The 860,225-nt window shown below is 66.8% G+C and carries 747 protein-coding genes, 3 tRNA genes, 3 rRNA genes and 9 pseudogenes; 429 read left to right on the top strand and 333 right to left on the bottom strand.

What is annotated here, in order from left to right; genetic code table 11:
* Nucleotides 1-90: 90 nt before the first annotated feature.
* The gene (locus WS51_RS10810) at nucleotides 91-1,152 is read right to left on the bottom strand and encodes a ParB/RepB/Spo0J family partition protein (RefSeq protein ID WP_059501287.1); all 1,062 of its coding nucleotides are present in this window, start codon (nucleotides 1,150-1,152) and stop codon (nucleotides 91-93) included.
* 23 nt (nucleotides 1,153-1,175) lie between these two features.
* Complete coding sequence (gene parA, locus WS51_RS10805) at nucleotides 1,176-1,838, bottom strand: ParA family partition ATPase (RefSeq protein WP_059448842.1); 663 nt, start codon at nucleotides 1,836-1,838, stop codon at nucleotides 1,176-1,178.
* 912 nt (nucleotides 1,839-2,750) lie between these two features.
* Between parA and arsC the strand changes: the two genes are divergently transcribed.
* Entirely contained in the window at nucleotides 2,751-3,107 is a 357-nt protein-coding gene (arsC, locus tag WS51_RS10800) for an arsenate reductase (glutaredoxin) (RefSeq protein ID WP_059543504.1), read from the top strand.
* Nucleotides 3,108-3,335: 228 nt separating this feature from the next.
* Here the strand turns inward: arsC and WS51_RS30860 are convergent, their stop codons facing one another.
* Nucleotides 3,336-3,575 (bottom strand): zf-HC2 domain-containing protein, encoded by a 240-nt coding sequence (locus tag WS51_RS30860; protein ID WP_081053594.1) that lies wholly within the window; start codon nucleotides 3,573-3,575, stop codon nucleotides 3,336-3,338.
* Entirely contained in the window at nucleotides 3,556-4,152 is a 597-nt protein-coding gene (locus tag WS51_RS10795) for an RNA polymerase factor sigma-70 (RefSeq protein ID WP_069229088.1), read from the bottom strand. Before WS51_RS10795 ends, WS51_RS30860 begins: the two co-directional genes overlap by 20 nt.
* Nucleotides 4,153-4,525: 373 nt before the next feature.
* On the opposite strand from WS51_RS10795, the gene WS51_RS10790 reads away from it, so the two are divergent.
* The gene (locus WS51_RS10790) at nucleotides 4,526-5,080 is read left to right on the top strand and encodes an NADPH-dependent FMN reductase (RefSeq protein ID WP_059448845.1); all 555 of its coding nucleotides are present in this window, start codon (nucleotides 4,526-4,528) and stop codon (nucleotides 5,078-5,080) included.
* Between the two features lie 45 nt (nucleotides 5,081-5,125).
* Here the strand turns inward: WS51_RS10790 and WS51_RS10785 are convergent, their stop codons facing one another.
* Nucleotides 5,126-7,366 carry a hybrid sensor histidine kinase/response regulator gene (locus WS51_RS10785; protein WP_059448846.1) on the bottom strand — a complete coding sequence of 747 codons (2,241 nt, stop codon included), beginning with the start codon at nucleotides 7,364-7,366 and terminating at the stop codon, nucleotides 5,126-5,128.
* A gap of 466 nt (nucleotides 7,367-7,832) precedes the next feature.
* Between WS51_RS10785 and WS51_RS10780 the strand changes: the two genes are divergently transcribed.
* From WS51_RS10780 to WS51_RS10770, 3 genes are read left to right on the top strand one after another with little or no spacing between them, the layout of a single operon-like run.
* Nucleotides 7,833-8,201: a response regulator gene (locus WS51_RS10780; protein WP_040138947.1), complete on the top strand. Its 369-nt coding sequence runs from the start codon at nucleotides 7,833-7,835 to the stop codon at nucleotides 8,199-8,201.
* Nucleotides 8,194-8,820 carry a chemotaxis protein CheC gene (locus WS51_RS10775; protein ID WP_059448847.1) on the top strand — a complete coding sequence of 209 codons (627 nt, stop codon included), beginning with the start codon at nucleotides 8,194-8,196 and terminating at the stop codon, nucleotides 8,818-8,820. The genes WS51_RS10780 and WS51_RS10775 overlap by 8 nt, the downstream gene beginning before the upstream one ends.
* The gene (locus WS51_RS10770; protein WP_059448848.1) at nucleotides 8,817-9,764 is read left to right on the top strand and encodes a GGDEF domain-containing protein; all 948 of its coding nucleotides are present in this window, start codon (nucleotides 8,817-8,819) and stop codon (nucleotides 9,762-9,764) included. Before WS51_RS10775 ends, WS51_RS10770 begins: the two co-directional genes overlap by 4 nt.
* A gap of 59 nt (nucleotides 9,765-9,823) precedes the next feature.
* On the opposite strand, the gene WS51_RS10765 is transcribed toward WS51_RS10770, so the two are convergent.
* Nucleotides 9,824-10,708 (bottom strand): alpha/beta fold hydrolase, encoded by an 885-nt coding sequence (locus WS51_RS10765; RefSeq protein ID WP_059501679.1) that lies wholly within the window; start codon nucleotides 10,706-10,708, stop codon nucleotides 9,824-9,826.
* 206 nt (nucleotides 10,709-10,914) lie between these two features.
* Here WS51_RS10765 and WS51_RS10760 point away from each other — a divergent pair, with 206 nt between their 5' ends.
* The 5 genes from WS51_RS10760 to WS51_RS10740 all read left to right on the top strand — a co-directional run bounded on the left by WS51_RS10760 (nucleotide 10,915) and on the right by WS51_RS10740 (nucleotide 16,308).
* Nucleotides 10,915-11,247: a hypothetical protein gene (locus WS51_RS10760; RefSeq protein WP_059448849.1), complete on the top strand. Its 333-nt coding sequence runs from the start codon at nucleotides 10,915-10,917 to the stop codon at nucleotides 11,245-11,247.
* Between the two features lie 258 nt (nucleotides 11,248-11,505).
* Nucleotides 11,506-12,354 (top strand): presqualene diphosphate synthase HpnD, encoded by an 849-nt coding sequence (gene hpnD, locus WS51_RS10755; RefSeq protein WP_059952319.1) that lies wholly within the window; start codon nucleotides 11,506-11,508, stop codon nucleotides 12,352-12,354.
* A gap of 4 nt (nucleotides 12,355-12,358) precedes the next feature.
* Complete coding sequence (hpnE, locus tag WS51_RS10750; RefSeq protein WP_069229087.1) at nucleotides 12,359-13,612, top strand: hydroxysqualene dehydroxylase HpnE; 1,254 nt, start codon at nucleotides 12,359-12,361, stop codon at nucleotides 13,610-13,612.
* 11 nt (nucleotides 13,613-13,623) lie between these two features.
* A complete protein-coding gene (gene shc / locus WS51_RS10745; RefSeq protein WP_059772572.1) occupies nucleotides 13,624-15,597 on the top strand; it encodes a squalene--hopene cyclase in 1,974 nt (657 codons plus the stop codon).
* Between the two features lie 54 nt (nucleotides 15,598-15,651).
* A complete protein-coding gene (locus WS51_RS10740; RefSeq protein WP_059449087.1) occupies nucleotides 15,652-16,308 on the top strand; it encodes a phosphorylase in 657 nt (218 codons plus the stop codon).
* Between the two features lie 115 nt (nucleotides 16,309-16,423).
* Here WS51_RS10740 and WS51_RS10735 read toward each other — a convergent pair whose 3' ends face one another.
* Both WS51_RS10735 and hpnN read right to left on the bottom strand, forming a co-directional pair.
* The gene (locus tag WS51_RS10735; RefSeq protein ID WP_059794955.1) at nucleotides 16,424-17,428 is read right to left on the bottom strand and encodes an MlaA family lipoprotein; all 1,005 of its coding nucleotides are present in this window, start codon (nucleotides 17,426-17,428) and stop codon (nucleotides 16,424-16,426) included.
* Nucleotides 17,424-20,055: pseudogene (hpnN, locus tag WS51_RS10730) on the bottom strand (hopanoid transporter HpnN); the annotation flags it as partial. The gene WS51_RS10735 and the pseudogene hpnN, both read right to left, overlap by 5 nt.
* 327 nt (nucleotides 20,056-20,382) lie before the next feature.
* On the opposite strand from hpnN, the gene WS51_RS10725 reads away from it, so the two are divergent.
* Entirely contained in the window at nucleotides 20,383-20,979 is a 597-nt protein-coding gene (locus tag WS51_RS10725; RefSeq protein ID WP_059448852.1) for an MlaC/ttg2D family ABC transporter substrate-binding protein, read from the top strand.
* A 126-nt stretch (nucleotides 20,980-21,105) separates the two neighbouring features.
* Here the strand turns inward: WS51_RS10725 and WS51_RS10720 are convergent, their stop codons facing one another.
* The 11 genes and pseudogenes from WS51_RS10720 to WS51_RS10670 form a co-directional block, all read right to left on the bottom strand.
* Complete coding sequence (locus tag WS51_RS10720) at nucleotides 21,106-21,750, bottom strand: response regulator (protein WP_059501306.1); 645 nt, start codon at nucleotides 21,748-21,750, stop codon at nucleotides 21,106-21,108.
* A gap of 30 nt (nucleotides 21,751-21,780) precedes the next feature.
* Nucleotides 21,781-23,160, bottom strand: a complete 1,380-nt coding sequence (locus WS51_RS10715) for a cache domain-containing protein (protein WP_059501308.1) — start codon at nucleotides 23,158-23,160, stop codon at nucleotides 21,781-21,783.
* Nucleotides 23,161-23,279: 119 nt separating this feature from the next.
* A complete protein-coding gene (locus WS51_RS10710; protein ID WP_059807158.1) occupies nucleotides 23,280-24,842 on the bottom strand; it encodes a sensor domain-containing diguanylate cyclase in 1,563 nt (520 codons plus the stop codon).
* 551 nt (nucleotides 24,843-25,393) lie between these two features.
* Nucleotides 25,394-27,568, bottom strand: a complete 2,175-nt coding sequence (locus WS51_RS10705) for a malate synthase G (protein WP_059772590.1) — start codon at nucleotides 27,566-27,568, stop codon at nucleotides 25,394-25,396.
* 44 nt (nucleotides 27,569-27,612) lie between these two features.
* The gene (locus tag WS51_RS10700; RefSeq protein ID WP_069229086.1) at nucleotides 27,613-28,017 is read right to left on the bottom strand and encodes a GlcG/HbpS family heme-binding protein; all 405 of its coding nucleotides are present in this window, start codon (nucleotides 28,015-28,017) and stop codon (nucleotides 27,613-27,615) included.
* Between the two features lie 22 nt (nucleotides 28,018-28,039).
* Nucleotides 28,040-28,570: pseudogene (locus WS51_RS10695) on the bottom strand (heterodisulfide reductase-related iron-sulfur binding cluster); the annotation flags it as partial.
* A gap of 239 nt (nucleotides 28,571-28,809) precedes the next feature.
* Nucleotides 28,810-29,661, bottom strand: coding sequence for a carbohydrate ABC transporter permease (locus WS51_RS10690; protein ID WP_039318652.1), 852 nt, complete (start codon nucleotides 29,659-29,661; stop codon nucleotides 28,810-28,812).
* Nucleotides 29,662-29,687: 26 nt separating this feature from the next.
* Nucleotides 29,688-30,635 carry a carbohydrate ABC transporter permease gene (locus WS51_RS10685; protein WP_060118646.1) on the bottom strand — a complete coding sequence of 316 codons (948 nt, stop codon included), beginning with the start codon at nucleotides 30,633-30,635 and terminating at the stop codon, nucleotides 29,688-29,690.
* Nucleotides 30,636-30,689: 54 nt separating this feature from the next.
* On the bottom strand, nucleotides 30,690-31,949 hold the full coding sequence (locus WS51_RS10680) for an ABC transporter substrate-binding protein (RefSeq protein ID WP_059944624.1): 1,260 nt from the start codon (nucleotides 31,947-31,949) through the stop codon (nucleotides 30,690-30,692).
* Nucleotides 31,950-32,012: 63 nt separating this feature from the next.
* Nucleotides 32,013-34,007: a beta-galactosidase gene (locus WS51_RS10675; protein WP_069229085.1), complete on the bottom strand. Its 1,995-nt coding sequence runs from the start codon at nucleotides 34,005-34,007 to the stop codon at nucleotides 32,013-32,015.
* 8 nt (nucleotides 34,008-34,015) lie between these two features.
* Entirely contained in the window at nucleotides 34,016-35,164 is a 1,149-nt protein-coding gene (locus WS51_RS10670) for an ABC transporter ATP-binding protein (RefSeq protein WP_069229084.1), read from the bottom strand.
* A 190-nt stretch (nucleotides 35,165-35,354) separates the two neighbouring features.
* Here WS51_RS10670 and WS51_RS10665 point away from each other — a divergent pair, with 190 nt between their 5' ends.
* Nucleotides 35,355-36,386 carry a LacI family DNA-binding transcriptional regulator gene (locus WS51_RS10665; protein WP_069229083.1) on the top strand — a complete coding sequence of 344 codons (1,032 nt, stop codon included), beginning with the start codon at nucleotides 35,355-35,357 and terminating at the stop codon, nucleotides 36,384-36,386.
* A 130-nt stretch (nucleotides 36,387-36,516) separates the two neighbouring features.
* On the opposite strand, the gene WS51_RS10660 is transcribed toward WS51_RS10665, so the two are convergent.
* Nucleotides 36,517-37,158 (bottom strand): GntR family transcriptional regulator, encoded by a 642-nt coding sequence (locus tag WS51_RS10660; protein ID WP_069229082.1) that lies wholly within the window; start codon nucleotides 37,156-37,158, stop codon nucleotides 36,517-36,519.
* Between the two features lie 94 nt (nucleotides 37,159-37,252).
* Here WS51_RS10660 and WS51_RS10655 point away from each other — a divergent pair, with 94 nt between their 5' ends.
* A complete protein-coding gene (locus WS51_RS10655; protein WP_059448864.1) occupies nucleotides 37,253-37,729 on the top strand; it encodes an OsmC family protein in 477 nt (158 codons plus the stop codon).
* 108 nt (nucleotides 37,730-37,837) lie between these two features.
* Here the strand turns inward: WS51_RS10655 and WS51_RS10650 are convergent, their stop codons facing one another.
* The gene (locus WS51_RS10650; RefSeq protein WP_059448865.1) at nucleotides 37,838-38,788 is read right to left on the bottom strand and encodes a LysR substrate-binding domain-containing protein; all 951 of its coding nucleotides are present in this window, start codon (nucleotides 38,786-38,788) and stop codon (nucleotides 37,838-37,840) included.
* A 114-nt stretch (nucleotides 38,789-38,902) separates the two neighbouring features.
* Between WS51_RS10650 and WS51_RS10645 the strand changes: the two genes are divergently transcribed.
* From WS51_RS10645 to WS51_RS10575, 15 genes are all read left to right on the top strand, one after another.
* Nucleotides 38,903-40,654: an IlvD/Edd family dehydratase gene (locus tag WS51_RS10645; protein WP_059448866.1), complete on the top strand. Its 1,752-nt coding sequence runs from the start codon at nucleotides 38,903-38,905 to the stop codon at nucleotides 40,652-40,654.
* 101 nt (nucleotides 40,655-40,755) lie between these two features.
* The gene (locus WS51_RS10640) at nucleotides 40,756-41,685 is read left to right on the top strand and encodes a dihydrodipicolinate synthase family protein (RefSeq protein WP_059448867.1); all 930 of its coding nucleotides are present in this window, start codon (nucleotides 40,756-40,758) and stop codon (nucleotides 41,683-41,685) included.
* A gap of 24 nt (nucleotides 41,686-41,709) precedes the next feature.
* A complete protein-coding gene (locus WS51_RS10635) occupies nucleotides 41,710-42,639 on the top strand; it encodes a Gfo/Idh/MocA family protein (protein ID WP_059501330.1) in 930 nt (309 codons plus the stop codon).
* Nucleotides 42,640-42,720: 81 nt separating this feature from the next.
* A complete protein-coding gene (locus WS51_RS10630) occupies nucleotides 42,721-43,725 on the top strand; it encodes an arabinose ABC transporter substrate-binding protein (protein ID WP_059501332.1) in 1,005 nt (334 codons plus the stop codon).
* Nucleotides 43,726-43,745: 20 nt separating this feature from the next.
* Complete coding sequence (gene araG, locus WS51_RS10625) at nucleotides 43,746-45,308, top strand: L-arabinose ABC transporter ATP-binding protein AraG (RefSeq protein ID WP_059449089.1); 1,563 nt, start codon at nucleotides 43,746-43,748, stop codon at nucleotides 45,306-45,308.
* Between the two features lie 30 nt (nucleotides 45,309-45,338).
* A complete protein-coding gene (gene araH, locus WS51_RS10620; RefSeq protein ID WP_059467358.1) occupies nucleotides 45,339-46,364 on the top strand; it encodes an L-arabinose ABC transporter permease AraH in 1,026 nt (341 codons plus the stop codon).
* A 48-nt stretch (nucleotides 46,365-46,412) separates the two neighbouring features.
* Nucleotides 46,413-47,312: an SMP-30/gluconolactonase/LRE family protein gene (locus WS51_RS10615; protein WP_069229081.1), complete on the top strand. Its 900-nt coding sequence runs from the start codon at nucleotides 46,413-46,415 to the stop codon at nucleotides 47,310-47,312.
* A gap of 170 nt (nucleotides 47,313-47,482) precedes the next feature.
* Nucleotides 47,483-47,986, top strand: a complete 504-nt coding sequence (locus WS51_RS10610) for a MarR family winged helix-turn-helix transcriptional regulator (protein ID WP_059501335.1) — start codon at nucleotides 47,483-47,485, stop codon at nucleotides 47,984-47,986.
* 263 nt (nucleotides 47,987-48,249) lie between these two features.
* Entirely contained in the window at nucleotides 48,250-49,080 is an 831-nt protein-coding gene (locus WS51_RS10605) for a p-hydroxycinnamoyl CoA hydratase/lyase (RefSeq protein WP_059448873.1), read from the top strand.
* Nucleotides 49,081-49,145: 65 nt separating this feature from the next.
* Complete coding sequence (locus WS51_RS10600; RefSeq protein ID WP_069229080.1) at nucleotides 49,146-50,594, top strand: aldehyde dehydrogenase; 1,449 nt, start codon at nucleotides 49,146-49,148, stop codon at nucleotides 50,592-50,594.
* An 11-nt stretch (nucleotides 50,595-50,605) separates the two neighbouring features.
* Complete coding sequence (locus tag WS51_RS10595) at nucleotides 50,606-52,513, top strand: feruloyl-CoA synthase (RefSeq protein ID WP_236872356.1); 1,908 nt, start codon at nucleotides 50,606-50,608, stop codon at nucleotides 52,511-52,513.
* 208 nt (nucleotides 52,514-52,721) lie between these two features.
* Nucleotides 52,722-53,927 (top strand): 3-(3-hydroxy-phenyl)propionate transporter MhpT, encoded by a 1,206-nt coding sequence (gene mhpT, locus WS51_RS10590; RefSeq protein WP_059448876.1) that lies wholly within the window; start codon nucleotides 52,722-52,724, stop codon nucleotides 53,925-53,927.
* A 67-nt stretch (nucleotides 53,928-53,994) separates the two neighbouring features.
* Nucleotides 53,995-55,143 carry a porin gene (locus WS51_RS10585; RefSeq protein ID WP_069229078.1) on the top strand — a complete coding sequence of 383 codons (1,149 nt, stop codon included), beginning with the start codon at nucleotides 53,995-53,997 and terminating at the stop codon, nucleotides 55,141-55,143.
* Nucleotides 55,144-55,171: 28 nt separating this feature from the next.
* Nucleotides 55,172-56,896 carry a tannase/feruloyl esterase family alpha/beta hydrolase gene (locus WS51_RS10580; protein WP_069229077.1) on the top strand — a complete coding sequence of 575 codons (1,725 nt, stop codon included), beginning with the start codon at nucleotides 55,172-55,174 and terminating at the stop codon, nucleotides 56,894-56,896.
* A 190-nt stretch (nucleotides 56,897-57,086) separates the two neighbouring features.
* The gene (locus tag WS51_RS10575) at nucleotides 57,087-57,704 is read left to right on the top strand and encodes a 3'-5' exonuclease (RefSeq protein WP_059543484.1); all 618 of its coding nucleotides are present in this window, start codon (nucleotides 57,087-57,089) and stop codon (nucleotides 57,702-57,704) included.
* A gap of 16 nt (nucleotides 57,705-57,720) precedes the next feature.
* Here WS51_RS10575 and WS51_RS10570 read toward each other — a convergent pair whose 3' ends face one another.
* Nucleotides 57,721-58,197, bottom strand: a complete 477-nt coding sequence (locus tag WS51_RS10570; protein WP_059543483.1) for an Lrp/AsnC family transcriptional regulator — start codon at nucleotides 58,195-58,197, stop codon at nucleotides 57,721-57,723.
* A 179-nt stretch (nucleotides 58,198-58,376) separates the two neighbouring features.
* Here WS51_RS10570 and WS51_RS10565 point away from each other — a divergent pair, with 179 nt between their 5' ends.
* Together WS51_RS10565 and WS51_RS10560 are read left to right on the top strand one after the other, a co-directional pair.
* Entirely contained in the window at nucleotides 58,377-59,612 is a 1,236-nt protein-coding gene (locus WS51_RS10565) for a diaminopropionate ammonia-lyase (RefSeq protein ID WP_069229076.1), read from the top strand.
* Nucleotides 59,613-59,626: 14 nt separating this feature from the next.
* Complete coding sequence (locus WS51_RS10560; RefSeq protein ID WP_236872355.1) at nucleotides 59,627-60,826, top strand: M20 aminoacylase family protein; 1,200 nt, start codon at nucleotides 59,627-59,629, stop codon at nucleotides 60,824-60,826.
* A gap of 262 nt (nucleotides 60,827-61,088) precedes the next feature.
* Here the strand turns inward: WS51_RS10560 and WS51_RS10555 are convergent, their stop codons facing one another.
* Nucleotides 61,089-62,450: an aspartate aminotransferase family protein gene (locus tag WS51_RS10555; RefSeq protein WP_059543481.1), complete on the bottom strand. Its 1,362-nt coding sequence runs from the start codon at nucleotides 62,448-62,450 to the stop codon at nucleotides 61,089-61,091.
* 451 nt (nucleotides 62,451-62,901) lie between these two features.
* Here WS51_RS10555 and WS51_RS10550 point away from each other — a divergent pair, with 451 nt between their 5' ends.
* Nucleotides 62,902-63,549 (top strand): hypothetical protein, encoded by a 648-nt coding sequence (locus WS51_RS10550; RefSeq protein WP_236872354.1) that lies wholly within the window; start codon nucleotides 62,902-62,904, stop codon nucleotides 63,547-63,549.
* 263 nt (nucleotides 63,550-63,812) lie between these two features.
* Here WS51_RS10550 and WS51_RS10545 read toward each other — a convergent pair whose 3' ends face one another.
* From WS51_RS10545 to WS51_RS10530, 3 genes are all read right to left on the bottom strand, one after another.
* The gene (locus WS51_RS10545; RefSeq protein ID WP_059501354.1) at nucleotides 63,813-64,322 is read right to left on the bottom strand and encodes a GNAT family N-acetyltransferase; all 510 of its coding nucleotides are present in this window, start codon (nucleotides 64,320-64,322) and stop codon (nucleotides 63,813-63,815) included.
* A gap of 172 nt (nucleotides 64,323-64,494) precedes the next feature.
* Nucleotides 64,495-66,219, bottom strand: coding sequence for a S8 family peptidase (locus WS51_RS10540; protein ID WP_236872353.1), 1,725 nt, complete (start codon nucleotides 66,217-66,219; stop codon nucleotides 64,495-64,497).
* Nucleotides 66,220-67,118: 899 nt separating this feature from the next.
* On the bottom strand, nucleotides 67,119-67,742 hold the full coding sequence (locus WS51_RS10530) for an outer membrane lipoprotein (protein WP_059501360.1): 624 nt from the start codon (nucleotides 67,740-67,742) through the stop codon (nucleotides 67,119-67,121).
* A 439-nt stretch (nucleotides 67,743-68,181) separates the two neighbouring features.
* On the opposite strand from WS51_RS10530, the gene WS51_RS10525 reads away from it, so the two are divergent.
* Both WS51_RS10525 and WS51_RS10520 read left to right on the top strand, forming a co-directional pair.
* On the top strand, nucleotides 68,182-69,381 hold the full coding sequence (locus tag WS51_RS10525) for an amidohydrolase family protein (RefSeq protein ID WP_069229072.1): 1,200 nt from the start codon (nucleotides 68,182-68,184) through the stop codon (nucleotides 69,379-69,381).
* Nucleotides 69,382-69,449: 68 nt separating this feature from the next.
* Nucleotides 69,450-70,634 carry an amidohydrolase family protein gene (locus WS51_RS10520; RefSeq protein WP_069229186.1) on the top strand — a complete coding sequence of 395 codons (1,185 nt, stop codon included), beginning with the start codon at nucleotides 69,450-69,452 and terminating at the stop codon, nucleotides 70,632-70,634.
* Between the two features lie 60 nt (nucleotides 70,635-70,694).
* Here the strand turns inward: WS51_RS10520 and WS51_RS10515 are convergent, their stop codons facing one another.
* Nucleotides 70,695-71,561 (bottom strand): LysR family transcriptional regulator, encoded by an 867-nt coding sequence (locus WS51_RS10515; RefSeq protein WP_059543477.1) that lies wholly within the window; start codon nucleotides 71,559-71,561, stop codon nucleotides 70,695-70,697.
* Between the two features lie 577 nt (nucleotides 71,562-72,138).
* On the opposite strand from WS51_RS10515, the gene WS51_RS10510 reads away from it, so the two are divergent.
* Complete coding sequence (locus WS51_RS10510) at nucleotides 72,139-72,942, top strand: ABC transporter substrate-binding protein (RefSeq protein ID WP_059794905.1); 804 nt, start codon at nucleotides 72,139-72,141, stop codon at nucleotides 72,940-72,942.
* Between the two features lie 31 nt (nucleotides 72,943-72,973).
* Nucleotides 72,974-73,822: a phytanoyl-CoA dioxygenase family protein gene (locus WS51_RS10505; RefSeq protein WP_059944642.1), complete on the top strand. Its 849-nt coding sequence runs from the start codon at nucleotides 72,974-72,976 to the stop codon at nucleotides 73,820-73,822.
* 100 nt (nucleotides 73,823-73,922) lie between these two features.
* Here WS51_RS10505 and hutC read toward each other — a convergent pair whose 3' ends face one another.
* Together hutC and WS51_RS10495 are read right to left on the bottom strand one after the other, a co-directional pair.
* Nucleotides 73,923-74,660, bottom strand: a complete 738-nt coding sequence (gene hutC / locus WS51_RS10500; protein ID WP_069229071.1) for a histidine utilization repressor — start codon at nucleotides 74,658-74,660, stop codon at nucleotides 73,923-73,925.
* 44 nt (nucleotides 74,661-74,704) lie between these two features.
* Complete coding sequence (locus WS51_RS10495; protein WP_059501370.1) at nucleotides 74,705-75,469, bottom strand: SDR family oxidoreductase; 765 nt, start codon at nucleotides 75,467-75,469, stop codon at nucleotides 74,705-74,707.
* A gap of 410 nt (nucleotides 75,470-75,879) precedes the next feature.
* Between WS51_RS10495 and WS51_RS10485 the strand changes: the two genes are divergently transcribed.
* The gene (locus WS51_RS10485; RefSeq protein ID WP_069229070.1) at nucleotides 75,880-76,590 is read left to right on the top strand and encodes a YceH family protein; all 711 of its coding nucleotides are present in this window, start codon (nucleotides 75,880-75,882) and stop codon (nucleotides 76,588-76,590) included.
* 85 nt (nucleotides 76,591-76,675) lie between these two features.
* On the opposite strand, the gene WS51_RS10480 is transcribed toward WS51_RS10485, so the two are convergent.
* Nucleotides 76,676-77,098 (bottom strand): hypothetical protein, encoded by a 423-nt coding sequence (locus WS51_RS10480; protein WP_060329083.1) that lies wholly within the window; start codon nucleotides 77,096-77,098, stop codon nucleotides 76,676-76,678.
* 368 nt (nucleotides 77,099-77,466) lie between these two features.
* Here WS51_RS10480 and WS51_RS10475 point away from each other — a divergent pair, with 368 nt between their 5' ends.
* The 6 genes from WS51_RS10475 (at nucleotide 77,467) to WS51_RS10450 (ending at nucleotide 86,109) form a co-directional block, all read left to right on the top strand.
* Nucleotides 77,467-78,774 carry a lipase family protein gene (locus WS51_RS10475; protein ID WP_069229069.1) on the top strand — a complete coding sequence of 436 codons (1,308 nt, stop codon included), beginning with the start codon at nucleotides 77,467-77,469 and terminating at the stop codon, nucleotides 78,772-78,774.
* A gap of 166 nt (nucleotides 78,775-78,940) precedes the next feature.
* The gene (locus tag WS51_RS10470) at nucleotides 78,941-80,071 is read left to right on the top strand and encodes a 3-deoxy-7-phosphoheptulonate synthase (protein WP_059448900.1); all 1,131 of its coding nucleotides are present in this window, start codon (nucleotides 78,941-78,943) and stop codon (nucleotides 80,069-80,071) included.
* A 518-nt stretch (nucleotides 80,072-80,589) separates the two neighbouring features.
* Complete coding sequence (locus tag WS51_RS10465; RefSeq protein WP_269466122.1) at nucleotides 80,590-81,405, top strand: fimbrial protein; 816 nt, start codon at nucleotides 80,590-80,592, stop codon at nucleotides 81,403-81,405.
* 3 nt (nucleotides 81,406-81,408) lie between these two features.
* Nucleotides 81,409-81,909, top strand: a complete 501-nt coding sequence (gene cblA, locus WS51_RS10460) for a cable pilus major pilin CblA (protein WP_059794886.1) — start codon at nucleotides 81,409-81,411, stop codon at nucleotides 81,907-81,909.
* A gap of 210 nt (nucleotides 81,910-82,119) precedes the next feature.
* Nucleotides 82,120-84,708: a TcfC E-set like domain-containing protein gene (locus tag WS51_RS10455; RefSeq protein ID WP_269466121.1), complete on the top strand. Its 2,589-nt coding sequence runs from the start codon at nucleotides 82,120-82,122 to the stop codon at nucleotides 84,706-84,708.
* Nucleotides 84,709-84,930: 222 nt separating this feature from the next.
* Nucleotides 84,931-86,109: a CfaE/CblD family pilus tip adhesin gene (locus WS51_RS10450; RefSeq protein ID WP_069229067.1), complete on the top strand. Its 1,179-nt coding sequence runs from the start codon at nucleotides 84,931-84,933 to the stop codon at nucleotides 86,107-86,109.
* Between the two features lie 235 nt (nucleotides 86,110-86,344).
* Here the strand turns inward: WS51_RS10450 and WS51_RS10445 are convergent, their stop codons facing one another.
* Nucleotides 86,345-87,001 carry a LuxR C-terminal-related transcriptional regulator gene (locus tag WS51_RS10445; protein ID WP_059630685.1) on the bottom strand — a complete coding sequence of 219 codons (657 nt, stop codon included), beginning with the start codon at nucleotides 86,999-87,001 and terminating at the stop codon, nucleotides 86,345-86,347.
* Nucleotides 87,002-88,125: 1,124 nt separating this feature from the next.
* On the opposite strand from WS51_RS10445, the gene WS51_RS10440 reads away from it, so the two are divergent.
* From WS51_RS10440 to trhA, 7 genes are all read left to right on the top strand, one after another.
* The gene (locus tag WS51_RS10440; RefSeq protein ID WP_069229066.1) at nucleotides 88,126-88,782 is read left to right on the top strand and encodes a response regulator; all 657 of its coding nucleotides are present in this window, start codon (nucleotides 88,126-88,128) and stop codon (nucleotides 88,780-88,782) included.
* Between the two features lie 172 nt (nucleotides 88,783-88,954).
* Nucleotides 88,955-91,402 (top strand): ATP-binding protein, encoded by a 2,448-nt coding sequence (locus WS51_RS10435; protein ID WP_155773582.1) that lies wholly within the window; start codon nucleotides 88,955-88,957, stop codon nucleotides 91,400-91,402.
* A gap of 750 nt (nucleotides 91,403-92,152) precedes the next feature.
* Nucleotides 92,153-92,860, top strand: coding sequence for a response regulator (locus WS51_RS10430; protein ID WP_059501394.1), 708 nt, complete (start codon nucleotides 92,153-92,155; stop codon nucleotides 92,858-92,860).
* A gap of 295 nt (nucleotides 92,861-93,155) precedes the next feature.
* A complete protein-coding gene (locus WS51_RS10425) occupies nucleotides 93,156-93,584 on the top strand; it encodes a PRC-barrel domain-containing protein (RefSeq protein WP_059448904.1) in 429 nt (142 codons plus the stop codon).
* A gap of 283 nt (nucleotides 93,585-93,867) precedes the next feature.
* Entirely contained in the window at nucleotides 93,868-95,946 is a 2,079-nt protein-coding gene (locus tag WS51_RS10420) for a carbon starvation CstA family protein (RefSeq protein ID WP_069229065.1), read from the top strand.
* A 12-nt stretch (nucleotides 95,947-95,958) separates the two neighbouring features.
* Nucleotides 95,959-96,165: a YbdD/YjiX family protein gene (locus WS51_RS10415; protein ID WP_027781714.1), complete on the top strand. Its 207-nt coding sequence runs from the start codon at nucleotides 95,959-95,961 to the stop codon at nucleotides 96,163-96,165.
* A gap of 213 nt (nucleotides 96,166-96,378) precedes the next feature.
* A complete protein-coding gene (gene trhA, locus WS51_RS10410) occupies nucleotides 96,379-96,999 on the top strand; it encodes a PAQR family membrane homeostasis protein TrhA (RefSeq protein WP_059448906.1) in 621 nt (206 codons plus the stop codon).
* A 21-nt stretch (nucleotides 97,000-97,020) separates the two neighbouring features.
* On the opposite strand, the gene WS51_RS10405 is transcribed toward trhA, so the two are convergent.
* Both WS51_RS10405 and WS51_RS10400 read right to left on the bottom strand, forming a co-directional pair.
* The gene (locus tag WS51_RS10405; RefSeq protein ID WP_069229064.1) at nucleotides 97,021-97,452 is read right to left on the bottom strand and encodes a nuclear transport factor 2 family protein; all 432 of its coding nucleotides are present in this window, start codon (nucleotides 97,450-97,452) and stop codon (nucleotides 97,021-97,023) included.
* Nucleotides 97,453-97,570: 118 nt separating this feature from the next.
* Nucleotides 97,571-97,924, bottom strand: a complete 354-nt coding sequence (locus WS51_RS10400; RefSeq protein WP_059448908.1) for a DOPA 4,5-dioxygenase family protein — start codon at nucleotides 97,922-97,924, stop codon at nucleotides 97,571-97,573.
* A 492-nt stretch (nucleotides 97,925-98,416) separates the two neighbouring features.
* On the opposite strand from WS51_RS10400, the gene WS51_RS10395 reads away from it, so the two are divergent.
* The 3 genes from WS51_RS10395 to WS51_RS10380 all read left to right on the top strand — a co-directional run bounded on the left by WS51_RS10395 (nucleotide 98,417) and on the right by WS51_RS10380 (nucleotide 99,943).
* Nucleotides 98,417-98,794 (top strand): hypothetical protein, encoded by a 378-nt coding sequence (locus WS51_RS10395; RefSeq protein WP_069229184.1) that lies wholly within the window; start codon nucleotides 98,417-98,419, stop codon nucleotides 98,792-98,794.
* Nucleotides 98,795-99,020: 226 nt separating this feature from the next.
* Nucleotides 99,021-99,500 (top strand): hypothetical protein, encoded by a 480-nt coding sequence (locus WS51_RS10385; protein WP_059810372.1) that lies wholly within the window; start codon nucleotides 99,021-99,023, stop codon nucleotides 99,498-99,500.
* Between the two features lie 182 nt (nucleotides 99,501-99,682).
* Nucleotides 99,683-99,943, top strand: coding sequence for a hypothetical protein (locus tag WS51_RS10380; protein WP_059810370.1), 261 nt, complete (start codon nucleotides 99,683-99,685; stop codon nucleotides 99,941-99,943).
* Between the two features lie 151 nt (nucleotides 99,944-100,094).
* Here WS51_RS10380 and hpnH read toward each other — a convergent pair whose 3' ends face one another.
* Nucleotides 100,095-101,255 carry an adenosyl-hopene transferase HpnH gene (gene hpnH / locus WS51_RS10375; protein WP_059448912.1) on the bottom strand — a complete coding sequence of 387 codons (1,161 nt, stop codon included), beginning with the start codon at nucleotides 101,253-101,255 and terminating at the stop codon, nucleotides 100,095-100,097.
* 12 nt (nucleotides 101,256-101,267) lie between these two features.
* Nucleotides 101,268-102,209, bottom strand: coding sequence for a 4-hydroxy-3-methylbut-2-enyl diphosphate reductase (gene ispH, locus WS51_RS10370; protein ID WP_059467316.1), 942 nt, complete (start codon nucleotides 102,207-102,209; stop codon nucleotides 101,268-101,270).
* Nucleotides 102,210-102,626: 417 nt separating this feature from the next.
* On the opposite strand from ispH, the gene WS51_RS10365 reads away from it, so the two are divergent.
* A complete protein-coding gene (locus WS51_RS10365) occupies nucleotides 102,627-103,814 on the top strand; it encodes a glycosyltransferase (protein ID WP_059501410.1) in 1,188 nt (395 codons plus the stop codon).
* A 119-nt stretch (nucleotides 103,815-103,933) separates the two neighbouring features.
* Here WS51_RS10365 and WS51_RS10360 read toward each other — a convergent pair whose 3' ends face one another.
* Nucleotides 103,934-105,349 carry a hypothetical protein gene (locus WS51_RS10360; protein WP_059794850.1) on the bottom strand — a complete coding sequence of 472 codons (1,416 nt, stop codon included), beginning with the start codon at nucleotides 105,347-105,349 and terminating at the stop codon, nucleotides 103,934-103,936.
* Nucleotides 105,350-105,457: 108 nt separating this feature from the next.
* On the bottom strand, nucleotides 105,458-106,465 hold the full coding sequence (gene hpnA, locus WS51_RS10355; protein ID WP_059501414.1) for a hopanoid-associated sugar epimerase: 1,008 nt from the start codon (nucleotides 106,463-106,465) through the stop codon (nucleotides 105,458-105,460).
* 202 nt (nucleotides 106,466-106,667) lie between these two features.
* Here hpnA and WS51_RS10350 point away from each other — a divergent pair, with 202 nt between their 5' ends.
* From WS51_RS10350 to WS51_RS10340, 3 genes are all read left to right on the top strand, one after another.
* Nucleotides 106,668-106,964 (top strand): acylphosphatase, encoded by a 297-nt coding sequence (locus WS51_RS10350; RefSeq protein WP_040140867.1) that lies wholly within the window; start codon nucleotides 106,668-106,670, stop codon nucleotides 106,962-106,964.
* Between the two features lie 12 nt (nucleotides 106,965-106,976).
* The gene (gene rarD / locus WS51_RS10345) at nucleotides 106,977-107,876 is read left to right on the top strand and encodes an EamA family transporter RarD (protein ID WP_069229062.1); all 900 of its coding nucleotides are present in this window, start codon (nucleotides 106,977-106,979) and stop codon (nucleotides 107,874-107,876) included.
* Between the two features lie 376 nt (nucleotides 107,877-108,252).
* Nucleotides 108,253-109,377 carry an OpgC domain-containing protein gene (locus tag WS51_RS10340; protein WP_060259624.1) on the top strand — a complete coding sequence of 375 codons (1,125 nt, stop codon included), beginning with the start codon at nucleotides 108,253-108,255 and terminating at the stop codon, nucleotides 109,375-109,377.
* Between the two features lie 164 nt (nucleotides 109,378-109,541).
* Here the strand turns inward: WS51_RS10340 and WS51_RS10335 are convergent, their stop codons facing one another.
* Together WS51_RS10335 and WS51_RS10330 are read right to left on the bottom strand one after the other, a co-directional pair.
* Nucleotides 109,542-109,748, bottom strand: coding sequence for a hypothetical protein (locus tag WS51_RS10335; RefSeq protein WP_059794842.1), 207 nt, complete (start codon nucleotides 109,746-109,748; stop codon nucleotides 109,542-109,544).
* 120 nt (nucleotides 109,749-109,868) lie between these two features.
* Nucleotides 109,869-111,392, bottom strand: coding sequence for a peptide MFS transporter (locus WS51_RS10330; RefSeq protein WP_059772681.1), 1,524 nt, complete (start codon nucleotides 111,390-111,392; stop codon nucleotides 109,869-109,871).
* Nucleotides 111,393-111,889: 497 nt separating this feature from the next.
* On the opposite strand from WS51_RS10330, the gene WS51_RS10325 reads away from it, so the two are divergent.
* The 7 genes from WS51_RS10325 (at nucleotide 111,890) to WS51_RS10295 (ending at nucleotide 119,774) form a co-directional block, all read left to right on the top strand.
* Entirely contained in the window at nucleotides 111,890-112,471 is a 582-nt protein-coding gene (locus tag WS51_RS10325) for a cupin domain-containing protein (RefSeq protein WP_059448921.1), read from the top strand.
* Between the two features lie 177 nt (nucleotides 112,472-112,648).
* Nucleotides 112,649-114,262, top strand: coding sequence for a peptide ABC transporter substrate-binding protein (locus WS51_RS10320; protein ID WP_059448922.1), 1,614 nt, complete (start codon nucleotides 112,649-112,651; stop codon nucleotides 114,260-114,262).
* 11 nt (nucleotides 114,263-114,273) lie between these two features.
* Nucleotides 114,274-115,212, top strand: a complete 939-nt coding sequence (locus WS51_RS10315) for an ABC transporter permease subunit (protein WP_069229061.1) — start codon at nucleotides 114,274-114,276, stop codon at nucleotides 115,210-115,212.
* A gap of 13 nt (nucleotides 115,213-115,225) precedes the next feature.
* On the top strand, nucleotides 115,226-116,128 hold the full coding sequence (locus WS51_RS10310; protein ID WP_069229060.1) for an ABC transporter permease: 903 nt from the start codon (nucleotides 115,226-115,228) through the stop codon (nucleotides 116,126-116,128).
* Between the two features lies 1 nt (nucleotide 116,129).
* A complete protein-coding gene (locus tag WS51_RS10305; protein ID WP_059448925.1) occupies nucleotides 116,130-117,122 on the top strand; it encodes an ABC transporter ATP-binding protein in 993 nt (330 codons plus the stop codon).
* Entirely contained in the window at nucleotides 117,119-118,141 is a 1,023-nt protein-coding gene (locus tag WS51_RS10300; protein ID WP_069229059.1) for an ABC transporter ATP-binding protein, read from the top strand. Before WS51_RS10305 ends, WS51_RS10300 begins: the two co-directional genes overlap by 4 nt.
* A gap of 160 nt (nucleotides 118,142-118,301) precedes the next feature.
* Nucleotides 118,302-119,774: an OprD family porin gene (locus WS51_RS10295; protein WP_059501695.1), complete on the top strand. Its 1,473-nt coding sequence runs from the start codon at nucleotides 118,302-118,304 to the stop codon at nucleotides 119,772-119,774.
* A gap of 67 nt (nucleotides 119,775-119,841) precedes the next feature.
* Here WS51_RS10295 and WS51_RS10290 read toward each other — a convergent pair whose 3' ends face one another.
* The 3 genes from WS51_RS10290 to WS51_RS32065 all read right to left on the bottom strand — a co-directional run bounded on the left by WS51_RS10290 (nucleotide 119,842) and on the right by WS51_RS32065 (nucleotide 121,818).
* Nucleotides 119,842-120,834 (bottom strand): DedA family protein/thiosulfate sulfurtransferase GlpE, encoded by a 993-nt coding sequence (locus WS51_RS10290; RefSeq protein ID WP_069229058.1) that lies wholly within the window; start codon nucleotides 120,832-120,834, stop codon nucleotides 119,842-119,844.
* A gap of 163 nt (nucleotides 120,835-120,997) precedes the next feature.
* Nucleotides 120,998-121,267 carry a hypothetical protein gene (locus tag WS51_RS10285; RefSeq protein WP_059448929.1) on the bottom strand — a complete coding sequence of 90 codons (270 nt, stop codon included), beginning with the start codon at nucleotides 121,265-121,267 and terminating at the stop codon, nucleotides 120,998-121,000.
* 5 nt (nucleotides 121,268-121,272) lie between these two features.
* Nucleotides 121,273-121,818, bottom strand: a complete 546-nt coding sequence (locus tag WS51_RS32065; protein ID WP_155773580.1) for a hypothetical protein — start codon at nucleotides 121,816-121,818, stop codon at nucleotides 121,273-121,275.
* 413 nt (nucleotides 121,819-122,231) lie between these two features.
* Between WS51_RS32065 and WS51_RS10280 the strand changes: the two genes are divergently transcribed.
* Nucleotides 122,232-123,827, top strand: a complete 1,596-nt coding sequence (locus WS51_RS10280; RefSeq protein ID WP_069229057.1) for a thioredoxin family protein — start codon at nucleotides 122,232-122,234, stop codon at nucleotides 123,825-123,827.
* 48 nt (nucleotides 123,828-123,875) lie between these two features.
* Here WS51_RS10280 and WS51_RS10275 read toward each other — a convergent pair whose 3' ends face one another.
* Together WS51_RS10275 and WS51_RS10270 are read right to left on the bottom strand one after the other, a co-directional pair.
* A complete protein-coding gene (locus tag WS51_RS10275) occupies nucleotides 123,876-124,127 on the bottom strand; it encodes a DUF4148 domain-containing protein (protein WP_059543515.1) in 252 nt (83 codons plus the stop codon).
* 426 nt (nucleotides 124,128-124,553) lie between these two features.
* On the bottom strand, nucleotides 124,554-125,957 hold the full coding sequence (locus WS51_RS10270; protein WP_059448931.1) for a GntP family permease: 1,404 nt from the start codon (nucleotides 125,955-125,957) through the stop codon (nucleotides 124,554-124,556).
* Between the two features lie 326 nt (nucleotides 125,958-126,283).
* Between WS51_RS10270 and WS51_RS10265 the strand changes: the two genes are divergently transcribed.
* From WS51_RS10265 to WS51_RS10250, 5 genes are all read left to right on the top strand, one after another.
* On the top strand, nucleotides 126,284-127,771 hold the full coding sequence (locus WS51_RS10265) for a sigma-54 interaction domain-containing protein (RefSeq protein ID WP_059501439.1): 1,488 nt from the start codon (nucleotides 126,284-126,286) through the stop codon (nucleotides 127,769-127,771).
* Nucleotides 127,772-127,834: 63 nt separating this feature from the next.
* Nucleotides 127,835-128,362, top strand: coding sequence for a BON domain-containing protein (locus tag WS51_RS10260; RefSeq protein ID WP_059501441.1), 528 nt, complete (start codon nucleotides 127,835-127,837; stop codon nucleotides 128,360-128,362).
* Between the two features lie 61 nt (nucleotides 128,363-128,423).
* Nucleotides 128,424-128,708, top strand: coding sequence for a hypothetical protein (locus tag WS51_RS32850; RefSeq protein ID WP_230938246.1), 285 nt, complete (start codon nucleotides 128,424-128,426; stop codon nucleotides 128,706-128,708).
* Nucleotides 128,709-128,810: 102 nt separating this feature from the next.
* On the top strand, nucleotides 128,811-129,107 hold the full coding sequence (locus WS51_RS10255) for an H-NS histone family protein (RefSeq protein ID WP_059448934.1): 297 nt from the start codon (nucleotides 128,811-128,813) through the stop codon (nucleotides 129,105-129,107).
* A 572-nt stretch (nucleotides 129,108-129,679) separates the two neighbouring features.
* Nucleotides 129,680-132,037, top strand: coding sequence for a GNAT family N-acetyltransferase (locus WS51_RS10250; RefSeq protein ID WP_069229056.1), 2,358 nt, complete (start codon nucleotides 129,680-129,682; stop codon nucleotides 132,035-132,037).
* Between the two features lie 683 nt (nucleotides 132,038-132,720).
* Here the strand turns inward: WS51_RS10250 and WS51_RS10245 are convergent.
* Together WS51_RS10245 and WS51_RS10240 are read right to left on the bottom strand one after the other, a co-directional pair.
* On the bottom strand, nucleotides 132,721-133,272 hold the full coding sequence (locus WS51_RS10245) for a hypothetical protein (protein ID WP_059448936.1): 552 nt from the start codon (nucleotides 133,270-133,272) through the stop codon (nucleotides 132,721-132,723).
* Nucleotides 133,273-133,462: 190 nt separating this feature from the next.
* Nucleotides 133,463-134,284 (bottom strand): IclR family transcriptional regulator, encoded by an 822-nt coding sequence (locus WS51_RS10240; protein WP_059501700.1) that lies wholly within the window; start codon nucleotides 134,282-134,284, stop codon nucleotides 133,463-133,465.
* A 661-nt stretch (nucleotides 134,285-134,945) separates the two neighbouring features.
* Between WS51_RS10240 and WS51_RS10235 the strand changes: the two genes are divergently transcribed.
* Nucleotides 134,946-135,794 (top strand): ureidoglycolate lyase, encoded by an 849-nt coding sequence (locus tag WS51_RS10235; RefSeq protein WP_059543442.1) that lies wholly within the window; start codon nucleotides 134,946-134,948, stop codon nucleotides 135,792-135,794.
* Nucleotides 135,795-135,982: 188 nt separating this feature from the next.
* Here the strand turns inward: WS51_RS10235 and WS51_RS10230 are convergent, their stop codons facing one another.
* Nucleotides 135,983-136,366 carry a VOC family protein gene (locus WS51_RS10230; RefSeq protein ID WP_059501447.1) on the bottom strand — a complete coding sequence of 128 codons (384 nt, stop codon included), beginning with the start codon at nucleotides 136,364-136,366 and terminating at the stop codon, nucleotides 135,983-135,985.
* Nucleotides 136,367-136,466: 100 nt separating this feature from the next.
* Here WS51_RS10230 and WS51_RS10225 point away from each other — a divergent pair, with 100 nt between their 5' ends.
* The gene (locus WS51_RS10225) at nucleotides 136,467-137,114 is read left to right on the top strand and encodes a CGNR zinc finger domain-containing protein (protein WP_059543440.1); all 648 of its coding nucleotides are present in this window, start codon (nucleotides 136,467-136,469) and stop codon (nucleotides 137,112-137,114) included.
* Between the two features lie 51 nt (nucleotides 137,115-137,165).
* On the opposite strand, the gene prpR is transcribed toward WS51_RS10225, so the two are convergent.
* Complete coding sequence (prpR, locus tag WS51_RS10220; protein ID WP_059810350.1) at nucleotides 137,166-139,148, bottom strand: propionate catabolism operon regulatory protein PrpR; 1,983 nt, start codon at nucleotides 139,146-139,148, stop codon at nucleotides 137,166-137,168.
* A 170-nt stretch (nucleotides 139,149-139,318) separates the two neighbouring features.
* On the opposite strand from prpR, the gene prpB reads away from it, so the two are divergent.
* From prpB to WS51_RS10185, 7 genes are all read left to right on the top strand, one after another.
* The gene (prpB, locus tag WS51_RS10215) at nucleotides 139,319-140,212 is read left to right on the top strand and encodes a methylisocitrate lyase (RefSeq protein WP_044845010.1); all 894 of its coding nucleotides are present in this window, start codon (nucleotides 139,319-139,321) and stop codon (nucleotides 140,210-140,212) included.
* 116 nt (nucleotides 140,213-140,328) lie between these two features.
* Complete coding sequence (gene prpC, locus WS51_RS10210) at nucleotides 140,329-141,498, top strand: bifunctional 2-methylcitrate synthase/citrate synthase (protein WP_059543436.1); 1,170 nt, start codon at nucleotides 140,329-140,331, stop codon at nucleotides 141,496-141,498.
* A gap of 81 nt (nucleotides 141,499-141,579) precedes the next feature.
* On the top strand, nucleotides 141,580-144,174 hold the full coding sequence (acnD, locus tag WS51_RS10205) for a Fe/S-dependent 2-methylisocitrate dehydratase AcnD (RefSeq protein WP_059543434.1): 2,595 nt from the start codon (nucleotides 141,580-141,582) through the stop codon (nucleotides 144,172-144,174).
* A gap of 26 nt (nucleotides 144,175-144,200) precedes the next feature.
* Nucleotides 144,201-145,391: a 2-methylaconitate cis-trans isomerase PrpF gene (prpF, locus tag WS51_RS10200; RefSeq protein ID WP_069229055.1), complete on the top strand. Its 1,191-nt coding sequence runs from the start codon at nucleotides 144,201-144,203 to the stop codon at nucleotides 145,389-145,391.
* A 273-nt stretch (nucleotides 145,392-145,664) separates the two neighbouring features.
* Nucleotides 145,665-146,717 carry a CaiB/BaiF CoA transferase family protein gene (locus tag WS51_RS10195; RefSeq protein ID WP_069229054.1) on the top strand — a complete coding sequence of 351 codons (1,053 nt, stop codon included), beginning with the start codon at nucleotides 145,665-145,667 and terminating at the stop codon, nucleotides 146,715-146,717.
* A 117-nt stretch (nucleotides 146,718-146,834) separates the two neighbouring features.
* Nucleotides 146,835-147,083, top strand: coding sequence for a type II toxin-antitoxin system Phd/YefM family antitoxin (locus tag WS51_RS10190; RefSeq protein ID WP_048023838.1), 249 nt, complete (start codon nucleotides 146,835-146,837; stop codon nucleotides 147,081-147,083).
* 21 nt (nucleotides 147,084-147,104) lie between these two features.
* A complete protein-coding gene (locus tag WS51_RS10185; protein WP_069229053.1) occupies nucleotides 147,105-147,368 on the top strand; it encodes a type II toxin-antitoxin system RelE family toxin in 264 nt (87 codons plus the stop codon).
* A gap of 49 nt (nucleotides 147,369-147,417) precedes the next feature.
* Here WS51_RS10185 and WS51_RS10180 read toward each other — a convergent pair whose 3' ends face one another.
* On the bottom strand, nucleotides 147,418-147,861 hold the full coding sequence (locus WS51_RS10180; protein WP_044845017.1) for a PaaI family thioesterase: 444 nt from the start codon (nucleotides 147,859-147,861) through the stop codon (nucleotides 147,418-147,420).
* 271 nt (nucleotides 147,862-148,132) lie between these two features.
* Here WS51_RS10180 and WS51_RS10175 point away from each other — a divergent pair, with 271 nt between their 5' ends.
* Entirely contained in the window at nucleotides 148,133-149,761 is a 1,629-nt protein-coding gene (locus WS51_RS10175) for a methyl-accepting chemotaxis protein (RefSeq protein WP_069229052.1), read from the top strand.
* On the opposite strand, the gene WS51_RS10170 is transcribed toward WS51_RS10175, so the two are convergent.
* Nucleotides 149,734-150,843, bottom strand: coding sequence for an AGE family epimerase/isomerase (locus tag WS51_RS10170; protein ID WP_069229051.1), 1,110 nt, complete (start codon nucleotides 150,841-150,843; stop codon nucleotides 149,734-149,736). The genes WS51_RS10175 and WS51_RS10170 overlap by 28 nt on opposite strands.
* Nucleotides 150,844-150,949: 106 nt before the next feature.
* Between WS51_RS10170 and WS51_RS10165 the strand changes: the two genes are divergently transcribed.
* The 4 genes from WS51_RS10165 (at nucleotide 150,950) to WS51_RS10155 (ending at nucleotide 154,139) form a co-directional block, all read left to right on the top strand.
* Nucleotides 150,950-151,648: an MgtC/SapB family protein gene (locus WS51_RS10165; RefSeq protein ID WP_069229050.1), complete on the top strand. Its 699-nt coding sequence runs from the start codon at nucleotides 150,950-150,952 to the stop codon at nucleotides 151,646-151,648.
* Nucleotides 151,649-151,752: 104 nt separating this feature from the next.
* Nucleotides 151,753-153,177 carry a flagellar hook-length control protein FliK gene (locus WS51_RS10160; protein WP_069229049.1) on the top strand — a complete coding sequence of 475 codons (1,425 nt, stop codon included), beginning with the start codon at nucleotides 151,753-151,755 and terminating at the stop codon, nucleotides 153,175-153,177.
* A 175-nt stretch (nucleotides 153,178-153,352) separates the two neighbouring features.
* Nucleotides 153,353-153,508 carry a hypothetical protein gene (locus WS51_RS32505; RefSeq protein ID WP_167357970.1) on the top strand — a complete coding sequence of 52 codons (156 nt, stop codon included), beginning with the start codon at nucleotides 153,353-153,355 and terminating at the stop codon, nucleotides 153,506-153,508.
* A gap of 151 nt (nucleotides 153,509-153,659) precedes the next feature.
* A complete protein-coding gene (locus WS51_RS10155) occupies nucleotides 153,660-154,139 on the top strand; it encodes a GNAT family N-acetyltransferase (RefSeq protein WP_069229048.1) in 480 nt (159 codons plus the stop codon).
* 157 nt (nucleotides 154,140-154,296) lie between these two features.
* Here the strand turns inward: WS51_RS10155 and WS51_RS10150 are convergent, their stop codons facing one another.
* A complete protein-coding gene (locus WS51_RS10150; protein WP_081333541.1) occupies nucleotides 154,297-157,128 on the bottom strand; it encodes a heavy metal translocating P-type ATPase in 2,832 nt (943 codons plus the stop codon).
* A gap of 377 nt (nucleotides 157,129-157,505) precedes the next feature.
* Here WS51_RS10150 and WS51_RS10145 point away from each other — a divergent pair, with 377 nt between their 5' ends.
* On the top strand, nucleotides 157,506-158,945 hold the full coding sequence (locus WS51_RS10145; RefSeq protein WP_059772707.1) for a DUF1254 domain-containing protein: 1,440 nt from the start codon (nucleotides 157,506-157,508) through the stop codon (nucleotides 158,943-158,945).
* Nucleotides 158,946-159,097: 152 nt separating this feature from the next.
* The gene (locus WS51_RS10140) at nucleotides 159,098-162,901 is read left to right on the top strand and encodes a DUF748 domain-containing protein (RefSeq protein WP_069229047.1); all 3,804 of its coding nucleotides are present in this window, start codon (nucleotides 159,098-159,100) and stop codon (nucleotides 162,899-162,901) included.
* Nucleotides 162,902-162,965: 64 nt separating this feature from the next.
* Here WS51_RS10140 and WS51_RS10135 read toward each other — a convergent pair whose 3' ends face one another.
* A complete protein-coding gene (locus WS51_RS10135) occupies nucleotides 162,966-163,187 on the bottom strand; it encodes a hypothetical protein (protein ID WP_059448952.1) in 222 nt (73 codons plus the stop codon).
* Nucleotides 163,188-163,490: 303 nt separating this feature from the next.
* Between WS51_RS10135 and WS51_RS10130 the strand changes: the two genes are divergently transcribed.
* Nucleotides 163,491-165,167, top strand: coding sequence for an alkaline phosphatase family protein (locus tag WS51_RS10130; RefSeq protein WP_059543421.1), 1,677 nt, complete (start codon nucleotides 163,491-163,493; stop codon nucleotides 165,165-165,167).
* An 85-nt stretch (nucleotides 165,168-165,252) separates the two neighbouring features.
* Here the strand turns inward: WS51_RS10130 and WS51_RS10125 are convergent, their stop codons facing one another.
* On the bottom strand, nucleotides 165,253-166,149 hold the full coding sequence (locus tag WS51_RS10125) for a LysR substrate-binding domain-containing protein (protein WP_059772714.1): 897 nt from the start codon (nucleotides 166,147-166,149) through the stop codon (nucleotides 165,253-165,255).
* A 162-nt stretch (nucleotides 166,150-166,311) separates the two neighbouring features.
* Here WS51_RS10125 and WS51_RS10120 point away from each other — a divergent pair, with 162 nt between their 5' ends.
* The 8 genes from WS51_RS10120 to WS51_RS10085 all read left to right on the top strand — a co-directional run bounded on the left by WS51_RS10120 (nucleotide 166,312) and on the right by WS51_RS10085 (nucleotide 172,033).
* The gene (locus WS51_RS10120; RefSeq protein WP_069229046.1) at nucleotides 166,312-167,163 is read left to right on the top strand and encodes an ABC transporter permease; all 852 of its coding nucleotides are present in this window, start codon (nucleotides 166,312-166,314) and stop codon (nucleotides 167,161-167,163) included.
* A gap of 7 nt (nucleotides 167,164-167,170) precedes the next feature.
* Nucleotides 167,171-168,202, top strand: coding sequence for an ABC transporter ATP-binding protein (locus WS51_RS10115; RefSeq protein ID WP_069229045.1), 1,032 nt, complete (start codon nucleotides 167,171-167,173; stop codon nucleotides 168,200-168,202).
* 31 nt (nucleotides 168,203-168,233) lie between these two features.
* On the top strand, nucleotides 168,234-169,322 hold the full coding sequence (locus WS51_RS10110) for an extracellular solute-binding protein (RefSeq protein WP_059543414.1): 1,089 nt from the start codon (nucleotides 168,234-168,236) through the stop codon (nucleotides 169,320-169,322).
* A 10-nt stretch (nucleotides 169,323-169,332) separates the two neighbouring features.
* A complete protein-coding gene (locus WS51_RS10105) occupies nucleotides 169,333-170,163 on the top strand; it encodes an ABC transporter permease (protein WP_059501484.1) in 831 nt (276 codons plus the stop codon).
* Nucleotides 170,141-170,689 carry a TIGR00725 family protein gene (locus WS51_RS10100; RefSeq protein ID WP_069229044.1) on the top strand — a complete coding sequence of 183 codons (549 nt, stop codon included), beginning with the start codon at nucleotides 170,141-170,143 and terminating at the stop codon, nucleotides 170,687-170,689. The genes WS51_RS10105 and WS51_RS10100 overlap by 23 nt, the downstream gene beginning before the upstream one ends.
* Nucleotides 170,690-170,968: 279 nt before the next feature.
* A complete protein-coding gene (locus WS51_RS10095) occupies nucleotides 170,969-171,163 on the top strand; it encodes a YqaE/Pmp3 family membrane protein (RefSeq protein WP_044848494.1) in 195 nt (64 codons plus the stop codon).
* A gap of 118 nt (nucleotides 171,164-171,281) precedes the next feature.
* Nucleotides 171,282-171,731 carry a hypothetical protein gene (locus tag WS51_RS32845; RefSeq protein WP_069229043.1) on the top strand — a complete coding sequence of 150 codons (450 nt, stop codon included), beginning with the start codon at nucleotides 171,282-171,284 and terminating at the stop codon, nucleotides 171,729-171,731.
* A 14-nt stretch (nucleotides 171,732-171,745) separates the two neighbouring features.
* Nucleotides 171,746-172,033 (top strand): helix-turn-helix domain-containing protein, encoded by a 288-nt coding sequence (locus tag WS51_RS10085; protein WP_059543406.1) that lies wholly within the window; start codon nucleotides 171,746-171,748, stop codon nucleotides 172,031-172,033.
* A gap of 48 nt (nucleotides 172,034-172,081) precedes the next feature.
* On the opposite strand, the gene WS51_RS10080 is transcribed toward WS51_RS10085, so the two are convergent.
* From WS51_RS10080 to WS51_RS10070, 3 genes are read right to left on the bottom strand one after another with little or no spacing between them, the layout of a single operon-like run.
* Entirely contained in the window at nucleotides 172,082-172,261 is a 180-nt protein-coding gene (locus WS51_RS10080) for a hypothetical protein (RefSeq protein ID WP_059448961.1), read from the bottom strand.
* The gene (gene cydB, locus WS51_RS10075) at nucleotides 172,233-173,240 is read right to left on the bottom strand and encodes a cytochrome d ubiquinol oxidase subunit II (protein ID WP_059448962.1); all 1,008 of its coding nucleotides are present in this window, start codon (nucleotides 173,238-173,240) and stop codon (nucleotides 172,233-172,235) included. The genes WS51_RS10080 and cydB overlap by 29 nt, the downstream gene beginning before the upstream one ends.
* A 29-nt stretch (nucleotides 173,241-173,269) precedes the next feature.
* The gene (locus WS51_RS10070) at nucleotides 173,270-174,691 is read right to left on the bottom strand and encodes a cytochrome ubiquinol oxidase subunit I (protein WP_069229042.1); all 1,422 of its coding nucleotides are present in this window, start codon (nucleotides 174,689-174,691) and stop codon (nucleotides 173,270-173,272) included.
* 409 nt (nucleotides 174,692-175,100) lie between these two features.
* Between WS51_RS10070 and ltaE the strand changes: the two genes are divergently transcribed.
* On the top strand, nucleotides 175,101-176,114 hold the full coding sequence (gene ltaE / locus WS51_RS10060; protein ID WP_069229041.1) for a low-specificity L-threonine aldolase: 1,014 nt from the start codon (nucleotides 175,101-175,103) through the stop codon (nucleotides 176,112-176,114).
* A gap of 107 nt (nucleotides 176,115-176,221) precedes the next feature.
* Here the strand turns inward: ltaE and WS51_RS10055 are convergent, their stop codons facing one another.
* Together WS51_RS10055 and WS51_RS10050 are read right to left on the bottom strand one after the other, a co-directional pair.
* Entirely contained in the window at nucleotides 176,222-176,434 is a 213-nt protein-coding gene (locus WS51_RS10055; RefSeq protein ID WP_059501497.1) for a DUF1059 domain-containing protein, read from the bottom strand.
* A gap of 158 nt (nucleotides 176,435-176,592) precedes the next feature.
* On the bottom strand, nucleotides 176,593-177,498 hold the full coding sequence (locus WS51_RS10050; RefSeq protein ID WP_059448965.1) for an HTH-type transcriptional regulator ArgP: 906 nt from the start codon (nucleotides 177,496-177,498) through the stop codon (nucleotides 176,593-176,595).
* A gap of 234 nt (nucleotides 177,499-177,732) precedes the next feature.
* Here WS51_RS10050 and WS51_RS10045 point away from each other — a divergent pair, with 234 nt between their 5' ends.
* Both WS51_RS10045 and WS51_RS10040 read left to right on the top strand, forming a co-directional pair.
* Nucleotides 177,733-178,803, top strand: a complete 1,071-nt coding sequence (locus tag WS51_RS10045) for an MBL fold metallo-hydrolase (protein WP_060023822.1) — start codon at nucleotides 177,733-177,735, stop codon at nucleotides 178,801-178,803.
* A 131-nt stretch (nucleotides 178,804-178,934) separates the two neighbouring features.
* Nucleotides 178,935-179,594: a glutathione S-transferase family protein gene (locus WS51_RS10040; RefSeq protein ID WP_069229182.1), complete on the top strand. Its 660-nt coding sequence runs from the start codon at nucleotides 178,935-178,937 to the stop codon at nucleotides 179,592-179,594.
* Between the two features lie 136 nt (nucleotides 179,595-179,730).
* Here the strand turns inward: WS51_RS10040 and WS51_RS10035 are convergent, their stop codons facing one another.
* The 3 genes from WS51_RS10035 to WS51_RS10025 all read right to left on the bottom strand — a co-directional run bounded on the left by WS51_RS10035 (nucleotide 179,731) and on the right by WS51_RS10025 (nucleotide 182,456).
* The gene (locus tag WS51_RS10035; RefSeq protein ID WP_069229040.1) at nucleotides 179,731-180,426 is read right to left on the bottom strand and encodes a phosphatase PAP2 family protein; all 696 of its coding nucleotides are present in this window, start codon (nucleotides 180,424-180,426) and stop codon (nucleotides 179,731-179,733) included.
* A 475-nt stretch (nucleotides 180,427-180,901) separates the two neighbouring features.
* Nucleotides 180,902-181,540: a 2-hydroxychromene-2-carboxylate isomerase gene (locus WS51_RS10030; protein WP_059543393.1), complete on the bottom strand. Its 639-nt coding sequence runs from the start codon at nucleotides 181,538-181,540 to the stop codon at nucleotides 180,902-180,904.
* Nucleotides 181,541-181,673: 133 nt separating this feature from the next.
* Nucleotides 181,674-182,456, bottom strand: coding sequence for an IclR family transcriptional regulator (locus tag WS51_RS10025; RefSeq protein WP_069229039.1), 783 nt, complete (start codon nucleotides 182,454-182,456; stop codon nucleotides 181,674-181,676).
* 213 nt (nucleotides 182,457-182,669) lie between these two features.
* On the opposite strand from WS51_RS10025, the gene WS51_RS10020 reads away from it, so the two are divergent.
* From WS51_RS10020 to WS51_RS10005, 4 genes are all read left to right on the top strand, one after another.
* Complete coding sequence (locus WS51_RS10020) at nucleotides 182,670-183,656, top strand: hydroxymethylglutaryl-CoA lyase (protein WP_069229038.1); 987 nt, start codon at nucleotides 182,670-182,672, stop codon at nucleotides 183,654-183,656.
* Nucleotides 183,653-184,948, top strand: a complete 1,296-nt coding sequence (locus tag WS51_RS10015) for a CaiB/BaiF CoA transferase family protein (protein WP_069229037.1) — start codon at nucleotides 183,653-183,655, stop codon at nucleotides 184,946-184,948. Before WS51_RS10020 ends, WS51_RS10015 begins: the two co-directional genes overlap by 4 nt.
* Nucleotides 184,949-185,029: 81 nt before the next feature.
* Entirely contained in the window at nucleotides 185,030-186,337 is a 1,308-nt protein-coding gene (locus WS51_RS10010) for an MFS transporter (protein ID WP_069229036.1), read from the top strand.
* A 1-nt stretch (nucleotide 186,338) separates the two neighbouring features.
* Nucleotides 186,339-187,463 carry an amidohydrolase family protein gene (locus WS51_RS10005; protein WP_060023826.1) on the top strand — a complete coding sequence of 375 codons (1,125 nt, stop codon included), beginning with the start codon at nucleotides 186,339-186,341 and terminating at the stop codon, nucleotides 187,461-187,463.
* A 19-nt stretch (nucleotides 187,464-187,482) separates the two neighbouring features.
* Here WS51_RS10005 and WS51_RS10000 read toward each other — a convergent pair whose 3' ends face one another.
* The 3 genes from WS51_RS10000 to WS51_RS09990 form a co-directional block, all read right to left on the bottom strand.
* Entirely contained in the window at nucleotides 187,483-187,959 is a 477-nt protein-coding gene (locus WS51_RS10000; protein ID WP_059501505.1) for an SRPBCC family protein, read from the bottom strand.
* A gap of 120 nt (nucleotides 187,960-188,079) precedes the next feature.
* A complete protein-coding gene (locus tag WS51_RS09995; protein WP_059848341.1) occupies nucleotides 188,080-188,565 on the bottom strand; it encodes an SRPBCC family protein in 486 nt (161 codons plus the stop codon).
* Nucleotides 188,528-188,905 carry an ArsR/SmtB family transcription factor gene (locus WS51_RS09990; RefSeq protein WP_059501509.1) on the bottom strand — a complete coding sequence of 126 codons (378 nt, stop codon included), beginning with the start codon at nucleotides 188,903-188,905 and terminating at the stop codon, nucleotides 188,528-188,530. The genes WS51_RS09995 and WS51_RS09990 overlap by 38 nt, the downstream gene beginning before the upstream one ends.
* 195 nt (nucleotides 188,906-189,100) lie before the next feature.
* On the opposite strand from WS51_RS09990, the gene WS51_RS09985 reads away from it, so the two are divergent.
* A complete protein-coding gene (locus WS51_RS09985; RefSeq protein WP_059448972.1) occupies nucleotides 189,101-189,631 on the top strand; it encodes a GNAT family N-acetyltransferase in 531 nt (176 codons plus the stop codon).
* A gap of 166 nt (nucleotides 189,632-189,797) precedes the next feature.
* On the top strand, nucleotides 189,798-190,376 hold the full coding sequence (locus WS51_RS09980) for a hypothetical protein (RefSeq protein ID WP_059794749.1): 579 nt from the start codon (nucleotides 189,798-189,800) through the stop codon (nucleotides 190,374-190,376).
* A 129-nt stretch (nucleotides 190,377-190,505) separates the two neighbouring features.
* On the opposite strand, the gene fabV is transcribed toward WS51_RS09980, so the two are convergent.
* On the bottom strand, nucleotides 190,506-191,708 hold the full coding sequence (fabV, locus tag WS51_RS09975; protein WP_059501513.1) for an enoyl-ACP reductase FabV: 1,203 nt from the start codon (nucleotides 191,706-191,708) through the stop codon (nucleotides 190,506-190,508).
* Between the two features lie 194 nt (nucleotides 191,709-191,902).
* Between fabV and WS51_RS09970 the strand changes: the two genes are divergently transcribed.
* From WS51_RS09970 to WS51_RS09955, 4 genes are all read left to right on the top strand, one after another.
* The gene (locus WS51_RS09970) at nucleotides 191,903-192,436 is read left to right on the top strand and encodes a GbsR/MarR family transcriptional regulator (RefSeq protein WP_059448975.1); all 534 of its coding nucleotides are present in this window, start codon (nucleotides 191,903-191,905) and stop codon (nucleotides 192,434-192,436) included.
* Between the two features lie 143 nt (nucleotides 192,437-192,579).
* On the top strand, nucleotides 192,580-193,839 hold the full coding sequence (locus WS51_RS09965) for an SDR family oxidoreductase (protein ID WP_069229035.1): 1,260 nt from the start codon (nucleotides 192,580-192,582) through the stop codon (nucleotides 193,837-193,839).
* Nucleotides 193,836-194,306, top strand: a complete 471-nt coding sequence (locus WS51_RS09960; RefSeq protein WP_059448977.1) for a DUF2269 family protein — start codon at nucleotides 193,836-193,838, stop codon at nucleotides 194,304-194,306. The genes WS51_RS09965 and WS51_RS09960 overlap by 4 nt, the downstream gene beginning before the upstream one ends.
* A 143-nt stretch (nucleotides 194,307-194,449) precedes the next feature.
* The gene (locus WS51_RS09955) at nucleotides 194,450-195,073 is read left to right on the top strand and encodes a glutathione S-transferase family protein (protein WP_059501517.1); all 624 of its coding nucleotides are present in this window, start codon (nucleotides 194,450-194,452) and stop codon (nucleotides 195,071-195,073) included.
* A gap of 66 nt (nucleotides 195,074-195,139) precedes the next feature.
* Here the strand turns inward: WS51_RS09955 and WS51_RS09950 are convergent, their stop codons facing one another.
* Nucleotides 195,140-196,543 (bottom strand): serine hydrolase domain-containing protein, encoded by a 1,404-nt coding sequence (locus WS51_RS09950; protein WP_069229034.1) that lies wholly within the window; start codon nucleotides 196,541-196,543, stop codon nucleotides 195,140-195,142.
* 266 nt (nucleotides 196,544-196,809) lie between these two features.
* Between WS51_RS09950 and WS51_RS09945 the strand changes: the two genes are divergently transcribed.
* The 5 genes from WS51_RS09945 (at nucleotide 196,810) to WS51_RS09930 (ending at nucleotide 200,808) form a co-directional block, all read left to right on the top strand.
* A complete protein-coding gene (locus WS51_RS09945) occupies nucleotides 196,810-197,229 on the top strand; it encodes an HIT family protein (RefSeq protein ID WP_059448980.1) in 420 nt (139 codons plus the stop codon).
* Nucleotides 197,230-197,485: 256 nt separating this feature from the next.
* The gene (locus WS51_RS32500; RefSeq protein WP_167357969.1) at nucleotides 197,486-197,650 is read left to right on the top strand and encodes a hypothetical protein; all 165 of its coding nucleotides are present in this window, start codon (nucleotides 197,486-197,488) and stop codon (nucleotides 197,648-197,650) included.
* Between the two features lie 166 nt (nucleotides 197,651-197,816).
* On the top strand, nucleotides 197,817-198,476 hold the full coding sequence (locus tag WS51_RS09940; protein ID WP_059448981.1) for a methyltransferase family protein: 660 nt from the start codon (nucleotides 197,817-197,819) through the stop codon (nucleotides 198,474-198,476).
* A 378-nt stretch (nucleotides 198,477-198,854) separates the two neighbouring features.
* The gene (locus WS51_RS09935; RefSeq protein WP_059448982.1) at nucleotides 198,855-199,286 is read left to right on the top strand and encodes a hypothetical protein; all 432 of its coding nucleotides are present in this window, start codon (nucleotides 198,855-198,857) and stop codon (nucleotides 199,284-199,286) included.
* A 685-nt stretch (nucleotides 199,287-199,971) separates the two neighbouring features.
* Entirely contained in the window at nucleotides 199,972-200,808 is an 837-nt protein-coding gene (locus tag WS51_RS09930; RefSeq protein WP_059448983.1) for a bifunctional allantoicase/(S)-ureidoglycine aminohydrolase, read from the top strand.
* Between the two features lie 104 nt (nucleotides 200,809-200,912).
* Here WS51_RS09930 and WS51_RS09925 read toward each other — a convergent pair whose 3' ends face one another.
* Entirely contained in the window at nucleotides 200,913-201,707 is a 795-nt protein-coding gene (locus WS51_RS09925) for an aminoglycoside phosphotransferase family protein (protein WP_069229033.1), read from the bottom strand.
* Nucleotides 201,708-201,925: 218 nt separating this feature from the next.
* Between WS51_RS09925 and WS51_RS09920 the strand changes: the two genes are divergently transcribed.
* Entirely contained in the window at nucleotides 201,926-204,049 is a 2,124-nt protein-coding gene (locus tag WS51_RS09920) for a penicillin-binding protein 1A (protein WP_069229032.1), read from the top strand.
* A gap of 8 nt (nucleotides 204,050-204,057) precedes the next feature.
* Nucleotides 204,058-204,669, top strand: a complete 612-nt coding sequence (locus WS51_RS09915; RefSeq protein ID WP_059448986.1) for a trimeric intracellular cation channel family protein — start codon at nucleotides 204,058-204,060, stop codon at nucleotides 204,667-204,669.
* A 36-nt stretch (nucleotides 204,670-204,705) separates the two neighbouring features.
* Here WS51_RS09915 and WS51_RS09910 read toward each other — a convergent pair whose 3' ends face one another.
* The 9 genes from WS51_RS09910 to WS51_RS09870 all read right to left on the bottom strand — a co-directional run bounded on the left by WS51_RS09910 (nucleotide 204,706) and on the right by WS51_RS09870 (nucleotide 213,657).
* The gene (locus tag WS51_RS09910) at nucleotides 204,706-205,536 is read right to left on the bottom strand and encodes a heme ABC transporter ATP-binding protein (protein WP_069229181.1); all 831 of its coding nucleotides are present in this window, start codon (nucleotides 205,534-205,536) and stop codon (nucleotides 204,706-204,708) included.
* A gap of 17 nt (nucleotides 205,537-205,553) precedes the next feature.
* Nucleotides 205,554-206,642 carry a FecCD family ABC transporter permease gene (locus tag WS51_RS09905; protein WP_069229031.1) on the bottom strand — a complete coding sequence of 363 codons (1,089 nt, stop codon included), beginning with the start codon at nucleotides 206,640-206,642 and terminating at the stop codon, nucleotides 205,554-205,556.
* A 14-nt stretch (nucleotides 206,643-206,656) separates the two neighbouring features.
* On the bottom strand, nucleotides 206,657-207,565 hold the full coding sequence (locus WS51_RS09900; RefSeq protein WP_069229030.1) for a heme/hemin ABC transporter substrate-binding protein: 909 nt from the start codon (nucleotides 207,563-207,565) through the stop codon (nucleotides 206,657-206,659).
* On the bottom strand, nucleotides 207,562-208,653 hold the full coding sequence (locus tag WS51_RS09895; RefSeq protein ID WP_069229029.1) for a hemin-degrading factor: 1,092 nt from the start codon (nucleotides 208,651-208,653) through the stop codon (nucleotides 207,562-207,564). The genes WS51_RS09900 and WS51_RS09895 overlap by 4 nt, the downstream gene beginning before the upstream one ends.
* Nucleotides 208,654-208,703: 50 nt before the next feature.
* Nucleotides 208,704-210,974 carry a TonB-dependent hemoglobin/transferrin/lactoferrin family receptor gene (locus WS51_RS09890; protein ID WP_069229028.1) on the bottom strand — a complete coding sequence of 757 codons (2,271 nt, stop codon included), beginning with the start codon at nucleotides 210,972-210,974 and terminating at the stop codon, nucleotides 208,704-208,706.
* Between the two features lie 234 nt (nucleotides 210,975-211,208).
* Nucleotides 211,209-211,436, bottom strand: a complete 228-nt coding sequence (locus tag WS51_RS09885) for a hypothetical protein (RefSeq protein ID WP_059449097.1) — start codon at nucleotides 211,434-211,436, stop codon at nucleotides 211,209-211,211.
* Nucleotides 211,437-211,507: 71 nt separating this feature from the next.
* Nucleotides 211,508-211,891 carry a DUF6232 family protein gene (locus WS51_RS09880; RefSeq protein ID WP_059501533.1) on the bottom strand — a complete coding sequence of 128 codons (384 nt, stop codon included), beginning with the start codon at nucleotides 211,889-211,891 and terminating at the stop codon, nucleotides 211,508-211,510.
* Between the two features lie 123 nt (nucleotides 211,892-212,014).
* On the bottom strand, nucleotides 212,015-212,275 hold the full coding sequence (locus WS51_RS09875; protein WP_059448988.1) for a DUF2866 domain-containing protein: 261 nt from the start codon (nucleotides 212,273-212,275) through the stop codon (nucleotides 212,015-212,017).
* A 221-nt stretch (nucleotides 212,276-212,496) separates the two neighbouring features.
* The gene (locus tag WS51_RS09870; RefSeq protein ID WP_059448989.1) at nucleotides 212,497-213,657 is read right to left on the bottom strand and encodes a porin; all 1,161 of its coding nucleotides are present in this window, start codon (nucleotides 213,655-213,657) and stop codon (nucleotides 212,497-212,499) included.
* Between the two features lie 307 nt (nucleotides 213,658-213,964).
* Between WS51_RS09870 and WS51_RS09865 the strand changes: the two genes are divergently transcribed.
* The gene (locus WS51_RS09865) at nucleotides 213,965-214,771 is read left to right on the top strand and encodes a MetQ/NlpA family ABC transporter substrate-binding protein (protein WP_059448990.1); all 807 of its coding nucleotides are present in this window, start codon (nucleotides 213,965-213,967) and stop codon (nucleotides 214,769-214,771) included.
* 142 nt (nucleotides 214,772-214,913) lie between these two features.
* On the opposite strand, the gene WS51_RS09860 is transcribed toward WS51_RS09865, so the two are convergent.
* The 6 genes from WS51_RS09860 to WS51_RS09835 all read right to left on the bottom strand — a co-directional run bounded on the left by WS51_RS09860 (nucleotide 214,914) and on the right by WS51_RS09835 (nucleotide 221,787).
* Nucleotides 214,914-216,029 carry a succinylglutamate desuccinylase/aspartoacylase family protein gene (locus tag WS51_RS09860; protein WP_059448991.1) on the bottom strand — a complete coding sequence of 372 codons (1,116 nt, stop codon included), beginning with the start codon at nucleotides 216,027-216,029 and terminating at the stop codon, nucleotides 214,914-214,916.
* A 260-nt stretch (nucleotides 216,030-216,289) separates the two neighbouring features.
* The gene (locus WS51_RS09855) at nucleotides 216,290-217,072 is read right to left on the bottom strand and encodes an ABC transporter substrate-binding protein (protein WP_059448992.1); all 783 of its coding nucleotides are present in this window, start codon (nucleotides 217,070-217,072) and stop codon (nucleotides 216,290-216,292) included.
* 225 nt (nucleotides 217,073-217,297) lie between these two features.
* Nucleotides 217,298-218,218, bottom strand: a complete 921-nt coding sequence (locus WS51_RS09850; RefSeq protein ID WP_060023837.1) for a LysR substrate-binding domain-containing protein — start codon at nucleotides 218,216-218,218, stop codon at nucleotides 217,298-217,300.
* Nucleotides 218,219-218,423: 205 nt separating this feature from the next.
* Nucleotides 218,424-219,017: a hypothetical protein gene (locus WS51_RS09845; protein ID WP_059449098.1), complete on the bottom strand. Its 594-nt coding sequence runs from the start codon at nucleotides 219,015-219,017 to the stop codon at nucleotides 218,424-218,426.
* 227 nt (nucleotides 219,018-219,244) lie between these two features.
* Nucleotides 219,245-220,633 (bottom strand): NCS2 family permease, encoded by a 1,389-nt coding sequence (locus WS51_RS09840; RefSeq protein ID WP_059448994.1) that lies wholly within the window; start codon nucleotides 220,631-220,633, stop codon nucleotides 219,245-219,247.
* 476 nt (nucleotides 220,634-221,109) lie between these two features.
* On the bottom strand, nucleotides 221,110-221,787 hold the full coding sequence (locus WS51_RS09835) for a TetR/AcrR family transcriptional regulator (RefSeq protein ID WP_059794717.1): 678 nt from the start codon (nucleotides 221,785-221,787) through the stop codon (nucleotides 221,110-221,112).
* Between the two features lie 48 nt (nucleotides 221,788-221,835).
* Here WS51_RS09835 and WS51_RS09830 point away from each other — a divergent pair, with 48 nt between their 5' ends.
* A complete protein-coding gene (locus tag WS51_RS09830) occupies nucleotides 221,836-222,501 on the top strand; it encodes an O-methyltransferase (RefSeq protein ID WP_069229027.1) in 666 nt (221 codons plus the stop codon).
* Between the two features lie 159 nt (nucleotides 222,502-222,660).
* On the opposite strand, the gene WS51_RS09825 is transcribed toward WS51_RS09830, so the two are convergent.
* The 3 genes from WS51_RS09825 to WS51_RS09815 all read right to left on the bottom strand — a co-directional run bounded on the left by WS51_RS09825 (nucleotide 222,661) and on the right by WS51_RS09815 (nucleotide 226,124).
* Entirely contained in the window at nucleotides 222,661-223,776 is a 1,116-nt protein-coding gene (locus WS51_RS09825) for an alkene reductase (protein ID WP_069229180.1), read from the bottom strand.
* Nucleotides 223,777-223,846: 70 nt separating this feature from the next.
* Complete coding sequence (dkgB, locus tag WS51_RS09820) at nucleotides 223,847-224,653, bottom strand: 2,5-didehydrogluconate reductase DkgB (RefSeq protein WP_069229026.1); 807 nt, start codon at nucleotides 224,651-224,653, stop codon at nucleotides 223,847-223,849.
* A gap of 268 nt (nucleotides 224,654-224,921) precedes the next feature.
* Complete coding sequence (locus WS51_RS09815) at nucleotides 224,922-226,124, bottom strand: MFS transporter (RefSeq protein WP_059944694.1); 1,203 nt, start codon at nucleotides 226,122-226,124, stop codon at nucleotides 224,922-224,924.
* A gap of 101 nt (nucleotides 226,125-226,225) precedes the next feature.
* Here WS51_RS09815 and WS51_RS09810 point away from each other — a divergent pair, with 101 nt between their 5' ends.
* On the top strand, nucleotides 226,226-227,170 hold the full coding sequence (locus tag WS51_RS09810) for a LysR family transcriptional regulator (RefSeq protein WP_069229025.1): 945 nt from the start codon (nucleotides 226,226-226,228) through the stop codon (nucleotides 227,168-227,170).
* A 202-nt stretch (nucleotides 227,171-227,372) separates the two neighbouring features.
* On the opposite strand, the gene zwf is transcribed toward WS51_RS09810, so the two are convergent.
* The gene (gene zwf, locus WS51_RS09805; protein ID WP_059501548.1) at nucleotides 227,373-228,848 is read right to left on the bottom strand and encodes a glucose-6-phosphate dehydrogenase; all 1,476 of its coding nucleotides are present in this window, start codon (nucleotides 228,846-228,848) and stop codon (nucleotides 227,373-227,375) included.
* A 200-nt stretch (nucleotides 228,849-229,048) separates the two neighbouring features.
* On the opposite strand from zwf, the gene WS51_RS09800 reads away from it, so the two are divergent.
* Together WS51_RS09800 and WS51_RS09795 are read left to right on the top strand one after the other, a co-directional pair.
* Nucleotides 229,049-229,627, top strand: coding sequence for a TetR/AcrR family transcriptional regulator (locus tag WS51_RS09800; RefSeq protein WP_059944696.1), 579 nt, complete (start codon nucleotides 229,049-229,051; stop codon nucleotides 229,625-229,627).
* Nucleotides 229,628-229,815: 188 nt separating this feature from the next.
* Complete coding sequence (locus tag WS51_RS09795) at nucleotides 229,816-230,691, top strand: SDR family NAD(P)-dependent oxidoreductase (protein WP_059977484.1); 876 nt, start codon at nucleotides 229,816-229,818, stop codon at nucleotides 230,689-230,691.
* A gap of 157 nt (nucleotides 230,692-230,848) precedes the next feature.
* Here the strand turns inward: WS51_RS09795 and WS51_RS09790 are convergent, their stop codons facing one another.
* Nucleotides 230,849-231,427 carry a peroxidase-related enzyme gene (locus WS51_RS09790; protein WP_059501554.1) on the bottom strand — a complete coding sequence of 193 codons (579 nt, stop codon included), beginning with the start codon at nucleotides 231,425-231,427 and terminating at the stop codon, nucleotides 230,849-230,851.
* A gap of 291 nt (nucleotides 231,428-231,718) precedes the next feature.
* Nucleotides 231,719-232,963 carry a hypothetical protein gene (locus tag WS51_RS32050; protein ID WP_155773579.1) on the bottom strand — a complete coding sequence of 415 codons (1,245 nt, stop codon included), beginning with the start codon at nucleotides 232,961-232,963 and terminating at the stop codon, nucleotides 231,719-231,721.
* Nucleotides 232,964-233,225: 262 nt separating this feature from the next.
* On the opposite strand from WS51_RS32050, the gene WS51_RS09780 reads away from it, so the two are divergent.
* Nucleotides 233,226-234,416: a M20 aminoacylase family protein gene (locus WS51_RS09780; protein ID WP_059501560.1), complete on the top strand. Its 1,191-nt coding sequence runs from the start codon at nucleotides 233,226-233,228 to the stop codon at nucleotides 234,414-234,416.
* Between the two features lie 52 nt (nucleotides 234,417-234,468).
* The gene (locus WS51_RS09775) at nucleotides 234,469-235,800 is read left to right on the top strand and encodes an MFS transporter (RefSeq protein WP_059952417.1); all 1,332 of its coding nucleotides are present in this window, start codon (nucleotides 234,469-234,471) and stop codon (nucleotides 235,798-235,800) included.
* A gap of 34 nt (nucleotides 235,801-235,834) precedes the next feature.
* Here the strand turns inward: WS51_RS09775 and WS51_RS09770 are convergent, their stop codons facing one another.
* Nucleotides 235,835-236,755 (bottom strand): LysR family transcriptional regulator, encoded by a 921-nt coding sequence (locus tag WS51_RS09770; protein WP_069229023.1) that lies wholly within the window; start codon nucleotides 236,753-236,755, stop codon nucleotides 235,835-235,837.
* Nucleotides 236,756-236,954: 199 nt separating this feature from the next.
* On the opposite strand from WS51_RS09770, the gene WS51_RS09765 reads away from it, so the two are divergent.
* The gene (locus WS51_RS09765) at nucleotides 236,955-237,692 is read left to right on the top strand and encodes a transporter substrate-binding domain-containing protein (protein ID WP_230944493.1); all 738 of its coding nucleotides are present in this window, start codon (nucleotides 236,955-236,957) and stop codon (nucleotides 237,690-237,692) included.
* 45 nt (nucleotides 237,693-237,737) lie between these two features.
* On the top strand, nucleotides 237,738-238,853 hold the full coding sequence (locus WS51_RS09760; protein WP_069229021.1) for a succinylglutamate desuccinylase/aspartoacylase family protein: 1,116 nt from the start codon (nucleotides 237,738-237,740) through the stop codon (nucleotides 238,851-238,853).
* Between the two features lie 206 nt (nucleotides 238,854-239,059).
* Here WS51_RS09760 and WS51_RS09755 read toward each other — a convergent pair whose 3' ends face one another.
* A complete protein-coding gene (locus WS51_RS09755; protein ID WP_059449010.1) occupies nucleotides 239,060-239,848 on the bottom strand; it encodes an IclR family transcriptional regulator in 789 nt (262 codons plus the stop codon).
* 227 nt (nucleotides 239,849-240,075) lie between these two features.
* On the opposite strand from WS51_RS09755, the gene pcaF reads away from it, so the two are divergent.
* A complete protein-coding gene (gene pcaF, locus WS51_RS09750) occupies nucleotides 240,076-241,278 on the top strand; it encodes a 3-oxoadipyl-CoA thiolase (protein ID WP_059543345.1) in 1,203 nt (400 codons plus the stop codon).
* A gap of 96 nt (nucleotides 241,279-241,374) precedes the next feature.
* On the opposite strand, the gene WS51_RS09745 is transcribed toward pcaF, so the two are convergent.
* Nucleotides 241,375-241,854, bottom strand: coding sequence for a 2-thiouracil desulfurase family protein (locus tag WS51_RS09745; protein WP_418219692.1), 480 nt, complete (start codon nucleotides 241,852-241,854; stop codon nucleotides 241,375-241,377).
* 505 nt (nucleotides 241,855-242,359) lie between these two features.
* Here WS51_RS09745 and WS51_RS09740 point away from each other — a divergent pair.
* Nucleotides 242,360-243,904, top strand: a complete 1,545-nt coding sequence (locus WS51_RS09740) for a methyl-accepting chemotaxis protein (RefSeq protein ID WP_069229019.1) — start codon at nucleotides 242,360-242,362, stop codon at nucleotides 243,902-243,904.
* A gap of 401 nt (nucleotides 243,905-244,305) precedes the next feature.
* Nucleotides 244,306-245,850, top strand: a complete 1,545-nt coding sequence (locus WS51_RS09735; RefSeq protein ID WP_059501579.1) for a methyl-accepting chemotaxis protein — start codon at nucleotides 244,306-244,308, stop codon at nucleotides 245,848-245,850.
* Nucleotides 245,851-245,924: 74 nt separating this feature from the next.
* On the opposite strand, the gene WS51_RS09730 is transcribed toward WS51_RS09735, so the two are convergent.
* From WS51_RS09730 to WS51_RS09720, 3 genes are all read right to left on the bottom strand, one after another.
* Nucleotides 245,925-247,109 carry an LAPAL motif-containing putative phage structural protein gene (locus WS51_RS09730; RefSeq protein ID WP_236872351.1) on the bottom strand — a complete coding sequence of 395 codons (1,185 nt, stop codon included), beginning with the start codon at nucleotides 247,107-247,109 and terminating at the stop codon, nucleotides 245,925-245,927.
* Nucleotides 247,110-247,221: 112 nt separating this feature from the next.
* Entirely contained in the window at nucleotides 247,222-248,691 is a 1,470-nt protein-coding gene (gabD, locus tag WS51_RS09725) for an NADP-dependent succinate-semialdehyde dehydrogenase (protein ID WP_069229018.1), read from the bottom strand.
* A 99-nt stretch (nucleotides 248,692-248,790) separates the two neighbouring features.
* A complete protein-coding gene (locus WS51_RS09720; protein WP_059449016.1) occupies nucleotides 248,791-250,080 on the bottom strand; it encodes a 4-aminobutyrate--2-oxoglutarate transaminase in 1,290 nt (429 codons plus the stop codon).
* 120 nt (nucleotides 250,081-250,200) lie between these two features.
* Here WS51_RS09720 and pdxR (WS51_RS09715) point away from each other — a divergent pair, with 120 nt between their 5' ends.
* Nucleotides 250,201-251,709: a MocR-like pyridoxine biosynthesis transcription factor PdxR gene (pdxR, locus tag WS51_RS09715; protein ID WP_069229017.1), complete on the top strand. Its 1,509-nt coding sequence runs from the start codon at nucleotides 250,201-250,203 to the stop codon at nucleotides 251,707-251,709.
* 97 nt (nucleotides 251,710-251,806) lie between these two features.
* On the opposite strand, the gene WS51_RS09710 is transcribed toward pdxR (WS51_RS09715), so the two are convergent.
* Nucleotides 251,807-252,643, bottom strand: coding sequence for a DMT family transporter (locus tag WS51_RS09710; RefSeq protein ID WP_059868739.1), 837 nt, complete (start codon nucleotides 252,641-252,643; stop codon nucleotides 251,807-251,809).
* A gap of 109 nt (nucleotides 252,644-252,752) precedes the next feature.
* On the opposite strand from WS51_RS09710, the gene selD reads away from it, so the two are divergent.
* From selD to WS51_RS09695, 3 genes are all read left to right on the top strand, one after another.
* On the top strand, nucleotides 252,753-253,817 hold the full coding sequence (gene selD / locus WS51_RS09705) for a selenide, water dikinase SelD (protein ID WP_063552689.1): 1,065 nt from the start codon (nucleotides 252,753-252,755) through the stop codon (nucleotides 253,815-253,817).
* 79 nt (nucleotides 253,818-253,896) lie between these two features.
* Nucleotides 253,897-254,487 carry a LysE family translocator gene (locus WS51_RS09700; RefSeq protein ID WP_059501595.1) on the top strand — a complete coding sequence of 197 codons (591 nt, stop codon included), beginning with the start codon at nucleotides 253,897-253,899 and terminating at the stop codon, nucleotides 254,485-254,487.
* Between the two features lie 275 nt (nucleotides 254,488-254,762).
* Nucleotides 254,763-255,842 carry a purine-nucleoside phosphorylase gene (locus WS51_RS09695; RefSeq protein ID WP_059501597.1) on the top strand — a complete coding sequence of 360 codons (1,080 nt, stop codon included), beginning with the start codon at nucleotides 254,763-254,765 and terminating at the stop codon, nucleotides 255,840-255,842.
* A gap of 228 nt (nucleotides 255,843-256,070) precedes the next feature.
* Here WS51_RS09695 and WS51_RS09690 read toward each other — a convergent pair whose 3' ends face one another.
* Both WS51_RS09690 and ceoR read right to left on the bottom strand, forming a co-directional pair.
* Entirely contained in the window at nucleotides 256,071-256,367 is a 297-nt protein-coding gene (locus tag WS51_RS09690; protein WP_059449022.1) for a DUF4148 domain-containing protein, read from the bottom strand.
* 415 nt (nucleotides 256,368-256,782) lie between these two features.
* The gene (ceoR, locus tag WS51_RS09685) at nucleotides 256,783-257,787 is read right to left on the bottom strand and encodes a putative multidrug efflux transcriptional regulator CeoR (protein WP_059449023.1); all 1,005 of its coding nucleotides are present in this window, start codon (nucleotides 257,785-257,787) and stop codon (nucleotides 256,783-256,785) included.
* Nucleotides 257,788-257,960: 173 nt separating this feature from the next.
* On the opposite strand from ceoR, the gene WS51_RS09680 reads away from it, so the two are divergent.
* The 4 genes from WS51_RS09680 to opcM are packed head-to-tail and all read left to right on the top strand — an operon-like array spanning nucleotide 257,961 to nucleotide 264,868.
* Entirely contained in the window at nucleotides 257,961-258,821 is an 861-nt protein-coding gene (locus WS51_RS09680) for an alpha/beta hydrolase (RefSeq protein WP_059449024.1), read from the top strand.
* Between the two features lie 31 nt (nucleotides 258,822-258,852).
* The gene (gene ceoA, locus WS51_RS09675) at nucleotides 258,853-260,070 is read left to right on the top strand and encodes a multidrug efflux RND transporter periplasmic adaptor subunit CeoA (RefSeq protein WP_059449025.1); all 1,218 of its coding nucleotides are present in this window, start codon (nucleotides 258,853-258,855) and stop codon (nucleotides 260,068-260,070) included.
* A gap of 45 nt (nucleotides 260,071-260,115) precedes the next feature.
* Complete coding sequence (ceoB, locus tag WS51_RS09670) at nucleotides 260,116-263,316, top strand: multidrug efflux RND transporter permease subunit CeoB (protein ID WP_059449026.1); 3,201 nt, start codon at nucleotides 260,116-260,118, stop codon at nucleotides 263,314-263,316.
* Between the two features lie 10 nt (nucleotides 263,317-263,326).
* A complete protein-coding gene (opcM, locus tag WS51_RS09665; protein ID WP_069229016.1) occupies nucleotides 263,327-264,868 on the top strand; it encodes a multidrug efflux transporter outer membrane subunit OpcM in 1,542 nt (513 codons plus the stop codon).
* A 473-nt stretch (nucleotides 264,869-265,341) separates the two neighbouring features.
* Here the strand turns inward: opcM and WS51_RS09660 are convergent, their stop codons facing one another.
* The 3 genes from WS51_RS09660 to WS51_RS09650 all read right to left on the bottom strand — a co-directional run bounded on the left by WS51_RS09660 (nucleotide 265,342) and on the right by WS51_RS09650 (nucleotide 268,496).
* A complete protein-coding gene (locus tag WS51_RS09660; RefSeq protein WP_059772846.1) occupies nucleotides 265,342-266,193 on the bottom strand; it encodes an alpha/beta fold hydrolase in 852 nt (283 codons plus the stop codon).
* A gap of 400 nt (nucleotides 266,194-266,593) precedes the next feature.
* A complete protein-coding gene (locus tag WS51_RS09655) occupies nucleotides 266,594-267,388 on the bottom strand; it encodes a response regulator (protein WP_236872350.1) in 795 nt (264 codons plus the stop codon).
* Between the two features lie 439 nt (nucleotides 267,389-267,827).
* Nucleotides 267,828-268,496: a response regulator gene (locus tag WS51_RS09650; protein ID WP_060107527.1), complete on the bottom strand. Its 669-nt coding sequence runs from the start codon at nucleotides 268,494-268,496 to the stop codon at nucleotides 267,828-267,830.
* 238 nt (nucleotides 268,497-268,734) lie between these two features.
* Between WS51_RS09650 and WS51_RS09645 the strand changes: the two genes are divergently transcribed.
* Complete coding sequence (locus WS51_RS09645) at nucleotides 268,735-271,782, top strand: ATP-binding protein (RefSeq protein WP_081333539.1); 3,048 nt, start codon at nucleotides 268,735-268,737, stop codon at nucleotides 271,780-271,782.
* Here the strand turns inward: WS51_RS09645 and WS51_RS32045 are convergent.
* Nucleotides 271,761-271,925 (bottom strand): hypothetical protein, encoded by a 165-nt coding sequence (locus tag WS51_RS32045; RefSeq protein ID WP_155773578.1) that lies wholly within the window; start codon nucleotides 271,923-271,925, stop codon nucleotides 271,761-271,763. The two genes, WS51_RS09645 and WS51_RS32045, sit on opposite strands and share 22 nt — an antisense overlap.
* Nucleotides 271,926-272,667: 742 nt before the next feature.
* Between WS51_RS32045 and WS51_RS09640 the strand changes: the two genes are divergently transcribed.
* The 4 genes from WS51_RS09640 (at nucleotide 272,668) to WS51_RS32695 (ending at nucleotide 277,970) form a co-directional block, all read left to right on the top strand.
* Nucleotides 272,668-273,207, top strand: coding sequence for a fimbrial protein (locus WS51_RS09640; protein ID WP_230941353.1), 540 nt, complete (start codon nucleotides 272,668-272,670; stop codon nucleotides 273,205-273,207).
* An 82-nt stretch (nucleotides 273,208-273,289) separates the two neighbouring features.
* The gene (locus tag WS51_RS09635; RefSeq protein WP_069229015.1) at nucleotides 273,290-274,033 is read left to right on the top strand and encodes a fimbrial biogenesis chaperone; all 744 of its coding nucleotides are present in this window, start codon (nucleotides 273,290-273,292) and stop codon (nucleotides 274,031-274,033) included.
* A gap of 118 nt (nucleotides 274,034-274,151) precedes the next feature.
* Nucleotides 274,152-276,710 (top strand): fimbria/pilus outer membrane usher protein, encoded by a 2,559-nt coding sequence (locus WS51_RS09630; RefSeq protein WP_069229014.1) that lies wholly within the window; start codon nucleotides 274,152-274,154, stop codon nucleotides 276,708-276,710.
* Between the two features lie 258 nt (nucleotides 276,711-276,968).
* Complete coding sequence (locus WS51_RS32695; RefSeq protein WP_208606671.1) at nucleotides 276,969-277,970, top strand: fimbrial protein; 1,002 nt, start codon at nucleotides 276,969-276,971, stop codon at nucleotides 277,968-277,970.
* A 37-nt stretch (nucleotides 277,971-278,007) separates the two neighbouring features.
* Here the strand turns inward: WS51_RS32695 and WS51_RS30815 are convergent.
* Nucleotides 278,008-278,252, bottom strand: a pseudogene (locus WS51_RS30815) (transposase); the annotation flags it as partial.
* 376 nt (nucleotides 278,253-278,628) lie between these two features.
* On the opposite strand from WS51_RS30815, the gene WS51_RS09620 reads away from it, so the two are divergent.
* Both WS51_RS09620 and WS51_RS09615 read left to right on the top strand, forming a co-directional pair.
* A complete protein-coding gene (locus WS51_RS09620) occupies nucleotides 278,629-281,259 on the top strand; it encodes a two-partner secretion domain-containing protein (protein WP_069229013.1) in 2,631 nt (876 codons plus the stop codon).
* A 188-nt stretch (nucleotides 281,260-281,447) separates the two neighbouring features.
* Nucleotides 281,448-283,169: a ShlB/FhaC/HecB family hemolysin secretion/activation protein gene (locus WS51_RS09615; protein WP_081333538.1), complete on the top strand. Its 1,722-nt coding sequence runs from the start codon at nucleotides 281,448-281,450 to the stop codon at nucleotides 283,167-283,169.
* A gap of 199 nt (nucleotides 283,170-283,368) precedes the next feature.
* Here WS51_RS09615 and WS51_RS09610 read toward each other — a convergent pair whose 3' ends face one another.
* The 5 genes from WS51_RS09610 to WS51_RS32035 form a co-directional block, all read right to left on the bottom strand.
* Nucleotides 283,369-283,680, bottom strand: coding sequence for a DUF3579 domain-containing protein (locus WS51_RS09610; RefSeq protein ID WP_069229011.1), 312 nt, complete (start codon nucleotides 283,678-283,680; stop codon nucleotides 283,369-283,371).
* 125 nt (nucleotides 283,681-283,805) lie between these two features.
* On the bottom strand, nucleotides 283,806-285,170 hold the full coding sequence (locus WS51_RS09605; protein WP_069229010.1) for a sigma-54-dependent transcriptional regulator: 1,365 nt from the start codon (nucleotides 285,168-285,170) through the stop codon (nucleotides 283,806-283,808).
* Nucleotides 285,160-287,082, bottom strand: a complete 1,923-nt coding sequence (locus WS51_RS09600) for a sensor histidine kinase (RefSeq protein ID WP_059543320.1) — start codon at nucleotides 287,080-287,082, stop codon at nucleotides 285,160-285,162. The genes WS51_RS09605 and WS51_RS09600 overlap by 11 nt, the downstream gene beginning before the upstream one ends.
* A 173-nt stretch (nucleotides 287,083-287,255) precedes the next feature.
* Nucleotides 287,256-288,620, bottom strand: coding sequence for a 2-hydroxycarboxylate transporter family protein (locus WS51_RS09595; RefSeq protein WP_059449049.1), 1,365 nt, complete (start codon nucleotides 288,618-288,620; stop codon nucleotides 287,256-287,258).
* 113 nt (nucleotides 288,621-288,733) lie between these two features.
* Nucleotides 288,734-288,934, bottom strand: a complete 201-nt coding sequence (locus WS51_RS32035; protein ID WP_155633828.1) for a hypothetical protein — start codon at nucleotides 288,932-288,934, stop codon at nucleotides 288,734-288,736.
* A gap of 107 nt (nucleotides 288,935-289,041) precedes the next feature.
* Between WS51_RS32035 and WS51_RS09590 the strand changes: the two genes are divergently transcribed.
* From WS51_RS09590 to WS51_RS09565, 6 genes are read left to right on the top strand one after another with little or no spacing between them, the layout of a single operon-like run.
* Nucleotides 289,042-289,872 (top strand): MetQ/NlpA family ABC transporter substrate-binding protein, encoded by an 831-nt coding sequence (locus tag WS51_RS09590; RefSeq protein ID WP_059449050.1) that lies wholly within the window; start codon nucleotides 289,042-289,044, stop codon nucleotides 289,870-289,872.
* Nucleotides 289,873-289,882: 10 nt separating this feature from the next.
* A complete protein-coding gene (locus WS51_RS09585) occupies nucleotides 289,883-291,298 on the top strand; it encodes an LLM class flavin-dependent oxidoreductase (protein WP_059501625.1) in 1,416 nt (471 codons plus the stop codon).
* 18 nt (nucleotides 291,299-291,316) lie between these two features.
* Nucleotides 291,317-292,504 (top strand): methionine ABC transporter ATP-binding protein, encoded by a 1,188-nt coding sequence (locus WS51_RS09580; RefSeq protein WP_059501627.1) that lies wholly within the window; start codon nucleotides 291,317-291,319, stop codon nucleotides 292,502-292,504.
* Nucleotides 292,497-293,153 carry a methionine ABC transporter permease gene (locus WS51_RS09575; protein ID WP_027781522.1) on the top strand — a complete coding sequence of 219 codons (657 nt, stop codon included), beginning with the start codon at nucleotides 292,497-292,499 and terminating at the stop codon, nucleotides 293,151-293,153. The genes WS51_RS09580 and WS51_RS09575 overlap by 8 nt, the downstream gene beginning before the upstream one ends.
* A 54-nt stretch (nucleotides 293,154-293,207) precedes the next feature.
* A complete protein-coding gene (locus WS51_RS09570; protein WP_059501629.1) occupies nucleotides 293,208-294,065 on the top strand; it encodes a hypothetical protein in 858 nt (285 codons plus the stop codon).
* Complete coding sequence (locus tag WS51_RS09565) at nucleotides 294,062-295,273, top strand: acyl-CoA dehydrogenase family protein (protein WP_069229009.1); 1,212 nt, start codon at nucleotides 294,062-294,064, stop codon at nucleotides 295,271-295,273. Before WS51_RS09570 ends, WS51_RS09565 begins: the two co-directional genes overlap by 4 nt.
* A 42-nt stretch (nucleotides 295,274-295,315) precedes the next feature.
* On the opposite strand, the gene WS51_RS09560 is transcribed toward WS51_RS09565, so the two are convergent.
* Nucleotides 295,316-297,040, bottom strand: coding sequence for a YadA family autotransporter adhesin (locus WS51_RS09560; RefSeq protein ID WP_059810208.1), 1,725 nt, complete (start codon nucleotides 297,038-297,040; stop codon nucleotides 295,316-295,318).
* Between the two features lie 468 nt (nucleotides 297,041-297,508).
* Nucleotides 297,509-297,973 carry an Lrp/AsnC family transcriptional regulator gene (locus WS51_RS09555; protein ID WP_081053177.1) on the bottom strand — a complete coding sequence of 155 codons (465 nt, stop codon included), beginning with the start codon at nucleotides 297,971-297,973 and terminating at the stop codon, nucleotides 297,509-297,511.
* Between the two features lie 174 nt (nucleotides 297,974-298,147).
* Between WS51_RS09555 and WS51_RS09550 the strand changes: the two genes are divergently transcribed.
* Nucleotides 298,148-298,774 carry a LysE family translocator gene (locus WS51_RS09550; RefSeq protein ID WP_069229008.1) on the top strand — a complete coding sequence of 209 codons (627 nt, stop codon included), beginning with the start codon at nucleotides 298,148-298,150 and terminating at the stop codon, nucleotides 298,772-298,774.
* A 6-nt stretch (nucleotides 298,775-298,780) separates the two neighbouring features.
* Here the strand turns inward: WS51_RS09550 and WS51_RS09545 are convergent, their stop codons facing one another.
* Nucleotides 298,781-299,629 carry a helix-turn-helix domain-containing protein gene (locus WS51_RS09545; RefSeq protein ID WP_059772875.1) on the bottom strand — a complete coding sequence of 283 codons (849 nt, stop codon included), beginning with the start codon at nucleotides 299,627-299,629 and terminating at the stop codon, nucleotides 298,781-298,783.
* Between the two features lie 254 nt (nucleotides 299,630-299,883).
* On the opposite strand from WS51_RS09545, the gene WS51_RS09540 reads away from it, so the two are divergent.
* The gene (locus tag WS51_RS09540) at nucleotides 299,884-300,855 is read left to right on the top strand and encodes a DUF2167 domain-containing protein (RefSeq protein WP_069229007.1); all 972 of its coding nucleotides are present in this window, start codon (nucleotides 299,884-299,886) and stop codon (nucleotides 300,853-300,855) included.
* Nucleotides 300,852-301,577 (top strand): site-2 protease family protein, encoded by a 726-nt coding sequence (locus WS51_RS09535; protein ID WP_069229006.1) that lies wholly within the window; start codon nucleotides 300,852-300,854, stop codon nucleotides 301,575-301,577. Before WS51_RS09540 ends, WS51_RS09535 begins: the two co-directional genes overlap by 4 nt.
* Nucleotides 301,578-301,640: 63 nt before the next feature.
* Here the strand turns inward: WS51_RS09535 and WS51_RS09530 are convergent, their stop codons facing one another.
* The gene (locus WS51_RS09530; RefSeq protein ID WP_069229005.1) at nucleotides 301,641-303,038 is read right to left on the bottom strand and encodes an MFS transporter; all 1,398 of its coding nucleotides are present in this window, start codon (nucleotides 303,036-303,038) and stop codon (nucleotides 301,641-301,643) included.
* Between the two features lie 250 nt (nucleotides 303,039-303,288).
* Between WS51_RS09530 and WS51_RS09525 the strand changes: the two genes are divergently transcribed.
* Together WS51_RS09525 and WS51_RS09520 are read left to right on the top strand one after the other, a co-directional pair.
* Entirely contained in the window at nucleotides 303,289-304,866 is a 1,578-nt protein-coding gene (locus tag WS51_RS09525) for an aldehyde dehydrogenase (NADP(+)) (protein WP_059543308.1), read from the top strand.
* A gap of 192 nt (nucleotides 304,867-305,058) precedes the next feature.
* Entirely contained in the window at nucleotides 305,059-305,610 is a 552-nt protein-coding gene (locus WS51_RS09520) for a hypothetical protein (RefSeq protein ID WP_059799229.1), read from the top strand.
* Nucleotides 305,611-305,750: 140 nt separating this feature from the next.
* On the opposite strand, the gene kdgD is transcribed toward WS51_RS09520, so the two are convergent.
* Nucleotides 305,751-306,665, bottom strand: a complete 915-nt coding sequence (gene kdgD, locus WS51_RS09515) for a 5-dehydro-4-deoxyglucarate dehydratase (protein ID WP_069229004.1) — start codon at nucleotides 306,663-306,665, stop codon at nucleotides 305,751-305,753.
* A 230-nt stretch (nucleotides 306,666-306,895) separates the two neighbouring features.
* Here kdgD and garD point away from each other — a divergent pair, with 230 nt between their 5' ends.
* The 4 genes from garD to WS51_RS09495 all read left to right on the top strand — a co-directional run bounded on the left by garD (nucleotide 306,896) and on the right by WS51_RS09495 (nucleotide 310,223).
* On the top strand, nucleotides 306,896-308,449 hold the full coding sequence (gene garD, locus WS51_RS09510; protein WP_069229003.1) for a galactarate dehydratase: 1,554 nt from the start codon (nucleotides 306,896-306,898) through the stop codon (nucleotides 308,447-308,449).
* A gap of 181 nt (nucleotides 308,450-308,630) precedes the next feature.
* Nucleotides 308,631-309,023: a nuclear transport factor 2 family protein gene (locus WS51_RS09505; protein ID WP_059449065.1), complete on the top strand. Its 393-nt coding sequence runs from the start codon at nucleotides 308,631-308,633 to the stop codon at nucleotides 309,021-309,023.
* A 78-nt stretch (nucleotides 309,024-309,101) separates the two neighbouring features.
* A complete protein-coding gene (locus WS51_RS09500) occupies nucleotides 309,102-309,557 on the top strand; it encodes an RbsD/FucU family protein (RefSeq protein WP_059449066.1) in 456 nt (151 codons plus the stop codon).
* 228 nt (nucleotides 309,558-309,785) lie between these two features.
* Complete coding sequence (locus tag WS51_RS09495; protein ID WP_059449067.1) at nucleotides 309,786-310,223, top strand: DoxX family protein; 438 nt, start codon at nucleotides 309,786-309,788, stop codon at nucleotides 310,221-310,223.
* A 140-nt stretch (nucleotides 310,224-310,363) separates the two neighbouring features.
* Here WS51_RS09495 and WS51_RS09490 read toward each other — a convergent pair whose 3' ends face one another.
* Complete coding sequence (locus WS51_RS09490) at nucleotides 310,364-311,674, bottom strand: MFS transporter (protein WP_059501653.1); 1,311 nt, start codon at nucleotides 311,672-311,674, stop codon at nucleotides 310,364-310,366.
* A gap of 323 nt (nucleotides 311,675-311,997) precedes the next feature.
* Nucleotides 311,998-313,134: a branched-chain amino acid ABC transporter substrate-binding protein gene (locus tag WS51_RS09485; protein ID WP_059449070.1), complete on the bottom strand. Its 1,137-nt coding sequence runs from the start codon at nucleotides 313,132-313,134 to the stop codon at nucleotides 311,998-312,000.
* A gap of 632 nt (nucleotides 313,135-313,766) precedes the next feature.
* Here WS51_RS09485 and WS51_RS09480 point away from each other — a divergent pair.
* Nucleotides 313,767-314,561 carry an AraC family transcriptional regulator gene (locus WS51_RS09480; protein ID WP_059449071.1) on the top strand — a complete coding sequence of 265 codons (795 nt, stop codon included), beginning with the start codon at nucleotides 313,767-313,769 and terminating at the stop codon, nucleotides 314,559-314,561.
* A gap of 84 nt (nucleotides 314,562-314,645) precedes the next feature.
* Here WS51_RS09480 and WS51_RS09475 read toward each other — a convergent pair whose 3' ends face one another.
* Together WS51_RS09475 and WS51_RS09470 are read right to left on the bottom strand one after the other, a co-directional pair.
* Entirely contained in the window at nucleotides 314,646-314,909 is a 264-nt protein-coding gene (locus WS51_RS09475; protein WP_059449072.1) for a hypothetical protein, read from the bottom strand.
* 286 nt (nucleotides 314,910-315,195) lie between these two features.
* Entirely contained in the window at nucleotides 315,196-317,088 is a 1,893-nt protein-coding gene (locus tag WS51_RS09470) for a bifunctional sugar phosphate isomerase/epimerase/4-hydroxyphenylpyruvate dioxygenase family protein (protein ID WP_069229002.1), read from the bottom strand.
* A gap of 256 nt (nucleotides 317,089-317,344) precedes the next feature.
* Here WS51_RS09470 and aroQ point away from each other — a divergent pair, with 256 nt between their 5' ends.
* Genes aroQ through WS51_RS09455 form a run of 3 tightly spaced genes read left to right on the top strand, consistent with a single transcriptional unit; the run spans nucleotide 317,345 to nucleotide 320,033 of the window.
* Nucleotides 317,345-317,800, top strand: a complete 456-nt coding sequence (gene aroQ, locus WS51_RS09465; protein WP_069229001.1) for a type II 3-dehydroquinate dehydratase — start codon at nucleotides 317,345-317,347, stop codon at nucleotides 317,798-317,800.
* Nucleotides 317,797-318,651, top strand: a complete 855-nt coding sequence (locus WS51_RS09460) for a shikimate dehydrogenase (protein ID WP_060298180.1) — start codon at nucleotides 317,797-317,799, stop codon at nucleotides 318,649-318,651. Before aroQ ends, WS51_RS09460 begins: the two co-directional genes overlap by 4 nt.
* A 41-nt stretch (nucleotides 318,652-318,692) precedes the next feature.
* A complete protein-coding gene (locus tag WS51_RS09455) occupies nucleotides 318,693-320,033 on the top strand; it encodes an MFS transporter (protein WP_059449076.1) in 1,341 nt (446 codons plus the stop codon).
* A 105-nt stretch (nucleotides 320,034-320,138) separates the two neighbouring features.
* On the opposite strand, the gene WS51_RS09450 is transcribed toward WS51_RS09455, so the two are convergent.
* Nucleotides 320,139-321,248 (bottom strand): 2-aminoethylphosphonate--pyruvate transaminase, encoded by a 1,110-nt coding sequence (locus WS51_RS09450; protein ID WP_069229000.1) that lies wholly within the window; start codon nucleotides 321,246-321,248, stop codon nucleotides 320,139-320,141.
* 254 nt (nucleotides 321,249-321,502) lie between these two features.
* Between WS51_RS09450 and phnS the strand changes: the two genes are divergently transcribed.
* The 13 genes from phnS (at nucleotide 321,503) to WS51_RS09385 (ending at nucleotide 336,636) form a co-directional block, all read left to right on the top strand.
* Nucleotides 321,503-322,594, top strand: a complete 1,092-nt coding sequence (gene phnS / locus WS51_RS09445; protein ID WP_059449078.1) for a 2-aminoethylphosphonate ABC transporter substrate-binding protein — start codon at nucleotides 321,503-321,505, stop codon at nucleotides 322,592-322,594.
* Nucleotides 322,595-322,628: 34 nt separating this feature from the next.
* Nucleotides 322,629-323,732 (top strand): 2-aminoethylphosphonate ABC transport system ATP-binding subunit PhnT, encoded by a 1,104-nt coding sequence (phnT, locus tag WS51_RS09440; protein ID WP_059501668.1) that lies wholly within the window; start codon nucleotides 322,629-322,631, stop codon nucleotides 323,730-323,732.
* The gene (gene phnU / locus WS51_RS09435) at nucleotides 323,710-324,630 is read left to right on the top strand and encodes a 2-aminoethylphosphonate ABC transporter permease subunit (RefSeq protein ID WP_059501670.1); all 921 of its coding nucleotides are present in this window, start codon (nucleotides 323,710-323,712) and stop codon (nucleotides 324,628-324,630) included. Before phnT ends, phnU begins: the two co-directional genes overlap by 23 nt.
* Nucleotides 324,620-325,480, top strand: coding sequence for a 2-aminoethylphosphonate ABC transport system, membrane component PhnV (gene phnV, locus WS51_RS09430; protein ID WP_059501672.1), 861 nt, complete (start codon nucleotides 324,620-324,622; stop codon nucleotides 325,478-325,480). The genes phnU and phnV overlap by 11 nt, the downstream gene beginning before the upstream one ends.
* The gene (phnA, locus tag WS51_RS09425; RefSeq protein ID WP_059772908.1) at nucleotides 325,477-326,787 is read left to right on the top strand and encodes a phosphonoacetate hydrolase; all 1,311 of its coding nucleotides are present in this window, start codon (nucleotides 325,477-325,479) and stop codon (nucleotides 326,785-326,787) included. Before phnV ends, phnA begins: the two co-directional genes overlap by 4 nt.
* Nucleotides 326,784-328,238 (top strand): phosphonoacetaldehyde dehydrogenase, encoded by a 1,455-nt coding sequence (phnY, locus tag WS51_RS09420; RefSeq protein WP_069228999.1) that lies wholly within the window; start codon nucleotides 326,784-326,786, stop codon nucleotides 328,236-328,238. The genes phnA and phnY overlap by 4 nt, the downstream gene beginning before the upstream one ends.
* A 4-nt stretch (nucleotides 328,239-328,242) precedes the next feature.
* Nucleotides 328,243-328,794 (top strand): phosphonate degradation HD-domain oxygenase, encoded by a 552-nt coding sequence (locus WS51_RS09415; protein WP_059449084.1) that lies wholly within the window; start codon nucleotides 328,243-328,245, stop codon nucleotides 328,792-328,794.
* 512 nt (nucleotides 328,795-329,306) lie between these two features.
* Nucleotides 329,307-330,839: ribosomal RNA gene (locus WS51_RS09410) — 16S ribosomal RNA — on the top strand.
* Between the two features lie 63 nt (nucleotides 330,840-330,902).
* A tRNA-Ile gene (locus WS51_RS09405) sits at nucleotides 330,903-330,979 on the top strand.
* Between the two features lie 40 nt (nucleotides 330,980-331,019).
* Nucleotides 331,020-331,095, top strand: a tRNA-Ala gene (locus WS51_RS09400).
* Nucleotides 331,096-331,449: 354 nt separating this feature from the next.
* Nucleotides 331,450-334,330, top strand: a 23S ribosomal RNA gene (locus WS51_RS09395).
* A gap of 133 nt (nucleotides 334,331-334,463) precedes the next feature.
* Nucleotides 334,464-334,576 (top strand): 5S ribosomal RNA (gene rrf, locus WS51_RS09390).
* The 16S, 23S and 5S rRNA genes sit together here with 2 tRNA genes alongside, the layout of an rRNA operon.
* A 635-nt stretch (nucleotides 334,577-335,211) precedes the next feature.
* Nucleotides 335,212-336,636 (top strand): DHA2 family efflux MFS transporter permease subunit, encoded by a 1,425-nt coding sequence (locus tag WS51_RS09385; RefSeq protein ID WP_060117889.1) that lies wholly within the window; start codon nucleotides 335,212-335,214, stop codon nucleotides 336,634-336,636.
* 253 nt (nucleotides 336,637-336,889) lie between these two features.
* On the opposite strand, the gene WS51_RS09380 is transcribed toward WS51_RS09385, so the two are convergent.
* Nucleotides 336,890-337,633, bottom strand: a complete 744-nt coding sequence (locus tag WS51_RS09380) for a 2OG-Fe(II) oxygenase (RefSeq protein WP_059942914.1) — start codon at nucleotides 337,631-337,633, stop codon at nucleotides 336,890-336,892.
* 139 nt (nucleotides 337,634-337,772) lie between these two features.
* Here WS51_RS09380 and WS51_RS32490 point away from each other — a divergent pair.
* Nucleotides 337,773-337,886, top strand: a pseudogene (locus tag WS51_RS32490) (hypothetical protein); the annotation flags it as partial.
* 313 nt (nucleotides 337,887-338,199) lie between these two features.
* Here WS51_RS32490 and WS51_RS09375 read toward each other — a convergent pair.
* Nucleotides 338,200-339,792, bottom strand: coding sequence for an inorganic phosphate transporter (locus tag WS51_RS09375; protein ID WP_059543554.1), 1,593 nt, complete (start codon nucleotides 339,790-339,792; stop codon nucleotides 338,200-338,202).
* Nucleotides 339,793-340,042: 250 nt separating this feature from the next.
* Complete coding sequence (locus WS51_RS09370) at nucleotides 340,043-340,927, bottom strand: LysR family transcriptional regulator (RefSeq protein WP_069228998.1); 885 nt, start codon at nucleotides 340,925-340,927, stop codon at nucleotides 340,043-340,045.
* Between the two features lie 127 nt (nucleotides 340,928-341,054).
* Here WS51_RS09370 and metE point away from each other — a divergent pair, with 127 nt between their 5' ends.
* The gene (gene metE / locus WS51_RS09365; RefSeq protein WP_069228997.1) at nucleotides 341,055-343,349 is read left to right on the top strand and encodes a 5-methyltetrahydropteroyltriglutamate--homocysteine S-methyltransferase; all 2,295 of its coding nucleotides are present in this window, start codon (nucleotides 341,055-341,057) and stop codon (nucleotides 343,347-343,349) included.
* 149 nt (nucleotides 343,350-343,498) lie between these two features.
* Here metE and WS51_RS09360 read toward each other — a convergent pair whose 3' ends face one another.
* Nucleotides 343,499-344,824, bottom strand: coding sequence for an MFS transporter (locus tag WS51_RS09360; RefSeq protein ID WP_059450160.1), 1,326 nt, complete (start codon nucleotides 344,822-344,824; stop codon nucleotides 343,499-343,501).
* A gap of 53 nt (nucleotides 344,825-344,877) precedes the next feature.
* Complete coding sequence (speB, locus tag WS51_RS09355; RefSeq protein WP_059450159.1) at nucleotides 344,878-345,834, bottom strand: agmatinase; 957 nt, start codon at nucleotides 345,832-345,834, stop codon at nucleotides 344,878-344,880.
* A gap of 139 nt (nucleotides 345,835-345,973) precedes the next feature.
* On the opposite strand from speB, the gene WS51_RS09350 reads away from it, so the two are divergent.
* Entirely contained in the window at nucleotides 345,974-346,885 is a 912-nt protein-coding gene (locus tag WS51_RS09350) for a LysR family transcriptional regulator (RefSeq protein ID WP_059450158.1), read from the top strand.
* 79 nt (nucleotides 346,886-346,964) lie between these two features.
* Here WS51_RS09350 and WS51_RS09345 read toward each other — a convergent pair whose 3' ends face one another.
* Nucleotides 346,965-347,429, bottom strand: a complete 465-nt coding sequence (locus WS51_RS09345; RefSeq protein WP_044848788.1) for an Lrp/AsnC family transcriptional regulator — start codon at nucleotides 347,427-347,429, stop codon at nucleotides 346,965-346,967.
* Nucleotides 347,430-347,563: 134 nt separating this feature from the next.
* Between WS51_RS09345 and WS51_RS09340 the strand changes: the two genes are divergently transcribed.
* From WS51_RS09340 to WS51_RS09330, 3 genes are all read left to right on the top strand, one after another.
* Complete coding sequence (locus WS51_RS09340) at nucleotides 347,564-348,187, top strand: LysE family translocator (RefSeq protein ID WP_059501722.1); 624 nt, start codon at nucleotides 347,564-347,566, stop codon at nucleotides 348,185-348,187.
* A 239-nt stretch (nucleotides 348,188-348,426) separates the two neighbouring features.
* Entirely contained in the window at nucleotides 348,427-350,016 is a 1,590-nt protein-coding gene (locus tag WS51_RS09335; protein ID WP_069228996.1) for a S53 family peptidase, read from the top strand.
* 73 nt (nucleotides 350,017-350,089) lie between these two features.
* Nucleotides 350,090-351,766, top strand: a complete 1,677-nt coding sequence (locus WS51_RS09330) for a S10 family peptidase (RefSeq protein WP_059501725.1) — start codon at nucleotides 350,090-350,092, stop codon at nucleotides 351,764-351,766.
* Between the two features lie 78 nt (nucleotides 351,767-351,844).
* Here WS51_RS09330 and nadE read toward each other — a convergent pair whose 3' ends face one another.
* The 3 genes from nadE to WS51_RS09315 all read right to left on the bottom strand — a co-directional run bounded on the left by nadE (nucleotide 351,845) and on the right by WS51_RS09315 (nucleotide 354,204).
* On the bottom strand, nucleotides 351,845-352,693 hold the full coding sequence (nadE, locus tag WS51_RS09325) for an ammonia-dependent NAD(+) synthetase (RefSeq protein ID WP_059450154.1): 849 nt from the start codon (nucleotides 352,691-352,693) through the stop codon (nucleotides 351,845-351,847).
* A gap of 214 nt (nucleotides 352,694-352,907) precedes the next feature.
* Complete coding sequence (locus WS51_RS09320) at nucleotides 352,908-353,777, bottom strand: DMT family transporter (protein WP_059769906.1); 870 nt, start codon at nucleotides 353,775-353,777, stop codon at nucleotides 352,908-352,910.
* A 241-nt stretch (nucleotides 353,778-354,018) separates the two neighbouring features.
* Nucleotides 354,019-354,204, bottom strand: a complete 186-nt coding sequence (locus WS51_RS09315) for a hypothetical protein (RefSeq protein WP_006752380.1) — start codon at nucleotides 354,202-354,204, stop codon at nucleotides 354,019-354,021.
* Between the two features lie 204 nt (nucleotides 354,205-354,408).
* Here WS51_RS09315 and WS51_RS09310 point away from each other — a divergent pair, with 204 nt between their 5' ends.
* Both WS51_RS09310 and WS51_RS09305 read left to right on the top strand, forming a co-directional pair.
* Nucleotides 354,409-355,167, top strand: a complete 759-nt coding sequence (locus WS51_RS09310; RefSeq protein WP_059501731.1) for a DeoR/GlpR family DNA-binding transcription regulator — start codon at nucleotides 354,409-354,411, stop codon at nucleotides 355,165-355,167.
* A gap of 104 nt (nucleotides 355,168-355,271) precedes the next feature.
* Complete coding sequence (locus tag WS51_RS09305; protein WP_069228995.1) at nucleotides 355,272-357,095, top strand: phospholipase D-like domain-containing protein; 1,824 nt, start codon at nucleotides 355,272-355,274, stop codon at nucleotides 357,093-357,095.
* A gap of 120 nt (nucleotides 357,096-357,215) precedes the next feature.
* Here the strand turns inward: WS51_RS09305 and WS51_RS09300 are convergent, their stop codons facing one another.
* The 3 genes from WS51_RS09300 to WS51_RS09290 form a co-directional block, all read right to left on the bottom strand.
* Complete coding sequence (locus WS51_RS09300) at nucleotides 357,216-357,890, bottom strand: TetR/AcrR family transcriptional regulator (protein WP_059450150.1); 675 nt, start codon at nucleotides 357,888-357,890, stop codon at nucleotides 357,216-357,218.
* Nucleotides 357,891-358,005: 115 nt separating this feature from the next.
* Nucleotides 358,006-359,274 (bottom strand): NAD(P)/FAD-dependent oxidoreductase, encoded by a 1,269-nt coding sequence (locus WS51_RS09295; RefSeq protein WP_059501735.1) that lies wholly within the window; start codon nucleotides 359,272-359,274, stop codon nucleotides 358,006-358,008.
* Nucleotides 359,275-359,409: 135 nt separating this feature from the next.
* Nucleotides 359,410-360,990, bottom strand: coding sequence for an amino acid permease (locus WS51_RS09290; protein ID WP_069228994.1), 1,581 nt, complete (start codon nucleotides 360,988-360,990; stop codon nucleotides 359,410-359,412).
* A 636-nt stretch (nucleotides 360,991-361,626) separates the two neighbouring features.
* On the opposite strand from WS51_RS09290, the gene amaB reads away from it, so the two are divergent.
* Nucleotides 361,627-363,138 (top strand): L-piperidine-6-carboxylate dehydrogenase, encoded by a 1,512-nt coding sequence (gene amaB, locus WS51_RS09285; protein ID WP_059447117.1) that lies wholly within the window; start codon nucleotides 361,627-361,629, stop codon nucleotides 363,136-363,138.
* A gap of 133 nt (nucleotides 363,139-363,271) precedes the next feature.
* Here the strand turns inward: amaB and WS51_RS09280 are convergent, their stop codons facing one another.
* Nucleotides 363,272-365,731 carry a DUF3772 domain-containing protein gene (locus tag WS51_RS09280; RefSeq protein WP_069228993.1) on the bottom strand — a complete coding sequence of 820 codons (2,460 nt, stop codon included), beginning with the start codon at nucleotides 365,729-365,731 and terminating at the stop codon, nucleotides 363,272-363,274.
* 416 nt (nucleotides 365,732-366,147) lie between these two features.
* Between WS51_RS09280 and WS51_RS09275 the strand changes: the two genes are divergently transcribed.
* Nucleotides 366,148-367,566 (top strand): MFS transporter, encoded by a 1,419-nt coding sequence (locus WS51_RS09275; RefSeq protein ID WP_059848598.1) that lies wholly within the window; start codon nucleotides 366,148-366,150, stop codon nucleotides 367,564-367,566.
* Nucleotides 367,567-367,902: 336 nt separating this feature from the next.
* Entirely contained in the window at nucleotides 367,903-369,129 is a 1,227-nt protein-coding gene (locus WS51_RS09270; RefSeq protein WP_069229175.1) for a hypothetical protein, read from the top strand.
* 266 nt (nucleotides 369,130-369,395) lie between these two features.
* Here the strand turns inward: WS51_RS09270 and WS51_RS09265 are convergent, their stop codons facing one another.
* Nucleotides 369,396-371,594 (bottom strand): penicillin-binding protein 1A, encoded by a 2,199-nt coding sequence (locus tag WS51_RS09265; RefSeq protein ID WP_069228992.1) that lies wholly within the window; start codon nucleotides 371,592-371,594, stop codon nucleotides 369,396-369,398.
* 97 nt (nucleotides 371,595-371,691) lie between these two features.
* A complete protein-coding gene (gene pdxR / locus WS51_RS09260) occupies nucleotides 371,692-373,245 on the bottom strand; it encodes a MocR-like pyridoxine biosynthesis transcription factor PdxR (RefSeq protein WP_060328955.1) in 1,554 nt (517 codons plus the stop codon).
* A 126-nt stretch (nucleotides 373,246-373,371) separates the two neighbouring features.
* On the opposite strand from pdxR (WS51_RS09260), the gene WS51_RS09255 reads away from it, so the two are divergent.
* Complete coding sequence (locus tag WS51_RS09255; protein WP_059501749.1) at nucleotides 373,372-374,010, top strand: FMN-binding negative transcriptional regulator; 639 nt, start codon at nucleotides 373,372-373,374, stop codon at nucleotides 374,008-374,010.
* A 49-nt stretch (nucleotides 374,011-374,059) separates the two neighbouring features.
* On the opposite strand, the gene WS51_RS09250 is transcribed toward WS51_RS09255, so the two are convergent.
* On the bottom strand, nucleotides 374,060-374,632 hold the full coding sequence (locus WS51_RS09250; protein ID WP_069228991.1) for a thioredoxin family protein: 573 nt from the start codon (nucleotides 374,630-374,632) through the stop codon (nucleotides 374,060-374,062).
* Between the two features lie 228 nt (nucleotides 374,633-374,860).
* Here WS51_RS09250 and WS51_RS09245 point away from each other — a divergent pair, with 228 nt between their 5' ends.
* Entirely contained in the window at nucleotides 374,861-375,601 is a 741-nt protein-coding gene (locus WS51_RS09245; protein WP_059447123.1) for a response regulator, read from the top strand.
* On the top strand, nucleotides 375,598-376,920 hold the full coding sequence (locus tag WS51_RS09240) for an ATP-binding protein (protein WP_059501753.1): 1,323 nt from the start codon (nucleotides 375,598-375,600) through the stop codon (nucleotides 376,918-376,920). The genes WS51_RS09245 and WS51_RS09240 overlap by 4 nt, the downstream gene beginning before the upstream one ends.
* 91 nt (nucleotides 376,921-377,011) lie before the next feature.
* On the opposite strand, the gene WS51_RS09235 is transcribed toward WS51_RS09240, so the two are convergent.
* The 3 genes from WS51_RS09235 to WS51_RS09225 all read right to left on the bottom strand — a co-directional run bounded on the left by WS51_RS09235 (nucleotide 377,012) and on the right by WS51_RS09225 (nucleotide 379,053).
* Nucleotides 377,012-377,746 carry a metallophosphoesterase family protein gene (locus WS51_RS09235; protein ID WP_069228990.1) on the bottom strand — a complete coding sequence of 245 codons (735 nt, stop codon included), beginning with the start codon at nucleotides 377,744-377,746 and terminating at the stop codon, nucleotides 377,012-377,014.
* Between the two features lie 95 nt (nucleotides 377,747-377,841).
* Complete coding sequence (locus WS51_RS09230) at nucleotides 377,842-378,378, bottom strand: GNAT family N-acetyltransferase (protein WP_059543541.1); 537 nt, start codon at nucleotides 378,376-378,378, stop codon at nucleotides 377,842-377,844.
* 42 nt (nucleotides 378,379-378,420) lie between these two features.
* Entirely contained in the window at nucleotides 378,421-379,053 is a 633-nt protein-coding gene (locus WS51_RS09225; protein ID WP_059942884.1) for a LysE family translocator, read from the bottom strand.
* Between the two features lie 314 nt (nucleotides 379,054-379,367).
* Between WS51_RS09225 and WS51_RS09220 the strand changes: the two genes are divergently transcribed.
* From WS51_RS09220 to WS51_RS09215, 3 genes are all read left to right on the top strand, one after another.
* Nucleotides 379,368-380,561 carry a porin gene (locus WS51_RS09220; protein WP_069228989.1) on the top strand — a complete coding sequence of 398 codons (1,194 nt, stop codon included), beginning with the start codon at nucleotides 379,368-379,370 and terminating at the stop codon, nucleotides 380,559-380,561.
* Between the two features lie 67 nt (nucleotides 380,562-380,628).
* The gene (locus WS51_RS32025) at nucleotides 380,629-380,889 is read left to right on the top strand and encodes a hypothetical protein (protein ID WP_155773575.1); all 261 of its coding nucleotides are present in this window, start codon (nucleotides 380,629-380,631) and stop codon (nucleotides 380,887-380,889) included.
* A 357-nt stretch (nucleotides 380,890-381,246) separates the two neighbouring features.
* On the top strand, nucleotides 381,247-383,169 hold the full coding sequence (locus WS51_RS09215) for an SMP-30/gluconolactonase/LRE family protein (protein WP_069228988.1): 1,923 nt from the start codon (nucleotides 381,247-381,249) through the stop codon (nucleotides 383,167-383,169).
* Between the two features lie 295 nt (nucleotides 383,170-383,464).
* On the opposite strand, the gene WS51_RS09210 is transcribed toward WS51_RS09215, so the two are convergent.
* Entirely contained in the window at nucleotides 383,465-384,748 is a 1,284-nt protein-coding gene (locus WS51_RS09210) for an MFS transporter (RefSeq protein ID WP_069229174.1), read from the bottom strand.
* A gap of 133 nt (nucleotides 384,749-384,881) precedes the next feature.
* Nucleotides 384,882-386,345 (bottom strand): mannitol dehydrogenase family protein, encoded by a 1,464-nt coding sequence (locus WS51_RS09205; RefSeq protein WP_069228987.1) that lies wholly within the window; start codon nucleotides 386,343-386,345, stop codon nucleotides 384,882-384,884.
* A gap of 156 nt (nucleotides 386,346-386,501) precedes the next feature.
* Between WS51_RS09205 and WS51_RS09200 the strand changes: the two genes are divergently transcribed.
* The 3 genes from WS51_RS09200 to WS51_RS09190 are packed head-to-tail and all read left to right on the top strand — an operon-like array spanning nucleotide 386,502 to nucleotide 389,524.
* Nucleotides 386,502-387,233: a GntR family transcriptional regulator gene (locus WS51_RS09200; RefSeq protein ID WP_069228986.1), complete on the top strand. Its 732-nt coding sequence runs from the start codon at nucleotides 386,502-386,504 to the stop codon at nucleotides 387,231-387,233.
* A gap of 21 nt (nucleotides 387,234-387,254) precedes the next feature.
* The gene (gene manD / locus WS51_RS09195; protein ID WP_059790940.1) at nucleotides 387,255-388,463 is read left to right on the top strand and encodes a D-mannonate dehydratase ManD; all 1,209 of its coding nucleotides are present in this window, start codon (nucleotides 387,255-387,257) and stop codon (nucleotides 388,461-388,463) included.
* 29 nt (nucleotides 388,464-388,492) lie between these two features.
* Complete coding sequence (locus WS51_RS09190; RefSeq protein WP_069229173.1) at nucleotides 388,493-389,524, top strand: Zn-dependent oxidoreductase; 1,032 nt, start codon at nucleotides 388,493-388,495, stop codon at nucleotides 389,522-389,524.
* Nucleotides 389,525-389,596: 72 nt separating this feature from the next.
* Here the strand turns inward: WS51_RS09190 and WS51_RS09185 are convergent, their stop codons facing one another.
* Nucleotides 389,597-391,783, bottom strand: a complete 2,187-nt coding sequence (locus tag WS51_RS09185) for a TonB-dependent siderophore receptor (protein WP_069228985.1) — start codon at nucleotides 391,781-391,783, stop codon at nucleotides 389,597-389,599.
* 424 nt (nucleotides 391,784-392,207) lie between these two features.
* Between WS51_RS09185 and WS51_RS09180 the strand changes: the two genes are divergently transcribed.
* The gene (locus WS51_RS09180; protein ID WP_059848608.1) at nucleotides 392,208-392,654 is read left to right on the top strand and encodes a hypothetical protein; all 447 of its coding nucleotides are present in this window, start codon (nucleotides 392,208-392,210) and stop codon (nucleotides 392,652-392,654) included.
* Between the two features lie 31 nt (nucleotides 392,655-392,685).
* Here WS51_RS09180 and WS51_RS09175 read toward each other — a convergent pair whose 3' ends face one another.
* Both WS51_RS09175 and WS51_RS09170 read right to left on the bottom strand, forming a co-directional pair.
* A complete protein-coding gene (locus tag WS51_RS09175) occupies nucleotides 392,686-393,651 on the bottom strand; it encodes a PDR/VanB family oxidoreductase (RefSeq protein WP_069228984.1) in 966 nt (321 codons plus the stop codon).
* A complete protein-coding gene (locus WS51_RS09170; RefSeq protein WP_059501771.1) occupies nucleotides 393,648-394,727 on the bottom strand; it encodes an aromatic ring-hydroxylating oxygenase subunit alpha in 1,080 nt (359 codons plus the stop codon). Before WS51_RS09170 ends, WS51_RS09175 begins: the two co-directional genes overlap by 4 nt.
* Before the next feature lie 175 nt (nucleotides 394,728-394,902).
* On the opposite strand from WS51_RS09170, the gene WS51_RS09165 reads away from it, so the two are divergent.
* Nucleotides 394,903-395,391 (top strand): MarR family winged helix-turn-helix transcriptional regulator, encoded by a 489-nt coding sequence (locus tag WS51_RS09165; protein WP_069228983.1) that lies wholly within the window; start codon nucleotides 394,903-394,905, stop codon nucleotides 395,389-395,391.
* Between the two features lie 67 nt (nucleotides 395,392-395,458).
* Here WS51_RS09165 and WS51_RS09160 read toward each other — a convergent pair whose 3' ends face one another.
* Complete coding sequence (locus WS51_RS09160) at nucleotides 395,459-396,205, bottom strand: TetR/AcrR family transcriptional regulator (RefSeq protein WP_059447135.1); 747 nt, start codon at nucleotides 396,203-396,205, stop codon at nucleotides 395,459-395,461.
* Between the two features lie 171 nt (nucleotides 396,206-396,376).
* Here WS51_RS09160 and WS51_RS09155 point away from each other — a divergent pair, with 171 nt between their 5' ends.
* The 7 genes from WS51_RS09155 (at nucleotide 396,377) to WS51_RS09125 (ending at nucleotide 405,488) form a co-directional block, all read left to right on the top strand.
* Nucleotides 396,377-397,558 (top strand): isovaleryl-CoA dehydrogenase, encoded by a 1,182-nt coding sequence (locus WS51_RS09155; protein ID WP_059447136.1) that lies wholly within the window; start codon nucleotides 396,377-396,379, stop codon nucleotides 397,556-397,558.
* A 31-nt stretch (nucleotides 397,559-397,589) separates the two neighbouring features.
* Nucleotides 397,590-399,197: a carboxyl transferase domain-containing protein gene (locus tag WS51_RS09150; protein WP_059447137.1), complete on the top strand. Its 1,608-nt coding sequence runs from the start codon at nucleotides 397,590-397,592 to the stop codon at nucleotides 399,195-399,197.
* A 19-nt stretch (nucleotides 399,198-399,216) separates the two neighbouring features.
* Complete coding sequence (locus WS51_RS09145) at nucleotides 399,217-400,002, top strand: enoyl-CoA hydratase/isomerase family protein (protein ID WP_069228982.1); 786 nt, start codon at nucleotides 399,217-399,219, stop codon at nucleotides 400,000-400,002.
* Between the two features lie 36 nt (nucleotides 400,003-400,038).
* Nucleotides 400,039-402,039 carry an acetyl/propionyl/methylcrotonyl-CoA carboxylase subunit alpha gene (locus WS51_RS09140; protein ID WP_060295686.1) on the top strand — a complete coding sequence of 667 codons (2,001 nt, stop codon included), beginning with the start codon at nucleotides 400,039-400,041 and terminating at the stop codon, nucleotides 402,037-402,039.
* 244 nt (nucleotides 402,040-402,283) lie between these two features.
* Nucleotides 402,284-403,426: a DUF2827 domain-containing protein gene (locus WS51_RS09135; RefSeq protein ID WP_059769938.1), complete on the top strand. Its 1,143-nt coding sequence runs from the start codon at nucleotides 402,284-402,286 to the stop codon at nucleotides 403,424-403,426.
* A gap of 750 nt (nucleotides 403,427-404,176) precedes the next feature.
* Nucleotides 404,177-404,980, top strand: coding sequence for an EAL domain-containing protein (locus WS51_RS09130; protein ID WP_059447141.1), 804 nt, complete (start codon nucleotides 404,177-404,179; stop codon nucleotides 404,978-404,980).
* Between the two features lie 64 nt (nucleotides 404,981-405,044).
* Nucleotides 405,045-405,488 (top strand): hypothetical protein, encoded by a 444-nt coding sequence (locus WS51_RS09125; protein WP_069228981.1) that lies wholly within the window; start codon nucleotides 405,045-405,047, stop codon nucleotides 405,486-405,488.
* Between the two features lie 263 nt (nucleotides 405,489-405,751).
* Here WS51_RS09125 and WS51_RS09120 read toward each other — a convergent pair whose 3' ends face one another.
* From WS51_RS09120 to WS51_RS09050, 11 genes are all read right to left on the bottom strand, one after another.
* Nucleotides 405,752-406,888 (bottom strand): DUF2827 family protein, encoded by a 1,137-nt coding sequence (locus WS51_RS09120; RefSeq protein ID WP_069228980.1) that lies wholly within the window; start codon nucleotides 406,886-406,888, stop codon nucleotides 405,752-405,754.
* A 28-nt stretch (nucleotides 406,889-406,916) separates the two neighbouring features.
* Nucleotides 406,917-407,384 (bottom strand): DUF4019 domain-containing protein, encoded by a 468-nt coding sequence (locus WS51_RS09115; protein ID WP_059543526.1) that lies wholly within the window; start codon nucleotides 407,382-407,384, stop codon nucleotides 406,917-406,919.
* A 25-nt stretch (nucleotides 407,385-407,409) separates the two neighbouring features.
* Entirely contained in the window at nucleotides 407,410-408,564 is a 1,155-nt protein-coding gene (locus WS51_RS09110; RefSeq protein WP_059447145.1) for a DUF2827 domain-containing protein, read from the bottom strand.
* A 14-nt stretch (nucleotides 408,565-408,578) separates the two neighbouring features.
* On the bottom strand, nucleotides 408,579-409,724 hold the full coding sequence (locus WS51_RS09105) for a DUF2827 domain-containing protein (RefSeq protein ID WP_069228979.1): 1,146 nt from the start codon (nucleotides 409,722-409,724) through the stop codon (nucleotides 408,579-408,581).
* A gap of 401 nt (nucleotides 409,725-410,125) precedes the next feature.
* The gene (locus WS51_RS09100) at nucleotides 410,126-410,800 is read right to left on the bottom strand and encodes an OmpA family protein (RefSeq protein ID WP_069228978.1); all 675 of its coding nucleotides are present in this window, start codon (nucleotides 410,798-410,800) and stop codon (nucleotides 410,126-410,128) included.
* Nucleotides 410,801-410,923: 123 nt separating this feature from the next.
* Complete coding sequence (locus WS51_RS30790) at nucleotides 410,924-419,482, bottom strand: YadA-like family protein (protein ID WP_081333554.1); 8,559 nt, start codon at nucleotides 419,480-419,482, stop codon at nucleotides 410,924-410,926.
* A gap of 1,125 nt (nucleotides 419,483-420,607) precedes the next feature.
* Nucleotides 420,608-421,510, bottom strand: coding sequence for a hypothetical protein (locus WS51_RS09070; RefSeq protein ID WP_059790814.1), 903 nt, complete (start codon nucleotides 421,508-421,510; stop codon nucleotides 420,608-420,610).
* A 91-nt stretch (nucleotides 421,511-421,601) separates the two neighbouring features.
* On the bottom strand, nucleotides 421,602-421,820 hold the full coding sequence (locus WS51_RS09065; protein WP_069228975.1) for a transcriptional regulator: 219 nt from the start codon (nucleotides 421,818-421,820) through the stop codon (nucleotides 421,602-421,604).
* A 221-nt stretch (nucleotides 421,821-422,041) separates the two neighbouring features.
* A complete protein-coding gene (locus WS51_RS09060; protein ID WP_059466925.1) occupies nucleotides 422,042-422,692 on the bottom strand; it encodes an NADPH-dependent FMN reductase in 651 nt (216 codons plus the stop codon).
* A 513-nt stretch (nucleotides 422,693-423,205) separates the two neighbouring features.
* Nucleotides 423,206-424,558 (bottom strand): DUF3999 domain-containing protein, encoded by a 1,353-nt coding sequence (locus WS51_RS09055; RefSeq protein WP_069228974.1) that lies wholly within the window; start codon nucleotides 424,556-424,558, stop codon nucleotides 423,206-423,208.
* Nucleotides 424,555-427,971 (bottom strand): DUF2339 domain-containing protein, encoded by a 3,417-nt coding sequence (locus WS51_RS09050; RefSeq protein WP_069228973.1) that lies wholly within the window; start codon nucleotides 427,969-427,971, stop codon nucleotides 424,555-424,557. The genes WS51_RS09055 and WS51_RS09050 overlap by 4 nt, the downstream gene beginning before the upstream one ends.
* A 309-nt stretch (nucleotides 427,972-428,280) precedes the next feature.
* Between WS51_RS09050 and WS51_RS09045 the strand changes: the two are divergent.
* From WS51_RS09045 to WS51_RS09030, 4 genes and pseudogenes are all read left to right on the top strand, one after another.
* Nucleotides 428,281-429,738: pseudogene (locus tag WS51_RS09045) on the top strand (quaternary amine ABC transporter ATP-binding protein); the annotation flags it as partial.
* Complete coding sequence (gene choW, locus WS51_RS09040) at nucleotides 429,731-430,627, top strand: choline ABC transporter permease subunit (protein ID WP_059452134.1); 897 nt, start codon at nucleotides 429,731-429,733, stop codon at nucleotides 430,625-430,627. The pseudogene WS51_RS09045 and the gene choW, both read left to right, overlap by 8 nt.
* 113 nt (nucleotides 430,628-430,740) lie before the next feature.
* The gene (locus WS51_RS09035) at nucleotides 430,741-431,742 is read left to right on the top strand and encodes a GlxA family transcriptional regulator (RefSeq protein ID WP_059452135.1); all 1,002 of its coding nucleotides are present in this window, start codon (nucleotides 430,741-430,743) and stop codon (nucleotides 431,740-431,742) included.
* Nucleotides 431,743-431,852: 110 nt separating this feature from the next.
* A complete protein-coding gene (locus WS51_RS09030) occupies nucleotides 431,853-432,800 on the top strand; it encodes a choline ABC transporter substrate-binding protein (protein ID WP_059943579.1) in 948 nt (315 codons plus the stop codon).
* 132 nt (nucleotides 432,801-432,932) lie between these two features.
* Here WS51_RS09030 and WS51_RS09025 read toward each other — a convergent pair whose 3' ends face one another.
* Nucleotides 432,933-433,358 (bottom strand): PACE efflux transporter, encoded by a 426-nt coding sequence (locus WS51_RS09025; protein ID WP_059504323.1) that lies wholly within the window; start codon nucleotides 433,356-433,358, stop codon nucleotides 432,933-432,935.
* 159 nt (nucleotides 433,359-433,517) lie between these two features.
* Here WS51_RS09025 and WS51_RS09020 point away from each other — a divergent pair, with 159 nt between their 5' ends.
* On the top strand, nucleotides 433,518-434,441 hold the full coding sequence (locus WS51_RS09020) for a LysR substrate-binding domain-containing protein (protein ID WP_059849200.1): 924 nt from the start codon (nucleotides 433,518-433,520) through the stop codon (nucleotides 434,439-434,441).
* A 49-nt stretch (nucleotides 434,442-434,490) separates the two neighbouring features.
* Here the strand turns inward: WS51_RS09020 and WS51_RS09015 are convergent, their stop codons facing one another.
* The 3 genes from WS51_RS09015 to WS51_RS09005 form a co-directional block, all read right to left on the bottom strand.
* Nucleotides 434,491-435,639, bottom strand: a complete 1,149-nt coding sequence (locus WS51_RS09015; RefSeq protein ID WP_060135665.1) for a WD40/YVTN/BNR-like repeat-containing protein — start codon at nucleotides 435,637-435,639, stop codon at nucleotides 434,491-434,493.
* Between the two features lie 55 nt (nucleotides 435,640-435,694).
* The gene (locus WS51_RS09010) at nucleotides 435,695-435,964 is read right to left on the bottom strand and encodes a MoaD/ThiS family protein (protein ID WP_069228972.1); all 270 of its coding nucleotides are present in this window, start codon (nucleotides 435,962-435,964) and stop codon (nucleotides 435,695-435,697) included.
* A 125-nt stretch (nucleotides 435,965-436,089) separates the two neighbouring features.
* The gene (locus tag WS51_RS09005; protein ID WP_069228971.1) at nucleotides 436,090-436,488 is read right to left on the bottom strand and encodes a nuclear transport factor 2 family protein; all 399 of its coding nucleotides are present in this window, start codon (nucleotides 436,486-436,488) and stop codon (nucleotides 436,090-436,092) included.
* A gap of 78 nt (nucleotides 436,489-436,566) precedes the next feature.
* Here WS51_RS09005 and WS51_RS09000 point away from each other — a divergent pair, with 78 nt between their 5' ends.
* Nucleotides 436,567-437,508 carry a LysR substrate-binding domain-containing protein gene (locus WS51_RS09000; RefSeq protein ID WP_069228970.1) on the top strand — a complete coding sequence of 314 codons (942 nt, stop codon included), beginning with the start codon at nucleotides 436,567-436,569 and terminating at the stop codon, nucleotides 437,506-437,508.
* A gap of 28 nt (nucleotides 437,509-437,536) precedes the next feature.
* On the opposite strand, the gene WS51_RS08995 is transcribed toward WS51_RS09000, so the two are convergent.
* Nucleotides 437,537-438,226 carry an aspartyl/asparaginyl beta-hydroxylase domain-containing protein gene (locus WS51_RS08995; protein WP_059504309.1) on the bottom strand — a complete coding sequence of 230 codons (690 nt, stop codon included), beginning with the start codon at nucleotides 438,224-438,226 and terminating at the stop codon, nucleotides 437,537-437,539.
* Nucleotides 438,227-438,430: 204 nt separating this feature from the next.
* Here WS51_RS08995 and WS51_RS08990 point away from each other — a divergent pair, with 204 nt between their 5' ends.
* Both WS51_RS08990 and WS51_RS08985 read left to right on the top strand, forming a co-directional pair.
* Complete coding sequence (locus WS51_RS08990; RefSeq protein WP_060347973.1) at nucleotides 438,431-438,775, top strand: DUF4148 domain-containing protein; 345 nt, start codon at nucleotides 438,431-438,433, stop codon at nucleotides 438,773-438,775.
* A 70-nt stretch (nucleotides 438,776-438,845) separates the two neighbouring features.
* Nucleotides 438,846-439,121: a DUF4148 domain-containing protein gene (locus WS51_RS08985; RefSeq protein WP_059504353.1), complete on the top strand. Its 276-nt coding sequence runs from the start codon at nucleotides 438,846-438,848 to the stop codon at nucleotides 439,119-439,121.
* A 267-nt stretch (nucleotides 439,122-439,388) separates the two neighbouring features.
* On the opposite strand, the gene WS51_RS08980 is transcribed toward WS51_RS08985, so the two are convergent.
* Nucleotides 439,389-439,916, bottom strand: a complete 528-nt coding sequence (locus WS51_RS08980) for a cytochrome b (protein WP_059504304.1) — start codon at nucleotides 439,914-439,916, stop codon at nucleotides 439,389-439,391.
* Between the two features lie 460 nt (nucleotides 439,917-440,376).
* Between WS51_RS08980 and hpnI the strand changes: the two genes are divergently transcribed.
* The gene (gene hpnI / locus WS51_RS08975; RefSeq protein ID WP_059805439.1) at nucleotides 440,377-441,546 is read left to right on the top strand and encodes a bacteriohopanetetrol glucosamine biosynthesis glycosyltransferase HpnI; all 1,170 of its coding nucleotides are present in this window, start codon (nucleotides 440,377-440,379) and stop codon (nucleotides 441,544-441,546) included.
* Nucleotides 441,543-442,631: a lysylphosphatidylglycerol synthase domain-containing protein gene (locus tag WS51_RS08970; RefSeq protein WP_059799949.1), complete on the top strand. Its 1,089-nt coding sequence runs from the start codon at nucleotides 441,543-441,545 to the stop codon at nucleotides 442,629-442,631. The genes hpnI and WS51_RS08970 overlap by 4 nt, the downstream gene beginning before the upstream one ends.
* A gap of 79 nt (nucleotides 442,632-442,710) precedes the next feature.
* On the opposite strand, the gene denD is transcribed toward WS51_RS08970, so the two are convergent.
* From denD to WS51_RS08930, 8 genes are all read right to left on the bottom strand, one after another.
* Nucleotides 442,711-443,682 carry a D-erythronate dehydrogenase gene (denD, locus tag WS51_RS08965; RefSeq protein WP_059773024.1) on the bottom strand — a complete coding sequence of 324 codons (972 nt, stop codon included), beginning with the start codon at nucleotides 443,680-443,682 and terminating at the stop codon, nucleotides 442,711-442,713.
* Between the two features lie 28 nt (nucleotides 443,683-443,710).
* Complete coding sequence (gene otnI / locus WS51_RS08960) at nucleotides 443,711-444,487, bottom strand: 2-oxo-tetronate isomerase (RefSeq protein ID WP_069228969.1); 777 nt, start codon at nucleotides 444,485-444,487, stop codon at nucleotides 443,711-443,713.
* A gap of 60 nt (nucleotides 444,488-444,547) precedes the next feature.
* Entirely contained in the window at nucleotides 444,548-445,873 is a 1,326-nt protein-coding gene (locus tag WS51_RS08955) for an MFS transporter (protein WP_069229171.1), read from the bottom strand.
* A gap of 139 nt (nucleotides 445,874-446,012) precedes the next feature.
* Nucleotides 446,013-446,651 (bottom strand): 3-oxo-tetronate 4-phosphate decarboxylase, encoded by a 639-nt coding sequence (otnC, locus tag WS51_RS08950; protein WP_069228968.1) that lies wholly within the window; start codon nucleotides 446,649-446,651, stop codon nucleotides 446,013-446,015.
* On the bottom strand, nucleotides 446,648-447,937 hold the full coding sequence (gene otnK / locus WS51_RS08945) for a 3-oxo-tetronate kinase (RefSeq protein WP_069228967.1): 1,290 nt from the start codon (nucleotides 447,935-447,937) through the stop codon (nucleotides 446,648-446,650). Before otnK ends, otnC begins: the two co-directional genes overlap by 4 nt.
* Nucleotides 447,938-447,956: 19 nt before the next feature.
* On the bottom strand, nucleotides 447,957-448,847 hold the full coding sequence (gene ltnD / locus WS51_RS08940) for an L-threonate dehydrogenase (protein ID WP_059452151.1): 891 nt from the start codon (nucleotides 448,845-448,847) through the stop codon (nucleotides 447,957-447,959).
* 82 nt (nucleotides 448,848-448,929) lie between these two features.
* Nucleotides 448,930-449,634 (bottom strand): FadR/GntR family transcriptional regulator, encoded by a 705-nt coding sequence (locus WS51_RS08935; protein WP_059504289.1) that lies wholly within the window; start codon nucleotides 449,632-449,634, stop codon nucleotides 448,930-448,932.
* Between the two features lie 205 nt (nucleotides 449,635-449,839).
* Complete coding sequence (locus tag WS51_RS08930; protein ID WP_059452185.1) at nucleotides 449,840-450,913, bottom strand: GlxA family transcriptional regulator; 1,074 nt, start codon at nucleotides 450,911-450,913, stop codon at nucleotides 449,840-449,842.
* Between the two features lie 245 nt (nucleotides 450,914-451,158).
* Between WS51_RS08930 and WS51_RS08925 the strand changes: the two genes are divergently transcribed.
* The 6 genes from WS51_RS08925 to WS51_RS08900 are packed head-to-tail and all read left to right on the top strand — an operon-like array spanning nucleotide 451,159 to nucleotide 458,211.
* Nucleotides 451,159-452,544 (top strand): L-serine ammonia-lyase, encoded by a 1,386-nt coding sequence (locus WS51_RS08925; protein ID WP_059504285.1) that lies wholly within the window; start codon nucleotides 451,159-451,161, stop codon nucleotides 452,542-452,544.
* Nucleotides 452,545-452,559: 15 nt separating this feature from the next.
* Entirely contained in the window at nucleotides 452,560-453,804 is a 1,245-nt protein-coding gene (locus tag WS51_RS08920; RefSeq protein WP_059452154.1) for a sarcosine oxidase subunit beta family protein, read from the top strand.
* A 28-nt stretch (nucleotides 453,805-453,832) separates the two neighbouring features.
* Nucleotides 453,833-454,147 carry a sarcosine oxidase subunit delta gene (locus tag WS51_RS08915; RefSeq protein ID WP_059452155.1) on the top strand — a complete coding sequence of 105 codons (315 nt, stop codon included), beginning with the start codon at nucleotides 453,833-453,835 and terminating at the stop codon, nucleotides 454,145-454,147.
* Nucleotides 454,144-457,155 (top strand): sarcosine oxidase subunit alpha family protein, encoded by a 3,012-nt coding sequence (locus tag WS51_RS08910; RefSeq protein WP_059773010.1) that lies wholly within the window; start codon nucleotides 454,144-454,146, stop codon nucleotides 457,153-457,155. Before WS51_RS08915 ends, WS51_RS08910 begins: the two co-directional genes overlap by 4 nt.
* A complete protein-coding gene (locus WS51_RS08905; protein ID WP_059504279.1) occupies nucleotides 457,145-457,774 on the top strand; it encodes a sarcosine oxidase subunit gamma in 630 nt (209 codons plus the stop codon). The genes WS51_RS08910 and WS51_RS08905 overlap by 11 nt, the downstream gene beginning before the upstream one ends.
* Complete coding sequence (locus tag WS51_RS08900; protein WP_059452158.1) at nucleotides 457,771-458,211, top strand: dihydroneopterin aldolase; 441 nt, start codon at nucleotides 457,771-457,773, stop codon at nucleotides 458,209-458,211. Before WS51_RS08905 ends, WS51_RS08900 begins: the two co-directional genes overlap by 4 nt.
* Before the next feature lie 67 nt (nucleotides 458,212-458,278).
* Here WS51_RS08900 and WS51_RS08895 read toward each other — a convergent pair whose 3' ends face one another.
* From WS51_RS08895 to osmF, 5 genes are all read right to left on the bottom strand, one after another.
* Nucleotides 458,279-458,965, bottom strand: coding sequence for a lytic transglycosylase domain-containing protein (locus WS51_RS08895; protein ID WP_069228966.1), 687 nt, complete (start codon nucleotides 458,963-458,965; stop codon nucleotides 458,279-458,281).
* Between the two features lie 248 nt (nucleotides 458,966-459,213).
* On the bottom strand, nucleotides 459,214-460,002 hold the full coding sequence (locus WS51_RS08890; protein WP_069228965.1) for an ABC transporter permease: 789 nt from the start codon (nucleotides 460,000-460,002) through the stop codon (nucleotides 459,214-459,216).
* Nucleotides 459,999-460,955 carry an ABC transporter ATP-binding protein gene (locus WS51_RS08885; RefSeq protein WP_059773003.1) on the bottom strand — a complete coding sequence of 319 codons (957 nt, stop codon included), beginning with the start codon at nucleotides 460,953-460,955 and terminating at the stop codon, nucleotides 459,999-460,001. The genes WS51_RS08890 and WS51_RS08885 overlap by 4 nt, the downstream gene beginning before the upstream one ends.
* On the bottom strand, nucleotides 460,952-462,130 hold the full coding sequence (locus WS51_RS08880; RefSeq protein ID WP_069228964.1) for an ABC transporter permease: 1,179 nt from the start codon (nucleotides 462,128-462,130) through the stop codon (nucleotides 460,952-460,954). The genes WS51_RS08885 and WS51_RS08880 overlap by 4 nt, the downstream gene beginning before the upstream one ends.
* Nucleotides 462,127-463,050 carry a glycine betaine ABC transporter substrate-binding protein OsmF gene (gene osmF, locus WS51_RS08875; protein ID WP_059452163.1) on the bottom strand — a complete coding sequence of 308 codons (924 nt, stop codon included), beginning with the start codon at nucleotides 463,048-463,050 and terminating at the stop codon, nucleotides 462,127-462,129. The genes WS51_RS08880 and osmF overlap by 4 nt, the downstream gene beginning before the upstream one ends.
* Before the next feature lie 165 nt (nucleotides 463,051-463,215).
* Between osmF and WS51_RS08870 the strand changes: the two genes are divergently transcribed.
* Entirely contained in the window at nucleotides 463,216-464,145 is a 930-nt protein-coding gene (locus WS51_RS08870) for a 2-hydroxyacid dehydrogenase (protein WP_069228963.1), read from the top strand.
* 135 nt (nucleotides 464,146-464,280) lie between these two features.
* Here the strand turns inward: WS51_RS08870 and WS51_RS08865 are convergent, their stop codons facing one another.
* Complete coding sequence (locus WS51_RS08865; RefSeq protein WP_069228962.1) at nucleotides 464,281-466,239, bottom strand: Xaa-Pro dipeptidyl-peptidase; 1,959 nt, start codon at nucleotides 466,237-466,239, stop codon at nucleotides 464,281-464,283.
* A 302-nt stretch (nucleotides 466,240-466,541) separates the two neighbouring features.
* On the opposite strand from WS51_RS08865, the gene WS51_RS32020 reads away from it, so the two are divergent.
* Nucleotides 466,542-466,859 carry a hypothetical protein gene (locus WS51_RS32020; RefSeq protein ID WP_155773574.1) on the top strand — a complete coding sequence of 106 codons (318 nt, stop codon included), beginning with the start codon at nucleotides 466,542-466,544 and terminating at the stop codon, nucleotides 466,857-466,859.
* 3 nt (nucleotides 466,860-466,862) lie between these two features.
* Here the strand turns inward: WS51_RS32020 and WS51_RS08860 are convergent, their stop codons facing one another.
* The gene (locus WS51_RS08860) at nucleotides 466,863-467,201 is read right to left on the bottom strand and encodes a helix-turn-helix domain-containing protein (protein WP_044844401.1); all 339 of its coding nucleotides are present in this window, start codon (nucleotides 467,199-467,201) and stop codon (nucleotides 466,863-466,865) included.
* Between the two features lie 78 nt (nucleotides 467,202-467,279).
* Between WS51_RS08860 and WS51_RS08855 the strand changes: the two genes are divergently transcribed.
* Nucleotides 467,280-468,185 (top strand): hypothetical protein, encoded by a 906-nt coding sequence (locus WS51_RS08855; RefSeq protein WP_059504263.1) that lies wholly within the window; start codon nucleotides 467,280-467,282, stop codon nucleotides 468,183-468,185.
* A gap of 281 nt (nucleotides 468,186-468,466) precedes the next feature.
* A complete protein-coding gene (locus WS51_RS08850) occupies nucleotides 468,467-468,697 on the top strand; it encodes a hypothetical protein (RefSeq protein ID WP_059504261.1) in 231 nt (76 codons plus the stop codon).
* A gap of 175 nt (nucleotides 468,698-468,872) precedes the next feature.
* On the opposite strand, the gene WS51_RS08845 is transcribed toward WS51_RS08850, so the two are convergent.
* Complete coding sequence (locus WS51_RS08845) at nucleotides 468,873-469,721, bottom strand: alpha/beta hydrolase (protein WP_174905953.1); 849 nt, start codon at nucleotides 469,719-469,721, stop codon at nucleotides 468,873-468,875.
* 225 nt (nucleotides 469,722-469,946) lie between these two features.
* Nucleotides 469,947-470,378, bottom strand: coding sequence for a YciI family protein (locus WS51_RS08840; RefSeq protein WP_059452170.1), 432 nt, complete (start codon nucleotides 470,376-470,378; stop codon nucleotides 469,947-469,949).
* A gap of 242 nt (nucleotides 470,379-470,620) precedes the next feature.
* On the opposite strand from WS51_RS08840, the gene WS51_RS08835 reads away from it, so the two are divergent.
* Nucleotides 470,621-470,851, top strand: a complete 231-nt coding sequence (locus WS51_RS08835) for a hypothetical protein (protein WP_059504249.1) — start codon at nucleotides 470,621-470,623, stop codon at nucleotides 470,849-470,851.
* 48 nt (nucleotides 470,852-470,899) lie between these two features.
* Here the strand turns inward: WS51_RS08835 and WS51_RS08830 are convergent, their stop codons facing one another.
* From WS51_RS08830 to WS51_RS08820, 3 genes are all read right to left on the bottom strand, one after another.
* Entirely contained in the window at nucleotides 470,900-471,601 is a 702-nt protein-coding gene (locus WS51_RS08830; RefSeq protein ID WP_069228961.1) for an oxygen-binding di-iron domain-containing protein, read from the bottom strand.
* A gap of 149 nt (nucleotides 471,602-471,750) precedes the next feature.
* Nucleotides 471,751-472,521 (bottom strand): ABC transporter permease, encoded by a 771-nt coding sequence (locus WS51_RS08825; RefSeq protein ID WP_059452173.1) that lies wholly within the window; start codon nucleotides 472,519-472,521, stop codon nucleotides 471,751-471,753.
* A gap of 5 nt (nucleotides 472,522-472,526) precedes the next feature.
* Entirely contained in the window at nucleotides 472,527-473,471 is a 945-nt protein-coding gene (locus tag WS51_RS08820) for an ABC transporter ATP-binding protein (RefSeq protein WP_059978227.1), read from the bottom strand.
* A gap of 424 nt (nucleotides 473,472-473,895) precedes the next feature.
* Between WS51_RS08820 and WS51_RS08815 the strand changes: the two genes are divergently transcribed.
* From WS51_RS08815 to WS51_RS08790, 6 genes are all read left to right on the top strand, one after another.
* Nucleotides 473,896-474,192 (top strand): cupin domain-containing protein, encoded by a 297-nt coding sequence (locus tag WS51_RS08815; RefSeq protein ID WP_069229170.1) that lies wholly within the window; start codon nucleotides 473,896-473,898, stop codon nucleotides 474,190-474,192.
* Nucleotides 474,193-474,816: 624 nt separating this feature from the next.
* On the top strand, nucleotides 474,817-476,430 hold the full coding sequence (locus WS51_RS08810; RefSeq protein ID WP_059452176.1) for a DUF2957 domain-containing protein: 1,614 nt from the start codon (nucleotides 474,817-474,819) through the stop codon (nucleotides 476,428-476,430).
* Nucleotides 476,431-476,501: 71 nt separating this feature from the next.
* Entirely contained in the window at nucleotides 476,502-477,755 is a 1,254-nt protein-coding gene (locus WS51_RS08805; RefSeq protein ID WP_069228960.1) for a DUF2957 domain-containing protein, read from the top strand.
* A gap of 73 nt (nucleotides 477,756-477,828) precedes the next feature.
* Entirely contained in the window at nucleotides 477,829-478,653 is an 825-nt protein-coding gene (locus tag WS51_RS08800) for an OmpW/AlkL family protein (RefSeq protein WP_059504240.1), read from the top strand.
* 121 nt (nucleotides 478,654-478,774) lie between these two features.
* Nucleotides 478,775-479,278: a hypothetical protein gene (locus tag WS51_RS08795; protein ID WP_059452179.1), complete on the top strand. Its 504-nt coding sequence runs from the start codon at nucleotides 478,775-478,777 to the stop codon at nucleotides 479,276-479,278.
* Between the two features lie 241 nt (nucleotides 479,279-479,519).
* Complete coding sequence (locus WS51_RS08790; RefSeq protein WP_069228959.1) at nucleotides 479,520-480,632, top strand: hypothetical protein; 1,113 nt, start codon at nucleotides 479,520-479,522, stop codon at nucleotides 480,630-480,632.
* A gap of 77 nt (nucleotides 480,633-480,709) precedes the next feature.
* On the opposite strand, the gene betA is transcribed toward WS51_RS08790, so the two are convergent.
* From betA to betI, 3 genes are read right to left on the bottom strand one after another with little or no spacing between them, the layout of a single operon-like run.
* Nucleotides 480,710-482,410, bottom strand: a complete 1,701-nt coding sequence (gene betA, locus WS51_RS08785) for a choline dehydrogenase (protein ID WP_059504234.1) — start codon at nucleotides 482,408-482,410, stop codon at nucleotides 480,710-480,712.
* Nucleotides 482,411-482,432: 22 nt separating this feature from the next.
* Complete coding sequence (betB, locus tag WS51_RS08780; RefSeq protein ID WP_069228958.1) at nucleotides 482,433-483,902, bottom strand: betaine-aldehyde dehydrogenase; 1,470 nt, start codon at nucleotides 483,900-483,902, stop codon at nucleotides 482,433-482,435.
* Nucleotides 483,903-483,935: 33 nt separating this feature from the next.
* Entirely contained in the window at nucleotides 483,936-484,520 is a 585-nt protein-coding gene (betI, locus tag WS51_RS08775; RefSeq protein WP_059466864.1) for a transcriptional regulator BetI, read from the bottom strand.
* Nucleotides 484,521-485,239: 719 nt separating this feature from the next.
* Here betI and WS51_RS08770 point away from each other — a divergent pair.
* From WS51_RS08770 to fdhA, 8 genes are all read left to right on the top strand, one after another.
* Complete coding sequence (locus tag WS51_RS08770) at nucleotides 485,240-486,142, top strand: alpha/beta fold hydrolase (RefSeq protein ID WP_059544478.1); 903 nt, start codon at nucleotides 485,240-485,242, stop codon at nucleotides 486,140-486,142.
* 88 nt (nucleotides 486,143-486,230) lie between these two features.
* Nucleotides 486,231-486,800 (top strand): methyltransferase family protein, encoded by a 570-nt coding sequence (locus WS51_RS08765; RefSeq protein ID WP_059451771.1) that lies wholly within the window; start codon nucleotides 486,231-486,233, stop codon nucleotides 486,798-486,800.
* Between the two features lie 17 nt (nucleotides 486,801-486,817).
* Complete coding sequence (locus tag WS51_RS08760; protein ID WP_069228957.1) at nucleotides 486,818-488,101, top strand: glycosyltransferase; 1,284 nt, start codon at nucleotides 486,818-486,820, stop codon at nucleotides 488,099-488,101.
* Entirely contained in the window at nucleotides 488,098-489,684 is a 1,587-nt protein-coding gene (locus tag WS51_RS08755) for a DHA2 family efflux MFS transporter permease subunit (protein ID WP_069228956.1), read from the top strand. The genes WS51_RS08760 and WS51_RS08755 overlap by 4 nt, the downstream gene beginning before the upstream one ends.
* Before the next feature lie 10 nt (nucleotides 489,685-489,694).
* Nucleotides 489,695-490,633 carry a glycosyltransferase family 2 protein gene (locus WS51_RS08750; RefSeq protein WP_069228955.1) on the top strand — a complete coding sequence of 313 codons (939 nt, stop codon included), beginning with the start codon at nucleotides 489,695-489,697 and terminating at the stop codon, nucleotides 490,631-490,633.
* Nucleotides 490,634-490,641: 8 nt separating this feature from the next.
* On the top strand, nucleotides 490,642-492,504 hold the full coding sequence (locus tag WS51_RS08745) for an efflux transporter outer membrane subunit (protein ID WP_069228954.1): 1,863 nt from the start codon (nucleotides 490,642-490,644) through the stop codon (nucleotides 492,502-492,504).
* On the top strand, nucleotides 492,504-493,694 hold the full coding sequence (locus WS51_RS08740; protein ID WP_069228953.1) for an HlyD/EmrA/EmrK family protein: 1,191 nt from the start codon (nucleotides 492,504-492,506) through the stop codon (nucleotides 493,692-493,694). The genes WS51_RS08745 and WS51_RS08740 overlap by 1 nt, the downstream gene beginning before the upstream one ends.
* A 278-nt stretch (nucleotides 493,695-493,972) precedes the next feature.
* Nucleotides 493,973-495,169 (top strand): formaldehyde dehydrogenase, glutathione-independent, encoded by a 1,197-nt coding sequence (gene fdhA / locus WS51_RS08735; RefSeq protein ID WP_059451765.1) that lies wholly within the window; start codon nucleotides 493,973-493,975, stop codon nucleotides 495,167-495,169.
* Nucleotides 495,170-495,260: 91 nt separating this feature from the next.
* On the opposite strand, the gene WS51_RS08730 is transcribed toward fdhA, so the two are convergent.
* Nucleotides 495,261-496,100, bottom strand: coding sequence for an ATP-dependent serine protease (locus tag WS51_RS08730; RefSeq protein ID WP_069228952.1), 840 nt, complete (start codon nucleotides 496,098-496,100; stop codon nucleotides 495,261-495,263).
* An 8-nt stretch (nucleotides 496,101-496,108) separates the two neighbouring features.
* A complete protein-coding gene (locus tag WS51_RS08725) occupies nucleotides 496,109-497,530 on the bottom strand; it encodes an aminotransferase-like domain-containing protein (RefSeq protein WP_069228951.1) in 1,422 nt (473 codons plus the stop codon).
* A 285-nt stretch (nucleotides 497,531-497,815) separates the two neighbouring features.
* Between WS51_RS08725 and WS51_RS08720 the strand changes: the two genes are divergently transcribed.
* On the top strand, nucleotides 497,816-499,231 hold the full coding sequence (locus tag WS51_RS08720; protein ID WP_059805485.1) for a discoidin domain-containing protein: 1,416 nt from the start codon (nucleotides 497,816-497,818) through the stop codon (nucleotides 499,229-499,231).
* A gap of 55 nt (nucleotides 499,232-499,286) precedes the next feature.
* Here WS51_RS08720 and WS51_RS08715 read toward each other — a convergent pair whose 3' ends face one another.
* Nucleotides 499,287-500,312 carry a GlxA family transcriptional regulator gene (locus tag WS51_RS08715; protein ID WP_059451761.1) on the bottom strand — a complete coding sequence of 342 codons (1,026 nt, stop codon included), beginning with the start codon at nucleotides 500,310-500,312 and terminating at the stop codon, nucleotides 499,287-499,289.
* 448 nt (nucleotides 500,313-500,760) lie between these two features.
* Here WS51_RS08715 and WS51_RS08710 point away from each other — a divergent pair, with 448 nt between their 5' ends.
* The 11 genes from WS51_RS08710 to WS51_RS08660 all read left to right on the top strand — a co-directional run bounded on the left by WS51_RS08710 (nucleotide 500,761) and on the right by WS51_RS08660 (nucleotide 515,106).
* On the top strand, nucleotides 500,761-502,035 hold the full coding sequence (locus WS51_RS08710) for a serine hydroxymethyltransferase (protein ID WP_069228950.1): 1,275 nt from the start codon (nucleotides 500,761-500,763) through the stop codon (nucleotides 502,033-502,035).
* Nucleotides 502,036-502,077: 42 nt separating this feature from the next.
* Nucleotides 502,078-503,049 carry a dipeptidase gene (locus WS51_RS08705; RefSeq protein WP_059451759.1) on the top strand — a complete coding sequence of 324 codons (972 nt, stop codon included), beginning with the start codon at nucleotides 502,078-502,080 and terminating at the stop codon, nucleotides 503,047-503,049.
* A gap of 139 nt (nucleotides 503,050-503,188) precedes the next feature.
* On the top strand, nucleotides 503,189-503,722 hold the full coding sequence (locus WS51_RS08700) for a DUF5943 domain-containing protein (protein ID WP_059451758.1): 534 nt from the start codon (nucleotides 503,189-503,191) through the stop codon (nucleotides 503,720-503,722).
* Between the two features lie 74 nt (nucleotides 503,723-503,796).
* Entirely contained in the window at nucleotides 503,797-505,860 is a 2,064-nt protein-coding gene (locus WS51_RS08695) for an NADH:flavin oxidoreductase (protein ID WP_059544341.1), read from the top strand.
* Between the two features lie 2 nt (nucleotides 505,861-505,862).
* Nucleotides 505,863-507,788: a (Fe-S)-binding protein gene (locus WS51_RS08690; protein WP_069228949.1), complete on the top strand. Its 1,926-nt coding sequence runs from the start codon at nucleotides 505,863-505,865 to the stop codon at nucleotides 507,786-507,788.
* Between the two features lie 4 nt (nucleotides 507,789-507,792).
* The gene (locus WS51_RS08685; RefSeq protein ID WP_059504207.1) at nucleotides 507,793-508,962 is read left to right on the top strand and encodes an electron transfer flavoprotein subunit alpha/FixB family protein; all 1,170 of its coding nucleotides are present in this window, start codon (nucleotides 507,793-507,795) and stop codon (nucleotides 508,960-508,962) included.
* Nucleotides 508,959-509,744, top strand: a complete 786-nt coding sequence (locus tag WS51_RS08680) for an electron transfer flavoprotein subunit beta/FixA family protein (RefSeq protein ID WP_059544335.1) — start codon at nucleotides 508,959-508,961, stop codon at nucleotides 509,742-509,744. Before WS51_RS08685 ends, WS51_RS08680 begins: the two co-directional genes overlap by 4 nt.
* A gap of 52 nt (nucleotides 509,745-509,796) precedes the next feature.
* On the top strand, nucleotides 509,797-511,038 hold the full coding sequence (locus WS51_RS08675) for an aromatic ring-hydroxylating oxygenase subunit alpha (protein WP_059504203.1): 1,242 nt from the start codon (nucleotides 509,797-509,799) through the stop codon (nucleotides 511,036-511,038).
* A 30-nt stretch (nucleotides 511,039-511,068) separates the two neighbouring features.
* On the top strand, nucleotides 511,069-512,217 hold the full coding sequence (locus tag WS51_RS08670; RefSeq protein WP_059544332.1) for an FAD-binding oxidoreductase: 1,149 nt from the start codon (nucleotides 511,069-511,071) through the stop codon (nucleotides 512,215-512,217).
* 144 nt (nucleotides 512,218-512,361) lie between these two features.
* Nucleotides 512,362-513,225, top strand: a complete 864-nt coding sequence (locus WS51_RS08665) for a glycine betaine ABC transporter substrate-binding protein (protein WP_069228948.1) — start codon at nucleotides 512,362-512,364, stop codon at nucleotides 513,223-513,225.
* A gap of 225 nt (nucleotides 513,226-513,450) precedes the next feature.
* Entirely contained in the window at nucleotides 513,451-515,106 is a 1,656-nt protein-coding gene (locus WS51_RS08660) for an APC family permease (protein WP_059799643.1), read from the top strand.
* Between the two features lie 140 nt (nucleotides 515,107-515,246).
* Here the strand turns inward: WS51_RS08660 and purU are convergent, their stop codons facing one another.
* The gene (purU, locus tag WS51_RS08655; protein ID WP_059451749.1) at nucleotides 515,247-516,134 is read right to left on the bottom strand and encodes a formyltetrahydrofolate deformylase; all 888 of its coding nucleotides are present in this window, start codon (nucleotides 516,132-516,134) and stop codon (nucleotides 515,247-515,249) included.
* 258 nt (nucleotides 516,135-516,392) lie between these two features.
* Nucleotides 516,393-517,319, bottom strand: a complete 927-nt coding sequence (locus WS51_RS08650; protein ID WP_081051594.1) for a choline sulfate utilization transcriptional regulator — start codon at nucleotides 517,317-517,319, stop codon at nucleotides 516,393-516,395.
* A gap of 202 nt (nucleotides 517,320-517,521) precedes the next feature.
* On the opposite strand from WS51_RS08650, the gene betC reads away from it, so the two are divergent.
* The 4 genes from betC (at nucleotide 517,522) to WS51_RS08630 (ending at nucleotide 522,947) form a co-directional block, all read left to right on the top strand.
* Nucleotides 517,522-519,057 (top strand): choline-sulfatase, encoded by a 1,536-nt coding sequence (gene betC, locus WS51_RS08645; protein ID WP_059504194.1) that lies wholly within the window; start codon nucleotides 517,522-517,524, stop codon nucleotides 519,055-519,057.
* Between the two features lie 45 nt (nucleotides 519,058-519,102).
* Nucleotides 519,103-520,071, top strand: a complete 969-nt coding sequence (gene choX, locus WS51_RS08640; protein ID WP_059504192.1) for a choline ABC transporter substrate-binding protein — start codon at nucleotides 519,103-519,105, stop codon at nucleotides 520,069-520,071.
* Nucleotides 520,072-520,327: 256 nt separating this feature from the next.
* The gene (locus WS51_RS08635) at nucleotides 520,328-521,467 is read left to right on the top strand and encodes a porin (protein ID WP_059451745.1); all 1,140 of its coding nucleotides are present in this window, start codon (nucleotides 520,328-520,330) and stop codon (nucleotides 521,465-521,467) included.
* A gap of 229 nt (nucleotides 521,468-521,696) precedes the next feature.
* Nucleotides 521,697-522,947 carry an MFS transporter gene (locus WS51_RS08630; protein WP_059447752.1) on the top strand — a complete coding sequence of 417 codons (1,251 nt, stop codon included), beginning with the start codon at nucleotides 521,697-521,699 and terminating at the stop codon, nucleotides 522,945-522,947.
* A 6-nt stretch (nucleotides 522,948-522,953) separates the two neighbouring features.
* Here the strand turns inward: WS51_RS08630 and WS51_RS08625 are convergent, their stop codons facing one another.
* The 5 genes from WS51_RS08625 to WS51_RS08605 all read right to left on the bottom strand — a co-directional run bounded on the left by WS51_RS08625 (nucleotide 522,954) and on the right by WS51_RS08605 (nucleotide 529,001).
* Nucleotides 522,954-523,316 carry a YbjQ family protein gene (locus WS51_RS08625; RefSeq protein ID WP_059504188.1) on the bottom strand — a complete coding sequence of 121 codons (363 nt, stop codon included), beginning with the start codon at nucleotides 523,314-523,316 and terminating at the stop codon, nucleotides 522,954-522,956.
* A gap of 105 nt (nucleotides 523,317-523,421) precedes the next feature.
* Nucleotides 523,422-524,675 carry a M20/M25/M40 family metallo-hydrolase gene (locus WS51_RS08620; RefSeq protein WP_059799646.1) on the bottom strand — a complete coding sequence of 418 codons (1,254 nt, stop codon included), beginning with the start codon at nucleotides 524,673-524,675 and terminating at the stop codon, nucleotides 523,422-523,424.
* Between the two features lie 78 nt (nucleotides 524,676-524,753).
* The gene (locus tag WS51_RS08615; RefSeq protein ID WP_059544321.1) at nucleotides 524,754-526,466 is read right to left on the bottom strand and encodes a M36 family metallopeptidase; all 1,713 of its coding nucleotides are present in this window, start codon (nucleotides 526,464-526,466) and stop codon (nucleotides 524,754-524,756) included.
* 477 nt (nucleotides 526,467-526,943) lie between these two features.
* The gene (locus WS51_RS08610; protein ID WP_059466832.1) at nucleotides 526,944-527,888 is read right to left on the bottom strand and encodes a GlxA family transcriptional regulator; all 945 of its coding nucleotides are present in this window, start codon (nucleotides 527,886-527,888) and stop codon (nucleotides 526,944-526,946) included.
* A gap of 150 nt (nucleotides 527,889-528,038) precedes the next feature.
* On the bottom strand, nucleotides 528,039-529,001 hold the full coding sequence (locus tag WS51_RS08605) for a helix-turn-helix domain-containing protein (protein WP_059769054.1): 963 nt from the start codon (nucleotides 528,999-529,001) through the stop codon (nucleotides 528,039-528,041).
* A gap of 242 nt (nucleotides 529,002-529,243) precedes the next feature.
* On the opposite strand from WS51_RS08605, the gene WS51_RS08600 reads away from it, so the two are divergent.
* The 6 genes from WS51_RS08600 to WS51_RS08575 all read left to right on the top strand — a co-directional run bounded on the left by WS51_RS08600 (nucleotide 529,244) and on the right by WS51_RS08575 (nucleotide 533,207).
* A complete protein-coding gene (locus WS51_RS08600; protein WP_059769055.1) occupies nucleotides 529,244-530,401 on the top strand; it encodes an amine dehydrogenase large subunit in 1,158 nt (385 codons plus the stop codon).
* A gap of 7 nt (nucleotides 530,402-530,408) precedes the next feature.
* Nucleotides 530,409-530,963: a MauE/DoxX family redox-associated membrane protein gene (locus WS51_RS08595; RefSeq protein WP_059868049.1), complete on the top strand. Its 555-nt coding sequence runs from the start codon at nucleotides 530,409-530,411 to the stop codon at nucleotides 530,961-530,963.
* Nucleotides 530,960-531,595, top strand: a complete 636-nt coding sequence (gene mauD, locus WS51_RS08590) for a methylamine dehydrogenase accessory protein MauD (protein WP_059504176.1) — start codon at nucleotides 530,960-530,962, stop codon at nucleotides 531,593-531,595. The genes WS51_RS08595 and mauD overlap by 4 nt, the downstream gene beginning before the upstream one ends.
* A 39-nt stretch (nucleotides 531,596-531,634) precedes the next feature.
* A complete protein-coding gene (locus WS51_RS08585) occupies nucleotides 531,635-532,180 on the top strand; it encodes a methylamine dehydrogenase light chain (protein WP_059447743.1) in 546 nt (181 codons plus the stop codon).
* Complete coding sequence (locus WS51_RS08580) at nucleotides 532,177-532,680, top strand: c-type cytochrome (RefSeq protein ID WP_059504175.1); 504 nt, start codon at nucleotides 532,177-532,179, stop codon at nucleotides 532,678-532,680. Before WS51_RS08585 ends, WS51_RS08580 begins: the two co-directional genes overlap by 4 nt.
* Nucleotides 532,681-532,769: 89 nt before the next feature.
* Complete coding sequence (locus WS51_RS08575) at nucleotides 532,770-533,207, top strand: c-type cytochrome (protein WP_155623701.1); 438 nt, start codon at nucleotides 532,770-532,772, stop codon at nucleotides 533,205-533,207.
* Between the two features lie 248 nt (nucleotides 533,208-533,455).
* On the opposite strand, the gene WS51_RS08570 is transcribed toward WS51_RS08575, so the two are convergent.
* Nucleotides 533,456-535,243 carry a SulP family inorganic anion transporter gene (locus tag WS51_RS08570; RefSeq protein WP_081333537.1) on the bottom strand — a complete coding sequence of 596 codons (1,788 nt, stop codon included), beginning with the start codon at nucleotides 535,241-535,243 and terminating at the stop codon, nucleotides 533,456-533,458.
* Nucleotides 535,244-535,839: 596 nt separating this feature from the next.
* Between WS51_RS08570 and WS51_RS08565 the strand changes: the two genes are divergently transcribed.
* On the top strand, nucleotides 535,840-536,967 hold the full coding sequence (locus WS51_RS08565; protein ID WP_069228947.1) for an aminotransferase class V-fold PLP-dependent enzyme: 1,128 nt from the start codon (nucleotides 535,840-535,842) through the stop codon (nucleotides 536,965-536,967).
* 222 nt (nucleotides 536,968-537,189) lie between these two features.
* Here WS51_RS08565 and WS51_RS08560 read toward each other — a convergent pair whose 3' ends face one another.
* From WS51_RS08560 to WS51_RS08515, 10 genes are all read right to left on the bottom strand, one after another.
* On the bottom strand, nucleotides 537,190-538,554 hold the full coding sequence (locus WS51_RS08560; RefSeq protein WP_059950438.1) for an FAD-dependent oxidoreductase: 1,365 nt from the start codon (nucleotides 538,552-538,554) through the stop codon (nucleotides 537,190-537,192).
* Between the two features lie 126 nt (nucleotides 538,555-538,680).
* On the bottom strand, nucleotides 538,681-540,129 hold the full coding sequence (locus tag WS51_RS08555; RefSeq protein ID WP_069228946.1) for a catalase: 1,449 nt from the start codon (nucleotides 540,127-540,129) through the stop codon (nucleotides 538,681-538,683).
* A gap of 117 nt (nucleotides 540,130-540,246) precedes the next feature.
* Nucleotides 540,247-541,068: an alpha/beta fold hydrolase gene (locus WS51_RS08550; protein WP_059950432.1), complete on the bottom strand. Its 822-nt coding sequence runs from the start codon at nucleotides 541,066-541,068 to the stop codon at nucleotides 540,247-540,249.
* A gap of 31 nt (nucleotides 541,069-541,099) precedes the next feature.
* On the bottom strand, nucleotides 541,100-542,107 hold the full coding sequence (locus WS51_RS08545) for a zinc-binding alcohol dehydrogenase family protein (protein ID WP_069228945.1): 1,008 nt from the start codon (nucleotides 542,105-542,107) through the stop codon (nucleotides 541,100-541,102).
* Between the two features lie 36 nt (nucleotides 542,108-542,143).
* The gene (locus WS51_RS08540) at nucleotides 542,144-542,998 is read right to left on the bottom strand and encodes an alpha/beta fold hydrolase (RefSeq protein ID WP_069228944.1); all 855 of its coding nucleotides are present in this window, start codon (nucleotides 542,996-542,998) and stop codon (nucleotides 542,144-542,146) included.
* Between the two features lie 39 nt (nucleotides 542,999-543,037).
* Complete coding sequence (locus tag WS51_RS08535; RefSeq protein ID WP_069228943.1) at nucleotides 543,038-543,757, bottom strand: hypothetical protein; 720 nt, start codon at nucleotides 543,755-543,757, stop codon at nucleotides 543,038-543,040.
* Nucleotides 543,754-544,800: an alcohol dehydrogenase gene (locus WS51_RS08530; RefSeq protein ID WP_059950420.1), complete on the bottom strand. Its 1,047-nt coding sequence runs from the start codon at nucleotides 544,798-544,800 to the stop codon at nucleotides 543,754-543,756. The genes WS51_RS08535 and WS51_RS08530 overlap by 4 nt, the downstream gene beginning before the upstream one ends.
* Before the next feature lie 10 nt (nucleotides 544,801-544,810).
* Nucleotides 544,811-545,530, bottom strand: a complete 720-nt coding sequence (locus WS51_RS08525) for a hypothetical protein (protein WP_069228942.1) — start codon at nucleotides 545,528-545,530, stop codon at nucleotides 544,811-544,813.
* A 118-nt stretch (nucleotides 545,531-545,648) separates the two neighbouring features.
* Entirely contained in the window at nucleotides 545,649-546,530 is an 882-nt protein-coding gene (locus WS51_RS08520) for an alpha/beta fold hydrolase (RefSeq protein WP_236872347.1), read from the bottom strand.
* A gap of 20 nt (nucleotides 546,531-546,550) precedes the next feature.
* Nucleotides 546,551-547,072 (bottom strand): SDR family oxidoreductase, encoded by a 522-nt coding sequence (locus WS51_RS08515; RefSeq protein WP_147957362.1) that lies wholly within the window; start codon nucleotides 547,070-547,072, stop codon nucleotides 546,551-546,553.
* Between the two features lie 55 nt (nucleotides 547,073-547,127).
* On the opposite strand from WS51_RS08515, the gene WS51_RS08510 reads away from it, so the two are divergent.
* Nucleotides 547,128-548,090: a GlxA family transcriptional regulator gene (locus WS51_RS08510; RefSeq protein WP_060022102.1), complete on the top strand. Its 963-nt coding sequence runs from the start codon at nucleotides 547,128-547,130 to the stop codon at nucleotides 548,088-548,090.
* 262 nt (nucleotides 548,091-548,352) lie between these two features.
* Here WS51_RS08510 and WS51_RS08505 read toward each other — a convergent pair whose 3' ends face one another.
* On the bottom strand, nucleotides 548,353-550,653 hold the full coding sequence (locus WS51_RS08505) for an NADP-dependent malic enzyme (RefSeq protein ID WP_059544298.1): 2,301 nt from the start codon (nucleotides 550,651-550,653) through the stop codon (nucleotides 548,353-548,355).
* A 135-nt stretch (nucleotides 550,654-550,788) separates the two neighbouring features.
* Here WS51_RS08505 and WS51_RS08500 point away from each other — a divergent pair, with 135 nt between their 5' ends.
* The 7 genes from WS51_RS08500 to WS51_RS08470 all read left to right on the top strand — a co-directional run bounded on the left by WS51_RS08500 (nucleotide 550,789) and on the right by WS51_RS08470 (nucleotide 557,831).
* Entirely contained in the window at nucleotides 550,789-551,760 is a 972-nt protein-coding gene (locus WS51_RS08500) for a LysR substrate-binding domain-containing protein (protein ID WP_069228940.1), read from the top strand.
* Between the two features lie 318 nt (nucleotides 551,761-552,078).
* The gene (locus tag WS51_RS08495; RefSeq protein ID WP_059447728.1) at nucleotides 552,079-553,032 is read left to right on the top strand and encodes a choline ABC transporter substrate-binding protein; all 954 of its coding nucleotides are present in this window, start codon (nucleotides 552,079-552,081) and stop codon (nucleotides 553,030-553,032) included.
* Nucleotides 553,033-553,134: 102 nt separating this feature from the next.
* A complete protein-coding gene (cdhC, locus tag WS51_RS08490; RefSeq protein WP_059504157.1) occupies nucleotides 553,135-554,064 on the top strand; it encodes a 3-dehydrocarnitine:acetyl-CoA trimethylamine transferase CdhC in 930 nt (309 codons plus the stop codon).
* Nucleotides 554,065-554,151: 87 nt separating this feature from the next.
* A complete protein-coding gene (locus WS51_RS08485; RefSeq protein ID WP_059504155.1) occupies nucleotides 554,152-555,117 on the top strand; it encodes an L-carnitine dehydrogenase in 966 nt (321 codons plus the stop codon).
* A gap of 6 nt (nucleotides 555,118-555,123) precedes the next feature.
* On the top strand, nucleotides 555,124-555,612 hold the full coding sequence (locus WS51_RS08480) for a thioesterase family protein (protein ID WP_069228939.1): 489 nt from the start codon (nucleotides 555,124-555,126) through the stop codon (nucleotides 555,610-555,612).
* Nucleotides 555,613-555,655: 43 nt separating this feature from the next.
* Entirely contained in the window at nucleotides 555,656-556,612 is a 957-nt protein-coding gene (locus WS51_RS08475) for an alpha/beta hydrolase (protein ID WP_059544294.1), read from the top strand.
* Between the two features lie 22 nt (nucleotides 556,613-556,634).
* Nucleotides 556,635-557,831, top strand: a complete 1,197-nt coding sequence (locus WS51_RS08470; RefSeq protein ID WP_059504149.1) for a TauD/TfdA family dioxygenase — start codon at nucleotides 556,635-556,637, stop codon at nucleotides 557,829-557,831.
* A gap of 191 nt (nucleotides 557,832-558,022) precedes the next feature.
* Here the strand turns inward: WS51_RS08470 and WS51_RS08465 are convergent, their stop codons facing one another.
* The 3 genes from WS51_RS08465 to WS51_RS08455 form a co-directional block, all read right to left on the bottom strand.
* Nucleotides 558,023-558,325 (bottom strand): DUF4148 domain-containing protein, encoded by a 303-nt coding sequence (locus WS51_RS08465; protein ID WP_059447722.1) that lies wholly within the window; start codon nucleotides 558,323-558,325, stop codon nucleotides 558,023-558,025.
* Nucleotides 558,326-558,540: 215 nt separating this feature from the next.
* Entirely contained in the window at nucleotides 558,541-559,527 is a 987-nt protein-coding gene (locus tag WS51_RS08460) for an oxidoreductase (RefSeq protein WP_059868060.1), read from the bottom strand.
* Nucleotides 559,528-559,676: 149 nt separating this feature from the next.
* Nucleotides 559,677-559,967, bottom strand: coding sequence for a DUF3331 domain-containing protein (locus tag WS51_RS08455; protein WP_044847789.1), 291 nt, complete (start codon nucleotides 559,965-559,967; stop codon nucleotides 559,677-559,679).
* A 675-nt stretch (nucleotides 559,968-560,642) separates the two neighbouring features.
* Here WS51_RS08455 and WS51_RS08450 point away from each other — a divergent pair.
* The 9 genes from WS51_RS08450 to WS51_RS08410 all read left to right on the top strand — a co-directional run bounded on the left by WS51_RS08450 (nucleotide 560,643) and on the right by WS51_RS08410 (nucleotide 569,864).
* Nucleotides 560,643-561,407 carry an SDR family oxidoreductase gene (locus WS51_RS08450; protein WP_059447720.1) on the top strand — a complete coding sequence of 255 codons (765 nt, stop codon included), beginning with the start codon at nucleotides 560,643-560,645 and terminating at the stop codon, nucleotides 561,405-561,407.
* Between the two features lie 46 nt (nucleotides 561,408-561,453).
* Nucleotides 561,454-562,296, top strand: a complete 843-nt coding sequence (locus tag WS51_RS08445; RefSeq protein ID WP_059769078.1) for an ureidoglycolate lyase — start codon at nucleotides 561,454-561,456, stop codon at nucleotides 562,294-562,296.
* A 23-nt stretch (nucleotides 562,297-562,319) separates the two neighbouring features.
* On the top strand, nucleotides 562,320-563,597 hold the full coding sequence (locus WS51_RS08440) for an L-fuconate dehydratase (RefSeq protein WP_060176587.1): 1,278 nt from the start codon (nucleotides 562,320-562,322) through the stop codon (nucleotides 563,595-563,597).
* Nucleotides 563,598-563,671: 74 nt separating this feature from the next.
* The gene (locus WS51_RS08435) at nucleotides 563,672-564,448 is read left to right on the top strand and encodes an SDR family oxidoreductase (protein WP_059868040.1); all 777 of its coding nucleotides are present in this window, start codon (nucleotides 563,672-563,674) and stop codon (nucleotides 564,446-564,448) included.
* Between the two features lie 12 nt (nucleotides 564,449-564,460).
* Entirely contained in the window at nucleotides 564,461-566,011 is a 1,551-nt protein-coding gene (locus WS51_RS08430; RefSeq protein ID WP_059950403.1) for a sugar ABC transporter ATP-binding protein, read from the top strand.
* 30 nt (nucleotides 566,012-566,041) lie between these two features.
* Nucleotides 566,042-567,079: an ABC transporter permease gene (locus tag WS51_RS08425; RefSeq protein ID WP_059447715.1), complete on the top strand. Its 1,038-nt coding sequence runs from the start codon at nucleotides 566,042-566,044 to the stop codon at nucleotides 567,077-567,079.
* A gap of 76 nt (nucleotides 567,080-567,155) precedes the next feature.
* Nucleotides 567,156-568,097 (top strand): ABC transporter substrate-binding protein, encoded by a 942-nt coding sequence (locus WS51_RS08420; protein ID WP_059447714.1) that lies wholly within the window; start codon nucleotides 567,156-567,158, stop codon nucleotides 568,095-568,097.
* 43 nt (nucleotides 568,098-568,140) lie between these two features.
* A complete protein-coding gene (locus WS51_RS08415; RefSeq protein WP_069228938.1) occupies nucleotides 568,141-569,031 on the top strand; it encodes an L-fucono-1,5-lactonase in 891 nt (296 codons plus the stop codon).
* 71 nt (nucleotides 569,032-569,102) lie between these two features.
* Nucleotides 569,103-569,864 (top strand): FadR/GntR family transcriptional regulator, encoded by a 762-nt coding sequence (locus WS51_RS08410; RefSeq protein ID WP_059447712.1) that lies wholly within the window; start codon nucleotides 569,103-569,105, stop codon nucleotides 569,862-569,864.
* Between the two features lie 10 nt (nucleotides 569,865-569,874).
* Here WS51_RS08410 and WS51_RS08405 read toward each other — a convergent pair whose 3' ends face one another.
* Nucleotides 569,875-571,116, bottom strand: a complete 1,242-nt coding sequence (locus tag WS51_RS08405) for an NAD(P)/FAD-dependent oxidoreductase (RefSeq protein WP_069228937.1) — start codon at nucleotides 571,114-571,116, stop codon at nucleotides 569,875-569,877.
* Between the two features lie 831 nt (nucleotides 571,117-571,947).
* On the opposite strand from WS51_RS08405, the gene WS51_RS08400 reads away from it, so the two are divergent.
* The 8 genes from WS51_RS08400 (at nucleotide 571,948) to yfiB (ending at nucleotide 581,175) form a co-directional block, all read left to right on the top strand.
* Nucleotides 571,948-574,926, top strand: a complete 2,979-nt coding sequence (locus WS51_RS08400) for a type VI secretion system Vgr family protein (RefSeq protein ID WP_059769088.1) — start codon at nucleotides 571,948-571,950, stop codon at nucleotides 574,924-574,926.
* Entirely contained in the window at nucleotides 574,901-575,467 is a 567-nt protein-coding gene (locus tag WS51_RS08395; protein ID WP_155623697.1) for a hypothetical protein, read from the top strand. Before WS51_RS08400 ends, WS51_RS08395 begins: the two co-directional genes overlap by 26 nt.
* Nucleotides 575,468-575,544: 77 nt before the next feature.
* The gene (locus WS51_RS08390; RefSeq protein WP_059504129.1) at nucleotides 575,545-576,330 is read left to right on the top strand and encodes a DUF1795 domain-containing protein; all 786 of its coding nucleotides are present in this window, start codon (nucleotides 575,545-575,547) and stop codon (nucleotides 576,328-576,330) included.
* Nucleotides 576,327-577,628: a PAAR domain-containing protein gene (locus WS51_RS08385; protein WP_059447706.1), complete on the top strand. Its 1,302-nt coding sequence runs from the start codon at nucleotides 576,327-576,329 to the stop codon at nucleotides 577,626-577,628. The genes WS51_RS08390 and WS51_RS08385 overlap by 4 nt, the downstream gene beginning before the upstream one ends.
* 33 nt (nucleotides 577,629-577,661) lie before the next feature.
* Complete coding sequence (locus WS51_RS08380) at nucleotides 577,662-578,387, top strand: SMI1/KNR4 family protein (RefSeq protein WP_059769090.1); 726 nt, start codon at nucleotides 577,662-577,664, stop codon at nucleotides 578,385-578,387.
* Between the two features lie 223 nt (nucleotides 578,388-578,610).
* The gene (yfiR, locus tag WS51_RS08375; RefSeq protein WP_059769092.1) at nucleotides 578,611-579,318 is read left to right on the top strand and encodes a regulatory sequestration protein YfiR; all 708 of its coding nucleotides are present in this window, start codon (nucleotides 578,611-578,613) and stop codon (nucleotides 579,316-579,318) included.
* Complete coding sequence (dgcN, locus tag WS51_RS08370) at nucleotides 579,315-580,583, top strand: diguanylate cyclase DgcN/YfiN (protein WP_059868036.1); 1,269 nt, start codon at nucleotides 579,315-579,317, stop codon at nucleotides 580,581-580,583. Before yfiR ends, dgcN begins: the two co-directional genes overlap by 4 nt.
* Before the next feature lie 82 nt (nucleotides 580,584-580,665).
* The gene (gene yfiB, locus WS51_RS08365; RefSeq protein ID WP_059447702.1) at nucleotides 580,666-581,175 is read left to right on the top strand and encodes an outer membrane lipoprotein YfiB; all 510 of its coding nucleotides are present in this window, start codon (nucleotides 580,666-580,668) and stop codon (nucleotides 581,173-581,175) included.
* A gap of 142 nt (nucleotides 581,176-581,317) precedes the next feature.
* Here the strand turns inward: yfiB and WS51_RS08360 are convergent, their stop codons facing one another.
* Nucleotides 581,318-581,938 carry a hypothetical protein gene (locus WS51_RS08360; protein WP_069228936.1) on the bottom strand — a complete coding sequence of 207 codons (621 nt, stop codon included), beginning with the start codon at nucleotides 581,936-581,938 and terminating at the stop codon, nucleotides 581,318-581,320.
* Between WS51_RS08360 and WS51_RS32015 the strand changes: the two genes are divergently transcribed.
* The 6 genes from WS51_RS32015 (at nucleotide 581,930) to WS51_RS08335 (ending at nucleotide 587,746) form a co-directional block, all read left to right on the top strand.
* Nucleotides 581,930-582,313 carry a hypothetical protein gene (locus WS51_RS32015; protein ID WP_155773573.1) on the top strand — a complete coding sequence of 128 codons (384 nt, stop codon included), beginning with the start codon at nucleotides 581,930-581,932 and terminating at the stop codon, nucleotides 582,311-582,313. The genes WS51_RS08360 and WS51_RS32015 overlap by 9 nt on opposite strands.
* 439 nt (nucleotides 582,314-582,752) lie before the next feature.
* Nucleotides 582,753-583,871: a branched-chain amino acid ABC transporter substrate-binding protein gene (locus WS51_RS08355; protein WP_059447700.1), complete on the top strand. Its 1,119-nt coding sequence runs from the start codon at nucleotides 582,753-582,755 to the stop codon at nucleotides 583,869-583,871.
* 194 nt (nucleotides 583,872-584,065) lie between these two features.
* Nucleotides 584,066-584,992 carry a high-affinity branched-chain amino acid ABC transporter permease LivH gene (livH, locus tag WS51_RS08350; protein ID WP_034204313.1) on the top strand — a complete coding sequence of 309 codons (927 nt, stop codon included), beginning with the start codon at nucleotides 584,066-584,068 and terminating at the stop codon, nucleotides 584,990-584,992.
* Between the two features lie 11 nt (nucleotides 584,993-585,003).
* Entirely contained in the window at nucleotides 585,004-586,275 is a 1,272-nt protein-coding gene (locus WS51_RS08345) for a high-affinity branched-chain amino acid ABC transporter permease LivM (protein ID WP_059447699.1), read from the top strand.
* Nucleotides 586,272-587,045 (top strand): high-affinity branched-chain amino acid ABC transporter ATP-binding protein LivG, encoded by a 774-nt coding sequence (gene livG / locus WS51_RS08340; RefSeq protein WP_059447698.1) that lies wholly within the window; start codon nucleotides 586,272-586,274, stop codon nucleotides 587,043-587,045. Before WS51_RS08345 ends, livG begins: the two co-directional genes overlap by 4 nt.
* Nucleotides 587,045-587,746: an ABC transporter ATP-binding protein gene (locus WS51_RS08335; RefSeq protein ID WP_069228935.1), complete on the top strand. Its 702-nt coding sequence runs from the start codon at nucleotides 587,045-587,047 to the stop codon at nucleotides 587,744-587,746. Before livG ends, WS51_RS08335 begins: the two co-directional genes overlap by 1 nt.
* Nucleotides 587,747-587,863: 117 nt before the next feature.
* Here WS51_RS08335 and WS51_RS08330 read toward each other — a convergent pair whose 3' ends face one another.
* The 3 genes from WS51_RS08330 to WS51_RS08320 all read right to left on the bottom strand — a co-directional run bounded on the left by WS51_RS08330 (nucleotide 587,864) and on the right by WS51_RS08320 (nucleotide 590,305).
* Nucleotides 587,864-588,271, bottom strand: coding sequence for a DUF2000 family protein (locus WS51_RS08330; protein ID WP_059447696.1), 408 nt, complete (start codon nucleotides 588,269-588,271; stop codon nucleotides 587,864-587,866).
* A 44-nt stretch (nucleotides 588,272-588,315) separates the two neighbouring features.
* On the bottom strand, nucleotides 588,316-589,173 hold the full coding sequence (locus WS51_RS08325; RefSeq protein WP_059791357.1) for an AraC family transcriptional regulator: 858 nt from the start codon (nucleotides 589,171-589,173) through the stop codon (nucleotides 588,316-588,318).
* A 154-nt stretch (nucleotides 589,174-589,327) separates the two neighbouring features.
* The gene (locus WS51_RS08320; RefSeq protein ID WP_069228934.1) at nucleotides 589,328-590,305 is read right to left on the bottom strand and encodes an AraC family transcriptional regulator; all 978 of its coding nucleotides are present in this window, start codon (nucleotides 590,303-590,305) and stop codon (nucleotides 589,328-589,330) included.
* Nucleotides 590,306-590,346: 41 nt separating this feature from the next.
* Between WS51_RS08320 and WS51_RS08315 the strand changes: the two genes are divergently transcribed.
* Entirely contained in the window at nucleotides 590,347-591,096 is a 750-nt protein-coding gene (locus WS51_RS08315) for an SDR family oxidoreductase (RefSeq protein ID WP_069228933.1), read from the top strand.
* Between the two features lie 93 nt (nucleotides 591,097-591,189).
* On the opposite strand, the gene WS51_RS08310 is transcribed toward WS51_RS08315, so the two are convergent.
* On the bottom strand, nucleotides 591,190-592,491 hold the full coding sequence (locus WS51_RS08310) for an aspartate aminotransferase family protein (RefSeq protein ID WP_069228932.1): 1,302 nt from the start codon (nucleotides 592,489-592,491) through the stop codon (nucleotides 591,190-591,192).
* A gap of 76 nt (nucleotides 592,492-592,567) precedes the next feature.
* On the opposite strand from WS51_RS08310, the gene WS51_RS08305 reads away from it, so the two are divergent.
* Nucleotides 592,568-593,452 carry a LysR family transcriptional regulator gene (locus WS51_RS08305; RefSeq protein ID WP_059504107.1) on the top strand — a complete coding sequence of 295 codons (885 nt, stop codon included), beginning with the start codon at nucleotides 592,568-592,570 and terminating at the stop codon, nucleotides 593,450-593,452.
* Nucleotides 593,453-594,008: 556 nt separating this feature from the next.
* Nucleotides 594,009-595,328 (top strand): right-handed parallel beta-helix repeat-containing protein, encoded by a 1,320-nt coding sequence (locus WS51_RS08300; RefSeq protein ID WP_081333553.1) that lies wholly within the window; start codon nucleotides 594,009-594,011, stop codon nucleotides 595,326-595,328.
* A 130-nt stretch (nucleotides 595,329-595,458) separates the two neighbouring features.
* Here WS51_RS08300 and WS51_RS08295 read toward each other — a convergent pair whose 3' ends face one another.
* Nucleotides 595,459-596,091: a response regulator gene (locus WS51_RS08295; protein ID WP_059504105.1), complete on the bottom strand. Its 633-nt coding sequence runs from the start codon at nucleotides 596,089-596,091 to the stop codon at nucleotides 595,459-595,461.
* Nucleotides 596,092-596,490: 399 nt separating this feature from the next.
* On the opposite strand from WS51_RS08295, the gene WS51_RS08290 reads away from it, so the two are divergent.
* Complete coding sequence (locus WS51_RS08290) at nucleotides 596,491-596,868, top strand: flagellar transcriptional regulator FlhD (protein ID WP_167357968.1); 378 nt, start codon at nucleotides 596,491-596,493, stop codon at nucleotides 596,866-596,868.
* Nucleotides 596,865-597,605 carry a flagellar transcriptional regulator FlhC gene (gene flhC, locus WS51_RS30770; RefSeq protein WP_081333552.1) on the top strand — a complete coding sequence of 247 codons (741 nt, stop codon included), beginning with the start codon at nucleotides 596,865-596,867 and terminating at the stop codon, nucleotides 597,603-597,605. The genes WS51_RS08290 and flhC overlap by 4 nt, the downstream gene beginning before the upstream one ends.
* A 32-nt stretch (nucleotides 597,606-597,637) precedes the next feature.
* On the opposite strand, the pseudogene WS51_RS32835 reads toward flhC, so the two are convergent.
* Together WS51_RS32835 and WS51_RS08280 are read right to left on the bottom strand one after the other, a co-directional pair.
* Nucleotides 597,638-598,816: pseudogene (locus WS51_RS32835) on the bottom strand (ATP-binding response regulator); the annotation flags it as partial.
* Between the two features lie 950 nt (nucleotides 598,817-599,766).
* A tRNA-Leu gene (locus WS51_RS08280) sits at nucleotides 599,767-599,851 on the bottom strand.
* A gap of 140 nt (nucleotides 599,852-599,991) precedes the next feature.
* On the opposite strand from WS51_RS08280, the gene WS51_RS08275 reads away from it, so the two are divergent.
* Nucleotides 599,992-601,317: a leucine-rich repeat-containing protein kinase family protein gene (locus tag WS51_RS08275; RefSeq protein ID WP_069228930.1), complete on the top strand. Its 1,326-nt coding sequence runs from the start codon at nucleotides 599,992-599,994 to the stop codon at nucleotides 601,315-601,317.
* A gap of 44 nt (nucleotides 601,318-601,361) precedes the next feature.
* On the opposite strand, the gene WS51_RS08270 is transcribed toward WS51_RS08275, so the two are convergent.
* The 8 genes from WS51_RS08270 to WS51_RS08235 form a co-directional block, all read right to left on the bottom strand.
* Nucleotides 601,362-601,991, bottom strand: coding sequence for a LysE family translocator (locus tag WS51_RS08270; protein WP_069228929.1), 630 nt, complete (start codon nucleotides 601,989-601,991; stop codon nucleotides 601,362-601,364).
* A 97-nt stretch (nucleotides 601,992-602,088) separates the two neighbouring features.
* Nucleotides 602,089-602,265 carry a hypothetical protein gene (locus WS51_RS32480; RefSeq protein WP_167357967.1) on the bottom strand — a complete coding sequence of 59 codons (177 nt, stop codon included), beginning with the start codon at nucleotides 602,263-602,265 and terminating at the stop codon, nucleotides 602,089-602,091.
* 33 nt (nucleotides 602,266-602,298) lie between these two features.
* Nucleotides 602,299-602,745, bottom strand: a complete 447-nt coding sequence (locus tag WS51_RS08260) for a copper chaperone PCu(A)C (protein ID WP_060022555.1) — start codon at nucleotides 602,743-602,745, stop codon at nucleotides 602,299-602,301.
* A gap of 61 nt (nucleotides 602,746-602,806) precedes the next feature.
* Nucleotides 602,807-603,172 carry a copper homeostasis periplasmic binding protein CopC gene (gene copC, locus WS51_RS08255; RefSeq protein WP_059447753.1) on the bottom strand — a complete coding sequence of 122 codons (366 nt, stop codon included), beginning with the start codon at nucleotides 603,170-603,172 and terminating at the stop codon, nucleotides 602,807-602,809.
* A 214-nt stretch (nucleotides 603,173-603,386) separates the two neighbouring features.
* Entirely contained in the window at nucleotides 603,387-603,767 is a 381-nt protein-coding gene (locus WS51_RS08250) for a DUF2946 domain-containing protein (RefSeq protein ID WP_059544249.1), read from the bottom strand.
* A gap of 104 nt (nucleotides 603,768-603,871) precedes the next feature.
* Entirely contained in the window at nucleotides 603,872-604,366 is a 495-nt protein-coding gene (locus WS51_RS08245; RefSeq protein WP_069228928.1) for an SRPBCC family protein, read from the bottom strand.
* A gap of 56 nt (nucleotides 604,367-604,422) precedes the next feature.
* The gene (locus WS51_RS08240) at nucleotides 604,423-604,725 is read right to left on the bottom strand and encodes a 2Fe-2S iron-sulfur cluster-binding protein (RefSeq protein WP_059447682.1); all 303 of its coding nucleotides are present in this window, start codon (nucleotides 604,723-604,725) and stop codon (nucleotides 604,423-604,425) included.
* A gap of 105 nt (nucleotides 604,726-604,830) precedes the next feature.
* Complete coding sequence (locus WS51_RS08235) at nucleotides 604,831-606,720, bottom strand: sigma-54-dependent Fis family transcriptional regulator (protein ID WP_059769122.1); 1,890 nt, start codon at nucleotides 606,718-606,720, stop codon at nucleotides 604,831-604,833.
* 427 nt (nucleotides 606,721-607,147) lie between these two features.
* Between WS51_RS08235 and WS51_RS08230 the strand changes: the two genes are divergently transcribed.
* Both WS51_RS08230 and WS51_RS08225 read left to right on the top strand, forming a co-directional pair.
* A complete protein-coding gene (locus WS51_RS08230) occupies nucleotides 607,148-607,339 on the top strand; it encodes a DUF2964 family protein (RefSeq protein ID WP_059447235.1) in 192 nt (63 codons plus the stop codon).
* Nucleotides 607,340-607,582: 243 nt separating this feature from the next.
* On the top strand, nucleotides 607,583-607,870 hold the full coding sequence (locus tag WS51_RS08225) for a DUF1488 family protein (RefSeq protein ID WP_059447236.1): 288 nt from the start codon (nucleotides 607,583-607,585) through the stop codon (nucleotides 607,868-607,870).
* Between the two features lie 155 nt (nucleotides 607,871-608,025).
* Here WS51_RS08225 and WS51_RS08220 read toward each other — a convergent pair whose 3' ends face one another.
* The 3 genes from WS51_RS08220 to WS51_RS08210 are packed head-to-tail and all read right to left on the bottom strand — an operon-like array spanning nucleotide 608,026 to nucleotide 609,763.
* Nucleotides 608,026-608,889, bottom strand: a complete 864-nt coding sequence (locus WS51_RS08220; protein WP_069228927.1) for an MBL fold metallo-hydrolase — start codon at nucleotides 608,887-608,889, stop codon at nucleotides 608,026-608,028.
* 3 nt (nucleotides 608,890-608,892) lie between these two features.
* Complete coding sequence (locus WS51_RS08215) at nucleotides 608,893-609,219, bottom strand: hypothetical protein (protein WP_069228926.1); 327 nt, start codon at nucleotides 609,217-609,219, stop codon at nucleotides 608,893-608,895.
* A gap of 13 nt (nucleotides 609,220-609,232) precedes the next feature.
* The gene (locus tag WS51_RS08210) at nucleotides 609,233-609,763 is read right to left on the bottom strand and encodes a hypothetical protein (protein ID WP_059791331.1); all 531 of its coding nucleotides are present in this window, start codon (nucleotides 609,761-609,763) and stop codon (nucleotides 609,233-609,235) included.
* Nucleotides 609,764-609,968: 205 nt separating this feature from the next.
* On the opposite strand from WS51_RS08210, the gene WS51_RS08205 reads away from it, so the two are divergent.
* The gene (locus WS51_RS08205; RefSeq protein ID WP_069228925.1) at nucleotides 609,969-610,820 is read left to right on the top strand and encodes a LysR substrate-binding domain-containing protein; all 852 of its coding nucleotides are present in this window, start codon (nucleotides 609,969-609,971) and stop codon (nucleotides 610,818-610,820) included.
* 108 nt (nucleotides 610,821-610,928) lie between these two features.
* On the opposite strand, the gene WS51_RS08200 is transcribed toward WS51_RS08205, so the two are convergent.
* The gene (locus WS51_RS08200) at nucleotides 610,929-612,230 is read right to left on the bottom strand and encodes an NCS2 family permease (RefSeq protein WP_059447241.1); all 1,302 of its coding nucleotides are present in this window, start codon (nucleotides 612,228-612,230) and stop codon (nucleotides 610,929-610,931) included.
* A gap of 763 nt (nucleotides 612,231-612,993) precedes the next feature.
* Here WS51_RS08200 and WS51_RS08195 point away from each other — a divergent pair.
* Nucleotides 612,994-613,272, top strand: a complete 279-nt coding sequence (locus WS51_RS08195) for a hypothetical protein (protein WP_006480752.1) — start codon at nucleotides 612,994-612,996, stop codon at nucleotides 613,270-613,272.
* 173 nt (nucleotides 613,273-613,445) lie between these two features.
* Here the strand turns inward: WS51_RS08195 and WS51_RS08190 are convergent, their stop codons facing one another.
* The 5 genes from WS51_RS08190 to WS51_RS08170 all read right to left on the bottom strand — a co-directional run bounded on the left by WS51_RS08190 (nucleotide 613,446) and on the right by WS51_RS08170 (nucleotide 618,120).
* Nucleotides 613,446-613,820 (bottom strand): DUF2917 domain-containing protein, encoded by a 375-nt coding sequence (locus WS51_RS08190; protein WP_059447242.1) that lies wholly within the window; start codon nucleotides 613,818-613,820, stop codon nucleotides 613,446-613,448.
* 251 nt (nucleotides 613,821-614,071) lie between these two features.
* Nucleotides 614,072-614,359 carry a hypothetical protein gene (locus tag WS51_RS08185; RefSeq protein ID WP_059447243.1) on the bottom strand — a complete coding sequence of 96 codons (288 nt, stop codon included), beginning with the start codon at nucleotides 614,357-614,359 and terminating at the stop codon, nucleotides 614,072-614,074.
* Nucleotides 614,360-614,448: 89 nt separating this feature from the next.
* A complete protein-coding gene (locus WS51_RS08180) occupies nucleotides 614,449-615,354 on the bottom strand; it encodes a metal-dependent hydrolase (RefSeq protein WP_059506515.1) in 906 nt (301 codons plus the stop codon).
* Nucleotides 615,355-615,387: 33 nt separating this feature from the next.
* A complete protein-coding gene (locus WS51_RS08175; RefSeq protein ID WP_059506517.1) occupies nucleotides 615,388-617,175 on the bottom strand; it encodes an SDR family oxidoreductase in 1,788 nt (595 codons plus the stop codon).
* A 48-nt stretch (nucleotides 617,176-617,223) separates the two neighbouring features.
* The gene (locus tag WS51_RS08170; protein ID WP_069229165.1) at nucleotides 617,224-618,120 is read right to left on the bottom strand and encodes a M24 family metallopeptidase; all 897 of its coding nucleotides are present in this window, start codon (nucleotides 618,118-618,120) and stop codon (nucleotides 617,224-617,226) included.
* A gap of 494 nt (nucleotides 618,121-618,614) precedes the next feature.
* Between WS51_RS08170 and WS51_RS08160 the strand changes: the two genes are divergently transcribed.
* Nucleotides 618,615-619,892 carry an HAD family hydrolase gene (locus tag WS51_RS08160; protein ID WP_059447247.1) on the top strand — a complete coding sequence of 426 codons (1,278 nt, stop codon included), beginning with the start codon at nucleotides 618,615-618,617 and terminating at the stop codon, nucleotides 619,890-619,892.
* An 87-nt stretch (nucleotides 619,893-619,979) separates the two neighbouring features.
* On the opposite strand, the gene WS51_RS08155 is transcribed toward WS51_RS08160, so the two are convergent.
* From WS51_RS08155 to WS51_RS08145, 3 genes are all read right to left on the bottom strand, one after another.
* A complete protein-coding gene (locus WS51_RS08155) occupies nucleotides 619,980-620,753 on the bottom strand; it encodes a slipin family protein (RefSeq protein WP_059447248.1) in 774 nt (257 codons plus the stop codon).
* Nucleotides 620,750-622,312 carry an NfeD family protein gene (locus tag WS51_RS08150; protein WP_069228924.1) on the bottom strand — a complete coding sequence of 521 codons (1,563 nt, stop codon included), beginning with the start codon at nucleotides 622,310-622,312 and terminating at the stop codon, nucleotides 620,750-620,752. Before WS51_RS08150 ends, WS51_RS08155 begins: the two co-directional genes overlap by 4 nt.
* Before the next feature lie 121 nt (nucleotides 622,313-622,433).
* The gene (locus WS51_RS08145; protein ID WP_059447250.1) at nucleotides 622,434-623,468 is read right to left on the bottom strand and encodes an AraC family transcriptional regulator; all 1,035 of its coding nucleotides are present in this window, start codon (nucleotides 623,466-623,468) and stop codon (nucleotides 622,434-622,436) included.
* A gap of 137 nt (nucleotides 623,469-623,605) precedes the next feature.
* Here WS51_RS08145 and WS51_RS08140 point away from each other — a divergent pair, with 137 nt between their 5' ends.
* The 6 genes from WS51_RS08140 (at nucleotide 623,606) to WS51_RS08115 (ending at nucleotide 631,122) form a co-directional block, all read left to right on the top strand.
* On the top strand, nucleotides 623,606-624,739 hold the full coding sequence (locus tag WS51_RS08140) for an acyl-CoA dehydrogenase family protein (RefSeq protein ID WP_069229164.1): 1,134 nt from the start codon (nucleotides 623,606-623,608) through the stop codon (nucleotides 624,737-624,739).
* A 187-nt stretch (nucleotides 624,740-624,926) separates the two neighbouring features.
* Nucleotides 624,927-626,633, top strand: a complete 1,707-nt coding sequence (locus tag WS51_RS08135) for an AMP-binding protein (RefSeq protein WP_069228923.1) — start codon at nucleotides 624,927-624,929, stop codon at nucleotides 626,631-626,633.
* Between the two features lie 114 nt (nucleotides 626,634-626,747).
* The gene (locus tag WS51_RS08130) at nucleotides 626,748-628,277 is read left to right on the top strand and encodes a CoA-acylating methylmalonate-semialdehyde dehydrogenase (RefSeq protein ID WP_069228922.1); all 1,530 of its coding nucleotides are present in this window, start codon (nucleotides 626,748-626,750) and stop codon (nucleotides 628,275-628,277) included.
* Between the two features lie 18 nt (nucleotides 628,278-628,295).
* A complete protein-coding gene (mmsB, locus tag WS51_RS08125) occupies nucleotides 628,296-629,198 on the top strand; it encodes a 3-hydroxyisobutyrate dehydrogenase (protein WP_059769138.1) in 903 nt (300 codons plus the stop codon).
* Nucleotides 629,195-629,986, top strand: coding sequence for an enoyl-CoA hydratase (locus WS51_RS08120; protein ID WP_069228921.1), 792 nt, complete (start codon nucleotides 629,195-629,197; stop codon nucleotides 629,984-629,986). The genes mmsB and WS51_RS08120 overlap by 4 nt, the downstream gene beginning before the upstream one ends.
* Nucleotides 629,983-631,122, top strand: coding sequence for an enoyl-CoA hydratase/isomerase family protein (locus WS51_RS08115; protein ID WP_069228920.1), 1,140 nt, complete (start codon nucleotides 629,983-629,985; stop codon nucleotides 631,120-631,122). Before WS51_RS08120 ends, WS51_RS08115 begins: the two co-directional genes overlap by 4 nt.
* 71 nt (nucleotides 631,123-631,193) lie before the next feature.
* On the opposite strand, the gene WS51_RS08110 is transcribed toward WS51_RS08115, so the two are convergent.
* On the bottom strand, nucleotides 631,194-632,099 hold the full coding sequence (locus WS51_RS08110) for a LysR family transcriptional regulator (protein ID WP_059544211.1): 906 nt from the start codon (nucleotides 632,097-632,099) through the stop codon (nucleotides 631,194-631,196).
* Nucleotides 632,100-632,276: 177 nt separating this feature from the next.
* On the opposite strand from WS51_RS08110, the gene WS51_RS08105 reads away from it, so the two are divergent.
* Complete coding sequence (locus WS51_RS08105) at nucleotides 632,277-633,815, top strand: MFS transporter (protein ID WP_069228919.1); 1,539 nt, start codon at nucleotides 632,277-632,279, stop codon at nucleotides 633,813-633,815.
* A gap of 11 nt (nucleotides 633,816-633,826) precedes the next feature.
* On the opposite strand, the gene WS51_RS08100 is transcribed toward WS51_RS08105, so the two are convergent.
* From WS51_RS08100 to WS51_RS08090, 3 genes are all read right to left on the bottom strand, one after another.
* Nucleotides 633,827-634,555 (bottom strand): class I SAM-dependent methyltransferase, encoded by a 729-nt coding sequence (locus WS51_RS08100; protein ID WP_069229163.1) that lies wholly within the window; start codon nucleotides 634,553-634,555, stop codon nucleotides 633,827-633,829.
* 58 nt (nucleotides 634,556-634,613) lie between these two features.
* Entirely contained in the window at nucleotides 634,614-635,195 is a 582-nt protein-coding gene (locus WS51_RS08095; protein WP_069228918.1) for an HD domain-containing protein, read from the bottom strand.
* A 105-nt stretch (nucleotides 635,196-635,300) separates the two neighbouring features.
* Nucleotides 635,301-635,858, bottom strand: coding sequence for a helix-turn-helix domain-containing protein (locus tag WS51_RS08090; protein ID WP_059806086.1), 558 nt, complete (start codon nucleotides 635,856-635,858; stop codon nucleotides 635,301-635,303).
* Nucleotides 635,859-636,185: 327 nt separating this feature from the next.
* On the opposite strand from WS51_RS08090, the gene WS51_RS08085 reads away from it, so the two are divergent.
* Together WS51_RS08085 and WS51_RS08080 are read left to right on the top strand one after the other, a co-directional pair.
* Nucleotides 636,186-637,589, top strand: coding sequence for an HdeD family acid-resistance protein (locus WS51_RS08085; protein ID WP_069228917.1), 1,404 nt, complete (start codon nucleotides 636,186-636,188; stop codon nucleotides 637,587-637,589).
* A gap of 205 nt (nucleotides 637,590-637,794) precedes the next feature.
* Nucleotides 637,795-638,526, top strand: a complete 732-nt coding sequence (locus WS51_RS08080) for a ribonuclease T2 (protein WP_069228916.1) — start codon at nucleotides 637,795-637,797, stop codon at nucleotides 638,524-638,526.
* Nucleotides 638,527-638,593: 67 nt separating this feature from the next.
* Here the strand turns inward: WS51_RS08080 and WS51_RS08075 are convergent, their stop codons facing one another.
* The gene (locus WS51_RS08075) at nucleotides 638,594-639,229 is read right to left on the bottom strand and encodes a cysteine hydrolase family protein (protein WP_069228915.1); all 636 of its coding nucleotides are present in this window, start codon (nucleotides 639,227-639,229) and stop codon (nucleotides 638,594-638,596) included.
* 291 nt (nucleotides 639,230-639,520) lie between these two features.
* Between WS51_RS08075 and WS51_RS08070 the strand changes: the two genes are divergently transcribed.
* Nucleotides 639,521-640,234 carry a DUF4396 domain-containing protein gene (locus WS51_RS08070; RefSeq protein ID WP_069228914.1) on the top strand — a complete coding sequence of 238 codons (714 nt, stop codon included), beginning with the start codon at nucleotides 639,521-639,523 and terminating at the stop codon, nucleotides 640,232-640,234.
* 66 nt (nucleotides 640,235-640,300) lie between these two features.
* Here the strand turns inward: WS51_RS08070 and WS51_RS08065 are convergent, their stop codons facing one another.
* From WS51_RS08065 to WS51_RS30760, 3 genes are all read right to left on the bottom strand, one after another.
* On the bottom strand, nucleotides 640,301-640,675 hold the full coding sequence (locus tag WS51_RS08065; RefSeq protein WP_059506549.1) for a copper resistance CopC family protein: 375 nt from the start codon (nucleotides 640,673-640,675) through the stop codon (nucleotides 640,301-640,303).
* Between the two features lie 2 nt (nucleotides 640,676-640,677).
* Nucleotides 640,678-641,607 carry a hypothetical protein gene (locus tag WS51_RS08060; RefSeq protein ID WP_069228913.1) on the bottom strand — a complete coding sequence of 310 codons (930 nt, stop codon included), beginning with the start codon at nucleotides 641,605-641,607 and terminating at the stop codon, nucleotides 640,678-640,680.
* A gap of 106 nt (nucleotides 641,608-641,713) precedes the next feature.
* Complete coding sequence (locus WS51_RS30760; RefSeq protein ID WP_155773571.1) at nucleotides 641,714-642,094, bottom strand: DUF2946 family protein; 381 nt, start codon at nucleotides 642,092-642,094, stop codon at nucleotides 641,714-641,716.
* A 289-nt stretch (nucleotides 642,095-642,383) separates the two neighbouring features.
* Between WS51_RS30760 and WS51_RS08050 the strand changes: the two genes are divergently transcribed.
* Nucleotides 642,384-642,812 carry a VOC family protein gene (locus tag WS51_RS08050; RefSeq protein ID WP_059769157.1) on the top strand — a complete coding sequence of 143 codons (429 nt, stop codon included), beginning with the start codon at nucleotides 642,384-642,386 and terminating at the stop codon, nucleotides 642,810-642,812.
* Nucleotides 642,813-642,820: 8 nt separating this feature from the next.
* The gene (locus WS51_RS08045) at nucleotides 642,821-643,222 is read left to right on the top strand and encodes a hypothetical protein (RefSeq protein ID WP_059506558.1); all 402 of its coding nucleotides are present in this window, start codon (nucleotides 642,821-642,823) and stop codon (nucleotides 643,220-643,222) included.
* 318 nt (nucleotides 643,223-643,540) lie between these two features.
* Here the strand turns inward: WS51_RS08045 and WS51_RS32830 are convergent, their stop codons facing one another.
* The 4 genes from WS51_RS32830 to WS51_RS08025 form a co-directional block, all read right to left on the bottom strand.
* Entirely contained in the window at nucleotides 643,541-644,059 is a 519-nt protein-coding gene (locus WS51_RS32830; protein ID WP_236872346.1) for a putative quinol monooxygenase, read from the bottom strand.
* A gap of 24 nt (nucleotides 644,060-644,083) precedes the next feature.
* A complete protein-coding gene (locus tag WS51_RS08035) occupies nucleotides 644,084-645,109 on the bottom strand; it encodes an aldo/keto reductase (protein WP_069229162.1) in 1,026 nt (341 codons plus the stop codon).
* A gap of 133 nt (nucleotides 645,110-645,242) precedes the next feature.
* Nucleotides 645,243-645,542, bottom strand: coding sequence for a hypothetical protein (locus tag WS51_RS08030; protein WP_006498287.1), 300 nt, complete (start codon nucleotides 645,540-645,542; stop codon nucleotides 645,243-645,245).
* Nucleotides 645,539-646,099 (bottom strand): flavodoxin family protein, encoded by a 561-nt coding sequence (locus WS51_RS08025; protein ID WP_069228911.1) that lies wholly within the window; start codon nucleotides 646,097-646,099, stop codon nucleotides 645,539-645,541. The genes WS51_RS08030 and WS51_RS08025 overlap by 4 nt, the downstream gene beginning before the upstream one ends.
* 159 nt (nucleotides 646,100-646,258) lie before the next feature.
* Between WS51_RS08025 and WS51_RS08020 the strand changes: the two genes are divergently transcribed.
* Nucleotides 646,259-647,215 carry a LysR family transcriptional regulator gene (locus tag WS51_RS08020; RefSeq protein ID WP_060261407.1) on the top strand — a complete coding sequence of 319 codons (957 nt, stop codon included), beginning with the start codon at nucleotides 646,259-646,261 and terminating at the stop codon, nucleotides 647,213-647,215.
* Nucleotides 647,216-647,471: 256 nt separating this feature from the next.
* Here WS51_RS08020 and WS51_RS08015 read toward each other — a convergent pair whose 3' ends face one another.
* From WS51_RS08015 to WS51_RS08005, 3 genes are all read right to left on the bottom strand, one after another.
* Nucleotides 647,472-647,876: a nuclear transport factor 2 family protein gene (locus WS51_RS08015; protein WP_059950310.1), complete on the bottom strand. Its 405-nt coding sequence runs from the start codon at nucleotides 647,874-647,876 to the stop codon at nucleotides 647,472-647,474.
* Nucleotides 647,877-647,909: 33 nt separating this feature from the next.
* Nucleotides 647,910-648,875 carry an alpha/beta hydrolase gene (locus WS51_RS08010; RefSeq protein ID WP_081060495.1) on the bottom strand — a complete coding sequence of 322 codons (966 nt, stop codon included), beginning with the start codon at nucleotides 648,873-648,875 and terminating at the stop codon, nucleotides 647,910-647,912.
* 162 nt (nucleotides 648,876-649,037) lie between these two features.
* The gene (locus WS51_RS08005; RefSeq protein WP_059950307.1) at nucleotides 649,038-649,955 is read right to left on the bottom strand and encodes a LysR family transcriptional regulator; all 918 of its coding nucleotides are present in this window, start codon (nucleotides 649,953-649,955) and stop codon (nucleotides 649,038-649,040) included.
* Between the two features lie 138 nt (nucleotides 649,956-650,093).
* Here WS51_RS08005 and WS51_RS08000 point away from each other — a divergent pair, with 138 nt between their 5' ends.
* Both WS51_RS08000 and WS51_RS07995 read left to right on the top strand, forming a co-directional pair.
* Nucleotides 650,094-650,858, top strand: a complete 765-nt coding sequence (locus tag WS51_RS08000) for an SDR family NAD(P)-dependent oxidoreductase (protein ID WP_069228910.1) — start codon at nucleotides 650,094-650,096, stop codon at nucleotides 650,856-650,858.
* 83 nt (nucleotides 650,859-650,941) lie between these two features.
* On the top strand, nucleotides 650,942-651,649 hold the full coding sequence (locus WS51_RS07995) for a pirin family protein (RefSeq protein ID WP_069228909.1): 708 nt from the start codon (nucleotides 650,942-650,944) through the stop codon (nucleotides 651,647-651,649).
* 249 nt (nucleotides 651,650-651,898) lie between these two features.
* Here WS51_RS07995 and WS51_RS07990 read toward each other — a convergent pair whose 3' ends face one another.
* Entirely contained in the window at nucleotides 651,899-652,813 is a 915-nt protein-coding gene (locus WS51_RS07990) for a glutaminase (RefSeq protein ID WP_059447268.1), read from the bottom strand.
* A 223-nt stretch (nucleotides 652,814-653,036) separates the two neighbouring features.
* Here WS51_RS07990 and WS51_RS07985 point away from each other — a divergent pair, with 223 nt between their 5' ends.
* Nucleotides 653,037-653,747 carry a response regulator gene (locus WS51_RS07985; RefSeq protein WP_059447269.1) on the top strand — a complete coding sequence of 237 codons (711 nt, stop codon included), beginning with the start codon at nucleotides 653,037-653,039 and terminating at the stop codon, nucleotides 653,745-653,747.
* Between the two features lie 64 nt (nucleotides 653,748-653,811).
* The gene (locus tag WS51_RS07980) at nucleotides 653,812-654,942 is read left to right on the top strand and encodes an ATP-binding protein (RefSeq protein ID WP_059447270.1); all 1,131 of its coding nucleotides are present in this window, start codon (nucleotides 653,812-653,814) and stop codon (nucleotides 654,940-654,942) included.
* Between the two features lie 6 nt (nucleotides 654,943-654,948).
* Here the strand turns inward: WS51_RS07980 and WS51_RS07975 are convergent, their stop codons facing one another.
* Nucleotides 654,949-657,378 carry a patatin-like phospholipase family protein gene (locus tag WS51_RS07975; RefSeq protein WP_081333532.1) on the bottom strand — a complete coding sequence of 810 codons (2,430 nt, stop codon included), beginning with the start codon at nucleotides 657,376-657,378 and terminating at the stop codon, nucleotides 654,949-654,951.
* Between the two features lie 270 nt (nucleotides 657,379-657,648).
* Here WS51_RS07975 and mreB point away from each other — a divergent pair, with 270 nt between their 5' ends.
* Both mreB and WS51_RS32825 read left to right on the top strand, forming a co-directional pair.
* Nucleotides 657,649-658,683, top strand: coding sequence for a rod shape-determining protein (gene mreB / locus WS51_RS07965; protein WP_059447300.1), 1,035 nt, complete (start codon nucleotides 657,649-657,651; stop codon nucleotides 658,681-658,683).
* 30 nt (nucleotides 658,684-658,713) lie between these two features.
* Nucleotides 658,714-658,959 (top strand): annotated as a pseudogene (locus WS51_RS32825) (YdcF family protein); the annotation flags it as partial.
* Between the two features lie 235 nt (nucleotides 658,960-659,194).
* On the opposite strand, the gene WS51_RS33035 reads toward WS51_RS32825, so the two are convergent.
* Complete coding sequence (locus WS51_RS33035; protein WP_257785631.1) at nucleotides 659,195-659,329, bottom strand: hypothetical protein; 135 nt, start codon at nucleotides 659,327-659,329, stop codon at nucleotides 659,195-659,197.
* 163 nt (nucleotides 659,330-659,492) lie between these two features.
* Between WS51_RS33035 and WS51_RS07955 the strand changes: the two genes are divergently transcribed.
* The 3 genes from WS51_RS07955 to WS51_RS07945 all read left to right on the top strand — a co-directional run bounded on the left by WS51_RS07955 (nucleotide 659,493) and on the right by WS51_RS07945 (nucleotide 667,829).
* Nucleotides 659,493-665,096 (top strand): autotransporter domain-containing protein, encoded by a 5,604-nt coding sequence (locus tag WS51_RS07955; RefSeq protein ID WP_069228908.1) that lies wholly within the window; start codon nucleotides 659,493-659,495, stop codon nucleotides 665,094-665,096.
* 155 nt (nucleotides 665,097-665,251) lie between these two features.
* Nucleotides 665,252-667,477 (top strand): amylo-alpha-1,6-glucosidase, encoded by a 2,226-nt coding sequence (locus WS51_RS07950; RefSeq protein ID WP_059506590.1) that lies wholly within the window; start codon nucleotides 665,252-665,254, stop codon nucleotides 667,475-667,477.
* Nucleotides 667,478-667,577: 100 nt separating this feature from the next.
* Nucleotides 667,578-667,829: a hypothetical protein gene (locus tag WS51_RS07945; RefSeq protein WP_059447090.1), complete on the top strand. Its 252-nt coding sequence runs from the start codon at nucleotides 667,578-667,580 to the stop codon at nucleotides 667,827-667,829.
* Nucleotides 667,830-668,327: 498 nt separating this feature from the next.
* On the opposite strand, the gene penR is transcribed toward WS51_RS07945, so the two are convergent.
* Nucleotides 668,328-669,227 (bottom strand): beta-lactamase transcriptional regulator PenR, encoded by a 900-nt coding sequence (gene penR, locus WS51_RS07940; RefSeq protein ID WP_069228907.1) that lies wholly within the window; start codon nucleotides 669,225-669,227, stop codon nucleotides 668,328-668,330.
* A 116-nt stretch (nucleotides 669,228-669,343) separates the two neighbouring features.
* On the opposite strand from penR, the gene blaPEN-bcc reads away from it, so the two are divergent.
* On the top strand, nucleotides 669,344-670,237 hold the full coding sequence (blaPEN-bcc, locus tag WS51_RS07935; RefSeq protein WP_069228906.1) for a PEN family class A beta-lactamase, Bcc-type: 894 nt from the start codon (nucleotides 669,344-669,346) through the stop codon (nucleotides 670,235-670,237).
* A gap of 331 nt (nucleotides 670,238-670,568) precedes the next feature.
* Here the strand turns inward: blaPEN-bcc and WS51_RS07930 are convergent, their stop codons facing one another.
* The 5 genes from WS51_RS07930 to WS51_RS07910 form a co-directional block, all read right to left on the bottom strand.
* Entirely contained in the window at nucleotides 670,569-670,769 is a 201-nt protein-coding gene (locus WS51_RS07930) for a DUF805 domain-containing protein (RefSeq protein WP_059466929.1), read from the bottom strand.
* Between the two features lie 570 nt (nucleotides 670,770-671,339).
* Nucleotides 671,340-671,708, bottom strand: coding sequence for an antibiotic biosynthesis monooxygenase family protein (locus tag WS51_RS07925; RefSeq protein WP_059978160.1), 369 nt, complete (start codon nucleotides 671,706-671,708; stop codon nucleotides 671,340-671,342).
* Nucleotides 671,709-671,744: 36 nt separating this feature from the next.
* A complete protein-coding gene (locus tag WS51_RS07920; protein ID WP_059447114.1) occupies nucleotides 671,745-672,191 on the bottom strand; it encodes a MarR family winged helix-turn-helix transcriptional regulator in 447 nt (148 codons plus the stop codon).
* 280 nt (nucleotides 672,192-672,471) lie between these two features.
* Nucleotides 672,472-673,848: a sensor histidine kinase gene (locus WS51_RS07915; protein WP_059447095.1), complete on the bottom strand. Its 1,377-nt coding sequence runs from the start codon at nucleotides 673,846-673,848 to the stop codon at nucleotides 672,472-672,474.
* The gene (locus tag WS51_RS07910) at nucleotides 673,845-674,507 is read right to left on the bottom strand and encodes a response regulator (RefSeq protein ID WP_059447096.1); all 663 of its coding nucleotides are present in this window, start codon (nucleotides 674,505-674,507) and stop codon (nucleotides 673,845-673,847) included. The genes WS51_RS07915 and WS51_RS07910 overlap by 4 nt, the downstream gene beginning before the upstream one ends.
* 227 nt (nucleotides 674,508-674,734) lie before the next feature.
* Between WS51_RS07910 and WS51_RS07905 the strand changes: the two genes are divergently transcribed.
* From WS51_RS07905 to WS51_RS07885, 5 genes are all read left to right on the top strand, one after another.
* A complete protein-coding gene (locus WS51_RS07905; RefSeq protein ID WP_059447097.1) occupies nucleotides 674,735-675,088 on the top strand; it encodes a YgiW/YdeI family stress tolerance OB fold protein in 354 nt (117 codons plus the stop codon).
* 55 nt (nucleotides 675,089-675,143) lie between these two features.
* The gene (locus WS51_RS07900) at nucleotides 675,144-676,004 is read left to right on the top strand and encodes a MurR/RpiR family transcriptional regulator (protein WP_059447098.1); all 861 of its coding nucleotides are present in this window, start codon (nucleotides 675,144-675,146) and stop codon (nucleotides 676,002-676,004) included.
* Nucleotides 676,005-676,144: 140 nt separating this feature from the next.
* Complete coding sequence (locus WS51_RS07895; protein WP_069228905.1) at nucleotides 676,145-677,005, top strand: isocitrate lyase/PEP mutase family protein; 861 nt, start codon at nucleotides 676,145-676,147, stop codon at nucleotides 677,003-677,005.
* A gap of 331 nt (nucleotides 677,006-677,336) precedes the next feature.
* The gene (locus WS51_RS07890; protein WP_059447100.1) at nucleotides 677,337-677,603 is read left to right on the top strand and encodes a YodC family protein; all 267 of its coding nucleotides are present in this window, start codon (nucleotides 677,337-677,339) and stop codon (nucleotides 677,601-677,603) included.
* Between the two features lie 151 nt (nucleotides 677,604-677,754).
* A complete protein-coding gene (locus WS51_RS07885; protein ID WP_069229161.1) occupies nucleotides 677,755-678,921 on the top strand; it encodes a cytochrome P450 in 1,167 nt (388 codons plus the stop codon).
* Between the two features lie 18 nt (nucleotides 678,922-678,939).
* On the opposite strand, the gene WS51_RS07880 is transcribed toward WS51_RS07885, so the two are convergent.
* Together WS51_RS07880 and WS51_RS07875 are read right to left on the bottom strand one after the other, a co-directional pair.
* Nucleotides 678,940-679,266, bottom strand: a complete 327-nt coding sequence (locus WS51_RS07880) for a superinfection immunity protein (protein ID WP_059769172.1) — start codon at nucleotides 679,264-679,266, stop codon at nucleotides 678,940-678,942.
* Between the two features lie 90 nt (nucleotides 679,267-679,356).
* Nucleotides 679,357-679,776 (bottom strand): rhodanese-like domain-containing protein, encoded by a 420-nt coding sequence (locus WS51_RS07875; protein WP_059506608.1) that lies wholly within the window; start codon nucleotides 679,774-679,776, stop codon nucleotides 679,357-679,359.
* A 111-nt stretch (nucleotides 679,777-679,887) separates the two neighbouring features.
* On the opposite strand from WS51_RS07875, the gene ftrA reads away from it, so the two are divergent.
* Nucleotides 679,888-680,862: a transcriptional regulator FtrA gene (gene ftrA / locus WS51_RS07870; protein WP_059799702.1), complete on the top strand. Its 975-nt coding sequence runs from the start codon at nucleotides 679,888-679,890 to the stop codon at nucleotides 680,860-680,862.
* Between the two features lie 283 nt (nucleotides 680,863-681,145).
* On the opposite strand, the gene WS51_RS07865 is transcribed toward ftrA, so the two are convergent.
* Both WS51_RS07865 and adiC read right to left on the bottom strand, forming a co-directional pair.
* Nucleotides 681,146-683,485, bottom strand: a complete 2,340-nt coding sequence (locus WS51_RS07865; RefSeq protein ID WP_059506612.1) for an Orn/Lys/Arg family decarboxylase — start codon at nucleotides 683,483-683,485, stop codon at nucleotides 681,146-681,148.
* A 3-nt stretch (nucleotides 683,486-683,488) separates the two neighbouring features.
* On the bottom strand, nucleotides 683,489-685,015 hold the full coding sequence (gene adiC / locus WS51_RS07860) for an arginine/agmatine antiporter (RefSeq protein ID WP_069228904.1): 1,527 nt from the start codon (nucleotides 685,013-685,015) through the stop codon (nucleotides 683,489-683,491).
* 572 nt (nucleotides 685,016-685,587) lie between these two features.
* Between adiC and WS51_RS07855 the strand changes: the two genes are divergently transcribed.
* The 4 genes from WS51_RS07855 (at nucleotide 685,588) to WS51_RS07840 (ending at nucleotide 689,442) form a co-directional block, all read left to right on the top strand.
* Complete coding sequence (locus tag WS51_RS07855; RefSeq protein WP_059506616.1) at nucleotides 685,588-687,042, top strand: M20 family metallopeptidase; 1,455 nt, start codon at nucleotides 685,588-685,590, stop codon at nucleotides 687,040-687,042.
* Nucleotides 687,043-687,106: 64 nt separating this feature from the next.
* Complete coding sequence (locus WS51_RS07850) at nucleotides 687,107-688,216, top strand: malate/lactate/ureidoglycolate dehydrogenase (RefSeq protein ID WP_060297226.1); 1,110 nt, start codon at nucleotides 687,107-687,109, stop codon at nucleotides 688,214-688,216.
* Complete coding sequence (locus WS51_RS07845) at nucleotides 688,213-688,620, top strand: TfoX/Sxy family protein (RefSeq protein WP_059447108.1); 408 nt, start codon at nucleotides 688,213-688,215, stop codon at nucleotides 688,618-688,620. Before WS51_RS07850 ends, WS51_RS07845 begins: the two co-directional genes overlap by 4 nt.
* A 243-nt stretch (nucleotides 688,621-688,863) precedes the next feature.
* A complete protein-coding gene (locus WS51_RS07840; protein ID WP_059769177.1) occupies nucleotides 688,864-689,442 on the top strand; it encodes an NnrU family protein in 579 nt (192 codons plus the stop codon).
* A 142-nt stretch (nucleotides 689,443-689,584) separates the two neighbouring features.
* On the opposite strand, the gene WS51_RS07835 is transcribed toward WS51_RS07840, so the two are convergent.
* From WS51_RS07835 to WS51_RS07830, 3 genes and pseudogenes are all read right to left on the bottom strand, one after another.
* Nucleotides 689,585-690,322 carry a sulfite exporter TauE/SafE family protein gene (locus tag WS51_RS07835; RefSeq protein WP_069228903.1) on the bottom strand — a complete coding sequence of 246 codons (738 nt, stop codon included), beginning with the start codon at nucleotides 690,320-690,322 and terminating at the stop codon, nucleotides 689,585-689,587.
* Between the two features lie 210 nt (nucleotides 690,323-690,532).
* Nucleotides 690,533-690,655: pseudogene (locus WS51_RS30750) on the bottom strand (DUF488 domain-containing protein); the annotation flags it as partial.
* 47 nt (nucleotides 690,656-690,702) lie between these two features.
* Complete coding sequence (locus WS51_RS07830; protein WP_069228902.1) at nucleotides 690,703-691,521, bottom strand: response regulator transcription factor; 819 nt, start codon at nucleotides 691,519-691,521, stop codon at nucleotides 690,703-690,705.
* Nucleotides 691,522-691,698: 177 nt separating this feature from the next.
* Here WS51_RS07830 and WS51_RS07825 point away from each other — a divergent pair, with 177 nt between their 5' ends.
* The 5 genes from WS51_RS07825 to WS51_RS07805 all read left to right on the top strand — a co-directional run bounded on the left by WS51_RS07825 (nucleotide 691,699) and on the right by WS51_RS07805 (nucleotide 697,451).
* A complete protein-coding gene (locus tag WS51_RS07825; protein ID WP_069228901.1) occupies nucleotides 691,699-692,544 on the top strand; it encodes a carbon-nitrogen hydrolase family protein in 846 nt (281 codons plus the stop codon).
* Between the two features lie 129 nt (nucleotides 692,545-692,673).
* Nucleotides 692,674-694,014, top strand: coding sequence for an APC family permease (locus WS51_RS07820; RefSeq protein WP_059769185.1), 1,341 nt, complete (start codon nucleotides 692,674-692,676; stop codon nucleotides 694,012-694,014).
* A gap of 80 nt (nucleotides 694,015-694,094) precedes the next feature.
* Nucleotides 694,095-695,384: an NAD(P)/FAD-dependent oxidoreductase gene (locus WS51_RS07815; protein WP_069228900.1), complete on the top strand. Its 1,290-nt coding sequence runs from the start codon at nucleotides 694,095-694,097 to the stop codon at nucleotides 695,382-695,384.
* A gap of 16 nt (nucleotides 695,385-695,400) precedes the next feature.
* Complete coding sequence (locus WS51_RS07810; RefSeq protein ID WP_069228899.1) at nucleotides 695,401-695,958, top strand: helix-turn-helix domain-containing protein; 558 nt, start codon at nucleotides 695,401-695,403, stop codon at nucleotides 695,956-695,958.
* 146 nt (nucleotides 695,959-696,104) lie between these two features.
* On the top strand, nucleotides 696,105-697,451 hold the full coding sequence (locus tag WS51_RS07805) for a glutamine synthetase family protein (protein ID WP_069228898.1): 1,347 nt from the start codon (nucleotides 696,105-696,107) through the stop codon (nucleotides 697,449-697,451).
* A 76-nt stretch (nucleotides 697,452-697,527) separates the two neighbouring features.
* On the opposite strand, the gene WS51_RS07800 is transcribed toward WS51_RS07805, so the two are convergent.
* From WS51_RS07800 to WS51_RS07790, 3 genes are all read right to left on the bottom strand, one after another.
* Nucleotides 697,528-698,055: a GNAT family N-acetyltransferase gene (locus WS51_RS07800; protein ID WP_069228897.1), complete on the bottom strand. Its 528-nt coding sequence runs from the start codon at nucleotides 698,053-698,055 to the stop codon at nucleotides 697,528-697,530.
* A 91-nt stretch (nucleotides 698,056-698,146) separates the two neighbouring features.
* Entirely contained in the window at nucleotides 698,147-698,533 is a 387-nt protein-coding gene (locus tag WS51_RS07795) for a lysozyme inhibitor LprI family protein (protein WP_069228896.1), read from the bottom strand.
* Nucleotides 698,534-698,582: 49 nt separating this feature from the next.
* Nucleotides 698,583-699,344, bottom strand: coding sequence for an N-acetylmuramoyl-L-alanine amidase family protein (locus WS51_RS07790; protein WP_069228895.1), 762 nt, complete (start codon nucleotides 699,342-699,344; stop codon nucleotides 698,583-698,585).
* 104 nt (nucleotides 699,345-699,448) lie between these two features.
* Here WS51_RS07790 and WS51_RS32005 point away from each other — a divergent pair, with 104 nt between their 5' ends.
* Both WS51_RS32005 and WS51_RS07785 read left to right on the top strand, forming a co-directional pair.
* Nucleotides 699,449-699,613, top strand: a complete 165-nt coding sequence (locus WS51_RS32005) for a hypothetical protein (RefSeq protein ID WP_155638752.1) — start codon at nucleotides 699,449-699,451, stop codon at nucleotides 699,611-699,613.
* A gap of 101 nt (nucleotides 699,614-699,714) precedes the next feature.
* Nucleotides 699,715-700,311, top strand: a complete 597-nt coding sequence (locus WS51_RS07785; RefSeq protein ID WP_059449488.1) for a DJ-1/PfpI family protein — start codon at nucleotides 699,715-699,717, stop codon at nucleotides 700,309-700,311.
* An 18-nt stretch (nucleotides 700,312-700,329) separates the two neighbouring features.
* Here the strand turns inward: WS51_RS07785 and WS51_RS07780 are convergent, their stop codons facing one another.
* On the bottom strand, nucleotides 700,330-700,782 hold the full coding sequence (locus WS51_RS07780) for a type II toxin-antitoxin system RatA family toxin (RefSeq protein ID WP_059506640.1): 453 nt from the start codon (nucleotides 700,780-700,782) through the stop codon (nucleotides 700,330-700,332).
* 185 nt (nucleotides 700,783-700,967) lie between these two features.
* Between WS51_RS07780 and WS51_RS07775 the strand changes: the two genes are divergently transcribed.
* Nucleotides 700,968-702,008 carry a bifunctional nicotinamide-nucleotide adenylyltransferase/Nudix hydroxylase gene (locus WS51_RS07775; RefSeq protein WP_059506642.1) on the top strand — a complete coding sequence of 347 codons (1,041 nt, stop codon included), beginning with the start codon at nucleotides 700,968-700,970 and terminating at the stop codon, nucleotides 702,006-702,008.
* A gap of 74 nt (nucleotides 702,009-702,082) precedes the next feature.
* The gene (locus WS51_RS07770) at nucleotides 702,083-703,516 is read left to right on the top strand and encodes a nicotinate phosphoribosyltransferase (RefSeq protein WP_069228894.1); all 1,434 of its coding nucleotides are present in this window, start codon (nucleotides 702,083-702,085) and stop codon (nucleotides 703,514-703,516) included.
* A 52-nt stretch (nucleotides 703,517-703,568) separates the two neighbouring features.
* Here the strand turns inward: WS51_RS07770 and WS51_RS07765 are convergent, their stop codons facing one another.
* Complete coding sequence (locus WS51_RS07765) at nucleotides 703,569-704,435, bottom strand: NmrA family NAD(P)-binding protein (RefSeq protein WP_069228893.1); 867 nt, start codon at nucleotides 704,433-704,435, stop codon at nucleotides 703,569-703,571.
* Between the two features lie 177 nt (nucleotides 704,436-704,612).
* On the opposite strand from WS51_RS07765, the gene WS51_RS07760 reads away from it, so the two are divergent.
* Nucleotides 704,613-705,521: a LysR family transcriptional regulator gene (locus tag WS51_RS07760; protein ID WP_155628443.1), complete on the top strand. Its 909-nt coding sequence runs from the start codon at nucleotides 704,613-704,615 to the stop codon at nucleotides 705,519-705,521.
* A gap of 44 nt (nucleotides 705,522-705,565) precedes the next feature.
* On the opposite strand, the gene WS51_RS07755 is transcribed toward WS51_RS07760, so the two are convergent.
* On the bottom strand, nucleotides 705,566-707,044 hold the full coding sequence (locus WS51_RS07755; RefSeq protein ID WP_069228892.1) for an aminotransferase-like domain-containing protein: 1,479 nt from the start codon (nucleotides 707,042-707,044) through the stop codon (nucleotides 705,566-705,568).
* A 128-nt stretch (nucleotides 707,045-707,172) separates the two neighbouring features.
* On the opposite strand from WS51_RS07755, the gene WS51_RS07750 reads away from it, so the two are divergent.
* A complete protein-coding gene (locus tag WS51_RS07750; RefSeq protein ID WP_059799714.1) occupies nucleotides 707,173-708,060 on the top strand; it encodes a DMT family transporter in 888 nt (295 codons plus the stop codon).
* A 64-nt stretch (nucleotides 708,061-708,124) separates the two neighbouring features.
* On the opposite strand, the gene WS51_RS07745 is transcribed toward WS51_RS07750, so the two are convergent.
* From WS51_RS07745 to WS51_RS07710, 8 genes are all read right to left on the bottom strand, one after another.
* Nucleotides 708,125-708,742, bottom strand: coding sequence for a hypothetical protein (locus WS51_RS07745; RefSeq protein ID WP_059449496.1), 618 nt, complete (start codon nucleotides 708,740-708,742; stop codon nucleotides 708,125-708,127).
* 70 nt (nucleotides 708,743-708,812) lie between these two features.
* Nucleotides 708,813-709,430: a hypothetical protein gene (locus tag WS51_RS07740; RefSeq protein WP_059449497.1), complete on the bottom strand. Its 618-nt coding sequence runs from the start codon at nucleotides 709,428-709,430 to the stop codon at nucleotides 708,813-708,815.
* A 112-nt stretch (nucleotides 709,431-709,542) separates the two neighbouring features.
* On the bottom strand, nucleotides 709,543-710,163 hold the full coding sequence (locus WS51_RS07735; RefSeq protein ID WP_059506654.1) for a hypothetical protein: 621 nt from the start codon (nucleotides 710,161-710,163) through the stop codon (nucleotides 709,543-709,545).
* Nucleotides 710,160-710,702, bottom strand: coding sequence for a hypothetical protein (locus WS51_RS07730; RefSeq protein WP_059506656.1), 543 nt, complete (start codon nucleotides 710,700-710,702; stop codon nucleotides 710,160-710,162). The genes WS51_RS07735 and WS51_RS07730 overlap by 4 nt, the downstream gene beginning before the upstream one ends.
* 55 nt (nucleotides 710,703-710,757) lie before the next feature.
* A complete protein-coding gene (locus WS51_RS07725) occupies nucleotides 710,758-711,870 on the bottom strand; it encodes an extracellular catalytic domain type 2 short-chain-length polyhydroxyalkanoate depolymerase (protein WP_069228891.1) in 1,113 nt (370 codons plus the stop codon).
* Between the two features lie 169 nt (nucleotides 711,871-712,039).
* A complete protein-coding gene (locus tag WS51_RS07720) occupies nucleotides 712,040-712,486 on the bottom strand; it encodes a lysozyme (RefSeq protein ID WP_059449501.1) in 447 nt (148 codons plus the stop codon).
* Entirely contained in the window at nucleotides 712,470-713,345 is an 876-nt protein-coding gene (locus WS51_RS07715) for a DUF2589 domain-containing protein (RefSeq protein ID WP_236872345.1), read from the bottom strand. Before WS51_RS07715 ends, WS51_RS07720 begins: the two co-directional genes overlap by 17 nt.
* Nucleotides 713,346-713,360: 15 nt before the next feature.
* Nucleotides 713,361-714,053 carry a DUF2589 domain-containing protein gene (locus tag WS51_RS07710; RefSeq protein ID WP_059449502.1) on the bottom strand — a complete coding sequence of 231 codons (693 nt, stop codon included), beginning with the start codon at nucleotides 714,051-714,053 and terminating at the stop codon, nucleotides 713,361-713,363.
* 283 nt (nucleotides 714,054-714,336) lie between these two features.
* Between WS51_RS07710 and WS51_RS07705 the strand changes: the two genes are divergently transcribed.
* Nucleotides 714,337-715,020: a helix-turn-helix transcriptional regulator gene (locus WS51_RS07705; protein ID WP_059449503.1), complete on the top strand. Its 684-nt coding sequence runs from the start codon at nucleotides 714,337-714,339 to the stop codon at nucleotides 715,018-715,020.
* A 68-nt stretch (nucleotides 715,021-715,088) separates the two neighbouring features.
* Here WS51_RS07705 and WS51_RS07700 read toward each other — a convergent pair whose 3' ends face one another.
* The 5 genes from WS51_RS07700 to lysA form a co-directional block, all read right to left on the bottom strand.
* Nucleotides 715,089-716,141, bottom strand: a complete 1,053-nt coding sequence (locus tag WS51_RS07700) for a hypothetical protein (RefSeq protein WP_059506662.1) — start codon at nucleotides 716,139-716,141, stop codon at nucleotides 715,089-715,091.
* Between the two features lies 1 nt (nucleotide 716,142).
* The gene (locus WS51_RS07695; protein WP_155773570.1) at nucleotides 716,143-716,352 is read right to left on the bottom strand and encodes a hypothetical protein; all 210 of its coding nucleotides are present in this window, start codon (nucleotides 716,350-716,352) and stop codon (nucleotides 716,143-716,145) included.
* 59 nt (nucleotides 716,353-716,411) lie between these two features.
* The gene (locus tag WS51_RS07690; protein WP_059793130.1) at nucleotides 716,412-717,053 is read right to left on the bottom strand and encodes a hypothetical protein; all 642 of its coding nucleotides are present in this window, start codon (nucleotides 717,051-717,053) and stop codon (nucleotides 716,412-716,414) included.
* A gap of 20 nt (nucleotides 717,054-717,073) precedes the next feature.
* The gene (locus tag WS51_RS07685) at nucleotides 717,074-717,685 is read right to left on the bottom strand and encodes a ribosome-inactivating family protein (protein WP_059792978.1); all 612 of its coding nucleotides are present in this window, start codon (nucleotides 717,683-717,685) and stop codon (nucleotides 717,074-717,076) included.
* Nucleotides 717,686-718,036: 351 nt separating this feature from the next.
* The gene (lysA, locus tag WS51_RS07680) at nucleotides 718,037-719,275 is read right to left on the bottom strand and encodes a diaminopimelate decarboxylase (RefSeq protein ID WP_059506668.1); all 1,239 of its coding nucleotides are present in this window, start codon (nucleotides 719,273-719,275) and stop codon (nucleotides 718,037-718,039) included.
* 108 nt (nucleotides 719,276-719,383) lie between these two features.
* On the opposite strand from lysA, the gene WS51_RS07675 reads away from it, so the two are divergent.
* Both WS51_RS07675 and WS51_RS07670 read left to right on the top strand, forming a co-directional pair.
* Complete coding sequence (locus WS51_RS07675) at nucleotides 719,384-720,298, top strand: LysR family transcriptional regulator (protein ID WP_069228889.1); 915 nt, start codon at nucleotides 719,384-719,386, stop codon at nucleotides 720,296-720,298.
* A gap of 81 nt (nucleotides 720,299-720,379) precedes the next feature.
* Nucleotides 720,380-720,979, top strand: a complete 600-nt coding sequence (locus WS51_RS07670) for a GNAT family N-acetyltransferase (protein WP_059846489.1) — start codon at nucleotides 720,380-720,382, stop codon at nucleotides 720,977-720,979.
* Nucleotides 720,980-721,077: 98 nt separating this feature from the next.
* Here WS51_RS07670 and WS51_RS07665 read toward each other — a convergent pair whose 3' ends face one another.
* The 3 genes from WS51_RS07665 to WS51_RS07655 form a co-directional block, all read right to left on the bottom strand.
* Nucleotides 721,078-721,650, bottom strand: coding sequence for a DUF4142 domain-containing protein (locus WS51_RS07665; RefSeq protein WP_059449511.1), 573 nt, complete (start codon nucleotides 721,648-721,650; stop codon nucleotides 721,078-721,080).
* Nucleotides 721,651-722,047: 397 nt separating this feature from the next.
* A complete protein-coding gene (locus WS51_RS07660) occupies nucleotides 722,048-722,671 on the bottom strand; it encodes an HAD hydrolase-like protein (protein ID WP_069229160.1) in 624 nt (207 codons plus the stop codon).
* A gap of 94 nt (nucleotides 722,672-722,765) precedes the next feature.
* The gene (locus WS51_RS07655; RefSeq protein WP_196484172.1) at nucleotides 722,766-722,963 is read right to left on the bottom strand and encodes a Txe/YoeB family addiction module toxin; all 198 of its coding nucleotides are present in this window, start codon (nucleotides 722,961-722,963) and stop codon (nucleotides 722,766-722,768) included.
* 171 nt (nucleotides 722,964-723,134) lie between these two features.
* Between WS51_RS07655 and WS51_RS07650 the strand changes: the two genes are divergently transcribed.
* Nucleotides 723,135-723,578 carry a GNAT family N-acetyltransferase gene (locus WS51_RS07650; RefSeq protein ID WP_059544106.1) on the top strand — a complete coding sequence of 148 codons (444 nt, stop codon included), beginning with the start codon at nucleotides 723,135-723,137 and terminating at the stop codon, nucleotides 723,576-723,578.
* A gap of 55 nt (nucleotides 723,579-723,633) precedes the next feature.
* Nucleotides 723,634-723,852 (top strand): DUF1653 domain-containing protein, encoded by a 219-nt coding sequence (locus WS51_RS07645; RefSeq protein WP_006751720.1) that lies wholly within the window; start codon nucleotides 723,634-723,636, stop codon nucleotides 723,850-723,852.
* Between the two features lie 94 nt (nucleotides 723,853-723,946).
* Here WS51_RS07645 and WS51_RS07640 read toward each other — a convergent pair whose 3' ends face one another.
* Both WS51_RS07640 and WS51_RS07635 read right to left on the bottom strand, forming a co-directional pair.
* Nucleotides 723,947-725,158 (bottom strand): winged helix-turn-helix domain-containing protein, encoded by a 1,212-nt coding sequence (locus WS51_RS07640; protein ID WP_059506676.1) that lies wholly within the window; start codon nucleotides 725,156-725,158, stop codon nucleotides 723,947-723,949.
* 332 nt (nucleotides 725,159-725,490) lie between these two features.
* Nucleotides 725,491-726,879 (bottom strand): MFS transporter, encoded by a 1,389-nt coding sequence (locus WS51_RS07635; RefSeq protein ID WP_059769218.1) that lies wholly within the window; start codon nucleotides 726,877-726,879, stop codon nucleotides 725,491-725,493.
* Between the two features lie 331 nt (nucleotides 726,880-727,210).
* Here WS51_RS07635 and treA point away from each other — a divergent pair, with 331 nt between their 5' ends.
* Nucleotides 727,211-728,917 (top strand): alpha,alpha-trehalase TreA, encoded by a 1,707-nt coding sequence (gene treA, locus WS51_RS07630; RefSeq protein WP_059805561.1) that lies wholly within the window; start codon nucleotides 727,211-727,213, stop codon nucleotides 728,915-728,917.
* Nucleotides 728,918-729,017: 100 nt separating this feature from the next.
* Here the strand turns inward: treA and WS51_RS07625 are convergent, their stop codons facing one another.
* Complete coding sequence (locus WS51_RS07625) at nucleotides 729,018-730,502, bottom strand: carbohydrate porin (protein ID WP_069228888.1); 1,485 nt, start codon at nucleotides 730,500-730,502, stop codon at nucleotides 729,018-729,020.
* A 109-nt stretch (nucleotides 730,503-730,611) separates the two neighbouring features.
* Entirely contained in the window at nucleotides 730,612-730,881 is a 270-nt protein-coding gene (locus WS51_RS07620) for a hypothetical protein (protein ID WP_059769224.1), read from the bottom strand.
* Nucleotides 730,882-731,949: 1,068 nt separating this feature from the next.
* On the opposite strand from WS51_RS07620, the gene WS51_RS32470 reads away from it, so the two are divergent.
* Both WS51_RS32470 and WS51_RS07615 read left to right on the top strand, forming a co-directional pair.
* Nucleotides 731,950-732,087 carry a hypothetical protein gene (locus tag WS51_RS32470; protein WP_167357966.1) on the top strand — a complete coding sequence of 46 codons (138 nt, stop codon included), beginning with the start codon at nucleotides 731,950-731,952 and terminating at the stop codon, nucleotides 732,085-732,087.
* Between the two features lie 105 nt (nucleotides 732,088-732,192).
* A complete protein-coding gene (locus tag WS51_RS07615; RefSeq protein WP_069228887.1) occupies nucleotides 732,193-733,839 on the top strand; it encodes an NRAMP family divalent metal transporter in 1,647 nt (548 codons plus the stop codon).
* 85 nt (nucleotides 733,840-733,924) lie between these two features.
* Here WS51_RS07615 and WS51_RS07610 read toward each other — a convergent pair whose 3' ends face one another.
* Nucleotides 733,925-734,830, bottom strand: a complete 906-nt coding sequence (locus WS51_RS07610) for a helix-turn-helix transcriptional regulator (protein WP_059449603.1) — start codon at nucleotides 734,828-734,830, stop codon at nucleotides 733,925-733,927.
* Nucleotides 734,831-735,110: 280 nt separating this feature from the next.
* Between WS51_RS07610 and WS51_RS07605 the strand changes: the two genes are divergently transcribed.
* From WS51_RS07605 to asnB, 15 genes are all read left to right on the top strand, one after another.
* A complete protein-coding gene (locus WS51_RS07605) occupies nucleotides 735,111-735,944 on the top strand; it encodes a helix-turn-helix transcriptional regulator (RefSeq protein WP_069228886.1) in 834 nt (277 codons plus the stop codon).
* Nucleotides 735,945-736,182: 238 nt separating this feature from the next.
* A complete protein-coding gene (gene sctV, locus WS51_RS07600) occupies nucleotides 736,183-738,396 on the top strand; it encodes a type III secretion system export apparatus subunit SctV (RefSeq protein ID WP_069229159.1) in 2,214 nt (737 codons plus the stop codon).
* Entirely contained in the window at nucleotides 738,393-738,671 is a 279-nt protein-coding gene (gene sctS, locus WS51_RS07595) for a type III secretion system export apparatus subunit SctS (RefSeq protein WP_006751731.1), read from the top strand. The genes sctV and sctS overlap by 4 nt, the downstream gene beginning before the upstream one ends.
* Nucleotides 738,671-740,710 (top strand): type III secretion system outer membrane ring subunit SctC, encoded by a 2,040-nt coding sequence (gene sctC, locus WS51_RS07590; protein WP_059506691.1) that lies wholly within the window; start codon nucleotides 738,671-738,673, stop codon nucleotides 740,708-740,710. Before sctS ends, sctC begins: the two co-directional genes overlap by 1 nt.
* The gene (gene sctD, locus WS51_RS07585; RefSeq protein WP_059978140.1) at nucleotides 740,691-742,037 is read left to right on the top strand and encodes a type III secretion system inner membrane ring subunit SctD; all 1,347 of its coding nucleotides are present in this window, start codon (nucleotides 740,691-740,693) and stop codon (nucleotides 742,035-742,037) included. The genes sctC and sctD overlap by 20 nt, the downstream gene beginning before the upstream one ends.
* 143 nt (nucleotides 742,038-742,180) lie before the next feature.
* Nucleotides 742,181-742,393: a hypothetical protein gene (locus WS51_RS07580; protein ID WP_059449524.1), complete on the top strand. Its 213-nt coding sequence runs from the start codon at nucleotides 742,181-742,183 to the stop codon at nucleotides 742,391-742,393.
* A 124-nt stretch (nucleotides 742,394-742,517) separates the two neighbouring features.
* Entirely contained in the window at nucleotides 742,518-742,991 is a 474-nt protein-coding gene (locus WS51_RS07575) for a hypothetical protein (RefSeq protein ID WP_069228885.1), read from the top strand.
* Nucleotides 742,992-743,044: 53 nt separating this feature from the next.
* Entirely contained in the window at nucleotides 743,045-743,929 is an 885-nt protein-coding gene (gene sctJ / locus WS51_RS07570) for a type III secretion system inner membrane ring lipoprotein SctJ (RefSeq protein WP_059449526.1), read from the top strand.
* Nucleotides 743,926-744,666 (top strand): SctK family type III secretion system sorting platform protein, encoded by a 741-nt coding sequence (locus tag WS51_RS07565; protein ID WP_069228884.1) that lies wholly within the window; start codon nucleotides 743,926-743,928, stop codon nucleotides 744,664-744,666. The genes sctJ and WS51_RS07565 overlap by 4 nt, the downstream gene beginning before the upstream one ends.
* On the top strand, nucleotides 744,648-745,277 hold the full coding sequence (gene sctL / locus WS51_RS07560) for a type III secretion system stator protein SctL (RefSeq protein WP_060022475.1): 630 nt from the start codon (nucleotides 744,648-744,650) through the stop codon (nucleotides 745,275-745,277). Before WS51_RS07565 ends, sctL begins: the two co-directional genes overlap by 19 nt.
* Nucleotides 745,274-746,659, top strand: a complete 1,386-nt coding sequence (gene sctN, locus WS51_RS07555; RefSeq protein ID WP_059449529.1) for a type III secretion system ATPase SctN — start codon at nucleotides 745,274-745,276, stop codon at nucleotides 746,657-746,659. The genes sctL and sctN overlap by 4 nt, the downstream gene beginning before the upstream one ends.
* Complete coding sequence (locus tag WS51_RS07550) at nucleotides 746,652-747,326, top strand: hypothetical protein (RefSeq protein ID WP_059544084.1); 675 nt, start codon at nucleotides 746,652-746,654, stop codon at nucleotides 747,324-747,326. Before sctN ends, WS51_RS07550 begins: the two co-directional genes overlap by 8 nt.
* Nucleotides 747,320-748,129, top strand: a complete 810-nt coding sequence (gene sctT / locus WS51_RS07545) for a type III secretion system export apparatus subunit SctT (protein ID WP_059449531.1) — start codon at nucleotides 747,320-747,322, stop codon at nucleotides 748,127-748,129. Before WS51_RS07550 ends, sctT begins: the two co-directional genes overlap by 7 nt.
* A 24-nt stretch (nucleotides 748,130-748,153) precedes the next feature.
* Nucleotides 748,154-749,185 carry an EscU/YscU/HrcU family type III secretion system export apparatus switch protein gene (locus tag WS51_RS07540; protein ID WP_059805586.1) on the top strand — a complete coding sequence of 344 codons (1,032 nt, stop codon included), beginning with the start codon at nucleotides 748,154-748,156 and terminating at the stop codon, nucleotides 749,183-749,185.
* Nucleotides 749,186-749,456: 271 nt separating this feature from the next.
* A complete protein-coding gene (gene asnB / locus WS51_RS07535) occupies nucleotides 749,457-751,424 on the top strand; it encodes an asparagine synthase (glutamine-hydrolyzing) (protein WP_069228883.1) in 1,968 nt (655 codons plus the stop codon).
* Nucleotides 751,425-751,477: 53 nt separating this feature from the next.
* Here asnB and WS51_RS07530 read toward each other — a convergent pair whose 3' ends face one another.
* The 4 genes from WS51_RS07530 to WS51_RS07515 form a co-directional block, all read right to left on the bottom strand.
* A complete protein-coding gene (locus tag WS51_RS07530; RefSeq protein WP_069228882.1) occupies nucleotides 751,478-752,272 on the bottom strand; it encodes a lytic transglycosylase domain-containing protein in 795 nt (264 codons plus the stop codon).
* Nucleotides 752,269-752,943 carry a type III secretion system export apparatus subunit SctR gene (gene sctR, locus WS51_RS07525; RefSeq protein ID WP_044847619.1) on the bottom strand — a complete coding sequence of 225 codons (675 nt, stop codon included), beginning with the start codon at nucleotides 752,941-752,943 and terminating at the stop codon, nucleotides 752,269-752,271. The genes WS51_RS07530 and sctR overlap by 4 nt, the downstream gene beginning before the upstream one ends.
* 3 nt (nucleotides 752,944-752,946) lie before the next feature.
* On the bottom strand, nucleotides 752,947-754,125 hold the full coding sequence (gene sctQ / locus WS51_RS07520; protein WP_069229158.1) for a type III secretion system cytoplasmic ring protein SctQ: 1,179 nt from the start codon (nucleotides 754,123-754,125) through the stop codon (nucleotides 752,947-752,949).
* A 358-nt stretch (nucleotides 754,126-754,483) separates the two neighbouring features.
* Nucleotides 754,484-754,882, bottom strand: a complete 399-nt coding sequence (locus tag WS51_RS07515; protein WP_059449537.1) for a winged helix-turn-helix domain-containing protein — start codon at nucleotides 754,880-754,882, stop codon at nucleotides 754,484-754,486.
* 438 nt (nucleotides 754,883-755,320) lie between these two features.
* Between WS51_RS07515 and WS51_RS07510 the strand changes: the two genes are divergently transcribed.
* Nucleotides 755,321-756,523 carry a Fic family protein gene (locus WS51_RS07510; protein ID WP_069228881.1) on the top strand — a complete coding sequence of 401 codons (1,203 nt, stop codon included), beginning with the start codon at nucleotides 755,321-755,323 and terminating at the stop codon, nucleotides 756,521-756,523.
* Nucleotides 756,524-756,626: 103 nt separating this feature from the next.
* Here the strand turns inward: WS51_RS07510 and WS51_RS07505 are convergent, their stop codons facing one another.
* Both WS51_RS07505 and WS51_RS07500 read right to left on the bottom strand, forming a co-directional pair.
* A complete protein-coding gene (locus WS51_RS07505; RefSeq protein ID WP_060271460.1) occupies nucleotides 756,627-758,837 on the bottom strand; it encodes a xanthine dehydrogenase family protein molybdopterin-binding subunit in 2,211 nt (736 codons plus the stop codon).
* A 2-nt stretch (nucleotides 758,838-758,839) separates the two neighbouring features.
* A complete protein-coding gene (locus WS51_RS07500) occupies nucleotides 758,840-759,301 on the bottom strand; it encodes a (2Fe-2S)-binding protein (RefSeq protein ID WP_059449539.1) in 462 nt (153 codons plus the stop codon).
* Between the two features lie 183 nt (nucleotides 759,302-759,484).
* Here WS51_RS07500 and WS51_RS07495 point away from each other — a divergent pair, with 183 nt between their 5' ends.
* From WS51_RS07495 to WS51_RS07470, 7 genes are all read left to right on the top strand, one after another.
* Entirely contained in the window at nucleotides 759,485-760,411 is a 927-nt protein-coding gene (locus tag WS51_RS07495; RefSeq protein ID WP_059506707.1) for an AraC family transcriptional regulator, read from the top strand.
* Between the two features lie 1,897 nt (nucleotides 760,412-762,308).
* Nucleotides 762,309-762,635, top strand: a complete 327-nt coding sequence (locus WS51_RS07490; protein ID WP_059449542.1) for a hypothetical protein — start codon at nucleotides 762,309-762,311, stop codon at nucleotides 762,633-762,635.
* A gap of 111 nt (nucleotides 762,636-762,746) precedes the next feature.
* A complete protein-coding gene (locus WS51_RS07485) occupies nucleotides 762,747-763,337 on the top strand; it encodes a hypothetical protein (protein ID WP_059449543.1) in 591 nt (196 codons plus the stop codon).
* A 76-nt stretch (nucleotides 763,338-763,413) separates the two neighbouring features.
* The gene (locus tag WS51_RS30735; protein WP_059449544.1) at nucleotides 763,414-763,695 is read left to right on the top strand and encodes a hypothetical protein; all 282 of its coding nucleotides are present in this window, start codon (nucleotides 763,414-763,416) and stop codon (nucleotides 763,693-763,695) included.
* Nucleotides 763,696-763,739: 44 nt separating this feature from the next.
* Nucleotides 763,740-765,419, top strand: coding sequence for a chemotaxis protein CheA (locus tag WS51_RS07480; RefSeq protein ID WP_069228880.1), 1,680 nt, complete (start codon nucleotides 763,740-763,742; stop codon nucleotides 765,417-765,419).
* A gap of 156 nt (nucleotides 765,420-765,575) precedes the next feature.
* A complete protein-coding gene (locus WS51_RS07475) occupies nucleotides 765,576-766,160 on the top strand; it encodes a hypothetical protein (RefSeq protein WP_069228879.1) in 585 nt (194 codons plus the stop codon).
* Nucleotides 766,161-766,268: 108 nt separating this feature from the next.
* Complete coding sequence (locus WS51_RS07470; RefSeq protein ID WP_069228878.1) at nucleotides 766,269-767,690, top strand: sigma-54 dependent transcriptional regulator; 1,422 nt, start codon at nucleotides 766,269-766,271, stop codon at nucleotides 767,688-767,690.
* Between the two features lie 58 nt (nucleotides 767,691-767,748).
* Here the strand turns inward: WS51_RS07470 and WS51_RS07465 are convergent, their stop codons facing one another.
* Nucleotides 767,749-768,240 carry a hypothetical protein gene (locus tag WS51_RS07465; RefSeq protein WP_059449548.1) on the bottom strand — a complete coding sequence of 164 codons (492 nt, stop codon included), beginning with the start codon at nucleotides 768,238-768,240 and terminating at the stop codon, nucleotides 767,749-767,751.
* A gap of 385 nt (nucleotides 768,241-768,625) precedes the next feature.
* Here WS51_RS07465 and WS51_RS07460 point away from each other — a divergent pair, with 385 nt between their 5' ends.
* Nucleotides 768,626-769,303: a LuxR C-terminal-related transcriptional regulator gene (locus tag WS51_RS07460; protein ID WP_059506770.1), complete on the top strand. Its 678-nt coding sequence runs from the start codon at nucleotides 768,626-768,628 to the stop codon at nucleotides 769,301-769,303.
* A 142-nt stretch (nucleotides 769,304-769,445) separates the two neighbouring features.
* On the opposite strand, the gene WS51_RS07455 is transcribed toward WS51_RS07460, so the two are convergent.
* The gene (locus tag WS51_RS07455; RefSeq protein WP_059449549.1) at nucleotides 769,446-770,999 is read right to left on the bottom strand and encodes a methyl-accepting chemotaxis protein; all 1,554 of its coding nucleotides are present in this window, start codon (nucleotides 770,997-770,999) and stop codon (nucleotides 769,446-769,448) included.
* A gap of 257 nt (nucleotides 771,000-771,256) precedes the next feature.
* On the opposite strand from WS51_RS07455, the gene panE reads away from it, so the two are divergent.
* The 8 genes from panE to WS51_RS07415 all read left to right on the top strand — a co-directional run bounded on the left by panE (nucleotide 771,257) and on the right by WS51_RS07415 (nucleotide 780,562).
* The gene (gene panE, locus WS51_RS07450) at nucleotides 771,257-772,195 is read left to right on the top strand and encodes a 2-dehydropantoate 2-reductase (protein WP_069228877.1); all 939 of its coding nucleotides are present in this window, start codon (nucleotides 771,257-771,259) and stop codon (nucleotides 772,193-772,195) included.
* A gap of 294 nt (nucleotides 772,196-772,489) precedes the next feature.
* A complete protein-coding gene (locus WS51_RS07445; RefSeq protein WP_059506718.1) occupies nucleotides 772,490-773,449 on the top strand; it encodes an AraC family transcriptional regulator in 960 nt (319 codons plus the stop codon).
* Nucleotides 773,450-773,566: 117 nt separating this feature from the next.
* Entirely contained in the window at nucleotides 773,567-774,508 is a 942-nt protein-coding gene (locus WS51_RS07440) for a substrate-binding domain-containing protein (RefSeq protein WP_069228876.1), read from the top strand.
* Nucleotides 774,509-774,525: 17 nt separating this feature from the next.
* Nucleotides 774,526-776,091, top strand: coding sequence for a sugar ABC transporter ATP-binding protein (locus tag WS51_RS07435; RefSeq protein WP_418219691.1), 1,566 nt, complete (start codon nucleotides 774,526-774,528; stop codon nucleotides 776,089-776,091).
* Entirely contained in the window at nucleotides 776,078-777,091 is a 1,014-nt protein-coding gene (locus WS51_RS07430; RefSeq protein ID WP_059506721.1) for an ABC transporter permease, read from the top strand. Before WS51_RS07435 ends, WS51_RS07430 begins: the two co-directional genes overlap by 14 nt.
* A gap of 46 nt (nucleotides 777,092-777,137) precedes the next feature.
* Nucleotides 777,138-778,226 carry an alcohol dehydrogenase catalytic domain-containing protein gene (locus tag WS51_RS07425; RefSeq protein ID WP_059846514.1) on the top strand — a complete coding sequence of 363 codons (1,089 nt, stop codon included), beginning with the start codon at nucleotides 777,138-777,140 and terminating at the stop codon, nucleotides 778,224-778,226.
* Between the two features lie 33 nt (nucleotides 778,227-778,259).
* On the top strand, nucleotides 778,260-779,807 hold the full coding sequence (locus tag WS51_RS07420; RefSeq protein WP_069228875.1) for an FGGY-family carbohydrate kinase: 1,548 nt from the start codon (nucleotides 778,260-778,262) through the stop codon (nucleotides 779,805-779,807).
* Nucleotides 779,804-780,562 carry an SDR family oxidoreductase gene (locus WS51_RS07415; RefSeq protein WP_059544063.1) on the top strand — a complete coding sequence of 253 codons (759 nt, stop codon included), beginning with the start codon at nucleotides 779,804-779,806 and terminating at the stop codon, nucleotides 780,560-780,562. Before WS51_RS07420 ends, WS51_RS07415 begins: the two co-directional genes overlap by 4 nt.
* Before the next feature lie 114 nt (nucleotides 780,563-780,676).
* Here WS51_RS07415 and WS51_RS32465 read toward each other — a convergent pair whose 3' ends face one another.
* The 5 genes from WS51_RS32465 to WS51_RS07395 all read right to left on the bottom strand — a co-directional run bounded on the left by WS51_RS32465 (nucleotide 780,677) and on the right by WS51_RS07395 (nucleotide 785,644).
* Nucleotides 780,677-780,820, bottom strand: a complete 144-nt coding sequence (locus WS51_RS32465) for a hypothetical protein (RefSeq protein ID WP_006752960.1) — start codon at nucleotides 780,818-780,820, stop codon at nucleotides 780,677-780,679.
* Nucleotides 780,821-781,020: 200 nt separating this feature from the next.
* A complete protein-coding gene (locus WS51_RS07410; protein WP_059506727.1) occupies nucleotides 781,021-781,605 on the bottom strand; it encodes a nucleotidyltransferase family protein in 585 nt (194 codons plus the stop codon).
* Between the two features lie 356 nt (nucleotides 781,606-781,961).
* On the bottom strand, nucleotides 781,962-782,645 hold the full coding sequence (locus WS51_RS07405) for a Fe2+-dependent dioxygenase (protein ID WP_059544061.1): 684 nt from the start codon (nucleotides 782,643-782,645) through the stop codon (nucleotides 781,962-781,964).
* Nucleotides 782,642-783,397, bottom strand: coding sequence for a tetratricopeptide repeat protein (locus tag WS51_RS07400; protein ID WP_069228874.1), 756 nt, complete (start codon nucleotides 783,395-783,397; stop codon nucleotides 782,642-782,644). Before WS51_RS07400 ends, WS51_RS07405 begins: the two co-directional genes overlap by 4 nt.
* A gap of 3 nt (nucleotides 783,398-783,400) precedes the next feature.
* The gene (locus tag WS51_RS07395) at nucleotides 783,401-785,644 is read right to left on the bottom strand and encodes a TonB-dependent receptor (protein ID WP_069228873.1); all 2,244 of its coding nucleotides are present in this window, start codon (nucleotides 785,642-785,644) and stop codon (nucleotides 783,401-783,403) included.
* A gap of 321 nt (nucleotides 785,645-785,965) precedes the next feature.
* Between WS51_RS07395 and WS51_RS07390 the strand changes: the two genes are divergently transcribed.
* Both WS51_RS07390 and WS51_RS07385 read left to right on the top strand, forming a co-directional pair.
* On the top strand, nucleotides 785,966-786,205 hold the full coding sequence (locus WS51_RS07390) for a FitA-like ribbon-helix-helix domain-containing protein (RefSeq protein WP_059506772.1): 240 nt from the start codon (nucleotides 785,966-785,968) through the stop codon (nucleotides 786,203-786,205).
* On the top strand, nucleotides 786,202-786,621 hold the full coding sequence (locus tag WS51_RS07385; protein WP_069228872.1) for a type II toxin-antitoxin system VapC family toxin: 420 nt from the start codon (nucleotides 786,202-786,204) through the stop codon (nucleotides 786,619-786,621). The genes WS51_RS07390 and WS51_RS07385 overlap by 4 nt, the downstream gene beginning before the upstream one ends.
* A 104-nt stretch (nucleotides 786,622-786,725) precedes the next feature.
* On the opposite strand, the gene WS51_RS07380 is transcribed toward WS51_RS07385, so the two are convergent.
* Nucleotides 786,726-788,021 (bottom strand): aspartate carbamoyltransferase, encoded by a 1,296-nt coding sequence (locus tag WS51_RS07380; RefSeq protein WP_059449562.1) that lies wholly within the window; start codon nucleotides 788,019-788,021, stop codon nucleotides 786,726-786,728.
* A gap of 232 nt (nucleotides 788,022-788,253) precedes the next feature.
* On the opposite strand from WS51_RS07380, the gene WS51_RS07375 reads away from it, so the two are divergent.
* Entirely contained in the window at nucleotides 788,254-788,388 is a 135-nt protein-coding gene (locus WS51_RS07375; protein ID WP_059449563.1) for an entericidin A/B family lipoprotein, read from the top strand.
* A gap of 90 nt (nucleotides 788,389-788,478) precedes the next feature.
* Here WS51_RS07375 and WS51_RS07370 read toward each other — a convergent pair whose 3' ends face one another.
* From WS51_RS07370 to WS51_RS07360, 3 genes are all read right to left on the bottom strand, one after another.
* The gene (locus WS51_RS07370) at nucleotides 788,479-789,027 is read right to left on the bottom strand and encodes a hypothetical protein (protein ID WP_059506731.1); all 549 of its coding nucleotides are present in this window, start codon (nucleotides 789,025-789,027) and stop codon (nucleotides 788,479-788,481) included.
* A 131-nt stretch (nucleotides 789,028-789,158) separates the two neighbouring features.
* A complete protein-coding gene (locus WS51_RS07365; RefSeq protein WP_069229157.1) occupies nucleotides 789,159-790,082 on the bottom strand; it encodes a DMT family transporter in 924 nt (307 codons plus the stop codon).
* Between the two features lie 203 nt (nucleotides 790,083-790,285).
* Entirely contained in the window at nucleotides 790,286-791,080 is a 795-nt protein-coding gene (locus WS51_RS07360; protein WP_069228871.1) for an AraC family transcriptional regulator, read from the bottom strand.
* A 170-nt stretch (nucleotides 791,081-791,250) separates the two neighbouring features.
* On the opposite strand from WS51_RS07360, the gene WS51_RS07355 reads away from it, so the two are divergent.
* Nucleotides 791,251-792,084: a molybdenum cofactor biosynthesis F family protein gene (locus WS51_RS07355; RefSeq protein WP_069229156.1), complete on the top strand. Its 834-nt coding sequence runs from the start codon at nucleotides 791,251-791,253 to the stop codon at nucleotides 792,082-792,084.
* Nucleotides 792,081-792,890, top strand: a complete 810-nt coding sequence (locus WS51_RS07350) for an SDR family oxidoreductase (RefSeq protein WP_069228870.1) — start codon at nucleotides 792,081-792,083, stop codon at nucleotides 792,888-792,890. The genes WS51_RS07355 and WS51_RS07350 overlap by 4 nt, the downstream gene beginning before the upstream one ends.
* Nucleotides 792,891-792,968: 78 nt before the next feature.
* Here WS51_RS07350 and WS51_RS07345 read toward each other — a convergent pair whose 3' ends face one another.
* Nucleotides 792,969-793,646, bottom strand: a complete 678-nt coding sequence (locus WS51_RS07345) for a dihydrodipicolinate reductase C-terminal domain-containing protein (RefSeq protein WP_059769273.1) — start codon at nucleotides 793,644-793,646, stop codon at nucleotides 792,969-792,971.
* A gap of 349 nt (nucleotides 793,647-793,995) precedes the next feature.
* On the opposite strand from WS51_RS07345, the gene WS51_RS07340 reads away from it, so the two are divergent.
* A complete protein-coding gene (locus tag WS51_RS07340) occupies nucleotides 793,996-794,709 on the top strand; it encodes an SDR family NAD(P)-dependent oxidoreductase (RefSeq protein WP_059805860.1) in 714 nt (237 codons plus the stop codon).
* A gap of 176 nt (nucleotides 794,710-794,885) precedes the next feature.
* Complete coding sequence (locus WS51_RS07330) at nucleotides 794,886-795,083, top strand: oxidoreductase-like domain-containing protein (protein WP_059449569.1); 198 nt, start codon at nucleotides 794,886-794,888, stop codon at nucleotides 795,081-795,083.
* A 69-nt stretch (nucleotides 795,084-795,152) separates the two neighbouring features.
* On the opposite strand, the gene WS51_RS07325 is transcribed toward WS51_RS07330, so the two are convergent.
* The gene (locus WS51_RS07325; protein WP_060271443.1) at nucleotides 795,153-796,613 is read right to left on the bottom strand and encodes an MFS transporter; all 1,461 of its coding nucleotides are present in this window, start codon (nucleotides 796,611-796,613) and stop codon (nucleotides 795,153-795,155) included.
* Nucleotides 796,614-796,749: 136 nt separating this feature from the next.
* Between WS51_RS07325 and WS51_RS07320 the strand changes: the two genes are divergently transcribed.
* The 3 genes from WS51_RS07320 to WS51_RS07310 are packed head-to-tail and all read left to right on the top strand — an operon-like array spanning nucleotide 796,750 to nucleotide 798,288.
* Complete coding sequence (locus tag WS51_RS07320; RefSeq protein WP_059506737.1) at nucleotides 796,750-797,622, top strand: LysR family transcriptional regulator; 873 nt, start codon at nucleotides 796,750-796,752, stop codon at nucleotides 797,620-797,622.
* Between the two features lie 7 nt (nucleotides 797,623-797,629).
* The gene (locus tag WS51_RS07315) at nucleotides 797,630-797,941 is read left to right on the top strand and encodes a hypothetical protein (RefSeq protein WP_155773569.1); all 312 of its coding nucleotides are present in this window, start codon (nucleotides 797,630-797,632) and stop codon (nucleotides 797,939-797,941) included.
* Between the two features lie 26 nt (nucleotides 797,942-797,967).
* Complete coding sequence (locus WS51_RS07310) at nucleotides 797,968-798,288, top strand: DUF7660 family protein (RefSeq protein ID WP_059449573.1); 321 nt, start codon at nucleotides 797,968-797,970, stop codon at nucleotides 798,286-798,288.
* A gap of 41 nt (nucleotides 798,289-798,329) precedes the next feature.
* On the opposite strand, the gene WS51_RS07305 is transcribed toward WS51_RS07310, so the two are convergent.
* Nucleotides 798,330-799,229, bottom strand: a complete 900-nt coding sequence (locus WS51_RS07305) for a LysR family transcriptional regulator (RefSeq protein ID WP_069228867.1) — start codon at nucleotides 799,227-799,229, stop codon at nucleotides 798,330-798,332.
* Nucleotides 799,230-799,328: 99 nt separating this feature from the next.
* Here WS51_RS07305 and WS51_RS07300 point away from each other — a divergent pair, with 99 nt between their 5' ends.
* Nucleotides 799,329-800,309, top strand: coding sequence for an NAD-dependent epimerase/dehydratase family protein (locus WS51_RS07300; protein ID WP_069228866.1), 981 nt, complete (start codon nucleotides 799,329-799,331; stop codon nucleotides 800,307-800,309).
* A 76-nt stretch (nucleotides 800,310-800,385) separates the two neighbouring features.
* Here the strand turns inward: WS51_RS07300 and WS51_RS07295 are convergent, their stop codons facing one another.
* The 5 genes from WS51_RS07295 to WS51_RS07275 form a co-directional block, all read right to left on the bottom strand.
* The gene (locus WS51_RS07295) at nucleotides 800,386-801,087 is read right to left on the bottom strand and encodes a DUF2848 domain-containing protein (protein WP_060128056.1); all 702 of its coding nucleotides are present in this window, start codon (nucleotides 801,085-801,087) and stop codon (nucleotides 800,386-800,388) included.
* A gap of 49 nt (nucleotides 801,088-801,136) precedes the next feature.
* Entirely contained in the window at nucleotides 801,137-802,456 is a 1,320-nt protein-coding gene (locus WS51_RS07290) for an MFS transporter (protein WP_059950532.1), read from the bottom strand.
* Between the two features lie 68 nt (nucleotides 802,457-802,524).
* Entirely contained in the window at nucleotides 802,525-803,211 is a 687-nt protein-coding gene (locus WS51_RS07285) for a DUF4286 family protein (protein ID WP_069228865.1), read from the bottom strand.
* Nucleotides 803,212-803,309: 98 nt separating this feature from the next.
* The gene (locus tag WS51_RS07280) at nucleotides 803,310-804,368 is read right to left on the bottom strand and encodes a LysR family transcriptional regulator (protein WP_069228864.1); all 1,059 of its coding nucleotides are present in this window, start codon (nucleotides 804,366-804,368) and stop codon (nucleotides 803,310-803,312) included.
* Nucleotides 804,369-804,566: 198 nt separating this feature from the next.
* Nucleotides 804,567-805,358 (bottom strand): SDR family NAD(P)-dependent oxidoreductase, encoded by a 792-nt coding sequence (locus WS51_RS07275; protein ID WP_059805645.1) that lies wholly within the window; start codon nucleotides 805,356-805,358, stop codon nucleotides 804,567-804,569.
* 426 nt (nucleotides 805,359-805,784) lie between these two features.
* Between WS51_RS07275 and ypfJ the strand changes: the two genes are divergently transcribed.
* From ypfJ to WS51_RS07220, 11 genes are all read left to right on the top strand, one after another.
* Nucleotides 805,785-806,660, top strand: a complete 876-nt coding sequence (gene ypfJ, locus WS51_RS07270) for a KPN_02809 family neutral zinc metallopeptidase (RefSeq protein WP_059449580.1) — start codon at nucleotides 805,785-805,787, stop codon at nucleotides 806,658-806,660.
* A 438-nt stretch (nucleotides 806,661-807,098) separates the two neighbouring features.
* A complete protein-coding gene (locus tag WS51_RS07265; RefSeq protein WP_059769289.1) occupies nucleotides 807,099-807,839 on the top strand; it encodes a helix-turn-helix transcriptional regulator in 741 nt (246 codons plus the stop codon).
* A 268-nt stretch (nucleotides 807,840-808,107) separates the two neighbouring features.
* Nucleotides 808,108-809,610, top strand: a complete 1,503-nt coding sequence (locus WS51_RS07260) for an aldehyde dehydrogenase family protein (RefSeq protein WP_060022440.1) — start codon at nucleotides 808,108-808,110, stop codon at nucleotides 809,608-809,610.
* Between the two features lie 59 nt (nucleotides 809,611-809,669).
* The gene (locus WS51_RS07255) at nucleotides 809,670-811,010 is read left to right on the top strand and encodes an aspartate aminotransferase family protein (RefSeq protein ID WP_059509117.1); all 1,341 of its coding nucleotides are present in this window, start codon (nucleotides 809,670-809,672) and stop codon (nucleotides 811,008-811,010) included.
* 253 nt (nucleotides 811,011-811,263) lie between these two features.
* A complete protein-coding gene (locus WS51_RS07250; protein WP_059544020.1) occupies nucleotides 811,264-812,766 on the top strand; it encodes an APC family permease in 1,503 nt (500 codons plus the stop codon).
* A complete protein-coding gene (locus WS51_RS07245) occupies nucleotides 812,763-813,353 on the top strand; it encodes a DUF3156 family protein (protein WP_069228863.1) in 591 nt (196 codons plus the stop codon). The genes WS51_RS07250 and WS51_RS07245 overlap by 4 nt, the downstream gene beginning before the upstream one ends.
* A gap of 61 nt (nucleotides 813,354-813,414) precedes the next feature.
* Nucleotides 813,415-814,353, top strand: a complete 939-nt coding sequence (locus tag WS51_RS07240; protein WP_059449585.1) for a helix-turn-helix domain-containing protein — start codon at nucleotides 813,415-813,417, stop codon at nucleotides 814,351-814,353.
* Between the two features lie 177 nt (nucleotides 814,354-814,530).
* The gene (locus WS51_RS07235; protein WP_059805662.1) at nucleotides 814,531-815,739 is read left to right on the top strand and encodes a porin; all 1,209 of its coding nucleotides are present in this window, start codon (nucleotides 814,531-814,533) and stop codon (nucleotides 815,737-815,739) included.
* Nucleotides 815,740-815,929: 190 nt separating this feature from the next.
* Complete coding sequence (locus tag WS51_RS07230) at nucleotides 815,930-817,168, top strand: ABC transporter substrate-binding protein (RefSeq protein ID WP_059792903.1); 1,239 nt, start codon at nucleotides 815,930-815,932, stop codon at nucleotides 817,166-817,168.
* A 34-nt stretch (nucleotides 817,169-817,202) separates the two neighbouring features.
* Complete coding sequence (locus WS51_RS07225; RefSeq protein WP_059544013.1) at nucleotides 817,203-818,072, top strand: carbohydrate ABC transporter permease; 870 nt, start codon at nucleotides 817,203-817,205, stop codon at nucleotides 818,070-818,072.
* A complete protein-coding gene (locus WS51_RS07220) occupies nucleotides 818,069-818,929 on the top strand; it encodes a carbohydrate ABC transporter permease (RefSeq protein ID WP_059506778.1) in 861 nt (286 codons plus the stop codon). The genes WS51_RS07225 and WS51_RS07220 overlap by 4 nt, the downstream gene beginning before the upstream one ends.
* Nucleotides 818,930-818,938: 9 nt before the next feature.
* Here the strand turns inward: WS51_RS07220 and WS51_RS07215 are convergent, their stop codons facing one another.
* On the bottom strand, nucleotides 818,939-819,961 hold the full coding sequence (locus WS51_RS07215; RefSeq protein ID WP_059867951.1) for a LacI family DNA-binding transcriptional regulator: 1,023 nt from the start codon (nucleotides 819,959-819,961) through the stop codon (nucleotides 818,939-818,941).
* A gap of 6 nt (nucleotides 819,962-819,967) precedes the next feature.
* On the opposite strand from WS51_RS07215, the gene WS51_RS07210 reads away from it, so the two are divergent.
* The 4 genes from WS51_RS07210 (at nucleotide 819,968) to WS51_RS07195 (ending at nucleotide 822,859) form a co-directional block, all read left to right on the top strand.
* Nucleotides 819,968-820,891, top strand: a complete 924-nt coding sequence (locus WS51_RS07210; protein WP_155628442.1) for a phosphatidylinositol-specific phospholipase C — start codon at nucleotides 819,968-819,970, stop codon at nucleotides 820,889-820,891.
* Between the two features lie 371 nt (nucleotides 820,892-821,262).
* Entirely contained in the window at nucleotides 821,263-821,691 is a 429-nt protein-coding gene (locus WS51_RS07205; protein WP_059769300.1) for a hypothetical protein, read from the top strand.
* A 472-nt stretch (nucleotides 821,692-822,163) separates the two neighbouring features.
* Nucleotides 822,164-822,367, top strand: coding sequence for a cold-shock protein (locus WS51_RS07200; protein WP_059449591.1), 204 nt, complete (start codon nucleotides 822,164-822,166; stop codon nucleotides 822,365-822,367).
* Between the two features lie 267 nt (nucleotides 822,368-822,634).
* Nucleotides 822,635-822,859, top strand: a complete 225-nt coding sequence (locus WS51_RS07195) for a hypothetical protein (protein WP_059943300.1) — start codon at nucleotides 822,635-822,637, stop codon at nucleotides 822,857-822,859.
* Nucleotides 822,860-823,089: 230 nt separating this feature from the next.
* Here WS51_RS07195 and WS51_RS07190 read toward each other — a convergent pair whose 3' ends face one another.
* On the bottom strand, nucleotides 823,090-823,701 hold the full coding sequence (locus WS51_RS07190) for a LysE family translocator (RefSeq protein WP_059769302.1): 612 nt from the start codon (nucleotides 823,699-823,701) through the stop codon (nucleotides 823,090-823,092).
* A gap of 83 nt (nucleotides 823,702-823,784) precedes the next feature.
* Between WS51_RS07190 and WS51_RS07185 the strand changes: the two genes are divergently transcribed.
* Nucleotides 823,785-824,312: a GNAT family N-acetyltransferase gene (locus tag WS51_RS07185; protein ID WP_059506755.1), complete on the top strand. Its 528-nt coding sequence runs from the start codon at nucleotides 823,785-823,787 to the stop codon at nucleotides 824,310-824,312.
* A gap of 15 nt (nucleotides 824,313-824,327) precedes the next feature.
* Here the strand turns inward: WS51_RS07185 and WS51_RS07180 are convergent, their stop codons facing one another.
* The 3 genes from WS51_RS07180 to gcvA all read right to left on the bottom strand — a co-directional run bounded on the left by WS51_RS07180 (nucleotide 824,328) and on the right by gcvA (nucleotide 826,814).
* Nucleotides 824,328-825,389 (bottom strand): alkene reductase, encoded by a 1,062-nt coding sequence (locus WS51_RS07180; protein ID WP_059506756.1) that lies wholly within the window; start codon nucleotides 825,387-825,389, stop codon nucleotides 824,328-824,330.
* A 72-nt stretch (nucleotides 825,390-825,461) separates the two neighbouring features.
* Nucleotides 825,462-825,770, bottom strand: a complete 309-nt coding sequence (locus WS51_RS07175; protein WP_059449595.1) for an ArsR/SmtB family transcription factor — start codon at nucleotides 825,768-825,770, stop codon at nucleotides 825,462-825,464.
* A 144-nt stretch (nucleotides 825,771-825,914) separates the two neighbouring features.
* The gene (gcvA, locus tag WS51_RS07170; RefSeq protein ID WP_069228862.1) at nucleotides 825,915-826,814 is read right to left on the bottom strand and encodes a transcriptional regulator GcvA; all 900 of its coding nucleotides are present in this window, start codon (nucleotides 826,812-826,814) and stop codon (nucleotides 825,915-825,917) included.
* Between the two features lie 121 nt (nucleotides 826,815-826,935).
* Between gcvA and WS51_RS07165 the strand changes: the two genes are divergently transcribed.
* Complete coding sequence (locus tag WS51_RS07165; RefSeq protein ID WP_069228861.1) at nucleotides 826,936-827,640, top strand: SDR family oxidoreductase; 705 nt, start codon at nucleotides 826,936-826,938, stop codon at nucleotides 827,638-827,640.
* A 29-nt stretch (nucleotides 827,641-827,669) separates the two neighbouring features.
* Here the strand turns inward: WS51_RS07165 and WS51_RS07160 are convergent, their stop codons facing one another.
* The 3 genes from WS51_RS07160 to WS51_RS07150 form a co-directional block, all read right to left on the bottom strand.
* Nucleotides 827,670-828,809 carry a patatin-like phospholipase family protein gene (locus WS51_RS07160; protein WP_059449598.1) on the bottom strand — a complete coding sequence of 380 codons (1,140 nt, stop codon included), beginning with the start codon at nucleotides 828,807-828,809 and terminating at the stop codon, nucleotides 827,670-827,672.
* Nucleotides 828,810-828,924: 115 nt separating this feature from the next.
* Complete coding sequence (locus tag WS51_RS07155) at nucleotides 828,925-829,266, bottom strand: cupredoxin domain-containing protein (RefSeq protein WP_059449599.1); 342 nt, start codon at nucleotides 829,264-829,266, stop codon at nucleotides 828,925-828,927.
* A gap of 35 nt (nucleotides 829,267-829,301) precedes the next feature.
* The gene (locus WS51_RS07150; RefSeq protein ID WP_069228860.1) at nucleotides 829,302-830,246 is read right to left on the bottom strand and encodes a metallophosphoesterase family protein; all 945 of its coding nucleotides are present in this window, start codon (nucleotides 830,244-830,246) and stop codon (nucleotides 829,302-829,304) included.
* Nucleotides 830,247-830,501: 255 nt separating this feature from the next.
* Here WS51_RS07150 and WS51_RS07145 point away from each other — a divergent pair, with 255 nt between their 5' ends.
* The 11 genes and pseudogenes from WS51_RS07145 to WS51_RS31985 all read left to right on the top strand — a co-directional run bounded on the left by WS51_RS07145 (nucleotide 830,502) and on the right by WS51_RS31985 (nucleotide 848,828).
* Entirely contained in the window at nucleotides 830,502-830,726 is a 225-nt protein-coding gene (locus tag WS51_RS07145) for a hypothetical protein (protein WP_059867949.1), read from the top strand.
* An 80-nt stretch (nucleotides 830,727-830,806) separates the two neighbouring features.
* Nucleotides 830,807-832,561, top strand: coding sequence for an ABC transporter permease (locus tag WS51_RS07140; RefSeq protein WP_059506760.1), 1,755 nt, complete (start codon nucleotides 830,807-830,809; stop codon nucleotides 832,559-832,561).
* A gap of 11 nt (nucleotides 832,562-832,572) precedes the next feature.
* On the top strand, nucleotides 832,573-833,919 hold the full coding sequence (locus WS51_RS07135) for an ABC transporter ATP-binding protein (RefSeq protein WP_059805689.1): 1,347 nt from the start codon (nucleotides 832,573-832,575) through the stop codon (nucleotides 833,917-833,919).
* A gap of 572 nt (nucleotides 833,920-834,491) precedes the next feature.
* The gene (locus tag WS51_RS07130) at nucleotides 834,492-836,159 is read left to right on the top strand and encodes a ShlB/FhaC/HecB family hemolysin secretion/activation protein (protein WP_081333551.1); all 1,668 of its coding nucleotides are present in this window, start codon (nucleotides 834,492-834,494) and stop codon (nucleotides 836,157-836,159) included.
* A 104-nt stretch (nucleotides 836,160-836,263) separates the two neighbouring features.
* Complete coding sequence (locus WS51_RS07125) at nucleotides 836,264-845,881, top strand: two-partner secretion domain-containing protein (protein WP_081333531.1); 9,618 nt, start codon at nucleotides 836,264-836,266, stop codon at nucleotides 845,879-845,881.
* A gap of 2 nt (nucleotides 845,882-845,883) precedes the next feature.
* On the top strand, nucleotides 845,884-846,156 hold the full coding sequence (locus tag WS51_RS32000) for a hypothetical protein (RefSeq protein ID WP_155629462.1): 273 nt from the start codon (nucleotides 845,884-845,886) through the stop codon (nucleotides 846,154-846,156).
* 175 nt (nucleotides 846,157-846,331) lie between these two features.
* Nucleotides 846,332-846,562 carry a hypothetical protein gene (locus WS51_RS31995; protein WP_147957193.1) on the top strand — a complete coding sequence of 77 codons (231 nt, stop codon included), beginning with the start codon at nucleotides 846,332-846,334 and terminating at the stop codon, nucleotides 846,560-846,562.
* Nucleotides 846,563-846,846: 284 nt separating this feature from the next.
* Nucleotides 846,847-847,263, top strand: a pseudogene (locus tag WS51_RS30725) (hemagglutinin repeat-containing protein); the annotation flags it as partial.
* 52 nt (nucleotides 847,264-847,315) lie between these two features.
* Nucleotides 847,316-847,591 carry a hypothetical protein gene (locus tag WS51_RS30720; protein ID WP_081060288.1) on the top strand — a complete coding sequence of 92 codons (276 nt, stop codon included), beginning with the start codon at nucleotides 847,316-847,318 and terminating at the stop codon, nucleotides 847,589-847,591.
* A 221-nt stretch (nucleotides 847,592-847,812) separates the two neighbouring features.
* Nucleotides 847,813-848,595 (top strand): hypothetical protein, encoded by a 783-nt coding sequence (locus tag WS51_RS31990; protein WP_147957192.1) that lies wholly within the window; start codon nucleotides 847,813-847,815, stop codon nucleotides 848,593-848,595.
* Complete coding sequence (locus WS51_RS31985) at nucleotides 848,592-848,828, top strand: hypothetical protein (RefSeq protein ID WP_147957191.1); 237 nt, start codon at nucleotides 848,592-848,594, stop codon at nucleotides 848,826-848,828. The genes WS51_RS31990 and WS51_RS31985 overlap by 4 nt, the downstream gene beginning before the upstream one ends.
* Before the next feature lie 911 nt (nucleotides 848,829-849,739).
* Here WS51_RS31985 and WS51_RS07115 read toward each other — a convergent pair.
* Nucleotides 849,740-850,618 carry a MurR/RpiR family transcriptional regulator gene (locus WS51_RS07115; RefSeq protein WP_069228858.1) on the bottom strand — a complete coding sequence of 293 codons (879 nt, stop codon included), beginning with the start codon at nucleotides 850,616-850,618 and terminating at the stop codon, nucleotides 849,740-849,742.
* A 373-nt stretch (nucleotides 850,619-850,991) separates the two neighbouring features.
* Here WS51_RS07115 and ggt point away from each other — a divergent pair, with 373 nt between their 5' ends.
* Nucleotides 850,992-852,743: a gamma-glutamyltransferase gene (ggt, locus tag WS51_RS07110; protein WP_069228857.1), complete on the top strand. Its 1,752-nt coding sequence runs from the start codon at nucleotides 850,992-850,994 to the stop codon at nucleotides 852,741-852,743.
* Nucleotides 852,744-852,840: 97 nt separating this feature from the next.
* Nucleotides 852,841-854,169: a dicarboxylate/amino acid:cation symporter gene (locus WS51_RS07105; protein ID WP_069228856.1), complete on the top strand. Its 1,329-nt coding sequence runs from the start codon at nucleotides 852,841-852,843 to the stop codon at nucleotides 854,167-854,169.
* Here the strand turns inward: WS51_RS07105 and WS51_RS07100 are convergent.
* Nucleotides 854,166-854,555 carry a DUF3331 domain-containing protein gene (locus WS51_RS07100; RefSeq protein ID WP_059451678.1) on the bottom strand — a complete coding sequence of 130 codons (390 nt, stop codon included), beginning with the start codon at nucleotides 854,553-854,555 and terminating at the stop codon, nucleotides 854,166-854,168. The genes WS51_RS07105 and WS51_RS07100 overlap by 4 nt on opposite strands.
* A 44-nt stretch (nucleotides 854,556-854,599) precedes the next feature.
* Nucleotides 854,600-855,892 (bottom strand): NAD(P)/FAD-dependent oxidoreductase, encoded by a 1,293-nt coding sequence (locus tag WS51_RS07095; RefSeq protein WP_059507693.1) that lies wholly within the window; start codon nucleotides 855,890-855,892, stop codon nucleotides 854,600-854,602.
* Nucleotides 855,893-856,039: 147 nt separating this feature from the next.
* On the opposite strand from WS51_RS07095, the gene WS51_RS07090 reads away from it, so the two are divergent.
* A complete protein-coding gene (locus WS51_RS07090) occupies nucleotides 856,040-856,693 on the top strand; it encodes a TetR/AcrR family transcriptional regulator (RefSeq protein ID WP_069228855.1) in 654 nt (217 codons plus the stop codon).
* A gap of 68 nt (nucleotides 856,694-856,761) precedes the next feature.
* On the opposite strand, the gene soxR is transcribed toward WS51_RS07090, so the two are convergent.
* Nucleotides 856,762-857,241 (bottom strand): redox-sensitive transcriptional activator SoxR, encoded by a 480-nt coding sequence (soxR, locus tag WS51_RS07085; RefSeq protein WP_059774247.1) that lies wholly within the window; start codon nucleotides 857,239-857,241, stop codon nucleotides 856,762-856,764.
* A gap of 391 nt (nucleotides 857,242-857,632) precedes the next feature.
* Here soxR and WS51_RS07080 point away from each other — a divergent pair, with 391 nt between their 5' ends.
* A complete protein-coding gene (locus tag WS51_RS07080) occupies nucleotides 857,633-859,150 on the top strand; it encodes a purine-cytosine permease family protein (RefSeq protein WP_230947927.1) in 1,518 nt (505 codons plus the stop codon).
* A gap of 179 nt (nucleotides 859,151-859,329) precedes the next feature.
* Here WS51_RS07080 and WS51_RS07075 read toward each other — a convergent pair whose 3' ends face one another.
* Both WS51_RS07075 and WS51_RS30715 read right to left on the bottom strand, forming a co-directional pair.
* The gene (locus tag WS51_RS07075; RefSeq protein ID WP_059507689.1) at nucleotides 859,330-859,563 is read right to left on the bottom strand and encodes an SDR family oxidoreductase; all 234 of its coding nucleotides are present in this window, start codon (nucleotides 859,561-859,563) and stop codon (nucleotides 859,330-859,332) included.
* Entirely contained in the window at nucleotides 859,560-859,934 is a 375-nt protein-coding gene (locus WS51_RS30715; RefSeq protein WP_081053111.1) for a YXWGXW repeat-containing protein, read from the bottom strand. The genes WS51_RS07075 and WS51_RS30715 overlap by 4 nt, the downstream gene beginning before the upstream one ends.
* Between the last annotated feature and the right edge of the window lie 291 nt (nucleotides 859,935-860,225).

The raw sequence follows: 860,225 nt of genomic DNA, 5'->3' as shown, positions 1-860,225 counted from the left end.
GGCTCGTTCAGGCCCCTCTGACGGGCCATCGCCGGGCGCCGGCCTTGCCGGCAGCGCCGGCTCCTCGCTGGGCGCTGTCGGCCGTCTCCATCACTCCGACAACAGCATCCGCTCGAGCTGCTCGAGGATCGCGTCACGTTTGTCCTTCGGGAGACCGCGCAGGCGCAGTTCGATGCGGTCTTCGCCATACGACTTCAGGTCGCCCACCGACTTGCCGCCGAGCTTGATCTCGAGACGCTGCGCATAGCGCTGACGGCCCGCCGGCTTGGGCGTTTCCTGCGCCGCGACGCGCCCCTTGACGATGTCCGACACCTGGCGCGTGCTGAGATCGTCGGACACGATCTTGTTGATCAGCCGCAGTGTCGCCTCGGTACCGCGTGCATTGTGATAACGGCCGACCTGGTACGCCATGTTCGACCCGAAGCGATCGGGGCGCGCGACCATCTCCTGCATCACGCTTTCCGGCAGCTTGCCGATCGACAGCGCAACCGCGACCGTCGACTCGTCGAGGCCGAGGTGCTCGGACAGTTCCTTCTGGCTCTGGAAATGTTTCTCGTCGAGGAAGCGGCGCCATACGACGGCGTTGTCGAACACCGTCTGCGAATCGCGTTGCACGTTCAGGTCGTAGCCGAGCTTGTAGCTCTGGATTCCGATCGGCACGTCGATCACGATCGCCTTCACCGACTCCTTGTTCGCTTCCTTCAACGCACGCACGCGGCGGCCGCCGTCGCTGACGAAATACGAACCCGGATTGTCATAGTCCGGAATCACGTGGATCGCCTGCTGTTGCCCTTGCTTCGCGAGGTTGACTGCGAGTTCGGCAATCGACGACTTCAGATAGAAGTGCCGCGGGTTGAACGGGCTATGCTTGATCGCCTTCAGTGGCAGTTCGATCACTTGGCCGGGCGCATAGCGGTTCTCGAGGCGCCACGCGCGATATTGCGGCGACTCGTCGGTCGCCGGGTCGAGCAGGGTGTCCGGAACCGGTGGCGGCGCGATGTCCTTCTTGGCGGACTTCGTCGGGGCCGGTGTGGCCGTCTCGGATTTGACGATGCCGTCGATGGCATTCAGCCGATCAAGCGCCGTGCGCTTCTCGCTCGTCGTGATATCCGGGCGCGCTTGGAATCCTTTTGCAAATTGGGAGGGTTTCATGTGACTCCTTTATGCGCATAAAGTCAGGGCAGCATGGCGACGATTTCGTCGGCGCATGCGCGGATCTCCGCGGCGGCCAGCTTGGCGCCACGATCGTTCATCTGCAGCACGGTCTGACCGAGCGCCATTGCCTGCTTATATGCTTCCCGGGTCGGGATTTGCGTCTTCAGCAACGGGAAGCCGAGTTCCTCGAGCGCGCGCTTGAGTTCGCGGGTCAGCATGCGCTTCTCTTCGGTTTTGTTCAGCAGGAAGACGGCGCGCAGGTCTTCGTTCATCACCTGAGCCTGCTGGATCAGTTTGACCAGCCCGACGCTCGACCAGTAATCGGCTGGCGATGACGAAGTCGGGATCACGGCGATCGATGCGGCCAGTAGTACGACGCCGGAGACCTTCTCGGTGATCGACGGCGGGCAGTCGACGACGATGATGTCGTAGTCGTTGATGAACTTCTTGATTTCGCGATGGATCTGGCCGCCGGCTTCGGCGAGGTTGACGACCGGGAACGGGATGCCGGTGTCGCTGTCACCCGAAGCGCTCGACCAGTGAACCAGTGTGTTTTGACCGTCTGCGTCGATGACGAGGACGCGCTTTCCTTTCTCATGGAATGCAGCGCCGAGGTGCATGGCAATCGTGCTTTTGCCGACGCCACCTTTTTGTTGAGTGACTGCAATGATTTCCGCGGCCAATTTTCACTCCTGTTTTTGGTCGTTGGAATTCTACAGGACGATATTTATATTTCAATGAAATTGTCGTTCGACAACTACGCGTTAGCCGTTCGGGCTATGGGTTTATGCGCATAAACGAACGGTCGATGCCGGATGGCTGGCGCAGGCACGCGAGATTGCTGTATTGGAAGCTGAACGGAGATTGTCGTGACGACACGCAGTTTCGCTGTCGCCTTCGGCCGCTGAGCGGCGCAATGTATCGGACTGACGTTCGATCGTTGAAGGCGGCTGCTTTGATGGCGGCGAGTTTGTGCGCATAAACTTCGGCAGTGACGAGCGCATCGACGCGTCGGAGCCGTCAATCGAACATGCTCTCCGATGACGGATACCGTGCGGCCCAGACCGCTGCGATGCGATACCTCCCATGTGCAACGACGAAGCGCACTGCGGGTCCCGCACCGTGTTTATGCGCATAAATCCATCGAGGACTCGGCCGTTATCAGCGCCCGCCCGATGGGCAAAGGACTACGATGCCCCGGACACCGTCGCATATTGCTCAGCTATGTGTTCGAGGTACCGAAGCTGGGCCCGACCGCGATATCGGCGACCCATCTCACTGCGGTACGCGACGACTTTATGCGCATAAACCCAGTGAGGGATACACTCGGCGGCGGTGCGTAGGCGCTGGTAACACGACATCACAATGAGTCTTATACCCTCAGCCATCCGCAACGAAGAAGGTGCCCAAGTGTCCATGCAACGCACTTTATGCGCATAAACGCATCGGACCGGTTACGCGCTCATCGGCGCAACAGACCCTGCCCGCACGCCACACCGCGACTCCAACTCCCCTTCCATCCGTGTGCTCACACCCGCCAAAACACCCGTAGCCAGACTGGCTACAATACGGGCCTTTCTCATTCAGGCCGAACGATGATCACGATCTACCACAATCCCCGCTGCTCGAAGTCCCGAGAGACGCTCGCACTGGTCGAGACGCTGAACACGACCGGCACGCCGGTAAACGTCGTCGAGTACCTGAAGACGCCTCCGACCGTCGAGGAACTGGAAGCACTGCATCGTCAACTCGAGCGCCCGGTGCGCGACATGCTTCGCGACGGCGAGGAGCCGTACAAGACGCTGAATCTGGCCCGTGCGGATCTGACGGACGCCGAGGCCTACGCAGCGATTGCTGCGCATCCGATTTTGCTGCAGCGTCCGATCGTCGTGTATCGAGGCAAGGCCGCGATCGGCCGTCCGCCCGAGTCGGTGCGAGCGCTGTTCGAATAATTTCAATTCGGCGTATTTTTCTTATCGCATTGATCCCGGCGCGAGCGCGCCGGGATCGACTGACAAATTCGCAACCGCAACCTACCTCCTCCGACGCCACGCAGCGCACCGCCCGTACTCGACCGTCGCGCCCAGCGAGCCCCCGCCAGCGTCGACCTCACGACGTCACGACGTCAACCGGCACCCACCGTTCACCACAACGCGCACGCCCAGCCCACCGTCGTCAGCTTAACCCTTCGTCCCGCCACCCGACGACTCGCCCCCCTCACCACCCGCTTCATCGCCTACCCCCCGCCCCGCCGCCACATGCGCCGCCGTCCGCAGCAGCGCGATCTGCCCGCGATATGCGCGGCACCCGCTGCAGGTCGGCAGATGCACGTGCACCTGCACGCGCTCATGAAGCGTCAACGCTCGGTCGAGCGCATCCGACAGCAATCGCGTCACGTCTTTACATTTCCCCGGCAGCATCTTCGGTCGTCAGTCCTTTTTCGCTGAGGCAGGTGCGCAGGCGCGTGCGCGCCCGATACAGCAGCACGCTGCAGTGATTCGTCGTCAATGTCAGTTCGCTGCAGATGTCGGCAATCTCGACGTCGAGGAATTCGCGCATCATGAACACGCGCCCGATGTGTTCCGGCAGGTGGTCGAGGCATGCCTGGAACAGCGTCCAGAACTGCTGTTGTTGCAACAGCGTTTCGGGCCGCGCCCAGGGTCGCGGTTTCGTATGCGCGGCCCAGTGCCCGTTTTCCTTGAACAGCTCGCGATCGAGCACGGATTCGCCATCGAGCTCTGCATCGAGTGCGGACAGACTCACCGTCCGCTGCCGCGCGCGCAGAATGTCGATCAGCTTGTTGCGCAGGATGCCGAACACCCAGGTCCTGTGGGCCGATCGCCCGGCGAACTCGCCCGCGTGCGTCCACGCAGCGGTCAGCGCTTCCTGCACCGCATCCTCGGCCGCATCGGCATCGCGCAGTTGAAGACGTGCGAAGCGCAACAGGTCGCGGCGTAGTTGCGCGAGATAGGCGGGATCGTCGTATGCGGACGGCATGGCGGGGTCGAAGCCTTACTAAACGGAGGCGATCGTGTGCGCGCCACCGGGCGGGCGCATCGCGGTGCGAGCAGCTTACTGGGCGAGACGCCGCGCTGCAACGGATGTTCCGTCTCGAATTCACGAAGCCGGCCGGCGCGCTGCGCTATGCTTGCCGAACCCCGCGCCACGCACCGTGAAAAGCGCGGCCCGAGCAGTCTGTAACATCCGATCAAAACGGCCAAGTTATCCACAATTTCTGTGGAAAACCTTGTGGAAAGTCGGCCGGTCGGCCCCGTGGGACGGCTCGCGGGCTGGCTTGCCTATAAACAGACCTTTGTCGCCTGACCGGAATCAATCGATTCGATTCCTTACTCACCGGAAGGAGAACGCCATGTCCTATCGTGTTGCAGTCGTCGTCGGCAGCCTGCGTCGCGGTTCCTGGAACCGCGCGCTCGCGCACGCCGCGATTTCCCTTGCTCCGGCCGATTTCTCGTTCGAATTCGTCGAGATCGGCGAGCTGCCGCTGTACAGCCAGGACTACGACGCGGATTTTCCGGAAGTCGCGCGGCGCTTCAAGCAGTCGATCGAAGCCGCCGACGCGCTGCTGTTCGTCACGCCCGAATACAACCGCTCGATCCCGGGCGTGCTGAAGAACGCGCTCGACTGGGGCTCGCGCCCGTGGGGCCACAACTCGTGGTCCGGAAAGCCGGGCGCCGTGCTCGGCACGTCGCCGGGCGCGGTCGGTACCGCGCTCGCGCAGCAGCATCTGCGCAACGTGCTCGCGTATCTCGACGTGAAGACGCTCGGGCAGCCGGAAATGTTCATCAAGCATGACCCGGCGCGCATCGACGACGAGGGGCGAATCGTCAGCGACGACACCCGAAAGTTCCTGCAGGGCTTCGTCGATCGCTACGTCGATTGGGTGCGCATGCTGAAGGCGGCCTGATCGCCATTGCCTTCATGCACCCGGCACCGGCCCGCATGCTGCGGGTCAGGTGCCGGCGTGCCGAGCATCGCGCGCTTCGCGGATGCCGAGCAGAATCTCGTCGAGCAGCGCGATGTCGAACGGCTTCGACAACACCCGCACGTTGACGGTACGCGTGCGGTCGAGTTCCTCCGCATATCCCGTGACCAGGATCACGGGGAGCTTCCCCGGCCGCTTGTCGATCGCTTCGGCCAGATCGATGCCGTTCAGGCGGCCCGGCATGTGGATATCCGAGATCACCAGATCGAATGCGTCGTTCGCGGCCGCGCCCTCGATCAGGCGCAACGCTTCGTCGGCGGTGGGTGCGTAGGTGACGCGGTGCCCGAGCAGCGTCAGCAGCGCTTCGGTGCCGGCCGCGACTTCGCTGTTGTCTTCGACCAGCAGCACATGCAGGCCGGTGTGCGCGGCGGCGTCGTGCGAGACGGGCTGCGAGCGGGCGACGATGTCCTCGGCGCGAGCGCGCGGCAGATAAAGGCGCACCGACGTTCCGGCGCCGACCGCGCTGTCGATCGTCGCGAGGCCGCCGGAGCGCTCGCAGAACGCGAACACCTGCGGCAGCCCGAGGCCCGTTCCCATCCCCTGCGCCTTCGTCGTGAACAGCGGCTCGAACGCGCGCGCGAGCACCTCGGGCGCCATGCCCGAGCCCGTGTCGTCGAGCGAGATCTGCACGAAGTCGCCGATCAGCGGAAAACCGTCCTCGCGGCGCAGCGTCACGTTGCGCGCACCGACCGTGAAGCGGCCGCCGACGGTCATCGCATCGCGCGCATTGACGGCGAGATTGATCACCGCGAGCTCGAGCTCCGCGACATCGACCCGGATCGGCCACACGCCGGGCTCGATCGCGACGACCAGCGACGACTTCGAACCGAGCGACGTCTTCAACAGTTCGCGGCACGTGCCGAGCCACTGGCCGACGTCGATCGTCTCGTTGTGCAGCGGCTGCTTGCGCGCGACGCCGAGCAGCTGCCGCGTGAGCGACTGGCCGTTCTTCAGTGCGCGCTCGATCGCGCCGAGTTCCTTGTCGAGATGCTGGACGCCGCGTCGCCGCGCGATCTGCACGTTGCTCGAGATGATCATCAGCAGATTGTTGAAGTCGTGCGCGACACTGCCGACGAGATTGCCGAGCGCCTGCATCTTGCGCGACTGCCGGTAGGCCGATTCGATCGAGCGCCGCATCGACGCCTCCGCCTGCCAGCGATCCCAGGCCTCCTCTTCCGCCTTCAGCCGCTTCAGCGACAGCCAGATCACCGACCACAGCGCGACGGACGGCGCGAACATCGAGATGAACAGCACGCTCAGGTGTTCGTACCATTCATGCCAGATCGCGGAGGTGCGGTACGCGCAGGTCACGTATACGGGATAGCTGCCGACCTGGCGATACGCGACGATCTCGCTGGCGCCGTCGTGGCGCACGCGCACGACGCCCGCGCGCGGATCGTTGCGCGCGTTGCCGAACGTGGCGGTGAGATCGGTGTGCGCGAGCGACGGCGGCGGCGGATACGACGCGATCACCGCGCCGTCGGAGCGCGCGAGCGCCATCGTCATCGGCGTGGCCGCGCCGCCGAGCAGGTCGCGGTAGAACGCATTGAAATACGACGACTTCAGTGCGATCGATACCATCCCGGCGAATGAACCGTCGCTGTGGCGTCGCGCGACGCCCGTGTTGAACACGGGGATGTTCTCGAGCTTGAGCGGCCCCATCATCAGCTTCGAGATGTGTTCGATCACCTTGCCGTCGCGGATGCCGGCGAAGTCGTCGCGATACGCGATCGACGCATACGGCGCCGGATAGTAGAGGCTGTTCGCAAGCAGCATCCCGCTCGCGCCGAAGATCGACACCGCGGCCACCTGCGGATAGCCGCCGCCGATCGTGTTCAGTGCTTCGTGGATGTCGGATTCCTGGCGCCGCACGGTGGCGTCGTCCATGTCCTGCACGAGGTCGACGATGCGCGCATCGAGCGTCTCGCTCAGGTCGAACACCTTGAGCGCATGCTCCTCGGCGACGCGCACGGTGCGCATCGTCACGTCGCTCGCAGCGGCCTCGCGCGCCTGCAGATCGTTGTACGCCATGACCGACACATAGATGCACGGCAGCACGATCGCTGCGACCAGCAACACGATCAACGTCACGCGCCTGACCGCGAAATCGTGCTCGGGAGCGCCGGACGCGTAGTTGCCGTCGTCCTGCCAGTCGTCGGCGGGTGGTGAGGCGGGCGGGCTGGTGTCGGCAGGACGTTCGGACGTCATCGAGGGAGGCGGGCCAGGCAGAGATGTTCAATCATAAACGAGTTGCGCCTGCTCGCCGTGCCGGCGCATGGACGGACAACCTGATGATTCCGACAGGGGCAAATGAAAGTTTGAAAACGCTATGAATCCGGCAGCGCAAACGTACACAAGGAAAAATTTTGCGTGCTTATCTCGAAAATGGTCTGGGCTGTTTTCGGAATGCGGGGAGATCGAATCGATTTTGTTCGAAATGGTGAAAATGGCGAGTTGCACTACCTTCGGTTTACTCAGAGAATCGCGCCTTGCTTTCCCTATGACAGATATATGCGCCCGCCGGCGTTCGCGGCGCGGTGTGTCGAGTGCCTCGCGCCGCGACGCCCGCATGCGGCCGCACGGTGGTGCCCGCGCTTGATTGCATGGCGCCTCAAGAAGGGCGCCGCGCGGTCGTTAACGCGAGAGAGACCATTCCGTATACCGCTTCGCCGCCATGCCTTTGCCGATCGTGATCGCCGACGACTCCTTGCTCGCTCGCAAACTTCTGACAAAGGCACTGCCGGGAGACTGGGACGTCGACGTCGCGTATGCGGCGAATGGTCGCGAGGCGCTGGCGCTCTATCGTGACGGCAAAGCTTCCGTGATGTTTCTGGACCTGACGATGCCCGACATGAACGGCTATCAGGTGCTCGAGACACTGCGCCACGAAGATCTGAACACGTTCGTGATCGTGGTATCCGCCGATATTCAGCCGCAGGCGCAAGCACGCGTGCGCGAACTGGGCGCGATCGCATTCGTTGCCAAGCCCGTGACGTCGGAGGCGTTGCTGCCCATTCTCAAGGAGTATGGGTTGTATGCCTGAATCGGTGTTCACGGCGGAGCAACGCGACGCGTTGCAGGAGATCGCCAACCTCGCGATGGGCCGCGCCGCCGCACGGCTCGCGCTGCTGCTCGGGCATTTCATCGAGCTGTCGGTACCGCGCGTGCGCGTCGTGAAGGCCGCCGATGCGGGCGATGCGCTGCGCGAGATGACCGGCATCCACGAGAACGTGACGGCCGTGCGCCAGGGATTCCGTTCCGACATCAAGGGCGAGGCGATCGTGCTGTGCCGCAGCGCGGGCGTCGCGCGGCTCATGTCGTTGATGGACCGCACGTTCGGCGACGGCGTGTACGCCGGCATGGCCACGCAGGACGAACTCGTGTTCGATGTCTCGAACGTGCTGATGAGCGCGTGCGTCTCGTCGATCCTCGACGAACTCGGCCGCAAGCCCGTGTTTTTTCCGCCGGGGCTGCTGGGTGCGAACGTGTCGTTCGAAGACGTGTTCCAGCCGAACGCGCTCGCATGGAGCGTCGCGCTGCTGCTCGAAGTGAACTTCGGCCTCGAGGATCATGCGTTCCGCGCACATTTCGTGATGCTGATGGCCGAGGATTCGATCCGGCTGATGGGCGATGCGCTCGACGCGTTGCTGTCCGCGCTATGAACGCGACGACCACCGCCGCCCCGTCGCTCAGCGACCTCGTGATCGAACGGGTGGGCTTCGGCCTGTTCGTGCTGGATCGCGCGATGAACGTGCTGATGTGGAATCGCTTCATGCAGGACCACAGCGGTATTCCCGCTGCCGACGTGATCGGCCGCAACCTGTTCGACCGCTTTCCGGAACTGCCGCGCGCGTGGCTCGAACGCAAGCTCGAGAGCGTGTTTCAGCTCGGCAGTTTCGCGTTCAGCTCATGGGAGCAACGGCCTTACCTGTTTCGCTTCGAGCACGACCGCCCGATCACCGGCGGCGTCGATTACATGCAGCAGGACTGCACGTTCATGCCGCTCACGCGCGGCCGCGAAGTCGAGGCCGTGTGCGTGACGATCTCGGACGTCACACACGTGAGCGTGATGCAGCGCGAGCGCGAGGAGGCGGTCGCGAAGCTGCGCGAGCATGCGAACCGCGATGGCCTGACCGGCATCGCGAACCGGCGCTTCTTCGAAGCGCGGCTCAGCGACGAGTTCGCGCGCTGGCAGCGCTACGGCGGCGACCTGTCGATGCTGCTGTTCGACCTCGATCACTTCAAGACGATCAACGACCGGTTCGGGCATGCGGTCGGCGATGCGGTATTGCGCGAGACGGCGCGCCGCGTCGCGTCGATCGTGCGCGCGCAGGATACGTTCGGCCGCTTCGGCGGCGAGGAGTTCGCGCTGCTGCTGCCGTGCACGAATCTCGATGAGGCGATGCGAGTGGCCGACAAGGTGCGCGATGCGATCAGCAGCACGCCGGTCGATGCGGAAGGCGTCAGCGTGCCGGTGACGGCGAGCGTCGGCGGCGCCAGCGCGACGGCGGGCGCTGCGGCGTTCGACGCGCTGGTCAACGAGGCCGACACCGCGCTTTATCGCGCGAAGCGGCTCGGGCGCGATCGGTCGGTCGCCTACGGATAACTGACGCAGCATCGCTCGCTCGTCGCCCCTCGCCGCGCGATGCGTGCGGTGCGCGCCGTTCAGCTCTTCGCGATATCCGCGAGCACGCCCGCCAGCACGGCCGGCTGCGACACGAACGGCGAATGGCTGCTGTCGAGCTGATGCACGTGCGTCGGGTTGCCGGGCACGAACGCGTCGGCTTCGTCGATGAAGCGCTGCTGCAGCGCGGGCAGGATCACGCGATCGGCGAGGCACTTGATGTAGTGGCGATCGATCGCGCCCCAGCGCGCGGCGGTCGTCGGGATCGCCGTCGCGAACGGCGCGGCGGGCACGTCGCAGGTCATCAGGTTCGCCACCGCCTCGAAGTCGGCCTGCGGCGCGTCGTCGTACAGCGCGCGCTTCGCGAGCGCGCGATACGCGGGATCGCCGCTGCGCGGATCGATGCGCAGCGCGCCCGCGACACGCGGGCTCGCGAGCATCAGCGGACCCAGCATTTCACCCTTGTTCTCGGGCGCACGCACGTAGTCGAGGCCCGGCACGCCCGACGCGGGCATGAACGCCGCGAGATAAACGATCTTCGCGATCTTCTCCGGCGCGCGCTCCGCCGCGGCCGTGATCGCGAGGCCGCCCATGCTGTGACCGACGAGCACCACCTTGCCACGGCCGAGCGCATAGGCGTCGTCGACGGCCTGCATCACCTGCGTCGCGTAATCGTCGAGCGTCGTATTCGCGACCGGCGACGGCTCGGCGCCGAAGGCGTCCGCGTCGAGCGGCCGTTCGAGATAGGACGCGGGAAAGCGGGCATTGATGCCGTGCGCGGGCAGGTCGCGCGCGATCGACAGGTAGCCGCGCGCGGCCAGCGCAGCCGCGACGTGCGCATAGCACCACGCACCGTGCCACGCGCCGTGCACCAGCACGAAAACGGGATGGTCGGAGGGGGCGGCGGCGGTTACGTTCGTCTCCATGGTGTCCGTGTTTTTTTCGAGAAGGATGTTCATCTTAGACGAAGCCGCGCGCGTCCAAGCATGCACGCGCGGCCCGACCGTGCGCAGGCGCATGCCGGCTGTCGCGATGCGGCCCTTTTGTCTCGTTCAGGCCACATTTCGTCTCGATCTGATTTGAATTTGTGCCGAAGCGCGCTAAGTTGGCGCTTTGCTACCGACTGCGTCCCATGAACGTCGACTATCTCTTCTACCGGCGGCCGGACAAGCCCGGCCCCTATTCGCTCGACGACCTCGGCGAGACCGCGCCGCCGATCGGCGCGAGCGACATGGTGCGCGCGGGAATCGCGCGCGTGTTCGAGCAGATCGACTGGCACGAGTCGCCCGACGTGCCGGGCGCGTGGTTCGGCACCGGCGGCCCGTCGTTCCAGTTCACGGCGGAGCCCGACGGGCGCGTGACAAGCTTTATGGGTTCGCGCCTGGAACGCCGTTCGATGCTCCAGCTGACCCGCGAAATGGGGCTCATCGCGCTCGATCTGCAGCGCGACATCGTCTACGGCTGACGGGCGGCGCGACGCCGACCCCGCCGCGGCCGTCCACGCCGGGCCCGCCAGCCTCGGGGCGGCCCGCCTGGCACGGCGCGCGTCCGCCATCGAACTTCAAAGATTGCTATACTTTCGCCCAATTCCGGCTTCCGGCCGGTAATTTGTGCCTGTCTGCGTCGATCGTTCGCATATCTCGCACGCATTTGACGCCCTGACCAACCCAGCCGGGCATGGCTTCTTCAATCGCCCCGCGTGGGTGTCTCCGTGGAGCTCGTCTTGGCCGTTTCCAATCTCGTCGTGGACGAACAAGAAACCGACGCCGCTGCCGTCACATCGGGCAGTTCTTTCTATCTGGCGATGCGCATCCTGCCGGCGGTGCAGCGCGACGCGATGTTCCAGGTCTATGCGTTTTGCCGCGCGGTCGACGACATCGCGGACAGCGACCTGCCGCGCGCCGAGCGCAACGCGGGCCTCGATCGCTGGCGCGCGGACATCGACGCGTGCTTCGCCGGCCAGCCGCCGCGCCATCTGGTCGCGCTCGAGCGCGAGATCCGCGCATTCGACCTGAAGCGCGAGGACTTCCACGCGATGATCGACGGCATGGCGATGGACGCCGCCGAGGACATCTGCGCGCCGGACGAACCGACGCTCGACCTGTTCTGCGATCGCGTGGCGAGCGCGGCCGGCCGGCTGTCGGTGAGGATTTTCGGGATTCCGGAGGCCGCAGGCATCGAACTGTCGCACCACCTCGGCCGCGCGCTGCAACTGACCAACATCCTGCGCGACATCGACGACGACGCGGCGATCAATCGCTGCTACCTGCCGCGCGAGCTGCTCGCGCGCGAAGGCATCGCGATCACCGATCCGGCGACGATCGTGCGCGACCCGGCGCTGCCGCGCGTGTGCGCGACGCTCGTCGAACGCGCGCTCGAGCACTTCCGCGCGGCGGACGCGGTGATGGACACGTGCACGCGTGCGCAGGTGAAGGCGCCGCGCATCATGTCGGGCGCATACCGCTGCATTCTGGACGCCGCGATCGCGCGCGGCTTCGCCGCCCCGCGTGCGCCGCTGCGCAAGCCGAAGGCGCGCATGCTGATGATCGCCGCGCGCTACGCGCTGTTCTGAGCCGATGCCCAGAACCGTCCACGTGATCGGTGCAGGACTCGCGGGCCTGTCGGCTGCCGTCGAGCTGCAACGCCGCGGGCGGCGCATCGTGCTGCACGACGCGCATGCGCATGCGGGCGGCCGCTGTCGCTCGTGGTTCGACGGGACGCTGAACACGACGCTCGACAGCGGGCTGCATCAGTTGTTCGCCGGGCAGTCCGCGACGCAGCGCTACCTGCGTGCGATCGGCGCGGCCGACCAGCTCGCGGGGCCCGCGCTGCCTGAATATCCGATGGTCGACGTCGCGTCGCAGCAGCGCTGGACGCTGCGCTTCGGCAACGGGCGCTGGCCGTCGTGGCTGTTCGATGCCGCGTCGCGTGCGCCGGGCACCACGCCGCTCGACTATCTTGCGCTGGCGCCGCTCGCGTTCGCGCGCACCGGCCGCTCGCTCGCACAGACGATGCGATGCGACGGCGTGCTGTGGGATCGTTGGCTGCGACCGCATTGCCTCGGGGTGCTGAACGTCGAACCGCGCCACGCGAGCGCCGAGCTCGTGCGCACCGTGCTGGGCAGCGCGTTCGCCGCGGGCAGCCCGGGGTGGCGCCCGCTCGTCGCGCGCCATGGGCTCGGCAGCGCGTTCGTGGAACCGGCGTTGCGGATGCTGCAGCATGGCGGCGCGCAGATCCGCCTGAACTCGCGGCTCGATGCGTTCGAATTCGGCGCGCACGGCAACGCGATCGACGCGGTCGCGATCGGCGGCGAGCGAGTCGATCTCGCGCCGGGCGATGCGGTCGTGCTGGCCGTGCCGCCGGAGGTTGCGCAGCCGCTCGTCCCGGATCTCGCCGCGCCCGACACGTTCAGCGCGATCGTGACCGCGTATTTCGCGGTTGACACACCGGCCGGCAGCCCGCTGCAGACGACCGTCGTCAACGGCGTCGTCGATGCGGTCCGCACCGGCGGCGGTTCGCTCGCGGCGACGATCCGCGACGCGGGCCGCTGGCTCGACATGCCGCGCGATGTGCTCGCGCGGCGCATCTGGGAAGACGTCGCGCGCGTGACGGGCGCGAACCCGGAAACCCTTCCCGCGTGGCAGCTCGTCGTCGAGCCGCGCGCGGGGTTTGCGGCGGTGCCGTCGCAGGAAATGAAACGTCCGGCCGTGCGTACGCGCTGGACCAATCTCGTGCTGGCGGGCGACTGGATTGCCACCGGCTTGCCCGCCACGATCGAGGGCGCGATCCGTTCCGGCCAGCTGGCCGCGGACGTGCTCCAGACACAATAAGAGAGGGACCGATGAACGATCTCACCGATATGGCTACCCTGACCGCCGGCACCGTGCCGGCCGGGCTCGACGCGGCCGTCGCCAGCGCGACCGACGCGCTGCTGGCCGCGCAGAACGCGGACGGACACTGGGTCTACGAACTCGAAGCCGATTCGACGATTCCCGCCGAATACGTGCTGCTCGTCCACTATCTCGGCGAGACGCCGAACCTCGAGCTCGAAGAGAAGATCGGCCGCTATCTGCGTCGCATCCAGCAGGCCGACGGCGGCTGGCCGCTGTTTACCGACGGCGCGCCGAACATCAGCGCGAGCGTGAAGGCGTATTTCGCGCTGAAGGTGATCGGCGACGACGAGAATGCCGAGCACATGCAGCGTGCGCGGCGCGCGATCCACGCGATGGGCGGCGCCGAGATGTCGAACGTGTTTACGCGGATCCAGCTCGCGCTGTACGGAGCGATTCCGTGGCGCGCGGTGCCGATGATGCCGGTTGAGATCATGCTGCTGCCGCAGTGGTTCCCGTTCCACCTGTCGAAGGTGTCGTACTGGGCGCGCACCGTGATCGTGCCGCTCCTCGTGCTGAACGCGAAGCGCCCGATCGCGAAGAACCCGCGCGGCGTGCGCATCGACGAACTGTTCATCGACCCGCCCGTCAACGCCGGCCTGCTGCCGCGCCAGGGCCACCAGAGCCCCGGCTGGTTCGCGTTCTTCCGCGTCGTCGACCACGCGCTGCGCGCGGTCGACGGCCTGTTCCCGAGCTACACGCGCGAACGCGCGATCCGCCAGGCCGTGTCGTTCGTCGACGAGCGCCTGAACGGCGAGGACGGCCTTGGCGCGATCTATCCGGCGATGGCCAACGCGGTGATGATGTACGACGCGCTCGGCTACGCGGAAGATCATCCGAATCGCGCGATCGCGCGCAAGTCGATCGAGAAGCTGCTCGTCGTGCACGAGGACGAAGCGTATTGCCAGCCGTGCCTGTCGCCGGTGTGGGACACGTCGCTCGTCGCGCACGCGCTGCTCGAAACCGGTGACGCGCGTGCCGAGGAAGCCGCGCTGCGCGGCCTCGACTGGTTGCGCCCGCTGCAGATCCTCGACGTGCGCGGCGACTGGATCTCGCGCCGCCCGAACGTGCGGCCGGGTGGCTGGGCGTTCCAGTATGCAAACGCGCACTATCCGGACGTCGACGACACGGCCGTGGTCGTGATGGCGATGGACCGTGCGCAAAAGCTCAAGCAGACGGATACGTATCGCGAATCGATGGCGCGCGCGCGCGAATGGGTCGTGGGCATGCAGAGCAGCGACGGCGGCTGGGGCGCGTTCGAACCGGAAAACACGCAGTACTACCTGAACAACATTCCGTTCTCGGATCACGGCGCGCTGCTCGATCCACCGACCGCGGACGTCTCGGGCCGCTGCCTGTCGATGCTGTCGCAGCTCGGCGAGAGTGCGCTGAACAGCGAGCCGGCCCGTCGCGCGCTCGACTACATGCTCAAGGAGCAGGAGCCGGACGGCAGCTGGTACGGCCGCTGGGGGATGAACTACGTGTACGGCACGTGGACGGCCCTCTGCTCGCTGAACGCGGCCGGCCTGACGCCGGACGATCCGCGTGTGAAGCGCGGCGCGCAGTGGCTGCTGTCGATCCAGAACAAGGACGGCGGCTGGGGCGAGGACGGCGACAGCTACAAGCTCAACTATCGCGGTTTCGAGCAGGCGCCGAGCACCGCGTCGCAGACGGCCTGGGCGCTGCTCGGCCTGATGGCGGCCGGCGAGGTGAACAATCCGGCCGTCGCACGCGGCGTCGAATACCTGATCGCCCAGCAGAACGAAGAAGGCCTGTGGGACGAGACGCGCTTCACCGCGACCGGCTTCCCGCGCGTGTTCTACCTGCGCTATCACGGTTATCGCAAGTTCTTCCCGCTGTGGGCGCTCGCGCGCTATCGCAACCTGAAGCGCGCCAACGCGACGCGCGTGACGGTCGGGATGTAACGCGTGACGACGGTGCAGCACAACGGCACGTTGCCCGTCATCGCCGTCACGGGGATGGCTTTCGAGGCACGCATCGCGCGCGGCCACGGCGTGGAGGCCGTGTTCGCGGCGCGGGCCGACCGGCTCGAACGCGCGCTGGCGGATGCGACCGCGCGCGGTTGCGCGGGCATCGTGAGTTTCGGCACGGCGGGCGGGCTCTCGCCCGATCTCGCGCCCGGCGCGCTCGTGATCGCGGACGCGATCGACGGGCCGTTCGGCCGCGTGACGACCGATCCGGGCTGGAGCGCGCGGCTCGTCGCCGCGCTGCACGACACGCCGGTGTGGGCGCGCGTGACGCGCGGCACGATGGCCGCGGTCGGCGCACCGGTGGTCAGCGAGCAGGAAAAGACGTCGCTGCATCGCACGAAGGGCGCGCTCGCCGTCGACATGGAGTCGCATATCGCCGCGGCCTTCGCGGCGTCGCGCGGCGTGCCGTTCGCGGTGTGCCGCGCGATCGTCGACCCTGCGTGGCGCACGCTGCCGCGCGCGGCGACGGCCGGCTTGCGCGACGACGGCAGCACCGCGATCCTGCCGATCCTGCGCGAGCTGCTGAAGCAGCCGTCGCAGCTCGGCCCGCTGCTGCAGGTCGCGGGCGACGCGCGCGCGGCACGCACGACGCTGATCCAGGCGCGGCACGCATTCGAGCGTGCGGGCGCGATGCGGATCGCCTGAGCGGCGCTCGCCGCTTTTCCGCTGTTCTTCTCCCCTTCTCTTTTTCGTTTCGTGGACGCGCAAAAAAAGAGCGCTGCATGATGCAGCGCTCTTCGGCTTGCGGGTGGATGTCGCGTTACTGCGCTGCCGGCCCGCTCGCGGGCACCGTCGGCATTGCCGGCGCGATCGGCGCGCCGTTTGCTGCGGGCGCTGTCGTCGCCCCGGCCGACGCAGCGGCCGGCGCCGCTGCAGGCGCACTCGCAGGCATCGCACCGTCGGCACCCGGATCGTCGTACTGCGGCAGCCCCGGCGCGGCAGGCGCGTTGTTCGGCGCCGTGCCCGATGCGCCGCCCGCGTCGCCCGGATCCTCGTAGTTCGGCAGACCCGGCACGGTCGGCGTGCCCGCCGGCACCGCGCCCGATCCGCCCGGCTCGATGTAGTTCGGCGGCGCGGCCGAAGCCGACTGGCCGCGATACGTCAGCGACTTGCGCTGCTGCAGATACGCATCGCGGACGAACGAATATGGATCGAGCGCCGCCTGCTTCAGCAGATCCGTCGCGCCGAGCAGGTCCGAACGCGCGCTGATGAACTGCGCGATGTACATCGGATTGCGGGCGGCCGGCTCGATGTAGTTGAGCAGGTTGAAGCGGACGTCCACCGCGCGGCCGACGCCGTCGCGGATCGTGCTCGGCCCGAACACGGGCAGCACGAGGTACGGGCCGGACGGCACGCCCCAGCGCGCCATCGTCAGCCCGAAATCCTGGTGATGCTTCGGCAGCCCGGCCGGTGTCGCGATGTCGATCAGGCCGGCGACGCCGAACACGGAGTTCATCGCCACGCGCATCAGATCCTGCGTCGCATCGGTGATGCGCAGCTGCAACAGGTTGTTGGCCATGTTGCCGAGATCGCCGAGGTTCGAGAAGAAGTTGCTGATCGCGGTGCGCATCGGCGTCGGCGTGATCTTCTGGTAGCCCTTCGCGATCGGCACGGCGATGTTCGTGTCGACCGTGTCGTTGAACTTGTACATCGCCCGGTTCATCGGCTCGAGCGGGTCGTTGGGATTGCGGTTCGGGCCCGTCGCGCAGCCGCTCAGCACCGCGCTGGCAGCGACGGTCGCCGCAATGATTCGCACCTTGTTCATTGGTTCCTTGGAATTGGTTCTTTGGCGCGTTTGACGCGCGGTTTGCCCATCAGGACGGGCTGAAACACCACGGCGCCGATCAGGGTGCAGGTCAACGCCAGCGCAAGCAGCTTGCCCATGCTCGACGTGCCCGGATGATGCGACAGCCACAGGCTGCCGAAGGCGGTTGCCGTCGTCGCGGCGCTGAACAGCACCGCGTGCGTGAGGCTCGAGTGCAGCAGGCCCGTCTGGCCCGCGCGCCACGCCATCACGAAGTACACCTTGAACGCGACGCCGACGCCGAGCATCAGCGGCAGCGCGATGATGTTCGCGAAGTTCAGCGACATGCCGAGCACGACGCACATCTCGAGCGTGACGAGCCCCGACACGAGCAGCGGCACCAGCGTGCGCAGCACGTCGCCGAAGCGGCGCAGCGTGATCCACAGCAGGATCGTGATCGAGAGGATCGACCACAGCGCGGCGTGCAGGAACGCGTTGATGATCGTGTCGGCCGAATGCAGGATCGAGATCGGTCCGCCGATCGCGCCTGGTTCGGCGGCCTTCACGGCCTTCGCGAAGCGGCGCAGCATTGTGTCGTCGTTCGGGTCGACGCCCTTGGGCACCTTCGGCGAAATCTGCACGAGCGCGTGGCCGTCCGGCGCGATCCAGTCGCGCACGAGCTGCGGCGGCAGCGATTCGCGCGTGACGTCCTGCGGCTGCAGCAGCGTCGCGAGCTGATCGAGCGCGATGCGCAGCGTGTCGGAGAATGCGCGCTCGGCGCGATCGCGCGTCGCGCTGTCGGCGGCGGCGAGCTTCGCGATCGATGCGGACAGATGTTGCGCGGCGGCCGCACCGGGCCCGGGGTGGTCTTCCGCCGCGTAGCTCAGCAGGTCCGACACGCGCTTGAGCGCGGCGACGCGCTGCGCGTCGGTCGCGGCCGGCGCGGCCGGCTGCGTGAGCGCGGGCAGCAGCTCGCTCGCGGCCGCGGCGATCGCCGCGCGCTTGGCCGGCTGGTCGGCCGGCACGAAGGTCGACAGCGTCGTCGTGCGACCGACTTCCGGCAGCGCGTCGAGGCGCTTCGCGGCGGCGTCGGCCTCGGCGAGCGACGGCGCGAGCAGCGTGACGTCGTTGACGGCTGCTTCGGGCGAATCCTTCAATGCGAGCAGCGTCGCCATCGATTCGCTGTTCGGATCCTTCAGGTGCAGCGGATTGAAGTCGAAGTGCAGGAATGCGAGCAGCGGCAGCGCGCCGATCACGACCGCGAGCGTGCCGATCAGGATCGGCTTGCGATGGCGATCGAGGAAGTCGTCGACCGGCGCGAGCCACGGAAAGCCCGGCGTCTTCGATTCGCCCGGCGGCGCGAACAGGCGCAGCAACGCGGGCAGCAGCGTGAGCGTGGTCAGCAGCGCGACGAACATCCCGACGCCCGCGATCAGGCCGAGCTCGGACACGCCGCGATAGGCCGTCGGGATGAACGAGAAGAAGCTCGCCGCAACCGCCGTGGTGGCCAGTGCGAGCGGCATGCCCATCGAGTGCGCGGCGCCGATCAGCGCGTGATCGATGCGCGGATCGCGGAAGCGTTCCTCGCGGTATTTCACGCCGTACTGGATCGAGAAGTCGACGCCGAGGCCGACGAACAGCACCATGAACGCGACCGAGATCATGTTCAGCGAACCGACCATCGCGAGGCCGAGCGCCGCGGTCACGACGAGGCCGACGAACAGCGTGACGAGCACCGAGCCGATCATCCGCTTCGAGCGCAGCGCGAGCCACAGGATCACGAGCACGGCGAGGAGCGTGAGCGCGCCGTTGAGCGCGGCGCCGTCTTCCACCGATGCGAATTCGTCGTCGGCGAGCGGTTGTTCGCCGGTCATGCGCACGACCGCGCCGTAGCGTTGCTCGAGGCCGAGCGCCTTCGCCGTGTCGCGGATCACCTCGGTCGTTGCGGCACCGGCCTTCAGCGCGCCATAGTTGACGACCGGCTGCACCGTGACGAACGCGCGGGCCGGCTGGCGCGCGGCATCGCTGTCGACCAGCCCGCGCCACGAGAACGCGGCGGGCTTGCCGGCCAGTACGTCGTCGACCGTCGCGGCGCTGCGCGCGAGCAGCTTCGCCATCGCGGGCAGCTTCACCTGGCCTGTCAGCAGCGGCTGGCCGAGCGTGGTGGACAGCGTGGTCGCGAGCCCGGTCAGGCTCGGGTTCTTCGCGAGCTCGTTGACGAGCGGCCGCGCGCTCGCGAGTTGCGTCGTCGTGTCCGACACTTCCTGCGGCGACTGGAACAGCAGCCCGTTGTGCTCGAAGAACGGGCCGCCGCCGGGTTCGGCGACCTGGCCGATGCGGCCGGCGTCGGCCTGCTTGCGCAGGGCGTCGGTGAGCGCATGCGCGGCGGCGGTCGCAAATTCGGGTGCCGGGGCCTCGACCACCGCGAGGATCGTGCCGTTGCGTTGCGGGAAGGCCTTGTCGACGGCCTGGCTGAGCGCGGCCCACTGCGGTTCCGCGTCGACGAGCTTGCTGATGTCCGTGTTGATCTTGAAGTGCTGCGCGACGTAGACGCCGCTGAAGGCGGCGACGACGAGCGACAGCACGACGACCCAGACGGGGCGGCGTACCGACCATGCAACGAGTCGGACGATGAGAGATGTCACCATGTGGCGGTGGGAAGGGGCTGGCAAGGACAAAGCAACGAGTATACCGGCGCAGCGTGGCGTGGGTCGCGACGTTGAAGCGTAAAGGGGCGGGAAGGATATTTGCTCCGCGGCGCAGGAATCGGCGCGCGGTGCCCGCCGATTTGTATGGGGATACTTACATAACCGGCCGGAATGGCGCCACGGCGGGGCCTGTGACAAAAGGGGTTCAAAGGTAACAGTCGGTCACCGCGCGGCAGGCCGGCCGCCGGGCCGCTATACTTCGACCCACCGGCCGATGCCATCGATGCAATCCGCCGGCCGTTTTTTCTCATCGAGTGCGATATCCGTATGAAACGTCATCTGTTTGCTTTCGTCGCCGCCGCCGCCGTGTCGGTTTCCGCTTTTGCGCAGAGCGCGCCCGTCGACATCGTCCGCAATGCGGTCGAAGGCACCGTCAACGCGATGAAGGCCGATCCGGCCGCGCGTGGCGGCGACATGGCGAAAGTCACGCAAGTCGTCGAACAGCGCTTCCTGCCCGCGACGAACTTCGAGCGCACGACCCGCATCGCGGTCGGCGATGCCTGGAAGCAGGCGAGCCCGCAACAGCAACAGGAGCTGTACAAGCAATTCAAGCTGCTGATGACGCGCACCTATGCCGCGTCGCTCGCGCAGCTCGGCGGCCAGGACGCGAAGTTCTCGTTCAAGGCCGGCGGCGCGTCGGGTGCCGATGCGCTGGTGCAGTCGACGGTCACGACGCCGGGCGACAGCCAGTCGGTCGGCTATCGCCTCGGCAAGGTCGGCAACGACTGGAAAATCTACGACATCGACATGTCGGGCGCGTGGCTGATCCAGGTCTACCAGGGCCAGTTCAAGAGCCAGCTTGCCTCGGGCGGCATCGACGGCCTGATCGCGTATCTGCAGAAGCACAACTCGCGGACGAACTGATCACCGTCAGCCGGCCGGCTGCTCGGCCGGTCGGCATGCATCAAGGGCGCCTTCGGGCGCCCTTTTCGTTGCGGGCGCGGGCCGGCGGCGACAGGTTCGGAACGGCGCAACGCCGGTGTCGGAGGGCTACCGCCGCCGATGCTCGACCGCGAACTTGATCAGCTCCGCCTGGCCTTCGATCTCGAGCTTGCGCTTCAGATTGAGCCGGTGCGTTTCCACCGTGCGCACCGACAGCCCCGTCTGCTGCGCGATCTGCTTGCTCGACAGCCCTTGCGCCAATGCATCGAGAATGTCGCGTTCGCGCGGCGTCAGGCGGTCGAGCGGCGACGCGGCCGCGCTCGCCTGGATCATTCGCGCGGCGAGCCCTTCGCTGAAGAACGTCTGCCCGGCGAGCACCGCGCCGATCGCGCGCACGATCTCGCTTGCGGGCGAGTCCTTCAGCAGATAGCCGCTCGCGCCGGCGCGCACCGCCTGCGTCACGTATTCGACGTTGTCGTGCATCGACAGCATCAGCACGCGAATCCCGGGAAAGCGCTCGTGGAAGACGCCGGCCAGCGTGATGCCGTTCATCCCGTTCATGCCGACATCCATCAGCGCGAGATCGGGTTCGAGCGACGCGGCGAGCGCGAGCGCCTCGTCCGCGTTGCCGGCTTCGCCGACCACGGACAGGTCGGCCGCCTCGAGCCGCATCCGCAGGCCGTCGCGCACCAGCGGGTGATCGTCGACGAGCAGCAGTCGGGCGGCGGGCCGGGTGATGTCGGGGGCGCTCATGGGCAAATGTCTCCGGTGATGGGCGCGTGCTCAGGCGGCGCGCAGCGGCACGCGCGCGGCCACGACGGTGTGGCCGACCTGCGACGTGATCGTCAATGTGCCGCCGAGCGCGTCGAGGCGCTCGCGCATGTTGCGCAGGCCGATGCCGCGGCGCGCATCGGTCTGCGACCGCTCGGCATCGAAACCGCAGCCGTTGTCGGCGATGGTCAGCGTGGCCGAATGCGCGCCGACGTCGAGCGTGACGGCCGCCCGCGACGCCTGCGCATGATGCACGATGTTGCTGAGTGCTTCCTGCGCGATCCGGAACAGCGCCGTGTTGACGGGCGCGGGCAACGGCCGCGCGCCGTTGTGCGCCACCTGCGTATAGCCGATGTCGATGCCGCTTTCGGCGCCGAGCTCGCGCACGAGCTGTTCGAGCGCGGCCGCGAGGCCGAGATCGTCGAGCATCGCCGGGCGCAGCGCATGCGAGATGCGACGCACTTCGCGCAGCGTGTCGCCGAGCCGTCCGATGCCCGACGCAAGCGCCTGCTCGGCTTCCGGCATCCGCGCCGCGCCGCGCTCGAAGCGCGCGAGCGCGGATTCGAGCATCAGCTTCGCGGACACCATCATCTGGCTGATCCCGTCATGCAGTTCGCGCGACAGCCGCTCGCGCTCCTGCTCCTGCGATTCGACGACACGCTGCGCGAGCTGCTTGAGCTTCGCGTCGGCGCTGCGCGACTCGCTGACGTTCAGCACCAGCGCGCAGACGGCGATCACCGCCGCGCCGGTCAGCGCGATCGCGGTGAGCCAGCTCATCGTCCGCTCGATGTTCGCGGACGCGCGCGCGTCGATGCGTTGCAGCGCGGTGTCGACGTCGTCGAGATAGATGCCGGTGCCGACCATCCAGCCCCAGCGTTCGAGCGCGACGACGTAGCCGAGCTTCGGCGCGGCCTTGCCGGTCGACGGCCGTTGCCACGTGTAGCGCACGTAACCGCCGCCGTGCGACGCGGCGCCGATCAGCTGCTGGATCGTCAGCGCACCCTGCGGGTCGCGCATCGACCAGTAGTTGTGGCCGACGCGCTCGGGCTCGCGCGGATGCATCAGCGCATTGCCGTGCAGGTCGTACACGAAGAAGTAGCCGTCGGGGCCGAAATCCATCTTCTGCAGCATCGCGAGCGCCTGCGTGCGCAGCAACGCGTCGTCGCGCGCGTTGCGGCCGCTCGCGTCGTACAGCGGCATGATCGCGCTCGTCGCGAGCTCGACGTAATGCTTGAGCTCGACTTCCTTGCTCGACAGGTAGGCGGCCTGGATCGTCGCATGCTGCGTGCGCGCGAGCGACGTCGCCTGCTGCCGCACGCCGAAGCCGATGCCGGTGATCGCGAGCAGGAACGGCACGATGGCCAGAAGGAAAATCTTTGCCTTGAGTCTCATGGTGGTGCGAAGCGGGCGCGGGGCGGCCGGCGCCCGTGTGGCGCGGCGGCGCGGCGAGCCGACATTGTCGGCGATTTCGCCGCAGGCGGCGCGGCGGCGTGCCGCCGGCCCGTCGTGGCTCAGGCGCGCCGCGGCGTGCGCTCGACACCCGCGGCCGTCTGCACGACGACGCGGTTGCGCCCGCGCTCCTTCGCGCGGTACAGCGCGTCGTCGGCGAGCTTCAGCGCGGCCTGGATGCTGTCGCCGCGTTCCGGATAGCAGGTCGCCACACCGACGCTTGCGGTCAGGCGGTCGGACGACCCCGTGGCGTGCCGGATGCCGAGATCGAGGATGCCGGTGCGGATCGCTTCGGCGATCGCGACGGCGCCGGGCGTGTCGACGTCGGGCAGCACGACGACGAACTCCTCGCCGCCGTAGCGGGCCGCATAGTCGGCCGGGCGCCGCAGGCAGCCGGCGATGCAGCGGCCGACCGCCGCGAGCGCGTCGTCGCCGGCCTGGTGGCCTTGCGTGTCGTTGTAGCGCTTGAAGTGATCGACGTCGACGAACAGCAGCGACAGCGCGTGTTGCGAGCGTGCCGCGCGGCGCCATTCGCGCTCGAGCGTGACGTCGAGCATGCGGCGGTTGTCGAGGCCGGTGAGGCCGTCGGTGCGCGCGAGCGCCTGCAGTTCCGCTTCCGCGCGGTGACGCTTGCGCAGCTGCACGTCGAGCAGCAGCGACAAGCCGACGAAGCCGAGCGCGAGCATGACCATCGCCGAGCCGATCGGAATCGCGCGGTCGTACCACGCGGCATAGGTGTCGGCTTCCGAGCGCGCGACCATGATGATCAGCGGCAGGTTGTCGAGATGCCGGAACACGTACAGGCGCCGCACGCCGTCGATCGACGCGGTGTCGGCGAAGCTGCCTTCGTTCGCGGTCATGAAGTGCCGGAACGTGCTGGCCTTGCTGATGTCGCGGCCGACGATCGCCGGATCGTACGGCTTGCGCGCGACCATCCGGCCGTCGGTGTTGATCAGCGCGACGGAGCCGCGATCGCCGAGCGCCAGGCGCGAGAACAGGTTCTGGAAATATTCGAGGCGGATCGACATCACGGCAACGCCGCCGAACGATCCGTCGGGGCGCGTGATCCGCCGGCTGAGCGCGATGCTCGGCGAGCCGCCGCGCAGCCGCGAACGATACGGATCGCTGACGTACAGGCCGACGTTCGGATTGTCGCGATGCACCGTGAAATACGGTTCGTTGCCGAAGTTGGCCTTGCGCGGCACGTCGCTCACGCCGTCGACCGCGATATCGCCGTTCGCATCGAGCACGTAGATGCCGCCGAGGTATTTGGCCGTCGTCGCGCGGTCGAACAGCACCTGGCGGCGCAGCGACATCGGCAGCGCGGCGACAGCGGGATCGTTCGAGCCGTCGACGACCGCCTGCAGCGACAGCGAATAGATCTCGATGTTGCGCTCGATGTCCCACGACGCCATCAGCGCGATGTTCTGCTGGGTGGTGCGCGCGCGATCGCGTGCATCGATGCGGCCTTCGTACAGTACGATCGCGCACAGCAGCAACAGGAGCAGCGCGATCAGCAGCCCTGAATAGAAGATCAGGTGCGGCAGCAGAAACCGGCGAAAGTGCGCGGCGATACGGCCCGTGAGGCCGGATTCGCTGGGCATTGCGTAGTCGGTTTCTGCCATGGTCCGTGGATCGATGTGCATCGCCGCCGGGCGGCGGGCCGATGCGATTGTTCGTATGATTTGTCGGCGGCGATCGGGTATGCGGTCTCCAATGCGCATCCCGTCCGATCCACCGGAGGAACCGGAGCCGATCATCGATGATTGCGGCCGGATAAACCGCAGGAATCACGCCATTCACCGGACGATTGGCCGCGATTCGACGATCCGACGAATTCGGCGGCGCGGATTGATCCGAGTATAACGCGCGTATTTGTCTGCGCGGAGAATGTCGCGGGCCGTTGATCCGGATCAATTTATTGTCGTGGCCGCTACTTGCCAATCGCGCGCGGAGCGTTGCCGTGCAAGGCTTTGCGCCGGGGGCGAAAGGGGCGCGAATTCACGGTCGCCGGCTTTACTGTTTTAACGGCCGAAGAAGCGGAAACTTGAAGTCACGCGAGAGCGGCCGATTATCGATTTCAGCGTCCGCGTAAATTGCCGAAAGAAAAAGCGGGCGGCCATGATGGCCGCCCGTTTCGCGAAACCGCATGCGGGAAAGCCCGCATGCCCGGGGTTCAGGCGCCGCGCTGCTGCGCCTTGTATGCGAGCCGGAACCGATGCAGCAGCGGCTCGGTATAACCGCTCGGCTGCGACGTGCCCTGCAGGGCGAGCGCGCATGCGGCCTTGAATGCCGTCGACTGGTCGTACCCCGGCGCCATCGGGCGATAGTTCGGATCGCCCGCATTCTGCTGATCGACGACGCGCGCCATCCGCTTGAACACGTCGAGCACGAACGCCTCGGTGATCACGCCGTGGCGCAGCCAGTTCGCGATGTGCTGGCTCGAGATGCGCAGCGTCGCGCGGTCTTCCATCAGGCCGACGTCGTGGATGTCCGGTACCTTCGAGCAACCGACGCCCTGCTCGACCCAGCGCACGACGTAGCCGAGGATGCCCTGCGCGTTGTTCTCGACTTCGCTCAGGATCTCGGCCTCGCTCCACTCGGCGCGTTCGACGACCGGCACGGTCAGCAGGCCTTCGAGCAGCGCGTCGCGTTCGCTCGCATACGGCGTCTTCTCGAGTTCCTGCTGGACGGCCTGCACGTCGACGAGGTGGTAATGCAGCGCGTGCAGCGTCGCGGCGGTCGGCGACGGCACCCATGCGGTGTTCGCGCCGGCGCGCGGATGCGCGATCTTCTGCTCGAGCATCGCATGCATCAGGTCCGGCATCGCCCACATGCCCTTGCCGATCTGCGCGCGGCCGCGCAGCCCGGCCGACAGCCCGGCGAGCACGTTGTTGCGCTCGTACGCCTGGATCCACGCCGACGTCTTCATGTCGCCCTTGCGGATCATCGGGCCCGCTTCCATCGCGGTGTGCATCTCGTCGCCGGTGCGGTCGAGGAAGCCGGTGTTGATGAACGCGACGCGCGCGGCGGCCGCGGCGATACACGCGGCGAGGTTCACGCTGGTGCGGCGCTCCTCGTCCATGATGCCCATCTTCAGCGTGTTGCGCGGCAGGTTGTACAGATCCTCGATGCGCGCGAACAGCGTGTCGGCGAACGCGACTTCGGCCGGGCCGTGCATCTTCGGCTTCACGATGTAGATCGAGCCCGTGCGCGAGTTGCGCTTCGCCTTCAGGTCGTGCAGCGAGCACAGCACCGTGACGACGCCGTCGAGAATCCCTTCGGGGATCTCGTTGCCGTCGCGGTCGAGCACCGCGCCGTTGGTCATCAGGTGGCCGACGTTGCGCACGAACAGCAGCGAGCGGCCGTGCAGCGTCAGCGTGCCGCCGGCCGGCGTCGTGTATTCGCGATCGGCGTTCAGGCGGCGCGTGAAGGTCTTGCCGCCCTTCGCGACTTCCTCGACCAGCGTGCCCTGCATCAGGCCGAGCCAGTTGCGATAGAGCTGGACCTTGTCGTCGGCGTCGACCGCCGCGACCGAATCCTCGCAGTCGATGATCGTGCTGACCGCGGCTTCGAGCACGACGTCCTTCACGTTCGCGAGATCGGCGCGGCCGATCGGCGTCGATGCGTCGATCTGGATCTCGAGGTGCAGGCCGTTGTGCTTCAGCAGAATCGCGGACGGTGCGCCTGCCGCGCCTTGATAGCCGACGAATTGCGCCGGCTCCGCGAGGTGCACGACGCCCTTGCCGGTTTCGACGGCGAGCTGGCCGTCTTCCACGCGATAGCGCAGTGCGTCGCGGTGCGAGCCGCTCGCGAGCGGCGCCGCGTTGTCGAGTACGTCGCGCGCGTAGTCGATCACGCGCTGGCCGCGCGTCGGATTGTAGGCCGTCGTGCGTTCGGCGCCGCCGTCCTCCGGCAGCGCGTCGGTGCCGTACAGCGCGTCGTACAGGCTGCCCCACCGTGCGTTCGCGGCGTTCAGCGCATAACGCGCGTTCGAGAGCGGCACGACGAGCTGCGGGCCGGCCTGCGTCGCGATCTCGCTGTCGACGTTCGCGGTGGCTGCCGCGACGTTCGACGGGACCGGCACGAGGTAGCCGATTCGTTCGAGGAACGCGCGATACGCGGCATGATCGCGTACCGGGCCCGGGTGCGCGCGATGCCACGCGTCGAGTTCCTGCTGCAGGCGGTCGCGTTCCGCGAGCAGTTCGCGGTTGCGCGGCGCAAGGTCGTGCACCAGGGCCGAGAAGCCGCTCCAGAATGCGGCCTTGTCGATGCCGGTGCCCGGCAGTGCTTCGTTTTCAATGAACTGGCTCAGCGCTGGCGCGACTTGCAGTCCTGCTTGGTCGATCATCGTGATTCCTCCCGGGGAATGAAAAACGCGCGCGCGTTGGCTGGCTATGCCACGACGCTTTGTGTGCCGGCGCGGGCGATCTGCGCATCCTGTTCGGACTTTACGCCAGACACGCCGATCGCGCCCGCAATGCGGCCATCCACCGTCACCGGCACGCCGCCTTCGAGCAACCCCGTCAGCGGCACGCTCAGAAACGCCGTGCGGCCACCGTTGATCATATCCTCATACGCCTTCGTCTCGCGACAGCCGAGCGCCGCCGCGCGCGCCTTGTCCTGCGCGATGCAGGCGCTGGCCGCCGACGCGCCGTCGAGGCGTGCGAACGCGAGCAGGTGCCCGCCGTCGTCGACGACGGCGATCGACACGGCCCAGCCGTGACGCTCGGCTTCCATGCGCGCGGCGGCGAGCATGCGTTCGACGTCGGCGAGTTCGAGTTCGGGCTTCGTTTTCATGGCTTTCCTCCGGAATCAGCGGTCAGTTGACAAGCCGGTTGTCGGCGAGCTCGATCCAGTGACGCACGCACGTGCGGCCCGCGCCGTTCCGATGAGTCTGGCAGCCGAAGCGGGCCGTGACAATCAGGTCCGGCCGTGCGGCTTCAAGTGTGTCGAGCTTGTCATCGTGCAGTCTGGCGGCGAGTTCGGGCTGCGTTAGCGAACTGGTGCCGGCCGAGCCGCGGCACGGATGGCCGTCGGCGATATTCGTCAGATCGAAGCCGGGCGGCGTCAGCATGCGCGCCGCCGCGCCGCCGAGCCGCTGCGCGTGCTGCAATGTGCACGGGCCGTGACCCGCGATGCGGCGTTGCGTTGCATCGGCCAGTGCGTCGAGCCGCTCGGCCGCGATCATTTCCGCGAGGTCGCGCGCAAGCGCGCTGACGCGTCGCGCCTTGTCTGCATAGACGGGGTCGGAGCGCAACAGGTCGCCGAATTCCTTCACGAACCCGCCGCAGCCGCTCGCCGTCGGCACGATCGCTTCCGCGCCGGCCTCGATCGCGGGCCACCACGCGTTGTCGGTGACGCTGGTCCCGCGCGAGAGGAACATCGAGGCTGTGGAGGCGAGGTTGCAGGAAACGGCCGGGCGACGCGTAACAGATCCGTTTCGGCATCTTTCGCCAAGCGTGCCGGGAACGGGCGCCGCGCGTCACGGCACGCTGCGCGGAACAAAAAAAGCCCGCCGAAGCGGGCAATCCTCTCGATGAAGAGGGGGAGATCCGAATTCGCGATCGACGATCGCCGATCAGCGCGAGTTCAACCTTTCGTCGCCCCGAACGTGAGCCCGGCCACGAAATGCTTCTGCATCGCGAAGAACATCGCGACCGACGGCAACGCAGCAAGAATCGACCCGGCCGAGACGAGATTCCACGACGTCGTCCATTGCCCTTTCAGCGCCGCCACACCCGCAGTGATCGGCGCAGCCTCGTCACCTTGCGTGAGACACAGCGCCCAGAAGTAATCGTTCCACACGAACGTGAACACGAGAATCGCGAGCGCGGCCAACGCCGGCCGGATCAGCGGCAACACGATTCGCCAGAACACCGTCCACTCTCCCGCGCCCTCGATCCGCGCCGCCTCGATCAGCTCGAACGGCAACTGCTTGATGAAATTGCGCAGAAACAGCGTACAGAACCCCGTCTGAAACGCGACGTGAAAGAGAATCAACGCCTCGACCGTATTGAATACCCCAAGCCTGAGCGACAGATCCCGCACGGGAATCATCAGCACCTGCACGGGCACGAAGTTGCCCGCGACGAACGTGCCGAACAACGCGGCATTCCCGCGAAACCGGTAAGTGGCCAGCGCGAACCCGGCCATCGCGGCCAGCGCGATCGACCCGAGCACCGACGGCACCGTGATCTGCACGCTGTTCCAGAAGTAATGCAGCATCGGCGACGTGGTCAGCGCGTCGCGATAGTTCTCGATCATCGAGAAGTGTCGCGGCCAGCCCCAGTAGTGGCCTTCGACCAGTTCCTCGGTCGAGCGCACCGACGTGACGAACACGGCGATCATCGGCAGCAGCCAGATCACCAGCGCGACGGGCAGCGACAGCTTGTACAGCCGGCGCGAGACCGGCTTCCAGTGGGCAACGGGTGTCGGAAACATGATGAAGGCATCCCCCGAAGGTCAGGTCACTGCTCGTTGCGCAGCATGCGGCGCAACTGAAACACGATGTAGACGAGCATGATCGCGAACAGCACGACCGCGATCGCCGCGGAATAGCCGAGCCGGTAATACTTGATCGCCTGGTCGTACATGTAATACGCGAGCACGGTGGAGCTCTCGAACGGGCCGCCGCCCGTCATCACGGAGATCAGGTCGAAGCTGCGCAACGCGCCGATCACCGTGACGACGATCGCCATGAACGTGGTGGGCCGCAACTGCGGCAGCACGACGTGCCACAGCAGCGCGAAGCCGCGCGCGCCTTCCATCCGCGCCGCTTCGATCTGTTCCGGGTTCACCGACGTGAGGCCGGTGAGGTACAGGATCATGCAGTACGCGGTTTGCGGCCACAGCGCGGCGAACACGATGCCGAACGTCGCGTAGCGCGCATCGCCGAGCACCGGGATGCCGTGGCCGGCGATCAGGGCGAGCAGCCCGAAGGTCGGATCGTAGAACCACGAGAAGATCAGGCCGACGACCACGCCCGACAACACGAACGGCGCGAAGAACAGCGACTTCACGAGCCGGATGCCGGCCACCGCCTGGTTCAGGTACAGCGCGAGCGCGAGACCGAGCGGCGGCGCGAGCATGAACAGCGCGAGCCAGATCACGTTGTTGCGTAGCGCGGTGTAGAACGTCGGCGCGTGCAGCAGTTCGGCGTAGTTGGCGAGACCGACGAACGTGCGCTCGGTCATCCCGTCCCAGTTGCAAAGGCTGAGCCACAGCGTCGACAGGATCGGCCAGATCACATAGACGGCAACCATGGCGCACGCGGGTGCGAGAAAGAGCCACGCGGCGCGCCGTTGCCGCCGCACGGCCGGCGACGGGCGGCGCGCGCGCAGCGCGGCGGGCGACCTGCCGGCCGGTGCGGCGGCGGCAGATGATTCGACGGGTCTGGACGTGATCGGACTGGACACGGCAAGCCTCCTGGGCGGACGCGGCGGCACGGGGCCGCCGCCGGGGTCGTGCGGTTACTTCTTGTAGATCCGCTTGCGGGTCTGCTCGAGTTGCGCGAGCACGGTGTCGAGCTGCGCGGGATTCGCGAGGAATTGCTGCATTCCCTTCATCCCTTCGTCGGCCATTTCCTTCGTCATGTCGCGGTCGTAGAACTGAGCGACGCCGCCGCGTGTATCGGCGAGGATCCGGAAGCCGATCCGCGAGATCGGATCGGCCGGCTCCGGCGATTTGCTGTTGGCCGACAGCGAGCCGAGCCCTTCCGCCAGCTTCGCGCCCATCTCGGGCGTTTCGACGAACGCGAGGAACGTGTGCGCGTCGGCCTTGTTCTTCGCCTTGGTCGGGATGTGCAGCGATTCGACCGGGCCGTCCTCGGCGGTCGGCACCTTCGGGTCGATGATCGGGAAGCGGTAGTAGCCCATTTCCTGCTTCACGTTCGGCGGAAAGCCCGCCGCGATGAAGGTGCCCATCAGCATCATCGCGGCCTTGCCCTGGAACAGGAACGGCTGCGCGCCGTCGAGATCGTAGGACAGCGCATTGTCGATGAAGTAGCCGGAATCGATCAGCGATTTCCACGTCGTGTAGACCTTCTTCACGCGCGGATCGGTGTACGGCACGTCGCCGGCCATCAGCTGCTGGTGGAACGCATTGCCGTTCAGGCGCAGGTCGAGATAGTCGAACCAGCCGGCGAGCGTCCACGCGTCGCGGCCGCCGACCGCGACCGGCGTGATGCCGGCCGCCTTCAGCTTCTTGCATGCATCGAGGAACTGCTCCCAGGTCTTCGGCTCGTCGGCGATGCCGACCTTGCGGAACAGGTCCTTGCGGTAGAACAGCCCCCACGAGTAATAGACGGTCGGCGCCGCGTACTGCTTGCCGTTGTACGACGATGCGTCGCGCGTCGACGCGTACATCGCGTCCCAGCCGTTCTTCTTCCAGTCGCCGCTCAGGTCCTCGAACAACCCGCGCTTCGCGTAGTACGCCATGCGCTCGCCCGCATGCCAGTTCACGACGTCGGGCGCGACGGTCGTGAGCCACGCGGGAAGCTGCACCTTGTACGCTTCCTCGTCGACGAAGGTCGGTTTCACGTCGATGTCGGGATGCGCCTTGTGGAACGCTTCGAGCGTCGACTGCCAGACCGCGCGCTGGCTGGCGCCCTTGAACGCGATGTTGATCGTCAGCGTGCCCGCGTCGGCGGGCGCCGCGGCGCCGAACGAAGCGAACGCGATGGCGGCGGCGGTCGCAAGCCGGGCGGCGACGCGAAGGGGGCGATGTGTCATGTGTGTCTCCATTCCTGTGTGTCGTTGTGCTTGACCGGCGCGTCGCCGCGCCGGGGGCGGTTGCTACGAACGGCTGCGGTACACGGCGACGCCTTGCGGTTCGACCTGCGCGGCGCCGATCACGAACGCAGACGGCGGCACCGCGTCGATCGTATGCGGCGTGCTGCCGTAGTTGAAGACGTAGGTCAGGCCGCCGCGCCGGCTCACGCGCACGCCGTCGCCGAGCGGCGACGGTGTCAGGCCGGCTTCGGCCGCGACGTCGGCAAACAGGCGCGCGGTGGTGGCATCGTCGAAGAGCGAGGCCCAGTAGTGCAGCGTGCCATGCGACACCCAGGCCGGATGACCGTCGGCGAAGCGCGCGCGCACGACGCTGTGCGCGCCGTCGCCGTTCAGCTCGACGAGATCGCGCCAGTGACGCGCGTCGCCGGCGAGCGGCGCGCCGTCGTGCAACGTGCCGTCGATCCGCTCGGTCACGTTCGGCCGCAGCGATTCGACGCGCCACACGCGCACCGGCAGGATCGAAGCGAGCGGGCCGGGCGGCAGCGCCGGCGGAATCTGCAGGTCGACGGTCTTCGACCCGGTGCGCGGGCCGAACACCGCATGCGCGCCCGACGCGGCGAGCCGCACCGCGAAATCGTCCGGCACGATTGGCAGCGGCGGCACGACGACGAGCCGGTAGCCGTCGAGCGGCGCGTGCGCGGAAACGATATCGACGTCGAGCCCGAGCGAACGCAGCGCCGAGTAATATTCGAACGCGAAGCGCGGGTAGTGGAAATCGGCGCCTTGCGGCTGCACTTCGAGCAGCCATTTCGCTTCGTAGTCGAATACGAGCGCGACGGGCGCGCGCACCGCGCCGTTTGCGTCGGCATCGGCGCCGGCGTCGAGCACGGCCGCGATCTCGCGTGCGACGCGCTGCGCTTCGCGGCCGCCTTCGTCGAGCCGATCATCGGGCGTGTGGAGGCCCGCATGCATCTGCTCTTGCGCGAACGGCGCCTGCCGCCAGCGGAAGTACGACACGCAGCCGGCGCCGTGCGCGAACGCTTCCCAGCTCCACAGGCGCACCATGCCCGGCAGCGGCGCGGGGTTCCAATGTGCCCAGTTCACGGGCCCCGGCTGCTGTTCCATCACCCAGAACGGCAGCTTCGACATGCCGCGATAGAGGTCGTGATTGAACGACGCGAAATCCGGATGGCCGGTGCGCAGCCAGCGCGCCTTCACGTCGGGCGCGAACCATTGCTCCTCGAGCGCGCCGAGCGGATAGCTGTCCCACGTCGCGACGTCGAGGTCGCGCGCGACTTCGTAATGATCGAACTCGGTGAAGAGCTGCATGAAGTTGTGCGCGACGGGGCGGCCCGGCGAATGCGCGCGGATCACGTCGACCTGCATCCGGTGATAGCGCGCGAGCTCGTCCGACGCGAAGCGCCGATAGTCGAGGCGGTGCGACGGATGCGCTTCGGTCACGGTGCCGACCGGCGCGTCCACTTCATCGAAATTGCGGTACTCCATGCTCCAGAACACGGTGCCCCACGCGCGGTTGAGCGCGTCGATCGTGCCGTAGCGCGCTCTCAGCCAGTCGCGAAAGCGCACGAGCGCGGCGGGCGAGTAACTGACGACCGTCTGATGGCAGCCGAGCTCGTTGTCGGTCTGCCAGTAGCGCACGGCCGGGTGGCGGCCGTAGCGTTCGGCCACCGCCGTGCAGATGCGGCGCGACGCCTCGAGATAGGTCGGCGACGAGAAGTCGTAGTGGCGGCGCGAACCGAACGCGCGCGGCCGGCCGTCCGCACCGATCGCGAGGATGTCGGGGTGACGGTCGACGAGCCACTTCGGCGGCGTGGCGGTGGGCGTGCACATCACGATCTCGAGGCCGGCCGCGCCGAGCACGTCGACCGCGCGGTCGAGCCAGCCCCAGTCGTATTCGCCCGGCGACGGCTCGATGCGGCTCCATGCGAATTCGGCGATCCGCACCTGCGCGATGCCGAGGGCCTTCATCCGGCGGGCGTCGTCCGCCCACATCGATTCCGGCCAGTGTTCCGGGTAGTAACAGACTCCGAGGCGCATGCCGATCCTTATGCGTAGTGGTGGACGGGAACGTCGGCGCACGCGGGCACCGCGCGGCCGTCTTCGGTGAAGAGGTGAGAGGCCGCGGCTGGCGCATGCGCGTACACGCGTTCGCCGCGACGCAGCGGCGCATCGCCGGGGACTTTCGCGATCAGCGGCGTGCCGCCGGGCTGGTCGAGGTGCACGTAGGTCTGCTCGCCGAGGCGTTCGACGAGCACGACGTCGCGCGCGAGCGTGGTCGCGTCGGGCGCTGCGCCGAGGGTCAGGTGTTCGGGACGGATGCCGAGCGTTACCGCCGCGCCCGGCGCAAGCGTCGAGCCGTCGCGCGGCAGCGTGAAGGTTTCGCCGGACGGCAAGACGGTGACGGTCGTGCGCTGCGCGTCGCAAGCGGCGACGACGGCCGGCAGGAAGTTCATCCGCGGCGAGCCGATGAAGCCGGCGACGAAACGGCTCGCCGGATGATGATAGAGATCGAGCGGCGCGCCGACTTGCGCGATGCTGCCGTGCCGCGCGGTGTCCGCGCCGGCGTGCAACAGCACGATCTTGTCGGCGAGCGTCATCGCCTCGGTCTGGTCGTGCGTCACGTAGACGACGCTCGCCCGTTCGAACTGCCGGTGCAGCTTCGCGATCTCGATGCGCGTCTGGCCGCGCAAGGCTGCGTCGAGGTTCGACAACGGCTCGTCGAACAGGAACACGCCGGGCTCGCGCACGATCGCGCGGCCGATCGCGACGCGCTGTCGCTGGCCGCCCGACAGCGCCTTCGGCTTGCGCTCGAGCAGTGTGTCGAGCTGCAGGATCCGCGCGGCATCGCGCACCTTCCGGTCGATCTCGGCCTTCGGCACGCGCGCGAGTTTCAGCCCGAACGCCATGTTCTCGTAGACCGTCATGTGCGGAAACAGCGCGTAGCTCTGGAACACCATCGCGACGCCGCGCTCGGCGGCCGGCACGTCGTCGACGCGACGGCCGTCGATCGACAGTTCGCCGTCGGTCAGGTCCTCGAGGCCCGCGATCATCCGCAGCAGCGTCGACTTGCCGCAGCCCGACGGACCGAGGAACACGCAGAACTCGTGCGCGCCGATCTCCAGATCGACGTCGCGAATGACCGGCGCGTGCTCGCCGTAGGCTTTCTGCACGCGTCGCATCGAGATGCTCGCCATTGTCTCCGCTCCATGTTCTAATGCGCTTTCGACGATGCTTAAGCGCTTAATCATCGCGATCAAAAAAAACGCCGAGACCGATCGCGGCCGAGTCGCGCCCGTTGGTCGGGCGGCAGGGTGTGCGGCGATAGTGCGCCGCTTCGCGAAGCGAAGCAAATATTGGATCAACGTCTCATATAGTGAGCAACGAATGGCGACACTCGATGAAGTGGCGCGCCGCGCCGGCGTGACGGCGGCGACGGTGTCGAACGTGCTGCGCAATCGTGGCCGGGTTGGCGAAGCCACGCGCGCGCGGGTGCTCGAAGCGGTGCAGGCGCTCGGCTATCGGCCGCATCTGGCCGCGCGGGCGCTGGCGGAAGGGCGCGCGCCGACGGTCGCGCTGATGGTGTCGAGCATCGCGAACCCGTTCTATCCGGAGTTCGCGCTCGCGGTCGAGCGCGCGGTGCGCCGCAACGGGCAGTTCCTGATCGTCTGCAATACGAATGAAGATCCGTTGCAGGGGCGCGCATATCTCGACCAGATCGCCGGCACGATCTCCGAAGGCATTCTCGTGACCAACGCGAACCTGCACCTGCCGGATCTGGTCGACGTCGCGCGGCGCGGCGTGCCGGTCGTGCTGTGCCTGTGGGAGCGGCCCGATGCGCCGCCCGAAGGGTTGCCGTGCGTGGCGGTGGATTTCCGCGAGGCGGGGCGGATCGCGACGCGCCATCTGCTCGAGCTCGGGCACCGGACGATCGGCGTGATCGTCGGCGGCTCGGCGAGCGGCGTGCAGGCGGCGCGCTACGACGGCTTCGTCGACGCAATGCGCGAAGCCGGGCTCGACGCGTCGATCGTCGCGGCCGAACCCGATTCGATCGAAGGCGGCGTGCGCGCGGCCGGCCGGCTGCTCGACGCGCATCCGGCGCTGACCGCGCTCGTCGCGACGAATGACCTGCCCGCGATCGGCGCGCTGCACGCAGCAGCCGATCGCGGCAGGCGCGTGCCCGACGATCTGTCGATCGTCGGCATCACCGATATTCATCTGGCGAGCGATACGCGCCCGACGCTGACGACCGTCGCGATTCCGACCGGCGAGGCCGCTGGGCTCGCGGTCGAATTGCTCAATGCGTTGCGCGAGGCGGGCGGGCGCATCGACGATGCGTCGCGCGTGCGGACGGCGTCGGTGCCGCGGCTGGTGGTGCGGGGCACGACGGGGGCGGCGCCGCCGCGAACGACGGCGTAGACGTCGCGTGCGGTCGCGATGCGTGCCGCGCGTCTCGCAAGCGCTCGGGCCAGACCCGGAAGCTGCAAACGGAGGATGGATCGCCGGCCGATGGGTGACATGACGAGGCGGGCCGCGTCGTCCGTCTGCGTCATTCGCCTTCGACGAGCCGCATCACGATGCGCCGGGCCGAATCGAGATGCGCGACCGTCATCGCGCGGGCGCCACGTGCATTGCGCTCGCGGCACGCTTGCAGGATCGCTTCGTGCTCGACCTGGAACGACGGCGTATCGGCCAGCAACGTGGCCTGCAGGCGCTCGTAGCGCTCGACCTGGCTGCGCAACTCCGCGATCGCCTTCAATTGCCGCTCGTTGCCGCAACACGAGTACAACAGTGCGTGGAATTCGTGATTCAGTTCGCCTTGCCGGCGCGGCACGTTCGATTCGCCGAGCAGCCGGTGCACGAGTTCGGCGCGGGCGAGCGTCTCGTCGTCGAGCCGCTTCACGCTGCGGTAGATCGCATCGCCTTCGAGCAGCGTGCGCATGTCGTAGATTTCCTGCACGTCGGACGCGCTCAGCATCCGTACGACCGCGCCGCGATTGCGGAAGATGTCCAGCAGTCCTTCGCGCTCCAGCCGCTGGATCGCCTCGCGCATCGGAATCCGGCTGATCCCGAAGCGCTCGGCGAGATCGCGCTCGACGAGCCGCTCGCCTGCCTGCAGCTCGCCGTTGATGATCATCTCCCGCAACGATGCGGCCACGGCGTCCGCCGTGGAATCGAGTCTGGCTTCCATGCCTTCACGTTCCTCATTTTGGAATAATGGTATACCAAACGACATTCCGGTGCCACAATGACGGCCTCACGTTCCGATATCGAAGGAGAGCGAGATGGCGCATGGTGAACACAAGTACCGCGTGACAGTGGAGTGGACCGGCAACCGGGGCACCGGCACGTCGGGGTATCGCGAATACGGCCGCGATCATGTGATCCGGGCGGGTTCGAAGCCGGACATTCCCGGCTCGTCCGATGCGGCGTTTCGCGGCGACGCGGCGCGGTGGAATCCGGAAGACCTGCTGCTGGCTTCGGTATCGGCGTGCCACAAGCTCTGGTATCTGCACCTGTGTGCGGATGCGGGCGTGCGCGTGCTCGCGTATGCCGACGACGCAGAGGGGACGATGCTCGACAATCCCGAGCCGGGGCGCTTCACCGAGATCGTGCTGCATCCGCGCGTGACGATCCGCGCGGGCGATGACCGCGCGCTGGCCGAGCGGCTGCATCATGACGCGCATGCGAAGTGCTATGTGGCGAATTCGGTGAATTTCCCGGTCCGGTGCGAGCCGGTGATCGAAGTTGCCGCGGTGTGATACGGGCGTCAGTCAGGATCAGGTTCGCTGCGCGCGGATGTAAGCGAAACGCGGGCGCGCGTGCCTTTCGACAGGAACGCGGGCCGGACGACACCGGGCCGCGCCGCGTTACAACACGACCCCATACACCTCCCGCGCCGCCGCCCGAATCGCGTCCGCCATCACCTCGACAGCCGGCGAATGCAGCCGGTCGGTGCGCGTGATGATCCCGAAATCGTCCATCCGGCAGTCCATCTCCAGCGGCAGCACCGACACGATCCCGTGTCGCGCGTAGTACAGCGCGACGTCCTCCGCGAGCACGGCGATCATGTCGCTCTGCTCGATCAGCTGCGTGATGAACAGCAGCGCGGCCGTTTCAACCACATTCGCGGGCGGTGCGAGGCTCGCGCGCTGGAACACGAGCTCGAAGCGATGGCGCAGCACGCTGCCGGCCGGCGGCATGACCCACGCGGCGCGCTGCACGTCGGCGAGCGACAGCGGCGCCTGTGCGAGCAGCGGATGGCCGGGCCGCACGACCGCGGCCACCGGCTCGCCGGTCAGCGGCTCGTAACGCAGATGCAACTTGTCGTGTTCGGCGGACAGCCGGCCGAGCACGATGTCGAGCTTGTCCTGCGCGAGGTGTTCGAGCAGCGCGTTGCTCGTGTCGATCGACACCGACACGCGCACGTTCGCATGCGTGCCCTTCACGGCGGCGACGGCCGGCGGCACGAGCCGCAGCCCCGGCGACGTGATCGCGCCCACCGCCACGTGCCCGAGATGGCCGGCCTTCAGCGCGGCGAGTTCCTCGCGCGCTTGGTCGAGGCTGCCGAGCGCCGCGCGCGCGTGGCGGATCAGCGCGTCGCCGTACAGCGTCGGCCGCATCCCGCGCGGCAGCCGCTCGAACAGCACCGCGCCGATCGATTCCTCGAGCTCGCGCAACAGCTTCGACGCGGCCGGCTGCGTCATGTTCAGCGCGGCCGCCGCGCGGTGAATGCTGCCTTCGTCGGCGAGCGCGACGACCAGCAGGAGCTGGCGGGTCTTCAGGCGGCTTCGGTTTCCCCACGGGCTGGCTTCTTGCATCGTACGGGTTTATATCGATATCGGAATCGATATCGTAATCGCCTAAAACGTCATTAGCGAGTTATCAAAATTCTGCCTAGACTGCGCCGGTATCCCGTCACCACAGGACTGACGATGTCGGCAACAAAACCCAGGCTGCGCTCCACCGAATGGTTCGGCACGAACGACAAGAACGGCTTCATGTACCGGAGCTGGATGAAGAACCAGGGGATTCCCGATCACGAGTTCGACGGCCGGCCGATCATCGGCATCTGCAACACCTGGTCCGAACTGACGCCGTGCAACGCGCACTTCCGCAAGCTCGCCGAGCACGTGAAGCGCGGGATCTTCGAAGCGGGCGGCTTCCCGGTCGAGTTCCCGGTGTTCTCGAATGGTGAATCGAACCTGCGGCCGTCGGCGATGCTCACGCGCAACCTGGCGTCGATGGACGTCGAGGAAGCGATCCGCGGCAACCCGATCGACGCGGTCGTGCTGCTTGCCGGCTGCGACAAGACGACCCCGGCGCTGCTGATGGGCGCGGCGAGTTGCGACGTGCCGGCGATCGTCGTGTCGGGCGGCCCGATGCTGAACGGCAAGCTCGAGGGCAAGAACATCGGCTCGGGCACGGCCGTGTGGCAGTTGCATGAATCGCTGAAGGCGGGCGAGATCGACCTGCACCACTTCCTGTCGGCGGAAGCCGGCATGTCGCGCTCGGCCGGCACCTGCAACACGATGGGCACGGCGTCGACGATGGCCTGCATGGCCGAGGCGCTCGGCGTCGCGCTGCCGCACAACGCGGCGATTCCGGCCGTCGATTCGCGTCGCTACGTGCTCGCGCACATGTCCGGCATCCGCATCGTCGAGATGGCGCTCGAAGGGCTCGTGCTGTCGAAGATCCTGACGCGCGCCGCGTTCGAGAATGCGATCCGCGCGAATGCGGCGATCGGCGGCTCGACCAATGCGGTGATCCACCTGAAGGCGATCGCGGGCCGCATCGGCGTGCCGCTCGAGCTGGAGGACTGGATGCGCATCGGCCGCGACACGCCGACGATCGTCGACCTGATGCCGTCCGGGCGCTTCCTGATGGAGGAGTTCTATTACGCGGGCGGGCTGCCGGCGGTGCTGCGCCGGCTCGGCGAAGGCGGGCTGCTGCCGCATCCGGATGCACTGACGGTCAACGGCAAGTCGCTGTGGGACAACGTGCGCGAAGCGCCGAACTACGACGACGAAGTGATCCGCCCGCTCGACCGGCCGCTGATCGCGGACGGCGGCATCCGCATCCTGCGCGGCAATCTCGCGCCGCGCGGTGCGGTACTGAAGCCGTCGGCGGCGAGCCCCGAGCTTCTGAAGCATCGCGGCCGCGCGGTGGTGTTCGAGAATTTCGACCACTACAAGGCGACGATCAACGACGAAGCGCTCGACGTCGACGCAAGTTCGGTGCTCGTGCTGAAGAATTGCGGGCCGCGCGGGTATCCGGGGATGGCGGAGGTCGGCAACATGGGCCTGCCGCCGAAGCTGCTGCGCCAGGGCGTGAAGGACATGGTGCGGATCTCGGATGCGCGGATGAGCGGCACGGCCTACGGCACGGTCGTGCTGCACGTCGCGCCGGAAGCCGCCGCGGGCGGGCCGCTGGCCGCGGTGCGCAACGGCGACTGGATCGAACTCGACTGCGAGGCCGGCACGCTGCACCTGGATATTACGGATGACGAACTGCAGCGCCGCCTGTCGGACGTCGATCCCACCGCGGCGCCCGGCGTGGCCGGACAGCTTGGCAAGGGCGGCTACGCGCGGCTGTACATCGATCACGTGCTGCAGGCCGACGAGGGGTGCGACCTCGACTTCCTGGTCGGCATGCGCGGCGCCGACGTGCCGAGTCATTCGCATTGAGCGGCAGGCGGGGCGCGGGCAGCGGCTCGCGCAACGCGAACTGGTGAGTGAAATCGTGAACGCTTGATGGCCTCGCCTCGAGGCCGACGCAGGACCCGACCATGACATCGAGCAGCACGCCGCGCTATCGCGGCATCTTCCCCGTCGTCCCGACGACGTTTTCCGACACCGGCGAGCTGGACCTCGCGAGCCAGAAGCGCGCGGTCGACTTCATGATCGACGCGGGCTCGGACGGGCTGTGCATCCTCGCGAACTTCTCCGAGCAATTCGCGATCACCGACGACGAACGCGACGTGCTCACGCGCACGATCCTTGAACACGTGGCCGGCCGCGTGCCGGTGATCGTCACGACGTCGCACTACAGCACGCAGGTGTGCGCGGCGCGCAGCCTGCGCGCGCAGCAGCTCGGCGCGGCGATGGTGATGGCGATGCCGCCGTATCACGGCGCGACGTTCCGTGTGCCCGAAGCGCAGATCTTCGACTTCTTCGCGCGTGTGTCGGACGCGATCGACATCCCGATCATGATCCAGGATGCACCGGCGAGCGGCACCGCGCTGTCGGCGCCGTTCCTTGCGCGGATGGCGCGCGAGATCGAGCAGGTCGCGTACTTCAAGATCGAGACACCTGGCGCCGCGAACAAGCTGCGCGAGCTGATCCGGCTCGGCGGCGACGCGATCGAGGGGCCGTGGGACGGCGAGGAGGCGATTACGCTGCTCGCCGACCTGCACGCCGGCGCGACCGGCGCGATGACGGGCGGCGGGTTTCCGGACGGCATCCGGCCGATTCTCGAAGCCTTCCGCGAAGGGCGGCACGACGATGCGTTCGCGCGCTACCAGGCATGGCTGCCGCTGATCAATCACGAGAACCGCCAGTCCGGGATCCTCACCGCGAAGGCGCTGATGCGCGAAGGCGGCGTCATCGCGTGCGAGCGGCCGCGGCATCCGATGCCGGAACTGCATCCGGACACGCGCGCGGAGCTGCTCGCGATCGCGCGCCGGCTCGATCCGCTCGTGTTGCGCTGGGCGCGCTGAGCAAGTGGCGAAGGAGGAACGCAGATGAGCGACGTGATTTCGCTGGGCGTGATCGGAATCGGCAAGATCGCGCGTGACCAGCACCTGCCGGCGATCGCTGCCGAACCGGGATTCGTGTTGACCGCGTGCGCGAGCCGTCACGCGGAAGTCAACGGCGTGCGCAACTATCAGGATCTGGGCGCGCTGCTGGCCGCCGAGCGCGACCTCGACGCGGTGTCGCTGTGCGCGCCGCCGCAGGTGCGCTACGCGCAGGCGCGCGCCGCGCTCGAAGCCGGCAAGCACGTGATGCTCGAGAAGCCGCCGGGCGCGACGCTCGGCGAAGTGGCCGCGCTCGACGCGCTCGCGCGCGAACGCGGCCTCACGCTGTTCGCGACCTGGCATTCGCGCTGCGCGAGCGCGGTGGAGCCGGCGCGCGCATGGCTTGCGACACGCACGATTCGCGCGGTGCAGGTGCGCTGGAAGGAAGACGTGCGGCGCTGGCATCCCGGCCAGCAATGGATCTGGGAGCCGGGCGGCCTCGGCGTGTTCGATCCGGGCATCAACGCGCTGTCGATCGTCACGCGGATCCTGCCGCGCGAGCTCGTGCTGCGCGAGGCGACGCTGTACGTGCCGAGCGACGCGCAGATGCCGATCGCGGCCGAACTCGATTGCGCCGATACGAACGGCGTGCCCGTGCGCGCGGAATTCGACTGGCGGCACGGCCCCGTCGAGCAGTGGGAGATCGCGGTCGACACGTCGGACGGCGTGCTCGCGATCAGCCGCGGCGGCGCGCAATTGTCGATCGCCGGCGAGCCGGTCGAGATCGGGCCGCAGCGCGAGTATCCGGCGCTGTATGCGCAGTTCCGCGCGCTGATCGCGCGCGGCGAAAGCGACGTCGACGTGCGGCCGTTGCGGCTCGTCGCCGATGCGTTCCTGTTCGGGCGGCGCGTCGGGACCGACGCGTTCGGCCGCTGACACCATGCGGTCGCGCTCGATCGCGAGCGCGTCCGCGCACGACGGTAGTTGAAGACCCAAGCCAATACAAGGAGACACCGCATGAACCGCACGATTCGCCGACACACCCTGCGCGCGCTGCTGGCCGCGCTTTGCATCGCGCCGCTCGGGATGCAGGGCGCCGCGCACGCCGACGCGCCGCTGAAGATCGGCTTCCTGGTGAAGATGCCTGAGCAGGCGTGGTTCATCAACGAGCAGAACGCGGCGTCGGCGCTGGGCCAGAAGGAGAACTTCTCGGTCGTGAAGATCGGCACGCCGGACGGCGAGAAGGTGCTGGCCGCGATCGACAACCTCGGCTCGCAAGGCGCGCAGGGCTTCGTGATCTGCGCACCCGACGTGCGTCTCGGGCCGGCGATCGCCGCGCGCGCGAAGCGCTACAACATGAAGTTCGTGACGGTCGACGATCAGCTCGTCGACTCGACCGGCAAGCCGCTCGCGAACGTGCCGCACCTCGGCATGTCGGCGACCAAGATCGGCAACCAGGTCGGCCAGGCGATCGCCGACGAGATGAAGCGGCGCGGCTGGAAGCCGGAGGAAGTCGGCGCGCTGCGCATCACGAACTACGAGCTGCCGACCGCGAAGCTGCGCACCGACGGCGCGACGCAGGCGCTGCTCGCGAACGGCTTCCGCAAGGAGAACATCTTCGATGCGCCGCAGAAGACGACCGACGACGAAGGCGGCTTCAGCGCGGCCGCGCCCGTGCTCGCGCGCCATCCGAACGTGAAGAAGTGGGTGGTGTATGCGCTGAACGAGGAAACCGTGCTCGGCGCGGTGCGCGCGACCGAACAGCTGCACATTCCGGCGGCCGACGTGATCGGCGTCGGCATCAACGGCGCGGGCGAGGCGTTCGCCGAATTCCAGAAGAAGGAGCCGACCGGCTTCTACGGGACGATCGCCGTCAGCTCCACGAACCACGGCAAGGAGAGCACGCAGAACCTCGTCGACTGGATCCGCAACGGCAAGACGCCGCCCGCCGACACGCAGACGAGCGGCAAGCTGATGACGCGCGCGAACTGGCAGGCCGTGCGCGCCGAGCTCGGCATCTGAGCGTGCGGGGCGACGACGCGATGACGATGCAGACGATGACGGCCGTGTCCGGCAACGACGGTGCGGCCCTGCCCGGCGCCGATGCGCCGCCGCCCGGCGGCGCGCTGCTCGCGCTCGACGGCATCACCGTGACGTTCCCGGGCGTGCGCGCGCTCGACGGCGTGTCGCTGTCGGTGCGCGCGGGCGAAGTGCACGGGTTGATGGGCGAGAACGGCGCGGGCAAGTCGACGTTGCTGAAGGTGCTGTCCGGCGTGAACCAGCCGCAGGCCGGCACGCTGACGCTGAACGGCACGGTGCAGCGCTTCGCGTCGACGCGCGCCGCGCTCGAGGCCGGTATCGCGATCATCTACCAGGAGCTGCATCTGGTGCCCGAGCTGACGGTCGCGGAGAACCTGATGCTCGGCCAGCTGCCGAGCCGGCTCGGCGTGGTCGACGAGCGCGCGCTCGCGGCGCGCGCACTCGATGCGCTGGAGCGTCTGGGCGAGCACATCGATCCGGACATCCCGGTGAAGTATCTGTCGATCGGCCAGCGCCAGATGATCGAGATCGGCAAGGCGCTGATGCGCGATGCGCGCGTGATCGCGTTCGACGAACCGACGAGTTCGCTGTCCGCGCGCGAGACGACGCAGCTGTTCCGCATCATCCGTTCGTTGCGCGCGGAAGGCCGCGCGATCATCTACGTCACGCACCGGATGGAGGAAGTCGATGCGCTGTGCGACCGCGTGACGGTATTCCGCGACGGCCGCCGCATCGAGACGTTCGAATCGGTCGCCGATCTCGATCGCGACCGGCTGATCGGCTGCATGGTCGGCCGCTCGATCGAGGACGTCTACGGCTACCGGCCGCGCGCGGCCGGCGACGTGCTGATCGAGGCGAAGGCGCTGCTGGGGCCGGGCTTGTCGGAGCCGGTGTCGTTCGCCGCGCGGCGCGGCGAGATCGTCGGCTTCTTCGGATTGGTCGGCGCGGGGCGTTCGGAGCTGATGAAGCTGCTGTACGGCGCGGCGCGCCCGAGCAGCGGGCACGTCGAGCTGGGCGGCAAGCGCGTGGCCTTCGCGAGCCCGCGCGACGCGGTGCGTGCCGGCATCGCGCTGTGCCCGGAGGACCGCAAGCAGGAAGGCATCGTCGCGATCGCGTCGGTTGCCGACAACCTGAACATCAGCGCGCGCCGCCATTTCAGCCCGGCGCGCGTGCTGCTCGACGCGCGGCGCGAACGCGAGCTCGCGCAACGCTACATCGAGCGGCTGGCGATCAAGACCCGCGACGGCGAGACGCCGATCGGCGCACTGTCGGGCGGCAACCAGCAGAAGGTCGTGCTCGCGCGCTGGCTGGCCGAGCGCATTGACGTGTTCCTGATGGACGAGCCGACGCGCGGCATCGACGTCGGCGCGCGCGCGGAAATCTACAACCTGTTCTACGAGCTCGCGGAAGCGGGCCGCACGGTGATCATCGTGTCGAGCGACCTGGCCGAGGTGATCGGCGTGTCGGATCGCATCATCGTGATGAAGGAAGGGCGGATCGCGGGCGAGGTCGCGAAGGCGCAGGCGACGCCCGACGCGCTGATCAAGCTCGCGCTGCCGCGCTAGCGGCACGCAGTCAAACGGAAAGCAACCGATATGAGCCAGGCAATGCAACCCCAACGTACTTCCCCGTCCCCGGATGCAGCGGGCGCAGCCGCGCCCGCGCGCGCGCGTGGCGGCATGTGGCAACTGATCAACCGCTCCGGCATCGTGATGGTGTTTCTCGTGCTGTTCGCGACGCTGTCGCTGACCGTGCCGGACTTCCTCACGCCGCGCAACATCCAGGGCCTGCTGCTGTCGGTCACGCTGATCGGCTCGATCGCGGTGACGATGATGTTCGTGCTCGCGCTCGGAGAAGTCGACCTGTCGGTCGCGTCGATCGTCGCGTTCTCGGGCGTCGTCGCGTCGACGCTGATCACCGCGACGCACAGCGTCGTGCTCGGCATCGCGGCCGGCGTGCTCGCGGGCGGCGCGGTCGGGCTCGTCAACGGCGTGCTGATCGCGCGCTGGCGAATCAACTCGCTGATCGTCACACTTGCGATGATGGAAGTCGTGCGCGGGCTCGCGTTCATCACGTCGAACGGCGACGCGGTGATGATCTCCGAGGAGCGCTTCTTCGATCTCGGCGGCGGGTCGTTCCTCGGCATTTCGTATCCGATCTGGAGCAACATCGTCGGCTTCGTCGTGTTCGGCTTCCTGTTGCGCAAGACGGTGTTCGGCAAGAACGTGCTGGCCGTCGGCGGCAACGGCGAGGCTGCGCTGCTCGCGGGGCTGCCGGTGATGCGCATCAAGATCGCGGTGTTCGTGCTGCAGGGCCTCGTGACCGGCTTCGCCGGCGTGATGCTCGCATCGCGGATGAGCCTCGGCGATCCGAAGACGTCCGTCGGCCTCGAGCTCGGCGTGATTTCCGCATGCGTGCTCGGCGGCGTGTCGCTGACGGGCGGCGTCGCGACGATTTCCGGCGTGCTGGTCGGCGTGCTGATCATGGGTTCCGTGCAGGACGCGATGAGCCTGCTGAACGTGCCGACCTTTTACCAATATCTGATACGCGGCGGAATTCTGTTGCTCGCGGTGCTGTTCGACCAGTATCGTCGCAACCAGCGGCGCGCGATGAAGATCTGACCCTGACGAACGCGCGGCCGCCCGCGAAGACAGATATCGGGAGACGGCATGCAACAGATTCAACCGGGCGCGGCGGCGCTGCTCGTCGACAGCCGCAATACGCTCGGCGAAGGCGCGACGTGGTGCGACGCGACGCACGCGCTGTACTGGACGGACATCGAAGGTGCGCGGCTGTGGCGTTGCCGCGCGGACGGCTCGGGCCTCGCGCAATGGCCGATGCCGGAACGGCTCGCGTGCTTCGCGCTGACGCACGAACCGAATGTGCTGCTCGTCGGGCTCGCGACGCATCTCGCATTCTTCGATCTGCGCAGCGGCGAATTCACGCGGATTGTCGACGTCGAACCCGACCTGCCGACGCGGCTGAACGACGGCCGCTGCGATCGGTTCGGCGCGTTCGTGTTCGGGATGAAGGACGAAGGCGGCGATCCGCCGCGCGCGATCGGCGGCTTCTACCGGCTCAATCCGGACCTCACGCTCGAACGGCTTGCGTTGCCGGCGGCGGCGATCGCCAACAGCATCGCGTTCTCGCCGGACGGCACGACGATGACCTTCTGCGATTCGATGGTGCGCGAGATTCTCGTCTGCGACTACCGCGCGGGCGGCGACGTGGCCAACGTGCGGCCGTTCGCGCGGCTGACCGATGCAAACGGCGACCCGGACGGCTCGACGATGGATCGCGACGGCGGGCTGTGGAACGCGCAGTGGGGCGGTGGGCGTGTGGTGCGCTACGGGCCGGACGGCGTCGAGACCGATCGCGTGACCGTGCCGACCGCACAGCCGAGCTGCGTGACGCTCGACGGCGAAGGGCGGCTGTACGTGACGAGCGCCCGCGCCGGGTTGAGCGACGCCGCGCTCGCGAGCGATGCGCATGCCGGCGGCGTATTCGTCGCGCGAACGCGCCACGCCGGGTTGCCGACCGCGCGCTTCTCGGGGGCGCCGCGCGGCTGACCGCGCATCGGAGGCCGTTCATGGGATGTGTGCGACGCGGCGAGCCAGGCGCCCGGCCGCGGTCTGCCGCGCATGCATGCGCGCACGGCGAACGTTCCCGCCTGCCTGAACACGCCGTTCGCTCCCCGACGTGCTGGTAAGATGGCCCGCAATTCCATCTCGCCCGCATCATGAGTTCCGCACCGACCAAGCCCGCGAATCCGAAAAACGCCGTGAAGAACGCCGCCCGTGCGACGGGCGACAAGCCGAAGGCGCGCGTGCAGCAGCGCCTGACCTACGTGATCGGCGGTCTCGACCGGCTGCTGCGCCGGCATATGACCGACGCGCTGGCACCGCTCGGCATCACGCTCGCGCAATACACGGCGTTGTCGGTGCTCGAGGCGCGCGGCGCGTCGTCGAACGCCCAACTGGCCGAGCGCTCGTGGATCACGCCGCAATCGGCGAACGAGGTGATGAGCGTGATGGCCGCCCGCGGCTTCGTCACGCGCGAAGCCGACCCGTCGCACGGCCGCATCATCCTGCTGAGGCTGACCGACGAAGGCGCGGCGATGCTGCGCGAATGCGAAGCCGTGCTGCGCCCGCTCGAGGCGCGAATGCTCGGCGACATCTCCGCCGACGACGCCGCGCACGTGCAGCGCGCGCTCGAACTGTTCTCGCGCAACCTGCGCGGCTGATCCCTTCCCGAAACGTCGCGGCGCGGGCCCGTGCGGCCCGCGTTCGCTTTCCCGCCCGGTAGCCCGGTCGCTCGGTCGCCGCCCGCCGGTCGCCTGACCGTTCCCCGATTGCGTCGTTGCCGCCGCTTTGCGCTCCGGGTTTACACCGGCGCTCATGTCGCTTGCAATATCAGGTAGCCTGATATTAAATGAAGTCGTTCGCAGCACGCATGCTGCGCACCGAAATGCACTGATTGGCACAGGAACGAACGACAGGAACGAACATGAGCAAGTACGACAACCGCTGGCAGACCGTTGAAGTGAAGGTGGAGGCCGGCATCGCGTGGGTCACGCTGAACCGCCCCGAGAAGCGCAACGCAATGAGCCCGACGCTGAACCGCGAGATGCTCGAGGTCCTCGACGCGGTCGAGTTCGACGACGAAGCGAAGGTGCTGGTGCTGACCGGCGCGGGCGCGGCGTGGACGGCCGGCATGGACCTGAAGGAATATTTCCGCGAAATCGACGGCGGCTCCGACGCGCTGCAGGAAAAGGTGCGGCGCGACGCATCGGAATGGCAATGGCGCCGCCTGCGAATGTACAACAAGCCGACCATTGCGATGGTGAACGGCTGGTGCTTCGGCGGTGGGTTCTCGCCGCTCGTCGCGTGCGACCTCGCGATCGCGGCGGACGAAGCGGTGTTCGGGCTGTCGGAAATCAACTGGGGCATCCCGCCGGGCAACCTCGTCAGCAAGGCGATGGCCGACACGGTCGGGCATCGCCGCGCGCTGCACTACATCATGACCGGCGACACGTTCACCGGCGTGGAGGCCGCCGAAATGGGCCTCGTGAACAGCAGCGTGCCGCTGGCCGGCCTGCGCGACGCGACGATCGCGCTCGCCGCGCGGCTGATGGACAAGAACCCGGTGGTGCTGCGCGCGGCGAAGCACGGCTTCAAGCGTTCACGCGAGCTCACGTGGGAGCAGTGCGAGGATTACCTGTATGCGAAGCTCGACCAGGCGCAACTGCGCGATCCGGAGCGTGGCCGCGAGCAGGGGCTGAAGCAGTTCCTCGACGACAAGACGATCAAGCCGGGCCTGCAGGCATACAAGCGCTGATACAAGCACGAGCGCCGATACAGGCGCCGACGCAATCGACAGAGACAGGCATGGCAGGAGACGACATGACCGACAGACGGATGCTGATCGCCGGCGAGTGGTGCACCGCCCGCGACGGCCGAACCTTCGACCGATTCAACCCCGCGACGGGCGCGCTCGCGTCGCGCGCGCCGGCGGCCGGCCCGGCCGACGCCGACGCGGCGGTCGAAGCCGCGCAGCGCGCGTTCCCCGCGTGGGCAGCGCTCGCGCCGACCGAACGGCGCCGCCGGTTGCTGAAGGCGGCCGATCTGATGGACGCGCGCATCGACGCGTTCATCGCGGCCGGCGTCGCCGAGACGGGCGCGACGCCCGGCTGGCTCGGCTTCAACGTGACGCTCGCGGCGAACATGCTGCGCGAAGCCGCGTCGATGACGACGCAGATCGACGGCGACGTGATCCCGTCCGACGTGCCCGGCAATCTCGCGCTCGCGATGCGCGTGCCGTGCGGCGTCGTGCTCGGCATCGCACCGTGGAACGCGCCGGTGATCCTCGGCACGCGCGCGCTGGCGATGCCGCTCGCGTGCGGCAACACGGTCATGCTCAAGGCATCCGAAGCATGCCCGGGCGTGCACGCGCTGATCGGCGCGGTGCTGGACGAAGCCGGGCTCGGCGCGGGCGTCGTCAACGTGATCACCCACGCGGCGGCCGATGCGCCGGAACTCGTCGAGCGCCTGATCGCGCATCCGCACGTGAAGCGGATCAACTTCACCGGCTCCACGCACGTCGGGCGCATCATCGCGCGCCACGCGGCCGCGCACCTGAAGCCGGTGCTGCTCGAACTCGGCGGCAAGGCGCCGGTGCTCGTGCTCGACGACGCCGATCTCGATGCGGCCGTCGATGCGATCGCGTTCGGCGCGTTCTTCAATCAAGGGCAGATCTGCATGTCGACCGAGCGCGTGATCGCCGCGCGGCCGATCGCCGATGCGCTTGTCGAACGGCTGACCGACAAGGCGCGCACGCTGGTCGCCGGCGATCCGCTGGCGGGCCATGCGCTCGGCACGATGGTCGATGCGGCCGCGGCCGCGCGTGCCGCGTCGCTGGTCGAGGACGCGCGTTCGCACGGCGCGCGCCTGCCGCTCGGCTGCCGGATCGAGGGCGCGACGATGCAGCCCGCGATCGTCGACGGCGTCACGCGCGACATGCGCCTTTATCGCGAGGAATCGTTCGCGCCGGTGGTCGCGATCCTGCGTGCGGACAGCGACGACGAAGCGGTCGCGCTCGCGAACGACAGCGAGTTCGGGCTGTCGGCGAGCGTGTTCAGCCGCGATATCGCTCGCGCGATGGCGCTCGCGCGCCGGATCGAATCGGGGATTTGCCACGTCAACGGACCGACCGTGCACGACGAGGCGCAGATGCCGTTCGGCGGTACGAAGGCGAGCGGCTACGGTCGCTTCGGCAGCCGCGCGTCGATCGCCGAATTCACCGAGCTGCGCTGGATCACCGTGCAGACCACGCCGCGTCACTATCCGATATGAGCGAGCCGACGATGAATGTTGCGACGCCCGCGAGCGGCCCGGTGAACGGCACGAACGGCATGAACGGCGTGCGCTATCGCGCGGCAGCCGTCGCGGTCGGTTCGGCCGAGATTCGCCGCGCGGAAAACGGCACGTGGTACCTGCGCTCGCGCGAACCGCTCGGCGATTACCCGACGCGCCTGACCGACTGCCTCGTGCGCGGCGCGCACGCGCATCCCGACCGCGTGCTCGCCGCGCGACGCGGCGCCGACGGCCGCTGGATCGAGATCACGTATGCGCGGATGCTCGAACGCGCGCGCGCGCTCGGCCAGGGCCTCGTCGAACTCGGGCTGTCGGCCGAGCGGCCGCTCGCGGTGCTGTCCGGCAACGATCTCGAGCATCTGCAGCTGATGTTCGCGGCGATGCTGGCCGGCGTGCCGTATGCGCCGATCTCGCCCGCGTATTCGCTGGTGTCGACCGATTACGGCAAGCTGCGTCACACGCTCGGCGTGCTGCGGCCGGGCGCGGTGTTCGTGGCCGAGCGCGCGCCGTTCGCGCGAGCGCTCGACGCGGCGCTGCCGGCCGACGCGGCGCTGATCGTCGCGAACGATGCCGATGCGCAAGCCGACGGCGGCGCAGCCGGCCGCGTCGTGCCGCTGTCGCGCCTGCTCTCGACCGTTCCGCGCACAATCGACGCGATCCATGAAGCGATCGGCCCCGACCATCTCGCGAAGATCCTTTTCACGTCGGGCTCGACGAAACTGCCGAAGGCCGTGCCGACCACGCATCGGATGCTGTGCAGCAACCAGCAGATGCTGCGCCAGACGATGCCCGAGCTGACGCGCGAACCGCCGGTGCTGGTCGACTGGCTGCCGTGGAATCACACGTTCGGCGGCAGTCACAACCTCGGCATCGCGCTGTACAACGGCGGCACGCTGTACATCGACGACGGCCGCCCGGTGCCGGGCCGCTTCGACGAAACCGTGCGCAACCTGCGCGAGATCGCGCCGACGATCTACTTCAACGTGCCGAAGGGCTGGGAAGAACTGACGGCCGCACTCGAGCGCGATGCCGTGCTGCGCGACACGTTCTTCTCGCGCGTGAAGCTGTATTTCTTCGGCGGCGCGGGGCTGTCGCAGGCCGCGTGGGATCGGCTCGACCGCGTGACCGAAGCGCATTGCGGCGAGCGCATCCGGATCATGGCCGGCCTCGGGATGACGGAGGCGTCGCCGTCGTGCCTGTTCACGACCGGGCCGCTGATGCGCGCCGGCTACATCGGCCTGCCGGCGCCGGGCTGCGATGCGAAGCTCGTGCCGTGCGGCGGCAAGCACGAACTGCGCTTCAAGGGGCCGAACGTGATGCGCGGTTACTGGCACGCGGACGTCGATCCGCACGACGTGTTCGACGACGAAGGTTATTACCGCAGCGGCGACGCGGGCGTCTTCGCCGATCCGGAGCGGCCGGAACTCGGGCTGCTGTTCGACGGGCGGCTGACCGAGGATTTCAAGCTGAGCAGCGGCACGTTCGTCAGCGTCGGGCCGTTGCGCGCGAACGCGGTGTCGAGCGGCGCGCCGTACGTGCAGGACGTGGTCGTCACCGGGATCAATCGCGACGATATCGGGCTGCTGGTATTTCCGCGTGTCGACGCGTGCCGCGCGCTGGCGGGGCTGCCCGCCGATGCGTCGGTGACCGACGTGCTGCGCGCGCCGGCCGTGCGCGCGGCGTTCGCGTCGTGGCTTGCCGTGCTGAACCGGCAAGCAAGCGGCGGATCGACGTTCGTCGCGCGCATCCGTCTGATCGACACACCGCCGTCGCTCGATCTCGGCGAAGTGACCGACAAGGGCTCGCTGAACCAGGCCGCCGTGCAGAAGCATCGCGCGGCGACCATCGATGCACTGTACGACCCGGCACGGCGCGATCCCGACGTGATTTACGCGTAGGCGGCTGCCGGGGAAGCGAGCAGGAACAACGACCGGCCGGCCACGATACCGGCAGGCATGCTTGCGGCCAGAGAATCAGGTTGCCTGATAAAGGCAACCGTTCGGACGACACCTTGCGCGCCGATCCGCCACTGGCCGGCGGCGGCGCGCGGCGGCCGTTGCAAGGCCGACGACTACAAGACATACGAGACATGGGAATGGAGACACGATGAACACTTACGTTGCCGCAAAACCCACGGTCGCGACCACGCTCGCGCTGTGTTTCGCGATCGCCCTTCTCGAAGGGCTCGACCTGCAGTCGGTCGGCGTCGCCGCGCCGCGCATGGCACGCGAATTCGGGCTTTCCGTGTCGCAGATGGGCATCGCGTTCAGCGCGGGCACCTTCGGGCTGCTACCGGGCGCGATGATCGGCGGGCGGCTCGCCGACCGGATCGGTCGCAAGCGCGTGCTGATCGCGTCGGCCGTGCTGTTCGGGCTGCTGTCGCTCGCCACCGCGCAGGTGTCGACCTTCGCGATGCTCGTCGTCGTGCGCGTGCTGACCGGCATCGGCCTTGGCGGCGCGATGCCGAACCTGATCGCGCTGTCGTCCGAAGCGGTCGAGCCGCGCTCGCGCAGCAGCGCGGTGGCCACGATGTATTGCGGTATCCCGTTCGGCGGCGTGATCGCGTCGGTGATCGGCGTGCTGCTCGCCGGCGACACCGAATGGCGGCACATCTTCTACGTCGGCGGCCTGGGCCCGCTGCTGCTCGTGCCGCTGCTCGCGTGGTTCCTGCCGGAATCGCGCGCGTACCTCGATGTCGCCGGCACACCGGCCGCGCGCACGAGCGTCGCGCGCACGCTGTTCGGCGACGGCCGCACGACGTCGACCGTCGCGCTGTGGGTCAGCTACTTCTGCACGCTGATCGTCCTCTACTTCCTGTTGAACTGGCTGCCGTCGCTGATGGCATCGCGCGGGCTCGATCGCGCGCATGTCGGCCTCGTGCAGATCGCGTTCAACGTCGGCGCGGGCCTCGGTGCGCTCGGCATCGGCGCGGCGCTCGACCGGATGCGCGCGTCGCGCGTGGTCGGCGGCATGTATGCCGGGATCGTTCTGTCGCTCGCCGCGCTCGCGGCGGCACCCGGCTTCGCGTCGCTCGCGGCGGCCGCATTTGCCGCCGGGATGTTCGTGGTCGGCGGTCAGTCGGTGCTGTATGCGCTCGCGGCGATCTACTACCCGACCGCGATGCGCGGCACCGGCGTCGGCGCGGCGGTGGCCGTCGGCCGGCTCGGCTCCGTCGTCGGGCCGCTCGCGGCCGCGACGCTGCTGGCCGCGGGCCGCAGCGCGCCGGTCGTGATCGGCGCGAGCATTCCCGTCACGCTCGTCGCGGCCTTCGCTGCCTTCGTGCTGATTCGCCGCCCGCAAGCCGGCGACTGAAACGCTTCGTTTTTTCAATGCGCGCCGTCAGAGCGCGCAACTCATCACGGTCTGGAGACGCAACGAAATGAAGACGAAGACAAGGAACGGCCTGCTGGCCGCCGGCGCGTGCTGCGCGCTTGCCGCGCCGGGTGCGCACGCGCAATCGAGCGTGACGCTGTACGGCATCATCGATACGGGCGTCGAGTTCGTGTCGCACGCGAACGCGGCCGGCGACCACGTCGTGCGCGTGCCGGGCGTGACCGGCGAGCTGCCGTCTCGCTGGGGCCTGCGCGGCACGGAAGATCTCGGCGGCGGCTATCAGGCGGTATTCACGCTCGAAAGCGGTTTCAACGTGCGCGGCGGCGATCTCGGCCAGGGCGGCCGGCTGTTCGGGCGGCAGGCATTCGTCGGATTGAAGAGCGGCTTCGGCACGCTCGCGTTCGGCCGCCAGTACACGATGACCTACCTCGCGCTTCAGGGCGCTGACATCATCGGCCCCGACATCTACGGGCTCGGCTCGTTCGACGCATACGTGCCGAACGGCCGCGCCGACAACGCGGTGACCTACGTCGGCACGTATCGCGGCGTGACGCTCGGCGCCGCGTATTCGTTCGGCCGCGACGGCGCGGGCACCGGCAACTCGCCGGGCCAGGGCACGTGCGCGGGGCAGGTGCCGGGCGATGCCGTCCAGTGCCGCAACTGGTCGGTGATGCTCAAGTACGACAGCGCGTATTTCGGTGCGGCGGCATCGTACGAGGAGCAGCGCGGCGGCACCGGCGCGGCCGCGAACTTCTTCGACGGCATCGCGCCGGTGCCCTTCACCAGCAGCGGCGGCAAGGACGCGCGCACGCACGTGAGCGCGTATGCGCAGGGCGCCGGCGCGCGGATCGGCGCGGGCTGGATCGGGCGGCGCGTGTCGACCGGCTCGCCGGCCGCGCCGGGCGCGCATTCGGACCTGTTCTTCCTCGGTGCGTCGTATGCGGTGAAGCCCGATTTCATCGTCGACGGCGAGGGTTACCGGATCGTCAACAGCGCGCACGACACGCGCGCGACGATGGCCACGCTGCGCGCGACCTATCTGCTGACCAAGCGCACGGCAGTCTATGCGCAATCTTCGTATCTGTGGAACAGCGCGCATGCACGCTACGCGGTCAGCGGCGGCGGGCCCGGCACGACGCCCGGCGCCGGGATGGGGCAGCTCGGCGCGATGGTCGGCGTGCGGCACATGTTCTGATCCGGCAGCCTGACGAAGGGGAGACATCTTGAACAGGAAATCTGCATTCCTCTGCATCGCACCGCTGTCGGCGGCAGCCATGCTCGCCGGCTGCGGCGGCGACGATTCCGTCAGCGCCACGCCGACGCACCTGAGCGCCGCGACGCCGGCCGCGATGACGCAAACCTGCGACGTGCTCGCCGCGAAGCTGTCGTACGCGAACACGTCGTTCACGTCGGTGACCACCGCGGCCGCCGGCGCGCTGACGGTGGCCGGCAAGCCGATCGCCGAACACTGCGTGATCGCCGGGAAGATGAACGAGCGCGTGAGCGCGGTGGACGGCCAGACCTACGCGATCGGCTTCGAAATGCGTCTGCCGAAAGCGTGGAACGGCCGCTTCTTCTACCAGGCGAACGGCGGGCTCGACGGCAACGTCCTGACCGCGACCGGCGAGATCGGCGGCGGCGGCCCGCTGACCGACGCGCTGAATCAGGGCTTCGCGGTGATCAGCTCGGATTCCGGGCACAGCGCCGCGCAGAACCCGCTGTTCGGCCTCGATCCGCAGGCGCGGCTCGACTACGGCTACGGCGCCGTCGACGCGCTCACGCCGATGGCCAAGCAGGTGATCCGGCTCGCATACGGGAAGGCGCCCGACCGCAGCTATTTCGGCGGCTGCTCGAACGGCGGCCGTCACGCGATGGTCACTGCCGTGCGCAACGCGGGCGACTACGACGGGATCATCGCGGGCGACCCGGGCTTCCATCTGCCGAAGGCGGCGATCGGCGAGATGTACGGCGCGCAGCAGTTCGCGAAGATCGCGTCGGCGACCGGCACGAATGGGCTGCCCGACATTCGCAGCGGCTTCACCGATGCGGAACGCAAGTTCGTCGGTGCGGCGATCCTCGACAAGTGCGATGCGCTCGACGGCGTGACCGACGGGATGGTGCAGGACGTCGCCGCCTGCCAGGCGCATTTCAGCGTCGAGGCCGACATCCCGACCTGCGCGAACGGCACGCGCACCGGCGCCTGCCTGACGACCGCGCAGAAGAGTGCGCTCGAGAACGTGTTCGCGGGCGCACGCAACAGCGCGGGCACGGCGCTCTATGCGAGCTTTCCGTACGATCCGGGCATCGCGGCCGGCGGCTGGGCGGCGTGGAAGCAGTCGAACTCGATCACGCTCGATCCGGCCGCGATGGCGTTCACGTTCATGACGCCGCCGAAAACCGCCGCGACGCTCGCGAACCTCGCCGGCTTCGCGCTCGGCTTCGACATGGACAACGACGCGCCCGCGATCTTCGCGACGAACGGCGTGTACACGCAGTCCGCGTGGTCGTTCATGACGCCGCCCGACGAGACGAACCTGTCCGCGCTGAAGTCGCGCGGCGCGAAGCTGCTGGTCTATCACGGCACCGGCGATCCGGTGTTCTCGTACAACGACACGAGCGACTGGTACGGGCGGCTCGCGCAGGCGAACGGCGGCGACGCGTCGAGCTTCGCGCGCTTCTATCCGGTGCCGGGCATGAACCATTGCTCGGGCGGGCCGGCGGCCGACCAGTTCGACATGCTGACGCCGCTCGTCGCGTGGGTCGAGCAGGGGCAGGCGCCCACGGCGATCGTCGCCACGGCGCGCGACACGACGAACGCGGTGCCGAACGCCGACGTGCCGGCGTCGTGGGGAGCGGGACGCACGCGTCCGCTGTGTCCGTATCCGCAGGTTGCCCGCTACAACGGCTCGGGCGACGTGAATTCGGCAGCGAGCTTCAGTTGTCGTTGATGTAGCCGGCATGTGAACGTATCGATGCGCGGATGCATCGGTACGTTCGCCGTCGTCTTGCAGCGAAAGTGCCGCACGACGACGGCGTTTGCCGTCGGACACCGCATCCGGGGATACTATTGCGCTTTTGCGTCGGCGCGACGCGTCTTGATCGACGTGGCTCGCCAGGCATCCTTCCCCTGATTCGACCATGCAAACCGTAGCGGTACTCGACTTCGAAACAACCGGGCTTTCCCCGAACATGGGAGACAGGGCGACCGAGATCGCCGTAATCCTGCTGCGCGACGGCGAGATCGTCGACCGATACCAGAGCCTGATGAACGCGGGTCGCCGCATTCCGTCCGACGTCGTCGCGCTCACCGGAATCACGAACGAGATGATCGCGTCGGCGCCGCCGGTGTCGAAGGTCATGAAGGAAGCGGCGGCATTCGTCGGAAGCTACCCCGTCGTCGCGCACAACGCCGGCTTCGACAAGCGGTTCTGGCAAGCCGAGCTCGGCATGCTCGGCATGGCGGCCGATCATGCGTTCGCATGCACGATGCTCGTCGCGCGGCGCATCTATCCGCACGCGCAAAGTCACCGGCTGTCGAGCCTCGCCGACATGCTGCGGCTGCCGAAGGCAGGCCGCGCGCACCGCGCGATGGTCGATGCGGAGATCGCGACCCACCTCTGGTGCCGGATGCAGCGCGACATCGGCGAGACGTACGGGCTGCGGCAAGTCGACCACGGGCTCATGTCGCGGTTGCAGACGACGAGCAAGGCCAAGGTCGCGACGTTTTTCGGCGCGCTGGCCGCCGACCGGCGCTGACGTCGGTCGTCACCCTTCACTCGCCGGCCTCGACCGGCACCTCGAGCCCGACCTTCACGCGGCTCATGCTCACCAGCGTCTTGAAGCGCTTCACGTTGTTGTTCGCGAAGAACAGCTCGCGCGTGAGCGCGTTGTACTGATCCATGTTGCGCACGGCCAGGATCAGCACGAAATCCCATTCCCCGGTCACGTAGTAGCACTGCTGGATCTGCGGGCAGCGCTCGAAGGTCCGCTTCATCGCGTCGAGCTGGTCGATCTGCTCGCTCTCGACTTCGACGTTCACGACGATCGTCAGCGGATGATCGACCTTCTCCGGCGCGACGACGGCCGTATAGCGCTCGATCACGCCGCTTTCCGCGAGCCGCCGCAAGCGACGGTTCACGGCGGCGGTCGACAGGTTCACGCGGGCGCCGAGCTCGTTCTGAGGTGTGTGCGCGTCACGCTGGACTTCCATCAGCAGCTTGCGATCGAACGTATCGAGTGGAATGGACATGATGGCGCGGTAGCCTCGAAAAATGAGAAATTTTTGCGTCCGGCTCGCTGATTTGGCGATTTTGTTGACCGGCTTGCGCAATATTATTTTCGGACCGACGGCGAGCGCAACCCGTATGCGCGCGTACCGCATCCACCGACGGGCCGCCTGCGCCGCCCTTTTCCGGAGCCCTTTCCGCCATGCTCATCGCCAATCCCCGCGCGCAGCGCGCCGATTATCCCGACGCGCTGCGCCGCATCATGAACATCGCCGCGGCCGACGAGAGCGGCGCGTGGCTGTCGCACTGGCCGCTCGTCGGCGCGGCGCGCACGCCGTTGCGCATATTGCCCGACCTGGCCGCGCGGCTCGGCGTCGCGAGCGTCGGCGTGAAGGACGAAGCGTGCCGTTCGCCGCTCGGCAGCTTCAAGGCGCTCGGCGCGCCGATCGCGCTGATGCGGCTCGTGAAGCGGCTGCGGCGCAACGAGGCGCTCGATCCGTGCGGGCTCGTCACCGGGCGCTACGCGGCGTCGCTGGCCGGGCTCACGGTGATCAGCGCGACAGACGGCAATCACGGCCGCGCGCTGGCCGCCGCCGCGCACGCGATCGGCTGCCGCTGCGTGATCGTGCTGCATGCGCGCGTCGACGCGGAGCGCGAGCATGCGATCGCCGCGCACGGCGCGCGGATCGTGCGGATCGCCGGCAACTACGACGAATCCGTCGTGCACGCCGCGCGGCTCGCGGACGCGAACGGCTGGCACGTCGTGTCGGATACGTCATACGACGGCTACGAGGCGATCCCGCGCGACGTGATGCAGGGCTACGGCGTGATCGCGGCCGAGGCGCTCGCGCAGCAGCCCGCCGGCGAAGACGGCCGGCCGTTCACGCACGTGTTCCTGCAAGGCGGCGTGGGCGGCCTCGCGGCCGGTGTCGCGAGCTATCTGTGGGAGCACGCAGGCGCACGGCGGCCGCATTTCATCGTCGTCGAGCCGCGTCAGGCCGATTGCCTGTACCAGAGCGCGCTCGCCGGGCGCGCGACGAAGGCGACCGGCAGCGTCGATTCGGTGATGGCGGGGCTGGCGTGCGGCGAGGCGTCGCCGCTCGCGTGGGACTTCCTCGAGCCGTGCATCGACCATTTCATGCTGATCGACGACGACGACGCGGTGCAGGCGATGCGCGGGCTTGCCGCCGGCAGCGAACGCGACGTGCCGTTCGTGTCCGGCGAGTCGGGCGCGGCGGGCATCGCGGGGCTGACCGTGCTGATGCGCGACCCCGCGCTGGCGCGGCAGATCGGGCTCGACGCGAACGCGCGCGTGCTCGCGATCAACACGGAAGGCGCGACCGCGCCGTCGGTCTACCGGCAGTGCGTCGGCGACACGGCCGACGCGGTGCTCGCGCGCCAGCGCGACTGGCTGGACCATGCAGCGGCGATGGCCTGAGCGAACCAAACGACATGACGACCGACGAGGCAAGCACGATGGACGCAACGGAAGAAAGCACGCTGCAGCGACAACTGAAAACCTGGCGCCGGCATCTGCACCAGCACCCGGAGACGGGTTTCGAGGAAGTGAACACATCGGACTACGTGGCGCGGATTCTGACGACGCTCGGGCTCGACGTGCATCGCGGGATCGGCGGCACCGGGCTCGTCGCGAACCTGACGGCCGGCACCGGCACGCGCGCGATCGGCATCCGCGCGGACATGGACGCGCTGAACATCGCCGAGCACGCGCCGGGCCGCGAACATGCGTCGCGCACGCCGGGCAAGATGCACGCGTGCGGGCACGACGGCCACATGTCGATGGTGCTCGGCGCGGCGCAACTGCTGGCCGAGCGCAAGGACTTCGACGGCACGGTGCGCTTTATCTTCCAGCCGGCCGAGGAGCATGGCCGCGGCGCGAAGGCGATGATGGCCGACGGCCTGTTCGAGCGCTTCCCGGTCGACGCGATCTTTGGCGCGCACAACATGCCGGGCATGCGCGCCGGCACGTTCTCGACGCGCGCGGGCGGCATCATGGCGAGCGAGGACAACTTCGTGATCCGAATCGATGGACGAGGCACGCATGCGGCGCGCCCGCACATGGGCATCGATCCGATCGTGATCGGTTCGCAGATCGTGCTTGCGTTGCAGACGATCGTGTCGCGCAATCTCGATCCGGGCGAGCAGGCCGTGATCTCGTGCACGGAGTTCATCACCGACGGGCTGCGCAACGTGCTGCCGTCGACGGTGACGATCAAGGGCGACACGCGCAGCTATTCGCGCGACGTGCAGACGCTGCTGGAAACGCGGATGCGCGAGATCAGCGAAGGCATTTGCCGCGCGCACGGCGCGACCTGCACGTTCGAGTACACGCACGAGTTCGCGCCGACGGTGAATTCTCCGGAATGGGTCGACACGGCCGTGCAGGCCGCCGCACAGGTCGCGGGCGCCGACGCGGTGAACGCCGACGTGCAGCCGATGATGATCTCCGAAGACTTCGGCGCGTTCCTGCAGGCCGTGCCGGGCAACTTCGTGTTCATCGGCAACGGTGATGCGGCCGCGCGCGGCGGCGTGCCGCTGCACAACGCGACGTACGATTTCAACGACGAGATCCTGCCGGTGGGTGCGCGCTATTTAGCGGAAGTGGCGCGGCGCGCGCTGAAGGCGGTGTAACGGGCGTCAGGCCGGCGGAGCAGCACGGCCTGCGTGCGGCTTCACGCTTGCGCCGCCCGCTTGCCCGGCGCGTCGGCGGGGCTCGTGCGATGGAGGATCGCCAGGACTTTCCGCGTCATCCCGCGTGTCGTGCACGATCGTGATGTCAATGTCCCATCGAACACGTGCCGATGCGAACGTGCATCGCCGGCGGCGGGCGTCCTCCGCTTCGGGCGGAGGGTGCGTCAATCGATCCGCGGGTTTCTCCGCCGCCGGCATTCAATCATTCGACGAGCTCGCCCAGGCACGCGTCGAACTGCGCGACGAGCATATCGACGTCGTCGGTCGTCGTCTGCGGACACACGAGCATCATGTTGTGGAACGGCGTGATCAGCACGCCGCGATTCAGCAGGTACAGATGCACGATGTGCTCGAGCTCGCTGTCGAGCTGTTCGCCCGCGATCGTGCCGTTGCGCGGCGGCACGGGCGTAAACTGGAACTCGGTGCGCGCACCGATGCGCGTCACGCACCATGGCAGCCCGCGTTTCGCGATCGCTCGCTCGAGCCCGGTCGCAAGCCGCGCGGCCAGTTCGAACATGTGCGCATACGCGGCCTCGGTCGCCACGTCGGCGAGCGTCGCCCGCACCGCGCGCATCGCCAGCATGTTCGCGGTGAGCGTCGTGCCGATCCCGGAATGGCCGGGCGGCGCGTTCAGCTTTGCCTGCTTCGCGCGCGCCGCGAATTCGGCGCTGAACCCGTACACCGCGCACGGCACGCCGCCCGCGATCGGCTTGCCGACCACCAGCGCGTCCGGTTCGAGACCGTGCGCGGCCGCGTAGCCGCCCGGGCCGCTGCTGATCGTGTGCGTTTCGTCGATCACGAGCAGCGTGCCGTAGCGGCGCGTCAACTCGCGTGCTGCTTCCCAGAAGCCCGGATCGGGCAGCACCATCCCGATGTTCGTCATCGCCGGCTCGGCGAGCACGCATGCGACGTCGCCATCCTTCAGCGCTGCTTCGAGCGCGTCGAGATCGTTGAACTCGACGACGCGTGTGTTCGCGAGCAGGTCGTAGGACTGTCCGAGCAGGCTGTCGCGCTGCACCGGGCGGCCGTCGACGAGATCGACGAATACGTCGTCGACCGTGCCGTGATAGCAGCCGTTGAACACGACGATCGTGTTGCGGCCGGTGGCCGCGCGCGCCCAGCGCAGCACGAAGCGGTTCGCGTCGCTCGCGCTCAGCGCGAATTGCCAGACGGGCAGCTTGAAGCGTCGCGCGAGTTCGCGCGCCACCCATGCGGCATCCTCGCTCGGCAGCATCGTCGTGTAGCCGCGCGTCGCCTGCTCCGCAAGTGCGCGGGCGACCGGCTCGGGTGCATGGCCGAACATCGCGCCGGTGTCGCCGAGGCAGAAGTCCGCGTAACGATGGCCGTCGACGTCGGTGAACGTCGCACCGCGCGCTTCCTTCACGACCAGCGAGAACGGCGTCGACCAGTCCTGCATCCAGTGCAACGGCACGCCGAACAGCAAATGCTCCGACGCTTCCGCGGACAACGCCCGGGAGATCGGCATGGCTTCGGTGAATGCACGGCGCTCGCGATCGAACAGTGCGCGGGCGCGGATGAGGTCGACTCCGTGGCGGGAAGACAAGTGCGGCTCCTCGGTTGTGAAGATGACGAAGACGATAGCGCGGAGGGCGGGGGGCTGAATAGAGGCGAAATTACCGAGGCGCGTGCAGGAGCTGGCCGACGCGAGGGAATGCCGCGCAACTTGCCGTGCGTGACACGCGAATTACCCGTGTCATGCATTGCTTGACTTTATTTGATCGAGCGATGGCACAGGTGAATAAAAACCGCAAATCCGCATGAAGGTTTCCCTGTATTTTTTTCCGGCTTTTCACGGCCTATCGTTCGAGCATGTCGCCGTGTGACGGCATCTCCGGATGCAGTGAATTCTGCCTTGCGAATGGCGAAATCAACCGAGAGCGTGCAAGGCGACCGCATTTTCGATCTCGTACGCGATGGCAAACAGCGCATTCCACGGGGATATTGCATTCGAATTCCGAGATAACGAAATGTCGCGGACGAATGGAGTGGACGGAATGCCGAGTTCGAACCGAGCCGGTAATGAACGGTGTTCGGATTTTAAAAAAGACGGCCTGAATACGGAATACAAAATGAAGATCGGCAAATGCATCATCGCGGCGGCCGGATGCATCGCATTCACCGGCATCGTCCACGCAGGCCCGACGTCGCCGCAAGCGGTCGTCAAGACGATCCGGCTGACGGCGCGCATCGACGACAGCCTGTTCGTGTCGAAGCCGGACACGGCAGCCGGATATGGTGTGGTCGAACTGAAGCCGACGGGCGGCGCCCGGCGGGCGTTCGGCGCGACGCTGCCGGTCCGCATTTACACGACGAACCCCGATATCCACGTCGCGCTGCTGCAGCCGCTGACGTTGTCGAACGGCCGCTACGACATGACCGATACGAAAGTCATGCTGGCAAACAACACAGGTCACACGGAAATCGTGGGCGACGGCGCCCGCACGCTCACAGTGGCCAAGCCGGGTATCAACGGGTACGACGAAACGCGCAGCCTGACGGTCAGCGCCATTGCGCCGGCCGCGCGCGGTGCGGCCGAGGTCAACGGAAGCTATCGGGGCGACCTGGTGTTGATGTTCGAACCGGTCGCTTCGGCGGGAGAGGACAGGGCGCCGGGCGGTGTGGGCGCGACTGCCGGCAGATGAGGAGTCGATCGGCCGGTGTCGACGGCCGAGTGGCTGCTATTGGAGTTTTTGCGCATAAACCGGCGATGGCGGGTCGAGAGGGCCTGTTGTATGGAAAGTTAGTGTGTGCTCACATCTCGATCGCGTCGTTCGGCGCCCGCATAGGGCGCTGGTCGGCGGCGTGGCGGCGTGGCTGCGGATGACGGGGCGCCTCCAAGCGCATTGCGCTGGTGGGTCAGTGCTCACTTACGTAAGCGCGGCTTCCCGTACGTGGCGGCCGCACGCTACGCCAACGTCTTCACCATGTAGTGCTCGTCGTAAAACTGCCCGTCGACCAATAGCGACCGCGGCTCCGTGCCGAAGCGCACGAAACCTTGTGACGCATACAGCCGTTCCGCCGCGCCGTTGACCGCGTTCACGCAGAGCATCAATTGCTTGCACTGCCATGCCTGCGCGGCATGCGCGGTCGCGTTGTCGAGCAGCGATTGCGCGATGCCGCGCCCGCGATACGCGGAATCGACGAACACGCCCCAGATCGTTGCCTTGTGCGCGATCTTCGCGCGCGCGTCGCGGCGCACGCCCGTGATGCCGACGAGCGTATCGCCGTCGAACGCGCCGAATACGGCCCGTTCGTGTGTCGGCGTGATGCGCGTCGCGAACTCGTCGATCGGTACGGCGGCTTCCTCGGCGAGTGTCGGCAGGAACGAAGTGGGCGCGGTGTCGACCGCGCGCAGGCGAACGGTCTGGAAACGGGCGGCATCGGCCGCGTCGAGCAGGCGGGTCGTGATCGTCATCGGGAGGGTTCCGGAGCAGCGCAGTGCGAGGCGACGCGCGCCGGGATCGGGTGCGCGACGTGTCGCGCTTATGCTAATCGGAATCCTGCGGCAGCGTGAGCGAGTGTGCGGCTTCGCGCGTACCGGAGGCAGTACGCGACGACGGTGCGATCGAGCCCGTGGTTCGACTCGCTCATGAGCGGCTGCCGCTTCGCGTGCCAGCTGCCGCGTTGATCGCGGCCCGCGCGTCGAGGATGCCTCGCCCGGGAGCGATCACGCGGCACGAGCGCGTTGTCTGCGCAACCGCGGGGAATCGGGCCGTGCGCTTCAGAATGTCCGCGATTTCGCGCGGCGACAAACGCGGATTGACCGCAAGCATCAGCGACACCACGCCGGACACTTGCGGCGCCGCGAAACTGGTGCCGCTCGTGATGCCGTAATCGGCGGCGCCCGGCGCACGCGTGCCGTCGTTGGCAAGCGAAAGAATTCCCGTGCCCGGCGCGCTGAGCGTCACACGCGGATGTGTATTGCTGTCGAATGCGCGCCGTCCGGTAGTGTCGCTCGCTCCGACCGAGATCACGCCACGGCAGTTCGCGGGCATGTCGATCGTATTGTTGCCGCCGTTGCCGGCGGCGGCCACGACGGTTACGCCCTTCGCATTGAGTACGTCGACTGCCTCCTGAAACGTACGGCTGCACGCGCCGATCGACCCGAGGCTCAGATTCACGACCCGCGCGGGATGCGGATTCGCGGGCGCGCTGGCGACGGGGATGCCGGCGGACCAGCGCATGCCGTCGACGACGTCGCTCGTCGATCCGCCACCCTTGCCGAGCACACGAACCGGCAGCACCGCGCCGTACCAGTTGACCCCGGCGATGCCGATTCCGTTGTTCGCGGTGGCGCCGATGATGCCCGCGACGCGTGTCCCGTGCCAGCTGCTGGGTTGTGCGGGCAGTCCGTGGAATGCTCCGCCGGCCGACGTTTCTTCGTCGCTGAGCCAGTCGCCCGGATCGTCGGCGCGCGGCCCGCGCGGCACGCCATTGGCGGCGAGCGCGTTGCTGACGAAGCTGTATCCGGGCAGCACGTTCGCTGCAAGCTCCGGATGGGGCGTGATGCCGGAGTCGAGCACCGCGGTGACGATTTCCCGGTTGCCTTGTGTCACGTCCCACGCGCCGGGCATGCGGATGGCAACGTCGCTGTCGTGGAGATGCCACATGTCGCGGAAATGAGGATCGAGCGGTTGCGCACTGGCGTGCACGCGGACATCCGGTTCGGCGTATTCGACTTCCGGTTCACGCATGAGCTCGTCGGCAAGGGCGGCCACGGATGGATCAGCGCCCGTGGTGGACAGGACCGCGCTTCCGCCCGACATCACCCGCTTGACTGCGATTCGCACCGGGAGCCCGCGCGACGCGTTCGCGCTTGCGTTGGCGCGTGCATTGATCCGATCGACGACACGCGTGAGCGCGTCGACGTCGACCGACGCGTTGCGCGATCCGCGACCGTATCCGGAATCACTGGCCGACACATGCGGGCGCAACTTCACGATCAACTGATTCGTGGACATGTTCAAGGCCGGCCCTTCCGCCGCCACCATCGACGTGTCGTCGGCGTGGCAGTGTTCATGCCAGGTGCTGTCGTCGGCATGCTCGCTCGAACCGCCTTCAGGCGGGGCCGGCTCGTGAATCGCGGGATCGTGCGTCTCGACCGTCGAATTGCCCGGATTGCCGCCATCGCCGCCGCCGCCGCATGCAACCAGCAAGACCGGGAGCAGCGAGGCGGTCATGCCTTTCATCATGCGTGATCGCATCAGGTTACTCATTAAGGTGTGCATATGTTTCCATTCCCGGTCTGTTGATTGAATGGCCGTCTCGTCGCGAACTCCGCTCGAGCGATGAGTGTTGTCGTGAAGATGCACGGTGGCGCCCGCGAAATCAGGCGCGCTGCATCAGGTTTCTCGGCGCTGGCGTATCGCCGACCAAATCGCGCGTTTTGCAAGCCTTGCATGGCACGACGCCGTGCCGACGCGTACGTCGCCATCCGGCTTCGCGCCGGCGATTGCCCCGGCACGGCTGCGAGCGGCGCCGGGGCGAGATACGGCGATCGCGAATCGAGTGGCCTTGCCGTGGAAAGCGACCGAAAGCGCGAGGCTTGACTGGACGGCCCCCCGGACGGAGCGGCAGATGGCCGGCATTGCTCGAATGCCGGTCACACGGTCAAAGGACGCGGGCATGTGCCCGTCACGCGCACCTGCCGGCAGCGCGCGCGGCGCCTTCGGCAAGGGTTTGGCAAGTGGGGGATATTGCTGGCTGCAACGCAACCTGGCGGCGCATCGCGCCGTACTCGAAAACAGCAGATCGCAGTATGCGCGAGCGAGGCCGTCGCGGGTATAAGACAATTCCTAAAATTGGAGATGAGATTCAGGCAGCGCATTTGCGGCCTGGTGTGGCGGTTGGCTTCGTCGCAGGGCACGACGCTTACACAGCAAGGGAAGACGGATGCGCGCGATCAACTCCGGGTGCCCGGCGTGTTCCCAAATTCGCGAATTTGTCTGCGGATTGAACGCCGATGGCCGCGCGAACGGTGGCAATCCGTCGTGTGGCAGAGGACGCGATCGGCAATGACGAAATGTCCGGACGATGTGTCCGAGAAGCGGCGATATATCGCACGCGTGCATCGATCAAAGCATGCGGGCGGCGCGACGACGCGCGTCGAAGCGACAGGGAAGTCGAACGAAATGCGCGCGATGCGATTGCGTCGCGCGCTGCGGAACGTGCCGCGCTTGCCGTTACGCAAACGCCGCACGCCCGCGCGGCATCAATACCGCGACAGCTGATTGCCGTTGATCTGCACGCGGTCGCCCGGCCGCAGGTTGCCCGGCGACTGTACGTCGAACGAGCGCATCGATCCGTCGCTGACCTGCACGTCGATGCGATAGCTGCTCGGGCCTTGCGCGGCGCCCATTTGCTGGCCGATCTGGTTGCCTGCCACCGCACCGCCGAGCGCGCCGATCACGGTGGCCGCATCGCGGCCGTGACCGCGACCGACCTGGTTGCCGAGCACGCCGCCGATCAGCGCGCCGACGACGGTGCCTGCAACGCCCGACGGCCCGACCGAGCCATTGACCGGCTGGATGTTCGCGACCGTGCCGTACTGCGTGCCGTAGCCGTTGCCGTATTGCTGCTGATTGCCGTACTGGCCATATGGCTGCGATCCGTATTGCGACGAGTTGCCGTACTGGTCGTAGTACGGTTGCTGCTGCTGCACGTAGCCCGGCTGCGAGTACGCGGGCTGCGCATAGCCGGGCGTCGCGTATTGCTGCTGCGGATAACCCGGCTGCGCGCCGTAGTAGCCGGGCGCGACGCAGGCGGTCAGCGGAAGCGCCGCCACGGCGACGAGCGAGGCGAACAGAACGGTCTTCGTGGAAGGCATGCGCATCATGATGATTCCTGCATCGGCAACGTGTTCGCCGGCGGATTCCGTGAGGATGGCGAACTCGGCGTGAGTATAAGGAATGGCCGAATGCGCGTCCGTTGCGGCCGGGTAACAACGTGTAAAGTCTGTTGCCGCGTAAATCGCAGCACACGCGGTTGGTCGACACGTCGTTTCGCGGCCGCTTGTTCGACGGACAGATATCGGCGCGAAGCGTGCCGTCGTCGCCGCGTTCGGACCCCGCCGTCACCCATGCACGGCCGGCTGCTCGTGCCGCATATTGCGAAATCGAATGCGCGGCATCGCGACATTTAATTGGCCACTCGCCGCATGGTCCGATATCGTGGCTGCATTCCGAGCCGACGGCCGCACCGTGCCGTGCCGACCGCGGCTCCCCCTCCCGTTCACGTCGGCGTTGCATAACGACGGCCCACTCACGTTTCGAGCCATGACCGATCGCTTCTTCACCAACGCCGTCGATGCCGACGGCCGCCCCGTCAACCTCGTCGTCCATGATGGCCGTTTCGTCGCGATCGGGGCCGATTGCACCGCCGCGCCCGGCGTGGAAACGATCGACCTCGGCGGGCGCGTCGTGCTGCCCGGCTTCGTCGACGGCCACATTCACCTGGACAAGAGCTTCGTCGGCGAGCGCTGGGTGCCGCACGAACCGGCCGGCTCGCTGCGCGAGCGGCTCGCGATCGAGAAGCGCCAACTCGCGGCCGCGCCGCCGATCGTCGAGCGCGCGAATGCACTGATCGCGCAGGCCGCCGCGTTCGGCACGATCGCGATGCGCAGCCACGTCGACGTCGACGCGACGACGGGCCTGTCGAACCTGCAGGCCGTGATGGCCGCGCGCGAACAATGGCGCGGAATCGTCGACATCGAACTGGTCGCATTCCCGCAGGCCGGCGTGGTGACGTGCCCCGGCACCGCCGCGATCCTCGATGCGGCCGTGTGCGAAGGCGCGGACGTGGTCGGCGGGATCGATCCGACGACGCTCGACGGCGACGCGGACGGCCAGCTCGACATCGTGTTCGGCATCGCCGAGAAGCGCGGCGCGAAAATCGACATCCATCTGCACGAACCGGGCGAAACCGGCATCGCGCAACTGCTGCGGATCGCGGCCCGCACGCGCGCCGCAGGCCTCGACGGCCGCGTGAACGTGAGCCACGCATATGCACTCGGTCAGGTCGATCATCGCGACGTCGAGCGTGCGGCCGCCGCGCTCGCCGACGCCGGCGTGTCGATCCTGACCAACGCGCCGGGCGACTGCGCATTCCCGCCCGTGCGGCAGTTGCGCGATGCGGGCGTGCACGTGTTCGCCGGCAACGACAACATTCGCGATGCGTGGTGGCCGTACGGCAACGGCGACATGCTGCAACGCGCGATGATGGTCGGCTACCGCTCGGGTTTCTACACCGACGAAGCGCTCGGCATCGCGCTCGACATGGCGACGCATGCCGGCGCGCGCGCGATCGGCAAGGCCGACTACGGCATCGCGGTCGGCTGCGACGCGAGCTTCGTCGCGGTGCCCGCACCGAATGCGGCGGCCGCCGTCGCCGGCGTGCCGGCCGAACGCTGGGTGTTTCGCCGCGGCGAGAGCGATACCGATGCACCGTTCGCGCCGGCACTGCGCTTCGCGCGATGACGACCCGGGCGCCGTCGCGTTGCATGCATCGTGACGCGCGTGCACCGACCGACCACACCGGAACCGACATGACGAACCTGCTGATCCGCAACGTCCGCACGCACGCCGACGAAGCGCTCGACATCCTGATCGAAGGCGAGCGCATCGCGCGTGTCGGCCCGTCGCTCGACGCGCCCGCCGGCTGCGCAATCGAGGACGGTGCGCACGCGCTCGCGCTGCCCGGCCTCGTCGAAGGCCACACGCATCTCGACAAGACGCACTGGGGGATGCCGTGGTACCGCAATGCGGTGGGGCCGCGCCTCGTCGACCGCATCGAGAACGAGCGCCACTACCGCGCGACGAGCGGCCATGATGCGGGCGCCGCGTCGCTCGCGCTGTCGCGCGCGTTCCTCGCGGCCGGCACGACGCGCATCCGCACGCACGTGGACGTCGACACGGAGGCCGGCCTGCGGCATCTGCACGGCGTGCTCGCGACGCGCGAGACGCTGCGCGGCCAGGTGGAGATCCAGATCGTCGCGTTTCCGCAGTCGGGCGTGCTGAAGCGGCCCGGCACCGCCGCGCTGCTGTCCGATGCGCTGGCTGCGGGCGCCGACCTGCTCGGCGGGCTCGACCCGTGCGCGATCGAAGGCGATCCGGTCGAGGCGGTGGACGTGCTGTTCGGCATCGCCGAGCGTCACGGCCGCGGGCTCGACCTGCACCTGCACGAGCGCGGGTCGATGGGCGCGTACTCGCTCGATCTGATCCTGCAGCGCACCGCCGCGCTCGGCATGCAGGGCAAGGTCACGATCAGCCATGGCTTTTGCCTCGGCGACATTGCCGAGCGCGAACGCGACGCGCTGCTCGCGCGGATGGCCGAACTCGGCGTCGCGATCGTCACGACCGCGCCGGCCGACGTGCCGGTGCCGCCGCTCGACGCATGCCGCGCGGCCGGCGTGACCGTCATCGGCGGCAACGACGGCGTGCGCGACACGTGGACGCCGTACGGTTCGCCCGACATGCTCGAACGCGCGATGCTGATCGGCATGCGCAACAATTTTCGCCGCGACGATGCGCTCGAAGTCGCGCTCGATTGCGTGACGCATGGCGCGGCACGCGGGTGCGGCTTCGCCGACTACGGTCTGGAGGCGGGCAAGCGTGCGGACGTCGTGCTCGTCGATGCGCTGACGTTCGCCGAGGCCGTCGTCGCGCGGCCGACACGGCGGCTCGTCGTGTCGTCGGGGAAGATCGTCGCGCGCAACGGCGAGCTCGTCTGAGCCGAGCGCTGCATCGTGAGGGCGCGTTGGCCCGGTCGATGCCGGCCCGCGCCGCCGTGCTCACTCGTCCTCGTGCTCCAGCATCGCCGCGAGCGCTTTCGTCAGTTCGCTGACCATCGGATCGGCCGTCGGCCGATGCAGGATCGCGATGTCCATGTTCTCGATCGGCGCGAAGCCGCCGTGTTCCTCGGTCAGCACAACGTGGTCGTCGGTCACCGCGCGCGCGGGCAGCACGCTGATGCCGAGCCCGTCCGCGACGGCCGCCTGGATGCCGCTCAGGCTCGACGTCGTGAAGCTGATCCGCCAGCGGCGGCCGCGTTCCTCGATCGCCTTGATCATGTCGTCGCGATAGAGCCCGCGCGGCGGAAACACGACGAGCGGCACCGGATCGAGCTCGATCGTCGGATGTTGCGCGCTGTCGATCCAGCGCAGTTTCTCCGGCCAGCGCACCACCGCCTCGCGGCTGTCGCGCCGCTGCTTGATCAGCGCCAGGTCGAGCTCGCCGCGATCGTAGGCCGCGCAGATGTCGCGGCTCAGCCCGCACGTCACCTCGAGCTTCACCTGCGGATGATCGCGCTTGAACGCGGCAAGCGCGTGGGTCGTGCGGCCCGCCGCGAAATCGTCGGGTACGCCGAGCCGGATCGTCAGCGCGACGGTCGTGCCCGACAGCGCTTCCAGCATCTCGTCGTTCAGCGCGATCATGCGTCGCGCATAGCTGAGCACCGTCACGCCGGCGTCCGTCGGGCGCACGTCGCGCGTGCCGCGGTCGAGCAGGCGATGCCCGGCGATCTCCTCCAGCCGCCGAACCTTCTGGCTGACCGTCGACTGCGTCGAGTGCAGGCGCGCGGACGCAGTCGTGAAGCTGCCGCAGTCGGCGACCATCACGAGTGCGCGCAGCAGGTCGAGGTCGAACAAAGGTCTATTCATTTCCGCACTTTTCCGGCTTCAGACATTTCGTTTTTAAATATGCGCGACGACTTTTAACATGGCGTGCGTCCGTGGGCAATCGCGGTTTCGCCGGACGCGGTGCGTGGGGAGCGGCTGCGCGGCGTGGCCGATTGCGGCGCGCGACTAAGATGCCGAGGCGGGCGGACGCGCTGATCGATGCGGTATAGGTCGGAATCGCCAATCGCGTATCTCATGAGGTGTGGGGCGTGATTTGCAAGCAATTCGCGATCGTGCCGGCTGATGGATATCTCGGCAAAAACACTGTCCGCTAACCATGTGCATTACCGGGTAAACGCCTGATTACCCGAAAATCCCCGGTAAATTTTTATATTGTGCGTGTTACGTCGCTCTTCCCGCGCGATTTCTCCGTATCGTCCCCGCCGGTCCACGCCAACTTCATTCCTTCGCCTTGCGCTCAAAAATTGAGCGGTCTAGACTGCATCGCAGTTTCATCGAAGTCCCCGTCGTTCGCGCACCGCGCCGGGTATGCCGGCGCAACGCTCCCCACCGGACGTCCGGCGCTTGCCCGCCACGTCGAGATCACAAAGGACAGGTCATGAATCGAACCGCAAAGCTCGTCGCTTCCATGATGGCGTTCGCGCCGCTCGTCTCTTTCGCGCAGGACACGGCGACGATCCGCTGGGGCATCGATCCCACCTATCCGCCGTTCGAGGCGAAGCAGCCCGACGGCTCGCTCGCCGGCTTCGACATCGACCTGCGCAACGCAATCTGCGAGCAGTTGCGCGCGAAATGCGTATGGGTCGAGCAGAGCTTCGACGGGATGATTCCGGCGCTGCGCGCGCGCAAGTTCGACGTGATCATGTCCGCGATGACGGCCACCGACGAGCGCCTCAAGCAAATCGACTTCTCGAACAAGCTGTACGCGTCGCCGGGCGCGCTCGTCGCGCCGGCCGGCTCGAAGCTGCTGCCGACCGCCGCATCGCTCGCCGGCAAGCGTGTCGGGATCGACCAGGGCACGACGCAGGAGGCGTACGCGAAGGCCGAATGGGCGACCAAGGGCGTGACGATCGTGTCGTACCAGAACCAGGACCAGGTGTATCAGGATCTGGTGAACGGTCGTCTCGACGCGACGTTCCAGGACAAGACGCAGGCCGGCTATTCGTTCCTGAAGACGCCGCGCGGCAAGGGTTACGCATTCGCCGGCCCCGACGTGACCGACGTGCGGATCACCGGCTACGGCGTCGCGATGGGCCTGCGCAAGGGCGACGCCGAGATGAAAAAGCGGCTCAACGACGCGATTGCCGCGATCCGCGCGAACGGCACGTATCAGAAGATCGCCGCGAAATACTTCGACTTCGACATCTACGGCGCGAAGCAGCAGTTGAGCACCGCACCGTGACCCCGTGACTTATTCAATCGACAGGCAAGCCATGACGAGTATCCAGGACCGCGTCGCGACAACCGTGACGCCCGAACTGATCGCCGCGTTCCGCGAAGAAGGCGCGGTATGCATCAAGGGCATCTTCTCGCCCGACGAAGTGGCCGCGCTGCGCGCCGGCATCGACGCGAACCTCGCGCAGCCCAGCGAGCGCGCGAAGGTCGCAAGCCGGCCCGACGACCCGGGCTGGTTCTTCGAGGACTTCTGCAACTGGCAGCACAACGACGCGTACCGCGACTTCATCGTGCGCTCGCCCGCGCCGTCGGTAGCCGCCGCGCTGATGGGCACGCGGACGGTGCGGCTGCATCACGATCACTTGCTCGTGAAGGAGCCCGGCACGCGGCAGCGCACGCCGTGGCATCAGGATCAGCCGTACTACAACATCGAAGGCGACGACAACGTCAGCATGTGGATTCCCGTCGATCCGGTGCCGCTCGAATCGACGCTGGAATTCGTCGCGGGTTCGCACCGGGGGCCGTGGCTGATGCCGCGCACGTTCATGGACAAGGAGGCGAAGTGGTTCCCCGAAGGCAGCCTCGCCGACCTGCCCGACATCGAAGCCGACCGTTCGGCGTTCCCGATCCGCCACTGGGCGCTCGAGCCGGGCGACATGGTGTGCTTCCGCATGCTGACGCTGCATGCGTCGGGCGGGACGCAGAACCGCCGGCGCGCGTTCTCGATCCGCTTCGTCGGCGACGATATCCGTCACGCGCCGCGCCGCTGGAAGACGTCGCCCGATTTCCCGGGGCTCGCCGACGAATTGCCGGACGGCGCACCGCTCGAGCATCCGCTGTTTCCGGTCGTGTGGTCGCACGGCGCGGGACAGGTCGGAGCGATCTGAACGGCGCGGATCGACGACGCCGCACCCGATCACGCGCGCGGCGGCCGTTTCGCGATGAAGCGGCCGCCGCGTGCGATCGTTGTCGAGCGTCGGTAAAGCGTCAGGTCTGGTGCCGCCCGGCGCCGGGCTTGAAGCGCGAGCCGAGCCGATAGCGGTTACCCGGATGCAGGAAGTGCACGAAGGTGACCGGCAGCCCGTTCGTCCAGGTGCGGCGCGTGAGCGTGAGGCACGGCTCGTCGGCACGCATGTCGAGCAGGCGCGCCTGTTCGCCGGTCGGCAGCGACGCGTCGACCACGTGCTCGATTTCCAGTTCGTAGTGCGACACGTTGTTGAACAGGTATTCGGATGGCGGCTCGACCTCGAAATCCTGGTCGATGAATTCGGGTGCCGCGGCCGGATTCACGTAGCGATCCTCGAGCTGGATCGGGCGGCCGTTTTCCTCATGCACGCACACCACGTGAAAGACGGGCGTGTTGACCGCGAGCCCGAACGCGGCGGCGACGTCGAACGACGCGGGCTCGCGCGACTGGCTCAGCACGCGGCAGCGATACTCGTGGCCGCGCGCGCGGATCTCGTCGCGGATGTGCGCGATCATCAGGAGGTTCGATTGCGGCATTGCCTCCGCGACGAAGGTGCCGACGCCCGCGATGCGCTTCAGCACGCCTTCCTCGGTCAGCTCGCGCAGCGCGCGGTTGACCGTCATGCGCGCGACGCCGAATTGCGCGGCGAGATCGAGCTCGGACGGAATGCGATCCCCCGGGCGCCAGTCGCCCGCATCGACGTTCTGGCGAACGAGCGTCTTGATCTGCTGGAACGGTGCGGTGGTCTTCGTGACCATCGATGGATCCTCGGGGAAAGGCGACCGCGAAATTCTATCCCGGATCAGGTCGCGGACAGTTCGCGAACGTCGGCCGTCGGCACCGAACCGAATGCATCGCTCAGCGCATAGCCGATCAATTGCCGCGCGGCTGCCTCGGGTGTCGACAGCGCGCCGCTCGCCTTCAACTGGTCGAATTTCTCGCGCATCGGGAAGTTGGCTTCGCTGGTCGCGCGAATCGTCGCCTGCATGCCCGTATCGACGACGCCCGGCGCGACGCTGCAGATCCGCAACGCGCGGCTCGCGTCGAGCGCGACGGCGCGCGCATGATGATCGAGCGCTGCCTTGGTCGCGCAGTAGACGCTCCAGCCCGCGTATGCATTGCGCGCGGCGCCGCTCGACACGTGCAGGATCCGGCATTCGGTCGGCGCCGAAGCCGCCTGCGCGAGCGCGGCCGACAACATCAGCGGTGCCGCGACGTTCAGCCCGACCGCGCGCGCGACGAGCATCGGGTCCTGCGCGTCGAGCGGGCCGATCGGATCGACGATGCCCGCGTTGTTGAAGAGCAGCACGATCGACGCGCCGTCGACGAAGCGGCGCAGCGTGTCGCCCGCGACCCACGCCGCGACGGCCGATGTGTCCGACAGGTCGAGTTCGGTTTCGGCGAAGCGATTGCCGGACTGTGCGGCGAGCGACGGATGCCGGCTGCGCGACACGCCGAGCACGGCGATGCCTTCCTGCAGCAGTTGTTCGGCGAGCGACGCGCCGAGGCCGCGCGTGTGTCCGGTGACGATGGCGCGCACGTGCGGCGCTGAAGTGGATGCAGTCATGGCGGTGAACGAGTGAGCGGATGAACCGTGTCGACGTGTGGCGCGCATCGGCGGGCGGCGGCACGGCGTGCGGGACGGGCGATGCGCGGTGCTCGCGTGGCGTGCGAGGTCCGCCGCGAGCGGTGCCGCATCTCCAGGTGAAAGCGTATCGTAGCGCCGGCCCGCGCGACGCGCAAACGCGCTGCGCCACCGCGCGCGGGCGCGGTGCGTGAATTCGCATGCGCGACGTCGAACGCATGTGCAGCCGCGCGTCCGATACATTGGACGAAAGCGACCTGCGGCAAGTGCGCACGCGATGACGGCGAGTGGCGCAGGGCCCCGCGTCGCGAGCTATCATATGGCTCGCCCGTTCGCGATGCCGAACGGGCCGCGACCGTTTCCTCTCACTTGCCGCACGCTGCGACGCATCCATGAACACCACGCCGGACATGCCCACGCCACGCGCCCTGCGCGAACTCACGCCCCTCGAGGCCCGCATTCTCGGGGTGCTCGTCGAGAAGCAGCACACGGTGCCGGACACTTATCCGCTGTCGCTGAATGCGCTGACCTCGGGCTGCAACCAGAAAACCGCGCGCTCGCCGGTGATGAACGTCAGCGAGGACGAAGTCACGACCGCGCTCGACGGGCTCAAGCACCTGAGCCTCGTGATGGAAGGAAGCAGCAGCCGCGTGCCGCGTTTCGAGCACAACATGAACCGCGTGCTCGGAATTCCGAGCCAGGCGATCGCGCTGCTGACGATCCTGCTGCTACGCGGCCCGCAGACGGCCGCCGAACTGCGCCTGAACAGCGCACGCCTGCACGGCTTCGCGGACATCTCGTCGGTCGAGGCATTCCTCGACGAACTCGCGGCGCTGGCGCAGCCGCTCGTCGTCCGGCTGCCGCGTGCGCCCGGTGCACGCGAGAATCGCTGGATGCACCTGATGTGCGGCGAAGTGAGCGCCGCCGAATTCGCAGGCCCGGATGCCGGCGGCGGCGCGGATTCCGTCCCGCCGTCGGAGTTCGAGGCGCTGAAGGCCGAGCAGAAACGGCTTGCGGATGAAGTCGCGCGGCTGAACGCGCTGGTTCAGCGCATGGCGAGCGAACTCGGGATCGACGTCGATACGCCGGGCGAAGCGGGCTGATTAGCCGCCCGGGCCGACTCGACACCGGCGCGGACGAGGGCGCACGGGGTGGCGAACGCCATTGCCGAGCCTGCTCGAATCCGCGCTACCAGCGGCACCCCGCCTTCCCGGACGCATCGACGTCCTGCGCCCACGCGAAATCGGTCTTCTTGCCGGTGCGCGCATTGGTGTACGTCATCGAATAGACGATCGCACCCTGGCTCATCATTTCGTATTCGCCGTTGATCTTGCCGTCGACCATCTCCCACCACGTCGTCGTGAACTGGTACGGGCGGCCTTCGGCCAGGTCTTCCTGATCCACGTGTTTGACCAGCAGCGGAATCGCCGTCTTCGATTTCGCATAGCGGACGACGCCACCTTGCCACTTCGCCACGTCGTCGTAATACGTGCGCAACTCGAAGCGCACGGGTTTGTCGCCGGTCGTCCTGAAGCACAGCACCTCGGTGCTGACTTCGGCAGACGCAGGCAATGCAATGCACAGCAGCAACGCGGCAAGTGTCTTTTTCATGTGTGCGTGTGAGTCGTGGATCGCGGAACGCGATGCTCGATCGGTGGCGGACCATCATGATCGCACGGTACATCGGCGACGCGCGACGGTCGGGCGTGCGCCGGAACGTCTCGCGGCGCGCGATCGCCGCAACGCGGTTTAGGCGTTTACCTTCAAACAACGCGAAATCCGCATCGTCTCCGCTCGCACTGTGATTCAATTCACCCGGTTTGTAGTCCTACTAAATTACATATCGAAAACAGACAGGGCGATTCACTCAAAGGAGACAGCCGATGGCCCGGACCCCGCCTTGACGCCGCAATCCAGGCAAGTCGCGCCACAGCGAACTTCCTCGATGAAATGCAGGTTATCCCCAGGGGGAAAATCCAATGTCCTCGAAACGTTTGATGGCGATCGCGGCCGCCGTGCTGGCCGTCACCGCGTCGTCCGCCCATGCCGACGCCGCGACCGTCACCGATCCGTTCTACGCGTACACCGGCGCCACGCCGTTGAAATCGATTCCGCCCGGCACGGTGCTCAAATCGCGAACCGTCACCTATCACCTGGCCGGCATTCCGACCGCGCTAACCGCGCAGCAATTGCTGTATCGCACCAGCAATGCGCAGAACCAACCGGTCGTCAACGTGACGTCGGTGATTCGGAGCCCGGCCAGCAACGGCCAGGCAATCTCGTACCAGTCGGCCTACGATTCGCTGAACCCTTACGACGAGCCGTCGCAGGTGATCGCCGGAGATCGCGACGTCACGAAGGTCATCAACGTCGGCACCTTGCTTTACAGCGCGGAATCGATCCCGCTGTCGACGCTGCTGCTGCTCGGCTACAACGTGATCGTGCCCGACACGGAGGGCCAGACGGCGGACTTCGCGGCCGGCCCCGAATACGGGATGACGGCGCTCGATTCGATTCGCGCAGCGCTCAACACGCCGTCGACGGGCCTCGCGCCTTCCAGCAAGGTCGCCATGATCGGCTACTCCGGCGGCGCGATCGCGACGAACTGGGCCGCACAACTCGCGCCCACCTACGCGCCTGACGTCAACAGGCAGCTCGTTGGCGCCGCGGAAGGCGGCGTGCTGGTCGATCCCGCGCACAACCTGCACTACGTCGACGGCAGCATCGTCTGGGGCGGCGTCGCGGCGGCCGCGCTCGCCGGGCTGTCGCGCGGCTTCGGCTTCGATCTGACGCCGTATCTGAGCGACAAGGGCGTCGCCGTGTTCAACGACATCCAGAGCCAGTCGCTTGCCTATATCCTGCCCAAATACTCCGGGCTGCGCTGGGCGACGCTGTTCAAGCCGCAGTACGCGAGCGACATCAACAGCATTCCGGCATATGTGACGTATGCGAACAAGGTGAACGCGGGGCTGGCCGCGTCGCCGACGATTCCGATGTTCATCGGCCAGGGCACGGCCGGCGTGCTCGACGGCACTTTCAGCAACCAGGTCGGCGACGGCGTGATGCTTGCATACGATGTCCGCGCGTTGGCGCAGAAGTTCTGCGCGAGCGGCGTGCCGGTCGTGTACACCGAATATCCGCTCGAACATGCGGGCGCGATCGCGCCGTGGGTCGCCGGAATGCTGCCATGGCTCCACGACCGCTTCGCCGGGAAAGCCGCGCCGAGCAATTGCGCGCTGACGGCTCTGCTGCCGAGCAACTCGCTCGCTCCCGAAACGCTGCATTAGGCGCCATTCGCATCGACGCGAATCGTCGGGCGATCCATCGCGGATCGCCCGTTTTTGTCTGTCGTCTTGACATCGATCGCATTCCTCCGCCGCGCGTCGCTGCCGCCTCGCGCGAGTGCCATAATCGAGCCTGCACATCATTCCAGACGTCTCCCGGAGAATCACCATGCAGAACCTCGACAATCCTTCCCACGATCGCGAGGTAGGCGTTGCCGACGCGACGCAGGACACCACGCGCATCGACGACGTGCGCATCGGCGCCGTGCGTCCGCTGATTTCGCCGGCGCTGCTGCAGGACGAGCTGCCGGTGCCCGCGGCCACGCAGACACTCGTCGAGGATACGCGCCGTGCGATCGGCGACATCCTGCACGGCCGCGACGACCGGCTCCTGCTCGTCGTCGGCCCGTGCTCGATCCACGACCACGATCAGGCGCTCGACTACGCACGCCGCCTGAAGGCCGCCGCCGATGCGTTGAAGGACGACCTGCTGATCACGATGCGCGTGTACTTCGAGAAGCCGCGCACGACGGTCGGCTGGAAGGGCTACATCAACGATCCGCGCCTGGACGGCAGCTTCCGCATCAACGAAGGCTTGCGCGCGGCGCGGCAGCTGCTGCTCGACATCAACGCGCTCGGCCTGCCGGCGTCGACCGAATTCCTCGACTTGCTGAGCCCGCAGTACATTGCGGACCTGATCGCGTGGGGCGCGATCGGTGCGCGCACGACCGAGAGCCAGAGCCATCGCCAGCTCGCATCGGGGCTGAGCTGCCCGATCGGCTTCAAGAACGGCACCGACGGCGGCGTGCAGGTCGCGTCGGACGCGATCGTCGCCGCGCGCGCGAGCCATGCGTTCATGGGGATGACGAAGATGGGCATGGCCGCGATCTTCGAGACGCGCGGCAACGACGACGCGCACGTGATCCTGCGCGGCGGCAAGAGCGGGCCGAACTACGATGCCGAGCACGTCGAGGCGAGCTGCGCGGTGCTGCGCAAGGCAGGCCTGCGCGAGCAGGTGATGGTCGATTGCTCGCACGCGAACTCGAACAAGTCGCACGAGCGGCAGATCGACGTCGCGCAAGATCTCGCGCGGCAACTGGGGCAGGGCGAGCACCGGATCGTCGGCGTGATGGTGGAGAGCCATCTCGAGGCGGGGCGGCAGGATCTGAAGCCGGGCGTGCCGTTGAAGTATGGCGTGTCGATCACCGATGCGTGCCTGAGCTGGACGCAGACGGAGCCGGTGCTCGATGTGCTCGCCGAGGCGGTCAGGCATCGCCGGGTGTATTCGCGTAACGCGTGATGTAACGGCGGCGGGCCACGCCCGCCGCCGTCTCGTTCGAGGCGCCGACGGCGGTCGGTCGCGCGAACGATCAATCCCTCCTGTATGCCGAACGCACGCTTGCGTTCGGCCAGTCTCTCACCGTGCGCGCGGGCGTCCTGCCCGTGTGCATCGCTCCTCGTTTGCCGGCAGTCGTGTCTGATGACTCGACGATTTGCCGCAGTCCGGGATGTCTGTTGATCGTGCTTGCCTCGCCATGCGCCCAGCTCGCGAGTCGTCTGCGCGTATTTCGGATTTTGTCGTCCTGATCGCGTGCAATCGGCGCAGATGTAGCCATCTTTAGGACGATTCTTATATTCAGGTCCCGCTTGGTTCAGCAAAATTCTAGTCATGCGATGCGTTGCGGTGGTCGCGGCGCCTGACACGGTGGCGGCTGCACGAGAAACGGCGCAGCTGTCCGAAGTTGCCTGAAATGTCTTGAACCACGTCTGGCAGGTTGTCCAAATGTGAGATCAATTTGTGGTTATTAAGTTATCCGAATGGTCACGATGAGAAAAATCCGTCAAAGAGGAGTGTTGCTTGCCGCAATCGCGATATCGCTTGCTTCGTCCGTCGCCAGCGCGAACATGACCGTCTATCCGATGGCTGCATCCATCGGAGCCGGCGGCGGGTCCGCGGCGCAATTGCGCGTCTACTCGAAATCCGAGACGACGCAGTACGTGAAGGCAATTGCGAAGCGCGTGATCGATCCGGCGACACCTCACGAGCGCGAGGTGAGCAGCATGAGTTCCGGCGACGACGCGATCGTGATCTCTCCGGCCAAGTTCGCATTGCCGGCTGGCGGAACGCGGCTCGTTCGCGTGATTCCGTTGGGCGTGCCGCAGAAGGAGGTGCTGTATCGCGTCTATCTGCAGCCCGTTGCGGCGCCGTCCGACGACGAATCCGACGCGACGGGCAATGTGTCCGGCGAGGTGAACTTCAGCCTCGTTTGGGCGCCGCTCATCCGCGTGCTGCCGAAAACGGCGATGGCCAACTTCAAGGTGTCGCACGGCTCGCTGCTCAACACCGGCAACGTCCGGCTCGGCTTGCTCGAAGCCGGCGCATGTCGGTCCGAGCGCGACGAATCGTCGTGCGAGTGGACGAAGTTCGAACGCAGCGTCTACCCGGATCAGCAATTCAAGCTGGACGGGCTGCACCCCGCACCTTACGTGCGGATCAAGTATCGGGTTGAGGGAAAGCCGGGCGTACAGCAGAAGGTTGTACCCGCGCATTCCGGCAACACGACGAGCGCTTTGGGCGCGAATACCGAGACCCAACCGGGTCGAACCATTGTTTCAACCAACCAGGGAGATTAACCCATGCTGAAATTCGTTCCGATCGCTGCCGCTGCGCTCATGTCGATGTCGGCTCACGCCGTGCAGAAAGACATCACCGTGACCGCGAACGTCGACACGACGCTCGAGATGCTGTCGGCGGACGGCTCGGCGCTGCCGACGACCATGCAGATGCAATATCTGCCGGGCTCGGGCCTTCAGGCTGCCGAAGTGAACACGAAGATCTTCACGAACGACAAGGCGAAGGATCTGCAGATCCGCCTCGCGGCAGAGCCGTCGATGAAGAACCAGACGAACCCGGGCGCGAAGGAAATTCCGCTGTCGGTCAAGCTGGGCGAAACCGAGCTGACCACCACGGCAGCGACGCTGAAGACGGCCGAGCTGTTCCCGGGCGAGCTGGCACAAGGCTCGAACGTGCTGCCGTTGTCGATCGGTCAGAAGACCGTCGAGCCGGTCACGGCTTCCGGTAACTACCAGGGCCTCGTCAGCGTGATCGTCACGCAAAGCGCGGCATCGGGCGGCTAAGACCTCCGATTAGCCGGCGGGCGCGCCTGACGGGCGCGCCCGTTTCTTTTTCTCCTCCTTTTTCCCCTTGTCTCCTACGCGTACTCGTCATTCATGATCCCATTCGATCTCAAGAAGACCGTCGTTGCATGCCTCAGCGCGCTGTGTGTGGCTGACTTCGTGTCGCCCGCATGCGCCGCTTCGGCTGTGCCGGCAGGATTCGAAGATATCGTGACGGGAAGCGAGGAGCGCATCGAAGTCAATGTGCTCGGCGAATCGCTCGGTTTGTTTCGCGTGTTCGTGACGCCGGGGACGATCCGCTTCGAGGAGACAGATCGTTTGCTGCAAGCACTCGGCAAGCGTCTCGATCCGACGAAGGACGTCTCGCAGATCAGCGATGCGCTGTCTAAGCCAATGGCGCGCAACGGCAACCTCGCATGCGGTGGACAAACCGGCGTGAACGGTTGCGGGTATGTCGAGACCGACAGCGCGGCCGTGATCTATGACGACAGCAACGGCAGCATCGAGCTGTTTCTCTCGCGCGACTGGCTGAGCACCGAAGAGCGTGACCGCCGTTTCCGCGAGCCTTCGCCGATGACGGGGAACGCGCTGATCCATCAGCAGACGATCAACCTCTCCGGCGGGCGCGGTTACAAGAGTTTGTCCGTGTCGGGCACGGGCGCGCTCGGCCTCACGCCGAACAGCTTTATCGGCGGCAACTGGGCCTTCACCCATTCGAGCTACGCGGCGAATTCGGACAGTCGCGTCGATCTGCAGGACATTTACTACCGCCACGACATCGGCTCGCAGCACTATGCGCAGGCCGGGCGGATGGACAACCGCAACCTCGCGAGCACGCTCGGCGGCAACTTCGGTTTCACGATGTTGCCGGTCGGCACACTCGACGGCGTGCGCGTCGGCACGACGCTCGCGTATACGAACCCCGAAGTCGCGGAGCAAGGTACGCCGGTCACGCTGCTGCTGCCGCGCGATTCGCGTATCGACGCCTATCGCGGCAACGAACTGCTTGGCACCGTCTACATGAAGGCCGGCGTCAATGCGCTCGATACCTCGCGTTTTCCGGAAGGTACGTATCCGCTCACGCTGCGCATCTTCGAGAACGGCGTGCAGGTGCGCACGCAGACGACACCGTTCACGAAGACGGGCGGCGGCATCAACTCGCGCACGCGGCAATGGTTCGCACAGGCCGGACGCGCGGCGGACCGCGACGCGCCAAACGGCGTGGCTGCCGCCGCAGGCGTGCGCATTCCGCTGCCGGGCGACGTGACGTTGACGAGCGGCGTCGCGACCGTCGGCGGCCAGCTCTACAACGAAACGGCGCTCGAGTGGCGTCATGCGTTTCCGATGGGCGTCCTTTCCGCCGGCGGCGCGGTGTTCGTCGGGAACGACGGCGCACGCGGCAATACGCAGCAGATTTCGTTCGCCGACGGCGTGTCGTGGAGCGTGTACCGCTACCAGATGCGCGGCCCGTCGTGCAACGGCCCGTCGGTATCGTATCGCGACGTTGGCTGCTACGACACACTGAACGCAACCGTCTCGTTCCCGATCGGAAGCTGGTCGGCGATGCTCGGGTACACGTACAACAAGAGCGTGGGCCGCCCTCAGGACTGGATGGTCGACGGGTCGGAGCACCCGTGGTCGAGGCCTGTTTCCGCGCAGGACGACCGTGTGTCGCGCGCGCTTCAATTGGCCCTGTCGCGATCGGTGACGTGGCGCAAGGTCAACGCGAACCTGCGGGTGGGCGCATACGCGAACCGCAACGCAGGCGCGGACAACGAGTATGGCGGCTATGTCGGCGTGACGCTGTCGATGGCTGAACCCGCGATGCAGCCGGGACGCGCGTCTGCCTATACGGCGGCGGGCGTCGACGTGCGCACGGATCGCAGCAACACGACGACGAACTACACGCTCGACCGCAACTGGAACTGGCAGGGCGACACGTATCGCGAGGTCGCGCTTGGCGTGTCCGGCTATGGCACCGACAGCCTGACAGGGACGGTCCAGGGCCGCTGGAACGGCCGCTATGGCGACGTTGCCGCGTCGGTGGCGAACAGCTACAGCCGCGAAAGCGGCGGCAACAACCCGTCGGTGACGGCGAGCTACTCGTCGTCGTTCGCGGTTGCCCGGCAGGGTGTGTTCCTCGGCGCATCGGCGTCGCAATCGGATCCGCTCGCGGGCTTTGCAGTCAAGGTTGGCAGCCGCGACGATGCGCACGGGATGGCGGCCGAGGTAGGCAGCGACAGCAGCCGCAAGATCAAGGTCGGTTTCGGTCAGCGCGCGCTGTTGCCGGTCTCCGCCTTCACGCCGGTGACGACGGAAGTGAACGACGCCGGCGCGCAGTCGGCCGCGGGCGCCACGAGCGTGACCGAAGGTCTCGGCAAGCGCACGCTGTTCATGGTTCCGGGGCAACTCGCGCTGCGCGACGTCAAGGCGAAGGTGACGTACACGTATGTCGGCCAGGCGTTCTCGGCGGGCGGCATGCCGCTGTCGGACAGCGTGATTCTCAACGGCTCGATGCCGCCGCTCGATGGCGAGGGTGGTTTCATTGCCGAACTCGATCACAAGGAAGACGAACTGTTCGTCGTGGACGGGCCGACGCTGATGCGCTGCCCGTTGCACGTCAAGCGTCAGCAGGACGTGCTGATGATGGTCGGCAAGGTGCGATGTGAAGTGGCCGGGCCGGATGCGTTGCCCGATGCGCTGCGCAAGCAAGCGCGCGTGCAGAAGCTGTTGCAGCAGCGCTATGTGATGTCGTCGGTGCAGGCGCGGACGACGGGCGTGGATGACGCGTCGCGGTAGGTGATCGGACATTGCCGGATCGGCGCGGGCGGACGGATCCGCGTGCGTCACGCCGGACGTTGATCCGCTTGATGATCGAGAGATCGAGATGCCGGATGCAGCATCACCTTTCCCGAAGCAGGCGCGCGGTGCATTGCTTCTCGCCGCACGGGGTACGGCACGGTAATGGCTGTCGCGCGGTGGGCACCGACGATGCCCCGAACACAAGGAACAGCGATTCAAATGACACGAGCAAACAAATCTCACTGGCGGGTCATCGCGCTCGCCGCTGCGCTGGGGGCGATCTCGGTCGACGCGTCGGCGGCGCTCCAGGCACCTGCCAATCGCAACGACACCGTGGAAGCCACGCTGGATCGAGGAGCGGCGCAGGCGGCGGTAACGATCTTCGACAAGGCGTCAGGCGGCTACGACGCGAACGACGCACCAAATTGGGGGCGGAACTCGTGGACATGTGCGTCCGCCAGTGATCCGGCTACCGGCGCTTGCCCTACCGAACCGGTATGGACGGCGAACGGCGATTCGACCGAGATTCGGCTTTCGTTCAAGGAAGCGAAGACCGGCGCGATGGCCGTGCTGAATGTTCGTGGAAAGAATTATTACACTCGCCACCATGATTGCCGCGGCAATGTTGTTTCCGAAGTCATTTCAAATGGGGCACGACCCATTCACATGGCTCAAAGCGCCACCGTCGCGGGTTGCCCCGACAATATAAAATTGCTCTGGGACGGAAGGGCGCTGTCTGTCACGATCCCCGCTGAAGAACTCAAGAAAATTCCTACTGGCGGTACCTGGAAGGCGAACCTTCTATTGAACCTGAGGCAGTGGAGCAACACCGGGAGCAATCATCCGAAGATCGCGGTGTTCAAGGCAGCGATCACGTTGAACGTGACCGACAAGAACAACATCCAGATTTACCTGCCGGAGTTCGCGAATGCGACGCCCGTAGTCGACCTCAAGCTGCGCACGCTGCCGAACGGCAGCCGGCTGAGCGGCACGTCGAACGTCGACATGTGCCTGTACGACGGCTACAACTCGCAGAGCACGTGGTTCGACGTTACCGCGAGCGACGGCCTCACGATCGACCGGCGCGACCAGGGCAGCTATTCCGTGCTCCTCGAATCGGACAAGAGCGGCGCGTATGCGTCCCGCGTCGACTACAACGTGAGCCTCACGTATGCCGGCAAGAAAATCGCGCTGCCGAACAACGAGACCGTCCGGCTTCAGAGCGTGAACAACAGCGCGGGGCGGACGGTATCGTTGCCTGGCATCTCGGTTCCGGTCGTCTGCACGCCCACGCCGCTGACGCTCGAGACACCCGAATTCCAGTCGGTGTGGAAGCGCCCCGGAAAGTACAGCAACAAACTGACGATCACGTTCACGCCGTCGTCGGAGAGTCTCTAGCGCTTGCGGAACCCTTGCAGCGTATTCCGGGCGCGAGATGCGCGATATCCAGCCCGGCGTGGCGGGACGTGGATAACGACGTGTGCCATGGGGCGGCACTCGTCGTGGAGTTACCGCCGGCGTTCGATCAGCGCGTTGGTCCGGGGCGACTCGTGAAAGGGAGAGAGGCCGTCCGATCAGGCGGCCCGCTCGACCGTTCCGACGACGTGCCGGGCGAGCACATCGCCGCATGAATCTACAAGACACGCGACGAATCGCCTGCGACGCCATCGAGAGCGGCCCGTATCAATTCAGCATCGCTTGCAGCGCCCATCTTCTTCATGGCGCTGCGCTTTTGCGAGCTTACTGTCTTGATGCTTCGCCCGAGACGCACTGCAATATCCTTCACCGGCAGACCGCTCGCAAACAATCGGACAACCTCGCTCTCCCGCGGCGTTAGCCTTCTCGAATACGAGTCGGCATTCTGAATCGTCTCTGCGACTCTGGGCGACCTGTAGCTTCCCCCGCTGCAAAGCACGCTCGAATATATCGCGGGAACCACGTGTTCGATCGGATCGGATTTCGTCAATATCGAAGACACTCGCAGCGCCGCTAGTTTGTGCAATTGCACGCTTCCCCCGCCAAGCGTCAGTGCGACGATCTTGACGGTTGGAAATTTGGCAGTGATGTGCCCGAAGAGCTCGATTCCGCCCGGTGTGTCGTGACATGGCGCCAGCATGTCGCACACCACGACGTCACACCTGGTTTTGCTCAGCGTGTCGACCAGCTGCGCCGCGGTCTTGCATGTGGCCACCACCCTGATCGACGGGGCGGTGCGGAGAATATTCTTGATCCCTCTGATGGAAACCGGATGGTTGTCGGCGACGATGACACGGATTAACAGATCAATCATATGGATATCCATCGATTCCCAAAAACGCTGAGTCGTTAAGCGATATGGTCGACATCGCGGCTTCTGCAAAACGCCTCTTCCCGGATTTCATGTCGACAGGAACCGCAACGAGGCAGAGGGCGGTAAGCAGCGCGATGAGATGTGCGGTGCGATGAAAACGGCGCGGGTGCTCCGGCCGTCGCTGTACGCGACGTGGAATGTGAGAAACGGGGCGGTGCGCGGCAACAGGCCGAGAAATGCGTATGGTGCGGCATCAACGGGTGGAGCGGCGACCAAAGGGCCGCAGAGCCGCGCTCTGAATCTTGTGCGATTGCAGCAGAAAGACGAGCGATCGTGAATGCGAGTGCTATGTCGGCCGCAATGCGAAGAATGATGAATGTCATCAACATTGTTAGTGATTTCACTCCATTTCCGGCTTGCGAACCGGAGTGTGGAACATGAATGTGTTGCACCTGGAGCAGGTGCGTCCGGTTACAGACAAACGCATCTCCGGCATTGCCCCCGATGGGAAAACTGCAGGACGATCGACCACTGTTCTCGATAAATTTTGGTGCGACGAAAACCAGTATGCAGACGTGTCAGTCATATTTCCATCTGACAAGTCAGGTTTTGCGCGGTGCTTCTAAATATTGCCGCCGCAGCCGCACTCGTGTGAATCGTGACGACGTGGTAGATCGAGCGTCGGATCGAGATACGACTATCGATTGAGGCAGCAATTGCCAAGGCGAAGGCGGAAGATGCACTGACGCGGTAGTCCGTGCCAATGCAGTCAATCCCGACCGGATATCACGATCTACCGGCGTTTTCGCCTAAGGTTTGGAATGCGAACACTGTTTCGCTTCTGCCAGTTCAAGAAGACAGAAGCAGTCATGCCCGAATGGTTCGACGCGGGAATTTTTAGGACGGTTCCTATGTTAAGCCGACGCAGTCAAGGACATCATGTCGATAATCGCGAGCGTGAACGAATCTGCTCGAAAATTCGACCGGATTCCTTCAACGTCACCGAGATGTACCTCGCGGGAATGCGATATGAACAGTACAACTTAGGACAATTTCCGTATTCGATATCGTTCATATCCTCCAGATTCGATCAGACTTCGTGACTGATTTGGAGCGGAGCCTCCATGCCTCCCGATACACGTATCAACATACTCATTGCCGACGATCATCCGTCAATTCTTGCCGGCATAAGAGCGGCGTTGCAGAACCTGAGAGACTTTCGCATCGTCGGAGAGGCCAGCGACTCCACCGGGATCGTCGAGCTGCTTTCCCGGAATGCGTGCGATGTTCTGGTGACCGATTTCGATATGCCGGACGGCAAGTACAACGACGGGTTCACCATGTTGACTTACCTGCGGTCGCACATTCCGGATCTTCCGATCATCGTGTTCACCGCGCTGAGCGGCAGGAATCTGACGGAGAAACTGATCGGCGCAGGCGTCAAGGCAGTTGTCGGCAAGGGCGACGACACGAGGCATCTGGTTGCCGCCATCCGGGCCGTCCATCGCGGCGAGACCTATTGCTCGCCGACCGTGCGCCGCACGTTGAACGAGGCGAACGACGGGCGTAAACGTCGGGATCTGACCAGGAACGAACTCGAAGTTTTGCGGCTTTATATATCCGGAATGTCGGTCGGTGAAATCGCTGCGCGATTGAATCGCACCAAGCAGACCATCAGCTTGCAGAAATCCACGGCCATGCAAAAGCTCGGTGTCGAGCGGGACGCCGAGCTATATCAGGTCGTGTACACGTCACAACGCGTGCTGCCGGACATCTATTAGAGCGTCAATGAGCGGCTGTGCTCGAGCTCCCGCACCGCGCGTCACCGTCTGGCGCACGATTTTGCAGGTACGAATCCAATCGCTCGGCTGGAAAAATTAGGACAATTCCTAGGGCATCTGTCTGAAATTGGAACGGATGAACGGGCGATTTCCGTATCGTCGGATAGAGTCGATGCATCTGCAATCAGCCACCGACGGCGCACGCACGCATGGCACCGATGCGCATGCTCCGGCCGCCGTATCGTACATGGAAGGACGTCCCTTCGCGTTCTGCAACGCGCCGCGCCTGCTCTGGCGCGCAATATTCCTTTGGCTGCTCGCGTCGTCGCTCCCCGCGAGCGGCGCGACCGCCTGCTGGAAGCCAACCTTCACCGACGAGGAGCTTCGGTGGATGCGCGCGCACCCTGTGGTTCATATCGCGGTCGAGGCAAACTGGCGTCCGATCGAATACATGCGCAACGGCAACCACGCCGGCCTCGTCGCGGGGTACCTGAACGCAATCTCGAAAATGACGGGGCTGACGTTCGAGACAGTGCCGGGCACGGAATGGGGCCACGCGTACGATGCGCTTGCTTCGGGTAAAGTCGATCTGCTGCCGGGCGTGTGGCGCGAACTGGTGCCGGACCGCGTCGGCGCCGGTGCGCTCGTCAGCGCGCCCTATCTGGTGGGGCGCCTGACCGCCGTCACGCGCAACAACTCCGCGATGATCTTCAATCTGAAGCGGCTCGAAGGCAAGCGTGTCGCGATCAAGGGGCGCGGTGCAGTCGAGTATTTCACCCGCAACAGCGGCGTAATGCTCGACGTGCTCACCTTCGATACCGAGGAGCTCGCGCTCGCGGCGGTCGCCAACGGCGAAGCCGATGCCGCGCTGGGTGTCGACGTCACGATTCTGCCGATCGTGCAGCGGCAGTTTCCCGGCCAGTTATACATGTCGGGGATGCTTGCGGACCGCCCCGTATCGCTGGCGATGCTCACGCGGGCCGACCTCCCGATCCTTGCATCGATCATCGACAAGTCGCTCGCGGCCATTCCCGTGAGCGAGACGGCGGAGATCACCCGCGACTGGGTCGAAATGGCGGACTACGGCAAGCCGACGATCCGTTCGATCCTCCATTACCGGGCGCCTCAGGTGCTGGCGATCGCCGTCGCGCTGCTGGCGTTGGCGGCGCTCGCCTGCCTGTCGTGGAAGTCACGCGTGGCCGCGATCCGCAGCGAGCGCGACAAGGCGAAGTTCCTCGCGTTCGTCAGTCACGAAATCCGCACGCCGATGCATACGATCCTGTCGTCGCTGGAATTGCTGCAGCGCTCGCGCCTGACCGGGCAACAGGCGAATCGGGCGGATGCCGCGATCTCGGCATCCGAGACACTTCTGACGCTGCTGGACGATATCCTCGAATATTCTCGTCTCGAATCGCGCAACGTCGGGCTTGCCACCCAGGCGGTCGAGCTCGAGTCGTGGGCTCGGCATACGGTGGACATGGTGCGCTGGCGTGCCGAGGAGAAGAGGCTCGCGCTGGTGCTCGACCTGGATTGTCCGGCGGCAACGCGTGTTGTAATCGATCCGGTCCGTGTTCGTCAGATCGTGCTGAATCTTCTCGTCAACGCTATCAAATTCACATCCGCGGGCTCGGTGACGTTGCGTGTGGAGCATGTGCCCGGCCATCGCGGGCAAAGTGGCACGCTGATCCTCGAAGTGCGCGATACCGGCATCGGCATTGCGCCCGAACGGCTCGCACACATCTTCGACGCATACTGGCAAGTGCCCGGCTCGCTTCAACACGAAGTCAATGGCAGCGGGCTTGGCCTGGCGATCTGCCGCGAACTCGTCGCGTTGATGCATGGGACGATCACCGTCCAAAGCGAGCCGCACGTCGAAACGACGATGACGGTTCGATTGCCTGTCGCGACCGTGGACGAGCCGTTGCCGGTGCAGCCTGCCACATCGACGCCCGTGCTGGTCGACCCGCATCCAGAAGACGCACATCCTGACTTGCCGCGCATCCTCATCGTCGACGATCACGAGGCCGTGCAGTTCGCGCTGCAGCAGCAATGCGAGGAGCTCGGTTGCGTCGGCATCGTCGCCGGTACGGGCGAGGCCGCGATGCTGCGCCTGACGCAAGGCCGTGTCGATCTCGTATTGCTCGATGGCGAGCTGCCGGACATCGACGGCCATGCACTCGCGAAGATGATCCGTCAGGACGAGTCGGCACGCGAAGCCAGACACGTTCCCATCATCGCAATTTCCGCTGTGTCCGGGGACGCGCATCGCGAGCGCTGCCTCGACAGCGGTATGGACGGCGTGCTGGGCAAGCCGCTGCGGCTCGAAACGTTGCGGCAGCTGATCGCAATGTGGTGTCCGACGTATAAAGACGTGGCGCCGCCGCCGCCAACTGCTGCCAAGGCCGTCGATCTCGGCGCGGTCTATGATCGCGAGGTGGCGAAGGATCTCGATGCGCTCGTCAACGGCTTGCTGTCGCGTGACTTCTCGGGAGCAGCGCGTGCCGCGCACCGCATCACGGGTGCGTCGCATCTGGCCAGACTGAGCGATATCGCCAACGTCGCGTCGAATGTCGAATCGCGCCTTCTCGAACTCCACGACGTGGATCAGGAGAAAAGGTAGCCGAATATGGTTTCCGCGTACGTGTGCCGGACCGGGTGTTGAAGGACGCAGGTCGACAGACCTCGTCCACAGCAGTTCATACGGCGATTGCCCGACGCGCTGTCACGACTCGAAAATGCGACGCATCATAATCGGGGATGCCGACGCCGGTATCGCTGACATCCATCACGGGCCAGACGGTATGGCCTCGTTTGTCGACAAGGATGCCGCCGCGAAACTGCGATATATCGGTGCTCGTCCGTCCGGTCGGCGCCCACTCGATCTCCCCGGCATCAACGCGTTGTGTGAGTAGGTCGACGATACGTCATCGACTTGTTCGAAGCGCGGCTGCCGATTTGACGCATCGCATCGAGAAACGAAGGCACGGCCCTGACGTGCTTTCCCCTTTCGCGAAATTCAAGCGGACGCCAATGCACGTCAGCGAAGGTGCGTACGACCTGATGCGCGGGCGATCGCTGGCATTGTGACCTGCTGCGTGTCCATCCCCAGCCGAGCACGGGTATCAGCAAGATCATCAGCCCGCGATGACACCACGCTCGTGCGAATTCCCCATGTTGAGCCATCACGAACGCCGCACAGGATTGGATGGCGTGTGCCACTGCTGCGCACCCATTGGCTGTTTAGCTGGCGGGGTTAAAAATTATCCAGAAAGCCGGTAAGCTAATTCAGATCATTCGTTCCGGTTTGCCACGACAACAAGAAAGGCCGACCGTTGAGAGCCGTATCGCCAGAGAGAAAAAAGGGGTAGCAATGAGACCAGAGCTCCAGCCGATCCGCGTCGTGATCGTGGACGACCATGCCGTCGTCCAGCACGGGATCGCCAGTTATCTGACGGAGAAGACCGGCATCGAAGTTGCGGCGAGCTTTGCAAGATCGCGCGACCTGATCAGCTGGCTCGAGTCGAATCGTGCGGACGTCGTGCTGCTCGACTATACGCTCGGCCCCGACGAAATCGACGGCCTCAATCTCGTCAAGCTGCTCAGTACGCGCTTTCCGGAGTGCAGGATCCTGATGACCTCGAGCAGCGACACGCCCGCGACCGTCAGCATGACCATGCGCGCCGGCGCGCTCGGATTCTTCGGCAAGAGCGAAAATCTGCGCGAACTGGTGCATGCGATTCGAGTGGTTGCAAAAGGGCGGTCGTACATTAGTGCCGAACTGGCCGACAGGGTGACGGCGAGTGCGACGTCCGTGCAGAGCCTCGCGGTGCCGAAACCCGCGCCCGGCGGCGACGCCACGACGGCCGAAGCGGATTTTGCCTTCGACCCGCGCCTGAGCCCGCGCGAGCATGAGGTGCTGCGCTGCTATCTCGCGGGCATGTCGGTATCCGATATCGCATTGAAGTTTTCCCGCAGCCGCAAGACCATCAGCACGCAAAAGCAATCGGCGTATCGCAAGCTCGGCATCCGTAGCGATGCCGAATTGTTCTCGTCCCGCAAGCTGCTGGAGAAACACTGAGCACCATCTGATTCCGGACCTCCCTCGGCATTATCTGCGCCGACATTGATCTTCGTTCAATGGCATACGCCGTAGCGCGATGCAGCCTGAAGGCAGCACTTCTCGACTGGCGCTACCATGACATCCGTGTTGCGCTGTCCGACGCGTCCCGTCCGGGCTCGTTGCGCACACACGCAGCGGCGGCGCGGCCGGCTGCTGCTGCATCGACGAAGCGCGGGGTGCTCACCGATTCTCCGCTGCACACGCGCCGCTTCGCTCCCGGCACCAACAACAACCTAACCGGAGTTCAATCAGCATGGCTTTCACCAAGACAATCGTCGCAGCCGCCGTTCTCGTTTCGAGCATCAGCGCGCACGCGCAGATCGCGGGCGCCCAGCCGCTCAGCGTCACCGTCGAGCAATCGCAGGCGCTGCTCGAGGGCTGGAGCGTGAAGAAGAGCGTACTCGGCAAGGCCGTGTACAACGACCAGAATCAGAAAGTCGGCACGGTGCGCGACCTGATCGTCGCGCCTGACGGCTCGGTGTCGGCCGCGATCGTGTCGGCGGGCGGCTTCCTGGGTGTCGCGGCACACGACGTCGCGGTGCCGATCGCGTCGCTCGACGTGCGCAACGGCAATATCTATCTGCCGGGCGCGACGAAGGACGCGCTGAAGGCGACGCCGGCGTTCCAGTACGCGAAGGTGCCGACGCCGCCGAAGCCGAAGAAGCTCGACGACAAGCACTGATCCATATGGCCCGGCGCACGATGCGCCGGGCGCGGTTAATCGCGGCAACTGCCCGGCCGGGCGTGGATTTGCCACGGACGCGTTTCCCGGCCTTGCCCCCTTTCTACGTAATTCTACGTAGCCTCGCATACGTAGTTGTGCGCTTGTAAGCCTCCCCCGTCGCACGGAATACTACGGCCCACGGCCGTGTCTTCCGCAAGATGCGGCATGACGCATCGACGTCACGCGGGTTCGGCGCCACGCCGGATCCACTCAAAAAACACATTGGAGACCAGGAGACGCCATGAATCGGGCTTCCAGTACCCTGCTCTGGATCGCGGTCGCGCTACTCGGCGCGTTCGCGTTCGGGACGATCGCACTCGCGCACGGCGAACGCGTCAGCGCGCTATGGATCGTGATCGCCGCGGTCTGCGTATATCTGATCGCATATCGCTTCTACAGCCGTTTCATCGCCAGCAAGGTCATGCAGCTCGACGGGCTGCGGATGACACCGGCGGTCAAGTACAACGACGGCCTCGACTACGTGCCGACCAACAAGTACGTGCTGTTCGGCCATCACTTCGCCGCGATCGCCGGCGCCGGGCCGCTCGTCGGGCCGGTGCTCGCCGCGCAGATGGGCTACACGCCCGGCATGCTGTGGATCCTGGCCGGCGTCGTGTTCGCCGGCGCGGTGCAGGACTTCATCGTGCTGTTCATCTCGACGCGCCGCGACGGCCGCTCGCTCGGCGACCTCGTCAAGATGGAGCTCGGCACGGTGCCCGGCGTGATCGCGCTGTTCGGCGCGTTCCTGATCATGGTGATCATCCTCGCGGTGCTCGCGCTGATCGTCGTGAAGGCGCTGACGAATTCGCCGTGGGGCACGTTCACCGTCGCCGCGACGATTCCGATCGCGCTGTTCATGGGCGTCTACACGCGCTACATCCGTCCGGGCCGCATCGGCGAAGTGTCGATCATCGGCTTCGTGCTGCTGATGGCGTCGATCGCATTCGGCCAGACCGTGCACGATTCGCCGACGCTTGCCGCATGGTTCACGTTCAGCGGCACGCAGCTCACATGGATCCTGATCGGCTACGGCTTCGTTGCATCGGTGCTGCCGGTGTGGCTGCTGCTCGCGCCGCGCGACTACCTGTCGACGTTCCTGAAGATCGGCACGATCCTCGGCCTCGCGATCGGCATCCTGGTCGTCGCGCCGGAACTGAAGATGCCCGCGCTGACGAAGTTCGTCGACGGCACGGGCCCGGTGTGGTCGGGCAACCTGTTCCCGTTCCTGTTCATCACGATCGCATGCGGCGCGGTGTCGGGCTTCCACGCGCTGATCTCGTCGGGCACGACGCCCAAGCTGATCGACAATGAAACCAACGCACGCTTCATCGGTTACGGCGCGATGCTGATGGAATCGTTCGTCGCGATCATGGCGCTGGTCGCCGCGTGCGTGATCGAGCCGGGCATTTACTTCGCGATGAACGCGCCGGCCGCCGTGCTCGGCTCGACACCCGAAGCGGTCGCGAACACGGTCACGCAATGGGGCTTCGTGCTGACGCCCGACATGCTGACGCAGACCGCGAAGGCCGTCGGCGAAACGACGATCATCGCGCGCGCGGGCGGCGCACCGACGCTGGCCGTCGGCATGGCGCATATCCTGCATCAGGTGATCGGCGGCGAAGCGATGATGGCGTTCTGGTATCACTTCGCGATCCTGTTCGAGGCGCTGTTCATCCTGACGGCGGTCGACGCCGGCACGCGCGCGGGCCGCTTCATGCTGCAGGACCTGCTCGGCACGTTCCATCCGGCGCTCAAGCGCACCGAGTCGCTGCCCGCAAACCTGGTCGCCACCGCGCTGTGCGTCGCGGCGTGGGGCTACTTCCTGTACCAGGGCGTGGTCGATCCGCTCGGCGGCATCAACACGCTGTGGCCGCTGTTCGGCATCTCGAACCAGATGCTCGCCGCGATCGCGCTGGTGCTCGGCACCGTCGTGCTGTTCAAGATGAAGCGCGAGCGCTACGCATGGGTGACAATCGTGCCGACCGCATGGCTGCTGATCTGCACGCTGAGGGCCGGCTGGCAGAAGATCTTCGACGCGAACCCGAAGGTCAGCTTCCTTGCGCACGCGGCGAAGCTGCAGGCGGCGGTGGACGAGGGCAAGGTGCTCGCGCCGGCGAAGTCGATCGCGCAGATGAAGCGAATCATCTTCAACGACTACATCGATGCGGCGCTGGCTGGCCTGTTCATCTTCGTCGTCGTGGCGATCGCGGTGTACGGCCTGCTCGCCGTGCTGCGCGCGCGTCGCGAGTCGAAGCCGACCGTGCGCGAGACGCCGTACGAAGCGATGCCGGCCGCGCAGGCGCTCGGCAGCGGACGATAACGGGAGGCCGCGATGTTCACCGATCTCGGCAGCGACCTGCGCAGTGCGGGGCGTTACCTCGGGCAGGCGTTGCGGCTGATGGTCGGCCTGCCCGACTACGACACCTACGTCGCGCACATGCGCGAAACCCATCCGGACCGCGAACCGATGACGTACGAGGAATTCTTCCGCGAGCGTCAGAATGCGCGGTACGGGTCGGGGGCAGGGAAGTGTTGCTGAGCCGGCCGTGCACCGATGGCCGGTGAGGCGGTCCGCTGAAGGACCGGAAAGCGCCGCGAAGGCATTCGCGGCGCTTTTTTCTTTGGCGGTCGACGCGGTGCGCGACGCGCCCGGCGCTGCGGCGATTGACTTCGTTCAGCGCGGCAAAGTCCGGGCGCCGGTATCATGTATGGCATCATTTTTCCACCAAGAATCCGCGCAGGAGAGCCCGTCGTGCATGTCGGTGAGCGTTTCAACAGCATTTCCCATCTCGTCGGCGCGGTGTTGTCGGTGGCAGGGCTGGTCGCGCTGGTGACGATGGGCGCGCTTGATCGCGACCCGTACAAGATCGTGAGCTTCAGCGTGTACGGTGCGATGCTGATCCTGCTCTACGGGATCTCGACGGCATATCACAGCGTGCGCAACCCGCGCCTCAAGGCGATTCTGCAGAAGTGCGATCATTCGGCCATTTATCTGCTGATTGCGGGAAGCTACACGCCGTTTACGCTCGTCACGCTGCGCGGCCCCTGGGGCTGGTCGCTGTTCGGCGTCAGCTGGGGGCTTGCCGCCTTCGGGATCGCGCAGGAACTCACGCTCGGCCGGCGCACGCGCATCGTGTCGATGGTGCTGTACGTGCTGATGGGCTGGCTCGCGCTCGTCGCGATTCGCCCGCTGATTCATGCGCTGCCGCCGGTGGGTGCCGCATGGCTCGTGGCCGGCGGCGTCATCTACAGCGCGGGAATCTACTTCTTCATCAACGACGAGCGCATCCGCCACGGGCACGGTATCTGGCATCTTTTCGTGCTGGCCGGCAGCCTGTGCCAGTTCGTCAGCGTCGCGATGTATGTCGCGTGAGCGCGGGCGGCACACTCCGCGTCATGCATGCCCGGCTGCCCGTGTCGCATCGCGCAGCGCCATGAACCCGACCCACCCCCAGTAGACGCGGTGATGCGCGATCAGCCCGTCGCGCAGATCCATCACCTCGACGAGATCGACCTGATCGCCTTCCGGCGTTTCGCGCGGATATTCCCAAATGAGCCGCCGGCCGTTCGAGAAGAACAGCCCGGTTCGATACCAGCGTCCAAGCTTGTTTTCCGGATTGCGCAGGCCCGCCGCGAAGAATGCGCCGATCGCGGCCTTGCCGTGCAGCACGCCGGAGCCGTGGTCGGGCAGTGCGACGACGATCAGCGGTGTTTCGAGTACCGCGTCGTCCGCGTACAGCGACATCAGGGCGTCGAGGTCGCGCGCGACGACGGCGGCGTGCCAGTCTTGATGGATGCGTTGCGCATCGGTGTCGGCTCGTGTCATGGCGGGCTCCGGAATACGTGGATAACGAAACCACTGTAGCGATGCCGTGCCGCCGGACGTTTCATCCCAGGCCGAAACGTGGACGTCGCGCATGCCGTCCGCGACGGCGTGCGGCCCGTCAGCCCGCGAGTGCGCCGAGATTCAGTTCATGCGACTTGCCGATCCACACCGCGCTGTCGCGATGATCGCGCATGTCGTCGCCGGTATTCGGATGCAGGAAGACGTCGAGCGCGCCGTGATTCAGCACGAGCCACGGCACGATGGCGTCGAAATGCGCGGCGTCGAACGCGATCTGATAGGACCAGGCCGGATGCGGGCCGACGAGACGCTCGTGAAAGCGGCCGAGCTCGATGATCGCGCCGAATCGTTCTTCGACGACGAGGCGGAACGCCCAGGCTGCGTCGCGGCTCTCGGCGTCGAAGTAGACGTGTGCGTGCCAACTGGCGATGGCGGTGGTGTCGATGGCAGCCATGGCGGAACTCGAAAGAAGAACAGGGAAGGACATGAGCCGTAACGGACGGCCGATGCGCAATTATCTCGCGTCCTGGCGGGACACGTCTCGTTGCAAAGCGGGAGATCGGCGCGGTGGATTTGTCGTGTGTCAGGAAATCCAGTGTGTTCGTTGAGTCATTTCGCACTTGTGCCGGCGTGTGCGGCATCGGGTCGAAAGCCGTGCCGGGTACGGCCCGGGCCGAATTCGCATCGGCAATACGTCATTTCAAAAACTGCAAAGGCGATTCGCGTGGCGCTTCGATTCATCAGCCAAAATGCAATCAGGTAATTGAATGAAATAAAGAATTTCCGCGCGGGCAGCATTGGCGAATCGCTTGAATCGGGGCCAGCCCCCGGTGCAGAAAAAATCAATTGCGGAATCGGCTATTCAAGCGCATGGCCACGCGACATACGATGATTGCACCGCATCGACGACGACGATCGATGCGGAAACAACCATCTGGAGGCCATGATGCGATCCGTTGTTTCCCTTGCTGTCCTGTCCGGCGCGCTTGCCGTGCTGCCTGCCGCAAGCTTCGCGCAGTCCGTCGATACCGAGTGGCAGTCGAGCGCCGCGCCGTTGACCTGGTCGGCGGCGCGTGCCGAAACCGACGTGCAACTGATGCAGATGACGCGCGTCGGCTATCGCGCGACGACAGCCGGCAATCAGAACTATCCGCTCGCGATGCAGCGCGCGCTCGAGCGCGTGAGGTACCCGATGCCCGACCGCTCGCGAGAGGAGAAGGCCGCGATGGAAGCGCGCGCGGCAAGCGCCGCGCGCAGCGGCCATCCGGTGAAGGCGTTCTTCGTGAAGACGGCGTACTACCTGAAGGGCGAGAACACGTTTTGATGCGGGAGGCGAGCATGGCATGCGCTGATCGATTCCCCGACGTGTTGCGCGCATCGGTGGTTCGCCGGCGACGCGCGGCGCGCGCGACGCGCTCGCGGGGCGGGATGAACGGTGGCGCGCCGCGCCGCGCGAACGGCCGTCGCGACGTGAGCCGCGGCACCGTTGCGTGTCGCATCGCGTGGTCGGCACTCGATGCGGACGACGTCGCGCCGGGCGAGGGCCGATCATGAAGGCCGCCAGAAAAGGCCGTCGCCACGTTCCGTTGACGCGCGAATGGCTGCTGCCGCTGCCGCCCGCGCATGTGCGCGACATTTCGCTGAAATGCCACATGGCGCTCGTCGCGCTGCGCGGCGAGCACGGCAGCGAAACGTTGCTGATGCGGTTGCGCACGAGCGTCTACCTGGTGTTCCTCGCGCTCGACGACGCGGTTTCCCCGGATGCGAGCATCGACCTGTGCGTCGACGCGGAGCGCGTGCTCGACGCGAGCGTGGCGCGCGCCGCCCAAAGCGGCGCATGGACGCTGCACGACGACGAGTGCGCGGCGCTCGAGCGTGTGCTCGCGGCGAACGACGCGTGCGTCGCGACGCTCACGCGACACCGGCTCGCCGAGCTGTGGCGCCACGTGAGCGCGTTCGCGTCCAGCGAGCAGCCCGGGCTGCTCGCGCAGGCGGCGGCACGGATGCGGGCTTCGGCCGTTCTGCATTGAGCGTTGGCAACGTGTGCGGCTCGCTGGCCGCAGTCCATGCGTGTTCCGTTCCCGGGGCTGATGCTCGCCGACCGATGTCACGACAGGAGCCGATCGGGCTCGGTCGATGACGATCCATCCTCGCGTTCGCGACGATCGCACGGGGTCCGGTGCGAACGCATCGTTTCAGTCAGGAGGTGGCGATGGCGCTATACAGGATCGGTGGCTACTTCACGTGCGGAAGCGGTCGCGCATTCAGCGAGAACCTGCCGCCGGGCAGCGAGGCAACAGTTGCGGGCATCTATCGATGCACCATATGCGGCGACGAGATCGGCATCGCGAAGGCGCAGGCGCTGCCGTCCAATGACGAACATCGTCACGATCTCGATCCGCCGTCCGACCCGCTGCTCGATCGCGGGCCGACCGCATGGCAACTGATCGCGGCGGCCGAATCGAGGCACTAGGCGTACGGGCGTTCGCGTGCTCATGCGTGCGCGAATGCACGCGGATTTGCGACGACGCCCGACAAAGCAAAAGCGCCACGGAGCGAACTCCGTGGCGCTTTTTCGATGCCGGCCGACGCGGAGGCGCGAACCTCCGCGTGGCGGTACGCGTTTAAGCTGCCGTTGCCGGCTTCGACGACTTTTGCAGCTTGCCCTTGCCGGCGCGCTGGATTTCCTCGAGCTTGATCTCGACGTGGCGCGAGAACACGTACTCGGCCGGGCGCTGCTTTGCGATCGAGATGTCCGGCGCGAACGGGCCTTCGGTCTTGATGCCCTTGCGGCTGACCGCGAACGCCTTCAGCGGATGCGCGATCGTGTCCATCACGGCGGTGGCTTCGAAGCCGCAGTGGACCATGCAGTCCGCGCACTTCTCGTAGTTGCCGACGCCGTAGTTGTCCCAGTTCGTGTCTTCCATCAGTTCCTTGAAGGTCTTCACGTAACCTTCGCCGACCAGATAGCACGGCTTCTGCCAGCCGAACACGGTACGCGCCGGGTTGCCCCACGGCGTGCACTTGTACGTCTGGTTGCCGGCCAGGAAGTCGAGGAACAGCGACGACTGGCTGAACGACCAGCGCTTGCCGCCTTCGCCGCGCTTCAGGATCTCGCGGAACAGGTTCTTCGTCTTGTCGCGGTTCAGGAAGTGCTGCTGATCCGGTGCGCGCTCGTACGCGTAGCCCGGCGACACGGTGATGCCGTCGACGCCGATCGGCCCCAGCGTATCGAAGAACTTCGCGACGCGCTCGGGGATCGCGTCGTTGAACAGCGTGCAGTTGATGTTCACGCGGAAGCCGCGGCGCTTCGCTTCCTTGATGGCCGCGACCGCCTTGTCGTACACGCCTTCCTGCGACACGGAATGGTCGTGCATCTCCTTGTCGCCGTCGAGGTGGACCGACCAGACGAAGTACGGATTCGGCTGGTAGTCGTCCATCTTCTTTTCCATCAGGAGCGCGTTCGTGCACAGGTACACGAACTTCTTGCGCTTCATGATGCCCTTGACGATCTCCGGCATGTCCTTGTGGAGCAGCGGCTCGCCGCCGGCGATCGACACGATGGGCGCGCCGCACTCGTCGACGGCTTCCAGGCATTCCTCGACGGAAAGACGCTGGTTCAGGATCGGGTCCGGATAGTCGATCTTGCCGCAGCCGTTACAGGCGAGGTTGCAGCGGAACAGCGGCTCGAGCATCAGCGCGAGCGGATAGCGTTTGTTGCCGGACAGGTGTTGGCGCATGATGTATGCGCCGACGCGGACTTGCTGGAGCAGCGGAATAGACAAGAGATGTCCTCCTTAAACTTCGCGGGCGACAGCTTGCGTAAGCTTCGCCGGCAACTTGAATTCGACTTTTTCCTCACGGCCCGCCATCGTCGTGACATCGACGGGCCCCAGCGCGCGCAGCGCGCCGATTACATCCTCAACCATTTCCTCGGGTGCCGACGCGCCGGCGGTCAGGCCGACCGTCTGCACGCCCGCGAACCATTCGGGCTTCACTTCCGAGCCGTCGGCGACGAGATAGCTCGGCACGCCGCTTTCGGTGCCGATCTCGCGCAGGCGGTTCGAGTTCGAGCTGTTCGTCGCACCGACGACCAGCAGCACGTCGACCTGGCTGCTCAGCTCGCGCACGGCGGCCTGGCGGTTCTGCGTCGCGTAGCAGATGTCGCGCGTGTCCGGGCCGACGATGTCGGTGAACCGGCGCTGCAGCGCTTCGATGATGCCGCGCGTGTCGTCGACCGACAGCGTCGTCTGCGTGACGTACGCGACCGGCGTGTCGACCGGCAGCGTCAGCGTATCGACTTCCGCCTCGCTCTGCACGAGGATCACCTCGGCCGGAATCTGGCCGATCGTGCCTTCCACTTCCGGATGGCCCGCATGGCCGATCAGGATCAGCCGGCGGCCCGCCGCGACATACTGGCGCCCCTGCACGTGCACTTTCGTGACGAGCGGGCAGGTGGCGTCCAGCACGTCGAGCCCGCGCGTTTCGGCGTCACGCTCGACCGTCTGGGCGACACCGTGCGCGCTGAAGATCGCCACGGCGCCATGCGGCACCTCGTCGAGCTCCTCAACGAATCGTGCCCCTTTATTACGCAGATTTTCGACGACATGCCGGTTGTGCACGATCTCGTGACGCACATAGACCGGCGCGCCGTGCTGTTGCAGCGCGCGATCGACGATTTCGATCGCGCGGACAACCCCCGCACAAAAGCCGCGGGGCTGGGCAAGGATGACTCGCATAGGTGAGCGAACTCCGACGACAGACGCCGGGGTTCGAGGAGCTGGCACGGCTCGCTCGCCCCGGCTTGATGTTATGAAGGCAGGAAACGAACCGGCCAGGCCAGGCCCCGGAACCCCGAATTAATCGCGCATTTTAACCCTATCGCGCCGTCCTTGCTCTGGTGCCGTATTGGCGTGTTGCATCCGCCGCAGTGCCGCGTCGGCGCTGGCGCGCGCGGAACCCGGTAAACTGCGCGGTTTCGCGGGCGGCCTGTCCGGCTGCCCGGCGTCGCGCTCATTTCAAGGCCATTCGATGACCGTCGATTCTTACGCGTATTGCCCTGCCGCCGGTGCGGTCATGGGCTTTTCAACTCCGACCCTTATTGAGACCGGACGATCCGGTGCCGCTCGCGCCGGCATCCGGCAGGAGGCGGGCCGATGATGCTGGCGATCACTTTCCTGGTGTCCGGCCTGTCGCTGCTGATCTGGATCGTGCTGCTCGTCGCGCGCGGCGGTTTCTGGCGCGCGCGCCCCGCGCGGCCGCTGCCGCCTGAGGCGCGCGGTGCCGCCGCCGAGGCCGGCTGGCCGGCCGTCGTCGCGGTCGTGCCGGCACGCAACGAGGCGGACGTGATCGCCCGCGCGGCCACGTCGCTGCTCGAGCAGGATTATCCGGGCGACTTCCATCTGATCATCGTCGACGACCACAGCGACGACGGCACCGCCGATGCGGCCCGCGCGGCCGCGCTCGCGATCAACCGCGCCGACCGCCTGACCGTGCTGTCGGCGAAGCCGCTGCCGGCCGGCTGGTCGGGCAAGGTGTGGGCGCAGTCGCAGGGCATCGCCGCGGTGCGCACGCTCGGGCTGCCGGCCGACTACTTGCTGCTGACCGATGCCGACATCGGCCATCCGCCGGACGCGGTCGCCCAGCTCGTCACGCGCGCGCAGGCCGAACAGCGCGATCTGGTGTCGCTGATGGTGCGGCTGCGCTGCGATTCGTTCTGGGAAAAGGCGCTGATTCCGGCGTTCGTGTTCTTCTTCGCGAAGCTCTATCCGTTCTCGTGGATCAACAATCCGCGCAACCGGACGGCCGGTGCTGCCGGCGGCTGCATGCTGGTCAAGCGCAGCGCGCTCGAGGAGGCGGGCGGCATCGAATCGATTCGCGGCGCGCTGATCGACGACTGCAGCCTCGCCGCGCAGATCAAGCATCGCGGCAGCGGCCGGCATCCGATCCGGCTCGACCTGGCCGATCGCAGCGTGTCGCTGCGTCCGTACGACAGCTGGCGCGACATCTGGAACATGATCGCGCGCACCGCGTTCACGCAGCTTCATTACTCGCCGCTGCTGCTCGCCGGCACGCTCCTCGGGATGACGATCATCTACCTCGTGCCGCCCGTGGCCGCGCTGGCGTACGGCGCGCGCGCGTGGCCGGCGTGGCTCGCGTGGGCGTCGATGTGCACCGCGTATGCGCCGATGCTGAGCTACTACCGCCGCTCGCCGCTGTGGGCGCCGGCGCTGCCGCTGGTCGCGCTGTTCTACGTCGGCGCGACGTTCGCGTCCGCGTGGCGCTACTGGCGCGGCAAGGGCGGCCAGTGGAAGGCACGCGTGCAGGCGCCGGTGGAGCGCTGACGCACGCCCCGGGGAGGCCGGCGGATGCCGGCCGTTGCTCCGGGTTGCGGAAAGCAAAAAGCCCGATCGATTGTGCGAATCGATCGGGCTTTGTCGTTTTACGGTGTTGCCGCGCGCGCTTACCGCTGCGTCAGCATCATGTACATCTGGATCACGACGTCCGGCGAGAACGTGAACGGCACCCAGCCATAGCCGGTGTGGCGCGCGACCAGCAGACGGTCGCCGTTCGCCTGCTTCTGCACGGCCATCATCGGATTCTTCGTCGTCACGAAGCGCCAGCCGGCCGGGATGCCCGGCGGCGGTTCCGGCTGCATCGACGCGCGCGCGTGCGCCAGTTCCTCGATCAGCTGGCCGAGCTGCTCCGGGTGCAGCGTGATCGACTGGCCGTTGACGGTCAGCGTCAGTTCGTTCTGCGACGGGCGGGCGACGTGCAGCGTCGCCTTGTCCGCCGGCGCGTCAGCCGTCGCTGCGGGTGCGAGTTCGATCGCCGTGTCGGCGACGGTCGTCGCAACGACGTCGGTGATCTCGTCGGCCGGCACCGTGGCGGCTTCAGCGGCCGCCGGTGCGGCGACATCCGTCACGGGTTCAACCACGGGTTCGGCCGCCGCTTCGGCGGCGCCGGCCGCGACGACCGGCTCGGTTGCCGCGGTTGCCGAACCTGCCGCGCTCGTCGCGGCGTCCTTCACGACGGCTTCGACCAATGCTTCCGCGTCGGCGATCGCCTTCGCGTGACGCGCCGCAGCCGCCTCGGCCTGTGCGATGGCTTCGGCATGGCGTTGCGCGACGGCCTCGGCTTCGGCGGTTGCGAGTGCGTGGCGTTGCGCCGCGGCTTCGGCTTGCGCGATCGCCTCGTTGTGACGTCGCGTGATCGCTTCGGCTGCGGCCGCTGCGTCGGCATGGCGCTGCGCGGCGGCTTCCGCTTCGGCGATCGCCTGCGTGTGCCGCTGCGCGAGTGCCTCGGCTTCGGCGATCGCGGCTGCGTGGCGCTGCGTCGCGGCCTCCGCTTCGGCGATCGCTTGCGCGTGACGCTTCGCGGCGGCTTCCGCCTCGGCGGTCGCGGCGGCATGGCGCTGCGCGGCCGCGTCCGCTTCGGTCGCGGCGGCGTGATGACGCTGCGCGGCAGCCTCGGCTTCGGCGATCGCCGCCGCATGACGCTGCGACGCGGCTTCGGCATCCGCGTGACGCTGCGCGAGCGCTTCGGTCAGCGCGGTCGCCTCGGCGTGCCGCTGGATCGCTGCTTCAGCCTGTGCGGCCGCTTCGGTGTGGCGTTGCGCGGCGGCTTCGGCCGCGGCGGTTGCATCGATGTGGCGCTGCTGCGCGGCTTCGGCATCGGCGGCTGCGGCCGTGTGGCGCTGCGCGGCGGCCTGGGCTTCCGACTCGGCGGCGGCGTGACGGGCGGCGGCAGCCTGGGCTTCGGCCGCGGCGGCGCGCGCGAACGCTTCCGCGCTGCGTGCCGCCTGCTGCGCGGCGTGGTGATCGTGGAGGAGCCGATCGACGCCCGCGTTGAGCGAATCGATCTGTTCGTTCAGGTTCATGCGTGTCTTCTCTGCGTAAGACCCGCGATTTTAACCGCTGCGCCGGTGCCGGTTCGTCGGCGACGTGTAACAAAGTGCGCAAAGCGGCGTGACGCACGCCGCTTTGTGTTACTTCAGGTAGCCCGCCGAGCCGAACCAGTCGAGCGCATCGCGCAATCCTTCGCGGTACGGACGCGCGCGGTAGCCGAGCTCGCGCTCGGCCTTAGCGGACGTGAAATACATCTTGTTCTTCGACATCCGCAAGCCGTCGACGGTCACGAACGGCTCCTTCTTCGTGAACTTCGCGACGGCCTCCGCACCGACCGCGAGCGGATAGAGCGGCCAGCGCGGCAGCGCGATCGTCGGCGCCTTGCGGTTGGTCATCTGTGCAATGTCGGCCAGCATCTGCTGCAGCGGCAGGTTCTCGCCGCCGAGGATGTAGCGCTCGCCGATCCGGCCGCGCTCCAGCGCGAGGAAGTGGCCGTGCGCGACGTCGTCCACGTGCACGAGGTTCAGGCCGGTATCGACGAACGCCGGAATCTTGCCGAGCGCGGCTTCGACGATGATGCGGCCGGTCGGCGTCGGTTTCACGTCGCGCGGGCCGATCGGCGTCGACGGGTTGACGATCACGGCCGGCAGCCCTTCGTCGGCGATCATCCGCTCGACCGCGCGCTCGGCCAGCACCTTGCTGCGCTTGTACACGCCGATCGCCTGCTCGGCGGTCAGCGGCCGGTTCTCGTCGGACGGGTCGCCCGCGCTCGTGACCTTCAGCGTCGCGACGCTGCTCGTGTAGACGATCCGCTCGACGCCTTCGGCACGCGCGGCGCGCATCGTCGCGACCGCGCCTTCGAGGTTCGCGCGCTCGATCTCATGCGGATCCGGCGCCCACAGCCGGTAATCGGCCGCCACGTGCAACAGGTAGCGCACGCCGCGCAGCGCGGCGCGCATCGACGTTTCGTCGCGCATGTCGCCGGTGACGATCTCGGCGTCGAGATCCGCGACGTTCGTGCGCGGGCTGGTCGGGCGCACCAGCACGCGCACCGCGTAGCCTTTCTGCTGCGCGATGCGTGCGACGGCCGAGCCGACGAAACCGGACGCGCCGGTGACGAGAACGAGATCGCGAGAGGTATCAGTCATGCGTTTCCTTCAGGGCCGCGCGCGGGCGGCGCGGCGGTTGTGCGTCGGCGAGATTGTACGTGCTCGGCGCGCCCGGCGACGCGAGCGCCGCACGGCGGTCGAGCCGGCGCGGCAGTGGCGCACTGCGGGCCTGCCCGGCACGTGTGAGAAGCGGCCGACGCGACTACAATGCCGGGCTTGAATGCAACGGGAGGGCGACGCGATGAGCCGCAATGAACTGGACGAACGGATCGAGACCTACTACGTGCGGGTGCGCGGCGTCGTGCAGGGCGTCGGTTTCCGTCACGCGACGGTGCGCGAGGCGCACGCGCTGAAGCTGCGCGGCTGGGTCGCGAATCTCGAGGACGGCAGTGTCGAGGCGATGATCCAGGGCCCCGGCGCGCAGATCGACCGGATGCTCGCGTGGCTGCGGCACGGGCCGCCGTCCGCGCGCGTGACGGAGGTGACGTTCGAGGAGCGCCAGATCGAAAAGCGCTTCGAGCGCTTCCAGCAGCAGTAAGGCGAAAACGACATGACGGGGTATCCGGAGGCCGGTCGCGGCATCGCGCTGTCGGCGATGGCGTCGACGCTGTTCGCGCTGATGTCCGCCTACGCGAAGCTGCTCGCGCCGCTCACCGGGCTCGACATCTTCGCGTGGCGGATTCTGTGGACCGCGCCTGGCGCGCTCGCGCTGATCGCGCTGCGCGGCCGCTGGCCGGCGCTCGTCGAACTCGTGCGGCGCAGCGTGCGCGACAGGCGCCTGCTGCTCGCGCTGCCGGCGAGTGCGGCACTGCTGGGCCTGCAGCTATGGCTGTTCCTGTGGGCGCCGCTGCACGGGCGCATGCTCGAGGTGTCGCTCGGCTATTTCCTGCTGCCGCTGACGATGGTGCTCGTCGGCCGCTTCTACTATCACGAACGGCTCGATCCGCTGCAATGGGCGGCGGTCGCGTGCGCGGCGCTCGGGGTCGCGCACGAGGTGTGGGCGACGCGCGCGTTCGCGTGGCCGACGCTCGTTGTCGCGCTCGGCTATCCGCCGTATTTCGTGCTGCGTCGCCGGATCAACGCGGATTCGCTTGCCGCGTTCGCGCTGGAGATCGCGTTGCTGTGCCCGGTCGCGCTCGCGATGGTGGCGTCAAGCACGACGCCCGTCGCCAGCCATCCGATGCTGTGGGCCATGCTGCTGCCGGGGCTCGGCGTGCTCAGCACGCTCGCGCTCGCGAGCTACCTGAAGGCGAGCCGGATGCTGCCGATGGCGCTGTTCGGGATCCTAGGCTACGTCGAACCGGTGCTGCTCGTCGCGGTGTCGTTGCTGCTGCTCGGCGAGACGCTGAGCGTCGCGCAGCTCGCGACGTACGGGCCGATCTGGGTGGCCGTCGCGCTGACCGCGTGGCACAGCGCGATGCTGATGCGGCGCTTGCCCGTGCGCGCCTGAGCGTCGCCGCCAGGCGGCACGAACGTGCCGCGCGTCGCGCGTTCGTTGCGTCGAATCCCGCGATGCTGGCGTCGAACTGGCATCGCGCTGACGCCGGTCTGGCCAGCCTGCCAATTCTGTATCGCCGTTGTTATCGACGTAATCGAACAGAAGATTCCGTTGCACTTTGTTACTTAGGGTATCCCCCGATCGGCCGCTAGACTGACCTGACCGTCTTCTTTTTCGTATGCGGCTTTTCCATGATCGGTCATCTCCGTGCCAGGCAGGACGGGTTGGCGCGATGCGAGCATACGCGCATCGCCGCTGACCGCGTTCGCCTTTTCCCTTCCGAATTCTCCCCCGGTGCGTGCCGCACCGTCGTCGCGCAGGTGCGGCCATGTCGATGAGCATGCCGCCCGCCATGTCCGCCCCGCCGGCGCGCGGCGGCCGCCTGATCGAAGTCGATTTCTTCCGCGGCATCGTGTTGTTGATGATCGTCGTCGATCACATCGGCGCGAGCGTGCTGTCGCGCGTGACGCTCCACTCGTTCGCGCTGTGCGACGCGGCCGAGGTATTCGTGTTCCTCGGCGGCTTCGCGACCGCGAGCGCGTACGGCGCGATTGCCGACCGGCATGGCGCGCGCGCCGCGCAGCGGCGGTTCGTACGCCGCGCGATGCAGATCTATCGCGCGTTTCTCGCGACGTCGACGCTGATGCTCGTCGTGTCCGCCGTGCTCGACCATTACGGGATCGACGCGCCGAACCTCGCGCTCGACGACGTCAGCGTGATGCTTGCTTCGCCGCTCACGGGCGCGGCCGAACTGCTCACGTTCCAGCGCCAGCCGTATCTCGCGTCGGTGCTGCCGATGTACGTGCTGTTCGCGCTCGCGTCGCCGGTGATCGTGCCGTTTGCGCGCCGCCATCCTTGGCTGCTCGTCGCGTTCAGCGCGGCATCGTGGCTCGCGGCCGGCTGGCTCGGCCCCGAACTGCTCGACACCGACTCGTTCCGCTGGAGCTTCAACCCGTTTGCGTGGCAACTGATGTTCGTTGCCGGCGTGCTCGCACGCTGCCAGCCGTTCTACCGGCACGTTGCGCTCGGACGCTGGGGCGCCGCGGCGACCGGTGTCGCGTGCGCGATCGTGCTCGGCTGCGCGAGCTACAAGCTGTTTTCGGGGCTGCCGGTGCCGGAAGGCGTGCTCAAGCGGGATCTCGCGCTGCCGCGTATCGTGAGCTTCGCGGCGATCGCGTGGCTGATGGCGGATTGCGTGCGCCGCGGCTGGATCGCGCGCATCGCGCAGGCCGTGCAGCCCGTCGTCGCTGTCGGACAACGCGGCCTGATCTGCTTCGTCGCGGGCGCGGCGATCTCGCTCGTCATCGATTCGCTGCTGCATCCGGTCGCGAACGGCGCCGAGTTGCGGCATATCGGCGTGGGCCTTGCGGCCGACGCATGCGCGGTCGCGCTGATGATGGCGGTGGCGGGTTCGGGAACGTGGTTCGCGCGCTGGCGCGGCGCGGCCGCGTGAGCGGCGCGGAAGAACGGGTAGCTCGAAACGCGGGTAACGCGACAGCACGGGCGACGCGGCAGCGCGGGCAACGAGGCACCGCGACAACACGGACAACCCGGAAGCACGAGAGCGATGCGGAAACGCGGAAGCGGCACGCGCGGTGCCGCACGGCGTTGGTGCGTTCAGTGAGGTGAGCCGATGCGGGAGCGGGCGGCGGCGTTCGCGTCGTCGGATTCGGCGTCGTCGCGTTCGTCGGACTTCGGGTCGTCCTGCTCCGCGAGCACCGCGTCGGCTTCGGCCGCGGCCCGGGCGGCGCGCACTGCGGTGCAGCGCTGCGCGTGCCGGATGTCCGACAGAATCCTCAACAGCCGAGTCGTTTTGCTTTTCATGATCTTCTCCCGCCAGTGCGCATCACGACGGAGCGGATGCGCCGTTGCAACCAGTGTAGGACGTGCTGGCCGCGCTGGCAGGAGAATGTGGCGTGCACGCCGCACGCCGAGGGATAGTACTTACTGCGCCGAGGCCATCGCCTGCGCCTGAACCGCTTCTTCCTCGCGGCGCTCTTCCGCGCAGCGCTGATGCTGGCGCGACAGTCGGTTCATCATCGGCAGCAGCAGGAGCGCGAGCAGCATGCCGATCGCGGCGAGCCAGCCGAGCTTCTCGAACAGCGACAGGTAGAGCGGCAGCGATTCGGTGGCAGGCAGGTCGTGCGACGGCATCTGCGCGAAGTTCGCGACGACGCTGCCCAGATACTGAGACACACCCGTCGCGACGAAATACGCGCCCATCATGAAGCCGCTCATGCGCGCCGGCACGTAGCGGGCGATCATCGCGAGGCCGAGACCGCTCACCAGCAATTCGCCGAGCGAGTAGAGGCCGTAGCCCCACACCATGAACCACGACGACACGCGGCCGTCGACCGCGTAGCGGCCGCTGATCGTGAACACCAGGTAGCCCGCAGCCACCGCGCCGAAGCCGAGCGCATACTTCGCCGCGACCGGCAGGTCACGGCCGCTCTTCGAAACCGCGTTGTAGATCCACACGAGCAACGGGCTCAGCATCATGATCCAGATCGGGTTCAGCGCCTGGAACTGCGCGGCGCTCCACGTGAACAGCGTCGTGCCGAACAGCATGAAGCGCGGATCGACGTTGCGCAGCGCGAACAGCGTCAGCGACGTCGACATCTGCACGTAGAAGATGAAGAACAGGATCACCTGGCCGATCAGCACGAGCGCCGCGATCAGGCCCGCGCGCTCCGAGCGCTCCGACTTCGCGATCATGTACGCGAAGATCGCGAGGATCGCGAATGCGGCCGTCCACACGCTCGCGACGGCGAGCTGCTTGTGTTGCAGCACGTACAGCGTGACCAGCGCGAGCGCGGCGCCGCCTGCCGCCACGCCGCCGAGGCGCTTCCAGCGGATCGGTTCGTCGTCGGGCTGCGAGCCGATGTGCGCGAGCGTGCGGTGCATCAGCATGAAGTTCAGGATCGCGAGCAGCATGCCGGCGCAGCAGACCGCGAATGCGGTGTGCCAGCCCCAGTGATCCTTGATCCACGGCGTCGCGAGCATCGACACGGTCGAGCCGATGTTGACCGCCATGTAGTAGATCGTGAATGCGCTGTCGATGCGCGCATCGTCGCCTTCGTAGATGCGGCGCACGAGGTTCGCCGCGTTGGCCTTGAACAGGCCGTTGCCGACGACGATCACGCCGAGAGACGCATACATGTACGCCAGCGCGTCGTTCGGCACCGCCAGCATCAGGTAGCCGGCGCACAGCACGGCCGCGCCGATGATCATCGTGCGACGGGCGCCGAGCACCTTGTCGCCGATCCAGCCGCCAATCGACGGCGACGCGTAGACGAGCGCGGTGAACGCGCCCCAGGTCAGGTTCGCATGGCTGTCGGTGAAACCGAGCCGGTCGACCATGAAGAGGACCAGGAGCGCGGCCATGCCGTAGTAGCCGAAGCGCTCCCACATTTCGATGAGGAAGACCGTCGTGAACGATCGGGTCTGTGAAACAGGTGCGTGCATCATCAATCTCGTTTGAAACGGACGGCGCGGATCGCGCGTCGCCTTTGGGTCGAACTGGCGCCGGAGCACTGTGGCCGGGTAGGCTTTGCGTCGGCGATGGAGCAGTCGGGCGGTTAGCCCGGGCCGGGGTCTGACGCCGCCGGTAAAGGCGGTGCAAGGCCCCGACCGGCGCGCGAATGGTAACGTTTGCCGGTCCGGTGCGTCAGGTCCGCGCCACTCAGGGAAACTCCCGATATGGCAGCAGCTTTCAGGAATATTCGTCTCATCATTTACTTGTAAGCTTTGCGCCCGTTCTCCGCAAATTCCCGGAGAGCCGCTTGCAGCTTGCCTGTGAAGCCGGCGAGTCTGGCAAGATAGCGCGTCGTTTCGCTCGCTTCGTGCCCTGTTTAGTGCACCGGGCTCAACACCGAAGACGTGTGCGAACCCGAAGACTAAGCCAAATCGATCTAACTTAGTTACTTTCCATCAAACATTTTTTGACGACCACTTTTCGGCCTGCTATGGTTCCCCCCACTGAAAACTCGCAGTCGGCAGACGCTGCCGCAGCACTGGGCAGCAAGATCCGCGCGTTGCGCCAACGACTCAAGCGCACGCTCGACGACACCGCTACCGCCGCGGGGATTTCGAAGCCGTTTCTGTCTCAAGTCGAACGCGGGCTCGCGTCGCCGTCGCTGACGTCGCTGGCCGGTATCGCACAGGCGCTCGGCGTGACGGTGCAGTACTTCGTGGATACGCCGAGCGAAGAACGCTCGGTCTGCAGAGGCGATCAGTTGCGCTTCTTCGGATTCGCCGATTCGGCGAACCTGTTCGCGAGACTGACCAACGTGACCGAAGGGCGTCAGCTCGAGGCGATCCTCGTGCGGATGCCGCCGGGGCAGAAGCGGTCTGAGGTGACGACACATGCGGGAGAGGAGTTCCTGTATGTGATTGAAGGGGAAGTGTCGCTGACGCTGGAAGGCAAGACGTTCGTCCTGCAGGCCGGCGACAGTTCGCACTATCAGTCGACGGTCCCGCACAGCTGGGTCAACACCGCGAAGATCGAGTCGGTGGTGGTCTGGGTCGGTACGCCGCGGCTGTTCTAACGCACAGGTATTCCTTCGTTTCCAAGACGGAATGCCTGTCGAAAGAAACGTAAGGAATACTAAGATGCAATACGAGAATCACGGGCCTCCTCAATCGCTGCACCCGTCAGCGTCTCACGCGTAACCGCGGCATTCGCCGCGCATCGCTCACCGAACAACCTTCTCAAGACCGCCACGATGAAATCCTTGCATGCCATGTCGGCCGTGCTGGCCGCGCTCGCCCTGACGACGCCCGCCGCTCACGCCGTGACCGTTCCGTCGAACGTCGCGCTCGCTCCCCAACAGGACCTGACGCGCCAGGTGCCCGCCGAAGTCGAGTCGCTCGACCCGGCGCACATCGAGTCGTGGACCGGCAACACGATCGGCCTCGACCTGTTCGAAGGGCTCGCCCGCATCGATGCGGCCGGCCAGGTCGTGCCGGGCGTTGCGCTCTCGTGGGAACGCAAGACGCCGCAGACGTGGATCTTCAAGCTTCGCCATGACGCGAAGTGGAGCAACGGCCAGCCGGTGACGGCCGCCGATTTCGTGTATTCGTGGCAGCGCGTCGCCGATCCGAAGACGGGCTCGAAGTACACGATCCTCGTCGAATTCATCAAGAACTCGAAGGACATCATCGCCGGCAAGGCCGCGCCGACGACGCTCGGCGTGCGCGCACTCGATCCGTACACGCTCGAAGTGACGACCGACGTGCCGGTCGCGTTCTTCCCCGAGCTGACCGCGATGGCTCCGCTCGCACCGGTGAACAAGGACGTGGTCGCGAAGTTCGGCGACGCATGGACGCGCCCGGGCAACATGGTCAGCAACGGCGCGTACCAGCTCGTCGACTGGCAGCCGAACAACCGCATCGTGATCTCGAAGGACGCGAAGTACTGGAACGCGCCGAAGGTCGTGATCAACAAGGTCACGTACCTGCCGATCGAAAGCGACGAAACGGCGATGCGCATGTATCAGGCGGGCCAGATCGACTACAGCTACTCGATCCCGTCGGGCATCTTCCAGCAGGTCAGCAAGCAGTTCGGCGGCGAACTGCGCCCGGGCCTGCAGCTCGCGACCTACTACTACTACCTGAACAACAGCGACGCGGCGCTCAAGGACAAGCGCGTGCGCCAGGCGCTGTCGATGGTGATCGACCGCGACGTGCTGACGTCGAAGCTCACGCAGGCCGGCGAGAAGCCGATGTACGGCCTGATGCCGAACGGCACGAAGGGCGTGCAGCCGTTTACGCCGGAATGGGCGTCGTGGCCGATGGCCAAGCGCATCTCGACCGCGAAGGATCTGCTGAAGCAGGCCGGTTACTCGGATGCGAAGCCGCTGTCGTTCACGCTCACGTACAACACCAACGATCTTCACAAGAAGGTCGCGCTGTTCGCCGCATCGGAATGGCGCACGAAGCTCGGCATCAACACGAAGCTCGAGAACGTCGAGTTCAAGGTGCTGATGAAGGAGCGGCATGACGGCAAGGTGCAGATCGCGCGCGACGGCTGGTTCGCCGACTACAACGACGCGATGACCTTCTTCGACCTGATCCGCTGCGGCAGCTCGCAGAACACCGTCGGCTACTGCAACAAGCAGGTCGACACGCTCGTCGACGACGGCAACCAGAAGCTCGACGACAAGGCGCGCGCCGCGCTGCTCACGCAGGCGCACGACATGGCGATGAACGACACGCCGATGGTGCCGCTGTTCCAGTATTCGGCCGACCGTCTCGTGAAGCCGTACGTGGGCGGCTACTCGCTGAAGAACGTGATCGACATGCGTGCTTCGCAGGACATGTACCTGATCAAGCACTGAGCGGAGCGATCATGCTGGCCTACGCATTGAGACGCACGTTGTGGGCGGTGCCGACGATTCTTGCCGTCATCACCGTCTGCTACCTGCTGCTGCACTTCACGCCCGGCGGTCCGTTCGATACGGAGAAGCAGCTGTCCGCGGCGACGCTCGCGAACCTGAACGCGAAATACCACCTCGACGAGCCGCTGTGGAAGCAGTACCTGCTGTATCTCGGTTCGCTGCTGCAAGGCGATCTCGGCCCGTCGTTCCGTTACGTCGACTGGTCGGTGAACGATCTCGTGAAGAAGGCGCTGCCCGTGAGTCTCGGCGTGGGCGGTGTGTCGATCCCGATCTCGATCGTGTTCGGCGTGCTGCTCGGCACCGTCGCGGCCGTGCGCCGCGACAGCATGATCGATCGCTTCGTGATGCTGATCGGTAACTTCGGCAACGTCGTGCCGCCGTTCGTGCTCGGCCCGGTGCTCGTGTGGATCTTCGCGATCCTGCTGAAGACTTCGACCGGCAACGGGTGGCTGCCGGCCGGCGGCTGGGGCGACGGCGGCTGGCAGTACCGGCTGCTGCCGATCGTGCTGCTGACCTTCATCAACGTGTCGCTGCTCGCGCGCGTGATGCGCGGCTCGATGATCGAGACGCTGTCGAGCAACTACATCCGTACCGCGCGGGCGAAGGGCCTGCCGGGCTCGACGATCGTGCTGCGCCATGCGCTCAAGCCCGCTCTGATGCCGGTCGTGTCGCTGTTCGGCACGGTGTGCATCACGTCGATCACGGCGGCCGTTGTCACCGAATCGGTGTTCGCGCTGCCGGGGCTCGGGCAGCTCGTCGTGAACGGCGCGATCAACCGCGATTACACGCTGGTGCTCGGCCTCGTCGTGCTGACGACCGTCTGCGCGGTGCTGTTCAACCTGCTGGTCGACCTCGCATACGCGTGGCTCGACCCGCGCATCCGTTATTGAGCGAGGCACTGCGATGACTCCGACTACTCCCGTCGTCGGCCTGCCCGTGCAGACCGACTCGCCGCCGCGTTCGCGCTCGCCGCTCGCGCTCGCATTCGCGCGTTTCCTTCACAACCGCGCGGCCGTGTTGAGCCTTGTGCTGCTCGCGCTGATCACGCTCGCCTGCTTCGTCGGCCCGTGGCTGCTCGCGGCCGACCCCGCCGCAAGCGACTGGGCTTCGATCAGCCTGCCGCCGACGCTCGCGAACCAGCACTGGTTCGGCACCGACGAACTCGGCCGCGACCTGCTCGTGCGCACGCTGATCGGCGGCCGCGTGTCGATCGAGGTCGGCCTGCTCGGCACGCTGGTGTCCGGCCTGTTCGGCGTCGCCTGGGGCGCGACCGCCGGCTTCGCGGGCGGCCGTGTCGACTCCGCGATGATGCGCGTCGTCGACATGATGTACGCGATCCCGTACCTGCTGATCGCGATCCTGATGATGACCCTGTTCGGCCGCTCGTTCATGCTGGTCGTGCTGACGATCAGCGCGTTCTCGTGGATCGACATGGCGCGTGTCGTGCGCGGCCAGACGCTGTCGCTGCGCAATCGCGAGTTCGTCGATGCGGCTCGCGCAATCGGCATGTCGCCGACGTCGATCGTCGTGCGTCACGTCGTGCCGAACCTGCTCGGCGTGGTCGTTGTGTACGCAACCGTGTCGGTGCCGAACATCGTGCTGACCGAATCGGTGCTGTCGTTCCTCGGCCTCGGCGTGCAGGAACCGATGACGAGCTGGGGCGTGCTGATCCAGGACGGCGCGCAGAAACTGGAATCGATGCCGTGGCTGCTGCTGGCGCCGGCCGTCATGCTGTGCGTGACGCTCTATTGCGTGAACTTCGTTGGCGACGGCCTGCGTGACGCGCTCGACCCGAAGGATCGCTGAAATGGCTGCGTTGCTGGAAGTGGAAAACCTCGGCGTGCGTTTCTCGCGCAAGGACGCGCCGCCAATCGACGCCGTAAGCGGCGTGTCGTTCTCGCTCGAAGCCGGCAAGACGCTCGGCATCGTCGGCGAATCGGGCTCGGGCAAGAGTCAGACCGTGATGGCGCTGCTCGGCCTGCTGGCCGGCAACGGCACGACGACGGGTACCGCCCGCTATCGCGGCGACAACCTGCTCGAGATGGATACGCGCGCATTGAACGCGGTGCGCGGCGACCGGATCGCGATGATCTTCCAGGATCCGATGACGTCGCTCAATCCGTTCCTGACGATCGAGCGGCAGATGACCGAGACGCTGCAGCTGCATCGCAAGCTGTCGCGCAAGGAGGCGACGACGCGCGCGATCGAGGCGCTCGAGTCGGTACGCATTCCGGATGCGGCGCGCCGCATCCGCATGTATCCGCACGAATTCTCCGGCGGCATGCGCCAGCGCGTGATGATCGCGATGGCGCTGCTGTCCGAGCCGGAAATCCTGATCGCCGACGAGCCGACCACCGCGCTCGACGTGACCGTGCAGGCACAGATCATCGACCTGCTGCGCGAGCTGAACCGCGAGCGCGGCACCGCGATCGTGCTGATCACGCACGACATGGGCGTGGTCGCCGGCCTCGCGGACGACGTGATGGTCATGTACGCGGGACGCACGGTCGAATACGCGCCGGCCGATTCGATCTTCGCGGCGCCGTCGCATCCGTACACGATCGGCTTGCTCAACGCGCTGCCGCGCCTGACCGATGCCGACGATGCGCCGCTCGTCGCGATTCCCGGCAATCCGCCGATGCCCGGCACCGCGCCGGCCGGCTGCGCGTTCGCGAAACGCTGCACGTATGCGCAGGAGCGCTGCGGTGCCGCGCGCCCCGCACTCGAAACCTATGGCGCAGCGGGCGCGGTGCGCGCGTGCCACCGGCCGCTGGCCGATCTGACGGGAGGTCTGCGATGAGCGTCGATGAACGCCGCAATGACGGCGCGGCGAACGATACGCTGCTGTCCGTCGAGGATCTGAAGGTGCATTTTCGCGTGCCGCTCGGCGGCTATCCGTGGTCCCCGAAAGGCACGCTGCGCGCGGTCGACGGCGTGTCGATCGACGTGAAGCGCGGCGAGACGGTCGGGCTCGTCGGCGAGTCGGGCTGCGGGAAGTCGACGCTCGCGCGCGCGCTGATCGGCCTCGTGCCGATGACGGCAGGCACGGTGCGCTGGCGCGGCGAAGCCGTCGCGCCCGATCACCTGCGCGGCACCTCGATGCGCCGCGAAGTGCAGATGATCTTCCAGGATCCGCTCGCGTCGCTCGATCCGCGCATGACGATCGAGCAGATCGTCGCGGAGCCGCTCGTCACGCACCACGCCGGCCTCGGCCGCGCCGAAGTGCGGCGCCGCGTGGTCACGATGCTCGAGCGCGTCGGCCTGAACGCACATCACCTGCTGCGTTACCCGCACGAATTCTCGGGCGGACAGTGCCAGCGTGTCGGCATCGCGCGCGCGCTGATCGGCGAGCCGAAGCTCGTGATCTGCGACGAGCCCGTATCGGCACTCGACGTGTCGATCCAGGCGCAGATCGTGAACCTGCTGCGCGATCTGCAACGCGAACTGTCGTTGTCCTATCTGTTCGTCGCGCACGACCTGGCGGTGGTGAAGGCCATCAGCCAGCGCGTGCTCGTGATGTATCTCGGCCGCGTGATGGAGTTCGGCACGCGGCATGACGTGTACGGCGTGCCTCAGCATCCGTACACGAAGGCGCTGCTCGATGCGGCGCCGACGCCGGAGCCGGCGCGCGAGCGTGCTCGCCGTCCGATGCTGCTGGCGGGCGAGATGCCGTCGCCGCTCAACCCGCCGTCCGGCTGCGCGTTTCGCACGCGCTGTCCGGTCGCGATCGACGCATGTGCGCAGGACGTGCCGCTGCCTGAAGTGCGGGACGGTTCGGCGGCGCGCGTCGCGTGCATCCGGGCGGGCGTGGCGGCGTGAAGTGACGCAGCAAACATAACCAGGCAGGTCAACAGGGGTAGGGTGCGGCGCGAATGATCTTCGCGTCGCGGGTAAAGGCGCGTCCTTAACCGGGCTCGCCGGGGGGCTGGAAGCGGATCGCAACCGGCGTGGACGACATCAACACAAGACGAGAATGACGATGAAAAAGCAAAAGACGATCGGGACGGCATCGAAGATGCTGCTTGCATGGGGCTTGCCTGCGCTTGCCGGCGTATCGATGAGCGGCGTCGCGCATGCCGACGACGCGGCCCCCGCACCGCTGACGGTCGCGCAGGCCGCGCCGTCCGCCGGCGCAAGCGCGTCGGTTGCGCAGGCAACGACCCCGAACGCCATCATCAACGCCGAAGCGAACCAGGCCGTTACGCCGCCCGACGAGCCGTCGGCGCAGTCGAAGTCGAACGGCTTCATTGCCGACAGCCACCTGAACTTCCTGTTCCGCAACTATTCGGACACGCTCGACAACAAGGGCGGGCCGCATCGTCACGCGTGGGTCCAGGGCGCGATGGCGAACTTCGAGTCGGGCTACACGACCGGCCTGATCGGCATCGGCTTCGACGCATCGCTGTATGCGGCGCTGAAGCTCGACGGCGGCGCCGGCGCCGGCAGCATGGTGCACATCGCGAAGGGCGGCGGCGGCTCGAACCAGCTCGCCTGGGCCTATCCGGGCATCTACGACGTGAAGGCGCGCATCTCCAACACGGTGGTCAAGTACGGTCTGCAGGCCGTCGACAACCCGTTCATGGAGCAGCACGACAACCGCGCGTTGCCGCCGACGTTCCTCGGCGCGACGATCGTCAGCAACGAATTCAAGAACGTGATGCTCGAGGCCGGCAGCTTCACGAAGACCAATGCGCGCGGCCATACGACGCTCACCAATCTCACGACGCAGTACGGCGGCACGCGCGTCAACCGACTGACCTACGTCGGCGGCACGTGGGACTATTCGCCGGACGGCGAAGTCGCGCTGTACGCGAACCAGGCCGACGACGTGTGGCACCAGTATTACGCATCGGTGAAGCACAGCATCGGCGATACGAAGTCGATCAAATGGACCGGCTTCGGTAACGTTTACTCGACGCACGACACGGGCGACGCGCTGCAGGGCAAGATCAACAACAACGCGTACAGCCTGTCGCTGGCCGCGCAACACGGCCCGCACGAGCTGCTGCTCGGTTATCAGCAAGTGCTCGGCGACCAGTTCTTCGACTACCTGAATGAAACCAACGGCATCTTCCTGACCAACTCGATGGACGTCGACTACAACGCGCCGCACGAAAAGTCGCTGCAGCTGCGTTACACGTTCTACGGCAAGGAAGCGGGCCTGCCGGGCTTCAAGGCGATGGTCTGGGGCGTGACGGGCTGGGGCGCGGATGCGAGCGCGGGCGCGGCGGCCGATCCGAGCAAGTCGAGCATCTACTGGAGCAACGGCGCGCCGGTGCAGGGCCGTCACCACGAGTTCGGCTTCATCCCGTCGTACACGTTCCAGAGCGGCAAGCTGAAGGACACGAAGGTCACGTTCATCGCGATGTGGCACAACGGTTCCGCGCACTACTCGGACGCGACCAACAAGGAATATCGCCTGGTCGTGAACGTGCCGCTGCACGCGTTCTGATCGAAAGGGGGCAGCGCCCCCTTTTCGGCATTTCCCGTCTCGCGCGGCCGGCCTGCGGATGGTTCGATCAGGCCGGCTTGTGCAACCCCGCCATCGGATCGTTCGCGGCGGGGATGTCTTCGACCAGCGACGTGAGCTGGCGGCCCGTGTCGCGCCACGCGTCGAGTCCGCCGCGCAGCGGCAACGCATCGGTGAAGCCCGCGTCGAGCAGGCGCTTGGCCATCAGCGCGGCCGTCACCTCGTTCGGGCACGAGCAATACACGACGAACTTCTGCGAGAACGGATAGCGCGCGACGATGTCCTCGATGTGCCGCTCGTCCGCGAACTGCGCGCCGGGAATCGTGTACGGGTCGAGCTTGCGGTGCTCGGGCGAACGTACGTCGAGCACCACCGGCGCGGCCGCATCGCGCAGCAGTACGTCGAGCTCGTCGACACCGATCCGCGCGCTCGCGAGCTGGCGGATCAGCGCGCGGCGGCGCATCCAGCGCACGGCCGCATAGACGGCCAGCAGTGCGACGATCACCAGCAGCACCGCGCGGCCGAGCCGGCTCGCGCCGGCGGACAGCCAGTCGATCTGCCGATAGAACACGAGCCCCGCGACGAGGCCGACGGTCGTCCACAGCGCGGCGCCGAGCGCGTCGTAGCCGGCGAATGTGCGATAGCGCGTGCCGAGCGCGCCGGCCATCGGCACCGACACGAGCGACAGCCCCGGAATGAAGCGGGCGACCGCGAGCACGCGCACGCCGTAGCGGCCGAAGAAGCGTTCGGTTTTCTTCACGCAGGTATCGCGCGACAGCGACAGCCGGCAGATCGTCTTCAGCGTCGTGCCGCCGTAGCGCCGGCCGGCGACGTACCACACGGTGTCGCCGATCAGCGCGCCGAGGACCGACAGCGCCAGCACCGTCAGGAGCTGCGAGCCGACCATCGCCGGGTGCATCGCGGCCATCGCGCCGAACAGCACGAGCGTCGGCATCGCCGGCACGGGCAGGCCGATGGCCGCCGCCAGTACATTGGCGAACACGAGGAGCGGCCCGTATTGGGCGACGAGGTCACGGAGCATGACGGCTGGCCGAAAAGGAAGCGCGTGAGGAGGATACGCAGATGGGCCGATTATCGGCCATTTTCAACCGGGCGGAGGGGAATGACGGAAAGCGCCTGACGGCGGCAGGGACAAGCGAACAGATCGGTGAGCCGGTGCGTTGCGCGTGGCTCACCGTTCGACATCAGGAAGGGCTGCGGGCGAGCGAGGCCGCGCCGTGGTTTTCGCCGGGCAGCTCGGCGCCGTGCGAGCGGATCGCCGCGATCAGCTCGGCCGGCGTGATCTCGTAGCGAACCTCGCGGTGAATGCCGGGCTTGCGTTCGTCGATCTCGATCAGCAGCACGCTCTTGCCGTCGCCGGTCGCTTCGAGCCTGAGCGAGCGCAGTTCGCGGCCGTCGGCCGGGTCGTGTTCGGTGAGCAGGGTCATTGCCCCGGATGAGCCGGTAGTGCGCATCGAACCTATCCTCGTGTCGTGTGTGCCAGATTGGCGAAGATGTCGTTGTTGAATGCAGCCTGATGGAGTTTAACGCGAACGGGCCGCAACACGGAGCATTTTCGTGGGCTTGAAATGAGGGCTACACCACCTATCCTTCTGATGTTTGAGCCGCACCGGGCGGGCGTTTCAGCCGGATTCGACCGCGTCGCGCCCGACGCTCCGGCCGGTGCCCGGGCCGGGCGGGCGCAGGTGCTGTCGGAAGCGGTTTGGGGACGCCGATTGCCGGGTCGCTGCCCGAGTAGGCGAATCGTTTCGACGTGGCCGGTCTCGTGGCGCGAGAGGCTCGCGTCGCTGGCGGCGGTGACGCCGCAGTCGCACCACGCGAGCTTCCGGTGCAACCCGGATTGCGCGACGGCGCGCACCGCGACGAACCATGTCGTGTCCGGGTCGTAGCCGTGCCCGTGATCGTCGTGCGCGCCGTGGCCGGACAGTGCGTCTTGGGTGTTGGTCGGCTTCACCGTGAAGCGTACCGTGCCGCCGCTATCGTTACGCAGCGTGCGAGGTGTCATGTCATCGCTTCGGTCGCGGGATGAGCGCGTATCGTCGACGGTCCTGCATGCATGCGTGCGTGCAGCGGAATGGGCGGCATGGCGGCGGGCTGTCGATGGAGCGTGCGTCATATCCATTCGAGAATTCGTTCGTTTTCAATTGGTCGCACGAATCGTATCGTCGAGCGATTTGCCGGTCGTGGTGGTCGGCACGGCTGGCTGTGCGGTGTGCGCATGCAGCGGCCAGTCTTGGCTTTCGCACCGATGCCTGCATGACGCGCGCGGCCGATTCCGGCATGTGCGGCGCCGTCTGCCGATGCACTTCGCTGTTTCGTCGCTTCATCGTATTTTTCGTTTTGCCGCGTCGCGCGCATGGGCCGACCGTCGTGCGACGCCGCTTCCCGCAACCGTCTCTTTCAACGGAACCCGCCTCGATGAAAACCGTTCTCCGTAACGTGACTGCCGCCTGCCTGTTCGCCGCCGCGGGTGCGGCATTCGCCACCGCCGCACCGCAGGGCGCCGCCGTATCCAGCCCGTCGGGCGACGGCGCGCATCTGCCGCCCGGCATCGCGTGGCAACAGGGCGACGTCGATGCCGCGTTCGCGCTCGCGAAGCGCACCGGCAAGCCGCTGCTGCTGTACTGGGGCGCCGTGTGGTGCCCGTCGTGCAACCAGGTGAAGTCGACGATCTTCAGCCAGCAGGCATTCAAGACCCGCTCGTCGTTCTTCGTGCCCGTGTATCTCGACGGCGATACCGAAAGCGCGCAGAAGCTCGGCGAGCGCTTCAAGGTGCACGGCTATCCGACGATGATCCTGTTCCGCCCGGACGGCACCGAAGTGACGCGGCTGCCGGGCGAGGCCGACCTCGAGCGCTACATGCAGGCACTGTCGCTCGGGATGACGGCCGCGCATCCGGTGCGGCAGACGCTTGCGACGGCGCTGAACGACGGCGCGGCCCTGACGCCGGCCGAATGGCATCTGCTCGCCGACTATTCGTGGGACACCGATGGCGCGCTGCCGGTGCCGGCGGAGCGCGTCGCGGTGACGTTGCAGACATTGTCGCAACGTGCGCGCGCGGCCGGCGCGAAGGCGGACGCCGCGCGGTTCGCGCTGAAGTCGGCGGTGGTGGCGGCATCGGATGATCCGGTACAGGCGGGCGCACTCGACAAGCCGGCGCTCGCCGATGCGCTGCGCGCGGTGCTGCGCGACCCTGCGCTGGCGCGTGCCGATTCCGACGTGCTCGTCTCGGCGCCCGCGCGAGTGGTCGCCTACCTTGGCGGCGACGCCGCGCAGCGCGCGAAGCTGCGCGATGCGTACGACACGGCGCTCGCGCGCCTGTCGACCGATAGGACGTTGTCGTCGATCGATCGTCTGATGGCGCTGCACGGCCGCGTGCTGCTTGCGCGCGGCGACGCGCACGACGGCGCGCCGCTCGCCGCGCCGGCGCTGCTCGATACCGCACGCAAGCAGATTGCGGCATCGGTGCAGGGCGCCGCGAATGCATACGAACGGCAGGCGCTCGTCAGCGAGGCGGCGGACACGCTGACCGATGCCGGCCTGTACGACGAATCCGACGTCTTGCTGAAGGCCGAGTTGCCGCGTTCGGCGACGCCGTACTACTTCATGTCGGGATTGGCCGCGAATGCGAAGGCGCGCGGCGACAAGGCCGCTGCGCTCGACTGGTACCGGAAGGCGTACGACGCGGCGAGCGGCCCGGCGACGAAGCTGCGCTGGGGCGCGACCTATTTCGCGAATGCGGTCGCGCTGGCGCCGGACGATTCGGCGCGAATCGAGGCGATTGCCGCGAGCGTGCTCGCGCAGGCCGGCAAGACCAAGGATGCGTTTTACGGGGCGAACCTGCGTGCGCTGACCAAGGTCGTCACGCAACTGAATCGCTGGCGCGGCGGCGGCGCGCACGACGCGTCGGTCAGGTCGGTCGTGAAGCAGTTCGACGGGGTGTGCGCGAAGTTGCCTGCGGGCGACCCGCAGGCAGCGGCATGCGCGAAACTGATCGAGCCGGTCAAGGCGTGATGGCGTGCGACGCAGCGATCGGATGGAGCGGCCGCGTCTTGATGGCGATCAGTGGCTCGACTCCGACGAGGCGCTGCGGTCGCTGCCATAGCCGGCGCGCTCCTGCTGGGCGATCTTCGCTTCGGCGGAGACGATGCTGGCCGGGTAGAACCAGTCGCTCGGCTGGAAGCCCGCCTGCTTGAGCGCTTTCACTTCGGCGTGGACCTGCGCGCGCGTGAGCGGCGGGTTTGACTGCGCTTGCGCAGCGAGCGGGGCGGATACGGCCAGGGCAACGGCAACTGCGTGAATCAGGCGCTTCATGATCGTGACCTCCATGTTTCCAACTGGCCGCCCACTTTCGTTCGACGAAGCGGCGGTGGTTGAAAGCAGTGTAGGCGTGGCCACCTTCGGGAAAAATGCGATCGCGCCCAACGCAGTGTTCTGCTGCCGGTAACAATGGATGACGGGCGCGCACGGTGCCGGACAGCGGTGCATGGCGAGCATCGGGCCGTCCGGGCTGCGCGGCGATGTCGCGCCGAGGCGCGCCGACCGGCAGGGTATGAACCGGAGGATGCGACCGCCGCCGATCCGCGCTGGCTTGCGTGCCGAGCTGGCGGGAAGGTGCGACGCGTCGCGACCGGCATTGCGCTGCGCTGACTGCATTGGCGATGCCGGGGCGATTGCCCGGCTGCGGCGCGCAGGAACAGGCCCTCGGGCGGCGTTCGAAACGCCGCCCGATACGGAGATTCAGACGAGGCCCGTCGTGTAGTACACGGCGATCACGAAAAACACCGCGAGCGTCTTGATCACGGTGACCGCGAAGATGTCGCGATACGACTCGCGGTGCGTGAGGCCCGTGACCGCCAGCAGCGTGATGACCGCGCCGTTGTGCGGCAGCGTGTCCATGCCGCCGCTGGCCATTGCGACGACCCGGTGCAGCACGTCCATCGGAATGTTGGCTGCCTGCGCGCCCTTGATGAACAGGTCCGACATCGCGGCGAGCGCGATGCTCATGCCGCCCGACGCCGAACCGGTGATACCGGCGAGCGAGCTGACCGACACGGCCGCGTTCACGAGCGGGTTCGGAATGCTCTTCAGCGCGTCGCTGACGACGAGGAAGCCCGGCAGCGCGGCGATCACGCCGCCGAAACCGTATTCCGATGCCGTATTCATCGCGGCGAGCAGCGCGCCGCCGACGGCGGCCTTCGAACCGGCCGCGAAGCGGTCGCTGACGCGCTTGAATGCGGTCAGGACGACCAGCACGATGCCGAGCAGCAATGCGGCCTCGACCGACCAGATCGCGACGACGGTCTTGATCGACGTCGTGACGGGCGCGTGTACGCCCGGCAGCACGTCCGGCGCGACCGTGTACGACGCGGTGCCGTACCACTGCGGGATGAGCTTCGTGAACGTGAAGTTCGACACGCCGACGAGGATCAGCGGCAGGATCGCCAGCGCGGGATGCGGCAGTGCCGCTGCTTCGACGCGCTCCGGCTCGTTGACGAGCGACGTGCCGTAGCCTTCGCCCTTCGCCATCGCCGAACGGCGGCGCCATTCCAGATACGAGAGGCCGACGACGATGATGAACAGCGAGCCGATCGTGCCGAGCGCGGGCGCGGCCCACGCGGTCGTCTTGAAGAACGTGGTCGGGATGATGTTCTGAATCTGCGGCGTGCCGGGCAGCGAATCCATCGTGAACGAGAACGCGCCGAGCGCGATCGCACCGGGCATCAGCCGCTTCGGAATGTTGCTCTGGCGATAGAGTTCGGCCGCGAACGGATACACGGCGAACACCACGACGAACAACGACACGCCGCCATAGGTGAGCAGTGCGCATACGGCGACGATCACCGCATTCGCACGCGAGCGGCCGATGTAGCGGATCGCGGCATGGACGATCGACTCGGAGAACCCGGACAGTTCGATCACCTTGCCGAACACGGCGCCGAGCATGAAGACCGGGAAATACAGTTTGACGAAGCCGACCATCTTCTCCATGAAGATACCGGAGAAGACCGGTGCGACGGCGGCGGGCTCGATCAGCAGGACGGCGCCGAGCGCGGCGATCGGCGCGAACAGGATCACGCTGTAGCCGCGATACGCGGCGAACATCAGGAACGCCAGCGCGGCGAGGACGATCACGAAAGACAAGGGAGTCTCCTAATAGCTTGGAATGGCTTTGGTTGTTGTTCGATCGCGGGACGCGCCGCGAACCGGCCCGGGTTCGTGCAGGTTTCGTGCCATCGGCCGGATTGCGCCGCCGGACGTGGATCCGGCGCAGCTCGGCGGGCCCGCGCCGGCCAATGTCTGAGGATTCTACATAAATCGTCTCGAACGGGAGACGATTCGGCTGCCAGGACTGCCTCCCGAGTCAGGCAGGGCTTTCCCGGACAAGGCCTTCCACGATGTCTCCAAAGTGAGATACTGCGTCTCTTTCTGGAGACATCCGGCCAAGCATACGCGGAGACGACGACACGATGATGAACGACCTGGTCCGCCTGCCCGTCAACTACGGCGACGTGCTGCGGCGTGCCGCCGAGTCGCTGTTCCGGACCTTCGAGGATTCGAGTGCGGGCACGGTGGTCGTCGACCGCGACGCGCGGGTCGTGTGGATGAACGAGCGTTATGCGGCGCGCTTCGGGTTCGCCGATCCGCAGCAGGCGGTCGGCCTCGACTGCGAGGCGGTGATTCCGAACAGCCTGATGCGCGAGGTCGTGTCGACCGGCCAGCCGATCCTGCTCGACATCATGGAGACGGGCCGCGAGCCGCTCGTCGTCACGCGACTGCCGTTGAAGAACGAGGCGGGCGAGACCGTCGGGGCGATCGGCTTCGCGCTGTTCGACCAGTTGAAGACGCTCACGCCGATCTTTTCCCGCTACGCGCAGCTTCAGCAGCAGCTGATCGCGACCCAGCGTTCGCTCGCGCAGGCACGCCGTGCGAAATACACGTTCGCGAGTTTCGTCGGCACGAGCGCCGCCAGCCTCGAAACGAAGCGGCAGGCGCGGCGCGCCGCACAGGTCGATTCGCCGGTGCTGTTGCTCGGCGAGACGGGCACCGGCAAGGAACTGCTCGCGCATGCGATTCACGCGGCATCGGCGCGCGCGCTCCAGCCGCTCGTGACCGTCAACGTGGCCGCGATTCCCGACACGCTGCTCGAAACCGAATTCTTCGGCGCGGCGCCGGGCGCCTATACCGGAGCCGATCGCAAGGGGCGCGTCGGCAAGTTCGAGCTGGCCGACCGCGGCACGCTGTTTCTCGACGAGATCGGCGACATGCCGCTGCCGCTGCAGGGCAAGCTGCTGCGCGTATTGCAGGACAAGGAGTTCGAGCCGGTCGGCTCGAACCGGATCGTGCGCGCCGACGTGCGGATCATCGCCGCGACGTCGGCCGACCTGCCCGCGCTGGTCGAGGCCGGCCGTTTTCGCGCGGATCTCTATTACCGGCTCAACGTGTTGACGATCCATGCGCCGCCTTTGCGCGAGCGCGCGTCCGACATCGCGGCGCTCGTCTACGCGACGCTCGAGGAGCTGGCCGCGCAGCACGGTCGCGCCGCGCACTGCGAGCTGACCGACGATGCGCTGCGGATGCTGTGTGCGTACCCGTGGCCCGGCAATGTACGGGAGCTGCGCAACACGCTCGAGCGTGCGCTGATGCTGTCGGATCGCTCGGTGATCGATGCGGGGGCGCTCGCGCCGTTCCTTGGGCCGGTGCGTGCGGTGCCGGATGGCTTGCCGGCAGGCACGCGGGGTGCTCCGTCGCCGGTCGGCCGGGATTCGGGTGATGCAGCGAGGGCACCCGGTGCGGCGGTCGTTTCGTATGCCGATGCATTGGCCGCGTGGGAGCGTCAGTTCCTGATCGACGCGCTTGCAGCCTGCGACGGGAAGGTAGTGGAAGCGGCCGCGCGCATCGGTATCGGCCGGGCGACGCTGTACAAGAAACTGACGGCGCTCGGAATCGGTCGGTAGCCGGCAGCGGTGGATGCGTCCGGACATGACGAGCGGCACTGAAGTGCCCGACGGGAGACGACCATGAAGCGAATCGCAATTGCCGGATGGCTGGCCATACTGGCGGCGACGCCCTCGCTCGCGCACGCGGGTGACGCGGACGCGCCCGAGGTACGGCGCAACTGGTACAACGATCCGTTCGTCGCGCTGTCCCACGGTTTCGCCGAATGCCCGCTGCCGCTCGGCCCGTGGATGACGCGCGCCGAGATGGAAGACGACGCGCATTACCGCGTCGAGCGCGGGACCACCTGCTGGCTTGCTCATCGCTGCACGAAGCCGAATTCCTACATGTACGACGCACCGATCGCCGACGCAGCGAAAGCGCATTTCGCGGGCTCCGACCGTTTGCAGGGCACGAGCCTGTGGATCACCGTGCAGCGGCGCTTCATCTATGTCGAAGGGTGCGCCGATCCGGCATTCGATCGGCAGGCGCTGGCGCGCGAACTCGGCGCGCTTCCCGACGTCGAGCAGGTATTCGTTCGCATCACCGACGATCCGCACCGAGCCGTGCCGTACAAGACGCGCGGGCGGCCGGATCGGACGCCTGACTGAACAGAGGACGGCAGTGCATGGCATACTCGCGGCATTAAAAAATCGGTTGACGGAAAGAACAATGAAACACATGCTTGCGTCGGTCTGTCGGTGGCCTCGAATGCATTGGCGTCGGGCCGGATTGTTGGCCCTGGTTGCGGGGCTCGGCGGGTGCGGCGGCGGGGCGCCACTGTTTACTTCGGACGGGCGCCCGACTACGCAGGTGCAGTGCACCGGGAGCGACTGGAGCAATTGCACGGACAACGCCCGGGCCATTTGCAATGGGGAATTCGACGTTCTCCAGCAATCGACCGATGACGCCGTGCGAAATCTTCTCTTCGCATGCAAGAAGAAAAGCGGTTATTGATCCCGACATGACCGGATAAGGACAGGTAATCGGGTGAAGCGCTTTTCTATTCGCTTGGAGTCGGCTATTTTTCATGAATAACACTCACGGAGTCCCATCCATATGGCGACCTACAGGCAACTGACAGCGCAACTCGAAAGACTTCAGCAAAAGATCGACAAGGAACGCGAAAAGGCGATTGCCGAAGCAATTGCTACCATTCGGGCCAAAATCGAGGAATACGACATTACCGCGGAAGAACTCGGCTTTCGACCGATCGGTGCCGCCGGTGCCTCGAAACCGAAGCGTCCGTTGCCGCCGAAGTACCTGAATCCGAAGACAGGCGAAACGTGGAGCGGCCGCGGACGGGCGCCGGCGTGGCTCGGCAAGAACCGCGCACGTTTTCTGATCAAGGACTGACTCCCGAAAATACTCACCTTTCGTGCGCTGACTGACGGTGCGAACGACCATGCGGTCGTCGCACCGTTTTGTTTTGGTCGGCCGGAGCGCGAGTCGAAATCGTGAATGGACCGGCAATGCCGCACGATTGATGCATGCCGTCTATTGCGAAATTGCCGCGATTCGACCGGATATCGCCGCGAATTCCCGTAAACAAACCTGCATTTACGCCGCATGCGTGCGTTGGCATTCTCGATCTGAACGGTGCCCGCATACCGCCGATTGCGATCACCTCTCGCGTATTCGCGCTGCGAGTCGCGCAACTCCCGAACATGCTCACCATGCCTCCCGTAAATCCTCACCTTTGAAGTGGCGACCGGATGACCGCCTCGTGCCGCTTTCGCCCGTTGCATCGTGCGAAGGCGTCGGCGACCGGCCCATGTTGCGGGCATTGACGCGCGTCGCACAGTCGGCCGTTCGGCATATAGGCAGCCGCATCGGGTTCGCCTATGCTTGGAATTCGCGTCGCCCGGCGCACGGCCATCCGGCTCGTGCGTCGGTCGGGTCGTCTTTCGTTACCGTATGGAGCCGATGTGACCGTTCGCCATCTCGATGCGCTGTTCCAGCCCAGGTCCGTTGCGGTGGTCGGTGCATCGTCGCGCGCGGGAAGTATTGGTGCAATGGTGTGGGCGCGCGTGCTCGACGGCGCGTTCGAGGGCCCCGTGTGGCCCGTCAATCCGAAGTATCGCGAGCTGAACGGGCACGTTGTCGTGTCGGATGTCGACCGGCTGCCCGCGCCGCCATCCGTCGCGGTGATCTGCACGCCGCCGGCCACGTGGGCCGGCATCGTACGCAAGCTCGGCGAGATCGGTACGCGCGTCGCGGTGATCGTCGGCGAGGCGCGCACCGACGCCGATCGCTCCGCACTCGATCGCACGCTCAAGGCGGCCAAGCCGTTCGTGCTCCGTATCGTCGGGCCGGGCAGTCTCGGCGTGCTGTCGCCCGCGCGGCATGCGCATTTCGGCGCGCCGGCCTATACGGCGCGAGCGGGCGGTGTCGCATGGGTGTCGCAATCCAACGCGCTGACGAATGCGGTACTCGGCTGGGCCGATGCACGAGGCCTCGGTTTCTCACATGTTGTCGCGCTGGGTAGCGAGGCCGACGTCGATGCGGGCGACGTGCTCGACTACCTCGCGAGCGATCCCGGCACGCGCGCGATCCTCCTCGAGCTCGATACCGTATGTGCGGCGCGCAAGTTCATGTCGGCCGCGCGTGCGGCGGCGCGCAACAAGCCGGTGCTCGCGCTGCGCACCGGGCGCGCCGATCCCGGCGATGCGCTTTACACGGCGGCGTTCCAGCGTGCGGGGATGGTGCGGGTCGATGCGCTCGACGATCTGCTCGACGAGATCGAGACGCTCGGCGTCGGGCGCGTCACGGCGCGCGGCGCGGCGACGCTCGTGACCAGTGACGCAGGCGTCGCGAAACTCGCGGTCGATGCGGTCGCGGAGGTGCGCGACGTGTTGTCCGACTGGCCGGCCGAGGCAACGTCGGCGGTTGCGGCCGCGCTGCCGCATTTGGCGGGCCCACGCAATCCGCTGACGCTCGGCGACAATGCGCGCCCCGAGCATTTCGGCGCCGCCATCAAGGCGCTCGCGCCGTTTCCGCAAACGGGCACGCTGTTCGTCGTGCATTCGACGTCCCATAGTGCGCCGGCCGAGGCGGTCGCGCGCACGCTGATCGAGTCACGGCAGTACGCGTACCGCGGCATCCTCGCGTGTTTCTTCGGTGCGGTCGACGCCGCGACGCGCGACGCACTGCACGCGAACGGCATTCCCGTGCACACCACCCCGCAGCGGCTTGCGCGCGCATATGCGCGGCTCGTCGACTACAACCTCGGGCGGCAGTTGCTGATGCAGACGCCCGAGGGCACGCCGCTGCAGCCGGCCGAGTGCATTGCATCCGCGCAGGCCGAGGCCCGACGGATGGTGGAGGCCGGCGAGCATGAACTGGCCGGCGAAGCGGCGTTGCGCTGGCTGTCCCACTTCGGCGCGCATGGCGAGCCGGCCGATGCGCCGGCGGGCGCCAGAATCGTCGACGTCACGGTCGACATGTACGACGATTCGAATTTCGGCCCGGTGTTTCGTTATGCCGTGCCGCCGGCCGACGGCGTATCGGCGCCGTTCGTCGTATACGGGTTGCCACCGCTGAACACGGTGCTCGCCCGCGCGGTGATGGAGCGTTCGCCATATGCGCGCCGCGCGCCGGTCGAACCCGCGCTCGACGCGCTGACGGCGCTGTCGCAAGTCGTTTGCGACGTTCGCGAGGTCGTCGCGATGTCGGTCACGCTGCGCGTGCTGTCCGACCGTGCATACGTGGTCGCGCCGCGCATCACGCTGGCGGCCGGGCGCAGCCGGCTCGCGATCATGCCGTATCCGCGCCATCTCGAGCAGACGCTCGAGTGGCGCGGTGAGACCGTGACGATCAGGCCGATCCGTCCGGAAGACGAGGAAGCGCACAACGAGCTGCTTGGCGCGATGACGCCCGACGATCTGCGAATGCGTTTCTTCGGTGCGGTGCGCAGCTTCGATCATTCGCAAGTCGCGCGGATGACGCAGATCGACTACGACCGCGAGATGGCCTTCATCGTGTCGTTTACCGATGTGTCGGGCCGGTCGCACACATTCGCGGTGGCCCGCGCGGTTACCGATCCCGACAACGAGACGGCAGAGTTCGCGATCGCCGTGCGGCCCGACCAGAAGGGCAAGGGGCTTGGGCGACTGATGATGACCCGCATCATCGACTACACGCGATCGCGTGGCACCGCATGGATGGTAGGTGAGGCGCTGCGCGAGAACACCGCGATGATCTCGCTGGCGAAATCGTGCGGTTTCGAGGTGTCGACGACCGAGGAACCTGGTGTGGTGGGGTTCAGGATGAAGCTGCAACCGTAATCGCGACGACGAGCGTGCTCGAACCTCCGACGGTATCGTGCGCAGTCGCCGCGGAACGCGCGATGTCGGTGATGCACGGTCGCGATTGGGCGAATCGGATGTAATTGGGAGTGCAGATCGTTCCACTCTTTGCCGTTCGATATGCGGATCGGTACGACGCTCGCTTCGCGACCTGCTGGAAGGAGTGAGTGCCTCGACTTGCGGCGTTCGTAGCAGTCGATGGCATGCGCGTTGTCCTCCGCATATCGCCGGTCCCGGCGCCATGTTCCGGCGCACAAACGCGCGCATTGCGCACCTGCTCCATTCGAAACGGAACAAAGGTGAGACTTTTCGGGAGCGGCAAGTGAGCTTTTCCGGGAGCGGTAAGGTGAGCCGATTCGGGAGCATCCGGTGAGCGTTCGCGGGAGCTGCCGGTGAGCCCTTGCGGGAAGCCCCGGTGAGCCTTTCCGGGAAAGGGGCGGTGAGCGTTTGCGGGATGCGTTGGTGAGGACGTTCGGGAGAGCCCGGTGAGGGTTTTCGGGAACTGAGGTGAGCTTTTACGGGATGCTGCGGTGAGCGCTTGCGGGAGGCTTCGGTGAGACTTTTCGGGAGTGTGTGCCCGCAGTCCTCCGGCTGGCGCGGCGCGGGCTTTTGCCTGCGTCCGCGCCGGTGCGGGCACGCATGAACCGTGCCCGCGATGGCGATTACGCGGCGAGTTTCGACGCTGCGTCGTTCACCTGGTCACGCGAAATCGCGAGTTCCGCGAGGTGCGCGTCGGCATAGACGCCGCCGGTTTCGCGCTCGAGGCGGGCGATCGTCAGCGCGCAACGCGCGGTGTCCTTCGGCATCGCGATGAAGCGCTTGACCGATTCGCCGGACGTAAATGCATCGAACAGCGCGGCGCGCACGTCGTCCGGAAGCGTCTTGGTCCATTGATACGGCTTGCCGTTGAACGTGATCGACGGCGGCAGCGTGCGCTCTTTCTTGGTGGCCGTGATGAGGCCGTAAGTGCGCGCGGCCTCGCCGATCTGCTCGGGCGAGAAGAGTTCGTCGGGCGTGATGTCGAACTGCTCGATGTAGTTCTCGATCGCCCGCATCGCTTCGGCACGGTCGTCGCGCTTCTTCTGCGCGCGCGCGACGATGTCGCGCAGCTCGTCCGCTTCCTCGGGCGTGATCGTGAAGCTCGCCTGCTTCTGCTGAAGTTCGGAGAAACGCTGGAATTCTTGATCGTTCAGAAGTTTGGCCATGACATCCATCGGACACGACGGCCGCGACAGCCGGCCGCCGTAGTTTTTGAGAGGGCCGCTATTCTAGCGTAGCGCGGCGTGCGGATCGCACACCGCAGGCATCGGCGCACGCGCCTGCCCGATCCGCTCGCCGTGTGGCCGAACGACTGCCGCGCCCGAAGGTCGACCGCGTCGCGCGTGATCGACGATCAGGCGATGTTCAGCACGTTTGCGCGCGGCACATCGACAACTGGCCTGCCGCATCTCGCAATCGTGCGACGACCACCTCGATCGACGGCGCCATATGCGCATCGATCCGGCGCATGTACGGGCAGGTCAGCACCGCGATCGCATGGCCGGCCGGGCCGAGGATCGGCGCGCTCAGGTCGGTCACGCCGTACGCCTGTCGGCTGTCCTGGCGTATGTAACCGGACTGCCGAATGGACTGGCACGCGTGCGCGAGTTCCTGCTCGTTCATCGGCGTTTCGCCCTTGACCTTGCGATGCTCGGCCAGCATGTGCGCACGCTGCTCGGAACCCTGGAACGACAGCATCACGCGCCCCGACGCCGTATCGGCGAGCCCGACGCGCGAGCCCAGCCGCACCGATACGCCCCATGGGCCAGGGCCGTCGACCTGCGCGATCACGAGCAGGTTGCCGCGGTCGTAGACGGTCAGATGGCACGACTGTTCGGCCGCGTCGGCGAAGCGCTGCATCAGCGGCAACGCCTCGGCGATCAGCCGGTTCATCGGTGGATGCCGATGCGCAAGCGCGAACAGTTTGAGGCTGAGCGTGTAACGGTCGCCGCCGCTCGAGCGCATCACGTAGCGGCGTGCAACGAGACGTTCGAGCATCCGGTAGATCTCACTCGCGTTGCGGCCGAGTTCCTTCGTGATTTCGGTGCGGGTGAGTCCTTCCTTTTGTTCAGACAAGAGTTCGAGAATGTCGAGACCCTTGTCGAGCGCGGGTGCGCGATAGCGGTCGGCTGTGCCCATCGACTCCCGTGCGTCGCTGCCGGGGAGCAGGTTATTGGTCGTTTGCATCATGGGGTAGGAAGTCCGGGGATTGCCAATCGGTGGCGACGCACGCTGGCCTGATTCGCACGCGGAATTCGTGAAGCCGCATGCGGATGCGACTGCCATCCGCGCGAGCTTAACAACAAACATTCAGTGTGCAATGCAGCGTCTTTTTACCGATCGTTACCCAGCAAGAACGGATCACGTAGCGTTCCCGATGACAGGGTCACAAGAAATATTCGCAATCCATTCTTCGGATCGAATGACGGCGGCATTCGGCGTAAAAGCCGAATGTGCGGCGAGCGCCGATGCTGCGGCGCAATCTCCGCAGGCGCACCAATAGTCGGTATCCGTCGCGCGCCATTTCACGGCGGCCCGCCGGTGGTACAAAGAGCGGCGGGCCAGCGACGGCGCTGCCGCGCGTGATGCCGGCCGCCACAGGCCGCCACATGTCGCGGATGCTGTGTCGTCGTCGCCGATGCGCAGACCGGCGGCCGCCCGCTCGATGCGCGTCGCACTTCGGTGCGGCGCCGCGATCGCTGCGCCTGCGCGAGCCTCGCGTGTCGTTTGGCCTGCCGGATGCGGCGCCGACGCGCGTCATCGACGATCGACATTCAGTTCGGCGCGTGGCCGTCAGCGGTCGCGTCGGCCGGTATCCTGTCACATTCGACAACAGAGGTTGAGCACGATGAAACTGCTTCGCTATGGCCCGTCCGGCCAGGAAAAGCCCGGCATCCTCGATGCGGATGGCCGCATCCGCGACCTGTCCGCGCACGTACCGGATCTGGCCGGCGACGCGCTGTCGGACGCCGCGCTCGCGCGCGTGCGCGCGATCGATCCGGCCACGCTGCCGCTCGTGCCCGGCGAGCCGCGCATCGGCGCGTGCGTCGGCCGCGTCGGCAAGTTCATCGGCATTGGTCTGAACTATGCCGATCACGCGGCCGAGGCCGGCATGCCGGTGCCGAAGGAGCCGGTGGTATTCGGCAAATGGACGAGTTCGATCTGCGGCCCGAACGACGGCATCGACATCCCGAAGGGTTCGGTGAAGACGGATTGGGAAGTCGAGCTCGGCGTCGTGATCGGTACGACGTGCAAGGACGTCGACGAGGCGCGCGCGCTGGATTACGTCGCCGGCTATTGCGTCGTCAACGATGTCTCCGAGCGCGAGTGGCAGATCGAGCGCGGTGGCCAGTGGGACAAGGGCAAGGGCTTCGACACGTTCGGCCCGATCGGCCCGTGGCTCGTGACGCGCGACGAGGTGCCCGACCCGCAGGGCCTCGACCTGTGGCTCGAGATCGACGGCCACCGCTACCAGAACGGCAACACGCGCACGATGGTGTTCACCGTCGCGCAACTGATCGCTTACCTGTCGACCTGCATGACGCTGCAACCGGGCGACGTGATCACGACCGGCACGCCGCCGGGCGTCGGGATGGGCATCAAGCCGTCGCCTGTGTTCCTTAAGGCAGGCCAGACGGTGCGCCTCGGGATCGAAGGATTGGGCGAGCAACTGCAGCGCACGCGCAACGCGCAGTAGGCGATGCGCGGCACGGGCCGGATCGCGAACGTAATCGATCGCGACCGGGCCGCGCCATCCGACCATCCGACCATCCGCCGCGTCGCTGCCGTCATTGCCTGCGGTGGCCATGTACCAAAGACCAGGGCCCGATTCCTCATCACGCGGAATCGGGCCCTGGTCGCTTACCGGTGTCGGTACGAACCGAATCAGACGACGTTGTCCAGTTCGCAGTGAGCTTCGAGCCGATACCCGTCGGGATCGACGACGAATGCGGCGTAGTAGCCGGGGCCGTAGTGCTCGCGTTTGCCCGGCCCGCCATTGTCCTTTCCGCCGTGCTGGAGCGCGGCGCGATAGAACGCATCGACTTCCACGGGCGACGATGCGCGAAACGACACGTGCAATCCTGAATCGGGATCGGCGACGACCGGACGCGCCGCGTGCTGCAACCACAGCACCGGTTCGCTGGTGCCGTAGCCGAGGGATCCGTCGTCGCTGTACAGCCGCTTGTAGCCGAGCGCGCCGAGCGTGCTGTCGTAGAACGCGCGGCTGCGGTCGATCTGGGCGACGCCGAACGAAAGGTGATCGATCATCTGTGGCTCCTTGAACTGAAGGGGGGACGTCAGTGCAGCAAACCTTTTTTAACCACCATGCCGGTTATGTTAGAAAGCGCCCGCGCGCTTGTCAACCGGCATGATGGTTAGATACGATCGCGGCATGAGCAAAACGCAACCTTCCGTCACGGCGGACTGCCTGATTCCGGCGCTGTCCGACACGCTGAGCATCGACTTCGCGAATACGCTGTACTGGCGCGGCGCCGATACGCCGACCGAAACCTTCGGCACGCTGGACGACCTGTTCACCTGGTGCCGCGAGCACGCGGGCGTGCCGGCCGGTCTCGCCGACGCGTGTCGTACACACGTGAAGAAGAAAGAGGGCGAGCCGGCGATGCTGGCGCACGCGCTCGCGTTGCGCGAGGCGCTGTATCGGCTCTTTCATGCGCAAGCCGAGCGGCGCGAGCCGCAAGCGGACGATCTCGCGCTGCTGGGCGGTTTTCTGGCGGAAGCGGCGCCGCGCGTCGCGCTCGCGCGGATCGACGGCGGCTATGCGTGGCGGATCCGCGGTGCGGACGCGACGCTCTCCACGCTGCTGAGCCCGGTGCTATGGTCGGCAACGGACCTGCTGGGCAGCGCGCGACTCGCGAAGGTCAAGCGCTGCGCGAACGATGCGTGCCAATGGCTGTTCATCGACGACAGCAAGAACGGGAGCCGTCGCTGGTGCTCGATGTCGTCGTGCGGGAATCGCGCGAAGGCTTACCGCCACTATCACAAGGCCGATTGAAGGCGGCGCGCGCGCCTCGCGTCATGCGTACCTAAGCCATCCCGCCCGCACCTATTTCGCAGACAGCTTCCGCCACAGCGTCGTCTTGCTGATGCCGAGCATCGCGCACGCGCGATCGCGATCGCCGTCGCATGCATCGAGCACCGCGCGGATCTCGTCGGCTTCGGCGCGACGGCGGCGCGCGTGGAGTGTCTGCGCGTCGTCGGCGTCGGGCGCGTCGAGCGGCACGGCGAACAGTTCGGGCGCGATCGCCTGCAGCGCATCGGGCGTGAGCGCCGCGCACGCGGCACCCGGATCGCGCTCGTCGGCTTCCTCGGCCAGTTCCACCGCGATCCGCTCGACCACGTTCTGCAGTTCACGCACGTTGCCGGGCCATCGATAGCGCGCGAGCGTCGCGCGCGTCGCGTCGAGCACGCGCATTGCATCGTCGATCTCGCGCACGCGTTCGGCCAGCCGCGGTTCGCGCCGCGCAGCCTGAACGAGCAGCGTGGCGGCGAGCGCGGGAATGTCGGCGGCGCGCTCGCGCAGCGGCGGCAGGCCGATGTTCAGGATGTTGAGCCGGTAATACAGGTCCGCGCGGAACGTGCCGTCCTCGACGGCCGCGAGCAGCGGGCGGTGCGTCGCGGCGATCACGCGCACGTCGATGCGGATCGGCTCGGTCGAGCCGAGACGGATCACCTCGCGCTCCTGCAGCACGCGCAGCAGGCGGCTTTGCAGCGACGGCGGCATCTCGCCGATCTCGTCCAGAAACAGCGTGCCGCGGTGCGCGGCCTCGAACAGCCCCGTCTTGCCGCCGCGCCGCGCGCCGGTGAACGCGCCTTCCTCGTAACCGAACAGCTCGCTCTCGAGCAGCGCTTCCGGAAACGCGCCGCAGTTGATCGCGACGAACGGATAGTTGCGCCGCGCGGACAGCGCGTGCAGGCTCTGCGCGATCATCTCCTTGCCGGTGCCGCTTTCGCCCAGCACGAGCACGGTCGCGTCGGATTTCGCGTAGCGGCGCACGAGATCGCGCACGCGCGCCATCGGCGCGGACGCGCCGATCACGTCATCGAGCGTGTAGCGCGCCGCGAACTGCTGCGTGTTCGCCTGCGAACGCAATGCGCGATCGAGCCGCTCGACGGCACGCGACTCCTGGAACGTCAGCACGCTGCCGGACGTCACGCCGCGATCGACCAGCGGCCCGCGATGCACGACGTAGCGCACGCCGCGCACGGTCGCGAGCGCGTCGCCGTCCTCGCCGCGCAGCGTGCGCAGTTCCGGCCGCAAATCGACGAGCGCGCGGCCGACGGCCGCCGCCGGTTCGACGCCGAGCGCCGACGCGAGCCGCTCGTTGATGGCTTCGACGCGACCGCGCGCATCGAGCGCCACCACGCCGTCGCGCAGATGCTGCAACAGGTTGTCGAGCCGCTGGCGGCGAAACGCCTCGGCGTGCGTCGCGTACGCGACTTCGAGCGCCGTCTCGACCGCCTTGCGCACCGACGCGTGCGAATAAAGGAACACCGCGCCCATGCCGGCGCTCGCCGCGAGATCGGTGACGAGGCCGGGGCCGACGATCGTCTCGATGCCGCGATCGTGCAGGTCGTGCACGCACGCTTCGGCTTCCTGCGCGGACTGATATGACGCAAACTGCACGTCGAGGCCGTAGGCGGCGACGAAGCGGCGCACTTCGGGCGGCGTCTCGCCGGCGCTGACAAGCGCGATGCGCGATGCGTCGCGCCGCGCGCGCGCGAGCGCCTGCATCACGTCGAAACCGGTCGGCGATACGACGACGACCGGCACTTGCGCACGCGTTTTCAGGAAGCCGCCGTTCGAGCCGGCCGCGACGATCACGTCGGGCCGCGAGGTGCCGGCTTCCGCGATCGCGCTCAGCGCGTCTTCGTATGCACGCGTGACGATGCGCACGTCGGCGCGTTCGTCGAATTCGCCGGCGATCTCGCGAAACAGGTCGCGCAGGCGGCTGATGCCCATCGCCCAGATGCGCGGGCGAACGGCTCGGTCGGCCGGGCCGACGGGCTTGGTCGAAGAGAGGTCCATGACGATCGATTATGCGCGTGCGATTTCATTTTTGAAACATGAAATTGCTGAAATGAAATCGTCGGATGATGGGTTGCTCGCGCCGGTTGCTTAAGAATCAGTGGGTTAGCGGTAATTCGCGAGCTGGCCCGGTCCTTGCTGTTGATGGGCATTCCTTCAGGAGGCCGTTCATGAGCAACACGCATCTTCAGAGCGCCGGCGCGAAATTCCGCGCGGCAGTCGCGGCCGAGCAGCCGCTGCAGGTGGTCGGCGCGATCACCGCATATGCGGCCAAGATGGCGCAGGCCGTCGGCTTCAAGGCCGTCTACCTGTCGGGCGGCGGCGTCGCCGCGAATTCGCTCGGGATCCCCGATCTCGGCATCAGCACGATGGAAGACGTGCTGATCGACGCGAACCGGATCACCAACGCGACCGACCTGCCGCTGCTCGTCGACATCGATACCGGCTGGGGCGGCGCATTCAACATCGCGCGCACCGTTCGCTCGTTCATCAAGGCTGGTGTCGCGGCCGTCCACCTGGAGGACCAGGTCGGCCAGAAGCGCTGCGGCCACCGTCCGGGCAAGGAAGTCGTGCCGACCGACGAAATGGTCGATCGCGTGAAGGCCGCGGTCGATGCGCGCACCGACGACCAGTTCGTGATCATGGCCCGCACCGACGCGGCCGCCGCCGAAGGAATCGATGCGGCGATCGAGCGCGCGATCGCGTACGTGGAAGCCGGCGCGGACATGATCTTCCCCGAAGCGATGAAGACGCTCGACGACTATCGCCGCTTCAAGGCCGCCGTTAAGGTGCCGATCCTCGCGAACCTGACCGAGTTCGGCTCGACGCCGCTGTTCACGCTCGACGAGCTGCGCGAGGCGAACGTCGACATCGCGCTGTACTGCTGCGGCGCGTATCGCGCGATGAACAAGGCCGCGCTGAATTTCTACGAGACGCTCCGCCGCGACGGCACGCAGAAGGCCGCGGTGCCGACCATGCAGACGCGCGCCGAGCTGTACGACTTCCTCGGCTATCACGCATACGAGCAGAAGCTCGACGAACTGTTCGCGCAGGGCAAGAAGTAACGCGCCCCGCGCGCCGGGGCACGACCCCCGGAATGCTTTGCATGAAGCCGGGCCGCGCGCATCCGCGGCGCGCCCGGCCGACATGACACCCCCGATACCCATTGGAGAACGGAAACATGAGCGAGACGAAAGACGCAGCACCGGCCGCCGCAGGCGCATTCAAGCCGAAGAAGTCGGTGGCGCTGTCGGGCGTGACGGCCGGCAACACGGCGCTGTGCACGGTCGGCAAGACCGGCAACGACCTGCACTATCGCGGTTACGACATCCTCGACGTCGCGGAATCGTGCGAATTCGAGGAAATCGCGCACCTGCTCGTGCACGGCACGCTGCCGAACCTGACCGAACTGGCTGCGTACAAGACCAAGCTGCGCGCGCTGCGCGGCCTGCCGAACGCGCTGAAGGCCGCGCTCGAGCAGATCCCGGCATCGGCTCACCCGATGGACGTGATGCGTACCGGCGTGTCGGTGCTCGGCACCGTGCTGCCGGAGAAGGACGATCACAACCTGCCGGGCGCGCGCGACATCGCCGACCGCCTGATGGCGTCGCTCGGCTCGATGCTGCTGTACTGGTATCACTTCTCGCACAACGGCAAGCGCATCGAGACGGAAACCGACGACGACTCGATCGGCGGCCACTTCCTGCATCTGCTGCACGGCAAGACGCCGTCGAAGTCGTGGGTCGACGCGATGCATACGTCGCTGATCCTGTACGCGGAGCACGAGTTCAACGCATCGACGTTCACCGGCCGCGTGATCGCGGGCACGGGCTCGGACATCTATTCGGCGATCACCGGCGCGATCGGCGCGCTGCGCGGACCGAAGCACGGCGGCGCGAACGAAGTCGCATATGAAATCCAGAGCCGCTACAGCTCGCCGGACGACGCCGAGGCCGACATCCGCCGCCGCGTCGAGAACAAGGAAGTCGTGATCGGCTTCGGCCATCCGGTCTACACGATTTCCGATCCGCGCAACAAGGTGATCAAGGGCGTCGCGCACAAGCTGTCGAAGGAAGCGGGCGACCTGAAGCTGTACAGCATCGCCGAGCGCCTCGAATCGGTGATGTGGGACGCGAAGAAGATGTTCCCGAACCTCGACTGGTTCAGCGCCGTGTCGTATCACATGATGGGCGTGCCGACCGCGATGTTCACGCCGCTGTTCGTGATCTCGCGCACGTCCGGCTGGAGCGCGCACATCATCGAGCAGCGCATCGACAACAAGATCATCCGCCCGAGCGCGAACTACACCGGTCCGGAAGACCTGCAGTTCGTGCCGATCGAGAAGCGCTGATCGCCCGCCGCGCGCGCCGGCACCCGTGATGCGGGTTGCCGGCGCGCGCGGAACGTCTTACCCCGATTCCCGCCCCACATCATGAATACCGCCTACCGCAAACCCCTGCCCGGCACGTCGCTGGACTTCTTCGACGCGCGTGCCGCGGTCGACGCGATCGCCCCCGGCGCGTACGACACGCTGCCGTACACGTCGCGCGTGCTCGCCGAAAACCTCGTGCGCCGCTGCGATCCGGCGATCCTCGGCGATTCGCTGAAGCAGATCATCGAGCGCAAGCGCGAACGCGACTTCCCGTGGTTCCCGGCGCGCGTGGTGTGCCACGACATCCTCGGCCAGACGGCGCTCGTCGACCTCGCGGGCCTGCGCGACGCGATCGCCGAGCGCGGCGGCGACCCGGCGAAGGTGAACCCCGTCGTGCCCGTGCAGCTGATCGTCGATCACTCGCTCGCCGTCGAGTGCGGCGGTTTCGATCCGGACGCGTTCGCGAAGAACCGCGCGATCGAGGATCGCCGCAACGAGGATCGCTTTCACTTCATCGAATGGACCAAGCAGTCGTTCGAGAACGTCGACGTGATCCCGCCGGGCAACGGCATCATGCACCAGATCAATCTGGAGAAGATGTCGCCGGTGATCCAGGTGCAGGATGGCGTCGCGTATCCGGACACCTGCGTCGGCACCGACAGCCACACGCCGCACGTCGACGCGCTCGGCGTGATCGCGATCGGCGTGGGCGGGCTGGAAGCGGAGAACGTGATGCTCGGCCGCGCATCGTGGATGCGGCTGCCCGACATCGTCGGCGTCGAGCTGACGGGCAAGCGCCAGCCCGGCATCACCGCGACCGACATCGTGCTCGCGCTCACCGAATTCCTGCGCAAGGAAAAGGTGGTCGGCGCGTATCTGGAATTCCGTGGCGAAGGCGCGGCGAGCCTCACGCTCGGCGACCGCGCGACGATCTCGAACATGGCGCCTGAATATGGCGCGACGGCCGCGATGTTCTTCATCGACGGCCAGACGACCGATTATCTTCGCCTCACCGGCCGCAGCGACGAGCAGGTGAAGCTCGTCGAGACCTACGCGAAGGCGGCCGGCCTGTGGGCCGATACGCTGGATCGTGCGCAGTATGAGCGCACGCTGACGTTCGACCTGTCGAGCGTCGTACGCAACATGGCCGGCCCGTCGAACCCGCACAAGCGGTTGCCGACGTCCGACCTCGCCGCGCGCGGCATCGCCGGCCAGTGGGAAGAGAAGGCGGGCGAGATGCCCGACGGCGCGGTCATCATCGCCGCGATCACGAGCTGCACGAACACCAGCAACCCGCGCAACGTGATCGCAGCTGCGTTGCTCGCGCGCAATGCGAACGCGAAGGGCCTCACGCGCAAGCCGTGGGTGAAGAGTTCGCTCGCGCCGGGCTCGAAGGCGGTCGAGCTGTATCTGGAAGAAGCGAACCTGCTGCCGGAGCTGGAAAAGCTTGGCTTCGGCATCGTCGCGTTCGCGTGCACGACCTGCAACGGGATGTCGGGCGCGCTCGATCCGAAGATCCAGCAGGAGATCGTCGATCGCGACCTGTACGCGACCGCCGTGCTGTCCGGCAACCGCAACTTCGACGGCCGGATCCATCCGTATGCGAAGCAGGCGTTCCTCGCGTCGCCGCCGCTCGTCGTCGCGTATGCGATCGCCGGCACGATCCGCTTCGACATCGAGAAGGACGCGCTCGGCCACGATCGGGACGGCAAGCCCGTCACGCTGAAGGACATCTGGCCGACCGACGAGGAAATCGACGCGATCGTCGCATCGAGCGTGAAGCCCGAGCAGTTCCGCAAGGTGTACGAACCGATGTTCGCGCGCACGGCCGATGCGGGCGAGCGGGCGGCACCGTTGTACGACTGGCGTCCGCAAAGCACGTACATTCGCCGTCCGCCGTACTGGGAAGGTGCGCTGGCCGGCGAACGCACGCTCAAGGGCATGCGTCCGCTCGCGGTGCTCGGGGACAACATCACGACCGACCACCTGTCGCCGTCGAACGCGATCCTCCCGAACAGCGCGGCCGGCGAGTACCTCGCGAAGATGGGCTTGCCGGAAGAAGACTTCAACTCGTACGCGACGCACCGGGGAGACCACCTGACCGCGCAGCGCGCGACGTTCGCGAACCCGACGCTCGTCAACGAGATGGCGGTCGTCGACGGTGCGGTGAAGAAGGGCTCGCTCGCGCGCGTCGAGCCGGAAGGCAAGGTCATGCGGATGTGGGAAGCGATCGAGACGTACATGAATCGCAAGCAACCGCTGATCGTCGTCGCCGGCGCCGACTACGGCCAGGGATCGTCGCGCGACTGGGCGGCGAAGGGCGTGCGGCTCGCGGGCGTCGAGGCGATCGTCGCGGAAGGCTTCGAGCGGATCCACCGCACGAACCTGATCGGGATGGGCGTGCTGCCGCTCGAGTTCAAGCCGGGCACGAACCGCACGACGCTCGGCATCGACGGCACCGAGACGTTCGACGTGATCGGCGAGCGTACGCCGCGCGCCGATCTCACGCTGGTGATTCATCGCAGGAACGGCGAGCGGGTCGAGGTGCCGGTGACGTGCCGGCTCGACACGGCCGAGGAAGTGTCGATCTACGACGCGGGCGGCGTGCTGCAGCGCTTCGCGCAGGACTTCCTCGAATCGTCGCAGGCCGCTTGACCGGGTCACACAGGGACAACGCAAACATGGCTCACATTCCTCAAATCAGGATTCCGGCGACGTATATCCGCGGCGGCACCAGCAAGGGCGTGTTCTTCCGGCTGCAGGACCTGCCGGAGGCCGCGCAGGCGCCGGGCGCCGCGCGCGACGCGCTGCTGCTGCGCGTGATCGGCAGCCCCGATCCGTACGGCAAGCAGATCGACGGCATGGGCGGCGCGACGTCGTCGACGAGCAAGACGGTGATCGTATCGAAGAGCACGCGGCCCGGCCACGACGTCGACTACCTGTTCGGGCAGGTCGCGATCGACAAGGCATTCGTCGACTGGACCGGCAACTGCGGCAACCTGTCAGCGGCGGTCGGCCCGTTCGCGATCAGCGGCGGTCTCGTCGATGCGTCGCGTGTGCCGCGCGACGGCATCGCGACCGTGCGTATCTGGCAGGCGAACATCGGCAAGACGATCGTGGCGCACGTGCCGATCACGAACGGCGCGGTGCAGGAGACGGGCGATTTCGAGCTGGACGGCGTCACGTTTCCGGCTGCCGAAGTGCAGCTCGAGTTCATGGACCCGGCCGCCGAGGAAGAAGGCTCGGGCGGCGCGATGTTCCCGACCGGCAACCTCGTCGACGATCTCGCCGTGCCGGGCATCGGCACGCTGAAGGCGACGATGATCAACGCGGGGATTCCGACCATCTTCGTCGAGGCGGAAGCGATCGGCTATACGGGCACGGAGCTGCAGGACGCGATCAACGGCGATGAGAAGGCACTCGAGAAGTTCGAGACGATCCGCGCACATGGCGCGCTGCGCATGGGCCTGATCGATACGCTCGACGAGATCGCGACGCGGCAGCACACGCCGAAGATCGCATTCGTCGCGAAGCCGGCCGACTATGTCGCGTCGAGCGGCAAGCGCGTGAGTGCGGGCGACGTCGACCTGCTGGTGCGGGCGATGTCGATGGGCAAGCTGCATCACGCGATGATGGGCACGGCGGCGGTCGCGATCGGCACGGCCGCGGCGATCCCCGGCACGCTCGTCAATCTCGCGGCGGGCGGCGGCGAACGCAACGCGGTGCGCTTCGGCCATCCGTCGGGCACGCTGCGCGTCGGTGCGGAAGCGCGGCTGGAGAATGGCGAATGGACCGTCACGAAGGCGATCATGAGCCGCAGCGCGCGTGTGCTGATGGAAGGCTGGGTGCGGGTGCCGGGGGATGCGTTCTGAGCGTGCGTCGGTTCGCGCGTGTAATCCTGCAGTGCTGGACTTGACCGATCCCTGCGAAGCGGACCCGCTGCGCAGGGATTTTTCGTTTGGCGCACGCGTGACGAAGGCAATTCGCCATGCAATGCGTCGCAGGCGGGGCCGTACTGGTGTGCGGAAGTGCATTCCGGTCATGATGAACGGGATTCGCGCTGGCTCGAGTCGTCGCGAATCGATCGCGAAGTATGGGACCCGCGTAAGCGCTAAAGCGCTAACGCGGGTCGACAGGAGAAACGTATGTCGCTTGGTGTTCCGCTTTCCGGCCTCCACATCGTCGAATTCGAGGGCCTCGGCCCCGGCCCGCTCGCAGGCTGGATGCTCGCCGGGATGGGCGCGCGGGTCACGCTGATCGCGCGTCCGGCGGGCCGCACCAGCGCGCCGGACGCGCTGCAAGGCCGCGACGGCGATCTACTGCGCGAAGGCAAGACGATCGTCGAACTCGATCTGAAGACGCCGGCCGGCCGCGACGCGGCGCTCGCGCTGATCGCGCAGGCCGACGCGCTGATCGAGGGGCTGCGACCGGGTGTGATGGAGCGCCTCGGTCTCGGTCCGGACCACTGCGCGCACCACAATTCGAAGCTCGTCTACGGACGGATGACGGGCTGGGGCCAGGACGGCCCGCTGGCGTCGGCGGCCGGGCACGACCTGAACTACGTCGCGCTGACGGGGCTGCTGTCGCTGTCCGCGCCGCGCGACGGACGGCCCGGCGTGCCGCCGACCGTCGTCGGCGATGCCGGGGGCGCACTCGGGCTCGCGTTCGGCATCGTCTGCGCGTTGCTCGACGTGTGCCGCGGCGGCCCCGGGCGCGTGGTCGACGGCGCGATCGTCGACATCGTATCGATGCTCGGCTCGCTCGCGCTTTGGGCGCGCGCGAACGGCCAGCTCGACGGCGCGCAGCCGAGCCTCTTCCACGATGCGCCGTTCTACGACGTGTATCGCTGCGCGGACGGCGAATGCGTGACGATCGGTGCGCTGGAGCCGCCGTTCTACGCGCTGCTGGTCGAGCGGCTCGGGTTGACCGACGTCGATCCGGCATCGCAGTACGACCGCGCGCGCTGGCCGGCGCTGAAGGCACGCTTTGCCGAGGTGTTTGCGCAGCAGCCGTCCGCGCACTGGCGCGCGCTGCTCGAAGGCACCGACGCGTGCTTTGCGCCGGTGCTGAGCGTGGCCGACGCAGTCGCGCATCCGCACAACGTTGCACGCGGGATCTATCGAACCGACGAGAACGGGAACGTGCGGGCGCGGGTGGCGCCGCGTTTTATGCCGCTGGCGGATGAGGGAGCCGAGTAGCGCCTCGAACTTCGCGGTTCGGGAGCAAACCCGGCATTGCTGATAGGGCACTCATATTGGAGCTAAATTTGGTGCTAAATAAGATACAATAAAAGTTCGATCGAACCAGGAGCGAACATGCCCCACACCATTCTGGCCAGCGTGACGGCGAGCGTTTCGGAGCTGAAGCGGAACCCGATGGGAACCGTTGCGGCGGGCGAGGGCTTTCCGGTCGCGATCCTGAACCACAACGAACCCGCGTTCTATTGCATCCCGGCGAAGACATGGGAGGCGATGGTCGAACGTCTCGAAGATATTGAAGACAACGCGCTTGCCGATTCACGCGCGAAGGAGAAAGTCGTCAAGGTCAAACTGAATGACCTTTGAGCTCGCCTTTCTCGAACTGCGTTGAAGGAATGGAAGAAGCTCGATCGCACCGTTCGCGATCAGTTCAAGGCGAGACTCGCCGAACGTCTCGAAAATCCGCGCATTCCTTCTGCGAAACTGCATGGTCATCCGGACCGATACAAGATCAAGCTGCGCAGTGTCGGCTATCGCCTCGTGTACGAAGTGCGCGAGTCGGAGGTTGTCGTGCTGGTGGTCGCAGTGGGGCGTCGCGAGCGCGATGCCGTCTATCTCGCCGCGATGAGACGCTCGCGCGACACGCGCTGAGGCTCCTGCGCTTTGCGGCTTGTCCCGTCGAACCGGCCGGCGGCGCCCGTCACGCCGTCTCCTCCCGCGCATCCGGCATCTTGCCGTCGCCGACGCGATTGATCGTGCCTTGCGCGATCGCGACGAGCCGCTCGTGATCGCCGTCGATGACGAACACATGACACTGGCAGGTCGCCTGGTGCCGGCCCGCGTAAACGACCTTCGCGCGCGCGACGAGCGTGCCGTTCACGGCCGGCCTCAGGTAGTTGATCTTGTATTCGGCGGTGATCACGCGCGGGCCGAGTACGAGCGCGCCGGCGAAGGTCAGCGCGTTGTCCGCGAGGTAGCCGATCACGCCGCCATGCACGAAACCGTGCTGCTGCCGCAACTCCTCCCGCACGGGCAGGCACAGCGACACTTCGTTGTCGCCGATATGCATCAGCTCCGTGCCCAGCAGCATGCTGAACGGTTGCGCGCGCAATGCGCCGCGCGCGTGGTCCGTGATGTCGGTCATCGACTTCCCTCGCAATGCGTGTCCGCTTGCGCTGAACTCTAGGAAGGGGGCTGCGGATAAGCAAGGAAATTCGTCCGCATTTCGTGCAAAGGCCGGTGCGATGCGACGCGATTATTGCGTCGAACGTGTGCGTTGTCCTCGTTTGCCGGCGATTGCGCGGGAATGACGGGTGCTCGCCCGTGTGCCTCTGTCCACGTTCCTAAAGTCCGACGAAGAAATGCCGCTAATGCCGGGGCATTGCTCCATCGTCGCCTCTCCAGGAATCTTCCCCATGTTCGGAAAAATCAAGCTCGCGTCGGGTCTGCTCGGCGTGTTGACCGTGTTTTGCGTCTTTCTGTTCGCGATCGAGGCGCTCGGCTTCTGGGCGCTCGCATCGACACGCAGCGGCGTCGACGATCTGTCGAACGTCGCGATCGCGCAGGTCGACGCGGCCAGCCAGGCGACCGAGCGCCTGCTCGACGCACGCGTGAACCTGTCGCGCGCCGGCACGCGAATGGTGCGCGGCGGCCCGAAGCCCGACGAGATCATCCGCCATGCCAGCGCTTCGCTTGCCGAAGCGGACAAGGCGTTTGCCGCGCTGACGGCCGCGCAGGCCGTCGACGCGACGAACCGCGCGCACGTGGCGGCGCTCGTCGAGCGCTATCGCGCGCTGCGCGGCGCACTGGGCGAACTCGTGCAGTTCCTCGACGCCGGCAATATCCAGGCGTTCCTCGACCAGCCGACGCAGGGCTTCCAGGACGCGTACCTCGCCGAACTGCACCGCTTCGCCGACTACGGCGCCGCGTCGAGCCGCGATGCGCTGGCCACGATCGACAGCGGGATGCAATGGTTCAAGTGGGTCGGCATCGTGCTGCTGGCGGCGATGCTCGCGGCCAGCGCGGCGATCTACGCCGGCGCGCGGCGCGCGGTGGTCGCGCCGCTGGACGAAGCCGGCCGCCATTTCGAGCGCATCGCGCAGGGCCGGCTCGACGAAACCGTGCGGGCGGGCGGCGTGTTCGAGATCGACCGGATGTTGCGCGGCCTGGCCGCGATGCAGGCGAGCATCGCGGATACCGTGCGCACCGTGCGTCACGCGTCCGACGCGATCCACCTCGGCGCGGGCGAGATCGCCGGCGGCAACGCGGACCTGTCCGCGCGTACGGGCACGCAGGCCGCGTCGCTCGAGGAAACCGCCGCGAGCATGGAGCAATTGACCGCCACGGTCCGTCAGAACACCGACAGCGCGCGCGCGGCCAGCGCATTGGCCGACGCGGCGCTCGACGCCACGCGCCAGGGCGGTGGCGTGGTCGACAGCGTGATCGACCGGATGCGCGGCATCGCGCAAAGCTCCGGACGCATCGCGGAGATCATCTCGGTGATCGACGGCATCGCTTTCCAGACCAACATTCTCGCGCTGAACGCGGCGGTCGAGGCCGCGCGGGCGGGCGAGCAGGGTCGCGGCTTCGCGGTGGTCGCGGGCGAAGTGCGCTCGCTCGCGCAGCGCAGCGCGCAATCGGCGAAGGAGATCAAGACACTGATCGAGGAGTCGGTCGCGCAGATCGACGGCGGCTCCGAACTCGTCGAACGGGCCGGCGACGCGATGCGGACGGTATCGGCGTCGATCACGCGGGTCGTGCAGACGATGTCGGAAATTACGGCCGCGTCGGTCGAGCAGAGCGTCGGCATCGAGCAGGTCAACCAGGCCGTCACGCAGATGGACCAGCTGACGCAGCAGAACGCGGCGCTGGTCGAGCAGGTCGCGGCGGCGGCCGCGTCGCTGAACGACCAGACCGCGCACCTGATGCAGGCGGTGGCGGTGTTCGAGCTGGGCGACGCGCGCGCGGCTCGCGATGTTCGCGGCGAGCGCGCGTCGTCGTCGTTCGCCGACGCGGGTTACGAGACGGCGGGCAGCGCCGCGTAAGCGCTCGCGAGGTGGTAGGGCGTCGTCGACGGCATGTCGGCGCGCGACACCTGTCCGTCGGCCGCCTTGCACTCGAACCAGCCGCGCGGATGCAGGAAGCGCGCGGCGAAGCGCTCGATCTGCAGCGCGAGCGGCGCGGAGGCCGGCGTGCCGCCGTGCGTGGCGAGCGCGCGCAGATATTCGGTCTGCGCCCAGATTCGCTGCGTGCCGTCGATGCATGCGCCTCGTGCATCGACCGCCGCGCACACGGCGCCCGTGAGCGGATCGATCCCGTGCTGCTCGGCGAACGCGAACGCGCGCGCGAGAGCGTCGGGGAGCCCGGTTTGCGCGAGGCGCGCGCCGGCCGCATCGACCAGATAGAACCATTCGAACTGATGGCCGGGCTCGAAACGGTTGTCGGCCGCCCCGAGCGGCAGCTCGGCGACGCAGCCGGTCGCCGGATCGACGAACGTGCGCTCGACGGCCTGCGCGGTGCGTACGAGCGCATCGTCGAACGAGGCGTCGCCGAACGCATCGGCGGCCGCGAGCCATGCTTCGGTCAGATGCATCAGCGGGTTCTGCAGCGCGCCGCTGCCCGATGACGAGAAGTCGGCGTGACGCGCGGCGTCGAGCAGCGCATCGCCCGGCTGCGGCGCGAAGCGGTCGTGGATCAGCGCGGCGGTGTCCTCGGCGACCGTGCGCGCCGCGGCATCGCCCGACGCCGCATGCCATGCCGCGCACGCGAACACGACGAACGCGTGCGTATAGAGATCCTTGGTCGTGTCGAGCGGTGCGCCTTGCGCGTCGACGCTGTAGAACCAGCCGCCGTGGCGCGGGTCGCGGAAGCGGCTGCACAGCGAGTCGAACAGCGTGGCCGCGTGCGCGGTGTTGCCGGCCTGCGCGAACACGAACAGTTGTCGCGCGCATGCCATTGCGCGATAACGGGTGACGGGCAGCGGTGCATGGGTGGCCGGATCGACGGCCTCGAACGGCAGCCGCAGTGTCTGGTCGAACCCTGAACCCTGCCAGATCGGCAGGATGACGTGCGCAAAATGGTCGCGCAATCGGGCGGCCTGGGCGGAAGCGGAATCGGGAACGGACATGGCGGGGTTGAGCGCTTGGATCGAATTGAGTCGGCGCGGAGCGACGCGGCCGGGGCCAAGGATAAACCATTCCGCGCGGCCGTCCCCAAAACAGGAGGGAAATCGAATGCTTGGCAACCTGGAACTCGTGATGCGGCTGGTTCTCGCGGCGGCGCTCGGCAGTGTCATCGGCTTCGAGCGGGAGCGCCTTTCGTGGGCAGCCGGCCTGCGCACGCACATGCTCGTTTGTGTCGGCTCCACGCTCATCATGATCGTGTCGGCGTTCGGTTTCGCCGACGTGCTGGGCAGCAGCGACCACATCGTGCTCGATCCGTCGCGGATCGCCGCACAGGTGGTGTCGGGCATCGGTTTCCTCGGCGCCGGCTCGATCCTGCTGCGCGGCGAGATCGTGCGCGGGCTGACGACGGCCGCGAGCCTGTGGTCGGTCGCCGCGATCGGCCTCGCGGTGGGCGGCGGCCTGTACGTCGCGTCCATCTCCGCGACGATCATCATCCTGATCATCCTGGCCGGCATCAAGCCGCTCGAGCGGCGCTACTTCACGGTGCGGCAGCGGCGTCAGCTCGCGCTGACGGTGGTGAGCGGCGCGCTGACGTTCGATTCGCTGCACGCGGCCCTCGGCCCGGACAGCGCGCGTGTGAAGCAATTCATCGTGCAGCGCGCCGACGACGCGGGCGAGCACGACGAAGTGCGCATCGCGTTCGCGCGCGTGTCGGATCTCGAATACCGCGCGATCTGCGACAAGCTGCGCGCGCTGCCGTGCGTGACGCGATTCGACGAGGGCGGCGGGTTGTCGGGCGAAGAATAGACGGCATCCGATCGGCCGGATCGGCGATCGGTCATGCGACAATGGCCGGTCACTGATTCCGTTCGACATCCGGTTCCGCGTTCGCGGGCCCGTCATCCGACTCCATGACCGAATCCGTTTCCCTGTCTCGCTCCCGTTCCCGCGCCGACCGCTCGTCGGCCCGTTCGCGTCCGCGTCCGCGTGCCGTCGCGGCCGCGGCAGACAATGCCGCGAGGGCAACCGCGCGGCCCGGCAATGCGACGGGCGGCGATGCGCCACGCGACGAACGCACGCTCGACCTGTTCGGCGATCCGGTGCTCGAGCCGGCCGTGCGTGGGCCGGTGGTTTCGCGCGATGACGAGGCGATGGATGCCGGCACGGCGGCCACCGTCGCGGACAGCGAGGACGACGCCGGGCGGCAAGCGATGCTGGACGGGTTCGGCACGCCGGGTGCCGGTGCCGGGGCGCTCGAGCCGGCGCTTGATTTCGCGAAAACGGCGGTGTCTGCGTCGACGCCCGGAAACGGCGATCTGGCCGATGCCGATGTCGTGCGTGCGTCCGCTGTCGACGCAACGACGCGCGGCGAGGCACTGCCGTCCGACGGTGTTGCCATGACTGCGGCCGGTGCACTGGCTGCCGATGGCGGCGGGGCGGGCGCGGGTAGCGTGGCAAAAACCGGCGACGCGGCCGGCGCGCACGCCGATCGTTCGACGGCGAATGCCGGGGCGGCGGAAGGTGCGCTCGATTCGGTTATCGGCGGCGGACTCGTGAAACCGGCCGGTCAGCCCGAAGGCGCCGCGGCGCCGGTTACGCACGACGAAGCAGTGCGGACATCCGGCGAGACCACCACGAAGGGTCGTCGCACATCCTCAGGCTCCGGCGGAAAGCGCCGTGTGGCCGCAGGCGCGCGCTCAGCACCAGCGGCGCGTAGCGCGCCGGAAGCGGCAGCCGTCGACGCGGTGCCGGAAGCGCTCCCGGCGCAGCCTCCCGCGCCATCCACTGAACAGTCTGCGCCCGCCGAACCGGCCGCGCCCGCCGTTGCAGCGATTGCCCGTGACGACGCGCGACCAGCCGCGGCGCCAGCCTCGCCGCTCGTGCAGCCTGTTGCCTCGGCGGCGTCGTTCGTGACGAAGCCGTCGGCGGATCGCGCGCAACCGGCCGCGTCGAGCGCGTCGGCCTTCGATCCCGACACGCAACTGCGCCCGCTGTCGGATCGGCTCGCCGCGCTGCAGGCCGAGACGGCCGGCATGAAGCAGGCGGCCGATCGCGAGATGCGGCGCGTCAACCGGCTGCTGCTGGCGCTGGCGATCGTCGTGTTCGCGGGGCTCGTCGCGCTGGTGCTGCAAACGCGGCAGATCGCGCACCTGAAACAGGAAGTCGACGCCCGGCAGCAGCGGATCGACCGGCTGGCTGCCGACCTGTCGACGCAACAGGCAACGTTGATGACGCTCGCGGAGCACCACGAGGCGATGCTGTCGCAAGTCGACCGGCTGCAGCGCAATGCGAACCGCGAGGCAGCGGCCGCGAAGCGCACGCGTCGCACGCGTTAAATCATCCGACCCTACCTGCAAACCTTGGTGTGACAACGGGCGGCGCGCCTGATCGTCGATCAGCGGCGGCGCGGGTGCGGCAAACTGATGCGGTGAGCTGGCAGAGTTCAGGGAAAACCCTTAGAATGACATCCATCTAAGGGAAAACCCTAGCGCTATCTGTCAGGAGTCTCACATGAGCTTCATTCTTGCCCTGCTGCAAAAGATCGACGACCTGTTCGTCTCCCCGCACCTGCCGCTCGACGCGGACTACTCGTACGCTGCGCGTCACGCCGAAGCCGAACGCGTGCGTCGTGCGAACCTCGTGCCGATCGTCCTGTACCGTCGCTGATTCGCTGATTCGCTGATTCGCTGATTCGCTGATTCGCTGATTCGGCGCGGCGCTCGGCGCCCCTGCCTGCCCGCTTTCCGCCGCCGCATCGCGCGCCGGTGCGACCGTCCCGCTACACTGGAAGTCCGACTTCCCTCGCGACATCCGGGCCATGCTGCAGATGCGGCCGATGACGGCCGGTGAATTCCGCGCATACCGCACGCGCGCCATCGACGGCTACGCGCGCGATCTCGTGTCATCCGGGCAGAACGCCGCCGATGACGCAGCAAGCCGCGCCCGGGCCTGTTTCGACACGTTGCTGCCCGACGGCCTGCTCACCGCCGGCCAGACACTCGTCCAGCTGATCGACGCCGCCAGCGGCGACACGGTCGGCGACCTCTGGTACGCGATCGTGCCCGAAGGGCCGAACCGTACGTTGTTCATCTACGACCTCGACATCATCCCGACCCGCCGCCGCGAGGGCTGGGCCACGCGCGCGCTCGATGCACTGGAAGCCGAGGCGCGCCGTCATGGCGTCACCGAGATCGGGCTGTCGGTCTTCAATCACAACACGGCGGCCCGCGCACTGTACCGGGCGTGCGGCTTCGTGCCGATCACCACGACGCTGATCAAACCGGTCGTCCCGGGCTGACGCCCGCATGTGCGTGTGCGGGTGACGCGCGTCGCCGTTTCCCCTGCCTCCTTCCGATGATCCGTGCGGACGCAGCGCATTCGACTTGTGCCCGGCCGGTCGGCAAGCCATTTCCGATACTGCAAGCGCCTGACGTCCGTCGGACGACGCGGCCGGATCACCGTGCGCGGCCTTTCCATCTCCGCAACAGCAACGCGTTCGTGACGACGCTGACGCTGGAGAACGCCATCGCCGCCCCCGCGATCACCGGATTCAGCCAGCCGAGCGCCGCGAGCGGCACGCCGATCAGGTTGTAGACGAACGCCCAGAACAGGTTCTGCTGGATCTTCCGATACGTGCGCTTCGAGATGTCGATCGCGTCGGCGACGAGCGCCGGATCGCCGCGCATCAGCGTGATGCCGGCCGTATGCATCGCGACGTCGGTGCCGGTCGCCATCGCGATGCCGACGTCGGCCGCGGCGAGCGCGGGCGCGTCGTTGATGCCGTCGCCGACCATGGCGACGATTCCGCCGTGCGTGCGTTTCAGTTCGGTCACCACGCGCGCCTTGTCGTCGGGCAGCACCTGCGCGTGCACTTCGCGGATCCCGAGCGTCGCCGCGACGGCCGCCGCGCTGCCGCGGTTGTCGCCCGTGACGAGCACGCTCGCGACGCCTCGCGCCGTCAGTGCCGCGACCGCGTCGCGCGCGCCGGGCTTCACGGTGTCGCCGAACGCGATCAGCGCGAGCGGCGCGCGCGGTGCGTCGGCGCGCATCAACCATGAAATCGTGTTGCCCGCCCGTTCGAGTTCGGCGGCGCGCGCGTCGAGTTCGGGCGACACGACGATGCCGAGTTCGTCGCGCCACCGTGTGCTGCCGAGCGCCAGAAGCTGGCCGCCCACGCGCGCCTCGACACCGCGTCCGGCCACCGCGCGTGCATCGGTCGCGACGGCCTCGGTCGAAGCCGTGGCGCCACCGCGCGCCACGACGTCCGCATCGTGCGCGGCGACCACGGCGCGCGCGAGCGGGTGATCGCTTTGCCGCTGGATCGCAGCCGCGAGAGCGAGCGCTTGCTCACGCGGGATGCCGACGGCGTCGAATGCCGTCACGGACGGTTTGCCTTCGGTCAGCGTGCCGGTCTTGTCGAATGCGATCACCGTCGCGCGCTGCGCGAGTTCGAGCGCCTGGGCGTCCTTGATCAGCACGCCATGGCGCGCCGCGACACCGGTGCCCGCCATGATCGCGGCGGGCGTCGCGAGGCCGAGCGCGCACGGGCACGCGATGACGAGCACCGCGACGGCGTTGAGAATCGCCGTTTCGGTGCCGGCGCCGGCGATCAGCCAGCCGACCAGCGTGAGCACGGCGATGCCGAGGATCGCCGGCACGAACACTTCGCTGACGCGATCGACGAGCCGCTGGATCGGCGCCTTTTCCGCCTGCGCGGATTCGACGAGGCGGATGATGCGCGCGAGCGTCGTCTCCGCACCGATCGCGGTGGTTTCCACGACGAGCGCGCCCTCGCCGTTGATCGAGCCCGCCGTGACCGGGTCGCCGTCGTCCTTCGGCACCGGCAGGCTTTCGCCGGTGATCAGCGATTCGTCGACGTGCGAGCGGCCGGACACGATCCGGCCGTCGACCGGCACCCGCTCGCCGGGGCGGATGCTGACGGTCGTGCCGACGCGCACCTGCGCCAGCGGCACGTCGCGTTCGATGCCGTGCTCGACGACGCGCGCGCGATCGGGGCGCAGCGCATTGAGCGCGCGGATCGCCTCGGTCGTCTGGCGTTTCGCGCGCGCTTCGAGCCATTTGCCGAAGCGCACCAGCGTGATGATGACGGCCGATGCTTCGAAATACAGATGGCCGGGGTGCGCCGGGTCGCGCAGCAGCATCCACAGGCTCAGGCCGAACGCGGCCGACGTGCCGAGCGCCACGAGCAGGTCCATGTTGCCGGTGCGTGCCTTCACCGCGTGCCAGGCGGCGCGGTAGAAGCGCGCGCCGAAGCCGAACTGCACGATCGACGCGAGCACGAGCTGCAGCCAGCCGGGCAGCATCGCGTCAATGCCGAACGGTCCGACGAGCATCGGCAAGACGAGCGGCGCGCTCAGCACGGCCGAGCCGATCACGAGATTGCGTTCGCGGATCGCTTCGCGGCGCTTGCGCGCGTCGGGGGCTTGCGCGGGTTCGCCGGCGTGGGCCGCGGCGTCGGTCGACGCGCCCGTGTCCGGCGCAGCGGCGAGCGACGCCCGATAACCGGCCGTCGTGACCGCCGCGATCAGCGTGGCGGCATCGAGCGCGCCGGTGCCGTGTACCGATGCGCGTTCGGTCGCGAGATTGACCGACGCATGCGTGACGCCGGGCACGGCGGCCAGCGCCTTTTCGACGCGTCCGACGCACGATGCGCAGGTCATGCCGCCGATGTCGAATTCGAAATCGCGGGAAGCGGCCGGCGGCGGCGCGGCGGCGGGTGTCGCATCGTAGCCGGCTTGCCGCACGGCGTCGGCCAGCTGCGACGCGGAAACGTCCGGTGCCGCGTCGACGGTCGCGCGCTCGGTGGCGAGGTTGACGGACGCGTGCGTGACGCCGGGCACCTTCGCCAGCGCCTTTTCGACGCGCGACACGCAGGACGCGCAGGTCATGCCGTCGATGTCGAGTTCGATGCTGGCGGCGGGCGCGGGCGGCGTCGTCACAGCCCGCGCGGGGCTCGCATTCGCATGGTCGGCGTGCTCGGCGTGCTCGGCGTGCTCGGCCGCAACGGCATCGGCGGCTTCGACCGCCGCTTCGCGCACGGCCGCGCGATAGCCGGCGGCGTCGACCGCGGCGACGAGCTGCGCCGGCTCGACCGTGTCCTGCGCGGTGACCGTCGCCGCATGCGCGTCGAGGTCGACCGCGGCCTCGACGACACCCGGCACGGCGGCGAGCGCACGCTGCACGCGGCCCGTGCAGCCGCCGCAATGCATGCCCTCGATGGCGAGTTCGATCGTTTGCATGTCGGTGCACGCGTGTGGTTCGGTCATGTCGGATTCCCCAGGAGCGCGGTTCATGCCGCGAATGAAGCCAGTATCAACATTCCCATGGTGGGAAGGTCAAGGGGCGATGCAATACCGGATCGTGCCGACGGCCGCCTCATTTTCGCCCGCCGTGCCGCGTCGTGCAGGCGGCGAGCGGCTCCGGCCAGGGGCCGGATCGGTGGAAGTCCTGGCCGGCCGCGGCCCGGCTACCGCCGCGTCCGATATTCGGCATATTGGGGGATGCCCTTAGGCGCTATGATACCGGCCTGACATCAGCGCCCGCCCCGCGAAGCGGCAATCGGGCACGCTGGGGTGCCTTGCTTTCGCCGATCGTGAGTCGAACAAGGCGTTGACTGACAAGAACGATATTCGGCCAGTACTCGATGATTGAAAACCTGCGAGAATCAATTTTCCTGCGGCGCGCGGCAGGCGCGTCGCTGGCTCTGGCGGCACTGCTGACGGGATGCGCGTCGCAACCGGACGCGATCCAGCGGAAAACCGGCTGGATGCGTGCCGAAGTGGCCGACTCCTATGTATACGCCTATCCGCTCGTGCTGATGGACGTCGCGAAGGAAGCCGCGACCGGCGGCGACGGCGCGCAGCCGGGCCAGGCGCCGCTCAACACGTTGCGTCACGCGCAGGCGCTGCCGCCCGTCGGCGCGCTCAACCCGCCGCTGCCGGGTGTCGACACGCTCGACTCGACCGGCTGGCTCGACGTCGGCACCGAGCCGGTGATCGTGACGCTGCCGGATACCCGCGGCCGCTACTGGGATGCCCGCGCGCTCGACATGTGGACGAACGTGCTGTGGTCGTCGTCGAGCGTGGCGGCGCGGGGCGCTCGCGGCGCCGCGCGATCGCAAACGATTGCCTTCGCCGCGAAGGACTGGCAGGGCACGTTGCCGAAGGGCGCATTGCGTGTCGACGTGCCGTCGGCCAACGCATGGCTCGAAGTGCGGCTGCAGACGAGCGGCGGCCGCGACCTCACGAACGTGAAGAAACTGCAGCGGGCGATCCGCGTGGTGCCGCTGTCCGTCTATACGGGCAGCACACGCGGCGCGTCGGTCGCGGTCCATGCGGGCAGCGCGCCGTCGGAAGCGGCGAGCGGCGGCACGCCGGCCGAGCAGGTGGCCGCGCTCGACCCGAAGGCATTCTTCACGCGCTTCGCGCAGGCGCTGCAGGACAACCCGGCACCGGCCGACGACGCGCACGCGAACGAGTTGCTCGCCGACATCGGCGTGCGGGCCGGCTACCCGGTGCTGTGGACGGGCGATCGCCTGAGCGCCGCGACGGCCGGCGTCGCCGAGGCGCGCGCGCGGCTCGCGACGCCGCCGTCGAACCTGCTGAGCGCGAACGGCTGGAGCTGGATCGGCGACACGGCGGGCAAGTACGGCCAGGACTACGCGCTGCGCGCGTACGCGGCGTACACGCAGTTCGGCACCGCGACGCGCGACGACGAGACGCTCGCGCTCGTGCGCGTCGACAGCGACGGCCACCCGCTGAACGGCGCGAACCGCTACCTGCTGCACTTCGCGCCGGGCGCGCTGCCGCCGGTGCGCGGGTTCTGGACGCTCACGCCATACGCGACCAACGGCGCATTGCCCGATGTCGGCTCGGCGCGCCGCTCGCTCGGCGACCGCGACCGGCTGCGCCGCAACCACGACGGCTCGATCGACGTGGTCGTGTCGGCGTCGCCGGGCGGCACGCATGCGGCCAACTGGCTGCCGGCGCCGCGTACCGATTTCGCGCTTGCGCTGCGACTCTACGCGCCGAAGCCGCAGGCGAGCGACGGCTCATGGATGCCGCCCGTCGTCGTCCGAAAGTGAACCGACGGGCACCGCCGCTGTCCGATCCGCGGGCGCGGCGGGCTCGCCCGAACGTCGTTCCGTCACCACCTGAGCCTATACTTTCGGGATAGCGTGCGCGGCCGCGCCGGTCTTCCGGCGCGGCCCGGCATCCATTCCCGAGGCATCCAAGCATGTCAAGCGCAGACAAAGAAACCGTACCATCCACTCTCCATGCCCTCGGCGGCGTTGCACGCTCGCGCCGGACCCGGCGTATCGGGCTCGGCGTGCTGATCTTCCTGGTTTTATTCGGACTGCTCGGATTCTTCGCGGCGCCGCCGCTGATCCGCCACATTGCCGAACAGCAGCTGAGCCAGCAGCTCGGCCGGCCGTCCACCATCCAGCGCATCGCGCTGAACCCTTACACGCTGAACCTCGAAGCCGACGGCGTGCACGTCGGCGAGCGCGGCGGCCAGGGCGACTTCATCGACATCGGCAAGCTCGTCGTGCGGCCGTCGTGGTCGTCGCTGTTCCGCGGTGCGCCGATCGTCAACGAAGTTCGCGTCGACTCGCCGCGCTTTCACGTCGTTCGCTACGACGCGCAACGCTTCAACTTCACCGACCTCATCGAGAAGTTCTCGACCCCGTCCAAACCCGAAAGCAAGCCGACGCATTTCTCGGTGTCGAACATCCAGGTCAACGACGGCCGGATCGACTTCGACGACCGCCTGCTGAACGAAAAGCACGTGGTCGACAACTGGACGCTCGGCATTCCGTTCATTGCGACGCTGCCGTCGAAGACCGACATCTTCGTGCAGCCGAAACTGCGTGCGCGATTCGACGGCAGCCCGATCGCGATCGACGGCAGGACGAAGCCGTTCGCGCTGTCGCGTGAGTCGGAAGTCGCGCTGAAGTTCGACCGGCTCGATGTGCCGAAGCTGATTTCATACGCGCCGGCGAAGCTGCCGGTGATCGTCACGAGCGGCCTGCTGAGCAGCGATCTCACGCTCAATTTCGTGATGAGCGGCGACACGCCGTCGCTGCGTGTGTCGGGCACCGTGGATCTCGGCGACGCGAAGGTGACCGACCGCGCGTCCGCGCCGCTGTTCGCCGCGCGCGGCGTGCACGTCGCGGCCGCCGGCCTCGAGCCGCTTCGCAACGTGCTGCATTTCGACGAGATCCGGCTCGACCAGCCGGTCATCGATCTGGCGCGCGACAAGCAGGGCGTGCTGAACGTCGAGAAGCTCGCCGGCCCGCCGGCTGCCGCGCCGAAGGCCGACGCGGGCAAGCCGGCCGCGTCGGGCGCCGCCGCGTCGACGGTCGCTGCTGCCAGCGCCGCGAGCGGCGCGAAGGTCGAAGCCGCCGCGAAGGAAGCGCCGCCGCTCGATCTGACGATCCGTCATGTCGCGATCGACGGTGGCACGATCAACGTCGACGACCGCGTGCCCGCGACGCCGACCGCGATGTCGCTGACGAAGCTCGCCGCGACACTCGACGGCTTCACGCTGCAGGGCAGGACGCCCGCGAAATACACGCTGTCGACGTCGCTGTCGCGCGGCGGCGACGTGAAGGCCGAGGGCGCGTTCAGCCTGGCGGCGAAGCAGGCCGACACGAAACTGACCGTCGACGCGCTCGCGCTGCCGGCGCTGCAGCCGTATCTGGGCGAAGCGACCCGTGCGCGCGTGCTCGACGGCACGCTCGGCGCGAGCGTCAATGCGAAGGCCGACTGGGGCAAGACGCCGCTCGACGCGCAGGTCGCCGACAGCACGGTGAGCGTGAAGTCGCTCAAGCTCGCGACGCCGGACACGAAGGCGCCGGCGATCGTGCTGCCCGACGCGAGCGCGAAGATCGCGAAGGTCGACGTCGCCGCGCGCATCGCGGAAATCGCGAGCGTCGACGCGACCGGGCTCGCGCTGGACGTGAAGCGCCTGAAGGACGGCAAGATCGATCTGGCCGCGCTGGGCGAACCCGCGCAGGCGGCGGTGCCCAAGCGCACGGTCGCGCGCAAGGCCGCGGCGGCCGCGCCGTCGTGGCACTACCGGATCGACGCGCTGAACGTGAAGGAATCGTCCGCGAACTTCACGGACCTGTCGACGCCGCGCCCGGTGAAGCTCGCGATCAAGCCGCTCGACCTGTCGGTGCAGAAGATCAGCGACGACATGACGAAGCCGCTGCCGGTGCAGTTGAAGGCGACGCTGAACCGCAAGGGCTCGGTCAACGTGTCGGGCGACGTGACCGCGCAGCCGCTGAAGCTCGGCCTGAAGATCGACGGCAACCGGCTCGATGCGGCCGCGTTCGAGCCGTACTTCGGCAGCGCGCTGAACGCGACCATCGCAAGCGCGCTGCTCAACGCGCAGGGCAACCTGACGTTCGCGCAGGTGAAGGACACGCCGCGCGCGACCTATCGCGGCGACGTCGCGCTGGTCGACGTGCGGATGCTCGACAAGGCGACCTCCGACCCGTTCGCGGGCTGGCGCTCGCTCGCGCTGTCGAACCTGAAGGTGAACTACGACGAGAAGGGCACCGACGTCGACGCCGCGCGCGTAACCTTCTCGAACTTCTACGGCCGCGTGCTGCTCGATGCGCAGGGGCGGCTGAACCTGAAGGACGTCGTCGCGAAGGAGACGGGCCCCGCGCAATCGCTGACGCGCGACGCGAGCAAGACCGAACCGGTGCCGCTGTCGCCGGGCGTGACGCCGCCGGCCGCCGCGCAGGCGGCGTCGGCCGCGGCCGCGCAGCAGGCATCCGCGCCGGCCGCCGCATCGGCGACGGTCGTCGTGAAGGCCGCGCCGCAGCCGCAGAATCCGGTGCGCATGCATTTCGGCCAGCTCGTGCTGCAGAACGGTCGCGTGACCTACACCGACAACTTCATCAAGCCGAATTACACGGCGAACCTGGTCGCGATCAAGGGCACGGTCGGCGCGTTCGGTACGGACTCGACGACGTCCGCGCCGGTCGACGTCGCCGCGAATCTCGCGGGCAACGGGCCGATCTCGATCAAGGGCTCGGTGAACCCGCTGATCGACAAGCCGGCGCTGGATCTCACCGCGACCGCGCACGACATCGAGCTGACCAACCTGACGCCGTATTCGGCGAAGTACGCCGGCTACCCGATCACGAAGGGCAAGCTCAACGTCGACCTGCATTACCAGCTCGCGAACGACCAGCTGCAGGCGAACAACCACATCTTCATCGACCAGCTCACGTTCGGCGATCACGTCGACAACGACACGGCGACGAAGCTGCCCGTGAAGCTCGCGATCTCGCTGCTGAAGAACACGCGCGGCGAGATCGACGTGAACCTGCCGGTGTCGGGCTCGCTGTCGAATCCGGAGTTCAGCGTCGGCGGGCTGATCTGGCGCGCGGTGCTGAACCTGATCGCGAAGGCGGTCACGTCGCCGTTCACGCTGCTCGCGAACGCGTTCGGCGGCAGCGGCGGCGAGGATCTCGGCTACGTCGAGTTCGCGCCGGGCTCGTACGCGCTCACCGACGCGCAGCAGAAGAAGCTCGACACCGTCGTGAAGATGCTGACCGAGAAGCCGTCGATCCGGCTGGACCTGATCGGCCGCGTCGATCCGGAGAAGGACACGCCGGGGCTGCGCGACGCGTACGTCGAGCGGCTGGTGCGCCAGCAGAAGCTGAAGGACGTGGTCGGCCAGGGCGAGAGCATCGATCCGATGTCGGTGAAGGTCGAACCGGCCGAGTACACCAAGTACCTGACGCGTGCATACAAGGCCGCCGACTTCAAGAAGCCGCGCAACCTGATCGGCCTGCAGAAGACGCTGCCCGATGCGGACATGAAGAAGGCGCTTGCCGATCACGCGCCGGCCGACGACAACGCGCTGCGCGCGCTCGCGCAGCAGCGCGCGCAGGCCGTGCGCCAATACCTCGACGGCAAGATCGATTCGAGCCGCATGTTCGTCGTGGCGCCGAAGCTCGATGCGAAGGGCATCGAGGACAAGGGCGCGACGACGCGCGTCGACTTCGGCCTGCAGTAAGCCGCGTCACCTCATCATCCGCCGCCGCGCCCGACCGGCAATCGGGCGCGGCGGCGCGTTCCTTTCAGCGTTCGGCGATCGCCGGTTCGCGCTTGTCCAGTTCCTTCCTCGCGGCCAGCGGCAGACGCGCGTCGTCCCACTGCGTCAGCCACTCGACCTCCTTCGCGGTGAACACCTGGCCGTAGTTGCGCAGCGCGTACTGCAGCGCGTCGACGACGTGATGGCGAATGATTTCGGGGGTGCGTGCATCGTCCAGCACGAACCGGAGAGCTTCCAGGGTCGACATACTCGTGCTCCGGGTCAGGGAAAACCCTTTATCACACGCCAATAGTCATGCGCCAAGCGCGAAAAAAAATCGCGTCGCCGGCGGTGGCGCGCAGCATGCACCGGCCCGGTGCGGAATTCGGGCGCGCTCGTTGCCGAGTGCGCCGCGCCACCGTGTTGTGCGACCGCGTCATGTCACTTGCGATTGGTTACGTTTGATAGAAAACAGAAAGCCCCGCTTCATCGGAGCGCCGCACGATCCGGCCATATTTTGCGCGCCTGATGGCAGGTCACGCAGTTCAACGTCAATCGATGAGGTGGGGTGATGATGTCTTTCCTTGGTAAGCAGCGGAAGTTGGCGGCAATGATGGCGGGCGCGCTGGCATTCACGGGCGCCAGCGCCTACGCGGCGCAGCAGGACGGCAACGGGCAGGGCAACGACGCCGGCCACGGCCGGCGCGTCGTTAAGCACGTGTTGCTGATCAGCGTCGACGGCCTGCACGAACAGGATCTCGCGCGCTGCATCGGCGCGAACACGTGCCCGAACATCGCGGTGCTCGCACAAAACGGCGTCACGTATACGAATGCCTATACGCCGGGCCTGTCGGACTCGTTCCCGGGGCTCGCCGCGCTCGTGACGGGCGGCTCGCCGAAGACGGCCGGCCTGTTCTACGACGTGTCGTACGACCGCAACCTGTACGCGCCGAGCGACACGACGTGCTCGGGCAAGCAGGGCTGGAACGTCGTGTTCGACGAGACGACCGGCATCGACGCAATGAACGGCGGCGCGCTCGTGCACCTCGACGGCGGCGGCGCGTTCAATCCGCAGGCGATTCCGCATGCGAAGGTCAACGGGCAGTGCGTGCCGGTCTATCCGCACAACTACGTGAAGACCAATACGGTGTTCGAGGCCGTGAAGGCCGGCGTGCCGAACGCATACACCGCGTGGGCCGACAAGCACGCGTGGGGTTACGACTGGCTGAACGGCCCGTCCGGCACCGGCGTGGACGACTTGATGCGTACCGAGATCAACTCGATCGACCCGGCGACGAACACCAACTACACCGACGTCTATTCGCACACCGCGCGCTTCGACAACCTGCACGTGCAGGCGCTGGTCAACCAGATCGACGGCCGCGACTCGACCGGCACGAAGAACGCGCCGGTGCCGACGCTGTTCGGCGCCAATTTCCAGACGCTCAGCGTCGCGCAGAAGGCGCCGGTCGCGAAGGGCGGCGGCTATCTCGATGCGAACTTCACGCCGAACGGCCAGGTTGCGAACGCGATCACGTACGTCGACAACTCGATCGGCCGCATCGTCAACGAGCTGAAGCAGCGCAACCTGTACACGTCGACGGCGGTGATCGTCACGGCGAAGCATGGCCAGTCGCCGACCGATCACACGAAGCTCGTGAAGAACGGCGACACGCTGACGAAGCTGCTCGAAGCGAACGACTATCTCGATCCGAACGGCAACTTCGGCCAGAACAACACGACGACGGGCAACCTGAACGACGGTTCGGGCCTGGTCGGCACGGGCTTCGTGCAGACCGACGACGTCGGCCTGATCTGGCTGCGCGACCGCAGCCAGCGCACGGCGGTGGTGCAGACGCTGAAGGCGAACCTCGGCTGCAACGCGCCGGGGATTTGCGCGGACGGCCCGCAGGCGTACATCCTGTACGGCGCGGCGCTGGCCGACCGGTTCGGCGATCCGGCCAACGGCCGCACGCCGGACATCGTCGTCCAGCCGAATCCGGGCGTGATCTACACGTCGAGCACGAAGAAGGACGAGGAACACGGCGGCAACGCGCCGGACGACAGCCACCTCGGCCTGCTCGTGTCGTATCCGGGCCTGCACCGCGCGCGCACGGTGACCGATCTCGTCGGCACGAAGCAGGTCGCGCCGACGATCCTCGGCCTGCTCGGCGCCGATCCGAAGCTGCTGCACGCGGTCGTGGCCGAGAACACGCACGTGCTGCCGGGGCTCGGCATCGATCGCTGACGTGACGTAACGGGCGGCATGGCGACGCCCACGGGCGCCGCCGTGCCGTTCGCCGCTCAGCCGTGCCCGGCGATGTCGGGCACGCTCAGCGGTGCGCGCATTCGTCGAGCATCCATTCCCTGAAGCGCCGCAACGCGGCGCTCGTCTCGAGACGCTCCGGCGCACAGCACAGGTAGTGCCCCTGCGCGTCGACGTCGACCGGCGCATCGAACGGCTCGACGAGCGCGCCGCTCGCGAGCGTGTCGACGATCAGGAAGCGCGGCACGAGCGCGAGTCCGAGCCCGGCTTGCGCGGCCTGGATCAGCACCGAATATTGTTCGAAGCGCGGCCCTGCCAGCGCGTTCATCCCGGCGACGCGATGGCGCTGCGCCCAGAGGGACCACGCGATCTCCGCCTGCTCGTGTACGAGCCGCGGCGCGGCAGCCGCGTCGGCGGGCGTGCGCAGCGCATGGCGTGCCGCGAATTCGCCGGAACAGGCCGGCACGAACGTGCGGCCGTCCAGGTAATCGCACCGGACGCCTTCCCATGCGCCGTCGCCATAGCGGATGGCCGCATCGAGTCCGAACGGAAACACGTCGCCGTGCGCGAGATGGCGGCGAAAACTCAGCGTGACCTCCGGCGCGCCGGCCAGAAAGCGCGCGAGGCGCGGCACCAGCCATTTCGTCGTGAAGGTCGGCACGCTGGCGATGGTCAGCAGGTCGCTGTCCTCGCGCGCGCTCAGCAATTCGATCGATGCGTTGCCGATTTCGCGCAGCGGGCCGATCACGCGTGCGTGATAAACCTGCCCGGCCCGCGTGAGTGCAAGCGTGCGCCCCTCGCGCACGAACAACTTCACGCCGAACATCGATTCGAGATTCGCGATCTGGCGGCTGACCGCGCTCGGCGTCAGGCCGAGCTCGCGCGCCGCATATGAAAAGTTCAGGTACTTCACGGAACTCGCGAACGCTTGCAGCTCCGCAACGTTGGGAAACAGGTGCTTCACGGCGAACTATTCCTTGCGCGCACAGATCGATGCGGGCGTTGTACGTTTTTTTCATGACGATGCCATGTCGGATCCGCACACTGCGTCCGTCATGACAACGCGTGCCGGACCGGCCCGGCGGGCGTTGCATGACCCGTTCCGTGTTCGCCAGCGAGATTCGCCATGCATCCGCCATCCGCTCCGGCCCTTGCCGAAGCTATTCCGATTCGTCGTAACAAACGGCCGCGTGCGATGGCGGGACGCCTGCTGCTGAACGCGCTCGTCGCGGTGTTCGGGCTGTATCTCGCGCTGCCGATCGTGCTGCTGCTGGTCGGCTCGGTCGGCCAGTCGTGGACGAACACGCTGCTGCCGACCGGCATCACGTCGCACTGGTTCGTCGATCTGGCCGCGAATCGCAGCTTCACCCGCGCATTCGGCACGAGCCTCGTGGTCGCGCTCGCCTGCTGCGCGATCAATGCCGTGCTGGCGCTGCCGCTCGCGTATGCGCTGCATCACCGCGCACTGGCCGGCCGCGGCTTCGCCGCGCGCATCGTGATGCTGATGCCGATCGCGGTGCCGGCGCTCACGCTCGGGTTCGGCTACATCGCGATCTTCAGCGGCGATGCGCTGCCGTGGCTCGGCACGCTGCCGCTGATGATCGCCGCGCACGCCGTGCTGACGCTGCCGTACCTGCTGCAGACGCTGTCGAGCGACCTGCGCCACCTGGGCATCGCGCATCTTGAGGCATGTGCGGCGACGCTCGGCGCGACGCCGCTGCGCCAGTTTCTGACGATCGTGCTGCCGAACCTGCGGCACAGCCTGTTCTCCGGGCTCGTGATGGTCGCCGCGCTGTCGATCGGCGAATTCCAGATCTCGAATCTCATCGCGGGCTTCCGTTACCGCAACTATCCAATCGTGCTGCTGCAGGCGTTCTACGGCGCGTCCGGGATGGCCTGCGCGGCGACCGTCGTGCTGCTCGTCCTCGCCGTGCTCGCGACGCTCGCCTCCGTCTTCACCGTGCAACGCCTGAAGTGAAACCGTCATGAGTCTCGATTTCGAACACGTCAGCTTCCAGTATCCGGGCGCCCGTCACGGCGTCGACGCGGTCACGCTGTCCGCGGCGCAGGGCGAGCTGCTCGCCGTGATGGGCCGCAGCGGTTCCGGCAAATCGACGCTGCTGCGCCTCGCCGCCGGCCTGCTCGACGGCTATCGCGGTCGTATCGCGATCGGCGGCCGCGACATGGCCGGCGTGCCGGTGTGGCAGCGCGAGGTCGGGATGGTCTTCCAGCACTACGCGCTGTTTCCGAACCTGTCGGTCGTCGACAACGTCGCCTATGGCCTGAAGATGCGCGGCATGGCCGCGGCGCCGCGCCGCCGCCGCGCGCTCGAGATGCTCGAACGCGTCGGCCTCGCGGCGCAGGCGGGGCGCAGCACGGCGCTGCTGTCCGGCGGGCAGCAGCAGCGCGTCGCGCTGGCCCGCGCGCTCGTGATCGAACCGAAGCTGCTGCTGCTCGACGAGCCGCTCGCGGCGCTCGATGCCGGCATCCGCCACCAGTTGCGCGACGAGATCCGCGCGCTGCAGCGCGCATGCGGCGCGACGACGCTGCTCGTCACACACGATCAGGACGAAGCGCTCAGCATGGCCGATCGCGTGGCGATCGTCGACGACGGACGCATGCTGCAGGCCGGCACCCCGCGCGACCTGTACGAGCGTCCGGCGACCGCGCAGGTCGCACGCTTCGTCGGCCATTCGACACTGCTGCGCGGCCGTGTGCTCGCGCAGGGCGCGGTCGACGTGCGATTCGCGACGCTGCACGCGGATACGGGCGCGCACCGGCCGGGCGATTCGGTCGAGGTGCTGATCCGGCCGGAACACCTGCAGCCCGATCCGCCCGCGGACGTCGCGAACCGCATCGCTGGCCGGGTCGGCGAGGTGCGCTACTTCGGCGCGACACAGCGCTTCGACTTCGTGCCGGCCGGCGCGACCGACGCGCTGCTCGGCGAAGGGCGCGAACTGCCCGCGCGTTCGGTGTCGATCGAGCCGCGCCATCTGCTCGTGCTGCCCGCCGCGTGAGCGCGGGTGACCTATTCAACGGAGAATCCCGATGTCCGCACGCCGTCACTTTCTTCATGCGACGCGCCGCCGCCTGCTGGCGCTCTGCGCGTTCGCGACCCTGGCGCCCGCGCTTGCCCATGCCGCGCCGCTCTATCCGGGCGAGGACGCGCTGTACGAGAAGGCCGCCGACGAAGGGCTCGTCGTGTCGTTCGACACGGGCCCGGAGTGGGCGAACTGGAAGTCGCTGTTCGCCGAATTCCGCAAGCGTTACCCGAAGGTCGAGATCACGTACAACGACATCGGCTCGGCGGCCACCGTCGTCGCGCTCGACAAGTCGCGCCGCCGCCCGCAGGCCGACACCGCGTATTACTTCGCGGCATCGGCGCTCGATGCGACGGCCCGGGACGTCGTCGCGCCGTTCAAGCCGGTCAATTTCGACAGGCTGCCCGCGGTCTTCCGCGCGGCCGACGGCCGCTGGTTCGCGGTGCATTCGCTGAACATCGCGTTGCTCGTGAACAAGAAGCTCGTGAAGAACGTGCCGCAGCGCTGGTCCGACCTGCTGAAGCCGGAATATCGCAATGCGGTCGTGTATCTCGATCCGCGCTCGACCGGGCAGGGGCAGGTCGCCGTGTTCGCCGCCGCCTATGCGAATGGCGGCAGCATCGACAACCCGAAGCCGGGCGCGGAGTTCTTCGGCAAGCTGAAGCAGGCGGGCAACGTGCTGCGCGTCGAGGGGACGACGCCGTACGCGAAATTCGTCAAGGGCGAGATTCCGATCCTGATCGGCTACGAGAACGACGGGCTCAAGGCCAAGTACGTGGACGGCATGGGCGACGCGGCCGAAGTCGTGATCCCGCAGGACGGCAGCGTGTCGGCGCCGTACGCAATGAGTCTCGTGAAGAACGGCCCGAATCCGGCCGCCGCGCAGTTGTGGCTCAACCTCGTGATGAGCGACGTCGGACAGGCGCTGTTCGCGCAGGGCTTCGTGCGCCCGGCCGTGCCCGGCACGCCGGTGGCGCAGGACGTCGCCGCGAAGCTGCCGAACGCGCCGCAGGTGCGCCCGCTCGATGTCGCGAAGGCCGCGACGCACAAGGCCGAAGTCGACCAGCTCTGGTCGCAGGCTACGCTCGGCAAGTAAGGGGCGCGCGATGCGGGGCTCCTCCATGCAGCGCGGCGTCCTGCGCCGCTACGGCGCGATGCCGGCGGCCGTGCTGCTCGCGCTGTGCTTCGTGCTGCCGCTCGGCGCGCTCGTCGGCGCCGCGTTCGAAGGCGGCGGCCGCGCGTTCGCCGCCGTGTTCGGCGATCCGCTCGTCGCCGACGCGATCGTGCGTTCGCTGGCGCTTGCGATCGGCGCCGGCACGTTGTCCGTCGCCGTCGGCGTGCCGGTCGCGTTCGTGCTGGCCGGGCAGTCGCCGGCGCGCCGCCGCTGGTCGCTCGTGCTGCTCGGCGTGCCGCTCGCCTTTTCCGGTCTCGTGATCGCGTACGGCTTCATCCTCGTGTTCGGCCGCGCCGGTTTCGTGACGATGCTGCTGGCATCGCTCGGTGCGGATCCGACCGTGGTCGGCGGCGCGATCTACTCGATGCCGGGGCTCGCGTTCGCGTATGCGTACTACCTGATCCCGCGCGTCGCGCTGATGCTTTACCCGGCGCTCGCGAATCTCGACCGGCGGCCGCTCGAGGCGGCGCTGACGCTCGGCGCGCGGCCGTGGCGCGCGTGGGTCGATGTCGCGTGGCGCGAGCTCTGGCCGTCGATCGCGTCCGCATGGTGCCTGGTGGGGGCGATCGCGCTCGGCACGTACGGCACGGCGCTCGCGCTGGCCGGCACGCAGGTCAACATCCTGCCGCTGCTGATGTACCTGAAGCTGTCCGACGGACAGACCGATTTCTCGCAGGCCGCCGTGCTGTCGATCGTGCTGACGGCGCTTTGCACCTGCGTTCTTGCACTGGGGGAAGGACTTGCACGGCAACGACGTCATTGAATGGTCGAACGACGCGCGCGACGCGCTGGCGCAACTCGCGCAGCGGCAGCGCGGCGCGCAACGGCACCGGATGCCGGTCGGCGTGATCGGGCCGCGCGACGCGACGCAAGCGCAGCTTGCCGTCGCCGAGCGGATCGCGCACGGAATCGCGGCGACGGGCATCGCGATCGTCGGAGGCGGCAAGCAGGGCGTGATGGAGGCTGCCGCGCGCGGCGCACGCGGTGCGGGCGGATGCGCGATCGGACTGCTGCCCGAGGACGATGCGCGGGACGCGAATCCGTATCTGAGCGTCGCGCTGCCGACCGGGCTCGGCATTACGCGCAACGCGCTGATCGCGCGCGCGTCGTCGTGCCTGATCGCGGTCGGCGGCGGCCTCGGCACGCTGTCGGAAATCGCGCTGGGGCTGCAATGGGGCAAGCCGGTGTTCGGGATCTGCAACGCGCCGCACGTGGCGGGCGTCGAGCATTTCGACGAAGCAGACCCGCTCGTCGCGCGCGTCGCGCGGTGGTTGTCCGGTTCGGCATAGGCCGGTATCGCGCCCGCAGGGAACACGCCGATGCTGGTGGGGATCGGCATGCGTTCTTGGCGCGGCGCGGGCGCTTGTCCAGCAATTTCCATACGGCCCCCGCGCGATGCGAGGGCCGTTCTTTGCGACCGGCGGGTGAAGGAGGCGGGAGCGGCGCGGGCGTTCAACGCGCAGCGGCTGCTGCGTGCTTCGTGCACCTCGGCTTGAAATGGTCGGGTGACGCGCCATATTGACCGCATGCGCTGTTCTTCAACGATACAAAAAGAAAAAGGAAATCCGATGCGTCTGCTACTTGCCCTCTTGCTGCCGTGGTTCCAGTTCTTCACGATCGGCCGCCCGATTGCCGGTGTCATCTGCCTGATCCTGCAGCTCACGATCATCGGCTGGCTGCCTGCCGCGATCTGGTCGGTATATGCGCTGAGCCAGTACAAGACCGATCGCAAGATCGAGGCGGCGTTGCGCGAGCGGCGGTAAGCGACGGCGTTTCAGTCCGCCACTGGATGGAGAGTTGAAGGACTCGCTTTCTATTTCGGTAGAAATTTATTTAATTCACCTGTGATCGACTCTGTGATTTATATAGATTTCTGCCGAAATGAGCGCCTCCTGCACAATCCAGCTGCATGCCTACGGTAGTTGGCACGACGTCGGTGTCGTGACGCTCTTCGGCGAGTCGGAGGAGGGCTGGTGCAGTCGTGCCTACACGGGGTACGACGTCGAATGGGTAGTCCGGCATCAATTCGCCCGCGATGCGCACGCGATGGCATGCGGTTTCCCGGTCGATCTCGAGCCGTTGGTGACGCCCCACGGGCCTGCTTTCCTGATTGATTTGCTGCCGCAAGGCGTGCGGGCGAGCGAGGCGAAGGCGGGGGACGCGCATGCCGCGCTCGATCGCGACGCATTGCGAGTGCGGTTGCAGGCAATGGCGCCGAGCTTGCGGGAGATCGCGGATCAGGGCGTCGATCTGGGGCTGGAACCCGATGTGCACGCTTTCCTGAAACCAGGCATCGAGCGGCTTGCCCGCGAACTGGATGCGCTGCGCTAGGCGGAGGTGACACGATGGACAAACGCTATAACGCGATGTCGCTTCCCGATCAGCTCGCATTGCGGCGGCAAGCGATCGAGGACGTTCTTGCTCATCCCGAGTGGTCGCTGCGCGAATCAGTGCGTCATCTGAAGCAGACGATGCGGCTCACGAGCGCCGAGATGGCGAAGCTCGCCGGCGTGTCGACTAAGACGATTCAGGATATCGAGCAAGGCCGCAGCGACGGGACGGTCCAGACGATGAACCGCATATTCGGCATGCTTGGACTGAAGCTCGGCGTCGTGCGGCGGCCGCCGCAATGACGTACTCGGCGGGCGGCGCGGCAAGATCGGCCTCCCGGCCGCCAGACTTCACTTCACCGCGAACAGCGTCAGGTTCATGAAGATCTTGAACGCATAACCCAGCGTGACGGCGCCGAGCACGCCGCCGGCCCACAGGACGACGAACCACATCCAGCCGCGCATCCGCGGCCGCGGCGCGCCGGGCTCGCGCGCGGCGGAATCAGTGGTGGTAGTAATGCTGGTCTTCATGGCGCACCTTGCCTCGGAATACCCAGTAACCCATCGTCGTGTAGGCGATGATGATCGGGAGGATAACCGCTGCGCCGACCAGCGTGAAGGTCTGGCTCGAACGCGGCGCCGCGGCTTCCCAGATCGTCATCGTCTGCGGAATCGCATACGGGAACATCGTGACGAGCAGGCCGACGTAGCCGAGCAGCACGAGTGCCAGCGCGAGCACGAACGGCGTCATGTCGTGCCGCTCGCGCACCGCGTGACGCATCCACACCGCGCACCCTGCGACCAGGAACGGCACCGGCAGCAGCCGCCAGAACAGCCCCGAATCGAACCAGCGTTGCGCGATGGCAGGATCCTGCAGCGGCGTCCACAGGCTGACGACCGCGATGAAGCCGAGCAGCACGACCGTCAGCGGCCACACGACGCGATGGAGGCGCCGCTGCAGGTCGCCTTCCGTTTTCGCGACGAGCCAGCAGCAGCCGAGCAGCGCGTACGTGACGATCAGGCCGAGGCCCGTCAGCAGGCTGAACGGCGTGAGCCAGTCGAATGCATCGCCCGCGAACACGCCATCCTTCACGTTGATGCCCTGCAGGAACGCGCCGAGCGCGATGCCCTGGAACAGCGTCGCACCGGCCGAGCCGCCGATGAACGCGAGATCCCACAGCTGCTTCGTGCGACGCGCCTTCGCGCGTATCTCGAACGACACGCCGCGGAAGATCAGGCACACCAGCATGAAGATCAGCGGCAGGTACAGTGCCGACAGCACCGTCGAGTAGACGATCGGGAACACGGCGAACAGCCCGGCGCCGCCGAGCACGAGCCACGTCTCGTTGCCGTCCCACACGGGCGCGACGGTGTTCATCATCAGGTCGCGCTCCTTCTCGTCGGGGAAGAACGGGAAGACGATGCCGATGCCGAGGTCGAAGCCGTCGAGCACGACGTACATGAAGAGCCCCAATGCGATGATCGCGGCCCAGATTACGGTGACGTCCATGGTTTTCTCGTTTGCGAAAGTAGGTGGGCTCAGACGGTTTCGATCAACTCGTCGACGGCCGACATCGGGCGGTGCGCGGTGTGATCGGGGCGCGTGTCGGGCTCGCCGCGTTGCGCGTCGCGCTCGACGTCGGGGAGCGCCGGGCCGGCCTTCATCAGCTTCAGCATGTAGTACACGCCGGTGCCGAACACGAGGAAGTACACGATCACGAACGTCATCATCGACAGGCTGACCTGCTGCACCGACAGCGGCGACACGGCCTGCGCGGTGCGCATCACGCCATAGACGACCCACGGCTGGCGGCCCGCTTCGGTCGTCACCCAGCCCGCGAGCAGCGACACGAAGCCGGTCGGGCCCATCACGAGCGCGAAGCGCTGGAACCACTTCGATTCGTACAGGCTGCCGCGGCGGCGCAGCAGCCACGCGAGCACGGCGAGGCCGATCATCGCGAAGCCGAGGCCGACCATGATCCGGAAGCTCCAGAACACGACCGTCGAATTCGGGCGGTCCTCGGGCGGGAAGTCCTTGAGCCCGCGGATCTCGCCGTCCCAGCTGTGCGTGAGGATCAGGCTGCCGAGGTGCGGGACCTTCACCGCGTAGCGCGTCGTCTCGGCCTTCATGTCCGGAATGCCGAACAGGTTGAGCGCCGTGCCGCCCTTTTCGGTCTCCCACAGCCCTTCGATCGCCGCGATCTTCGCCGGCTGGTGCTTCAGCGTGTTGATGCCGTGCTGGTCGCCGATCACGGCCTGCAGCGGCGCGAGCACCAGCAGCAGCCACAGCGCCATCGAGAACATCTTCTTCACGCCCTTGTCGCGACGGCCCTTCAGCAGATGCCATGCACCCGTCGCGGCCACGACCAGCGCGGCGACGATGAACGCGGCGATCGCCATGTGGAACAGGCGGTACGGGAACGACGGGTTGAAGATGATCGCGAACCAGTCGGTCGGCACGACGCGGCCGTCGACGATTTCGAAACCCTGCGGCGTCTGCATCCAGCTGTTCGACGCGAGGATCCAGAACGTCGAGATCAGCGTGCCGATCGCAACCATCAGCGTCGCGCCGAAGTGCGCGCGCGGGCTGACGCGATTCCAGCCGAACAGCATGATGCCGAGGAAGCCGGCTTCGAGGAAGAACGCGGTCATCACCTCGTACATCAGCAGCGGCCCGGTGACGGCGCCGGCGAAGCTCGAGAAGCCCGACCAGTTCGTGCCGAACTGATAGCTCATCACCACGCCGGAGACGACGCCCATGCCGAACGCGACCGCGAAGATCTTCGACCAGAACAGGCAGAGGGTTTTGTAGTACTGCTTGCCGGTCTTCAGCCAGCGATATTCGAGCACGGCGATGAAGCTGGCGAGGCCGATGCTCAGCGCCGGGAAGACGATGTGAAAGGAGACGGTGAACGCGAATTGCAGGCGGGCCAGATCGAGGGCCGAAAGAGCGGTTTCCATACCAGTTGACCGAAGCTGACGATACCCGCCGGCGGGTGCCGGCGGACCCCGGCCGACGGGCATCGGGGTTGGCTGGAGTATGTGCCGCGATGTTGCGCCGCGAAATGCGCCAACTCGTCGCAGATGTCCAGCCCCGCGCGGGCGGTTTCGGGATAAATCGTTGATTCGTATCAAGATCGTGGCGCGCGCAGCGATGGCCGCGGCGCGGCGGTCTGACGCATGTGCGGCAATATGGCGCGTCGCATCATCGGAACGGCACCGGCGCGAAGTGGATCGCACCGCGCAGCTCGCACCCGGATCGCGCGGCGCGGTGCATCGGCAGGCGCCGCGCGAATTGCGTACACTCTGAGTCTCGTTTCGGCAGGGCCGGGCGCATCGGTTCCGGTCCGCGTTCACTCAGGGCACGAAGATGATCGATTTACGCAGCGATACCGTGACACGTCCGAGCCAGGCGATGCTGGCCGCGATGACTGCCGCCGAAGTCGGCGACGACGTTTGGGGCGACGACCCGACCGTGCTGCGCCTGCAGGCGGTCGCGGCCGAGCGGGCCGGCAAGGAAGCCGGCCTGTTCTTCCCGAGCGGCACGCAGAGCAACCTGGCCGCGCTGATGGCCCACTGCGAACGCGGCGACGAATACATCGTCGGGCAGCTCGCGCACACCTACAAGTACGAAGGCGGCGGCGCGGCCGTGCTCGGCAGCATCCAGCCGCAGCCGATCGAGAACGCGCCCGACGGCACGCTGCCGCTCGCGAAAGTCGCGGCGGCGATCAAGCCGATCGACAATCACTTCGCCCGCACGCGCCTGCTCGCGCTCGAAAACACGATCGGCGGTCAGGTGTTGCCTGAAGGCTATGTGCAGGAAGCCGTTGCGCTCGCGCGTAGCCGCGGGCTGGCCACGCACCTCGACGGCGCGCGCGTATGCAATGCGGCCGTGGCGTCCGGCCGTCCGATCGCGGAACTGTGCGCACCGTTCGATACCGTGTCGATCTGCTTTTCGAAAGGGCTCGGCGCGCCGGTCGGTTCGGTGCTGGTCGGCAATCGCGCGCTGGTCGAGCGTGCGCAGCGCTGGCGCAAGGTGCTGGGCGGCGGGATGCGCCAGTCCGGCATTCTCGCGGCGGCCTGCCTGTATGCACTCGACCACAACGTCGAGCGGCTGGCCGACGATCACGCGAACGCCGCGCATCTCGCTGCGGGCCTCGCACGCATCGAGCCGGTGAAGGTGCTGTCGCACGCGACGAACATGGTCTTTGCTCAATTCCCCGAAGCCGATTGCGCGCCGCTCGAGGCGTGGCTCAAGGCGCGCGGAATCCTCACGCAGATGCTCTATGCGTCGCGCTTCGTCACGCATTGCGACGTGTCGCGCGCGGATATCGATACCTTCGTCGACGCGGTCGGCGCGTATTTCGCGCAACGGCGCGCGTAAGGCGGGATGCGCCGGCCGGCGGAGGTGCCGGCACGGCGTGAAGCGGAAGCGGGGAGGCGGCGCGGCGGTGTTGCAGCCCGTCCGTCGATGTCGGGCGTGCCGGCGGACTACGCTTGCCGAGGCATGTCGGCGGGCGGCGTGCCGTCGTGGAAGAGTGCTTTCAATTGCGTACGAAGTTCGGCGCTGTCGGTGTGCTGGTGCACCGAGACCGCATGTTGCACGGCGGCCTCCAGGAGTTCGTTGTCGGAGTCGGCGGAAATCGCGACCGAGCAATGCATCGCGCTGGGAAACTCGCGGCAATCGATATAGCGGCGGGACATGATGTTCTCCTCACGGGAAAGGGAACGGCCGGACTGGTTTGATCGGCCGCGCGGCGCGTTCGCGGGGCCGATGAAAAAAGTATAGGCGGCGCGGCGGTGTTGCTCGACGTTACGCGTACCGCACGGTGTGCCTTGCTGGCGACGTCAGCGCCGGCCCGTCACGGCAGCGGTGCGAGCAGCCGGCGCGCCGCTTCGACTACCCGCGCCGACAGCGACGCCATCGTCGGCGATTGCACGGTCCATGCGTGCCAGTACAGCGCGATGTCGGTCGGATGCATCGGCGCGAGATCGACGAGCCCTTGCGCGTCGAGCGGCGCGCCGCCGATCAGCGGCTCCGGCACCATCGCGTAGCCGAGCCCGTGCCGCACCGCCGCGAAATGCGCGTGCGTGCCGGGCACGTAGTGGCACGGATACGCGCCTTCCGGCAACCCGAACTTCTCCTTGAGGAACGTCGACTGCAGCGTGTCGCGCCGCGAATACGCGATGACGGGTGCATGGCGCGCGCTCGTGCGGTTCAGGCCGCGCGGAAACCAGCGCACCACGAACGCGGCGGCCGCGAGCAACCGGTAGCGCATCGTGCCGAGCGGCGTCGCGACGCAGCCGCGCATCGGTTTCGGCTCGGTCGTTACGCAACCGACGGCCATCCCGCTTTCGAGCAACGCGAACGTATGATCCTGATCTTCGACGATCAGCTCGAACAGGATGCGCTCGCCCGCGAGCACCGAGGTCAGCGCGGGCAGGAACCAGGTGCCGAGGCTGTCGGAGTTCAGCGCGATCGTGACCGAGATCGGCGATTCGCGTTCGGCCGCGAGCGTGCTCTGCAGGTCGGCCTGCAGCAGCGCGACGCGGCGCAGATGCTGCAGCACGCGCTGTCCGGCCACCGTCGGCCGGCACGGCCGCGTGCGCAGCACGAGCGGCGTGCCGAGGCTCGCCTCCAGCGCGCGCACCCGCTGCGTGACGGCGGACGCGGTCACGTGCAGGCGCACGGCGGCCTGCTCGAAGCTGCCGGTGTCGGCGACGGCCAGCAGCGCGGCGGCTTGCTTCGGATCGATCGTCATCGACATGTCGACGCAATTCCTGTGAACGTAAGACGAGAACAGGCGGTAGTGTAAGGCAGCGCATCCGGCGCTCGGGGCGCGACATGGCGTCCCGCCGCGTACGGCCATGCCGGTGATGCGCGCGTTTTGCGCTACGCTGTATGAACGTGCGCCCCCGCGCGCCGGCGATACACGCGGTGCGGGGCGTACGCCCGCACTCACCATTCGACCGACACGCCCAGCCGACGGAGCGACTTCGCGATGATCTTCCGGCAACTCTTCGACCCGCAATCGTCGACCTACACGTATCTGCTCGCCGACCACGCATCGCGCGACGCGGTGCTGATCGACCCGGTGTTCGAGCAGGTTCGTCGCGATGCGGCGCTTCTGGATGAACTCGGGCTGCGGCTCGTCGCGACCATCGATACGCACGTGCACGCCGATCACGTGACGGGCGCGTGGCTGCTGAAGCAGCGCACCGGCAGCGCGATCGCGATTTCGGCCGCGAGCGGCGCGCAGGGCGCCGACCGTTACCTGAACGACGGCGATCGCTGCTCGTTCGGCACGCGCTACCTGACCGTGCGCGCGACGCCGGGCCACACGAGCGGCTGCATCAGCCTCGTGCTCGACGACGAATCGATGGCGTTTACCGGCGACTGCCTGCTGATTCGCGGCACCGGCCGCACCGATTTCCAGCAGGGCGACCCGCGCGCGCTGTATCGCGCGGTCCACGGCCGGCTCTTCACGCTGCCGGCCGCCTGCCTGCTGTACCCGGCGCACGACTATCGCGGATTGACGGTGACGAGCGTCGGCGAGGAGCGGCGCTTCAATCCGCGCCTGGGCGGCGATCTCAGCGAGGACGATTTCGCGGGCTACATGCGCAACCTCGGACTCGCGCATCCACGCCAGATCGACGTCGCGGTGCCCGCGAACCTGCAGTGCGGCGTTGCCGCGAACGCGCCCGACGTGCAGGCGGCGCCCGACTGGGCACCGCTCGTCTACACGTTCGCCGGATTCTGGGAAATCGATCCGCAGTGGCTCGAGGATCACCTGCCGGAAGTACAGGTGATCGACGTGCGCGAGGCGGACGAATTCACCGGCCCGCTCGGCCACCTGCCCGGCGCGACGCCGATTCCCCTCGGCGAGCTGGCCGCGCGCACCGGCGAGCTCGCTGGCGACCGGCCGATCGTGACCGTGTGCCGTGCGGGCGGCCGCTCCGCGCAGGCGACCGTGATCCTGCGGAAGGCGGGTTTCGATGCCGTCGCCAACCTCGGCGGCGGGATGCTGCGCTGGCGCGGCGAGGGCCGCGTCGTGATGGACGGCCGGTCGTAGCGGCGCGGTAACGCACGACGCAGAAAAAATGTTCGGACCGGTGTCGAATTGGCCGGGTGCCGTTCGTCGTCAAGGTATCCGATCACGTGGCGCCGCATGACGCGGCGCCGAAACCCCTGAGAGACCACGCGATGACGCCCACGCTATACGCCCATCCCTTTTCCTCCTATTGCCAGAAGGTGCTGACCGCGCTGTACGAGAACGGCACGCCGTTCGTGTATCGCGTGTTTGCGCACGACGATCCGAAGCCGATGCAGGAGCTGGCCGCGCTGTGGCCGCTGAAGCGCTTCCCGGTGCTCGTCGACGCGGGCCGCACGGTGATCGAGGCGACGATCATCGTCGAGTATCTCGATCTCTACCATCCGGGCCCGGTGCGGCTGGTGCCCGACGACCGGCGCGCGGCGCTGGAAGTGCGGACGATGGATCGCTTCTTCGACAACTATGTCGCGACACCGCAGCAGAAGGTCGTGTTCGATGCGGTGCGGCCGGTGCACGAGCGCGATGCGCGCGGCGTCGCCGATGCGCGCGCGATGCTCGAAACGTCGTACGCATGGCTGGACCGAACGATGGCCGATCGCGAATGGGCGGCCGGCGACCGCTTCAGCCTCGCCGACTGCGGCGCGGCGCCGTTCCTGTTCTACGCGGACTGGACACACCGGATCGATCCGTCGTTCGCGAACGTGATCGCGTATCGCAAGCGGCTGCTGGCGCGGCCGTCGTTCGCGCGTGCGGTCGACGAGGCGCGGCCGTATCGTGCGTTCTTCCCGCTGGGCGCGCCCGATCGCGATTGATGCGTGCGGTCGCGGTTGCCGACGCGGCGGCAAGTTGACGGGTGGCGCGCGCCGCGCGCGATGTCGCCGCGCACGGCCGGCAGCGCGTGCCCGGGCGCCGTGACGACAGCAGTGGATGCATCGCGGTGCCGTCCCGTTACATCGTCGTGTGCTTGACCGACTGCGCGAGCGTCAGCAGTTCGTCGAACTGCGTGATCAGCTCGAAGCCCAGCAGGAACGCAAGCGTATAGGCCGGCGCGGGGAAGCGCCGGATCGCCTCCAGCACCTGCGGCGCGAAGCGCGAACGGATCGCATCGCGCGTCAGCAGCCACGCGATCGCGATGCCGATCGCGGCACCGGCGATCAGGTCGGTCGGATAGTGATAGCCGAGATACGCGCGCGGCACGCAGATGAACACGACCGCATACAGCAGCGCGGCCACCCCGGCGCGGCGCGAGATGATGAAGATGCCCGTCGCGATCGCCATCCACAGCATCGCGTGATCGCTCGGAAACGAACTCCACGCCTGTAGCGTGGCCGCGCGCAGCTCCTCGGACGGGAAGTGCAGGTGGAGGTCCGGGTTGTAGATCGGCCGCACGCGGAACGGCAGGAGTTTCGCGAGCAGGCGGCCGAACGCGAGCGCGACGAGCCCGCTCGCGACCGTCGCGATGACGAGCTCGCGTTGCCGTTCGCGTCGCGGTCCCGGCTGGAACCACAGCCAGCACAGCACGGGGATGAGGATGAAGCCCTTGAACGTATAGAGGCCGGCGATCACGCGGATCGCGTGATTCATCAGCGGTCCGAAACTGATGTGGGTGAGAAAGACCTGGATCGTGGTGTCGAAATTGTTCATGTTCTGCGAGCCTGACGGACACGCAGCACATGAGACGCGACCGGCAGGCATCAGGAAGCGCGCTTACACAGGAGCGCAATGGGGGCCAAGTATGTCACCGGTAATTTCGAAGAAAATGGGAAAAAATACCGGGATTCCCCTGAGAAAACGCGATTTTCCGATAGGGCCGGATTGGAAACGGCCGTGCGGCGCGCTCGGGCGATATCGTCTGACGGTTGCGCGCGCATTCATCGCACATCGCCCGAAAATAATCGGTTGAACTGGATAATCCGGCGAGCTACGGCGGACCTTGCATCGGATGATCGTATCGGCGTCGCGTATCGCGTCTCGCGCTGATCTGACGTGCTGCGCCGGGCCGCGCAGCAACGAACGAAAATCAAAAGAAAATGTGTGCACGCGCCGTGCGGGCCTGTCCGCTCCGCATGTGCAGGCAGCGCCCGCGCCAGGCGCTGCTCGTGCATGTCGTCGCGTGCCGTCAGCCGCGCCGGATGCCTTCGGGCAACGCGCTGATGCGGCGCACTTCGGGCGAGTCTAGCCACGCACGCGACGTCGCGCAGTCGACGAACATGTCGGTCGCGTCGTCGCCCCAGAACAGGTCGCCGTCGAGCTCGAAGGTCGGCACGCCGAACACGCCGTGCGCGATCGCCTGATCGGTGTTCGCGCGCAGCGCATCCTTCACCGGTTGGGCATCGACGGCCGTCACGCCTTCCGGAAAGCCGACCGCCTCGCACAGCGCGGCGAAGCCGTCCGGCGTCGATACGTCGTGGCCGTCGCGCCAGATGTACCGGAAGATCCGCCGGATCGCGTCGGGTGAGTTGCCCATCGCGATCGCGAGACGCAGCGGCCGGATCGGATTGAACGGATGCGCGGGCGGCATCCGGAATGGAATGCCGAGCTTGTCCGCGCGGTATTGCGCGTGGCGATAGGTGAAGATGCGCTTCGCGGCGATCTCGGCCGGCGCTTTCTGGCCCCAGTGGGTGAGCAGCGCGCCGAGCACGATCGGTTTCGGCTCGTATGCGGCGACAGGCGGCAATTGGTCGAACCGCTCCTGCTGCAGATACGCGAACGGGGAAACGAAATCGAAATACCAGGTGGCGGTGCGCACGGTGTTCATCGTGGGGTTTCCTTGCGTGTCCGGACGACTGTTGCATGTGCCGCACCGTTGGACGGCGCGCTGCATGCGTCGATGGGCAGTGTCGCATGAGGCCGCGTTTTGCGCTGCCCCACGGCCGGATGCGCGTGGCCGGCTATGGCTGGGCGGGCGCGCCCGGTATCGCGAATCGCGCGAGACTGTCGCGCACGGCTGGCGCATCGTAGCGCGCGCCCGCGCCACCCAGCGCGACGGTCGCTTTCTGCGCGAGCGGCAGCAGCATCGCGAGCGCCGCCGCCATGGCCGGCGCGGCGGCAAGCCGCGATATCGGACCCGACACCGTCAGCGCACCGACGCAGTCGCCGGCCGCGCCGAACACCGGCACCGACGCCGACGCGGTTTCCGGGTCGCGCTCGCCGTACGACGCAGCCCACAACTGCTCGCGTACGTCGTTCCAGTGCGCATCGTGCGGCTCGGTGAACGCGAGCAGCACCTTGCCGGATGCCCCCTGGTGAACCGGAAACTCCTCGCCGACGCGGATCGACACGCGCACCGTGCGCGCGGGTTCGACGCGAAAGAGCACCGAGCGCATGTCGCCATGGCGCACGTAAAACGATGCGGTCTCGCCGAGTTCGCGGCTCAGCGTCTCGAGCAGCGGCTCGACGACCGGGCCGACCCGGAACGAGCGCTGATACAGCGCGGCAAGCCGCAGCGGCTCGTGTCCGACCGCGTACTGGCCGTCGTCGAGCTTGCGCACGAAGCCGCCGTGCTCCAGCGCGGCGAGCAGGCGCAGGATCGTGCTCTTGTACAGCCCGGTGCGGCGCGACAGTTCCGCGAGCGTCAGCCGGTCATCGGTTTGCCCGAAAGCACGGAGGATCGCAAACGCGCGATCGAGGACGGCGACGCCGCTGCTGGACGCTTCGGCTGACGAGTCGGGCATTTCGTCGGTGGGATCTGCTGGAGTCGAGGTCGGGGGCACGGCTCGTTGTTCCTTTGGGTGACGGTCGATCGACTATATCGTTCTGTCTGGTAGAACTCAAGTTCCAAAAAATCGCGATTTCGCGGGTATACCCCGCTTACAGCGGATTTGGCGTGTCACTAAAGTTCTGTCAAACAGAACGATGTTCTTTTGAATAGAACTATGAGGTGTCGAATGAGCGTTTCCGGGAATCCAAGGGTGCTGGTCAGCGAGGTCGGGCCGCGAGACGGCATGCAGAGCATCAACGCCGTGATGCAGACGGCCGACAAGTTGCGCTGGATCACCGCGCTCGCCGCGGCCGGCCTGCGCGAGATCGAGGTCGGGTCGTTCGTGCCGGCGCGGCTGTTGCCGCAGATGGCCGACGTGCGGGCGGTCGTCGCGCATGCATTGACGATTCCCGGGCTGCATGTCGCCGCGCTCGCGCCAAACCTGCGTGGCGCCGAAAGCGCGTTCGAATCCGGGATCCACAAGTTGACGCTGCCGGTGTCGGTGACCGAAGCGCACTCGCTGGCGAACATCCGCAAGACGCCCGCGCAGATGATCGACGAGGTGCGCGCGATCGTCGCGCTGCGCGATGCGCGGTTTCCGTCGGTGCAGATCGAGGCCGGCGTGTCGGTCGCGTTCGGTTGCACGATCGCCGGCGCGGTCTCCGACGACGAAACGATCGCGATGGCGGCCGCGATGGCCGAATGCGGGGTCGACGAGATTGGTCTGTCCGATACGAGCGGCTACGCGAATCCGGCGCAGGTGCGCCGGTTGTTCATGCGCCTGCGGCGCGAAGTCGGCGACAAGGCCGGCGGCGCGCACTTCCACAACACGCGCGGGCAGGGGCTCGCCAACGTCGTCGCGGCGCTTGACGCCGGCGTGACGACGATCGACGCGAGCCAGGGCGGTCTTGGCGGCTGCCCGTATGCGCCGGGCGCGACCGGCAACATCGTCACCGAGGATCTCGTGTTCCTGCTGGAATCGATGGGATACGACACGGGCGTCGACGCCGACGCCCTGCTCGCCGCGCGCGCGATCCTGCACGCGGCGCTGCCGGCCGAGCCGCTGTATGGCCATGTGCCGGATGCGGGGCTGCCGAAGGGATTCCGCTACGCGGACGGCCGCGCGCCGACCGCGGCCCAGCCGGAAGGCTGCCTGACGGGAGTCGCGCAATGAACGATCGCCAACCGGCTTCGCCGCTGCCGTACGAAGGCGTGCGCGTGATCGAGATGACGCACATGGTGATGGGCCCGACCTGCGGCATGATGCTCGCGGATCTCGGCGCGGAAGTCATCAAGATCGAGCCGATCGCCGGCGACAGCACGCGTGCGCTGCGCGGTTCCGGCGCGGGCTTCTTCGGAATGTTCAACCGCAACAAGAAGAGTCTCGCGGTCGACGTGAAGGATCCGCGCGGTCTGGAGATCGTGCGGCGGCTCGTCGCGACGGCGGACGTCTTCAACGAGAACTTCAAGAGCGGCACCATGGATCGGCTCGGCCTCGGTTACCAGGCGCTGTCCTCGCTGAATCCGCGCCTGGTGTACGTGTCGCACAAGGGTTTCCTGCCGGGGCCGTACGAACATCGCACCGCGCTCGATGAAGTGGTGCAGATGATGGGCGGTCTCGCCTACATGACGGGCCCCGAAGGCAGGCCCTTGCGCGCGGGCTCCAGCGTGAACGACATCATGGGCGGAATGTTCGGCGCGATCGGCGCGATGGCCGCACTCGCGCAGCGCGAACGCACCGGCCGCGGCCAGCAGGTGCAGAGCGCGCTGTTCGAGAACAACGTGTTGCTCGTTGCGCAGCACATGATGCAGTTCGCCGTGACGGGGCAGCCCGCATCGCCGATGCCGAGCCGCATTTCGGCATGGGCCGTCTACGACGTGTTCTCCGTCAAGGACAACGAACAGATTTTTCTCGCCGTTGTGTCCGACACGCAGTGGGCGCTGTTCTGCGACGCGTTCGGTTTTGCCGCACTGAAGGACGATGCGCGCCTCGCGACCAACAACCTGCGCGTGCAGGCGCGCGAGTGGCTGTTGCCCGAACTGCGCGCGCGCCTCGCCATGCATTCGGCCGAGGAGATCGGCGCGATCTTCGAGTCGATCGGGCTGCCGTATGCGCCGATCACGAAGCCGCAGGATCTGTTCGACGATCCTCATCTGCTCGCGACGGGCGGCCTCGAAGCCGTGACGCTGCCGGCCGACGCGAGCAGCGCCGGCCGGCCGGTCGATACGCACACCGCGCTGCTGCCGCTCACGCTCGGGGGCGAGCGCTTGCGGCTGCGCGCGGCGCCGCCCGCGCTCGGTCAGGACACGTGCGTGCTGCTCGGCGAGCTTGGTTACACGCCGGACGAAGCACGGGCGCTGATCGAAGCCGGGGTCGTCGCCGGGCGGCACGGACAAGGTGCGGACGGCCAGCCGCCGGGCGCGCCGGTCGACACGCCGTCGCCCAACGAAGTGGCGAGCGCGTAGCGCGGCCAGGACCCATCGAACGACCAAGGCATCCCGCCCGCGATCGAGCGGGTGCGGACTGCCGCATCCACGGAGACAACCATGACATCCGCTTCCTCGGCGATGACCGCCGATCGCGAGACCGACGCGTCGATCGAGCAACGTGCGGTGCGCAAGGCCGCATGGCGCTTCATTCCGCTGCTCGCGCTTGCGTACTTCTTCAACTATCTCGACCGAACGAGCGTCGGGTTCGCGGCGCTGACGATGAACCGTGATCTCGGGCTGACCGCGACGCAGTTCGGCTGGGGCGCGGGAATCATGTTCGCGGGCTATTGCGCGTTCGAAGTGCCGAGCAATCTCGCGCTGTATCGCTTCGGCGCGCGGCGCTGGCTCGCGCGCATCATGATCACGTGGGGTTTGATGGCCGCGGCGACCGCGCTCGCGACGGGACCGACCAGTTTCTATGCGATCCGGCTGCTGCTCGGCATCGGCGAAGCCGGATTCTTTCCCGGCGTGATCTTTTTCCTCGCGGTGTGGTTTCCGGCGAGTTATCGCACGCGTGTGCTCGCGTGGTTCACCGTGTCGACACCGCTGTCGTCGCTGATCGGCGGACCGCTGTCGACGTGGCTGCTGCAGCTCGACGGGGCGCTCGGGCTCGCCGGCTGGAAATGGATGTTCATCGTCGAAGGGCTGCCGGCATGCGCGCTCGGTTTCCTCGTACTGAGGCTGTTGTCGGATTCGCCGGAGCATGCGACGTGGCTGTCGAACGACGAGCGCGCCGCGCTGCAGCACGCGTTCGAGCGCGACGGCGCCGCCGCCGGCCGCAAGAAGCGCTTCGGCGTCGCACTGCGCGACGTGCGCGTGTACGTGCTCGCACTGATTTCGTTCGGCTTCACGATGGGTTCGTACGGCATCGGCATCTGGTTGCCGCAAATGCTGAAGGCGCACGGAATGTCGACGATGCAGACGGGCTGGCTGTCCGCGGTGCCTTACTTCTTCGCGACCGTCGCGTTGCTGTGGTGGGCGAAGCGGGTGGACCGGCGCGGCGGCCCTGTCGCGAACCTGGCGATTGGATTGTTCATCGGCGCGGCGGCGCTCGGCGTGTCGACCCATTTCCTGACGCTCGGACCCGCGCTCGTCGGCATCACGCTCGCGTTGATCGGCACGATCGCCGGCCGCACGATCTTCTACACGCTGCCATCGCGCTTCCTGTCCGGCCAGGCAGCGGCCGGAGGGCTCGCGCTGATCAATTCGATCGGCGCGCTGGGCGGTTTCGCAGGCCCTTATCTCGTCGGCTATCTGAAGGACAGCTTCGGCACCTTCACGGCCGGGATGCTCGGCCTTGCGATCGTCCTCGCGATCACGACGCTGCTGACGTTGTCGCTGTACGCGTTCGACCGGAGCGAATGACATGACCCTTTCGATCAAACGTCGCCGGCTGGTCGGCGCGGCCGCCGCAACGCTCGCACTTCCCGCATTGGCCGCTACGCGCACGCCGGCCGAAAACGGAGCTTCTCCCATGACGACCCAGAGCAACTATCTTCCGGTACGAAACGACTGGCTTGCCTCTGCGCTCGAACCCGCGCTCGACCCGGATCTGCCGATCGTCGATGCGCACCATCACTTCTACGAGCGGCCCGGCTGGATCTACATGCTTGACGACTATCTGCAGGATGCGCGATCCGGCCACAACATCCAGGGATCCGTCTACATGCAGGCGCTGACGCGCTATCGTGACGCGGGCCCGGCCGAACTGAAGCCGGTCGGCGAGACGGCCTACGTCGCCGGGGTGACCGAGCCGCTGCAACGGAGCGTTCCAGCCGTCGCGAAAGGCATCGTCGGGCATGCGGACCTGCGGCTCGGCGAGCGCGTGCGCGACGTACTCGAAGCGCACGTCGACGCCGGTCAGGGGCGCTTTCGCGGCGTTCGACACCTGACGACCTGGGATGCCGATCCGTCGCTCGCCAACCCGTTGTCGGCGGTGCCGCGCGGGCTGTTGCTCGATCCTGCGTACCGGGCGGGCGTCGCGCAACTCGCGCCGCTCGGGTTGTCTTACGACGCGTGGCTGTTCTTTCCTCAACTGCCCGAGCTGTTCGATCTCGCGAAGGCGAATCCCGACACGCGGATCGTCGTCAATCACTGCGGCGGCGTCGTGCGGATCGCGAGCTATGCGGACCGGCGGCCGGAAGTCTTCGAGCGGTGGCGGGCGTCGATGCGCGAACTGGCGCAACTGCCGAACGTGTTCGTGAAGGTCGGCGGCCTCGGCATGCGGATCAACGGCTTCGATTTCGAGAAGGGCGCGCGGCCGCCGTCGTCCGAACAGCTCGCCGACGCGTGGAAGCCATGGATGCTGACGTGCATCGAGACGTTCGGCGCCGAGCGCTGCATGTTCGAGAGCAATTTCCCGGTCGACAAGGGCTCGTATTCGTTCGTGAACGGCTGGAACGCGTTCAAGCGGTTGACCGCGCACGCGAGCCCGGGCGAGCGCGATGCGCTGTTCCGCGGGACCGTCACCCGCGTGTACCGGCTCGGCTGACGCGTACCGCGCCCGTCGCCTAGCCCGACTCGACCAAGGCCGCCAGTCGCGCGAGCGCCATCCGCCAGCCGGCCTCGTTGTCGGCGGCCGGCACGCCGGGCGGCACACCGTCGTGTACCGCGTCGACGCGCGTGCCGCCTGCTTCGTCGGACAGCGTGATCGTGACCGTCATCGCGCCGCGCAGCATCGGATCGTCGGTTTCGAACACGTCGATTTCGACGATCCGCTCGTCCGGCACGAGCGTCACGAAGCGGCCGTGATAGGTATCAGTGTGCGCGGTGGTCTTGCCCGTGCCGTCCGACGGTTCGTCGTAGCTCAGCGATACGCGCAGCGCGCCGCCTTCGCGCGCGTCGTATGCGTGCACGCGGCACGTCATGCCGTCGGGCACCTTCCATTGTTCGACGGCGTGCGGATCGAGCAGCGCGCGGTAGACGCGCCCGCGCGGCGCGTTCAGGTGCCGGCTGACCCGGGTCGAATGCGTGTGCATGTGCAGCATGTTGCCTCCCGCGGAACGCGCACGACGGTGCACGCCGGATGCCGGCGTGTCGTCGTGCTTCCTTCAGGAATCCTAGGCGCGCGCGCGGCCGCATGCAATGGCCAGCGCATGCGGCCGCTTTCAGCGCAATGCCGCCGCGAATTCGTCGAGCTGCGTGATGCAGATGTTCCAGCCCTCGAAAAAGCCGAGCGCCTCGTGGCGCTCGCGCGTCGCGGCGTCGGGATGCATCACGCGCGCTTCATAGCGGCAGCCTGCCGGGTCGTCGGTCATCGTGATGACGGCCGTGAAGCCCAGCCACGGCACCTGCGGCCGCCAGCCGCCGGTGAGCATCGACGTGAAGGCGATCCGCGCTTCCGGCACGATTTCGAGGAAGCAGCCGGGGTTGTCGCTCGTGCCGCCGTCGGGGCCGCGCATGAACGTGTGGAAGGCGCCGCCCGGGCGCAGGTCGAACGCGCGCACTTCGGTGGTCCACGGTTTCGGGCACCACCATTCCTTCAGCAATTCCGGATCGGTCCACGCGCGCCAGAGCGCCTGGCGCGGCGCGCGCAGCGTGCGCGTGATCATGAGGTCATGGGCTTCTGCGGGGGCGACGTGGCTGGCTGACATGCGTTTGCTCCTCCAGATGACGGCTTTCGACGAATTCCACGAGACGGTCGGCGCGCGCTTCCCACTGCGCGCGCTGCGCCGCGAGCCATTGCTCGGCCTCCGCCAGGCGGCTGCCGACCAGCTCGCAGGTGCGCTTGCGGCCGGTTTTCCGGGTCGTGACGAGGCCGCTGCGCTCGAGCACCGCGAGATGCTTCATGAACGACGGCAGCGCCATGCCGAACGGCGCGGCCAGTTCCGAAACGGTCCGCCCGCCGTCGCCGAGCGCGCCGACGATCGCGCAGCGAGTCGGATCGGCGAGTGCGTGGAATACGTCGCTGATACCGGGTTGAAAGTTAGCCATACGGCTAAGCATAGGCGATGCAGCGGGATTTTTCATCGCGTAGCATGATGGGGCGGTAACACGCGCCGATCGAACCGGGCGCCGTGTTGCCCGGCACCGGCGGCCGTTGCGCATGCAGCGACCGCATGCCGGCATGCCATTCGATCCGGGCGCACGCGACCGAATGCGTGCCCCGCCCGATATACCGGAGAGCGTATGACCGAACCCGTGACCGTGCGCCGCGTCGATGCAAGCGAAGCGCATGCATGCATCGACGCGCTGGCCGACGTGCTGATCGATTGCGTCGAAGGCGGCGCGTCCGTGAGCTTCATGTTGCCGATCGCACGCGCGACCGCCGTTGCGTTCTGGACGCGCATCGCCGACGGCGTCGCGAGCGGCGAGCGCATCCTGCTGGTGGCCGAGGACGCCGCCGGCCGGATCGTCGGCACCGTCCAGGTCGTGACCGCGCAGCCGGAGAACCAGCCGCATCGCGCGGACATCGCGAAGATGCTCGTGTCGCGTCATGCACGCCGGCAGGGAATCGCGGCGCGGCTGATGGCGGCCGCCGATGACGCCGCGCGCGATGCCGGCAAGACCGTGCTCGTGCTCGACACCGTGACGGGCGGCGATGCCGAGCGCCTGTACGAGCGGGCCGGCTGGCAGCGCGTCGGCGTCGTGCCGAACTTCGCGCTGATGCCCGACGGCGCATTGTGCTCGACGACGTATTTTCACAAGCAGCTCGCGTAACCGCGCTCGATGCAGTCACGGCGCGGCGCGGGACGGGCGCGCCGCACGGCCGAGCGCAGCCGTGGGCCGCACGCCGGACCGAAAGGGAAAGCGGTCCGCGACGGCGCCGTTCGGATATATTCGTGCGGGAACACGCCATCGCCCTGCCCACGGAATCGCCGCCTCGATGAAACGCTCTCACCTCGCTTTCGCCCTCACGGGCCTGCTCGTCGCGGCGCCGATTGCCGCGTACGCGCTCGTCAAGCCGTTGCGCGTCGTCGCGCCCGCGCTGCTTCCGGGCGTGTCGTGCCCCAGCGCGGACATCTGCACGGACGATCCCGCGAAGTTCGGCGCCGCGCAGCAGCTCTATCGCGACGGTTATGCGCGCGCGGCGGCGGCCGTGGGCCCGTTTCGCGACGCACCGCGCGTCGTGTTCTGCTCGACGCGCGCGTGTGCGGACCAATTCGGTCTCGGCGAACGCGCGGCACTGACGCTCGGGAATTTCGGCGTGATCGTCGCGCCGCGCGGCTGGCAGACCTACTTTCTCGCGCACGAGCTGATTCATCATCGCCAGGCCGAAGTGCTCGGCAACGTCGCGGTCGCGACCAAGCCGCGCTGGCTGATCGAGGGGATGGCGTATGCGCTCAGCGACGATCCGCGTCATCCGCTGAAGGAGCCGTTCGAGTCGTGGCGCGCGCGGTTCGGCGCATGGCATGCGGCGCTGGGCGGACAACCGCTGTGGGATGCCGCAAGGGCGGTGGAATAGCGCGGGACGCGCTCGCCAGGCAATGGCGAACCGCGCTGTCGGCGGATGGGCCGCACGGCGCGACGCCGTGCGGGCTTCGCACCGGAGAGTCGGCCCGCCGCCACGCGCGGTGCGCGGCGGGCCCGGTCGTCAGACCGTGGTGTCGATGATGCCCGGGATCTTCACGTCCGGGTTCACGTCCGCGTCGTAGTCGACGCCGGCGATCTCGAAGCCGAACAGGCGCAGGAACTCGGTCTTGTAGCCGGCGAAGTCGGTCATCTCGTACAGGTTCTCGTTCGTCACCTTGTCCCACATCGCGACGACCTTGGCTTGCACCTGCGGATCGAGCTCCTTGTAGTCCGCGCGCAGGCGGCCTTCGTCGTCGATGTGCGGCGTCGGGCCGTACATGCTGTCCTTCAGAAGCCCGTAGACCTGCTCGATGCAACCTTCGTGCGTGCCCTTTTCCTTCATCACCTTGAACAGCAGCGACAGGTAGAGCGGCATCATCGGGATCGCCGAGCTCGCCTGCGTGACGACGGCCTTCAGCACCGACACGCGCGCATCGCCGCCGTGCGCGGCCAGCTTGTCGCGGATCGACAGCACCTTCTTGTCGAGATCCTTCTTCGCTTCGCCGATCGAGCCGTTCCAGTAGATGTCGTGCGTGATCTGCTCGCCGAGGTACGTGAACGCGGTGGTTTTCGCGCCGTCGGCCAGCACGCCGGCTTCAGCGAGCGCGTCGATCCACATCTGCCAGTCCTCGCCGCCCATCACGGCGACGGTGCCGTCGATCTCTTCCTGCGTCGCCGGCTCGAGCGAGACTTCTCGGATCACTTCCTTGTCGGTGTCGAGGCCGCGGAACGTGACCGACTTGCCGACCGGCTTCAGCGTCGAGCTGATCGTTTCGCCCGTCTTCGGATGCGTGCGGCGCGGTGCCGCGAGGCTGTAGACGACCAGGTCGACCTTGCCGAGATCCTGCTTGATGGTGTCGATCGTGATCTGCTTGACCTTGTCGGAGAATGCGTCGCCGTTGATGCTGCGCGCATAGAGCCCCTTTTCCGCGGCGAATTTCTCGAACGCGGCGCTGTTGTACCAGCCGGCGGTGCCCGGCTTCGTTTCGCTGCCGGCGCGCTCGAAGAACACGCCGAGCGTGTCCGCGCCCGAGCCGAATGCGGCCGAGATCCGTGCGGCGAGACCGTAACCGGTCGACGCGCCGATCACGAGCACCTTCTTCGGGCCGTTGGCGATCGGGCCGTGCGAAGTCACGTAGTCGATCTGTTCCTTGACGTTGGCTTCGCAGCCGACCGGATGAGTCGTCACGCAGATGAAGCCACGCACGCGCGGTTTGATGATCATGGAAACCTCTAGTCAGAAAGGCGCGGACGGCCTGAAATCGGAAAAATCCCGCGCATTGTAATGGAAGCCGGCCGGCAGGGCGGGAAAGGCGGCCGACTCGGCTGCCGGGGCGCGGATCGTCGGCGCGGTGCCCGGCGTCGCCATCCGTTATTTCTCTCTTGACAGAAATAACTGAAAAAACTAAATTCCTCGACATGAAACTCACACCGATTGCCGAACGATTCATTCTCCACTGGGGCGAAATGGGCTCGCGGTGGGGCGTCAACCGCACCGTCTCGCAGATTCATGCGCTGCTGTACCTGGCCGGCAGGCCGGTCGCGGCCGACGAAATCGCCGAGACGCTCAACGTCGCGCGCTCCAACGTCAGCACGAGCCTGAAGGAGTTGCAGGCGTGGCGGCTCGCGAAGGTCGTGCACGTGCTGGGCGATCGCCGCGACCACTTCGAGACGTCGACCGACATCTGGGAACTGTTCAAGCTGATCGTCGAAGGGCGGCGGCAACGCGAGATCGAACCGACGCTCACGGTGCTGCGCGATTGCCTGACGAGCCCCGAGATCGCCGACGAGAGCCGGGAAACCGAGCAGCGCATTCGCGACACGCTGCAGTTCGTCGAGACGCTTACGACCTGGTCGGACGAAATGCTGCGGCTCAAGCCCGACACGCTCATGAAGGCGCTCGGGATCGGCGCGAAGATCAGTCAGACGGTCCGGCGCAAGTCGTCGAAGTAGGCGGCACCGGACGCGCGGGCAAGCAGCCCGCTTTTTTTGAAGTCGATGTTTCTGTCTTTACAGAAATAACTGTATATAGAGGATGAAACAATGAACGAGATCATGCAGTCGGCCCGCCGGCATCGCGCATCGCGGAGCGCGACATGAACATCCTCGTTTGCGGCGCGAACGGCTTCATCGGGCGGGCGCTGGGCGCGCGGCTCGAGGCCGCCGGTCACCGCGTGCTGCGCGGCGTGCGGCGTGCGATCGGCCCGCACGACGTCGCGATCGACTTCGCGAAGGACGTCGATCCCGACGCCTGGCTCGCGCGGCTCGATGGCGTCGATGTGGTGATCAATGCGGTCGGGATCCTCGCCGACCGGCGCGACGAGACGTTCGACACCGTGCACCGCGCGGCGCCGTGCGCGCTCTTCACCGCATGCTGCCGTGCCCGCGTGCGACGCGTGATCCAGATCTCGGCGCTCGGCGCCGAGCGCGGCGACACGCCGTATTTCGCGAGCAAGCATGCAGCCGACACCTTCCTGCGGACGCTGCCGATCGATTACCGGATCGTGCGCCCGGCGCTCGTGTACGGGACCACCGGCACGTCCGCGCGGTTCTTCCGGATGCTCGCGAGCCTGCCCGTGCACGCATTGCCGGCCGGCGGCCATCAGCGGCTGCGCCCCGTGCACATCGACGATCTCGCCGAACTCGTCGCGCGGCTCGTGGATGCACCGGCGGCGGGCCGGCCGGTCATCGATGCGGTCGGCGGCGACGAAGTCGAGTATCGCGAGATGCTCGGCGTCTATCGCGCCGCGCTGGGCTTCGCGCCGGCGCTGCGCGTGGCGCTGCCGGGCCCGCTGGTCGGCGCGGCCGCCGCGCTGCTCGGCACGATGCCGGGCGCGATGCTGACCCGCGACACCTGGACGATGCTGCGCGGCGGCAATACCGGCGACCCCGCCGCACTCACGGCCGTGCTTGGCCGGCCGCCGCGCGGGCTGAGGGACTTCATCGGCGCGGATGCGGACACGCGTGCGCTGCGCTGCGACGCGCTCGCGATGTGGCGGCGACCGCTGCTGGTCGGTGCGCTCGCGGTCGTCTGGATCTGGACGGCCATCGTCAGCGCGTTCGTCCATCCGCGGCACGACAGCCTCGCGATGCTGGCTCGCGTGCATCTGACCGGGCTGCCCGCGCTGATTGCGCTGTACGGGGCATGCGCGCTGGACTTCGCGTTCGGCGTGGCGACCGTCGCCGCGCCGTCGCGCCGTCTGTGGGCCGCGCAAGGCGCGCTGATCGTCGCGTATTCGGCCGTCATCGCGGTCACGATGCCCGCACTGCTCGCCGAGCCGTTCGGGCCCGTGCTGAAGAACGTGCCGATCCTCGCGATCCTGTTGATCCTTTTTTCAGAAGAAGAACACGCATGAATACCTATCTCGTGATCAAGACGCTGCATATCCTGTCCTCGGTGCTGATGGTCGGTACGGGCTTCGGCACCGCGTTCTACCTGTTCTTCGCGAATCGCACGCGCTCGGTGCCGGCGATCGCCGCCGTGTCGCGTCTCGTGGTGCGCGCGGACTGGTGGTTCACGACACCGGCCGTGCTGTTCCAGCCCGCGTCCGGGCTGTGGCTCGCGCACACGGCCGGCTGGCCATGGACGACGCCGTGGCTCGTCGCGTCGATCGTGCTGTATGCGGTCGCGGGCGCGTGCTGGCTGCCGGTGGTGTGGCTGCAGATCGAGCTGGCCGCGATGGCGAAGCTCGCGCATGCGAATGGCGATGCAGAGCTGCCCGCGCGCTACTGGCGTTATGCGAAGCGCTGGGAGCTGCTCGGCTATCCGGCGTTCCTGGCGATGCTGAGCGTGTATTTCCTGATGGTGGTCAAGCCGATGTAAACGAAGCGGCGGGGGACGCGACCGGCGATTTCGCCTGACACCGTGTCGGTTCCCGCGAGGTCGTGTATAAACTTCGACGGAAGCGCGTTCGGCCCGTATCGCGGCTTCCGAACGCTTCGCATTCGACCTCACAAGGAGCCTGCATGCTGCACGTCCTCGGCAAGATCCCGTCCATCAACGTCCGCAAGGTGCTGTGGCTGTGCACCGAGCTCAACCTGCCGTTCGAACAGGAAGACTGGGGGGCGGGCTTTCGCACGACCAACGATCCGACCTACCTGGCGCTGAATCCGAACGGCCTCGTGCCGGTCATCAAGGACGACGACTTCGTGCTCTGGGAGTCGAACACGATCATCCGCTATCTCGCGAACCGCTATGGCGGCGACGCGCTCTATCCGGCCGAGCCGCGCGCGCGTGCGCGGGTCGACCAGTGGATCGACTGGCAGGGCACGGACCTGAACCGTTCGTGGGTCGGCGCGTTCCTCGGCCTCGTGCGCAAGTCGCCCGATCATCAGGACCCGGCGGCGATCGCGCAGTCGATCGCGGGCTGGACGAAGCACATGCAGATACTGAACGCGCAGCTCGAAGCGACCGGCGCATTCGTGGCCGGCGACCAATTCACGCTCGCCGACATTCCGATCGGCCTGTCGGTGAACCGCTGGTTCGGCACGCCGTTCGAGCATCCGGATTTCCCGGCGGTGAAGCGCTACGTCGAACGCCTGGCGACGCGCGACGGGTTCAAGCTGTATGCAGGCAGCGCGAACCCGTAACGCATTGGCCGTCCAACGCGTTGCGGCGGTGCGACTGCCGCCGCAACGCTGCTTCCCCAGGGTACGTCACGTGCCGGATGCCGGGACGGCCTCGAGCACGCGCGCGAGAAACGCCTCGTGATTCCACGCGGATTCCGGCCGCGACAATCCGAGCCGCACGACCACCAGCTCGCGGCTCGGCACGACACTCACGAACTGGCCTTCATGGCCGACCGCATGAAACGCGTCGACAGGCAGCGGGCGCGCGTGCGGATCGCGATCGTTGAACGGCTCCGGCACCTTGACCCACAGATGGGCGCCGAATTCCCCGCGCGTCGACAGCGGCGTCGCGCGCGTCAGGTAGCGCACCCAGCCTTCCGGCAGCAGCCGCTGCCCATCCCACACGCCGTCCTGCAGCAGAAACTGCCCGAAGCGTGCCCAGTCGCGCGCGCTCGCATACATGAACGACGCGCTGCCGAGCGTGCCGGCCGCATCGGGCTCGAACACGGCGCTGCGCATCCCGAGCGGCGCGAACAGCGCACGGCGCGGAAACGCGAGGTAGTCGGCGTCGCTGTCGCCCATCGCCTCGCGCATCACACGCGCGACGATCGCGCTCGTGCCGCTCGAGTAGTCCCACTGCGTGCCGGGCTGCGCGGCGAGTGGCTTGGCCGACGCGAAGCGCGCGGTGTCGGGCTGCGTGAACAGCATCACGGCGACGTCGGACAGCGGGTCGTCGTAGTCCTCGTTGAATTGCAGGCCGCTCGTCATCCGCAGTAGCTCGTCGAGCGTGATCGCCGCGCGCGGATCGCCGCCGCCGCGCCATTCCGGCAGCAGCGCCGACGCGTTCGGCGACAGCTTGTGCTGCGCGACGAGCATGCCGGCCAGCGCCGCCGTCACGGTCTTCGTCATCGACCAGCCGGGTAACGGCGTATCGGCGGTGAAGCCGGGCGCGTAGCGTTCGGCGACGATCCGGCCACGCCACATCACGACGACCGCGCGGGTGCGCCGCGGCCGCGCCGGATCGGGTTCATCGAACGCGCGGTCGAGCGCAGCCTGCAGCTTGCGTGTGTCGATGCCGGCGGGCAGTGCGGACGGCACCGATGCCTGCGCGGGCGGCGGATCGGGGATGGGCGGGAGCGCGGCCGGCAGCACGCCGGGCGACGGCCCGAGCGCGAGCGTGCAGCCAAGGCCGGGCCGGAAGTCCGCCTCGCGTTGCGCGAACCCGGCGAACGTCGCGACGGCGCGATGATGCTCGGGATCGATCGACGGACGCACCAGTTTCAGCAACGGGTGCACGCCGGCCATGATGTCGACGTCGATCACCGACGCGGCCGGCCGGCCCGACACGAACACGCCGGAGCACAGCGCCTTCGCGGCATAGCCCGTCGCGATCGGGGCGAGCCGCGACAGCATGTAACCGGTATAGCCGGCCGCGACGACGAGCGCGACGGCGACGCCGCGCAGGATCAGCGATTTGAAGGGGATCGTCATGCGCGAACATCCTCTGTGGCGTGCCGGCCGGCAACGATCCGGCAGTGTCGCAGGTTCGGGCAAGCGGTGGCAATCGCGGGGGAGGGCGACGCCGGGCGGCGTCGATCAGTCGGCATGGTGCACGGCGTGTGCGAATCGCATGTGTCGATCGCGCAGGTTCGAACGATTGCGACATGGGCCGACAAGTTGAAATCCGAGCCGCCGTCGGCCGATAATCGTCCGGCATCGTTCCCAGTCACATCGCAATCGAACAATCGGAAAACGCCATGTCCTACGACAACAACAACCCGTTCGCCCGGATCCTGCGCGGCGAACTGCCGTGCGTGAAGGTCGCCGAAGACGACGCAACGCTCGCGATCATGGATCTCATGCCGCAGGCCGACGGTCACGTGCTCGTGATCCCGAAGGAGCCGGCCGCGCAGATCTTCGAGCTGTCCGGCGACGCCGCCGCGGCCGGCATCCGCATGACGCAGCGCGTCGCGGCGGCCGTGCGTGCGGCGCTCGAGCCGGACGGCGTGTTCATCGGCCAGTTCAACGGCGCGGCGGCGGGCCAGACGGTCCCGCACGTGCATTTCCACGTGATTCCGCGCTGGGAAGGCGTCGATCTGCGGATGCACGCGCGCGACGTCGCCGACGCGGCCACGCTCGAATCGCTCGCCGAGCGTATCCGCGCGCGTTTCGTGTAACGCATGCCCGGCTCGTGATTCGGGCGGCGCGAGCGGCCGTGTAGGGCGCCGCCGTGCGCACCTGTTTCAGCGCTCACACCACGTAACACGTGTAACGGCTCGGGAAACTCGGCCCGGCGGCTGCGGCGCTAGACTCCGCGCATTGCCGCATCGAGCGAAAGGAAAGGGCGTTGCCTGTTCGTGCCGGCCGTCTCATGGGTGACGACGGCGCGGCTTTCGCACGATGCGACGTGTCTTCTTCGCCGGGAATCGAGCCATGTACAAAGTTCTCATCACGTTAGCGCTGATCGGCGGCCTGTCCGGCTGCTATGTCGCGCCGCCTTACGGCTACGCACCCGCGCCGGTGTACTACGGTTATGCGCCGGCGTATTACGCACCGCCCGTCAGTGTCGGGATCGGCGGCAACTTCCGTATTCGCTGACCGCGCGGCGGGCGCGGGCGCAGCCCGCACGTCGATCGGCCATGTCGTTCGACGCTCCGCCGCCGCTTCTTTCCGCAACGACTCGCGCGCCGCATGACGACGCGCGTGCGCATCGCCCGCCCGGGTTCCTATACTTCACAGGAAAGCCCACTCCGGCGAGGCAGCCATGGCCGTTACGCGCAAGTTCGCAATCGCTGCGAGCATCTCCACGCTCGTCTATCTCGGGCTCGCCGTGCTCGGCATCGGCGGGTTCGCCGCCTTCTTCTCGCATCCGCAACTGACCGTCGTCGCCGTCGCGACGCTCGCGCTTGCCGTCGTCGCGCTGTTCACCGAAGGCAACCTGAGCGCCGGCGAACGCGAGAACCGCGACAACCGCTGGGTGCTCGCGGCCTTCGCGGTTACCGGGTTCCTGCTCGCCTATTTGCCGGCACTGACCGACCGGCTCGACGTGTGGACCTTCGGCGGCGACACCGTGCGCTGGAGCGGCGTCGTGCTGTACGTTGCGGGCGGCGTGCTGCGCCTCTGGCCCGTGTTCGTGCTCGGCAAGCGCTTCAGCGGGCTCGTCGCGATCCAGCCCGGCCACACGCTGGTGACGGACGGCATCTACCGCAGGATCCGCAACCCGAGCTACCTCGGCCTGCTCGTCAATGCGGCCGGCTGGGCGCTGGCGTTCCGCTCGGGCGTCGGGCTGCTGCTCGTCGCGTCGATGATGATCCCGCTCGTCGCCCGCATTCGTTCCGAGGAAGCGCTGCTGCGCGCCCGGTTCGGCGCCGAATACGACGCGTACTGCGCGCACACGTGGCGGCTGCTTCCGGGCGTGTACTGACCCTCGTTCGGCTCGAGCGACGCGGGCGATTCCCGCCGGCGCGCGGCGCGCATCCGATGTGTTGCCACGTGTGTCCGAACCCGCGCGAAAGGCACGTTCCGCCATGCTGAAAAACGGGGATCTACCATGGCCACAGCCCCGGCCGGCGGGCCTTTCCGGCAGTTTTCGGCAACCTTTTCCGGTCTCTCTTTCGGTAAACAACTTGTTACCAGAATGTCGACGGCACGCAGGCTCGAGCGGTGCTATTCTTCGCCGCAAGCTCATTGAAATGAATTGGTCCGGGATTCGGCACAATGCCGGCATCGACGTCGATCGATTCAGATCGTCGTATCGAGCGGACCTTCGATAACCAGATTGCGAACAAGGAAGAATACGGGAATGTGGAAGAAAATCGCCCCCGCTCTCGTCGTCGCCGTGCTGACCGGCGCGACCGCAGTGCCGGCATTGGCCGGTGGTGACTTGAACAACGCGCTCGGCGGCGCGCTCGGCGGGGTTGCCGGCGCAGCGGTCGGTGGCGCGGTCGGCGGCAGCACGGGCTCCGTGATCGGCGGCGCGATCGGCGGCGGCGCAGGTGGCGCCGTGACGTCGAACCGCCGCGAGCGGACCGGCGCGATCATCGGCGGCGCACTCGGCGGCGGCGCGGGTACCGCGGCCGGCAACGCGATGGGCGGCCGCACGGGCGGTCTGCTGGGCGCGGCTGTCGGTGGCGGCGCCGGCGCAGCGCTCGGCGGCAACCTGTCGCGCAACTCGTACGACGGCGATCGCGGCTATCGTCATCGCAAGCATCGCCACCACCGCGACTGGGACTGATCGCCGCGGGCGCGGCACGGTGCGCGACTTGCGCACCGGCGCGCCCGACGCGTCGGCTCCCGATCCGACAGCCGGCCCGGCGGCCTCAGCCGGGCCGCCATCGCCGGCAAAACCGGCACCTGTATCGCCTTACGCAGTTCACGCCCGGCCCCGCTCGACGGGTTGGCTCTCTCTCCCGCTTCATCGCTTCCCCTCGTAGATCTCATCGCCCGTTGCATCGACATGCAGCCGCGCGGGCTCGGCCATTCCCGTTTCGCCATTACCGATCGACGCGTCGCCGTTCGGCGCTCAGGATTTCCCCGATGCATCGACGCGTGCGCGTCACGCATGCACGGGCCGCCGCGCGCAACGGCGGGTAGTGCGAAATCGAATGGATGGCATCGCAACATTTAATTGGTCGATCGGGATCGACTTCGCTATCGTCAACGCTGCCCGTGTACGGAATCGAACCGTGCTCCGCCGCGTGATGCCGAGCATCCGCGGCCCGGCCGCCGGACCCCGCAAGCATGGTCGCCTCGCCCGCTGAAGCGGACGGGCCCGTCGCGAAGCCTGGCCGACCGGACGAAGGCGCCCGCGCTTTCAAGCCACCCCGGCAACGATGTCCCGCCGCGGCATGCGTGCCCCACGCGCGTGCCGCGCCTGCGTTGCGACCCGGGGCCGGACCAACCCATTGCCTGGATGCTTTATGTCTAAGACAACGTATTACGCGCCGCATGGCGGCCACCCGCCGCAGACCGATCTGCTGACCGATCGCGCGATGTTCACCGAGGCATACGCCGTCATTCCGAAGGGCGTGATGCGCGACATCGTCACGAGCTGGCTGCCGTTCTGGAGCAACACGCGCCTGTGGGTGATCGCGCGTCCGCTGTCGGGTTTCGCCGAAACCTTCTCGCAGTACATCGTCGAAGTGAACCCGGGCGGCGGTAGCGACAAGCCCGAGCAGGACAAGAACGCCGAAGCCGTGCTGTTCGTCGTCGAAGGCGAGGCCGAATTGACGCTGCAGGGCAAGCAGCACACGCTGAAGCCGGGCGGTTACGCATTCATTCCGCCGGGCGCCGACTGGACGCTGCACAACGTCAGCGATGCCGCCGTGCGTTTCCACTGGATCCGCAAGCATTACCAGGCCGTCGACGGCATCGCGCTGCCGGAAGCATTCGTGACCAACGAGCAGGACGTCGAGCCGATCCCGATGCCGGGCACCAACGGCGCATGGGTGACGACGCGCTTCGTCGACATGAGCGACATGCGTCACGACATGCACGTGAACATCGTGACGTTCGAGCCGGGCGGCGTGATTCCGTTCGCCGAGACGCACGTGATGGAGCACGGCCTGTACGTGCTCGAAGGCAAGGCCGTGTATCGCCTGAACCAGGACTGGGTCGAGGTGGAAGCGGGCGACTTCATGTGGCTGCGTGCGTTCTGCCCGCAGGCATGCTATTCGGGCGGCCCCGGCCGCTTCCGTTATCTGCTGTACAAGGATGTGAACCGTCACATGAACCTGACGCTGAATCCGGCGCGCTGAGCGTCGCGCACGTCGGACACGAAAATCCGCTGGTGCATGCCGGCGGGTTTTTTTTCATCGGCGCCGGCATGCGATGCAGCCGACGCGGCGGGCGTCGCCGCACGCTACGCGTGGAGCGCTGCGGCAGCCAGCCTCGCGACCTGCAGACGCGTATCCGGTGGCAGGTCGTCTGCCATCAACCACACTGCCGACAAGCCCGCCCAGGCGAGGATCCATTGCAGCAGCGAGCGCCGGTCGAGTTGCGCGGCTTCGGTGACGAGCGCGACGCGCCGCGCGAAGCGCGCCGGATCGACGGCGATGTCGTGCGCGGGATTGCAGAACAGGTTCGCGTAATCGAACGCGCGGTCGCCACGCAAACCTTTCTGGTCGATCGCGAGCCAGCCGCGATCGCCGAAGTGCAGCACGTTGCCGTGATGGATGTCGCCGTGCAGCACGACGTCGTCGACAGGCGGCGCGGCCAGCAGCCGGTGTGCCGTCGCAGCCGAACGCCGCAGCACGTCCTCGCCCGCGTCGTGCGACAGCAGCGCATGGAACCAGTCGGCCAGCGGCACGGCCTCGGGCGGCTCGGGTGCGCGATGCGCATGCAGCCGCGCGACCACGCGGCACGCGATGCGGATCGTATCGTCGTCGTGGCCCGCGGCGGACAGGCCGGTGAGCGTCGGCGCCGGTTGCGCGCGTTCGAGCAGCACCGCGTCGCTGTCGTGCAGCCACACGCGCGCGGCGCCATTCCCGTTCCACCAGGTCATCAGCGCATTGCCGCGGCGCTCTTCGTCGCAGGTCGCAACCTTCAGCATCGCGGGCCGTGTGTGCCAGACGACGGGCAGCACGCCGCCGCTCGCGGTCAGGATCGGGCCGCCATCGGGGACGAGGTCCCACAGGCGCAGGTACGTGTCGAACATGCAGACGATGGTACAGGCGAACGGGCACGTGCGCCGCGCGGTTCGTCCGCACAGCCCGCGCAGCCGCCCGCGCGACCATTCCTAAATAAAATTTAGCCAGCCAAACTTGGGCTAAAGAATGTTCCGGTATCCCGGCATCCCTCCGACAATGCGCGCCTTCCGTGATCGACGGGCGCCTGTTGCGCGCCTGCGTTCGCCGCATCGAAGAAGGAGCCTGCATGACCGACCACACCGCCAACCCTCCGCCGCCACCGGCGCCGCCTCCTGCATCGCCGCGCCGCGCGTGGCGCATGCTCGCGGGCGCGCTGCTCGGCCTGACGCTCGCGTGCGCGGGCATCGGTGCATGGACGATCCATCGCATCTGGACGCAGCTGCCGTCCGTCGAACACCTCGCTGCCTATCGACCCGCGCTGCCGCTGCGGATTTTCTCGCGCGACGGCGAGTTGCTGGCCGAGTACGGCGTCGAGCGTCGCGAATTCGTGCCGCTCGAACGGATTCCGCTGCTCATGCGGCATGCGCTGCTCGCCGCCGAGGACGCGAAGTTCTATCAGCATGGCGCGGTCGATATCGGCGGCCTCGCCCGCGCGACGTTCGCGAACGTCGTGACGGGGCAGCCGGGGCAGGGCGGCAGCACGATCACGATGCAGGTCGCGCGTAACTTCTATCTGACGCGCGACAAGGTGCTGAGCCGCAAGCTCGCCGAGATCCTGATGGCCATCAAGCTCGAGCACGAGTACGGCAAGGACAAGCTGCTCGAGCTTTACATGAACCAGATCTATCTCGGCGAGCGCGCGTATGGTTTCGCGGCGGCCGCGAACGTGTATTTCGGCAAGCCGCTCGACGCGCTGAGCGCGGGCGAGGCGGCCGTGCTCGCGGGGCTGCCGAAGGCACCGTCCGCGTTCAATCCGGTCGTCAATCCGGCACGCGCGACCGCGCGGCGCAACTACGTGCTCGGCCGCATGCATGCGCTCGGCGAGCTCGACGACGCGGCTTATCGCGCGGCGGTCGACATGCCGATCGCGCTGGCGACCACACCGCCGCCCGGCATCGTCGCGGCGCCGTATGTCGCGGAGCGTGCGCGCCGGATGATGGTCGAGCGCTTTCACGACGACGCCTACACGCTCGGGCTCGACGTGACCACGACGATCTCGATGCGCGACCAGCGCGCGGCCGAAGCCGCGCTCCAGCGCACGCTGAACCGGCAGCCGCGCGCGAAGCGCGATGCGCGCGGCGGGCTCGAGGGCGCGCTCGTGTCGCTGGATGCGGCGACGGGCGACATGCTCGCGCTCGTCGGCGGCGCGGATTTCAATCGCAACGTGTTCGACCATGCGCTGCAGGCGTATCGCCAGCCGGGTTCGAGCTTCAAGCCGTTCGTCTATTCGGCGGCGCTCGAAAAGGGCTACTTTCCGGGTGTGCTGGTCGACGATACGCAGCGCACGCTGACCCATGAGGAAACCGGTGCGCGGCCGTGGCGCCCGCGCAATTTCGGCAACCGCTACGAGGGCTTCATTCCGGTGCGGCGCGGTCTCGTGCGCTCGAAGAACCTGGTCGCGGTCAGCCTGATGCAGGCCGCCGACGCGCGTTACGTGCAGCAGCACGCGGTGCGTTTCGGTTTCGACGCGCTGCGCAATCCGGCGTCGTTGCCGCTCGCGCTCGGCGCGGGCGCGGTGACACCGCTCGAGCTCGCGAGCGCATACAGCGTGTTCGCGAACGGCGGGACGCGAATGGAGCCGCGCCTGATCCTGTCGGTGAAGCAGCGTCACGGCGGCGCGATGTACGAGGCGACGATGCCGGAAGGCGCGCGCGTCGTGTCGGCGCGCAATGCGTTCGTGATGGACAGCATGCTGCGCGACGTCGTGAGGGCCGGCACCGCGCGCGGCGCGCTCGCGCTGCGCCGCGACGACGCGGCCGGCAAGACGGGTACGTCGAACGGGTCGAAGGATGTCTGGTTCGCGGGCTATTCGTCGGGCATCGTCGCGGTCGCGTGGCTCGGCTACGACACGCCGCGCCCGATGGGACGCGCGACCGGCGCGACGCTCGCGCTGCCGGTCTGGCTCGACTACATGAAGACGGCCGTCGACGGACGCACGCCGGTCGATGCGACGCCGCCGCAGGACGTTGCGCTCGTCGACGGCGACTTCGTGTACGCCGAATACACGCGCGGCGCGTGCACGGCCGACGTGCCGCCATACATCCGCAGCCGCTTCGCGTGCGGCGGCGCGCCGGCGTCCGACGCGCCGGATGCATCGCGCGAGCAGCGCAACGCCGACGGGCCGATGCCCGCAGCGGTCGATGCGGCCGAGCGCGAGCGCGTGCTCGACCTGTTCCGTACCGACGACTGAGGCGCGCGATGCATACGCTTTATCTGATCGCGATCGTCGCGGAGGCAATGTCGGGCGCGCTGATGGGCATGCGGCGCGGGATGGACCGCTTCGGGCTCGCGCTGGTCGGCGCGGTGACGGCGCTCGGCGGCGGCACGGTGCGCGACGTGCTGCTCGGCCACTATCCGCTCGGCTGGATCGCGCATCCAGAATACCTCGTGATCACGCTCGTCGCGGCCACCGTCGCGTCGTGGGCCGCGCGGCACGTCGCGCGGATGAAGACGCTGTTCGTCACCGTCGACGCGATCGGTCTCGCGGCGTTCACGATCATCGGCTGCGACATCGGCGCGTCGACGGATGCCGCGCCGATCATCGTCGTGCTGGCCGGCGCGATCACCGGCGTATGCGGCGGGATGCTGCGCGACCTGCTGTGCAACGAGATGCCGCTGATCCTGCGCGAGGAACTGTATGCGAGCGTCGCGTTCTTCACGGGCACGCTGTACGTCGGGAGCCAGCATCTCGGCATCGATGCCGGGCTGGCGACGGTGGTCGCGCTGGCGGCGGGCTTCACGATGCGCATGCTTGCGGTGCGGCTCGGATGGAAGATGCGCACGTTCGGTGTCGCGGACATCGAGCGTTGAGCGACGTTGCCGCCCGGATGCGGCGGCACGCGCGTGTTACGCCGGCACGATGACCGGCGGCGACCCGTCCCCCGTTTCCACCATCTTCACCGCGAATCCGTAGCACTGCGCGACATGGGCGGGCGTCATCACGTCGCGCGGCGCACCGTGCGCGACGATCGTGCCGTCCGCGAGCAGCGCGATCGTATCCGCGTGCCGCGCCGCGAGATTCGGATCGTGGACGATCGCCAGCACGCCGAGCTGCCATTCGCGCGCGACGGTACGCACGGTATCGAGCAGCCGGTGCTGATGCGCGAGGTCGAGCGCGGCGGTCGGTTCATCGAGCAGCAGATAGCGCGAGCCTCGCTCCGATGAGTCGTCGTCCGGCCACAGCTGCGCGAGCACGCGCGCGAACTGCACGCGTGCGAGCTCGCCGCCGGACAGCGTCGTCACGTCGCGGCCGACGAGCGTCTCGGCGCCCGCGCGCTCCAGCGCCTGCCATGCAATGTCGCGATCGCGGTGTGCGATCGCGTGCCGCGAGCCGCGGCGTCGTGCATGCGGATAGCGGCCGAGCAGCACGATTTCGTCGACGCTGAATGGAAACGCGGGCTGCGCGGACTGCGGCAGCACCGCGCGCAGGCACGCGAGCCGCGCCGCGTCGATGCGTGCGAGCGATTCGCCGTTCAGCGTGACGTCGCCGGTCACGCGCACGCCGTTCGGCGCGACGCTGCCAGTGAGTTCGCCCGCCAGGGCTTTCAGCAGCGTGCTCTTGCCTGCGCCGTTGCGGCCGAGCAGCGCGGTCACGCGGCCGGGTTCGATCGACAGCGTCAGGTCGCGCAAAACGGTGCGGTGCCGGCGGGCGACGCCGAGATGATGGGTGGTCAGCATGATGAGCGAATGAAGGATCAGCCGCCGAGCGCGCCGCGGCTTTTCCACAGCAGCGCGAGAAAGAACGGTGCGCCGAGCAGCGCGGTAAGCACGCCGAGCGGAATTTCGGCGGGCGCGGCGACGGTGCGCGCGGAGAGATCGGCGGCGAGCGTCAGCAGTGCGCCGAGCAAGGCGGCGCCGGGTAGCACCACGCGCTGATCGGGGCCGCACGCGAGGCGCACGCAGTGCGGCGCGACGAGACCGATGAAACCGATGATGCCCGCGCACGATACGAGCGCGCCGACCGCGAGCGCGACCGCGACGAGCACGCGCCGCTTGAGCCGCTGGACGGGCACGCCGAGGTGCAGTGCTTCGGTCTCGCCGAGCTGCAGTGCGTTGAGCGCGTCACGATCGCGCGCGAGCAGCACGCACCCGATCGCGACGCACGGCGCGACGGCCGCCAGCGCGGGCCATTGCGCGCCGCCGAGGCTGCCGAGGCTCCAGAACGTCAGCGAGCGCAGTTGCGCGTCGTCGGCGACGAACGTGAGCAATCCGATGGCCGCCCCCGCCAGCGCGTTGATCGCGATGCCCGCGAGCAGCAGCAGCGGAAGCGCGAGCCGGCCGCGCGACGCGGCGAGCCGGTAGACGAGCGTCGCGACCGCGAGCGCACCCGCGAACGCGGCGACGGGCAGCGCGGCCGCGCTCGCATGCGCGGCGAACAGCGCGGGGCCGAGCACGATCGTCGTCGTCGCACCGAGCGCCGCGCCGCTCGACACGCCGACGAGCCCCGGATCGGCGAGCGGATTGCGGAACAGCGCCTGCATCGCGGCGCCGGCCGCGCCGAAGCCGCCGCCGACCAGCAGCGCGAGCGCGACGCGCGGCGCGCGGATGTCGAGCAGCACCGCGCGTGCTTGTTGCGCGGCCGGGTCGCCGCTCAGTGCGGCCCAGACTTGAGCGAACGGAATGCGATATGCGCCCGCGCACAGCGCGACGACGGACATCGCACACACGAGGGCGGCGAGCGCGGCCAGCGCGAACGGCGCGAAACGACGTGACGCACCGATGCGGGCGGCGCCGGCATGCGCTACGCGCGACTGCGCGGGACAAGGCGACACATGAGCAGGCATCGGACGATCCGGAATCATGCGAGCGCATCCGACAAGCGCCGGTGCAGGGTCGTGACGGCGAGCGGCAGGCGCGGGCCGAAGCCGAGCAGGAACAGCGCATCGAGCGACACGACACGCCGCGCGCGGCCGGCCGGCGTCGCGCCGAAGCCGGGTGCGGCGAGCAGCGCGTCGCGGCCGCCGACTGCCGCAAGTCCTTCATCGGAGATCAGCACGACGTCGGGCGCGGCGACGGCCAGCGCCTCGGTCGTCAGCGGCTTGTAGTGATCGAAGCCGTGCATCGCGTTGCGCGCGCCCGCGTAGCGCAGCATCGCGTCGGCGGCCGTGCGCTGGCCGGCGACGAGCGCCTGGTTGCCGGTATGGTTCAGCACGAACAACACGCGCGGCGGTTGCGCACCGCCCGGCACGCGCGCGGCGACCGCGTCGCGGGCGGCCTGCCAGTCGCGATCGAAGCGCTGCAGCAGCGCGTCGCCCGCGTCGCGCACGTCGAGCGCACGCGCCACGCCCGTGATCTTCGCGCGCACCGAGTCGACGTCGTGCCGCTCGCTGAACGTCGTCACCGCGACACCCGCGCTTTTCACCTGCGCGATCGCGGCGGGCGGGCCGGCCTCCGCCGACGCGAGCAGGAGATCGGGTCGCAGCGACAGCAGCCCCTCGGCCGACAGCGCACGCTGGTAGCCGACCTTCGGCAGGCGTTTCGCGGCGTCCGGGTACGTGCAGGTCGTGTCGGTGCCGACGAGCCGGTAACCGCGAGTGTCCGCGCCGCCGAGCGCGAACGCGGTTTCCGCGAGCGCGCCGCCGATCACGACGACGCGCTTGTGCGCAGCCTGCGCAAGCGCCCGGCCGGGCAGCGCACCCGCAAGCGCGCCGGCGACCGCGCTGGCGAGCACGGCGCGGCGTCGCGGCTGGAACGATTGCGCGCTCACCGCATGTCTCCGCACACTGCAGACGGCAGCGTCGCGACGAGCGCGCGCCAGTCGTCGCGTTCGGCCTGCCCCGGCTTGCGTTCGCCAAACAGCAGCGCGACGTGGTCGCCCTGCCGGTCGAACAACTCGAGCGACGTGACGATGCCGTCGCTCGTCGGCTTCTTCACGACCCACGCGGCGGCGATCAGGTCCTCGCGCACGTGCAGGTTGAAGCCCGGGTCGAGCACGTTGATCCATGCGCCGACCTCGCGAACGTTCGCGACGGGGCCCGTGTGGATCTGGATCATCCCCGCATTGCCGACGAATACCATGATCGGCTGGCCGCTCGCAGCGGCCCGTTCGAGCACGTGACGCAGCGCGCGCGCCGCTTCGACCGGGTATGCGTATCGCGGATCGGCGAGGCGCAGCGCCTGCATGCGGCTCACGCCGAAGCGCTGCGTGATGCCGAAGAACTGGTGCGTGTCGGTCATCTCGTCCCACGCGGCGCGAAAGCCCGCGACGTCGATCTCCGTGTCCGCGCGTTCGGGCGCCTTCGGCACGGCGGGCGCGACGTCGAGCCCCGGCTCCTGCGACGCCGCGCGCCAGCGTTCGACGAACGCGCCGTACGCCGCGCGATCGCTGTGCGCGCGCAGGTAGACCTTGTGGATCGCATGACCTTGCGCGTCGAAGAACTGCAGGCTCTCGAGCGGACCATGCGCGGTTTCGTCGCGCACCGCGAACGCGGACGCCCAGTGGCGATAGAAGATGCGCAGGTCGATGTCGCCGAGCGCGAGGCCGACCGGGCCGTCGTGGCTCATCTGCGCATATGCGCCGTCCTTCTCGTGGACGGCCGTGTCGTTGCGCGTGAGCGCCATCACGCGGCCGAGGCGCGGCATTTCCTCGAACATCGCCGGAAAGCGCGCATCGAGCCGCACCACGTGCTCGCCGACGAACGCGGCGAGCGCCTCGCCTTCGCTGACACCGAGCACCTGCGCGACATCGCGGTTGCGCAGCTGGCGCTCGGTCTTGAGCTTGACGAACGCGTCGCGCAACGCGGCGGGCGCGCGGGTCGGCGCGGCGGGCTGACCGGGAAGGGCGGAATGCATCATGTCGGACTCCTTCGAGTAAGAGTTGGGCAGGAAACGCGCGGCTGCGCGTATCAGAAATCCACTTTCATGCTGACGGCGACCGTGCGTCCGGACGACGTATAGGCATCGAGCACCTGCGAATCGGCCGCGATGCCGCGCACGTCCGACCAGTTCCAGTACTTGCGGTCGAACAGGTTGCGGATGCCGATCGTCGCGCTCACGTGCTTGTTGAAGCGGTAACCGCCGCGCAGGTCGACGACGAACGACGAAGGCGGCGAGAAGCACGTCTTGTTCGAACAGTCGGACTTGTCGATGTCCTTGTCGCGTTTCGCGGCCTGGAACAGCAGGTCCGTCTGCACGAACCAGCGTTCGCCGGGCTCGTAGCGCACGCCGAACACCGCCGAGAACGGATTGACCGTGTTCAGCGGCTGGCTAGCCGCGCCGTCGTTCTGCGTCGAGCCACGGGTGAGCGCCATCGCCGTCTTCAGCGTGATGCCGTTCGGCATCGCCCATTCGGCGCGGCCTTCGAGGCCGTGGATGCGCGCGTCGGCTAAGTTCACGTACTGGAACACGAACGGGTCGGCCGGCCGTCCGCTGCCGGCGATCGTCGTGCGCGAGATGAAGTTGCGGTAGCGGCCCGTGAACGCGGCCGCGCTGTAGCGCACGACGCCGTAGCCGGTGCCGGCCTTGCCGCGCAGGCCGGCTTCGAACGTGTCGCTCGTCTCGGGCTTGAGGTTCGGATTGCCGATCGACGTGTAGCCGTACACGGGGTTCGAGAAGCTGCTGTTGACCTGGTCGGGCGTGGGCGCGCGGAAGCCGTGCGCGTACTGCGCATACGGAACGAGTGCCGGCGTGATCTCGTAGAGCACCGCGACGCGCGGCGACACTTCGTTCGCGCTCGTCGACACCGCGGTGCCGGTAAACAGCGGATCGTTGCGCGTCGGGCTCAGCCGGTACGTGTCGAAGCGCAGCCCCGGCGTGACGAGCAGGCGGCCATAACCGATCCGGTCCTGCACGAACGCGCCGAACAGCGTGTAGTCGGTATCGGGAAACGCCTTGTTCGGGAACGCCTCGCCGACGCCCGGCACCGTGCCGTCGCGCAGGTTCGTCACGCGTGACAGGCTGCCGTCGACGCCGTACAGCAGCTTGTGCGCGAGCGGGCCCGTCGCGAAACCGCTTTCGGCGAACGCGGCGCCGCCGAACGTGCGCTCCTGGTACTGGTTGTCGCGCGAACGCGAAGGCTGCCGGCCGCGCGTCTCGAACGCGTACTGGTCCTGCTTCGCATCCTGGTAGTAGAGCTGCACGTGCGCGGTCTGGAACCAGCGAAATGCATCGTCGCGAAAGTCGTAGTCGACGCTGAAGCGGTTGCGTTCGAGACGGTCGCGGGTCGTGAGGCCGAGCGTGGCCGGCGGGTTGATCGCGGACAGCACGTCGGTGCTCACGCGGCGCTGCACGGTTTCGGCGGTGAACCGGATCGTGTCGCGCGCGGTCGGCGTCAGCACGAGCTTGCCGAGCAGAGACTCCGAATAGACGTCCTGCGGATTCGACGTCGTGCGCAGCGTGCTCGCCGAGTTGTCGGCGCCGCGCGTGTCGATCTCGTGGCCGCGCCGGCCGTCGGCGATGATCATCCCCTGAACGCGGTCGTTGCCGCCCGCGGCCGATACGGTCGCGCCGATGCTGCGGTCGGCCGAATCGTAGCTCGGCCTGAACGAGAAGTAAGCGGGTTTGCCGTAGATCGACAGCAGGTCGCGCGGATCCTTCGTGATGAAGTTCACCGCGCCGGTCAGCCCGTCGCTGCCGTACAGCGCCGACGCCGGACCGCGCAGGATCTCGATGCGCTTGAGCGTGTCGAGGTCCGTGTAGTCGCCGCGGCCGGCTTCGAGCGGCCCGAACGAGAACGCGTTCGGCAGGCGGATGCCGTCTTCCATCAGCAGCACGCGATTGCCTTCGAGGCCGCGGATGTTGATGCTCGAATCGCCGTCGCGGCCGCCGCCGAGCGCGGCGCTGCCGGGGCGGTACGCGGTGCGGCGCACCGTGACGCCCGGCTCGTAGCGCAGCGCGTCCTTGATGTTGGTGGCTTGCTGCTCTTCGAGATCGTCGTCGGTGATCACCGACACGGACGCGGCCGTGCGACTCGCGGCGGTAGCGGTACGGGTGGCCGTGACGGTGACGGCGTCGAGCAGCGCCGCATCGCCGCGCGTAGATGCGGCGGCGGTCAGGGCGGCAGGTGGCGGGTTGGCGCCTTGCGGCGGTGAATCGGCATGAGCCGGCGTGGCGGACAGGCCGAACGCACCGAACAGCGCGGCACAGATCGGCCGCCGCGCCAGTGGATAGCAATGCACAGGTGGTCTCCCATTGACGATGACTAGCCCGAAGGCTGGCTGGGTGACGCGTTCACCTGGCTGGCCCGTTCGCGCGCGGGTGGCGGCGAACGGCGAATTGAAAGGGAATTGATAATTTCGCCAGTGTAAATGAGAATTATTCGCGATACAAGGACGAAAAGCGGCGCATGTGGACGTGCGCCGCCAGCGCGGATCGGGCGAACCGCGCGGGGGCGAAGGTGAGGCAAGCAGGCCCTAGGCCAGCGACTCGATACGAATCAGCAGGTTGCGCGCATGCGCGATGAACGCGTCGTGCGTCGCGCGATCGCCGTAGGCTTCGAAACCGGCCTGTTCGGCGAACGCGAGCTGTTCGGCGTAGAGATCGACGAGTGCGCGGCGTGTGTCGGGCGGCAGCGTGCGGATCGTGGAGACGAGCAGCAGCTCCTGCGCGCGCAGCATGCCGGACAGCGATTGGGCGTTCATGCCGACCTCCTCGAACGATGCGGCGGCGTGCCGCTCATTCAATAGTAGGTGGTCGGCACGCGCAGCGGAAATCAGCCGGCGGCCGTGGCCGTGCGTGCATCGCGCACGACCTGCGCGACGCGCTCAACGAATTCGGCGTCGACGCTCGACAGCGCTTCGCGCTTGCCGTCGGGCATCTCGACCATCAGGCGGTACGTGACGTCCTGCGTGGTCCACGCGAGATAGCCGACGACGGCGAGCATCACGCCGACGACCAGCGCGGCGCTCGATGCGCCGATGCCGCCGGCAATGGCGGCGGCCACGCCGATCAGCGAGATCAGCGACGGCACGAGGCGATTCTTCGGGATCTTGACGACGTCGACGTTGCGGATGTCACGCAGCGGGAAGACCTGCCCGGCGGCCGACAGGCCGTTGCGCGTGACCATCACGCCGCGTTCGTTGAATGCGTTTTCCATCGTGTGTTGCGTGGACGAAAACGCGCAGCGTAGCAGACTTCGTTGCCGCGTCAAACGAGACCGAGTGCCGCACGATGCGTGCGGGTTGGTGGTGCTGCGGACAGCGGCGGGTAACGAAGGGCGTCAGAACTGCAGCCGGCCGTCGCCGTACAGGCGGCCCGGCACATGCGACGCGACGACCTCGGCGATCTCTTCGTCGGTCGATTCGGCCGGCACGATCTGGCGCCGCGCGGGCGCGTCGAGATGCATCGTCCATTCGACGAGCCGGTAAGGGCGCCCCCACGGGCGCTGCATTTCGACCGACACGCGGCAGCTCTGGACCGGCAGCGAATGCTGGCGCGTCAGAATCGCGTGCAGATGGCTGAAAACGGTATCTTCGATCATCTTGGGCTCCGATCCTGTCTTGTGGGCAGTTGATGGCGGTGCCGTAGTGGGTCTCAAAAAAAAAGCCGCCGATGCTCAGGCGGCCAACAGGGGGGGTGAGAGCATCCTCTCAGCCCAGAATTAAGCGAAACTTAAAAGCCCATAAAAAAGCGCCCCGCGGGGAGCGGGGCGCTTCTTGCCGCCGTCATCCGCGAAATGCGCGGACGAGTTAAGCGGATGCTTTAGAACTTGTGGCGGATACCGACACGGGCGGCCAGCTGGTTCGACGAACCGTTGCCCGACGTGCTGAAGTAGCTCGTGCTCGAGCCGATCTGCGCTTGCACGCCGTTGCCCGATGCCTTCTGGTAGACGACCAGGCCGTACACGTCCGTACGCTTGCTCAGCGCGTAGTCGAGGCCCAGGTCGCCCTGGTTCCAGTGCGCCGAGTTGCCGCTTTGCGTTGCGTTCGTGTACGTGTAGCCCGCTGCTGCCGACAGCGCCGGGGTGATCGCATACTTCACGCCTGCTTCATATGCGTTGTAGAACGTGCCCGATGCGCCAGCCGCGATCGGGGTGAACTGCGTGCGCGTCCAGAGCAGCCATGCCGTTGCCGGGCCGAAGATGTAGCGGCCGCCGACGCCGTACGTGCGCAGGTCGCGGATGTTCGTCAGCGCGATGTTCGCGATCGACGTCGAGAATGCCGGCGTCGACTGGCTCGGGAAGCGGATGTCCGTGTATGCGGCGCCGAGTGCGAACGGGCCGTTCGCGTAGTTCAGGCCGAAGCTGTATGCGCGCGACGAGCCGGCCGTCGTCGTGGTGCCCGTCGTCGTCGCCGGTGCGCCTGCGAAGTCGGTCGAGTTCGAGAAGCCGTACAACGCGCCGAACGTGAAGCCGGCGTAGTTCGCGCTCTGGAACTTCACCGAGTTGTTGATGCGGCTCGACGTGAGCTGGTCGATGTCGTTCACGTGGTACGCGTAGTTACCCGCGACCGTGTTGCCGCCGGTCGAGTAGTTCGAACCGAGGATGTCGGTCGAGAACGAGTACTGGCGGCCGAACGTGACCGTGCCGTATTGCGACTGGCTCAGGCCGACGTAGGCTTGACGGCCGAAGATCGCGCCGCCCTGGCCGATCGTGCCGTTGCCGCTGTTGAAGCCGTTTTCGAGCACGAAGATCGCCTTCAGGCCGCCACCGAGGTCTTCGGTGCCGCGCAGGCCCCAACGGCTGCCTTGGGCCACGCCGTCGTCGTACTTGAACAGCTTGCCGCTGCCGCCGTTCGCGGTCTTGCTGTGGTTCACGTAGCTGATACCGGCATCGATGACGCCATACAGGGTCACGCTGCTTTGTGCGTGTGCCGCGCCGGCCGTTGCTGCGAGGATGGCGATGGTCAACAGTTTCTTGTTCAAAGGATTCTCCGAGCGAATAAATGGCGTGTCCAGTTGCGGTTCCGGCGCTCTCTCTGGGCGCTTTCACGGACCGGTCGCAACTTTATCGGCGGGCCACGTAATGAATGTGACAGGCTTTGTCATATGACGAATCTGTGGTGCCGAAGCGACACTGGATTTTGCCCGGTTGAACAGCGGGGAGTTATACCGATTCCGCCTGAGGTTCGATCGAGATCGGGAATATGCACATGAAATAAGCTTGGTTGGTGCCGTTCCGGCCCCGTGCCACGATGCGCGCTTCGACAACCACACGGGACAAGAGGACACCATGCGACGTTCGATCCTGACCGGCCTCGGCGCGCTTGCCGCGGCGCTGGCCTTTGCCGCGCCCGGCGCGCACGCCGACTCCCAGACGCTGAAGATCGGCACGATGAGCGGCCCCGACGCGCAGATCTGGACCGAGGTGACGAAAGTCGCCGCACGCGAAGGCCTCGCGATCAAGGTCATCGAATTCAACGACTACGTGCAGCCGAACGCGGCGCTCGACGCGGGCGACCTCGATGCGAACGGTTTCCAGCACCAGCCGTTTCTCGACAGCCAGATCAAGCAGCGCGGCTACCGGATCGTCAACGTCGGGCTGACCTACACGGCGCCGATGGGTTTCTATTCGAAGAAGCTCAAGTCGCTGAAGGACTTGCCGGCCGGCGCGAAGGTCGGGATCCAGAACGATCCGTCGAACGGCAATCGCGCGCTGCTGCTGCTGCAGAAATACGGCGTGATCAAGCTGAAGCCGGGCGTGGGCACCAACGGCGTGAACGCAACGCCGCTCGACGTCGCCGAGAATCCGAAGAAGATCCGGATCGTCGAGCTCGACGCCGCGCAACTGCCGCGCGCGCTGCCCGACCTCGACGCCGCATCGATCAACACCGACTACGCGGTGAAGGCCGGGCTCACGCCGGTGAAGGATGCGATCGCGATCGAGGACCTGCGCGGCCCGTACGCGAACCTGATCGCGGTGCGCGCGCAGGACAAGGACAAGCCGTGGGTGAAGAAGCTCGTCGCGGCCTATGAATCGGACGACGTGCGCAAGTTCATCGACCAGAAATTCGGCGGTGCGATCGTGCCGGCGTTCTGAACGTCGGCCGTTGCCCGGCCGCGTCGCGCGGCGTTGCACGCGACCGAAAAGCAAATCGCCCGCGCAAGCGGGCGATTTCGTTGGCGCGCCGTGATACGGCGCACGGGCCGGCCGCTCGGGCGGCCGAGGAGCGTTCAGACGCTCACGCCGACAGCAGCGATCCGGTGCGGATCGGCGTCGCGCCGGCGATGCGCGCGACTTCCATGCCGGCAGTCGCGAAGCGCACGACCTGACGCGCGTACAGCACACCCGACACGCTGCTCTTCAGCGTGATCACGCGATCGGTCAGCGGATCGACGATGTCGGCCACTTCCTGGCCCGCCTCGATCCACGCGCCGACCGGCGTGCGGAACACGATCACGCCCGACACCGGCGCGACGAGCGGATCGGTGCCCGCGAGCGGCGTGGCCGGATACGCGAGCGGCGGCAGCGGCGCGGGCGTGCCGTCGATCACGCCGCGTTCGGTCAGGTATTCGACGATCGCCTGGGAATCCTTTTCCGCGAGTTCATAGGACACGTCGCGCTCGCTGCGCAGTTCGACCGTGACGGAAATCGCGCCGTTCGGGATCGGGAAGCGCTCGCCGAAACGGCCGCGCAGATCCGACCAGCAGAAGCTGTGGATCTCGTCGAACGGATTGCCGACCGAATTCAGCGCGAGCAGCGACGCCTGCGAGTCCAGATAGCGCGCCAGCGGCTCGACGTCTTCCCACAGATCGGGGTTCGTATACAGATGCATCACAGCGTCGTTGTCGCAATGCAGGTCGAGCACGATGTCGGCGTCGAACGACAGCTTCTGCAGCGCGAGGCGCTGTGATTCGAGTTCGGTGCGCGGCTTCTGCTCGTCGAGCGCCTCGCGCATCGCGGTGCGTACCGCCACGAGGTTGCGCTGCGCGTCGTTCGTCAGCCGGCCTTCGATGCGCGGCAGCACGAGCGCGGCGAGATCGTGGAAATTACGGTTGAAGTTCTGCATCGAGCCGAGCTCGAAGCGGCCGAGGTGATCGCCGAACACATGCTGCGACAGGCCGATCGGGTTCGGCACGGGCACGATGACGATCTCGCCGCGCAGCTTGCCGGCCGTCTCCAGCGCGGCGATCTTGCGGCGCAGCAGCGCGGCGACCAGCATGCCGGGCAGTTCGTCCGCGTGCAGCGACGACTGGATGTAGACCTTCTTCCCGCCGCGCGGGCCGTAGTGGAAGCTCGTGATCTGACGTTCGGTACCGACGGCGGGGGAAATCAGCGGATGGGTCTGCGTTTGCATGATGAGGGGAGGGCGGCGCAGCCGCGAGTGATCCGGTATGCGTGGAAGATCGATTGTACGTTGCCTTGCGCGAACCTATCAAACCACGCGCCGGGCAAGCCGATTTCCTTTATGAATCATCGGGTTGTTGCATAAAAAATAACGTTGCCGCGGCCCTGCGTTCAGACGTGTCGCGCAGGCGTCCGGCGCGCGCGGCGCAAAAAAAACGGGCTCCTTGCGGAGCCCGTCTGCGCGGATGCGAAGCGCGCCGTTGCGCGGTGTTACTTGCCGTACACGTCGAAATCGAAGTACTTCTTCGCGATCTTGTCGTACGTGCCGTCCTTGCGCATGCCGGCGATCGCGCTGTCGATCTTCGCCTTCAGGTCGGTGTCTTCCTTGCGCAGGCCGATGCCGGCGCCGTTGCCGAGCGTCTTCGGATCGTCGATGTCCTTGCCGGCGAAATCGAAGTTCGCGCCGCGCGGCGTCTTCAGGAAGCCGATTTCAGCCTGCACCGCGTCCTGCAGCGCGCCGTCCAGACGGCCGGAAATCAGGTCGGCATAGACCTGGTCCTGGTTCTGGTAAGGCACGACGTTCACGCCCTTCGGCGCCCAGTACGTCTTCGCGTAGGTTTCCTGGATCGTGCCCTGCTCGACGCCGACCGACTTGCCCTTCAGCGATTCGGCCGTCGGCATCAGGCCGGCACCCTTCTTCGCGACGAGGCGCGTCGGCGTGTTGAACAGCTTCGACGAGAACGCGATCTGTTCCTGACGCGCCGGCGTCATCGACATCGACGACAGGACGCCGTCGAACTTGCGTGCCTTCAGCGCCGGGATCATCCCGTCGAAGTCGTTTTCGATCCACACGCACTTCGCGTTCATGCGGCGGCAGATTTCGTTGCCGAGATCGACGTCGAACCCGACCACCTTGCCGTCGGCGCCTTTCGATTCGAAAGGCGGGTAGCTTGCGTCGACGCCGAAGCGCACGGTCGTCCAGTCCTTCGCGTATGCAGTGCCGGCCGATACGGCGAGCAGGGCTACGGTCACAGCCGCAAGAATCTTTTTCACTCGGTGACTCCTCGTTTTGTTCGATGGGTGCGCGGTTGTGCCGCGCCGTAAGCCTTCGGCCCGGCGCGGCTTCGCGTCGGACTGTCCGTTTCGCTGCCCGATGCGGGCGCGCGACGTGCGCAAGATTATCAAGACAAAATACCGGGAGGGCGCCTAGGACATGCCCCGATACCGGACCCGACGGCCGTGCGCGCGGCGCGCGACCGTTTCAGACGAAGGAACGATTCAGCCGAGCGTTTCGTTGACCGCGCGCTGCAGGCAGGTGACGAATTGCGAGACGGCCGGCGTCGGCAGCAGGTCGCGGCGCGCGATGATCGACAGGTCGAAGCGCGGCATGCTTTCGTCGAGCCCGGCCGTGCGAATCCCGAGCGGCGCCACCATCGCGGCCAGCGGGCGCGTGAAGCAGCCGATCACGTCGGAGCGCGCGACGAGCCCGAGCGTCACCGCGAACGACATCGGCGAGCGCAGCAGGCGCTTCGGCAGCGGCAGCCCGCGTGCCTCGAACATGCCGACCATCACGCTGTGCGGGAATTGCTCGGCACCGACCGTGACGATCCACTCGGCATCGAGCAATTCCTCTAACCGCCGCGCGTGCGCCAGCGGGTGGCCTTCGCGCATCACGACGGTGAACTCGGTCGACAGCAGCGGCACCTGCGTGAAATCGCGATCGAGGGCCGGCACATGGTGCATCGCAGCGATGTCGAGCGTGCCGTTGCGCAGTTGCGCGAGCGCGTCGGGCACCGTCACTTCCTCCAGATGCAGGCTGACGTTCGGCATCGACTGGCGGAAGGCGGTGACCGCGTGCGGCAGCGCGGTCAGCGCGATCGACGGCATCGTGCCGACCGCGACGCGCCCCGACATTTCCCCTTTCACCTGCTCGACGGCCTCGACGGTGCGGCGCATGTCGCCGAGCAGTTGCTCGGCGCGCGGCAGCAGCGCATGGCCGCACGCGGTCAGCTCGACGCCGCGCACGCTGCGCGCGAGCAGTTCGGCGTTCAGTGCCGTCTCGAGTTCGCGGATCGTATGCGTGATCGCCGGTTGCGTGACGCCGAGCTCGCGCGCGGCGGCGCGCAGGCTCTTGTGATGCGCGGCGGAGACGAATGCCTGGAGCTGCGCGATGTTCAGCTGGGTTCGGATGCGGGTCATCGATCGGTTCGGATCTGGCGGCGGGCCGGGGCGCCGGCGCGAAGATCGATAGGGTAGCGCGCCGCGACGGCGAACGCCGGATGGAACGAAAACCGCGCGGCGCGGGATGGCATTCTTTCGCCGCGACCGAGGGAGGACCGATCGGGATTGCAGATGACGGTGTGCGCGGCGCTACGACGTACCGCATCGCAATGCGCCGGGCGTGTCAGGCAAGCGCCAGTTCGACGGCCGCGAGCGTGCGGCGGCGGATCCAGCCGCTCGCGAGCCGGATCGCGAGCCAGTACGGCAGAAACAGCAGCCGCGTGCGCGTGTCGGGACAGTGCACGAAGGTTTCGGTGCGCAGCAGCCGCGTGCCCGACGACAGTCCGACGACCTCGAAGCGCAGCACCAGTTTCGCGTCGCGCGGATCGTCGTGCCGGACGAAGGCCGCGGCGTCGGCGATCGTCCGCACGTCGGGCGTCGGGCGCCAGAAGCGTCCGATGAGGCCGAGCGACAGCGACGTGTCGTCGCGATGCAGCAGCGTGAACGTATGGAAGCCGAAGCGTTCGCGCGCGCCTTCGGCTTCGCGATTGCCCAGCACGCGTGCGATGGCCGCCGGTGCTTCACGCATGGTGAGCAGCGCGTCGATGACCGGATCGGCGCGCATGTCGAGCGCGGCCACGGCGTCGATGATGCGCGACGGCGGCGCATCGATCGGCTGCGACTCATGAACTTCGACGAAGCCGAATGACGGGATGAACGGCGGCTTGTGCGCCGCGGTCCGCGTGTCTGATTCAGAGACGATGCCGAACGGATTCATGCGCGCTCCGGAGGACAAAGCACGATCGTAGCACTGCATGCGCAACAGCGATGCGCCGCGCCGGCCATCGCGCGTGCGTGCGCGCCGCAACGCCGCCAGCACCGACAAAAAAGGCCCGGAAACATGCGTTTCCAGGCCGGGAAGCCATCGACGACGATGGTGGAGGAGACGGATGTCGTCCCGATGCGCGCCGCCCTTCTGCCGGCGACGTCGCGCATGATCCGCGGTCAGATCGCCCAGCCGCCGAGATAGAACGTGACGAGCACGGCGGCGATGAGCACGGTGCCGACGTTGAGCTTGCGGAATTCGCCGCTGGCGATGCGGCCGATCACGAGCGTCGAGAAGCCGAGCATGATGCCGGTCACGATGTTCGCGGTCAGCACGATGAACACCGCGCACACGAGGCCCGACATCGCATCGACCATGTCGTCCATGTGCAGCTTGCTCACGCTGCCGAGCATCAGCAGGCCGACGTACATCAGCGCGGGGGCCGTTGCGTACGACGGCACGAGGCCCGCGAGCGGCGAGAAGAACATCACGACCAGGAACAGCACGCCGACCACCGCCGCCGCGAGGCCCGTCTTCGCACCGGCCGCCACGCCGACGCTCGATTCGATGTAGGCCGCCGCCGGCGCGCCGCCGAGGAAGCCGGAGAAGATCGAGCTGACCGAATCGGCGGTCAGTGCGCGGCCGCCGTTGATGATGCGGCCGTTTTCATCGAGCTGGCCCGCCTGGCCTGCGACCGCGCGGATCGTGCCGGTCGCGTCGAACACGGCGGTCATCACGAGCGCGAGCACGCTCGGCAGCACGGCCATCGACAGCGCGCCCTTGATGTCCATCGCGCCGATCAGCGATGCGTGGCCCGGTGCGCTCAGCGACGGCAGCGCGAAGATGCCGCGATACTTCACCGCCGGATCGAACGCGAGGCCGATCAGCGAGATCGCGACCACGACGAGCAGGATGCCGCCGGGCACGCGACGCTTCTCGAGCCCGAAGATCGCCGCGAGGCCGACGACCGACATGATCACCGGGAACGCGGTGATCTGGCCGAGCGAGACCGGCAGGCCGGCGCCTGGATTCTTGATCACCAGGCCGACGTCGTTCGACGCGATCAGCAGCAGGAACAGGCCGATGCCGATCCCGGTGCCGTGCGCGACGCCCGCGGGCAGATTGCGCAGGATCCACGAACGCACGCCGGTGACCGAGATGCCCGTGAACACGAGGCCCATCAGGAATACGGCGCCGAGCGCGACGCTCGGATGCAGACCCTTGCCGAGCACGAGGCCGAACGCGGTGAACGCGGTCAGCGAGATCGCGCAGCCGATCGCGATCGGCAGCTTCGCCCACAGGCCCATCAGCAGCGAGCCGAACGCGGTGGTGAGACAGACCGCGACGAATACCGCGCTCGTGTCGAAGCCGGCCTTGCCGAACATGCCGGGCACGACGAACACGGAATAGACCATCGCGAGGAAAGTGGTCACGCCCGCGACGATTTCGCGACGCTGCGTGCTGCCGCGCGACGAAATGCCGAAGTACCGGTCGATGACTCCCTTGGTGCCGAAGTCCGTTTCTTCCGCGCCGACGCCGACCGTCGGCTGCACCGGGGTATCACTCATGAGCTTGCTCCTTTATCAGCATGCTGAAACGGCCTGTGGCAGGCCGTCGTCAGGGTGTCTCGTATCTGGTTGAAATTATCGGCAGCGTCGTGGGGACGCATCGCGCGCGATTCGTGTGGTCGTCCGCGTGTCGAAGGGCGCGCGAGTGTCGCGTCGTACGACGCGTGGTGCGGTCGACCCCGTCACGTGTGCTTTGCCGTAGCGAAGGTTAGGCGAACGGCTCATCACGTCCCATTGGAGGAAGAGCATGCAGCGCATGTCGCAGCGCTTATATCGGCGTGCAACGGGGCTTCGTCGTCGCGGAACGCGTGTATACGCCTAGTTCGAATCCGTTAAGGCGATTATTTGAACGCAGGATCGGCGGGCCGGGCGGCAGCGGGTGCCGCATCGGGTATTACGAATGTCTTTCAGCAAGGCGGCGCAGGCGCATGAACGCCGCCGCGCAGCCGTGCGTCGTCGCCGTCGCCGTCGCGGCATCAGCGGTGTGCGAGCTGCGCGAGATACGCGCAGAACATGTCGGCCATCGCGGCCGAATACGCGTCGATTTCCGCCGCCGTGCGTTCGGTTTCCGAAAACGCCTTGCCGGCATGCATGAGCGTGCTCGTGACCAGCTCGCACGCGAGCGCGCGCGTGGCATCCGGCACGTCGGGCAGCGCGTCGCGCATGAATGCGCTGAAGATGCGGTTGCCGGCCGCCTTCACTTCCTGTGCCTCGGGTGTATCGCGATAGAGCGGCGCGGCGTCGTCGAGCGCGATGCGCATCCGCGCCTCGTCGCATTCCGAGCGGATGAACGCGTGGACGGCCGCGCGCAGCCGCTCGGGCGGCGTCTTGCCCGGATCTTCCAGCATCCCGCGCAGCATCGCGGACGTCTGCCGCCACTCGTCGTGCTGCAGCCGGAACAGCACGGCCGCCTTGTTCGGGAAGTACTGATACAGCGAACCGACGCTCACGCCGGCGCGCTCGGCGACGCGCGCCATCGTGAAGCGCTGCGCGCCTTCGGTCGCCAGAACCTGAATAGCGGCCTCGAGCACGTCGTCGACGAGCCGGGTCGAGCGGGCTTGCCGAGGCAGTCTGCGCGAGGCGATCGGGGCGTTGCGGCGGTCGGTCATGACGGGTCTGCCAATGCGAATAGTAAAACGTGAATGGTTCGTCATATTCTAGTCGGGCGCTCTGACGCACTCAACCTGACACCGGAGATTCGCATGACCACCCTGATTCACGACCCGCTGGCGTCGCTGCTCGCGCGCCTGTTCGACGAAGCCGACGCATCGTCGCCCGCGTCGAGCCCGGACTTCGCCGACCTGTCGCACGACGAGCACGCGCGGCTGATGGGCAGCAAGACCGATTACGCCGATTTCTATGCACGCCTGAAAGATTATCCGCTCGCGGTGTCGCGCGAGACGGGCACGCTGCTGTACATGCTCGCGCGCGGCTGCGGCGCACGCGCGATCGTCGAGTTCGGGACGTCGTTCGGCATCTCGACGCTGCACCTCGCGGCCGCGCTGCGCGACAACGGCGGTGGCCGGGTGATCACGAGCGAGTTCGAGGCGTCGAAGGTCGCTCGGGCGCGCGCGAACCTGACGGCGGCCGGGCTGGCCGATCTGATGGAGATTCGTGAAGGCGATGCGTTGCGCACGTTGGCAAGCGATCTGCCGGACACGGTCGATCTCCTGCTGCTCGACGGCGCGAAGGCGCTGTATCCCGAGATCCTCGCGCGGGTCGAGCCGCGGTTGCGGCCCGGCGCGTTCGTCGTTGCCGACAACGCGGAATACAGCCCGGACTACCTCGATTACGTCCGCGCGCCGCGCAACGGCTACCTGTCGGTGCCGTTCGGCGGCGATGTCGAGCTGTCGATGCGGATCCGCTGAACGCGAAGCGTGCCGGCGGCCCGAGCATCGCGCCGCGGTCGATGCGCGGGCATTGCCGGCGCTGGCGTCCGGCATGTGCCGATACGGACGCCTGACGGCGCGGTGCCGACACCGGAACGCGACACGGGCGCAATGCTCGTCTTGCCCGGCCTCGGGACGTCACGCCGCGGCTTGCGCAAGCGTCGGATAGTCGATGAGGCCGCGTGCGCCGCCGCCGAACAGCGTGTTGCGGTCGTGCGGCGCGAGCGCGGCGCCGGTGCGCAGGCGCTCGGGCAGGTCGGGATTCGCGACGAACGGCCGGCCGAACGCGATGAGGTCGGCCCAGCCTGCGGCGATCGCGTCGCGCGCGCGCTCGGCCGTGTACGCGCCGGCGTAGATCATCACGCCCGGGAACGCGGCACGCAGCTGCTGCTTGAATTCGACCGGCATCAGCGGCGCGTCGTCCCAGTCGGCTTCCGCGATGTGCAGGTAGCCGACACCAAGTTCGCCGAGCAGCTTCGCGGCGGCGAGGTAGGTCGTCTCGGGATCGTCGTCGACGCAGCCGTTCAGCGTGGTCAGCGGTGCGAGCCGGATGCCGACGCGCGACGCGTCGCCGGTGCCTTCGATCAGCGCCTGCGTGACTTCGCGCAGGAAGCGCAGCCGGTTCTCGAGCGAGCCGCCGTACGCGTCGGTGCGCGTGTTCGCGTTCGAGTCGATGAACTGGTTCACGAGATAACCGTTCGCGCCGTGCAGCTCGACGCCGTCGAAGCCGGCTTCGATCGCGTTGCGCGCGGCGGCGCGGTATTGATCGACGGTCTCGCGGATTTCGTCGACGGATAACGCGCGCGGCTCCGAGGCCTGCACGAAACCCGGCGTGCTGCCGTCTTCGCCGGCGATGAACACGTTCACGCCCCTCGCCTGCAGCGGCGACGACGACACCGGTTGCCGGCCGCCGAGCAGGCTCGTGTGGCTCAGCCGGCCGACGTGCCAGAGCTGCGCGAAGATGCGGCCGTGCGCGGCGTGGACGGCGTCGGTCACCTTGCGCCAGCCGGCGATCTGCGACGGCGTGTGGATGCCGGGCGTCCATGCGTAGCCCTTGCCGAGCGGCGCGATGTACGTGCCTTCGCTGACGATCAGGCCGGCACTTGCGCGCTGCGCGTAATACGCGGCCATCAGTTCATTGGCTTCGTCGCCGGGCTGGCTGGCGCGCGAACGCGTCATCGGCGGCATCACGATTCGGTTCGGCAGCGTCAGTGTGCCGAATTGCAGCGGCTGGAAAAGCGGGTCATGGTTCATCACGGGTTCCTTTCGGTGCCGCGGCCGGCTGGCCGCGGATGAGTCGATCGAGGTGTCGCGCAACCGGCGCTTAGTCCCACTTCGGCGCGAGGCCGGCCGGGTCGACTTCGCGGCCGTTGCGCTCGAGCGCGGCGATCTGCGCCATGTCTTCGTCGGTCAGGCGCAGCGTCCGCGCGAGCAGGTTGCTCGCGAGGTTTTCGCGCTTCGTCGACGACGGAATCACCGAGTAGCCGAGCTGCAGCGCCCAGGCCAGCGCGACCTGCGCGGGCGTCGCATCGTGACGTTGCGCGATCGCGCCGATCACCGGGTCGCCGAGCACCTTGCCGTATGCGAGCGTCATGTACGACGTCACGTGGATGCCTTCGCCGTTCAGGAACTCGACCAGCTTGTGGTTCTGCAGATACGGGCTCAGTTCGATCTGGTTCGTCGCGATCGCATCCTTGCCGACCACCGCGATCGCTTCCTTCGTCAGTTCGATGTTGAAGTTCGAGATGCCGATCTGGCGCGTGAGGCCCTTCGCCTTCGCGTCGGCGAGCGCGGTCATGAACGCGTCGATCGACACGCCGTTGTCCGGAGCCGGCCAGTGGATCAGCGTCAGGTCGACGTAGTCCGTGCGCAGCTTGCGCAGGCTTTCCTCGAGGCTCGCGGCCAGCTTGGCCGGCGCGTAGTTGTCGACCCAGATCTTCGTCGTGAGGAACAGGTCCTCCCGGCGCACGCGCGATGCGGCGATCGCTTCGCCGATTTCGGCTTCGTTGCCGTAGATCTGCGCTGTGTCGATCGCGCGGTAGCCGAGTTCGAGGCCGTTGCGGACCGAGTCGATGACGACCTGGCCTTGCAGGCGGAAGGTGCCGAGGCCGAATGCGGGAATGTTGTTCATCGTGTATTCCTGAAAGAGGCAGTTGCGTCATGGACCATTCTGGCGCTCGGGACTGGTGAGATAAACGCCTTCAGAGGTCAAAAATATTTGATTTGAAATCAAAGGTCGGCGCGAGCTTGCTCCGGCGCGTGCGTCCTGCCATCGCGGGGCGCGCATGCGCGGGCCGTTCTCGTGTAGCGCGCAACGCGAGATGAAGCCGTCGCTACGTACATCGAGCGTCTTGCGGTCGAACGCCCCGCGCCGGGCCGCTTTCACGCATGGGCGATCTTCAATGCGCGAGTTCGACGGGTTCGGCCGTGCGTTCGGGCAGGCCCTGGCCGCGGTCGAGGCGGCCGCTCAGCGCGGTCAGCGCGAACGCCCCGAGTGTGACGACGGCGGCGATCCACGGCGTATGGCCGAGGCCGACGTTCGCGACGATCAGCCCGCCGAGCGACGAGCCGCCGGCGACGCCGAGGTTGAACGCGGCGATGTTGAAGCCCGATGCGACGTCGGTGGCGTCCGGCGCGAAGTGGCGCGCCTGCTTGACGACGTACACCTGCAGGCCCGGCACGTTGCCGAATGCGACGGCGCCCCACGCGAGCATCGTCAGCACCGCGAGCCACTTCGCGTGCACCGTGAAGGTCAGTGCGAACAGCACGATCGCGAGCAGCAGGAAGATCTGCTTGAGCGCCTTGACCGGGCCGACGCGGTCGGCGAGCTTGCCGCCCCACACGTTGCCGAACGCGACCGACACGCCGTAGCCGACGAGCACGAGACTGACCTGCGACGGCGTGAAGCCGGCGATCCGTTCGAGCAGCGGGGCCATGTAGGTGAATGCGATCAGCGAGCCGCCGTAGCCGACCGCCGTCATCGCATAGACGAGCAGCAGCCGCGGCTGGGCCAGCACGCGGAACTGACGGGCGAGCGGCGCCGGCGGCGTGCGCGGGAGGCCGCGCGGCACGAAGGCCACCGCGCCGACGAACGCGACGACGCCGAACAGTGCGACGATCAGGAACGTCGCGCGCCAGCCGAAGTGCTGGCCGATGAAGGTGCCGAGCGGAATGCCGGCGACGAACGCGACGGTCATGCCGCTGAACATCGTCGCGATTGCGCTGGCGGCCTTGTCCTTCGGCACGAGCGTGGTCGCGATGATCGAGCCGACCGAGAAGAACACGCCGTGCGCGAGGCCGGTGAGCACGCGCGCGACGATCAGCGATTCATAGCCGGGCGCTTGCCAGGCGACGAGGTTGCCGATGGTGAACAGCGCCATCAGCGCGGCGAGCAGCGTCTTGCGCGGCACGCGGCCGGTGAGCGCGGTGAGCAGCGGTGCGCCGATCGCGACGCTCAGCGCGTAGAGGCTGACGAGCAGGCCGGCCGACGGCAGGCTGACGCCGAGATCGGCGCCGATCGTCGGGATCAGCCCGACGATCACGAATTCGGTCGTGCCGATGGCGAAGGCGCTGATGGTCAGCGCCAGCAGGGCGAGTGGCATGGCGGGATCCAGGTTCCAGTAAGAATGGACCGCAGTGTGCCGCCTTTACTTTTGCGGAAAAACTCGTCTATAAACCAAATTGTTTTGATTTCAGATCAACAATGAAAATCACCCTCGACGAACTCCAGGCCTTTGCCGCCGTGGTCGACACCGGTTCGATCACCGCCGCCGCGCAGCAGCTCGACGTCACCGTGTCGGCGGCGAGCCGCACGCTCGGGCGGCTCGAGCAGAAGCTGAAGACGACGCTGCTGCGCCGGACCACGCGCCGGCTCGAACTGACCGAGGAGGGGCGCGCGTTCCTGCAGGATGCGCGCGCCATCATCGAATCGGTCGAGAACGCCGAGGAGCAGATGCTCGCGCGGCGCGAGATGCCGTCGGGGCGGCTGCGCGTCGATGCCGCGACGCCGTTCATGCTGCACGTGATCGTGCCGCTCGTGCGCGGCTACCGGGAACGTTTCCCGAAGGTCGAACTGGAGCTGAACAGCAACGAAGGAATCATCGACCTGCTCGAGCGGCGCACCGACGTTGCGATCCGAATCGGCCGCCTGAAGGATTCGACGCTGCACAGCCGGCGGATCGGCAACAGCCGGCTGCGTATCCTCGCGAGCCCCGCGTACATCGAAGCGCACGGCCAGCCGCGCAAGGTGGAGGACCTCGGCAAGCACACGCTGCTCGGCTTCACGCAGCCGGAATCGCTGAACGTGTGGCCGATCCTCGGCGCGGACGGCGAGCCGACCCGCGTCGAGCCCGATATCTGGTCGTCGAGCGGCGAGACGCTGCGGCAGCTCGCGCTGGAGGGGGCCGGCGTGGTGTGCCTGTCGGATTTCATGACCGCGCAGGATCGCGAGGCCGGCCGGCTCGTGCAGGTGCTCGCGCGCCAGACGCTTGAGGTCGAACAGCCGATCAACGCGGTGTATTACCGGAACACCGCGATCTCGTCGCGGATCGCGTCATTCGTCGATTACATGATCGAGGTGCTGGGCGGCGGGAGAAGCAGCGGCGATGCGCCGGCGCGGCGCAAGGCCGCGTGGGTCGGGTCGCTGTAACGGCGGCGCACTGAACGGGGCGCGGGCGACCGGTTTCGGGGGACCGCCTTCGGGGAACCGCCTTCGGGGGACCGCCGTTGGGCGACCGCCAGCGGGCGGCCGATTTCGGGCCGCTACGGCCTACTGGAGGCCGGCTATGCGCGCCGGCGCGAGCCGACGTGCCGCACGGCGCCTGCGCCGCGGGCACGCCGTCGTGCAGTGCTTATGCTTCCTCGGACCACGACATGTTGTCGCGCGCCAGCAGCGCCGACGATGCCGCCGGCCCGAACGTGCCCGCGGTGTAGAGACGCGGGCGATCGCCGAGCTGCTGCCAGCCGTCGAGGATCGGTTCGACCCACGACCACGCGGCCTCGAGCTCGTCGCGGCGCATGAAGTGCGTGAGCCGCCCGCGGATCACGTCGATTAGCAGCCGCTCGTACGCCTCCGCGCGCCGCTCCGGAATCGCCTGCTGCAGGTCGAGGTTCAGGCTCACGGGCACCATCTTCATGCCGCTGCCCGGCTCCTTCGCGAGCATCTGCAACTGGATCGACTCCTCCGGCTGGAGCTGGATCACGAGGCGGTTGCTGTAGTGGCGCGGGCCGCTCGGGATGATCGAGAACGGCATGTCGGCGAACTCGATCACGATTTCCGACTGGCGGCGCTGCAGCCGCTTGCCGGTACGCAGGAAGAACGGCACGTTCGCCCAGCGCCAGTTGTTGATGTACGCGCGCAGGGCGACGAAGGTTTCCGCGTGGCTGTCCGCCGGCACGTTGTCTTCCTCGAGATAGCCCTTGACCGGCTGGCCGTCGACCGCGCCAGCCGTGTATTGCCCGCGCACCGTGTCGCGCGCGACGTCCGACAGCGCCATCGGCCGCAGCGAGCGCAGCACCTTCAGCTTCTCGTCGCGCACCGCGTCCGGGTCGAGCGACACGGGCGGCTCCATCGCGACGATGCACAGCAGTTGCAGCAGGTGGTTCTGCACCATGTCGCGCAGCGCGCCGGTATGGTCGTAGAAGCCCGCGCGGCTGCCCACGCCGACCGTCTCCGCCACCGTGATCTGCACGCTGCGGATGCTCGGCGCCTGCCACAGCGGCCCGAAGATCGGATTGCCGAAGCGCAGCACCATCAGGTTCTGCACGGTTTCCTTGCCGAGGTAATGGTCGATCCGGTAGATCTGCGATTCCGCGAAATGCTTGCCGACCGCATCGTTGATCGCCTGCGCCGACGCGAGATCGTGGCCGAGCGGCTTTTCGAGGACGACGCGCGAGCGCGCATCGACGAGGTGCGCGGCCGACAGGTTGTCGCAGATCGTCGTGAACAGCTCCGGCGACGTCGACAGGTAGAACACGCGGATCGCCTCGCCGCGCGCCGCTTCGGCGAGGCGCGCGTAGTCTTCCGGCGTGTTCACGTCGATCAGCACGTACTTGAACAGGTCGAGGAAACGGCCCCACGCGTCGGCGTCGAACGCCTTGTCGTCGATGAACGGGCGCGATTGCTCGTCCATGAACTTGCGATAGCCGTCGATGCCCCAGTCGCGCCGGCCGACCGCGATGATGCGCGTGTCCGGCGGCAGGTTGCAGTGCAGGTGCGCCATGTACAGCGCGGGCAACAGCTTGCGGGCGGCCAGGTCGCCGCCGCCGCCGAAGATGATCATGTCGACGGGCTGGTCGGCTTCGGTCTGGTTGGGCTTATTCGTCATGAGTGGATCGCGGTCTAGCGGTGTGAGCGTGGAACGAACGGCGAAGCGCCGGGCGCCGGTGCATTGGCGCGCCAGTACGTGAAAACGCTAATAGTGCACGCTTTTGATCGATCGTGTATGGGTTCGCACGTTGTAACAGCGCTTGCAGCGCATGCATGTCGAGATTATGATTGAGCGATCACTCATTAAAGGAAGCGAACGTGGCCCGACCGCGCAGTCCCGACAAGCACGATGCCATCCTCGCCGCCGCCGCCCGCGCGCTCGCGGAGGACGGCGCGAGCGCGACCACCGCGCGCATCGCGCGGCTCGCCGGCGTTGCGGAAGGCACGGTGTTCACCTATTTCGAGACGAAGGATGCGCTGCTCAATGCGCTGTACCTGAGCCTGAAGGCCGGGATGCGCGAGGCGATGATGACCGGGTTTCCGGAGCACGCGCCGGCCGAACAGGCGATGCGGCATGCATGGAACGGCTACGTGTCGTGGGGCGTCGCGAATCCCGACGGGCGCCGCGCGCTGCGGCAACTCGGCGTGAGCGGACGCATCGACGACGCGCATCGCGCGGCCGGGGCCGAAGGATTCGGCGCGATCAGCTCGCTGCTGCGCGCGCAGGTTGCCGCGAAGGGCGAGCTGAAGGCCGACGACGCGCATGCGTTCTCGGCAGCGTTGTTTACGTCGATCGCGGAGACTGCGATGGAGTCGATTGCGCGCGATCCCGCGCTGGCCGATGCGTACCGGGAAGCGGGGTTTCGCGCGCTGTGGGCGGTGTTGCACGCGGTATGAGTTGACGGCCTGCCGGGCGGGCCGAACGGTAGGTGGGTGATCGCGGAACGCTCCATTCCGGCACATCCGCCGCGGCCGCAGGCGGTTTCAGGCAGGGCGAGGCACGACGAAATCAATCGTGTCAGCGCTCATATTAATGAGTGAGTAATCATTCATTTTGTGGTTTCAACCTTGTCGAGGAGTGGAAAATGTCGAAAGTCTGGCTGGTGACAGGGGCCGCGCGCGGCCTGGGGCGCGCGATCGCGGAAGCGGTGCTGGCGGCGGGCGATCGTCTGGTGGCCGGTGCACGCGATCCCGCGCGGCTCGCGGATCTGGAAGCACGATACGGCGACCGGCTGCTGCCGGTGGAACTCGACGTGACCGATGCGGCGGCAGCCGCGCATGCGGTGGCGGCTGCCCGCGATGCGTTCGGCCGCATCGACGTGCTGGTGAACAACGCGGGCTACGGCCATACGGCGCCGTTCGAGCAGATGGACGCAGACGCCTTTCGCGACCAGATCGAAACGAACCTGTTCGGCGTGGTCAACCTGACGCGCGCGGTGCTGCCGACGATGCGGGCGCAGCGCGCGGGCCACATCTTCCAGGTGTCGTCGGTCGGCGGGCGCACGGCGACGCCCGGCCTGTCCGCGTATCAGGCCGCGAAGTGGGCGGTCGGCGGATTCAGCGACGTGCTGTCGAAGGAAGTCGCGCCGTTCGGCGTACGCGTCTGCACGCTGGAGCCGGGCGGGATGCGCACCGAATGGGCAGCGCAGGCGAAGCGCGACGTGGACGGCCTGCTGCCCGACTATCAGCCGTCGGTCGGGAAGATGCTCGAATTGCTCGGCGCGTACGGCGGCCACGAGGTCGGCGATCCGGCGCGGATCGCGGCGCTGATCGTCGAGCTGTCGCGTCGCGACGACGTGCCGATGCGCCTGCTGCTCGGCGGCGATGCGCTGCTCGTGTGCGAGCAGGCGGAAGCGCAGCGTGCGGACGAGGCGGCGCGGTGGCGCGACACGACGCTGTCGACGATGTTCCCGGACGCGAAGCTGCCGGACGGGCTGCAGGCGTTGAAGAAGGTCGGGTAAGCCGCGAGCCGGGGCTTCGTTGGTTGGCTCGTGCGGTTCTGATGCGGTTCAACGGTCGCCGGCGCGAACGCCGATGCCGAAGTCCGGCGATCGAGGAAAGACCAGGCGCATGCACGCCCGGTCGCCGACAACGGTCGCCGTCGCCTGCGGCCTTCATTCAACGCCCCAGCGCGTAGAACTCCGCGTTGGGGCGCATGTTCGTCACGTTCGCGATGCGATTCGACATCCCGAAGAACGCCGCGATCGCCGCGATGTCCCACGCGTCTTCGTCGGTGAAGCCGTGCGATTTCAGCATGTCGAAGTCCGCTTCGCCTATCAGATGCGCGGTCTGCGACACCTTCATCGCGAAGTCGAGCATCGCCTTCTGCCGAGCGGTGATGTCGGCCTTGCGATAGTTGGTCGCGACCTGGTCGGCGATCAGCGGATCCTTCGCGCGAATGCGCAGGATCGCGCCGTGCGCGATCACGCAATACTGGCACTGGTTCACGCTGCTGGTGGCCACGACGATCATTTCGCGTTCGGCCTTGGTGAGGTTGCCCGGCTTGTCCATCAGCGCGTCGTGGTATGCCATGAACGCGCGGAACTCGTCCGGGCGATGCGCGAGCGTGAGGAATACGTTCGGGATGAAGCCCGATTTTTCCTGGACGGCCGCGATCCTCTCGCGAATGTCGTCGGGCAGGTCGTCGAGTGCCGGTACGGGGAAGCGGCTGACCGGCGTGGTGTCTGCAGCGTTCATGAGGTTTCCTGGATGAAATGGCGCGGGTGGTCTCGACGCACGGGCCGCCGGCGTGAAAAAGAAACATTGCTTGTTGCCAGTGGCGTCATGCGTTGACGTCGACGATGATGTGGCCGCGAATCGGATTGTTCATCAGCTCCTCGCCAAGTGGGATGACGCTGCCGACGCCGAAGAGCGTAATGCAGCGCAGGATGAACGGCATGACTATGTGAGCCCATGAATGCTCCTCCAAGTTGCGAGGCGTGTCCCGCTTCGTCCGATCTTTGAGACGTATCGGGATTTTCGTCGCGTTCAGAACTTCGTGCACGCCGGCTTTGCCAACCGTAGCAAGGAATTTCGATTTCCCTTTACCTCAAAATTTGCCAAGGCCATTGCGTCCGCGTCACGAGATTGTAAAACATGCAAGAGGCCGTTTCCTTTTAATTCAGACGCGAAATGTAATTTCATCGATTCAGAATTAAGCGGACAGACGAAACTAATGCTTCGAACGAAGGCGATTTGCTCCGTTTTTGTATTCAACACAAGAGTGCCGGGGGTAGATGTGCTTGGAGAAAGCTCGATGTCAATAAATCCCGTCATATTTTCTGAGGCTTTTCCGTCCAGTGCAGCCAAGCTGACTTGGAGTCGAAGCTTTGACGTAACGATTTGATTGTCGATATTGTTCGAATGTATTAAAGCGATGCATGCTTCGTGATCGCATTTTTGTGTTACGACAATTTCGAAGCTCGGCTCGTTATTTGCCGAAATAGCGCTGGCCAAGGCACTTTCAGCAGCAATGGATGTCATCGCGCAAACTATGCTGGCCACTGTGAGGAAGGTATTGGATTTCTTTAATTTTAGAATGCGATTTCTTTCGAATATGCTGCTGGCGAGTGTGATGGTGGCCGTTGAGGCAATAAATGAGAAATATATTGCGGATTCATATTTCCTGAATTGTATCTCGAGCAAAGGACGTAGCGCCATTGCTATCAAGGATAGGGCAATCCAGATTGTGGAAAATTTTATAATGACGCTCGATATTATGAAGGTGATTTGAGTCTCCGTGTTGGCCGTTCGTTTGGATGGGCGAACAAGTTTTGCGAATAAGCGAATTGCGCAAAAACAGATCAATGTTGAAGTGACAAATATGAGGCTTTCATCGCCGATCGAGAGCGTTTCTAGTTCTTGCCAGACTTTGTGGTTGATCTGATTTATGTCGTATACCGCGCCGACTGTTCCGTAAGTATGAGGGGCGTATATTGACAGGAAATTCACGCGAAATGCCGCGATGGTCCCCCAGATTGTGGCTGCTGTTGTCAATGCCGACGTAGCAAGAGCGTATGTCCACCACGTCAAATGATTGCGGTTTGGTGCTTTGGATAGTCTTTCTCTCGAGAGGGTGGTGGACCATCTGTACGTTATGTAGAGCCGTTTGAGGAAAATTGCCGTATTGCCAATAATTTTCCCGATTTCGCTGGTTTCCATGTTGAAATGATTGGGTGTTTTATGACCGTTGCGGAAAATGGCACCAAGTTGCCTTGGAGCCACATGATTCATGTACATCGGCAAATAACGGCCGGGGCTGGATAATCTTGACGTGTCGATGGCATGTGTTTTTAGCCGATGGAGCAAGTCTGTCTGCGGACGTTGCGAGCATAGGATCACACTTGCACTGGTATAAACCCTGATTAACAAACCTTATCGCGGTGAAAAATTCCGCATCTTATTGAACCGATATCGGCTCGCTATAGTGGCTCGCTTTCCCGCACGCAACCGTTCGCGTGCGGCTGACACGCTGACGATCAGCAGGAGCCGCTTGATGACCACCGACGTCCGATTCACCGAAATCGAGGATCTGATGCCCGCCGCCGGCGGGCTGCGCGAGATTCGCCATCACATTCACCATCACCCGGAGCTCGCATACGAGGAGCACGACACGGCCGCGCTCGTCGCCGACAAGCTCGAACAATGGGGATGGCAAGTGACGCGCGGGGTCGGCAAGACGGGCGTCGTCGGCACGCTGCGGGTCGGCGACGGCACGCGCAGCATCGGCATCCGCGCGGACATGGACGCGCTGCCGATCGTCGAGGCGACGGGCCTTCCGTACGCGAGCGGCACGCCCGGCAAGATGCACGCATGCGGCCACGACGGCCACACGACGATGCTGCTCGGCGCCGCGCAACACCTCGCGAAGACGCGCAACTTCTCCGGCACCGTGCATCTGTATTTCCAGCCGGCGGAGGAGCACGGCGTCGATAGCGGCGCGAAGAAGATGATCGACGACGGCCTGTTCGAGCGCTTTCCGTGCGACGCGGTGTTCGGCATGCACAACCATCCGGGCGCGGCGCCGGGCGTGTTCCTCACGCGGCGCGGCCCGTTCATGTCGGCCGGCGACAAGGCGATCATCTCGATCGAGGGCGTCGGCGGCCATGCGGCGCGGCCGCACCTGACGGTCGACCCGGTGGTCGTCGCGGCGAGCATCGTGATGGCGCTGCAGACGATCGTCGCGCGCAACGTCGACCCGTCGCAGCCGGCGGTCGTCACGGTCGGCTCGATGCATGCGGGCACCGCGAACAACGTGATCCCGAACGGCGCGCGCCTCGAACTCAGCGTGCGTTCGTTCAGCCCCGACGTGCGCGCGCTGCTCAAGCGCCGCATCGTCGAGCTCGCCGAGTCGCAGGCGGCGAGTTACGGCGCGACCGCGCACGTCGAGTACATCGAAGGCTATCCGGTCGTCGTCAATACGGATGCCGAAACGGATTTCGCCGCGCAGGTCGCGCGCGAGCTGGTCGGCGACGCGCATGTGGTCGAGCAGGCCGATCTGCTGATGGGCAGCGAGGATTTCGCGTTCATGCTGCAGCAGCGGCCGGGCTCGTTCGTGCGCCTCGGCAATGGCGAAGGCGAGGACGGCTGCATGGTGCACAACCCGAAGTACGACTTCAACGATCGCAATCTGCCGATCGGCGCGGCGTTCTGGACGCGTCTCGTGGAGCGTTACCTCGGACAGTAACCCTGACGGCGCGCGGCCGGCGCTTCCGGCGCATTGAGAGGAGAGACGAACGATGCAGAAAGACCATCTCGCGCTGCACCCCGCGTCGACGGGAGCCGCCGAAACCGGGACGCGCGGCGCGCCGGCCGTCACGAAGCGCGGCGCGATCGCCGCGGCCGTGATCGGCAACTGGCTGGAGTTCTTCGATTTCACCGTCTACGGCTTCTTCGCGGTGTTGATCGGCAAGCTGTTCTTCCCGTCGAGCGATCCGACCACGTCGCTGTTGCTGTCGGTCGCGACGTTCGCCGCCGGCTTCTTCACGCGGCCGCTCGGCAGCATCGTGCTCGGCGTCTATGCGGACCGCAAGGGCCGCAAGGCCGCGCTGAACCTGACGATCATGCTGATGGCGCTCGGCACCGGGTTGATCGCGATCGCGCCGACCTACGCGCAGGTCGGCGTGGCCGCGCCGCTGCTTGTCGTCTGCGCGCGGCTGATGCAGGGCTTCTCGCAGGGCGGCGAATTCGGTGCGGCGACCTCCACGCTGATCGAGCAGGGCGGCACGTCGCACCGCGCGTTCCGCGCGAGCTGGCAGCTCGCGACGCAGGGCGGCGCGGCGCTGATGGGCTCGGGCTTCGCGGCGCTGCTGTCGAACACGCTGACGAAGGACGCGCTCGAGGGCTGGGGCTGGCGCCTGCCGTTTCTCGTGGGCGTGCTGATCGCGCCGGTCGGCATGTATCTGCGCCGCCGGCTCGCCGACGATGCGCCCGGCGACAGCCATCACGGGATCGAGCGCGGCGTGCTGCGCGAGCTGTTCTCGCAGCACGCGCGCACCGTGCTGCTGCTGATGCTGACGGTGATGGGCGGCACGGTCTCGACCTACATCCTGACCTTCTACATGCCGACCTATGCGATCCATACGCTCGGGTTGCCGATGAAGCTGTCGATGTTCGTCGGCGTCGCGTCGGGTTGCGTGATGCTCGTGACGTGTCCGCTGTTCGGATGGCTGTCGGACCGCGTCGGCAGCCGGCGCATGCCGATCTTCGTCGGGCGCGGCGTGCTCGTGCTGCTGCTGTTCCCGGCATTCTGGCTGATGAACCATCATCCGACGCTGTCGGTGATCCTGCCGCTGACCGCGCTGATGCTGCTGTTCTATTCGCTCGGTTCGGCATCCGAAATGGCGCTGATGTGCGAATCGCTGCCGCGCCATGTGCGGGCGACGGGCATCTCGATCGCGTATGCGCTCGCGGTGACGATTTTCGGCGGCACCGCGCAGCTGGTCGCGACGTGGCTCGTGAAGACGACGGGCAGCAAGCTCGCGCCGGCCGGCTACGTGGCGGCGTGCGTGGTGCTGTCGCTGATTGCGGTCGCGATGCTGCGCGAGACGGCGCGCGAATCGATGGACTGACGTGCGCCGCCGTGGGCGGCGATCCGCGCCGGGATCACCGCCCGCGCACGGTCCTCAGGTACGACGCGAGCATCGTCGCCAGCTCCTGCGCGGCAGGCGTCAACGGCACGGCCGCGCGCTGCAGCAGGCAGACGTCCTGCGATTCCGCCTGCTCGCGCACGCGCACCTTCGCGAGCGCGCCCGCGAACGGGCCGTGTCGCGTGACGGCTTCGGATTCGAGCGCGAGGCAATCCGTCTGCGTGACGAGCTGCAGCGTTTCGAACATCCCTTCGACGGTCGCGATGATGGTCGGCGCGGGCTGGCCGTGCGCGTCGAAATACGCGAGCAGCCGGTTGACGACCGGATCGGCGCTCAGGTTCGGCGAACGCGTCGACACCCATGCGTAGTCGGCCAGCTCGGCAAGCGATTGCGCGTGCTGCCGCGGATGGCCACTGCGGCACACGATCACCGGCGCCGATGCATGCAGCGGCGTGACCGCGAGATCGGTCGTGTCGGTCTGTTTCGCGACGAGCGCGATCGCGAAATCCACCGCGTTCTCGCGCAGCCAGCCGATCATCATCCGCGACGTGCCGGTGCGCAGGTGCACGTCGACCTTCGGGAAGCGCGCACGGAATGAGGTCAGCACCGGCGCGAACGCGTCGATCAGCGGTTCGGTCACGAGGCCCAGCGTGACCGTGCCTTCGTAGGCGCCGCTCAACTGACGGATCTCGTGCTCGACCTGGTCGCATTCGCCGAGGATCGCGCCCGAGCGCGCGAGCAGCCGCTGGCCGACGGCCGTGGGCACGATCCCGCGATTGGTGCGCGTGAACAGCGTCGCGCCGAGCGTCGCTTCGAGGCTTTGCAATTGCTGCGTGACGCCGCTCTGCGCGAGATCCAGCGCGCGGGCGGCGGCGCGCAGGCTGCCGTGTTCGACGACGGCCTGGAAGATGCGGAGCTGGGACAGCGTAAACGCCATGGTCGAGCGCGAGGCCGGTGATCGGAAATACCGATCATGATAAGACAGCCGCGCATTCCGGCGGCGATGCGCGCGCACTACGATCGCAGGCAGTCCGGCCCATGCCGGTCGTTCCACTTCCTGCCATCCGTCGATCATGAAACGCGTGCCACGCCTCCAACGCTTTCGCCGCTTCCTCGTTCCGCTCGCTGTCGCGTGCATCGGTTTCGCGGCGCCCTGCGCGCACGCGCTCGACGCGCACGTGGTGCGACTCGGCATCGATCCGACCTATCCGCCGATGGACGCGAAGGCGCCCGACGGCAGCCTGAAGGGCTTCGACGTCGATCTCGGCAACGAGATCTGCCGGCGCGCGCAGCTGCACTGCCAGTGGGTCGAGCTCGAATTCTCCGGGATGATCCCCGCGCTGCAGGCGCGCAAGATCGACGCGATCCTGTCGTCGATGGCGATCACCGAGAAGCGCGAGAAGCAGATCCTGTTCTCGTCGAAACTGTTCCGCTTCAAGTCGCGGCTCGTCGCGCGGCCCGAGCGCGGGCTCGGCAGCACGCCCGCGTCGCTGGCCGGCAAGCGCGTCGGCGTGCAGTCGGGCACGCAGTTCGAATCGTGGGCGCTCGCGCACTGGGCGCCGGCCGGCGTCGGCGTGGTGCCGTACAAGAGCCAGGACGACGTGTTTGCCGATCTCGTCAACGGCCGGCTCGACGCCGCGCTGCTCGGCACGGTGGAAGCCGACTACGGATTCCTGCGCCAGCCGAAGGGCAAGGGTTTCGCGTTCGTCGGCGCACCGCTCGATCTCGGCGATCGCGGCGTCGGCATCGGGATGCGCCAGTCGGACACGGCGCTCAAGGCGGCGATCGACGGCGCGATCGCATCGATGCTGAAGGACGGCACGTACGAACGGATCGCGAAGCAGTACTTCGATTTCAACCCGTACGGCGACTGAGCCGCACGCTCCGTTTCCGTCACACTCCTTCATTCGGGACCCTCGATGCAGATTCGCACCACACCGCTCCTGTCGCCGTCGATCGGCACGCAGCGCACGCTGACGAGCTTTCATTTCGGGCCGACCGACGCCGGCCGCAAGATCTACCTGCAGGCCGCGCTGCACGCGGACGAGACGCCCGCGATGCTGGCCGCCGTCGCGCTCAAGCAGCGACTCGCGCGGCTCGAAGCGGACGGCCGGCTCGCGGCCGAGGTCGTGCTGGTGCCGGTCGCGAACCCGGTCGGCCTGAACCATCATCTGCTCGGCCAATTCATCGGCCGGTTCGATCTCGCGAGCGGGCGCAATTTCAATCGCGGCTTCCTGCCGCTCGCCGACATCGCCGCGCGGGCGCGCGAGCGGCTCGGCGCGGATCCGGAACGCAACCGCGCGATCGTGCGCGAATGCGTCGGCGCGGCGCTCGACGAGATTGCGCCGCGCACCGAGTTCGACGCGTTGCAGCTTGCGTTGCTGAAGCTGTCGCACGATGCCGACGTCGTGATCGACCTGCATTGCTCGCTCGAAGCGGTGATGCACGTGTACACGAGCGACACGGCATGGCGGCAGGTCGAGCCGCTCGCGCGCTATCTCGGCGCGCAGGTATCGCTGCTCGCCGAGGATTCCGGCGGCCACGCGTTCGACGATGCGCATCACCTGATGTGGACGCAGTTGCGGGAGCATCTGCCGGAACGCACGCCGATGGCGGCGGGCACGGTGGCCGTGACGGTCGAATGCCGCGGCCAGCGCGACGTGACGCATGAATACGCGGCGCGTGACGCCGACGCGCTCGTCGCCTATCTGGTGTGGTGCGGCGCGGTGCGCGGCGAGCGCACGCCGCTGCCGCCGCTTGCCGCGCCGGCCACGCCGCTTGCGGGCAGCGAGCAGTTCTACGCGCCGGTGAGCGGGATTCTCGTGCACCGCGCGGCGGTCGGCGCGACGATTCGTGCCGGCGATCCGTTGTTCGACATCGTCGATCCGCTGACCGACGCGATCACGACGGTGTCGAGCGGCACCGACGGCGTGTTCTACATGCGCCGCGCGATCCGCTTCGTGACGGCAGGCGCGCCGCTCGGCCGCGTGACGGGGACGGTGCCGGTGCGCAAGGGGATGTTGCTCGGCGCATGAGCGGCGGGCACGGTGGCGGGGCGGCGCCGTGCAGTTTCGTTTTCATTGATCCGATGAGGCTTTGACGCGTCGCGAAATCGGGCGGCGCGGTGTGCGCCCCGTGGTCGGTCGGAAGGATGTTGAAGCAGAGGCAGCACTTGGAACGGGCGGCCAGGTGCCGCCCGCCATCGTCGTGTCTGCGAATGAACGGCCGTCGCGCCGCGCGCTCACCCGCGCCGTGCCACCAGCTCCGACACCGTCTGCGCGGCTTGCTGCAGCGGCCCGAGAAACTCCTTCACCATCTGCTTCGCGGTGTGCCGTTGCGCGTTGCCGCTGATGTTCATCGCGGCGATCACCTGCCCGCGCCGGTTGCGGATCGGCGCCGAGATCGACATCAAGCCGACTTCGAGTTCCTGGTCGACCACGGCCCAGCCTTGCTGGCGCACCTGGGCGATCGTCGCCTTCAGCTCACCGATGTCGGTGATCGTGCGCGGCGTATGCGCGCGGATGCCGCTCTGCGCGAGCGTCTCGTCGAGCGTCGCGTCGTCGAGCGCGGACAGCAGCACACGGCCCATCGACGTGCAGTACGCGGGCAGGCGGCTGCCGATCGACAGGTTGATCGTCATGATCTTGTGGGTGGGCACGCGCAGCACGTAGACGATCTCGGTGCGATCGAGCACGGCGGCCGAGCAGCTTTCGTGGATCTGCGCGGACAACTGCTCCATCACCGGATCGGCGAGATTCCAGAACGGCATCGACGTGAGATACGCGAAACCGAGCTCGAGGATCTTCGGCGTGAGCCGGAACAGCCGGCCGTCGGCCTCGACGTAGCCGAGCGTCTGCAGCGTCAGCAGGATCCGGCGCGCGCCGGCGCGCGTGAGCCCGGTGGCGGAGGCGACTTCGGTGAGCGTTTGCTCCGGGCGCTCGGCATCGAATGCGCGGATCACCGCGAGGCCGCGCGCGAACGACTGCACATAGGAGTCGCCCGGTTTCGTCTGGATGTCTTCGGTTGTCATGAACGGTCGGATTGTCGTGCAGCCGAGAAGATAGCGCATGGGGCCAGACACGCCAACCGCACCGCCGACCGGGCGCTTGACAGGTCGTCCCCGCACTCCCTATGATGCGTTGAACGTTCGATACACGATCTTATGTTCGTATATAGAACATTTAAGCGCATCCCGGCGGGCAATGCAAGGGGCGCGTTCCAACTTCTTCCCAGCCTTGCATGAGACCGGAGACACTGATGACCGAAGCTTTTCTGTGTGATGCGATTCGTACCCCGATCGGCCGTTACGGCGGCGCGTTGTCCGGCGTGCGCGCCGACGACCTCGGCGCGGTGCCGCTGAAGGCGCTCGTCGAGCGCAACCGCGACGTCGACTGGACGGCGATCGACGACGTGATCTACGGCTGCGCGAACCAGGCAGGCGAGGACAACCGCAACGTCGCGCGCATGTCCGCGCTGCTCGCGGGGCTGCCGGAAGGCGTGCCGGGTTCGACGATCAACCGCCTGTGCGGTTCCGGGATGGATGCGGTCGGCGTGGCCGCGCGCGCGATCAAGTCGGGCGAGGCCGCGCTGATGGTGGCCGGCGGCGTCGAAAGCATGACGCGCGCGCCGTTCGTGATGGGCAAGGCCGCCAGCGCGTTCGCGCGCCAGGCCGACATCTACGACACGACGATCGGCTGGCGTTTCGTCAATCCGCTGATGAAGCAGCTGCACGGCGTCGATTCGATGCCGGAGACGGCCGAGAACGTCGCGGTCGACTACAACATCAGCCGCGCCGACCAGGATCTGTTCGCGCTGCGCAGCCAGCAGAAGGCCGCGCGTGCGCAGCAGGACGGCACGCTCGCGGAGGAAATCGTGCCCGTCACGATTCCGCAGAAGAAGGGCGATCCGGTCGTCTTTTCGCGTGACGAGCATCCGCGCGAAACGTCGCTCGAAGCGCTCGCGAAGCTGAAGGGCGTCGTGCGCCCGGACGGATCGGTGACGGCCGGCAACGCGTCGGGCGTCAACGATGGCGCCGCCGCGCTGCTGCTCGCGAACGAAGCCGCCGCGAAGCGCTTCGGCCTGACGCCGCGTGCGCGCGTGCTGGGTATCGCGACGGCCGGTGTCGCGCCGCGCGTGATGGGCATCGGCCCGGCGCCGGCCACGCAGAAACTGCTCGCGCGGCTCGGGATGACGATCGACCAGTTCGACGTGATCGAGCTGAACGAAGCGTTCGCGTCGCAGGGCCTCGCGGTGCTGCGCATGCTGGGCGTTGCCGACGACGATCCGCGCGTGAACCCGAACGGCGGCGCGATCGCGCTCGGCCATCCGCTCGGCGCGTCGGGCGCGCGGCTCGTGACGACCGCGATGTATCAGCTGCATCGCACCAACGGCCGCTTCGCGCTGTGCACGATGTGCATCGGCGTCGGCCAGGGTATCGCGATCGCGATCGAGCGCGTCTGATCGCGTCATCCGGGGAGCGGCGACGTTCACGCCGCTTCAGCGGGTTCCTCTTCCAGAAGATGTGGCCGGCACGCGATCGTCGTGCCGGCCACATCGTCATTCGGCTTGCGACGGTTGTGCGAGGCGCGCGACGAGCGCGTCGATCTCGCTGTCCGCGAACACCTCGATTCCATGCTCGCGCAGCAACGCCGCCGTCACGCCGGCGCCGGCATGCCGCCGGCCCGCAAAACGCCCGTCGTAAATGAAACTGCTTCCGCACGACGGACTCCCGTCCGCCAGGATCGCGTAGCGGCAGTCGTGCGCGCGGGCCAGCGCGAGCGCGTCGCGCGCGCCGTCGACGAACGGCGCCGTCACGTCGGTGCCGTGCACGTCGACGATGCGCGCGGCACCCGCCAGCACGCGTTGCCCAGACTCCCCGCCCGCGATTTCGGCGGGCGGACGCGGCACGCTCAATCCTCCTGCCAGCTCCGGACACACGGGCACCAGGCGCCCTTCGCGCTGCCAGCGCGCGAGCGCTTCATGCGCGGCCGTCTTCGCCGAGCCGTTGTAACGGACGGGGTGACCGAGCACGCACATGCTGACGAGGATCTTCGGCGAGGCCGGCGGCTGCGACGCGTTCTGCAATGTCGTTCTCCGTGCAGGCGATATTGAGCAAGCGGAAATTCTACGCGCGGGTCGCGCTCGCGGATGATCTCGCGCCGAGCGATATGTCCGCTGCCGTATTCGGGCACGGCAAATTCCATTGATCGCCGGATTTTCTCGTCGAATTCAAATGCCGGTTGAATGACGTCGATCAGGTTGAATCGCTTTGCCGTGTGCAATGGTTGTCCGAACCGATACATTGCCCGACGCAATCGCGCAGAGCATCAGGCTGCAGGCCGTGATTATTGCGGGATTACTTGATCGAAATCATGTCGATGGAGGAATTCGATATTTCATGCGCTTTCCGGACTAAGGATTTCCCGGCGATTGCCGACAGAAGGAACGAGACCGTCGTAAAGCGATAAACCGTTTTTCGGCTACTGAGCGTGATTTTCGCGCCGCGCGGATCCCGCACCGGATCCGCCTTTCGGAGCCTTGCATGCGCAACAACCAGCCTGTCACCCAACAAGAATTCGAATTTCCCGACGACGTCACGCTGATGTCGACCACCGATGCCGACAGCATCATCACGTATGCGAACACGACGTTCGCATACGTGAGCGGCTTCTCGAACGACGAACTCGTCGGCCAGCCGCACAACGTCGTGCGGCACCCGGACATGCCGAAGGAGGCGTTCGCCGACATGTGGGCGACGCTGAAGAACGGCGAACCGTGGACCGCGCTCGTGAAGAACCGCCGCAGGAACGGCGACCATTACTGGGTGCGTGCGAACGCCGTGCCGGTGATGCGCGCGGGCGTGCCGCACGGCTACCTGTCGGTGCGCACGAAGGCTCCGAGCGACGAGATCGCGGCAGCCGATGCGCTGTATCGCGCGTTCCGCGAAGGCAAGGCCGGCCAGCGCCGTATTCACAAGGGATTGATCGTTCGGACCGGGCTGTTGCGGATCGTGTCGCTGCCGCAGACGATGTCGGTGCGCGCACGCGTGCATTCTGCGCTTTGCGTGCTGGCGCCGGCGATGGTCGGCGCGGGCTGGGCCTGCGGGCTGGCCGGCGGCGGGCTCGCCGCGTTTGCCGCCGCGACAGCCGGCGTGTCGGTGGCCGCGGGGCTGTGGCTCGACGCGCAGATCGTGCGTCCGCTGAAACGGCTGCACGATCAGGCGCTGAACGTCGCGACCGGCGAAAGCCGTCGCGGCGTGCGGATGAACCGCGTCGACGAGATCGGCATGACGCTGCGTACGATCAACCAGCTCGGGCTGATGTTCCGCTGGCTCGTCGACGACGTCAGCGAGCAGGTGCACAACGTGCAGCGCGCGAGCAACGAGATCGCGCAGGGCAACAACGACCTGAGCGCGCGCACCGAACAGGCGGCGTCGAGCGTGCAGGAAACCGCCGCGTCGATGGCAGAGATGACGGCCACCGTCGACAGCAATGCCGAGACCGCGTTGCAGGCGAACCGGCTCGCCGTGTCCGCGAGCGAGGCGGCCGAGCGCGGCGGGCAGGCGGTGAGCGAGGTCGTCACGACGATGAACGACATCACGGCGAGTTCGCGCAAGATTGCCGACATCATCGGCGTGATCGACGGCATCGCGTTCCAGACCAACATCCTCGCGCTGAACGCGGCCGTCGAGGCGGCGCGCGCGGGCGAACAGGGGCGTGGTTTCGCGGTGGTCGCCGGCGAGGTGCGGGCGCTCGCGCAGCGCAGCGCGAACGCGGCGAAGGAAATCAAGACGCTGATCGGCGCGAGCGTCGAGCGGGTCGAGTCGGGCGCGCAGCGGGTCGACGATGCGGGCAGGATGATGGAGGACATCGTCACGCAGGTGAAGCGCGTGTCGGACCTGATCGCGGAAATCAGTTCGTCGACCGCCGAACAGAGCACGGGCGTCGCGCAGGTCGACCAGGCGGTCGTGCACCTGGACAACATCACGCAGCAGAACGCGGCGCTGGTCGAGCAGAGCGCGGCGGCATCGGAAAGCCTCAAGCAGCAGGCGACGCGATTGGTCGATGCGGTGAACGTGTTTCGGTAATCGACGGCGGCGCGCACTTGCGCGTTTCGTCGCGGCGAGCCGCCTGCATCATCTGCATCTTCGCTTTCCGATTTGATTCGAATGTATGAAACGAGAGAGATTCTCATTTCAGGATCGGCATTTATTCGCTAATCCGGCAGATGAAATACTCCGATTAATCAGACAATTGACCGGCAAGTGCTTGATAAGACGGGGTTTTTGATTCACGTATAAACAAAGTTTTCGGCTGAATCAAGATGATGCGAAATTAATGCATATTTACCCGCAGCCGGCATAATGTTTTCGCCAGATTTGCCGAAAGCGCAGGAGTGTGATCGAACGCATGCGGGCCGACCGCGATGCGTACGGTCTCGATCCAATCCACAAGCGGACACAAGATTCGCAACCGGGAACTCCATACCATGCGCAATAACCAGCCTGTCACGCAACGCGAATTCGAATTCCCCGATGACGCGACGCTGATGTCGACCACCGACGCCGAGAGCTACATCAAATACGCGAATGCGGCGTTCATTCAGGTCAGCGGATTTTCCCCCGAAGAAATCGAAGGTCAGCCGCACAACGTCGTGCGGCACCCGGACATGCCGAAGGAGGCGTTCGCCGACATGTGGGCGACGCTGAAGAACGGCGAACCGTGGACCGCGCTCGTGAAGAATCGGCGCAAGAACGGCGATCATTACTGGGTCCGTTCGAATACGGTGCCGGTGATGCGCAACGGGCAGCCGACCGGCTACATGTCGGTGCGCACGAAGGCGTCGCGCGACGAGATCGCGGCTGCCGACGCGCTGTATCGCGCGTTTCGCGAAGGCAAGGCCGGCAATCGCCGGTTCCACAAGGGATTGATCGTCCGCACCGGGCTGATGAGCGTCGCGTCGCTGTTCCAGACGATGTCGGTGCGCGCGCGGCTGCATTCGACACTGTGCGTGCTGGCCCCGGCGGTGGTCGGCGCGGGCTGGGCATGCGGGCTGGCCGGCGGCGGGCTCGCGGCGTTTGCCGCCGCGACGGCCGGCGTGTCGGTGGCCGCGGGGCTGTGGCTCGATGCGCAGATCGCGCGGCCGCTGATGCAGTTGCGCGACCAGGCATTGCGCGTTGCGACGGGCGAAAGCCGCACCGGCGTGGCGATGAACCGCGTCGACGAGATCGGCATGACGCTGCGTACGATCAACCAGCTCGGGCTGATGTTCCGCTGGCTCGTCGACGACGTCAGCGAGCAGGTGCACAACGTGCAGCGCGCGAGCAACGAGATCGCGCAGGGCAACAACGACTTGAGCGCGCGCACCGAACAGGCGTCGACCAGCGTGCAGCAGACGGCCGCGTCGATGGCGCAGATGACGGCCACCGTATCGAGCAATGCGGAGACGGCGCTCCAGGCGAACCAGTTGTCGGTTTCCGCGAGCGAGGCAGCCGAGCGCGGCGGGCAGGCGGTGAGCGAGGTCGTCACGACGATGAACGACATCACGGCAAGTTCGCGCAAGATCTCCGACATCATCGGCGTGATCGACGGCATCGCGTTCCAGACCAACATCCTCGCGCTGAACGCGGCCGTCGAAGCCGCACGGGCCGGTGACCAGGGGCGCGGCTTCGCGGTGGTCGCGGGCGAGGTGCGGGCGCTCGCGCAGCGTAGCGCGAACGCGGCGAAGGAAATCAAGACGCTGATCGGCGCGAGCGTCGAGCGCGTCGAGTCGGGTGCGCGGATCGTCGACGGCGCGGGCAAGACGATGGAGGAGATCGTCACGCAGGTGAAGCGCGTGTCGGACCTGATCGCCGAAATCAGCTCGTCGACGGCCGAACAGAGCACGGGCGTCGCGCAGGTCGACCAGGCGGTCGTGCATCTGGACAACATCACGCAGCAGAACGCGGCGCTGGTCGAACAGAGCGCGGCGGCGTCGGAAAGCCTCAAGCAGCAGGCGACGCGATTGGTCGATGCGGTGAACGTGTTTCGTTGAACACGCGGCAAGCAAGGCGACGCGGGCACGGCGGAGAGGGGCGCCGGCCCGCGTCACCGACATGCGGCCCAAGCTCAGATCAGCGTCGGTTGCAGCGGCGCACGGTGTTCGCGGACCTTGACGATCCGGTATTCGTTGCGAAGCCCTTCATCGACGATGATCTGCGTCTGACGCAGATCGACGACCAGCACGTCGCCTTTTCCGAAGCGCTCGCCGGCATCGATTTTTGCGATGAACTGCTCGTCGTCCAGCGACGCAAAGAATGCCGACGTGCCGTCGTGCACGCGCCATTTGTTGCCGTCCTTGAACACGACGGATTCGAGCGTCAGCATCTTGCGCGCGATGGTGTCGGTGACCACTTCCCCCGGATCGTCGCTGCTCGAGAACGTAGCCACTTCATCACACTCGATCGAAAGCTCGACGATGTCGTCGCGCACGATGCCAAAGCTGTCGATGCCTTCGCGTTCGAGTGGCGACAGCACTTTGTGCAGGCTGACGCGAACGGCCCGGTTTCGGTACAACCGGACGATCGATTCATCGACGACGAAACATTCCTGCTCAGACGTCCAGATCCTGACGTTCGTCCCATCCGGTTCGGTGCGATGCGGTTTGCGTCCGCGCAGCGTTCGCATGAGGCCGATCAGGCCTCCGCCTCCGACGATGCCCAGCGCGGCAAGGATCGCCAGCGCGTTGCTGAACGCAGTGGCGTTCGGCCCCGCGAACAGATCGCGGATCTGGCTCGCGAGCGACTGGACGAAGATCAGTTCGGCATGGAACGAGCCGGCCTTGAAGCTGCCCCTGACCTCGAGGCGAACTTCCGAGCGCTCGCCATTGAGTTCCTTGTTGGCGGACGAGAACAGGTCGGCGATCGCGAGCAGCACCGGCGCGAGCTCACGCACGTCCATCCGGTGTTCGCCGAGCGCAGGCCCGTCGTAGACGACATTGAAAGGCTCGTGATTGGTCGTGCCGCCAGGCCTTCCCTTCGGCGGCGACAGCCGGCGATCGGATGTTTTCACGATCATGTGCGGACTCCCCGCGAGCAAGTCGCGACGGCGGGGCAAGTGCGACGAGGTCGCGCGGGGAGGAAGCAGGTCGGGCGGACGGGAAGCGTGTTCATGCGCGGGTAAGCCGGATCGAGATGGAACGCTCAATCTAGCGCTTCGCCGCCGAACGAGAAATGAGACTTGACCGAAATTGCCGAACGGTATGACGTCTGGCCGATGCGTCATCGACGTCGCACACGGCACGCGTGTCGGCATCGCGCGCCAAGGTGACGCGGGCACGGCGGAGAGGGGCACCGGCCCGCGTCGGGACCGCCCGGTTCCGGCCGGGCGGTCAGGGCCTGCCACGCAAGCGACAGGCCCCGAACCGTCAGACGGCGAGACAGAGGTACTTGATCACGACGTAATCGTCGATGCCGTAGTGCGAGCCTTCGCGGCCGAGGCCCGACTGCTTGACGCCGCCGAACGGCGCGACTTCGTTCGAGATCAGGCCCGTGTTGATGCCGACCATCCCGTATTCGAGCGCCTCGGCGACCTTCCACACGCGGCCGATGTCGCGGCTGTAGAAATACGCGGCGAGGCCGAATTCGGTGTCGTTCGCGAGGCGGATCACCTCGTCGTCGCTGCTGAACTTGAACAACGGCGCGAGCGGCCCGAACGTCTCTTCCTTCGCGACCTTCATCGCCGGCGTGACGCCCGTCAGCACGGTCGGCTCGAAGAAGCCGTGGCCGAGCGCGTGGCGCTTGCCGCCCGTGACGACGGTCGCGCCCTTCGCGAGCGCGTCCTCGATGTGCGCCTCGACCTTCAGCACGGCCGCTTCGTTGATCAGCGGGCCTTGCGTGACGCCCGGCTCCGTGCCGCGGCCGACCTTCAGCTGGCCGACCGCCGCCGCGAGCTTCTGCGCGAACTGGTTGTACACGGCTTCATGCACGTAGAAGCGATTCGTGCACACGCACGTCTGGCCGCTGTTGCGGTACTTCGACGCGATCGCGCCCTGCACGGCCGCATCGAGATCGGCATCGTCGAACACGATGAACGGTGCGTTGCCGCCGAGCTCCAGCGACACCTTCTTGACTGTCGCCGCGCATTGCGACATCAGCAGGCGGCCGACCGGCGTCGAGCCGGTAAACGACAGCTTGCGCACGATCGGGTTCGACGTCAGTTCGCCGCCGATCGCCTTCGGGTCGCCCGTGACGACGCTGAACACGCCGGCCGGCACGCCCGCGCGCTCGGCCAGCACGGCCATCGCGAGTGCCGAGAACGGCGTCGCTTCGGCCGGCTTCACGACGATCGGGCAGCCCGCCGCGAGCGCCGGGCCGACCTTGCGGGTGATCATCGCCGCCGGGAAATTCCACGGCGTGATCGCCGCGCACACGCCGATCGCTTCCTTCGTCACGACGATGCGCTTGTCGCTCGCCGGCGTCGGGATCGTGTCGCCGTACACGCGCTTGCCTTCCTCCGCGAACCATTCGAGGAACGACGCCGCGTAGCCGATCTCGCCCTTCGCTTCGGCCAGCGACTTGCCCTGCTCGGTGGTCAGGATCAGCGCGAGGTCGTCGGCGTTTTCCATCATCAGGTCGTGCCACTTGCGCAGGATCGCCGCGCGTTCCTTCGCGGTCTTCTTGCGCCACGCCGGCCATGCGGCGTTCGCTGCCTCGATCGCATGACGCGTCTCGGCCGCGCCCATCGCCGGCACGGTGCCGAGCAGGCCGCCGGTTGCCGGGTTGCGGACCTCGAACGATTCGCCGTTCGCCGCGCCTTGCCATTCGCCGTTGACGTACGCCTGCTGGCGGAACAGCGACGGGTCTTTCAGTGCCAGGGTTTCCTGAACAGTGCTCATATGCATCGCCTGCTTTGAAAAGGACGGATAAGGACGGATGAAAACGGCCGCCGCCGTCTTCACGACGGCGGCGGCACATTCGGTTGAAGCGGACGGAACTCAGGCCGGCACGCCGACCGTTTCCTTCAACACTTCCTCGAGGATCACGAGTGCCTCGTCGAACACGGCCTGCGGGATCGTCAGCGGGAACAGGAAGCGCACGACGTTCGAGTACACGCCGCACACGAGCAGCAGCAGCCCGCGCTCGAGCGCGCGCGCCTGCACGCGCTTCGTGAATTCCGCGTCCGGCTCGCCCGAACCCGGCTTCAGGAACTCGACCGCGATCATCGCGCCCGGGCCGCGCACGTCGGCGATCTGCGGCACGTCGGCCTGCAGCGAATTCAGCTTCGCCTTCAGCACGTCGCCGAGTTGCGTCGCGCGTTCGCACAGCTTCTCTTCGTCGATGATCTCGAGCACCGCGTGCGCCGATGCGACGGCCAGCGGGTTGCCCGCGTACGTGCCGCCGAGGCCGCCGGGCGCTGCCGCGTCCATCACGTCGGCACGACCGACGACGCCCGACAGCGGCATGCCGCCCGCGAGGCTCTTGGCCATCGTGATCAGGTCGGCCAGCACGTCGTAGTGCTGCATCGCGAACAGCTTGCCGGTACGCGCAAAGCCCGTCTGCACTTCGTCGGCGATCAGCAGGATGCCGTGCTCGTTACAGATCTTGCGCAGCGCGCGCACGAATTCGGCCGGCGCCGGGTTGAAGCCGCCTTCGCCCTGGACCGGTTCGAAGATGATCGCCGCGACGCGCTTCGGATCGATGTCGGCCTTGAACAGCATTTCGATGGCCTTGATCGAGTCGGCCGTCGTCACGCCGTGCAGCGCGTTCGGGTACGGGGCGTGGAACACGTCGCCCGGGAACGGGCCGAAGTTCAGCTTGTACGGGGCGACCTTGCCGGTCAGCGCCATGCCCATCATCGTGCGGCCGTGGAAGCCGCCCGAGAACGCGATGACGCCCGGACGGCCGGTGGCCGCGCGCGCGATCTTGATCGCGTTCTCGACGGCTTCCGCGCCGGTCGTGAAGAATGCCGTCTTCTTCGGGAAGTCGCCCGGCGCACGTTCGTTGATCTTTTCGGCCAGCTCGACGTACGACGCATACGGGACGATTTGGTAAGCCGTGTGCGTGAAGGCGTTCAGCTGATCCGCGATCGCCTTGACGATCTTCGGGTGGCGGTGGCCCGTGTTCAGCACCGCGATGCCGGCGGCGAAATCGATGAAGCGGCGGCCTTCGACATCCCACAGCTCCGCGTTCTCGGCGCGGGCGGCGTAGAAATCGCACATCACGCCGACGCCGCGCGGGGTGGCGGCGTTCTTGCGGGCCTGCAGGTCGGCATTCTTCACGGTCATCTCCTTGATGTTTTGTCCGGTGGGATAAAAATCGGCCGCGTTGGCAGCCCATGGAGGCGACTATAATCACATTTGGCTCTGGCAATCAGAGCCATTTCAATAAATATTCAGGAGCCAATCATGCGCGCAAGCGTGTTGTCGGACTGGCTGGCGCAGCGCCTCGTGCGCGGCGGCGAACAGCCGATCTACCGGCAGCTGCACCGCCTGCTGCAGCAGGCGATCCTGTCGCGCGAACTGCCGGCCGGCACGCGCGTGCCGTCGTCGCGGCTGCTCGCGGCCGAGCTCGGGATCGCCCGCAACACGGTCACGCAGGTTTACGAACAGCTTGCGCTCGAAGGTTACGTGAACTCGGCGACGGGGCGCGGCACGTTCGTCGCCGACAGCGCGCCGGACGAGATCGTCGGCGCACCGGCCGACGCCGGCGCCGGGCCGGCGGTGGTGCCTTCTTCCGCGCGGCGGCTTTCGTCTCGCGGCACGCGGCTCGTCGAGGGCGCGGGCGTGTCGAAGCGCCAGGGCGGCGCGTTCATGCCGGGCGTGCCCGATGTGTCGCGCTTTCCGGCGCGCGTGTGGACGCGGCTGCACAACAAGTACTGGCGGCGCCTGCGCCCGGACCTGCTGACCTACGCGCCGGGCGGCGGGCTCGCATTGCTGCGCGAGGCGCTGGCCGACTATCTGCGCACGTCGCGCTCGGTGCGCTGCACGCCCGAGCAGATCGTCATCACGACGGGGATCCACCAGTCGATCGACCTCGCGGTGCGGCTGCTGACCGATCCGGGCGACGCGATCTGGACCGAGGATCCGTGCTACTGGGGCGTGCGCAGCGTGCTGAACGTGTCGGGGCTGACCACGCGGCCGATTCCGGTCGACGACGAAGGGATCGCGCCGACGGCCGCCGATCTCGCCGAGCCGCCGAAGCTGATGCTCGTCACGCCGTCGCACCAGTATCCGCTCGGGATGGTGATGAGCCTCGCGCGGCGCCGGATGCTGCTCGAATACGCACGCCAGCACGGCTGCTGGATCATCGAGGACGACTACGACAGCGAATTCCGCTACGGCAGCCGGCCGCTCGCGTCGCTGCAGGGGCTCGATACGGCCGGGCAGGTGATCTACGTCGGCAGCTTCGGCAAGACGCTGTTCCCGGGGCTGCGGGTCGGCTATCTCGTCGCGCCGGAGCCGCTCGCGGAAAGCTTCGCGACCGCGAGCGCCGAGCTGTATCGCGAAGGCCAACTGCTGCAGCAGGCGGTTCTGGCCGAGTTCATCGCGGAAGGGCACTTCGTGTCGCATATCCGCAAGATGCGCACGCTGTACGGGCAGCGTCGCGAGGTGCTGCTCGATGCGGTCGCACGCCGCTACGGCGACACGCTGCAGGCACTCGGCAGCGACGCGGGGCTGCATCTCGTCACGCGGCTGCCGGACGGTGTCGACGATCGTGCGGTCGCGCAGGCCGCGCTCGAGCGCAACATCGTCGTGCGGCCGTTGTCCGGTTATTACGCGCAGCGCGAACGCGCGGCATCGGGCTTGCTGCTCGGTTATGCGTGCGTACCCGAGGACGAGATCGCGACGGCGTTCGCGACGCTGGCCGAGGCGATCGACGAGCGGGCGTTCGACCCGGTGGTCGCGGCGGTCTGAACGGAGCGGGACGGAGGCATGCGCGCGCTGCGGGGTGGGCGCGTCGGTCGTGGACCGGACGATCGCCTGCGCGGTGCTAGCCGATCGTTGGCGTGCGCTACAGCCGAATCAGCGCCGCGCCCGCCACCACCAGCACACACGCGGCGAGCCGCTGCGCGCCGGGCCGTTCGCGCATCACGAACCAGCCGATCGCGACCGCGAAGATCGAGCTCGTCTCGCGCAGCGCCGACACCGTCGCGACCGGCAGATGCCGGTACGCGAGGATCACGATCCCGTAGGCGGCAAGCGAGATCGTGCCGGCGATCGCGCCTTGCACGAGCGCGGTGCGCGACGCGAGCATCGCGCGCGGGCCGCCGCGCAACATGCAGACGAGCACGAGCTGCGGCACGCTCCACAGCAGGTACACCCACGCGATGTAGCCGAGCGCGCTGCCGGACACGCGCGAGCCGATCCCGTCGCAGATCGAATATGCGGCGATGAACACGCCCGTGAGCAGCGCGTACGGCACGCCTTCGCCGGAGAAGCGCAACCCGCGCCGCAGTGCGAGCGACATGATCCCGAACGACACGAGCGCGATGCCGGCGAAGCCGAACGGCGTCGGCCGCTCGTGCAGCAGCGCGAGCGCCAGCACCGATACGAGCAGCGGCGAGATCCCGCGCGCGATCGGATAGATCTGGCCGAATTCGCCGTTGCGGTACGCGCGTGCCAGCGTGAAGCAGTACGCGACCTCGAGCACCGCCGACGCCGCGACATATGGCCACGCAGCGGGCGCCGGCGCGGGCAGCAGCACCGCGCCCGCGATGCCGAACGCGAGATACGGCAGCGACATCGTGCCGAGCTGGACGAGCCGGTCTTCGCTGACGTGGAGGAAGGCATTCCAGATCGCGTGCAGCAACGCGGAGCACAGCACGAGGCCGATGAACAGGTGATCCATGACGAAGGGAGGGAGAGGGGAGCGGCAAGCGCCGTCAATTATGTGGGTATCCGGCGCGCGCGCGCGGAATTGTCGATAATGGAGCGTTGTTATTCACCGGATGCCGACGATGACCGAAGCCACCCTCACCCCGCCCGCCGTTCCGCGCCTCACGAGCCTGTCGCACGGGGGCGGCTGCGGCTGCAAGATCGCGCCGGGCGTGCTGTCCGAGCTGCTGAAGCGGGCGACGCCGCCCGCACTGTTCCCGGACCTGCTGGTCGGCACCGAGACCTCCGACGACGCGGCCGTCTATCGCCTGAACGACGAGCAGGCGATCGTCGCGACCACCGACTTCTTCATGCCGATCGTCGACGATCCGTTCGACTTCGGCCGCATCGCGGCAACGAATGCGCTGTCCGACGTTTACGCGATGGGCGGCAAGCCGATTCTCGCGCTCGCGCTGGTCGGGATGCCGATCAACGTGCTGCCGCACGAGACGATCGCGGCCGTGCTGCGCGGCGGCGAATCGGTGTGCGCGGATGCCGGCATTCCGGTCGCGGGCGGCCATTCGATCGATTCGGTCGAGCCGATCTACGGGCTCGCGGCGATCGGCGTCGTGCATCCGTCGCGCGTGAAGCGCAACGCGGCCGCGCGCGCGGGCGACGTGCTCGTGCTCGGCAAGCCGCTCGGCGTCGGCGTGCTGTCGGCCGCACTGAAGAAGAACCAGCTCGACGACGCGGGCTATGCGCAGATGGTTGCGACGACCACCAAGCTGAACCGGCCGGGCGCCGAACTCGCCGCGCTGCCGGGCGTGCATGCATTGACCGACGTCACGGGCTTCGGGCTGCTCGGCCACACGCTCGAACTGGCGCGCGGCGCGAATCTCACCGCGCGCGTGCATTACGCGTCGCTGCCGTGGCTGGCGGGCGTCGAGGCGTTCGTCGCCGACGGCGTGTTCACCGGCGCATCGGGCCGCAACTGGGCCGCGTATGGCGCCGACGTGCGGCTCGCCGACGGGCTGCCGCCGGTCGCGCAGGCGCTGCTGACCGATCCGCAGACATCCGGCGGCCTGCTGGTCGCATGCGCGCCGGACGCAGTCGACGACGTGCTCGCTTGCTTCCGCGCCGACGGTTTCGACCGTGCCGCCGTGATCGGCGAGATGGTGGACGGGCCCGCGCGGGTCGACGTCGCCTGACGCGGTTGCCCCGCTGCCGGCGACGGATATTTTTTCAGTCGCTAGAATCGATGCCTTCTTCTGAAGGCGTCGATGACCGATGAAGGATTTCCTGTTCGGGTTGATGATCGCGCTGTCGGTCGGGCCGGTTGCGCTGATGATCGCAAATTACGGGATGCGCGCCGGCACCGCGAGCGGCGTGCGCGCGGCGGTCGGCGTCGCGACGGCCGACGGCTGCTATGCGGTCGTCGCATTCACGATCGGCGCAATGCTCGCGAGCACGCTCGCGTCGCACCTGCCGCTGTTTCATCTCGTCGGCGCGCTCGTGCTGCTCGCGATGGGCGCACGGATGCTGTGGCAGGCGCTGCGGGATCGCCGCCGCACGCTCGACGGCACGGCGCCGCCGCCGGGCCGCTATCCGTTCGTGTCGATGTTCTTCGTCACGCTTGCGAACCCGCTGACGATCCTGCTGTTTTACGGTTATGCGACGGCCTCGGCCGGCACGCATCGGCACTGGCTCGCGGGCGCCGCGTGCGTGTTCGCCGGCAGTCTCGCCGGGCAGCTCGTGTTCGCGTTCGGCGGAAGCGCGATCGGTCGCGTCGTGAAATCGCCGGGGCTGCTCGCCGCGAGCCATGTGGTGGCGGCGCTCGTCGTGCTCGGCTACGGCGTGGCGGGATTGGCGAAGTTGTAGCAATTTGGCTCGCGGCACGGTTGCATCGATGCGAGCCGGCGTGTCGTTCAATTCGATAGCATTCCTGATGTTGATGGGCGCGGTGAATGCCGATTGCATCGCACCCGGATTCGAATGCTGGCGACATCGTCTCGCATTGCGCGAGCATCGCGCCTGCCCTGCGGTAGCGCCGGCGTTTCGTAGTCGGGTTCCGCACCGCGCACGCGCGTTCTATACTCCCTCGCGCAGTCTCCGACAGCCGTTCTCACCCAACATCACCGAAACAAGGAACGCCGATGCTGACTCGCTCCATCCTTTCCGCAGCTGCATTCTCGCTTGCCGCCTGTGCGACCGCGCCATCGATCGCGCAGGACAACCAGGGCAACAACGCGGGCAATACGGCATTCGCCGAGACCGGCGCACAGGGCCGCCCGGTCAAGGTCATGATCATCACGATGTTCGGGCCGGAGGGCCAGGCATGGCTCGACCGGCTCGGCCCGTGGCGCGACATCGCGGTGCCGGGCCTGTCGCCCGACTACCCGAACGTTCACTGCAACAAGCAGGACGTCTGCGTGGTGACGACCGGCATGGGCTATGCGAACGCATCCGCGACGATCATGGCACTCACGTTCTCGCAGCGCTTCGACCTGCGCCGCACGTACTTCCTGATCTCGGGCATCGCGGGCGTCGACCCCGCGCAAGGCACGGTCGGTTCGGCCGCATGGTCGAAGTACCTGGTCGACTTCAGCCTGCAGTGGGAGCTCGATGCGCGCGAGATTCCGGCCGGCTGGAACACCGGCTATCTCGGCATCAACACGAAGAGCCCGAACGACAAGCCGCCGCTCGACTACCGCACCGAAGTATTTCAGCTCAACCCGCAGCTCACGGACGCCGCCTATGCGTTGTCGCGCAACGTCGTGCTTGCCGACAGCGCGCAGGCGCAGGCCGCGCGCGCGAAGTTCACCTACGCGCCCGCGAACCGGCCGCCGACGGTGATCCAGTGCGACACGTCATCGGGCAACACGTGGTTCTCGGGCACGCTGATCGGCGAGCGCGCGCGTCAGTGGACGAAGATCCTGACCGACGGCAAGGGCACGTACTGCATGACCGCGCAGGAAGACAACGCGACGTATGAAGCGCTCAAGCGCGCGGCGAGCGTGAAGCGGGTCGACCTGTCGCGCGTCGCGGTGCTGCGCACGGGCTCCGATTTCGATCGGCCATATGCGGGACAGACGAGCGCCGACAACCTGCTGAACTACGCGGATCAGGGCGGCTTTGCCCCGGCGACGGAAAACCTCTATCGCGCCGGCAATCCGCTCGTTCAGGACATCGTCACTCACTGGGGCGAATGGCGCGACGGGGTGCCGCGCCGCTGACGGCCGACCGCTGTCGGCGACACGTCGACGCGAAGGTCAATGCGATTGCGGCGCGGAACGGAACGGCGTCCACACCGGCGTGGTGTCGTCCCAATGATCGAGCGGCGAAGGAAGTTGGTCGTTCATCACAGACTCCTGCAACTAACTGACTAATCGAGTGTTCGACGGCGGTATCGCGACGCCGCGCGGCGGATCATCCGCTGCGCGGCGTTGCTCGTTTACCGACGTTTATCGCGCGCCGCCCGCGAGCTGATTGCTTTCCGGCATCGAGCGATACGGGCCTTGCGCGAGTTCGAGCCCTTGCGGATACGAATTCGCCTTGCGCAGCCACGCGAGCGTGCCGTCGCGGCGTGCCTGCTCGACTTCGGCGCTGACTTCGGCGCGCGTGCGCGGGCCGTTGTTGTGCTGCGTGTACCACGACGTGTTGCCGTAGTCGCCGGCGTGCTCGGTGGTTGTATCGGCGAAGGCCGGTGCGGACACGGCGAGTGCGAGGGCAACGGCGGAGAGAAGATGGCGGCGGTTCATGACGTAACTCCTGTGTTGGTCGGAGTTGGCGCGTGAGCGCGCGCTCCGGTCCCGTCAAACGGGATGTTCGATGCGCAACGAGGTGCGCGACAGGGTTTACTCTAGGTATCTGTCCGGACGCGATAAATGCGGCAGACGCGAATTGATTTGTCGTGATCGAGGAACAATCGCGATCCGCAACGCCTTCAGGAGGATGTCGAAATCGTCCGCAGCCGCGCGGCGCGGGCTTCGCGCGGTGTGCCGACGCTCGCGCGACCACGTGCGCGGACGATTGCCGCGCGCGGCGCAAAGGTCTGATGCGGATTCGGAAAAGACGATGTGTGCGGCGACGAAGGTGGCACGAAGGTGACACCTAAGCGGCACGAAGGCGGGACGGCGCGCGGGCCGGACAGCCCGCGCACCGCGATTCAGACGATTACGCGACCCACTCGTTGATGACCGGCGTGTCGAGCGCCGGTGCGCGCTCGGCTTCCTCGAACGTGCGCTTGCTGCACGTCGCGTCGAGGCTGCCCTTGCCGCTCAGCAGCGGGCAGCGGTCGAACACCTCGGCGATCCAGTCGACGAATACGCGCACCTTCGGCGACAGGTGACGGCTGTGCGGATAGACGACCGAGATCGGCATCGGCAGCGGTTTCAGGCCGGGCAGCACTTCCTTGAGCCGGCCGTCGCGCAGGTGCGGCAGCACCATGAACAACGGCGGCTGGATCAGGCCGAAGCCTTCGAGCCCGCAGGTCACGTATGCGTCGGCGTCGTTGACCGACACGATCGCGTTCATCTTCACCTCGACTTCCTTGCCGTCCGTGAGGAAGGTCCAGTCGATCGTGCGGCCCGTGCGGCTCGAGAAGTAGTTGACGGCCTTGTGGTCGCTCAGGTCCTCGATCGTTTGCGGCTCGCCGTGCTTCTCGAGATACGCGGGCGACGCGACCGACACGCATTCGAACAGGCCGACGCGGCGCGCGACCAGCGACGAGTCCTGCAGCGCACCGACGCGGATCACGCAATCGACGCCTTCCTGCAGCAGGTCGACCGGCCGGTCGGACAGGCCGAGCTGCAGGTCGATGTCCGGATAGCGCGTGTGGAATTCGCACAGCGACGGGATCACGAGCAGCCGCCCGATCGACCCCGGCATGTCGATACGCAACTTTCCGTGCGGCTTCCGGTTGTTGTTCTGGAAGCTTGCTTCGGTTTCCTCGACATCGGCGAGGATCCGCACGCAGCGTTCGTAGTACGCGGCGCCGTCAGGCGTCAGCGACAGCCGGCGCGTGGTCCGGTGCATCAGGCGCACGCCGAGGAATGCTTCGAGATTCTGGATGATCGTCGTGACGGACGCCCGCGGCAGGCCGAGCGTTTCTGCTGCCTTGGTGAAGCTGCTTGTATCGACGACGCGAGTAAACACCTGCATGGCCTGAAGCCGGTCCATCACAACCTCCGCAATCTAATTTGCCGCCGGAACAACAAGGCTGCGCCACTTTGTAGGTGGCGCAGCCTGGGATTGTTCGGGGGCGTTGAATTGTGTTGCCGGATTATAGGCATTTATCCGGATGTCTGCCGGACCCAGAATTCGTTCCATCTCGAAATGGATGCTGCATCGTCATGGACGCTTCTGAATTCAGCAAATTCCTGAAAGCCGCATTGCCCGCCGAAGCCAGAGCCGGCGCGGCGCTGACGGTCGCGGAGGTGGAAATCCCCGGCTACGCGCAGGACATCGTGCTGCGCGTCTACCGACGCGCCGATAAAACCGGATTGCCGGTAGTGCTTTATTTCCACGGCGGCGGTTTCGTGCGCGGCTCGCTCGACGACGCCGACTTCGCCGCGCGCTTTTTAGCAGAACGCTTACCAGCTCTCGTAGTGTCGGTCGATTATTCGCTCGCGCCGGCCTTTCCTTTTCCGGCCGCGCCGGAGGATGCGTATCGCGCCGCCGTGTGGGCCGCGACGCGCGCCCGCGCGTTCGGCGGCAATCCGAAGAAGATCGGCGTCGCGGGGCACGACGCGGGCGGCCAGCTCGCGAACTGTCTCGCGTTCATCGCGCGCGATCGCGGCGAAGTGTCGATCGTCGCGCAGGCGCTGTTCGGGCCGATGCTCGATCCGAGCATGACGCGCATCGGCGACGCCGAACGCCTTTCGTCGGACATCACCGCGCGCGAATGCGCGGCCTGTTATCGCGCCTATCTGCCGCAAGCGGCGCAGCGCATGCATCCGTATGCGGCCCCGCTCGAATCGGTGCGCCTCGCGGGCCTGCCGCCCACGCTCGTCGTGACCGCGCAGAACGACGTGCTGCACGTCGAAGCGGAGAAATACGCGGGCTGCCTGATTTCGTCGGGCGTGCTCACGCAGGTGATCCGCTACCCGGACGTCACGCATGCGGCGCTCGCGACGCACGAAGCCGCGCTGGAGGAAGCCGTGCGCTTCTTCCAGTGCCGCTTCCAGGCGCGTCAGCCGAACCGTTCCGAATAACCAGACCAATCCACGCTTATTGGAGATCCACATGGCCATCCTACGCACCTCCCGTTCCCGAATCGCGACCGCGGCGATCGTGACGCTCGCCGTCGTCGGCCTCGGCACGTTCGGCGCGATGCGCGTGAGCGCGAACGCACCCGAGAAAGCGGCACCGCCGCTGCCGGAAGTCGATGTCGCGACCGTCGTGCCGCAGACCGTCACCGATTGGCAAAGCTATTCGGGCCGCCTCGAGGCGGTCGAGAAAGTCGACGTACGCCCGCAGGTGTCGGGCACGATCGTCGCGGTGAACTTCAAGGACGGCGCGCTCGTGAAGAAGGGCGACGTGCTGTTCGTGATCGACCCGCGCCCGTACCAGGCGGAAGTCGATCGCGCGGCCGCTCAGCTTGCCGCCGCGCAGGCGCGCAACGGCTATGCGCAAACCGACTGGCAGCGCGCACAGCGCCTGATCGGCGACAACGCGATCGCGAAGCGCGACTACGACGAGAAGCAGAACGCCGCGCGCGAGGCGAGCGCGAACCTGAAGGCCGCCGAAGCGGCGCTGGAAACGGCGCGCATCAACCTCGGTTACACGCGTATCACCGCACCCGTGTCGGGCCGCGTGTCGCGCGCGGAAATCACGCTCGGCAACGTCGTGTCGGCCGGTGCGTCGGCCGCGCCGCTGACGACGCTGGTGTCGGTGTCGCCGATCTACGCATCGTTCGATGCGGACGAGCAGACCTACCTGCAATACATCAACGGCGCGCGCAACGGCCGCAAGGTGCCGGTCGAGCTCGGCCTCGCGAACGAAACCGGCTATTCGCGCAGCGGCGAGATCGACTCGGTCGACAACCGGCTCGATACGTCGTCCGGCACGATCCGCGTGCGCGCGCGTTTCGACAATGCGGACGGCACGCTCGTCCCGGGCCTCTACGCACGCGTGAAGGTGGGCGGCAGCGCGCCGCACCAGGCACTGCTCGTCGACGACGCGGCGATCAACACCGACCAGGACAAGAAGTTCGTGTTCGTCGTCGACCAGCAGGGCCGCGTGTCGTATCGCGAAGTGCAGCAGGGCATGCAGCACGGCAACCGGCGCGTGATCGTGAGCGGCCTGTCCGCCGGCGATCGCGTGATCGTGAACGGCACGCAGCGCGTGCGGCCGGGCGAGCAGGTGAAGCCGCACATGGTCCCGATGACGGGCGGCGACGAGCCGTCCGCGCCGCTCGCGGACAGCGCGAAGCCGGCCGCACCGGCGAAGGCGGAATCGTAAGCGGCCCGCCGCTTCGTTTCCGCGTTCAACCAGACAGAGCCAGACATGAACATTTCCAAATTCTTTATCGACCGGCCGATCTTTGCAGGAGTCCTATCGGTGATCATCCTGCTCGGCGGGGTGATCGCGATGTTCCTGCTGCCGATCTCGGAGTATCCGGAAGTCGTGCCGCCTTCCGTGATCGTGAAGGCGCAGTACCCGGGCGCCAACCCGAAAGTGATCGCCGAGACGGTCGCATCGCCGCTCGAGGAGCAGATCAACGGCGTCGAGGACATGCTCTACATGCAGTCCCAGGCGAACAGCGACGGCAACATGACGATCACCGTCACGTTCAAGCTCGGCACCGATCCGGACAAGGCCACGCAGCTCGTGCAGAACCGCGTGAACCAGGCGCTGCCGCGCCTGCCGGAAGACGTGCAGCGGCTCGGCATCACCACGGTGAAGAGCTCGCCGACGCTGACGATGGTGGTCCACCTGATTTCGCCGGACAACCGCTACGACATGACCTACCTGCGCAACTACGCGCTGATCAACGTGAAGGATCGCCTGTCGCGGATCCAGGGCGTCGGCCAGGTGCAGTTGTGGGGTTCGGGCGACTACGCAATGCGCGTGTGGCTCGATCCGCAGAAGGTCGCGCAGCGCGGGCTGTCCGCCGAGGATGTCGTGCAGGCGATTCGCGAGCAGAACGTGCAGGTCGCGGCGGGCGTGATCGGCGCGTCGCCGTCGCTGCCGGGCACGCCGCTGCAGTTGTCGGTGAACGCGCGCGGCCGTCTGCAGACGGAAGACGAGTTCGGCGACATCGTCGTGAAGACGACGCCGGACGGCGGCGTCACGCACCTGCGCGACATCGCGCGCATCGAGCTCGATGCGTCCGAGTACGGGCTGCGCTCGCTGCTCGACAACAAGCCGGCTGTCGCGATGGCGATCAACCAGTCGCCGGGCGCGAACTCGCTGCAGATCTCCGACGAAGTGCGCAAGACGATGGCCGAGCTGAAGCAGGACATGCCGGCCGGCGTCGACTACAAGATCGTCTATGACCCGACGCAGTTCGTGCGCTCGTCGATCAAGGCCGTGGTGCACACGCTGCTCGAGGCGATCGCGCTGGTCGTGATCGTCGTGATCGTGTTCCTGCAGACCTGGCGCGCATCGCTGATTCCGCTGATCGCGGTGCCGGTGTCGATCATCGGCACGTTCTCGCTGCTGCTCGGCTTCGGGTATTCGATCAACGCGCTGTCGCTGTTCGGGATGGTGCTCGCAATCGGTATCGTGGTCGACGATGCGATCGTGGTCGTCGAGAACGTCGAGCGCAACATCGAAAGCGGGATGAACGCGCGGCAGGCGACCTACAAGGCGATGCAGGAAGTGAGCGGGCCGATCATCGCGATCGCGCTGACGCTCGTCGCCGTGTTCGTGCCGCTCGCGTTCATGTCGGGCCTCACCGGCCAGTTCTACAAGCAGTTCGCGATGACGATCGCGATCTCGACGGTGATCTCGGCGTTCAACTCGCTGACGCTGTCGCCGGCGCTGTCCGCGATTCTGCTGAAGGGCCATGGCGACAAGGAAGACTGGCTCACGCGTGTGATGAACCGCGTGCTCGGCGGCTTCTTCAGGCGCTTCAACAAGGTGTTCCATCGCGGCGCGGAAAACTACGGCCGCGGCGTGCGTGGCGTGCTGTCGCGCAAGACGCTGATGCTCGGCGTATATCTCGTGCTGGTGGGCGCGACCGTGCTCGTGTCGAAGATCGTGCCGGGCGGCTTCGTGCCCGCGCAGGACAAGGAATACCTGATCGCGTTCGCGCAACTGCCGAACGGCGCGTCGCTCGACCGCACCGAGAAGGTGATTCGCGACATGGGTTCGATCGCGCTGAAGCAGCCGGGCGTCGAGAGTGCGGTCGCGTTCCCGGGGCTGTCGGTGAACGGCTTTACCAACAGCTCGAGCGCGGGCATCGTGTTCGTCACGCTGAAGCCGTTCGCGGAACGGCATGGCAAGGCGCTGTCGGCCGGTGCGATCGCCGGTGCACTGAACCAGCAGTACGGTGCGATCAAGGATTCGTTCGTCGCGGTGTTCCCGCCGCCGCCGGTGCTCGGCCTCGGCACGCTCGGCGGGTTCAAGATGCAGATCGAGGATCGCGGCGCGGTCGGTTACGCGAAGCTGTCGGACGCGACCAACGACTTCATCAAGCGTGCGCAGCAGGCGCCGGAACTCGGCCCGTTGTTCACGAGCTACCAGATCAACGTGCCGCAGCTGAACGTCGATCTCGACCGCGTGAAGGCGAAGCAGCTCGGCGTGCCCGTGACCGACGTGTTCAACACGATGCAGGTGTATCTCGGCTCGCTGTACGTGAACGACTTCAACCGCTTCGGGCGCGTGTACCAGGTGCGCGTGCAGGCCGATGCGCCGTTCCGTCAGCGCGCGGACGACATCCTGCAGTTGAAGACGCGCAACGACCGGGGCGAGATGGTGCCGCTGTCGTCGCTCGTCACCGTGACGCCGACGTTCGGCCCCGAAATGGTCGTGCGCTACAACGGCTACACGGCGGCCGACATCAACGGCGGCCCGGCGCCGGGTTTCTCGTCGGGTCAGGCGCAGGCCGCCATCGAGCGCATCGCGCACGAGACGCTGCCGCGTGGCGTGCGGTTCGAATGGACCGACCTCACGTACCAGCAGATCCTCGCGGGCGACTCGGCGATGTGGGTGTTCCCGATCAGCGTGCTGCTCGTGTTCCTCGTGCTCGCCGCGCTGTATGAAAGCCTGACGCTGCCGCTCGCGGTGATCCTGATCGTGCCGATGAGCATTCTGTCGGCGCTGACGGGTGTGTGGCTCACGCAGGGCGACAACAACATCTTCACGCAGATCGGCCTGATGGTGCTGGTGGGGCTGTCGGCGAAGAACGCGATCCTGATCGTCGAATTCGCACGCGAACTGGAGCATGACGGCAGGACGCCGCTCGAGGCCGCGATCGAGGCGAGCCGGCTGCGGCTGCGCCCGATCCTGATGACGTCGATCGCGTTCATTATGGGCGTCGTGCCGCTCGTCATGTCGACGGGTGCCGGCTCCGAGATGCGACATGCGATGGGCGTCGCGGTGTTCTTCGGGATGCTCGGCGTGACGCTGTTCGGGCTGATGCTGACGCCGGTGTTCTACGTCGTGCTGCGCACGCTGGCGGGCGGCAAGATCCACGTCGCAGGCAAGGACTCGGCCGGTTATGGCGTATCTGCACCGGGCGTGCCGGCTTCGGATGCTTGAGGATAACAAGATGGACAACATGCACAACTCGAATGGCCTGATGCGTTTCGCGAAGGTGGCGGCCGGGAGCACCCTGCTCGCGACGCTGCTCGCCGCGTGCGCGGTCGGGCCCGACTACAAGCGCCCGGACGTGTCGACGCCCGCGGCGTTCAAGGAAGCGCCCACGCTCGCGCCCGGCGAACAGGCCGGCACATGGAAGACGGCCGAGCCGGCGGACGGCGAGCATCGCGGCGAATGGTGGAAGGTATTCGGCGATCCGGTGCTCGACTCGCTCGAGTCGCAGGCGCTCGCCGCGAACCAGAACCTGAAGGCCGCGGCGGCGCGCGTCGAGGAAGCACGTGCCGCAACGCGCACCGCGCGCTCGCAGTGGTTCCCGCAGATCGGCGCCGGGTTCGGGCCGACACGGGAAGGGCTGTCGTCGGCGTCGCAGTTCCAGCCGCAGGGCACCGGCCCGACGACCGCGACGCTGTGGCGCGCGCAGGGCACGGTGTCGTACGAGGCCGACCTGTTCGGCCGCGTGAGCCGCAACGTCGAGGCGTCGCGTGCCGACCAGGCGCAGAGCGAAGCGCTGTTCCGTTCGGTGCAGCTCGCGCTGCAGGCGGACGTCGCGCAGAACTACTTCGAACTGCGCCAGCTCGATTCGGACCAGGACCTGTATCGCCGCACCGTCGAGCTGCGCGAGGAAGCGCTGAAGCTCGTGCAGCGCCGCTTCAACGAAGGCGACATCAGCGAGCTCGACGTGTCGCGCGCGAAGAACGAGCTGGCGAGCGCGCAAGCCGACGCAGTCGGCGTCGCGCGCCGGCGCGCGGCGTCCGAGCATGCGCTCGCGATCCTGCTCGGCAAGGCGCCGGCGGATTTTGCGTTCAAGGAAACGCCGCTCGTGCCGGTCGCGGTGAAGGTGCCGCCGGGCCTGCCGTCGGCGCTGCTCGAACGCCGCCCGGACGTGTCGGCGGCCGAGCGCGCGATGGCCGCCGCGAATGCGCGGATCGGCCTCGCGAAGTCGGCGTATTTCCCGAAGCTCGATATCACGGGTTCGTTCGGCTATGAGGCGTCGACGCTCGGCAACCTGTTCTTGTGGTCGAGCCGCACGTTCCTGCTGGGGCCGTTCGCCGGCACCGCGCTGACGTTGCCGCTGTTCGACGGCGGCCGCCGCGCGGCCGGCGTGCAGCAGGCACGCGCGCAGTACGACGAGCAGGTCGCGAACTACCGGCAGCAGGTGCTCGTCGCGTTCCGTGAGGTCGAGGACAATCTCGCCGATCTGCGTTTGCTCGACGATCAGATTCGCGCGCAGGAGGCGGCCGTCAATGCGTCGCGTCGTGCGGCGAAGCTGTCGCGTACGCAGTATCAGGAAGGCGAGGTCGCTTATCTCGACGTGATCGACAGCGAGCGGTCGGTGCTGCAGTCGCAATTGCAGGCGAACCAGCTGACCGGTGCGCAGGCCGTGTCGACCGTCAACCTGATTCGCGCGCTGGGCGGCGGATGGGGCGCGGCGCCGGCGTCGGCTGCCGTCGGCGATGCGGGGACGGGCAAGCAGGACGTCGCCGTGCGTTAAGGCGTTGGTGACGCGTGGTGCTTCGCCATGCGTCACCGACACCGGAGTCTGGCTGAAGGTTTGAACGACCCGATCCGCGGCGACGCGGATCGGGTTTTTTCATGCGTGCGATTCGGGCTTCGGCTCCGGCTGCACATCCGTACGTTCGGCGATCTGATATCGCCGGACGCGCCGTTACGGGAGCGCGACACTTGCCGATTCGATCGAAGAAGCAGCCGCATTTCGATTGCAACTAACGGTCTAGCCTTCAAGCGACACACCGTCCGGTGCGGCGAATCATCGCCGCACCAGGCACGCTGACGTACACCGGTTGTTCGGCAGCGTATGCGAATTGCGTGATGCGGTGATGCGCGGTCGGGACCGATCGCGCTACTCGGCAACCGGCTGCGGGTGACGCGATGCATAGTAGCTTGCATCGCGTCCTGAGGAAGGGAAGAGGAAGCGGCGGGCGGCTTGCATGCCACCCGCGAACATTACGCGGTCACGAACTCGTGCACGTAACGATTGAACACCGCGGGGCTCGCCGCGTTCATCCCGTGCGATGCGCCTGCGACGGTCTGCCGGTGTGCGTCGCCGATCCACTGCGCGAGCGTTTCGACGTTGTTGCGGAACATTTTCGGGCTGCGCTGGCCGTCGATCAGCAGCGTGCGGCATGCGATATCCGACGCCGTTTGCTGCGAATACGCGGGCAGCGGATCCTGCAGTTGCTTCGGCAGCGTGCTCGCGTTGTCGATCGCCATCGTGCGAAAGCGCGAAGTGCTCTTCTTCCACGCGCCGGGCAGGCTGACCGAATCGACGAACATCTCGAGGCCGGCTTCCACTTCGCCTTGCCCGATCAGGGTCACGGCCTTCGTGCGCAACGCGATCGCGGCGGCCGGCAGCGCGGCTTCGCGCACGCCCGGCTGTTGCAGCGGGCCGCCCGGATCGGCAAGCGTCAGCGTGTCGACGAGGTGCGGATGCTGGCGGGCGACGTTGAACGCGACGCTGCCGCCACGCGAGTGGCCGACGAGATGCACGGGGCCGAGATCGAGCGCGTCGATGAATTCGGCGAGTTCGTCGACATGGTTCTGCCAGCTGAATTCGTCCTGGATGCCGGCTTCGACGGCCGGCCAGTAGTGGCTCAGGCTCGGTGCGATGCAGCGGTAGTGCGCCGACAGCGACGCGAGTTGCGGATCCCAGTAACGGTAGTCGCACAACGATCCGTGCACGAACACCATCGGCGCGCCGCTGCCCCGCTCGACGTACGGCAGGCTGATGCCCGACGACAGCGTCGCAAATTGCAGGTCGGGGTTCGCGAGCACCGACGGCTCGATTCGCATGTTCATGACTGAAAACTCAATGGGTGCGTCATCACGTCGCAACTATGCCTCACGGCAAGCTGCAAGGAAAACGCATAATTTTCATCGTCACGATCAATTTTATTGATGGTAATCCCGCCACACGCCCATGGGAGAGGAGGCGGGGGGCGGCGGACTTCGTGAAAAGTCCGTGGTGTTACGACATAAGGCGCCGATTTTCGGAAGAAAACGGTTGGCCGGCTGACCAACGGAATGCGCCGTGAAAGTATGACGTAAGGTTCGCCGAGCGCTTTATACGCGCTCGACAGTTCGGGTGAGCGTGATACGCAAGTGCGGCCCGTGCTGGAATGTGTTGACGTCGGGGGCTGAGGTTCCATAGCGAAGCCGACTCATCCGCGATGCATGTAATCTACCTTTTTGCAGCGTCTCACTTGCGCTGATCGGTGGCCTCCAATGCGAACTTGATCAGTTCCATGTCGGTCGCCGCGCCGAACTTGCGCATTACGCTGCGTTTTTGCGTGCTGACAGTTTGCTTGCTGCGCCTCAAGTGCCGCGCGATGTCGGCGACGGATTGTCCGGAGACGAGCAGCCGCAGCACCTCAGCCTCGCGCGGCGAAAGATCGTGCATCGGGCCCGGCGCGGCAAGTTGCGCGTTGGCGAGCAGGGCGCTGATGCTCGGCGACGTGTACTTGCCGCTTGCGTAGCTCGCATGAATCGCCGTGATGATGTGCCCGATCGGATCGGCCTTGCTCAGTACCGACGACACGCCTTGCGCGATCAGCGATCGGATCACCACGGGATTGGACATCATCGTGAACACGACCAGCCCGACGTCGGGGAAATGCCGCTGCAAGTAGCCGAACAGGGCGAGCCCGTCGCCGTACTCACCCGGCGGCATCGTATAGTCGGACAGCACGACGTCGCACGGTGCGCGCCTCAGCGTCGCGATCAATTCCGTCGAGTTCTGGCACACGCCGACGAGCCGAAACGTGTCGACGGTTTCGAGGATCTGTTGCAAACCGAACAGCACGGCGGGATGATCGTCGGCAATCACGACGCGTATGGCGAATTTCTTCATGGGATGGTTATCCGGTTGGCACTGGGCAAAGGGCGCTCCTCGAACCATGGCGATCGAACGACGAAGAAGTCGCTTCGCGTCCGGCCGGTTCGTCGCGTGGCAAACGGCGACGCGGGACCTTGTCGGCCGGCGCCGGGTCGTCACCGATGCGGGTGGCGAACGCGATCGATCGTTGCGAATTCGCTCGCCGTCCGACGAAGTAGCGCCCCGGGAAGGGCACTGGAAAGTCTAGTGAGATTGCGGAGGGGCCGGTATCGTATGTGCGATCGACGTGGGGGAAGATGGCGTCGTACACGTACGAAATTTCGATCGGACGATGGCTCGGCTGCTCAGGATGCCGTGGCGGAGCGCCTTTTCAAGGTGCCGCCCATGGCGATGCAAGCGCCGATTTTCACGAGCGCCTCGCGTACGGCCGCGAGGCGTGCGAACGGAATGTGTAGATTCTCGAGGGCATGCGATCACGCCACGCTCGGCCGACCAGAGACAATGTGTCCTCTGAATTTCCGACGGACAAGCAACGCCCGGCGACAGGCGCGGCGTGCGACCCCACGGGCGGGATTGCCGCGCCGTTACGAAACCGGATTCACTCCGTGCTGCCGGGGGAGGCAGGAATCAGTTTCGCGTCGATGGCGTAGCGGATCAATTCCACGTCGTTCGCGACGCCGAGCTTGCGCATCGCCGCCGCCTTCTGCGTGCTCACCGTTTGCTTGCTGCGGTTCAGACGCTTGCTGATTTCGGTCGTCGACAGGCCGGATGCGAACAGCCGGACCACTTCGTGTTCCCGCGGCGAGAGCGGTTGTCCGGCGCCAGACGAATCGATCTCCGTGTGCTTGACGATCGCTTCGATGATCGGCGATAAATACGCACCGCCGGCGTAACGTGCGTGAATCGCCGTGACGATATGGCCGGTCGCGTCGGATTTGCTCAGGATCGACGAAATGCCGATCGACATCAGCGAGCGGATCACGGCGGGGCTGCCCATTGCCGTCAATGCAATCAGGCCAATGTTCGGGTAATGCCGCTGCAGGTACTCGAAGAGCGCGAGGCCGTCGGCGTATTCGCCACCCGGCATCGCATAGTCGGAGACGATGATGTCGCAGGGCTGTCGCTCGAGTGTCTTGATGAGTTCCGTCGCGTTTCCGCATGTCGCGACGACCTTGACGGTGCCAATCGGTTCCAGTGTGTGGACGAGCCCACCCAGCACCGTCGGATGATCGTCCGCGATAATCACTCGTATCGAAAACTGGTTCATGTTGTTCGCGATTGCCGCCCCGGATAGTGTGTTCGCCCGCCAATCGACGATGCGGCGGTCGCGGTGCCGGCATCCCGAAGGGGGCGAAGTATGAATCATACCCGTCTTATTTCGCCGGCAGTGAGCCGCGCCCCGGCGAACGCGCGTCGTCGCTTGCGTGCCGGAGGCCGGCGTGCGTCGCGGTCGCGATACTGAAGCTCGATAACTGTTCCGAAACCCGCTTACGTCAAGGCCCACCATGCGTGTGACCCCGTCGCTCAACGAGCTCAGCCGCTTTCGCACCCATCAGCAGATCCTGTTGTTCTCGGGTGCCGGGGTACTGACGTTCTTCATCCTGCTCACGTTCGGGCTGAGTCTGACCGGGGCCTTGCGTAGCTACATCGGTGACGAGCGGCAGACGTTCAGTCGGGACCAGGCGCTGGTGCTGGACAGGGTCTACGTCAGCGCGGTCCGCGTGCGGCTCGCCGCCGTGCAGGGCGAAACCGGCTGGGAAGCTTCGGGCCTCGCCGATCCCGAGGTGCGGCGGCGGTTCGACGCACATGGCGGTCAGATGATCTTTCCGTCCGCGGAGGATGTGAACCTGCCTTTGTTGCTCCGTTTGCCGGGCGTTCCGGGGAGTCCGGACGACCAGATGCGGCGCATTCTGATGTACGCGAAAGGCCCTGCCGGCTTTTCCCGGCACCAGATGAAATCGCAGAGCGAAGCGCAATATATGTCGTGGCAGGCGAAGGGGTACGTGGTCTTCCCCTCGATGTCAGTAGTCGGCCTCAGCCCGCTGCCTGATTTGTCTGATCCGCGCGTGGCTGGCGCCATTGCCGATCGGGCGCGCCTGGCCCGCTATTACCTGGCCGGTCTCGACACTGTCGACCAGTGGGCCGTCCCGCGGGAAGGCGCGCGCGAGCTCCATTGGTTGTCACCGGAGCCGGATCCGGTGACCGGGCAGACGTACTACCGCGTCGCCGCCGGGATGTTCGAGGGCAGCCGGCTCTTCGGTGTCGTCGTCGGGCAGTACATGCCGGAAAGGCTGATCGAGTCGATCGTTCCGGGTTCGTTTGCCGGTACGTACATGATCGTCGATGCGCGCGGCGTGCCCGTGGTGAGCACGTCGGCCCCTCCGCTCGGCAACGCGGCAATCCGGCAGGTGCTTGCGGAACAGAGCGCGAACGCGTCGTCGCAGTTGACCGAGCGCTACGCGGATGGCGCGATGACGATTTCCATGCCGCTCGCCCGATCGGGATGGTCGCTCGTCTACGTATTGCCCCGGAACGTCATCGTGAAGACCGTGGCGCGGCGCATCGCCGGCACCGCGAGCGCCACCGCGCTCGCGCTCGTGCTGTTATGGACGTTCGTGATCCTCTTCAATCGCAAGGTCGTCGCGCCGCTGTTCGAACGTTCGGAGCGCGTGTTCGACAGCGAACATCTGAGCCGCACGCTGATCGAGACGGCACCGGTCGGGCTCGCCCTGGTCAACGTGAGCGACAACACCGTGCTGCTCGAAAGCGCGCATATGCTGGCGCTGGAGGCTCGTGTCGGCGCGCGCGACGGCACGCTCATCGGCGACGTGCTGAAGCGCCATGCGCCGGCGACATTCCTCAAGCAGCGCGGCAGCCGCGCGGCGACGGCCGACCTCCAGCTGAGCCTGCCCGGCGACGACGGCGGGATGATCGATCTCGCGGCCAAGCTGACGCCGGCGCACTATCAGGGGCGGCCGGTGGTGGTCGCGGCATTTTCCGACGTGACGGCCGAGCGTCGGCTGGCTCGCCAGTTGACCGCGGCCAAGCACGCGGCCGATAGCGCGAACGCGGCCAAGACGGCCTTTCTCGCCGCGATGAGCCACGAAATCCGCACGCCGCTCAATGCGATTCTCGGTCACCTCGAATTGCTGGAGCGGCTGCCGCAAGCCGCGCCCGTGGCGGGGCGCGTGCGCACGGTCGCGTCGTCGTCGCGCGCGTTGCTGGACGTTCTCAACGACATCCTCGATTTCTCGAAGGTCGAGGCGGGCGAGATGAGCTTCGAATCGATCAGGTTCGACCTGGCACGGCTGATCTCGGATGCGGTCGCGATGCTCATGCCGCTCGCGCAACGCAAAGGGATCGCGCTCAACTGGTCGATCGATTCCGCGCTGCCGAGACACTATGTCGGTGACCCGGGGCGCATCCGGCAGATCGTCGTCAACCTGGTGGGAAACGCGATCAAGTTCACCGATGACGGCCATGTATCGATCGACGTGCGGGCCGGCGGGGGCGGCCTTCCTGCGTCGCCGATCGTCATCGCTGTGACCGACACGGGAATCGGCATTGCCGCCGATCGTCAGGTACACATCTTCGACGCGTTCGATCAGGCTGACGTGTCGATCACGCGACGCTTCGGCGGTACCGGGCTGGGCCTTGCGCTGTGCAAGCGCATCGCCGAATCGATGGGCGGCGCGATCGCGGTGGACAGCGAGGTCGGACGGGGCAGCACCTTCACCGTGACGCTGCCGATATCACCCGACGACCATATGGCAGTCGACGTGGAAACGGACGGCGGCACTCCGGAGGCGGACACCGACATGCGCGGCATCCACGTGCTCGTGGCCGAGGACCACGAGGTCAATCGCGAACTCATCCGCGACCAGCTCGACGCGCTCGGCTACACGTGCGACATCGTCGAGAACGGGCTCGTCGCGCTGCGCTATTTCAATGAGCGGCATTACGATCTGGTGCTGACGGATCTGGCGATGCCGACGATGGACGGCTACACGCTCGCGACATGCCTGCGCAACCAGGGCGCTCGCACGCCGATCATCGCGATTACCGCTGACGTCACGGCGGCCAATACGCGGCGTGCGCAGGAAGCGGGGATTTCGGGCGTGCTGCTCAAGCCGATGTCGCTTGCGTCGATCGATGCGGTCGCGCGCAAGCACTTGAAGCTCGCCACGGATCCGCATGCCGCCGCGGCGATCGTCGCAGCGGCCGAACGGTCGATCGTGTTGTCGCCGGCGCTCGTGGCCGCGCTCGATCAGCGCACGGACGAGTCGCTGTCGGCCATCGACGAGGCGATGGCCCATGGCGACTGGGAAACCTTGGGCTCGCGCGTTCATTCGATCAAGGGTGCATTTGCGATGATTCACGAGCAGGCGGTGGTCGATGCCTGTGTGCGGCTGGAGGACGCGATTCGCCACGCGCCGGACGTCGACGGCGGAGAGGCGTCCGATGCGCTGGCCAGGATGCGCTCCTGCGTGACATCTGCGCTCGAGCGGATCGCGACGGAGCTGGAATCGCGTCATGCTGGTGCGAACGATTGAGCCGTCACTGGCACGGTCGTGTTGTTGAGCGGGGTGCGATCGAGATCGAAGCGCTTCTGCATTTCGAGCCATGCGGCACCGATGATCCATCGTCGCATTTCACGCCGCTTCGTATGTTTCAGAACGCCCGCATGACCTTCCATGAGATGTGATGTCGACTTTGGATCTCCAACGATCTGCGGAACACGTTCTCTTTTCGTACGAGTACGAGCCGCCAAGGCCGGGAATTCGCCCCGAGTACGATTGTTTCAATTTGCTTGCTTAGCGACAATTCCATCAGCCATTCCCGATGCGGAAATTCAATGCCCCATCGGTTGGTGTCAGAGCTGATCTAGAGATGTAAATCTGACGTCGTCAGGTTATGCACAGCTCGCCGAGACCCGCACGTGTCATTGGGGCGCATCGATGATCAGATGGGTGCCCTGGGCGCACGTTCTCGTGCGTTGCAGCCCGAGTTTCATATTTCAAGCGGTTCGATGCAGGGCGCTCAAAAGTGGCGACAAGCTGATTCACCGAATGGCACCCGACGCAGCACCTGGCGTCGATCGAGGGTAGCCTATTGAGGCCCGCTCGTATCCAGGCACGCGTTGTTCGATGTCATATCGTTCCATGTGTGAATGTGGGGGGCTTTCGGCGAGTGCCGGATCATACTATTCCGGATGGAGGTTTAACGAGAATATATAGGATAACGACTTTTCGTACCAATCTGATGGTGTTGGGAGCATCGGATGAAGATAATGAAAAGACCTTTTCGATGAAGGGTAGGAAAAGGGTTCGCGTGTAGTGCGATGCCTTTTCATTTAAAGCAAGGGCGCGTATATATTCGTCGTCCTGATTAATATGGGAAATATGATGAAAGCAAAAATGATTCTCGCTGGCGCTGCGATGGCTGCATTCTCTTCCGTCGCGATGGCGGATACCGTTGATGGCGTGATCAACTTCCAGGGCTCGATCGTGAACGATACTTGCAAGGTGAGCTCGGTCACGGGCGACGCGGGGGCGATCAACGTGAACATGGGCACGATCGCGACCGATGACGTCGGCACTGTGGCAGCACCGAAGTTCATGGCGAGCGGATCGGGTACGGCCAACTTCAACATCGCCTGTAAGACCGGCGCGAAGGTCAGCATGAAGTTCGCGGGTCAGCCTTCGGAATTGAGCGCAGACAACAAATCGATTCGCGTGAACAACGGCACGACCGCCTCGGGGTACGCGCAGAACGTCGGCATCGCCGTGTATGAAGGCACCGGCGCGGGCGCAAATGCATTCGACCTGAGCAACGGCGATCTGCTGGCGCAGACGGAGCTGACGCAAGCCGGTGCAATCAACGTGCGCTTTGCCGCCGCTTATGTGGCACAGGATCCGTCGAAGGTCACGGCCGGTATCGCGAACGCGAGCCTGCCGTTCACGCTGAGCTACGAGTAAGTTCCCTTCAGGCGGCTTTGAGTCGCCTTCAACGTGCAGCAGGGGCGCTCGTCCCTGCTGCACTTCTGCAGGTCTCCTCGCTATGAAAACTCGATACTTCGCCGCCGGAGTGGCGCTCGCGTGCGCGTTGATTACGCCCGCGACACATGCTGCGATTTCATTGGCCGCCACACGCGTCATCTTCGACGGCAAGAACAAGGAAGCGTCTGTCGTCGTCAACAATGACGGCGCGGAAGCGTTGATCCAGTCCTGGCTCGATCCGCTCGACGACGCCAGCAGCCAGGCGTTGCCGTTCGCGGTAACGCCGCCGCTTGTCAAGGTGCCTGCGAATCGGCAGCAACTGCTTCGCGTGCTGTACGAGGGCGTCGGCTTGCCCGCGGATCGAGAATCCGCATTCTGGCTGAATGTGCAGGAAATCCCGCAGGCTTCCGCCGGTGACAACGTTCTTCAGCTCGCGGTTCGTCAGCGGATCAAGGTCTTTTTTCGGCCGACGGGGCTGAAGGGCGATCCGCAACAGGCGCCCGGGCATCTGCAGTGGCGCCTCGATCGCGAATCAGGCAAGGCAGTTCTCCATGTGAAGAATGCCGGTCTGTATCACGTCACGGTCGTCGATGCGAAGTGGCACACGGGCAGCACGGATGCGTCCGTCATCGACGCCAAGATGGTCGCGCCCGGTGCGTCGGCGAGCATGCCGGTCAAGTTGCCAGCAAACGAAGCCGCACCTGAACTTCGTTACGAGATCGTCAACGATTTCGGCGGACGGGAATCTTATCGCGTAACGTTGCCTGCCGGTCAGTCCGCAGCACCGGTTTCCGTCACGCACTGAGCGCGGCCGCGCGGGTGACGCCGGCCGGTTTCATTTTTCGTTCGACCAAAGTCATTTCGTATTCCTATCTGCGCTGGCAAATTTTGCCTGACTCAACCGTCGCCGGAGTTTAACCTCGATGCCAGACCGACCGTTTACAACATCGCCGTGCAGCGTGGCCGGATCGATTCCGTCCACCGCGTTTCCGCGTGCGACGCCGCTGTATCTCGCGATATGCCTTGCTATCGTCAACAAGGCACACGCGGAAACGGCGGATACGGTTGTCGCTCAGGCCGCACCGATGACTCTGGCGTTCAATACGAACTTCCTGCACGATCGCGGCCGACCGACTGATCTGTCGTCGGTTCTGACAGCTGATAACAGCGTGCCTCCGGGCACCTATCGAGTCGAAGTGCAGGTCAACGGTGATCTCGTTACGCGCCGCGATATCAATTTCCGTCTCGACGAAACGAAGGGGCGAATCGAGCCGTGCTTGACTGCACAAATGCTTCGGGATTTCGGCGTCAACTTGCACGCGCTGACACCGGTGCCCGAAGTGAACGACACTTCGTGTATCGACGTGCCGAATACGATGGACCAGGCTGCGGTGGACTTCGACGCCGGCCGGTTGCGGCTCGATCTCAGCATTCCGCAGGCATTCCTGTCGCGCACGGCACGTGGTTACGTCGATCCAGCGCTGTGGGATGCCGGCGTCGCGGCCGGGTACGTGAACTACCAGTTCACCGGCAACTATAATCACAGCGCCTTCGCGGGCGACAGCCGCGCCTATTTCCTTGGTCTTCAAAACGGCGTCAACCTCGGCCCATGGCGTTTGCGCAATGAGTCCAGTTTCAGTGGCGGCACGGGCGGCAAGCCGCAATTCAAAAGCAACCGTACGCTGGTCGAACGCGATATCACGTCGCTCAAGTCGCAGCTCGCGATCGGCGAGCAATATTCGGATTCCACGTTGTTCGACAGCGTGCGCTTTCGCGGCGTGCAGCTCGGGTCGGATGACGCAATGCTGCCGGACAGCGAGCGCGGCTATGCACCGGTGATTCGCGGGCAGGCGTTCAGCAACGCGGTGGTGGAAGTGCGTCAGAGTGGTTACGTGCTGTATCGCGCGAACGTTCCGCCTGGTCCGTTCGAACTGACCGACATCTTCCCGTCGGGGTCCAACGGCGACCTGGAAATCACGGTGACGGAGGCGGACGGCAGCAAGCATGTGACGCGCCAGGCCTTCTCGAGCCTGCCGCTGATGCTGCGCAAAGGCCGGATGAAGTACAACTTTTTGGCCGGACAGTATCAGGGCGGCGAGGATGCGTCGCCCATGCTGGCGACGGGCTCGGTAGTGTACGGCCTGACCGACAACAGCACGGTCGCGGGCGGCTTTCAGGTTTCCAAGGATTTCCAGGCGTTCAACCTGGGCGTCGGCACCAATACGCCGATCGGCGCACTGTCGCTCGACGTCACGCAGTCGATCAGCCGCGCGCAGGGCGCACGCAACGCTGGCCAGAGTGTGCGCATCTTGTATGCGAAGACTTTCACGAGCACCAACACCAACTTCACGCTGGCAGCGTATCGATATTCGACCGAGGGTTACCGGACGTTCAGCGACCACGTTAGCGACGTCAACGGAGCAAGCGGCATTCGGGCCGCGCGCAGCCGTTCGCGGGTCGATCTGACGACGAGCCAGGATCTCGGTCCGGAGCGGAAATACGGCAGCGTTTATCTGAACGTCAGCCAGCAGACGTACTGGAACCAGTCCGGTTCGAGCCGAAGTGTCAGCATGGGCTACGGGAACAACTGGAAGCAGTTGAGCTACAACCTGAGCTTCACGCAGTCGCGCGACACCCGATACGGCAACTCGGGCTCGAACACGCAGGTGATGGCCTCGCTGTCGATTCCACTCGGTAAGCAGGTTCGTTCGCCGCGTGCCTATACGAACGTCAGCCGTGACAGCTCCGGCGCCGCCAACGTGCGTGCGGGCGTGAGCGGCAGCTTCAACGAGCGGACGTCGTACGCGGCGCAATCCGGTTATACGAATCAGGGGCAAGGTGCGACGGCCGGTGCGAGCCTGACGCACAACGCAGACATCGGGCAATTGACGGGCAGCTACAACTACGCACGCAGCTATCAGTCGGCCAGCGTCGGCGCGACGGGCGCGCTGGTCGTGCACCGCGGCGGCGTCAATCTGAGCCGGACGCTCGGCGATACCTTTGCGTTGATGAAGGTCGAGGGCGTGAAGGGGGCGGACGTGCGGACCGACGACGGCGTGAGCATTGGCCGGAACGGCTACATGGTGGTGCCCTACGCGCAGCCCTATCGCGTGAATACGCTGCGTCCGGACACGCGGAACCTCGGAGCAGACGTGGAATTGATCGATACGGTTAAACAGGTGGTGCCTCGCCGTGGCGCGGCGGTCGAAGCGGTGTTCAAGGCGAACGGCGGACGGCGCGTGCAGTTCGACGTTGCGCAGGCGGATGGTCAGCCGGTGCCGTTCGGGGCCAGCCTGGAAGATGAGGAAACCGGCAAGCAATTGGGCATTGTCGATCCGGGCGGTAACGCGCTCGTGCTGCTCGATCGGGAGCAGGGAACGCTGGCAGTCAAGTGGAAGGATGGGCAGTGCCAGGCGCCGTATGCGTTACCGAAGGCGGAAGCCGGGCGGTATTACGTGCGACAGAGTGTGCGGTGTCGGTAGTTTTTTAGTTGGGTATTGCAGATCCCGGCGGCAGACATTTCTGCTGCTCAATCAAGAGAAGGACACGCTGGCGGTGAAGTGGGAAGAAGGCCAGTGGCAGGCGATGTCCACGTTGTCCAAGGCCGAGGCTGCGGCGAAATGCCGGTGCAGACGTTGCCGTCCGGCCAGGCCAACTAATTGGAACCGAAATTTCACTCACGGCGCGTCATAGTGATGCGTTCTCCCGAATCACAGACACAGTACCGGTTTGATATCAAGATGAAAAGAATGCTGACATACATGCGTCTTAAGAAGAGACGAGCTATTGTGATCGTCCCGCAGCTTTCTATTCGCATGGCGCACGTGATGTTGGCGTCCCGGCGTATACGCGCTATCGCCTTGGGGACAATGGCTTTCTCGCCTTCCTTGGCCCATGCAGCGTCGCCGTCCTTTGGTACAGCGTTCGCCGGCAACTACGCCGTACCGGCCGTGCCAGCGGCCGGCACAGTGTTGGGACGGGAATATATGTCGTCTCAGACCATCTGTGGTGGTTCGCGCCCGACTTGTACCTTGAGGAGCATGACGCTCTTGACCGCCAATGGCGGCGTGCAAGGCCCGCTCATGCCAACGAGCGTGACCGGTGTTAGCGTGCAGATGCTGATCAATGGCACCCCAATAACCACCACTTCTTCAACTAACATCGCGTTAGACAAACCCGTCGAATTGCAGCTAATTGCCGATGGGAACAAGATCACCGGAGGCAGTCTTAACAGCACCAATGCGTGGAGGTCATATTTTTACATCTCGACTCATGAGTCTAGTACAGTATTTCGGATCGACTTGACAGGGACGATTACACCGATTCAAGGCACATGCTCAGTGCCGAGTCAGAGCGTGACGCTACCGTCCATCACGGCCAGAAAGTTCGACACCGTTGGCTCGACGCACGGCACGCAGCGCTTCCAGCTTCGCGTCAATAGCTGCCCTAAGGGCTACAACCAGGTGGGTTATTCATTACGGCCTGCGGGCGGTGCCGTTGCCGGCGCTCCTGGAGTATTGCCGCTCAGCGCTAACTCGACTGCGAGCGGTTTGAAGATTTTCGTTGCGGACGACAAAGGGGCGCCGGTCAACTTCGGCCAATCAATCAAGGTCGATGCCTACGACAAGACGACCGGCGGCTCATATGCGATTCCGATGGAGGCGTCGTACATACAGACCGATGCTGCGGTGACGACGGGTACGGTGAATGGTGCAATGGCGGTGACACTCGAGTACCGGTAAGCCGTTTGGCTGTGGTTCAAATGGCTTGGAGACGGTTTCAAAGAGGCTGCTGAGTGCGCTGCAAGTTGTTACGGCAGATCGAGCAGCAGCTGAGTTTGAGGAACAAGTTGTGAATGTCGGCGCGGCGCTCGAAATGCATACGGAGGCGACGGAAGTGATTCAGCCAGGCATGCGCGCGTTCGACGACCAGCGATATTTGCCACGGCGACTGCCATGTTCGGCACGGCGCTTGGCGATCACTGGCTCGATACCACGATCGCGCAACGCTCGACGATGCGCGATGGGATCGCAAGGCCGAGCCCGAGTCGGAGCCCCCTGGCCAAGCGGCTCGGTCAAGATCGCGATCACGCCTTTGTCGTTGACCACCATCGCGGCGACGCCCGGATGGATTCCCACTTCGCACATGTGCCCCGATACCATCTCAAAGAGACATGTGACTTTCGCCTTCGTGGTCGATCTGAGCCGTGGCATGTTCGTGGCGGAACCGATGTCAGGAAAATCGCAGGCAGCAGATTTATCACCCGGTCCACAGCGCTTTTAGTATCAGTCTTATAGTAAAAATCGGTGCCCTCAGGATAATGCAAACGCCTTCGTCACTTCCGATAGCAAGGCAGCATTTCTCATCGTGAGGAGATCAAACTTGAAAAAACAACACGCGATGCCAGGTTTCTTCCTGCGTCCCATCGTGCTCGCAACGTCGCTGCTGGCCGCCCAACAGGCGCTTGCAGTCGGCGCAGGTGCCATCCAGTTCGGTAACGGTTCGATCGTCAAAGACGGTGCCGTCACCACCGTCAATCAGAAGACCGAGAAGATGGTGGTCCTCTGGGGTGACATGAACATCGCGGCGCACGAGACGCTGAACTTCGCACAACCGGGCAAAACCGCCGCCGTGCTGAACCGCGTCATCGGAGCCGACCCGACGCAGATTCTCGGCGCGCTGAACGCATCGGGCCGCGTGTTCATCGTGAACCCGAACGGCATCCTGATCGGCAACCAGGCGAAGGTCAACGTCGGCAGCCTGGTCGCTTCGTCGCTGAACGTGTCGGACAGCGATTTCCTCGCCGGACGCCTCAACTTTTCCGGAAACACGCAGGCCAAGGTCGTCAACGAAGGGCGAATCGACGCCAGCGAATCCGTCGCGTTGCTCGGTCAGCACGTCGAGAACCGCGGCACGATTCACAGCCAGCGCGGCAGCGTCGCGCTCGCGGCGGCCGACGGCGTGTCGCTCTCGTTCGTCGGCAACGGGCTGCAGGTGAAGCTCACGCGCGGAAGCCTGCAGGCGCTGGTCGAAAACGGCGGGATGATCGTCAGCGACAATGGCGACGTGATGCTCAGCGCGTGGGCGCGTGATGCTCTCACGCGTGCCGTCGTGAACCAGACCGGCAAGATCGAGGCCGGTGGCATGGGGCAACTGCGCGGGATCCGCATTGCGAGCGAGGGCAACGGCACGGTGACGGCGGGCGGAGACATGCGGCTGACCAGCTCCGACGCGAACGGCCCGGAGCGCTCGATCGAGGTTTCGGCACAAGGCATCCGGATCGCGGATGGCGCGCGCCTCGACACGGCAGGCGGACAGGATTCGATCAAGCTGCATACGCGCCCGCAAGCGGGGGCGGCCGGACACGTGACGTTCGGCGACGCGACCCTCAAGGCAGGCTTCATCGATATCGTTGCCGACAACGTGCTGACGGCCGCGGAAAACGCGGGGCTGCCGACCTTCGCGGCCGACGCGATCATGCTGAGCGCTCAAAATGCCCAAGCCGGCTATGTGCTGAACCGCGCGCCCGACGCCGAGGCCATGTCGACGCTGGCCGGCGGCAAGGGGTCCGTCAGCAGCGGCTTCCTCAAGGCGGCAGGCGAGCAGAATCTGTGGATCTTGTCGCAAGGCACGGTGTCCGCGCTCGGCGCCGTCAATGCGTCCGCCTTGTCGTTGGCGGGCACCGCGGATGTCGACCTGAGCAGTGGCTTCAACGGCAAGCAGCTCACCGTGTGGGGCAATTCGATCAAGCTGGGCGGCACGACGCAAGCGGATAGCGTGTCGCTCGCTGCCAATGACATCACGCTGGACGGCGTCGTTGGCGCGTCACGGCTTGACGTCGACGGGTACGTCCGCGCGCAAACCACCGATCGCGCGGCTTTGAGCGCCAAGGCGGCCAGCCTCTCCGGTGGCCAGATCGACTTCTCTCGCGGCACGCACACGCTGAAGCACGTCGACATCGACGCGAATGGCGCGCGTCTGTCGCTGGCCGGCGACACGGAGATCGGGCGCGCGAAATCGCGCGGCGACCTGACGCTGCGCAGCGCGGGGAAACTCGTCGCGGATACGCTCGACGCCAGCGGCAACGTCGATGTGGTGGCGCGCGGCGATGCATCCTTCGGCAATGTGTCGGGGAACGGCGTCGCGTTGCAGTCGACGGATGGCAAGGCCGCATACGCGCGTCTCGACGCGAAATCCGGTGCATCGATCGACGGAGCGCGCGGTGTCGATGCCGGGCAGACGAATGCGTCGTCCCTGACGCTCGCGAGCGACGGTGATGTGCAAATCGGCAACGACCTGTCTATCCGCGGCCCGGTGGACATCAGCGGCCGAAACGTCACTGCCGCCGTCGTTCGTGACGGCGATACACGAGATCTTTCGGCGCGTGCACGCATCTCCAGCGCCAATGACGTGCGTGTCGCCGCGAAGGGCAACGCTACGCTCGGCAACGTCAGTGGCCAGTCGGTGGCGCTCGCCGCAGGCGAGCAACTCGACGTCGCATCGGTCGTCGCGCAACGCGACGCGACGCTGGATGGCAAGGGCGGCTTGAGCGTGCGCCGCGCGGAGGCGACTCGAGGCGCACTGACGCTCAACAGCGACGGACGCGTCCGCTATTCGGGTCCGCTCGTGGCGAACGGTGCGGTGAGTGTGCGAGGCGGCGAAGTTGTGGCGGCTCGCGATTCCGGGCAACCCGCTCCGGTGATCATCGGCTGGGGCGGCATTTCGGTCCATGGCGTGCACAGTGTCGACCTCGTTGCCGCGCATTCCGGCGGCGACCTTCGTGTCACGAGCGACGGCGACATTCGCTTCACGGGAGGCCTGTGGGCGCAAGGCGGTTCGAGCAGCCTCCACGGCAAGAGCGTCACGGCCGTCGGCAGCGGCCCGAATCGTCTGAGCATTTACGCCACGGGCGACGTCTCGGTCTCGGCGGACACCGCTCCGACCCTCGGCGCGGTTTACAGCCGTGACGGCGTGGTTCGGGTCACGTATCCGGCACCGTCCGCGCAGATCCGCCTGGCGGACGAGGCGTAAGCATCAACGCGATGTCCGCATGACGGGTCGCGCCTGAGGTTCGCAGATTCCGACGCGGCACCGCGCTGGCGCGATCCGTTCTATGCGAGCGCCCGGCTTCCGCCGGGCGCTTCTCTTGTTCCAACACTGCATGCCGTGGCGCGTCGATCCCGTTCGACCTCGATGCACCGCGGCTCTTCCGGTTCCTCATGTCCGCCCCAAGCTTTCGCGCAGTCACGCTCGGCGCGTTGTCGTGCGCCGCCCTCCAGCCATTCGTCGCCCACGCCGGTCCGTTGCCTGCGCAGGCGGGCGACGTGCACGGCGCGCTGCCCTCCACCGGCTCGATCCTGCGCAACCATCCGGTTCCGTCGCTGCAGGACGATCCGCACCGCGCCGATGTGCCGCTTATCGAGCGCCGGCCTCCCGAGGACACGCCGGACACGAACGACGCGATCCGGCTGCACGTCGCACGCATCGTCGTGGACGATGTCCCGGAACGCGTGCGAGAGGCGGTGGACGCCGTGGTCGCGCCCTACCGCGAGCGCACGATGACATTCGCGCAACTGCGCGACGTCGCAATCGACGTCACGCGCGTGTTGCTCGATCACGGTGAATCGCTTTCGTATGCTTACCTGCCCGAGCAGGATATCGTCGATGACGTCGTGCATATCGCCGTCATGCAAGGCAAGCTCGAATCAGCAACACTGAGGCAAAACCGCTCGCTGGTGCGCGATTCGGTCATCGAGCGCTATCTCGGCGCGGGCCTCGATCGCGATGGCGACGTGCGACGGATGCAGGACCAGTTCGGCCGCCTCGGCGACTTGCCGGGCGTCGGGACGATTACGCCGGAGCTGGCGCCCGGCCGACTGTCGGGCGGCACGGCCATGTCGATCGACGTCGAAGCCGGCGAGCGGCTGACCGGTGCAATCGTCGCAGACAATTCCGGTCAGCGCACCACCGGCCGCAACCGGATCGGCGCCCAGCTCGGCATCAACAGCCCGTTGGGGTTGGGCGATCGTCTTCAGGGCATCGCGTTTTTCTCGCCCGACTTCCTGCAGCGTGGTCACGACAGCGACGGCGGCAACACGATAGTCGGGCGCCTCTCCTACGACGCTCCCGTCGGTTCGCGCGGCATGCGGCTGGGCGCGGCGCTCACCCGTGTCGACTATACCGTCGGCGGCGAGCAGTATCGCGACAGCGGCACCGGTGGTCATGCAACGCTGTTCAGCGTGTACGGCACATTCCCGCTGTTGCGAACGTCGCGCCATACGCTTGACGTCGAAACGACAGCCGAATTCAAAAGGCTGTCCGACCGGACGCTCGACGTCGACAATCCGCGCAGCGCACGTGCGCTGACCGTTCAACTGTCTGGTTCGCGATACGGCGCGTGGTCAGGAAAGCAGAACATCGTCTCTTATCGCGTAGGCGTCACCGGCGGCAGCCTGACGAACGAAGATGACTGGAATGGCGCCGGCACGCGTGGCCGCTACGTCAAGACGACCCAGCAATTCGACTTTCATCAGCGACTGTCCGCACGCACGCGCGTGCATCTCTCGCTCAATGCACAACAGATGACCCGCAATCTCGACGGCTCCGAAAAAATGTCGCTCGGCGGTCCGTATGCGGTGCGTGCCTACGACAACGACATGTTCAGCGCCGATTCCGGCTACATCGCGTCGGCCACGGTGCATGCGGGCGTGCCCCTGGTTCCGGGACTTGGCGTCAGCGTGTTTTATGATCACGCGCACGCCACCGTCCAGAAATTCTCCAGGCGCAAGCTCGCGTTGACGCTGGCCGGCGCCGGTGCCGGCATCGAATACGCGATCGGCAAGCGCGCAACCGTCAGCCTCTCTTACGCGATGCGGACGACGGGCGGCCCGGGCAGCCCGCCCAAGGCTATGACATGGATCAGTGGTGTGATTCGCCTCTGATCGTCCGCAGCCCCGTGGTTCGCGTTGCTGGTCATTGGAAAGCCAACACGGATATACCTTTTGGCGGGAACGAAACGTTCTCGATCGGAACGCCAGTGGGCGGCACCGTGGTCTTACCGTTGCAGACGTATTACGTGCGGACGGGCGGGGCGTTGCGCGCCGGCACGGTAGCGGCGGATGCGAATTTCAGCGTGACGTTTCAGTAACGACGCGCATCCACCGGCAGGTCGTTGTCGCGCGCGAACTGCATTGCGAATTCGAATGCGTCGGGGCATACGTCCTGCAACTCGCACGACACGACCAGGCACTTGGCGCCGTCGACGACGACAGGCGTTGCGAGTCGCGTCAGCGCACTCCGGCAGCTTGGCCGCTTTTCGCCGACGAACAACGTGATGACACCCGCGAGCCGTTCGGGCCAGTCGCTTGGCCTGAACGTCTTGTGCGCGTGCGTGATTCCCCTGATGAGGAAGCCGTCGATCCGGCATCCTTCGGTTTTGTTGATGCGATCCATCCCTGTACTATCCTCGTTCGCGTATCAGCCGCGGTTTCACGCTGCGTTCGATCTCGATCCGCGTGCGGCAGCGATGACGACTCTGCCGCACGGCCGGCACGCGCGTGACGCCGATGCCGCACGCGTCATGTCTCGCTTCCGTCAGCCCCCGCATCGCCGCGCGCAGGAATCCGCAGATTGCGCAGCTTGTGATAGAGCGTCTTCTTCGGCATGCCGAGCGCGACGCTTGCGTCCGCAACGTTACCGTTGTGACGCCGCAGCATGTCCTCGATCAGCATCCGCTCGAAATACGCCATCTGCTCGGCAAGCGTGCCGCCCGCCGCCGGTTCGCCGCCCGATGACAGCAGGCTGTCGCCGGTCAGGCCGAGCACGAAGCGATCGGCCACGTTCTGCAGTTCGCGCACGTTGCCGGGCCATGCGTGCGTCATCAGTTCGGACACCTGCGCAGCGGTGACGACCGGTGCCGGCTGCCCGAAGCGCCGCGCGGCCGCGAGCACGAAGTGCTCGAACAGCAGCGGCACGTCCTCGCGCCGCTCGCGCAGCGGCGGCAACTCGATCTGCGCGACGTTGAGCCGATACAGCAAGTCCGCGCGAAAACGCCCGTCGGCGGCCAGTTCGGCAAGATCGGCCTTCGACGCGGCAACGACGCGGCAATCGACCGGAATCAACTCGTTCGCGCCGAGCCGTTCGACCACGCGTTCCTGCAGCACGCGCAGCATCTTCACCTGCAGCGGAATCGGCATCGTTTCGATTTCGTCGAGAAACAGCGTGCCGCCATGTGCCCATTCGATCTTGCCGATGCGCTTCTTGATCGCACCCGTGAACGCGCCGGCCTCGTGACCGAACAACTCGCTCTCGAATACCTGCTCGGGCAGACCGCCGCAATTCAGCGCGACGAAATGCGCGTCGCGCCGGCCGCCGAAGTCGTGCAGGCTGCGCGCGATCAACTCCTTGCCGGTGCCCGTCTCGCCGGTGATCAGCACCGACACCGACGTATCGGCGAGGCGCAGGATCTTCTTGCGCACATCGGCCATCGCCGGCGACTTGCCGAGCACGAGCGCCTCGATGCCCTGCCAGTTGTCGAGTGCGGCACGCAGCCCTTGCACTTCGAGCGTCAGCCGGCGCTTCTCGACCGCGCGCGCGACGCGCCCCGCGATCACGTCCGACGAAAACGGCTTCTCGATGAAGTCGTACGCACCGTCGTGCATCGCGCCGACGGCCGTCGAAATGTCGGCGTGACCGCTGATCAGCACGACGGGAACCTGCGCGTCGACGGCCATCACGCGTTCGAGCAGCTGCAGCCCGTCGATGCCCGGCATCCGTACGTCCGACACGATCACGACGGGTGCGCCGGGCGCGACGTGCGCGAGCGCGTCCGCCGCCGACGCGAACGCGTCGACCGGGAACCCGGCGAGCGCGACGGCCTGCTCGACGCCGATGCGGACGTTTTCATCGTCCTCGACGACCAGCACGCGAATTTCATCTTCCATGCTCTGTCCTTTGTTGCGGCGTCGCCGCCGCGAATTCGATGGTGAACTGCGCGCCGCCCGTGTCGCGGTTCGTCGCGGTAATCTTCGCGCCGAAGGCTTCGACGATGCGCGACGTGATCGCGAGGCCGAGCCCGAGCCCCTGGCCGCGCGGCTTGGTCGTGACGAACGGCTCGAACAGATGCGGCAGCACGTCGGGCGCGATGCCGGCGCCGCTGTCGGCGACGGTGAAACGCACGCGGCCGGCAGTGGGTGCATCGTCCGCATCCTTCGCATCCTTCATTTCCACGACTTCGACGGCCTCGATGACGATGCGCCGCACGGGCGCGTCGTGCACCGCGTCGAGCGCGTTGCCGAGCAGGTTCACGATCACCTGCTGCAACTGGCTCGATTCGGCGGATACCGTCGTGCCCGGCGCGATGTTCACGTCGAGCTGCACGCCTTCGTCGCGGATCCGCGCATCGTAGATGAGCCGCGCATGCGCGACGGCTTCGTTCAGCGACACGGCGACGCGCTCGACGTCGGGCTTGCGCGCGAACGTCTTCAATTCGCCGGTGAGCACGGCCATGCTGTCCACGAGCTTGCCGATCCGTTCGAGGTTCGCATACGCCGGCGCGGGCTGCCCGCGCTCGAAGAACGTACGCGCGTTGTCGCACAGCGTGCGGATCGCGACGAGCGGCTGGTTCAACTCGTGCGTGAGACCGGCCGCCATCTGCCCGAGCACCGCGAGCTTGCCCGCGTGCACGACTTCCTGCTGCGAATCGCGCAGCCGCTGCTCGGTGCGTTCGCGTTCGACGATCTCACGCTGCATCCGCTCGTTCGCGGCCGTCAGTGCGGCCGTGCGCTGCGCGACGGTCAGCTCGAGCTGGTCGTTCGCGCGGCGCAGCGCGTCTTGCGCGTTCAGCCGCGCAAGGATCGCCCGCCGGCGCTGGATCGCATAGCCGACCAGCAGCGCGACGATCAGGAACGCGCCGGTGACGAACGCGAACGCCGTCTGCTGCTGACGCCGCGCGCCGGCGATGTCGAGCAGCACCATCAACGAATCGCCGGCCTGCGGCGCGGGGCGCGACATCACCAGATAGCGCGTGTTGCGGCCGGCGTGGCGAGGATCCGGAAACGTGCCGAACCATGCGGCGGCGCTGCGGTCGCCGATATGGCGGTACGGCAGCACGTCCACCGTGCGCCCCGCGTATTGCCGCGATGCCTGGATGTCGCGCTGCTGCTGTGCGGTGATCGGGCGCAGCGCGGTGAACTTCCACGCGGGCTCGGTCGAGATCACGACCACGCCGTTGCCGTCGACCACCATCGCGGCGACACCCGGCGCGCGCCACGCGGATTCCAGCGAATCGACGCTGATCTTCACGGCGGCCGCGCCGATCGGCACGCCGTCGTCGCGCACCGCGCTCGCGAAGTAGACGCCCGGCACGCCGGTGTTCGTGCCGATGCCGAAGAAGCGGCCGCTGCCGTGTGCCAAAGCGTCCTTGAAGTAAGGGCGGTACGACACGTTGGTGCCGACGAAGCTGATCGTCTCGTTCCAGTTGCTGGCGGCAATCACTTCGCCGTGCAGATCGATGACGTCGACGGCGCCGCTGCCCGCATCGCGGTTCACGGCTTCGAGATACGTGTTGACGGAATGCGCGAGCGCGGGCCGGTCTTGCGGCGCGGCCCGCAGCAGCGCGCGCACGCCGTCCTGGCGGGCGACGAGTCCGGGCAGGATCTCGAAGCGGCCGAGTTCGCTCTTCAGGCTCGACGCGTACAGGTCGAGCCGATGCGCGCCGGTTTCCTCGAGCGCATCGATCGCACGCTCCCACGCGAAATCGACGGCCGCGCCCGCCACGCCGACGTACAGCACGGCGGCCGACGCCCATCCCCACCACGGGATTCCCTTGAAGCTTTTCTGCACGTTCGCCCTCATCGAAGCCCGCTACCGGTCGTCCGCAACCGGTCGTCCGCAACCGGCCGTCCGCAACCGGCCGTCCGCAACCGGCCGTCCGCAACCGGCCCTCCGCAACGACACGCGCCGCGCGCCGGCAAGGCCGGCGGCGGCGCGTGCGAAGCAGCCTGCGCGACGGTGCGCGCAGCGGCGTGTCAACCGAAGTGCGCGACGAGGATCAGCGTCACCGTGACGACGATCGCGCCGCCGATGCGCGTCGCGATCTGCGCGAACGGCATCAGCTGCATCCGGTTCGCGGCGGTCAGGATCGCGACGTCGCCGGTGCCGCCTTGCCCGCTGTGGCAGGCGTTCACGATTGCGGTGTCGATAGGGTACATCTTCAGCAGGCGGCCGACCACGAAACCCGTGCCCATCAGCGTCGCGACGGTCGACACGATCGTGACGACGTTGACGATCGTGAAGGCGGCGGTCAGCTTGTCCCACGGCGTCATCGCGACGCCGATCGCGAACAGCAGCGGATACGTGACGGCGGTCGAGAAGAACTTGTAGACGACGAACGCGCCTTCCTGCAGCGGCGGCGACACTGCGCGCGCGAGTTTCACCAGCACCGCGAGGAACAGCATCGCGACCGGCGCGGGCAGGCCGAACAGCTTGTGCGCCATCAGGCCGACGAGATACAGCGTGATCGCCGTGATGCCGGCGCCCGCGATGTGCGTGACGTCGACGTGGCCGCGGATTTCCTCGCTTTCCGGCGTCATGTCGCCGCTTTCGCCGACCTGAAGGCGGCCGTTGCCGGTCAGGTGCGGCAGGCGCTTGCCGAGCATGTCGAGCGCGCCCGACAGGATGATCGCGGTCAGGCTGCCGAGCATCACCGGCGGCAGGACCATCGCGAACATCTCGCCTTGCGGCAGATGCATCAGTTCCGAATAGCCGATTGACAGCGGAATCGCACCTTCACCGACGCCGCCCGCCATGATCGGCACGACGATGTAAAGGAGCGTGTGGCGCGCGCCGAGGCCGAGCGCGGTGCCGACCGCCGTGCCGACGATCGCGGCGGCGACCGAACCGGCGGCGAGCGGAATGAAAATCTTCACGAAGCCCTGGATCAGCACGCGCCGGTCCATGCTCAGGATGCTGCCGACGATGATCGATGCGATGAACAGGTACAGGAAGTTCGTCGACTTCGTGAACTCGACGGTGAGGTTCAGCACCGGCTTCGGCAGCACGTGATAGTAGGTGAGCGCCGACGGCACGAAGGTCGCGAAGATCGCGGCCGCGCCGATGTTGCGCAACAGCGGCAGGCGCTTGCCGAGCTCGGCGCAGGTGAAGCCGAAGAACGCGAGCACGGCGATCGCCATCGAGATTTCGCCGGGCACCTTGCCCGTCACCGCGAAGCCGACAATCAGCGCGAACAGGATCACGTAGACCGGCAGCGGGATGATGCCGATGCGGATTTCCATCAGCTTCCACCAGCCTTCGGGCCAGAAGCGCTCGCGCGTGGCGGGACCGGCTTCGGCAATCGGCTCGGGACGGGTTTGGGTAGGAATTGAGGTCTGCAAGACGTGTCTCCGGATGTTGGAATGCCTGCATGGCTTCGCGGCATCGTGTGCCGTCTGTTACGCAACCCCCGTGCCAGAATTCCGGCCTGCCGGAATATTTTCAATGCATTGATTCATAAGGGATTTGTTTCGTCTGCGGAAAGGGTGGCCGCCACAGGTTGGCCGAGATTTCGGAATTCGCCGGCCAGCCAGGCCGAGATTTCGGCCAACTGGCCGGCCGGGCCGCCGCCCCGGCGGATCGCGCGCCATATCGCTGCGCGCGATTTTCTTCGCACAATCGCTTCGTAGACCGCTTTCCTGCCGCTCTCTATCATCGGCTGATCCTTTTCCGATGCGACGACGACCGTCCGGAGAACGCCCGCGCGTTCGCCGCGGCGTCGCTCATCCGTCGATACCGTCTTTGGACAGGAGAGTGGTTCCCATGCTGCATGCCGTTTTTTCCGCCCGCTTTTCCTCCGGCCGCGTGGCCCGCCTGCTCGCCGCCGCGTTGCTCGGCGTCGTGATGCTGAACGGCGCACGCGCCGACACCGCGCCGCTGAAGGTCGGCATTTCGACGAGCCCGCAGATCGATGCGCTGAAGATCGCCGCGAAGGAGGCGAAGGCGCAGGGCCTCGACGTGCGTATCGTCGAGTTCACCGACTGGAATACGCCGAACGCGGCGCTGGCGAACAAGGACATCGACGTCAACTACTTCCAGCACATTCCGTTTCTCGAGAACGCGAAGAAGCAGGGCGGCTACGACTTCGTATCGATCGCGCCCGGCACGATCATGAAGATCGGCCTCTATTCGAAAAAGGTGAAGCGCTTCGACGAGTTGAAAGACGGCGCGCGCGTCGCGATCGCGAACGATCCCGTGAACGGCGGGCGCGGGCTGTTGCTGCTGCAGCGCGCGGGGCTCATCACGCTGAAGCCGGGCGCCGACTATCGTGCGACGACGCACGACATCGTGTCCAATCCGAAGCACCTGAAGATCATCCCGCTCGAGGCATCGCAGCTCGCCCGCTCGCTCGACGACGTCGATCTCGCGCAGGGCTACCCGAGCTTCATCAAGCTCGCCGGCACGACGGACCCGAACAGCGCACTGCTGTTCGACGGCACCGAGAACAAGAACTTCGCGATCCAGTGGGTCGTGCGGCCGGAGAGCGTGAACGACGCGCGCATCCGCAAGTTCATCGCGATCTACCAGCACTCGCCGGCGGTGCGCCGGGCGCTCGATAACGCGTTCGGCTCGCTGTACGCGATCGCGTGGTGACGGAGGCGACATGACGACGAACCGCAAGAAGATCCTGCTCAACGCGTTCAACATGAACTGCGTCGGGCACATCAACCACGGGCTGTGGACGCATCCGCGCGACCGTTCCGCGCACTACACCGATCTCGACTACTGGGCCGATCTCGCGAGGACGCTCGAACGCGGCAAGTTCGACGGAATCTTTCTCGCGGACATCGTCGGCGTATACGACGTGTTCGGCGGCGGCCCGGATGCCGCGCTGCGCGAATCGGTGCAGGTGCCCGTCAACGATCCGCTGCTGCTCGTGCCCGCGATGGCGCAGGTCACGCAACATCTCGGCTTCGGCGTGACCGCGAACCTGACCTACGAGCCGCCTTACCTGTTCGCGCGCCGCATGTCGACGCTCGACCACCTGACGAAGGGGCGCATCGGCTGGAACATCGTGACCGGCTATCTGGACAGCGCCGCGCGCGGGATGGGCCTCGCGAAACAGATCGGCCACGACGACCGCTACGAACGCGCGGACGACTACATGGACGTCGTCTACAAGCTGTGGGAACAGAGCTGGGACGACGACGCGGTGATCCGCGACGCGCAGGCCCGCGTGTTCGCGCAGCCGGGCAAGGTGCGCCGCGTGAAGCACGACGGCCCGTTCTACTCGGTGGACGCGATCCACCTGAGCGAGCCGTCGCCGCAGCGCACGCCGGTGCTGTACCAGGCCGGTTCGTCCGCGCGCGGCGTCGAGTTCGCGGGGCGGCATGCGGAGTGCGTGTTCGTGAACGGCCAGAGCAAGGCCGCCGCGCGCGCGGCCGCGCTCGACATTCGCGCGGCCGCTGCACGGCAGGGGCGCGATCCCGCATCGATCAGGATTTTTGCGGGCGTGAGCGTCGTGACCGCCGAGACCGAACTTCTCGCGCGCGAAAAATTCGACGAATACCGGCGCTACGCGAGCCCGGAAGCGGGCCTCGCGCATTTCGCGAGCTCGACCGGCATCGACTTCGCGAAGTACGGCCTCGACGAACCGATTTCATACGTGAAGACCGATTCGATCCAGTCGGCCGTCGACGCGATTTCGAAGAAGAGCACGAGCGGCACCTGGACCGTGCGCCGGATGCTCGAACAGATGTCGCTCGGTGGGCGCTATGCGCCGATCGTCGGCTCGCCGTCGCAGGTCGCGGACGAACTGCAGTCGTGGATCGACGAGACGGGCATCGACGGCTTCAACCTCACGCGCACCGTGATGCCCGAGTCGTTCGAGGATTTCGTCGACTGGGTCGTGCCGGAACTGCAGAACCGCGGCATCTACAAGGAAGACTACGATCCGGCGCCGACGCTGCGGGAGAAACTGTTCGGCGCGGGCGCGCGGCTGCCGGCCTGGCACACGGGCGCGCAGCATCGGCCGGCCGCCGCGCCGGTGACGGAGCCCGCGCATCCCGCGCATGCATGAACGTGACGGAGCGAAACGATGACGCAATTGTTCGATACGCTGGGATTCATCGAGGCCTCGGCCGTGCGGGCCGGCGCAGGCGCGCACGCACATGCGACGCATGATGAAGCGCGTGCAGGCACCGACGGCGCCGCCGTGTCGTTCGCGCACGTCGGCAAGGTTTTCCCGACGCCGCGCGGCCAGGCCGTCGCGCTGCGCGACGTGACGCTCGAGGTCCGGCGCGGCGAGGTATTCGGCATCATCGGCCGCAGCGGTGCGGGCAAGTCGACCCTGCTGCGGCTCGTCAACGGGCTCGAGCGGCCGAGTTCGGGCAGCGTGCGCGTGCACGACATCGACGTCGGTGCACTCGACGAGGACGGACTCGTCGCATTGCGCCGCCGTACCGGGATGGTGTTCCAGCATTTCAACCTGCTGTCGGCGAAGACGGTGTTCGAGAACGTCGCGCTGCCGCTGAAGATCGCGGGCGTGCCGAAAGCCGAGCGCGCGCGCAAGGTCGATGCGTTGCTCGAACTTGTCGGGCTCGCGGCGAAGCGCGACGCGTATCCGGCGAGCCTGTCGGGCGGCCAGAAGCAGCGCGTGGGCATCGCGCGGGCGCTGGTGCACGATCCGGAGGTGTTGTTGTGCGACGAGGCGACATCGGCGCTCGATCCCGAGACGACGCAATCGATCCTCGCGCTGCTCGCCGACATCAATCGCCGCCTCGGGCTCACCATCGTGCTGATCACGCACGAGATGGAAGTGATCCGGGCGGTGTGCGACACGGTTGCGGTGATCGAGCAGGGCGAGGTCGTCGAAACGGGCCCGGTGTGGCGCGTGTTCGGCGATCCGCGTCACGGCGCGACGCGCGCACTGCTCAGCACGCTCGTGCATGACTTGCCGGCCGAACTGGCCGCGCGCGTGCACCCGTTGCCCGAGCTGGCCGCGCTGCCGGCCGGCGCGCAGGTCGTGCTCGACGTCCGTTATACGGGCGAGAGCGGCGGCGAGCCCGATGTCGGCGCGCTCGCGGCTGCGCTCGGCGGTTCGGTGCGCTTCCTGCACGGCGGGATCGAGCGGATCCAGGGGCATGCGCAGGGGCGTCTCGTGATCGCGGCAGCGCCGCGCGCGGATGACGCCGGCCAATCGCCGACACGCGGCGGCGCGGTCGCGGCACTGCTCGAACGCGCACGCCGCCACGCGAACCACGCGGAGGTGCTCGGCTATGTTTGAACTCTGGTGGCCCGAATTGCTCGACGCGATCCGCGACACGCTGTCGATGGTCGCCGCGTCGGCCGCGATTGCCGCGCTGATCGGCATCCCGCTCGCGGTGATCCTCGTGACGACCGCGCCCGGCGGCATCTACGCGCGGCGCGGCGTGAACGCGGTGCTCGGCGCGCTCGTCAACGTGTTTCGCTCGACGCCGTTCATCATCCTGCTCGTCGCGCTGCTGCCGTTCACGCGTGTGTTGATCGGAACGACCATCGGCGTGTGGGCGGCCGTCGTGCCGCTGTCGATCGCCGCGATTCCGTTCTTCGCGCGCATTGCGGAGGTGAGCTTGCGCGAAGTCGATCGCGGGTTGATCGAGGCCGCGCTCGCGATGGGCGCGAAACGCCGTCACATCGTATGGCACGTGCTGCTGCCCGAGGCGCTGCCGGGCATGCTCGGCGGCTTCACGATTACCGTCGTCGCACTGATCGGCTCGACCGCGATGGCGGGTGCCGTCGGCGCGGGCGGGCTCGGCGATCTCGCGATCCGCTACGGCTACCAGCGCTTCGACACCACGGTCATGGCGACCGTGATCGTGATCCTGATCGCACTCGTTTCGGCCGTGCAAATCACGGGCGACCGCCTGGTCCGACGCGTGACCCGGCGTACCTGAGCGGCGCCACGAGCGCCGGCTCCTTTCATTGAAGACCCTGAGAGAACGATACCCATGACCCTACCTACCGGCGCCCCGCGCGAATGGAACGGACAATTCGAAGAAGCGCTGTTTCTGGACGTCGCGCGACGCCATCGTCCAGGCTTCCCGGACAAGCTGGCGACACCGCCGCGCGAGCCGCGTGGTGAACACGAACTGGCCGCGGTCGCCGACTACTACACGAAGATGGCGTCGCACGACCTGTTCATCGTGCAGGTTGTCGCGAAGGCGATCGACACGCTGTTCCGCGACGATCCGCATTTCCAGCTGATCCTGTCGCGCCAGCTCGGCGACGACGGCGCGCACGCCGTGATCGGTCGCGAGCGCGTGACCGAACTGACGGGCCGCGATCCGCTGCCCGAAGTCGAGCGGCTCGTTGCCGCGCACTGGGAACGCATCGGCGATATCGCGGTGCGCGACGTCGCGGGCTTTCTCGCATTCGAATGGCATTACGAGCTGCACATCCTCGCGAAGCTGTGGATCCAGCGCAAGACCGGCCGCATCGCCGACGGCGCGATGCGCGAGCATGGCGAGAACCGGATTCGACCGGACGAGGAATGGCATCGCGTGCAGATCGTCCAGTGGTGGTTCGACACGTTGAATGCGCTGCCGGCCGCCGAGCGCGACGCACTGATCGACCGCGTGATCGCGGCCGACGAGGAAACGCAGGCACGGCTCGACGGCTATCTGCACGACGAGTACGCGCATACCGCGCACGTGTTCGACGCGGATATCGCCGAATACCGCGCGATCTACGACGACTGGCGGCGCGAGATCCTGTCGCGGCTGACCGGTCGGCGGCTCGATGCGCTGGTGCCGCTGTCGCACGAAGTCGTTGCGCGCGAAACCGTTTCGGAGGGCGCCGTCGCATGAACGACCCGCGCAGGCCGGCGACGCTTGCGCCGGATCCCGGCGCGGGCGCGATCGACACCGACGCGCTGGCGCGCGCGATCGACGCACTGCGGGCGACGGCCGCCGAGCGCGACCGCGCGGGCGGCCACGCGGCGGACGAAAAGCGGTGGCTCGCCGATGCGGGACTGCTGACGCTCGCGGTGCCACGCGAGTTCGGTGGACAGGAAGCCGCGTGGCCGACGATCTACGACACGATCCGGCGCATCGCGCGCGTCGACAGCGCGCTTGCGCATCTGGTCGGGTTCCAGGCGCTGCAGGTGGTGAGCGTCGATGTATGGGGCAGCGCAGCGCAGCGCGAACGCTATCTGCGCGGCACGGTCGAGCATCGCTGGTGGTGGGGCAATGCGGTCAACCCGCTCGACACGCGGCTCGTGGCAACCGCAACGGCGGACGGCGGCTATCGCCTCGACGGCGTGAAGGGCTTCTGCTCGGGCACGCGCGGCTCGCAGCGGATGACCGTGTCCGCGCACGATCCGGAAACCGGTCGTGCCGTGTTCGGCGTCGTGCCGACCGATCGCGACGGGATCGCGGTCGACACGGACTGGGACCCGATCGGCCAGCGGCAGACCGATAGCGGCAGCGTGCGCTTCCACGGCGCCGTGCTCGCGCCCGATGAAGTGCTGCACCGTTCCGAAACGCCGCCAACGCCGCGCGCGACGCTGCGCACGCTGGTCTCGCAACTCGTGCTGACGAACCTGTTCGTCGGGCTCGCGGAAGGCGCGCTGGCCGAGGCGCGTGACTACGTGCTGGCGCACGGCCGGCCGTGGATCAACTCGGGCGTTGCGCAAGCGAGCGACGATCCCTATACGCTGCAGCGCTTCGGCGACATGCGTGTGCAGGCGGTGGCGGCAGCGTCGCTCGCCGATCGCGCGGCAGCCGCGTTGCAGCGCGCATGGGCGCGTCGCGACGCGCTGACCGCCGACGAACGCGCCGAAGCGGCGCTCGCGGTGTCGGAGGCGAAAGTCGTCGCGCAGCGCGCGGCGCTCGACAACGGCGAGGCGCTGTTCGACGCGTGCGGCGCGCGCGCGACGGCCGCATCGCTCGGCCTCGACCGCTTCTGGCGCAACGCGCGCACGCATACGCTGCACGATCCGCTCGACTACCGGCTGCGCGACGTCGGCCGGTTCGCGTTGACGGGGGAGCTGCCGCAGGCGTCGCTGTATACGTAGCGTCGGCAAACCGTCCGCCGACGCTACGCAGCCCGGTGTCGCTTACCAGCGATAGCCGACACCGGCCCCCGCGCCGAAAGAGCCGTGGCCCGACACCGCTGTCGTGATCGAGCCTTTGACGAGCCACTTCGTCGTCGCGACCGACAAGCCGACCGCCATCGCGCTTTGGCCGCCGTACGTGCCGCCGCCGAGCGCCACGACTTTCTCGCCCGGCAGAACGGCCTGCGGCAGGTTCGCCATCGCAATCGCGCTCGCCGTGCCCGCATCCGCATCCTTGCGGTACTTCGACATTTCCTCGCGAACCGAATTGATCGCACCGTTCAGCTGACGCACGTTGACGCCGTCCGTCGGTGCGGTGCCGTCGGCAACGTTGGTCAGCTGGCGCTCGGCGCCGGGTGCGCCGATCGACACGGTATTGTCGCGATCCGCAACCGAGTTCGCGCCCAACGCGACGGCATTGTTGGCGCTCGCGCGGCTGTTCGTGCCGATCGCGGTGGAGTCCGTGCCGGACACGTTCGAACCGGTGCCGATCGCGGTGCCGTTCGCGGCGGTGACTTTCGAGTTCGTGCCGATGGCCGTGCCGTTCGTCGCGGTGACGGTCGCGTTCACACCGACCGCCGTACCGTTGTCGCCCGACACGTTCGAGCCGTTGCCCACCGCAGTGCCGTTGGTTGCGGTGACCGACGTGTTCGTGCCGATCGCGGTGTCCGTCGGGTCCGTCACCGTGCCGCTCGGAACGCTCGACGATATCTTGCCGACGGTGGTCGTCAGCGATGCGAGGTCCGCGGTCAGTGTCGACACCTGGTTCGCAATCGAGAACAGTTGCGAACCGTTCACGGCGTCGGTGCTGGTCGCGCTGATGGCACCCGCCGCGACGTTCACGATCTGCCGCTCGGCCCCCGCGCTGCCGACGCTGACCACGCCGACTGGCGTACCCGCGAAGCCGCTGTAGCTGACGCCGTTGAGCGTCACGCTGCTGACGGTCGTGAACGCGCGCGTGGCTGCGTTCGAGCCCAATGCAACGGAATTCGCGTCGGCGGCGCTCGCACCTTCGCCGATGGCGACCGCATTCACGGCGGAGGCCGTCGCACGGGCGATGGCGACGCTGCCGATCGCGGACGCCGAGCTGTCGATGCCGAGTGCGACGGCGTCGCCCGCGCCGGCATTCGCCTGGAAGCCGAGCGCGGTACCGCCGGCCGCGATGCTGCCCTTGCCGACGGCCGTCGAAAATGTCGCGGTCGCGCTCGCGCCTTGCCCGACGGCAGTGGACTGGTCGACGGCGAATGCGCCCTGACCGAACGCCGACGCGGTCGCGCCGTTCGCTACCGCGCTGTCGCCGACTGCCGTCGCCTGCGTACCGACCGCGCCCGACAGTGCGCCGACCGCTGTCGCGTGATCGCCGGTCGCGGTGGCATTACCGCCCAGCGCGGTGGCCTGGGTGCCGGTCGCGGCCGCCATGCGGCCGATCGCGACGGTTTCGCTGTAGGCGCCGGTCGACGAACCGGAGTTCGCCACCGCTGCGGTGCCGATCGCCACGTTGTCGCAACCCGTTGCGTTCGCCGGATACGTGCCGCTCCCCGAGATCGCGATGTTGCCGACGCAGCCGCCCGACGTGTCGGTGGACGTGCCGTTCTGCACATAGTCGGCCCGCGCCGGCGCGGAGGCCGCGAATGCGATCATGGCGGCGCCGATCGCGACGGCAAGCGCCGAGTTCGACTTCTTCGGGGCGCGTTGCGCCGACTGTCCCAACCCTCGTTGAATCTTCATCTCGTTGTTCCCAGGCTCGATGTGAAAGACGTGTTGTGTTTGGCGCGGTCCGTGAAGGATTTGTCGATCGGATCGAATCGTTCGTGTCCGTTTTGTGACGGGTGTTGCCGGTTCGTCGACAAAATGAAAGCTGTACTAATCAAATTGAACGATCGTCGACTTCGAATCGGCGGCAACCGCGCACGAATCGCGACTACGTACTTCGATCGCGGCCACATCCGCACTTCGAAATCCGAAGCTCGGGCCGCGACGACGCATTGTGATTGGCCTCGGCCGCGTCCATGTTTGCCGCGGCGGCTGAACGCTATGTTTCGGGGGAAATTCGGGCGGCGACGCGCACGATGCGGAGACGGGAATGCGGTGCGGCTGGCTCACGCGGGCGCGTGACGTTCGCCGGGCGCGGTCAGGACAGGCGCGGATTTGCCCGCCGGGCGGGCGCCAGCCATTTCCGCGTGCTCAACCGCTTGCCTAGATCGGCAGCCGCACCGTCTGCTTGATGCGCTTCAGCGGAATCTCGGTTTCGACGTTGCGTACGCCTTCGATCTGCGTGAGCGTTTCCATCTGAAAGCGCTGGTAGTCGTCCAGATCCTTCGCGATGACGCGCAGCAGATAGTCGTAGCTGCCGGCCATCAGATGGCATTCGAGCACCTCGGGCGCTTGCTCCATCTCGCGCGCGAAGCGTTCGACGGTCGTCTTGTCCTGACGCTCCAGCGTGACGCGCACGAATGCCGTGAATCGCAGCTCGACGGCCGCCGGGTTCAGCAGCGCGACGTACGCGTCGATGACGCCCTGTTCCTCGAGCAGGTGAACGCGGCGCAGGCAAGGCGTGGGCGAGAGGCCCACCTCCTCGGCGAGTTGGGCATTCGTCTGATTCGAGTTTCGTTGCAGCGCACGCAAGATGCGCCGATCGATGGCATCCAGCTTGATTGGCATTTTTGACTACCAACGTGATGAAGATTGGAGAATAACTCCAAATCAAGCATCGAAAATAGCCGACTTCGCAGCCATTCTCCACGGCAGGTTGCCGATAATCGGACGACTGCCCGGCGTCGCAGGCGCGCGCGATTCCCGCCCGTCCGCCCCGTCGTCGCTTTCAGGAGAATTCCGATGCCGCACGTAGCCTGGTTGCCGTTCATGGCCACCTCCATTCTGATCATTCTGACGCCGGGCCAGGACATGGTGCTCGTGATATCGCGCACGCTGTCCGGCGGCACGCGGGCGGGCCTCGTGACCGCGGCGGGTGTCAGCGTCGGCTTGCTCGTGCATACGATGCTCGCGACGCTCGGCCTCGGCGCACTTCTTCAGGCGTCCGAATGGCTGTTCACTGCATTGAAGATGATCGGCGCGCTGTACCTGCTGTACCTTGGCATCACGTTGCTGCGTTCGTCCGGCGAGCTGACGCTCGCGAGCGGTCGCGACGCGCCGGCGTCCGGCTTGCGCACGTTCGCGCAAGGCGCGCTGTCCAACGTGTCGAATCCGAAGGTCGCGCTGTTCTATCTCGCGTTTCTGCCGCAGTTCGTTCCTGCGGGCGCCACGCATCCGATGCTGTCGTTGTTCGTGCTCGGCACGACGTTTGCCGGCCTGACGTTTCTCGTCAAGGGGCCGGTCGCGTTGTTCGCCGGCCTGCTGTCGACGTCGATCCGGCGCAATCCGCGCATCCTGACCCGCATGCACCGGGTGAGCGGCGCGGTGCTTCTCGGGCTGGGCGTGAAGCTGGCGTTCGAGCGGCGTTGACGATGCTCACTGAGCCGGCATCGTCTCCGCCAGCGTGCGCATCGCGTCCACCGTTTCCGGGTTCGCCGGGAAAAACGCCTCGATCGCGAGTTCCGACAGCGTGACGTCCACCGGCGTGCCGAACACGGTCGTCGTGCTGAAGAACGTCAGTTCGCCGGCGGCCGTGCGCAGCCGCAGCGGCACCGCGATGTCCGCGTAGTCGGCTCGTGCGTGCGTGTCGTCGGGCTGGCCGGCAGGTGCCGGATAGGCGGCGAGCTCGTCGCGCAGCGCATGCAGCGTGCGATCGCCGCTCGCGTCGATCTGTCGTTGCAGCCGATGCAGGATATGCGCGCGCCATTCGTGCCAGTTGACGATCTGCGGCGCGAGGCCGTCAGGATGCAGGCTCAGGCGCAGCACGTTGACGGGCGGCTGCAAGAGCGCCGGATCGGCCTGCTTGACGAGCGCGCCGAGCATCCGGTTCGCCGCGAGCAGCGTCCAGTGACGATCCACCGCGAGTGCCGGGTAAGGTTCGTGGCCGCGCAGCACGGCTTCGACCGCGTGCCGTGCCGCATCGAGCTGCGGATCGGAGAAGGGACGTTCGCGAAACAGCGGCGCATAGCCGGCCGCGACGAGCAGCGCATTGCGCTCGCGCAGCGGCACGTCGAGGCGCTCGGCGAGATGCAGCACCATCTCCCGGCTCGGCTGCGCGCGCCCGGATTCGACGAAGCTCAGGTGTCGCGCGGACACCTCCGCCTCCAGGGCGAGGGCCATCTGGCTCAGCCGCCGGCGTTGACGCCAGGTGCGCAGCAGCGAGCCGATGCCGGACACGCGGCCGGCGGACGGAGGGAGCGATTGAAGGGTGGCGGTCGAGTTCATGACGAGGATGATAGGCAATCCCGCGCGCATCGGGCATTACCTGCGAGGTAAGCATTCCGGATCGGCGCGCATTCGCGCCGCCGCCTGCCGCCGCCCGAGGCCCCGTTGCGCCTCCGCATTCCGTTCCCGGATGTGCGCTGACGCTGCGTTACCATAGCTCCCGTGCCACCTGAGAGGCGACATCGGCCCGCGACCACGGCGCCCGGCCGGATGCCGCGCACATTTACAACAAGGCATTCCAGGGGAATCCAACAATGAAAAAATTCGCCGTCCGCGTCGCCTGCATGGCGATGCTCGCGCTCGCCGCAACCAGCGGCCATGCGCAGACCGAAGCCGCGCAGGTCGAAATGAGGGCCGCCGCCGCGGCCGCCAACAAGGTCGTCGTGAACGGGCCGGCCGATATCGACGTCAAGCACGAAGCCGTCCTGAAGCTGAAGGACGGCGAGTCGTTCGTGCCGGCCGCCGAAGCCGGCCGCTACCTGCGCTCGATGGGCAACTCGATCGACGAATCGAAGCTGGTCGGCCTCGTGCTGCCCACGGACCCGGACGCTGACTGGATCTCGGTCGTGTCGTTCGAGCCGAGCGGCTACATTCGCGACGACGACGCGAAGGACTGGAAACCGGACGAATTGCTGAAGAGCCTGCAGGCCGGCACGGAGGCAAACAACCCGGCGCGCAAGGAACGCGGGCTGCCGGAGACCGAGGTGGTCGGCTGGGCGCAGGCGCCCGCGTACGACGCCGCCACGCACCGGCTCGTGTGGTCCGCGATCATCCGCGACAAGGGCGCGGCGGCGAACGCGCAAAGCGACGGCGTGAACTACCGGACGCTCGTGCTCGGCCGCGACGGCTACCTGTCGCTGACGATGGCGTCGACGCTCGCCGATCTGCCGAAATACAAGCCCTCGGCCGACGAGCTGCTCGCGAACATCCGCTTCAACGACGGCAAGCGCTATGCCGATTTCAACAAGTCGACCGACCACGTCGCGGAGTACGGGCTCGCGGCACTGATCGTCGGCGTCGGCGCGAAGAAGCTCGGGCTGCTCGCGCTGATCGGCGCGTTCGCCGTGAAGTTCTTCAAGATCGGCGCGGTCGCGTTGCTGGCGGGCGGCGCGGCGCTGAAGCGCTTCTTCGGGCGCAAGCCGAAGCCGGCGGCCGTGCCGGTCGTTGCCGATGCAACCGACGCAGCCGACGCTGCCGCCGTGTCCGGCACGGAGCGCAAGGAATGACGAAGCTGCTGTTGCTGGTTTTCGGCGGCCTGAAGCTCGGCAAGGTGCTTATGTCGGCGGGCACCATGCTGGCGTCGATCGCGGTCTACGCGCTGTTCTACGGATGGCGCTTCGCGGCCGGCTTCGTCGCGCTGCTGCTGGTTCACGAAGCCGGCCACTACGTGGCCGCGCAGCGGCGCGGGCTCGACGTCGGGCTGCCGACGTTCATTCCGTTCGTCGGCGCATGGATCCAGCTGAAGGAGATGCCGCACGATGCCGAAACCGAAGCGTACGTCGGGCTGGCGGGGCCGTTCGTCGGCACGCTCGGCGCGCTGGCCTGCTACGCGGCCGCGCGGCATTACGACAGCAACCTGCTGCTCGCGCTCGCCTACACGGGCTTCTTCCTGAACCTGTTCAACATGATTCCGCTGTCGCCGTTCGATGGCGGGCGCATCACGGCGGTGCTGTCGCCGCGCATCTGGTTCGCGGGCGTGCCCGTTCTGATCGCGCTGTTCGCGTACCGGCCGAGCCCGCTGCTGATGGTGATGGCGATCCTCGCGCTGCCGCAGTTGAAGCGCGCGTGGCGCTACGATCCCGACGCGCCGGAGAACCGTGCGTACTACGCGACGTCGGTCGAGACGAAAACCACCTACGCGCTGTTCTACGTCGGCCTGCTCGCGTTTCTCGCGCTGATGACGTCCGGCGTGCACGACATGCTGCGCGTCGCGCATTCGGCGGCCTGAGCGACGTGAAAACGGCGGCCGCCGATGCGCGGCCGCCGTCGCTTCCCGGTGCCTCCCCGACGGTCACGCGTCGCGATGACGCAGCTCGACGCGCTTGATGTCCTTCACGATCACCAGATAGCTGAGCACCGTGACGAGCGCGTTCAGCCCGACGAACACGAGCGCGCCGTTGAACGAACCGCTCGCGCCGACCAGGTAGCCGATCGCGATCGGCGCGACGATGCCGGCCGTGTTGCCGAACATGTTGAACAGGCTGCCCGACAGGCCGATCGCTTCCTTCGGCGCCGTGTCCGCGACGACGGCCCAGCCGAGCGAACCGATTCCCTTGCCGAAGAACGACACGGCCATCAGCACGATCACGAGCGCTTCGCTGTCGACGTAATTGCAGCCGATGATCACCATCGACAGCAGCATGCCGCCGACGATCGGGATCTTGCGCGCGAGCGTCAGCGACACGCCGCGGCGAATCAGCATGTCCGACAGCATCCCGCCGAGCACGCCGCCGAGGAACCCGCAGACTGCCGGCAGCGACGTCATGAAGCCCGCCTTCAGCAGCGACATCCCGCGCGCCTGCACCAGATAGATCGGGAACCACGTGAGGAAGAAGTATGTGAGCACGTTCACGCAGTATTGGCCGAGGTAGACGCCGAGCAGCATCCGGTTCGACAGCAGCTGGCGCACGTAGTACCAGCCCGCGACGCGGCTGCCTTCGGACGCCGACGCCGCGCCGGCGCCGCGCGCGCGGGTCGGCCCGCCCGTGGTGCGCACGAGGCCGCCGCCTTGCTCGATGTGCTCGAGTTCCGCGCGGTTCACCGCCGGATGGTCGGCCGGATCCTTCATCACGCGCAACCACAGGAATGCAAGCGCGATGCCGGCGAGGCCGAGCCACAGATACACGTGATGCCAGCCATACGCATGCGTGAGCCACGCCATCAGCGGCGAGAACACCACCGCCGCGAAATACTGCGCGGCATTGAAGATCGCCGACGCCGTGCCGCGCTCGGCGGTCGGGAACCAGCTTGCGACGACCTTCGCGTTCGCGGGAAACGCCGGCGCTTCGGCGATGCCGACCGCAAAACGCATCGCGAACAGCGCGGTCACGGCGAACGCGGCGCTGCCGCCGAGGCCGATCGTGCTTTGCAGCAGCGTGAACGCCGACCACAGGAAGATGCTGGCCGCATACACGCGGCGCGCGCCGAAGCGGTCGAGCAGCCAGCCGCTCGGCAATTGCGCGAGCACGTAAGCCCAGCTGAACGCGGAGAAGATATAGCCCATCGTCACCGGGTCGATGCCGAAAGCCTTGCGGATCGGCGTGCCGGTGATCGACAGCGTCGCGCGGTCCGCGTAATTGAGCGTCGTGACGACGAACAGCATCGCCAGGATCCAGTAGCGCACGGCGGTGCGGCGCGCGGTGCCGGCGAGGTCGATCGGAAGATCGCGGGAGGGAGTCTGATTGGGCACGTTAAAGTAGTACGTCGTCGTATGACATGACTGAAAGTTTATGTGTCCGCTCAGAATGTGGAAACCTCGGGTTTTCCCTTTGTAAGTTGACGAAAAAGGGTAAGAATGACGGCTTATGCTCGACGGATAAGGCGCGACGCCAAGCGGCAACGCTGCGCACGCGACGCCTGAATGACGAAACGATGTCGGCAGACATCATATCTGTTGGGCTACAATGAGCGAATCATTCCCGAACCACGGAGCACATCCCATGCAACTGACTGGAGAGATGCTGATCGGCGCCGAAGCGGTGGCCGGCTCGGCGGGCACCTTGCACGCGTTCGACCCGACGAAGGGCGCGACGATCGATGCGCCGGCCTTCGGCGTCGCGACGCAGGCCGACGTCGAGCGCGCGTGCGAGCTCGCGCGCGATGCCTTCGACGCGTACCGCGCGCAGCCGCTCGCGGCTCGCGCGGCGTTTCTCGAAGCGATCGCCGATGAAATCGTCGCGCTCGGCGACGCGCTGATCGAGCGCGCGCACGCCGAAACGGGCCTGCCCGTCGCGCGGCTGCAGGGCGAGCGCGGCCGCACCGTCGGCCAGCTCCGGCTGTTCGCGCGCGTCGTGCGCGACGGTCGCTTCCTCGCCGCGTCGATCGATCCCGCGCAGCCCGCGCGCACGCCGCTGCCGCGCTCGGACCTGCGGCTGCAGAAGGTCGGGCTCGGGCCGGTCGCGGTGTTCGGCGCGAGCAACTTCCCGCTCGCATTCTCGGTGGCCGGCGGCGACACCGCGTCGGCACTCGCGGCCGGCTGCCCGGTGATCGTGAAGGCGCACGAGGCGCACCTCGGCACGTCCGAGCTGGTCGGCCGCGCGATCCGCGCGGCGGTGGTGAAATGCCGGATGCCGGACGGCGTGTTCTCGTTGCTGATCGGCCCGGGCCGCGTGACCGGCGCGGCGCTCGTCAGCCATCCGGCGGTGCAGGCCGTCGGCTTCACCGGCTCGCGCCAGGGCGGCATGGCGCTCGTGCAGCTCGCGAACGCGCGCCCGCAGCCGATTCCGGTCTATGCGGAAATGAGCAGCATCAACCCGGTCGTGCTGTTTCCCGCCGCGCTCGCCGCGCGCGGCGACGCGATCGCGACCGGCTTCGTCGATTCGCTGACGCTCGGCACCGGCCAGTTCTGCACGAACCCGGGCCTCGTGCTCGCGGTTGACGGCCCCGATCTCGACCGCTTCGAGTCCGTCGCGGCGCAGGCGCTCGCGAAGAAGCCGGCCGGCGTGATGCTGACGCGCGGCATCGCCGACGCGTATCGCAGCGGACGCGGCAAGCTGGCCGAACTGCCGGGCGTGCGCGAAATCGGCGCGGGCGAGGCGGCGCAGACCGAATGCCAGGGGGGCGGCGCATTGTATGAAGTTGCTGCCCAGGCGTTCCTCGCCGAGCCGGCGTTCGGCCACGAAGTGTTCGGGCCCGCATCGCTGATCGTGCGCTGCCGTGACTTCGACGAGGTCGCACGCGTGCTCGACGCACTCGAGGGCCAACTGACGGCCACGCTGCAGATCGACGCCGACGACAAGCCGCTCGCGCGCCGCCTGCTGCCGATCCTCGAACGCAAGGCCGGGCGCCTGCTCGTCAACGGTTACCCGACCGGTGTCGAAGTGTGCGACGCGATGGTGCACGGCGGGCCGTTCCCGGCGACGTCGAACCCGGCCGTCACGTCGGTCGGCGCGACCGCGATCGACCGTTTCCTGCGGCCCGTGTGCTATCAGGACTTCCCGGACGACCTGCTGCCCGAAGGGCTGCAGGAAAGCAACCCGCTCGGTATTCCGCGGCTGCGCGACGGCCGGGCGGAGTGATGGTGCGGCGGCGCGGCACGCAGCCGGGCCGCTTGCCGAAGCAGTGAGAGCGGGGGCCGCCTGTTGGCGGCTCCCGCTTTTTTCATGATGGCTTTCGCGTCGCCGGAATTTCTCCTACAGTAGCGGGGCCTCGGGCCGCCCGGTCCGCAGGCGAGCCTGAGAGACCACAAAATTCCAAGAGGAAGTCATCCGATGAACATCAGCAAGCGCGGCGACCACCTGTTCGCCGCCGGATTGTGGAAGGTGATCGGCGGCGTCGCGCAGGCCGTGCGCAGCCGGATCGGCCAGTACAGCGAAGGGCGCGTGCTCGCGAATGCGCTGCTGGAATTCCAGCGCGACCTGGGCGGCAGCGAATTCGACGTGACCATCAACCAGGGGCGGTCCGTCACGGGCTCCGACGCGCATTCGCTCATGTTCGGCCGCGCTGTGGACCGATTCCGGCAGGACATGGAAGCGCTGGTGTTCGCGCTCGAGCATCGCCGCAACATCGACGAGCGCGACCCGAGCCTGCGCACCGACGCGCTGATGCAGGCCAACAGCGCGCTGTCCATCGCGAAGCAGTCGGCCACGATCACGGTCGGCCGGTTCTTCGATGCCGTCGTCGATCGCGACGTGCTCGGCCAGATTCTCGGCGGCGAGTCGAACGCGCGCGCACGGGCGGGCACGCAACAGCAGATCGAGGCGACGCGGATCAAGCTCGCCAACGTGCGTCACCGGATCATCGGCGTCATCGCGCAGATGTGACCGCGCGCGGCGCGGCGGGATGCGTGGCATGGCCGCCGCTGCAAACGACGGCGGCCGGCAGGTGCCGGCCGCGATCCAACACGGGCGATGCAACAAGCCGGCCGCGGCGCGGTTGAAGGCGCTGCGCCGGCCGGCCCTGCTTACTGCGGGCCCATCTTCTTGATCAGCACGTCCAGTTCGGCCATTTCGTCGTCGGTGAGGTCGACGAGCGGCGCGCGCACCGGGCCCGCGTCGTGGCCGACGAGCTTCGCGCCCGCCTTCACGATGCTGACCGCGTAGCCCGCGCGACGGTTGCGGATCTTCAGGTACGGCAGGAAGAATTCGTCGATCAGGCGGCCGACCGTTGCGTGGTCGTCCTTCGCGATCGCCTCGTAGAACGCCATCGCCGTCTTCGGGATGAAGTTGAACACGGCCGACGAGTACACCGGCACGCCGAGCGCCTTGTACGCGGCTGCGTAGACTTCGGCCGTCGGCAGGCCGCCGAGGTACGCGAAGCGGTCGCCGAGACGGCGGCGGATCGTGACCATGCTCTCGATTTCGCCGACGCCGTCCTTGAAGCCGATCAGGTTCGGGCAGCGATCGGCGAGGCGCTCGAGCATGTCGGCGTTCAGTTTCGAATTCGCGCGGTTGTACACCACGACGCCGATCTTCAGCGCGCGGCACACCTGCTCGACGTGCTCGGCGATGCCTTCCTGGCTCGCTTCGGTCAGGTAGTGCGGCATCAGCAGCACGCCGCTCGCGCCGAGGCGCTCGGCTTCCTGCGCATATTCGATCGCGACGCGCGTCGCGCCGCCGGCGCCGGCCAGGATCGGCACCTTGCCCTTGCAGGTTTCCGTCGCGACACGGATCACATCGGAATACTCGCGCTGCGTGAGCGAGAAGAATTCACCGGTGCCGCCGGCCGCGAACAGCGCGGTCGCGCCATACGGCGCCAGCCATTCCAGACGCTCGGCATAGGTGCTCGGACGGAAGCTGCCGTCCGAGTCGAAGTCCGTCAGCGGAAACGACAGCAGGCCGTGGGAGATGATCTGTTTGAGTTCTTGCGGTGAGGTCATGGTTAGGTCGTCCGTCTAGCGCGAGTGCTGGGTTCGTCGGGTACGGCATCCGGGCCATATTGGCGATGTCGTTGTATGTCATCGTACAACGCAGGAACGAGCAATGCAAGCAGCTTCCCGACAGATAAAGGGTAGGGTCTTTCCGGATAAGGGTTTACGTAATATCACGCACGGGTGTTGAATGTCGTATGATGACTAACGATCTGACTGGTAGCCTTCCAGGAATTCCGATGACTGCTTCCCCGCTTTATATCCGCGTCCATCCGGACGACAACGTCGCGATCGTCGTGAACGACGGCGGCCTGCCCGAGGGCGCGACCTTCGCCGACGGCCTGACGCTGCGCGAAGGCGTGCCGCAGGGGCACAAGGTCGCGCTGGTCGACCTCGCCGCCGGCGACCCGATCGTCCGCTACAACGTCGTGATCGGCTACGCGCTCACCGAGCTGCGCCGCGGCAGCTGGGTCAACGAGCGCACGATGCGCATGCCCGAGCCGCCGGGGCTCGACGACCTGCCGCTCGCCACGCGTGCCGCGCCGCCGCTGGCGCCGCTCGAAGGCTATACGTTCGAGGGTTTCCGCAATCCCGACGGTTCGGTCGGCACGCGCAACATCCTCGCGATCACGACGACCGTGCAGTGCGTGTCGGGCGTCGTCGAGCATGCGGTGAAGCGGATCAAGGACGAACTGCTGCCGCGCTACCCGAATGTCGATGACGTGGTCGGGCTCGAGCACACATATGGCTGCGGCGTCGCGATCGATGCGCCCGATGCCGACATCCCGATTCGCACGCTGCGCAACATCAGCCTGAACCCGAACTTCGGCGGCGAAGTGATGACCGTGAGCCTCGGCTGCGAGAAGCTGCAGCCCGAGCGCCTGCTGCCGCCCGGCGCGATTCCGCTGGCGGCCGACGGCGCGACGGACAACGGCGGCGTCGTGTGCCTGCAGGACGCCGCGCACGTCGGCTTCAACTCGATGATCGATTCGATCATGAAGATGGCCGAATCGCATCTCGAGCGTCTGAACCGCCGTCGTCGCGAAACCTGCCCGGCGTCGGAACTCGTCGTCGGCGTGCAGTGCGGCGGCAGCGACGCGTTCTCGGGGCTGACCGCGAACCCGGCGGTCGGCTTCGCGGCCGACCTGCTCGTGCGCGCGGGCGCGACGATCATGTTCTCGGAAGTGACCGAGGTGCGCGACGGTGTCGCGCAGCTCACGTCGCGCGCGGCGAACGAGGATGTCGCGCGCGAGATCATCCGCGAGATGGACTGGTACGACCGCTACCTGCAGCGCGGCCGCGTCGACCGCAGCGCGAACACGACACCCGGCAACAAGAAGGGCGGCCTGTCGAACATCGTCGAGAAGGCGATGGGTTCGATCGTGAAGTCGGGCAGCGCGCCGATCGCCGGCGTCGTGCGCCCCGGCGACCGGGCGCGGCAGAAGGGGCTGCTGTACGCGGCGACGCCCGCGAGCGACTTCATCTGCGGCACGCTGCAACTCGCGGCGGGGATGAACCTGCACGTTTTCACGACCGGCCGCGGCACGCCGTACGGCCTCGCGCAGGTGCCGGTGATCAAGGTCGCCACGCGCAGCGATCTCGCGCGCCGCTGGCACGACCTGATGGATCTCGATGCCGGGCAGATCGCGACGGGCGCGGCGTCGATCGAAGAGGTCGGCTGGGAGCTGTTCCGGCTGATGCTCGACGTCGCGAGCGGCAAGCGCCGCACGTGGGCCGAGCAATGGAAGCTCGCGAATGCGCTAACGCTGTTCAATCCGGCGCCGGTGACCTGACGCGTGCGGTTGCGACGGCGGACGATGCGGGCGCCTTCGGGCGCCCGTTTTCAATAGCGGCGGCGCGGTTTCCTTACCTCGAACGTAATCGACCGCCCGCGCGGGGCCGGCGACGATGGCGACACGCGAACACGAAACGTCCGCGGTGCTGTCCTCCCCTCATCCAGACCAGGAGCCTCGCATGAACACCAACGAAACCGTCCAGTCCGCTCACGCCGACCTGATCGACCGTTATTTCGACGCCTGGAACGAGTCCGACGCCGCACGCCGGCGCGCGCTGATCGATGCGACCTACGCGAGCGACGCGGCCTATCGCGATCCGCTGATGGCCGGAGACGGCCACGCGGGCATCGACACGATGATCGCCGCGGTGCAGGCGCGCTTCCCCGCGTATCGCTTTCGCCGCACGACCGACGTCGACGGCTTCGGCCAGCACCTGCGCTTCTCGTGGGCGCTCGTGTCGCCGGAGGGCGCGGCGATCGTGAAGGGTTCCGATTTCGGCACCGTCGATGCGTCGGGCCGCCTGAAGTCGGTGACGGGTTTCATCGACGAAATGCCGGCCGCGACGTCGTGACGTGAGCGACGCATGCCCGGCGGCCGCCGGGATCGGGTAACGTATGCAATTCGTTCCCCGTCCCGGAGGTTTGCCCACATGCTGAAGAATATCGATCCCCTGCTGCACGCCGACGTCCTGCACACGCTGCGCGCGATGGGCCACGGCGATGAAGTGGTGATTTGCGATGCGAATTTTCCGGCGGAATCCGTCGCCGAGCATACGGTGGTCGGCCGCGCGCTGCGCATCGATGGCGCGGATTCGGCGCGCGTCGCGCGCGCGGTGTTGTCGGTGCTGCCGCTCGACACGTTCGTCGACACGCCCGCGTGGCGGATGGAGGTGGTCGGCGACCCGGCCGCGGTGCCGCCCGTGCAGCGCGAAGTGCAGGCTGAAATCGATCGCGCGGAAGGGCGCGCCGTGCCGCTCGCGGGCATCGAGCGATTCGCGTTCTACGAGCGCGCGCAGCAGGCGTATGCGGTGATCGTCACCGGCGAGCAGCGCGGCTACGGCTGCTTCGTGTTCAAGAAAGGCGTGCTGTTGAGCGACGCCGGTTAGGGCCTGTTCCTTTTATTCGCGGCGGCGGGCTGCGGCGTCGTTCATCGTGGTGGCGCCGCGTCGGTGCCGGCCGCCGCAGTGTAAAGATTTGCTACAACCTTTTTCTTGGACACCGCGAAAAGACCCTCTATGCTGGCCCATTTGCCGCGGGCCCGGCCGGGCCGCGCGGCTGCGAACCGCCCGGGCACGCCTCGAGCGGACGGCCGAATTGCATACGAGGAGAGAGGCATGACGCGTTCCGTCGATTCCGGCGTCATTTTTTTCGCGCGCCTGGCGCTGGCGGCGTTGTTCTTGTGGGGCGGCGTGATGAAGCTGCTCGGCTACGGCGATTTCATCGGCTATCTGCATCGGATGAACGTCCCGTATCCGCAGGTGACGGGCCCGCTCGTCGTTGCTATCGAAGCACTCGGCGGCCTGCTGCTGATCGTCGGCTACAAGGTCAAGCCGCTCGCGTTGCTGATGGCGTTCTACACGATCGCGACCGCGATGGTCGGCCACAATTTCTGGGACGCGACGGACGCCGCCGTCCAGCACGACATGGTCATCCACTTCTGGAAGAACGTCGCGATCGCCGGCGGTTTCCTGCTGCTGTTCGTGACCGGTGCGGGCGGCGCGAGCATCGACGCGCTGCGCCGGCCAAGTTCGTCGTACGGCGCGCTGCGCTGAGCCGGAGTTGAGTCGAGTCGCGCTGAACGGCGCGACGTACTGACGTCGCGCGCCGCGCCGAACCAAAACGAAAGGGCCGAATCCCGCACGCCGCGGGATTCGGCCCTTTGTTCATCCTGCGCGCGGATGCGCGCCGGCGTTCAGCGTGCGTCCTTCAGCTCCTTCGCATCCTTCGCGAACTGCACGGCGATCGCGCCGAGCACGCAGATCGCCGCGACGTACACGACCGGCGCGAGCGGGTTCGACTTCATCATCAGCGACACGATCACCGGCGTGAGGCCGCCGAAGATCGCATACGCGACGTTGTACGAGAACGAGATGCCCGAGAAGCGCACGACGGCCGGGAAGCTCTTGACCATCACGAACGGCACCGCGCCGATCGTGCCGACCATGAAGCCGGCGATCCCGTAGTACAGCGGCAGCGTCGACGCGTCGGCGGCGACCTGCGCGAACAGCAGGTAGTAGCACGCGGCCAGCACGAGGCCGCCGATGCCGAGCACGCGCTTCGCGCCGATCCAGCCCGCGAGCGAGCCGGCGGTGATGCAGCCGGCCGTCAGACACAGCGTCGCGATGCTGTTCGCGAACAGCGTGGTGGCGGGCGTCAGGTGATATTGCTTCTGCAGCAGCGCGGGCGTCATCAGGATCACGACGACGATCGCCGCCGACAGCATCCACGTGAGCAGCATCGACACGATCACCGCACGGCCGTGATCGCGCAGCACGGCCTTCAGCGGAATCTCGGCCGCGAGCGCCTTCTTCGCCTTCATTTCGGCGAACACCGGCGTCTCGTGCAGCCAGCGGCGCAGGTACACCGAGAACAGGCCGAACACGCCGCCGAGCAGGAACGGGATGCGCCACGCGAATGCGGTGACTTCGGCGCCCGAGTAGCGGCTGTTGATACCGGCAGCGACGAGCGAGCCGAGCAGGATGCCGGCCGTGAGGCCCGCGGTCAGCGTCCCGCATGCATAGCCGATGTGGCGCGACGGCACGTGCTCCGACACGAACACCCATGCGCCCGGCACTTCGCCGCCGACCGCCGCGCCCTGCAACACGCGGAACAGCAGCAGCAACACCGGCGCGAGGATGCCGATCGAGTCGTAGGTCGGCAGCAGGCCCATCAGCAGCGTCGGCACCGACATCATCAGCACGCTCAGCGTGAACATCCGCTTGCGGCCGAACAGGTCGCCGAAATGCGCCATGATCACGCCGCCGAGCGGGCGCGCGAGATAGCCGGCCGCGAAGATGCCGAACGTCTGCAACTGGCGCAGCCAGTCGGGAATGTCGTGCGGGAAGAACAGCTGTCCGATCGCGGGTGCGAAGAACACGAAGATGATGAAGTCGTAGAACTCGAGGGCGCCGCCGAGTGCGGCAAGGCCAAGGGTCTTGTAGTCGCTGCGCGTGAGCGCGCGTTCGGCGGCACGGGGCACGCCGCTCAATTCGGAAGCTTGCATGGTCAGGACGATCGGTTTTGAATGTTGTTGTCGGTGCTGCGTCTCCAGAACCCGCTATCGGCATGGACTGGCAAGGCGCGGCCTGCATCGTCGAGCGTGCGCCGAGCGCCGGATAGGGCACGCGACACGCACCGTCGCACCGGGATGGGGCACGACGCAGACGAAGCGTCAAAGCGGGTGGGGGGATTCTACAGGAGCGCGAAATGCGCGCGCGCGGGCCGCGCAGAGGAACGCTTCGGACTTCACGCGGAAGAAACGCGCGCGGCGCGGCAAGCGGTCGATCCGCGTGCCGCGCCGCGCGATGCAACGCAACGAGCGTGCGATCAGTTGCCGGCGATCGTGTCGACCGGCTTGAACGCGCCGCGCTCGACTTTGTAGATCGTCACCGGCGCATCCTTCAGGTCGCCCTTCGCGTCGTATGCGATGCTCGGCGCCGACACGCCCTTGATCGATACCTTGCCGAGATACGGCGTATAGACCTTCGGGTCGGTCGAGTTCGCTTCCTTCATCGCGGTGAGCAGCGCGATCGTGCCGTCGTACGAGTACGGCGAATAGGTGATCACGTCTTCATTGAAGCGTGCCTTATAGCGCGATGCGTAGCCGGCGAAGCCCGGCATCTTTTCCTTCGGCAGCCCGCCCATGTAGACGATCGCGCCTTCGGCCGCGTCGCCGCCGACCTTCAGGAACGTCGGCGAACGCGACATTTCGCCGGTCACGAATGCCGACTTCATCCCGAGCTGGCGCATCTTGCGGATCATCGGCGAAGACTGCGCGTCGCCGCCGCCGTAGAAGATCGCATCCGGGTTGATGCCCTTCAGGTTGGTCAGGATCGCGGAGAAGTCGAGCGCCTTGTCGTTCGTGAAATCGCGCTTGACGATCGTGCCGCCCGCGGCCTGCACGGCCTTCGCGAATTCGTCGGCGATGCCCTGGCCGTAGGCCGTGCGGTCGTCGATGATCGCGATGCGCTTGAAGCGCAGCGTCTTCACCGCGTACGTGCCGACGATGCGGCCTGCTTGCGCATCGCTCGTCAGCAGCCGGTACGTCGTCTTGTAGCCGCGCGCCGTGTATTGCGGCGACGTCGCCATCGAGATCTGCGGCAGCCCGGCGCGATCGTACAGGTCGGACGCCGGAATGCTCGTGCCCGAGTTGAAGTGACCGATGATGCCGCGCACATTGTCGTCGATCAGCCGCTGTGCGACCGTCGTGCCGGTGCGCGGGTCGGCCTGGTCGTCCTGCGAGTCGAGCTGGAACGTGACCGGCTTGCCGCCGATCGTCGGATGCGTCGCGTTGAAATCGGCGATCGCGAGCTGCACGCCCTTCTGCATGTCCGTGCCGTAGTTCGATTGCGGCCCCGTCAGCGGTGCGGCGAAACCGATCTTGACGACGTCGGCGGCGATGGCGTGTGCGCCCGACAGTGCGCAGGCAGCGGCCAGCGCGACGTGCGATACCTTCAGCTTCACTTTCACTTCCCCTTGATGGCGTGGTTGGGCCGACGCCGGCCGACGGGCCGGTGCGGTAAACCGGGCGAGACGTATCGATCGGCAGGCCTTCGCGACCGCGCGCGGATTGTGCCGGAATCGGCGTGCGCGGCGGCGGCGGGATGTCGTCTCGTAACCGTTGATCGAAGTCTAGGTAGCGAAAATGCGCGCGTCTTGCGCGTTCGATGCGTGACCGGCGACGATTTCGGCATATCGTAGATAACCCTGATATGTGCTGAAATCGTCATGTGAAATGCGCAATCGGGCCAAGACGCGGCACGCCGGCATTTCTAGGATGGCGGCTTCGCGAGCGTTGTTGCGATACCGCGTGCGGCAGGTCGATATCGCCGATGTTGCCGATCGATGCCGGGCACCCGCAGCGGATCGATGCGCAATCCTCGGCGTCCGGCAAGCGCGGCGCGGTGGTTGCGCGCACAACGGCACGGCGCGTTGCGCGCGGAGCCATGCTGCTGCCGATCGTCGCCGTCCGGCGTTGCGTTGCGCGGCCGCCGTTCGCCGAGTCGCTCTATCGCGCTTGTACGAGCTCGTCGCGACGTGTTCTCGACCGCGCTTCTATAATCGACGCCATCAGCCACCCCTTCGCAGATGCCGGGATGACGACCTTCCTTGCCGCACCGCCCATGAGCCTCGCCGACACATTGCGCTACCAGCCCGACAATGCCGATCTCGGCGCGATGCTCGCGCACTTCCGCCTGCTCGAGCCGGTGTTCGACGCGCTGCCCGACGTCGCATTCTTCGTGAAGGACGCGAACGGCCGCTACGCGCTGGTCAACCGCACGCTCGCGCTGCGTTGCGGCTACAAGGACAAGCGCGACCTGCTCGGCAAGACGACCGACGAAGTGTTTCCGCGCCGCTTCGGCCGAACGTATTTCGAGCAGGACATGGCAACGATCACAGCGGGCCAACAGCTGATGGACCAGCTCGAGCTGCATCTGTATCCGGGCCGCCAGCCGGGCTGGTGCCTGACCTGCAAGGAGCCGCTGCGCGACGCGGCGGGCAAGGTGGTCGGTCTTGCGGGCATCTCGCGCGACCTGAAGGCGCACGAAGGTTCGCACCCGGCCTACAGCAAGCTCGCAGACGTGGTGCAGCACATCCAGGATCACTACGTGCAGCCACTGAACCTGAAGCAGCTTGCGCAGATGGCCGGGATGTCGGTCGCGCAGCTCGAACGCTACTTCCACAAGGTGTTTCACCTGACGCCGCGCCAGGTGCTGCTGAAAACGCGGCTCGACGCGGCCACGGCGCTGCTCGTCACGCACGACAAGGTGACCGACGTCGCGGCGCTATGCGGTTATACGGATCACAGCGCGTTCACGCGCCAGTTCAAGGCGACGGTCGGCATGACGCCGACGGAATACCGGCTGATGCTGCAGGACAGGGCAGGGTGAAGTGACGCGCCGGAAGGGGCGGCGCGTCGGAAGGATCGGGGCGGTACGAAGGATTGAAGCGGGAAAGCGGCGACTCGGCGGCGCTCAGCGGTAGCCGAGGCCTTTCAGGACGGCCGTGCCGTCTTCGGTCAGCCGGAAGCTCGGTGCGGTGTCGGCGTCGAGCTTGACCATCTCGACGAGGCCGGCTTCCTGTAGCGCGGGCAATTCGGCTTTGGCATTCGCGCCGATCGGTGCGTGCAGCAGCACGAGCAGCGTTGCGATTTCATGATGGCTGAGCAATCGGCGCAGCATCGTCTTTTTTACAGGGGGGGCGGCCGGGCGGCCCGCGGGTGCATCTACGGCGCTCATCGCTGTCCTCCTTTTCGAGATATCTATCGGGTACTGGAAGCGGATGGTGCCGTCGAAGACTTAAGCGATTCTTAAAAGCGCGGTGGCCGAGCGCATGTTGGAGCGCGGTGCGCGTTACCGGATGTAACCCCGGCAGATTGGCCGTGTCCCGCTCGCGGTGGTCGGCCTTGCCCGGCAAGGCGCCGCCGCGGCACTCACCACGATGGCGCTTCCGCGTGGCGCGCGTCCCTGCGGCGGCGTGATTATCCCGTTCGAATCGCTCCCAGCGCGGAATTCGCTTGCGCCCTTATTTTCTTCGCTGGGCCTGCGCGGCGAGCCGCACGGCCGCGTTGGCGGCGCCGTAGCCGTCGTAGCCGCCGCGCCGCTCGACGATTTCGAGCGAGAAGCGGTTGTCGACCAGTTCCGTATACGCATGCAGGAATTCGCCGCCGTTTTCGTCGCGGTCGTACAGCAGATGGTGGGCGCTCAGCGTGTCGATCAACTCGTCCGACAGCGCGTAGCGTGCGGCGAGATCATCGTAATAATTTGGCGGAATGCGCAGGAACGGCACGCCGTCGGCGGCGAACGCGGCGACTGTCTTCACGATGTCGTCGCTCCGGAACGCGACGTGGTTCAGCCCGGTGCCGTGATAACGGTCGAGCGATTCGGCGACGGCCGTATGGCGGTCGACCGACGCATTCAGCGCGATCCGCACCGAGCCGTCGGCGCTGCGCACCGCGCGGCTGCGCATCAGGCCGTACGGATCGGGTACGAGCCAGCTGCGCTCTGCCTCGAAGCCGAAGGCGGTCTTGAAGAACAGGATCCACGTGTCGAGCGCGTCTGCCGGCAGCGCGAGGCACACGTGATCGATGCCGGTCAGCGGGCCGACCTCGGTCGGGCCGTCGATGTCGGTCAGCACGAAATCCGATTCGTACAGCGTTGGAGCGTTCGGCGTCTCGTCGACGAAGTATTCGAGGCTGCCGTCCGGCGCCTGCACGCTCGGCAGCACGCGCTCGTTCGGGCCGACGCGCCCGGAAAACGGCGTGTAGCCGAAGCCGGCCGCGCGTTCGAATGCCACTTTCGCATCGTCGACGCGGAACGCCGACGCGCACAGCGACAACCCGTGCTGCTGGAAGAACGCGTCGGCGAACGAGTCGCGCTCGGCGTTCAGCACGATCGACGCGGCGCCGTGCTGGAACAGCGTCACGTCCTTCGATCGATGGCGGCCCGCGAGCCGGAAGCGCATCCGGCCCAGCCATTCGCCGACGGTGGCTGCCGCCTGCGCGTCGACCGCGAATTCAATGAACTGGAACCCGACGTGCGCGGGCGGCGCAGGCGGCGCGAACAGCGGCTGGCCGGCGGCCGGCGCGCGGCCGTCCAGCGCGAGTCGCGCGCGCGTCAGTTCTTCCAGATAAAGCAGCGACCGGTGGCCGTCGGCGGCCGTGATCGCGGTCGGCGCGGCGCGGAAGCCGTCGTTGAAGATCTCGAGCGACAGCGGCCCCGTATAACCGGACTCGATCACGCGTGCCGTGAAGCGCGCGAGATCGAAATCGCCCTGGCCGGGGAACGAGCGGTAGTGGCGGCTCCATTCGAGCACGTCCATCGCGAGTTTCGGCGCATCGGCGATCTGCACGAACGCGATCCGGTCGCCCGGGATATCGGCGATCGCGTCCGGCGAATCGTCGAGCGACAGCGTATGGAAACTGTCGAGCGCGAGGCCGAGATGCGGGCTGTTCACCGCGTTCACGAGCTGCCATGCGTGCCCGTACCGCTTCACGACGCTGCCCCACGCGAGCGCCTCGTACGCGGCCACCACGCCGGCCTGCCGCGCGGCTTCGGCAAGCGCGCCGAGCTGGTCGATCAGCAGCGCGTCGTCCGCGATCGTGTCGGGCGACACGTTGCTGCATACCAGGATGCGGTCGGTGCCGAGCGCATGCATCACGTCGAACTTGCGGCGGACGCGGTCGAGATTGCGCGCAAGCTGGGCCGGGCTCACGCCCTCGAAGTCGCGAAACGGCTGGAACAACACGATGTCGAGGCCGAGATCGGCGGCCATGCGGCGCACGTCGGCGGGCGATCCGTCGAAGTAGACGAGGTCGTTCTCGAAGATTTCGACACCGTCGAAGCCGGCGGCCTGGATGGCGGCGAGCTTCTCGGCGAGCGTGCCGGACAGTGACACGGTGGCGATCGAGCGCTGCATGGGCGAATCCTGCGGTGAGCGGGGCATGGCGTCGGCTGGATCGGGCCGGAATGAACCAGTCATTGAATTGTTTGCGGGCGCCACATCCCGAATTTACTAGGGGAGTATGGCGAATTATACAAACTAACTAGATGGTACAAATAAGCGAAAACCCGAAAAGACATTGCGCTTGCGCAAGCGCACACTAGCGCCGAATCTTGACGTCAAGGGGCGAAGTCGACTAGCGATTCGCCCCCGTTTTTGGAGCAGAAACACCATGAGCAAGCACAAGGTGCTGGTGCTGAACGGCCCGAACCTGAATCTGCTGGGCACCCGCCAGCCTCACATCTACGGCGCGGAAACCCTTGCCGACGTCGAGCAGCGTTGCCGCACGGCGGCCGAGGCGCTCGGGCTGGAGATCGATTTTCGGCAGTCGAACGCCGAGCACCAGCTGATCGACTGGCTGCATGCCGCGCGCCACGATACGCACGGCATCGTGATCAATCCGGCCGGCTATACGCACACGTCGGTCGCGCTGGCCGACGCGCTGTCCGCGATCGCGAAGCCCGTGATCGAGGTGCATATCTCGAACGTGCATCGCCGCGAGGCATTCCGTCATCACTCGTATGTGTCGGCGGTGGCCGAAGCCGTGATCTGCGGCTGCGGCACCGAAGGTTACGTATTTGCGCTGCAGCGCCTGTCGACCCTTTTCGCGCAAGGAGGCGCACGATGAGCCGCCCGTCGTTTCTGATCGGCCTGATCGGCCAGGGCATCGGCGGTTCGCTGTCGCCCGCGATGCACGAGGAAGAAGGTTTCCGCCAGGGATTCGGCTACGTGTACCGGCGCATCGATCTCGACGTGCTCGGCGTGACCGTCGACGCGCTGCCGGAACTGCTCGATGCCGCGCAGCGGATGGGCTACAACGGGCTCAACATCACGCATCCGTGCAAGCAGCGCGTGATCGAGCACCTCGACGCACTGTCGGACGATGCGCGCGCGCTCGGCGCGGTGAACACGGTGCTGTTCAAGGACGGCAAGCGGATCGGCCACAACACCGACTGGTCGGGTTTCGCGAAGTCGTTCCGTCGCGGGTTGCCCGGCGCGTCGCTCGAGCGTGTCGTGCAGCTGGGCGCGGGCGGCGCGGGTGCGGCCGTCGCGCATGCAGCGCTGCAGATGGGTGCCGCCGAACTGACGATCTTCGACGTCGACGGCAGCCGTGCCGCCGCGCTCGCGGGCGAACTGCAGCAGCGCTTCCCGGCTGCCCGGGTCGCATCGGGCAACGATCTCGCGGCCGCGATGCGGGCGGCGACCGGCCTGATCCATGCGACGCCGACCGGCATGGTCAAGCATCCGGGCCTGCCGCTGCCGGCGGAGCTGCTCCACGCGGGAATGTGGGTCGCCGACATCGTGTATTTCCCGCTCGAAACCGAACTGATACGCGCCGCGCGCGCAGCCGGCTGCGCGACGCTGCCGGGCGGCGGGATGGCCGTGTACCAGGCCGTCGATGCGTTCGAGATCTTCACCGGACGCACGCCGGACGACGAGCGGATGTTCGAGCATTTTCAGTCGCTCGTCGCGCGCTGACCTTTCTACAGACTAGCTGAAAAAGAGACCAGGAGACGACCATGCAGCACACCACCCACACGAACGCCGCGCCCGCGGCGGCCGCCACGGTCCGGCGGACCTCTGCGCGCTACAAGATCCTCGCGCTGCTCGCGATCGGCACGATGATCAACTATCTTGACCGTACCGTGCTGGGGGTGGCTGCGCCGCAGCTCACCAAGGAGCTCGGCATCAACGCAGCGGTGATGGGCATCATGTTCTCCGCGTTCTCCTGGACGTACGTCGCAATGCAGGTGCCCGGCGGCCTGTTCCTCGACCGTTTCGGCAGCAAGATCACCTATTACTGGTCCATGACGCTGTGGTCGCTGTGCACGCTCCTGCAGGGCTTCGTGCCCGGCGTCGGGACGCTGCTCGCATGCCGGCTCGGCCTCGGCGTGACCGAAGCGCCGTGTTTCCCGACCAACAGCCGCGTCGTCGCGACGTGGTTCCCGCAAAACGAGCGCGCGATGGCGACCGGCACGTACACCGTCGGCGAGTACATCGGTCTCGCGTTCTTCAGCCCGGTGCTGTTCGCGCTGATGGGTGCGTTCGGCTGGCGCTCGCTGTTCTGGGTCGTCGGCGCGGTCGGCATCGTGTTCGGTCTCGTCTGGTGGAAGTTCTATCACGAGCCGCGCAACCATCCGGGCGCGAACTCGGAAGAGCTTGCATACATCGAAGCGGGCGGCGGCCTCGTGCACCGCGCGCGCAAGGACGGCGACACGAGCGGCAAGTCCGCGCAGGCCAAGTTCAGCTGGGCGATGGCCGGCCGGCTGGTGAAGAAGCGTCAGCTCGCGGGTATCTGCCTCGGCCAGTTCGCCGGCAACTCGACGCTCGTGTTCTTCCTCACCTGGTTCCCGACCTATCTCGCGACGGAACGCCATATGGGCTGGCTGAAGATCGGCTTCTTCGCGGTGATGCCGTTCATCGCCGCATCGGTGGGCGTGATGTTCGGCGGGATCTTCTCCGACTGGCTGCTGCGCCGCGGCAAGTCCGCGAACCTCGCGCGCAAGCTGCCGATCATCGCGGGCCTGCTGCTTGCATCGACGATCATTCTCGCGAACTACGTGAAGAGCAACGAAGCCGTGATCGCGATCATGTCGGTCGCATTCTTCGCGCAGGGCATGGCCGCGCTCGGCTGGACGCTCGTGTCCGACATCGCGCCGGACGGCCTGCTCGGCGTGACGGGCGGCATCTTCAACTTCGCGGCGAACCTCGCGGGCATCGTCACGCCGCTCGTCGTCGGCTTCATCGTCGCATCGACCGGATCGTTCGTCGGCGCGCTCGTGTTCATCGGCGTGATCGCGCTGATCGGTGCGCTGTCGTACATCTTCGTCGTCGGCGACATCAAGCGGATCGAGCTCTAAGTACCGGCTCCACGCACTCTCGGTGCGTTCGCCCGGCGACCTGCGGGTCGCCGGGCTTTTTTGTGTCTGCCGTCCCCGCTTGCCGGACGTTGCATGCCTCGGCGCTCACGCGCGCTGCACGACGATTCCGAGTGAGTCGACCGCCTGCGCGATCGCCGCGACCGCGCGCCGGATATCGCCGGCATCGATCGCGCCGATGCAGCCAACGCGGAACGTCTCGCGTTGCGTCAGCTTGCCCGGATACAGGATGAAGCCCGCGTCGCGCACCGCATCGTAGAAGCGGCGGAAATCGTACGCCGGGTGGTCGGGCGCGTGGAACGTGACGATCACCGGTGCCTGCACGCTCGCATCGAGGAACGGCGTGAAGCCGAGCGCGCGCATCGATTCGATCAAGGTCCGGCAATTCTCCGCATAGCGCGCACCGCGCGCGGGCTGGCCGCCTTCGGCCAGGTACTGGTCGAGCGCGGCGCGCAGCGCGGCGATCACATGGGTCGGCGGCGTGAAGCGCCACTGGCCCGTCTTGCGCAGGTACGCGTACTGATCGTGAAGGTCGAGTGCGACCGACGGCGAGTTGCCTTCGCACGCGTCGAGTGCGTCGCGCCGCACGATCGCGAATCCCATCCCCGGCACGCCTTCCAGGCATTTGCCGCTCGCCGAGACCAGCGCGTCGATCCCGCTGTCCGCCAGCGCGATCGGCAACGCGCCGAACGAACTCATCGCGTCCACGATCAGCCGCTTGCCGTGCCGCCGGCATACGGCCGCGATCGCGTCGAGCGGATTGAGGATGCCTGCGCTCGTTTCCAGGTGTACCAGCGCGACGTGCGTGATGCGCGGCTCGCGCGAGAACGCGGCTTCGATCGCCGCCGGGTCGACCGCGGCGTCCTCGCCGAACGGCAGCGCGATCGCGTCGATGCCGAGCCGGCCGAGGATCTTCAGGATGCGCGCGCAATACGCGCCGTTGTCCGGCACCAGCACGACGCCGTCGCGCGGCACCAGCGTACCGAGAGCAGCCTCGACCGAAAACGTGCCGCTGCCTTGCATCGGCACGCACACGTATTCGTCGCCGCCGCGCGCGATTGCGACGAGATCCGCGCAGACGCTCGCCGTCAATTGATTGAAGGCGGCGTCCCACGAGCCCCAGTCGTGTTGCATCGCGTGGCGTGTTGTGGCGGACGTGGTGAGCGGGCCGGGCGTCAGCAGAATCGGGTCGGGCATGGTTTTTCTCCTGCAAAGATCGGACGAAACGCCGGGCGGCATTTCTGAATGACTTGCATGATATTGGCAAAATGTGTCATTTTTTGGAAATTGTGGCACTCGTCACGGCGTTGTCATCGAACGCTGTGATCCTTCGGTTGCCGCGCGAGACCACCTGCAGCGCGGCAGCGAGACAGGCCGGTTGTCGGTCTGTCCGACTGAAAGGAGCCGGATCGTGCCCCGGCCGTTTGGTGTTCCGCCTACGGAGAAGTGAGATGACACTGCAGAATTCCTCGCGCGCCGCTGCCGGCGCGTTCCGCAAGCTCGCGCTGGCCGCCTGCGCCGCCGGTCTGCTGCAAGGCGCGGCGATGCCCGCGCATGCGGCGAACGCGGTCGTGCTGTACACGGCGGACGGTCTCGAGAATCTCTATCGCGACGTGCTGCCCGCGTTCGAGAAGAAGGAAGGCGTCAAGGTCAACATCGTGACGGCGGGCAGCGGCGAGGTCGTCAACCGCGCGAACATCGAAAAGAATTCGCCGAAGGCAGACGTGATCGTCACGCTGCCGCCGTTCATCCAGCAAGCTGGCCAGATGGGCCTGCTGCAGCCGTACCAGAGCGTCAACTACAAGAACGTGCCGGCGATCGCGAAGGCGGAAGACGGCACATGGGCGACGTTCGTGAACAACTACTTCTCGTTCGCGATCAACCCGGACGTCGTGAAGAACCAGCCGAAGACGTTCGCCGACCTGCTGTCGCCGGCCTACGCGGGCAAGGTTGCCTACTCGAACCCGGCCACGGCCGGCGACGGGATGGCCGTGCTGATCCTGACGACGTCGCTGATGGGCGAGGACAAGGCGTTCGACTACCTCGCGAAGCTGTCGCAGAGCGTGAAGTTCCACACGAAGGGCACGGGCTATCTGAACGTGCTGCTGTCGCGTAACGAGATCAGTGTCGCGAACGGCGACCTGCAGATGGATCTCGACGACGCCGAGCACGGCGCGCTGGCCGTCAAGCCGATCTTCCTGGCCGCGAAGGACGGCGACCAGCCGACCACGTTCCAGCTGCCGTACGGCATCGGCCTGATCAAGAGCGGCCCGAACCAGGACGCCGGCAAGAAGCTGATCGACTACCTGATGTCGACGGAAGTGCAGTCGAAGGTGCCGGACATGTATGGCATCCCGGGCCGCACGGACGTGCCGCTGGCCGGCAAGAACGGCGAAGCGGTCAAGAAGGCGATCGCGGGCGTGAAACTGATCCCGGTCGACTGGACGCAGGTGATGGCGAAGAAACCGGTGTGGATCGAGCGCTGGAAAAAGGACGTGATCGGCAGCTCGGGCAAGCAACTCGACGTCGTCAAGCCGAAGTGATCGCGACACGTCGCCTGTATCAGTGAGCAAGAGGATGAACCCGGTGGACACCACCCTGACCCATCCCGGCGCATTCGGCGCCGCCGAACCGCGCGCCACGCTGCGGTCCGGCGCGCCAGGCGGCGTGCAGATCGAACACCTGAGCGTGCGCTACGGCGCACGCACGGTGCTTGAAGATCTATCGCTGTCGATTGGTGCCGGTGAATTTCTGACCGTGCTCGGCAAGAGCGGCTGCGGCAAGACCACGCTGCTGCGCTTCATCGCCGGGTTCGTGAAGGCCGACGGCCTGACCGGCACGCTGACCGTGGCCGGACGCGACCTGACCCATGCGCCGCCGCACAAGCGCAATCTCGGTCTGTTGTTCCAGAATTACGCGCTGTTCCCGCACCTGTCGGTGTTCGAGAACGTCGCATTCGGGCTGCGTGCCCGCGGGATGGCCACGTCGGAGGTGACGCGTCGCGTTGCCGATGCGCTGAAGCTCGTGCAGCTCGGCGAAGCCGGCCACCACCTGCCGGCGCAGCTGTCGGGCGGGATGCAACAGCGCGTCGCGCTGGCCCGCGCGCTCGTGATCGAGCCCGACGTGCTGTTGCTCGACGAGCCGTTGTCGGCGCTCGACGCGAACCTGCGCGCGTCGGTGCGCAGCGAGCTGAAGGCGCTGCACGAGCGCCTGCCGAACCTGACCGTCGTCTGCGTGACGCACGACCGCGACGATGCGCTCGTGCTGTCCGACCGCGCGCTGCTGATGCGCGACGGCCGCATCGCGCAGCTCGGCACGCCGCAGCAACTGTACGACGCGCCGCAGGACGGCTACGTCGCGCGCTACCTCGGCCCGGCCAACCTGCTGCCGCCGCACGTGATTTTCCCGCTCGGCGATCCGCGTCACGGCATGCGCGGCAAGGTCGCGTGCGTGCGCCCCGAGCGCTTGACCGTGATGCCGCTCGCGGCGGGCGGCCTGCACGGCACGGTGTCGTCGGTCGAATGGCAGGGCGCCGATCTGTCGATCGCGGTGGTGATCGACGCGGCGCCCGACGAACCCGTGCGCGTCACGATGCAACGCGGCCGCGGCGCGGCTCCCGAGCGCGGCGCGCGCGTTTCCCTGCATTGCGAGGCAGACGATGTCGTCCTTATCGAGCCCTGAAGCCGGCCTGCCGCCGCACGTGCTGGCGTCGGCCGCCGCGCATGCCGCCGCCGCGCGGCGCCGCAAGCGCATGGGCGACCTGCATCTCGCCGCGCTCGCGATCGTCGTGCTCGGCCCGCTCGTCGTCTATCCGCTGGTGCGGCTCGTGCTGCTGAGCGTGTCCGGCGATCACGGGCTGAGCTTTGCCGCGTACCGGACATTCTTCGGCAACCCCGAGACGCGCAACGTGCTGCTGACGACCGTCGGCGTGCTGTTCGCGAGCGCCGGCACGGCGTCGGTGCTCGGCGTGCTGCTGGCCGCGCTGCTGTTCTTCAAGCCGTTTCCGGGCGCGTCGCTCGTCACGCGCTTCCTGGAACTGTACGTCGCGTTCCCGTCGTTCCTCGTCGCGTTCACGCTGATCTTCCTGTACGGCTCGCAAGGCTCGATCAGTATCGCGCTGCAGCAGCTGTTCCATCTCGAGGCTCCGCCGCTCGATTTCCTGTTCGGCATCGGCGGTGTGATCCTCGCTCAAACCGTGTTCTATACGCCGTTTGTCGTGCGGCCGACGCTCGCGTCGTTCGCGACGCTCGACCTGCGCCTGATCGAGGCGGCGCGCAGCCTCGGCGCGTCCGGATGGATGCTCGCGCGTCGCGTCGTGCTGCCGATCGCGTGGCCGGGCATCGCTGCCGGCACCGTGCTGTGCTTCCTGCTGACGCTGAACGAGTTCGGCATCCTGCTCGTGCTCGGCAGCGCGCGGCTCGTGACGCTGCCGGTCGCGATCTACAGCAGCGCGACCGTCGACCTCGACCTGCCGACCGCGTCGGCCGGCGCGGTCGTGATGCTCGCGCTGTCGCTGGCGCTCTATGCGGTTTATCGCCGGGTGAACCGGCGTGCGACGGGAGGGAACGATGTCCGCTGAATTCCGTATCGGGCAAGCCGTGCCGCGCCACCAGGTCGGCTGGGGCGACACGGTCCTCAAGCATGCGTCGCGCGCGGCACTCGCGCTGGCCGCGTTCGCGTGCTTCTGGCTGTTCGTGCTGCCGGTCATCGTCGTCGCGCTGTCGAGCGTGTCGACGCAGTGGTCGGGCACGATCCTGCCGGCCGGCTACAGCCTGCGCTGGTTCGAGCGGCTCGGTTCGCCGGAATACGACGCGCTGCTGACGAGCCTCGAGATCGGCTTCGGCGTGTCGGCAATCGGCACGATCCTCGGGCTGTGGCTCGCGCTCGCGCTGGAAGGGCGCGACCGCCGCGGCCTCGGCGCGGTGGTCGATGCGCTCGTGATGGTGCCGAACGGCGTGCCGAGTGTCGTGCTCGGGCTCGCGGTGCTGATCGCGTATCACCAGAAGCCGCTCGACCTGTCGAGTTCCGCCGCGATCGTCGTGCTCGTGCAACTCGCGCTGATTCTGCCGTTCTGCTATCGCTGCGCGGCTGCCGCGCTGCGCCCGGAGCTCACCGTGCTGCGCGAAGCCGCGGCGAGCCTCGGGGCGCCGCCCGCGATGGTGCTGCGCCGCGTGCTGCTCCCGCAACTCGTGCCGGCGCTGCGCGCGAGCCTCGCGCTCGGCTTCGCGCTGTCGCTCGGCGAACTCGGCGCGACGCTGACCGTCTACCCGCCGGGTTTCGCGACCGTGCCGATCGTCGTGATCGGTCAGGTCGAGCGCGGCTACTACCTTCCGGCATCCGCGCTGTCGTTGTTGATGCTCGGCGCGTCGCTCGCGGCGCTGCTGCTGATCGCCGCGCGGGTGCCGCGCGGCAAGCGGGCGGCATCGTGAACGCCGCGTTCGCACTGAGGCAGTCCGGCGAGCAACCGGCCGCCGGCAACGTGTCGACGAATCTCGCGGGACGATCCGTCGACGTCAACGGCCGACGCTACCGGCTGCCGGTCGAACCGACCGTCGTTATCTGCGTCGACGGCTGCGAGTACGACTATCTCGAACGCGCGGTGGAGGCGGGCGTCGCGCCGTTCATCGCCAGGATGATCGCGGAAGGCACGGCCTGGCGCGCCGACTGTGTCGTGCCGACCTTCACCAACCCGAACAACCTGTCGATCGTCTGCGGCGTGCCGCCGGCGGTCCACGGGATTTGCGGCAACTACTTCTGGGATCCGGCCGCCGACGGCGGTCGCGGTGCCGAAGTGATGATGAACGACCCGGCGTACCTGCGTGCCGGCACGCTGCTCGCGGCGGCGTCCGACGCCGGCGCGCGGGTGGCGGTCGTCACGGCGAAGGACAAGCTGCGCCGGCTGCTCGGCTGGCGGATGAACGGCATCTGCTTCTCCGCCGAGAAGGCGGCGCAGGCGAATCTTGCGGAAAACGGGATCGTCGACGTGCTCGACTGGGTCGGCCTGCCGTCGCCCGACGTGTACAGCGCGGCGCTTTCCGAGTTCGTGTTCGCGGCCGGCGTGCGGCTCGCGCAGACGCGCCAGGTCGATCTCATGTACTTGTCGACCACCGACTACGTGCAGCACAAGTGCGAGCCAGGCAGTGCCGGCGCGAACGCGTTCTACGCGATGATGGACGGCTATCTCGCCCAGCTCGACGCCCTCGGCTGGGCAATCGGGCTCACGGCCGATCACGGGATGAACGCGAAGCACGATCCGGCTACTGGCCGCCCCAACGTGATCTATCTGCAGGACGCGTTCGACGAGTGGTTCGGTGCACGGGCTGCGCGCGTGATCCTGCCGATCACCGATCCGTATGTGGTGCACCACGGCGCGCTCGGCTCGTTCGCGACCGTCTACCTGGCACCCGGCGTCGACCGGACCGACGCGATGTGGCGCGTAGGCGGGATCGACGGCGTCGAGCTCGTCCTCGACAACGCGGAGGCCGCCGCGCGCTTCGAGCTGCCGGCCGACCGGATCGGCGACCTCGTCGTGATCGCGCGGCGCGACATGACGCTCGGCACGCGCGAGCGCGAACACGACCTGTCGGGCCTGACCGTGCCGCTGCGGTCGCACGGCGGCGTGTCCGAGCAGGAGGTGCCGTTGTTGTTCAACCGTCGGATCGAGCGGGACGATCCTGCACGTCGTCCGCGCAACTTCGACGTTTTCGATTTCGTGCTGAACCGGATCGCGTCATGATGGCTCATCCCCGACAGGATCACCCGGCGTTTCGCGCCGAGGCGCTGCGCTGGCGCGGCACGCGTGCGACGCGCGACCGCGTTTTCGACGTCACCGATCCATACACCGGCACGCGTGTCGGCACGGCGCCGCTGGCGAGCGTCGACGACGTGCGCGCCGCGTTCGACTACGCGATGGCGTACCGGCCGGCGCTCACGCGTTACGAGCGTTCGCAGATCCTCGAGCGTGCGGCGGCGCTGCTGCGCGAGCGTACCGAGGAAGCCTCCGACCTGATCACGCTCGAATCGGGATTGTCGAAGCGGGATTCTCGCTACGAGATCGGCCGCGTCGCCGACGTGCTGAAGTTCGCGTCGGTCGAAGCGCTGCGCGACGACGCGCAGAGCTTCTCGTGCGACCTGACGCCCCACGGCAAGGCGCGCCGCGTGTTCTCGCAGCGCCAGCCGCTCGACGGTGTGATCGTCGCGATCACGCCGTTCAATCATCCGATGAACCAGGTCGCACACAAGATCGCGCCGGCGATTGCGACCAACAACCGCGTGATCGTGAAGCCGTCGGAGAAGGTGCCGTTGTCGGCGTTCTATCTGGCTGACCTGCTCTACGAGGCCGGCCTGCCCGAGCCGATGCTGCAGGTGCTGACCGGCGACCCGCGCGAAATCGCGGACGAACTCGTCACGCACCCGCACGCATCGCTGATCACTTTTACGGGCGGCGTGTCGATCGGCAAGGCGATCGCCGCGCGGGCCGGCTACCGGCGCATCGTGCTGGAGCTGGGCGGCAACGATCCGCTGATCGTGCTTGACGACGCCGATCTGGAACGTGCGGCCACGCTGGCCGTGCTCGGCTCGTACCGGAATTCGGGGCAGCGTTGCACGGCCGTCAAGCGGATCCTGGTACAGCGCACGATCGCGCCGGCGTTCACGGAGTTGCTCGTCGAGAAGACGCGTGCATGGAAATATGGCGACCCGTTCGATCCCGCGAATGAAATGGGCACGGTGATCGACGACGCGGCGGCGCGACTGTTCGAGGCGCGGGTCGGCGAGGCGGTCTCGCAGGGCGCGCGCCTGCTGATCGGCAATGTGCGTCGAGGTGCGCTCTATTCGCCGACCGTGCTCGACAACGTCGATCCGTCGATGACGATCGTGCGCGAGGAGACTTTCGGACCAGTTTCGCCGGTCATCGCGTTCGACACGATCGACGACGCGATCCGGATCAGCAACGGCACGGCATTCGGGCTGTCGTCGGGTATCTGTACGGACAGTACGGCGGCGGTCGTGCGGTTCGTGAACGAGCTGAACGTCGGGACGGTGAACGTCTGGGAAGTGCCCGGATATAGGATCGAACTGTCGCCGTTCGGCGGAATCAAGGATTCGGGGCTTGGCTATAAGGAAGGGGTTCAGGAAGCGATGAAGAGCTTCACGAACGTGAAGACGTTTTCGCTGCCTTGGGAGTGAGCGGATGGCATTGACGGTGGAAGAGATTCACGGGTTGTATCGCGAGCACGGCCACGTCGCATATAGCGGCGAACCTGTTACGCAACTGGAGCATGCGTTGCAGAGCGGGTTGCTGGCGGAGGAGGCGGGCGCCGACGAAGCATTGGTTGCGGCCGCGTTCCTGCACGATCTTGGCCATCTGCTGAATCGGCAGGGCGAGACGCCGAGCGCGCGGGGCATCGACGACCTGCATCAGTATTACGTGCTGCCGTTCCTCCGGCCGCTGTTTTCGGACGCAGTGCTGGAGCCGATCCGGCTGCACGTCGACGCCAAGCGTTGCCTGTGCCGCACGGACGCCGGCTACTTCGAGAGCCTGTCGCCGGATTCGGTGCGCAGCCTCGCGCTGCAGGGCGGCATCTTCAGTGAAGCGGAAACGGCCGCGTTCCTGCAGCGCCCGTTCGCGGAAGATGCGCTCCGCCTGCGCCGCTGGGACGATACCGCGAAGGAAGAGGGCAAGGTGACGCCTGGTCTCGATCACTATATGGAGATCGTGGCGCGTCAGGCGCGTATGGCCTGACGGCTGGGCTGCCTCTATCTCTATATAAGGCCTCGCATGCGGGCCGCATGCGAGGCCTTATATTTTTTTCGAAACCCCTTGCGCGATTGCCGTGAGGTGCATAGAATCACGCCTCTTTCGCGCTAACGGCAACACGGCGCGGAGGAAGAAGGGAAGCGGTGCGGTTGGGCTGGTTGTAGAGCCGCCGACGCACACGAAGTTGAACCCCGGTCGTCGCAACGAAGCAGTTCAAAAAGTTGTTGACGAACCGAGAAACGCGGTTCATAATCTCGCTTCTCTGCTGCTGAAAACGCAGCGCTGTTGGGAAACTCCAGGTTTCCCGCAGAAATGCTCTTTAAAAATTAACAGCCGATAAGTGTGGGCGCTTGATGGCGGCGAGCTGATCCTCGGATCAGATAGCAAAAGTATCAAGAGTCTCACACTAAAGTAAGTCAGGTTTATGAAGTGATTCATATTCCTGTCAGCTTTGAGTGAGCGACCGGTTCGAAAGAACCGAAAACAGTAACAGGTTTGAACTGAAGAGTTTGATCCTGGCTCAGATTGAACGCTGGCGGCATGCCTTACACATGCAAGTCGAACGGCAGCACGGGTGCTTGCACCTGGTGGCGAGTGGCGAACGGGTGAGTAATACATCGGAACATGTCCTGTAGTGGGGGATAGCCCGGCGAAAGCCGGATTAATACCGCATACGATCTACGGATGAAAGCGGGGGACCTTCGGGCCTCGCGCTATAGGGTTGGCCGATGGCTGATTAGCTAGTTGGTGGGGTAAAGGCCTACCAAGGCGACGATCAGTAGCTGGTCTGAGAGGACGACCAGCCACACTGGGACTGAGACACGGCCCAGACTCCTACGGGAGGCAGCAGTGGGGAATTTTGGACAATGGGCGAAAGCCTGATCCAGCAATGCCGCGTGTGTGAAGAAGGCCTTCGGGTTGTAAAGCACTTTTGTCCGGAAAGAAATCCTTGGCTCTAATACAGTCGGGGGATGACGGTACCGGAAGAATAAGCACCGGCTAACTACGTGCCAGCAGCCGCGGTAATACGTAGGGTGCAAGCGTTAATCGGAATTACTGGGCGTAAAGCGTGCGCAGGCGGTTTGCTAAGACCGATGTGAAATCCCCGGGCTCAACCTGGGAACTGCATTGGTGACTGGCAGGCTAGAGTATGGCAGAGGGGGGTAGAATTCCACGTGTAGCAGTGAAATGCGTAGAGATGTGGAGGAATACCGATGGCGAAGGCAGCCCCCTGGGCCAATACTGACGCTCATGCACGAAAGCGTGGGGAGCAAACAGGATTAGATACCCTGGTAGTCCACGCCCTAAACGATGTCAACTAGTTGTTGGGGATTCATTTCCTTAGTAACGTAGCTAACGCGTGAAGTTGACCGCCTGGGGAGTACGGTCGCAAGATTAAAACTCAAAGGAATTGACGGGGACCCGCACAAGCGGTGGATGATGTGGATTAATTCGATGCAACGCGAAAAACCTTACCTACCCTTGACATGGTCGGAATCCTGCTGAGAGGCGGGAGTGCTCGAAAGAGAACCGGCGCACAGGTGCTGCATGGCTGTCGTCAGCTCGTGTCGTGAGATGTTGGGTTAAGTCCCGCAACGAGCGCAACCCTTGTCCTTAGTTGCTACGCAAGAGCACTCTAAGGAGACTGCCGGTGACAAACCGGAGGAAGGTGGGGATGACGTCAAGTCCTCATGGCCCTTATGGGTAGGGCTTCACACGTCATACAATGGTCGGAACAGAGGGTTGCCAACCCGCGAGGGGGAGCTAATCCCAGAAAACCGATCGTAGTCCGGATTGCACTCTGCAACTCGAGTGCATGAAGCTGGAATCGCTAGTAATCGCGGATCAGCATGCCGCGGTGAATACGTTCCCGGGTCTTGTACACACCGCCCGTCACACCATGGGAGTGGGTTTTACCAGAAGTGGCTAGTCTAACCGCAAGGAGGACGGTCACCACGGTAGGATTCATGACTGGGGTGAAGTCGTAACAAGGTAGCCGTATCGGAAGGTGCGGCTGGATCACCTCCTTTCCAGAGCTATCTCGCAAAGTTGAGCGCTCACGCTTATCGGCTGTAAATTAAAGACAGACTCAGGGGTCTGTAGCTCAGTCGGTTAGAGCACCGTCTTGATAAGGCGGGGGTCGTTGGTTCGAATCCAACCAGACCCACCATTGTCTGGCGGTAGTACACCTGAGGGTATCTGTACTCAATGGGGGCATAGCTCAGCTGGGAGAGCACCTGCTTTGCAAGCAGGGGGTCGTCGGTTCGATCCCGTCTGCCTCCACCAATTGCGATGATCGTTAGCGCTTTAGCGCTTACGAGCATCTCACTCCCGAAGGGAGCCCCAATGGATAATGTTTGATTGGGTTCGAGAGAACGAATCGAATCTTACCCATTGGCGATTGAGCCAGTCAGAGTGATATGAGTAACACCATATCGGCTGTCGTTCTTTAACAATCTGGAAGAAGTAAGTAATTTGGATAGCGGAAGCGTCTTTGAGATGGACGTGGAAACTATCCGGGTTGTGATTGTATCGATGTATCTCAAGATGATTCGAACTTCATTGTTCGACTCAATTGGAATACGGCACAACGCGAGAACTCAACCTGTAGCGACTGTCGATGAGACAGACTCGTTATAGGGTCAAGCGAACAAGTGCATGTGGTGGATGCCTTGGCGATCACAGGCGATGAAGGACGCGGTAGCCTGCGAAAAGCTACGGGGAGCTGGCAAACAAGCTTTGATCCGTAGATGTCCGAATGGGGAAACCCACTCCGTATGGAGTATCCATGGCTGAATACATAGGCCATGCGAAGCGAACGCGGTGAACTGAAACATCTAAGTAACCGCAGGAAAAGAAATCAACCGAGATTCCCAAAGTAGTGGCGAGCGAAATGGGATGAGCCTTGCACTCTTTATTTGTATTGTTAGCCGAACGCTCTGGAAAGTGCGGCCATAGCAGGTGATAGCCCTGTAGGCGAAAACAGTATGAAAGAACTAGGTGTGCGACAAGTAGGGCGGGACACGTGAAATCCTGTCTGAAGATGGGGGGACCATCCTCCAAGGCTAAATACTCGTGATCGACCGATAGTGAACCAGTACCGTGAGGGAAAGGCGAAAAGAACCCCGGGAGGGGAGTGAAATAGATCCTGAAACCGCATGCATACAAACAGTCGGAGCCTCGTAAGGGGTGACGGCGTACCTTTTGTATAATGGGTCAGCGACTTACGTTCAGTAGCAAGCTTAACCGTATAGGGCAGGCGTAGCGAAAGCGAGTCCGAATAGGGCGTTCAGTTGCTGGGCGTAGACCCGAAACCAGGTGATCTATCCATGGCCAGGATGAAGGTGCGGTAACACGTACTGGAGGTCCGAACCCACTAACGTTGAAAAGTTAGGGGATGAGCTGTGGATAGGGGTGAAAGGCTAAACAAACCTGGAAATAGCTGGTTCTCTCCGAAAACTATTTAGGTAGTGCCTCGTGTCTCACCTTCGGGGGTAGAGCACTGTCATGGTTGGGGGGTCTATTGCAGATTACCCCGCCATAGCAAACTCCGAATACCGAAGAGTGCAATCACGGGAGACAGACATCGGGTGCTAACGTCCGGTGTCAAGAGGGAAACAACCCAGACCGCCAGCTAAGGTCCCCAAATATAGCTAAGTGGGAAACGAAGTGGGAAGGCTAAAACAGTCAGGAGGTTGGCTTAGAAGCAGCCACCCTTTAAAGAAAGCGTAATAGCTCACTGATCGAGTCGTCCTGCGCGGAAGATGTAACGGGGCTAAGCTATATACCGAAGCTGCGGATGCGTGCTTGCACGCATGGTAGGAGAGCGTTCCGTAAGCCTGCGAAGGTGCCTTGTAAAGGGTGCTGGAGGTATCGGAAGTGCGAATGCTGACATGAGTAGCGATAAAGGGGGTGAAAGGCCCCCTCGCCGTAAGCCCAAGGTTTCCTACGCAACGTTCATCGGCGTAGGGTGAGTCGGCCCCTAAGGCGAGGCAGAAATGCGTAGCTGATGGGAAGCAGGTCAATATTCCTGCACCGTCGTTAGATGCGATGGGGGGACGGATCGCGGAAGGTTGTCCGGGTGTTGGAAGTCCCGGTCGCTGCATTGGAGAAGGCGCTTAGGCAAATCCGGGCGCGTAATTCAAGGGTGTGGCGCGAGCTCCCTCGGGAGCGAAGCAATTGGAAGTGGTTCCAAGAAAAGCCTCTAAGCTTCAGTCTAACGATGACCGTACCGCAAACCGACACAGGTGGGCGAGATGAGTATTCTAAGGCGCTTGAGAGAACTCGGGAGAAGGAACTCGGCAAATTGGTACCGTAACTTCGGGATAAGGTACGCCCTTGTAGCTTGACTGGCCTGCGCCAGGAGGGTGAAGGGGTTGCAATAAACTGGTGGCTGCGACTGTTTAATAAAAACACAGCACTCTGCAAACACGAAAGTGGACGTATAGGGTGTGACGCCTGCCCGGTGCCGGAAGATTAAATGATGGGGTGCAAGCTCTTGATTGAAGTCCCGGTAAACGGCGGCCGTAACTATAACGGTCCTAAGGTAGCGAAATTCCTTGTCGGGTAAGTTCCGACCTGCACGAATGGCGTAACGATGGCCACACTGTCTCCTCCCGAGACTCAGCGAAGTTGAAGTGTTTGTGATGATGCAATCTACCCGCGGCTAGACGGAAAGACCCCATGAACCTTTACTGTAGCTTTGCATTGGACTTTGAACCGATCTGTGTAGGATAGGTGGGAGGCTATGAAACCGGAACGCTAGTTTCGGTGGAGCCGTCCTTGAAATACCACCCTGGTTTGTTTGAGGTTCTAACCTTGGCCCGTGATCCGGGTCGGGGACAGTGCATGGTAGGCAGTTTGACTGGGGCGGTCTCCTCCCAAAGCGTAACGGAGGAGTACGAAGGTACGCTAGGTACGGTCGGAAATCGTGCTGATAGTGCAATGGCATAAGCGTGCTTAACTGCGAGACCGACAAGTCGAGCAGGTGCGAAAGCAGGTCATAGTGATCCGGTGGTTCTGTATGGAAGGGCCATCGCTCAACGGATAAAAGGTACTCTGGGGATAACAGGCTGATACCGCCCAAGAGTTCATATCGACGGCGGTGTTTGGCACCTCGATGTCGGCTCATCTCATCCTGGGGCTGTAGCCGGTCCCAAGGGTATGGCTGTTCGCCATTTAAAGAGGTACGTGAGCTGGGTTTAAAACGTCGTGAGACAGTTTGGTCCCTATCTGCCGTGGGCGTTGGATATTTGAAGGGGGCTGCTCCTAGTACGAGAGGACCGGAGTGGACGAACCTCTGGTGTACCGGTTGTCACGCCAGTGGCATCGCCGGGTAGCTATGTTCGGAAGAGATAACCGCTGAAAGCATCTAAGCGGGAAACTCGCCTTAAGATGAGATATCCCCGGGGACTAGATCCCCTTGAAGGGTCGTTCGAGACCAGGACGTTGATAGGTCGGGTGTGTAAGCGCAGTAATGCGTTCAGCTAACCGATACTAATTGCCCGTAAGGCTTGATCCTATAACAAGTCTGTCTCGCGCCAAGATGAGCGCGTCGGACAAGTTGGATTCTCGTGTGTGATACACACAACTCAAGATTACTGCTTCTTCCAGGATTGGTTCTGTTGGCCACGCCAGCAGGACAACCCCCTTTGCCTGATGACCATAGCGAGTCGGTCCCACCCCTTCCCATCCCGAACAGGACCGTGAAACGACTCTACGCCGATGATAGTGCGGATTCCCGTGTGAAAGTAGGTAATCGTCAGGCTCCCCTCAAGCCAGAAACCCCCGCCCAAACAGGCGGGGGTTTTTGCATTTGAGCGGCGCAAATGCGCGCGGAGGTAACCAAACCTCCCCACGTGTCGCTCGAGCGGCGCACCCCCGAATCCGGGCTTCATCATCCCGAACCCATCCCCGCCTTAATCGCTGCAAGTTCCGGCCACACAGCGACCGGCCACCGATGTCGTTGGTCCGCAGTACCCCAGTTCTCGAGCAATCTTCCTCTTAGCGTCACTGAGATATTCTGCACACCCGCCGCCTGAGCGGGCCAATCGGCCTACAGTCAGCGTTCAACCCGTGTTGCTGCATACAGCAATGCTGTCGTAATGGCCGACGATGCGCGACGTTGATCAATGATCGGCGATCAACGCTGGTCCCGGCAAAAATGTCCGAATGACCTCCTCTTCAGTCGACCCGTTGCGTCGACCTATTCTGTGGACGATTCGGTCGACGCAGAATGATTTCGTCATAAAAATCTATGCGCATAAAGTCCATTTGCGCGATACGCCCGACAAAGCGGGCAACCAGACCTTCAGGGTAATATCGCCATTCGTTCCGATTCCCGGCGCTCGTTTGAATCTGTCGGCACTCGGCATCCTCGGTATTCCGTCTTTTACATCGTTCATGACTGACAGCCCCGCCCAAGGTGGTCGGACGACCGACTTCTTGCCGTATCTGGTCGCCGCAACGTTCTTCATGGAGTATCTCGACACGACCGTGATTGCGACCGCACTGCCACAAATGGCGCGCTCGTTCGGCGTCGGGCCGAATGCGCTCAGCCTGGGAATGACGGCCTATATGCTCGCGCTCGCGGTGTTCATCCCGATCAGCGGCTGGATCGCCGATCGTTACGGCTCTCGCACCGTGTTTTCCACTGCCATCGTCGTATTCACCGGCGCATCGGTGCTATGCGGATTGTCCGAGGGCGTGATGACGTTCACGGCCGCGCGCCTGCTGCAGGGTGTCGGCGGGGCGATGATGGTGCCGGTCGGTCGGATGATCGTCGTGCGCAGCACCGAGAAGGCGAGGCTGATGCGCGCAATCGCGACGATCACGTGGCCGGGCATCGTCGCGCCGGTCGTCGGGCCTCCCATCGGCGGCTTCATCACGACCTACGCGTCGTGGCGCTGGATCTTCCTGCTGAATGTCCCGTTCGGCATTGCTGCGATCGTCTGTACCTGGTTGATCGTCCGGAATACGCGCGCCGACGAGCAGCGACCGCTCGACTGGGTCGGGTTCGTGCTGGCAGGCGCTGCGCTGACCTCTCTGCTGATCGGTACCGAAGCGGCTGGCCAGCAGGACGTCGACTTCAAACGCGCGGGTATTCTGGTGGGCGCGAGCGTGCTGTTCGGTATCGCCGCATGGATGCACGCGCAACGATGTGAACATCCGCTGCTCGATTTCTCGACGCTGAAGGTGCCGACATTTTCCGTGACGGTGATCACCGGCTCGGTCACGCGGATGGCGATCAACGCCGTGCCGTATCTGCTGCCGCTGCTGTTCCAGATCGGCTTCGGGATGTCGCCATTCCAGTCCGGCCTGCTGCTGCTCGCAAGCGCGCTCGGCAATCTCGGGATGAAGGCGGGAACGTCGTGGATCCTCGACCGATTCGGTTTCCGGCGCGTTGCGCTCGTCGACGTGACGCTCGTCGGACTCTTCACGATCGCGTGTGGCTGGCTGACGGCGTCGACGCCGCTGGCGATCACGTTGTTCGTCGTATTCGTCTATGGGCTCACGCGGTCGATGCAGTTCACGACGCTCGCGACGCTCGCGTATGCAGATATTCCGGCTAGGCAGACGAGCGCGGCCAGCACGCTGTGGAGCGCCGCTCAGCAGATGACGATCGGAATGGGCATCGCGTTCGGTGCGTTGTCGCTGCGGCTGGCGGCGTTGGTGCGTGGCGACGCGGCCGGCATGCACTACGTGCTCGACGATTTCCGCTGGGCATTTGTTGCGGCGGGCGTGCTTGCGCTTTTGACGTTGCCCGGCTACGCGCGGCTGGCTTCCAATGCCGGCGATCGCCTGCGCGCAAAAGCAGCCCGCGGGTAAGCCGGATTTCTCATTGCATTGGCGACGTGACGGGTGAAGGCTTCTGTATTTGCTCACACACCCGAAACGGCGATCCGTCATGGCGACGATCGTCTGAAGGGCAGTGTGCCCGTCGTCCGCTACCACCGGTGATGCGCTGACCGTGCGGCGGCGGCACGACACAACGATCGTCGCGCAATGACGCACGGTGTCGGTCGCGTGAACTGATCCGCATGGCGAATCGTGCGACACATCAGTTGCACGCCGCAGCCCGTCACTGCGCGTCATGGAAGATGATGCCGATCGTATGGCGATGACCGCTTCGGATTCTGCTCACGCCATGGCGCAAGTTGACGCGGTAGACGCCACGCGTGCCCTGCACCGGCCTGCCATGCACGGCGAAGATCACTGCGTCGCCTTGTGTCAGCGGCACCACTTCGGCGCGCGACTGCATGCGTGGTCGCTGTTCCGTCAGCACGAACTCGCCGCCCGTAAAATCCCTGCCGGGTGCGGACAGCAGGATCGCGATCTGAAGCGGAAAGACATGCTCGCCGTACAGGTCCTGATGCAGACAGTTGTAGTCATCGGGGCCGTATTGCAGGATCAGCGGCGTTGGTCGTGTCTGTCCCGCCGCGTGGCAGCGATCGAGGAATGCGCGGTGTTCTTTCGGATAGCGGACGTCGATCCCGAGTGCCTGATTCCAGCGATTCGCGATCGGTGCGAGGTGCGGGTAGAGCGTCGCGCGTAGCTCGGCGATGAGTGCAGGCAGCGGGTACGCGAAGTACTTGTATTCGCCGCGCCCGAATCCGTGCCGTGCCATCACGACGCGTGAACGATAGAGCGCATCCTGCGGATAGAGCGACGCGAGCGCGTCGCACTCGCTGGCGGAGAGCAGGCCCGGTATGCGTGCGCATCCGTAACGATCGAGCTCGACATCGACGGTCGCCCAGTCGATTGCGTCGACGCGTTGCACGATGTCCGTCGATTCGACGGCAGGTTGCAGATGGGCGATATTCACGGGCGTACCTCGGTTCGTCAGCGATGTGGCGCCGTGCGACAGAGCGAAACGCTCGCAAGCGTCGCGTGCACGGTCGAAGCCACGATGAAAGTTGATGAACTCAGTCTAGCGGCGTCCGTGTGCGGGCGCGCTCCAGATCTTGCGCTCCAATCCGGAAAGGCGGAAAAGGCACGGGCGTGGCACGGCCGCAGCGAATGCCGAAACATGTCGGAGCGGAGAAGCGGAGAAGCGGAGAAGCGGAGAAGCGCAGAAGCGCAGAAGCGCAGAAGCGCAGAAGCGCAGAAGCGCAGAAGCGCAGAAGCGCAGAAGCGCAGAAGCGCAGAAGCGCAGAAGCGCAGAAGCGCAGAAGCGCAGAAGCGCAGAAGCGCAGAAGCGCAGAAGCGCAGAAGCGCAGAAGCGCAGAGGCGCAGAGGCGCAGAGGCGCAGAGGCGCAGAGGCGCAGAGGCGCAGAGGCGCAGAGGCGCAGAGGCGCAGAGGCGCAGAAGCGCAGAAGCGAGCGGACAAACAACAGCGAAACCTTCCACGGCAGGCAGCCAGCTTTCACCGGCCACCCACCATATGCCCGATCAAGCCACCGACCGGAACAACCAGTAGAGCCCGCCTGCCAGCACGATCGACGCGGGCAGCGTCAGCACCCATGCGAGCACGAGGCTGCGCACCGTGCTCCACTGCAGCCCGGATCCGTTCGCGGCCATCGTGCCCGCGACGCCCGACGACAGCACGTGCGTCGTCGACACGGGCAGCCCGTATACGTCGGCAGCACCAATCGTCAGCATCGCGACGAGTTCGGCCGACGCGCCCTGACCATAGGTCAAATGCTGCTTGCCGATCTTCTCGCCGACGGTTACGACGATCCGCTTCCAGCCGACCATCGTGCCGAGGCCCAGTGCGATCGCAACGGCAACCTTCACCCACGTCGGAATGAACTTCGTCGCGTGGTCCAGCTGCTTGCGGTAGTTGTCGATCGCGAGCTTGTCGTCGGCTGCGAACGCGGGCTGCCCCGATTTCTCGATCAGGCGAATCGCTTCGGATACCAGATACATCGTGTTGCGCACGTTGTCGACGTCGCGCTGCGGCACCGCCGCCATCGACCCCGACGCGCCGACCGCGGTCGCGAGCGACGTGGACAGCTGTTGCACGGCAGGCAGCACGGCGGGCGTCAGTTCGCGATGCTGCACGTAGTGTTCGACGTCGGCGCGCGGGTTAGTGGACGGCGCGACGCCGTTCGTGTACTTCCCGAACGTCGCGGCAGCCTGGTTCGCGACGGCGACGAAGGTCTGCGTTTCGGTCGGCGTGACGGCCTTGTTGAGCGCATACGCGGTCGGCACCGTGCCGATGAGGATCAGCATGATGAGGCCCATCCCTTTTTGCCCGTCGTTCGATCCGTGTGCGAACGACACACCCGTGCAGGTGAGGATCAGCAGGCAGCGAATCCAGAACGGCGGCGGCTGATCCTTCGGCGGCTCCTGGTACAGCTCGGGAATCCGCACGAGCGCTTTCAGCACGAGCAGCAGCAGGGCGGCGCACAGGAAGCCGACGATCGGCGAGAACAGCAGCGACTTGCCGACACCAAGCGCCTGACCCCAGTCGACACCGCTCGTGCCGGACGGCCCGTGCATCAACTGGTTCATCAGACCGACACCGATGATCGACCCGATCAGCGTATGCGAGCTCGACGACGGCAACCCGAAATACCAGGTCGCAAGGTTCCACATGATCGCGGCGATCAGCAGCGCGAATACCATCGCGAAGCCTGCGCCGCTACCGACCTGCAGAATCAGCTCGACGGGCAGCAACTGCAGGATCCCGAACGCGACGGCGCCGCTCGAGACCATCACGCCGAGGAAGTTCCACATGCCCGACCAGATCACCGCGACGTTGGGCGTCAGCGAGTGGGTATAGATCACGGTGGCCACCGCGTTCGCGGTGTCGTGGAAGCCGTTGACGAATTCGAAGCCGAGCGCGATCAGCAGCGCGGCGCCAAGCATCAGGTACGGGAACAGCGATCCTTCGCGGACCGGCGCCAGATCGGCGACCAGGTGCGTGGCGATATAGCCGGCGCCGAACACGAGCACCAGCAGGAACACGGCGTAGCCGACCTGCCTGGTGCGTTCGACGGAAGCCGAATTGTTCTGTGCGGACGAAGCAGGTTGATTCATGACGGCATCTCGTAAGGGAACCGCGTCCGATCCTAGCTTTTGCTAGCAGTCAGTTTGATGACAGTACGGATGACGAATCATGGTCTTACGGATGTGTAAGGTGACGTGCCGTAACGCCGTGGCTCGACGTGTCGTGCACGGCTCGTGTCGTTGTCCATATAGTGAACACCAACCAGTCTGTGCACCGACATGCGGACCGCCGGAAGTACGCGATGCGCGAGCGCGGCTAGCGCAGCATGCGTGGTGCGCTTCACGTGGATTCGCGCGCCAGCGCGACGAATGCGGCCAGATAGTCGATCGACGCGTCCGCGTCGCGGATGCCGAGGAAGATCTGCTTCATGATGCCCTTCTTGCCGAGCTTGACCGGCACGACCGGCATCCGGTCCGCGTATTCGTCGGCAAGCCACCTCGGCAACGCGGCCACGCCGCGCCCGCTCGCCACCATCTGCAGCATGATGTCGGTCGTCTCGATCGACTTGTGGCGCCGCGGCACGATGCCGGCCGGCGTCAGGAACTGGTTGTAGATGTCGAGCCGGTCGGTCTCGACCGGGTAGGTAATCAGCACCTCGTCGGTCAGCTGCTCGGGCATCACGTAATCGGCGTTCGCGAACCGATGCGCATCCGCGACTACCAGCACCTGCTCGTAATCGAACACGGGATCGAAGTGCAGCCCCGGCTTGTTCAGCGGGTCGGGCGTCACGAGCACGTCGATGTCATGGCCGAACAGCGCGCCGATGCCGCCGAACTGGAAACGCTGCTTCACGTCCACGTCGACGTCCGGCCAGCGTGACAGATACGGCGACACGACCTTCAGCAGCCACTGGTAACACGGATGGCACTCCATCCCGATGCGCAGCGTGCCGCGCTCGCCCTTCGCGTACTGCTTCATCCGCTCCTCGGCGAGTTCGAACTGCGGCAGCAGCCGGTTCGCCAGCTTCAGCAGATACTGCCCGCCCTGCGTGAGCCGCAGGCCGCGTCCTTCGCGATCCCAGATCGGCGTGCCGAGTTGCTGCTCGATTTTTCGGACGGTATGGCTGAGCGCCGATTGCGTGAGATGCAGCGCATTGGCGGCCGCCGTCAGCGAACCCTGGCGCTCGACTTCGCGAATCACGACGAGATGGAATCGTTCCAGCATGGCGATCGTTCACCCAACGGATACATGAACAGATTTAATGGATGAATGAAATAATGCCATTTTATTTCATGAGATGAAATCCCTATGATGGCTGCCGGATCTTCAATTTCTTCTGGATGGCAGCTTCATGGTTACGACACACAACCTCGGTTTTCCGCGCATCGGCGCGAAGCGCGAACTCAAGTTCGGTCTCGAACGCTACTGGAAGGGTGAATCGTCGCGCGACGAACTGAAGGCGCTCGGCGCCGAACTGCGTCGACGGCACTGGCACGACCAACGCGACCTTGATCTCGCACCGATCGGCGATTTTGCGTTCTACGATCAAGTGCTCGACATGAGCTTCACGCTCGGCAACCTGCCCAAGCGCGTGCAGGACTTCCACGGCGATGCCCTCGACAACTATTTCCGCGTCGCGCGCGGCCGTTCCGCACAGTCGGCGCAAGAGCATGCGGCATGCTGCGGCGGTGTCGCGGCCGGTGAAATGACGAAGTGGTTCGACACGAACTATCACTACATCGTGCCGGAATTCCACGCGGACACGAACTTCTCGCTCGATCCGTCGCGCCTGCTTCAGCAATTGGCGGAAGCACAGGCTCAGGGCGTGGCCGCGAAGCCGGTGATTCTGGGGCCTGTCACGTATCTGTGGCTCGGCAAGGCGAAGGACGATTCCGATCGCCTCGCGCTGCTGCCGAAGCTGTTGCCGGTATATGGCGCGCTGCTCGACACGCTGACCGCGCAGGGTGTGGAATGGGTGCAGATCGACGAACCGATCCTCGTGACGGAACTCGACGCCGAATGGCGCGTGGCGCTGCGCACCGCGTACGACGCACTCGAGACGCGCCGCATCAAGCTGCTGCTCGCTACGTACTTCGGTCAACTGAAGGAAAACCTCACCCTCGCGGCCTCGCTACCGGTCGACGGCCTGCACATCGACGCGATCAACGCCCGCGACGAAATCGACGTACTCGTGCGCGAACTGCCGTCCGACCGCGTGCTGTCGGTGGGCGCGATCAACGGCCGCAACATCTGGAAGACGGACCTGAGCGCGACGCTCGACTGGCTCGAGCCGCTCGCGAAGCAACTGGGCGAGCGCCTGTGGCTCGCACCGTCGTGCTCGCTGCTGCACGTGCCGGTCGATCTCGCGAGCGAGGAGAAGCTCGATCCGGAGATCCGCGCGTGGCTCGCATTCGCGCTGCAGAAACTCGACGAACTGAACGTGCTCGCGACCGCGCTGAACGAAGGCCGCGACAAGGTGGCCGACGCGCTCGCCGCAAACGCTGCCGCGATCGAAGCGCGCCGTCGCTCGCCGCGCGTGCACAACCCCGCGGTGAAGGCCGCGATTGCGCGCATCGACGCGCGGCTCGGCAACCGCGCGAGCCCGTACACGCAGCGCGCGCCGAAACAGTCGGCGCGCCTGAACCTGCCGGCGTTCCCGACGACGACGATCGGCTCGTTTCCGCAGACCGCCGAGATTCGCCTGGCGCGCAGCCGGTTCAAGGCAGGCGCGCTGGACGAAGCCGGTTACCGCAAGGCGATGCAGGCGGAAATCGAGCGCAGCGTGCGCGAGCAGGAATCGCTCGAACTCGACGTCCTCGTGCACGGCGAGGCCGAACGCAACGACATGGTCGAATACTTCGGCGAGCAGCTCGACGGCTACGCATTCAGCCAGTTCGGCTGGGTGCAGTCGTACGGTTCGCGCTGCGTGAAGCCGCCGATCCTGTTCGGCGACATCAGCCGGCCGAAGGCGATGACGGTCGAATGGATCGCGTATGCGCAGTCGCTGACGAACAAGCCGATGAAGGGCATGCTGACCGGCCCGGTGACGATCCTGAACTGGTCGTTCGTGCGCGACGACCAGCCGCGTTCGGTGTCGTGCTATCAGCTCGCGCTCGCGATCCGCGACGAAGTGCTCGATCTTGAGAAGGCCGGTGTGCGCGTGATCCAGATCGACGAGGCCGCGTTGCGCGAAGGGCTGCCGCTGCGTCGCGCGCAATGGGGCGAGTACCTGAAGTGGGCGGTCGAATCGTTCCGCATCACCGCGAACGGCGTACAGGACGATACGCAGATCCATACGCACATGTGCTATTCGGAATTCAACGACATCATCGCGTCGATCGCCGACATGGACGCTGACGTGATCACGATCGAGACGTCGCGCTCGGACATGGAACTGCTCGACGCATTCGACAGCTTCAGGTATCCGAACGAAATCGGGCCGGGCGTGTACGACATTCATTCGCCGAACATCCCGACGCAGGATCACATCGTCGGCCTGATGAAGAAGGCGGCCGAGCGGATTCCGGCCGAGCGCCTGTGGGTGAACCCGGACTGCGGGCTGAAGACGCGCCAGTGGGCGGAAGTGATTCCGGCGCTGACGAACATGGTCGCCGCCGCGAAGACGCTGCGCAGCCAGGTGCGATAACGCCGCGAATGCCGCCCGCCTGTCGTCGCGATCGACGCTCGGGCGGCAGAGCAGGCGACCGGCATGTTCACGGAGGCGAGGCCGTTGCGGCGTACCGCGATACGCGCAATGCAAACGGGCAGGCTATGTCGCCTGCCCGTTGCGCGAGATTACGCGGTGCGTGCGTCGCGTGGCAACGCTTCGTCGACCTTGCCGGGTGCGTCGGCATCGTCGATGCTGACGCGGCGCGAGATCAGCCACACGCATACCGACGACAGCACGGCGGCACTCGTGTACTGGATCGCGAGCGGCCACCATTGCGGCGCGGTGTTCTGTGCGATCAGCGTGGCGACGAGCGGCGTGAGGCCGCCGGCGATCGCACCGCACACCTGGTATGCGATCGAGATCGCCGTGTAACGGATGCGTGCGATGAAGATGCCGCTGACGAAGCCCGCGACCACCGAGTAGTAGCCGGATTCAGCGAGCGTCGCGAGGCCGACGCCGACCGTGATGGACAACGGCGTGCCCATGTGCACGAGCGGCAGCATCACGAACGGCACGATCGCGGCCCAGGCGCCGGTGATCAGCAGCACGCGCGTCGTGCCGAAGCGCTGCGCGATGAACGCGGCCGCGAGTTGCACGACGAACTGCAGCACGGCGACGATGGTCATGCAATGCAGCACCATCGACCGGTCGAGCGCCAGGAACTGCGTCGCGTAGCTGATCATGAAGATGTTGCTGAAGTACACGCCGGCGATCCCGTACACGTTCGCACCGATCGCGAGCAGCAGCAGCGGCCAGTACTTGAGCGCCTCGCGGACCGGGTTGCGCGCGGTGTTGCCGCTTTTCCTGACTTCCTCGAATTCGGGCGACTCCGACACGCTCGCGCGGATCACGAAGCCGACCGCCAGCAGCACGGCGCTCGCGAGGAACGGCACGCGCCAGCCCCAGCTCATCATGTCGTCCTTCGACAGCGTGCTGATCGCGCCGAACGCGAGCATCGACAGGATCAGGCCGCTCGCGCTGCCGAGCTGCGCGAACGACGCGAAGAACGTGCGCTTGCCTTCGGGCGCATGCTCGCCGGCGAGCAGCACCGCGCCGCCCCATTCGCCGCCGACCGCGATGCCCTGCAGCACGCGCATCAGCACCAGCAGGATCGGCGCGATCACGCCCGCTTGCGCATGGGTCGGCAGCAGGCCGATCGCGACCGTCGACACGGCCATCAGCATCAGCGTCGCGAGCAGCGAGCGCTTGCGGCCGAAGCGGTCGCCGAGATAGCCGAACATCACGCCGCCGAGCGGCCGCGCGAAGAAGCCGACCGCGAACGAGCCGAACGACGCAAGCAGGCTGACGAAACGGCTCTCGCCGGGAAAGAACAGCGGCCCGAACACGATGGCCGCGGCGGTCGCGTAGCTGTAGAAGTCGTACCACTCGATCGTGGTGCCGACGAACGAAGCGAGCGCCGCCCGCTTCGGTTGCTTGATGGCAGTCCCCATCTGTTGTGTGCTCCTCTGGAATCCTCTGATTTGGAATAGGTCGTGCGCCGGGATCAGTCGCGGTACGCGACGCCGGGCAGCACGCATAGCAGCTCGTAGGCAAGGTTCGCGCCGAGCAGGGCCGTGGTGCCGAACGGATCGTACGGCGGCGCGACTTCGACGAGATCGCAACCGACGATGTTCAGCCCCCTCGCGCCGCGGATGATCTCGAGCGCCTGCGGCACCGTGAGGCCCGCGATTTCCGGTGTGCCCGTGCCCGGGGCGTAGGCCGGATCGATGCCGTCGATGTCGAAGCTGATGTAGACCGGCGTGTCGCCGATGCGCGCGCGCACTTCTTCCATCAGCGGCGCGAGCGACTTGTTCCAGCATTCCTCGGCCTGCACCACGCGGAAGCCCTGCTCGCGGCACCAGTCGAAATCCTCGGCGGCGTAGCCGGTGCCGCGCAGGCCGATCTGCGTGACCTTGTCGCCGTGCAGCAGGCCTTCCTCGACCGCGCGGCGGAACGGTGTGCCGTGCGCGATCTTTTCGCCCATCATCGTATCGTTCACGTCGGCGTGTGCATCGACGTGGATCAATGCAACCTTGCCGTGCTTGCGGTGGATCGCGCGCAGGATCGGCAGCGCGATCGTGTGGTCGCCGCCGAGCGTGATCGGCTTGCAGTCGTGCGCGAGAATCGCGTCGTATGCGGTCTCGATGCGCGCAATGGAATCGTGCAGGTTGTACGGGTTGATCGCGACGTCGCCGATGTCGGCGATCTGCAGCGAATCGAATGGCGCGGCGCGCGTGGCCATGTTGTACGGGCGCAGCAGCACGGATTCCGTGCGGATCTGGCGCGGGCCGAAGCGCGCGCCGGTGCGATTGGAGGTGCCGAGGTCGAACGGCACGCCGACGAAACACGCGTCGAGGCCGGCGGCACTCGCCACGTGCGGCAGGCGCATCATCGTCGCGATGCCGCCGCTGCGCGGCATTTCATTGCCGCCGAGCGGCTGGAAATGGGTGTGGTCGTTCATGGGCTTGTCTCTTCCGATGTGGGGTTGCCGTATCATTCGACGCGGCCTGGCGCATAGTTTTACGCGTCCGGCCGGAAAGAAGAATGCGAAGATATCGACGTAAACATCGATTTTCATCGATGTATGGAAGGGGAATAGCGTGCTGGGGAATCTGTCGACCCTCGATCTGCGGTTGATCCGCGTGTTTCTCGCGGTCACGGACGCGGGCGGCGTGTCGGCCGCCCAGGCGATGCTGAACGTCGGCCAGTCGACGATCAGCGCGCAACTGTCGTCGCTCGAGACGCGGCTCGGCTACCGGCTCTGCGAGCGCGGCCGCAGCGGGTTCCGGCTCACGCCGAAGGGCGAGCGGTTCCACGCGATGAGCCGCAAGCTGCTCGCCGCGCTCGACGAATTCGGGATGGCGGCGCGGCACATGGACCGCCAATTGGTCGGTACGCTGAACATCGGCCTGATCGGCCATACGCCGGTGAGCCAAAACGCGCGGATCGCCGAGGCGATCGCCGCGTTCCGCACACGAGACGAGGCCGTGCGTTTCTCGATCTCGGTGCGCGCGCCGGGCGATCTCGAGGAAAAGCTGCTGAGCGGCGAGATTCAGATCGCGGTCGGCTACTTCTGGCATCGCGTGCCGACGCTGCACTACACGCCGCTGTTCATCGAGCGCCAGGTCGCGTACTGCGGCCGCGGCCATCCGCTGTTCGAACGCGCCGGTGCGCTCACGCCGGCCGACGTCGCCGGATTCGAATGGGCGTGGCGCTCGTATCCGCTGCCGGAGGCGCAGATGTCGACGACGCCCGATCGCGTGACCGCGACCGCCGACAACATGGAAGCGGTCGCGTTGCTGATCCTGTCAGGCCATCACCTCGGCTACCTGCCGCAGCACTTCGCGGCGCCGTATGTCACGCAGGGGCTCCTCGCGCCGCTCAATCCGGATCGGCTGCATTACGAGGTCACGTTCCACATGGTCGTGGCGCGCGACGGGCGCGGCGATCCGCTCGTCGAAGCGTTTCTCGAGGATCTCGAGCGCGCGCACCAGTCGCCCGACGTCGTGTGAGGTCGCGTGCGTCGCGCGTGAGGCCGGGTAACGCCGGTCCTGCGGCCGAGTATCGCGCGCGAGCGGCCCGCTGCGGGCATCACGGCACCGGCAGCCCCGCATCGTGTTTCACCTCGCGCAACGACAGCGCCGATTCGATCGATGTGACGCCCGGCAGCATCCGCAGCGAATCGCGCAGGAACGTGCCGTAGTCGTCGAGATCGCGCGCGACCACCTGCAACAGATAGTCGGCCGTGCCCGCGACGTTGTGGCACGCGAGGATCCGCTCGATGCCGAGCACTTCGCGTTCGAACCGGTCGGCGACCTTGCGGTCGTGTGTCGCGAACCGCACGAGCACGAACGCGACGACGCCGAAGCCGAGCGCCTGGCGCGACAGCTGCGCGCGGTAGCGCTCGATGTAGCCGTCGTTTTCGAGACGCTTCAGGCGTCGCGCGCACGGCGTTTCGGACAGGCCGACGGAATCGGCGAGGCGCGCGATCGGCAGGCGGCCGTCGCGTTGCACCGCGGCGAGAATCGCGCGATCGGTTTTGTCGAGTTCGGTCATGTTGGCGGAATCCTTGTGTGGATTGCATGATTGTGGCGGATTCCGCTATCGATCGCCAATTCTGAGCCAAAGATGGCCAATAATCCCTCCACCTTTAGCGGCAACATATCGTCATCGAAGGACGGGGGCAGACCATGATTTCCACCCATTTGCTGTTGATTTATCTTGCCGCGCTTGCGGCCATCTACGCGGTGCCCGGGCCCGACATGGCGCTCGTGCTGCAGACCAGCATCGGCCGCGGCGTGCGCCCCGGCATGGCGGCGGCCGCAGGCCTTTCGCTGTCGCGCACCGCGCACGTGACGCTGTCCGCGTGCGGTGTCGCGGCGCTGATCCGCAGCGCGCCGTGGCTGTACGAGGCGATCCGTTATGGCGGCGCGCTCTATCTCGCGTACGTGGCGATTCAGGTGTTTCGCTCGCCGGTGTTCGCGCTCGGCGACGGCGACGAGGCGGGCCACGGCGAACTGCGTCAGTCGTTCTTCAAGGGGCTGCTGACGAACCTGCTGAATCCGAAGGCGCTGCTGTTCTGCTCGGTGCTGCTGCCGCAGTTCGTGCGGCCCGAGGCCGGGCCCGTCGTCTGGCAGATGTTCGAGCTCGGCGCGCTGCTGGTCGCGGCCGGCGTGTGTTTCGACCTCGCATGCGTGTTCGGCGCGTCGCGCATTGCGGCGTGGATGCGTGCGCATCCGCTCGCGCAGACGGTCCAGCGCTGGACGTTTTCCGCCGCGCTGATCGGGTTCGCGCTGCGGCTGTCGATGGACTGAACCGCCTTGCTGCGGCGCGGCAGCGACGCCACGATCGATCGAGGTAGAGGTCGACTGCCGTGCCGCCGTTCGTGTCGACGCCCGCCGCGCAAGGGCATGCGCGCAAATCGTCTGACTGATCTAAACTCCTTTTAACTTCGCGCATTCGCGAACCGACTGACCGAACGGAACCCACTTCCGCCGGCTGTGTCCGATTTCCTGGCTGTTCCGTGCAACGCGGTACCAAGGAGGGTCTGAACATGGCAAGGCATCTTCACGCCGACCGTGAACCCCGAATCGTGCCCGAGTCCAAGTGCCTCGGCCCGTGCGATCCGGCACAACGCATCCACGTCACGATCATGTTGCGGCGGCAGGAAGAAGGGCAACTCGATACGTTGGTCCACCAGCTCGCCACCGGCGACTCACAGGCGAAACCGCTGTCGCGCGAAGCGTTCGCGCAGCGTTTCTCCGCCAATTCCGACGACATTCGCAAGACCGAGGAATTCGCCCGTCGACATCAGTTGACGGTCGATCGCGTCGACCCGGTCGAAAGCGTCGTCGTGCTGTCGGGCACGATCCAGCAGTTCGAAGCGGCGTTCAGCGTGAAGCTCGAGCGTTTCGAGCACCGTTCGATCGGCCAGTACCGCGGCCGCTCGGGCCCGATCGCGCTGCCGGACGAGCTCGGCGACGCCGTCACGGCCGTGCTCGGTCTCGACAGCCGCCCGCAGGCGCGGCCGCACTTCCGGCTGCGTCCGCCGTTCAGGCCGGCGCGCGGCGCCACGAGCGTCACGTTCACGCCGATCCAGCTCGCGTCGCTGTATGGCTTTCCGGCCGGCGACGGCGCCGGGCAATGCATCGCGATCGTCGAACTCGGCGGTGGCTATCGCGCGGCCGATATCCAGCAGTATTTCCGCGGGCTCGGCATCGGCACGCCGCCGACGCTCGTCGACGTGAACGTCGGCACCGGCCGCAATGCGCCGACCGGTGACCCGAACGGCCCGGACGGTGAAGTCGCGCTCGACATCGAGATCGCCGGTGCGATCGCGCCGGCCGCGAAGATCGCCGTGTACTTCGCGCCGAACAGCGACGCAGGCTTCATCCAGGCCGTCAACGCGGCGGTCACCGACAAGATCAACAAGCCGTCGGTGATCTCGATCAGCTGGGGCGGGCCGGAAGCGATCTGGCAGGCGCAGTCGGCGCAGGCGTTCAACCGCGTGCTGCAGGCGGCCGCCGCGCAGGGCATCACGGTGTGCGCGGCGTCGGGCGACAGCGGCTCGGGCGACGGGCTGCAGGACGGCGCCGATCACGTCGACTTCCCCGCGTCGAGCCCGTACGTGCTCGGCTGCGGCGGCACGCAACTCGATGCGTTGCCCGGCCAGGGCATCCGCAGCGAGGTCGCGTGGAACGACGAGGCGGCCGGTGGCGGCGCCGGCGGCGGAGGCGTCAGCACGCTGTTCGACCTGCCGGCATGGCAGCAGGGACTGACGGTTGCGCTCGCCGACGGCAGCAGCACGCCGCTCGCGAAGCGCGGCGTGCCGGACGTCGCGGGCGATGCGTCGCCGCAAACGGGCTACGAGGTGTCGGTCGCGGGCACGCCCGCGGTGATGGGCGGCACGAGCGCGGTCGCGCCGCTGTGGGCAGCGCTGATCGCGCGGATCAACGCATCGGCCGGCACATCGGCCGGCTGGATCAATCCGACGCTGTACAAGAATCCGGGCGCGCTGCGCGACATCACCAAAGGCTCGAACGGCACGTATGCAGCCGCGTCGGGCTGGGATGCGTGCACGGGCCTCGGCAGCCCGGACGGCGCGAAACTCGCGGCGATCCTCGCGCGCAAGCCGTCGAGCTGACGCGCCGGCACAGGCCTTTCCATGTGACGCGGGTGTCCTGCCCGCGTCTTTTTTCACCTCCAGGAGCAGCACGATGGGCATCGATTCCGCATCTTCCGGCGGCGTGTATCCGCTGCATCACGGCGACCACAATTCTCATGGCGTGCCGCCGACCGTCAATCCGGTCGCGCTGAGCCACGGCCGCGACCAGCCGTTCTTCGATCCGGTCGCATACGGCAACGGCCCCGACGACTCGGTGACCGACACGACCGAGGCGGCCGCGATCACGCATCACACGATCCTGATCGACGGCAAGCGCATCGCGTACACGGCGACGGCCGGCCATCTCGTGACGGTCGATCCGAGCAGCTCGCAGCCGGCCGCGAAGCTCTTCTACGTCGCGTTTACGGCCGATGGCGCGAAGGAGGAGACGCGGCCCGTCACGTTCTTCTACAACGGCGGGCCCGGGTCGTCGTCGGTGTTCGTGCTGCTCGGCTCGTTCGCGCCGAAGCGCATCAAGACGTCGATGCCGGGTTTCACGCCGCCCGCGCCGTACCAGATCGAAGACAATCCGGACAGCATGATCGACCACAGCGACCTGGTGTTCATCAACCCGGTCGGCACCGGCTATTCGGCGGCTGTCGCGCCGAACCGGAACCGCGATTTCTGGGGCGTCGACCAGGATGCGAATTCGCTCAAGCAGTTCATCAAGCGCTACTTGACGAAGAACAACCGCTGGAATTCGCCGAAATACCTCTTCGGCGAGTCGTACGGCACCGCGCGCAGCTGCGTGCTCGCATACAAGCTGCACGAAGACGGCGTCGACCTGAACGGCGTCACGCTGCAGTCGTCGATCCTCGACTACCGGCAGGCCGGCAACCCGGTCGGCGCGCTGCCGACCGCCGCGGCCGATGCGTGGTATCACAAGAAGCTCGGCGTCACGCCCGCGCCGGCCGATCTCGGCGCGTTCGTCGAGGAAGTCGCGCAGTTCGCGCGCACCGACTACCTGACCGCGTTGCGCAACGTCCCGCATGCCGATCCGGCCACCGTGCGCAAGCTGTCGGCGTACACGGGCATCGACACCGCGACGCTGCAGACCTGGGGGCTCGATATCGCGGGCTACGACCCGCGTGGCAATTCGCTGTTCCTCACGACGCTGCTGCATGCGCAGGGGCTGGCACTCGGTTCGTACGACGGCCGCGTGACCGGGATCTCGTCGGGTATCGCCGGCAAGATCGACCCGAACTCGGGCGGCAACGATCCGACGATGACGGCCGTGACGGGCGTCTACACGGCGATGTGGAACAGCTACCTGAACGAGCAGCTGAAGTTCACGTCGAATTCCGCGTTCACGGACCTGAACGACCAGGCGTTCCAGAACTGGGACTTCAGCCATATCGATCCGACCGGCGCGCAGCAGGGCATCGATGCCAAGGGGAACGTGATCCTCTACACGGCCGGCGATCTTGCCGCCGTGATGGCGCTGAACGTCGACCTGAAGGTGCTGTCGGCGAACGGCCTCTACGATTTCGTCACGCCGTTCTACCAGACCGTGATCGACCTGCAGCAGATGCCGCTCGAGGATCAGAAGGTGCGGCAGAACCTGTCCGCGCGCTTTTATCCGTCGGGGCACATGGTGTATCTCGACGGCGGTTCGCGCACCGCGCTCAAGCGCGACCTCGCGACGATGTACGACGCGACGGTCAGCGATACGGGCGCGCGGATGCGGATTCGCGCACTGCAGGCGAAGAAGGCGGGCGGGCACGCGTAGCGTTGCCCGTCGTGCACGTGCCGCGCGTACCCGCCCGGGTTCGCGCGGCACGGCATGGGTGGCGGCGCCGGGCCGGGCTTACGCGGCCGGCCAGTCGAACGGCGTGTAAGGCAGCGCGCGCTTGTGGCGCGAGCCGTCGTAGAAGCGCAGCACCGTTTCGTACACGCTGTCGGCGACGGGCTTGCCTTCGAGGAAGTCGTCGATCTCGTCGTAGGTGACGCCATACGCGTGCTCGTCGGGGCGCAGCGGGCGCAGTTCCTCGAGGTCGGCCGTCGGCACCTTCATCACGATCAGTTCGTCGCCGCCGAGCGCGCGGGCGATTGCCCGCACGCGGCGCTTGCTCAGGCCGGCGAGCGGCAGCACGTCCGCGCCGCCGTCGCCGAATTTCGTGAAGAAACCCATCAGCGATTCGGCCGCGTGATCGGTGCCGATCACGATGCCGCGCCGCGCGCCGGCGACCGCATATTGCGCGATCATGCGCTCGCGTGCCTTGATGTTGCCGTGCACGAAGTCCTGCTGTGCCGGGTTTTCGAACGCGTGGCCGGACGCGACGAGCGATGCGAGCATCGCGTCGGCGGCGGGCTTCACGTCGACCGTGAACGTCTCGTCCGCGCGCACGAACGCGAGCGCGCGCTGCGCATCGGCTTCGTCGTTCTGCACGCCGTTGGGCAAGCGCATCGCGATGAAGCGGGCGTCGTAGCCTTCGCCGCGCAGCTTTTCGACCGCGAGTTGCGCGAGCCGCCCGGCCGTCGACGAATCGACGCCGCCGCTGATGCCGAGCACGTAGGTCCGCAGGCCGGTCGAACGAAGGTACTGCGCGAGGAAATCGATGCGGCGGGCGATTTCGGCATCGACGTCGAATTGCGGGGCGACGTTCAGTTCGGCAATGATCGCGCGTTGGCGGCTGGCGTAATCGGCGGATGTCATGGAGCGTGGTTCCGGAACGAAATGCAAGGCGCCCATCATAAGCGCAATCGCGGTCCGGCGCCGCGCCGGGCATGCGATCCGGCGATTGCGCGTTGCATCGGCGAGACGGGCTGCATCGTCATGGGGCAGCGTGCGGGGCGGCGGATGCCGGCGGGCACGCGGATGCGCCGTTTCGATGCGCGGCAGGGGCGCACCCCGCTAGCGTTCGCCCGCGTCAGCGCCGTGCGAGCACGACGCCCGCCAGCGCAAGCCCGAAGCCGGCGAGCTGCACGGCAGCGAGCGTTTCGCCGAACAGCAGGTAGCCCTGCAGCGCGGCGAGCGGCGGCGCGAGGAACAGCAGCGACGTCGCGCGCGCGGCGTTGCCGCGCCGCAGCATCCACATCAGCATCGTGACCGCGCCGCCGGACAGGAACACGACGCCCCACACGAGCGAGATCCACAGCGCCGGTGCGCCGATCCAGCGCGTTTCGTGCAGCAGCACGACGAAGACAGCCGCGACGATCGCCGCGCCGAGGTTCTGCACGGCGACGGCGGTGCGCAGGTCGTTCTGCGCGAGCTTGCCCTTCTGATACAGCGAGCCGGCGGTGATCGAGCCGACCGACAGGATCGACACGGCCACGACGAACCACGCGGGCGCCGCGCCCGGCGGCGGCGCGACACCGCCCGCGACCTTCGGCGCGAGCACGAGCGCGACGCCCGCGAGCCCGAGCGCCATCCCGAGCCAGCCGCGCGCGGGCAGGCGCTCGTTGAACAGCGGCACCGCGAGCACGGCGGTGGCGAGCGGCTGCAGCGCGCCGAGCAGTGCCATCACGCCCGCATTCAGCCCCTGCGCGACGGCCCAGTAGCTCGCGCCGAGATAGACGCCTTGCAGCAGCGCGCCGGCGATCAGGTGGCGCGGCCATTCGCGGCGGGCCGGCCACGGCGCACGCGCGGCGAGCGCCACCGCGCCGAACAGCACCGCCGTGCCCGCGAATCGTGCGAGCAGGAACAGGTTCGGATCGGCGTAGGGCTTGATTGCCCGCGCGACGATGAAGCCGGTGGACCACAGCGCGACGAAAGCCGCGGCGACGAGCGAGGAAAACATGCGGGGCGGGCCGCGATACGGCCGGACGAATCGTGAAGTCGGTCAGTATCGGGCGAAGCGGTGCCGCCGTCTTGTCGGATTCTGCACTCGCGCGTGGCGGGGCAGCGGCCACGCGCGGCGCATTGGTCGCGTGCGGGATGCGCGGCAGGTACGGCGGCGCGCCCGCCGTTCGCTTATCGGCCGGCCAGGAGAAGGCGCCGCGGCATGAAAACGCGCCGCGGCGCACGAAACGAAAGGGCGATCAATCGAGCGAGAACGTGTCGAGCGGCTGGTTCGCGCGTGCGTCGGTCGCGAAGCGCGCGGCGAGCTGTTCGTACAAACGGCGGGCCTCGTCGAGCGTCAGGTCGATCCAGTATGGATCGCCCGCTCCGTCGTTGAGCCGTTCCGGCGAAAACTGGATTTCGAGCACACTGCCTTTGCGATACATTCGCAAGCCCCCTGATGGTCTGTCGTTCGGCGAAGCGCAGAGTGTAGCAACCGCTTGCCGTGCCGATTCGCGCGCATCGGGCAATACAGAATTTCGCTTTCTCGAAACGCGCCGGCCGCCTGCCGCGTCGCCGTCAAATGACGGTCAAACGGCCGTAATACAATGGTCGGCTTACCCATTACCAGTCGCCTCGGGCGCATTGCGATGCTGGCGGAACAACGTCATCAATACATTCTGTCGGAACTCGGGCGATCGGGCGCGCTGTCGGTTGCCGAACTCGTGCGCTCGCTCGACGTGTCGCGCGAGACGGTCCGCCGCGACCTGAACGCGCTCGCGGCGCGCGGCCTGCTCGTGATGACGCATGGCGGCGCGCTGGCGGCGGACCGCCGCGAGCCGAGCCTGTCGGAGCGTGAAGCGGCCAACGCCGAAGCGAAGCGCACGATCGGGCGGCGCGCGGCCGAATTCGTACCGGACGACGCATCGGTGCTGATCGATTCGGGCAGCACGCCGCATGCGGTCGCGCTCGCGCTGGCCGACCGCCACCGGCTGTCGATCTACACGAACGACTGGCGCACGGCGTTCGTGCTCGCGCGGCGCAACGGCAATCGCGTGACGCTGCTCGGCGGCGAGCTGTCCGACGACGAGGATGCGACGTTCGGGCTCGATACGATCCAGCAGCTCGCGCAATACCATGTCGATTTCGCGTTCGTCGGCGCGGGCGGCATCACGGCCGACGGCGACTGCACCGACTACTCGCGGCTCGCCGCCGAAGTGCGCAGCCGGATGATCGCGGCGGCCGGCACGGCGATCATCGTCGCCGATCACTCGAAGTTCGGCCGCGTGACGCCGGTGCGGATCAACGGCACGGCGGCCGCGCGCTACCTCGTCACCGAGCGCGCGCCGGACAAGGCCGTGCGCCGCGCGCTGACGGCACGCGGCATCGAGTTGCTCGTGTGCGACTGACGCAGGTCCGACATACAAGGTTCATCGAACCGTCATCGCGCGGGAAAAACCGCCGTCAACACTGACTCATTCATCTCGACCGGCGCGTCCGGCAGGAGCAACGAATGACCGTCAGCGTACGCAGTTATCTTTCTCCGACCCTGGTCCTGCTGGCTTTCGACTGGCCCGACGCGGCGTCGCGCACGGACTTCCTCGGCTTCGCGATCCGGCGCACGCCGGGGTTCTGGTCGGCCGACGGCAAGACGCGGGCACCGAACAGCTGGCTGCCGAACCGGCTCACGTTCGACGGTCCGGCCGCCGACACGCAGGGCGACGCGCCGACCGACCAGGCGCCGATCCAGAAATTCATGTGGTGGGACGCGCGCATCGATCCGCAGGATCGCAATGCGTCGTTCCGCTATGACGTCTATCCGGTCGTCGGCACGCCGGAGAACCTGCAGGTGCTCGACGGGCAGGCCGGCGTGTGCGAGGTCGTGCTGCCCGCGCACGTCGTGGACGGTGTCGGCACGTGGTTCAACCGTGCGGTCGTGAGCTCGCAGGCGTTCGCGAAGCAGGTTGCGGCACTGGGCCTCGCGCCGGATGCGGTGCCGAGTGCGGAGCAGGCGCTGAAGCTGCGCACGTGGCTCGCGAACGACATGGAACAGGTGTTCGCGGCGATGCTCGACCCCGCGTCGCGCGCGGTGTCGGCCGTCTATCACCTGACGGACACGCTGTGGGCGCTGCCCGCATTCGAGGCGTTCGGGCGGCAGCATGGCGAAGCGTCGCTCGCGATCGTCTACGACGCGCACGCGACCGCGCGCAAGGGCAAGCCGCCGTTGCCGTCGCCGAACCAGCCGGCCGTCGACGCGCTGCAGGGCCTCGCGACGCTCGCGCCGCGCGACCGGACGCACATCATGCACGACAAGTTCATCGTGACCGACGCACCGGCGAATGCGGCCACCGCGGTGACGCCCGCGCGCGTGCTGACCGGTTCCGCGAACTTCACGACGGAAGGGCTGACGGAGCAGGCGAACGTGCTGCACGCGTTCGATTCGCCGGCGCTCGCGGCGCTGTACAACGCGCGTGCGCACGCGCTGGCCGCGAATCCGACGATCGCGGAGACGGCGAAGTTGTCGGCGGGCTGGTCGGCGCCGATCACGGTCGGCAGCGCGCAGGTGCGCGTCGCGTTTTCTCCGGAGCCGGCAGGGCAGCGCACCGAGATCGATACGATCGTCGCCGCGATCGCGGCCGCGAAGCATTCGGTGTCGTTCTGCCTGTTCATGCCGACCGACGCCGCACTGCGCGATGCATGCTTCGCAGCCGGCGACCGCGGCCTGATGATGTTCGGCCTGGTGAACCGCATCAACGTCGGCAGTGCGACGAAGGCCGATGCCGCGCAGCACGCCGGGCAGTCGCTCGATGCGGCGACGCTCGCGAACCTCGAGCTTTACCATCGCCAGCGCGATCGGCGCGACGTGATCGATGCCGCGTATTTTTCGCCGGCGACGGTGCCGAAGGGCTTCGAGCCGGAACTGCGCCTCTTTCCGGGCGAGCCGGCACCGGCCTATCCGCCGGTCGTGATCCACCACAAGTTCATCGTGATCGATGCGGAAGGCGCGAACCCGATCGTCTATACGGGCTCGGCGAACATGAGCCGCAATTCCGAGCAGTACAACGACGAGAACCTGCTCGAGATTCGCGACGCGCGGATCGCCGCGATCTATCTCGCCGAATTCCTGCGGCTCTACGAGCACTACCGCGCGCGGGCGCTGTCGATCGAGACGAAACGGCGCGGCGCCGGTGCGCAGCGGCAGCTCGCGCTCGCGCCGGATTCGAGCTGGGCGAAGAAATATTACGTGGCGGGAAGCCCGGAAGAGAAGGCGCGGATCGCGCTGGCGTCGACCGTGCCGACGGACGCGCCCGGGATGCACGCGCGGCGTGTGGCCTGAAGAAGCGCGCCGCGTGCGGCTGGCTCATGCCGGTCGCAGGCGGCGCGGCGATGTTCGGATGTGTGCCGGACGGCGAGTGAATGCTCGCGAGCCGGCGTGGGGAGGAATCGCGCTGTGTGCCTACGCGGCGACGTAGCGCAGCACGGAGTCGGTGATCGTTTCGCGATGCCGCGCGCGCAGCCGCGGCGCCGACGGATCGCGGCCGAACGCGGCGCCGAACGTATAGCGGTTCGACACGCGATGGAAGCAGAACGAGCTGATCAGCAGATGCAGGTCGAACGCATCGATATCCTTGCGGAAGGCGCCGCTCGCCGCGCCGCGCTCGAGCAGCTCCTCGAGCGTCTTGATGATCCTGACGTTGCTGGTCTTGAACGACTTCAGCTGCTCGAGATACTTCGCGCCGTGGATGTTCTCGATCGACACGAGGCGGACGAAGTCGCGGTGCTTGTCGTGATAGTCGAACGTGAATTCGACCAGCCGGCGCATGCCTTCGCGCGGCTCCATGTCGCCGACGTGCAGCTCCTGCTCGAGCGCGCGGATGTCGCCGTACACCTTCTCCAGCACGGCCTCGTACAGGCCTTCCTTGCTTTCGAAGTAGTAGTAGAGCATCCGCTTCGTCGTGTTCGTGCGCTCGGCGATCGCGTCGACGCGCGCACCGGCGAGGCCCATCGCGGAAAACTCCTGCGTGGCGACATCGAGGATGTTGCGCTTGGTTTGCTCGGGATCGTATTTGCGCCGCGCATCGGGGGCAAGCGCTCGGCTTTCGGACGTGGCGGCCTTGCTTCCAGCTTTCATGTGACTTTGTTGTGGGTTCGCGGCGGCATGAAGAAACCATTCTAGCATGCGGGAAATGGCCGCCCGGCCGACCTTTCGCTCTAATCGGCCGGGCGATTCGGGCCGCTGGCGCCGCTCAGCGCCGGCACGCCGCGAGCGCGTCGCGGGCCTGGTACGCGGTGTACGTGAGCTGTGCAGCGGCGAGCCCCGCGAGCCCGAACGTGCGCGTGAGCCCGAATGCGGCGAAGCCTTCCGGCACGGGCCGCTCCCCGGCCAGCGCGGCGGCGAGCGCTTCGCCGGCGACGGTGGTCGGCGCCATCCCGTGGCCGCCGAATGCGATCGCATGCCAGACGCCGTCCGCGTCGCGGCCGATCTGCGGCATCTTGTGCCGCGCGTAGCTCATCAGCCCGCCCCACGCGTATTCGACCTTCACGCCGTCGAGCTGCGGATACACGCGCAGCAGGTCGCGTCGCAGCAGCCGCGCGATCGCGTCCGGGCCGCGATCGAGCACCGAGATCCGGCCGCCCCACAGAATCCGCGTGTCCTTCAGCGGACGGTAGTAGTCGAACGCGAAACGCGTGTCGTAGATCGCGTACGGCGCGTCGATCGCGTCCGGCAGGCGCGTGCCGAGCGGTTCGGTCGCGATCACGTAGGTCGCGATCGGCAGCACCGCGCGCTCGATGCGCGGCGACACGCCGCGCGCATAGCCGCCGCCGGCGAACACGACGTCCTTCGCGCGCACCGTGCCCTGCGCCGTGCGCACGACGTAGCCGGCGCCTTCGCGCGCGATGCCGAGTGCCGCCGAGCGTTCGTACACGCGTGCGCCGCCGCGCGACGCGGCCGCCGCGACGCCGAGCACGTACTTGAGCGGATGGAAGTGAAATGCGTTCGGCTCGAACAGGCCGCCGTAATAGCGCCGGGTCTTCAGCCGCGCACGCAGCGCGTCGGTCGCGACCGGTTCCCAGTCGACGTTGAATTCCTGCTTCATCAGCGTGCGCACGCCGTCGAGCCGCGACGGATCGTCGAACCAGTTCGCGAGCATCACGCCCTCGTCGACGATGTCGCAGTCGATTCCGTAGCGGCCGATCCGCGCGCGGATCAGGTCGACCGCGTCGACGGTGAGCCGGTACAGGCGGCGGCCTTCGTCGCGGCCGAGCGTGCGCAACAGGTCCGCGTTGTCGAGGCTGTAGCCGCCGAACACGAAGCCGCCGTTGCGGCCCGACGCGCCGAAGCCGACCCGTTCGCCGTCGAGCACGACGACATCCCGCACGCCGCGCTCGACGAGGCCGAGTGCCGTGCACAGGCCGGCGAGGCCGCCGCCGACGATGCAGACCTGCGTGTCGATCGTGCCGGTCAGTTGCGGGTAGGGCTGGCGGGTAACGGTGGCTTCGTAGAAGTTCTGCATGCGTTTTCTGTGACTCGTAACGGCGGAAAAGCGGACGGCGCGCGTCGATCTTGCCTGAACGCGCGCGCCGCGTCGAATGGGGATTTCAGCGCGATGGCCGCGGCGGCCGGGCGGCGGCCGTTGCACGGCCGGCCGTCAGGCGCCCGGCGTCGGATTGGCCGGGGCGGCGACGTAGGCCGGATAGCCGGCGTCGGCCTTCGGCGTCGCTTCGGTTGTCGCGTTGCGCTCGATCCACGGCGCGATCTCCATGTCCTCGTAGCGGACGAGGCGGCATTTGCGCACCAGCGCGTAGCCGAGCCAGATCGCGAGAAAGAACGGCAGGCCGATGTAGGTTGCGGCGATGCCGGCCCAGTCGATCTTGTCGGCGAGGAACGCCTGGTAGTCCTGGCCGAGCGCGACGATCGCGCACAACGCGAATGCGAACAGCGGGCCGAACGGGAACCACTTCGACCGGTACGGCAACTGGTCGAGCCGATAGCCCTGCTTGAGGAAGCCCTTGCGGAACCGGTAATGGCTGACCGCGATGCCGAGCCAGGTGATGAAGCCCGCCATGCCCGACGTGTTCAGCAGCCACAGGTAGACGGTCTTGTCACCGTACAGCGATGTGAGGAAGCACAGCGCGCCGACGGCGGTCGTCGCATACAGCGCGTTGCGCGGCACGCCGCCGGCCGACAGCTTCGCGAACAGCTTCGGCGCGCGGCCTTCGACCGCGAGGTTGTAGAGCATCCGCGTCGACGCATACATGCCCGAGTTGCCGGCGGACAGCACGGCCGTCAGGATCACCGCGTTCATCACGCCGGCCGCGAACGCGAGGCCGGCGTGGCGGAACACGAGCGTAAACGGGCTCACGCCGATGTCGGTCACGTCGCTCTTCAGCAGGCTCGGGTCGGTGTACGGAATCAGCACGCCGATCACGAAGATCGCGAATACGTAGAACAGCAGGATGCGCCAGAAGATCTGGCTGACCGCGCGCGGGATCGTCGTGCGCGGATTCTCCGATTCGCCGGCCGCGACACCGATCATTTCGGTGCCCTGGAACGAGAAGCCCGCGATCATCGCGACGCCGAGCATCGTTCCCCAACCGCCCACGAAGGGCGCGTCGCCGATGGTGAAGTTGCCCCATCCCGCGCTCGGGCCGCCCTGCATGATGCCGAAGATCATCATCAGGCCGACGCCGACGAACGCGAGCACCGTCAGCACCTTGATCAGCGCGAACCAGTATTCTGCTTCGCCGAAGCCGCGTACCGACAACGCATTGAGCGCGAAGATCAGCGCGAGGAAGATTGCGCTCCACCAGACGCCCGGCACATGCGGAAACCAGTAGTGCATCACGAGCTGCGCGGCGACGAGCTCGACCGCAAGCGTCACGGCCCAGCTGTACCAGTAGTTCCAGCCGAGCGCGAAACCGAAGCCCTCGTCGACGAATTTCGCGCCGTAGGTCGCGAACGAACCCGAGACCGGCATGAACGCGGCCATTTCGCCGAGGCTCGTCATCAGGAAGTAGACCATCAGCCCGATCAGCATGTAAGCGAGCATCGCGCCGCCGGGGCCGGCTTGCGAGATCGACGCGCCGGACGCGACGAACAGGCCCGTGCCGATCGAGCCGCCGATGGCGATCATCCGCAGATGGCGTGCCTGCAGCGCGCGGTGAAGGGACGGCTTCGCGGGCGGCGAGCCGGACGGACGGGGCGAGTCGGGGCGGGCATCTGAATGCATGGCGGGTGCTGAGCGCTGTCTCCGGATTGTTTTTTGGCGACGAAAGGCGACGGGTCGCCGGGCGGGCAGCGCGGCACGGCTTCGCGGGCTTGAACCCGACCTGCCGGTGCAGCGGGCCGCGACGCGTGTCGCCTTCGTCTGTCGTGCGGCCGTTGCTGGACGGCCGTCGGTGCGCCGGGTGCGGTACACCTCGACGCCGCCCCGATTGTGTGTGCCGCCCGCAAGCGCGGCAAACGATATTTCCGCACTGGGTGATGCAACTTTGTCATCAACCTGCGGCGCATCGAAAGCTCTGCGGCGCGCCGGATGCCAGCGCTGGACAGGTCGCGCGCCGATGCCGAAACACGGGGATTCGTGCTGCCCGGGTGTTGCGTTTTCGGAATGAAGTCGTGAGTTAATATCAATAGCGGGCCGACTTGTGGCCGCCGACAATGTGTCTCATGGATCGTGCCTCGCGAGGCTGCAGCGTGCCGTCCGGCCGGGGTTTCCGGCGGCGGCACCGGGCGATACGCCACGCGGCGCGCCGGGCCTGCCGAGCCGCACATCCGCTTGCACAGGGCGCGCGAACGCGCTCCAATCGAATCACGCGGGCGGCGTCGCCGCCGCACCGATCAATCTGTCCCTGAAGAGGAAGTGATGCAATTCAACGACATTCTTGCTGCGCTCGACATCGATCTCGCCCAGTGGAAAGGCAACGCGCTGACCGCGCGTTCGCCGCTCGACGGCGCGACGCTCGCGACGCTGGCGGTCGACTCGCCCGCCGACGCCGAGCGCAAGATCGACGCCGCGCACGACGCATTCCTCAAGTGGCGCACGGTGCCGGCGCCGGTGCGCGGCGAGTTCGTGCGCGTGTTCGGCAACGTGCTGCGCGAGCACAAGGCCGAGCTCGGCCGCCTCGTCACGCTCGAAGCGGGCAAGATCACGTCGGAAGGCCTCGGCGAAGTGCAGGAAATGATCGACATCTGCGACTTCGCGGTCGGCCTGTCGCGCCAGCTTTACGGCCTGACCATCGCATCCGAGCGCCCCGGCCACCGGATGATGGAGACGTGGCATCCGATCGGCGTGTGCGGCGTGATTTCGGCGTTCAACTTCCCGGTCGCGGTGTGGGCGTGGAATGCCGCGCTCGCGTTCGTCTGCGGCGATTCGGTCGTGTGGAAGCCGTCGGAAAAGACGCCGCTCACCGCGATCGCATGTCACCAGTTGCTCGCCAAGGCGCTGCGCGAATTCGACAAGACGCATCCCGGCGTCGCGCCGCAAGGCCTGAGCCAGCTCGTGCTCGGCATGCGCGACGTGGGCGAGGTGCTGACCTCGTCACGGAAGGTGCCGGTCGTGAGCGCGACGGGCAGCGTGCGGATGGGGCAGGAAGTCGCGAAGGTGCTGAGCCAGCGTCTCGCGCGCGGCATCCTCGAGCTTGGCGGCAACAACGGGATGATCGTCGCGCCGAGCGCCGACCTCGACCTCGTCGTGCGTGCGGTTACGTTCGCGGCGGTCGGCACGGCAGGCCAGCGTTGCACGACGCTGCGCCGCCTGATCGTGCATCGCAGCATCGTCGACCAGCTGCTGCCGCGCATCGAGAAGGCCTATGCATCGGTGAAGGTCGGCAACCCGCTCGAGGAAGGCACGCTCGTCGGCCCGCTGGTCGACCGTGCGTCGTTCGACGCGATGCAGAAGGCGCTGGCCGATGCGCGCGAGCAGGGCGGCGAAGTGAAGGGCGGCGAGCGAGTCGACGTCGGCCACGCCGATGCGTACTACGTGCGTCCGGCCATCGTACGGATGCCGAAGCAATCGGCGGTGGTCGAGCGCGAGACGTTCGCGCCGATTCTCTACGTGATGGTCTACGACAACTTCGAGGATGCGATCGAGGTGCACAACGCGGTGCCGCAGGGCCTGTCGTCGGCGATCTTCACCAACGACATGCGCGAGGCCGAGCAGTTCATGTCGGCGGCGGGCAGCGATTGCGGGATCGTCAACGTGAACATCGGCACGAGCGGCGCGGAGATTGGCGGCGCATTCGGCGGCGAGAAGGAAACGGGCGGCGGCCGCGAGTCGGGTTCGGATGCATGGAAGGCATACATGCGCCGCGCGACGAACACGATCAACTACAGCCGTCAGCTGCCGCTGGCGCAGGGCGTGAAGTTCGACGTGTGACGGAGGCGCCCGCAAGGGCGCGTTGACCGTCGAATGAAAACGGGCCGGTTGCCGCGAAAGCGGTAACCGGCCCGTGTCGTTTTCGACGATGCGCGCGCGGCGATGCCCGATCCGCGCCCGCCCGGTCACGTCTTCATTCGTGCCGGGTCGCTCCGTCGCTGGCCGGCATGTTCTGCACGACCAGCATCTGCGGCGTCGACAGCGTGATCTGCGCCGCCCGCAACTGCTTCAGGATCTCGAACAGCAGGTCACTCTTCGTCGAGCTCGCGATCCGCGGGCTCGCCACGTAGCCCGTGACGCTCAGCGTGATCCCGTCGGGCGCCAGTTGGCTGAACGTGACCGACGGCGCCGGTTTCTCGAGAATCGCCGGATGCTCGCGATAGGCATCGAGCAGCAGGTCGCGCACCTGCTCCGGGTCGGTGTTCAGCGGGAACGTCAGCATCAACGTCGCGACGCCCTGCGTGCTGTTGCCCATCGTCACGTTGCGCACGTTCTGCGAGATCAGCTGCGAGTTCGGCACGATCACGGTCGAGCGGTCGCTGAGCTGGATTTCGGTCGCGCGCACGTTGATGCGGCGGATGTCACCTTCCACACCCGCGATGCTGACCATGTCGCCCACCTTGACCGGCCGCTCTGTCAGCAGGATCAGCCCCGACACGAAGTTCTTCACGATCTCCTGGAGGCCGAAGCCGATACCGACCGACAGCGCACTGACGATCCACGCGAGATTGCTCCATCTGACGCCGAGCAGGCCCAGCGTCATCAGCACGAGCAGCACGTAGCCGACGTTGGTGAACAGCGTGATCAGCGACACGCGCATTCCCGCATCCATGCCGAGCGCCGGCATGAACTCGCCATCGAGCCAGCGGCGCACCGAGCGCAGCAGGTAGAAGCCGATCGCGAACCCGATCACCGCGTTCATGATCCGGTCCGGCATGATGTTCAGGCTCTGCAGCCGCTGGCCGCCGATCATCGCGAGCGCACTGTCGAGCAGGTCGCTCGGTGTCGTGCCGAAGCCGCCCGTCAGCAACGCGATCGCCGCGACCAGCATCAGCAGGCTCGTGCCGAGGCCGGACACGACGGTGTGCGCCTGGTCGAGATGCCGGTCGTCGAGCGCGAACAGGTGCTTGATCTGCTTGCCGGTCGACAGGTTCGCGGAGAACAGGCTTTCGCTCGCGTCGCGCGTCAGCTGCGTCATGATGTAGACGCTGCACAGCACGATCTCGAACCACACGAGCTCGTACGTGATGAAGCGCGCGACGGTGATGTAGCCGATCAGCAGCGCGCCGAGCGACACGACGATCGCCAGCGTGACGCCCGCATGGATGAGCCCCGCGAGCGTCGAACGATCCTCGGGCGACTCGCCGGACGCCGCAAGCGCGCTGCGTACGCGATTCGCGCGCAGGATCGACGCGCCGACGGTCAGCGCGACGACGAGCGAGACGATGCCGCGACCGAACAGTGTGACGGACAGGCTGGTGTCGACGATCCGGTTGATCGATTCGAGCGTGCCGGACATCAGCAGCAGCGCGGCCAGCACACCGGGGAACGGCTTCATCGCGAGCGCGACGGGATCGGCGAGCGCGGGCAGGCGCCACGACGGATGCTTCGTGCAGAGCAGCGCGCGGCCGAGGCCGGCAATCAGCGCGCAGGTCACGGCGAGCTTCGCGAACTGGTCCCACAGATCCGTCATCGACGACGTGAGTTCGGCGTGGCGGGCGAGCGCGAGATAGAGGATCTGGACGGCGACCGCGGTCGCGAGCAGCGTCGAGAACGCCGTCGCCAGCGCCAGCGCGCTGCGGCGCAGCCGGGTGGGCGGCAGGCGGTTCAGGCAGAACCATGCGAGCCCGCGTTCGACGATGCGGCGGCCGCCGAGCCAGACCGCGAACGCGGCGATCATCAGCAACGTGGTGAGCGCGCGCTGGCCGGGCGTCCAGGACGAGCGCAGCATGTCGCGCAGTTCGTCGTTGAAATCGTCGAGCCGCTGCACGTCGTCCGGCGACAGATGGAACAGCGGCATCCAGAACTGCGCGCCGAAGATGCTGCCGGAGCGGAACGCGAGCTGGTTCTTCAGCAGGCTGCGGTGCAGCTTCGAGAACTGGTCGTTCAGGTTCGCGAGGTTGGTCTTCTGGTCGGCGGCCTGCTTCAGCGCCGCGTCGATCTGCGCCTTGCGTGCGTTCAACGTCGCCCGTTGCTGTTCGACGGCGGGTGTTTCGGGCGATGCGCCGGGGGCCGGCGGCGGGCCGAGCACGTCGAGCTGCGCCTGGACCTGCGTGCGTTGCGGCGCGAGCTGGCTCTGCAACTTGTCGACGTCGGCGCTCAGCTCCTGGGTTGCTTCGGCGAGCTCGTCGAGCTCCTTGCTGTTGGTCGCGTTCGACGTCTGCTGCTTGATGCGGTCCTGTTGCACCTGCATCTGCTTGAGTTGCGCAACGGCGTCGCCGAGCGAAATCGCCGGCACGGGGGCGCCGACGCCGCTCGCGCCCGGCGCGGACGCGGCCGTCGGAAACGCCGACGCGGTGGCGATCGCCGCGAACTGCAGCAGTGCGAACAGCGCGATCCGGCGTGCGTACGTGGATAGTCGTTGTATGGACATGGATGCTTACGTTTTGCCGACAATGTCGGGCGCGCGAAGGCGCCCCGGAAGCCGGAAGTTGGCCCGGTAGCATGTTACCGGGGCGCGGCGGCCGCGGCGCTGCCGATCGTGCGTGTCGGCCGCCGCGTGCCGCAGTGCGCGCGCGGGCATCCGATGCCGCGCAGGCCCTTGCCGGCGGGGCCGTGACGGTCGCATGCGCGGGCCGGCAGCGGAACATCGCGACGCCGGCGCGCCTTACAGATTCGACAGACGGTTACGGAATTTACACAATATCGGGCGCGAAAGTAGGGTATCCGAACAGGTTCGCCATGCAACGCGGGCCGCGCGGCGTGCCGGTACAATGCAGCGAATCGCTCGACGGCGGCCCGCTGGCCGCCGAACAACAACACACGACACGATCAGGAGACACGACCAAGATGGTCTCAACGGACAGCTTTCCACAGGCAGCCGCCCCGTCCTCTTCCATCGACCCGGGCTCGATTTCAGCCCGCCTCGATCGCCTGCCGCCGACCCGCAGCGTCTGGAAGCTCGTCGTGCTACTGAGCCTCGGCTTCTTCTTCGAACTCTACGATCTGCTGTACAGCGGCTACGTTGCGCCGGGTCTCGTGAAAAGCGGGATCCTCTCCACGACTACGCATGGCCTGTTCGGCACCACGGGCGTCGCCAGCTTCATCGCCGCACTGTTCTCCGGCCTTTTCATCGGCACGATCGCATGCGGCTTCCTCGCGGACCGCTTCGGACGCCGCGCGATCTTCACGTGGTCGCTGCTGTGGTACACCGCCGCCAACGTCGTGATGGCGTTCCAGGACACGGCGGCCGGATTGAACTTCTGGCGCTTCGTCGTCGGTCTCGGCCTCGGCGTCGAGATGGTCACGATCGGCACGTACATCTCCGAGCTCGTGCCGAAGCAGATCCGTGGCCGTGCGTTCGCGTGCGAGCAGGCGGTCGGGTTCGTCGCGGTGCCGGTGGTTGCGTTCCTCGCATACCTGCTCGTGCCGCACGCCCCGTTCGGCCTCGACGGCTGGCGCTGGGTCGTGCTGATCGGCGCGCACGGCGCGCTGTTCGTATGGTGGATTCGCCGCGAGTTGCCGGAGAGCCCGCGCTGGCTCGCGCAGCAGGGGCGCGTCGACGAAGCCGATCGCATCATGCGCGCGCTCGAGGCGAAGGTCGAAGCCGAATACGGCCGGCCGCTGCCGCCGCCCGCGCCGGCCGAGCCGGTGCCGCCGCGCGGCAGCTTCCGCGACATGTGGGTGCCGCCGTATCGCAGCCGCACGATCATGATGACGATCTTCAACGTGTTCCAGACGGTCGGCTTCTACGGTTTCGCGAACTGGGTGCCGACGCTGCTCATCAAGCAGGGCATCACGATCACGTCGAGCCTCATGTATTCGAGCGTGATCGCGCTCGCGGCGCCGCTCGGTCCGCTGATCGGCCTCGTGATCGCCGACCGCTTCGAGCGCAAGTCGGTGATCGTCGCGATGGCGGCGGCGATCGTCGTCTGCGGGCTGGTGTTCAGCCAGACGACGGCGGGTGCGTTCCTGATCGTGCTCGGGATCGGGCTCACGCTCGCGAGCAACATCATGTCGTACAGCTTCCACGCGTATCAGGCCGAGTTGTTCCCGACGTCGATCCGTGCGCGCGCGGTGGGTTTCGTCTATTCATGGAGCCGCTTCTCGGCGATCTTCTCGTCGTTCGTGATCGCGGCCGTGCTGAAGGGCTTCGGCACGCTCGGCGTGTTCGCGTTCATCGCCGGCGCGATGGCGATCGTGATGGCCGCGATCGGATTCATGGGGCCGCGCACCAAGGGCATCGCGCTCGAAGCCATTTCGAAGTAGACGCGGGCTGCGCACTCGCACGTCACATGCCGCATGCGGCGCGCGAGTGCAGTTCCGGCATTTCGGGCTGCAGACAACTCGCAGCAGCGAGCAGCGTGCCATGCAGCGGTGACGCAAGCGGCAACGAGTTGAAACAAAGCGTGACGAAGCGCAAAACCGCCGCGAACTGTCGGGGGCGGCCCTGCCGATTCGTGTGTGCGCAGGTAGAATGGAAGGCCTGACGACTCATTAGCCGCCATTGAACCGAACGCGTTGCATTGCGAACGGCTCCACCGCAAAGAGGCGTCGGCGCCGGGCACATGCGTGCCGCTGGCGTGGCGATGGCTCGCGCGGCAGATGCGCCGTTCGCAACATGCGGCGGCCGGATCGGCCGATGGCTTCGATCGCATGATGCTCTCCGACCTGACGCGGCGGTTTTCCAAGCCGCGTTGCCGTTCCCTCGCGCTTGCCACGTCTGTGTGGCTCGTGGCCGCTGTTCCGATTTCCGGGCTTGTCGCGCGGCCAGCCTTCGCCGCTTCCGACGTGCCGCCGGCCACTGCTACGTCATCCTCATCAACTGCTTCGAGCGCGCATCCGGCGTCGCCGGCGCGTGCGTCGGCCGAGGTCGGTCCGGCGTCCACCGTGCATCGTCCGTCGCCCGCCAGCGGTGCGTCGGGGGCGTCCGGCGCCTCCCCGGCTTCGGCCGCGTCGGCAGCATCGGCTGCATCCGGCACATCGGCAAGCGAAGCCGAGGCACCCGCGCCGACGCCGCCGCGCCGGCACCCGCCGCTGTCGGCAGACGACGCGAAGAACGCGACCGAGCGCGCGATCGACATGCGCAAGCGCTTCACGCAGGAAGTCACGCGACGCCTGAACGTGCCCGCGAGCGAACAACGCGCGTATGGCGACCGCCTTCAGAAGGCGCTCGACGATGCGGATCTCGGCGACCTCGCCGGCGAATATGTCGCGATGGTCGACCGCGCGCCGAACGTGCAGGCGCTGTTCATCTACTTCCGCGCGACACCGTCCAACGCGTGGCTGATGATCGGCGCGTCGCCGGTCGGCACGGGATGGCCCGGCCAATACGATCACTTCCTGACGCCGCTCGGCGTGTTCCACCACTCGCCCGACAACATGGACTTCCGTGCGGAAGGCACGACGAACGACAACGGCATTCGCGGCTACGGCGCGCGCGACATGCGCATCTACGACTTCGGCTGGGTCGATGGCGAGCGGGGCTGGGGCAAGGGCGGCAAGTCGCCGATGCGCTTCCAGATGCACGCCACCGACCCCGACCGCCTCGAGCCGCTGCTCGGCATCCGGCATTCGAAAGGCTGCGTGCGGATTCCCGCTTCGCTGAACACGTTCCTGGACCGGCACGGCATCCTCGACGACGACTATCAGGCGCGCGTCGAGGCCGGCAAGTCGTTGTGGGTGTTGCGCCGCGATCGCGACATCACGCCGATCGCCGGCCGCTACCTGGTGGTGATCGACAGCGCGCGCAAGACACGTCCGGCATGGTCGCCGGCGCCGGGGCGCAATGCATGGTCGAAGCTGCCGAAGAGCGGCGACACGGCGGACTGACGACTGTCGGTGCGACGATGCGGCGAAGGCCGTACGACGCGGGCGCCGCGTTCGACGCACTGGCTGCGACGCTCGCTGCGGCCTGAGCGCGTTGTCGGCAGGCGCAACGTTCAGGTGCTGACGCGGCTCGCCGGCGAAATCGAACAATCTCCAGTCACGGAACGCGAAACGCCACGCATCGTCGACGCGCTCGAACGCCTCCACGATGCGTGGCGCGTGCCGTGATCGCTTCGTTCAGACACGCTAAGCATCGCGCCGCGCACTGCTCAGCGGAAGATCTTCAGCCAGTCGAACAGCCCCGGGTGCGGACGCCGCCTCGGTGCAGGCGCCGGTGCGCTGCGCGGCCGGAAGTCGGGCGAGAACTGCGCATGCGGATCGATCGCGCGCGCCCGCAGCGCCGCGTCGTAGAACGAGCCTACGATCGGCAGCGCGCTGTGCGCGCCCGCGCCCCAGTAGTCGCTGCGCAAAGTCACGCTGCCGTCGTCGAAGCCGACCCAGGCGCCGGCCACCAGTTGCGGATGCATCAGGATGAACCAGCCGTCCGTGTTGTCCTGTGTCGTGCCGGTCTTGCCCGCAACGTCGACACGAATGCCGTAGCGCGAGCGGATGTCGGCACCGGTGCCGTAATCGACGACGCCGCGCATCACGTCGACCAGCGTCTGGGCCGCGGCCGCCGGCAGTGCGCGTTCGGGCGGCGCGCTGCCGAATGCGGCCAGCACCTTGCCGTCGCGATCCTCGATGCGCGTGATCATCTGCGGCGCGACGTACACGCCGCGGTTCGCGACCGTGCCATATGCGGACACCATTTCCTTCAGCGTGACGGGGCTCGTGCCGAGCGCGAGCGAGGGCACCGCGTCGAGCGTGCTGTCGCGCACGCCCATCGCGCGCGCGAGCTGCGCGACCCGAGCCGCGCCTTCGCGCTGCATCACCTGCGCGGTAATGCGATTGCGCGACAGTGCGAGCGCGTCGCGTAGCGTCATCGGCGCGTCCGTCGGCGGCTCGGCATCGGTCGGGTGCCACACCGCGTGCGCGCCGATCGGGATCGCGACGGGGCGATCGACGAACGTATCGCCCGGCCGCATGCCGTCCGCGAACGCGGCGCCATAGACGAACGGCTTGAACGTCGAGCCCGGCTGGCGCCGCGCCTGCACGACGTGATCGAACGGCTCGCTGCCGAAGTCGGGGCTGCCGACCCATGCGCGAATCGCGCCGTTGCGTGGATCGATCGCGACGAAGCCGGCCTGTACCTGCGTCTTGCGCTCGCACAGCGCGCGGATGAACGCGCGATTCGCGCCGAGCTGCTTCAGTGCCGCCGCATCCGCGAGCCCCGCGTCGCGCGCGGCGCGATAGTCCGGTGTCTGCCGGATGAAGCCGCGGAACAGGTCGTTGCGCAGCCCGCAGCCGGACGGGTTGTGCCATGCGCTATCGGCGATCGCCTGCAGGCGATCGGTCTGTTGCGTCAGCGCTCGCGTCGCCATGTCCTGCAACTGCGCATCGAGCGTCGTGCGCACGACGAGCCCGTCGGCGTAGAGATCGTAGTTGTTGCGGTCGGCCCATGCGATCAGCCACTTGCGCAGCTGCACCGCGAAATGAGGGGCGGGGCCGGGCTGCGCTGTCTGCGGTTCGAAGTCGACGCGCAGCGGCCTGCGCTGCAACTGCGCGAGCTGTCGCGGCGACAGCATGCCCATGGCCGCCATCCGGGCGAGCACGATGTTGCGGCGCTGCACCGCGCGCTCCGGGTTCAGCACGGGGTTGTAGTAGCTATTGCCCTTCAGCATCCCGACGAGCGTCGCGCTTTCGACGATGTCGAGCTGGTCCGCCGACTTGCCGAAATAGGTGCGCGCGGCCATCTCGACGCCGTACGCGTTGTACAGGAACGGCACCGTGTTCAGGTAGGTCTCGAGAATCTCGTCCTTGCTGTACACCGTTTCGATCTTGAATGCGGTGATCAGCTCCTTCACCTTGCGCGTGAGCGTCGGCGCGCGGCCCACTTCGTCCGGATACAGGTTGCGCGCGAGTTGCTGCGTGATCGTCGAGCCGCCCTGGCGGCTGCCCGAGAACGTATGCAGCCCGGCCGCGAGCGTGCGGCGCCAGTCGATGCCGTGATGCGCGTAGAAGCGGTGGTCCTCGGTCGCGATCAGCGCGTCGACCATGTGCGGCGAGATCTGCTTGAGCGGCACCCACTCGCGGTTGACCGGCCGGAATTCGGCGATCAACTGACCATCGGCCGACAGCACGCGCGCGGGGCGGTCGATGCGCGCCTTGCGGATGTCGCCGATGCTCGGCGTAAACGGGACGAACGCGAGCAGAACCAGCAGGCCGAGCAGTGGTATCGCGGCGAGCGTCAGCGCGACGCCGCGGCGCGTCGGATGACGCAGACGATGCCACGCACCGGCGCCCAGCACGCGGGCGCCGGTGCGGCAGCGAAGCCACAGGTCTCGAAGAAACGGCACGAAGCGATTCACGGCAGCAGGAGCGCGAGCGGAAAAGGCGCGATCCTAGCAAACGGCGCACCGTTGGCGGCGGCCAAACCGGCTGTTTTCTTGCAGGATTTACAGACGATTACGTTTGTTTCCCGCGGACAACCTTTGGTCGGCCGCGCCGTCGCGATTCTTCCGATGAAACGGTGCCGGCCGCTTCGCCGACCACGTCCGCGAGCCGCTGCGCGGCCGCTTCCATCCGCGTGCGATCGAAGCCGCCGAAGCCGAGCACGAGGCCCGGGCGCGCGGTGCCCGGCGCGAACATCGGCGACACCGCGCGCACCGCGACGCCCGCTTGCGCGGCGCGCGCTACCACGTCGAGATCGTCGATTCCTTGCGCGAGCCACAGCACGACGTGCATGCCCTGGTCGCCCGGCTGCACCCACGCGCGTTCGCGCGGCAGCCGCGCGCCGAGCGTGTCGATCAGCAGCGCGCGCTGTTGCGCGTAGACGCCGCGCACGCGGCGAATGTGGCGGTCGAGATGCCCTTCCGCGATGAACGCGGCGAGCACGTGCTGATCGGCGGTCGGCGCGTGCCGATCCATCAGCGCGCGCGCGCCGCAGAACGCGGGCACGAGATCGTCGGGCACGATCACGTAGCCCAGCCGCAGCGAAGGGAACAGGATCTTGCTGAACGTGCCGAGATAGATCACGTGTTCGGGATCCAGGCCTTGCAGCGACGGAAACGGGTAGCCTTCGTAGCGCAATTCGCTGTCGTAGTCGTCCTCGACCACCCACGCGCCATGCGCGCGCGCCCAGCCGAGCAGCGCGTTGCGTCGCGCCATGCTCATCGGCATCCCGAGCGGGTACTGGTGCGACGGCGTGACGAACGCCGCGCGTGCGTCCGGCGCGAGACGGATGCCGGCTTCGACGTCGATGCCGTCCGCGTCGACCGGCACGCGGACCATCGCGTCATGCCGGCCGGTGCTTTCGAGCAGCGCGGTGATGCCGCGATAGGCGGGATTCTCGACCCACGCGCGATCGTTCGGGCCGAGCAGGATCTGGCTCGCGAGATGCAGCCCCTGTTGCGTGCCGCTCGTGATCACGACCTGATCGGCGGTGCAGCGCACCGAACGGGAGCGGCGCACGTAATCGGCAATTGCTTCGCGCAGCGGCAGCGCGCCTTGCGGATCCGCATAGCCGGACGGCGCACCGGCGCCGCGTGCGCGCAGGCGGTTGCCGAGCCGGCGCCAGATGTCGTCGGGTGCGGTGAGCCCGACCGGCACCGAGATCGCGAACGGCACGGCCGGCAGCGGACGGAATTCGCGGGCGATCCGTGCGAACGTCGCGGCCGGTTCCGGCAGGCCGGTGCGTGCCGCGCGCGGGCGGGGCACGGATGGTTCGCCAGCCGGCGCGGAGGGCTCGGCAAGCGCGTTCGCCACGCGCGTGCCGGCACCGCCGCGCGACTCCAGGAAGCCTTCGGCGACGAGCTGCGCATACGCGTCGACGACGGTGCCGCGCGCAACCTGGAGCGACGTCGCGAGCAGCCGCGTGGACGGCAGCGTGTCGCCGGGCCGCACGTCGCCGCGCCGTACCGCGTTCCGCAACGCCTGCGCGAGCTGGCGGCTCAGGTCGCCGGCCGCGCGGTCGAGCACGCCGAGCGACGGGATTTCGATGACTCGGGCGGTTCTGGCCATGATTCTGGTCTGTTGAAATTGTTCGAAACCGGCTCTACAGCATAAACCAGTTAGCGGTCACAATCCGCGCATGACGGGCCGGTTCCGGCCCGTTTCGTCCGAACCCTGTCCAGCCGTGGAGCCGCCATGTATGTGCCTGCCGAATTCGCCGAATCCCGCCCCGACACGCTGCGCGAACTGATCGTCGGTCATCCGTTCGGCACGCTGGTCACGCACGGCAAGAGCGGGCTCGATGCGAGCCACCTGCCGTTCGAGTGGCTGCCGGTCGATGGCGGCCTCGGCGAGCTGCATGCGCACGTCGCGCGCGCGAATCCTGTGTGGCAGGAGGTCGCGAACGGCGACGAGGTGCTCGTGATCTTCCGCGCCGGGGACGCGTACATTTCGCCGAACTGGTACCCGAGCAAGCACGCCGCGCATCGGCAGGTGCCGACGTGGAATTACGTGGTCGTGCATGCGCACGGGCGCATCACGGTGCGCGACGACGAGAAGTTCGTGCGTGGCGTGGTGGCGCGGCTGACGCGCACGCACGAGGCGTCGCAGCCGGTGCCGTGGAAGATGGCCGACGCGCCGAAGGACTATCTCGACACGATGCTGCAGTCGATCGTCGGGTTGCAGATCGAAATCACGCGGCTCGTCGGCAAGCGCAAGCTCGGGCAGAACAAGGCGGTCGACGATATTCGAGGCGCGGGCGATGCGCTGATTGCGGACGGGAATCTCGCGATCGGGGAGGCGATGCTGGCGGAGGCGGATGCGAAGCGGAAGTGAGTCGCGGTGAATCGCAGCGGGCGCATGCCGCGCCCTCGGCCGGCGCACGCTACTGCGTGCGCGTCGCTCCCTGCGACGCCTGCGCCAGCGCCCCCCGGATCGCCGCTTCCGTCTTGTCATACCCGCCCTCGCCATACCGCGTATAGACGACTTTCCCATTCGCATCGATCAGGTACAGCGCGGGCCAATACTGGTTCCCGTACGCGCGCCACGTGTCGTAGCGGTTGTCCTGCGCGACCGGGTACTGGATACCGAAGCGCTTGACCGCATCGGCGACGTTCTTCGCATCGCGCTCGAACGGATACTCGGGCGTATGCACGCCGACCACCACGAGCCCTTGGTCGCGATACTTCCGGTACCAGTCGTTCACGTACGGAATCGTATGAATGCAGTTGATGCACGAGTACGTCCAGAAGTCGACCAGCACGACCTTGCCGCGCAACTGGTCGAGCTTGAGCGGCGCGCTGTTGTGCCAGCGCTCGATGCCGGCGAAGTCGGGCGCCTGCATGCCGGCCAGCGACGCGGTCGGGCCCGCGTCGTCGCGGGTGCCGGCGAAGGCGGCGAGCCCGGCCGTGGCGGCGAGGGCGATCACGAGGGCGGCGGTCCTGAATCTGGGCAGCATGGCGGTTCTCCGGTTCGGCCGGCCACCGCGCGAATGCATCGGCCGGACAGGTTTCGACAGTCGTCATTGGGCCGCGCCGACGTATCTGCGGTGTGTCCGGCAAGCCGCGCGTGTGCAATGTTGTGTGTCGTCACGGCGGCGCGATACATTGGGATACAAACGCGCGCCCGCGGTGCGGTATAAAGGCGGACATCGCCAGCCGGAACATCACGCCAACGACACCGACTCATGGACAAGATCGACCACGTATTGATCGTCGACGACGATCGCGCGATCCGCGAACTGATCGCGGACTATCTGGAGAAGAACGGCATGCGCGTGTCGCTCGCGGCGAACGGCCGCGAGATGCGCAACGTGCTCGACGATGGCGCGCCCGACCTGATCGTGCTCGATCTGATGATGCCCGGCGAGGATGGCCTCACGCTTTGCCGCGACCTGCGCGCGGGCAAGTTCCGGACGGTGCCGGTGCTGATGCTGACGGCCCGCGGCGAGGAAACCGACCGCATCATCGGCCTCGAGATGGGCGCCGACGACTATCTCGCGAAGCCGTTCGCGGTGCGCGAACTGCTTGCGCGGATCCGTTCGGTATTGCGCCGCGCGCGCATGCTGCCGCCCGGCATGCAGGTGACGGAGACGGCCGCGATGCTCGCGTTCGGCGAATGGCGGCTCGACACGACGGGGCGTCACCTGCTCGACACCGAAGGCACGCTGGTTGCGTTGAGCGGCGCCGAGTACCGGCTGCTGCGCGTGTTTCTCGACAATCCGCAGCGCGTGCTGACGCGCGACCAGTTGCTCAATCTCACGCAGGGCCGGCAGTCCGACCCGTTCGACCGGTCGATCGACCTGCTCGTGAGCCGGCTGCGGCAGCGTCTGCGCGACGGCGCGCGCGAGCCGCGCTACATCAAGACGCTGCGCAACGAGGGCTACGTGTTCTCGTCGGCGGTGACCGCGGTCGAAGGCGACGCATGAGCGCGCGCACGCCGTGGCACTGGCCGCGCTCGCTGTTCGCACGGCTCGCGCTGATCCTGTGCGTGGGCCTCGCGCTCGCGCAGACGCTGTCGTTCTGGCTCACCGTGACCGAGCGCGACCAGGCGACCACCAACCTGATGATGGGCTACATCGAGCGCGAGGTCGCGAGCTCGGTCGCGCTGCTCGACCACCTGCCGCCCGACCAGCGCGCCGCGTGGCTGCCGCGTCTCGCGCGGCGCAGCTACGCGTTCATCCTCGGGCCGGGCGAGACGGGCACGCCGCCGGAAGCGCGGCTCTCGGCGCGCGTCGAGCGCTCGATCTCGGACGGCATCGGCGGCGATTACCCGCTGACCGCGAACGCGCTGCCCGGCGATCGCGAGCATCTTCAGGTGCATCTGCGCCTGACCGACGGCTCGCCGCTGACGATCGACATCCATCCGATGTCGACGGTGCCGCTGTCGGGCTGGCTGCCCGTCGTGCTCGCGCTGCAGCTCGCCGTGCTGGCCGCGTGCTGCTGGCTCGCGGTGCGGCTCGCGACGCGGCCGCTGAAACAGCTCGCGCAGGCGGCCGACGCGCTCGGCCCCGACCTGAAGGGCGAACGCCTGAGCGAGGACGGCCCGTCCGAAGTCGCGCGCGCGGCCCGCGCGTTCAATGCGATGCAGGACCGCATCGCACAATACATGGCCGAGCGCATGCAGATTCTCGCGTCGATCTCGCACGACCTGCAGACGCCGATCACGCGGATGCGGTTGCGCGTGGACGTGATGGACGACGACACGCAGGGCGCGAAGCTGCGCCAGGACCTGCTCGAGATGGAGCATCTGGTGAAGGAAGGCGTCGCGTATGCGCGCACGCTGCACGGCACGGAGGAGGCCGCGCGCCGCATCGATCTCGATGCGCTGCTCGACAGCATCGTGTGCGACTACACGGATGCGGGGCAGGACGTCGCGCTGCACAGCGGCGGGCCGCTCGCGCTCGTCACGCGGCCGAAGGCGCTGCGCCGGATCGTCGGCAACCTCGTCGACAACGCGCTGAAGTTCGCAGGCGCGGCCGAGATCGACGTGCGGGCGGCTCCGGGCGGCGGGGCCGTCATTGCAGTGCTCGATCGCGGGCCCGGCATTCCGGACGATCAGCTCGACGCGGTGTTCGAGCCGTTCCGGCGCGTAGAGACGTCACGCAATCGCGAGACGGGCGGCACGGGGCTCGGCCTTGCGATCGCGCGTCAACTTGCGCTTGCGATGGGCGGCACGCTCACGTTGCGCAACCGGCCGGACGGCGGCGGGCTCGAAGCGCGGCTGACGTTGGCGAACGTTGCGTGATGCGCCGGGCAGGACGCTCGGTCGCGATCGAACGCGTGCGGCGAATCGGTATCCGGGGAACGACGCGCGGTGAGCGCAAGGCGATGCCGTGTCAGCAGCGGCCGGTGCGCAGCGCGACGGTCCAGTCGTCGCGGCCGCGCGATGCCGCGGTGGCGGCGGCCGTATGCCAGTCGTATTCGACGGCATGGAACTCGGCGTGCCAGCCGGCCGGCGTGCGCGACACCATCGCGTAGCGCGCATGCGGCGAACCGGTTTCGATCTTGTGCGGATGCGGAAGATCGTCCATGTACGCCTGCAGCCCGACGCTGCCCGGGTTGACGATCACACGGCCGTCGTCGAGCTTCGCGATGCGCGGCACATGCGTATGACCGCACAAGATCAGCGACGCCGTCGCGTCGCTCGCGCGCTGCGCGATTTCATCCGGCGTTGCCGCGCGGCAGCCGTCAGGCGTCACCGTTTCGAGGAAATAGTCGAGGTCGCTCGCGGGCGTGCCGTGCACCATCAGCACGTCGTCGCCGAGCGTCAGGCGTTCGGGCAGCGCGGCGATCCATGCGCGATGGTCGTCGCGCAGCGTGTCGTGCGCCCAGCGGTCCGACAGCCGCATCGTGTCGCGATCGCCGGTCAACAGTTGCCGTTCGTGATTGCCCTTGATGGTCGGCAGGTCGAGCGCGATCAGGCGGTCGGCCGTGTCGGCCGGATGGAGCGCGCCCGACACGATATCGCCGAGGTTGACGATCACGTCGGCGCCGCGGCGGCGCACGTCGTCGAGCACCGCGTCGAGCGCGGCGAGGTTGCCGTGGATGTCGGACAGCGCGGCGATTTTCATGGCGGGTCAGTCGAGGCGGGGAATCGCGATTGTCGCGAATTCGGCGCGGATCGTCCAATCGCGTCGCTGGCGCGATACGCGCGACGCGGCGGGTTTCAGTCGGTCGCGAGGCGCGCGTACATCGCGAAATCGCCCGGTACGCCGCGCACCATCCGGTACGCGCGCAACAACCCTTCGTAGCGGTAGCCGCATTTCTGCAGGACGCGCGCCGAGCCGGCGTTGCCGGTCAGCACGACACCCTGGATGCGCATGAAGCCACCTTCGGCGAACGCCCACGCGGTGACGCTCGCGCACAGCGCGCTCGCGATGCCGCGCCCCCAATGCGACGGTGCGAGGTCGAACGCGATCTCGGCCGAGCGGTTTGCGCTGGACACCGTATGGAGTCCGATGGTCCCCGCCAGGGCGCCGGACGCGTCGTCGACGATTGCAAGGCGGCGGATCGAATCCGGATGCGTCGACTCGATGCCGTCGAACAGCGGCAGCAGCTCGTCGCGCGCATGGAGGTTCCAGCTCGTGTGGCGGACGACGTCATGTTGCGACAGGTACGCGTACCACGCGTCGAGATCCGCGCGTTCGAGCTGCCGGAGCGACACGCCGGGGAAACCGGAGCGGGGCGGCGCGGCGATCCTCATCGCTCGCCCGGCACGCACGATGCGGCGCGCATGCCGACGCGCCTACGCGGCATGACGCCGGTACAGCGCGAGCGAACCGGCGAGTGCGATCAGCATCGCGCCGCACGTGCGTTCGAGCCACAGCGCGCCCGAGCGCTTCAGCAACTGCACCGCGCGAGCGCCCAGCAGCGCGTAGCCGAACATCACGGCCCCGTCGAGCAGCGCGAACGTGACCGCGAGTGCGACATATTGCGGCGCGAGCGGCGCGGACGGATCGAGGAACTGCGGCAGGAAGGCGGAGAAGAACAGATAGCCCTTGGGATTCGTCACCGCGGTCAGGAAGCTCTTCGCGAAGATCGATGCGTTGCGTCCGTGCGTCGTGCCGTCATGCGCGACGGCGACGTCGAGCGAGCCCTTCGACGTGAGCAGCCGGATGCCGACATACGCGAGATAGGCGGCGCCCAGCCATTTCACCACGGAGAACCAGAATGCCGACGCGATCAGCAGCGCGCCGAGGCCGAGCGCGACCGCGACGATCAGCACGAAGTCGGACAGCATCGCGCCGGCGAAGCCGTACGCCGCGCGGCGCACACCGTAGCGCGAGCCGTTGGTCAGCGCGAGCAGCACGGTCGGGCCGGGTGTCGCGATGCCGACGAACGCGACGGCGGCGAAGATCAGCAGGGTCGTTTGATGCATGCCGGAGGCTCCCTGTGGAAGGCGGGTGCCCGATTATCGGGTGCGCGTCGTCGCGCTGTACAGCGGTGTTCGCTGCGCAGCCGATTATCTCGATTCCGGCAAGAAATTGTTTTCATTATTGCGCTGTCGATCGGAACCGGTTCCAACTACCATGGCGGCCGTGGCGGGCACGCTCGCCGCGACGTCGCGCGCGCGTGTCGCACGCGCGCGTTCCCGTGTGCGGACGCTGCCGGCCTCGCATGCCGGCGGATCTCCCGGCCGCACACGCTACTCGCATAGAACAACGGGTTCACCGCCCGGAGACACTAAAAACCATGAACAAGCAACTGATCGCAGCTCCGCTGCTGCTTTCGCTCGCGGGCATCGCATCCGCGCAAAGCTCCGTCACGCTGTACGGCATCGTCGACGCCGGCGTGACCTATCGCAGCAATGAACGGGTCGGCTCGCCGGGCGCCTACACGGGGCATTCGAACGTCGGCCTGACCACCGGCAACCTGTCCGGCAGCCGCTGGGGCATCAAGGGTTCCGAGGATCTCGGCGGCGGGATGCGCGCGCTGTTCGTGCTCGAGAACGGCTTCGACATCACCAACGGCACGTCGGGCCAGGGCGGCCGCCAGTTCGGCCGGCAGGCCTTCGTCGGCGTCGGCAGCACCCGTTACGGCACGGTCACGCTCGGCCGCCAGTACACGTCGCTCGACGACTTCGTGAGCCCGGTCGGCCCGTCGTCGTTCATCGGCGGTTTCGGCGCGCACCCGGGCGACATCGACGATCTCGACCAGACCGCGCGCGTCGACAGCTCGATCAAGTACACGAGCGCGAACTACGCGGGCTTCACGTTCGGCGCGCTGTACGGCTTCGGCGGCCAGCCGGGCAGCATGAAGCAGCGCAACACGTGGAGCGTCGGCGCGGCCTACGCGGCGGGGCCGCTGCGCGTGGGCGTCGGCTACGAGCGTTCGGACAACAGCAAGACGGGCGCGACCGACCCGACGGCCGGCAAGTGGCAGAGCACCGACGACGGCCTGTTCAACTCGTCGATCAACGAAGGCTATGCGAGCGCGCAGTCGCAGCAGATCATCGCGACCGGCGCGACGTACGACTTCGGCCCGGCCGTGGTCGGCGTGAACTACAGCAACGTGCAGTACCGCAGCGGTGCCCAGTCGCTGTTCAACGGTCATGCGACCTTCAACGTCGCGGGCGTGTTCACGCGCTGGAACGTGCAGCCGCAGACGCAACTGTTCGCGGGCTACAGCTACACGCGCGGCAGCGACGTCGACGGCATCGACAACCGCGCGCAGTATCACAACGTCACGCTCGGCGCGGTCTACGACCTGTCGAAGCGCACCAGCGTGTACCTGCTCGGCGCGTACCAGCATGCGTCCGGCACGACGCTCGACGCGCTCGGTCGTCCGGTGGCCGCGACCGCATCGGTGTCGGACAAGGCCAATGGCCACTCGTCCGACTCGCGGTCGCAGGTGATTGTGAGCCTCGGCCTGCGCCAGAAGTTCTGACGTCACGTGCGCGATCGGCGGCCTGCGCGTGACGCGGGCCGCCGGTTGAGTCGCGTGCTGCGTATCGATGCCGGTTCCTCCGGCAGCGCGCAAGCGACGTCGTCGAGCGCTGCCCAAGGCGCTCGATGGCCTGGACGGCCCGTCGCCCGACAATGCGAGCCGATCCGAGCCGGCTGCACGGCCGGCCGTCGCGCGGCCTTCCTCATCGGCGCTGTCCGCGTCGCTCGTCGCCGCACGCGCGGTACATCTCGATCCTTGTCCTCGTCGCATCTTCATCGGCAACGGCATTGCGCCGCGCATTGCCTCGTTTCATATATTCACGATTTGAGCTGGCAATGCGCGGGCTCGGACATTATTTTTTCTCTTTCATTTTAATTTCGATTTGTAATCATTGAGTCGATTTTCCGGAAATGGAAATTCATTGCGCGTGAATCAGAAAAAATGACGCATTCGCATTGGGTGATCCGGAATAAAGTGCCGGGGATCGAGAGTGACGACAGCACGGTCAGACGAGGAGGGGCGATGCAGTATCCGAAGCAATGCTTGTCAAGCAAATCAACGTCACGCGGTAAAAGAGTGAAATGAAAAATTCGCAGCGCAATTGAACATGTTTTTGAAAAAATCACCAATATTTCATACGCGGCGAATTAGAGTATCCAAAAGAGATCGTCCGGGAGCATCGTTCATGTTATCGAAACAAATTCGTGCGGCATTGCTTGGATTGTGCATGGCAATGCTGGCGCCGGCCGGTCACGCGCAAGTGCAATACACGACCGACTGGCTCGCGAACACGTTCGGCACGCTCGCCGCGCACGTCGGCAACGGTGCGCGCTCACTATGGGTCGCGCCCGAAGGCGTGATCTACACGGCGTCGCGCTGGGACGAGAACGCGGGCGGCGTGGCGATCTACCAGAACGGGCAGACGCTCGGCACGATCGGCATCCACGACGAATTCCAGGGTGGCGCGATCACCGGCAACGCGAATTCGCTGTTCGTCGCGCTCGGCTACAACCGCACGTTCGGCAGCGGGTCGGTCGGCCGCTACAACCGCAGCACGAACCAGCGCGACCTGCGCATTCCCGTCAGCACGTGGACGGGCATCCAGTACGCGGATGTGATCACGGGCCTCGCGACGGCCGGTAACCTGCTGTACGCGAGTGATTTCTACGGCAACCGCGTACGCGTCTACACGACGGACGGCGTGTGGCAGCGCGACATCGGCGTGTCGGGCCCCGGCGCGCTGGCGCTCGACGCGGCCGGCAACCTGTGGGTCGCGCGCAAGAGCGCGGGCGTCGTCGCGCAGTTCAGTCCGACCGGCACGGCGATGAGCACGATCCAGATGGCGGCCCGTGCGCGGCCGGCGTCGCTGTATTTCGATGCGCCGAGCGGCCAGTTGCTGGTGGGCGACGAAGGCCCCGACATGAACATCAAGATCTACACGCTCGTGGGGCAGCCCGTGCAGATCGGCACGTTCGGCGTGCAGGGCGGGTATCTCGACACGACCTCGGGCATCAAGGGGCAGGTCGGCGACAAGCGTTTCACGCGCGTCGCGGGCATCGGCAAGGACGCGGCCGGCAACCTGTACGTGCTGAACAACGCATGGGGCGGCGGCTGGGATCTCGGGCGCAACGGCAGCACCGATCTTCATTCGTACAGCCCGACGGGTGCGCTGCAATGGAAACTGCAGGCGCTGAACTTCGAAGGTGCCGCCGCGCCCGATCCGGTGACCGACGGCGCGTTCTTCTACAGCGGCAACAACGTGTACACCGGCACCGCGGGCGGCACGTTCGTCGCGAACACGATCGATCCGTTCAGCTATCCGAAGGACCCGCGGCTCGACATGAACGACTACCAGCGCGGCCAGCATTTCGGCCAGCTCGCGCTGGTGAACGGCACGCGGATGCTCGTCGCGACCGGGCAGAACCCGGGCAACTACAACATCTATCACTTCACCGCGGCGAGCGGCTACATCGCGATTCCGGACGGCTCGATTCCCGGCAAGCCGTTCAACACGACCCTGCAGGTGACGGCCGGTTTCGCGCTCGACGACAACGGCGACGTGTGGGCCGGCCTCGATCGCACCAACAACATTTCGCACTATCCGATGACGGGTTTCGACGCGACCGGGAAACCGACATGGGGCAAGCCGGTGCAGATCCCGATTCCGCGCACCGCGCTGCCGCTCACGCGAATCATCTATCAGGCGGACAGCGACACGATGATCCTCGCGCAGGGCATCGCGGGGACCTGGGACTGGACCGCGATGAACGGGCACATCGAGGTCTATCGCGGCTGGAAGGCCGGCAACACGACCACGCCGAACGTCGCGATCGATCTGACGAGCGCGAATCCGAAATCGATCGCGGCGGCCGGCCACTACCTGTTCGTCGGCTACGTGCACACGGTGCCGAACGTCGACGTGTTCGACCTGAACACCGGCAGCCTCGTGACCACGCTGACGAACTCGAACACGTCGGCGATGGACGTCGGCAACGACGTCGACTCGATGTATGGCATCCGTGCGTACCTGCGCTCGACCGGCGAATACGTGATCACGAAGGACAACTACAACGGGTCGAGCCTCGTCGTGTATCGCTGGCATCCGTGAGCGGGCATGCCGCGCTGCATGAGCCAGCTCGACTTCACATGGCCGTTCACTTCGCGCCCGTCCGTCGAATCGGACGTGTCGTGGAATTGCGCGCGCATGCGCCGCACCGAGCCGGTGAGGCGCGGGTTGCGCGGGCGCTCGTGGCGTGTCGATGAAGGTCGCGGGGCGCGCGATCGACAGCGGAAATCGCGATATCGGACGGGCGATATTCGACGATCCGACGATGGGCGCAAACGACAGGGCCGCGCGACGCCGACTCGTGCCAGCATCACGCGGCCTTCGTCAGCCGTAACAATCAGTGCGCGGCGCGTTCGTGCAGCACTTCCGACGGCCGTGCGTTGCGCACGAACACGCAGGCCAGTACCGCGCCCGCCAGTGCGATCGCGCCGGCCAGCACGAACGCGGACGCGAACGAGCCGCTGCGCTCGACGATGAAACCGGTCACGGCCGGCCCGATCACGCCGGACAGGCTGCCCATGCAATGCAGGAAGCCGCTGACGCCGCCGACGCGCGCCGGATGCACGACGTCCTGCACGATCGCCCAGTAGATCGCGCCCGTCACGTACAGGAAGAACAGCGATACCGACATCAGCGCGACCGCGCCTTGCGTCGACTGCACGGCGCCCGCGACGGCCACGCACGCGCCGGCGCCGAGCAGGCAGGTGACGAGCACGATCCGGCGCGACAGCAGCAGGTTGCCGGTGAGCCGGTACAGCGCATCCGAGATCGCGCCGCCGCACGCGAGGCCGACGGTGCCGACGAGCCAGGGCACGACGGTGGCGATGCTCATCTCCTTGATGTTCAGATGGTGCGCGCGCACGAGGTAGCTCGGGAACCAGCTCAGGAAGAAGAACAGCACGTAGTTGTAGCTGAAGAACGCTGCGGCCGTCGCGAGGATGCGCGGCTGGCGCACATAGTGCGACAGCGGATGCGCGGGCGTTGCCGTGCCGACGGCGGCCGGGGCGTGGGCAAGCATTGTCGCGGGCGCATGCCGTGCATCGCCGACCGGCGTGGCCGGACGATCCGACGTCGACACCATCCACACGACGACCCACATGAGCCCGATCGCGCACACGATCCAGAACGCCGGCCGCCAGCCGAATTGCGCGGCCAGCAGGCCGACGATCGGCCCGGCAATCGCGCCGCCGAGCGGGGAGCCGGCACTGAGAAGACCCATCGCGGTGGCGGCGGCGTCGCGCGGCAGCCAGTTGTTGACCATCTTGTTCGCGGCCGAGCACAGCGGCCCTTCGGCCATGCCGAACAGCAGCCGCACGATCAGCAGGCTCACGAAGCCGACGGTGAGCGCGGTCATCCCGCAGAACACCGACCACAGCCCGACCGACAGCACATACACGAGCTTCGGCCCGAGCCGGTCGGACGCGAGCCCGCCGATGAAATTGAACAGTGCGTAGCCGATGAAGAACGTACTGAACACGAGGCCCATCCGCGCGGCGTCGATGCCGAGATCGGTCTGCACGATCGGCGCGACGATCGACAGCGCGACGCGGTCGAGATAGTTGATGCCGTACACCAGGAACAGCAGGAATACCGTGAACCACGCCTGCGACTTCTGCTTCATCTCCGTCTCCTTCGTGCCGGTGGGCCGGCCGTCATGTTTCGTCTTGTCGATCGTTCGCCGCGTCATCGCGGACCTCGGCGGGCAAGGACATTGCCCGGGTCGCGTCGATTGCCGCGATCCCGCAGGCGCTCGCTCAGCGCGTCTGCAATGGCGCGAGCAGCGCGTCGGTGCCGCCCGCGCGCAGCGTCGACAGATGCGCGCCGACGCGCGCGATCAACGCATCGGGCCATGCCGCCGAGCCGGCGAGCATGGCGCTGCCGAGTGCGGCACGCACCGCGCCGGCGGCATCGCCGGCCGCTGACAACGTTGCGCCGAGCGCGGCCGCGCCCGGATCGCCGATCGTGAGCGGTCGGCCCGATTCGTCTTGCGCGGTGGCCAGGTAGTGCAACCACAGCGCGAGCGCGCGTTCCAGGTACGGTCGTTCGGCACCGGCCGCCGCGCTTTCGCGAAGCGCGGGCAGCCAGCGCAGCGGCACCTTCTGCGTGCCGTCCATCGAGATCTGTTCGGTGCGATGGGCGAGCGTCGGATTGCGAAAGCGCTGCACGAGCGTCGCGCAATAGCCGGGCGCGTCGTAGCCGGACGGCACGTCGACGGTCGCGAGCAGGTCGCGCGTCATGACGCCGTCGACGAGTGCCGCGATCGCCGGATCGGCCATCGCGTCGGACACCGTCGCGCGACCGCGCAACTGCCCCGCGTACGCGATCGCCGAATGCGAGCCGTTCAGCAGGCGCAGCTTCATCGTTTCATAGGGCCGCACGTCGCCGACGAGATGCGCGCCGGCGTCTTCCCAGCGCGGGCGCGGGCCGGCGAAGCGATCCTCGATCACCCATTGCCAGAACGGCTCGCAGACGATCGCGGCCGCATCGCGCGCGCCGAGACGCGCGTGCGCCCAGTCGAGCGATTCGGGCGTCGCGGCCGGGACGATTCGGTCGACCATGCTGTTCGGGAAGGCGACGTCATCGCGAATGCGTCGCGCGAGTGCGCGGTCGATGCGTTCCGCGTAGTCGATCAGCAACGCGCGCAGCGTGTCGCCGTTCGACGTCATGTTGTCGCAGCAGACGACGGTCAGCGGCGCATGGGCCGGCCGCAGACGCAGGCCGGCCGCGATCACGCCGAGCGCGGTGCGTGGCGCGTCGGGCGTCGCGAGATCCTGGCGAATTGCGGGATCGTCGGCATCGAGGCCGCCGCCGGGGCGGCGGCAATAGCCTTTTTCGGTGACGGTCAGGCTGACGATCGACACGGCCGGATCGGCGATCAGCGCCAGCAGTGCCGGCAGCGATTCGGGCGCGAACAGCGCGCCGTGCACCGCGCCGACGATGCGCGTGCGCGCGCCGTCGCCGTCGCGTTCGGTCACCGTATACAGATGATCCTGCGCGGCCAGCAGGTCGACGGTATGACGCCGCCGCAACTCGACGCCCACGATTCCCCAGCGAAGGTCGCCCTGTTCAAGCACCGCGTCCGTATACAGCGCCTGGTGCGCGCGATGGAACGCGCCGAGGCCGAGATGGACGATGCCGGTGCGGACGGCCCGCCGGTCATAACCGGGGCGGCGCGTGTCGGGCGGCGCGGTGCGCAGGAAATCGGGGGCGGATGGCATGGCGGTTGATGACGTTTGTACCATGGTAGATGGTGAGATGCGTGCAGGTTATTTCGAGTTTCTCCGCGAGGTTATCGGTGTAAACGCTAGATCGCTCGAATTCGATCCATTCTGTACCATGGTAGACATCGATATCGAGTCGGATCAATCGCGACCATGAGCGAAACGGCAGCACTGGAAGAAGCGGACGTCGTCGTCACGGCGTTGCAGGGGTTCTCGCTGGACGAGAGCCGTTCGTATACGGAACAGGTACATGCGCTGCTGCGCCACGCGATCGTGCGCGGCGCGTTGCCGCCGCGCACCGCGCTGTCGGAGGCGGTGATCTCCACGACGATCAAGGTCAGCCGCACGCCGGTGCGCGAAGCGTTCGCACAGCTCGCCGACGAACGGCTCGTGCAGATCATCCGGAAGGTCGGCACGCTGGTCGCGCCGATTCCGGTGTCGATCCTCGAGGAAGGGCGCTTCGCGCGCAGCACGCTCGAATGCGCGAACCATGTCGAGCTTGCGCAGAAAATCACGCCGGCGCAGCTCGCCGAGCTGTCGCGGATCATCGATGCGCAGCGCGAGGCGGTAGCGGGCGGCGATGTCGAGGCGTTCTTCGAACTCGACGAGGCGATGCACGGCCGGATGTTCGCATTCGCGGGCCGGCCGCACGTATGGGAAATGCTGCAGCCGATGAAGCGCCAGTTCGACCGCGTGCGCTGGCTGCTGCTCGACCGCGTCGAGGATCATGCGCGCCGCGCGCTGCAGGAGCATGAACAGATCCTTGCGCACATCGCGTCGCGCAACATGGCGCTGCTCGGTGCATCGGTCGCCGCGCACGTCGACCGGATGGGCACGCACCTGCCCGACGTGCGCGGCCGCGCGCCCCATTACTTCGTCGACTGAAACGCCCGCAGGAGGAGCGCAGTGAAAATCGAACGCTTGCAGACCATCGTCACGTGTCCGGGCCGGAATTTCGTGACGGTGAAGATCGTGACCGACGAGGGTGTCCACGGCCTCGGCGACGCGACGCTCAACGGGCGCGAGCTCGCGGTGCGCGCGTACCTGGAAGATCACGTGTTCCCGTGCCTCGTCGGCCGCGATCCGCGCAACATCGAGGACATCTGGCAATACCTGTATCGCGGCGCGTACTGGCGGCGCGGGCCGGTGACGATGACGGCGATCGCCGCGATCGACATGGCGCTGTGGGACATCCTCGGCAAGCTCGCGGGCATGCCCGTCTATCAGTTGCTCGGCGGCAAGAGCCGCGACGGCCTGATGGTGTACGGCCATGCGAACGGGCGCGATCACGAAGAGGCGGTCGACGCGGTACGCGCGCATATCGAGGCCGGCTATCGCGCGATTCGCGTGCAGTCGGGCGTGCCCGGACTCGACAAGGTATACGGCGTCGGCAAGACGGCCGGCGCGTACGAGCCCGCCGAAAAGGGTCTGCCGCCCGAGGAGCCGTGGGACACCGCGCTCTACTTGCGCCACACGCCCGAGCTGTTCCGCAAGGTGCGCGACGCGGTCGGCGATGCGCCGCACCTGCTGCACGACGCGCATCACCGCCTCACGCCGATCGAAGCCGCGCGGCTCGGCCGCGATCTCGAGCCGCACCGGCTGTTCTGGCTGGAGGATGCGACGCCGGCCGAGAACCAGGACGCGTTCCGTCTGATTCGCCAGCACACGACGACGCCGCTCGCGGTCGGCGAGGTGTTCAACTCGATCTGGGATTGCAAGGACCTGATCCGCGACCAGCTGATCGACTACATCCGCGCGACGATCGTGCACGCGGGCGGCATCACGCATGTTCGGCGTATCGCCGACTACGCGGCGATGTACCAGGTGCGCACCGGTTTCCACGGCGCGACCGACCTGTCGCCGGTCTGCATGGCGGCGGCCGTGAACTTCGGGCTGTGGGCGCCGAACTTCGGCATCCAGGAGCTGATGCCGCACAGCGCGCTGACCGATGAAGTGTTTCCGCACAACTACCGCTTCGAGGACGGCTATCTCGTGATGGACGACGTGCCGGGCCTCGGCGTCGACATCGACGAGACGCTGGCCGCGAAATATCCGTACGAGCGCGCGTATCTGCCGGTCGCCCGGCTGCGCGACGGTTCGATGTGGAACTGGTGAGCGTCGAAGAGCAGAAGGAGAGAACCGAAATGTTGAGCGTCGTAGTCGATCGTCCGAACAGCATGGCCGTGCGCGAGGTGCCGCTGCCCGTGCCCGCCGCCGGCGAAGTGCGCGTGAAGGTGCGCTATGCGGGCATCTGCGGGTCGGACCTGCACATCTTTCACGGCAAGAATCCGTTCGTGTCGTACCCGCGCGTCATCGGCCACGAGTTCGTCGGCACGATCGAGTCGGTCGGCGCGGGCGTCGACGCCGCGCGGCTCGGCGAGACCGTCGCGGTCGATCCGGTGATCAGCTGCGGGCATTGCCACGCGTGCACGATCGGCCGGCGCAACGTGTGCCGGCACCTGACCGTGCTCGGCGTGCATCGCGACGGCGGCTTCAGCGAGTACACGTGCGTGCCGGCCGGCAATGCGTACCGGATTCCCGACGCGATCGCCGATACCTGCGCGGCGATCGTCGAGCCGTTCGCGGTAGCCGCGAACGCGACGTCGCGCACCGGTGTGCTGCCGGGCGATGTCGCGCTGATCTACGGCGCCGGCACCGTCGGCCTGACGATCCTGCAGGTGCTCAAGCGCGTGTACGGGATTCGCGCATTCATCACCGACCGGCTCGACGCGCGGCTGCAGCTCGCACGCAAGTGCGGCGCGGCGGAGGACGAGGTCATCAATACGAGCGTCGAGTCGCTGCCCGATGCGCTGGAAAGGCGCGGTGTCGATGGCGGCCCGACGCTGATCTTCGATGCGGTCTGCCATCCGTCGATTCTCGAGGAGGCCGTGCGGATCGCCGCGCCGGCAGGCCGGATCGGCGTGCTCGGATTCTCGTCCGAGCCCTCGGCGCTCGTGCAGGCGGAGCTGACGAAGAAGGAGCTGACGCTCGCGGCATCGCGGTTGAACTGCGCGATGTTCCCGCAGGTCATCGACTGGATTGCCCGCGGGCTGATCCAGCCGGAGCACATCGTCACGCACAAGGTGGGCTTTCGCGACGTCGCGCAGGCGTTCGAGATGGCCGAGCGCAATCCCGAGAAAAGCTGCAAGATCCTGCTCGATTTCGCGGGCGGTTGAAACCGGATCGTGTCGACGGCCGGGGCGCGTCGCGCGTGTCGCGCGGCCCCGCCTGCCCGGTGCGAAGATGCGTCAGAACGACACCGTCGTCGTCAGCGTGACGAGCCGCGGCTCGCCGACCGCGACGATCAGGTTGCTGTTGCTCGACGGATAGTAGGTCTTGTCGAGCAGGTTCTTCACGTTGAGCTGGATGCGCGTCGGGAACTTGCCGATCGTCGTTTCATACGCTGCGAATGCGTCGACGGTCACATAGCCGGGCAGCGTGAAGCTGTTGGCGGTGTCGCCGGGCCGCGCGCCGACGAGCCGCGCGCCGCCGCCGAAGCGCCAGCGTCCGGGCAGCTTCGCGATCGCGGTGTCGTACACCGCGAACAGGCTGCCGGTATGGCGCGCGACGTTGACGAGCGGCGTGTTGCTGTCGCGATCGTTGGCGTTCGTGTACGCGTAGCTGCCGATCAGGCTCAGGTGGCGCGTGAGCTGCCCCGCGACGTCGAGTTCGATCCCGCGCGAGCGCGCGGTGCCGATCGTCGACGTGATGTCGCCGACCGTGACCGCGACGTTGCGCTTGTCGATCTGGTAAGCCGCGAGCGTGCCGGTGATGCCGGGCTTCAGGCTGAACTTCAGGCCGGCTTCCAGCACGCGGCCGAATTCCGGCGCGAGCGGTGCGGCCACGTTCGACGCGACGTTCGGCTTGAACGAGCGGCTCACGTTCGCGTATGCGGTCAACGACGGCGTGAGCGCATACGCGAGCCCGAACTGCGGCAGCCACACGTTGCCGTGCGAGCGGTCGGCGAACACGAACGGCCGTCCCATCCCCGATTCCTGCTGCCAGTCCTCCCAGCGCAGCCCGCCGACCGCGGTGAGCCGGTCGGTGATCTTCACGGAGTCCTGCACGATCATCGAATACGTGTGGACCTTCGACAGCGAATCGCTCTGCTTCGCGCTCGCGATGCCGCCGGGCGCGAGCAGGCCGTAGACCGGATCGTAGAGATTGAAGCCCTTCGTCGCGGCGCCGCGGATCGTGTCGCCGCGGAAGCTGCGTTGGCGCTCGTATTCGCCGCCGATGTAGAGCGCGTGGTTCATTCCCGCGAGCGTCAGGTTGCCGAGCAGGCCGAGCGTCGCGATCTGGTCGGAGTCGTTGCGCCCGAGATTCGCGTCGGACGTGCGCGACAGCGCGCCGGTCGCGCTGTTGAAGGCGGTCGCGCGGGTAATGTACTGATCGTAGCGGTCGCGGCCCCAGCCGTAGGTGGCGCGCACGCGCCACGCGTCGGAGAAGCGGTGCTCGATGCGCGCGCGCAGCGTTTCCTGGATCCCGCCGCTTTGCGCCCATGCCTCCTCGTAGCGTCGGTAGCGCAGCGCATCGTCGGGACGGCCGTTCACGAGCACGGTGCCGCGATCGAACGGCGTCGTGTAGTCGACGTACTGGTAGCTGATGTCGATCGACGTGTTCGCGTCATGCCACGACAGCGCGGGCGCGATCAGCGCGTTGCGTTCGCGGCCGAAGCTGCGCCAGTAGCGGCTCGTGTCGTATTCGCCGGTGAGCCGGAACGCGAGCGTGCCGCCCGCAACCTGTCCCGGCTTGCCGAGCGGGCCGGTCAGGTCGAACTGTGCATCGCTGCCGCCATGGCTCGTGCGCGACGCCGAGATGGAGCCGCCGAACGTGTCTTCGGGCTTGCGCGTGACGAGATTGATCACGCCGCCCGGGTCCTGCATCCCGTACAGCAGTGAAGCCGGGCCCTTCAGCACTTCGACGCGGTCGATCGTCGCGAGGTAGCTGTGCAGCACCGGCGTGCGCACGCCGTCGACGAGCACGGAGCCGTCGTTGTTCGAGCCGAAGCCGCGCTTGATGAACGCGTCGCGCGTGCCGCCGAGCGTATTGGTCTGCGTCACGCCGCTGATGTTGCCGAGCACGTCGTCGAGCGAGCGCGCCTGCTGGTCCTGCATCACGCTGCTGCTGACCACGGCGACGGATTGCGGAATTTCCTTGAGCGGGCGATCGTCGCCGCCCGCGACGCTGCTGGTGCGCGGCTGGTAGCCGACGGTCGGATCGGTGGCCGCCGATGCGCTGACGCTGATCGTCGGCAGCTCGCGTTCGGGCTCGCGCGACACGGGCGTGGGCGTGGCCGCGGATGCGGATGCCGCCGACGCGGGTTCGGCCTCCGCATGCGCGCCGCTTGCGACGCAAAGGGTGATCAGGGCAGGCAGGCTCGCGCGCCACGGACGCAACGTCCGTGCACGGCGGGGCGATCGACGGGATGGCATGAATCGATGAATGATGGAGTGCTAAGGATGAGGGCGTGGGCCGCAGCGCTTCGCTTGCTGACTCACCGCAGCAGGATGCGCATGATATATGTAATGAGAATCGTTTGCAATTGAAATGCGGCTGATCCGGACCGGGCAACGCGATTGCCGGGGCGCCGGCCGTCTGCTACCGTAGCGCCCAAAATCAGACGCAGTGAAATTCATCGAGAGCCGGGGGCCGCACCATGCCATCTTCCTGTCGCGTCGCCTGCAGCGCGACGTCGCACACCGCCGTCGACCATGCGGGCAGTGACGTGATCGCAGCCGTGTCCCACGATTCGAACGAATAAAGCAACGGCGGCACGATCGTCCGGCGGGGCGCCGGGCAGCCGGCACCGCGCGTTGGTCAACGACATCAACCACGACGTTTGACGGGAGACCACCCTTGAAGAAGATTTCCGCGCCGCTCATGACGGCCGCGCTTGCTGCCTGCGCGATGCTCGCGGGCGTTTGCCAGGACGCGTGCGCCGCATCGGCCGACGAGCCCGCGATCGACGCGCACTACGGGACGGTGATCGAAGCCTATACGCAGAACATGGCCGCCGCGAAGACGAAATACGACGGCAAGCGCCTCGCGTTCGTCGGCGCGGTGATCCGGATGGGCAGCGACCCGGGCGGCACGTACTTCGGTGCGTTGACGACCGATGGCGAACAGTTCGATACGCATTTCGACATGGCGGACCAGCCTGCGTTGAAGCCGAAATTCCCCGGCGGCGAGATCAAGCCGTTCACGGCGTCCGCGAATTTCCGCTTCAGTTGCGTGAACGAAGGTTATATCGACGCGCCGGTGCTGCCGGGGTTGAAGCTCGCGCATTGCCGGCTCGCCGATTGACGCGAGCGATGCGCGATGTCGAGCGATCCGCCTACAGGTCGAGTACCAGCAGATCGCTTCGCGATCGCGAGCAGCACGGCATGAACTGGTCGCCGGCCGCTCGTTCCGCTTCGGTCAGGTAAGAATCGCGGTGCTCGGGCTCGCCTTCGAGCACGCGCGTCATGCAGGTGCCGCATACGCCTTGCTCGCACGACGTGAGCACGTCGATGCCATTGGCCGCTAGCGCGGCGACGACCGTGCATTCGGCCGGCACGTCGATCACCTGCCCGCTGCTCGCGATGCGGACCTGGAATGCGCGATCCGAGCCGGACGATGCCACCTCGCCGCCGAAGAACTCGTAATGCAGCCGCTCGTCGGCCCAGTTGCGTTCGCGCGCGGCGTTCAGCACCGCGTCCATGAAGCCGCGCGGGCCGCAGACGTACAGGTGGGTGCCGTCAGGCGCAGACGCGAGCACGGCCGGCAGATCGAGGCGTTGCGCGGGCGCGCCGTCGTCGACGTGCAAGCGCGCGCGGTCGCGGAATCCGGCCGCGCTGATCCGCTCGACGAACGCCATGCGATCGGCCGAACGCGCGCAGTAATGCATGTCGAAGGGCGTGCCGGACGAGTGCAGTTGTTCCGCCATGCAGAGAATCGGCGTGATACCGATCCCGCCCGCGAGCAACAGGTGGTGCGGCGCGTCGGGCGCGAGCGGAAATTGATTGCGCGGCATGCCGATCCGCACGGTGTCGCCTTGCCGGACCTCGTCGTGAATCGCGCGCGACCCACCGCGGCCTTCGGCGTCGCGCAGCACCGCGATCTGATAACGATCGCCGTGGTCAGGATGGTTGCACAACGAGTACTGGCGCACGAGGCCGCCCGGCAAATACACGTCGATATGCGCACCGGCGTCGAAGCGCGGCAAGGGCGCGCCGTCGTCGCTGACGAATTCGAAGCCGCAGATGTCGCGCGCTTCCTGCCACTTGCGGGCCACCCGGACCGTCAGCGTCGCGGCGCTCATGACGCCTCCTTGATCTGCGCGACCGGAATGACGGGCCGCTGCGGGCTCGTCGCGTTTTCGTCGGCGATCAGCCGCTCGATCACCTTGCGCGACAGCACGCCGCCCGCATCGATGTTGAGCTTGAGCAGCTTGCGCTCGGGCCACTGCTCGAGGTTGAGCTGCTGGCGCTCGAGCATGTCGAGATCCTCGGCGAAGATCTTGCCCTGGCCTTCCCGGATCTCGGCGGTCAACGCGTGATCGTCGGGCCGGAAGTTGCGCGCCATCCCCCAGAAGTACCAGATCGACGAGTCCGTCTCCGGCGTGATGAAGTCGACGACGACCGACGACGCCTTCACGTCGGCCGGCGCGTCGTAGCCGCCGTGGCCGGCATGCGCGACGCCCACTTCGATCATCACGTGGCTCGGCGGCGTGAAGCGGCAGATCTGCCAGCGGTCGACCGGCACGTCGTCGGCGAGCCCGTTGCCGCGCAGCGCCATCCTCCAGAACGGCGGCGGCATCACGTTCTCCATGAAGCGGCTCGTGACGACTTCGTCGCCGTTGGCGACGGTCTTCGGCGGCGCTTCGTCGATCTCCTTCTGGCCGATGCTCGTTGCATGCACGTAAGTCTCGTGCGTGAGATCCATCAGGTTGTCGATCATCAGCCGGTAGTCGCAGCGGATGTGATACAGGCCGCCGCCGTATGCCCAGGCGGGATCCTCGGCCCACCGCAGCGCGGGCAGCTTGTCGGGATCGGCGGCCGACGCATCGCCGGGCCAGACCCAGACGAATCCGAACCGTTCGACGACGGGGAAGCTGCGGATCGCGGGAAACCCGCCGACGCGCTGGCCCGGCATGCCGGCCGTTTTGCCGTTGCAGCCCATTTCCAGCCCGTGATAGCCGCACACGAGCACGCCGTCGCGCACGAATCCCAGCGACAGCGGTGCGCCGCGGTGCGGGCAGAAGTCCTCGAGCGCCGCGACCCGCCCGTCCGCCGCGCGGTAGAACACCATCGACTCGTTGCAGATCTTGCGGCCCAGCGGCTTGCCGTCGATTTCATCGGGCGTGCACGCGACATACCAAGCGTTCTTGAGAAACACGTTCTTCGTCTCCTTCAGGGCGGCGCCACCGGCGCGCGGCGGTTCTTCATTCCGTGTACTGAATGAGATTCAGTGTACTCACCGAGATTGGCCAGGGCAAGGCGGGCGGTATACTGGTTTTCCCGGGAAACGGCGCGACGCAACGGCGTGCGCCGCCTATGTCATCGACTCATTCATGGAAAAAACGAATCCCGCCGACGCACCGGCTTTCCCGCTCGACCTGTACGACGAACCGGGGCACCTGATCCGCCGCGCGCACCAGATCGCGGTTGCGATGTTCTACGAGAAGCTGGGCCGGGACGTGACGCCGGTGCAGTATGCGGTCCTGCGGATGCTCTACGAATGTCCGGGGCTCGATCAGGTGACGCTCGCGCAGCGGGTGGCGCTCGACACGTCGACGACCGCCGACCTCGCGGTCCGGCTCGAAGCGAAGGGATTGATCGTCCGCGAAGTGTTGCCGCGGCGTCAGCGGCGCCTGTTGCTGACGCCGACGGGCGTCGAGCTGCTCGCGCGCCTGATGCCGTCGGTGACGGAGCTGCGCGACGGCCTGTTCGACGGCATGGGGGCAGATGATTCGCGCGAACTGATGCGCCTGTTACGCAAGTTCGTTCACCTGAACAACGAGCAAAGCCGTGCGCCGCTGCGGGCCGGCGAGGAATCGTAGCGATTCGATGCGCGGCGACGGGGCGCTGAAGCGGCAACGCCACGGTGCGCGATGCCGCCCGGCGGCGTCACGGGCGTGACGCTTCTCCGTCCAGCCGCCGCACCGCTTCCGCGACTTCGTTCCTGAAGCGCACCAGCGCCGCTTGCTCCGGCGCGGGCGGCTGCACGGCGGCCCACAGCATGTCGATGAGCTGCGTGGCCGTCGTTTCCGTATCGAGCTTGCGGTGCCCGAGGATCGCATCCCACAGCACGTGCTCGATCGGCCCGAACACCATCGAGCGCAGCAGGCTCAGCGGCATGTCGCCGCGCACCTGCCCGGCCGCCTGGCCGCGTGCGAGCACGTCCATCAGCGGCGCCGTGTAGCGGCGCTGCAGCGCGGTGAGTTCGTCACTCAGCGCATGCTGTTTCGCGCGCCCCTCCGAGAGCACCAGCGCGCAGAGCCCCGTGCCGTTCACCAGCATCAGCCGCAGGTGCGTTCGCACGATGAACGCGAACTGCTGCTGCACAGATGCTTCCTGCGGCATCCCCAGTTCGAACGCGGCGATGATTTCGTCATACCAGTCGGCGATCACACGCGCGCACAGCTCGCGCTTGCCGCGGAAGTAGCTGAACACCGTCGCCTCCGACACGCCGACGCGCTGCGCGATCTCGGCGGCCGTCGCATGCTCGTAACCCTTTTCGGCGAACACTTCACGACCGGCGCGCAGGATGTCCTGCACGCGCTGCTGGGACTTGCGCCCGGCGGGTGCGCGCGACGGCTCGGGGCGGTCGGCTTTGGCGGTGGCGGTCATGGTGTCGGCGGTAGCGGCTGTCATCGTGCAATGATATCTGAGTGTCACTCAAAAAACTATTGACGGCAAGCCGGACGAGGCGCGAAACTGTGCAAAATTTCCGCTGTATTGGCTTAATGAATCGACGCATTGATCCGATTTGAGCGAAACTCAGAAATCGGCGCGTGCGACCTACTTTCTGGAGACGGAGGAGACATGATCAATCTGCCCGGTGTGCAATTCATGCTCGGTGAAGACATCGAGATGCTGCGCGACGCCGTCGCGACGTTCGCGGCCAAGGAAATCACGCCGCGCGCGGCGGAGGTCGACCGCACCGACCAGTTTCCGATGGACCTGTGGAAGAAGTTCGGCGATCTCGGCGTGCTCGGCATGACCGTGTCCGAGGAATACGGCGGCGCGAACATGGGCTATACCGCGCACATGGTCGCGATGGAGGAGATCTCGCGCGCGTCCGCGTCGATCGGCCTGTCGTACGGCGCGCACTCGAACCTGTGCGTGAACCAGATCCATCGCAACGGCACCGACGCGCAGAAGCGGAAATACCTGCCGAAGCTCGTGTCGGGCGAACACATCGGCGCGCTCGCGATGAGCGAGCCGAATGCCGGCTCCGACGTCGTCAGCATGAAGCTGCGCGCGGACAAGCGCGGCGACCGCTACGTGCTCAACGGCACGAAGATGTGGATCACCAACGGCCCCGATTGCGACACGCTCGTCGTCTACGCGAAGACGGACATCGACGCCGGCCCGCGCGGCATCACCGCATTCATCGTCGAGAAGGGGATGAAGGGCTTCTCGGTCGCGCAGAAGTTGGACAAGCTCGGCATGCGCGGGTCGCACACGGGCGAGCTCGTGTTCCAGGACGTCGAGGTGCCTGAGGAGAACATCCTCGGCCAGCTCAACGGCGGCGTGAAGGTGCTGATGAGCGGCCTCGACTACGAGCGCGCGGTGCTGTCGGGCGGCCCGACGGGCATCATGGCCGCGTGTCTCGACGCGGTCGTGCCGTATATCCATGACCGCAAGCAGTTCGGCCAGTCGATCGGCGAGTTCCAGCTGATCCAGGGCAAGGTCGCCGACATGTACACCACGTTCCAGGCATGCCGCGCATACCTGTACGCGGTCGGCCGCCACCTCGACTCGGCGGGCAGCGACCACATCCGCCAGGTGCGCAAGGACTGCGCGGGCGTGATCCTCTACACGGCCGAGAAGGCCACGTGGATGGCCGGCGAGGCGATCCAGATCCTCGGCGGCAACGGCTACATCAACGAGTATCCGGTCGGCCGTCTGTGGCGCGATGCGAAGCTGTACGAGATCGGCGCCGGCACGAGCGAGATCCGCCGCATGCTGATCGGCCGCGAGCTGTTCGCGGAAACGATGTAACGCCCCACGTCACGCGAACGGAGCCCCGTCGATGCCGATCATCGAATCCAAACTGAACCCGCGTTCGGAAGACTTCCGCGCGAACGCCGCCGCGCTGGAGGCGGTCGTCGCCGACCTGCGCGCGAAGATCGAACAGCTCGCGCAAGGCGGCGGCCAGGCCGCGCGCGACAAGCACCTGTCGCGCGGCAAGCTGCTGCCGCGCGACCGGATCGCGCAACTGCTCGATCCGGGTGCGCCGTTCCTCGAGCTGTCGCAGCTCGCGGCGAACGGCATGTACAACGACGACGCACCGGGTGCGGGCGTCATCACCGGAATCGGCCGGATCGCGGGCCGCGAGTGCATGATCGTGTGCAACGACGCGACGGTGAAGGGCGGCACCTACTACCCGATGACCGTCAAGAAGCACGTGCGTGCGCAGGAAATCGCCGCGGAAAACCGGCTGCCGTGCGTGTATCTCGTCGATTCGGGTGGCGCGAACCTGCCGAACCAGGACGACGTGTTCCCCGATCGCGACCACTTCGGGCGCATCTTCTTCAACCAGGCGACGATGTCCGCCGCGGGAATCGCGCAGATCGCGGTCGTGATGGGTTCGTGCACGGCGGGCGGCGCGTATGTGCCGGCGATGAGCGACGAGTCGATCATCGTGAAGAACCAGGGCACGATTTTCCTCGGCGGCCCGCCGCTCGTGAAGGCCGCGACCGGTGAGGAAGTGAGCGCGGAGGATCTCGGCGGCGGCGACGTGCATACGCGCCTGTCGGGCGTGGCCGACCATCTCGCGCAGAACGACGCGCACGCGCTGTCGATCGCGCGCGGCATCGTCGGGCATCTCGCGCCGAAGATCGCACCGCCGCTCGCGCTGCGCGAGCCGAAGCCGCCGCGCTACGACGCGAAGAGCCTGTACGGCGTGATTCCGGTCGACACGCGCAAGCCGTTCGACGTGCGCGAGGTGATCGCGCGCATCGTCGACGATTCGGAGTTCGACGAATTCAAGGCACGCTTCGGTACGACGCTCGTCACGGGCTTCGCGCACATCTGGGGCCATCCGGTCGGGATCGTCGCGAACAACGGCATCCTGTTCTCCGAGTCGGCCGTGAAGGGCGCGCATTTCATCGAGCTGTGCTGCCAGCGCAAGATTCCGCTCGTGTTCCTGCAGAACATCACGGGCTTCATGGTCGGCCGCAAGTACGAGAACGAGGGCATCGCGCGCCATGGCGCGAAGATGGTGACGGCCGTGTCGAACGCGAAGGTGCCGAAGTTCACGGTGATCATCGGCGGCTCGTTCGGCGCGGGCAACTACGGGATGTGCGGCCGCGCATTCGGCCCGCGTTTCCTGTGGATGTGGCCGAACGCGCGGATCTCGGTGATGGGCGGCGAGCAGGCCGCCTCGGTGCTCGCGACCGTGCGCCGCGACGGCATTGAGGCAAAGGGCGGCACGTGGTCGGCCGAGGAAGAGGATGCGTTCAAGCAGCCGATCCGCGACCAGTACGAGCGCCAGGGGCATCCGTATTACGCGAGCGCGCGGCTGTGGGACGACGGCGTGATCGATCCCGCGCAGACGCGCGACGTGCTGGGCCTCGGCCTCGCCGCGTCGATGAACGCACCGATCGACGATACGCGCTTCGGCGTGTTCCGCATGTAACGGCCGGGAGGACTGACCGATGCGATACGAAACGATCAAGGTAAGCGAGGCCGGCCGCGTGGCGACCGTCACGCTCGCGCGGCCCGACGTGCGCAACGCGTTCAACGAGACGACGATCGCCGAGCTGACCACCGCGTTCGAGTGGCTCGATGCGCACGCCGGCGTGCGCGCGGTCGTGCTCGCGGCGGAAGGTGCCGCGTTCTGTGCGGGCGCGGACCTGAACTGGATGAAGAAGATGGCCGGTTACTCGGACGACGAGAACCGCGCCGACGCACGCAAGCTCGCGCGGATGCTCGAGGCGATCCATCGCTGCGGCAAGCCGGTGATCGCGCGCGTGCACGGCGATGCGTATGCGGGCGGCGTGGGCCTCGTCGCGGCGGCCGACATCGCGATTGCAGCCGACGGCGCGAAGTTCTGCCTGTCGGAAGCACGGCTCGGGCTGATTCCGGCAACGATCGCGCCGTACGTCGTGCGGGCGATGGGCGAGCGTGCGGCACGCCGTTACTTCACGACGGCGGAAGTGTTCGACAGCGCGCGCGCCGCATCGCTCGGCTTCATTCACGATGCCGTGCCGGCCGACGCGCTCGACGAAGCGGTCGCGAAGCTGGCCGCGACGCTCGTCGCGAACGGCCCCGACGCGGTGCGCGCATGCAAGCGGCTCGTCGCCGACGTGGCCGGCCGGCCGCTCGACGCGACGCTGATCGAGCAGACCGCCGACTGGATCGCGCGGACCCGCGCCGGCGCGGAAGCGCGCGAAGGGATCGCGTCCTTCCTCGAGAAACGCACGCCTGCGTGGCGTGAATGACGGCGTGCCCCTAACTTTCCGGACGACACCGAAGCCATGTTCGACAAGATTCTGATCGCCAATCGCGGCGAAATCGCCTGCCGCGTCGCCGCGACGTGCAAACGTCTCGGGATCGCCAGCGTCGCCGTCTATTCCGACGCGGACGCGAACGCGAAGCACGTCGCCGCATGCGACGAGGCCGTGCACATCGGCGGCTCGGCGGCCGCCGACAGCTATCTGCGCATCGAGCGCATCATCGAGGCCGCGCGCGCGACCGGCGCGCAGGCCATCCACCCGGGCTACGGCTTTCTGTCGGAGAACGAAGATTTCGCGCACGCGTGCGAAGCGGCCGGCATCGCATTCATCGGGCCGCCGGTCGACGCGATCGCGGCGATGGGCTCGAAGGCCGCCGCGAAGGCGTTGATGCACGCGGCTGCGGTGCCGCTCGTACCGGGCTATCACGGCGACGACCAGGACCCGGCCCGCCTGCATCGCGAAGCCGACGCGATCGGCTACCCGGTGCTGCTGAAGGCGAGCGCGGGCGGCGGCGGCAAGGGCATGCGCGTGGTCGAGCGCTCCGAGGACTTCCCGGCCGCGCTCGCATCGTGCCAGCGCGAGGCCGCCAGCAGCTTCGGCAACGATCGCGTGCTGATCGAGAAATACCTGACGCGCCCGCGTCACGTCGAAGTGCAGGTGTTCGGCGACACGCACGGCAACACCGTCTACCTGTTCGACCGCGACTGCTCGGTGCAGCGCCGTCACCAGAAGGTGCTCGAGGAAGCGCCGGCGCCGGGGTTGCACGAAGACGTGCGCCAGGCGATGGGCGAAGCGGCCGTCGCGGCCGCGCGCGCTGTGAACTACGTCGGCGCGGGCACCGTCGAGTTCATCATGACGGGCGAGGCGTTCTACTTCATGGAAATGAACACGCGCCTGCAGGTCGAGCATCCGGTCACCGAGATGGTCACCGGGCTCGATCTCGTCGAATGGCAACTGCGCGTCGCCGCGGGCGAGCCGCTGCCGCTGAAGCAGGAAGAACTGCGCGTGCAGGGGCACGCGATCGAGGCGCGCCTGTATGCGGAGAATCCGGCGCGCGGCTTCCTGCCGTCCACCGGCACGCTGAAGCACCTGCGGCTGCCGGAAGGCGTCGAGTTTGCGATCGGCGCGCCGGTGCGCGTCGACAGCGGTGTGCGCGAAGGCGATGCGATCACGCCGTTCTACGATCCGATGATCGCGAAGCTGATCGTGCATGGCGCCGACCGCGCGGAGGCGCTCGGGCGGATGCTGCGTGCGCTGCGCGCGTGCGAGGTGGTCGGCCTGCACACGAACGCCGCGTTCCTGCAGCGGATCGTCGCCTGCGCGCCGTTCGCGATCGCCGATCTCGACACCGGCCTGATCGAGCGTAATCACGATGCGCTGTTCGCGCCGCAACAGACGCCGCGCGCGACGCTCGCGCTGGCCTGCGCGGCGCTGCTCGCGGGCGAGCGCGACGCGGCCGCGACGGAACGCGCGTCGCCGTGGCGCGCGCTGACGGACTGGCGGCTCAACGGCAGCTATCGCCGCACGCTCGAATGGCATGCGCCCGAACGCGAAGCGGACGTGACGGTCACCTACGAGAACGACGGCAGCACCGCGCGCATCGCCACCGGCGACGGGCCCGCGCAGCCGTTCGCATGGACGCGCGGCGCGACGCCGCTCGACTTCGACGTGACGCTCGACGGCGTGCGCAGCAGCGGCCGCGTGTATGCGGACGGCGACACGTTCCACGTGTTCTCGCAAGGCGTTGCCGAGACCTTCGAATGGCGCAACGTGCTCGCGCACGCGGGCGATGCCGAACATGGCGGCGGCCGCCTGACCGCGCCGATGCCGGGCAAGGTGATCGCGGTGCTGGTCGAGCCGGGCCAGAAGGTCGAGGCCGGCACGCCGCTGATCGTGATGGAAGCGATGAAGATGGAGCATACGATCGGCGCGCCGGCCCCGGGCGTCGTCGCGGAAGTGCTGTACGGCGTCGGCGACCAGGTCGCGGATGGCGCTCAGTTGCTGATGATGGCGGAAGGCTGACCGGGCGCGCATCGCGCATGGGCCGGCGTGGCGCCTCGCGGTGCGACGCCGGCCTTGTCGTATCTGGCGCCGGCGGCGCGCGTGGCGCCCCGTGGCCCAGCCGGCCGCCAACCGGGGCCGTTGGCACCGCGTATGACCATGCATGACAGTCTGGCGGCCGGCGCTCCGCTAGACTGGCGGATTGCTCGCGCGGCCGCGTGCCGCGCGCTACACTGCGTCCATTCAATCTCCCAATCCGCCGACGATGACGTCTCCTGTCCTGAACGGCCTGCGCATCGGTATCACGATCGGACTGCGCACCCCCGACGAAAGCCTTTGGATCAACGGCATCAAGCAGAACGCGCTGTTTCTCGCGAAGCTGCTGATGGCATCGCCGCACGGCTACCGCGTGACGCTGGTCAACACGACCGACGTGCCGCTGACCGATGCGCTGCCGTGGGATCGCACCGTGTACGACACGCGCGCGTTCGCGGACATGAAGGATGCGCTCGACGTGGTGATCGAACTCGGCGGCCAGATCGACGCCGCGCAGACGGCCTACCTGAAGGCACGCGGCGCGAAGATCGTCAGCTACTGCTGCGGCGTCGAGTACATCAACGCGATGGAATCGATGCTGTTCGGCCGCCGGTTGTGGGATTCGCTGTTCATCAACCGCGGCTACGACGAGGTGTGGGCGATTCCGCAGATCGCGCCGTCGTCGCTGCCGTTCCTGCAGTCGCTGCGCCGCTGCCCGGGGCGCGTCGTGCCGTTCGTGTGGGATCCGATGTTCCTGAGCGAGCGTGCGGCATCGCTGCCCGAGCATGGCGAGTACCGCCCGCGCAGCGAGCCGGGCAAGCGGCTCACGGTGATGGAGCCGAACCACAACGTCGTGAAGTTCTGCGTGTACCCGATGTTGATCATCGACGAGGCGTATCGCCGCGACCCCGATGCGATCTGCTTCACGCACGTGACGAACGCCGACCGTCTCGCGCACGACAGCCCCGAGTTCGTGATGCTGATGAACTACCTGGACATCGTGCGCGCGGGCAAGGCGAGCTTCGTCGGCCGTTTCGACACGCCGCTGTTCCTCGCCGACCTGACCGACATCGTGGTGTCGCATCAATGGTCGAACCCGCTCAACTACTTCTATTTCGACGTGTGCTGGCAGGGCTATCCGCTGGTGCACAACGCGAGCCTCGCGCCCGATCTCGGCTACTACTACCCGGACAATGACGTGCAGAAGGGCGCGGATGCGCTGCTGCACGCGCTGCACACGCATGACGACGACTGGGAAGGCTACACGCGGCGGCAGCGCGAAATCCTCCGCCGTTATACGTCGGCGAACGCGTCGCTCGTCGCCGAATACGATGCGCTGCTCGCGAATCTGATCGGCGCGCCTGCGGCATGACGTTGCGCGAGCCGCAAGCCGTCGTCCGGATTGCGTTCGCTTAATGTCTGAAGAAATGACGCCGTTAAAAAAAAAACCGTCGAACCGGGGAGACTCGACGGTTTTTGAAGGCACGAATTTGACGGCTCCGAGGGAAGTCCGTCGGAAATTATTCTAGAGGTTAACAAGTAAAAAAGATTGTTAAACATCTTTCAATCGGTCGTTCTCTTATAATTCGCGCAGGTATTATCTTTTTTGACTCGTCTGATTAATATTCGACCGTTATTAATATCGTTTGAAACGACGGAATTGAATTCCGTGAAGACCGAATGCCCGATGTCGAGTCATTGGCGGTGAAGTGTGCGGGCGCGCGCGGCAATCCGGGCCTCGAATTCGGACGTGATCTGCGCTGACGGATATTTATCATACGAAACGCCGAACATTCGAATTGAGAAACGAGTTGTGCGGTAAATTGATTCGTCGCGTGACGTTCGCGTTGGGAAAATAAGTGGCGCCGATTAGTGCGGCGTCGGCGATTTTGTGTAATCTTCCGCACTGTCGTCGACATGCATGCGTGGTGTATTTCTCGTATTTGAATATCGTTGACAATATCGGGTTTGACGGCGCGCCGAAATAAAAAGTACGCTCCCGGAAAAGATCGAAACAAGAGGATGGGCCGGGTAGGCGGTGGCGCGTGTCGTGGTCGGCTCGCGCCATGTGTATCGTGAGCGCGGGCCGTCATCGGCGGTCCGACATTTGCCGGAGCGCCGGATGAATGCGGTCGAACCTCGCCTGGAGGCGAATAGCGTAGCGAATCGGGACGAGATCGATCTCGTGTTCGGCGCGCATGACGATCACCCCGACCTCGCGTCGGTACGCAGTTTCGTCGAAAGCCGGCTCGGATTCGCGCGCGAGCCCGTCTGCCGCGCCGATCTGTCGGGTGGCGTGCTGTATCACGAATGTCTCGCGCGGCTGCGCTGGGGATCGCGCGACGCGTTGCCGCCGCTCGCGTTCCTCCCGCGCCTCGAATCGCTCGGGCTGATGCGCTGGTTCGACCGGCTCGTGGTGGGCCGGACGATCGACGCACTGCGCGCCGATCCGAAGGCCGTGTACGGCTGCAACGTCGCGGCGATGAGCGCGGTCGTGGACGACGCGTGGCTGGCCATATTCAGGCGGCTCGAGTCCGAACCGTCGGTTGCCGCGCGGCTGGTCGTCGAGATTACCGAGACAGGGCCGTTGAATCCCGTCGCGGGCCGGTCGTTCGTGAACCGGTTTCGCCAGGCCGGGTGCCGCGTGGCGATCGACGACTTCGGCGTCGGCTACAGCGCGCTGAACAACCTGGTGGTCGGCAACCCCGATATCGTGAAGCTCGACAGGTCGGTCCTGTCGCTGATCAAGCGCAACGCGATCGGGCGCTATCAGTTTCGCCGGCTGATCGCGTTCGCGCACGAAAGCGCGCGGCACGTCGTCGTCGAAGGCGTGGAGAACGAGATCGACCGGCAGATCATCCTGGATTCCGGCGTCGCATGGGCGCAGGGCATCCGCTTTACGTGGCGGTCACCGGCCGCCGCATGAGGTCGCGGTGCGTGCGCGGCGCGCAAGCATCGGGCAACGAAGAATCGAAAAAAGGGGCGTGGGTATGGCGGCGACGGAGAAGGTCGGGCACGGAACAAGCACGCAGGCGGCCGATACGCGCGAACTCGTCGCGATCGCCGAACTGGCCGACATTGTGTCGCAGCTCGGCGCGGAATCGATCGATGCACCGCTCGACGTCACACCGTATCTCGATGGCCTGAAGGCCGTCGCTCGCCGCATTCACCGGATGAAGCCGCTCGACGCGGACAGCCGCGAACTCGCGGCGCGGCACTATTACGCCGGCGTGTTTGCAGGCGCGTGCGGCGAGGAGTCGGCCATTGCGCGTGGCGTATCCGGGAGCCTCGCGCGGCACGCAGGCCAGGTCAGCCGTGCCGCGCTGCGCTGTTTCGCCGGGCTCGCGCGGATCGGCCGCCGGCATGGCCGCCTGTTCGCCACGCACGGCGGCGAGCAGGTGCCGCCGTGGCGCCCGCTCGCGCATCGCGCCTGACGTTCGCGGAATGCCGGCGTGCGGCGCGTCGTGCCGCGTCAGTCTTTTCCGAATCCGCCGAGTACGAGCGCCGGTGCGCGATCGACCGCATCGTCCCATCGGCCCGCATGTGCGGCTTGCATGATACGGATACCCGGATACGGCGCGCCACGCGAGCCGGTTTCGCGCGCGCATCGGCTTTCGGGCTCAGCGGCCGTGGATCGAATCGGTCACGATGAAATCGCGCACGGTCCGATTCACGAGCGGGGCGCGTGGGAAGACGCTCAGCCCAGCGAGCGACCGGCGAACAAGTGCTGGATCTGTTCGGAATACGCGCGGACGTTGTGCTCGGCGAGCGTGTCGACCTGCTGCAGGCAGCGGCGGGCCGCTGCCGCGTAGTCGTCGAGCCGCGCGTCGTGCGTCTGCGCGGCCGTCGCGATCGCGCGCGCCGCATCGAAGATCTCGAAGTCCGGATAGTAATAGCCGACGTCGCGCAGGAACGGCGAGTTGTGCACGAGCGGGTAGTTGCCGTACAGCGCGTCGTACAGCAGGTAGTTCAGGCCGTTTTCCCAGTGGTGCGACACGACGATGTCGGTGTGATGCGCGGCCCACGCGACGAACGGCGCGCGCACGTCGGCCGTCGCCTTGCCGTCGCGCACCATCTCGAGCCCGAGTGCGAGATGCTTGAAGGCGACGTTTTCCTTCTTGTCGAACGTGTTGGTCATGTACACGTGCTCGACGAGCTCGGGATGCTCGACGTAGAACGCGTTCGCGGCCAGCATCGACACGATCGAGCTCTTCACGACGTTCAGGTTCGGCTCGAAGAACGCGATGCGCTTGGCCGGGCCGTGATTGCGGTAGCCGAAGCGCGCCTTCAGTTCGGGATCGGCGTCGAGGCTGCGTTCGATGAAGTACGGCGACCAGATGTGCGGCAGCTCGATCACCGGCGCGCGATACACGGCCTGGAAGTACGCCGCGCACGTGTGCATGTGCTGCGGGTTGGTCCAGATCTCGTCGAACTGCACGCGGTTCGGGTTCGGCCGCCAGTTGTTCTTCTCGAAGTTGATCGTCTCGACCGCGATCACGTAGTCGTTGCCGAAGCGGTACGACACGCACTTGCCGCCGCGCTGGCGCACCGCGTTCGTGTGTGACGGGTCGATGAACGCATTCATCTCGATCAGCAGGTCGGTCTGATGGACGATCGCCGACAGCGGCCGCAACGCGTCGCCGAATGCGTCCATCATCAGCGCCTGCGGGTAGTCGGTGATGCCGTCGTCGTGCGCGAGCCACACTTCGCCGATCAGCGGCGAACGCTTGAGCAGCATGTACAGGTACACGCAATGCTGGTTCGCGCCGTTGTACCAGATCGACTGCGTCGCGTCGCGCTGAACGTTCATCGTAATCGCGACATTGATTTTCATCGGCGGCTCCGGGTGGACGGTGCGCGGTTCAAGGCGTGTAGTTCTGCGACTGGCGCGGTACGTAGCCGGTCAGGTGCCAGCGGCCGTCGTCGCCGAGGCGAAAACTCAGTTTTTCGTACACGGTCGTGCCGGTCGTGAGCGTCGTTGCGTAGTCGATGTTCGCATAGAGCCCGTCGGGCATCGACGATGAATTCGTGTAGCGGATCCGCGTGATCTGCGCCCAGCCGCGATGGCCGACCATGCCGACCGACTGGCGCGCGCGCTGCATGTCCAGCGCGAACTGGTCCTGCTTGATGCGCGCCTTCACGAACGCGGCGGCGTCGTTCCACACCGCACCGTACTGGCCGGCGTCGAGCTGCTTGAAGACTGCATCGGCGTCGCGCAGCAGCGCGTCGGCCGATTCGCCGTCGGATTGTGCGTGCGCACCGATCGCGATCGACGCGACGGCGCAGCCGATCAGCCATTTCGTGCGGGAGAGGGGCAGATGTGCGTTCATGTCGGAGTCCGGGGAAGGCGGCGCGTCATGCGTCGCGATAGAGCGACGCGATTGCGTCGGAATATGCGGCGACGTTGCCGGGGTTGTAGATGCTGACCGAGTCGAGCACGTGCTTCGATTGCTCGCGGTACGCGTCGAGGTTCGCATCGTGCTCGGCGAACGCCTGCAGCAGCGCGCGGCCGCCGGCCTGGCAGTCGAAGTCCGGATAGAAATACCCGGCCTTGCCGAGGAACGGCGAGTTGTGGATCAGCGGATAGTCGCCGTACAACAGTTCGTAGTACAGGTAGTTCTGCGCGTTTTCCCACGTGTGCGATACCACGGCGTCGCCGTAGGCGGCCATGAACTCGTACACCGCATAGCGGCTTTCGAACGTCGTGATCCCGTGGTTCACGATGTCGAGGCTCTTCGCGAAATGGACGAAGGTCGCATGCTCCTTCAGGTGCAGCGTGTTGCACACGCGCACGAACTCGAGGAATTCCGGCTTCGCGCGATAGGCCTCCTCGGTCACCAGCATCGGGATGATGCTCGTCTTCACCATGCAGATGTTCGGCTCGAACATCGTCACGCGCCAGCGCGGCTTGCCCGGCTGGTAACCGAACGACAGACCGGGCCCGAGCGTCGCGCGCGCCTTGTCGAACAGCATCGGATGCCAGATGTGCGGAACGATCGTCACCGGCGCGCGCAGGCCCGTCTGGTAGTAGTGCAGGCACGAGCGCTCGAATTCCGGGATCGTCCACACCGCGTCGTACGGCGCGCCCGAGAACAGGAAGCCCGACGGCTTGTCGAACATCGCACGTTCGATGTCGATCACGTAGTCGTTTCCGACCCGCATCGTGACGACCTTGCCGCCGCGATCGCGGAACGCGCGCAGATAATCGGCGCCGAACTGCGCGCTCATTTCGATCAGCACGTCGCAGCGTTGCAGCGCTTCGTCCATCGACAGCAGCGGCACGTTCCACTCGCCGAGCATCATTTGCGGATCGGCGACCTGTTCGCCGCCGTTCACCATCACGGCTTCGGCGACGAGCGGAGACTGGCGCAGCAGCAGGATCAACAGCAGGCAGTTCTGGAAGATGCCGTTTTCCCACAGCGACTGGCCGGCACCGCGCACGAACAGCGACACGCCGACGACGAGACGCTTGCCCTCGCCGGGCGCTTGACGGGCATTGGAGTCCGACATGCGTATGCTCCGGTTCAGGCGACCAGGCGCGCGACGAACGCGTCCAGGTTCGCGGGGTTGTCGATCGAGACCGACTGCAGCAGCCGGCCCGCTTTCGCGCGATAGTCGTCGAGCTGCTCGTCGTGATGCAGCCATGCATCGCGCAATGCCTGGCCACCCGCGGCGGAATCGAAGTCCGGGTAGTAGTAGCCGGCGTCGCCGAGCAGCGTCGAGTTGTGGATCAGCGGATAGCCGCCGTAGAGCACGTCGTAGTACAGGTAGTTCTGCGCGTTTTCCCAGTGGTGGGACACGACCGCGTCCGCATGGCGCGCCATGAAGCCCGGCAGGTCGATGCGCGGCTCGAACGTTGCCTTGTGCTGGCGCACGAGGTCGAGGCTGTTCGCGAAGTGCACGAACGTCGGATGTGCCTTCATGTGCATCGAGTTGACCACGAACAGATGTTGGACCGCGTCCGGTTGCGCCCGGTAGAACTCGTCGCACGCGAGCATCGGGTAGTGGCACGACTTCACGACCGAGATGTTCGGCTCGAGCGTGGCGAGATTCCACGGGCGACGGCCGGGCCGATAGCCGAACGTCAGGCCTTCGCTCGCCAGCGCGGCGATACGGCGATCGAGGAAGTACGGCGACCACAGATGCGGAATCGTATGGACCGGCGCGCGCGTGAGCGTGCGCAGCAGCGGCACGTCGATCTTTTGCGACTTCTCGAGCACCCACACTTCGTCAAACTGGGTGCCGTTGAAGATGTGCCCCGACGGCTTGTTGAAGATCGGCGTCTCGGCGAGGCCGCTGTAAGTATGGCCGACGTAGCAGGCGACCAGCTTCGTGCCGAGCGCCTTCATGTGCCTGAGCCATTCGAGCGGCAGTTGCGCGCCCATTTCGATCACGACGTCGAGTTCGTGCGTGACGTCGGTAGGCTTCACCAGCGGCACGTCGAGACCGTCGAGTTCGAGGCCGGCCGGCAGCGCGTTCGCGTCGCCGCCGTTCAGGAAATAAACGGGGCCGACGCGATCTGAGCGCTTGAGCATCATCGCGAGGAACGCGATGTTCTGGTGGATGCCGTTTTCCCAGATCGCCTGGCCGTCCCGCGCAAACAGCGAGATGCCGACGGCCGGCCGTTGCTTGCGGGTGCCGCCCGCGGCGGCTTGATTGATGTCCGTCACCGGTTGGTTTCCTCTGCGGCGTCGTGCGTTCGGCCGTGGCTGCGAAACGGCGCGCCGTGGATTGTCGTGGTCGCGTTCGCGCCGGCGTGCACTGGAATGCGCGCGAGCGGCGCGGATCGCGAGGCGGCCGCCGGATTCCGGGGTGTAGTCGGGCGGTCTGGCACGGCGCGCGACGCGGGCGGAACGCCCCGGCAGCTGTCTGCGGCGATTGTGGCACGGAAGGCGCCGTTTTGTGGAGGGGCCTGACGAACTTTGACATAGCCGCCGGCGCGGGCGCCGGGGCCCGGCGAACCAGGACGGGGAGGGAGGCAGGCCGAGTGCCGACGGCGCGGCTTCGCGCTGTCGGACGGGGCCGTCGCGCGGAGCCCGAGGAGGGCGCCGGAGCCGCGACGGCCGGCTGCTTAGCGTTGGAGCGAGATCTCGACGCGGCGGTTGCTCGCGCGGCCTTCGGCCGTCGCGTTGGAGGCGACCGGATCGGCGGCGCCTCGCCCCGTGACCGACATCGACTGCGCCTTCAGCCCGTGCGCCTTCAGATAGCTTGCGACGGTTTGCGCGCGGCGCTTCGACAGCGCGAGATTGGCGGCGTCGCTACCGACCGAATCCGTATGACCGGTGACCGTCACCTGCGTGTACGTGCGGTCTTCGCGTTCGCTCAGCAGCTTGTCGAGCGACGCGCTCGCGGCCGGCGTGAGCGTGGCCTGGCCCGTCGCGAACAGCGCGTCGCCCGCGAGATTGACGTGTTCCACCGCCGCGGGTGCAGGCGCGGGCGACGGCTCGGCGGCCGGCGCCGCTGCAGCCGGCGCGGCTGCGCACTGGAACACCAGCGTCGCGGGATCCGAGCCGTCGCGCAGCGCGCGGGCCGAATCGACGGTGCGTACCGGCTGGTCGCCGCAGATCTTGCGGGCGGCCTTCATGCAGGTCTGAGGACCCGAGAGCAGGCCGTGGCAGTCCACCTGGAACGTGCGTACGCCGTCGCGCGGCTGCAGTTCGGATGCGCTGAAGGTCGGGCCGGATGCCGTCGAGCACGCGGCGAGGGCCGTCGCGGCAAGCGCGAGCGCAAGAGCGAGTTTGTTCACGATTACGTCCTCAATACTTGGGTTGACCGAGGCCCGCCACGCGTTGCGCGGCGGGCTCGTCCTGCCGTCGGGGCCGCCCGGTGCCGTCCGGCTCCTGAGCCGGCGGCGTGGCGGCGCGACGCGTTACTTCCACTGGTACAGCATGCCGGCGCCGATCACCTTCTGACCGCCGCTGAAGCCGCCGTTGATCGACGCCTTCAGGTTCTCCGTGATGCGCGCCTGCATGTTGACCGCCATCGCCTTCTGACCCAGGAACGTCGCGGTGCCGACACCCATCCCGAAGTTGGCGTCGCGATCGAGCTGCGGGATCGACGCCATCGCGCCGACGGCCGCGATACCCTGCTTCGCCATCTGGTCGGTCTGCTGCAGTTGCGAACCCAGTGAGTTGATCTGCGCCTGCTGGCCCGACAGTGCCGTCGACAGCGTCGTCTGCACCTGCGTCAGCTGGTTCACGTTCACCGCGTCCGTGCCTTGCGTACCCGGCGCGACGTTCGTGATCTGGCGCTCGCTCCCGGGTGAGCCGACGCTCACGACATTCGAGCGGCCGCCGTCCGTCGAATTCGCGCCGATCGCCACCGAGTTCGAGCCGGCGGTGACCGTCGGCCGGTCGGAGCCGGTGCCGTTCATGTCGGCCGCGACGGCAGTGTTGTTTGCCGAGCGGGTCGTGTTGTTGTTGATCGTCGTCGACAACTGGTTCACCTGATCGCCGAGGTTGGTCACGCCGGTCGACAGCGATGCCACCGTGCTGTTCGTCGAGCTCAGGCCGGTCGACAGCGAGCCGATGCCGGTCGACGTCGACGTGGACAGCGACGTGAGGTTGCTGTTTGTCGAGCTCAGGCCCGTCGACAGCGAGTTGATCGCCGTCGAGGTCGACGTGGACAGCGACGTCAGCGAGCTGTTGGTCGAGCTCAGGCCGGTGGACAGCGAACCGATGCCGGTCGACAGCGACGAGATGTTCGACGCGGTCGACGTGGACAGGCTGTTGACCGCCTGGTTCGTCGCGTTGAGCTGGCTGCCGTTGATCGCGTCCGTGCTGGTGGCCGAAACCTGGCCTGCCGCGACGTTCGTGATCTGGCGTTCCGCGCCGGGTGCGCCGACGCTGAAGACGCCCACCGGCGAGGTGCCGTAGACCGGGTACGAGACGCCGCCGACCGTGACGCTCGACACGCCGACAGCGTTGGCCGTGGTCGAGTTCGCGCCCATGGCGATCGAGTTGGCGACATTGGCCTGCGCGTTCGTGCCGAAGGCGAGCGCATCCGCTGCGGTGGCCGACGCACCCGAGCCGTAGGCCTGGGCGCCGGTCGCGCTCGCGACCGCCTTGTTGCCCAGCGCGATCGTGTTGTCCGCGGTGGCCTGGTTCGCGCTGCCGAGGGCGAGTGCGCTGTTGCCGGTTGCCGTGTTCGCGTTGCCGAGCGCGACTGCGCCGGTGCCGGTGGCCGTGTCGTTGGCGCCCAGCGCCACTGCGCCGGTGCCTGTGGCGACGCTCGGGTCGCCGATCGCGACCGCGCCGTCGCCGCTCGCGGTGTTGCCGGAGCCGATCGACACTGCCTTGCCGCCGGTGGCCGACGCGTTCTGGCCGATCGCGACCGCGCCGCTCGACTGCGCGTTCGAGCCGTCGCCGACCGCGACGCTGCTGGCGCCTGCCGCGCTGGCGTTCACGCCGGCTGCGAGCGAGTTGACGCCGGTGGCGCCGTTGTTGGCGTAGTTGCCTTGCTGCGTGCCGTTGTCGTTGACGCTGTAGTAATGCGTCTTGGCGGCTTCGATCGCGGTCGACGTCGAGGTGGACAGCGACGTGATCGAGCTGGTAGCCGACGACAGGCCGGTCGAGGTCGAGGTGGACAGCGACAGGATCGTGCTGGTGGCCGACGACAGGCCCGTCGACGTGGAAGTCGACAGCGAAGCCACCGTGCTGTCGGTCGAGCTGAGGCCCGTGGACAGCGAATTGATGCTCGTCGACGTCGACGTGGACAGCGAGCTGATCGAACTCGTTGCCGACGAGAGACCCGTTGACGTCGAGGTGGACAGCGACGCCACCGAGCTGTTCGTCGAGCTCAGACCCGTGGACAACGACGTGACGCTGCTTGCGGTCGACGTGGACAGCGACGTGAGCGAGCTGTTGGTCGAGCTCAGGCCGGTGGACAGCGAGCCGATCGAGCTAGTGGCGGTCGACAGGCCGGTCGAGGTCGACGTCGAGAGCGAGCTGATCGAGCTCGTTGCCGAGGACAGGCCCGTCGACGTCGAAGTCGAGAGCGAAGCTACGGTGCTGTCGGTCGAGCTCAGACCCGTCGACAACGAGTTGATGCCCGTCGAGGTCGAGGTGGACAGCGAGCTGATCGAGCTGGTTGCCGACGACAGACCGGTCGACGTCGAAGTCGAGAGCGAAACTACGGTGCTGTCGGTCGAGCTGAGGCCGGTCGACAGGGAGTTGATGCCCGTCGAGGTCGAGGTGGACAGCGAGCTGATCGAGCTGGTGGCCGACGACAGACCCGTCGACGTGGAGGTCGAGAGCGAAGCCACGGTGCTGTCAGTCGAGCTGAGGCCCGTGGACAGCGAGTTGATCCCCGTCGAGGTCGACGTGGACAGCGAGCTGATCGAACTGGTAGCGGACGAGAGGCCGGTCGACGTCGAAGTCGACAGTGACGCCACCGAGCTATCGGTCGAGCTGAGGCCCGTCGACAGCGAGTTGATGCCCGTCGAGGTCGACGTGGACAGCGAGCTGATCGAGCTGGTAGCCGACGAGAGGCCCGTCGACGTGGAGGTCGAGAGCGAAGCCACGGTGCTGTCAGTCGAGCTGAGGCCCGTGGACAGCGAATTGATGCCGGTCGAAGTCGAGGTAGACAGCGAGCTGATCGAGCTGGTGGCCGAGGACAGACCGGTCGACGTCGAAGTCGACAGTGACGCCACCGAGCTATCGGTCGAGCTGAGGCCCGTCGACAGCGAGTTGATGCCGGTCGAGGTCGATGTGGACAGCGAGCTGATCGAGCTGGTAGCGGACGAGAGGCCGGTCGACGTGGAAGTCGAGAGCGACGAAATCGAGCTGGTAGCCGACGACAGACCCGTCGACGTGGAGGTCGACAGCGAAGCAACGGTGCTATCGGTCGAGCTGAGGCCCGTCGACAGCGAATTGATGCCGGTCGAGGTCGACGTCGAGAGCGACGAAATCGAGCTGGTGGCCGACGACAGACCGGTCGACGTGGAGGTCGACAGCGACGCCACCGTGCTGTCAGTCGAGCTGAGGCCCGTCGACAGGGAGCTGATACCTGTCGAGGTCGACGTGGACAGCGAGCTGATCGAGCTGGTGGCCGACGACAGGCCGGTCGACGTGGAAGTCGACAGCGAAGCCACCGAGCTATCGGTCGAGCTGAGACCCGTCGACAGCGAGTTGATGCCCGTCGACGTCGACGTGGACAGCGAGCTGATCGAGCTGGTGGCCGACGACAGGCCGGTCGACGTGGAGGTCGACAGCGAAGCGACGGTACTGTCGGTCGAGCTGAGACCCGTCGACAGCGAGTTGATGCCCGTCGAGGTCGACGTGGACAGCGAGCTGATCGAGCTGTTAGCCGACGAGAGACCGGTCGACGTCGAAGTCGACAGCGACGAAATCGAGCTGGTTGCCGACGACAGACCGGTCGACGTGGAGGTCGAGAGCGAAGCGACGGTGCTATCCGTCGAGCTCAGACCCGTGGACAGCGAGTTGATGCCGGTCGAAGTCGAGGTCGACAGCGAAGCGACCGAACTGTTGGTCGAGCTGAGGCCGGTCGACAGCGAGTTGATGCCCGTCGACGTCGAGGTGGACAGCGAGCTGATCGAGCTCGTTGCCGAGGACAGACCAGTCGACGTGGAGGTCGACAGCGAAGCGACGGTACTGTCGGTCGAGCTGAGGCCGGTCGACAACGAGTTGATGCCCGTCGAGGTCGAGGTGGACAGCGAGCTGATCGAACTCGTTGCCGACGACAGACCGGTCGACGTCGAAGTCGAGAGCGAAGCGACGGTGCTGTCGGTCGAGCTGAGGCCCGTCGACAGCGAATTGATGCCGGTCGAGGTCGACGTGGAGAGCGACGAAATCGAGCTGGTGGCCGACGACAGGCCGGTCGACGTGGAAGTCGACAGCGAAGCGACGGTGCTATCGGTCGAGCTGAGGCCCGTCGACAACGAGTTGATACCCGTCGAGGTCGACGTCGAGAGCGACGAAATCGAGCTGGTGGCCGACGACAGGCCGGTCGACGTGGAAGTCGACAGCGAAGCGACGGTGCTATCGGTCGAGCTGAGGCCCGTCGACAACGAGTTGATACCCGTCGAGGTCGACGTCGAGAGCGACGAAATCGAGCTGGTAGCCGACGACAGGCCGGTCGACGTGGAAGTCGACAGCGACGCGACCGAACTGTTGGTCGAGCTCAGGCCCGTCGAGGTCGAGGTGGACAGCGAGCTGATCGAGCTGGTGGCCGACGAAAGGCCCGTCGACGTCGAGGTCGACAGCGAAGCGACCGTGCTATCGGTCGAGCTCAGGCCCGTCGACAGCGAATTGATACCGGTCGAAGTCGACGTGGACAACGAGCTGATCGAGCTGGTAGCCGACGAGAGGCCCGTCGACGTCGAGGTCGACAGCGAAGCGACCGAGCTGTTGGTCGAGCTCAGGCCGGTCGACAACGAGTTGATACCGGTCGAAGTCGACGTGGAGAGCGAAGCGATCGAACTGGTAGCCGACGAGAGGCCCGTCGACGTGGAAGTCGACAGCGAACTGATCGAGCTGCTTGCCGACGACAGGCCGGTCGACGTGGAGGTCGAAAGGGAAGCGACCGAACTGTTGGTCGAGCTCAGGCCCGTCGAGGCCGAGGTGGACAGCGACGAGATCGAGCTGTTAGCCGACGAGAGGCCGGTCGACGTGGAGGTCGACAGCGAAGCGACCGAGCTGTTGGTCGAGCTGAGGCCGGTCGACAGCGAGTTGATGCCGGTCGAGGTCGAGGTGGACAGCGACGAGATCGAGCTGTTGGCCGACGAGAGGCCCGTCGACGTCGAAGTCGACAGCGAAGCGACCGAACTGTTGGTCGAGCTCAGGCCCGTCGACAACGAGTTGATACCCGTCGAGGTCGACGTCGAGAGCGACGAGATCGAGCTGTTCGCCGACGACAGGCCCGTCGACGTGGAAGTCGACAGCGAAGCGACCGAGCTATTGGTCGAGCTGAGCCCCGTCGACAACGACGTGATGCCGGTCGACAGCGACGAGATCGCGCTGCTGGACGACGACACCGTTGTCGACAGCGAATTCACGACGGAATTGGTCGCGAAGAGTTGGGAGCCGTTGATCGCGTCCGTGCTGTTCGCCGTGATCTGGCCTGCCGCGACATTGGTGATCTGACGCGTGGTGCCCGTGCTCGCATTGCCGACGCTCACCACGCTGCTCGGGTTGCCGCCCGCGAACGTGGAGGTCACGCCGCCGACGGTACCCGTTGGCGTCGGGGTGGGCGCTTCGCTAACGGAGCCGCTGCCGAGTGCGACGTCGCCGGCATGGTTGGCGATCGCATTCGGGCCGATCGCGACCGAGTCGGTGCCAAGTGCCTGGCTGTCGGCTGCCGTCGAATTCGCGTGGAAGTACTTGATGCCCTGGTTGTTGATGCTGTCGATCGCCGAGCCGACGCTGTTGGCGGTCGACGTCGTGCCGTTCGCGTTGTACGTCGTGTACGACGGAGCGGAAACCGTGCCGGTAGCCGGGTTGTAGCTGGCGCCGCCGCCGAGGGCAGCGGCGGTGCTGTTGCCGAGATTGTCGGTCTTGGTCGTGACCGTGCTGAGGCCCGTGGACAGCGAGCTGATCCCCGTCGAAGTCGACGTGGACAGCGAGCTGATCGAGCTGTTAGCCGACGAGAGGCCGGTCGACGTGGAGGTCGACAGCGAAGCGACCGAACTGTTGGTCGAGCTGAGGCCCGTCGACAGCGAGTTGATACCCGTCGAGGTCGACGTGGACAGCGACGCGATCGAGCTGTTAGCCGACGAGAGGCCGGTCGACGTGGAGGTCGACAGCGAAGCGACCGAACTGTTGGTCGAGCTGAGGCCGGTCGACAGCGAGTTGATACCCGTCGAGGTCGACGTGGAGAGCGACGAGATCGAGCTGTTAGCCGACGAAAGGCCGGTCGACGTGGAAGTCGAAAGCGAAGCGACCGAGCTGTTGGCCGAGCTGAGGCCGGTCGACAGCGAATTGATGCCCGTCGAGGTCGAGGTGGACAGCGACGAGATCGAGCTGTTAGCCGACGAGAGGCCGGTCGACGTGGAGGTCGACAGCGAAGCGACCGAGCTGTTGGTCGAGCTGAGGCCGGTCGACAGCGAGTTGATGCCGGTCGAGGTCGAGGTGGACAGCGACGAGATCGAGCTGTTGGCCGACGAGAGGCCAGTCGACGTGGAAGTCGACAGCGAAGCCACCGAACTGTTGGTCGAGCTCAGGCCGGTCGACGTCGACGTAGACAGCGACGAAATCGAGCTATTCGCTGACGAGAGCCCCGTCGACGTGGACGACGACAGCGAAGCCACCGAGCTGTTGGTCGAGCTCAGGCCCGTCGACAGCGAGTTGATCCCCGTCGAAGTCGACGTGGAGAGCGAGCTGATCGAGCTATTCGCCGACGAGAGACCCGTCGACGTGGAAGTCGACAGCGAAGCGACCGAACTATTGGTCGAGCTCAGGCCCGTCGACAGCGAGTTGATCCCCGTCGAAGTCGACGTGGAGAGCGAGCTGATCGAGCTATTCGCCGACGAGAGACCCGTCGACGTGGAAGTCGACAGCGAAGCGACCGAACTGTTGGTCGAGCTCAGGCCCGTCGAGGTCGAAGTGGAGAGCGACGAGATCGAGCTGTTAGCCGACGAGAGACCGGTCGATGTCGACGTAGACAGCGACGAAATCGAGCTGTTAGCGGACGACAGGCCGGTCGACGTGGACGACGACAGCGAAGTCACCGAGCTATTCGTCGAGCTGAGGCCCGTCGACAGTGAGTTGATGCCGGTCGAAGTCGACGTGGACAGCGACGAGATCGAGCTATTAGCCGACGACAGGCCGGTCGACGTGGACGACGACAGCGAAGTCACCGAGCTGTTGGTCGAGCTGAGGCCCGTCGACAGCGAATTGATGCCGGTCGAAGTCGACGTGGAGAGCGACGCGATCGAGCTGTTAGCCGACGAGAGGCCAGTCGACGTCGAAGTCGACAGCGAAGCGACCGAACTATTGGTCGAGCTCAGGCCCGTCGACGTCGAAGTCGACAGCGAAGCAACCGAACTATCGGTCGAGCTCAGGCCCGTGGACAACGAATTGATCCCCGTCGAAGTCGAGGTGGACAGCGACGAGATCGAGCTGTTAGCCGACGACAGCCCAGTCGACGTCGAAGTCGACAGCGAAGCCACCGAGCTGTTGGTCGAGCTCAGGCCCGTGGACAACGACTTGATCCCCGTCGAGGTCGAGGTGGACAGCGATGAGATCGAGCTATTAGCCGACGACAGGCCGGTCGACGAGGAAGTCGACAGCGAGGCCACCGAGCTGTTGGTCGAGCTGAGGCCCGTGGACAACGAATTGATCCCCGTCGAGGTCGACGTCGACAGCGACGAGATCGAGCTATTGGCCGACGAGAGGCCGGTCGACGTCGAGGTCGACAGCGAAGCCACCGAGCTGTTGGTCGAGCTGAGGCCGGTCGACAGCGAGTTGATTCCCGTCGAAGTCGACGTGGAGAGCGACGAGATCGAGCTATTGGCCGACGACAGCCCCGTCGACGCCGACGTCGACAAGCTGCTGATCGCGCTCGTCGTCGTGCTCATCCCGGTGCTGAGCTGGGCCACGGTGACCGCATCCTGCGGTGCCGAGCCGTCGGCGACGTTCGTGATGCGACGCAGCGCCGTCGAGCTGCCGACCGACACTTCCGACGTCGGGGCGGCGCTGCCCGTCAGGTAACCCGTTCCCGTCGGCGCTGCCGCGCCGGTCACGCTGCCTGCGCCAATCGCGACGCTGGACGTGTAGTTGGCCGTGCCGCCGAGCGCGATCGCGTTGGTGCCCGTCGCCGTTGCGCCGTTGCCGATGGCGGTTGCGCCCGAGCCGGCTGCCGTGGCGGCCGAACCGAGCGCGGTGCCGTTGGTACCGACCGACGTGACTGTCGCATTCGAACCGATTGCGATACCCGACGTCGTTGCCGAGTTGACGTTCGAGAACCGGCCCAGTGCGATCGCATTCGTGCCGGCCGCCACTGCCCCGCCCGAGCCCGAGCTGTTGCCGCCGCCGATCGCGATCGAGCTCGAGCCCGAAGCGGTCGAGTCGTTGCCGACCGCGGTCGCGCCGGTGTTGAGCGCCTTTGCGCCGGAGCCGATGCCGATCGCGCTCGAGCCGGTCGCCGTCGTGGCCTGACCGAATGCCTGTGAATAGCTGCCGGACGCCGTCGCGTTCGCACCGATCGCGATCGAGGTCGCGCCGCTGGCCGTTGTCTGACTGCCCCCGTTACCGCCGATGGCAATCGCCTGGGCGCCCGTCGACGTGCCGCCGCCCGCGGAATACTGCGCGTGCGCGACGTTGCCGACTGCTGCCCCCGCGACGAGCGCGACGGTTGCCACGGCCTTCACGACGGCTGACTTGTTCGGCTTGCCCCGTGCCGAATCGTGTTCGGATGCCGCGACCCAGGCGCCAAGAGCTTCGTTCCAGATCGAGCGGTATGTGCGGTTCATGTCCAGCTACCTCCAAATAAGCACGCACACACCGGTCTCTTTCGTTAGATGAATTTGCCGTGCGCTCGCGCGAATCTCAAAATTGATGGGCGGAGTTTATTGGAGGCGCTATTTTGAGATTGACAAACAGTGAAAAATTGAGCGATTTGAAAGTTAAAAGATGGTTAATGGATCGTGTTTTGATGTGTTGCGTCGTAAGAAAGTTGAAAATGCGTTGAACGTTGAATGAAGGATGCTCGTGGGCGAGGTGGGTGATGGAAAAGCCTAGTCAAATCAAGCGTGTGTAGGATTTCTGTGTGATGTGACGCACATTGGAATGCCGGGAAAGTAAGACAAATGAAACAGCAAACGTTTGCGGCAAACGTTGTCCTTTCGATCTTGTAATGTTTGATGGGTCGGTCGCCGGGATGTGTCGGATAGCGTGATTTATCTATTAATTTGATATCCGTGATGATTTTGGGAATATATTTAATTGTTTTTATCTAAAATCAAAAAACATGAAGAAAAGATTGGGTGGCTGTGCTGGCTTGCGCATCTGGCGGGCCGCACTCGCCCTGCGGACGGGCCTTCGCCGAGGGCCGGCTTCACAATGTTGTAAAAAAGTGCAACCGGGACATTGACTTCGCCATTGGGGCTCCTGTCCGGAATCCGTCTTATTGACGTATTTCACGTGATGGCCTCAAGGGGCCAATTGGACGCCGTGCCGTATCATCCGCGCCGGCCAGGCAGTCGTTGCGCTGGTTCCGCTCGTCCACGACGACGGTTGGAGACGCGCCAACCGATGGAAAACAGGCGCAACGAGCAGGAAAACGTCAGATTTGAGCCACGGTGGCTCGGCCGTGCTGGCCAGGGTGGACATTCCGCGACGGGAAAGGCGGCGCGCAGGGGCGCAGGATGAGAACGGTCGACGGACCGGAGGGGGCGCGTTGGACGGCGGCGTCACGTCGCGCGCGGAATCGCCGGACGCGAGCGCGATGCAAGCCGCAACGATGCTCGGTCGTGCCGGAAAGCATATGCCGTTGCGCGGATAGCGGCCGTGGCCGCACGTCGCGGTTGTGCAACCGGGCCGGGCGACGCAGCACATCGCCCATGGCAAGGCGCTGCCTGCAACCTGCCGCCGCAGCCTTACTTCTTCAGGAATCGCAGCGCGAGGCGCGCCATGCGCGGCACGAACATCGGGCGCAGCAGGCGTTTGTCGTACCCGGCCATCCGCCGGTCGTTCTCGCTGATGCACAGTTCGATCAGTTCGCGCGGATTGAGCGCATCGCCGATGTCTGCGGTGCTCGTCGCCGGAAAGTTCGCGTCGTGCGCGACGCCGTCCGCGTCGATCCCGCGCGCGATGCCGATGCGCTCCCAGATCAGGAACGCCCACACCGCGGCGACCCGTGCGAAGAACCACGGCCGGCGCCACCAGGGCAAGCTCCGCCAGTACCACGCATACCAGTTCACGAAGAACAGGATGTGCCGGCCTTCCTCCTGGATCACGGGCTCGAAGGTGTCGACGAGTTCGGGCGGGAAGTAACCGGAGCGCTGCGCAGAGCGGAACAGGCCGAACGCGAAGAAGCTGTCGATGCACTCGCTGAAGCCGGTCACCATCCACGACCATTCCGGGTCGTCCGGTACCGGATAGGCGGGTTCGGGAGCGAGCTCGATGCCGTATGCCTGCACCAGTTTCGACAGCACGACCTTGTGCCGCGCCTCCTCGGCGCCGTCCATCTCGAGTGCCTGGCGCAACAGCGGGTCGCCGACGGTCGCGGCGAAAGTGGCGACGCGGATCGACGCGCGGCCTTCGGTCTGCACGGCGATATCCCAGATCGGCAGCGACGTGAGCCGCTTCAACTCGTCGGGCTTGAGCGGCGGCCAGTCGATGACGGCCGGCTTGTACGGGTTGTGCGTATCGAGCAGCATGCGGCAGAACATCTGCCTGTGCGCATCGGAACCGATCCTCACCGGACCCTGATGCTCGAAGGTCCAGTTGCGCATGGCGTGATCTGCCGCTGCCTGATCTTCCAGCAGCGTGTCGGACATGGCTGTTGTTGTGCGATTACGAGACGAAAGATTCTTGCATAGCTTACGTAATCGCGTATTTTCGAGCGGCCCCGTGCTGCCGTGGTTGCGCTCAAGCCTGCGTGTCGACCCAGAGGCGTCCCCAGCGCGACGCGTACGCGAGCGCGAGCTCCTCTTCGAAGAAGAAATCGATCGCGTCGAACGACACGGCGCGCGGCGACGGACCGCCGCTCGCCTTCTCGATCGTCAGGTTCGCGGCGAACAGCCCGTTTGGCAGCCGGGCGGCAGCGGGGGCGACTTCGTAGCCCTTGTAGCGGATCGTGCGGTTCATGGCGTGCGCATGGAAGGTTCGGGTTTTCAGCGTACGAAAACCCGCGGCCCGCGTGAACCAATCTTTCGGCCAATGCAAATCACCTGGCGGGCCGGATCATTATCGGCATTCAGTGCACGCATGAAGCAAGGGCGGACGGCGGGATTGCGCCGGGCGGTCGGGCACGCGCGCCCGCGCGCGGCGATCATCGTCGGCCGGGCGCGGGCGCGGAGAGGCGGGGATTACTGGTTGGCGATCTTCAGCACGGGGGCGAGCGCGTCGACCGATGCGGCATGCGTGGCCGCACGATGCGACGCGAATGCGAGCGCGAATTCGGCTGCCTGCGAGCCGACGGTCTCGAGCTGGGCGACGACCTTCGGATCCGAGCAGCTGTCCGCGCTGTCGAAGCGCGTTTCGAGCGTGTTCACCGTGGCGCCGAACGGGGTCGGCCAGCCTCGCAGCGCGTGGACGATCGACCGCAGCGACGTCAGCACGGTGCCGGCGGCCTGCCAGCCGTAGGCGGTGACGATCAGGCCGACCGCGCGGCCGTCGAGGTACGGGCGCTCGTCGGCGCGCAGTTCCTCGAGCGTGTCGAGCGCGTTCTTCACGAGGCCGGACACGCCGCCGTGATAGCCGGGCGTCGCGATGATGATCGCGTCGGCTTCGCGAACGGTGTCGATCAGCTCTCGCTGCGCGTCGGTCAGCGTTTTGTGTTCGGGGGCGTAGTGCGGCAGCGTATGCAGGAACGGGCCGTCGAACAGTCGCGTGCGCGCGCCGGCGGCCTGCGCGCCGCGCAGCGCGAACGACAGCGCGCGCTCGGTCGACGACGCGGCGCGGGTGGTCCCGCCGATGCCGACCACGAACGGACGGCGGTGTTGATCGAATGCAGTCAAAGGGCGCTCCTTGGGATGGCTTGCCCGGCTAAGCACAGGCTTAAAACCAGATGGTAACGACCCCGCCGCCACTCTGAAAACGACTTTTCGTTCTATCGATATGCCGTCTCCACGAGGCGAGTGTGCGCGCGGCAGCGCAGATGGATAGCAGAAATGCTTGGTTGGGACGGCGTGCCGTACTCGATAAGATGGGCTCGTCTCCTCCATGATGTCTCTACTGACATGGGTTGGCCCCGCCGCGCGGATGCAGGCGGGGCTTTTTTTCGTCCGGCGCCGGAAAAAGGGGAGCGATGTGCGGGCAAGCATGCCCGCGTGCCGAATTGCACCGGTTCCCGCCGTGCATCCACGAACTGCTCGCGGGCGCGACGATCGGTGTGTTCACGCACGTGTCCGGAGGCGTTGGATGCATGAGCATGCACGCCGCCGCGCGATCGCTCCGCTGCGATTTCGCGCGATTTCCACGACGTTTTCTCTTGCGATGCGTCGCCGCGCGCGGTCACCGCCAGCGTGGCCTCAATCGTCGTGTGTATGCGTGTTGCTACCGCCACGCGCGAGGCGCCATGCGATCGTGCCGAGCACACCGACCGCAACGACCAGCGCACCCCAGAGCACGTAACGGCGGATCGCATCGTGATCGGTGGCCGCCTCCGCCGGGGCCGCCGAGACCGCCAGCGCCGCGCCGACGCGCGCGGGCCGCACTTCCGGCGCCATCCCGACCAGCAGCGCATCGCGGCCCACGGCCGACGACGGCAGCGACGCATTGCCGACGCCGAGCGTGAACGGCGGCGTGCCGCGCGCGACGAAGGTCAGGGCGGCCGGATGCCAGCCGACCGTGACGGACGGCTGGCCACCGCCGAGTCCGCCGTTGCGCATGTCGACGACGATGCGCCAAGCGCGATCCGGATTTGGCGCGAACGCCAGCGGCGGGTTGCGCTGTTCGCCGCCCTTGCCCTGCAACCGGAACAGGACCGCGCCGGCGACGTCGCGCCACGGCGTTTGTGCGTCGGGGCGGCTCTGCAGCGTTGCGCGCGCAACCGTATTCGGTTGTGGAAGGTCAATGCGCACGCGGTCGACCGGATATGCGCCGTCGGTGTCGAACAGATACTCGCCCGGTGCGCTGCCGGCGCGCACGTGCGCGGCTTCGCGCCATTGACGCGGCACCGCCGCGCTGTCCGCCGTGCGTGCATCGTGCGGCCGCGTTTCGGTTTCGATCGATGCGATCGAAGGTGCGCCGTCGAGCCAGTCGAGCCGCAGGTAGCGCGGCCCCGTGCCTTCGAGCGCGATGCGGTCCTGCACCAGCATGTCGCCGCCGCGCCCGACCTTCAGCAGTTGCGTGCTGCCGAGCGAGCGCCAGTTGCGCAAGTCGTCGCTCGCTTCGACGGCGACGCGCCCCTGGTAGCTGTCGTCGCTCACGTGCACGAGCAGTGCGTCGACTTCGCCGTCCGCATGCGACAGGTCGACGAGGTCGGCCGCATGCTTTGCGCGAGCCGGCGCGGTGATGGCCGCGCGCAGCGAGCCGTCCGGCGCAACCGACACGCCGAGCGGCGCGTGCCCGTCGTCGGCGCGTGCGGGCGGCAGCGGGAACCAGTGCACCGGCGTGCGCGATGGCGGCACGGCCGCCGCCGCGGGCGCATCGAGCGAGTACGGCACGGGCTCGCCGGCGCCGTTGAAGATGCGTACGTCGCCGAGATCGCCACGCCGGCTGGCCGCATAGACGGCCTGCGGCACGGTGAGCTGGTAATACGCGGCGCTGCCGTCGAGCTCGAGCGAGAAACGCTCGGCAACGCGTTCGGCACCGGGCGCGCCGTCGGCCGCCGCGAACGACGTCAGCAAGCTCAGGCCGAGCAGGGCTGCGAGTCGTTTCATGGTTGTTGGTCGTCCCGTTGGGTCGCGGCCTTCGGCGGCAGCGGCGAAAAATAGCCGATCAACAGCAGCAGGATGCCGATGCCGATGAACGACACGATGCGTTCGATGCCGGTGACGTGCGACAAGTCGAACAGGAACAGCTTGATAACCGTGAGCGCGAGCAGCGCGGCGCCGACGAACCACAGCGGACGCAGCCTGCGGCGCGTGGCCCAGATCATCGTCGCAAGCGCGCAGAGTGTCCAGTAGACGGAAACCGACGCTTGCACGAGCGTCGATTCCGCCATCGCATCGAATGCGTACGGCACGCCGGTCCAGTGATGCAGCGTGCGCAGCAGGATCGCGTTCAGCCACAGGAAGGCCGTCGCGCCGGCCGCGCCGAGCAGCTCGACGCGATAGTTGTCCAATGACCAGCCGAGCCTGCGCGCGCGCACGAACCACGACGCCGCGAGCGCATAGATCACCACGAGCACGAGGTCGAGCGGATTGAGCAGCGGCACGCGCGCCCAGCTGCCGCCGTCCTGCGTGAAGTTCGCGTGGAAGGTCCAGATCCACATCACGACGATCAGCGGCAACGATGCGAGCGCGCACACGCGCGCAATGCTGTCGCGGCGCGTCAGCCACATGCCGGCGAACGCGAACAGGCTCCAGCCGACCATGAACACCTGCTGGATGCCGAACGACGACAGCACGGCGTCGATATCGTAGGCGACGTGGAAACGGTGATGCAGCGTGCGAAGCAGCAGCGCGTTGAACCACAGGAAAACGGTCGCGAGGGCCGCCAGATCGCCCGCGAGCGGATGCCAGCCGACACCGAGCGTTTTCAGGCGGCGCAGCCACGTGGCGAATGCAACGAAGATCAGCAGTTGCGCGACGTCGAGCGGGTTGAGCAGCGGCAGCCAGAACAGCGGCGACGCATCGCCGTCGCTCGTCACGCTGGCGATGCTCCAGAGCCACAGCAGCGCGGCGAGCGGCGCGGCGCCCCACACCTGATACGCACGCGGGAACGCGGCGACGGGCCAGCGCAGCCGCGAGCCGGGGCCCGAAACCAGCAGAAGCAGCGTGCCGAAACCGTAGGCCCACGCGCTCCAGCTCCACGCGCCTTCGGGCACGAACGCGTGCAGGCGCCAGAAGCCCTCGAGCGAGAACAGCCCGCACAACGTCCAGAACATCAGCGTGTGCAGCGGCGCGATCACCGTGGCGGAGATGGCCGCCATCGGAGACGTGCGCGTCGCGCCGGCCGCGCTCGCGACCGGCGCCGCCGCCGTCGCGGACGCACCGCGCGACTGGCGCAGCAGCAGCGCATAACACGCGATGACGGCGATCGGCCACGCGAACGCGCCCATGCCCGACAGCGGTGCCTCATGCACATCGAACGCACGCAAGGCGAGCAGCGCGAGCACCGGCGTCAGCGCGATGGCGGGCCATTCGGCGATCGGCCAGGCGAGCTTGCGGCGAGCGACGTGTGCAAGCCACGCCGTGCCGGCTGCGAACAGCGCGGTCGTGTCGACGACGAAGCGGTCGGCATGCAGATCGACGTGGCGGCTCGCATGGACGAGGATCTCGTGCAGCCCGCCGCTCAGCCACCACAGCAGCCCCCAGGCCGCGGCGGCCGCGCCGACGTCCGGCATCCATGCATGCCACGCGCGCGCTTCGTCGCGCCCGTGCAGCCACCATCCCGTGAACAGCCCGGCGAGCGCGATCAGCAGCATCGCGATATACGGGCTGTTGAGCACCGGCAGCGCGTTCGTGTCGGTCGACCCGAGCAGGCTCGTGAAGAATGCGCCGGCCGCCGCGATCTGCATCAGCAGGCCGAAGCCGAACGGCGCAAGGCGTTTCTCGCGCACGCCGACCCACACGATCGCCGCACCTTCGATCGCCCATGCGGCGCTCGTCGTCGGGCCCGAAAATGCGAGCGGCACCGCGAGCGTCGCGAAGATCACCGCCAGTGCAAGCATCGCCTCGAGCAGCAGCGCAAGCCGATCGCGGCGCCGCGCGAGCCATGCGGCGACGGCGACGTAGAACGCCGACAGCGCGACCGCGCTCCACGCGAGCCCGAACGGCGTGCCTTTCACGAGCGCGGCCTGCAGCGCCGTCGCGACGATCGGGGTGCCGAATACGAGCGTGCCGTCGACGTAGTGGCGCAGCGCCAGTTCGCGCTTCACCGCATACAGCAGCGCGATGCCGACGTACATCAGGAAGAACAGGATCAGGAACGGCTCGGTGGTCGAGAACAGCGCGGGGCGGTATGCCGTCACGCCCCACGCCGAGCCGATCGTGAACGTGAACACGAAGCCGAGCAGGTTCAGCGGACGCCACGCCTTGAACCAGGCGATCGCGAAGATGCCCGCGTTCAGCAACGCGTAGTAGCTGAACAGCGCGACATGGCTGCCGTGGCCCGTCGACAGCAGCACCGGCGCGAGAAAGCCGCCCGCGCTACCCATGAAGGCAAGCGGCGGCGCGTTCTGCTTCACCGCGAGGAACGCGCTCAGCGCGCACACCGCGACCATCAGCGGGAACGCCGCGCCGATCGGCAACAGCGCGTAGAGCTTCGTCGCGGCAAAGACCGTCAGGTACAGGATGCCGATGCCACCGCCCTGCAGCACGAGGCCGTATGCCGCGCGGCGCGCCCGCACGCGCCAGCCGATCGCGAGCAGCGCGGCCGCGGCGAGTGCCGTGCCGGCGAGGCGGAATTCGATCGGCAGCATGTCGTTGTCGGCCGCGTACTTGAGCAGGAACGCGACGCCGAAGAACAGCACGATGATGCCGACGCGCACGACCGTATTGCCGCCGAGCAGCCAGTCGCGCGCGGCACGGAACGCGCGTTCGACAATGTCGGGTTCGTACGATTTTGGCGGGGCGGGCGGGGCAGATGGCGCAGTCGTCGCGGGCCGTTTCGTCGGCGCGGCGGCGGCGCTCGCATCGCTCGCCCGCGTGGCGACTGCTGGCGCCGGAGCCGGAGCCGGGGCGTACGTCGACGGCGGCACGCCGGCGCGCGCGACGGCCGGTTGCGCGGACGGTGGCGGCGGCATTGTGGCCGGTGCAGGCGTGACGGTGGCAGCCGTCGCCGGTGGCACGTGCGCGGCGCTGCCGGTTGCGGTGGCGCCGGCCTTCGCCCCCGCGAGCTGCCCGCGCAGCACATCGAGCTCGCGCGTGAGCGTGTCGACCGTCGCCTCGAGGCGCGCGACGCGCTCGGCGAGCGGCACGGGAGCGGGTTGCGTTGCTTCGGGAGTGGCGTACATCGCGAATGCGTCGGGTATCGTGTCGCCGCTCTTGCGCTTGCGCTGCTGCAGCGCGTGACCGATGCCGAACCCGATTGCCGCGCCGAGCAGCGTGCCGTTGGCGGCGGAGAAGTCCCCGAATAATGCGGCGATACCGCCCACGATGAAACCGATTGCGGCAAAGGCCCAATTCATCGCCTTGCTCCCTCTCTCATTTCGTTATCGTCCTTCGATCGTCGCAGAGGTCGATCGAGGCTGTTTCAGTATGGCCGGCAGGCGAACCGGCATGCGCACCCCGTCGGCGCGGTGCCGCGCGCAAGGCGCACGCGACATCGCGATCGGTGTGATTGCCGGCAATGTATCACAATGGCCATGGGGGATTTTCGGGGTTGCGGGCGTGCCGCGAAACGTGGCTGTCGCCTGTTCGCGGCCCTGGGTTTCGTACGACTATTCCTTTTGCACGAGAGGGGCAAGCGACGCCTTCCGATCGGACGTGGAATTGTCGCAAAGCGACGTGCAGCCTGCGCGGCCGGGAGCAAAACGGTGAAGTCTCCGCGTCGCGCTGCTGCGCACAAGCCACGCCCGAGACGCCCGTCGTTATTGGCCGTGCGCGTATTGCATCGCCGCAATCGCGTGCCGCCGGGCGCCGAGGCCCGCGTGGTAAGGCCGCCGGGTGTGTCGTATTTGCGCAAGCGTTTGTCGTAATTCGTCGGCAGGTCGGGGTTTTTTCTGGCAACTATGTAGGCACGCTATGACACGCGTGAGTCCCCGCTACACGAGGAGAAGGTTTCGATGGATGCCCCCAAGGTCGTGGTCGAAGGTCTGTGCAAGGTATTTGGAAGCAACCCGCAGCAGGCGCTCGACATGCTCGCAGCCGGCGCGACGAAAGACGACGTGCTCAAGCGTACCGGTCAGGTCGTCGGCGTGCACAACGTATCGTTCGACGTGCAGGAAGGCGAAATATTCGTGCTGATGGGCCTGTCCGGCTCCGGCAAATCCACGCTGATCCGCCTCGTGAACCGGCTGGTCGATCCGAGCGCCGGCAAGGTGCTGATCGACGGGCTCGACGTCGCGTCGGCACGCCGCTCCGCGCTGACCGCGCTGCGCCGCAAGGACATGAGCATGGTGTTCCAGTCGTTCGCGCTGATGCCGCATCGCACCGTGGTATCGAATGCCGCGTTCGGCCTCGAGGTCGCGGGCGTCGGCAAGAAGGAACGCGAACGCCGTGCGATGGAGGTGCTCGAGCAGGTCGGCCTCGCACCGTTCTCGCACAAGCTGCCGTCCGAGCTGTCGGGCGGCATGCAGCAGCGCGTCGGCCTCGCCCGCGCGCTGGCCGTGAACCCGTCGCTGATGATCATGGACGAGGCGTTCTCCGCACTCGATCCGCTCAAGCGCCGCGAAATGCAGGACGTGCTGCTGCAACTGCAGAAGGAACAGCGCCGCACGATCATGTTCGTGTCGCACGATCTGGAAGAGGCGCTGCGCATCGGCAACCGCATCGCGATCATGGAGGGCGGGCGGCTCGTGCAGGTCGGCACGCCGCAGGACATCATCGCGAACCCGGCGGACGACTACGTGCGCGCGTTCTTCGACGGCATCGACACGAGCCGCTACCTGACGGCCGGCGACCTGATGCAGACGGGCGCCGTGCCGACCCTGTCGAAGTGCGATGCCGCGAACGTCGCGGCGACGCTGAACGGCAGTGCCGAATACGCGTTCGTGCTCGACGCCGCGCGCAAGATCCGCGGCTTCGTCACGCGTGACGCGATCGGTCAGGACACGCCGTCCGTGCGGCCGATCGAAAGCATCCGGCGCGATGCGTCGCTCGAACATGTCGTCGCGCGTGTCGTCGCGAGCCCGAATGCACTGCCCGTCGTCGACGACGACGGCTGCTACTGCGGCTCGGTCGACCGCGCACTTATCCTGAAGGCCATCACGCGTTCGCGAGGCTCCCATGTCTGAAATGATTCCGCTCGGAAGCTGGGTCGACCAGTCCGTTCACTACCTGCTCGACCATGACGCGGCGACGTTCGATACGATCGGCCGCGCGATCGAGGGCCTCGCCGCATTCGTCGAGCACAGCCTGCAGGCGATCCCGATGTGGCTGATGATGGCGATCTTCATCGGTGTCGGCTTGTGGCGGGTGGGCTGGCGCTTCGCGTTGTTCACCACCGCGTCGCTGCTGCTGATCTTCGCGACGGGCTTCTGGGACCAGACGGTCATCACGCTCGGCCTCACGCTGTCGTCGACGATCATCAGCCTGGTGCTGGGCATCCCGCTCGGCATCTGGGCGGCGAAGAGCAAGTGGGTCGCCGCGATCGTGCGTCCGATCCTCGACCTGATGCAAACGATGCCCGCGTTCGTCTACCTGATTCCGGCCGCGATGCTGTTCGGTCTCGGCCGCGTGCCGGGGATCCTGTCGACGGTGATCTTCGCGATGCCGCCGGCCGTGCGCCTGACGAGCCTCGGCATTCGTCACGTGAACCGCGAGATCGTCGAAGCCGGCCAGGCATTCGGTTGCACGCCGTGGCAGCTACTGTACAAGGTGCAGTTCCCGAACGCGCTGCCGTCGATCATGCAGGGCGTGAACCAGACGATCATGATGGCGCTGTCGATGGTGATCATTGCGTCGATGGTCGGCGCGGGCGGCCTCGGCAACGACGTGCTCGCGAGTATCCAGCGCCTGGACATCGGCCTCGGTTTCGAAAGCGGCCTGTCGGTCGTGCTGCTCGCGATCATTCTCGACCGCATCACCGAAAGCTTCGGCCGCGCGCCGGGCACCGTGAAGGCACCGCTGTTCTCGGGCCTGAAGCAGCTGTTCCGCGCGAAGGCCACGCCCGCGCAAGCGTAAGCAACCGGCGGCCGGCTCGCTTCCGGCCGCATCCCCCGATTCGATCCCGGCTTCCGTGGCGCCTGCCACGGGGCTGGCCGCGTGCAACCTGCTCAATTCGCCAGGAGCCCGATGTGACGTCCGCCGCCGCTGCCGCCGTGCCCGCCGCTTGCGTTTCACCGGTTTCGTCCCTTGCCCATTTCGGCTTCCTGACGCTGCCGAATTTCTCGATGATCGCGTTCTCGAGCGCGGTCGAAGTGCTTCGGATGGCGAACTACGTCGGTCGCTCCGACCACTACAAGTGGTCGATCTATTCGCTCGACGGGGCGCCCGTGCATGCCAGCAACGGCATCGCGGTGCGGCCGACGCAGGCGCTCGACTACGCGAACCTGCCCGACGTGATGATCGTGTGCGGCGGCATCCGCATCCGCGACGTGGTCGACGACGGCGCGCGCGACACGCTCGCCGCGCTCGCCGAACGCGGGCTGCCGCTGGGCGGCATCTGCACCGGCGCGTATGCGCTGATGTCGAGCGGCCTGCTCGATGGTTATCGCTGCACCGTGCATTGGGAGAACCTGTCCGCGCTGCATGCGGAATTTCCGCAGGTCGGGTTCGCCGACGAGCTGTTCGTCGTCGATCGCGACCGGCTCACCTGCACCGGCGGCACCGCGCCGCTCGACCTGATGCTGAACCTGGTCGGCATGCGCTTTGGCCAGCAACTTGCCGCGCAGGTGTCCGAGCAGTTCATTCTCGAGCGCATCCGCAGCTCGACCGATACGCAGCCGATTCCCGTCGATGCGCGCGTCGGTTTCTCGCGCGCGGAGCTGATCGAGGTCGTGCGGCTGATGGAAGCGAACATCGAGGAGCCGTTGTCGCTCGAGGAACTCGCGCGGCTCGTGCGCCTGTCGCAACGGCACCTGCAGCGGATGTTCAAGGTGTACCTGAACGTGTCGCCCACGCACTATTACCTGACGCTGCGCCTGAAGCGCGCGCGCGACCTGCTGCGCACCACCGACGCATCGATCGCGCGCGTGACGACGACGTGCGGATTCCATTCGCCGTGTCACTTCAGCAAGGCGTACCGCGCGCAGTTCGGTCACGCGCCGAGCTACGAGCGCCGATTGCCGGGGCGCTGACGCGGCCCGCGCGAACCATTCGGTCCGCGACGCCGCCGGGATCGCGGCGCGCGGTTTCAATACTCGATCCCGCACCCATGAAAAACGACGTCACTTTGAGGAGAAGACAGATGAAGCGCCTATTGATCGCAGCGGCATGCGGGATCGGGATTGCAGCGCCGATGTCGGCGGTTTACGCGGCCGACCCGCCCGTGTGCAAGAACGTGCGCTTCGCGGACGTCGGCTGGTCCGACATCGCGGCCACCACCGGTCTCGCATCGACGATGCTGCAGGGCCTCGGCTACGCGCCGACCAAGACGATCGCATCGGTGCCGATCACGTTCGCGGGGATCAAGAGCAAGCAGATCGACGTGTTCCTCGGCTACTGGTCGCCGACGATGGATCCGATCATCCAGCCGTTCACGAAGGCCGGCACGATCAAGGTGCTCAGCACCCCGAACCTGACCGGCGCGAAATACACGCTCGCGGTGCCCGACTACGTGTATCAGGGCGGCCTGAAGTCGTTCGCCGACATCCAGAAGTTCGCGGACAAGCTCAACGGCAAGATCTACGGGATCGAACCGGGCAACGACGGCAATCTGCTGATCAAGAAGATGATCGACGGCAACCAGTTCGGCCTCGGCAAGTTCAAGATGGTCGAGTCGAGCGAGGCCGGGATGCTGGTCGAGGTGAATCGCGCGATTCGCGAAAAGCAGTGGATCGTGTTCCTCGGCTGGGAACCGCATCCGATGAACGTGCAGATGAAGATCGACTACCTGAGCGGCGGCGACGACGTGTTCGGCCCGAACTACGGCGAAGCGAAGGTGCTGACGGCCACGCCGCCCGACTACGCGCAGCGTTGCCCGAACGTCGCGAAGTTCGTGTCGAACCTGCAGTTCACGACGACGATCGAGAACCACGTGATGGTGCCGATCATGAACAAGGAAGACCCGAACAAGGCGGCCGCCGCGTGGCTGAAGGCGAACCCGCAGGCGCTCGACAAGTGGCTGGCCGGTGTGACGACGATCGACGGCAAGCCGGGCCTGCCGGCGGTGAAGGCGTATCTCGGCGTGCATTGAGCGACCGGACGAGCGTCGCGCTCCCCGAGCGCGGCGCGCGTGACGAAACGCGGCCCTCCCGTATCGTGCGGGCGGGCCGCGTTGTTTTCGGGCCTGGAGGCGATCGACGAATTGCCGGGCCGCGAACGAACGTCACGATTCCTTCGTTGCCGCCGGTACGTCGAACACGCGATCGAATGCCCACTGGAACACGAACGCGTAGCAGAAGAAGAACGCGAACAACCCGATGTCGACGACGAACGCATCGAGCCACGAGATGTCGAGCCACCACGACACCACCGGCACGAGGATGAAGATGAGCCCGCCCTCGAATCCGGTCGCATGCAGGATGCGCCGCGCGAGCGTGCGTGCCGGCTGCCGGCGCGACGCTTCCCAGCGCTCGAACAACGCGTTGAAGATCATGTTCCACAGCAGCGCGATCGCGGACATCGTCACGGACAGCGCACCCGAATAGACGAGGCTCTGCTTGAAGACCGACGCGATCGCGGGCGAGATGCAGGAAATGGCGATCGCTTCGTAAAGCACCGCCTGCGTGATTCTGCGCGGAAGGCCTTGCACATTGTTTCTCCGGTTCGACGGTGACCCGACGGCTGCTTGCGCGGCGCCGGTGCCACGATGTCCCGCAAGGCTACGTGCGTTGCGCGGCCGCTTCAATTCACCTAATCTCACCCGGATTGAATCGAATTCAACCTGGCCGGACCCGGCCCGCGAGGCCCCGTGTTCTCGAAAATTCCCCTGACCGCATTGCGTGTATTCGAGTCGTCGGCGCGGCTCGGCTCGTTCAAGGCCGCGGCGGACGAGTTGTCCGTGACGCCGGCGGCCGTCTCGCATCAGATCAAGTCGCTCGAAAGCCGGCTCGGCGTGCTGCTGTTCGAACGTGGCGCGGGCGGCGTGCGGCTCACGGAAGGCGGCGAACGGCTGTTTCGCACGAGCCACGATGCGTTGCTCGCGCTCAGTCGCGGGCTCGATGCGGTGCGGCCCGACGCGGCTCACACGCGCACGCTCGTGCTGACCACCACGCCCGCATTCGCCGCGATGTGGCTGATCCCGCGTCTCGGCCGGTTTCGGCAGGTCGATCCGCACTTGAACATCAAGGTCGAAACCGGCAACGCGCTCGCCGATCTCGACCGCGACGCGCGAATCGATCTTGCGATTCGCGCGACGTCGCGCACGTTCCCGGCGCTGCACGAGATTGCATTGATCGACGAGTATTTCGGCGCGTATGCGGCCACCGGGTTCGATGCGCACCGAACGGGCGAGCGCCTCGATTTGATCGAGACCGTGTGGAATACGCCGCTGCCGGAGTCGATCGACTGGGCGTCGTGGTGTCGCGCGGCGGGCCGCGACGTGTGGCTCGAACGTGCGGTGTTCCGGCATTACGACGACGAGCACTACGCGCTGCAGGCCGTGTTGCACGGGCAGGGCGTCGGGCTGCTCAGTTCCGTGCTCGTTGCCGAGCACGTCGAGCGCGGCGCGCTGATGCCGATCGAGCCGTCGGTGCGGCTCGCCGGCGCACGCTTCGTCGCGCTGTGCAAACCCGGCCGGGAGCGGGAGCCGCAAGTCAGGCAGTTTCTCGACTGGCTCGAAGCGGAAATCGCGCGCACACGCGTGGCGGTCGCGCGGATCGCGTCGCATGCGTGACGCAGCGGCCCGGCGCTTGCATTCCGCCGTCAGGCCTTCCGGTCATCCGTTACCCGAAGCGCACGCAATACACCGGCGGCAAATGCGCGGACACCTGCCGCCAGCTGTCGCCGCCGTCGCCGGACGTCCATAACCCGCCCGTCGTCGACGCCATCGCGAGACGCGTGCCCGTGTCGTCCACCGCGAGCCCGTGCCGATACACGAGGTCGTAGGCCGGCGCGGGCGGCAGCCCGTTCGACAGGCTCTCGAAGCTGCGGCCGCCGTCGCGCGTGCGCGTGACGACGAACCGGCCGTTCACGGGAATCCGGCAAGCGTCCTTCACCGCCGGCACGAACCACGCGGTGTCGGGATCCGCCGGGTGCACGGCGACCGCGAAGCCGAAGCTCGACGGCTGCGCTTCGATCCGCTGCCAGTGCGCGGCGCCGTCGGTCGAGCGGAAGATCGCGCAGTGATGCTGGGTCCACAGCACATCGGGGGCGGCCGCGCACTGGACGACACGATGCGGGTCCTGCACGTTGGGTTCGCCGCGCCGCTCGGGCGGCATGTAGTCGGCTTCCATGCCGTCGGCGCTGACGCGCCAGGTCGCGCCGCCGTCGAAGGTCTGCCAGACGCCGCCGCACGAAATCCCGATCGTCACATGGCGGCTGTCGCGCGGATCGACCATCACCGAGTGGATGCCGGCCGCATCGTAGCCGCCGCCGAACCACTCGGCGCGCTCCGGGCGATCCCACAGCGCGCGATTGAGCACCCAGGAATCGCCGCCATCGTCGGAGCGGAACAGTCCGCCCGGTATCGTGCCGGCCCACAATACGCGCGGCTCGTCGGCGCCGCCGGCTTCGAGCGACCAGATCTGCTGAAGCGTCCACGGTGCGCGCGGCGGGGCCGGCGCTTCGTCATCCGAATCGCCGGCGCCTGCATGGGTGCCGGCGTTGGCGCGGGATTCGTCGGCGGGCTGCGGCGGATAGACGGGCACCGCACATTCTTCCCATGCGGCGGCATCGGCGCGCCGGCGATGCAGCTTGACGCCGAAATGGCCGAGATTGAGCGCCGCATACAGCGTGCCGTCGCGCGGGTCGGCCAGCGCCATGCTGACGGGTTCGCCCGCGAAATGCGGCTCGCCGAGCGACCAGCCGCCGTTGCCGTCGGCGTGCAGCACGAACAGGCCCTTGCGGGTCGCGACGAGCAGTCGATCGTTCATGTCGGGTGTCTCCAGTAGGTCCGACCGGCGCTTGCTTCGATGGAGATGCGTCCCTTTATCCGCCGGACAGCGCCTGCACGACATAGACGCGGCTGGCATCGCCGAGCGCATCGGACAGGTGTTGCCGGTCGCGTACCGGCTGGCCGTCGATGAACACCGACAGATGTTTTCTCAGCGCGCCCTGGTCGTCGACGATATAGCCGCGCAGCCGCGGCTGCTCGCCGAAGACGGTTTCAAGCGCTTCGCCGAGCGTTCGTGCGTCGATGTGACGCTCGGGCGTGTCGATATGGCGCTGGATCGACGCCGCGAAGAAGAGGTGTGCCATGGCAGTGACTGGCAGGAGCCGCGCGGGAGGGACGGTCTGTAGTGTAGGCGATCGATCGGGCCGGCCGCGACATTTGTCGTACGGCCGGCGGTACGACGAGGTTGCTGCGTCGCGCAATGATCCGGCTATGCGTATTTGTCGCCGACCGTGCTTCGCACAGGGTGCGTGTCGTAGACGATGATCATGCGCTCGATGCGCGCGTCGTCGTCGAATTCGAATACGTCGACGCACTCGAACCGCACCTCGGAGCCGTCCTTCAATCCCCAGTCGTAGACGAAATAGCCGGTGGCCCGACGTGCGCCCGTCGTGCTGACGCAGATGTCGATCGGCGTGATCCGGCTTTGTCCGGATGCCGCCACGACTTTTTCGAAAAAGGGTTGCGGCGCCATCCAGCCGAGAAACGGCGAATATATTTGCGCATCCGGCGCGAACAGCGCGCAGATCTCGACGACGTTGCCGCGTTCGAGCGCTTTCAGGTAGGTATCGACCTGCCGCGTGTATAGTGCGTCGGACGACGATGCCATGGTATTTCTCCGCTGATTGTTGACGAACCGTGCGCGACAGCCGTCGCGAACCGGTTCAACCACGATAGCGATGCCGCGATGACCGAGCAAACGAATAATCCGCAACCCGGGTATGCCGCCCGCGCATATCCGCTGGCGGATCTGACGCGCCCGCTGCCGCCGCTGACGGCGTTCCAGGCGTTCGTCGCCGCCGCCGAACTGGGCAGCTTCAACCGGGCGGCCGAGCATCTGTGCCGCACTCAGGGCGCGGTGAGCCGCCAGGTGCAGCAACTGGAAGCGCACTACCGATGTGCGCTGTTCGTTCGTCATCCTGCCGGATTGACGTTGACCGCGGAGGGCGGCGCGTTGCTGACGGTGGCCATCGACGTGCTCGCGCAACTGGCGCAACACGCGCACGCCCATGCGCATTCCGCGTCGGCCCTGACGTTGCGCCTGCCTTCCACGTTCGCGATTCGGTGGCTGCTGCCGCGGCTCCCGGCGCTCAATCACGCATTGTCGCGAACCGAATTGCGCATTCACACGTCGGCGGACGACACGCCGGATTTCACCGATGCCGACGTCGACGCCATCGTCGTGCGCGGTACCGGAAGCTGGGCGGGAATGGTGGCGGTGCCGCTGTTCGACGAGTGCCTCACGCCGATGTGCACGCGCGAGGCCGCCGCGTCGTTGAAGTCGATCGCCGATCTCGCGCATGCGACGCTGCTGCATCCCGCGCGCAATCGCGACGAATGGCGATGCTGGCTCGACGCCGTCGGCGCAACGCGGATCGACCCGCGCACCGGGCTCGTATTCGATACGCTCGAACTGACGTTGACGGCCGCGGCTCACGGGCACGGCGTCGCGATCGGCGATCCGCGCATGGCGGCGGATCGGCTGGCCACCGGGGCGCTCGTCACGCCGTTTCCGGAGGTCGTGCGCAACGGTCTGGGCTACTACCTCGTCTACCCGGCGCAGCGTGCCGCGCAACCCGCGATTCAGGCGCTTGCGGAAGTGCTGACGCGTCTCGCGCGCGAGGACTGATCGCTACGGGCGGGCGCCGAGCGATCGGCTAGACCGGAATCGACCGCCCCCGCATCCGGATGCCGAGTCGCACCACGCCGATCACCGCATTCGATAGCCACGTCAGCAAGCGCGGCATGCCGCGCCGCCGGATATCGAGCAGCAGCACGATCCGCACTTCGTCGCTGTCGTTCCACACCTCGTGCACGAACGTGTCGTCCCACAGCAGGAAACAGCCTTCGTCGAGCCGGTATTCGCGACCGTCGACCTTCAGCACCGCAGCCGGCGTGCCGTCGGCGCGCTTCGGCATCGACAGCACCAGATAGCCACGCAGGATGCCGCGAAACGGTCCGCGATGCGGCGGGATGTGCTTGCCGGGCGCAAGGAACGACAGCGACGCGGACAACACGTCCGGTGACGCCGCGACGATCGATTCGACGGTCGGGCAACGCGACAGGTTGCGCGGGAACGGCTGGCCGTAAGCCTGCATGATGAACATCCGCCAGTCGCGCGCATCGTTGGCCGAGATGTCGTGCTGCTCGCGCATGATCTCGTGGAAGCGCGGGATGCGCGGCAGGTGGCGCGCGACGGCCAGCGCTTCCGCGCGAATGGCCGGCCACGCGCGGACGAATCGTTCGGCGTCGGGAAACGCGGCCGCGTCGAGCACGGCGCCGCTGTCGATATGGCGGTCGTACAGCGTGCGAAGCAGGCCGGCTGCATAGTCGTAAGCGACGGACATGATCGAGGTGCGATCCACAAGGTGTCGTCAGTCTGCCCCACGCGCGGTGGGGCCTGCGTTACGTCAGGTTACGCCGGCTGACGAAAGAATGACAGTTCGATGAACGCCGGGCGCAAACGGTCGGTCATTCCGGGAATAAACGTATGCCTCGTGTCGTCATACGGGTGTAGCACGTCGTTTCGTTGACTTCCGAAGGAGTGAAACATGAATACGCATTGGCTGGTGGCCGCCATGGTGGCGGCGATGTCCGTCGCGAGTGTCGCGACGCCGGCGTCGGCACAGGCATTGACGCGCGCGCAGGTCAGGCAGCAACTGATCGACGCCGAAAACAACGGGCTGCGCTTCGTGACCGATGCGTCGTATCCGGAGGTGAGCCCGCTGTTCCGGCAGCAGGCCGAACGGATGCCTCGGCGTCAGGCCGAAACCGCGGTCGGCAGCGATCCGGCCGCGGCTTCCGGTGCGGGAAAGCCGACGGAATTGCCGTCGCGTCCGCGCGCGGTCGCATGCGTGGGTCCCGAAAGTTTCTGCACACCGTATTTCGGCAGCTGAAGTAGCGGGCCGCCACGGCCGGCCGACATCCACGAAGGTGGACCGGCACGCAACATTGAAGGAGTTGATGATGAAAACTTGCATCGCACTACTGATGATCGGCGTGATCGCCGGTCAGTCCGCATTCGCGCAATCGAATGCACCGCTCACGCGTGCACAGGTCCGCGACGAGCTGATTCGTCTGGAAGCGGCGGGATACGATCCTTCGAAGGGAGACGACGGCGAATATCCGGCGGACATTCAGGCCGCGATGGCGAAGCTCGCCGAGCAGGATCGGGCGCGGATGGCGGCTTTGCCCGCCGCGCCTGCGTCGGCGTCCGTCATGCCCGCGCAGGCTGACGACTAGGTGCCGACGTGTACGTGTGTCTCTTCAGGCCGATGTGTTCGCGGTACGGCAATACACATGCCGTTCGCCGCACACGGCCCGGTCGATCGGCACGGACGGCGAGGCCGTCGATCGCGCGCCGCTTTGCGCGGGGCCGCGATCAACTCGTTGCCCGATTCCGACGGGTGCGCAGGTAGCTTGGCGGATGAGCCGCGATGCAGCCGGGAGTGCGCGCCGCCATTACCGGCCCTCTGCCCGCGACGGCGCGCGAGCAGACGGGCGTCGAGATTACCAGGGCATCATCCGTTGCAGGACCGTGTCGCGCAGCACGAAACGATGCGCGAGCGCGGCCGCGACGTGAAGGCAGATGCCCGCGAACAGCACCCACGCGAGGATGCCGTGCACATCGCCCATCGCGTGCCCGAAACCCGAACCGGCTGCCGACAGCGCCGGGAGCGGGACGATGCCGAACAGCGTGACGGCCCATGCACGCGATGATGCATTGATCCAGCCGAGCAGCGGCACCACGATCAGCAACGCGTAGAGCCCGAAGTGCGTTGCGCCGGATACCGCACGCATCGCAGGCGACAGTTCGTCGGCGGGCGGGCGATGCGTCACGCGCCAGAGCACGCGGCAAACCATCGCGGCAAGCAACGCGGTGCCCACGATCAGATGCGCGGCGATCAGGCCGACCGGCTGCGTATCGCGATGCACGTCGGGCATCGTCCAGCCGATCACATATTGCGCGACGACGAGCGCCACGATCAGCCAGTGAAGAAGGCGGGCGACTGCGTCGTATCGGGCCGTTGTAGACATGAAAGCTCCTGGCAAGCGGATGAGGACCGTATATTGCGGCGGATTTTACGGCCGAATCCTTAACAAAACGTTAAGCGTGCGGTCGCACGCCGCTTTCGTCCGCTGCCGCCTGCGCACGATCGGCCCGAGCGGATTCCGCCGGCACGTTCATTCGGCGTTTCGTGCGGGTTTCGTTGATTGCGCTGCACGTACCCGCAGCGCTTTTCACGACGATGACATTCCTGTCGGTCCGTAAGGCGGCCGACGCGGCATTCAGGTGGCGCGGACGTTTGCGACGATGTCCGCGCGTCCGGAATCGATCATCGCACGATAGTCGTGTCATCTGAATGCGCGTACTGTCGGTTGATCGTCCTGCATATCCGGCTCAACGGGAATCGATGCGGCGGCGTGTACGGGTGAGCGCGCGTTCGCGCGTGCTGCCCCGGGTGTCGCCGTCACCGGGCCAACACTGGGGAGAAGCATGGTTTTGCTGCACGTGCTGTACGCGCTGGCCAGCGCAATGTCGATCGCATGCGGGCTATGCGCGTTGCTCGCCATTGCGTACACCGTCACGGCCAGCGTGCTGGTCGGACGATTCTTTTCGCGCGCGCGGGCGGAGCCGCGCGACTATCCGGGCGTCACCGTCGCGAAGCCGCTGCACGGCGACGAATGGAATCTCGTTCAGCATCTTGAAAGCTTCTTCGTCCAGGATTATCCGGGGCCGGTACAGCATCTGTTCGGCGTGCACGATGCAGGCGACGCGGCGCTCGCGGCCGTCGAGACGCTGCGCACGCGCTATCCGGACGCGAACATCAAGGTCGTTGCCGATGCGCGCTTGTACGGGCCGAACCGCAAGATCGCGAATCTCGTCAACATGCTCGAACACGCGGAGCATTCGGTGCTGTGCCTCGCCGACAGCGACGTGCTGGTCGAGCGCGATTATCTGCGCGCCGTCGTGGGCGCGCTACAGCAGCCGGAAGTCGGCATCGTGACGAGCGTGTATCGCGGCGTTGCGTCGCCGGGTTTCTGGCCCGGCGTCGCCGTCGCGATGACGAACTACCATTTCCTGCCCGGCGTCATTACCGGGCTTTTCATCGGGCGCGCCCGTCCGTGCTTTGGACAGACGATTGCAATCGCGCGCGCGACGCTCGAACGCATCGGCGGGCTCGCGCGCTTCGCGCATCACCTGGCCGAGGATCACGCACTCGGCGAAGCGGTGCGGCAGGTCGGCGCGCAGGTGGTCGTTCCGCCGTTCGTCGTCGGGCATGCCTGTGTCGAAGAGACGTTCGCCGCGCTGTACGCGCACGAATTGCGCTGGAGCTGCACGATACGCGCGGCGGACCGGCTCGGTCACGCCGGGTCGGTGCTGATGCATCCGTTGCCGCTGGCGTTGCTGGCCGCGCTGTTTTCCGGCGGCACGCCGGCCGCATGGTGGCTGGCGTTCGCGGCGCTCGTCGCGCGGGCGTTGCTGATGTTGAAGACGAGCCGTGCGACCGGCGCGGGTCTGCGCGGCGCGCTCTGGCTGCCGTTCGTCGATCTCCTGCAGTTCGTGGTATTCGTGTCGAGCTTCTTCTCGTCGCATGTCGTCTGGCGCGGCACGCGCTTTCGCGTCGACCGCGAGGGCTTGCTGTCGCCGGCGGGGAAATCATGATGCACGACACGCATTCCGATGTTGAAGGCACGGACCGGCAGCGTGCGCGTCGCGATGCGCGGCTGCGGCATGCGGGGCGCGCGGCAGCGCTGGCCGGGCTGTTGCTCGCGGTGTGGCTGATCTGGCGCGAGCATCCGCTGGAGATCCTGCACCGGCTCCGGACGGCCGGCGCCGGATTGCTGGTCGCCGCGCTGGCCCACATCCTGCCGATGCTCGCGAATGCGTGGGACTGGCGGATGCTGATTCGCGGCCCGCGCCGGCCATCGTTCGCGACGATGCTCAAGCTCGTGTGGATCCGCGAATCGATCAACGGGCTGTTGCCGGTCGCGCGGATCGGCGGCGAGATCGTGTCGTTCAGTCTGCTGCGGCAGGCCGGCGTGCGCCCGGCGACGGCCGTGGCGAGCCTCGTCGCCGACATGCAGCTGACGCTGATCAGCCAGCTGGTGTTCGCGCTCGTCGCGATCGGCTACGTGCTCGAACACGTGTCGTCCGGCGCCGCGCAGGTGGCGGCGCGTCTCGCGATCGGCATGGCGGCGCTCGTGCCGGTGCTGCTGCTGTTTGCGCTGGTGCAGCACGCGCGGCCGTTCGAGCGCGCGATGCGTGTGGCCAACCGCGTCACGAGCGGCAAGGTGGTGGCGCTGGTCGGCGAATCGGCGCGCACCGATCAGTCGATCCGGATGATCTGGAGAAAGACGGGTATCGTCGTCCGCTATCTGACCGTGTGGCAGACGCTGCAATTCGTCGGCTATGCGCTGGAGATCTGGCTCGCGCTGCATTTCCTCGGCGCCGATCCGACGTTCGCGCAGGCGCTCGCGATCGAGGCGCTGATCCAGCTGCTGAGCAGCATCGCGTTCCTGATGCCGGGCGGTCTGGGCGTGCAGGAGGGCGGGTTCGTGCTGATCGGCGGGCTGCTCGGGTTCGACGCACCGACCTGTCTGGCGCTTGCCGGCGCGCGACGCGTGCGCGACCTGCTGTTCTATCTGCCGGGTTTGCTCGCGTGGCAGCATGCGGCCGGCGCGGCGCGCATGCCGTACGACGCGAGGCGCGCATCGATGCGCGTCGGCGAGTCCGCCGGGCCGCGCTGATGCGGCCCGACGTCGTCGGCCAGCCGAGCGGGCAGCCGCTCGCTCGCGCGGCCGCTTGCCGCGCCCGGCGGCGCGGCCGTCAACGCCGCTCGTCGGCGATGTAGCTGCGGATCACGTCCGCGAACGACGTGTCGCCCTTCAGGCCGAGCGCTTCGGCGCGCGTCGTGTCCCAGCGGCCCGGCCAGCTGCCGACGATCTTCTCGACGCGTTCGTCCGGCGCATGGCGGATCAGCTTCACGACGTCGTCGCCCGCGACTTCGCGCAGCGCCGCGATCATTTCGTCGACCGATACCGACAGGCCCGGCAAGTTGATCACGCGCTTGTTGCCGAGCTTCGCGCCGTCGATCTCGCAACCCGCGACGAGCGCATCGATCGCGCCGCGCGGCGACAGCAGCCACAGCCGCGTCGAACCCGGCACCGGGCATACGCTCTCCTCGCCGTTCAGCGGTTCGCGGATGATGCCGCTCGCGAACGACGACGCGGCCGCGTTCGGGCGGCCCGGCCGCACGCTGATGGTCGGCAGCCGCAGCACGCGGCCGTCGACGAAGCCGCGCCGTGCGTAGTCGCACAGCAGCAGTTCGGCGATCGCCTTCTGCGCGCCGTACGACGATTGCGGATTCAGCGCGGTGTCGTCCTGCACGACGTCGGGCAACACGCCGCCGTAGACGGCCACCGAGCTCGTGAATACGACGCGCGGACGATGGCCGCGCGCGCGACACACTTCGAGCAGCGTGCGCGATGCGTCGAGGTTGATCCGCATGCCGAGATCGAAATCGGCTTCAGCCTGCCCGCTGACGATCGCCGCGAGGTGGAAGATCGCGCCCGTCTGCGTGTCGATCGCGCTTTCGAGCACGGTGCGATCGGCGATGTCGCCGACGATCGACGTCACGCGCGCGTCGCCGAAATCGCTGCCCTTGACGACGTCGAGCAGCACCAGCTCGTCGATCTTGTCGGTCCGGCCGTCGGGGCCGGTCAACTCGCCGCGCTCGAGCAGCTTGCGCGCGAGACGCTGGCCGAGAAAGCCGGCGCCGCCGGTGATCAGTACCTTCATGTTGTGAGCCCTCTTCGGAATGCCTGGATTACAGATATGGCTTGAGCCAGCCGAGGCCTTCGGACGTGCCGGCCTTCGGGCGATATTCGCAGCCGATCCAGCCGTCGTAGCCGAGCGCGTCGATCAGCTCGAACAGATACGGGTAGTTGAGTTCGCCGATGTCCGGCTCGTGACGCTCGGGCACGCCGGCGATCTGAATGTGGCCGACGCCGGCGAAATCGCGCTTGAGCTTCATCGCGAGGTCGCCTTCGACGATCTGGCAGTGGTAGCAGTCGAACTGCACCTTCAGGTTCGGCGCGCCGACTTCCGCGCGGATGTCATGCGCATCGTCCTGGCGGCTGAGGAAATAGCCGGGCATGTCGCGCTGGTTGATCGGCTCGATCAGGATCGTGATGCCGTGCGCGGCGGCCGCCTGCGCAGCGTGCCGCAGGTTCGCCACGTAGGTATCGCGATGGCGCGCGCGGTCGGCGCCCGGCGCGACCATCCCGGCCATCACGTGCAGCTTCTTGTTGCCGAGCACGCATGCATAGTCGAGCGCCCGGTCGATGCCGCGCCGGAACTCGTCCTCGCGGCCCGGCAGCGACGCGAGCCCGCGTTCGCCGGCGGCCCAGTCGCCCGGCGGCGCGTTGAACAGCGCCTGCACGAGGCCGTGCGCGTCGAGGCGCGCGCGGATGTCCTCGGCGGCGAAGTCGTACGGGAACAGGTACTCGACGGCCTTGAAGCCGTCGTACGAGGCAGCGGCGAAGCGTTCGAGGAACGCGTGCTCGGTGTACATCATCGAGAGGTTGGCGGCGAAGCGGGGCATGGCAGCGGGTCCTGTGAATGAATGGGGCAGGGCGCGCGGCGCCCCGCGTCGAATACCGGATCAGCGGTTCACGAGTTTCGCGGGCGTGAGCCACACGGCGATCGCGCCGATCACGAGCATGCCGGCCAGCACGTACATGCCGGACGACGTGCTGTGCGTGAGGTCCTTCAGGTAGCCGATCACGTACGGGCTCGCGAAACCGGCGAGGTTGCCGACCGAGTTGATGATCGCGATCCCGGCGGCCGCGGCGGAGCCGGCGAGGAACGCGGTCGGCAGCGACCAGAACAGCGGTGCGCAGGTCAGCACGCCGCCTGCCGCCAGCGACAGGAACACGATCGATACCGCCGTATTGTGCGAGTACGACGCGGCAACCGCAAACCCGACCGCGCCCATCAGCGCCGGCACGATCAGGTGCCAGCGGCGTTCGCGGCGCTTGTCCGCGCTATGGCCGAACAGGTTCATCACGACGATCGCGACGACGAACGGGATGGCCGACAGCAAGCCGATCTGCAACGTATCGGTGATGCCGGTCGACTTGACGAGCGTCGGCATCCAGAACGTGAGGCCGTACTGGCCGGTGACGAACGCGAAGTAGATCAGCGACATCCACCACATGCGCGGGTCGGAGAACACGGCCTTTAGCGAATGGCCGTGCTTCTGCTGTTCCTGGGGCTGCGCGGCGATCTCGTCCTCGAGCATCTGCTTCTCGCGCTCCTCGAGCCACTTCGCGCTGCGGATGCCGTTGTCGAGATACAGGATCGTCGCGATGCCGACGAGCACGGCCGGCACGGCCTCGATCATGAACATCCATTGCCAGCCGTGAAAGCCCGAGCCGCCGTGAAAGCGCTCCATGATCCAGCCCGACAGCGGGTTGCCGAAAATGCCCGACACCGGAATCGCCGACATGAACACCGCGATGATCTTCGCGCGGCGATGCGACGGGAACCAGTACGTGAGGTACAGGATCACGCCCGGATAGAAGCCGGCTTCCGCAAGGCCGAGCAGGAAGCGCAGGACGTAGAACTGCGTCGGCGTCTTCACGAACGCGAACAGCGCGGACAGCAGGCCCCACGTGATCATGATCCGCGCGATCCAGATGCGCGCGCCGATGCGGTGCATCAGCATGTTGCTCGGCAGCTCGAACAGGAAGTAGCCGAGGAAGAAGATGCCGGCACCGAGGCCGAACACGGTTTCGCTGAACGCGAGGTCCTGCGACATCTGCAGCTTCGCGAAGCCGACGTTCACGCGGTCGAGATACGCGACCACGTAGCAGAGCATCAGGAACGGCACGATGCGCCAGAACACTCTCCTGTAGGTGCGGTCGAGTTCGGCCGATTGGGCGGGCGCGGTGGGCGAGCGGCCTGCGGCCGCGTCGAGAGCAGTCATCGTCGTCTCCTGGGATGTCATGTGCCGGCGGCGCGCACGCCGCCGGATCGTGTCGTGTGTGCTGATGTAAAAGCCCGCGCACACGGCGGGCATGGAAACCGGTTCGTAGTCCTGCGCGGTGCGGGCGCGACGCGTCGCGTTACCAGCGTGCGCCGAACGTCTGGCGCAGCTCGTCGAGCGCCGCGTCGGACAGCGGCTCGGGCTTCGGATTCGTCATCAGCCACAGTCGCGCCGTTTCCTCGAGCTCCTCGAGCGCATAAGATGCGTGCGACACCGACTGCCCCCACATCACCGGCCCGAGGCGGTCGAGCAGCACGCCGCGCACCTGGTCGGCAAGTGCCGCGACTTCGGCCGCGACGGCCGGGTCGCCGGGGCGGCGATAGCGGATCAGCGGAATGTGGCCGACCTTCATCACGTAGTACGGCGTGATCGGCGGCAGCACGTCGGTGTCGCGCCATACGCCCGCGAGCGTCAGCGCGACCAGATGCGTCGAATGCGTATGGACGATGCCGTGTGCGTGCGCGTTGCGCGCGTAGATGCCGCGATGCAGCGCGAGCGTCTTCGACGGCTTGCCGCCCGATACGGGCTGGCCGTCGAGGCCGACCTTCGCGATGTCGTTCGGGTCGAGGCGGCCGAGGCAGGCGTCGGTCGGCGTGATCAGCCAGCCGTCATCCAGGCGCGCGCTGATGTTGCCGGCGCTGCCGACTGCGTGGCCGCGCGCATACAGGCTCGCGCCGACGACGCAGATCTCTTCGCGCAGTTTCGCTTCGCGGTTCATCGTGCGGCTCCGTCGAGCGCGCGCAGCGCCTTGTCGAAAAAGTCCACCGTGCCGAAGTTGCCGGATTTCAGCGCGAGGCCGAGCGGCTGCGCGTCGATGGTGGCCGTTGCCGGCACGCCGGGATCGATCTGCGCGCCGATCTGCAGCGACTTCACGTCGAGCGCCTGCACCACCGCGCCCGACGTCTCGCCACCGGCGACGACGAACTTGCGCACGCCGAGGTCGTGCAGGCCCCTGGCGATCGCCGCGAGCGTGCGCTCGACGAGATGGCCGGCCGCTTCGACGCCGAGTGCCTGCTGGACGGCCTTCACTTCGTCGGGCGTCGCGGTCGCATAGATCAGCACGGGTTGCGGCAGGTGCGAGCGTGCGAATGCCAGTGCCGCGTCGACGACGGGTTCGCCGCGCGACGCCGCGAGCGGATCGATCCGGAAGCTCGGCCGGCTGTCGCGCCACGCGGCAACCTGGGCGTTGGTCGCCTTCGACGCGCTGCCGGCGAGCACCGCCGACAACCCGTCGATGCGCGGCAGGGATGCCGCGTTGTCGCGCTCGGGCAGTTGATCCGCGCGGCGGAAATTCGCGGGCAGGCCGAGCGCGACGCCCGAGCCGCCCGTGACGAGCGGCAGGCCCGCGCACGCTTCGCCGAGCACGTAGAGGTCGCGATCCGACAGCGCGTCGGCGATCGCGAAGCGTGCGCCTTCCGCGCGCAGCTGCTCGATGCGCGCACGCACGGCGGCTGCGCCCAGTGCGATGGTGTCGTAGCGGATCAGGCCGACTTGCGATTTCGTTTGCCGCTGCAGCACGCGCACGAGATTCGCGTCCTTCATCGGCGTGAGCGGGTGGTTTTCCATGCCCGATTCGTTCAGCAGCGCGTCGCCGACGAACAGGTGGCCGCGGAAGATCGTGCGCCCGTTCTCCGGGAATGCCGGGCACGCGATCGTGAAGCCGCCGCCGGCCGCGTCGAGCAGTGCATCGGCGACGAGCCCGATGTTGCCCGCGTCGGTCGAGTCGAATGTCGAGCAGTACTTGAAGAAGAACTGGCGGCAGCCCTGCGCGCGCAGCCATTCGTACGCGGCGAGCGATTGCGCGACGGCGTCGGCGGCGGGAATCGTGCGCGACTTCAGCGCGACGACGATCGCGTCGGCGTCGATGGTCGTGTCGACTGCGGGCACGCCGATCGTCTGCACGGTGCGCATGCCGCTCTTGACGAGCATGTTCGCGAGGTCGGTCGCGCCGGTGAAATCGTCGGCGATGCAGCCGAGCAGGGGACGGGAAGCGGAAGCGGTCATGGCGGAAACGTCGTTCGAATCAGCGGGCGGGCGGCAGCGTGATGCCGGGGAAAGTCTTGATCACGGCGGAATCGTCCTCGCCGCCGTGTCCGGCGCTCGACGCGCTCATGAACATCTGGTGCGCGGTGGCCGACAGCGGCAGCGGAAACTTGCTGCGGCGCGCGGTATCGAGCACGAGGCCGAGATCCTTCACGAAGATGTCGACGGCCGACAGTGGCGTGTAGTCGCCGTTCAGGATGTGCGGCACGCGGTTCTCGAACATCCACGAGTTGCCGGCGCTGTGCGTGATCACGTCGTAGAGCGCGTCTGCATCGACGCCTTCGCGCAGGCCCAGCGCCATCGCCTCGGCGGCGGCCGCGATATGCACGCCGGCCAGCAGCTGGTTGATGATCTTCACCTTCGAGCCGATGCCGTGCGCGTCGCCGAGGCGGTACACCTTGCCGGCGATCGCGTCGAGCACGTCGTCGCAGCCCGCATACGCGGCGGCGGGCCCCGACGTCATCATCGTCATCTCGCCGGAGGCCGCGCGCGCGGCGCCGCCCGATACCGGCGCGTCGAGCATCTGCAGGCCCGCGGCCTCGATGCGCGCGCCGAGCGCGACCGCGAAGTCGGGCGCGACGGTCGCGCTGGCGATCACGACGCCGCCCGGCTTCATCGCCGCAACCGCACCGTGCTCGCCGAACAGCACCGCTTCCGTCTGCGCGGCATTGACGACGAGCGTGACGACGACGTCGCACTGCGCGCCCAGTTCGGCCGGGCTCGCGCAGGCCACGCCGCCTTCGGCCGCGAACGCCTGCAGCACGGTGTCGCGCACGTCGCATGCGTGCACGCGGAACCCCGCGCGCAGCAGCGAGCGGGCGACGCCGAGGCCCATCGCGCCGAGGCCGATGACTCCAACATTTCGTGACATGGTCAACCTTGATCGATTCGGGAAAGGTTCGGGGCAACGACGACACGGGTTCGGCCCGGGCCGCCGCTTCAGCAATCGTTCGTCAGCAGATGCCGGCTTCCGCGAGACGGCGGGCCGCGTTGTACATGTGCGTGCGCGCCGCATTGCGCGCGGCCATCGGGTCGCGCGCGCGAATCGCGTCGGCGATCGCCGCGTGTTCCTCGCGCACCTGCCGCGAGAAATCCTCGCGCGTCGCTTCGTTGCGCCGCGTGACCTTCACGCCGGCCTCGAGGTACTGGTTCAGGAACTGCAGCGTCTTCAGGAAATACGGGTTGCCGGTGACGGCCGCGATCGTGCGGTGGAACGCGACGTCTTCCGCGACGCCGTCGCGCCCTTCAGCCACCGCGTCGTCGATCTTGCGCAATGCATCGTCGATGTCGGCCATGTCGTCGGCCGTGTGGCGCAGCGCGGCTTCGGCCGCGACCTCGGCCTCGATCGCGCGCCGTACCGCAAGCAGGTGCGGCAGCGAGCTCGCCTCGACGGCTTCCGCGTAATCGATGCGCAACGGCCGGATCGCGCCGTGCTGATTCACGTACACGCCGCTACCCTGGCGCGGCTCGACCACGCCTTCGTTCTTCAACCGCGAGATCGCCTCGCGGATCACGGTGCGGCTCACGCCGAATTCCTGCGCGAGCACGGCTTCCGTCGGCAGCTTGCCGGTGGCCGAGAAACTGCCGACTTCGATCTGCTTCAGCAGTTGCTGCGCGACGTGGTCGCTCATCGCACGGGCGGGAATCTTCTCGAACATGGCGCTCTGGTTTGTAAGGTGATGTGGTCATCATACAAATTTGAAGATGCGTCAGCATCCGGGATAACCCTCGGTTAATGAGCTGCAACGTCGGTCAATTTGATTGGAACCGGTTCCAAATGGCGCGAAAATGCGGCGATCCGAGCGAGGGTGGCGCGCGGAAGGAGAAGGAAAAAGGGCGCGCGGCGACGGCGGCGCGCGATCGTCAGTCGGCGATGTCTTCGACGGGATCGAGGTCAGCGGCCGCCGGCGCACCGGCTTCCGCGCCGTCCCCGCCGCGCTCGCGATAGGTCGCCGGTGGCACGCCGAACTGCTTGCGGAACTCGCGGCCGAGGTGCGATGCATCGGCGAATCCGCAACTCGACGCGATATCGGCGACGGTGCGGTCGGAGCTGGTCAACAGCCATGCGGCCGTGCGCAATCGCACCTGCTTGGCGAACGCCTGCGGACTCTTGCCCGTTTCCGCCTTGAACAGCCGCTCGAGCTGGCGCGTCGACATGTCGAGCTTGCACGCGAGCTCCTCGAGCGGCAGCGCGCGGCCGACGTGCTGTTCCATCAGGAGAATCGCGCGCTTGACCTTCGGGTGCGTGGCCGGCTCGAGGCCGGGCGGGTGCGGCTGCGGCGCGTTGCCCTTCTGCATTTCGCCGACGAGCAGGATGCGCAGTGCCTTCTGCACGGTCGCGTGATCGAAATGGCGCAGCAGGATCGCGGCGGCGACGTCGATCGATGCGCGCCCGCCCGAGCAGGTGATCCGGCGCCGGTCGATCACGAACAGGCGATCGGCGATCAGCATGTCGGGATCGGCGTTCGGGAAGCGCTCGATGAAATCCCAGTAATGGAACCAGCTTACGCAAGTGCGGTAACCGTCGAGCACGTTGGCTCGCATCAGCGTGAACACGCCCGTGCAGATCCCGACGACCGTCGCGCCGCCCGTCGCCGCGCGGCGGATGAAGTCGAGCGTTTCAGGGCCGGCTTGCGGCCCCGAATGCAGCAGCCCGCCGACCACGACCACGTAGTCGAACGGCTCGGCGCTCTCGAAGGTTTCCCACGGCGTGATCTGGATCCCGCAACTTGCGCGCACCGGCGCCAGCGTGTCGCCGATCACGCTCCATGCGCAGCGCACCGGCTTGCTGTAGTCGCCGTCGTCGGCCGACAGCCGCAGCATGTCGACGAAACCCGAGAAGGCCGTGAGCGTGAAGTTCGGCAGCAGCACGATGCCGAAACGGATGCGCCGCGGCGCGGGTTCGGCGAGGGGGGAAGCGGGTACGTCGGGTGTCATCGCGGTCAATCTCGTCACGCCGGGAAGGCGGGTCTCACTCGGTTCACTCACTCTGCTGCCACGGCTGGCGGCCGACTTGTGGTTTTTCGTCGCCGATCATCGTCAAAACGCACTTTCCGATCGTCTGGCGCGGCGCTTGGCGGCGGTATCCCACGCCGATGCCGTTTTTGTTCTATCGGCCAATTTTACGCTTTGATGTACTGACGCCAACGACATTTCACGTACGCCCACCCAGAGGAAGCCAGATGAACGTCAGCGCGTTCGACCTGTTCAAGATCGGCATCGGCCCGTCCAGCTCGCACACGGTCGGCCCGATGATCGCCGCGTGCCGCTTCGCGTCGCACATCGAGGACGCGAACCTGCTCGGCTTCGTGCGCCGCGTGCGGGTCGAACTATACGGCTCGCTCGGTGCAACGGGCAAGGGCCACGGCACCGACAAGGCGGTGCTGCTCGGCCTCGAGGGCCATTTGCCCGACACGATCGACCCCGACCTCATCGAGCCCCGGCTTGCGACGATCCGCGCGGAGAAGTCGCTGGCGCTGCTCGGCAAGCAGACGATTCGCTTCGACGAGAAGGAGAACATCGGCTTCTATCGCAAGCTGATGAGCGGCACGAGCATCGTGCATCCGAACGGAATGCGCTTCCAGGCGTTCGACGAGCACGGCCAGTTGCTCGTCGAGAAGGAGTATTACTCGATCGGCGGCGGCTTCGTCGTGAACCGCGACGGCGATCGCGTGAACGGCGTGCGCGCGGCGGCCGACGTGCCGTATCCGTTCCGCACCGGCGACGACCTGATGCGCCAGTGTCGCGAACACGGGCTGTCGATCGCCGAAGTGATGCTGCGCAACGAATGCGCGCTGCGTTCCGAAGACGAGGTGCGCGCCGGGCTGCTCACGATCTGGCGCACGATGGCCGCATGCGTCGAGCGCGGCTGCAAGGTCGAGGGCGACCTGCCGGGCCCGATGCGCGTGAAGCGCCGCGCGGCCGAGCTGAACGGGCGCCTGCGTGCGCGTTCGGAGGAATCGCTGCGCGACCCGCTGTCGATGCTCGACTGGGTCAACCTGTACGCGATGGCCGTCAACGAGGAGAACGCGGCGGGCGGCCGGGTCGTCACCGCGCCCACGAACGGCGCGGCCGGCGTGATCCCCGCCGTACTGCACTACTACGTGAAGTTCGTGCCGGGCTCGAACGAAGCCGGCATCGTCGAATTCCTGCTGACGGCCGCGGCGATCGGGATCATCTACAAGGAAACGGCGTCGATCTCCGGTGCGGAAGTCGGGTGCCAGGGCGAAGTCGGCGTCGCGTGCTCGATGGCCGCGGCCGCACTCGCCGCGGTGATGGGCGGCACGCCCGACCAGGTCGAGAACGCGGCCGAGATCGGCATGGAGCACAACCTCGGCATGACCTGCGATCCCGTAGGCGGGCTCGTGCAGATTCCGTGCATCGAACGCAACGCGATGGGCGCGATCAAGGCGCTGAACGCTTCGCGGATGGCGCTCAAGGGTAACGGCCAGCACTACGTATCGCTCGATTCGGTGATCAAGACGATGCGCGAGACGGGTGCCGACATGAAGACGAAATACAAGGAAACGTCGCGCGGCGGTCTCGCCGTGAACGTCATCGAATGCTAACGAAGGATCACTAACATGAGCCGCTACTCGATATTCAGCCTGTTCCGCAACGGCCTCTCGTATCACGAGAACTGGGAAAAGCAGTGGAGGAGCCCGGAACCGAAGAAGGAATACGACGTCGTGATCGTCGGCGGCGGCGGCCACGGCCTCGCGACCGCCTACTACCTCGCGAAGGAGCACGGGATCACGAACGTCGCGATCCTCGAGAAGGGCTGGATCGGCGGCGGCAACACCGCGCGCAACACGACGATCGTGCGCTCGAACTACCTGTGGGACGAATCGGCCGCGCTGTACGAGAAGGCGATGAAGCTGTGGGAAGGGCTGTCGCAGGATCTCAACTACAACGTGATGTTCAGCCAGCGCGGCGTGATGAACCTCGCGCACACGCTGCAGGACGTGCGTGACACCGAGCGTCGCGTGAATGCGAACCGCCTGAACGGCGTCGACGCCGAATTCCTGACGCCCGCGCAAATCAAGGAAATCGAGCCGACGATCAACCTGAACAGCCGCTACCCGGTGCTCGGCGCATCGATCCAGCGCCGCGCGGGTGTCGCGCGTCACGACGCGGTGGCCTGGGGCTTCGCGCGCGGCGCCGACCGCGCGGGTGTCGACATCATCCAGAACTGCCAGGTCACGGGCATTCGCCGCGACGGCGGCGCGGTGGTCGGCGTCGATACGGTGAAGGGCTTCATCAAGGCGAAGAAGGTCGCGGTGGTGGCCGCCGGCAACACGACGACGCTCGCGGACATGGCCGGCATCCGTCTGCCGATCGAGAGCCACCCGCTGCAGGCGCTCGTGTCGGAACCGATCAAGCCGGTCGTGAACTCGGTGATCATGTCCAACGCGGTGCACGCGTACATCAGCCAGTCCGACAAGGGCGACCTCGTGATCGGCGCGGGTATCGACCAGTACACCGGCTTCGGCCAGCGCGGCAGCTTCCACATCATCGAAAGCACGCTGCAGGCGATCATCGAGATGTTCCCGGTGTTCTCGCGCGTGCGGATGAACCGCCAGTGGGGCGGCATCGTCGACGTGTCGCCGGACGCATGCCCGATCATCACGAAGACCGACGTGAAGGGCCTCTACTTCAACTGCGGCTGGGGTACCGGCGGCTTCAAGGCGACGCCGGGCTCGGGCTGGGTGTTCGCACACACGATCGCCCGCGACGAACCGCATCCGCTGAACGCGCCGTTCGCGCTCGACCGCTTCTACACGGGCCACCTGATCGACGAGCACGGCGCTGCCGCCGTCGCGCACTGATCCCCGCACTGAACCAGGAGAAAGAAACATGTTGCTGATCGAATGTCCGTGGTGCGGGCCGCGCGCCGAATCCGAGTTCACGTGCGGCGGTGAAGCCGACATCGTGCGCCCGGTTGCGAACGAGAACATGACCGACCGCGAATGGGGCGAATACGTGTTCATGCGCGAGAACAAGCGCGGTATCCACCGCGAGCAGTGGCTGCATACGCAGGGCTGCCGCCGCTGGTTCAAGGTCACGCGCGACACGGTGACCTACGATATCAAGGGCTACGAAAAGTTCGGCGGGGCTGCCACCAGTGGCGCGGCTGCCGGCAACGCACACGAAGAGGGCACGAGCAAATGAGCCAGAAAGACCGCCTCGGCACCGGTGGCCGCATCAATCGCGCGATTCCGCTGACGTTCACGTTCAACGGCCGCACGTATCAGGGCTTCCAGGGCGACACGCTCGCGTCCGCGCTGCTCGCGAACGGCGTGCACTTCGTCGCGCGCAGCTTCAAGTACCACCGTCCGCGCGGGATCGTGACGGCGGACGTCGCGGAACCGAATGCCGTCGTGCAGCTCGAGACCGGCCCGTACACGGTGCCGAACGCGCGCGCGACCGAGATCGAGCTGTACCAGGGCCTCGTCGCGACGAGCGTGAACGCCGAGCCGTCGCTCGAGAACGACAAGTACGCGATCAACCAGAAGTTCTCGCGCTTCATGCCGGCCGGGTTCTACTACAAGACCTTCATGTGGCCGCGCAACATGTGGCCGAAGTACGAGGAGAAGATCCGCGAGGCCGCCGGCCTCGGCAAGGCGCCCGAAGTGCTCGACGCCGATCGCTACGACAAATGCTACGCGCACTGCGACGTGCTCGTGGTCGGCGGTGGCCCGTCGGGCCTCGCCGCCGCGCATGCGGCCGCGACGGCCGGCGCACGCGTGATCCTCGTCGACGATCAGCGCGAACTCGGCGGCAGCCTGCTGTCGTGCCGCGCGGAGATCGACGCGAAGCCGGCGCTGCAGTGGGTCGAGAAGATCGAGGCCGAATTGCGCAAGCTGCCGGACGTGACGATCCTGTCGCGCAGCACCGCGTTCGGTTATCAGGACCACAACCTCGTGACGGTCACGCAGCGCCTGACCGATCACCAGCCGGTGTCGATGCGCAAGGGCACGCGCGAGCTGCTGTGGAAGATTCGCGCGAAGCGCGTGATCCTCGCGACCGGCGCGCACGAGCGTCCGATCGTGTTCGGCAACAACGACCTGCCGGGCGTGATGCTGGCCGGCGCGGTGTCCACCTACATTCATCGCTACGGCGTGCTGCCGGGCCGCAACGCAGTCGTGTTCACGAACAACGACCGTGCGTACCAGACCGCGCTCGACCTGAAGGCGTGCGGCGCGAAGGTGACGGTCGTCGATTCGCGTGCGTCGTCGAACGGCGCATTGCCCGCCGCCGCGAAGCGGCAGGGCGTGACGGTGATGAGCGGCGCCGTCGTGACGGCCGCTTCGGGCAAGTGGCGCGTATCGTCGGTCGACGTCGCGTCCTACTCGAACGGCCAGACCGGCGGCAAGCTGCAGTCGCTGCCGTGCGATCTCGTCGCGATGTCGGGCGGTTTCAGCCCGGTGCTGCACCTGTTCGCGCAGTCGGGCGGAAAGGCGTGCTGGAACGACGAGAAGGCCTGCTTCCTGCCGGGCAAGCCCGTGCAGGCCGAAGCGAGCGTCGGGGCGGCCGCCGGCGAGTTCGGTCTCGCCCGCGCGCTGCGGCTCGCGCTCGACGCGGGCGCCGAAGCGGCGAAGGCTGCGGGCTTCACCGCCGCGCAACGCCCCGTCGCGCCGCAGGTCGCGGAAACCGTCGAAGGCGCGCTGCAGCCGTTGTGGCTCGTCGGCAGCCGCGAGGCCGCCGCACGCGGGCCGAAGCAGTTCGTCGACTTCCAGAACGACGTGGCGGCAGCCGACATCCTGCTGGCCGCGCGCGAAGGCTTCGAGTCGGTCGAGCACGTGAAGCGCTACACCGCGATGGGCTTCGGCACCGATCAGGGCAAGCTCGGCAACATCAACGGGATGGCGATCCTCGCGCAGGCGCTCGGCAAGACGATTCCGGAAACGGGCACGACGACGTTCCGCCCGAACTACACGCCCGTGTCGTTCGGTACGTTCGCGGGCCGCGAGACGGGCGACTTCCTCGACCCGATCCGCAAGACTTGCGTGCACGAATGGCACGTCGAGCACGGTGCGATGTTCGAGGACGTCGGCAACTGGAAGCGGCCGTGGTATTTCCCGAAGAACGGCGAAGATCTGCATGCGGCCGTGAAGCGCGAATGCCTCGCGGTGCGCAACAGCGTCGGCATTCTCGACGCGTCGACGCTCGGCAAGATCGACATCCAGGGTCCCGACGCGGTGAAGCTGCTGAACTGGATGTACACGAACCCGTGGAACAAGCTCGAGGTCGGCAAGTGCCGCTACGGGCTGATGCTCGACGAAAACGGCATGGTGTTCGACGACGGCGTGACGGTGCGCCTCGCCGACCAGCATTTCATGATGACGACGACCACCGGCGGCGCGGCGCGCGTGCTCACGTGGCTCGAGCGCTGGCTGCAGACCGAATGGCCCGACATGAAGGTGCGGCTCGCATCCGTCACCGATCACTGGGCGACGTTCGCGGTGGTCGGCCCGAAGAGCCGCAAGGTCGTGCAGAAGGTATGCCAGGACATCGACTTCGGCAACGAGGCGTTCCCGTTCATGAGCTACCGCAACGGCACCGTCGCGGGCGTGAAGGCGCGTGTGATGCGGATCAGCTTCTCAGGCGAACTCGCCTATGAAGTGAACGTGCCGGCCAATGCGGGCCGCGCGGTGTGGGAAGCGTTGATGGCGGCCGGCGCCGAATTCGACATTACGCCGTACGGCACCGAAACGATGCACGTGCTGCGCGCGGAGAAGGGCTACATCATCGTCGGCCAGGATACCGACGGCTCGATCACGCCGTACGACCTCGGGATGGGCGGGCTCGTCGCGAAGTCGAAGGACTTCCTCGGCAAGCGTTCGCTGTCGCGCTCGGATACCGCGAAGGAAGGCCGCAAGCAGTTCGTCGGCCTGCTGACCGAGGACGAACAGTTCGTACTGCCGGAAGGCGCGCAGATCATCGCGAAGGACACGCAGGTGTCGGCGGTCGATCCGACGCCGATGATCGGCCACGTGACGTCGAGTTATTACAGCCCGATCCTGAAGCGCTCGATTGCGCTGGCGGTGGTGAAGGGCGGCCTGAACAAGATGGGCGAGAGCGTCGTGATTCCGCTGGCCAACGGCAAGCGCGTCACCGCGAAGATCTCGAGCCCGGTTTTCTACGATACCGAAGGGGTGCGCCAGCATGTGGAATGAAACCAGAAACCAGTCGCAAGTGGCCGGCGCGGGCGTGACGCTTGAATCGCCGTTCGTCGGCGCGGCCGATGTGCTGAAGCCGCATCAGGCGCGCGCGTCGAAGAAGTTCATGCTGCGCGAACGGGCGTTCCTCGATCTCGTGAACGTGCGCGGCGAGCTGAGCGACCCGGCATTCGTCAGCGCGTTCGAGCGCGTGGTCGGCTGCCGGCCGCCGTCGGAACCGAACACGGTCGCGCGCGGTGCCGAGTACGACGTGCTGTGGCTCGGTCCCGACGAGTGGCTCGTGCGCTCGAACGGGCCCGTGCAGGCGGGCGTGCTCGAGGCGCAACTCGCGGAGGCCGTGCAAGGTTCGTACGCGGCGGCCGTCGACGTCGGCAGCGGCTACACGGTCGTCGAGGTCAGCGGCGAACGGGTGCGCGACGTGATCGCGCGCGGCTGCCCGCTCGATCTGCATCCGCGCGTGCTCAAGCCGGGCCAGTGCGCGCAGTCGCACTACTTCAAGTCGCCGATCACGCTGCTCCCGACCGGCGACGACACGTTCGAGATCGTCGTGCGTCGCAGTTTCGCCGACTATTTCGTGCGCATCATGCTCGACGCCGCGGCGCCGCTCGCATCATGAAGCCGTTCGACGAACCGTTCGTGGCGATCGACGCGCCGCGCCTGCGCGGGCGCGGCTGGAGCGTGTTCGTCGACGAACTGAAGGTGCCCGCGCGGATCGGCATCCACGCGCACGAGCACGAGGCGCCGCAGCCGATCGTGATCGATGCGCGGCTCGGGTATCGCTGCGAGCCGAGCGAGCAGGGCGAGTGGATCGACTACGACGGCTACTGCGCGCGTGTCGCGTCGTTCCTGTCGCACAAGCCGCATACGCGGCTGCTCGAAACGCTCGTCGCCGATCTCGCGGTGATGTCGTTCCGCGAATGGCCCGCGCTGGAGTCGCTGACGCTGTCGATGTACAAGCCGAAGATCCGGCCGGGGACGAAGCGCGTCGGCGTGTCGCTCGACTGGACGCGCGGGGATTACCTGCGGTGGACGGGGGCGGCGGGCCAGCTGTGACGGGTTGAGCGACCCGTGTCGTTCCGGAGCGGCGCGTCACATGACGCGCCGTTTCTCTATATGGCGCTTACCTGGCGTTGCGGCTCGCGGCGGGCGCGGCGGCCGACAGATCGCTGACGGGGATCATGCGCGCGTTCGTATCGTTCGCGGCGTTCGCGTCTTTCACGCCCTTCGCGTCGTCCTCGGGTTCGAGCACGAAGCGGAACGTGTCGACGCGCTGCATCACCTTCGCCGCATACGCGTTCGATCCGCCATAGCTTTTCAGCCCGGCCTGCACGTTGCCGCCGGCTGCGCGCACATAGCCGGACAGGATCCTGGAGCCGGCTTCGACGTTCGCATTCGGCTCGGTCAGGTCCTTCACGTTGCGCAGCATGCCACGGTGCGCGGAGGGCACGACCTGCATCAGCCCGGTCGCGCCATGCTGGCCGCGCGCTTTTTCCTGGAAGCGCGATTCGATCGAAATGATGGCGTAAACGAGTGCCGGAGGCAGCGAATATTTCGTCGCAGTCATGTTCACGATGTCGGCGAGCTTCGCGGCGCGCTCCTTCGCGACACCGAATTTCTTCGTCAGATAGGACGTGATGCGGCGGTTTGCTTCGTTTGGCTGATCGTTCGCGAACGGCGCGGAGGCCTCGGCCGGCGCGGAGGCGGTCGCCTCGGGCGCGGAGGCAGGCAATGCGGGCGCCTGTTGCGCCGAAGCCTGGTGCGCGATGCCGAGCGAAAGCACGATCAGCCAGAGAAACCGTGGTCGCATGGTGGAGTGCGGGGAAATGGGAGGCGCATAGTATATCGGCCAATCGCCGCATGTGTGCGAGCGCGGGCTCGAGTGAAAGCGCGATGTAGGCTTGTGTCGGCGCGGGCGTCACACGGGCGGGATGGTTGCGCGGGCACATATCGGAGTCCCGATCAGCGCGCCCGGATTTCTTCTCTCGTCCCCTATTTCATACGTGGGCCAAGGCCCGTTATTAGCGGGAACAGGCCCTGGCGAGCCGCCGATGCAGGCTATGCCCGCCGCGCGCTCGCGACCCCCGCAAGTGCACCGATCGCATCGCTGACGAGCACCGCGAGCAGCCCGACGATCACGCCGCCCTGCAACACGAATGCCGTGTTCGACGTCTGCAGGCCGGCGATGATCACGTCGCCCAGCCCGCGCGCGGCAACCGTCGACCCGATCGTCGCGGTGCCGAGATTGATCACGACCGCGAGGCGGATGCCGTTCACGATCACCGGAAACGCGAGCGGCAGCTCGACCGACACCAGTTGCTGCCATCCGCTCATGCCCATTCCGCGCGCGGCTTCGACGACATCGCGCGACACGTCTTCGAGCCCCGCGATCGTGCTCTCGAAAATCGGCAGGAGCCCGTATAGAACGAGTGCGATCAGCACGGGTTTCAATCCGAAACCGACGGCCGGAACCGCGAGCGCGAGCACCGCGACGGGCGGGAAGGTCTGGCCGATGTCGACGACGCTGCGCGCGACCGGCAGGAAGTCCGCGCCGGACGGCCGCGTGACCGCGATGCCGGCCGCGACCGCGACCACCGTGCCGATCAGGCTCGACAACGCGACGGTGCCGAGATGCGCGAGCGTGAGCTCGAGCAGGCTCGCGCGATCGTAGATGACGGGCGCGCCATTGTCGGCGAACGGCGCGAACATGCCCTGGAGCCACGCGGGGCGCAGCAGCAATACGAGCAGCAGTGCGAGCGCGGCGGCACGCGCCGCGAACGCGGGAAGGCTGCGGGGAAGGGGCGAACGCGACGGTCGCGTACCGCGCGTTGCATCCGGCGTCGTCATGCGGGCTTCCTCGCATGCGCGCGGATCGCATCGAGCGTAATGCGTCGTCTGTCGTGTCCTTCGTCGCCGCCGTTGTCACCACCATCGTCGACCGGCAGCGCATCGACACCGCGCCACAGCAGCTCGGACACCGCATCGCGCAGCGTGCGCGTCGCGGCGATCGGCTCGCCGTCGGCGTGACCGGGCTCGGCCACCGCGTCGATCGGCGTCAGCGCGAGCAGGCGCAGCGGCCGGTCGACGCCGGCGACGAGCTGCTCGACGACACCCGCGGCGGGCTTGCCGAGAATCTCGGCCGGCGACGCGACCTGCAGCAGCCGCCCGCCGTCCATCACCGCGATCGTGTCGCCGAGCTTCAGCGCTTCCTCGATATCGTGCGTGACGATCACGACCGTGATGCCGAGCCGGCGCTGCAGCGCGTAAAGATCGTCCTGCGCCTTGTTGCGGATGATCGGATCGAGCGCGCCGAACGGCTCGTCCATCAGCAGCATCGCGGGCTCGGCCGCGAGCGCGCGCGCGACGCCGACGCGCTGCTGCTGGCCGCCCGACAGTTCGTGCGGCAGCTTGTCCGCGAATTCGGCCGGTGCGAGATGAAACAGGTCGAGCAATTCGCGCACGCGCGCGTCGATACGCTCGGCCGGCCAGCCGAGCAGACGCGGCACGGTTGCTATGTTGCGCGCGACGCTCCAGTGCGGAAACAGGCCGTGCCCCTGGATCACGTAGCCGATGCGCCGCCGCAGCTGCTCGGGCGGCACGCTCGCGGTGTCGACGCCGTCGATGCGGATCGTGCCGGCGCTCGGCGCGATCAGCCGGTTGATCATGCGCAGCAGCGTCGACTTGCCACTGCCCGACGCGCCGACGAGCGCGGTGATCGTGCCTTGCTTCATCGTCAGCGATACGTCGTCGACGGCCACGATGTCGCCGAAGCGTTTGCCGATGCGTTCGATCTCGATCATGCGGTACGTCCCTTCGCGAGCGTGGTCGCGGCTTCGAATACGACGGCGGCCGCCAGCGCGAGCGCGATCGTCGGAATCGCGCCGAGCAGCACGAGATCGGCGGCCGATTGCCCGATTCCCTGGAAGATGAAGGTGCCGAAGCCGCCGCCGCCGATCAGCGCGGCAACCGCGGTCAGCCCGATGTTCTGCACGAGCACGATGCGCACGCCGCTCAGGATCACCGGCAAGGCGAGCACGAGATCGACGCGCAGCAGCCGTTGCGCGCGCGTCATGCCCATCGCGCGCGCCGCTTCGGTCACGTGCGACGGCACCTGCTCGAGCCCGACCGCGACGCTCGACGCGATGGGCAGCAGCGAGTAGAGAAACAGCGCGAGCACGGCCGGCGCGACGCCGATCCCGCGGATGCCGAGCGCCGCCGCGAGCGGCACGTGCGCGGCAAGCAGGCCGAGCGGCGCCATCATCAGCCCGTACATCGCGATGCTCGGGATCGTCTGCACGATATTGAGCACCGGCATCACGATGGTGCGCACCGGTGCGATCCGCGCGCATGCGATGCCGAGCGGCAGGCCCGCGACGAGCGCGGCCGCGACCGAGCCGCCCGCGAGCGCGATGTGCCGGATCGCCTCGCGCCAGAAGTCGTCGCTGCGCACCGCGTATTCGCGCATCACCGACAGGCCGTCCCACCAGCCGCTCGCGAGCGGCACCGATATCGCCGCGATCGCGACGACGAGCGCGACGAGGCGCCGCCACGGGCCGAAGGCGAGCCGCGCGAGTGCGTCGGCGACCAGCACGGCCCACGCGAACAACAGCAGCCAGACGCCTGCCGCCGGCGACACGCGTGCGAGCGGGTCGTCGGCCGCGACGAGGTGCGCGGCCGCGGCGCCGACCGCATAGGCGAGCGTCGCGAGCCACGTGCAGCCGGCCGCGAGTCGCCACGCGGGGCGGCTCGCTGTCATCGCCCACAACGCGCCGACGACCCACAACGCCGCGAGCGCGGCCCCCTGCATGGCGGGCAGCGCGGCGAACGTCGACAGCCCCGTGCCGGCCGCGATGCGGTTCGGCCGGAGTACCATGAACGGCATGCCGAATACCGCGACGATCGTCAGGACACCAATCAGGATGCCGACCTTGTCGAGCGTGACGCGCCGAGCGGACGGCACCGCGCGATCCGTCACTTGACGAAGCCTTTCGATTTCAGAAAGCTCTTTGCCACGCCGGCGGCCGGTTCGCCGTTGATCTGGATGCGCGCGTTCAGCATCTGCAGCGTCTTCAGGTCGAGGCTCGCGAACACCGGATTCAGGTACTCGGCGATTTGCGGATGCGCCTTGAGCACGACCTCGCGAATGACCGGTGTCGGTGCGTAGACGGGTTGCACGTGCTTGTCGTCGTCGAGTACGACGAGGCCGCTCGATGCGATGCCGCCGTCGGTGCCGTACACCATCGCCGCGTTCACGCCGTCGGTCTGGTTCGCGGCGGCCTTGATCGTCGCGGCCGTGTCGCCGCCCGACAGCACGACGAGCTGATCGGGTTTCAGCTTGAAGCCGTAGGCCTTCTCGAACGACGGCAGCGCGGACGCGCTGTTCACGAATTCGGCCGACGCCGCGAGCTTCAGCTTGCCGCCGCCCGCGATCCACTTGCCGAAATCGGAGAACGTCTTCAGGTGCTGCGCTTGCGCGACCGGCGCGAGCACGGCGACGCCCCACGTGTTGTTCGCGGGCGCCGGTGCGAGCCACACGAGATGGTTCGCCGCGTAGTCGAGCTTCTTCGCGGTCTCGTAGCCCTGGCTCGCGTTCTTCCACAGCGGATCGTCGGCCTTGTTGAAGAAGAACGCCGCGTTGCCCGTGTATTCGGGGTAGATGTCGATCTCGCCGCTCGTGAGCGCCTTGCGCACGATCGGCGTCGTGCCGAGCGCGATCTTTTCGGTGACGGGGATACCATGGGCCTTCAGCACCTGTGCGATGACGTTGCCGAGCAGGTTGCCTTCGGTGTCGATCTTCGACGACACCACGACGGGCGTGTCGGCATGTGCGCCGGGGGCCACGACAGCGGCGGCGAACGCGAGGCCCAGGATTCGGGCGGGCAGGGCGAGCTTCATCGGGGCCAATCTCCAGTACGGGACGTACGCCGAAAGTTACTTGACTGAGTCGGCTTTGGCAAACCATGTGCGGCGGCCCGTCCACAGCGCGCGTGTGGGCATCCTGCGTGCGTCGCGTGTCGTTGTTACACTGGAACGCATTCCCGCCTGCGGACATTTGCTGACATGAAACCCGAGCTGCTGGTCCTTATCGCGCTGCGTGGCGACGCGCACCGCCAGATCGCCGCATCATACGACGTCCATCATGCAGCGACCGCCGAGGAGCGAGAGCGCGCGATCGCCGAACACGGCGGCACGATCCGCGCGGTGTTGACCAACGGCAGCACGGGCCTCACGGCCGCCGAAATCGATCGGCTGCCGCAGCTCACGTTCGTCAGCGCGCTGGGTGCCGGCTACGAGCACATCGACGTCGCGCATGCGAAGGCGCGCGGCATCACCGTGGTGACGGGCGCGGGCACCAACGACGATTGCGTTGCCGATCATGCATTCGCGCTGCTGCTGGCGGCGGTGCGCAGCGTCGTGCAACTCGATGCGAGCGCCCGCGCCGGCGTGTGGCGCGACGCGTTGCAGATGCCGCCGAACGTGTCGGGCAAGAAGCTCGGCATCGTCGGGCTCGGCAAGATCGGCGAGAAATGCGCGCGGCGCGCGGCCGGCTTCGACATCGAGATCGGTTATCACAATCGTTCTGCGAAGGATGTGCCGTATCGCTATTTCGACCGGGTCGATGCGCTCGCGCAATGGGCCGATTTCCTGATCGTCGCGACGCCGGGCGGCGCCGGCACGCGTCACCTGATCGATCGCGCGGTGCTCGACGCGCTCGGCCCAGGCGGGTTTCTCGTGAACGTGTCGCGCGGCAGCGTTGTCGATACCGCTGCTTTGGCGGAGGCGCTGTCCGAACGTCGCATCGCGGGCGCCGGGCTCGACGTGTACGAAGGCGAGCCCGAGCCGCCGCGCGCGCTCACGGCACTCGACAATGTCGTGCTGACGCCGCACATGGGCGGCTGGTCGCCGGAGGCGTTCGATCGTTCGGTCCAGCAGTTTCTGGACAACGCCGCGCGGCATTTCGCGGGGGAGCCGGTGCTGACGCCGGTATGAACGGTGCGGCGCCGCGTGCGAAAGGAATGAAAGGCGCGCCGGTACGAACGTGAGCCGGCACTCGGCGTCATGCACATGCAATCGGCAGCGATCGCATGTGCATGTTGGTCAGTCGTGCCGATCGACCGTGCCGGCTCAGGACGAAACCAGCGGCACCGTCACGGACGTGCCTGCCGGATCGAGCGCGAGGCCCGTGCCGGGTGTCGGCCGCAGCGTCGCCTCGTTGTCGCTCGACAACACGACGAGGCCGAGCTTGTGACCGGCTTCGAGCTTGTAGTCGCGCGGCATGAACGTCAGCTTCAGGTCGTACGGCATCCCCGGCAGCACGGGCTGCGAGAACCAGTCCGACACGCGATTGCGCGGATCGGTCCATGCGCGCGTGACGATCGTCGCCGAGCCGTCCGGTGCGCGGTCGACCAGTAGTGCCGTTACGTTCGCGACACCGGTGAAGGTCAGCCGCACGCGCGCGGTCGCGGTGCCGGACAGGCGCGTCGCGGCCGCGAACGGCGCTGTCTCGAAGCGGCTGCGATGCTCGCCGGTCGCGGCGTTCGCCAGCGTGAGCGCGGGGATCGACGCATCGTCGGTGAAGCGCGCGAGCGGGCCGCCGCTCGGCACCCGCAACAGTGTGCCGGTGCCCGTGCCGTCGCCGCCCGCGAAGTACGCGACTGGCGTGGCGTGTCGCGCGGCCCAGTCGGCTTCCTTCAGCAGCGTGCCATCGGCCTGCTCGACCACCGCGCGCGGATCGCGTTCGACGCCGTTCTCGATGCCGATCAGATAGCGCGTGAACCAGCGGTTCACTTCGGCGGTCCACGCATCGGCCATTGCCGGTACGCGCGTCGGGTCGGTGTGCTTCAGGCGATGCAGCCACAGTTGCGTCGGCACGCCCTGGCGCCGCATCGCCAGATACCACGAGGTCGACTGGTCGACGCGCACGTTGTCGTCGGTCAGCCCCTGCGCGACGAGTGCCGGCGCGACCGCGTGTGCGGTCGGGATGTCGCGCGCGGCCCAGAACGGCGAATAGTCACCCGTCTTGCGATCTTCCTGTTGCAACGCCTCGTCGATCAGGTGCGTGCAGCGCTCCGGATGCGCGTTCGTCAGGAGTGCCTTGATATAGACGTCGACGTCCTCGCCCTGATAGCCCTCCGGCGCGCGAACGAGCCCGCCCGAGCGGTAGTAGCCGTACATGTTCGACAGTCCGGCGATCGGCACGATCGCGTCGAGCCCGCGCGTGCGCAAACTCGCGACCATCTTCGGCAGCGTGCCGTCGTACGACACGCCGTACATGCCGACGTGGCCCGTCGACCAGTTCGCGACGACCGGCTTGCCGCTCGCATCCTTCGCGGTCGCATCCCGGCCGAGCCAGCGGATCACCGACGCCATCGCGACGGATTCGTCGCGGGTGAGGATCGTCGGGCAGCCGTCGGAACCGGCGGTGCCGAGCGAATCCGCATAGACGATCGTGAAGCCGCGCGGAATGAAGTAGCCCTCGATCCACGAACGGCCGGCCGCGGCTGCCTCGAGATGCTGCAACATGCGCGTCTGTGGCGCCGCGGCCATGATGCGCGCGGACGCGCCATTGGCTGCCGCGGCCGCAGTGGCGGACGGATGCGGCGTGCCGTCGAGTTCGACGTCGACGTCGTGGTTCGGGCTGTCGGCGAGTCCGGCGTAGTACGGGCTTGCGAGCACGATGACGGGCGTGCGCGCGCCGTTGGCGGTTTCCGACGGACGTACGATGCGCACGTGAATGCGGTCGCGCGTGCCGTCGCCGTCGGAGTCGACCGGCGTGTCGACCCACGCGTTTTCCTCGATCGTGCCGCCCGATAGCGACGGCTGAACCTGACCGTTGGCGATCACCGGCTTGTAGCGCCCGCCGCTGGCCGGATTCGCATACGGGACACCGGACGGCGACACGCGCCGTTGCGCATCGTCACCCTGCTGATCCTGGTTTTGCCCTTGCCCTTGCGCTTGCGCTTGCGCGAGTGCGGACACGCCCGCCACGCTGCCGCCGTCATCGCCGCCGCACGCGGCGAGCGTCGCGGCCGCGACCAGCGCGGGTAGCCATGCGCGGCGCGTTCCTCTGAAATGAAATTGCATTGCCGACCTCGTTCTTTTGATTGTGTGGATACGACCGTTCCGCGATACGCCCCCTGCGGGCCGGGCCGATTACTGCATGAAACGAAAGGGAAACCGCGCCATCGACACAACGCCGGGCTGCATGCTCGGGTCGGAAGGCAGTGGCTTCGTACCGCATGTAATGCAGGACTGCGAATTAAATGTCCGCATGCCGCGTGCCCCTCCAGGTGAGACGGAACGACATCATTCGATGAGGCGGGGATGTTGCGAACTGCGGTGTTGCGCTGCGGGAAAACACGACGCGACGCGCGTGCGGCGACGGAATGAAACGGATCGGCGGTTTCGGCCGCGCCGCGCGTCGTGATGGCTTGCCGGTTCGCGTTTGCTTTCCGGAAGCTTGCGCAAAAGTTATCTCAGTGAAAACGGCGTGTCAAACTTTTTTAACCATGGGTAAAAAATATTTGAAACACCGCCGGTGCCGGGCCTGCGGCGTGCTTGCGACGCCTGAGTTCAGCGACGCGCCTGCCGCCGCATCGTGCGCGTCGCCCGATGCAAAACGGGCGATGACGAATCTTCCTCGCCATCGCCCGCTCGCTGGATGCTTTCAGTTCAGTCTTCCTGCCATTCATGAATGCCTGTGAGGGTCACCCGTCGTCGGCCTTCGCCTGCAGATCCTTCAGCCCCTGAATCACGACCAGCAGTGCGCGCCCGTGCTCGTCGGAGCCGTCCCAGGCATCGACGATCGCGTCGCGCAGCAGGTCGTTGTACCGGCGGCGCGCCGGGCCGGTATCGACGCCATAGAAACTGCATAGCTTGTTGAATGGCGCGCTGCGTCGCAACCGATGTCCGTTCGACAGCCGAAGACGCGACACGGTTGGCTGGCTGACTCCGGAAAGCCGTGCAATTTCGCTGGACGAGCGCGTATCCGCCATCAGGCGGCGTAACAGGTCTTGAACAGGAAAATCGTGGTCCGGGGCTTCCATGCGATGCATTATACCTATACAGTTACAGTTGTTGAATGGGCTTGCTGTCACCGGCGAGGCTGTATCCCGAGAAAGTTGATGACACTGAAACACCTCCCTCCCACGTTCTGCTGGACAAAGATCGGTACCGAGTCCGGCGAGGAACTGCCGACCGTCGTGCTCCGCAAGGAATGGGAGCGCCGGCTCGGGGGCGGGCGTTTTCTGTGGGGGATCAACCAGCCGCTCGGCAATAGCGCGCAAGTCGCCGCGCATCGCACGGGCTCGTTGCTCGCGCTGTTTTCGCCGGTCGCGTCGCGCACGCGGCCGGGCGAGCGCCGGCGCGAGGATGCACTGCTGTGGAATGCATGGATCGACGCCAGCGGCCAGGTGCGGCCGCTGCCGCCGCACACGTTCATCGCGAGCCGCTCGACGCTGCCGTCGGGCCGGCGTCGCGAACAGCACTACGCACTCGTCTGCGCATCGTCCACCGCACTGACGGTCGGCACGCAACTGCGCGTGTTTCCCGATCATCTGCGCAGCGTGAGCACGGGCAAGCCGCTCGGCGTCGCGCAGGGCGCGGCCGTGGTCGATTGCGTCGGGCGCGCGAAGGAACAAACCGGCAAGAGCTATCCGCTCGCGTTGTCGGTCGAACTCGAAGCGCCGTATTTCGTGCGGCTCGCGCAGCCGTGCGTGCTGAAGGCGCGCGATCTCGCCGAGGTCAACAAGGCGACGCGCGCCGGCGATCTGGATCGCTTCGTCGAGCTGGTCGCGCGCTTGCGCGGCCGTTCGCCGACGGATGCCGTGCGCGGCGTCACGCGCGACTTGTTCGACGTGCCGCCGATCGAAACGGCGGCCGCGTACGTCGCGCCCACGCATGTCGCGCGACTGCGCAGCCGGCCGGCGGCCGAGCATCCGCGCGAGCTCACCGGCGACCTGTTCGATCTGTCGCCCGGCGAAGCGGCCGCGTTCGGCGGTCTCGCGCATTCGCGCATCGGGCGCGCGTGACGTTCGCGCCGCTCATGTGCGGCGCGTGATGCGAAACGGGAAAGCTGAATGCGCGTGTAGCGGCACGCGTGCGGGTGGCCGCCGTTTCGGCGCGCGCAAGAATTTGTTGCAATCTCGCCATGGCGCATCGGCGAGCGTCGCGCGACAATCGCCACGAAGCGCGCCGCGCGGTGGACGTGCGTCGACGCGGGGTGCCCGCCGTCGTTCACGCCGCCGACATGCGCACCGCGCATGCTGGGCGTCGGCTTGCTTCACACTGCAATCCTGAGGGAGAAGTGTCGATGTCGACCCACATCTGTTCGCGGGAAGCTCAAGCGGCGCAACGCTTCGTCGAAGCGACGCGCAACGTCGAGCAGGCGTTTCGCGCCGTGCGCGGCGAAAGCGACGACGACATCTCGTCGGCCGGGTATGCACGTGCAATGTCGCGCCTCGATCGCGCGCTCGACGAGCTGGCGCGTGCGCAGGAATGCTTCGATCGCATGGTGAGCGCCGACGCGACGCACGGCAACTGAACGCGATTCGCGGCGTCCGCTTGCGCTTTCGCCGCTACGGTTTTTCGTTTTGGTTCGTCGGCGTGCGCAGGTTGATGCAGTCGTGCGCGACGAGTGACTGCAGCGTCGTGAGGTACTAGCGCGCCGCGAAATGCGCGAGCGCGCCGACCACCGCCATCTTCATGTCAATCCACTGCTACGCGTAGCCGCCGTGCTGGAACGACGTCGCGAAGAACTGCATCTGGTAGCGGATTGCGTGCGCCCAGTAGTCCCAAGTATGTCCGCCCGGACGCTCCGCATAGTCGTGCGGCACACCGAGCGCGACGAGCCGTTGATGCAGCGTGCGGTTCGAGCCGACGAACGAGTCGTCGCGGCCGCAGTCGATCGTCAGGTCCAGATGTGCGCGGACGAACGCGCGCGCGCTTTCGACGATCGCGTTGCGATTCCAGAACGACGGATGGCGGCCGGGATCGCCGAATACGTGATCGATGCCCGGTTCGTCCTCGCAGCAGCGCGGATCGACCGCGCCGCTGATGCTGCCCACCGCGCCGAACGTGTCGGGCCGGTCGAGCGCGATGCGCAGCGCGCCGAAGCCGCCCATGCTGAGCCCGGTGATGGCGCGCGCGCCCTTGGTCGCGATCGATCGGAAGTGCATGTCGACATACGACACGACTTCGTCGCCGACGAAGGTTTCGTAACGGCTGCCCGAGTCGAACGGACTGTCGATGTACCAGCTTTCGTGCCCGCCGTCGGGCATCACGAGGATGACGCGGTAGCGATCGGCCAATGCGGCGATGTGCGTGTTCGCGGTCCAGTCGGTGTGGTCGCCGCCGGAGCCGTGCAGCAGGTAGACGACCGGAAAGCGCTCGACGCTGCGTTCCGGGCCGTGGCGCGGGCGTGTGTAGTCGTCGGGCAGCACGACGGTCGCCTTCAGCGTCTGGTTCATCGCCGCACTCGGGATCGCGACGACCCGCGTCTGAAAAGCGAGGGCCGGGCCCGCGGCGGCGAGCAGCAGCAGTAGCCAGAACGCGCGTACCAGATTCATGGAGCCTCGCATCGGGAAAACCCTGTGAGGCGACTCTAGCAACCGTGCCTTTCAGCCAAATTTCGGCGAAACCTACGGGTTGTCAGGTGGCGGGGGGCGTTCGTATCAGGCGAGGCAGCGTGCGAGCCGCCACACCGGATGGCGCTCCGGTATATCGGCTGACGCTCGCCGGTAGCCGGGCTCGCCCGTATCGCTTTCCTTCCCGCCACTACCCGACCGCCCGACCTACGCCCCGTGCTGGCTCTCGATCTCCGCGCGCAGCCGTGCCTCCTGTTCCTGCAGTTCCGGCGTGAATGCGTCGCCGAAGTCCTCAGGCGAGAAGACCTGGCGGATCTCGATGTCCGATTCGGTGGGCATCGGATTCGGGCAGCGCTTGACCCATTCGACGGCTTCTTCCATCGAATTCACTTGCCACAGCCAGTAGCCGGCGATCAGTTCCTTGGTTTCGGCAAACGGGCCGTCGATGACGGTCCGGTCCTTGCCGGAGAAGTGCACGCGCTTGCCGCGCGAACTCGGGTGGAGCCCTTCGCCGGCCAGCATCACGCCGGCCTTCACGAGTGCCTCGTTGTACTGGCCCATCGCGGCCAGCAGTTCGGTGTCGGGCATCGTGCCCGATTCGGAAAAGGCCGTGGCCTTGACGATTACCATGACGCGCATTGTCGCTACTCCTTGTACGTGAAAGGGGAGTCCTCAACCGGCCGGCCATGCGGACGGCAAAACGATCGGTTACGACACTACGACGCATGGCGCGCGCGCGAATCGACATCGAGCGAAAAAAAATCTGATGACCGCGTGCGCCAGCCGGCGGATTCGCGTGCAGGCCGCTCATGCTGCAGCGCGCCGGAGCCGCCGGTCAAAACTGGTATGCTGGTCAGCATTACGTTCACGTGGAGGGCGCCATGGCAACGAAGGAAGTCTCGAAGAAAAAGTACCTGAAGATTCTGAACAAGCGCCTGCGTGCCGAGCCGGATGCGCCGGCCGGCGCGTCGTTCGTGTTCTTCCCGCTCGGCGCGAAGGCGAAGCATGCGACGGGCGTCATATGCGGCGAGCCGCGCAGCAAGCGCGAACTTGCGGTGATGGCCGCGATCCAGAGCAAGGCGGCCGCCGAATTCGTCGTGACCGGCGCCTGACCGGCGACGGGCTGCCGCGCCCGGCGATCACACGCGGCAGCGCGTGCATTACGCCGCAGTCGCCTCGCAATGCGCAATCACACCGGCGATCACGCGCGCGATGTTGTGCGTGATCGCCGGGCCATGCATCGGCAGGATGATGTCGAGATCGAGCGTCTGGATGCGGCGCAATGCGCTCGCCAGGTGTGCAAGCGACGGCAGGTAGTCCGAGCGCGTGATCGCGTCGAGGATCGCCGGCAGCGGGTCGTCGGTCTCCTCCCTGCCGAAACGCATCAGGATGTCCGACGACAGCAGTGCCTTGTACGCCGGCAGATACACGACGAGCGCGTCCCACTGATGCACGTGCTTGGTAAAGATCGGCACGACGTCGATGCCCGACAGCGTCGTCTGCTCGCCGTCTTTCAGCGGAATCGCGCGCACGCCGAACACGTCGGCAAGCCCCCATGTACACATCGGATGTCCGTACGCGACCAGCGCCGGGTTGGCCGCGAGGAAGTCGGGCAGCGCGCCCATTTCGTCGGCCTCGAAGTGCGGGACGATCACGTTGCTGACCATCGACGGCGCAATGCCGACGGTGTCGAGCGCCGCGCTCAGTTGCGTGAAGTTGGAACGCGTGCCCGTTTCGACGCACAGCACGTCGCCGTGCGGCGATCGTACGAAGAACTGGCTGAAGCTCAGATTCAGCGTGTCGACGTAGGACGTGGCGCGAAACAGGCCGTCGCGGACGGCGTCGATTCGGGAGGCGCTCATCGGGGATCCTCGCGCAGGGAAGGGGCGGAGCCGCGCGGCCTGCGCACCGCGTATCGCGGTGCCGGCACACGGCGGCAGTCGATCTTCCGATCCAGTCTAGCAGTGCCGCTCCGGATCCGCGAACCGGGGCAACCCCGTGGCGCGCCCGGTCAGTTCTTCAGTTTGTAGCCGGTGCGGAACATCCACGCGACCACCGCGAGCAGGATCGCGAGGAACAGCGAGGTCGCGGCAAGGCTGATGCCCACGTGCACGTCGGCCAGCCCGTAGAACGACCAGCGGAAGCCGCTGATCAGGTAGACGATCGGGTTGAACAGCGTGACGATGCGCCACGCGGGCGGCAGCATGTCGACCGAATAGAAGCTGCCGCCGAGGAACGTGAGCGGCGTGATGATCAGGAGCGGCACGAGCTGCAGCTTCTCGAAGCTGTCGGCCCAGATGCCGATCACGAAGCCGAACAGGCTGAACGTGATCGACGTCAGCACGAGGAACAGCACCATCCAGAACGGATGCAGGATGTGCAGCGGCACGAACAGGCCGGCCGTCGCGAGGATGATCAAGCCGAGCAGCAACGACTTCGACGCGGCCGCGCCCACGTACGCGATCACGATCTCCCAGTACGACACGGGCGCGGACAATATCTCGTAGATCGTGCCCGTGAAGCGCGGGAAGTAGATGCCGAACGACGCGTTCGAGATGCTCTGCGACAGCAGCGACAGCATCACGAGGCCCGGCACGATGAACGACCCGTAACCGATCCCGTTCACGTCGCTGATGCGTGAACCGATCGCGGAGCCGAACACGACGAAGTACAGCGACGTCGAGATCACCGGCGCGATGATGCTCTGCATCAGCGTGCGGCGAGTGCGGGCCATTTCGGCGCGGTAGATCGCGCGGATGCCGTGCCAATTCCAGTTCGCCATGTGCGTTACGCCCCTTGTGTGCCGTTGCGGCGGTTGTCGATCAGGCTGACGAAGATGTCCTCGAGCGAGCTCTGCGTCGTATGCAGGTCGCGAAAGCCGATGCCGGCCGCGCCGAGCGCGTTGATCAGCTTTGCGATGCTCGCGTCGTCGCGCTGCGAGTCGTACGTGTAGACGAGCGCGGCGCCGTCGTCCGCGCGTTCGAGCCCGAACGCGGCGAGTTCGTCCGGCACGGTCGCGAGCGGATGCTCGAGCTGCACGGTCAGCTGCTTCTTGCCGAGCTTGCGCATCAGCTCGCGCTTCTCTTCGACGAGCACGAGCTCGCCGCCGAGGATGATGCCGATCCGGTCGGCCATTTCCTCGGCTTCCTCGATGTAGTGCGTGGTCAGCAGGATCGTCACGCCGCTTTCGCGCAGCGAGTCGACCAGCTTCCACATGTCGCGGCGCAGCTCGACGTCGACGCCGGCCGTGGGCTCGTCGAGGAACAGGATGCGCGGTTCGTGCGACAGCGCCTTCGCGATCATCACGCGGCGCTTCATGCCGCCCGACAGCGTCATCAGCTTGTTGTCGCGCTTGTCCCACAGCGACAGCGCCTTCAGCGTCTTTTCGATGTAGGCCGGATCGGGCGCCTTGCCGAACAGCCCGCGGCTGAACGACACCGTCGCCCACACGGTTTCGAATGCGTCGGTCGTCAGCTCCTGCGGAACGAGGCCGATCATTTCGCGGGCCGCGCGATATTGATCGCGGATGTCGTGCCCGCCCACGGTCACGCGGCCTTCGGTCGGCGTGACGATGCCGCAGATCGAGCCGATCAGCGTGGTCTTGCCCGCGCCGTTCGGCCCGAGCAGCGCGAAGATCTCGCCCGGGCGGATGTCGAGGTTCACGTGCTTCAGCGCCTGGAAGCCGGACGCGTAAGTCTTGGAGAGGTCGGAGACGGAAAGGATCGGTTGCATGCTCACGGATGGCACGGCCGGTCGGCCCGACGCCGCGCGCCGCGCGTGCCCGGTGCCGCCGCGGCGAAGCGACGGGTGTCGGGTGCGGCATGGCGAACGGGCGTCATGTCGAACGGCGTTGTGGTGCGGGATCGCAGGACCGCCATATTAGCAATCGGAAGATGGAAATGCATTTCGATGCAAAGGATGTGCGATGCCCGTGCCGGATTTGCGGCCAATATGGGCATTACATTCAATAAAGTGATGCTTTATTCGAATCGGGCGAATAATGCGTGCCGTTTTCGGGCAACCGGCCGTCGATCGCGTCTGCGCGTGCCGGGAGGGCGGCTGGCGACTGTGCCGCCCGAGCGGCGCTGCGCCGTATCGGGACGGCGGGCGCCGCGCTCGCGATAATGCGTTCCTGTCACTTCCCGGAGCGAAGCGCATGTCTTTGATCGATTTCAGGTCCGTCGCGGCCGCGCAGGCCGTTGCATGGAAGTCCACGATCGTCGGCGAAGTCGGGCCGGCACGGATCAAGGTGCTGCGCATGGACGCGCAGCCGTACGAAGCGGAAGTGCATGACTACAACGAAGGGCTGCTGGTGCTCGAGGGCAGGCTGATGCTCGAGGTCGAAGGGGAGACGGTGATCGTGGAGGCCGGGCAGATGTATCTCGCGGTCGCAGGCACGCACCACGCGGTGCTGCCCGGCAACGCCGGCACACTCGCGATCATCGACGTGTAAGGTTGCGCCGCAGCATGCATGCGGGCCGCCGGAGGCCCGCGCGCCGGGGCTCGCGCGGGGCGACCGCCGACATTTCAAACGCGCGTTATACGGCTTGGGTATTTGTCTGAGCAAATAAATTGAAGGCTGTTTGAAAAAGTGTCAAAAACCGTGCTCGCACTAGGATCTCGCGGGCCGGCACGTTTGGAACTCTGCATCCATTTACTTGTGCGGATCGTCCGATCATAGTCTCGACAAACGTCGCATCACGATAACGAATCAAGCGTACGTACGGAGACCAATACATGAGACGCCTATCCGAGGGCCTGGCCGCACTGCCGATTCCGTGCTTTTCGCCGGATGCGGGCACGACGCGCATCGCACGCCAGCGTCATCGCAACGCGATGTCGCTGTAGCGGCCCACCACATTCCATTTCGATTTCCCGATGGCGCCGTGCCGCATGACGGCGGCGCCGGATAGCGCTCGCCTGCCGCAGCGATCCTGATCGCATTTGCATGGCCGGCAACGCGGCGCGCATTGCGCGCATCGTCATGCGCCGCGCGACGTCGCGGCGGCGCGATACCAACCGGCGGGCCACGCAGCCCGCTCGGGCGAGACCTGTCGTACCTCAAAAGGAGGGGTTGATGTTTTGCATTCCTGATTGGCGGAAGGCGATCCTGACGTGCGCCGTGCTGGCGCTGCCGTTCGTTGCCGGTTGCGGCGGCGGCGACGATCCGGGCCCGATCAACGTGCCGCAGTGCTCGGGCAGCGCATGCGGGCCGAGCGGCGCGGAAACGACGCCGCCCGTCGTGACCAAGCTGTGTCCGGATTCGCTCGACTACACGACGACCTACACGGGTGGCGCCGGCAGCGGCGAATACGTGAAGGTGAAGTTCGACACGACGAAGCTCACCTACCAGATGCAGTTCATCGAATCGTCGGTGCCGACGTCGGCGGGGCAGGTCAACGACACGCGCGCGGGCCTGACGATCAGCGGTGCATTCCATCATCCGACCAATCTGCCGACCGCCGAGCAGAACCGCTGCGCGTTCGTGCTCGACAGCGGCGCGACGAGCGACGGCGCGTATGCGGTGACGATCAATCGCGCGGACCCGCCGATGCTGTTCGTCGGCAACGGCGTGGTCGGCGGCGGGATTCCGGGCGCGACGATCGCGTTCGCCGGTCTCGAGCCGTTCCCCGGCATCGTGCTCGGCACCGTGCCGTCGCGCACTTTCGATTTCTATCCGTTCATCGGCTTCACAGATACCGAAACGGACTTCTCGAAGGTCGCCGGGAACTACAACGAACTCGGCATCCATCTGTCGCCGGTCGGTGGCAGCGCGCAGAGCAGCACGGGGGCGGTCGGCTGGCAGCCCGATGTCGTCAACTGGAACCAGACGTTCAATGCGGACGGCTCGTGCACCATCACGGCCGGCAGCGACTACTCGTGCCAGACCACCGGAACGCCGTGGGCGCTGCGCAAGAACGCGGACGGCTCGTCCGACAACGTGTTCGTGAGCCATCCGGTGGCGAGCGCCGGCGGCAGCCTCGTCTATCCGTTCGCGGGGCAGGGCTCGGCCATCGTCATCGTTGCGCCGAGCCAGGCGAAGGGCATCATGATCGTCGGCAAGCTGAACGGCGTGCTGGTGCCGGTGGTGATTCGCGTGGGCTACACGCATATCGACCCGAGCAACCTGCTGGCGTCGGTTGCCGACGCCGAGGTGGGCATCTCGATGCTGTCGCGGACCACGGCCGTCGCGGCCAATTCGTTGAAGGGCGGTTTCATCGGCGCAACGAGCGCATCCGCGTGCGGTATCGTGGCGCCCAGCACCGCGACGTTCGCGATCGCGACGGCGGGGCCGAGCTTCAACAACAACATCCCGCATCCGGATCTGCCCGGCACGTTCGACGGCACCTTCTTCCTGGCACAGGCCGGCAGCTGCAACGACGGCACCGCCGTGTCGACGATGGCGGCGAACTATACGTCGACGCTATTCCAGGGCGCCACCGCGGCGTTCATCGACCCGCAGACGTCGTCGGTCACGTCGCAGTTCGCGCTGGACTACACGCAGGCCACGCCCGGCAAGATCAAGGTCACGGCCTCGCAGGACTTCAACGCGAAGGGCGCGAACGGCAACGTGGCGATCTTCGGCAAGGGCGACACCGGCTGGCTCGTGACGGCCGGGAACATCTACGCGATGGTCGTCAATAACAGCAAGGTCAATCCGTTCTTCACGGTCGGCGCGTTCGTCCAGTAACGGCGTAGCGAACATGGAACACCGGCGGCGCACGCGTCGCCGCCGGCGAATCTAAATTCAAGAGGATTCCTATGAATGTGAAGCATTGGATGGCCGCGGCATCGCTCGCGCCCGTACTGGCCGCGTGCGGCGGCGACGGCGACCCGCCGCCCGCGCCGGTGGTCCGGCTGTGCCCGCAGACGATCGGCTATGACACCGTGTTCATCGGCGGGTCCGGCTCGGGCGAGCTCGTGAAGGTGCAGCTTGATACGACGAAGATGACGTACCGGATGACCTACCTCGCATCGCCGGTGCCGACGGCCACCGGCACCGTGCAACCGACGCGCGACACGGCGCCGGCCAACGTCGTCGACGGCACGCTGGCCGACGAAACCGGCCTGCCGACCGCCAAGCTGAACCAGTGCACGTTCAGGATGCAGAACGCGAGCCTCGACCCGAGCCGGCCGGCCCGCCTGTTCCTCGGCGAAGGTGTGCTGGGTGGCGCGATTCCCGGCGCGACGATCCAGTTCGACGGCGTGATCGGCGTCGGCAGGATTCCGAAGACGACGTTTCCGTACTACCCGTTCATCAGCTTCTCGTCGCTCGAAACCGATTTGTCGAAGATCGCCGGCACGTACAACCAGCTCGGTTACCACCAGGTGCCGTCGCAGAACTTCCAGCCGGTGGCGCTCGACCAGCAGGTGACGATCAACGCGGACGGCAGCTACGTCGAGACGGACAACTTCGGCAAGAAGAACGGCGGGCTGCCGCTCGCGTCGAGCGCGACCGTGAACCAGCCGTTCACGCTGCGCCCGGACGCACCGGCGTTCCAGTCGCTGAACTACCAGCCGCAGATTCCGCCGACGCTCGCCGCGCTCGATCCGTCGAAGGCCGGCAAGGGCATCCTGATCGTCGGCAAGCTGCGCAACCAGCTGGTGCCCGTCTTCATCCGCACGGGTGCCGCGAACGCTGACCTCACGCAGGGCCCGCCGAGCGCCGACGACGAATCGGGCATCTCGTTCCTGAGCCCGCAGTCGGCAATCGCCCAAGGCTCGCAGAACGGCGAGTACACGGGTGTCGACAGCGCGTTCAACTACCGCGCGACCGCGCTCGTCGGTGCACAGGCGACGTTGCTCGATCCGTTCAACGCGTCCCAAGCCGCGCTCACGCGCGCGCTGAATCTCGACTACACGCAGAAGGTGCCGGGCGTCGTGACGACCGTGCACTCGGACGCGGCATCGGGTCCGGCGACCGGCAAGTTCGTGTTTACGGGCGGCGTGTTCGGCTTCCTCGACATGGCCGATACGAGCAATCCGTACTTCACGGTCGGCGCGTTCGTGCAGTGACCGCGCGCGGATGGAGACACGGTCGCGTCGCGCAAGGCTGCGCGGCGCGCCGACAGAATGAGGGGGAGACTTCATGAAGAAGCTGATTGTCGCGGGTGTCGTCGCAGGCGCGTCGACGCTCGCATCGGCCCAGCAGGCGGGCGACAACGTCGCGACGCTGGGCTGGCTGCACATCATGCCGCAGGATTCGACCAACGGGCTGACGACGAATCTCGCGAGCATGCCGATCAACGGGCCGTTGCGGCTGCCCGGGTCGTTCACTTCGCCGGGCACGAGCCTGACGGTCAACAACGCCGATACGGTCGGCCTCACGCTCACGCACTTCTTCACCGACCATATCGCGGTGACGTCGGTGCTCGGCGTGCCGCCCGAGTTCACGTTGACCGGGCATGGCGTGATCCGGCCGCCGGGCCCGGCCGGCTCGCTCGGCAGCGTCAACATGGACAATCCGTCGAACCAGCCTGCCGTGAAGAACGCGCGGCAATGGAGCCCGACGATCATTCTGCAGTACTACTTCAATGCGCCGACCGCGAAGTTTCGCCCGTTCGTCGGGATCGGCGTGGCCTACAGCTGGTTCAGCAACATCGAACTGAACGGCAACTTCGCGAAGGACATCAACGAAAACCTCGGCAGCGTGCTCGCGGCCGGCGCCGGCAAGCCGGGGCCGACCTCGGTGGAGGGCAAGGCGTCGTCGTCGTTCACGCCGGTCTACAACGTCGGCGCGAGCTATGCGATCGACAAGCACTGGGGGCTGACGGCCACGCTCACGTACATGCCGCTGAAGACCTACTCGTCGCTCGTGATCAAGGCCGCGGACGGCTCGACGCTCGCGACCACGCGCACGCGCCTGAAGGCCGATCCGCTGATCACGTTCGTCGGGATTTCCTACAAGTTCTGAGCCGTCCGGCGTGCGTCGCGCGCCGGCGGTTTCCTGCGACCGAGCGGCCGGGCCGATCCGGCCGGGGCGTCGCGTTCCTGGCGGCATGCCGCCATTTGTGAAGAGAGAGGGGGCAGTTCAAATGAGCATTCGCAAAATCGTATCGCTTGTTGCTGCAGTGGCATTCACCGCGGCGTCGGCCGCGCCTGCTTTCGCCGTGACCGTGTCGCGTGCCGACGGGCAGGCCATGAACCCGAACGGGGAGCCGTTCTCCGCGACGGGCCTCACGGTCCTGGCCAAGGGGTCGATCAACGCGACCTGCAACGCGACGTTCAACGGCACGATCACTTCGACGGGCATCGTCAACATCACGTCGACGACGTTCACCGGCGCCGCGACGTGCGGCCTGATCAGCGGCAGCGCGACCAGCGCGGCGCCGTGGACGGGCCAGGCCGACAGCACGACGCAACTGTCGATCAACAACGCGAAGGTGACCGTTTCGCTGCTCGGCACCTGCGGACCGAGCAAGGTCGTGACGACGTGGAGCGATCCGAATTCGTCGCTGACGTTCAACAACGCGGTGTTGACGCCGGACTGCACGGTCAGCGGCACGGTCGCCACGTCGCCGAAGTTCCACGTGCAGTAAGCGTTGCATGGTCGGAACCGGACGCTCGCCAGGGACGAGGGCCGTGCAACGATGCGCGGCGGGCGATCCGGTTTCGCGATGCATTCGCGTCGTCGCGCGTATCGGCGTGACGACCGGCCGGCCGCCTGCGTCGCGATCCGATGCGGGCGGCCATGCAGCGGCCGGTGCGACGCACCGCGCCGCCTGCGACGACGGACACGGAACGATCGTTCCGATTTGCCAGAACCATTCCGGACCCCCCATGCTTACCGATCCAGCGAAGTATGGCGATGCCCGCGCTGCGACGCCCGACCGGCTGCGCACGGCCGCGTGGCTGCAGTACCTGATCGACTACCTGAACGATGCGGCGCGCGTGGCGACGGTCGACGCCGGCGCGACGGCCGCCACACCGACGCACGCGGCTCGAGTGCGTGCCGGCGCGAACCTGTCGCATGACGCGATCGCCGTCCTGCACGAGCTCGCGCCGTGGCTTGCAACGGACGGTGGCGGCTGCGCGTGCGACGCGACCGATGCGTGCACGCACGTTCCGGATGCGAGGCAGCTCGCGCACGCGGAGCGATGCTGCCCGGGATCGCGTGCGGCATTCGATGCGGCGCACGGCTTCATCGATGCGTGGGCCTTCGACGATCCGAACGACGGCTGGGCCGCGCTCGAGCGGATTGCCGGCGGCGTCGCGCCCGGCAGTGACGAAGTGGACGATGACGAAATGCGGGCGCGACTTGCGAGCGACGAAGGGCCGCCGCCTGCGAAGAACCTGAGAGAGCGACGCGCGGCCGTCGCGGCCGCCTGCGTGGAGCCGTCGGCCGGACCGGGGGCCGTGATCGACGCGATCGTGCTGCGCGTCTGCGGGCCGCGCGACGATGCCGCGCGCGTCGACGAGATGGCCGCGCTCGCGGTGTTCTGCGCGGAGCTTGCGGGCGGCAACGGGATTTCCTTCGCCGCGTACGGCGGTCGGCACAATCTGGTCGCACGGGCGATTCGCGAACGCCGCACCGATCTCGCGTCGGTGGACGGCCTGCTTGCGGCGGTGGCCGTGTGCCGGCTCGACCGGCTCGTCGGCGCGGGCAGTTTCTGGGCGTACTACCTGCTGGCTGGCATCGTGATCGCCGCGCCGGGCATGGTGCGCGCGTTCGCGCGTCGTTTTCATGGCGATGCATGGCAGGCGTGGCTCGATGACACGCTCGCGTGGCCGGCGATCGGCCGCTTCGGGAGGCAGGAGGATGTCGCGTTCGATCGGCTACGCGGCGCGATGAGCTTCACGTCGCAATCGAATCCGATCGTGCGCGCGAAACGCGTGCGGCCGAGGAGGGCGACCATCACGCGCTTCAGTACGGGCGGAGAGTGCGCCGAATGAAATGAAAAACGGCTCGCGGCGAAAGCGCCACGAGCCGTGCATGTTGCCGCTGCGCGCCGGAGAGGGCGCTCGCGCGGTTACGCCGTTTCCGGCTGCCGCACCGCCTTCGCGACATTGCGCGCCATCGAACCGTTCGCGACGAAGTAGGGCACGTCGACACGCGCCAACGGCTTGCGGCCGCGAATCTTGTCGGCGATCTTCTCGGCGATCATGATCGTCGGTGCGTTGAGGTTGCCGGTCGTGATGATCGGCATGATCGACGCATCGACCACACGCAGGCCTTCCAGCCCGTGCACACGGCCTTCTTCGTCGACCACGGCCATGTCGTCATAGCCCATCTTGCACGAGCACGACGGATGGAACGCGGTTTCCGCGCGGGCGCGCACGAACGCGTCGAGTTCCTTGTCGGTCTTGCAGTCGGCGCCCGGGTTCAGCTCGCGGCCGCGATACCGGTCGAGCGCGGGCTGCCGCATGATCTCGCGCGTCGCGCGGATCGCATCGCGGAACTCGCGCCAGTCGAGCGCTTCGGCCATGTAGTTGAACAGGATGCTCGGATGATCGTTCGGGTCGCGCGAGCGCAGTTTCACGCGGCCGCGGCTCGGCGAACGCATCGAGCCGACGTGCGCCTGGAAGCCGTGCATCTCGATCGCGTTCGAGCCGTTGTAGTTGATCGCGACGGGCAGGAAGTGATACTGGATGTTCGGCCACAGGTCGTCGTCGCGCGTGCGGATGAAGCCGCCCGCCTCGAAGTGGTTGCTCGCGCCGAGACCGGTGCCGTTCAGCATCCATTCGAGGCCGATCTTCGGCTGGTTCCACCACTTGAGCGCCGGATACAGCGACACCGGCTCCTTGCATTCGTACTGGATATACATCTCCAGGTGATCCTGCAGGTTCTGGCCAACGCCGGGCAGATCGAGCACGACCGGAATGTCGAGTTCCTTGAGCCACGCGCCGGGGCCGACGCCCGAGCGTTGCAGCAATTGCGGCGACGCGATCGCGCCGCTGCACACGAGCACTTCGCGGCGCGCATGTGCGGTCGCGCGCTCGGTGCCGCGCAGATACGTGACGCCCGATGCGCGCTTGCCGTCGAACAGGATGCGGTCGGCGAGCGCATGCGTGACGATCTCGAGGTTCGGCCGTGCCTTCGCCTGGTCGAGGTAGCCGCGCGCGGTGCTCGCGCGGCGGCCCTTCGGCGTGACGGTACGGTCCATCGGGCCGAAACCTTCCTGCTGGTAGCCGTTGAGGTCGTCGGTGCGCGGGTAGCCGGCCTGCACGCCCGCGTCGACCATCGCCTCGAACAGCGGGTTCACGCCCGGCTTGCTGGTCGTGACCGATACGGGGCCGTCGCCGCCGTGATAGTCGTTCGGGCCGACGTCGCGCGTCTCCGCCTTCTTGAAGTACGGCAGGCAGTCGAGATACGTCCAGTTCTCGAGGCCCTTGTGCGTCGCCCAGTTGTCGTAGTCGAGCGCGTTGCCGCGGATGTAGCACATCCCGTTGATCAGCGACGAGCCGCCGAGGCCCTTGCCGCGGCCGCATTCCATCCGGCGGTTGTCCATGTGCGGCTCGGGATCGGTCTCGTAGGCCCAGTTGTAGCGACGGCCCTGCAACGGATAGGCGAGTGCCGCCGGCATCTGCGTACGGAAGTCGAAGCGGTAGTCGGGGCCGCCCGCTTCGAGCAGCAGCACCGTGACGTTCGGATCTTCCGTCAGGCGCGTCGCGAGCACGTTGCCCGCGGAACCGGCGCCGCAGATGATGTAGTCGTATTCGCGTGTCGTCATGACGGGGTATCTCCTGTCGTTTTCAAAACACCGGGTTGTAGCGGCCGAGCTCGACCTGTACCGACTTGATGCGAGTGTAGTGCTCGAGCGTCGTGATGCCGTTCTCGCGTCCGACACCGGATTGCTTGTATCCGCCAACCGGCATCTCGGCCGGCGATTCGCCCCACGTGTTGATCCAGCAGATGCCGGCTTCGAGGCGATGGATCGTGCGGTGCGCGCGCGACAGGTTCTCGGTCACGACGCCGGCCGCGAGGCCGTAGTGCGTGTCGTTCGCGCGGGCGATCACTTCGCCCTCCGATTCGAAATCGAGGATGCTCATCACCGGCCCGAAAATCTCTTCGCGGACGATCTTCATGTCGTCGCGGCAGTCGCCGAACACGGTCGGCGCGACGTACTGACCGTTGGCGAAGTGGCCGTCGGTCAGGCGCGTGCCGCCCGCGAGCAGCTTCGCGCCCTCGGCCTTGCCGCTCTCGATGAAGCCGAGCACCTTGTCGAGCTGCGCGGCTGATACGAGCGGGCCGAAGTTGGTGTCGGCATCGGTCGGCTTGCCGACGCGAATGCGCTTCACGCGTTCGAGCACCTTCTGCGTGAACGCGTCCTTGACCGAGCGGTGCACGAACACGCGCGTGCCGTTGGTGCAGACCTGGCCCGAGCTGAAGAAGTTGGCGGTTACCGCGATGTCGGCGGCGCGGTCGAGGTCGGCATCGTCGAACACGATCAGCGGCGACTTGCCGCCGAGCTCCATCGTCACTTCCTTCAGCGACGATGCGCCGGCCAGCGACATCACCTTCTTGCCGGTCTCGACGCCGCCGGTGAACGACACCTTCGCGATGTCCGGATGGCCCGTCAGCAGCGCGCCGACCGAACCGTCGCCCTGCACGACGTTGAACACGCCGGCCGGCACGCCGGCTTCCGTATAGATTTCCGCGAGCTTCAGCGCGGTGAGCGGCGTGACTTCGCTCGGCTTGAACACCATCGCATTGCCGGCCGCGAGCGCGGGTGCCGTCTTCCAGCACGCGATCTGGATCGGGTAGTTCCATGCGCCGATGCCCGCGCACACGCCGAGCGGCTCGCGGCGCGTATAGACGAACGACTCGGCGCGCAGCGGCACCTGCAGCCCCTCGATCGCGGTCGCGAGGCCCGCGTAGTACTCGATCACGTCCGCGCCGGTGACGATGTCGACCGCGAGCGTCTCGCCGATCGGCTTGCCGGTGTCGCGCGTCTCGATCGCGGCGAGTTCGTCGTTGCGTTCGCGCAGCAGATCGACCGCGCGGCGCAGGATGCGCGAGCGCTGCATCGCGGTCATCGCGGCCCATTCGCGCTGGCCTTGCTGCGCCGAGGCGACCGCGCGGTCGACGTCGGCCGCGCTCGCCTGCTGCACTTGCGCGAGCAGTTCGCCGGTGGCGGGATCGAAGGTGTCGAAAGTCTTGCCGCTGGTGGCGTCGACGTAACCGCCGCCGATGTAGAGGCGCTGCAAACCGTATACGGACATGAGGATCTCCTTGAGGGGCGACTGCGTGACGCGTCAGTCCGACGCGAGCAGCAGGTCGATGTAATCGTGGGCGAGCTTCAGGGCAGCCCGGGTGTCGATCGGGCCGCCGGCGAGGGCGCCGCGCAGCCACAGGCCGTCGATCAGCGCGGCGAGGCCGCTGGCGGCTTCCCGCGCCTTCGCACGCGGCAGCGCCTTCGCGAATTCCGCGCACAGGTTCGAATGGAGGCGCCGGGTGTTCACGTGCTGCAGGCGCTTGAGCATCGCGTCGTGCATGCTCTGCGACCAGAACGCGAGCCAGGTCTTCATCACGGGGGCGCTGACCTGCGTGTCGTCGAAGTTCGCGGCGACGATCGCGCGCAGCCGCGAACGCGGGTCCTTGCGTGCCGCGACGCGGCGGCGCGTGGTGGCCGCCCACAGATCGCGCAGCACGTGGCGCATGGTGGCTTCGAGCAGGCCGTCCTTGTCGCCGAAGTAATGGCTGACGATGCCCGTCGAGATGTTCGCGCGCTGTGCGACCGATGCGAGCGTCGTGCCGGGCAGGCCGGCCTCGTCGATCGAGCGCAGCGTCGCGTCGATCAACTGCGCGCGACGAATCTCCCGCATTCCGACTTTCGGCATCGCGACTCCCTTTGCCCGGACGGGCCGTTCCTGGAAGCCGACAGCTTAGCGTTTTTTTATTGACCGTTCAATCAATAAAAAAACGGGGTCTGGAGATGACGGCGACGCCCGGGGCCGCGCTCGATGTCCGCTATCGCGATTGTGCAGGTGCGGAAAAACGAATTGAAAGGAGGTTAAATAATTTTAAGTTTGTTTAAAACATTCTCCGATAAAGCGGTGCAATGGTCGCGAGCATTTCCGGATTCGATTTATTACGCATCGAAAGAATGTGGATCTGTGTGAAATTTCCGGTGCTCCGAGAATCCCGGTTCCGCTTGCGGTCGTCAGTAATTTTCGGAGATTCGTTTCAAGCAATCGATTGAAACTAGATAAATCATTGAATATAAACGGAATACGCTGCGCTTTTGAATGTGTGACGACGGACTCGCAAACGATTGCCAGCGACCGAAAGTCGATTCCGCATACCATAAAAACGGCCAAAAATATTTGAATTGGAAGAATTCTCGGCGGAGTAGAGGGAATCGTTGGAATGACTTGAGTAAGTAATATTGCCCGTATTAGTATGGCGCCGCACCATCAGGAATTAATCGGCGCCGCGGATTTTTCCCGCGGTGCGTCGGCAATGGGCGCGGCGAATGATCGCGACAGGGCCGGCGCCCGCCATTGCGCACCTGCAGCATGCCGCGACGCCGAGACGCCGCATCCACCGGAGAACGACGATGCCGACCGAAAAACACGTGGTCCCGCTACCGAATGGTCTGAAGGTCTACGTCGAACGGAACGTGTTCGATCCGTCTTTCGACACGGCGATGCTCGTCAACGGCGCGCTCGCGACGACCGCGTCGTTCGGGCAGACCGTCCAGTATCTCGGCGAGCGGATGAACACGATCTGCTTCGACCTGCCGTATGCGGGGCAGTCGCGCCAGCACAACCCGGGCTGCTTCATCCTGACCAAGGACGACGAGGCCGCGATCCTCCAGTATCTGGTCGAACGCTTCGCACCGGCGTTCCTCGTATCGGTGTCGTGGGGCGGCGTCGCGTCGCTGTTCGCGCTCGCGCGCGGATGCCCGAGCGTGCGGCGCGCGGCGATCTGCTCGTTCTCGCCGTTCCTGAACGACGCGATGGTCGACTACGTGACGCGTGCCCGCGACCACATCGCGGCCGGCGAGAACCTGAAGGCCGCGCAGCTGCTGAACGATACGGTCGGCCGTTACTTGCCGCGCATCATGAAGCTGTACAACTACCGGTATCTGACGCGCCTGCCGCGCGACGAGCAGGATCAGGTCGCGTTCCATGTCGACCAGATCCTGGCACTGCAGCCGGAGCGCTACCTGAGCGAGTTTTCGAACATCGGTTGCGAGCTGCTGTTCGTGAACGGCGAGCGCGACGAATACACGACGCCGGCCGACGTCCGCCAGCTTGCCGCGCATGTGTCGCGCGCGCGCTTCGCGACGATTCCCGACGCCGGCCATTTCCTCGACATCGAAGGCCGCGCGCAGCGCGAATCCACGCGCGCGACGCTGCTCGACTTCTTCTGCGACACGCCGCCCGTCGCCACCGGCATCGCGCTCGGTGCCGCGCACGCGTGCGTGTCCGCGCCGATGGCGGCGCTGTCGTCATGACCCGGCACGTCGCGCGCCGGGCGCATCCACGCCGGGCACATCCGCGCGGGGCACATTCGAATTCTCTTCCACACGAGGCAGGCCAGCCGTGAATATCGTTCAGACCATCGCCATCGTCGTTCCCTGGGCCGCATGGCTCGTCTACTGGATCGCGACGTCGCAGGCCGTGAAGACGACCGTGCGCAAGGAGGCGTCGCGCTCGCGCACGCTGCAGTCGATTCCGCTGATCGTCGGCGGCGCGCTGATCATCCTGCCCGATCCGTCGTGGCAGGCACTCGTACCCGACTGGCAGCGCTTCGGCCTGCAGGCGCAATGCGGGCTCGCGGTGCTCGTCGCGGGGCTGCTGTTCTCCGTGTGGGCGCGGCTGCATCTCGGCACGAACTGGAGCGTGTCCGTCACGCTGAAGGAAAACCACGAACTCGTTCGTACCGGCCCGTACGGCCTCGTGCGCCATCCGATCTACACCGGCTGCCTGATCGCGCTGGCCGGCGCCGCGTTGATCGGCGGCGAATGGCGCGGTGCGCTCGGCGTCGCGCTCGTGTTCGCGTCGCTCGCGTACAAGGTGCGCGTCGAGGAAAGCTGGCTCACCGGCTATTTCGGGCAGGCGTATACGCAGTACCGCCGCGAAGTCGCGGCGCTGATCCCCGGCTTCTACTGACTCCCGCGAGGCGCGCGATGGCGAAGGTGATCGTGACCGCGATCGGCTCGGCGGGCGACGTGCATCCGCTGCTCGGCGTCGCGCGCGCGCTCGCGATGCGCGGCCACGACGTCGTGTTCTGCACGCATCCGCCGTTCGAGGCCGCCGTGCGCCGCTGCGGCTTCACGTTCGTGCCGGTCGGCACCGCGGCCGAGTACGAGGCCGCGATGGCGAACCCGGCGCTGTGGAATCCGCGCACGTCGTTCCGCACGCTGTGGCAGGTGATCGCGCCGGTGCTGCGTCCGCACTACGACACGCTGCGCGCGCTGACCGATCGCGACACCGTGCTGGTCGGCACGTTGTGGGCCTTTTCGGCGCGCTTCATGCAGGAATTGCACGGCACGCCGTACGTATCGGTGCAGGTGTCGCCGTCCACGCTGCTGTCCGCGCACGTGCCGCCGACGCATCCGCGCCTGACGATTCCGGCGCGCTGGCCGCTGCCGGTGAAGGCGGCGCTGATGACGCTGATCGAGCGACAGGTGCTCGACCGCGTGTGCGGGCCGGCGCTCGACGCGGTGCGTCGCGACCTCGGGCTCGCACCCGCGCGGCGCGTGCTCGGACGCTGGCTGCATTCGACGGACGGCGTGCTGTGCCTGTTTCCCGACTGGTTCGCCCCGGCACAGCGCGACTGGCCGGCGCGCGTTCTGCAAAGCGGCTTTCCGTTGTTCAACGACATCGCGACCGTCGACGAAGATCGTGCGCTCGATGCGTTTCTCTCGGCCGGCGAGCCGCCGGTGGTCTTCACCGCCGGGTCGACGCTGGTCGATCACGCCGCGTATGCGCGCGCGGTCGCGGGCGCGCTGCATGCCACCGGCGCGCGCGGCATCTTGCTGAGCCCGCACGATGTTGCTTCGGATGGCGAACGGCTTCTGGTGCGCCGCTTCGTGCCGATGCGCACGCTGCTGCCGCGTTGCCGCGCGCTCGTGCATCACGGCGGGATCGGCACGGCGGCACTCGCGTTCGAAGCGGGTATTCCGCAGGTCGTGACGCCGTTCGCTCACGATCAGTTCGACAACGCGCAGCGCGTCGCGGCAAGCGGCGCCGGCGTGCGCGTCGACGGTGCGATCGACGGCGTGCGTCTCGGTGCGGCGCTCGCGCGCGTGCTGGATGAACCGGAATTCTCCGTGCACGCGGAACGCACGCGTGCGCTGATCCACGCGGCACCGGACGGCTGCGAGACGGCTGCCGATTACATCGAGCGCTTCGCGCCGAGCCACGGGCGCGCAATCACGCCGCGCGGCGTCGCGATGGCGGGCGCATGAGCACGGCATCGCCGCTTCAGGACACGCCCGCCGCCTTCGACGCGAGCGAACCGACAGCCGTCGCGCGGCCGGTGCGCGGCGCGCGGCTCGCGCTGCTGACGTTCGCGCTGTCGCTCGCGACCTTCATCGAAGTGCTCGACTCGACCGTCACCAACGTCGCGGTCCCAGCTATCTCGGGCAGTCTCGGCGTCTCGAACAGCCAGGGCACGTGGGTGATCAGCTCGTATTCGGTCGCGGCCGCGATCGCCGTGCCGCTGACCGGCTGGCTCGCGCGGCGCGTCGGCGAGTTGCGGTTGTTCGTCGGCGCGGTGCTGCTGTTCACGCTGACGTCGCTGCTCTGCGGCCTCGCGCGCGACCTGCACGTGCTGGTGGTCTGCCGTGCGCTGCAGGGGCTGTGCTCGGGGCCGATGGTGCCGCTGTCGCAGACGATCCTGTTGCGCACGTTCCCGCCGGACAAGCGTACCGTCGCGCTCGCGCTGTGGGCGATGACGGTGCTGCTCGCGCCGATCTTCGGGCCGGTGGTCGGCGGCTGGATCGTCGACAGCTTCTCGTGGCCGTGGATCTTCCTGATCAATTTGCCGATCGGGCTGTTCTCGTTCGCGGTCTGCACCGCGATGCTGCGCCCCGATGCGCAGCGCGGCGCGGCCGGCCCGATCGACGTGCCGGGCATCGTGCTGCTCGTGATCGGCGTCGGTTCGCTGCAGGCGATGCTCGATCTCGGGCACGACAAGGGCTGGTTCGACTCGCCGCTGATCGTCACGCTCGCGGTGGTCGCGGCCCTCGCGATCGTGTCGCTGCTGATCTGGGAGGCGGGCGAAGCGCATCCGGTCGTCGACCTGAGCCTGTTTCGCGACCGTACGTTCTCGTTCTGCGTGTTGATCATCTCGCTCGGCATGATGAGCTTCTCGGTGGTGGGCGTCGTGTTTCCGCTATGGATGCAGGCGGTGATGGGCTACAACGCGTTTCACGCGGGGCTCGCCACCGCGTCGCTCGGCGTGCTCGCGCTGGTGTTCTCGATTCTCGTCGGTTTGCACGCGCATCGTTTCGACGCGCGCGTGCTCGCGACGTTCGGCTTCCTCGTGTTCGCGGCCGTGCTCGCATGGGACGCGCATTTCACGCTGAAGATGACGTTCGCGCAGATCGCCGCGCCCGGGCTGATCCAGGGAATCGGGCTGCCGTGCTTCTTCATTCCGCTGACCGCCGCGACGCTGTCGCGCATTCCGGACGACCGGCTCGCGGCCGCGTCGAGCCTGTCGAACTTCCTGCGCACGCTGTCCGCCGCATTCGGCACCGCGATGAGCGTGACACTGTGGGACAACCGCGCGACCTATCACTACGACGTCGTGTCGCAATCGGTCACGCACGCGTCGGCGAACACGCAGCGCTTCGTGCACACGCTCAACGCGATGGGCGTGGACGGTGTGCGCGAGCTGTCGACGCTGCACCAGGTCGTGATGCAGCAGGCGTACATGATGGCGACGGGCGACATGTTCTGGATGGCGAGCATGACGTGTCTCGTGCTCGCCGCGATGATGTGGCTCACGCGGCCGAAGCGCGGCGCGGCAGCGTCGTTCGGACATTGAGGAGAGCGGCATGACGACACTCGGCGCACTCGTGATCCTGTATCACCCGACCGCCGCGCAGCTCGCGGCGCTCGCCACGTGGCGGCACGCGTGCGACGCGCTGCTCGTCGTCGACAACACGCCGCAGCCCGATGCGCGCGCCCGCGAGCTGTGCGCGCGCGACGGCATCGCGCTGCTGCATCACGGCAATCGCGGCGGCATCGCGGGCGCGTACAACGCGGGGCTCGCGACGCTGTTTCGCGACGGCGTCGACGCGGTCGCGCTGTTCGACCAGGACTCGTCGGTGCCGGCCGGTTACTTCGCGACGATGCGCGACGCGTGCTCGGGCCTCGCGGGCCGCGCGTTCCTCGCAGGCCCGCGCATCTTCGACGAGAACGCACGCAGCTTCCTGCCCGAGCTGGCGACCAACGGAATCGCGTTGCGACGGCTGCGCGTCGATCCCGATGCTCGATTGCAGCGCTGTGCGTTCCTGATCTCGTCGGGCTGCGTCGTGTCGCGCGCCGCGTTCGACGTGCTCGGCCGCTTCGACGAGACGCTGTTCATCGATCACGTCGACACCGAGTACAGCTTCCGCGCGCTCGCGCGCAACGTGCCGCTCTACGTCGTGCCGTCGCTGGTGCTGCCGCACCGGATCGGCGCGAAGCAGCGTCACGCGTTCGGCCCTTTCGAAATGACGTCGATGAATCACTCGTGGCAACGGCGCTACTACAGCGCGCGCAATGCGGTGCAGCTCGGGATGCAGTACGGGCTGCGCTTTCCGGTGGCGATCGTGCCGAACCTGCTGACCGTGTGGCAGGTCGTGCAGATCGCGCTCGTCGAGCGCGACAAGCGCGACAAGCTCGCCGGCATCCTGTTCGGCATCGCGGACGGCCTGTTCGGCCGGCTCGGTCCGCTCGAGCGCACACGGCCGCGTCTGGCCGCACGGGCGCAGCGCGTCCAGCAGGGATGAGGGAAGCGATGCGGCTTGTGAAAGACAATGCGGCAACGCTGGCGCGCCGGGTGAAGAGCGGTGCATTGATCGGTGCGGCGGCCGTGGCGATGGCATTGGGCGGCTGCGTGCCGACGGGCTTCCTGCCGTCGCTGTCGTTGCGCGCACCGGCCGACGATGCGCTCGTGCAAACGACCGGCCCTGGCGCGAACGGTGCGTGGCCCGCACCCGACTGGGTCAGGCAACTGCGGGATCCGCAGCTCGACGCGCTGGTCGCCGAGGCATCGCAGAACAATCCCGACCTGCAGGTCGCGCAGGCACGGCTGCGGATCGCGCAGGCTCAGCTTCAGCAGTTCGATTCGTTGACGGGGCTCACGGGCACGGCCGGCGCAACGGTCAGCCGCGCGCGGATGCCGAAACCGGGCGACGACGTCGCGAACGTGTCGGTCGGCGGCTATCGCGTGCCGGTGGAGATATTCGGGGATCCGAACGTATCGCCGTCGTCGGTGTTCGTCGGGCTCAACTACCAGCTCGATCTGTGGGGCAAGAACCGCGCGGCCACGAAGAGCCTGATGTCGCTGCGGGAAGCCGCGCGGATCGAGGCGGAGCAGGTGCGGCTCGCGCTGGCGGTCGCGATCGTGACCGTGTACTGCCAGCTCGACCAGGCATACGCGACGCAGGATTTGCTGCAGCAGAAGCTGAAGGTCAGCCAGCGCGTGACGACCGTGCTGCGCGAGCGTACCGCGCGCGGGCTCGACAACGCGTACGACGCGAGCGATGCATCGATCAAGCGCAGCAAGCTGCTCGCGCAGATCGCGCTGAACGACGAGCAGATCAAGCTCGCGCAACTGCAGCTCGGCGTGCTGTCGGGCCGCGGCCCGGAACGCGGGCTCGCGCTGCAGCGGCCGCGCGTCGGCGCGCTGACCGGCGCCGCGCTGCCCGCGCGGCTGCCGGCTGATCTGCTGGGCCGTCGGCCCGACATCGTCGCTGCGCGGCTGCGTGTCGAAGCCGCGTTCGCGAATGCCGATTCGACACGCGCGCAGTTCTATCCGGACGTGAATCTCGTCGCGCTCGGCGGCGTGTTCGCGCTCACGCCCGCGTCGCTGTTCTCGCGCGATGCGCTCGGCGGTTCCGTCGGCCCGGCGATCTCGCTGCCCGTGTTCGATCGCGGCCGGCTGAAAGCGAAGCTCGGCGCGGACGTCGCGCAGGCCGACGTCGCGATCGGTCTGTACAACAAGACCGTCGACGACGCGCTCGGCCAGGTCGCGCAGATCGTCACGTCGCTGCGTACGTCGCAGACGCTCGTCGCGCAGCAGCAGGACGCGGTCGCGGCCGCGCAAAAGATCGTCGAGATTGCGGCCGACCGTCATCGGCGCGGCGTGCTGATGCAGAAGGACGTCGATGTCGCGGATCTCACGCTGATCGACGAGCGCGTACAGATGATCGCGTTGCTCGGCCGGCAGCGAACGCTGCGTGTCGGATTGATCGGCGCGCTGGGCGGCGGGTTCGACGCGGGCACGACGCTCGCGCAGGCGCCGGCCGTGCATCGGGCGCGCAGCGGGGCGGCGAAGCGCGGCGCTTCGAGCGCCGCACCCGTTGCGCCTGCCGCGCCCGCCGCGGCAGCTGCGACCGCACCGACCGCACCGACCACCGCCGCGACCACGAGCCAGTCGATCGCGCAGCCGTCGGCCGATATGCGTGCGCAGGGCGCGACCATGCCGCAGGTCGTCGCCGCATCGAATGCAGGGGCCGCACGCCGCGACGACGCGGCACGCACGCCGGCCGCCGCCGCGCCGCCGCGCGGCGTTCCCGTTCCCGTTCGCACGGTGGCGAATCCCGCGCCGATTCCCGTGTTCCAGCATGACCGCCTGATCGTTACGCAAAGCGACTGATGCACCACGATAATCTTCATACCGCGGCGCAGCCGGCCGCACTGGGCGATCCCGCACTCGATGCGCGCCGGGCGACGCGCCGCAAGCGCTTCGCGCTGTTCTTCGCGGTCGTGCTGCTGGCCGCGCTCGTCTGGATCGCCTTCTGGCTGTTGCGCGACCGCTATTACGAGGACACCGACGACGCATACGTCGCGGGCAGCATCGTGCAGGTCGCCGCGCAGATTCCGGGCGCCGTGACCGACGTGCTGGTCGCCGATACGCAGGCCGTGCGCGCCGGGCAGACGCTGGTGCGTCTCGACGATACCGAGGCGTCCGTCGCGTTCGCGCAGGCAAAGGCGCAACTCGCGCAGGCCGTGCGGCAGGTCGCGAACGCGAAGATCTCGAACGCGATGTACGTGGAGGCCGTGAATGCGCGCCAGGCCGACCTGTCGCTCGCGCAGCGCGCGCTTGCCGCGCGCTCGGGCGCATCGGTCGAGATCGTCGCGCCGGAAGAGCTCGCGCGGGCCCGCGCGGCAGTCGCCGGCGCGCAGGCGAACCTCGCGGCCGCACAGGCGCAGCTCGATGCGGCGCGCGCGCTCGGCACCAGGCTGCCCATCGACGAAAACCCGGCCGTCGTGCAGGCGGCCGCGCAATTCAAGCTCGCTTACCGCAACCTGAAGCGCACGACGATCGTCGCGCCGGTCGACGGCACGATCGGCCAGCGTTCGGTGCAGGTCGGCCAGCAGGTCGGGCCCGGCGTGCCGTTGATGTCGATCGTGCAGCTGAACCGGCTGTGGATCGAGGCGAACTTCAAGGAGGGGCAGATCCGTCACATGCGCGTTGGCCAGCCGGTCGAGGTCGTGTCGGATCTCTACGGCTCGCGCGTGACCTATCGCGGCCGCGTGCAGGGCTTCTCGGCCGGCACGGGCAGCGCGTTTTCGATGCTGCCTTCGCAGAACGCGGCCGGCAACTGGATCAAGGTCGTGCAACGCGTGCCGGTGGTGATTGCGATCGATCCCCGCGATCTGGCCGCGCATCCGCTGCGGGTCGGGCTGTCGATGCGTGCGACGGTCGACACGCGCAACCGCGACGGCCATGTGCTCGACAGCGAGCCGCCGACGCCGGCCGTCAGCACGCGCATGCACGACGGCGTCGCGAGCGACGCGGAAGCGGCTGCCGCCGCGATCATTCGCGAGAACCAGGGCGCGTAACGCGCGCCCGACCGGCCGCAACGGCCGCCCGCGCCGACCGCGCCGATCGGCCGGGTCGCGCGCGTACGTGCGCCGCGCCTTCCACCATTGCGCGCTGCAGCCGCCTCCGCCGGCCCGACTTTCGCATTTGCGCCATCGATGTCGGCACCGTTCAAACGCGTGTCGCGTTTGAGACAACGGCGCCCCCACCTCCGGGACTACTCTCGAACAGCACGTTGCGTAGCGCCGCATCCGCCGGCGCGCGGCAGCGCGATCCAACGAGACATGGAGACAATACGATGAGCAGCAATCGAGGTGTCGTCTATCTTGGGCCGGGCAAGGTCGAAGTTCAGAAGATCGATTATCCGAAAATGGTCGATCCGACGGGCCGCGCGATCGGCCACGGTGTCATCCTGAAAGTGGTGAGCACGAACATCTGCGGCTCCGACCAGCACATGGTGCGCGGCCGCACGACCGCGCCGATCGGCCTCGTCCTCGGTCACGAGATCACGGGCGAAGTGGTCGAAGTGGGCCCGGACGTCGAAACGCTGAAGATCGGCGATCTCGTGTCGGTGCCGTTCAACGTCGCCTGCGGCCGCTGCGCGATGTGCAAGGACACGCATACGGGCGTGTGCCTGAACGTGAACCCGTCGCGTGCCGGCGGTGCCTACGGCTATGTCGACATGGGCGGCTGGATCGGCGGCCAGGCCGAGTACGTGCTCGTGCCGTACGCCGACTTCAACCTGCTGAAATTCCCGGACCGCGACCAGGCGATGGCGAAGATTCGCGACCTGACCTGCCTGTCCGACATTCTGCCGACCGGTTATCACGGCGCGGTGAGCGCGGGCGTGAAGCCGGGCTCGACGGTCTACATCGCGGGCGCGGGCCCGGTCGGCATGGCGGCGGCCGCGTCGGCGCGCCTGCTCGGCGCGGCGGTGACGATCGTCGGCGACATGAACGCGGAACGCCTCGCGCACGCACGTGCGATGGGCTTCGAGACGGTCGACCTGTCGAAGGACGCGTCGCTCGGCGAGCAGATCGCGCAGATCCTCGGCGTGCCGGAGATCGACTGCGCGGTCGACTGCGTCGGCTTCGAGGCGCACGGCCACGGGTCGTCGGGCCATGCCGAGGAGGCGCCCGCGACGGTGCTGAACTCGCTGATGGAAATCACGCGGCCGGCCGGCGCGATCGGCATTCCGGGCCTGTACGTGACGGACGATCCGGGCGCGAAGGACAAGGCCGCGCAGCACGGCAGCCTGAGCATCCGCTTCGGTCTCGGCTGGGCGAAGTCGCACTCGTTCTTCACGGGCCAGACGCCGGTGCTCAAGTACAACCGCAACCTGATGCAGGCCATCCTGTTCGACCGTCTGCCGATCGCGAAGATCGTCAACGTCGAAGTGATCTCGCTCGACCAAGCGCCGGAAGGCTACAAGAAGTTCGACGGCGGCGCGCCGCGCAAATTCGTGATCGATCCGCACGGCTTGCTGGCCGCCTGACGCACGAACGACCGGCATGACGCGGGCGGTACCGGAGACGGTGCCGCCCGTTTTTCGTTGTGCGCGTGGCTGCAGTCGCGACGTGCCGCGCTCAATGGCCGCGATAGACCATCGCCAATTGGGCTCCGCTCGCCATGGCTCGGTGCCGATGATGCGTATGCACGCTTACGCGGCGTATCGCGTGCCCGCGCCGCGTCGCGGCGGCACCGCCTTTCCAGTCTGCGACGCGAATGCCGCCGCCGCGCGCGTTGTTCGGTTCGTGAACCGGCGGTGCGTGCCGTGCGAGCGTCGTCGTCGAGCGTGCTGCCGCGTGTCGGGCCGTGCCGGCATTGCCGCGTTGAGCGGCCGTGGTCGGTCGATCGGTCGCGGTGTCGACATCGGCGTCCGCGAGCCGATCGGCGTCGACTGCCGCGCGCTCGGCCGGATGAAATGCCTGGACGGGCGCGGGCCCGACCGGCAGCGTCGTCGTGAGCGGGGCGGCCGAAGGCGGGCTGGCCTCGGCCGTCACCGTGCGCGGCGCGCCCGGTCCGCGACAGGCCGGATCTGCCCGGCACGTCCGGTCATACGTCACATAGCCGCCGACCAGCATCACGAGGGTCAGGATGCTGAGCAGCGGCGCGCTCGACGGGCGCGGCCGCTGGACCGCCGCGCTTCGCACCGCGGCCGCGACACGCGACGACCACGTCGGGACGGGTTGCGCGTCGTGCGGGGGCGCGGCCTGCGTGGCGGGCGCTTCGTCGCGCGCTTGACGCAGCGGCGCGAACGGCCAGCCGCCCAGTCCGCAGACGGGGCACTGCTCGCTGGCGCGGAACGCCATGAAGCCGCACTGCCGGCAGCGCTGGCTGACGGTGTCACGCGGCTCGGCACGCAGGTTCAGCGCGCCGCGCAGCGTGTCGCGCGGGCGGATTTTCCGGTTAGGGAGGACTTGCATGATCGTTGCTACCTCGTCTGCTGTTGCCGTCCCGCGAGCGTTCCGATGGTCTGCATCGCGTCCTCGACGGCAGGGGTCCACGGCCGGCCATAGTTCAACCGGACATAGCGGTGAAAGGCGCCCGTCATCGAAAAGATCGGCCCGGGCGCGAGGCTGACCCCATTCTCCATTGCGTCGCCGAACAACTGCATCGCATCCACGTGCGGCGGCAATTCGATCCACAGAAAATATCCGCCGCGCGGCGCATAGACCTCCGTGTCGGCCGGGAAGTACGCGCGGACTGCCGCGAGCATCTGCGCCTGGTGGGCGGCCAGATTGCGCCGCAGCCGGCGCAGGAAGCGGTCGTACGCACCGTCGCGCAGGTAACTGGACACGGCCATCTGCGCCGGCACGTCGGCCGCCGGCGCGCTCGCGTTCTTCACCTGCCTGATCTGCTTCACGTAACGTCCGGCCGCGACCCAGCCGACCCGGAAACCGGGGGCGAGACACTTCGAGAACGAACCGCAGTGGAGCACGAGCCCGTTGTCGTCATACAGCTTCGCGGGGCGCGTGGGCGTCGGGCCGAAATGGAGTTCGCCGAACACGTCGTCCTCGATCAACGGCACCTCGCGCGACGCGAGCAGTTCGATCAGCGCGCGCTTGCGCTCGTCGGGCAGCGTCGCGCCGGTCGGGTTGTGGAACGAGGTCATGAACCAGCACGCACGCACCGGATGCGTGTCGAGCGCTTCGGCGAGCGCGTCGAGATCGAGGCCGGTGCGCGGGTCGACCGGAATCTCGATGGCCTTCAGATGCAGCCGCTGCACCGCCTGCAGCACCGCAGGGAACGCCGGGCGTTCGATCGCGACGATGTCGCCCGGGCGCGTGAGCGCTTGCAGGCTCAGCGTCAGCGCTTCCGCCGCGCCCGTCGTGATGACGATTTCTTCCATCGGCAACGACGCGCCCGCGTTCAGGTAACGCAGCGCAATCTGGCGACGCAGCGCCTCGTTGCCGGGCGGCAGCCCCGCCAGCAGTTTCGCGCGATCCATGTTGCGGGCCGCCGTCGCCGCATATCGCCACAGGCTGCTCATCGGAAACAGCGAATAACTGGCGAACGCGGAACCCAGCGGCACGATGTCGTCGCGCTTGAGCGAGTCGATCAGCCGGAACAGTGCATCGTGGTCGTCGGTCTGCGACACAGCGGGTTTGCGCGGTGTGTCGTGACCGGCGCGCACGCGCTTGTCGTCGACGTTCGCGACGAAATAGCCCGAGCGCGCGCGCGCGACGATCAGGCCCTCGCTTTCGAGCGTGTAGTACGCGCGAAACACGGTGGAAGGACTTACACGGTAGGCGCGGCACGCCGAGCGCACGGTCGGGATGCGCGCGCCTGCCGGCAGGTCGCCGCGCCGGATCGAATCGGCAATGGTCTGTGCGAGCACCGCATATCGCTTCATGCCTGGCCTCCGGCCGATCACGGCCGTCGCTGAAAAAAGAGTAGCACGGCGTCCGCCGCGTTCAATCCCGCCCCCAATCGATTCGTTCGCAACGCGCTGATACGCACGTTTTCGAGCGACTCTGAGCCTTTTCGTCAGACCAGCAAACCGGCATTCTTCGCAAGCTTTGTTCCCGCCGCGTGATCGATACGGTGTTCACGCTCCCCCACGGCGGATCCGTGACGCTCGCGCACCGTGTGCGGGACCGGATCTGCTGCGTCCTTACCTTACCCGGAATCAACCAGCGTGAAATCGAAGTTCCTCGGCGCGGGCCTCGTGGTCGGCCTCGCGTTCAACCTGCTGCACGGCGGCGCCGCCGAAGCAGCCTGCATCAACAATCCGCCGACTCAATCCAACGCGTCGTTTCCAGCCGCACTGACCGGCAAGCTCGTCTATCACAGCTACGTCAAGTACGGCGACGGCACGAGCCAGCTGTTCCTGTATGACTTTTCGGCCCGCACGCTCACGCAGTTGAGCAAGAGCAGCTGGGGCATCACCGATCCGATGAACGGCGTGTTCAGCCCCGACGGCAAGTGGCTTGCGTTCATGGGCATCAGCAATGGCGCGTGGAACGTGTTCATGCTGCAGCTCGGCGCCGGCACGCCGCCGGTCAACCTGACGAACAGCACGGGTGCGACGCGCAACGAGGATCCGAAATTCAGCGCCGACGGCAAAACGCTCGTATTCAAGCAGAACGGCGACGTGAAGCAGGGCACGCTGTCGTACACGAGCGCGGGCCCGGTGTTCACGTCGGTCGTGAGCCTGACCAACGCACCGTCCGGCGCCGAATACTCGATGCCGTTCCTCGCGCCGGACGCGAGTGCCGTCTATTACGCGACGGGCAGCGGCTCGAACATGGGCTTGATGAAGCGCACGATTGCGACCGGTGCGACGGCGGTGTTCGATCATCCGGCGGGGCTGCAGACGTACTACCCGATCGTGCGCGGCGACGGCATGGTGTTCTACGCGCGCTGGAAGGACACGGGCGGTGCCGACCAGATCTATGCGAAGACCGCAGACCCGGCATCGACGCCGAACGCGCTGCCGATCAGCGACTGCATGAGCAACAACTCGGACCCGGCGCCGGTGAGCGGCACGAACTACGTGTTCTTCTCGTCGACGACGGCGGGCGGCTACCAGCTGTACGTGGGCGACGTGACGACCGGCCAGCGCTGGAGCCTGTCGCAATTCGGCGTGAACGCCGACACCACCAAGGCGAAGCTCGGCTCGAGCTACTACGGCGGCCCGGCCGCCGCGCAGCCGACGCTGCTGTCGCAGGGGCGTCCGGCTACCGCGTCGGCGAGCTACAACGCGTCGTTGACGGCGGACAAGGCGTTCGACGGCAACACGACGAGCACGCGCTGGGATTCGCCGGAAGGTGCGGGCGTCGATCCGCAATGGATTTCGGTCGATCTCGGCGCGGTGAAGAAGATCAGCAGCGTCGATCTCTACTGGGACGCCGGCGCGCTCGTCTATCAGATCCAGACGTCCAACGACAACGCGAACTGGACGACGGTCTATTCGACGAACAACGGCGTGTCGTACGGTCACGTCACGCTGCCGAACCTGAACGCGCAGGGCCGCTACGTGCGGATGCTGGGCACGAAGCGGGCGACGCAGTGGGGTTACTCGCTCGACGAGATGCAGGTGTGGGGATCGTAAGCACCAACGAAAAGGTGGCCTTCAAGGCCGCCTTTTTTATCGCGCCACCCCCGCGTCACGCATGAATCAAATGCGCCGGAAACGCCGGCGCGCTCGCCGCCGCGCCCTGCGCGAGCGGTGCGACCTGCTTGCGGCGCTCGCGTGTCGGCGCGACGCCGAACGCATCGCGATAGCTCTTGCTGAAGTGGCAGGCCGACTGGAAGCCGCACGCCATCGTGATATGCATGATCGACATGTCGGTCTGCAGCAGCAACTCGCGCGCGCGGCGCAGCCGCAGCGTCAGGTAATAGTGGGTGGGCGTCATCCCGAGATGCTCGCGGAACAGGCGCTGCAACTGGCGCTGCGACATGTTCGCCAGTCGTGCGAGCTCCTCGCGCGACAACGGCTCCTCGATGTTGTTCTCCATCAGCGAGATCACTTCGAACAGCGACTTGTTCGCCGAGCCGAGCCGCGCGACGAGCGGCATCCGCTGTTGCGCGCTCGTGTCGCGCACGTGTTCGACGATGAACTGCTCGGCGATCTGCGTGACGCGCGCGGTGCCCACGCGCGCGGCGATCAGGTTCAGCATCATGTCGAGCGGCGCAACGCCGCCCGTGCACGTGATGCGGTCGCGGTCGATCACGAACAGTTCCTTCAGGAAGCGCGTGTCGGGAAACTCTTCCTTCAGCGCCGACATGTTTTCCCAGTGGATCGCGCATGCGTAGCCGGCGAGCAGCCCCGACTTCGCGAGCGCATAGGTGCCCGTGCACAGGCTGCCGAGCGGTAGCCCCATGCGCGCGAAGCGGCGCAGCGTCGACAGATGGGCGGGCGTGGTTGCGCGTTGTACGTCGACACCGCCGCACACGAACACGATATCCGGCTGCCCCACGCATTCGGCCGGGCCCGTGTCGACCGTGAGGCCGTTGCTCGCCGTGACCGGGCCGCCGTCCGGGCTGATGATCGACCAGCGATAGAGCGGCTGACCGCTCAGGTAGTTCGCCATCCGAAGCACCTCGATCGCATTGGTGAACGCGATCATCGTGAAGTTCGGTAAGGGCATGAACGCGAAGTGGGACAGCGACGCTGTGCGGTCGGGCGACATGGGGAGCGTTCCTTGAATCTCTAATAGCTTTTCGCCCGAGAGGCACGGATCGGGCTGCCGTATTGTGTGAGCGAGCGCAACAAGCGTGCCATACGGCTAAACCCTAGCTCCATACGTTGTATGGGCGTGGGCGGGATGTTGCGCTGCACCGTAAGCGGGATTCGCGCACTTCGGGCGCGCAGCGCAAGCACCGGTGAAGTGCCAGTCCATCGATGAACGGCGCACGCCGGTTTGCATGGCCATCCGAAAAAGCACGATCGATCACTTGTACAAAACGGACGCGCATGGCGGAAAAGGCAAAGAACGCGTCTAAATTCATCAATCCGCCGAAAATCCGAACGACAAGAATAGAGCCGTCGGCAGCCTTGCACTGGATGCGGTGGAAACCCAGGTACGGCGGGCCTCGCGCTTCGGTTTCACGCCCTCTATTCTTCGTCACGGACGCACTATGTCGAACACCCAGCCTTTCTTCTCGCAGCCCCTTGCCGAGCGCGACGCGCCGGTGCGCAGCGCCATCCTGAAGGAGCTCGAGCGCCAGCAGTCGCAAGTCGAGCTGATCGCGTCGGAAAACATCGTGTCGCGCGCGGTGCTGGAGGCACAGGGCTCGGTGCTCACCAACAAGTATGCGGAAGGCTATCCGGGCAAGCGCTACTACGGCGGCTGCGAGTTCGCGGACGAAGTGGAAGCGCTGGCGATCGAACGTGTGAAGCAGATCTTCAACGCCGGCTACGCGAACGTGCAGCCGCACTCGGGCGCGCAGGCGAACGGGTCGGTGATGCTCGCGCTGGCGAAGCCGGGCGACACCGTGCTCGGGATGTCGCTGGACGCCGGCGGCCATCTGACGCACGGCGCGAAGCCGGCGCTGTCGGGCAAGTGGTTCAACGCCGTGCAATACGGCGTGAACCGCGACACGATGCGGATCGACTACGACCAGGTCGAAGCGCTCGCGCACGAGCACAAGCCCAGCCTGATCATCGCAGGCTTCTCGGCGTACCCGCGCGCGCTGGACTTCGCGCGCTTCCGCGCGATCGCCGACAGCGTCGGCGCGAAGCTGATGGTCGACATGGCGCACATCGCGGGCGTGATCGCCGCCGGCCGCCATGCGAACCCGGTCGACCACGCGCACGTCGTCACGTCGACCACGCACAAGACGCTGCGCGGCCCGCGCGGCGGCTTCGTGCTGACGAACGACGAAGAGATCGCGAAGAAGATCAACTCGGCCGTGTTCCCCGGCCTGCAAGGCGGCCCGCTGATGCACGTGATCGCCGGCAAGGCCGTCGCGTTCGGCGAAGTGCTGCACGCGGACTTCAAGACCTACATCGACAATGTGCTCGCGAACGCGCAGGCGCTCGGCGATGTGCTGAAGGCGGGCGGCGTGGATCTCGTCACCGGCGGCACCGACAACCATCTGCTGCTGGTCGACCTGCGCCCGAAGGGCCTGAAGGGCGCGCCGGTCGAGCAGGCGCTGGAGCGCGCGGGCATCACCTGCAACAAGAACGGCATTCCGTTCGACACCGAGAAGCCGACCGTCACGTCGGGCATCCGCCTCGGCACGCCGGCCGGGACGACGCGCGGCTTCGGCGTCCCCGAGTTCCGCGAGATCGGCCGCCTGATTCTCGAAGTGTTCGACGCGCTGCGCGCGAACCCGGAAGGCGACCACGCGACCGAACAGCGCGTGCGCCGCGAGATTTTCGCGCTCTGCGAGCGCTTCCCGATTTACTGATCGACGACCCCACAAAAGCAGAGACTGGAGCGAGAGGCAGATATGAGCACGCTGCATCAGGACAGCATCATCATCGACGGACTGAACATCTCGAAGTTCGAGAAGCCGGTGTTCGAGGACATGCGCCGTGGCGGCATCACGGCCGCGAACTGCACGGTGTCGGTGTGGGAGAACTTCACCAAGACCGTCGACAACATCGGCGTGATGAAGAAGAAGATCCGCGACAACAGCGAGCTGCTGACGCTGGTGCGCACGACGGACGACATCTTCCGCGCGAAGAAGGAAGGCAAGACGGGGATCATCCTCGGCTTCCAGAACGCGCACGCGTTCGAGGACAACCTCGGCTACATCGAGGCGTTCGCCGACATGGGCGTGCGCGTCGTGCAGCTTTGCTACAACACGCAGAACCTGGTCGGCACGGGCTGCTACGAGCGTGACGGCGGCCTGTCGGACTTCGGCCGCGAAGTGATCACCGAGATGAACCGCGTCGGCATCATGGTCGATCTGTCGCATGTGGGCGGCAATACGTCGTCGGAGGCGATTGCGTTCTCGAAGAAGCCGGTGTGCTACTCGCACTGCCTGCCGTCGGGCCTGAAGGAACATCCGCGCAACAAGAGCGATGCACAGCTGAAGGAAATCGCCGACGCCGGCGGCTTCGTCGGCGTGACGATGTTCGCGCCGTTCCTGAAGCGCGGCATCGAGGCGAACATCGACGACTACATCGAGGCAATCGACTACGTCGTGAACCTGATCGGCGAAGACGCAGTCGGCATCGGCACGGACTTCACGCAGGATTTCGCGAAGGAATTCTTCGACATGCTGACGCACGACAAGGGCCGCTATCGCCAACTGACGAACTTCGGCAAGGTGATCAACCCGGACGGCATCCGCACGATCGGCGAATTCCCGAACCTGACCGCGGCGATGGAACGCCACGGCTGGAAGGAGTCGCGCATCCGCAAGATCATGGGCGAGAACTGGGTGCGCGTGTTCAAGGACGTGTGGGGCGCGTAAGCGCCGCCGAGCCCGAACCGCGACCCGCGATTCAATACAACAACGATCGGGACGTGCCCGCGCTTGCCGCGCGGGCACGCGGACGATGTCGCGCCTGCGCCCGAACCGCGCGGCCAATTTTCCTCACGGAGTCACCACGATGCAACCGCAACTGCCGATCAACGTCGATCCCGATACCGGCGTCTGGACTACCGACGCGCTGCCGATGCTGTACGTGCCGCGCCATTTCTTCACGAACAACCACGTCGCCGTCGAGGAAGCGCTCGGCGTCGAGGCATACGCCGAGATCCTCTACAAGGCCGGCTACAAGTCCGCTTACCACTGGTGCGACAAGGAAGCGAAGCTGCACGGGCTGACCGGCATGGCCGTGTTCGAGCACTACCTGAAGCGTCTGTCGCAACGCGGCTGGGGCCTGTTCTCCATCATCGAAGCCGATCCGGCCAGCGCGCGCGCGAAGATCGAGCTGCGCCACTCGTCGTTCGTGCTCCAGCAGCCGGGCAAGGAAGGCAAGCTCTGCTACATGTTCGCGGGCTGGTTCGCCGGCGCGATGGACTGGGTCAACGACACGACGCCGGAAGGCAAGGGCGCGCCGCGCGCGCATTCGAAGGAAGTGCAGTGTGCGGCCGAGCATCACGACCACTGCGTCTTCGAAGTGTCGCCGATCGCGCACTGATGCACTGACGTCAACACACAGCAATACGACAACACCCGCAACACGAGACATTCGAACGCCAGAGGTCGCCTGCGATGCGTTATCCCCACCTGTTCAAACCCATGCAGCTGAACCAGCTGACGCTGCGCAACCGGATCGTCAGCACCGCGCACGCGGAGGTGTATGCCGAGCCGGGCGGCCTGCCGGGCGACCGCTACATCCGCTATTACGAAGAGAAGGCGAAGGGTGGCGTCGGCCTCGCGATCTGCGGCGGCTCGAGCCCGGTGTCGATCGACAGCCCGCAGGGCTGGTGGAAGTCGGTGAACCTGTCGAACGACAAGATCATCGACCCGCTCACGCGCCTGGCCGACACGATGCACAAGCACGGCGCGAAGATCATGATCCAGGCGACGCACATGGGCCGCCGCTCGTCGTTCCACGGCGAGCACTGGCCGCATCTGATGTCGCCGTCGGGCGTGCGCGAGCCGGTGCACCGCGGTAACGCGAAGATCATCGAGATCGAGGAAATCCGCCGCATCATCGGCGACTTCGCGGCGGCCGCGAAGCGCGTGAAGGCGGCCGGCATGGACGGCATCGAAATCTCGGCCGCGCACCAGCACCTGATCGACCAGTTCTGGAGCAAGCGTTCGAACCATCGCACCGACGAATGGGGCGGCAGCCTCGAGAACCGCCTGCGCTTCGGCATCGAGGTGCTGACGGCCGTGCGCGAAGCAGTCGGCAAGGACTTCTGCGTCGGCCTGCGGATGTGCGGCGACGAATTCCACGAGGACGGCCTCGATCACGAGGCGCTGAAGGAGATCGCGCAGGCGATGTCGGAGACGGGCCTGATCGACTACCTGAGCGTGGTCGGCTCGGGCGGCGACACGCACAACACGATCGCCAACTGCATGCCGCCGATGGCGCTGCCGCCGGAGCCGTTCGTGCACCTCGCGGCCGGCATCAAGTCGGTCGTGAAGATCCCGGTGATGCACGCGCAGAGCATCCGCGATGCGGGCCAGGCCGAGCGCCTGCTCGCGAACGGCATGATCGACCTGGTCGGCATGACGCGCGCGCAGATCGCCGATCCGCACATGGTGATCAAGATCCGCGACGGCCGTGAAGACGAAATCAAGCAGTGCGTCGGCGCGAACTACTGCATCGACCGCCAGTACAACGGCCTCGACGTGCTGTGCATCCAGAACGCCGCGACGTCGCGCGAAGCGACGATGCCGCACATCATCGAGAAGTCGCGCGGCCCGAAGCGCAAGGTGGTGGTGGTCGGCGCGGGCCCCGCGGGGCTGGAGGCCGCACGCGTCGCGAAGCTGCGCGGCCACGACGTGGTGCTGTTCGAGAAGAACCCCGAAGTGGGCGGCCAGGTCATGATCGCCGCGAAAGCGCCGCAGCGCGAGCAGATGTCGGGGATCATCCGCTGGTTCGACATGGAAACGAAGCGCCTGGGCGTCGACCGGCGCCTGGGCGTTGCCGCCGACGAGAAGATGATCATGGCCGAGAAGCCGGACATCGTCGTGCTCGCCACGGGCGGTTCGAGCTTCACGTGGCAGGTGCCGGCGTGGGGCGTCGCCGAAGGGCTCGCGGTCAGCTCGTGGGACATCCTGACCGGCAAGGTCGAGCCGAAGCAGAACGTGCTGCTGTTCGACGGCGTGAGCACGCATGCGGGCGCCGGCGTGGCCGACTTCATGGCGAGCCGGGGCTCGAAGGTCGAGGTGGTGACGCCCGACGTGAAGGTGGCCGACGATTGCGGCGGCACGACGTTCCCGATCTTCTATCGGCGCCTGTATGCGCTCGGCGTGATCCAGACGCCGAACACCATGCTCGATCGCGTGTACGAAGAAGACGGCAAGAAGATCGCGGTGCTGCGCAACGAGTACACCGAGGAACTGGAGGAACGCGCGGTCGACCAGGTGGTGATCGAGAACGGTTCGTCGCCGAATGACGAACTGTACTGGAAGCTCAAGCCGGAGTCGGTGAACCGCGGCCAGATCGATCCGCACACGCTGTTCGCGGCCGAGCCGCAGCCGTGCCTGTCGGAAGAGCTGGGCAACGGCCGCTTCCTGCTGTTCCGTGTCGGCGACTGCATCTCGATGCACAACGTCCACGGTGCGATCTACGACTCGCTGCGTCTCGTCAAGGATTTCTAAAGATGAATCCGGCTTTCCTCATTACCGCACTGCTGTGGCTGTCGGTGGCGGGGCTCGCGTTCGCGGTCGCGAAGCGCTCGTCCTACTGGCGTCTCGGGCGCGCGACGGCGCCCGGCTCGTTCGGCGTCGCGAACCTGTTCGCGATTCCGAAGCGCTACTTCGTCGACCTGCACCACGTGGTCGCCCGCGATCCGTACATCGCGAAGACCCACGTCGCGACCGCCGGCGGCGCGATCGCCGCGCTCGCGCTGGTGTTCGTCAACTACGGGCTGGCGATCTACTCGCCGTGGCTCGACAAGCTGATCTTCCTCGCGGCGCTCGCGATGCTCGTCGGCGTCGTGTTCGTCTGGCGTCGCCGCGCGGCGAAGGACGTGCCCGCCCGCCTGTCGCGCGGCCCGTGGAATGCGCTGCCGTGGCTGCTCGGCTCGTTCGCGCTCGGCCTCGTGCTGTTCATGGTCGTGCCGGCCGGCGCGATGTCGGGCGCGTTCGCGGTGCTCTGCGCGCTGCTGATCGGCGCCGGCGCTTTCACGATGACCATCGGCGCCGCGAAGGGCGGCCCGATGAAGCATGCGATCGCCGGCCTGCTGCACCTCGCATTCCACCCGCGCCAGGAACGTTTCGCGGCCACCCGCGAATCGTTCACGGGCAACGGCACGGCCACGCCGCCGACCGCGCTGAAGCTGCCGGACATCGAGCACGACGAGTATGGTGTCGCGAAGCCGGTCGAGTTCCGCTGGAACCAGCTGCTGAGCTTCGACGCGTGCGTGCAGTGCGGCAAGTGCGAAGCCGCGTGCCCCGCGTTCGCATCGGGCCAGCCGCTGAACCCGAAGAAACTGATCCAGGATCTCGTCGTCGGGATGGCGGGCGGCACCGATGCCGCATACGCCGGCAGCCCGACGCCGGGTATCGCGGTCGGCCAGCATCGCGGCGAGCCGAACGGCCCGATCGTGTCCGGCCTGATCGAGGAAGAAACGCTCTGGTCGTGCACGACCTGCCGTGCCTGCGTGCAGGAGTGCCCGATGCTGATCGAGCACGTCGACGCGATCGTCGACATGCGCCGCAACCGCACGCTGGTGCACGGCACGGTGCCGGGCAAGGGCCAGGAAGTGCTCGCGAACCTGCGCGAGACCGGCACGATGGGCGGCTACGACACGGCTGCACGTTACGACTGGTCGGTCGACCTGAACGCACCCGTCGCGCAACCCGGCAAGCCGGTCGATGTGCTGTTCGTCGCGGGTGAAGGCGCGTTCGACATGCGTTATCAGCGCACGCTGCGCGCATTCGTGAAAGTGCTGAACAAGGCGGGCGTCGACTACGCGGTGCTCGGCGGGACCGAGACCGACACCGGCGACGTCGCGCGCCGCCTCGGCGACGAAGCGACGTTCCGGCAGATGGCGAAGCGCCTGATCGGCACGCTCGGCTCGCTGTCGTACAAGCAGATCGTGACGGCCGATCCGCACGTGATGCACAGCCTGCGCAACGAATACCGCGCGCTCGGGCTGCGCGTGACGGTCAAGCATCACACGACCTATCTCGCGGAGCTGGCCGACAGCGGCAAGATCGCGCCGAAGGCCGTCGATGCGCTGCGCGAGAAGCGCACCACGTATCACGACCCGTGCTACCTCGGCCGCTACAACGGCGAGACGGAGTCGCCGCGCAAGCTGCTGAAGAGCATCGGCATCCAGGTCGTCGAGATGGAGCGCAACGGCATGCGCGGCCGCTGCTGCGGCGGTGGCGGCGGTGCGCCGCTGACCGACATCCCGGGCAAGCAGCGTATTCCCGACATCCGCATCGCCGACGCGCGCGCCATCGGCGCGGAGGTGGTCGCGGTCGGATGCCCGAACTGCACGGCGATGCTCGAAGGTGTCGTGGGCCCGCGCCCCGACGTGCTCGACGTGGCCGAACTCGTTGCCGCCTCGCTGGAGTGAATCGATGAACACGATCAAACGAATCGATCCGCGCCGGCCGTTCATCATCACGGCCGCCGGCCTGAAGCGCATCACGCTCGGCGAGGAAGGCAGCGCCGACGCGAGCGCCGCGCAATGGTCCGCGCACGGCCATGGCGCCGTGGCCGCGAAGCCGCGCCGCGCGGTGCAGGACCCGAAGCACGTGATGCTGGTGGTGGCGCACACCGAACGCGGCGCGCTCGACGACCATGCGCGGCAGGCGATCGCCGCGGCCGCGGTGCTCGCCGACGCGCAGACGGAAGTCGCGCTGCTGGCGTTCGGCGAACTGAAGGATGACGCCGCGGCGCTCGGCGTGGACAAGCTGATCGAGCTGGCCGATTTCGACCGTCGCGCCTTTGCGCCCGAAAGCGAATTGCAAGCATTGCAGGCATGCGCCGCGGCGCTCGCGCCGAAGCACGTGTTCGTGCCCGACAACGCGACCGGCGACGGCGACCTCGGCCGGCGTTACGCGGCGGCGGCCGGCGCAAGCGTCGCGACCCACGTGGTCGAGATCGACGCGAAGCACGTCGGCGCGTATGCGCAGGCCGGCCGTGCGTTCGCGACGCGCGGATTGCCCGACGTGATCCTGCTCGCGCAGAACGCGGTCGAAGCGAAGCTGCCGTTCGTCGGCGCCGGCGAGCGTCTGGGCGCCGACTTCATCCGCCCGGCCGGCGACGCGTCGCAGCCATATCGCGATCTCGGTCTCGAGGAAATCGACGCGGCACAGGTCGCGCTGGAGGAAGCCGACTTCATCGTGTCGGCCGGCAACGGCGTGTCGGACATCGCCGCGTTCGAGCGGCTTGCCGGTGCGTTCGGCGCGGCGATCGGCGCGAGCCGTGTCGCCGTCGACAACGGTCACTTCACGCGCGACAAGCAGGTCGGCGCGACCGGCAAGACGGTCGAGGCGAGCGTGTATATCGCGTTCGGCATCTCGGGCGCGGTGCAGCACTTGCAGGGGATCAAGGACTGCCGTCACGTGATCGCGGTCAACCTCGACGGCAGCGCGCCGATCGCGAAGCGCGCGAACCTGACGGTGGTCGGCGATGCGCAGGCGACGATCGCCGCACTGATCGAACAGGTGCAGGCCGCCCGCGCGTCGCGCGGACAATCGCCGACCGCCGTCGGCGCCCGTGAATCCGAAGGAGTCGCAGCATGAACGCCCCCCGCCAGTTGCAACGCATCGCGGTGCTCGTCTCCGTGGGCCGGCACCCGGTCAGCGGCACCGCGCGCTACAGCCGCAACGATGCGGCCGCGCTCGAGGTGGGCCGCCAGCTCGCGGAGCGGCATCGCGCGCAGCTCGACGTGCTCCATGCAGGCGATCCCGCCAATGAAGCGCTTGCTGAATACCTTGCGCTCGGCGCGCGGCAGGTCGAGGTGCTGGCCTGCCATGACGGCGACGATGCCGCGCACGCGCTCGCCGCGCGCGTCGAAGGCTACGACCTGGTGCTGACCGGCACCCGCGCCGAAGGCGCGTACGACACCGGGATGCTGCCGTATCGCGTCGCCGCGAATCTCGGCTATCCGCTCGTCGGCTCGGCTGTCGACGTGTCGGTCGACGGCGGCCGCGCGGCGGTCCGGCAATTCTTGCCGAAAGGGTTGCGGCGGCGCGTCGACGCGGCGTTGCCTGCCGTCGTCGCCGTGCATCCGCTCGCCAACGTGGCGCCGCGCTACGCGTATGCGCGGCTGCGGGCCGGCACGATCCGCCCGGCGCTGACGTCGACCGGCCCGGATGCCGATGCCGCCGCATGGAAGGTCGGTCCGATCGAGCGTAAACCCGTAAAGCTGGTCGCGGCCGAGAAGCGCTCCGGGCATGCCCGGATGCTGTCGGCGACGACGACCGAAAGCCGTGGCGGCAACGTCGTAAATGAAGGGAGTTCAGTCGAAAAAGCACAAGTGATCCTCGCGTATTTGCGCGAGCATCAGCTCATCGACTACTGATTTTGATGCCTGTCGGCAACCACACTGGAACGCAAGGAATCCGGAGCAAACGATGAAAGTATCGGCAGACATTCGCGCACTGATCGAACGACGCAAGGAAGGTTACAGCCTCGAGGCGCCGTTCTACACGAGCGAGGAAATCTTCGCCCTCGACATGGAGGCGATTTTCCGCCAGCACTGGATCCAGGTCGCGGTCGAACCGGACATTCCCGAGCCGGGCGACTACGTGACCGTGGAACTCGGCAGCGACTCGGTCCTGATCGTGCGCGACGACGACATGGAAATCCGCGCGTTCCACAACGTGTGCCGCCACCGCGGCGCGCGCCTGTGCAACGAGGACAAGGGATCGGTCGGCAACATCGTGTGTCCGTACCACAGCTGGACCTACAACCTGACGGGCCAGCTGATGTTCGCCGAGCACATGGGCGAGCAGTTCGACCGCTGCAAGCACAGCCTGAAGTCGGTGCACGTGCAGAATCTGGCGGGGCTGATCTTCGTTTGCCTCGCCGAGGAGCCGCCGGCCGATTTCGCGCAGCTGCGCGCCCAGATGGAGCCGTATCTGCTGCCGCACGATCTGCCGAACACGAAGATCGCCGCGCAGATCGACATCATCGAGGAAGGCAACTGGAAGCTCACGATGGAGAACAACCGCGAGTGCTATCACTGCGTCGCGAACCATCCGGAGCTGACGATCTCGCTGTACGAATACGGCTTCGGCTACCAGCGCTCCGACGCGAACGCCGAAGGCATGGACGCGTTCGCTGAAACCTGCGTGCGCCGTGGCAAGGAATGGGCCGAAATGGGCCTGCCGTCCGCCGAAATCGAAAAGTTGCTCGACGTGACCGGCTTCCGCACGCAGCGCCTGCCGCTGGACCGCAGCGGCGAATCGCAGACGCTCGACGCGAAGGTCGCATCGAAGAAGCTGCTCGGCAAGTTCGACCAGGCCGATCTCGGCGGCTTGTCGTTCTGGACGCAGCCGAACTCGTGGCACCACTTCATGAGCGATCACATCGTGACGTTCTCGGTGATTCCGCTGTCGGCCGGCAAGACGCTCGTGCGCACCAAATGGCTCGTGCACAAGGATGCGAAGGAAGGCATCGACTACGACGTGAAGAACCTGACGGCCGTGTGGAACGCGACCAACGACCAGGATCGCGCACTCGTCGAATTCTCGCAGCGCGGCGCGACCAGCAGCGCGTACGAGCCGGGCCCGTATTCGCCGTACACGGAAGGTCTCGTCGAAAAATTCTCGGCCTGGTACATCGGCCGGCTCGCCGAAAAAACCGGCGCGTAGTAGTCAGCGGAACAGCAAGCGGAGTCACACATGATGCGAGATGCGGCCAATTTCGAGCCGGCGGACAGCCGGGTTACGCACCCGGCGTTCTGGAGCGCGCTCCCCGAGCGCTGGACGAGCGACGTCGAGGAAACGCTGGTGTGCTGCCACGTGCGGCAGGAAACCCACGACGTGAAGAGCTTCTTCTTCCGTTCGCCGCAGGGCCGCACGTTCTCGTTCGAGCCCGGGCAGTTCATCACGCTCGAGCTCGACATCGACGGCGAGACGATCAACCGGTGCTACACGATCTCGTCGTCGCCGGCGCGGCCGCACACGATCTCGATCACGGTCAAGCGCGTGCCGGGCGGCAAGGTGTCGAACTGGCTGCACGACAACCTGCAGCCGGGCGCATCCATCCGCGTGCTCGGCCCGGCCGGGGAATTCACGTGCGCGCGGCATCCGGCACGCAAGTACCTGTTCCTGTCGGCCGGCTCGGGCGTCACGCCGCTGATGTCGATGAGCCGCGCACATCATGATCTCGCCGAGGATCGCGACATCGTGTTCGTGCACAGCGCACGCACGCCGGACGACATCATCTTCGCGCGCGAACTCGATCTGATCGCCTCGAACCATACGAACTTCCGCACGTCGTTCGTCGTCGAGCGCGTCGGTGCGCGCACCAACTGGCCGGGCGTCACGGGCTTCCTGACGCTGCCGCTGCTGAAGCTGATCGCGCCGGACTTCATGGAGCGCGAAATCTTCACGTGCGGCCCCGCGCCGTACATGAAAGCCGTGCGCGACCTGCTCGACGAAGCCGGCTTCGATCGCAAGCAGTATCACGAGGAAAGCTTCTCGTTCGAAACGCTCGCGCAGACCGCAAGCGACGACGTGCTCGCCGAACTCGTGCCTGCCGCCGACGGCGACGATGTCGCGACGAAGCAATTCACGGTGAGCTTCGCGAAGAGCAACCGCGAGATTTCGTGCGGCTCGGCGCAGCACGTGCTCGATGCGGCGCGCCAGTCGGGCGTGCGGCTGCCGGCGTCGTGCACGCAGGGCATGTGCGGCACCTGCAAGGTGAAGCTCGTGTCGGGCCAGGTCGAGATGAAGCACAACGGCGGGATCCGCCAGCGGGAGATCGATCAGGGGATGGTGCTGCTGTGCTGCAGCAAGCCGCTGTCGGACCTCGTGATCGACAAGTAGTCAAGACGAGCCATCGCCGGTCCGGGTGCGACGCATCGCGTCGCCTTCGGACAAGCATCCGTCGGAAAACAACGATACCGCGGAATTGTGGTTGAAGAACCTAGAGAGACAACGCGCACGGTGCGCATTCCAAGGAGATCGACCATGAAGTTGTTCGGAAAACTGTTGTGGACCGGCGCACTGTCGGCGATGGTGGCACTGAGCGCGTCGGCGCTCGCCGATACGAAGCCCACGCTGAAGATCGGTTACGTCGAAGGTTGGGACGACAGTGTCGCGACGTCGAACGTCGCGGCGCGCGTGATCGAGAAGAAGCTCGGCTATCAGGTCCAGCTCGTGCCGGTGGCTGCCGGGATCATGTGGCAGGGCGTGGCGCGCGGCGATCTCGACGCGACGCTTTCCGCATGGCTGCCGGTTACCCACGGCTCCTACTGGGGCGAATACAAGTCGAAGGTCGTCGATCTCGGCGCGAACTTTCCCGACGCGAAGATCGGCCTGATCGTGCCCGACTACGTGAAGGCGAAGAGCATCGACGATCTGAACACCGAGAAAGGCAGCTTCGGCGGCCGGATCGTCGGCATCGACGCGGGCGCGGGCGTGATGCGCAAGACCGACGAAGCGATCAAGAGCTATGGCCTGAACTACACGCTGATGCCGAGCTCGGGCAGCGCGATGACGGCCGAGCTGTCGCGCTCCGTCGGCGCGAGCAAGCCGGTGATCGTGACCGGCTGGGCGCCGCACTGGATGTTCGCGAAGTGGAAGCTGCGCTTCCTCGACGATCCGAAGAAGGTGTTCGGCGGCGCGGAGCACGTCGACAGCGTCGTGAACCCGCAGCTCGAAACGAAGGCGAAGCCGGTCGTCGCGTTCCTGAAGAAATTCCAGTGGAAGCCGGGCGAGATCGACAGCGTGATGCTCGCGATCCAGAACGGCTCGAAGCCGGAAGCCGCCGCCGATGCATGGATTGCGGCGCATGCGGACCGCGTGAATTCGTGGACTGAAGGCGCGCAGTAACGACCGCGGCGAAGCGTCGCGAGGATCATAAAAAAACAGGCCGGGAATGTCTTGCAGGAATCCGAAGTAATCAGGAATTCATGCAGGCATATCCCGGTTTTCTTTTACGGATTCTGCAAGAAAGCCGGCAAGTTGTTACACTACGGCCCTTGTGCGGAGTCATCTGCTTTGCATCGGACCAGAGTAAGCGCTGAAGCGCTAACTCTGATCGAGAGGAGGAATTGGATGAGTCAGGCAGGACTGCGTGCGAATCGCACCAGTGATGTTGAGGCAACCATCTCACATGATTCGACGGGCCACACGCTGCATCGTGGCCTGACTTGGAAAGATGCCTTCTGGGTAACGAGCGGCGTGCCGGCAGGCGTGCTGTTCACGATCGGCGGCGTATGCGCGACGATCGGCCAGCCCGCGTGGGCGATCTGGATCGCCGCGATCACGATGGGCCTGATCCAAAGCGCGACTTATGCGGAAATATCGGGGCTGTTTCCTCATAAATCGGGCGGCGCGTCGGTGTATGGCGCGATCGGCTGGGTTCGATACAGCAAGCTGATTGCCCCGGTTTCGGTGTGGTGCAACTGGCTCGCGTGGTCGCCGATGCTCGCGCTCGGCTGCGGCCTCGCGGCGAGCTATGCGCTCACGAGTCTCTTTCCCGCCGATGCGGCGGTGCTGCACTGGCAGCTCAAGGTTGCGGATCTCGGCTTCATCAAGCCGGGGCTTTCCCTGCGAATCAACGCGACATTCATCATCGCGACGATTCTGCTTCTCATCACGTTCAAACTGCAGCACAGCGGCGCGTCGAAGGCCGCACGCACGCAGCGCATTCTCGGCATCGCGTCGCTCACGCCGCTGTTGATCGTCGGCATCGTGCCGTTCGTCACCGGCGACGTGCCGATGTCGAACCTGCTCCCGCTGCTGCCGCTCGGTCATGATGCGCAAGGCAATCTCACGACCGCGACCTTCGGCTCGTGGAACGGGCAGGGCGTCACGATGGCGCTCGGCGCGATGTTCATGGCCGGCTGGGCGTCGTACGGCTTCGAGACGGCCGTGTGCTACACGCGCGAATTCCGCGATCCGCGTCGCGATACCGCGAAGGCGATCTTCTGGTCGGGTGCGCTGTGTCTCGTCGTGATGACGCTTGTGCCGATGGCGTTCCAGGGCGCGCTCGGCACGCAGGCGATGCTCGATCCGTCGATCGGCGACGGCACCGGCGTCGCGGCCGCGATGGCGAAGATCGTCGGCGGCGGCGCGTGGGTCGCGAACGCGGTCGTCGTGATGCTGATGCTGTCGATCCTGCTGATCGTGATGACGTCGATGATGGGCTCGTCGCGCACGCTGTACCAGGCGTCGGTCGACGGCTGGCTGCCGAAGTATCTGTCGCACGTGAACGAGCACGGCTCGCCCACCCGCGCGATGTGGACCGATCTCGGCTTCAACCTCGTGTTGCTGATGATGTCGGACTACATGACGGTGCTGTCGATCTCGAACGTCTGCTACATGCTGTTCGTGTTCCTGAATCTTCAGTCCGGCTGGATCCACCGGATGGACCGCGGCAACTGGGATCGCCCGTTCCGGTGCCCGACGTGGCTGCTCGTGGCCGGTTCGATCTGCGGCTACGCGAATCTCGTCTATGTCGGCGCGGGCGCGAACCTGCAGGGCGAAGGCACGTTGCGCAACGGGCTGATCGCGATGCTGCTGATCGTGCCGGTGTTTCTCTATCGCCACTACTGGCAGGATCGCGGCCGTTTCCCCGCGCAGATGCAGCGCGACATGGAGCTCGAGGTGCCGAAGCGCGCGATGTGGCTGAACCTGATGCCGTATGCGGCGCTGGTCGGCGCGGCGCTCACGATCTGGCTTTCGTACTACTTCGCGTGGGTGAAGTAAGCGTCTGAGCGCGGTACGCGCGGCGACTCCGGACACCGCACGCGGAGTCGTCGCGCGACGTGCCGAACGCCACGCGATAAAAAACCCGACCGGCTGCTGCCGGTCGGGTTTTTTGTTGGCTGCTCGCCGAAGCGATGTGCTTACGGAAATACCACCGTCCGGTCGCCATTCAGGAACACGCGGCGCTCGATGAACGCCTTCACCGCGCGTGCGAGCGTGATGCATTCGACGTCGCGGCCGACTGCCAGCAGTTGCTCGGGCCGCAGTGCATGATCGACGCGCTCGACCACCTGCTCGATGATCGGACCTTCGTCGAGATCGTCGGTCACGAAATGCGCGGTCGCGCCGATCAGCTTCACGCCGCGCGCGTGCGCCTGGTGATACGGCTTCGCACCCTTGAAGCCGGGCAGGAACGAGTGATGGATGTTGATGGCACGGTTCGCGAGCTTCGCGCTGGTTTCCTGCGACAGCACCTGCATGTAGCGCGCGAGGATCACGAGTTCGGCGCCGCTCGATTCGAAGAAGTCGAGCCACTGCGCTTCCTGCTGCGCCTTGGTGTCGGCCGTGATCGGGAAATGGCGGAACGGCAGCCCGTGCTGCACGGCAAGCGGTTCGAAGTCCGGATGATTCGACACGATGCCGACGATGTCCATCTTCAGCTCGCCCATCCTCCAGCGGAACAGCAGGTCGGCGAGGCAGTGCTCGAGCTTCGACACCATGATCAGCACCTTCGGGCGCGCGTTCACGTCGTGGATCGCCCATTGCGTGTCGCCTTCGCCGCCGCCGCCGAGCGCGGTCGCGATCGGCCCGAACTCCTGGCGCAACGCGTCGATCTGCAGCGTCTCATCCGTCGGATGAAACACGCAGCGCACGAAGAAGCGGTTGCTGAGATCGTCGTCGAACACGTTCAGCGCGTCGACGTAGCAGCGATGGCGCTCGAGAAAGCCGACGACGGCGGCGACCTGGCCGGCCGCGCTCGGGCACGACAGCGTCAGGACGAATTGATCGGGGCGTGAGTCGGCGGTCATGTGATTCCTCGGATGTCTTCGGGGGCGAATCCGCGCGGCGGCGCACCATGGCGTCACGTCGCGCGGGTAGCGGGAGACTCAAGTAAATCAGGACGTTTCGAGTGCGGATAGAACCAACCCGCCGTGTGGCTGGTATCGGCGCGTCAGTGCGGCCGGGCGGGGCGGGGCTTCGGGCCGGCCGGGCAGCGGGCGTCGGGCGACGTTGGCGCGGCGAGCCCCGCCGGCGTCAGGAAAGTATTCCCTTCAGCGGAGCGCCATTCATGCAGGCGCGCACGCATCCAGCAGCCAGCGCCGGAACACGTGGGTCGCATCTGGCTCGGGGCGCTGCGGCGGACGCACGAGGAAGTAGCCGCGCGACGTGACGACGGGGGCGTCGACGAGCTTCACCAGCTGCCCGGACGCGACGAGCTCGTCGACGAGCGGCGACCAGCCGAGCGCGACGCCCTCGCCGAGCAGCGCGGCATGGATCACGAGCGCATAGCTGTTGAAGGTCACGCCGCGCGCGGCGGCCGGCGCGTCGAGGCCATGCGCGTCGAACCAGCCGGCCCACGACAGCCAGCGCTCGGGGCGCGTCGGCTGCACGTGCAGCAGCGGCAGCGCATGCAGATGGTCGGGCCGCGCGACGTGCGGGTGCGCGGCGCGGAACGCGGGCGAGCAGACGGGCGTGACGGATTCCGGAAAGAGCCGCGCGGCCGTGCACGACGGCCAGTGACCGTCGCCGAACAGGATCGCGATGTCGGCATGGTCGCGCTGCGCGTCGTAATCCTGTGACGTGACGACCCGCACGTCGACGTCCGGCATCACGCGCTTCAGGCCCGCGAGCCGCGGCATCAGCCAGTAGGTCGCGAAACCGAAATCCGTGACGATCGTGAGCGCGCCATGCTCGCGGCGCGCGCGCAGCGTCGCGGTGGCGCCGCGCAGCGTGTCGAGGCTCACCCGCACGGCTTCGTACAGGCACTGGCCGTCGCTCGTCAGCGTGACGCCGCGCGGACTGCGCTCGAACAGCGGCACGCCGAGTTCCGCCTCGAGCTGGAACACCTGCTGGCTCACGGCCGGCTGCGTCGAGCCGAGCTCGCGCGCGGCGGCCGTGAAGCTCTGGAGACGGGCGGCCGATTCGAACGCGCGCAGCGCCTGCATCGACGGTAACGGTTCGGATTTCGACATAAGTCTCTCTAATGGCCTCATAAGGGCCGGACGCCTTCCCGCGCGAATTCGGGCGGGGGATAGTGATTCGGACGACACGGCACCGTGCCCGTCCTTCCGCGATTCTAGCCAGTCGCGGCCGGTGCGCGCGGTACTTTCTTCACGCTGCGTCCGTCATGCTGGCCGCGCCGCTGCGCAAGCGTCGCGCCGTTCCGTTCGAACACCGATTTCCCCACGACCGCCGATGACGAACCCGACTCCCAACATCCTGATCCTGATGGCCGACCAGTTGACGCCGTTCGCATTGCCGGCCTACGGCAATCGCGTCGCCCGCACGCCGACGCTCGACCGGCTCGCGTCGCAAGGCGTCGTGTTTGATGCCGCGTATTGCGCGAGCCCGCTGTGCGCGCCGTCGCGTTTCTCGCTGCTGACCGGCAAGCTGCCGTCCGGTATCGGCGCCTACGATAACGCCGCCGAATTGCCGGCGCAAACGCTGACCTTCGCGCACTATCTGCGAGCGGGCGGCTACCGCACGATGCTGTCGGGCAAGATGCATTTCTGCGGACCGGACCAGCTGCACGGCTTCGAGGAGCGGCTGACGACCGACATCTATCCCGCCGACTTCGGCTGGGTGCCCGACTGGGATCGGCCGACCGAGCGGCCGAGCTGGTATCACAACATGAGCTCGGTGCTCGACGCCGGCCCGTGCGTGCGCACGAACCAGCTCGACTTCGACGACGAGGTCACGTTCGCGGCGAAGCAGAAGCTGTACGACGTCGCGCGCGAGCGTGCGGCCGGGCATGACGAGCGGCCGTTCTGCATGGTCGTGTCGCTGACGCATCCGCACGATCCGTACGCGATCACGCGCGAATACTGGGATCTGTACAGCGACGACGAAATCGACATGCCGGCCGTGCGGCTCGATGCGGCCGATAGCGATCCGCATTCGCAGCGGCTGCGCTTCGTCTGCGAAAACGACCGCACGCCGCCCACCGACGCGCAGATCCGCGCCGCGCGCCGCGCATACTATGGCGCGACGTCCTACGTCGACGCGCAATTCGGCAGCGTGCTGGCCGCGCTCGAGCAATGCGGGTTCGCCGACGACACGATCGTGATCGTCACGTCCGACCACGGCGACATGCTCGGCGAGCGCGGCCTCTGGTACAAGATGACGTTTTTCGAAGGCGGCTGCCGCGTGCCGTTGATCGTTCACGCGCCGGGCCGCTTCGATGCCGCGCGGGTGCGCGGGCCCGTGTCGCACGTCGACCTGCTGCCGACGCTGGTCGACCTGGCCGGCGTGGCGCCGGCCGGCGGCTGGCCGGACGCGGTCGACGGCGCGAGCCTCGTGCCGCATCTGCGGGGCGCACCGGCGCACGACGTCGCGCTGGGCGAATATCTCGCGGAAGGCGCGGTCGCGCCGGTCGTGATGATCCGCCGCGGCGACTGGAAGTACGTGCATTGCCCGGCCGATCCCGACCAGCTCTACAACCTCGCCGACGATCCGCGCGAGCGTACGAACCTGGCCGGCCTGCCCGAAGCCGCCGACGTGCTCGCCGAATTCCGCACGGAGGCCGCGCGGCGCTGGAACTTGCCGGAACTCGACGCCCAGGTGCGCGCGAGCCAGCGGCGGCGCCGGTTCCACTACGCGGCGACGACGCAGGGGCGCATCCAGGCATGGGACTGGCAGCCGTTTGCCGATGCGAGCCAGCGCTACATGCGCAATCACATCGAACTCGACACACTCGAAGCGATGGCGCGCTTTCCGCGCGTCGGGCGCTGAACGGTCCGCATCGCGATCATTGACGAACGACGGAGGAAGCGAATCATGAAACGGCAATGCAATGCAGCAATCCGGAGGCTCGGCGCGGCACTCGCCGCGACCGCGTGCGTGGTGGCGATGCAGTCCGCGCACGCCGCCGATCCGCAGACGTGTCGCGACGTGAAGATGGCGGCGCCCGGCTGGACCGACATCGATGCGACCAACGCGATGGCCGGCGTCGTGCTGAAGGCGCTCGGCTACCGGCAGGACGTCGCGAACCTGTCGGTGCCGATCACGTACCAGGGCTTGAAGAAAGGCCAGGTCGACGTGTTCCTCGGCAACTGGATGCCCGCGCAGGCGCCGCTCGTGAAGCCGTTCGTCGACGAGAAATCCATCGACGTGCTGCACGCTAACCTCAGCGGCGCGAAGTTCACGCTGGCCGTGCCCGACTACGTCGCGGCGGCCGGCGTGCATACATTCGCCGATCTCGCGCGCTACGCGGACCGCTTCGGCGGCAAGATCTACGGGATCGAGCCCGGCGCGCCCGCGAACCAGAACATCAAGCGGATGCTGTCCGAACACGCGCTCGGGTCCGCGAACTGGTCGCTCGTCGAGTCGAGCGAGACGGGGATGCTCACGCAGGTCGAGCGCGCGGTGCGGGACAAGCGCTGGATCGTCTTTCTCGCGTGGGAGCCGCACCTGATGAACACGAAGTTCCATCTGACCTACCTGTCGGGCGGAGACGCATATTTCGGCCCGAACTATGGCGGCGCGACCGTCAACACGGTCACGCGCGCCGGCTTTGCCGGCCAGTGCGCGAATCTGGCGCGGCTGTTCCGGCAGATGACGTTCTCCGTGGACGTCGAGAACCGGATGATCGCCGACATGCTCGACAACAAGACGTCGCCCGCGCTCGCGGCGCAGCACGTGCTGAAGGCCGAGCCGGCGCTCGTCGAGGGCTGGCTGGACGGGGTCACGACCGCGTCCGGCACGCCGGCCCTGCCGGCCGTTCGCGCCGCGCTCGACGCCCGCTGACCCGCCTCCGGGCGGCCGGTTTTTGCCGTGCCGCCCGTCTCCGTGTTTTCCCGACCCGTCGCATCAAGACCATTTGGTGTCGCCTTCAGACGGGTGACCCGAAATATGGGTTTGTATTTTTCGCCAATGGCTGCGTTATTGCGGAAAACGAAATGCCGAAGCCATCGGACGTACCGAATTCGAATCAGCCGGCGTATTGCTGCGCGCGCCAGGCCACGGTTCTTTCCATCGAAGGGTTCAGGGAGGGTGGTCGACAATGAAGCAAAAGAAAGTTGCCGTTGCCGCCGCGCTGGCATGCGCGGCCTGTATTCCCGCCATCGGCCATGCGCAGAGCAGCGTGACGCTGTACGGGATTCTCGACGCGGGCATTACGTACGTGAACAACACGGGCGGTTCGCACGTCGTCAAGTTCGATGACGGCGTCGCCTACGGGAACCGCTTCGGCCTGAAAGGCACGGAAGATCTCGGCGGCGGCCTGAAGGCCGTGTTCGCGCTCGAGAGCGGCTTCCACCTCGGTAACGGGCAGCTCGGCTTCGGCGGGTCCGAGTTCGGGCGGCAGGCTTATGTCGGTCTCCAGAACGACTGGGGCACGCTGTCGTTCGGCAACCAGCTGGACATCACCAACGAGCTCGTGTCGATCTACAACATCTCGGCATGGGGCAGCGGCTACGCGATCCACCAGGGCGACTTCGACCGCTTCAACGGCGACCGCCTGCCGAACTCGGTCAAGTTCCTGTCGAACGACCTGAGCGGCTTCAAGTTCGGTGCGATGTACTCGTTCGGCAACGTTGCCGGCAACTTCCATCGCAACAGCGCATGGAGCGCGGGCGCAAGCTACACGAAAGGCGATTTCTCGATCGGCGCCGCCTACACGCGCCTGAACAACCCGAACGGCATCTATGCGTTCGATCCGTACGCGATGATCGGCACGCATACGTTCCTCGGCCAGCAGACCGTGACCGTCGATCCGGCGACCGGCGCGCGCACCGACCTGTTCGCGAACACCGCGATGGACGTCGACAGCCAGGGCACGTTCGGCATCGGCACGAGCTACACGATCGGCAAGCTGTCGCTCGACGCGAACTTCTCGTACACGACGATCAAGGGTTTCGGCCAGTCGTCGCACATGCAGGTGTACGAAGGCGGCGGCATGTACCAGTTCACGCCGGCACTGAGCTTCATCGCGGGCTACCAGCACACGCGTTTCGAAGGCCACCACTGGAACCAGGGCACGGCCGGCCTGCACTACCTGCTGTCGAAGCGCACCGACGTGTACATCTCCGGCGATTACCTGCGTGCTTCGCAAGGTGTCGATGCGGTGATCGGCTACAGCTTCACGCCGTCGACGACGCAGACGCAGGCCGACGTGCGGATCGGGATGCGGCATTCGTTCTGAGCGGAGCGGGTAGTTCTTTCGACGTCTTCAGCGAGGTCTCTCTTTGGCGCGAACCGCGGTTCGCGCTTTTTTTTTGTGCGTCGGCGGGATGCGATTCGGTATCGCACTGCGCGACATGTGCGGGCCGCGTGCGCGCGACAGGCATCGGGCAGGGACGGGGCGGTTGAAGCTATCATCGCGGTTTGGCCGCATCGTGCGGCGCCGGCCTTTCTCCGATGACATCCCTTCGATGACCGCTCCGTTACCCGAATCCCGTTCGCCGTCGCCGTTACCCGCCAACCTGTTTCGCCACGCGCCGTTCCAGCGCTTCTGGGGCACGCGCGTGATGTCGTCGCTCGCGTTCCAGATCCTGTCGGTCGCGATCGGCTGGTACGTCTATGCGCTCACGCACAGCGCGTTCGCGCTCGGTCTCGTCGGGCTCGCGCAGTTCGTGCCGATGTTCGCGCTGACGCTCGTCGTCGGGCAGGTGGCCGACCGCTACGATCGACGCCGCATCGCGACGATCTGCCAGGGCGTCGAGGCGCTGGCCGCCGGCGTGTTCCTGCTCGGCGCCGCGAAAGGATGGCTCACCGCACCGGGCGTGTATGCGCTTGCGGCGATCGTCGGCACCGCGCGCGCGTTCGAATCGCCGTCGGTGTCGTCGCTGCTGCCGGCCGTCGTGCCGCGCGGCGACCTGCCGCGTGCGACGGCGCTGTCGACGTCCGCGAACCAGGCCGCGCAGATTCTCGGGCCTGCGTTCGGCGGCCTGCTGTATGGCATCGGCGCGCCCGCCGCGTTCGGCACGAGCGTCGTCGCATTCGCGATCGCGGCGGTGCTGAGCGGCACGATTCCGCTGCGCAGCGCGCCGCCCGCGCGAGAGCCGGTCACGCTGCGATCGGTGTTTTCCGGCATCGCGTTCATCCGGCGCGAACCGGCGATCCTCGGTGCGCTGTCGCTCGACCTGTTCGCGGTGCTGTTCGGCGGCGCGACCGCGCTGCTGCCGATCTACGCACGCGACATCCTGCAGGTCGGGCCGTGGGGGCTCGGCGCATTGCGCGCGGCGCCCGCGGTCGGCGCACTCGCCGGCACGCTATGGCTCACGCGTTTTCCGTTGAAGGGCCGGCCGGGCCGCGCGATGTTCGGCGGCGTGATCGCGTTCGGTATCGCAACGATCGTGTTCGGGCTGTCGCGGCATTTCGCGGTGTCGCTCGTCGCGCTGGCGGCATTGGGGGCGTCGGACGTCGTGAGCGTCGTCGTGCGCCTGTCGCTCGTGCAATTGCGTACGCCCGACGACATGCTCGGCCGCGTGAGCGCGGTCAACTCGCTGTTCATCGGCACATCGAACCAGCTAGGCGAATTCGAATCGGGCGTGACGGCCGCGTGGTGGGGCGCGCCGGCCGCGATCGTCGTCGGCGGCGCGGCGACGATCGCCGTCGCGCTGACGTGGATGAAACTGTTTCCTCAGCTCACCAACATGCGGTCGCTCGAACGCGACGCATGACGCGCGTCAGGCATCCGGCGTCACGCGCACGGCCGTGCCGTAGCAGATGACTTCCGTCACGCCCGACCCGATCTCGGTCGAGTCGTAGCGCATGGCGACGATCGCGTTCGCGCCGAGCTTGCGCGCGTCGGCGAGCATCTTGTCGAAGGCCTGCTCGCGCGCCTTCTCGCACAGCGACGTATAGAGCGTGATGTTGCCGCCGAAGATGGTCTGCAGCGCCGCGCCGAACGAGCCGACGATCGAGCGCGAACGCACGATGATGCCCTGCGCGACACCGAGCGATCGGACGGTCGTGTGGCCGGGCAGGTCGAACGCGGTCGTGACGCGTTCGGGCGAGAGATCGTCGGTGAAGCGGGAGAGGTCGGTCATGGCGGTGCGCCGTCGCGCGGAAGTGATCGAACGACGATTCTATCCGGAACGGGAAACGCGCTTCGACCGGGCGCGCACGATGCGCGCGCGCCCGGTGCGGCCCGGTCAGCGCTTGACGGTCGCGCTGCCGTCGCCGCCGAGATCGACTGCATACGCGAGCGCCAGCTTGCCGAACTTCAGCGCGTGGTTCGCCTGCCGGTCCGAATTCTCCAGCGTGTCGTTCACGGTATGGATATACGGACTGTCGTTCTGATCGGCCTCGAACGGGAACGAAGCCGGGTAGCCCTGCGCATTCCACGACGCGTGATCCGAACACGCATACCCGCACTGCGACGTGCCGATCGCGAGTTCCGGCAGGTAGGTCTTCGCCAGGTTCGTCAGGTAGGTGTTCTGCGCGGCGTTGGTGTAGTCGGTGATCAGGTAGATGTCCTTCGGATCGCCCTTGTAGTTCGTCATGTCCAGTTGCAGCACGCCGACCACGTTCGCATTTTGCGTGCGGAACTGCTTCGCGATCGCCTTCGATCCGAGCAGCCCGGCTTCCTCGGCCGCGTACCCGACGAACTTGATCGTCCGCTTCGGCCGGTAGCCGTTCGCGAGCAGCACGCGCAGCGCTTCGGTCAGGCTGGCGATGCCGGACGCATCGTCGTCGGCGCCGGGCGAGCGCGTGTTCTCCGTCGTGCGGCCGACCGTCGAATCGAGGTGCCCGCCCAGCACGACCGTGCCGGCGGCCGGATCGCTGCCGCGGATCGTCAGGATCACCGATTTCTGCGGAAAACCCGTGTGCGCGAACTGCTCGACGGCGATGTCGCTGCGCGAGCCGGCCAGTTGCTTCCACTGCAGCGCGAGCCAGTCCGAGGCGGCGACGCCGTGCGACGTCGTGTAGTAGCGATTCGTGAACCCCGACAACGACGTGATCGTGCCGGCGATGTTGCTGGCCTGCAGTTGCTGGATCCAGGTCTTGATCTGCGGTGCGTTCGACACCGCGTAGGCGGTCGCGGCGGCCTGTTTCGCGAGCGTCGCGGGCGCCGGCTGCAATGCCCGGCGCGCGTCGTCGAACGAGTCGTGCACGATGTAGCCGGGTCCGTGGCCGCGCGCATGGTGTACCGCATGGGCGAGCTCGCCGAGCCGCGCATCGTCGATCTCGACGACGTGCACGGTTTCGCGGCGCGTGGTGCCGTCGGCGGCTTTTCCAGCGTCCACCGTCGTGCTGTACTGCGCCGTCGCGCTCGCATCGATGCGTTGAAGCTGGCGCAAGGCGGTGTCGCCGAGCGTGATCCACACCGGCGTCGCTTGCGCGGCGGCGGTCAGCAGCATGCCGCCCAGCGCGGCGCTCAGGCGGGTCAATGTCAGAGTAGGCATGTTCGATCTCGTGAGGATGGCGATGTCGAGGAAGAGGGTGCGCCGCAGGTCGTGCGACGCCCCCCGCCTGCTGCGGAATTACGACTTCTGCGGCACGGTCACGCCGTACGTGCAGCTCTTGTTGTACGCGTTGCCGATCGCCGCGAGCTGTGCGCTGCTGTAGCCGAGCGCGGCGGCGGCCGTCAGCACCGCTTGCGCGGCGGCCTTCTGGTTCGTTGAGCTGTTGGTCATCGACAGCCCCTTCAGGAACGCCTTGTCCATCGCCTGCGCGCCGATCGCGTCGCGCGCGACGAGGTTGCACGATGCCCAGTACTGGCCGGCCGTGTGGATCTCGGCGCCGCGTGCCTGCGCGTAAGTGCGCCCGACGTTCCAGTTGGTCACGCGGCCGCCCCAGTATTCGTTGTGGCCGTCCCAGTTGTAGACCCAGTGATACTGCGTGTCGGACGGGCTCCACTGGTTGAAGTCGCGGCTGTATGCGGCGGCGAGATAGTCACCGGTGCCTTCCGACAGGCCTTCCTGCTGCGACAGGCCGCCATTGGTCACCCAGTCGTGGATGCCGTGCCCGAGCTCGTGGATCACGACGTCCGCATCTTCCGCATCGTCGACACCGCCCTGCCCGAAGGTGAGCCTGCCGCTGCTCGACGAGTACGACGAGTTGTCGTCGCCCGATTCGCCGTGCGGGTCGTACTGCACACCGCCCGTGTACTGGTACGGCATCGCCTTGATACCGAGCGTCTGGTTCACGTAACGCAGGAACGTGTCGATGTGGTAGTACGCGTTCACCGCCTCGAAGTAAAGGTTGCCGCGCGTGAACTCGAATGCGGGCGTCGCCTGTGCCGGGCACGCATTGTCGCGCGGCGCGTCGAAATCGATGCACGATGCATACGGGCCGGACAGCACGTAGCGTGAATTCGACTGCGCGAGATCCTTCAGCGTCACGCGTACGCGCGAGGCCGTGAGCTGCGTGGAGTCCGCGTCGTTGTTGTCCTTGTAGCCCGTGCTGCCGTAGCTGCTCTTCGTCGACGAAAGCGGATCCGGCCGGAACACGAAACCGGTGCCGTCGGTCGCGTAGAACGCCTTGTCCTCGGCGCGCAGCACTTCGCCGCTGCCCGCGTCGATCAGCAGTTCCCAGTCGCCTTTCGGGCCGTCCTGCGGACGGCCGCGCACCTTCCATGCGGTATGCGTGCCGGCCTTGTCGACGAACGCGACGAGTTGCGCGTCGAGGTTCGTGAAGCCGCCGACGCCGAGATACGCGCGTGCGCGGTCGAGCGCCTGCTGCTGGTCGACGGCCTGCGCCTTGCGCGCGGTGGCAACCACGCCGTTGATTGTGTTGCTCGCGACGTACAGGATGCGGCCGTCCTTCGCGACGGTTACCGCGATGTCGCTGCCGTACACGGGCAGCCCGGCCGCCTGCTGCTGGAAGCGCACGACGGTGAAATCGGCGTCGTTTCGCTCCGACGTCACCGCGAGGCTCGCGAGTGCGGCCGCGTCGAGCCCGAGCTGCGTCGCCTGCGACGCGACGAAATCGCGCGCGGTGGCGGCGGGCGTGGCGGCCGCCTTCTTCGCGCGATATGCGGGGTTGTACAGCGTGACGGCGACGCCGTCCGCGCGGAACTGGCCGGCGGCCGTGTCGGCCTTGGCTGCGGCCGGTGCGACGCCGCGCGTCAGGCTTTCGCGCAGGCTCGCCGCCTGCGGGTTCGCGACCTTGGTATCGGCCGCGCTGCCGCCGACGATGCCGAAACCGAGCGCGAGACCCAGGGCGAGCGGCAATGCTTTGCGTGATGTCTGCATACGTGATCCTCATCTCAACGGTTGGACACGCCCGCGCGCTCGTGGCGAGCAGGCACGACACGGCCCGCGCGCCGGCTCGATGGAACCGGTGCGGCAAAGCTGTGCAGGGAGAGTCGACTGACTAAGGACGACTAAGCGTCAGGTCGAACAGAATCGGAGCGAAACGGCGGCGGGGAAGCGAACGGCAGGCAGGTGCGGCGACGGCGAAGCGAGCATCGTCATGTCATACCCCTCGGATCGGCATTGATTGGTTCGGCAGCCTGCGTGGCGCGACTTGCGTCGGGCACGGGCTCTCATCTCTTTAGGGCTGCCTATCTAATTGCGAGGTATGTTACAGAATATTTTCGCCGACATTGCAATTTATTTTCGAAGGCCGCTTCGGTCCTTCGATCAATCGGCGGCATTGTTCAGCGAATGGCGGGAAACGCTGTCGCGGCACGCAATAGCGCGCCGGATTGTACGTAAAAGCGGCGTTGCTCAGCGCGTCGCGCGACGGTCGCTGCGCGGGCTCACGCCGAAGCGCGAGCGGTACGTGCGCGAGAAATGCGATGGCGATTCGAAGCCGCATGCGACGCAGACCGACGTGATGCTCATGTCGGTCTGCTGCAGCAGCTCGCGGGCGCGATCGAGGCGCAGGTTCAGGTAGAAACGTGTCGGCGTGTCATTCAGCGTTGCGCTGAACAGCCGTTCGAGCTGGCGCCGCGTGATCGACACGTCCTGCGCGAGCGCGTCCGAGCCGAGCGGGCTCTCCATGTGCCGCTGCATCGTGTCGATCACCTGGATCAGCTTGCGGTTGTGCACGCCGTAGCGCGCGGCGATCTCGAGCCGCTGGCTGTCGGAGCGTTGCCGGATGCGGCTGACGACAAACTGCTCGGAGATCGCCGCCGCAAGATCGGCGCCGTGCCGCCTGCCGATCAGGTCGAGCATCATGTCGATCGACGCGGTGCCGCCCGCACAGGTGATGCGCCGGTCGTCGATCTCGAACAGTTCCTGCGTCGCGTTCAGGCCCGGGTAGCGTTCGCGGAACGCGGCGAGCGCTTCCCAGTGCAGCGTGAGCGTTTGCGATGCATCGAACAGCCCGGCTTCCGCGAGCACGAAGCTGCCGGTGTCGATGCCGCCGAGCGTCGCGCCGTGCCGGTTCTGGCGGCGCAGCCAGTCGCCGAGCGCGCGGTCGTAGCACACGAGCGGATCGAAGCCGGCGACGACGAACACCGTCTCGACCCGCGCGACGTCCGCGTACGCGGCCTCGGCGGCCACCGGGATGCCGTTGCTCGCGGCGACGGGCGCGCCGTCCGCGCTGATCACGTGCCAGCGGTACAGCTCGGTGCGAAAGCGGTTCGCGACGCGCAGCGGTTCGACCGCCGACATGAAGCCGAGCGCGGAGAAGCCGGGCAGCAACAGGAAGTGGAAATCCTCTGGCATCGGGGCGTATGGTGGAATCGGTTGGGGCATCACGTCAGCGCGAGACGCGACGTTGCGCGGCGGGCATGCGTGTATGCGGGCACGCGCGCCGCGCCCGGCTCGCGCAAGCCGGCATGTTCGACGCATGATTATCGCGGGTTTTGCGGGCGCTCAGCGCATTTTTACGCCGCGCACCGTCCGGCGCGCCGTTGTCGAAGGCAGCTCGCCGAACTGCGCCTTGTACGCGTTCGCGAAATGCCCGAGGTGGATGAAGCCCCAGCGCGCGGCGGCTTCGCTGATCGGCAGGTCGGACTGCCGCGTGTCGAGCAGCAGGCGTCGCACCTGAGCGAGGCGCAGCGAGCGCGTGTAGTTCAGCGGACCGGTCTGCACGATCGACTGGAAGCTGTTCTGCATCGTGCGCCGGCTCACGCGCAGCTGCGTGCACAGGCTCAGGATGTCGACGGGCGCCTCCGGGTGCCCGATCACGTAGTCGTGCACGCGGCGCACGATGTCGGCATGGCACGCATGCGTCAGACGATTCGACGGTTCGGGCATCCGATACGTGAGCAGATCGACGAGCACATTCGCGACCTCGCCGCGCAGCTGGGACTGCGCGCGCGCCGTGTCGAATGCGTCGGGTGCCGACAGCATGCGTTCGAGCAGCGTCGCGAGTTGCACGCTCGCGCGTTCGCGCGCGGCGACCGGCACATCGGCGACGCCGCGCCGCAGCGCGCGCTCATCGAGCCGGACATCGGCGGCATCCTCGATCTGCTGCATCAGCTCGGAATCGATCACCACGCCGATCAGCGACATGTCGTCGGGCGAATGGAGTTCGAAAGGCGAGCCGCCGCGCGCCAACACGATCGTGCCGAGCTCGATGCGTGCATCGCCGAATGCGAAGGTACCCGAGCCAGTGAGCGGCATGCCGAATACCGTATGGCCGGACGGCAGGCGCCCGCGCTGGATGATGCGCACGTTCGCCGCTTCCTGGAACAGTTGCACGCCGGCGAATTCCGCGTGCTTGATCGCGCTGCGATACGAGCCGGAACCGATCTGGTCGTAGCGCTGATCCCAACCGCGCAGTGCCTCGGCATGCCGGTCCGCGTCGTCGAACATCTGGTGAAACACGAGCATGGCGCCTCCGGCGATCGTTCGGACCGCGCAAGATTAAACCGACCGCACGGTCGGCGCAATACGGATGAGCGCCATTCCGGTCGGGGGTTTTCCGAGGGTCGAAAGATGTCGACGTGTGACGCCTTTCAGACGGTTTTCCAATATCCCGAATCGGCACGCACGCGTTGCCGGTCCGGGTGCTGAACGGATTTATTGTCGAACTACAGTCGCCTCACATTACGTGAATCCCAACTGGAGGCGACATGAGAACAAGGCGACGCACCGCGGCCGTCGCGGTGACGCTGGCGCTCGCGGCGGCGCGGATAGTGAGCGCATACGCGACGGAAAAACCCGAGGAACTCGTCGTGCAGAAGATGCCGCCGTGGCATCCGCACCAGGTGTACGTCGTCGATATCGCGATGCCGACGATGACCGACGGGCGCATCTTCGTGTACGACGCCGACGCGAAGAAGCTGCTCGGCCAGATCGACGGCGGCTTCGCGCCCGGTCTGGCGATCTCGCCCGACCACAAGACCAGCTTCATCGCAACGACCTATTTCTCGCGCGGCTCGCACGGCACGCGCACCGACGTCGTCGAGATGACCGACAACACGACGCTCGATCACGCGGGCGAGATCGTGATTCCGGCGAAGCACGGGCAGCACGTGCCGTCGCCGTACAACACCGCGTTCAGCGCGGACGGCAAGCGGCTGTACGTCGCGAACATCACGCCGGCCGCGTCGGTGACCGTGATCGACGCCGTTTCGAAGAAGGTGCTGTCGGAAATCGACACCGCGGCGTGCGTGCTCGCGTATCCGTCGGGCAACGACCGCTTTACCGCGCTGTGCGAAAGCGGCAAGGCGCTCACCGTCACGCTCGATGCGAACGGCACGGAGGTGAAGCGCACGATGTCCGACGCATTCATCGACGTCGACAACGATCCGGCCTTCGTCAACGCATCGCGCTACCGGAGCGCCTATCTTTTCACGACTTACCACGGCAACGTGCGCAGCGCCGATTTCAGCGGCGACAAGCCGGCGTTCGGCAAGTCGTGGTCGCTGCTGACCGATGCCGAGCGCGCCGAAGGCTGGCGCCCGGGCGGCATGCAGCAGACGGCCGTGCAGGCGACGCACAACCGCTTCTACGTGCTGATGCACAAGGGCGGCGACGGCACGCACAAGGATCCGGGCACGCAGGTGTGGGTGTACGACCTGAAATCGAAACGGCGTGTCGCGCGCTGGGATCTCGCGCAACTGAAGGTCGATCCGCTCGTGTCGATCCAGGTCAGCGAGGATGACAAGCCGTTGTTCTACGGGCTGACGGGCACGTCCGATCTCGTCGTGATGGACGCGAACACCGGCAAGCCGCAACACGTCGAGAAGCAGATCGGCAGTACGCCGACGCTGCTCGTGAACCCGTGAGGCCGCGATGACGCTCGATCCCGTACTCGCCACCAGCGCGCAGGCCGGCGCGGCCGTCGTCGTGCTGCTCGGTGCCTTCTCGAAGATGCGCCGGCCCGCGGCGTTCCGGCAGGCACTTGCAGGTTACCGGCTGCTGCCCGATGCGCTCACCGCGCCCGCCGCGTTCGCGATTCCGCTCGCGGAAGCCGTCTGCGCCGCGGCGCTGCTGTTTCCCGATACACGCACGGGCGGCGCGCTCGGCCTGATCGCATTGTTGCTCGTCTTCGCGGCCGGGATGACGATCAACATCGTGCGCGGCCATACCGACATCGACTGCGGCTGTTCCGGTTTCGCCGCCGCGCGCGCGGGCGCGCCGCTCGGCATCGGCTGGCTGCATGTCGCGCGCGTGCTGCTGCTCGTCGTACTGTCCGCGACCGCGTTCGTCGAACCGGGCGGCCGCGCGATCGTGTGGTTCGACTACCTGACGCTGTTCTCTTCCGTGTTGCTGATCGTCTGCGCGCTGCTCACCGTCGACGTGCTGCTCGCCAACGTACCGCGCCTTTCCCACCTGAGGAATTCATGATGCAAACCGCTCTCACCATTTCCACGGCCTTGCTCTGGGTCGCCGTTCTCGCGCTCGGCGCGATCTGCCTCGCGCTCGTGCGCCAGATCGGCATCCTGTACGAACGCATCATGCCGGCCGGCGCGTTGATGATCGACAAGGGGCCGGCAGTCGGGGCGATCGCGCCGACGTTCGAACTGACCGACATACGCGGCTCGCAGGTGAAAGTCGGCGGTATCGACGCATCGGGCAAGGCGACGCTGCTGTTCTTCCTGTCGCCGACGTGCCCGGTGTGCAAGAAGCTGCTGCCGCTGTTGCCGTCGCTCCAGGCGAGCGAGTCGACGCCGGTGAACATCGTGCTCGCCAGCGACGGCGATCTCGACGAACACACGCGCTTCGCGCAGAAGCACGACCTCGCGCGTTTCCCGTACGTGCTGTCGCAGGAGCTCGGCCTCGCATACCAGATCGGCAAATTGCCGTATGCGGTGCTGCTCGACGACACCGGCACCGTGCGCGCGAAGGGGCTCGTCAATACGCGCGAGCATCTCGAGAGCCTGTTCGAAGCGAAAGAGCGTGGCGTCGCATCGCTGCAGCAGTTCGTGCATGGCGGTCACGCCCACGACGGCCATCAAGCGCATGCGCAGCACGCGTGAGCGGCCGATCTTCCTTCAACGTTAACGGAGAGCAACGGAATGGGCCTGTTTGATTCATGGTTCGAACGGTCGGCGCGCGGCGTCGCGCAGCATAGTTCGCGGCGCAGCGCGATGGCGAAGCTTGGCAAGGTGCTGGTCGGATCGGCGATGCTGCCGCTCCTGCCGGTCGATCGCACCGCGTATGCGGCCGACGCGGCCTCGGGTGCATCGGCGGCGTCCGGTGCCGGCGCATCGGGCGCGAGCGACGATCCGACGAGCTGCGATTACTGGAAATACTGCGCGATCGACGGCTGGCTGTGCAGTTGCTGCGGCGGTACGTCGAGTAGCTGCCCGCCGGGCACCACGCCTTCGCCGATCACGTGGATCGGCACCTGCCGCAATCCGCACGACGGTTCGGACTACATCGTGTCGTACAACGACTGCTGCGGCAAGACGTCGTGCGGCAAGTGCTTCTGCAACCGCAACGAGCGCGAGAAACCGCTGTACAAGCTGTCGCTGAACAACGACATCAACTGGTGCATGGCAAACGGCAATTCGAATTACCACTGTTCCGTTTCGGTCCTGCTGGGAGCGGCCAAGCAATGAAAGTGAAGCAAGCTGGAAAGATCGTGGCCGCATGCGTGGCGGCTTCCGCCGGATTTCTGATGCTGCCGGGCGTGGCCGGTGCGCAGCAGACCGTTCATTACCCGGCGGGCAAGAGCCTGTTCGATGCACAGTGCGCAGTGTGTCACCAGGCGGGCGGCAAGGGGCAGGACGGCCTCGCGCCGCCGTTGACCGAATACCCGGGCAAGTACGCGGCGGCCGACGCCGGCCGTGCGCAGCTCGTCGCGACGCTGTTGCACGGGATGTTCGGCGAAATCAAGGTGCACGACAAGCGCTACAACTTCAAGATGCCTTCATTCGCGAGCGCGAGCGATGACGATATCGCGAACGTGCTCAACTACGTCGTGTTCGATCTCAACGACAGGCAAGGTGACGCGAAACCGTTCACCGCCGCAGACATTCGCGCGGCGCGGGCGAAGGAGATGGACGGTGCGGCCGTTCATGCGCAACGCGCGATCGTGACGAAGGGGCTGGGGCTGTGAAAGCCGCGCGCATTCCGCATGACGAAGGTCGACGCGCGGTTGCGTCGCGGATCAGGGCGTCCGCGACGCGCCGTCTGCACCGGGGGCTGATGGCCGCTGCCGCCTCATGCGCGATTGGCGTGCCGGCGCATGCCGACGGCGTGACCGACACGACGCTTGCGCGGCAGCACTGGGTGCTCAACTGCATGGGCTGCCATACGGCGACGGGCGACGGCATTCCGGGCAAGGTGCCGCCGCTCGCGAATTCGCTCGGTTATTTCACGCATCTGCCTGCGGGGCGCGAGTACGTGATGCGCGTGCCCGGCGCGTCGAACTCGGCGCTGTCGGACCAGGATCTCGCCGACGTACTGAACTGGGTGCTCACGACGATGAATCGCAATGCGCTGCCGCGCGATTTCAAGCCTTATACGGCTGACGAAATCGCCGCGCATCGACGGCCTGCGTTTTCCGATGTCGCGACGGTGCGAGCGAGGCTCGTGCGCGAATTGCACGAGCGCGGGATCGATGGTGTGTCCGAGCGCTACTGATTGGCGACGACGGGGCGACGACGCGTGTAGCTTCTGCGGTTGCGGCCGCACGCATCCGCAGGGAAGCCGCGCACCGGTCAAATGCGAGCGTGGCGGTGTCGAAGTACGTGCTTGTTAGCTGTTGAGTCGCGCTGGCGCCTATTGGACTGCGCAAGGATCGGCGCGTGGCGCAACGTGTCGAGATGCTTTGCAGTGCCCCCCGCAGCGTCAGCGCTCGTTCCATACCGCCGCCGATATGTTGCCGGCCATCAGACCCCGCCCGAGCCGCGGGCGTCTTCCCAGTCGTGCCACTCGATTCGATGCATGTCCACATAACGGCTTACCGCTTCGCCGATCGTCGGAAAGAAGTTGTCGTCGCCGAACATGCTGTACATCCGGTAATGCTTGAGGCTGTCCTTGACGGGGCCTTTCAGCTCCGCGAACACCAGCTTGACCTGCCGCGCGGCAAGTTCGCGATGCAGCCGTTCGAGGACATCGGCAGCCGTGAGGTCGATGTCGGTCACGGGCTCCGCCGCGATGACGATCCAGCGAGCCGGCTCAGGCGATTCATCGACGGCGCGCAACACGCGTTCCCGAAAGATTTCGCCATTCGCGAAAAAGAGCGGCGCATCCCAGCGCAGCAGCACGAGCCCGGGCACGCGCCGCGCGTCCGGATGGCGCGACACGTCGTGATAGCCCTTCCGGCCGTCGACGCGCCCGAGCACGGCATCGTAAGGCCGCCACGCGCGCCACAAAAACGACAGCACGGTGAGCAGCAGTGCCAGCGCAATGCCGTTCACGACCCCGACGGCGGCAACGCCGGCGAAGCACGCCACGGCCTGCATGAATTCGCTTTTGCGGAGCCGATATAGCCGCACGACGCCGGGCACCTCGATCATGTTCACGCATGCCGCGATCACGACGGCGGCCAGCACGGATTGCGGCGTGTGCGCAAGCGCGCGCGGCGCGAACAGCAGCAATGCGGCAACGACGGCGGCAGCCACCACACCCGTTGCCTGCGTCTTCGCGCCGGCCGCTTCCGCGACGGGCGTGCGTGACCCGCTCGCGCTTACCGCGAACCCTTGCATCAGGCCGGCGGCGAGGTTCGACAGCCCGAGCGCGATGCATTCGTGATTCCGGTCCACGCGGGTGTCGTTGCGCAGTTCGTAGGTGCGGGACAGCACGCTGATATCCGTGAGCGACACGAGCGCGATCGCCGCTGCGCTTCCCGCGAGACGCAGCCAGCCGTCGAGGCTCACGTCGGGGATGCGCGGCATCGGCAGGCCTTGCGGAACCGCACCGACGGTTGCAACGCCGGCGCGCGTCGACAGATCGAACCACATCACCGCCGCCGTCGCGCCAGCCACGGCGAGCAGTACACCCGGCATCCTGGGCCAGAGCCGTTTGCACGCGAGTATCAGCGCGAGGGCGGCGACACCGAGTGCGAACGACGTTGCGTTCACCTTCGACGCCGCGATGCCGGCGACAACGTCGCGCACCTGCTCGATGAACGATTCGCCGTTGCCCTTGTAGCCGAGGAGCTTGGGCAATTGCCCGATGCTGATCGTCAGCATGATGCCGTTCAGAAAACCGTACCGGATGGGCAGCGACAGCAGCTCGGTGACGAATCCGAGCCTGAGCACTCCGACCGCGATGCAGATCGCGCCCGCGAGTATCGCGAGCGCGCCGGCAACGGCCAGCGCATGCGCGGCATCGCCGTGGGCAAGCGGCGCGATGCTTGCGGCGATCAGCGCGACCAGCGCGGAGTCGGGGCCGAGGACGAGGATGCGGCTCGGGCCGAACAGCGCATACGCGAGCAGCGCGGCAAGCGACGCATAGAGCCCGTTGACGGCGGGCAGGCCGGCTGCGTTCGCATACGCCATGCCGGCGGGCACGAGCACGGCACTGAGCGTGACGCCGGCCAGCAGATCGTGCGGCAGCCAATGCAATCGATAGGTGCGCGCCACGGCGAGTCCGTTGATCCACCGCAGCAGGCCGGCATCGGGCTTGCGGGGCGGGCGGGCCGTGTGCTGGCGGGCACGGCTTTTGATGTTCATCGCAGGACGTCAGGGAACCTCGGCGGAATCGTTCGTTACGTCCGCCGATATCGTTAAAGATTACGTTCCCGTGCCCTCGGACCGCAAGCCCGGTTTCACGATGTTTCGTTTCGATGTGCCGGTCCGACTGTCCGGCTACTTTGCTGAACGCTGGTTCGAGCCAGGCTGGCGATGGCCAAAGTGATGATCGGCGGTGCGGGGGAATCGCCCGGCGGCACGCTGCCGTCACAAGGTGCACTCGTTTTGGGTTGTGCGGCCATCGGGTGCGGCGTCTTCGCCGGTTATGCATGGCTGTTTTCCGTGGCGCCGGTTCGAAGGATCTACATGCGAACCCACAAGGCACTGGACGGGTGTCTGGCCGTCGTATTCGGGATCGCGGGAATCAGGTTGCTGGCTTCGCGTCCATAGCGCGTCGACCCGTCGCGCGAACGGCACCGGATGTGCGGTGAATGAGGCAACCGCCGAAATTTCCAACGAACGGACAGCTTTCGTTAGAATCGGTCGTCTATCAGAGCAAAGCAGCGTTGCATCGGCGCAGCGGCATCCGCTCATGAACACCGCTCGCGCTCATCTCATGTCCTTTACCGGAGGCGAACGTGCCAGGATTACTTCCCGATGTCGACCGCGACGGGCTTCTCGAATATTCGGTGGTGTACACCGACCGGTCGATCAATCACATGTCGCAGCGCTTTCAAGGCGCCATGCGTGATATTTCCGCGGCGCTGAAGAAGGTTTACAACGCGAAGGCGGTCGCGATCGTCCCGGGCAGCGGGACGTTCGGCATGGAAGCTGTTGCGCGCCAGTTCGCGACGGACAAGAAGTGTCTGGTCATCCGCAATGGCTGGTTCAGTTTCCGCTGGTCGCAGATTTTCGACATGGGCCGCATTCCGGCCGAGTCGATCGTGCTGAAAGCGCGTCCGGTCGAAGCGGGCAGACAGGCCGCGTTTGCGCCGGCGCCGATCGATGAAGTCGTTGCCGCGATTCGCGAGCACAAGCCGGATCTGGTGTTCGCGCCGCACGTCGAAACCGCGTCGGGGATGATGCTCCCCGATGCGTATCTGCGTGCGGTGGCGGACGCCGTGCATGCGGTCGGCGGGATGTTCGTGCTCGACTGCATCGCGTCCGGCACGATCTGGGTCGACATGGAGGCGAGCGGTGTCGACGTGCTGATCAGCGCGCCACAAAAGGGCTGGAGCGCGTCGCCCGGCTGTGCGCTGGTGATGATGAGTCCGCTTGCACGCGAGCGCATCGATGCGACGACCAGCACCAGTTTCGCGTGCGATCTGCGCAAGTGGCTGCAGATCATGGAGGCGTACGAAGGCGGCGGCTTCGCGTACCACGCGACGATGCCGACCGACAGCCTCGCGACGCTGCGCGACGTGATCAAGGAAACGGCAGCTTACGGCTTCGACAAGGTGCGGGCGGAACAACTCGAGCTCGGCACGCGGATTCGTGCGTTGCTGGCGCAGAACGGATTCCGGAGCGTGGCGGCGGAAGGTTTCGAGGCGCCGGGTGTCGTGGTGTGCTACACCGACGATGACGATATCCGGTCCGGCAAGAAATTCGCCGATGTCGGGATGCAGATCGCGGCGGGCGTGCCGTTGCAATGCGACGAGCCGGCGGATTTCAAGACGTTCCGGATCGGCTTGTTCGGGCTCGACAAGCTGCATGACGTCGATGCGGCGGTCGGGCGGTTTGCGAGTGCGCTGGAGCGGGTGCTGTAGCGGGCTTGGAGGCGTGGCACGATCGGATGTGCTACCTGATCGGTGCATGGGAAGCCGCCGTGTCCGACGGCGGCTATCGACTCGGAGCACACGAAGATCGCGCTACGACGCCCACGTGCGCTGTGCAACATTCGCGAGCCCGTCCGCCGCTTGAAGCGCTGGCTTCTGCGGCGTGTGCATGAAGCTTGACCGCAAGCAGGTTGGTGCGAGTGGTATCAACGCTTATGGCAAATTCGCGAAGAGCAAATTGAGGCCTTCGGAAACGAGCGGATGCGCGATGATCGCATCACGAACGGCCATATAAGGCAGCCCCCCGAGCATTGCCATTTGCACGGCCGTCGTCACATCGCCCGCGCCGGCGCCAAGCATCGTGAAACCCAGGATCTTGCCCGTATCCGGTTCCACCAGCGCTTTCATGAAGCCCCGCGTATTTCCGTCGGTCCGCGCGCGCGGTACCGCGGTCATTGGTATCTTCGCGACGCGGACGTCGATTTTCCGGGCGGCCGCATCGGTTTCGTTCAGACCGATGCGGCCGAGTTCCGGATCGATGAACAGCGCATAAGGGATGACGCGGTTCTCGGTGCTCGTCGGACGGCCTTCGACACCGGCCTTGAGCACACGGTAGTCGTCGAACGACGCGTGCGTGAACATCGGGGTGCCGGCCACTTCGCCGATCGCCCACGTGCGTTCGGCCGTGGTAGCCAGTTGGTGGTCGACCTTGATGAACCCGCGCTCGTCCTTCTCGACACCCGCAAGCTCCAGCCCGATCGAATCAGTCAACGGCTTGCGCCCGGCCGCTACAAGCATGTGCGAACCGCTGACCGTGCGTCCGTCGGAAAATTCGACCGTGAGGTGCTCGCCGCTACGCCCGCGAACGGCAACGATCTTCACGCCGAGCTCGAGTCCGATTCCGTCCTCGATCAGTGCTTGCTGAATGGCTGCGCCGACGTCCTCGTCTTCGCGCATCGCAACGCGCGGCGCATCGCTGAGAAGCGTGACCCGACTGCCCAGACGCCGAAATGCCTGCGCCATCTCCAGACCGATATAACCGCCGCCCAGCACGATCAGGTGGTCGGGCAGTACGTCGAGACGCAATGCTTCGACGTGGGTGAGGGGGAGCGCATCGCGCAGCCCGTTGATATCCGGTATGGATGCCACCGTGCCCGTATTGATGTAGACGTTCTCGCCTTCATAGATGCTTTCCGCCCCGTCGTCGGAACGCACCAGAATCGTGCGCGGTCCGACGAAGCGGCCGGTTCCAATGACAAGGTCGAGACCCGATTGCTCGAACGCGCGGCGATTGATGTCCACCATGCCGCCTACGACGGACCGGACGCTGGTGGACACGCGTTGCATGTTCGCAGCGAGGTCCGGTCGTTCCGCAGCCTGCCGCCACGCCCGCATGGAGCGCGCCTCGTGGATCAGTGTCTTGCTCGGGATGCAGGCGACGTTGATGCACGATCCCCCGATCATCCCGCGCTCGATCACCGCGACACGTCTGCCACGGCGCGCCATCTCCATCGCAAGCGATTTCCCACCTTTCCCGCCGCCTAGAAACAGATATTCATATCGTCTGGTTTCGTCCATTTCGTAATCCTCTTCATATAGAGTGAGTGGGACCGTGCGCGACCGGATGATCGGTCGTTCACGCGTGGCGAGCATTCTTCGGTTCCAGCGAAGGCCCGCACTGTGCCATCACGAGGCAGCGTCCGATCATCGGTGCGAGCCGAGATTCTCGATTGCAGCGCGCACGCCGGCCGCATACGCGTGATCTGCGCGGTGGAAGTGATCGAGCTGACGCTTGACGATTTCGTCGGGCACGCCGGCGATATGCCGCGCGATGTTGTCGCAAAGCCGTGCACGTTGTTCCGCATCGAACAGACGGAACAGCGCTGCGGGCTGGCTGTAGTAGTCGTCGTCCTGGCGATGGTCATAGCGGTCGACCGCTCCGGCGGCGAGCGGCGGCTCGGCTGCGTCGCGGTCCTGTGCGAAGTCGCCGAAGCTGTTCGGTTCGTAGTTGACCGTGCTGCCCAGGTTACCGTCGGTGCGCATCGCGCCGTCGCGATGGAACGAATGATGGACCGGACACTTCGGGGCATTCACCGGAATCTGGTGATGATTCACCCCCAGCCGGTAACGCTGCGCGTCGCCGTACGAAAAGAGACGACCCTGCAGCAGCCGGTCCGGAGAAAAACCGATGCCCGGCACCACGTTGGCTGGCGTGAACGCTGCCTGCTCCACATCGGCGAAATAATTCTCCGCGTTGCGGTTTAATTCGATCACGCCGACGTCGATTAGCGGATAGTCCGCGTGCGGCCATACCTTCGTGATGTCGAACGGGTTGTAGGGCACATTCGCTGCGTCGGCCTCGGGCATCAGCTGGATTCGAAATGCCCAGCGCGGAAAGTTGCCGTGGTCGATGCTCTCGATCAGGTCTCGCTGCGCGCTCTCGCGGTCGAAGGCGACGACCTGGGCCGCTTCGTCGTTCGTATGGTTCTCGATCCCGTTGAGGGACTTGAAATGGAACTTCACCCAGAAGCGCTCGCCCTGCGCGTTGATGAACGAATACGTATGCGAGCCGAAGCCGTGCATCTGGCGATAGTTCTTCGGAATGCCGCGATCGCTCATCAGGATGGTGACCTGATGCAGCGACTCCGGATGCCGCGACCAGAAATCCCAAGCGGCGATGTTGCTGCGCAGGTTCGTGTGCGGATCGCGCTTCTGCGTATGGATGAAATCGGGAAACTTGAGCGGATCGCGGATGAAGAATACCGGCGTATTGTTACCCACGACATCCCAGTTCCCCTCCTCGGTGTAGAACTTGATCGAGAAGCCGCGCACATCGCGCTCGGCATCGGCGGCGCCACGTTCGCCCGCCACGGTGGAGAAGCGGGCGAACAGAGGTGTCTCCTTGCCGACCCGGGAGAACACCTTCGCCTTCGTATATCGGGTGACGTCGTGCGTTACCGTGAGGGTACCGAATGCGCCGGAACCCTTGGCATGCACACGGCGCTCGGGAATGACCTCGCGGTCGAAGTGTGCGAGCTTTTCGAGCAACCATACGTCCTGGAGCATCACGGGGCCGCGCTCGCCGGCGGTCATCGAGTTCTGGTTGTCGGCGACGGGAGCGCCGGCCGCGTTCGTGAGGGTGTTGGAAGTCATGATCTTGTGTCGACGTGCGGATTGCACTGAAAGTGAGGACAACAGAACGAGCGCGTAGGGTGATGCATTCCAGACGGCGCGCATCGACATCGATACGCGCCGCGCGAACACCAACCCTTACGACTTCAGGAAGGCGAGCAGATCCGCGTTGACCTGATCGGCGTTCACGACGCACATCCCGTGCGAGCCGCCGGCATAGACCTTCAGCGTTGCGTGCTTGACGATCGTTGCGGACAGGCGGCCGGAATTGTCGATCGGAACGATCTGGTCGTCGTCGCCATGGAGGATCAGTGTCGGCACGTCGATTTTCTTCAGATCGTCGGTGTAGTCCACTTCAGAGAACTCGTGGATGCACTGGTACTGGCCGTGAATGCCGCCGGTCATGCCCTGCGCCCAGAACGCGTCGATCGTGCCTTGCAGCGCCGTCGCGCCGGGCCGGTTGAAACCGAAAAACGGCGTCGCGAGATCGCGGTAGAACTGCGAGCGGTTTTCGGCGACGCCCTTGCGGATTCCATCGAAGACGTCGATCGGCAGGCCGCCCGGGTTTGCGTCGGTTTTCAGCATGATCGGAGGCACGGCGCCGATCAGCACGGCCTTCGCGACGCGCTTCGTGCCGTGCCGGCCGATATATCGGGCGACTTCGCCGCCGCCCGTCGAATGGCCGACGAGCGTTGCCTCACGCACGTCGAGTGCATCCAGCAGCGCGGCGAGGTCGTCGGCATAGGTGTCCATGTCGTTGCCTTGCGAAGGTTGGCCTGAACGTCCATGGCCGCGGCGGTCGTGCGCGATCACGCGATAGCCGTGCTGCAGCAGGAACAGCATCTGTGCGTCCCATGCGTCCGCGTTGAGCGGCCAGCCGTGCGAAAACACGACCGGGCGGCCGGCGCCCCAATCCTTGTAGAAAATCTTCGTGCCGTCTTGTGTGGTTACGGTATTCATGGTCTTTCCTGATTGATTGAGCCGAGGAGATTCAGAAGCCTTCCAGAACGATCTTGCCCTTCGCACGGCCGCTTTCGAGCAACGCGTGCGCGCGACGCAGATTGTGCGCGTCGATCTTGCCGAGGTTTTCGCCGACGGTGCTCTTGAGCACGCCACCGTCGATAAGCGTGGCGATGCGTGCGAGCAGCGCGTGCTGGCGAATCATGTCCGGCGTGCGATACATCGATCGCGTGAACATGAATTCCCAATGGAGAGAAATCGATTTGCGCTTCAGCGGCATTGCATCGAGTGTCGCCGGATCGTCGATCAGCGCAAGCTGACCCTCTGGTTTCAATATGTCGACGATCTGGGAGTAGTAAGTATCGGTATGGGTGAGGCTGATCACATGATCGACCTGTTCGATTCCCGCTGCGGCCAATTGAGGCCGCAGCGGCCGCGCATGGTCGATTACGTGATGTGCGCCGAGCCCGGCGACCCACGCCTGGGTTTCGGGCCGCGATGCGGTAGCGATTACCGTCAGCGCGGTCAGTTGGCGGGCGAGTTGAACGAGGATCGAGCCGACGCCGCCGCCTGCACCGATCACCAGCAGGCCTTGTCCAGCGCCATCGCCCTCCGCGACGTTCAGGCGGTCGAACAGCAATTCCCACGCGGTGATGGCCGTGAGCGGCAGCGCGGCGGCTTGGGCTGCCGACAACGTGGCCGGCCGGTGGCTTGCAATGCGCTCGTCGACGAGACCGTATTCGGCATAACTGCCCGGCCGCGTGATGTCGCCTGCATACCAGACGCGGTCGCCGGGGGCAAACAGCTCCACGCCAGCGCCGACTGCCTCGACCGTCCCCGTCGCATCCCAGCCGAGAATTTTAGGTTCGCCTGGCTGCACACCCTGGCGCAGTTTCACGTCGACGGGATTGACTGCGATCGCGTCGATCCGGACGAGCAGATCGCGCGGCCCCGGTTCGGGCTTCGGAAGTTCGACTTCATAGAGCGCTTGCGGATCGTCGATCGGCAAGCCCGCACGGGCGTAAACGATGGCTTTCATGAACCGCTCCTCATGACGGAAAGCGTGTGGCGGCGCTTACGCGCCGCGGAGAAAAGTGCGCACGTGCGACACATATGCGGGCGCGTACTGAAACAGCGCGCCGTGTCCCGAATTCGGGTAGACGATCAACGTCGCGTTCGGCAATCCTTCCGCGAGCACAAGTGTGTTCTTCGTCGGAATCATGATGTCGTTGTCGCCGTTGGTCACGAGCACTGGATGCGTGATGGCTGCGAGTTTTCCGCGCACGTCGCCGCGCCAGTTCGCCCACGCGATCATTGCCTGCAGTTGCGCGGCGGCAACGGCCGGGCTCGCCGGCGTGTCGCGTTGCGGGCCGCGCGTCTCCAGACGGCCGACGAATGCATCGGCGGCCGCCTGAGCGTCGGCGGTCGCGGGAAAGAACAGGCGCTTGAGTTTCTCGTTCATCGGCATGTCGACGTTCGTGTAGATCGCGACGAGTTCCGGGCGGTCCATTCCGGCGCCTTCTCCGCCTTCGGGGGCGCTGCCGGACAGGATCATCCGGCCGATCGCGGCAGGCCGTGCGAGCGCGATTTCCTGCGCGACGAAGCCACCGAGCGAAAAACCGAGAATATGCAGCGCCGGCAGGCCGAGCGCGTCGATGAAGCGCATGGCGTGATCGGCCATCCCCGCGATCGTCGTCGGCACTTCGCCGCCCGACGCGCCGATGCCCGCGTTGTCGAACAGGATCACCTCGCGATCTTCGGCGAGCGCATCGACGATCGCCGGATCCCAGTTGTCGAGCGTGCCCGTGAAGTGTTGCAGGCAGAGGAGCGGCACACCGCCGCCGCGGCCGAAGCGGCGATACGCGTAGCGCACGCCCGCGGCATCCACATATTGCGTCGGCGCGTTCGCCGCCCGGATCGTGCTATTCATGGTTACAGGTCCTTTCGACGCGCATCGCGCTCGTCGGTGTCAAAGTAGCGTGATGTCGTACAGGTCGATCGACACGACGAGCGGCTCGTCGACCGAGGTGCCGTCCGGCTGGCGTGGGTGAATGCGCCTGCGGGTCGGAATGCGAATTCCCGAAACGGTCGTGTAGCCGTCGACGTAGTGCGCCCCCGGCGTGTTGCCCGCGATCTCGACGTCGTAATCGAGGCGCCGGACCAGATGATCGGAGTCGACGTAGATCGCCTGTACCTTGCTGAATACTTCGAGCGATCCCGGATAGCGCACGACGATCTTCCGCCACGTTTCGCCGCGTTCGTCCCATCGACCCGCGTCTTCGCATTCGACGTCGTCCCATGCGAGCACGAATGGTGTATTCAGATACGTCCACATCGCGCAGCCTGCAAAGAATGCGAGTTGCAGCGCGTCCCAGCGGGTTTCCAGTACGTGGCCGTCGAATGACGCGCGCGGCTGGTCGCTTGCGTCAATGACATGTTCGTCTGCGTCGAGCAACGCGACGCGGCTGCCCGCGAAATCGCTGCGCGCGGCGAGCCGTCCGAACGGCGCATGCGATGCCCACTGGCGGTCGGTCGCGACGGTCACGGACGTGCGATCGAGCACGCCTGCCTGCCCCTTCAACGGCCACAGCACGCCGTCTTGCTCGAGGTTTGCGCGAATGCGGGTGAACTTGCGCCACTGCGTCAGCCCGCCGTGCGTGTCGATGCTCGTTTGAGCAAGTGCATTCATGCCGGGACTCCCTTGTGTGTTCCGTTCATCACGAGGACCGCGCGAAAGCGGACCTCCGCGCGCATCATCCGGTCATACGCGCGCTGTGCGTGTTCGAGGGGGAACGTTTCGACGATCGGCCGCACGTTCTGCAGCTGTGCGAACGACAACGTCTGTTCGTTATCCGAGACGGTGCCGGTCAACGCGCCCGCGACCGTACGGCCGCCGAATACGAGATCGAGTGCGTTCAGCGTGATCGGCTCACCGGGTACCGCAACGACGACGAGCTTGCCGCGAGTCGACAGCCCGGGCACGGTGTCGGACATGCCCTTGCCGGTCGGCGCGGTTCCGAGGACGACCTTGGCGCCGCCGAGTGCGCGCAGCGCACCAGCGACGTTCTCGACGCTTGCGTCGATATAGCGGTGTGCGCCGAGTTGCAGCGCAAGCGCCTGTTTGTCGGCGCCGCGTGCGATCGCGACGGTATGAAAGCCCATTCGGTTCGCGAACTGAATCGCGAGATGCCCGAGGCCGCCGATTCCATGGATCGCTACGACGTCGCCAGCGCGGGCCCCCGCATTGCGCAGCGCGTTGAACGTGGTCAGCCCTGCGCACAACAGCGGCGCAGCCTCGGCCGCATCCAGTTCCTCGGGGACGCGGACCAGACCGCGCGCTTCGGCCAGCATCATTTCCGCGTAACCGCCATCGACCGTCATCCCGGTGATGACCGGATTTTCGCAATTGACTGCATCGCCGTGCCGGCACGACGGGCATACGCGATCCTCACCTCCGAGAAAGCCGACACCGACGCGCTGCCCGATCTCCCAACCGGTAACACCTTCGCCGATCGCATCGATTCGCCCGACGACTTCGTGGCCCGGCACGCGCTGAACTGCATCGTCCTGCGTTGCACGCTCGACAGTGGCGCTGTCGGAGTGACACACGCCGCACGCCTCGACACGAATTCGAACCTGCCCGTATGCGGGGCACGTTATTGCGCGATCGACGATACTCAATCGGCCGGGGCCCGTTACGACCGCGGCGCGGTAAGTGGTTTGCTGTTCCATGTCTTCTCCGTCACTCGAAGCGAAAATCGGACAGATCGACGCCGACGATCAACGGTTCGGGCAGTGCGAGGTTTTCCGGCGTGCGAGGGTAGATGCGAAAGCGCGTCGGCATTCGGATACCCTGCACGTCGACGTAATCGCCGATGTAGCGAGCCGCGGCATTGCGCCCCTGGATGTCGACCTCATAGTCGTGACGGCGCAGCAGGCCGTCGGCGTCGAAGTAGAACGTCTGCGTTGCGCTGTGCGTTGCAATCGACGGCGCGAATTCGACACGCAGGCGCCGCCACGTGAGTCCGTCGACGGTCCACGGGTCGATTTCGTGCGCGTCGATCCCGTCGTGTCGAAGCAGGAACGGCGACGTCAGGTACGTCCACATCGTGTAGCCGGCGAAATAGGCGAGTTGCGGATTCGACCACGGTGTGTCCATCTCGTATCCGTCGAACGACGCGCGAGGCTGCTCCAGCGTCTCGACGACGCTCCCGTTCGGACGCCTGATCTCGACGCGCGATGGTGTATAGACGGAATGGGCATCGGTCGGCGCGAACGGTTCGTGCGACACGCGCCGCTCGCGAAGGTCGACTGTTACGCGGCAATCGGTCAGCACACCGTCCCGTTGCTTCAGCGGCCACAACACGCCGGTGTGATGGAGGCGGGCGGAGACCTTCCGGAAGCCGAGAAAGCGGTCGAGCCCGCCCGCGGCGTCCAGCGCCAGCTTGATCAAGTCATTCATTAAAGTGTCCTAATCTAAATAACGGGTTGTCGTATCGAATCGACTGGCATCGTCATCTATCCGCGGCGCCGGCTGGCAACGCTCGCGCCGCCCGCCGACCGTGTCGCGTACGCGCGTGCTACGACGTCGCGCCGACGAATGCGGCGATATGTCGGGCGGTTGATCGCGGATGTTCGAGTTGCGGGCCGTGACCGGCGCGCGGGAACGTCACCAGATGCATCGTCGGCAACTGGCCATTGAGCGCGTACCAGTTCTCGACCGGGAAGACGATGTCGTGGTCCCCGCCGATATGGAGAACCGGAATCGGTGTCGCCTTCAGTGCGTCGAGCACCGCATCTGCCGGAAACGCGGGATTTCTCGGGCCGTCTCCGAGCTGTTTGGCTGCCCATTCGAACGGCACCGGCGGGCTGGCATCCGCGCGTGGCTGCGCGAGCCGCTGCGCGGACGCTTCGGCCGCGGCGCGGCTCGCCGGCGAAGCCAGTTCGAAGAACAACGAGACGAAGTCTTCAAAGTCGTTTTCGCGTTTCGCCATTTCGTAAAACAGTGGGTCTGCCGGCTTGACCAGCGGGCCGGGCGGCGTCGTCGCGATCAGCACCGCGTGGCTGATCAAGCGAGGCGCGGTAGCCAATACGATCTGCGCGACCATGCCGCCGATCGACCATCCGCCGATGACGACCTTGCCGAGTTCCAGCGCGGCGATCAAATCGATCGCGTCCTTGGCGAGCGACGCCGGACTATAGGTCCGCTCGCCGCTCGACTGACCGAGGCCGCTGTAGTCGAACGTCGTGACCTGGAAGCCTTGCTCGACCAGACTGTCCAGGAACAGGGGATCCCACGAGTCCATCGTTCCGCGAAATCGCACGCAAAGCACCAGCGGTATTCCGCTTCCGAACGTGCGATACGCGAGACGCCGGCCCGCGACCTCGACAAATCGGGTCGCGGCATTCGTGCTTTGAGAAACTTGAGCCATATATATATGTCCGCTGTTTGATCCAGCCATTCAGTCAATAAATTGCCGAACTAGACGAGGCGCGGCAAATCATCTATTTGCCCGGATGCCGTAATCAGGACGCCTGCGGCATATACGTTCACGTCGCCCCGTCGCGACGAAAACTTTCCAATCGCCGCGCACGTGATTGCGGAGTCCGGCCCGATAAATTCAATCAACGCATTCACCTGCTCGACGGAAAGCAGCGGGCAGCCATTGCCGTCCATGACGTTGATGACCAGAACGATGCTCGCATCCTGATCGATCTTCGCCCGAACGCCCGCCAGGTCGACGTCCGATCCGCCATCGACGACGACTACCTCGACGGCGCGCCGACACCGCGTCGTCAGTTCGTCGGCCATCTCGTTGAGAAGCGGCCGAATCTCGTCGATCAGAACAAGGTCATAGCCGTTTTTCGCAAGATGCTCCGCGTAAGCCGCGCCTATGATCGACAGCGCCCTGCTTACGACGGCGGTTCCGCGACCCGGCGACATGGCTGTTTGCATGCTCGGCAGTGCGTTGAATCGAGTGCTTATCATCCATGCGGCCGGCATGCTTTTCCAACGACATTTATAATCACGTTTTCGGACACGACGGATGGTGGCGGCGATGCATCGGATTGGCTATTTGCTGACTGACGAATTCCAGGTCATGGCCATCGGCACGCAATCCATATTCGAATTCGCGAACGTGCTAGCACGCGAGCGTGTCTATCAGGTGACGAATTATTCGATCGCCGGCGGCCCGGTTCGCTCGTCCCTGGGCGTCTCGGTCGTGACCGAAGCGGTGAACAGCCGCACCGCGGCGGACACATGGATGATCAGCGGCGTGGTCGATCCGCTCAATCACGTCACGCCCGCGAGCGAGCTGGAACTGATGGTGGAGGCTTCCACGCGCTCGCGACGCATCGCGGGGCTCTGCACCGGTGCCTTTGCGCTCGGGGAAGCGGGCCTGCTCGACGGGCGCCGCGCTACCACGCACTGGGCCTATGTAAGCGCGTTGAAGGAACGCTATCCGCTTGCCCAGGTCGAGGACGATCGGATCTTTATCGTCGATGGCGCGATTTGGACTTCGGCGGGACTCACGGCGGCGATGGACCTCGCGCTCGGCATGGTCGAGAAGGATCTCGGCCCCGAGCTCGCCACGTCGGTTGCGCGCGTGCTCGTAATGGAGCGTCGGCGCTCCGGCGGACAGCCGCAGCAGTCGCAACTGCTCGAACTCGCACCGAAGTCGGACAGGATCCAGATGGCGCTGGCGTATGCGCGCCAGAATCTGTCGAAGCCGCTGCGCGTCGATGATCTGGCAAAGGCCGCGCATCTCAGCACGCGCCAGTTCGGGCGCATTTTTCTCTCCGAGACCGGTCAGTCTCCTGCCAAGGCGATCGAGCAACTTCGTCTGGAGGTTGCGAGGAACATGGTGGAATGCAGCCGGCATTCGCTTGAAATCATCGCGCGCGAGACCGGCTTCCGTGATCGTCGCCATCTGCGTGAAGTGTTCGTGCGCGGGTATGGCGTCAGTCCTCAGGCGTTGAGGCGAGACAGTCGTACTTCGACCGCCGGCGAAGCCGCCTAGTTGATTCGGTATTGTGTTTGCCGGCGCGTGGCGCCCGGCGATCGCGCCTCGATCCGCACGGGCGCGGCGGTGCACACGTTGTCTCTGCGGAGACCGTGCTGCAGGACTCCTTTCGCCGTGCGCTGCCGGCTGGGCACGCAAGGCAAACATGCCGTGAAGTACGTTTTTTGGGCATGAACAAGGAACGTGCATGCCCGTTGTCGTGCCGATCGACGAGCCGGCCGCGGGCGGCCCGTCGATCGAGTCTCTACATCAACCGCATTCACCCCGCCGCGTTCCGATTCGCCTCGATCACGGTCAACGCCGTCATGTTCACGATCCGCCGCACGGTCGCGCTCGACGTGAGAATGTTCACCGGCGCATTGACGCCCAGCAGGAACGGCCCGACCGCGACGTTGCTGCCGGCTTCCGTCTTGAGCAGGTTATAGGCGATATTCCCTGCATCGACGTTCGGACACACGAGCAGGTTCGCCGCACCCTTGAGCGGCGACATCGGCAGCAGCCGCGCGCGCAGCGACTCGTCGAGCGCACAGTCGCCATGCATTTCGCCGTCCGCCTCGATATCGGGCGCGTGCGCGCGAATGATCTCGAGCGCCTTGCGCATCTTCGCGCCGGACGCCGCGCTACCCGACCCGAAGTTCGAACGCGACAGCAATGCAACCTTCGGCGAGAGATTCAGCCACTCCATCTGCCGCGCGGCCGCGATGGTGAATTCCGCGATCTGCTCCGCATCCGGGTTGTCGTTGACGTGCGTGTCGACCAGCGCGACCGTCCGCTGATTGAGCAGCAGGATGTTCATCGCCGCATAGGTCGATGCATCGGGCTTCCTGCCGATCACTTCATCGACGAAGCGCAGGTGATTGTGATACTCGCCGACCGTCCCGCAGATCATCCCGTCCGCATCGCCGAGCCGCACCATCATCGCGCCGATCAGCGTCAAGCGGCGCCGCATCTCGACGCGTGCCATTTCCTTCGAGATGCCGTCGCGGCAGCGCAGTTCCCAATACGTCGTCCAGTATTGCGGGAAGCGCTCGTCATATTCCGGGTTCGTTACTTCGACATCCTGACCGAGACGCAGGCGCAGGCCGAACCGCTCGATACGCGCGAGCAGCACCTCCGGACGTCCGACCAAAATCGGGCGCGCGAGCTTCTCGTCGACGATCACCTGCACCGCGCGCAACACGCGCTCGTCTTCGCCCTCGGTGAACACGATGCGTGCCTTGCCGCCGTCACGCACGAGCTGACGCGCGGTCGCGAACAGCGGCTTCATGAATGCGCCCGAGTGGTAGACGAACTGCTGCAACTGCTCGACATACGCGTCGAGATCCGCGATCGGGCGCGTCGCCACGCCGCCTTCGATCGCGGCCTTGGCCACGGCCGGCGCGATGCGCACGATCAGGCGCGGATCGAACGGCTTCGGAATCAGATATTGCGGACCGAAGGACACTTCATCGCCGCCATAGGCTGCCGCGACAATGTCGTTCTGCTCTTCCTGCGCGAGGCCGGCGATCGCGTGAACCGCGGCGATTTCCATCTCGCGGGTGATCGTCGTTGCACCCACGTCCAGCGCGCCGCGGAAAATGTACGGGAAGCACAGAACGTTGTTGACCTGGTTCGGGAAATCCGAGCGTCCCGTCGCGATCACGACGTCGTCGCGCGTCGCATGGGCGAGCTCGGGGAAGATTTCCGGCGTCGGATTGGCGAGCGCGAGAATCAGCGGGCGCGCGGCCATTGCCTTGAGCATCTCCGGCTTCAGGATGCCGCCGACCGACAGGCCGAGGAACACGTCGGCGCCGCCGATCACGTCGGACAGCGTGCGCGCGTCGGTTTCCTGCGCGAAGCGTTCCTTGGCCGGATCCATCAACGTGGTGCGGCCGCGATAGACGACGCCTTCGATATCCGTCGCCCAGATGTTCGCGACCGGCAGACCGAGGTCGACGAGCAGGTCAAGGCAGGCCAGCGCGGCCGCACCGGCGCCCGACGTCACGACCTTCACTTCCTTGATCGACTTCCCGACCACCTTCAGCCCGTTGATGAACGCGGCGGCGACCGTGATGGCGGTGCCGTGCTGGTCGTCGTGGAAGACGGGGATCTTCATGCGTTCGCGCAGCTTGCGCTCGACGGTGAAGCACTCCGGCGCCTTGATGTCCTCGAGGTTGATCCCGCCGAAGGTCGGCTCGAGGCCCGCGATGATGTCGACGAGCTTGTCCGGATCGGTTTCGTTGATCTCGATGTCGAACACGTCGATCCCGGCGAACTTCTTGAACAGCACGGCCTTGCCTTCCATGACCGGCTTCGACGCGAGCGCGCCGATATTGCCCAGACCCAGCACCGCAGTGCCGTTGGTGATGACGCCCACCAGATTCCCGCGGCTCGTGAAGCGATGCGCGTTGAGCGGCTCGGCGGCGATCGACTCGCACACGCTGGCGACGCCGGGCGTGTAGGCGAGCGCGAGATCGCGCTGCGTCACGAGCGGCTTGCTGGCGACGACGGAGATCTTCCCCGGGGTCGGAAACTCGTGATAGTCGTACGCGGCTTGCTGCTGGGTCTCTGTCTGTTTCATGGCTTTAGGTCCGGGCGTGCGCGCCAGGCCAGTCCCGACGCGATCCATGAGCTGATTCTAGGGATCGGCCATAAGGAGATGATTCTGTTTTAATATCGGGCCATCACTTTTTCATGATGGTACGGTGGTCCGGCAATGACATTCGACGCGAACGACGTGGTCCGGCGGCTCGGCGCGCGGCTGAAGATGCGGCATCTGATGCTGCTGCTGCAGATCCAGCAGCACGGGTCGCTGACGCGCGTCGCGGAACACATGGCCAGCAGCCAGCCCGCCGTGACGAACGCGCTGTCCGAGCTGGAAAGCATGTTCGGCACGCCGCTGTTCGAACGCTCGTCGCGCGGGATGCGGCCGACCGCGCTCGGTTCGGTCGTGCTCGAGCGCGCCAGGGCGATGCTGAAGGATCTCGACCATCTCGCCCGCGAAATGGAAGCGGTGGCCGCCGGCCACGCGGCGCATCTGCATATCGGCGTGATTCCGTTTATTTCGGGCCAGATGCTGTCGGCCGCGCTCAAGCGGCTGCAATCGCGGATGGAGCGGCGCCTGACCGTGACGATTCACGAAGGCACCAGCGATCAGCTGCTGCTCCAGCTCAGGGATCACAGCGTGGATCTCGTGATCGGGCGGGCGTCGTCGGCGGTCGACCTGGGGCAGGTCTCGTTCGAGGTCCTTTACCAGCAACAGCCGCGGATGATCGCGAGCCGGCGCCTCGCCGCGAAACTGGCCCGCATGAAGCTCGACTGGGAGAAGCTGCACGCGCTCGACTGGATTCTCGGCGCGCCGCATACGCCGATGCGCGAGCAGGTGACCGACCTGTTCCTGTCGGCCGGCATCGCGCCGCCGGTGCCGATCGTCGAAAGCTACTCGTCGAAGCTGATCGGCGAAATGATCGCGTCGAGCGACGACGCCGTGTCGATCGTGCCGGCCGATATCGCGGAAGAAATGGTGCGCATCGCGGGCGTGGCGATCGTGCCTTACTCGCTGGTCTGGACGCTGCCGCCCATCGCGCTGTTTACCCGCTCCGCCGAATCGCATGCGCCGACGCGCGATCTGCTCGTCCAGGCGCTGCGCGAGATCTGCCGGGAAACCTACGTCGAAGTGCCGCGATGACGCGTCGGGCGCCGGCCCGCCACCGCTGCGGCCGGCATCGGCGCCACGCGTGTTCCGGCATTGCCGCCGACGCGCGCTACGTAGCATCGGGAACGCCGCATCCGGACAAACCCCGCTCCCCGGGAATTCGCCTCAAACCCCCGCCGCACAAGCCACTGCCCGCGCGTAGTGGTTTCCACCGATAGTCGCAAATAGTCAAGAAAAGGTCGCCGCCGGTCGTCTTTCGACCAATATGGCTCGTTACTTTTACTCCCACGATGCAGGCCGGGGCGCACTTCCGCGAACCCGTCGGACATCGGTCCAATCGGGAGAGAAACCATGAAGTCGACAAAGATCGCCGCGTTCGTCGCGGCCGTGCTGGCGACCGGCGCATTCGCGACCGCGGCGCACGCCGAAACGGATGCCGCGACCTGCCGCAACGTACGCTTCGCGGATATCGGCTGGACCGACATCACGTCGACCACGGCGCTCGCGTCGACGGTGTTCGAAGGGCTCGGCTACAAGCCGACGACGACGATCGCATCGGTGCCGATCTCGTTCGCCGGCCTGAAGAGCAAGCAGCTCGACATCTCGCTCGGCTACTGGTGGCCGGTGCAGCAAAAGCAGCTTCAGCCGTTCCTCGACAGCAAGTCGATCAACGTGGTCGAACCGCCGAACCTGTCGGGCGCGAAGGCGACGCTCGCGGTGCCGAGCTACGAATACCAGGCCGGCCTGAAGACCTTCGACGACATCGCGAAACACCGCGCGGAACTCGACGGCAAGATCTACGGGATCGAGCCGGGCAGCAGCGCGAACGCGACGATCCAGAAGATGATCGACACGAATCAGTACGGCCTCGGCGGCTTCAAGCTGGTCGAATCGAGCGAGGCCGGGATGCTCGTGACGGTCGAGCGCGCGATCCGCGAGAAGAAGTGGGTCGTGTTCCTCGGCTGGGAACCGCATCCGATGAACATCCAGATCAGCATGAACTACCTGTCCGGCGGCGATGCGGCGTTCGGCCCGAACTACGGCGAAGCGCGCGTGTACACGCTGACGGCGCCCGACTTCATCTCGCGCTGCCCGAACGCGGGCAAGCTCGTCGAGAACCTGCGCTTCACGACGCAGCTGGAGAACCAGCTGATGCAGTCGGTGATGAACAAGACGAAACCGTCGGAGGCCGCGAAGGCGTATCTGAAGAAGAACCCGCAGGTGCTCGATGCGTGGCTGGCCGGCGTCAAGACGTTCGACGGCAAGGACGGGCTGCCCGCCGTGAAGGCGTATCTCGGCCTGTAACGGCCCGTGCGCGCCGTCGCCGTGCGGCGGCGTGCAGCGAAAATCATCTGTAGTACGACGGAAACCGAACGACACACATCGAATCAAGCGAGGGCTCACGGCATGAACAACGAAGTCATCATCACCTGCGCGGTCACCGGCGCGGGCGACACGGTCGGCAAGCATCCGGCGATTCCGGTCACGCCGAAGGAGATCGCGGCCGCCGCGATCGAAGCGGCGAAGGCCGGTGCGACGGTTGCGCACTGCCACGTGCGCGACCCCCAGACGGGCCGCGGCAGCCGCGACCCGAACCTGTACCGCGAAGTGGTCGACCGGATCCGCTCGGCGGACGTCGACGTGATCATCAACCTGACGGCCGGCATGGGCGGCGATCTGGAGATCGGCCCGGGCGAGGACCCGATGCGCTTCGGCAAGGGCACCGATCTCGTCGGCGGGCTCACGCGGCTCGTGCACGTCGAGGAACTGCTGCCGGAAATCTGCACGCTCGACTGCGGCACGCTGAATTTCGGCGACGGCGACTACATCTACGTGTCGACGCCCGCGCAACTGCGCGCCGGCGCGAAACGCATCCAGGAACTCGGCGTGAAGCCCGAGCTGGAAATCTTCGATACGGGCCATCTTTGGTTCGCGAAGCAGTTGCTGAAGGAAGGGCTGCTCGACGATCCGCCGCTGTTCCAGCTTTGCCTCGGCATTCCGTGGGGCGCGCCGGCCGACACCGGCACGATGAAGGCGATGGTCGACAACCTGCCGCCGGGCGCGCACTGGGCCGGCTTCGGGATCGGCCGCATGCAGATGCCGATGGTCGCGCAGGCGATGCTGCTCGGCGGTCACGTGCGCGTCGGTCTCGAAGACAACATCTGGCTCGATCGCGGTGTGCATGCGACCAACGGCACGCTCGTCGAGCGTGCGCGGGAAATCGTCGAACGCCTCGGCGGCCGCGTGCTGACGCCGGCCGAAGGGCGTCGCAAGCTCGGCCTGCCGGCGCGCGGCGAGCGTCCGCTCGAACGCCGCGCGGCGACCGAATTCGCGTGAGTTTCCAACGCGGGTTCCGATTCAATGCGGCGGCGCGCACGAGCGCGGCCGCCGTCCGATTTCCCTCGATTTGAAGGATGCGTTGACATGGCAGTGAAGACCGACATCAAGACGTTCGCCGCGATCGGCACCGGCGTGATCGGCAGTGGATGGATTTGCCGTGCGCTCGCGCACGGTCTCGACGTGGTCGTCTGGGACCCGGCGCCGGGCGCGGAGGAGCGCTTGCGGGCGAACGTCGCGAACGCATGGCCCGCGCTCGAACGCGTCGGTCTCGCGCCGGGAGCAGATCCCGCGCGGCTGCGCTTCGAGTCGACGATCGAGGCCTGCGTCGCCGACGCGGATTTCATCCAGGAAAGCGCGCCGGAACGCGAGACGCTGAAGCTCGAACTGCACGAACAGATCAGCCGCGCGGCGAAGCCCGACGCGATCATCGCGTCGTCGACGTCGGGGCTGCTGCCGACCGACTTCTACGCGCGCGCGACGCATCCGGAGCGCTGTTTGGTCGGCCATCCGTTCAATCCGGTCTACCTGTTGCCGCTCGTCGAGGTGCTCGGCGGCGCGCGCACGTCGCCGGAAGCGGTCGACGCGGCGATGGCGATCTATCGCAAGCTCGGCATGCGGCCGCTGCACGTGCGCAAGGAGGTGCCGGGCTTCATCGCGGACCGGCTGCTCGAAGCGCTGTGGCGCGAGGCGCTGCATCTCGTCAACGAAGGCGTCGCGACGACCGGCGAGATCGACGATGCGATCCGCTTCGGCGCGGGCATCCGCTGGTCGTTCATGGGCACGTTCCTGACCTATACGCTGGCCGGCGGCGACGCGGGCATGCGACACTTCATGCAGCAGTTCGGCCCCGCGCTCGAACTGCCATGGACGAAGCTGGTCGCGCCGAAGCTGACCGACGAGCTGATCGACAGCGTCGTCGAAGGCACGAGCGAGCAGCAGGGCACGCGCAGCATCAAGGAACTCGAACGCTATCGCGACGAGTGCATCACCGAGGTGCTGAAGGCGATCGCCGCGGTGAAGGCGCGGCACGGGATGCGATTCGAGGACTGAGCGAACATGACCGGCGATACCCCGCTGACGATTTATCACGACGTCGTGCGGCCCGAATGGGTCGACTACAACGGCCATCTGCGCGACGCGTTCTATCTGCTGATCTTCAGCTTCGCGACCGATGCGCTGCTCGACCGCATCGGTCTCGACGATGCCGCGCGCCGCGAGCGGGGCCGCTCGGTCTACACGCTCGAAGCGCACGTGAACTATCTGCAGGAGATCAAGGAAGGCACGCGCGTGCGCGTCGAAGCGCGGGTGTTCGCGCACGACGCGAAGCGGCTGCATCTGTGCCTCGAACTCTTTGCGGACGGCCATGACGGCGCGGTATCGGCGAGCGAGCAGATGCTGCTGCACGTCGCCACGCGCGGCGGCGCGAAGTCGGCGCCGTTCGACGACGACGTCGCCGCGCGCGTGGCCGAACTGCATGCGTTGCAGCGCGATTGCGCGGCGCCTGCGTATGCGGGGCGCGTGATCGGGCTGCCGCCGCGTCGTTAGCATCGACGTTCAACTTTCGACCTTCCACAGCGGAGCGCATACGATGCTCGAACCGGAAATCGAGGCGTTCGTCGCGGCCGTCGACGCCTGGTATCCGGCCGATGCGGCGGCGCGCTCGCCCGTCGAGCAACGCCGCGTCTACGATCGTTTCGCGGCCGCATGGACGCCCGCAACACTGCCGGCCGGCATCGTGCAGCAGGATGCCGTATGGCATGCACCGGACGGCCGCGCGATCGCGCTCCGGCGCTACGCGCCCGCGCACGGCGAGCCGCGCGGCACGGTGCTGTTCTTTCACGGCGGCGGTTTCGTCGTCGGCTCGCTCGACAGTCACGCGCTCATCACCGCGCAACTGGCGGCCGACACGGGCCTTGCCGTGATCGCGGTCGACTACCGGCTCGCGCCCGAGCACCGCGCACCGGCCGCGCTCGAGGATTGCCTGGCCGTCACGCGTGCCGCGCGCGACGCGGCGGGCTGGCCGTTCGGCCCGTGCGCACGGCCGCTGACGCTCGCGGGCGACAGCGCGGGCGGCAATCTCGCGGCGGCCGTCGCGACTGCGCTGCGCGATGCGGGCGAACGCGGCATCGACGGGATCGCACTCGTGTATCCGATGCTCGGGTTCGAACCGCAATCGCCGGCGCGCGAGACGGAAGCGCACGCGCCGATGCTGACGCTCGACGACGTTCATCGCTATCGCGCGCTGTATTGGGGCGATGTGGACGAAACCGCGTTGCACGACGATCCGCTGCTGCGCGCATCGGTGCCGCTCGCGGCGTCGCGCTTCGACGGGCTGCCGCCCGTGCTCGCGATCGGTGCCGAACACGATCCGCTGCGCGACGATGCGCGCGTCTATGTCGAATGCATTCTCGCGGCCGGTGGCGCCGCGCGTTACTGGAGGGGACAGGGGCTGGTGCACGGCTGCTGGCGCGCGCTCGGAACGAGCCCGCAGGCAGCGCGGATGCACCGGATGATCGGCGGGTTTCTGCTCGCACCACACGCGTAGCGGGCGTTTCCGGGAGGCAACGATGCAGGCAGCGCAACACCGTATCGAGGACTGGCGGACCTTTTCCGCCGACGCATCCATTGCGGCGGCGACGATCGGCGATGGAGCGGTGGACATCGAGTGGAGCGACGCGCGACGGTCGCCGTTTCACTTCGACTGGCTGCGCGACAACTGCGCGTGTTCCGCATGCGTGCATGCACTCACGCGCGAACAGGTGTTCGAGATCGCCGATGCGCGCGAGGATCTGGCGGCGCTTGCCGTGCATGTCGAAACCGACGGCGCGCTGCACGTCGAGTGGAACGACGGGCATCGCAGTACGTGGTCGCCAGGATGGTTGCGCGCGCATGCATACGACGATGCGTCACGCGCGGAACGCCAGGCCGCGCATGGGCGGCACGTGTGGGCCGGCGACGATGCGACGGCGATCGGCGTGTTCGCGTGGCGTGACGTGATGGAAGACGACGACGCGTTGCGCGCATGGCTCGCCGCGTTGCAGCGCACCGGTTTGACGCTCGTCGAGGGTGTGCCGCCCGAACGCGGCCGGGTCGACCAGATCGCGCGTCGTGTCGGCCTGATCCGCGAAAGCAATTTCGGTGTGCTGTTCGATGTCGAATCGAAGCCGCGACCGGACAGCAATGCTTATACGTCGCTCAACCTGCCGCCGCACACCGACCTGCCGACGCGCGAATTGCAGCCGGGCGTGCAGTTCCTGCACTGTCTCGCGAACGACGCAACCGGCGGAGACAGCATTTTTCTCGACGGCTTTGCACTCGCCGATGCGCTGCGGCGCGACTATCCGGCCGATTTCGAATGCCTTGCGTCGACACCGTTCGAATTCTGGAACAAGAGTGCGAACAGCGACTACCGGTGTTCGGCGCCGGTGATCGGGCTCGATGCGCGCGGCAACGTCGCGGAAGTGCGCGTCGCGAATTTCCTGCGCGGGCCGCTCGACGCGCCGGCCGGGTCGGTCGCGGCCGTCTATCGCGCGTACCGGCGGTTCCTCGCGCTCGCGCGCGAGCCGCGTTTCCGGGTGCAGCGCCGGCTGCGGGCGGGCGACATGTGGGCATTCGACAACCGGCGCGTGCTGCATGCACGCACCGAGTTCGACCCGTCGACGGGCCGCCGGCATCTGCAGGGCTGCTATGTCGATCGCGACGAACTGCTGTCGCGCTGGCGTGTGCTGTCGCGTGCGGCGACTGCGGCAGCCGCCGCGCGTTGACCACCGCATACCGGGTCGCGACGCATGCGTCGCGGCGGAAAAAGCGCCCGGACGCAGTGCGCCCGGGCGAAGCCACCCGTTGCGGGGCGGCGGAGGTATGCGTTCCGCAAAAAAAGACGAGCCCGCATCACGGGCTCGTCCGGGTACCGTTTCTTCGCGCGGTGCGCGTGCGCCCGCGTGGGCGCATCGGCTTACTGGCCGAAGAAGATCGAGTCGCGCGCGTTCGACGACGCGGCGGCAGCCGGGGCGCCCGAGTGGACGACCGGCGCCGGCTGCGCGCCGTAGCCGCTGGCGTCGGCACCATGCACTCGCGCTTCCGCCGACTGGATGTCGTTCGGGTAGTACGGGCTCGACACGCCCGGCTTGTAGCCGGCTTGTTCGAGCTGAACCAGTTCGTTGCGGACCTGTGCGCGGGTCACGGTGCTTTGTGCGAAAGCGCCGAACGAAGCGGACAGGGCGACAGCGGCAACAACTGCGGAAACGAGCGATTTCATGATGACCTCCGGTGTTTTATTGGGTTCGCTTTCGACACCATGTCTGCAGCGATTGACTAAATCTTAGTCACCGGGTCGTTCAGGGTAAACGCTGATTTTGACGATAGATTGTTTCCGGACTGGTAACAGTTGGCGGCCTTATCAGGCTTTCATTGAGCTTTCTTTTCTGTGAGTGTAATAAGTCTGATGAATGCGGAGGCACGGTGGCGCGCGACTCAGCGCACTCCGGCCGCCGCGTCGAGCGGCTTGGCGGCCGACCGGGCAACGGCCGCGCCCGAGCTCAGGAAACGCACGCCCGTCGCGGCTTCGGATGCCTCCCACAGCAGCGCGGCGACCGCCACGTCGCGTGCCGCGCGCGGCACGCTTGCCGGCGCCGGCAGCCCGCGCGACTCGAACCAGCCGGACGGTCCGATATACGAGCCGCCGGTGAGGTCGGGCGACGTCGCCGCGTGGATCGCGGGAAGCGCGCCCTGGTCGGCCGGTTGTGCGAGATAACGGTTCGCCGCGCGCATCAGCGCGGCGCGCGTGGGCGAACCGTCCATCGCGGGGCCCGCGAACTGCAGATTGGTGGCCGCGTAGCCGGGATGCGCGGCGACGCTGATGCCCGCGAACGCCGCGCGCTGGAAGCGGCGCTGGAGTTCGATCGCGAACACCAGGTTCGCGAGCTTGCTGTCGCAGTAGGCGAGGTAACGGTTGTAGCGGTGTTCGGCCCGCAAATCGTCGACGCGGATGCGTCCGCCGCGATTGAAGCCGCTCGACATCGTCACGACCCGCGCGCGCCGCGCGGCGCGCAATGCGGGCAGCAGATGACCGGTCAACGCGAAATGGCCGAGATGGTTGGTGCCGAACTGCATCTCGAAGCCGTCGCGCGTGTGGCGCAGCGGCAGGAACATTACGCCGGCGTTGTTGCAGAGGATGTCGACGCGGCCGTGGCGGTCGGAGACGTCCGCAGCGAAGCGCTGGATCGACGCGAGATCGGCGAGGTCGAGCGAATCGACTTCGACCCGTGCGGCGGGATGGAACCGGCGGATCGCATTGGCGGCTTGCGCGGCGCGGGCGGCATCGCGACAGCCCATCACGACGGTCGCGCCCTTGGCGGCCAGCGTTTCCGCGATGTGCCATCCGAGGCCGCTGTTCGCGCCGGTCACGACCGCGACCTTGCCGCCCTGCGCCGGGACGTGGCGCGCGCTCCATGCATGCATGTCTGCCTCCATCGGCGTGGCGGCGGGCCGCGACGCGCTATCGTTACATTGAGTGATGTAACGATAGTCCGCGCGGGCGGGGCAGACAAGCGGGGGAACTAGACCGGCAATTCTAGGGGCGGCTTGCGCGTCGGCGTCGGCGTCGCGCGTTACCGGCTGCCGGCCAGCGCGAGTACTTCGGCGGCGGAGATCATTGCGGCCGCGTTCGCCGGCGCCGGGCGCTCGGCCGGGCGGAAAACTTCGTCGCCGCGCTGGATGACCTGGCGCGACAGCGCGCAGGTGCCGGTGCGCTGTGCGAAGCGGCGGCGCCAGCGCTGTTCGCCGTAGTGGCAGCGGCCCGGTTCGACCCAGCGGACGACGAGCAGCGTATCGGAGCGTTCCAGAATTTCGACGTGGACGTCGGCGGGATCGAGCACAGGCAGGGATTTGGAGGCCTTCATTTGCCGTTTCCTAAAGCTCGTGCGGTTTCGGCGGTGGCAGTGGATGTCACTACCCAACGGCGATTCCGTAGCGGTTTCCATGAGTGGTGCGCTAAATGTAAGCGTCTGTGACCGGAAAAAACATCCTGTCTGGCTCAAATTACCTTTTGCCGATTTAGAAACAATCGACGCGCATTTTCTTGAAAAACCAACGACAAAAGCGCCCCGGACGCGAACGCCCGGGGCGGAAAAGCGGACCGCGCCACCGTGTCTGCTCGCTCAGTCACGTGGACAACCGCGGGGGACGGAGGTGCCCGTCAAGGATCGGCGACGGGCGGGTGCGGTGATCCGGGAGGCGCGGTCCGGCGACACCATGATCGCGCGCGCCCCCCGTTGACACCCTGACGGGAACATGACTTTTTTGTCAGTTTCGCTCTACGGCGACACGTCCTGCACGCGCGAGGCCGGCGCAAACCCGCGCCGGCATTGGCTCTGCGGGACAAGCGGTCGATTGCGGAAATCGGAAGAAAACGGCAGGCGTAATCCGCGACACGACCGCCGCCCCGATTCTGCTGCTCGGGAAAATACTGAATCACGCGCTCGTGACAAATCCGGAATCACTTCCTATGATTGGTTGGACCTTTAGTCCTTTGTGCCAATCAGTCGGCGCGGCCGGCTTCTACAGGAGTGCTGCTCATGAGATTGCAGGGCAAGCGTGCGCTGGTGACGGCGGCCGGGCAGGGTATCGGCCGCGCGACGGCGCTGCGGTTCGCGAGCGAGGGCGCCGACGTGCTGGCGACCGACATCAATGAAGCCGCGCTCGCGCAACTCGCGGCCGACGCCGAACGCGCCGGCGGCGCGCTGGCCACGCGGCGGCTCGATGTGACCGATGCAGCCGACGTATCGGCACTCGCCGCGCAAGAGCGCGCGTTCGACGTGCTCTTCAACTGCGCAGGGTTCGTGCACCACGGCACGATTCTCGATTGCGACGAGGCCGCGTGGGCGTTCTCGCTGAACCTCAATGTCACGTCCATGTACCGGCTGATCCGCGCGCTGCTGCCGGCGATGCTGGCAGCGGGCGGCGCGTCGATCATCAACATGGCGTCGGCCGCGTCGAGCGTGAAGGGCGTGCCGAACCGCTTCGTCTACGGCACCACCAAGGCAGCCGTGATCGGCCTGACCAAGGCGGTCGCCGCCGATTTCGTCGAGCGGCGCATCCGTTGCAATGCGATCTGCCCGGGCACGATCGAGTCGCCGTCGCTGGAACAGCGGATCGCCGAGCAGGCGCGTACGCGCCAGGTGTCGACCGACACCGTGCGCGAGGCGTTCGTCGCGCGTCAGCCGATGGGCCGCATCGGCACCGCGGACGAAGTGGCCGCACTCGCGCTGTATCTCGCGTCGGACGAATCTTCGTTCACCACCGGCGCGATTCACCTGATCGATGGCGGCTGGTCGAACTGACCATGCGTTCCCATTCATTTTCACTTTCCGTTTCCGTTCACACGACATGAAACTGCTGAGATTTGGCGAAAAACACCATGAAAAACCGGGCCTGCTCGATGCGCAGGGAAAGATTCGCGATCTGTCGGGCGTGATCGACGACATCGCCGGCGATGCGCTCGTACCCGCGTCGCTCGCGCGGCTGCGCGACATCGACCCGTCGTCGCTGCCGCTCGTCGAAGGCACGCCGCGGCTCGGCGCGTGCGTCGGCCGCGTCGGCAAGTTCATCTGCATCGGGCTCAACTATTCCGACCACGCGGCTGAATCGGGGATGGAAGTCCCGAAGGAGCCGGTCGTGTTCGGCAAATGGACGAGCGCGATCTCGGGGCCGAACGACGACGTCGAGATTCCGCGCGGCTCGGAGAAGACCGACTGGGAAGTCGAGCTCGGCGTGGTGATCGGTCAGGGTGGCCGCTACATCGACGAAGCCGACGCGTTGTCGCACGTCGCCGGCTATTGCGTGGTGAACGACGTATCCGAGCGCGAATACCAGCTCGAGCGCGGCGGCACGTGGGACAAGGGCAAGGGCAACGACACGTTCGGCCCGCTCGGGCCCTGGCTCGTGACGGCGGACGAAGTACCCGACCCGCACGCGCTGCGGCTGTGGCTGGAGGTGGACGGCCACCGCTACCAGAACGGCACGACCGCGACGATGGTGTTCCGCGTGCCGCACCTGATCAGTTACCTGAGCCGTTTCATGAGCCTGCAGCCGGGCGACGTGATCTCGACCGGCACGCCGCCGGGCGTCGGCCTCGGGCAGAAGCCGCCGGTTTATCTGCGCGCCGGGCAGGTGATCACGCTCGGTATCGACGGGCTCGGCGAGCAGCGCCAGCGCACCGTGCAGGCCTGATTTCCTTTTACGGACGGTTCGTTATGCCTATCATTCGATCGATGCGCGTCCTCGACGTGCGCTTCCCGACTTCGCGGCAGCTCGACGGCTCCGATGCGATGAATCCGGACCCGGACTATTCGGCCGCGTACGTCGTGCTCGAAACCGACCGCGACGGGCTCGAGGGCCACGGGCTGACGTTCACGATCGGGCGCGGCAACGAAATCTGCTGTGCGGCGATCGACGCGATGCGTCACCTCGTCGTCGGCCTCGACCTCGACTGGATTCGCGAGGACATGGGCCGCTTCTGGCGGCACGTGACGTCCGACAGCCAGTTGCGCTGGATCGGCCCCGACAAGGGCGCGATTCACCTGGCGACGGGCGCCGTCGTCAATGCGGTGTGGGACCTGTGGGCGAAGGCCGAGGCCAAGCCGCTGTGGCGGCTCGTCGCGGACATGCGCCCAGAGGAAATCGTGCGCGCGATCGATTTCCGCTACCTGACCGATTGCCTGACGCGGGACGAAGCGCTCGACCTGCTGCGGCGGCAGGTGCCGGGCAAGGCCGAGCGGATCGCGACGCTCGAGCGCGACGGCTACCCGTGCTACACGACGTCGGCGGGCTGGCTTGGCTACAGTGACGACAAGCTGCGCCGGCTGTGTCGAGAAGCGGTGGACGCCGGTTTCGACCACGTGAAGCTGAAGGTCGGCGCGAACCTGGAGGACGACATCCGCCGCGTGACGATCGCGCGCGAAGCGATCGGCCCGGACCGCAAGCTGATGATCGACGCGAACCAGGTGTGGGAGGTCGACGTCGCGATCGACTGGGTACGCGAGCTGGCATTCGCGAAGCCGTGGTTCATCGAGGAGCCGACGAGCCCCGACGACGTCGAAGGGCATCGCAAGATCCGCGAGGCGATCGCGCCGGTGCAGGTCGCGACCGGCGAGATGTGCCAGAACCGCGTGCTGTTCAAGCAGTTCATCGCACGCGGCGCGATCGACGTCGTGCAGATCGACGCGTGCCGGCTCGGCGGCGTGAACGAGATTCTCGCGGTGATGCTGCTCGCCGCGAAGTACGGGCTGCCGGTGTGTCCGCATGCGGGCGGCGTCGGGCTGTGCGAATACGTGCAGCATCTGTCGATGATCGACTACGTGTGCATTTCCGGCACCAAGGAAGGGCGCGTGGTCGAATACGTCGATCACCTGCACGAGCATTTCGTCGAACCGTGCGTCGTGCGCGGCGCGGCGTACATGCCGCCGACGGCACCCGGATTTTCGATCGAGATGAAGCCCGAATCGCTCGCGCAGTATCGGTTCCGCGGCTGACGCACGCGGTACGGCGACGCACGATGCGCCGCGCGCAGCCCGCGCGGCGACGACATGAACGACGGAGACGCGAAGTGGATTTGAATCTGCAAGACAAGGTCGTGATCGTGACCGGCGGCGCGTCGGGCATCGGCGCCGCGATCTCGATGCGGCTGGCCCGCGAAGGCGCGATTCCGGTGGTGTTCGCGCGCCACACGCCGGACGACGGCTTCTGGCGCGCACTCGCGCACACGCAGCCGCGCGCCGCGTGCGTGTCCGTCGAACTGCAGGACGACGCGCAATGCCGCGATGCGGTCGCGCAAACCGTCGCGCGTTTCGGCCGCATCGACGGCCTCGTCAACAATGCGGGCATCAACGACGGCATCGGGCTCGATGCCGGGCGCGATGCGTTCGTCGCATCGCTCGAGCGCAACCTGATCCACTACTACGTGATGGCGCATTACTGCGTGCCGCACCTGAAGGCGACACGCGGCGCGATCGTCAATATCTCGTCGAAGACGGCCGTGACCGGGCAGGGCAACACGAGCGGCTATTGCGCGTCGAAGGGCGCGCAACTCGCGCTGACGCGCGAATGGGCGGTCGCATTGCGCAACGACGGCGTGCGCGTGAACGCGGTGATTCCGGCCGAGGTGATGACACCGCTCTACCAGAGCTGGATCGCCGGTTTCGACGACCCGGACGCGAAGCTCGCGGAAATCGCCGGCAAGGTGCCGCTCGGCAAGCGCTTCACGAGCGCCGACGAGATTGCCGACACGGCCGTGTTCCTGCTGTCGGAACGTGCGTCGCACACGACGGGCCAGTGGCTGTTCGTCGATGGCGGCTATACGCATCTCGATCGCGCGATCGACTGAGGGCATCGAGCCATGCAACCCGATCCGAACCCGAGCGCCGCACCCGTCGCACCCGCCGCGCTGATCGAGCTGACCGGCATCGGCAAGCGCTTTCCGGGCGTGCAGGCGCTCGACGATTGCCGGTTCGACCTGCATGCCGGCGAAGTCCACGCGCTGATGGGCGAGAACGGTGCCGGCAAGTCGACGTTGATGAAGATTCTCGCCGGCGTTTATCAGAAGGACGAAGGCGAGATCCGGATGGACGGCCGTACGGTGGAGATCGACGATCCGCGCGCCGCGCAGGCGCTCGGCATCGGCATCATCCATCAGGAACTGAACCTGATGAACCACCTGAGCGTCGCGCAGAACATCTTCATCGGGCGCGAGCCGCGCGGCCGCTTCGGCGTGTTCGTCGACGAAGAAAAGCTCAACCGCGACGCGGCCGCCATCTTCGCGCGGATGCGGCTCGACCTCGATCCGCGCACGCAGGTCGGCCGGCTGACGGTCGCGAAGCAGCAGATGGTCGAGATCGCGAAGGCGCTGTCGTTCGACTCGCGCGTGCTGATCATGGACGAACCGACCGCCGCGCTGAACGACGCGGAGATCGCCGAGCTGTTCCGCATCATCGGCGACCTGCGCGCGCACGGCGTCGGCATCGTCTACATCTCGCACAAGATGGACGAACTGCGCCGGATCGCCGATCGCGTGACGGTGATGCGCGACGGCAAGTACGTCGCGACCGTGCCGATGGCGGACACGTCGATGGACGCGATCATCGCGATGATGGTCGGCCGCCAGCTCGACACGGGATTCCGCACGCCGCCCGACACGTCGGCCAACGAGGTCGCGCTCGAAGTGCGCGGGCTGTCGCGCGGCCGCGCGATCCGCGACGTCGGCTTCACGGTGCGGCGCGGCGAGATTCTCGGCTTCGCGGGGCTGATGGGCGCGGGCCGCACCGAGGTCGCGCGCGCGGTGTTCGGCGCGGACCCGGTCGACGCGGGCGAGATTCGCGTGCACGGCAAGGCCGTGACGATCCGCACGCCGGCCGACGCGGTCGCGCACGGCATCGGCTACCTGTCGGAGGACCGCAAGCACTTCGGGCTCGCGGTCGGCATGGACGTGCAGAACAACATCGCGCTGTCGAGCATGCAGCGCTTCGTGCGCCGCGGCATGTTTCTCGATGCGCGCGGGATGCGCGACACCGCGCAGTCTTACGTGCGGCAGCTCGCGATCCGCACGCCGTCGGTCGCGCAGCCGGTACGCCTGCTGTCGGGCGGCAACCAGCAGAAGATCGTGATCGCGAAGTGGCTGCTGCGCGACTGCGACATCCTGTTCTTCGACGAGCCCACGCGCGGCATCGACGTCGGCGCGAAAAGCGAGATTTACAAGCTGCTCGACGCGCTCGCCGCCGACGGCAAGGCGATCGTGATGATCTCGTCGGAGTTGCCCGAGGTGCTGCGCATGAGCCACCGGATTCTCGTGATGTGCGAAGGGCGCGTGACCGGTGAGCTGCGCGCGGCCGACGCCACGCAGGAAAAGATCATGCAGCTCGCGACGCAGCGCGAGTCGACCGTATTGTCCTGATTCGGACGCCGATCCATACGCCTACCGACCATGTCCAACGATACGCATCCCGTTCCGCCCCTCGCTTCCGGCGACACGCCGGCCGCCGCATCGAGCCTGCGGTCGCGCTTCTTCAATCCGGCCGCGCGGCAGAAGCTGCTCGCGTTCGCGAGCCTCGTGCTGCTGATCGTGTTCTTCAGCTTCGCGTCGTCGAACTTCCTCGAAGTCGACAACCTCGTCGCGATCCTGCAGGCCACCGCCGTGAACGGCGTGCTGGCGGTCGCATGTACGTACGTGATCATCACGTCGGGCATCGACCTGTCGGTCGGCACGCTGATGACGTTCTGCGCGGTGATGGCCGGCGTCGTGCTGACGAACTGGGGGATGCCGCTGCCGCTCGGGATCCTGGCCGCGCTGTGCTTCGGCGCGTTGTCGGGCAGCGTATCGGGTTTCGTGATCGCGAAGATGAAGGTGCCGCCGTTCATCGCGACGCTCGGAATGATGATGCTGCTCAAGGGGCTGTCGCTCGTGATCTCGGGCACGCGGCCGATCTACTTCAACGACACGCCCGGCTTCACGTCGATCGCGCAGGATTCGCTGATCGGCAGCCTGGTGCCCGCGCTGCCGATCCCGAATGCGGTGCTGATCCTGTTCCTCGTCGCGGTCGGCGCGTCGATCGTGCTGAACCGGACCATCTTCGGCCGCTACACGTTCGCGCTCGGCAGCAACGAGGAGGCGCTGCGGCTGTCCGGCGTGAACGTCGACGCGTGGAAGATCGCCGTCTACACGTTCAGCGGCGCGGTGTGCGGGATCGCGGGGCTGCTGATCGCATCGCGGCTGAATTCCGCGCAGCCCGCGCTCGGGCAAGGCTACGAGCTCGACGCGATCGCGGCCGTCGTGATCGGCGGCACGTCGTTGTCGGGCGGCGCGGGCAGCATCGTCGGCACCATCATCGGCGCGTTCATCATGAGCGTGCTGACCAACGGCCTGCGCATCATGTCGGTCGCGCAGGAATGGCAGACGGTCGTGACGGGCGTGATCATCATCCTCGCCGTCTACGTGGACATCCTGCGCCGGCGTCGCCGCTGACGAACGCACGAACGCACATGCGCTTCACCGCCGGCCGGGCCGGCATTTCAGTCGATACCAACCAAGGAGACGCGAAGTGATCAGGAGCAAGGTGTTGAACGCGATCGTCGGGCTGACGTTCGCCGTCGGCGTCACGGCCGGCGCGCACGCGCAGGAAGCCTATATTCCGCTGATTTCGAAGGGCTTCCAGCATCAGTTCTGGCAGGCCGTGAAGGCGGGCGCGATGCAGGCCGCGAAGGACTACAAGGTGAAGGTGACGTTCGAAGGCCCCGAAACCGAGGCGATGGTCGACAAGCAGATCGACATGCTGTCCGCCGCGATCGCGAAGAAGCCGGCCGCGCTCGGCTTCGCGGCGCTCGACAGCAAGGCCGCGCTGCCGCTCCTGAAGAAGGCGCAGGCCGAGAAGATCCCGGTCATCGCGTTCGACTCGGGCGTCGACAGCGACATTCCGGTGACGACGGCCGCGACCAACAACAAGGCCGCCGCCGCGCTCGCCGCCGACAAGCTCGCCGCGCTGATCGGCGACGAGGGCGAGGTGGCCGTGGTCGCGCACGACCAGACGAGCCGCACCGGCATCGACCGCCGCGACGGTTTTCTCGAACGGATGAAAGCGGCGCACCCGAAGGTGCAGGTCGTGACCGTGCAGTACGGCGAAGGCGACCAGCTGAAGTCGACCGAGGTGACGAAGTCGATCCTGCAGGCGTATCCGAAGCTCAAGGGCCTGTTCGGCACCAACGAGGGCTCGGCGATCGGCGTGGTGAACGGTGTGCGCGAGATGAAGCGCAAGGTCGTGATCGTCGGCTACGATTCCGGCAAGCAACAGAAGGACGCGATCCGCAACGGGCTGATGGCCGGCGCGATCACGCAGAACCCGGTTGGCATCGGCTACAAGACGGTCGAAGCGGCCGTGAAGGCGACCAAGGGCGAGAAGCTGCCGAAGGTCATCGATACCGGTTTCTACTGGTACGACAAGACCAACATCGACGACCCGAAGATCACGGCGGTGTTGTACGACTGAGCGTCGCAAAACGCGACGCACGACGATGAAACACGAGGGCACCATGGGCGCAGTGCGTATCGATTCCCACCAGCATTTCTGGCGTTACCGCGCAGCCGACTATCCGTGGATCGGCCCGGGGATGAGCGTGCTCGCCCGCGACTACCTGCCCGACGCGCTGTGGCCGCAGATGCATGCGCAGGCGCTCGGTGCGTCGATTGCGGTGCAGGCGCGTGCCGGACGCGACGAGACGGCATTCCTGCTCGATCTAGCCCGCAACGACGCGCGTATCGCGGCGGTGGTCGGCTGGGAGGATCTCGGTGCGCCGGCGCTTGCCGAGCGCGTCGCCGAATGGGGTAGCCCGAAGCTGCGCGGCTTTCGCCACCAGCTGCAGGACGAAGCCGACGTCGGTGCGTTCGTTGCGGATTCCGCGTTCAATCGCGGCGTCGAATGGTTGCAGGCGAACGGTTACGTGTACGACGTGCTCGTGTTCGAACGTCAGTTGCCCGACGTGCGCGCGTTCTGCGCGCGGCACGATGCGCACTGGCTCGTGCTCGATCATGCGGGCAAGCCGGCGCTCGCGGCGTTCGATCGCGACGACACCGCGCTCGCACGCTGGCGTGCCCGGTTGCGCGAACTGGGCGCGCTACCGCATGTCGTGTGCAAGCTGTCCGGGCTCGTGACGGAGACGGATTGGCGGCGCGGCCTGCGCGGGCAGGACATTCGCCACATCGAGCAATGCCTCGATGCGGCGCTCGATGCGTTCGGCCCGCAGCGGCTGATGTTCGGATCGGACTGGCCCGTATGCCTGCTCGCGGCATCGTACGACGAAGTCGCGTCGCTGATCGAGCGCTGGGCCGAGGCGCGGTTGTCGGCGGCCGAGCGCGATGCGTTGTGGGGCGGTACGGCCGCGCGGTGCTACGCGGTGCCGGGCGATACGAAGCCCGGCATATAGAATAGGCGCGAGCGGCCTGACGCTGCATTCGTCAGACCGTCCGCAACGCAACCGCTTATCCGTATCGACGTATGTCCATCCAGCCGATTCAGAACCGCCGCCTCTACCAGCAGATCGCCGACAAGCTCAGCGCGATGATCGAGTCAGGCGATTTCCCGCCGGGCAGTTATTTGCCGCCCGAGCGCGAACTGGCCGAGCAGTTCGGCGTGTCGCGCACATCGGTGCGCGAGGCGCTGATCGCGCTCGAGGTGAACGGTCTCGTCAGCGTGCGCGTCGGCGACGGCGTGAAGGTGCGGCAACCCGAAGCGGCCAGCGCGCCGGACTCGCGAATCGGCACGACGGTCGCGCCGTTCTCGATCGTCGAGATCGATCCGGAGCTGGGCATCGCGATCGATCTCGATACCGAAATCCCGCCGTTCGCGCTGCTGCAGGCGCGCCGATTGATCGAGCCGGAGGCCGCGTCGCTCGCCGCGAAACACGGCTCGGACGCCCAAATCGAAGGGATTCACGAGGCGTTCCTGCGCAACCAGGAAGACAACCGCAGCGGCTCGCTCACGCATCCGGGCGACCGGCTGTTCCATATCCGTATCGCGGAAGCGAGCGACAACCCCGCTTATGCGCTGATGATCAAGCAACTGCTCGCGCACAAGTACGACCTGATGTTCCAGCGGCTGCAGTCGCTGTACATGCCGAACGACATGCCGCATCGGTCCGAGCTCGAACACCGCGCGATCCTCGATGCAATCCGCGCGCGCGACCCGGAGGCCGCGCGCCGCGCGATGGCCGAGCATCTCGACGAAGTGATCCGGATCTTCGGTCGCGCGCTCGACTGAGCGCGCGAGGTCAGAACCGGTCGGCGCGGTAAGGCGCCGGATCGGTGAACGGCGTTTCGCCGGTCATCATCTCGGCCAGCAGGCGGCCGGAGACGGGCCCGAGCGTCAGCCCGTGATGGTTGTGCCCGAACGAGAACCATAGCCCGCGATGCGCGGGCGCGGGGCCGATCACCGGCCGCATGTCCGGCGTGCACGGGCGGAAGCCGAGCCACGGATGCGGGTCGAGCCGCTCGCCGAAGCCGAACACCGGGCGCGCGATGCGTTCCGCGCGATCGAGCTGCACGCCGGTTGGCGGCACGCCGCGCCGCGCGATCTCGACGCCGGTGGTCAGCCGCAATCCGCGCCGCATCGGCGCGATCACGTAGCCGTATTCGCGATCGACGATCGGCGCCGACGGCGTGCCGCGCTCGGACGGCGCGTAGTGCATGTGATAGCCGCGCTTCTCGCGCAGCGGAATCTTGTAGCCGAACTTGCCGAACACCGTGTCGGACCACGGGCCGAGCGCGACGACCACGGCCGGCGCGGCGATCTCGCCTTCGTCGGTGGCGACCTGCCAGCCGGGCGACAGTGCGTCGAGGCTCGCGGCGTCGCCGGTGAGCAGCGTGCCGCCGCCTTGCACGAACAGTTGCGCATAGCTTTTGACGAGCGCGGACGGATCGACGACGCTTTTCGGATCGAGCCAGTGCAGCGCACCGCAGAAGCCCGCCGCGATGCTCGGCTCCCGTGCGCGAAGCGCGGCGGCGTCGAGCGGCGTGATGCCGAGCCCGTGGCGGCGCGCGGTGAGTCCGGCATCGGCGACCGCGCGTTCGAACGCGGCCGGCGTGCGGAACGCTTCCATCCAGCCGCTGGCGCGCACCAGCTCCCCGGCGCCGGCGCGCGCGATCAGCGCGTCGTGCTCGACGATGCAGCGCTCGATCAGCGGCAGCATGTCGCGCGACGCCGCCGCATGGCGCAGCGGCGCCGATTCCCACCAGAAACGCGCAAGCCAAGGCGCGAACGCGGGCAGCGACGCGCTGTGCCAGTAGAGATCGGTGGAGCGGTTGAGCGCGTAGCGCATCAGCGTGAACGGGCTGCGCGGGAACGGATACGGTTCGATCGACGAGCGTTCGATCAGCCCCGCATTGCCGAAGCTCGTGCCTTCGCCGGGCGCGCCGCGATCGACGAGGGCGACCTTGCGGCCGCGATCCTGCAGGTGCAGCGCGGCGGAGACGCCGATGATGCCCGCGCCTAGAACGATGACGTCGAAGTCCATGGAGGATGCCGAGATGCAATGGTTGGGCGAAGAGGGCCGCGTTTCGTTTTGACGCGAATGCGGTTCGGAACCCAAGGATACCTCCGCCGGGCGCGGGCGACGCAACGATCGTCAGTCGCACACGACACGTGCGGTGCGCGCCGGCGCGCAGCGTGAAGGCCGTCGGTGCGGGCAAATTGAATTTCAGGGCATCGCTGGATTACCCGACATATTCGGCGGAGAAAATCGGATCGTGCGTTTCCAGAGAGACGAATTCATCGCCGGCGCATGCAGTCGATGCCATGCGCCGCGATTTTGACTTTCTCGTGATTTCGGAAACCCGGATGCGCTGGCGCGCTGCTCGTGGGTCGCGAGTTTTCTGAATCGCCGGCGCGCGATCATTTGAGCGTTCGGAAAATTGTGCCGTGCTGCATTGCGGAAACGTCAAAATTACGCGTCGTGAAAACACGGAAATATTCGAGTGGGAAGCTTAATTGAAAGTATGGACGGGTGTGAGTCGTGCCGTTATGATGGCGCCGCTTGTCTGGAGAGATAGATAATCTCCGCCACAAAAGAGACATATATCGAGCGGGAAATATCGGTTTGCTCCGATGCCGTTGTATTGGCGAATGCTGTTTCGAAGATCGCGGAAAAATTCGAAGAAGCATATCCCGGCGAACGTCCGTTTCGAAATGATCATTTCGGATCGACATGCAGTAAAACCGCGCCGCATGCGTCGCGGTAACCAGAAATAAGAAAGCGAGAGGGCCCATGAAAGAGATGCCAGGAAGCGTCGGGGTAGCCGAATCCGCGGGATCGTCTCCGCCTGCGGGCGCGCTGACATCCGGCGCGATGCAAATGGCGTCGGCGGCGAACCCCGTGGTCGGCAAGATCGCGCCGACCGCGTCGGCCGTCATGCAGGCGCTGGCCGCCGGCGGCAATCCGGCCCAGATTGCGGCGTCGATGGCCGCCCCGGCGGCAGGCATGCTGAATCCGCTCGCCGGGCAACTCGCTTCCGGCGCGATGTCCGGCATGGGCGCGGCGCTTGCCTCACCGTCGCCGATGGCCGCCGCCGCGCCGCCCGACGATCACCCGCTGTCCGGGCAACCGCTTTCCGACCTGGCCTCCGAGCCGCAATTCTTCGTGCCGGGCCAGGCGCCCGGCCCGTCCGCCGCCGCGGCATCGGCGTTGCCGTTCAGCGAGACGACCCGTCTGCTTCGATTCCAGTCGTCGCTGACCGGCTCCCGCGCGCTGTCGATCGCGGCGATCAAGGGCGGCGAAGCGCTGTCGCAGATGCCGAGCTACACGCTGGACCTGATCACGCAAAATCCGTCGATCGATCTGAAGGACGTGCTGAATCAGGCAGTCGCCGTCAATATCATGCTGCGGGACGGATCGGAGCGGCAGATCCACGGCTATCTGGTGCGCTTCGGGTTCGAACGCAACGACGGCGGCATCGCGCATTACCGCGGCGAGCTGGTGCCGTGGCTGTGGTATCTCGGCAAGCGGGTCAACAGTCGCATCTATCAGCAGGTCACGGTGCTCGACGTGTTGCGCAAGGTTTTCGCCGATTACGGCGCGCTGGTCGATTACCAGACGCACATCAAGCAGGAACTGAAGTCCGAGGATTACGTCGTCCAGTTCCAGGAGAGCGACCTGAATTTCGTCAGCCGGCTGCTCGAGCGGCACGGGCTGTTCTACTACTTCGAATATCGGCAGGACGGTCACACGCTCGTGATCGCCGACGATTCGACGTCGTGTCCCGATCAGGCGCACGATCCCGTCGTCACCTACAACGCGGCGAGCGGCGTGCAGCAGGCCGACCGGCTGACCGCGCTGTCGGCCAGCCGGGAAACCCAGCCCGGCGTGGTCGCGCTGCATACCTTCGACTACAAGCACCCGAAGAGTCGGCCATACGTCGAGTTGCCGACGCTGGCCGACCAGGGCAACGCGCCGAAGCTCGAGGTATACGACGGCAATTCCGCATTCGCGTACAAGGACGCCAGCGAGGGCGAGGCGGAAGCCAAGCGCCGGCTCGAAGTGTACGAGTGGCAGGCCAAGGTGTTCCGGGGCGAATCGGGATGCCGCGGGCTCACCGTCGGCCGCAAGTTCAGGATCGACGGGCACTTCTGGTTCGATCCGGCCAAGCAGGACGACAACGAATTCCTCGTCGTCGGCATCGAGATCGACGCCAAGAACAATTTCGACGATGCGTCGACGCAACCCGGCAGTTTCCGCAGCACGCTCACGCTGATCCGCAGCAAGATTCCGTATCGTCCGGTGCGGCAGCATGAGAAGCCGATCATGCCCGGACCGCAGAGCGCGATCGTGGTCGGCCCGAAGGGGCAGGAAATCCATACGGACGGGATGGGCCGCATCAAGGTCCAGTTTCCGTGGGACCGCTACGGCAAGAACGACCACGAGAGTTCCTGCTGGATCCGCGTGTCGCAGCCGTGGGCGGGACGCGGCTGGGGAACCGTCGCGATTCCGCGCGTGAACCAGGAAGTCATCGTCGACTTCCTGAACGGCGACCCGGATCGGCCGATCATCGTCGGCCGCATGTTCAACGCCGAGCAGACGCCGCCGTATGCGTTACCCGACGGCGCGCACCAGATGGGCTTCCACAGCAATTCCACGCCGGGCGGCGGCGGGTTCTGCGAGATCGTGATCCACGACAGGAAGGGCGACGAACTGGTCAATATCCATAGTCAGAAGGATATGGCCACGACCGTCCAGAACAATCACGTGACGGTCGTAAACGGCCCGAACCAGACCAATATCGTCTCGCAGGGCCAGCACGCGAACATCGTGCGCAAGGCGATTTCCGTGCAGTCGCAGGACGAGCACATTCAGCACACCGCAAAGACGGCCGTGATCCTGCATGCGCAGGAACAGCATATGGCGCTCAAGGCGAAGGGCCCCGTGCAGATCGAATCCGATACCGAGCACGTGCATGTGAAGGGCTCGCAATCGATCATCCTCGAATGCGGAAAGGCGAAGATCACGCTGTCGGCAGACGGACAGATCGTGATCGACGGCACGCGCGTCGTCGTGCTCGGTTCGCAAAGCGTCGACCTGAATCCCGACGGGGCGACCGGGCCGGCATCACCGCCGCTCGTGCCCGTCACCGACCCGAGCACGCCGGCACCCGATCTCGCGGCGCCGGTGGCCGGAGGCGGCGGCGGTGGCGGCGGTGGTGGTGCCGCGGCGGCTGCGCCCCGTCATGGGAAGAAGCACGGAAAGGCCCCGGGGAAGAAGGCCGTGACGACCGGGCTGGGCCCCGGTGTCGACCAGCTCGCCGCGAAATCGCCTACGCTCGAACATGACATCGCGAAACTGCAGAAGGACGGCTGGCACATCGAGTATGGCCCCGCGAACAAGGGCTCGTCCACGAACAAGAGCGGACAACCGCCGACGATCGTGATCGACGGCGCCGACCGCGAGAACCCGAAGGCCGTGGTCCAGGCGCTCGCGCATGAGACCGGCCATGCGCTGTATCAGGGCACGCCGGACTATTCATCCAGAACCAGCTACGTCAATAGCGAACTGGCGGATGAAGGCGCGGCCACGATGAACAACATCAAGGTGCAGCGCGAAATTCTCGCGCACGGCGGCCCGAACATCAGTATCGCCGGCAATCCGGACAATGCGCCGGCCTACAACGCAGCGTACAACCGGTTCCTGCATGACGGCGACGCAAGCGCGGCGCGCGCCGCGATCGGGCATGTCTACGGCACCGGAGAATATGCGTCCGTGCCGGTCAACGGCCAGTATGTCAATTATCAAACCTACTACGGAAGCTGGTATGACCGTAACTACCCGTCCCACTAAGCGCGGCCGTGGCGCGGCGATCGTCGCGCCGCTGTTGCTCGCACTGTCGCTGGGCGTGACGCCGGCCTGTTCGGAGGGATCGAAGAAGATGCACACAACCGTTCAACTCAGTCTCTGGCAATTGATCGACCAGCTCGGTGCCCAACAGCCGATCCGGCGCGAGCCCGTCGAGCACCTGCTTCACACGACGCTCGCCCGTACCGAATCGAGCAACGAATACTTCACGTTCTGGAGCAACGGCGACGGGGCCCCGATCGCGCTCGACGACGGCACGCGGATCGAGCGAATCGTGCTGCGGACGAGCAACGAAGGCGACGCGCGCGGGGCGCTCACGTTGACGCTGTCCGGCCGTTGCATCCGCCGCGACGACGTGAAGGGGCGTTTTGCCGGGATGCGCATCGCCGGCGCGCCGTCGGGCCGCTCGCCGAACGAGGAAACGACATTCCGCTCGGAGACCGCGTGGGGCGAACTCGTGTTCGGGTTCGCGGAGCGCAACCCCGATTGCCTGTCGAGCGTCGGCTTCGGCGAGAAGACGAAGTAACGCGCCGCCGGGACGCATGCGTCCGGATCAACGAAAGGAAGAACGGAATGGCGGTTTATCGATTGCACGAGGGGTGCATGGTCTTGCCCGATGGCTGGCGAGACCAGACCATGAACGTGTTCCACTTGCCCGACGCGTCCGGCCGCAAGGACGTGGCGTTCGTGGTCACGCGCGACTACGACACGCCGCTCGACGATGTGGGCGCATACGCGGATGCGCAGCAGATGGCATTCAAGCGCCAGTTTCCCGCATACAAGCCGCTCGCGCGCGAGCCCGTCACGATCGACGGGCGTCCCGGCCTCATGCTCGACTATCAATGGCGCAGCGACAAGACGATGCTGCGGCAACGTCAGGCAATGGTCAGGCTCGACGATGCGATGCTGGTGTTCACGCTCAATGCGCGTGTCGAGGATTTCGAGCGGCACATTCCCGCATGGACGGCGATCCTGTCGTCGTTCGTCGTGATGCCGCCCGCGCCGGACGACGGCGATGCGCAGGCCGCGCCGAGCGAAGTCCTGCCGCACGTGTTCGCGCTGTCGGCGAAGACGCGCGTGCTGCGCGTCTATCCGGATCTTCGCGCGGCATGCGAGCGCATCAGCGCGCGCGAAGTCGAAAGTCACGACTGGGTGTTTTTCGCAAGCGACGGTTCGCCGCTCGCGCCGACGATCGTCCAGCGTAGCCGTCACGGGCTGTTCAAGGCGGACGGTCGCTACGAGCTGCGTCCCGATCCCGGCTATTCGGGGCTCGAATTGCGGCGCCGTCTCAACGCGGTGACTGCCGTGGAAGGCGTGCCGCCGCTGCTGACGATGCAGGACATCGAAGCGCATCTGCGGCTGCAGCGCGCGGACGGCGCGTCGTCATGAGCGGTGCCGAGGCGGCCCTGCGCGCCGCCCGCATGGGCGACGAGATCGCGCATGGCTTCGGCCTGCTCGGGATGATCGCCGGCGCCGTGGTCGGCGCGGTCGTTGCCGCCGCCATCGTGACGGCGACCGCGGCCACGGGCGGTCTCGCGCTCGTCGCGATCGTCGGCGGCTGCGTGGCGGGCGGTGGCCTCGCCGGCGGCGCGCTCGTGCGCGGCATACAGAAGGCGGCCAACATATCCGGTCCAACCACCGGCATGCTTCATCGCGGATCGTCGAACGTCACGGTCAACAGTCGTACCGCGCTGCGCGCCGGCGTCGATTTTGCCGACGAATGCAACGGCCTGCCGTTCAATCACTTCCCCAAGCCGAAACTGCTCGTGGCGCAGGGCTCGCGGACCGTGACCGTCAACGGCAAGCCGATGGCACGTCTGTCGATGAAGATGGAGTGCGGTGCCGTCATCAAGACCGCGAGCGACAACGTGACGGTCGGCGGAGAGACCGTCACCGTCGTCGCCATCCACGATACCGAGGCGATGGTCGAGACGGCGCTCGAGGTGCTCGGCTTCGTTGCGCTTGGCGCGGCCGGCCTGGGCGCGCTCGCGGCAGGGGCCGCTGCCACCGCGCTGTTCGCGGGGACGGTGATCGGCGCCAACGTCGGCCTGAATGCGCTGCATTCGTGGGGCGAATCGCTGGGTCCCGGCTATGGCGACATCATGGTCGGCGTGGCGGGGTTCGCGTTGCTCGGGCTGGGGGCGAAGGGTGCCGACACCGAAGCCGCGAAGAACGCCGTCGATGTGTTGAACCGGACCAAGGTGGAAATCGAGCCGAACACGCTCGGCTCGAACGGCGGCAACATTCGGGTCACGACCAAGGGCGTGCCGCGCACGCTCTACGAGCAGTTGCGGTCCAAGACGCCGAGTTCGAAGATCCAGAAGATGGTCAACGAGAATTTCGAGCCGGGCATGGACGATCCCGCGCTGCCGGGCCTCAAGATCGACAAGCCGTTGCATGCGGATCACATCGTGTCGATGAAGGAGATCACCGAGATGCCCGGGTTCAAGGATCTGTCCTTCGATAACCAGGTCAAGGTGCTCAACAACCCGGACAATTTCGTGGGTCTCAGCGAGACCGCCAATACGTCGAAGGGATCGAAGTCCTATGCCGATTGGACTGAATACAAGAAGGGCGGCATCAAGGTGGACGAAGGGTTCCGACAGAAGATGATGCAGCGCGAAGCCGACAACCGGACGCTGCTGCAGCAGCAGATCAACGAGTTGCTCGGCACTCAGCCGAAGTAGAATTCCCGATGACGAATTCAATGGTGACTGGCAATGATTGAGCTATCCGCGAAGACTTACACCGCCGAACTGCAGCGCTTCCGGTTGCGAGGGCACGTCTGGCTCGCGTCGAACGAGATTCCCGCCGACGTCCAGGTGCCGACCGCGTGGCGCGCGCTGCTCGATACGCCCGACGCCGCGCTCGGCAACTGGCTCGCGAAGATGTGGGCAGGCGTCATCGGCCGCCTGCCCGCGGTCGAGACGTTCTTCGCCGAGAAGCTGCGTCGACCTGCCGTGTTCCAGAAGGAAAACGGTGACCTGTGCCTGCTCTATCCGTACACGGTCGAAGGCGACGACCTGAACTTCTTCATCGGCCATCCGCCGCTCGGCGATCTCGTGTCGGACGACATGTCGCTGTGGCGTGCGCTGCCTGACGATCTGCGCAGCTTCTATCAGTTCACGCACAACGGCTGGACGTTCTTTCCCGCCAACTCGATGGGACCGATGCCGATCGGCGACCAGACCGCGCTGACGGCCAAGCTGGACCTGACACCTGACGAGACGCGCAAGCTCGGCGTGAACCCCGATCTCGTATGGACGATATTTCAGAACGGCAGCGGCGACTATCTTTGCCTGGATCTGCGCGACAGTGCCGGCGACGGCAGCGCGGCAGGACGGCTCTGGTGGCACGAGAATCCGACCGAGCTCGAGCCGGTGGATTTCTGGGCCGTCATGAATGCGTGGTTCGAGATATTCGTCGAGGAAGCCGACAAGCGGTGATCCGACACGCGCGGCGCACGAGGATGCCGCATGCAGGTCCACGCGCATCGTCGCGCACGGCATCGTTTCCGCGTACCTTATGACGTTACTGTCGGGTGTTTCCCACTGGTTCGGGATGCAGATTTTTACCTAAGATGGAAGCATTCGTGCGCGCGATACGGTGCCTGCGCGCGCATGGCAGGCAGGAGGCAGCGCGGGAACGACTGCGGCAGATGTTTCCATCATGGATGCGAGTGTGTGCGCGGCGGCCGCGAATCATGCGGCCGCACCGACGCCAGTGGGCGCGGCGGCAATCGCCGCACGGACGGCGTCCGGCCGAACAGGCCGAGTCACCCGATTGCGCCACGCGTTCATCGCAATCGTTTGCGTTCTGAGCGTTGTTCCCGCGGTGCTCGCCGGCGCGCCTGCCGATGCCGACGCACCGAACGAAACGGTGCAGCTCGCCGCCACCACGACACCCGCCGGTCCTGCCAGTCCCGCCTTTTCGTCACACGACTCCGCCGTGCGCCAGGTCGTGCTCGGCATCGTCAGTTTCACGCGCTGGCCGACGACGCCCGTTCGGCTGCATCTGTGCGTGACGGGCCGGCCCGACTACGCGGGCGAGTTGACCGACACGATGCAGGCAGGCTCGACCGTGCTCGACGTGCAGCGCATTCGTGTGGACGATCCCGCGCTCGGCCTCGCGTGCGACGTCGTGTATCTCGGCGCGCTCGGAACCGATGAGCGAAAGCGGGTGAGAGCCGCGCTGGCCGGCCATCCGGTGCTGACCATCGGCGAGCACGATCCGTCATGCACCGCGGGCAGCATGTTCTGTCTCACGGTCGAGGGCGAACACGTCACGTTCGACATCAATCTCGATGCCGTCGCGCGCAGCGGCGTGCGCGTGCATCCGAACGTGCTCAATCTTGCGCGGCGGACGCTGACGCCATGACACGCTCCGCGCCGTCCGTGTCGCCTACGCGCGTGCCGCGCCCGACGCTGCAAAGCGTGTTGCGCCGCGCGCATTTGCGTCTCGCATTCGTCGCGGTCGCGATGGCCGCCGTGTTGCTGATCGTCGTCGCGGTGATTGCGTTGCGCGCGTATGCCGGCAACAACCTGAACCTGCTGGCGCGCTCGCTCGGTTACACGGTCGAGGCCGCGCTCGTATTCGGCGACCGCGTCGCGGCGAACGAGGCGATCGCGACGATCGCCAACGACGAGGACGTCGCGCAGGTGGTGGTCACCGATGGCCGGGGCCAGTTGTTCGCGACGTGGAAACTGCCCGTCGAAGGGCGCATCGCCAGGCTCGAGCGCGGGGTCGCCGCACTGGCGCTGCCCGGGCCCGTGAGCGCACCGGTGATGCACGACGGCATTGTCATCGGCCACGTCATCGTGCGCGGCCGCGGGCATCAATTCTTCGGATTCCTGCTTGGCAGCATCGGCGGCATTCTCGGTGGCCTGGCCGTCAGCGTGCTCGGCGCGTACGTCAGCTCGAAGCGCTTGCTGCGCAACATCGTTGCGCCGCTGCGCGCGCTGGCCGGCGTAGCGCATGCGGTGCGGCGCGAGCGTGCGTTCGCGCGGCGCGTCGAGCCGGTGGCGATTGCCGAACTGAACGAGCTCGGCGACGACTTCAACGCGTTGCTCGACGAGTTCGAAGATTGGCAGAACACGCTGCGCGACGAGAACGCGTCGCTCGAACACAAGGCGACGCACGACGCGCTCACGGGGCTGCCCAACCGCATGCAGTTCGAGTCGCGGCTGTCGCTTGCGCTTTGCGATGCCGTGGTGACGGGGCAGCGGGTCGCCATCCTGTATCTCGACTGCGATCGCTTCAAGGAAATCAACGACGGCCTTGGTCACGATGCGGGCGACGCGGTGCTGATCGGTGTCGCGGCGCGGTTGCGCACGCAGGTGCGCGAGACCGATCTCGTCGCCCGGCTGGGCGGCGACGAATTCGCGGTGATGCTGACGGCCGTGCGCGATACCGACAGCGTGTGCCGGATCGCCGACGAGATTCTGTCCGGCATGGAGCCGTCGATCGAGTTGCCCGACGGACGCATGGTGGCCACCATGATGAGTGCCGGTATTGCGCTGTATCCCGATCATGCGTCCGACGCGGGCGGCTTGCTGCGCGCGGCGGATGCCGCGATGTACCGCGCCAAGCGTGCGCGCCCGGGGTCGTGGCAGGTGGCGGAGGGCGTGGCGGGACGGGTTTGATGTCTATCGTTTCGCGCCGTGTGCGAGGCCGCGGCGGCGGGATAATAAGCGCGCGAAGCGAGCGCGTACGAAGGGGACGATCATGGATCACGCGTTGCCTGTGAGCATTGGGAGGATGTGCGTCGCGAGCGCGGTGCTTCTATGCCTGCTGCTTGGCGGTTGCAAGACGCCGCCGCTTCATCGGGGACTGACGCAGACACAGGTCACGGCGCTGAAGTCGGCCGGATTTCAGGAGACCGAACAAGGGTTCGAGTTCGGGTCGACAGGACCGATTCTGTTCGATTTCGACCGGTACAACCTCAAGCCGGATGTCAGGCGCATCGTCGAGCGAATCGGCAGGACGTTGAGGTCGGCGGGGATCAATGGCGTGCGGGTTTACGGATACTCCGACGAGGAAGGGGAGGCTGCCTACGATCTCGAGTTGTCCCGGCGGCGGGCGGAGGTGGTGGCGATCGAGCTCGTGGATGTCGGGCTCGACGGGAAGCGGATCGCGGTGGTCGGGAAGGGCAAGAGCGATCCGGTGGGCGACAACCGGACGCCGGCCGGGCGGGCGCAGAATCGGCGGGCGGCGATTGTGGTTTCGCCGAGGTGACGGGCGCTCGCGCGATGTCGGCGTTCGGCGCTGCTCGCGGCGACGGACCACCGGGAGCGGAACGGCAAGCCGCCGCAGGACGCGGATGCACTCGGCGAGATTGCACAACCTGCAGTGTGAGGCCGTTGCCGGTCGCCCTGCATCACCAAGCAATATTGCAAGACGAGCGCGACGCCCCTGCACCGCCGGTCGCCGTGCAGTTCGAACCCGCGCCGTTGTCATGGAACTTCCGCGTCTCCGGCTGCGGCACTGACGGATCGTACGGATTTGGCGCACCGTGCGGACCGCGCGCGGTATCGAAAGGCCGCATGGGCGCATACGAATGCCTGCCGCCAGGCGCGTGTGATCCGTTGGCCCTCAGATAATCGGTCCAGTTCTGCGCGCGTTGTTCGTATCGGGGCAGCGCGCGACCGAGACTGTCGGTGCCGCCCGCGCCGAGCGCAACGCGATTCGAAGGCCATGCAGGATCGCCGGCCCCGTGTTCAACCGAAGGCTGAGGCTCGAGCGTATCGCCCGAGACGCGCAACGGCCGCGTATCCGGCGTATCGAACGGGCTACGATCAACCGGAGCCGCGTATTTCTCGCGCTGCGTCGGCAGCGCCGCGCGCGCACCATTGCTGACCACCGCCCGACGTTCCGAACGAAACACATTGGCGCTCCCGGAACGATCGACCAGCGAATCGCGGCCCGAAGCGTCGGCAACAAAAACGGAAAGCGCACACGCAAGCGCTGCGGCGGAGGAAAGACGGAGAGGATGATTCATCGGGATCCGAACCAGGTGACGTGCAACGAGAAAAAACGGCAGATCACTGGCTGGCGGCTCGGCGGACGTGTGGGCGTCGAAGCGGCCCTGAAGCGGCTGCGAATCGCGGAGTGTGCGACTCGCGGTAAGGCTGGCTGGATTGCTGAAGCGAGTTCGCATTATTTCACAAAAATAACGAACAGCTTTCACGCACCGGCGCGACGTCGGCAAACAGAAGGATTGACTGCGCCGATGCAGCACCGGCCCTCGATATACGCGGGCGCAATCGTCAGCCGATTGATCGTGGACGATCCGGCCCCAAGCATCCGAAAAAGCATGCCGCGCGCAACAGCGAGATCGCCGAAACCCAAACCCCTCAAGGCATTTCCCCGCTAACCAGCCAAAAATCGCAACCGAATTGCACCTTCCGCAAACGTTCTCCGCCGGCCACAGTTGCTCCCGGATCGCCACCCGTCGCGCGCCAAGTTTCTCCGTGTTTTCCCTCATGGAGGCGGCATTTTTGACAGACGATTTAAAAACACCCATATAATTTCGACTGCCTTGCCAACGGCTGTCGGACCATCCCTCCGAACGAGCAGTTGGCAAGCGGGGCAGGCGAAACGCTTGCGCAATGCAAGACGCATCACGATGTCTTTCCGAACCAGACGTCCCCCTTGGGGGACTGCAAGAGCCGGGCCCCGCTACGCAACATCCCTCCGCAGGTCCGTCTTCATGTGTCTCGGGCGTGTCCCATGTCCTCGCCCCGGGTGCTGTTCGATTGCGCAAGTCATGCCGCCTTTGCCCGTATGACTAAACAACATCGAGGAGCTCCCAGATGACGCTGTCCCGTCTTACGTCCATTTCCGTCGCCGCCGTGCTGTTCGCCGCCGGCGCCGCCGCCGCGCAAGCGGAAACCGTGAAGATCGCCATCGCTGGTCCGATGAGCGGCTCGGTCGCCCAATACGGCGACATGGTCAAGGCCGGCGCGCTGACCGCGATCGAACAGATCAACGCGGCCGGCGGTGCGGGCGGCAACAAGTTCGAAGTCGTGCAGATGGACGACGCATGCGAACCGAAGCAGGCCGTCGCCGTCGCGAACAAGATCGTCAGCCAGAAGATCAAGTACGTGATCGGCCACGTGTGCTCGGGTTCGACGATTCCCGCATCCGACATCTACGAAAACGAAGGCATCGTGATGGTCACGCCGTCGGCCACCGCGCCGCAGCTGACGGAAGGCAAGAAGCGCCACTTCATCTTCCGCACGATCGGCCGTGACGACCAGCAAGGCCCGGCCGCCGCGCACTACATCATCAACAACGTGAAGCCGAAGAAGGTCGCGGTCCTGCACGACAAGCAGTCGTACGGCCAGGGCATCGCGTCGTCGGTGAAGAAGGACCTCGAAGCCGCGAAGATCCCGGTCGTGCTGTTCGAAGGCATCAACGCCGGCGATTCGGACTACTCGGCGATCATCACGAAGCTGAAGTCGCAAGGCGTCGATTTCGTCTACTTCGGCGGCTATCACCCGGAAATGGGCCTGCTGATGCGCCAGGCGCGCGAGCAGGGCGTGAAGGCCACGTTCATGGGCCCTGAAGGCGTGGGCAACAAGGACGTGACGGCGATCGCCGGCCCGGCTTCGGAAGGCATGCTGGTCACGCTGCCGGCCGACTTCTCGGCCGACCCGGCCAACGCGGCGCTCGTGAAGGCATTCGCGGACAAGAAGCGCGACCCGAACGGCCCGTTCCAGATGCCGGCGTACGCAGCGGTGAAGATCATCGCCGACGCGATCGCGGGCGCGAAGACGACCGACCCGACGAAGGTCGCCGCGTACATGCACAAGACGACGTTCGACACGCCGATCGGCAAGGTCGCGTATGACGCACAGGGCGACCTGAAGGCGTTCAAGTTCGTCGTCTACACGTGGCACAAGGACGCGACGAAGACCGCCGCCAAGTAACAACGGAGTATCCGCCCGCGCGCCCGCCCTGTCCGAGACCCGGACGGGGCGGCCGCGCATTGGCCGGGCAGTGGCGAGTATTGGCCCATTGCCCGGCCAACGGGCGGCCCGAGACGACACCGTGCGTTGCGCGCGGCCGAACGCCGTGATCCGGCGACGGCATGCGACCCAGCGCCAACGGGAGCTTCCCGCACATGACTGACTTCTTTCCTCAATTCGCCCAGCAGCTGGTCAACGGCCTGACGCTGGGTGCGATCTATGCGTTGATCGCCATCGGCTATTCGATGGTCTACGGCATCATCGGCATGATCAACTTCGCCCACGGCGAGATCTACATGATCGGCGCATACGTGGGCCTCGTGACCCTCACGGCCATCGGCATCTCCGCCGGCTATCCGCTGCCGCTCGTGCTCGGCGCCGCACTGATCGTGTCGGTGATCGTCACCGGCCTGTACGGCTTCGCGGTCGAACGCGTCGCGTATCGCCCGCTGCGCGGCGGCCCGCGCCTCGTGCCGCTGATTTCCGCGATCGGCATGTCGATCTTCCTGCAGAACTACGTTCAGATCGGCCAGGGCGCGCGCGACGTGTCCGTGCCGGTGCTGATCTCCGGCGCATTCGACATCCACCTCGGCGGCGACTACGACGTGACGATTCCGTACGCGCGTCTGCTGATCGTCTGCGTGACGCTCGTGCTGATGATCGCGCTCACGCTGTTCATCTCGCATTCGCGGATGGGCCGTGCATGCCGCGCGTGCGCGGAGGACATGAAGATGGCGAACCTGCTCGGCATCGACACGAACCGCGTGATCTCGTTCACGTTCGTGCTCGGCGCGATGCTGGCGGCCGTCGGCGGCGTGCTGATCGGGCTGACGATCGGCAAGCTGAATCCGTATATCGGCTTCGTCGCGGGCATCAAGGCGTTCACCGCCGCGGTGCTGGGCGGGATCGGCAGCATCCCGGGCGCGATGCTCGGCGGCGTGCTGCTGGGCCTCGCCGAAACCTTCGCCGCAGGCTACATGCCGGCCGAGTACAAGGACGTCGTCGCGTTCGGCCTGCTCGTGCTGATCCTGCTCTTCCGCCCGACCGGCCTGCTCGGCAAGTCGGACATCGAAAAGGTTTGAGGGAGACGCAGATGAGTCAAGTCATTTCCGTTCGCCGTCCGGCCGCCGACGCGTCGATCGGCCAGGCGCTGAAGAATGCCGCGGCCGCCGCGCTGCTCACGGCGATTCTCACGATCCCGGTGCTCGGCCTGCAACTGAAGCTCGACGGCTATCAGGTCGTGCTGACGCCGCACTGGCGCCCGGTGTGGATCGCGGTCGCGGCCGTGTTCCTGTTCCAGTTGTTCAAGCCGTGGCTCGTGCGCGCGAAATCCGCGGTCAAGCTGCCGGCGATGCCCGCGATGGGCGCGCAGCAGCAGCGCGCGATCATCTGGGTGCTGCTCGCGGTCGGGCTCGTGTGGCCGTTCTTCGGTTCGCGCGGTGCCGTCGACGTCGCGACGCTCGCGCTGATCTACGTGATCCTCGGCCTCGGGCTGAACATCGTGGTCGGTTTCGCGGGGCTGCTCGATCTCGGCTATGTCGGGTTCTACGCGGTCGGCGGCTACACCTACGCGATGCTGAACCAGTATTTCGGGCTGTCGTTCTGGGAGTGTCTGCCGATCGCGGCGATCGCGTCGGCGACGTTCGGCTTCCTGCTCGGTTTCCCGGTGCTGCGGCTGCGCGGCGACTATCTCGCGATCGTCACGCTCGGCTTCGGCGAAATCATTCGCCTGCTCGCGAACAACCTGACGAGCCTCACCGGCGGCCCGGACGGCATCTCGAGCATTCCGAAGCCGACGGTGTTCGGCTTCGAGATGGCGCGCTCGGCGAGCGTCGAGGGCGCGAAGACGTTCCATGAACTGATCGGGCTGGAATACAGCGGCGAGCACATGGTGATCTTCCTGTACCTGATCGCGCTGGTGCTGGTCGGCTTCACGCTGTTCGTGACGAGCCGCCTGATCCGCATGCCGATGGGCCGTGCATGGGAAGCGCTGCGCGACGACGAGATCGCATGCCGTTCGCTGGGGCTGAACCCGACGCGCATCAAGCTGTCGGCGTTCACGCTCGGCGCGGCGTTCGCGGGCATCGGCGGCGCATTCTTCGCGGCGCGTCAGGGCCTCGTGAATCCTGAATCGTTCACCTTCATCGAATCGGCGCTGATCCTCGCGATCGTCGTGCTCGGCGGGATGGGCTCGCAGCTCGGCGTGATTCTCGCTGCGATCCTGCTGACCGTGCTGCCGGAAGTCGCGCGCGGCTTCGCCGAGTACCGGATGCTGATCTTCGGCCTGGTGATGGTGTTGATGATGATGTGGCGTCCGCAGGGCCTGTTGCCCGCGAGCCGTCCTCACGTGGAGCTGCCGCAATGAGCGCGAATGCAGAATTGTTGAAGGTCGCCGGGCTGCAGATGCGCTTCGGCGGGTTGCTCGCGGTGGACGGCATCGATTTCGACGTGCGCCGCAACGAGGTGTTCGCGATCATCGGGCCGAACGGCGCGGGCAAGACCACGGTGTTCAACTGCGTCGGCGGCTTCTACAAGCCGACCGGCGGCGACGTCGTGCTCGACGGTCACGCGATCGCCGGGCTGCCGAGCCACAAGATCGCGTTGAAGGGCCTCGTGCGCACGTTCCAGAACATCCGCCTGTTCAAGTCGCTGACGGTCGTCGAGAACCTGCTCGTCGCGCAGCATCGCAAGGTGAAGTCGGGGATGCTGCACGGCCTGTTCGCGACCCCCGCGTATCGTCGCGCGGAGAAGGAAGCACTCGAACGCGCGGCCGTATGGCTCGAACGGATGGGCTTGACGTCGGTTGCGAACCGGCCGGCGGGCACGCTGTCGTACGGGCACCAGCGGCGCCTGGAGATCGCGCGCTGCATGATCACCGAGCCGCGCCTGCTGATGCTGGACGAGCCGGCGGCCGGCCTCAACCCGCAGGAAAAGATCGAGCTGCAGCACCTGATCGACAAGCTGCGCCGCGAGTTCGGCGTATCGGTGCTGCTGATCGAGCACGACATGAGCCTCGTGATGGGCGTGTCCGACCGCATCCTCGTGATGGAGCACGGCCGGCCGATCGTGATCGGCACGCCGGAAGCGGTCCGCAACGACCCGCGCGTGATCAAGGCGTATCTGGGGGAAGAGTGATGCTGAAGCTGGAACAGGTCCATACGCACTACGGCGCCGTCGAGGCGCTCGCGGGCGTGTCGATCGAGGTGAACAAGGGCGAGATCGTCACGCTGATCGGCAGCAACGGTGCCGGCAAGACGACGCTGATGATGACGGTGTGCGGCACGCCGCGCGCATCGTCGGGCCGCGTGCTGTTCGAGGGCACCGACATCACCGCGATGTCGACGCACCAGATCATGCGGCAGGGGATGGCGATCTCGCCGGAGGGGCGGCGCGTATTCCCGAGCCTGACGGTGCTCGAGAACCTGAAGATGGGCGGGTTCTTCGCGAGCCGTCACGAGATCGACGACGGCATCGAGCACGTGTTCAAGCTGTTTCCGCGCGTGAAGGAGCGCGCGACGCAGCGGGCCGGCACGATGTCGGGCGGCGAGCAGCAGATGCTGGCGATCGGCCGTGCGCTGATGAGCAAGCCGCGCCTGCTGTTGCTCGACGAGCCGACGCTCGGTCTCGCGCCGCTCGTGATCGCGCAGATCTTCGACATCATCCGCACGATTCGCGACGAGGGCGTCACGGTGTTCCTCGTCGAGCAGAACGCGAACAAGGCGCTGGGTGTGGCCGATCGCGGCTACGTGCTCGAAACGGGGCGCGTGGTGCTTGCCGATACGGGCGCGAACCTGCTCGCGAACGACCGGATCAAGCAGGCGTATCTCGGCGGTTGATTTCACGCGCCGCCGGTCCGGAGCGGACCGGCGGCGCGCCGTCCGGGGAAAATCCATCGTCGATTCGGTTTCGATCGAAGCCGAATCGACACCCGTCGAATCCTCCGCCCGCCGCGCTCACGCGTGCAGCGTCAATCCCTTCACCGCCTTGTCCACGGCTTTCTTCGGTCCGTGCAGCGCCAGGCCGACCAGATCCGGATTTGCCGGATCCTCGGCGCGAAACACTTCGCGATTGGCCGCGTCGTGCCCCGTCGAGAACATCGCGCGCACGTACGGCACGATCCTGACTTCGCGCGATAGTGCATGCCGATGCGCGGCCTGCAGGCCGTCCAGGTCGGCCGCGAACACCAGCATCGGCTGGCCGAACATGCGCCCGTAGCGATTCCCGGCCGCATCCTCGTAAGGCTCGCCGAGCGCTTCCGGCGCGCCGGAAGCGATGCCCGTCGCGAGAAACGCGACCACATTGAGTTTCTGCCACGTCGCGAGATCGTCGCGCACGATCAATGCCACTTTCGTATCGAACATGAGTGCTCCTCGTTGAAGCGCTCATGATCGGGCGACGCGCGCAATCAGTCTGGAACGTTTGTGCACATCCGCCGGTACGCGGCCGGCGTCATCCGGTACGCGCGACGGAACCAGCGGCCCAGGTGGCTCTGGTCGGCGAAACCGACGTCCGCCGCAGCTTGCGCGGGTGTGCGGCCGGCTGCCAGCAGCCGGCGCGCGGCGCGCAGGCGCAAGCGCACCAGGTATGCGTGCGGCGACGTGCCGAACGCGCGCTGGAACAGTCGCGTCAGCCGGAAGCGGTCGATGCCGGCGTGCGCCGCGAGTTCGTCGAGCCCGAGGTTGCCATCCATATGCGCGTGAAGCAGGTCGCGTACGCGCGCGATCGCGGGCGGTACGGCAAGCTCGTGCGTCGCGAGCGGGGCACGCAGCTCACCGCCGAGCCGCGTCAGCAGGCGGTCGAGCGTCTGATCGCGCGCAAGCCGGCCCTCATTGCCATGAATCGCGAGAAAGGCCTGCCGGATCGCGTGGACGAGGTCGCGGTCGTCGACGAGCGTATGGCCGAAGGAAGCTTCGACACTGCCGAGGCCCGGCAGGCCCAGCCGGCGCGCGGCCTGTTCGACCCACGGTAGCGGCAGGTACAGCATCCCGTAGGTAAAGCCGCCTTCGTCGGGCGCATGGCCGTCGTGCAGCGCGCCCGGCTCGATGAGGATCGCGCGGCCCGGCACGCTCGTATGCAGCGACCGGTGGCACTGAAAGCGCTGCACGCCTTGTTCCGTAAAACCGATCAGCATGTCGTCGTGATCGTGCGGATCGTACGCGTGGCCGCTGAAATGCGCGCGCAGGCTCTCGATCCCCGTTTCCGGATCGCGCTGCGCGTCGAGCCAGTTGCCGGGCTCGACCGCACCGTGAGTCGTTGTCGTCATGGCTTGCCTCGCGGGTCGTCGTCTGCGCCGTAGTGTACGCAAGCCGCGTGCGGCTCGCTGGCCGCGCGGCCGGCGATCGCGCGATGCCGCGGGCAAAAGCGGGGGCGCATGGCCGATGGGCCGCGTGGTGCCCGCGGTGGCCAGTGCACCCGGTTCATTCGTCGAGTGCCGTCGTCCGTTCATCGCGCGCGTATTGCGCGGGCGGCCGGCCGATATGCCGCGCGAACGCGACGCTGAAGGTGCTGGCGGAACTGTAGCCGACGCGCCCGGCGATTTCGGCGATGCGTGCGTCATTGCGGCGGAGCAGGTTTTTGGCGAGCGCCATTCGCCACGTGAGCAGGTATTCCATCGGCGCGACGCCAACCGCGCGGCTGAAACGCTCGAAGAAGGTCGAGCGCGAGAGCGCCGCCTCTTTCGCGAGCTCGGCGACCGTCCACGGGTGCGCGGGGCGCGCGTGCATGCCGCGGATCGCGGCCGCGAGGCGGCTGTCGGCGAGCCCGCGCACGAGGCCGGGCGATGCGTCCGTGCCGGTCGAAAATCGCAGGGCCTCGATCAGCAGCACTTCCACGAGGCGCGACAGCACGATTTCGCGCGCGGGCCGCTGCGCGCGAGATTCGTCCCGCACGAGCTGCACGAGCGTGGTGAGTCGCGGTTCGCCGCGCACGTGCACGCATTGCGGCAGCAGCGACACCAGCAGCGCGGCGTCGGGCGAAGCGAAGCTGCAGTTGCCGGCCATCATCCGCATGTCGATCGGGTTGCGGGCGTCGCCGATCCGGTATTCGCCGTTGTCGAGCGCGACCGGCGGCGCGGTTTCGACGCCGGGCGGCGGCGGTTCGAGGCTCGACATCGCGACGCCGTAGGCCGCCGGAATCAGCACGAAATCGCCAGGCTGCAGCTCGATCGGTGCGTGCCCGTCGATCGCGACCCGGCACCCGCCGTCGAGGATCGCGCAATAGAACGGCTCGCCCGCGACCGTGCGGCTGATCGCCCAGGGGCTCGCGCCGTGAACGAACTTGGAGTGCCGTGCGCCCGGTTTCAGCAGCGTCACGACTTCGGTAAGCGGGTCGATCATCGCCGGACTGTTGCAAAAGAAAAGCGGACTTTCGATTGTAGCGAATACGGGTTCGGCCATCTATCGTACGCACACATGCTCAACACATCACGGGAGTTCGCATGAAAACCGTACTGATCACCGGCTGTTCCTCCGGCTTCGGCCTCGAGATCGCGCGCCATTTCCTGGCCCGCGACTGGCAGGTCGTCGCGACGATGCGCACGCCGCGCGAGGACGTGCTGCCGCCGTCGGAACGTCTGCGCGTGCTGGCGCTCGACGTGACGAAGCCGGATAGCATCCGTGCCGCGATCGACGCCGCCGGACCGATCGACGTACTCGTGAACAACGCGGGCATCGGGGCGGCCGCGCCGGCGGAGCTGACGCCGGTCGACACGGTGCGCGCACTGTTCGAGACCAACACGTTCGGCACGATGGCCGTCACGCAGGCGGTGCTGCCGCAGTTTCGGCAGCGCGGGGCCGGCGTGGTCGTGAACGTCACGTCGAGCGTTACGCTGAAGGCGTTGCCGCTGGTCAGCGCATACCGCGCGAGCAAGGCGGCGGTCAACGCGTATACCGAATCGATGGCCGGCGAACTCGAACCGTTCGGTGTGCGTGTGCATCTGGTGTTGCCCGGGCGCGCGCCCGACACGCGTTTCGCCGACAACGCGCGCGCAAACATGCTGGGCTTCGAGCACGAAGCATATGCGGAGTTTGTCCGGCGGGCCGTCGCGCGCATGCTCGATGCGTCCGCGCCGACTACCCATGCGCAGGACGTTGCCGACGCCGTGTGGCGTGCGGCGACCGATCCGTCGAGCCCGCTGCGCATCCCGGCCGGCGCCGACGCCGAAGCGTGGGCCGCCGACGCGCACTGAGCGGCGGGGGACCCGGGCCGCGCTTCGTCGCGCGGGCCGGTCGAATCGGCGCGACGGCGCGCGTGACGCAGCGAGGCGCGTTGCCGAGCGCCGTTACAGCACGCGCCCGATCGCCTGTTCCAGCAACGACAGCCCGAGATCGATCTCCGCTTCGCTGACGGTGAGCGGCGGCGCGATCCGGAACACGCCGCCCATGCCCGGCAACTGCACGATATTCATGCTGAGGCCGAGGTTCATGCATTCGCGCGTGATCTTCGCGCCGAGCCCGTCGGCCGGCTCCTTCGTCCGCCGATCCTTGACGATCTCGACACCGAGCAGCAATCCGCGTCCGCGCACGTCGCCGATGCACTCGAAGCGCTCCATCAGATCGAGCAGCCCGCGCCGGAGCCGCGCGCCCATCACGTTCGCCCGCTCGACGAGGCCGTCGCGCTGCACCACGTCGAGCACGCGCAGGCCGACCGCGGCCGGCAGCGGATCCGACACGTGCGTCGTATAGAACAGGTAGCCGAGTTCGTGCGCGCGCTCCTCGATCCGCGCGGACGTGACGACGGCCGCGAGCGGCAGCCCCGCGCCGAGCGTCTTCGACAGCGTGAGGATGTCGGGCGTCACGCCGTCGCGCTGGCACGCGAACATCGTGCCGGTGCGTCCGACACCGGTTTGCGCCTCGTCGAGGATCAGCAGCATCCCGCGCTCGTCGCACTTGCGCTTGAGCGCCGCCATGTAGCCTTCCGGCAGTTCGATGATGCCGCCCGAGCTGAGGATCGGCTCCGCGATGAACGCGGCGAGGCTGCCGCTCGACTGGCGATCGATCAGGTCGAATGCGTAGTCGAGTTCGGCGAGCGGGTCGTAGCTGCCGTCGTGCTCGAAGCGCGGCCGATACGAAAACGGTGCCGGAATCGCGAACGAGCCGACCGCGGCCGGACCGACGCCCTTGCGGCCGGCGCTGTACGTGGCGGATGCCGCCGCGCCGGTCATCCCGTGCCACGACTGCGCGAAACCGACGATCTCGTACTTGCCGGTGACAAGTTTCGCCATCCTGATCGCCGCTTCGTTCGATTCCGCGCCGGTGCTCAGCAGCAGCGCGCGATCGAGCCCGGGCGGCGTGATGTCGGCAAGGCGCGTCGCGAGATCGACGACAGGACGCGACAGCATCCCGCTGAACAGATGATCGAGCTTGCCCGCGTATTCGCCGATGACGGAGACGATCTCCGGATGGCAGTGCCCGAGCACCGCGCTCATTTGCCCCGACGTGAAGTCGAGGATCGCGCGGCCGTCGGCGTCGTAGACGAAACTGCCTTGCGCGCGCTCGACGATCATCGGCTCGAACGTGCCGCCGTAGCGGATCAGGTGCTGCCTGGCGTTGTGCCAGAAGCTTGCGTCGTCGTTCAGGGACATCGGGCTTCTCCGGACAAGGGCGGCGATCGCTTGCAGTCTAGGCGCCGGTCTGGTCTTATGGAAACGAATAGTTCTTATGCAAGGTAGAAAAGGAGCTAATACCTTGGGACGTTCGCTCGAAATCGACCTGTTGCGCTCGTTCGTCGTCATCGCCGAGATGCGCTCGCTCAGCCGCGCGGCGGCGCGCGTCGGCCGCACGCAGTCCGCGCTGAGCCAGCAGATGCGGCGGCTCGAGGAAAGCGTCGACCAGCCGCTGTTCCAGCGCACCGGCCGCGGCGTGGTGCTGACGCATCCCGGCGAGCGGCTGCTCGTGCATGCGCAGCGCATCCTGCGCCGGCACGACGAGGCGATGGCCGACCTGTGCGGCACGGGATTGTCGGGCACGATCCGGTTCGGCTGTCCGGACGATTACGCGGCCGTGTTCCTGCCTTCGCTGTTGCGGCAGTTCTCGATGCAGCATCCGCAGGCGATCGTCGAGGTCGTGTGCGGACCGACGCCGCGGTTGCTCGAGCATCTCGACAAGCGGGCGGTCGACCTGGCGATGATTTCCGTGCCGGACGACACTTCGGGCGGCGATTTCATCCGCCGGGAGCAACTGGTCTGGATCGGCTATCCGGGGCTCGATGCCGCGCAGTTCGAGCCGTTACCACTTGCGCTGTCCGATCCGGATACGCTCGATCACATCGCGGCTCGCGACGCGTTGACGCGCGCACGGCGCGACTATCGCGTCGCGTACGCGAGCAGCAGTCTCGCCGGACTCATCGCGCTCGTGCGCTCCGGGCAGGCATTCGCGGTGATGACGCAAACGGCGGTGCCGGCGGATCTGGCGATCCTTGCCGCGGACCGGGGGCTGCCGCCGCTGCCGGCGGTCGGTATCACGCTGCGATTCGATCGGAAGCGGCCTTCGCATCTGACGGCGGCGTTCGCGGAGCATATTCGGCTCATGCTGCCGTTGCTTTGACGCACGGCGCGGGGGCGTGTGCGTTCGCGCGTCATAGTTAATCGGTAATCCGAATTATCGACGCGAGGCTCGTCGCTTGAACGCATCCACGTTCGAGGTGTGGTGTCCCGCTACGGCCACATGCAGTCGTAAGCCGGTCCATATCGCGGATGCGACCGGGGCTCGCGACCTGTCCCGCGACGTCGCGGGGCTTATGTCCGATTTACGCGTGCCGACGGCGAAATAGACTTCCAATCGAGCGAAATCATCGTATGGGCCCGGACACGAAGCCGCCCGGCCCGAATCGCTCTTGCAAGGGCTTCGCCATCTCGCTCGACGGTCGCATGCTGCCGGCACCGTCGACGTCGAGCCGCTCTCGGGGGAGCGGCCCGTCCGTTTCGGCAGACGAGCGGGCACTCGCCTGAAACGAGGCGCTGCCCGACTGCTTCCGCACGAAATCGTTCTGCTCCGATGTTCGACACGTGTCGTGCCGGCTCGCCGGTCGACCGTCGACGCGTCGCGACCGGGTGCCGTCGCATCGCGCTGCGTCGGACGCACGTCTATCGAGGAGGTCATCATGACCAGGTCATTTCGTATCATCAGCGCCGGGGTGGTCGCATTCGCATGCTGGGCTGCCAGCTTCCAGGTTCAGGTTCGCGCGGCGACGCTTGCCGGCTACGCCGCGCCATGGCGCATCGCACATGCGCGATCGCGACCGGTGGCGAGCACCGTGCCGGCGCCCGTCACGATCAGGCCGGCAAGCGACGGCAGCGACCAGACCGATGCGTTGCAGGCCGCGCTCAACACGCTGCAGGCGGGACAAACGCTGATACTCGCGCCGGGACGCTATACCGTCAGCCGCTCGCTGTCGGTGGTGGGTTCGGGCGTCGTGGTGTCGGGCTACGGCGCGACGCTTGTCGCGACCAATCCGTCCGACCAGACGATCGTGATGAGCGGTACCGGCTCGACGTTGGTCGGCGTGACGTTGAACGGCACCGGTACGACGCGGCTCACCACGCCCGAATCGACCAAGGTCGAAGTGACGGGCACCGACGTCCAGGTGCTCGGCGTGACGATCCAGGGCGGCGCGAGCGCGGGGATCTTCGTATTCGGCGGCAGCAAGGTCGCGATCGTCGGCAATACCGTGCGGGCCACGCTGGCCGACGGCATCCACTCGACCTACGGATCGACCAACGTGCTCGTGCAGGGCAATACGGTCACGGGTACCGGTGACGACCTGATCGCCGTCGTCAGCTATCTGGGCGACGGTCGCATCAGCAACAACGTGCTGATCGACCACAACACCGTGTCCGGGAATTACTGGGGGCGCGGCATTTCCGTCGTGGGCGGCCAGGCGGTGACGATCTCGAACAACACGGTCGACGGCGTGCAGAAGGCGGCCGGCATTCTCGTCGCTCAGGAGGACAGCTGGCGCACCTATGGCGTGTCGAACGTCGTCATCGACAACAACGTGGTGACCAACATCCAGAATCAGAACGTCAGCAACGGGTTGCAGCCGACGCAGCAGGGCGCGCTCGAACTGGACACGTGGTCGGGTACGGTGTCGTACGTCAAGGTGACGCGCAATCGCGTCTCGGGATCGGGCTACGCGGGGTTCCGGGCGGTCGGCAACGTGTGCGGGTTCCAGGTCTCCGACAACACGTTCGCGTCGATCGCCGGCACACCGGTTTCACTGCTGTCGCGTGGCTGCACGGCGAGCCAGATCGTCGTCAGCGGCAATACGATGGACGGCGTCGCCCTGGTTCAGCCGGTCGGCGCATCGCCTTCCGGAACGATTCCGGCGAGCGGCGCGGTGACGACGGCGATGCCGCAAGTGCGAACCGGCCTGATGCAGTTGCCGGGCGGTGCCGCGTCGGCATCCGGCGCGGCGCGATGATATCGCGAGCCCGACGAACCGGCGCACCGCGCGCGGCCCGCGCGCGCCGGTTTCGGCGCATGTACGCCGGTCGATTCATGTCGCGTCGCCGGCGACCGCGCCCGCATCGCATGCGTCGCGACGACGCAGGTCAGAGGAGCCCCAGGCGCTGGCCCGCTGCGGCGGCCTGGGTGCGATTGCGCACGTGAAGCGCCTTGAAGATCGCCGTGATGTGCGCCTTCACGGTCTTCTCCGACAGGCCGAGCCGGTCGGCGATGAGCTTGTTCGGCACGCCTTCGGCGATCAGGCGCAGCACGTCGAGCTGGCGCAGCGTCAGGCGCGGGCCGTCGGGTTCGTGTGCGGGCGGCGGATCGCGATGTGCCGACTGCGCTTCGAGCAGCAGCGGCGGCACGTAATGCTCGCCGTTCATGACCATCTTGATGGCCGACAACAGCGTGTGCGCGGTCGCGGATTTGGGAATGTAGCCGAGCGCGCCGTGCGTGAAGGCGGCGCGCACGTCGTGCGGATCCTCGGACGAAGACAGCACGATGATCGGCAGCTCGGGCCGGACCTGCGCGATCGCCGCAATCGCCGCGAAACCGTCCATGCCGCTCATCTTCAGATCCAGCACGATGACGTCGAGATCGGAGTGCTGCTCGAGCAGCCGCATCGCATCGTCGGCGTTGCTCGCCTGAATGTCGACCATCCCGCAATGATCCTGGCGCAACAACGTCGCCACGCCATCTCGCAGAACCGGATGATCATCGACAATGAGTATTTTCATGTAAATAAAAGCGAAGTCGGGAGGCGGAACTCTTCTGATTTTGGAGAACCCGGTTCTTTCGAAAAGTCTTAATACTTTAGTCGTATGGGATTCTGTTTCGTCACGGGCTAACGTCGGATTTACATCCGCAAAGCTGGGGTCAATACTGAATCGTCGCGGCCTTCGGTGCGGCGGGCCGCACAACTAGCATGACGGAGGTCACGACAGCATGGCCCGGGCGAGTCGCCGACGCCGGGAGTTTTCGGGGTGCGATCTAACCCGGGTGCAGACTATACGATAAAAATAACCGAGCGTGCCAATACGGGGCATACTGTTTATTTCAATCGATTGTTTTCTGAAAATCATCAATTGATGTCGAGACAGGTGATTTACCCCGTGAAACAGGGCAGGTTCCTTTGCATGAATTTGCGAGACGTCTCCATCGGCCTGATTCGATATCAATCAAGGTGCAATATGGGAACTATCAATGAAGAAGAGTCAATTCGCGACCTGAACCTGTCGTATCTGTGGCTCGCGCAGCGGCTGTTGCAGAAGGATCGCGCGACCGGCATGTTTCGCCTCGGCGCCACGCCGGAATTGGCCGGCGCGCTGGAAAGCCTGACGATACGATCGATGATGAACCTGTCGTCGTCGGGACAGTTGCTTTGCGTCCTGCGCCTGAGCCGATACGACACGGTCGCGGCGCTCGCGCGATCCGAGCCGCCGGGCGACGCCACGCCGCTTCATGTCGCGATGGCGCTGTCCAGTCTCGGGGCCTTCGACCAGGACGTGCCATGAGCGGCGGCCCTCGGCCGACGCATGCCGCGAGGCTTGCCGACGATGCGAAGCACGTGCTGCAGGCCGCGACACTGATTCGGCTCGGCGCGCGTCCGCAGATGCTCGAAATCGAACTGTCGCTGCCGCACGAGCGTCTGGTTCGACTGTATCGCGAGGTGCGGGGCGTCGCGCCGCCGAAAGGCCTGCTGCCGTTCTCCAGCGACTGGTACATGACATGGAAGGCCAACGTCCATGCATCGCTGTTCCATAACGCCTACCGGTTCCTGCGCAGCGACGCGAAGTGCGCGCGGCTCGATGCGCTCGTGAAGGCATATGAATGGTATGCGACGCGATGCGACGCGGCACACTGCGAGCCGTTGCTCGACCTGACGCGGGCGTGGCTGCTGATTCGTTTCGTCGACGGCGGCGTGCTGTCGACGGCACGTTGCATTCGATGCAACGCCGCATTCGTGACGCATCGCCACGATCTGCGGCCCAACCGCGTCTGCGTCGCTTGCCGTCCGCCCGCGCGGGCCGGCAAGCGCACCGGATGCACGAAACCGCAGCCCTGTACCGGAAGCGCGATCGGCTCGAACGCGCACATCGCACACGAGCCGATCGCGACCTGTAGCTCCGCGCAGTGCCGCGAGAGCGCGACGCCGTCCGCGTCCGTGTTGGCCGTCGAGCTTCTCTGCGTCCGCGCGGCGACGAGATGGCCGACCGCCGCGCGCAGCTTGCCGTTCGGCAACGGCCGGTGAAGCAGAACCAGCCCGCGCGCATGCGACGCCGCCAGTTGTTCGTCGGTCGTATCGCCGCTGATCAGCACCGCGGGCACGACCGCGTCGAGCGCCGCGCGCACGCGCTCGATCACGGCGATGCCGTTTTCGCCGCGAGGGGGCAGGTAATCGCAGATCAGCAGGTCGGGTCGGCGGGCGCAAGCCGACAGCCGGTCGAGCGCCTCCTTGCCCGAGCGTGCCGCGATCGTGTCGTAACCCCAGGTCGCCAGCAGTTCCGTCAAACCGGTGCGGGTTGCGCGATTGCCGTCGATCACCACCACGAGCCCCGTTGAACCAGGCACGTCGTCGTAGCCGACGATCGGCGTATCGAGCGGGGCGGCCGTGCCGGCGGCGAGCGCCATCGTGACTTCGAAGCACGATCCGCGTCCGGGTGTCGAGCGCACGGCCAGCCGGCAGTCGAGCAGGTCGGCGAGGCGTCGCACGATCGCGAGTCCGAGACCGAAGCCCTTTTCGTGATCGCGTTCGGGATTGCCGACCTGGTAATACTCATGGAACACGAGCTTCTGCAGGTGATCGGGAATGCCGCAGCCCGTGTCCCAGACCTGGATCGCGAGGTGTGTGCCGCGGCGCCGGCAGCCGACGACGACCTTGCCGCGATCCGTGTAGCGCACGGCGTTGGACACGAGATTGCGCACGAGGCGCTCGACCAGCAGCGGATCCGAATGAACCACGGCACCGCACGGCACGCGCGACAGCGTGATGCCTTTCGCCTGCGCGTCGAGCAGGCAGTCATTGCACACGTACTCGAGCACGGTATCGATCGCGAACGCCCGGCACTGCGCTTCGACGCTGCCGGCGTCGAGTCGGGACAGGTCGAGCAGCGCGCCGAAGAGCCGGCTCAGCGCATCCGACGAGCGCTCGATGCGCTCGACCAGCCGTCGCCCTTCCGGCGGCATCGAGATGTTGTGCAGCGCGCCGATCAACAGGTTCAGCGCATGCGCGGATTGGCGCAGATCGTGGCTGGCCGCCGCGAGGAATTGCGATTTGGCAAGATTGGCCTGGTCGGCGATTTGTCGCTGGCAGCCGAGATCGACGGCGAGTTGCTCGGCGCGTTCGTTCTGAGCCTGCAAATCGCGGGCGAACCGTTCGGCGCGAAAGCGCAGCCCGATGTTTTGCGTTGCCGCACGGTTCGCGAGCAACCCGAGATAACCGACCACGCAGGCGATCAACATCATCATCGGCGCGGTTGCCTGCTGGACCGCGTGCGGCGACATGACCGCCGCGCCGATATACGGCACGGTCGCCGGCAACAGAAAGGCGACGAACGCAGGGAAATACGTACTGAATACCGGAATCGCGCCCGCAACGATGCTGAACGTCGCGACGACAACGAGGCTCGCGATTCCGAAGTCCGCGCCCGCCGCGAGATGAATCGATGCCCATCCCCAGCCCATGCCGGCGGCCGTGCTGAAGGCCGACAGCCACAGAGCCCAGCGCCGCCAGTGGCTGACGGACGTCGGCGATCGACGATGGAGGCGGGACAGAAGAACCTGGCCAGCCGAACACGCGGTAATGTAGATCGTCCACACGAGACCGGACACCGGATCCGGGTGGCCGAGCCGGTCGATCGAGAGTGTCGCGGCAACGGCAAGCAACGTGCCGCCGACGACATACGGCGTCACGGAGTCATAGACGATCCTGACCTGTTCGGCGGCTATCTGGTCTGGCGACTGCATGGGCGTCCCCGGAGATCGCTGCGGGTTCTGGCGGGGAGTATCGGCGCGTCGGGCACTGACGCGTATTCCCGTAACCAAGCATAGTCTCTGTGGGCGACGAAACAGGCGACTTTTTTATATAGTCGAAAAAATTATATGGACTGCAAAATTAACGCTTAAGGTCGAGTGAAATCCGGCGGCGATGGACGCATTGTGTTCCGGTCGTGCGCAATCCGTTACATTCGATCGGGTGTCGTCGGGGATCGAGTTCGACATGGCGAGTGGCCACGGAAAAATCCAAAGCCCCGGCACCGGCGCGGCATGCAAATTTGTACGTTCGCCAGATCCCTCCGGAGAGGTCCGCCGCGGGCAACGCCATCGCTCCGCAGGCGATGAAACAAAAAAACCGCGAAGCGTTGCGCTGTCGCGGTTTTTTGCACATGCACGAAACACGGAAGAACCGTATCTGGTGCCGACGGCGAGACTCGAACTCGCACGGCTTTCGCCACTACCCCCTCAAGATAGCGTGTCTACCAATTTCACCACGTCGGCACTGCAAGGGGCGCAATTGTAGCGTTACATTGCGCGTTTGTGAAGAGGGCGTGACACGACGAACGAATTCGCGAAAGCGATCCCGGTAGAATTCGGGCGATCGGTCCGACGACCCTCGCCATGGCTACCCGATTTCCAACGTGACCACCACCCTCGAACAACTGCAGGCCGGCCAGCTGGCGGGCGCCCGGCAACTCAAGCTCGCGTGCGGGCTGACCGAATTTCCGCGCGAGATCTTCGATCTGGCGGACACGCTCGAAGTGCTCGACCTGTCCGGCAACGCGCTGTCGGCGCTGCCGGACGACCTGTCGCGGCTGCGACGCCTTCGCATCCTGTTCGCGTCCGGCAATCGCTTCACCGAATTTCCGGAAGTGCTCGGCACGTGCGCCGAACTCGACATGATCGGCTTCAAGGCGAACCGGATCCGCACGGTGCCGCCCCGTTCGCTGCCGCGCGCGCTGCGCTGGCTGATCCTGACCGACAACGAAATCGACGAGCTGCCGGCCACGATCGGCGACTGTGCGCGCCTGCAGAAGCTGATGCTCGCGGGCAACCGCCTGCGCGCGTTGCCGCCCGACATGGCCGCGTGCCGTGCGCTCGAACTGGTGCGGCTGTCGGCGAACCGGCTCGACGCGTTGCCGGACTGGCTGCTGCGCCTGCCGCGCCTCGCGTGGCTCGCGTCCGCGGGCAATCCGTTCGGCGCCGCGCCGGAAGCCGCGGCGTCGGCCGAGCCGGGCGTCGCGGACATCGACTGGACGTCGCTCGCCTGCGACGAGAAGCTCGGCGAAGGCGCCTCGGGCGTCATTTATCGCGCGCAGTGGCTGGCAGAGGGGCAGGTTCCGCGCACGGTCGCGGTCAAGCTGTTCAAGGGCGCCGTGACGAGCGACGGGCTGCCCGATTGCGAAATGGCCGCCTGCCTGCACGCCGGGCGTCACCCGCACATGATTCCGGTGATCGGCAAGGTGCGCGGCCATCCGGACGGCACGCACGGCCTCGTGATGGAACGGGTCGATCCGGCGCTGACGAACCTGGCCGGGCCGCCGAGCTTCGCGTCCTGCACGCGCGACGTGTATGCGGCCGATGCGCGATTCGCGCCGGCCGACGCATCGCGGATCGCGCTCGGCATCGCGTCGGTTGCAGCGCACTTGCACGCGCGCGGCATCATGCATGGCGACCTTTACGCGCACAACATCCTGCATGACGGCAAGGGCGGCGCGCTGCTCGGCGATTTCGGCGCGGCGTCGGTCTACGACGTGAACGACCGCGTGCGCGCCGCGCGGCTCGAACGGCTGGAAGTCAGGGCATTCGGCTATCTGCTCGGCGAGTTGCTGGCGCGGTGCGAGCCGCAGGCGTGGGAAGGTTCGCATGCACTCGACGCGCTGGCGGCCGCCTGCCTGAACGAGGATGTCGACGCGCGGCCGTCGTTCGGCGAGATCGCGGCAGCACTCGCCGTATCGAAGGGCTGACGGCGCCGTCAGCGCCGCGACGCAGGCCGTCCGCGTGCCGGCGCCTACGCCTGCCGCGCGGCCAACAGCTTGATCCCGAGACCGACGAACAGCAGCCCGCTGGCGCGCTTGGCCGCGCGGACCCACGGGCCGGCGCCGATGCCGCGCTGGAGCCGGCGCACGCCGAACGAATAGACGCTGTGCACGACGACGACGGTGCATGCGATCGTCGCGTACATCACGACGAACTGCATTGCCACAGGGCGATCGTACGCGACGAACTGCGGCATGAACGCCGACAGGAAGATCATCGTCTTCGGATTGCTGCCCGACACGAACAGCGCTTCGCGGAACAGCTTCCTGCGATCGGGTTCGACGATCGCGGTGCGGCTGTCGGGCGAGCGTGCGTTGCGGTCGCCGCGCAGTTGCCGGATGCCCAGAAAGATCAGGTACGCGGCGCCGACGACCTTCATCGCGACGAACAGCGGCGGCATCGCGGCCAGCACCGCGCCGACGCCGAGCGCGACGAGCATGACCACCGCGCCTTGCGCGACGAGGTTGCCCGCGATCGTCGCGGCGGTGCCGCGCGAGCCGTAGCGCACCGTGTTGCGGATGACGAGCAGCACGTTGGGGCCCGGCGACAGCGTCGTCGCGAGATAGGCTGCGGCGAACAGCATCCAGGTCTGAATGGACATGCGTGGCTCCGAGAAGGGTTCCGGCGGCGGCGGTCGGGATGACGCGATGATGCCACGCCAAAATGGCGCCGCGTGCCGCCGGAACCGGTGCGGCGCGTCAGCGTGCGTCACGCACGCAGTAGGCGGCGATCGACGATGGCGAATCGATCGCGGAAGGCCGCGTCATCCACGCGATCCATGCGGCCCACAACCCGCAGGCGATCAACACGGCGACGTTCAGCGGCGTCCGGTAGCGGACGATCAGGTTGGTCAGCGGCATGCGTTCCTTGCTCATCTGCATCTCCTTCGGCGGTTGCGCAGGTGGCCGTTACTGGCCGGTGTAGGAGGGCGCCTTCGCGTCGCAGGACACGGACACCGTCGCGCCGTCGGCGAAATGCAGCCGCAGCAGCACCTTCGCGCCGGGCGCGACGGGCTGGCGCGGTTCCTCCAGCATCACGTGATAGCCCTTCGGCCTGAACGTCACCGTGCCGCGCGCGGGCACGTCGACCGCGTCGACGTGGACCATTTTCGCGGTGCTGCCGGCCGTCTGCGTCTCGTGCATCATCGCCATCCCGAACGCGGGCGTATCGATGCCGGTGAGCGTCACGGGCTTGTCGCCGTCATTCTTCAGCGTGAAGTAACCGGACGACGGCACCGTCGCCGGCATCGTGCGGATCCAGCATGCATCGGCCTGGACGGCCGACGCGGCGAACGTGGCGGGCACCTGCAGCGCCAGCATTGCGAACAGCAGGGCGGTCGGAATCGAGCGTTTCATCGAGTGTGTTCCTGATCGGATAGGGAAGAGCGCCGCGCGGGCGTCGTATGCGTTACGTGCGTTATTTCAGCGTGAACGTGTAGCGGCCCTGCGTGCGATGCCCGTCGCTCGCCACCGCAACCCATGCGACCGTGTACGTACCGGGCGTGAGGTTCGCCAGCGCGACGTGCATCCGCTTCCGGTTGCCGGCGTCGATGGCGGATTTGCCGTCGGCGACCGACTGTCCATGGCCGTCGGTGACGGTGATCGAACTGAATGCGGGTTCGAGCGTCTCGCTGAAGTCGATCGTGACCGCGTGCGGCGCACTCGACAGCGTGGCGTCGGCGGCCGGTTCCATGTTTTTCGGGTGTGCATGTGCGTGCGCGGCCTGTGCGACGACGAAGCCGAGTGCGACGAGTGCGCCGCGCAGGAAAGCAGTGGTTTTCATGACGAGATGATCCGGTTGGAAATGACAAGGAGAACGATGCATTCGACTTGCGGCCGTCCGCGCGTAATCGCTGGCGGCGCACGAGCGCACGCTGGGCGCGACGCTGCGCGCAATACGGTCGAACATGAGATCGTCCTTCGAAACGTGACACTGCACGCGCGGCGCGCGTGCGGACCGCGTGATACGCGAAGGCATCACGCGCGGTGACGACGAATCAGGACGCGAACGGCGGGGCGCGCGGTTGTGCGGCCGTAAGCGGCAGCGTGCGGCGCAGGCTTTCGAAGCGGGTTGCTTCGCGATGCTGAAGCGGGCGGAGGTTGGCCGCGAACGTCAGTTCGGGCGCGGGCACGGCCGGCGTATGGGCGAGCAGGCTGCAATAGCCGCACGCCTGCAGATGGGCCTGCAGACTCTTCGATGACGCATCGCCGGCGGTATGGTCGCCGCTCGCCGGCCCGGCCGTGCAGTAGCCGGCAAGGAGCGAATCGACGCGGTCTTGCGTCGTCAGTGCCTGCGAGATCGTCGGCGCGAGCGTGGTCATCAGGATGGCGAGCATCCCGATCAGACTGACGATCTTCCGGAAACGACGACTCAGCATGCGATGCGCGGGGCGGCGGTTGAACGACGATGGAGCGGATTATGCCACGCACCCGCCGCGACGGCATGCGGGCACGCGGATATCGGGAATGACGCGCGACGCGCTTACGCGGGCTTCGCGAGATATTTCGTGATCAGCGTCATCTGCGCGGCCCACCCTTGATCGTTCATCTCGCGCGCCTTCGCGCGGCGCGCTTCGATCAACTGGTCGAAGCCCGTTTCGCTGATCGTCAGCAGCGTGCCGCCGTTCGCCTCGGCGAGGGCGAACGTGACGAGCGTCATCGGCTCGGATGCGTAATCGACGCTCGGATCGATGGCGAACGGGTGCCAGCGAAAGGAAAACCGTTGCTTCGGCTCGATGCGGTCGACGACGATTTCGAACACGGTGCCGGCATACGGCTCCTGTGCGTTGGCGACGTCGTCGTCGACGCGCGTCGGTGTGATGCGGCCGAACAGCGGCCGGCCGGCGACGAACGGCCCGTCGAACGTCACGCCGAACCAGGTGCCGAATTCCCCGGCATTGCTGACGGCTTCCCAGACGCGCGCGAGCGCCGCGGCGAGCAACGCTCGTTTCTCGATGCGATCGGTGGATTCGGTCATCGCGTTCTCCAGGCAGGCGTCCTCGATGCGGGACGGCGCACGGGCGGGTGCCGCGTTCAGTCGATCATCACCGCGTCCGGCACGTCGAGCACGACGTCCGACGTCGCGACGGCCACGCACGGCAGCGTAAAGCCGTCGGCCTTTTCCTCGCGGCTCAGACCGGGCCATTCGATCGTGTAGCGTACGCTGCCGCTCACGATCCTGCACAGGCAGCTTCGGCACGTGCCGTTGCGGCACGAGCGCGGCAGCCTGACGTGCGCGAACGCGGCGGCTTCGAGCAGCGTCAGCGAATCGGGGGCGTCGAACGTCGCACCGAGCGGCTCGATGCGTACGACGGGCGGGTGGTCGGGATCGGTCATGGGGCGAAGCGGGTGCCGGCGCGGCGGCAAGACAGGGGCAGGTCAAGCGCCAAGCATACCCGAAGGCGGTGCGGCCGGCGCCCGTGGGGCGGCCGGCCCGGGACGTCAGTGTCGGCGCAGGTAGCGGTACACGGTATTGCGCGCGAGCCCGAGCTCGCGCGCGGCGGCCGACACGTTGCCGCCGTGCCGCGCGAGCACCGCGTCGATCACCGCGGCCTGATGGCTCTGCAGCGTCGTCGCTTCGCGTGTTTCGACCGGCGCGGGCTGCGCCGCGGGCGCGTCGTCGCAGTCGAGCCAGAAATCGTCGGGCAGGTGCGCGAGCGTGATTTCGGCTTCGTCTTCTGCGAGCATGCCGGCCGTGCGCAGCACGTTGGTCATCTGCCGCAGGTTGCCGGGCCAGCGGTGCCGCATGAATGCGTCGAGGACATCGGTCGCGAGGCGGCTCGGCATCGGCTCGCTGCGGCCGAGCCGCGCGAGGATCCGCTCGACCAGCACCGGCAGGTCGGTGCGCGCGGCGAGCGGCGGCAGCGTGACCGCGAGCCCGTTGATCCGGTAGAACAGGTCTTCGCGGAACGTGCCTTCGGCGATCATCGCGCGCAGGTCGCGGTGGGTCGCGCAGACCACCCGCACGTCGACCGGCACCGCGCGTGCACCTCCGAGCGGCATCACCGCGCGCTCCTGCAGCACGCGCATCAGCCTGACCTGCTGCGCGAGCGGCATGTCGCCGATTTCGTCGAGAAACAGCGTGCCGCCGTCGGCCTGCACGATCTTGCCGGGGCTGCCGCGCTTGCGCGCACCGGTGAACGCGCCGTCTTCGTAGCCGAACAATTCCGCTTCGATCAGCGAATCCGGCAGCGCCGCGCAATTGACCGCGACGAACGGGCCGTCCGCGCGCGGCGATGCCTGGTGAAGCGCACGCGCGAGCCATTCCTTGCCGGTGCCGGTCTGGCCGAGGATCAGCAACGGCAGATCGCGCCCGCGAATCTTCGCGACGCGCTCGAGCACGGCAGCCATTCGCGCGTCGCCGGTGTCGAGCGTCGCGAACGTGATCGCGTCGGGATCGGGCGCCTGCGTGCGCACGGCGGGCGCGGGCGGCGTGACGGCGACGGCCGTCTTGTGCGATTCCGCGAATTCGCAGCGTGCGAGCACACGCACGCCGGTCGACAGCGTGAGGCGAAACGGTGCGCCGGGCGCGCGGGCCGCTTGCTGCGCGAGCTGGCCGAAATGCATGCCGAACAGCGCATCGCAGCTTCGATGCTGCAATGCATCGAAGGTCGCGCCGAGCTGGAATTGCGCGCTTCGGTTCGCGGCGATCAGGCCGCCATCGGGGCCGAACGCGACGAGCCCGGCGAACAGCGAGTCGACGCAATCCTCGTGGGCGTGGAAGCGCAGCCGCAGTGCTTCGGCGCACTGGTTCGCGAACAGGTGGTTCTCGATCAGTTGGGCGGACATTCGCACCAGCGCGAGCGTATGCGGGCTGAAGCCGCGCGGATCGCCGCTTACGTCGAGCGTGCCGAGCGTGCGGCCGAACGGGTCGATGATCGGTGCGCACGAGCAGGTGAGGATATGGTTCGCGCGCAGGAAGTGCTCGGACCCGTGCACGGCCACCGCCTGGCCCGAAGCGAGCGCGGTGCCGATCGCATTGGTGCCGCGTGCGCCTTCGGCCCACGACACGCCCGTGCATAGCGCGACGCGGTTCGCCTTCTCGATGAAGTCCGCGTCGCCGATGCTGTGCAGGATCACGCCGTCGGCGTCGGTGAGCAGCACGAGGCTTTGCGTGTCGGCGATTTGCGCGTGGAGGTTTTCCATCACGGGGCGCGCGTGCGCGAACAATGCGTGGTTCGTGTCCAGCAGTTCGCGCAGCGCGAGCCGCGACAGCGGCGCGAAATCGGGGCGCTCGTTTGCGCGCAGGCCGACCGCGGTCGAACGGGCATGCGCCTGCGCGAGCAGGTCGTTGCGGCCCGCGGTGGCGGGCAGCACGAAAGATTGAGGCATGTCTTGTCTCCTGTCGACCGCAGTTAGCGCTTTAGCGCTTACTGCGGTCCCATGCTTCGCGGTCGACCGCAGTTAGCGCTTTAGCGCTTACTGCGGTCCCATGCTTCGCGGTCGGCCTCAGCTAGCGCTTTAGCGCTTACTGCGGTCCCATGCTTCGCGGTCAGCCCAGCTAGCGCTTCAGCGCCAACTACGGCCCCATGCTTCCCGGCCGCCGAGATCGCACCCTTTGCACCGCACCATCCACCACCCGGGCCGCCGCTGTCGATATCGCCTCATCATACAAGCGCCGCGCGCGTTCGGCGACTGCGTACAAAAACCCCTTGCTTTTAAGCGCCCGCCTGCAATGATGAAAGTGGAGCACGCACGCGCCGTGTTCCGCATCGCAACATGCATGCGACGTGACATGCATCCGTTCGGGAGACCCATCATGGTTCGGACGGAACTGAGAGTCGTGTTGGCGGCCATCGCCACCTTCATCATGCTGGGCGGCATCGCCGTCGCGATCCATGGTCTGCTGTTCGACCTGAGCGATGCGGTGAGCTACGGGGCCACCGCGATCGCGGTCGGCGCCACGACCGCCGCGATCGCACTGAACGTCTGGCCCACCGATCCCCACTGACGCCGCTCGGCAAATGGTGCCCGATGTCGCGCGCTGGTCTGATGAAAATGCGCGTCGGAACGACGCGCATCGCAAATTTGCCTCCTGCGCGAAACCGTCTAAAGTGGAATGCAACCGGCACGCATCGTCCGCGCCATACCCCCGTGGATACTGCCTCTGCCGGCGAGCCCGCGTACATTTTCGTCCGGCCGGTGGCGGACGACGGACGCGGTCATTTGCTTTCTACCGGACGAGGCGGCTCCCATGCAGATCCATTTCACGAATGAGAAGCCCGAATATTCGGGGCGCGACCTGATGCTCGGTTTCACGGCGCTGGTCAATGGCGAGCGCGTCCAATGTCAGATCACCGCAGAGGCGCTGGAGGATCATTTCGGTGCGGCATCGCCGCGCTTCGAGGACATGGTCGGTGCGTACGATCAGCACCGCGAGCGTATCGAGGCAGCCGCGCGGCGGCTGCTGTCCGAGACGCGCGCGCAATGCGTGACGCTGCGCAGCGGCTACGTGCGCTTCTACGAAGCGAACTGCCGCTGAGCCGGACGACCGGACAGCGACGGAGCGGGCGCCGGATACCGGCGCCCGTGTCATATCCGCGCATGTTCTTCCGATAGCGCGCTCGCGCGGCGGGCGGTGCCCGGCTCGATTTCGAGCATCGAGCGGCGTACCGCCACGCCCGTGTTCCGTCGCGCTCAATCCGCCCCGATCAGCACATATGCATCGCCGGGTGCCCCGTTCGTGCGCGCGATGCGTGCGAAGCCCGTGTCGGCGAGGTGCATGCCCGCAATCAGCAAGTGATCCGAAGCGACTTCGGCGAGCGTGGCCGCGCGCGTCGATGCGGCCTGCGACGGATCGTGATCGAACGCGATCGACACGTCGGGGCGGGCAACCTGAATCGGCGCGAAATGCACGAGATCGCCCCAGATCAGCAGGCGCTCGCCGCGCGATTCGACGCGATAGCCGGTGTGGCCTGGCGTATGTCCCGGCAGCGGGACCGCGACGATACCGGGCAGTACGTCGCCGGCCTCGATGGTGCGCAGCTGCGCGTGATACACGTCGAACGTCTGCCGCGCGATCCGGAAATTGACGCGTGCGCGCTCGCTTGCCCGCTCGTACATGGTGTTGTCCAGCCAGAATGCACGTTCCCGTTCGTGAATGAGCACTTCCGCCTGCGGAAAGACCGGGTTTCCGTTCATGTCGAGCAGGCCGCCGATGTGGTCCGGATGTGCGTGCGTCAGCAGGACCGTGTCGATGTCGGGTGCGTCGATGCCGGCTCGCGACAGCGATGGACGCAGCAGGCCGCCCCAGCTGCGGATGCCGCCGGCGCCAGTGTCGACGAGCACGGTGCGCCCGTTGCCGCCTATGACGTAGCAGTTGATGTTGACGTCGGACGGCACCTGTATGCCGGCCCGGAGCATGATGCCGGCCGCGTCGTCGACGTCGATGTTCGACAGCAGGTCGAGGCCTGCCGTCAGCGTGCCGTCGCTGATCGCGGTCACCGTGAACTCGCCGACCTGGCGACGCGGGAAGGAAGGGCGGGGAACGGGTGCGCTCATGGGTCAATGTCGTGCATAAAGGTGAGCGGTGTCGTAGCCGAAGCAGCGGATGCGTGCGACGAATCCGGTGTGGCGAAGAATCTCGCGATCCAGATCGCTCATGAACCGGTCCATCAGTTCAGTGGTGCGAAATGACGAGGTGCGCATGCGGATCTCCGCGCTGACCGGCCGTCCGAGGCCGTGCCGGACCGAAACGTATGCGACGTGAACCGTGCCGGGTGCGGCGCTCAACACGTCGGCGCAGAGCTGCTCGCAGGCCGACGACAGTGCGTCGAGTGCCGAGCTGGTCGGCATGCTCGTTTCGGGAATCAGAATCGTGACGCTGGGCATGGTCCCGCTCCGGTCAGCGTGCGGTTGCTGGCGTCGTCGTGCTGACGAGCCGCTCGCCCATCGCCGCATAGAGCCGGATCGCGCCATCGGATCCGAGCCGAGCCTGATCGTGCGTGAGGACGGCCAGCCAGCGCGCGGCCGGCCGGTGATCCAGCGCGACCGCGTGCATGGCCGTGGCCGCGATACCTGCTCGCGCGAACGGGGCGGGGTCGTCGCAAACGGCCAGCCATTGACGGCCGGAGACGGCCGGCGCGGGTGCCGCGCAGTCGTACACGTTGCGGCGCCACTCGACGATGTACGGCTGCCAGCGCGCGAAATTGCCGCCGCCGTTGTCGCGATACTCGGCCGACGTCAGCACGTCCGGGCCGTCGATCGTGTGCAGCGCGAGGTAGACGGGGCCGTCGCCGCCAAGTGCGCGAAAGCGTTGCGACGTGCGAAAGCCGGATACGGAGATCAGCGCGGGCAGTTTCACCCGGCTGTAGAAGTCGTTCCACTCGGCTTCGACGGCGGGTTCGGCGATGCTGCATTCAACGGCATAGATCATGACTTCTCCGCAGTGGCGAGCGGCGTTCGGAATCGATGGGCCAGCTCGACGGGTTGAGTTTTTGTCATGATAATGAGCGGAACAATGAGAGAAAAACGATGATTCGTCACCGTTCAATGACATTTGATCAAGCCATAATCGACGGCGGGCGGTCGAACGGGGAGCAATCGTGACGCGACGCAGGATTCCGAGCAATTCGGCATTGATGGCATTCGAGGCCGCGGCGCGGCACGGCAGCTTCGCGCGCGCGGCCGACGAATTGGCGTTGACCGAAGGCGCGATCAGCCGGCAGATCGGCCGGCTGGAGGCCTTCCTGGGCGTCGCGCTGTTCGAGCGGATCGGCAACCGCGTGCGGCTGGCACCGAACGGCGCGCGCTATGCGGCGCAGGTTCGCGAAGTGCTGGACCGGCTCGAGCGCGACAGCCAGTACATGATGGGGCAGCCGGGCGACGGCGGCAGCGTCGATATCGCGGTCACGCCGACCTTTGCGACGCGCTGGCTGATTCCGCGGCTCAAGGGATTCCAGGCCCAGCATCCGAACATCACGGTGCATTTCGCCGATCGTGCGGAGCCGTTCGTGCTGGCCGGCAGCGGGTTCGATGCGGCGATTCACTTCGAGCATCCGGCCTGGGCCGGCATGCATACGTACCGGTTGTGCGAGGAGGTGCTGGTGCCGGTCTGCCATCCGTCGCTGCTCGCGGGCGGCCCGCCGGACATGTTGCTGGGCACGCTGCCGCGCCTGCACAAGCGCCAGACGCCCGACGCGTGGTCGGCATACGTGCAGGAGACCGGGTTGCCGGTCAACAATCCGGCTGCCGGCGCACGCTACGATCTTTACTCGATGCTGATCGCGGCGGCGCTGGCCGGGCTCGGCGTCGCGCTGGTGCCGCGCCTCTATGTCGACGCCGAGATCGCGCAAGGGTTGCTCGCGGCGCCCTGGCCCGACGCGCGGGGCGTGATCAAGCGCTTCTGTCTCGTGTTGCCCGAGCCGCTGGAACTGAGCGAGGGGCCGTTGCAGGCGTTCGCCCGCTGGGTGCTCCGTCAGGCGGAGGCTTGACCGAAGCTGGCTTGCGCGTCGCGCATCGCCCCGCCGAGCACGAAGCAAAAACGCCACCGCGAGGTGGCGTTTTCGTTTCATCTTGCAGCGCGCCAGGGCGCGCGTGCGTCACTCGCTGCCGAGATAGAAGAAGCGGAACAGGAACACGGCCGCGATGATCCACACGATCGGCTTGACCGTGCGCGCCTGGCCGGTCAGCAGCTTCAGGCCGCCGTATGCGATGAAGCCGAACGCGACGCCGTTCGCGATCGAGTAGGTGAACGGCATCAGCAACGCGGTGAGCGCGGCCGGCACGGCTTCGGTCGCGTCGTCCCACGGTACGTCGACCATCTCGCGCAGCATCAGGCACGACACGTAGAGGAGTGCCGGTGCGGTCGCATAAGCCGGCACGACGCCGGCGAGCGGCGCGATGAACAGGCACGCGAGGAACAGCACGGCAACGGTGATCGCCGTCACGCCCGTGCGGCCGCCGGCCTGCACGCCCGACGCGCTTTCGATGTACGCGGTGGTCGACGACGTGCCGAGCACCGAGCCCGCGACGATCGCGGTGCTGTCCGCGAGCAACGCCTTGTTCAGGCGGTTCATCTTGCCTTCGACGAGCAGGCCCGCGCGATTCGCGACGCCCATCAGCGTGCCGGTCGCATCGAACAGCTCGACGAGGAAGAACACGAGGATCACGTTGATGATGCCGGTCGACAGCGCGGCGCCGATGTCGAGCTTGAACAGCGTCGCGTCGATCGACGGCGGCGCGGAGAACACGCCGTGGAACTGGTTGTCGCCGAAGAAGAACGACAGGATCGTGACGCCGATGATGCCGATCAGGATCGCGCCGCGCACGCGCAGGTGGTCGAGCGTGACGATCGTGAAGAAGCCGACGATCGCGAGGATCGTGTCGTGCTTGTGCAGGTCGCCGAGCGTGACGAGCGTGGCCGGGTTGCCGACGATCACGCCCGAGGTCTTCAGCGAGATGATGCCGAGGAACAGGCCGATACCGGCGGTGATCGAGATGCGCAGCGATTTCGGAATGCCGTTGACGATTGCCTCGCGCACGCGGAACAGCGTGACGAGCAGAAACAGGCAGCCGGAGATGAACACCGCGCCGAGCGCGGCCTGCCACGTGAAGCCCATCCCCTTGACGACCGTGTAGGCGAAATACGCGTTCAGGCCCATGCCGGGCGCGCACGCGATCGGGTAGTTCGCGTACAGGCCCATGATGATCGACGCCAGCGCCGCGACGAGGCAGGTCGCGACGAACACCGATTCCTTCGGCATGCCGGCATCGCCGAGGATCGCGGGGTTGACGAAGATGATGTAGGCCATCGTCAGGAACGTGGTGACGCCCGCGAGTATTTCGGTGCGGAAGTCGGTGCCGGCTTCGTCGAAGCCGAAATACCGCTTGATGGATTCCATGAAGGCGTTTCTCCGGTCGGGTTGTCGTGTTGCTTGTTGTTTATGCCGAATTGTTGTAAGGCAGCGCGAGGCCGGCCTACTGTAACCAGCCACTATTGCGACGCTATCGGCGGATTGTAATAGCGCGGATAGCTCGGACGATATAGTTGCGGGGCACGATCGGCTGCGTTCGCGCGAACGGTCGGACAGGCCGGCCGCGCGAGGACGGCGCGCATTTTACCGGTTCGCTCGACCCGGGCAGGCAGAAACGATGGAAACGATTCGATGGCGGGGGCCGTGACGGCCGATGCGGACGCAACGGCATGATGGACATGCGGCGTGCGCCGCCGCGCGACGACATGCGGCCGCACTGGCGCACCCGCACGAGGGGCGAACATGGGACCACGGACGCACGGTATGCGCGAGCGTGCACGCATGACCGCCGCGGGCGCGCGGCGGTATGCAGCGGCTATTCGTCAGTCCAGGCGGTTGCAGATATCGGGCTATCCTGCGCCGAAGCCGTCGCGTCCGCAACTGTCATTTCGCGATGCGAGCCGGACTGTGGTTTCTGTGTAAAAGATTGCAAGACGTCATCGCGTTAACCGGCAAGTCTTTCTAGGATAGATACACCGCGCGCACACGCCGGCCAGTCATTGCCGACGCGGGGGAGTCGCAGTCCGTGCAGGCCAGGCGGTGAAGTGCGGTGACGGTCGCGGCGCATTCGGGCAGGCGCGACCGGTTGCGATTGCCCGATGCGGGTTCGTCCGTCATCACGGAGGTCAGCATGTTGAACTGGATCAGCCGTTGGGCGATGCGGCACGCCCCCACGCCGGAAAAAACCGCTGCGTCGATGCTCGTGACGGCGCGCATGGAATTGTTCGCAGCCGAACAGCGCGTCATCGATGCGAAATTACAGGCGGATTACTGGCGCACGCGGGTGTCATTTCTCGAGGAGGTGCAAAAGCAAGGCATCGACCCGTGGGTGACCTCGCAGGCGGCGCAACGCCCCGACCTCGATTCCACGCCTCGCAGCACGGGCCCGCGTCTCGCCGCCAGCACCTGATGCACGTGATGCATGCAAGCGTTGCACACGGCGCGCGATCGCGCGCGGCACGCATGCGCGTGCCGCGTCATTCGACGCGCACCCGCGGCGCATTGCGTCGCGGGTGCGTCCATTTCCGGATGCGGTAATTTCGCGCGCTCCGGCATTCCGTCGCGCGCGTGATGCGCGCATTGTCAATCCCGTCTTCTCCATCGTCCGACGAACACACGCTGCATGCGCGCGAGCGTGCGTCTGAGCCGCTCGCCGCGCCTCACGTATGCGGTCGTGATCGACGCTTCGGCCGGCCGGTCGTCATCGGTGCCGAGCCAGATGCGATCGCCGCGCGCGATACGCAGCACGTCGCCGGGTTGTACCCAGTAGTCGTCGACGCTCGGCGGCCGCGTGATCCACAACGGCGCGCCGTGCGCGCGGATTTCGGCATCGCTCGGCGCGCGCCAGGTGAGTGTCGTGCGCGGCGCGACCGCGAAACGGATCACGACGGTCGGTAACGCGATCGCACCGACGCGGCGCGTATCGGGACGGTCGAACAACGGGCTTGCCTGGTCCATCGTCTTCTCCATTCGTTGAGCCGGACGGATGACGCGCACCAGAACAAAAAGGCCTCATCCGTTTCCGGTGAGGCCTTGTGTGACATGCGGTACTGCTCGGATGCTAACGCACAAGCGCCTCCCGTGAACCATTCTTTCGAATGTTCACCGGGCAATGATTCGCGATGGCGATGAGCTTGAACGTAGGCATGCGAACGAGTTTGTCGATGTCGTGCGGCGTTGTCAACGACTATTTTCGAGATACGTGGCGATCACGCATCGCGCTGGGCGAGGCCGTTGACGAGCAGTTCGGACAGCAGGCCCGTCATCCCGTTCGGATGCGTGGCGGCGCGTGCCTTCAACTGTTCGACGAGTTCGGCGTTCAGCTTGCATGCGAACGGCACGAGGCCCTGCTCCTGGTCGAGCTTGCGTTGCGCGCGGCGATCGAGCTTCGCTGCCTCCTCCGCACCCTTGCCGAAGCGCGCGGAGCTGGACTGCTTCATCGCGTGCGTCAGCTTGAGCGCCTTGTTCTTTTCGAGATCGGTTTTCTTCATGGCCATCGCGGCACCTCCGGGAAATGAAGCCGCGATTGTACGCATTTCGGCGGGCGCGCCCGCCGAAACCGCCGCGAAGCCGGGCGCGGATCCGCTCACGCGCCTTTCGTCGTGCCCCAGTTGCCGCCGTGCGCGGCCGCCTGCGCGGCCGGCGAGCGCGCCAGATACGCGAGTGCCTGCTCGGTCGAGCCTTCGTGGTGCGGCGTGTAGCCCGGCCTGAAATAGCGCAGCGCCGCGCCGATCACTTTCCAGAACGACGGCAGGTGCCCGCGCCGCGAACCCTTCCACCACGACAGCACGAAACCCGGATAGCGGCCGGCGGCCGGATCTCGCCGGTACATGAATTTCGCGCCGCTCGTGATGAAGTAGAGCAGCAGCACGATCACGAACGCCATGTGCACGCAGCGCTCCGGGTAGTTGCCGCCCATGTGGTTGTAGATGTCGAACGCGACGGTCCGGTGTTCGACTTCCTCCGCGCCGTGCCAGCGCAGCAGGTCGACCATCGTCGGGTCCGCACGGCCTTCGTCGAGCCCGTGCGCGTTGAGCACCCAGTTGCCGAGATAGCCGAAGAAATGCTCGAGCGATGCGATCACCGCGAGTTGCTGACGCAGCCAGAAACGCGTGTGGCCGATCTTCAGCCCGAACGGCGCTTCGCCCAGCACGCGCGTAAACAGCCAGTTCAGCTTCTGCGTGAACGGTTTCGTGTCGATCCCGTGTCGATCGTAGTAATGCTTGAGCACGCCGCCATGCGAGCGCGAATGCACGGCCTCCTGGCGCAGGAAGCCTTCGGCTTCGTCGCGCAGGCGCGCATCGGTGATGTGCGGCAGTGCCTTGTTGTACACGCGGCAGAACCAGAGTTCGCCTTCCGGGAACAGCAGGTTCAGCGTGTTGATGATGTGCGTGCTGCCCGGGTCGTTCGGCACCCAGGTGATCGGCGTGTCGCTGAAGTCGAACTTCACGTGCCGGGCCTTGATCTTGTGATACTCGGCGGTAGCGGTCATCTGTGTCTCCGTTGCTGTGCGGCGCGCTGCGCGTCAATGCGATGCCATGCTGACGCGGGCGAGCATCCGGCCGAGCCACGGCATGAAGCGGCCGACGAAGCGCAGCGCGTGCGCCTCGGTGCCCACGGCCACGACCGGCCGGTTGCGCAGCACGCCGTCGACCATCGCCTGCGCGACGGTTTCCGGCTTCAGGCCGCGCATCTGGTACAGCTTCGTCGCGCGTTTGCGCAGCCGTGCCTCGTCCTGTGCGTTGGCGCCCGCGTATTGCGTCGACGCCATGATTCCGGTTTCCGCGAAGCCCGGGCAGACGGCCGTCACGCCGATGCCTTTTTCCGCGAGCTCCGCGCGCATGCATTCGCTGAGCATCAGCACGGCGGCCTTCGTCGTCGCGTACGCGGGCAGGTCGCGCGACGGCCCGAACGCGGCGGCCGACGCGGTGTTGACGATGTGGCCGCCGGTGCCGCGTGCGGCCATCTGTTGCGCGAACAGCCGCGAGCCGTGGATCACGCCCCACAGGTTCACGTGCAGGATGCGCTCCCAGTGCCGCTCGCTCGTATCGAGAATGCCGCCGGCCATGCCGATGCCCGCGTTGTTGATCACGACGTCGGCGCCGCCGAGTTCGCTGCCGACCCATGCCGCGAGCGCTTCCATCTCGTCGGCGCGGCCGACGTCCACGCGCTTCGCATGCGCGGGCGCGCCGGTGAGCCCGAGCAGCAGCGCGGTGCGCTCGGCGCTCGCGAGATCGATGTCGCACGCAACGACGGTCGCGCCTTCGCGTGCAAATGCGAGGGCCGCGCAGCGGCCGATGCCGCTGCCCGCGCCGGTGACGACCACGACCTTGCCGCTGAAGCGGCCGCTGGTCGCGCGGCGGCGCGCGTTCGCGAGCGCGGGCGGTTCGTCGCCCGATTCGACCGCGTCGATCAATTGCTCGGCGAGGCCGGCGAAGCGCGCGGGATCGGCGAGCGGCAGCCAGTGGCCGGCCGCGACTTCGCGGCGGTAGTACTGCGGCACCCAGCGCGACAGGTTCTCGGACAGCGCCGGGCTCACGTATTTGTCGCGGAGCGGCACGATCGTCTGCACCGGCGCATGCGCGTAGCGCTCGCGCGGCGCGAACAGGCAGCGGATGAAATTCGCGCGATAGAGGCGCACGCCGCGTGCGCCGTCGTCGGCCTGCGTCGCGCGCGGCGCGGCGGCGGTCTTCTCGACACGGCGCAGCAGGCCCGGCCATGCGCGGCCGAGCCACAGCCGCCACCCGAGTTCGGGGATGAACGGCAGGTGAAACAGGTACACGTACCACGAGCGCACGAGCTGGCCGCCGAGCCTGGCCAACGATGCGGGCGTCGGATGCAGCACGCGCTCGCGCAGCCAGAAGCCGACGTGGTCGAGGCACGGCCCCGAGCACGACGTATACGACGCGATGCGGCCGGCGAGCCGCGGATCCGTGACGAACTCCCAGCCCTGGATCGAGCCCCAGTCGTGCGCGATCAGGTGCACCGCGCGGCCGGGGCAGAGCGCGTCGATCACCGCGATGAAGTCGTCCGTCAGCTTCGCGAGATGGTAGTCGGCCGTGCGCTTCGGCGCGCCGGACAGGCCCGCGCCGCGCACGTCGTAGGCAATCACGTAATGCTTGCGCGCGAGCAGCGGCGCGACCTGCTGCCAGACGCTGCTGTCGTCGGGGTAGCCGTGCACGAGCACGACCGGCGAGCGGGCCGGGTCGCCCCAGGTCCTGACCGCGAGCGTCAGGTCGCCGGAGGCGACGGCCGTCTCGTTGTGAACCGATTCGAACAGGGCCAGCGGCGCTTCATCGGAAAGAGGCTGCATCGTGAGTCCGTCGTTCAGGGATTCGGGAGAAGGGGCGGGGCGTACGCGTCACGCGGCGGCCCGCACGTTCGCGACGGCCTGCGCGCGTTCGGCCTGGCGGCGGCGCCAGCGGCGCACGTGCGGCAGGTCGTCGTCGAGCCAGTACGCGTCGTCGTCGGTGATCACCAGCAGCTCCTCGAATTTCGCGCCGACGCCGGCGAAGCCGAGATGCGGCTCCACGGCCCACAGGCCCGGCACCGGCGCATGTTCGGAGCGGCGGTCGATCGACCACAGCGGCGACCAGCCTTGCTGCTTCGCCGCGCGGCCCTGGTCGAGCAGCAGGTTGCGCGTCGCGTTCAGCCCGAAGCGCGCGACGAAACGCGGTGTCGACAGCTTGTGGATCTTCGCGACGCGGTGCGCAAGCACCTTGAACGGATACGCCTTGTGGCGCGGCTCGACGCCCTGGCGGCGGCACAGCGCATCGACCGCCTGCGCGACCTCGGCCATCGGGCGACGCTCCTTCACGAGCCGCACGATCATGTCGCGATGGTCCATCAGGTCGTCCTGAAGCTGCTCGAGGATGGGGTTGTGCCCGAGGCAGTGCGCGTAGCCGACGTCCGCGACGATGCCGTCGAGCACGGGCGCGACGTCGAGGATCACGGGCATGTCGGTTTCGAGCTGGCGATTGCTCGGGAAGAATGCGAGGTTGAAGCCGCCCAGATGCTTCAGGCCGGAGAAGCCTTCGAACGCCGTGCGGTCGCCGAACCATGCGAACGGCTTGTGCAGCCAGTCGCGCACGCCGTTGTCCTGCAGCCATTCGGTCAGCAGGCGCGTGGCCTCCTTCTCGGTGATGCCGGGATAGAGCATCGCGCCGACGGTCTCGACGCAGCGATAGGCAAGTTGCTGGACCGCGCGGAATTGCGGCAGCTCGTCGAGATGGACTTCCGGCAGCGGATGATCGGGCATGATGCGTCTCCATGTATCGGCCTGCATTCGCGCGCCGGCAACGCGGGGCTCGTGCAAGGCTGGGCGCTGATCCGGAATGCATCCGCCGCCGTTGATCCTGGAGCGAATTATTCAGTCAGCATTTAATGTGTCATTGATCGATGTAAAGATCATAGCCGGTTCGACGTGCCGCGGAGGTGAGGACTTCTCCTAATGAAGCCCGAAATGGAGGGGAGTCTCTAGGTTTTCGGGCGTCGGGGGCCGGATGACCGGCGCCTTGCGCGCATGCCGTGCGCCGCAGCCTTCAGACGCCCGCGCCGCGCCGCCGCCGGCCCGCCATGTCGCGTCGGATCAACTCCGCGTCGTATCGCGGCGCGACGCTGTCAAATTGCCGAAATAATTTCGTCACATCATTCGCCCCCAATTCGAAGCCGTTCCGGCTTCCCGGGGCGGTGTGCCGCGCGTCGTGCGGGGCAGCGACCCGGGCCGACTCGACCATTCCACGGAGACAGACCATGCAACGCCGCCAGTTCATGAACACCCTTGCCGCGGCGACCGCCGCGACGCCGCTGATGCTCAAGGCCGGCATGGCCGGCGCGAAGAGCACGACCGCGCCGGACGCGCTGGACCCGGGCCGCTGGTCGCCGTTCAACGCCGCGCGGCTGCAGGCGGTGCTCGACCGGCATGGCGTCGCGAGCGCGCACTACGACGCAAAGCGCCGCCCGTATGCGGTGTTCGACTGGGACAACACGTGCATCATGAACGACTGCGAAGAGGCGTTGCTGATGTACCAGATCAACCATCTGCAGTACAAGCTGACGCCCGACGAGTTCGTCGGCGTGATGTGGAAGGACGTGCCGAAGGGCGCGTTCATGAAGGACTACACGACCGTCGACGGCAAGCCGGTGACGATGGAGGATCTCGCCGCCGACGTCGAATCCGACTACCGCTGGCTCCACGCGAACTACAAGGGCCTCGCCGGCGACAAGAGCCTCGACGAGATTCGCGAGACCGACCAGTTCAAGGATTTCCGCGCGAAGCTGTACTTCATGTACGACGCGATCTGCGACACGCATCCGCTCGAAGTCGGCTACAAGTGGATCATCTACTTCTACAAGAACATGACGACCGCCGAGCTGCAGGCGATGGCGGAAGCGTCGAACAACTACGGCATCGGCGACGCGCTGCGCAAGGTCCGTTACGAAAGCCCGAAGTCGCTGCCGGGCAAGGCCGGCGTGGTGGCCGACACGCATTTCCACGGCATCCGCATCCACGAGGAAATCCGCGCGGTGATGCACACGCTGCGCGCGAACGGCATCGACGTGTACGTGAGCACCGCGTCGCTCGACGACGTCGTGCGCGTATTCGCCGGCAATCCTAACTACGGCTACGGCGTGCCGCCCGAGAACGTGATCGGCCTGCGCCTCGACATGCAGGACGGCAAGTACACGAGCACGTACCCGGCCGGCTGGCATTTCAACTGGGGGCCCGGCAAGACGGTGGGCATCCGCAACGTGCTTGCGTCGAAGAAGGGCTACGGCCCGCTGCTGGTGTTCGGCGACAGCGACGGCGACGCGTGGATGCTGCGCGACTTCAAGGACACCGCGGCCGGCGTGATCGTCAACCGGATGAAGAAGGGCGAGATCGGCGCGGACAGCAAGCTCGCGGCCGAACAGATCGGCAACCCGGACGCGCGCTTCCTGCTGCAGGGCCGCGACGAGCATACGGGCCTGATGATCCCGGACGAGAAGTCGATCAAGTACGGCAAGAGCGAGCGCAAGCTGCTGGCTTGACGCGGGGCCGGGCGGGGCGCCGGGCCGTCGCGGCCGCGCGCCCGCCGCCATCGGTCGCGGCGTCGTGCGGGCCGGCGCCCGCGCGTCTCAATGCTCGCGTCGCGGGCCCAACCGGTCCAGCAACGCGCTCAGCAGGTCGACCGGCAGCGGAAACACGATCGTCGAGTTCTTGTCGGCCGCGATCGTCGTCAGCGTCTGCAGGTAGCGCAGCTGCATCGCCTGCGGCTGCTGCGCAAGCCGCTGCGCCGCCTGCAGCAGCTTCTCCGATGCCTGCAATTCGCCTTCCGCGTGAATCACCTTCGCGCGCCGTTCGCGTTCGGCCTCGGCCTGCCGCGCGATCGCACGGATCATCGTTTCGTTCAGGTCGACGTGCTTGATCTCGACCGTCGACACCTTGATCCCCCACGCATCGGTCTGCGCGTCGAGCGTCTTCTGGATGTCGGCATTCAGCTGCTCGCGTTCGGCGAGCAACGCGTCGAGCTCGTGCTTGCCGAGCACCGCGCGCAGCGTCGTCTGCGCGAGCTGGCTCGTTGCCTCGAAGAAGCGGGCGACCTGGATCACGGCTTTCTCCGGATCGACGACGCGGAAATACACCACCGCATTGACCTTCACCGACACGTTGTCGCGCGTGATCACGTCCTGCGCGGGCACGTCGAACACGACGGTGCGCAGGTCGATCCGCACGACCTGCTGGACGATCGGGATGATCAGCACGAGGCCCGGGCCCTTGACCTTCCAGAACCGCCCGAGCATGAACACGACGCCGCGTTCGTACTCGCGGAAGATGCGGATCGACGATGCGACGAGCACCACGACGAAGACGATCAGGACGCCGCTGAAGCCGAACGTGTAGCCCATCATGACGGTGCTCCCTGGTGTTGTCGTTCTTGCGCCGGCACGTCGTAGAGCGGCGCGACGGTGAGCGTGAGCCCGTGGCGGCCGGTGACGCGTACGCGGCAGCCCGCCGCCAGCGGCGTGCTGCTCGCGACGCGCCAGCGCTCGCCGTGCACGCGCGCCCAGCCCGCGGCCGACGGTGCGGGGCCGGCTGCATCCTGCGGCTGGTCGGCGAGCAGGCCATCGTCGAGCACTTCGCCGATGCTGCCGACGATCGCCTCGGCACCCGTCACGACCGGCCGCCGCCGCGCGCGCAGCGCGACGCTCGACACGAGCGCGACGAGCAGTCCGCCGCCGAGCGCGAGGCCCGCGATCACCGGCCACGGAATGCCGTAGCCCGGTACGTCGGTGTCGATCAGCATCAGCGCGCCGATCGTGAACGACACGATTCCGCCGAAACCCAGCACGCCGAAGGTCGGCAGGAATGCCTCGGCGACGAGGCAGCCGAGACCGAGCAGCACGAGCCCGAGGCCCGCGTAGCTGATCGGCAGCAGTTGCATCGCGAACAGCCCGATCAGCAGGCAGATGGTGCCCGCGACACCCGGCAGCACGAAGCCAGGGTTCGCGAATTCGAAGAACAGGCCGTAGATGCCGATCGTGAGCAGGATCAGCGCGACGTTCGGATCGGCGATGATCGACAGGAAGCGGCTGCGCCAGTCGGGCGCGAGCACGACGAGCGGCGCGTGCGCGGTCGCGACGTGCAGCGTGCCGGCCGTCGTCGTAACGGCGCGGCCGTCGAGCTGGCGCGCGAGGTCGGCCGGATCCTGCGCGATCAGGTCGACGACATGTTGCGCGCGCGCTTCGGTCGCCGACAGGCTCAACGCCTCGCGCACCGCGCGCTCGGCCCATTCGGCATTGCGTCCGCGCAACTGCGCGAGGCCGCGGATGTACGCGGCGGCGTCCTGCGTCGCCTTGCGGATCTCCGTCGATTGCGTGTCGTTCGGCAGCTCGGCCGGCGATGCGGATGCGCCGGACGCCCCGACCGCGCCCGACGCCCCGGCCGGCGCCGGCGCCGGCGCCGGCCGGGGCGCACCCGGCGCACCGCCGCCGATACCGAACTGCACCGGCGACGCGGCGCCGAGATTGGTGCCCGGCGCCATCGCGGCGATGTGGCTCGCGTAGACGATATAAGTACCGGCGCTCGCGGCCCGCGCACCGCCCGGCGCGACGAAGGCGGCGACCGGCACCGGCGAGCCCAGGATCGCCTTGATGATCTGCCGCATCGACGTGTCGAGCCCGCCGGGCGTATCGAGTTGCAGGATCGCGAGCGGCGCGTGCTCGCGTGCCGCGCGCTCGAGCGAGCGGACGATGAAGTCGGCGCTGGCCGGCCCGATCGCGCCGTTGACCGGAATCACGAACACCGGCGGCGAGGCCGCGGGTGCGGCGGTGGGAGGCGGGGCAGCAACCGCCGCGCACACGACGAGCAGCGCCGCGAACAGCGCGGCGCGCGCGACCCGCGCGGACAGCGGGTGACGGGGGCGGCCGCCCGCCGATGCAGGCGGCGGCTCATGACGGTGAATGCGCATCGGGGCGTCCGGGCGGCGCGCGGCCGCACGCCGTCCGGCTCGCGGAAAGGGCGTTGGCCCGATGCTTGAAGATTAGGCGGTTTCGGCGGAAAGCGCGAAGGCGGACGGGCAGGCCGCGGATTCAGCCGGCGCCGCCGCCGCGCGCGAGCGCCTCTTCCCGATATTCGGCCGGGCTGCGCCCGCTCCATTTGCGAAACGCGCGGTAGAACGCGCTCGGTTCCGCGAAGCCGGTGGCGGCCGCGACATCGGCGATGGTTCGCGACGGATCGGCCAGCGCCTCGAATGCGAGGTCGCGCCGCAGCGTGTCCTTGATCGACTGGTACGCATGGCCTTCCTGGTGCAGCTTGCGGCGCAGCGTCGCCTCGGCCACGTGCAGCCGCGCGGCCATCCCGTCGGCGCCGGGCCATGCGGCGGGCGGCATGCCGCGCAGCACCGTGCGCACGCGTTGCGCGAGCGCGTTCGGGTTGCGGTACTTGACGATGAAGCTGGCCGGCGCGTTGCGCAGAAACGTTTTCAGCGTCCTGGCGTTCTGCACCACCGGCAGCGTCGCGAATTCGGGATCGAAATCGACATACGAATCGGGCTGGTTGAAGCGCATGTCGTCGCACAGCATCGACGGATATTCGTGGTCGGCCGGCGGGGTGTCGCAGCGAAAGCTCGCATGCAGCACCGGAATGCGCCGCCCGATCAGCCAGCAGGTGAGGCCGTACACGATGATGAAATAGGTCGCATACGTGAACATCGCGGGCGCGGCCGTGCTGTTGCGGTGCACGAAACGCAGCCGCACGCGCTGCGGGTTGGCGTCGAGCTCCGCGTGCAGGTCGTCGAGCACGCAGTGCATGAAGTTCACCGCGCGCGCCATCGCGTGCAGCCCGTCGTGCGCGGACAGCGCCGCCTGGCTCATCGCAATGAAGCTGCCGCTGCGCATCGGGTGGCTATCCTGCCCGAAAAACTCGTCGTCGAGCGCGCGCGCGATGGCGTTCCACAGCGCGCCGTATTGCTGCGCGGACACCCGCGAACGCGGTTGCGCGAGCAGCGCCGGCGCGATGCCGGCCTGCGCGAGCAGCGGCTCGGCCGCGACGCCGCGCCGGGTGGCGAGCGCGACGCTGTAGGCGACGAGGCTGATCGCGATGGTTCCTTTCTCTTCCTGCTTCATCGAAGCCGCCGGTATGGCAAAAACGCTCAGTGTAAATGAGCGCCGCGAGCATCGAACAGTCGCGCGCGCTTGCCTACACTTGTTGCATCGAAACGAAAGGACGGTCGCGGCAAGCGGCCGCGGGAGACAGCAGCGCCATGGACGAGCTTTACACCGAAGACCAGCGGATGATCCGCGACGCCGCGCGCGCTTTTGCCACCGAGGTGCTGGCGCCGAACGCCGCGCAGTGGGACCGCGACGCGCACCTGCCCGACGCCGTCGTCGCGCAGCTCGGCGAACTCGGCCTGCTCGGGATGATCGTGCCGCAGGAGCTGGGCGGCGCGTATACGGATTACGTCGCCTATGCGCTGGCGATGGAGGAGATCGCCGCCGGCGACGCAGCGTGCGCGACGATGATGAGCGTGCACAACTCGGTCGGCTGCGGGCCGATCCTCGGCTTCGGCACGCCGGCGCAGAAGGATCGCTGGCTGGCCGACATGGCGGCGGGCCGCGTGATCGGCGCGTTTTGCCTGACCGAGCCGCAGGCCGGCTCCGAGGCCAACAACCTGCGCACGCGCGCGGAGCTGCGCGACGGCAAGTGGGTGCTGAACGGCGCGAAGCAGTTCGTGACGAACGGCCAGCGTGCCGGGGTCGCGATCGTTTTTGCCATGACCGACCCGGAGGCCGGCAAGCGCGGCATTTCCGCGTTCCTGGTGCCGACCGACACGCCGGGCTTCATCGTCGGCAAGCCGGAAAAGAAGATGGGCATCCGCGCATCCGATACGTGCCCGATCACGTTCGAGAGCTGCGCGATTCCGGAAGAAAACCTGCTCGGCAATCGCGGCGAAGGGTTGAAGATCGCGCTGTCGAACCTCGAGGGCGGACGCATCGGCATTGCCGCGCAGGCGCTCGGCATCGCGCGCGCCGCGTTCGACAAGGCGCGCCGCTATGCGGGCGAGCGCGTGCAGTTCGGCAAGCCGATCGCCGAGCACCAGGCGATCCAGCAAAAGCTCGCCGACATGGCCACGCAGATCAACGCGGCGCGCCTGCTCGTGCATCACGCGGCGAAGCTGCGCACGGCCGGGCTGCCGTGCCTGTCCGAAGCATCGCAGGCGAAGCTGTTCGCGTCGGAGATGGCCGAGCGCGTGTGTTCGGACGCGATCCAGATCCATGGCGGCTACGGCTACCTCGCCGATTACGAAGTCGAGCGTCACTATCGCGACGCGCGCATCACGCAGATCTACGAAGGCACCAGCGAAGTGCAGCGGATGGTGATCGCGCGACAGCTTTGAGCAGGGCGCTCTACCGGCAACCCCGCGAACAACGAGACAGGCACGCAATCAGGCAGGGCACGAGGGCAGCGCGACGAACGCGGCACGCAACGACGTGACCGTGCGCCGCGCAACACGGAACCGGGCATGCGCTGCAGCGCGTGAGCCGGTTGACCGCTGGGCATGGAGACTGGACGGAGACGACACGATGACGGTACAGGCATTCCTGGACGCACGCGACTTTCTGCTGCGCCATCGCACCGACTACGAAACCGCTTGCCGCGATTTCGAATGGCCGGTGCTCGATGCGTTCAACTGGGCGCTCGATTATTTCGACCCGATGGCGCGCGGCAACGACCGGCCCGCGCTGTGGATCGTCGACGCGGCAACCGGCACGGGCGACCCGTATTCGTTCGCGCAGATGTCCGAGCGCTCGTCGCGAATCGCGAACTGGCTGCGCGGCATCGGTGTCGGGCGCGGCGACCGGATCCTGCTGATGCTGCCGAACCGTGTCGAGCTGTGGGACGCGATGCTCGCCGCGATGAAGCTCGGCGCGATCGTGCTGCCCGCGACCACGCAACTGTCGGCCGACGACGTGCGCGATCGCGTGCAGATCGGCGGCGCGAAATACGCGATCGTCGACGAGAACGAAACCGCGAAGTTCGAGCAGGCCGATCTCGGCCTCGAGCGGAAGATCGTCGCCGGCGCGCCGCGCGCGGGCTGGCTCGCGATGAACGACGGCTACGCGGCAAGCGCCGCATTCGAGCCGGACGCCATCACGCACGCGAACGATCCGATGCTGCTGTACTTCACGTCGGGCACGACGTCGAAGCCGAAGCTCGTCGAGCATACGCACCGCACCTATCCGGTCGGGCACCTGTCGACGATGTACTGGGTCGGCCTGCAGCCGGGCGACATTCACTGGAACATCAGCTCGCCGGGCTGGGCGAAGCATGCGTGGAGCTGCTTCTTCGCGCCGTGGAATGCGCAGGCGTGCGTGTTCGCGTTCAACTATGCACGCTTCGAGCCGAAGGTCGTGCTCGATGCGCTCGTCAAATACCAGGTGACCACGCTGTGCGCGCCGCCGACCGTGTGGCGCATGCTCGTGCAGCAGCCGCTCGCGGCGTTCGACGTGAAGCTGCGCGAGATCGTCGGCGCGGGCGAGCCGCTGAATCCCGAGATCATCGAGCGCGTGAAGAAGGCGTGGGGCATCACGATTCGCGACGGCTACGGCCAGACCGAGACCACCTGCCTGATCGGCAACACGCCGGGCCAGCCCGTCGTCCCCGGTTCGATGGGCCGGCCGCTGCCCGGCTACCGGATCGCGCTGCTCGATCCGGACGGCGCGCCCGTCGACGAAGGCGAGGTCGCGCTGCCGATCGGCGCCGGCGCGGCGCGCCCGGTCGGGCTGATGAGCGGCTATGCGAACAATCCCGACGCGACGGCCCACGCGATGCGCGACGGCCATTACCGCACGTCCGACATCGCGATGCGCCGCGACGACGGCTACTACGTCTACATCGGCCGCGCGGACGACGTGTTCAAGTCGTCCGACTACCGGCTGAGCCCGTTCGAACTGGAGAGCGTGCTGATCGAGCATCCGGCGATCGCGGAAGCGGCCGTCGTGCCGAGCCCGGACCCGGTGCGGCTGTCGGTGCCGAAGACCTTCATCGCGCTGCGCCAGGGCTATGAGGAAAGCCCCGCGCTCGCGCTGGAGATCTTTCGCTTCTCGCGCGAAAAGCTCGCGCCGTACAAGCGCATCCGCCGCCTGCAATTCGCGGAGTTGCCGAAGACCATCTCGGGGAAGATCCGCCGCGTCGAGCTGCGCCGCCGCGAGATCGAGCGCGGCGACGATGCGGCCACGCGGATGCCCGGCGAATACTGGGAAGAAGATTTCGCCGCCGAACTGAAATGAAATGACCTGTCGCGGGCCGTGCGTGCCGCATGTCGCGGCCGTCGCCCGCGGTACCGATCGAACCGGCCGCGCGTGGCGTGACGCTGCGCGGCCCACTGCAAGGAGAATGCATCGATGAACGCGAATCCGACGCCCCGCACGGGGCAAGACGTGCCGACGGTCAAGCTGCTGATCGACGGCGCCTTCGTCGAGTCCACCACGAGCGAGTGGCGCGACATCGTCAATCCGGCGACGCAGCAGGTGCTCGCGCGCGTGCCGTTCGCGACCGTCGCGGAAGTCGACGCGGCCGTGCAGGCCGCGCACGCCGCGTATGCGACGTGGAAGAACACGCCGATTTCCGCGCGCATGCGCGTGATGCTGAAGTTCCAGGACCTCGTGCGCGCGAACCAGCAGCGCATCGCGAAGACGCTGACGGCCGAGCAGGGCAAGACGTTGCCCGATGCCGAAGGCGACATCTTCCGCGGCCTCGAAGTGGTCGAACATGCATGTTCGGTCGGCACGCTGCAGCTCGGCGAATTCGCGGAGAACGTCGCCGGCGGCGTCGACACCTACACGCTGCGCCAACCGCTCGGCGTATGTGCGGGCATCACGCCGTTCAACTTCCCCGCGATGATTCCGCTGTGGATGTTCCCGATGGCGATCGTGTGCGGCAACACGTTCGTGCTGAAGCCGTCGGAGCAGGATCCGATGTCGACGATGGAGCTCGTCGAACTGGCGATCGAGGCCGGCATTCCGAAAGGTGTGCTGAACGTTGTGCACGGCGGCAAGGAAGTGGTCGACGCGATCTGCACGCATCCGCTCGTGAAGGCGATCTCGTTCGTCGGCTCGACGGCCGTCGGCACGCACGTGTACAACCTCGGCAGCCAGCACGGCAAGCGCGTGCAGTCGATGATGGGCGCGAAGAACCACGCGATCCTGCTGCCCGACGCGAACCGCGAGCAGGCGATCAACGCGCTGGTCGGCGCGGGCTTCGGCGCGGCCGGCCAGCGCTGCATGGCAACCTCGGTCGCGGTGCTCGTCGGCGCGGCCCGCGACTGGCTGCCGGACATCGTCGCGAAGGCGAAGCTGCTGAAAGTCAATGCGGGCTCGGAGGCGGGCACCGACGTCGGGCCGGTGGTGTCGCGCGGCGCGAAGGCGCGCATCCTGTCGCTGATCGAGACGGGCATCAAGGAAGGCGCGAAGCTCGAGCTCGACGGCCGCGACGTGAAGGTGCCCGGCTTCGAGGAAGGCAACTTCATCGGGCCGACGATCTTCTCCGGCGTGACGCCCGACATGACGGTCTACACGCATGAAATTTTCGGGCCGGTGCTGATCGTGATGGAAATCGACACGCTCGACGAAGCGATCGCGCTCGTCAATGCGAATCCGATGGGCAACGGCGTCGGCATCTTCACGCAGAGCGGTGCGGCCGCGCGCAAATTCCAGAGCGAGATCGACGTCGGCCAGGTCGGCATCAACATCCCGATTCCGGTGCCGGTCCCGTACTTCAGCTTCACCGGCTCGCGGGGCTCCAAGCTCGGCGATCTCGGCCCGTACGGCAAGCAGGTCGTGCAGTTCTACACGCAGACGAAAACGGTCACCGCGCGCTGGTTCGACGACGACACGACGGCCGGCCCGGTGAACACGACGATTCGGCTGCATTGAGCCGGGGAGGACACGAACATGAAAATCGGATTCATCGGGCTGGGCCACATGGGTGCGCCGATGGCGCTGAACCTGCTGAAGGCCGGCCATGACGTGCATGCGTTCGACTTGAGCGCCGATGCATTGCGCGCGTTGCAGGACGCCGGCGCACAGGTGGCCGCGTCGCCGCGCGACGCCGCATCGGGCGCGGCATTCGTGATCACGATGCTGCCGGCCGCGCCGCACGTACGCTCGGTGCTCGCCGGCGAGAACGGCGTGCTGGCCGGTCTCGACGCCGGCGCGACCGTGATCGATTCGAGCACGATCGATCCGGCCAGCGCGCAGGCGTTCGGCGCGCTCGTGCGCGAGCACGGCGGCGCGTTCGTCGATGCGCCCGTGTCGGGCGGCACCGGCGGCGCGGCCGCCGGCACCTTGACCTTCATGGTCGGCGGCAGCGACGCCGATTTCGAGCGCGTGAAGCCCGTGCTCGCCTGCATGGGCAAGAACATCGTCCATTGCGGCGCGACGGGGATGGGGCAGGTCGCGAAGGTCTGCAACAACCTCGTGCTCGGCATCTCGATGGCGGCCGTGTCGGAGGCGATGTCGCTCGGCGTCGCGCTCGGCATCGACCCGAAGGTGCTGGCCGGCATCGTCAACACGTCCACGGGCCGCTGCTGGAGCTCCGACACCTACAACCCGTATCCGGGCGTGATCGACACCGCGCCGTCGTCGCGCGGCTACAGCGGCGGCTTCGGCACCGACCTGATGCTGAAGGATCTCGGCCTCGCGAACGACGCCGCGAAGCAGGCGCGCCAGCCCGTCTATCTCGGCGCGCTCGCGCAGCAGCTGTACCAGACGATGAGCAGCCGCGGCGACGGTCAACTCGATTTCTCGGCGGTGATCCGCCTGTACCAACCGGCCACGAAGAAGGACGCCTCATGATCGAACTGGACTACGTCGACGACGGTGCGATCGCCTGCGCGACGCTCAAGCGTCCGCCCGCGAACGCCTTTACCGCCGACGGGCTGCTGCAACTGCAGGAAACCGTCGCCGAATTGAACGCGAACCCGCGCGTGCGCGCGCTGGTGATCACCGGCGACGGCCCGAAGTTCTTCAGCGCGGGCGCCGACCTGAACACGTTCGCCGACGGCGACCGCGCGGTCGCGCGCGCGATGGCCGCGCGCTTCGGCGCGGCGTTCGAGGCGCTGCACGACGCGCGCGTCGTGACGATCGCGGCGATCAACGGTTATGCGATGGGCGGCGGCCTCGAATGCGCGCTTGCGTGCGACCTGCGGATCGCCGAGACGCACGCGCAGATGGCGCTGCCCGAACCGTCGGTCGGCCTGCTGCCGTGCGGCCTCGGCACGCAGACGCTGCCGTGGCTCGTCGGCGAAGGCTGGGCGAAGAAGATCATCCTGGCCGGCACGCGCGTCGACGCGGCCACCGCGCTCAGGATCGGCCTCGTCGAGAATGTGGTCGAAAGCGGCGCGGCGCGCGATGCGGCGCTGGCGCTTGCGCGCAACGTCGCGCGGCAGAGCCCGCATGCGGTTGCCTACAGCAAGGAACTGATCGGCCTCGCACGCCGTGGCGTGCCGCGCGACGCGGCGCTCGCGGTCGAGCGCGAACGCTTCGTCGACCTGTTCGACACGAACGAGCCGCGCGAGGGCGTGGCCGCGTTTCTCGGCAAGCGCGCGCCGCAATGGCATACCGATGGAGAGCCGCAACGATGAGCACGCCGGTCACGACTCATGAGAGCGTCGCGCAACCCGCGCAGGAGGTGCTGTTCCGCGTGGTGAACCGCGTGGCGCTCATTACGCTGAACCGGCCGGCCGCGCTCAATGCGTTGTCCTATCCGATGATCGGCGAGCTGGCCGCGCGCCTCAAGCGATGCCGCACCGACGACCAGATCGTCGCGGTCGTGCTGCGCGGCGCGGGCGAGAAGGGCTTCTGCGCGGGCGGCGACGTGCGCGCGCTGCACCGGATGGTCGCGCAGCGCGAGACCTGGCTGCCGTTCTTCGTCGACGAATACCGGCTCGACTACGCGATCCATACGTTCCCGAAGCCGATCGTCGCGCTGATGGACGGCGTGACGATGGGCGGCGGCATGGGCCTGGCGCAAGGCGCGGCGCTGCGCGTCGCGACCGAGCGCAGCAAGATCGCGATGCCCGAGACGCGCATCGGCCTCGTGCCCGATGTCGGCGCGACGCATTTCCTGTCGCGCATGCCGGTCGAACTCGAGTTGTACGTCGGGTTGACGGGCGCGATGCTGTCCGGTGCCGATGCGCTGAGCGCGAAGCTCGCCGACCTGTGCGTGCCGTCGTCGTGGCTCGATACGTTCGAGACGCGCATTGAGAGCGTCAAGTGGGACGGCGACGTGCTGCCCGCGTTGCGCAAGGTGTTCGAGCCGCCGTGCAACGTCGTGCCGCATTCGGCGCTCGACAGCCAGATGCCGTGGATCGTGCGTCACTTCGACAAGCGCTCGACCGTCGAGCGGATCGTCGCGACGCTGAAGCAGGAGCTCGAGCGCGACGAGCTGACGCGCGAGCATCGTCAATGGCTGCAGACGACGCTCGACGCACTCATCGGGCATTCGCCGACGATGCTGTGCGTGACGCGCGAAGCGTTGCTGCGCGGCCGTCAGATGACGCTCGCCGAGTCGTTCCGGATGGAGCTCGGCATCGTGGCCCGCGCGATCGAGGAGGGCGACTTCTGCGAGGGTGTGCGTGCGCATCTCGTCGACAAGGATCGCAAGCCGCGCTGGGCACCGGCGTCACTCGTCGAGCTGCGCGCCGAGCGTGTGCGGCATTTCCTGACGTCGCCGTGGAAACTGTTCGCGCATCCGCTCGCCGATCTCGGCGCGGCGTGAGGTGACGTGATGTGCCGATGCGCGCGGGCGGCGCATCGGTTTCAATGCATTTCCTTGCTGCGCTGCCGTGCTCAGCGCTCGATCATCGGCGGCACGGCCTCCACGAGCGCATCGATCACGCAGCGCGTCTTGCGCGGCAGATAGCGCGTTTTCGGCCAGATCGCGTGGATGTCGCCTTCGCAGACGAAGCAGCGATCGAGCACGACCACCATCTCGCCGCGCTTCACGTAATGATCGAGCAGCCAGCTCGGCAGCCACGCGATCCCGAATCCCGACGCGCCTGCCGCCGCGATCGCCTGCACGTCGTCGAAACCGAGCTGATGCGGCATGTCGATGCGCACCGTCGAGCCGTCCGGCGCGCGCAGGTCCCACGGCTGCACGACACCGGAGCGCGAATACGCGATCGTCCGGTGGTTTCTCAGATCCTCGAGCGATTGCGGTATCCCGTAGCGCGCCAGATACGATGGCGCCGCGCCGAGGCTGCCGTATTGCGTGCCGAGCCGCCGCACCGCGAGGCTCGTGCTGTCCGCGAGCGGGCCGATCCGCACCGCGAGGTCGATCCCTTCCTCGACCAGATCGACGAAACGGTCGGTGATCGACACGTCGATCCGCAGATGCGGATAGGTGCGCGCGATGTCGAGCACGATCGGCGTCACGCAGTGATGCCCGAACGCGAGCGGCACGCTCAGTCGCAGCTTGCCGCGCGGTTCGTTGCGCCCGCAATCGAGATCGGCTTCGGCCGCTTCCAGCTCCGCCAGCGCGCGCACGCAGCGGTCGTAGTACGCCTGGCCGTCGTCGGTCAGGCTCTGGCTGCGGGTCGTGCGCTGCAGCAGCCGCGCGCCGAGCCGCTTCTCGAGCCGCGCGATCGCCTTGCCGACCGCCGAGCGCGTCATGTCGAGCCGTTCCGCGGCAAGCGCGAAGCTGCCGGATTCCACGACCTGGACGAAGGTCGTCACGCCGTCGAGTTTGTCAGTCATGGCGGGATGAATAGATTGGGTCCCGTGATTCCCCAGTCTGGAGAAGCGGACGCGTCAATGGGGAGGGAAATTCTCACTATAGTACCGATTCCCGCCCAGCGTGCGTTGCCGGCCGCACGCGGCGCATTTTCTTCATCTGGAGGCGCGCGGCCCGTCGCGGGCCGTCGCGCAATACGCATGACGCTATCTGACTCCCGCAGGAATGCGGTCGCGCTCGCGGCCGTCTGTCTCACGTCGCTGATGTTCGGCCTCGAGATCTCGAGCGTGCCGGTGATCCTGCCGACGCTCGAACACGTGCTGCATGGCGACTTCAACGGCATGCAGTGGATCATGAACGCGTACACGATCGCGTGCACGACGGTGCTGATGGCGGCCGGCACGCTGGCCGACCGGTTCGGCCGCAAGCGCGTGTACGTGATCGGCACCGCGCTGTTCGGCGCGACGTCGTTGCTGTGCGGGCTCGCGCCGAACGTGCCGGTGCTGGTCGCGGGCCGGCTGCTGCAGGGCGCGAGCGGCGGCGCGATGCTGATCTGCCAGATCGCGGTGCTGTCGCACCAGTTCCGCGAAGGGCGCGAGCGCGGCCGCGCGTTCGGGATCTGGGGGATCGTGTTCGGGATCGGTCTCGGCTTCGGGCCCATCGTCGGCGGTGCGATCGTCGCGCTGGCGAGCTGGCCGTGGGTGTTCCTCGTGCATGCGCCGCTCGCGGCCGTGGCGCTGCTGCTGATCGGCGGCGCGGTGCAGGAGTCGCGCGATCCGCACGCGGGCACGCTCGACGTCGCGGGCATCGTCACGCTGTCGCTCGCGGTGCTCGGTCTCGCGTTCTATATCACGCAAAGCGCGGAGCTGGGGCTCGTGAGCGCGGCCGGGCTCGGTGTGCTCGGCGCGACCGTGCTCGCGCTCGCCGGCTTCGTCGTCGCGGAGCGCACCAGCGCGCGGCCGATGTTCGATTTCTCCGTGTTCCGGATTCGCGCGTTCACCGGCGCGATCTTCGGATCGATGGGAATGAACTTCAGCTTCTGGCCGTTCATGATCTATCTGCCGATCTGGTTCCAGGTCGCGCTCGGCTACGACAGCGTGACGGCCGGGCTCGCGCTACTCGCATACACGCTGCCGACGCTCGTCGCGCCGCCGTTCGGCGAGCGGCTCGCGCTGCGCTACGGGCCGGGTGTCGTGATTCCGGGCGGGCTGTTCACGATCGCGGCCGGGTTCGCGTTGATGCGGATCGGCAGCGGCGTCGAGCATGCTAGCTGGCTCACGATGCTGCCCGGCTGCGTGATCGCCGGCATCGGGCTCGGGCTCACCAACACGCCGGTCACGAACACGACGACAGGCGCGGTGCCGAGTGCGCGGGCCGGGATGGCGTCGGGCATCGACATGAGCGCGCGAATGATCTCGCTCGCGCTGAACATCGCGGCGATGGGCTTCGTGCTGGTCGCGGGGATCGTCGCGAGCCTGAAGGCGGGCGTCGCGGGCGTGGTCGATGCGGAGACGCTGCGCATGCTGGCGCAGCAGATCGCGTCGGGCCGCACCGACGGGTTGCAGGCAATCGCGCCGGCGCTCGCAAAGGCCGACCCGACCGGCGCGGCGCTGCACGCGGCGCTCGTGCACGGGTTCGGCTGGGTGATGGTGTACGGCGCGGCTGGCGTGGCCGTGCTCGCGACCGCGAGCGCGGTGGCGTTCGCGCCGGCAAGGCGCAGGGCGACGGTGTGTGAATGACGCGTGCGGCGTTAACGCTGCGCGGCCACGATCGCCATCATCGGCCGGTCGCGTTCGTCTTCGAGCTCGGGCATCGCCGCGAGCTGTTCCGGTGTCGGCCCCCATTCGTTCAGGTGCGTGAGCGTGAAGCCGCTCGCGATCAGCAGATTCACGAGCGTGCCGAGCGTGCGATGTTGCTTGACGACGCCCGGCGCGAGCCAGTCAGTCACGCGCTCACCTTCGCGCTGATAGCCGTCGATCGGCCAGGATCGCGCGCCCTGCGCATCGACGACGAAGCCGGGCCGGCGCGGCGCCGTGTAGATCGGATGCTCGATCGAGAACACGAGCCGCGCGCCCGGCACGAGCGCACGGTGGATCGTGCGCAGCAGCGTGTCGAGATGCGCGATGTAATGGAATGCGAGCGAGCTGTACGCGAGATCGAATGTGGCATCCGGTAGCGCGAGCGTTTCGAGATCCGCACGACGGTAGGTGATGGCCGGATGCGCGGCCATCGACGCCGCGCGCTCCAGCATGCGTTCGGACACGTCGATGCCGAGCACGCTCGCGGCGCCCTGATCGGCGGCCCAGCGGCTGAACCAGCCATAGCCGCAACCGAGATCGAGCACGTTCAGGCCGCGCAGCGCAGGCAGCAGTGCGCGCAGCGCGGGCCATTCGGGTGCGCCGTCGAGCCCCTGCATCGAGCGGTTCAGGCGGCTGTAGCCTTCGAAGAAAGCGGGATCGTCGTAGATGTTCTGCGTCATGCGTGCCTCGCGTTTCGGACGAATGCGGCGCGCATGCCGTGCGGCCGGTTCCGCGAGCTTACGCGTCGCTGCCGCGTGCGTCGATCCTGCGTTGCGTGTCCGCATCGACGATCGCGCGGAGCGCGACGAACAGCGGGGCCGCGTCGGTGTAGCGCCGGCCGTAGCCGAGATTGAACGCGTAGTCGAAATCCGGCGGATTGCTGCCTTGGTTGTGTTGCAGGATCGTCTCGAGCTTGTCGAGCGCCTTCGCCGCGCGCGCTTCCGGCGATGCCGCCGCCTCGTATTCGTCCCACAGTGCGACGATCTCGTCGCGCAGCGCGCGGTCCAGTCCGGCCGTCAGCGTCAGCAGGTCGTCGCGTTCGTGTGTGCTTTTGTCAGGATGCGCGGCCTGCTCGATCGCGGGGATGTCGCCGTGAAGCGCTTCGCCGAGATCGTGGACGACGCACAGCTTCAACAGCTTCGTCGTATCGACATCGGGCAGTGCATCGGCAAACACGAGCGCCATCAGGCACAGCCGCCAGCTGTGTTCGGCCGTGCTTTCGGCGCGCCCGGCCGACGTATGGCCGCTGCGCAGCACGTCTTTCAGGCGTTCGGCGTCGCGCAGGAAATCGAGCCGCGCGTGGATCGTATCGAGGTTCATGGCAGCGAAGTGCGTGAATCGAGCATTCAAGCGTACGACACGCCGAGGCGATGCGTCCACGCATGAAATATGCGCCGCACTTGCGGCCGGCGACTGGCGCACCGGCTACAGCGTTTCGACGAGCCGCGCGGCGGAGCCGTCCGACAGCATCATCCGCGTCCATCGGCAGGTGCTGCCGCGGATCGGCACGACGCGCGACGCATTGGCGCCGGTCGCGAATTCGACGCTCGGCGGTCCCGCGCGATCGTGCCAGCCGAGCGGGTCGAGCGCGGCTTCCATGCGGACGATCTCCGGCGACGCGTACCGCCAGAGCGACGTGCCGACCAATGTCGACAGCGGCCGCGTGAACTCGGCCGCGCGCGACGGCGAGCAGGCGAGCAGACGGTGCGTGAGGTCGCACACGAGATGCATGCGGGCCGTGCTGCCCGCGATCAGCCGGGCGAGCGCGCGGTCGCCCGCCGAATCGAGGCGCGCGGCAAGCAACCGTTCGGCCATCGCGCGCTCGTCGGCGGACATCTGCTGGATACCGGCTTCCCAGCGCGAGATCGTCGATTGCGCGACGCCGAACAACTCGGCCGCGTGGCTCTGCTTCACGCGATGCAGCGTGCGCCAACGCTTGAGTTGCGGGCCGAGCGGCGGAGTGTGAAGCGGTGAGTTGCGCATGTTCGTGTTCCGTTCGGGAGGCGGGCCGCGCGGGCGCCGCATTGCGAAATCGGTGAATGGGACCGTCATTGCCGGGATGCCTGGATCACGGCGAGCCTGATATCGGGCGTCCCGACTCACCGGAATTGTTTTCGCCGAGCTTTCAACCGGCTCCACCATATCTTATTATTCGGCGAAAGCGGCGTGTGCCGGTTGCCATTGCTCATGTCGAGGGATGACGCGCCGGCCGGCATTCCCGCCTTCCGACTTCCGCATCGCACGATGCGCGGTCGGCACGACCGGAGACGCGTGGCCAGCGCGTATCCCGAAAAACGATACGAGGGCGCCATGGTAAGACTGGTCTTGCTGCTGCTGGGCATCGAATATTTGCGAACGCGCTGGCGCGGGCTGACCTTGCTCGGCTGGCTGTGGGTCGTCGCGGGCGTCGGCATCTTCGTCGACGCGCTCGATGGTGCGCTGCATTTTCCGATCGAACTGTTCGCGTGGCTGTTCCTGATCGAAGGGCTCGCGACGCTCGCGGTGGCCGGCAGCGGCGTCGGCGGGCAGCGCATCCTGCGCTACGTGAAGGGCGTGGCGGTCGTGCTCGCCGCCGGCCTCGTGTTCGCGGGCCATCATCACGGGCACTTCCTGCTGTCGATGATCTTCGGCACGCTGTTCCTTGTCGACGGGCTGCTGCAGTGCACGTCCGCGTGGATGGTGCGCTACCGCCGCTGGAATGTCGCATTCGCGTGGGGCGTCGTCGAGATCCTGCTAGCGATCTTCTTCTATCAGCCGTATCCGACCCACTATGCGGGCACCGTGCCGTACTGCCTTGGCCTGCTGCTGATGTTCGGCGGGATGCACATGTTGAGCCTGGCCGCGCGCGTGCGGCGGCTGACGCGCAACCCGGCATTCGTCACGTCGCCGGCGCCGTCGATCGTGCCGGACATCGACGCGGCGCCCGACATCCCGCGCTTCACGCAATCCGAGTGGGACGGCCCACCGGCCGACCACGAGCATGCGCTGACCGTGCACGTGTGGACGCCGACCGGCACGTCGAAGGCCGAAGCCCAGCGCTATCCGGTGATCGACCGCTACATCGCTGCGGTGGACGTCAACGGCGTGATCTCCACCGGGCATGCGGCGCTGGAGTCGCCGGAGGGCATCTACATCAGCCTCTACCCGGCCGTCGAGATCGATCGTTCTCCCGACGAATTCACGCGGATCCTGCGCGCGACGCGCGAGAACGACGTACCGGGCCTGTTCCAGCCCGACTATGAGACCGAGTCGAAGGCGTGGTGCCCGTCGACCGTGCGCGTGCGAATCCGCAACTACGATCCGGCGAAGCTGGCTGCTTTCTGGTCGTCGTATCGGCAGAACGTCACGTACAACCTCACGCATCGAAACTGCTCGAGCACCGTGTCGAACGCGCTCGAAGCGGCACTCGACGGCGCGGTGTGGCGGCTCAAGGGCACGCGCGCCGGCTGGGGCGCATTCGTCCGGCTGCTGCTCACGCCCGAGCTGTGGGTCGCCGCGCAGATCCGCAAGCGTGCGGTGACGATGGCCTGGACGCCCGGCCTCACGCTCGACTATGCACGCGCGCTCAGCATGCTCGCCGATCCGCGGCCGTTCGCATGGTGGAAGGTCGCGCGCTCGGCGGTGAAGGCAATCATGGCATCGCGCCGCGCGTGGCGCGAGCAGGATAGCGCGGCGCTGTCGCCCGGTGGATCGGAAGCCGCGTCGGCGAAATGATCGCGTGGCGCCGGGCAACCCGGCGCCTCAGGCGCGGGAAGGCGAGCATTGGTATCGGTACCGCTGGCCCCGGATCCGTGTGGCACTACGAATTCCTTCGTCGACCTTCATATTGATGCAATGTTGCGCGGGCAACAATCGAGGGCAGACATTCGACAATCTTGCGGCGCATCCCGCGACCGCAAGCCTTTTCCGAGGACACGCCATGCTCAAGACGCTCGCCCGCGCCGCGGCCGCACTCGCCGTCGCATCCGCCTCGCTGCACGCCGTTGCGCAGACCAGCTACGACTACCTGTTGCTCGCGGCTTCGTGGGAGCCCGGCTTCTGCGCGTCGCACGACACGCCGGAGTGCACGAATCTCGCCGGCACGTACGCGGCGACGAGCCTGTCGCTGCACGGCCTGTGGCCGAACAGGTATGACGGCAACCAGCCGTTCTACTGCGGCGTGCCGCAGAGCGACGTCGACCTCGACAACGCGCACCAGTGGTGCAGCATGGATGCGTATCCGATCAGCAGCGCGACCCGCAACCCGCTGTCGACCTATATGCCGGGCGTGGCGTCGTGCCTCGACAAGCACGAATGGTTCAAGCACGGCACCTGCTCGAATTCGGCGACGCCGGACGCGTACTGGAACCAGGCGGCCGGCATGATCAGCCGGCTCGGCAACACGTCGTTCAACGCATTCCTGCAGGCGAACGCGGGCAAGACGGTGACGCGCAACCAACTGCTGTCAGCATTCGAGGGCGCGTTTGGCAGCAATACGCGCAGTGCGGTGTCGCTGAAGTGCACGAAGACGAACGGCGTCAGCTACTTCACGGAAGCATGGATCGCGGTGAAGACGAATGCGACCACGCAGTTTCCGAGTGCGGCGTCGCTCGTGACGGACGGCAATACGCAGGGCACGTGCCCGACATCGGGCGTGTATATCGCGAAGTAACGCGGAAGGTTTCGCGAGGAGCGCCGGCCGGGAGCGTTCCGGCCGGCGTAATACGGATGACGCTTGTCTATGCGAGCAGCCGCAATGCATCCGCGAGCGACAACACCGTCGTGCGCGTCTCGAACGCCGTCGCGAACAGATGCTCGTGCACGATCTCATCCGGGTCGTAGCAGCAGTCCTTTACCGTGTACAGCCGGAAATCCGCGTCGCTTGCATGCGCAACCGACGACAGCACGACGCCGGTCGACGCAATCCCGACGAGGATCAGCGTGTCGATGCCCTGCGCGACGAGTCGTGCCTGAAGGTCGGTGCGGAAGAAGACGCTCGCGCGATGCGCGATGGTCAGCGGTTCGTTGTCGAGCCGGCCGAGTTCCGGGCATGGGCCGTCGTCGATGAACAGGCCGAGCTGCTTGATGCCTTGCCCGTTCTTGTTGCGCGGGCTCACTTCCGGATAGCCGGGGCTGAAGCGGAGATTGGCGAAACAGACATGGATGCCGGCGGCGCGCGCTGCATCGCACAGCTTGCGTGTGTTGGCGAGGAGGGTGGGGGCAACCGACGGGAACAAGCCGAGGATGTCGGTCTGGTAGTGCATGACGATCAGTGCGGTCTTGGCCGGCACGATCTGCGGAATCGGTGTGTGCGTGCGGTTTTCCGCATCGGCGTGGTGCGTCGTTGCGAGATCTGAAGCGTGTTCCGGTTGCATGACTGATGCTCTCCCATGAGTCATTTCGGTGTTTTCAGAGAATCGAATCGCTCGTTGGTTGATGTTGATTATTCAAGCGTGAGCGTGTTGGAACTCCGGCACTATAAACCGGCAGTGTCATTTCGGCGCCACCCGGGCCGAGAATGTTGTGCTCGCCTTCGACGATCGGCTTGCGCCACGGCGCGACACTCGGCCGGTGCAGCGACCGAACGAGAGACGGAAAACACCGGCGCTCCAAAGGGAACGCGCCTTGCTGGTTGCTGGGCATTTGACTCGCCGGCAGCAATCGAGATGAACTACGGAACCTTCCCATCGTGGCTGAATGCGCTTTCGGTTACATGGATCATTTTGGGTGCGATCTGTGCGGTTGCGATCGTCATTGACGAAGTTCGACACCCGCAGAAGGTGTGGATCATGAACGTCGTCTGGCCGCTGACGGCGTTGTTTGGGACGGTCTTGTGGGTGGGCGCGTACTACCGCTGGGGACGAAATGTCATCGGCGCGCAGCACAAGACCGACGATCAACCGTTCGCCGCGATGGTGATGAAAGGCACGAGCCACTGCGGCGCGGGCTGTACGCTGGGAGACATCATCGTTGAGTGGTCGACTTTTGCTTTCCCCGCGTTGGCGGTCTGGTTCGGGTGGCACACAGTGTTCAATGAAAAAACGTTCGCCGTATGGATTCCTGATTTCATCGTCGCCTTTCTGCTCGGCATCATCTTTCAGTACTTCACCATCAAGCCGATGAGAGGGCTTTCGGTCCGCGCAGGTCTGGTTGCGGCCGTCAGGGCGGATATTGCGTCGATCACTGCGTGGCAGGTAGGCATGTACGGACTGATGGCGATCATCCAGTTCATGTGGTTCAAGCCGGCTTACGGAGGAATCGCGAAAGTCGCGAGCCCGGAATTCTGGTTCGCCATGCAGCTGGCAATGCTCGGAGGATTCGCCACCAGTTATCCGGTTAACTGGTGGCTGATCAGTTCGGGTGTGAAGGAAAAGATGTAACTCTGCCTCACGTTACGTTAGCGACGACGGTAATCGCGATCGCTGCGGAAGCCGTCGCCGGGTTCATCATTTCACTTTGAACGAATAGTCGCCGTGCGTGCGATGTCCGTCCGACGCGACCGCGACCCAATGCACCGTGTACGTGTCGGGCGGTAACGTCGGCAGCGCAAGATGGATTGACTTCCGGTTGTTCGGATCGACCTCGGCCTTCGCGGTATTCATTTGCTTGCCATTCGAATTGCTGACGTTCAACGAGCTGAACGCAGGTTCGAGCGGCCCGTCAAACTCGATTGCGACCGTTGCGGGCGCCACCACTTCGGCTCCTGCCGACGGCGACTGCTTCTGCGGAAACACATGGGCGAATGCCGTCGACGCGCTCAAGATGCCGATCGCGATCGTCGCTGCGCGCAAGCCGTGGCGATATCGGTTGAATGTCGGCATGGCTATTCCCCTTTCCCGAAAAATGGCTTGCCAAGCGAGTTGGGCATCACGTCGTCCAGAAACAGGTGTGCCTGAAGCAGGATCCCGACGCCCTTGCCGCTTGCATGATTGACCGGAATCACGGCTTCCACGCCAAACTGGCCCCATCGATTGAGCCAGAGCAGGCCGGGATTGACGCTGCCGGTCGTGTGTCCCGAACACGGACCGCCGGTACAGGTGCTCATCGGGAACTCGACGACCGGGATCAGGTTATTGAACGGCGCATTGAGTCCCACATCCTGCACGAAGTTTTGCAGATACGGCAGGCTGTATTGCACGGTGACGCCCCAGCTCAACGAATCCGGATCGGCGCTGTTCATCGTCAGGCGCGGACCGAGGGTTCCGGTGATCGCGAGCGGCTTCAGATACTTGAGGCTGTCCGGCAAATCGCCGAATCCCTTGCCGACATAAAGCGTCGGCGTAATCGCGGAGTGTGGATCGGCGACCGACCTCGCTGCGGTGCCGCCCAGTTCCGCGACGGCGCCCACGGAAGCCATGAACTCGTGCTTTTCGTTCACGTAGAAGCGATATTTGACGCCGAACGCGAAGTTGTCGAATCCACGAGCCGATCCGCCATTCGGTGCGTTGATATTGACGTAGGTTCCCACCACTGAAAGGGCGAAATTGGGCGTGATCAGCTTGTCCCATTCGAGAGACGTCGTGTTGGTGTTCTGCTGGTCGCCATCGTCGGTCAACGATTTGGCGTGGCCGAATTCCAGATTGATTTCGTCGCCGACGCCCGGGTCGTCGACTGCCATCGTCGCCGGGAAAACACGGTTGCCGGCAATGGCGTGCGCGGATGCAAGCGAGGGAAACAGAAGCAGGGCGGCGATAGTCGCCGGCGCAATCAGGGCGGAAAGTTGCACATTGCCGCGTGCGGGAATGGTGCGCATGATTCGATCCTTGTGTGAGGCGCGTGAATGTCCCCGCGAGCCTGTCGAAGGACGCGCGAGGACACGGCGATGCAATGACACTTGCATCGCGGCAGGGCTGGCTCAGTCAGGATGAAAATGGCGGCGCACGCGGCTGGGCCGCAGCGAAGTGGAAAGCGCTGGGAGGTGTTTGAAACGTGGTGGCCGAAGCGGGATGAACGCCCCAATCGGTCGGTGCGAATGCAGTGGCCCCGCCAAGTAGCGCGGGCATGTCGGCAAGCAGACCGCAATACGCGCATGCCTGCCAGTGGGCCGCCTTCTCGGGCAAGGGGGACGGGTTGGGAGTGGTGTTGTCCGCGCCATTTCGCGCGGTACAGAACGCCCCGGATACCGCGTCGAACTGGTGGTCCGACGAAAGGCTCTGCGATATCGTTGGCGCAAGCGCCGCCATCAGGATTGCAAGCAATCCCAGGATGCTGCCCATCTTCCTGCGAAACAGAGCGGACATGACCTTGGCGGAATCGCGCACCGGACGGTGCGTTGCCGGGAGTATGGCACAGGCGTTGGATGGCTCGGATGGGTAAGCACCCTACTTGTGCGTAGGCATCGGGAGATGGCTGGCGTCTGTTCGCGCAACTCGCTAGTGTCTGATTTTGCGAAGTGTGGCCGGTTGCCGGAGACGACAGACGGCAGTGGCGGGCCAACAGGAGACGTTCAATCGAGCCAGCTGGCACATGAAAACCACGCCGTCGGCTATAGTTGGACACGCACATCACCAGCCACCTCGAAGGACACCCATGATCGACCACGTCTATATCTCGGTCACCGACATCGACAAGGCGATGACGTTCTATTCGGAAGCCTTGAAGCCGCTAGGCTGGAAAGTGTTCGGCAATTACGACTCCGCTTCGGGCCCGGACGGCGTTCCGGATCTTTACGGAATCGGCGACGATGTCTACGGAAGTGGAAAGGGTGTTGGATCGAGCATCTGGCTACGCCGACGCAAGCACGGCGAGACGGGGCTCTACCTCGGGATCGTCTGTGACACGAATGAACTGGTCGACGCCGCATACGCAGCAGCCATCAAAGCCGGCGGCATCGATGAGGGGAAGCCCGCGGATCGAACCTATTTCGCGCCCGGATACTACGCCGCCAATGTTGCCGACTTCGATGGCAATCGTCTGGAGTTCGTACACAAGGCGTGGAATCCTAAGCGAAACGCATAGCCAGCATCATGTCAACCGAGTGGAAGCACCGCGTCAGACTGTTTATCCAGCGCTTCTGGCAGCCGACCAGTGCGTGCATGACCTGCATGCCGGGGAGTTGGGGGAACATCATGAGCGCTTCCCACTGGATCATTGCATTTCAGACAGGGCTGCTTACTGGAGTCCTCGCGGTACTTTTGACTTTCACGATTGCGGCGAAGCTCTATGCGCATCGATACGGCAATGCACTGCTCGTCGGCATCCTGACGACGTTGGGTGACGCGTACTCACATACGAGTCATTACCGTATCCCTTATGTCGAGCACATCGTGACGGGGGTCATTTCAGGTCTCTTGACGCTTGCGGCGTCGTATCTCTTCGAAGACCGCGCGCGACGGCTTCGGGCGGTGTGGGCTCGGGTTTTTGGATAGTCGTGTTCGCTGACTTTCTGAACCTGTCGGGCTGAACGGCGCGTACCGCAGCCCGTCACCTCAAAAATCGACCTTCCCGTATAAGTCGTCAACCACTCCTGCGCCAGCGTCCGCAGCACTCCTGCAGGAACTGATAGGGAATGCCTTCGGGGGGGCGGGCTGGGCGGGTGGAGGTCGCTCCGCGGTTGATGACCGAGTTCGGCCAACACCGGTCGTGGACCAACAACAGCAACAAGACATCCGGTAGGCAAGTCGAGTTCCGGCAACGGACACGCACGCTTTCATGGCGATCCATTCTTCCCATCTGGCCGGTGTTTGTTACGACCGACCCCTCAATTTCCTGAAGATGAGCGGCATTGCTTCAGCATCCAGCCCATCCATGTCAACCAGTCGCAGGGACTTCACCATGTCCAGCGTCGAACGCTTGTACTTCTTGAAATGCGGCGACTGGATATGTGCGTCGTACGCATCGTGGCTCGCATAAATTTCCACAATCTTGATGTGCGTCGGGCTATCCTTTTGAGCCATCGGGAAAATGCACACTACCCCCGGCTCGACGCGCATCGACGCCTCAGCCTCCTCGTTCAAGATGCGCCGATATGCTTCGATATGCTGATTGAATATCTCGATTTCGGAGATACGGACTAACATTTTTGGCTCCTGCGCATGGACGTTACCGTGTTGCCCCAACGGCAGTACCGCACACATCACAACGAGCGCGAAGAGGATAAGACGTCGGCACTCGATGAACGGGCCCTTCATATCTATTTTCGCGTTCGATGTTCGTCCAGCGGCGGTACGTTCGACCGCGGCGGCGAGGTCGCAAGCTACCGCCATTGAACGTACTGCCGCTCGCGACATTCAGTTCCGCGGCATTGAAATCGTCGGCGGATGTTCCGGAAGCGGTGGCACGATGCCATCCACCGGATGGGGGACATACGGCGCTTCGAGCGCGGCGATTTCGTCCTGCGTCAGCGAGAAGTCGAGCGCGTCGATGGCGGTTGCCAGATGCTCGGGTTTCGTTGCCCCGATGATCGGCGCGGTGATCGCCGGCTTCGTCAACAACCACGCCAGTGCGACGTGCGCGCGCGGCACATGGTGCGCCTCGGCGATACGCGCGACGACGTCAACCACCTTCTGGTCCTGGATTTCAGCGTTCCGATACATTTGCAGCGCAAAGGCATCGTTCTGCGTGCGGCGCGTGGTTTCGCTCCAGTCGCGCGTCAGCCTGCCGCGCGCCATCGGGCTCCATGGAATGACCCCGATGCCCTGGTCGGCGCAAAGAGGCAACATTTCGCGTTCCTCCTCCCGATAGAGCAGGTTGTACTGCGGTTGCATGGAGATGAAGCGTGCCCAGCCGTTGCGTTCCGCGACGTGCTGCATTTTCGCGAAGCGCCATGCCTCCATCGACGATGCACCGATGTAGCGGGCTTTGCCTGACTTCACAATGTCGTGCAGCGCCTCCATCGTTTCCTCCACAGGCGTGCCGTGGTCGAAACGGTGGATCTGGTAGAGGTCGACGTAATCCATGCCGAGGCGGGTCAGACTGTCGTCGATCGACTGAAGCAGCGCTTTCCGCGAGAGAAACCCGGTATTGGGTGAATTGCGCCACGGAAAGAACGCCTTGGTGGCGACGACGACCTCTTCGCGCCGCGCCATGTCGTTGAGGGCTCGGCCCGTGATCTCCTCGGAGCTTCCGCCCGAATAGATATTGGCAGTGTCGAAGAAGTTGATGCCCGCCTCGAGCGCTTGCCGAAAAAACGGGCGGGAGGCTGCTTCATCGAGGGACCAAGGCTGGGGCAGGCGAGCAGGCTCCCCATAGCTCATGCATCCCAGGCAAAGACGAGATACTTTCAGGCCCGTTCGGCCCAGATTGACATATTCCATGTTCACCTTCAAAGGTCTATGGTCACACAACGCCGATAGGCAGACTGCGGCAGGCCCGTGGTTGACGATTAATCCCGCGTCAGCGCTACACGACAACCACGAACCGACACAGCGATAGACGCTGCCGAAGCAGTCAAGCGTCGCGCGACGCGAACAGCGACTCCCAGCCGACGAACGGGCCGAGCGGAATGATCTCCCAGTCGATCAGGCCGACCTTGGCCAGTGGAAACTCGGCGAGCGCCTGTCTCGCGGCATCGACCGAATCGCTTTCGGCAATGATGGCGACGCCCGGGCGGTCCTGACGGAACGAGATTTCGCGCACGAAGCCCGTTTTATACAGATGCCACGCATGGCGCACTTCTTCGAGAAGATGGGGCTGATAGGCGTCCGGGCTGGCCCCCGGCAGCGGGACGTCGAGACAAAGCAATTTCATCGTGCGGCTCCTGACATGAACTGGCTGGTCACCTGAGCGACGCGCTCGCCCAGATACGCAGCGGTATCAATATCGCTCTCGATGGGGGTGATGTCCGGTGATGCATCATCCGATTGCGCCATCGCGCCCAGCCATCCGCCGACACGATTCTTCTCCTGCGGCGACTTGCCCGGGAAGATATCGAGTCCGACCCAGATCATCCCGTGCTGGGCGGCAAACAGCGCCATCGTGACGAGGGAATTCAGCTTGTCGCCGTGCATGGCGCCCGAATTCGTGAAGCCTGCGGCAATCTTGTTCCGCCACGACTGGGGAATCCACGCGGGCCGCGTCGAGTCCTCCATCACCTTTTTGAGCCTCGCGCTGACGGTGCCGTTGTAGGTCGGCGAACCGAAGATGATCGCGCCGCTCGCGGCGAGTTTTTCCCAGGGCGTATCGCCATCTGCAACGGCGAACAACTGCGCTTCGGCGCCCGGCACGCGACGAACGCCGTGTGCAACGGCTTGGGCCTGTTTCGCGGTGTGGCCATAGCCACTGTCATAGAGGATCGTGATGAGCATTGAAGACTCGCAAGCTTCGGACGGAGGGGCGATGTCCACCATTGTCACCAGCGTCACTCATTACGAGAAGTTCTGGCAGGGTTGAACCACCCTCAACTGCAAGTTTAGAATCCGGCTGCGCGACGACAGGTCGGCGCGATGTCAATTCATGGAGGAAATGTGGATTCTTCGCAGCGTGTTCGAGCCATCGTTTCTCTCGTCCAGGCCGTGGATGCGGGAAGTTTTGCGGCAGCGGCCCGACAATTGGGCGTCACGTCGGCTGCCGTGAGCAAGAACGTGGCGGGCCTCGAAAAAGCATTGGGTGTGCGGCTGATGAACCGGACGACCCGCACACTCAAACTCACAGAGGAAGGCGAGGCATTTTTGCGCCACGCGCGCATCGCACTTGAAACACTGGATGCTGCGATCGATACGGTTTCCGCCCAGCGGGCCGTGCCGGCCGGGCGCGTGCGAATTTCGACGAGTGCCGCCTTCGGGCATAACCACGTACTTCCGGCGCTGCCCGCGCTGCTCGCTCGCTACCCGGCGCTGGCGGTCGAGGTCGATTTCGACGATCGGGTCATCGATATTGTCCGGGACGGCTACGACATTGCGGTAAGAGGCGGCAACATCCCGGATTCCGCGCTCGTGACTCGCCCCATTTGTCGCTTGAATACAGTACTGGTAGCGTCTCCCGACTATCTGGCGAACCATGGCGTACCCGAAACGCCGGATGCGTTGCACGCGCACCGGCTCATTGCACGGCGATTCCTGAGCGGCCAGGTCGCGCCATGGAACTTCACGGGCGACGACAAAAGCATCACGACGATCGACCCCTCGGGCAAGGCAATGTTGACACTATCCGCACCGGAATCGCTGGTGCAGGCGGCGTGCGATAGCGTTGGCATCGCGGAGGTCGGGGTGCATCTTGCGTGGGATCTGTTGCGTTCCGGTGCGCTGAAGGTCATTCTCCACAGGTTTCACCATCCCGGAAGCTATGAGATGGTGATGCAGTATCCACACCGGGCGCTCGTCGCGCCACGAGTGCAAGTTACCGTGAAACATCTGCTGGAAGCGCTAACGGCGGATAGCAAATTGCATGTGCCTACGGATGCCTTGGATAGCTATAGCGTGTAGCAGTCAGCCATCGTTGTATTACTAAACGTGTGGTTCCGCGTGGAAACTGCGTGTGCAGCATCGCGACGACCGGAAGTATTCATCGAGCGACCGCCGAAGATCTACAAACCGACGTTGCACGTCCGATGCGGTGAAAGGCGGCTCCGGGTCGGAAGCAGCCGACCACATCGCGCTGCTTCTGGCCAGAAGCGCCCATTCGGGATGAAACAGCGGCAGGCCGCTTCGATTGATCGAGCGGCCTTTCATCGTCATCCCGTCAAATGGGCTGCGCCGTCGAGAATGCGCGTGCCGCAGCCATTGTATCCAGTGCTTCGCGCAACAGCAGGATTTTGCCGTTGTTCGCCACCAGCCGCCCTGCGTACATCTGTCGATAGATTTTCCCCGTTGATGGCACGGGCGCTTCGACTTCATATTCGGCGAATACCTGCTCAGGCGTTTCGATCAGCAGCCGCACATTTCTGAACGAAAAATCCGGTACTTTCGCGAGCAGCGAGGCGATGAAGCCTTCGATCGCTTTTGGCCCCTGTGCTCGCCCGTCAATGCCCAGTGACTTCAGATAAGGGAGCTCCAGCACGCCATCGTCGGCAAACAGTGCGGCGGCCGCGCGTGGGTCACGAATCGATTCGAGATAAGCGGAAAGCAGTTGTTTAGCGTTGTTCATGATCGGCTCGATAAAGGCGTGAAAGGATGCGATTCATTGCAGATGCGTTTTCAACGCAGTCGCCATCTGCTGCATGGCTGCGCGCGTCGGTGCGTCCGCAGCAAGGGCGTTGAGCAGGCCGAAGTCGTGGATCGTGCCTTTGTACTGGGTCGTCGTCACGTCGTTGCCCGCCTGGTCGAGCCGATATCCATATGCCTCGCCTTCGTCGCGCAGCACGTCGAACTGCGCGGTCTGGATGAGCGCGGGCGGCAAGCCCTTCAATTCGTCGAGTGACGCGCGCAGCGGCGATGCGTAGCGTTCGTTGCGCTCGCCTTCGGCGATCGTGTAAGCATTCCAGAACCACTTCATCATGTCGCGGCTCAGGAAGTAGCCGTTTGCAAAGGCGTCGTACGAGGCATTGTCGAACGCGTGGTCGGCCACCGGCCACATGAGGCCCTGGAAGCGGATTGCCGGGCCTTGACGGTCCTTCGCCATCTGGCTGACGACCGCGGCCATGTTGCCGCCTACGCTGTTGCCCACGACGGCCAGCCGCGCACCATCGACGCCGATCTCCGCGCCATGTGCGGCAACCCATTTCGTCGCGGCGTAGGCTTCGTTGATCGCGACCGGGTAGCGCGCTTCGGGCGAAGGCGTGTATTCGACGAACACCGCCGCCGAGCCCGACTGGACAACAAGATCCCGCACGAGACGCTCATGCGTCGGGTAGTCGCCGAGAATCCAGCCACCGCCGTGGAAGAACATGAACACGGGCAGCACACCGCGCGAATCCTGCGGCTTGACGACGACAAGCGACACGACCAGGCCGTCCTGCTCGACCGTGCGCCGCGTGACGTCAATGCCCGAGACGTCGACCGGCACGCTGCGCTGGGCGCCTGCCAGGACTTCGCGCGCTTCGGCGGGCGTGAGCGTCTCGATTGCTGGGCCGGTGGCACTGTTCAGCGCATCGAGGAAGGTAACCGTCGCGGTATCGGGCGTGTTCGGTGTGGCTTGCGTATTCATCGTGATTCTCCTTTTGCTTGGTCCAGTGGCTTGCGACGTGATGTCGTGCAGCCGGTGGAAAGGAGAATACGGATCGGACAATATTTGCGAAATAGAATCGTTTGAAATCCATCATTGCATGAATGCAATGATGGACGCCGGCTGATCAACTGCGCCGATGGATCATTTCGGCCACCGCCATGTTGGCTCGGAAAGGTGCTCGGCAAAGTAGTCCGACAGCGCCGCGACTTTCGCGGGCCGCGCGCGCGCCGACGGCGTAACGAAGTAAAGACCACCCTTCGTCAGCGACCAGTCGGTGAGGATCGCTTCAAGACGGCCATCGGCCAGATACTCGCCCGCGATGAATTCAGGCAGCTCGGCGATTGCAAGGCCATCGAGCAGCGTGGGCAACAGCGCATCGGAGTTCGTCACGCGCAGCGGGCCCGTCGGCATCACCGGTTCCTCCTCGCCTGCGTCGTTCGTGAAGCGCCATACAGCGCTACGCGCACGGTACGCATATGAGAGACAGGGGCGATCCACCAGCTCGCGCGGATGCGTGGGTCGTCCTTCACGTCTCAGATATTCTGGCGACGCGACCACGAATTGCGTCACCGCGCACAGCCGCCGCGCGACCAGGGATGAATCCGGAAGCGCGGCGATACGCAGGGCGGCGTCGAACCCATCGGCGACCAGATCGACCGACGCATCCGATAGATGCAGGTCGATCGACACCTCTGGATAAGCGCGAAAGAAGCCCGGCAGCAGCGGCGCAACCCAGCGCAGCCCGTACGACATCGGCACCGCCAGACGCACCAGCCCGCGTGGCTGCACCGACATTTCGCGTGCCGAGCTTTCCGCCTCCTCGGCCTGGCGATAGATCTCGCCGGCTTTCTCGCTGATCGTCCGGCCGAACTCGGTGAGCGAGAGCTGACGCGACGTGCGATTGAACAGCCGTGCGCCCAGCCGGTCCTCCAGGCGGGCCACGCCGCGCGAGACCGTGGCGACCGACACGCCGGTCGCGCGCGCCGCGGCTGCGAACGATCCGTGCTCGGACACCTTCGCGAACATCGCGAGCCCTTCGAAATCGGGGAGTTGAGCCATGTCCTTGTCTTTTCATTTATGCAACGTTGGATTGCAATCAATTCTATTTCGAAAAGATCAGGCCGTCGATATTCTCCTTACATCGCAGGAAGCCACTGCGACGCAAACATCCACCGACTCATCGAAAGGAGCAATACCATGGCACGCAAACTCGACAACAAGATCGCACTCGTCACCGGCGCAACCAGCGGCATCGGCCTCGCCACCGCGCAACGTTTCGCGGCGGACGGCGCGCACGTCTATCTCACGGGCCGCCGACAGGCAGAACTCGATGCCGCCGTGAAAGGCATTCGCGAAGCCGGCGGCAACGCGACCGGCGTCCGTTCGGATTCCACCCGGCTCGATGAACTCGACGCACTGTATGCGCAAATCAAGGAAGAACAGGGGCGCCTCGACGTCCTGTTCGTGAACGCCGGCGGCGGCTCGATGCTGCCGCTTGGCAACATCACCGAAGCGCACTACGACGACACCTTCGACCGCAACGTGAAGGGCGTGCTGTTCACGGTGCAAAAAGCGCTGCCGCTGCTTGCCGAGGGCGCATCGGTGATTCTCACCGGCTCGACGGCCGGTAGCGCGGGCACTGCCGCGTTCAGCGTGTACTCGGCTTCGAAGGCGGCGGTGCGTGCGTTTGCGCGCAGCTGGATTCTCGACCTCAAGGAGCGCCGTGTCCGCGTGAACACGATCAGCCCGGGCGCGACCCGTACGCCGGGCCTGCTGGATCTTGCCGGCGACGACGCCGCGCAGCGCCAGGGGCTGGCCGATTATCTGGCTGCGCAGATCCCGATGGGGCGGCTCGGCGAGCCCGGCGAGATCGCGAGCGCGGCGCTGTTCCTGGCCTCGGACGACGCGAGCTTCGTGAACGGCATCGAACTGTTCGTCGATGGCGGCCAGCAGCAGATCTGAGCCAGGCTGAGCACGCGGGGTGTGGTGGACGCGGTCTTCGACGATCGCGATCCACGCCCGGCGCACTCGAATCGAGCACCGTCATGATTGAACATCGGCCTTTTCCTTCGCTTGACGCAATCCGGCACGACGGCGTTGATGTCCGCCAACATTTCCGCGCGGGCGACTCCGGGCACGCCGACCATGCGCCGCTCGGTCCCCTCCATATGTGGAACGACATTGAATTCGCGCAGCATGCGGGCCTCGGGCTTCGTGCTCACCGCGACGTCGAGATCGTCACGTGGGTACGTTCGGGGGCCATCACCTACGAAGACGATGCTGGCAATCGCGCGCGTCTGGTTGCCAATTCCGTCCACGTGATGAGTGCCGGCACGGCGATCCATCATGCCGAGCGCAACGATGAAAACATTCCCGCGCGACAGTTCCGGATCTGGCTACGTCCGCGCACACCGGCTGGTACACCGCGCTGCTCGACGCGGGTTTGTTCGCCAGGGTGTCGAGAGGGCCAATTCGTCACACTGGCGAGCGGCGATCCGGAGGATGTCCGCACAGGTGCTTTGCCCCTCCATGCCGACGCGCGGGTGCGTATCGCGACGCTGCGCGAAGGCACGACGATGCTGCACGTTTTGCCGATGACCGGTTCCGCTTATTTGGTTGCGGATCATGGGCGACTGGACATAGGGCCGATCAGGCTGACGCGACGCGATGGCATTGCCGTTCGAGATGAAGCGCGGCTCGTATTGAGGGCGCGAGACGACACTGATGTCGTGATTGTTGAGCTCTTGCGCTAGCACAAGGGCTCCATTAGGGCGTGCCGCAGCCCCATTCATTGCTGTTTCCAACTTCGAGAAAACGCGCCCGTGAGAGTTGGGTGGCTGTTGGGGAGCGAACTGCAGACGGTGATACTGACGCTGCCTATGGCGGAGATGGGTCGCTTGCTGCCGATTACCGATAAACCATTTCCCCATTGAGCGCGCTGCTGCACGCCCATATGAACCCGCCGCCGCTGCGCCAGACGAGCCACACCAAACTTCAACGCGTCAGAAAATCGACCGCCCGGAATACGTAGTCAACCATTCCAAAGCCCTCGTCCCCGCCAACGAGTTCCCATTCGCATCGAGCCCCGGCGCCCACACGCACACCGCCATATCGCCCGGCAGCACCGCGACGATCCCGCCGCCGACGCCGCTCTTGGCCGGCAAGCCCACGCGATAGACGAAGTCGCCTGCCGCGTCATACGTCCCGCAGGTCAACATCAGCGCCGACAGCCGCTTCGCCGAACTCGCGTCGACGATCCGCTCGCCGGTGACGGGCGCGACGCCGCCGTTCGCCAGAAACAGCGCCGCTTGCGCAAGCTCGACGCAGTTCATCGTGATCGCACACTGGCGGCAATACGCTTCGACCACCGTGTCGGGCGGCATCTGCATGTTGCCGAAGCTCGCCATGAAATGCGCCATCGCGCGGTTGCGCTCCGCGTGTTGCAGTTCCGACAGCGCAACGCGCGAATCGTAGTCGAGGTCGGTCGCGCCGATCAGCCGCCGCACGAATTCGACGAGCGCCGTCTCGGCTTTCACGAAACGGCGGCACAGCACGTCGGTGACGACCAGCGCGCCGGCGTTGATGAACGGGTTGCGCGGCTTGCCGCGCTCGCTTTCGAGCTGAACGAGCGAATTGAACGCGGTACCGGACGGCTCGCGGCCGACCCGTTCCCACAGCGCATCGCCGAGCAGCTGGAATGCGAGCGTGCACGCGAACAGCTTCGAGATGCTCTGGATCGAGAAGCGCTCCCGCGCGTCGCCGACGGTGTAAACGTTTCCGTCCAGCGTCACGACGGCCATGCCGAACTTGTCGGCGGGCACCTTGGCGAGCTCGGGAATGTAGTCGGCAACACGTCCCTGGCCGATCCAGGGGGCGAGTTCGGCATGGATGCGTTCGAGGATCGGCTGATAGTTCATCGTGTGCGAGGCAGGGCGGGGCGCGGCCCGGTTTTCAGAGAGCCCGTATGGAACCGTTTCGGCGCCGATTCGTCAAGCGCGGTTGCCATCGATCCCTTATTTTCCCGATCTTCAAACAGGCAATCGGCGGGCGCAGTATCATGCGGTACGTTTCGGCCGATGGCCGGCAGCCGGTGCATGCCCGGTGCCGCCGCGGTCTCCCCGTATGATCCGACCGTTGCCCATGTCTTTTCGCATCCTGCTCGTCGAAGACGACACCCGCTTGTCCACGCTGATCGCCGGCTACCTGCGCAAGAACGACTACGAAGTCGACACTGTGCTGCACGGTGACGCCGCCGTGCCGGCGATCCTGTCCACGCGCCCGGATCTCGTCATTCTCGACGTGAACCTGCCGGGCAAGGACGGTTTCGAGATCTGCCGCGAGGCGCGCAAGCAGTATGACGGCGTGATCATCATGGTGACGGCGCGCGACGAGCCGTTCGACGAACTGCTGGGCCTGGAATTCGGCGCCGACGACTACGTGCACAAGCCGGTCGAGCCGCGCATCCTGCTCGCGCGGATCAAGGCGCAACTGCGCCGCGTTCCCGTGCGCACGGCCGACGGTGCCGCGCCGCAGCCGGAGCGCTACACGTTCGGCCAGTTCTCGATCGACCGCACCGACCGCTCGGTCGTGCTGCCGGGCGGCGACTCGCCCGACCTCACGTCGGCGGAGTTTGACCTGCTCTGGGTGCTGGTGTGCCATGCGGGGGAAGTGGTCAGTCGCGACGATCTGATGCTGCAACTGCGCGGCGTCGAATTCGACGGGCTCGATCGCACGATCGACGGGCGCATCTCGAAGCTGCGCCGCAAGCTTCACGACGACGCGGGTAACCCGCAGCGGATCAAGACGATCCGCAGCAAGGGTTACCAGTTCAGCAAGCATGCGTGGGAATGACGCCGGCCCGGCGCAATGCCGCCGGCCGGCGCCGCCGCGCATCGCACGATAGCCGGAAGCCGCGATGATCCGACACACCCGTTCGCACCCCGATGCACCGCCGCTTTCGGCGCTGCGCTACGTCAAATGGCGCTGGCTGCATTTCCGGCGCGCGTGGACCGACACGCGCGCCGACCGCATTCCGAGCTGGTCGCGCCTGTACGTGCGCACTTACCTGCACCTGCTCGGGCTCGTCTTGCTGACGGCGCTCGTGCCGGCGCTCGCGCTGTGCGTGGTGCTGTCGCCGCAAGTCGTGTGGCATGCGTTCGATGCGCTGCCGGGCGACATCTGGATCGTGCTCGCGTTCGTGTTCGCCGCGCCCGCGCTCGCCGCGTACCGATGGATGCGGCCGGTCTGGTCGGATCTCGTGATGGTGCGCGAACGCGCGATCGACTTCACCGGCGGGCGCTTCAACACGCGCGCGCGCGAATCGCACAGCGTGATCATCGGCCCGCTTGCGCGCACGCTGAACGCGCTCGCGATGCGCATGGAGCGTCTGATCGCCGCGCAGCGCGACCTGACGAACGGCATCTCGCACGAGCTGCGCACGCCGCTCGCACGCGTGCGCTTCGCGCTCGAAATGCTGCGCGAACCGGGCTCCGCCGCCGAATACCACGGTGCGCTGGAGAGCATCGCGCAGGACGTGACCGAGCTCGAGGAGCTGATCGACATGAGCCTCACGTATGCGCGGCTCGAATACAGCTCGCTGCAGTCGAACCTCGAATTGACGGCGCCGGTCGCGTGGTTCGAGCACCAGATCAGCGACGCGCAACTGCTGTATCCGGAGCGCGCGATCGAGTCGCGCATCGCGATCGCGTCGGATCTGCGCGTGAAGATGGACCGGCGGCTGATGTCGTACGCGATGCGCAACCTGCTGCGCAATGCGAGCAAATACGCGGCGTCGCGGATCGTCGTCGGGCTCGCGATCGAGCACGGCAACATCGCGATCTACGTCGAGGACGACGGCCCGGGCGTGCCGGAGAGCGAGCGCGAGCGGATCTTCGACGCGTTCGTGCGCCTGGACCGCCGCACCGGCGGCTACGGGCTCGGGCTCGCGATCACGCGGCAGGTGCTCCACGCGCACAACGGCCGGATCGCGGTGGTCGATCCGGCCGAACTCGGCGGCGCGCGCTTCGAGATCAGCTGGCCGATCTGAGCGCGGTCAATACGTGCGGCCGAGCTGCAGGTAGATGTTGCGCCGGCCGCCCGGCGCAAGCGCGACACCCATGTACAGCGGACCGAATGCGGTCGACAGGCTCGTGAAGAACGTATAGCTCTGCTTGAGCGTGCCGCCGCCGACGTTCACGCCGCTCGACCACACGTTGCCGAGTTCCGCGCTGGCGCCGATCGACAGTGCCTTGATCGGCGACGCGTTGAACGTCATCAGCTGGTTCATGTACGTCACGTTGCCGTACGCGAGTTCGTTGCCGGTCAGCTGGTCGGCCGCATACGCGGCGAGATGCTGGAACCCGCCGAGCGTGAAGTTGAACGCGTTGATCAGGTTGGTGCCGCCGATGCTCTTGCCGCCTTCGATCGTCGCACTGACGCTGTGCCGGCCGAACTGTTGCGCGATCATCGCCTTGCCGTAGAGCTCGGTGTAGGGCCTGTTGGACACATCGGTGAGATTCTCGGCGGACTCGCTGTTATGCGACCACAGCGACCGTTCGACACGGAATTCGCCGTAATAGCCGCGCCTCGGGAACATCGGATCGTCGAGCTGATCGATGACGAGCCGCGCGCGCGCGGTCAGCGCCTGCGACGTGAAGCTCGGCCACATCAGCGTCGAGCTGCCGTCGTCGAACGGGAACGGCAGGTTGTAGTTCGGCGAGCCATGCCCGGTCGCGTAGCCGATACCCATCCGGAAGTCGCCGAGCCGCGCGATCGGCAGGCCGAAGTCGAGGCCGGTGCGCGCCGTCTGCATCAGGTACTGATTCAGCTTCACCTCGCCGCTGTCGTCGTACACGTTCACGTAGCGACGCTGATATTCCGCGTAGGGCGAAATGTAGAAACCGTAGGCGGCCGGCAGCGGCTGGCGCAACTCGACGCGCGCCGACTGCAGGTCGCTGCCGATCGTCGTATCCGCGCGGAACTCGAGGCCCGATTCGGTGAGCCACGGCCGCCGATAGCCGACGTGCAGCCGGAAGCCGCCCTCGTCGGTCGAGCTGCTCGACATCCCGACGCCGAACAGCAGGAAATTCGGCCCCCAGTATTTCTCCCGCGCATCGATCTCGAGCACGTTCTCGTCGCCGTGGCTCACGATCTGCTGCGTCACGCTCTCGAAATTGCCGCCGGTCGTCAACCCGAGCAGGTCCTGGCTGACCGTCGCCGGATCGTAGATGTCGCCCGGCCTCACGTGCAGCGCGTCGCTGACGACGCGCTTGGGCACGCCGCCGGTCGTCTTGATCTCGACCCGCGTGATGCGGATCGGCGGCGGCAGCGGCTGCGCATGCGCGGACCGGTAGGCCGCGTACTGTTCCGGCGTGAGCGCGAAGTGCCGCAGCCGTGGCAGCGCCGCCGTCGCGGCGGCCGCGCCGGCGGCGATCGCCTGTTTCGCGTTCTGGAAATCGGTGAACGCGAGCGAGCCGAGGTCGGGCGTGAGCAGCACGTCCTGCGCGGCGAGCTGCTTGCGCTGCGACGTCACGTTCTGGCGGATCAGGATGCCGACCATCTGCTGCATCACGTCGGCCGGCGACGCGAGCGCGTCGAGCGGGCGCAGCGGCGAGCCGATGTCGACGGCGATCACGACCTTCGCGCCCATCTGCCGCGCGGTGTCGACCGGCAGGTTGCTGACGAGCCCGCCGTCGACGAGCGCGCGGCCGTTGATCTCGGCCGGCGCGAACAGGCCGGGCATCGCCATGCTCGCGCGGATCGCGAGCGGCAGCGAGCCGTGGTCGAGCACGACCATCTGGCCGGTCTGCAGGTCGGTCGCGACCGCGCGATACGGGATCGGCAACTGGTCGAACGGCTGGTTGGTCGGCACGGCGGCCGTCCAGTTCGCGAGCAGCGCCTGCAGCCGGTTGCCCTGCACGAGGCCGACCGGCGCCTTCACGCCTTTCTTGCCGAAGCCGAGCGTCAGGCTGTTGATGTAGAGCCGCTCGTCCTCGCGGCTGCTTTGCGGGAGGTCCGCGCGATCGGTCACGTCGAACGCGATGTCGGCCAGGTTCACCTCCGACAGCTGCTTCTGCATCTCGTCGGCGGCCATCCCGCTCGCGTACAGGCCGCCGACCACGGCGCCCATGCTGGTGCCGGCGATGCAGTCGATCGGGATGCGGTTCTCCTCGAGCACCTTCAGCACGCCCAGGTGCGCATATCCGCGCGCACCGCCGCCGGACAGCACGAGGCCGATCGCCGGCCGCCCGGCCGGGCCGTCGGCGGTGCAGGATGGCGCGGGCCTGGCGGCGGAGGTGGCGGCGGGGGTGGCGGCCGTCGTGACAGGGGCGGCCGGCGCGGCGGCCGTGGCCGTCGCTGCGTCGCGGGCGGCGGTGTCGGCGGCCGGCAGGGGCTGCGCGGCAACGGTGCAGCACCAGAGCGCAACGAGCGTTGCGCCGAGTCGGCGCACCCCGAACCAGCGGGGAAAAGCGGTCGCTGTCATGGAGGAATACCTGGCGTGATCGGGCGTCGGACGCCTGCCGGGAGCAGGCAAGACCGAGAGATTACCGTGTTTTACAAGCGCGGCGCGAGAGGCCGATACGTAGCCGCAGGGCCGTCGGAACGCGCATTCGGCAATTTCGTCGCGAAAAAATCATGGGAATTGTCTAAAGTACCGGAACGAATTGCCGCTAAGTCCGTGATGGAGCGGGAAAAGTACGCCGCGGGGACGCGGTCTGGCCGTTTCGGCCGGTTTGTTCAAAAAAGGCTTGATATGTCGACACCGCTGTTCGGAAAGTTGTTTGCGCAACCCGTTGCGATCGACCCTGGGACGGCGAGTACGCGGATTTACACACACGAGCGGGGCGTCGTGCTGAACCAGCCGTCGGTCGTCTGCTTTCGCAAGGGCGGCGCGACCGACGCGCGGCCGACGCTCGAAGCGGTCGGCGAGCTCGCGAAGGCGCTGCTCGGCCGCGAGCCGGGGCATCTGGAGGCCGTGCGGCCCATGCGGCACGGCGTGATCGCCGATGCGCACGCCGCCGAGCAGATGATTCGCCGCTTCATCGACATGTCGCGCACGCGCTCGCGTTTCGGCCGCCGCGTCGAGGTCACGCTGTGCGTGCCGTCGGATGCGACGGCGGTCGAGCGCCGCGCGATCCGCGAGGCCGCGTTCGCGGCCGGTGTATCGGAGGTCGAACTGATCGAGGAAGCGCTCGCCGCCGGGCTCGGCGCGGGCCTGCCGGTGACCGAGCCGGTCGGCTCGATGGTGATCGACATCGGTGCCGGGACGACCGAAGTCGCGGTGATCGCGCTGGGCGGCATCGTCTACCGCGAGGCGATCCGCGTGGGCGGCAACCAGTTCGACGCGGCGATCGTCAACCACGTGCGCAACCTGTACGGCGTGCTGCTCGGCGAGCAGACCGCCGAGCGCGTGAAGACGACGATCGGCTCGGCCACCAGCGCCGTGCCGCGCACGTCGACGCGCGCGATCGGACGCGGCGTCGCGGACGGCCTGCCGCGCTCGATCGAGTTGACCAATCACGACGTGGCGGACGCGCTGGCCGCGCCGCTCAAGCAGGTGATCGGTGCGGTGAAGTCGGTGCTGGAAAATGCGCCCGCCGAACTCCTGACCGACATCGCGCATCGCGGCGTCGTGCTCACGGGCGGCGGCGCGCTGCTCGCGGGCCTCGAACGCCTGCTGCGCGACGAGACCGGCCTGGCCGCGCGGATCGCCGACGAGCCCGCCACCTGCGCCGTGCGCGGCGCGGGGGAGGCGATGGGGCGGCTCGCGACGTGCCCGGTGGATTGACCGCGGCCGGGCACGCGCGTTGACGATTCTTCAAGGGCGCTGATCGTCAGCCAGCATTACCCCCTCGCGCGGGCACGCTTTGCGTTCGAGCGGGGCGGCATTGCGCCCGCCAACATCTTCGCCGCGTATCCGCGCCACTTCCAGTGGCGCGACATTTATACGAGCTGGCGGGAAGTGCCCGCATACGCGATCCATGCGCTGCGCCTGTGGCTCGATCCCGATGCGCGGCCGATGTCGTTCCGGCCGATGCTTTATTTGATTAGCCTGTTTTCGTAACGCGGCAGTTCAGCCGGGATTCGATCCGATTCAGGCCAATGGAATTGGTCCGGATTGTTTGTGCCGATCGCCGCCGACGTCATTCATATTGCACTGCGAAAATCGAAGTGATGCCCAACGAAGCGTCGGGTTTTCACCGATCACGCGGCCGCTCGGCGCCTTGTGACCGATTCGGCCGCGAAATTCATGCGTGCCACGGCGTTTTGCGTATTTCGACAAGTAAAAAATACGTATCTCATTGGCCGCTCTCCGATAAATAAATATCGACTGGAAAACCCTGTTTTTTTGATATAGCCTTGTCTGACAAAAGCAGGGCGGTAATCAAATCAACCACAAAAATCGCTGCATAAAAACCAGGGGCCACGATCATGTCATCCGGCTAGTTTTGCCTTCGCAAACGCAGGTCGAATAACCAGCAGTTCATCCACGAATAAACCGACGTCGTTCCGCGACCGCCGGAGGGCACGTTTGCGCCCCCGATATTCCGCCGTCGCCGGTTCGATTCAGCGGTCATGCCGACGACGAGGGGACGCATGAACATTCCGCATTCGAAGAAGAGCGCAGAGCCGTTTCCGAGATTCCTGTTGCCGACCGGCGTGTTGCTGGCATTGTCCGGCGCGGGCATCGTTCCCGCGTACGCGACGTGCAGCACGGCAGGCACGACGGTGACCTGTTCCGGCGTCGCGAATCCGCTGGCGCCGAGCTATGCAAACAGCGCCAACAACGTGAACGCCACCGTCAACCCCGGCGCGAGCGTGGGCGTGTTGCTGGGCGTCGGCGGCACCGCGATGTCGCTGACCGGCAGCGGCGTCACGCTGACCAACAACGGCACGATCGATCCTTCCGCGCTCGGCTCGGGGCTCGGCATCCTGTCGAGCGGCGCGGTGGTCGGCAATGCATCGGCGAGTACCACGACCGTCACCAACAACGGCACGATGATGGGCTCGACCGGTGTCGCGATCAGCGGCGTGACGGGCATGGCGCTGTCGGTTCAGAACGGTACGGGCGGCGTCTCCAACATCACGAACACCGGCACGATCAGCTCGACCGCGCTGCCCGGTGCCACGCTCGCCGGCGCGGACGCGCCCGTGGTCGCCGCTTACGGCGGCGGTCAGGTCAACATGACGAACAGCGGGACGATCATCGGCCGCGTGTCGCTCGGCTCGAGCGGCACGGCCGGCGTCGGCAACACATTCGTGAACTCCGGCACGATCAACGGCGGCGTGTCGATGGGCGCGAACAGCACAAACACGTTCACCGCCGTCACCGGCTCGTCGGTCAATACGGCGGGCGGCACGGGCGGCGCGTTCAACATCACGATCGGCCCCGTCACGCTCGGCGTCGCGGCGACCGGCGTCGTCGACGGCGGCGCGGGCGGCGACAACACGCTGGTGCTGCAGCAGGGCACCACGGCGAACGGCACGATCGCGGTCAACAACTACATCAACTTCAATCATCTCGACCTCACGAGCGGCAGCTGGACGATCAACGGCGCGTCGACCGCGCAGGACGCAACGCTCGCGGGCGGCGTCGCGATCATCAACGACAATGCGTCGCTCGGCACGGGCACTGTGGCGGCCACCGGCGGCGCGCTGCAGGCGGGCACGGCCGGGTTGAACGTCGCCAACGACGTGACGCTCGGCGTCGGCGGGCTGACGGTGCAGGGCGCGACCGGGCTCACGCTGTCGGGCACGGTGACGGGCGGCGGCGCGCTGACGAAGAACGACGGCGGCACGCTGACGCTGTCGGGCGCGAACTCGTATTCGGGCGGCACGAACCTGAACGGCGGCGGCCTGGTGGTCGGCAACAACACGGCGCTCGGCACCGGCGCGCTGAACGTCAACGCGGGGGCGTCGCTCGACACGAGCACGAACGTGACGCTCGGCAACGAGATCAATCTCGCCACCGGCGCCACGCTGACGGTCGGCGGCAGCAACGCGCTCGGGCTGTCCGGCACGATCGCGGGCGCGGGCGGCCTCGTGAAGAACGGCGCGGCGACGCTGACTTTGAGCGGCACGAACACGTACACCGGCGACACGACGATCAACGCCGGCACGCTCGCGCTCGGTACGGGCGGCAGCCTCGCGGCGACCGGCACGGTGAACCTGACCGGTGCGGGCGCGACCTTCGACCTGAGCGGCGCGTCGGGCGCGCAGACGATCGGCGCGCTGGCCGGTGCGGCAGGCACGAACGTGAACCTCGGCAGCAATTCGCTGACGCTCGACGGCACCGTCAATGCGACCTACGCGGGTACGATCGCCGGCGCGGGCAGCGTGACGCTGTCCGGCACCGGCACGCAATCGCTGACCGGCCCGAACGTCTATAGCGGCGGCACGAACCTGAACGGCGGCAGTCTCGTCGTCGGCAGCAACACGGCGCTGGGCCTCGGCGCGGTGAACGTCAACGGCTCGTCGACGCTCGATGCGAGCGCCAACGTGTCGCTCGCGAACGGCTTCAACGTCGCGACCGGTACGACGCTGACGGTCGGCGGCACCACCGATCTCGGGCTCGGCGGCACGATCTCCGGCGGCGGGGGCCTCGTGAAGAACGGCGCGGCGACGCTGACGCTGAACGGCGCGAACAATTACACGGGCGGCACGACGCTGAACGCCGGCGTCCTCGCGCTCGGCAATGCCGCGGCACTCGGTTCCGGCACGCTGACCGTCGGCGGCGCGGCGACGCTCGATGCGACCACGAACCTGTCGATCGGCAACGCGATCGACCTCGGTGCGAGCGCGGCGCTCACGCTGGGTGGCAGCAATGCACTCGGGCTGGGTGGTGCGATATCGGGTGCCGGCGCGCTCGTAAAGGACGGCGCGGCGACCGTGACGCTGACGGGCGCGAACACGTATGCGGGCGGCACGACGATCAACGCGGGCACATTGGCGATCGGCGCGGGCGGCAGCCTCGCGGCGACCGGCGCGATGAACCTCGCGAACGCGGGCGCGGCGCTCGACCTGAGCGCTGCGACGGGGGCGCAATCGATCGGTGCGCTGAATGGCGTAGCCGGCACGAACGTGAATCTCGGCGCCAACGCGCTGACGCTGGGCGGGACGGCCGGCGGCACCTTCAGCGGCTCGATTGGCGGAACCGGCAGCCTGACGCTGGCCGGCACCGGCACGCAGACGCTGAACGGCGCGAGCACGTATTCGGGCGGCACGAACCTGAACGGCGGCGGCCTCGTGCTCGGCAACGCGTCGGCACTCGGCACCGGCGCGCTGAACGTGGGCGGCGCGGCGACGCTCGATACGAATGCGAGCCTGTCGATCAATAACGCAGTTGCTCTCGGCACAGGCTCTACGCTGACGCTCGGCGGCAGTAATGCGCTCGGATTGAGCGGCGCGATCTCCGGCACGGGTGCGCTCGTAAAGGACGGCGCGGCGACCACGACGCTCACGGGCACGAACACGTACACCGGCGGCACGACGATCAACGCGGGCACGCTGGCGCTCGGCGCGGGTGGCAGCCTGGCGGCGACCGGCGCGATGAACCTTGCGAACGCGGGCGCGACGCTCGACCTGAGCGGCGCGGCCGGTGCGCAAACATTTGGCGCGCTGTCGGGCGTGGCCGGCACGAACGTGAATCTCGGCGCCAACGCGCTGACGCTGGGCGGGGCGGGCAGCGGCACGTTCAGCGGCGCGATCGGCGGCACCGGCAGCGTGACGCTGGCGGGCACCGGCACGCAGACGCTGAACGGCGCGAGCACGTATTCGGGCGGCACGAACCTCAATAATGGCGGCCTGGTGCTCGGCAACGCATCGGCACTCGGCACCGGCGCGCTGAACGTGGGCGGCGCGGCGACGCTCGATACGAACGCGAGCCTGTCGATCAACAACGCAGTCGCTCTCGGCTCGGGCGCGACGCTGACGCTCGGCGGCAGCAATGCACTCGGGCTGGGCGGCGCGATCTCCGGCACGGGTGCGCTGGTGAAGAACGGCGCGGCGACCACGACGCTCACCGGCGCGAACACGTACACCGGCGGCACGACGATCAACGCGGGCATGCTGGCGCTCGGCACGGGCGGCAGCCTGGCGGCGACCGGCACGGTGAACCTCGCGAACGCGGGCGCGACGCTCGACCTGAGCGGCGCGTCGGGTGCGCAAACGCTCGGCGCGCTGTCGGGCGTGGCGGGCAGCAACGTGAGCCTCGGCGGCAACGCGCTGACGTTGGGCGGCACCGCCAGCGGCGGGTTCGGCGGGGTGATCGCCGGCACGGGCGGCCTGACGGTCGCGGGCACCGGCATCCAGACGCTGACCGGCAGCAACACGTACACAGGCGGCACGACGATCGCGGCGGGCGGCACGCTGCAGCTCGGCAACGGCGGCACGTCGGGCAGCGTGGTCGGCAATGTCGTCGACAACGGCGCGCTGATCGTCAACCAGTCCGCGAACGTGACGCTCGCGAACGTGCTGTCCGGCACCGGCTCGCTGACGCAGGCCGGCAGCGGACAACTGACGCTGACCGGCACGAGCACGCTGAGCGGCCCCACCACGGTGGCCGCGGGCACGCTCGCCGTCGACGGTTCGCTCGGCCAGTCGACCGTGACCGTGCAGAACGGCGCGACGCTCACGGGCACCGGCACTGTCGGCGGCCTCGTCGTGCAGAGCGGCGCGTTCGCGGCCGTGTCGCAGCCGGGCGCGGCGCTGAACGTCGCCGGTAACGTCACGTTCCAGCCGGGCTCGACGCTGCAGGTCGCGGTCACGCCGCAACAGGGCGGCAGCATCGCGGCGAGCGGCACGGCCACGCTGAACGGCGGCACCGTGCAGGTGCTCGCGAACCAGGCCAGCTACCAGCCGACCACGAAGTACACGATCCTGAGCGCGTCCTCGGGCGTGCAGGGCACGTTCAGCCAGGTGAATTCGAACTATGCGTTCCTGATGCCGACGCTCAGCTACGATCCGGACCACGTATACCTGCAGCTGGTCTCGAACGGCACGGCGCTGCCGGATGTCGCGACGACGCCGAACCAGCGCGCGGTCGCCACCGCGATCGGTGCGCTCGGCGCGGGCAACCCGCTGTACGACACGGTGCTGACGACCGATGCCGCCACCGCGCGCCGGGCCTACGGGATGCTCGACGGCGAATTGCAGGCGAGCTTGAAGAGCATGCTGCTGCTCGACAGCCGCTACGTGCGCGATGCCGTGACCGATCGCGTGCGCCAGGGCCTTGCGCCGGGATCGGGGCCGCTCGCCGCGCTGTCGTCGGGCGGCGCCGCGCTATGTGGCGACAACACGGCCGGGGCGGTCGACCCGACGCTGCCGCCGGAACGCCGGATCGGTTCGCGCGAAGGATGCCATGGCGGCACGCCGTACCAGCCGGTGGTCTGGGGGCAGGCGTTCGGCGGCCGCAGCAGGCTCGCGGGCGACGGCAACACGTCGACGATCAATCGCAGCATGACGGGCTTCATCGCCGGTGCCGACATGGCGCTCAACGACAAGTGGCGCGCCGGCCTGGCCGCCGGCGTCACGCACGGCTCGCTCGACAACGACCAGAGCGCGTCGGCGTCGGTCAACAGCTACTACCTGTCGCTGTACGGCGGCGCGCAGTACGGCGCGCTCGGCGTGCGCGGCGGCGCGTCGTACACGTGGTATCGGATCAACAGCGACCGCTACCCGGGCTTCGCGGGCTTCTCCGATCACGATTCGGCCGGCTACAACGCGAATTCCGCGCAGGTCTTCGGGGAAGTCGGCTATGCATTGCCGGTCGGGCCGGTCGCGCTCGAACCGTTCGCGGGCCTGGCTTACGTGAACCTGCATACCGACGGCTATACGGAAAGCGGCGGTGCGGCCGCGCTGCGTGCGGGCGGCGAGACGACCCACGTCGGGTTCTCGACACTCGGCGTGCGTGCCGCGTCGCAACTCGGCACGATCGCGAGCGGCACGTTCACCGCGCGCGGGACGGTCGGCTGGCGGCATGCGTTCGGCAACGTTCAGCCGTCGTCGGCGTTCACGTTCGCGAACGGCGGTACGTCGTTCCAGGTGTCGGGCGTGCCGATTGCGCGCGACAGCGCGGTGCTCGAAGCCGGCATCGACGCGGCCATCACGAAGCGCCTGACGCTCGGCCTCACGTTCAGCGGCCAGTATGGCGGCGGCGTGCGCGACAACGCGGTGCTCGGCAACATCCTGTGGAAATTCTGAGCGCGGGCTGATGTGCCTGTACGCGCCCCCGCGCGGCGACGGCAACGTCGCGCGGGGCGCGTCCTTTTCGTCGCTGCGCGCGGCCCCCGTTCTGGCCTATCCTGTGCGAAACACGCGACGCGCGCCGCGCGTTGCGCCTCGACACAGGAGCATCGATGCCGAATCACGCCGAAGCCACTACGACGCAGGCGCCGCAAGTCGCGCCGGTTCCCCCGACCCAGGCGACGGGCCCCGCGTTCATCGCGCCCGAAGCCGATCCGCAGGCGCTTGCGCGCAACAACCAGTACGTATTGAAATCCGGTGACGCATTCGTGGTCAGCGACGCGCTGGGCGACATCGGCGGCCATGACGACGGCCTGTTCGTCGACGACATGCGCGTGCTGTCGACGTGGCGGCTGACCTTCGGCGGCCGCGCGCCGTCGCTGCTGTCGGGCGCCACGAGCGCGGACAACGCGTCGTTTACCGCCCACCTGACGAACCGCCCGCTGCCGCCGCTCGGCGGCCGCGAGACCCCCGAGGGTGTCATCCACATCGAACGGACGCGCGTGCTCGCGGGCGACGTGCTGTACGAAGCGCTGACGCTGACGAACTACGGCGCGAGCGAGGCCGAGGTGCCGCTGTCGCTGTCGTTCGCGGCCGATTTCAAGGACATGTTCGAAGTGCGCGGCACGCCGCGCCCGAAGCGTGGCACGGTGGTTGCACCGAGCGTCGACGCCGGCGCGGTGCGGCTGCGCTACGACGGTCTCGACAAGGTCGAGCGCAACGTGACCGTGCATTTCTCGCCGGCACCCGACGCACTGTCGGTCGATCGTGCCGATTACACGCTGACGATCGCCGCGCAGGCGTGCGTGTCGATCTACCTGACCGTCGACGCGACGCTCGGCCCGGCGCACGACGGCGAAGGCCCGGGATGCGGGCGCGTCGCGCTGCGCACCGCGCTCGTCGGCGTGCATCGCGAGATGCGTTCGCGGCGCGAGTCGATGGCACGCGTGAATACCGGCAATCCGCTGTTCGACGCATGGCTCGACCGGTCGCTCGCGGATCTCGGGCTGCTCACGACGCAACTCGACACCGGGCCGTATCCGTATGCGGGCATTCCATGGTTCTCGACGCCGTTCGGCCGCGACGCGGTGATCACGTCGCTGCAGATGCTGTGGCTGCAGCCGTCGCTCGCGCGCGGCGTGCTGCGTTTTCTCGCGGAGCACCAGGCGCGCGAGACGTCCGCGTTCCGCGATGCGGAGCCCGGCAAGATCATGCACGAGTTCCGCCGCAGCGAGATGGCCGCGACGGGCGAGGTGCCGTTCGCGCTGTATTACGGCGGCGTCGACACGACCCCGCTGTTCATCGTGCTCGCGGGCGCATACGTCGAGCACACCGGCGACGATGCGCTGATCGACGAGCTGTGGCCCGCGCTCGAGCGCGCCGCGCAGTGGGTGATCGACAAATGCGACCGCAACCCTTATGGGCTGCTCGACTACCAGCGCACGTCGGAGCGCGGCCTCGCGAACCAGGGCTGGAAGGACAGCCACGATTCGGTATTCCACGCGGACGGCCGTTTCCCCGACGGGCCGATCGCGCTCGTCGAAGTGCAGGCATATGCATGCGCGGCACTCGAGGCAATGTCGATGTGCTCGCACCGGCGCGGCCACGCGGCCGACGCGACGCGCTACGCGTTGCGCGCGAAGGCGCTGCGCGATCAGGTCGACGCGCTGTTCTGGATGCCGGAAGGCCAGTTCTACGGGATCGCGCTCGACGGTCACGGCGATCTGTGCCGCGTGCTGGCGTCGAACGCGGGCCATCTGCTCGCGTTCGGGCTGCCCGACGCCGAGCGCGGCGCGGCGGTCGCCGGCGTGCTCGGCTCGACGCTGTTCCAGACGGGCTGGGGCATTCGCACGCTCGCGGCCGGCCAGCCGCGCTTCAATCCGATGGCCTATCACAACGGTTCGGTGTGGCCGCACGACAATGCGCTGATCGCGCGCGGGCTCGCGCGCTATGGCGACAAGACGGCCGCGGTGAACCTGCTGCGCGCGCTGTTCGAAGCGGCGGTCAGCTTCGAGATGCGGCTGCCGGAGCTGTTCTGCGGGTTCCCGCGCCGACGCGGCGAGCCGCCGACCGCCTATCCGGTCGCGTGCCTGCCGCAGGCGTGGGCGGCCGGTGCGCCGTTCATGATGCTGCAGGCGTGCCTCGGCGTTAGCGTCGACGCGGCGCGCCACGAGGTGCGCGTCGAGCGCCCGGCGCTGCCGGAAGGCGTCGACTGGTTGCGTATCGACGACCTGCGCGTCGGCGACGAAAGCGTCACGCTGATGTTCCGCCGCGTCGACGGCCAGGTGATCGCATCGGCGGAGCAGCCGGGGCGCGTGAAGGTCGTTGCGGTGCTATGACGCCGGCGCGTGCACGGACGTTGCGCGATGTCGCGCCACGTCCGCGTGCAGCGGCATAGAATCGTGACATGACCCTTGAACGATGGCGGAGGCACCTACGATGACGACCGACAATCGGCCCGACGACGGCGAGCAGAAGCTCGAGAATCTGGAAGCGGCGGTCGACCACCTGCACAAGTCGATCGAGTCGCAGAGCATCGCGGCCGGCGCGGCGAAGGGCATCCTGTTCAGCCTGATCGAAACGCTCGGCGCGCTGATCGGCGATCCCGACCTGCCCGAACATGCGCGCTCCGGATACGAGGCGCTGCGCGACAAGGCGCGCGAGTTGCGCGGCGGGCTCGACCGGCATTGACGAACCGGTAGCGCCGGCGCCGGCCGCATGGCCCGCGCCGGTGTTGCCCAATCCTGCGCGGCCCGCACAAAAGCCCGTGCGCTCAACGAGTTAGCCTGCCGATGCGCAGGATATCCACAAGCTTGCCAACACATTCTGTGGAGAACCGTCCGGCTCCGCGAACCGGCCGCCTGCTGCATGGCGCGACGCCGCAAACGATGCCGCGTCATTGACCTGTCGGGTCCGATCTACTGAATCCCCTTTTGTATCAGGATGTTACGCGTCACATTGGCGGAATATCCACAGGCTTGCCAACAAAATCTGTGGATAAGTCTGACGTGATTGCTTCCTAATGGTTGACGATCCGGCGCACGGCGGCCGTGCCGTTCACGTGCTTGCGCACCGGCTGCCCGATGCATGCATCGGTGCGGTAATTCGTGCGCGATCAACGAGTTAGGCGTCGGGTACCCAGGATATCCACATCCTTGCCAACAAAATCTGTGGACAAGCGACGTGCCGCTATTCGAGCGGCGCCGCGTCGGCCGCGTCGGCCGCTTCCGCCACGATCCAGTCGCGAAACAGCGTCATCGCCGGCGTGAGCGGCTTCGACTTCAGCGACGTGAGCCAGTAGCCGCCCGCCCGCACGTCGATGTCGAGCGGCCGCGCAAGCTGGCCGAGCTGCAGTTCGCGCACGAACATGCAGGCCGGCGCCAGCGCGATGCCCGCGCCCTGCATCGCGGCCTCGATCATCAGCCGTGACGAATCGAACACGGGCCCGTTCACCGACCACGGTTCGAGCTGCGCGGCGTCGAACCAGCCGAGCCATTCGTCGGTGCGGTACGAGCGCAGCAGCGTTTCGTTCGCGAGATCGGCCGGCCGTGCGAGACGCCGCGCGATCTCCGGTGCGCACAGCGCGGTGAGCGGTGCGTCGAGCAGCCGCTCGTTGCGCGTCGCCGGCCAGTTGCCTTCGCCGAAGCGGATCGCGAAGTCGAGGCCTTCGGCCGCGAGGTCGACGACGTTGTTGTTGGTCCGCAGCCGCAGTTCGACGAACGGGTGCGTGTCGCCGAAGCGCTTCAGCCGTGGCATTAGCCATCCTATGGCAAAGGTGCCGACCGCGCCGAGCGTCAGCACCTCGCGGAAGCGCCCGCCCTCGAACTGCTTGAGCACGGTCTCGATGCGGCTGAATGCGTCGCTGAGCACCGGCAGCAGCGCGCGTCCTTCGTCGGTGAGCCCGAGGCCGCGCGGCAGCCGCGTGAACAGCGCGCAGCCGAGCCGCTCCTCGAGCGAGCGCACCTGCTGGCTCACGGCAGCCTGGGTCACGCTCAACTCGAGGCCGGCGCGCGTGAAGTTCAGGTGGCGTGCCGACGATTCGAACGCGCGCAATGCGTTCAGCGGAAGATGAGGGCGGAGCTTGGTCATAAGAATTTCTTGTGTCAGCGCTCAATTATCGTTGCTTGTCAGACAACCGTAAAGTCACGATAGTGCTGTCTCGCCGGCCGGCCGATTCGCATCCATTCCACCACGAGAGACACGACATGACCTACTCATCGCAACGTCGAACCCTGTTGCTGGCCGCCGCGACGGCGCCGCTCGCCTTGACCGTCGCCGCGTGTGCTTCGCCGCCGGCCGCGGCGCAGGATGTTTCGTCCGCGACGTCGTTTGCCGCGCTCGAGCGCGCGGCCGGCGGCCGTCTCGGCGTGTGCGCGATCGACACCGCGAGCGGCCGGCACGCGCGGCATCGCGCGGACGAGCGCTTCCCGTTCTGCAGCACGTTCAAGGCAATGCTGAGCGCGGCGGTGCTCGCGCAGAGTGTCGAGCGTCCGGGGCTGTTGCAGCAGCGGGTGACGATCGCGCAGTCCGATCTCGTGAACTACTCGCCGGTGTCGGGAAAGCACGTCGGCGCCGGGATGACCGTCGCCGAGTTGTGCGAGGCGGCGATCCAGTACAGCGACAATTCGGCCGCGAACCTGGCGATGAAGCTGATCGGCGGGCCGGCGGCCGTGACCGCATTTGCACGCTCGATCGGCGACGACACGTTCCGGCTCGATCGCTGGGAGACGGAACTGAACACCGCATTGCCGGGCGACCCGCGCGACACGACGACGCCCGCCGCGATGGCCGCGAGCATGCGCGTGCTCACGCTCGGCGATGCGCTGCCGCCCGCGCAGCGCGCGCAGCTCGTCGCGTGGCTGCGCGGCAACAAGGTCGGCGACAAGCGGATTCGCGCGGGCGTGCCGGCCGGCTGGCAAGTGGCCGACAAGACCGGCACCGGCGACTACGGGACGACGAACGACGCGGGCGTGATCTGGCCGCCGTCGCGCGCGCCGATCGTGCTCGTCGTGTACTACACGCAGGCGCGTGCCGATGCGAAGGCGAAGGACGACGTGATCGCGGCCGCCGCGCGCATCGCGGTCGCGGCGTTGGCCTGAGCGGGCGGCGCGGCGTGCATTCATCGGCGGACGGACGAAGCGATGGATGCACGCCGTGCCGCGGTCGTGATCGGCACGTCGAAACGTTGTGCGATCAACGACTTAGGTCACGCATGCTCAGGATATCCACATCCTTGCCAACAAAAAGTGTGGACAAGCCCGCGAGTGGGCGCGTTCGTTGACGGGCGGGCTGGGCGCCGGCGTGCGGGAGGCCTGTCTGCACGGTTCGAAGCGGCACGGACAAAGCCTTTCGGATCAAGCGCTTGTGCGTGGTATGCGCAGGCTATCCACATGCTTGCCAACAAAATCTGTGGACAAGCCCGCGCGATGTTCAGCCGTGCCGATCGTCGACCGACGGCCAGCGCGCGAACGCGAACACCCACAACATGATGAAGTTCACGACCGGGATGAACATCGTCAGGATCCACCAGCCTGAATGCCCTGTACGCCGAACGATCCGGACATACGGATAGACGACGATCGCGACGAGCACGAGCGAAACGATCAACTGCCCAGCGGTGAAGTGTTCCATGGTCTTCCTCGGATGATGTGTCGTTGTCCGATGCGGGCCGAACGGCCCGCACGTGTGTCGCCGCATGCCGTGTCGCGATGCGCGGCCGCGTGCGGCTCGTGTGATCCTGACGCGCGGCATGCATGAACGTCAAGCTGCGTTCTGCATGCCGCCGCTGCGTCGGATTGCCGGATCGTGCGAGCGAGCGTGTCGCGCGTTGCCGCAATGTTGGCGCGGCACATGAATCATTGGCCGATCAAGGGGTTAGGCGATGCGTGCGCAGGATATCCACAAGCTTGCCAACAAAATCTGTGGGCAAGTGGGGCGACGAGCGCGTCGCATGCCGCACGCGTATGGTGCGTACATCGGCGTGGCATCGTGATGCGACGTGCGGCGAACTGGCGCGTGTGTTGGCGCGGCGCACACCGCGTCTGCATCACGCGTGCCAAAGTCCGTCGGATCAAGGGCTTAGCGTCGCGGTGCGCAGGATATCCACAAGCTTGCCAACATTTTCTGTGGAGAAGTCCGCGTGGCGATCGGGTGGCGCGGCACCGCGTGCGTGTCGTGCGCCGTGCCGACGCGCGCGTCGGTTCACGCAGTGCATACGCCAGCCACGGCGACTTTCTGGAACAGATGCGGACTCGCGACGGCGGACGACGGATAAGCCGACAGTTTCGAGATGAACTCAGGGTGCGTGAAGGCCGCGCGAAATGCATCGGTCGATTCCCAGATCGCGTAGTTGAAGTAGGTCGGACTGTCGCCGAGCGCGCGATGAAGCTGGGTCGAGATGAATCCGGGCTGCCGTTTCATGAATTCGGCGTCGTCTTTCCACACGGCAAGGAAATCCGCTTCGTCGGCCGCGGCCAGCGTGAACACGTTGACGAGAACGACGGGTTGCGCGTCGATGCCGAGTTGTTGCTGGATCGGAAAGGCCGGGTCCATCGGTTTGAAATGAGGCATGGGGTACTCCTGCAAGTAAGTGGGGCGATGGCGCGATCACGCCTGGCCGTTCGGTGCATGAGCGCCGGACATCGTCGACAGCACGCGTATCGCCGCATCGAGATCGGTCGAACTGAACTGGCCGGCGATGTCGCGGACATGCTGCTGCCATTGCCCGACCACCGCCTCGTAGGCAGCGGCACCGCGCGGGGTCAGCGTGTACAACGGAGAGCGCTTGTGCGTCGGGTTCGGCAACGGTTGCACCAGTCCTTCTTCCACGAGCACGTTGATCTGTTTCAGGACGGCCTGCCGCGTGATGCCCATGGCGTCGGCGATCTGCGGGATGTTCGGGGCCTCGGGCGCCATCGAGATGGCGCCCAGCACCTGCCAGCGCGCGCTGGTCAGGCCGTGCGGCGCGGCAAAGGTATTGCCCCATTCGATCAGCAAGCCGTTCAGCCGGAAGACGGACAGTGCGACAGCGGTCAACTTGGCGGGTTTAGTCATGTTCGGCATGAGTCGATAAATTGACAACCAGTTTACGTAATGGGTAACTGGTTGTCAAATTGACCACGAATTGCCACTGCCGGACGAGCGTGCCGGCCTGGCAGGAGAGGGAATCGGTATGCGATGTCGCGTCGAGACGTGCGCTTGTTCGACCCGGCCTGGCGCATTCGCTGCGCACGCCCGCCAAATCCTTTCGGATCAATCGCTTGCCGTCGTTGGCAGCCGGTTGTCCACAAGCTTGCCAACACAATCTGTGGAAAAGGCGGCCGTCACGCGTGTATCAGGCCGGCACCGGAAAACGCACCGTCACGGTCAACCCGCGCCCGCCTTGCGTCGTCGCGAGCGCGACCGTCGCGCGATGCTGTTCGGCGATCCGCTTGACGATCGACAGGCCGAGCCCGCTGCCCGACGACGTGGCCGCCTGCGCGCCTTCGCCGCGATAGAAGCGCTCCCATACATCCGTGCGCTCGGCTTCCGGAATGCCGGGGCCGTCGTCGGCGACTTCGAGCACGGGCGTCGCGCCGTCGAGGCGCGCGGACACGTCGACGCGCGCGCCGTCGCCCGCGTAGCGGATCGCATTGTCGACGAGGTTGTTCAGCAGCACGCGCAACGTGTCCTTGTTGCCCGTGGCCATCACGGGCGACGACACGATCGCGCCGAGGTCGATATGGTGCGCATCCGCGACGCGCGTGCGATCGGCGACCACCGACCGGCACAGCGCGGCGAGATCGACGGGCGCGGATGCCGCGGCCGACGACTGCGCGTCCGGTTCGAGGCGCGCGAGCGTCAGCAACTGTTCGGCGAGGTGGCCGAGGCGCGTCGTGCCGGCCTGGATCTGCGCGACGATCTGCTCGCGCTCGTCGGCCGTCGACGCGCGCCGCAGCAATTGCGACTGGATCGACAGCCCCATGATCGGCGTGCGCAATTCGTGCGCGGCATCGGCGATGAAGTGTCGCTGCAGCGTAAACGAGCGGTCGAGCCGTGCGAGCAAGTCGTTGATCGCCTCGGCGAGCGGGCGCACCTCGTTCGGCATCGACGCGATGTCGACCGGTTCGAGATTGTTCGCATTCCTGCGCTTCAGGCCGGATGCGATCGTGCGCAGCGGCCGAAGCCCCGCGCCAATGCCGAACCACAACCCGATCGCGAGGACCGGCAGCATCGAGAACACCGGCCAGAGCAGGTGCACCGCGATGCCCGCGATCGCTTCCCAGCGCGCATGCCGCGCCTGCGCGAGCCGGATCGTCGTGCCGCCGCGCTCGGTCACGTAGGTGCGCCACGGCTGGCCGCCGACGTCGACGCTGCCGAGGCCCGTCTGCGTCGGCGGGGGCAGCGCGGATTTGCGATCGGTCGAATAAACGAGCGTGCCGTTGCGCCAGACTTGCAGCAGCACGGCGTCGGGATCGCCGGCCTCGAATTCGTGTTTCCCCTCGCGATGGTTGCGGAACGACAGCTCGCCGTTCGGACCGACGACGATCTGCTTCGACATGCTGCGCATCTGGTCGTCGAGGAGATCGTCGAGCTCGCGCAGCGCGCCCCAGTAGGTGCCCGCGCTCGCGACCAGCCCGATCACGCACGCGGCCGGCAGCAGCCACGTCAACAGGCGCCGCCGCAGCGACGCGCTGCGCCAGCGCGCGATCGCATGTTGCAGGCGCGTCATGCGCCGTCACCGATCCGGTAGCCGACGCCGCGCACCGTGCGGATCATGTCGTGGCCGAGCTTCTTGCGCAGGTTGTGGATGTGTACCTGAACCGCGTTGCTCTCGATTTCCTCGCCCCAGCTGTACAGCCGTTCCTCGAACTGTTCGCGCGAGATCACCGCGCCGGGGTCGCGCATCAGTTCGTGCAGCAGCACGAATTCCTTCGGCGACAGCGTGACTTCTTCATCGTTGAGCCAGACCAGGTGCTTGACCGGATCGAGCCGCAGCGGGCCGATCGCGAGCGTCGTCTGCGCGCGCCCCGCGTGACGGCGATTGACGGCGCGAATGCGCGCGAGCAGTTCCTCGAGCACGAACGGCTTGACCAGGTAGTCGTCGGCGCCGCTGTCGAGGCCGGCGATGCGGTCCGGCACGCCGTCGCGCGCGGTGATGATGATCGCGGGCAGGGTTTCGTCGCGCCGGCGCAGCGACGCGAGCACCGACAGGCCGTCGCGATTCGGCAGCCCGAGGTCGAGCAGCAGCAGGCCGTAGCCGGTCGAGCGCAGCGCGAGCGTCGCGGCGTCGCCGTCCTTGACCCAGTCGACCGCGAAGCCTTCCTGTTTGAGGCCCTGTTCGAGCCCGCTGCCGATTAGCGGATCGTCCTCGACGAGCAGTACGCGCATGGATTCGTGTCTGTTGGCGGGCGTGGCGCCCGGGGTTCCCATGATAAGCGCAGGTGTCTTAGGGAGAGCTTAAACGGCGATGGCCGGCGCGCGTTCGTGCGCGCCCGATGCGGCACCGTGTCGCTTCGGCACGGCCTTCAGGTTTGCTTAATCTTACGGTCCGTAATCTTGGGCCGTCGCGTTCAACCGGACGCGGCGCGTTATCGAGGAAGAGGAGAAACGCAATCATGAAACATCTGGCCAGAACCCTGAGCGTCGCGCTCGCGCTGCTGCCTGCCGCCGTCCATGCGGAATACACGGGGCCGTCCACGCTGACCACGACGACCGTGAAGGAACTGCTCGCGAACGGCAAGGACGACCAGCACGTGCAACTGCAGGGGCGCATCGTCAAGCATACCGGCGGCGAGGACTACGAGTTCGCCGATGCAACCGGCACGATCCGCGTCGAGATCGACAAGAAGCTGTGGGCGGCCGGCCAGCCCGTCAGCGACAAGAACGAAGTGAAGCTGACCGGCGAGTTCGAGCGCAAATGGTCGGGCAAGGTGAAGGTCGACGCCGACCACATCGAAGTGCTGCGCTGACCGGTGCGCGCGGGGCCGGTGATACCATGGACGACCGGTTCCCGTTCTCACCAAGATGGCCGCCAATTTCGATGAACTCGCGTCCCGGATCCGGGCGCAATTTTCCGAACTGAGCCCGCAATTCCAGGCGGGCGCTGCATTTCTGCTCGATCATCCCGACGAGGTTGCCACCTCGTCGATGCGCAAGGTCGCGCAGCGCGCGCAGGTTCAACCCGCGTCGCTCGTGCGGCTCGCGCAGCAATTCGGTTTCCCCGGCTGGAACGAGCTGCGCGACCTGTGCGTCGCGCGCGTGCGCACGCGTCCCGAGCCGCTTACGCAGCGTGCGCGTTCGCTCGTGCGGCCCGATGCGAAGGCGTCGCTCGCGCACGACCTGCTTGCCGCGCAGCAGCATAACCTTGCCGCCACCGCCGCGCAGAACGAGCACGCGCTCGCCGACGCCGCGAAGCTGATCCGCAAGGCGTCGCACGTGCACGTCGCCGGGTTTCGGTCGTGCTATCCGGTCGCGTTCGGATTCGTGTACGGCTATCGGCTGTTCCGGCCGACCGTGTCGCTGCTCAACGGCGTCGCCGGCTCGCTCGAGATGGAGTTGCGCACGATCGCGAAGCAGAGCGTGACGGTGGTCATCAGTTTCGCGCCGTATTCCGCGGAAGCGACGCGCGTCGCGCAGGCGGCGAAGGCGCAGGGCAGCAAGATCGTCGCGATCACGGACAGCGCTGTGTCGCCGATCGCGCTGCATGCGGACGCGCAGCTGATCTTCACGCACGACAGCCCGTCGTTCTTTCCGTCGCTGGTCGCCGCGCATGCGATGGCCGAGGCGCTGGTCGCGCAGTTGCTGGCGCTCGAAGGCAGCGATGCGATCGCGGCGCTCGAGCGCGCGGAAGCGGAACTGCATGCGAAGGGCGCTTATGTCGTGTAGACGCGCGGCGGCGTGACCAGCGGGGCACCTCGCCACGCCGCGCCCGAGGCGCTGCCATCCACATCGATATTTCGCCGTGTCCTGAAGCGTCGCGGTGTCGCGCGCGCGTATGCTGACGTCTCCATTCCGAGGAGATCGCGATGTCCGATTCCAACGTGCAGTTCCGCCAGGCCGAAACCTTCCGCGCGCTGCACACGCGCCCCGGAGCCTTCATCATCCCGAACCCGTGGGATGCCGGTTCGGCCCGGCTGCTCGCGATGGCGGGCTTCGAAGCGCTTGCTACCACGAGTGCCGGCTTCGCGTTTTCGAGAGGGCGACCCGACAACGCGATCGACCGCGACGAAATGCTGGACCACATCGCCGAGATCGTCGCCGCGGGCGGCCTGCCGGTCAGCGCCGATCTCGAGAATGGTTTCGGCGACGCGCCGGACACGGTCGCCGACACGATTCGCCTGGCGGCCGACGCCGGGGCGGTGGGCGGCTCGATCGAGGATGCGACCGGCCGCGCCGATGCGCCGATCTATCCTCACGACGTGGCGGTCGAGCGTATCGCGGCGGCGGTCGATGCGGCGCGTTCGCTGAAGTTTCCGTTCACGCTGACCGCGCGCTGCGAAAACTACCTGCACGGCCGTCCCGACCTCGCCGACACGATCGCGCGGCTGGTCGCATACCGTGATGCCGGCGCCGACGTGCTGTACGCGCCCGGTGTGACCGACCCCGACGACATCGTGGCGATCACGCGCGCGGTCGGCGCGCCGGTCAACGTCGTGATGGGACTGCAGGGCGGCTTGCTGAGCCTCGACGCGCTCGCGGCGCTCGGCGTGAAGCGCGTGAGCGTCGGCGGCGCGCTCGCGCGGGCCGCGTTCGGCGCATTCCTGCGCGCCGCGACGGAAATGGCGCGCGACGGCACGTTCACGTTCACGCAGGCGGCCGTGCCGGGGCGCGACCTCAATCGCTGGTTTTCGGCACCGGACAATTCGCGCGTCCGGTTCGAACAATGAGTGTCGATAAAACGCGAGAACGTTTACAGCCGTAATCCGATTGACAGTGATCAATCGAAACCGTTGTCGATTTGAAGTTCGACGACGGCGCAAAATTCATCGTTTATTCTCCGCATTCCGGCGGTTTGACCATAATCGGCGCGCAAGCCGCGCCGATTATGGTGCCAGAAGCCTGCCGCGCGAACCGGTGCCGCGTATTGCCGCGATTTTCCGATCGATGTTTTTCGGTGTTCGGGAGTTGCCGGTTATTTGTCGGATTGGTAATCTGCGGCAGATCCGAATGACCGGCGCGGGCCGCCGGAAAATGAATATATAAAAAATCGAGAGAGCGATGACAATCCGAGCAAATCGCAACCACGGCTTTCGCGTCGGCGATGTCGTGACGCTGAAAACGGGTGGGCCGCGCATGACCGTCACCTATGCCGGGCCGGTCGTGTTCGATGATGCCGACTGGCTCATCTGCCAGTGGTTCGACGAGGGCGGCCACTTCCGCCAGGAAATGTTTCATCACGAAACGGTGGTGCCCGAACCGCGTGCGATTTCCGCCGGGCGCGTGCGCATGCGCATGCAGTCGAACCGCTACCGGTCGGCAGCCTGACGCCACGTCCGTCACGGTGCCGCGCCGCGTACCGGCCGCGCGTTGCTGCATCGCAGCAGCCAGCGGCGCCGGCATGCCCATGACCGCGACTTCCGCGACATTTCACGTCAACCCGAAACATGCGTCGGCCCGGCGCACCGATACTGCACGCATGAACCCGACCGATCCGATTGCCGCGGTCACGCACCGCGATCCGTACCCGTACTACTCGACGCTCGTCGACGGGCCACCGCTCGCGTTCGACGCCTCGCTCGGCCTGTGGGTCGCGAGCCGGGCGGCGAGCGTCACGGCCGTGCTCTGTCACCCGGCGTGCCGCGTCAGGCCGCTCGATGCGCCGGTACCGCCCGCGCTGCGAGGGACGACGGCGGGTGCACTGTTCGGCGAACTCGTGCGCATGAACGACGGCGCATTGCGGCACGACGTGCCGAAACAGGCGCTGCGCACGGCATTCGCGCCGATCGACGCCGATGCGTTGCGCGAGCGGGCCGCGCAACTCGCCGGCCGCCGGCTGCCGGCGCCGCATGACGCGGATGCGCTGAACGCGTGGTGCATGATGGTGCCGGTGTGCGCGGTCGCCGATCTGCTCGGCTTCGACGACACGCAGCTCGACGATATTGCCGCGCTGGTCGTCGACTTCGTCGCCGCGCTGTCGCCGCTGTCGGACGATGCGGCACTGGCCCGCGCGAGCGAGGCCGCGCGGCAACTGCTCGACCGGATGACCGAGCGCGTCGCGCGCACGCGCGCACACGACGGCTCATGGGTCGCGGCGATTCAGCAGGCGGCCGGCGCCGCGGGATGGCACGCGAGCGGCGCGCTCGTCGCGAATCTCGTCGGGTTGCTGTCGCAAACGTGCGAGGCGACGGCTGCATGGCTCGGCAATGTGCTGGTCGCGTGGGACGGTGCCGTCGCCGAAAGCGTGCTGCCGGAGCGCGCGGCGCTCGATGCATTCGTCGCCGAGGTCGGACGATTCGATTCGCCGGTGCAGAATACGCGCCGCTTCGTCGCGTCGCGCACGACGATCGAGGGCGTGACCGTCGATGCCGGTGCGGCCATCCTGGTCGTGCTCGCGGCGGCGAATCGCGATCCGGCCGTGCATCGCGATCCGAACCGGTTGTTGCCCGGCCGCGCGCCGGGGCCGAACTTCGGGTTCGGCACGGGGCCGCATGGCTGCCCGGGCGAGCGGATCGCGCGGGCGGTGACGGCGGGGGCGTTCGGGGCGTGGTTGCGCGCGGGCAGTGACGTGCCGCGCGACAAGCTGGTGTGGGACTACCGGGCCTCGACCAACGTCAGGATGCCGAAATTCGGCGCGGCGAGGTAAGGGGAATGGCGCGGCTGCCTAGCGGCAACCTTGCTTCTCGGCCCATTGCTGCTGGGCGGCAACGCGGCGCTGCACGCGTTCGACGAGACCGGCCGAGAAGGTCCGCATGCTGACGCCGCGGCGCTTCGCGAGGATGGTTTGCGCGACGTCCGTTTGCGGGTTCGGCTGGCATGCCCAGTACAGCGTCATCAGCCAGCCGATGCCCGTCCACCCGAACAGCGCGTTGAACATCGCGATCGTCAGCTTGTCGTGCCGGGCGCGCCGGTCGGCGACAACAGCCGGAAGAAAATAGAGCGCGATCGCCGCGACCGAACCGGCTATCTGAATCAGGACTTCGTGTTGCATGTTGCTGCTCCGTCCGAACTTCAATGAGGCCGATTGTCGCGCTTTTTCCGTTCGTGTGCCGGCAATTGATTGTTGCGTTTTTAATGACGATCAGCGCGTGGCGACGTCCGCCGGCTGCATTTCGTTGCGCAGCGCGAAACCTTCGTCGAGCCAGCCGGTGATACCGCCGATCATCAGCTTCACCGGGCGGCCGAGGCGCGCGAGCCGGATCGCCGCGCGCGCCGCGCCGTTGCAGTGCGGCCCCGCGCAGTAGACGACGAACAGCGTGTCGGCCGGATGGTCGGCGAGCTTGCCGGCGACGATCTTGCGGTGCGGCAGGTTGCGCGCGCCGGGCACGTGGCCGGCGGCAAACTGCTCGGGCCCCCGCACGTCGAGCAGCACGAAATCGGGCGCGCCGGACGCAAGCGCGTCGTGCACGTCCCAGCAGTCGGTCTCGAAGCGCAACGAGGCTTCGAAGTGCGCGAGGGCGGCGGCGCTGTCGGCGGCGGGGACGTCGGTGACGTAGGACATGAAAGGCACTCCTGGAGGACGGCGCCCAATGCGCCGGGATGAAGGGCAGTATCGCGGTTCGGCGGCCATCGCGGCAGTGGCGTGATCGACAAGTTCCGGTAACATCGCGCCATGCACAATCATCTCGTCGTCGCGCTCGCCTACGATCGCCTCTGCACCTTCGAATTCGGCTGCGTGGTCGAACTGTTCGCGCTCGAACGCCCGGAACTCGGCGTCGACTGGTATCGCTTCGCGGTCTGCGCGAGCGAGCCGGGGCCCGTGCGCGCGGCGGGCGGCATCACGGTCGCCGCGCCGTACCGGCTCGCGATGCTCGATCGCGCGGACACCATCGTGATTCCCGGCTGGCGCGATCCCGACGAGCCGCCGCCGGAACCGTTGCTGAAGAAGCTGCGTGCCGCGCACCGTCGCGGCGCGCGGCTCTGTTCGATTTGCTCGGGCGTGTTCGTGCTCGCGGCGGCCGGCGTGCTCGACGGGCTCACCGTCACGACGCACTGGCGCTACGCCGAGCGCCTGCAGGCGCGCTATCCGTCGCTGCGCGTGAATCCCGACGCGCTGTACGTCGACGAAGGGCAGGTCGTCACGTCGGCCGGCTCGGCGGCAGGGCTCGACATGCTGCTGCATCTCGTGCGCCGCGATCACGGCGGCGCGATCGCGAACCGGGTCGCGCAGCGCCTCGTGCTGCCGCCGCATCGCGACGGCGGCCAGGCGCAGTTCGTGCCGCGACCGGTCGCGCCGGGCGGCAGCGACCGGCTCGCGAAGCTGATCGACTGGATGCGCGCGCATGCGGCCGAGCCGCACACGCTCGCGTCGCTGGCCGCGCAGGCGGCGATGAGCACGCGCACGCTGCAGCGGCAGTTCGCAGACGCGACGGGGATGTCGCCGCTCGCGTGGCTGATCCGCGAGCGCGTGAACGTCGCGAAGGACATGCTCGAAGCGCATCCCGGGATGTCGCTCGCGCAGGTTGCCGCGCGCGCGGGGTTCGGTTCCGAGGAGTCGTTGCGCCGGCACTTCCGGCGTGTCGCGGCGACGAGCCCGGCCGCGTATCGGCGCGGGATGGATCGCGGCGTGAGGTCCGCTGACGCGTGAGCGTCGCGTTTTCCTTCGCCACGGCTTCGCCGGCCGTCGCTTATTCGTCGTTCACTGCCAGCTGATTTCGAGCACGCTTCGGATCGCGGTCGCCGAAGGCCATGCAGCCGGCCGACGCGATCGTATCGTGGCACGGCGAACTGAAGGCGAATTCGATGAGGATAGCGAAGCAAAGCTTCGCCGCATGGGCCGGTCGTTTGCCTGCCGGACCGGCGAACCGTCACGCATCGCGACGCCGGCCGCGCGCTGCCGGCGCGGCGTCGCGGCGTCGCGGCGCGCATGCTCAGCGCGTGACGGTGTCGCGCACGGTTTCCTTGATGCACGCGATCCGGTACACGCCGTCCTCGACTTCGACGCCGTGTGTGTCGTGCGTGAAGCCGGGGAAGCGCAGGTCGTACTGCTCGAGTGCCTTCAGGTAGCCGAGCAGCGGGCCGTCGGCCGGCCCCGCGTTCTCGCCGGGCATCAGCAGCGGAATGCCCGGCGGATAGGGCACGACACCCGTCGCGACCGTGCGGCCTTCCATCTCCGACAGCTCCAGCATCTCGATGTCGTTGTGCACGAGATGCTCGAACGCCTCGGCCGGGCTGAAGTCGGGCTTCGGCAACGTCGAGAAGCCGCGCGACATCATCTCGGTCGTCTTCAGGTCGCTCATCGCGCTGAACATCAGGTCGCACAGATCGCGCAGGCCGAGCTTGCCGTAGCGGTCCGGATAGCGCGCGACGAGTTCCGGCAGCGCCTGTTCGAGCGGCGCGTTCGCGTCGTAGTCGCGCTTGAAGTCGAGCAGCGTGTTGACGAGCGTGCCCCACTTGCCCTTCGTCACGCCGAGCGAGAACAGGAACAGGATCGTGAAGTCGGTCGTCTTCTCGACGACGATGCCGTGGCGGTCCAGATACGCGGTGACGACCGACGCCGGAATGCCGACCGGCATCAGCCCGCCGTGCGGCGCGACGCCCGGCGTGACGATCGACACCTTGATCGGATCGAGCATGCAGTAGTCGTCCTCGATGTCGCCGAAACCGTGCCACGTATCGCCCGGATGCAGCACCCAGCATGACGGATCGGTGGCGAGCAGCGTTTCGTCCGCTTCGTGGAAGCGCACGCGCCGGCCCGTCTTGCGATCGACCACGGTGTCCGGCTGCCACCCGTTGAAGAACCAGTCGTCGTTCTCCTCGCATTCCGCATGCAGCCGCGCGAGCATCCGGCGGAACGACACGGCTTCGCGGATCGCGTCCGTCGTCAGTGCCTCGCCGCCGGGGCCGTCCATCATCGCGGCGCTCACGTCGTTCGACGCGATGATCGCGTAGTTCGGCGACGTCGACGCATGCATCATGTATGCCTCGTTGAAGCGCGCATGCTCGATCGGGTTGCGGCCGTCGCGAACATGGATGAACGACGCCTGCGACAGCGCGGCGAGCAGCTTGTGCGTCGATTGCGTCGCGAACACGGTCGGCTTGCTCGCGTCGTGCCGCGCCGGATCGCCGTGCATCGCGTGACGATCGCGGTAGATCGGATTGAAGCGCGCATAGCCGTACCACGCTTCGTCGAAATGCAATCGGTCGACGCTCTGCCCGAGCAGTTCCTCGACGCGCGCGACGTTGTAGCAGAGGCCGTCGTACGTCGAGTTCGTGATCAGCGCGTGCACGGGCGTCGGATCGATGCCGTCGCGACCGCGCACCAGCGGGTTCGCGTCGATCGCGAGACGCACGGCGGCGGCGGTGAGCCGTTCCGGCATGATCGGCCCGATGATCCCGTAATGGTTGCGCGACGGAATCAGGTAGGTCGGAATCGCGCCGGACATCGTCATCGCGTGCTCGGCGGACTTGTGGCAGTTGCGGTCGCACAGCGCGACCTGGTTGCGCGTGACGCTCGCCATCAGGATCACGCGGTTCGACATCGACGAGCCGTTCGTCACGTGATACGTGCGGTGCGCGCCGAACACGCGCGCCGCGTAGCGTTCGCTTTCGCCGATCGGGCCCGAGTGGTCGAGCAGCGAGCCGAGTTCGCCGACCGAGATCGACAGGTCGGAGCGGAACAGCGCCTCGCCGAAGAATTCGAAGTACGCGCGGCCGACCGGCGATTTCAGGAACGCAGTGCCGCCCGTGTGGCCCGGCGTGTGCCACGAGTATTCGTACACGCGCGAGAACTGCGCGAGTGCGCGGAACATCGGCGGCAGCACGGTTTCGCGGTAGCGTTCGATCGCGGCGACGATCCGCCCGCCGATGAACGCGGTGGTGTCTTCCAGCATCCAGATGAAGTCGTCGGCCTTGCGCATCGCGTCGACGGGAATCGCGGCCGCGCTCGCGCGGCTCGCGAGCAGGAACACCGGCACCGTCGCATTGCGCGCGCGCATCGCGTCGAGCACGGCCTGCGCGGGCGCATGAGCGGGATCGTTGCCGAGCTCCCAGTTGAGCAGCAGGCACTGGATCGCGGGATCGGCGTCGACCACCGCGCGCGCGTCTTCGGCGGAGGTCGCGATCACGACGTCGACGAGGCGCGTGCGCAATTCTTCGACGAGCGCGGTGGCCGCGCGTCCGGTGGCCGTGCGTTCGTCGATGTCGTGCTGCACGAGCAGCGCCTTCATGCCGAGGCGGCGGAACGCCGGTTGGGTCAAGGAAGCGGTCATGGGTTATTCCCCCGTTTGCTGGGTTGCCTGGACGCCCGCGGCCGGCGAGCGTGCGTGAAGGACGTCGGCCTTGTGTCGGCCCACGGAGATCCAGAAGGTCGCGACGAGCGCGACGATGGTGACGCCGAGTGCGAGATAGCGCACCCAGCGCGGCGAGCGGCCGCCCGGATGGACATGGGTTTCCTCGATTTCGCGCTGGCGGTTGATCGACAGCTCGTAGAACACGATCGTTGCGATCACGAAGATCAGCGACCAGCGCGTCTGCTGCCCGTCGGAGCCGACCATCGCCCACAGCGCGTAGACGGCGCCGATCAGGCCGACGATCGTATAGAACGTGAACTGGTGCGACGGCATCTTGCCGTAGCCGAGCACCTTGATCGCGATGCACGAATAGATGTACGGCAGCAGCGTCATGATCACGGCGATCGACGCGATCTTGCCGAACTGCTCGCTCGCGCTCGGCGACATCGTCGCGAGCACCTGCACCGACATGATGACCGCGACGATCGCGAGGCCGGCCGACGGCACGTTCTTCGAGTTCACGCGCGCGAACACGCCGGCGAACAGGCCGTCGTCGGCCGCCGCCTTCGCGGTCTGGCCGACCAGCAGCGTCCAGCCGGCGAGCGAGCCGAGGCAGCCGAGCGCCGCGCAGATCGCGACCGCGTTCGCGGCGGTGTCGCCGAGCGCGAGGCGCGCGGCATCCGCGAACGGCGCGCTCGACGCGAGCAGCGCCTTGTTCGGGATCATTCCCATGATGACGGTCGAGCTGAGCACGTAGCAGACGGCGGCGAGCACGACGCCGCCGACGGTCGCGATCGGCACGTTGCGCGACGGGTTCTCGACCACGCCGGCCGACACCGATGCGCTCTCGACGCCGATGAACGCCCACAGCGTGAAGTTCAGCGTCGCGCCGATCGCGCCGAAGCTGCTCGCGCCGGACACGTTCCAGCCGGCGAGGTACACGTCCTTGCTGAACCAGAACCAGCCGAACACGGCCATGCCGAGGATCGGCACGAGCGCGAAGATTGTTGTGACCGACTGCACGCGGCCGACCACGTTCGGCCCGAGGATGTTCGCGTAGGTGAACAGCCAGATCACGAAGATCTGCGCGAGCGCGAAGACCAGCGGGTCGCGCAGCATCGGGAAGAAGTGCGTGAGATAGCCGAGGCCCGCGACCGCGAGGCCGACGTTGCCGAGCACGTTCGCGAGCCAGTAGATCAGGTTGGTCTGGTAGCCGATATACGGGCCGAACGACTTGCGCGCATACGCATACGGGCCGCCGGCGGCCGGGTCGATCGCCGCGAGCTTCGCGAACACCAGCGCGAGCGACACGGCGCCGACGACGGTGATCAGCCAGCCGAAGATCGCGATGCCGCCGGTGGCCGCGAGGTTTGCGGGCAGCATGAAGACGCCGGAGCCCATCATGTTGCCCGCGACCATCAGCGTGGCGGGGATGACGCCGATTTTCGGCGCGGCGGTCGCGGCTGGCGCGGCGGTGGAACGGGGGGAGGACGAGCTGGCATCGGACATGCGAGGCTCCTTGAGTGGACGTGATGCGGTTGAGGTGGCGCGGCCCGGCGCCGGTTCGGCGTTTTCCGAAAATGGATCGCCGTTTTATTGAACGACGCCATGTTATCCCGTTAATGATTTCAGGTAATGGTAAACGTTGAAATTTAATGAGTTAAATGTTGACGGATGTCATTGAAATCGAAAGCCGGGAATGGCGGTGTGGAATCGATTTCAAGCCGCGTCGAGGCTGGCAGGGCGGCGGAGCGGAGGCCCGGTAAATCTAGAGGGCGATCGAATCGGCGTGGGTGAATAATCGATTTTTGACCGACCGGTTAAATCATGGCGTGAGGTAAATAATGCGCGCGTTTATGATTGAATTTGTTGGCTATTACTCGTTGCATTAAAAGCGCGCTGTCGCGGAATCCGCTCCCGGATCGAGCGCGGGAAGCGGGCATGCGCCGGCGTCGCGGCACGCTCGGGCGGCACCGCGAACCGCGCCCGGAATGGCCCGGAAACGGTCGGGGAAAGGGCCCCGCGCGCAAACCATCGGCGTATCATCCGAACTTTCGTCAGCCCTATCCAGGCACGCCACCATGACCTCCGTCGACACTACCCCCGTCCTCGACCATGACAAGCTCGTTACCTTCGTCGAGCGCAAGTGGAACGATGAAATTCTCCACGCACTGACCGACTACATCGCGATCCCCGCGAAGAGCCCCGCGTTCGACCCCGACTGGGCGAAGCGCGGGTATCTCGAGCGCGTCGTCACCGATGCCGCGCAGTGGGCCGAACGCCAGCCGGTGAAGGGCCTGAAGCTCGAGATCGTGCGCTTGCCCGGCCGCACGCCGGTGATCTTCTTCGAAACGCCCGCGACGCGCTCCGGCAGCACCGATACGATCCTGCTGTACGGCCACCTCGACAAGCAGCCCGAATTCGACGGCTGGCGCGCGGACCTCGGCCCGTGGACGCCGAAGTTCGAGAACGGCAAGCTGTACGGCCGCGGCGGCGCGGACGACGGCTATGCGATCTACGCGAGCCTCGCGGCACTCGGCGCGCTCGACGAGCAGGGCGTCGAACGGCCGCGCTGCGTCGGCCTGATCGAGACCTGCGAGGAGTCGGGCAGCTACGATCTGCTGCCGTACGTCGACGCGTTGCGCGACCGGCTCGGCCAGGTGTCGCTCGTCGTGTGCCTCGATTCGGGCGCGGGCAACTACGACCAGATGTGGCTCACGACGTCGCTGCGCGGGCTGGTGTCCGGCGACCTGCAGGTCGAGGTGCTCGAGGAAGGCGTTCACTCGGGCGTGTTCGGCGGCATCGCGCCGTCGAGCTTCCGCGTGATGCGCCAGCTGTTCGAGCGCCTCGAAGATGCGAAGAACGGCAACCTGCTGCCGGGCGTGTTCCATTGCGAGATTCCCGACAGCCGCGTGCGCGAAGCCGATGCGGCCGCCGCGATCCTTGGCGATGCCGTGTGGAAGGGCCTGCCGTGGGCATGCGGCGCGGACGGCAAGCCGGTGCTGCCGACCACGACCGATCCGCGCGAGGCGCTGCTGAATTCGACGTGGCGTCCGTCGCTGTCCGTGACGGGCGCGGCCGGCTTGCCGGCGCTCGCCGACGCGGGCAACGTGCTGCGTCCGCGCACCGCGTTCAAGCTGTCGCTGCGCCTGCCGCCGCTGGTCGACGCCGCACAGGCCGTGCAGCAGTTGAAGGAACTGCTCGAACTCGATCCGCCGTACAACGCGAAGGTCACGTTCAAGCCGGATGCGGGCGCCGCGACCGGCTGGAGCGCGCCGGATCTCGCGCCGTGGCTCGCGTCGTCGCTCGACGCCGCGTCGCGCCGCCATTTCGGCGCCGACTGCGCGTACATGGGCCTCGGCGGCACGATCCCGCTGATGAACGTGCTGCAGGCCGGTTTCCCGTCTGCGCAGTTCATGGTGTGCGGCGTGCTCGGGCCGAAGTCGAATGCGCACGGCCCGAACGAGTTCCTGCACGTGCCGTACGCGAAGAAGCTGACCGCGGCGGTGGCGGACGTGATCGCGTCCGCGCGCTGAACACTCGCGCTGCCGCGCCGAACGGAATCAACCGCATTCCTGACGATCTCACGGAGCCTTGCCGATGACCGCGTTGCCGACCGCCAATACCGACCCGCTGCGCATGCGCGCCGAACCGCTGCACGCTTTCGTCGCGGCACTCTGGGAGCGGGCCGGCAGCAGTGCGCGCGAGGCAACGCTCGTCGCCGATCACCTGGTCGGCGCGAATCTGGCGGGTCACGATTCGCACGGGATCGGGATGATCCCGAACTACGTGGCGTCGTGGCGTGAGGGGCAGCTGCAATTGAACGGGCACGCGTCGATCGTCCGCGACGGCGGCGCGGTGCTGACGATCGACGGCGGGCGCGGCTTCGGCCAGGTGATCGCGTTCGAGGCGATGGTCGAAGGGATCGAGCGCGCGCGGCGCATGGGCATCTGCGCGATCGGGCTGCGCGACGTCCATCACCTGGGCCGCATCGGGCACTGGGCCGAGCAGTGCGCTCGCTCGGGGCTCGTGTCGTTCCATTTCGTCAACGTGCCGGGCGACCTGCTCGTCGCGCCGCTGCACGGCACCGATGCGCGTTTCGGCACGAATCCGTTCTGCGCCGCGTATCCGCGCGCGGGCCGGCCGCCGCTGCTGCTCGATTTCGCGACGAGCGCGATCGCTTACGGCAAGACGCGGGTGGCCTACAACCAGGGCAAGCGCGTGCCGGCCGGGTCGCTGATCGATCATCGCGGACAGCCGACCGACGATCCGGCCGTCATGCACGAGCAGCCGTTCGGTTCGCTGCTGCCGTTCGGACTGCACAAGGGTTATGCGCTGGCCGCGATGTGCGAGATCTTCGGCGGCGCGCTGGTCGGTGGGCATACGACGCATGGCGGCACGCTGCAGAAGACGAGCGCGATCGTCAATGGAATGCTGTCGGTGCTGATCGATCCGAACGCATTCGACGCGGCCGATGCGCAGCGCGAAGCCGACGCGTTCGTCGAATGGGCGAAGGCGTCGCCGCAGGCAGGCGAGGCGCCGGTGCGGATGCCCGGCGAGCCGGAGGAGGCGAGCCGCGCCGCGCGCGGCGCGGACGGCATTCCGGTCGATCGCGCGACGTGGCGGCAGATCCGCGAGAGCGCGGCGGCCGTCGGCTTCGACGACGCGGAACTCGACATGTGGACGCGGCGCTGCACGGAGGCCGCATGAGCTGGCAATCGGAGAAGGCGCACGGCGAGGAGATCGCGTACCGGCTGGCGCCGCTCGGCAACGTACAGGTCGTGCGGTTCTTCAGCGGTGCCGCGATGCGACTCGACGGCGTGATGTTCGGTTTCATGTCGCGCGGGTCGCTGTTCCTGCGTGTCGACGACGTGAACCGTCCCGCGTTCGTCGCGGCGGGGATGGGGCCGTTCTCGTATGAGCGTCCGACGCGCACCGTCGCACTCGAGGGCTATTACGAAACGCCGGCCGACGTGCTCGAGGACGCGGGTGCGCTGTTCGACTGGTGTCGCGGTGCGTATCGTGCCGCACTGCTTGCCGGTGCGCCGAAGCGCAAGGCACGACCGAAGTCGAAGCCGGCGCCGAAACCGGAAACGACGCGCAAGCGCACGTAGCGCCCCGCGTACGACGGCGTATTTTCTTTTTCCTTGCATTCGAATCACGTCGGGGGCGTTCGGCGCCGGGTTCGACGCACTGCAGGTCCGCCTGCTTCACAACGGCAGCCACGGCGTTTATGATCGGCGCGATTGCGCCCGTGCCCGGCGCAACCCGCGCCGGTCTCGCTGCCGGCTTCGCGAACGGCACGTCGAAAGCCGCGCGATTGATTCCCTACTCATCGTTCCAGACGGAGACAACCGATGCTCGTCCTGATTCTCGGTTTAGCGATCTTCCTCGGTGTGCATTCGATTCGGATCTTCGCGGACGGCTGGCGATCCGCAACCATCGAGCGGATCGGCGAGAAACGCTGGAAGGGCCCGTATGCGCTCGCGTCGATCGTCGGCTTCGTGCTGATCATCTGGGGTTACGGGATCGCGCGCCAGGGCGGAACGCTGCTGTGGGTGTCGCCCGTCGGCGTTCGCCATCTCACCGGCATGCTGACCGCGATCGCCTTCGTGTTGATCGCCGCGGCCTACGTGCCGCGCAACCGCATCAAGACGCTCGTCGGCCATCCGATGGTGGCCGGCGTGATGGTGTGGGCGGTCGCCCATCTGCTCGCGAACGGCACGTTGCACGCGGTCGTGCTGTTCGGTGCATTCTTCGTGTGGTCGCTGGTCGATTTCGTCGTGTGGCGTGCGCGCGATCGCAGTAACGGCGTCCGTTATCCGGCCGGGAGGCTGTCGGGCGATGTCGTGACGATCGTCGCCGGGCTCGTCGTATGGGCCGTCTTCGCGCTGTTCCTGCACGGCCTCCTGATCGGCGTGCGGCCGTTCGGTTGAGCGCACCGGGCTGCGGCGGGCATCAAGCGCGGGGCGCGCAAGCCGCTGTGACATCAAGGCGGATGCGTGACGCCGCCGTCGCACGGCGTACGCACGCTTGCCCATCGATTTCGAATGTATCGCGGCTGACGGTGCGCGTACGTCAGATCGGCTTGACGAACAGCCCGACGGTCAGCGCGGCGCCGATGCACACGATCGCGATCCGCAGCACGCGCTCGTTCACGCGGTGCATCGCCCACGCACCGAGCAGGCCGCCGACGATCGCGCCGCCGCCGAGCGCGATGGCCTCGCGCCAGTGCAGGTGAGGCGAGGTTACGAACAGCACGACCGCCGACGCGTTCATCACGCCCGCGAGCGCATTCTTCGTCGACATCGCGTGACGCGGCGCCAGGCCGGCCATCGTCAGCGCGGCCATCATCAGGAACCCGATGCCGCCGCCGAAGTAGCCGCCATAGATCGCGATCAGGAATTGCGAGATCGCGGCCGTGACCGGGCCGATATGCTGCGTGTCGGCGCCGGGTTTGCGAAAGAAGCTGCCCCACGCGAACACGACCGTCGCGAACAGCACGAGCCATGGCACGAGGTGCGAGAAGATCGACGACGGCGTTTTCAGCAGCAGCAGGCCGCCGAGCGCGCCGCCGACCACGCTGATCGCGAACAGCGCGCGAAACGGCAGTTTGCCCGCGCCGCGCACCATGTTCCGGCTCGCCCAGCCCGTCGTGATCTGGCCGGGAAACAGCGCGACGGTCGACGTGATGTTCGCCGCGAGCGGCGACATCCCCGACACGATCAGCGCGGGCAGCGTGACGAACGAGCCGCCGCCCGCGAGGGCGTTCTGCAGGCCGGCCCACAGGCCGGCGATGATGATGAGGACGAGCATTGATGCGGGAGTGCGGAAGTGGCGCGGCGCGCGGGTACGCGCGGTGGACGCTCGATGGTAATGCAGGATCGTCGCGGCGCAAAGCGGGGCGCGCGGGCCGCGTATCGGGTGCGCAGCGGACACGGCCGCTCGCCGTGGGCATTGCATCGGGCCTGACGCGCCCGCGCGCGTTCATGCCGTGACGGCATCGCGCGCACGATCGGTGTCGCGTCACGGGGCGGGCCGCGCGGCGGCGTCTTCTGCCCGCGCATCGCGTTCGACGTCCGGATAGACGATCGTGCCGTCGTCCCGGATCACCGCGCCGGCGGTGAGGCGCGCACGCTCCACGCGATTCGGGCAGTGCACCGGCAATTGTTCGTGCCGTTGCATCGAAACGCGAATTACGCGGCCTCGCCGGTTCGGCCGCGATCGTAGAACAATGCAAACAGCTCGGACTGCGAACCGACACCCAGCTTCGCATAGATGTGTTTCTTGTGCGCGCGCACGGTCTCGAACGAGATCGACAGTTTTTCGCCGATCGCGCGCGACGAGAATCCGCTCAACGACAACATCGCCACTTCGATTTCGCGCGTCGTCAACGCGCCGCGACCGTTCTTTCCGGTCAGCATCCCGAAGCGTGCATGCGGGTCGGGCGCTTCGCCCTCGGTCGCGCGCGGCGTCTCCCTCGCGACGAACGTCTCGAAGCGCAAGCGCTGCTGCATCAGCGACAACACCCACGGCGTGTACAGCGTGAGCAGCGCCATCTCGCGATCGTCATACTTGCTCGTCTTGCCGAGCGACAAGCCAAGCGTGTGATCGCGGTCGATCACGACGTTGAAATGCACTTCGTCGCCGACGATGTTCTTCTTGAAGTAGCGCTGGTAGTACTCGGTCATCCGGAAATTGTCCGGCGCGACGTCGGCGAGCGTGTAGAAGCCCGACGCCTGCGTTTCGAACGCGGCGAGATAGAACGGATCGAGCTGATAGAGCGCCGCCAGATAGTCCTGGAACATCAGGTCGATCTTGCCGTCCGGCATGGCCTGCTCGGCCAGCACGAGCGGCGGTGCGTCGCGTGCGAAACGCAGCGCGACCCAGTTGTCGAAATTGAGATGCCGCTCGAGCACCCGCGTGAGGCGTGCCCAGAAATGCGGGCCATCGAGGGCGTCGATGGCTGAACCAATCTCCCGATGAAAAGCGAGATCTCGCCATTCGAGGTCCATCGTGTCCTCCGGTGAGGGTAACCCGGGTGGGGAATTTCAGGCCAAAAATAATAACCTGATAATCGGCCTCACTTCGAACGGGCGCGATACCGGCGGGGCTTCGCCGGGTGAAGCACCGCATCGAAAGGGCAGTGCGTGCGACACGCAATTGAAAGGTTATTGGAAGGAGACGATTTCATGCAGGTAGAACTCGCGCAACTCTCGCTGATCGACGGCGACGTCGCGCACAACACGCGCAAGGTGATCGACACGATAGGGCGCGTCGATGCGGCAGGCGGTACGAAGCTGGTCGTATTCCCCGAGACGACGCTGTCGGGCTTTCCGACACGGGACAACGTCGCCGACGTCGCACAGACGCTCGACGGCCCCGCGTTGTCGGCGGTACGCGCCGCGGCGCGGCAGAAGGGCGTCGCCGTCGCGGTGGGCCTCGCTGAACGCGATGGCGGACAGTTCTACAACACCACGGTGCTCGTCGACGCGCACGGAGACATCGCGCTGCGCTATCGCAAGACCCATCTGTGGGCGTCGGATGTCGGCGTGTTCGCGCCGGGCGACCGCTTCGCGACCTGCGTCTGGAACGGCCTGACGGTTGGCCTGCTGATCTGCTATGACATCGAGTTTCCCGAAACGGCGCGTGCCGTCGGCGCGCTCGACGCCGATCTGCTGATCGTCACCAACGGCAACATGGACCCGTTCGGCCCGGTGCATCGCCGCGCGATCGCCGCGCGTGCAATGGAGAACCAGATGTTTGCGGTGATGGTGAACCGCTGCGGATCGGGCGACGACGACCTGACGTTCGCGGGACTCTCCGCGCTCGTCGATCCGTTCGGCGAAACCGCGCTCGGACTGGGCCGCGACGAGGCGGTTGTTCCGGTGAGCCTTGACTTGACGCGCCTCGAAGCGAGCCGCGAACACTACAGCTATCTGCACGACGCGCGCGTGCCGCTCGGTCTCGCGCCGCTCGAACAGGCGGACGGACATCGCGCGCTCGCGATCGACACGCGCCGACAGCGCGGCGAATAAGCCGGCTTCACCCTCATCAACGATATCGCGCAGGCGCCAATCGCCGCGCGTGCGTGCTCGTTCCCTCGACATGCCGGCCCGACGGCACACAGGCATTCGTATCGGCCCCCGCGGGCCCCAGGAGATAACATGCAAGCGTCGTCATCCCTTCAATCGCCAGGCCTGAAGCGCACGCTCGGCCTGCCGTCCGTCCTGCTGTTCGGCCTTGCCTACATGGCGCCGCTGATCGTCTACGGTACCTACGGCGTGCTCGCCAAGGCCAGCGACGACACGGCCGCGCTCGCGTACCTGCTCGCGCTGATCGCCATCGCGTTCACCGCCCTCAGCTATGGCAAGCTTGCGCGGCTCTATCCGACCGCCGGTTCCGCTTATACGTACACGCGCAAGACGTTCAACCCGCACCTCGGCTTCATGATCGGCTGGGCGACGCTGCTCGATTATTTCTTCCTGCCGATGGTGATCTGGCTGATCGGAGCAGCGTATCTGAACGCCGCGTTTCCGCACGTGCCGACCTGGATCTGGATCGTCGCCTTCATCGTGCTGACGAGCGGCCTGAACATCGTCGGCATCGAGCTCGCCGCGCGCTTCAACATCGTGCTGATGGTCGTGCAGCTCGCGATCGTTGCGATGTTCGTCGTGCTGTGCTGGCACTATGCGTCGGCCGTGGCCGGTCCGGGCGGCATCGCGATGGCGGAGCCGTTCTTCAAGCCACACGTGCCGTTCGGCGCGACGATCGCGGGCGCCGCGATCGCCGCGTATTCGTACCTCGGTTTCGACGCGGTGTCGACGCTGACCGAGGAAACGGTCGAGCCGAAAAAGAACATGCCACGCGCGATCCTGCTGATTGCGCTGATCGGCGGCGCGATCTTCGTGATTGCGGCTTACACGATGCAGCTCGCGCACCCGGGCGTCGAATTCAAGGACACGGATTCGGCCGCGTTCGAAGTCGCGAAGATGATCGGGGGCGACCTGTTCGTGACGGTGTTCCTTGCCGGCCTGATCCTCGCGCAGTTCGCGTCCGGTATCTCGGCGCAGGCGAGCGTCGGCCGGCTGCTGTATGCGATGGGCCGCGACGAAATCCTGCCGAAGCGCGTCTTCGGGTTCATTCATCCGCGCTTCAACACACCCGCGATCAACATTGCGCTGGCGGGTGTGGTCGGCCTGATCGCGCTGAAGCTGGACGTCGCCACGTCGACGTCGTTCATCAACTTCGGTGCGTTCCTTGCCTTCACGGCCGTCAACCTGTGCGTGATTCGCGTCTATCTGTCGGGCAATCACGGCGAGCGCAGGCTCGGGGTATTCGGCGGGCTGGTGTTTCCGGTCATCGGAGCGGTATCGGACATCTGGCTGCTGGTGAGCCTCGAGCGGGCGGCACTGGTCCTCGGCATCGCATGGTTCGTGCTCGGGCTGATGTATTTGTGCTGGATTACGCGGCTGTTTCGCCAGGCTCCGCCCGAAGTGGCAATGTGATCGTTTTCCCGCTTGCCCTCGTGAAATTGCCATGCTAATTTTTCATGAAATTATCAGGCGAGAATTTCACGGGAGTCCGCATGTTCGTGCAGTCCGACCGTCACGTCGCAAGCTACTACGCCGGCACTTACCCGGCGCCGATTCCGCAGCGGCCCGGACTGGATGAACGCATCGACGCCGACGTGCTGGTTGTCGGCGCGGGCTTCAGCGGGCTGCATACGGCATTGCGGCTCGCGCTCGCGGGCAAGCGCGTGGTCGTCCTCGAGGCGAGCCGCGTCGCGTGGGCCGCATCGGGCCGCAACGGCGGGCAGGCGCTGCTCGGCTGGTCCTGCGACATGCAGCCGCTCGAGGAATCGCTCGGCCGCGACGGCGCGCGCGTGTTGTGGGACAGCATGCGCTGGGCCGCGGCCGAAGTGCGCGAATTGCCCGCGCGGCACGGCTTCGACATCGACTACCGGCCCGGCAGCCTGTGGGCCGCGGTGCGGCCCCGTCGCGTCGCGATGCTCGCGCAGGCGCGCGACGAGGCGGCGCAGCGCTGGGGCTACGACCGCCTGCGCGTGATCGGGCAGGACGAGATGCCCGAGTGGATCGGCAGTGCGCGCTATCTCACCGCGCTCTACGATCCCGAGGCCGGCCATCTGAATCCGCTGAAGCTCGCGCTTGGTGTCGCGCGGACGATCGAGCAGGCCGGCGGCCGCATCTTCGAGCAAAGCCGCGTGCTCGACTGGCGCGAGACGGCCGGTGGTCACCTCGCCCGCACCGCGCATGGCGAAGTGCGCGCGGACGTGCTGGTGCTCGCATGCAACGCGTATGTCGACCGGCTCGATCCTGAACTGTCGCGCCGCCTGTTGCCGGTCGGCACCTATCAGGTCGCGACGGCACCGCTCGCACCGGACGTCGCGCGCTCGCTGCTGCCGCGCAACAGTTGCGTGATCGACAATCAGTTCGTGCCCGACTACTTCCGCCTGAGCCCCGACAACCGCCTGCTGTTCGGTGGCGGCTGCACGTATCTCGGCGGAATTCCGGCCGACATCGCGACCGCGACGCGCCCGCACCTCGAACGCGTATTTCCGCAACTGGCCGGCGTACCGCTCGACTACGCGTGGGGCGGCCACATCGACATCAGCATGCGACGCACGCCCGACATCGGCCGTCGCGGCCAGCGTTTCTGGCTACAGGGCTTCTCGGGGCACGGCGTGCTGCCGACGCTCGCCGGCGCGCGCGCGGTCGCCGATGCCGTGCTCGGTGACGATTGCCTGCTCGCGCAGTACCAGCGCATCCGCAATCCGCGCTTCCCCGGCGGGGACCGTCTCGCCGCACCGCTCGAAGCGATCGGCAAGGCCTGGTACCGTTTGCGCGACACCGTCTGACGCACCGGAATCCATCATGAACGAACAGGAAGAAATAGAAAGTCTGGCGATCCTGATCCGCGATCTGCGCAAGCATCGCAAGGTCACGCTCAACGAGCTTGCGGAACGGATCGGCCGCTCGGTCGGTTTTCTGTCGCAAGTCGAGCGCGGACTGTCGCGCCCGACGGTCGCGGATCTGACCGCGATCGGCGAGGCGCTCGGCGTGCCGACCACGTATTTCTACAGCCTGAGCAAGCCGCGCAGCGTGCCGTGGGTCACGCGGCCCGACGAGCGGCGCACCGTGTATTACGCGGCCGGCATCACGGACATCCTCGTGTCGCCGAACATGCGTTCGCGGTTTTCGATCCTGGAGAGCCATCTTGCGCCCGGTGCGAGCAGCGGCGAGCGCTCCGTCGACGACAGCGACGAGCAGGGCGGATTCGTGCTCGAAGGAGAGCTGACGATCTGGATCGACGGCGACGACACACCCGTCACGCTCGGCCCGAACGACGCATTCCAGCTTCCCGCGCACAAGCGGTTTCGGTACGCGAACCTGGGCGATGTACTGGCACGCGTGATCTGGGTGTTCACCTGAGTTTTACGGCGGCGGCCCGAGCGGGCGTCGTGCCGTTCAGCCGGTTTGCAGTACTGATCGACATCAGGCATGTGACGTACCGCATGCCGATGAGTCCGGTTCGCCGCGTCGCGGCACCGCCATACAAGACATGGAAAGGATGAGACATGGCTGACGCCGCTCCCGTGCTGGTCGATGAAGTCCGCGCATTCCGGCAGGCGCACCCCGAGATCCGTTATGTCGACCTGATCTGTCTCGATCTGCCGGGCCATTTCTACGGCAAGCGCTATCCGATCGATGCGCTCGAGAAGGTTGCCTCCGGTTCGCTGCTGAAGCTGCCGCAGAATTGCGTGCTGCTCGGCACGCAGGGCGGCCTCTACAAGATCGGCGATTACTGTTTCAACGACGGCGATCCGGATGCGCCGCGACGCCTGATTCCCGGCACGCTGAAGCCGGTGCGCTGGGAGCGGCAGCCGCTCGCGCAGATGCTGATCAGCTCGGACGGCACGGATGCGCCGATCGAGTTCGAGCCGCGCGAAGTGCTGGCGCGCGTGCTGCGGCGGTTCGCGGCGCGCGGCATTCGGCCGGTCGTCGCGTTCGAGCTCGAGTTCTACCTGTTCGCGGCGCAGCTTGCCGACGGGATGCCGCAGTATCCGCGCGATCGCCTGAGCGATGACCGCGACGATCAGCCGAACATGCACATCGAACGGCTGTCGCGGTTTTCCGACGTGCTGCACGAGATGGTCGAGGCCGCGCGCGAGCAGGGCGTCGACGCGACGGTGATCACGGCCGAGCTCGGACCGGGCCAGTTCGAGATCAACTTCGGCCATACCGACGACGCGTTGCGCGCGGCCGACTGGTCGGCGCTGTTCTGTCGCAGCACGCGCGGCGTCGCGTTGCGGCACGGCTATCGTGCGAGCTTCATGGGCAAGCCGTATCTGCATGCGCCGGGCAGCGGGATGCACGTGCACGTGAGCCTGTACGACGACGCGGGCCGCAACCTGCTTGCGGCGGACGCGCAGCGGCCGCTGCGGCACGCGGTGGCCGGCTGCCTTGCGCTGCTGCCGCACTGCATGCCGGTGTTCGCGCCGAATCACAATGCGTTCCGGCGCTATGGGTCGATGGTCAATGCGGCGAGTCGGGCAAGCTGGGGCTTCGAGGATCGCGACGCGTGCATCCGGATTCCCGACTCGGACGCGCGCAACCTGCGGATCGAGCATCGGCTCGCGAGCGCGGACGCGAATCCGTACCTCGTGCTCGCGGCGATTCTCAGCGGGATGGAGCACGGGCTCGACGCACGGCTCGAACCGATCGCGCCGCTCAACGACGATCGCGGCAGCGGGATCGATTTTCCGAAGGAGATGCTGTCGGCCGTCGCGGCGATGCAGGATCACGGGGGCGTGCGTGAAGGGCTCGGCAGTGAGTTCGTGATGGTGTATTGCGAAAACAAGCGGCAGGAGGAGCTGGATTTTCGCAACGAGATCGGAGCGCGGGAGTATCGGTGGTTTCTGTGATGGCGTGGTGCGTGACGTCGCCGCGACGCGGCGGCAACCCGACGGGAAACGGATGGAAAACGGACTGAATGCGTCGCTAGGGAAGCGCACGCCAATAGCGGATTTCGTCGATCGGCACACCGTCGATCTCGAACGTCTTGGTATCGCGTTCGGCAACGAAACCTTCGCGTTCGTAGAACGCCTTCGCACGATGATTTTCGACGAGCACCCACAGCGACACCCATTCATGCCCTGCGTCGTGCAGTGATCGGCGCGCATGGGCGACCAGCGCGGCCCCGATTCCCCGGCCGCAATGCGACGGATGCAGATAGATCGCGCCGATTTCGCCCCAGGTGGAATCCTTGTCGGTGTCGCGCGTCGGACCATAGTTGATCCAGCCTCGGAGCTCGCCTTCCGTGAACGCGAGTGCGACACGTGACTGTCCGGCGTCGAGCACCTCGCGCCAGACGGTGGCGCGCTGTTCGACCGACAGACCGTCGAGATACGAGGCAGGCACGATGTCGGGGTAGGTGGCGCGCCACGATGCGACGTGGATGTCGGCGATGGCCGGTGCATCGATGGACGTTGCGGCGCGGATGTCGACCGTTGTCATGTTCGATGTCATCGATATGCGATCGGATTGCCGAATGTTGGATAGTGCGCGAAAGGAGGCGCCGTGCCGCGAATCGACTCACGGCACGGTACCCGATCGGCGGTTACTCCCCAAGCTTCGCCGTCACGCACCCGGTGCTTGCGCACTCGCGCTCGCGTTCGCGCAGGAACGACAGGCGGGATTGCGTCGCATCGATCGCGCATTGCAGGTTCACGAGGTAGCCGTCGTCGCGCGTCTCGCTGCAGCGATCGTCGCGCTGCTTAATCCACGCGAGCTGCCCGGTCTTCAGCTTCGCCTGCTGCTCACCGTTCAACTGCTTGCGCACGCGGCCGTATTCGTCGTTCAGCTCGCGATCGAGTTGCGAGAATTCGTTGCTGCTGCAGTACACCTGGTCGAACGCGCTGCGCGGCTTGCCGCAGCCGGCCGCATGCGCGGCGAACGGAACGGCGAGCGCGAGCAGCGCGCAGGATACGAGCAGATTCTTCTTCATGGTGGTGCTCCTCTCTGGTGAAAACCGTTGAAACCGACGGGCGCCGCCTTTACCTGGCTGCTGTACACGCGTCGATCCCGCCCGCGATCGCGGTGGCGAGGCGCTGGATCGTCTCGCGCTGAGCGAGACGCCTTTCCTCGTCGGGATTGACGATCACGCCGGCCTCCACGAGCACGGCCGGAATCGGCGCGGTGCGCAGCACGACGAGATCGTCGAAGCGGTGGATGCCGAGTTGCGGATCGATCAGCGGACGGTTCTCGCCCTTGATCGGCTGCGCGTGATACAGCGACGGCCGCTCGCCGGCCGCGACCAGCCGCTCGGCGATCGCCTTCGCGCAACGCAGGCTTTCCGAGTAGTGCGGATTGCGCTCCGACACGAACACGGCGAAACCGCGGAATTCGCGTTGCCGGCCCGCGTCGATGAACTGCTGCTGCATCGAATCGTGATGGATCGACACGAACAGGTTCGCGTCGGGCGCCTGCGTCGAGCGCTGGTCGAGGGCGATCTCGCGGCCGTCGGCCGACGTCCGCAGTACGCGATCGCCGTGCGCGGCGAGTTTCTCCGCGACGGCGGCGGACAGGTCGAGGTTGTACCGGTATTCGACTCGGCCGCTCGCGCCGGTGGCGCCCGGATGGGCTGGCGTATGGCCGGTGTCGACGACGATGTAGCGGCCGGAGGCCGGCTGCGCATCCGGGCTTGCGGCATCGGCCGCATGCAGCGCCGGCGGCACGCCCAGCAGCGGGGCGCATGCGAGCACGCGCGCGGCGGCGCGCACGAACGGGCGAAGGCGTCGAACGGTTCGGTTTGTCATTATTGTTGTCGAGGAGGGCATGCGGCGCGTCGCATGGCGCGCCGTCGGCCTGCTCAATGCAGTCGGAATGTCGCGCGATTATAGCGGTTGCCGGCGGCGCCGCAATGACGAAATGGCTGCTGCCGCATGGAAGCGGGCGCCGGCAATCAGCCGAGCATGCGCGGTCGGCGAGCGGTGCACAACGCCGCGCGCTCGCGACGCTTTTCGCGCACGCCGCGCTGGGCACGCACGCGCAGGTCCGGCAGCAGGTGGCGCGCGGCTTCGCGTGAGCGGCCGGGCGACAGCGGTGGCCGCGCATGCGACGACGCACTGCACCGATTTCGCGAACGGCTTATGATCGTGCGGTACCAAGTCCCCACGCAGAGGCCCCGTGCATATCGCCATCCTGACCTTCGACGGTTTCAACGAACTCGATTCGCTGATCGCGCTCGGCATTCTCAACCGGGTCAAGCAGCCGGGCTGGCGGGTTTCGATCGCGAGCCCGACCGCCCGCGTGCGCTCGATGAACGGCGTGACGATCGACGCGCAAGCGTCGCTGCAGGACGCCTGCGACGCGGACGCCGTGCTGGTGGGCAGCGGTGTGCGGACCCGCGACGTCGTCGCCGATGCCGCGTTGATGGCGCAATTGCGGTTCGACCCCGCGCGGCAGTTGCTCGGCGCGCAGTGCTCGGGCACGCTCGTGCTGGCGAAGCTGGGGTGGCTGGGCGATGTCCCTGCCTGCACCGACCTGACCACGAAGCCGTGGGTGCAGGAAGCCGGCGTGGCTGTGCTCGACCAGCCGTTCGTGGCCAGCGGGAACGTCGCGACCGCCGGTGGGTGCCTGTCGTCGCAGTATCTGGCCGCGTGGTTCATCGCGCGTCTGGCGGGCGTCGAGGCCGCGCGCAGCGCGATTCACTATGTGGCGCCGGTGGGCGAGAAGGACGATTACGTCTCGCGGGCAATCGCGAACATTTCGCCGTTCCTCTGATGCGCGCGGCATCGCGCGTCAGCGCGGCAACGCCTCCGCTTCGGCCCAGCGCTTGAACGAATCGAGGCGCCGGCGCGTGTGCACGAGATAGAACGCGCCGATCAGCGGTTCGAGCAGCCAGCGCAGCCAGGACGGCTGCGCGCGGAAGTGGTACGTGAACTTCACTTCGGTCGTGCCCGGCGTGCGTTCCGTGAAATTCCAGCTGCCGCTGAAACGTTCGAGCACTTTCGGCCCGTCGACCATTTCGATGGCCGCCACCTGCGGCGGACGGTACGACGTGTAGCGCGACACCATCGTCGCGCCCGACTGGCTGCGGCAGAACGCGTCGACGCCGACGTCGGCCGTCATCCCGTCGAGCAGATAGGCATCGGCGAGGAAGCTGTCCCACACGAGCCGCCGCGCATAGTCCTGCGACCACGTGAAGAGGCGTCTGCGATCGACGCCGACGATCCGGCTGACTGAGATCCTCATGATGGATGGCGGGGCGCAACGCGCGGATTGGGATGGAATCGAGTGTAACTCGCCGGCGTCGTGCATTTCTTCAGACTTCGTCAAGTCGAGCGCGTGCTCGATTGACCTTCTCCGGGAATTCACCTACGATCCATTCCATGCCTTCGGGACAGACCCGAAGCGTTTCAATCTCTTGAGGGAGCCTCATGAGTACGCAACAGAGCCGGCGCTTCGACGCGCTCGTTTTCATTGGTCGTTTCCAGCCCCCGCATCGTGGTCACCTGAACGTGCTGAAGTCGGCACTGAGCCGGGCCGAGCGCGTGTGCGTGCTGATCGGGTCGACCGACAAGCCCCGCACCATCAAGGATCCGTTCTCGTTCGACGAGCGCTGCCAGATGCTGGCCTCGCTGCTCGAGCCGTCGGAGCGTGAGCGCGTGACGGTCGCGCCCGTGCAGGATTCGACGTACAACGATGGCGACTGGGTGCGCTGGGTGCAGGATGCCGTGGCCGCCGCGCTCGGCGACGTCGCGCAGCGCAAGGTCGGGCTGATCGGCCACGAGAAGGACGCCACGTCGTATTACCTGCGGATGTTCCCGCAATGGGAGCTCGTCGACGTCGACGCGACCGAAGACATTTCCGCCACCGAAATCCGCGACCAGTATTTCGCCGAACGCACCAACAGCTTCGTGCAATGGGCCGTGCCGGAACCCGTGTTCCGCTGGCTCGAGCATTTCCGCACGCAACCGGAATTCGCGCAGCTGAAGGCGGAGGCCGAATTCATCGCCGCATATCGCAAGGCATGGTCGGCCGCGCCGTACCCGGTCACGTTCGTGACGGTCGATGCGGTGGTCGTGCACTCGGGCCACATCCTGCTCGTGCGCCGGCGCAGCGAACCGGGCCGCGGCCTCTGGGCGCTGCCGGGCGGATTCGTGAACCAGGACGAGCGGCTCGATGCGGCGTGCATTCGCGAGCTGCGCGAGGAAACCGGCCTGAAGCTGCCGGAGCCCGTGCTGCGCGGCTCGATCAAGGATCGTCAGGTGTTCGATCATCCGGCCCGCTCGCTGCGCGGCCGCACGATCACGCACGCATGCCTGTTCAACTTCCCGACCGGCGAGCTGCCGCGCGTGAAGGGCAGCGACGACGCCGACAAGGCGCGCTGGGTGCCGCTCAACGAATTCGCGCAGATGCGCAACGTGATGTTCGAGGATCACTTCGAGATCGCGTATCACTTCCTGGGGAAGCTGTGACACGCTGATTCCCCGGAATCCGGTCCGCCGCGACAGACGCGGCGGCGCTTCAACGGCCTAGAGGAGCTCTAGCCATGCAAAACGATCCCGGCGGCTTTGCCGCGACTCTCGCCAATCCGATCCTCAACACGGATTCGTACAAGGCGTCCCACTTCCTCCAGTATCCGCCCGACGCGCAGGCGATGTTCTCGTACGTCGAATCGCGCGGCGGCCGCTACGATCGCACGCTGTTCTTCGGCTTGCAGATGCTGCTGAAGGAATATCTGTGCCGGCCCGTCACGCACGCGATGATCGACGACGCCCGCGATTTCTTCGCGGTGCATGGCGAGCCGTTCAACGAGGACGGCTGGCGCCATATCGTCAAGCACTACGACGGTTACCTGCCGGTGAAGATTCGCGCGGTGCCGGAGGGGGCGATCGTGCCGGTCCATAACGTGCTGATGACCGTCGAGTGCGACGACCCGAAAGTATTCTGGCTCGCGTCGTATCTGGAGACGATGCTGCTGCGGATCTGGTACCCGGTGACGGTCGCGACGCGCAGCTGGCACTTGCGGCAGACGATCCGACGCTTTCTCGAGAAAACCGACGACGATCTCGCGCAGTTGCCGTTCAAGCTGCACGACTTCGGCGCGCGCGGCGTATCGAGCGCGGAATCGGCCGCGATCGGCGGCGCCGCGCATCTCGTGAGCTTCATGGGTTCGGATACCGTGCTCGGCGTGCTCGCCGCGAACCGCTTCTATCACGAGCCGATGGCCGCGTATTCGGTGCCGGCGGCCGAGCACAGCACGATCACGTCGTGGGGGCGCCAGTACGAAGCCGATGCGTATCGCAACATGATCGCTCGCTTCGGGCTGCCCGGCGCAATCGTGTCGGTCGTGTCGGACTCCTACGATCTGTTCGCCGCGCTCGAGCTGTGGGGCGGCGAGCTGCGGCAAGCCGTGCTCGATTCGGGCGCGACGCTGGTCGTGCGTCCCGATTCCGGCGACCCCGTGGCGATCGTGCTGCAGACCGTGCGCGCGCTCGACGCATCGTTCGGTTCGAGCGTGAACGGCAAGGGACGGCGCGTGCTGAGCCGTGTGCGCGTGATCCAGGGCGACGGCGTCGACGAGCTGTCGATCGAAGCGATCCTCTCCGCGCTCGACGACGCGGGCTATGCGGCGGGCAACGTCGTGTTCGGCATGGGCGGCGCGCTGCTGCAGCAGGTGAACCGCGATACGCAGCGTTTCGCGATGAAGTGCTCGGCGATCCGCCGTGGCGACGTATGGCACGACGTCCGCAAGGATCCCGTCACCGATCAGGGCAAGCGATCGAAGAAGGGACGGCTCACGTTGCTGCGCAATCGGCGCACGGGCGAGTATCGCACCACGACACTGCCCGTTGCATGGGATGACCGCGCGCTCGAAGGCGAATGGGACGACGCGCTCGAAACGGTGTTCGATACCGGGCGGATGCCGGTCGATACGACGTTCGCCGAGGTACGGGCGCGGGCGCACGCGGCGGAGGCATGATCGGGCGGCCGGGGCGGCGGCGTGACGACATCGGCCGCCGTCCCGGTCGCGCTCAGGCGACGCGGGCGACGAGCGCGTGCAGCACGGCGTCCGCGTCGATTTCTCCTCGAACGACATCCTCGCGTGCCGACTCGAACTCGATCCAGCCCTCGTTGAAACCGTCGAGCATGCGCATGCGCGGCGCGGGATGCCGCATTCCCTGCGCGTCGAACAGCGCCGCCCACGTGTTGCGCGGCACGGCTTCGGCGTGCACCGGGCGCCCGAGCGCACGGGTGAACGCGTTCGCGAGGTCGTTCGGACTGACCCGCCGCGGCCCCTCGAGTTCGATGATACGGGTGCCGGTCCATTCTTCCTGCAGCAGTGCGGCCGCGGTCCGGCCGACATCCTCGGTAGCGACCATTGGCACCGGCTTGTCGAGCGGCTGGAGAAAGCTGTGGATCACGCCGGTGTCGCGCGCGGTTGCCACGTCCCACGCGGCGTTTTCGACGAACCACGCGGGGCGCAGGAACGTGACGGGCATCGGCAAGTCGTCGAACGCCTGCTCGACCATCGTCAGTTGCGTCAACAGATTCTCCTGCGTGGCCTGCGCGCCGATCGTCGACAGACAGACGACCTTGCGCGGCCGCGCGGCGCGCAATGCCGCACCGACGGCATCGATGACGGCGCGCGTCTCGGGGAATCCCGGCGACGGATCGAAGCATGGCGGCAGCAGGACGAAGACGCCATCCGCATTCGAGAAGGCCGTCGTGAGCGCGGCGGCGTCGCTCATTTCGGCAACTGCAACATCGCAGCCGCGTGCGATCCACGGCGCAGCACGATCCGCGCTGCGCGCGACGGCGCGCACGGGTCGGCCGGCCGCGAGCAGCGTGCGCGCGAGCGCGCCGCCGACTTGTCCGGTGATACCGGTAATGGCATACATGGTTTGAAATCCTCATCGATAAGGGATTGGGCGCGCCGAACGTTTCGGGTGCCGTAACTGCACGTCGCGTTCGGGCTTGCCGTCGCGATGCATCGGGTTGCATGATAGGAGTCGGCGATTCCTGATGGAATCGAATCCATGTCATTTGATTGGTGATTGTTTGTCATGAATGAGATCCTGGGAATCGACGGAAGAATTCTCGCGAACGTGGGCGTGCTGGCGGCGATCGTCGAAAGCGGCAGCTTCGCGCGCGCGGCTGACGCACTCGGTTTGTCGCCGTCCGGCGTCAGTCGGGCCGTGGGCCGGCTCGAGGCGCGCGTCGGCGTGCGGCTGCTCGATCGCACGACGCGCTCGGTCACGCTGACCGACGAAGGGCGTCGCCTGTACGAAGAGATCGGTCCGCTGCTCGCCGGCATCGGCGACGCGGTGACGCTGGCCGCGGGCTCGGCCGCTACCGTGCGTGGCAGATTGCGCGTGAATGTCGATGCGTATTTCTCGCGGCGGGTGCTGGCGCCGCATCTTCCGGCGTTGCTGGCCCGCCATCCCGATCTGTCGCTGGAGCTCGCTGCGCGCGAACAGCTCGGCGATCTGGTCGCCGACGGATTCGACGTTGCGGTGCGGTTCGGCGAGCCGCCATCGTCGTCGTTGGTGGCGCGCAAGCTGCTGGAGACGCGCGCGGTGACGGTCGCCGCACCCGCGTACGTGAAACGGCACGGGCGTCCGGCGGCGCCGGCCGATCTCGCAGGCCATGCGTGCATCCAGATGCGCAACACGCTGACCGGTCAGCCGCTCGAGTGGGTCTATCAGCTAGGCCGCAAGCGCGTGCCGGTCAAGACGACGGGCAGGCTGCTCGTCAACGACGCGGGCACGATGCTCGGTGCATGTCTGGCCGGTGTGGGCATCGCGCGCTTCAAGGCGAGCGGGGTAGCCGGCCTGATCGAGCAGGGGCGGCTCGTCGAACTGCTCGCGGATTGGCGCGGCGAGGCATTTCCGCTGTTCGCCTACTATCCGTCGCGTCACCTGCCGCCCGCGAAGGTTCGGGCGTTCGTCGATTTCGTCGCGGAGATCGTGGCGACCGGCTCCTAGGGCCCGTTATTAGCATGAACAGGCCCTGGCAAAATCGCCCGCCGTCAACGTTCGCGGGCGAGCGTGCGAACGTGGGTGTCCGGTTGCGCGGCCGCGTGCGTCGGCATCCGTGCCGCCTCCATCGCGCGCCCGAGCGCATCGAACACCGCCGGCCCCTTGCAGCGCGACACGTTGAAGCGCATGAACGACGTCGCGCCATGCGACGCACTGAACACGTTGCCCGGTGCGAGCACCACGTCATGGTCGAGCGCATGGCGCGCCACGCGCGCGGCATCGAGCCCGTCGGGCAATTCCGCCCATACGAACAGGCCGCCGCGCGGTTCGGTCCAGATTCCGAGCCCGGCGCGCGTGAGCCGCCGGATCGTTTCGCCCATCGCATCGGCCAGTTGCGCACGCAGGCCGTCGAGATGGCGCCGGTAGGTGCCGTCGACCAGCAGCCGGTGCACGACATTCGCGCCGATCTGCGCATTGCCGAACGACGTCGCGAGCTTCAGGTCGACGAGCGCGTCGATCCATTCGGGGCGCGCGGCGATATAGCCGCAGCGGATCGCGGCCGATAGCGTCTTCGAGAAGCTGCCGATCGACACGACGCGCGACAGCCCGTCGAATGCCGCGAGACGCGGCGCGGGCGTGCTCTCGAAGTCCGCGAAGATGTCGTCCTCGACGATTAGCAGGCCATGCTCGGCCGCGAGCGTCAGCAGCCGATGCGCGACCGGCGGGGCGAGCGTCGCGCCGGTCGGGTTGTGCAGCGCTGCGTTGGTGATGTACAGGCGCGGCCGATGCTCGGCGAGCACCTGCTCGAAGCGGGCGAGATCGGGGCCGGTGGGCGTGTATGGCACGCTGACGATGCGCGCGCGATGCGCACGCAGCAGCGCCTGGAAGTTGAAGTAGCACGGGTCGTCGAGCACGACGGTGTCGCCCGGCTCCAGCAGCAGCCGGCACACGAGATCGAGCGCGTGCGTGCCGCCGTCGGTCAGCATGATCTGCGTAGGCTCCGCATGGACGCCGTGCTGCGCGAGCCGCCACGCCAGTTGCTGACGTAAAGCGGGCAGCCCGAGCGGTGTCGCGTAGTCGGTCAGCGCGTCGGGTTCGTCGCGCGACACCGCGCGCAGCGCGCGTCGCAAGCTTTCGTCCGGCAGCCACGACGAGGGCAGCCAGCCGCAGCCGGGCTTCACGGAGCTGGGCGCCGCCTCGAGCGCCTGGCGCGACAGCCACAGCGGATCGAGCTCGCGATCGAGGCGCGGGCCGAGTTCGGCGAGCGCGAGCGGCGGCGCGTGGCCCGACACGTAGAAGCCGGAGCCGCGCCGCGCGACGAGCACGCCTTCGCTCGCGAGCCGCTCGTAGGCGTCGACGACGGTCGATTTCGATACGTGCAGCGCGTCGGCCATCATTCGAATCGACGGCACACGTGCGCCGGGCATCAGCGCGCGGCTCGAGATCCGGGCGCGCAGCGTGTCCATCACGGTTTCCACGCGCGTGCGCGACGGTGCGGGCGCGGCAGGGGCTTGCACGGAACGGTTCATGGCGAGCGAGGGGAACTGTACGGACGGTTGTCCGGTACAGTTTGTCCGAATTGTATTGGGCTGTAGCTTACGCGCTTTTCGCGCGCGGCGGATCATCGGTCATCCACCTTTTTCGATCAGGATTTCCCGTGCACAAGACGACCGACGGATGGCTCAGCGGCCTGCTGGGCGTGATCATCTTCAGTGGCTCGCTGCCCGCGACGCGCGTCGCGGTGCAGGGGCTCGACCCGCTGTTTCTCACGTTCGCGCGCGCGACGATCGCCGGCGTGCTCGGCCTGATGCTGCTCGTCGCGCTGAAGCAGAAGCGGCCGACGCGTGCCGAAACCGCGTCGCTCATCGTCGTCGCGCTCGGGGTCGTGGTCGGTTTTCCGTTGCTGACGGCGCTCGCGCTGAAGCACGTGACGTCCGCGCATGCGATCGTGTTCGTCGGGCTGTTGCCGCTCGCGACCGCGCTGTTCGGTGTCTGGCGTGGCGGCGAGCGGCCGCGGCTGCCGTTCTGGATTTTCTCGCTCGTCGGCAGCGGTGCGGTGGCCGCGTTCGCGCTGCGCAACGGCGCAAGCGCATCGGCGGTGGGCGATGCGCTGATGCTGGCCGCGATCGTCGCGTGCGGGCTCGGTTATGCCGAAGGCGCGCGCCTGTCGCGCCAGCTCGGCGGCTGGCAGGTGATCTCGTGGGCGCTCGTGCTGTCGCTGCCGGCGATGCTGCCGGCTGCGTGGTTCACACGGCCCGCGACGTTCGACGGTGTCGACGCCGCCGCGCTGTGGGGTCTCGCGTACGTGTCGCTGTTCAGCATGTTGATCGGCTTCGTGTTCTGGTATCGCGGCCTCGCACTCGGCGGGATCGCGGGCGTCGGCCAGTTGCAGTTGCTGCAGCCGTTCTTCGGGTTCCTGCTTGCCGCCGGGCTGCTGCACGAGACGGTGCCGCCGTCGATGCTGGCCGTGACGATCGTGGTCGTCGGCTGCGTCGCGGGCGCGAAGTACTTCTCGAAGATGGCGCCCGTGCAGCGCGCGGGCTGACGCGCCGGCGCGCGACGACGTGACGGGGCAGTCCGTTCGCCGTCGCGCGTGCGCGGCGCGCGGCTTACCCCATCACCACGTTCGCGAGCCGGAACTGATACGCGGTCGCGGTGGTGCCGCCGCCGCCGCCCGTCATCACGATGTCGGCGCTCTTGATGCCGAGCAGCGACAGTTCGGTGTTGATGTCGGACAGCACGGCCGAGTTCATCACCGCGCCCTGTTCGATCTGCGATGCCGTGCCGATCCACAGCGTCGGCTTGAACTCGAACACGGCCTTCTGGCCCGGCACGATGCCCGTCTTGTGCGCGAGCAGCCGGTTGTCCTTGAAGACCGACGCGGTGATCGCCCCCTGGCTCAGGTCGTTGCGCAGCTGGATCTCGCGCGACGTCGGCGCCGCGCCGGCCAGCGCGAGCACGTTGCCCGACGTCGAACGCGACACGTTGAAGAGCTGCCCGTTGTCCGCGCGCTTCTGCGGCATGTAGTTGCCGTCGGCATCGCTCGCGGAGATGGTCGTCAGCATCGGGAACACGAACGGATGGTTGTCGCCGCGTCCGCAGTTGGTGATGACCTTCCACGCGATCGCGAGCTCGTCGAAGTCCGTCGACACGTTCTTCTGGAAAATCACGATCTGGCTGTTGTTGACGTCGTTCGACAGGTTGACGAAGTTGAGATTGATGTCCATGAGTCACCTTGATTCGATTTGGATAACTGATTTAATGGGCGCCGGCCGTGCGTCGCCGGCGCACGGACCGTTACGCCATCACGACGTTTTCCAGCCGGAACGTGAACGGCATCGAGCGCGGGCCGGGGCCGCCGCCGGTCATCACGATGTCGGCGCTCGCGATGCCGAGCAGCGACAGTTCCGTGTTGATGTCGGAGATCACGGCGGAATTCATCAGCGCGCCCTGTTCGATCTGCGACGCGACGCCGATCCAGATCGTCGGCTTGAACTGGAACACGGCCTTCTGGCCCGGCGCAACCGACGTCTTGCGCGCGAGCGGGCTGCCGTCCTTGTAGATCGTCGCGTTGATCGCGCCGGCCGGCAGGTCGTTGCGCACCTGCACCTCGGAGCTCGCGCCCGGGTCGCCGCCGAGCTGCAGCACGTCGCCGGAGCTGGAGCGCACGACCTGGAACACCTGGCCGTTCGCGGCAACCTGCTGCGGCATGTAGTTGCCCCAGCTGTCGCTCGCGCTCACGCTCATCGTCATCGGGAACTTGAACGGATGGTTGTCGCCCTGGCCGCAATTGCGGATCACCTTCCACGCGATCGCGAGTTCGTCGAAGTCGGTCGCCACATTCTTCTGGAAGATCACGACGCTCGAGTTGTTGGCGTCGTTCGAGCGGTTGATCAGGTTCAGTTGGATATCCACGTCGTTGCTCCTTGAGTTTGAAAAAAACGGCAGTCGGTCTGCCGCACACCTTTCCCGCCGGCCCCGCCGAGAAGCCGAGCCGTCAAGTCGATTCAATCCGAGTGAGGCGGCGCTACGCGTGCACGATGTGTTCGAGCGCGAACGCATACGGCTGCGCATCGGTGCCGGTGCCACCGCCCGTCATCACGATGTCGGCCGCGGCGACGCCCGCGAGCGGCAGAAGCGTGTTCGCGCTCGACATCACCGCCGCGTGCAGCGCGCGGCTTTCCTGCACCTGCGACGCCACGCCGATCCACAGCGTCGGCGTGAAGCGGAACACGGCCTTCTGGCCGGGCGCGACCGCGTGCTTCACCGCGATCAGCCGGCCCGCGCTGAACGCGTTGACGTTCACGGCGCCGCGCCGCAACCGGTTGACGACCTCGATGTCGCCGCCCGGCGCATCGGCCGGGTCGGGCACGAGCCGGCCGCGTCCGTTGGGTTGCGCGTCGACGACGAAGCGCATGCCGGCGGGTGCCGTGACGCGCGGCGAGAAGTTGCCGTGCTCGTCGCCGAGCGCGACGTCGATGTCGGTCGAGTAGTCGAACGGATGGAAGCAGTCGCGCCCGCAATACCGGATCACCTTCCACGCGATCGCAAACGCGTCCAGATCGGGGATCACGTCGCGCTGGAACAGCACGACCTCGCTGTTGCCGCAGTCGTTCGAGCGGTTCACGAAGCGGAGCTTGATGTTCATGACGCTTGCTCCTGATCGGGCGCGCCGCGATCGTCGCGCAGCGTTCGGTCGGCCCATTGCGCAAGCGCGGGCGCGACGCCGTTCGCGAGCGACGCGACGTGCAGCGCATGCGCACGCGTCTGGGCCTGCAGGTCGCCCGCGAAGCGACCGAGCGCCATCGCGGCATCGGCGGGGCCGCGCGTGCGGCCGAGATCGTCGAGATATTGCGCGGCCGCGTCGGCCATCGCGCCCGCATGCTGCACGTGGCTTTGCGTGAAGCGTGTCGCGAGATCGGCGTTCAGTGCCGCCAGCTCCTTGACGGCGGCGGCCGAACTGCCGGGTGCGAGCCGTGCGAGCTGGCCGCGCCACAACGCGTCGGTCGCTGCCTGGCATGCATCCGCATAACGGTGGCCGGCGAGCAGCGCGGTGTGCGCGAACGCGCGCCACGCGGGGCCGCCGGCCGTGCCGCCGGTGCCGGTCGTCTGCGCGGCGAACTTGCCGAAGAGCTGGAGCGCGTCGGCGTGCGCGCGTTCCCATTGGGCGATGAACGTGGAGAACATGGCGATTCCTCGTGATGAAAGGGCGTTGGCGGCGTGACGTCGGCCGGTACGCGGATTACGGACGCGCGGCGCCGAGGCGCTGCACCATGCGCATCACGGCGGCCATTTGCGGCGCGTCGCGGCGGTAAAAGTCGGGGTGAAGCGGATCGGTGCTCGTATAGCCCCAGAAGTCCCAGCAGCCAAGCGGATTGACGGCGGATTTCTCGACCTGCGGATAGAGCACGATCAGCCGGTTCGTATCGGCGATCTCGTTGTAGCCGACGCCGCGGATCATCTTCTCGCCCACGGCCGCGACGTTCTGCACGCAACCGTGGAACACCACGTGGACCGCACAGGCCACGCGCTCGCAGTCGGCCGGCACGTATGCGTATCCCGTGTCGCCGAGCGATGCGCGGCGCTGCGTATCGAACGCGCGCTGGTCGAACTTCAGCAGCTTGCCGGCTGCCTGGGCGGCGGGCGGATTGAGCGGCTTGTCGGATGTGGCGTAGATCCAGCGCACGATGTCGTGCGCCTGCTGGAAGCCGCAGTTGTCGATATACGGGCTCGCGTTCGCGCTGCATGCGTTGTCTTCGGCGCGGTTCGTGATGAACGCATGCCCGGCGTCCGGCGATTCGCGGTACTGAAGATTCGAGGCGGGGACTTGCGCGAGCGTGTAGAAGCGCGCGGTCTGGTCGACGACGCGCGTCGACACCACCGTATCCTTCGCACCGCTGAACACGTAGATGCGTTGCCCGCGCAGCGCGGTCGGATCGTCGATCTCGCCGCGTTGCGCGAACACGCGCGCGGCGCGCCATGCATCGTCCGCGGATGGCGCGGGACCGATCGGCTGCATGCACAGCGTGGTCGCGGCCACGGCGGGCGGGATCAGCGCGTTCACGCCCGCGCAGTAGAACGGGCCGCCGGCGACAATGCCCGCGCCGATCAACCGGCTCGAGAATGCGACATCGAACTGCGCGGCCATGAAACCGCCGGACGACAGCCCCGACACCGACGTGCGCTGGAGGTCGGCGCCGTATGCGGGCAGCGGATCGGCGGCGGCGACGGCGGGCGGCGCGAGCGTCGCCACGGCGGCTACGGCGATGCATGCGGTGCCGAGCACGCGACGCAGCGTGCGCGAAATGGTGGAACACGGCGGCGTCGTGCGGCCGGGCGAGCGAGTAGCGTTCATGCGGGGCTCCTGTCGTGACGAATGGCGAATGACGAATGACGGATGGCTGGAACGGTTGCGGCACGATTTCAGCGACGGTTTCAGCTTACGGGCGGCCGACGCCGTGCGAAATGGCGCGAACGACATGCGCGGCGACCCGTGACGTTCGGCCGGTGCGATGTCCGGGCGCTCACGACAGAAACAGCGCGCGCTCGGCCCGACGGCGCTTCGTGAGCCCCGCGAGCGGCTTGCCGCCGGCCTTGTTCCAGACGAGGAACTGGTCGGCTGCACGCGCGCTCGCACCGGCGTTCAGGTAGCGCAGCAGCGTCGACGAACGCAGCCGTCCCGCGCCGAGATTGAAGACGAACGACATCAGCGCATCGAACTGCTGCTGCGTGACCGGCACGCGCAGCAGCTTGCGCAGGTTCAGCTCGGCGCCGCGCAGGTCGCGCCGCAACAGCGCCTCGGCTTCGGCAGGCGTGAGCGGTCGCGTGAAGCGCTCGTTAGGCAGGATCAGGTGTCCGTAGCCGATGGTCGGTTTGCCGACCGCGTCGAGATAGCGCGCGAGCCGCAACCCCTCGAACTGCTTGATCAGCGCGATGCCTTGCTCACCGGTGTGCTCAGGCTGGTTCGCCATCGTCGTTCTCCTTGCTGCCCGGCCGTGCGCGCGGTACCAGGCGATGCGTGTATTCGTCGATCACGCGCATGATCGCTTCCGGAGGCGGCAGTGCCGCGAATTGCATTTCGATGTCGATGTGCTCGGTGTCGCGCTGTCGTGCGTTGCCTTGCGCGTCCTTCTTCGCGGAGCGCGGCGCGAACGTCACGTAGAAGCGGCCACGCTGCTCGTCGTCGCTCGCGATGCCACCGGCTGGCAGTGCCTCGGTGAAGTCGCCGCGCACGGTCAGGTGCACGATCATCCGGTCCAGCGCAAGCCCGCGCGGCGTGGCGAGCGCGACGAGCGGCACCGGCATCGTGTGCTCCGCGTCGAGCGCGACCGTGACCTCGCGCGGTGCGAGCAGGCCGTCGTCGCGCAGATCGAAGAACTGGTCGAGCACGGCCGTGTACTGATGCGCGAGCAGCTGGTTCGCGGCGGCCGCCGCATGCTGCATCCCGCGTGCGATTTCGTCGAGCGCGATGCCGCGCGGCGGCGGACGCTCGTCGTCGGCCGGCGCGCCGGGCGGCGCAGGCGGCGCAGGCGGCGCAGGCGGCGCGGGCGGCACGCCGCCGGCGGACACGCCGGGCGCGGTGCCCGGTGCGTCGTGCATGCCCGGAGCGGCTCCGGCCGGTGAGCCGGTTGTCTCGGGCGGCGCGTGGTGCACCGGATCAGCGGCCATCGCCGCCGGCGCGGCCGTGGCCGTCACCGTCCCGGTATTGCCGGCCGGCGGCGGGATCGTTGCGTCCGGTTCCTGCCCGGCCGCGCCGCTGCCGGCACGCGCATCGCCATCGCCGTGGCCGCCGCCATCCGCGCGGCGTGACCGTCTGAAGAGCCTGAACATGGCCGCTCCGCGCGCTTACGCGTGCGCCGGCTGCTGGGCGTCCGAACCGGCTCCGGCAGGCGCGGCGGTGCTACCGCCCGTTGCCGACGCATCGCCGACCAGCTTGCCGTCGGTCGGCGTCGCCGGCAGCGGCTTCACGGCCTTCGCGTTGCCTTCCGTGACGACCGGTTTGGTCGCGGCTTCGGTCAGGAAGTCGATCACGCGCATCAGCGCTTCGGGCGGCGACTGGCGCTTCACCTGCGTATGGATCGAGTATTTCGCGCGGGTGTCGGTGCTGCGCGTCTGCTCCGCCTTGTGCGACACGCGCCCGGACACGCTGACGCTGATCGGCCCCCAGCCGAACTTGGCCTGGAATTCACCGCCGGCCTCGGTCGACGACGACGACTTTTCCGATTGCGTGATCTCCATCTCGAAGTCGATCGTGCCTTCCTCGATCGCGATGATCGGGTGAACGATCGCCGCGAGCAGCGGGATGCGCATCGTCTTCTGCACGACGCCCTTCGACACGCCGCTTTCGTCCACCAGCGTCTCGTCGTAGTCGAACTGGACGGCCACGGCCTTGCCGCCCTGGATGCAGACCTGCATCAGGAAATCCGCGTAGCTCTTCGCGGCCTGCGTCTGCGCACTGATCATCGCCTTTAACGGGCCGGCGATCATTTGGTCCATGGGTAAAGCGTTAATCACTGAGCCGATGAAATTCGCGTCCATGAATAAACTCCTCTTCGTGTTGGAGACAACGGAAATTCGTTGTCTTTATTCACGTTAGGAAATTGAAGAGGTTTACCAAATATGACGTCCGTCACGTCCGGCGGCCCGGGCCGGCTTGCGGCGGGCATCGATATGCGCGGCGGGGCGCGGTGCGGACGAATTAGGCCATTCGTCACGGAGCGACGGGCCTAGTGCGCGGCGGCTGAAACAGCGGTAAAAAAAACGCCGGGTAGGGGAAACAAAAAATCTAAACCGAGCATCCCGATTTCGAGGAAACCGCGCAATGAACGTTCTGATGATCGATAGCCCGCCGTTATTCGTCGCGGGTGTGGCGGACGCGCTGTGTAAACGCGATGTCGGCTGGCATGTGTGGTCGGCCCGCCGTCCCGAGGACGTCTTGCGCTTGCGCGACGCGTTGCTGCCCGGAACGGTCGAGGCGATCACGATCGAATACGACGAGCACGCCGCGCGGCCGAGTTGGCCGAGCGTGCTGAGCGAGACGTTCGCCGGCGCGCCGTGGCTGTGCGTGGCGGCGGCCGTGTGCCGCCGCACCATCGCCGATGCGCTGCTGGCGGGGGCGGCCGGCATCATCGACCGGCACGCGAGCGCCGACGAGTTCGCGGATGCGCTCGGCCGGGTCGCGGCCGGCGCGATATACGTGCCGCCGAACGACGGCGGCGCGACGCAGGCGCGCCCGGGCGGCCTGCCGGCCGGCGACGATCGCGCGTTCGAGCGTCTCACGCCGCGCCAGCGCGACGTGCTGCGGCTGCTGGCCGAAGGCAAGTCGAACAAGCAGATCTGCCGCGTGCTCAACGTCGCGGAAGGCACGATCAAGAACCACCTGTACGCGCTGTTCCGTCAGATCGGCGTGAGCAACCGGACCGAGGCCGCATTGTGGCTCGCGCGCCACGTGCCGCCCGAGCCGGCGGCATTCGCGTTCGCGACGGCGTGCGGTTCGCCGGGTTGATCCATGCGACGGGCGCACCAGCCGGACGGGCGCGCGGCCGGCGAGCACTGGATGCGCGCCGCATCGCGCTATTGCCTCGGGGCGTCGGGCGGAAGCGGATCGTCCGCGGCCGACTGCGCGGGGTGGGCCGCGAGCATCGCGCGCGTGAATTCGGCGAGGCGCGCGCGGACGACCTCGGCGGATGCTCCGCCGTCGAGCGATTGCTGGAGGTCGAGCAGATTGGCCGCCAGTTCGCCCTGCCAGTGCGCGCGCTCGCTGGCGGCGCGCGCGCGATTCGCGGCGAGCGCCGCGCCGACGTCGGTCGAGCGATCGCCTTGTACCAGCGTCTCGAGCGTTTCGACGAGTCGTTGCAGCACGCGATGCACGGCCGTCGCGGAGAAGCCGCCGAGCATCGCGAGCGCCGGCCGCCCGAAGTTGTGCATGCTGCCCTGTGCGAACAACTGGGCCGGCAGCATCTGGACGATGATCAGGCCGGCGATCACGCCGAGAATCAGCCGCGCGCCATACGATGCGTCGTATTTCGGATCGTAGGTCGACGCGGCGACGTAGTGGTGTGCCTGGAACAGCGTTGCGAACGACGCACCGAGCCCCGCGCAGCACAGCAGGAACGTCGTGTTCCACAGCAGTTGCATGCCGTTGGATTGCAGGAAGCCTCGCTCGATGTTCTCACCCGACACGTGCGGCGACAGGCTCGTCAGCACGACCGCGATCAGGAAGCCGAGTGCCGACCCGGTCAGCAGCCGGATCAGCGGCACCGGGCCGAGCCACGCAAGCGGGTGCGCCTGACGCCGGTGCATGTCGAGCAGCGTCACGGCCTGCGGCGTGGCGGGCGCGACGAGCGTCGCGAGCTTGCGGTGGATTGCCGTGAGCGCATGCTGCTGCGCGGGCGTCAGCGGCGTGGCGGTCGACGCGCCGGCCGACGCGCTGCCCGAGCTGGCGGCCGCGATCAGCGCCGCGAGCCGCGCGACGAGTTCGGGCTCGATCGGCAGCCCGTGATGGAGCGCATAGCGCGCCATCGCCTCGCATTCGTCGCACAGCTGCGCGGCGAGATCGTCCGGTGCGCGTGGCGGTGCCGGCAGCGCCGGCCGCGCGCGCCAGCGCCCGAAGCGCGGGGCGCCCATGTCACAGTGCGCCTTCGGCGTCCGGCACGTCCACGTCGAACGCGTGGATCGCGACGCGTTCGCGTTGCGTGCTCGACAGGTGGCGTTCGCACGGCGCTTCGGCGACCCGCTGCACGCGCGATGCATAAGCATCGAGTGCTTCGTCGGGCGCACGCAGCGGTTTGCAGTCGCATGAATAGCGCACGGAAACGATTCGCACTGGCTGTTTCATGATGGCTTCCGCTCCCTCGATGATGGCGGCGCGGCGCTTCGGACCGCACCGCCGCGGCTTCAAACGGACGTGATGTCGGTGATCCAGAACCACGGGTTCGCGTACGGCCCGTCGATGACCTTGGCGACGGTTTGTCCGGGCCCCGGATCGAGCGTGCCGGGCACCCAGGCTTCGTAATGGATCGGCGAGAAGTACAGGCGGCCGAACACGTAGTCGAATGCGATGCGCGCGCGGTTGCCGCCGCGAAACATCGTATTCGTGCCGGCCGTGTATTCGACATAGCCCGTCGTTTGCGTGCCGCCGCCGCGCCCGTGCGAATTCGCCTTGAACGCGCGTGCATGGCGCTCGTACAGTTTCGCGCGCTCGGTGAGCCCGTGGAATGGGTCCGTCGGCGTGCCGTAGTTGAGAGTCGGCAGGTAGCGGGGCGCGTTCTGGTGGATCTGGCGCATCGCGCCGAGCACGTCGCCGCCGATATGGCGCCCGGGCGGGCCGCGATCGACGACGTGCGCGGACGTCGCAATTTCGGACATCAGCGCGCGCAACTCGGGCGGCGCGTCGAGCCGCGCGAACGGAATCACGTACATCGGCAGCGCGCAGCCGGTCTGCTGCCTGCCCGCGCGAGGCGTATCGCCGGCATTCGCGATCAGGCCCAGTACGAACGCTTCCCAGCGCAGCGACGTGTTGAAGTCGAGTCCGGACATGAGTGGCTCCTTCGTCGGCATCAAGCCGGCTCGCCGAGCGGGAAACCCTTCGCCGCCCAGTTGTTGAAGCAGGCCGTGCGATCGTCGTTGGGCGCGTAGGTCGCGAGCGTGCCGTCGAGCAGGCCGGCGATCGCATGCTCGGTGCGCGCGAAGCGCAGCGCCTCGGACAACGCGATCACGAGCCGCGCGAGATCGGGCTTGAACGGTGCGGGCTTCGATGCGTCTGCCGGCTTGAGCTTCGACAGTGTCCACACGGCCTGATGGAGGTTGCTCGGATTGATCGTCGGCAACGGGTCGGTCGCGTAGCCGAGCCAGCCGTACGAACCGTCGCCGCCGAGCGCTGTCGCGCCGGCCGGCGTGCCGCCCGGGAACGGCCGGATGTCGAACACGAAGGCGGTGCCGCCCTGGCTGACGAAGCCGAGCGTGTACAGCGACGCGTCGACGGCGGGCCCGTTCCTCGCGGCCTGCCACGCGAGGTTGAGCAGCAGCGACATGTGCGGCGCGCCGGTGTCGCTGCCGATCACGACATCGACGGCTTGCCGCGTCGCGCGTGTGCCGTTCCGGCGGATCGCGTCGCGAAGCGACGCGAGATCGTCCTGATAGTCACTGCCGTTGGTGAGTCGAAGTTGCACGATGTTCGCTCCTGTCGATAACCCGGCGTGGCTCGGCCGTCGAGACGGGGCGCGGGGCGAAGCGAATGCGCTGCCGTGCGGCTACTGTGCGTGGCGCGCGGCGGGCGAACAATGCGGCAGAAGTCACTGTCCGTGGCGTAACCGAACACCCGGGAAGCGGGTGTCGGATTCGGTGAGCGCAGGTGGACCGGGCGAAGGGCGCGACGCGCGTGCGTGTGGAGGATCGGCAACGTCGGCGGCGTGCTTCATGCGTTGCCGGGCGGCATGACCGCCGCGCGCCGAAAAGCACAACGGCCAGATTTGCCGGTAGCGGCAAACCTGGCCGATCGCGTGACTGCCGTCGAGCGCGCGTTACGCGAACGTTTCGAGCGCAAGCAGTTCGTCGATCGTCTGCCGGCGGCGGATCAGCCGCGGCGTGCCGCGATCGACGAGCACTTCCGGCGCGAGCGGCCGGCTGTTGTAGTTCGAGGACATCGATGCGCCGTATGCGCCCGCATCGTGCAGGAACAGCAGATCGCCGATCTGCGGCTGCGGCAGCTTGCGGTGCGTGACCACGCCGCCCGCGTCCTGCGTGAACACGTCGCCGGACTCGCACAGCGGCCCCGCGATCGCGATGTCGACGAGCGGCCGGCCGGCGGGCAGCGCGCCGTCGTGCGCGTGCACGGACACCGCGTGATAGCTGCCGTACATCGACGGACGCATCAGGTCGTTGAAGCCCGCATCGATCAGCACGAAGTCGTGCTTCGGCCGGCGGTTCACCGCCTGCACTTCGGTGACGAGCGTGCCGGCTTCCGCGACGAGGAAGCGGCCCGGTTCGATCTCGATGCGCACGGCATGGCCGAGATGCCGTTCGATCCGCTTGCGCGCGGCGTCCCACTGGCTGAAGTAATGACCGACGTCGACGCGCGGCTCGCCGTCGCGATACGGAATAGACAGCCCGCCGCCCGCGGAGATGGCTTCGATGTCGTGGCCGAGCGACGTGACGAGGTCGACCATCGCGTCGCACACCTGCGACAGGTGGCCGTAGTCGACGCCCGAGCCGATATGCATGTGGATGCCGACGAGCTTCAGCCCGTACTGGCGCACGATCTCGATCGCGCGCGGCACGTCGTCGATCCAGATCCCGTGCTTGCTCTGCGGGCCGCCGGTGTTGGTCTTGTTGCTGTGGCCGTGGCCGAAGCCCGGGTTCACGCGCAGCCATACGCGGTGGCCGGGCGCATGCTCGCCCACGCGCGCGAGCATGTCGAGCGAGCCGGCGTTGACGGTCACGCCGTGCTTCAGCACGGCCGCGAGCGTCGGGCGGTCGATCAGGTCGGCGGTGAACACGACGCCTTCCGGCTCGCCCGCAGGACTGAAGCCGGCGGCAAGGCTGCGCTCGATTTCGCCGAGCGACACGGCGTCGACGCACGCGCCTTCGTCGCGCATCAGTTTCAGGATATGCAGGTTCGAGTTCGCTTTCTGCGCGTAGCGGATCACGTCGAACTGGCGCAATTGAGCGATGCGATCGCGGATGACGTCGGCGTCGTACACCCACAGCGGGGTGCCGTATTGCTGCGCGAGCGCCGCGAGCTGGCGGGAATCGAGAGACATGGCGGAAGAACCGGATCGAATGAACGGACAGGAGAATGATGCGCCTGATTGTCTATACAGTAAAATGCCTGTTTATCTGGATTCGATTCAATTCTGATATAGGGAACCATGCTCACACACCGGCACGTCGAGGTCTTCCGCGCGCTGATGGTCACCGGCAGCACGACGCGTGCGGCCGAGATGCTCTATACGTCGCAGCCGACGATCAGCCGGGAGCTTGCGCGCATGGAGCAGGTGATCGGTTTCGCGCTGTTCGAGCGCTCGCACGGCCGGTTGCGGCCGACGATGGCCGCGCTCACGCTGTTCGACGACGTGCGGCTCGCGTATGTCGGGCTCGAGCGCGTCGCGGCGACGGCCGCGCGGCTGCGCGAGTTTCGCGACGGGCAGTTGTCGGTGATCGCGCTGCCGGCGTTTTCGCACGCGATCCTGCCCGGCGCCTGCCGGCGCTTTCACGACGCGCACGCGGGCGTCAGCGTGTCGGTGGCGACGCAGGAGTCGCCGGTGCTCGAGGAGTGGCTGACCGCGCAGCGCTACGATCTCGGGCTGACCGAGCACGACGTCGCGCCGGCCGGCACCGTCCTCACGCCGTTGCTCGAAGTCGACGAGGTCTGCGTGCTGCCCGACGGCCACCCGCTGCTCGCGCAACGCGCGATCGATCTCGCGGATCTCGCCGATCGCCCGTTCGTGAGCCTGTCGCTGAACGACCCGTACCGGATCCTGATCGACGAAGCGTTCGCGCAGCTCGGCGTCGCGCCGCGTTCGGTCGTCGAGACGCCGTCGGCCGTGTCGGTGTGCGCGTTCGTGCGGCAGGGGCTCGGCGCCGCGATCGTCAACCCGCTGACCGCGCTCGATTTCGTCGGGCGCGATCTGCACGTGCGGCCGCTCACGCGCTCGTTTCCGTATCGCGTCAGCGTGATCGTGCCCGAGCACCGGCCGAAAAGCCTGCTCGTCGACGCATTCGCCGATGCGTTGCGCGCCGAGGCGCACGCGATTCGCCAGCGGCTCGCCGCGCTGCCCGGCTGACGCCGGCCGTATGATGGGTGTTTCGCTGCACGCCGGGCCATCCTCCTCGTCCTCTTTATCTTCATGGAAACGGAACCTGTCATGACCGACGTTTCATCTTCTGCCGAACAACCGACGCTCGTCGGCGAGCGCATCATGCTGCGGCCGCTCGACGCATCCGACCGGCACGCATTGCTCGACGCGGCGGCGGACGGCCGGTTGTGGAACCTGAAGGTCACGGTCGTGCCGGGCGAGGACACGGTCGACGCGTATATCGACGCAGCGCTGCAAGGCCGCGCGGCCGGCACCGTGATGCCGTTCGCGATCGTCGATCGGGCCTCCGGCCGCGTGATCGGCAGCACGCGTTTCTGGAAGATCGACCGCAACAATCGCAAGCTCGAGATCGGTCATACGTGGCTGAGCGAATCGGCGCAGCGCACGCACGCGAATACCGAGGCGAAATGGCTGCTGCTTTCGTATGCGTTCGACACGCTGCACTGCGTGCGCGTGCAGTTCACGACCGACGAACTGAACGAGAAGTCGCGCGCGGCGATTCTGCGGCTCGGCGCGAAGCAGGAAGGGATCGTGCGTCACGAGCGGATCATGCCCGACGGCCGCAAGCGCAATTCGGTGCGCTTCAGCATCATCGACGATGAATGGCCGGACGTGAGGGAGCAGCTGAGGGCGAAGCTCGCGACGTAACGCGAACCGCGTGTCGCGGGCGTCGCGCCGCCGGAGGGGGCGGCGACGCGACGTCGGGGAAGAAGGGCGCCGCGCGCGATGCGCGGCGACGCATCGCGTTACTGCGCCGATGCGAGGTGGTGACGCTGCGCGAGCTTCTGCGCGTCCGCGTAGTGCGCCTGCAGGATCGGCAGCGACTGGCGTGCGACTTCCTTCAGCTTCGTATCGCGGCCGGAAGCGATTTCAGCCTGGAATGCCGAGATCGTCTTTTGCTGGCCGGCGAGCGCGACCTGCTCGATGTATGCCTTGTCGAATTCCGCGCCGCGCAGGTTCTTGATGCTGTCCAGCACGGCCGTGTCCGGGTCGTTGGCCGGCACGTCGACGCCGCGCGGGCTGGCCGCGCGCATCGCCTGGATGATCTTCTCGTCGTCGGTGGATACGCGCTGCGCGAATGCCTTCACCTGGCTGTCCGACGTGCGCGAATTGGCGATGCGTGCCGCATCGTGCTGCGTCGACACGGTTTTCGTGCCGTCGGTAATGAAAGTCTGGTCGGCTTCATGGATGCGCGTTTGCGTGGCAGCGGCCGGCGCGGACGCCGACGGTTGCGCGGTTTGCGCGGTCGCCGTCACGGCGACGAGAAGCAGGCCAGCGGCAGACAATGCAAGGCGCGAGACTTGGGGGAAGCGGTTCATGGGACCTCCTTTCTATCGGGGCTCTGATTAACGGACGGATCGGGTGATCCGCAGCTGTGCGAGAGACCGGGCGCGCCCGGGCCGGACTCGATGGCCGCTCTGCCGCGGCGGCGTTCGAAGCGTTTCCCGGCCCGACTGATTCTAGGAGAGCGCTCAGGTAGCAGGTGCAACGGCGCTGTGGTTTGTGTAACGGTTCGTAAGACGAATCGATGTGCGCGCGAGCGGGCAGGTAGGGCGTACCTGTTGCATGCTTCGTGGCGGCAATTTTTGCGGGGCGCGGCGTGCGTGAAATGGCTGCGACGCGTGCGCGTGTCATCGGCGTTTCATCGTGTTGCGCATGGCGCGCGCCGGCTATTGCGCGACGCGCAGAATCGAATGCGCGATGCGCGGGACGTTCTCACACGCGGTCGAGCAATGCGTCGAGATGCGGGAGAAGCGGCGTCGCGCAGTGCGCCTGCAACGCATCGGCGGCCGTGTAGCCCCACGCGACGCCCTGGAAGGCGATCCGCGCGCGGCGCGCCGCTTCGGCATCGCGGATTTCGTCGCCGACGTACAGCACGTCGTCGGGCTGCATGCCGGCTTCGCGCACGAGCGCGCGCAGCCGGCGTGCCTTGCCGAACAGCGGAATGCCGCACGCGAACGTATCGACGCACCGGCTCGCATGCGGGCCGAGCCGGTCGCGCACGATGTCCTCGCTGTTCGACGTCGCGATCGCGATGCGGATGCCGCGCGCGGCCAGCGCGTCGAAGGTCGCGTCGACGCCGGGGAACAGCTTTACTTGTGCGATGCGCGGGCGCATCAGCCGGCGCATGTCGAGCGTCACGCGCGGCACTTTCCACATCGGCACCTCGAGTGCGCGGATGATCTCGCGTGCCGACATGCCGCGCAGCGCAGGACGCAGTTCGGGTGTCGCGTCGCGAAAGCCGTGCATGCGTGACGCTTCCGTGAGTGCCGAGAGAAAGCAGTCGAGAGAATCGGCGAGCGTGCCGTCGAAGTCGAATGCGATGAGTCGATAGGGCATGAAGCGATGCCGGGAGTTCATTGAGGCGGTGACGATATCACCGAATCGGGCGGTGTGGTTCGCGTGACCGGTCGTGCGGGTGCCGAGATTGGCGCTACGCGTAGTGGTAGCGACAGGACACGATGCTGATCTGAAGATCGTCGGCTTCATAAACCAGACGGTTTGTATCGTCGATGCGGCGCGACCAGTACCCGGACAGGCTGGCCTTCAGCGGTTCGGGCTTGCCGATGCCCTCGAACGGCGTGCGTTGGGCTTCGCGAATGAGCTGGTTGATGCGCTTGAGCGCGGGCATCCGAAAAATGAATCGTGCGCATGATTTGCCTCAACTTGTACCTTAAGCTGTACAAGTAAAGCACGGGTCACTTTCTTGTACGGAGTGTCGTACGGGTCGCTTCGGCGTCGCTTGTCGCCCGCCGCGCGTCGCGCTATCGTTGCTGCTCCCAGCCCACACCGGAGAGCCGACGTGCCAGCAGCCACACCCGCCACGCTGAGATTTTCCACCGACAAGCGCGAACTCGACATCGACGCGATCTTCGATTTCCTGCATCGCGATGCGTACTGGTCGCAGGGCATTCCGCGCGACGTCGTCGAGCGCGCGATCGAAGGCTCGCTGTGCTTCGGCGCATATGTCGGCGACCGGCTCGTCGGATTCGCGCGGCTCGTGACCGACCACGCGACGTTCGCGTATCTGTGCGACGTCTTCGTGTTGCCGGCCGACCGCGGCAACGGCTATGGCCGCGCGTTGATCGATCATGTATTCGCGCAGCCGATGGTGCAGAACCTGCGCCGCATCATGCTCGTGACGACCGATGCGCACGAACTTTACCGGCCGGTCGGCTTCGGGCCGCCCGCGAATCCCGAGCGGTTGATGGAGATTCGCCGGCCCGATATCTACACAAAACGCTGACGGGCGGCGAGCGCATACAATACGCGCTTTCGTTTTTGCCGAAGGGAAGCAGATCATGACCGAACAGGAAGCCGAACAGCTCGCCACGCATCGCCACTACAAGGGCGGCCTGTATCGCTACATCGGCGTCGCACGTCATTCCGAAACCGAGGAATCGGTGGTGGTGTACGAGCATCTGTGGCCGCATGCGCGCGGCCTGTGGGTGCGGCCGGAAGCGATGTTCAACGAGAACCTGCCGGACGGCACGCCGCGCTTTCGCAAGCTGCGCGACTGAGTCGTGCAGGCGGCGGCAGACGGCCGCGCCGCCGCGCAATCGCAGGCGGCACGCGCGTCGCCGTCACCCGTCGCCCGTCGCGGCTGCGTCGGCCTTACGCGCCGGACAGTGCCTTCACCAGTTCGGCAGGCGCGTGCGCGACCGTCACCTCCGGCGTGCCATGCCATGCCGCCAGCCGCTTCACGGCCTTCGCGACGTCGGCCGCGAGCCCCGTGCCGAATCGCACGCCCGGCTCGACATGCACCGACTTCAATTCGAACGTGCCGAGCGCGCGATGCGCTTTCGCGTCGACGCGCCCGATCAGCCGGCCGCGATGCAGCACCGGCAGGCAGAAATAGCCATAGCGCCGCTTGTGCGCGGGCGTATAGCACTCGATCGTGTAGTCGAACCCGAATAGCGTCGACGCGCGCCGCCTGTCCCATACCACGGGATCGAACGGCGACAGCAGCGTCGTGACGGTCGAGCGCAGCGTATCGGCCGCGGCGGCCGGCAGCAGCGCGTCGAGCGAGCGATGCACGTAGGCCGGCTCCTTCCAGTCCGCGATCTTCACCGGAATCAGTTCGCCCGCGTCTGCGAGCTGCTCGAGCTCGGCGCGGTACGAACGGCGCGGCAGCCGATAGTAATCGGCCACCCAGTCGGCGCGCACGATGCCGAGCGCGCGGCACGTGTAGTCGAGCAACGCCGGCAGCACCGCGTCGCGCGGCGGCAGGTCGCGCGCATCGTCCCAGCCGGGCAGCACGCGCTCGCGCACGTCGTAGATCCGCTGGAAGTTGCGGCGTTCGGACACCATCAGTTCGCCGGTCGTAAAGAGCACCTCGAGGTGTTTTTTCTCCGGCTTGCGGTCCCACCAGCCGTTGCCCTTCGCGCCGTCTTCGCGAATGAAGTCCGCGGACCGCACGGGGCCTTCGTCGCGAATCCGCGCGAGCAGCCGTTCGATTTCCGCGCGATTCTGCTCGTGCCAATCGGCCGCATACTTCCAGCCCATTCCGGACGGATCGAGCATCTTGTAGCGCATCAGGCCGTATTGCTCGATCGGCAGGAAGCACGCCTCGTGCGACCAGTATTCGAACAGGCGCGCCTCGGCCAGATGTTCGTCGAGCCACTGCGGGGCGAAGTCGCCCAGGCGGCTGAACAGCACCAGATACGGGCTGCGCGCGACGACGTGAATGGTATCGATCTGCAACTGCGCCATCCGCCGGATCGTGTCGAGCACGTCGGCCTTGGTGGCCTTGCGGCGGGGCGGGGTCAGCAGGCCCTGTGCGGCGAGATGCAGCGCGCGGGCGGCGGCGGGCGAGAGCGTAAGCATCGGAGCGGCGGCTGAGGATGGCGGTCGGGCACCACTTTAGCGCGAAAGCGGCGTACGTGCGCGACGCATGCACGCAACGCGTCTGACAATGGTTGACAGATGCGCGGCGCGACTTTCCCTATAGTGCAGTCATGGCGCGACGAAATGTGCGCGCAACGATTCCGCTTCCGACGCACATATGTCCATGGCACGCAGGAAGCAGATCCGGGATTCTCAACCCCCAACGAGAGACCCGGAGCCCTGAGCGGACATCCATGCGGCTGTGCACCGGCCCCGTGTGGATGTCCGCTGATTTTTTTTGTTTTCCGGTTTTTCCACTCCAGCCGGCACGTTCATTGCCGCTTGCCGCGCGCGACTTCATCGCCGGCGCCGGGCGGCAGCCGTCGCGTGATCGGAATCGACGCGAACGAACACAGCCCGACCACGACGAACGCGGGCCAGAAATCCGACCACACCATCGTCGTGTGCCCCTGCAGCCAGTGCGACACGTGCAGCACGAGGCCGGCGACGGTCACGCCGAGCCCGAGCGACATCTGCTGCACGACACTGCCGAGGCTCGTCGCGCGGCCTGCATCGGCCTGCGAAATATCCGCGTAGATCATCGAATTCAGGCTCGTGAACTGCAGAGCGGGGAAGATGCCGCCGACCAGCACGATCGTCCAGATCGCCCAGGTCGCCATGCCCGGATGGAACACGCCGTAGGCGGCGATCGCGAGCCCGGCGAACGCGGCGTTATAGATCAGCACCGTGCGAAAACCGAAGCGCCGCAGCGTATGAGTAGCCGTCGATCGGCTCACCGCGCCGCCGAGCGCGGACGCGCAGGTGATCAGCCCGGAATGGAACGCGCTCATCCCGAGGCCTTCCTGCAGCGCGAGCGGCAGCAGGAACGGCACCGCGCCGAGGCCGATGCGGAACAGCGATCCGCCGACCACGCTCGCGTGGTAGGTCGGTATCCTCAGGAAACTGAGGTCGAGCACCGGACGCGTCTTGCGGCGCGCATACGGTACGTAGAGCGCGAGCATCGCCGCACCGGCCACGCACATCAGCAGTGCGTTGCCGCGCGACGTGAGCGAACCGTCGATCAGCGTGAGACCCATCAGCAGCAGCGCGGCGCCGCTCGCGGACAGCAGGAAGCCGAACCAGTCGAGCGGGCCGGGATCGGCTTCGTGCGTGTTCGCGATGTGCTTGCTCGCGAGGTAGATCCCGTAGATGCCGATCGGCACGTTGATGAAGAAAATCATCCGCCAGTGCAGGTAGGTCGTGATGAAGCCGCCGACGAGCGGCCCGACCGTCGGCCCGAACAGCGCGGGAATCGCGAGGTAGTTCATCGCGCGCACGAGATCGGAGCGCGGCACCGCGCGGAAGATGATGATCCGGCCCACCGGCACCATCATCGCGCCGCCGACGCCCTGCACGAAGCGCGCGAACGTCAGCAGGCCGAGCGAGTTGGAGGCGGCGCACATCAGCGAGCCGGCGACGAAGATGCCGATCGCGGTGCGGAAGACGGAGCGTGCGCTGAAGCGGTCGGCAAGCCATCCGCAGATCGGAATGAATACGCCGAGGCCGACCACGTAGGCCGTGATCGCAATGTTCAGTGTGACGGGGTTGTGCCCGAAGTCCCTCGCCATCGCGGGCAGTGCGGTGACGATGATGTTCGCGTCGACGCTTTCCATGAACAACGCACAGGCAACGATGAGCGGTGCTAGAAAGACGGGCGACATGGGCAGGGCGCGCGGTAAAGACGCCATTATGCCCACAATGTGGTCGTTGCGTCACGCGAGACAACGGTCGTTCCGCATGTTGCAACAGTCGTTCCTGTTACCGCGCATGCAGGAAGAGACGACCGGGGTGTCGTGTGCGGTACATGACACGACACATGACGCGCGGCCGCGAGGGCGGCGGCGAAACTTGCGTGCGATGCGCGTTTCGTGCGACAGTCGGAACTCATCTGCGACACACAACGACGCGCATCGATCGACGGCCATCGAGACGAGCGCACGCGCGAACGAGACCCCTGCCGAACCATTCTTCATCGAAAGGAGGGGACACGTCATGACGTCACGCCGTGCCGCATCGATCGCATCGCATCCTGCCTCGCATCCGTCCATTCCCGCGCCGCGTCTGCGCTGGGCCGCCGTTCTCGCCGTCGCTTACCTCGCCGTCGCCGGTTGTGCGGCGCAGGCCGACAGTGCGAATCAACCCTCGATGCAGGCGGCCAGCCCGCCCGCCGCGGCGACGCTCGCGAGCCCGGCTTCCGGCACGCTGCTGCCGCCGCCGAGCCAGCTCTACGGCGACCTGTTCGTCGCGGTTCAGACGGCGCAAATCTATCCCGATCAGAAGACCTTCGTCGACGCGACGCCCAATACCGATCCGGCGACGATCGTACAGTTGTATCAGCAACAGAAGTCTCAGCCCGGCTTCTCGCTGAAGGCGTTCGTCGACCAGCATTTCACGCCGCCGCCGGAGGGCGGCGTCACGCCGCCCGCGAACCAGACGCTGCGCCAGCACATCGACTGGCTGTGGCCGCAGCTCACGCGCACCACCACGACGGTGCCGCCGTACAGCTCGCTGATTGCGATGCCGAAGCCGTACGTGGTGCCGGGCGGCCGCTTCCGCGAAGGCTACTACTGGGATACCTATTTCACGATGCTCGGGCTGCAGGTGTCGGGGCGCGAGGATCTCGTCGACGACATGCTCGACAACTTCGCGTATCTGATCGATACGGTCGGCCACATCCCGAACGGCAACCGCACGTACTACGCGAGCCGCTCGCAGCCGCCGTTCTTCGCATACATGGTCACGCTCGCCGCGCAGGTCGAAGGCGACAAGGTCTACCAGAAATACCTGCCGGCGCTGCGCAAGGAACATGCGTACTGGATGCAGGGCGAAACCACGACGCCGCGCGGGCAGGCCGCGCGCAACGTGGTCGCGATGCCGGACGGCGCGGTGCTGAACCGCTACTGGGACGCGAGCGACACGCCGCGCGACGAGTCGTATCTCGAGGACGTGACGACCGCGAAGTCCGTGCCGAATCGCCCGGCGAACGAGGTGTACCGCGACTTGCGCGCGGGCGCCGAAAGCGGCTGGGACTACAGCTCGCGCTGGTTCGGCGACGGCAAGACGCTCGGCACGATCCGCACGACGTCGATCGTGCCGGTCGACCTGAACAGCCTGATGTTCCATCTCGAGACGACGATCGTGAAGGGCTGCGCGGTCACGCGCGACATCGCGTGCGTGGCGGATTTCTCCGGGCGGGCGGCGCGGCGCGCGGCGGCGATCAATCACTATCTGTGGAATCGCCGCGGCTATTACGGCGACTACGACTGGCAGTTGCGCAAGCCGCGCGACGGGGTGACGGCGGCGGCGCTGTATCCGCTGTTCGCGGGCGTCGCGTGGCCCGAACGCGCGAAGGCGACCGCGCGCGAAGTGCGCAAGACGCTGCTGCAACCGGGCGGCCTCGCGACGACGACCGAGAACACCGGCCAGCAATGGGACGCGCCGAACGGCTGGGCGCCGCTGCAGTGGATCGCGATCGACGGGCTGCGCCGCTATGGCGAACCGGCGCTCGCGAAGGACATCGGCACGCGCTTCCTGGCCGACGTGAAGCATGTGTATGCGACCGAAGGCAAGCTCGTCGAGAAGTACGTGGTCGAGGGCGCCGGCGAGGGCGGCGGCGGTGGCGGCGAATATCCGCTGCAGGACGGCTTCGGCTGGACCAACGGCGTCACGCTGAAACTGCTCGGGCTGTATGGCGAGTGACGGGCCGCGTGTGTTGAACGCAGGCACGTAACCCGGCATGGCGGACACGGGCCGGACGGCCGCGCGCGCGGCGAGCCGGCCCGTGTCGCACGCGCGGATGTCAGAACGTGATCGTCGTGCGCACGCCGACCACCGTTTCGTCGCCGATGCGCGCGCCGGCCGCGTTCGGGTTCGGGATGCCGCCGCCCGGCCGGAAGAAGTGCTGCAGGTCGGCCTGCAACTGCCACCACGGCGCGACCTGGTACTGGTAGGTCGCCTCGATCACCGTTTCCGCGCGGCGCACCGGATAGCCGGGCGTCGTATACGTGCCGGTGTCGCCGTCGAGCGCACGCGCATGCGAACCGATCTTCGCGTAGCCGATCGCGATGCCGGCCGTATCGTCGTCGCGGCCCTTGAACGGCGCCTTGAGCGTCACGCCCGCATTCGCCGCGAAATCGACGACGTTGCGATCGCCCGGCGCGCCCATCACGCGCGCGAACACGCCGATTGAACGCGGGCTGTCCGCCGACGGCCGCCACACCATCTGATCCGCGACCGCATAGAAACCGTAGTTGCCGCGATGCGTGGCGGGGATTCCGTTGCTGGCCGGATTCGCGAGCGACAGCCCGTCGGTGCCGACGCGCGGATCGTTCGTGTGTTGCGACTGATACCAGAAGCCGAGCTTGTACGTGCCCGGCAGGCCGGCCGGTTGCGGCGCCTTCGGGTCGGCGGGCGGCGCGTTCAGCGCGTACTGGAGCTCGCCGATCACGAACGCGCCGCTGCGCAGGTTGAAGTTGGTGCCGTGCGCGTTCAGCACCTGCGCGTCGCCGTCGCTGCGGCCGGCCGGGTTACCGTCGAACACGCCGACCATCGCGGTCCACGCGTCGGCCGGCTTCACCCGCAGCCGCACGCCGAGCGACGACAGCGGATACGCGGGGCCGCCGGACGGCAGGTCGGTGGCCGGCAGCACGGGCCAGCCGAACGTCGCGTTCATGAACGTCGCCGCGTACTGGCTCACCATGAATTCCTGGTCGACGCTTTGCTGGCCCACCCGCACGTCGGCCTTGCCGGCGAGGAACGCCTGCTGATACCAGAGCTCCCACAGCCGCGTGGTCGAATTCGCCTCGACGCCGGTCGCGGTCTGCAGCGTCTGCAGATAGCGCTGCGTGAGGTTGGTGCCGTGGATCTGCAGCGCCGACACGTTGAAGGTGCCGCCCGGCAGCCCGATCGCCTTGTCCGTATCGACGTTGAAGCCGAATTGCGTGAGGCCCTGGTAGGCGCCGCCGCGCTGCGTGCCGCCTGCGGCGTTGTACAGGTATTCGCTGGTTTCCTGCAGGTTCAGCGTGACGCCGTGATCGCCGAGCACGTCGCGCAGGCCGCCCATGTTGCCGAACAGGTTCGAGCGCTCCCAGAAACCGGTGGGCGCTGGCGCGGCAGCATCGGCGGCCTGTGCGGGGGCGGCGTCGCTGACGCCGGACGCCGGTTCGGCCGCGGCGGCCGGCGATGTCGATTGCGCGAATGCGGGCGCGGCGGCGAGCGACAGCAGCAGCGCGGCGAGCGCATCGAGGCGCGGTGTACGCGGTGCGGATTCGAAGCGATTCTTCATGCGGGCTCCGTTGTTTGATTGATTAGTGAGACTGAAGAAATGGGCACGTGAAGCGATGCAGCGGGCGCGGACAGCGGCGCGCACGGATGCGCGCGTTGCGCGCCGCCGGTCATGGCAGCCAGCCGCCGATCCGCCATACGTGCGCGAAGCCGAGGCGTGATGCGGCGACGCAGAGCAGCGCAACGAGCGCGACGGCGGTCGCCATCGCGCCGATCAGCACGCAGTCGAGCACGCGCAGTGCTGCCGGCAGGTGCGCGAGCGCGCTGCCGCGCCGGTGGCCGAACGCATTGGCGAGCGGCGCAAGGAGCGATGCCGGCGAGCGGTCGGACGCGACATGGCCGAGTCGCTTGAGTCTGGCCGCGAACGATTGAAAGAACATGACGAACCTCCGTCCGGTCCGGCGCATGCCGGACGACGTGACCGAGCGCGGGTGCATGACGCGGCCTGCGATCGGCGGTTGGAACGTAACGGAGCGTGCGACGGACGAGCCGGACATGCCGGCACCGGGGGAAGCGCGCTAACCCGACGAATGCGAGCGAGCGGCGAATGACATGCGTCTTGCTGCTATCTCGCGATGGCTTGGCCGGCCTGGGCCGGCATCGAACTGCAACTGGAGCATGTGTCCACGAAGGGACTCCCTCGATGAATTGGGGCGGATTGTAGTCGCGAGTTTTGCTGCGGTGCAAGCAAAAAAAGCAGCGGCGTTGCGCCGGGTGGACCGGCTCCGTCAGCGCGTCGAGGGCCGGCCGTGGCCCGGCACGACCGCGCGCCGGCGGCCCGTGGCGACTGTTGCTTGCGCGCATCGGCGGCGCGCGTCATGCGGCGCATTGAAAGGTTGCGGCGCGTCATTTCGGGCGCGAATCTTTCAGCGTGCAAGGCACGAAAAAAATATTCCCCGTAGCGGGGGCCGGAGGGTTGACTTCCGTTTCGGCCGGTTCATAAAATCCGGCATCTTCACTCTTGGGGCCGCCGCCTTGGACGCCTGCAGTAGTCGATCTTCGAACGAAATTTCCGCCTGAGCGACCGACGTCCGCGCCTCAATCGAAGCCGCCGTTTGTCATTCAGGCAAACGGTGCGCGCAGCAGTATTCCGCAGCAACTCCCTACGTGCACCCTGATTCGCGCCGGTTAGCGTGATGCGTTCGCGCATGCGCCATCCGGTTTCGCCGCCGCCCGGCGCGCGGCCGCGTTCGCGCATGCGTTTCGCATGCATCCGAACGACGGCCCGCGCCGGACGGCGGTCAACCGTGTTCTCCGGAACACCGTACAGGAGCCGCCATGAACGACAGTGACAGTTGTCCCTTATGCCCGTTGCACCAACAGACCCTTTTGAACCCGGGTCGCAGGGACATGCCGGCCGACTAGCCTGACACGTCGTTAAGGCCCCGGACTGGCCCCGCGCCCACCACGCGGCCGGCACGCATGCCGGTGCCGCCAGGAGCCAGACCATGAACTTCGGCCTTCTGCTGTCGAACCTCCCGCACGTCGCGGAATCGCGTCCGCATTACGACGCGATGCTGACGCTCGATGCGCGTCCGCGGGTGTTCTCCCGTTTGCTGAACCACCTTAAATCGTTGATCCACTGAAGAAGCGCCGAGCGCGTCTCGGCATGCGCGCACGGCGTCGTTCCGCGCGCGCATTCCAAGGCCACACGCTTGCCGGATAAAAAAACCAGTCGTACGGAATTCATCATGTCCACGCCATCGAACGTCTCTCCACCGATCGCCGTCGAACGCAGCGCCGTGCTCGACGAAGCCCACCTGGGCGACATCCGCGGCGCGTTCGGCACCATCGCGCACCACGACACCGCCGCGCGCCGCACGTGGTGGGCGCGTCTGCGCACGCTGCTCGCGATCATCGGCCCCGGCCTGATCGTGATGGTCGGCGACAACGACGCCGGCGCATTCGGCACCTACACGCAGGCCGGCCAGAACTACGGCACGACGCTGCTGTGGACGCTGCTGCTGCTCGTGCCGGTGCTGTACGTGAACCAGGAAATGGTGCTGCGTCTCGGCGCGGTCACCGGCGTCGGCCATGCGCGCCTGATCTTCGAGCGCTTCGGCAAGTTCTGGGGCGCGTTCAGCGTGATCGACCTGTTCCTGCTCAATGCGCTGACGATCGTCACCGAGTTCATCGGCATCACGTTCGTGCTGGCTTTCTTCGGGCTCCCGAAGGTCGCGGGCGTGTGCGTGGCGGCAGCCTTGACGATGGCGGCGGTGAGTACCGGCGACTTCCGGCGTTTCGAGCGGTTCGCGATCGTGCTGTGCGTGATGAGCCTGCTGCTGGTGCCGGTGCTCGTGTCGATCCACCCGCCGGTGGCGCAGATGTCGCGCGACTTTTTCGTGCCGAATTGGCCCGCGCACGCGAAGCTGTCCGACGTGATGCTGCTCGTGATCGGCATCGTCGGCACGACGGTCGCGCCATGGCAGCTGTTCTTCCAGCAGAGCTACGTGATCGACAAGCGCATCACGCCGCGCTTCATGAAGTACGAGAAGGTCGATCTGTGGATCGGCATCGCATTCGTGCTGATCGGCGCGGTCGCGATGATCGGCTTCAGCGCCGCGCTGTTCGGCGGCCATCCGGAGGCGGGCGGCTTCACCGACGCGGGCGGCGTGATCGCGGGCCTCGAGAAATACGCGGGCCGCACGAGCGCGACGCTGTTCGCGGTCGCGCTGCTCGACGCGTGCATCATCGGCGCGGCGGCGGTGTCGCTGTCGACCGCGTACGCGATCGGCGACGTGTTCAAGATCCGTCATTCGCTGCATCGCGGCGTGTCCGATGCGAAGGGCTTCTATCTCGTCTACTTCGGCATCGTCGCGGCCGCTGCGGCGCTCGTGCTGATTCCGGGCAGCCCGCTCGGCCTGCTGACCGAAGCGGTGCAGACGCTCGCGGGCGTGCTGCTGCCGAGCGCGACCGTGTTCCTGCTCGTGCTGTGCAACGATCGCCAGGTGCTCGGCCCGTGGGTCAACTCGACGAAGCTCAACGTGTTCACGGGCGCGGTGATCTGGGTGCTCGTGCTGCTGTCGATCATCCTGACCGCATCGGTGATGTATCCGGACATCAGCGGCGAAGCGATCGTCGATGTGCTGGTCGGCGGCACCGTGCTGGCGATTGCCGGTTATCTCGCGACGGTGCTGATTCGCCGCAACAAGCGCGTCGTCGAACCGGGCATCGATCGCGCGCTGCGCGAAACCTGGCGCATGCCGCCGCTCGATTCTCTCGAGCCTCAGAACATGACGGTCGCAACACGCGTGTGGATGGCCGTGCTGCGCGGTTATCTGGTGATCGCCGTCGGTCTCGTGATCGTCAAGGTCGTGCAGATGACGCTGCTGAAGTAACGCCGCGCGGCGTCATCGCCAGATGTGAGCACATGCCGGCCCGCGAGGCCGGCATGTGCGTTTTCGCGGGCCCGTCGCGCGCGTGTCAGATCAACTCGAGCTTCGACGTCAGGTACGTGAGCTGGATCCGGTTTGCGACGCCGAAGCGCTTGCGCAGCTTGCGCAGGTGATAGTCGACGTTGTGCGCGCTGGTGTCGAGGCGCCGGCCGATCTCCTTGTCCGACGCGCCTTCCGCGATGCCCAGCAGCAGTTCCTGTTCGAACGGCGTGAGCCCGTTCACCGCGCGTTCGCGCGATGTCGCGATCAGTTGCGGCGACGCGAACTTGTGCACCGACAGCCCGATCGACAGCGCCTGCTCGATCGTCGAAGGCGTGATCCACTCGCGCGTGCGGCGCGGCGCGGTGAAGCTCATGAATGCGTGCAGCCGCGTGCCGGGCACCGCCATCGAATACATGATCCCGCTGCACATGCCGTCGTCCTGCATCGTCTGCAGGAAGCCGTCGAGCGCCGCCGGCGTCACGCACGGGCCGTCGTCGCGTTCGCGGTGTTCGCGGCGCAGCTGCTGCAGGTCCCACACGATCGGCATGTTGCATACGCGCGCGCCGAGCGTGCGCGGATCGATGTCGTGATGGTTGTGCCGCACGTAGTCGCCGCGATAGGTGGACGGCGTGAACGCCTCGTGCAGGTAGAGACTTTCGACGCGCTCGCGCGAGAATTCGAGCGCGAAGTACGCGAACGTCGAGAAGCCCGTCAGATGCAGCAGGCTCGTGACGATCCGGTTGCGTTCCGCGGTGCTCTGCGCATGTGCGAGCGTATCGGCAACGCCGAGCTTCGGCGCGTGCGGCTGCTCGATGTCGCCGCGCTTCACGTCGTCGCACCAGACGACCTGCACCTGGCGTTCTCTCGACACGTCGGCGCAGGCGGGCGTCCGCCGCGACGCACGGGCCAGTGTTGGGGCGACCGCTTCTTCTTGCATTGCAATATCGGACATGAGCCATCCCTCGGAATCGACGCGCATCGCGTGGCGGCAGCCGTGTCGTGCACGGCGCTCGCGACGATGCGATCGAGCATCTTTATGATATGCGCCGATCATCATCCAGACGAAACGCGGGGGCATTGTACAAAAATGCCTGTGTACGCGTAATATGCCGTAATACTAATGCGGGCGAAAGGTTCATATTCGCACCGGTATAGAGATGACCAGAAAATCATAAAGAAAAGACCAGATCGTGACGGGGCAGGTTCACATATTGGGAAAGGGTGGGCTCCTCATGACACATGCTGACGACGCACCACGCGTCGAGTGGTTCTCGCAAGCCGATATCGCGGTCGCTGCCGCTTATTCGAAAGAAATTCATGCAATCGAACGCGACGTTTTTACCGGCATTCAATTCGCGCCCGGTAAATCCGACCTCGCTCCCGTCGATTTCGCCCAATGCCATGCCCGATTGCGGCAAATCGGTTTCAGCACGCTCGGTTACGGCGCGTATGAAATGATCGGGCGGCGCATCCTGTGCGCGCATCTGCTGCGCGACCTCGCGCCCGTGACGTTCATGCAGCCATATATCGAAGGCATGCTCTACGAGAACGACCCGCGTTTCGCGCAGGTGCGGCAAAGCGGCTTTCCGGTCGCATGGCGGCTCGACGAGATCGAGTCGGCCGCGCAGGGCAGCGGCGACCGCAAGGTGCTCGCGCTGGCGGGCCATCTGCGTGCGCATGCCATGAACAGCGGCATGATCTTCAGCCTGTCGGCACCGCGGCTCGATCTGCGCGTCGCGGTGAACGTCACGTCGGAAGCGCACGGCACCGAATGGATCGACGATCGCGTGATCGGCGGCGCGCTGTCGGTGAGCCTCGCCGTGCATCGCGTCGCGCTGCCGTTCCTCGAGGCGCGCATCGCGCGCATGCGCGGCTTTGCGCTCGGCGACGAGCAGCAGCAGGTGCTCGAACGGCTCGTGCACGGGCTGTCCGACCAGGAGATCGCGAGCGCGCTGCGCACGTCGCTGCACAAGGTCGGGCACCATATTCGTTCGCTCGAAAAACTCTTCAACGTCCGGAATCGCGCGCAGCTCGCGTATCTCGCTGCACGCCGTCTGGAGTCCTGACCCTGTCAACGCGCGCGGCGTCTGCCGCGCGATGGAAGCGGTTCCGGCGATGCGTGCGAGCGAGGGTCGCCGGGTTTCGTAGTCGGCTCGAATCGTCGCAGGAAAACCGCCGCGCCGCTACGAGGCGCATCCGTTTTTGCGCGGTTTCGCGTCGCTACACTCGTCCCATTCAACGGTCCGCGCGACACGGGGCATGACGGCCCGTGCCCGCCGGCGACAACGACAGGACGACGGCACGATGGCAGAACCGAAGGCGCTCCCTCGCGACTGGCAGCGGATCTTCTCCGCCGGCCGCAGCGTGTCCGGGCGACGTCTCGGGGCATCGCCGCGCGCCGACCTGTTTCTCGCCGGGTTCATCGTGTCGGTGGTCGCGCTGTTCATCCTGCCGCTGCCGCAAGCCGCGCTCGACGGGATGATCTCGCTGAATCTCGCCGCGAGCGTCGTGTTGCTCACGGTGTCGACCTACGTGCCGTCGGCGGTCAGCTTCTCGTCGTTTCCCGCGCTGCTGCTGTTCACGACACTGTTCCGGCTCGCGCTGAACATCGCGTCGTGCAAGCTGATCCTGCTGCATGCGAACGCTGGCCACGTGATCGACGCGTTCGGCCGGCTCGTGGTCGGCAACAACGTCGTGGTGGGCGGCGTGGTGTTCCTCGTGATCGCGGTCGTGCAGTTCATCGTGATCGCGAAGGGCTCCGAACGGGTCGCGGAAGTCGGCGCACGCTTCTCGCTCGACGCGATGCCGGGCAAGCAGATGAGCATCGACGCGGACCTGCGCGCGGGCATCATCAGCGCCGACGAAGCGCGCGAGCGCCGCGAGAAGCTCGAGCAGGAATCGCAGATGCACGGCGCGATGGACGGCGCGATGAAGTTCGTGAAGGGCGACGCGATCGCGGGCCTCGTGATCGCGTTCATCAACATCGTCGCGGGTATCGCGGTCGGCACGCTGATGCACGGGATGGACATCGGCGAGGCGCTGCAACGTTACGCGATCCTGACGGTCGGCGACGGGATGGCGTCGCAGATCCCGTCGCTGCTGGTGTCGATCGCGGCGGGCATCGTGACGACGCGCGTCGCGACGCGCGACACGCGGCAGCGCCAGCTCGGCGAGCAACTCGGCGAGCAGCTCGGCGCGCATCCGCGCGCGCTGCTGATCGCGGCGCTGGTGCTGGCGGGCTTTCTCGTCGTGCCGGGTTTTCCGAAGTGGTCGTTCGCGCTGATCGCGGTCGGCCTCGGCGCGTTCGCGTTCACGCAGTTGAAGCGCAAGACGACCGCGCCGAGCTTCAACCTGATACATATCGCGGGCCGCATCGGCGCGAGCGACGACGGCCAGCCCGCAAAGGTGTCGCACGCGGCGGGCGTCACGTCGCTGATCGCGGTGTCGCTGTCGGACGATCTGCGCACGACGCTGAACCTCGCGCAGTTGCAGGCGGCGCTGTCGAGCGCGAAGGCGCGCGTCGACGCGGACATCGGCACGGTGTTTCCGCGCATCACGCTGAATGACGACGAGGGCGCGCCGGCCGGTACGTACCGCATCTACCTGCAGGACGTGCTCGCCGCGCAGGGTGCGCTAAAGCCGGGCTGGCTGCTGTGGGACGGCGTCGCGCCGCTGCCGGAGCGCGCGGAGCGCCAGCCGGCCGAGGCATTCGGTCCGTTCGCGACCGCGCTGTGGATCAAGCCCGACGGCGCGGCGCCGGAAGGCAAGTGGCTCACGAGCGAAGGCGCGCTCGCCGCGCACGTCGAACAGATCGTGCGCCAGCATGCGGATGAACTCATCGGCATCCAGGAAACGCAGGCGCTCGTGCACCTGGTGCGCCGCGAGCATCCGGAACTCGTCGGCGAACTCACGCGGCTCGTGCCGCTGCAGCGCGTGACCGAGGTGCTGCGCCGGCTGCTTGCCGAGCAGGTGCCGATCCGCAACCTGCGCGTGATTTTCGAGAGCCTGATCACCTGGGCGCCGAACGAACCGGACGACGTGATCGCGCTGGTCGAGCTGGTGCGCGTCGACCTGCGCCGGATGATCACCGATCGTCATGCGGGCGCCGCAAGGCAACTGCGCGTCGTGCTGTTCGAGCAGAACCTGCAGGAGCGCATCGAGAACGCGGTGATGCGCACGAAACAGGGCAATTTCCTCGCGCTGTCGAGCGCGATCAAGCAGGACATCGGCGAGCAGGTGCGCGCGATCGTGCAGGCCGCGACGTCGGCGCAGGCGGCCGGCGCGGGCGGCCACGGCAACCCGCAAGGCGCGGCACGCCTTGCGGTGATGGTCGCGCTCGGCGCGCGCCGCTACGTGAAGACGATCCTGCAGCCGGTGCTGCCCGACCTCGCGGTGCTGTCGTATCAGGAAATAGAAGAGGACGTGCAGCTGCACACGGTCGGCTGGGTGAAGAACCCGCCCGACGACGGCACGCTCGGCGCGGGCGCCGGCGTGCGCACGCCGGGAGTCGCGCAATGACGAGCTCGACGATCCTCGACCTGACGCGGCAGGCGCTGATGCTGGTGCTGCTGCTGTCGCTGCCGATCGTGCTGATCGCCACCGTCACCGGCCTGGTCGTCGCGATCCTGCAGGCCGTCACGCAGGTGCAGGACGCCAACATCGGCATTGCGGTGCGGCTGATCGCCGTGATGGTCGCGCTCGTGCTGCTGTCGGGCTGGCTCGGCAGCGAGGTGCTGCGCTTCGCGCAGCAGGCGCTGGAACGCATGTTCGTTTCTTCCACAGGAGTGCTTTGATGCGTCGACGCGTCGCCCCGATCCGGTTTCAACCGCGCCGCCTGCAACGGGCCGCGCTCGCCATGTGCGCGACCGCGCTGCTCACGGCATCGCTGTGCATGACGGTCGCGCATCCGGCGCGCGCGGCCGACCTGCGCTGGCGCAACAAGCCGTTTACGATCGTCGCGAACGGCAAGAAGATCGGTGACTTCATTCGCGAACTCGCGTCGTCGCAGGGCGTGACGGCCGTGGTCGATCCGAAAGTCGACGGCGTGATCAGCGGCCGTTTCTCGGGCACGCCGCAGCAGACCCTCGACACGATCTGCTCGACCTACGGTCTCACGTGGTACTACGACGGTTCGTTCCTGTACGTCGACCCGGCCGACCAGTCGCAGACGCAGATGATCCCGATTCCGCCGAACTCGGCCGGCGAGATCGGCCGCGCGCTGCAGGCGATGCAGATTCCCGACAAGCGCTACACGCTCGTGATCAACGATCGCGCGAACAGCGTGTACGTGGCCGGCCCGCGCCGCTATGTGGAGCTCGTGCGGCAGGCGGTCGGCTCGGTCGGCGATCCGTCGGCGAACGGCGCGCATGCGGACATCCGCGCGTTCCGGCTCAAGTACGGCTGGGCGTCCGACTTCACGATCAACCGCTCGGGCAAGGAAGTGACGGTGCCGGGCGTCGCGACGATCCTGCGCCGGCTGTTCGGCAAGGGCGGCGGCACGAACGAGCTGCCGTCGAGCACGCCGCTCGGGCAGGCGGCGCGCCAGGTGAAGCTCGGCTCGGGGCTGACCATCGCGGTGCCGCGACTGGACTTCCCGGACATTTCCGGCGGCCCGCGGCAGGGCGGCTATGGTGGCGCGGACGGCAGCGCGGGCGGTTTTTCGCCGTTCTCGAATGGCGGCGGTGGCGACACGCTGCCTCAGATCGTCGCCGATCCCGCGATCAACGCGGTGATCGTGCGCGACCTGCCGGAAAACATGTACCGCTACCAGTCGCTGATCAATCAGCTCGACGAGCGGCCGCGCATCGTCGAGATCAACGTGACGATCATCGACATCAACGAGGATTCGCTCGACAGCCTCGGGATCGACTGGCGCCTGCACACGACGCACGGCGACGTGCAGATCGGCAACGGCCAGAACCCGCTGAACGGCAACACGCAGTACAACGGCGCGGGCAATCCGCCGCTGACGTTCGGCATCGGCACGTCGGAAACCGGGCAGACCGGCACCTTCATGCCGACCGGCATCGCGCTGACCGCGTCGATCGGCGGGTCGTTGCGCAACTACCTGCTCACGCGCGTGAACGCGCTCGCGCAGAAGGGGCAGGCGCAGCTGCGCTCGAAGCCGAAGGTGCTCGCGCTCGACAACACCGAGGCCATTCTCGAGAACCTCACGCAGTTCTACGTGCAGGTGCCCGGCTACCAGGATTCGTCGCTGTACAGCGTGACGACCGGCACCAGCATCAAGGTGACGCCGATGATCGTCGACGAGGCGATCCGCAACGCGGCTGCCGTGTCCGGCAATCCGCAGAGCGTGATGATGTCGATCGACATCCAGGACGGCAACATCGTGCCGGGGCAGGCCGTGTCGAACGTGCCGGTGATCCAGCAGCGCAACATCGTCACGAAGACGATGATCGACGAAGGCAAGAGCCTGCTGATCGCGGGTTTCAACGACGACGAGGTGCGGCTGAACAAGAGCGGCGTGCCGTGGCTGTCGGACATTCCGCTGATCGGCAACCTGTTCAAGTACACCGACAAGTCGGGCAACCACATGGAGCGGTTCTACCTGCTGACGCCGCGCGTGGTGACGACCGCGTCGATGTACGCGCCGGACGGCTCGCCGGTGAATCCGGGCGTGGACGGGCCGGCCGGTTCGGACGGCACGTCGATGTATCGCCCGCCGGACAACGACATCGCGGTGCCGCTCACGCCCGCGCCGCTGCCCGGCACGAAGTTCGGCCCGCCCGCGCTGCCGCCGCCGAAGGATTCGGCCGCGCAGCCCGTGGCGACGACCGCAGGAGCGTCCACTCATGTCGACGACCATCATTGATCCGCACGGCGACGGCGCTTTGCCCGGTGGCGCCGGCGCGGGGTCGGCCGCCCTCGCGTCGCCGTGGAACCTGTGCTTCCTCAGCGGACCGATGTACGGCCGCACGATGTCGCTCGCGCGCGGCGCGAACTGGGTCGGCACCGCGGCCGACTGCGAGGTGATCCTGCCCGATCGCGAGATCGGCGCGAAACAGGTGTGCCTGCAGGTCGGCGCGCTCGCGGTGACGGTGCAGAACCACGGCGGCGACGGCGGCGCGCCCGTGCTGTTCAACGACGAGCCGCTCGGCGCGGGCCGCCGCTCGATGACGCCGCAGGACGTCGTGACGGTCGGCTCGATCAAGCTCGGGATCGCGCGTCACGCGCAGGCGAGCGTCGCGGTGCCCGACGAGGCCGACGCGCCGGACGCCGCGCGCGAGGCCGCCTGGCTTGGCTGGCTCACCGGCGGGCTGCGGCGTCTGGGCAGCCGGCGGCTCGTGATCGCGGTCGTCGCGCTGTGGATCGGCGTGCTGCTCGGCGCGCTCGGTTACGGTTTCGTCGCGTGGTCGGGGCGCCTGCCTTGGCAACACGAATCGGTGCTCGCGCGCACGCACCGGCTGCAGCAGCTGCTGCACGCGTATCCGGAGCTCGCCGTCGCGCCGCGCGACGACGGCGTGATCGTGTCGGGTTACGTGAGCGACCCGGCCGCGCGGGAACGCGTCGCGCAGATCGTCGCGGGCGTCGACAACGCGGCGCTCGGCAACATCTACGTCGTCAGCGATCTCGTCGCGACCGCGCAGACGTATTTCAGCGATACGGCACTGACGGTCACCTATCTGGGCCGCGGGCGGATCGAATTGACGGGCGCGGCCGAGCGCGCGCAGATCGAGCCGCGCATCCGCAACTACATGAAGGATGCGCGTCCGGCGCTGGAGGTGGTCGACCACGTGCGCGACGCCGATGCCGCCGCGCCGCGCACCGCGACGACGCTTGGCGGCGTCGCGGGAATTCCGGAGATCACGACGGTGTTCGCGGGCGACGGCGACCAGCGTTACATCGAGACGGCCGACGGCAGCCGCTATTTCGAAGGGGCGCGGCTGAAGGAAGGGCCGACCGTCGTGTCGATCGGACCGGACGAAGTCGTGTTCGAGCGCAACGGCCAGCGCATCACGATGCCGCTGGGCGGCCCGTCCGCGAGCGCGCCCGAGCGGGTGCCAGCACCGCCCGTGCCGCCGCTCGCGAGCGGCGCGGCGACCGGTGTCGCGCAGCCGGTGCCGGGGCCGACGCTGTTGCCCGATGCGGCGGCGCCGGCGGTCGGGGCGGCCGGCGCATCGAAGGAGGCGGCGCACTAGCGCCGCGACAGGATCTGCGCATCGCGCGTCGCGCGGTGCGCGCATTACGCGACACGCCGCGCGCATGCGGCGCGTCACGTCGCCGGTGGGGCATGGGGCCGCCGCCGGAATGTGGATGATGTCTTTACGCAAAGGAGCGAAATATGGGTGCCTCAGCAGCCGGTGGTCCGAACGACACGACCCAGGTCCAACAGCAGGCGGACGACCTGACCAAGACGCAACTCGAACTGACGAAGATCAACTTCCAGGTCCAGCAGTCGACCGCGACGTTCGAAACCAGTAACGCAGTGACCGCGCAGGAAGGGACGGCGAACGCCCAGGTTGCGCAACACCTGAGTTCCGCCGGCCGCGCATGACGCCGGTCGCCGGCCGTGCCGCGCGACGCCACATGCCGGGGCCGCCCGTGACGGGTGCCCGGCGGGGCGCACGCGTGTGCCGGCCGGCTCGTTTCCGGCTCTGCCGGTCAAGGAGGACACGATCATGTCGGTAACAGGCGTAGGCGCGGCGCCGCCGGGCGCGGCCGCGCTCGCGGGCGCCGTGCAGCAGGCGGGCGCGGCGTCCGATCCGGCGCAGGTGCGCCAGTTCGATGCGTTGATGCAGGCGGGCGCGTCGCCGGCCGCAACGTCGGCGTCCGGCGTCGCGATGTCGCGCGTGGCGGCCGATGCGGCGCCGGCGGTGCAGATGACGCCCGCGCAGGCCAACCAGTCGTCGCTCGTCGAGCGGTTGCGCACGTACGGCAACGATCTCGACACGCGGTACGCGAACATCGACAAGCATCGCACCGAGATGCTGACGTCGATGGCGGACAACCGCAGCGATCCGCTGATGACGATGGTGAAGGCGATGGATTTCCAGTGGACGGCGACCACGACGATTTCCGAATACCAGTTGAGCCTGTCGGTCGCGCAGGCGGCGAACGGCTTCACGCACACGGTGCTGAAGACGCAGGAGTGACGAAGGCCGGTGCGCGTGCCTGAAGCGGCCGCGCGCCCTGAAGCGGACAAACGATGACGACGATCGATTCGACGCCGCGCATGCATGCGTGGCGCAGCCGGGCAGCGCGCGCGCTGCTCGCGGGACTGCTCGCGCTGCTCGCCGGCTGCCAGAAGGAGCTGTACTCCGGCCTGTCGGAGCGCGATGCGAACCAGATGGTCGCCGTGCTCGGCGATGCGGGCATCAGCGCGTCGAAGGACAACGACGCGCGCGACACGTCGGATCGCAACGCATGGCAGGTGAGCGTCGCGGACGGCGACATGCAGTCGGCGCTCACCGTGCTGCAGGCGAACGGGCTGCCGAAGCCGAGCTATGCGAGCCTCGGCGAGCTGTTCCAGAAGCAGGGTCTCGTGTCGACGCCGGCCGAGGAGCGCGTGCGCTACCTGTACGGCGTGTCGCAGGACCTGTCGCGCACGCTGCAGGACATCGAGGGCGTGGTGGTCGCGCGCGTGCAGGTCGTGATTCCGGAGAACGATCCGCTCGCGGACAAGATCAAGCCGTCGTCGGCGGCCGTGTACATCCGCTATCGGCCCGGCGTGGACCTGCGCGCGATGGCGCCGATGGTCAAGGATCTCGTCGCGCACAGCATCGAGGGGCTGCAGTACGACAACGTGTCGCTGTTCCTGCAGCCGGCCGCCGCGCGCACGACGCGGGTGGACGGCATCGGCAGCGCCGTGTCGGACATCCTGCGGCTGCGCTCGCCGCTCGGCTGGCTGGTGTTCGCGCTGATCCTGCTGACCTGCGCGGTGATCGCGCTGTCGGCCGCACGGCGCGGAATGTTCGGCGCGCGGCTCGCCGCGCTGGTCGGCACGCCGCGCGGCGCGAACGCCACCGGCGGTGCATCCGCGTCGTCGGGCGGCGGCCTGCGCACGCCGGACGGCGCGCGCGACGGCGCATGAGCGACCCTGCCGCGCTGCCGCCGGTCGACCGGCCCGATGCCGCGTCGCTGCCGTGGCTGCAACCGCTCGCGCCGCCGCCCGCCGCGCGGCGCGCGGCGTTTCACGCGCTCGTCTGCGAATTCAACCTGCGGCCCGACCGCTATCTGCATGTGACGCGCGTGCCGGCCGAGTGGCCCGTGCGCTATCGGTCGCCCGACGCGTTCGGCCCGGCCGGCCGCAAGCTGCTTGCGCGCCATCTGCTCGACGTGAACGGCGTGGCCGGGCAACACGACTTCGACGTCGCGAATCCATGCGCGCGGCTTGCGCTGCTGCCCGGCGCGGCGCTCGAGCAGCTCGCGTCGTATGCGGGGTTGCTGCTGCATCGCGGCTGGCTGCGCGACGCGCTGAGCGTGCGCCGCATTCGCGCGGAGGTCGCCGCGAAGCTCGGCGGCGACGCGCTGGAGCTCGCGCTCGAGCGCGCGCCGGAATTCGGCGCGCTCGCGGATACGCTCGAACCGTGGCGTGCCGATCCGGCTGCGCTGCCTGGAGTGATCCGTGCGCGCGGCGGGCGACTGCTCGCGGATTTCGTCGGCGTGGCCGGCGATGCGGTCGCGCGGCGCGCGCGCCTCAAATTCAACCGCGCGATCGACGACGAAGCGCCGTACTGGCTGAACCGCGCGCAACGCGACCAGTTCGGCGAATTGCTGTTCCTGTTTCTGATTCCCGAGAGGCTTGCGTCATGGGACTGGCTTTTCTGATCACGAGCGAAAACCTGCAGTTGCTGTCCGAGCGCAAGGTGCTCAAGGAGCGCGAATACGCGGCGCTGCTCGATGCCTCGGCGGTGATCGCGACCGCGCGCGACGAGGCCGCGCGCATCGTCGCCGATGCGCAGCGCGAATTCGACAAGCGCCAGGCGGCGGGCTACGACGAAGGCATGCGCCGCGCGCAGCGCGAGCATGCCGCGCAGACGTATACGCAGGCGCTGGCCGCCGCGCGCACGATGGAGTCGATGAAGGATTCGATGGCCGACATCGTCGTGAAGGCCGTGCGCGCGATCGTCGGCGAGATGAGCACGCAGAAGCTGTACGAGGCCGCGCTCGCGCGGATCGCGCCGCTGGTGCGCGACGAGGCGTTCCTGATCGTGCGGGTCGCGCCGGGCCGCGAGGACGAGATGCGCGACGCGCTCGATCGCGCGTTCGCCGGACAGTCGAACCGGCAACGGATCCGCATCGTCGAGGATGCGCAACTCGAACGTCACGCGTGCACGGTCGAGACACCGTCGGGGCGCATCGACGCGAGCCTCGACCTGCAGATCGACGCGCTGCGCCAGGCGATCCGCCGCGACGCGCTGAAGGGCACGACGCGATGAACGCGCCGCTCGACGATCCGCAATCCGATGGCGGCGCGCTCGACGACGATGCCGCGCCGTTCGATCGCGGCCGCCTCGTCGGCGATCTCGATGCCGGGCTCGCGTTCTTCTCGCCGGTGTCGGTGCAGGGGCGCGTCAATCACGCGGTCGGCCAGATCCTCAACGCAACCGGCATCCGCGCACGGCTCGGCGAGATCTGCGAACTGCGCACGCCGAACCAGCCGACGCTGCTCGCCGAAGTGGTCGGCTTCTCGCGGCAGACCACGCTACTCACGCCGCTCGGCGACGTGGCCGGGCTGTCGCCGGAGACGACCGTCGTGCCGTCCGGGCGCGAGCATGTGTTTCCGGTCGGCGAGGCGCTGTTCGGCCGCGTGCTCGACGGGCTTGGCCGGCCGCTCGACGATCGCGGCCCCGTGACGGGCGCCGCGTGGGTGTCGACGCAGCAGGACCCGCCGAACCCGCTCGCGCGCAAGATGATCGACACGCCGTTCCCGACCGGCGTGCGCGTGATCGACGGCCTGATGACGCTCGGCGTCGGCCAGCGCGTGGGCATCTTCGCACCGTCGGGCGTCGGCAAGAGCACGCTGCTCGGGATGATCGCGCGCGGTGCGCAGGCCGACGTGAACGTGATCGCGCTGGTCGGCGAGCGCGGCCGCGAAGTGCGCGAGTTCATCGAGCACAGCCTGTCGCCCGAGGTGCGCGCGCGGTCGATCGTCGTCGTGTCGACGTCCGATCGCCCCGCGATGGAGCGCGTGAAATCCGCGCTGGTCGCGACCGCGATCGCCGAGCATTTCCGCGATGCGGGCAAGCGCGTGCTGCTGCTGGTCGATTCGCTCACGCGTTTCGCACGCGCGCAGCGCGAGGTCGGCCTCGCGAGCGGCGAGCCGCCGACGCGGCGCAGCTTCCCGCCGTCGACGTTCGCCGTGCTGCCGCGCCTGCTCGAACGCGCGGGGCAGGGCGCGACCGGTTCGATCACCGCGCTGTACACGGTGCTCGTCGAAGGCGATGAGGAATCCGATCCGATCGCGGAGGAAGTGCGATCGATTCTCGACGGGCACATCGTGCTGTCGCGCAAGATCGCGCTCGCGAACCGCTATCCGGCGATCGACGTGCTCGCGAGCCTGTCGCGCGTGATGCCGCTCGTCGCGAGCCGCGCGCATCAGCAATCGGCCGCGCGCGTGCGCGAGCTGATCGCGAAGTACCAGGAGATCGAGCTGCTGGTGCAGATCGGCGAGTACCGCGAAGGCAGCGACCGGCTCGGCGATCTCGCGCTGCGGGCGCGCGATGCGATCGGCGCGTTCTGCGCGCAGGCGTCGCACGAGGACGTGCGTTTCGACGCGCTGCTCGCGAAGCTGACGAAACTCGCGAACGATCATGTCTGAAGCCGACGACCGTCTCGTGCTAGCGACGCTCGCGCGCCTGAAGCGCGTGCGCGAGATGCGCAGCCAGATCGCGCGCGTGGCGGCCGCGCGCCAGCAGGGCATCGCCGCGCAGAGCCGGCGCGCGCTCGATGCGGCCCATGCGCAGCTCGCGCGGCAGGTCGCCGCGAAGGCCGCGATCCAGACGCGGCTCGCCGACGACGTGCGCGAGGCGCGCGCGCTGCAGAACGCCGCGGCCGACACGCGCACGTTCGATCGCCACATCGGCGTCGCGAACGCGTCCGTCAGCGAAGCCACGCACGTGCATCGCGGTCACGAGGCGACGCTCGCGGACCTCCAGCGCGCCGCGCGCAAGGCGAAGGCCGCCGAGGACAAGCTCGACAAGGCGGGCGAGAAGGCATTGCAGGCGCGTGCCGCGCGGGTCGAGCGCGATGCCGACGAAGTCGCGGATGCGCATGCGGTGCGGCGTTTCGCGACCGCCGGTGTGTGGGCGGGCGACGCGCGGGAGCAGGCGTCGGGGCAGCCCGGGATGGCCGCCGCATTCGATGCGGAGATGGTGCCGCGGCCGGCGGATGCCGACATGGCGGACGCGACCGGCGCGATCGACACGCGCGACTCGACCGTTTCCGCCGACGCCCCGGCACCGGCCGCCGCGGACCGCCGATGCTAGACCACGCCGCGAACTTCAACGACATCGCCGGCACGCTGCGGCCATTGCTTTACGTGATGCCGCGCCTGCTGCCGATCATGTTCGTCGTGCCGGTGTTCAACGAGCAGATCGTCACGGGCCTCGTGCGCAACGGCATCGCAGTGGTGATCGCCGCGTTCGTCGCGCCGGTGATCGACCCGGCGCAAGTCGCCGCGCTGCCGTTCCTGATGTGGTGCCTGCTCGTCGCGAAGGAGGCGGTGGTCGGCATGCTGCTGGCGGGCGCATTCAGTGCGGTGCTGTTCGCGATCCAGGGCGTCGGCTACGTGATCGATTTCCAGACCGGCAGCGGCAGCGCCGCGTTCTTCGATCCGATGGGCGGGCACGAGGGCGGCCCGACGTCAGGGTTCCTCAATTTCGTCGCGATCGCGCTGTTCGTCACCGCGGGCGGCCTGCAGGTGCTGGTGCAGCTGTTCGCGCAGTCGTATGCGTGGTGGCCGATCGGCTCGCTCGGCCCGGATTTTTCGTCGATGCTGGAGACCTTCGTCGTGCGGCAGACCGACACGATCTTCGAATGGATGGTGAAGCTCGTCGCGCCCGTCATCATCGTGCTGGTGCTCGTCGAGCTCGGCATCGGTCTGGTCGGGCGCGCGGTGCCGCAGCTGAACATCTTCGTGTTCGCGCAGCCGGTGAAGAGCGCGCTCGCGGTGCTGATGATGGTGCTGTTCCTGCCGGTGGTGTACGCATCGCTGCATGCGCTGCTGAGCCCCGACAGCGGGCTGATGGCGTTGTTGCGCGCGCTGTTCGCCGCGCACGGCGGCGCGTGACGGCGGGCCGGAACCGGAGCGCCCATGTCCGAGAAGAATCAGCAGCCGACCGCGAAGCGCCTGCGCGAGGCGCGCCGGAAAGGCGACGTGCCGAAGAGCGCGGAGACGATCTCGTCGGCGTTCTTCGTCGGCGTATGCGTCGCGCTCGCAGTCGGGATCGGCACGCTGTTCGCGCGGCTGCAGGCGCTGTTCCGGCTCGTGTTCGATGCGGCCGGCGCGGCCGATCCGGGCGCGCGGCTCGCGGCGCTGATCGACGGCGCCGCGCGCGACTGGGCGCTGCTGTCCGCGCGGATCGTCGCGGCCGGACTGCTGGCCGGCCTGCTCGCGGGCTTCGTGCAGGTGGGCGGCGTGATGGCGTGGAGCCGGCTCGTGCCGCAGCTGTCGCGGCTCAATCCGGCCGAGGGGCTCAAGAACATGTGGTCGATGCGCAACCTCGTGAACCTCGCGAAGATGCTGCTGAAGACCGTGCTGCTGGTCGCGACGCTCGGCTGGCTGATCGTCGAGTCGCTCGACCCGGCGGTGCAGTCCGGTTTCACGCGGCCGATGTCGATTCTCGCGTTGATCGTGAAGCTGCTGATGCTGTTGTTCGGCTGGGCCGCGCTGATCTATATCGTGATGGCGCTGATCGACATCGTGCACCAGCGCCGCGAGTTCAGCCAGAAGATGAAGATGTCGATCGAGGAGGTGCGGCGCGAATACAAGGAGGACGAAGGCGATCCGCACATCGAGGCGAAGCGCCGGCAGCTCGCGCGCGAAGCGCAATTCTCGTCGCTGCCCGACCGGATCGGCTTCGCGTCGGTGGTCGTTTATTCGTCGAGCGTCGCGGTCGCGCTCTATTACGGCGGCGTCGGCACGCTGCCGTGGGTGCTCGCGCGCGGCGAGGGCGAGGCGGCCGAACGGATCGTGCGGCTCGCGCGCGACGCGCTGCGGCCGACGCTCGCGAACGCCGGCCTCGCGCAGGCGCTGTACGAGAGCACGCCCGAAAAGGGCACGATCCAGCAGCAGCATTTCCGCGAAGTCGCGCAACTGCTGAAGTGGGCGACGGGCGCGGCATGACGAGCACGCCCCCGGCGGGCCTCGCGCGCCGGCATGCTCGCGCTGCGCCGATGCGTCGATGCGCCGATGCGCCATGATGTGGACCCGTTTCCTGCTCGCCACGGCGGTCGTACTTCGGGCTTGACGCCGTTTTTTTCCGGATTTGTCCGACGTTCACCCATGAATTATTGATGATTTATTTCTTCGTAATATGGCTCGACCGTCAGCCGGGCGGCGGGCTGCGAAGTGGCGCCGCCGCTGACGGAACAGGTCAACAGAGGCAGACAAATCAATGTGCGGAATCGACGGCTTTCTGAATAGCGTCGCCTTCGATGAGGAGACAGCGCGCGGCACCCTCGCGCGAATGACGGCGAGCCTCGCGCATCGCGGGCCCGACGGGCAGGGACTCTGGGTCGACCCGGAAGCCGGTATCGCGCTCGGTCACCGGCGGCTTGCGATCGTCGATCTGTCGGTCCACGGCCGGCAGCCGATGGTATCCGCGTGCGGCCGCTACGTCATGGTCTTCAATGGCGAAATCTACAACCATCGCGAGTTGCGCGCAGAGCTCGAGCGCGCGGGTCGCGCGCCCGTGTGGCGCGGCCACTCCGACAGCGAGGTGCTGGTCGCGGCCATCGCCGCGTGGGGCGTCGACGCGACACTGCGGCGCGCGACCGGCATGTTCGCGTTCGCGCTGTGGAATCGCGCGTCGCGGGTGCTGACGCTCGCGCGCGACCGGATCGGCGAGAAGCCGCTTTATTACGGCCGGATCGGCGATGCACTCGTGTTCGCGTCGGAGCTGAAGGCGTTGCGCGGCTATCCGGGCTTCGACGGCACGATCAATCGCGACGCGCTGTGCCTGTACCTGCGCCAGTCGAGCGTGCCCGCGCCGCATACGATCTATCGCGGCATCAGCAAGCTGCCGCCGGGCTCCTTCATCCAGTTCGAGCATGCGCGCGACACGCCGCGCGTGCGAGCGTACTGGACGCTCGAGCAGGCGATCGAAGCCGGCCGCGAGCGGCCGTTCGAGGGCAGCACCGACGACGCCGTCGGGCAGCTCGACGCCGTGCTGCGCCAGGCCGTCGCGCGGCAGATGGAGGCCGACGTGCCGCTCGGCGCGTTTCTGTCGGGCGGCATCGATTCGTCGGCGATCGTCGCGCTGATGCAGGCGCAATCGGCGAACCCGGTCGACACGTTCACGATCGGCTTTCACGAGGCCGGCTACGACGAGGCCGGCTATGCGAAGGCGGTCGCGCGGCATCTCGGTACGCGCCATACCGAGCTCTACGTGACGGCCGACCATGCGCTCGGTGTCGTGCCGAAGCTGCCGGCGATCTACGACGAGCCGTTCGCCGACGCCTCGCAGATTCCGACCTTCCTGGTGTCGGAGCTGACGCGCCGGCATGTGAAGGTGAGCCTGTCCGGCGACGGCGGCGACGAACTGTTCGGCGGCTATACGCGCTACTTCCTGACGCCGCGTCTGTGGCGCAAGCTGCATCGCGTGCCGGCGGCGGTGCGCGCGCGGATCGCCGCCGCGCTGCATGCGCTGCGCCCCGATCATGCGGACCAGCTCGCGGCGGTCGCGCAGGGCGCATGGAGCGGCGTGGAAGCGCGCGACTCGGCGACGCGCATCGGCGACCGGCTGCACAAGCTCGGCCACGTGATGACGGCCGAGAGCCGCATCGGGCTGTACCGGCTGCTGATGTCGTCGGTGCATCATCCCGAGCGCATCGCGCTCGCCGGACAGGAGCCGCCGACGCCGCTCGATACGGTGTCCGCATGGCCCGCGCACCTGAGCTTCGCCGAGCAGGCGATGGCGATCGACACGCTCACGTACCTGCCGACCGATATCCTCGCGAAGGTCGATCGCGCCGCGATGGCGGTGAGTCTCGAGACGCGCATGCCGTTCCTCGATCATCACGTCGTCGAATTCGCATGGCGGCTGCCCGCGTCGGTGCGCTTGCCGGAAGGCCAGTCGAAAGCGCTGCTGCGCCGGCTGCTGGACCGCTACGTGCCGTCGGCGCTGATCGACCGGCCGAAGCAGGGCTTTTGCGCGCCCGTCGATCACTGGCTGCGCGGCGCGCTGCGCGAGTGGGCCGACGCGCTGCTGCAGCCGTCGCGGTTGCGCGACGAGGGCTTCTTCGACGCGCAGGCCGTCGAGCGCTTGTGGCGGCAGCACCTGACGGGCCGGATGAACTGGCAGCATCAGCTGTGGACGGTGCTGATGTTCCAGGCGTGGCTGGAGCATCAGCGCGCGACGTGACGCGGGATGGCCGGGCGAGCCGCGTCACGTCGTGCGCCGTGTTCGTCGCTCGCTTACTGATCGAGACACCGCACGCACAGCCGCTTCGCCTGGTTTGCCGACAATCCACGACACATCATCACGACCGGCCGTGCATGGCACGACGGCGCGTCGGCGGACGCCGCCGGCGACGCGAGCCTGCGCGCGCGTTCGGGTGGCGTGGTCGCGGCCGCGTCCATGCGCCGTTGTCGCGCGGGCGGCGGCACGTCGCGCACCACCGGGATCGGTTCGACGCCGCCTTCGCGCGCATTGCGCTGCGCGCTCGCGACGACGCGGCTCACATAGCCGGTCGAGAATCCGGTCGTGAAGTTGCCGCTGTAGTAGCACGACAGCGCCGCGCGCAGCGCGGCCTGCGCGGGGCGCCCGGTGTTCGACGAGCGCGCGAAGCATTCGGTCAGGATCGCGCCGCCTGCCCGCAAGTTGCGGCATGGCTCGAACATCGTCGTATCGTCGAGGCCGTATTTCGCGAAGTTTCGTACGTTGACCTGAGCAAGTCCGACGCTGTAGCTGAAGCCGCGTGCGGCCAGTTCGCCCACGGTCGCGCGCGCTTCGTCGAGCGACGCGGGCTGGCGTGTCAGATGGCCGCCGACCACGCCGATCGCATACGGATTGAAGCCGGATTCGGTGCGCACCAGCGCGGCCAGCGTGTCGGGATCGACGTTCGGTGCGCACGCGCGCGCAAGCTGCGCGAAGCCCGCGGCGCTGCCTGCCGCGTGCGCGCCGCGCGGCTGCATGCCCGCGCATGCGAGCGCCAGCGCGAGCAGCGCGCACAGGCTCGCGACGATGTCGCGCGGGCCGCGCGCGCTCATCCCGCCCCCGCCACGCGGTACGACAGCACGAGCCCGTGCACGAGCAGCGACCAGCCATCGAGCGCGACGAACAGCAGCAACTTGAACGGCACCGAGATCGTCGTCGGCGAGATCATCTGCATCCCTAATGCAAGCAGGATGTTGGCGACCAGCAGGTCGACGACGATGAACACGATATAGATCACGAAGCCGATCTGGAACGCCTTGGTCAGCTCGGCGAGCGTGAAGCTCGGCACCAGCACGAGCAGGTCGTCGTCCTTGATGCCGTCGGCGCGGTTCTTCGGCCAAACCGACGTGGCCGTGCGCACGAAGAATTCGCGGTCGCGCTGCCGCGTGTGCGACACCAGGAAATCCTTGACCGGCGGCAGCGCCGCATCGGCGAGCGCGCCGATGTCGGCCGTCGACAACTGGCCCGACGCGTCGAAGTGGCGCGCCTGCAGCGCGTCGCGGATCGACATTCCGACCGGCGCCATGATGAACAGCGACAGGATCAGCGCGATGCCGTTGAGCACGAGATTCGGCGGCACCTGCTGGATCCCGAGCGCGGAGCGCAGCAGGCCGAGCACGACCACGAGCTTCGTGTAGCTCGTCACCATCAGCGCCGCGAACGGTGCGATGCCGAGCGCGGCGATCACCGCGATCAGCGCGACCGGATTCGGCAGGCTGCCCATCGTTCAGCGCTCGCGCGGCGTGGGCTGCGTCAGCGTGGCGACGCGCACGCCGAGCTTCTGGCCGACCGCGATCAGATGGCCGGTGCCGATCAGCATCCCGTTCGCGACGAGATGGATCACGCTCTGGTTGATGCCTTGCTGCAGTTCGATCACCGCGCCCGGCTGCAACGCGCCGAGTTCGCCGAGCGGGATCGACGTGGGCGGCAATTCGAAACGCAGGTCGACCGCGAGGGCGTCGAACGAGCGCGGCGCGTCGTCCGGCGACGCGTCCTGCGCGGTCGCGGGCGGGGTGTCGGTGCGGGTCGGTTCCAAAGGCATCTCCCTGATTCGTTCGACGGTCAGCCGGTTGCCCGACGGCCGTCCGGTGATCTCCCACGCCGGCGCGGCCGGCACCCGCGCGACGCACAGCAGGTTCTGCTCATGCGCGCGCCAGCGCTCGATCGCGATGATGTCACCGCCGACGACATCGGCCAGCTCGGCCATCGTCAGCTCGGTCCGGCCGATCTCGAATACCAGCGGCACCGGCAGGCTGGCATACGCGGCGCGCGTGTCGGGCCGCGCGGCCGCCGGCGTCGCGAAGAACACCGCGAGCGCGTCCGGCGCGTCGAACAGCAGCGCGCCGTGGCAGCGCCATGCGCCGTCGGCGCGACGCAGTTCGAAGCGCAGCGCGGCCGGCGACGTGCGCCACGCGGGCACGCTCGCCGGCGGCGGCAACAGTTCCACGCGTTGCCGTGTCGCCGCCTGCAGCACGGCCGACAACGGTGCGGCCAGGTCGGCGAGCAGCGCCGCGCGGATCACGGCCGGCACGGCGGGGTCCGCCGCGTCGCCCAGCCATGCGTCTTCCGCGATCGGGTCGATCCAGAGCGTGCCGGCGGCCGGGCCGATGACGAAGCGGTACGCGTGGGCATCGGCGGCCGGTTCGGCGTCGACGCGCCAGCGCACTTCGTACGCGTGTTCGCCAAGCGTGACCGGCACCGCGGCCGTCGCGCCGTATGCGTGCGACAACCCGCGCGCGGCAGCGGCGGACACGCGCGGCAGCCACGGCGACGCGTCGAGCGGGACCGCAGCCGAGGCCGGAGCGGGCGGGATGGCGGGCGCCGCGGCGGCCGGGGGGGCGGCGGCGGGCGAGGCCCGGTTCGCGGCGTCGCCGGCGTCGGCATTCGTCAGGGACAGCGCAGGCACGGCGGGATCGGAGCGGATTCGGCGTTGGTTCGACGGGTCGTTGTGGCCGACGGCGCAGGAAGCGCGCGGCTGCTGCGTCGATTGTAGGGACGGCGCCGGGCGTGTGCCGCGCCGGAATCCGTAGTCGTGTGCGCGCGGCGGCCGCGCGGGCGGCGGCGAGCTACGAAGCCTGCCGCGCAGCGGCGTGGCCGGATGCGACATGCCATGCGCACAAAGGCGACCGCCGCCCGGAGGCGGCGGTCGTGGCGCGGCGGGCACGCGTGCCGGGCCGCGAGGCGCCGCACGTCGGACGTGCGGCGCGGTGGGGAGCCTTGCCGGCGCGCCGCGCAGCGGCGGCGCGCGGATGCGCCGCTACGCGTTATGCGTAGTCGGCGGCCATCGCCGGCTGCGGCGCGGCGCGCAGGATCGGCGCGGCGTCGTGGCGCTCGACGTGCGTCATGGCCGCGCCGAACAGCACCAGCCGGTAGCCGACCGCATAGATCGGGATGATCCGCAGGTTCTTGTCGTGATCGAGCTGCAGCTTCGAACGGATGCGCGAGATGTGGGTATCGAGCGTGCGTGACGACACGCCGAGCTCGCGGCCCCAGACCGCTTCCTGGATCGCCTGCCGCGGCACGATCTTATTCATGTTGTCGAGCAGGAATTCGACGACGTCGAATTCACGCGGCGTGACGTCGACGACTTTGTTGTCGATTTCGATCGTGCGGCGCACGAAGTTGATTTTTATGTTGTCGATGTACAGGTATTTGCAATCCATGTTGGCCCTCGCATGTCCGTAAAGGAGTGTTTGCGAGTCATGTACCGCAACTTCCGGGCCAGGGACGGCCTGTCAGGCATCGGCGAGCGGCGGGAGCGCGGCTGGCGCCGCGCCGGCCTTGAATCTAAAAGAATTTTTAACGCGGGATGTGCGACGGGCCGCGGAAGGGTCGGAGCAATATTGAAGGATTGTTACGTAGCATCGGGCGGGAACGTTACGGGCGTTACGGGCGGTGTTACGGGGGCGCGGGTGGGTCCAGCCCGAGGTTGCCGCAGACGCGTTGGGTCACGCGAGTCAAGGCAAAACGATCTCTACATGGAACCCTACATTCAACCCGACGCAAAATTAGATAAAACCTATATAAATCATAGATGTAAGTGGCTATAATCCGGACATTAAACCCTACATTCAACTCTACACGGAACCCGACAGCAAAGCATGACGACCGTTGCCAGCTTCGAACCGCTGTTTCCCGAGGATCGCGTCCTCGATCCGTTGCTTGAACAAGCCGCGCAACTCGTCGATTCGTCGCAGCGGTTGCTTGCCGTGACGGACACCCCGTTGGCCCGAGCGCTCGTTCCCCAGTTGCGCGCAATGAATTCGTACTACACGAACAAGATCGAGGGGCAGCATACGACGCCTGCCAGGATCGAGGCGGCGCTTCACCGGGACTATTCGTCCGATATTGCGGAGCGCAAGAAGCAGCGCTTCGCGGTCGCTCATATCGCAACGGAAACTGCACTCGAGGAGGAATGGGCCGCCAGTCCGGTCGCCGCATTGTTCGAGCCCGCGCGGATCCTGGCTATCCACGAGCGGTTCTTTTCCTGTTTGCCTGCGGACGAGCGACTCACTGAGGACGGACACATCATTGTCCCGGGTGAGCTTCGGCGGTTGGATGTGACGGTCGGACGCCATCTGGCACCGGAGCCGGAAATGATCGAGCCGTTGCTTCAGGCATGGTCAGCACGTTACGCCCGTATCCGCGCGAAGGAATATCAGGTGATCGCGATCGCGTGCTCGCATCATCGTCTGGCGTGGGTACACCCGTTCATGGACGGTAACGGCCGGGTGGCGCGTCTGCATTCGCATCTCGGATTACGCGCCGCCGATCTCACTCATGGGCTGTGGTCGCCGCTTCGCGGATTGGCGCGAGAGCATGAGCAGTATTACGTGAGGCTGAGCGATGCCGATCAGATTCGACGCAACGATCTGGACGGGCGGGGCAACCTGTCTCAGGAAGGGCTCGTGAGATTCGCGCGGTTCTTTCTGGATTGCTGTGAGGATCAGGTCGGATTCATGGTCCGTATGACCGAATTCGACGGAGTGATGGGGCGCCTGCTGGATCTGCTGCGGTATCTGGAATTCAATCCATGGAGCATCCGTTCGGAAAAGTCGGTCATCAAGGCGGAAACCGCGGCATTGGCCATGGAATTCGTGGCACTGCGTCGCTCCGTGACGCGCGCCGAGTTCACGCAGATGCTTGGCGTAAGCGACGTGTTGGCGCGCCGCATCGTTCGATCGCTACTCGACTTCGGGCTTTTGACCTCACCTTCGCACCGCGGTGAGCTTTCGTTCGGATTGCCGCTTGCGGCACTGCGATTTCTTTTCCCGAGGCTTTGGCCGGAAGTCGAGCAGGAGTGAGCGATACGGGGCCATCCCGTCGCGGGCGGCGAGCGGCGGTGCGATAAAAAAACGACCGCGTAACGTCTCCGTCACGCGGTCGCCTTGGCATTTCACCGCCCCGTCAAGCCTTCGCCGTGTCGCCCGAATCGAACGGCAGCACGTAATGCCGTTTGCCGGTTGCCGCGAAGATCGCGTTGGCCACCGCCGGTCCAACGGGCGCGACGCCCGGCTCGCCGACCCCGGTCGGTGCCTCGGCCGACGGCACGATATGCACCTCGACCTTCGGCATCTCCGCCATCCGCAGCACGTGATAGCCGTCGAAGTTGCGTTGCTCGACCTGGCCGTCCTTCAGCGTGATCGCGCTGTGCAGCGCCGCGCCGAGACCGAAGCCGATGCCGCCTTCCATCTGCGCGGCGACGATGTCGGGGTTGATCGCGATCCCGCAGTCGACGGCGCACACGACGCGTTCGACCTTCACCTTGCCGTCGGCGTCGACCGACACTTCCGCGACCTGCGCGACATAGCTCTTGAACGCCTCGGCCACCGCGATCCCGCGCCCGCGGCCCTTCGGCAGCGGCTTTGCCGGATCCCAGCCGGCCTTCTGCGCGGCCAGCTCGAGCACCGCGCGCATGCGTGGCTCCTTCGCGAGCAGGTCGCGGCGGAACAGGTACGGATCCTTGCCGGCCGCGTGCGCGGCTTCGTCGATGAACGCCTCGACCGCGTACGCGGTGTGCGAGCTGCCGACCACGCGCCACCACAGCACGGGCAGGCCGACCTTGGTGGTCGTGAGCTCGACCGACACGTTCGGCACCGCGTAAGGCAGGTTCGCCGCGCCCTCGACCGACGTCGCGTCGATCCCGTTCTTGACCATGAACGCCTCGAACGGCGTACCGGCAAGAATCGACTGGCCGACGATCCGATGGCGCCACCCGACCAGCTTGCCGTCGTCGGTCAACCCCGCATCGAGCTTGTGGAAGTACATCGGGCGATAGAAGCCGCCCTGGATGTCGTCCTCGCGCGTCCACTGCAGCTTGACCGGTTTGCCATCCGCGCCGAGCGCCTTCGCGATCGACACGGCCTCGACCACGTAGTCCGACCATGCGTTCGCGCGGCGGCCGAAGCTGCCGCCCGCATACAGCGTGTGGATCTGCACCTGCTCGGGCTTCAGGCCCGCAACCCGCGCGGCATTGCCCTGGTCGACCGTCTGGAACTGGTCGCCGGCCCAGATTTCGCAACTGTTCGCGGTCAGCTTGACGACCGCGTCGAGCGGCTCCATCGGCGCGTGCGCGAGATACGGGAATTCGTATGTCGCGCTGATCTTGCGCGCGGCGCCCGCGATCGCGGCGTCCGCATCGCCGTCCTTGCGCGCCGACGCGCCGGGCTTCGCTGCAAGCTGCCGGTATTCGCGCATGATTTCGTCCGAGCCGCGCTTTTCGGCGTTCGTTTCGTCCCAGTCGACCTTCAGCGCGTCGCGGCCCTGTTTCGCGGCCCAGAAGCCGGTCGCGACGACCGCGACGCCGCCCGGCACCTGCACGACCGACACGACACCCGGCACGGCCTTGGCGGCCGTCGCGTCGAACGACTTGACCGTCGCGCCGAAGCGCGGCGGCCGCTGCAGCAGCGCGACGCGCATGCCGGGGAACGTCGTGTCGAGCGTGAAATGCGCGGTGCCGTTCGACTTGGCGGACCCGTCGACGCGCGGAATGCGATGGCCGATCAGCTTGAAGTCGGCCGGCTGCTTCAGCGCGACCTTGTCGGGCACCGGCAGCTTCGCCGCATCGGCAACCAGCGTGCCGTACGCGGCCGTCCTGCCGCTCTTCGCGTGCGTGACGACGCCGTCGGCGGTGGTCAATTCGCCGGCCGGCACCTTCCAGCGTGCCGCCGCGGCCGATACGAGCATCGCGCGCGCCTTTCCGCCCGCTTCGCGCAGTTGCTGCCACGAGTTCGACATGGCCGAGCTGCCGCCCGTGCCCTGCATCGTGCCGAATGCGAGGTTCGCATAGCGTTTCGCATCGGCCGGCGCGCTTTCGACGCGCACGCTCGACCAGTCGGCATCGAGCTCCTCGGCGACGATCGTCGCAATGCCGGTGTACGCGCCCTGGCCCATTTCCACGTGCTTCGCGACGACGGTGACCGCGCCATCGGGCGTGATGCGCAGGAATGCGTTCGGCGCGAAGTCGGTGGCGGGTGCCGTCTCGGCGAGCGCTCGGCGGCCGAGGCCGGCCCACTCGAAGCCGATCGTCAGGCTGACGGCGGCCGCGGCACCCGCGGCCTTCAGAAACGTGCGGCGCGACGGGCGCACCGAATCGCGATTGTCGAGTTCGATCGTCATGGTCAGGCTCCCAGCGTCGCGGCAGCGTCGTGGATCGCGGCCCGGATGCGGGCGTAGGTCGCGCAGCGGCAGATGTTGCCGTTCATCGCGGCGTCGATGTCCGCGTCGGTCGGCTTCGGGTTCTGTTCGAGCAACGCGGTGGCCGACATGATCTGGCCGGACTGGCAATAACCGCATTGCGGCACCTGCAGCTTTACCCACGCGGCCTGCACGGCCTGCGCGGGCTTGCTCTGCAGGCCTTCGATCGTGGTGACGTGCTTGCCCGCGATGCCGGCGAGCGGCAGCACGCACGAGCGCACGGCCTGGCCTTCGAGATGGACGGTGCACGCGCCGCACTGCGCCATGCCGCAGCCGAACTTCGTGCCGGTCAGCCCCGCATGCTCGCGGATCGCCCAGAGGACGGGCATCGACGGATCGGCATCGAGCGTAACGGTCTTGCCGTTGAGGACAAACGAGGTAGGCATTTTTGTATGTCTCCATGGGGAAAACCCGGCATGCGCCCGGTTAGCGGGCAGTGTGCGCGAGCGCGCGATTTTTGCGTCTACCCATTCCTGCAAATTTATTGAACAATCCTGCAAATCCCCGGCGCGGCCGCGAGCGATTCGCTATGCTTCCGCGATTCCGGGAAACGAAGCGAGGAACCCGTCATGGACATGACCGATATCGCGGCGTCGCGCGAATCCGGGCGGCGCGAACTGGCATCGCTGATCGCCCGCTTCGCGCCGACGGACGGCTCCCACTCGACGGCCGTGCCGGCGCTGATGCTGCATCGGCACGGGCATCCGGTCGATCTCGGCTGCGGCGTGTCGCGCGCCGCGCTCGTGATCGCCGCGCAGGGCGCCAAGCGCGTGATCGTGGCCGGCCAGGCCTACGAATACGACGCGCGCAATTGCCTGATTACGTCGATCGACTTGCCGATTCTCTCGCGCGTCACGCAGGCGTCGCCGGAGGCGCCGTACCTGTGCCTGTCGCTCACGCTCGATCCGCAGCGCATCGTCGAGCTCGCGGCCGAAATGCGGCTGCCCGAGCCCGACGCCGGCCCCGAAGGCGAGGGCATCGCGCTTGGCGAGCTGACGCCGCCGCTGCTCGATGCCGCGCTGCGGCTGTTGCGGCTGCTCGAAACGCCGGCCGACATTCCGGTGATCGCGCCGCTGATCGAGAAGGAGCTGCTGTATCGGCTGATGACGAGCGGGCAGGGCACACGGCTGCGGCACATGGCCGTCGCCGGCAGCCAGACGCACCGGATCGCACGCGCGATCGAATGGATCCGCGATCACTACGCGGAGCCGATGCGCGTCGACACGCTCGCGCAGGCGGTCAACATGAGCGTGTCGTCGCTCCACCATCACTTCAAGCACGTGACCACGCTGAGCCCGCTGCAGTATCAGAAGCAGTTGCGGCTGCACGAAGCGCGGCGGCTCTTGCTGCGGCAGGGCGGCGACGTCGGCTCCGTGGCCGCCGCCGTCGGCTATGAAAGCGCATCGCAGTTCAGCCGCGAATACAGCCGGCTGTTCGGTGCGCCGCCGATGCGCGACGTCGTGCATCTGCGCAAGAAGGAATTGCTCGGCACGTAACGGCAGCGCGGTTCATTTCGATTGCATCGCGCGTCGCTTCGTCGCGCGCTGCGCTGCGCCGAACCGTGACGCCATACAATCCGCGTGCCGGAGCCGTCGCACGCGGGCGAGCGAGAGCCGCTGACAGCGCTGTCGCGCCGCACACGCACTTCTGTTTCATGCATGCATCCCTGGATCGCGCGAACCGGTATGAGAACACCCGCGCAGCACACGCACCGACTGGTCGAAGCGGGGAAAAAGTCGCGCCGTCACGCATTTTCTGCATGGATCGTGCTTTACGCGAGCACGTTTCAGCGATAAGAATTCTCGGTCGATATTTCATCGGAAATGTTTCTCGCGCGCATCGTGTGTCGTCATCCAGAGATTGGAACGCGACGATTATTGACATCGAATTGAATGACGGCAGTAAAAGCGGATCAAGCATATTGAAGGGTTCGTGCGGCACATGCTGTCACTTTTCCCGACATGCAGGCGACGTGAAAGCCATGTCGGCCCGTCCCGCAATCGCCGTTTTCTCGCCGCGCTTCGTACTGTTGGTCGACGCGTGATCCCGTCGGTATTTTCACGGATGAATCAATTGCGTTTCGCGGCGGCCGGGGACGCACGTCCGGAAGCTTGCCCGTATCCGCCGTGCACGCTCTGCTGCACCGGGCGCCACGCATTTCGATTCGGCGTTTTCCGCGCATGCGAATGCTGTCAAACGAGCCGCGGCACGCGGTTTCGCAGGGCCGATGTGCCGATCGGCCGCAATGTGCGACCACGCACTTCTCAAGTATGAAACGCCTGTTCGCCACCCCTTCGTGCGAGGCTCCGAAGGCCGCATTCGTCCGTCTTTTCCGGGATTGCTTCGCCGTATTCAATGATCGGCGCATGTTGCCCACGGTTGTCGCGATACATTCCTGAAACAAAAAATGCGATTCCCGGCGATATGGGCGGCGTCGCGGACGGTACACGTCAGGCAACCATCGGTGGAATCACGCATGGCATGCCGCTTGCGACAACGGACGCACCGGCGAACGGTCGACCTGATGCGACAAAGATGGGGGGCTGCGCGTTCGTCAATAAGCAGTCGGGGAAACAGCGATGAAGACCAGAAGCAGTCATTCGTTCCGCGCATTCCTTGCGCATCCGTGGGGTAGTCGGGCAGCTCGGAATACGGCTCGCGATGCAGTGCCAGCGTCGCGGGCGCGTTGCCGGGTTCCATGCGTGCGCGCGTTGCACGTGCTGGAACGCCTGTCTTTCCGCATGACGACCGGCCGACAGCGGTGCTTTCCTTCCTTCGACGCGTCCGAGTGGGTCCGGCTGTTCATGCCGGACGGCGCGACCCCGATCCGACTTCGCCCGTGCAGTGCCGTATCGATTGGGCCGGGCAAATGCGGGCGCCGGCCGGACTAGCTCGAATACGCGATGGCCGGATCATCCGGAAGATCGTTGATCGGTAGCTCAGGGAGACGCGATGCCGACTCACCGTAATGCAGGCCCGTTATCGCCACGATGACGTGCATGTTTCCGATGGCGCTGCATTTTCGGTAGTTAATCATTTTCACGCATTTTCGATCGCCGAAGCGAATGCCGGGTGCCGGTATGTCGCGCGTGCGGATGTCGAAAAAGACTGGTCCAGAATGGCGAGTATCTGCATTCGGGTGCGTGAGGCAATTTGTTTTTCGATATCCACGATTCGATATTGGATGTCGAAAATGTCCTAAAAAAATCCAAAAAACAAATAAATACGAGCTTGAACTTCGACTGGCCAAACGTTACGTGGTTTCGGATTCGAAATGAATCGGTTCTTTGTGATTGGATAGTGATCCTTAATTTCAGGGATTGCTTGAGGCAGGGAAGTTGAAGGCGTGCAGCTTTCCTCGCTTGTTCCGTCCACGCCGTTATGGAGTCGACCATGAAGAAGCTTCTGATTGCAGCAGCAGTTATGGCGGTCTCGGGTGCAGCGTTCGCAGCGAGCGGCACGGTATCGACCAGCAACTCGTCGAGCGGTGGCCAGACGATGGCCGGTGTCGTCGGGTTCGGTCACTTCACCGCGACCGATTCGGGCGCGGCGCTCGGCGCCGCCGGTGCAACGGCCGGTGGCGGCGCGAGCACCTCGATCTCGTACACGAACCACATCAACACGTCGACGGTGAGCGGCTTCGGCTTCGGCGGCGCCCAAGCCGGCGGGTCCAGCGGCGCGAACGCCGGTTCGACCGGCTGGACGATGTATCACTACTAAGCCGCGGCGCATAGCGTTCGTCATGGGCAGGTGGCACGGATGCCGGGTTTCGTCCCGCGGGGGCGGACCCGGCGCTCTGGCCACCGAACTTCCTCACAGCAAGGAACTGCTATGAAAGCCAACGTCATTTTAGCGACAGCGCTCACTGTCCTTTCGTCGGCCGTGCTGGCGTCCGGACCGTCCACATTCAACCAGACGCAGTCCGTTGCGGCAGGCGTGTCGGGTTCGGTGCTGGTCGGTACCGGCAGCTACACGAGCAACTCGACGTCGGTCGCGGGCGCGAACGCCGGAAGTACCGTGACACCCGCCGGATCCACCGGCACGGCATCCGCCTATCACGACTCGACTTCGACGGCCAGCGGCTGGGGCACGAACGGGGGCGCATTCGCGGCAGGCGGCGGTATCGGTGCCGCAGGCTCGTTCGGTGGAAACGGCAACACGAGCGAGAACGCCAATGCGCTGTCGGGAGGGGTGACCGCCACGATCGTACTCGGCGCGAACCACTACACGGCAACCGGCGCGAACGACAACGGCATCGCCAACGCGGGTGCCGCCGGCATGGCGGGTAGCGGGTGGTCGGGAACGGTCGCGGGCTCGAACCACATCAACTCGTCGACGGTATGGGGCACCGGTCCGGCCGGATCGCCATTCGCCTCGGGCGGCAGCCAGGGCAGCTCCGGCGCGACTGCCGGCAGTCCCTGATTCGGGTGTCGGGGGGGCCAGCTTCCCAACGACGCTGGTCTCTTTCGTCGCCTTGTTGTCACCGTAAGGAGTTGGCATGAAGCAGAAACTGATTGCCGCCGCTCTGATGCTCGCGTCTTTGACGGCGTATGGCGCTGACCGTGCTGCCGACGACGTGCAATCGAATGTGCAGACGTCAAACAACCCTGACCAGACAACCAAACCGTCACAACAACACGCGCTTTCGTCGGGCAGTGCCATCGGCGCATCGGCGGCCCCGCAATGGCCGGGCATGTCGGGCGGTTCATGGTCCCAGCTGGGCAGCGGCTGGAAGCAGTTCGGGGAAGCAGGCAAAGCTGAAGGAATTCAGGGGAATTAACACGGTTGCCTGGGTGGGAGGTCAAACCTCGTCCGGAGAGTGAAATGAACAGCAACAAGATCAGGGTGGCATGTGCGGCAATGTTCGCGATGGCCACGATCGGTGCCCAAGCGCAGACCGCCGACTCGACTTCAAGCGCGCAGTCCTCGACGTCGTCGACGGCGGTCAGCCTCGGCGGCGGCGCGAGCATGAACACGAACACCACGACCGGCGGCAATGCCACGAGCAGCAGCGGCATTCGCGGCAGCGGCAATTCGAGCGTGCAGGTGAACCTGAACCTGCCGTCTTCGACGAGCGGCGGCTCGAACGTGACGCCGCAGAGCACGAGCTCGCTCGCCGCTGGCGCGCCCGGCACCAGCCCGTACAACACCCAGACGTCGGAAAACGTCAATTACTCGGGCACCCAGACGATCAAGACGAACCCGGCGATCCAGGCGCCGGGGCTCACGACCACGCTGTCCGATACCTGCATGGGCTCGGTGAGCGTCGGCGTGTCGTTTCCGGGCTTCGGCGCGACGGGCGGCACGACCCTGGTCGACCAGGCATGCGTGCGTCGTCTCGACGCGCGTGAATTCCGGGCGATGGGGTTAACCGACGTTGCGCTCGCGCTGCTTTGCCAGAGCGATGCGAACCGGCGCGCGGTGGAAGCGACCGGCCACCTGTGCCCGGGCACGACCGCACCGCTCGCGCGCTCGAACGTGGCGCCCGCGGCCGAAGCGACCGTGGCCGACGACGTGAAGTATCGCGATCCGCTCGTGCGCAGCCGCATGGGCCTGCCGCCGCTCGACGCCGCCGCGCCCGTGCAAGCGCGCCCGGTGGCGACGACCGCGGTCCAGGCGGCGCCGATGCCGGTGTCTGCACCCGCGCCGTCGATCGCTGCACCGGCAGTCGGCACGGTGCCCGCTGCAGCACAAGCGACCGCCGTGAAGGCGACGCAAGCCGCTGCGCTCGTGCCCGCCGCCGTTGCCGCACCGATTGCCGCGGCAGCACCGTCGGCGAGTGCGGCGCCTGTCGTTGCACCGGCGGTGATGAGCGCTGCGCCTGCCGTTGCGCCGGCTGCGGTGAGCGCGGTGCCGGCTGCCGCGGTCGTTGCGGCGCCGACTGTTGCCGACAAGGCCCCGGAACCGGCGCCCGCCGCAACCGAAGTCACCGCGCAAGCGACGGCCACGCCTGCGGTCGATACGAAGGCGCAGGAACCTGCGCCGACTGTTGCCGACAAGGCCCCGGAACCGGCGCCGGCCGCAACCGAAGCCACCGCGCAAGCGACGGCCACGCCAGCGGTCGATACGAAGGCGCAGGAACCCGTGCCGGCAGTCGCCGACAAGGCCCCGGAACCCGCACCGGCCGCAACCGACAGTGCCGCGCAAGCGTCGGCAGCGCCGGCCGCCGACACGCCGTCGCCGGACATCGCGCAAGTCGGCTCGGCCGCGACCACCGCCGCACCGCAGACCGCGGATGCCGCAACGCCCGCGGTCGATGCGAAGCCTGCCGAACCGGCATCGCAGGCGGCAAGCGAACCGCCCGCGCCGGAAGCCGCGCAGCCGGCCGCAGCGGCTACGGCTGCTGACACGCCGGCCGCCGATGCGAAGGCAACGGACGCAGCCGAATCCGCCGCCACGCCCGCACCGTCCGCCGACACGCCGGCCGCGGCTGATCAGCAGGCCGCTCCGGCCGCGCCGGCGATGCCTGCGCCGGCCGTCATCTCGACGAGCACGTCGTCGTAAGCATGCGGTCGAGGCTTCCGTGCGATCGGCATCCCGGTCGCACGGAAGCCGGCGGGATCCACGGCGCGACGCGCGTCGCAAGTTTGACGGGTGTTGGTCCCATCCCCGAGGTCAACACCTCTTTTTGCCTGACCAGGGTGCAAGGAGGCCTCAATCATGAGGATCTTTTTGGTCGCGCTGCTGCTGTACGGCACACAAGTCGCCGCGCAGTCGGTTTTCCAGAATCCTGCGGTCTTCGTCATCCTGAGTGAGCAGACCCTCGCGAATGCCGCGAGCGTCCAGCAGGCGCTGACGACGCTCGGCCGCCCGGACAACACCGCATGCGTGCCGATGATGATGGTCGGCGATCCGCAGATGATCTACATGATGCCGGCGGAAGGACACGCACCGTCGTGGCAATCGCCGGTGTACGGCCGTGGCGCGCCGTTCGAAGCGCAAAACGGGCCGACGCCGACCGGCAAGACGGTCGGCGCGATGCAGCACGCGCAGGACATGCAGACCCAGCCATGGAGCGACAGCAGCGCGATCACGCAGAAGATCGCCGGCGAATCGAGCGTGTCCGCGTCGGCGCGCGTCAGCGACTGGCAGAGCAGAGGGCTGAACACGATCGAGACGGCGCCCGCGTCGGAAGTGACGGTGAACGGGAAGACCTACCGTACTTATCGCGAGGACCTCAACCAGGCCGCGCGGCCCGTTGTCGAGCCGCAGATCTACACGCAGCGTGTCGTGTTCTGCCGATGATGAAACTTTCCCGAGCGGACATGCCGGCGGCGTGGTGGGCAGGCAAGCCTGCCGCGCACCGTTTCGTGCCGCCCGTTTAGCCAGACAACCCAATGCGGCGAGGCCATCGTGAACCAATGCTGCCCGATCAGTGTGTCAGGCCCGCACGAGAGTGAACGGCCACCGTGCACGCCACCGTTCGTCGCGGTCCGGCGACACCTTGGCGTGTCGTCACGCCCGCTCGTGTATCTGTCCCAGCGTCCCGATGCAGCACTCGTCGACTGCCTCGCGTCGCGCGGCTGGGACGTGTGGCGCGCCAAATCCGTTGCGGACGCACTCAATCTCGTGAAGGCGAACCGCCTGCATGGGGGCATCGTCGATTTCGACGACTTCGCATCGCCCGACGTCGCGTCGTTCGAGGCGCTGCTGCGCGATCCGCGCGTCGGCTGGGTCGCGCTCGCCGTCGACGAACGGCTGCGCGACGCCGCCATCGCGCGCCTGATTCGCCAGTGCTGCTTCGGCTACGTGTGCGATGCGACGGCCCATACGACGATCGGCTATCTCGTCGGCCATGCGTACGGGATGCTGAAACTGGCGGAAGGCGATCCGGCGATCGAGGCCGTGCCGCCCGGCGGGTCGATGATCGGCGCATGCGACGCGATGCGCCGTCTGTTCGCGACCATCCGCAAGGTCGCGAACACCGAGGCTACCGTGTTCATCGCCGGCGAATCCGGCACCGGCAAGGAGTTGACCGCGTCGGCGATCCACCGGCATTCGTCGCGCGCCGACGCGCCGTTCGTCGCCGTGAATTGCGCGGCGATTCCGACGACGCTGCTGCAGGCCGAACTGTTCGGGCACGAGCGCGGCGCGTTCACCGGCGCGCATCAGCGCAAGATCGGCCGCATCGAGGCCGCGCACGGCGGCACGTTGTTTCTCGATGAAATCGGCGACATGCCGTTCGAGAGCCAGGCGAGCCTGCTGCGGTTCCTGCAGGAGGGCAAGGTCGAGCGGCTCGGCGGGCACGCGTCGATTCCGGTCGATGTGCGCATCGTGTCCGCGACCCATGTCGATCTCGAGGCCGCGATGCGGGCGGGGCGGTTCCGCGCGGACCTGTACTACCGGCTCTGCGTGCTGCGGATCGACGAGCCGCCGCTGCGCGCGCGCGGCCGCGACATCATGCTGCTCGCCGAGCACATGTTGCAGCGCTATCGCGGCGACAGCGCGCACCGGATCCGCGGCTTCATGCCGTGCGCGATCGAGGCGATCCACAACTATGCATGGCCCGGCAACGTGCGCGAGCTGATCAACCGCATCCGCTTCGCGGTCGTGATGACGAATGGCCCGCTGATCTCGGCCGTTGATCTCGAGCTGCATCAATATACGTCGCACCGGCCGCCGACGCTCTCGGAATCGCGCCGCCAGGCCGAGCGGCGCACGATCGAGGAAACGCTGTTGCGGCATCGGCGCCAGCATGCAGACGCCGCGGCGGAACTCGGCGTCTCGCGCGCGACGCTGTACCGCCTGATGACCGCGCACGGCCTGCACGGCTGATGCCGGTCGCGCTGGCGCGGCATGTGGCCCGGCGTCGCGCGGGCGCCGGCCCGCGCCGTCAGGCCGGCCGCTCGAAGCCCGATTCGACCCAGCGTGCGGCACTGGCCTTGTTGAGCTTGAACCCGGCGGAGACCTTCGCGTCGGCCAGCAGCTCGCCGTACGGGTCGAACGCCTTCAGTTGCGCATATGGCTCGAATTCGTCCGGCACGATGTCGAGCGTGACCGACACATCCTGCCCGTCGTCGTTCTGCACCGTCACTTCCTTGTGCAGCATCGCGCGGCGCTGCTGCTCGTGGCGCATGAGCACCTCGGTCGCGGTCTTCACCAGCGTGCGGAACGCGTTCGCGTCCATCGGCTTCGGATTCTTCTTGTCGCGACCCATCGTCCACGGGCCGACGAGCGCGGGCTCGGCCTCGCCGTCCTTGATCATCTCGACGGCCCAGCCGTCGTCGTCCTCGTTCTTGATGATGCGGGCCGTCCAGCCGTTGTCGCGCCAGAGGCCGTCTTCGTGGATGGTGGTGTCGTCGGATTGCAGATCGGATTCGGTCATGGGGAAAGCGGGAAGTACGGGCAGCCGGCATGCACCGGCGAACGCGCGGGCGCGCGGCCGGGAATGGCGCGCTGCCGCTGGCCGCTCGCCCGGCGTGGCATGCAAAGGGCGCAATTTTACCCCGCGTGCCGTCGGTGCGGCCGGCGCGACCGGCAACGTCGGCCATTCGGCCGACCTTCGCTACGGGCGAACGCCACGACGGGCGACGAGATCAAACTCGTATCACGGCTGCATCGTGCAATTCAGACACCGCCCCATATCCCGGCCGCGCGTTGCTGCCTAGAATGATGTGCGGGATAAAAATATCCTGAATATCGATTCAATGCCGATCCGGCCGCGCGCGCATTCCGCATCGTGCGGCCCGGCGAACCATCTGGGACTGCGCATGGGGAAATTCAGAATTCGCACTGTTTTCGCGTACGACTCGCCGCTGACGCTCGCGGGCATGGAGCACATCGCCGGCGACGCGTGCGCAATCGATCTCGTCGGCGTCTCCCGAACCTCGGGCGACCTGATCGAGGCGCTTGGCCGCGTCGAATGCGACATCGTGCTGGTCGACTATCCGATTCGCGGCGACGCGGAGATGGACGGCCTCGCACTGTTCGACTGGCTGCACGCCGCACACCCGAAGGTCGGGATCGTCGCGCTGGTCGGGAACGAGAGTCCGGTGCTTTTCCGCTCGATCCTGGCGAAAGGCGGCGCGAGCCTCGTCAGCAAGTTCGACGAAGTCGGTCATATCGTCACCGCGATCCATTCGAGCTACAGCGGCGGGCGCTATCAGTCGCCGCTCGTCCGGCGTGCGCTCGACTCGGTCGCCGAGCCCGACCATCCGCCGGTGAAACTGTCGACGCGCGAGATCGAGGTCATACGCCTTTATCTGGCAGGCCTGCCGATCAAGACGATCGCGCTGCGGTTGAACAAGGGCAAGCAGACGGTCAGCGCGCAGAAGATCAGCGCGATGAAGAAGCTTGGCGTGACCAACGACATCGAGCTCGTGCAGCGGGCGGCCGGGATGGGATTCGGCGGGATCGACGCCGTGAGGCGGCTCGGCGGGGCGGGGTAAGCGCGGAAGAAGCGGGAAGAGGCGAGAAGAGGCGGGGAAGAAGCGCGGAGGAGCCCCGAACCGCGCAGCGGCCGGCCGCGCATTGCCGGCCCGTCGCGCGAGCTCCGTCGGCATCGGGCGGATGCCGGCGGACGAGGCGATGTCAGGCCGGCAACGCGAAACGCGTGACGGCGTCGCGCAGTGCTTCGGCCTGGTCGCGCAGCGAATGCGCGGCCGCCGCGGCTTGCTCGACGAGGGCCGCGTTCTGCTGCGTGACCTGGTCCATCTCGCCCACCGCGCGATTCACCTGCTCGATGCCCGCGCTCTGCTCGCGCGACGCATGGCTGATCTCGTCGAGGATCTCGTTGACGCGCCGCACGGACTGCACGATCTCCGCCATCGTCTCGCCCGCGTGCGTGACGAGCGTCGCGCCGTGCTCGACGGTTTCGTTCGACGACACGATCAGCGACTTGATCTCCTTCGCGGCCGTGGCCGAGCGTTGCGCGAGCGAGCGCACCTCGGCCGCGACCACCGCGAAGCCGCGGCCCTGTTCGCCCGCGCGCGCCGCTTCGACGGCCGCGTTCAGCGCGAGGATGTTGGTCTGGAACGCGATCCCGTCGATCACGCCGATGATGTCGCCGATCTTGTGCGAGCGGCCGGTGATCTCGTTCATCGTGCGCACCACATCGTCGACCACCGCGCTGCCGCGCGTCGCGACCTGCGCGGCCTGGCCCGCGAGCGTCGCGGCCTGGGCGGCGCTGTCCGCGTTCTGCTTCACGTTCGCGGTCATCTGGTCCATGCTCGATGCGGTCTGCACGAGCGCGGCCGCCTGTTCCTCGGTGCGCTGCGACAGATCGGTGTTGCCCGATGCGATCTCGCTCGCGCCGACGTTGATGTTCTCCGTGCCCGTGCGCACGCGCGACACCATGTCGATCAGCCCGCTCTGCATCGTATGCAGCGCATGCAGCAGGCTGCCGCGATCGTCGTGCTTCACGTCCACGCGCGCGGTCAGGTCGCCCTGCGCGATACGCCGCGCGGCATCGAGCGCCACTTCGAGCTCGCCGCCGAGGTTCGCGCGCACGCTCTTCAGCACGAGCACCATCACGACGGTCGAGATCGCGCCGAGCACGGCCGTTATCGCGAGCCAGCGGCCGACGCTCGCGAGCACGGCCGAACGCACGTCGTTCATGTACATGCCCGTCACGAGATACCAGTCCCACGGTGCGAAGCGCTGCACCGCACTGGTCTTGTCCTGCGGCTTGTCGGCGCCAGGCTTCGGCCACAGATATTCGACGAAACCCTTGCCGCCATCCATGTTGCCGGCCTTCACGATTTCGACGAACAGGTGCTTGCCGTTCGGATCGGTGAAATTCGACACGTCCTTGCCGTTCAGCTCGGTCTTGATCGGATGCATCACGATCACCGGCTTCGAATCGTTGATCGAAATGTAGCCGTCGGCGCCGTAGCGCATCGCGGCGATCGCCTCGAGCGCCTTCTGCTTCGCGTCGGCTTCCGGCAGCACGTTCTGTTGCGACAGCTTGTAGTAATGGTCGGCGACGTTCGTCGCCTGCGCGACCAGCGACGCAAGCTGGTCGCGGCGGTCCGTGATCATCGACGCGCGCGTCTGCCACGCGCCGACGCCGGCGATCACGAGCAGGCCGAGCCACAGGATGACGATCATCGAGGCGAGTTTCTGGTTCAGGGAAAGGGTGCGCATGGGTAGTGAGGTCGGTCGGTCGAACAAGCGCGCCGGAACGGCGTGACGGGATAACTCTTTGACGGCGCGAAGCCGACGTTGCCGTAGACGGGTAATCCCTTAGAAAGGCGGCGACGCGATACCGGCGAGGGCGGTGCGGGTATCTATGCATATACATATGCGGCATCGCTATACTGTCGGGCGATGGCGATAGCACGTCGTGCCCCGACGGTCGGGCGAGCGGCGGCGGCATCGCACGAACCCGAAAGGAGGCAACGATGCGAATTCTGGTGGTGGGGGCCGGCGCGGTCGGCGGATACTTCGGCGGCCGGCTCGCGGCGGCGGGGCGCGATGTGACGTTCCTGGTACGCGAGGCCCGCGCGGCCGCGCTCGCGCGCGACGGGCTCCAGATCCGCAGCCCGCGCGGCGACCTGACGCTCGCGAACGTACGGACGCTGCGCGCGGGCGATGCGGCCGCGCCGTTCGACCTGGTGCTGCTGAGCTGCAAGGCTTACAGCCTCGACGAGGCGATTGCATCGTTCGCACCGTTCGTCGGGCCGTCGACGCTGATCCTGCCGATGCTCAACGGGATGCGCCATCTCGACGTGCTGCGCGACCGGTTCGGTGCCGGCCAGGTGCTGGGCGGCCTGTGCGTGATCGCGGCGACGCTCGATCGCGAGCAGCGGATCGTGCACCTGAACGACACGGCAGGGCTGTCGTTCGGCGAACTGGCCGGCGGCGAATCGGCGCGTGTGCGCGCGGTGGCCGACGTGTTCGGCGGCGCGGGTTTCGACGCGACGCTCAGCGACGACATCGTCGCGCGAATGTGGGACAAGTGGGTGTTCCTCGCCACGCTCGCGGCGAGCACGTCGCTGTTTCGCGGTTCGGTCGGCGACATTCTCGCCGCGCCGGATGGCCGGCACCTGCTCGAGACGATGCTCGACGAAACCAGCGCGATCGCCGCGCACAACGGTTACCGGCCCGATCCGGCCGCCGTCGAACGGATGCGGCGGATGGTGCTGACACCGTCGCCGCTGACCGCGTCGATGCTGCGCGACGTGGAAAACCGCGCACGGGTCGAAGCCGATCACGTGATCGGCGACCTGTTGGCGCGCCGCGACCCGCAGGCGGCGGATGCACTGTCGTTGCTGCGAATCGCATACAACCACCTGAAGACGTACGAGGTGCGTGTCGCGCGGGAAAGCGCGACGGCGTAGCCGCGGCAGCGGCCGCCGACGCCCGGCCGGCGGCCGTTCCGCAGTGCGCACCTGCCCGCCGTCGACGCCCGGCCGCTCGGGTGCCGCACTGCACAATTTTGCGTTTCGTGTCCCTTTTCACGCGTAACACGCAAAAAAGTATCGAAAATCAGGCGTAAAGTTGGTGGAGCCGCGCACGCGATCGACCTACATTGCTTCCCATGCGACCGGTCGCGTTGCCGCACGACTCCCGCGGCGAACGAGGCGAACCGCCGAACGGCCCGGCCAGCGAGACATGGGAATGGAGACGCCAGCATGATGCATCCCGATCTGGAAGTGGTCGACGTGCGACGCGACGAGTCGTTCAAGGTCTGGTCGCACGGCTATCCGTATCGCACGATCCGCTGGCATTTCCATCCCGAATTCGAGCTGCACCTGATCGTCGCGACACGCGGCAAGTATTTCGTCGGCGACCACATCGGCTCGTTCGGCCCCGGCCATCTCGTGCTGCTCGGCCCGAACCTGCCGCACAACTGGGTCAGCGACATGGCCGAGGGCGAAACCGTCGAGCGCCGCAATCTGGTGATCCAGTTCGATCCGTCGTTCGTGCGCCGCTGCATGGACGCGTTTCCCGAATGCCGCGACGCGCAGGCGCTGCTCGACGACGCGCGGCGCGGCGTGGGTTTCGACGACGACACGAGCGCCGCGATCGCGCCGCTGTTCGACGAATTGCTGGGCGCGCGCGGGATGCGCCGCATCGCGCTGTTCATGACGATCCTCGAGCGGCTGTGCGGCGCGGCCGAACGCACGCTGCTCGCGAGCCCCGCGTACGACCAGGCGCACGTGACGCCGACGCGGCTCAGCCACGCGCTGTCGTACATCGGCAAGAACCTCGCGTCCGAGCTGCGCGAATCCGATCTCGCGCAGCTGACCGGGCAGAGCGTCAGCGCATTCTCGCGCGCGTTCCATCGTCATACCGGCTTGCCGTTCGTCCAGTACGTGAACCGGCTGCGGATCGAATCGGCCTGCCAGATGTTGCTCGCCGACGATGCGAACATCACCGACATCTGCTTCCAGGCCGGCTTCAACAACGTGTCCAACTTCAACCGCCAGTTCCGCGCGGTGAAGGGCATGGCACCGTCCGAGTTTCGCGCGCTGCAGCGGTTGAATGCACGCAGCCGCGAGCTCGCGCTGCACGCGCCGCTCACCGGCAATCCGACGCCGCCGCGCGTGGTCACACCCGGGCCGCACGGGCTCGTACCGCAGCCCGGATGATCGCCGGGCGTTCGCCCGCCTGACTTTTCCTGCCGTTTCACCAGGCCGATCGCGCCGTTCGCGTCGCGAGGGGCCCGCTCACCCACGAAAAAACCGCACATAACCGGAGACACCGTCATGACGCACGCATCGCCCGCTTCATCCCGCCGCCGCGCCGCCCGCCTCGCGGCCGTCGCCGCGGCTGCCGTCGCAACCTGGTTCCCGATGGTCACGCACGCGGCGCCGCTGCGGATCGGCATGACCTTCCAGGAGCTGAGCAACCCGTATTTCGTGACGATGCAGAAGGCGTTGAACGACGCGGCCGCGTCGATCGGCGCGCAGGTCGTCGTGACGGACGCGCATCACGACGTCAGCAAGCAGGTGAGCGACGTCGAGGACATGCTGCAGAAGAAGATCGACATCCTGCTCGTGAATCCGACCGATTCGACCGGCATCCAGTCGGCGATCACGCAGGCGAAGAAGGCCGGCGCCGTGGTCGTGGCCGTCGACGCGAACGCGAACGGCCCGGTCGATTCGTTCGTCGGCTCGAAGAATTACGACGCGGGCGTGATGTCGTGCGAATACCTGGCGAAGGCGATCGGCGGCAGCGGCGAAGTGGCGATCCTCGACGGCATCCCGGTCGTGCCGATTCTCGAACGCGTGCGTGGCTGCAAGGCCGGCCTCGCGAAATTCCCGAACGTGAAGCTGGTCGACACGCAGAACGGCAAGCAGGAGCGCGCGACCGCGTTGTCGGTGACGGAGAACATGATCTCCGCGCATCCGAACCTGAAGGGCATCTTCAGCGTGAACGACGGCGGGTCGATGGGCGCGCTCGCGGCGATCGAGGGATCGGGCAAGGACATCAAGCTGACGAGCGTCGACGGCGCGCCCGAGGCGATCGCCGCGATCCAGAAACCGAACTCGAAGTTCATCGAGACGACCGCGCAGTTCCCCGCCGACCAGGTGCGCATCGCGCTCGGCATCGCGATCGCGCGCAAGTGGGGCGCGACGGTGCCGAAGGCGATTCCGGTCGACGTGAAGGTCGTCGATCGAGGCAACGCGAAGGGATTCAGCTGGTGAGCGATGCGAGACGCGACGTGAAGGGCGGCGGCCCGGCCGACGCCCTTCGCACGGAGAGGCCGATGGATACGATACTGACGCTCAGTCACATCACGAAAAGCTTTCCGGGCGTGAAGGCGTTGTCGGACATTCACCTCGAGATCGCGCGCGGCGAGATCCATGCGCTGCTCGGCGAGAACGGGGCCGGCAAGTCGACGCTGATGAAGATCCTCTGCGGGATCCACCAGCCGGATGCCGGCACGATCGAGATCGACGGCAGCGCGCGGCATTTCGCGAGTTATCACGACGCGGTCGCGGCCGGTATCGGCATCGTGTTTCAGGAATTCAGCCTGATTCCGCATCTCGATGCCGTCGACAACCTGTTCCTCGGCCGCGAGCTGCGCACCCGCTGGGGCGTGCGCGATCGCGCGCGGATGCGGCGCGTCGCGGCCGGCATCTTCGCGCGGCTCGGCGTGACGATCGATCTCGACGCGCCGCTGCGTACGCTGTCGGTCGCGCAACAGCAGTTCGTCGAGATCGGCAAGGCACTGTCGCTCGACGCGCGAATCTTGATCCTCGACGAGCCGACCGCCACCCTCACGCCGGCCGAGGCCGAGCACCTTTTCGCGATCATGCGCGAGCTGAAGCGGCAGGGTGTCGCGATGATCTTCATCTCGCATCACCTCGACGAGATCTTCGCGGTGTGCGATCGCATCACGGTGCTGCGCGACGGCCAGTATGTCGCGACCACCGACGTCGCGCGCACGGACGTCGAGCAACTGGTGCGAATGATGGTCGGCCGCCGGCTCGAAAGCAGTTTCCCGCCGAAGCCGCCGCGCGCCGCCGATGCGCCCGCCGTGCTCGAAGTCGACGCGCTGCAGATCGAGCGCGACGGCCCGGTCAACCGCTTCGCGCTGCATGCGGGCGAGATCCTGGGCTTCGCGGGGCTGGTCGGCTCGGGCCGCACGGAGACCGCGCTCGCGGTGATCGGCGCGATGCGCGCATACCGCAAGGAAGTGCGCGTGCGCGGCGCGGCGGCGAAGCTCGCCGATCCGGCCGACGCGCTGCGCGCGGGCATCGGCCTGCTGCCGGAGAGCCGCAAGACGGAAGGGCTCGTGACGTCGTTCTCGATTCGCGACAACATCTCGCTGAACAATCTCGGCAAGTACCGCTCGATGCGCTGGCTGATCGATCGCCGTGGCGAAGCGCGCACGACGCACGACGTGATGCGGCGCGTCGGCGTGAAGGCGCCGTCGATTCACACCGAGGTCGCGACGCTGTCGGGCGGCAACCAGCAGAAGGTCGTGATCGCGCGCTGGCTCAATCACCACGCGACGGTGCTGATCTTCGACGAGCCGACACGCGGCATCGACGTCGGCGCGAAAGCAGAAATCTACGGGCTGATGCGCGAACTCACCGCGCGCGGCTACGCCATCATCATGATCTCGTCCGAGCTGCCGGAGATCGTCGGCATGTGCGACCGCGTCGCCGTGTTCCGGCAGGGCCGCATCGAGGCGACGCTCGAAGGCGACGAGATCGACCCCGACACGGTCATGACCCATGCCACGGCCGGCACGCGAGGAGCGATCCATGAACCTGCCTGATTCTTCTTCCCCGTCTTCCCCGACACTCGCGGCCGCGGCCGGAAACGGCGATGCGCCGCCGCCGCGCGCGACGTGGACGCAATTGCGGCGTTCGACGCTGTTCTATCCGCTCGTCGGGCTGATCGTCGTGTGCATCGCGATGATGATCGCGAGCCCGAGCTTCCTGTCCGCCGCGAACCTGGAGAATGTGCTGCGCCAGGTGTCGATCAACGCGATCATCGCGGTCGGCATGACGTGCGTGATCCTGACCGGCGGGATCGACCTGTCGGTCGGCTCGGTCATGGCGCTGTCCGGCACGCTCGCGGCGGGTTTGATGGTCGCCGGCGTGAATGCGGTCGCAGCGCTCGCGATCGGCATCGCGGTGGGCTTCGGGTTCGGCTTCCTGAACGGCGTGTTCGTCGCGTTCGCGGGGATGCCGCCGATCATCGTCACGCTCGCGACGATGGGCATCGCGCGCGGCCTCGCGCTGATCTATACGGGCGGCTATCCGATCGACGGGCTGCCCGACTGGGTCGCGTTCTTCGGCAGCGGCAAGGTGCTCGGCATCCAGGCGCCGGTGCTGATCATGCTGGCCGTCTATGCGATCGCGTGGCTGTTGCTCGATCGCATGCCGTTCGGCCGCTACGTGTATGCGATCGGCGGCAACGAGCAGGCGACGCGGCTCACCGGCGTGCGCGTCGCACGCGTGAAGCTGATCGTCTACACGCTGGCCGGGCTCACGTCGGCGCTTGCCGCGATCGTGCTGACCGGGCGCCTGATGAGCGGGCAGCCGAACGCCGGGGTCGGCTTCGAGCTCGATGCGATCGCGGCCGTCGTGATGGGCGGCACGTCGATCTCCGGCGGGCGCGGCGCGATTCTCGGCACGCTGGTCGGTGCGCTGCTGCTCGGCGTGCTCAACAACGGTCTGAACATGATCGGCGTGAACCCGTATGTGCAGAACGTGATCAAGGGCGGAATCATCCTGCTCGCGATCTACATCAGCCGCGAACGGTCGCGGTAACGATTCATTCATCAGCCATCCGAATCATCAACGGAAGAGACAACTCATGACGACACCCGAAGCCCAGCCGCGCATGACCGCGGTGGTTTGCCACGGCCCCGAGGACTATCGCGTCGAGCAGGTCGCGAAGCCGCGCGCGGGCGCGAACGAGCTCGTGATCCGCATCGCCGCGTGCGGGATCTGCGCGAGCGATTGCAAGTGCTACACGGGCGCGAAGATGTTCTGGGGCGGCCCGAGCCCGTGGGTCAAGGCGCCGGTGATTCCCGGCCACGAATTCTTCGGCTACGTGGAGGCGCTCGGCGACGGCGCGGCCGAGCATTTCGGCGTCGCGCAGGGCGACCGCGTGATCGCCGAGCAGATCGTGCCGTGCGGGAAGTGCCGCTACTGCAAGTCGGGCCAATACTGGATGTGCGAGGTGCACAACATCTTCGGCTTCCAGCGCGAGGTCGCCGACGGCGGGATGGCCGAGTACATGCGCATTCCGCCGACCGCGATCGTGCACCGGATTCCGCTGGGCGTGTCGCTCGAGGATGCGGCGATCATCGAGCCGCTGTCGTGCGCGATCCATACCGTGAATCGCGGCGACATTCAGCTCGACGACGTCGTCGTGATCGCGGGCGCGGGCCCGCTCGGCCTGATGATGACGCAGGTCGCGCACCTGAAGACGCCGAAGAAGCTCGTCGTGATCGACCTGATCGACGAGCGGCTCGAACTTGCGCGTCAATACGGCGCGGACGTGACGATCAATCCGACGCGCGACGATGCGCGCGAGATCGTTCGCGCGCTGACCGACGGCTATGGATGCGACGTGTACATCGAGACGACCGGCGCGCCGGTCGGTGTGAACCAGGGGCTGGAGCTGATCCGCAAGCTCGGCCGTTTCGTCGAGTTCAGCGTGTTCGGCGAGGACACGACCGCCGACTGGTCGATCATCGGCGATCGCAAGGAGCTCGACGTGCGCGGCGCGCATCTGGGGCCGTATTGCTACCCGATCGCGATCGACCTGCTCGCGCGCGGGCTCGTCACGTCGAAAGGCATCGTCACGCACGGCTTCGCGCTGGAGGACTGGGACGATGCGATCCGCGTCGCGAAGTCGCCCGAATCGATCAAGGTGCTGCTGAAGCCGGCGCGTTGACCTGCGCTCGTGCGATCTCTCACCGGAGACATCATGGAATACGTGATAGGCGTCGACATCGGCACGCAGAGCACCAAGGCGCTGCTCGTCGATCGGCAGGGCACGGTCGTCGCGCGGCGCTCGGCCGGCTACCAGCCCGACACGCCGCGCCCGCTGTGGGCCGAGCAGTGGCCGCAGGTGTGGTTCGATGCGGTACTCGAGTGCATCGCGGGCTGCGTGAGCGATGCGCGCACGCACGGCGTGCCGGCCGATGCGATCCGCGCCGTGTGCGTGAGCGGGCTGTACGGCGGCTCCGGCATTCCGGTCGACAGCGACATGCGGCCGTTGCACCCGTGCCTGATCTGGATGGACCGGCGCGCGACCGCGGCGGTCGACTGGGTGAACGAGAACGTGAACGTCGAGCGGCTGCGCGTGATCACGGGCAATGGCGTCGACAGCTACTACGGGTTCACCAAGATGCTGTGGCTGCGCGAGCAGCGCCCGGACGTATGGGCGAACGTGCGATATTTCCTGCCGCCGAACGCATACGTGATCTATCTGCTGACCGGCGAAGTCGCGGTCGACCACAGTTCGGCCGGCAACATCGGCGGCGTGTACGACGTCGCACGCCGCGAGTGGTCCGACGATGCCCTCGACATGCTCGGTATCCCGGCGACGATGATGCCCGAGCGGCTCGTCGAATCCACTGACGTCGTCGGCGGGCTGCTGTCGCAATGGACGGAACGGCTCGGCCTGCCGGGCGGCACGCCGATCGTCGCGGGCGGCGTGGATGCGGCCGTCGCGACCTTCGCGGCCGGCGCGACGCGCACCGGCCAGCATGTCGCGATGATCGGCACCAGCATGTGCTGGGGCTACGTAAACCAGCACGTCGATGCGCGGCACGGGCTCGTCAGCATGCCCCATGTGTTCAATGGTCAGCGCGACCTGTACGTGTTCGGCGGCGCGATCACCGCCGGTGCATCGGTCGCATGGTTCCGCGATCAGTTCTGTCACGCGGAGATCGATGCGGCGCGATTGCTGCCGCACGGCGATCCGCACGTGCTGCTCGAGGAAGCGGCCGAAGGCGTGCCGCCCGGCGCGGACGGCGTGCTGTTCCTGCCGTACCTGATGGGCGAACGCAGCCCGGTGTGGGACGCGAAGGCGAGCGGCGCATTCGTCGGGCTGAGCCTCGCGCACACGCGCGCGCATCTGTATCGCGCGGTGCTCGAAGGCGTCGCGTTCGCGCTGCGGCACAACATCGAGGCCGGCCGGCAGGGCGCGGTGGCACTGGACGACCGGTTGATCGTCGTTGGCGGTGCCGCGCATTCGGCGCTGTGGATGCAGATCATCGCGGACGTGACGGGTTTTCCGGTATGGACGATCGAGCAGGACGTCGAGGCGGCGATGGGCGCCGCGCTGCTCGCGGGCGTCGGCGCGGGGCTGGTGTCGCACGGCGACGCGCAGGGCGGCTGGGTCACGCTCGTCGAACGCGCGCGGCCCGATGCCGCGCGCGCGAATGCGTATGCGGCGCGCTTTGCGCTTTATACGGCGTTGTATCCGGCGCTCAAGCCGATCATGCACGAACTGCGCGCGTCATCATGAAGACACGATTCGATTTCAGCAGTGCGCGGGTGCTCGTCACCGGCGCGTCGAGCGGGATCGGGCGCGCGTGCGCGGTTGCGCTGGCCCATGCTGGCGCGCGGGTCGTCGCGGCCGGGCGCGATGCGGCCGCGCTCGAATCGCTGGCCGGCGAGATCGCATGCGAAACGTTGCGCATCGATGTCGGCGGCGACGAACACGCGATCGACGCAGCGCTCGCCGCGCACGACGCGTTCGACGGGCTCGTCAACTGCGCGGGAGTCGCGTCGCTCGAACCGGCGCTCGAGGTCAGCGCGGCGCACTTCGATCGCGTGATGGCCGTCAATGCGCGCGGCGCGGCGCTGGTCGCCCGGGCCGTCGCGCGGAAGATGATCGAACGCGCGGGGCGAGACGCGACACGCGCGCGGGGCAGCATCGTCAACGTGTCGAGCCAGGCCGCGCTCGTCGGCCTGCCCGCGCATCTGAGCTATTGCGCGTCGAAGGCGGCGCTCGATGCGATGACGCGCGTGCTCTGCATCGAACTCGGCGCACACGGGATTCGCGTGAACAGCGTGAACCCGACCGTGACGCTCACGCCCATGGCGCAGTTCGCGTGGAGCGAGCCGGAGAAGCGTGCACCGATGCTCGCGGCGATTCCGCTCGGGCGTTTCGCGGAGCCGGACGAGGTGGTCGAGCCGATCCTGTTCCTGCTCAGCGATGCGGCGTCGATGATCAGCGGCATATCGCTGCCGATCGATGGCGGGTATACAGCGCGATAGCGGGTGCTCGCGGCGGGGGCTCGCAGCGGCGCCGGCACCGGCGCCGGCACGGCACGCGGCTGTCGCTGCCGGGCCGAATGCGGAAGCAGGTCCGAAGGCGCGGGCGGTGGCCGGCTAGACCGGGTCCTTGCTCGGCGGTCCGTCGGGCTGCTGCGGGTTGTCGTGAGGATGCCCCGGCGGCGGTGGCGACAGTGGATCGTCTTCCGGATCGCGGTTCGGGTCGGCCGGGGGCTCGGGCATCGGGGTCGTGTGGTCCATGAGGAACTCGCGCAATGCGTGGTGGCGGTGGCGCGGCGGGCGCGCCTCGTCTCCGTTATAGGCAATCGGGCGCGTGTTTGCAGCGCGATTCTCGTGGCCGCATGCGGATTGCCGCCGACATGCGTGCCTTCGCAGGTATCGTGCCGGGCCGCGCGAAGCCGCGCATTCACGATGCGCGATGCGGCTTGCGCGTGTCGATGTCAGCGTAGATCCGCGGGCGTGTCGACGTCGCGCAGGATGCCGGGATCGTCGACGGCGAGCAGGTTGACCGGCGCGCTTGCGAACAACGCACGGGCGCCCGTATCGCCGTCGAGCGCGGCCAGCGCGTCGTAATGGTGCGCGGCGAAGCCGACCGGATGACCGCGTACGCCGCGATGGACGGGGGCGACGATCGATGCGTCGTCGGCGTCGAGCGCGCGCGTGACGGCTTCGTATGTGGATGCCGCGATCCAGGGCATGTCGCCGAGCGCGACCAGCCAGCCGGTTGCTTCGGGCGTCGCGCGGACGCCGGCCGCAAGGCTCGCGCCCATCCCGCGCGTCGCATCGGGCGCATAGACGACCTGGCAACCGGCTTCGTTCAGCAGAATCGCGAGTTTTTCCGCGCCGGGACGCACGACGGCGATCACGTCGGCCGTGGCCGCGGCAAGGCGACGCGCGGCCGCGACCGCAACCGGCGTGCCGTCGGGAAGCAGCGCGAGCAGCTTGCTGTGCAGACCGCTTGGGTCGAAGCGTTGACCGAGACCGCCGGCGAGCAGGACGCCGGTGGCGAGTGACGCATAGGACATCGGCGCGGGGGGAGGGAGGCAGGTGGCCCGATTGTGCGGGAGCGAACGGGGATCGGCAAGTGCGGATGTTACCGATGCGGGGGCGTCGTCGTCGGAAAGAATGTCGGCGGGGGCGTTCGTCGGGGAAGGTTTCCTCGACGGGGCGTCATGTCGCGGCGATTCAACCTGCATCACGGCCCAATGGCGGTCGCCGGACGACCCATGCCAACCATTCCGACGGGTAATCGATGAAACCGGCACCGGTGCATGCGATGGACGGCGCGTGGCCGGTCATCAGCGATTTCGTTAGACGAATGCCGGCACGCGGGGAGGGGGCGATGGCCCAAGCACATGCACATCGCGCGTGATCGTCGCGACTACGCGTCCGCCCACTTCCTCAACAGGTTGTGATAAATCCCCGTCAGCGAAATGACCATCGGATCCTGCGCGCCTTTTTCCGCCGACAGCGCCTGAATCTGCGTATCGAGCTGAAACAGCAGCGTGCGATCGCCATCGTCGCGCACCATGCTCTGAATCCAGAAGAACGACGCGACGCGCTCGCCACGCGTGACCGGCGTCACATGATGCAGGCTCGACGCCGGATACAGCACGAGATCGCCCGCCGGCAGCTTCGCGCGATGCATGCCGTAGGTGTCTTCCACGCAGAGCTCGCCGCCGTCGTACGCGTGAGGTTCCTCGAGAAACAACGTCGCCGACAGGTCGCTGCGCACGCGAAAATCCGTGCCGCGCAGCAGCCGGATCGCGTTGTCGACGTGCGTGCCGAACGTCTCGCCGCCTCCGTAGCGGTTGAACAACGGCGGAAACACCTTCAGCGGCAGCGCCGCCGAGAAGAACAGCGGATGCCGCGCCAGCGCGTCCTGGATCGCATCGCCGACCGCGCGTGCGACCGGCGAACCTTCCGGCAACTGCCGGTTGCGTTTTGCGAGTGCGGACTGCGCGCCGGACGTCGCGTTGCCGTCGATCCAGTCGGCGGCATCGAGCATCTCGCGGCATTGTGCGACCTGTGCGTGGGTCAGCACGCCCGGGATATGAAGCATCATGATTCGGATTCCATACCGTGAGGCGGAAACTGCATGGCCGCCGTGCGTAACGCATCGAGCGGCGACGATGCGAGATACGCGCGCATCTTCGCGACGAATGCGGGAGTGGCGGTGGCCGGCACGCGCGCGAGCCAGACGAGGGCTTCGTCGACGCGCCCGCGATCGGCGAGCAGCCGCGCGTAGTTGAACTGGCCGCGAAAATCGCCTGCCTCGGCGGCGCGACGATAGTGGTCGAAGGCGGCATCGACATCGACGGCCACGACCCAGCCGTCCTCGTAGAAGCCGCCGATCAGGTTGATCGATTTCGCATGGCCGAGCGCGGCGGCGCGGCGAAACCAGTCGAGCGCGGCGGCGCGATCCTCGTCGATGCCGTTGCCGAGCGTGAGCGCCGTCGCATAGTTGTACATGCCCCAGTCGAGCCCGGCCTGCGCGGCGAGCCGGTACCAGTAGACCGCCACCGGCGCGCACGCGGCCGTGCCCCAGCCGAGCTCGTAGCACCGGCCGAGCATGTTCATCGCCATCGGGTGGCCGGCTCGCGCCGCATGCCGGAACCAGCCGAATGCGGCGGCCGGATCGCGCGCGACGCCGTGCCCGTCCAGCAGGTACTGGCCGTAGACGGCCTGCGCATCGACGATACCGTTGTCGGCGGCTGCCGCGACCCACGCGGCAGCGCGCTCGGGCGGCCCGGCGAGGATGTCGGCGAATGCGCGCGGCGACACCGACGCGAGCGCCTTCAGCGAGACGGTCTCCATCGATCAGTAGCGCGCGTTCAGCGTAACGAACGCCGAGCGGCCCGGCGCGATCGACGCGTAGTGCGCCGGGTACGCCTGATCGAAGTACGTGCGGTTGAACAGGTTGTTCACGTTCAGCTGCAAGTCGAGCTTCTTGTTGATCCGGTATTGCGCCATCGCATCGAAGCGCCAGTACGACGGCACCGCGCGCAGGTTCGCGGGATCGCCGAATACTTCCGACATGTAGAACGCGCCGCCGCCGACGGTGAATTTCGGCGTCACGTCGTAGTTCGACCACATCGTCAGGCTGTGCTTCGGCGTATTGGGGAACCGGTGACCGTTGTTCGCGGCATCCTTGCCGTTGTCGCGCAGTTCGCTCTTCATGTACGTATAGCCGCCGAATACCTGCCACTGCTTCGTGATCTGCCCGGCGACACCGAGCTCGAGACCCTGAACGCGCTTGTTGCCGACCATCGCGTACTGATTGTTCGGCAGCGTCACGCGCGCATTCGTCGTGTCGATCTGGAACAGCGCGGCGGTGAGCGACAGCTTGTCGTCGAGCACGTTCCACTTCGTGCCGAGCTCGATGCTGCGGTTTTTCTCGGGCGACAGCTGATCGGCGTTCGAGCCGACGCCGCCACGGCCCGGCGTGAGCGACTGCGTTTCGCTGCCTTCGCCGAGCAGCATGCCGGCCGGCGTCGACGACGTCGCATACGACGCGTAGATGCTGCCGTTTTGCGCGGGCTTGAACACGAGGCCTGCCTGCCAGTTCACGAGCGTGTCGTCGCGCGTATAGGTCTTGCCGCCGTTCGCCCGGGTGTCGGTGAAGCGGGTCGAGTAGTCGTCGACGCGCACGCCGGCGTTCACTTGCCAGCGCGGCGTGAGCTCGATCGTGTCGAAACCGTAGATCGACTTGGTCGTGGTGCGCGCATGCGCATAGTCGTTGTTGCGCGTGATGGAGCCGGCCCACGGATCGTTCGGGTTCGGCGACCACAGGCTCGTGCAGTTGTAGCCGGACGGCGCGCCGATGCCTTGCTGGCAGATCGTGCCCTTGTCGGTGGCGACGGTGTACGAATCGCGCTTGCCCCATTCGCGCGACAGCTCGATGCCGGTCGTGAAGCTGTGCTTGAACGGGCCGGTGCGGAATTCGCCGAACAGTTCGGTCAGGTTCGCGAGGCTGTTGATCGAGCTGTTGCGGTTGTTGTTGCGACGCCAGACCTTGCCGTTGACCACGTTGCCCTGGCTGTCGTCGGGCTGCGTCCAGATGTAGTCCTGGGTCGATTCCGTGTAGCGCGTGGTGTTGCGCACCGTCAGGTTCGGCGTGATGTCGTGCTCGATCCTGATCGTGCTGATGTCGGATGTGGTCTTGCGGAAGTCGCGGTCGACCAGGCCGTAGAAGTTGTGGCGATCGACGGGTGCCGGATAGATCGTGTCGACGTTCGCGGGCTTGTTCGACGTCGTGTAGAAGTACGGAATGCCGCCATCGGGCATGTCGTCGGTGGACAAGTGGTAGTAGCTCGCGGTCACGCGCGTCGGCGTGCCGAGACCGAACGCGATCGACGGCGCGACGCCCCAGCGCTCGTTGTTGACGGCGTCGCGGCCGGCGACGTCGTTGTTGTGGCTCATCAGGTTCAGGCGGAATGCGGCGTGATCGGCGAACTGCCAGTTGCCGTCGGCGGTGAAGCGGCGATAGCGGTCCGTGCCGAGGCCGGCGCTCGCTGCGGCCGTCGTGCCGAGATGCGGCGTTTTCGTGATCAGGTTGATGCTGCCGCCCGCGCCGCCGCGGCCGCCATATGCGCCATCGGAGCCCTTGGTGATCTCGACGCGCTCGGTGTTGAAGATCTCGCGAGTGGTCGCGCCGGTGTCGCGCATTCCGTCGACGAACATGCTGCCTTGCGTGTCGTAGCCGCGGATGAACGGACGATCGCCGAGCGGGTTGCCGCCTTCGCCCGCGCCGAACGTGATGCCGGGCACGGTGCGCAGCGCTTCGGTCAGCGTAGCCGCGCCGCTGTTCTGGATCAGCTCCTGCGGGATCACGGTCACGGACTTCGGCGTGTCGACGAGGGGCGCGGTGAATTTCGCCGATGCGGAAAAGTCGGCCTTGTAGCTGTGCTCGGCCTTGCCCTGGACCTCGATCGGCGCGAGATGGCTTTCGGTGTCGACCGGCGCGGCCGGCGGTGTGCCGTCGGCGAACGCAGGGCTCGCGGCGAGCATGCTGCAGAGGGTGGTGAATTTGCCGAGTTTCAGCTCTTCAGGACGGGACTTCATGGTGCGCTTCGACCTCGCGGTGTGGTCCCGGGAACGACGCGCTACGGGAATGTGCATGCCGCCGGGAATTATTACGATTTGTTTTCAGCCGGCATTCTATGTAATTTTTTAGTGAATGAGAAGCGTTCTTGTTTGCGTTTGTGATGGGAATGTTGACGAATGTTGCAGAGGGTTAGAGGGCTCGTCGGGCGGGGCGGGATGGCCGAATGGCCGAGTATGAAGGGCGTGGCGGGCCGATTACATTGGCGGAATCTCATTCGTCGAAAGTGACAGCGGAGTGCTAAGATGACTGCATTGAAAGCAATCTCGGTGAGGCGCATCATGGCCGTGATCACAGTTCGAAATTTGTCCGACGAGGTGCATCGCGCGCTTCGAATCCGTGCGGCGCAACATGGCCGCAGCACCGAAGCCGAGGTGCGCGACATTCTGGAGCAGGCCGTCCGGCCAGACGGGCGGCCGAGGCTCGGAACGTTGTTGGCCGAGATCGGGCGGGAGGCCGGCGGTATCGATTTCGAGATTCAGCGCGACAGATCGCGCACCGATCCGATGAGCTTCGAATGATCCTGGTCGATACCAACGTCATTTCCGAGCCGTTGCGGCGCGAGCCGAGCGGGGCGGTGATCGAATGGCTCGACGCGCAGATCGTCGAGACGTTGTTTCTTTCCGCGATCAGTCTCGCGGAAATGCGATTCGGCGTGGCAGCGTTGCCGGCAGGGCGCAGGCGGGACTGGCTGGACCAAAGCATCGAGCAGCGCGTCCTGCCGCTGTTTCGCGGCCGGATCCTGCCGTTCGACGATGCCGCCAGCAAGGCGTATGCGAGCCTTCGCGCGAAGGCTCGTGCGGCAGGCCTCGCGCTGGTACCGGCCGATGGTTTTATCGCCGCGACGGCCGCGGCGAACGGCTTGATCGTCGCCACGCGCGACGTCGCGCCGTTCGAAGCGGCAGGCCTGCGCGTGATCGATCCGTGGGCCGGCTGACGCGGGGCCGCCCGCTCCCGAATCATCCGCATCGACAATGAAAAACGCGCCGTGCAAGGCGGCGCGTTGCGCATGTCGCGACTGAGTGCGACGCCGGATGCGCGTCAATCGATCCCGTGAAACACCGCGTCCTCCGGGCCGAGGTACGCCGGCGGGCGCCACGTCGCGTCGCGCATCGAATGCTGAACCAGGTTTTCGACGCCGAGCAACACCGCGAAGATTGCCATCCGCACCGGAATGCCGTTGTCGGTCTGCCGGAAGATCGCGAGCCGCGGATCGCGGTTCAGGTCGACCGACAGGTCGTTCGCGCCGGGCCGGCTGTCGCGCGGCAGCGGGTGCATGATCAGCGTGTCGGGCTTGCAGACGGAGTCGACGAGCGCCTGGTTGATCTGGAAATCCGGCGTGTAGCCTTCGAACGACTCGTCGGTGAAGCGCTCCTTCTGGATCCGCGTTGCATAGACGACGTCCGCGCCGCGCAGCCCGGCCGCGAGATCGTTCGTCTGCTCGATCACGTGGCCGTTCGTCGCGATCTGGTCGATGATGTACGCGGGCATTTCGAGCGTCGGCGGCGACACGAGCGTGAACTTCAGCCCGCGGTACAACGCGAGCAGCTTGACGAGCGAGTGCACGGTGCGGCCGTATTTCAGGTCGCCGACGAGCGCGATATGCGCGCCGTCGACGATCTTGCCGAGCCGCGAGAACTCGCGCTGGATCGTATAGAGATCGAGGAGTGCCTGGCTCGGGTGCTCGCCCGGGCCGTCGCCGCCGTTGATCACCGGCAGGTTGGTCGCGCGCGCGAACTCGGCGACCGAGCCTTTCTCCGGGTGGCGGATCACGAGCGCGTCGACGTAGCCGGCCATCACGCGGCTGGTGTCGTAGATCGATTCGCCCTTGGCCATCGACGAGAACGTGAAGCCGGTGGTGTCGCATACCGAGCCGCCGAGCCGGCAGAAGGCCGCACCGAACGACACGCGCGTGCGCGTGCTGGCCTCGAAGAACAGGTTGCCGAGCACGGCACCTTCAAGTACGCGCGAGATCTTGTGGCGGCGCGCGATCGGCTGCATCACGTCGGCGACGCGGAACAGTGCCTCGACCGAATCCCGCGAGAACTGGTCCACGGAAATCAGTTGCGGCTTGCCTTCGAACAGGAATTGCTTCGCGAGCCCCTGCTTTTCTACGCTTTGCGTATAGTCCGTGCCTTCCGGTGCCGGGCGGTCGACAATTTCGGACACGAAGCGCTCGACGATCTCGGGCATGCCGCGCGATTCCTGCGAGTCGTCGGGCAACAGCCACGTATCCAGTGCACGACGGCTTACGCCGATGCGGTTCGCGAACGCTTCGCGGGTCATGTTGAGGCGGCGCATCGCGTCGCGCAGGAAGGCTTGCTGGGGAACGGTCATCGGCGGCACCTGATGGAAAATATACGCGATGCGTATATTAGTTCGCGCGTGGCCGAAGTCAAGGGAAATCTGCGCGACGGCGCCTGTGGCCGGCGCCAGCCGGGGCGGCCGATACTGGCGCGCGGCCGCTGCCTCCGTATAATCAGGTCAGGCCCCGTGTCCTGCACGCCGCAGGGCGCCACGCCGCATACGATTCGCCCGGTCGGGCATGTTGACTCGAAGGAGAATGAGAATGACGCGTACGATTGCTGCAGTGCTGCTGGTGGTGACCGCCGCGCTCGCCGGTTGCAATACCGTTGCAGGCATGGGGCAGGACATTTCGAAGGGTGGCCAGGCAATTAGCGATACGGCCGAGAAGGCCAAGTAAGCCACCGGGTTCCGGAATGCGGAAGGCGCCGGCGTCCCACGATCGCGGGACGGCCCGGCGCCTTTTTTTATGGTGCGCGATGCGGCGGCGTCAGGCGCTTTCCACGAACGCGTAACGGCCGTCGATCTTGCGCGGCGTGAACCAGCCGAAGTCCGGGAACAGCCGGTTGCGCACGAACCACACGTAACCGACCAGGATGATCGTGACCGCGAGGGTCGGCAGCGCGGCCGACGGATCGCGACCGAGATCGGCGATCGTCTTCGGCAGTTGCAGCAGCGACAGAACGATGAACGCGTGATACGCGCCCACGCGATGCGTCGCGAAGCCCCAGATGAACAGCAGCGACAACGGTACCGTCAGGCCGAGGAACAGCATCGCGGCGCCGGCGCCGAGTCCCTCGGCCCGGAGCAGATAGGCGAGCGCGAGGCTGATCAACAACTGCGCGATGCCAAGCGCGATCAGCACCCGCGTATGCACCTTGTTCTTCCTGCACAGTTCGGGGTCGGGGCGCGACGCGATCAGGCGCGCGAGCACGCGATCCTTGAGGCCCTGTCCGGCCAGCTCGGCCAGCACGTCGGCTTTCCTCGTGCCCGCGGACAGCAGCGCCGCGATTCTTGTTCTGGCTTCCTTCTTGTTCATGGCGATGCGAATTATTGTTCGATGGTTGTCAAATGGCCCGGCCACGCGAATATTGCATCTTGCGCGACGGTACGCAACGATTTTGCCGCGTGCGGACACATTCCTACAGTCGTCGCCGATCGACGAACGGATTAGCCATCGAGATAACCGGCTGACGTGATACGTGCCGGCGGCTCGCGTCGTCGTGTCGCGCCTACCAGCATTCCCGCGACGACGAGTGCGATGCCGAGCAGTCGCGCGCCGCCGAGCGTCTCGCCGAACAGCGCGACCGCGAACAGCACGGCCGAGACCGGCGCGACCGCCGTGAACAGCGCGGCTTCGGTGCCGCTCGTGCGCGCCGAACCCGCGTACCAGCACAGATAGCCGAGCACGGTCGGCACCAACGCGTAGTACGCGATCGCCGACACCGCGCCGATGTTCCAGCCGGTCGCCAGCGCATGCCATTCGAACGCGGCCGGCACCAGCGCGAGCACGAAGCCGAGGCCCGACATCGCCGTCGACAGCGCGAGCGGCGGCAACGGCGCCGACAGCCGCCGGTTGAGCAAGATGAACACGGCCTCGCAGGCGACGGCGGCCAGCACCAGCGTGTCGCCGGCGAGCGTCTGGAGCGACGGCATGGCCTGGCCGGGCGCGAACGTGACGAACAGCACGCCGGCGGTCGCCAGCGCGGCCGCGCACCAGTCGCGCGGGGTCTGCCGTTCGCGCAGCACGACCGCCGCGATCAGCGTCGACATCGCAGGCAGCGTGCCGAGCATCACGCCTGCATCGACGGGCGACGACAGCTTCGTGCCGCTGATCAGCAGCACCGTGTAGCCGACCCCGCCCGCCGCAGCCTGCACGACCAGCAGCACGGCGTCGCGAATGGAGAGCCGCGGCCATCGCATTCGCTGCGCACGCATCAGCGCGAGCAGCAGCGGCGTTGCGATCAGAAAGCGCAGCGCGGTGGCCGCGAACGGCGGCAGGCCGCCGGCCGCGAGGCGGCTCGCGACGACGGTGCTGCCGACGCCTGCCATTGCAGCGGCGAGATAGAGATAGCCGATCAGTCGTGTCTTCATGTGCCGCATCGTCGCGTGCGGCGGCGCGGGCGTCTTGAACGAAATTGCAGCGGCGTCGGCGAGCAACACGCGTGAGCCGGAACGGCAATGTGCTGGATGGCGCGGGCCGATCGTTAGCGCGCGTCATCGGAAGACGTCGCCGCCGAACGGTGACGATCGGACATCGTCGTGCCGCGGGTGCCACGCCGCGATGGTGGCGCTCGTCAGCCGGCCTGCGTGAATCGTCCGGGCGTGATCCCGAAGTGGCGCGCGAACGCGCGCGTCAGGTGGCTCTGGTCGGCAAAACCGGCTTCGGCCGCGGCATCCGCGATCGGCCGGCCATTCGCGAGCAGTGCACGCGCGAGCCGCGTGCGCGACTGCATCAGGTACGCATGCGGTGTGATGCCGAGTTCGCGCGCGAATCCGCGCAATAACTGGAAGCGGCTCACGCCGCTCAGGCCGGCGAGTTCCGCCAGCGACACGGGGGCGGCCGGTGCGGCATCGAGCCGCTCACGGGCCACACGGATCGCCGGTGCGACGCCCGCGGGCGGCAACGCGCGATTCGAGTGCCGCGCAAGCAGCCCGGCGACCAGTGTCACGAGCGCCTCGTCGCGGGCGAGCGGCAGCGTGTCGCTAGCGACGATCCGCGCATGCAGCCGGCCGAACGCGGCTGCGAGCCGCGCGTCACGCACGGCCGGATGCGCGAGCTCGACACCGCCGAGGCCTTCGTCCGCCGCGACGCCCGCGACCAGTGCGGGCGCGAGGTACAGCATCCGCCAGCGCCGGCCCGCACCCGTTTCGATCGGCATGCCGTCGTGCATCTCGCCCGGGTTGACCATGATCGCGTCGCCGGCCAGCGCGTCGACCTGTCCGCGCCCGCTCCAGGACCGGTGCGCGCCGCTGACGATCACGCCGATCCCGAATTCGTCGTGCGCGTGCCGCGGAAACACGCGGTCGGACTCGAGACTGATTGCCTCGATGCCTTCATCGGTGCGTCGGTAATGGGTGACACGGTGCATGGGCGCTCCTCGGGCCGGCAGCGGCGCGGATCACGTGCACTTTAGCGCGTTCCGGCGCCGCGCGCCCTTCATCCTTTTGGCCGATACCGCGCGGCGCGCGCAGCCCGCACCATGTGCACATGAGCAGCGTACATGGCCCGCCGGGCCTGAAGCTGCGCGGGAGACGGCAGGTGGAACGACAGGATCCGGTATTCATTCAGGTTGGCGCGCTCGCGGACGGCTTCGCGCCGGACGCGAACGTACTCGCGCCCGTGGACGCGCTCGTCGGGCGCTCGCTGGCCCTCGACGACGCATCGGGCGCATGGCGCGTCTATACGTTCGAGGCCGGCGCGCTGCAATGGCGCGACGCCGCGACCGGCGAGGGCGGCCGTGCGCGTTGCCGTGTCACGCGGCTGCGCGACGACCTGTACTTCGTCGACTACATCGACCCGGCAGCACGCGCGACGTCGGTCAGTCTCGTGATCGACGTCGGGCAGGGCGTGTGGACCTCGGTGATCGGCACGCTGCCGACGGAAACCGAGACGCGCGTCGACGCGTTCACGCGCGTCGCACGCGGGCTGCCGCTGACGGGTGTCGATGCGACGTTCCGGCACGGCACCCTCGGCGGTCATGCACGGCCGGGCCCGCTGCACGGGCCCACGCGCGAACTGATCGGCAAGCGCACGATGTACCGCTACAGCCCGACCGAATGCTACGAGCACATCTACCTGAACGAGAACTTCTATGCATGGCAGTGTCTGCAGGGCGTCGAAGGCGGGCTGGCCGACGTGGACCGCTGCCATTACTTCAAGCTCGCCGAGCAGTTGTACCTGTTCGTATGGCGCGAGAAGGTGGTGCCGACGCTCGGGGTCGTGCTGATCGACCTCGCGCAACGCAAGACGGACGGCAAGATCTTCGGATACCAGGGCGGTGATTTCGGCACGCTGTCGAACTTCCCGGTCGGCGCGCATGCGCAGGTGCTGAACGAAACCGTGCATCCGCTCGCCGGCGAGGCGCAGCGATGAACGCCGTGCCGGGCAGCGGCCGCCTGCGTGCGGATTTCGGCGGGCACGTCGTGCTCGTCACCGGTGCCGCGCAGGGAATCGGCGCGGCAATCGCGCGCCGTTTCGCGCAATCCGGTGCATGCGTCGCGCTCGCCGATCTCAACGTCGATGCCGCTGCCGCGCAGGCGGACGCGCTCCTCCGCGCGGGCGGCGATGCGCGCGCATATCGCGTCGACGCCGCGAGCCGCGACGCGCTCGTCGCGCTCGTCGCGGCGGTCGAGCGCGACGGCGGCCGGCTCGACGTCGTCGTTCACAACGCCGCGTACTTCCCGCTGACTCCGTTCGAGCAGATCGATGCGCCGGTGCTCGAGCGCACGCTGTCGGTCAACCTGTCGGCGCTGTTCTGGCTCGCCCAGGCCGCGCTGCCGGCATTCGAGCGTGCAGGCGCCGGGCGGTTGCTCGTCACGTCGTCGGTGACCGGGCCGCGCGTCGTCTATCCGGGGCTCGCGCACTACGCGGCGTCGAAGGCAGGCGTGAACGGCTTCATTCGCGCAGCAGCGCTCGAGCTCGCGCGCCGCAACGTGACGGTCAACGGCGTCGAGCCGGGGATGATCCGCACGCCGGCCGCCGGCAATCTCGGCGATGCATCGGTCGCCGCGCAGATCGCGCGCGACATTCCGCTCGCGCGGATGGGCGAGCCGGAGGACATCGCCAGCGCGATGCTGTTTCTCGCATCGGCCGATGCGGCGTATATCACCGGGCAGACGATCGTCGTCGACGGCGGCGCGACGTTGCCGGAAAGCGGGGCCGTGCTGGGTGACCGGTAAGCGGGCGCGGGCGCGATCATGCGACCGGAGCGCCGAGCGTGTCGGCTGAACGGCAGCGCGACACGCACGCGGTCGCGCCTACAGCCAGCCGTTATGAATGAACTCGACGATCGAGTACCGGCGCGGTTCGAGTGCGTGCTGCCGGACGGCCTCGACGATCCGCGACACGCCGTCCGCGTAGGGCGACGCGCCGTACACGCGGGATTCGAATTGCAGGCTGCATGCGCCGTCCTCGATGCGGATCCGGTGGAACGCATGGCGGCCGAGCTGATCGTCGGGAATCTGCAACGCGTCGCGTTGCTCGGCCGGGTCGCGTACTGAATGGATGTCGTGTGCCGGAACGCCGAGCGAGCGACCGATACCGACCGCGGTGCCGGGCACGGATGTCTTGGTGGCCTGGTGCGATTCCGTCACGCTGATGTGGCAGTCGCGAAACAGATGGCCGCTGGTTTCCAGCATGCTCATGAACTTGAGCATCAGGATGTTCGTGTTCGGACAGAGCACGACGGGGAAGTCGTGCGCGCCGGTTTCGAGGTCGGAGCCGGTGGACAGCTCGACGAGCGGCGAACCCGTTGCACGGCAGAATTCGATCGCGGCAGGCAGTTCGCGGCCCGATCCGGCGTGAACGACGATCGAACGTTCGTCGCCCCGTGCCGGGTCCGACCAGGCCATCACGCGACAGGTTGCCGGGTCGAGTCGGTGCGAGCCGAGCAGTTCGGTTGCCAGCTTGCCGGTGCCAACGACGAGTACTTGCATGGGGTAGAAGACGGGTTGAGGTTCGGGTTTCGATACGGAACGTGCGTGGGCCGTTCAAGCGCCCGGCGCGATCACGGCGCACGGCGCGGCGCACCGTGATCGCGCATTATGCCCGGCCACGCCCGGTCATGCGTGGCGTGAAGCGCATGACCGGACGCGGCGGATCAACCGCGCAACTTCGTCGATGATCACGCATCCGTCGCAGCACACGGAGCAGCGCGAACGGCGCTACGCTGTCGAGATGCCCGGCTGGGCACGTCCGTGTCGCGGCCGGGCACCTCCGTGTCGCGGCCGGCTGCGCACCGAACCGCGTATCATCCACCTCCCTTCGACCCAGGAGAGCACATCGATGGAACACGACCTGAAAGGCAAGGCAGTCGCGATCACCGGCGGATTCGGCCATCTCGGCGTCGCGACAGCCGCGTGGCTCGGCCAGTACGGCGCTCGCGTCGCGCTGATCGGCCGTGGCGCGGCGCCGGACGCGCAGGCGTTGCCCGGCGTGCCGGCCGATGCGCTGCGCATCGGCGGCATCGATCTCGTCGATCCGCACGCAGCTGCGCGCGCGCTCGACAGCGTGAATCGCGAATTCGGCCGCGTCGACGCGCTGCTGAACATTGCAGGCGCGTTCGTGTGGCAGACGATTGCCGATGGCGACGCGGCCACGTGGGACCGCATGTACGACTTGAACGTGAAGACGGCGCTGAATGCGTCGAAGGCCGCGCTGCCGTACCTGGTGGCGAGCCCGGCGGGCCGCATCGTCAACATCGGCGCGGGCGCGGCGTTCAAGGCCGGTGCGGGAATGGGCGCGTATGCGGCCGCGAAGGCCGGCGTCGCGCGACTCACCGAGGCGCTGGCGGCGGAACTGCTCGATCGCGGCGTGACCGTGAACGCGCTGTTGCCGAGCATCATCGACACGCCGCCGAACCGCGCGGACATGCCCGATGCGGATTTCACGCGCTGGGTCCGGCCCGAACAGATCGCCGCGACGATCGGGTTCCTGCTGTCGACTCACGCGCAGGCGATCACCGGCGCATCGATTCCCGTGAGCGGTCGCGTGGCATAGCGGATGGCGGGCGAGCGCCGTCGATTACGATGCGCGAGCATGCGGCATCTCGCACGCGGAATTGCCGCGATCGCCGCGGTTTCGATCAGCGCCGTGCACGGCTGCGCACGGCCGTCTGCCTGCATGCGACAGCTCGTCACCGTATACTGGGCGTTCGCCATCATGTGACTGAAGCCGTGACCAAGCCTGCCTGCGCGGATACGCTCGCCGACGATCCGCGTCCGACCCCGCCCGAACAACCCGAACTGGAAGACTGCTGCAACAGCGGCTGCTCGCCGTGCGTGTTCGACCTGTACGACGAAGCGCTGGCGCGCTATCGCGTCGAGCTGGCCGAATGGGAAGCGCGACACGCGCAACACAAGCATCACGAATGAGCCTGAGGCCCGCAAGCGGCCACCCGTGCCCTGATTGACCACCGGCGATGTTTTATCGGACTCGTGTGGTCATGCGCCGGCCCGCACCCGACGATGCAGCGGCCCCAGTGCGGCCGACAACGCGACGCACGCGAGCAGCACGGCCGTCAGCGCCCACATCGCCGTCCTGAACCCTTGCACGTAGTCGAGCGCCTGCGGTTGCGCGCCGAGCCGCGCGAAGAACAGCCCGCCGAGTGTCGCCGCCCCGCCGGCCGCGCCGATCTGCAACATCGTGCTGACCATGCCCGACGCGACCCCGGCGCGTGCCGCGTCGACTTCCGCGAGTACGATCCGCACGACCGACGGCAGCACGAGGCCTTGCCCGATGCCGATCGCCGCGATGCCCGCGTAAAAGCCCGGGCCGGGCGCGTGTTCGCCGGCCAGTGCGGCGGCGGTCGCGACGCCGGCCGCGAGCATCGCGAAGCCGAGCGTGAGCACGCGGTGACCGCCGAGCCGGCCGACGAGGCGCGGCATCAGCAGCGGGCTCGCGAGGAAGCCGATGCCGAGCGGCAGGATCGCCAGCCCCGACTCGAGCGGCGACCAGTTCAGGCAGCCCTGCAGATAGATCCCGTAGCTGAGGAAAAACGCGCTCAGCATGTAGAACAGGAATGCGAGCGCGAGCCCGAGCGCGACGACCGGGTTGCGCAGCAGGCGCACGTCGAGCAGCGGGTCGAGGCCGCCGGCGAGCCGGCGCGCTTCGACCGCCAGCAGCGCGCCGAGCATCGGCAGCGCGCCGGCAGCGCACGCGACCATCCACAGCGGCCAGCCCGCCTCGCGTCCGTGCGTGAGCGGATAGACGAGCATCAGCAGGAACAGCGACAGCAGCACCGTGCCGGGCACGTCGATGCGCTGCCCGCGCGGCGTCCGGCTTTCCGGGATGAAGCGCCAGCTGCCGAGCAGCGCGAGGATGCCGATCGGCACGTTGACCAGGAAGATCGCGCGCCAGCCGAGCCCGAACGGATGCAGGCTGATCAATGCGCCGCCGCCCAGCTGGCCGATCACGGCCGCGAGGCCGAACACGAAACCGTAGAAACCCATCACGCGCACCTGCTCGTGCGGGCTGAACACGCTGCGGATCGTCGCGAGCACCTGCGGCGCGAGGATCGCGGCGAACAGGCCCTGCAGCACGCGGCCACCGACCAGCACCGCGCCGCTGCCGGCGAGCCCGCACAGCGCCGATGCGACGACGAAGCCGGCCATCCCGATCATGAACATCCGCTTGCGGCCGTACAGGTCGCCCAGACGCCCGCCGGTGATCTGAACGACCGCGTTCGCGCACGCATAGGCCGACACGACGAGCTGCAGCTCGGCCGGTCGTGCCCCGATGCCGTCGCGAATGGCCGGCAGCGCGAGATTCACGATGAAGTAGTCGAGCGGCGGCAGAATGGCGCCGACCAGCAGGACGACGAGCGCCCAGCCGTGATGGCTGCGCGGCGGTGCCGCGGCGGCCGAGCCGGCCGGCGCGCAATGGGCAAGGGTGTTGTCGGTCATGAACGAAAGTCCGGAAGAATGAGGGCCGCAACGCATGTCGGGACCCGTTGAACCCATATTCTGTGGATTGTCTATGGTTCGGAAAAGCGGGAATTGGTGGTAGCATCCATCGGGTTATTCGATGGATGGAGGCGCGATGCGCGGTTTCGATCTGGATCAGTTGCGCACATTCGCGGCGGTGGCCGATGCGGGCAGCCTTACGGCGGCCGCGCCATTGCTGCATCTGTCACAGTCGACGGTGAGCGAGCAGGTGCGCAAGCTCGAATCGCGCGCCGGGGTGCCGCTGTTCGTGCGCAGCAAGCGCGGCGTGGAGCCGACACCGGCCGGCACACGCTTGCTGCAGCATGCGCGGCGCATCGTTGCATTGAACGAGGCCGCGTTCGACGAGCTTCGCGGTCAGGCGATCAAGGGCGAGTTGCGCGTCGCGATCACCGATTACTACCGGACGCATGAAGTCGCGGGCCTGCTCGCGCGGTTGCGGGAGTGCTACCCGCAACTGAGCCTGCACGTGAGCGCGATGAAGAGCGCGGAAATCGAAGCCGCGCATGCGCGCGGACAGATCGATCTGGGTGTCGTGATGAACCTGTCGAGCGGCCCGTTCCGGCCCGCATCGGCCGATACGCGCTGGGTGCTGCGGCGCGAGCCGCTGTCGTGGGTTGCGTCGCCGTTGCTCGCCGAGCAATTGCCCGAGCCGTTGCCGCTCGTGCTGTTGCCGGACGACTGCATGATGCATCAGATCGCCGTGCGCTCGCTCGACGAGCAGCATGTGCCGTACGTGCTCGTGCACAGCGCGTCGGGCGTCGCCGGGCTGCAGTCGATGCTGGCGGCGGGGCTTGGCGTCGGCTGTCTGTGCGCATCGGCGATCGGCGAGGGCCTCGTGCGGCTCGGCACGAAATACCGGCTGCCGGCGCTGCCGGACGCCGTATTCTCGCTGACGCCGCCGATGCCGGGCGAACGCGAGACGGTCACGCAGGCGCGCGAGGTGCTGTCGCGGCAGTTGCTGATGTGAAGCAGGCATGCGCGTCGGCGCGCAAGCACGTATTCGACGGGCGTCGGTACCGATGAAAATATCGAGAGATTTCGGAATCGTCGTTCGACGCGCGGCGTTGGCCGAGAAAGCGGTCGACCTGTCCGCGGTCATGCGCGAATTCAATTTCGCCGGCTGTTTCGACGCGTCAGGCCGGCTGGTGTCGCTCGGCCCGTTTTTCGGCGGCGATGCTGCCGATGCGTGCATGAGGTCGCTCGAGCGGCTCGGGCTCGTCTACTTCGACGACTTCTTCATCGTCGAGCAAACGTATCCCGGCTGGTGCGAGGTGGAAGCGTTCTGAACGTTGCGTAGCAGGGGGCGATACGCATGAACGACGAACTGAAAGACGAGATGGCCGCGCGGCTGCAGCATGCGCTCGAGCGCGTGACCGACGAACGCACGCTGATTCATTTCCTGCGCGTGCTCGGCCATGACTGGCACAAGGAGCGCCAGCTCGACGCCGACGTGCCGCCGTCGCCGTTCGCGGCCGCCGCGCTCGGCTGGGAAAACCGCTCGATCGGCGAGTACCTGGAGGCAATGGTCGACTGGGCCGAGGCGTCCGAAGACGGGCTGCGCGGCTACGACCCGCCCGACAACCCGTGGCGACGCATGGCCGACATCCTCCTCGCGGGCAAGAACCACGAATAGCGCGCGTCGCGACGATGCGTGTGCGCGCGGTTGCGGACGGCCTAGTCGGCCGTCCCTTCGGCATACGCGCGCAGCCCGTTCGCTACTGCGTCGAACACGGCCCTGCATCGCGGGCTCGCCCGCAGATCCTCGTGCATGACCACCCAGGTTTCCAGTTTCATCGCCGGCCCGTCCGGCAGCACGCGCACGAGCCGCGCGTCGCGCTGCGCGAGCCGGTTCTGGCAGAAGCCGATCCCGTAGCCCGCGCGAATCATCGCGAGCTGCGCGAGATTGCTGTCGGTGCGCAACGCGAACGCATCGCGCTTCCACAGCGGCATCGCGCGCCCCGCCGAGCGGATGAACGGCGTCACCGTATCGAAGCCGATCAGCGCGTGATGCGCGAGTTCGTCCGTCGACGACGGCGTGCCGTTGCGCGCCAGGTAGTCGTCGCGCGCATGCAGCGCGACGACTATCTCGCCGATGCGCCGCGCGACGAGCGCTTCCTGCGTGGGCGGCGCCATTCGCACCGCGATGTCGGCCTCGCGGTTCAGGATGTCCTGGATGCGGTCGGTCGGCACCAGTTCGATGACGAGCCCCGGATGGTCGCGCCGCAACTGCGCGAGCATCGACGGCAGCACCTCGACCGCGATCACGTCGCTGGCCGAGATCCGCACGGTGCCGCGCACGCCCGCGCCGTGGCTCGCGGCCGCGCGCTCGAACGCGGCCGCCGCGCTGCGCAACGCCTCGGCGTGGCCGCGCAGCGCCAGCGCCGCCTCGGTCGGCAGCAGCCCCGACGGCGAGCGCGTGAACAACGTCTGGCCGAACGCGGCCTCGAGCGCCGCGACGTGCCGGCCGGCCGTCGGCTGCGTGATGCCGAGCGCGCGCGCAGCGCCCGACAGCGAGCCTTCCGTCAGCACGGCGAGGAAGGTGCGATAGCGTTCCCAGTTCAGATCGGCGGTCATACATAAATGTATAGCCGATCGGTTTAGTTCGGCAATTCCTTATCAGGCCGCCGCGCGCCAGAATGCGTGCAGACAACGGTTCATTCACGGAGAACGGCCATGACGGTGAACGCAGGTGGAACGCAACGACAGGCGCTCGTGCTCGGCGCGAGCGGGGGCATCGGCGGCGAGGTCGCGCGTCAGTTGCGCGATGCCGGCTGGCAGGTGCGCGCGCTCAAGCGCGGGCTCGATGCCGGCACGGTGGAGCGCGACGGGATCGCGTGGCTGCGCGGCGACGCGCTCGACCGCGAGGCGGTAGTCCGCGCGGCGCGCGGCTGCAGCGTGATCGTGCACGCGGTAAACCCGCCCGGCTACCGGAACTGGTCGACGCAGGTATTGCCGATGCTCGACAACACGATCGCGGCGGCGACGGCGGAGCAGGCGACCGTCGTGCTGCCGGGGACGATCTACAACTACGGCCCCGATGCGTTTCCCGTGTTGCGCGAAGAGGCGCCGCAGCGTCCGGTGACGCGCAAGGGCGCGATCCGCGTCGAGATGGAGCGGCGGTTGCAGGCGGCGACCGCGCACGGCGTCCGCACGATCATCGTGCGGGCTGGCGACTTCTTCGGGGCGCACGCCGGCAACAACTGGTTCGGGCAGGGGCTCGTCAAGGCCGGCCGGCCCGTGGCGGCCATCAACGTGCCGGGCCGGCCGGGCGTCGGCCATCAGTGGGCGTACCTGCCGGACGTCGCGCGCACGATGGTCGAGCTGCTGGAGCGACGCGACACGCTGGAGCCGTTCGCGCGCTTCCATCTCGGCGGGCACTGGGACGCGGACGGCACGCAGATGGCGCAGGCCGTGCGGCGCGTCGCGCAGCGGCACGGGATGCAGCCGACGGTGCGGCGATTCCCGTGGTGGCTCGTGTGGGCCGCGGCACCGTTCGTCACGACGATGCGCGAGATGCTCGAAATGCGCTATCTGTGGCGCGAGCCGCTCCGGATGGACAACGCGCGGGTGAAGGCGGTATTGGGCCACGAGCCGTTGACACCGCTCGATACGGCCGTGGAGGCGACGCTGGCCGGGCTGGGTTGTCTGCGATGACGTCGAGCGGCGCACGTGGAGGGCGGGCCTGAATGCGGTTCATGCCCTTGTCCGCCTGCGCCGCGGCCAACATCCATCACGCAACGATCGGCAACACCTCGACCGCATATCGATGCCGAAGACTGCGCCCGAGCACCGGATCGTGCAGTTCCATCTCGAACGCGTCGCCGTCGCCCATCGCGGCGATTGCGCCGTGCACGGCGACCGTGCCGCCGAACATCGCGCAGCGCGCGGGCATCGTGCGTCGGTCGTCGAAGCGCTGCCACAGCGCATCGGGCGCAAGCAGCCCGCTGACGGCGCCGTGCTGATACGCGACGCGTTCGCCGCCGGGCTTGATCAGCCATGAGCGCATCTCGATCGCGTCCCAGTGATCGGCGACGTCCGCATGGCGCCATGCGTCGCGGCCGAGCGGTTTCGCGCATATCTGCTTCGACACCGCGACGCCGTAGGCTTCGACTTCCCGATCCGTATGATCTGAACCGACCGTCACCAGCGTACCGAGCGGGCTGTCGATCAGCACGCACTCGATCTCGCCGCCCGAGCGCGCGCCGAGCACGCCGATCGACGGCGCCTGCGTGAGCAGCGCGGACGACACGCGGTAGAAGCACGGCGTGGTCGACGGCGGTGCGACGCCGAGCGCCGCGAGCTCGTCGATGTGCGCGCGGATCGCGTCCGGGTCGCGGCCGGCCCAGCCGGCGATCACGACGCGTTCGATCTCGACGTCGACCTGGGCCGGCGCGCCGTGCGCGGGCATCACGTTGAACGACAGGGCTTGCATGCGGGTATCCGTTTGAAGTGCGAATGAACGAGACGATCGGCGGGGAGGCTCAATCCGCGAGCGGACGGTGCGCGGTCTCGCGCGCGGCGAGCAGTGCGATCGACGTGACGACGAGCGACGCGGTGACGTACAGCGACACGGCCGTCGTCGTTCCGGTCTGGCGAAACAGCGTCGCGATCACGAGCGGCGCGAAGCCGCCGCCGACGATGCCGGCGAGCGTGTAGGCCAACGACGAACCCGCATAACGCACGCGCGTCGGGAACTGCTCGGTGACGAACGCGCCTTGCGGGCCGTACATCACCGCATGGATCACGAGGCCGATCGCAACCGCCGCGACGATCGCGCCCGGCCGCGCGGAATCGAGCATCATGAAGAACGCGAACGCCCACACGATCCCGGCCATCGCGCCGGCCAGATACACGGGGCGGCGTCCGAAGCGGTCCGACAGCGCGCCGAAGAACGGCACCGCGAGCGCATTGCAGGCCGTGCCGACCATCACGGCCGTCAGCGCGAGCGGGCGCGACAGGTGCAGTACGGTCGTCACGTAGGTCAGCGTGAACACGACGATCAGCGCGTACAGCACGTCGGAGCCGATCCGCGAGCCGCCGGCGATCAGCAGGCGCCGCCAGTGGCACTTCAGCACTTCGGCGACGGGCACCTCGGCGGTCGCGTGCGATTGCGCGAGTTGCTCGAACTGCGGCGTTTCGTCGACGCCGCGCCGCAGCCAGAAACCGAACACGACGAGCAGCGCACTGGCCGCGAACGGCACGCGCCAGCCCCAGGCCAGGAAGTTTTCCGACGTGGTCGTCAGCGTGACGAGCGCGATGCAGCCGGTGCCGAGCAGCGTGCCGAACGACGGGCCGATCTGCGTCCACGACGCGGACAGCCCGCGCCGTTTCTGGTCGCCGTGCTCGACCGACAGCAGCACCGCACCGGCCCATTCGCCGCCGAGCGCGACGCCCTGCACGAAGCGCAGCGCGACGAGCAGGATCGGGCTCAGGATGCCGGCCTGCGCATAGGTCGGCAGCGCGCCCATCAGCGCGGTCGTCACGCCCATCAGCACGAGCGTGAGCATCAGCACGGCGCGGCGGCCGATGCGGTCGCCGAGGTTGCCGAACACGAAGCCGCCGAGCGGACGCGACACGTAGCCGACCGCATACGTCGAGAACGCGAGGATCGTGCCGGCCAGCGGATCGACCGACGGAAAGAACAGATGGTTGAACACGAGCGCGGCGAGCGTGTTGTAGATCGTGAAGTCGTACCACTCGAGCGACGTGCCGATCATGCTCGCGGTCGCGAGTCGGCTGTTGCGGACGCGGCGGGGCGCGTGGGCGGCGGGCTGGGCGAGAGTGCTCATGGTGTCGGGCATGTCGTTGAGGATGACGGAATGACGCGCGTGCCGATGACGGACGTCGCGGCTGGCGGCGAAGCCGGCGTTCAGGCGGGCAGCGCGGTGGTTGCCGCGTTCGTTTCGGCATCGCGACCTGCGGGCGGCAGCGGCGCGGCGGCGCGCCACAGCAGTTCGAAGGTGCGTACGTCGTCGTGACCGGCGATGGTGGTGGCGACGCGGCGCGTGGCCGCCGCATCGCTGCCCTCGATCAGCACGAGCGCGTCGGCGGCCGCACGCGCGCCCGCATCGGCGCCGATCGGCGCGGACAGCTCGGGCACGGTGCGGAACAGCCGTGCCGCATGAATGCCGGCTTCGCTCAGCACCGCGTCGAAGCGCTCGCGCAGGTGCGGCACGTCGATGCGTTCGGGCGGCAGCACGAACAGCGCGAGATGCGTGCCTTCGCCGTCGCCGGCCTCGATCGTCAGTTCGCCGACGCGCCGTTGCGTGCCCGTCATCCGTTCGAAATTCGCGAGCGACCACGCGGTCTGCTGTGTAAATGCGCGCCGATACGCGTCGCCGCGGAACACGTCGAGCGTGTGCGTCACGTACAGCGCGAGGTACTTGCGCGGGCCGCCGTCGGTCGCGCGAAAGCGCCGCGCATGCGTGAAGCCGGGAATCGCGACGCGCTCCTGCATGTGCTCGCGGTCGTACCACGCGTTGAAATCGGCTTCGTGCGCGGGGTCGATGTCCGTCCAGACGCAGAGCTGGCCGTGTGGAAGGGAAGTGCGGGTCATTGCGGGTTCCTCGTGACGGGTGTGTCTGGAACCTCAGTGTCCCGAAGACGGGCTGCGCCCGTCCAACAAGAAAACAAATTCGCGGTGAACAGGTTTTCTTATGAGCGGGGCGGACGGCGCTTCGCCGGGGTGGCGGGCGGTGCGGATTTCGGCGTGCGTTTTGCGGCCGCGGGTCGGGTTTTTTTCGCCGGGCGGGCGGGGGATTTGTCGACGATGTCGGCTTCGGCTTCGGCTTCGGTCTCGGCCGTTGCCGACGCGGCGGGCTTCGCATGACTGGAAACCGCCGGCATCGCGCGCGCCACTTCGCTCGCCAGTTCGGCGATGCGGGCGGCGACCGGCAGGCCCTGCGTGCGATACGACGCGACGAGCGGCAGCGCGGGGAAGTCGGGTTCGACGTCGAGCAGTTCGAGCGAGCCTTCCTGCAGTTCGCGCCCGATGATCGCGGGCGGCAGCGCGGCCACGCCGAAGCCGTCGGCGACGAGCCGGATCATCGCGGCGACCGACGTGATGCAGTTGATGCTGGCCGGCCGTTCGACGGCCGCGAACAGCCGCTCGATCGTCGCGTGAGGCCCCGAATGACGCGAGAAGCTGATGATCGGATACGCGGCAAGCCGCGCGACGTCGAGCCGTTGGCCGCCGAGGCCGAGACGCGGGCTCGCCGCCCAGCGCACCGGGAATTCGCACAGCGGCAGATTCGTGAAGTCGGGGCCCGGCACCGGGTCGGTCTGCAGGATCAGGTCGACGCCGTCGGTGCTCAACAGGCGGACCAGGTGCAGCGTCGTGTCGCTCGTGATTTCGACGTCGAGGCGCGGATAGCGCTCGCGCAATTGCGCCATCAGCGCCGGAAACCAGCTGTGCACGATCGACTCGATCACGCCGATCCGGATCAGGCCCGCGTCGCTCGCCGCGTCGATGTCGCGCCGCATCTCGCTGTCGAGCCGCACGATCCGCTCCGCGTACGCGAGCATGCGCCGGCCCGCGGGCGTGAGCGTGGCCGAGCGCGTGTTGCGGTCGAACAGACGCACGTCGAACGCCTCTTCCAGCGACGCGATGCGGCTCGACACGGCCGCCTGCGTCGTATGCAGTTTCTCGGCGGTGAGCCGGAAGTTCTCCAGCTTCGCGAGCCAGACGAAGGTTTCAAGAAACCGGATGTTCATCGCGTTCCGAGCGGTGAGGCAGTGCCGCGCGGGGGCGGCGGGATCGGTCGATGTTAGCGGATTTCCGGAGCGGCAGAAGTGAGCGGTGTCTGCCCGGGGCGCCGGCTGGCGGCAGGCGTTCGCGTGTCGGCACGCACGTGCTCGACGTTGCGCGGCCGTCTGCAATGCGAAGTCACGCGGGCTTCGTGTGTCCGGGCGTCACAAGCTCTCGAACGCGAGCGTCGGCACATCGACGACCGTCGCGCCGCCGTCGGCAACGAGTGTTGCGCCGGTCACGAACGATGCGTCGGGCGAGGCCAGGAACGCGCACACGGCCGCGATCTCGTCGGGATCGGCCGCGCGTCGCAACGGCACGTCGGCACTGACGCGCGCGTAGGCGCCGTCGAGCGTGTCGCCGTACGCGGACATCAGCGGTTCCATTTCCGCATCGGCCATCGGCGTGCGCACCCAGCCCGGGCACACCGCGTTCGCACGTACGCCGTGCGGGCCGTAGTCGCGTGCGAGCGAACGCGCGAGCCCGAGCAGCGCATGCTTGCCGACCGTATAGCCGCATACGCCGGGGCCGGCCGCCAGCGCGGCGATCGATGCGACGAGCACGATGCTGCCGCGCCGCGCGATCAGGTCGGGCAGGCACGCGCGCGCGCTGACGAACGCGGTGTCGAGGTTCGCATGCATCGCGTCGCGCCATTGCGCGTCGTCCGTTTCGTCCGCGCGGCCGAGACCGTGGCCGCCCGCGCATGCGACGAGCGCATCGACCGGGCCGAGCCGTGCGGCGATCTCGGGCAGGAATCGGGCCCAGTCGTCCGTGCTCGCGGCGTCGCCGGCGAGCGCGAGGCCGCCCGTCTCGACGGCTAGCGCGTCGAGCGGCGCCCGACGCCGCCCGATCAGCACGACGCCGTCGCCGCGGGCGGCGAAGCGGCGCGCGCACGCGGCGCCGATGCCGGTGCCTGCGCCGGTGATCACGATCGTGCGGGGTTGCGGGTGTGCCATGTCGTTCTCCGGAAGAGCATCGTTTCCGGTCACTTTAGGGCGTGCCGACGCACGCCGGTATCCGCCGAAAGGATGAACGGGAACCGGCCGAACGGTCGAGGGCGGTATCCCGCACCGGGTCGCTCGGTAGGTCGCGGTCATTTTGCAAAGGCTGACGATGTTCGGCGCCGAATCGCTCTATCCTCCGTATTTTTGCGATAAGTCGCAAAAGCCCGGCAAAATGGCGCGGGCGCGCCCGCGCATCGATGCGTGGCGCGGCGGCCGGCCGATTCCGTCGTGCAAGCGGAGCGGCAGGCGGCAGGATCGGCGTGTGAACGCGCCCGGTCCGGATGCATCGCGTCTGCCGATGGTGCAGTACGCGGTGGCGGATCGCCCGGTCGCGCGTCGCGCGGTCGGACCATCGACAAGAACAGGGAGGGGCCGGCAATGAGGCTGGACGACGAAAGAGAAAGCGTAAACGTCGAGGATCGACGCGGCGGCGGGTTTGGCGGCGGGCGCGCGACGATCGGCATCGGCACGATCGTGGTCGCGCTGGCCGCATCGTATTTCTTCGGGATCGACCCGCGCGTCGTGCTCGAGGGCGCGTCCGCGCTGCAGGGCCGGCAGCAGCAGGCGCAGCCTGCGCCCTCGCAGCACCAGGGCGCGCCGGCGAACGATCCCGGCGCGGTGTTCACGCGCAAGGTGCTCGGCAATATCGAGCGCACGTGGACGGACGTCTTCAATACCCAGCTGCATGCGCAGTACCAGCCGCCGAAGCTCGTGATGTTCACGAACTCGACACCGACCGCATGCGGCACCGGTCAGACCGCGATGGGGCCGTTCTACTGTCCGGGCGACCGCAACGTGTACATCGATCTCGGCTTCTACGACGAACTGCGCAAGCGGTTCGGCGCGGGCGGCGATTTCGCGCAGGCGTACGTGATCGCGCACGAAGTCGGCCATCATGTGCAGAACCTGCTCGGCATTTCGGACAAGGTCGATGCCGCGCGCCGCCGTTCGAGCGAAGCGCGCTCGAACGCGCTGTCGGTGCGGATGGAACTGCAGGCCGACTGCTTCGCCGGCGTGTGGGCGAACAACGCGCAGCGCGCGAACCAGCGGCTGATGGAGCCCGGCGATTTCGAACAGGGGCTGAAGGCGGCCGCCGCGATCGGCGACGACCGGCTGCAGCAGCAAGGGCAGGGCTACGTCGTGCCGGAGAGTTTCACGCACGGCACCAGCGAACAGCGCGTGTATTGGCTGCGGCGCGGGATGGAATCGGGAGAAGTGAGCGCCTGCGATACGTTCGCCGCGAACGCGCACTGACGCGCGCCGGGCGCGGCGCGTTTGCCACGCTTGTCTCTCGAGGCTGGGTGTGCCCGCGCTTGCGCGCGTCTCGCCGATTGTTCCGATTGCGACCGATCGGCGTGCGCGATGTGTCATACGGCACGATTGCCGCCGCCGATCCGCCGATCCGCCGATCCGCCGATCCGCCGATCCGCCGACCCGTCGATCCACCGACCGCCGACCGCCGACCGCCGACCGCCGACCGCCGACCGCCGACCCGCCGACCCGCCGACCCGTCGCCCCGTCGAGCATGCGACTGCCGGCGGGGCGATCGCCGATTCACGACGCCGTCGCGATACGGCGAGCGGGATCCTTCCGCCACGCGCGGACGAATTGCCGATTTGTGCTCACCGGCCCATTTCGGCGCCGGTACGCTGGCCCGAACTTCGACGCGTTCGGCCGCCGGCCGCTCTCATCATGCCGACCTCACCCGTTCCCGCCGATCACGAAGCCGCCGACTGGCAGCGCGCGCTGCGCGCGTGCGTCGAAGCGTTCGACGCGTTTGCGAGCCCGTCCGCGATCGTGTTCTACCGGCTCGACCTGAGCGGAGAGCCGGCCGATTTCGAGCTGTTCGGCATGCCCGAGTCGATGCATCGCACCTACATCGCGCGCTACCGGATGCTCGATCCGCTGCACCCATCGCGCTGCGCGGCCGGCGCTCACGCGGTCGTGACGCTCGCTTCCCAATTGCCTGACGAAAGACGCGATGCGTCCGCGTACTGGACCCGTTTCCTGCGGCGGCACGATGTCGCCGACGTCGTCGAAATCTGGCTGCGCGACGACGCGGGGCGGACGGTCGGTGCATTTTCGCTGCTGCGCTTCGGCAAGAGCGACGCGGGCGGCGACTTGGGCAACGGCACGGCGGGCCGGTTCGCGCCGGGCGAGATCGACGCGCTGGCACGGCTGCAGCCCGTCGCCGAGGCCGCGCTGGCTCCGTTGCTGCGCGCGCGGCGCGGGATACACCGGATCGGTTGCGACGAGCGGCTGACGTATCGCGAGGAGCAGATCGCCCGCCTCGTGCGCGACGGCCGCTCGAACAAGGAGATCGCGCGCGATCTCGCGCTCGGCCAGCCGACCATCAAGACGCATCTGATGCGCATGTACCGGAAGCTCGGCGTGTCGAACAGAACCGGGCTGGTCGGCGCGCTGTTCCTGTAATTTTTTCCGCACCCGCACCCGCACCCGCACCCGCACCCGCACCCGCACCCGCACCCGCACCCGCCCCGCGTCCGAGCCCGCGCGATTCATCCGACGATAACGCGCCGCTCGCACGCCGCCATTCCACATTCCGGAAGTCACCCGCGTTCCGGTCCCGCACGCGGTTGCCAATTTGCGCTCACCGGGCGCGATCCCTCGTCGATACAGTGGTTCGACACCCGCATGCCGGAGCGCACGCGGCCCAACCACGACAATCATCGAGACGCCCATGAGCACCACGAACTTCGTCGCCGTCAGCGACACCGTGCGCACCTTCGTCGCACGCGACTTCGGCCTCTTCATCGACGGTCAAATGCAGCCCGCGCACGCGGGCGCGCGCCTCGACGTGTACGACCCGGCGACGGGCGAGCGGCTCGCGACGGTCGCCGACGCCGACGCGCACGACGTCGAACGCGCGGTCGCCAGCGCAAAGCAGGCATTCGACACGCGCGTATGGAGCGGGCTGCGTCCCGCCGACCGCGAACGCATCCTGCTGAAGCTCGCGGAGCTGATCGAAGCCGACGCCGAAACGCTCGCGCAGCTCGAAACGCTGAACCAGGGCAAGTCGATCCACGTATCGCGCGCGATCGAGGTCGGTGCGAGCGTCGAATACGCGCGCTACATGGCAGGCTGGGCGACCAAGATCACCGGCCAGACGCTCGACGTGTCGATCCCGTTCCCGCCCGGCGCGCGCTATACGGCGTATACGCGCAAGGAGCCGGTCGGCGTGGTCGCGGCGATCGTGCCGTGGAATTTCCCGCTGATGATCGCCGTGTGGAAGCTGGTGCCGGCGCTCGCGGCCGGCTGCACGATCGTGCTGAAGCCGTCGCCGGAAACGCCGCTCACCGCGCTGCGCCTCGCCGAACTCGCCCGCGACGCCGGCGTGCCGCCCGGCGTGTTCAATGTCGTCACCGGCGGGCGCGCATGCGGCGCCGCGCTGTCGAGCCACCCGTCGATCGCGAAGATCTCGTTCACAGGTTCGACCGCGACCGGCAAGTTGGTTGGCGCGGCGGCGGTGCAGAACATGACGCGCTTCTCGCTCGAGCTCGGCGGCAAGAACCCGATCGTGATGCTCGACGACGTCGACGTCGCGCAGGCGCTCGACGGCGTCGCGGCCGGCGCGTTCTTCAACCAGGGGCAGGTGTGCGCGGCCGCGTCGCGCATCTACGTGCACCGCAGCAAGTTCGCGCAGCTCGCGGACGGCCTCGCGGGCGTCGCACAGTCGATGAAGCTCGGCGCGGGCCTCGACACCACCGCGCAGATCAACCCGCTCGTCTCCGCGCACCATCGCGACAAGGTCGTGCAGCACATCGAGGGCGCGCGCCGCGCGGGCCTCACCTTCCTCGCGGGCGGCACGCCGGCCGACGACCTGCCCGGCTACTACGTGAAGCCCGCCGTGATCGCCGATCCGCATCCCGACAGCGCGATCGTGCGCGACGAGGTGTTCGGCCCGGTGATCGTCGTCGTGCCGTTCGACGATGCGGCCGACGCCGTGCGACTCGCGAACGCGTCGCCGTACGGCCTCGCCGCGAGCATCTGGAGCAACGACCTGAAACGCGTGATGAACCTCGTGCCGCAGATCGAGGCCGGCACCGTATGGGTGAACTGCCACATTCCGCTCGATCCGTCGATGCCGTTCGGCGGCTACAAGCAGTCGGGCATCGGCCGCGAGTTCGGCCAGTACGCGATCGAGGGCTTCACCGAAACCAAATCCGTGTGCATCGCGCACTGACGCGCGGCGCCCGTTCCGAACACGCGACAACCGCGAACGATCCGAAAGTGGAGAATGCAATGAGCTACAACGAAGCAAAATTCTGGCACCCGATGCTGCACCCGAACGAAATGAAACAGCGCAAGCCGATCCGCATCGTGCGCGGCGACGGTTGCTACGTGTTCGATGAAACCGGCAAGCAGCTGGTGGACGGCGTCGCCGGGCTGTGGAACGTGAACGTCGGGCACAACCGCCAGGAAGTGAAGGATGCGATCGTGCGCCAGCTCGACGAGCTCGAATACTTCCAGCTGTTCGACGGCATCTCGCATCCGCGCGCGGAAGAGCTGTCGAAGAAGCTGATCGACATGCTGGAGCCGGAGGGGATGCGGCGCGTGCTGTACAGCTCGGGCGGCTCCGATTCGATCGAGACCGCGCTGAAGATCGCGCGCCAGTACTGGAAGGTGCGCGGCCAGGCCGACCGCACGAAGTTCATCTCGCTGAAGCAGGGCTATCACGGCACGCACTTCGGCGGCGCGTCGGTGAACGGCAATACCGTGTTCCGCCGCAATTACGAACCGAACCTGCCCGGCTGCTTCCACGTCGAGACGCCGTGGCTGTACCGCAATCCGTTCACGCAGGACCCGGAGGAGCTCGGCCGGATCTGCGCGGAAATGCTGGAGCGCGAGATCCAGTTCCAGAGCCCGGACACGGTCGCGGCGTTCATCGCCGAGCCGGTGCAGGGCGCGGGCGGCGTGATCGTGCCGCCGGCCAACTACTGGCCGCTCGTGCGCGAGGTCTGCGACCGCTACGGCGTGCTGCTGATTGCCGACGAAGTCGTGACGGGCTTCGGCCGCAGCGGCAGCCTGTTCGGCAGCCGCGGCTGGGGCGTGCGCCCGGACATCATGTGTCTCGCGAAAGGGATCTCGTCCGGCTACGTGCCGCTCGGCGCGACGGCCGTGAACGCGCGGATCGAGGACGCGTTCGCCGCGAATGCCGACTTCGGCGGCGCGATCATGCACGGTTACACGTATGCCGGGCACCCGGTCGCATGCGCGGCCGCGATCGCCAGCCTCGACATTGTCGTGAAGGAAGACCTGCCGGCGAACGCGGCGAAGCAGGGCGCGTATCTGCTCGAAGCGCTGCGGTCGTTCCCCGAACGCTTCGCGGCGGTCGGCGAGGTGCGCGGCAAGGGTTTGATGCTCGCGCTCGATCTCGTCGCGAACAAGCAGACCCGCGAGCCGATCGACCCGCTCTCCGGCTATGCGAACGCGGTTGCGGAAGTGGCGCGCGAGCACGGTGTGCTGGTGCGCCCGGTCGGCACGAAGATCATCCTGTCGCCGCCGCTCGTGATCCAGCGCGAGCAGCTCGACAGGATCGTCGACGCGCTCGCGGCGGGCTTCGAGGCCGTGCCGTTCGCGTAAGTCCGTGACGCGGGCATCGCACGACGCCGAACCGGCGGTGGAGGGCGGGATTACCCGCTCTTCACCGCCGGTTTGCCGATTTGCGCTATGAACGGATTATTTTGCCTGCGTATTTTTTCGACATCGGATCAGCGTTGGATCGACAGGGGCCGGGCGGCGCAGCGCTGAAGCGCCGCCCCGGCCGACCGCGAAGCACGGGACGGAGCGGGCGCCGCAGCGCCGGCGACGGCCTGAAACAGGGAAGGAGACGAAGATGTCGGGATGGTCTGGAGTGACCGGCGCCTCGGGCGATACGCCCGCCGGTGCGTCGGCTGAAGCAGGCGGCGGCACGGTGCTGAAGGCGGGCGCGGTCGGTTTTCCGACCGCGCTGGCGAGCGCCGTCGGCCTCATCATGGCGAGCCCGGTGATCCTCACCGCGACGTCCGGCTTCGGCATGGGCGGCTGGGCGTTCGCGGTCGCGATGATCATCGCGTTCGTGATGATGCAGGCGCAGGCGACGACCTTCTCCGAAGCCGCCGCGATGCTGCCGACCGCCGGCTCGGTTTACGATTACCTGTCGTGCGGGCTCGGCCGCTTCTGGGCGATCACCGGCACGATTTCCGCGTATTTCCTCGTGCACGTGTTCGCCGGCACGGCGGAGACGATTCTCAGCGGCATCATGGCGCTCGTGAATTTCGAGTCGCTGAACGCCGCGTTCGAGAAGCACAACAGTTCGTGGCTCGTCGGCGTCGGGCTCGTCGTCACGTTCGCGATCACCAACATCATCGGCATCAAGGTGTTCAGCAAGCTCGAGATCGTGCTGACGGCCGGCATGTGGCTGTCGCTGATGATCTTCGGCATCCTCGGGCTCGCCGCCGCGCCGGCCGTGCATCTCGACGGCTGGTTCGGCGGCTCGGAAGTCGGCACGTCGGTGCCGGCCGTGCTGTCGCTGGTCGGGATGGCGATGTTCATGTTCGTCGGCTGCGAATTCGTCACGCCGCTCGCGCCGGAAATGAAGGCGCCGGGCCGCACGATCCCGCGCGCGATGGCGCTCGGCCTCGTCGGCGTCGCGATCTGCATGTTCCTGTACGGCGCGGCGATCCGGCGCCAGGTCGCGAACGTGCCGGTGAGCGCCGACGGCCTCACGCATCTGCTCGACACGCCCGGCGCGATTCCCGCGTTCGCGCTGCAGGTGCTCGGGCCCTTTGGCCGCGTGTGGTTCGGCATCGCGTTCCTGTGCGCGGGCGCCGCGACGATCAACACGCTGATGGCCGGGCTGCCGCGCATCCTGTACGGGATGGCGATCGACGGTGCGCTGCCGCGCTGCTTCGCGTATCTGCATCCGCGCTTCAAGACGCCGGTGGTCGGCATCGTCGCGTCGGCGATCGTGCCGATCTTCCATGCGTGGCTGATCAACGGCAACCTCGACAGCATCCTGCACCTCGTGCTCGCCGCGACCTGCGCATGGGGCACCGCGTATCTGCTCGTCACCGCGTCGGTCGTGATGCTGCGCATCCGTCGCCCGGACCTGCCGCGCCCATATCGCTCGCCGCTGTTTCCGCTGCCGCAGATCGTGTCGAGCGTCGGCATCGTGCTCGCGATCTGGTACATCACGCCGCCCGGCATGAACGCGCGCGACATCTACGTGCCGTTCGGCGCGATGCTCGGGCTCACCGCGCTGTACGCGCTGTTCTGGACGGTCGTCGTGCAGCGCCGGCACCCGTTCAAAGCGGTGCCGGTCGAGGAAGTGCTGCGCAACGAGCACGTCGCATCGTGAGGCTCGCCTTCGCCCGGTGGCGCACGGCGCCCGACGCACCGCCGCCCGGCCATCGGCCGGGCGCCGTCGCCGCGTGCGTGCTGGCGGACCTCGGCGCGGTACGCGATGCGAACGGCGGCGCTGCCGAGACCCGGGCCCGCCTGCCGAACGGCGCGCGCGTGAGCATCGACGAACGCGTCGATCGCCAGTTCCTGATGCACACGGTCAACGTGCGGGTGTCGGTCAACACGGCCGGCCCGGCCGGAGAAGGTCATGCGCGCTTGCTGCAGACCGGCTGGCTGCGGCGCGCCGGCATCGCGGCCGCGCCCGCGCCCGGCTGCGACCCCGCATTCGTGCGGGCGGTGGCCGCGCTCGTCGCCGATTCGGCCCTTGCCGGCGCGCTGCGCCCGCTGCATCTGACCGACTGCACGATCGCCGCCCGCGACGGGCGCTGGACGCTCGCCGTCGTGCCGTTCGGCGGCAGCGAGGTCGTGAACCGGATGCCGTCGTTTCGCCGTTATGTCCGCTTGACCGGCGAGCAGGCCAGCGCGCTGTCGGCGGCCTGCCTCGCGTTCGAAACTGCACTGCGCGGAATTTTGCGCGGGTAAGCTGTGCCGTTGCGCGCCGTTGCGCGCGCAATGTGGATTCAGGGTTTCACCGGAGATGCCGATGCTGTTCGAGTCACGCTCACACGAAGACGTGCACGACCACGGGCTCGCGATCGCGGGTTGGCATCAGGTCTACCGCCAGATGACGCCGGGCCGGTTCAGAGGCACCGTCACGCAGGTCCTGTACGACGACTTCCACTTCTTCCGCGAGACGACCAACCGGCGAGTCGCGCAAACCGGCGTCGCGCCGGCCGGGCGCACGTCGCTCGCGGTGCCGCTATCGCTGCCGCTCGCCGGCACGTTCCAGGGCCAGCCGGTCGACGGCTATGCGCTGCTCGCGCTGCACGCCGGCGAGGATTTCGAATTCCATACGCCGGAAGGGATGGGCCTCGTCGGGATCAGCGCCGCGTCGGACATGATCGACGAGCTCTGCGAAGCGGAGTTCGGCGCGGCCGGCGTGCGCAAGCTGCGGCACGTCACGCGGCTGTCGGACGCGCAAGGCGTCGCGCTCGGCGCGCGACTGTCGTCGCTGATCGACGATGCGCAGCGCAACCCCGGCTGCCTCGAATACGCAGCCACGCGCAAGATGTTCCGCGACGCGATGCTCGGCATGTTCCTCGATGCGCTCGACCAGGGCATCGGTGTCGAGCGCCGCGACATCACGCACGCGACCTACAGCGATATCGTCAGCCGTTGCGAGAAACACCTGCGCGAGCGGCCCGAGGAACCCGTCACCGTGCTCGAATTGTGCCGCGCGCTGCGCTGCAGCCGCCGCACGCTTCAGACGAGCTTCCAGCGTGTCGCCGACGTCACGCCCGTCGGCTATCTGCGCACGATTCGGCTGAACGCGGTGCGGCGCCTGCTGCGCACGACCTCGGCACAGCAGCTCGGCGTCGGCGAGGCCGCCGCAAGCTGGGGCTTCACCCATCTCGGTTATTTCGCACGCGAGTATCGCGACCTGTTCGGCGAGCTGCCGTCGCAAACGTTGCGTCCCGAATGACGTTCGCGCACCGCGCCGGTGCGACTGCCGACGCGCGCTGCCGCATGTCGTCCGCTTGCTGCACGGTTTGCTGATTTGGGATAGAGGTCCGGAATTTTCGCTGGATAGAGTCCTGTCACCCATATCGACAACACCATCGATCTGCACTGCGAATCGATGACATCAGAGGGGCGGGACATGAAGATCGGACGAAGACTGGCGGCGGCCGCGGCCACGCTGGGTTGCATGCACGCACATGCGCAAACCTCCGGCAGCGTGACGCTGTACGGCACCGTTGACACCGGCATCATCTATTCGACGAACCAGCAATTCACGCGCGCCGACGGCAGCACGGGCAGCGGCCATGCGTGGCAGATGGGCGGCGGCAACCTCGTGCCGTCCCGCTTCGGATTCCAGGGCGCCGAGCCGCTCGGCGGCGGGCTCGACGCGGTGTTTTCGCTCGAGCAGCAATTCCTGTCCGCGAACGGGCAGGCACTGCAGGGCGGCACCGCGTTCAGCCGGCAGGCGTGGGTCGGGCTGCGCCAGGATTCGATCGGCACGCTCGGCCTCGGCCGGCAATACGATTCGTACACCGACATGCTCGGCGCTTATGTATCGAGCAACAACTGGGCGACGCCGTACGGCTCGCATCTCGGCGACGTCGACAACCTCAATGCCGCGTTCAACTTCAACAACGCGGTGAAGTTCACCAGCGCGGACTTCAACGGCCTCACGTTCGGCGGCACGTTCAGCTTCGGCGGGCAGGCCGGCGACTTTTCCGCGAAGCGCGGCTATGCGGTCGCCGCGACCTACACGCGTGCGCCGGTCGCGTTCTCGGTCGGTTATCTCGACCTGCATCAACCGCTCGACGCGGCACTTGGCGGCGCGAGCGGCTACATCGGCGACTTCGCGTGCAGCAATCCGGGCGCGATGTACTGCCTGCTCCAGGACGCAGGCTCGATGCGCGCGTTCGGCGCCGGCGGCTCGGTGACGCTCGGCGCGGCGACGGTCGCGCTGACCTACACGCACACGCGCCTCGGCGACAGCCGCTATTTCTCGACCGACGCGCAGCCACGCAAGCAGGCGTTCACGTTCGACATCGGCGAGCTGAACGTTACGTACATGTTCACGCCCGCGCTGCAGGGTGGCGTCGCGTACATCTTCAATGCCGCGCATACGGACGGGCGCGGCACGACGCGCTTCCATCAGATCAACGTCGGCACGAACTACAGCCTGTCGAAGCGCACGGCGCTGTACGCGGTCGCGATCGGCCAGATCGCGAGTGGCACGGGGCTCGGCAGCGATGCCAATGGAAATGCGGTGAACTACGCGCAGATTCCGGTGCTCGCCAACAGCAATTCCAGCCGGCAGCTCGCGGTGATGGCCGGGATTCGCGTGAATTTCTGACGGCGCGCATGTGGCGACGCGGTCGGAGCGGCCGGCTGCGATGGCCGGCCGGGTGCGCCGCGTGCCACAAATTCTTAACGATCGACGTGAACAATGGCGTTCGCTTCGGAGCGCCCGAAGCGACGCCTCGCGTTGCACACGTGTGCAATGCGAAGGCCGACCAGCCACCACGTCGATCGAGAGAGACCACATGACCCTGCTGAGCCGCCTGCGCGCGCTGTCTGCCGCCGTTGCGCTGTCCGTTGCCGCCTCGCACGCCTTCGCGGCGGATCTCGTCATCGCGGGCCGCGACGACATCTATGGCAAGGGGCTCGCCGACGCCGTCGCCGGCTTCATCAAGCTGCATCCGGGCACCGACATCGAGCTGCTCAAGCTGCCGAACGCGAACCTGTACCAGAAGCTGAAACTGTCGATGCGCGAAGGCACCGGCACGTACGACCTCGTGATGATGGACGATACGTGGGCGCCCGAATTCATCGGCAACGGCTGGCTGAAGCCGCTGCCGGCCTCGCTCGCGGACGCCGATCTGGTGCCGTCGGCGCTCGCGCTCGGCCGCAACGCGGCGGGCGCGTTGTACGCGCTGCCGATCGTCGGCAACGTCGAGATGTTCGCGTACCGGAAGGATCTGCTTGCCAAATACAAGCTGCAGCCGCCGCGCAACTGGGACGACGTGCTGAAGATCGCGCAGACCGTCGGCGGCGCGGACAAGAGCGTGTCGGGCGTCGTGTTCCGCGGCACCAAGGGCAACCCGGTCGTGACGGGCTTCCTGCCGATCCTGTGGGCGTATGGCGGTGACGTGTTCGACCGTGCCGGCAACGTGACGATCGATTCGCGCGAGTCGCAGGCCGCGCTGAAGACCTTTCTCGCGCTGAAGGCTGCCGCGCCGAAGGACGTCGACGTGTACGGCGCCGCCGAAGTGCGCGATGCGCTGCAGCGCGGCACGGCCGCGCAGTCGATCGAGGTGTGGCCGGCGTGGATTCCGGCGCTCGACGATCCGAAGCAGTCGCGCGTGGTCGGGCAGATCGCGCTGCAGCCGCCGCCGGGGCAGACGGCGGGCCCTGCGCCGATGCTCGGCATCTGGCAGATGGGCATTCCGAAGGATGCGCCGCACGCGAAGCTCGCGCAGGACTTCCTGGCCTACCTGAGTTCGCGCGACACGCAAACGCGCCTCGCCGGGATCGGCATTCCGCCGACGCGCCGCAGCGTGTTCGCCGATCCGGCCCTGGTGCGCCAGTACCGCTGGTATCCCGATCAGCTGAAGGCGCTCGAGGCCGGCCGTGCGCGTCCGCGCGTGAAGGACTGGCAGCAGGTCGAGAGCATTCTCGGCGACCAGCTGCAGCTCGCGCTGACCGGGCAGGCCGCGCCCGACGCCGCGCTGCGCCAGGCGCAACAGAAGATCGCGCAGGCGATGGCCGCGGCCGGCAAGTGACGGCCAGCCGCCACGTATCGTCCGGAATCCGCGCATGAAAGCCTTCGGCCGTAGCCTGCCGTTCGTCGCGTTGCTCGGGCCGGCGCTCCTGGTGCTGGCCGCGCTCGCGCTGTACCCCGTCGCGCAGGTACTGATCGACTCGTTCTGCCGGGTCGACTACACGGCAGGCCGTCGCGCATTCGCGGGGCTCGCGAACTATCGCGCGGTGCTCGGCGACGACGCATTCGCGGCCGGCTTCGGCAACACGCTGCGCTTCACGATCGCAGCGTCGCTCGTCGAAGTCGCGCTCGGCTTCGGGCTCGCGCTGCTGTTCGTGCGCGCGTTTCCGGGGCGGCGCATCGCGTTGCCGCTCGCGATCCTGCCGATGATGCTGTCCACGCTCGTGTGCTCGGCGATCTGGCGCAACTGGCTGAATTTCGACGGCTTCCTCAACGCGCTGCTCGCCGCATTCGGCGTCGAAGGCGTGCGCTGGCTGTCCGATCCGCATCTCGCGCTGTGGTCGCTCGCGCTCGTCGACGTGTGGCAATGGACGCCGATGGCGTTCCTGATCGTGCTGGCCGGGCTGCAATCCATTCCGCAGGAACTGTACGAAGCCGCGCGCACCGACGGCGCGAGCGAGTGGCAGTGCCTGCGCGACGTCACGCTGCCGCTCGCGGCGCCGCAGATCGGCCTCGCGCTGCTGCTGCGCTCGATCGATACGTTCAAGCTGTTCGACAAGGTCTATGCGCTGACGGGCGGCGGCCCCGGCAACGCGACGCAGACGCTGTCGACCTACATCTACGACACGGGCTTCCGCTTCTTCAACGTCGGGCCGGCGAGTGCCGCGTCGGTGCTGATGCTCGCGGCGTCCGCGCTGCTCGTTTCGGGGTACGTATGGCAGACGGTTCGCAAGCGGCGCGCATGACGGCGCGATCCACAGGCTTCGCGCACGCGCGGGCCGGCGCTGCATTCGGCCGCGCGGTGCCGTGGATTCTGCGCGTCGCCGCACTCGCGCTGTTGCTGCTGCCGTGTCTGTGGATGGCCGGCGCGGCGTTCATGCCGACGCTCGAACGCCTCGATCACCCATTGCGGATCGTGCCGGCCGCGCCGACGCTCGAGCATTTCGCGTCGGTGTGGTCGAACGGCATCGGCGCGCCGCTCGCCAATTCGCTCGTGGTCGGGTTCGGCACGACGCTGCTTGCGCTGACGCTCGCATTTCCGGCCGCGTATGCGCTCGTGCGGCTGCGGTTTCCGGCGCGGCTGGACGTGTTATTCCTGATGCTCGTGCTCGCATTGAAGCTGATGCCGCCGATCACGATCGCGGTGCCGCTGTTCGCGCTCGCGAAGCGGCTGCATCTGCTCGATTCGACACTCGGGCTGATGCTCGCTTACCAGATCTACGCGTTGCCGATGGCGATCTGGATGCTGCTCGCGTTCGTGCGCGACGTGCCGATCGAATACGAGGAGGCCGCGTGCATCGACGGGGCGGGGCTCGCGCGGCGGCTCGTACAGATCGTGCTGCCCCTGTGCGCGCCAGGATTGATCGCGACCGCGATCTTCGTGTTCATCGCCGCGTGGAACGAGTTCCTGATTGCGTTGCTGTTCGTGTCGACGCCGAGCCGCTTCACGCTGCCGCTCGCGATTGCCGGCTACGTGACGGAGAACGGCATCGACTGGGGCGACCTGATGAGCGCGGGGTTGCTGGCGTCGTTGCCGACGCTTGCCGTCGCCGGCTACGTGCAGCGCTACCTGCTGCGCGGCTTCGCAGGCGGGCTCAAGTGACGCGGCGCGTTACGCGCAGCTGTGCCGGACCACGTGCGTAACCGGCACGACGCGCATGCGCGATGCGCCGTCGAACGTCTGGATCCGGTCGGCGAGCAGATCGACGGCCGCATGCGCGAGGCCGTGCGTGTCCTGGCGCAGCGTCGTGAGCCGATAGGCGTCGTATTCGGCGGCGGGGATGTCGTCGAAGCCGATCACGCGCAGCTCGTCGGGCACGCGCAAGCCGAATGTGCCGCGGGCGGCGTCGATCACGCCGAGTGCGAGCAGGTCGGACGAGCAGAACACGCCGTCCGGGCGCTCGCCGGACGCGAACAATTGCCGTGCGGCGTCGATGCCGCACGCATGCGTGTCGGAGCGCGTATCGATCATGCGGGCGAGCGTCGCATCGAACGCGTCGCCGCGTTGCAGTGCCTGCTCGAACGCGTCCGACCGGGCGCGCGCGCTGTAGCTCGCGCTACGCGGCCCGACGAACGCGAGCCGGCGCGCGCCGGCGCGCACGAGTCGTTGCGCGGCGTGGGCCGCGCCCGCCGCGTTGTCGCTGATGACGACATCCGCGCCCGGCAGGTTCGCTTCGCGATTGATCATCACGACGGGAATCCGATGATCGAGATACTGCCGCGCGACCGACAGCGGCGGCGACGCGGACGTCATCACGAGGCCCGCGATCCGGTAGCTGAGCAGGCGTTCGAGCGATTGCCGGACCTGGTGCGGATCGTCCGCATTGGTGACGAGCGGCGTGAACGCCCGCTGACCGAGCACCGCCATCAGGTCGGCCAGCAGCCGCGCGCGGAACGGATTCTCGAACCCGGCCGTCACGACACCGATCATGCTGCTGCGCTGCGTGATCATGTCGCGCGCGATCAGGTTGACCTGATAGCCCAGCGCACGCGCGGCCACCATCACGCGCTCGCGTGTTTCGGGTGCGATGCTCGCCGTCGGCGAGAACGCGCGCGACACCGCGGAGCGCGACACGCCGGCCCGCACGGCGACATCCGATGCGGTCACCCACGTTTTTCTTTCCTTGTCAGTCATCGATTCATGATTCCTTCGCGACACGAAGCTTCCACGCCGCTGGCCGACTGGATGTCGGCGCTCGACGACGCGCGGCCGTTGCATACGCTGACCCTACCGGGCAGCCATGACACCTGTGCGTATACGGTCGACGATCCGCTCGTGCGCACGCAGCGCGCGCCGCTCGCCGAGCAGCTCGCGCACGGTGTGCGGCTGCTCGACATCCGCTGCCGGCACCGATGCGATGCGTTCGATATCCATCACGGCGGCATCGCGCTCGGCATGTCGTTCGACGACGTGCTCGCGGACTGCACGCGTTTTCTCGATGCGCATCCGCGCGAGTGCATCGTGATGTCGGTGAAGGACGAATGGCCCGCGCACGCGTGCACGCGCAGCTTCGACGCGACGTTCGATGCGCATCGGGCGCGGCACCCGCGGTTGCGCTGGCATGCGGGCGGCGCGCTGCCGGCGCTCGGCGACGTGCGCGGCGCGGTGGTGTTGTTGCGGCGATTCCGCAGCAGCCGGCCGCTGGGCATCGACCTGACCGCGTGGCCCGACAACGCGACGTTCACGATCGATCATCCGGATGCGGCGTTCGTGATCCAGGACGAATACCGCGTGCCCGTTGCCGGGTCGATCCACTACAAGTGGCGCGTGATCGATGCGCTGCTGACCGGCATGCCGTCACCGGACAGCGGCCGCTGGGCGATCAATTTCAGCAGCGGTACGGGAATGGGCGCGAATCCGTCGGTGGTCGCGCGCGGCGACGGCAGGGTGCAGGGCATTCACGCGCGGCTCGCGCAACGGTTGCGCGCGCAACGTGGCTCGTATGGCGCGATGCTGCTCGACTTCTGCGACGACGATGACTGGGCGCTGGTGCGCGCGCTGATCGAGTGCAACGATCACGTGCCCGAGGCGGGTAACGGGCGTCGGCTGGCCGGGTGCGGGTGAAGACGGGAAGGGCAGCCGCGTGGTGGAGGTCGCACGATCGGAATCCTGCGTGTTGATGTCGACGCGCGGCCTGCCTGCGTCAGCCTCTGCGCGGTGCGTGCCCGGATTCCCGCTTCCCGTGAAGATCGGCACGTTGCCGAATGTGTGACGAGCGGTCCATGTTGCGAATCGAGGCCGGTGGATAAGGTTGAGCCGTCCGTGGCAGGCGCGGTTCGATCGAGTCCGTCGCGGATGTCCGGACGTTCCCCGACTCGGCGGGCGGCGGCCGGCACCGTGTGCCCGGCATCGCGCCGGCCCATGAACGTCGTCGTGGAAAGCGGCACGGCTTTGCCGCGAACGGTCCACGACGCAGGACTGCAAGGAGAGAGGTCATGGCAACGCTCGTCAACATCACGAAGGACACCCCGAACGCGGTGCAGATCTGGGGCTTTCACGGCCCGTGCAACGTCAGGGACGTCGCAGCGGCATTGAACACCATCGCGTCCGGATTGAGCGGTGACGGTCACACGATTCACATCATGTCGGGAACGCACGGCTATTGCGCGGGGCAGGTCGGTGCCGTCGCCACGCGCGAGCAGCGCTTCGCGGCGGAAGACCGCGCGCTGGCTTCGCCGAAGACGAAGGACAACAAGCCGGTCGCGCTCGCGGTACACGACTTCAATACCGCGAAGCTGCCCGCGCCGGATTACGTGACGGCGGCGATGGCGAAGCTGAACGGCGACATGCGCGCGATCGTCCAGGGCGACCCCGGCACCGCGACGTTCCTGCTCGCGTATTGCTGCAGCGCCGGGACACCGTAACGCGCCGTGATGCGCCGACGGGCGGGCGTGGCGGTCCGCCCGGTCTCATAACGACGAGGACGTCGTGCGGATGCGCGTGCGCACGTGTCGGGTTGCGGAAAGGCAAGCCCACAACCCGCAAAGGCGACTCGGGAGTGGCAATCAGGCCATTGCCGAAATGAGCCGATACAGTGCGCGCGCTGCCGCGACGGAGACACGGGGTCGAATGCTTCTACTCAGCACGATGCGTGGGCAATGGGCCGTGCCATATCGCCTCGGCCTCGAAAACGCGCTGGCGGGCGACACAGTTACAAGATTGTCATTGACTCTGCGGCCGTCGGCACGTTAGTGTTCGCTCCGAAGTTCCAAGAAGTCCGATTGTTGCTCATCAATTTCTCGCTCCCCCCGGCGGTATTCGTTGTCCTTTCCCTCCTTGACGCTTCATGCGCTCTTCAACAGAGCAAACTTCGTATTTCTAACTCAAGGATTCATCATGGATACCGGTATCGTTAAGTGGTTCAACGACAGCAAAGGTTTTGGCTTCATCGCTCCGGACAACGGTGGCGATGATCTTTTCGCGCACTTCTCCGAAATCCGGGCTGACGGCTTCAAGACGCTCGCTGAAAATCAAAAGGTGAGCTTCGAAACGAAGCAAGGCCCGAAGGGCCTGCAAGCGGCCAACATCAAGCCTCTGTAAGTTTGAAGCGCCCGGGCATCCGCGACGGATGCCGGGCTGCAGCGACACGCTCCCGGAGCGTTGTCTGCGCAAGTCGGCGCGATCGCTTTAGCTGCATAAGCTAGTTCTGCAGCTTTCCGCGCGCCGCATACCTCGCTCACGTCACTCCCCGCTCTGCCAGCGGTGTCTCTTCTGCGTTCCCCGACTGCTTCGGATTCAGCTCGCAATGGCTTTGGACCGGTGCACCTTTCGCAGGCACGTGCGCACACGACGATCATTAAAATTAAAATGCAACACAAACGAATTCAACAGTACAACGGCTATGCCGTCCAACCCTCGGCACATCGATTGCCGGACGGTAGTTTTTCATCCAACTTGCTGATCGAACGCACTGGCAGCCCAGGCGATGAGCGCCGCTATCAGTTCTATTCGCTCGACTATTTCACGAGTGAAAAGCAGGCGTTGCAGCACTCGGCTCGCTGGGCACGTCACTGGGTCGATACGCGCGGTTAAGGGCAACATCCGGTCGCTTCATGGAAGTCGACGCGCCTCGGCCATTATCGCCCGGCAGCCAGGCTGATCGCGAAGACGATTCTTCTTTTGGAGAACGACCGATCCGTCCGCTGCATTTTGCTGACGAGGACCATCGACGCCGTTCGACGCTGCTGCGCCGCAGCCCACTTCGCGTCGGAACAACGGAAGCGGCTGTAGACCTTGCCCTTCGGTTTCTTTGCCGTGGTGGATTACCGCGTGGCGATGACCACGGCGGCGCCCGCCATTGCGGCGGCGCTCGTGCGGTTCGCGATCTTGATCGCGCGCCGCGTGAGGATGAATTTACGTACGCGCGTTGCGACGAACGCCCACGCGCAATCGGCGGTGATCAGCACGGCCAGCATCGTACCGACGAGCTCGGCCCAGCCAATCACATTGACGTGCGTGAGGTCGACGATGGTGGGCAGCAGCGCAAGGTAGAAGAGAACGATCTTCGGATTCCCAAGGGTCACTAACGCGCCGGCCATGAACATGCGCCAACCGGAGCGGCCGCGCGGAATATCCTCTGTCGGCGAATCGGCCGGAGCGGCCCACATCCTCCATGCGAGGAACAACAGGTAGGCGGCACCGGCGAGCTTCAGGATGAAGAATCCGGCCGCGAACGTATGCGCGACGACGGCGAGGCCAGCAACCGCGCACGTCAGCCACAGCGCCTCGCCGATCCACATCGCGGCGAGGAACGGCAGCACGTCGCGCACGCCGTTCGTCAGCACGCGCGCGACGAGCGCGGCGACGCTCGGGCCGGGCGTGCCGGCGGTGACGAGCAGGGCGAGGGCGAACACGGCGAGCGCGGACAGCGACATGGCAAACCTCGTGGGCAGGGCGTTCGAAACGTATGAAGTTTCGATTATAGTGACGGCCGTTCCTGCTTGTCTGCCTCGTCGTGATGACAGTATCGATCCGGATTCGTCCCGCCACGCGGGAAGACGCGGCCGCGATGGCCGCCGTGGAAGTGGCCGCCGCCCAGCGCTTTCGCGACATCGGCATGCCCGATATCGCCGACGGCGAGCCGACCGATGCGGCCGACGTGCGGATGCGCATCGACGACGGTCGCGCGTATGTCGCGACGGACGAAGCGGGGACGTGCGTGGGCTTTGCGTTCTACCGGCCGCTCGATGCGCGGCGGCTCTATCTGGAGGAGCTGGATGTCGCGCCGTCGCACGCCGGCCAGCGGATCGGCGCGCGCCTGATCGAACGGATCATGGCGCGCGCCGCGCAAGACGGCATCGCGGAGGTCGTGCTGTCGACGTTTCGCGATGCGCCGTGGAACGCGCCGTACTATGCGCGCCTCGGCTTCGACATCATCGACGACGCATCGCTCGACGACACGCTGCGCGCGATTCGCGCGCATCACGTTGCACGCGGTCTGGACGAGACGCAGCGCGTGTTCATGCGCGCGGACGTGCGCGCATGAGCGTGTGGCCGGCCGTCAGGCCGCGTCGCTGAGCGCCGGGTAGTCGGTGTAACCCGTTTCGCCCTTGGCGTAGAACGTTTCCGGCACCGGCTCGTTCAACGGCGCACCGAGCTCGAGGCGGCGCGGCAGGTCCGGGTTCGCGATGAACAGCTTGCCCCACGCGATCGCGTCGGCCTGGCCGCTCGCGAGCGTTTCCTGCGCCGATTCGAGCGTGAACTGCTCGTTCGCGATCAGCGGGCCGCCGAACGCTTCCTTCAGACGCGGGCTCAAATGGTCGCCCGAATACGATTCGCGCGTGAAGATGAACGCGATCTTGCGGCGGCCGAGTTCGCGCGCGACGTAACCGAACGTCGCGGCCGGATCGGAATCGCCCATCGTATGCGCGTCGCCGCGCGGCGCGAGATGCACGCCGACCCGGCCCGCGCCCCAGACGTCGATCGCCGCGTCGACCACCTCGAGCAGCAGGCGCGCGCGGTTCTCGATCGGGCCGCCGTATGCGTCCGTGCGGTGGTTGGTGCTGTCCTGCAGGAACTGGTCGAGCAGGTAGCCGTTCGCGCCGTGGATCTCGACACCGTCGAACCCGGCCTTCTTCGCGTTCTCGGCACCGTTGCGGTACGCGGCGACAATGCCCGGAATTTCATCGAGTTCGAGCGCGCGCGGGGTCACGTACGGGCGCGGCGGGCGCACCAGGCTCACGTGACCGCCCGCGGCGATCGCGCTCGGCGCGACCGGCAGGTCCCCGTTCAGGAACATCGGATCCGAAATCCGGCCGACGTGCCAGAGCTGCAGCACGATGCGGCCGCCGGCCGCGTGCACGGCCTGCGTCACGCGCTTCCAGCCTTCCACCTGCTCGTCGGACCAGATGCCCGGCGTGTCCGCGTAGCCGACGCCTTGGGGCGTGACCGAGGTCGCTTCGGTGATGATCAGGCCGGCCGACGCGCGTTCGGCGTAATAGCGGGCCATCAGGTCGTTGGGCACGCGCGCGCTACCGGCGCGGGCACGGGTGAGCGGCGCCATCACGACGCGGTTCGGCAGGGTCAGGTCGCCGAGGGTAACGGGATCGAACAGGGTAGGCATGGCAGGTAAACCTCTTCAGAAAGGCGGGATGACCGCCGCGTCGTGCGCGGCGTGCGGCCCGCATGGCCTGGGTCAGAGTTCGCGGCGCAGGGCGTCGAGAAATGCGTCGATGACGGCCTCGTTGCGCCGGAAGAACGCCCACTGGCCGATCCGCGTCGACGTCACGAGGCCCGCGCGCTGCAACGTCGCCAGATGCGCGGAGACGGTCGACTGCGACAGCCCGCAGCGCGCGTCGATCTGCCCGGCACAGACGCCGTGGTCATACGGCAGCGTCTGCTCCGGGAAATGCGCGCCCGGCGTTTTCAGCCAGACGAGGATTTCCCGGCGCACGGGGTTCGAAAGCGCTTTCAGGATCGCGTCGATGTCGAGTTCGGTCGGCATGGAAAGGTGTGGTGTTCGGGGCGTGCTGCTGGAAAACCGGTGCGAACGGGTATCGTCGATGGGCGAATCATATATCGTAAAAATACGATATGTGTGAAGGCACTGACGCGAGTAGGGTTGTTGATCTGCTCGGGCACCGGCGCGTCACGCGCCCGCGTATTGGGCGAACAGCCAGCGGCGCATGGCCTCCAGCGCTTCCGAATGGGCGTTGGCTTGCGGAAAGACGACGTAAAACCCGAGCGACATCGGAAACGAAAAATCGAACACGCGGCGCAGCCGGCCTTCCGCGATATCGCGTTCGACGAGCGGCTCGCTGGTCAGCGCGATGCCTTGACCGGCGATGGCGGCGTCGATGGCGAGCAGCGACTGGCTGAACCGCGGCCCTTTCGTCGGATCGGTCCGCCCCGTTGCACCGAGCTTCTCGATGAATTCGGGCCACAGGTCGTGCGCGTCGTGCAACAGCGCATGCGTCGACAAGTCCGCCGGTGTGCGGATCGGCGGCGCGCCGTCGAGCAGTGCCGGGCTGGCGACCGCGAAGATGTCGAGCGGAAACAGCAACTGCGCGGACAGGCCGGCCGGGAACGGCCGCTTGCCGAGCCGGATCGCGATGTCGACGCCGTCGGCGCGGAACGACGCAAGACGTTCGTCGGCGATGACGCGAACCTCGATGTCGGGGTGCTGGCGGCCGAAGTCCGACAGGCGCGGGATCAGCCACTTCGACGCGAACGATGGCGTCGTGCTGACCGTCAGGACGCTGGGGCGCTGACCGAGGGCGTCCGTGGCATCGGCGATGATCTGCAGCGCGCGCTGGACCGACGAAAAATACTCGAGCCCTTCGCGCGTCAGCGCCAGGCCTCTGGGCAGACGCCGGAACAGTTGAATTTCCACGACGTCCTCCAGATGCCTGACCTGCTGCGCCACCGCGCCCTGGGTCACGCCGAGTTCGTCGGCGGCCAGCCGGAAATTGAGGTGGCGCGCGGCGGCCTCGAACGCGCGAAGCGCATTGAGCGGCGGGAACCGGCGGGTACGCGACAGAGCCTTCATGCAGTAGAAAAACTATAGGGTATGTGGAGAAATCATCGTTCGACAACGCGATTATAGAGTCCTACAGTGGCGCTTCAGGACGAAGATCGCGGCATTGAGCCGACCTATCCGGGAGAACAGCATGACTGTAGAGAAAGTGGCATTGGTGACGGCGGCCGGCAAGGGCATGGGCGCCGCGATCGCGCGGGATCTGGCGAGCAGCGGTTATCGCGTCGCGCTGATGTCGCCGTCCGGCAGCGCGACGGAGCTTGCCGGGGAACTCGGCGGCTTCGGCATGGCGGGCTCCGTCACCGAAGACGCCGACATCGAGCGCTTCGTGAGCGGCACGCTCGCGAAGTACGGCCGCATCGATGCGGTCGTCAACAACACCGGGCATCCGCCGAAGGGCGATCTGCTCGCAATCGAGGATGACAACTGGCACGCGGGGCTCGACCTGATCGTGCTCAACGTCGTTCGCGTGCTGCGCCGGGTGACGCCCGTCTTCCTGAAGCAGGGCGGCGGCGCGGTGGTCAACATCTCGAGCTTCGCGGCCGACGCACCCGAGCAGGCGATGCCGGTGTCGTCCGCGCTGCGCGCGGCGCTGAGTTCCGTCACGCGCCTGTACGCCGAGCGGTATGCGAAGGACAACATCCGCATCAACTCGGTGCTGCCCGGCTTCATCGACAGCTGGCCGGAGACGCCCGAGATCGTCGGGCGCATTCCGGTCGCCCGCTTCGGCAGGACGCAGGAGATCGCGCAGACGGTGACGTTCCTGCTGTCGGAAGGCGCCGGCTACATCACCGGGCAGAACATTCGGGTCGACGGCGGGATCGTGCGCGCACTGTAAGCGCAACGCGCGGCACGGCGGCCGCGGCGTCAGTTGTGCCGCTCGCCGATCCGGTTTTCTTCCGGACTCCAGACGCTGAGCCCTTCCGTCGGATCCATCGGCAGATCCCAGGGCCGCGCGGCGATCGCCTGCATCGTCGCGTCGAACCCGGCCTGCCGGCGGGCCGCGATACCGGCGGGTGTGAAATCGATGTCCTTCCACTGATCGTCGCCGTCGAGTCGCGGTGCCGCGAGCTTGATCACGTGCATCGTCGTCTGGCAGCCCCACGCGGCGAGCGCTTTCACATCGGCCGTCGTGCGTTCCGCCTCCGGCAGCCGCATGACCAGTTCGCGGATCACGTGGCGCAGCCGGTGAATCTGCTGCTGCCGCGCGATGTTGCTGTCCGTGCGGCTTGCGTACTGAATGTCCTTCTGCCGCTCCGACACCTGCCAGATGCTTTGCGGCTCCGGCCCGACCGGGTTCCACATCTGCACCGAGAAGATGATCGAGCTGCGACGCGGTGCGTCGTCCAGCACGACCTCGACGGGCGTATTCGAATAGATGCCGCCGTCCCAGTAGGGCGTGCCGTCGACCCGCACGGCCGGGAACGCGGGCGGCAGCGCGCCGGAACTCATCACATGCTCGATGCCGAGCGGCCGGTCGCGCGAATCGAAATAGCGCATCGTGCCCGTGCACGCATTGACCGCGCCGACGGTCAGCCGTGGCCGGCCCGCGTTCAGGAGGTCGAGGTCGACGAGCGACGCAAGCGTGTCGCGCAGCGGCTCGACCACGTAGTAAGACGCGCGCTCGACGCCGACTCGCGCAAGCGGCCCGAGCCACGCGGCGGGATTCGGCCGGAAGAATCCCGGCAGGCCCGCGCCGATGACGGCCAGTTCCGAGCCGATCTTGTCCCAGCTCGTCGGCAAGCCCGGCAGGTTCACGGCGGGCCGTTCGGTGACGTGGCGCCAGAATTCGCCCATCCGTTGCGCGCGATGGGCGGGCGCGTTGCCGGCGATCAGCGCCGCGTTGATCGCGCCGATCGACGTGCCGATGACCCAGTCGGGCTGGATGCCCGCCGCGTCCATCGCCTCGAATACGCCGAGCTGGTACGCGCCGAGTGCGCCGCCGCCCTGGAGCACGAGCACAACCTGGCCCGGCAGCGCCGGATGTGCGGGTTGACTTGCCGTCATCGCTTGCCTCGTGGTCGGTGACGGCCGGCGGGCGCCGGCCGGATGCAACCAGTGTAGGCGATGGTCGGGCGGCGTCCGCGCGGCTGGACGTTCGCGGGCCTTGCGGCGCGCCGCGTCATTCCACGGTGATGGTCTCCTTCATGTATGGATGAATCCCGCAGAACACCTTGTACACCCCGGGCTTGTCGAAACGGAACGAGTAGGTCTCGTCCTGGTCGAGCGCTTTCGAATGGAAGATGCCCGCGTCGTTGACGACGGTGTGCGGCTCCGCGTCGAGATTTTTCCACGTGACCGTCGTGCCGGCCTTGATCGTGGTCGACATCGGCGAAAACATGAAATTGCGGATCGTCACGAGCGGGCCGGCCGGGCTCTGCGCGAATGCGGCCGGCGGCGTGCCGGCAGCGGCCGCGCACAGGGTCAGCGCGGCCGCCAGCGTCGACGGTTTCAGGAAGGTCATGTCGGTCTCCTTGCGTATGAGTATCAGGCGAGGGATCAGGCGAGCGTCGTGTCGTGCAGCGACGCGGCGACGGGATGGCCGGCGAAGTCGACGGTCGTCACGCCGAGCATCGCGGGCAGCCGGTCGTGCGGCACCGTGAGCGGCACAGGGCCCGGGCCGTTGCCGGCGGTCGGCTGCGGGAACGCGGTAGAGCGCGCGGTGTGGAACGTCACGTTGCCCTCGACCTTCGACACGATCTGGTGGATGTGCCCGTTCAGCACGGTGACCGAGCCGAAGCGGCGCAGCAGCGCCATCGTCTGCGGCGCGTCGCCGGTGCCCCAGCCCCAGGGTTCGTAGATGGTCCACATCGGCATGTGCGAGAACACGACGATCGGCGTGCTCGACGATTGCCCCTTCAGGTCCTGCGCGAGCCACGCGAGTTGTTCGTCGCCGAAGCTGCCGAGACCGTTGGGCTTGAAATGCATCACGTTGACGAGCGCGACGAAATGCACGCCCGCGTGATCGAAGCTGTAGTAGCCGCGGTTGTCGGACGCCTTGCCGAACCGGCTGAAATATTCGGCGCCGGAGCCGTCGGTCACGTCGTGCTCGCCGGGCACCGTATGCTGCTCGGACACGCGCAACGCGGACAGCAGTTGCGACGCGTGGTCGAATTCCTCCGCCTTGGACAGATGCGTGATGTCGCCGGTATGGATCGCGAGCGCGGGCGCGGCCGGCATTGCGTTGACCAGATCGATCGTTTGCCGCAGCGTGGCCGCGACATCGGGATTCGCGTCCTTGTTGAAGCCGATGTGCGTGTCGCTGACCTGCACGAACAGCGGCCGGCCCGCGTTCGCGGGGAGTGCGGCGCCGCTTTGCGCGAGCGCGAGATCGAACGGCGTGAGGATGCCGCCCGACAGCGTAAACAGCGTGCCGAGGCCGCCGAACGCCATGCATTGCAGGGCCTTGCGGCGCGACGGGCGGGTGGGAGTCGATGAAGACATGTGAGCCTCGCATTCGTATGACGGAACCGGACGGCCGGATCGTCCTGGAAGTAGCCGGCGCCTTCACGTGCCATACCGATGCGGCGACGTGTTTATTCCCGCTTTCGTGCGAGGCCGGACGCGGCCGTTCGCGTCTTGCGCAGCGATGGCGGATCGCTCGCGGATGACCTGTCAATGTCCTGTAAGTGACACGTCACGTTTGCGTCATGTGCGCCCGATAGCCTGCGACACCGAATCACCTCTCCGGAGCCCCTCATGCCGAATCTCGCGGCAACGGAAATCAGTCGTGCGGGTTGTCGAAGCACGCGCACCCTCAGCCTCGCGCTGTTCTTTCCGATCGTTGCCAGCGGCATCGTCCACGTCGGCGCCCAGTCGAGCGTGGATCACGGTCCGGTCCGGGCCAGCCTGATCCTGCCGTTCGTGCTGCTCGTCGTCGCGCCGTGGGCGGCACGGTACCGGGCGTTCCACAAGATGTTCTGAGCCGCGCCGGCCGATGCCATACGCGGTCGCGCAGTGCGCGGCCGATCCCATCGATTTTCAATTCGACCAAGACGCTACCGATGGATATCAGTTTCTTCGATCCGAATCGCACCGCCAACGCGTCCGCGTGGCGCGTGCTGCCCAACCGCTGGGATGCGGTCGCGTTTCCGCTGATCATCGGCATACTCGCGATGGCGGTCGTCGGCTTCCACGAGACGATGGCGCCGATCGCCACGCTGCAGACGCAGAAGATCTCGCTCGATCCGTCGAACCTGCCCGAATACGCGTTGCGCACCACGTTGCGGATGCTCGCCGCGATGGTCGCGTCGCTCGCATTCACGCTCGTCTACGGCACGCTCGCCGCGAAAAGCCGCCGCGCGGGCATGGTGCTGATCCCGATCCTCGACATCCTGCAGTCGGTGCCGGTGCTCGGCTATATCTCGTTTACGGTCACGTTCTTCCTCGCGCTGTTCCCGGGCCGCGTGCTCGGTGCCGAACTCGCGGCGATCTTCGCGATCTTCACGAGCCAGGCGTGGAACATGACGTTCAGCTTCTACCAGTCGCTGCGCACGGTGCCGCGCGACCTGAGCGAGGTGTCGCGCGGCTTTCACCTGACGTCGTGGCAGCGCTTCTGGAAGCTCGAGGTGCCGTTCTCGATGCCGGGGCTGATCTGGAACATGATGATGTCGATGTCGGGCGGCTGGTTCTTCGTCGTTGCGTCGGAGGCCATTACCGTCGGCAACCAGACCATCACGCTGCCGGGGATCGGCGCGTATCTCGCGCAGGCGATTGCCGACAAGAACCTCGGCGCGGTGGGCTGGGTGATCGTCGCGATGTCGGTCGTGATTCTTGCGTACGATCAGTTCCTGTTCCGTCCGCTCGTCGCATGGGCCGACAAGTTCCGGATGGAGAACACCGCGTCGGGCGACGCGCCGCAATCCTGGCTGCTCGACATGCTGCGTCGCACGCACCTGATCCATCAGCTGCTCGTGCCGGCCGGCTGGCTGCTGTCGCAGGCCGCGCGGATTCCGCTGCGCGTGCCGTCGTTCGGCGGTGTCGGCGCCCGCGGCGCATCGGGCCGTGGCCCGTCGCGCGTCGGCGACATCGTCTGGGGCGCGTTCGTGATCCTGCTGACCGCATACGTCGCGTGGCGTGTCGTCAGCTTCGTCGCAACCGGCGTGACGATGAGCGAGGTCGGCCACGTGCTCACGCTCGGGCTGATCACGCTGCTGCGCGTGATCGTGCTGATCGCGATCGCATCGGTGGTCTGGGTGCCGCTCGGCGTGCTGATCGGGCTGCGCCCCGCGCTGGCCGAAAAGATCCAGCCGCTCGCGCAGTTCCTCGCCGCATTCCCGGCGAACCTGCTGTTCCCGGTGTTCGTGATCGCGATCGTTCACTTCCATCTGAATGCGGACATCTGGCTGTCGCCGCTGATCGTGCTCGGCACGCAGTGGTACATCCTGTTCAACGTGATCGCCGGCGCGATGTCCTACCCGAACGACTACAAGGAAGCGACGAAGAATTTTCGCATTCGCGGCTGGCAGTGGTGGCGGCAGGCGATGCTGCCGGGCATCTTCCCGTATTACGTGACCGGTGCGATCACCGCGTCGGGCGGCGCGTGGAACGCGAGCATCGTGTCCGAGTTCGTGCAGTGGGGCGACACGAAGGTCGTCGCGCACGGTCTAGGCTCGTATATCGCACAGATGACCGCCGCCGGCGACTTTCCGAAGATCATCCTGGGCATCGCCGTGATGTCCCTGTTCGTCACCTTGTTCAACCGTCTGCTGTGGCGTCCGATGTACGCCTATGCGGAATCCCGGCTCCGTCTCGATTGAGAGTAAGCGCGATGCAAAATTCGACCGTAATCAACGCCCCCGCCCAGACATCCCAGCCGCTTCAGCCACCGCGACTCGGCGAGGAAATCCTGCGCGTCGAGCACGTGAACCGCGGCTTCAACAAGACGCAGGGCGAACTGCTCGTGCTCGACGACGCGAACCTGTCGCTGCGCGAGGGCGAGATCGTCGGGCTGCTCGGCCGTTCGGGCTCGGGCAAGTCCACGCTGCTGCGAATCATCGCCGGGCTGATCGAGCCGACCGGCGGTGAAGTGACTTACCTCGGCAAGCCGCTGACCGGCCCGGCCGAAGGCGTCGCGATGGTGTTCCAGACCTTCGCGCTGTTCCCGTGGCTGACCGTGCTGCAGAACGTGGAAGCCGGGCTGGAAGCGCTCGGTGTCGGCGCGCGCGAGCGGCGCGAGCGCGCGCTCGCCGCGATCGACCTGATCGGTCTGGACGGCTTCGAGAACGCGTATCCGCGCGAGCTGTCGGGCGGCATGCGGCAGCGCGTGGGCTTTGCGCGCGCGCTTGTGGTCGACCCGACGATCCTGCTGATGGACGAGCCGTTCTCGGCCCTCGACGTGCTGACGGCCGAAACGCTGCGCACCGACCTGCTCGACTTGTGGACGCAAGGCCGCATGCCGATCAAGTCGGTGCTGATCGTCACGCACAACATCGAGGAAGCGGTGTTCATGTGCGACCGGATTCTGGTGTTGTCGTCGAATCCGGGCCGCGTGATCGCCGAGATCAAGGTGCCGTTCAAGCATCCGCGCAACCGGCTGGATCCGGATTTCCGCAAGCTCGTCGACGACATCTACGCAAAGATGACGGCACGCCAGACCGGCGAGGCGACGAAGAAGGGCCTCGAGCTCGGCAGCTGGATGCCGCGCGTGTCGACCAACCTGATGGCCGGTTTGATCGAGACGCTCGCGATGGCGCCGTATCACGGCCGCGCCGACATGCCGGAAATCGCGCGCACGCTGCATCTGGAGGTCGACGAACTATTCCCGATCGCGGAAGTGCTGCAGTATCTCGGCTTCGCCGACGTGCGCGAAGGCGACGTGTTCCTGACGCCGCCCGCGCGCGTGTTTGCCGAATTCGGCACGCAGGAGCGCAAGCTGATGTTCGCCGATCATCTGCTGAAGCATGTGCCGCTCGCCGCGCGAATCAGGAAGGTGTTGAACGAGCGCCCGGGCCATCGTGCGCCGCGCGTGCGTTTCGAGCAGGAACTCGAGGATTTCCTGTCGGACGAGGCAGCCGAGGAAACGCTTGACGCGGTGATCGACTGGGGCCGTTACGGCGAAGTCTTTTCGTACAACGACAAGACGGAAGTGTTCAGCCTCGAGGACGTGGAGAACTGATTCGAATGCAGACGACTGGGGTATGCGTTCGGCTCCGGCTCGAACGCGTGCCGCGGTTCGACGCAAGAAGCCGGGGCATTTGCAGCGCGCCTGTCTCTGCTTTTTTCAGAAATCCATGGTTCTCGTGTCTCGGAATCGCAGCCTTGCGCCAATGCGCTGTTGCAAATTGGACACGCCATTTTTGAGATGGACGGGCGCTGCGGTTGCGAGACAAATCGAGAATCGACGGTGAAGCGAAATGTCAATTGGCGCTTCTGAAGGGTGCGAGACAGAGCCGACGAAAGAGACGGGAATATCGTTGCGGGGGCCACGATTATTCCTTTGAAGATGTATTCAAAGTGTCAACCGCTTCGGCTGTTTGGACGCGAGATATTGAGTGGCCTGTTTGATTTGCCGATTTCAGTTGAGTGATGGCCTGAAATCGTCGTGACAATAGTTAAGAAATTTTCCGTAATACTTCAGTTTCGGACACTGTGCGCGTAGGTGTTTCGATAAATTCCGGCGTGAAAGACCAACCATCACGCCGCTAACCAGTGAAGAATCGAGAAACCTCGGCAGCGTTGATTTCGGCGTTGGCGAGTGTTTCCGCGTGGGCGCAAGGCGTGCCGTCGCACGAGACCACGCCTGGCCCGCAAATCCAGCGTCTGCAGCAACAGCAAGTCGAAGCCGCCAGGGCGTTGAATCCTCGTCCGAATGTACTGGCGCCGACGGGCGACAAGCCCTCGGATGCCGGTATCACGAGCCTGCCGGTCGACACACCGTGCTTTCCGATCAAGGAAATTGCACTGGAAGCCAATGCGTTCGGCTGGCTTGCCCGCATGCTGCAGCCGATCGTCGGACAGTGCGTCGGCAAAACGGCGCTCAAGCACATTCAGGACACGGCAAACAACGCATTGATCGAGCGCGGCTATGTGACGTCGCGCGTGCTTGTGCCGGCGCAATCGTTGCAATCGGGAACGTTGATGCTCCGTGTTGTTCCCGGGCGTATCAGCGACATCCGGACGGACAAACCGTCGATCGGCTGGATGCGCGCGGCGCTTCCGGTTTCGCGGGGCGCGTTGCTGAATCAGCGCGACATCGACCAGGGGCTCGAGAACCTGCGTCGTCTGCAATCGCAGGCCGACGCGACATTCGACATCGCTCCCGGCGCGCATCCCGGCGAGTCGGCGCTCGTGCTGCATCCGGGCACCGGCAAACGCTGGCATGCCGTCGTCGGCGCGGACAACGCCGGCATGGATTCCACGGGCAAGTACCAGCTGTCGGGCTCGTTCACGTTCGATTCGCCGCTGCACCTCTACGATCAATTGCAGATCGCCGGCACGACGAACGCGAATATCGGTACGTCCGACAAGGGCAGTCAGTCCGTATCGGCGAACTACAGCGTGCCGATCGGCCATGCGCTGTTGACGCTTGGTGCGAGCCGGTCGCGCTACAAGCAGACCGTCGCGGGATTCAGCGACCCGATCGAGTACAGCGGTGTCCAGTCGCAACTTCAAGCGGGCCTGTCGGGCGTCATCTACCGTAACGCCCATGCACGTACCGAAATCCGCGGCAACCTGTTCCACAAGATCAGCCGCAACGCGATCGACGGCGTCGACGTCCCCGTGCAGCATCGCGACATCATCGGCTACGAGCTCGGTCTGTCGCATCGGCAGTACGTCGGAAGCGCGGTCATCGACGGTTCATTCGCGTGGCGCGCTTCGTTGCCGGGCCTGTCCGGCAACTCGGGCACGGTCGTCGGCGCGCCTGGTTTCGACGGCAAGACGGAAGTCGAACTGGCAAGCCTGAATGCGCAGATTCCTTTCACGATCGGCGATCGGACGTTCTCGTACCAGTTCGGCTGGAACATGCAGAACGCGCGTACGCCGCTGACACCTTCCGACTATTTCACGATCGGCACGCGGTATGCCGTACGCGGCTTCGATCAACAACTGACGCTCGCCGCCGAAAGCGGCTGGGTCGTTTCCAACGAAATCGGCTGGTACATGCCGACACCGATCGGCACACAAGCCGTTTATGGCGGCGTCGATGCCGGGCGCGTGCGGGGGCCTGCCGCGCAGTATCTGCTCGGTGAAACGCTGGTGGGGGCCGTCGTCGGCGTACGCGGCAACCTCGCGCCGAAGAACGTGCTCGGCGCGGCACTGAACTACGACGTATCACTTGGCATGCCATTGTCGAAGCCTCATGGATTCCAGACGAGTTCGCCGACGTTTCTGTTCCAGGTCAGTACGTTGTTCTAATCAGTACGGTTGGGCCGGGCGTCCTGCAAGCAAGTCACGAGAGCCGGCCGCCTCCGAGATGCAGGCCGCAACCGGTCTGAAATGCAATCAATGAAAAATCGATCATGAATTCCGGAATTTTTCGCTTGGTGTTCAGTGCCGTGCGCGGCATGTTGGTGGCAGTCGACGAAAACGCGTCGGCCCGTGCGGGCGGCCAGCGCTCGCGTATACGGCGTGCACGTCGCCCGGCAGCGGAGGATTCCGGGGTCTCGATCTGGTTTGCGGCGCGGGCAACGGCCTTTGCCGCGCTTTGTATGTTCGGCATGCAGCCGCTCGTGGTAAGCGCGCAGGCGACATTGCCGATCACGCCGGATCGTAGCGGCGGAGCGCATCCGGTCGTGGGCGTGTCGACGTCGGGGGTGCCGCTGGTCAACATCACGGCACCGAAGAACGGTGTTTCGTTGAACAGCTTCACGCAGTACAACGTGGGTTCGAAGGGCGTCGTGCTGGTCAACAGCGGGCAAAATTCACAGACCCGGCTTGCCGGTTGGGTGCAAGGCAACCCGTTCCTGGGTAACAACGCCGCTCGCGTGATCGTCAATCAGGTGACGTCGGGCAATCCAAGCCAGTTACTCGGGCCGACGGAAATCGCCGGAAATCGCGCGAATCTCGTGGTCGCCAATCCTGCAGGGATCACCTGCGCGGGCTGCGGTTTCCTGAATGTTCCGCGTGTCACGCTGACGACCGGTGTGCCGACGTTCAATCCCGACGGCACGCTGGCGGGTTTCAATGTGACACAGGGGCAAATCGGTGTCGCTGCCGCAGGGCTCGATGCCCACGGCAGCGCGATCGATCTGATCTCGCGTGCGATGACGATCAACGGTGAGGTCTGGGCGGATTCGATCAACGCCGTGGCCGGCGCGAACCATGTCGACTATGCGAGCGATGCCGTCCGGGCACAGGCGGGCCCGGGCGCGGCGCCGGGTGTGGCGATCGATGTACAGGCACTCGGAAGCATGTTTGCCAACAGTATCCGGATGATTGGCACGGAAGCCGGCGTCGGGGTTCGGGATGCAGGGGCGGTCACGTCGCTCACGGGCGACATACAGGTCTCGAGTAACGGCGACGTGACCATCGTTCCGAGCGCGCGTATCCAGTCCGCGGCCAATACGCGAATCGACGGCGCCGACGTGATTCAGCACGGCACGATTGTCAGTACGCAGGGGACGGATCTGAACGCAGCCCGGGCGCTGTCCAATGCCGGAACGATTTCGTCCGGCGGCAATACGAAGCTCTCGGCGGCCACCTCGCTCGACAACAGCGGACACGTCTATGCGGGTGTGGATGCGGCGGGCGATCTGGTCGGCGGCGGCTCGATCTCGGCACGCGCCGCGAGCGTGACGAACCCTGGCACGCTGGCTGCTGGAGAAAACGTCGATCTGTTTGCGAGCGACGTGACGCTCGACCGCGGAATGGTCAGTGCAGGGAGCGCGATTAATGTTGCGGCTTCCGGCACGCTGTCGAACGTCGGCGGGACAATGAGCGGCCGGAATCTGACGCTGAATGCCGGGCAATTGGTCAACGACTCGGGTGCCATCGGTTCGCGGAATCTGGCGTCCGTGACGGCGCACGCGGTTTCGAACCGGGCAGGGACCTTGGCAGGCGATGTGCTGTCGTTGGATGCGTCCGGCGCGGTCGACAATACACACGGACAGATTGTGGCGCGCACGGTGAAGATTGCCGCAACGGACCTGACGAACATCGCCGGCGAGATCGGTACGTCGACGGGGGCGTTGTCGGTGACTGCAACCGGAAACGTGTCTAACGATAGCGGAAAGATCGCCGCAGGCGACGGCCTCACGCTCGCGGCAAATACGGTGTCGAATGCGCAAGGCCAGATCGGCACGCTGGCTGGCGACGCGTCGCTTGATATCGGGCAGTTGCTCGGGAATGCGAACGGCACGATTGCATCCGCACGCGACCTGTCCGTCCACGCGGCGCAACTCAACAACGCCGACGGAACGATCAGCGCACACGCTGCGCGGATACAGGCAACCGACATCGTCAATACCGACGGGCAGATCGGCACGACCGACGCGTTGACCGTGACGGCAGCCGGTGCGGTATTCAATCGATCCGGTGCCATCGTAGGCGGGAACGGATTTTCGTTGACCGCCGACAATGTCGAGAACGTGTCGGGCAAGCTCGGATCGACGACCGGGGACACGGCGCTGCATGCAACACGCGCGGTGACGAATACTGGCGGCATCGTGAGTGCGGCAGGCGAATTGAACGTGCGCGCCGACACGCTCGACAACGACAACGGTAGCGTTATCGCAAGGGCCAACGCGAAAATCCAGACGGGCGATCTGACCAACGCCGGCGGCGAGATCGGCTCGACGGCCGGCGACTTGTGGCTGACCGCGGCACGTGCCGTATCGAACGACAGCGGAAAACTTGTCGGCGCTTCCGGTGCAACGATAACGACGGGCATGCTGAGCAACCGCGCCGGGCAGATCGGTACGTCTTCGGGCGATACGACGTTGACTGTTTCGCAGGCGATCGACAATACCCACGGCAAGATTGCATCGGCTGGCGCATTGAACGCCCAGGCGCATGTGTTCGACAATTCACAGGGCACGATCTCAGCCGACGCGTCGACATTCGATATTGCAGGTCGACTGACGAATGCCGGCGGCACGATTGGCACGACGCATGATTCGACTATCGCCGCGCAATCGGTGGCGAACCAGGGCGGGACGATCGGCTCCGTGTCGGGCGGCTTGTCGATCCGGACCACGGGCACGACCGACAACACGGACGGGAAACTGCTGGCCTCCAGCGACATGATCCTGACGAATGCGGGGTTGCTGAACACCGGCGGCACAATCGCGGCAACGAACGTCGCACTGGAATCGGGGCAGGGTGCGATCGTCAACGCGCTCGGAACGATGGCGGCCAGCCAGTCGCTGATCAGTCGATCGGCGGGTTTCGATAACCGGTCGGGTCTCGTACAGGCGACCGCGGCCATCGACATCGATACGCGGCGCGAGACGTTCGACAACGGCGTGCTTGCCGGTCAATCCGCACGTGGTCAGGTGCTCGGTGGCGGCGTGGCGCTCACTGCCGGCACGCTGAGCAACGCAGGCGGCGCAGTCTCGTCGAGCGGTGCGGCGACCATCGACGCGACCTCCGTGCTCAACGATGGCGGTGCGATGGTGGCGGACGGCGCACTGACCGTCCGGAGCGCGGGTGCCGTGTCGAACGTGGCGGGCCAGATCGGCGGCAACACCGACGTGCAAATCGCCGGCACGGTGGTCGACAATACGCACGGCGCGATGCATGCAAGCGGCACGCTGTCGGTGAATGCCGACACGATCCTCAATTCCCGGACGGTCGATTCGACGTTGCCGGAAACAGCTGGTGTACCGGGCATGGTCGCCGGCATGGAAGGCGCGAACGTGGCGCTGACGGCTACGCAGACGATCGACAATACTTCCGGCTCGATCCGCGCAGACAAGGATGCCAAGCTGGCCGCGCCGACGATCGACAATACATCGGGCAGCATCCAGTCGAAGGGCGAGGCAGCGTTGATTGCCTCGAACACGTTGATCAACAGCCAAGGCGACGTGAACGGTGGTCGGAAACTGACGGTCTCGACGGGCACGCTCGACAACGACGGCACGCTTCAATCGGCGGGCGACGTCAGCGTGACGACCCAGGGCGACCTGGCCAACAGTGGCCGGATCGTCGCAGGTCACGATCTGGAAACCGTTGTCGGCGGCGTACTCGAAAACAGCGGCACGCTATCGGCCGGCAACGTTGCCGACGTCACTGCCGAGTCCGTCCGGAACCGTGCGTCGGGCGAGATCATCGGTGGCAATGCGACGCATGTTCATGCGGACCAGTCGATAACGAACGAAGGCTTGATCGATGGCGGCGCAACGACAGTGAGTGCCGGTGACACCGTAACGAATGCGGGTGGCCGAATTTATGGCGATGCCGTTTCGGTGGCCGCCAATGCGGTGATCAACGACCGGAACGTTCAGGGCGTCGGCGGTGTGATCGCATCCCGTGGCGACCTCGACATCGGCGCACAGACATTCAAGAATCGGAACGATGCGCTCATCTACGCGAACAACGACATTCGCGTCGGCGGTGCGCTGGATGCGAATCATCGGGCAACCGGCAGCGCGCAGGTCGCGACGAACGACGGCGCGCAGATCGACGCCGGCCGCGACATCACAATTGATGCAAACCGGTTTGAAAATCTGAATTCGAACTTCCAGGTTTCGACGGTCGCGACCGACAGTGGCACACAGCTGTGGTATCAGGTGCCGGGCTCGACCGAGAAGATCGATCCGTCGACTGTGTATCTGTACCAGAAGAACAGCCACGAAATTCATCCGGGAACCGACTACCGATGGGCGCTGGACGACGACCAGAAGTTCATTCTTCTGCCGTCAACCAAATATCCGTTTGCCGAGTACGCGAAGTACACGATGAATGGTGTGGCCGGCAAGATCGACAATACGGCGTATGCAGCAAGCAATTTCGCCAGCGGGGACGTCGCGTCTCAGACCGGCGCGTACCGAACCGTGCCAGCCGACATCTGGGCGACGTTCGGTGTGACGCCGCCGCCGGATGCCAATTCGGCTTGGACGACGACCGGGCCGTTTTGGATGTCACCGGGCGTAGCACTGCTGACCGGTAGACGCAACGTCGGTAGTGACTGGTTTTCCATCAAGGCTCCCACGGAAGCTGATGTAACGGGTGCAAAACCGGATCCGTTCGGTCCGCCGAGCCCGTCATGCGTGACGTCGACCAATGCCGCGTGTGCGCCTTTCCAGCAGTGGTACAAAGCGACCGTTGCCGCCTATCGGGATCTGAACCAGGCAGTGGCCGGCTATAACGCGGACGTGTCGAGTCGGCTCGTCCAGACCTATACCGTCTACACGGTCGATGTGACGTCGACCAAAGACGTGGTAACGGCTTCGCAACCCGGCACGATCACCGCTGGCCGGCACATCACGATCAACGCCATGTCCGGCGTCAACGACAAGAGCCAGATCGTAGCGGGGGACGGCAACAAATCGACGAATGTGCAGAACATCGGTGCGACCGGCACCGAAACGTTCATGGGATCGGGCCATGCCACCTATACCTGGGTCCAGTCGGGCGGCGCCTTCAGTGGTGACGAACGCGCGACCTCGACTACGAACTACTCGCCCGCTATTCCGCCCCAGACGATCGATCTTCCGGTAGTGCTGACCGATCCGAGCAAACCGTCCAATCCAGTCAAGAGCGTGGCGGCAGCGACGTCCGTTGCGCAGGGCGCAAGCGGCACGGGCGTGACGCCGGTGGCGGACAAGGATATCGGCGGCCAATGGTCGGTTGGCTCGGGCGTGTCCGGCGTCGACGCGGGGAAAGTATCGGCCGTGAAGGCGAATGTGGGCGATGTCGTCGTGCGCACGGTGACGCCGAACACGCGCGTGCCGAACAATGCGCTGTATCAGGTCACGCGCGACCCGGGCAGCCACTTCCTCATCGAGACGGACCCGCGCTTTACCGATTACCGGAACTGGCTGTCGAGCGACTCGATGCTCGATGCACTGAAGGTCGATCCGAGCACCGTCAGCAAGCGGATCGGCGATGGCTTCTACGAGCAGCAACTGATTCAGCAACAGATCATGCAGGCGACTGGCCAACGATTCGTCGGCGACTACACCGACAATCAGAGCCAATACAAAGCGCTGATCGCCAGCGGCGTGCAAGCCGGTCAGCAGTTCGGATTGAACGTCGGCACGGCGCTGACGCACGCGCAGATGGCCGCGCTCACGAGCGACATCGTATGGCTCGTCAGCCAGACGGTGACGTTGCCGGATGGCAGCGAGCAGACCGTGCTCGTGCCGCAGGTCTATCTGCGCGCGAACGCGGCGGATGTGACTGGCGAAGGCACGATCGTTTCCGGCAAGAACGTTACCATCGACTCGGATGGCGCGTACAAGAACGCCGGTACGATTGCGAGCCGCGATGTGACGATCATCCGCGCGGATTCGATCGAGAACCGCGGCACGGTCGCGGGCGATACCGTGTCGGCCAGCGCGAAGAAGGATCTGCACAACCTCGGCGGATTGGTCCGGGGCAATGCGGTGGCATTGTCCGCGGGGCGCGATCTCGACCTGACGACCACTACGCGTTCGGCAACCACGAAGAGCGGGAGCGCGACCGGCATCGACCGGGTATCGACGATCAATGCCGGCACGCTGCAGGCAGTCGCGGGTCGCGATCTGAACGCCAATGCGGCCGCCATTGCGACGACCGGGGATGCGGGCCTCGCCGCAGGGAACGACGTGAACCTGAACGCAGTGCGTCAAAGCAGCGAGGACGCGGTCAAGTGGGACGATCGGAACCATGCCGAACATTCCGCATCCGCCGATACCGGAACGCGGATCGCGACGAGCGGCAACCTGTCGATCGTCGCCGGCCATGACGTCAATGCGACGGCAGCGTATGCGAACGCACAGGGCGCGATCGGCGTCAGCGCTGGGCGCGACGTCAACCTGAATGCCGGCGAACAGAGCGCAAGTGCGAACGACGAGCACTATCGCAAGGAAGGCGGTTTCCTTTCGTCGACGTCCACGCACACGATCGATTCGAGCAGCTACACCAAGGCGATCGGCACGACGCTGTCGGGCGACACGGTTGCGGTGCAGGCCGGCAACGATCTGACGGCGAACGCCGCAACGATCGCGGCAACCAACGACGTGAATCTTGCCGCTGGACGTGACCTGACGATCACGACGGCGGACACGGCATCGAGCGAATACCACTACAAGGACGTGAAGAAGTCCGGGCTCGGTAGCGCGGGCGCGGGGATCTCGTATGGCACGAATCAGACGATCGATACCAGCCGCGATACGGTGAAGGGTTCGCAGGGCAGCTTGATCGGCAGCACGGACGGCAGCGTTGCGTTGATGGCTGGCAACGCGCTCCACGTGACGGGTTCCGACATCGTCGCCGGCAAGGATGTGACAGGCATCGCGAAGAACGTGACGATCGACGCATCACAGACGGATCGTCATCACGAAGAAACGCACGAGGTGAAGAGTTCGGGCTTCACGCTCGCGGTGAAGTCGCCGGTGATCGATGCGATCCAGAACGTGAATCAGCAGGTAAAGGGCGCCAGCGAAAGCCAGGACGGCCGCGCGGCAGCGCTGCATGCGATCGCGGCGGCCGGTGGCATGGCCGATCTGGTCGGCGCAACGGGTGCCATGACGAATGCGTTGAATGGTCCGACGGCCAAGCCCGAGGCGAAGGTCGAATTGAGTTTCGGTTCTTCGTACAGCAAGACGACGTTTACCGAGGACAGCACGCAGAACAACGGCAGCAACGTGAAGGCCGGCGGCACGGCGGCGTTCGTCGCGACGGGCGACAGGCACGCCGGGCAAGGTAACGTGACAATCCAGGGATCGGACGTGACCGCGAACGATGTGCTGTTGCAGGCAGCGAACCGGGTCGATCTGATCAACAGCACGGACAATCACAGCACGCGCAGCACGAACGAGTCGAAGAGCGGGAGCGTGGGCGTGTCGTACGGCACGGGCGGGTTCGGCGTATCGGCGGCGATGGCGCGCGCGCACGGCGATGCGAATTCGGACGCGGCGACGCAGAACAACACGCACATCAAAGCGGGCAACACGGCGACGATCGTCAGCGGCGGCGACACCCATATCGTCGGCGCGAACGTCGATGCGCACAAGGTGATCGCGAATGTCGGCGGCAATCTGAATATCGCATCGGTGCAGGATACGAGCCGCAGCGAAGCGCACCAGAGCAGCTCGGGTGGCGGGTTCAGCGTGAGCCAGGGCGGAGCCAGTGCAAGCGTGAGCATGCAGAGCGGGCATGCGAGCGGCAACTATGCGGGCGTGAACGAGCAGTCGGGTATCCAGGCCGGGGATGGCGGCTTCGATGTTACGGTCGCTGGCAATACGGACCTGAAGGGCGCTTATATCGCCAGCACGGCGTCGCCTGACAATAACCAACTGACGACCGGGACGCTGTCGTTCTCGGATATTCAGAACAGCTCGAGTTACGACGCGAGCAGTTTCGGGATCAGCGCGGGTGGCGGCGTCGGCAACGGCGGCAACAACTACGCGACGCACGGTCAGACGAGTGGAAAGAATACGGGCGGTGCGCTACCGCTGTACGTGAGCGAGAGCGACAGCAGCAACGCAACGACCAAGAGCGCGATCAGTGCGGGCAATGTGACGATTACGGATACGGCAAACCAGAAGCAGGACGTGGCAACGCTGAATCGCGACACATCGAATCTGAATGGCACGGTCAGCAAGACGCCGGATCTGCAGCAGGTGTTGAGCAACCAGTCGGATCTGATCAATGCGGCGCAGGCAGCGGCGGAGACGATCGCGAAGCAGATCGGCAGTTACGCGGACAGGAAGCGTGACGACGCGCAGAGGAATGCCGACGGCACGACCGATCCTGTGCTCAAGGCGCAGTATCAACAGCAGGCGGACAGCTGGGCAGAGGGCGGTGGTAATCGTGTCGGACTGCATATCGCTGGCGGTGCGTTGACGGGCGGGCTGACCGGTGGTGGTTTGGGCGCGGTTGGCGGAGGTGCGGGTGCGGGCGTGTCGGCGCAACTGGCACCGCAGTTGAAGGAAATCGCGCAGTCGATCAAGGAGGCGGGGCCGACCGGTAACGAGAATGTTGACGAGTTGCTGGGTAACGTCGCCTCGAATCTGCTGGCTGGCGGAGCCGGTGCAGTGGTTGGGGGCGGGACCGGTGCGTTGACGGGCGCTGCGGTGGATCGATTCAATCGGCAGTTGCATCCAGAAGAGAAGAAGTGGATCAGTGAAAAGGTAGCGGTATACGCGAAGAAATACGGTTTGACGGTGGAGCAGGCACATAACGAGTTGACGACGCAGGCGAATTTGCAAGTACAGAATGGTTCGCCCGGTAGCTGGAACCAACGCGCGTATGACTTCTTGAAGCAGGCGCATGGGATGTTGCCTGCTGACGGCAACAGTGGACCGGGCTATATGTTCTACGCGACGCCGGAGCAGAAGGCGGATATAGGCATGTACTCGCAGTACTACCCGAATGGTGCGGGAATGAATGCGCCGGGCGGACAAACCATTGCGAACTCGGTCAATCGAGAACAAGCAAATAGAAATCAGATGGGTGGCGCAACAATTGCGGTTGCAACAGGTGGCGCCCTAATCGTTGGCGCTCCGATTGCGGCAACAGTTGGCAGTGTTGGATTCGCCACTATTGGTGCGACAACTGGAGGTGGCATGGATGCGGCGGGCCAGTATGCTCAATCCGGTTCGTTCCGCCCGGCTCAATCGGGGTTCGCTGCAGCAACTGGTGCACTGACAGGTCCAATTGGTACTAATGCTGGTTTCATTGGGAATGTACTCTTGGGCGGTGCTGGAGGGATTACAAATGCAATTTTCAATAACAGCTACTACGGCGAGTCAAATAGCCCACTCTACGCTGGAGCTATTGGTTCTCTGTCCGGCGTGGGCGGTTATCTTGCTGGTTTGGCTGCGACACAAGGATTCGCACATATTGCTCGGCCGGTTATTTATCCGAATCTAGATCCAAAGATTCCTGCATTACTACAAGGAGTGAGAAATCCCTTGCCTGGATTTGCTGGTGCTACCGCGGGCTCCGTCGTTCAAGGTGTGTCATTTTTTGTGCCAAATAAGGAGAGGTAAAAATGAAATTTTTAAAATTAGAAAATTTTATTCGGGATGGGGGGTGGAGAGGGGCTTGCGCGCGCATGCTGGGAATTTTTCTTGTGTATATCGGATTTATTTATATTCCGACTGTGGTTTCTTTTTTGTCTGCCAATTTTGGTGTGCTCGGTATGTCTGGTGGGCAAATAAAAAAACACGATTCGATTTTGTATGTTGTGAGAGTTGGTACTGTGTTAATGGTTGTCGTGGAGATTGTGCGGCTGATAATGGTCACTATAAAAAATCGACGCTGATCACTTGGGTGATGTTGAATCAGTTCAATCGGCAGTTGCACGATAACGAGAAGAAGACGATAGCGGAGAAGGCGGGGAAAGATGAAGAAGAGCAGGAGAGGCTGAAGTTGTTGTTGCATCGACGGGTTCGGCGCTGCAAGATCAGAACCCGAATGCGGCTATGGGAGGGGTGGCGGTGGGAACAGTGATCGGATATCCGCTCGGTTTCAAAGTCGAGGGTAAGCTCAATGACGTGTTGAATCCGTGGTATCGGCATGAGTGGGTGGATATCGGTATGGGGGTGTCGAAGTATGTCCCGCCGAGTATGCTTCCATCATGGTTTGGCGGGGCTGCTGGCGGCGCAGCGCAAGAGAAAATGGGGGCTACCATGCAGAACAAGCTTGATGGGGCGGGCGTAAGGAAATGAAGCTGAAGACGAGCTTTGAATTATTTCGCTGGACGCATTATTTTCTAACCTGGTTCATAGGAATGGGTCTTTGTATCACGATTATCGAACTTGCCGCTGGTCCTGCGCTGTAATGGTTGTTCTACGATATTCCATATCAATTGCCGACGTGGGACCGGGTAGGTAGATTGACGGTATTCGTTGTGGTGTCCAGTTTGTTGATTGGGACGTTGATCTGGTTTTATGAAAAGAAGAGATCCGGTCGCTAGTAATGAGGTTTGACTTTTCGCACAGCGAGATGACGTCAAGGCAACGTGACGATCCGTGGGCGGACGTGACCGCGAACGATGTGCTGTTGCAGGCAGCGAACCGGGTCGATCTGATCAACAGCACGGACACTGACAGCACGCGCAGCACGAACGAGTCGAAGAGCGGGAGCGTAGGTGTGTCGTACGGCACGGGCGGGTTCGGCGTATCGGCGGCGATGGCGCGCGCACGGTGATGCGAATTCGGACGCGGCGACGCAGAAAAACACGCACATCAAAGCGGGCAACACGGCGACGATCGTCAGCGGTGGAGACTCCCATATCGTCGGCGCGAACGCCGATGCGCACAAGGTGATCGCGAATGTCCGCGGCAATCTGAACATCGCGTCGGTGCGGGATACGAGCCGCAGCGAAGCGCACCCGAGCAGCTCGGGTGGGGGCAGCGTGAGCCGGGGAAAGGATTGGGTCAATCAGAATATGCCAGACTTGATGAACAAGCTTCAATAAGATGAAGACAAGATTCTTTGTTGACGGAAACATTGCCGGATGGGCGCAACTTGTCCTTCTTGTTTTGGGAATTGCTATGGTTTATTGTGGCTTGGTTTTTAATTTTTTGCCAAAGACCATTGCAATTTTACTAATTGTTTTTGGGCTTCCGATTTCGGCTATTGGCGGTTATGCATCACGCGCGAAGGCGCTTGGTCTTAAGCCGTTCGATAAAAGCTATAGGAAGGCGCGCGACAGCTACAAGACGAGGGATGACGAAGAAAATCGGTCCAAGTAGAAACAATGACTAGGCCGCAGCGAGTTCACTGCAATCGGCAGTTACATCCAGAAGAGAAGAGGTGGATCAGTGAAAAGGTTGCAGTACACGCGAAGAAATACGATTTGCCGGTGGGGCAGGCACATCACGAGTTGACGACGCAGGCGAATTTGCAAGCACGGAATGGTTCGCCCGATAGTTTTAACTAACGCGCGTATGACTTCTTGAAGCAGGCGCATGGGATGTTGCCTGCTGACGGCAACAGTGGACCGGGCTATATGTTCTACGCGACGCCGGAGCAGAAGGCGAATGTCGAGATGTACGCGAAGTACGTTACGAACGGTACGGAGATGAACGTGCCGATCGACCAAATGATTGCGAACTCGGTGAGCAGGGACAAGGCACACAAGGACCTATACGAAAATCTGACGCTCGGCGCGGCGGCGGGGGCAGTGGGGATTGCAGTCGGAGGTCCGATAGCTGCGTTGCCGGGCGCGCCAATATTCAGGACGGGCGGGGCGCTGGGATCCGCGGCGTGGGCGTCGCCGGTCGGGACGGGCGCGATTAGCGCGGGGATCAATGCTGCGGGGCAATACTATAAGGACGCCAAGGTTAATTCTGTCGACATAGCTGGTGCGTTTGTGACAGGCGTGGTCGGCTCGTATGGTCTGCTAGGCTGGAACGTATCCGTAAATGCGATTAGTGGAGCGACGACGACTGCGCTTGACAATTTCCTGCAAGGGAAGAACGAGAGTGTTATCGGGTCGGCGCTGATTGGCGGTGTATTGTCAAGTTTAGGTTATGGGCTTGGGAGGCTTGGCGAATCAAGTGTTAACTATGCTCTTAGGCCGACAATTAATACCCCGAATTGGGCTTCTTCTGGATCATGGTCTGGCAGTGGATGGAATTTGTTCAATCCAAATAATGTTGGTCCTATTGGTGGTGCCTTTGGAGGTGGGGTGGGGCAAGAGCTTTTAAATGGTATGTACCAAAGCAGGTGGTCCGTGACGGATGTGGGAAGATGATTATCAGAATGCTATATGCGCTACTTTTGTTGATTTTTATTTGCGTGCCGGGAGTGGCAGTGATTTACGTCGTTGGTGCGTATATGAGTTGCGCCGTCGTTGACGGTTGTTACGCCAAGTTTGGTGTGATTGGAATATTGGAAAGTATTAACGTGAAAGAGATTGTCTTTAGAGCGGTGATTTTGGCTTTCGCATTTGCGTTAATTGCGTGGCCAAGAATTAGAAATTCGTGATATTTATAATATTATAAAAATTCTGCGTCTCTCATGATAATGTAGTCGCCAGTCCTATTCGGGCGCTGCGGCGAGTAAAGGGCCGGGAAGAGATGACGTAGCCGTGGCTTACATTAGCCAAACGGGCGATGGCCTATTCTAGATAAACCACGCCTGCAACGATCCAGTTAAGTATGGTAGCGAGATTGGATCTCTGACTCTGGAAGCTCCGGAAACTGGCTTCTACTGGCAATCTAAAGACTCAGTCGGCGTGTCTGGTGTTTTTGGGGTTGATATGGAGGCCGAGTTTAATATATTTGATTTTAGCTGAAATTGAAAATGGCGTTATGGGAAATCGTGATTTGATGCTATTGAGATTCAATCGAGTTCGATGGGTGATCATATGTTTTCTGGTTGGTGTGTTCTTTGTATTTCCTTTTTTGAGCTTGTGCGAGATCGGTATAAATGGATGTCTGCGATATTTGTGGCAACGGTTTCCGTGTTTTTAATTATACTGATCAGATTTTGTTATCGATGTCCTTATTGTAAAAATATTCCCCGTGGGGATCCGATTCCGTATGTTGATCTTATGGCAAAGAGGTGTGCGTCTTGTGGTCGCTCGTTGCGAGATGGATAAAGGTTCGTGGTAGTTGTTTTAAATCGATTTTTACTGGTGGATATCGGGTTTTCCAGCTGCGCTGCAGGTAAGCTCGAACCTGAATGGCGCGGTCATCAATGACGTGTGGCAGGCAGTGGTAGATAAAGGATGAACTGGCGCAGGTTGTATGCGAGTCCGCAAATCTGGATCAAGGTGGGCATGGTTTCGTTTGCTGCTGCTGGCTGCAATACGACTACGCAAGGCCGGAATGCTGAGCGACGATCCTGAGAAATTCGGTCCATGGTTCAGGTCCGACCTGAAGCAGTGAATCTCCTCACTCCGGCAAATCCCACTGATTCCCATCCCGCTCGTTCCCACCCGTACTAAGCCGCTCGATCTTCTCCATCCGCTGCCGCGCCAGTTCCGGAAGCCGGTTCGTCACGCCGATCACCAGCGCCTCTGCGAGCGCGAGCGCCGGCACGTTGGTCTGCAGCATCGCGAACGGGCGTCCCTGGATCCGCAGCACGATTTCGGCGAACGCGCTGATCGGCGAGCGCCATTCGTCGGTGATCAGCAGCACCCGCACGCCGAGTTGATGCGCGGCCTGCGCGAACCGGACGCTGTCCTTCTGATAGCGTCGGAAATCGAAAATGACGAGCACGTCGCCGGCGCCCATGTCAGTCAGCGAGACCGACGCGAGATGCACGTTCGGTTCGACGTATTGCACATGCGGGCGCGCATACGCGAGCGTGAAGGAAAACAGCGATGCGAGCGGCGCGGTATAACGCCCGCCGCCGCAGAACACGCGGATATCCGGATCGGCCAGCAGCGTCACCGCGTCGTCGAATGCCGCCGCATCGAGTCCTTCGATCGTGGTGGCGAGCGATTGCGAAAGGCGCTGGAAGATCGCCGCATGGCTGTCGCGCATCCCCGATTCCGAGTGAAACGCATCCATCCGCGCGAGCGGCGAATTCATCGCCGTGTCGATTTCGTCGTGCAGCGCCTGTTGAAACGACGAGTAGTTCGGAAAGCCGATCCGCACGACGAAGCGAAACACGGTCGGGTCGCTGACTTCGGCCTGCTTCGCGAAGCTCGCGATCGGCCCGAGCCCGAGGCTCGGATAGCGCTCGAGCAGCGCGTGCGCGACCTTCTGTTCCGACGGCGTGAAGCTATCCATCTGGGATAGCAGCAACGCCCTGATGCTTGTCCCCATCGGGCACTCCGGCTTGCTCGTATCTGAATGAATGATGACGAACGGCAGACGGGCGTCTGCCGGCGACTCCGTGCATGTTAGCCGATCGACGGGCCGCAATCCGCACGAGATCGCAGATTAGAGGGACGTATCACTCGTGGCATCTGACAGCCGAATATGTAATGAAACGAACATTTCCCTCGGTTGCGCTGCCCGTAATGTCGCGCATGAACTGAGTGATAACCCTAGGTTTTGACGCAAAAATGCCGGTGCTATGATCGCGGCCTCATCGGAATGTATCGTTCATTACATTCTGATCCACGGCGTCGACCGGCCTTGCCGGGCGGCTCACGCACCCCGGCAAGGCCCGGTCATTCGTCTGGAGGATTCCGTCATGAGGCGGCTCGTCGTACTCACCCTGTTGTCGGCCCTGAGCGCAGGCGCGCTCGCCGCTTCGGAACCTGCGGTGGAAGCGAAGAACGGCATGGTCGTGTCGTCGCAGCACTTCGCGTCGCAGATCGGCGTCGACATCCTGAAGGAGGGCGGCAACGCGGTGGACGCCGCCGTGGCGGTCGGCTACGCGCAAGCGGTGACCAATCCGTGCTGCGGCAACATCGGCGGCGGCGGGTTCATGACCCTGCATCTGTCTGACGGCCGTGACCGCTTCATCAACTTCCGGGAAACCGCGCCGGCCGCGGCGTCGGCGAACATGTATCTGGATGCGAACGGCAACGTCATTCCGGACGACAGCCTGTACGGCTATCGCGCGGTCGGTGTGCCGGGCACGGTAGCGGGTCTCGACCTCGCGCAGCGCAAGTACGGCAAGCTGACGCGCCGTCAGGTGATGGAGCCTGCAATCCGGCTCGCGCGCGACGGCTTCGTGCTGACGCGCGGCGACACGGACATCCTCGACACGACGATCGACCGCTTCAAGAAGGATACGGAAGCGGCGCGCATCTTCCTGCGCCCGGACGGCACGCCGCTGCAGCCGGGCGACCGCCTGGTGCAGAAGGATCTGGCGCGCACGCTCGAGCGCATCGCGGAGCATGGCCCCGACGCGTTCTATCACGGCGAGATTCCGAAGATCGTCGAAGCGGCCGCGAAGCGCGGCGGCGGGCTGATCACGGCGGCCGACTTCGCGTCGTATCGTGCGCAGGACATGGCGCCGCTGACCTGCACGTATCGCGGCTACGAGTTCGTGTCGGCGCCGCCGCCGAGCTCGGGCGGCGTGACGATGTGCGAGACGCTGAACGTGCTCGAAGGGTATGACCTGCGCAAGTTCGGCTACCAGTCGGCTTCGGTGGTCCACTACATGACCGAGGCGATGCGCCACGCGTACGAAGATCGCAACACGCTGCTGGGCGACCCGAACTTCATCGACAATCCGGTCGCGAAGCTGACGAGCAAGGCGTATGCGGCCGAGATCCGCAAGCAGATCAGCGGCGACACGGCGACGGCGTCGGTCGACGTGCAACCGGGTGTCGGCGTGCATGAAAAGCCGGAGACGACCCATTATTCGATCATCGACCGCGACGGCAACGCGGTGTCGACCACGTATACGGTCAACGGCCGCTTCGGCGCCGTGGTGATCGCGCCGGGCACGGGCTTTTTCCTGAACGACGAGATGGACGACTTCACGGTGAAGGTCGGCGCGCAGAACCTGTTCGGCCTCGTGCAGGGCACGCGCAACTCGATCGCGCCGGGCAAGCGCCCGCTGTCGTCGATGGCACCGACGATCGTGAAGAAGGACGGCAAGGTGTTCATGGTGGTCGGCTCGCCGGGCGGCTCACGCATCATCACGATCACGCTGCAGACCGTGCTGAACGTGATCGACTACGGAATGACGCCGCAGGATGCGGTCGGGGCGCCGCGCATCCATCATCAATGGCTGCCCGACCAGGTGTATTACGAGACGCGCGGCCTGTCGCCCGACACGCTCGCGATCCTGCGCAACATGGGCTACAAGATGGTCGAGCAGACGCCGTGGGGCGCAGCCGAGCTGATCATGGTCGGCCTGCCCGGCACCGAGGCGGCGAGCCGTCAGAGTTCCGGCAACGACTCGTCGGTGTCCGGCAACGTACGCGTTGGCTACATCTACGGTGTCAACGATCCGCGCCGTCCGGCCGGTTCGGCCATCGGCTACTGACCTGGCCCGGCCCGACTCGCTCGCAACGCGCGCCAAGGCACGGCATCGGCGCGCGCATTTTCTTCTTTCAATCCTGCACCGTGCATAGAGTACCGTCATGAACAAGCGAATGTCTGCGGCAGTCTGGATCCTGCTCGCGATGGTGGCCGGCATCTTCATCGGCTACATGATCTACACGCAGTTTCCGGACAAACAATCGGCGACCGAAATCGCCGGCTACATCTCCCTCGTGTCCGACGTGTTCCTGCGGCTGATCAAGATGGTGATCGGCCCGCTGGTGTTCTCGACGCTGGTCGTCGGCATCGCGCACATGGGCGATGCATCGTCGGTGGGGCGCGTGTTCGTGAAGGCGTTCGGCTGGTTCGTCACCGCGTCGCTGATCTCGCTGCTGCTCGGGCTGCTGATGGCGAACCTGCTGCGCCCCGGCGAGAACCTCGGGCTGCCGCTGCCGGACATCGGCGCATCCGCGCATCTCGCGACGTCGAAATTCACGTTGAAGGATTTCGTCAGCCACATGGTGCCGAAGTCGATCGCCGAGGCGATGGCGAACAACGAGATCCTGCAGATCGTCGTGTTCTCGATGTTCTTCGGCGTTGCGCTGTCGGCGCTCGGCGAGCGCGGCAAGATCCTCGTCGCCGCGATCGATCAGCTGTCGCACGTGATGCTGAAGATCACCGGCTACGTGATGAAGCTCGCGCCGCTCGCGGTGCTGGCGGCGATGGCCGCGACCGTCGCGGTCAACGGGCTGTCGGTGCTGCTGAAGTTCGCGGTGTTCATGGGCGACTTCTACGTGAGCCTGTTCCTGCTCTGGACGTTGCTCGTCTGTGCGGGGCTGCTGTTCCTCGGCCCGCGCGTATTCAAGCTGCTCGTGCTGATCAAGGAAGCGTTCATGCTGTCGTTCGCGACGGCCAGCTCGGAAGCCGCATACCCGAAGATCCTCGACGCGCTCGACCGGTTCGGCGTGCGGCGCAAGATCTCGAGCTTCGTGATGCCGATGGGTTATTCGTTCAACCTCGACGGCTCGATGATGTACTGCACGTTCGCGTCGCTGTTCATCGCGCAGGCGTACAACATCCACTTGTCGCTCGGCACGCAGATCACGATGCTGCTGGTGCTGATGCTGACGTCGAAGGGGATGGCCGGCGTGCCGCGCGCATCGCTCGTCGTGATCGCGGCGACGCTGCATCAGTTCGATATCCCGGAAGCGGGGCTGTTGCTGATCCTCGGCGTCGACACGTTCCTCGACATGGGCCGCTCGGCCACCAATGCGGTGGGCAATTCGATCGCGAGCGCCGTGGTCGCGAAGTGGGAGGGCGAACTGATGTCGGAGTCCGAAGCGTTCGCGCATGCCGCGCATCTCGACGCGGAACTGGAGCGGCAGAACAGCGATCCGGCCTATGGCGCCGGTGGGGCGACGTCCGCTTAAGCGGCACACGCATCGTCGATGTACGTCGCCAGCACCATCGCGGCGGCGTTGCCCGGCGCCGAGCCGAGCAGTTGCGGTGCATACACGCTGTCGCCGGGCGCGATCGGCCGCCCCGACAGCGCACAGACGCCGCGCTTGCGCGTCGTGAACAGCCGCCACTTCTGGTAACCGTAGTGGCCGGTGCACGCGTCGCGCCACGAAATCATCACGGTGTCGGCCGTGGGGCGCTCGAGCACGCTGATCGTCGGCTGGCTCGTCGCGTCCCACGACGGCAGGCGATCGCGTGTGATGGAGCGCCGCCGCGGTGCGGCCAATGAAACAGACGGCATGTCGAAGCTGCCGATCGCGGCGACCGTCTTGAGCCAGGCAATTGCACTGTTGCTCATCTTTATTTCCTTCGAAACGTTACATGTTGACGCGACATGCGGCATCACGACAAGCGGATGCGCGGCTGCACGCAGCCGTTGATCCGTTCGGCGATCCACAGCAGCGTCGCCTTGGAAAATCCGTGCAGCGCTTGCTGGTGGCGCCGGTACAGCATCAGGTGGCTGAGTTGTGCGAAACGCCCCTGGATGAAGCCGCCGCGAAAGAAGCCGAATTGCCCGAGCGTGCCGAACGCGTCGTAATCGCTGATCGACACGAGCGCGCCGAAATCGTGGAACGCGAACGGCGGCAGCGGTTTGCCGTCGAGCCATGCCGGCAAGTGCTTCGCGAGATGCTCGGCCTGCTGGGCCGCGACCTGCGCGGTGGGCGGCAGCGGCCGCTCGTGGCCGTCGGGCTGCAGGCTCGCGCAATCGCCGATCGCGAACACGTGCTCGTCGGCCGTGGCCTGCAACGTGGGCCCGACCCGGATCTGGTTCGCGCGGTTCGTGTCGAGCCCGCCCAGCGCCTGCATGAAATCCGGCGCCTTCACGCCGGCTGCCCATACCATCAGATCTGCTTCCGCGAACGAGCCGTCGCCATAGTGAAACCCGTTCGCGTCGGCCGCCGTCACGCGCGTCGACGTCAGTACGCGAAAGCCGATCTGCTCGAGCCGCCGCTGCGCGGACGCGGAAATCCTCGGCGGAAACGCGGCGAGGATGCGCGGGCCGCTTTCGAGCAGCGTGAGCTGCAGCCGTTCACGCACCGTCTCGTCGCCATACGCCTGCGCCACTTCCAGCAGCCGGCTCAATTCCGCTGCGAGCTCCACGCCCGTTGCGCCCGCACCGACGATCGCGACGCGAAACGGCTCGTCGCGCGCGACGCTGCGAAACACGCGCATCCGCAATGCTTCGTTGAAGGTCTCGGCCTGTTGCTGGCTGTCGATGAAGTAGCAGTGCTCGCGCACGCCCGGCACGCCGAAATCGTTGGCCTGGCTGCCGAGCGCGAGGATCAGCACGTCGTATTCGAGTTCGCGCGCGTCGATCACCCGTTCGCCGCTCTGCGAGCGGATCTCGCCGAGTTGCACGCGGCGGCGCGCGCGATCGAGCCCCTTCAATTCGCCGGGCTGATACGTGTAGCCGTGATCGCGCGCATGGGCGAGAAAGATCACCTGCTGTTGCTGCACGTCGCGCGTGCCGGCGGCGATCGTGTGCAGCATCGGCTTCCAGACGTGGGTCGGGCTGCGATCGACGACGGTGACCTGGGCACGCCCGGTGCGGCCGAGACGCTCGCCGAGGCGAGTCGCCAGCTGCAATCCGGCGATGCCGCCGCCGACGATCACGATGCGAGTACGGGTTGTCATGGATAAATCATCAAGTGATGAATAAGGTATGATCCTAGCGCTTCCCGGCTTCGCGTGTCAACGGAGCGGGGCAGGCAGCCCGGTTCGGCGATGCCGAGCCGGGGCCGGAACACCGGTATTCGATTCATTCAACGGGAGCAGGAAAACGTGGCTGAAGTTACTGAGCGCGCGCCGGCGAAGCGGCGTACGCGCGGGCGGCCGCTGGCGGAGGCGTCCGTCGGTCCGGACGTGATATTGCGTGCCGCGCGCCGCACGTTCGCGAAGCGCGGCTACGATGCGACGAGCGTGCGCGAGGTCGCGCGCGAGCTGGGCATCGACGCAGCGCTGATCGCCCATCATTTCGGCACGAAGGAAACGTTGTGGCTGGCCGTCGTCGAGCAGATCGTCGATCTCGCGGAGCCGATGTTCGAAGCATTGCGCGCGCTGCGCACGTCATCATTGCCGCATCGCGAGCGCGTGCGGCGGGCGATCGAGCTGTGCGTCGATCACGAGTTCGACGAGCCCGACATGGGCATGTTCTTCTCGACCGCGGCGACCGAGGAGGGAGCGCGGCTCGACCGGCTGCAGGAGCGCCTCGTGCGGCCGTATTACGACGTGATGCTCCCGCTGCTGTCCGATGCCGTCGAGGCCGGTGCGATCCGCGCGGTCGATCCGAACGTGCTGTTCTTCATGATCGCAAGCGCGATCGGCATGACGGTGTCGTACAGTCACATGATGCTGGCATTCACGTCGCTGCCGACGCGGCGGGACGCGTTCCGGCAGTCCGTAATCGACGTCGCGTTCAATCTCGTCGGCGACTGAGTGCCGTGCGCGATGCGCGTGGTGGCGTGGCGGCAATCCGCTCCGGGTTGCTCACTGCGTGCCGCGCGTCATTCGACGCTCGTGGGCGGTTTATCACCGAGCCAGCGCCGCGCGCCCGGCCCGTTGCGGCCCGCGCGGTCGTCGGGGTTGGCCAGCTTGCAGCGCTTCAGCGACAGGCAGCCGCAACCGATGCACTCGTCGAGGTTGATGTAAAGCCGCTGCAGTTCCTCGATCCGGTTCGCGACGCGCTGCTTCCAGCCGCGCGACAGCCGCTGCCAGTCCTTGTTGGTCGGCGCGGTGTCTTCCGGCAGGCTCACGAGCTGTTCTGCGATCTCGTCGAGCGAATAGCCGATCTTCTGCGCGAACACGATGAACGCAATCAGCCGCAGCACCGCACGCGAATAGTGGCGATGGCTCGAGCCGTTGCGATGCGACCTGATGAGCCCGCGCTTCTCGTAGAAGCGCAACGTCGATGCCGGCACGCCGCTGCGCGCGGCCACTTCGCGAATCGACATCAGCGGCCATTGCGGCATTTCGTCGGTACTCATGACACCCTCCGGGAAAGCCAGCCTTGAAGTTGACTTCAACTTTCATGCTGCGCGGCAGTTTAACCCGTCGCGACGCGTCATGCTTTTCTCGTCCCTCCGCAGAACGTCGTCTTCGCGCGCGGCTTGCGCATTGCCGGGCGCCGAAACGAGGTCCGCTGGCGGGAGCGCCACGCGTCGCCGTCACACCTGCGTTGCATCGCACGCACCGCATGCGTGGCGCGGCAAGCGGCCGATTCCCCGCCGCGAAACATCGTTCCCCTTCGTCGTAAACGTCTCGAATGCGTAATATTTGCGCCGCCCGATCCGGTTTAGAGTGGCCGCAAATTGATGACGATGCGTCGTATGGCCGAAGTCGCAGGCCGTACCGATGCACCACAGGAGCTGGAGACAAATGGCTGAAGGCAGGATTACGCAAGTTGAATCGTTCGGTTTCGAGCGGATCCCCGACGCATCGCGCTATGCGCGTCCGATCGATCTGTTCCGGTTGCTGTTCGGCGGCTGCAATACGTTTTCCACGTCGGTGCTCGGCAGCTTCCCCGTGCTGGTCGGGCTGTCGTTCAAGGCGGGCGTGTGCGCGATCGTGCTCGGCGTGCTCGCCGGCACCTGCATCCTCGCGCCGATGAGCCTGTTCGGCCCGCGCAACGGGACGAGCGATCCCGTGTCGTCCGGCGCGCATTTCGGCATCCACGGCCGGATCGTCGGTTCGTTCCTTGCGCTGCTCACGTCGATCGCGTTCTTCTCGCTCGCGGTGTGGAGTTCCGGCGATGCGCTCGTGGGCGGCGCGCACAACTTGGTCGGCGTGCCGGTCAACGGCTTCACGCTTGGCGCTGCGTACATGGTCTTCGCGGTGCTCGTGCTGATCGTCTGCATCTACGGTTTTCGCTTCATGCTGTGGGTCAACAAGATCGCCGTGTGGGCGGCGAGCCTGTTGTTCGTCGCCGGCCTGTTCGCGTTCGCGGGGATGTTCGACATGAACTATGCCGGCACGCTGAGCCAGGGCAGTGCCGGTTTCTGGGCCGCGTTCGTCGGCGCGGTGCTGGTCGCGCTGAGCAACCCGGTGTCGTTCGCGTCGACGCTCGGTGACTGGGCACGCTACATCCCGCAACAGACGCCGAAGCGGCGGGTGATGGGCGTCGTGTTCGCCGCGCAGATCGCTACCTTCGTGCCGTTCTTCTTCGGCCTGGCGACCGCGACGATCATCGCGTCGAAGGCGCCCGCGTTCATCGCGTCGAACGACTACGTCGGCGGGCTGCTTGCCGTTTCGCCGCGCTGGTTCCTGCTGCCGATGTGCCTGATCGCGATCATTGGCGGGATGTCGACCGGCACGACCGCGCTGTACGGCACGGGCCTCGACGTATCGAGCATGTTCCCGCGCTTCCTGAACCGCGTGCGTGCGACGCTGCTGATCGGCACGATCGCGATCGCGTTCATCTTCGTCGGCCGCTTCTGGTTCAATCTCGTCGAAAGCGTCGCGACGTTCTCGACGCTGATCGACACGTTCAGCTGCCCGTGGATGGCGATCATGGTGATCGGTTACGTGACGCGCCGCGGCTTCTATCTCGCCGACGACCTGCAGGTGTTCAATCGCGGGCTGTGCGGCGGCCACTACTGGTTCACGCACGGCTGGAACCTCCGCGCGATGGGTGCGTGGCTGCCCGCGGCGTTTATCGGGCTGTCGTTCGTGAACCTGCCGGGGCAGTTCGTCGGGCCGCTCGGTAACCTCGCGGGCGGGCTGGATCTGAGCGTGCCCGTGTCGCTGCTGGTCGGTGGACTGCTTTATTTCGTGCTGCTGACGGTGCATCCGGAAGCGGAAGGCGTGTACGGTCCGAACGGGCGCTTCCTCGTGCGTGGCCCCAGGCAGGCGGCGGGCGGTGTCGGCGCGCCGGCGATTCAGCCGAAGGGCTCTTGAGCGCGGCACTGCGTGTCGTTTCGCTTCGGAATTCATCATGCCGCCACGCGGGAGAGCCGCCGGCGGCGTGATTGTTTCCGCGCGCGTGACGATCGGTGCGAATGACAGGCCGCCTGTACCCGGCTGCAAGCGAGAACGCGTGCCCGGCAGAGGCGGGCGCGTGTCGCCTCAGGTCCGGATCAGCGAAACGTGCTGCCCGCGAGCATCCCGCCGTCGACGATGAATTCCGAGCCCGTGCAATGCGCGGATTCGGCGGATACGAGAAACAGCACGTGGCTCGCCACTTCGCCCGGTTTGCCGATGCGCGCGATCGGCAGCCCGCTGTAGAGCGACGATGGATCGAAATCGGCGTATTCCGGCGGGCGCGCCGCCTCACGAAGAGCGTCGGCCGTGCACCGGCCCGGGCGATTCATCGCCAGGTACCGTCAACGTAGACCCACACCGGCCCCTGACGCCGCCAGTATCCGGGCACCCATCTGCGCCCGGGGCGGCGCGCGATCCAGCGTCCGGGCACCCATATATAGCGGCCGCGCTGCCAGCGCCAGTGGCCGTCGGTCCACACATAGCCGTGCGGCCGCGGTGGCGGTGGGCGGCGGTCATGCCGCAGTGCGGGAGGCGGAAAGCCCGGGCGGTCGGAATAAGAGGGCCTGCCCGGCCCGGGAGGCGGTCCTGGGGGCCGATATCCGGGCGGTGCGGATTGAGCCGAGGCGGTACGCAGCCAACCGCCGGTGACGGCGAGGGCGGCGGCCACTCCGATGGCGCGCAGTAGCGAGCGTCGATGCATGGCGGATCCTCTATCTAGTATGCGATCGGGCTGCCTTACATTAGCCCGCTGATCCCACTGCCGGGTTACGCGGGGCGTTAAGGCTGTTACGGCATGTCACGATGACCGCCGGGTAGCCGAGCGGACGCCATCGATCCCGCGCCGCTGGCGCCGACTGCCCGATGGGGTCGCTACCACTGCACGGCCACGTGTTTACAGTTCGGTCGCAGCGGTTTAGGCCAACGGGGCCAATATTTGAGACTGATTCAGGTAAAAATTACCGATTTTGTGTGGCTCGATCGATTCCGCTTG

This window comes from Burkholderia territorii, assembly GCF_001718335.1.
Classification (GTDB): Bacteria; Pseudomonadota; Gammaproteobacteria; order Burkholderiales; family Burkholderiaceae; genus Burkholderia; species Burkholderia territorii.
The sequence above is the reverse complement of the archived record's forward strand: the minus strand, read 5'-3'. Positions and strand labels throughout refer to the sequence as shown.

Bases quoted from the DNA above. Each gene is read 5' to 3' on its own strand.
- WS51_RS10810 (WP_059501287.1), bottom strand. From the start codon at position 1,152: ATGAAACCCTCCCAATTTGCAAAAGGATTCCAAGCGCGCCCGGATATC.
- arsC (WP_059543504.1), top strand. From the start codon at position 2,751: ATGATCACGATCTACCACAATCCCCGCTGCTCGAAGTCCCGAGAGACG.
- WS51_RS30860 (WP_081053594.1), bottom strand. From the start codon at position 3,575: ATGCTGCCGGGGAAATGTAAAGACGTGACGCGATTGCTGTCGGATGCG.
- WS51_RS10795 (WP_069229088.1), bottom strand. From the start codon at position 4,152: ATGCCGTCCGCATACGACGATCCCGCCTATCTCGCGCAACTACGCCGC.
- WS51_RS10790 (WP_059448845.1), top strand. From the start codon at position 4,526: ATGTCCTATCGTGTTGCAGTCGTCGTCGGCAGCCTGCGTCGCGGTTCC.
- WS51_RS10785 (WP_059448846.1), bottom strand. From the start codon at position 7,366: ATGACGTCCGAACGTCCTGCCGACACCAGCCCGCCCGCCTCACCACCC.
- WS51_RS10780 (WP_040138947.1), top strand. From the start codon at position 7,833: ATGCCTTTGCCGATCGTGATCGCCGACGACTCCTTGCTCGCTCGCAAA.
- WS51_RS10775 (WP_059448847.1), top strand. From the start codon at position 8,194: ATGCCTGAATCGGTGTTCACGGCGGAGCAACGCGACGCGTTGCAGGAG.
- WS51_RS10770 (WP_059448848.1), top strand. From the start codon at position 8,817: ATGAACGCGACGACCACCGCCGCCCCGTCGCTCAGCGACCTCGTGATC.
- WS51_RS10765 (WP_059501679.1), bottom strand. From the start codon at position 10,708: ATGGAGACGAACGTAACCGCCGCCGCCCCCTCCGACCATCCCGTTTTC.
- WS51_RS10760 (WP_059448849.1), top strand. From the start codon at position 10,915: ATGAACGTCGACTATCTCTTCTACCGGCGGCCGGACAAGCCCGGCCCC.
- hpnE (WP_069229087.1), top strand. From the start codon at position 12,359: ATGCCCAGAACCGTCCACGTGATCGGTGCAGGACTCGCGGGCCTGTCG.
- shc (WP_059772572.1), top strand. From the start codon at position 13,624: ATGAACGATCTCACCGATATGGCTACCCTGACCGCCGGCACCGTGCCG.
- WS51_RS10740 (WP_059449087.1), top strand. From the start codon at position 15,652: ATGGCTTTCGAGGCACGCATCGCGCGCGGCCACGGCGTGGAGGCCGTG.
- WS51_RS10735 (WP_059794955.1), bottom strand. From the start codon at position 17,428: ATGAACAAGGTGCGAATCATTGCGGCGACCGTCGCTGCCAGCGCGGTG.
- WS51_RS10725 (WP_059448852.1), top strand. From the start codon at position 20,383: ATGAAACGTCATCTGTTTGCTTTCGTCGCCGCCGCCGCCGTGTCGGTT.
- WS51_RS10720 (WP_059501306.1), bottom strand. From the start codon at position 21,750: ATGAGCGCCCCCGACATCACCCGGCCCGCCGCCCGACTGCTGCTCGTC.
- WS51_RS10715 (WP_059501308.1), bottom strand. From the start codon at position 23,160: ATGAGACTCAAGGCAAAGATTTTCCTTCTGGCCATCGTGCCGTTCCTG.
- WS51_RS10710 (WP_059807158.1), bottom strand. From the start codon at position 24,842: ATGGCAGAAACCGACTACGCAATGCCCAGCGAATCCGGCCTCACGGGC.
- WS51_RS10705 (WP_059772590.1), bottom strand. From the start codon at position 27,568: ATGATCGACCAAGCAGGACTGCAAGTCGCGCCAGCGCTGAGCCAGTTC.
- WS51_RS10700 (WP_069229086.1), bottom strand. From the start codon at position 28,017: ATGAAAACGAAGCCCGAACTCGAACTCGCCGACGTCGAACGCATGCTC.
- WS51_RS10690 (WP_039318652.1), bottom strand. From the start codon at position 29,661: ATGTTTCCGACACCCGTTGCCCACTGGAAGCCGGTCTCGCGCCGGCTG.
- WS51_RS10680 (WP_059944624.1), bottom strand. From the start codon at position 31,949: ATGACACATCGCCCCCTTCGCGTCGCCGCCCGGCTTGCGACCGCCGCC.
- WS51_RS10675 (WP_069229085.1), bottom strand. From the start codon at position 34,007: ATGCGCCTCGGAGTCTGTTACTACCCGGAACACTGGCCGGAATCGATG.
- WS51_RS10670 (WP_069229084.1), bottom strand. From the start codon at position 35,164: ATGGCGAGCATCTCGATGCGACGCGTGCAGAAAGCCTACGGCGAGCAC.
- WS51_RS10665 (WP_069229083.1), top strand. From the start codon at position 35,355: ATGGCGACACTCGATGAAGTGGCGCGCCGCGCCGGCGTGACGGCGGCG.
- WS51_RS10660 (WP_069229082.1), bottom strand. From the start codon at position 37,158: ATGGAAGCCAGACTCGATTCCACGGCGGACGCCGTGGCCGCATCGTTG.
- WS51_RS10655 (WP_059448864.1), top strand. From the start codon at position 37,253: ATGGCGCATGGTGAACACAAGTACCGCGTGACAGTGGAGTGGACCGGC.
- WS51_RS10650 (WP_059448865.1), bottom strand. From the start codon at position 38,788: ATGCAAGAAGCCAGCCCGTGGGGAAACCGAAGCCGCCTGAAGACCCGC.
- WS51_RS10645 (WP_059448866.1), top strand. From the start codon at position 38,903: ATGTCGGCAACAAAACCCAGGCTGCGCTCCACCGAATGGTTCGGCACG.
- WS51_RS10640 (WP_059448867.1), top strand. From the start codon at position 40,756: ATGACATCGAGCAGCACGCCGCGCTATCGCGGCATCTTCCCCGTCGTC.
- WS51_RS10635 (WP_059501330.1), top strand. From the start codon at position 41,710: ATGAGCGACGTGATTTCGCTGGGCGTGATCGGAATCGGCAAGATCGCG.
- WS51_RS10630 (WP_059501332.1), top strand. From the start codon at position 42,721: ATGAACCGCACGATTCGCCGACACACCCTGCGCGCGCTGCTGGCCGCG.
- araG (WP_059449089.1), top strand. From the start codon at position 43,746: ATGACGATGCAGACGATGACGGCCGTGTCCGGCAACGACGGTGCGGCC.
- araH (WP_059467358.1), top strand. From the start codon at position 45,339: ATGAGCCAGGCAATGCAACCCCAACGTACTTCCCCGTCCCCGGATGCA.
- WS51_RS10615 (WP_069229081.1), top strand. From the start codon at position 46,413: ATGCAACAGATTCAACCGGGCGCGGCGGCGCTGCTCGTCGACAGCCGC.
- WS51_RS10610 (WP_059501335.1), top strand. From the start codon at position 47,483: ATGAGTTCCGCACCGACCAAGCCCGCGAATCCGAAAAACGCCGTGAAG.
- WS51_RS10605 (WP_059448873.1), top strand. From the start codon at position 48,250: ATGAGCAAGTACGACAACCGCTGGCAGACCGTTGAAGTGAAGGTGGAG.
- WS51_RS10600 (WP_069229080.1), top strand. From the start codon at position 49,146: ATGACCGACAGACGGATGCTGATCGCCGGCGAGTGGTGCACCGCCCGC.
- WS51_RS10595 (WP_236872356.1), top strand. From the start codon at position 50,606: ATGAATGTTGCGACGCCCGCGAGCGGCCCGGTGAACGGCACGAACGGC.
- mhpT (WP_059448876.1), top strand. From the start codon at position 52,722: ATGAACACTTACGTTGCCGCAAAACCCACGGTCGCGACCACGCTCGCG.
- WS51_RS10585 (WP_069229078.1), top strand. From the start codon at position 53,995: ATGAAGACGAAGACAAGGAACGGCCTGCTGGCCGCCGGCGCGTGCTGC.
- WS51_RS10575 (WP_059543484.1), top strand. From the start codon at position 57,087: ATGCAAACCGTAGCGGTACTCGACTTCGAAACAACCGGGCTTTCCCCG.
- WS51_RS10570 (WP_059543483.1), bottom strand. From the start codon at position 58,197: ATGTCCATTCCACTCGATACGTTCGATCGCAAGCTGCTGATGGAAGTC.
- WS51_RS10565 (WP_069229076.1), top strand. From the start codon at position 58,377: ATGCTCATCGCCAATCCCCGCGCGCAGCGCGCCGATTATCCCGACGCG.
- WS51_RS10560 (WP_236872355.1), top strand. From the start codon at position 59,627: ATGACGACCGACGAGGCAAGCACGATGGACGCAACGGAAGAAAGCACG.
- WS51_RS10550 (WP_236872354.1), top strand. From the start codon at position 62,902: ATGCCGAGTTCGAACCGAGCCGGTAATGAACGGTGTTCGGATTTTAAA.
- WS51_RS10545 (WP_059501354.1), bottom strand. From the start codon at position 64,322: ATGACGATCACGACCCGCCTGCTCGACGCGGCCGATGCCGCCCGTTTC.
- WS51_RS10530 (WP_059501360.1), bottom strand. From the start codon at position 67,742: ATGATGCGCATGCCTTCCACGAAGACCGTTCTGTTCGCCTCGCTCGTC.
- WS51_RS10525 (WP_069229072.1), top strand. From the start codon at position 68,182: ATGACCGATCGCTTCTTCACCAACGCCGTCGATGCCGACGGCCGCCCC.
- WS51_RS10520 (WP_069229186.1), top strand. From the start codon at position 69,450: ATGACGAACCTGCTGATCCGCAACGTCCGCACGCACGCCGACGAAGCG.
- WS51_RS10515 (WP_059543477.1), bottom strand. From the start codon at position 71,561: ATGAATAGACCTTTGTTCGACCTCGACCTGCTGCGCGCACTCGTGATG.
- WS51_RS10510 (WP_059794905.1), top strand. From the start codon at position 72,139: ATGAATCGAACCGCAAAGCTCGTCGCTTCCATGATGGCGTTCGCGCCG.
- WS51_RS10505 (WP_059944642.1), top strand. From the start codon at position 72,974: ATGACGAGTATCCAGGACCGCGTCGCGACAACCGTGACGCCCGAACTG.
- hutC (WP_069229071.1), bottom strand. From the start codon at position 74,660: ATGGTCACGAAGACCACCGCACCGTTCCAGCAGATCAAGACGCTCGTT.
- WS51_RS10495 (WP_059501370.1), bottom strand. From the start codon at position 75,469: ATGACTGCATCCACTTCAGCGCCGCACGTGCGCGCCATCGTCACCGGA.
- WS51_RS10485 (WP_069229070.1), top strand. From the start codon at position 75,880: ATGAACACCACGCCGGACATGCCCACGCCACGCGCCCTGCGCGAACTC.
- WS51_RS10480 (WP_060329083.1), bottom strand. From the start codon at position 77,098: ATGAAAAAGACACTTGCCGCGTTGCTGCTGTGCATTGCATTGCCTGCG.
- WS51_RS10475 (WP_069229069.1), top strand. From the start codon at position 77,467: ATGTCCTCGAAACGTTTGATGGCGATCGCGGCCGCCGTGCTGGCCGTC.
- WS51_RS10470 (WP_059448900.1), top strand. From the start codon at position 78,941: ATGCAGAACCTCGACAATCCTTCCCACGATCGCGAGGTAGGCGTTGCC.
- WS51_RS10465 (WP_269466122.1), top strand. From the start codon at position 80,590: ATGGTCACGATGAGAAAAATCCGTCAAAGAGGAGTGTTGCTTGCCGCA.
- cblA (WP_059794886.1), top strand. From the start codon at position 81,409: ATGCTGAAATTCGTTCCGATCGCTGCCGCTGCGCTCATGTCGATGTCG.
- WS51_RS10450 (WP_069229067.1), top strand. From the start codon at position 84,931: ATGACACGAGCAAACAAATCTCACTGGCGGGTCATCGCGCTCGCCGCT.
- WS51_RS10445 (WP_059630685.1), bottom strand. From the start codon at position 87,001: ATGATTGATCTGTTAATCCGTGTCATCGTCGCCGACAACCATCCGGTT.
- WS51_RS10440 (WP_069229066.1), top strand. From the start codon at position 88,126: ATGCCTCCCGATACACGTATCAACATACTCATTGCCGACGATCATCCG.
- WS51_RS10435 (WP_155773582.1), top strand. From the start codon at position 88,955: ATGCATCTGCAATCAGCCACCGACGGCGCACGCACGCATGGCACCGAT.
- WS51_RS10430 (WP_059501394.1), top strand. From the start codon at position 92,153: ATGAGACCAGAGCTCCAGCCGATCCGCGTCGTGATCGTGGACGACCAT.
- WS51_RS10425 (WP_059448904.1), top strand. From the start codon at position 93,156: ATGGCTTTCACCAAGACAATCGTCGCAGCCGCCGTTCTCGTTTCGAGC.
- WS51_RS10420 (WP_069229065.1), top strand. From the start codon at position 93,868: ATGAATCGGGCTTCCAGTACCCTGCTCTGGATCGCGGTCGCGCTACTC.
- WS51_RS10415 (WP_027781714.1), top strand. From the start codon at position 95,959: ATGTTCACCGATCTCGGCAGCGACCTGCGCAGTGCGGGGCGTTACCTC.
- WS51_RS10405 (WP_069229064.1), bottom strand. From the start codon at position 97,452: ATGACACGAGCCGACACCGATGCGCAACGCATCCATCAAGACTGGCAC.
- WS51_RS10400 (WP_059448908.1), bottom strand. From the start codon at position 97,924: ATGGCTGCCATCGACACCACCGCCATCGCCAGTTGGCACGCACACGTC.
- WS51_RS10395 (WP_069229184.1), top strand. From the start codon at position 98,417: ATGCGATCCGTTGTTTCCCTTGCTGTCCTGTCCGGCGCGCTTGCCGTG.
- WS51_RS10385 (WP_059810372.1), top strand. From the start codon at position 99,021: ATGAAGGCCGCCAGAAAAGGCCGTCGCCACGTTCCGTTGACGCGCGAA.
- WS51_RS10380 (WP_059810370.1), top strand. From the start codon at position 99,683: ATGGCGCTATACAGGATCGGTGGCTACTTCACGTGCGGAAGCGGTCGC.
- ispH (WP_059467316.1), bottom strand. From the start codon at position 102,209: ATGCGAGTCATCCTTGCCCAGCCCCGCGGCTTTTGTGCGGGGGTTGTC.
- WS51_RS10365 (WP_059501410.1), top strand. From the start codon at position 102,627: ATGATGCTGGCGATCACTTTCCTGGTGTCCGGCCTGTCGCTGCTGATC.
- WS51_RS10360 (WP_059794850.1), bottom strand. From the start codon at position 105,349: ATGAACCTGAACGAACAGATCGATTCGCTCAACGCGGGCGTCGATCGG.
- hpnA (WP_059501414.1), bottom strand. From the start codon at position 106,465: ATGACTGATACCTCTCGCGATCTCGTTCTCGTCACCGGCGCGTCCGGT.
- WS51_RS10350 (WP_040140867.1), top strand. From the start codon at position 106,668: ATGAGCCGCAATGAACTGGACGAACGGATCGAGACCTACTACGTGCGG.
- rarD (WP_069229062.1), top strand. From the start codon at position 106,977: ATGACGGGGTATCCGGAGGCCGGTCGCGGCATCGCGCTGTCGGCGATG.
- WS51_RS10340 (WP_060259624.1), top strand. From the start codon at position 108,253: ATGTCGATGAGCATGCCGCCCGCCATGTCCGCCCCGCCGGCGCGCGGC.
- WS51_RS10335 (WP_059794842.1), bottom strand. From the start codon at position 109,748: ATGAAAAGCAAAACGACTCGGCTGTTGAGGATTCTGTCGGACATCCGG.
- WS51_RS10330 (WP_059772681.1), bottom strand. From the start codon at position 111,392: ATGATGCACGCACCTGTTTCACAGACCCGATCGTTCACGACGGTCTTC.
- WS51_RS10325 (WP_059448921.1), top strand. From the start codon at position 111,890: ATGGTTCCCCCCACTGAAAACTCGCAGTCGGCAGACGCTGCCGCAGCA.
- WS51_RS10320 (WP_059448922.1), top strand. From the start codon at position 112,649: ATGAAATCCTTGCATGCCATGTCGGCCGTGCTGGCCGCGCTCGCCCTG.
- WS51_RS10315 (WP_069229061.1), top strand. From the start codon at position 114,274: ATGCTGGCCTACGCATTGAGACGCACGTTGTGGGCGGTGCCGACGATT.
- WS51_RS10310 (WP_069229060.1), top strand. From the start codon at position 115,226: ATGACTCCGACTACTCCCGTCGTCGGCCTGCCCGTGCAGACCGACTCG.
- WS51_RS10305 (WP_059448925.1), top strand. From the start codon at position 116,130: ATGGCTGCGTTGCTGGAAGTGGAAAACCTCGGCGTGCGTTTCTCGCGC.
- WS51_RS10300 (WP_069229059.1), top strand. From the start codon at position 117,119: ATGAGCGTCGATGAACGCCGCAATGACGGCGCGGCGAACGATACGCTG.
- WS51_RS10295 (WP_059501695.1), top strand. From the start codon at position 118,302: ATGAAAAAGCAAAAGACGATCGGGACGGCATCGAAGATGCTGCTTGCA.
- WS51_RS10290 (WP_069229058.1), bottom strand. From the start codon at position 120,834: ATGCTCCGTGACCTCGTCGCCCAATACGGGCCGCTCCTCGTGTTCGCC.
- WS51_RS10285 (WP_059448929.1), bottom strand. From the start codon at position 121,267: ATGCGCACTACCGGCTCATCCGGGGCAATGACCCTGCTCACCGAACAC.
- WS51_RS32065 (WP_155773580.1), bottom strand. From the start codon at position 121,818: ATGACACCTCGCACGCTGCGTAACGATAGCGGCGGCACGGTACGCTTC.
- WS51_RS10280 (WP_069229057.1), top strand. From the start codon at position 122,232: ATGAAAACCGTTCTCCGTAACGTGACTGCCGCCTGCCTGTTCGCCGCC.
- WS51_RS10275 (WP_059543515.1), bottom strand. From the start codon at position 124,127: ATGAAGCGCCTGATTCACGCAGTTGCCGTTGCCCTGGCCGTATCCGCC.
- WS51_RS10265 (WP_059501439.1), top strand. From the start codon at position 126,284: ATGATGAACGACCTGGTCCGCCTGCCCGTCAACTACGGCGACGTGCTG.
- WS51_RS10260 (WP_059501441.1), top strand. From the start codon at position 127,835: ATGAAGCGAATCGCAATTGCCGGATGGCTGGCCATACTGGCGGCGACG.
- WS51_RS32850 (WP_230938246.1), top strand. From the start codon at position 128,424: ATGAAACACATGCTTGCGTCGGTCTGTCGGTGGCCTCGAATGCATTGG.
- WS51_RS10255 (WP_059448934.1), top strand. From the start codon at position 128,811: ATGGCGACCTACAGGCAACTGACAGCGCAACTCGAAAGACTTCAGCAA.
- WS51_RS10245 (WP_059448936.1), bottom strand. From the start codon at position 133,272: ATGGATGTCATGGCCAAACTTCTGAACGATCAAGAATTCCAGCGTTTC.
- WS51_RS10240 (WP_059501700.1), bottom strand. From the start codon at position 134,284: ATGCAAACGACCAATAACCTGCTCCCCGGCAGCGACGCACGGGAGTCG.
- WS51_RS10235 (WP_059543442.1), top strand. From the start codon at position 134,946: ATGAAACTGCTTCGCTATGGCCCGTCCGGCCAGGAAAAGCCCGGCATC.
- WS51_RS10230 (WP_059501447.1), bottom strand. From the start codon at position 136,366: ATGATCGATCACCTTTCGTTCGGCGTCGCCCAGATCGACCGCAGCCGC.
- WS51_RS10225 (WP_059543440.1), top strand. From the start codon at position 136,467: ATGATGGTTAGATACGATCGCGGCATGAGCAAAACGCAACCTTCCGTC.
- prpR (WP_059810350.1), bottom strand. From the start codon at position 139,148: ATGGACCTCTCTTCGACCAAGCCCGTCGGCCCGGCCGACCGAGCCGTT.
- prpB (WP_044845010.1), top strand. From the start codon at position 139,319: ATGAGCAACACGCATCTTCAGAGCGCCGGCGCGAAATTCCGCGCGGCA.
- prpC (WP_059543436.1), top strand. From the start codon at position 140,329: ATGAGCGAGACGAAAGACGCAGCACCGGCCGCCGCAGGCGCATTCAAG.
- acnD (WP_059543434.1), top strand. From the start codon at position 141,580: ATGAATACCGCCTACCGCAAACCCCTGCCCGGCACGTCGCTGGACTTC.
- prpF (WP_069229055.1), top strand. From the start codon at position 144,201: ATGGCTCACATTCCTCAAATCAGGATTCCGGCGACGTATATCCGCGGC.
- WS51_RS10195 (WP_069229054.1), top strand. From the start codon at position 145,665: ATGTCGCTTGGTGTTCCGCTTTCCGGCCTCCACATCGTCGAATTCGAG.
- WS51_RS10190 (WP_048023838.1), top strand. From the start codon at position 146,835: ATGCCCCACACCATTCTGGCCAGCGTGACGGCGAGCGTTTCGGAGCTG.
- WS51_RS10180 (WP_044845017.1), bottom strand. From the start codon at position 147,861: ATGACCGACATCACGGACCACGCGCGCGGCGCATTGCGCGCGCAACCG.
- WS51_RS10175 (WP_069229052.1), top strand. From the start codon at position 148,133: ATGTTCGGAAAAATCAAGCTCGCGTCGGGTCTGCTCGGCGTGTTGACC.
- WS51_RS10170 (WP_069229051.1), bottom strand. From the start codon at position 150,843: ATGTCCGTTCCCGATTCCGCTTCCGCCCAGGCCGCCCGATTGCGCGAC.
- WS51_RS10165 (WP_069229050.1), top strand. From the start codon at position 150,950: ATGCTTGGCAACCTGGAACTCGTGATGCGGCTGGTTCTCGCGGCGGCG.
- WS51_RS10160 (WP_069229049.1), top strand. From the start codon at position 151,753: ATGACCGAATCCGTTTCCCTGTCTCGCTCCCGTTCCCGCGCCGACCGC.
- WS51_RS32505 (WP_167357970.1), top strand. From the start codon at position 153,353: ATGAGCTTCATTCTTGCCCTGCTGCAAAAGATCGACGACCTGTTCGTC.
- WS51_RS10155 (WP_069229048.1), top strand. From the start codon at position 153,660: ATGCTGCAGATGCGGCCGATGACGGCCGGTGAATTCCGCGCATACCGC.
- WS51_RS10150 (WP_081333541.1), bottom strand. From the start codon at position 157,128: ATGACCGAACCACACGCGTGCACCGACATGCAAACGATCGAACTCGCC.
- WS51_RS10145 (WP_059772707.1), top strand. From the start codon at position 157,506: ATGATTGAAAACCTGCGAGAATCAATTTTCCTGCGGCGCGCGGCAGGC.
- WS51_RS10140 (WP_069229047.1), top strand. From the start codon at position 159,098: ATGTCAAGCGCAGACAAAGAAACCGTACCATCCACTCTCCATGCCCTC.
- WS51_RS10135 (WP_059448952.1), bottom strand. From the start codon at position 163,187: ATGTCGACCCTGGAAGCTCTCCGGTTCGTGCTGGACGATGCACGCACC.
- WS51_RS10130 (WP_059543421.1), top strand. From the start codon at position 163,491: ATGATGTCTTTCCTTGGTAAGCAGCGGAAGTTGGCGGCAATGATGGCG.
- WS51_RS10120 (WP_069229046.1), top strand. From the start codon at position 166,312: ATGCATCCGCCATCCGCTCCGGCCCTTGCCGAAGCTATTCCGATTCGT.
- WS51_RS10115 (WP_069229045.1), top strand. From the start codon at position 167,171: ATGAGTCTCGATTTCGAACACGTCAGCTTCCAGTATCCGGGCGCCCGT.
- WS51_RS10110 (WP_059543414.1), top strand. From the start codon at position 168,234: ATGTCCGCACGCCGTCACTTTCTTCATGCGACGCGCCGCCGCCTGCTG.
- WS51_RS10105 (WP_059501484.1), top strand. From the start codon at position 169,333: ATGCGGGGCTCCTCCATGCAGCGCGGCGTCCTGCGCCGCTACGGCGCG.
- WS51_RS10095 (WP_044848494.1), top strand. From the start codon at position 170,969: ATGCGTCTGCTACTTGCCCTCTTGCTGCCGTGGTTCCAGTTCTTCACG.
- WS51_RS32845 (WP_069229043.1), top strand. From the start codon at position 171,282: ATGAGCGCCTCCTGCACAATCCAGCTGCATGCCTACGGTAGTTGGCAC.
- WS51_RS10085 (WP_059543406.1), top strand. From the start codon at position 171,746: ATGGACAAACGCTATAACGCGATGTCGCTTCCCGATCAGCTCGCATTG.
- WS51_RS10080 (WP_059448961.1), bottom strand. From the start codon at position 172,261: ATGAAGACCAGCATTACTACCACCACTGATTCCGCCGCGCGCGAGCCC.
- cydB (WP_059448962.1), bottom strand. From the start codon at position 173,240: ATGGACGTCACCGTAATCTGGGCCGCGATCATCGCATTGGGGCTCTTC.
- WS51_RS10070 (WP_069229042.1), bottom strand. From the start codon at position 174,691: ATGGAAACCGCTCTTTCGGCCCTCGATCTGGCCCGCCTGCAATTCGCG.
- ltaE (WP_069229041.1), top strand. From the start codon at position 175,101: ATGATCGATTTACGCAGCGATACCGTGACACGTCCGAGCCAGGCGATG.
- WS51_RS10055 (WP_059501497.1), bottom strand. From the start codon at position 176,434: ATGTCCCGCCGCTATATCGATTGCCGCGAGTTTCCCAGCGCGATGCAT.
- WS51_RS10050 (WP_059448965.1), bottom strand. From the start codon at position 177,498: ATGTCGATGACGATCGATCCGAAGCAAGCCGCCGCGCTGCTGGCCGTC.
- WS51_RS10045 (WP_060023822.1), top strand. From the start codon at position 177,733: ATGATCTTCCGGCAACTCTTCGACCCGCAATCGTCGACCTACACGTAT.
- WS51_RS10040 (WP_069229182.1), top strand. From the start codon at position 178,935: ATGACGCCCACGCTATACGCCCATCCCTTTTCCTCCTATTGCCAGAAG.
- WS51_RS10035 (WP_069229040.1), bottom strand. From the start codon at position 180,426: ATGAACAATTTCGACACCACGATCCAGGTCTTTCTCACCCACATCAGT.
- WS51_RS10030 (WP_059543393.1), bottom strand. From the start codon at position 181,540: ATGAACACCGTGCGCACCGCCACCTGGTATTTCGATTTCGTTTCCCCG.
- WS51_RS10025 (WP_069229039.1), bottom strand. From the start codon at position 182,456: ATGCCCGACTCGTCAGCCGAAGCGTCCAGCAGCGGCGTCGCCGTCCTC.
- WS51_RS10020 (WP_069229038.1), top strand. From the start codon at position 182,670: ATGAGCGTTTCCGGGAATCCAAGGGTGCTGGTCAGCGAGGTCGGGCCG.
- WS51_RS10015 (WP_069229037.1), top strand. From the start codon at position 183,653: ATGAACGATCGCCAACCGGCTTCGCCGCTGCCGTACGAAGGCGTGCGC.
- WS51_RS10010 (WP_069229036.1), top strand. From the start codon at position 185,030: ATGACATCCGCTTCCTCGGCGATGACCGCCGATCGCGAGACCGACGCG.
- WS51_RS10005 (WP_060023826.1), top strand. From the start codon at position 186,339: ATGACCCTTTCGATCAAACGTCGCCGGCTGGTCGGCGCGGCCGCCGCA.
- WS51_RS10000 (WP_059501505.1), bottom strand. From the start codon at position 187,959: ATGCTGCACATGCACACGCATTCGACCCGGGTCAGCCGGCACCTGAAC.
- WS51_RS09995 (WP_059848341.1), bottom strand. From the start codon at position 188,565: ATGTCAGCCAGCCACGTCGCCCCCGCAGAAGCCCATGACCTCATGATC.
- WS51_RS09990 (WP_059501509.1), bottom strand. From the start codon at position 188,905: ATGGCTAACTTTCAACCCGGTATCAGCGACGTATTCCACGCACTCGCC.
- WS51_RS09985 (WP_059448972.1), top strand. From the start codon at position 189,101: ATGACCGAACCCGTGACCGTGCGCCGCGTCGATGCAAGCGAAGCGCAT.
- WS51_RS09980 (WP_059794749.1), top strand. From the start codon at position 189,798: ATGAAACGCTCTCACCTCGCTTTCGCCCTCACGGGCCTGCTCGTCGCG.
- fabV (WP_059501513.1), bottom strand. From the start codon at position 191,708: ATGATCATCAAACCGCGCGTGCGTGGCTTCATCTGCGTGACGACTCAT.
- WS51_RS09970 (WP_059448975.1), top strand. From the start codon at position 191,903: ATGAAACTCACACCGATTGCCGAACGATTCATTCTCCACTGGGGCGAA.
- WS51_RS09965 (WP_069229035.1), top strand. From the start codon at position 192,580: ATGAACATCCTCGTTTGCGGCGCGAACGGCTTCATCGGGCGGGCGCTG.
- WS51_RS09960 (WP_059448977.1), top strand. From the start codon at position 193,836: ATGAATACCTATCTCGTGATCAAGACGCTGCATATCCTGTCCTCGGTG.
- WS51_RS09955 (WP_059501517.1), top strand. From the start codon at position 194,450: ATGCTGCACGTCCTCGGCAAGATCCCGTCCATCAACGTCCGCAAGGTG.
- WS51_RS09950 (WP_069229034.1), bottom strand. From the start codon at position 196,543: ATGACGATCCCCTTCAAATCGCTGATCCTGCGCGGCGTCGCCGTCGCG.
- WS51_RS09945 (WP_059448980.1), top strand. From the start codon at position 196,810: ATGTCCTACGACAACAACAACCCGTTCGCCCGGATCCTGCGCGGCGAA.
- WS51_RS32500 (WP_167357969.1), top strand. From the start codon at position 197,486: ATGTACAAAGTTCTCATCACGTTAGCGCTGATCGGCGGCCTGTCCGGC.
- WS51_RS09940 (WP_059448981.1), top strand. From the start codon at position 197,817: ATGGCCGTTACGCGCAAGTTCGCAATCGCTGCGAGCATCTCCACGCTC.
- WS51_RS09935 (WP_059448982.1), top strand. From the start codon at position 198,855: ATGTGGAAGAAAATCGCCCCCGCTCTCGTCGTCGCCGTGCTGACCGGC.
- WS51_RS09930 (WP_059448983.1), top strand. From the start codon at position 199,972: ATGTCTAAGACAACGTATTACGCGCCGCATGGCGGCCACCCGCCGCAG.
- WS51_RS09925 (WP_069229033.1), bottom strand. From the start codon at position 201,707: ATGTTCGACACGTACCTGCGCCTGTGGGACCTCGTCCCCGATGGCGGC.
- WS51_RS09920 (WP_069229032.1), top strand. From the start codon at position 201,926: ATGACCGACCACACCGCCAACCCTCCGCCGCCACCGGCGCCGCCTCCT.
- WS51_RS09915 (WP_059448986.1), top strand. From the start codon at position 204,058: ATGCATACGCTTTATCTGATCGCGATCGTCGCGGAGGCAATGTCGGGC.
- WS51_RS09910 (WP_069229181.1), bottom strand. From the start codon at position 205,536: ATGCTGACCACCCATCATCTCGGCGTCGCCCGCCGGCACCGCACCGTT.
- WS51_RS09905 (WP_069229031.1), bottom strand. From the start codon at position 206,642: ATGCCTGCTCATGTGTCGCCTTGTCCCGCGCAGTCGCGCGTAGCGCAT.
- WS51_RS09895 (WP_069229029.1), bottom strand. From the start codon at position 208,653: ATGATGCATTCCGCCCTTCCCGGTCAGCCCGCCGCGCCGACCCGCGCG.
- WS51_RS09885 (WP_059449097.1), bottom strand. From the start codon at position 211,436: ATGAACGCCCAATCGCTGTCCGGCATGCTGCGCGCGCAGGAGCTGCTG.
- WS51_RS09880 (WP_059501533.1), bottom strand. From the start codon at position 211,891: ATGGAAAACGCATTCAACGAACGCGGCGTGATGGTCACGCGCAACGGC.
- WS51_RS09875 (WP_059448988.1), bottom strand. From the start codon at position 212,275: ATGATCGAAGATACCGTTTTCAGCCATCTGCACGCGATTCTGACGCGC.
- WS51_RS09865 (WP_059448990.1), top strand. From the start codon at position 213,965: ATGCGACGTTCGATCCTGACCGGCCTCGGCGCGCTTGCCGCGGCGCTG.
- WS51_RS09860 (WP_059448991.1), bottom strand. From the start codon at position 216,029: ATGCAAACGCAGACCCATCCGCTGATTTCCCCCGCCGTCGGTACCGAA.
- WS51_RS09850 (WP_060023837.1), bottom strand. From the start codon at position 218,218: ATGACCCGCATCCGAACCCAGCTGAACATCGCGCAGCTCCAGGCATTC.
- WS51_RS09845 (WP_059449098.1), bottom strand. From the start codon at position 219,017: ATGAATCCGTTCGGCATCGTCTCTGAATCAGACACGCGGACCGCGGCG.
- WS51_RS09840 (WP_059448994.1), bottom strand. From the start codon at position 220,633: ATGAGTGATACCCCGGTGCAGCCGACGGTCGGCGTCGGCGCGGAAGAA.
- WS51_RS09835 (WP_059794717.1), bottom strand. From the start codon at position 221,787: ATGACGAACCATTCACGTTTTACTATTCGCATTGGCAGACCCGTCATG.
- WS51_RS09830 (WP_069229027.1), top strand. From the start codon at position 221,836: ATGACCACCCTGATTCACGACCCGCTGGCGTCGCTGCTCGCGCGCCTG.
- WS51_RS09825 (WP_069229180.1), bottom strand. From the start codon at position 223,776: ATGAACCATGACCCGCTTTTCCAGCCGCTGCAATTCGGCACACTGACG.
- dkgB (WP_069229026.1), bottom strand. From the start codon at position 224,653: ATGAACAACATTCCCGCATTCGGCCTCGGCACCTTCCGCCTGCAAGGC.
- WS51_RS09815 (WP_059944694.1), bottom strand. From the start codon at position 226,124: ATGCCACTCGCCCTGCTGGCGCTGACCATCAGCGCCTTCGCCATCGGC.
- WS51_RS09810 (WP_069229025.1), top strand. From the start codon at position 226,226: ATGAAAATCACCCTCGACGAACTCCAGGCCTTTGCCGCCGTGGTCGAC.
- zwf (WP_059501548.1), bottom strand. From the start codon at position 228,848: ATGACGAATAAGCCCAACCAGACCGAAGCCGACCAGCCCGTCGACATG.
- WS51_RS09795 (WP_059977484.1), top strand. From the start codon at position 229,816: ATGTCGAAAGTCTGGCTGGTGACAGGGGCCGCGCGCGGCCTGGGGCGC.
- WS51_RS09790 (WP_059501554.1), bottom strand. From the start codon at position 231,427: ATGAACGCTGCAGACACCACGCCGGTCAGCCGCTTCCCCGTACCGGCA.
- WS51_RS32050 (WP_155773579.1), bottom strand. From the start codon at position 232,963: ATGAATCATGTGGCTCCAAGGCAACTTGGTGCCATTTTCCGCAACGGT.
- WS51_RS09780 (WP_059501560.1), top strand. From the start codon at position 233,226: ATGACCACCGACGTCCGATTCACCGAAATCGAGGATCTGATGCCCGCC.
- WS51_RS09775 (WP_059952417.1), top strand. From the start codon at position 234,469: ATGCAGAAAGACCATCTCGCGCTGCACCCCGCGTCGACGGGAGCCGCC.
- WS51_RS09770 (WP_069229023.1), bottom strand. From the start codon at position 236,755: ATGGCGTTTACGCTGTCCCAGCTCCGCATCTTCCAGGCCGTCGTCGAA.
- WS51_RS09760 (WP_069229021.1), top strand. From the start codon at position 237,738: ATGCAGATTCGCACCACACCGCTCCTGTCGCCGTCGATCGGCACGCAG.
- WS51_RS09755 (WP_059449010.1), bottom strand. From the start codon at position 239,848: ATGACAACCGAAGACATCCAGACGAAACCGGGCGACTCCTATGTGCAG.
- pcaF (WP_059543345.1), top strand. From the start codon at position 240,076: ATGACCGAAGCTTTTCTGTGTGATGCGATTCGTACCCCGATCGGCCGT.
- WS51_RS09745 (WP_418219692.1), bottom strand. From the start codon at position 241,854: ATGTGCGTGCTCGGTCACCCCGTCCGTTACAACGGCTCGGCGAAGACG.
- WS51_RS09740 (WP_069229019.1), top strand. From the start codon at position 242,360: ATGCGCAACAACCAGCCTGTCACCCAACAAGAATTCGAATTTCCCGAC.
- WS51_RS09735 (WP_059501579.1), top strand. From the start codon at position 244,306: ATGCGCAATAACCAGCCTGTCACGCAACGCGAATTCGAATTCCCCGAT.
- WS51_RS09730 (WP_236872351.1), bottom strand. From the start codon at position 247,109: ATGCCGACACGCGTGCCGTGTGCGACGTCGATGACGCATCGGCCAGAC.
- gabD (WP_069229018.1), bottom strand. From the start codon at position 248,691: ATGAGCACTGTTCAGGAAACCCTGGCACTGAAAGACCCGTCGCTGTTC.
- WS51_RS09720 (WP_059449016.1), bottom strand. From the start codon at position 250,080: ATGACCGTGAAGAATGCCGACCTGCAGGCCCGCAAGAACGCCGCCACC.
- pdxR (WP_069229017.1), top strand. From the start codon at position 250,201: ATGCGCGCAAGCGTGTTGTCGGACTGGCTGGCGCAGCGCCTCGTGCGC.
- WS51_RS09710 (WP_059868739.1), bottom strand. From the start codon at position 252,643: ATGGATCACCTGTTCATCGGCCTCGTGCTGTGCTCCGCGTTGCTGCAC.
- selD (WP_063552689.1), top strand. From the start codon at position 252,753: ATGACCGAAGCCACCCTCACCCCGCCCGCCGTTCCGCGCCTCACGAGC.
- WS51_RS09700 (WP_059501595.1), top strand. From the start codon at position 253,897: ATGAAGGATTTCCTGTTCGGGTTGATGATCGCGCTGTCGGTCGGGCCG.
- WS51_RS09695 (WP_059501597.1), top strand. From the start codon at position 254,763: ATGCTGACTCGCTCCATCCTTTCCGCAGCTGCATTCTCGCTTGCCGCC.
- WS51_RS09690 (WP_059449022.1), bottom strand. From the start codon at position 256,367: ATGAACCGCCGCCATCTTCTCTCCGCCGTTGCCCTCGCACTCGCCGTG.
- ceoR (WP_059449023.1), bottom strand. From the start codon at position 257,787: ATGGACCGGCTTCAGGCCATGCAGGTGTTTACTCGCGTCGTCGATACA.
- WS51_RS09680 (WP_059449024.1), top strand. From the start codon at position 257,961: ATGGACGCTTCTGAATTCAGCAAATTCCTGAAAGCCGCATTGCCCGCC.
- ceoA (WP_059449025.1), top strand. From the start codon at position 258,853: ATGGCCATCCTACGCACCTCCCGTTCCCGAATCGCGACCGCGGCGATC.
- ceoB (WP_059449026.1), top strand. From the start codon at position 260,116: ATGAACATTTCCAAATTCTTTATCGACCGGCCGATCTTTGCAGGAGTC.
- opcM (WP_069229016.1), top strand. From the start codon at position 263,327: ATGGACAACATGCACAACTCGAATGGCCTGATGCGTTTCGCGAAGGTG.
- WS51_RS09660 (WP_059772846.1), bottom strand. From the start codon at position 266,193: ATGAACATGCGAATCGAGCCGTCGGTGCTCGCGAACCCCGACCTGCAA.
- WS51_RS09650 (WP_060107527.1), bottom strand. From the start codon at position 268,496: ATGAACCAGTTTTCGATACGAGTGATTATCGCGGACGATCATCCGACG.
- WS51_RS09645 (WP_081333539.1), top strand. From the start codon at position 268,735: ATGCGTGTGACCCCGTCGCTCAACGAGCTCAGCCGCTTTCGCACCCAT.
- WS51_RS32045 (WP_155773578.1), bottom strand. From the start codon at position 271,925: ATGGAAGGTCATGCGGGCGTTCTGAAACATACGAAGCGGCGTGAAATG.
- WS51_RS09640 (WP_230941353.1), top strand. From the start codon at position 272,668: ATGGCTGCATTCTCTTCCGTCGCGATGGCGGATACCGTTGATGGCGTG.
- WS51_RS09635 (WP_069229015.1), top strand. From the start codon at position 273,290: ATGAAAACTCGATACTTCGCCGCCGGAGTGGCGCTCGCGTGCGCGTTG.
- WS51_RS09630 (WP_069229014.1), top strand. From the start codon at position 274,152: ATGCCAGACCGACCGTTTACAACATCGCCGTGCAGCGTGGCCGGATCG.
- WS51_RS32695 (WP_208606671.1), top strand. From the start codon at position 276,969: ATGAAAAGAATGCTGACATACATGCGTCTTAAGAAGAGACGAGCTATT.
- WS51_RS09620 (WP_069229013.1), top strand. From the start codon at position 278,629: ATGCCAGGTTTCTTCCTGCGTCCCATCGTGCTCGCAACGTCGCTGCTG.
- WS51_RS09615 (WP_081333538.1), top strand. From the start codon at position 281,448: ATGTCCGCCCCAAGCTTTCGCGCAGTCACGCTCGGCGCGTTGTCGTGC.
- WS51_RS09610 (WP_069229011.1), bottom strand. From the start codon at position 283,680: ATGGATCGCATCAACAAAACCGAAGGATGCCGGATCGACGGCTTCCTC.
- WS51_RS09605 (WP_069229010.1), bottom strand. From the start codon at position 285,170: ATGGAAGATGAAATTCGCGTGCTGGTCGTCGAGGACGATGAAAACGTC.
- WS51_RS09600 (WP_059543320.1), bottom strand. From the start codon at position 287,082: ATGAGGGCGAACGTGCAGAAAAGCTTCAAGGGAATCCCGTGGTGGGGA.
- WS51_RS32035 (WP_155633828.1), bottom strand. From the start codon at position 288,934: ATGATAGAGAGCGGCAGGAAAGCGGTCTACGAAGCGATTGTGCGAAGA.
- WS51_RS09590 (WP_059449050.1), top strand. From the start codon at position 289,042: ATGCTGCATGCCGTTTTTTCCGCCCGCTTTTCCTCCGGCCGCGTGGCC.
- WS51_RS09585 (WP_059501625.1), top strand. From the start codon at position 289,883: ATGACGACGAACCGCAAGAAGATCCTGCTCAACGCGTTCAACATGAAC.
- WS51_RS09580 (WP_059501627.1), top strand. From the start codon at position 291,317: ATGACGCAATTGTTCGATACGCTGGGATTCATCGAGGCCTCGGCCGTG.
- WS51_RS09575 (WP_027781522.1), top strand. From the start codon at position 292,497: ATGTTTGAACTCTGGTGGCCCGAATTGCTCGACGCGATCCGCGACACG.
- WS51_RS09570 (WP_059501629.1), top strand. From the start codon at position 293,208: ATGACCCTACCTACCGGCGCCCCGCGCGAATGGAACGGACAATTCGAA.
- WS51_RS09565 (WP_069229009.1), top strand. From the start codon at position 294,062: ATGAACGACCCGCGCAGGCCGGCGACGCTTGCGCCGGATCCCGGCGCG.
- WS51_RS09560 (WP_059810208.1), bottom strand. From the start codon at position 297,040: ATGAAGATTCAACGAGGGTTGGGACAGTCGGCGCAACGCGCCCCGAAG.
- WS51_RS09555 (WP_081053177.1), bottom strand. From the start codon at position 297,973: ATGCCAATCAAGCTGGATGCCATCGATCGGCGCATCTTGCGTGCGCTG.
- WS51_RS09550 (WP_069229008.1), top strand. From the start codon at position 298,148: ATGCCGCACGTAGCCTGGTTGCCGTTCATGGCCACCTCCATTCTGATC.
- WS51_RS09545 (WP_059772875.1), bottom strand. From the start codon at position 299,629: ATGAACTCGACCGCCACCCTTCAATCGCTCCCTCCGTCCGCCGGCCGC.
- WS51_RS09540 (WP_069229007.1), top strand. From the start codon at position 299,884: ATGAAAAAATTCGCCGTCCGCGTCGCCTGCATGGCGATGCTCGCGCTC.
- WS51_RS09535 (WP_069229006.1), top strand. From the start codon at position 300,852: ATGACGAAGCTGCTGTTGCTGGTTTTCGGCGGCCTGAAGCTCGGCAAG.
- WS51_RS09525 (WP_059543308.1), top strand. From the start codon at position 303,289: ATGCAACTGACTGGAGAGATGCTGATCGGCGCCGAAGCGGTGGCCGGC.
- WS51_RS09520 (WP_059799229.1), top strand. From the start codon at position 305,059: ATGAACATCAGCAAGCGCGGCGACCACCTGTTCGCCGCCGGATTGTGG.
- kdgD (WP_069229004.1), bottom strand. From the start codon at position 306,665: ATGACCTCACCGCAAGAACTCAAACAGATCATCTCCCACGGCCTGCTG.
- garD (WP_069229003.1), top strand. From the start codon at position 306,896: ATGACTGCTTCCCCGCTTTATATCCGCGTCCATCCGGACGACAACGTC.
- WS51_RS09505 (WP_059449065.1), top strand. From the start codon at position 308,631: ATGAACACCAACGAAACCGTCCAGTCCGCTCACGCCGACCTGATCGAC.
- WS51_RS09500 (WP_059449066.1), top strand. From the start codon at position 309,102: ATGCTGAAGAATATCGATCCCCTGCTGCACGCCGACGTCCTGCACACG.
- WS51_RS09495 (WP_059449067.1), top strand. From the start codon at position 309,786: ATGACGCGTTCCGTCGATTCCGGCGTCATTTTTTTCGCGCGCCTGGCG.
- WS51_RS09490 (WP_059501653.1), bottom strand. From the start codon at position 311,674: ATGCAAGCTTCCGAATTGAGCGGCGTGCCCCGTGCCGCCGAACGCGCG.
- WS51_RS09480 (WP_059449071.1), top strand. From the start codon at position 313,767: ATGACGACCTTCCTTGCCGCACCGCCCATGAGCCTCGCCGACACATTG.
- WS51_RS09475 (WP_059449072.1), bottom strand. From the start codon at position 314,909: ATGAGCGCCGTAGATGCACCCGCGGGCCGCCCGGCCGCCCCCCCTGTA.
- WS51_RS09470 (WP_069229002.1), bottom strand. From the start codon at position 317,088: ATGCAGCGCTCGATCGCCACCGTGTCACTGTCCGGCACGCTCGCCGAG.
- aroQ (WP_069229001.1), top strand. From the start codon at position 317,345: ATGAGCAAGCACAAGGTGCTGGTGCTGAACGGCCCGAACCTGAATCTG.
- WS51_RS09460 (WP_060298180.1), top strand. From the start codon at position 317,797: ATGAGCCGCCCGTCGTTTCTGATCGGCCTGATCGGCCAGGGCATCGGC.
- WS51_RS09455 (WP_059449076.1), top strand. From the start codon at position 318,693: ATGCAGCACACCACCCACACGAACGCCGCGCCCGCGGCGGCCGCCACG.
- WS51_RS09450 (WP_069229000.1), bottom strand. From the start codon at position 321,248: ATGCCCGACCCGATTCTGCTGACGCCCGGCCCGCTCACCACGTCCGCC.
- phnS (WP_059449078.1), top strand. From the start codon at position 321,503: ATGACACTGCAGAATTCCTCGCGCGCCGCTGCCGGCGCGTTCCGCAAG.
- phnT (WP_059501668.1), top strand. From the start codon at position 322,629: ATGAACCCGGTGGACACCACCCTGACCCATCCCGGCGCATTCGGCGCC.
- phnU (WP_059501670.1), top strand. From the start codon at position 323,710: ATGTCGTCCTTATCGAGCCCTGAAGCCGGCCTGCCGCCGCACGTGCTG.
- phnV (WP_059501672.1), top strand. From the start codon at position 324,620: ATGTCCGCTGAATTCCGTATCGGGCAAGCCGTGCCGCGCCACCAGGTC.
- phnY (WP_069228999.1), top strand. From the start codon at position 326,784: ATGATGGCTCATCCCCGACAGGATCACCCGGCGTTTCGCGCCGAGGCG.
- WS51_RS09415 (WP_059449084.1), top strand. From the start codon at position 328,243: ATGGCATTGACGGTGGAAGAGATTCACGGGTTGTATCGCGAGCACGGC.
- WS51_RS09385 (WP_060117889.1), top strand. From the start codon at position 335,212: ATGACTGACAGCCCCGCCCAAGGTGGTCGGACGACCGACTTCTTGCCG.
- WS51_RS09375 (WP_059543554.1), bottom strand. From the start codon at position 339,792: ATGAATCAACCTGCTTCGTCCGCACAGAACAATTCGGCTTCCGTCGAA.
- WS51_RS09370 (WP_069228998.1), bottom strand. From the start codon at position 340,927: ATGCTGGAACGATTCCATCTCGTCGTGATTCGCGAAGTCGAGCGCCAG.
- metE (WP_069228997.1), top strand. From the start codon at position 341,055: ATGGTTACGACACACAACCTCGGTTTTCCGCGCATCGGCGCGAAGCGC.
- WS51_RS09360 (WP_059450160.1), bottom strand. From the start codon at position 344,824: ATGGGGACTGCCATCAAGCAACCGAAGCGGGCGGCGCTCGCTTCGTTC.
- speB (WP_059450159.1), bottom strand. From the start codon at position 345,834: ATGAACGACCACACCCATTTCCAGCCGCTCGGCGGCAATGAAATGCCG.
- WS51_RS09345 (WP_044848788.1), bottom strand. From the start codon at position 347,429: ATGACCGAACTCGACAAAACCGATCGCGCGATTCTCGCCGCGGTGCAA.
- WS51_RS09340 (WP_059501722.1), top strand. From the start codon at position 347,564: ATGATTTCCACCCATTTGCTGTTGATTTATCTTGCCGCGCTTGCGGCC.
- WS51_RS09335 (WP_069228996.1), top strand. From the start codon at position 348,427: ATGGCAAGGCATCTTCACGCCGACCGTGAACCCCGAATCGTGCCCGAG.
- WS51_RS09330 (WP_059501725.1), top strand. From the start codon at position 350,090: ATGGGCATCGATTCCGCATCTTCCGGCGGCGTGTATCCGCTGCATCAC.
- nadE (WP_059450154.1), bottom strand. From the start codon at position 352,693: ATGACATCCGCCGATTACGCCAGCCGCCAACGCGCGATCATTGCCGAA.
- WS51_RS09320 (WP_059769906.1), bottom strand. From the start codon at position 353,777: ATGTTTTCCTCGCTCGTCGCCGCGGCTTTCGTCGCGCTGTGGTCCACC.
- WS51_RS09315 (WP_006752380.1), bottom strand. From the start codon at position 354,204: ATGTATCGCAAAGGCAGTGTGCTCGAAATCCAGTTTTCGCCGGAACGG.
- WS51_RS09310 (WP_059501731.1), top strand. From the start codon at position 354,409: ATGCTGGCGGAACAACGTCATCAATACATTCTGTCGGAACTCGGGCGA.
- WS51_RS09305 (WP_069228995.1), top strand. From the start codon at position 355,272: ATGACCGTCAGCGTACGCAGTTATCTTTCTCCGACCCTGGTCCTGCTG.
- WS51_RS09300 (WP_059450150.1), bottom strand. From the start codon at position 357,890: ATGAAAGCTGGAAGCAAGGCCGCCACGTCCGAAAGCCGAGCGCTTGCC.
- WS51_RS09295 (WP_059501735.1), bottom strand. From the start codon at position 359,274: ATGCAGAACTTCTACGAAGCCACCGTTACCCGCCAGCCCTACCCGCAA.
- WS51_RS09290 (WP_069228994.1), bottom strand. From the start codon at position 360,990: ATGCATTCAGATGCCCGCCCCGACTCGCCCCGTCCGTCCGGCTCGCCG.
- amaB (WP_059447117.1), top strand. From the start codon at position 361,627: ATGCAATTCAACGACATTCTTGCTGCGCTCGACATCGATCTCGCCCAG.
- WS51_RS09280 (WP_069228993.1), bottom strand. From the start codon at position 365,731: ATGTCCATACAACGACTATCCACGTACGCACGCCGGATCGCGCTGTTC.
- WS51_RS09275 (WP_059848598.1), top strand. From the start codon at position 366,148: ATGGTCTCAACGGACAGCTTTCCACAGGCAGCCGCCCCGTCCTCTTCC.
- WS51_RS09270 (WP_069229175.1), top strand. From the start codon at position 367,903: ATGCGCCGTTCGCAACATGCGGCGGCCGGATCGGCCGATGGCTTCGAT.
- pdxR (WP_060328955.1), bottom strand. From the start codon at position 373,245: ATGGCCAGAACCGCCCGAGTCATCGAAATCCCGTCGCTCGGCGTGCTC.
- WS51_RS09255 (WP_059501749.1), top strand. From the start codon at position 373,372: ATGTATGTGCCTGCCGAATTCGCCGAATCCCGCCCCGACACGCTGCGC.
- WS51_RS09250 (WP_069228991.1), bottom strand. From the start codon at position 374,632: ATGCTGCCCAGATTCAGGACCGCCGCCCTCGTGATCGCCCTCGCCGCC.
- WS51_RS09245 (WP_059447123.1), top strand. From the start codon at position 374,861: ATGGACAAGATCGACCACGTATTGATCGTCGACGACGATCGCGCGATC.
- WS51_RS09240 (WP_059501753.1), top strand. From the start codon at position 375,598: ATGAGCGCGCGCACGCCGTGGCACTGGCCGCGCTCGCTGTTCGCACGG.
- WS51_RS09235 (WP_069228990.1), bottom strand. From the start codon at position 377,746: ATGAAAATCGCCGCGCTGTCCGACATCCACGGCAACCTCGCCGCGCTC.
- WS51_RS09230 (WP_059543541.1), bottom strand. From the start codon at position 378,378: ATGAGGATCGCCGCGCCGCCCCGCTCCGGTTTCCCCGGCGTGTCGCTC.
- WS51_RS09225 (WP_059942884.1), bottom strand. From the start codon at position 379,053: ATGCATCAAACGACCCTGCTGATCTTCGCCGCCGTCGCGTTCGTCGGC.
- WS51_RS09220 (WP_069228989.1), top strand. From the start codon at position 379,368: ATGAACAAGCAACTGATCGCAGCTCCGCTGCTGCTTTCGCTCGCGGGC.
- WS51_RS32025 (WP_155773575.1), top strand. From the start codon at position 380,629: ATGCCGGTTCCTCCGGCAGCGCGCAAGCGACGTCGTCGAGCGCTGCCC.
- WS51_RS09215 (WP_069228988.1), top strand. From the start codon at position 381,247: ATGTTATCGAAACAAATTCGTGCGGCATTGCTTGGATTGTGCATGGCA.
- WS51_RS09210 (WP_069229174.1), bottom strand. From the start codon at position 384,748: ATGAAGCAGAAGTCGCAGGCGTGGTTCACGGTATTCCTGCTGTTCCTG.
- WS51_RS09205 (WP_069228987.1), bottom strand. From the start codon at position 386,345: ATGCCATCCGCCCCCGATTTCCTGCGCACCGCGCCGCCCGACACGCGC.
- WS51_RS09200 (WP_069228986.1), top strand. From the start codon at position 386,502: ATGAGCGAAACGGCAGCACTGGAAGAAGCGGACGTCGTCGTCACGGCG.
- WS51_RS09190 (WP_069229173.1), top strand. From the start codon at position 388,493: ATGTTGAGCGTCGTAGTCGATCGTCCGAACAGCATGGCCGTGCGCGAG.
- WS51_RS09185 (WP_069228985.1), bottom strand. From the start codon at position 391,783: ATGCCATCCCGTCGATCGCCCCGCCGTGCACGGACGTTGCGTCCGTGG.
- WS51_RS09175 (WP_069228984.1), bottom strand. From the start codon at position 393,651: ATGAGCGCCGCGACGCTGACGGTCCGGGTGGCCCGCAAGTGGCAGGAA.
- WS51_RS09165 (WP_069228983.1), top strand. From the start codon at position 394,903: ATGGAAAAAACGAATCCCGCCGACGCACCGGCTTTCCCGCTCGACCTG.
- WS51_RS09160 (WP_059447135.1), bottom strand. From the start codon at position 396,205: ATGACAGCCGCTACCGCCGACACCATGACCGCCACCGCCAAAGCCGAC.
- WS51_RS09155 (WP_059447136.1), top strand. From the start codon at position 396,377: ATGATCAATCTGCCCGGTGTGCAATTCATGCTCGGTGAAGACATCGAG.
- WS51_RS09150 (WP_059447137.1), top strand. From the start codon at position 397,590: ATGCCGATCATCGAATCCAAACTGAACCCGCGTTCGGAAGACTTCCGC.
- WS51_RS09145 (WP_069228982.1), top strand. From the start codon at position 399,217: ATGCGATACGAAACGATCAAGGTAAGCGAGGCCGGCCGCGTGGCGACC.
- WS51_RS09140 (WP_060295686.1), top strand. From the start codon at position 400,039: ATGTTCGACAAGATTCTGATCGCCAATCGCGGCGAAATCGCCTGCCGC.
- WS51_RS09135 (WP_059769938.1), top strand. From the start codon at position 402,284: ATGACGTCTCCTGTCCTGAACGGCCTGCGCATCGGTATCACGATCGGA.
- WS51_RS09130 (WP_059447141.1), top strand. From the start codon at position 404,177: ATGAATGCGGTCGAACCTCGCCTGGAGGCGAATAGCGTAGCGAATCGG.
- WS51_RS09125 (WP_069228981.1), top strand. From the start codon at position 405,045: ATGGCGGCGACGGAGAAGGTCGGGCACGGAACAAGCACGCAGGCGGCC.
- WS51_RS09120 (WP_069228980.1), bottom strand. From the start codon at position 406,888: ATGAAAATCAATGTCGCGATTACGATGAACGTTCAGCGCGACGCGACG.
- WS51_RS09115 (WP_059543526.1), bottom strand. From the start codon at position 407,384: ATGAACGCACATCTGCCCCTCTCCCGCACGAAATGGCTGATCGGCTGC.
- WS51_RS09110 (WP_059447145.1), bottom strand. From the start codon at position 408,564: ATGTCGGACTCCAATGCCCGTCAAGCGCCCGGCGAGGGCAAGCGTCTC.
- WS51_RS30790 (WP_081333554.1), bottom strand. From the start codon at position 419,482: ATGAACCGCACATACCGCTCGATCTGGAACGAAGCTCTTGGCGCCTGG.
- WS51_RS09070 (WP_059790814.1), bottom strand. From the start codon at position 421,510: ATGTCCGACACGCTGCTGGAAGATCAGGCAGCGGCAGATCACGCCATG.
- WS51_RS09065 (WP_069228975.1), bottom strand. From the start codon at position 421,820: ATGAACCGCACGATCCGCTACAAGGGCTACGAAGTCGCCCCCGCTGCC.
- WS51_RS09055 (WP_069228974.1), bottom strand. From the start codon at position 424,558: ATGAAACGACTCGCAGCCCTGCTCGGCCTGAGCTTGCTGACGTCGTTC.
- WS51_RS09050 (WP_069228973.1), bottom strand. From the start codon at position 427,971: ATGAATTGGGCCTTTGCCGCAATCGGTTTCATCGTGGGCGGTATCGCC.
- choW (WP_059452134.1), top strand. From the start codon at position 429,731: ATGTCTGAAATGATTCCGCTCGGAAGCTGGGTCGACCAGTCCGTTCAC.
- WS51_RS09030 (WP_059943579.1), top strand. From the start codon at position 431,853: ATGAAGCGCCTATTGATCGCAGCGGCATGCGGGATCGGGATTGCAGCG.
- WS51_RS09015 (WP_060135665.1), bottom strand. From the start codon at position 435,639: ATGAACGATCGACTGCTCGTCGCGACCCGCAAGGGCCTGTTCGTGCTG.
- WS51_RS09010 (WP_069228972.1), bottom strand. From the start codon at position 435,964: ATGGCACACCTCTTCTTCGCGGCGTCGATCCAGCGCCATATCGACACG.
- WS51_RS09005 (WP_069228971.1), bottom strand. From the start codon at position 436,488: ATGGCATCGTCGTCCGACGCACTATACACGCGGCAGGTCGATACCTAC.
- WS51_RS09000 (WP_069228970.1), top strand. From the start codon at position 436,567: ATGACCGAGCAAACGAATAATCCGCAACCCGGGTATGCCGCCCGCGCA.
- WS51_RS08995 (WP_059504309.1), bottom strand. From the start codon at position 438,226: ATGTCCGTCGCTTACGACTATGCAGCCGGCCTGCTTCGCACGCTGTAC.
- WS51_RS08990 (WP_060347973.1), top strand. From the start codon at position 438,431: ATGAATACGCATTGGCTGGTGGCCGCCATGGTGGCGGCGATGTCCGTC.
- WS51_RS08985 (WP_059504353.1), top strand. From the start codon at position 438,846: ATGAAAACTTGCATCGCACTACTGATGATCGGCGTGATCGCCGGTCAG.
- WS51_RS08980 (WP_059504304.1), bottom strand. From the start codon at position 439,916: ATGTCTACAACGGCCCGATACGACGCAGTCGCCCGCCTTCTTCACTGG.
- hpnI (WP_059805439.1), top strand. From the start codon at position 440,377: ATGGTTTTGCTGCACGTGCTGTACGCGCTGGCCAGCGCAATGTCGATC.
- WS51_RS08970 (WP_059799949.1), top strand. From the start codon at position 441,543: ATGATGCACGACACGCATTCCGATGTTGAAGGCACGGACCGGCAGCGT.
- denD (WP_059773024.1), bottom strand. From the start codon at position 443,682: ATGAAGGTACTGATCACCGGCGGCGCCGGCTTTCTCGGCCAGCGTCTC.
- otnI (WP_069228969.1), bottom strand. From the start codon at position 444,487: ATGCCCCGCTTCGCCGCCAACCTCTCGATGATGTACACCGAGCACGCG.
- WS51_RS08955 (WP_069229171.1), bottom strand. From the start codon at position 445,873: ATGACTGCTCTCGACGCGGCCGCAGGCCGCTCGCCCACCGCGCCCGCC.
- otnC (WP_069228968.1), bottom strand. From the start codon at position 446,651: ATGAACCGCGAAGCGAAACTGCGCGAAGAGATCTGCGTCGTCGGCGCG.
- otnK (WP_069228967.1), bottom strand. From the start codon at position 447,937: ATGACCGCTTCCGCTTCCCGTCCCCTGCTCGGCTGCATCGCCGACGAT.
- ltnD (WP_059452151.1), bottom strand. From the start codon at position 448,847: ATGTCACGAAATGTTGGAGTCATCGGCCTCGGCGCGATGGGCCTCGGC.
- WS51_RS08935 (WP_059504289.1), bottom strand. From the start codon at position 449,634: ATGTTCGAGAAGATTCCCGCCCGTGCGATGAGCGACCACGTCGCGCAG.
- WS51_RS08930 (WP_059452185.1), bottom strand. From the start codon at position 450,913: ATGACACCCGACGTACCCGCTTCCCCCCTCGCCGAACCCGCGCCGCGG.
- WS51_RS08925 (WP_059504285.1), top strand. From the start codon at position 451,159: ATGAACGTCAGCGCGTTCGACCTGTTCAAGATCGGCATCGGCCCGTCC.
- WS51_RS08920 (WP_059452154.1), top strand. From the start codon at position 452,560: ATGAGCCGCTACTCGATATTCAGCCTGTTCCGCAACGGCCTCTCGTAT.
- WS51_RS08915 (WP_059452155.1), top strand. From the start codon at position 453,833: ATGTTGCTGATCGAATGTCCGTGGTGCGGGCCGCGCGCCGAATCCGAG.
- WS51_RS08910 (WP_059773010.1), top strand. From the start codon at position 454,144: ATGAGCCAGAAAGACCGCCTCGGCACCGGTGGCCGCATCAATCGCGCG.
- WS51_RS08905 (WP_059504279.1), top strand. From the start codon at position 457,145: ATGTGGAATGAAACCAGAAACCAGTCGCAAGTGGCCGGCGCGGGCGTG.
- WS51_RS08900 (WP_059452158.1), top strand. From the start codon at position 457,771: ATGAAGCCGTTCGACGAACCGTTCGTGGCGATCGACGCGCCGCGCCTG.
- WS51_RS08895 (WP_069228966.1), bottom strand. From the start codon at position 458,965: ATGCGACCACGGTTTCTCTGGCTGATCGTGCTTTCGCTCGGCATCGCG.
- WS51_RS08890 (WP_069228965.1), bottom strand. From the start codon at position 460,002: ATGACGACGCCGGATGCAACGCGCGGTACGCGACCGTCGCGTTCGCCC.
- WS51_RS08885 (WP_059773003.1), bottom strand. From the start codon at position 460,955: ATGATCGAGATCGAACGCATCGGCAAACGCTTCGGCGACATCGTGGCC.
- osmF (WP_059452163.1), bottom strand. From the start codon at position 463,050: ATGAAGCTCGCCCTGCCCGCCCGAATCCTGGGCCTCGCGTTCGCCGCC.
- WS51_RS08870 (WP_069228963.1), top strand. From the start codon at position 463,216: ATGAAACCCGAGCTGCTGGTCCTTATCGCGCTGCGTGGCGACGCGCAC.
- WS51_RS08865 (WP_069228962.1), bottom strand. From the start codon at position 466,239: ATGCAATTTCATTTCAGAGGAACGCGCCGCGCATGGCTACCCGCGCTG.
- WS51_RS32020 (WP_155773574.1), top strand. From the start codon at position 466,542: ATGAAACGGATCGGCGGTTTCGGCCGCGCCGCGCGTCGTGATGGCTTG.
- WS51_RS08860 (WP_044844401.1), bottom strand. From the start codon at position 467,201: ATGGAAGCCCCGGACCACGATTTTCCTGTTCAAGACCTGTTACGCCGC.
- WS51_RS08855 (WP_059504263.1), top strand. From the start codon at position 467,280: ATGACACTGAAACACCTCCCTCCCACGTTCTGCTGGACAAAGATCGGT.
- WS51_RS08850 (WP_059504261.1), top strand. From the start codon at position 468,467: ATGTCGACCCACATCTGTTCGCGGGAAGCTCAAGCGGCGCAACGCTTC.
- WS51_RS08845 (WP_174905953.1), bottom strand. From the start codon at position 469,721: ATGAATCTGGTACGCGCGTTCTGGCTACTGCTGCTGCTCGCCGCCGCG.
- WS51_RS08840 (WP_059452170.1), bottom strand. From the start codon at position 470,378: ATGCGCGTCATGGTAATCGTCAAGGCCACGGCCTTTTCCGAATCGGGC.
- WS51_RS08835 (WP_059504249.1), top strand. From the start codon at position 470,621: ATGGCAACGAAGGAAGTCTCGAAGAAAAAGTACCTGAAGATTCTGAAC.
- WS51_RS08830 (WP_069228961.1), bottom strand. From the start codon at position 471,601: ATGAGCGCCTCCCGAATCGACGCCGTCCGCGACGGCCTGTTTCGCGCC.
- WS51_RS08825 (WP_059452173.1), bottom strand. From the start codon at position 472,521: ATGGCGAACTGGAATTGGCACGGCATCCGCGCGATCTACCGCGCCGAA.
- WS51_RS08820 (WP_059978227.1), bottom strand. From the start codon at position 473,471: ATGCAACCGATCCTTTCCGTCTCCGACCTCTCCAAGACTTACGCGTCC.
- WS51_RS08815 (WP_069229170.1), top strand. From the start codon at position 473,896: ATGTCTTTGATCGATTTCAGGTCCGTCGCGGCCGCGCAGGCCGTTGCA.
- WS51_RS08810 (WP_059452176.1), top strand. From the start codon at position 474,817: ATGTTTTGCATTCCTGATTGGCGGAAGGCGATCCTGACGTGCGCCGTG.
- WS51_RS08805 (WP_069228960.1), top strand. From the start codon at position 476,502: ATGAATGTGAAGCATTGGATGGCCGCGGCATCGCTCGCGCCCGTACTG.
- WS51_RS08800 (WP_059504240.1), top strand. From the start codon at position 477,829: ATGAAGAAGCTGATTGTCGCGGGTGTCGTCGCAGGCGCGTCGACGCTC.
- WS51_RS08795 (WP_059452179.1), top strand. From the start codon at position 478,775: ATGAGCATTCGCAAAATCGTATCGCTTGTTGCTGCAGTGGCATTCACC.
- WS51_RS08790 (WP_069228959.1), top strand. From the start codon at position 479,520: ATGCTTACCGATCCAGCGAAGTATGGCGATGCCCGCGCTGCGACGCCC.
- betA (WP_059504234.1), bottom strand. From the start codon at position 482,410: ATGACGACACGCGAATACGACTACATCATCTGCGGCGCCGGTTCCGCG.
- betB (WP_069228958.1), bottom strand. From the start codon at position 483,902: ATGTCCGTATACGGTTTGCAGCGCCTCTACATCGGCGGCGGTTACGTC.
- betI (WP_059466864.1), bottom strand. From the start codon at position 484,520: ATGCCGAAAGTCGGAATGCGGGAGATTCGTCGCGCGCAGTTGATCGAC.
- WS51_RS08770 (WP_059544478.1), top strand. From the start codon at position 485,240: ATGCCGACCGAAAAACACGTGGTCCCGCTACCGAATGGTCTGAAGGTC.
- WS51_RS08760 (WP_069228957.1), top strand. From the start codon at position 486,818: ATGGCGAAGGTGATCGTGACCGCGATCGGCTCGGCGGGCGACGTGCAT.
- WS51_RS08755 (WP_069228956.1), top strand. From the start codon at position 488,098: ATGAGCACGGCATCGCCGCTTCAGGACACGCCCGCCGCCTTCGACGCG.
- WS51_RS08750 (WP_069228955.1), top strand. From the start codon at position 489,695: ATGACGACACTCGGCGCACTCGTGATCCTGTATCACCCGACCGCCGCG.
- WS51_RS08745 (WP_069228954.1), top strand. From the start codon at position 490,642: ATGCGGCTTGTGAAAGACAATGCGGCAACGCTGGCGCGCCGGGTGAAG.
- WS51_RS08740 (WP_069228953.1), top strand. From the start codon at position 492,504: ATGCACCACGATAATCTTCATACCGCGGCGCAGCCGGCCGCACTGGGC.
- fdhA (WP_059451765.1), top strand. From the start codon at position 493,973: ATGAGCAGCAATCGAGGTGTCGTCTATCTTGGGCCGGGCAAGGTCGAA.
- WS51_RS08730 (WP_069228952.1), bottom strand. From the start codon at position 496,100: ATGCAAGTCCTCCCTAACCGGAAAATCCGCCCGCGCGACACGCTGCGC.
- WS51_RS08725 (WP_069228951.1), bottom strand. From the start codon at position 497,530: ATGAAGCGATATGCGGTGCTCGCACAGACCATTGCCGATTCGATCCGG.
- WS51_RS08715 (WP_059451761.1), bottom strand. From the start codon at position 500,312: ATGTCGCCCGACCGCACAGCGTCGCTGTCCCACTTCGCGTTCATGCCC.
- WS51_RS08710 (WP_069228950.1), top strand. From the start codon at position 500,761: ATGTCGAACACCCAGCCTTTCTTCTCGCAGCCCCTTGCCGAGCGCGAC.
- WS51_RS08705 (WP_059451759.1), top strand. From the start codon at position 502,078: ATGAGCACGCTGCATCAGGACAGCATCATCATCGACGGACTGAACATC.
- WS51_RS08700 (WP_059451758.1), top strand. From the start codon at position 503,189: ATGCAACCGCAACTGCCGATCAACGTCGATCCCGATACCGGCGTCTGG.
- WS51_RS08695 (WP_059544341.1), top strand. From the start codon at position 503,797: ATGCGTTATCCCCACCTGTTCAAACCCATGCAGCTGAACCAGCTGACG.
- WS51_RS08690 (WP_069228949.1), top strand. From the start codon at position 505,863: ATGAATCCGGCTTTCCTCATTACCGCACTGCTGTGGCTGTCGGTGGCG.
- WS51_RS08685 (WP_059504207.1), top strand. From the start codon at position 507,793: ATGAACACGATCAAACGAATCGATCCGCGCCGGCCGTTCATCATCACG.
- WS51_RS08680 (WP_059544335.1), top strand. From the start codon at position 508,959: ATGAACGCCCCCCGCCAGTTGCAACGCATCGCGGTGCTCGTCTCCGTG.
- WS51_RS08675 (WP_059504203.1), top strand. From the start codon at position 509,797: ATGAAAGTATCGGCAGACATTCGCGCACTGATCGAACGACGCAAGGAA.
- WS51_RS08670 (WP_059544332.1), top strand. From the start codon at position 511,069: ATGATGCGAGATGCGGCCAATTTCGAGCCGGCGGACAGCCGGGTTACG.
- WS51_RS08665 (WP_069228948.1), top strand. From the start codon at position 512,362: ATGAAGTTGTTCGGAAAACTGTTGTGGACCGGCGCACTGTCGGCGATG.
- WS51_RS08660 (WP_059799643.1), top strand. From the start codon at position 513,451: ATGAGTCAGGCAGGACTGCGTGCGAATCGCACCAGTGATGTTGAGGCA.
- purU (WP_059451749.1), bottom strand. From the start codon at position 516,134: ATGACCGCCGACTCACGCCCCGATCAATTCGTCCTGACGCTGTCGTGC.
- WS51_RS08650 (WP_081051594.1), bottom strand. From the start codon at position 517,319: ATGAGGCCATTAGAGAGACTTATGTCGAAATCCGAACCGTTACCGTCG.
- betC (WP_059504194.1), top strand. From the start codon at position 517,522: ATGACGAACCCGACTCCCAACATCCTGATCCTGATGGCCGACCAGTTG.
- choX (WP_059504192.1), top strand. From the start codon at position 519,103: ATGAAACGGCAATGCAATGCAGCAATCCGGAGGCTCGGCGCGGCACTC.
- WS51_RS08635 (WP_059451745.1), top strand. From the start codon at position 520,328: ATGAAGCAAAAGAAAGTTGCCGTTGCCGCCGCGCTGGCATGCGCGGCC.
- WS51_RS08630 (WP_059447752.1), top strand. From the start codon at position 521,697: ATGACCGCTCCGTTACCCGAATCCCGTTCGCCGTCGCCGTTACCCGCC.
- WS51_RS08625 (WP_059504188.1), bottom strand. From the start codon at position 523,316: ATGACCGACCTCTCCCGCTTCACCGACGATCTCTCGCCCGAACGCGTC.
- WS51_RS08620 (WP_059799646.1), bottom strand. From the start codon at position 524,675: ATGCCTACTCTGACATTGACCCGCCTGAGCGCCGCGCTGGGCGGCATG.
- WS51_RS08615 (WP_059544321.1), bottom strand. From the start codon at position 526,466: ATGCAGACATCACGCAAAGCATTGCCGCTCGCCCTGGGTCTCGCGCTC.
- WS51_RS08610 (WP_059466832.1), bottom strand. From the start codon at position 527,888: ATGCCAGAGGATTTCCACTTCCTGTTGCTGCCCGGCTTCTCCGCGCTC.
- WS51_RS08605 (WP_059769054.1), bottom strand. From the start codon at position 529,001: ATGCTCGTGTTTCACCAGATGTTCGACGACGCGGACCGGCATGCCGAG.
- WS51_RS08600 (WP_059769055.1), top strand. From the start codon at position 529,244: ATGAGAACAAGGCGACGCACCGCGGCCGTCGCGGTGACGCTGGCGCTC.
- WS51_RS08595 (WP_059868049.1), top strand. From the start codon at position 530,409: ATGACGCTCGATCCCGTACTCGCCACCAGCGCGCAGGCCGGCGCGGCC.
- mauD (WP_059504176.1), top strand. From the start codon at position 530,960: ATGATGCAAACCGCTCTCACCATTTCCACGGCCTTGCTCTGGGTCGCC.
- WS51_RS08585 (WP_059447743.1), top strand. From the start codon at position 531,635: ATGGGCCTGTTTGATTCATGGTTCGAACGGTCGGCGCGCGGCGTCGCG.
- WS51_RS08580 (WP_059504175.1), top strand. From the start codon at position 532,177: ATGAAAGTGAAGCAAGCTGGAAAGATCGTGGCCGCATGCGTGGCGGCT.
- WS51_RS08575 (WP_155623701.1), top strand. From the start codon at position 532,770: ATGGCCGCTGCCGCCTCATGCGCGATTGGCGTGCCGGCGCATGCCGAC.
- WS51_RS08570 (WP_081333537.1), bottom strand. From the start codon at position 535,243: ATGAACATCAAAAGCCGTGCCCGCCAGCACACGGCCCGCCCGCCCCGC.
- WS51_RS08560 (WP_059950438.1), bottom strand. From the start codon at position 538,554: ATGGACGAAACCAGACGATATGAATATCTGTTTCTAGGCGGCGGGAAA.
- WS51_RS08555 (WP_069228946.1), bottom strand. From the start codon at position 540,129: ATGACTTCCAACACCCTCACGAACGCGGCCGGCGCTCCCGTCGCCGAC.
- WS51_RS08550 (WP_059950432.1), bottom strand. From the start codon at position 541,068: ATGAATACCGTAACCACACAAGACGGCACGAAGATTTTCTACAAGGAT.
- WS51_RS08545 (WP_069228945.1), bottom strand. From the start codon at position 542,107: ATGAAAGCCATCGTTTACGCCCGTGCGGGCTTGCCGATCGACGATCCG.
- WS51_RS08540 (WP_069228944.1), bottom strand. From the start codon at position 542,998: ATGAATAGCACGATCCGGGCGGCGAACGCGCCGACGCAATATGTGGAT.
- WS51_RS08535 (WP_069228943.1), bottom strand. From the start codon at position 543,757: ATGAATGCACTTGCTCAAACGAGCATCGACACGCACGGCGGGCTGACG.
- WS51_RS08530 (WP_059950420.1), bottom strand. From the start codon at position 544,800: ATGGAACAGCAAACCACTTACCGCGCCGCGGTCGTAACGGGCCCCGGC.
- WS51_RS08525 (WP_069228942.1), bottom strand. From the start codon at position 545,530: ATGAATGACTTGATCAAGCTGGCGCTGGACGCCGCGGGCGGGCTCGAC.
- WS51_RS08520 (WP_236872347.1), bottom strand. From the start codon at position 546,530: ATGGCTGGATCAAACAGCGGACATATATATATGGCTCAAGTTTCTCAA.
- WS51_RS08515 (WP_147957362.1), bottom strand. From the start codon at position 547,072: ATGCCGGCCGCATGGATGATAAGCACTCGATTCAACGCACTGCCGAGC.
- WS51_RS08510 (WP_060022102.1), top strand. From the start codon at position 547,128: ATGCATCGGATTGGCTATTTGCTGACTGACGAATTCCAGGTCATGGCC.
- WS51_RS08505 (WP_059544298.1), bottom strand. From the start codon at position 550,653: ATGAAACAGACAGAGACCCAGCAGCAAGCCGCGTACGACTATCACGAG.
- WS51_RS08500 (WP_069228940.1), top strand. From the start codon at position 550,789: ATGACATTCGACGCGAACGACGTGGTCCGGCGGCTCGGCGCGCGGCTG.
- WS51_RS08495 (WP_059447728.1), top strand. From the start codon at position 552,079: ATGAAGTCGACAAAGATCGCCGCGTTCGTCGCGGCCGTGCTGGCGACC.
- cdhC (WP_059504157.1), top strand. From the start codon at position 553,135: ATGAACAACGAAGTCATCATCACCTGCGCGGTCACCGGCGCGGGCGAC.
- WS51_RS08485 (WP_059504155.1), top strand. From the start codon at position 554,152: ATGGCAGTGAAGACCGACATCAAGACGTTCGCCGCGATCGGCACCGGC.
- WS51_RS08480 (WP_069228939.1), top strand. From the start codon at position 555,124: ATGACCGGCGATACCCCGCTGACGATTTATCACGACGTCGTGCGGCCC.
- WS51_RS08475 (WP_059544294.1), top strand. From the start codon at position 555,656: ATGCTCGAACCGGAAATCGAGGCGTTCGTCGCGGCCGTCGACGCCTGG.
- WS51_RS08470 (WP_059504149.1), top strand. From the start codon at position 556,635: ATGCAGGCAGCGCAACACCGTATCGAGGACTGGCGGACCTTTTCCGCC.
- WS51_RS08465 (WP_059447722.1), bottom strand. From the start codon at position 558,325: ATGAAATCGCTCGTTTCCGCAGTTGTTGCCGCTGTCGCCCTGTCCGCT.
- WS51_RS08460 (WP_059868060.1), bottom strand. From the start codon at position 559,527: ATGCATGCATGGAGCGCGCGCCACGTCCCGGCGCAGGGCGGCAAGGTC.
- WS51_RS08455 (WP_044847789.1), bottom strand. From the start codon at position 559,967: ATGAAGGCCTCCAAATCCCTGCCTGTGCTCGATCCCGCCGACGTCCAC.
- WS51_RS08450 (WP_059447720.1), top strand. From the start codon at position 560,643: ATGAGATTGCAGGGCAAGCGTGCGCTGGTGACGGCGGCCGGGCAGGGT.
- WS51_RS08445 (WP_059769078.1), top strand. From the start codon at position 561,454: ATGAAACTGCTGAGATTTGGCGAAAAACACCATGAAAAACCGGGCCTG.
- WS51_RS08440 (WP_060176587.1), top strand. From the start codon at position 562,320: ATGCCTATCATTCGATCGATGCGCGTCCTCGACGTGCGCTTCCCGACT.
- WS51_RS08430 (WP_059950403.1), top strand. From the start codon at position 564,461: ATGCAACCCGATCCGAACCCGAGCGCCGCACCCGTCGCACCCGCCGCG.
- WS51_RS08425 (WP_059447715.1), top strand. From the start codon at position 566,042: ATGTCCAACGATACGCATCCCGTTCCGCCCCTCGCTTCCGGCGACACG.
- WS51_RS08415 (WP_069228938.1), top strand. From the start codon at position 568,141: ATGGGCGCAGTGCGTATCGATTCCCACCAGCATTTCTGGCGTTACCGC.
- WS51_RS08410 (WP_059447712.1), top strand. From the start codon at position 569,103: ATGTCCATCCAGCCGATTCAGAACCGCCGCCTCTACCAGCAGATCGCC.
- WS51_RS08405 (WP_069228937.1), bottom strand. From the start codon at position 571,116: ATGGACTTCGACGTCATCGTTCTAGGCGCGGGCATCATCGGCGTCTCC.
- WS51_RS08400 (WP_059769088.1), top strand. From the start codon at position 571,948: ATGCAAATGGCGTCGGCGGCGAACCCCGTGGTCGGCAAGATCGCGCCG.
- WS51_RS08395 (WP_155623697.1), top strand. From the start codon at position 574,901: ATGACCGTAACTACCCGTCCCACTAAGCGCGGCCGTGGCGCGGCGATC.
- WS51_RS08390 (WP_059504129.1), top strand. From the start codon at position 575,545: ATGGTCTTGCCCGATGGCTGGCGAGACCAGACCATGAACGTGTTCCAC.
- WS51_RS08385 (WP_059447706.1), top strand. From the start codon at position 576,327: ATGAGCGGTGCCGAGGCGGCCCTGCGCGCCGCCCGCATGGGCGACGAG.
- WS51_RS08380 (WP_059769090.1), top strand. From the start codon at position 577,662: ATGATTGAGCTATCCGCGAAGACTTACACCGCCGAACTGCAGCGCTTC.
- yfiR (WP_059769092.1), top strand. From the start codon at position 578,611: ATGGATGCGAGTGTGTGCGCGGCGGCCGCGAATCATGCGGCCGCACCG.
- dgcN (WP_059868036.1), top strand. From the start codon at position 579,315: ATGACACGCTCCGCGCCGTCCGTGTCGCCTACGCGCGTGCCGCGCCCG.
- yfiB (WP_059447702.1), top strand. From the start codon at position 580,666: ATGGATCACGCGTTGCCTGTGAGCATTGGGAGGATGTGCGTCGCGAGC.
- WS51_RS32015 (WP_155773573.1), top strand. From the start codon at position 581,930: ATGATTCATCGGGATCCGAACCAGGTGACGTGCAACGAGAAAAAACGG.
- WS51_RS08360 (WP_069228936.1), bottom strand. From the start codon at position 581,938: ATGAATCATCCTCTCCGTCTTTCCTCCGCCGCAGCGCTTGCGTGTGCG.
- WS51_RS08355 (WP_059447700.1), top strand. From the start codon at position 582,753: ATGACGCTGTCCCGTCTTACGTCCATTTCCGTCGCCGCCGTGCTGTTC.
- livH (WP_034204313.1), top strand. From the start codon at position 584,066: ATGACTGACTTCTTTCCTCAATTCGCCCAGCAGCTGGTCAACGGCCTG.
- WS51_RS08345 (WP_059447699.1), top strand. From the start codon at position 585,004: ATGAGTCAAGTCATTTCCGTTCGCCGTCCGGCCGCCGACGCGTCGATC.
- livG (WP_059447698.1), top strand. From the start codon at position 586,272: ATGAGCGCGAATGCAGAATTGTTGAAGGTCGCCGGGCTGCAGATGCGC.
- WS51_RS08335 (WP_069228935.1), top strand. From the start codon at position 587,045: ATGCTGAAGCTGGAACAGGTCCATACGCACTACGGCGCCGTCGAGGCG.
- WS51_RS08330 (WP_059447696.1), bottom strand. From the start codon at position 588,271: ATGTTCGATACGAAAGTGGCATTGATCGTGCGCGACGATCTCGCGACG.
- WS51_RS08325 (WP_059791357.1), bottom strand. From the start codon at position 589,173: ATGACGACAACGACTCACGGTGCGGTCGAGCCCGGCAACTGGCTCGAC.
- WS51_RS08320 (WP_069228934.1), bottom strand. From the start codon at position 590,305: ATGGCCGAACCCGTATTCGCTACAATCGAAAGTCCGCTTTTCTTTTGC.
- WS51_RS08315 (WP_069228933.1), top strand. From the start codon at position 590,347: ATGAAAACCGTACTGATCACCGGCTGTTCCTCCGGCTTCGGCCTCGAG.
- WS51_RS08310 (WP_069228932.1), bottom strand. From the start codon at position 592,491: ATGTCCCTGAACGACGACGCAAGCTTCTGGCACAACGCCAGGCAGCAC.
- WS51_RS08305 (WP_059504107.1), top strand. From the start codon at position 592,568: ATGCAAGGTAGAAAAGGAGCTAATACCTTGGGACGTTCGCTCGAAATC.
- WS51_RS08300 (WP_081333553.1), top strand. From the start codon at position 594,009: ATGACCAGGTCATTTCGTATCATCAGCGCCGGGGTGGTCGCATTCGCA.
- WS51_RS08295 (WP_059504105.1), bottom strand. From the start codon at position 596,091: ATGAAAATACTCATTGTCGATGATCATCCGGTTCTGCGAGATGGCGTG.
- WS51_RS08290 (WP_167357968.1), top strand. From the start codon at position 596,491: ATGAATTTGCGAGACGTCTCCATCGGCCTGATTCGATATCAATCAAGG.
- flhC (WP_081333552.1), top strand. From the start codon at position 596,865: ATGAGCGGCGGCCCTCGGCCGACGCATGCCGCGAGGCTTGCCGACGAT.
- WS51_RS08270 (WP_069228929.1), bottom strand. From the start codon at position 601,991: ATGTCCATTCAGACCTGGATGCTGTTCGCCGCAGCCTATCTCGCGACG.
- WS51_RS32480 (WP_167357967.1), bottom strand. From the start codon at position 602,265: ATGAGCAAGGAACGCATGCCGCTGACCAACCTGATCGTCCGCTACCGG.
- WS51_RS08260 (WP_060022555.1), bottom strand. From the start codon at position 602,745: ATGAAACGCTCGATTCCGACCGCCCTGCTGTTCGCAATGCTGGCGCTG.
- copC (WP_059447753.1), bottom strand. From the start codon at position 603,172: ATGAAAACCACTGCTTTCCTGCGCGGCGCACTCGTCGCACTCGGCTTC.
- WS51_RS08250 (WP_059544249.1), bottom strand. From the start codon at position 603,767: ATGCTGAGTCGTCGTTTCCGGAAGATCGTCAGTCTGATCGGGATGCTC.
- WS51_RS08245 (WP_069228928.1), bottom strand. From the start codon at position 604,366: ATGACCGAATCCACCGATCGCATCGAGAAACGAGCGTTGCTCGCCGCG.
- WS51_RS08240 (WP_059447682.1), bottom strand. From the start codon at position 604,725: ATGACCGATCCCGACCACCCGCCCGTCGTACGCATCGAGCCGCTCGGT.
- WS51_RS08235 (WP_059769122.1), bottom strand. From the start codon at position 606,720: ATGCCTCAATCTTTCGTGCTGCCCGCCACCGCGGGCCGCAACGACCTG.
- WS51_RS08230 (WP_059447235.1), top strand. From the start codon at position 607,148: ATGGTTCGGACGGAACTGAGAGTCGTGTTGGCGGCCATCGCCACCTTC.
- WS51_RS08225 (WP_059447236.1), top strand. From the start codon at position 607,583: ATGCAGATCCATTTCACGAATGAGAAGCCCGAATATTCGGGGCGCGAC.
- WS51_RS08220 (WP_069228927.1), bottom strand. From the start codon at position 608,889: ATGAGCGCACCCGTTCCCCGCCCTTCCTTCCCGCGTCGCCAGGTCGGC.
- WS51_RS08215 (WP_069228926.1), bottom strand. From the start codon at position 609,219: ATGCCCAGCGTCACGATTCTGATTCCCGAAACGAGCATGCCGACCAGC.
- WS51_RS08210 (WP_059791331.1), bottom strand. From the start codon at position 609,763: ATGATCTATGCCGTTGAATGCAGCATCGCCGAACCCGCCGTCGAAGCC.
- WS51_RS08205 (WP_069228925.1), top strand. From the start codon at position 609,969: ATGGCATTCGAGGCCGCGGCGCGGCACGGCAGCTTCGCGCGCGCGGCC.
- WS51_RS08200 (WP_059447241.1), bottom strand. From the start codon at position 612,230: ATGGAATCCATCAAGCGGTATTTCGGCTTCGACGAAGCCGGCACCGAC.
- WS51_RS08195 (WP_006480752.1), top strand. From the start codon at position 612,994: ATGTTGAACTGGATCAGCCGTTGGGCGATGCGGCACGCCCCCACGCCG.
- WS51_RS08190 (WP_059447242.1), bottom strand. From the start codon at position 613,820: ATGGACCAGGCAAGCCCGTTGTTCGACCGTCCCGATACGCGCCGCGTC.
- WS51_RS08185 (WP_059447243.1), bottom strand. From the start codon at position 614,359: ATGGCCATGAAGAAAACCGATCTCGAAAAGAACAAGGCGCTCAAGCTG.
- WS51_RS08180 (WP_059506515.1), bottom strand. From the start codon at position 615,354: ATGACCGCTACCGCCGAGTATCACAAGATCAAGGCCCGGCACGTGAAG.
- WS51_RS08175 (WP_059506517.1), bottom strand. From the start codon at position 617,175: ATGCAGCCTCTTTCCGATGAAGCGCCGCTGGCCCTGTTCGAATCGGTT.
- WS51_RS08170 (WP_069229165.1), bottom strand. From the start codon at position 618,120: ATGCCCGATCATCCGCTGCCGGAAGTCCATCTCGACGAGCTGCCGCAA.
- WS51_RS08160 (WP_059447247.1), top strand. From the start codon at position 618,615: ATGCAACGCCGCCAGTTCATGAACACCCTTGCCGCGGCGACCGCCGCG.
- WS51_RS08155 (WP_059447248.1), bottom strand. From the start codon at position 620,753: ATGATGGGCTACACGTTCGGCTTCAGCGGCGTCCTGATCGTCTTCGTC.
- WS51_RS08150 (WP_069228924.1), bottom strand. From the start codon at position 622,312: ATGCGCATTCACCGTCATGAGCCGCCGCCTGCATCGGCGGGCGGCCGC.
- WS51_RS08145 (WP_059447250.1), bottom strand. From the start codon at position 623,468: ATGAAGCAGGAAGAGAAAGGAACCATCGCGATCAGCCTCGTCGCCTAC.
- WS51_RS08140 (WP_069229164.1), top strand. From the start codon at position 623,606: ATGGACGAGCTTTACACCGAAGACCAGCGGATGATCCGCGACGCCGCG.
- WS51_RS08135 (WP_069228923.1), top strand. From the start codon at position 624,927: ATGACGGTACAGGCATTCCTGGACGCACGCGACTTTCTGCTGCGCCAT.
- WS51_RS08130 (WP_069228922.1), top strand. From the start codon at position 626,748: ATGAACGCGAATCCGACGCCCCGCACGGGGCAAGACGTGCCGACGGTC.
- mmsB (WP_059769138.1), top strand. From the start codon at position 628,296: ATGAAAATCGGATTCATCGGGCTGGGCCACATGGGTGCGCCGATGGCG.
- WS51_RS08120 (WP_069228921.1), top strand. From the start codon at position 629,195: ATGATCGAACTGGACTACGTCGACGACGGTGCGATCGCCTGCGCGACG.
- WS51_RS08115 (WP_069228920.1), top strand. From the start codon at position 629,983: ATGAGCACGCCGGTCACGACTCATGAGAGCGTCGCGCAACCCGCGCAG.
- WS51_RS08110 (WP_059544211.1), bottom strand. From the start codon at position 632,099: ATGACTGACAAACTCGACGGCGTGACGACCTTCGTCCAGGTCGTGGAA.
- WS51_RS08105 (WP_069228919.1), top strand. From the start codon at position 632,277: ATGACGCTATCTGACTCCCGCAGGAATGCGGTCGCGCTCGCGGCCGTC.
- WS51_RS08100 (WP_069229163.1), bottom strand. From the start codon at position 634,555: ATGACGCAGAACATCTACGACGATCCCGCTTTCTTCGAAGGCTACAGC.
- WS51_RS08095 (WP_069228918.1), bottom strand. From the start codon at position 635,195: ATGAACCTCGATACGATCCACGCGCGGCTCGATTTCCTGCGCGACGCC.
- WS51_RS08090 (WP_059806086.1), bottom strand. From the start codon at position 635,858: ATGCGCAACTCACCGCTTCACACTCCGCCGCTCGGCCCGCAACTCAAG.
- WS51_RS08085 (WP_069228917.1), top strand. From the start codon at position 636,186: ATGGTAAGACTGGTCTTGCTGCTGCTGGGCATCGAATATTTGCGAACG.
- WS51_RS08080 (WP_069228916.1), top strand. From the start codon at position 637,795: ATGCTCAAGACGCTCGCCCGCGCCGCGGCCGCACTCGCCGTCGCATCC.
- WS51_RS08075 (WP_069228915.1), bottom strand. From the start codon at position 639,229: ATGCAACCGGAACACGCTTCAGATCTCGCAACGACGCACCACGCCGAT.
- WS51_RS08070 (WP_069228914.1), top strand. From the start codon at position 639,521: ATGAACTACGGAACCTTCCCATCGTGGCTGAATGCGCTTTCGGTTACA.
- WS51_RS08065 (WP_059506549.1), bottom strand. From the start codon at position 640,675: ATGCCGACATTCAACCGATATCGCCACGGCTTGCGCGCAGCGACGATC.
- WS51_RS08060 (WP_069228913.1), bottom strand. From the start codon at position 641,607: ATGCGCACCATTCCCGCACGCGGCAATGTGCAACTTTCCGCCCTGATT.
- WS51_RS30760 (WP_155773571.1), bottom strand. From the start codon at position 642,094: ATGTCCGCTCTGTTTCGCAGGAAGATGGGCAGCATCCTGGGATTGCTT.
- WS51_RS08050 (WP_059769157.1), top strand. From the start codon at position 642,384: ATGATCGACCACGTCTATATCTCGGTCACCGACATCGACAAGGCGATG.
- WS51_RS08045 (WP_059506558.1), top strand. From the start codon at position 642,821: ATGTCAACCGAGTGGAAGCACCGCGTCAGACTGTTTATCCAGCGCTTC.
- WS51_RS32830 (WP_236872346.1), bottom strand. From the start codon at position 644,059: ATGGCGGTAGCTTGCGACCTCGCCGCCGCGGTCGAACGTACCGCCGCT.
- WS51_RS08035 (WP_069229162.1), bottom strand. From the start codon at position 645,109: ATGGAATATGTCAATCTGGGCCGAACGGGCCTGAAAGTATCTCGTCTT.
- WS51_RS08030 (WP_006498287.1), bottom strand. From the start codon at position 645,542: ATGAAATTGCTTTGTCTCGACGTCCCGCTGCCGGGGGCCAGCCCGGAC.
- WS51_RS08025 (WP_069228911.1), bottom strand. From the start codon at position 646,099: ATGCTCATCACGATCCTCTATGACAGTGGCTATGGCCACACCGCGAAA.
- WS51_RS08015 (WP_059950310.1), bottom strand. From the start codon at position 647,876: ATGAACAACGCTAAACAACTGCTTTCCGCTTATCTCGAATCGATTCGT.
- WS51_RS08010 (WP_081060495.1), bottom strand. From the start codon at position 648,875: ATGAATACGCAAGCCACACCGAACACGCCCGATACCGCGACGGTTACC.
- WS51_RS08005 (WP_059950307.1), bottom strand. From the start codon at position 649,955: ATGGCTCAACTCCCCGATTTCGAAGGGCTCGCGATGTTCGCGAAGGTG.
- WS51_RS08000 (WP_069228910.1), top strand. From the start codon at position 650,094: ATGGCACGCAAACTCGACAACAAGATCGCACTCGTCACCGGCGCAACC.
- WS51_RS07995 (WP_069228909.1), top strand. From the start codon at position 650,942: ATGATTGAACATCGGCCTTTTCCTTCGCTTGACGCAATCCGGCACGAC.
- WS51_RS07990 (WP_059447268.1), bottom strand. From the start codon at position 652,813: ATGAACTATCAGCCGATCCTCGAACGCATCCATGCCGAACTCGCCCCC.
- WS51_RS07985 (WP_059447269.1), top strand. From the start codon at position 653,037: ATGTCTTTTCGCATCCTGCTCGTCGAAGACGACACCCGCTTGTCCACG.
- WS51_RS07980 (WP_059447270.1), top strand. From the start codon at position 653,812: ATGATCCGACACACCCGTTCGCACCCCGATGCACCGCCGCTTTCGGCG.
- WS51_RS07975 (WP_081333532.1), bottom strand. From the start codon at position 657,378: ATGACAGCGACCGCTTTTCCCCGCTGGTTCGGGGTGCGCCGACTCGGC.
- mreB (WP_059447300.1), top strand. From the start codon at position 657,649: ATGTCGACACCGCTGTTCGGAAAGTTGTTTGCGCAACCCGTTGCGATC.
- WS51_RS33035 (WP_257785631.1), bottom strand. From the start codon at position 659,329: ATGATCGTGGCCCCTGGTTTTTATGCAGCGATTTTTGTGGTTGATTTG.
- WS51_RS07955 (WP_069228908.1), top strand. From the start codon at position 659,493: ATGAACATTCCGCATTCGAAGAAGAGCGCAGAGCCGTTTCCGAGATTC.
- WS51_RS07950 (WP_059506590.1), top strand. From the start codon at position 665,252: ATGCCGAATCACGCCGAAGCCACTACGACGCAGGCGCCGCAAGTCGCG.
- WS51_RS07945 (WP_059447090.1), top strand. From the start codon at position 667,578: ATGACGACCGACAATCGGCCCGACGACGGCGAGCAGAAGCTCGAGAAT.
- penR (WP_069228907.1), bottom strand. From the start codon at position 669,227: ATGACCAAGCTCCGCCCTCATCTTCCGCTGAACGCATTGCGCGCGTTC.
- blaPEN-bcc (WP_069228906.1), top strand. From the start codon at position 669,344: ATGACCTACTCATCGCAACGTCGAACCCTGTTGCTGGCCGCCGCGACG.
- WS51_RS07930 (WP_059466929.1), bottom strand. From the start codon at position 670,769: ATGGAACACTTCACCGCTGGGCAGTTGATCGTTTCGCTCGTGCTCGTC.
- WS51_RS07925 (WP_059978160.1), bottom strand. From the start codon at position 671,708: ATGCCTCATTTCAAACCGATGGACCCGGCCTTTCCGATCCAGCAACAA.
- WS51_RS07920 (WP_059447114.1), bottom strand. From the start codon at position 672,191: ATGACTAAACCCGCCAAGTTGACCGCTGTCGCACTGTCCGTCTTCCGG.
- WS51_RS07915 (WP_059447095.1), bottom strand. From the start codon at position 673,848: ATGACGCGCCTGCAACATGCGATCGCGCGCTGGCGCAGCGCGTCGCTG.
- WS51_RS07910 (WP_059447096.1), bottom strand. From the start codon at position 674,507: ATGCGCGTACTGCTCGTCGAGGACGATCCGCTAATCGGCAGCGGGCTC.
- WS51_RS07905 (WP_059447097.1), top strand. From the start codon at position 674,735: ATGAAACATCTGGCCAGAACCCTGAGCGTCGCGCTCGCGCTGCTGCCT.
- WS51_RS07900 (WP_059447098.1), top strand. From the start codon at position 675,144: ATGGCCGCCAATTTCGATGAACTCGCGTCCCGGATCCGGGCGCAATTT.
- WS51_RS07895 (WP_069228905.1), top strand. From the start codon at position 676,145: ATGTCCGATTCCAACGTGCAGTTCCGCCAGGCCGAAACCTTCCGCGCG.
- WS51_RS07890 (WP_059447100.1), top strand. From the start codon at position 677,337: ATGACAATCCGAGCAAATCGCAACCACGGCTTTCGCGTCGGCGATGTC.
- WS51_RS07885 (WP_069229161.1), top strand. From the start codon at position 677,755: ATGAACCCGACCGATCCGATTGCCGCGGTCACGCACCGCGATCCGTAC.
- WS51_RS07880 (WP_059769172.1), bottom strand. From the start codon at position 679,266: ATGCAACACGAAGTCCTGATTCAGATAGCCGGTTCGGTCGCGGCGATC.
- WS51_RS07875 (WP_059506608.1), bottom strand. From the start codon at position 679,776: ATGTCCTACGTCACCGACGTCCCCGCCGCCGACAGCGCCGCCGCCCTC.
- ftrA (WP_059799702.1), top strand. From the start codon at position 679,888: ATGCACAATCATCTCGTCGTCGCGCTCGCCTACGATCGCCTCTGCACC.
- WS51_RS07865 (WP_059506612.1), bottom strand. From the start codon at position 683,485: ATGACCGCTTCCTTGACCCAACCGGCGTTCCGCCGCCTCGGCATGAAG.
- adiC (WP_069228904.1), bottom strand. From the start codon at position 685,015: ATGTCCGATGCCAGCTCGTCCTCCCCCCGTTCCACCGCCGCGCCAGCC.
- WS51_RS07855 (WP_059506616.1), top strand. From the start codon at position 685,588: ATGACCTCCGTCGACACTACCCCCGTCCTCGACCATGACAAGCTCGTT.
- WS51_RS07850 (WP_060297226.1), top strand. From the start codon at position 687,107: ATGACCGCGTTGCCGACCGCCAATACCGACCCGCTGCGCATGCGCGCC.
- WS51_RS07845 (WP_059447108.1), top strand. From the start codon at position 688,213: ATGAGCTGGCAATCGGAGAAGGCGCACGGCGAGGAGATCGCGTACCGG.
- WS51_RS07840 (WP_059769177.1), top strand. From the start codon at position 688,864: ATGCTCGTCCTGATTCTCGGTTTAGCGATCTTCCTCGGTGTGCATTCG.
- WS51_RS07835 (WP_069228903.1), bottom strand. From the start codon at position 690,322: ATGCTCGTCCTCATCATCATCGCCGGCCTGTGGGCCGGCCTGCAGAAC.
- WS51_RS07830 (WP_069228902.1), bottom strand. From the start codon at position 691,521: ATGGACCTCGAATGGCGAGATCTCGCTTTTCATCGGGAGATTGGTTCA.
- WS51_RS07825 (WP_069228901.1), top strand. From the start codon at position 691,699: ATGCAGGTAGAACTCGCGCAACTCTCGCTGATCGACGGCGACGTCGCG.
- WS51_RS07820 (WP_059769185.1), top strand. From the start codon at position 692,674: ATGCAAGCGTCGTCATCCCTTCAATCGCCAGGCCTGAAGCGCACGCTC.
- WS51_RS07815 (WP_069228900.1), top strand. From the start codon at position 694,095: ATGTTCGTGCAGTCCGACCGTCACGTCGCAAGCTACTACGCCGGCACT.
- WS51_RS07810 (WP_069228899.1), top strand. From the start codon at position 695,401: ATGAACGAACAGGAAGAAATAGAAAGTCTGGCGATCCTGATCCGCGAT.
- WS51_RS07805 (WP_069228898.1), top strand. From the start codon at position 696,105: ATGGCTGACGCCGCTCCCGTGCTGGTCGATGAAGTCCGCGCATTCCGG.
- WS51_RS07800 (WP_069228897.1), bottom strand. From the start codon at position 698,055: ATGACATCGAACATGACAACGGTCGACATCCGCGCCGCAACGTCCATC.
- WS51_RS07795 (WP_069228896.1), bottom strand. From the start codon at position 698,533: ATGAAGAAGAATCTGCTCGTATCCTGCGCGCTGCTCGCGCTCGCCGTT.
- WS51_RS07790 (WP_069228895.1), bottom strand. From the start codon at position 699,344: ATGACAAACCGAACCGTTCGACGCCTTCGCCCGTTCGTGCGCGCCGCC.
- WS51_RS32005 (WP_155638752.1), top strand. From the start codon at position 699,449: ATGACGAAATGGCTGCTGCCGCATGGAAGCGGGCGCCGGCAATCAGCC.
- WS51_RS07780 (WP_059506640.1), bottom strand. From the start codon at position 700,782: ATGAGGATCTCAGTCAGCCGGATCGTCGGCGTCGATCGCAGACGCCTC.
- WS51_RS07775 (WP_059506642.1), top strand. From the start codon at position 700,968: ATGAGTACGCAACAGAGCCGGCGCTTCGACGCGCTCGTTTTCATTGGT.
- WS51_RS07770 (WP_069228894.1), top strand. From the start codon at position 702,083: ATGCAAAACGATCCCGGCGGCTTTGCCGCGACTCTCGCCAATCCGATC.
- WS51_RS07765 (WP_069228893.1), bottom strand. From the start codon at position 704,435: ATGTATGCCATTACCGGTATCACCGGACAAGTCGGCGGCGCGCTCGCG.
- WS51_RS07755 (WP_069228892.1), bottom strand. From the start codon at position 707,044: ATGAACCGTTCCGTGCAAGCCCCTGCCGCGCCCGCACCGTCGCGCACG.
- WS51_RS07745 (WP_059449496.1), bottom strand. From the start codon at position 708,742: ATGGACATCAATCTCAACTTCGTCAACCTGTCGAACGACGTCAACAAC.
- WS51_RS07735 (WP_059506654.1), bottom strand. From the start codon at position 710,163: ATGAACATCAAGCTCCGCTTCGTGAACCGCTCGAACGACTGCGGCAAC.
- WS51_RS07730 (WP_059506656.1), bottom strand. From the start codon at position 710,702: ATGTTCTCCACGTTCATCGCCCAATGGGAACGCGCGCACGCCGACGCG.
- WS51_RS07725 (WP_069228891.1), bottom strand. From the start codon at position 711,870: ATGAACGCTACTCGCTCGCCCGGCCGCACGACGCCGCCGTGTTCCACC.
- WS51_RS07720 (WP_059449501.1), bottom strand. From the start codon at position 712,486: ATGGCGAACCAGCCTGAGCACACCGGTGAGCAAGGCATCGCGCTGATC.
- WS51_RS07715 (WP_236872345.1), bottom strand. From the start codon at position 713,345: ATGTTCAGGCTCTTCAGACGGTCACGCCGCGCGGATGGCGGCGGCCAC.
- WS51_RS07710 (WP_059449502.1), bottom strand. From the start codon at position 714,053: ATGGACGCGAATTTCATCGGCTCAGTGATTAACGCTTTACCCATGGAC.
- WS51_RS07705 (WP_059449503.1), top strand. From the start codon at position 714,337: ATGAACGTTCTGATGATCGATAGCCCGCCGTTATTCGTCGCGGGTGTG.
- WS51_RS07700 (WP_059506662.1), bottom strand. From the start codon at position 716,141: ATGGGCGCCCCGCGCTTCGGGCGCTGGCGCGCGCGGCCGGCGCTGCCG.
- WS51_RS07695 (WP_155773570.1), bottom strand. From the start codon at position 716,352: ATGAAACAGCCAGTGCGAATCGTTTCCGTGCGCTATTCATGCGACTGC.
- WS51_RS07690 (WP_059793130.1), bottom strand. From the start codon at position 717,053: ATGTCCGGACTCGACTTCAACACGTCGCTGCGCTGGGAAGCGTTCGTA.
- lysA (WP_059506668.1), bottom strand. From the start codon at position 719,275: ATGTCTCTCGATTCCCGCCAGCTCGCGGCGCTCGCGCAGCAATACGGC.
- WS51_RS07675 (WP_069228889.1), top strand. From the start codon at position 719,384: ATGCTCACACACCGGCACGTCGAGGTCTTCCGCGCGCTGATGGTCACC.
- WS51_RS07670 (WP_059846489.1), top strand. From the start codon at position 720,380: ATGACCGACGTTTCATCTTCTGCCGAACAACCGACGCTCGTCGGCGAG.
- WS51_RS07665 (WP_059449511.1), bottom strand. From the start codon at position 721,650: ATGAACCGCTTCCCCCAAGTCTCGCGCCTTGCATTGTCTGCCGCTGGC.
- WS51_RS07660 (WP_069229160.1), bottom strand. From the start codon at position 722,671: ATGCCCTATCGACTCATCGCATTCGACTTCGACGGCACGCTCGCCGAT.
- WS51_RS07655 (WP_196484172.1), bottom strand. From the start codon at position 722,963: ATGCCCGCGCTCAAGCGCATCAACCAGCTCATTCGCGAAGCCCAACGC.
- WS51_RS07645 (WP_006751720.1), top strand. From the start codon at position 723,634: ATGACCGAACAGGAAGCCGAACAGCTCGCCACGCATCGCCACTACAAG.
- WS51_RS07640 (WP_059506676.1), bottom strand. From the start codon at position 725,158: ATGCTTACGCTCTCGCCCGCCGCCGCCCGCGCGCTGCATCTCGCCGCA.
- WS51_RS07635 (WP_059769218.1), bottom strand. From the start codon at position 726,879: ATGTCGCCCGTCTTTCTAGCACCGCTCATCGTTGCCTGTGCGTTGTTC.
- treA (WP_059805561.1), top strand. From the start codon at position 727,211: ATGACGTCACGCCGTGCCGCATCGATCGCATCGCATCCTGCCTCGCAT.
- WS51_RS07625 (WP_069228888.1), bottom strand. From the start codon at position 730,502: ATGAAGAATCGCTTCGAATCCGCACCGCGTACACCGCGCCTCGATGCG.
- WS51_RS07620 (WP_059769224.1), bottom strand. From the start codon at position 730,881: ATGTTCTTTCAATCGTTCGCGGCCAGACTCAAGCGACTCGGCCATGTC.
- WS51_RS32470 (WP_167357966.1), top strand. From the start codon at position 731,950: ATGAACTTCGGCCTTCTGCTGTCGAACCTCCCGCACGTCGCGGAATCG.
- WS51_RS07615 (WP_069228887.1), top strand. From the start codon at position 732,193: ATGTCCACGCCATCGAACGTCTCTCCACCGATCGCCGTCGAACGCAGC.
- WS51_RS07610 (WP_059449603.1), bottom strand. From the start codon at position 734,830: ATGTCCGATATTGCAATGCAAGAAGAAGCGGTCGCCCCAACACTGGCC.
- WS51_RS07605 (WP_069228886.1), top strand. From the start codon at position 735,111: ATGACACATGCTGACGACGCACCACGCGTCGAGTGGTTCTCGCAAGCC.
- sctV (WP_069229159.1), top strand. From the start codon at position 736,183: ATGGCAGAACCGAAGGCGCTCCCTCGCGACTGGCAGCGGATCTTCTCC.
- sctS (WP_006751731.1), top strand. From the start codon at position 738,393: ATGACGAGCTCGACGATCCTCGACCTGACGCGGCAGGCGCTGATGCTG.
- sctC (WP_059506691.1), top strand. From the start codon at position 738,671: ATGCGTCGACGCGTCGCCCCGATCCGGTTTCAACCGCGCCGCCTGCAA.
- sctD (WP_059978140.1), top strand. From the start codon at position 740,691: ATGTCGACGACCATCATTGATCCGCACGGCGACGGCGCTTTGCCCGGT.
- WS51_RS07580 (WP_059449524.1), top strand. From the start codon at position 742,181: ATGGGTGCCTCAGCAGCCGGTGGTCCGAACGACACGACCCAGGTCCAA.
- WS51_RS07575 (WP_069228885.1), top strand. From the start codon at position 742,518: ATGTCGGTAACAGGCGTAGGCGCGGCGCCGCCGGGCGCGGCCGCGCTC.
- sctJ (WP_059449526.1), top strand. From the start codon at position 743,045: ATGACGACGATCGATTCGACGCCGCGCATGCATGCGTGGCGCAGCCGG.
- WS51_RS07565 (WP_069228884.1), top strand. From the start codon at position 743,926: ATGAGCGACCCTGCCGCGCTGCCGCCGGTCGACCGGCCCGATGCCGCG.
- sctL (WP_060022475.1), top strand. From the start codon at position 744,648: ATGGGACTGGCTTTTCTGATCACGAGCGAAAACCTGCAGTTGCTGTCC.
- sctN (WP_059449529.1), top strand. From the start codon at position 745,274: ATGAACGCGCCGCTCGACGATCCGCAATCCGATGGCGGCGCGCTCGAC.
- WS51_RS07550 (WP_059544084.1), top strand. From the start codon at position 746,652: ATGTCTGAAGCCGACGACCGTCTCGTGCTAGCGACGCTCGCGCGCCTG.
- sctT (WP_059449531.1), top strand. From the start codon at position 747,320: ATGCTAGACCACGCCGCGAACTTCAACGACATCGCCGGCACGCTGCGG.
- WS51_RS07540 (WP_059805586.1), top strand. From the start codon at position 748,154: ATGTCCGAGAAGAATCAGCAGCCGACCGCGAAGCGCCTGCGCGAGGCG.
- asnB (WP_069228883.1), top strand. From the start codon at position 749,457: ATGTGCGGAATCGACGGCTTTCTGAATAGCGTCGCCTTCGATGAGGAG.
- WS51_RS07530 (WP_069228882.1), bottom strand. From the start codon at position 752,272: ATGAGCGCGCGCGGCCCGCGCGACATCGTCGCGAGCCTGTGCGCGCTG.
- sctR (WP_044847619.1), bottom strand. From the start codon at position 752,943: ATGGGCAGCCTGCCGAATCCGGTCGCGCTGATCGCGGTGATCGCCGCG.
- WS51_RS07515 (WP_059449537.1), bottom strand. From the start codon at position 754,882: ATGGATTGCAAATACCTGTACATCGACAACATAAAAATCAACTTCGTG.
- WS51_RS07510 (WP_069228881.1), top strand. From the start codon at position 755,321: ATGACGACCGTTGCCAGCTTCGAACCGCTGTTTCCCGAGGATCGCGTC.
- WS51_RS07505 (WP_060271460.1), bottom strand. From the start codon at position 758,837: ATGACGATCGAACTCGACAATCGCGATTCGGTGCGCCCGTCGCGCCGC.
- WS51_RS07500 (WP_059449539.1), bottom strand. From the start codon at position 759,301: ATGCCTACCTCGTTTGTCCTCAACGGCAAGACCGTTACGCTCGATGCC.
- WS51_RS07495 (WP_059506707.1), top strand. From the start codon at position 759,485: ATGGACATGACCGATATCGCGGCGTCGCGCGAATCCGGGCGGCGCGAA.
- WS51_RS07490 (WP_059449542.1), top strand. From the start codon at position 762,309: ATGAAGAAGCTTCTGATTGCAGCAGCAGTTATGGCGGTCTCGGGTGCA.
- WS51_RS07485 (WP_059449543.1), top strand. From the start codon at position 762,747: ATGAAAGCCAACGTCATTTTAGCGACAGCGCTCACTGTCCTTTCGTCG.
- WS51_RS30735 (WP_059449544.1), top strand. From the start codon at position 763,414: ATGAAGCAGAAACTGATTGCCGCCGCTCTGATGCTCGCGTCTTTGACG.
- WS51_RS07480 (WP_069228880.1), top strand. From the start codon at position 763,740: ATGAACAGCAACAAGATCAGGGTGGCATGTGCGGCAATGTTCGCGATG.
- WS51_RS07475 (WP_069228879.1), top strand. From the start codon at position 765,576: ATGAGGATCTTTTTGGTCGCGCTGCTGCTGTACGGCACACAAGTCGCC.
- WS51_RS07465 (WP_059449548.1), bottom strand. From the start codon at position 768,240: ATGACCGAATCCGATCTGCAATCCGACGACACCACCATCCACGAAGAC.
- WS51_RS07460 (WP_059506770.1), top strand. From the start codon at position 768,626: ATGGGGAAATTCAGAATTCGCACTGTTTTCGCGTACGACTCGCCGCTG.
- WS51_RS07455 (WP_059449549.1), bottom strand. From the start codon at position 770,999: ATGCGCACCCTTTCCCTGAACCAGAAACTCGCCTCGATGATCGTCATC.
- panE (WP_069228877.1), top strand. From the start codon at position 771,257: ATGCGAATTCTGGTGGTGGGGGCCGGCGCGGTCGGCGGATACTTCGGC.
- WS51_RS07445 (WP_059506718.1), top strand. From the start codon at position 772,490: ATGATGCATCCCGATCTGGAAGTGGTCGACGTGCGACGCGACGAGTCG.
- WS51_RS07440 (WP_069228876.1), top strand. From the start codon at position 773,567: ATGACGCACGCATCGCCCGCTTCATCCCGCCGCCGCGCCGCCCGCCTC.
- WS51_RS07430 (WP_059506721.1), top strand. From the start codon at position 776,078: ATGAACCTGCCTGATTCTTCTTCCCCGTCTTCCCCGACACTCGCGGCC.
- WS51_RS07425 (WP_059846514.1), top strand. From the start codon at position 777,138: ATGACGACACCCGAAGCCCAGCCGCGCATGACCGCGGTGGTTTGCCAC.
- WS51_RS07420 (WP_069228875.1), top strand. From the start codon at position 778,260: ATGGAATACGTGATAGGCGTCGACATCGGCACGCAGAGCACCAAGGCG.
- WS51_RS07415 (WP_059544063.1), top strand. From the start codon at position 779,804: ATGAAGACACGATTCGATTTCAGCAGTGCGCGGGTGCTCGTCACCGGC.
- WS51_RS32465 (WP_006752960.1), bottom strand. From the start codon at position 780,820: ATGGACCACACGACCCCGATGCCCGAGCCCCCGGCCGACCCGAACCGC.
- WS51_RS07410 (WP_059506727.1), bottom strand. From the start codon at position 781,605: ATGTCCTATGCGTCACTCGCCACCGGCGTCCTGCTCGCCGGCGGTCTC.
- WS51_RS07405 (WP_059544061.1), bottom strand. From the start codon at position 782,645: ATGATGCTTCATATCCCGGGCGTGCTGACCCACGCACAGGTCGCACAA.
- WS51_RS07400 (WP_069228874.1), bottom strand. From the start codon at position 783,397: ATGGAGACCGTCTCGCTGAAGGCGCTCGCGTCGGTGTCGCCGCGCGCA.
- WS51_RS07395 (WP_069228873.1), bottom strand. From the start codon at position 785,644: ATGAAGTCCCGTCCTGAAGAGCTGAAACTCGGCAAATTCACCACCCTC.
- WS51_RS07390 (WP_059506772.1), top strand. From the start codon at position 785,966: ATGGCCGTGATCACAGTTCGAAATTTGTCCGACGAGGTGCATCGCGCG.
- WS51_RS07385 (WP_069228872.1), top strand. From the start codon at position 786,202: ATGATCCTGGTCGATACCAACGTCATTTCCGAGCCGTTGCGGCGCGAG.
- WS51_RS07380 (WP_059449562.1), bottom strand. From the start codon at position 788,021: ATGACCGTTCCCCAGCAAGCCTTCCTGCGCGACGCGATGCGCCGCCTC.
- WS51_RS07375 (WP_059449563.1), top strand. From the start codon at position 788,254: ATGACGCGTACGATTGCTGCAGTGCTGCTGGTGGTGACCGCCGCGCTC.
- WS51_RS07370 (WP_059506731.1), bottom strand. From the start codon at position 789,027: ATGAACAAGAAGGAAGCCAGAACAAGAATCGCGGCGCTGCTGTCCGCG.
- WS51_RS07365 (WP_069229157.1), bottom strand. From the start codon at position 790,082: ATGAAGACACGACTGATCGGCTATCTCTATCTCGCCGCTGCAATGGCA.
- WS51_RS07360 (WP_069228871.1), bottom strand. From the start codon at position 791,080: ATGCACCGTGTCACCCATTACCGACGCACCGATGAAGGCATCGAGGCA.
- WS51_RS07350 (WP_069228870.1), top strand. From the start codon at position 792,081: ATGAACGCCGTGCCGGGCAGCGGCCGCCTGCGTGCGGATTTCGGCGGG.
- WS51_RS07345 (WP_059769273.1), bottom strand. From the start codon at position 793,646: ATGCAAGTACTCGTCGTTGGCACCGGCAAGCTGGCAACCGAACTGCTC.
- WS51_RS07340 (WP_059805860.1), top strand. From the start codon at position 793,996: ATGGAACACGACCTGAAAGGCAAGGCAGTCGCGATCACCGGCGGATTC.
- WS51_RS07325 (WP_060271443.1), bottom strand. From the start codon at position 796,613: ATGACCGACAACACCCTTGCCCATTGCGCGCCGGCCGGCTCGGCCGCC.
- WS51_RS07320 (WP_059506737.1), top strand. From the start codon at position 796,750: ATGCGCGGTTTCGATCTGGATCAGTTGCGCACATTCGCGGCGGTGGCC.
- WS51_RS07315 (WP_155773569.1), top strand. From the start codon at position 797,630: ATGCGCGTCGGCGCGCAAGCACGTATTCGACGGGCGTCGGTACCGATG.
- WS51_RS07310 (WP_059449573.1), top strand. From the start codon at position 797,968: ATGAACGACGAACTGAAAGACGAGATGGCCGCGCGGCTGCAGCATGCG.
- WS51_RS07305 (WP_069228867.1), bottom strand. From the start codon at position 799,229: ATGACCGCCGATCTGAACTGGGAACGCTATCGCACCTTCCTCGCCGTG.
- WS51_RS07300 (WP_069228866.1), top strand. From the start codon at position 799,329: ATGACGGTGAACGCAGGTGGAACGCAACGACAGGCGCTCGTGCTCGGC.
- WS51_RS07295 (WP_060128056.1), bottom strand. From the start codon at position 801,087: ATGCAAGCCCTGTCGTTCAACGTGATGCCCGCGCACGGCGCGCCGGCC.
- WS51_RS07290 (WP_059950532.1), bottom strand. From the start codon at position 802,456: ATGCCCGACACCATGAGCACTCTCGCCCAGCCCGCCGCCCACGCGCCC.
- WS51_RS07285 (WP_069228865.1), bottom strand. From the start codon at position 803,211: ATGACCCGCACTTCCCTTCCACACGGCCAGCTCTGCGTCTGGACGGAC.
- WS51_RS07280 (WP_069228864.1), bottom strand. From the start codon at position 804,368: ATGAACATCCGGTTTCTTGAAACCTTCGTCTGGCTCGCGAAGCTGGAG.
- WS51_RS07275 (WP_059805645.1), bottom strand. From the start codon at position 805,358: ATGGCACACCCGCAACCCCGCACGATCGTGATCACCGGCGCAGGCACC.
- ypfJ (WP_059449580.1), top strand. From the start codon at position 805,785: ATGAGGCTGGACGACGAAAGAGAAAGCGTAAACGTCGAGGATCGACGC.
- WS51_RS07265 (WP_059769289.1), top strand. From the start codon at position 807,099: ATGCCGACCTCACCCGTTCCCGCCGATCACGAAGCCGCCGACTGGCAG.
- WS51_RS07260 (WP_060022440.1), top strand. From the start codon at position 808,108: ATGAGCACCACGAACTTCGTCGCCGTCAGCGACACCGTGCGCACCTTC.
- WS51_RS07255 (WP_059509117.1), top strand. From the start codon at position 809,670: ATGAGCTACAACGAAGCAAAATTCTGGCACCCGATGCTGCACCCGAAC.
- WS51_RS07250 (WP_059544020.1), top strand. From the start codon at position 811,264: ATGTCGGGATGGTCTGGAGTGACCGGCGCCTCGGGCGATACGCCCGCC.
- WS51_RS07240 (WP_059449585.1), top strand. From the start codon at position 813,415: ATGCTGTTCGAGTCACGCTCACACGAAGACGTGCACGACCACGGGCTC.
- WS51_RS07235 (WP_059805662.1), top strand. From the start codon at position 814,531: ATGAAGATCGGACGAAGACTGGCGGCGGCCGCGGCCACGCTGGGTTGC.
- WS51_RS07230 (WP_059792903.1), top strand. From the start codon at position 815,930: ATGACCCTGCTGAGCCGCCTGCGCGCGCTGTCTGCCGCCGTTGCGCTG.
- WS51_RS07225 (WP_059544013.1), top strand. From the start codon at position 817,203: ATGAAAGCCTTCGGCCGTAGCCTGCCGTTCGTCGCGTTGCTCGGGCCG.
- WS51_RS07220 (WP_059506778.1), top strand. From the start codon at position 818,069: ATGACGGCGCGATCCACAGGCTTCGCGCACGCGCGGGCCGGCGCTGCA.
- WS51_RS07215 (WP_059867951.1), bottom strand. From the start codon at position 819,961: ATGACTGACAAGGAAAGAAAAACGTGGGTGACCGCATCGGATGTCGCC.
- WS51_RS07210 (WP_155628442.1), top strand. From the start codon at position 819,968: ATGATTCCTTCGCGACACGAAGCTTCCACGCCGCTGGCCGACTGGATG.
- WS51_RS07205 (WP_059769300.1), top strand. From the start codon at position 821,263: ATGGCAACGCTCGTCAACATCACGAAGGACACCCCGAACGCGGTGCAG.
- WS51_RS07200 (WP_059449591.1), top strand. From the start codon at position 822,164: ATGGATACCGGTATCGTTAAGTGGTTCAACGACAGCAAAGGTTTTGGC.
- WS51_RS07195 (WP_059943300.1), top strand. From the start codon at position 822,635: ATGCAACACAAACGAATTCAACAGTACAACGGCTATGCCGTCCAACCC.
- WS51_RS07190 (WP_059769302.1), bottom strand. From the start codon at position 823,701: ATGTCGCTGTCCGCGCTCGCCGTGTTCGCCCTCGCCCTGCTCGTCACC.
- WS51_RS07185 (WP_059506755.1), top strand. From the start codon at position 823,785: ATGACAGTATCGATCCGGATTCGTCCCGCCACGCGGGAAGACGCGGCC.
- WS51_RS07180 (WP_059506756.1), bottom strand. From the start codon at position 825,389: ATGCCTACCCTGTTCGATCCCGTTACCCTCGGCGACCTGACCCTGCCG.
- WS51_RS07175 (WP_059449595.1), bottom strand. From the start codon at position 825,770: ATGCCGACCGAACTCGACATCGACGCGATCCTGAAAGCGCTTTCGAAC.
- gcvA (WP_069228862.1), bottom strand. From the start codon at position 826,814: ATGAAGGCTCTGTCGCGTACCCGCCGGTTCCCGCCGCTCAATGCGCTT.
- WS51_RS07165 (WP_069228861.1), top strand. From the start codon at position 826,936: ATGACTGTAGAGAAAGTGGCATTGGTGACGGCGGCCGGCAAGGGCATG.
- WS51_RS07160 (WP_059449598.1), bottom strand. From the start codon at position 828,809: ATGACGGCAAGTCAACCCGCACATCCGGCGCTGCCGGGCCAGGTTGTG.
- WS51_RS07155 (WP_059449599.1), bottom strand. From the start codon at position 829,266: ATGACCTTCCTGAAACCGTCGACGCTGGCGGCCGCGCTGACCCTGTGC.
- WS51_RS07150 (WP_069228860.1), bottom strand. From the start codon at position 830,246: ATGTCTTCATCGACTCCCACCCGCCCGTCGCGCCGCAAGGCCCTGCAA.
- WS51_RS07145 (WP_059867949.1), top strand. From the start codon at position 830,502: ATGCCGAATCTCGCGGCAACGGAAATCAGTCGTGCGGGTTGTCGAAGC.
- WS51_RS07140 (WP_059506760.1), top strand. From the start codon at position 830,807: ATGGATATCAGTTTCTTCGATCCGAATCGCACCGCCAACGCGTCCGCG.
- WS51_RS07135 (WP_059805689.1), top strand. From the start codon at position 832,573: ATGCAAAATTCGACCGTAATCAACGCCCCCGCCCAGACATCCCAGCCG.
- WS51_RS07125 (WP_081333531.1), top strand. From the start codon at position 836,264: ATGAATTCCGGAATTTTTCGCTTGGTGTTCAGTGCCGTGCGCGGCATG.
- WS51_RS32000 (WP_155629462.1), top strand. From the start codon at position 845,884: ATGAAATTTTTAAAATTAGAAAATTTTATTCGGGATGGGGGGTGGAGA.
- WS51_RS30720 (WP_081060288.1), top strand. From the start codon at position 847,316: ATGAAGACAAGATTCTTTGTTGACGGAAACATTGCCGGATGGGCGCAA.
- WS51_RS31990 (WP_147957192.1), top strand. From the start codon at position 847,813: ATGTTGCCTGCTGACGGCAACAGTGGACCGGGCTATATGTTCTACGCG.
- WS51_RS31985 (WP_147957191.1), top strand. From the start codon at position 848,592: ATGATTATCAGAATGCTATATGCGCTACTTTTGTTGATTTTTATTTGC.
- WS51_RS07115 (WP_069228858.1), bottom strand. From the start codon at position 850,618: ATGGGGACAAGCATCAGGGCGTTGCTGCTATCCCAGATGGATAGCTTC.
- ggt (WP_069228857.1), top strand. From the start codon at position 850,992: ATGAGGCGGCTCGTCGTACTCACCCTGTTGTCGGCCCTGAGCGCAGGC.
- WS51_RS07105 (WP_069228856.1), top strand. From the start codon at position 852,841: ATGAACAAGCGAATGTCTGCGGCAGTCTGGATCCTGCTCGCGATGGTG.
- WS51_RS07100 (WP_059451678.1), bottom strand. From the start codon at position 854,555: ATGAGCAACAGTGCAATTGCCTGGCTCAAGACGGTCGCCGCGATCGGC.
- WS51_RS07095 (WP_059507693.1), bottom strand. From the start codon at position 855,892: ATGACAACCCGTACTCGCATCGTGATCGTCGGCGGCGGCATCGCCGGA.
- soxR (WP_059774247.1), bottom strand. From the start codon at position 857,241: ATGAGTACCGACGAAATGCCGCAATGGCCGCTGATGTCGATTCGCGAA.
- WS51_RS07080 (WP_230947927.1), top strand. From the start codon at position 857,633: ATGGCTGAAGGCAGGATTACGCAAGTTGAATCGTTCGGTTTCGAGCGG.
- WS51_RS07075 (WP_059507689.1), bottom strand. From the start codon at position 859,563: ATGAATCGCCCGGGCCGGTGCACGGCCGACGCTCTTCGTGAGGCGGCG.
- WS51_RS30715 (WP_081053111.1), bottom strand. From the start codon at position 859,934: ATGCATCGACGCTCGCTACTGCGCGCCATCGGAGTGGCCGCCGCCCTC.